The sequence below is a fragment of the Halomonas sp. I5-271120 genome (assembly GCF_030553075.1).
Taxonomy (GTDB): domain Bacteria; phylum Pseudomonadota; class Gammaproteobacteria; order Pseudomonadales; family Halomonadaceae; genus Onishia; species Onishia taeanensis_A.
On record NZ_CP130701.1, the window covers coordinates 1,374,259 to 2,291,533 of the forward strand.

General features: G+C 63.0%; 804 protein-coding genes, 21 tRNA genes, 12 rRNA genes, 2 other RNA genes, 10 pseudogenes and 1 CRISPR repeat array (2 of these 850 running past the window's edge). Of the genes and pseudogenes, 441 read left to right on the forward strand and 408 right to left on the reverse strand.

The features are described from left to right. Window positions 1-15, forward strand: partial view of a heavy metal translocating P-type ATPase gene (locus tag Q2K57_RS06030; RefSeq protein ID WP_369700300.1) — the 3' end only. It extends 2,823 nt beyond the left edge of the window; only the last 15 of its 2,838 coding nucleotides appear in the window; its start codon lies beyond the left edge, outside the window; its stop codon occupies window positions 13-15. Window positions 16-185: 170 nt separating this feature from the next. Here the strand turns inward: Q2K57_RS06030 and Q2K57_RS06035 are convergent, their stop codons facing one another. The 11 genes from Q2K57_RS06035 to ffh form a co-directional block, all read right to left on the reverse strand. Further along, window positions 186-746: a YitT family protein gene (locus Q2K57_RS06035; protein WP_258395979.1), complete on the reverse strand. Its 561-nt coding sequence runs from the start codon at window positions 744-746 to the stop codon at window positions 186-188. A gap of 240 nt (window positions 747-986) precedes the next feature. Next, window positions 987-2,795, reverse strand: a complete 1,809-nt coding sequence (gene recJ / locus Q2K57_RS06040; RefSeq protein ID WP_112053955.1) for a single-stranded-DNA-specific exonuclease RecJ — start codon at window positions 2,793-2,795, stop codon at window positions 987-989. 97 nt (window positions 2,796-2,892) lie between these two features. Next, window positions 2,893-4,281: a threonine synthase gene (gene thrC, locus Q2K57_RS06045; RefSeq protein WP_112053956.1), complete on the reverse strand. Its 1,389-nt coding sequence runs from the start codon at window positions 4,279-4,281 to the stop codon at window positions 2,893-2,895. Window positions 4,282-4,395: 114 nt separating this feature from the next. Beyond that, the gene (locus Q2K57_RS06050) at window positions 4,396-5,712 is read right to left on the reverse strand and encodes a homoserine dehydrogenase (RefSeq protein ID WP_112053957.1); all 1,317 of its coding nucleotides are present in this window, start codon (window positions 5,710-5,712) and stop codon (window positions 4,396-4,398) included. A gap of 98 nt (window positions 5,713-5,810) precedes the next feature. Further along, window positions 5,811-6,542: a DsbC family protein gene (locus Q2K57_RS06055; RefSeq protein WP_112053958.1), complete on the reverse strand. Its 732-nt coding sequence runs from the start codon at window positions 6,540-6,542 to the stop codon at window positions 5,811-5,813. Window positions 6,543-6,544: 2 nt separating this feature from the next. Next, complete coding sequence (gene xerD, locus Q2K57_RS06060; protein ID WP_112053959.1) at window positions 6,545-7,441, reverse strand: site-specific tyrosine recombinase XerD; 897 nt, start codon at window positions 7,439-7,441, stop codon at window positions 6,545-6,547. 92 nt (window positions 7,442-7,533) lie between these two features. After that, window positions 7,534-7,890 carry a 50S ribosomal protein L19 gene (gene rplS, locus Q2K57_RS06065; protein WP_112053960.1) on the reverse strand — a complete coding sequence of 119 codons (357 nt, stop codon included), beginning with the start codon at window positions 7,888-7,890 and terminating at the stop codon, window positions 7,534-7,536. A gap of 133 nt (window positions 7,891-8,023) precedes the next feature. Then, window positions 8,024-8,800 (reverse strand): tRNA (guanosine(37)-N1)-methyltransferase TrmD, encoded by a 777-nt coding sequence (gene trmD, locus Q2K57_RS06070; protein WP_112053961.1) that lies wholly within the window; start codon window positions 8,798-8,800, stop codon window positions 8,024-8,026. A gap of 72 nt (window positions 8,801-8,872) precedes the next feature. Continuing rightward, entirely contained in the window at window positions 8,873-9,415 is a 543-nt protein-coding gene (gene rimM / locus Q2K57_RS06075; protein ID WP_369700301.1) for a ribosome maturation factor RimM, read from the reverse strand. Window positions 9,416-9,454: 39 nt separating this feature from the next. Beyond that, entirely contained in the window at window positions 9,455-9,703 is a 249-nt protein-coding gene (gene rpsP, locus Q2K57_RS06080) for a 30S ribosomal protein S16 (protein ID WP_092528883.1), read from the reverse strand. A 135-nt stretch (window positions 9,704-9,838) separates the two neighbouring features. After that, a complete protein-coding gene (ffh, locus tag Q2K57_RS06085) occupies window positions 9,839-11,257 on the reverse strand; it encodes a signal recognition particle protein (protein ID WP_112053962.1) in 1,419 nt (472 codons plus the stop codon). 209 nt (window positions 11,258-11,466) lie between these two features. On the opposite strand from ffh, the gene Q2K57_RS06090 reads away from it, so the two are divergent. Both Q2K57_RS06090 and Q2K57_RS06095 read left to right on the forward strand, forming a co-directional pair. Then, window positions 11,467-12,261 carry an inner membrane protein YpjD gene (locus Q2K57_RS06090; protein ID WP_112053963.1) on the forward strand — a complete coding sequence of 265 codons (795 nt, stop codon included), beginning with the start codon at window positions 11,467-11,469 and terminating at the stop codon, window positions 12,259-12,261. A gap of 91 nt (window positions 12,262-12,352) precedes the next feature. Next, on the forward strand, window positions 12,353-13,636 hold the full coding sequence (locus tag Q2K57_RS06095; protein ID WP_112053964.1) for an HlyC/CorC family transporter: 1,284 nt from the start codon (window positions 12,353-12,355) through the stop codon (window positions 13,634-13,636). 261 nt (window positions 13,637-13,897) lie between these two features. On the opposite strand, the gene Q2K57_RS06100 is transcribed toward Q2K57_RS06095, so the two are convergent. Both Q2K57_RS06100 and Q2K57_RS06105 read right to left on the reverse strand, forming a co-directional pair. Then, window positions 13,898-15,865: an MFS transporter gene (locus Q2K57_RS06100; protein ID WP_304526361.1), complete on the reverse strand. Its 1,968-nt coding sequence runs from the start codon at window positions 15,863-15,865 to the stop codon at window positions 13,898-13,900. Then, window positions 15,862-16,476 (reverse strand): TetR/AcrR family transcriptional regulator, encoded by a 615-nt coding sequence (locus Q2K57_RS06105; RefSeq protein WP_112056456.1) that lies wholly within the window; start codon window positions 16,474-16,476, stop codon window positions 15,862-15,864. Before Q2K57_RS06105 ends, Q2K57_RS06100 begins: the two co-directional genes overlap by 4 nt. Before the next feature lie 221 nt (window positions 16,477-16,697). Here Q2K57_RS06105 and Q2K57_RS06110 point away from each other — a divergent pair, with 221 nt between their 5' ends. Both Q2K57_RS06110 and Q2K57_RS06115 read left to right on the forward strand, forming a co-directional pair. After that, a complete protein-coding gene (locus Q2K57_RS06110; RefSeq protein ID WP_112056458.1) occupies window positions 16,698-17,384 on the forward strand; it encodes an SOS response-associated peptidase in 687 nt (228 codons plus the stop codon). Then, window positions 17,384-20,284, forward strand: coding sequence for an insulinase family protein (locus Q2K57_RS06115; RefSeq protein ID WP_304526362.1), 2,901 nt, complete (start codon window positions 17,384-17,386; stop codon window positions 20,282-20,284). Before Q2K57_RS06110 ends, Q2K57_RS06115 begins: the two co-directional genes overlap by 1 nt. Window positions 20,285-20,495: 211 nt before the next feature. Here Q2K57_RS06115 and sbcB read toward each other — a convergent pair whose 3' ends face one another. The 4 genes from sbcB to minC form a co-directional block, all read right to left on the reverse strand. Next, the gene (sbcB, locus tag Q2K57_RS06120; RefSeq protein WP_112056460.1) at window positions 20,496-21,989 is read right to left on the reverse strand and encodes an exodeoxyribonuclease I; all 1,494 of its coding nucleotides are present in this window, start codon (window positions 21,987-21,989) and stop codon (window positions 20,496-20,498) included. 125 nt (window positions 21,990-22,114) lie between these two features. Continuing rightward, window positions 22,115-22,366 carry a cell division topological specificity factor MinE gene (minE, locus tag Q2K57_RS06125; RefSeq protein ID WP_112056462.1) on the reverse strand — a complete coding sequence of 84 codons (252 nt, stop codon included), beginning with the start codon at window positions 22,364-22,366 and terminating at the stop codon, window positions 22,115-22,117. Then, window positions 22,363-23,181 (reverse strand): septum site-determining protein MinD, encoded by an 819-nt coding sequence (gene minD, locus Q2K57_RS06130; RefSeq protein ID WP_112056464.1) that lies wholly within the window; start codon window positions 23,179-23,181, stop codon window positions 22,363-22,365. Before minD ends, minE begins: the two co-directional genes overlap by 4 nt. A gap of 43 nt (window positions 23,182-23,224) precedes the next feature. Then, window positions 23,225-23,968, reverse strand: coding sequence for a septum site-determining protein MinC (gene minC, locus Q2K57_RS06135; RefSeq protein ID WP_112056466.1), 744 nt, complete (start codon window positions 23,966-23,968; stop codon window positions 23,225-23,227). A gap of 278 nt (window positions 23,969-24,246) precedes the next feature. On the opposite strand from minC, the gene Q2K57_RS06140 reads away from it, so the two are divergent. Further along, entirely contained in the window at window positions 24,247-27,027 is a 2,781-nt protein-coding gene (locus Q2K57_RS06140; protein WP_304526363.1) for a DUF349 domain-containing protein, read from the forward strand. A 140-nt stretch (window positions 27,028-27,167) separates the two neighbouring features. On the opposite strand, the gene phbB is transcribed toward Q2K57_RS06140, so the two are convergent. After that, window positions 27,168-27,914, reverse strand: a complete 747-nt coding sequence (gene phbB / locus Q2K57_RS06145) for an acetoacetyl-CoA reductase (protein WP_112056468.1) — start codon at window positions 27,912-27,914, stop codon at window positions 27,168-27,170. Window positions 27,915-28,101: 187 nt separating this feature from the next. On the opposite strand from phbB, the gene Q2K57_RS06150 reads away from it, so the two are divergent. Further along, a tRNA-Met gene (locus Q2K57_RS06150) sits at window positions 28,102-28,178 on the forward strand. A 222-nt stretch (window positions 28,179-28,400) separates the two neighbouring features. Here Q2K57_RS06150 and Q2K57_RS06155 read toward each other — a convergent pair. Next, window positions 28,401-29,171 (reverse strand): DUF3750 domain-containing protein, encoded by a 771-nt coding sequence (locus tag Q2K57_RS06155; RefSeq protein WP_304526364.1) that lies wholly within the window; start codon window positions 29,169-29,171, stop codon window positions 28,401-28,403. Between the two features lie 131 nt (window positions 29,172-29,302). On the opposite strand from Q2K57_RS06155, the gene Q2K57_RS06160 reads away from it, so the two are divergent. Further along, complete coding sequence (locus tag Q2K57_RS06160; protein WP_112056472.1) at window positions 29,303-30,229, forward strand: tetratricopeptide repeat protein; 927 nt, start codon at window positions 29,303-29,305, stop codon at window positions 30,227-30,229. Here Q2K57_RS06160 and Q2K57_RS06165 read toward each other — a convergent pair. Then, the gene (locus Q2K57_RS06165) at window positions 30,223-31,380 is read right to left on the reverse strand and encodes a MalY/PatB family protein (RefSeq protein ID WP_304526365.1); all 1,158 of its coding nucleotides are present in this window, start codon (window positions 31,378-31,380) and stop codon (window positions 30,223-30,225) included. The genes Q2K57_RS06160 and Q2K57_RS06165 overlap by 7 nt on opposite strands. Before the next feature lie 43 nt (window positions 31,381-31,423). On the opposite strand from Q2K57_RS06165, the gene Q2K57_RS06170 reads away from it, so the two are divergent. The 6 genes from Q2K57_RS06170 (at window position 31,424) to Q2K57_RS06195 (ending at window position 34,460) form a co-directional block, all read left to right on the forward strand. After that, window positions 31,424-31,849, forward strand: coding sequence for a hypothetical protein (locus Q2K57_RS06170; protein ID WP_304526366.1), 426 nt, complete (start codon window positions 31,424-31,426; stop codon window positions 31,847-31,849). Window positions 31,850-31,947: 98 nt separating this feature from the next. Next, entirely contained in the window at window positions 31,948-32,358 is a 411-nt protein-coding gene (locus Q2K57_RS06175; RefSeq protein ID WP_112056478.1) for a thioesterase family protein, read from the forward strand. Beyond that, a complete protein-coding gene (ybaK, locus tag Q2K57_RS06180) occupies window positions 32,355-32,825 on the forward strand; it encodes a Cys-tRNA(Pro) deacylase (protein WP_304526367.1) in 471 nt (156 codons plus the stop codon). The genes Q2K57_RS06175 and ybaK overlap by 4 nt, the downstream gene beginning before the upstream one ends. A 191-nt stretch (window positions 32,826-33,016) precedes the next feature. Then, a complete protein-coding gene (locus Q2K57_RS06185) occupies window positions 33,017-33,346 on the forward strand; it encodes a hypothetical protein (protein WP_112056480.1) in 330 nt (109 codons plus the stop codon). Next, window positions 33,315-33,836, forward strand: a complete 522-nt coding sequence (locus Q2K57_RS06190) for a DUF501 domain-containing protein (RefSeq protein WP_304526368.1) — start codon at window positions 33,315-33,317, stop codon at window positions 33,834-33,836. Before Q2K57_RS06185 ends, Q2K57_RS06190 begins: the two co-directional genes overlap by 32 nt. A 72-nt stretch (window positions 33,837-33,908) precedes the next feature. Beyond that, entirely contained in the window at window positions 33,909-34,460 is a 552-nt protein-coding gene (locus tag Q2K57_RS06195; protein ID WP_112056481.1) for a TIGR00730 family Rossman fold protein, read from the forward strand. Window positions 34,461-34,687: 227 nt separating this feature from the next. Here the strand turns inward: Q2K57_RS06195 and Q2K57_RS06200 are convergent, their stop codons facing one another. Next, window positions 34,688-35,197, reverse strand: a complete 510-nt coding sequence (locus tag Q2K57_RS06200) for a hypothetical protein (RefSeq protein WP_112056482.1) — start codon at window positions 35,195-35,197, stop codon at window positions 34,688-34,690. 97 nt (window positions 35,198-35,294) lie between these two features. Continuing rightward, window positions 35,295-35,801 (reverse strand): tetratricopeptide repeat protein, encoded by a 507-nt coding sequence (locus tag Q2K57_RS06205; protein ID WP_112056490.1) that lies wholly within the window; start codon window positions 35,799-35,801, stop codon window positions 35,295-35,297. A 236-nt stretch (window positions 35,802-36,037) separates the two neighbouring features. Here Q2K57_RS06205 and Q2K57_RS06210 point away from each other — a divergent pair, with 236 nt between their 5' ends. Together Q2K57_RS06210 and yaaA are read left to right on the forward strand one after the other, a co-directional pair. Further along, window positions 36,038-37,069, forward strand: a complete 1,032-nt coding sequence (locus tag Q2K57_RS06210) for an NADP(H)-dependent aldo-keto reductase (protein WP_304526369.1) — start codon at window positions 36,038-36,040, stop codon at window positions 37,067-37,069. A 212-nt stretch (window positions 37,070-37,281) separates the two neighbouring features. Next, a complete protein-coding gene (gene yaaA, locus Q2K57_RS06215; RefSeq protein WP_304526370.1) occupies window positions 37,282-38,061 on the forward strand; it encodes a peroxide stress protein YaaA in 780 nt (259 codons plus the stop codon). Window positions 38,062-38,116: 55 nt separating this feature from the next. On the opposite strand, the gene Q2K57_RS06220 is transcribed toward yaaA, so the two are convergent. Further along, on the reverse strand, window positions 38,117-38,689 hold the full coding sequence (locus Q2K57_RS06220; protein ID WP_112056485.1) for an isochorismatase family protein: 573 nt from the start codon (window positions 38,687-38,689) through the stop codon (window positions 38,117-38,119). Window positions 38,690-38,789: 100 nt separating this feature from the next. On the opposite strand from Q2K57_RS06220, the gene Q2K57_RS06225 reads away from it, so the two are divergent. From Q2K57_RS06225 to Q2K57_RS06240, 4 genes are all read left to right on the forward strand, one after another. Continuing rightward, window positions 38,790-39,614, forward strand: coding sequence for a Tim44 domain-containing protein (locus Q2K57_RS06225; RefSeq protein ID WP_304526371.1), 825 nt, complete (start codon window positions 38,790-38,792; stop codon window positions 39,612-39,614). A gap of 163 nt (window positions 39,615-39,777) precedes the next feature. Then, window positions 39,778-40,146, forward strand: coding sequence for a transposase (locus tag Q2K57_RS06230; protein ID WP_304525929.1), 369 nt, complete (start codon window positions 39,778-39,780; stop codon window positions 40,144-40,146). Further along, window positions 40,143-40,478: an IS66 family insertion sequence element accessory protein TnpB gene (gene tnpB / locus Q2K57_RS06235; RefSeq protein ID WP_304524918.1), complete on the forward strand. Its 336-nt coding sequence runs from the start codon at window positions 40,143-40,145 to the stop codon at window positions 40,476-40,478. The genes Q2K57_RS06230 and tnpB (Q2K57_RS06235) overlap by 4 nt, the downstream gene beginning before the upstream one ends. A gap of 92 nt (window positions 40,479-40,570) precedes the next feature. Then, the gene (locus Q2K57_RS06240; protein WP_304525928.1) at window positions 40,571-42,100 is read left to right on the forward strand and encodes an IS66 family transposase; all 1,530 of its coding nucleotides are present in this window, start codon (window positions 40,571-40,573) and stop codon (window positions 42,098-42,100) included. A 182-nt stretch (window positions 42,101-42,282) separates the two neighbouring features. Here Q2K57_RS06240 and Q2K57_RS06245 read toward each other — a convergent pair whose 3' ends face one another. The 7 genes from Q2K57_RS06245 to tyrS form a co-directional block, all read right to left on the reverse strand. After that, window positions 42,283-42,498, reverse strand: coding sequence for a hypothetical protein (locus Q2K57_RS06245; protein ID WP_112056548.1), 216 nt, complete (start codon window positions 42,496-42,498; stop codon window positions 42,283-42,285). 389 nt (window positions 42,499-42,887) lie between these two features. After that, window positions 42,888-43,003, reverse strand: a 5S ribosomal RNA gene (gene rrf / locus Q2K57_RS06250). A gap of 126 nt (window positions 43,004-43,129) precedes the next feature. Then, window positions 43,130-46,015, reverse strand: a 23S ribosomal RNA gene (locus Q2K57_RS06255). Between the two features lie 215 nt (window positions 46,016-46,230). After that, window positions 46,231-46,306: transfer RNA gene (locus Q2K57_RS06260), tRNA-Ala, on the reverse strand. A 107-nt stretch (window positions 46,307-46,413) separates the two neighbouring features. Beyond that, a tRNA-Ile gene (locus Q2K57_RS06265) sits at window positions 46,414-46,490 on the reverse strand. 198 nt (window positions 46,491-46,688) lie between these two features. Next, window positions 46,689-48,229: ribosomal RNA gene (locus Q2K57_RS06270) — 16S ribosomal RNA — on the reverse strand. A gap of 729 nt (window positions 48,230-48,958) precedes the next feature. Then, entirely contained in the window at window positions 48,959-50,158 is a 1,200-nt protein-coding gene (gene tyrS / locus Q2K57_RS06275) for a tyrosine--tRNA ligase (protein WP_304526372.1), read from the reverse strand. A gap of 136 nt (window positions 50,159-50,294) precedes the next feature. On the opposite strand from tyrS, the gene Q2K57_RS06280 reads away from it, so the two are divergent. Continuing rightward, entirely contained in the window at window positions 50,295-51,452 is a 1,158-nt protein-coding gene (locus Q2K57_RS06280; RefSeq protein ID WP_304526373.1) for an anhydro-N-acetylmuramic acid kinase, read from the forward strand. A gap of 84 nt (window positions 51,453-51,536) precedes the next feature. Here the strand turns inward: Q2K57_RS06280 and Q2K57_RS06285 are convergent, their stop codons facing one another. Together Q2K57_RS06285 and Q2K57_RS06290 are read right to left on the reverse strand one after the other, a co-directional pair. Further along, window positions 51,537-52,673 (reverse strand): PilT/PilU family type 4a pilus ATPase, encoded by a 1,137-nt coding sequence (locus Q2K57_RS06285; RefSeq protein WP_304526374.1) that lies wholly within the window; start codon window positions 52,671-52,673, stop codon window positions 51,537-51,539. A gap of 88 nt (window positions 52,674-52,761) precedes the next feature. After that, a complete protein-coding gene (locus Q2K57_RS06290; RefSeq protein WP_112055887.1) occupies window positions 52,762-53,793 on the reverse strand; it encodes a type IV pilus twitching motility protein PilT in 1,032 nt (343 codons plus the stop codon). 34 nt (window positions 53,794-53,827) lie between these two features. Here Q2K57_RS06290 and Q2K57_RS06295 point away from each other — a divergent pair, with 34 nt between their 5' ends. The 7 genes from Q2K57_RS06295 (at window position 53,828) to Q2K57_RS06325 (ending at window position 58,940) form a co-directional block, all read left to right on the forward strand. Further along, complete coding sequence (locus Q2K57_RS06295) at window positions 53,828-54,538, forward strand: YggS family pyridoxal phosphate-dependent enzyme (RefSeq protein WP_304526375.1); 711 nt, start codon at window positions 53,828-53,830, stop codon at window positions 54,536-54,538. A 138-nt stretch (window positions 54,539-54,676) separates the two neighbouring features. Further along, window positions 54,677-55,501 (forward strand): pyrroline-5-carboxylate reductase, encoded by an 825-nt coding sequence (gene proC / locus Q2K57_RS06300; RefSeq protein WP_304526376.1) that lies wholly within the window; start codon window positions 54,677-54,679, stop codon window positions 55,499-55,501. Between the two features lie 120 nt (window positions 55,502-55,621). Next, on the forward strand, window positions 55,622-56,212 hold the full coding sequence (locus Q2K57_RS06305) for a YggT family protein (protein WP_304526377.1): 591 nt from the start codon (window positions 55,622-55,624) through the stop codon (window positions 56,210-56,212). A 102-nt stretch (window positions 56,213-56,314) separates the two neighbouring features. After that, the gene (locus Q2K57_RS06310) at window positions 56,315-57,466 is read left to right on the forward strand and encodes a homoserine O-acetyltransferase (protein ID WP_304526378.1); all 1,152 of its coding nucleotides are present in this window, start codon (window positions 56,315-56,317) and stop codon (window positions 57,464-57,466) included. Next, a complete protein-coding gene (gene metW, locus Q2K57_RS06315) occupies window positions 57,466-58,068 on the forward strand; it encodes a methionine biosynthesis protein MetW (protein WP_112055892.1) in 603 nt (200 codons plus the stop codon). Before Q2K57_RS06310 ends, metW begins: the two co-directional genes overlap by 1 nt. A gap of 34 nt (window positions 58,069-58,102) precedes the next feature. Beyond that, entirely contained in the window at window positions 58,103-58,591 is a 489-nt protein-coding gene (locus Q2K57_RS06320; protein WP_304526379.1) for a DUF4426 domain-containing protein, read from the forward strand. A 16-nt stretch (window positions 58,592-58,607) separates the two neighbouring features. Continuing rightward, a complete protein-coding gene (locus tag Q2K57_RS06325; protein WP_304526380.1) occupies window positions 58,608-58,940 on the forward strand; it encodes a Rieske (2Fe-2S) protein in 333 nt (110 codons plus the stop codon). On the opposite strand, the gene sfsA is transcribed toward Q2K57_RS06325, so the two are convergent. Further along, window positions 58,890-59,678, reverse strand: a complete 789-nt coding sequence (gene sfsA, locus Q2K57_RS06330) for a DNA/RNA nuclease SfsA (RefSeq protein WP_304526381.1) — start codon at window positions 59,676-59,678, stop codon at window positions 58,890-58,892. The two genes, Q2K57_RS06325 and sfsA, sit on opposite strands and share 51 nt — an antisense overlap. Further along, the gene (locus Q2K57_RS06335; protein WP_304526382.1) at window positions 59,678-60,880 is read right to left on the reverse strand and encodes a pyridoxal phosphate-dependent aminotransferase; all 1,203 of its coding nucleotides are present in this window, start codon (window positions 60,878-60,880) and stop codon (window positions 59,678-59,680) included. The genes sfsA and Q2K57_RS06335 overlap by 1 nt, the downstream gene beginning before the upstream one ends. Before the next feature lie 268 nt (window positions 60,881-61,148). On the opposite strand from Q2K57_RS06335, the gene dksA reads away from it, so the two are divergent. The 11 genes from dksA (at window position 61,149) to Q2K57_RS06390 (ending at window position 73,699) form a co-directional block, all read left to right on the forward strand. After that, window positions 61,149-61,586 carry an RNA polymerase-binding protein DksA gene (dksA, locus tag Q2K57_RS06340; RefSeq protein ID WP_112055897.1) on the forward strand — a complete coding sequence of 146 codons (438 nt, stop codon included), beginning with the start codon at window positions 61,149-61,151 and terminating at the stop codon, window positions 61,584-61,586. A gap of 151 nt (window positions 61,587-61,737) precedes the next feature. Continuing rightward, window positions 61,738-62,631: a tRNA glutamyl-Q(34) synthetase GluQRS gene (gluQRS, locus tag Q2K57_RS06345; protein ID WP_304526383.1), complete on the forward strand. Its 894-nt coding sequence runs from the start codon at window positions 61,738-61,740 to the stop codon at window positions 62,629-62,631. A 125-nt stretch (window positions 62,632-62,756) separates the two neighbouring features. Beyond that, on the forward strand, window positions 62,757-62,933 hold the full coding sequence (locus tag Q2K57_RS06350; protein WP_175491668.1) for a hypothetical protein: 177 nt from the start codon (window positions 62,757-62,759) through the stop codon (window positions 62,931-62,933). After that, window positions 62,923-65,928: an ATP-binding protein gene (locus Q2K57_RS06355; protein WP_304526384.1), complete on the forward strand. Its 3,006-nt coding sequence runs from the start codon at window positions 62,923-62,925 to the stop codon at window positions 65,926-65,928. Before Q2K57_RS06350 ends, Q2K57_RS06355 begins: the two co-directional genes overlap by 11 nt. Continuing rightward, complete coding sequence (locus tag Q2K57_RS06360; RefSeq protein ID WP_112055900.1) at window positions 65,906-67,288, forward strand: sigma-54 dependent transcriptional regulator; 1,383 nt, start codon at window positions 65,906-65,908, stop codon at window positions 67,286-67,288. Before Q2K57_RS06355 ends, Q2K57_RS06360 begins: the two co-directional genes overlap by 23 nt. Before the next feature lie 887 nt (window positions 67,289-68,175). Next, on the forward strand, window positions 68,176-69,591 hold the full coding sequence (gene pcnB / locus Q2K57_RS06365) for a polynucleotide adenylyltransferase PcnB (protein ID WP_112055901.1): 1,416 nt from the start codon (window positions 68,176-68,178) through the stop codon (window positions 69,589-69,591). Window positions 69,592-69,595: 4 nt separating this feature from the next. Beyond that, window positions 69,596-70,087, forward strand: coding sequence for a 2-amino-4-hydroxy-6-hydroxymethyldihydropteridine diphosphokinase (gene folK, locus Q2K57_RS06370; RefSeq protein ID WP_112055902.1), 492 nt, complete (start codon window positions 69,596-69,598; stop codon window positions 70,085-70,087). A gap of 139 nt (window positions 70,088-70,226) precedes the next feature. Continuing rightward, window positions 70,227-71,018 carry a 3-methyl-2-oxobutanoate hydroxymethyltransferase gene (gene panB, locus Q2K57_RS06375; protein WP_112055903.1) on the forward strand — a complete coding sequence of 264 codons (792 nt, stop codon included), beginning with the start codon at window positions 70,227-70,229 and terminating at the stop codon, window positions 71,016-71,018. Then, the gene (gene panC, locus Q2K57_RS06380; protein WP_112055904.1) at window positions 71,018-71,878 is read left to right on the forward strand and encodes a pantoate--beta-alanine ligase; all 861 of its coding nucleotides are present in this window, start codon (window positions 71,018-71,020) and stop codon (window positions 71,876-71,878) included. Before panB ends, panC begins: the two co-directional genes overlap by 1 nt. A gap of 13 nt (window positions 71,879-71,891) precedes the next feature. Next, the gene (gene panD, locus Q2K57_RS06385; protein WP_112055905.1) at window positions 71,892-72,272 is read left to right on the forward strand and encodes an aspartate 1-decarboxylase; all 381 of its coding nucleotides are present in this window, start codon (window positions 71,892-71,894) and stop codon (window positions 72,270-72,272) included. Between the two features lie 248 nt (window positions 72,273-72,520). Further along, complete coding sequence (locus Q2K57_RS06390) at window positions 72,521-73,699, forward strand: acetyl-CoA C-acetyltransferase (RefSeq protein WP_112055906.1); 1,179 nt, start codon at window positions 72,521-72,523, stop codon at window positions 73,697-73,699. 157 nt (window positions 73,700-73,856) lie between these two features. On the opposite strand, the gene pnp is transcribed toward Q2K57_RS06390, so the two are convergent. From pnp to rlmE, 15 genes are all read right to left on the reverse strand, one after another. Continuing rightward, window positions 73,857-75,986: a polyribonucleotide nucleotidyltransferase gene (gene pnp / locus Q2K57_RS06395; RefSeq protein ID WP_304526661.1), complete on the reverse strand. Its 2,130-nt coding sequence runs from the start codon at window positions 75,984-75,986 to the stop codon at window positions 73,857-73,859. Window positions 75,987-76,190: 204 nt separating this feature from the next. Beyond that, entirely contained in the window at window positions 76,191-76,460 is a 270-nt protein-coding gene (gene rpsO, locus Q2K57_RS06400) for a 30S ribosomal protein S15 (RefSeq protein WP_112055908.1), read from the reverse strand. A gap of 107 nt (window positions 76,461-76,567) precedes the next feature. Next, a complete protein-coding gene (truB, locus tag Q2K57_RS06405; RefSeq protein WP_112055909.1) occupies window positions 76,568-77,503 on the reverse strand; it encodes a tRNA pseudouridine(55) synthase TruB in 936 nt (311 codons plus the stop codon). Next, window positions 77,503-77,943, reverse strand: a complete 441-nt coding sequence (rbfA, locus tag Q2K57_RS06410; protein WP_112055910.1) for a 30S ribosome-binding factor RbfA — start codon at window positions 77,941-77,943, stop codon at window positions 77,503-77,505. The genes truB and rbfA overlap by 1 nt, the downstream gene beginning before the upstream one ends. A gap of 20 nt (window positions 77,944-77,963) precedes the next feature. Continuing rightward, window positions 77,964-80,456: a translation initiation factor IF-2 gene (gene infB, locus Q2K57_RS06415; protein WP_112055911.1), complete on the reverse strand. Its 2,493-nt coding sequence runs from the start codon at window positions 80,454-80,456 to the stop codon at window positions 77,964-77,966. A gap of 28 nt (window positions 80,457-80,484) precedes the next feature. Beyond that, entirely contained in the window at window positions 80,485-81,978 is a 1,494-nt protein-coding gene (gene nusA, locus Q2K57_RS06420) for a transcription termination factor NusA (protein ID WP_112055912.1), read from the reverse strand. 40 nt (window positions 81,979-82,018) lie between these two features. Continuing rightward, a complete protein-coding gene (gene rimP / locus Q2K57_RS06425; protein ID WP_112055913.1) occupies window positions 82,019-82,480 on the reverse strand; it encodes a ribosome maturation factor RimP in 462 nt (153 codons plus the stop codon). Window positions 82,481-82,682: 202 nt separating this feature from the next. Next, a tRNA-Met gene (locus Q2K57_RS06430) sits at window positions 82,683-82,759 on the reverse strand. Between the two features lie 126 nt (window positions 82,760-82,885). Continuing rightward, window positions 82,886-82,972: transfer RNA gene (locus Q2K57_RS06435), tRNA-Leu, on the reverse strand. A gap of 27 nt (window positions 82,973-82,999) precedes the next feature. Beyond that, the gene (gene secG / locus Q2K57_RS06440) at window positions 83,000-83,359 is read right to left on the reverse strand and encodes a preprotein translocase subunit SecG (protein WP_112055914.1); all 360 of its coding nucleotides are present in this window, start codon (window positions 83,357-83,359) and stop codon (window positions 83,000-83,002) included. A 5-nt stretch (window positions 83,360-83,364) separates the two neighbouring features. Next, window positions 83,365-84,114 carry a triose-phosphate isomerase gene (gene tpiA / locus Q2K57_RS06445; protein WP_112055915.1) on the reverse strand — a complete coding sequence of 250 codons (750 nt, stop codon included), beginning with the start codon at window positions 84,112-84,114 and terminating at the stop codon, window positions 83,365-83,367. Window positions 84,115-84,212: 98 nt separating this feature from the next. Next, window positions 84,213-85,559, reverse strand: coding sequence for a phosphoglucosamine mutase (gene glmM / locus Q2K57_RS06450; RefSeq protein WP_112055916.1), 1,347 nt, complete (start codon window positions 85,557-85,559; stop codon window positions 84,213-84,215). Then, on the reverse strand, window positions 85,556-86,419 hold the full coding sequence (folP, locus tag Q2K57_RS06455; protein ID WP_181463109.1) for a dihydropteroate synthase: 864 nt from the start codon (window positions 86,417-86,419) through the stop codon (window positions 85,556-85,558). Before folP ends, glmM begins: the two co-directional genes overlap by 4 nt. A gap of 122 nt (window positions 86,420-86,541) precedes the next feature. Further along, window positions 86,542-88,536: an ATP-dependent zinc metalloprotease FtsH gene (gene ftsH, locus Q2K57_RS06460; RefSeq protein ID WP_112055917.1), complete on the reverse strand. Its 1,995-nt coding sequence runs from the start codon at window positions 88,534-88,536 to the stop codon at window positions 86,542-86,544. 205 nt (window positions 88,537-88,741) lie between these two features. After that, window positions 88,742-89,404, reverse strand: a complete 663-nt coding sequence (gene rlmE, locus Q2K57_RS06465) for a 23S rRNA (uridine(2552)-2'-O)-methyltransferase RlmE (RefSeq protein WP_112055918.1) — start codon at window positions 89,402-89,404, stop codon at window positions 88,742-88,744. Between the two features lie 186 nt (window positions 89,405-89,590). On the opposite strand from rlmE, the gene yhbY reads away from it, so the two are divergent. Then, window positions 89,591-89,917 (forward strand): ribosome assembly RNA-binding protein YhbY, encoded by a 327-nt coding sequence (gene yhbY, locus Q2K57_RS06470; protein ID WP_112055919.1) that lies wholly within the window; start codon window positions 89,591-89,593, stop codon window positions 89,915-89,917. Between the two features lie 213 nt (window positions 89,918-90,130). Here the strand turns inward: yhbY and greA are convergent, their stop codons facing one another. From greA to dapB, 4 genes are all read right to left on the reverse strand, one after another. After that, a complete protein-coding gene (greA, locus tag Q2K57_RS06475; protein WP_112055920.1) occupies window positions 90,131-90,607 on the reverse strand; it encodes a transcription elongation factor GreA in 477 nt (158 codons plus the stop codon). Next, the gene (gene carB / locus Q2K57_RS06480) at window positions 90,604-93,834 is read right to left on the reverse strand and encodes a carbamoyl-phosphate synthase large subunit (protein WP_304526385.1); all 3,231 of its coding nucleotides are present in this window, start codon (window positions 93,832-93,834) and stop codon (window positions 90,604-90,606) included. Before carB ends, greA begins: the two co-directional genes overlap by 4 nt. 55 nt (window positions 93,835-93,889) lie before the next feature. Further along, window positions 93,890-95,035 carry a glutamine-hydrolyzing carbamoyl-phosphate synthase small subunit gene (gene carA, locus Q2K57_RS06485; RefSeq protein ID WP_112055922.1) on the reverse strand — a complete coding sequence of 382 codons (1,146 nt, stop codon included), beginning with the start codon at window positions 95,033-95,035 and terminating at the stop codon, window positions 93,890-93,892. Window positions 95,036-95,347: 312 nt separating this feature from the next. Continuing rightward, window positions 95,348-96,166, reverse strand: coding sequence for a 4-hydroxy-tetrahydrodipicolinate reductase (dapB, locus tag Q2K57_RS06490; protein WP_112055923.1), 819 nt, complete (start codon window positions 96,164-96,166; stop codon window positions 95,348-95,350). Between the two features lie 254 nt (window positions 96,167-96,420). On the opposite strand from dapB, the gene Q2K57_RS06495 reads away from it, so the two are divergent. Continuing rightward, a complete protein-coding gene (locus tag Q2K57_RS06495; protein ID WP_181463110.1) occupies window positions 96,421-97,437 on the forward strand; it encodes an esterase-like activity of phytase family protein in 1,017 nt (338 codons plus the stop codon). Here the strand turns inward: Q2K57_RS06495 and Q2K57_RS06500 are convergent. The 5 genes from Q2K57_RS06500 to grpE all read right to left on the reverse strand — a co-directional run bounded on the left by Q2K57_RS06500 (window position 97,409) and on the right by grpE (window position 102,733). Continuing rightward, a complete protein-coding gene (locus tag Q2K57_RS06500) occupies window positions 97,409-98,329 on the reverse strand; it encodes a DMT family transporter (RefSeq protein ID WP_258396587.1) in 921 nt (306 codons plus the stop codon). The two genes, Q2K57_RS06495 and Q2K57_RS06500, sit on opposite strands and share 29 nt — an antisense overlap. A gap of 13 nt (window positions 98,330-98,342) precedes the next feature. Further along, window positions 98,343-98,624, reverse strand: a complete 282-nt coding sequence (locus Q2K57_RS06505; RefSeq protein WP_112055925.1) for a DUF2218 domain-containing protein — start codon at window positions 98,622-98,624, stop codon at window positions 98,343-98,345. Between the two features lie 158 nt (window positions 98,625-98,782). Further along, window positions 98,783-99,922, reverse strand: coding sequence for a molecular chaperone DnaJ (gene dnaJ / locus Q2K57_RS06510; protein WP_112055926.1), 1,140 nt, complete (start codon window positions 99,920-99,922; stop codon window positions 98,783-98,785). A gap of 92 nt (window positions 99,923-100,014) precedes the next feature. Further along, window positions 100,015-101,940: a molecular chaperone DnaK gene (gene dnaK / locus Q2K57_RS06515; RefSeq protein ID WP_112055927.1), complete on the reverse strand. Its 1,926-nt coding sequence runs from the start codon at window positions 101,938-101,940 to the stop codon at window positions 100,015-100,017. Between the two features lie 202 nt (window positions 101,941-102,142). Beyond that, window positions 102,143-102,733 (reverse strand): nucleotide exchange factor GrpE, encoded by a 591-nt coding sequence (gene grpE / locus Q2K57_RS06520; protein WP_112055928.1) that lies wholly within the window; start codon window positions 102,731-102,733, stop codon window positions 102,143-102,145. Window positions 102,734-102,957: 224 nt separating this feature from the next. On the opposite strand from grpE, the gene recN reads away from it, so the two are divergent. After that, complete coding sequence (recN, locus tag Q2K57_RS06525) at window positions 102,958-104,631, forward strand: DNA repair protein RecN (RefSeq protein ID WP_304526386.1); 1,674 nt, start codon at window positions 102,958-102,960, stop codon at window positions 104,629-104,631. Window positions 104,632-104,825: 194 nt separating this feature from the next. On the opposite strand, the gene fur is transcribed toward recN, so the two are convergent. Continuing rightward, complete coding sequence (gene fur / locus Q2K57_RS06530) at window positions 104,826-105,278, reverse strand: ferric iron uptake transcriptional regulator (protein WP_112055930.1); 453 nt, start codon at window positions 105,276-105,278, stop codon at window positions 104,826-104,828. A gap of 72 nt (window positions 105,279-105,350) precedes the next feature. Between fur and Q2K57_RS06535 the strand changes: the two genes are divergently transcribed. Continuing rightward, the gene (locus Q2K57_RS06535; RefSeq protein ID WP_220086288.1) at window positions 105,351-105,788 is read left to right on the forward strand and encodes an outer membrane protein assembly factor BamE; all 438 of its coding nucleotides are present in this window, start codon (window positions 105,351-105,353) and stop codon (window positions 105,786-105,788) included. Between the two features lie 49 nt (window positions 105,789-105,837). On the opposite strand, the gene Q2K57_RS06540 is transcribed toward Q2K57_RS06535, so the two are convergent. Next, window positions 105,838-106,158: an RnfH family protein gene (locus Q2K57_RS06540; RefSeq protein WP_112055997.1), complete on the reverse strand. Its 321-nt coding sequence runs from the start codon at window positions 106,156-106,158 to the stop codon at window positions 105,838-105,840. After that, the gene (locus tag Q2K57_RS06545; protein WP_112055932.1) at window positions 106,145-106,591 is read right to left on the reverse strand and encodes a type II toxin-antitoxin system RatA family toxin; all 447 of its coding nucleotides are present in this window, start codon (window positions 106,589-106,591) and stop codon (window positions 106,145-106,147) included. Before Q2K57_RS06545 ends, Q2K57_RS06540 begins: the two co-directional genes overlap by 14 nt. A gap of 140 nt (window positions 106,592-106,731) precedes the next feature. Between Q2K57_RS06545 and smpB the strand changes: the two genes are divergently transcribed. The 8 genes from smpB (at window position 106,732) to Q2K57_RS06585 (ending at window position 114,942) form a co-directional block, all read left to right on the forward strand. Continuing rightward, window positions 106,732-107,217, forward strand: coding sequence for an SsrA-binding protein SmpB (gene smpB / locus Q2K57_RS06550; RefSeq protein WP_092526476.1), 486 nt, complete (start codon window positions 106,732-106,734; stop codon window positions 107,215-107,217). A 78-nt stretch (window positions 107,218-107,295) separates the two neighbouring features. Beyond that, window positions 107,296-107,676: a transfer-messenger RNA gene (gene ssrA, locus Q2K57_RS06555) on the forward strand. A gap of 283 nt (window positions 107,677-107,959) precedes the next feature. Continuing rightward, window positions 107,960-109,168 carry an integrase arm-type DNA-binding domain-containing protein gene (locus Q2K57_RS06560; RefSeq protein ID WP_304526387.1) on the forward strand — a complete coding sequence of 403 codons (1,209 nt, stop codon included), beginning with the start codon at window positions 107,960-107,962 and terminating at the stop codon, window positions 109,166-109,168. A gap of 398 nt (window positions 109,169-109,566) precedes the next feature. After that, on the forward strand, window positions 109,567-110,940 hold the full coding sequence (mobV, locus tag Q2K57_RS06565) for a MobV family relaxase (protein ID WP_304526388.1): 1,374 nt from the start codon (window positions 109,567-109,569) through the stop codon (window positions 110,938-110,940). A gap of 73 nt (window positions 110,941-111,013) precedes the next feature. Continuing rightward, on the forward strand, window positions 111,014-111,220 hold the full coding sequence (locus Q2K57_RS06570) for an AlpA family transcriptional regulator (RefSeq protein WP_304526389.1): 207 nt from the start codon (window positions 111,014-111,016) through the stop codon (window positions 111,218-111,220). Continuing rightward, window positions 111,213-112,109 (forward strand): toprim domain-containing protein, encoded by an 897-nt coding sequence (locus Q2K57_RS06575; RefSeq protein ID WP_304526390.1) that lies wholly within the window; start codon window positions 111,213-111,215, stop codon window positions 112,107-112,109. Before Q2K57_RS06570 ends, Q2K57_RS06575 begins: the two co-directional genes overlap by 8 nt. Beyond that, window positions 112,099-114,042: a DUF927 domain-containing protein gene (locus tag Q2K57_RS06580; protein ID WP_304526391.1), complete on the forward strand. Its 1,944-nt coding sequence runs from the start codon at window positions 112,099-112,101 to the stop codon at window positions 114,040-114,042. The genes Q2K57_RS06575 and Q2K57_RS06580 overlap by 11 nt, the downstream gene beginning before the upstream one ends. Window positions 114,043-114,708: 666 nt before the next feature. Continuing rightward, window positions 114,709-114,942: a hypothetical protein gene (locus Q2K57_RS06585; protein ID WP_304526392.1), complete on the forward strand. Its 234-nt coding sequence runs from the start codon at window positions 114,709-114,711 to the stop codon at window positions 114,940-114,942. Between the two features lie 116 nt (window positions 114,943-115,058). On the opposite strand, the gene Q2K57_RS06590 is transcribed toward Q2K57_RS06585, so the two are convergent. Beyond that, window positions 115,059-119,960: a type ISP restriction/modification enzyme gene (locus Q2K57_RS06590; RefSeq protein WP_304526393.1), complete on the reverse strand. Its 4,902-nt coding sequence runs from the start codon at window positions 119,958-119,960 to the stop codon at window positions 115,059-115,061. A gap of 673 nt (window positions 119,961-120,633) precedes the next feature. Here Q2K57_RS06590 and Q2K57_RS06595 point away from each other — a divergent pair. After that, window positions 120,634-121,185 carry an ATP-dependent zinc protease gene (locus Q2K57_RS06595; RefSeq protein ID WP_304526394.1) on the forward strand — a complete coding sequence of 184 codons (552 nt, stop codon included), beginning with the start codon at window positions 120,634-120,636 and terminating at the stop codon, window positions 121,183-121,185. Window positions 121,186-121,352: 167 nt separating this feature from the next. Here Q2K57_RS06595 and Q2K57_RS06600 read toward each other — a convergent pair whose 3' ends face one another. Further along, a complete protein-coding gene (locus tag Q2K57_RS06600; protein ID WP_304526395.1) occupies window positions 121,353-121,544 on the reverse strand; it encodes a hypothetical protein in 192 nt (63 codons plus the stop codon). 286 nt (window positions 121,545-121,830) lie between these two features. Between Q2K57_RS06600 and ybiO the strand changes: the two genes are divergently transcribed. After that, complete coding sequence (gene ybiO / locus Q2K57_RS06605) at window positions 121,831-124,185, forward strand: mechanosensitive channel protein (protein WP_304526396.1); 2,355 nt, start codon at window positions 121,831-121,833, stop codon at window positions 124,183-124,185. Between the two features lie 388 nt (window positions 124,186-124,573). Here ybiO and Q2K57_RS06610 read toward each other — a convergent pair whose 3' ends face one another. From Q2K57_RS06610 to Q2K57_RS06620, 3 genes and pseudogenes are all read right to left on the reverse strand, one after another. After that, window positions 124,574-125,479 (reverse strand): cation diffusion facilitator family transporter, encoded by a 906-nt coding sequence (locus tag Q2K57_RS06610; protein WP_112055936.1) that lies wholly within the window; start codon window positions 125,477-125,479, stop codon window positions 124,574-124,576. A gap of 129 nt (window positions 125,480-125,608) precedes the next feature. Next, window positions 125,609-125,968, reverse strand: a pseudogene (locus tag Q2K57_RS06615) (YkvA family protein); the annotation flags it as partial. 261 nt (window positions 125,969-126,229) lie between these two features. After that, the gene (locus Q2K57_RS06620) at window positions 126,230-126,499 is read right to left on the reverse strand and encodes a metal/formaldehyde-sensitive transcriptional repressor (RefSeq protein ID WP_112055938.1); all 270 of its coding nucleotides are present in this window, start codon (window positions 126,497-126,499) and stop codon (window positions 126,230-126,232) included. A gap of 153 nt (window positions 126,500-126,652) precedes the next feature. Here Q2K57_RS06620 and Q2K57_RS06625 point away from each other — a divergent pair, with 153 nt between their 5' ends. Beyond that, complete coding sequence (locus Q2K57_RS06625; protein ID WP_304526397.1) at window positions 126,653-128,026, forward strand: MFS transporter; 1,374 nt, start codon at window positions 126,653-126,655, stop codon at window positions 128,024-128,026. A 29-nt stretch (window positions 128,027-128,055) separates the two neighbouring features. Further along, window positions 128,056-129,328, forward strand: a pseudogene (locus Q2K57_RS06630) (ISL3 family transposase). A 100-nt stretch (window positions 129,329-129,428) separates the two neighbouring features. Here the strand turns inward: Q2K57_RS06630 and Q2K57_RS06635 are convergent. The 4 genes from Q2K57_RS06635 to hemC are packed head-to-tail and all read right to left on the reverse strand — an operon-like array spanning window position 129,429 to window position 134,112. Continuing rightward, window positions 129,429-130,652 (reverse strand): heme biosynthesis HemY N-terminal domain-containing protein, encoded by a 1,224-nt coding sequence (locus Q2K57_RS06635; RefSeq protein ID WP_304526398.1) that lies wholly within the window; start codon window positions 130,650-130,652, stop codon window positions 129,429-129,431. Next, window positions 130,649-132,328: a uroporphyrinogen-III C-methyltransferase gene (locus tag Q2K57_RS06640; RefSeq protein ID WP_304526399.1), complete on the reverse strand. Its 1,680-nt coding sequence runs from the start codon at window positions 132,326-132,328 to the stop codon at window positions 130,649-130,651. Before Q2K57_RS06640 ends, Q2K57_RS06635 begins: the two co-directional genes overlap by 4 nt. Window positions 132,329-132,334: 6 nt before the next feature. Then, a complete protein-coding gene (locus Q2K57_RS06645) occupies window positions 132,335-133,168 on the reverse strand; it encodes a uroporphyrinogen-III synthase (protein ID WP_304526400.1) in 834 nt (277 codons plus the stop codon). A gap of 2 nt (window positions 133,169-133,170) precedes the next feature. Then, window positions 133,171-134,112: a hydroxymethylbilane synthase gene (hemC, locus tag Q2K57_RS06650; protein WP_112055943.1), complete on the reverse strand. Its 942-nt coding sequence runs from the start codon at window positions 134,110-134,112 to the stop codon at window positions 133,171-133,173. Between the two features lie 224 nt (window positions 134,113-134,336). On the opposite strand from hemC, the gene argH reads away from it, so the two are divergent. The 8 genes from argH (at window position 134,337) to Q2K57_RS06690 (ending at window position 141,268) form a co-directional block, all read left to right on the forward strand. Further along, window positions 134,337-135,740 (forward strand): argininosuccinate lyase, encoded by a 1,404-nt coding sequence (gene argH, locus Q2K57_RS06655; RefSeq protein ID WP_304526401.1) that lies wholly within the window; start codon window positions 134,337-134,339, stop codon window positions 135,738-135,740. A 13-nt stretch (window positions 135,741-135,753) separates the two neighbouring features. Then, entirely contained in the window at window positions 135,754-135,978 is a 225-nt protein-coding gene (locus Q2K57_RS06660; RefSeq protein ID WP_220086289.1) for a lipoprotein, read from the forward strand. A 2-nt stretch (window positions 135,979-135,980) separates the two neighbouring features. Then, the gene (gene lysA / locus Q2K57_RS06665) at window positions 135,981-137,255 is read left to right on the forward strand and encodes a diaminopimelate decarboxylase (protein WP_304526402.1); all 1,275 of its coding nucleotides are present in this window, start codon (window positions 135,981-135,983) and stop codon (window positions 137,253-137,255) included. Continuing rightward, entirely contained in the window at window positions 137,255-138,088 is an 834-nt protein-coding gene (gene dapF, locus Q2K57_RS06670) for a diaminopimelate epimerase (protein WP_304526403.1), read from the forward strand. The genes lysA and dapF overlap by 1 nt, the downstream gene beginning before the upstream one ends. Before the next feature lie 69 nt (window positions 138,089-138,157). Further along, the gene (locus tag Q2K57_RS06675; protein ID WP_304526404.1) at window positions 138,158-138,895 is read left to right on the forward strand and encodes a DUF484 family protein; all 738 of its coding nucleotides are present in this window, start codon (window positions 138,158-138,160) and stop codon (window positions 138,893-138,895) included. Further along, window positions 138,888-139,805, forward strand: coding sequence for a tyrosine recombinase XerC (locus tag Q2K57_RS06680; protein WP_304526405.1), 918 nt, complete (start codon window positions 138,888-138,890; stop codon window positions 139,803-139,805). Before Q2K57_RS06675 ends, Q2K57_RS06680 begins: the two co-directional genes overlap by 8 nt. Then, entirely contained in the window at window positions 139,802-140,557 is a 756-nt protein-coding gene (locus tag Q2K57_RS06685) for an HAD family hydrolase (RefSeq protein WP_112055950.1), read from the forward strand. Before Q2K57_RS06680 ends, Q2K57_RS06685 begins: the two co-directional genes overlap by 4 nt. A 477-nt stretch (window positions 140,558-141,034) precedes the next feature. After that, window positions 141,035-141,268 (forward strand): hypothetical protein, encoded by a 234-nt coding sequence (locus Q2K57_RS06690; protein WP_304526406.1) that lies wholly within the window; start codon window positions 141,035-141,037, stop codon window positions 141,266-141,268. Between the two features lie 49 nt (window positions 141,269-141,317). On the opposite strand, the gene yihA is transcribed toward Q2K57_RS06690, so the two are convergent. Next, a complete protein-coding gene (gene yihA, locus Q2K57_RS06695; RefSeq protein WP_304526407.1) occupies window positions 141,318-141,935 on the reverse strand; it encodes a ribosome biogenesis GTP-binding protein YihA/YsxC in 618 nt (205 codons plus the stop codon). A gap of 237 nt (window positions 141,936-142,172) precedes the next feature. Between yihA and Q2K57_RS06700 the strand changes: the two genes are divergently transcribed. The 6 genes from Q2K57_RS06700 (at window position 142,173) to Q2K57_RS06725 (ending at window position 147,972) form a co-directional block, all read left to right on the forward strand. Continuing rightward, window positions 142,173-142,793 carry a cytochrome c gene (locus tag Q2K57_RS06700; protein WP_304526408.1) on the forward strand — a complete coding sequence of 207 codons (621 nt, stop codon included), beginning with the start codon at window positions 142,173-142,175 and terminating at the stop codon, window positions 142,791-142,793. Between the two features lie 297 nt (window positions 142,794-143,090). After that, window positions 143,091-143,729, forward strand: a complete 639-nt coding sequence (locus Q2K57_RS06705; RefSeq protein ID WP_112055954.1) for a thiol:disulfide interchange protein DsbA/DsbL — start codon at window positions 143,091-143,093, stop codon at window positions 143,727-143,729. Window positions 143,730-143,778: 49 nt separating this feature from the next. Further along, complete coding sequence (locus tag Q2K57_RS06710) at window positions 143,779-144,582, forward strand: endonuclease/exonuclease/phosphatase family protein (RefSeq protein ID WP_304526409.1); 804 nt, start codon at window positions 143,779-143,781, stop codon at window positions 144,580-144,582. Window positions 144,583-144,741: 159 nt separating this feature from the next. Next, window positions 144,742-145,296, forward strand: a complete 555-nt coding sequence (locus Q2K57_RS06715; protein WP_112055956.1) for a TRAP transporter small permease subunit — start codon at window positions 144,742-144,744, stop codon at window positions 145,294-145,296. Then, window positions 145,296-146,699: a TRAP transporter large permease subunit gene (locus Q2K57_RS06720; protein WP_112055957.1), complete on the forward strand. Its 1,404-nt coding sequence runs from the start codon at window positions 145,296-145,298 to the stop codon at window positions 146,697-146,699. Before Q2K57_RS06715 ends, Q2K57_RS06720 begins: the two co-directional genes overlap by 1 nt. A 166-nt stretch (window positions 146,700-146,865) precedes the next feature. Further along, the gene (locus Q2K57_RS06725; RefSeq protein ID WP_304526410.1) at window positions 146,866-147,972 is read left to right on the forward strand and encodes a TRAP transporter substrate-binding protein; all 1,107 of its coding nucleotides are present in this window, start codon (window positions 146,866-146,868) and stop codon (window positions 147,970-147,972) included. Window positions 147,973-148,060: 88 nt separating this feature from the next. Here Q2K57_RS06725 and Q2K57_RS06730 read toward each other — a convergent pair whose 3' ends face one another. After that, window positions 148,061-148,495 (reverse strand): YqaA family protein, encoded by a 435-nt coding sequence (locus Q2K57_RS06730; RefSeq protein ID WP_304526411.1) that lies wholly within the window; start codon window positions 148,493-148,495, stop codon window positions 148,061-148,063. A 63-nt stretch (window positions 148,496-148,558) separates the two neighbouring features. Here Q2K57_RS06730 and thiD point away from each other — a divergent pair, with 63 nt between their 5' ends. From thiD to dtd, 4 genes are all read left to right on the forward strand, one after another. After that, window positions 148,559-149,389 (forward strand): bifunctional hydroxymethylpyrimidine kinase/phosphomethylpyrimidine kinase, encoded by an 831-nt coding sequence (thiD, locus tag Q2K57_RS06735; protein WP_304526412.1) that lies wholly within the window; start codon window positions 148,559-148,561, stop codon window positions 149,387-149,389. A gap of 242 nt (window positions 149,390-149,631) precedes the next feature. Next, complete coding sequence (locus Q2K57_RS06740; RefSeq protein ID WP_304526413.1) at window positions 149,632-150,477, forward strand: universal stress protein; 846 nt, start codon at window positions 149,632-149,634, stop codon at window positions 150,475-150,477. Window positions 150,478-150,580: 103 nt separating this feature from the next. After that, a complete protein-coding gene (locus Q2K57_RS06745) occupies window positions 150,581-151,156 on the forward strand; it encodes a chalcone isomerase family protein (RefSeq protein ID WP_304526414.1) in 576 nt (191 codons plus the stop codon). Between the two features lie 49 nt (window positions 151,157-151,205). Continuing rightward, complete coding sequence (dtd, locus tag Q2K57_RS06750) at window positions 151,206-151,643, forward strand: D-aminoacyl-tRNA deacylase (protein WP_304526415.1); 438 nt, start codon at window positions 151,206-151,208, stop codon at window positions 151,641-151,643. A gap of 31 nt (window positions 151,644-151,674) precedes the next feature. On the opposite strand, the gene Q2K57_RS06755 is transcribed toward dtd, so the two are convergent. Next, a complete protein-coding gene (locus Q2K57_RS06755; protein WP_304526416.1) occupies window positions 151,675-153,633 on the reverse strand; it encodes an ABC-F family ATP-binding cassette domain-containing protein in 1,959 nt (652 codons plus the stop codon). A 75-nt stretch (window positions 153,634-153,708) separates the two neighbouring features. Here Q2K57_RS06755 and Q2K57_RS06760 point away from each other — a divergent pair, with 75 nt between their 5' ends. From Q2K57_RS06760 to Q2K57_RS06790, 7 genes are all read left to right on the forward strand, one after another. Further along, window positions 153,709-154,278, forward strand: coding sequence for a TIGR02444 family protein (locus Q2K57_RS06760; RefSeq protein ID WP_112055999.1), 570 nt, complete (start codon window positions 153,709-153,711; stop codon window positions 154,276-154,278). A 106-nt stretch (window positions 154,279-154,384) separates the two neighbouring features. Further along, complete coding sequence (dctP, locus tag Q2K57_RS06765) at window positions 154,385-155,401, forward strand: TRAP transporter substrate-binding protein DctP (protein WP_112055964.1); 1,017 nt, start codon at window positions 154,385-154,387, stop codon at window positions 155,399-155,401. A gap of 168 nt (window positions 155,402-155,569) precedes the next feature. Then, window positions 155,570-156,145: a TRAP transporter small permease gene (locus Q2K57_RS06770; protein ID WP_112055965.1), complete on the forward strand. Its 576-nt coding sequence runs from the start codon at window positions 155,570-155,572 to the stop codon at window positions 156,143-156,145. 27 nt (window positions 156,146-156,172) lie between these two features. Next, window positions 156,173-157,459 carry a TRAP transporter large permease gene (locus Q2K57_RS06775; protein ID WP_112055966.1) on the forward strand — a complete coding sequence of 429 codons (1,287 nt, stop codon included), beginning with the start codon at window positions 156,173-156,175 and terminating at the stop codon, window positions 157,457-157,459. A gap of 22 nt (window positions 157,460-157,481) precedes the next feature. Next, window positions 157,482-157,922 (forward strand): universal stress protein, encoded by a 441-nt coding sequence (locus Q2K57_RS06780; protein WP_112055967.1) that lies wholly within the window; start codon window positions 157,482-157,484, stop codon window positions 157,920-157,922. Window positions 157,923-158,081: 159 nt separating this feature from the next. After that, on the forward strand, window positions 158,082-158,792 hold the full coding sequence (locus Q2K57_RS06785; protein WP_112055968.1) for an FKBP-type peptidyl-prolyl cis-trans isomerase: 711 nt from the start codon (window positions 158,082-158,084) through the stop codon (window positions 158,790-158,792). A gap of 22 nt (window positions 158,793-158,814) precedes the next feature. Next, entirely contained in the window at window positions 158,815-159,903 is a 1,089-nt protein-coding gene (locus Q2K57_RS06790) for a PHB depolymerase family esterase (RefSeq protein WP_304526417.1), read from the forward strand. Window positions 159,904-159,982: 79 nt separating this feature from the next. Here the strand turns inward: Q2K57_RS06790 and Q2K57_RS06795 are convergent, their stop codons facing one another. Further along, on the reverse strand, window positions 159,983-160,492 hold the full coding sequence (locus Q2K57_RS06795; RefSeq protein WP_112055970.1) for a hypothetical protein: 510 nt from the start codon (window positions 160,490-160,492) through the stop codon (window positions 159,983-159,985). Window positions 160,493-160,605: 113 nt separating this feature from the next. Here Q2K57_RS06795 and Q2K57_RS06800 point away from each other — a divergent pair, with 113 nt between their 5' ends. Beyond that, window positions 160,606-161,523: an AEC family transporter gene (locus Q2K57_RS06800; protein ID WP_112055971.1), complete on the forward strand. Its 918-nt coding sequence runs from the start codon at window positions 160,606-160,608 to the stop codon at window positions 161,521-161,523. A 64-nt stretch (window positions 161,524-161,587) separates the two neighbouring features. On the opposite strand, the gene Q2K57_RS06805 is transcribed toward Q2K57_RS06800, so the two are convergent. Next, complete coding sequence (locus Q2K57_RS06805; protein ID WP_304526418.1) at window positions 161,588-162,589, reverse strand: 2-hydroxyacid dehydrogenase; 1,002 nt, start codon at window positions 162,587-162,589, stop codon at window positions 161,588-161,590. Between the two features lie 399 nt (window positions 162,590-162,988). Next, window positions 162,989-163,897, reverse strand: a complete 909-nt coding sequence (locus tag Q2K57_RS06810; protein WP_304526419.1) for a LysR substrate-binding domain-containing protein — start codon at window positions 163,895-163,897, stop codon at window positions 162,989-162,991. 121 nt (window positions 163,898-164,018) lie between these two features. Here Q2K57_RS06810 and Q2K57_RS06815 point away from each other — a divergent pair, with 121 nt between their 5' ends. Further along, window positions 164,019-165,212 (forward strand): DMT family transporter, encoded by a 1,194-nt coding sequence (locus Q2K57_RS06815; RefSeq protein ID WP_304526420.1) that lies wholly within the window; start codon window positions 164,019-164,021, stop codon window positions 165,210-165,212. Here the strand turns inward: Q2K57_RS06815 and trmB are convergent. The 3 genes from trmB to thiS are packed head-to-tail and all read right to left on the reverse strand — an operon-like array spanning window position 165,110 to window position 167,035. Beyond that, window positions 165,110-165,934, reverse strand: coding sequence for a tRNA (guanosine(46)-N7)-methyltransferase TrmB (gene trmB, locus Q2K57_RS06820; RefSeq protein WP_304526421.1), 825 nt, complete (start codon window positions 165,932-165,934; stop codon window positions 165,110-165,112). The genes Q2K57_RS06815 and trmB overlap by 103 nt on opposite strands. A gap of 60 nt (window positions 165,935-165,994) precedes the next feature. Continuing rightward, window positions 165,995-166,792 carry a thiazole synthase gene (locus tag Q2K57_RS06825; RefSeq protein ID WP_092526591.1) on the reverse strand — a complete coding sequence of 266 codons (798 nt, stop codon included), beginning with the start codon at window positions 166,790-166,792 and terminating at the stop codon, window positions 165,995-165,997. Between the two features lie 42 nt (window positions 166,793-166,834). Further along, window positions 166,835-167,035 carry a sulfur carrier protein ThiS gene (thiS, locus tag Q2K57_RS06830; protein WP_112055978.1) on the reverse strand — a complete coding sequence of 67 codons (201 nt, stop codon included), beginning with the start codon at window positions 167,033-167,035 and terminating at the stop codon, window positions 166,835-166,837. Between the two features lie 140 nt (window positions 167,036-167,175). Here thiS and Q2K57_RS06835 point away from each other — a divergent pair, with 140 nt between their 5' ends. Continuing rightward, window positions 167,176-167,547 carry a DUF423 domain-containing protein gene (locus tag Q2K57_RS06835; RefSeq protein ID WP_304526422.1) on the forward strand — a complete coding sequence of 124 codons (372 nt, stop codon included), beginning with the start codon at window positions 167,176-167,178 and terminating at the stop codon, window positions 167,545-167,547. Window positions 167,548-167,578: 31 nt separating this feature from the next. Here the strand turns inward: Q2K57_RS06835 and Q2K57_RS06840 are convergent, their stop codons facing one another. Beyond that, window positions 167,579-167,992: a PaaI family thioesterase gene (locus tag Q2K57_RS06840; protein WP_112055980.1), complete on the reverse strand. Its 414-nt coding sequence runs from the start codon at window positions 167,990-167,992 to the stop codon at window positions 167,579-167,581. Window positions 167,993-168,319: 327 nt separating this feature from the next. Then, the gene (locus Q2K57_RS06845) at window positions 168,320-170,503 is read right to left on the reverse strand and encodes a malate synthase G (RefSeq protein WP_304526423.1); all 2,184 of its coding nucleotides are present in this window, start codon (window positions 170,501-170,503) and stop codon (window positions 168,320-168,322) included. Window positions 170,504-170,734: 231 nt separating this feature from the next. Between Q2K57_RS06845 and Q2K57_RS06850 the strand changes: the two genes are divergently transcribed. The 3 genes from Q2K57_RS06850 to Q2K57_RS06860 all read left to right on the forward strand — a co-directional run bounded on the left by Q2K57_RS06850 (window position 170,735) and on the right by Q2K57_RS06860 (window position 173,454). After that, window positions 170,735-171,721 (forward strand): alpha/beta hydrolase, encoded by a 987-nt coding sequence (locus tag Q2K57_RS06850; protein ID WP_304526424.1) that lies wholly within the window; start codon window positions 170,735-170,737, stop codon window positions 171,719-171,721. After that, window positions 171,718-172,242 carry a hypothetical protein gene (locus Q2K57_RS06855; protein WP_304526425.1) on the forward strand — a complete coding sequence of 175 codons (525 nt, stop codon included), beginning with the start codon at window positions 171,718-171,720 and terminating at the stop codon, window positions 172,240-172,242. The genes Q2K57_RS06850 and Q2K57_RS06855 overlap by 4 nt, the downstream gene beginning before the upstream one ends. Before the next feature lie 114 nt (window positions 172,243-172,356). Continuing rightward, window positions 172,357-173,454: an aminotransferase class I/II-fold pyridoxal phosphate-dependent enzyme gene (locus Q2K57_RS06860; RefSeq protein WP_304526426.1), complete on the forward strand. Its 1,098-nt coding sequence runs from the start codon at window positions 172,357-172,359 to the stop codon at window positions 173,452-173,454. 51 nt (window positions 173,455-173,505) lie between these two features. Here the strand turns inward: Q2K57_RS06860 and Q2K57_RS06865 are convergent. Further along, window positions 173,506-174,063, reverse strand: a pseudogene (locus Q2K57_RS06865) (ATP-binding protein); the annotation flags it as partial. A 106-nt stretch (window positions 174,064-174,169) separates the two neighbouring features. Between Q2K57_RS06865 and Q2K57_RS06870 the strand changes: the two are divergent. Beyond that, complete coding sequence (locus Q2K57_RS06870; RefSeq protein ID WP_304526427.1) at window positions 174,170-174,457, forward strand: hypothetical protein; 288 nt, start codon at window positions 174,170-174,172, stop codon at window positions 174,455-174,457. Between the two features lie 2 nt (window positions 174,458-174,459). Then, window positions 174,460-174,807, forward strand: coding sequence for a hypothetical protein (locus Q2K57_RS06875; protein ID WP_304526428.1), 348 nt, complete (start codon window positions 174,460-174,462; stop codon window positions 174,805-174,807). 87 nt (window positions 174,808-174,894) lie between these two features. Here the strand turns inward: Q2K57_RS06875 and Q2K57_RS06880 are convergent, their stop codons facing one another. The 5 genes and pseudogenes from Q2K57_RS06880 to Q2K57_RS06900 form a co-directional block, all read right to left on the reverse strand. Continuing rightward, window positions 174,895-176,100 (reverse strand): plasmid recombination protein, encoded by a 1,206-nt coding sequence (locus Q2K57_RS06880; protein ID WP_304526429.1) that lies wholly within the window; start codon window positions 176,098-176,100, stop codon window positions 174,895-174,897. A 190-nt stretch (window positions 176,101-176,290) separates the two neighbouring features. Further along, on the reverse strand, window positions 176,291-176,875 hold the full coding sequence (locus Q2K57_RS06885) for a helix-turn-helix domain-containing protein (protein ID WP_304526430.1): 585 nt from the start codon (window positions 176,873-176,875) through the stop codon (window positions 176,291-176,293). A gap of 349 nt (window positions 176,876-177,224) precedes the next feature. Next, complete coding sequence (locus Q2K57_RS06890; RefSeq protein ID WP_304526431.1) at window positions 177,225-178,823, reverse strand: recombinase family protein; 1,599 nt, start codon at window positions 178,821-178,823, stop codon at window positions 177,225-177,227. A gap of 44 nt (window positions 178,824-178,867) precedes the next feature. After that, window positions 178,868-179,833: pseudogene (locus tag Q2K57_RS06895) on the reverse strand (YifB family Mg chelatase-like AAA ATPase); the annotation flags it as partial. Window positions 179,834-179,926: 93 nt separating this feature from the next. Then, window positions 179,927-180,322 carry an accessory factor UbiK family protein gene (locus Q2K57_RS06900; protein ID WP_304526432.1) on the reverse strand — a complete coding sequence of 132 codons (396 nt, stop codon included), beginning with the start codon at window positions 180,320-180,322 and terminating at the stop codon, window positions 179,927-179,929. A 350-nt stretch (window positions 180,323-180,672) separates the two neighbouring features. Between Q2K57_RS06900 and Q2K57_RS06905 the strand changes: the two genes are divergently transcribed. From Q2K57_RS06905 to glnK, 3 genes are all read left to right on the forward strand, one after another. Beyond that, a complete protein-coding gene (locus Q2K57_RS06905) occupies window positions 180,673-181,011 on the forward strand; it encodes a P-II family nitrogen regulator (RefSeq protein ID WP_092526622.1) in 339 nt (112 codons plus the stop codon). A 111-nt stretch (window positions 181,012-181,122) separates the two neighbouring features. Continuing rightward, on the forward strand, window positions 181,123-182,373 hold the full coding sequence (locus Q2K57_RS06910; RefSeq protein ID WP_304526433.1) for an ammonium transporter: 1,251 nt from the start codon (window positions 181,123-181,125) through the stop codon (window positions 182,371-182,373). 169 nt (window positions 182,374-182,542) lie between these two features. Next, a complete protein-coding gene (glnK, locus tag Q2K57_RS06915) occupies window positions 182,543-182,881 on the forward strand; it encodes a P-II family nitrogen regulator (RefSeq protein ID WP_092526629.1) in 339 nt (112 codons plus the stop codon). A 243-nt stretch (window positions 182,882-183,124) separates the two neighbouring features. Here glnK and Q2K57_RS06920 read toward each other — a convergent pair whose 3' ends face one another. Further along, complete coding sequence (locus tag Q2K57_RS06920; RefSeq protein ID WP_304526434.1) at window positions 183,125-183,901, reverse strand: ferredoxin--NADP reductase; 777 nt, start codon at window positions 183,899-183,901, stop codon at window positions 183,125-183,127. Between the two features lie 159 nt (window positions 183,902-184,060). Between Q2K57_RS06920 and Q2K57_RS06925 the strand changes: the two genes are divergently transcribed. Beyond that, complete coding sequence (locus Q2K57_RS06925) at window positions 184,061-184,987, forward strand: LysR family transcriptional regulator (protein ID WP_304526435.1); 927 nt, start codon at window positions 184,061-184,063, stop codon at window positions 184,985-184,987. Window positions 184,988-185,104: 117 nt separating this feature from the next. Here the strand turns inward: Q2K57_RS06925 and Q2K57_RS06930 are convergent, their stop codons facing one another. From Q2K57_RS06930 to Q2K57_RS06945, 4 genes are all read right to left on the reverse strand, one after another. Then, complete coding sequence (locus Q2K57_RS06930; protein ID WP_304526436.1) at window positions 185,105-187,210, reverse strand: methyl-accepting chemotaxis protein; 2,106 nt, start codon at window positions 187,208-187,210, stop codon at window positions 185,105-185,107. A gap of 42 nt (window positions 187,211-187,252) precedes the next feature. Further along, complete coding sequence (locus Q2K57_RS06935) at window positions 187,253-189,100, reverse strand: methyl-accepting chemotaxis protein (protein ID WP_304526437.1); 1,848 nt, start codon at window positions 189,098-189,100, stop codon at window positions 187,253-187,255. A 281-nt stretch (window positions 189,101-189,381) separates the two neighbouring features. Then, window positions 189,382-191,274 carry a methyl-accepting chemotaxis protein gene (locus tag Q2K57_RS06940; protein ID WP_304526438.1) on the reverse strand — a complete coding sequence of 631 codons (1,893 nt, stop codon included), beginning with the start codon at window positions 191,272-191,274 and terminating at the stop codon, window positions 189,382-189,384. 155 nt (window positions 191,275-191,429) lie between these two features. Then, window positions 191,430-191,858: a host attachment protein gene (locus Q2K57_RS06945; protein WP_112055991.1), complete on the reverse strand. Its 429-nt coding sequence runs from the start codon at window positions 191,856-191,858 to the stop codon at window positions 191,430-191,432. 218 nt (window positions 191,859-192,076) lie between these two features. Here Q2K57_RS06945 and Q2K57_RS06950 point away from each other — a divergent pair, with 218 nt between their 5' ends. Next, complete coding sequence (locus Q2K57_RS06950) at window positions 192,077-192,601, forward strand: hypothetical protein (RefSeq protein WP_304526439.1); 525 nt, start codon at window positions 192,077-192,079, stop codon at window positions 192,599-192,601. 87 nt (window positions 192,602-192,688) lie between these two features. Here Q2K57_RS06950 and Q2K57_RS06955 read toward each other — a convergent pair whose 3' ends face one another. The 8 genes from Q2K57_RS06955 to hemE all read right to left on the reverse strand — a co-directional run bounded on the left by Q2K57_RS06955 (window position 192,689) and on the right by hemE (window position 200,203). Continuing rightward, complete coding sequence (locus Q2K57_RS06955) at window positions 192,689-193,099, reverse strand: RidA family protein (RefSeq protein WP_112056000.1); 411 nt, start codon at window positions 193,097-193,099, stop codon at window positions 192,689-192,691. Between the two features lie 50 nt (window positions 193,100-193,149). Further along, the gene (locus tag Q2K57_RS06960; protein ID WP_112056001.1) at window positions 193,150-193,878 is read right to left on the reverse strand and encodes an amino acid ABC transporter ATP-binding protein; all 729 of its coding nucleotides are present in this window, start codon (window positions 193,876-193,878) and stop codon (window positions 193,150-193,152) included. Window positions 193,879-193,982: 104 nt separating this feature from the next. Beyond that, entirely contained in the window at window positions 193,983-195,077 is a 1,095-nt protein-coding gene (locus Q2K57_RS06965; RefSeq protein WP_304526662.1) for an amino acid ABC transporter permease, read from the reverse strand. A 9-nt stretch (window positions 195,078-195,086) separates the two neighbouring features. Next, window positions 195,087-196,277 carry an amino acid ABC transporter permease gene (locus tag Q2K57_RS06970; protein WP_304526441.1) on the reverse strand — a complete coding sequence of 397 codons (1,191 nt, stop codon included), beginning with the start codon at window positions 196,275-196,277 and terminating at the stop codon, window positions 195,087-195,089. A gap of 74 nt (window positions 196,278-196,351) precedes the next feature. Continuing rightward, window positions 196,352-197,383: an amino acid ABC transporter substrate-binding protein gene (locus Q2K57_RS06975; protein ID WP_304526442.1), complete on the reverse strand. Its 1,032-nt coding sequence runs from the start codon at window positions 197,381-197,383 to the stop codon at window positions 196,352-196,354. Window positions 197,384-197,832: 449 nt separating this feature from the next. Further along, window positions 197,833-198,696, reverse strand: coding sequence for a polyamine aminopropyltransferase (speE, locus tag Q2K57_RS06980; protein ID WP_304526663.1), 864 nt, complete (start codon window positions 198,694-198,696; stop codon window positions 197,833-197,835). Between the two features lie 63 nt (window positions 198,697-198,759). Then, the gene (locus Q2K57_RS06985; RefSeq protein WP_304526443.1) at window positions 198,760-199,131 is read right to left on the reverse strand and encodes a VanZ family protein; all 372 of its coding nucleotides are present in this window, start codon (window positions 199,129-199,131) and stop codon (window positions 198,760-198,762) included. Window positions 199,132-199,135: 4 nt separating this feature from the next. Beyond that, complete coding sequence (hemE, locus tag Q2K57_RS06990) at window positions 199,136-200,203, reverse strand: uroporphyrinogen decarboxylase (RefSeq protein ID WP_304526444.1); 1,068 nt, start codon at window positions 200,201-200,203, stop codon at window positions 199,136-199,138. Window positions 200,204-200,497: 294 nt separating this feature from the next. Between hemE and ribA the strand changes: the two genes are divergently transcribed. Beyond that, entirely contained in the window at window positions 200,498-201,076 is a 579-nt protein-coding gene (gene ribA, locus Q2K57_RS06995; protein ID WP_369700308.1) for a GTP cyclohydrolase II, read from the forward strand. A gap of 109 nt (window positions 201,077-201,185) precedes the next feature. Continuing rightward, window positions 201,186-201,887 (forward strand): hemolysin III family protein, encoded by a 702-nt coding sequence (locus tag Q2K57_RS07000; protein WP_304526445.1) that lies wholly within the window; start codon window positions 201,186-201,188, stop codon window positions 201,885-201,887. Between the two features lie 17 nt (window positions 201,888-201,904). Here Q2K57_RS07000 and djlA read toward each other — a convergent pair whose 3' ends face one another. From djlA to Q2K57_RS07030, 6 genes are all read right to left on the reverse strand, one after another. After that, on the reverse strand, window positions 201,905-202,672 hold the full coding sequence (gene djlA / locus Q2K57_RS07005; protein WP_112055724.1) for a co-chaperone DjlA: 768 nt from the start codon (window positions 202,670-202,672) through the stop codon (window positions 201,905-201,907). Window positions 202,673-202,976: 304 nt separating this feature from the next. Then, window positions 202,977-203,261 (reverse strand): hypothetical protein, encoded by a 285-nt coding sequence (locus Q2K57_RS07010; RefSeq protein WP_112055723.1) that lies wholly within the window; start codon window positions 203,259-203,261, stop codon window positions 202,977-202,979. Between the two features lie 251 nt (window positions 203,262-203,512). After that, window positions 203,513-203,800, reverse strand: a complete 288-nt coding sequence (locus Q2K57_RS07015; RefSeq protein ID WP_112055722.1) for a hypothetical protein — start codon at window positions 203,798-203,800, stop codon at window positions 203,513-203,515. Window positions 203,801-204,009: 209 nt separating this feature from the next. Then, a complete protein-coding gene (gene dxs / locus Q2K57_RS07020) occupies window positions 204,010-205,932 on the reverse strand; it encodes a 1-deoxy-D-xylulose-5-phosphate synthase (RefSeq protein WP_112055721.1) in 1,923 nt (640 codons plus the stop codon). 16 nt (window positions 205,933-205,948) lie between these two features. Further along, window positions 205,949-206,803, reverse strand: a complete 855-nt coding sequence (gene ispA / locus Q2K57_RS07025; RefSeq protein WP_369700309.1) for a (2E,6E)-farnesyl diphosphate synthase — start codon at window positions 206,801-206,803, stop codon at window positions 205,949-205,951. 77 nt (window positions 206,804-206,880) lie between these two features. Continuing rightward, window positions 206,881-207,135, reverse strand: a complete 255-nt coding sequence (locus Q2K57_RS07030) for an exodeoxyribonuclease VII small subunit (RefSeq protein ID WP_112055747.1) — start codon at window positions 207,133-207,135, stop codon at window positions 206,881-206,883. Between the two features lie 440 nt (window positions 207,136-207,575). On the opposite strand from Q2K57_RS07030, the gene serA reads away from it, so the two are divergent. The 3 genes from serA to Q2K57_RS07045 all read left to right on the forward strand — a co-directional run bounded on the left by serA (window position 207,576) and on the right by Q2K57_RS07045 (window position 211,671). Continuing rightward, complete coding sequence (gene serA / locus Q2K57_RS07035; protein ID WP_112055720.1) at window positions 207,576-208,826, forward strand: phosphoglycerate dehydrogenase; 1,251 nt, start codon at window positions 207,576-207,578, stop codon at window positions 208,824-208,826. A 223-nt stretch (window positions 208,827-209,049) separates the two neighbouring features. Then, window positions 209,050-210,033, forward strand: coding sequence for a rhodanese-related sulfurtransferase (locus Q2K57_RS07040; RefSeq protein WP_112055719.1), 984 nt, complete (start codon window positions 209,050-209,052; stop codon window positions 210,031-210,033). A gap of 285 nt (window positions 210,034-210,318) precedes the next feature. Beyond that, window positions 210,319-211,671: a uracil-xanthine permease family protein gene (locus Q2K57_RS07045; RefSeq protein ID WP_112055718.1), complete on the forward strand. Its 1,353-nt coding sequence runs from the start codon at window positions 210,319-210,321 to the stop codon at window positions 211,669-211,671. 22 nt (window positions 211,672-211,693) lie between these two features. On the opposite strand, the gene Q2K57_RS07050 is transcribed toward Q2K57_RS07045, so the two are convergent. The 4 genes from Q2K57_RS07050 to puuE form a co-directional block, all read right to left on the reverse strand. After that, window positions 211,694-212,908 (reverse strand): amino acid deaminase, encoded by a 1,215-nt coding sequence (locus Q2K57_RS07050; RefSeq protein ID WP_112055717.1) that lies wholly within the window; start codon window positions 212,906-212,908, stop codon window positions 211,694-211,696. A 137-nt stretch (window positions 212,909-213,045) separates the two neighbouring features. After that, a complete protein-coding gene (locus Q2K57_RS07055; RefSeq protein WP_112055716.1) occupies window positions 213,046-213,534 on the reverse strand; it encodes an ureidoglycolate lyase in 489 nt (162 codons plus the stop codon). A 20-nt stretch (window positions 213,535-213,554) separates the two neighbouring features. Beyond that, on the reverse strand, window positions 213,555-214,406 hold the full coding sequence (locus Q2K57_RS07060) for a bifunctional allantoicase/(S)-ureidoglycine aminohydrolase (protein WP_112055715.1): 852 nt from the start codon (window positions 214,404-214,406) through the stop codon (window positions 213,555-213,557). A 76-nt stretch (window positions 214,407-214,482) separates the two neighbouring features. Continuing rightward, on the reverse strand, window positions 214,483-215,412 hold the full coding sequence (puuE, locus tag Q2K57_RS07065) for an allantoinase PuuE (RefSeq protein WP_112055714.1): 930 nt from the start codon (window positions 215,410-215,412) through the stop codon (window positions 214,483-214,485). A 498-nt stretch (window positions 215,413-215,910) separates the two neighbouring features. Between puuE and Q2K57_RS07070 the strand changes: the two genes are divergently transcribed. From Q2K57_RS07070 to Q2K57_RS07080, 3 genes and pseudogenes are all read left to right on the forward strand, one after another. Beyond that, window positions 215,911-216,654 carry an aspartate/glutamate racemase family protein gene (locus Q2K57_RS07070; protein ID WP_112055713.1) on the forward strand — a complete coding sequence of 248 codons (744 nt, stop codon included), beginning with the start codon at window positions 215,911-215,913 and terminating at the stop codon, window positions 216,652-216,654. Between the two features lie 232 nt (window positions 216,655-216,886). Then, a pseudogene (locus Q2K57_RS07075) lies at window positions 216,887-218,211 on the forward strand (NCS1 family transporter). A gap of 107 nt (window positions 218,212-218,318) precedes the next feature. Continuing rightward, window positions 218,319-219,770 carry an NCS1 family nucleobase:cation symporter-1 gene (locus Q2K57_RS07080; protein ID WP_112055712.1) on the forward strand — a complete coding sequence of 484 codons (1,452 nt, stop codon included), beginning with the start codon at window positions 218,319-218,321 and terminating at the stop codon, window positions 219,768-219,770. Window positions 219,771-219,854: 84 nt separating this feature from the next. On the opposite strand, the gene Q2K57_RS07085 is transcribed toward Q2K57_RS07080, so the two are convergent. The 3 genes from Q2K57_RS07085 to uraH all read right to left on the reverse strand — a co-directional run bounded on the left by Q2K57_RS07085 (window position 219,855) and on the right by uraH (window position 222,252). Continuing rightward, window positions 219,855-220,604, reverse strand: coding sequence for a GntR family transcriptional regulator (locus Q2K57_RS07085; protein WP_112055711.1), 750 nt, complete (start codon window positions 220,602-220,604; stop codon window positions 219,855-219,857). 73 nt (window positions 220,605-220,677) lie between these two features. Next, a complete protein-coding gene (locus Q2K57_RS07090; protein WP_112055710.1) occupies window positions 220,678-221,880 on the reverse strand; it encodes a urate hydroxylase PuuD in 1,203 nt (400 codons plus the stop codon). 21 nt (window positions 221,881-221,901) lie between these two features. After that, on the reverse strand, window positions 221,902-222,252 hold the full coding sequence (uraH, locus tag Q2K57_RS07095) for a hydroxyisourate hydrolase (RefSeq protein ID WP_112055709.1): 351 nt from the start codon (window positions 222,250-222,252) through the stop codon (window positions 221,902-221,904). A gap of 96 nt (window positions 222,253-222,348) precedes the next feature. Here uraH and uraD point away from each other — a divergent pair, with 96 nt between their 5' ends. From uraD to Q2K57_RS07110, 3 genes are all read left to right on the forward strand, one after another. Continuing rightward, a complete protein-coding gene (gene uraD, locus Q2K57_RS07100) occupies window positions 222,349-222,897 on the forward strand; it encodes a 2-oxo-4-hydroxy-4-carboxy-5-ureidoimidazoline decarboxylase (RefSeq protein ID WP_304526446.1) in 549 nt (182 codons plus the stop codon). A 123-nt stretch (window positions 222,898-223,020) separates the two neighbouring features. Next, the gene (locus Q2K57_RS07105; RefSeq protein WP_304526447.1) at window positions 223,021-223,851 is read left to right on the forward strand and encodes an IclR family transcriptional regulator; all 831 of its coding nucleotides are present in this window, start codon (window positions 223,021-223,023) and stop codon (window positions 223,849-223,851) included. 141 nt (window positions 223,852-223,992) lie between these two features. After that, a complete protein-coding gene (locus tag Q2K57_RS07110) occupies window positions 223,993-225,024 on the forward strand; it encodes an aspartate carbamoyltransferase (protein WP_304526448.1) in 1,032 nt (343 codons plus the stop codon). A 95-nt stretch (window positions 225,025-225,119) separates the two neighbouring features. Here Q2K57_RS07110 and ruvX read toward each other — a convergent pair whose 3' ends face one another. From ruvX to Q2K57_RS07150, 8 genes are all read right to left on the reverse strand, one after another. Next, window positions 225,120-225,575 carry a Holliday junction resolvase RuvX gene (gene ruvX, locus Q2K57_RS07115; RefSeq protein ID WP_304526449.1) on the reverse strand — a complete coding sequence of 152 codons (456 nt, stop codon included), beginning with the start codon at window positions 225,573-225,575 and terminating at the stop codon, window positions 225,120-225,122. Further along, complete coding sequence (locus Q2K57_RS07120) at window positions 225,575-226,132, reverse strand: YqgE/AlgH family protein (protein WP_304526450.1); 558 nt, start codon at window positions 226,130-226,132, stop codon at window positions 225,575-225,577. Before Q2K57_RS07120 ends, ruvX begins: the two co-directional genes overlap by 1 nt. Before the next feature lie 14 nt (window positions 226,133-226,146). Continuing rightward, a complete protein-coding gene (locus Q2K57_RS07125) occupies window positions 226,147-227,097 on the reverse strand; it encodes an energy transducer TonB (protein ID WP_112055703.1) in 951 nt (316 codons plus the stop codon). Between the two features lie 10 nt (window positions 227,098-227,107). Further along, window positions 227,108-228,115, reverse strand: a complete 1,008-nt coding sequence (gene gshB, locus Q2K57_RS07130) for a glutathione synthase (protein WP_112055746.1) — start codon at window positions 228,113-228,115, stop codon at window positions 227,108-227,110. 148 nt (window positions 228,116-228,263) lie between these two features. Then, on the reverse strand, window positions 228,264-229,037 hold the full coding sequence (locus Q2K57_RS07135; protein WP_112055702.1) for a S1 RNA-binding domain-containing protein: 774 nt from the start codon (window positions 229,035-229,037) through the stop codon (window positions 228,264-228,266). A 145-nt stretch (window positions 229,038-229,182) separates the two neighbouring features. Continuing rightward, window positions 229,183-229,917: a 16S rRNA (uracil(1498)-N(3))-methyltransferase gene (locus Q2K57_RS07140; RefSeq protein WP_112055701.1), complete on the reverse strand. Its 735-nt coding sequence runs from the start codon at window positions 229,915-229,917 to the stop codon at window positions 229,183-229,185. Window positions 229,918-229,944: 27 nt separating this feature from the next. Then, window positions 229,945-230,454, reverse strand: coding sequence for a protein-export chaperone SecB (gene secB, locus Q2K57_RS07145; protein ID WP_112055700.1), 510 nt, complete (start codon window positions 230,452-230,454; stop codon window positions 229,945-229,947). Between the two features lie 60 nt (window positions 230,455-230,514). Then, entirely contained in the window at window positions 230,515-230,937 is a 423-nt protein-coding gene (locus Q2K57_RS07150) for a rhodanese-like domain-containing protein (protein WP_112055699.1), read from the reverse strand. A 241-nt stretch (window positions 230,938-231,178) separates the two neighbouring features. On the opposite strand from Q2K57_RS07150, the gene gpmI reads away from it, so the two are divergent. The 3 genes from gpmI (at window position 231,179) to Q2K57_RS07165 (ending at window position 235,409) form a co-directional block, all read left to right on the forward strand. Further along, window positions 231,179-232,750, forward strand: coding sequence for a 2,3-bisphosphoglycerate-independent phosphoglycerate mutase (gene gpmI, locus Q2K57_RS07155; protein ID WP_304526451.1), 1,572 nt, complete (start codon window positions 231,179-231,181; stop codon window positions 232,748-232,750). After that, on the forward strand, window positions 232,747-234,024 hold the full coding sequence (locus Q2K57_RS07160) for a murein hydrolase activator EnvC (protein ID WP_304526452.1): 1,278 nt from the start codon (window positions 232,747-232,749) through the stop codon (window positions 234,022-234,024). The genes gpmI and Q2K57_RS07160 overlap by 4 nt, the downstream gene beginning before the upstream one ends. Window positions 234,025-234,101: 77 nt before the next feature. Further along, on the forward strand, window positions 234,102-235,409 hold the full coding sequence (locus tag Q2K57_RS07165; RefSeq protein ID WP_304526453.1) for a S41 family peptidase: 1,308 nt from the start codon (window positions 234,102-234,104) through the stop codon (window positions 235,407-235,409). A gap of 255 nt (window positions 235,410-235,664) precedes the next feature. Here the strand turns inward: Q2K57_RS07165 and Q2K57_RS07170 are convergent, their stop codons facing one another. The 4 genes from Q2K57_RS07170 to Q2K57_RS07185 all read right to left on the reverse strand — a co-directional run bounded on the left by Q2K57_RS07170 (window position 235,665) and on the right by Q2K57_RS07185 (window position 240,261). Further along, the gene (locus tag Q2K57_RS07170) at window positions 235,665-236,915 is read right to left on the reverse strand and encodes a UbiH/UbiF/VisC/COQ6 family ubiquinone biosynthesis hydroxylase (RefSeq protein ID WP_304526454.1); all 1,251 of its coding nucleotides are present in this window, start codon (window positions 236,913-236,915) and stop codon (window positions 235,665-235,667) included. A 90-nt stretch (window positions 236,916-237,005) separates the two neighbouring features. Beyond that, window positions 237,006-238,238: a 2-octaprenyl-6-methoxyphenyl hydroxylase gene (gene ubiH, locus Q2K57_RS07175; protein ID WP_304526455.1), complete on the reverse strand. Its 1,233-nt coding sequence runs from the start codon at window positions 238,236-238,238 to the stop codon at window positions 237,006-237,008. An 89-nt stretch (window positions 238,239-238,327) separates the two neighbouring features. Next, a complete protein-coding gene (gene pepP, locus Q2K57_RS07180) occupies window positions 238,328-239,665 on the reverse strand; it encodes a Xaa-Pro aminopeptidase (protein WP_304526456.1) in 1,338 nt (445 codons plus the stop codon). A 20-nt stretch (window positions 239,666-239,685) separates the two neighbouring features. Continuing rightward, window positions 239,686-240,261: a UPF0149 family protein gene (locus tag Q2K57_RS07185; protein WP_304526457.1), complete on the reverse strand. Its 576-nt coding sequence runs from the start codon at window positions 240,259-240,261 to the stop codon at window positions 239,686-239,688. Between the two features lie 141 nt (window positions 240,262-240,402). Here Q2K57_RS07185 and Q2K57_RS07190 point away from each other — a divergent pair, with 141 nt between their 5' ends. From Q2K57_RS07190 to Q2K57_RS07200, 3 genes are all read left to right on the forward strand, one after another. Then, window positions 240,403-240,702 carry a cell division protein ZapA gene (locus tag Q2K57_RS07190; RefSeq protein WP_112055694.1) on the forward strand — a complete coding sequence of 100 codons (300 nt, stop codon included), beginning with the start codon at window positions 240,403-240,405 and terminating at the stop codon, window positions 240,700-240,702. A 45-nt stretch (window positions 240,703-240,747) separates the two neighbouring features. Beyond that, window positions 240,748-240,932, forward strand: a non-coding RNA gene (gene ssrS, locus Q2K57_RS07195) — 6S RNA. A 33-nt stretch (window positions 240,933-240,965) separates the two neighbouring features. Beyond that, on the forward strand, window positions 240,966-241,655 hold the full coding sequence (locus Q2K57_RS07200) for a 5-formyltetrahydrofolate cyclo-ligase (RefSeq protein WP_304526458.1): 690 nt from the start codon (window positions 240,966-240,968) through the stop codon (window positions 241,653-241,655). A gap of 689 nt (window positions 241,656-242,344) precedes the next feature. Here Q2K57_RS07200 and ilvA read toward each other — a convergent pair. After that, window positions 242,345-243,859 carry a threonine ammonia-lyase, biosynthetic gene (ilvA, locus tag Q2K57_RS07205; RefSeq protein WP_112055692.1) on the reverse strand — a complete coding sequence of 505 codons (1,515 nt, stop codon included), beginning with the start codon at window positions 243,857-243,859 and terminating at the stop codon, window positions 242,345-242,347. 207 nt (window positions 243,860-244,066) lie between these two features. Here ilvA and rpiA point away from each other — a divergent pair, with 207 nt between their 5' ends. Then, window positions 244,067-244,747 (forward strand): ribose-5-phosphate isomerase RpiA, encoded by a 681-nt coding sequence (gene rpiA / locus Q2K57_RS07210; protein WP_112055691.1) that lies wholly within the window; start codon window positions 244,067-244,069, stop codon window positions 244,745-244,747. Between the two features lie 8 nt (window positions 244,748-244,755). On the opposite strand, the gene waaA is transcribed toward rpiA, so the two are convergent. The 3 genes from waaA to Q2K57_RS07225 are packed head-to-tail and all read right to left on the reverse strand — an operon-like array spanning window position 244,756 to window position 248,568. Then, complete coding sequence (waaA, locus tag Q2K57_RS07215; protein WP_304526459.1) at window positions 244,756-246,075, reverse strand: lipid IV(A) 3-deoxy-D-manno-octulosonic acid transferase; 1,320 nt, start codon at window positions 246,073-246,075, stop codon at window positions 244,756-244,758. After that, window positions 246,075-247,505 (reverse strand): bifunctional D-glycero-beta-D-manno-heptose-7-phosphate kinase/D-glycero-beta-D-manno-heptose 1-phosphate adenylyltransferase HldE, encoded by a 1,431-nt coding sequence (gene hldE / locus Q2K57_RS07220; protein WP_304526460.1) that lies wholly within the window; start codon window positions 247,503-247,505, stop codon window positions 246,075-246,077. Before hldE ends, waaA begins: the two co-directional genes overlap by 1 nt. Then, window positions 247,495-248,568 (reverse strand): glycosyltransferase family 9 protein, encoded by a 1,074-nt coding sequence (locus Q2K57_RS07225; RefSeq protein ID WP_304526461.1) that lies wholly within the window; start codon window positions 248,566-248,568, stop codon window positions 247,495-247,497. The genes hldE and Q2K57_RS07225 overlap by 11 nt, the downstream gene beginning before the upstream one ends. On the opposite strand from Q2K57_RS07225, the gene Q2K57_RS07230 reads away from it, so the two are divergent. Further along, on the forward strand, window positions 248,567-249,346 hold the full coding sequence (locus tag Q2K57_RS07230; RefSeq protein ID WP_304526462.1) for a 3-deoxy-D-manno-octulosonic acid kinase: 780 nt from the start codon (window positions 248,567-248,569) through the stop codon (window positions 249,344-249,346). The genes Q2K57_RS07225 and Q2K57_RS07230 overlap by 2 nt on opposite strands. On the opposite strand, the gene Q2K57_RS07235 is transcribed toward Q2K57_RS07230, so the two are convergent. Next, window positions 249,322-250,302 carry a glycosyl transferase family 90 gene (locus tag Q2K57_RS07235; protein WP_304526463.1) on the reverse strand — a complete coding sequence of 327 codons (981 nt, stop codon included), beginning with the start codon at window positions 250,300-250,302 and terminating at the stop codon, window positions 249,322-249,324. The two genes, Q2K57_RS07230 and Q2K57_RS07235, sit on opposite strands and share 25 nt — an antisense overlap. Window positions 250,303-250,738: 436 nt before the next feature. Between Q2K57_RS07235 and Q2K57_RS07240 the strand changes: the two genes are divergently transcribed. Beyond that, window positions 250,739-251,836 (forward strand): glycosyltransferase family 9 protein, encoded by a 1,098-nt coding sequence (locus Q2K57_RS07240; RefSeq protein ID WP_304526464.1) that lies wholly within the window; start codon window positions 250,739-250,741, stop codon window positions 251,834-251,836. Here the strand turns inward: Q2K57_RS07240 and Q2K57_RS07245 are convergent. The 3 genes from Q2K57_RS07245 to rfaD all read right to left on the reverse strand — a co-directional run bounded on the left by Q2K57_RS07245 (window position 251,790) and on the right by rfaD (window position 254,680). Continuing rightward, a complete protein-coding gene (locus tag Q2K57_RS07245) occupies window positions 251,790-252,569 on the reverse strand; it encodes a glycosyltransferase family 2 protein (RefSeq protein ID WP_304526465.1) in 780 nt (259 codons plus the stop codon). The genes Q2K57_RS07240 and Q2K57_RS07245 overlap by 47 nt on opposite strands. Before the next feature lie 121 nt (window positions 252,570-252,690). Next, the gene (gene waaF, locus Q2K57_RS07250; RefSeq protein WP_304526466.1) at window positions 252,691-253,731 is read right to left on the reverse strand and encodes a lipopolysaccharide heptosyltransferase II; all 1,041 of its coding nucleotides are present in this window, start codon (window positions 253,729-253,731) and stop codon (window positions 252,691-252,693) included. Further along, window positions 253,724-254,680 carry an ADP-glyceromanno-heptose 6-epimerase gene (gene rfaD / locus Q2K57_RS07255; RefSeq protein WP_304526467.1) on the reverse strand — a complete coding sequence of 319 codons (957 nt, stop codon included), beginning with the start codon at window positions 254,678-254,680 and terminating at the stop codon, window positions 253,724-253,726. Before rfaD ends, waaF begins: the two co-directional genes overlap by 8 nt. A 117-nt stretch (window positions 254,681-254,797) precedes the next feature. Here rfaD and glyQ point away from each other — a divergent pair, with 117 nt between their 5' ends. From glyQ to gmhB, 4 genes and pseudogenes are all read left to right on the forward strand, one after another. Next, entirely contained in the window at window positions 254,798-255,745 is a 948-nt protein-coding gene (gene glyQ, locus Q2K57_RS07260; RefSeq protein ID WP_304526468.1) for a glycine--tRNA ligase subunit alpha, read from the forward strand. A 3-nt stretch (window positions 255,746-255,748) separates the two neighbouring features. Continuing rightward, a complete protein-coding gene (gene glyS / locus Q2K57_RS07265; RefSeq protein ID WP_304526469.1) occupies window positions 255,749-257,815 on the forward strand; it encodes a glycine--tRNA ligase subunit beta in 2,067 nt (688 codons plus the stop codon). A gap of 131 nt (window positions 257,816-257,946) precedes the next feature. After that, window positions 257,947-258,132: pseudogene (locus Q2K57_RS18345) on the forward strand (hypothetical protein); the annotation flags it as partial. A gap of 268 nt (window positions 258,133-258,400) precedes the next feature. Further along, window positions 258,401-258,943: pseudogene (gene gmhB, locus Q2K57_RS07270) on the forward strand (D-glycero-beta-D-manno-heptose 1,7-bisphosphate 7-phosphatase); the annotation flags it as partial. Between the two features lie 320 nt (window positions 258,944-259,263). On the opposite strand, the gene gyrB reads toward gmhB, so the two are convergent. The 4 genes from gyrB to dnaA form a co-directional block, all read right to left on the reverse strand. Beyond that, the gene (gene gyrB, locus Q2K57_RS07275; RefSeq protein WP_112055679.1) at window positions 259,264-261,684 is read right to left on the reverse strand and encodes a DNA topoisomerase (ATP-hydrolyzing) subunit B; all 2,421 of its coding nucleotides are present in this window, start codon (window positions 261,682-261,684) and stop codon (window positions 259,264-259,266) included. Window positions 261,685-261,687: 3 nt separating this feature from the next. Beyond that, window positions 261,688-262,797, reverse strand: coding sequence for a DNA replication/repair protein RecF (gene recF / locus Q2K57_RS07280; RefSeq protein WP_112055678.1), 1,110 nt, complete (start codon window positions 262,795-262,797; stop codon window positions 261,688-261,690). A gap of 61 nt (window positions 262,798-262,858) precedes the next feature. Then, window positions 262,859-263,962, reverse strand: coding sequence for a DNA polymerase III subunit beta (dnaN, locus tag Q2K57_RS07285; protein ID WP_112055677.1), 1,104 nt, complete (start codon window positions 263,960-263,962; stop codon window positions 262,859-262,861). A 61-nt stretch (window positions 263,963-264,023) separates the two neighbouring features. Further along, window positions 264,024-265,493, reverse strand: a complete 1,470-nt coding sequence (gene dnaA, locus Q2K57_RS07290; protein WP_112055676.1) for a chromosomal replication initiator protein DnaA — start codon at window positions 265,491-265,493, stop codon at window positions 264,024-264,026. Window positions 265,494-266,061: 568 nt separating this feature from the next. On the opposite strand from dnaA, the gene rpmH reads away from it, so the two are divergent. The 4 genes from rpmH to mnmE all read left to right on the forward strand — a co-directional run bounded on the left by rpmH (window position 266,062) and on the right by mnmE (window position 269,876). Continuing rightward, a complete protein-coding gene (gene rpmH, locus Q2K57_RS07295) occupies window positions 266,062-266,196 on the forward strand; it encodes a 50S ribosomal protein L34 (protein WP_092388829.1) in 135 nt (44 codons plus the stop codon). Window positions 266,197-266,209: 13 nt separating this feature from the next. After that, on the forward strand, window positions 266,210-266,587 hold the full coding sequence (gene rnpA, locus Q2K57_RS07300) for a ribonuclease P protein component (protein ID WP_092525433.1): 378 nt from the start codon (window positions 266,210-266,212) through the stop codon (window positions 266,585-266,587). A gap of 111 nt (window positions 266,588-266,698) precedes the next feature. Next, window positions 266,699-268,402: a membrane protein insertase YidC gene (yidC, locus tag Q2K57_RS07305; protein ID WP_304526470.1), complete on the forward strand. Its 1,704-nt coding sequence runs from the start codon at window positions 266,699-266,701 to the stop codon at window positions 268,400-268,402. A gap of 100 nt (window positions 268,403-268,502) precedes the next feature. Further along, window positions 268,503-269,876, forward strand: coding sequence for a tRNA uridine-5-carboxymethylaminomethyl(34) synthesis GTPase MnmE (mnmE, locus tag Q2K57_RS07310; RefSeq protein ID WP_304526471.1), 1,374 nt, complete (start codon window positions 268,503-268,505; stop codon window positions 269,874-269,876). Between the two features lie 124 nt (window positions 269,877-270,000). On the opposite strand, the gene Q2K57_RS07315 is transcribed toward mnmE, so the two are convergent. The 4 genes from Q2K57_RS07315 to rdgB form a co-directional block, all read right to left on the reverse strand. Beyond that, complete coding sequence (locus Q2K57_RS07315; RefSeq protein WP_304526664.1) at window positions 270,001-270,867, reverse strand: 23S rRNA (adenine(2030)-N(6))-methyltransferase RlmJ; 867 nt, start codon at window positions 270,865-270,867, stop codon at window positions 270,001-270,003. A gap of 87 nt (window positions 270,868-270,954) precedes the next feature. Then, window positions 270,955-271,626, reverse strand: coding sequence for an OmpA family protein (locus Q2K57_RS07320; RefSeq protein ID WP_112055672.1), 672 nt, complete (start codon window positions 271,624-271,626; stop codon window positions 270,955-270,957). A gap of 41 nt (window positions 271,627-271,667) precedes the next feature. Then, window positions 271,668-272,834, reverse strand: coding sequence for a radical SAM family heme chaperone HemW (hemW, locus tag Q2K57_RS07325; RefSeq protein ID WP_112055671.1), 1,167 nt, complete (start codon window positions 272,832-272,834; stop codon window positions 271,668-271,670). Continuing rightward, the gene (gene rdgB / locus Q2K57_RS07330; RefSeq protein ID WP_304526665.1) at window positions 272,831-273,430 is read right to left on the reverse strand and encodes an RdgB/HAM1 family non-canonical purine NTP pyrophosphatase; all 600 of its coding nucleotides are present in this window, start codon (window positions 273,428-273,430) and stop codon (window positions 272,831-272,833) included. Before rdgB ends, hemW begins: the two co-directional genes overlap by 4 nt. Before the next feature lie 408 nt (window positions 273,431-273,838). On the opposite strand from rdgB, the gene Q2K57_RS07335 reads away from it, so the two are divergent. From Q2K57_RS07335 to Q2K57_RS07345, 3 genes are all read left to right on the forward strand, one after another. Further along, window positions 273,839-274,513 carry a LuxR C-terminal-related transcriptional regulator gene (locus tag Q2K57_RS07335; protein WP_112055670.1) on the forward strand — a complete coding sequence of 225 codons (675 nt, stop codon included), beginning with the start codon at window positions 273,839-273,841 and terminating at the stop codon, window positions 274,511-274,513. Between the two features lie 56 nt (window positions 274,514-274,569). Continuing rightward, the gene (locus Q2K57_RS07340) at window positions 274,570-276,006 is read left to right on the forward strand and encodes a sigma-54-dependent Fis family transcriptional regulator (RefSeq protein WP_304526472.1); all 1,437 of its coding nucleotides are present in this window, start codon (window positions 274,570-274,572) and stop codon (window positions 276,004-276,006) included. A 218-nt stretch (window positions 276,007-276,224) separates the two neighbouring features. Then, window positions 276,225-277,301, forward strand: coding sequence for a transporter (locus tag Q2K57_RS07345; RefSeq protein ID WP_304526473.1), 1,077 nt, complete (start codon window positions 276,225-276,227; stop codon window positions 277,299-277,301). A 97-nt stretch (window positions 277,302-277,398) separates the two neighbouring features. Here the strand turns inward: Q2K57_RS07345 and Q2K57_RS07350 are convergent, their stop codons facing one another. The 12 genes from Q2K57_RS07350 to Q2K57_RS07405 all read right to left on the reverse strand — a co-directional run bounded on the left by Q2K57_RS07350 (window position 277,399) and on the right by Q2K57_RS07405 (window position 287,726). Then, window positions 277,399-278,052, reverse strand: coding sequence for a hypothetical protein (locus Q2K57_RS07350; protein WP_304526474.1), 654 nt, complete (start codon window positions 278,050-278,052; stop codon window positions 277,399-277,401). A gap of 77 nt (window positions 278,053-278,129) precedes the next feature. Then, window positions 278,130-278,828, reverse strand: coding sequence for a C39 family peptidase (locus Q2K57_RS07355; protein WP_304526475.1), 699 nt, complete (start codon window positions 278,826-278,828; stop codon window positions 278,130-278,132). 49 nt (window positions 278,829-278,877) lie between these two features. Further along, window positions 278,878-279,282: a hypothetical protein gene (locus tag Q2K57_RS07360; protein ID WP_112055665.1), complete on the reverse strand. Its 405-nt coding sequence runs from the start codon at window positions 279,280-279,282 to the stop codon at window positions 278,878-278,880. 126 nt (window positions 279,283-279,408) lie between these two features. After that, window positions 279,409-279,531, reverse strand: coding sequence for a hypothetical protein (locus Q2K57_RS07365; protein ID WP_258396522.1), 123 nt, complete (start codon window positions 279,529-279,531; stop codon window positions 279,409-279,411). A 17-nt stretch (window positions 279,532-279,548) separates the two neighbouring features. After that, a complete protein-coding gene (locus Q2K57_RS07370) occupies window positions 279,549-279,770 on the reverse strand; it encodes a hypothetical protein (protein ID WP_112055664.1) in 222 nt (73 codons plus the stop codon). 156 nt (window positions 279,771-279,926) lie between these two features. Further along, window positions 279,927-280,109, reverse strand: a complete 183-nt coding sequence (locus tag Q2K57_RS07375) for a hypothetical protein (protein WP_181463096.1) — start codon at window positions 280,107-280,109, stop codon at window positions 279,927-279,929. A 908-nt stretch (window positions 280,110-281,017) separates the two neighbouring features. Continuing rightward, entirely contained in the window at window positions 281,018-282,586 is a 1,569-nt protein-coding gene (locus Q2K57_RS07380; protein WP_304526476.1) for a bifunctional aminoglycoside phosphotransferase/ATP-binding protein, read from the reverse strand. A 12-nt stretch (window positions 282,587-282,598) separates the two neighbouring features. Beyond that, the gene (hemL, locus tag Q2K57_RS07385; protein WP_304526477.1) at window positions 282,599-283,888 is read right to left on the reverse strand and encodes a glutamate-1-semialdehyde 2,1-aminomutase; all 1,290 of its coding nucleotides are present in this window, start codon (window positions 283,886-283,888) and stop codon (window positions 282,599-282,601) included. 87 nt (window positions 283,889-283,975) lie between these two features. Further along, window positions 283,976-284,638, reverse strand: coding sequence for a thiamine phosphate synthase (thiE, locus tag Q2K57_RS07390; RefSeq protein ID WP_304526478.1), 663 nt, complete (start codon window positions 284,636-284,638; stop codon window positions 283,976-283,978). Window positions 284,639-284,640: 2 nt separating this feature from the next. Continuing rightward, window positions 284,641-285,489: a hydroxymethylpyrimidine/phosphomethylpyrimidine kinase gene (locus Q2K57_RS07395; protein WP_304526479.1), complete on the reverse strand. Its 849-nt coding sequence runs from the start codon at window positions 285,487-285,489 to the stop codon at window positions 284,641-284,643. Further along, window positions 285,489-285,920 (reverse strand): protoporphyrinogen oxidase HemJ, encoded by a 432-nt coding sequence (hemJ, locus tag Q2K57_RS07400; RefSeq protein WP_304526480.1) that lies wholly within the window; start codon window positions 285,918-285,920, stop codon window positions 285,489-285,491. Before hemJ ends, Q2K57_RS07395 begins: the two co-directional genes overlap by 1 nt. Window positions 285,921-285,974: 54 nt before the next feature. Then, window positions 285,975-287,726 (reverse strand): chloride channel protein, encoded by a 1,752-nt coding sequence (locus Q2K57_RS07405; RefSeq protein ID WP_112055658.1) that lies wholly within the window; start codon window positions 287,724-287,726, stop codon window positions 285,975-285,977. A gap of 149 nt (window positions 287,727-287,875) precedes the next feature. On the opposite strand from Q2K57_RS07405, the gene argC reads away from it, so the two are divergent. From argC to glmS, 23 genes are all read left to right on the forward strand, one after another. After that, on the forward strand, window positions 287,876-288,910 hold the full coding sequence (gene argC, locus Q2K57_RS07410) for an N-acetyl-gamma-glutamyl-phosphate reductase (RefSeq protein WP_112055657.1): 1,035 nt from the start codon (window positions 287,876-287,878) through the stop codon (window positions 288,908-288,910). 214 nt (window positions 288,911-289,124) lie between these two features. Beyond that, window positions 289,125-289,487, forward strand: coding sequence for an iron-sulfur cluster insertion protein ErpA (gene erpA, locus Q2K57_RS07415; RefSeq protein WP_112055656.1), 363 nt, complete (start codon window positions 289,125-289,127; stop codon window positions 289,485-289,487). A gap of 104 nt (window positions 289,488-289,591) precedes the next feature. Further along, window positions 289,592-290,356 (forward strand): transporter substrate-binding domain-containing protein, encoded by a 765-nt coding sequence (locus Q2K57_RS07420; protein WP_304526481.1) that lies wholly within the window; start codon window positions 289,592-289,594, stop codon window positions 290,354-290,356. Between the two features lie 159 nt (window positions 290,357-290,515). Further along, window positions 290,516-291,187, forward strand: a complete 672-nt coding sequence (locus Q2K57_RS07425) for an amino acid ABC transporter permease (protein WP_112055654.1) — start codon at window positions 290,516-290,518, stop codon at window positions 291,185-291,187. Between the two features lie 39 nt (window positions 291,188-291,226). Next, a complete protein-coding gene (locus tag Q2K57_RS07430) occupies window positions 291,227-292,000 on the forward strand; it encodes an amino acid ABC transporter ATP-binding protein (protein ID WP_304526482.1) in 774 nt (257 codons plus the stop codon). Between the two features lie 604 nt (window positions 292,001-292,604). Then, window positions 292,605-294,509, forward strand: coding sequence for a tRNA uridine-5-carboxymethylaminomethyl(34) synthesis enzyme MnmG (mnmG, locus tag Q2K57_RS07435; RefSeq protein WP_304526483.1), 1,905 nt, complete (start codon window positions 292,605-292,607; stop codon window positions 294,507-294,509). Next, window positions 294,506-295,162 carry a 16S rRNA (guanine(527)-N(7))-methyltransferase RsmG gene (gene rsmG / locus Q2K57_RS07440; RefSeq protein ID WP_304526484.1) on the forward strand — a complete coding sequence of 219 codons (657 nt, stop codon included), beginning with the start codon at window positions 294,506-294,508 and terminating at the stop codon, window positions 295,160-295,162. The genes mnmG and rsmG overlap by 4 nt, the downstream gene beginning before the upstream one ends. Window positions 295,163-295,233: 71 nt before the next feature. Beyond that, window positions 295,234-296,004: a ParA family protein gene (locus Q2K57_RS07445; RefSeq protein ID WP_304526485.1), complete on the forward strand. Its 771-nt coding sequence runs from the start codon at window positions 295,234-295,236 to the stop codon at window positions 296,002-296,004. A 127-nt stretch (window positions 296,005-296,131) separates the two neighbouring features. Continuing rightward, complete coding sequence (locus Q2K57_RS07450; protein ID WP_304526486.1) at window positions 296,132-297,061, forward strand: ParB/RepB/Spo0J family partition protein; 930 nt, start codon at window positions 296,132-296,134, stop codon at window positions 297,059-297,061. A 229-nt stretch (window positions 297,062-297,290) separates the two neighbouring features. Further along, window positions 297,291-297,677, forward strand: a complete 387-nt coding sequence (locus Q2K57_RS07455; protein WP_304526487.1) for a F0F1 ATP synthase subunit I — start codon at window positions 297,291-297,293, stop codon at window positions 297,675-297,677. 14 nt (window positions 297,678-297,691) lie between these two features. Next, entirely contained in the window at window positions 297,692-298,555 is an 864-nt protein-coding gene (atpB, locus tag Q2K57_RS07460; RefSeq protein ID WP_304526488.1) for a F0F1 ATP synthase subunit A, read from the forward strand. Window positions 298,556-298,620: 65 nt separating this feature from the next. Beyond that, entirely contained in the window at window positions 298,621-298,869 is a 249-nt protein-coding gene (gene atpE, locus Q2K57_RS07465; protein WP_013334203.1) for a F0F1 ATP synthase subunit C, read from the forward strand. Window positions 298,870-298,933: 64 nt separating this feature from the next. Further along, window positions 298,934-299,404: a F0F1 ATP synthase subunit B gene (locus tag Q2K57_RS07470; RefSeq protein WP_304526489.1), complete on the forward strand. Its 471-nt coding sequence runs from the start codon at window positions 298,934-298,936 to the stop codon at window positions 299,402-299,404. Between the two features lie 11 nt (window positions 299,405-299,415). Then, window positions 299,416-299,955 carry a F0F1 ATP synthase subunit delta gene (locus tag Q2K57_RS07475; protein WP_304526490.1) on the forward strand — a complete coding sequence of 180 codons (540 nt, stop codon included), beginning with the start codon at window positions 299,416-299,418 and terminating at the stop codon, window positions 299,953-299,955. A 16-nt stretch (window positions 299,956-299,971) separates the two neighbouring features. Continuing rightward, complete coding sequence (gene atpA, locus Q2K57_RS07480; RefSeq protein ID WP_304526491.1) at window positions 299,972-301,516, forward strand: F0F1 ATP synthase subunit alpha; 1,545 nt, start codon at window positions 299,972-299,974, stop codon at window positions 301,514-301,516. A 76-nt stretch (window positions 301,517-301,592) separates the two neighbouring features. Then, window positions 301,593-302,477, forward strand: coding sequence for a F0F1 ATP synthase subunit gamma (atpG, locus tag Q2K57_RS07485; protein WP_304526492.1), 885 nt, complete (start codon window positions 301,593-301,595; stop codon window positions 302,475-302,477). Between the two features lie 81 nt (window positions 302,478-302,558). Next, window positions 302,559-303,935, forward strand: coding sequence for a F0F1 ATP synthase subunit beta (gene atpD / locus Q2K57_RS07490; protein ID WP_112055643.1), 1,377 nt, complete (start codon window positions 302,559-302,561; stop codon window positions 303,933-303,935). A 39-nt stretch (window positions 303,936-303,974) separates the two neighbouring features. After that, window positions 303,975-304,403: a F0F1 ATP synthase subunit epsilon gene (locus Q2K57_RS07495; protein WP_112055642.1), complete on the forward strand. Its 429-nt coding sequence runs from the start codon at window positions 303,975-303,977 to the stop codon at window positions 304,401-304,403. A gap of 141 nt (window positions 304,404-304,544) precedes the next feature. Next, the gene (gene mgtE / locus Q2K57_RS07500) at window positions 304,545-305,918 is read left to right on the forward strand and encodes a magnesium transporter (protein ID WP_304526493.1); all 1,374 of its coding nucleotides are present in this window, start codon (window positions 304,545-304,547) and stop codon (window positions 305,916-305,918) included. Window positions 305,919-306,146: 228 nt separating this feature from the next. Next, window positions 306,147-306,944, forward strand: a complete 798-nt coding sequence (locus Q2K57_RS07505) for an undecaprenyl-diphosphate phosphatase (RefSeq protein WP_304526494.1) — start codon at window positions 306,147-306,149, stop codon at window positions 306,942-306,944. Window positions 306,945-306,954: 10 nt separating this feature from the next. After that, window positions 306,955-308,064, forward strand: coding sequence for an FAD:protein FMN transferase (locus tag Q2K57_RS07510; protein WP_304526495.1), 1,110 nt, complete (start codon window positions 306,955-306,957; stop codon window positions 308,062-308,064). Next, on the forward strand, window positions 308,061-309,431 hold the full coding sequence (gene glmU / locus Q2K57_RS07515; protein ID WP_304526496.1) for a bifunctional UDP-N-acetylglucosamine diphosphorylase/glucosamine-1-phosphate N-acetyltransferase GlmU: 1,371 nt from the start codon (window positions 308,061-308,063) through the stop codon (window positions 309,429-309,431). Before Q2K57_RS07510 ends, glmU begins: the two co-directional genes overlap by 4 nt. 144 nt (window positions 309,432-309,575) lie before the next feature. Further along, window positions 309,576-311,411, forward strand: a complete 1,836-nt coding sequence (gene glmS, locus Q2K57_RS07520) for a glutamine--fructose-6-phosphate transaminase (isomerizing) (RefSeq protein ID WP_304526497.1) — start codon at window positions 309,576-309,578, stop codon at window positions 311,409-311,411. A gap of 148 nt (window positions 311,412-311,559) precedes the next feature. Here the strand turns inward: glmS and Q2K57_RS07525 are convergent, their stop codons facing one another. Beyond that, window positions 311,560-312,933: a VOC family protein gene (locus Q2K57_RS07525; RefSeq protein ID WP_304526498.1), complete on the reverse strand. Its 1,374-nt coding sequence runs from the start codon at window positions 312,931-312,933 to the stop codon at window positions 311,560-311,562. A gap of 383 nt (window positions 312,934-313,316) precedes the next feature. Here Q2K57_RS07525 and Q2K57_RS07530 point away from each other — a divergent pair, with 383 nt between their 5' ends. The 3 genes from Q2K57_RS07530 to Q2K57_RS07540 all read left to right on the forward strand — a co-directional run bounded on the left by Q2K57_RS07530 (window position 313,317) and on the right by Q2K57_RS07540 (window position 316,889). Further along, on the forward strand, window positions 313,317-314,210 hold the full coding sequence (locus Q2K57_RS07530; protein ID WP_304526499.1) for a LysR substrate-binding domain-containing protein: 894 nt from the start codon (window positions 313,317-313,319) through the stop codon (window positions 314,208-314,210). Window positions 314,211-314,375: 165 nt separating this feature from the next. Further along, a complete protein-coding gene (locus Q2K57_RS07535) occupies window positions 314,376-315,206 on the forward strand; it encodes a DUF72 domain-containing protein (protein WP_304526500.1) in 831 nt (276 codons plus the stop codon). Between the two features lie 342 nt (window positions 315,207-315,548). Continuing rightward, on the forward strand, window positions 315,549-316,889 hold the full coding sequence (locus Q2K57_RS07540) for a sodium-dependent transporter (protein ID WP_304526501.1): 1,341 nt from the start codon (window positions 315,549-315,551) through the stop codon (window positions 316,887-316,889). A gap of 147 nt (window positions 316,890-317,036) precedes the next feature. Here the strand turns inward: Q2K57_RS07540 and Q2K57_RS07545 are convergent, their stop codons facing one another. Continuing rightward, window positions 317,037-317,237, reverse strand: coding sequence for a PA3496 family putative envelope integrity protein (locus tag Q2K57_RS07545; RefSeq protein ID WP_112055624.1), 201 nt, complete (start codon window positions 317,235-317,237; stop codon window positions 317,037-317,039). A 287-nt stretch (window positions 317,238-317,524) separates the two neighbouring features. Here Q2K57_RS07545 and hexR point away from each other — a divergent pair, with 287 nt between their 5' ends. The 3 genes from hexR to Q2K57_RS07560 all read left to right on the forward strand — a co-directional run bounded on the left by hexR (window position 317,525) and on the right by Q2K57_RS07560 (window position 322,027). Next, the gene (gene hexR / locus Q2K57_RS07550) at window positions 317,525-318,412 is read left to right on the forward strand and encodes a transcriptional regulator HexR (RefSeq protein ID WP_112055623.1); all 888 of its coding nucleotides are present in this window, start codon (window positions 317,525-317,527) and stop codon (window positions 318,410-318,412) included. 130 nt (window positions 318,413-318,542) lie between these two features. Further along, complete coding sequence (gene uvrD / locus Q2K57_RS07555; RefSeq protein WP_304526502.1) at window positions 318,543-320,738, forward strand: DNA helicase II; 2,196 nt, start codon at window positions 318,543-318,545, stop codon at window positions 320,736-320,738. 188 nt (window positions 320,739-320,926) lie between these two features. Further along, window positions 320,927-322,027 (forward strand): TRAP transporter substrate-binding protein, encoded by a 1,101-nt coding sequence (locus tag Q2K57_RS07560; RefSeq protein WP_112055621.1) that lies wholly within the window; start codon window positions 320,927-320,929, stop codon window positions 322,025-322,027. Window positions 322,028-322,080: 53 nt separating this feature from the next. On the opposite strand, the gene Q2K57_RS07565 is transcribed toward Q2K57_RS07560, so the two are convergent. Then, window positions 322,081-322,488 carry an acyl-CoA thioesterase gene (locus tag Q2K57_RS07565; protein WP_304526503.1) on the reverse strand — a complete coding sequence of 136 codons (408 nt, stop codon included), beginning with the start codon at window positions 322,486-322,488 and terminating at the stop codon, window positions 322,081-322,083. Between the two features lie 296 nt (window positions 322,489-322,784). Here Q2K57_RS07565 and phoU point away from each other — a divergent pair, with 296 nt between their 5' ends. Continuing rightward, window positions 322,785-323,513 (forward strand): phosphate signaling complex protein PhoU, encoded by a 729-nt coding sequence (gene phoU, locus Q2K57_RS07570; RefSeq protein ID WP_112055619.1) that lies wholly within the window; start codon window positions 322,785-322,787, stop codon window positions 323,511-323,513. A gap of 120 nt (window positions 323,514-323,633) precedes the next feature. Next, window positions 323,634-324,380, forward strand: coding sequence for a sulfate transporter CysZ (gene cysZ / locus Q2K57_RS07575; protein ID WP_112055618.1), 747 nt, complete (start codon window positions 323,634-323,636; stop codon window positions 324,378-324,380). A gap of 218 nt (window positions 324,381-324,598) precedes the next feature. Here the strand turns inward: cysZ and phoR are convergent, their stop codons facing one another. The 4 genes from phoR to Q2K57_RS07595 all read right to left on the reverse strand — a co-directional run bounded on the left by phoR (window position 324,599) and on the right by Q2K57_RS07595 (window position 328,428). Beyond that, a complete protein-coding gene (gene phoR / locus Q2K57_RS07580) occupies window positions 324,599-325,903 on the reverse strand; it encodes a phosphate regulon sensor histidine kinase PhoR (RefSeq protein WP_304526504.1) in 1,305 nt (434 codons plus the stop codon). Window positions 325,904-325,910: 7 nt separating this feature from the next. After that, window positions 325,911-326,600 carry a phosphate regulon transcriptional regulator PhoB gene (gene phoB / locus Q2K57_RS07585; protein WP_112055616.1) on the reverse strand — a complete coding sequence of 230 codons (690 nt, stop codon included), beginning with the start codon at window positions 326,598-326,600 and terminating at the stop codon, window positions 325,911-325,913. Window positions 326,601-326,827: 227 nt separating this feature from the next. Further along, on the reverse strand, window positions 326,828-327,712 hold the full coding sequence (gene ubiA, locus Q2K57_RS07590) for a 4-hydroxybenzoate octaprenyltransferase (RefSeq protein ID WP_304526505.1): 885 nt from the start codon (window positions 327,710-327,712) through the stop codon (window positions 326,828-326,830). Window positions 327,713-327,873: 161 nt separating this feature from the next. Continuing rightward, on the reverse strand, window positions 327,874-328,428 hold the full coding sequence (locus tag Q2K57_RS07595; protein WP_369700302.1) for a chorismate lyase: 555 nt from the start codon (window positions 328,426-328,428) through the stop codon (window positions 327,874-327,876). A gap of 74 nt (window positions 328,429-328,502) precedes the next feature. Here Q2K57_RS07595 and Q2K57_RS07600 point away from each other — a divergent pair, with 74 nt between their 5' ends. The 4 genes from Q2K57_RS07600 (at window position 328,503) to yccS (ending at window position 333,135) form a co-directional block, all read left to right on the forward strand. Next, a complete protein-coding gene (locus tag Q2K57_RS07600; protein WP_304526506.1) occupies window positions 328,503-329,663 on the forward strand; it encodes an FAD-dependent oxidoreductase in 1,161 nt (386 codons plus the stop codon). Window positions 329,664-329,812: 149 nt separating this feature from the next. Next, complete coding sequence (locus Q2K57_RS07605; RefSeq protein WP_092525168.1) at window positions 329,813-330,088, forward strand: HU family DNA-binding protein; 276 nt, start codon at window positions 329,813-329,815, stop codon at window positions 330,086-330,088. 91 nt (window positions 330,089-330,179) lie between these two features. Continuing rightward, window positions 330,180-330,536 (forward strand): hypothetical protein, encoded by a 357-nt coding sequence (locus Q2K57_RS07610; protein WP_304526507.1) that lies wholly within the window; start codon window positions 330,180-330,182, stop codon window positions 330,534-330,536. Between the two features lie 370 nt (window positions 330,537-330,906). Next, complete coding sequence (yccS, locus tag Q2K57_RS07615) at window positions 330,907-333,135, forward strand: YccS family putative transporter (RefSeq protein ID WP_304526667.1); 2,229 nt, start codon at window positions 330,907-330,909, stop codon at window positions 333,133-333,135. Between the two features lie 36 nt (window positions 333,136-333,171). Here the strand turns inward: yccS and recG are convergent, their stop codons facing one another. Together recG and Q2K57_RS07625 are read right to left on the reverse strand one after the other, a co-directional pair. Next, a complete protein-coding gene (gene recG / locus Q2K57_RS07620; protein WP_112055613.1) occupies window positions 333,172-335,253 on the reverse strand; it encodes an ATP-dependent DNA helicase RecG in 2,082 nt (693 codons plus the stop codon). Then, the gene (locus tag Q2K57_RS07625) at window positions 335,250-336,170 is read right to left on the reverse strand and encodes a LysR substrate-binding domain-containing protein (protein ID WP_112055612.1); all 921 of its coding nucleotides are present in this window, start codon (window positions 336,168-336,170) and stop codon (window positions 335,250-335,252) included. The genes recG and Q2K57_RS07625 overlap by 4 nt, the downstream gene beginning before the upstream one ends. Before the next feature lie 78 nt (window positions 336,171-336,248). Between Q2K57_RS07625 and Q2K57_RS07630 the strand changes: the two genes are divergently transcribed. Then, window positions 336,249-337,124, forward strand: coding sequence for an SDR family oxidoreductase (locus tag Q2K57_RS07630; protein WP_304526508.1), 876 nt, complete (start codon window positions 336,249-336,251; stop codon window positions 337,122-337,124). A gap of 11 nt (window positions 337,125-337,135) precedes the next feature. On the opposite strand, the gene Q2K57_RS07635 is transcribed toward Q2K57_RS07630, so the two are convergent. The 9 genes and pseudogenes from Q2K57_RS07635 to Q2K57_RS07675 form a co-directional block, all read right to left on the reverse strand. Beyond that, window positions 337,136-337,675, reverse strand: a complete 540-nt coding sequence (locus Q2K57_RS07635) for an acyloxyacyl hydrolase (RefSeq protein ID WP_304526509.1) — start codon at window positions 337,673-337,675, stop codon at window positions 337,136-337,138. Window positions 337,676-338,011: 336 nt separating this feature from the next. Then, window positions 338,012-338,401 carry a RidA family protein gene (locus Q2K57_RS07640; RefSeq protein WP_112055609.1) on the reverse strand — a complete coding sequence of 130 codons (390 nt, stop codon included), beginning with the start codon at window positions 338,399-338,401 and terminating at the stop codon, window positions 338,012-338,014. An 86-nt stretch (window positions 338,402-338,487) separates the two neighbouring features. Next, window positions 338,488-340,629, reverse strand: a complete 2,142-nt coding sequence (gene spoT / locus Q2K57_RS07645; protein ID WP_112055608.1) for a bifunctional GTP diphosphokinase/guanosine-3',5'-bis pyrophosphate 3'-pyrophosphohydrolase — start codon at window positions 340,627-340,629, stop codon at window positions 338,488-338,490. A gap of 64 nt (window positions 340,630-340,693) precedes the next feature. Beyond that, on the reverse strand, window positions 340,694-340,945 hold the full coding sequence (rpoZ, locus tag Q2K57_RS07650) for a DNA-directed RNA polymerase subunit omega (RefSeq protein WP_112055607.1): 252 nt from the start codon (window positions 340,943-340,945) through the stop codon (window positions 340,694-340,696). An 82-nt stretch (window positions 340,946-341,027) separates the two neighbouring features. Then, on the reverse strand, window positions 341,028-341,660 hold the full coding sequence (gene gmk, locus Q2K57_RS07655; RefSeq protein WP_304526510.1) for a guanylate kinase: 633 nt from the start codon (window positions 341,658-341,660) through the stop codon (window positions 341,028-341,030). A gap of 169 nt (window positions 341,661-341,829) precedes the next feature. Beyond that, a pseudogene (gene glsB, locus Q2K57_RS07660) lies at window positions 341,830-342,814 on the reverse strand (glutaminase B). 102 nt (window positions 342,815-342,916) lie between these two features. Next, on the reverse strand, window positions 342,917-344,383 hold the full coding sequence (locus Q2K57_RS07665) for a sodium:alanine symporter family protein (RefSeq protein ID WP_304526511.1): 1,467 nt from the start codon (window positions 344,381-344,383) through the stop codon (window positions 342,917-342,919). Between the two features lie 333 nt (window positions 344,384-344,716). Further along, window positions 344,717-346,150, reverse strand: coding sequence for a sigma-54 dependent transcriptional regulator (locus Q2K57_RS07670; RefSeq protein ID WP_304526512.1), 1,434 nt, complete (start codon window positions 346,148-346,150; stop codon window positions 344,717-344,719). Next, window positions 346,147-347,901 carry a transporter substrate-binding domain-containing protein gene (locus Q2K57_RS07675; RefSeq protein WP_304526513.1) on the reverse strand — a complete coding sequence of 585 codons (1,755 nt, stop codon included), beginning with the start codon at window positions 347,899-347,901 and terminating at the stop codon, window positions 346,147-346,149. The genes Q2K57_RS07670 and Q2K57_RS07675 overlap by 4 nt, the downstream gene beginning before the upstream one ends. A 281-nt stretch (window positions 347,902-348,182) precedes the next feature. Here Q2K57_RS07675 and Q2K57_RS07680 point away from each other — a divergent pair, with 281 nt between their 5' ends. Together Q2K57_RS07680 and Q2K57_RS07685 are read left to right on the forward strand one after the other, a co-directional pair. Next, window positions 348,183-349,370 carry an MFS transporter gene (locus Q2K57_RS07680; protein ID WP_304526514.1) on the forward strand — a complete coding sequence of 396 codons (1,188 nt, stop codon included), beginning with the start codon at window positions 348,183-348,185 and terminating at the stop codon, window positions 349,368-349,370. A gap of 61 nt (window positions 349,371-349,431) precedes the next feature. After that, a complete protein-coding gene (locus tag Q2K57_RS07685) occupies window positions 349,432-350,637 on the forward strand; it encodes an MFS transporter (protein ID WP_304526515.1) in 1,206 nt (401 codons plus the stop codon). A 132-nt stretch (window positions 350,638-350,769) separates the two neighbouring features. Here Q2K57_RS07685 and Q2K57_RS07690 read toward each other — a convergent pair whose 3' ends face one another. The 3 genes from Q2K57_RS07690 to Q2K57_RS07700 form a co-directional block, all read right to left on the reverse strand. After that, window positions 350,770-351,198, reverse strand: coding sequence for an organic hydroperoxide resistance protein (locus Q2K57_RS07690; RefSeq protein WP_304526516.1), 429 nt, complete (start codon window positions 351,196-351,198; stop codon window positions 350,770-350,772). Between the two features lie 89 nt (window positions 351,199-351,287). Beyond that, entirely contained in the window at window positions 351,288-351,740 is a 453-nt protein-coding gene (locus tag Q2K57_RS07695) for a MarR family winged helix-turn-helix transcriptional regulator (protein ID WP_304526517.1), read from the reverse strand. Window positions 351,741-352,681: 941 nt separating this feature from the next. Then, on the reverse strand, window positions 352,682-353,701 hold the full coding sequence (locus Q2K57_RS07700; RefSeq protein ID WP_369700303.1) for an IS30 family transposase: 1,020 nt from the start codon (window positions 353,699-353,701) through the stop codon (window positions 352,682-352,684). A 56-nt stretch (window positions 353,702-353,757) separates the two neighbouring features. Between Q2K57_RS07700 and Q2K57_RS07705 the strand changes: the two genes are divergently transcribed. Then, complete coding sequence (locus tag Q2K57_RS07705; RefSeq protein ID WP_304526518.1) at window positions 353,758-354,831, forward strand: PAS domain-containing methyl-accepting chemotaxis protein; 1,074 nt, start codon at window positions 353,758-353,760, stop codon at window positions 354,829-354,831. A 461-nt stretch (window positions 354,832-355,292) separates the two neighbouring features. Here Q2K57_RS07705 and Q2K57_RS07710 read toward each other — a convergent pair whose 3' ends face one another. After that, entirely contained in the window at window positions 355,293-356,006 is a 714-nt protein-coding gene (locus Q2K57_RS07710; protein ID WP_304526519.1) for a hypothetical protein, read from the reverse strand. A gap of 525 nt (window positions 356,007-356,531) precedes the next feature. Between Q2K57_RS07710 and Q2K57_RS07715 the strand changes: the two genes are divergently transcribed. The 11 genes from Q2K57_RS07715 (at window position 356,532) to Q2K57_RS07765 (ending at window position 374,507) form a co-directional block, all read left to right on the forward strand. Continuing rightward, window positions 356,532-356,729, forward strand: a complete 198-nt coding sequence (locus Q2K57_RS07715) for an AlpA family transcriptional regulator (protein ID WP_304526520.1) — start codon at window positions 356,532-356,534, stop codon at window positions 356,727-356,729. Window positions 356,730-357,048: 319 nt separating this feature from the next. Then, entirely contained in the window at window positions 357,049-357,708 is a 660-nt protein-coding gene (locus tag Q2K57_RS07720) for an inovirus Gp2 family protein (protein WP_168709213.1), read from the forward strand. 80 nt (window positions 357,709-357,788) lie between these two features. Beyond that, entirely contained in the window at window positions 357,789-359,216 is a 1,428-nt protein-coding gene (locus Q2K57_RS07725; protein ID WP_304526521.1) for a DUF4236 domain-containing protein, read from the forward strand. Further along, window positions 359,114-360,037: a WYL domain-containing protein gene (locus Q2K57_RS07730; protein ID WP_304526522.1), complete on the forward strand. Its 924-nt coding sequence runs from the start codon at window positions 359,114-359,116 to the stop codon at window positions 360,035-360,037. Before Q2K57_RS07725 ends, Q2K57_RS07730 begins: the two co-directional genes overlap by 103 nt. Before the next feature lie 25 nt (window positions 360,038-360,062). Beyond that, a complete protein-coding gene (brxF, locus tag Q2K57_RS07735; RefSeq protein WP_304526523.1) occupies window positions 360,063-360,530 on the forward strand; it encodes a BREX-3 system P-loop-containing protein BrxF in 468 nt (155 codons plus the stop codon). 11 nt (window positions 360,531-360,541) lie between these two features. Next, complete coding sequence (locus Q2K57_RS07740) at window positions 360,542-364,267, forward strand: DUF6079 family protein (RefSeq protein ID WP_304526524.1); 3,726 nt, start codon at window positions 360,542-360,544, stop codon at window positions 364,265-364,267. Between the two features lie 47 nt (window positions 364,268-364,314). Further along, the gene (locus tag Q2K57_RS07745) at window positions 364,315-367,158 is read left to right on the forward strand and encodes a DNA methyltransferase (protein ID WP_304526525.1); all 2,844 of its coding nucleotides are present in this window, start codon (window positions 364,315-364,317) and stop codon (window positions 367,156-367,158) included. Window positions 367,159-367,175: 17 nt separating this feature from the next. After that, window positions 367,176-368,960 (forward strand): Fic family protein, encoded by a 1,785-nt coding sequence (locus Q2K57_RS07750; RefSeq protein ID WP_304526526.1) that lies wholly within the window; start codon window positions 367,176-367,178, stop codon window positions 368,958-368,960. Next, window positions 368,957-371,782 carry a DEAD/DEAH box helicase gene (locus tag Q2K57_RS07755; protein WP_304526527.1) on the forward strand — a complete coding sequence of 942 codons (2,826 nt, stop codon included), beginning with the start codon at window positions 368,957-368,959 and terminating at the stop codon, window positions 371,780-371,782. Before Q2K57_RS07750 ends, Q2K57_RS07755 begins: the two co-directional genes overlap by 4 nt. After that, a complete protein-coding gene (gene pglZ / locus Q2K57_RS07760; RefSeq protein ID WP_304526528.1) occupies window positions 371,782-373,776 on the forward strand; it encodes a BREX-3 system phosphatase PglZ in 1,995 nt (664 codons plus the stop codon). Before Q2K57_RS07755 ends, pglZ begins: the two co-directional genes overlap by 1 nt. Next, complete coding sequence (locus tag Q2K57_RS07765; protein WP_304526529.1) at window positions 373,773-374,507, forward strand: hypothetical protein; 735 nt, start codon at window positions 373,773-373,775, stop codon at window positions 374,505-374,507. The genes pglZ and Q2K57_RS07765 overlap by 4 nt, the downstream gene beginning before the upstream one ends. 341 nt (window positions 374,508-374,848) lie before the next feature. Here Q2K57_RS07765 and Q2K57_RS07770 read toward each other — a convergent pair whose 3' ends face one another. From Q2K57_RS07770 to Q2K57_RS07795, 6 genes are all read right to left on the reverse strand, one after another. Beyond that, window positions 374,849-375,295, reverse strand: coding sequence for a hypothetical protein (locus Q2K57_RS07770; RefSeq protein ID WP_304526530.1), 447 nt, complete (start codon window positions 375,293-375,295; stop codon window positions 374,849-374,851). A gap of 475 nt (window positions 375,296-375,770) precedes the next feature. Continuing rightward, the gene (radC, locus tag Q2K57_RS07775; protein WP_304526531.1) at window positions 375,771-376,268 is read right to left on the reverse strand and encodes a DNA repair protein RadC; all 498 of its coding nucleotides are present in this window, start codon (window positions 376,266-376,268) and stop codon (window positions 375,771-375,773) included. Between the two features lie 10 nt (window positions 376,269-376,278). Further along, the gene (locus Q2K57_RS07780; RefSeq protein ID WP_304526532.1) at window positions 376,279-376,890 is read right to left on the reverse strand and encodes a lambda exonuclease family protein; all 612 of its coding nucleotides are present in this window, start codon (window positions 376,888-376,890) and stop codon (window positions 376,279-376,281) included. A 59-nt stretch (window positions 376,891-376,949) separates the two neighbouring features. Next, entirely contained in the window at window positions 376,950-377,687 is a 738-nt protein-coding gene (locus Q2K57_RS07785) for an ERF family protein (protein ID WP_304526533.1), read from the reverse strand. 11 nt (window positions 377,688-377,698) lie between these two features. Then, entirely contained in the window at window positions 377,699-377,884 is a 186-nt protein-coding gene (locus Q2K57_RS07790) for a hypothetical protein (RefSeq protein ID WP_304526534.1), read from the reverse strand. Between the two features lie 97 nt (window positions 377,885-377,981). Beyond that, the gene (locus Q2K57_RS07795; RefSeq protein ID WP_304526535.1) at window positions 377,982-378,950 is read right to left on the reverse strand and encodes a DUF932 domain-containing protein; all 969 of its coding nucleotides are present in this window, start codon (window positions 378,948-378,950) and stop codon (window positions 377,982-377,984) included. 806 nt (window positions 378,951-379,756) lie between these two features. On the opposite strand from Q2K57_RS07795, the gene Q2K57_RS07800 reads away from it, so the two are divergent. After that, window positions 379,757-379,987, forward strand: a complete 231-nt coding sequence (locus Q2K57_RS07800) for a hypothetical protein (protein WP_304526536.1) — start codon at window positions 379,757-379,759, stop codon at window positions 379,985-379,987. After that, the gene (locus Q2K57_RS07805; RefSeq protein WP_304526537.1) at window positions 379,984-381,423 is read left to right on the forward strand and encodes an RES domain-containing protein; all 1,440 of its coding nucleotides are present in this window, start codon (window positions 379,984-379,986) and stop codon (window positions 381,421-381,423) included. Before Q2K57_RS07800 ends, Q2K57_RS07805 begins: the two co-directional genes overlap by 4 nt. 92 nt (window positions 381,424-381,515) lie before the next feature. Here the strand turns inward: Q2K57_RS07805 and Q2K57_RS07810 are convergent, their stop codons facing one another. The 3 genes from Q2K57_RS07810 to istA are packed head-to-tail and all read right to left on the reverse strand — an operon-like array spanning window position 381,516 to window position 383,748. After that, complete coding sequence (locus Q2K57_RS07810) at window positions 381,516-381,740, reverse strand: AlpA family transcriptional regulator (RefSeq protein WP_304526538.1); 225 nt, start codon at window positions 381,738-381,740, stop codon at window positions 381,516-381,518. A 23-nt stretch (window positions 381,741-381,763) separates the two neighbouring features. Continuing rightward, complete coding sequence (gene istB / locus Q2K57_RS07815) at window positions 381,764-382,570, reverse strand: IS21-like element helper ATPase IstB (RefSeq protein ID WP_304526539.1); 807 nt, start codon at window positions 382,568-382,570, stop codon at window positions 381,764-381,766. Continuing rightward, window positions 382,567-383,748, reverse strand: a complete 1,182-nt coding sequence (istA, locus tag Q2K57_RS07820) for an IS21 family transposase (RefSeq protein WP_304526540.1) — start codon at window positions 383,746-383,748, stop codon at window positions 382,567-382,569. The genes istB and istA overlap by 4 nt, the downstream gene beginning before the upstream one ends. A 490-nt stretch (window positions 383,749-384,238) precedes the next feature. Between istA and Q2K57_RS07825 the strand changes: the two genes are divergently transcribed. Further along, window positions 384,239-385,918 (forward strand): hypothetical protein, encoded by a 1,680-nt coding sequence (locus Q2K57_RS07825; protein ID WP_304526541.1) that lies wholly within the window; start codon window positions 384,239-384,241, stop codon window positions 385,916-385,918. Between the two features lie 420 nt (window positions 385,919-386,338). On the opposite strand, the gene Q2K57_RS07830 is transcribed toward Q2K57_RS07825, so the two are convergent. Together Q2K57_RS07830 and Q2K57_RS07835 are read right to left on the reverse strand one after the other, a co-directional pair. Continuing rightward, window positions 386,339-387,601 carry a site-specific integrase gene (locus Q2K57_RS07830; protein ID WP_304526542.1) on the reverse strand — a complete coding sequence of 421 codons (1,263 nt, stop codon included), beginning with the start codon at window positions 387,599-387,601 and terminating at the stop codon, window positions 386,339-386,341. Window positions 387,602-387,948: 347 nt separating this feature from the next. After that, on the reverse strand, window positions 387,949-388,809 hold the full coding sequence (locus Q2K57_RS07835) for a YicC/YloC family endoribonuclease (protein WP_304526543.1): 861 nt from the start codon (window positions 388,807-388,809) through the stop codon (window positions 387,949-387,951). 137 nt (window positions 388,810-388,946) lie between these two features. Between Q2K57_RS07835 and rph the strand changes: the two genes are divergently transcribed. Next, window positions 388,947-389,684, forward strand: a complete 738-nt coding sequence (gene rph, locus Q2K57_RS07840) for a ribonuclease PH (protein WP_304526544.1) — start codon at window positions 388,947-388,949, stop codon at window positions 389,682-389,684. A gap of 140 nt (window positions 389,685-389,824) precedes the next feature. On the opposite strand, the gene Q2K57_RS07845 is transcribed toward rph, so the two are convergent. Then, on the reverse strand, window positions 389,825-390,592 hold the full coding sequence (locus Q2K57_RS07845) for an exodeoxyribonuclease III (protein WP_112055596.1): 768 nt from the start codon (window positions 390,590-390,592) through the stop codon (window positions 389,825-389,827). Between the two features lie 94 nt (window positions 390,593-390,686). On the opposite strand from Q2K57_RS07845, the gene pyrE reads away from it, so the two are divergent. From pyrE to rep, 4 genes are all read left to right on the forward strand, one after another. Next, a complete protein-coding gene (gene pyrE / locus Q2K57_RS07850; RefSeq protein ID WP_304526545.1) occupies window positions 390,687-391,388 on the forward strand; it encodes an orotate phosphoribosyltransferase in 702 nt (233 codons plus the stop codon). Between the two features lie 94 nt (window positions 391,389-391,482). Beyond that, window positions 391,483-392,037: a YfaZ family outer membrane protein gene (locus tag Q2K57_RS07855; protein WP_304526546.1), complete on the forward strand. Its 555-nt coding sequence runs from the start codon at window positions 391,483-391,485 to the stop codon at window positions 392,035-392,037. Window positions 392,038-392,117: 80 nt separating this feature from the next. After that, window positions 392,118-392,669, forward strand: a complete 552-nt coding sequence (gene trmL / locus Q2K57_RS07860; protein WP_304526547.1) for a tRNA (uridine(34)/cytosine(34)/5-carboxymethylaminomethyluridine(34)-2'-O)-methyltransferase TrmL — start codon at window positions 392,118-392,120, stop codon at window positions 392,667-392,669. A gap of 3 nt (window positions 392,670-392,672) precedes the next feature. Next, the gene (rep, locus tag Q2K57_RS07865) at window positions 392,673-394,748 is read left to right on the forward strand and encodes a DNA helicase Rep (protein WP_304526548.1); all 2,076 of its coding nucleotides are present in this window, start codon (window positions 392,673-392,675) and stop codon (window positions 394,746-394,748) included. A 233-nt stretch (window positions 394,749-394,981) separates the two neighbouring features. Here rep and Q2K57_RS07870 read toward each other — a convergent pair whose 3' ends face one another. Further along, window positions 394,982-395,761, reverse strand: coding sequence for a cytochrome c5 family protein (locus Q2K57_RS07870; protein ID WP_304526549.1), 780 nt, complete (start codon window positions 395,759-395,761; stop codon window positions 394,982-394,984). 184 nt (window positions 395,762-395,945) lie between these two features. On the opposite strand from Q2K57_RS07870, the gene Q2K57_RS07875 reads away from it, so the two are divergent. Further along, window positions 395,946-396,022: transfer RNA gene (locus tag Q2K57_RS07875), tRNA-Arg, on the forward strand. Window positions 396,023-396,075: 53 nt separating this feature from the next. Here Q2K57_RS07875 and Q2K57_RS07880 read toward each other — a convergent pair. The 4 genes from Q2K57_RS07880 to Q2K57_RS07895 all read right to left on the reverse strand — a co-directional run bounded on the left by Q2K57_RS07880 (window position 396,076) and on the right by Q2K57_RS07895 (window position 399,095). Next, window positions 396,076-396,744, reverse strand: a complete 669-nt coding sequence (locus Q2K57_RS07880) for an amino acid ABC transporter permease (RefSeq protein ID WP_304526550.1) — start codon at window positions 396,742-396,744, stop codon at window positions 396,076-396,078. Window positions 396,745-396,747: 3 nt separating this feature from the next. Beyond that, window positions 396,748-397,488, reverse strand: a complete 741-nt coding sequence (locus tag Q2K57_RS07885) for an amino acid ABC transporter ATP-binding protein (RefSeq protein WP_304526551.1) — start codon at window positions 397,486-397,488, stop codon at window positions 396,748-396,750. A 17-nt stretch (window positions 397,489-397,505) separates the two neighbouring features. Beyond that, the gene (locus Q2K57_RS07890) at window positions 397,506-398,174 is read right to left on the reverse strand and encodes an amino acid ABC transporter permease (RefSeq protein ID WP_304526552.1); all 669 of its coding nucleotides are present in this window, start codon (window positions 398,172-398,174) and stop codon (window positions 397,506-397,508) included. 63 nt (window positions 398,175-398,237) lie between these two features. After that, a complete protein-coding gene (locus Q2K57_RS07895) occupies window positions 398,238-399,095 on the reverse strand; it encodes an ABC transporter substrate-binding protein (protein WP_304526553.1) in 858 nt (285 codons plus the stop codon). Window positions 399,096-399,617: 522 nt separating this feature from the next. Here Q2K57_RS07895 and Q2K57_RS07900 point away from each other — a divergent pair. After that, on the forward strand, window positions 399,618-400,235 hold the full coding sequence (locus Q2K57_RS07900; protein ID WP_304526554.1) for a sulfite exporter TauE/SafE family protein: 618 nt from the start codon (window positions 399,618-399,620) through the stop codon (window positions 400,233-400,235). Between the two features lie 70 nt (window positions 400,236-400,305). Here Q2K57_RS07900 and Q2K57_RS07905 read toward each other — a convergent pair whose 3' ends face one another. Continuing rightward, window positions 400,306-400,695 carry a DUF2237 family protein gene (locus tag Q2K57_RS07905; protein ID WP_304526555.1) on the reverse strand — a complete coding sequence of 130 codons (390 nt, stop codon included), beginning with the start codon at window positions 400,693-400,695 and terminating at the stop codon, window positions 400,306-400,308. Window positions 400,696-400,818: 123 nt separating this feature from the next. Then, window positions 400,819-401,493 (reverse strand): Fe2+-dependent dioxygenase, encoded by a 675-nt coding sequence (locus Q2K57_RS07910; RefSeq protein ID WP_304526556.1) that lies wholly within the window; start codon window positions 401,491-401,493, stop codon window positions 400,819-400,821. Between the two features lie 168 nt (window positions 401,494-401,661). Between Q2K57_RS07910 and Q2K57_RS07915 the strand changes: the two genes are divergently transcribed. After that, complete coding sequence (locus Q2K57_RS07915; RefSeq protein ID WP_304526557.1) at window positions 401,662-402,672, forward strand: hypothetical protein; 1,011 nt, start codon at window positions 401,662-401,664, stop codon at window positions 402,670-402,672. 184 nt (window positions 402,673-402,856) lie between these two features. Here the strand turns inward: Q2K57_RS07915 and Q2K57_RS07920 are convergent, their stop codons facing one another. The 4 genes from Q2K57_RS07920 to Q2K57_RS07935 all read right to left on the reverse strand — a co-directional run bounded on the left by Q2K57_RS07920 (window position 402,857) and on the right by Q2K57_RS07935 (window position 406,453). Next, entirely contained in the window at window positions 402,857-403,636 is a 780-nt protein-coding gene (locus Q2K57_RS07920) for a class II aldolase/adducin family protein (RefSeq protein ID WP_304526558.1), read from the reverse strand. Then, the gene (locus tag Q2K57_RS07925; protein ID WP_112055730.1) at window positions 403,636-404,580 is read right to left on the reverse strand and encodes an ABC transporter substrate-binding protein; all 945 of its coding nucleotides are present in this window, start codon (window positions 404,578-404,580) and stop codon (window positions 403,636-403,638) included. The genes Q2K57_RS07920 and Q2K57_RS07925 overlap by 1 nt, the downstream gene beginning before the upstream one ends. 143 nt (window positions 404,581-404,723) lie before the next feature. Next, window positions 404,724-405,296, reverse strand: a complete 573-nt coding sequence (locus tag Q2K57_RS07930; RefSeq protein WP_304526669.1) for an HD domain-containing protein — start codon at window positions 405,294-405,296, stop codon at window positions 404,724-404,726. A 26-nt stretch (window positions 405,297-405,322) separates the two neighbouring features. Then, entirely contained in the window at window positions 405,323-406,453 is a 1,131-nt protein-coding gene (locus Q2K57_RS07935; RefSeq protein WP_304526559.1) for a TauD/TfdA family dioxygenase, read from the reverse strand. Between the two features lie 121 nt (window positions 406,454-406,574). Here Q2K57_RS07935 and Q2K57_RS07940 point away from each other — a divergent pair, with 121 nt between their 5' ends. Further along, complete coding sequence (locus tag Q2K57_RS07940) at window positions 406,575-407,603, forward strand: GlxA family transcriptional regulator (protein ID WP_112056170.1); 1,029 nt, start codon at window positions 406,575-406,577, stop codon at window positions 407,601-407,603. An 89-nt stretch (window positions 407,604-407,692) separates the two neighbouring features. Here the strand turns inward: Q2K57_RS07940 and Q2K57_RS07945 are convergent, their stop codons facing one another. Next, window positions 407,693-408,313: a TetR/AcrR family transcriptional regulator gene (locus Q2K57_RS07945; RefSeq protein ID WP_112056171.1), complete on the reverse strand. Its 621-nt coding sequence runs from the start codon at window positions 408,311-408,313 to the stop codon at window positions 407,693-407,695. A gap of 202 nt (window positions 408,314-408,515) precedes the next feature. Between Q2K57_RS07945 and Q2K57_RS07950 the strand changes: the two genes are divergently transcribed. Beyond that, entirely contained in the window at window positions 408,516-409,070 is a 555-nt protein-coding gene (locus tag Q2K57_RS07950) for a carboxymuconolactone decarboxylase family protein (RefSeq protein ID WP_112056172.1), read from the forward strand. Between the two features lie 135 nt (window positions 409,071-409,205). Here Q2K57_RS07950 and Q2K57_RS07955 read toward each other — a convergent pair whose 3' ends face one another. Next, window positions 409,206-409,709, reverse strand: coding sequence for a lactoylglutathione lyase family protein (locus tag Q2K57_RS07955; protein WP_112056173.1), 504 nt, complete (start codon window positions 409,707-409,709; stop codon window positions 409,206-409,208). 108 nt (window positions 409,710-409,817) lie between these two features. Between Q2K57_RS07955 and Q2K57_RS07960 the strand changes: the two genes are divergently transcribed. Then, entirely contained in the window at window positions 409,818-410,702 is an 885-nt protein-coding gene (locus tag Q2K57_RS07960; protein WP_304526560.1) for a LysR family transcriptional regulator, read from the forward strand. On the opposite strand, the gene glsB (Q2K57_RS07965) is transcribed toward Q2K57_RS07960, so the two are convergent. Then, window positions 410,694-411,635, reverse strand: a complete 942-nt coding sequence (gene glsB / locus Q2K57_RS07965) for a glutaminase B (RefSeq protein WP_304526561.1) — start codon at window positions 411,633-411,635, stop codon at window positions 410,694-410,696. The two genes, Q2K57_RS07960 and glsB (Q2K57_RS07965), sit on opposite strands and share 9 nt — an antisense overlap. A 478-nt stretch (window positions 411,636-412,113) precedes the next feature. Here glsB (Q2K57_RS07965) and Q2K57_RS07970 point away from each other — a divergent pair, with 478 nt between their 5' ends. Next, a complete protein-coding gene (locus Q2K57_RS07970; RefSeq protein WP_304526562.1) occupies window positions 412,114-413,697 on the forward strand; it encodes a BCCT family transporter in 1,584 nt (527 codons plus the stop codon). A 304-nt stretch (window positions 413,698-414,001) separates the two neighbouring features. Next, entirely contained in the window at window positions 414,002-414,763 is a 762-nt protein-coding gene (locus Q2K57_RS07975) for a sulfite exporter TauE/SafE family protein (protein ID WP_304526563.1), read from the forward strand. Window positions 414,764-414,786: 23 nt separating this feature from the next. Here the strand turns inward: Q2K57_RS07975 and Q2K57_RS07980 are convergent, their stop codons facing one another. After that, a complete protein-coding gene (locus Q2K57_RS07980) occupies window positions 414,787-415,275 on the reverse strand; it encodes a MarR family winged helix-turn-helix transcriptional regulator (protein WP_112056177.1) in 489 nt (162 codons plus the stop codon). Window positions 415,276-415,358: 83 nt separating this feature from the next. Here Q2K57_RS07980 and Q2K57_RS07985 point away from each other — a divergent pair, with 83 nt between their 5' ends. Further along, on the forward strand, window positions 415,359-416,318 hold the full coding sequence (locus Q2K57_RS07985) for a DMT family transporter (RefSeq protein ID WP_304526564.1): 960 nt from the start codon (window positions 415,359-415,361) through the stop codon (window positions 416,316-416,318). A gap of 231 nt (window positions 416,319-416,549) precedes the next feature. Here Q2K57_RS07985 and iadA read toward each other — a convergent pair whose 3' ends face one another. From iadA to Q2K57_RS08000, 3 genes are read right to left on the reverse strand one after another with little or no spacing between them, the layout of a single operon-like run. Beyond that, on the reverse strand, window positions 416,550-417,719 hold the full coding sequence (gene iadA / locus Q2K57_RS07990) for a beta-aspartyl-peptidase (protein WP_304526565.1): 1,170 nt from the start codon (window positions 417,717-417,719) through the stop codon (window positions 416,550-416,552). Then, entirely contained in the window at window positions 417,713-420,505 is a 2,793-nt protein-coding gene (gene cphA, locus Q2K57_RS07995; RefSeq protein ID WP_304526566.1) for a cyanophycin synthetase, read from the reverse strand. Before cphA ends, iadA begins: the two co-directional genes overlap by 7 nt. Next, complete coding sequence (locus tag Q2K57_RS08000) at window positions 420,502-421,350, reverse strand: cyanophycinase (protein ID WP_304526567.1); 849 nt, start codon at window positions 421,348-421,350, stop codon at window positions 420,502-420,504. The genes cphA and Q2K57_RS08000 overlap by 4 nt, the downstream gene beginning before the upstream one ends. A 504-nt stretch (window positions 421,351-421,854) precedes the next feature. Here Q2K57_RS08000 and Q2K57_RS08005 point away from each other — a divergent pair. Further along, window positions 421,855-422,793, forward strand: a complete 939-nt coding sequence (locus Q2K57_RS08005; protein WP_304526568.1) for a GlxA family transcriptional regulator — start codon at window positions 421,855-421,857, stop codon at window positions 422,791-422,793. A 365-nt stretch (window positions 422,794-423,158) separates the two neighbouring features. Here Q2K57_RS08005 and Q2K57_RS08010 read toward each other — a convergent pair whose 3' ends face one another. From Q2K57_RS08010 to Q2K57_RS08070, 13 genes are all read right to left on the reverse strand, one after another. Beyond that, window positions 423,159-423,416 carry a hypothetical protein gene (locus Q2K57_RS08010; RefSeq protein ID WP_304526569.1) on the reverse strand — a complete coding sequence of 86 codons (258 nt, stop codon included), beginning with the start codon at window positions 423,414-423,416 and terminating at the stop codon, window positions 423,159-423,161. A gap of 295 nt (window positions 423,417-423,711) precedes the next feature. Then, on the reverse strand, window positions 423,712-424,458 hold the full coding sequence (locus Q2K57_RS08015) for an SDR family oxidoreductase (protein WP_304526670.1): 747 nt from the start codon (window positions 424,456-424,458) through the stop codon (window positions 423,712-423,714). Between the two features lie 155 nt (window positions 424,459-424,613). Beyond that, window positions 424,614-425,210 (reverse strand): glutathione S-transferase family protein, encoded by a 597-nt coding sequence (locus tag Q2K57_RS08020; protein ID WP_304526570.1) that lies wholly within the window; start codon window positions 425,208-425,210, stop codon window positions 424,614-424,616. A gap of 224 nt (window positions 425,211-425,434) precedes the next feature. Continuing rightward, window positions 425,435-426,877: an aldehyde dehydrogenase family protein gene (locus tag Q2K57_RS08025; RefSeq protein WP_304526571.1), complete on the reverse strand. Its 1,443-nt coding sequence runs from the start codon at window positions 426,875-426,877 to the stop codon at window positions 425,435-425,437. Then, a complete protein-coding gene (locus Q2K57_RS08030) occupies window positions 426,865-427,617 on the reverse strand; it encodes an ABC transporter permease (RefSeq protein ID WP_304526572.1) in 753 nt (250 codons plus the stop codon). Before Q2K57_RS08030 ends, Q2K57_RS08025 begins: the two co-directional genes overlap by 13 nt. Before the next feature lies 1 nt (window position 427,618). Next, the gene (locus Q2K57_RS08035; RefSeq protein ID WP_112056185.1) at window positions 427,619-428,332 is read right to left on the reverse strand and encodes an ABC transporter permease; all 714 of its coding nucleotides are present in this window, start codon (window positions 428,330-428,332) and stop codon (window positions 427,619-427,621) included. An 84-nt stretch (window positions 428,333-428,416) separates the two neighbouring features. Continuing rightward, the gene (locus tag Q2K57_RS08040) at window positions 428,417-429,184 is read right to left on the reverse strand and encodes a transporter substrate-binding domain-containing protein (protein WP_304526573.1); all 768 of its coding nucleotides are present in this window, start codon (window positions 429,182-429,184) and stop codon (window positions 428,417-428,419) included. A 66-nt stretch (window positions 429,185-429,250) separates the two neighbouring features. Next, window positions 429,251-430,054 (reverse strand): amino acid ABC transporter ATP-binding protein, encoded by an 804-nt coding sequence (locus Q2K57_RS08045; protein ID WP_112056186.1) that lies wholly within the window; start codon window positions 430,052-430,054, stop codon window positions 429,251-429,253. 7 nt (window positions 430,055-430,061) lie between these two features. Next, on the reverse strand, window positions 430,062-431,270 hold the full coding sequence (locus Q2K57_RS08050; RefSeq protein WP_304526574.1) for a pyridoxal phosphate-dependent aminotransferase: 1,209 nt from the start codon (window positions 431,268-431,270) through the stop codon (window positions 430,062-430,064). Then, complete coding sequence (locus Q2K57_RS08055; protein WP_304526575.1) at window positions 431,267-432,211, reverse strand: glycine betaine ABC transporter substrate-binding protein; 945 nt, start codon at window positions 432,209-432,211, stop codon at window positions 431,267-431,269. Before Q2K57_RS08055 ends, Q2K57_RS08050 begins: the two co-directional genes overlap by 4 nt. A gap of 70 nt (window positions 432,212-432,281) precedes the next feature. Further along, a complete protein-coding gene (locus Q2K57_RS08060; RefSeq protein WP_304526576.1) occupies window positions 432,282-433,904 on the reverse strand; it encodes a 5-guanidino-2-oxopentanoate decarboxylase in 1,623 nt (540 codons plus the stop codon). Continuing rightward, window positions 433,901-434,488: an HD domain-containing protein gene (locus Q2K57_RS08065; RefSeq protein ID WP_304526577.1), complete on the reverse strand. Its 588-nt coding sequence runs from the start codon at window positions 434,486-434,488 to the stop codon at window positions 433,901-433,903. Before Q2K57_RS08065 ends, Q2K57_RS08060 begins: the two co-directional genes overlap by 4 nt. Then, window positions 434,485-435,636: a TauD/TfdA family dioxygenase gene (locus Q2K57_RS08070; RefSeq protein ID WP_304526578.1), complete on the reverse strand. Its 1,152-nt coding sequence runs from the start codon at window positions 435,634-435,636 to the stop codon at window positions 434,485-434,487. The genes Q2K57_RS08065 and Q2K57_RS08070 overlap by 4 nt, the downstream gene beginning before the upstream one ends. Before the next feature lie 203 nt (window positions 435,637-435,839). Here Q2K57_RS08070 and Q2K57_RS08075 point away from each other — a divergent pair, with 203 nt between their 5' ends. Continuing rightward, a complete protein-coding gene (locus Q2K57_RS08075; RefSeq protein ID WP_304526579.1) occupies window positions 435,840-436,844 on the forward strand; it encodes a GlxA family transcriptional regulator in 1,005 nt (334 codons plus the stop codon). Between the two features lie 68 nt (window positions 436,845-436,912). Here the strand turns inward: Q2K57_RS08075 and Q2K57_RS08080 are convergent, their stop codons facing one another. The 5 genes from Q2K57_RS08080 to Q2K57_RS08100 form a co-directional block, all read right to left on the reverse strand. After that, window positions 436,913-438,145: a TauD/TfdA family dioxygenase gene (locus Q2K57_RS08080; RefSeq protein WP_112056192.1), complete on the reverse strand. Its 1,233-nt coding sequence runs from the start codon at window positions 438,143-438,145 to the stop codon at window positions 436,913-436,915. Window positions 438,146-438,224: 79 nt separating this feature from the next. Beyond that, on the reverse strand, window positions 438,225-439,277 hold the full coding sequence (locus Q2K57_RS08085) for a GlxA family transcriptional regulator (RefSeq protein WP_304526580.1): 1,053 nt from the start codon (window positions 439,275-439,277) through the stop codon (window positions 438,225-438,227). 184 nt (window positions 439,278-439,461) lie between these two features. Continuing rightward, window positions 439,462-439,920, reverse strand: coding sequence for a thioesterase family protein (locus Q2K57_RS08090; RefSeq protein WP_304526581.1), 459 nt, complete (start codon window positions 439,918-439,920; stop codon window positions 439,462-439,464). Next, the gene (locus Q2K57_RS08095) at window positions 439,920-440,891 is read right to left on the reverse strand and encodes an L-carnitine dehydrogenase (RefSeq protein ID WP_112056195.1); all 972 of its coding nucleotides are present in this window, start codon (window positions 440,889-440,891) and stop codon (window positions 439,920-439,922) included. Before Q2K57_RS08095 ends, Q2K57_RS08090 begins: the two co-directional genes overlap by 1 nt. Further along, a complete protein-coding gene (locus Q2K57_RS08100) occupies window positions 440,888-441,799 on the reverse strand; it encodes a 3-keto-5-aminohexanoate cleavage protein (protein WP_304526582.1) in 912 nt (303 codons plus the stop codon). Before Q2K57_RS08100 ends, Q2K57_RS08095 begins: the two co-directional genes overlap by 4 nt. Before the next feature lie 413 nt (window positions 441,800-442,212). On the opposite strand from Q2K57_RS08100, the gene Q2K57_RS08105 reads away from it, so the two are divergent. From Q2K57_RS08105 to Q2K57_RS08120, 4 genes are all read left to right on the forward strand, one after another. Beyond that, window positions 442,213-442,623: a PPC domain-containing protein gene (locus Q2K57_RS08105; RefSeq protein WP_304526583.1), complete on the forward strand. Its 411-nt coding sequence runs from the start codon at window positions 442,213-442,215 to the stop codon at window positions 442,621-442,623. Window positions 442,624-442,797: 174 nt separating this feature from the next. Next, window positions 442,798-443,415 (forward strand): LemA family protein, encoded by a 618-nt coding sequence (locus tag Q2K57_RS08110; RefSeq protein ID WP_304526584.1) that lies wholly within the window; start codon window positions 442,798-442,800, stop codon window positions 443,413-443,415. Continuing rightward, window positions 443,415-444,164: a YgcG family protein gene (locus tag Q2K57_RS08115; protein ID WP_304526585.1), complete on the forward strand. Its 750-nt coding sequence runs from the start codon at window positions 443,415-443,417 to the stop codon at window positions 444,162-444,164. Before Q2K57_RS08110 ends, Q2K57_RS08115 begins: the two co-directional genes overlap by 1 nt. Before the next feature lie 27 nt (window positions 444,165-444,191). Next, on the forward strand, window positions 444,192-444,809 hold the full coding sequence (locus Q2K57_RS08120) for a TPM domain-containing protein (protein WP_304526586.1): 618 nt from the start codon (window positions 444,192-444,194) through the stop codon (window positions 444,807-444,809). A 38-nt stretch (window positions 444,810-444,847) separates the two neighbouring features. Here Q2K57_RS08120 and Q2K57_RS08125 read toward each other — a convergent pair whose 3' ends face one another. Further along, window positions 444,848-445,564, reverse strand: coding sequence for a hypothetical protein (locus tag Q2K57_RS08125; RefSeq protein ID WP_304526587.1), 717 nt, complete (start codon window positions 445,562-445,564; stop codon window positions 444,848-444,850). 337 nt (window positions 445,565-445,901) lie between these two features. Here Q2K57_RS08125 and Q2K57_RS08130 point away from each other — a divergent pair, with 337 nt between their 5' ends. Next, window positions 445,902-447,632, forward strand: a complete 1,731-nt coding sequence (locus tag Q2K57_RS08130; protein WP_258396636.1) for a methyl-accepting chemotaxis protein — start codon at window positions 445,902-445,904, stop codon at window positions 447,630-447,632. A gap of 212 nt (window positions 447,633-447,844) precedes the next feature. Here the strand turns inward: Q2K57_RS08130 and Q2K57_RS08135 are convergent, their stop codons facing one another. Continuing rightward, window positions 447,845-448,075, reverse strand: coding sequence for a DUF2061 domain-containing protein (locus Q2K57_RS08135; RefSeq protein ID WP_112056205.1), 231 nt, complete (start codon window positions 448,073-448,075; stop codon window positions 447,845-447,847). Window positions 448,076-448,400: 325 nt separating this feature from the next. On the opposite strand from Q2K57_RS08135, the gene Q2K57_RS08140 reads away from it, so the two are divergent. After that, window positions 448,401-449,438 carry a D-alanyl-D-alanine carboxypeptidase family protein gene (locus Q2K57_RS08140; protein ID WP_112056206.1) on the forward strand — a complete coding sequence of 346 codons (1,038 nt, stop codon included), beginning with the start codon at window positions 448,401-448,403 and terminating at the stop codon, window positions 449,436-449,438. 160 nt (window positions 449,439-449,598) lie between these two features. Here the strand turns inward: Q2K57_RS08140 and Q2K57_RS08145 are convergent, their stop codons facing one another. From Q2K57_RS08145 to Q2K57_RS08210, 14 genes are all read right to left on the reverse strand, one after another. After that, a complete protein-coding gene (locus tag Q2K57_RS08145; protein ID WP_304526588.1) occupies window positions 449,599-451,119 on the reverse strand; it encodes an ATP-binding protein in 1,521 nt (506 codons plus the stop codon). Next, entirely contained in the window at window positions 451,116-451,805 is a 690-nt protein-coding gene (locus tag Q2K57_RS08150) for a response regulator transcription factor (protein ID WP_304526589.1), read from the reverse strand. Before Q2K57_RS08150 ends, Q2K57_RS08145 begins: the two co-directional genes overlap by 4 nt. Window positions 451,806-451,921: 116 nt before the next feature. Further along, the gene (locus Q2K57_RS08155; protein WP_304526590.1) at window positions 451,922-452,626 is read right to left on the reverse strand and encodes a hypothetical protein; all 705 of its coding nucleotides are present in this window, start codon (window positions 452,624-452,626) and stop codon (window positions 451,922-451,924) included. Window positions 452,627-452,636: 10 nt separating this feature from the next. Further along, window positions 452,637-453,425, reverse strand: coding sequence for an SDR family oxidoreductase (locus tag Q2K57_RS08160; protein ID WP_304526591.1), 789 nt, complete (start codon window positions 453,423-453,425; stop codon window positions 452,637-452,639). 49 nt (window positions 453,426-453,474) lie between these two features. After that, a complete protein-coding gene (locus tag Q2K57_RS08165) occupies window positions 453,475-454,167 on the reverse strand; it encodes a TenA family transcriptional regulator (protein ID WP_304526592.1) in 693 nt (230 codons plus the stop codon). Next, window positions 454,164-455,681: an AMP-binding protein gene (locus tag Q2K57_RS08170; RefSeq protein ID WP_304526593.1), complete on the reverse strand. Its 1,518-nt coding sequence runs from the start codon at window positions 455,679-455,681 to the stop codon at window positions 454,164-454,166. The genes Q2K57_RS08165 and Q2K57_RS08170 overlap by 4 nt, the downstream gene beginning before the upstream one ends. Next, window positions 455,671-456,441 carry a thermostable hemolysin gene (locus Q2K57_RS08175; protein ID WP_304526594.1) on the reverse strand — a complete coding sequence of 257 codons (771 nt, stop codon included), beginning with the start codon at window positions 456,439-456,441 and terminating at the stop codon, window positions 455,671-455,673. The genes Q2K57_RS08170 and Q2K57_RS08175 overlap by 11 nt, the downstream gene beginning before the upstream one ends. Window positions 456,442-456,536: 95 nt before the next feature. Next, on the reverse strand, window positions 456,537-456,839 hold the full coding sequence (locus tag Q2K57_RS08180) for a hypothetical protein (RefSeq protein ID WP_304526595.1): 303 nt from the start codon (window positions 456,837-456,839) through the stop codon (window positions 456,537-456,539). A gap of 198 nt (window positions 456,840-457,037) precedes the next feature. Then, on the reverse strand, window positions 457,038-457,859 hold the full coding sequence (locus tag Q2K57_RS08185; protein WP_304526596.1) for an ABC transporter ATP-binding protein: 822 nt from the start codon (window positions 457,857-457,859) through the stop codon (window positions 457,038-457,040). After that, a complete protein-coding gene (locus Q2K57_RS08190; protein ID WP_304526597.1) occupies window positions 457,847-458,608 on the reverse strand; it encodes an ABC transporter permease in 762 nt (253 codons plus the stop codon). The genes Q2K57_RS08185 and Q2K57_RS08190 overlap by 13 nt, the downstream gene beginning before the upstream one ends. After that, window positions 458,605-459,666: an ABC transporter substrate-binding protein gene (locus tag Q2K57_RS08195; protein ID WP_304526598.1), complete on the reverse strand. Its 1,062-nt coding sequence runs from the start codon at window positions 459,664-459,666 to the stop codon at window positions 458,605-458,607. Before Q2K57_RS08195 ends, Q2K57_RS08190 begins: the two co-directional genes overlap by 4 nt. 213 nt (window positions 459,667-459,879) lie before the next feature. Beyond that, window positions 459,880-460,518 carry a peroxiredoxin gene (locus Q2K57_RS08200; RefSeq protein WP_304526599.1) on the reverse strand — a complete coding sequence of 213 codons (639 nt, stop codon included), beginning with the start codon at window positions 460,516-460,518 and terminating at the stop codon, window positions 459,880-459,882. Window positions 460,519-460,686: 168 nt separating this feature from the next. Further along, window positions 460,687-461,115: a C40 family peptidase gene (locus tag Q2K57_RS08205; protein WP_304526600.1), complete on the reverse strand. Its 429-nt coding sequence runs from the start codon at window positions 461,113-461,115 to the stop codon at window positions 460,687-460,689. A 142-nt stretch (window positions 461,116-461,257) separates the two neighbouring features. Then, window positions 461,258-461,551 (reverse strand): ribbon-helix-helix domain-containing protein, encoded by a 294-nt coding sequence (locus Q2K57_RS08210; RefSeq protein ID WP_304526601.1) that lies wholly within the window; start codon window positions 461,549-461,551, stop codon window positions 461,258-461,260. Window positions 461,552-461,797: 246 nt separating this feature from the next. Here Q2K57_RS08210 and Q2K57_RS08215 point away from each other — a divergent pair, with 246 nt between their 5' ends. From Q2K57_RS08215 to Q2K57_RS08230, 4 genes are all read left to right on the forward strand, one after another. Next, window positions 461,798-462,364 carry a twin-arginine translocation signal domain-containing protein gene (locus Q2K57_RS08215; RefSeq protein WP_304526602.1) on the forward strand — a complete coding sequence of 189 codons (567 nt, stop codon included), beginning with the start codon at window positions 461,798-461,800 and terminating at the stop codon, window positions 462,362-462,364. Window positions 462,365-462,408: 44 nt separating this feature from the next. Beyond that, window positions 462,409-463,992 (forward strand): GMC family oxidoreductase, encoded by a 1,584-nt coding sequence (locus Q2K57_RS08220; protein WP_304526603.1) that lies wholly within the window; start codon window positions 462,409-462,411, stop codon window positions 463,990-463,992. An 86-nt stretch (window positions 463,993-464,078) separates the two neighbouring features. After that, window positions 464,079-464,612, forward strand: a complete 534-nt coding sequence (gene gloA, locus Q2K57_RS08225; protein ID WP_304526604.1) for a lactoylglutathione lyase — start codon at window positions 464,079-464,081, stop codon at window positions 464,610-464,612. A 175-nt stretch (window positions 464,613-464,787) separates the two neighbouring features. Beyond that, complete coding sequence (locus Q2K57_RS08230) at window positions 464,788-465,756, forward strand: ABC transporter substrate-binding protein (protein WP_304526605.1); 969 nt, start codon at window positions 464,788-464,790, stop codon at window positions 465,754-465,756. A gap of 241 nt (window positions 465,757-465,997) precedes the next feature. Here Q2K57_RS08230 and Q2K57_RS08235 read toward each other — a convergent pair whose 3' ends face one another. The 8 genes from Q2K57_RS08235 to Q2K57_RS08270 all read right to left on the reverse strand — a co-directional run bounded on the left by Q2K57_RS08235 (window position 465,998) and on the right by Q2K57_RS08270 (window position 474,200). Further along, window positions 465,998-466,360 carry a hypothetical protein gene (locus tag Q2K57_RS08235; protein ID WP_304526606.1) on the reverse strand — a complete coding sequence of 121 codons (363 nt, stop codon included), beginning with the start codon at window positions 466,358-466,360 and terminating at the stop codon, window positions 465,998-466,000. Between the two features lie 255 nt (window positions 466,361-466,615). Then, the gene (locus Q2K57_RS08240; protein WP_304526607.1) at window positions 466,616-467,977 is read right to left on the reverse strand and encodes a lipocalin-like domain-containing protein; all 1,362 of its coding nucleotides are present in this window, start codon (window positions 467,975-467,977) and stop codon (window positions 466,616-466,618) included. After that, window positions 467,974-470,538, reverse strand: a complete 2,565-nt coding sequence (locus Q2K57_RS08245; protein WP_304526608.1) for an FtsX-like permease family protein — start codon at window positions 470,536-470,538, stop codon at window positions 467,974-467,976. Before Q2K57_RS08245 ends, Q2K57_RS08240 begins: the two co-directional genes overlap by 4 nt. Further along, window positions 470,538-471,206 (reverse strand): ABC transporter ATP-binding protein, encoded by a 669-nt coding sequence (locus Q2K57_RS08250; RefSeq protein ID WP_304526609.1) that lies wholly within the window; start codon window positions 471,204-471,206, stop codon window positions 470,538-470,540. Before Q2K57_RS08250 ends, Q2K57_RS08245 begins: the two co-directional genes overlap by 1 nt. Window positions 471,207-471,308: 102 nt before the next feature. Next, entirely contained in the window at window positions 471,309-472,334 is a 1,026-nt protein-coding gene (locus Q2K57_RS08255) for a metal ABC transporter solute-binding protein, Zn/Mn family (RefSeq protein ID WP_304526610.1), read from the reverse strand. A 108-nt stretch (window positions 472,335-472,442) separates the two neighbouring features. Continuing rightward, complete coding sequence (locus Q2K57_RS08260) at window positions 472,443-473,333, reverse strand: metal ABC transporter permease (protein WP_112056232.1); 891 nt, start codon at window positions 473,331-473,333, stop codon at window positions 472,443-472,445. After that, the gene (locus Q2K57_RS08265) at window positions 473,314-474,054 is read right to left on the reverse strand and encodes a metal ABC transporter ATP-binding protein (protein WP_304526611.1); all 741 of its coding nucleotides are present in this window, start codon (window positions 474,052-474,054) and stop codon (window positions 473,314-473,316) included. The genes Q2K57_RS08260 and Q2K57_RS08265 overlap by 20 nt, the downstream gene beginning before the upstream one ends. Beyond that, window positions 474,054-474,200: a hypothetical protein gene (locus tag Q2K57_RS08270; protein WP_181463118.1), complete on the reverse strand. Its 147-nt coding sequence runs from the start codon at window positions 474,198-474,200 to the stop codon at window positions 474,054-474,056. Before Q2K57_RS08270 ends, Q2K57_RS08265 begins: the two co-directional genes overlap by 1 nt. A gap of 228 nt (window positions 474,201-474,428) precedes the next feature. On the opposite strand from Q2K57_RS08270, the gene cas1f reads away from it, so the two are divergent. From cas1f to cas6f, 6 genes are read left to right on the forward strand one after another with little or no spacing between them, the layout of a single operon-like run. Then, on the forward strand, window positions 474,429-475,409 hold the full coding sequence (cas1f, locus tag Q2K57_RS08275) for a type I-F CRISPR-associated endonuclease Cas1f (RefSeq protein WP_112056236.1): 981 nt from the start codon (window positions 474,429-474,431) through the stop codon (window positions 475,407-475,409). Beyond that, window positions 475,406-478,759: a type I-F CRISPR-associated helicase Cas3f gene (gene cas3f / locus Q2K57_RS08280; RefSeq protein ID WP_304526612.1), complete on the forward strand. Its 3,354-nt coding sequence runs from the start codon at window positions 475,406-475,408 to the stop codon at window positions 478,757-478,759. The genes cas1f and cas3f overlap by 4 nt, the downstream gene beginning before the upstream one ends. 25 nt (window positions 478,760-478,784) lie before the next feature. Beyond that, a complete protein-coding gene (gene csy1, locus Q2K57_RS08285; protein ID WP_304526613.1) occupies window positions 478,785-480,152 on the forward strand; it encodes a type I-F CRISPR-associated protein Csy1 in 1,368 nt (455 codons plus the stop codon). After that, a complete protein-coding gene (gene csy2, locus Q2K57_RS08290) occupies window positions 480,149-481,135 on the forward strand; it encodes a type I-F CRISPR-associated protein Csy2 (RefSeq protein WP_304526614.1) in 987 nt (328 codons plus the stop codon). The genes csy1 and csy2 overlap by 4 nt, the downstream gene beginning before the upstream one ends. Before the next feature lie 14 nt (window positions 481,136-481,149). Continuing rightward, window positions 481,150-482,184, forward strand: coding sequence for a type I-F CRISPR-associated protein Csy3 (csy3, locus tag Q2K57_RS08295; protein ID WP_304526615.1), 1,035 nt, complete (start codon window positions 481,150-481,152; stop codon window positions 482,182-482,184). 3 nt (window positions 482,185-482,187) lie between these two features. After that, window positions 482,188-482,757: a type I-F CRISPR-associated endoribonuclease Cas6/Csy4 gene (gene cas6f / locus Q2K57_RS08300; protein WP_304526616.1), complete on the forward strand. Its 570-nt coding sequence runs from the start codon at window positions 482,188-482,190 to the stop codon at window positions 482,755-482,757. 129 nt (window positions 482,758-482,886) lie between these two features. Next, window positions 482,887-490,125: direct repeats of the CRISPR family, unit length 28 nt; unit sequence GTTCGCTGCCGCCCAGGCAGCTCAGAAA. Window positions 490,126-490,199: 74 nt separating this feature from the next. Here the strand turns inward: cas6f and Q2K57_RS08305 are convergent. Beyond that, on the reverse strand, window positions 490,200-491,123 hold the full coding sequence (locus tag Q2K57_RS08305) for a glycerophosphodiester phosphodiesterase (protein ID WP_304526617.1): 924 nt from the start codon (window positions 491,121-491,123) through the stop codon (window positions 490,200-490,202). Window positions 491,124-491,368: 245 nt separating this feature from the next. Between Q2K57_RS08305 and Q2K57_RS08310 the strand changes: the two genes are divergently transcribed. Beyond that, window positions 491,369-491,617: a hypothetical protein gene (locus Q2K57_RS08310; RefSeq protein ID WP_304526618.1), complete on the forward strand. Its 249-nt coding sequence runs from the start codon at window positions 491,369-491,371 to the stop codon at window positions 491,615-491,617. Between the two features lie 199 nt (window positions 491,618-491,816). Here Q2K57_RS08310 and Q2K57_RS08315 read toward each other — a convergent pair whose 3' ends face one another. The 5 genes from Q2K57_RS08315 to Q2K57_RS08335 all read right to left on the reverse strand — a co-directional run bounded on the left by Q2K57_RS08315 (window position 491,817) and on the right by Q2K57_RS08335 (window position 497,452). Then, window positions 491,817-493,073, reverse strand: a complete 1,257-nt coding sequence (locus tag Q2K57_RS08315; RefSeq protein WP_304526619.1) for a dicarboxylate/amino acid:cation symporter — start codon at window positions 493,071-493,073, stop codon at window positions 491,817-491,819. 145 nt (window positions 493,074-493,218) lie between these two features. After that, window positions 493,219-493,950, reverse strand: coding sequence for a dienelactone hydrolase family protein (locus Q2K57_RS08320; protein ID WP_304526620.1), 732 nt, complete (start codon window positions 493,948-493,950; stop codon window positions 493,219-493,221). Window positions 493,951-494,063: 113 nt separating this feature from the next. Then, window positions 494,064-494,375: a hypothetical protein gene (locus tag Q2K57_RS08325; RefSeq protein ID WP_304526621.1), complete on the reverse strand. Its 312-nt coding sequence runs from the start codon at window positions 494,373-494,375 to the stop codon at window positions 494,064-494,066. Between the two features lie 391 nt (window positions 494,376-494,766). Continuing rightward, on the reverse strand, window positions 494,767-496,596 hold the full coding sequence (gene typA / locus Q2K57_RS08330) for a translational GTPase TypA (protein WP_112056105.1): 1,830 nt from the start codon (window positions 496,594-496,596) through the stop codon (window positions 494,767-494,769). A gap of 316 nt (window positions 496,597-496,912) precedes the next feature. Further along, window positions 496,913-497,452 carry a hypothetical protein gene (locus Q2K57_RS08335; protein ID WP_304526622.1) on the reverse strand — a complete coding sequence of 180 codons (540 nt, stop codon included), beginning with the start codon at window positions 497,450-497,452 and terminating at the stop codon, window positions 496,913-496,915. A 640-nt stretch (window positions 497,453-498,092) separates the two neighbouring features. On the opposite strand from Q2K57_RS08335, the gene glnA reads away from it, so the two are divergent. The 6 genes and pseudogenes from glnA (at window position 498,093) to Q2K57_RS08360 (ending at window position 504,731) form a co-directional block, all read left to right on the forward strand. Then, window positions 498,093-499,499: a glutamate--ammonia ligase gene (glnA, locus tag Q2K57_RS08340; RefSeq protein ID WP_112056107.1), complete on the forward strand. Its 1,407-nt coding sequence runs from the start codon at window positions 498,093-498,095 to the stop codon at window positions 499,497-499,499. Between the two features lie 179 nt (window positions 499,500-499,678). Then, window positions 499,679-500,392: a DUF4124 domain-containing protein gene (locus Q2K57_RS08345; RefSeq protein WP_304526623.1), complete on the forward strand. Its 714-nt coding sequence runs from the start codon at window positions 499,679-499,681 to the stop codon at window positions 500,390-500,392. 206 nt (window positions 500,393-500,598) lie between these two features. After that, window positions 500,599-501,663 (forward strand): nitrogen regulation protein NR(II), encoded by a 1,065-nt coding sequence (glnL, locus tag Q2K57_RS08350; protein WP_304526624.1) that lies wholly within the window; start codon window positions 500,599-500,601, stop codon window positions 501,661-501,663. Between the two features lie 52 nt (window positions 501,664-501,715). Then, a complete protein-coding gene (gene glnG, locus Q2K57_RS08355) occupies window positions 501,716-503,125 on the forward strand; it encodes a nitrogen regulation protein NR(I) (protein ID WP_112056111.1) in 1,410 nt (469 codons plus the stop codon). Window positions 503,126-503,158: 33 nt separating this feature from the next. Further along, a pseudogene (locus tag Q2K57_RS18350) lies at window positions 503,159-503,304 on the forward strand (helix-turn-helix domain-containing protein); the annotation flags it as partial. A gap of 89 nt (window positions 503,305-503,393) precedes the next feature. Then, window positions 503,394-504,731, forward strand: a complete 1,338-nt coding sequence (locus Q2K57_RS08360; RefSeq protein WP_304526625.1) for a deoxyguanosinetriphosphate triphosphohydrolase — start codon at window positions 503,394-503,396, stop codon at window positions 504,729-504,731. A 31-nt stretch (window positions 504,732-504,762) separates the two neighbouring features. Here Q2K57_RS08360 and Q2K57_RS08365 read toward each other — a convergent pair whose 3' ends face one another. Next, the gene (locus tag Q2K57_RS08365; protein WP_304526626.1) at window positions 504,763-505,593 is read right to left on the reverse strand and encodes a RimK family alpha-L-glutamate ligase; all 831 of its coding nucleotides are present in this window, start codon (window positions 505,591-505,593) and stop codon (window positions 504,763-504,765) included. 385 nt (window positions 505,594-505,978) lie between these two features. On the opposite strand from Q2K57_RS08365, the gene Q2K57_RS08370 reads away from it, so the two are divergent. Further along, a complete protein-coding gene (locus Q2K57_RS08370) occupies window positions 505,979-506,806 on the forward strand; it encodes a ribonuclease I (RefSeq protein WP_304526627.1) in 828 nt (275 codons plus the stop codon). 120 nt (window positions 506,807-506,926) lie between these two features. Here the strand turns inward: Q2K57_RS08370 and Q2K57_RS08375 are convergent, their stop codons facing one another. Further along, window positions 506,927-507,838 carry a nuclease-related domain-containing protein gene (locus Q2K57_RS08375; RefSeq protein WP_304526628.1) on the reverse strand — a complete coding sequence of 304 codons (912 nt, stop codon included), beginning with the start codon at window positions 507,836-507,838 and terminating at the stop codon, window positions 506,927-506,929. Window positions 507,839-508,012: 174 nt separating this feature from the next. Between Q2K57_RS08375 and Q2K57_RS08380 the strand changes: the two genes are divergently transcribed. Beyond that, window positions 508,013-508,897, forward strand: coding sequence for an NAD-dependent protein deacetylase (locus tag Q2K57_RS08380; RefSeq protein WP_304526629.1), 885 nt, complete (start codon window positions 508,013-508,015; stop codon window positions 508,895-508,897). Between the two features lie 7 nt (window positions 508,898-508,904). Here the strand turns inward: Q2K57_RS08380 and Q2K57_RS08385 are convergent, their stop codons facing one another. From Q2K57_RS08385 to Q2K57_RS08455, 15 genes are all read right to left on the reverse strand, one after another. After that, window positions 508,905-509,279 (reverse strand): translation initiation factor Sui1, encoded by a 375-nt coding sequence (locus Q2K57_RS08385; protein ID WP_112056116.1) that lies wholly within the window; start codon window positions 509,277-509,279, stop codon window positions 508,905-508,907. A gap of 192 nt (window positions 509,280-509,471) precedes the next feature. Then, complete coding sequence (locus tag Q2K57_RS08390) at window positions 509,472-510,155, reverse strand: HAD family phosphatase (RefSeq protein WP_112056117.1); 684 nt, start codon at window positions 510,153-510,155, stop codon at window positions 509,472-509,474. A gap of 319 nt (window positions 510,156-510,474) precedes the next feature. Beyond that, complete coding sequence (locus Q2K57_RS08395; RefSeq protein ID WP_304526630.1) at window positions 510,475-511,143, reverse strand: HAD family phosphatase; 669 nt, start codon at window positions 511,141-511,143, stop codon at window positions 510,475-510,477. Window positions 511,144-511,213: 70 nt separating this feature from the next. Beyond that, the gene (locus tag Q2K57_RS08400; RefSeq protein ID WP_112056119.1) at window positions 511,214-512,521 is read right to left on the reverse strand and encodes a TRAP transporter large permease; all 1,308 of its coding nucleotides are present in this window, start codon (window positions 512,519-512,521) and stop codon (window positions 511,214-511,216) included. Beyond that, window positions 512,518-513,129 (reverse strand): TRAP transporter small permease, encoded by a 612-nt coding sequence (locus Q2K57_RS08405; protein ID WP_112056120.1) that lies wholly within the window; start codon window positions 513,127-513,129, stop codon window positions 512,518-512,520. The genes Q2K57_RS08400 and Q2K57_RS08405 overlap by 4 nt, the downstream gene beginning before the upstream one ends. A 58-nt stretch (window positions 513,130-513,187) precedes the next feature. Continuing rightward, window positions 513,188-514,198, reverse strand: coding sequence for a TRAP transporter substrate-binding protein (locus Q2K57_RS08410; protein WP_112056121.1), 1,011 nt, complete (start codon window positions 514,196-514,198; stop codon window positions 513,188-513,190). Between the two features lie 100 nt (window positions 514,199-514,298). Further along, on the reverse strand, window positions 514,299-515,387 hold the full coding sequence (locus Q2K57_RS08415; RefSeq protein ID WP_112056122.1) for a LacI family DNA-binding transcriptional regulator: 1,089 nt from the start codon (window positions 515,385-515,387) through the stop codon (window positions 514,299-514,301). A 195-nt stretch (window positions 515,388-515,582) separates the two neighbouring features. Beyond that, window positions 515,583-516,095: a GGDEF domain-containing protein gene (locus Q2K57_RS08420; RefSeq protein ID WP_112056123.1), complete on the reverse strand. Its 513-nt coding sequence runs from the start codon at window positions 516,093-516,095 to the stop codon at window positions 515,583-515,585. A 96-nt stretch (window positions 516,096-516,191) separates the two neighbouring features. Further along, window positions 516,192-517,178, reverse strand: coding sequence for a D-glycerate dehydrogenase (locus tag Q2K57_RS08425; RefSeq protein WP_112056124.1), 987 nt, complete (start codon window positions 517,176-517,178; stop codon window positions 516,192-516,194). 113 nt (window positions 517,179-517,291) lie between these two features. Then, window positions 517,292-518,281, reverse strand: coding sequence for a sugar kinase (locus Q2K57_RS08430; RefSeq protein WP_304526631.1), 990 nt, complete (start codon window positions 518,279-518,281; stop codon window positions 517,292-517,294). Window positions 518,282-518,315: 34 nt separating this feature from the next. Further along, window positions 518,316-519,167 carry a sugar phosphate isomerase/epimerase gene (locus Q2K57_RS08435; protein ID WP_112056167.1) on the reverse strand — a complete coding sequence of 284 codons (852 nt, stop codon included), beginning with the start codon at window positions 519,165-519,167 and terminating at the stop codon, window positions 518,316-518,318. A gap of 91 nt (window positions 519,168-519,258) precedes the next feature. Beyond that, window positions 519,259-520,308 (reverse strand): LacI family DNA-binding transcriptional regulator, encoded by a 1,050-nt coding sequence (locus Q2K57_RS08440; protein WP_112056126.1) that lies wholly within the window; start codon window positions 520,306-520,308, stop codon window positions 519,259-519,261. Between the two features lie 209 nt (window positions 520,309-520,517). Next, a complete protein-coding gene (locus Q2K57_RS08445) occupies window positions 520,518-521,606 on the reverse strand; it encodes an asparaginase domain-containing protein (RefSeq protein WP_112056127.1) in 1,089 nt (362 codons plus the stop codon). A gap of 2 nt (window positions 521,607-521,608) precedes the next feature. Further along, a complete protein-coding gene (locus Q2K57_RS08450) occupies window positions 521,609-523,009 on the reverse strand; it encodes an aspartate ammonia-lyase (protein WP_112056128.1) in 1,401 nt (466 codons plus the stop codon). A gap of 168 nt (window positions 523,010-523,177) precedes the next feature. Next, window positions 523,178-524,650, reverse strand: a complete 1,473-nt coding sequence (locus tag Q2K57_RS08455; RefSeq protein ID WP_304526633.1) for a sodium:alanine symporter family protein — start codon at window positions 524,648-524,650, stop codon at window positions 523,178-523,180. 189 nt (window positions 524,651-524,839) lie between these two features. Here Q2K57_RS08455 and Q2K57_RS08460 point away from each other — a divergent pair, with 189 nt between their 5' ends. Next, the gene (locus tag Q2K57_RS08460; protein ID WP_304526634.1) at window positions 524,840-525,664 is read left to right on the forward strand and encodes a helix-turn-helix transcriptional regulator; all 825 of its coding nucleotides are present in this window, start codon (window positions 524,840-524,842) and stop codon (window positions 525,662-525,664) included. Window positions 525,665-525,817: 153 nt separating this feature from the next. Next, window positions 525,818-526,390: a histidine phosphatase family protein gene (locus tag Q2K57_RS08465; protein ID WP_304526635.1), complete on the forward strand. Its 573-nt coding sequence runs from the start codon at window positions 525,818-525,820 to the stop codon at window positions 526,388-526,390. A 13-nt stretch (window positions 526,391-526,403) separates the two neighbouring features. Here Q2K57_RS08465 and Q2K57_RS08470 read toward each other — a convergent pair whose 3' ends face one another. The 6 genes from Q2K57_RS08470 to Q2K57_RS08495 all read right to left on the reverse strand — a co-directional run bounded on the left by Q2K57_RS08470 (window position 526,404) and on the right by Q2K57_RS08495 (window position 531,517). Continuing rightward, window positions 526,404-526,712 (reverse strand): hypothetical protein, encoded by a 309-nt coding sequence (locus Q2K57_RS08470; protein ID WP_304526636.1) that lies wholly within the window; start codon window positions 526,710-526,712, stop codon window positions 526,404-526,406. 52 nt (window positions 526,713-526,764) lie between these two features. Beyond that, entirely contained in the window at window positions 526,765-527,829 is a 1,065-nt protein-coding gene (gene fba / locus Q2K57_RS08475) for a class II fructose-bisphosphate aldolase (RefSeq protein ID WP_304526637.1), read from the reverse strand. A gap of 84 nt (window positions 527,830-527,913) precedes the next feature. After that, window positions 527,914-529,086 (reverse strand): phosphoglycerate kinase, encoded by a 1,173-nt coding sequence (locus Q2K57_RS08480; RefSeq protein WP_304526638.1) that lies wholly within the window; start codon window positions 529,084-529,086, stop codon window positions 527,914-527,916. A gap of 86 nt (window positions 529,087-529,172) precedes the next feature. Further along, on the reverse strand, window positions 529,173-530,231 hold the full coding sequence (locus Q2K57_RS08485) for a type I glyceraldehyde-3-phosphate dehydrogenase (protein ID WP_304526671.1): 1,059 nt from the start codon (window positions 530,229-530,231) through the stop codon (window positions 529,173-529,175). A gap of 189 nt (window positions 530,232-530,420) precedes the next feature. Beyond that, window positions 530,421-531,143, reverse strand: a complete 723-nt coding sequence (locus tag Q2K57_RS08490) for an LrgB family protein (RefSeq protein WP_304526639.1) — start codon at window positions 531,141-531,143, stop codon at window positions 530,421-530,423. Continuing rightward, window positions 531,140-531,517: a CidA/LrgA family protein gene (locus tag Q2K57_RS08495; RefSeq protein WP_304526672.1), complete on the reverse strand. Its 378-nt coding sequence runs from the start codon at window positions 531,515-531,517 to the stop codon at window positions 531,140-531,142. Before Q2K57_RS08495 ends, Q2K57_RS08490 begins: the two co-directional genes overlap by 4 nt. Before the next feature lie 300 nt (window positions 531,518-531,817). Between Q2K57_RS08495 and Q2K57_RS08500 the strand changes: the two genes are divergently transcribed. Continuing rightward, a complete protein-coding gene (locus Q2K57_RS08500) occupies window positions 531,818-532,870 on the forward strand; it encodes a class I fructose-bisphosphate aldolase (protein WP_304526640.1) in 1,053 nt (350 codons plus the stop codon). A gap of 95 nt (window positions 532,871-532,965) precedes the next feature. Here the strand turns inward: Q2K57_RS08500 and Q2K57_RS08505 are convergent, their stop codons facing one another. Then, entirely contained in the window at window positions 532,966-533,937 is a 972-nt protein-coding gene (locus Q2K57_RS08505; RefSeq protein WP_304524842.1) for a diguanylate cyclase, read from the reverse strand. Between the two features lie 385 nt (window positions 533,938-534,322). Then, entirely contained in the window at window positions 534,323-536,326 is a 2,004-nt protein-coding gene (gene tkt, locus Q2K57_RS08510; protein ID WP_304524843.1) for a transketolase, read from the reverse strand. 344 nt (window positions 536,327-536,670) lie between these two features. Here tkt and metK point away from each other — a divergent pair, with 344 nt between their 5' ends. The 6 genes from metK to Q2K57_RS08540 all read left to right on the forward strand — a co-directional run bounded on the left by metK (window position 536,671) and on the right by Q2K57_RS08540 (window position 543,459). Beyond that, on the forward strand, window positions 536,671-537,891 hold the full coding sequence (gene metK, locus Q2K57_RS08515) for a methionine adenosyltransferase (RefSeq protein WP_112056143.1): 1,221 nt from the start codon (window positions 536,671-536,673) through the stop codon (window positions 537,889-537,891). Between the two features lie 224 nt (window positions 537,892-538,115). Next, entirely contained in the window at window positions 538,116-539,363 is a 1,248-nt protein-coding gene (locus Q2K57_RS08520) for a sodium:proton antiporter (protein WP_304524844.1), read from the forward strand. Between the two features lie 155 nt (window positions 539,364-539,518). Continuing rightward, entirely contained in the window at window positions 539,519-540,913 is a 1,395-nt protein-coding gene (gene ahcY / locus Q2K57_RS08525) for an adenosylhomocysteinase (protein ID WP_112056145.1), read from the forward strand. 77 nt (window positions 540,914-540,990) lie between these two features. Beyond that, window positions 540,991-541,653 carry a glutathione S-transferase family protein gene (locus Q2K57_RS08530; protein WP_304524845.1) on the forward strand — a complete coding sequence of 221 codons (663 nt, stop codon included), beginning with the start codon at window positions 540,991-540,993 and terminating at the stop codon, window positions 541,651-541,653. A gap of 120 nt (window positions 541,654-541,773) precedes the next feature. Further along, window positions 541,774-542,592 carry a UDP-2,3-diacylglucosamine diphosphatase gene (locus Q2K57_RS08535; protein WP_304524846.1) on the forward strand — a complete coding sequence of 273 codons (819 nt, stop codon included), beginning with the start codon at window positions 541,774-541,776 and terminating at the stop codon, window positions 542,590-542,592. A 108-nt stretch (window positions 542,593-542,700) separates the two neighbouring features. Beyond that, a complete protein-coding gene (locus Q2K57_RS08540) occupies window positions 542,701-543,459 on the forward strand; it encodes an AraC family transcriptional regulator (protein ID WP_304524847.1) in 759 nt (252 codons plus the stop codon). Here Q2K57_RS08540 and Q2K57_RS08545 read toward each other — a convergent pair. Then, window positions 543,420-544,361: an AEC family transporter gene (locus Q2K57_RS08545; RefSeq protein WP_304524848.1), complete on the reverse strand. Its 942-nt coding sequence runs from the start codon at window positions 544,359-544,361 to the stop codon at window positions 543,420-543,422. The two genes, Q2K57_RS08540 and Q2K57_RS08545, sit on opposite strands and share 40 nt — an antisense overlap. Window positions 544,362-544,587: 226 nt before the next feature. On the opposite strand from Q2K57_RS08545, the gene Q2K57_RS08550 reads away from it, so the two are divergent. Both Q2K57_RS08550 and metF read left to right on the forward strand, forming a co-directional pair. Beyond that, entirely contained in the window at window positions 544,588-545,496 is a 909-nt protein-coding gene (locus Q2K57_RS08550) for a DMT family transporter (RefSeq protein WP_304524849.1), read from the forward strand. A 241-nt stretch (window positions 545,497-545,737) separates the two neighbouring features. Further along, window positions 545,738-546,580 (forward strand): methylenetetrahydrofolate reductase [NAD(P)H], encoded by an 843-nt coding sequence (gene metF, locus Q2K57_RS08555; protein WP_304524850.1) that lies wholly within the window; start codon window positions 545,738-545,740, stop codon window positions 546,578-546,580. A gap of 228 nt (window positions 546,581-546,808) precedes the next feature. On the opposite strand, the gene Q2K57_RS08560 is transcribed toward metF, so the two are convergent. From Q2K57_RS08560 to prlC, 5 genes are all read right to left on the reverse strand, one after another. Next, entirely contained in the window at window positions 546,809-549,004 is a 2,196-nt protein-coding gene (locus tag Q2K57_RS08560) for a TRAP transporter fused permease subunit (RefSeq protein ID WP_304524851.1), read from the reverse strand. A gap of 82 nt (window positions 549,005-549,086) precedes the next feature. Then, window positions 549,087-550,031, reverse strand: coding sequence for a TAXI family TRAP transporter solute-binding subunit (locus Q2K57_RS08565; protein ID WP_304526673.1), 945 nt, complete (start codon window positions 550,029-550,031; stop codon window positions 549,087-549,089). A gap of 374 nt (window positions 550,032-550,405) precedes the next feature. Beyond that, window positions 550,406-552,139, reverse strand: a complete 1,734-nt coding sequence (locus tag Q2K57_RS08570) for a Na/Pi cotransporter family protein (protein WP_304524852.1) — start codon at window positions 552,137-552,139, stop codon at window positions 550,406-550,408. A 4-nt stretch (window positions 552,140-552,143) separates the two neighbouring features. Beyond that, entirely contained in the window at window positions 552,144-552,386 is a 243-nt protein-coding gene (locus Q2K57_RS08575; RefSeq protein ID WP_112056154.1) for a YheV family putative zinc ribbon protein, read from the reverse strand. 61 nt (window positions 552,387-552,447) lie between these two features. Further along, window positions 552,448-554,526 carry an oligopeptidase A gene (prlC, locus tag Q2K57_RS08580; RefSeq protein WP_304524853.1) on the reverse strand — a complete coding sequence of 693 codons (2,079 nt, stop codon included), beginning with the start codon at window positions 554,524-554,526 and terminating at the stop codon, window positions 552,448-552,450. Window positions 554,527-554,762: 236 nt separating this feature from the next. Between prlC and Q2K57_RS08585 the strand changes: the two genes are divergently transcribed. The 3 genes from Q2K57_RS08585 (at window position 554,763) to Q2K57_RS08595 (ending at window position 557,498) form a co-directional block, all read left to right on the forward strand. Then, window positions 554,763-556,103 (forward strand): sodium-dependent transporter, encoded by a 1,341-nt coding sequence (locus tag Q2K57_RS08585; RefSeq protein WP_304524854.1) that lies wholly within the window; start codon window positions 554,763-554,765, stop codon window positions 556,101-556,103. Window positions 556,104-556,182: 79 nt separating this feature from the next. After that, window positions 556,183-556,728, forward strand: coding sequence for a gamma carbonic anhydrase family protein (locus Q2K57_RS08590; RefSeq protein WP_304524855.1), 546 nt, complete (start codon window positions 556,183-556,185; stop codon window positions 556,726-556,728). Between the two features lie 98 nt (window positions 556,729-556,826). Further along, on the forward strand, window positions 556,827-557,498 hold the full coding sequence (locus tag Q2K57_RS08595) for a metal-dependent hydrolase (protein ID WP_112056158.1): 672 nt from the start codon (window positions 556,827-556,829) through the stop codon (window positions 557,496-557,498). 72 nt (window positions 557,499-557,570) lie between these two features. On the opposite strand, the gene Q2K57_RS08600 is transcribed toward Q2K57_RS08595, so the two are convergent. The 3 genes from Q2K57_RS08600 to Q2K57_RS08610 are packed head-to-tail and all read right to left on the reverse strand — an operon-like array spanning window position 557,571 to window position 561,659. After that, window positions 557,571-558,950, reverse strand: coding sequence for a sigma-54 dependent transcriptional regulator (locus Q2K57_RS08600; protein ID WP_304524856.1), 1,380 nt, complete (start codon window positions 558,948-558,950; stop codon window positions 557,571-557,573). Next, on the reverse strand, window positions 558,943-560,889 hold the full coding sequence (locus Q2K57_RS08605) for an ATP-binding protein (protein WP_304524857.1): 1,947 nt from the start codon (window positions 560,887-560,889) through the stop codon (window positions 558,943-558,945). Before Q2K57_RS08605 ends, Q2K57_RS08600 begins: the two co-directional genes overlap by 8 nt. Continuing rightward, the gene (locus Q2K57_RS08610; RefSeq protein WP_112056161.1) at window positions 560,886-561,659 is read right to left on the reverse strand and encodes a GntR family transcriptional regulator; all 774 of its coding nucleotides are present in this window, start codon (window positions 561,657-561,659) and stop codon (window positions 560,886-560,888) included. Before Q2K57_RS08610 ends, Q2K57_RS08605 begins: the two co-directional genes overlap by 4 nt. 450 nt (window positions 561,660-562,109) lie before the next feature. Here Q2K57_RS08610 and lldD point away from each other — a divergent pair, with 450 nt between their 5' ends. The 54 genes from lldD to rplQ all read left to right on the forward strand — a co-directional run bounded on the left by lldD (window position 562,110) and on the right by rplQ (window position 607,491). Further along, on the forward strand, window positions 562,110-563,264 hold the full coding sequence (gene lldD / locus Q2K57_RS08615; RefSeq protein ID WP_304524858.1) for an FMN-dependent L-lactate dehydrogenase LldD: 1,155 nt from the start codon (window positions 562,110-562,112) through the stop codon (window positions 563,262-563,264). Next, complete coding sequence (locus Q2K57_RS08620; RefSeq protein ID WP_304524859.1) at window positions 563,265-566,177, forward strand: FAD-binding and (Fe-S)-binding domain-containing protein; 2,913 nt, start codon at window positions 563,265-563,267, stop codon at window positions 566,175-566,177. Window positions 566,178-566,307: 130 nt separating this feature from the next. Next, window positions 566,308-568,041, forward strand: a complete 1,734-nt coding sequence (locus Q2K57_RS08625) for a hypothetical protein (protein WP_304524860.1) — start codon at window positions 566,308-566,310, stop codon at window positions 568,039-568,041. Window positions 568,042-568,712: 671 nt separating this feature from the next. Further along, a 16S ribosomal RNA gene (locus tag Q2K57_RS08630) occupies window positions 568,713-570,253 on the forward strand. A 198-nt stretch (window positions 570,254-570,451) separates the two neighbouring features. Beyond that, window positions 570,452-570,528, forward strand: a tRNA-Ile gene (locus Q2K57_RS08635). A gap of 107 nt (window positions 570,529-570,635) precedes the next feature. Continuing rightward, a tRNA-Ala gene (locus Q2K57_RS08640) sits at window positions 570,636-570,711 on the forward strand. Between the two features lie 215 nt (window positions 570,712-570,926). After that, window positions 570,927-573,812 (forward strand): 23S ribosomal RNA (locus Q2K57_RS08645). 112 nt (window positions 573,813-573,924) lie between these two features. Further along, window positions 573,925-574,040: ribosomal RNA gene (rrf, locus tag Q2K57_RS08650) — 5S ribosomal RNA — on the forward strand. A 487-nt stretch (window positions 574,041-574,527) separates the two neighbouring features. Continuing rightward, window positions 574,528-575,508 (forward strand): biotin--[acetyl-CoA-carboxylase] ligase, encoded by a 981-nt coding sequence (locus Q2K57_RS08655; RefSeq protein ID WP_304524861.1) that lies wholly within the window; start codon window positions 574,528-574,530, stop codon window positions 575,506-575,508. Further along, the gene (locus tag Q2K57_RS08660; RefSeq protein WP_304524862.1) at window positions 575,505-576,344 is read left to right on the forward strand and encodes a type III pantothenate kinase; all 840 of its coding nucleotides are present in this window, start codon (window positions 575,505-575,507) and stop codon (window positions 576,342-576,344) included. The genes Q2K57_RS08655 and Q2K57_RS08660 overlap by 4 nt, the downstream gene beginning before the upstream one ends. Before the next feature lie 108 nt (window positions 576,345-576,452). After that, window positions 576,453-576,536, forward strand: a tRNA-Tyr gene (locus Q2K57_RS08665). A 47-nt stretch (window positions 576,537-576,583) separates the two neighbouring features. Continuing rightward, window positions 576,584-576,657, forward strand: a tRNA-Gly gene (locus tag Q2K57_RS08670). A 21-nt stretch (window positions 576,658-576,678) separates the two neighbouring features. Then, a tRNA-Thr gene (locus Q2K57_RS08675) sits at window positions 576,679-576,753 on the forward strand. Window positions 576,754-576,898: 145 nt separating this feature from the next. After that, window positions 576,899-576,974 (forward strand) — tRNA-Trp (locus Q2K57_RS08680). A gap of 72 nt (window positions 576,975-577,046) precedes the next feature. Continuing rightward, complete coding sequence (secE, locus tag Q2K57_RS08685; protein WP_112056005.1) at window positions 577,047-577,415, forward strand: preprotein translocase subunit SecE; 369 nt, start codon at window positions 577,047-577,049, stop codon at window positions 577,413-577,415. 8 nt (window positions 577,416-577,423) lie between these two features. Further along, window positions 577,424-577,957: a transcription termination/antitermination protein NusG gene (gene nusG, locus Q2K57_RS08690; RefSeq protein WP_092527272.1), complete on the forward strand. Its 534-nt coding sequence runs from the start codon at window positions 577,424-577,426 to the stop codon at window positions 577,955-577,957. A gap of 123 nt (window positions 577,958-578,080) precedes the next feature. Next, a complete protein-coding gene (gene rplK, locus Q2K57_RS08695; protein WP_112056006.1) occupies window positions 578,081-578,512 on the forward strand; it encodes a 50S ribosomal protein L11 in 432 nt (143 codons plus the stop codon). Between the two features lie 2 nt (window positions 578,513-578,514). After that, window positions 578,515-579,207 carry a 50S ribosomal protein L1 gene (gene rplA / locus Q2K57_RS08700; RefSeq protein ID WP_112056007.1) on the forward strand — a complete coding sequence of 231 codons (693 nt, stop codon included), beginning with the start codon at window positions 578,515-578,517 and terminating at the stop codon, window positions 579,205-579,207. Window positions 579,208-579,464: 257 nt separating this feature from the next. Beyond that, entirely contained in the window at window positions 579,465-579,971 is a 507-nt protein-coding gene (rplJ, locus tag Q2K57_RS08705; protein WP_112056008.1) for a 50S ribosomal protein L10, read from the forward strand. 92 nt (window positions 579,972-580,063) lie between these two features. Then, window positions 580,064-580,435 carry a 50S ribosomal protein L7/L12 gene (gene rplL, locus Q2K57_RS08710; RefSeq protein WP_112056009.1) on the forward strand — a complete coding sequence of 124 codons (372 nt, stop codon included), beginning with the start codon at window positions 580,064-580,066 and terminating at the stop codon, window positions 580,433-580,435. Between the two features lie 233 nt (window positions 580,436-580,668). After that, window positions 580,669-584,745 carry a DNA-directed RNA polymerase subunit beta gene (gene rpoB, locus Q2K57_RS08715; RefSeq protein ID WP_304524863.1) on the forward strand — a complete coding sequence of 1,359 codons (4,077 nt, stop codon included), beginning with the start codon at window positions 580,669-580,671 and terminating at the stop codon, window positions 584,743-584,745. Between the two features lie 120 nt (window positions 584,746-584,865). Then, entirely contained in the window at window positions 584,866-589,083 is a 4,218-nt protein-coding gene (rpoC, locus tag Q2K57_RS08720; protein WP_112056011.1) for a DNA-directed RNA polymerase subunit beta', read from the forward strand. A 150-nt stretch (window positions 589,084-589,233) separates the two neighbouring features. Then, window positions 589,234-589,608, forward strand: a complete 375-nt coding sequence (gene rpsL, locus Q2K57_RS08725) for a 30S ribosomal protein S12 (protein ID WP_092527252.1) — start codon at window positions 589,234-589,236, stop codon at window positions 589,606-589,608. Window positions 589,609-589,739: 131 nt separating this feature from the next. Beyond that, window positions 589,740-590,210 carry a 30S ribosomal protein S7 gene (gene rpsG, locus Q2K57_RS08730; RefSeq protein ID WP_092527250.1) on the forward strand — a complete coding sequence of 157 codons (471 nt, stop codon included), beginning with the start codon at window positions 589,740-589,742 and terminating at the stop codon, window positions 590,208-590,210. A gap of 63 nt (window positions 590,211-590,273) precedes the next feature. Further along, window positions 590,274-592,394: an elongation factor G gene (fusA, locus tag Q2K57_RS08735; RefSeq protein WP_112056012.1), complete on the forward strand. Its 2,121-nt coding sequence runs from the start codon at window positions 590,274-590,276 to the stop codon at window positions 592,392-592,394. Window positions 592,395-592,423: 29 nt separating this feature from the next. Next, window positions 592,424-593,617 (forward strand): elongation factor Tu, encoded by a 1,194-nt coding sequence (gene tuf, locus Q2K57_RS08740; protein WP_112056013.1) that lies wholly within the window; start codon window positions 592,424-592,426, stop codon window positions 593,615-593,617. Window positions 593,618-593,783: 166 nt separating this feature from the next. Next, entirely contained in the window at window positions 593,784-594,095 is a 312-nt protein-coding gene (rpsJ, locus tag Q2K57_RS08745; protein WP_092527245.1) for a 30S ribosomal protein S10, read from the forward strand. Window positions 594,096-594,235: 140 nt separating this feature from the next. Then, window positions 594,236-594,874, forward strand: coding sequence for a 50S ribosomal protein L3 (gene rplC, locus Q2K57_RS08750; protein ID WP_092527242.1), 639 nt, complete (start codon window positions 594,236-594,238; stop codon window positions 594,872-594,874). A 14-nt stretch (window positions 594,875-594,888) separates the two neighbouring features. Beyond that, entirely contained in the window at window positions 594,889-595,497 is a 609-nt protein-coding gene (gene rplD, locus Q2K57_RS08755) for a 50S ribosomal protein L4 (protein ID WP_092527239.1), read from the forward strand. Then, window positions 595,494-595,790, forward strand: a complete 297-nt coding sequence (gene rplW / locus Q2K57_RS08760) for a 50S ribosomal protein L23 (protein WP_092527236.1) — start codon at window positions 595,494-595,496, stop codon at window positions 595,788-595,790. The genes rplD and rplW overlap by 4 nt, the downstream gene beginning before the upstream one ends. Window positions 595,791-595,807: 17 nt before the next feature. Beyond that, window positions 595,808-596,638, forward strand: a complete 831-nt coding sequence (gene rplB, locus Q2K57_RS08765; RefSeq protein WP_112056014.1) for a 50S ribosomal protein L2 — start codon at window positions 595,808-595,810, stop codon at window positions 596,636-596,638. Window positions 596,639-596,671: 33 nt separating this feature from the next. Further along, on the forward strand, window positions 596,672-596,947 hold the full coding sequence (gene rpsS / locus Q2K57_RS08770) for a 30S ribosomal protein S19 (protein WP_072824351.1): 276 nt from the start codon (window positions 596,672-596,674) through the stop codon (window positions 596,945-596,947). A gap of 18 nt (window positions 596,948-596,965) precedes the next feature. Beyond that, window positions 596,966-597,298, forward strand: coding sequence for a 50S ribosomal protein L22 (gene rplV, locus Q2K57_RS08775; protein WP_092527226.1), 333 nt, complete (start codon window positions 596,966-596,968; stop codon window positions 597,296-597,298). A gap of 11 nt (window positions 597,299-597,309) precedes the next feature. Then, the gene (rpsC, locus tag Q2K57_RS08780; protein WP_112056015.1) at window positions 597,310-598,008 is read left to right on the forward strand and encodes a 30S ribosomal protein S3; all 699 of its coding nucleotides are present in this window, start codon (window positions 597,310-597,312) and stop codon (window positions 598,006-598,008) included. A gap of 15 nt (window positions 598,009-598,023) precedes the next feature. Continuing rightward, window positions 598,024-598,437 carry a 50S ribosomal protein L16 gene (gene rplP / locus Q2K57_RS08785; RefSeq protein ID WP_092527219.1) on the forward strand — a complete coding sequence of 138 codons (414 nt, stop codon included), beginning with the start codon at window positions 598,024-598,026 and terminating at the stop codon, window positions 598,435-598,437. Then, on the forward strand, window positions 598,437-598,628 hold the full coding sequence (rpmC, locus tag Q2K57_RS08790; RefSeq protein ID WP_092527216.1) for a 50S ribosomal protein L29: 192 nt from the start codon (window positions 598,437-598,439) through the stop codon (window positions 598,626-598,628). The genes rplP and rpmC overlap by 1 nt, the downstream gene beginning before the upstream one ends. Before the next feature lies 1 nt (window position 598,629). Continuing rightward, the gene (gene rpsQ, locus Q2K57_RS08795) at window positions 598,630-598,890 is read left to right on the forward strand and encodes a 30S ribosomal protein S17 (RefSeq protein WP_112056016.1); all 261 of its coding nucleotides are present in this window, start codon (window positions 598,630-598,632) and stop codon (window positions 598,888-598,890) included. 49 nt (window positions 598,891-598,939) lie between these two features. Continuing rightward, window positions 598,940-599,311 carry a 50S ribosomal protein L14 gene (gene rplN, locus Q2K57_RS08800; protein WP_092527211.1) on the forward strand — a complete coding sequence of 124 codons (372 nt, stop codon included), beginning with the start codon at window positions 598,940-598,942 and terminating at the stop codon, window positions 599,309-599,311. Window positions 599,312-599,325: 14 nt separating this feature from the next. Further along, on the forward strand, window positions 599,326-599,643 hold the full coding sequence (gene rplX, locus Q2K57_RS08805; RefSeq protein ID WP_092527208.1) for a 50S ribosomal protein L24: 318 nt from the start codon (window positions 599,326-599,328) through the stop codon (window positions 599,641-599,643). Window positions 599,644-599,661: 18 nt separating this feature from the next. Continuing rightward, window positions 599,662-600,201, forward strand: a complete 540-nt coding sequence (rplE, locus tag Q2K57_RS08810) for a 50S ribosomal protein L5 (protein WP_112056017.1) — start codon at window positions 599,662-599,664, stop codon at window positions 600,199-600,201. A 10-nt stretch (window positions 600,202-600,211) separates the two neighbouring features. Beyond that, window positions 600,212-600,517 carry a 30S ribosomal protein S14 gene (rpsN, locus tag Q2K57_RS08815; protein ID WP_304524864.1) on the forward strand — a complete coding sequence of 102 codons (306 nt, stop codon included), beginning with the start codon at window positions 600,212-600,214 and terminating at the stop codon, window positions 600,515-600,517. A 31-nt stretch (window positions 600,518-600,548) separates the two neighbouring features. Further along, window positions 600,549-600,941 (forward strand): 30S ribosomal protein S8, encoded by a 393-nt coding sequence (gene rpsH, locus Q2K57_RS08820; protein WP_304524865.1) that lies wholly within the window; start codon window positions 600,549-600,551, stop codon window positions 600,939-600,941. Between the two features lie 9 nt (window positions 600,942-600,950). Then, window positions 600,951-601,481 (forward strand): 50S ribosomal protein L6, encoded by a 531-nt coding sequence (rplF, locus tag Q2K57_RS08825; protein ID WP_112056019.1) that lies wholly within the window; start codon window positions 600,951-600,953, stop codon window positions 601,479-601,481. 9 nt (window positions 601,482-601,490) lie between these two features. Then, window positions 601,491-601,841, forward strand: a complete 351-nt coding sequence (gene rplR / locus Q2K57_RS08830) for a 50S ribosomal protein L18 (RefSeq protein ID WP_112056020.1) — start codon at window positions 601,491-601,493, stop codon at window positions 601,839-601,841. A gap of 11 nt (window positions 601,842-601,852) precedes the next feature. Continuing rightward, complete coding sequence (rpsE, locus tag Q2K57_RS08835) at window positions 601,853-602,353, forward strand: 30S ribosomal protein S5 (RefSeq protein ID WP_112056021.1); 501 nt, start codon at window positions 601,853-601,855, stop codon at window positions 602,351-602,353. Window positions 602,354-602,359: 6 nt separating this feature from the next. Continuing rightward, window positions 602,360-602,542: a 50S ribosomal protein L30 gene (rpmD, locus tag Q2K57_RS08840; RefSeq protein ID WP_092527186.1), complete on the forward strand. Its 183-nt coding sequence runs from the start codon at window positions 602,360-602,362 to the stop codon at window positions 602,540-602,542. A 3-nt stretch (window positions 602,543-602,545) separates the two neighbouring features. Then, window positions 602,546-602,980 (forward strand): 50S ribosomal protein L15, encoded by a 435-nt coding sequence (rplO, locus tag Q2K57_RS08845; RefSeq protein ID WP_112056022.1) that lies wholly within the window; start codon window positions 602,546-602,548, stop codon window positions 602,978-602,980. Next, window positions 602,981-604,309, forward strand: coding sequence for a preprotein translocase subunit SecY (gene secY / locus Q2K57_RS08850; protein ID WP_112056023.1), 1,329 nt, complete (start codon window positions 602,981-602,983; stop codon window positions 604,307-604,309). A gap of 28 nt (window positions 604,310-604,337) precedes the next feature. After that, window positions 604,338-604,451, forward strand: a complete 114-nt coding sequence (gene rpmJ, locus Q2K57_RS08855) for a 50S ribosomal protein L36 (RefSeq protein ID WP_031384759.1) — start codon at window positions 604,338-604,340, stop codon at window positions 604,449-604,451. A 124-nt stretch (window positions 604,452-604,575) separates the two neighbouring features. After that, a complete protein-coding gene (gene rpsM, locus Q2K57_RS08860) occupies window positions 604,576-604,932 on the forward strand; it encodes a 30S ribosomal protein S13 (protein WP_092527180.1) in 357 nt (118 codons plus the stop codon). Between the two features lie 39 nt (window positions 604,933-604,971). Further along, window positions 604,972-605,358 (forward strand): 30S ribosomal protein S11, encoded by a 387-nt coding sequence (gene rpsK / locus Q2K57_RS08865; protein ID WP_011505752.1) that lies wholly within the window; start codon window positions 604,972-604,974, stop codon window positions 605,356-605,358. A 12-nt stretch (window positions 605,359-605,370) separates the two neighbouring features. Beyond that, window positions 605,371-605,991, forward strand: a complete 621-nt coding sequence (gene rpsD, locus Q2K57_RS08870; protein ID WP_112056024.1) for a 30S ribosomal protein S4 — start codon at window positions 605,371-605,373, stop codon at window positions 605,989-605,991. Between the two features lie 78 nt (window positions 605,992-606,069). Next, the gene (gene rpoA / locus Q2K57_RS08875) at window positions 606,070-607,068 is read left to right on the forward strand and encodes a DNA-directed RNA polymerase subunit alpha (protein WP_112056025.1); all 999 of its coding nucleotides are present in this window, start codon (window positions 606,070-606,072) and stop codon (window positions 607,066-607,068) included. Window positions 607,069-607,107: 39 nt separating this feature from the next. Beyond that, window positions 607,108-607,491 (forward strand): 50S ribosomal protein L17, encoded by a 384-nt coding sequence (rplQ, locus tag Q2K57_RS08880; protein WP_304524866.1) that lies wholly within the window; start codon window positions 607,108-607,110, stop codon window positions 607,489-607,491. Between the two features lie 226 nt (window positions 607,492-607,717). On the opposite strand, the gene uvrA is transcribed toward rplQ, so the two are convergent. Continuing rightward, window positions 607,718-610,570 carry an excinuclease ABC subunit UvrA gene (gene uvrA / locus Q2K57_RS08885; protein WP_304524867.1) on the reverse strand — a complete coding sequence of 951 codons (2,853 nt, stop codon included), beginning with the start codon at window positions 610,568-610,570 and terminating at the stop codon, window positions 607,718-607,720. Between the two features lie 173 nt (window positions 610,571-610,743). Between uvrA and Q2K57_RS08890 the strand changes: the two genes are divergently transcribed. The 4 genes from Q2K57_RS08890 to Q2K57_RS08905 are packed head-to-tail and all read left to right on the forward strand — an operon-like array spanning window position 610,744 to window position 614,524. After that, the gene (locus tag Q2K57_RS08890) at window positions 610,744-612,120 is read left to right on the forward strand and encodes an MFS transporter (RefSeq protein ID WP_112056028.1); all 1,377 of its coding nucleotides are present in this window, start codon (window positions 610,744-610,746) and stop codon (window positions 612,118-612,120) included. Between the two features lie 55 nt (window positions 612,121-612,175). Then, on the forward strand, window positions 612,176-612,826 hold the full coding sequence (locus tag Q2K57_RS08895; protein WP_304524868.1) for a single-stranded DNA-binding protein: 651 nt from the start codon (window positions 612,176-612,178) through the stop codon (window positions 612,824-612,826). 49 nt (window positions 612,827-612,875) lie between these two features. Continuing rightward, the gene (locus Q2K57_RS08900) at window positions 612,876-613,772 is read left to right on the forward strand and encodes a sugar nucleotide-binding protein (RefSeq protein WP_304524869.1); all 897 of its coding nucleotides are present in this window, start codon (window positions 612,876-612,878) and stop codon (window positions 613,770-613,772) included. After that, a complete protein-coding gene (locus Q2K57_RS08905; protein WP_112056031.1) occupies window positions 613,769-614,524 on the forward strand; it encodes a 1-acyl-sn-glycerol-3-phosphate acyltransferase in 756 nt (251 codons plus the stop codon). Before Q2K57_RS08900 ends, Q2K57_RS08905 begins: the two co-directional genes overlap by 4 nt. A 172-nt stretch (window positions 614,525-614,696) precedes the next feature. Here the strand turns inward: Q2K57_RS08905 and fabB are convergent, their stop codons facing one another. After that, window positions 614,697-615,914, reverse strand: coding sequence for a beta-ketoacyl-ACP synthase I (gene fabB, locus Q2K57_RS08910; RefSeq protein WP_112056032.1), 1,218 nt, complete (start codon window positions 615,912-615,914; stop codon window positions 614,697-614,699). A gap of 13 nt (window positions 615,915-615,927) precedes the next feature. Next, on the reverse strand, window positions 615,928-616,443 hold the full coding sequence (gene fabA / locus Q2K57_RS08915; RefSeq protein ID WP_092527144.1) for a 3-hydroxyacyl-[acyl-carrier-protein] dehydratase FabA: 516 nt from the start codon (window positions 616,441-616,443) through the stop codon (window positions 615,928-615,930). A 251-nt stretch (window positions 616,444-616,694) separates the two neighbouring features. Between fabA and Q2K57_RS08920 the strand changes: the two genes are divergently transcribed. After that, the gene (locus Q2K57_RS08920; RefSeq protein ID WP_304524870.1) at window positions 616,695-618,557 is read left to right on the forward strand and encodes a bifunctional diguanylate cyclase/phosphodiesterase; all 1,863 of its coding nucleotides are present in this window, start codon (window positions 616,695-616,697) and stop codon (window positions 618,555-618,557) included. A gap of 49 nt (window positions 618,558-618,606) precedes the next feature. Here the strand turns inward: Q2K57_RS08920 and Q2K57_RS08925 are convergent, their stop codons facing one another. The 10 genes from Q2K57_RS08925 to Q2K57_RS08970 all read right to left on the reverse strand — a co-directional run bounded on the left by Q2K57_RS08925 (window position 618,607) and on the right by Q2K57_RS08970 (window position 628,039). Next, the gene (locus tag Q2K57_RS08925; RefSeq protein WP_309251239.1) at window positions 618,607-619,158 is read right to left on the reverse strand and encodes a DUF2878 domain-containing protein; all 552 of its coding nucleotides are present in this window, start codon (window positions 619,156-619,158) and stop codon (window positions 618,607-618,609) included. Continuing rightward, entirely contained in the window at window positions 619,155-620,423 is a 1,269-nt protein-coding gene (locus tag Q2K57_RS08930; RefSeq protein WP_112056035.1) for a cyclopropane-fatty-acyl-phospholipid synthase family protein, read from the reverse strand. Before Q2K57_RS08930 ends, Q2K57_RS08925 begins: the two co-directional genes overlap by 4 nt. Further along, window positions 620,420-621,184: a DUF1365 domain-containing protein gene (locus tag Q2K57_RS08935; RefSeq protein ID WP_112056036.1), complete on the reverse strand. Its 765-nt coding sequence runs from the start codon at window positions 621,182-621,184 to the stop codon at window positions 620,420-620,422. Before Q2K57_RS08935 ends, Q2K57_RS08930 begins: the two co-directional genes overlap by 4 nt. Continuing rightward, window positions 621,181-622,497: an NAD(P)/FAD-dependent oxidoreductase gene (locus Q2K57_RS08940; RefSeq protein ID WP_304524871.1), complete on the reverse strand. Its 1,317-nt coding sequence runs from the start codon at window positions 622,495-622,497 to the stop codon at window positions 621,181-621,183. The genes Q2K57_RS08935 and Q2K57_RS08940 overlap by 4 nt, the downstream gene beginning before the upstream one ends. Further along, complete coding sequence (locus Q2K57_RS08945) at window positions 622,494-623,297, reverse strand: SDR family oxidoreductase (RefSeq protein ID WP_304524872.1); 804 nt, start codon at window positions 623,295-623,297, stop codon at window positions 622,494-622,496. The genes Q2K57_RS08940 and Q2K57_RS08945 overlap by 4 nt, the downstream gene beginning before the upstream one ends. Before the next feature lie 105 nt (window positions 623,298-623,402). Next, the gene (locus Q2K57_RS08950) at window positions 623,403-623,861 is read right to left on the reverse strand and encodes a nuclear transport factor 2 family protein (RefSeq protein ID WP_112056039.1); all 459 of its coding nucleotides are present in this window, start codon (window positions 623,859-623,861) and stop codon (window positions 623,403-623,405) included. Window positions 623,862-623,888: 27 nt separating this feature from the next. Continuing rightward, a complete protein-coding gene (gene phrB, locus Q2K57_RS08955) occupies window positions 623,889-625,337 on the reverse strand; it encodes a deoxyribodipyrimidine photo-lyase (protein WP_304524873.1) in 1,449 nt (482 codons plus the stop codon). Window positions 625,338-625,411: 74 nt separating this feature from the next. After that, window positions 625,412-626,323 (reverse strand): MerR family transcriptional regulator, encoded by a 912-nt coding sequence (locus Q2K57_RS08960; RefSeq protein ID WP_304524874.1) that lies wholly within the window; start codon window positions 626,321-626,323, stop codon window positions 625,412-625,414. Between the two features lie 152 nt (window positions 626,324-626,475). After that, window positions 626,476-626,844 (reverse strand): sirohydrochlorin chelatase, encoded by a 369-nt coding sequence (locus Q2K57_RS08965; protein ID WP_112056042.1) that lies wholly within the window; start codon window positions 626,842-626,844, stop codon window positions 626,476-626,478. Window positions 626,845-627,022: 178 nt separating this feature from the next. After that, entirely contained in the window at window positions 627,023-628,039 is a 1,017-nt protein-coding gene (locus Q2K57_RS08970; RefSeq protein ID WP_304524875.1) for an NAD(P)/FAD-dependent oxidoreductase, read from the reverse strand. Window positions 628,040-628,357: 318 nt separating this feature from the next. Here Q2K57_RS08970 and Q2K57_RS08975 point away from each other — a divergent pair, with 318 nt between their 5' ends. Next, window positions 628,358-629,263, forward strand: coding sequence for a TIGR01777 family oxidoreductase (locus Q2K57_RS08975; protein WP_304524876.1), 906 nt, complete (start codon window positions 628,358-628,360; stop codon window positions 629,261-629,263). A gap of 196 nt (window positions 629,264-629,459) precedes the next feature. On the opposite strand, the gene rapA is transcribed toward Q2K57_RS08975, so the two are convergent. Continuing rightward, window positions 629,460-632,402 carry an RNA polymerase-associated protein RapA gene (rapA, locus tag Q2K57_RS08980; protein ID WP_304524877.1) on the reverse strand — a complete coding sequence of 981 codons (2,943 nt, stop codon included), beginning with the start codon at window positions 632,400-632,402 and terminating at the stop codon, window positions 629,460-629,462. Between the two features lie 189 nt (window positions 632,403-632,591). After that, window positions 632,592-633,389: a TlpA disulfide reductase family protein gene (locus Q2K57_RS08985; protein WP_304524878.1), complete on the reverse strand. Its 798-nt coding sequence runs from the start codon at window positions 633,387-633,389 to the stop codon at window positions 632,592-632,594. Window positions 633,390-633,552: 163 nt separating this feature from the next. On the opposite strand from Q2K57_RS08985, the gene Q2K57_RS08990 reads away from it, so the two are divergent. After that, window positions 633,553-634,113 (forward strand): DUF1439 domain-containing protein, encoded by a 561-nt coding sequence (locus tag Q2K57_RS08990; RefSeq protein ID WP_112056047.1) that lies wholly within the window; start codon window positions 633,553-633,555, stop codon window positions 634,111-634,113. 162 nt (window positions 634,114-634,275) lie between these two features. Then, a complete protein-coding gene (locus Q2K57_RS08995) occupies window positions 634,276-634,491 on the forward strand; it encodes a hypothetical protein (RefSeq protein ID WP_112056048.1) in 216 nt (71 codons plus the stop codon). A gap of 21 nt (window positions 634,492-634,512) precedes the next feature. Here the strand turns inward: Q2K57_RS08995 and Q2K57_RS09000 are convergent, their stop codons facing one another. From Q2K57_RS09000 to Q2K57_RS09015, 4 genes are all read right to left on the reverse strand, one after another. Beyond that, entirely contained in the window at window positions 634,513-634,926 is a 414-nt protein-coding gene (locus Q2K57_RS09000; protein WP_112056049.1) for a hypothetical protein, read from the reverse strand. Window positions 634,927-635,111: 185 nt separating this feature from the next. Continuing rightward, window positions 635,112-635,924 carry a 2,5-didehydrogluconate reductase DkgB gene (gene dkgB / locus Q2K57_RS09005; protein ID WP_304524879.1) on the reverse strand — a complete coding sequence of 271 codons (813 nt, stop codon included), beginning with the start codon at window positions 635,922-635,924 and terminating at the stop codon, window positions 635,112-635,114. Window positions 635,925-636,062: 138 nt separating this feature from the next. Continuing rightward, on the reverse strand, window positions 636,063-636,749 hold the full coding sequence (locus Q2K57_RS09010) for a type 1 glutamine amidotransferase domain-containing protein (RefSeq protein WP_304524880.1): 687 nt from the start codon (window positions 636,747-636,749) through the stop codon (window positions 636,063-636,065). A gap of 210 nt (window positions 636,750-636,959) precedes the next feature. Further along, complete coding sequence (locus Q2K57_RS09015) at window positions 636,960-637,448, reverse strand: hypothetical protein (RefSeq protein ID WP_304524881.1); 489 nt, start codon at window positions 637,446-637,448, stop codon at window positions 636,960-636,962. Between the two features lie 222 nt (window positions 637,449-637,670). Here Q2K57_RS09015 and Q2K57_RS09020 point away from each other — a divergent pair, with 222 nt between their 5' ends. Then, window positions 637,671-638,009 carry a hypothetical protein gene (locus tag Q2K57_RS09020; protein WP_304524882.1) on the forward strand — a complete coding sequence of 113 codons (339 nt, stop codon included), beginning with the start codon at window positions 637,671-637,673 and terminating at the stop codon, window positions 638,007-638,009. Window positions 638,010-638,153: 144 nt separating this feature from the next. On the opposite strand, the gene Q2K57_RS09025 is transcribed toward Q2K57_RS09020, so the two are convergent. The 6 genes from Q2K57_RS09025 to speB all read right to left on the reverse strand — a co-directional run bounded on the left by Q2K57_RS09025 (window position 638,154) and on the right by speB (window position 645,871). Further along, a complete protein-coding gene (locus Q2K57_RS09025; RefSeq protein ID WP_304524883.1) occupies window positions 638,154-639,599 on the reverse strand; it encodes an aldehyde dehydrogenase family protein in 1,446 nt (481 codons plus the stop codon). A gap of 26 nt (window positions 639,600-639,625) precedes the next feature. Next, entirely contained in the window at window positions 639,626-640,375 is a 750-nt protein-coding gene (locus Q2K57_RS09030; RefSeq protein WP_304524884.1) for an MBL fold metallo-hydrolase, read from the reverse strand. Beyond that, a complete protein-coding gene (locus Q2K57_RS09035) occupies window positions 640,372-641,688 on the reverse strand; it encodes a cytosine permease (RefSeq protein ID WP_304524885.1) in 1,317 nt (438 codons plus the stop codon). The genes Q2K57_RS09030 and Q2K57_RS09035 overlap by 4 nt, the downstream gene beginning before the upstream one ends. Before the next feature lie 81 nt (window positions 641,689-641,769). Then, window positions 641,770-643,404, reverse strand: a complete 1,635-nt coding sequence (locus Q2K57_RS09040) for a 5-guanidino-2-oxopentanoate decarboxylase (RefSeq protein ID WP_304524886.1) — start codon at window positions 643,402-643,404, stop codon at window positions 641,770-641,772. A gap of 11 nt (window positions 643,405-643,415) precedes the next feature. Then, entirely contained in the window at window positions 643,416-644,801 is a 1,386-nt protein-coding gene (locus Q2K57_RS09045; protein WP_304524887.1) for a YjiH family protein, read from the reverse strand. A gap of 119 nt (window positions 644,802-644,920) precedes the next feature. Continuing rightward, window positions 644,921-645,871: an agmatinase gene (gene speB / locus Q2K57_RS09050; protein ID WP_112056096.1), complete on the reverse strand. Its 951-nt coding sequence runs from the start codon at window positions 645,869-645,871 to the stop codon at window positions 644,921-644,923. Window positions 645,872-646,131: 260 nt separating this feature from the next. Between speB and Q2K57_RS09055 the strand changes: the two genes are divergently transcribed. Further along, window positions 646,132-647,601 (forward strand): sigma-54-dependent Fis family transcriptional regulator, encoded by a 1,470-nt coding sequence (locus Q2K57_RS09055; RefSeq protein WP_304524888.1) that lies wholly within the window; start codon window positions 646,132-646,134, stop codon window positions 647,599-647,601. A 45-nt stretch (window positions 647,602-647,646) separates the two neighbouring features. On the opposite strand, the gene Q2K57_RS09060 is transcribed toward Q2K57_RS09055, so the two are convergent. The 12 genes from Q2K57_RS09060 to ispB all read right to left on the reverse strand — a co-directional run bounded on the left by Q2K57_RS09060 (window position 647,647) and on the right by ispB (window position 661,578). Beyond that, complete coding sequence (locus tag Q2K57_RS09060) at window positions 647,647-648,681, reverse strand: proline racemase family protein (RefSeq protein ID WP_304524889.1); 1,035 nt, start codon at window positions 648,679-648,681, stop codon at window positions 647,647-647,649. Beyond that, window positions 648,678-649,829 (reverse strand): zinc-binding dehydrogenase, encoded by a 1,152-nt coding sequence (locus Q2K57_RS09065; protein WP_304526674.1) that lies wholly within the window; start codon window positions 649,827-649,829, stop codon window positions 648,678-648,680. Before Q2K57_RS09065 ends, Q2K57_RS09060 begins: the two co-directional genes overlap by 4 nt. Before the next feature lie 307 nt (window positions 649,830-650,136). After that, window positions 650,137-651,381, reverse strand: a complete 1,245-nt coding sequence (locus Q2K57_RS09070; protein WP_304524890.1) for an MFS transporter — start codon at window positions 651,379-651,381, stop codon at window positions 650,137-650,139. 3 nt (window positions 651,382-651,384) lie between these two features. Beyond that, window positions 651,385-652,317, reverse strand: a complete 933-nt coding sequence (locus Q2K57_RS09075) for a hydroxymethylglutaryl-CoA lyase (protein WP_112056062.1) — start codon at window positions 652,315-652,317, stop codon at window positions 651,385-651,387. After that, window positions 652,317-654,275 (reverse strand): aconitate hydratase, encoded by a 1,959-nt coding sequence (locus Q2K57_RS09080; protein ID WP_304524891.1) that lies wholly within the window; start codon window positions 654,273-654,275, stop codon window positions 652,317-652,319. Before Q2K57_RS09080 ends, Q2K57_RS09075 begins: the two co-directional genes overlap by 1 nt. Beyond that, a complete protein-coding gene (locus Q2K57_RS09085; RefSeq protein ID WP_304524892.1) occupies window positions 654,268-654,789 on the reverse strand; it encodes a TRAP transporter small permease in 522 nt (173 codons plus the stop codon). Before Q2K57_RS09085 ends, Q2K57_RS09080 begins: the two co-directional genes overlap by 8 nt. Window positions 654,790-654,799: 10 nt before the next feature. Then, window positions 654,800-655,846 carry a TRAP transporter substrate-binding protein gene (locus tag Q2K57_RS09090; protein ID WP_112056065.1) on the reverse strand — a complete coding sequence of 349 codons (1,047 nt, stop codon included), beginning with the start codon at window positions 655,844-655,846 and terminating at the stop codon, window positions 654,800-654,802. Window positions 655,847-655,903: 57 nt separating this feature from the next. Then, on the reverse strand, window positions 655,904-657,193 hold the full coding sequence (locus Q2K57_RS09095) for a TRAP transporter large permease (protein WP_304524893.1): 1,290 nt from the start codon (window positions 657,191-657,193) through the stop codon (window positions 655,904-655,906). 12 nt (window positions 657,194-657,205) lie between these two features. After that, window positions 657,206-658,423 (reverse strand): CaiB/BaiF CoA-transferase family protein, encoded by a 1,218-nt coding sequence (locus Q2K57_RS09100; RefSeq protein ID WP_304524894.1) that lies wholly within the window; start codon window positions 658,421-658,423, stop codon window positions 657,206-657,208. Window positions 658,424-658,448: 25 nt separating this feature from the next. Then, window positions 658,449-659,162 carry a GntR family transcriptional regulator gene (locus tag Q2K57_RS09105; protein ID WP_112056068.1) on the reverse strand — a complete coding sequence of 238 codons (714 nt, stop codon included), beginning with the start codon at window positions 659,160-659,162 and terminating at the stop codon, window positions 658,449-658,451. Between the two features lie 1,248 nt (window positions 659,163-660,410). Beyond that, window positions 660,411-660,487, reverse strand: a tRNA-Pro gene (locus Q2K57_RS09110). Between the two features lie 116 nt (window positions 660,488-660,603). Further along, a complete protein-coding gene (gene ispB, locus Q2K57_RS09115; RefSeq protein WP_304524895.1) occupies window positions 660,604-661,578 on the reverse strand; it encodes an octaprenyl diphosphate synthase in 975 nt (324 codons plus the stop codon). Window positions 661,579-661,839: 261 nt separating this feature from the next. On the opposite strand from ispB, the gene rplU reads away from it, so the two are divergent. The 16 genes from rplU (at window position 661,840) to Q2K57_RS09195 (ending at window position 676,696) form a co-directional block, all read left to right on the forward strand. Then, window positions 661,840-662,151, forward strand: coding sequence for a 50S ribosomal protein L21 (gene rplU / locus Q2K57_RS09120; RefSeq protein WP_092527040.1), 312 nt, complete (start codon window positions 661,840-661,842; stop codon window positions 662,149-662,151). A gap of 33 nt (window positions 662,152-662,184) precedes the next feature. Further along, window positions 662,185-662,442, forward strand: coding sequence for a 50S ribosomal protein L27 (gene rpmA / locus Q2K57_RS09125; RefSeq protein WP_112056070.1), 258 nt, complete (start codon window positions 662,185-662,187; stop codon window positions 662,440-662,442). Between the two features lie 87 nt (window positions 662,443-662,529). Beyond that, the gene (gene cgtA / locus Q2K57_RS09130) at window positions 662,530-663,720 is read left to right on the forward strand and encodes an Obg family GTPase CgtA (RefSeq protein WP_112056071.1); all 1,191 of its coding nucleotides are present in this window, start codon (window positions 662,530-662,532) and stop codon (window positions 663,718-663,720) included. An 89-nt stretch (window positions 663,721-663,809) separates the two neighbouring features. Then, window positions 663,810-664,949, forward strand: a complete 1,140-nt coding sequence (gene proB, locus Q2K57_RS09135; protein WP_112056072.1) for a glutamate 5-kinase — start codon at window positions 663,810-663,812, stop codon at window positions 664,947-664,949. Between the two features lie 246 nt (window positions 664,950-665,195). Continuing rightward, window positions 665,196-665,462 (forward strand): 30S ribosomal protein S20, encoded by a 267-nt coding sequence (gene rpsT / locus Q2K57_RS09140; protein ID WP_112056073.1) that lies wholly within the window; start codon window positions 665,196-665,198, stop codon window positions 665,460-665,462. Window positions 665,463-665,772: 310 nt separating this feature from the next. After that, window positions 665,773-667,269 carry a murein biosynthesis integral membrane protein MurJ gene (murJ, locus tag Q2K57_RS09145; RefSeq protein ID WP_304526675.1) on the forward strand — a complete coding sequence of 499 codons (1,497 nt, stop codon included), beginning with the start codon at window positions 665,773-665,775 and terminating at the stop codon, window positions 667,267-667,269. A 158-nt stretch (window positions 667,270-667,427) separates the two neighbouring features. Then, window positions 667,428-668,561 (forward strand): bifunctional riboflavin kinase/FAD synthetase, encoded by a 1,134-nt coding sequence (ribF, locus tag Q2K57_RS09150; RefSeq protein WP_304524896.1) that lies wholly within the window; start codon window positions 667,428-667,430, stop codon window positions 668,559-668,561. A 10-nt stretch (window positions 668,562-668,571) separates the two neighbouring features. Then, window positions 668,572-671,406, forward strand: a complete 2,835-nt coding sequence (gene ileS / locus Q2K57_RS09155) for an isoleucine--tRNA ligase (RefSeq protein WP_304524897.1) — start codon at window positions 668,572-668,574, stop codon at window positions 671,404-671,406. Then, window positions 671,399-671,941, forward strand: a complete 543-nt coding sequence (gene lspA / locus Q2K57_RS09160; protein WP_112056076.1) for a signal peptidase II — start codon at window positions 671,399-671,401, stop codon at window positions 671,939-671,941. Before ileS ends, lspA begins: the two co-directional genes overlap by 8 nt. A 13-nt stretch (window positions 671,942-671,954) precedes the next feature. Beyond that, complete coding sequence (fkpB, locus tag Q2K57_RS09165; RefSeq protein ID WP_112056077.1) at window positions 671,955-672,401, forward strand: FKBP-type peptidyl-prolyl cis-trans isomerase; 447 nt, start codon at window positions 671,955-671,957, stop codon at window positions 672,399-672,401. A 73-nt stretch (window positions 672,402-672,474) separates the two neighbouring features. Continuing rightward, on the forward strand, window positions 672,475-673,428 hold the full coding sequence (ispH, locus tag Q2K57_RS09170; RefSeq protein WP_304524898.1) for a 4-hydroxy-3-methylbut-2-enyl diphosphate reductase: 954 nt from the start codon (window positions 672,475-672,477) through the stop codon (window positions 673,426-673,428). A gap of 174 nt (window positions 673,429-673,602) precedes the next feature. Further along, window positions 673,603-673,980, forward strand: coding sequence for a type IV pilin protein (locus Q2K57_RS09175; RefSeq protein WP_304524899.1), 378 nt, complete (start codon window positions 673,603-673,605; stop codon window positions 673,978-673,980). A gap of 3 nt (window positions 673,981-673,983) precedes the next feature. Continuing rightward, window positions 673,984-674,487 carry a GspH/FimT family pseudopilin gene (locus Q2K57_RS09180; RefSeq protein WP_304524900.1) on the forward strand — a complete coding sequence of 168 codons (504 nt, stop codon included), beginning with the start codon at window positions 673,984-673,986 and terminating at the stop codon, window positions 674,485-674,487. Next, complete coding sequence (gene pilV, locus Q2K57_RS09185) at window positions 674,488-674,907, forward strand: type IV pilus modification protein PilV (RefSeq protein WP_304524901.1); 420 nt, start codon at window positions 674,488-674,490, stop codon at window positions 674,905-674,907. After that, a complete protein-coding gene (locus tag Q2K57_RS09190; protein WP_304524902.1) occupies window positions 674,904-675,566 on the forward strand; it encodes a PilW family protein in 663 nt (220 codons plus the stop codon). The genes pilV and Q2K57_RS09190 overlap by 4 nt, the downstream gene beginning before the upstream one ends. Further along, window positions 675,563-676,696, forward strand: a complete 1,134-nt coding sequence (locus tag Q2K57_RS09195) for a PilX N-terminal domain-containing pilus assembly protein (RefSeq protein WP_304524903.1) — start codon at window positions 675,563-675,565, stop codon at window positions 676,694-676,696. Before Q2K57_RS09190 ends, Q2K57_RS09195 begins: the two co-directional genes overlap by 4 nt. A 15-nt stretch (window positions 676,697-676,711) precedes the next feature. Here the strand turns inward: Q2K57_RS09195 and Q2K57_RS09200 are convergent, their stop codons facing one another. Further along, window positions 676,712-677,248: a GspH/FimT family pseudopilin gene (locus tag Q2K57_RS09200; RefSeq protein WP_304524904.1), complete on the reverse strand. Its 537-nt coding sequence runs from the start codon at window positions 677,246-677,248 to the stop codon at window positions 676,712-676,714. Window positions 677,249-677,394: 146 nt separating this feature from the next. Between Q2K57_RS09200 and thiO the strand changes: the two genes are divergently transcribed. Next, a complete protein-coding gene (gene thiO, locus Q2K57_RS09205; RefSeq protein WP_304524905.1) occupies window positions 677,395-678,504 on the forward strand; it encodes a glycine oxidase ThiO in 1,110 nt (369 codons plus the stop codon). A gap of 70 nt (window positions 678,505-678,574) precedes the next feature. Here the strand turns inward: thiO and Q2K57_RS09210 are convergent, their stop codons facing one another. After that, window positions 678,575-678,838, reverse strand: coding sequence for a PP0621 family protein (locus Q2K57_RS09210; protein ID WP_304524906.1), 264 nt, complete (start codon window positions 678,836-678,838; stop codon window positions 678,575-678,577). A gap of 110 nt (window positions 678,839-678,948) precedes the next feature. Between Q2K57_RS09210 and Q2K57_RS09215 the strand changes: the two genes are divergently transcribed. Further along, window positions 678,949-680,580, forward strand: a complete 1,632-nt coding sequence (locus tag Q2K57_RS09215) for an NAD+ synthase (RefSeq protein WP_304524907.1) — start codon at window positions 678,949-678,951, stop codon at window positions 680,578-680,580. Window positions 680,581-680,753: 173 nt separating this feature from the next. On the opposite strand, the gene Q2K57_RS09220 is transcribed toward Q2K57_RS09215, so the two are convergent. Continuing rightward, complete coding sequence (locus tag Q2K57_RS09220; protein WP_112056086.1) at window positions 680,754-681,563, reverse strand: outer membrane protein assembly factor BamD; 810 nt, start codon at window positions 681,561-681,563, stop codon at window positions 680,754-680,756. Between the two features lie 149 nt (window positions 681,564-681,712). Here Q2K57_RS09220 and rluD point away from each other — a divergent pair, with 149 nt between their 5' ends. Together rluD and pgeF are read left to right on the forward strand one after the other, a co-directional pair. Next, a complete protein-coding gene (gene rluD / locus Q2K57_RS09225) occupies window positions 681,713-682,672 on the forward strand; it encodes a 23S rRNA pseudouridine(1911/1915/1917) synthase RluD (RefSeq protein WP_304524908.1) in 960 nt (319 codons plus the stop codon). A 28-nt stretch (window positions 682,673-682,700) separates the two neighbouring features. Next, the gene (gene pgeF, locus Q2K57_RS09230) at window positions 682,701-683,465 is read left to right on the forward strand and encodes a peptidoglycan editing factor PgeF (RefSeq protein WP_304524909.1); all 765 of its coding nucleotides are present in this window, start codon (window positions 682,701-682,703) and stop codon (window positions 683,463-683,465) included. Here pgeF and Q2K57_RS09235 read toward each other — a convergent pair. Next, on the reverse strand, window positions 683,462-683,617 hold the full coding sequence (locus tag Q2K57_RS09235; protein ID WP_304524910.1) for a hypothetical protein: 156 nt from the start codon (window positions 683,615-683,617) through the stop codon (window positions 683,462-683,464). The genes pgeF and Q2K57_RS09235 overlap by 4 nt on opposite strands. Before the next feature lie 163 nt (window positions 683,618-683,780). On the opposite strand from Q2K57_RS09235, the gene clpB reads away from it, so the two are divergent. Continuing rightward, complete coding sequence (clpB, locus tag Q2K57_RS09240) at window positions 683,781-686,384, forward strand: ATP-dependent chaperone ClpB (protein ID WP_304524911.1); 2,604 nt, start codon at window positions 683,781-683,783, stop codon at window positions 686,382-686,384. A gap of 140 nt (window positions 686,385-686,524) precedes the next feature. Here clpB and Q2K57_RS09245 read toward each other — a convergent pair whose 3' ends face one another. Continuing rightward, window positions 686,525-687,892, reverse strand: coding sequence for a sugar porter family MFS transporter (locus Q2K57_RS09245; RefSeq protein WP_304524912.1), 1,368 nt, complete (start codon window positions 687,890-687,892; stop codon window positions 686,525-686,527). A gap of 689 nt (window positions 687,893-688,581) precedes the next feature. On the opposite strand from Q2K57_RS09245, the gene Q2K57_RS09250 reads away from it, so the two are divergent. Together Q2K57_RS09250 and ilvN are read left to right on the forward strand one after the other, a co-directional pair. Further along, entirely contained in the window at window positions 688,582-690,306 is a 1,725-nt protein-coding gene (locus Q2K57_RS09250; RefSeq protein WP_304524913.1) for an acetolactate synthase 3 large subunit, read from the forward strand. Next, window positions 690,306-690,797: an acetolactate synthase small subunit gene (gene ilvN / locus Q2K57_RS09255; RefSeq protein ID WP_304524914.1), complete on the forward strand. Its 492-nt coding sequence runs from the start codon at window positions 690,306-690,308 to the stop codon at window positions 690,795-690,797. The genes Q2K57_RS09250 and ilvN overlap by 1 nt, the downstream gene beginning before the upstream one ends. A 130-nt stretch (window positions 690,798-690,927) precedes the next feature. On the opposite strand, the gene ilvY is transcribed toward ilvN, so the two are convergent. After that, complete coding sequence (gene ilvY, locus Q2K57_RS09260) at window positions 690,928-691,815, reverse strand: HTH-type transcriptional activator IlvY (protein ID WP_304524915.1); 888 nt, start codon at window positions 691,813-691,815, stop codon at window positions 690,928-690,930. A 170-nt stretch (window positions 691,816-691,985) separates the two neighbouring features. Between ilvY and ilvC the strand changes: the two genes are divergently transcribed. From ilvC to Q2K57_RS09335, 15 genes are all read left to right on the forward strand, one after another. Then, window positions 691,986-693,002, forward strand: a complete 1,017-nt coding sequence (gene ilvC / locus Q2K57_RS09265; RefSeq protein WP_304524916.1) for a ketol-acid reductoisomerase — start codon at window positions 691,986-691,988, stop codon at window positions 693,000-693,002. Window positions 693,003-693,189: 187 nt separating this feature from the next. Further along, window positions 693,190-694,020: a CDP-diacylglycerol--serine O-phosphatidyltransferase gene (gene pssA / locus Q2K57_RS09270; protein WP_112056095.1), complete on the forward strand. Its 831-nt coding sequence runs from the start codon at window positions 693,190-693,192 to the stop codon at window positions 694,018-694,020. A gap of 673 nt (window positions 694,021-694,693) precedes the next feature. Beyond that, window positions 694,694-696,234: ribosomal RNA gene (locus tag Q2K57_RS09275) — 16S ribosomal RNA — on the forward strand. Window positions 696,235-696,333: 99 nt separating this feature from the next. Beyond that, window positions 696,334-696,410, forward strand: a tRNA-Ile gene (locus Q2K57_RS09280). Between the two features lie 16 nt (window positions 696,411-696,426). Continuing rightward, window positions 696,427-696,502 (forward strand) — tRNA-Ala (locus tag Q2K57_RS09285). A gap of 215 nt (window positions 696,503-696,717) precedes the next feature. Then, window positions 696,718-699,603: ribosomal RNA gene (locus Q2K57_RS09290) — 23S ribosomal RNA — on the forward strand. 126 nt (window positions 699,604-699,729) lie between these two features. Next, window positions 699,730-699,845: ribosomal RNA gene (gene rrf, locus Q2K57_RS09295) — 5S ribosomal RNA — on the forward strand. A gap of 964 nt (window positions 699,846-700,809) precedes the next feature. Continuing rightward, a 16S ribosomal RNA gene (locus Q2K57_RS09300) occupies window positions 700,810-702,350 on the forward strand. Window positions 702,351-702,548: 198 nt separating this feature from the next. Continuing rightward, window positions 702,549-702,625 (forward strand) — tRNA-Ile (locus Q2K57_RS09305). Between the two features lie 107 nt (window positions 702,626-702,732). After that, window positions 702,733-702,808, forward strand: a tRNA-Ala gene (locus Q2K57_RS09310). 215 nt (window positions 702,809-703,023) lie between these two features. Next, window positions 703,024-705,909: ribosomal RNA gene (locus Q2K57_RS09315) — 23S ribosomal RNA — on the forward strand. Between the two features lie 126 nt (window positions 705,910-706,035). Continuing rightward, window positions 706,036-706,151: ribosomal RNA gene (rrf, locus tag Q2K57_RS09320) — 5S ribosomal RNA — on the forward strand. Between the two features lie 170 nt (window positions 706,152-706,321). After that, window positions 706,322-706,690, forward strand: a complete 369-nt coding sequence (locus tag Q2K57_RS09325) for a transposase (RefSeq protein ID WP_304524917.1) — start codon at window positions 706,322-706,324, stop codon at window positions 706,688-706,690. Next, a complete protein-coding gene (gene tnpB, locus Q2K57_RS09330) occupies window positions 706,687-707,022 on the forward strand; it encodes an IS66 family insertion sequence element accessory protein TnpB (protein WP_304524918.1) in 336 nt (111 codons plus the stop codon). The genes Q2K57_RS09325 and tnpB (Q2K57_RS09330) overlap by 4 nt, the downstream gene beginning before the upstream one ends. Before the next feature lie 92 nt (window positions 707,023-707,114). Continuing rightward, window positions 707,115-708,644 carry an IS66 family transposase gene (locus tag Q2K57_RS09335; protein ID WP_304524919.1) on the forward strand — a complete coding sequence of 510 codons (1,530 nt, stop codon included), beginning with the start codon at window positions 707,115-707,117 and terminating at the stop codon, window positions 708,642-708,644. A 177-nt stretch (window positions 708,645-708,821) separates the two neighbouring features. On the opposite strand, the gene hisC is transcribed toward Q2K57_RS09335, so the two are convergent. Further along, on the reverse strand, window positions 708,822-709,877 hold the full coding sequence (gene hisC / locus Q2K57_RS09340; RefSeq protein ID WP_304524920.1) for a histidinol-phosphate transaminase: 1,056 nt from the start codon (window positions 709,875-709,877) through the stop codon (window positions 708,822-708,824). A gap of 110 nt (window positions 709,878-709,987) precedes the next feature. Here hisC and Q2K57_RS09345 point away from each other — a divergent pair, with 110 nt between their 5' ends. Then, window positions 709,988-710,893, forward strand: coding sequence for an AEC family transporter (locus Q2K57_RS09345; protein WP_304524921.1), 906 nt, complete (start codon window positions 709,988-709,990; stop codon window positions 710,891-710,893). A 6-nt stretch (window positions 710,894-710,899) separates the two neighbouring features. On the opposite strand, the gene Q2K57_RS09350 is transcribed toward Q2K57_RS09345, so the two are convergent. After that, entirely contained in the window at window positions 710,900-711,472 is a 573-nt protein-coding gene (locus Q2K57_RS09350) for a MarR family winged helix-turn-helix transcriptional regulator (protein ID WP_304524922.1), read from the reverse strand. Window positions 711,473-711,791: 319 nt separating this feature from the next. On the opposite strand from Q2K57_RS09350, the gene hmgA reads away from it, so the two are divergent. From hmgA to mnmH, 7 genes are all read left to right on the forward strand, one after another. Next, window positions 711,792-713,105 carry a homogentisate 1,2-dioxygenase gene (gene hmgA, locus Q2K57_RS09355; protein ID WP_304524923.1) on the forward strand — a complete coding sequence of 438 codons (1,314 nt, stop codon included), beginning with the start codon at window positions 711,792-711,794 and terminating at the stop codon, window positions 713,103-713,105. 74 nt (window positions 713,106-713,179) lie between these two features. After that, on the forward strand, window positions 713,180-714,199 hold the full coding sequence (locus Q2K57_RS09360) for a fumarylacetoacetate hydrolase family protein (protein WP_304524924.1): 1,020 nt from the start codon (window positions 713,180-713,182) through the stop codon (window positions 714,197-714,199). A gap of 23 nt (window positions 714,200-714,222) precedes the next feature. Continuing rightward, on the forward strand, window positions 714,223-714,867 hold the full coding sequence (gene maiA, locus Q2K57_RS09365) for a maleylacetoacetate isomerase (protein ID WP_304526676.1): 645 nt from the start codon (window positions 714,223-714,225) through the stop codon (window positions 714,865-714,867). A gap of 214 nt (window positions 714,868-715,081) precedes the next feature. Next, window positions 715,082-715,540, forward strand: coding sequence for a copper resistance protein NlpE N-terminal domain-containing protein (locus tag Q2K57_RS09370; RefSeq protein ID WP_112056497.1), 459 nt, complete (start codon window positions 715,082-715,084; stop codon window positions 715,538-715,540). 165 nt (window positions 715,541-715,705) lie between these two features. Beyond that, window positions 715,706-717,082: a DNA repair protein RadA gene (gene radA / locus Q2K57_RS09375; RefSeq protein ID WP_112056498.1), complete on the forward strand. Its 1,377-nt coding sequence runs from the start codon at window positions 715,706-715,708 to the stop codon at window positions 717,080-717,082. An 87-nt stretch (window positions 717,083-717,169) separates the two neighbouring features. Further along, window positions 717,170-718,210: a selenide, water dikinase SelD gene (gene selD / locus Q2K57_RS09380; RefSeq protein ID WP_369700252.1), complete on the forward strand. Its 1,041-nt coding sequence runs from the start codon at window positions 717,170-717,172 to the stop codon at window positions 718,208-718,210. Beyond that, on the forward strand, window positions 718,207-719,307 hold the full coding sequence (gene mnmH, locus Q2K57_RS09385; RefSeq protein ID WP_304524925.1) for a tRNA 2-selenouridine(34) synthase MnmH: 1,101 nt from the start codon (window positions 718,207-718,209) through the stop codon (window positions 719,305-719,307). The genes selD and mnmH overlap by 4 nt, the downstream gene beginning before the upstream one ends. Here the strand turns inward: mnmH and Q2K57_RS09390 are convergent. Further along, window positions 719,287-719,994, reverse strand: a complete 708-nt coding sequence (locus tag Q2K57_RS09390; RefSeq protein ID WP_304526677.1) for a type 1 glutamine amidotransferase — start codon at window positions 719,992-719,994, stop codon at window positions 719,287-719,289. The two genes, mnmH and Q2K57_RS09390, sit on opposite strands and share 21 nt — an antisense overlap. Before the next feature lie 161 nt (window positions 719,995-720,155). Here Q2K57_RS09390 and Q2K57_RS09395 point away from each other — a divergent pair, with 161 nt between their 5' ends. Together Q2K57_RS09395 and Q2K57_RS09400 are read left to right on the forward strand one after the other, a co-directional pair. Beyond that, window positions 720,156-720,452 (forward strand): MGMT family protein, encoded by a 297-nt coding sequence (locus tag Q2K57_RS09395; RefSeq protein ID WP_304524926.1) that lies wholly within the window; start codon window positions 720,156-720,158, stop codon window positions 720,450-720,452. Window positions 720,453-720,549: 97 nt separating this feature from the next. Beyond that, window positions 720,550-721,143, forward strand: a complete 594-nt coding sequence (locus Q2K57_RS09400) for a YjaG family protein (protein WP_112056502.1) — start codon at window positions 720,550-720,552, stop codon at window positions 721,141-721,143. Window positions 721,144-721,188: 45 nt separating this feature from the next. Here Q2K57_RS09400 and Q2K57_RS09405 read toward each other — a convergent pair whose 3' ends face one another. From Q2K57_RS09405 to hisB, 5 genes are all read right to left on the reverse strand, one after another. Then, window positions 721,189-721,737 carry a hypothetical protein gene (locus tag Q2K57_RS09405; RefSeq protein WP_304524927.1) on the reverse strand — a complete coding sequence of 183 codons (549 nt, stop codon included), beginning with the start codon at window positions 721,735-721,737 and terminating at the stop codon, window positions 721,189-721,191. Window positions 721,738-721,744: 7 nt separating this feature from the next. Beyond that, on the reverse strand, window positions 721,745-722,518 hold the full coding sequence (hisF, locus tag Q2K57_RS09410) for an imidazole glycerol phosphate synthase subunit HisF (RefSeq protein WP_112056504.1): 774 nt from the start codon (window positions 722,516-722,518) through the stop codon (window positions 721,745-721,747). A 15-nt stretch (window positions 722,519-722,533) separates the two neighbouring features. After that, window positions 722,534-723,289, reverse strand: a complete 756-nt coding sequence (gene hisA, locus Q2K57_RS09415) for a 1-(5-phosphoribosyl)-5-[(5-phosphoribosylamino)methylideneamino]imidazole-4-carboxamide isomerase (RefSeq protein ID WP_304524928.1) — start codon at window positions 723,287-723,289, stop codon at window positions 722,534-722,536. A 61-nt stretch (window positions 723,290-723,350) separates the two neighbouring features. Further along, complete coding sequence (gene hisH / locus Q2K57_RS09420) at window positions 723,351-723,992, reverse strand: imidazole glycerol phosphate synthase subunit HisH (protein ID WP_112056506.1); 642 nt, start codon at window positions 723,990-723,992, stop codon at window positions 723,351-723,353. Window positions 723,993-724,065: 73 nt separating this feature from the next. Then, a complete protein-coding gene (gene hisB, locus Q2K57_RS09425; RefSeq protein WP_112056507.1) occupies window positions 724,066-724,659 on the reverse strand; it encodes an imidazoleglycerol-phosphate dehydratase HisB in 594 nt (197 codons plus the stop codon). A 156-nt stretch (window positions 724,660-724,815) separates the two neighbouring features. Here hisB and Q2K57_RS09430 point away from each other — a divergent pair, with 156 nt between their 5' ends. The 10 genes from Q2K57_RS09430 (at window position 724,816) to Q2K57_RS09475 (ending at window position 734,139) form a co-directional block, all read left to right on the forward strand. Beyond that, entirely contained in the window at window positions 724,816-725,271 is a 456-nt protein-coding gene (locus tag Q2K57_RS09430) for an acetyl-CoA sensor PanZ family protein (protein ID WP_304524929.1), read from the forward strand. Further along, the gene (locus Q2K57_RS09435) at window positions 725,268-727,736 is read left to right on the forward strand and encodes an AsmA family protein (protein ID WP_304524930.1); all 2,469 of its coding nucleotides are present in this window, start codon (window positions 725,268-725,270) and stop codon (window positions 727,734-727,736) included. Before Q2K57_RS09430 ends, Q2K57_RS09435 begins: the two co-directional genes overlap by 4 nt. Before the next feature lie 237 nt (window positions 727,737-727,973). Beyond that, window positions 727,974-729,083: an A/G-specific adenine glycosylase gene (gene mutY, locus Q2K57_RS09440; RefSeq protein WP_304526678.1), complete on the forward strand. Its 1,110-nt coding sequence runs from the start codon at window positions 727,974-727,976 to the stop codon at window positions 729,081-729,083. A gap of 4 nt (window positions 729,084-729,087) precedes the next feature. Continuing rightward, complete coding sequence (locus Q2K57_RS09445) at window positions 729,088-729,360, forward strand: oxidative damage protection protein (RefSeq protein WP_092528489.1); 273 nt, start codon at window positions 729,088-729,090, stop codon at window positions 729,358-729,360. Between the two features lie 81 nt (window positions 729,361-729,441). Further along, window positions 729,442-729,517, forward strand: a tRNA-Phe gene (locus Q2K57_RS09450). A 6-nt stretch (window positions 729,518-729,523) separates the two neighbouring features. Further along, window positions 729,524-729,598, forward strand: a tRNA-Gln gene (locus Q2K57_RS09455). A 56-nt stretch (window positions 729,599-729,654) separates the two neighbouring features. Further along, a tRNA-Thr gene (locus Q2K57_RS09460) sits at window positions 729,655-729,730 on the forward strand. Between the two features lie 437 nt (window positions 729,731-730,167). Then, complete coding sequence (thpD, locus tag Q2K57_RS09465) at window positions 730,168-731,112, forward strand: ectoine hydroxylase (protein ID WP_304524931.1); 945 nt, start codon at window positions 730,168-730,170, stop codon at window positions 731,110-731,112. Between the two features lie 203 nt (window positions 731,113-731,315). After that, window positions 731,316-731,981 carry a fumarylacetoacetate hydrolase family protein gene (locus Q2K57_RS09470; RefSeq protein WP_304524932.1) on the forward strand — a complete coding sequence of 222 codons (666 nt, stop codon included), beginning with the start codon at window positions 731,316-731,318 and terminating at the stop codon, window positions 731,979-731,981. Window positions 731,982-732,165: 184 nt separating this feature from the next. Continuing rightward, complete coding sequence (locus tag Q2K57_RS09475) at window positions 732,166-734,139, forward strand: acyl CoA:acetate/3-ketoacid CoA transferase (RefSeq protein ID WP_304524933.1); 1,974 nt, start codon at window positions 732,166-732,168, stop codon at window positions 734,137-734,139. Window positions 734,140-734,282: 143 nt separating this feature from the next. Here Q2K57_RS09475 and speA read toward each other — a convergent pair whose 3' ends face one another. From speA to Q2K57_RS09495, 4 genes are all read right to left on the reverse strand, one after another. Further along, window positions 734,283-736,184 carry a biosynthetic arginine decarboxylase gene (gene speA / locus Q2K57_RS09480; RefSeq protein ID WP_304524934.1) on the reverse strand — a complete coding sequence of 634 codons (1,902 nt, stop codon included), beginning with the start codon at window positions 736,182-736,184 and terminating at the stop codon, window positions 734,283-734,285. A gap of 76 nt (window positions 736,185-736,260) precedes the next feature. Continuing rightward, entirely contained in the window at window positions 736,261-737,964 is a 1,704-nt protein-coding gene (locus Q2K57_RS09485) for a glycosyltransferase family 39 protein (protein ID WP_304524935.1), read from the reverse strand. 258 nt (window positions 737,965-738,222) lie between these two features. Next, window positions 738,223-739,170, reverse strand: coding sequence for a homoserine kinase (locus Q2K57_RS09490; protein ID WP_304524936.1), 948 nt, complete (start codon window positions 739,168-739,170; stop codon window positions 738,223-738,225). 144 nt (window positions 739,171-739,314) lie between these two features. Further along, entirely contained in the window at window positions 739,315-739,668 is a 354-nt protein-coding gene (locus tag Q2K57_RS09495) for a DUF2782 domain-containing protein (RefSeq protein ID WP_309251223.1), read from the reverse strand. Between the two features lie 181 nt (window positions 739,669-739,849). Between Q2K57_RS09495 and polA the strand changes: the two genes are divergently transcribed. Next, a complete protein-coding gene (gene polA / locus Q2K57_RS09500; RefSeq protein WP_304524937.1) occupies window positions 739,850-742,639 on the forward strand; it encodes a DNA polymerase I in 2,790 nt (929 codons plus the stop codon). 99 nt (window positions 742,640-742,738) lie between these two features. Here the strand turns inward: polA and Q2K57_RS09505 are convergent, their stop codons facing one another. Both Q2K57_RS09505 and Q2K57_RS09510 read right to left on the reverse strand, forming a co-directional pair. Further along, window positions 742,739-743,032 carry a YkgJ family cysteine cluster protein gene (locus tag Q2K57_RS09505; RefSeq protein ID WP_304524938.1) on the reverse strand — a complete coding sequence of 98 codons (294 nt, stop codon included), beginning with the start codon at window positions 743,030-743,032 and terminating at the stop codon, window positions 742,739-742,741. 459 nt (window positions 743,033-743,491) lie between these two features. After that, window positions 743,492-744,022 carry a helix-turn-helix domain-containing protein gene (locus Q2K57_RS09510; RefSeq protein ID WP_304524939.1) on the reverse strand — a complete coding sequence of 177 codons (531 nt, stop codon included), beginning with the start codon at window positions 744,020-744,022 and terminating at the stop codon, window positions 743,492-743,494. A 280-nt stretch (window positions 744,023-744,302) separates the two neighbouring features. On the opposite strand from Q2K57_RS09510, the gene Q2K57_RS09515 reads away from it, so the two are divergent. The 6 genes from Q2K57_RS09515 (at window position 744,303) to Q2K57_RS09540 (ending at window position 753,402) form a co-directional block, all read left to right on the forward strand. Then, window positions 744,303-745,754: an ATPase domain-containing protein gene (locus Q2K57_RS09515; RefSeq protein WP_112054999.1), complete on the forward strand. Its 1,452-nt coding sequence runs from the start codon at window positions 744,303-744,305 to the stop codon at window positions 745,752-745,754. Then, on the forward strand, window positions 745,751-748,081 hold the full coding sequence (locus tag Q2K57_RS09520) for a bifunctional diguanylate cyclase/phosphodiesterase (RefSeq protein WP_304524940.1): 2,331 nt from the start codon (window positions 745,751-745,753) through the stop codon (window positions 748,079-748,081). Before Q2K57_RS09515 ends, Q2K57_RS09520 begins: the two co-directional genes overlap by 4 nt. A gap of 475 nt (window positions 748,082-748,556) precedes the next feature. Next, window positions 748,557-749,261 (forward strand): haloacid dehalogenase type II, encoded by a 705-nt coding sequence (locus tag Q2K57_RS09525; protein WP_304524941.1) that lies wholly within the window; start codon window positions 748,557-748,559, stop codon window positions 749,259-749,261. 384 nt (window positions 749,262-749,645) lie between these two features. Next, complete coding sequence (locus Q2K57_RS09530; RefSeq protein ID WP_112055003.1) at window positions 749,646-749,972, forward strand: hypothetical protein; 327 nt, start codon at window positions 749,646-749,648, stop codon at window positions 749,970-749,972. A 600-nt stretch (window positions 749,973-750,572) separates the two neighbouring features. Next, window positions 750,573-752,126: a DHA2 family efflux MFS transporter permease subunit gene (locus Q2K57_RS09535; protein ID WP_112055004.1), complete on the forward strand. Its 1,554-nt coding sequence runs from the start codon at window positions 750,573-750,575 to the stop codon at window positions 752,124-752,126. A gap of 118 nt (window positions 752,127-752,244) precedes the next feature. Next, on the forward strand, window positions 752,245-753,402 hold the full coding sequence (locus Q2K57_RS09540; protein ID WP_304524942.1) for an HlyD family secretion protein: 1,158 nt from the start codon (window positions 752,245-752,247) through the stop codon (window positions 753,400-753,402). Window positions 753,403-753,680: 278 nt separating this feature from the next. Here the strand turns inward: Q2K57_RS09540 and Q2K57_RS09545 are convergent, their stop codons facing one another. Then, window positions 753,681-754,709 (reverse strand): Fe(3+) ABC transporter substrate-binding protein, encoded by a 1,029-nt coding sequence (locus tag Q2K57_RS09545; protein WP_304524943.1) that lies wholly within the window; start codon window positions 754,707-754,709, stop codon window positions 753,681-753,683. A gap of 286 nt (window positions 754,710-754,995) precedes the next feature. Here Q2K57_RS09545 and Q2K57_RS09550 point away from each other — a divergent pair, with 286 nt between their 5' ends. After that, window positions 754,996-756,138 (forward strand): ABC transporter ATP-binding protein, encoded by a 1,143-nt coding sequence (locus tag Q2K57_RS09550; protein WP_112055007.1) that lies wholly within the window; start codon window positions 754,996-754,998, stop codon window positions 756,136-756,138. Here the strand turns inward: Q2K57_RS09550 and Q2K57_RS09555 are convergent. Then, window positions 756,091-757,769: pseudogene (locus Q2K57_RS09555) on the reverse strand (ABC transporter permease). The gene Q2K57_RS09550 and the pseudogene Q2K57_RS09555 overlap by 48 nt on opposite strands. A gap of 218 nt (window positions 757,770-757,987) precedes the next feature. Then, the gene (gene dauA / locus Q2K57_RS09560) at window positions 757,988-759,736 is read right to left on the reverse strand and encodes a C4-dicarboxylic acid transporter DauA (RefSeq protein ID WP_304524944.1); all 1,749 of its coding nucleotides are present in this window, start codon (window positions 759,734-759,736) and stop codon (window positions 757,988-757,990) included. Window positions 759,737-760,133: 397 nt separating this feature from the next. Here dauA and Q2K57_RS09565 point away from each other — a divergent pair, with 397 nt between their 5' ends. The 6 genes from Q2K57_RS09565 (at window position 760,134) to Q2K57_RS09590 (ending at window position 768,041) form a co-directional block, all read left to right on the forward strand. After that, on the forward strand, window positions 760,134-761,528 hold the full coding sequence (locus tag Q2K57_RS09565; RefSeq protein WP_112055010.1) for a sigma-54-dependent Fis family transcriptional regulator: 1,395 nt from the start codon (window positions 760,134-760,136) through the stop codon (window positions 761,526-761,528). A gap of 287 nt (window positions 761,529-761,815) precedes the next feature. Continuing rightward, entirely contained in the window at window positions 761,816-762,901 is a 1,086-nt protein-coding gene (locus Q2K57_RS09570; RefSeq protein WP_112055011.1) for a TRAP transporter substrate-binding protein, read from the forward strand. Beyond that, window positions 762,901-763,539, forward strand: coding sequence for a TRAP transporter small permease subunit (locus Q2K57_RS09575; protein ID WP_304524945.1), 639 nt, complete (start codon window positions 762,901-762,903; stop codon window positions 763,537-763,539). The genes Q2K57_RS09570 and Q2K57_RS09575 overlap by 1 nt, the downstream gene beginning before the upstream one ends. After that, window positions 763,532-764,884: a TRAP transporter large permease subunit gene (locus Q2K57_RS09580; protein WP_304524946.1), complete on the forward strand. Its 1,353-nt coding sequence runs from the start codon at window positions 763,532-763,534 to the stop codon at window positions 764,882-764,884. The genes Q2K57_RS09575 and Q2K57_RS09580 overlap by 8 nt, the downstream gene beginning before the upstream one ends. A 51-nt stretch (window positions 764,885-764,935) precedes the next feature. Further along, window positions 764,936-765,514, forward strand: coding sequence for a Rossmann fold domain-containing protein (locus Q2K57_RS09585; RefSeq protein ID WP_112055014.1), 579 nt, complete (start codon window positions 764,936-764,938; stop codon window positions 765,512-765,514). A gap of 97 nt (window positions 765,515-765,611) precedes the next feature. Continuing rightward, entirely contained in the window at window positions 765,612-768,041 is a 2,430-nt protein-coding gene (locus Q2K57_RS09590) for a tRNA(Met) cytidine acetyltransferase TmcA (RefSeq protein WP_304524947.1), read from the forward strand. A 199-nt stretch (window positions 768,042-768,240) separates the two neighbouring features. Here the strand turns inward: Q2K57_RS09590 and Q2K57_RS09595 are convergent, their stop codons facing one another. The 3 genes from Q2K57_RS09595 to Q2K57_RS09605 form a co-directional block, all read right to left on the reverse strand. Next, window positions 768,241-768,564, reverse strand: coding sequence for a hypothetical protein (locus tag Q2K57_RS09595; protein WP_304524948.1), 324 nt, complete (start codon window positions 768,562-768,564; stop codon window positions 768,241-768,243). Between the two features lie 293 nt (window positions 768,565-768,857). After that, window positions 768,858-769,331 (reverse strand): Dps family protein, encoded by a 474-nt coding sequence (locus Q2K57_RS09600; RefSeq protein ID WP_112055016.1) that lies wholly within the window; start codon window positions 769,329-769,331, stop codon window positions 768,858-768,860. Window positions 769,332-769,531: 200 nt separating this feature from the next. Further along, complete coding sequence (locus Q2K57_RS09605; protein ID WP_304524949.1) at window positions 769,532-770,686, reverse strand: glycerate kinase; 1,155 nt, start codon at window positions 770,684-770,686, stop codon at window positions 769,532-769,534. 234 nt (window positions 770,687-770,920) lie between these two features. Here Q2K57_RS09605 and Q2K57_RS09610 point away from each other — a divergent pair, with 234 nt between their 5' ends. Both Q2K57_RS09610 and Q2K57_RS09615 read left to right on the forward strand, forming a co-directional pair. Next, window positions 770,921-771,481, forward strand: a complete 561-nt coding sequence (locus tag Q2K57_RS09610; RefSeq protein WP_146742481.1) for a hypothetical protein — start codon at window positions 770,921-770,923, stop codon at window positions 771,479-771,481. Then, a complete protein-coding gene (locus Q2K57_RS09615) occupies window positions 771,478-772,023 on the forward strand; it encodes a hypothetical protein (RefSeq protein WP_112055019.1) in 546 nt (181 codons plus the stop codon). The genes Q2K57_RS09610 and Q2K57_RS09615 overlap by 4 nt, the downstream gene beginning before the upstream one ends. A gap of 15 nt (window positions 772,024-772,038) precedes the next feature. On the opposite strand, the gene Q2K57_RS09620 is transcribed toward Q2K57_RS09615, so the two are convergent. Next, window positions 772,039-772,461, reverse strand: coding sequence for an HIT domain-containing protein (locus Q2K57_RS09620; protein ID WP_304524950.1), 423 nt, complete (start codon window positions 772,459-772,461; stop codon window positions 772,039-772,041). Window positions 772,462-772,964: 503 nt separating this feature from the next. Between Q2K57_RS09620 and putA the strand changes: the two genes are divergently transcribed. The 3 genes from putA to Q2K57_RS09635 all read left to right on the forward strand — a co-directional run bounded on the left by putA (window position 772,965) and on the right by Q2K57_RS09635 (window position 777,951). Beyond that, window positions 772,965-776,630 (forward strand): bifunctional proline dehydrogenase/L-glutamate gamma-semialdehyde dehydrogenase PutA, encoded by a 3,666-nt coding sequence (gene putA / locus Q2K57_RS09625; RefSeq protein ID WP_304524951.1) that lies wholly within the window; start codon window positions 772,965-772,967, stop codon window positions 776,628-776,630. Between the two features lie 322 nt (window positions 776,631-776,952). Next, window positions 776,953-777,711 carry a sulfite exporter TauE/SafE family protein gene (locus tag Q2K57_RS09630; protein WP_304524952.1) on the forward strand — a complete coding sequence of 253 codons (759 nt, stop codon included), beginning with the start codon at window positions 776,953-776,955 and terminating at the stop codon, window positions 777,709-777,711. Between the two features lie 105 nt (window positions 777,712-777,816). Further along, complete coding sequence (locus tag Q2K57_RS09635) at window positions 777,817-777,951, forward strand: entericidin A/B family lipoprotein (RefSeq protein ID WP_112055023.1); 135 nt, start codon at window positions 777,817-777,819, stop codon at window positions 777,949-777,951. Window positions 777,952-778,071: 120 nt separating this feature from the next. Here Q2K57_RS09635 and Q2K57_RS09640 read toward each other — a convergent pair whose 3' ends face one another. From Q2K57_RS09640 to Q2K57_RS09650, 3 genes are all read right to left on the reverse strand, one after another. After that, window positions 778,072-778,575, reverse strand: a complete 504-nt coding sequence (locus Q2K57_RS09640; protein ID WP_304526679.1) for an acyl-CoA thioesterase — start codon at window positions 778,573-778,575, stop codon at window positions 778,072-778,074. A gap of 204 nt (window positions 778,576-778,779) precedes the next feature. Beyond that, complete coding sequence (locus tag Q2K57_RS09645; protein ID WP_112055025.1) at window positions 778,780-780,090, reverse strand: short-chain fatty acid transporter; 1,311 nt, start codon at window positions 780,088-780,090, stop codon at window positions 778,780-778,782. A gap of 117 nt (window positions 780,091-780,207) precedes the next feature. Further along, window positions 780,208-781,542, reverse strand: a complete 1,335-nt coding sequence (locus Q2K57_RS09650; protein ID WP_258396268.1) for an MATE family efflux transporter — start codon at window positions 781,540-781,542, stop codon at window positions 780,208-780,210. 181 nt (window positions 781,543-781,723) lie between these two features. Between Q2K57_RS09650 and Q2K57_RS09655 the strand changes: the two genes are divergently transcribed. After that, window positions 781,724-782,062 (forward strand): hypothetical protein, encoded by a 339-nt coding sequence (locus Q2K57_RS09655; protein ID WP_258396269.1) that lies wholly within the window; start codon window positions 781,724-781,726, stop codon window positions 782,060-782,062. 130 nt (window positions 782,063-782,192) lie between these two features. On the opposite strand, the gene Q2K57_RS09660 is transcribed toward Q2K57_RS09655, so the two are convergent. The 3 genes from Q2K57_RS09660 to Q2K57_RS09670 all read right to left on the reverse strand — a co-directional run bounded on the left by Q2K57_RS09660 (window position 782,193) and on the right by Q2K57_RS09670 (window position 784,916). Continuing rightward, entirely contained in the window at window positions 782,193-782,441 is a 249-nt protein-coding gene (locus Q2K57_RS09660; protein WP_112055027.1) for a YfhL family 4Fe-4S dicluster ferredoxin, read from the reverse strand. 67 nt (window positions 782,442-782,508) lie between these two features. After that, the gene (gene coaD / locus Q2K57_RS09665) at window positions 782,509-782,988 is read right to left on the reverse strand and encodes a pantetheine-phosphate adenylyltransferase (protein ID WP_112055028.1); all 480 of its coding nucleotides are present in this window, start codon (window positions 782,986-782,988) and stop codon (window positions 782,509-782,511) included. Between the two features lie 11 nt (window positions 782,989-782,999). Continuing rightward, window positions 783,000-784,916, reverse strand: a complete 1,917-nt coding sequence (locus Q2K57_RS09670) for a beta-ketoacyl synthase (RefSeq protein ID WP_112055183.1) — start codon at window positions 784,914-784,916, stop codon at window positions 783,000-783,002. Between the two features lie 243 nt (window positions 784,917-785,159). Here Q2K57_RS09670 and Q2K57_RS09675 point away from each other — a divergent pair, with 243 nt between their 5' ends. After that, window positions 785,160-785,846, forward strand: coding sequence for a tRNA (guanosine(46)-N(7))-methyltransferase TrmB (locus Q2K57_RS09675; protein WP_112055029.1), 687 nt, complete (start codon window positions 785,160-785,162; stop codon window positions 785,844-785,846). Between the two features lie 13 nt (window positions 785,847-785,859). Here the strand turns inward: Q2K57_RS09675 and Q2K57_RS09680 are convergent, their stop codons facing one another. Then, complete coding sequence (locus Q2K57_RS09680; RefSeq protein ID WP_112055030.1) at window positions 785,860-786,753, reverse strand: LysR family transcriptional regulator; 894 nt, start codon at window positions 786,751-786,753, stop codon at window positions 785,860-785,862. A 191-nt stretch (window positions 786,754-786,944) separates the two neighbouring features. Here Q2K57_RS09680 and Q2K57_RS09685 point away from each other — a divergent pair, with 191 nt between their 5' ends. The 9 genes from Q2K57_RS09685 (at window position 786,945) to Q2K57_RS09725 (ending at window position 796,108) form a co-directional block, all read left to right on the forward strand. Further along, the gene (locus Q2K57_RS09685) at window positions 786,945-787,364 is read left to right on the forward strand and encodes a PACE efflux transporter (RefSeq protein WP_112055031.1); all 420 of its coding nucleotides are present in this window, start codon (window positions 786,945-786,947) and stop codon (window positions 787,362-787,364) included. After that, window positions 787,361-787,690 carry a multidrug efflux SMR transporter gene (locus tag Q2K57_RS09690; protein WP_112055032.1) on the forward strand — a complete coding sequence of 110 codons (330 nt, stop codon included), beginning with the start codon at window positions 787,361-787,363 and terminating at the stop codon, window positions 787,688-787,690. Before Q2K57_RS09685 ends, Q2K57_RS09690 begins: the two co-directional genes overlap by 4 nt. Window positions 787,691-787,866: 176 nt before the next feature. Further along, the gene (gene dacB, locus Q2K57_RS09695; protein ID WP_112055033.1) at window positions 787,867-789,315 is read left to right on the forward strand and encodes a D-alanyl-D-alanine carboxypeptidase/D-alanyl-D-alanine-endopeptidase; all 1,449 of its coding nucleotides are present in this window, start codon (window positions 787,867-787,869) and stop codon (window positions 789,313-789,315) included. A 268-nt stretch (window positions 789,316-789,583) separates the two neighbouring features. Beyond that, window positions 789,584-790,267, forward strand: coding sequence for a DUF4396 domain-containing protein (locus tag Q2K57_RS09700; protein ID WP_112055034.1), 684 nt, complete (start codon window positions 789,584-789,586; stop codon window positions 790,265-790,267). Window positions 790,268-790,419: 152 nt separating this feature from the next. Beyond that, on the forward strand, window positions 790,420-790,791 hold the full coding sequence (locus Q2K57_RS09705) for a diacylglycerol kinase (protein WP_112055035.1): 372 nt from the start codon (window positions 790,420-790,422) through the stop codon (window positions 790,789-790,791). A 92-nt stretch (window positions 790,792-790,883) separates the two neighbouring features. Beyond that, window positions 790,884-793,892 (forward strand): bifunctional [glutamate--ammonia ligase]-adenylyl-L-tyrosine phosphorylase/[glutamate--ammonia-ligase] adenylyltransferase, encoded by a 3,009-nt coding sequence (glnE, locus tag Q2K57_RS09710; RefSeq protein ID WP_112055036.1) that lies wholly within the window; start codon window positions 790,884-790,886, stop codon window positions 793,890-793,892. Next, window positions 793,889-794,326 (forward strand): type II 3-dehydroquinate dehydratase, encoded by a 438-nt coding sequence (aroQ, locus tag Q2K57_RS09715; RefSeq protein ID WP_112055037.1) that lies wholly within the window; start codon window positions 793,889-793,891, stop codon window positions 794,324-794,326. Before glnE ends, aroQ begins: the two co-directional genes overlap by 4 nt. A 124-nt stretch (window positions 794,327-794,450) precedes the next feature. Continuing rightward, entirely contained in the window at window positions 794,451-794,606 is a 156-nt protein-coding gene (locus tag Q2K57_RS09720; protein ID WP_181463072.1) for a hypothetical protein, read from the forward strand. Window positions 794,607-795,004: 398 nt separating this feature from the next. Further along, complete coding sequence (locus Q2K57_RS09725) at window positions 795,005-796,108, forward strand: potassium channel family protein (protein WP_112055038.1); 1,104 nt, start codon at window positions 795,005-795,007, stop codon at window positions 796,106-796,108. 37 nt (window positions 796,109-796,145) lie between these two features. Here Q2K57_RS09725 and Q2K57_RS09730 read toward each other — a convergent pair whose 3' ends face one another. Next, window positions 796,146-796,514, reverse strand: a complete 369-nt coding sequence (locus Q2K57_RS09730) for a hypothetical protein (protein ID WP_112055039.1) — start codon at window positions 796,512-796,514, stop codon at window positions 796,146-796,148. 245 nt (window positions 796,515-796,759) lie between these two features. Between Q2K57_RS09730 and Q2K57_RS09735 the strand changes: the two genes are divergently transcribed. The 10 genes from Q2K57_RS09735 (at window position 796,760) to xylB (ending at window position 807,958) form a co-directional block, all read left to right on the forward strand. Further along, the gene (locus tag Q2K57_RS09735) at window positions 796,760-797,713 is read left to right on the forward strand and encodes a sugar-binding transcriptional regulator (protein ID WP_112055040.1); all 954 of its coding nucleotides are present in this window, start codon (window positions 796,760-796,762) and stop codon (window positions 797,711-797,713) included. Window positions 797,714-798,065: 352 nt separating this feature from the next. Continuing rightward, window positions 798,066-799,376 (forward strand): sugar ABC transporter substrate-binding protein, encoded by a 1,311-nt coding sequence (locus Q2K57_RS09740; RefSeq protein ID WP_112055041.1) that lies wholly within the window; start codon window positions 798,066-798,068, stop codon window positions 799,374-799,376. A 63-nt stretch (window positions 799,377-799,439) separates the two neighbouring features. Further along, window positions 799,440-800,330, forward strand: a complete 891-nt coding sequence (locus Q2K57_RS09745; protein ID WP_112055184.1) for a carbohydrate ABC transporter permease — start codon at window positions 799,440-799,442, stop codon at window positions 800,328-800,330. A 16-nt stretch (window positions 800,331-800,346) separates the two neighbouring features. Beyond that, entirely contained in the window at window positions 800,347-801,231 is an 885-nt protein-coding gene (locus Q2K57_RS09750) for a carbohydrate ABC transporter permease (RefSeq protein ID WP_112055042.1), read from the forward strand. 12 nt (window positions 801,232-801,243) lie between these two features. Then, window positions 801,244-802,392, forward strand: coding sequence for an ABC transporter ATP-binding protein (locus Q2K57_RS09755; protein ID WP_112055043.1), 1,149 nt, complete (start codon window positions 801,244-801,246; stop codon window positions 802,390-802,392). Between the two features lie 10 nt (window positions 802,393-802,402). Continuing rightward, complete coding sequence (locus tag Q2K57_RS09760; protein ID WP_112055044.1) at window positions 802,403-803,086, forward strand: HAD family phosphatase; 684 nt, start codon at window positions 802,403-802,405, stop codon at window positions 803,084-803,086. 100 nt (window positions 803,087-803,186) lie between these two features. Continuing rightward, window positions 803,187-803,975, forward strand: a complete 789-nt coding sequence (locus Q2K57_RS09765; protein WP_112055045.1) for an L-iditol 2-dehydrogenase — start codon at window positions 803,187-803,189, stop codon at window positions 803,973-803,975. A 30-nt stretch (window positions 803,976-804,005) separates the two neighbouring features. After that, window positions 804,006-804,638, forward strand: coding sequence for a nucleoside/nucleotide kinase family protein (locus Q2K57_RS09770; protein WP_112055046.1), 633 nt, complete (start codon window positions 804,006-804,008; stop codon window positions 804,636-804,638). Window positions 804,639-804,750: 112 nt separating this feature from the next. Then, the gene (locus Q2K57_RS09775; RefSeq protein WP_112055047.1) at window positions 804,751-806,232 is read left to right on the forward strand and encodes a mannitol dehydrogenase family protein; all 1,482 of its coding nucleotides are present in this window, start codon (window positions 804,751-804,753) and stop codon (window positions 806,230-806,232) included. Window positions 806,233-806,470: 238 nt separating this feature from the next. Continuing rightward, window positions 806,471-807,958: a xylulokinase gene (xylB, locus tag Q2K57_RS09780; RefSeq protein WP_112055048.1), complete on the forward strand. Its 1,488-nt coding sequence runs from the start codon at window positions 806,471-806,473 to the stop codon at window positions 807,956-807,958. A gap of 28 nt (window positions 807,959-807,986) precedes the next feature. Here xylB and Q2K57_RS09785 read toward each other — a convergent pair whose 3' ends face one another. The 4 genes from Q2K57_RS09785 to Q2K57_RS09800 all read right to left on the reverse strand — a co-directional run bounded on the left by Q2K57_RS09785 (window position 807,987) and on the right by Q2K57_RS09800 (window position 810,918). After that, window positions 807,987-808,307 carry an AzlD family protein gene (locus Q2K57_RS09785; protein WP_369700253.1) on the reverse strand — a complete coding sequence of 107 codons (321 nt, stop codon included), beginning with the start codon at window positions 808,305-808,307 and terminating at the stop codon, window positions 807,987-807,989. Beyond that, window positions 808,304-809,044, reverse strand: a complete 741-nt coding sequence (locus Q2K57_RS09790; RefSeq protein WP_112055049.1) for an AzlC family ABC transporter permease — start codon at window positions 809,042-809,044, stop codon at window positions 808,304-808,306. Before Q2K57_RS09790 ends, Q2K57_RS09785 begins: the two co-directional genes overlap by 4 nt. Window positions 809,045-809,159: 115 nt before the next feature. Next, window positions 809,160-810,170, reverse strand: a complete 1,011-nt coding sequence (locus Q2K57_RS09795) for an LLM class flavin-dependent oxidoreductase (RefSeq protein ID WP_112055050.1) — start codon at window positions 810,168-810,170, stop codon at window positions 809,160-809,162. Window positions 810,171-810,330: 160 nt separating this feature from the next. Next, complete coding sequence (locus Q2K57_RS09800) at window positions 810,331-810,918, reverse strand: YqaA family protein (RefSeq protein ID WP_112055051.1); 588 nt, start codon at window positions 810,916-810,918, stop codon at window positions 810,331-810,333. A gap of 97 nt (window positions 810,919-811,015) precedes the next feature. On the opposite strand from Q2K57_RS09800, the gene Q2K57_RS09805 reads away from it, so the two are divergent. After that, a complete protein-coding gene (locus Q2K57_RS09805) occupies window positions 811,016-811,219 on the forward strand; it encodes a hypothetical protein (protein ID WP_304524953.1) in 204 nt (67 codons plus the stop codon). A gap of 82 nt (window positions 811,220-811,301) precedes the next feature. Here the strand turns inward: Q2K57_RS09805 and Q2K57_RS09810 are convergent, their stop codons facing one another. Next, the gene (locus Q2K57_RS09810) at window positions 811,302-811,526 is read right to left on the reverse strand and encodes a DUF1127 domain-containing protein (RefSeq protein ID WP_258396278.1); all 225 of its coding nucleotides are present in this window, start codon (window positions 811,524-811,526) and stop codon (window positions 811,302-811,304) included. A gap of 176 nt (window positions 811,527-811,702) precedes the next feature. On the opposite strand from Q2K57_RS09810, the gene Q2K57_RS09815 reads away from it, so the two are divergent. From Q2K57_RS09815 to Q2K57_RS09860, 10 genes are all read left to right on the forward strand, one after another. Beyond that, entirely contained in the window at window positions 811,703-813,142 is a 1,440-nt protein-coding gene (locus Q2K57_RS09815) for a PLP-dependent aminotransferase family protein (protein WP_112055053.1), read from the forward strand. A gap of 118 nt (window positions 813,143-813,260) precedes the next feature. Further along, entirely contained in the window at window positions 813,261-814,193 is a 933-nt protein-coding gene (locus Q2K57_RS09820; RefSeq protein WP_112055054.1) for a cobyrinic acid a,c-diamide synthase, read from the forward strand. A 99-nt stretch (window positions 814,194-814,292) separates the two neighbouring features. Further along, window positions 814,293-815,615: a toxic anion resistance protein gene (locus Q2K57_RS09825; RefSeq protein WP_369700254.1), complete on the forward strand. Its 1,323-nt coding sequence runs from the start codon at window positions 814,293-814,295 to the stop codon at window positions 815,613-815,615. A 273-nt stretch (window positions 815,616-815,888) separates the two neighbouring features. Further along, a complete protein-coding gene (locus Q2K57_RS09830) occupies window positions 815,889-817,193 on the forward strand; it encodes an acetyl-CoA carboxylase biotin carboxylase subunit family protein (protein WP_112055055.1) in 1,305 nt (434 codons plus the stop codon). A gap of 192 nt (window positions 817,194-817,385) precedes the next feature. Next, complete coding sequence (locus Q2K57_RS09835; protein ID WP_112055056.1) at window positions 817,386-819,458, forward strand: CocE/NonD family hydrolase; 2,073 nt, start codon at window positions 817,386-817,388, stop codon at window positions 819,456-819,458. Between the two features lie 336 nt (window positions 819,459-819,794). Beyond that, entirely contained in the window at window positions 819,795-821,432 is a 1,638-nt protein-coding gene (locus tag Q2K57_RS09840; protein ID WP_181463073.1) for a GGDEF domain-containing protein, read from the forward strand. Next, a complete protein-coding gene (locus tag Q2K57_RS09845; RefSeq protein WP_258396287.1) occupies window positions 821,429-822,823 on the forward strand; it encodes an MFS transporter in 1,395 nt (464 codons plus the stop codon). Before Q2K57_RS09840 ends, Q2K57_RS09845 begins: the two co-directional genes overlap by 4 nt. A gap of 105 nt (window positions 822,824-822,928) precedes the next feature. Next, window positions 822,929-823,495 carry a diguanylate cyclase domain-containing protein gene (locus tag Q2K57_RS09850; RefSeq protein WP_304526680.1) on the forward strand — a complete coding sequence of 189 codons (567 nt, stop codon included), beginning with the start codon at window positions 822,929-822,931 and terminating at the stop codon, window positions 823,493-823,495. A 96-nt stretch (window positions 823,496-823,591) separates the two neighbouring features. Next, entirely contained in the window at window positions 823,592-825,469 is a 1,878-nt protein-coding gene (locus tag Q2K57_RS09855) for a VRR-NUC domain-containing protein (RefSeq protein WP_304524954.1), read from the forward strand. Then, entirely contained in the window at window positions 825,466-827,880 is a 2,415-nt protein-coding gene (locus Q2K57_RS09860; RefSeq protein ID WP_112055060.1) for an ATP-dependent DNA helicase, read from the forward strand. Before Q2K57_RS09855 ends, Q2K57_RS09860 begins: the two co-directional genes overlap by 4 nt. Before the next feature lie 92 nt (window positions 827,881-827,972). On the opposite strand, the gene Q2K57_RS09865 is transcribed toward Q2K57_RS09860, so the two are convergent. Together Q2K57_RS09865 and Q2K57_RS09870 are read right to left on the reverse strand one after the other, a co-directional pair. Further along, window positions 827,973-828,905, reverse strand: coding sequence for a DUF808 domain-containing protein (locus tag Q2K57_RS09865; RefSeq protein ID WP_112055061.1), 933 nt, complete (start codon window positions 828,903-828,905; stop codon window positions 827,973-827,975). 4 nt (window positions 828,906-828,909) lie between these two features. After that, window positions 828,910-830,730 (reverse strand): monovalent cation:proton antiporter-2 (CPA2) family protein, encoded by a 1,821-nt coding sequence (locus Q2K57_RS09870; RefSeq protein ID WP_112055062.1) that lies wholly within the window; start codon window positions 830,728-830,730, stop codon window positions 828,910-828,912. 228 nt (window positions 830,731-830,958) lie between these two features. Here Q2K57_RS09870 and Q2K57_RS09875 point away from each other — a divergent pair, with 228 nt between their 5' ends. The 4 genes from Q2K57_RS09875 to Q2K57_RS09890 all read left to right on the forward strand — a co-directional run bounded on the left by Q2K57_RS09875 (window position 830,959) and on the right by Q2K57_RS09890 (window position 835,736). Continuing rightward, window positions 830,959-831,630 carry a cupin domain-containing protein gene (locus Q2K57_RS09875; protein WP_112055063.1) on the forward strand — a complete coding sequence of 224 codons (672 nt, stop codon included), beginning with the start codon at window positions 830,959-830,961 and terminating at the stop codon, window positions 831,628-831,630. 168 nt (window positions 831,631-831,798) lie between these two features. After that, entirely contained in the window at window positions 831,799-832,074 is a 276-nt protein-coding gene (locus tag Q2K57_RS09880) for a PepSY domain-containing protein (RefSeq protein ID WP_112055064.1), read from the forward strand. A 3-nt stretch (window positions 832,075-832,077) separates the two neighbouring features. After that, window positions 832,078-832,623 carry a cytochrome b/b6 domain-containing protein gene (locus Q2K57_RS09885; protein WP_112055065.1) on the forward strand — a complete coding sequence of 182 codons (546 nt, stop codon included), beginning with the start codon at window positions 832,078-832,080 and terminating at the stop codon, window positions 832,621-832,623. Window positions 832,624-833,276: 653 nt separating this feature from the next. Beyond that, window positions 833,277-835,736 carry a bifunctional diguanylate cyclase/phosphodiesterase gene (locus Q2K57_RS09890; protein ID WP_181463074.1) on the forward strand — a complete coding sequence of 820 codons (2,460 nt, stop codon included), beginning with the start codon at window positions 833,277-833,279 and terminating at the stop codon, window positions 835,734-835,736. A gap of 112 nt (window positions 835,737-835,848) precedes the next feature. Here the strand turns inward: Q2K57_RS09890 and Q2K57_RS09895 are convergent, their stop codons facing one another. Both Q2K57_RS09895 and Q2K57_RS09900 read right to left on the reverse strand, forming a co-directional pair. After that, window positions 835,849-837,099, reverse strand: coding sequence for a ribonucleotide-diphosphate reductase subunit beta (locus Q2K57_RS09895; RefSeq protein WP_112055067.1), 1,251 nt, complete (start codon window positions 837,097-837,099; stop codon window positions 835,849-835,851). A gap of 87 nt (window positions 837,100-837,186) precedes the next feature. Next, entirely contained in the window at window positions 837,187-840,093 is a 2,907-nt protein-coding gene (locus Q2K57_RS09900) for a ribonucleoside-diphosphate reductase subunit alpha (RefSeq protein WP_112055068.1), read from the reverse strand. A 390-nt stretch (window positions 840,094-840,483) separates the two neighbouring features. Here Q2K57_RS09900 and Q2K57_RS09905 point away from each other — a divergent pair, with 390 nt between their 5' ends. Together Q2K57_RS09905 and Q2K57_RS09910 are read left to right on the forward strand one after the other, a co-directional pair. Beyond that, window positions 840,484-841,230, forward strand: coding sequence for a response regulator (locus tag Q2K57_RS09905; RefSeq protein ID WP_112055069.1), 747 nt, complete (start codon window positions 840,484-840,486; stop codon window positions 841,228-841,230). Beyond that, window positions 841,230-842,879, forward strand: coding sequence for an ATP-binding protein (locus Q2K57_RS09910; protein ID WP_304524955.1), 1,650 nt, complete (start codon window positions 841,230-841,232; stop codon window positions 842,877-842,879). The genes Q2K57_RS09905 and Q2K57_RS09910 overlap by 1 nt, the downstream gene beginning before the upstream one ends. Here Q2K57_RS09910 and Q2K57_RS09915 read toward each other — a convergent pair. Then, window positions 842,866-843,780: a LysR family transcriptional regulator gene (locus tag Q2K57_RS09915; RefSeq protein ID WP_112055071.1), complete on the reverse strand. Its 915-nt coding sequence runs from the start codon at window positions 843,778-843,780 to the stop codon at window positions 842,866-842,868. The two genes, Q2K57_RS09910 and Q2K57_RS09915, sit on opposite strands and share 14 nt — an antisense overlap. A 133-nt stretch (window positions 843,781-843,913) precedes the next feature. Between Q2K57_RS09915 and metE the strand changes: the two genes are divergently transcribed. The 3 genes from metE (at window position 843,914) to Q2K57_RS09930 (ending at window position 847,928) form a co-directional block, all read left to right on the forward strand. Then, complete coding sequence (gene metE / locus Q2K57_RS09920) at window positions 843,914-846,223, forward strand: 5-methyltetrahydropteroyltriglutamate--homocysteine S-methyltransferase (RefSeq protein WP_112055072.1); 2,310 nt, start codon at window positions 843,914-843,916, stop codon at window positions 846,221-846,223. Window positions 846,224-846,359: 136 nt separating this feature from the next. Next, a complete protein-coding gene (locus Q2K57_RS09925; RefSeq protein WP_112055073.1) occupies window positions 846,360-847,172 on the forward strand; it encodes an MliC family protein in 813 nt (270 codons plus the stop codon). A 138-nt stretch (window positions 847,173-847,310) separates the two neighbouring features. Next, window positions 847,311-847,928: an FMN-dependent NADH-azoreductase gene (locus Q2K57_RS09930; protein ID WP_112055074.1), complete on the forward strand. Its 618-nt coding sequence runs from the start codon at window positions 847,311-847,313 to the stop codon at window positions 847,926-847,928. 161 nt (window positions 847,929-848,089) lie between these two features. Here the strand turns inward: Q2K57_RS09930 and Q2K57_RS09935 are convergent, their stop codons facing one another. Together Q2K57_RS09935 and Q2K57_RS09940 are read right to left on the reverse strand one after the other, a co-directional pair. Further along, the gene (locus Q2K57_RS09935; protein ID WP_258396297.1) at window positions 848,090-848,215 is read right to left on the reverse strand and encodes a hypothetical protein; all 126 of its coding nucleotides are present in this window, start codon (window positions 848,213-848,215) and stop codon (window positions 848,090-848,092) included. Between the two features lie 74 nt (window positions 848,216-848,289). Beyond that, entirely contained in the window at window positions 848,290-848,823 is a 534-nt protein-coding gene (locus tag Q2K57_RS09940) for a DNA-3-methyladenine glycosylase I (RefSeq protein ID WP_112055075.1), read from the reverse strand. A gap of 216 nt (window positions 848,824-849,039) precedes the next feature. Between Q2K57_RS09940 and gloA (Q2K57_RS09945) the strand changes: the two genes are divergently transcribed. Continuing rightward, on the forward strand, window positions 849,040-849,480 hold the full coding sequence (gene gloA, locus Q2K57_RS09945) for a lactoylglutathione lyase (protein WP_112055076.1): 441 nt from the start codon (window positions 849,040-849,042) through the stop codon (window positions 849,478-849,480). Between the two features lie 23 nt (window positions 849,481-849,503). On the opposite strand, the gene Q2K57_RS09950 is transcribed toward gloA (Q2K57_RS09945), so the two are convergent. Further along, entirely contained in the window at window positions 849,504-849,908 is a 405-nt protein-coding gene (locus Q2K57_RS09950) for a DoxX family protein (protein ID WP_112055077.1), read from the reverse strand. Window positions 849,909-850,105: 197 nt separating this feature from the next. Between Q2K57_RS09950 and Q2K57_RS09955 the strand changes: the two genes are divergently transcribed. Then, window positions 850,106-850,558 carry an META domain-containing protein gene (locus Q2K57_RS09955; RefSeq protein WP_112055078.1) on the forward strand — a complete coding sequence of 151 codons (453 nt, stop codon included), beginning with the start codon at window positions 850,106-850,108 and terminating at the stop codon, window positions 850,556-850,558. A 170-nt stretch (window positions 850,559-850,728) separates the two neighbouring features. Here the strand turns inward: Q2K57_RS09955 and Q2K57_RS09960 are convergent, their stop codons facing one another. The 4 genes from Q2K57_RS09960 to Q2K57_RS09975 all read right to left on the reverse strand — a co-directional run bounded on the left by Q2K57_RS09960 (window position 850,729) and on the right by Q2K57_RS09975 (window position 857,457). Next, window positions 850,729-853,578 carry a valine--tRNA ligase gene (locus Q2K57_RS09960; protein WP_112055079.1) on the reverse strand — a complete coding sequence of 950 codons (2,850 nt, stop codon included), beginning with the start codon at window positions 853,576-853,578 and terminating at the stop codon, window positions 850,729-850,731. Between the two features lie 229 nt (window positions 853,579-853,807). Next, window positions 853,808-854,263: a DNA polymerase III subunit chi gene (locus tag Q2K57_RS09965; protein WP_112055080.1), complete on the reverse strand. Its 456-nt coding sequence runs from the start codon at window positions 854,261-854,263 to the stop codon at window positions 853,808-853,810. A 428-nt stretch (window positions 854,264-854,691) separates the two neighbouring features. Beyond that, entirely contained in the window at window positions 854,692-855,792 is a 1,101-nt protein-coding gene (locus Q2K57_RS09970) for a branched-chain amino acid aminotransferase (protein ID WP_112055081.1), read from the reverse strand. 141 nt (window positions 855,793-855,933) lie between these two features. Next, window positions 855,934-857,457 (reverse strand): leucyl aminopeptidase, encoded by a 1,524-nt coding sequence (locus tag Q2K57_RS09975; RefSeq protein ID WP_304524956.1) that lies wholly within the window; start codon window positions 857,455-857,457, stop codon window positions 855,934-855,936. A gap of 209 nt (window positions 857,458-857,666) precedes the next feature. Here Q2K57_RS09975 and lptF point away from each other — a divergent pair, with 209 nt between their 5' ends. The 5 genes from lptF (at window position 857,667) to bfr (ending at window position 861,409) form a co-directional block, all read left to right on the forward strand. After that, the gene (gene lptF, locus Q2K57_RS09980) at window positions 857,667-858,746 is read left to right on the forward strand and encodes an LPS export ABC transporter permease LptF (RefSeq protein ID WP_304524957.1); all 1,080 of its coding nucleotides are present in this window, start codon (window positions 857,667-857,669) and stop codon (window positions 858,744-858,746) included. Next, a complete protein-coding gene (lptG, locus tag Q2K57_RS09985) occupies window positions 858,746-859,810 on the forward strand; it encodes an LPS export ABC transporter permease LptG (protein ID WP_304524958.1) in 1,065 nt (354 codons plus the stop codon). Before lptF ends, lptG begins: the two co-directional genes overlap by 1 nt. A 60-nt stretch (window positions 859,811-859,870) precedes the next feature. Continuing rightward, complete coding sequence (locus Q2K57_RS09990) at window positions 859,871-860,380, forward strand: RDD family protein (RefSeq protein ID WP_304524959.1); 510 nt, start codon at window positions 859,871-859,873, stop codon at window positions 860,378-860,380. Between the two features lie 136 nt (window positions 860,381-860,516). Then, window positions 860,517-860,717: a bacterioferritin-associated ferredoxin gene (locus Q2K57_RS09995; RefSeq protein WP_304524960.1), complete on the forward strand. Its 201-nt coding sequence runs from the start codon at window positions 860,517-860,519 to the stop codon at window positions 860,715-860,717. 218 nt (window positions 860,718-860,935) lie between these two features. Then, the gene (bfr, locus tag Q2K57_RS10000; RefSeq protein ID WP_092525860.1) at window positions 860,936-861,409 is read left to right on the forward strand and encodes a bacterioferritin; all 474 of its coding nucleotides are present in this window, start codon (window positions 860,936-860,938) and stop codon (window positions 861,407-861,409) included. A gap of 119 nt (window positions 861,410-861,528) precedes the next feature. On the opposite strand, the gene Q2K57_RS10005 is transcribed toward bfr, so the two are convergent. The 3 genes from Q2K57_RS10005 to Q2K57_RS10015 are packed head-to-tail and all read right to left on the reverse strand — an operon-like array spanning window position 861,529 to window position 863,460. Further along, window positions 861,529-861,765 (reverse strand): DUF1653 domain-containing protein, encoded by a 237-nt coding sequence (locus tag Q2K57_RS10005; RefSeq protein ID WP_304524961.1) that lies wholly within the window; start codon window positions 861,763-861,765, stop codon window positions 861,529-861,531. Further along, window positions 861,752-862,672, reverse strand: a complete 921-nt coding sequence (gene tcdA, locus Q2K57_RS10010) for a tRNA cyclic N6-threonylcarbamoyladenosine(37) synthase TcdA (RefSeq protein WP_304524962.1) — start codon at window positions 862,670-862,672, stop codon at window positions 861,752-861,754. Before tcdA ends, Q2K57_RS10005 begins: the two co-directional genes overlap by 14 nt. Then, entirely contained in the window at window positions 862,669-863,460 is a 792-nt protein-coding gene (locus Q2K57_RS10015) for a pseudouridine synthase (protein ID WP_304524963.1), read from the reverse strand. Before Q2K57_RS10015 ends, tcdA begins: the two co-directional genes overlap by 4 nt. A gap of 726 nt (window positions 863,461-864,186) precedes the next feature. On the opposite strand from Q2K57_RS10015, the gene Q2K57_RS10020 reads away from it, so the two are divergent. The 7 genes from Q2K57_RS10020 to Q2K57_RS10050 all read left to right on the forward strand — a co-directional run bounded on the left by Q2K57_RS10020 (window position 864,187) and on the right by Q2K57_RS10050 (window position 870,583). Then, a complete protein-coding gene (locus Q2K57_RS10020) occupies window positions 864,187-865,035 on the forward strand; it encodes a hypothetical protein (RefSeq protein ID WP_304524964.1) in 849 nt (282 codons plus the stop codon). A gap of 89 nt (window positions 865,036-865,124) precedes the next feature. Then, window positions 865,125-865,583: a hypothetical protein gene (locus tag Q2K57_RS10025; RefSeq protein WP_304524965.1), complete on the forward strand. Its 459-nt coding sequence runs from the start codon at window positions 865,125-865,127 to the stop codon at window positions 865,581-865,583. 101 nt (window positions 865,584-865,684) lie between these two features. Beyond that, entirely contained in the window at window positions 865,685-866,056 is a 372-nt protein-coding gene (locus Q2K57_RS10030) for a GIY-YIG nuclease family protein (RefSeq protein ID WP_304524966.1), read from the forward strand. Between the two features lie 373 nt (window positions 866,057-866,429). Beyond that, complete coding sequence (locus tag Q2K57_RS10035; RefSeq protein WP_304524967.1) at window positions 866,430-867,194, forward strand: NAD-dependent deacylase; 765 nt, start codon at window positions 866,430-866,432, stop codon at window positions 867,192-867,194. Window positions 867,195-867,411: 217 nt separating this feature from the next. Next, window positions 867,412-868,395 carry an MBL fold metallo-hydrolase gene (locus tag Q2K57_RS10040; RefSeq protein WP_304524968.1) on the forward strand — a complete coding sequence of 328 codons (984 nt, stop codon included), beginning with the start codon at window positions 867,412-867,414 and terminating at the stop codon, window positions 868,393-868,395. Window positions 868,396-868,618: 223 nt separating this feature from the next. After that, the gene (locus Q2K57_RS10045; RefSeq protein ID WP_304524969.1) at window positions 868,619-869,563 is read left to right on the forward strand and encodes a bile acid:sodium symporter family protein; all 945 of its coding nucleotides are present in this window, start codon (window positions 868,619-868,621) and stop codon (window positions 869,561-869,563) included. A gap of 81 nt (window positions 869,564-869,644) precedes the next feature. Next, the gene (locus Q2K57_RS10050; RefSeq protein ID WP_304524970.1) at window positions 869,645-870,583 is read left to right on the forward strand and encodes a tRNA-uridine aminocarboxypropyltransferase; all 939 of its coding nucleotides are present in this window, start codon (window positions 869,645-869,647) and stop codon (window positions 870,581-870,583) included. A gap of 34 nt (window positions 870,584-870,617) precedes the next feature. Here the strand turns inward: Q2K57_RS10050 and Q2K57_RS10055 are convergent, their stop codons facing one another. The 8 genes from Q2K57_RS10055 to def form a co-directional block, all read right to left on the reverse strand. Next, on the reverse strand, window positions 870,618-871,778 hold the full coding sequence (locus Q2K57_RS10055; RefSeq protein WP_304524971.1) for a diguanylate cyclase: 1,161 nt from the start codon (window positions 871,776-871,778) through the stop codon (window positions 870,618-870,620). Window positions 871,779-872,234: 456 nt separating this feature from the next. Beyond that, window positions 872,235-873,464, reverse strand: a complete 1,230-nt coding sequence (locus Q2K57_RS10060; RefSeq protein WP_304524972.1) for a TraB/GumN family protein — start codon at window positions 873,462-873,464, stop codon at window positions 872,235-872,237. A gap of 86 nt (window positions 873,465-873,550) precedes the next feature. Then, a complete protein-coding gene (locus Q2K57_RS10065) occupies window positions 873,551-874,999 on the reverse strand; it encodes a TrkH family potassium uptake protein (RefSeq protein ID WP_304524973.1) in 1,449 nt (482 codons plus the stop codon). Window positions 875,000-875,060: 61 nt separating this feature from the next. Then, a complete protein-coding gene (trkA, locus tag Q2K57_RS10070; protein ID WP_112055097.1) occupies window positions 875,061-876,434 on the reverse strand; it encodes a Trk system potassium transporter TrkA in 1,374 nt (457 codons plus the stop codon). Between the two features lie 200 nt (window positions 876,435-876,634). Beyond that, window positions 876,635-876,838, reverse strand: a complete 204-nt coding sequence (locus tag Q2K57_RS10075) for a dodecin (RefSeq protein ID WP_304524974.1) — start codon at window positions 876,836-876,838, stop codon at window positions 876,635-876,637. A 230-nt stretch (window positions 876,839-877,068) separates the two neighbouring features. Next, a complete protein-coding gene (gene rsmB / locus Q2K57_RS10080; protein WP_112055099.1) occupies window positions 877,069-878,520 on the reverse strand; it encodes a 16S rRNA (cytosine(967)-C(5))-methyltransferase RsmB in 1,452 nt (483 codons plus the stop codon). Beyond that, window positions 878,517-879,506, reverse strand: a complete 990-nt coding sequence (gene fmt, locus Q2K57_RS10085; RefSeq protein ID WP_112055100.1) for a methionyl-tRNA formyltransferase — start codon at window positions 879,504-879,506, stop codon at window positions 878,517-878,519. The genes rsmB and fmt overlap by 4 nt, the downstream gene beginning before the upstream one ends. Window positions 879,507-879,650: 144 nt before the next feature. Next, window positions 879,651-880,163 carry a peptide deformylase gene (def, locus tag Q2K57_RS10090; protein WP_112055101.1) on the reverse strand — a complete coding sequence of 171 codons (513 nt, stop codon included), beginning with the start codon at window positions 880,161-880,163 and terminating at the stop codon, window positions 879,651-879,653. A 376-nt stretch (window positions 880,164-880,539) separates the two neighbouring features. Here def and Q2K57_RS10095 point away from each other — a divergent pair, with 376 nt between their 5' ends. From Q2K57_RS10095 to aroE, 5 genes are all read left to right on the forward strand, one after another. Next, window positions 880,540-881,694: a LysM peptidoglycan-binding domain-containing protein gene (locus Q2K57_RS10095; RefSeq protein WP_258396313.1), complete on the forward strand. Its 1,155-nt coding sequence runs from the start codon at window positions 880,540-880,542 to the stop codon at window positions 881,692-881,694. 74 nt (window positions 881,695-881,768) lie between these two features. Then, window positions 881,769-882,908: a DNA-processing protein DprA gene (gene dprA / locus Q2K57_RS10100; RefSeq protein WP_112055102.1), complete on the forward strand. Its 1,140-nt coding sequence runs from the start codon at window positions 881,769-881,771 to the stop codon at window positions 882,906-882,908. Between the two features lie 107 nt (window positions 882,909-883,015). After that, window positions 883,016-883,585: an L-threonylcarbamoyladenylate synthase gene (locus tag Q2K57_RS10105; protein WP_112055103.1), complete on the forward strand. Its 570-nt coding sequence runs from the start codon at window positions 883,016-883,018 to the stop codon at window positions 883,583-883,585. 80 nt (window positions 883,586-883,665) lie between these two features. Next, window positions 883,666-884,616, forward strand: coding sequence for an oxygen-dependent coproporphyrinogen oxidase (gene hemF, locus Q2K57_RS10110; protein ID WP_112055104.1), 951 nt, complete (start codon window positions 883,666-883,668; stop codon window positions 884,614-884,616). Beyond that, window positions 884,613-885,449: a shikimate dehydrogenase gene (aroE, locus tag Q2K57_RS10115; protein ID WP_112055105.1), complete on the forward strand. Its 837-nt coding sequence runs from the start codon at window positions 884,613-884,615 to the stop codon at window positions 885,447-885,449. The genes hemF and aroE overlap by 4 nt, the downstream gene beginning before the upstream one ends. 238 nt (window positions 885,450-885,687) lie before the next feature. Here the strand turns inward: aroE and Q2K57_RS10120 are convergent, their stop codons facing one another. Both Q2K57_RS10120 and Q2K57_RS10125 read right to left on the reverse strand, forming a co-directional pair. Further along, window positions 885,688-885,960 carry a hypothetical protein gene (locus tag Q2K57_RS10120; protein WP_309251224.1) on the reverse strand — a complete coding sequence of 91 codons (273 nt, stop codon included), beginning with the start codon at window positions 885,958-885,960 and terminating at the stop codon, window positions 885,688-885,690. After that, window positions 885,961-886,761, reverse strand: a complete 801-nt coding sequence (locus Q2K57_RS10125; RefSeq protein ID WP_112055106.1) for a M48 family metallopeptidase — start codon at window positions 886,759-886,761, stop codon at window positions 885,961-885,963. It lies immediately after the preceding gene. A 121-nt stretch (window positions 886,762-886,882) separates the two neighbouring features. On the opposite strand from Q2K57_RS10125, the gene Q2K57_RS10130 reads away from it, so the two are divergent. Then, on the forward strand, window positions 886,883-887,752 hold the full coding sequence (locus tag Q2K57_RS10130) for an ATP-binding protein (protein WP_112055107.1): 870 nt from the start codon (window positions 886,883-886,885) through the stop codon (window positions 887,750-887,752). Between the two features lie 166 nt (window positions 887,753-887,918). Here the strand turns inward: Q2K57_RS10130 and der are convergent, their stop codons facing one another. From der to Q2K57_RS10200, 14 genes are all read right to left on the reverse strand, one after another. Beyond that, window positions 887,919-889,322, reverse strand: a complete 1,404-nt coding sequence (der, locus tag Q2K57_RS10135) for a ribosome biogenesis GTPase Der (RefSeq protein WP_112055108.1) — start codon at window positions 889,320-889,322, stop codon at window positions 887,919-887,921. Continuing rightward, the gene (gene bamB / locus Q2K57_RS10140) at window positions 889,319-890,470 is read right to left on the reverse strand and encodes an outer membrane protein assembly factor BamB (protein ID WP_304524975.1); all 1,152 of its coding nucleotides are present in this window, start codon (window positions 890,468-890,470) and stop codon (window positions 889,319-889,321) included. Before bamB ends, der begins: the two co-directional genes overlap by 4 nt. Next, window positions 890,467-891,126: a tetratricopeptide repeat protein gene (locus Q2K57_RS10145; protein WP_112055110.1), complete on the reverse strand. Its 660-nt coding sequence runs from the start codon at window positions 891,124-891,126 to the stop codon at window positions 890,467-890,469. Before Q2K57_RS10145 ends, bamB begins: the two co-directional genes overlap by 4 nt. A 65-nt stretch (window positions 891,127-891,191) precedes the next feature. Further along, the gene (hisS, locus tag Q2K57_RS10150) at window positions 891,192-892,460 is read right to left on the reverse strand and encodes a histidine--tRNA ligase (protein WP_220086267.1); all 1,269 of its coding nucleotides are present in this window, start codon (window positions 892,458-892,460) and stop codon (window positions 891,192-891,194) included. 76 nt (window positions 892,461-892,536) lie between these two features. Then, window positions 892,537-893,652, reverse strand: a complete 1,116-nt coding sequence (ispG, locus tag Q2K57_RS10155; protein WP_112055112.1) for a flavodoxin-dependent (E)-4-hydroxy-3-methylbut-2-enyl-diphosphate synthase — start codon at window positions 893,650-893,652, stop codon at window positions 892,537-892,539. A 6-nt stretch (window positions 893,653-893,658) separates the two neighbouring features. Next, a complete protein-coding gene (locus tag Q2K57_RS10160; protein WP_112055113.1) occupies window positions 893,659-894,693 on the reverse strand; it encodes a RodZ domain-containing protein in 1,035 nt (344 codons plus the stop codon). Between the two features lie 30 nt (window positions 894,694-894,723). Beyond that, on the reverse strand, window positions 894,724-895,488 hold the full coding sequence (gene pilW, locus Q2K57_RS10165) for a type IV pilus biogenesis/stability protein PilW (protein ID WP_112055114.1): 765 nt from the start codon (window positions 895,486-895,488) through the stop codon (window positions 894,724-894,726). A 131-nt stretch (window positions 895,489-895,619) separates the two neighbouring features. Continuing rightward, the gene (gene rlmN, locus Q2K57_RS10170) at window positions 895,620-896,750 is read right to left on the reverse strand and encodes a 23S rRNA (adenine(2503)-C(2))-methyltransferase RlmN (protein ID WP_112055192.1); all 1,131 of its coding nucleotides are present in this window, start codon (window positions 896,748-896,750) and stop codon (window positions 895,620-895,622) included. 63 nt (window positions 896,751-896,813) lie between these two features. Beyond that, the gene (ndk, locus tag Q2K57_RS10175; RefSeq protein WP_112055115.1) at window positions 896,814-897,242 is read right to left on the reverse strand and encodes a nucleoside-diphosphate kinase; all 429 of its coding nucleotides are present in this window, start codon (window positions 897,240-897,242) and stop codon (window positions 896,814-896,816) included. 290 nt (window positions 897,243-897,532) lie between these two features. Further along, the gene (locus tag Q2K57_RS10180) at window positions 897,533-897,859 is read right to left on the reverse strand and encodes an iron-sulfur cluster assembly accessory protein (RefSeq protein ID WP_092525818.1); all 327 of its coding nucleotides are present in this window, start codon (window positions 897,857-897,859) and stop codon (window positions 897,533-897,535) included. 134 nt (window positions 897,860-897,993) lie between these two features. Continuing rightward, window positions 897,994-899,142, reverse strand: coding sequence for an aminotransferase class V-fold PLP-dependent enzyme (locus Q2K57_RS10185; RefSeq protein ID WP_112055116.1), 1,149 nt, complete (start codon window positions 899,140-899,142; stop codon window positions 897,994-897,996). A 30-nt stretch (window positions 899,143-899,172) separates the two neighbouring features. Continuing rightward, a complete protein-coding gene (gene iscR, locus Q2K57_RS10190; protein WP_112055117.1) occupies window positions 899,173-899,652 on the reverse strand; it encodes a Fe-S cluster assembly transcriptional regulator IscR in 480 nt (159 codons plus the stop codon). Between the two features lie 165 nt (window positions 899,653-899,817). After that, window positions 899,818-900,693 carry a serine O-acetyltransferase gene (cysE, locus tag Q2K57_RS10195; RefSeq protein ID WP_112055118.1) on the reverse strand — a complete coding sequence of 292 codons (876 nt, stop codon included), beginning with the start codon at window positions 900,691-900,693 and terminating at the stop codon, window positions 899,818-899,820. Between the two features lie 122 nt (window positions 900,694-900,815). Next, window positions 900,816-901,649, reverse strand: a complete 834-nt coding sequence (locus Q2K57_RS10200) for an RNA methyltransferase (protein ID WP_112055119.1) — start codon at window positions 901,647-901,649, stop codon at window positions 900,816-900,818. A 173-nt stretch (window positions 901,650-901,822) separates the two neighbouring features. Here Q2K57_RS10200 and Q2K57_RS10205 point away from each other — a divergent pair, with 173 nt between their 5' ends. Together Q2K57_RS10205 and Q2K57_RS10210 are read left to right on the forward strand one after the other, a co-directional pair. Then, on the forward strand, window positions 901,823-902,620 hold the full coding sequence (locus tag Q2K57_RS10205) for an inositol monophosphatase family protein (RefSeq protein WP_112055120.1): 798 nt from the start codon (window positions 901,823-901,825) through the stop codon (window positions 902,618-902,620). 423 nt (window positions 902,621-903,043) lie between these two features. Continuing rightward, window positions 903,044-903,934: an NAD(P)-dependent oxidoreductase gene (locus Q2K57_RS10210; protein WP_112055121.1), complete on the forward strand. Its 891-nt coding sequence runs from the start codon at window positions 903,044-903,046 to the stop codon at window positions 903,932-903,934. Between the two features lie 157 nt (window positions 903,935-904,091). Here Q2K57_RS10210 and secF read toward each other — a convergent pair whose 3' ends face one another. From secF to queA, 5 genes are all read right to left on the reverse strand, one after another. After that, window positions 904,092-905,000 carry a protein translocase subunit SecF gene (gene secF, locus Q2K57_RS10215; RefSeq protein WP_369700255.1) on the reverse strand — a complete coding sequence of 303 codons (909 nt, stop codon included), beginning with the start codon at window positions 904,998-905,000 and terminating at the stop codon, window positions 904,092-904,094. 11 nt (window positions 905,001-905,011) lie between these two features. After that, window positions 905,012-906,859 carry a protein translocase subunit SecD gene (gene secD, locus Q2K57_RS10220; protein WP_112055123.1) on the reverse strand — a complete coding sequence of 616 codons (1,848 nt, stop codon included), beginning with the start codon at window positions 906,857-906,859 and terminating at the stop codon, window positions 905,012-905,014. 118 nt (window positions 906,860-906,977) lie between these two features. After that, a complete protein-coding gene (yajC, locus tag Q2K57_RS10225) occupies window positions 906,978-907,307 on the reverse strand; it encodes a preprotein translocase subunit YajC (protein ID WP_112055124.1) in 330 nt (109 codons plus the stop codon). Between the two features lie 100 nt (window positions 907,308-907,407). Next, a complete protein-coding gene (tgt, locus tag Q2K57_RS10230; protein ID WP_369700256.1) occupies window positions 907,408-908,553 on the reverse strand; it encodes a tRNA guanosine(34) transglycosylase Tgt in 1,146 nt (381 codons plus the stop codon). Between the two features lie 156 nt (window positions 908,554-908,709). Next, window positions 908,710-909,768: a tRNA preQ1(34) S-adenosylmethionine ribosyltransferase-isomerase QueA gene (gene queA / locus Q2K57_RS10235; protein WP_112055126.1), complete on the reverse strand. Its 1,059-nt coding sequence runs from the start codon at window positions 909,766-909,768 to the stop codon at window positions 908,710-908,712. A gap of 157 nt (window positions 909,769-909,925) precedes the next feature. Here queA and Q2K57_RS10240 point away from each other — a divergent pair. The 5 genes from Q2K57_RS10240 to Q2K57_RS10260 all read left to right on the forward strand — a co-directional run. Continuing rightward, window positions 909,926-910,012 (forward strand) — tRNA-Leu (locus Q2K57_RS10240). Window positions 910,013-910,556: 544 nt separating this feature from the next. Continuing rightward, window positions 910,557-911,438, forward strand: a complete 882-nt coding sequence (locus Q2K57_RS10245) for a hypothetical protein (RefSeq protein ID WP_146742483.1) — start codon at window positions 910,557-910,559, stop codon at window positions 911,436-911,438. Window positions 911,439-912,499: 1,061 nt separating this feature from the next. Further along, window positions 912,500-914,254, forward strand: a complete 1,755-nt coding sequence (locus tag Q2K57_RS10250) for a methyl-accepting chemotaxis protein (RefSeq protein WP_112055127.1) — start codon at window positions 912,500-912,502, stop codon at window positions 914,252-914,254. Between the two features lie 287 nt (window positions 914,255-914,541). Next, window positions 914,542-916,299 (forward strand): methyl-accepting chemotaxis protein, encoded by a 1,758-nt coding sequence (locus tag Q2K57_RS10255; protein WP_112055128.1) that lies wholly within the window; start codon window positions 914,542-914,544, stop codon window positions 916,297-916,299. Between the two features lie 293 nt (window positions 916,300-916,592). Beyond that, on the forward strand, window positions 916,593-917,275 hold the beginning of the coding sequence (locus Q2K57_RS10260) for a bifunctional diguanylate cyclase/phosphodiesterase (protein ID WP_304524976.1). Its footprint extends 940 nt past the window's final position; 683 of the gene's 1,623 nt are visible here — the first part of the coding sequence; its start codon is at window positions 916,593-916,595; its stop codon lies beyond the right edge, outside the window.

Genomic DNA, 917,275 nt, shown 5'->3' on the forward strand with positions numbered 1-917,275 from the left:
GAGGCCCGCTCATGACGCTTCTCGTAAACCTCGGCGGCATCGGCCTGATCGGCGCCATCGTCTGGTGGTTCTGGCTCGGTTCCTAAGCGGGCCCGATGCCGCCCGGCTTCTTATCGAGCCCGGGGCCGCTCGGCTTCTGAGCGAGCCCGAAGACGCTCGGGCGGCGCGGCTTCCTCCGGTCAGGCTCAGCTCACCCCGATATAGCGGCCGGGCTTGTGGTTGAGGGCGATGATCAGGTTCATGGTCACTGCGCCCAACACCGACAGCGCGATGCTGTCAGGGTCGAGCACCAGGAAGGACAGTCCCAGGATCAGCATGTCGACACCGAGCTGCACATAGCCCGCTCGCCAGCCGTAGCGCTCCTGCAGGTAGAGCGCGAGGATATTGATACCGCCAAGGCTGGTGCGATGACGAATCAGCACCAGCAGGCCGATGCCCAGGAGGCTGCCGCCGATCACCGCCGCATAGACGGGGTTCAGCGACGCGATATCGACCCAGCCAGGCGTCAGGGTGGCGAAGATCGACAGCAGCGCCGTGGCGATGAAGGTGCGCAGGGTGAAAGACCAGCCCATGCGCTTGATCGCCAGGTAGTAGAACGGGATGTTGATAACGAAAAACATGCCGCCGAAACCAAGCCCGGTGACGTACTGGGCGAGCAGCGCCAGACCGGCGGTGCTGCCGGCGAGCAGCATTGCCTGGGAATAGAAGGTAACCCCTAGCGCCACCAGCAGGGTGCCGAGCAGCATCGCCAGCACGTCCTCGTGGGGCCGGTGAGGGTCCTGTGGCACGTCCTCGGGCTCGACGTCCTCGAGCTCCGGGCGTTCGCTCTGAACGCTCTCACTCGCCCCCGGGCCCTTCTCCTCCCGATCGTCCTCTTGCGGCGAGGCCGTGATGGTCTCGTCATCCTTCAGGCGCTGGGATTCCCTACGCTTATCGCTCATCGGCGGCCTCCTCGGCCAGGTCATCCAAAAGGAACAGAGATCAGCTCAGGCCGGACTCAACGGCTCGGCGTGCTCGATCATCAGTTGCAGCGACTCGCGGCCCTTCCAGCGGTTGCGGTTTAGCTTGAAGGCGCAGCGCAGCCGGTCGCCGAGCCCGAAGGCCGGCACCTCGCCGGGGGTCAGGGCGCGAAACCAGATTGCCCGCACCGTGGAATGGCCATGGCCGAGCTCCAGCATCAGGTGGCTGCCGTCGGCGCCTACCGGACGCAGGGCCTCGACGAGAAAGTCGCCCTCGAACAGCGGCGCCTCGAACTCGCGACCAAAGGGCGCGAGGGCCGCCAGCTCATCGAGCGTCGCAAGCGACAGCTGCTCAGGAGACAGGGCGCCGTCGGTGAAGACGCAGGGGTATAGCTCACGTCCACCAAGCTGCTCGCCCGCCGCCTGCCAGATCGCTCGCCGGAAGTCGTCGAGGCGCTCACGGGGCAGGCCGATGCCGGCGGCGCCGCGGTGGCCGCCGAAGCGCGGTAGCGCATCCGGCGCCAAATCGTGGGCGCGCTGCAGAGCATCGCGCAGGTGCAGGCCTTCGATGGAGCGCCCGGAGCCGGTCAGCATACCGGCGGTCGCCGCCGGGGTCAGCACCAGCGCCGGGCGGCCGAAGGCCTGGACCAGCCTTGATGCGACGATGCCCTGCACCCCGGCGTGACCGGTTTCCAGGAACACCACCAGCGCCGGCACGTCATCGGCAAGCTGGGCGGCGGCCAGAGCTTTGGCCTCTTCGGCCATCTCGGCCTCGATGGCCTTGCGGGACTGGTTGTCCTGGTCCAGCACCTCGAGGTGGCGCGCCGCCGTGCCGTCGTCGGCGGCCAGCATGAAGTGCAGCGCCGCATAGGGGTCGTCGAGGCGCGAGCGGGCGTTGATGCGCGGGCCCATCTGGAAGGCAAGGGTCTCGGCGTCGAAGGGCACGCTGTCCGGGCCCAGCCGCGCGGCCATGGTGCGCCAGCAGGCGGCCTCCATACGATTGATCAGGGTCAGGCCGTGATTGACCACGGCGCGGTTGGCGGCGCTGCCGCCCAGCGACACGCAGTCGGCGACGGTGCCCAGCGCCACGTAGGAGAGCCAGGGCGAGAGCTTGGGGGTCGAGGGCGATAGCGCGCCCCAGTCGATCAGCACCTGGCGGGCCAACGACATGGTCAGCCAGGCGACCATGCAGCCGGCGATGGTCGGGTCCGGATAATCGCAGTCATCCCGGGTCGGGTTGACGGTGGCATAGGCCGAGGCCGGCGGCCCTTCCTTGGGCAGCGCATGGTGGTCGGTGACCACTACCTCGAGCCCGGCCTCCTTGAGCCTGGCGATGCGCGGCTCATCAGAGCTGCCGCAGTCGGCGGTGATTACAAGCCTTGGCCCCGGCGAGAGGCGCAGGGTGCGTTCGACCAGCGGCAGACTGATGCCGTAGCCGTCGTTGATGCGGTGACCGATCAGGCTGTGCAGATGCGACTCCGGCACTCCGAACAGCTCGTTGAGGGTGCGCCGGATCACCACGTGCGAGGTGATGCCGTCGACGTCATAGTCGGTGAGGATGCCGATATGCTCGCCCTCGACCACCGCCTGGGCGATGCGCTCGGCGGCGCGGCGGGCATCCTTGAGCCGCTCGGGATGCGCCAGATGGCGAAGGCTCGGCGTCACCAAGGGCGCAATGTCGCCCTGATAGCCGGAAAGCCGCCCGGCAAGCACCCGCGCCTGCAGCTCGGTCAGCCCCTCGGCCTGAGCGCGGGCATAGAGCGCCTCGTCACGCTGGCGCGGCTCGATGTGGGGGCGAAGCGAGGCGGGAGATGTCGGAAGCGGGGCGGTATCCACGGCGGCTCCTCAGAGGGCACGGGAAGGTGATGACGAAAAACGCCCGGCGGACCGGGCGTCGTGACGGCTCAGTAGTGGTGAACTCAGCCGGGCGGGCTCAGCGACGCTGGTCGGCGACGAAGCGCTGCACGGCCGCAAGCTCGGCGGGCAACACCGTGTAGTGCTCTTCGCGCTCGAGCAGATCGTCCATGTGCGGCGGCAGCGGCACGCCCGGGAAGCCCGCCTTGACCACCGCCTCGGCGAACTTCGCCGGGTGGGCGGTGGCGAGCGTCACCATTGGTGTGGCGGCGTCGGCCCGCGCCCGCTCGGCGGCCCGATAGCCGGTAGCGGTATGCGGGTCGAGGATCTCGTGAGTGCGATGGTGCGCCTCGCGGATCACCTCGAGGATGGTGGCATCATCGACGCTGTAGCTCGCGAACTTCTCGCGCAGCTTGGCCAGCGGCGCCTCGGCAAGCGCCGTAGGTTGCTGCTGGAAGCGCTCGAGCAGGGCGGCCACGGCATGACCGTCACGGTCGTAGGCATCGAACAGCAGACGCTCGAAGTTCGACGACACCACGATATCCATCGACGGCGCCAGGGTCGCGGCCAGCTCCTGCTTGGAGAAGTCGTTGGCGGCCAGTGTGCGGTGCAGGATGTCGTTGGCGTTGGTGGCGATGATGAACTGCTTGACCGGCAGGCCCATCTGATAGGCCATGTAACCGGCGAAGACGTTGCCGAAGTTGGCCGACGGCACGCAGAAGCTGACCTCCCGATGCGGGGCGCCGACCGCTACCGCAGAGGCTACGTAGTAGACGATCTGGGCCATGATGCGCGCCCAGTTGATCGAGTTGACCGCCACCAGCCGGGTACCGTTCAGGAAGTCCTGATTGGCGAAGCTCGCCTTGACCATCGCCTGGGCGTCGTCGAAGTTGCCTTCGATGGCGACGTTGAAGACGTTGTCGGCCAGCACCGTGGTCATCTGGCGACGCTGCACCTCGGAGACGCGGTTGTGCGGGTGGAGGATGAAGATATCCAGGTTGTCGCAGTGACGACAGCCCTCGATGGCCGCCGAGCCGGTGTCGCCGGAGGTGGCGCCCATGATCACCGCGCGCTCGCCGCGCTTCTTCAGGAAGTGATCGAGCAGCCGGCCCAGGAGCTGCAGGGCAACGTCCTTGAAGGCGAGCGTCGGGCCGTGGAATAGCTCGAGCAGGAAGTGGTTGGCGTCGAGCTGATTCAGCGGCACCACGGCGTCGTGACTGAAGGTCGCGTAGGCGTCCTTGACCAAGCCGCGGAAGGTGTCGTCGTCGATCTCGCCGTTGACGAACGGCTTCATCACCCGAAAGGCGATCTCGGCGTAGGAACAGCCGGCCATGTCGGCGAGTTCTTCCTTGGACAGCTGAGGAACGGTCTCCGGCACATAGAGACCGCCGTCGCTTGCCATGCCGGTCAGCACGACCTCCTCGAAGGACAGCGCGGGCGCCTGCCCGCGGGTACTGATATAACGCATCGTTCGATCCTGTGTGCGCGCCCCAACCACTCTGGTCGAGAGGCGAGGCACGTGGTCCAGCGCACGATCGGGCCCGTCGCTTGTGGTGACGGTCAGGCCCGCCGATTGTCGTTGTTAGGCGTTCTCGTCGAGGGTCTCGACGCGGATGCGGGTCACCGAACCGGCGATATCGGCCAGCGACTCGAGCTGACGGATCACCTCGTTCATGTGCTTCTCGCGGGTGCGATGCGTCAGCAGGATGATCGGCACCAGCTCGCCTTCGATGGCTTCCTTCTGGATGATCGCCTCGATGGAGATGCCCTGCTCGGAGAGAATCGTCGCCACACGTGCCAGCACGCCGGGGCGGTCGACCGCCAGCAGGCGCAGGTAGTAGGCGGTGGTGATCTCTTCCATGGGCAGGATCGGCAGGTCGTTGTCGCTCTCGCCGATGCCGCTGAAGGCTAGGTAGGGCACACGGTAGCGGTGCTCGGTGCTGATGTCGCGGGCCACATCGAGCAGGTCGGCGACCACCGCCGAAGCGGTCGGTTCAGCACCGGCGCCAGCGCCGTAGTAGATGGTAGGCCCCACGGCATCGCCCATCACCTCGATGGCGTTCTTGACCCCGTTCACGTTGGCCAGCAAACACTCCTTGGGCACCAGCGCCGGATGTACGCGCAGCTCGAAGCCGGACTCGGTGCGTTTGGATATGCCCAGGTGCTTGATCACGTAGCCGAGGTTGTCGGCCTGCTCGACGTCGTCGAAGGTGATCCGCGAGATGCCTTCGGTGTAGGCCTTGTCGAACTGCAGCGGCACGCCGTAGGCAATGGAGGCCAGGATGGTCAGCTTGTGCGCGGCGTCGATGCCTTCGACATCGAAGGTCGGGTCGGCTTCGGCATAACCGAGCGCCTGGGCCTCGGCCAGCACGTCTTCGAAGGCGCGGCCCTCGTCACGCATGTGGGTGAGGATGTAGTTGCCGGTGCCGTTGATGATGCCGGCCAGCCACTCGATGCGGTTGGCGCCGAGGCCCTCGCGCAGCGACTTGATCACCGGGATGCCGCCGGCCACCGCCGCCTCGAAGGCGACGATGACGCCCTTCTCGTGGGCGGCCTGGAAGATCTCGTTGCCGTGCACCGCGATCAGTGCCTTGTTGGCGGTAACCACATGCTTGCCGTTTTCGATGGCAGTCAGCACCAGCTCGCGGGCCACTTCGTAGCCGCCGATCAGTTCGACCAGTACGTCGACGTCGGGATTACGGGCCACCTCGAATACATCGTTGGTGGTCTTGACGCCGGTGGTATCGCAGTCAGGATTTTCGCGACGCATCGCCACCTGCTCAATCACGATCGGGCGACCGGCCCGACGCGCGATCTCATCAGCGTTGCGCATCAGCACATTGAAAGTACCGCCACCCACGGTGCCCAGACCACAGATTCCCACTCTGACCGATTTCAACGTTTTGCTCCCTTTGCAGATACTCGATTGTTCGCCTTGTCGACGCCGCGTCAGGACGACCGCGAATGCAGCCGCCAGATCGCTCAGACGTTCAGTTCTCAGCCATTCAGGTCCAGCATTTCCGCCAGCCGCTCGGCCGGCACGTAGCCCGGCACCAGGCGCCCGTCAGGCAGCACGATGGCCGGAGTGCCCTGCACGCCGAGCTCCATGCCCAGATGATACTGTGACTCGACCAGATTGTCGCAGTCGGGGGCGATATCCAACGATTCGCCACGCTTGGCTGCGCTCATTGCTTCGGCCGGGTTCGGTGCACACCACACCTGGCTCAGTAACCGGGCGCCCTCTGAGCCGGCGCCGGCGCGCGGAAATGCCAGGTAATGCACGGCGATGCCCAGGTCGTTGAGCGCCGGCACTTCTTCATGCAGGCGCTGGCAGTAGGGGCAGGTGGTATCGGTGAAGACGTGGATCGTCGCCTTTGGCGCTTCGTCACTACGGAAGATCACCTGCTCGCTCTCGGGCACGGCGGCGATGCGCGCGGCGCGCTGGGCGTTGCGCGATTGCTCGCTCAGGTTCACCAGGCCATCGGCGCCATTCTTGTAGATATCACCGACGATGAAATGATCGCCGGCGGCATCGCTGTAGAAGGTTTCACCGTTGGCCAGATGCACCTCCCAGAGGCCCGCGACGGGGGTCTCCAGCACCTGTTCGACAGGCATCGATTCACCGTTGACGGTGAGGCTATCGGTCAGGGCCTGGGGCGGCGCTGCCATGACCTGGGCGGTGAAAAGGCCGGCCAACAGGCCAGTCGCGGTAAGCAGCAGTCGATTCATGGTCAACCTCGAGGATGATGGTCAGCATGCAGCGTTTCCAGGCGCGCCTGGGCCACATGGGTATAGATCTGGGTCGTCGACAGGTCGCTATGACCCAGCAACAGCTGTACGACACGCAAGTTGGCTCCATGATTCAATAAATGCGTGGCGAAAGCATGCCGCAGGGTATGCGGCGACAGCGGCTTGCCGATGCTGGCGGTGCGCGCATGCGCCTTGATGCGATGCCAGAAGGTCTGACGCGTCATGAAGCCATCGCTGCGCCCGGGGAACAAGGGGGGCCTGGTGATATCGCGCATCAGCGCCCCTCGCCCGGCACGCAGATAGCGCTCCAGCCAGGCGATGGCCTCTTCGCCGAGCGGCACCAGCCGCTCCTTGTCGCCCTTGCCCAGCACGCGCACCACGCCCTGACGCAGGTTGACCGCGTCGGTGGTCAGGCCCACCAGCTCCGATACCCGCAGGCCACCGGCATAGAGCACCTCGAGCATGGCGCGATCACGAAGCCCGAGGGCGGTGTCGGTATCCGGCGCCTCGAGCAGCCGCTCGACCTCGTCCTCGTCGAGGGTGCGAGGCAGGCTCGGCCGGACCGGCGGTAGGCGCACCTCGGTGAGCGGGTCGGTATCGATCAGGCCCTCGACCAGCGCCCAGCGGTAGAAACGGCGCAGGCTCGACAGCAGCCGGGCGTTGGAGCGCAGCTGATAGCCGGCGGCACGGCGCGCGTCTAGCCAGTCAGGCAGTGCCTGGGGGGCGGGGTCGAGCAGCGACTCGCTGCGCTCGGCCAGTCGCTCAGCCCAGGCGGCCAGGTCATGGCGATAGGCGGCCAGGGTATTGTCGCTGGCGCCCTGCTCGAGCCACAGGGCATCGAGAAAGCGCTCCCGCAGGGTCTCGGTGTGATCGCTCATGCAGCGCCCTCATGATATTTCCCCGCCCAGACACGACGAAACCCCGCCCCGCGCGAGCGGTGACGGGGTTTCGACATGAAGCATCTCCCGGCTTAGGAGAGCTTTTCCTTGATGCGTGCGGACTTGCCGCTGCGCTCGCGGAGGTAGTACAGCTTGGCCTGGCGCACGTCACCGCGACGCTTGACCTCGATGGAGTCGACCAGCGGGCTGTAGGTCTGGAAGGTACGCTCGACGCCAACGCCGTGGGACACTTTGCGCACGGTGAAGGCGGAGTTCAGGCCGCGGTTGCGCTTGCCGATGACGACGCCTTCGAAGGCCTGCAGACGCTCGCGGGTACCTTCCTTGACCTTGACCTGAACGACAACGGTGTCGCCCGGGGCAAAGGCCGGGATTTCCTTGCCCATCTGCTCGGATTCGATCGCCTGGATCACGGAATTCTTGCTGCTCATTGCTAGCTCCTCGATAACTTGTATCGCCTTCGGCCTAAGCCGTCGGCGGTGATCCCGGCGCGAATCCTTGAGGATGGCGCGGGAATCGCTCTGTGTATGACGCAGGGGCACGGCGCGCATGCCTCAAGCCTTTTCAGGAAGGCTCCTGCACCTCCGCCTTGCTGGCGTATTCCTCGATGAATTCATCGAGCAGTGCCTGCTGGTCAGTCGCCAAGGTCCTGCCTTCGAGCAGGTCTGGGCGCCTGAGCCAGGTGCGGCCCAATGACTGCTTCAGCCGCCAGCGGCGAATCGCCGCGTGGTTGCCGCTGAGCAGTACATCCGGCACCCGTCGCCCGTCGATCTCGTCGGGGCGCGTATAGTGCGGGCAATCCAGCAGGCCGTCGTTGAAGGAATCTTCCTCCGCCGACGCCTGATGGCCCAGCACACCAGGCACCAGTCGGGCCAGGGCATCGACCATCACCATGGCGGGCAGCTCACCACCACTCAGCACGTAGTCGCCGATCGAGACTTCCTCGTCGATATCGGCTTCCACCACGCGCTCGTCGATGCCTTCATAGCGTCCAGCCACCACCACCAGGGGGCCGCTGTCGGCCAGCGCCTGCACGCCCGCCTGATCCAGAGGTCGCCCCTGTGGCGACAGGTAGATCACCCGGGCCGGCTGGCCGGCACTGCTCTCGGCCGTTGCCCGCGCCTCATGGATGGCATGGCGCAGGGTATCGACCTTCATCAACATGCCTGGTCCGCCCCCGTAGGGACGATCATCCACCGTGCGATGGTTATCGGTTGCATAGTCCCGGGGATTCCAGAACTCGAGCTCCAGCAACCCCTGTCTGACCGCCCGTCCCGTCACCCCATACTGGGTGATGGCATCAAACATCTCCGGGAACAGCGATACGACCCCAATCCACACAGCGTTTCTTCCAGGCCTAGCTCCTCTGGGCTGCCCACGGGCAGCGATCGAGGAGGGCGTCACCAGGACGTCTTAAAATTCGGGATCCCAGTCCACCGTCATGCCACCGGCGGCCAGGTCCACCTCAAGCACCACTTCGTCGGGCAAAAACGGCAGCAGCCGCTCCTTGCCGTCGGCGTCCTTGACGACCATCACGTCGTTGGCGCCGGTCTCGAACAGGTAGGCCACATGTCCCAGGCTTTCGCCGTCGTTTGTGGTGACCTGGAGACCCTCCAGTTGATGCCAGTAATACTCGCCCGCCTCGAGCGGCGGCAGCGACTGTTTAGGCAGCAGAATCTCTGCGCCCGCCAGTTGCTCTGCCTGCTCGCGTGACGTCACCCCATCCAGCTGGGCCACCAGGCCCTTGCCGTGCTGACGCCCCTGCGCCAGTTTCCGGTCGACCAGCTTGCCGTCGAGCCGCAACTGCCACTCGGGGTAGTCGAGGATGCCGTCCATCGGGCTGGTGTATGAATACACCTTCAGCCAGCCTTTCACACCGTAGGTGCTGGTCAGCTTGCCCAGCACCACGTGCTGGTCACTGCCGGCGCCTGTCGTTGCGTCTTGGGTCATGGCCATTACCACCTAGATACCGTATCTAGCGACCGCAATTCAGGCTCAGGCCTGCTTGCGGGCTTCCTTGACCAGCTCAGCGACGCGCGCAGAGACCTGGGCACCCTGTTCTTGCCACTGGGCGATACGGTCAAGATCGATGCGCAGGCGCTCTTCCTGGCCGCGGGCGACCGGGTTGAAGAAGCCGACGCGCTCGATGAAGCGGCCGTCACGAGACTTGCGAGAATCGCTTACGGTCAGGTGGTAGAAGGGACGCTTCTTGGCGCCACCACGTGCCAGACGAATGGTAACCATTGCGTTATCTGTCCTTCGGTTGGAGTTGCTGAAAATTGGTCTTCGGCCGCGCGCTGTCGCGCGGTCCTGCCACGAAGACGCGACATTCTACGGAAATCGATGCCTCTTGGGAACCTTTTGTGTGCCGAGCGGCAATCATCGCCGCGGCAGGCCGCCCGGGCCGCCCATACCACCGGGGCCACCCATGCCACCGGGACCGCCCGGGCCACCGCCGCCCATCATGCCCGACATGCCGCGCATCATCTTCTGCATGCCGCCTTTCTTGCCGACCTTCTTCATCATCTTCTGCATCTGCTTGTGCTGCTTCAGCAGACGGTTGAGGTCGGGCACCTGCAGGCCGGCACCGGCGGCGATGCGGCGCTTGCGAGAACCGTTGATGATCTCCGGACGACGGCGCTCCTTGGGCGTCATCGAGTTGATCAGCGACTCGAGCTTGCCGAACTCTTTCTCGGGGCCCGGGCCCTTGGCCATATCGGCCATCTGCCCCATGCCCGGCAGCTTGCCCATCAGGCCGCCCATGCCGCCCATCTTCTTGAGCTGCTGGAGCTGGTCGCGGAAATCCTCGAGGTCGAAGCCGTCGCCCTTCTTGACCTTCTTGGCGAGCTTTTCGGCCTTGCCCTTGTCGACGGTGCGCTCGGCTTCCTCGATCAGCGACAGCACGTCGCCCATGCCGAGGATGCGCGAGGCCACGCGGTCCGGATGGAAGGGCTCGAGGGCATCGACCTTCTCGCCCATGCCCATGAACTTGATCGGCTTGCCGGTGATATGGCGCACCGACAGGGCGGCACCGCCGCGGGCATCGCCATCGGCCTTGGTCAGGATCACGCCGGTCAGCGGCAGGGCCTCGTGGAAGGCCTTGGCGGTATTGGCGGCGTCCTGGCCGGTCATGGCATCGACGACGAACAGGGTTTCCTGCGGCGCACAGACACGGTGCAGGGCCTGGATCTCGTCCATCATGTCGGTGTCGACATGCAGTCGACCGGCGGTATCGACGATCACCACATCGTGGAACTGGATCTTGGCGTGCTTGAGGGCTGCCTCGGCAATCGCCACCGGCTTCTGATCGGAAGAAGACGGGAAGAAGTCGACCTCGACCTCACCGGCCAGCGTCTCGAGCTGGTCGATGGCCGCCGGGCGATAGACGTCGGCGGAGACCACCAGCACTTTCTTCTTTTCGCGCTCGCGCAGGTAACGGGCGAGCTTGGCCACCGAGGTGGTCTTGCCCGCGCCCTGCAGGCCGGCCATCAGAATCACCGAGGGCGAGCCCTTGAGGGACAGCCCCTCGGTGCCGTCGCCCATGATCGCCTCGAGCTCCTGCTGGACGATCTTGACGAACTGCTGGCCCGGCGAGAGGCTCTTCGAGACCTCCTGACCAACGGCGCGCTCGCGCACCTTGTCGATGAACGCCTTGACCACCGGCAGGGCCACGTCGGCCTCCAGCAGCGCACGGCGCACCTCGCGCAGGGTATCCTTGATATTATCTTCGGTCAGCTTGGCCTGACCGCTGATGGACTTCAGCGTCGTCGATAAACGCTCTGTCAAACTCTCGAACATGGGGCCCTCCGGCAGGGATGCCTGGCTTTGGGCGGCGATTATACGCCTTCCCGCCGCCAGTCTCCATGCGCCAGCCGCACGGACCGGGCATCACATGTGAGCAGCACGCGGGCGCCCGGCTGGGCGCGACCGGGGGGATTCGGTATAGTGACCCCTTCCTGAATTTCCACTCGCGAGACGCCGCTGTCGACGGCGATGGACAGCAACCGATGCAGGCGCTTCCCTTTGCCCTTCTGGCCATAGCCTTCTACCTGGGCGCTGCCTCCTGGCAGGCGCTGACGCTCTTGCGCCGTGTCCCCCAGCGCCCGAAGCTGGTACGCGGCCTCGGCACCCTGGCGCTGGCTTTCCACGGCCTGGTGATTGCCGTGGTGATCCGCGAGACCGGCGGCCTGTGGCTTGGCCTGTCACCGAGCCTGGTGATGGTCAGCGCGCTGGTCACGGCGCTCTTGATGCTGGTCAGCCTGGCCAAGCCGGTACTCAATGCCGCCGTCGGCGTATTCCCTGTCGCGGCGATGACCCTGGTGACTGCCGTGGCCTGGCCGGGCGGCGAGCACCAGGGGCATATCACGCCGGGCATCGCCCTGCATGTCATCAGCTCGGCCCTTGCCTTTGCGCTGCTGGCAATCGCGGCCGTGCAGTCCATGCTGCTGGCTTGGCAGAACCAGGCCCTGCGCCATCACCACATCAGCGGCGTCGTTCAGACTCTGCCGCCGCTCACGACCATGGAGCGGGTGCTGTTCGAGCTGATCTGGGCCGGCATGATCCTGCTGACCCTGGCTATCGCCAGCGGCTTCCTGTTCGTCGACAACCTGTTTGCTCAGCACCTGGTTCACAAGACCGTACTGTCGCTGGCCGCCTGGGTGATCTTCGCCGCCCTACTCATCGGCCATCACTGGCTGGGCTGGCGCGGGCTAAAGGCGGTACGCTGGACCCTGGGTGGCGGCGTCTTGCTGCTGCTGGCCTACTTCGGCACCAAGTTCGCGGTCGAGGTAATCTTCTCTTGAAACCGACCGCCCGGGGCGTCTTCCGTGCCTTGACAGTCTCCGGGGGAATCCCTACAAACAAGCCTGACCTGTCTTCGAGGACCTTCTCATCTTGAGTGACGATTTCCCGCTGGGACTACTGTTCGGCCTGCTGTTTCTGCTCGTCTGCCTGTCGGCGTTCTTCTCGAGCTCCGAGACCGGCATGATGTCGATCAACCGCTACCGCGTCAGCCACCAGGCCAACAGCGGTGATCGTCCTGCCAAGCGCGTGTTGCGCCTTCTGGCCAGGCCCGACCGGCTGATCGGCGTGATCCTGATCGGCAACAACCTGGTCAACAACCTGGCGGCGGCGCTGGCCACGGTGCTGGCCATCCACTACTTCGGCGAAGTCACCGGCCCGGCCATTGCACCGCTGATCCTGACCATCGTGATTCTGATCTTCGCCGAGGTCGGTCCCAAGACCTATGCGGCGATCAAGCCCGAGCGCATCGCCTACCCGGCATCCGTGGCGCTCGAGCCACTGCTCAAGGTGCTCTATCCGCTGGTGTGGCTGGTAAACACCATCTCCAACGGCCTGCTGCGCCTGATCGGCGTCAAGAGCCTGACCGGCAACGGCGACCACTTGACCCGGGATGAGCTGCGCACCGTGGTGCACGAAGCCGGCACCATGATCCCGCGTCGCCACCAGGCGATGCTGCTGTCGATCCTCGATCTCGAGAACGTCACCGTGAACGACATCATGGTGCCGCGTCATGAGGTGGTGGGCATCGATCTCGAAGATGAACTCGAGAGCATCCTGGCGCAGATCCGCACGAGCCAGCACACCCGAGTACCGGTCTTCAAGGGCGACATCAACAACATCATCGGCATGCTGCACCTGCGCAACGCGGCGCGCTTCCTGTCCAAGGACGAGGTCACCAAGGCCGCCATCGTGCAGGAAGCGCGGGAGCCCTACTTCATCCCCGAGTCGACGCCGCTGCACACGCAACTGCTCAACTTCCAGCAGCAGAAGCGGCGCACCGGCATCGTGGTCGACGAGTACGGCGACGTGGAAGGCCTGGTCACGCTGGAGGACATCCTCGAGGAGATCGTCGGCGAGTTCACCACCGACATGGCGGGCATGCATCAGGAAATGCACCTGCAGGATGACGGCAGCTACGTGATCGAGGGCACCGCCAATATCCGCGAACTCAACAAGTCACTGGGCTGGCAGTTGCCCACCGACGGCCCCAAGACCCTCAACGGCCTGATCCTTGAGCACCTCGAGTCCTTCCCCGAAGGCCCCACCTGCCTGCAGGTCAGCAACGTGCGCATGGAAATCATCGAGGTGAGGGACAAGGTCATCACCTCGGCGCGCTGCTGGCAGCATGTGCGCCGCGCCGCCCGCCAGGAATGACACCCACGGCCCTGTTCGGCACTGAGGGGCGGGGCTTAAGCCCTCGGGCCTAACACCCCGACCAGGTGCCGCTGATCCCGGATGCCTGCGCGTCATCTCAGACGTGATCGGCGCAAGATGTCATCTACTCTAGAAGTCACCTAAGCAAGACGTCACCTAAGCAAAGAGCCGCGTTGTCAGACAACGCGGCTCTTTGCTTTATGTCATCCGAAGGGCAAGGTGTCATGCGAAGGGCTACGGAAAGCCCCATCAGGCAAGGCATCATTCGGCCGCGTTGCCGCGAGAGGGAGCTTTTCTGCCGGGCGTGATCCAGGCGTCGGCCTCTTGCTTCAGCGCCTTCACGCGGGCCGCGAGCTCCCCGCGACGAGCCTCGGCAGCGGGCACCGGCTCACCGAACACCAGTGCCACCCGCGCCTGAAACCGTCGCGGCAACCGTGTCAGTGCCGGGCCATCGCGGTTCGAGGTCCAGGAGCCCCACAGCCCGGCGAGCCCCGCCGGCACCACCGGTACTGGGTTGCGAGCGAGAATCAGGTCGAGGCCGCGGCGGAAAGACTGCATCTCGCCATCCCGGGTCAGCCGGCCCTCGGGAAAAACCATTACCACCTCGCCGTGGCGCAGCGCCTGGCTGACCTGATCGAGGGTCCGCCGCAGGCCGCCCGGGTCACTGCGCTCGGAGTCCACTGGAATCGCCCCCACGAGCCGGAATAGCCAGTTCAGCCAGGGTGATTCGTAGATCGGCCGATCCATTAGGAAGCGCAGCGGCCGCGGGCAGGCACCGCCGATCACCAGCGCGTCCATGAAGCTGACGTGATTGCAGACCACCAGGGCCGCGCCACTCGCCGGCACATGGTGGCGACCGCGAAGGCGCAGCCGGTAGATCAGCGCGACCAGCACGAACACCAGCAGGCGCAGCACCGGCCGCGGACGACGCACGACCATTGCCACCCCGACCGCCAGCGCGATGCCTCCAAGGCTTGCCACGAAGCTCTGCAGGTCGAGCCCCAGGACTGACAGCATCAGCCAGCCGTAGCCTGCGGCCACCACCATCAGCAGCGCATTGCAGATATTGTTGGCGGCAATGATCCGCCCTCGCTGTGCTTCGTGGCTACCCAGTTGCAGTAGCGTATAGAGCGGCACGATGTAGATACCGCCACCGAGGCCGACCAGCATTAATCCCCCCAGCATGCGCCAGACCCTGGGGTCATCGAACAGCACCGTCAGCGGCTGCCCCATGGTCGTCGCGCTGTCCACACCGGCCAGCAGCAGGCTGGCGGCACCGAGTATCAGCGCCCCCAGCGGCACCAGGCCAAGCTCCAAACGCCCGCCCGAAAGCTTGGCACAGGCCAGGGCTCCAGCACCGAAGCCGCAGGCGATCGCCACCAGCAGTACGCTCAGCATCGCCTCGGCGCCGCCCGCCACCACTCGAGCCCAGGCCGGCAGCTGTGTCAGAAAGCTTGCGCCCAAGAACCAGAAAACGCTGATAGCGAGAATCGCCGACCACAGCACCGGCGAATGTACGCCGCCGCGCAGTACCTCGATCAGGCTGGAAAGGGGGCGAAAGCGCAATCGCCCCCGCTCGGCTGAGCGCAGGGAGGCATCCGTGGCGGAGCCCTCGGTTGAAGGCTCCGCAGTGTCAACTGGTGGCAGCGCCAGGCTAGCGCCCCACCCCACCAGGGCGACACCCACCAGGGTGGCCATGATCGCCGGGCGCGACAGAGGGTCGGGAAGCGCCGCAAACACCCCGGCCAGCAGCGCACCGGCAAGAATCGCGGCGAAGGTGCCGACGTGAACCCAGGCATTGCCGCGTCCGAGCTCATAGGACGGCAGGTGCTGGGGCAGGATGGCGAACTTGACGGCTCCGAACAGCGCCGACTGCACGCCCATCAGCACCAGCAGCACAAACAGCGCCACCAGGTTCTGGTACCAGACGGCCAGCGCCGCAAGCACCATCAGCACGCATTCGACGAACTTCAACAGGCGCACCAGCCGCCGCTTGTCAAAGCGGTCGGCCAGCTCCCCGCCCCAGGCGGAAAACAGCAGAAAAGGCAGAATAAACAGCCCCGCCGCCAGATTGATGGCCAGCCCTAAGTCCCAGCCAAGGCGCGGCACGGCGACAAAGGTCAGCATCAGCAGCAGGGTGTTGCGGAAGAGGTTATCGTTGAAGGCACCCAGCGCCTGCACCCAGAAGAAGGGCGCGAAGCGACGCTGGGTCAGCAGGCCACGGCTCACACGCTGCCCGGAAGATGCCGCAGTCCGTTCAGCAGGGTCGCAAGCAGCTGGTCGATCAGCTCACCGACCTCCAGCGGCTGCCCCTGCCAGTAGCCCAGCCGCTCGTTGAGGCCAAGCTGCACCAGGCCGTGGACGCTGCCCCACAAGGTACGCGCCAGGCGACGGGATTCCAGGTCATCGATCGCCGGCTGGAACTCCTTTAGGGTGGCTTCAACCCGCACGAACAGCGCCTCGATCATGTCGTTCTGACGCTGATCGAGTTCACCCTCCTGTGCCAGCGGGTAATCGAACAGCAGCTGCCAGCGAAAAGGCGCCGCCTTGGCGAAATGCCAGTAGGCCGTGGCCAGGCCGGTTAGCCGTGCCTGGGGACCGCCGTCATCAAGTCCCTCGATGGCACCGCGCAGATGAGCCAGGGTCTCGATATTGACGTGCTGCAGGAGGTTGTTGAAGCTGCCGTAGAGCTTCAGCAGGGTGCTGGGAGCACAGCCGACCTCGCGGGCCAGCGCTCGCAGCGACAGCGTATGTACGGGGTGCTCTTTGAGCCAGGCATCGCAAGCTGCCATGACCTGAGCATGCAACGCCTCGGGCGCGTGCTGTCTGGGACGTGCCATTGCATCCTCGCAGGTACGCTGAACGGCTAGGGGGTCTAAAGCGACAGTGTCGCATATCTCGAACAGCGTTTTATATCAGCATACCGCCCCATCATACAAACACAACCTCGACAGTGGGACGGCCTGCATGCTTTGCAGCGCCCGGGCTCTTGGGTACCCTGAGCCACCGCGCGCCCCGCGTTGACGTGCCAAATACGCGCCAAGAAGACACTGGAGAGCCCATGGCCGGTCGCCTGCATATTGCGCCACTTGACCTGCCCCGACTGCTGCCCGAGCTCACGACCGACGAGCCGCTGCTAACCGGCGCCAACCTGGCGCCCCGCCAGGGGCTGTCGATGATCCGCCTCGATGCCGGCCGGCCGCACCTGCGCCGGGCCTTCTGGGGGCTGACCCCGCCGTGGCTCAAGGTGCTCGACCACGCCCCCCATTGCGCCCGCGCGGAAAGCCTCGATGAGCGCAAGATGTTTGCCGAAGCCTTCGCCGCCCGTCGCTGCCTGGTCCCGGTCAGCGGCGTCTATGTGTGGCGCGCCATGCCACGCGGCAAACAGCCCTACCTGGTGACCCGCGTCGATCGCGGCCCCCTGCTGCTGGCCGGCCTGTGGGCGCGCTATCACACCACCCTGAGCGCCTTTCACGACTCAATGGCACTGATCACCGTGGCGGCGCCGCCACTATTAGCGCCGCTCAGCGACCGCCTGCCGGCGGTGATCGATGCCGACCGGGCAACGGCCTGGCTCGACCCGGCCATCCCACTCGACGAGGCCCGCGCCATGCTGAATCCCGCATCCAGGGAACTGTTGGGCGCTTTTCCGGTATCAAGACGAGTGAATCACCCGCTGAACCAGGAATGGGCCTGTGGCCACCCTACCGGCCCCATGCTGCGATGGCAGCCCGCACAGGAGTCATGATGACCGCCACCACCCGCCTTGCCACACCTCGCCGCTACCGCGACAGGCTGGCACGCCTGGCCCTTGGCAGCGCCTTGCTGATGACCCTCATCGCACCGGCGCTGGCCAGTGCTTCGGCGACCCCCGACATGTCGCCCCAGGCCTCACAAGAAGCGCTGTCTAAGGCTGACGCCACCACGCTGAAAACCAGCCCCAACGACAGCCGCGACTATCGCCTGCTGACCCTCGATAACGGCCTGACCGTTCTGCTGGTCAGCGACAGTGAGGCCGACAAGGCCGCCGCCTCGATGAACATCGACGTAGGCAGCTCAAACGACCCCGAGGATCTCGCTGGCCTTGCCCATTTCCTCGAGCACATGCTGTTCCTGGGCACCGACGCCTACCCGGCCGCCGACGCCTACCAGTCGTTCATCAATCAGCATGGCGGCAATCACAACGCTTTCACGGCAAGTCAGGATACCAACTACTTCTTCGACATCGAGCCCGACGCCCTGTCCGGCGCCCTGGGTCGTTTCAGCCAGTTCTTCATCGCGCCCCGCTTCAACGCCGACAAACTGGAGAGCGAGCGCAACGTGGTGCATTCTGAATATCAGGCGCGGCTGCGTGATGACGGACGCCGCGAGAATGATGCACTCGACCAGGTGCTCAACCCCGACAACCCGACCACCGGTTTCTCGGTGGGCAGCCGCGCCACCCTGACCCTGCCCGAAGACGCCGAGACGCCGCTTAGGCAGCGAGTCATCGAGTTCTTCAAGGCCCACTACGGCGCCGGCGTCATGCACCTGGCGCTGGTGGCACCCCAGCCGCTGGATGATCTGGAGGCCTTGGTCCGCGAGCGCTTCGCGGCGATTCCCAACCGCGGTCTTAGCCGCGCCAAGGTCGACGCACCTCTGGTGCGCCCCGATAGCCTGCCGCTGTCCCTCGAGGTCGCTTCGCTGCGGGACGAGCGCCAGCTGCGCTTCTACTTCCCGGTACCCGACCCCGAGCCCTTCTATGCCACCAAGCCCGCCTCTTACATTGCCAACCTGCTTGGCCATGAGGGACAGGGCAGCCTGCTCGAGCAGTTGCGCGAAGCAGGGCTCGCCGACGGCCTGTCGGCAGGCGTCGGCCGCGGCGATGGAACGCATGCCCTGTTTACCGTCGGCATCAGCCTGACGCCCGAGGGTGCCCGACAGATACCGCGGATTCAGGAAAGCCTGTTCGCCGCCATCGACAGGATTCGTCAGCAAGGGCTCGACCCCTGGCGCTATCAGGAACAGGCCCGTCTTGCCGAGCAGGAATTCCGCTTCCAGCAGCACGGTGACCCTCAGCATGACGCCACGCGTCTGGCCATGAACCTGGCGCACTACCCGAGCCGTGACGCCCAGTTCGCTCCCTATCGCATGGACGGCTTCGACGAGGCCCGCATCAAGGACTACCTGGCGGCCCTGACACCGGACAATCTGCTGAGGGTCTACCGCGCCCCCGATGTCGAGGGCACGGCCACCTCGCCCTGGTTCGATGCCCCCTATCGCATCGATCAGGCCCCGGACTGGGCGAGTGCCTCGCCCATCGGCGAACTGTCACTGCCCGAACCCAATCCCTATATCGCCAAGGACCTGAGCCTGGGCGACGTTGAGAACGCAGCGCCCAAGCGCCTGCTAAAGACTCAGGGCGCCGAGGTCTGGCACCAGGCCAACGTCGACTTCGACACCCCCAAGGTGGAGTGGCGTTTTAGCCTGCAGCACCCGGCGGCGGCTGCCAATGCCCGCGATGCGGCTCTGACCCGGCTGCTCGCCGGCTGGCTCAACGACAGCCTCAACGAGACGCTCTACCCGGCAAGGCTGGCCGGCCATCAGTTCAATGCCTATGCCCATGCCCGCGGCATGACCCTGGCCTTCTCCGGCTGGCGCGATCGCCAGCCCCGCCTGATTGAGCGAGTGCTCACTCAACTGACGCAGGGCGAGATCACCGAAGACAGCGTCGAGAGAGTGCGTCACCAGCTCGAACGCGAGTGGCGCAATGCCCCCGAGGCAGCGCTCTATCAGCAAGCCAACCGCGCCCTCGGCGAGGCGCTGCTGCGCCCGCAATGGCCCGCGGCAACCCTGCTCGACGCCATTGACGACCTGGACGCCGAGGCGCTGCGCGACTATCGCGACAGCTACCTCGGTGCGCTGCATCTCGAGGCCATGGCGGTGGGCGACCTGTCGGCCGAGACCGCGCGAGCCACCGGCGAATCGGTCATCACCATCCTGGCACCGACGCTGGATGCCAAGGCCGTGCCTGACCTCGAACCGCTGGATATCTCCAGTGCCCTGCCCAACCTGCATCCCCACAGCACCCGTCAGGACTCTCTGGTGCTGCGCTATCTGCAGGGCCAGAACCGCACCCTGGACGAACAGGCACGCCTGGCGGTGCTCGGCCAGCTAATCTCCACGCCCTTCTACACCCGGCTGCGCACCGAGCAACAGCTCGGCTACATCGTCAGCGCCAGCTACATGCCGCTGCTCGAAGCGCCGGGCATGAGCCTGCTGGTGCAGTCACCGGATACCGACAGCGAGATGATCGGCCAGCGCATCACGGCTTTCCTCGACGAGTTCGACCAGACCCTCGCCGATCTCGACGATGCCACCCTGGCCCCCTACCGGCAGGCCGTGCATGACAGCCTGCTGGAGCGCGACACCTCGCTGGGTGCGCTCGCCAATCGGCAATGGCAGGCGCTGGCACGCGACGATATCGGCTTTGACCAGCGCGAGCGCCTCGCAGAAAGGGTATCGGCGATCACGCCGGCCGCATTGCGTGAGGCCTGGGCCGAACTGCGCAAGGCGCCGGCCGCCAACATCACCTTCGATCCCGGCGACAGCCCCAGCGACCTGCTGGCACTGACGGCCGACCTGAGGCCGCTACCCGACGCCAACTGACCTCACGCTCCACGCTGTCCGCGGCGCCGTTTCTCAGCGCCGCGGCAAGCGTCCGACTGACACCAGATGCCGACAGGACGATGCCTAACACGACGACGCCCGGACCTTTTCATGGATCCGGGCGTCGTCATTTTGATGCGGCGCTGTGGTGCGTCGTCGTTACCGTTGCGCAATAGCGGAGGCTTGGGCGGCGGTAAGGCTTTTTAGCGGCTCAGGCGCCGAAGGCCTGAGCCGGCATGATCGCTTCGACATGCATCACCAGTTCCTCGAGGACCTGGCGCTCGCCGTCCTCAAGGCTGACCTGATTCAGGCGCTCGATTTCCCGGGCGAAGCTCTGCAGGGTCAGGCCGCCCAGGCTCGCATCGTTCATGCGCGACCAGCGATAGGCATCCCACTGGGTCTGTTCTTCGCCTTCCAGGGTGTCGGGATAGCTGCGTGCCCGGAAGCGGAACAGCATTTCCTCGAGGCGCGGATCCTGAAAGGCGAAGCTGGCGCCGACCAGATCCCAGGGGTCCGAGTCCCGCACCCGCTGCATCTGTTGGCGATCCGCCGGCGAGAAGAAACCGCCGGAGTAGAGCATCAGGTCCGGGTCCTGCGGGCCCTCGGGGGGCGGCTCGGCGAACACACCGGCAGCGCGGCTGGCTGCTTCGGGAGCGGCTGAAAGCTGCTTCCAGTGCTCGCGACAGGTCGGCAGATCGAGCCCCAGGCGTTCAACGATAGCGCCGTACTCGCCGCGGCGCTCGCCGCTTGTGTCCTTCAGATAGCTCACCGGCATCAGCACCGGACTCTTGTTGAGGTGAATCACCTTGAGCGGAATGCGGGTCTCCCCCTCGGCGAGATCATCGGCACCGACGAACACCCGGGCGCGTATTTCCTCCACCGACAGCTCGAACAACGGCGTCGGGTCCATCGCCAGGTCGTAGACGATCACCCCGTTGGGGTTGCTGGGATGCTCGGCCAGCGGCATCACCAGGGCGCTGCAGGCGCGGCTCGCCGGGTAACGGCGCGAGATGTGCAGCAGCGGCTTGCGCGAGGCGATGTCCAGGCGCTTGGCGACCTCGCGCTTGCTGCGCAGCGCCAGCAGGTAGTCGAAGAGCCCCGGATTACAGGACTTGAGCAGTCGTGCCAGAGCGATGGTAGCGCGAACGTCGGCCAGGGCGTCGTGGGCGCCGGCATGCTCGATGCCGTTGGCGGCGGTCAGGTGCTCGAGCTTGAAGCTCGGTGCACCATCCTCGCGCTTGGGCCACTCGATGCCCTCGGGGCGCAGGGCATGGAAGGCACGCACCACGTCGATCAAATCCCAGCGCGAATTGCCGTTCTGCCACTCCCGGGCATAGGGATCCAGGAAATTGCGATAGAAGAGATGGCGGCTGACCTCATCATCGAAGCGCAGGCTGTTGTAGCCCAGGGCACAGGTGCCGGGCTCGCTCATGGCGTCGTTGATGATGCCGGCAAATTCGGCCTCGGGAACGCCACGGCGCTGGGCCTTCTGCGGCGTGATCCCGGTGATCAGGCAAGCCTGTGGGTGCGGCAGGTAATCGTCGGCGGGCTTGCAGTAGACCTCGATCGGCGCGCCGATCTCGTTGAAGTCGGCATCGGTACGGATCGCGGCGAACTGCGAGGGCCGATCCCGGCGTGGGTCGGCCCCGAAGGTTTCGTAGTCGTGCCACAGGAAGGTCCGCGGAGCGGCGGGGGACGGCGCCATGACAGGCTCTCCAGGCAGTCTAAATGACGCCCAGCCTAGCACAGTCCCCCGCGCGGCTCAGCCACGTCATTCTGCCAAGCGATTCAGACAAGTCATTCGGCCGACACGTCATTCAGCCAAGCGACTCAGTTTCGCGGCAGGGTCACGTTGAGCTCGAGCACCGAGCAATCCTCGTCGCGATCGAGGCTGATGTTGATGGCATCCTGCTCGACCTTCACGTAGCGGCGGATCACCTCCAGCAGCTCGCGCTCCAGCATCGGCATATAGTCCGGCTGGTCGCGCTGACCTCGCTGATGGGCGACGATAATCTGCAGCCGCTCCTTGGCGACCGACGCGGTCTTCTTGCGCTCACCTCTCAAGAAATCCAGCAGTTTCACCGACGACCTCCCCCGAACACGCGGCTCAGCAGCCCTTTCTTCTGGTACTCGTGGAAACGCAGCGGCACTGTCTCACCGAGCAACCGCGAAACGGTGTCGGTGTAGGCCTGGCCGGCATCGCTCTTCTGGTCGTGGGTGACCGGAATGCCCTGGTTGGACGCCCGCAGCACTGCCTCGGACTCGGGGATCAGACCGATCAGATCGATGGCCAGGATCTCGCAGATGTCGTCGAGGTTGAGCATGTCACCGCCGTCGACCCGGGACGGGTTGTAGCGGGTGATCAGCAGGTGCTCCTTGACCGGGTCGCGATTCTGCTCGGCGCGACGGGTCTTGGAGGACAGCAGGCCGAGAATGCGGTCGGAGTCACGCACCGAGGACACCTCGGGGTTGGTCACCACCACCGCTTCGTCGGCGAAGTACATCGCCAGCTGGGCACCGCGCTCGATGCCGGCCGGCGAGTCGCAAATGATGAAGTCGAAGTCCTGAGTCAGGGCATCGAGGATCTTCTCGACGCCTTCGCTGGTCAGGGCATCCTTGTCGCGGGTCTGGGAGGCCGGAAGGATGTGCAGGTTTTCGACGCGCTTATCGCGAATCATCGCCTGATTGAGTCCGGCGTCGCCCTGAATGACGTTGACTAGGTCATACACCACGCGGCGTTCGCAGCCCATGATCAGGTCAAGGTTGCGCAGGCCCACGTCGAAGTCGATCACCACTGTTTTATTACCGCGCAGCGCCAGCCCAGTAGCGATGGCGGCCGCACTGGTCGTCTTGCCAACCCCACCCTTGCCGGAGGTCACTACAATGATCTTGGCCAAGATAAGCTTCCTGTTGCTAATGAGATAACGGAGCGTCGGACCCTCAGGTCAACGCGACGATCGCCAGCTGATCCTCGCGCAAGCTGACCTGAACGGTGCTGCTCAGCAAGCGCGGGTCGATATCTTCCAATCGCTTGTAGTTGCCGGCCACCGACAGCAGCTCGGCGTGCAGTTCGCGACAGAAGATGGCGGCGTCATGATCGCCGTGGATGCCGGCCAGCGCCCGGCCCCGCAAGGCGCCGTAAACATGAATATTGCCTGCCGCCAGCACCTCGGCACCGGCATTGACCGCACCGATCACCACCAGATCCCCTTCCTGGGCACTTAACTGCTGGCCGGAACGGACGGTTCCGCGATAGATGCGTCCCGCCGGGGTCGACTCGGTGCGCGCGGCGTCCTGTGCCGAAGCGGCATCGTCCGCCTCGCTTTCATTGGCCACGCTCTCGAGCGCGCGCGGGCGCACCTCTTGGGGCGGGAACCAGCCAAGGCCTAGCGCCCAGGCGGACTGCTTGACCGGATCAGTCCCCCCGCGCACCGCAACCGGCAGCAGCTTGTTGGCACGGCAGACCGCGCAGATGCGCTCTAGCGACAGATGCGGCTCATCGAGCCTCTCGACGCTGAGCACCACAGGCGTGTGCTGGAAGAAGGCCGGAGACTGGCTGAGTTTGCTTTCTAGCTGGTCACGGATGCGCTCGGGATCAGCGCTGGTCAACTCCATGACCGTCATGGGCAACATGCCACCCTTAAAGGTAAATGCCATGCTGGCCCTATCCATCTTGAGGCTCATTGCCGGACTCCGCAGGGGGTGATGAAGGTTAAAGCTAAGCGAGGGATAGCGACCCTGCAACTGATCATAAGACCAAGAGGCCAAGCTGTCAGTGATTGTCTTGCCCGAGTTGTGCCTGACGAGCCTTTATTTACGCCTGGAAAGCAGTCCATTCAGCCGCCTGAGGAGCGATGCCTCCAAGACGGCGGGACTTTTCCGTCCCTTCGTCACATGCTTAGATGGAGAGTCACCGCCATGGCGCGGCACAGGTCGCGCCTATACAGGAACGCAACATCATCATGTCAGGAAAGACACTCACAGGATGGCTTCATCGTCTGCTGGCGCCCCGCTGGCAGCACCCCGATGCCGAAAAACGTCGCGAAGCCGCCGAGCGACTCGATGCCGCTCGCCCAGAGGAACATCGTCGGCTAGAGACGCTGGCGCGGGATCAGGACGCCCGAGTCCGTCAGGCAGCCCTGTCACAGATCGGCGACCCGGAAACGCTGCTGACGATGATGGATGATGCCGCCTCGCCGGAATTGACGACACGGCTGGTCGCCTTACTGGTTGGCCGTGAGCCCGGCGTCAGCCTGGACCGCCGTCTGGCACTGGTCGAGCGCCTCGATCAACCGCGCCTGTTGAGTGACATCACGCTGCAGGGCGATAACCAGCAGCTGCGGCTGACGGCGCTGGCGCGGATAGACGATGAAGAAACGCTGATCCAGCAGGCCTGCGAGAACGGCATCGCCACCGTGCGCCGTGCTGCAGCCGAGCGCATCGAGAGCGAGGAGGGGCTGCGCGAGCTGTCTCGCCGCGCCCGGCGCGACAAGCAAATTCATCGGCTGGCCCGCGAAGCCCTTGGCCGGCGTCGCGCCAATGCGACTCAGGCCGCCGCCGCCCACGAGAAACGCGAGCGGCTGCTCAGCGCCCTGGAGGCACATGTCACTCACGCCTGGGAGCCCCTTTACGCCGGCCGATACCGACACCTGAAACGCGAGTGGGAAGCCCTCAAGGACCTGCCCAGCGCCGAGCAGGAGCGTCGCTATCAGGATGCCTCCCTGGCATGCCGCAAGGTGATCAGCGACCACGAGGCTCATCAGCAGGCCGCCGAAAGCGTTCATCAGCAGCGCGAAAGCGACGACGAGACCCGCCTTGGCCTGATCGAAGCGCTGGAAGAAAGCCTCGCCGGGCTTCGCCAGAACGACCGTCTTACCGGTCAGGACATGGCCAGCCTGCGCGCCCAGCGGCGCCTGCTGGACCAGCGCTGGGAAGAACTCTCCGACCGCCATCCGCCGCAACGTGAGCTTCGCGAGCGCCACAGCCAGGCCCTGGCCGACTATCATCACCTGGATGTCGCCTGGGCGAGGCTCGAGCAACATGCCGATACCCTGGAACGCGCGGTCACCGATCATGATCGCGACCGTCTATTGGCGCTGCTCGAAACCATCGACTGGCCGGACGACCTGCCATCCTTGGACGCTATCGAGCGTGCCCGCGTCCAGCTCAATCACCCCTCGTCATCACAGGCAACGGCGAGCCGCGAGGAGATCGAGCGCGGCCTTTCGACCCTCGATGAAAAGCTCAAGCGCGGCGCCTTCAAGGCCGCCAGCCGCCTGCATCAGCAACTGCGACAGCAGCTGGAGGCCCGACCGGCAGACGATCGCCTGGCGCTCGAGGGCACCCTCAAGCGCCAGGGCGCTCAGCTAGCCGAACTGCGTGACTGGCGTGGCTTCGTTGCCGCTCCCAAGCGTGATCAGCTATGTCAGGCCATCGAGGCCCTGGCCGACGATGGCACTCTGGCCGCCGACGTGCTGGACCGCCGCCACCGCCGACTGATCAAGGAATGGAAAGCACTGGGTGACGCCGCCGCCACCCGCGAGCTATCCCAGCGCTTTCGCCAAGCCTCCGAGCGCATCCATACGCGCCTGGCGCCCTGGCGAGACCAGCAGCAAGCCCAACGTGTCCAGAACCTCGAGATGCGCCAAGCACTGTGCGGCCAGCTTGCGGCCCTGCTGGACGCCCCCGACCCTGAGGCCGACCCGGACGCACTGCGCGAGATTCGCGACAAGGCCCGCGAGCAGTGGCGACGCTGCACGCCGGTACCTCGCCAGCAGGCGCAAGCCGTCGGCCAGCGTTTCGCCACGCTCAGCCACGACCTTCAGACGCTGATCGACCGCCGAGCCCAGCAGATCGCTACCGCCAAGCGCGAGCTGATCGCCGAGGCCCGTCGCCTCAGCGAGTCGTCCCAGCCAGCGACCCAGCGCGCCCAGGACGCGAAGGGCCTGCAGCGACGCTGGCGTGCCCTGGGGCGTGCGCCCAAGGGCGAGGAACAGGCCCTGTGGCGGGAATTCCGTAATCTGTGCGACGAGATCTTCGCCAGCCGCGAGGCCGAATACGATGACCAGGCCTCCCGCGCGAAGGCGCGCCTGGACGCCATGCAGGCCATGATCGATCGCTTCGATGCCTGGCAGCCGTCCTCGAGCGCCGACGAGCCGGTACTCGAGCAGGCCATCGCCGAAGTCGATGCGCTCAAGCCGCTACCGCCCGGCCGGCGCACCGAGGGCATGCGCAAGCGCTGGACCGGTATCGTGCGCGCTCGCCGCGAACGGCTGGCACGGCTGGCAGTTAACGAGGAGATTCTCGCCTGGCAGTCCCTGCAGGCCCTGCTCAACGCTCATCTCGACGCTGACCGCAAGGCGCTGGACGGCCTGGCACCCAGCGATGTTCCCGCCGCCGAAGGCCTTAGCGGCGACATGCTGAAGGCGCACCAGGCACGCAATGCCGCCCGGCGCAGTCCTCCGCCTCCAGACACCGTCAAGGACACCCTGACCCGTCTGCGGGTGCACCTGGCGCTACTGGCCGGTAGCGGGCTCGCCCACCAGGACGAACCCCTGCGCCTGGCCATTCAGGTCGAGCGGCTCAACGAAGGCCTGGGCCAGGAGCCGACACGCGCCGAAGAGCTGCACAACGTCTTGTGCGCGCTGCTGGCCACCGGGCCGATGCCGGCAGAGCACTGGGAGCATGAAGCGCCGGAGCTCGATGCCCTGCTGCACCAGATGCTGCCCCTGCCACCTCCCTGATCCCCTGGCGGCCTGTTCAGCCGCGCCCTACGCCCGCGTTACCAACGAAGAGACCCGAAGCCAAGGCTTCGGGTCTCTTGTTGGCATGCCTTCTATCTTGCTTTCAGGCATACGAATCACAGCTCAGACGTTGATGACTATCAGCCCATGAACTGGCCACCGTTGATGTCCAGATTGGCGCCGGTGATGAAGCCGGATTCCTTGTCGGCCAGGAAGACCACCGCCCGGGCGATCTCTTCCGGGGTGCCATAGCGCTTGACCGGAATGCCCTCGCGAATCGCCTCGCGCACCTTCTCGGGAATCTTCATGATCATGTCGGTGGCGATGTAGCCAGGCGACAGGGTATTGACGGTAATGCCCTTGGTTGCGGTCTCCTGCGCCAGTGACATGGTCAGGCCATGCATGCCGGCCTTGGCGGCGGCATAGTTGACTTGGCCGAACTGGCCCTTGCGGCCATTGATCGAGGAGATGTTCACGATGCGGCCATAGCCATGTTCGAGCATGTCTTCGATAACGCCGCGACAGGTGTTGAAGACGCTGTTGAGGTTGGTGTCGATGACCTCGTGCCATTGATCCGGCGTCATCTTCTTCATGGTGCCGTCACGGGTGATGCCGGCGCAGTTGACCAGCACACTGACCGGCCCGTACTTGTCGCGGATCTCAGTCACCCCCGCGACACACTCTTCATAGTTGGTCAGGTCGACACCTGACAGTGCGATGTTGTCGAAGCCATCGGCCTGTTGAGCGGCGAGCCACTGCTTGGCCTTTTCGGGGTTATGGTAGCCGGCAACAACCTGATAGCCCTCCTTGGCAAGGGCACGACAGATTGCCGTTCCAATGCCACCGGTACCCCCAGTAACCCACGCGACGGGTGCTGCGTTAGCCATAATATATCTCCCTGATAGATGACTGTGTGCTACAACGTGCTTCGGTCAGTATGGATCATTACCGCGTCGACACCCCCGAGCATGGCAACCCACCCAGTCACTTTCAATTCATACAGATCACACTCCACCGTCTTCGATTCAACTCTTGACCCAGCGCAAATATCGTGTAGTATATGCCTCAAGTTGATGCGGGGTGGAGCAGTCTGGTAGCTCGTCGGGCTCATAACCCGAAGGTCATCGGTTCAAATCCGGTCCCCGCTACCAAATATAGAAAAAGCCGATACTCATTCGAGTGTCGGCTTTTTTGCGTCTGGTTGGCATCTCAACACCGCAGCGATACATCCGCCCATGAGCCCGACGGTCATCGGTTCGCTCCGGCTTCAACGTCGGCGGCCCTACCCAATATAGAAAAGCCGATACTCACCAGCGTATCGGCTTTTCTGTCTGGCTTGCACCTAAGAACCACAGCGAACTGTTTGCCCTGACTTAGCGAGGAACGCCGTCGCCTTGCACCGGTTCCGCGGCTCCCAGGCGGCCGATTCCGGGCAGTTTAAGAGCGGGCGGCCAGAGGTCGATGCCCAACGTCAGGCCCAGTAGATTCACTTCCAGCCCTTCATCCCGAGCCAGCAGAACACCCACCAGCCCTCCGAGTGCCAGCTGGTAGCCACTGCCACTGGGCGCATCGGCCAGCACGCCGTTGAACAGGTAATCTTTGCCCAAGGCATGGGCCGGCAATGTCACCTCGAGCCCAGGGACCTCGCGCACGATCCAGGCGATGAAGGTATTGCTGTTGGGGCCCGGCCAGGCGCGATAGCGGTCCGGGGCCGGGTAACGAGCCACTGCGGTCTCGATGCGGGGAATCAGCTTGGCCGCCGAAGCGCCGCGATAGTCGGCGAGCAGCCGGGGCGGGTTACCATACCAGGCACGATCCGGTGGCCCCCACTGGCTAACCACGGTGGGTCGCCGCCAGCTCAGCACCTGATGGCGGCGATAGCCCTCGGCACCGGCAGCCTTGGTGGCGATCCAGGTATGCACGGCGAAGGCCCCGCGCCAGCTGTAAGCCCTGGCTGCATAGACCTGAACCACCGCCTCCGGCGTCACGGCTGGCGCCGGCGCCAGCCCTGCGGGCCGACGATCGGCATCCGACCAGTGGGTGTCGAGATCGACCCGCTCACCGGCCAGCATCCACAGCGGCCCCGCCAGCAATAGTGCCACGCCAGCGAGCATCACCAGCAGCCCCTTCATCACCTGCGCCATCCTCGCTCCCACGCACTCCCCCTATACCAAAGTGCCACAGCATGGTCGCGCGCCTTGGGTCGGACACCTTGAATCTCCGGCTCACCACCCGCATCTAACGGGTAAATTCCCAAACACTCAAGGTAGCCTGCATGCCGATCGTCGACCCGCGCAGTGGCGCCCCCCTGAATCCTGAAGCAGAAGCCGGTGATGCGGCCGGTGCCGATTCCGCCGCCTACATCGTCGATCTCGACATGAGCAACTTCCAGCAGGTGGTGCTGGAAGGCTCGATGAACACACCGGTGGTACTGGACTGCTGGGCTCCCTGGTGCGAACCCTGCAAGAACCTGACCCCGGTTCTGGAAAAACTGGCCCGCGAGTACAACGGCGCCTTCGTCCTGGCCAAGCTCAACATCGAAGATCATCAGCAGATCGCCGCGCAGTTGGGCATCCGCTCGGTACCAGACGTCAAGCTGATCATGCAGGGCCAGCTCTACGATGAGTTCCAGGGCGCGCTGCCGGAAGGCCAGATCCGCGAGTGGCTCGGTAAGCACATCACGGCTGCCGCTGCCCCGGAGGCCTCGCCAGAGGAACAGGCAGAAGCGGCGCTCGCAGCCGGCGACCCGGCCACCGCCCGGGCGATCTACCAGCAGCTGGTGCAGGACAACCCCCAGCATCATGACTATCAGATCGACCTGGCTAGCGCCGTGCTGGCAGAGGGTCAGCCTGAGGACGCCAAGGCGATCCTCGACAACCTGCCGCCGGAGCACCGCGATGCGCCGCGAGCTCGGGGCGTTCGGGCACGGCTCGAGTTCGGCGAGGAAGCCCCGGACGCCGAAACGCTAGCCGCGCTTGGTGACCGCGACGACAGCGAGGCGCAGTTTCTGCGCGCCCTGCGCCAGGTCGCCGACGGCGACTATGAGCCCGGCCTCGACGCCCTGCTGACGCTGATGAAACGCGACCGGGCCTACGGCGACGATGCCGCCAGGAAGACGCTGCTGCGGGTCTTCGACGCCCTCGGCGCCGACCACCCACTGACGGTGACCTATCGCCGCAAGCTGTTCGCGCAGCTCTACTGAGCCAGCACCCGGTCGAGGCGGGTAAGCGCTTCGTCCAGTTGAGTGCGGGTGGTGCCAAAGTTGAGTCGCACGAAGCCCGGCCAGCCGAAGTCGGCACCGTCCGAGAGCGCCACCCGCGCTTTCTCCAACAGCACGCGCTGCGGCGACGCCCCCAGCCCGGCCTGTCGCAGGTCGAGCCAGGCGAGATAGGTGGATTGGGGCGCGCTCATCGATACCCCCGGCCAGCCGGCCACCGCCTCGGCCAGGCGCACCCGATGCCCGCGCAGGGTCTCGAGCAGCGCCTGACGCCAGGGCTCACCGTGACGATAGGCGGCCTCGGCGGCGACCAGCCCCATCAGGTTGACGTCCGGCAGCAGGCCACGCCCGGCGGCGATAAACTGTCGGCGCAGCCCGGCGTCCGGAATCACCGCGCAGGCAGCGGTCAGACCGGCCAGGTTGAAGGTCTTGGAAGGCGCCCAGAGGGTGATGATGCGCGCGGCCAGGGCCGGGAATAGCGCCGCCAGCGGCCGGTGGCGGGCGCTTTCATCCAGCAGCAGGTCGCAGTGCAGCTCATCGGAGACCACCAGCAGATCGTGGCGCTCGACCAGTTCGGTCAGGCCATTAAGCTCTTCGGTGTTCCAGGCCCGCCCAGTGGGGTTGTGCGGCTGACACCACAGCAGCAGCCGGGTTTCGGGGGTGATGGCCGCCTCCAGCGCCGCCAGGTCGAGCCGCCAGGGCTCTCCCGGTGCCGCGGGCTCGGCAAGAGCTGCGGTCTGCGCACGCCGTCCGGTGCGCTCGGCGACCTTGAGGAAAGGCGGGTAGATCGGCGTCACCGTGAGGATGCCGTCCCCCGGCTCGGTAAAGGCCAGGCTCGCCAGGTGCAGCGCCGGCACCACCCCCGGCAGCCAGTGCTGCCACTCAGGCTTGATCGGCCAGTCGTAGTGCTCACCGCTCCAGGCGCACAGCGCTTCGCGCAGGCCGTCAGGCACCACGCCGTAGCCGAACACCCCGTGGTTGACCCGCGCCTCAAGGGCCTCGATCACCGCTGGTGGCGAACGGAAGTCCATGTCGGCGACCCACAGTGGCGCCACGTCCTCGTCATAGCGCTGCCACTTCTGGGACGGCCAGTCGGGATGTCGCCGGGCCACCGGCGTGGCAAAATCAAACTGCATGCTGCCTCCTGTATCGTTCATCATCCTTGGGAATTCCTTGAACATGCCCGAAACCCCTTTCTATGCCAAGGCCATGCGCGGCGCCTCAAGCCTGGTGGGGCACTGGCTGCTGCTTGGCCAGGCCACGCCGGAGCGCCTGGCCATGATTCTTGCCGACACGGCCCGGGTCGCCAAGCTCGGCGAACCGGAAGAGACGCCGAATGGCGCCACCCTCGAAGCCTGGGGCAGCGGCACCCAGCCACCGCTGTGGGCGGCCCGTGCGGCGAGCTTCCTGCTCATGCAGATGCCGGCCAGGCCGGCCCCCCGCGACGAGATGGAAGCCTGCGCCTGGGCCTACTGCTGGCTGCGCAACCGCGACTTCGACAGCTTCGAGGACGCCGAAGCCGCGCTGCCCGACCACCTGCGTGAAGCGCTGGTCGAGGCGCTGCCCGCGGCCTGGGCGGATCGCATCAGCCAGCGGCTGATCTAGCCCGCACCGAGCCGTTCGCGACCATGGGTGACTTGCCCAAAGGTCGGCGCGGGGCAATGCTGAGTCTCTTCTTTCTTTCTGCTGCACCGGAGCATTTGATGTTCGTCACGACCCTCGACCCCGCCTTTCACGACACCGATGCCTTGGGGCACATCAATAACACCCGCCTGCCGGCCTGGTTCGAACAGGCGCGCACCGATCTGTTTCGGCTATTCACGCCGGATCTCGACCCGCGCAAGTGGCAGTTGATCCTGGCACGCCTGGACGTGGAGTTCCTGGCCGAGCTGCACTACGGCACCAGTGTTGAAGTGCGCACCTTCCTGACCCGGCTCGGCAACAGCTCCTTCACGGTGACACAGGAAGCCAGGCAGCACGGCCAGCTTTGCGCCCGCGGCAATACCGTGATGGTGCACTACGATCATGACGAGAAGCGCGCCAAGAAAATCGAGGGTGATCTACGCACGGCCCTCGAAGAGCACCTGCAGGCGCCCACCGAGGCCAAGGCATGACGCCAGCGGTTCGCGCCCTGGAGGCGGCAATCATCGACTTCCAGCTCACCGAGTACGCCCATGACCCTCGGGCCGAGGCCTTCGGCGAGGAGGCCGCGAAGGCACTGGGCCTGGCATCACAGACCGTTTTCAAGACGCTTCTGGCTAAGCTGGACGACGGACGCCTGGTAGTAGCGCTGGTGCCGGTGAGCGCACGGCTCGACCTCAAGGCACTGGCCCGTGCGGCCGGCGCGCGCAAGGCGACCCTCGCCGAGCCGGCGCTTGCCGAACGCACCACCGGCTATGTGATCGGCGGCATCAGTCCACTGGGCCAGAAAAAGCGGCTGCCGACCTTTCTCGACGACAGCGCCATGGCACTCTCGACGCTGCATGTCAGCGGCGGCCGCCGAGGCCTGGAGATCGGCCTCGCGCCGGACGACTTGGTCGCTCTGACCGGCGCTCGGCCAGTGACGCTTGCACGGACCTGAACCGGGACGCGAGCACGCGCCCTGGCAAGCAACGACGCTGACCGGCACCTGGGCGCCCTGGGCTATCCTGGTGTCAGCGGTTTAAGCCGCGAGCCGAACGCCAATGGCCGCGGTCCTAATAGCAACCCTCTTAGCCAGCATCCCCTTAGCAACAGACCCGCGCAGCAACCCCTGTCCAACCAGGAGGCGTCATGGCCATTCGCTATACCCTGTGGCTCGACCCGGACGACGTGGCTCGACACCGTGCCGTTGAAGCCGATCTCGAGCATTACTTCGTCGAGCGCTTCGCCGACTTCCCGCACATCCGCTTGTTCGGGCATGACCCTTACGATTATGATGCGCCGTTCAATCGCCTCTACGATGCACTCCTGGCACGGGCCAATGACTACTGCGAGCGCCATTGGCGCTACGTGCCCACTCCGGTGCAGCTCAACACGGCATTCTTCCGTGCCGTGGGGCGCTCGAACAAATTTCTGCGAGACCCCCAAGATGGTGATCCACACCGATCAGATCCCGAATGATCGCCAGCTGGCGATCATCACCGAACAGCTCGGCCGGCCGCCCCGCGGCACCATGGCGGTAGCCGCCACCGACGGCGAACACACGCCGCTGGTGTTGCGCATGGCGCCGATCGTGGAAGGCAAGCCCTTTCCCACGCTCTACTGGCTGAGCAGCGAACGGCTCAAGGTTGAGCTGTCTCGCCTCGAGGCCCGCGGCGTGATCAAGGAACTCGAGGCCCGCCTTCAGCAGGAACCCGACTTCCTGGCCGCCTACCACCACAGCCATGAGGACTACGTGGCCCGCCGCTGGCGCTTCATGGACGAAACCCAACGCGCCGAGGTCGAGCGCCTGGGCTATGCCAAGGTCCTCACGGAGCGCGGCATCGGCGGTATCAGCAACTGGGATCAGGTACGCTGCCTGCATACCCAATATGCCCATCACCTATGCGGTGACAACGTGATCGGCCAATGGCTGGACGCTGAATTTGGCGTCATCGACTGCCTGCCCTGAGCGGGCTACACGACCTAGCTGCAGGGCTAAGCGAAGACGCGCTAGGATAGTGGCCTGATCAAGGAGCATTGCATGTCGAACATCTGTGTTTATCTGGGCTCTCGGGAAGGGAGCGATCCTTGCTTTCGCGAGGCCACCGTGGCGCTGGGCCGTGAGATCGGCAAGCGCGGTCATCGCCTGGTCTATGGTGGTGCACGCGTGGGGCTGATGGGCGCCCTGGCCAATGCCGTGCTCGACGCCGGCGGAGAAGTGATCGGCGTAATGCCGGACCACTTGGTGGAGCGCGAACAGGCCCACCATAGCCTGACGCAGCTGATCCGCGTGGCCGACATGCATGAGCGCAAGGCCACCATGGCGGCCAGGGCCGATGCCTTCGTTGCCCTGCCCGGCGGCATCGGCACCCTCGAGGAGCTGTTCGAATCCTGGACCTGGCAATACCTGGGCCTGCATGACAAGCCGATTGCCGTGCTCGATACCCAGGATTTCTTTGCCCCGCTGCTGACCTTCCTCGACAGCCTGGTCAGCCAAGGCTTCCTCGACGGCCATACTCGGGACGCCCTAAGTTCGGCGCCGACACCGTCCACGTTGCTGGATAGCCTGGAACAGCAGCTGGTCTCCGCCTGAGCCGCAAATGCCAGCACGACTAAACGACGGCACTAAACGACGGCACTAAACGACGGCACTAAACGACGGCACTAAACGACGACCGCCCGGCACTTGGCCGGGCGGTCGTCGTTCAGTTCTATGAAACGTTCAGGACTATGAAAATTACCGTCGTACCGGCGAACTACATAGGCAACGTGCAAGGGTGACGTGCAGAGGTGGCGTGTAGAGAAGAGAGGCGAGAGAGACTAATCGCCACTCTCGGCCCGGGACAGCGCCAGGGTGCGCTCGTAGGTGAGCTGCAACAGCCGGGCATCTTCGCCGGCGCGGTGACGCTGAATGCCTCGCTCGGTGATCAATGCTTCCTTGGCGGTGCTCCACAGCTCCAACTGACGCTCATCGAGCAGACGGCGCAGGGCCTCGAGACGGAAGCGCGGCAGCATCCCGGCATGGTGGAACAGCAGGGACATCCAGGTGTTGTCGTAGCCCCAGCTATCGCTGTAGGCGATGCCAATCTCGGCCAGCTCGTCGTTGAGCCAGCGCGCCACCTCGATCACCGGATGCCCCTCGCGCTGAAGGCGTGCACGGGAGATGCCGTGCAGGAGCTCGGCCTTGGGGTCCCAATGGGTCCACTCATCCAGCGGCTGGATCAGGAAGGCGCAGGTCGAGCCATCGGCGCGTGCCAGTCCGATCTCGATCGGATAGCTGCCGCGCCCAAAACCGGACGCTTCGATATCCAACAGGGTAGGCAGCGTCACGACATGGACATCCTTTGTGGATCTGACGAAGAATCGGCGGCTCCTCCTCGAAACCGCCACTGGCCCTAGCCTATCGGCTCAGGGCGCCAGGGTCGACTCAGTGACAGAGAGAAGCCGCGGGCGCGGTTTCCTCGGCGATGCACTGATCGGACAGGGCCTGCCAGTGCGCGGCACGCAGCGGGTCTACGGCTAGCCCCAGCATACCGCTGCGGTAGGCATCGGCCAGGCGTTCTGCGGCCAGAGGATGGCCGGCCTCGCCCGCGCGGGCGTACCAGGTCACCGCCTTGTCATCACGACGCGGATACTGAGCACAGCCATGTTCGAAAATGCGTCCGGCCTGATATTGGGCGCTTACGTCGCCCTGCCGCGCGGCCTCCATCACATAGCGAGCCCCCTTGGCCTTGTCCTGGGGACGGATCGCACGATGGAACAGCATATGCCCATAGACCGACAGCGCGGAGATGTGACCCGCTTCTGCGCAGCGCTGATAGAGGTGCATCGTCAAGCGCTGGGTGCGTCGCGAACGCGGCAACCAGCGATTATGGAAGAGCTGTTCCGCCAGTCGATATTCGAGACGGGTTACCAAAGAAGATGCCTGATGCATGGCAAACAACCTAGCGTCTTGTGTAACGAGGAAATGCGCTCGCCGGAATCCGACGACCGTCATCGTGTCACCGTACTAATAACTAGATAACTAGTGGCCATCCGGGCGCCGCCGGGGCAACGGGGACGCAAGCATACGCCCCCCATGCAGGGGACTCAACCCCCGTATTTGCCGCCGGCAAAAGCCGCCGCTACCATGCCGATTCACCCCGCGTTTTTCCCTGATTGGAGCGAGACATGCAAACGCGACCGCTTGGCGATACCGGCATCGATGTCAGCCGGCTGTGCCTTGGTACCATGACCTTCGGCGAGCAGAACAGCGAAGCCGAAGCGCACGAGCAACTCGACCGCGCCACGGCGTTTGGTATCAACTTCATCGACACGGCCGAGATGTATCCCGTGCCGCCCAAGGCCGAGACCCAGGGTCTGACCGAAGCCTACGTGGGCAGCTGGCTGAAGGCCCGCGGCACCCGCGATGACGTAATCCTCGCCACCAAGGCGGCCGGCCCCGGGCTTGATCATATCCGCGGCGGCCCGCGGCTGACCCGCGAGCATATCCACCAGGCCATCGACGCGAGCCTTACGCGGCTGAACACCGATTACGTGGACCTCTATCAGCTGCACTGGCCCGACCGTAACGCCAACTTCTTCGGCAAGCTCGGCTATGAGGCCAAGGAAGACGAAGACGCCACCGCTCTCGAAGAGAGCCTGTCTGCCCTCAAGCAGCTGGTCGATGCCGGCAAGGTGCGCGCCGTCGGCCTCTCCAACGAGACGCCCTGGGGCGTTATGCACGCTCTCTCCCTGGCCGACCGCCTGGGTCTGCCACGAGTCGCCAGCGTGCAGAACCCCTACAGCCTGCTCAATCGCAGCTATGAAGTCGGCCTCGCTGAGATCAGCCATCGCGAGCGCGTCGGGCTGCTGGCCTATTCACCACTGGCCTTCGGCGTGCTCTCCGGCAAGTACCTGGACGGTGCCCAGCCGCCCAAGGGCCGCCTGACCCTCTTCGAGCGCTTCAAGCGCTACACCTCGCCGCTGGCCGATGAAGCGACCCGCGCCTATGTCGAGATCGCCCGCGAACACGGCCTGGACCCGGCGCAGATGGCGCTGGCCTACGTCAATTCACGGCCGTTCCTGACCAGCAACATCATCGGCGCGACCACCATGGAGCAGCTCGAGAGCAACCTGGCGAGCGAGTCGCTCAAGCTGGGCGACGAAGTGCTCGAGGCCATCGAGGCCGTGCATACCCGGCTGCCGAACCCTAGCCCCTAATGGCTCATTTCCCCTAGGAGACTATCGGGCAAGGCCCTTTTATAAGCCTATCCTATTCCCGGCGGCCAACGCCGGGAATGGTATCCCCTCCCACATCGCCGGACTATCGTCGCCATAGCTCCCCGGTTATCCCCGTGTTCCGGGGCGGCTTGATATACTCGACGCCTAACGACGGGCCCAGCGCCCATGCCGACTGTTCATAGGAGCGCCCCATGCTGAGCGTGATTTCCCCCGCCAAGACGCTGGATTTCGAGACCCCGCCAAGCACCGATACCTACAGCCAGCCCGATTATCTCGAGCGCAGCCGTGAACTGATCGATGTCTTGCGCGACTACTCGCCCCAGCAGCTCAGCGAGCTGATGGGCATCAGTGACAAGCTGGCCGGCCTCAATGCCGCCCGCTTCGCCGAGTGGCAGACGCCCCTGACCCCGGACAACGCCAAGCCAGCGGCGCAGGCCTTCCAGGGTGATGTCTATGTGGGCCTTGAGGCCACAAGCTTCAGCGAGGATGACAATGCCTTCGCCCAGAACCACCTGCGCATTCTCTCCGGCCTCTATGGCCTGCTGCGCCCGCTGGACCTGATCCTGCCCTACCGTCTGGAAATGGGCACCAAGCTTGCCAATCCGGCCGGTAAGGATCTGTATGCCTACTGGCGAGACACCCTGACCCGCGACCTGGATCGAGCGATCACGGCAAGCGGCAGCCCGGTGTTGGTTAACCTGGCATCCAACGAGTACTTCAAGGCCATCGACACCAAGAAACTCACCGCGCGGGTGATCACCCCGGTATTCAAGGACGAGAAGAACGGCCAGTACAAGATCATCAGCTTCTATGCCAAGAAGGCCCGTGGCCTGATGAGCGCCTGGATGATCCGCGAGCGCCTCGACGATCCCGAGGGCCTCAAGAACTTCGACGTGGCTGGCTATCGCTACAATGCGGCCATGTCAGAAGGCAATACGTTGGTCTTCACCCGCGCAGAAGGCGCATCCTGAGGCTCACGGCGCTGCCTCAGGGCCTTGGCCTGCAACGGACTGAGACGTCGTCAGTTCAAAAACGCAGGAGGCGCGCCGCCCGGGGCTTGAGGAAGTCTCGGTGCGCCGCCTTGAAGGCCTCGTCGTCGCAGCGCTCGAGCCACTCGTAGGCCGCCATGTCGGCGCTGATTACCACGCCACCGGCAGCCACCACCCGCTCCCTGGCTAGCCGCGCCTCGTCATGGCGCCGGCTGGCACATGCTTCGGCAAGCCAGTACACCCGGTAATCTGCCGCCAGCAGCCCTAGCGCCGTCTGCAGCACGCAGATATGCGCCTCGCTGCCGCAGATCACCACCTGCTTGCGACCAAGCTCGGCCAGCGCCTTGGCGAAGGGCGGCTCCTGCTGGGCATCGAAGTGCACCTTCTCCCAGCGGCGTGCCTCCGGCGCCGCCGCAAGCAGCCGCGGGTCGACGGCGCCCAGGCCTGCCGGGTATTGCTCAGTCATCCAAACCGGCACCTCAAGCGTCCGCGACAGGCCGGCAAGCCAAGCCGCCTCGGTGACGGCCTGTTCACCACCGTCGATCACCGGTAGCAAGCCGGTCTGAAGATCCACGATCAACAACAGGCTGGTCGTACGGTCGAGTCGCATCTCAGGTTTTCCTCACCAGTGACGTTATGGATTCAGCATAGGCGCCGAAGCGGGTATTCTGGCAGAGAATCGAATCACCCCTTAGGAGTCTTCTCTCCCCATGCGCAATATCTTCGTACTCATCTTGGCCACCTTCATGAGCCTGGGCCTGGCTGTTGATCACGCCGAGGCCAAGCGCCTGGGCGGCGGCAAAAGCTTCGGCTCCTACTCCCGCTCGGCGGACTCGACCGCCTCTACGCCCAATCGTAATGCCACCGCGGGCACCGGCGCCCGCCAGCCCTCGCGGGGCCTGTCACGCTTCGCCGGCCCCTTCGCCGGCCTGCTGGCCGGTGGCCTGTTGGCTTCGCTGTTCTTCGGCGGAGCCTTTGACGAACTGCGCCTGATGGACCTATTGCTAGTGGCCGGTGCGGCCTTCCTGCTGTTCCGCCTATTCGCCAAGCGTCGCCAGCCGGCCACCGCCGGTGGTGATTCCATGGCCCGCCGCGAGCAGGCCACCTCACAGCCTTTCACCACCTCAGAGCCTATCGGCGGTGGCCTTGGCGGCAGTGGCAGCACACCGAGCTGGTTCGACAAGGAACGCTTCCTGGGCGGGGCCAAGGAGCATTTCATGACCCTGCAACGCGCCTGGGACAACAACGACTTCGCCGGTATCCAGGAGTTTGTCACGCCAGCGTTCTACAACCAGCTGCGTGAAGAGCGCACCAACCACCCGGCCAATAATCGTACCGAGATCGTCAGGCTGTTCGCGGAGCTTGGCGACGTGCGAGAAATCGGTCAGCAGGCCGAGGCCACGGTCATTTTCCACGGCGTCATGGACGAGAACGGCGAGCACAACGAGTTCAATGAGACCTGGCACCTGATTCGCGAGCTGCGTGACAACGCCCCCTGGTACCTGCAGGGCATCGAGCAGACCCCGGGAGCCTGACACTCACTCGCGAGGCTGATTCTCGCGATACTCTTTCAAGCACTGCCTCAAGAACCACCCACAAAAATGCCGGGCTTTTGTAACCGCCCGGTGAACCCATCTGCCGAAAGTACCTGAATTCCATCACAGTAGGTGCCCACCTATTAATAAGTGGACACCTACCATGACTGACTTAAGCGTGCCGGAAGCCCCTCGGAAGCGTCGTCGCTTCACCACCGCGTTCAAGGCAAGAATCGTTGAGGCCTGCCAGCAATCGGGTGCCTCCGTGGCCGGGGTTGCCCTGGAGCACAGCCTGAATGCCAACTTGGTCCACAAGTGGATCCGCGCCGCCCGCCAGCGGACTGCCGCGCCAGAAGCACCGGCGTTTGTGCCGGTGCCCATGGCCAGTGCCTCATTACCGGTCGCTCGCCAAAATCAGGTGACGGACCGTATTCGCCTCACGATCCCGCACCCCAACGGCCCGATGGTCATCGAGTGGCCTGCCTCGGAGGCCGACGCGTGTCGATCTCTGATCCGAGAGCTGCTCGCATGATCCGCATCGACGAGATCTGGTTGGCGACGGAGCCGTTGGATATGCGCGCCGGACCGGATACGGCACTGGCCCGGGTGGTGAAGGTCTTCGGTGCCGCCCGACCGCACTGTGCCTATCTGTTCGCCAACCGGCGCGGCAACCGTATGAAGGTGCTGGTTCACGATGGCCTGGGCATCTGGCTGTGCGCCCGGCGTCTGAACCAGGGCAAGTTCCACTGGGCCAGCCACCGGCACGGCGATCGCGTCGAGCTCTGCCCAGAGCAGGTCACGGCGCTGGTTCAGGGCCTACCCTGGCAACGTCTCGGCGCCGGTGGCGTGATCTCGGTGGTCTGACATACCGAGCCAGATAAGGCACAGAATCTCCCGGCTCGCTATTCGCTGAAGTGCCAATCCCACTCCCCACGGCAGGTTGGCATACTCAGCGAATGAACATGCCTCCCGACCTGTCTCAGCTCTCTCCCGATCAGCTCCGCCACCTGGCGGCAACGCTGATGACGCAGGTCGAGGAAAAGGATAAAGCGCTCCGCCACAGCGAGCAGGTCAATCAGAAGCTGACCTATGAACTGGCGCTGCTCAAGCGCCACGCCTTCGGCAAGCGCAGCGAGCAGCTCAACGTTCTGCAGATCAGTCTGCTGGAGGATGGGGTGGATGCCGACATCGCCGCCATCGAGACTGAGTTGGAAGACCTGGTCACGACCGATGCGTCATCGGCGCCCAAGAAGACGCCCAAGCGCGCCTCTTTGCCTCCCGAACTGCCGCGCACCGAGATTCACCATGACCCAGAGAATGATCACTGCCCGTGTGGTTGTCAGCTGCGGCGGATCGGCGAGGAGGTCAGCGAGAAGCTCGACTACACGCCGGGCGTATTCCATGTCGAGCGCCATATCCGTGGCAAGTGGGTCTGTGATCACTGCGAGACACTGACCCAGGCGCCGATGCCGGCGCAGATCATCGACAAGGGCATCCCCACCGCCGGTCTGCTGGCCCAGGTGCTGATCGCCAAGTACGCCGATCACCTCCCACTGTATCGCCAGGAGCAGATCTTCTCCCGTGCCGGCGTGGCGATTCCGCGCTCCACTCTGGCCGAGTGGGTCGGCATCTGCGGCGTGCGGCTTCAGCCGCTGATCGATGCCCTACGTAAGCTGCTGCTCAGTGAGCCGGTGCTGCATGCCGACGAGACGCCGGTGCCGATGCTGGCCCCGGGCAAGAAGAAGACACATCGCGCCTACCTTTGGGCTTACGCCACCACGCCCTACGCCGGCCTGAAGGCCGTCGTCTACGACTTCAGCGAGGGACGCAGTGGTCAGCATGCCCGCGACTTCCTCGGCGAGTGGCGGGGCAAGCTGGTCTGCGACGACTACAGCGGCTACAAGCAAAGCTTCGCCAACGGCGTCACCGAGATCGGCTGCATGGCTCATGCGCGGCGCAAGTTCGTTGATCTGCATGTAGCCGGCAAGAGCCAGATCGCCGAGCAGGCCATCGAGCTGATCGGCCAGCTCTACCAACTAGAGCGCGAGGCCCAGCCATTGACCGAGGAAGAACGCCAGCGGTTACGCGACACTCGAGCCAGACCTCTCGCCGACACGCTGCACCGCTGGATGCTGGCCCACCGAGAAAAGGTGCCGAATGGTTCGGCGACGGCGAAAGCGCTGGACTACAGCCTGAAGCGTTGGGCGGCGTTGACGCGCTATCTGGATGACGGCCGACTACCTATCGATAACAACCGGGTCGAGAACCTGATCCGCCCTTGGGCGCTGGGCCGCAGCAACTGGCTATTCGCCGGGTCACTGCGCAGTGGCCAGCGCGCCGCTACCATCATGAGCTTGATCCAGTGCGCCAAGCTCAACGGCCACGAGCCCTATGCCTACCTGAAGGACGTGCTGGAACGGCTACCGACACACAAGGCCAGCCAGATCCACGAGCTTCTGCCCCATCACTGGCAGCACAACGTCTGATCACTGACAAGCGGTGTTTGGCGAACGCTTACGGGCTTTTGCCCGGCATTTTTTGATTATCCCACCGCCCAGGGGCTCTCTCAGGCCACCGATTGAGCAAGTGAGTTCATGCGCAGGTATCAGTATGCGGATGCCGTACGCTTTCCCAGTGCTCTTTCCTAGCCTTTCCCGGCAACGCTACCTTAATAGTCAGACTGTGCCTCATCGGCCGCCTCTTCGACGTTATCACCGGCTTCCTCGATCGCATCCCCCGTGTCCTCCATGGCGTTATCGATCTTTTCACCGGCCTGTTCCGCAGGCCCTTCCTCTTCACAGCCAGTGATGGCAACGGCCATCATGGCCACCAGCAGCATGATGCCGAGCTTGTCCTTCAGCTTGTCCGTAAGCTTCACGTTCATGATGTTGTCCTCCTGAATCATGGTTGCCATACCTGACGACGAGTGTCAGTCCACACACCATAGCCGTCCTGGCGCTGCGGCTCTACCCATAGCTCGTCCACCTCAAGCGCCTGGGCCATGCCGTCACGCATGACTCACCGGTTAGATGCACTTCAGGTCATGGGGCTGACACAAAAAACCCCGGGCGCGTCAGCGCCCGGGGTGAGAAGGAAGAGCTATCGCGGCGCACCCATCGGGCGAGCCTTTCTGTCGCGTGATTGTCGCGGGGCTATCGTGTCGTGTCCTGCCGAGAGCTGCCGTGCTGCCAGCCGGCATTTCCTGGCCATTTCCACCGCCCAGACATGAAAAAACCCCGGCCTGTTAAGGACCGGGGTTTTCTCTAAATAAGTGCCTGACAATGACCTACTCTCGCATGGAGAAACTCCACACTACCATCGGCGCTAAGCGGTTTCACTTCCGAGTTCGGCATGGGATCGGGTGGTTCACGCTCGCTATGGTCGTCAGGCGAAACGGGTTGATGAGACGCCTTGGCGGCTCATCGCAATATGAAATCATGCTGACGTGATCGTCTCTTGTTACTGCTCGCGTATCCGTCAATTGTGCGCGTCATGCGCAGACCCCTTGGGGTTATATGGTCAAGCCTCACGGGCCATTAGTACACGTTAGCTCAACGCCTTGCAGCGCTTCCACACCGTGCCTATCAACCAGCTCGTCTTGCTGGGCCCTTCAGGAGGCTTATGCCTCGGGGAAGTCTCATCTTGAAGGGGGCTTCCCGCTTAGATGCTTTCAGCGGTTATCCCGTCCGCACTTAGCTACCCGGCAATGCCACTGGCGTGACAACCGGAACACCAGAGGTGCGTCCACTCCGGTCCTCTCGTACTAGGAGCAGCACTTCTCAAACTTCCAACGCCCACGGCAGATAGGGACCGAACTGTCTCACGACGTTCTAAACCCAGCTCGCGTACCACTTTAAATGGCGAACAGCCATACCCTTGGGACCGACTTCAGCCCCAGGATGTGATGAGCCGACATCGAGGTGCCAAACACCGCCGTCGATGTGAACTCTTGGGCGGTATCAGCCTGTTATCCCCGGAGTACCTTTTATCCGTTGAGCGATGGCCCTTCCATACAGAACCACCGGATCACTAGAACCTACTTTCGTACCTGCTCGACGTGTCTGTCTCGCAGTTAAGCACCCTTATGCTCTTGCACTCAATGCACGATTTCCAACCGTGCTGAGGGTACCTTCGTGCTCCTCCGTTACTCTTTGGGAGGAGACCGCCCCAGTCAAACTACCCACCACACACTGTCCTCGATCCGGATAACGGACCGGAGTTAGAACGCCAATGATGCCAGGCTGGTATTTCAAGGTTGGCTCCACGATAGCTAGCGCCACCGTTTCCAAGCCTCCCAGCTATCCTACACAAGCAACATCAGCGTCCAGTGTGAAGCTATAGTAAAGGTTCACGGGGTCTTTCCGTCTAGCCGCGGGTACACAGCATCTTCACTGCGATTTCAATTTCACTGAGTCTCGGGTGGAGACAGCGTGGCCATCATTACGCCATTCGTGCAGGTCGGAACTTACCCGACAAGGAATTTCGCTACCTTAGGACCGTTATAGTTACGGCCGCCGTTTACCGGGGCTTCGATCAGGAGCTTCGCCGAAGCTAACACCATCAATTAACCTTCCGGCACCGGGCAGGCGTCACACCCTATACGTCCGCTTACGCGTTGGCAGAGTGCTGTGTTTTTAATAAACAGTTGCAGCCACCTGGTATCTTCGACCGCGTCAGGCTCGGGGAGCAAGTCCCTTCACCCTAATGCGGCGTGCCTTCTCCCGAAGTTACGGCACCATTTTGCCTAGTTCCTTCACCCGAGTTCTCTCAAGCGCCTTGGTATTCTCTACCTGACCACCTGTGTCGGTTTGGGGTACGGTTCCACAGTATCTGAAGCTTAGAGGCTTTTCCTGGAAGCGTGGCATCGATGACTTCCAGACCGTAGTCTGTTCGTCTCGTCTCTCGGCCTTGGGGTACCGGATTTACCTGATTCCCCAGCCTACTGACTTTCACCAGGACAACCAACGCCTGGCTCACCTAGCCTTCTTCGTCCCCCCATCGCAATACTGTGAAGTACGGGAATATTGACCCGTTTCCCATCGACTACGCCTTTCGGCCTCGCCTTAGGGGCCGACTCACTCTGCTCCGATTAGCGTCGAACAGAAACCCTTGGTCTTCCGGCGGGGGAGTTTTTCACTCCCCTTGTCGTTACTCATGTCAGCATTCGCACTCGTGATACCTCCAGCATGCTTCTCAACACACCTTCATCGGCTTACACGACGCTCCTCTACCGCTCGTCATTCGACGAACCCGTAGCTTCGGTACCTGATTTAGCCCCGTTACATCTTCCGCGCAGGCCGACTCGACTAGTGAGCTATTACGCTTTCTTTAAAGGATGGCTGCTTCTAAGCCAACCTCCTAGCTGTCTGAGCCTTCCCACATCGTTTCCCACTTAATCAGGATTTTGGGACCTTAGCTGACGGTCTGGGTTGTTTCCCTTTTCACAACGGACGTTAGCACCCGCTGTGTGTCTCCCACGCTGCACTCACCGGTATTCGGAGTTTGCCTCGGGTTGGTAAGTCGGGATGACCCCCTAGCCGAAACAGTGCTCTACCCCCGGCGGTGATACGTGAGGCGCTACCTAAATAGCTTTCGAGGAGAACCAGCTATCTCCGGGCTTGATTAGCCTTTCACTCCGATCCACAAGTCATCCAAATCTTTTTCAACAGATCCTGGTTCGGTCCTCCAATTGATGTTACTCAATCTTCAACCTGCTCATGGATAGATCGCCCGGTTTCGGGTCTATTTCCAGCGACTGGTCGCCCAGTTAAGACTCGATTTCTCTACGCCTCCCCTATACGGTTAAGCTCGCCACTGAAAATAAGTCGCTGACCCATTATACAAAAGGTACGCGGTCACCGAACAAGTCGGCTCCCACTGCTTGTACGCATACGGTTTCAGGATCTATTTCACTCCCCTCTCCGGGGTTCTTTTCGCCTTTCCCTCACGGTACTGGTTCACTATCGGTCAGTCAGGAGTATTTAGCCTTGGAGGATGGTCCCCCCGTCTTCAGTCAAGGTTTCTCGTGCCCCGACCTACTCGATTTCACACCAATCAGATTTCGACTACGGGGCTATCACCCTGTATCGCGTGGTTTCCCAACCACTTCGTCTATCAGTCATGGTGCTTAAGGGCTGGTCCCCGTTCGCTCGCCGCTACTTGGGGAATCTCGGTTGATTTCTTTTCCTCAGGGTACTTAGATGTTTCAGTTCCCCTGGTTCGCCTCCCAACACCTATGTATTCAGTGTGGGATACCCAACTTACGTTGGGTGGGTTTCCCCATTCAGAAATGTCCGGGTCGCAGGTTGTTTGCCACCTCGCCGAACCTTATCGCAGGCTTCCACGTCTTTCATCGCCTCTGACTGCCTAGGCATCCACCGTATGCGCTTCATCGCTTGACCATATAACCCGAAAGGGTCTGGTCCGCGATGACGCACGACAATTGCCGGATACGCTTGAGACGTATCACTGCCCTTTCCTGGGTAGGAAAGGGACTTTTTGTCAGCATGATTCATATTGTTAAAGAGCGACTGTCGAACCGACAGTCACAAACCCGACATCATCATGGTTGATGATAGGCTTGTGACTGTGGACTCACAGATGACTGTTGGGATGATGGTGGAGCCTAGCGGGATCGAACCGCTGACCTCCTGCGTGCAAGGCAGGCGCTCTCCCAGCTGAGCTAAGGCCCCTCTGATTGCTCGACGCGACATGGAGAATTTTATTCGGATCAAGGCGCTTTGGTGCGACGTGTAGCTCGCTACACGAGTGCCGAAGCAACGCAGGACCGGATAAAATTTGGTGGGTCTGGGCAGACTCGAACTGCCGACCTCACCCTTATCAGGGGTGCGCTCTAACCAACTGAGCTACAGACCCAACACCTACTCTCTCACTGAGAAGAACGTGGCCGGCTTGCCGACCTCACCCTCCTTTCCATTTAAGGTCAGGGGGTGCGCTCTAACCAACTGAGCGAATACTCTAAGGTCACGCTGGGTCTTTACCCAAACAGTCTTATGCTCTGGCCGATCAGATAATTCATTGTGGACACTTGCCGAGAAGAGGCGAGTCGTCGATTAAGGAGGTGATCCAGCCGCAGGTTCCCCTACGGCTACCTTGTTACGACTTCACCCCAGTCATGAACCACACCGTGGTGATCGCTCCCCCGAAGGTTAAGCTAACCACTTCTGGTGCAGTCCACTCCCATGGTGTGACGGGCGGTGTGTACAAGGCCCGGGAACGTATTCACCGTGACATTCTGATTCACGATTACTAGCGATTCCGACTTCACGGAGTCGAGTTGCAGACTCCGATCCGGACTGAGGCAGGCTTTATGGGATTAGCTCCACGTCGCCGTCTTGCAACCCTTTGTACCTGCCATTGTAGCACGTGTGTAGCCCTACTCGTAAGGGCCATGATGACTTGACGTCATCCCCACCTTCCTCCGGTTTGTCACCGGCAGTCTCCTTAGAGTTCCCGACATGACTCGCTGGCAAATAAGGATAGGGGTTGCGCTCGTTACGGGACTTAACCCAACATTTCACAACACGAGCTGACGACAGCCATGCAGCACCTGTCTGTGCGTTCCCGAAGGCACCAATCCATCTCTGGAAAGTTCGCACGATGTCAAGAGTAGGTAAGGTTCTTCGCGTTGCATCGAATTAAACCACATGCTCCACCGCTTGTGCGGGCCCCCGTCAATTCATTTGAGTTTTAACCTTGCGGCCGTACTCCCCAGGCGGTCGACTTATTGCGTTAACTGCGCCACTAAGAACTCGAGGCTCCCAACGGCTAGTCGACATCGTTTACGGCGTGGACTACCAGGGTATCTAATCCTGTTTGCTACCCACGCTTTCGCACCTCAGTGTCAGTGTCAGTCCAGAAGGCCGCCTTCGCCACTGGTATTCCTCCCGATCTCTACGCATTTCACCGCTACACCGGGAATTCTACCTTCCTCTCCTGCACTCTAGCCTAACAGTTCCGGATGCAGTTCCCAGGTTGAGCCCGGGGCTTTCACAACCGGCTTATCAAGCCACCTACGCGCGCTTTACGCCCAGTAATTCCGATTAACGCTTGCACCCTCCGTATTACCGCGGCTGCTGGCACGGAGTTAGCCGGTGCTTCTTCTGCGAGTGATGTCCTTCCTGACGAGTATTAATCATCAGGCTTTCTTCCTCGCTGAAAGTGCTTTACAACCCGAAAGCCTTCTTCACACACGCGGCATGGCTGGATCAGGCTTTCGCCCATTGTCCAATATTCCCCACTGCTGCCTCCCGTAGGAGTCTGGGCCGTGTCTCAGTCCCAGTGTGGCTGATCATCCTCTCAGACCAGCTACGGATCGTCGCCTTGGTGAGCCATTACCTCACCAACAAGCTAATCCGACATAGGCTCATCCGATAGCGCAAGGTCCGAAGATCCCCTGCTTTCCCCCGTAGGGCGTATGCGGTATTAGCGTGAGTTTCCCCACGTTATCCCCCACTACCGGGCAGATTCCTATGCATTACTCACCCGTCCGCCGCTCGACGCCTCCTAGCAAGCTAGGATCGTTTCCGCTCGACTTGCATGTGTTAGGCCTGCCGCCAGCGTTCAATCTGAGCCATGATCAAACTCTTCAGTTTAAAATCATACGGTCTTACCTTTCCGAAGAAAGAAGCAGACCAAACTTGGCTCAAGGTTCAAACGTCTCAAAAAATCAGCCGATATGGCTTCTTTTGACGAGTCGCTTGCCTTGAAGTATCGGTGACTGATCACCCCTTCATCGACAAGCGCCCACATGAATTATCTGATCGATTGTTAAAGAGCAGCTCCGAACTCTTAAAGAGTGGAGCATCTCGCATCTGCCTGGCCGTTTGGCCGGCGCCCTGCGAGGAAGGCGTATTCTACTGAATCGGCAGTGAATGTCAACCCTTGCTGTTGTCGTTCGCTCTAGATGACCGAGCGAACCAGCGGCGAGTTGAGCGCCGATCGAGTGGAGGAGCATTCTACCGTTTCCGGCTGTTTTGTCAATGCCTGTCGATCAAGCCTGATCGAAAAACTTTAACCAAAACAAGTACTTCCAACACTCTTCACCGCTTCCGACGTTTGCTCGTCGGCGGCAGCGGATGCGTACTTTACGGATTATCGCGGGCCCACACAACCCCTTTCTTGCAAAAAGGTGACGAGGAGGTTGTGGATAGATGAAGGCGGCTGACCGGGTGTGGATAAATCGAGGGGCCAGACACGACAACGCCCGCACAAGGGCGGGCGTTGCAGAGCCATTAGAGGCACAGCTAACCAGAACCGATAGCAGAACCAATATATGGCGAACCGACTAAAGAGCATCTGGCAAAGGACGAAGACCCGAGAACTTAGTCGAGGATTACTCGGGCATAGCGTTTCTTGCCGGCCTGGATTACATAGCTCGCACCGGTCGCCAGCATGTGATCGCGAGCGACCACCTCGCCGTCGACCTTGACGCGACCGTTGCCGAGCATGTCCTTGGCCTGGGCGCTGTTGTTGGCAAGACCGGAGCGGTTGAGCACCGCGGCGATCGGCGCCTGCTCACTGCCTTCGAAGTCGACGTGCACTTCGGGCAGGTCTTCGGGCAGTTCGCCATCGGCCAGCTGGTTGCCGGCAGACTTGTGCGCATTGGCCGCCGCGTCCTCGCCGTGATAACGACCGACCAGTTCACGAGCCAGTACCATCTTGATGTCACGCGGGTTGGCACCCTGCTCGACGTCGCGCTTGAGCGCCTCGATGTCTTCGTTGGACTTCAGCGACAGCAGTTCGAAATAGCGCCACATCAGGCTGTCGGGCATCGACACCAGCTTGTTGAACATGGTGCCCGGGCCATCATCGACGCCGACATAGTTGCCCAGCGACTTGGACATCTTCTGCACGCCGTCCAATCCTTCCAGCAACGGCATGGTGATCACCACCTGCGGCGACTGGCCGAAGTGCTTCTGCAGCTCGCGGCCCATCAGCAGGTTGAACTTCTGATCGGTACCGCCGAGCTCGACGTCGGCTTCCAGTGCCACCGAGTCATAGCCCTGCACCAGTGGATAGAGGAACTCGTGGATGGAGATCGACTGACCGCCCTGATAGCGCTTCTCGAAGTCATCGCGCTCAAGCATGCGTGCCACGGTGCTCTGACCGGCCAGCTCGATCATATCGGCGGCACTCATCGCGGAGAACCATTCGGCGTTGAAGCGTACTTCGGTCTTCTCGGGGTCGAGGATCTTGAAGACCTGTGCCTTGTAGGTCTCGGCGTTGGCCTTCACTTCTTCCTCGGTGAGGGGCTTGCGGGTAACGTTCTTGCCGGTGGGGTCGCCGATGCGCCCGGTGAAATCGCCGATCAGGAAGACCACCTGATGACCGAGGTCCTGAAACTGGCGCATCTTGGTCAGCAGCACGCTGTGGCCGAGGTGCAAGTCCGGCGCAGTCGGGTCGAAGCCGGCCTTGATGCGCAGGGGGCGACCGGACGCGAGCTTCTCCTTGAGCTCATCGGCCAGCAGAATCTCATGGGTGCCGCGCTCAAGCAGCGCCAGCGCATCAGCGACGTCGGACATCGTTACCGTTCTCCCCTCAAAAGCAGTTGATCGCCAGGCAAGGCCCTTTGGCATCAAGAGCAGGCCTGATAATGGGGGCAGATGGTAGCATGTCTTGCTCAATCGGTTGAGCGCCGGACACACCAGGGAGACGAGCATGCCACTGTTGATTGGACTGATGTCGGGAACCAGCCTCGATGGCATCGACGCGGCCCTCATTGCGTGCGGCGAGCCTGGGCCGGGTGGTACGCAGGAGGCGCCGCGCCTGCTGGCCACTCATGAGGTCGCCATGCCCCCGAGCCTGCGCGCGACGCTGCTCGAACTCTGCCATGCTGACGCCGTGCGCTTTGCGGACCTGGCCCGCGCCGAAGACGCCTTCTGCCGCCTGCAGGCCCGCGCCGTGAGCGAACTGCTGGTGGCGAGCAACACTCCGGCAAGCGCGGTGGCCGCCATCGGCAGCCACGGCCAGACCATCGAGCACGCCCCCCTTGGGCATGATGACAAGGATGCGAGCGCGCCCTATACCCTGCAGCTCGACAATCCCAGCCTGCTGGCCGAACTGACCGGCTGCCCGGTGGTCGCCGATTTCCGGCGGCGCGACCTGGCCGCCGGTGGTCAGGCCGCGCCACTGGCCCCCGCTTTCCATGCCGCGCTGTTTCGCCACCCCCGCGAATGGCAACTGGTGCTCAACCTGGGCGGCTTCGCCAACCTGACTCTGCTACCGCCCGCCACCTGCACCGCCGAGGTAATCGGCTTCGATACCGGCCCGGCCAACGTGCTGCTGGATGCCTGGCATCAGCGCCATCGAGGCACACCTGTCGATATAGACGGCGCCTGGGCCGCCGGCGGACGGGTCATCGAGCCACTGCTCACCCGCCTGCTAGCAGACCCCTTCTTCAGCGCGCCGCCGCCCAAGAGCACCGGCCGCGAGGCCTTTCACCTGCCCTGGCTCGAGGCACAGCTGACCGGCAATGAGTCGCCCCAGGACGTGCAGGCAACACTCGCCGAACTGACCGCGGCAAGTGTCGCCTCCGGCATCGCGCAGGCCATGGCCCACTATCAGGCCCCGCCTCCCAGCCGGCTGCTGCCCTGCGGCGGTGGCGCCCGCAATGCCGATCTGCTCGCACGACTGGCCCGGCGACTGCCGCAGACCGAGATCGGCATCATCGACCAGGATGGCTGGAGCGCCGACTGGTTGGAGGCCGGCGCCTTCGCCTGGCTGGCCTGGCGACGCCTGGCGGGCCTGCCCGGCAACCTGCCGGCGGTCACCGGTGCCGCCGGCCCGCGAGTGCTGGGCGGAATCTATTCACACTAATCTAGTCACTGCGTCTATGTGTCCCGACCATGCCCTGGCCTCTGCACAACCGATGTGCGCTCCTGATGTACTACCAGGGCACCGCTAGAAATCATCCCCACGCCGCAGCTCGAGGTGGCTGGCGGCGCCCTGGGCGTCGGCCACCCCGCCCTCGTCGCCGAACTTGATCATCATGCGCAGGTCGTTGGCCGAGTCGGCGTGAACCATGGCGATGTCCTCACTGATCACTCCCTCCTGGTAGAGCTCATAAAGCGCCTGATCGAAGGTCTGCATCCCGAGATCCCGCGAGCGGCGCATAATGTCCTTGATCTCGGCGACTTCTCCCTTGCGGATCAGGTCGCCGATCAGCGGTGAGCGCAGCATGATCTCGATGGCCGCGCGGCGCCCACGGTCCTGCGTAGGCAGCAGCTGTTGGGCGACGATGGCTTTCAGGTTTAGCGACAGGTCGAGCCACACCTGATCGTGGCGCTCCGAGGGGAAGAAGTTGATGATCCGATCGAGGGCCTGGTTGGCGTTATTCGCATGCAGGGTCGCCAGGCACAGATGACCGGTCTCGGCGAAGGTCAGAGCATGCTCCATGGTCTTGCGGGTGCGGATCTCGCCGATCAGGATCACGTCCGGCGCCTGGCGCAGCGTGTTCTTCAGCGCCACCTCGAACGACTCGGTGTCGATGCCCACTTCCCGCTGATTGATGATCGCCTTCTTGTGCGGGTGCACGTACTCGATCGGGTCCTCGATGCTGATGATGTGCCCGCCCTGAGTCTCGTTGCGCTGCTGGATCATCGACGCCAGGGTTGTCGACTTGCCGGTACCGGTGCCGCCGACTACCAGCACCAGGCCGCGCTTGGCGCCAGCCAGCTCACCCAGCGTCGCCGGCAAGTTCAGCGTCTCGAGCCTAGGAATCTCGAAGGATATCCGCCGCAGCACCATGGCCGGCTGGTTACGCTGCTGGAAGGCGCTGACGCGAAAGCGCCCGCGTCCAGGAAGGCTCAGCGCAAAGTTGGCCTCCTGCTCGGAGGCAAAGCGCTCACGCTGGGCCGGCGGCAAGGCCGCCTTGACCAGCTCGGCCACCTGAGCCGGCGATAGCACCTGGTCGCCCAGCGGAATAAGCTGCCCGGCCATCTTTAAGGTGGGTGGAGCATTCACCGAGACCAGGAGATCCGAAGCTTCCTTATCGACCATGATCTCGAGCAGTTGCTGCAACCATTCGTTCGCTTTCATGATATTTCGCCTGCTCTCTTTACGATTGATCCGAACTGTTGGTCAGTGGAGTTAATCAAGGCGTCAACTGACCGAGTCATCGATGGCCTCAGCTGAGCACGCCCTTGGCCACGGCCTGCGCCTCTTCACGCACCACAACCCCATCGTTGACCATCTTGGCCAGGGCCGCATCCAGCGTCTGCATACCCAGGTTGCCGCCGGTCTGGATGGCCGAATAGATTTGGGCCACCTTGTCCTCGCGAATCAGGTTGCGAATCGCCGAGGTCGCCACCAGGATCTCGTGCGCCGCCACCCGGCCACCGCCGGCACGCTTGAGCAGCACCTGCGAAATCACGCCCTGCAGCGACTCCGAGAGCATCGAGCGCACCATATCCTTCTCCGCCCCGGGGAAGACGTCGACGATGCGGTCGATGGTCTTGGCTGCCGACGTGGTGTGCAGGGTGCCCAGCACTAGGTGCCCGGTCTCGGCGGCGGTCAGCGCCAGCCGGATGGTATCCAGGTCCCGAAGCTCGCCGACCAGGATAACGTCCGGGTCCTCGCGCAGGGCGCTGCGCAGCGCAGGAGCGAAGCCGTGAGTATCGCGACTCACTTCACGCTGGTTGATCAGGCAACGCTTGCTACGGTGCACGAATTCCACTGGATCTTCGATGGTCAGGATATGGTCGTAGCGGGTGTCGTTGATGAAGTCGATCATCGCCGCCAGAGTGGTGCTCTTGCCCGACCCCGTGGGGCCAGTGACCAGTACCAGGCCACGTGGAAGCTGCGCCATACGGCGAAAGACATCGCCCATGCCCAGCGCTTCCATGGTCAGCACCTCCGCAGGCACGGTACGCAGCACCGCCGCGGCACCGCGCCCCTGCTGGAATGCGTTGACGCGAAAGCGTGCCACCCCCGGCACCTCGAAGGAGAAGTCCGTTTCCAGGAACTCTTCGAAGTCGCGGCGCTGGCGGTCGCCCATAATGTCGTAGATCAGGGCCCGCACCTCACGATCGTCCATGGCTGGCACGTTGAGCCGGCGAATATCACCATCGACCCGAATCATCGGCGGCAAGCCGGCGGAAAGGTGAAGGTCCGATGCGTTCTGCTTTGCCGAGAATGCCAGCAGTTCGGTAATATCCATTAGATTCCCTGCTCCCAGGTAAGGTCGCCCCAGTATGACAGAGGTTGTGTTAACCGAAACCTTCGCCGCTGCCAAGTCGCGGCTCGATGCAGCGCTGAGCGCCGCGGGCCGAGATCCGCAGGCCGCCGAGCTGCTGGCGGTCAGCAAGACCAAGCCCGCGGCGATGGTTCGCGAGGCCCATGGCCTCGGTCAGCGCCAGTTCGGCGAAAACTACCTGCAGGAGGCCCTCGACAAACAGGCCGAGCTTGCCGATCTCGACGACATCATCTGGCATTTCATCGGCCCGCTGCAGTCGAACAAGACCCGCCAGGTCGCCGAGCACTTCGACTGGGTTCATAGCGTGGATCGTGAGAAGATCGCCCGACGCCTGGCCGAGCAGCGCCCCGCCGACCGGCCGCCGCTGAACGTCTGCCTGCAGGTCAATATCAGCGATGAGGCCAGCAAGGCCGGTGTCGCCCTCGAGGCCCTCGAGCCTCTGGCGGAAACGGTGCTATCGCTGCCGGGGCTGCGCCTGCGAGGGCTGATGGCGATTCCCGCCCCGAGCGCCGGGCTGGCCGAACAGCGAGTCCCTTTCGCCAGGCTGCGCGAGGCCCTTGAAGCACTCAAGGCGCACTTCCCCGAGGCCGAACTCGACACCCTGTCGATGGGCATGAGCGACGACCTCGAAGCCGCCGTCGCCGAGGGTGCGACCCTGCTGAGGCTAGGCACGGCCCTGTTCGGCGCGCGGCCACGCCCAGCGGCCTGATGCGATGACGCAGCTGACGGCATGCCGCGCAGAAGCAATAGCAGGCTGGCAGGACAGGCTAATTTAGCGAGCAGAGCAGGCACGGCGACGAACACGGCCAGGCAAACGGCCAACCAGACACCAGAAGAGGATTCCAGCATGGCGAGCAACGTGACTTTCATTGGCGCCGGCAACATGGCCAGCGCCATCTTCGGTGGCATGATCGAGAGCGGCTATTCCCGCGAGGCGATTACCGCCACCTCCCCCGACGATGCAATGCTGGCACCGCTACGCGAGCGGTACGGTATCCACACCGAGACCGACAACAATGCCGCCGTGACCAACGCAGATGTCGTGGTGCTGGCGGTCAAGCCGCAGATCATGCACGACGTCTGTGCCGCCATGCGCGATGCCATCCAGGATCGCAAGCCGCTGATCGTCTCCGTCGCCGCCGGCCTGACCGCCGAGACCCTCGAGCGCTGGCTGGGCGGGGATCTGCCGGTGATCCGCTGCATGCCCAACACCCCCTCGCTGGTGGGTAGCGGCGCCAGCGGCCTCTATGCCAACCGTCTCGTCGATGACAGCCATAAATCGATTGCCACCACCCTGATGGAATCCGTGGGTATTGTGGAATGGGTCGACGAGGAAGTGCTGCTCGAAGCCGTGACCGCCGTTGCCGGCAGCGCCCCCGCCTATTTCTACCTGGTCTTCGAGGCCCTCGAGGAAGCGGGCGTCAAGCTTGGCCTGCCGGCCGAGAGCGCCCGTCGCCTAGCCGTGCAGACCGGCCTTGGCGCTGCTCGAATGGTCCAGCAGGGTGACGCCGACCCCGCTCAACTGAGGCGCAATGTCATGTCGCCGAACGGTACCACCGAGCGCGCCGTGAACCACCTCGAAGAGGCCGGTCTGCGCCAGATCTTCCTCGAGGCCGCCGAGGTTTGTGCTGCCCGCGCCCGCGAGATGGGCGAGGAGCTCGGCAAGCAGTAAGCCGCCGCGCCGAGGTGCGGGCGGTCGGCAGCCCGACCGCCCGCACCGCTAACGTCACCCCGTCGCCACCACCGTTCGTTGCCGGCTTTCGTTGCCGGCTTTTATAAACAAGGAGCCCCCATGGGCAGTCAATTGGGAAGTGCCGGCCTGCTGCTGGTCAATACGCTGATCAACATCTATCTGCTGATGCTGATGATGCGTTTTCTGCTGCAGGCCTCCCGCGCCGACTACTACAACCCGATCAGCCAATCGGTGGTCAAGGTGACCCAGCCGGTGGTGAAGCCCTTCCAAGGCTTCCTGCGCCCAGTGGGCCGCTTCGACCTGGCCACGCTGGCGGCGGCCTTCTTGATCAAAGTGATCAGCATCATCCTGATCCTGCAGATTGCCGGCTACGGCATGCCGCCGATCGCGGGCGTGGCCATCGCCGGCGTCGCCGCACTGGCAAGCGGCATCCTCAAGATCTACTTCTTCGCCCTGATCGTGATGATCATCCTGAGTTGGGTCGCGCCTCAGGCGAGTCACCCGGGCGCGCTGCTGGTCATGCAGCTGGTCGAACCGATCATGGCCCCGGTGCGCAAGGTGATCCCGCCGCTTGGCATGATCGACCTGTCACCGATCGTGGTGTTCATCTCCATCAGCCTGCTCGACAACCTGGTGGTCGGTTCACTGACTCGCGCCGCCGGCGTCTCCGGCGCTCTGGTGGGGCTGTGATCGAAGGAACGGTGATGGATGCGACTGTGATTGACAGAACTGTGAGCGGGGCCGAGAGCCCCGCCGTCGTTTATCTTCTTCTGACAGGACACTGAGACCGCCATGCCCGAGCTTGCTTCCGACTCGGTCGGCGTGGTGACGCCACAGACGGCCCACTTCGACGACCCTCTGGCCCTGGCCTGCGGCAAGACTCTGCCCAGCTACACCCTGGTCTACGAGACCTATGGCACCCTCAACGCCGAGGGCACCAATGCGGTACTGATCTGCCACGCCCTCTCCGGGCACCACCACGCCGCCGGGCGCCATCATGAAGATGATCGCAAGCCCGGCTGGTGGGATGCCCATATCGGCCCCGGCAAGAGCATCGACACCAACCGCTTCTTCGTCGTCTCGCTCAACAATCTGGGGGGCTGCCACGGCAGCACCGGCCCGCTGAGCATCAACCCTGAAACCGGCCAGCCCTGGGGCCCGGACTTCCCGATGATGACGGTCAGCGACTGGGTGCACAGCCAGGCAAGGCTCGCCGACCGGCTCGGCATCGAGCGCTTCGCCGCAGTGGTCGGCGGCAGCCTGGGCGGCATGCAGGTGATGCAGTGGGCGCTGGACTACCCGGAGCGCATCGCACATGCCGCAGTGATCGCCGCCACGCCACGCCTCTCGGCCCAGAACATCGCCTTCAACGAGGTCGCGCGCCAGGCGATCCGCTCCGACCCCGACTTCCATGACGGCTGGTACGGCGAGCACGACACCCTGCCACGGCGCGGCCTCAAACTGGCACGCATGGTCGGCCACATCACCTACCTCTCCGAGACGGCGATGGGCTCCAAGTTCGGCCGTGACCTGCGTCACGACCTCGGGTATGGCTACGAGGTCGAGTTCCAGGTGGAGTCCTACCTGCGCCACCAGGGCGACACCTTCTCCGAGTCCTTCGACGCCAATACCTACCTGCTGATGACCAAGGCGCTCGACTACTTCGACCCGGCTGCACCCCATGGCGGCAATCTCGCCACGGCGCTGGCCCCGGCACAGTGTCCCTTCCTGGTGGTCAGCTTCTCGACCGACTGGCGCTTCCCGCCCTGGCGTTCCCGGGAGCTGGTCGACGCCCTGGTGCGCGCCGACAAGCCAGTCAGCTATGCCAACATCGATTCCCCCCACGGCCATGATGCCTTCCTGCTGCCCGAGCCCCGCTACCAGGCGGTGTTCGCGGGCTTCATGGCGCGCGTGGCCAGGGACCAGCAGCTGGAGGGCTCCTGATGCGCGCCGACCTTGAACTGATCCATGGCTGGGTGCCCGAGGGCGCCCGGGTACTCGACCTGGGCTGCGGCGACGGCACCCTGCTCGACGCCCTGGCCCGCGACAAACAGGTTACCGGCTACGGGCTGGAGATCGACCCCGACGGCCTGACCGCCTGCGTCGCCCGCGGCGTCAACGTCATCGAGCAGAACCTCGACGAGGGGCTTGCCAATTTCGACGACAACGCCTACGACCTGGTGATAATGACCCAGGCCCTGCAGGCCTTGCGTCGCCCCGATCTGATGCTCGACGAGATGCTCAGAGTGGCCGGGGAGTGCATCATCACCTTCCCCAACTTCGCCTACTGGCGCCATCGCCTGTACCTGGGCTTCAAGGGCTACATGCCGGTGTCCAAGTCGCTACCCCATGCCTGGTACGACACTCCCAACATTCACCTATCGACCTTCAATGACTTTGAACGCCTGTGCCGCGACAAGGGTCTGACTATCACGGACCAGGCAGTAGGCAACGGCGAGCACGAAGCACACTGGAGCTCACGGCTATGGCCTAACCTGTTTGGTGAAACGGCGATCTTCCGCGTCAGCCGTGCAGGCGACGCCTGATCGCCACCAAGTTTTACCTTCGGGGGACGTCATCATGGTGAAGCATATGCACCGGCCAGACGGCCGGGCTGTCAGTCGTGGGATTGCCTGGCTGCTCGGCCTTGTGCTGCTTGCAGGCACAGGTTTGGGAACAGCCCAGGCCGAACAGTTCGAACGCTTCGGCCGCTACCAGGTCCACTACAACGCAGTGAACACCAGTTTCCTGACACCGGAGGTCGCGGCGGCCAACGGCATTCAGCGCAGCCGAGTGCAGGCGCTGCTGAATGTCAGCGTGCGCGAGGAACAGGAGGATGGCACCACCCGCCCGGTGCAAGCCTCGGTGGAAGGCCGGGTCGGCAACCTCGCCGGCCAGTCGCAGCCGCTGGCCTTTCGCACCGTGCGCGAAGACGGCGCCGTCTATCACCTGGCGACCTTCCGCATTCAGGAAGACGAGCCGATGCGCTTCGATCTGAGCGTACGCTATGACCGCAATGCGCCTCCTGGCGAGGTGAATTTCATCCAGCGCTTCTATATCGACCGCTGAACCGACCGGAGCGCCCATGCGCGGCCCCCTTCTTGCCCACCTCGCAGACCTCGACGCCACCGGCGGCCTCGCCATCACCCTCCCCGATGGCCGTGCGGGCTTGCTGGTACGGGTGCACGGCCGACTGTATGGCTATGAAAACCGCTGCCCGCACCGCGACAGCCGGCTCGATATCGACGCGAATCGTTTCCTTGCTGATGGCGGTGAACTGATTCAATGCGCCCACCATGGCGCCCTATTTTTGCCTGAGAACGGCGAGTGCGTGGCCGGCCCCTGCCAGTACGAATCGCTGGAGCCGCTAGCGCTCAGCGTCGACGACCAGGGCAGTATCTACCTGGCGAGTGAGTAACACCGGCAAGGGCCGCCTCAGCCGTATGCCAACCGGCGCACCCTCCTGCCAGTCGATCTCACAGCCATAGGCCAGCACCTCGACGCCCGCGGCAACAGCCTCGCCAAGCGCCCGAGCATAGGCCGGGTCTATGTGCGCCGCCGGGGCGACGTCCTCGATCCCGGTATGCGCCACGCAGAACAGCAGCACCGCACGCTGGCCCTCAGAAGCCAAACGGCTCAGCACCTCGAGATGACGACGACCACGCTCGCTGACGGCGTCCGGAAAATAGCCGTGGCCGTCGGGTTCCCTCAGGGTGACCTGCTTAACTTCAACATAAGCCTCGACGTAGGCCGCGCTACCGTCATCCGCACTAGGCTCGGCTAGGCGGAAATCGAGCCGCGCGCCCTCGACGCGCACCTCGCGTGTCAGTTCGGCGTAGCCCGCCAGCGGCGCGACGCTCCCCGCGCGCAGCGCTTCTTCGACGATCGCATTGGTGCGCCCGGTGTGCACCGAGGCCAGTGCCGTGCCGCCACCCGGCTGTGGCAGCGCGATCAACTCCCAGGTCCAGCTCAGCTTGCGCTTGGGGTTGTCGCTCGGCGACAGCCAGACCCGGGCCCCGGGCACGTTCACCGCACGCATCGAGCCGGTGTTCGGGCAGTGCGCCACCACTTCGCGACCGTCGTCGAGACGCACATCGGCGAGAAAGCGCTTGTAGCGGCGGATCAGGATGCCGGGCACCAGGCGGGGATAGTCCATCAGGGCCTCTCCATAACCGACGGGCCAGACTGACGAGCCAGGAAGCGCCCGAGGCGCGCCACGGCCTCTTCGAGACGCGAAATCTCGGCGGTAAAGGCGATGCGCACATGGTGCTCGCCGCCGGTCACTGCGAAGTCGATACCCGGGGTGATGGCGACGTTCTCCTCCTCCAGCAGACGGCGGCAGAAGGCCAGGCTGTCCTGGCTGTAGCGGCTGATATCGAGCCACAGATAGAAGGCGCCCTGAGGCGGCAGCGAGGGCGAAAGCCCCAGGCCGGCAAGCCCCTCGAGCAGCGCATCGCGGCGGCGATGCAGCTCGCGACGGCGGCGCTCCAGCTCGTCACGGCATTCCGGCGTAAAGGCGGCCAGAGCGGCATGCTGGGAGGGCGTCGGCGCGGCGAGAAAGACATTCTGGGCAAGTCGCGTCAGCGGCTCCACGGCTTCCTCAGGCGCCACCAGCCAGCCGAGGCGCCAGCCGGTCATACCGAAATACTTCGAGAAACTGTTGACCACATAAGCCTCGGGCGCCACGGCGGTCGCCGACACCGGCGCCACGTCATAGGTAAGGCCCTGATAGATCTCGTCGACCAGTAGCGCCCCCTGACGCGCGGCCACGGTCTCGGCCACCGCGGCGATCTGGCCGGCATCCAGGGTATGCCCGGTAGGGTTGGAGGGCGTGGCCAGCATCGCGAGCCGGGTCTCATCGCGCCAGTGACGCTCGATCAGCGCGGCATCCAGCTGCCAGCCGCTTTCCGGGCCCACCGTCACGGTATCGAGTTCAGCCTCGGCCAGTGCCATGAAATGGCGGTTGCAGGGATAGGTCGGATCGGCCATCAACACCCGATCGCCGCGTTGCACCAGCAGCTGACTGGCCAGCAGCAGGGCCCCGGAGGCCCCCGGAGTGACGATGATCCTCGCGGGATCGACCCGGGCACCGAAGTGCTCGGCGTAGTGGCCGGCGATGGCCTCGCGCAGCGCCGGCAGCCCGGCGGCGGGAGTATACCGGGTATGGCCCGCCGCCAGCGCCTGCTGGCCGGCAGCGATCACCGGCGCCGGCGTCGGAAAATCGGGCTCGCCGATTTCCAGATGAATCACGTCGTGGCCCGCCGCCTCGCGAGCCTGGGCAACCTCGAGCAGGCTCATCACCCGAAACGGCTGAACCCGATCCAGCCTGGCACTGAACGACCCATCACTGAACGACATAGGCGACTCCCTGTAGTGACCCCATCAGCGGCCAAGATGAGTGGCAAAAATAAGCGACCGCTGGCGAGAAACCCCGGGCACCACCAGCAGACGGCACGGTCAATACGGTATGGTAACCGGTTAACGCAGCGCCTCTACAGCAAAGAAGGTGTCACAACGGTTGCGTTCGCAGCTTTTTTTCGCTAAATACACTGGGTTTTGGGCCCGCGATGGATAGCACCCTTCGAACGGGTATCGGCCCCAGTCACTCGAGTAATGAGGCAGCCACATGCCAGCAGCAGCACAAACCCCGGAAGCTCTCAAGCGATTCACCCCGTACGAGCCGGCGCCGGGTGAAGAGTATATGAACGACAAGCAGCTAGCGCACTTCCGGCAGATCCTGCTCGACTGGAAAAAGGATTTGATGGAAGAAGTGGATCGCACCGTGCGTCACCTGCAGGAAGACGCCAACAACTACGCCGATCCGGCAGACCGCGCCACCCAGGAAGAAGGCTTCAACCTGGAACTGCGCACTCGGGATCGCGAGCGCAAACTGCTCAAGAAGATCAACGAGACCATCGATAAGATCGACGAGGACGACTACGGCTTCTGCGAGGCCTGCGGCGTCGAGATCGGCATTCGCCGCCTCGAAGCGCGTCCCACGGCCACTCAGTGCGTCGACTGCAAGACCCTGGCCGAACTCAAGGAAAAGCAGCTCGGCGGCTGATCTTTGCTTGCCCGCCAGGCCTGCGCGGCCACCTTGGCCATCTTCGACGGGCACCCTCGGGTGCCCGTCGGCGTATCCAGCGGCCCTGCTTCAGCGCCCGCTTCCCAGCTCCCTTGCCACTTATCCCGATGAGCCCAGACGAGCCCCTGCCATGAACGACTACCGCGGACGCTTCGCCCCTACCCCCTCCGGCCCCCTGCATTTCGGGTCGCTGGTCGCGGCGCTGGGCAGCTACCTGGATGCCCGTCAGGCAGGTGGCAGCTGGGAGGTGCGCATCGAAGACATCGACCCGCCGCGCTGCCCAAAAGGCGCGAGCGATACCATCCTGCGCCAGCTCGAGGCCTTCGGCCTTCACTGGGACGGCCCGGTGCGCTACCAGCAAACGCACGGCGAGGCTTACGCGGCGGCTCTGGAACGGCTCGCAGACGCGGGGCTCGCCTATCCCTGCAGCTGCTCGCGCAAGCAGTGGCGAGATTACCCCATCTATCCCGGCTGGTGCCGCGATGGTCCCTGCGTTCCCGAGGCGCCCCTTGCCTGGCGGCTGCGCAGCGACCTTGGGCTGCGCCCGGTGGTCTGGCACGACCGGCTCTATGGCCGACAGTGCCTGGACCCGGCCGACCTCGGCGACGTGGTGCTCAAACGCAAGGATGCCCTCTGGGCCTATCAGTTGGCGGTGGTGGTCGACGATGCCGACCAGGCCATCAGTGATGTGGTGCGCGGCGTCGACCTGCTCGACAACACGCCCTGGCAACGCCAGCTGCAGGCTGCCTTGGGGCTGCCTGAGCCCCGCTACCTGCACCTGCCGCTGGTGATCGGCGACGACGGCCAAAAGCTCTCCAAGCAGAACCTGGCCCGGCCGCTGCCCGAAGACGAACGCGTCCGTCCGCTGGTGCATCAGGCCCTGACGGCGCTCGAACAGGCGCCCGACTCCGCCCTTTCCACCGCTCCGGTCGAAGACCAGCTGGCCGCCGCCATCGCCGCCTGGGAACCGGCGCGTCTGACCACAGATGACGTCCTCGTTGCCCCGGACTGGCCCGATGCATAACCCAGGATGTTTCACTGACGGTAGGTAACGCCAGTTGCCCGGCCCCTTAGAAAGCCAGGCCGCCTGGCGTAAAAGGCTTGGTAAGCCTTGCTCGCGCCACGGGCGTCAACTACGAGGAGAGGCCCATGTACGTCTATCGCATCATGCTGTTGCTGGTCTTCGTCGGCTACCTGCTCTCACCGGTGCTGATGAATGGCTGGGCCAGCCCCGATAGCGCCTGGTATCGCCCCTTCGTTATCTGGGGCGTACTGATCGCGCTGTCGCTGTGGCTCGAACAAAAGAGGGCCCTCGATGAACGCTGAAGGCCTGTCTCCCTTGCTGCTGGTAGGCGGTGGCTATCTTGCGCTACTTTTCCTGTGTGCCCTGGCAGTGGAACGGCGCTGGGTTCCCTCGCGTCTCGTGCACCACCCGGCGGTCTATACCCTGGCGCTTGGCGTCTATGCCAGCGCCTGGGCGGTGTACGGCAGCGTGGAACTGGCCGGCCGGGTCGGCTATGGCTATCTGGCCTACTATCTGGGGGCCGCCGGTGCCGTCCTGCTGGCACCGGTGCTGCTGCTGCCGATCCAACGCCTGACCCGCACCTACCAGTTGGCGTCACTGGCCGACCTGTTCGCCTTCCGCTTCCGCTCGCGCTGGGTCGGCACCCTGATCACCGTGATCAGCGCCATGGCGGTGCTGCCGCTGCTGGCACTGCAGGTGCAGACCCTGGGCCAGGCAATCCAGCAGCTCACCGGCACAGCGTCGCCGGCGCTTGCCGCGCTAGGGTTCTGCCTGGTGATCGCCTTGTTCGCGGTGCTCTTTGGCGCGCGTCACACTCACCTCAACGCCCATCAAGACACCCTGCTTGCCGTCATCGCCGTGGAGTCGCTGGTCAAGCTCGCCGCCATGCTGGCGCTGGGGGCCTTCGCCCTGTTCGGCATCTTCGATGGCCCGAGCGACCTGCAGGCCTGGCTCGAAGGCCCGGGGCTTGTCCATCAGGCCGGCGTCAGCGAGCTAGATTCGGGGCAGTGGCGCACCCTGCTGCTGCTGTTCTTCGCCGCCGCCTTTCTGATGCCGCACATGTTCCACCTGACCTTCGCCGAGCGCCTGTCCCCGCGTGCGCTGCTGCAGGCCGGCTGGAGTCTGCCGCTTTATCTATTGCTGATGGCCCTGCCGGTGCCGCTAATCCTGTGGGGCGCCCAGCGCGTGGGTATCGCCCCGCCGGGGCTTGAGAGCGCCTATCTGGCCTTCGCCCTGTCCGCCTCGCCGTGGGTAGATGCGCTGGTCTTCCTGGCCGGCCTCGCCGCGGCCAGCGGCACCCTGATCATCATTGCCATGGCCCTGTCGGGGATGATCCTCAATCACCTGGTGCTGGTCGCCCACCCGCCGGATCACCGAGGCGATCTGTACCGCTGGCTGCGCTGGCTGCGGCGGGCGCTGGTGGTGGCGGTGATTCTCTCAGGCTGGCTCTACTATCGCACCCTGGGGCTTGCCCATGACCTGACGACCCTCGGAATCGCCTCCTTCTCCGGCATGGCCCAATGCCTGCCGGGGTTGTTGGCACTGCTCTACTGGCCCGGCGCCAACCGCAAGGGCATGGTCAGTGGGCTGCTGGTGGGTACGGGCCTGTGGATGGTGGGCCTGTGGCTGCCGCTGGTCACTGGTCTGTCGCCCTGGGTGCTGGTGCCGCCCGGCCTGGAGAGCCTGTCGAGCGCGCCCGCCTGGTACGCCGTGACGCTGGTGGCGCTGACCGCCAACGGTCTGATCCTGATTCTCGTCTCGCTGCTGACTCGCACCTCGGCAGGCGAACGAACCGCCGCCGAGGCCTGCGCGGCGGACCCGGTGATTCGCCCCAAGCGCCTGGCGCTGACCGTCACCCACGGCGAAGACTTCAAGCATCATCTCGCCCCGGCGCTGGGGGCCGACGTCGCCGAGCGCGAGGTCGAACGCGCCCTGGCGGCACTAGAGCTGACGTCCTGGGATCGGCGCCCCTATGCCCTGCGCCGGCTGCGTGATCGTATCCAGGCCAATCTTTCGGGGCTGATGGGCCCGTCGGTGGCCCAGGACATCGTTGATCGTTGCCTGCCCTATCGTCGCGACGGAGCAGGACTAGAAAAAGAGGCGGTTGACGACATTCACTTCGTCGAAAGCCGCCTGGAAGCCTATCGCTCGCGACTCACCGGCCTCGCCCGAGAGCTCGACGGCCTGCGTCGCTACCATCGCCGCACCCTCACCCAGCTCCCCATCGGCCTGTGCGCCTTCGGCGACGACGATGAACTGCTGATGTGGAACGACGCCCTGACCGCGCTCTCCGGCATCGACGGCGAGCACGTCGTCGGCGCCCGCCGAGATAGCCTGCCTGAGCCCTGGGGCGAGCTACTCGGGCGCCTGCTCAGCAACGGCCAGCGTCATCTCTACAAGCAGCCGGTGACGCTTTCCGGCACCACGCGCTACCTGAGCCTGCACCAGGCCACGCTGGATGCCGAGGACGACCCCTATGGCGGCCGGGTGATTCTGGTCGAGGATCACAGCGAGATGAAGTGGCTCGAGGACGAGCTGGTGCACGCCGCCCGGCTGGCCTCGATCGGCCAACTGGCCGCCGGAGTCGCCCATGAAATCGGCAATCCCATCACCGGCATCTCTTCGCTGGCCCAGAACCTGCGCTACGACACCGATGACCCCGCGCTGCTGGAGACCGCCGACCAGATCCAGACCCTCACCGAGCGCGTCTCGCGCATCGTCGGCTCGTTGGTCGGCTTCGCCCACGGCGGCCATCAGGAGAGCGCCGGGCGCTATGCCACGGTCAACCCCCGCGAACTCACCAATGAGGCGCTTCACTTGATCCAGTTGGCACGCACGGGTCAGGATGTGGTCTATCACAATCATTGCCCCGCTGACCTAGAGCTGGAGGCTGATGCCCAGCGTATGGTCCAGGTGATGATCAACCTGCTGGGCAACGCCCGCGATGCCAGCCCCACCAACGGCGCGATAGAGATCGATGCCCGGCGTCTTGCAGATGGCGAGGGCCGTAATGGCATAGAATGGAGCGTGACCGATGCCGGCACGGGCATCGATGCCAGGGTCCGCGATCATCTTTTCGAGCCCTTCACCACCACCAAGGCGCCCGGCGAGGGCACCGGCCTGGGCCTCGCACTGGTCTATGGCATCCTGGCCGACCACCAGGGACGGATCCATATAGAATCGCCTCCCACCGGGCGCGAAAGCGGCACCCGCATCGTCATGTGGCTACCTGTCAGCAGGCCACCACTGAGCAAAGAGGACAACGAGCTCCCCCATGAGCCGGATTCTGATCGTTGAAGACGAAAGCATCATCCGCAGCGCCCTGAAGCGGCTGCTGGAGCGCCATGGCCACGAGGTCAGCGAAGCCGCTTCGGTAGCCGAGGCCGAAACGCTAGACCCCCAGCGTTTTTCCCTGGTGATCAGCGACCTGCGCCTGCCCGGTGAACCCGGCACCGCGATGATCGAGCGCGCAGCACCGGTGCCGGTGCTGATCATGACCAGCTACGCCAGCATGCGCTCGGCCGTCGATGCCCTGAAACAAGGCGCGGTCGACTACGTCGCCAAACCCTTCGACCATGCCGAGCTACTCGAGACGGTAGACCGGGCACTGCGCGAGCATGGCGGCGAGCCCCCTGCGCCTGACACAGCCAGCGAGGCCGCGCCTCAGACGATGATCGGCGACTGCCCGGCCATGCAGGTGGTCTATACCCGGATCCGCAAGACCGCTCCGGCGGACGTCACGGTGCTGATCCAGGGAGAGTCGGGCACCGGCAAGGAACTGGTGGCCCGCGCCATTCACCGCCAGAGCAAGCGCATCAAGGCACCGCTGATCTGCGTCAACTGCGCGGCGATTCCCGAGACGCTGATCGAATCCGAACTGTTCGGCCACGAGAAGGGAGCCTTCACCGGTGCCAGCGCTGCCCGCACCGGTCTGGTCGAGGCCGCCGACGGCGGCACCCTGTTTCTGGATGAGATCGGCGAGCTGCCGCTGGATGCCCAGGCCCGGCTGCTGCGCGTGCTGCAGGAGGGCGAGATCCGCAAGATCGGCTCGGTGGAAACCCGTCATGTCGATGTGCGCCTGATCGCCGCCACCCACCGCGACCTGCAGGCACTGTCGAAGACCGGCGAGTTTCGCCTCGATCTTTACTATCGCCTCAACGTGATGCAAATCGACCTGCCGCCGCTGCGCGAGCGCGAAGACGATATCCTGACCATCACCGACGTGTTGCTCGAAGCCGCCTGCCGCCGCCATGACCGCCAGGGGCTCAAGCTATCGCGCAGCGCACGCCGCGAGATCCGCGACTACCTCTGGCCCGGCAATGTCCGTGAGCTCGAGAACGCCCTCGAGCGGGGCGTGATCCTCGCCGAAGGCCACCTGATCCATCCCGATGACCTGGGGCTGCGGCCCGTGTCAGCCTCGGCTCGGCCCACCGTGAGCCCCGCGGCATCGAAAGATGACGTGGCTACACCTGAGGACCTCAGCGAGGAAGACCTGTCGCTGGAGGACTACTTCCAGCACTTCGTGCTCGAACATCAGGAAGAGATGAGCGAGACCGAACTGGCCCAAAAGCTCGGCATCAGCCGCAAATGCCTGTGGGAGCGCCGGCAGCGCCTGGGCATACCCCGAAAGCGCAGCGCCCGCAGCCGGCAGGCCTGATCAGGTCTGCGCTTCCCCACCCACACGACCATGGTCTAAGCGCCTGCGAGTTCCATTCGCAGGCGCTTTTCCTCATCATGGCAGCCATCTCTGCACCAGTTGTTACCATCCCACACAAGAAATGCCCCAGTATGCGGCATCAGGGGGTAACACAATCGATGTGCATATCAGACGGAACTGATTCGAAAAAATATAACAAATTGATTTACATAATTTTTCTTAGACATGGCATGAGCAGTGCAATGTTTAAGGCAAGAAAAACAACAGCCGGACGTCACTGAGCACTCGCGCTAATAACAACAACGGCGAGGCTTCAGACACCGCCAACAGCCCAACAACAACAATGCTGACGGCGTGACACAGCACCCATGATGGCAATGACGTTCACAAGAACAATGACAAGTCATGCCGGTGCGGCTCGACCACCACAACAATAATTGCGGTCGAGGGTCCGGAAAGCTGACCAGGACGAAACGCATCCCGACAGGGCATAACAACAACAAGCCCTCACGCGATGCACCTCCGGTAACAACAACAACACACCGGAGGTAGGCAAATTCTCTGCCGTCGTGGTTGGACTATTGTTTTGAATACGAGACGGTCGCCATCAGGAAGGTCGACAACAACAAGAATCTTGCTTGCCTGAACCAGCTTTGGTGACTGTGGTGCGTATTCAAGGCGATGCGCCATCACGAAGAAAAACCAACAGCAGGGATGCTGATTTCATGCTTACAGGGGAGGCCAACTGGCCTCCCCTTTCTGCGTCTGGCGGCCATGGCCACCTAGACATTTTTTGCACCAACCCGTTCCCTAAACCAGGCAATGGTTCCCAAGGTGTCGGTGGTCGGCTACACTTGGGTTTTGCCTTAGCGAGTCGATTTCGCTGCATGTTCAAAGGATTTACCCGCTTTCTACAAGCTCCCGGTGAGCGCTTGAAGTCGCTTTTCAGCCCTCAGGATGCTGCCGGTCAGACACCCGCGCTGCGCGTGATTCCCCGCGATAACCACGACGTTTCCCGCAAGCTCTTCTCCGATGCCGCGCTGAAGGTTCTCTATCGCTTGCACAATGCAGGCTTCGAGGCGTACCTGGTCGGCGGCAGCATCCGGGATTCTCTGCTCGGCAAGACGCCCAAGGACTTCGACGTCGCCACCGATGCGACCCCCGAAGAGCTGCGCGATCTGTTCCGCAATTCGCGCATCATCGGGCGGCGCTTTCGCATCGTGCATGTGCGCTTCGGCCGCGAGGTGATCGAGGTCACCACCTTCCGCGGACGCCCTGGCGACGATCATGGCGGCCAGCAGTCACAGCAGTCCCAGGACGGCCTGCTGCTGCGTGACAACGTCTGGGGCAATGTCGAGGAAGACGCGCTGCGCCGGGACTTCACGGTCAATGCGCTCTACTACAACATTGCCGACTTCTCGATCCATGACTGGGCGAACGGCGTGCGCGACATCGAAGCGCGCACGCTGCGCCTGATCGGCGACCCGGCGACCCGCTACCGCGAAGACCCGGTGCGCATGCTGCGCGCAGTGCGCTTCGCCGCCAAGCTCGACTTCGACATGGATGCCGCCACCGAGGCGCCGATCCGCGAGCTGGCGCCGCTGCTGCTGCAGATCCCGCCGGCCCGGCTGTTCGACGAGATCCTCAAGCTGTTCCTGGCAGGTCACGCCCTGGACACCTTCCGTGCGCTGCGCCACCACGGTCTCTTCCCGATGCTCTTCCCGGAAGCCGACGAGGCACTTGAAGCCCTGCCCTGGGCCGAGCAGCTGATGGAGCGGGCGCTTGCGAACACCGATGATCGCATCCGCCGTGACCGGCCGGTGACACCGGCCTTCCTGATCGGCGCCCTGCTGTGGCCAGCCGTGACGCTTCGCCACCAGACGCTGATCGACGACGGCATGCCAGAGGTACCGGCACTGCATAGCGCCGCCCAGCAGGTGGTGGGCCGTCAGCTCAAGCATGTCTCGATCCCCAAGCGTTTCAGCATCCCGATGCGCGAAATCTGGGATCTGCAGATGCATCTACCCAAGCGCCACGGCAAGCGGGCCTTCCAGACTCTTGAGCACCCGCGCTTCCGCGCCGCCTACGACTTCCTGCTACTGCGCGAAGAAGCCGGTGAGATCGAGCCCGGCCTGGGCACCTGGTGGACTGCCTTCCAGGACGCCGACGAACACGAACAGCGCCGCCTGCTGCAGAAGCTAGGCAGCGACCCCGCCGGCAGCGGTGGCGGCAAGAAGCGCAAGCGCCGTCCGCGCAGGCGTCGGCGCAGCGCGGCACCTTCAACGTCGGACCAGCAGGACTGAGCGCATGCTGTCGCACGCCTATATCGGCCTTGGCAGCAACCTCGACGGCCCGCGCGATCACATCGAGCGGGCGCTTCGTGAGCTCGACGGCCTGAAGCTGACCCACCTGATAGCCGCGTCATCCTGTTACGCGAGTCGTCCGGTGGGTCCCCAGGACCAACCCGACTTCATCAATGCCGTGGCCCTCATCGAGACCCGGCTGTCGCCTCTCGCGTTACTCGATCAGTTGCAGGCCCTCGAACAGCGCCACGCCAGAGTGCGACGTCGCCACTGGGGGCCGCGCACCCTGGATCTCGACCTGCTGCTGTACAACGATCAGTGCCTGGACCACCCACGCCTGCGCCTGCCGCATCCCGAGATTGCCAATCGCGCCTTCGTGGTGGTGCCTCTTCACGAATTGGCACCGACCCTCGAGCTGCCGGGCCTGGGTTCTCTGGCAGTGCTCCCCGCCTGGCAGGACGCTGACGACTTGCGGGCACTGTTACCCCAAAGGTAGAGTTGCCCGACTTTTGTTACCATTCCACACTTCCAAGGGCTGACGGGGTAACACTTTGATGGCTCCAGCCCCGACGCCAGCCAGGCGACCGCGTGCCTTCAACGCGATCCCACGACGCTATCGACGAGACCGCAATACTATGAAAACCGTCACCTTGAGCACGCTTTCGGCCCACAAGCGGGCGGGGGAGACCTTCAGCTGCCTGACCGCCTACGACGCCTCCTTTGCCCGCGCCGCCAGCGACGCCGGGATCGAGGTGCTGCTGGTCGGTGATTCCCTGGGCATGGTGCTGCAGGGCCACAACAGCACCCTGCCGGTCACCCTCGACGACATCTGCTATCACACCCGCTGCGCGGTCCGCGGCAAGGGTGCCAGCCTGCTGATGGTCGACCTGCCCTTCATGAGCAACGCAAGCCTGCCGAAGCTGCTTGACGATGCCGGCGCACTGATGCGCGCGGGCGCTGAGCTGATCAAGGTCGAGGGCGAGGCCTGGATGGCCGACGGCATCCGTGAACTCACCCGACGCGGCGTGCCGGTGTGCGCACACCTGGGCCTCACACCGCAGTCGGTGCATCAGCTGGGCGGCTACAAGGTACAGGGCCGTGACACCGAGCGCGCCGAACAGATTCTCCATGACGCCAAGGCACTGCAAGACGCCGGCGCCTCGGTGATCCTGCTCGAATGCGTGCCGGCAAGCCTCGGCCGCGCGGTGCGCGATGCGCTGGAGGTGCCGGTGATCGGCATTGGCGCGGGTCCCGACGTCGATGGCCAGATTCTCGTCATGCACGACGTGCTGGGCATCACCCATGGCCGTACGCCGCGCTTCGTCAAGAACTTCATGACCGAGGCCGAGGACATCCAGGACGCCTTCCGCCGCTATCACGACGCCGTCAAGGCACGCCGCTTTCCGGCCGAGGAGCACAGCTTCTGATGGACACCCTGCATCACGTCCAGGCGCTGCGTGAGGCGCTGGCCGGCCCCAGGCGCGCAGGGCAACGCATCGCCCTGGTGCCGACCATGGGCAACCTGCATGCGGGCCACCTGGCACTGGTCGCCGAGGCGCGGGCGCGCGCCGACCTGGTCGTAGCCACGATCTTCGTCAACCCCCTGCAGTTCGGCCCCGACGAGGATCTGGACGCCTACCCGCGCACCCTCGCCGAGGATCAGGCCGGGCTCGCCGACGCCGGCTGCGACCTGCTGTTCGCGCCGTCGACCCGCGAGCTCTACCCCCAGGGCCTCGGCGTGCAGACCCGAGTCCGCGTCGCCGGGGTCAGCGAGGGGCTGTGCGGCGGCTCGCGACCGGGTCACTTCGACGGCGTAGCCACCGTGGTCAGCCTGCTCTTCAACCTGGTGCAGCCGGACCTTGCCTGCTTCGGCGAGAAGGACTATCAGCAGCTGGCGGTGATTCGCCAGCTGACTCACGACCTGCACTTTCCCATCGAGATCGTCGGCGTGCCGATCGTGCGCGCGGCCGATGGCCTGGCGCTTTCATCGCGCAACGGCTATCTGAGCGAAGAGGAGCGCACCCGGGCTCCCGGCCTTCACCTCACTCTTTGCGAGCTGCGCGAAGCGATCATCGCCGGCGCCTCAGTGGCCGATGCCTTCGCCGCCGCCCATGAACGCCTGATCACGCGCGGGTTCGTGCCCGACTATCTGGCGCTGCGCCGCGCCGACGATCTCGGCGAGGTTGACGCCGACACCCGAGACGCAGTGATTCTCGCCGCGGCCCAGTTGGGGCCGGCCCGCCTGATCGACAACCTGACCGTTAGCCTGTCGCATCGCGACGGATAAGGAAGCCAATCCGATGTACACCATCATGCTCAAGGCCAAGCTGCACATGGCCCGCGTCACCCACGCCGTGCTCAACTATGAAGGCTCCTGCGCCATCGACGGCGAGCTGCTCGACATGGCCGGCATTCGCGAAAACGAGCAGATCCAGATCTATAACGTCGAGGGCGGCCAGCGCTTCACCACCTACGCCATCCGCGCCGAGGAAGGCTCCAAGGTAATCTCGGTGAACGGTGCTGCGGCCCACCTCGCAAGCGTCGGTGACCGTGTGATCATCTGCAGCTATGCCCATTACGATGATCGCGAAGTGGAGCAGCACCAGCCGGCCCTGGTCTATCTGCAGGAAGGCAACGACGTCAGCCACACCAGCCATGCCATTCCCGTCCAGCTGGCCTGAGTCTAAGTCTGAACCTTAACCTGAAACATAGCGCCTGGTAGCTAACAGTAAACAACTCGCTCACCAAGCACCTCGCGCGCGGCCGGCACCTTTCTCCTCTCGCCGGCCGCTGCGCCCGCCATCCGCGAGGTCGCTCACCTCCTCTTCTCGACTTGCTCTTTGGTACCATTTAAGCGATTAGCCATTGTCGCGGCGCACAAGACTCTCCTATGCTTAAAGGTCACTAGCCCTTTTCGAGGAGTCTCTTTATGCAAGACGTGGTGATTGTCGCGGCCCGCCGCACTGCCGTTGGCACCTTCGGTGGTTCGCTCGCCGACATTCCTGCAAGCGAGCTGGGTGCCTTGGTCATCAAGGATATCCTCAAGCAGACCGGCGTCGCGGGTGATCAGGTCGACGAAGTACTGCTCGGCCAGGTCCTGACCGCCGGTGTCGGCCAGAACCCGGCGCGCCAGGCCGCCATCAAGGCCGGCCTGCCCGACGGCGTACCGGCCATGACCATCAACAAGGTCTGCGGCTCCGGCCTCAAGGCGCTGCATCTGGCGACGCAGGCGATCCGCTGTGGCGACGCCGAGCTGATCCTCGCCGGCGGCCAGGAAAACATGTCCGCGTCGCCCCACGTGCTGCCGCACTCACGCACCGGCCAGCGCATGGGCGACTGGAAGGCCATCGATACCATGGTCCATGACGGCCTGTGGGATGCCTTCAACGACTATCACATGGGCATCACTGCCGAGAATTTGGCCGAGAAGTACGGCATCACCCGCGAGGAGATGGACGCCTTCGCCGCTGCCTCCCAGCAGAAGGCCACCGCTGCCATCGAGGCCGGCAAGTTCAAGAGCCAGATCGTCCCGGTCGAGATTCCCCAGCGCAAGGGCGACCCGGTGGTCTTCGACACCGACGAAGGCCCGCGTCCGGGTGTGACCGCCGAGAAGCTTGGTGGCATGCGCCCGGCCTTCAAGAAGGACGGCACCGTGACCGCCGGCAACGCTTCCTCCATCAACGACGGCGCCGCAGTGGTCATGCTGTGCTCCGCCGAGAAGGCCAAGGCGCTGGGGCTCGAACCGCTGGCTCGCATCAAGGCCTACGCCAACGCCGGCGTCGACCCGGCGATCATGGGCATCGGCCCGGCGCCGGCAACCCGTCGCTGCCTCGACAAGGCGGGCTGGGCCATCGGCGAGCTGGACCTGATCGAGGCCAACGAGGCCTTCGCCGCCCAGGCGCTGTCGGTCAACAAGGAGCTTGGTTGGGATACCGACAAGATCAACGTCAACGGCGGCGCCATCGCCATCGGCCACCCGATCGGCGCCTCCGGCTGCCGCGTGCTGGTGACCTTGGTCCACGAGATGATTGCCCGCGACGCCAAGAAGGGCCTCGCGACGCTGTGCATCGGCGGCGGGCAGGGGGTGGCGCTCGCCATCGAGCGCTGAGCCCAAAAGGCCTGACCCACACTGCGACCTAAACGTCGCCAGCGCATAAAAAACGCCCCCGCAGCCAAGCTGCGGGGGCGTTGTCGTTGTGGCATCTGCCAAGGAGGGCCTAATCGGCGACCCTCTTAGTCAATAACCACCCGAGTCGACGGTCACCTTACTCGACGACTACCTCGGCGGCCTCGAAGGCGGCCTTCTCTTCCGGTGTGATCTCCTTGATGGAGAGCTTCACGCGGTTGCGGTTGTCGATGTCCAGCACCTTGACGATCACGTCGTCCCCTTCGTTGAGGAATTCACGCACGTCGTTGACCCGCTCGGGCACGATCTGGGAGATGTGCACCAGACCGTCGGTGCCCGGCATGATGTTGACGAAGGCGCCGAAGTCGGCGATGCGCACGACCTTGCCCTTGTAGAGCTTGCCGATCTCGGCTTCGGCGGTGATCGCGAGCACCGTGTCGATCGCTGCCTTGGCGGCCGTCTTGTCCTCGGCATAGATGCGCACTGTGCCGTCGTCGTCCAGATCGATGGAGGCGCCAGTGTCGTCGCAGATCTTGCGGATGGTGGCGCCGCCCTTGCCGATCACGTCGCGGATCTTGTCCGGGTTGATCTTGATGGTGGCCATCGACGGGGCGTTATCGGACACTTCGCTGCGGCTCTGACCGATCACCTGGTTCATCTGCTCGAGGATGGTCAGACGCGCGTCATGGGCCTGCTGCAGCGCCTGCTCCATGATCTCCTCGTTGATGCCCTCGATCTTGATGTCCATCTGCAGGGCGGTCACGCCTTCTGCGCTGCCGGCCACCTTGAAGTCCATGTCGCCGAGGTGGTCCTCGTCACCCAGGATGTCGGTCAGCACGGCGAAGCCGTCTTCATCCTTGACCAGGCCCATGGCGATGCCGGCCACCGGCGCCTTGAGAGGCACGCCAGCGTCCATCAGGGCCAGCGAGGTGCCACACACCGAGGCCATGGAGCTGGAGCCGTTGGACTCGGTGATCTCGGAGACCACGCGGATGGTATAGGGGAAGTCGTCATCGCTGGGCAGCATGGCCTGGACGCCGCGGCGTGCCAGACGACCGTGACCGATCTCGCGACGCTTGGGCCCGCCCATGAAGCCGGCTTCACCCACGCAGTACGGGGGGAAGTTGTAGTGCAGCAGGAAGCGATCCTTGCGCTCGCCTTCCAGTGATTCGATCAGCTGGGAGTCGCGCAGGGTGCCGAGGGTAGCCACCACCATGGCCTGGGTCTCGCCGCGGGTGAACAGCGCCGAGCCATGCGTCTTGGGCAGCATGCCCACCTCGATGTCCAGCGGACGCACGGTCTTCAGGTCGCGGCCGTCGATGCGCGGCTCGCCCTTGACCACCCGCGAGCGCACCACACGCTTCTCGAGCGCGGCGAAGGCCTTGGCAACCTCGTCGGCGTCGAAAGTGCCCTCTTCTTCACCAGCCAGCGCTTCGATGGCGGCGTCTTTGGCAGCACTCAGGGCATCCTGGCGAGCCATCTTGTCGGTGATGCGATAGGCTTCGCCGACCTTGGATTCGAAGTCCTTGGCCAGGGCTTCCTTGAGGGCGACATTCTCTTCAGCCGGCTGCCAGTCCCACTTCGGCTTGCCGGCTTCGGCGACCAGCTCGTTGATCGCAGTGATCGCGACCTGCATCTCCTGGTGGGCGAACAGCACCGCACCGAGCATCTCGTCTTCGAGCAGTTCCTTGGCTTCGGACTCGACCATCAGCACGGCCTTCGCGGTACCGGCGACAACCATGTTGAGTTCTGAGCGGGTCAGCTCTTCGACGGTCGGGTTGAGGAAGTAGCCCTTCTCCTCGTCGAAGCCGACGCGGGCGGCGCCGATCGGGCCGCTGAACGGCAGGCCGGAAATGGCCAGCGCCGCGGAGGTGCCGATCATGGCGGCGATATCCGGGTCCTGATTGCGATCGGCGGACATCACGTTACAGATGACCTGGACTTCGTTCATGAAGCCCTTGGGGAACAGCGGGCGGATCGGACGATCGATCAGGCGCGAGGTGAGGGTTTCCTTCTCGGTGGGACGCCCCTCACGCTTGAAGAAGCCGCCGGGGATCTTGCCCACGGCATAGGTCTTTTCCTGGTAGTGCACGGACAGCGGGAAGAAGTCCTGGCCAGGCTTGCGGGTCTTCTTGCCCACCACGGTGCACAGCACCACGGTATCGCCCATGGTGACCTGCACGGCACCAGTGGCCTGACGGGCGATGCGGCCCGTCTCGAGAGTCACGGTGCTGCGACCGTACTGGAATGTTTTCTTGACCGGGTTCACGGCGGCTTCCTTCAACTTGTCGAATTCACATTGGGTCTTTTTTGACACGTCGACCATTTTAGGAGGTCGTCGAGGCAAGGGCTACCAAGATCCCATAAAACAACAAGCAACCCCGTGGGGTTGCTTGTTCGAAGAACCCTGCGGCGCTGCCGCGGGTTCGGGAAGAATCCGTGGACCCTTCCCTGTCTGGCTACCGGCTGCCGCTTAGCGACGCAGGCCCAGGCGCTGGATCAGCGACTGGTAGCGCTCGAAGTCCTTGCGCTTCAGGTAGTCGAGCAGCTTACGACGCTGGTTGACCATACGGATCAGGCCACGACGGGAGTGGTGATCCTGCTTGTTGGTCTTGAAGTGATCCTGCAGGCCGTCGATGTTGGCGCTCAGCAGGGCCACCTGAACTTCGGGGGAACCGGTGTCATTTTCGACACGGCCGAATTCATTGACGATCTCGGCCTTCTTTTCAGCGGTCAGTGCCATCTGTTTCTCCAGTAAGCAATATGCCTGGTGATGAATGTCGGAGACCACGCATATTTGCAGTCTCCACGCCTACACCGCGCGGCAGGTTCCACGCGGTGCGGGTTGCTTTACGCATCGCCACCCGACTGGGCAGCGGCGGTATTCAACAAGCGACGGGGGGCAATTTCCCCCGCCGCCTTGACCGTGACCAGGCCCAGAAAGACCTCGCCACGATAGAGTCTGACGGTGTCATCAACGCCGAGCTCTCCGGTATCCACGCGGGCCTGCTGGCCGTGCTGGATCCGGGAGGCCGCCACGTCGTCGACCTCAAGGGCCGGCAGATGCGCCACCAGCACATCGATCGGCATCAGCAGGGCTTCCCGGGCGTCCTGATCGGCCAATGCCTCCAGAGCGTCCAGGGTATGCATGCCGTCACCGTCGAAGGGGCCGGTCTTGAGCCGACGCAGGGCCGTGATGTGGCCACCGCAGCCAAGCGCCTGGCCGATATCCTCGGCAAGCGTGCGGATATAGGTGCCTTTGCTGCACTGCACCCGCAGCTCGAAACCCTCGGCATCTGCCTCGAGCAGCCGGCTATCATAAACGCTCACGCGCCGGACTGCACGCTCGATTGTCTTGCCTTCCCGGGCCAGCTCATAGAGCTTGCGCCCCTCGTGCTTGAGCGCCGAATACATCGGCGGCACCTGGTCGATCTCGCCGCGAAAACGGGCAAGCACAGCCTCGATATCGGCCTCCTTCAAGGCCGGTATCGGAGCGCGCTCGACAATCTCGCCCTCGGCATCGCCGGTGTCGGTCACCTCGCCCAGCTTCACCCGGGTCTCGTAGACCTTGTCGGCCTCGAGCAGGAAGGAGCTGAACTTGGTGGCTTCGCCGAAGCAGATCGGCAGCAGACCGGTGGCCATCGGGTCCAGCGTGCCGGTGTGTCCGGCTTTCTGGGCCTGATAGAGCCGCCGGACGCGCTGCAGCACATGGTTGCTCGACGCGCCCTTGGGCTTGTCGAACAACAGCACTCCATCGACCGGCAGGCCGCGACGCTTTCGCGCCATCAGCGGCCGTCCTCGTCGCGGCTCTGATCGCCGTGGCTATCGGCGACATCGCCGTCATCGTCCTGTTCCTCGTGATGCTGGGCGCGATCGCTGGCGACCGCTTCCTCGATCAGCGAAGACAGCTGCTGGCCACGCACCACGCTCTCATCATAGTGAAAGCGCAGTTCTGGCACGTGACGCAGCTTGATGCGACGGGCGACCTGACTGCGCAGGAAGCCTGCGGCGCGCTTGAGCACCTTGAGGTTGTCCTTAACCCGCTCGGCGTCATTCTCGCCGAGCAGCGTGACATAGACGTCGGCATAGCCGAGGTCACGGCTGACCGTGACCCCGCTGACGGTGATCATGCCCAGGCGCGGGTCTTTGACCTCGCGCTGGATGAGTACCGCCAGCTCCTGCTGCAGCTGGTCGGCTACCCGATCGGTACGCTTGAACTCGCGCATGACCAGCTCTCCTCGGTCGGTTACAGGGTGCGTTCGACCTTGACCTGATCGAAGACCTCGATCTTGTCACCGGCCTGGACGTCGTTGTAGTTCTTGACGCCGATACCGCATTCCATGCCGTTGCGCACTTCGTTGACGTCATCCTTAAAGCGACGCAGGGATTCCAGCTCGCCTTCGTAGATGACCACGTTTTCGCGCAGCACACGGATCTTCTTGTTGCGGTGAACGGTGCCCTCGACCACCATGCAGCCGGCCACGGCGCCGATCTTCGGCGCGCGGAAGACGTCGCGAACCTCGGCCACGCCGACGATCTCTTCTTTCCAGTCCGGTGCCAGCATGCCGCTCATGGCCTGCTTGACCTCGTCGATCAGCTGGTAGATCACGCTGTAGTAGCGCAGATCCAGGCCTTCACGCTCGATGATCTCGCGGGCAGCGGCGTCGGCACGGACGTTGAAGCCGACCACGATGGCCTCACTGGCCAGCGCCAGGTTGGCGTCGGTACCGGTGATGCCGCCGACACCCGAGGACACCACGGCGACCTCGACTTCGTCGGTGGAGAGCTCTTCGAGAGCGCTCTTGATGGCTTCCAGCGAGCCCTGGACGTCGGCCTTGAGGACGATGTTGACCTTGGCGACCTCTTCCTTGCCCATCTGGCTGAACATGTTCTCCAGCTTGGCTTTCTGCTGGCGAGCCAGGCGCACTTCGCGGTACTTGCCCTGACGGAAGTTGGCGATCTCGCGGGCCTTCTTCTCGTCTTCGAGCACCATGAAGTCATCACCGGCATCCGGCGTGCCATCGAGACCCTGGATCTCGACCGGCATGGACGGACCGACCTCGTCGACCTGCTTGCCAAGCTCGTTGGTCAGGGCACGCACGCGGCCGTGGTGGAGGCCGGCGAGCACGATGTCGCCTTTCTTCAGAGTGCCGTTCTGGACCAGCACGGTCGCGACAGGGCCACGGCCCTTGTCGAGACGCGACTCGACCACGACGCCCTTGCCAGGCGCTTCCGGCACGGCCTTGAGCTCGAGCACTTCGGACACCAGCTGGATAGATTCCAGCAGGTCTTCGATGCCTTCACCAGACTTGGCAGAGACGTGGACGAACTGGGTGTCGCCGCCCCACTCTTCGGAGATGACGCCGTGCTGGGACAGCTCGTTCTTGACCCGGTCCGGATCAGCGCCCGCCTTGTCGATCTTGTTGACCGCCACGACCATCGGCACGCCGGCAGCCTTCGAGTGCTCGATCGCCTCGATGGTCTGCGGCATCACGCCGTCGTCTGCAGCGACCACCAGGATCACCACGTCGGTCGCCTTGGCACCACGAGCACGCATGGCGGTGAACGCCGCGTGGCCCGGGGTATCGAGGAAGGTCACGCCGCCGTGATCGTCCTCAACGTGATAGGCACCAATGTGCTGGGTAATGCCGCCGGCTTCACCGGTCGCCACCTTGGCACGACGCACGTAGTCGAGCAGCGAGGTCTTGCCGTGGTCGACGTGACCCATAACGGTGACCACCGGAGAGCGCGTAATCTCTTCGCCCTCGTAGGAGATGCTCTCGAGCACTTCGGTCTCAAGGGCATCGTCCTTGACCAGCTTGGGCTTGTGGCCCATTTCCTCGACCACGATTACCGCGGTCTCCTGGTCGATGGTCTGGTTGATGGTCACGGCCGCGCCCATGTTGAACATGGCCTTGATAACTTCGTTGGCCTTGATCGACATCTTGTCGGCAAGTTCGGCGACGCTGATCGATTCGGGAATCGACACTTCGCGCACGATCGGCTGCGTCGGCTTCTGGAAGCCGTGCTTGCCGCCGCCTTCACGACCGCCACGACGGCTGCCGCGACGCTCAGCGCGCTTGGCTTTCTTGCCGCCGCGACGGCGCTCTTCGCGATCGTCATCGTCACGCTCCTGACGACCCTTCTTGGCCTTGGCACCGGCCTTCTTGGGCGCCCGACGCGTATCGCCGCGGGGCTCCTTGGGTGGTGCGTTGACTTCGGGGGCAGCAGGCTCGGCAGTCTCGAGCTCCGGCACCGGAATCTCCGGCTCGGCCGCTGTCGCCTTGGCCGCTTCCTCTGCCTTGGCGGCTTCGGCGTTGGCCTTGGCGGCCTTGGCTTCTTCCGCCTCGCGGGCAGCTCGCTCGGCCTGGGAATCGGCCATGTCGCCGACCAGCTGGCGCGGTCCCGTTTCTTCGGTCTTGGGTTTCTCGGCCGGCTCTTCGTCGCGCTTCACGTAGGTGCGCTTCTTGCGGACCGAGACCTCAATGGACTTGCCACGATCACCGGAACGGATCCGGCTCTTGGTCTTGCGCGTCAGGGTGACGCGATTCTTGGCCCCGGCGTCGCTATCGCCGCCGTGGCTCTTGGTCAAATAGTCGAGCAGGCGCTTCTTGTCCGCTTCGGACACAGCGTCGCCCTCGGCCTTGTGCGGCAGGCCGGCTTCTTTCATCTGTTCTAGTAAGCGGGGCACTTCGCGCCCCACTTTTACGGCAAAATCTTTTACGGTCATGTCTGACATTAACGACCCTCCTGAGCCCGTGACCTGTTTACTGTTCGCTCTCGAACCAAGGCGCACGGGCAGTCATGATCAATGCCGCAGCGCGCTCCTCGTCCACGCCCTCGATGTCTTCAAGATCATCGACGGACTGCTCGGCAAGGTCCTCCATGGTGACAATGCCCCGGCTGGCCAGAATGAAGGCCAGGTGACGCTCCATCCCTTCCATCTCGAGCAGGTCGTCGGCGGGCTGGGCGCCGTCGAGCTGCTCTTCGGAAGCAATTGCCAGGTTCAACAGCTCATCTTTTGCGCGTGCACGCAGCTCCTCGACGAGATCCTCGTCGAATTCCTCGATCTCGAGCATTTCCTCGAGGGGCACGTAGGCAACTTCTTCCAGGGAAGTGAAGCCTTCTTCGACCATGATACGTGCCAGCTCCTCGTCGATCTCCAGGTGGTTGATGAAGAATTCCACCTGACTATCGATTTCCTGCTCGCGCTTACCCTCGGCCTCGTCCTCGGTCATCACGTTGAGTTTCCAGCCGGTCAGCTCTGAAGCGAGCCGCACGTTCTGGCCACTGCGACCGATGGCCTGGGCGAGATTGTCCTCGGCGACGGCGACATCCATGGCATGGCTGTCCTCATCGACGAGAATCGAGGCGACATCCGCCGGCGCCATGGCGTTGATCACCAGCTGCGCGGGGTTGTCGTCCCAAAGAATGATATCCACACGTTCGTTCTGCAGCTCGGTGGACACCGCCTGCACTCGCGAACCGCGCATGCCGACGCAGGCACCGACCGGGTCGATGCGGCGGTCATTGGTCTTGACCGCGATCTTGGCCCGCGAACCGGGGTCCCGCGCCGCGCCCTTGATCTCGATGAGCTGCTCGGCAATTTCCGGCACCTCGATCTTGAACAGCTCGATGATCAGTTCCGGGCAGGTCCGCGACAGGATCAACTGGGCGCCACGCGCCTCGGCGTCGACCTTGACCAGCAGCGCACGCACCCGCTCGTTCATGCGGTAGCGCTCGCCCGGGATCATCTCATTACGCGGCAGGAACGCCTCGGCGTTGTCGCCCAGATCGATGATCAGCCCTTCACGTGTCGTCTTCTTGACAATGCCGGCCACCAGCTCGCCTTCGCGATCGGTATACTGGCGCACCACTTCGGCGCGCTCGGCCTCACGGACCTTCTGCACGATCACTTGCTTGGCGGTCTGCGCCGCGATGCGACCGAAGGTGGCATTCTCGATGCGCTCCTCGACCACGTCGCCCTCGGTCAGCGGCGGATCACGACGCTCGGCGAAGGACTGCTTGATCTCGGCGTCCGGGTTCTCGAACTCGTCGTCCTCGATCACCACCCAGCGACGGAAGGTATCGTAGTCGCCGGTTGCACGATCGATTGCCACCCGCACGTTGACTTCCTGACCGTCGAACCGCTTGCGCGATGCACTGGCCAGCGCCGCTTCTACGGCTTCGAAGATGACGTCACGGGGCACGCCCTTCTCATTCGAGATCGCGTCAACGACCATCAAAATCTCTTTGCTCATGCCTTTGCCTCGCCAGAAAACCTGTCCTTATGCATCGACCTCAATCCTCGAACTGGGGCACGACACGCGCCTGATCGATGCTGTCGATGGGAAAGCAGTACTCCTCGCCTTCAACCTGCAACAACACTTCGTCCTCTTCGATACCGGCCAGCAGTCCCTGGAACTTGCGCCGACCGTCGAAGGGTGTGCGCAGCTTGATGGCCACCACATGCCCCTTGAAGCGTTCGAAATGATCGAGGGTGAACAACGGCCGGTCCATGCCCGGGGACGACACCTCAAGCCGGTACTCGCCGGCGATAGGGTCCTCGACATCCATGACCGCACTGATCTGGCGGCTGATATCGGCACAGTCGTCGACGGTCACGCCGTTGGGGCCATCGATATAGATCACCAGGCGGGAGTGTTTGCCCTGGGACAGGTAGTCGAGTCCCCAGAGCTCGAAGCCCATGGCGGAGGCCACCGGCTCGATTAACGCGTATAGCGCAGCGTCCTTGATTGCCACAGACGAAGACTCCTACAGCCGTTGCGTCAGGCACCTGGCCGGGAGATAAAGAGGAAGCGAGGTGGCTGATTGGCGTGTTACCAGCGAAGGCTGGTAACAGGGGAACGGCTAACAGATGAGCTACTAACAAAAAGCCCCTTCACTGGAAGGGGCCTTTCACAAGAATCCTTATATCCCATTTGGCGTCTCTTGACGGCCTAAATGGTAGCGGGGACCGGATTTGAACCGATGACCTTCGGGTTATGAGCCCGACGAGCTACCAGACTGCTCCACCCCGCATCACAGGTCGGCGATATTACCTGCCACTCTGGCTCACGTCAAGAACTCTTACCTTGCCGTGGAAGTGACAATCGCCTGAATGCCAATCTTGCTACTGAAGGCCTCGGCATAACAAGGCGTTCCAGATGGTGCCGAAGGCGGGACTTGAACCCGCACGACCGTAAGGTCACTACCCCCTCAAGATAGCGTGTCTACCAATTCCACCACTTCGGCATCAGGGGAGCACTAATTGAGGCCGGCTTAGCTGCCGCTCTCCTCTAGCACTGGCGCTGTATTATCCATATCGGATGAGGAGTCGTCAAGCGTTGGCACGTTGTTTTGCTGCTCCACAACTTTGGCGTCCGGAATGCCGGTTTCAGGCGCCTGGCCTGCCTGGGAGGCAAAGTAGGCAAGCGTCAGGGACGTGGCAAAGAAACCCGCCGCCAGCAGCGCCGTGAACTTTGACAGGAAACCGCCGCTGCCGCGGGACCCGAACACGGTCTGCGAGGCACCGCCGCCGAAGGAGGCGCCGGCATCGGCGCCCTTGCCCTGCTGCAGCAGGACGAGAACGACCAAGGCGATGGCGATCGCCACGTGGATCATGAGAAAGGCAACTTGCATGGGGTTCAACCTGCTGACTGGCAAATGGCTAGAAAATCGTCGACCTGGAGAGAGGCTCCCCCCACCAGGCCGCCGTCGATGTCCGGCTGCGCGAGCAGCTCGGCGGCGTTGGCAGCCTTCATGCTGCCGCCGTACAACAGACGCAGGCCCTCGGCCAGCGTCGGATCATAGGTCGCAAGATGCGCACGAAGCGCCGCATGCACCTGCTGAGCCTGTTCGGGCGTCGCGGTGCGCCCGGTACCGATGGCCCAGACCGGCTCGTAGGCGACGACCAGCCGAGACCGTTCGTCCGCAGCGAGAGCGTCGAAGACCGCCGCCAGCTGCCCGAGCACCACCGCCTCGGTACGGCCGGCATCTCGCTCTTCGAGGGTCTCACCGACGCACAGCACCGGCGTTAGTTCGGCGGCGAGGGCCGCCTTGACCCTTGCCAGCACCTCGGCATCGTCTTCAGCGAACAGCTCGCGCCGTTCGGAGTGACCGACCAGCACGTAGCGGGCCCCGCAATCGCTGAGCATGCTAGCGCTGACTTCGCCCGTGAAGGCGCCACTCGGCTGGTGATAGAGCGTCTGACCGCCCAGCGCCACCGGCAATTCGGCAAACGCCTGATGCGCGGCATGCAGATAGGGCGCCGGCAACATCAGTGCCACGTCGGCCGTCGCGGAAACGCCGCGCGCTGCAAGGGCGCGAGCGAAGCTATCGACCAGCGCCAACGAGCCATTCATCTTCCAATTACCGGCAATCAGCGGAGTACGCATAGACGGTCCTCTTTCAAGGTGGTGCGAAATGGTATAGGAGCGCTCATAGCATGACAACCAGCACACCACAAGGCATGCCGGCCATCAGCGGGTGTGACTCAGTCGACCAGCGATTCGACCTCGCCGGCCAGGCGCCTGGCCAGGCCGTCCACATCGAGATGAGGCCGCCCCTCGACCATCACCCGAATCAGTGGCTCGGTGCCGGAAGGGCGCAGCAGCACACGCCCCTCATTGCCGAGCTCAGCCTCGACGCTTGCGACGGCCTTCTTCAGCGACTCGCTATCCATCAGCGCGCCGCGATCGGTGGCGGCATTAAGGCGCACATTGACCAGGGCCTGAGGCGCCTTTTCGAAACCGCCCAGCAATTTGGCAAGCGTCTGGCCCTCGCGGACCATGATCGCCAGCACCTGAAGCGCCGAGACGATGCCGTCGCCGGTGGTCTGGATGTGGCCACAGACGATGTGCCCGGAGGACTCACCGCCCAGCTGCCAGCCGTTGGCCACCAGGCGCTCGATCACATAGCGGTCGCCGACCTTGGCGCGCTCGAAGGGTATGCCCAGCGCTTCAAGGGCCGCGGCGAGGCCAAAGTTGGACATCAGCGTGCCGACCACCCCGCCGCCCAGCTCACCGCGAGCATGACGGTCGCGGGCGATCAGGAACAGGATGTCGTCGCCGTCGAGTTCGCGGCCGTCGGCATCGACCAGCAGCACCCGGTCGCCGTCGCCGTCGAAGGCGACACCCAGGTCGGCGCCCCGTGAGATCACCGCTGCCCGCAGGCTGGCCGGGTGCGTCGAGCCGACCTCATGATTGATATTGAGACCGTCGGGGCTAGCACCGACCACGCTGACCTCGGCGCCGAGCTCGCGAAAGACACTGGGTGCGATGTGATAGGTCGCACCGTGGGCGCAATCGAGGACGATTTTCAAGCCATGCAGACTGACCCGATCGGGCACCGTCGACTTGCAGAACTCGATGTAGCGACCCGGCGCATCGTCGATTCGCACGGCCTTACCGAGCCGATCCGGCGCCACAGTGGTCAACGGCGCCTCGAGCATCTCCTCAATGCGCTCTTCGATCGCATCGGGGAGCTTGGCGCCTTCGGCGGAGAAGAACTTGATGCCGTTATCCTCGAAGGGATTGTGCGACGCGGAGATCACGATCCCGGCATGCGCCCGGAAGGTGCGGGTCAGATAGGCAATGGCCGGCGTCGGCATCGGCCCCAGCAGCGAGACATCGACACCGGCCGCCGACAGACCCGACTCGAGTGCCGACTCGAACATATAGCCGGAAATCCGGGTGTCCTTGCCAATCAGCACCTTGGTCCGCCCTTCACGGGCCAGCACGCGCCCCACGGCCCAGCCGAGCTTGAGCATGAAATCAGGAGTGATCGGGTAATCGCCCACGGTGCCGCGGATACCGTCGGTACCAAAATAACGTCTGCTCATGGGGTAAACCCCTCCTCCATCACGGCCCAGGTCATGTTCACGGCATCCACACTGGGCCCCACATCGTGGACACGCAGAATCCGTGCGCCGCGCTCGACGGCTAGTGCCGCCAGCGCCAGGCTGCCCGGCAGGCGCTCTTCCACCGGGCGCTCGAGCACCTTGCCGATCATGCTCTTGCGCGACATGCCGGCGAGAATCGGCAGCCCCAGATCCTTGAGGCCCGCCAGGCGGTTGAGCAGGCGCAGGTTGTGCTCGACGCTCTTGCCAAAGCCGAAGCCCGGATCGAGGATCAAGCGTTCGCGCCGCAAGCCCGCCGCCTCGCAGGCGCGGATGCGCTCCTCGAGAAAGACCTTAACGACCTCTTCCACCGGCTGCTCATAGCCCGGGGCTCGCTGCATGGTGTCAGGCTCGCCGACCATATGCATCAGGCACACCGGCAAGCCGCTATGTGCGGCCGCCCCTAACGCGCCTTCACGGCGCAGGCCCCTCACGTCGTTGAGCATGCCCGCCCCCAGCGCGGCGGTCTCGCGCATGACCTCGGGGGCACTGGTGTCGACCGATACCAGGGCATCAAGCTCGCGCACCAAGCGCTCTACCACCGGGGCGACCCGATCGAGCTCTTGCTGAGGCGAAACCTCGACCGCTCCCGGCCGGGTCGATTCGCCGCCCACGTCGATGATCGCCGCGCCCTCGGCCAGCATGCGCTCGGCATGGCGCAGCGCATCGTCGATGGCCGCGTGCTGGCCACCGTCGGAGAAAGAATCCGGTGTCACGTTGAGGATCCCCATCACGCGGGGAAAGGAAATATCCAGGCGATGCCGGCCGCACTGCAGCGCACTGGCGCCTTGTCCGTCATTCATGGCTTGCTTGATCCTGCTGACTGGCAATTGGCCCCGCACGGGGGATGCTGGTGCGCATGATACCCAATAAACGCGAGAGGCGCCCACTAGGGGCGCCTCGCGTCTTGCTGGGATGCCCTGCCTTAATGGCCGGCGGGGCCACCCAGGGGGTCAGAGGGACGGCGACGCGGCTCGTCATCGTCCTCATCGGCGTCAGACGAGGTGTCCTTGTCGTCTTCTTTGCCGCTGGACTGATCGTCTGCGCTGGGCGCGCCGCCGATCGGCGAACCGCTGCCGCCGTCATCATCCCAATCCTTGGGCGGGCGCGGCGGGCGACCGTCCATGATGTCGGCGAGCTGGTCGGCGTCGATGGTCTCGAACTGCATCAGCGCTTCGGCCATGGCATCCAGCTTGTCGCGGTTGTCCTCGAGGATCTGCTTGGCTTGTGCATAGCAGCCATCGATGATGCGACGCACCTCGTGATCAAGCTTGGTGGTGGTATCGCCGGACTTGAACTTGCCGCCGCCCTGGCCACCGCCGCCGAGGAACTGATGCGACTCATCCTCGTCGTACATGATCGGCCCCATCTCCTCGGACAGGCCCCACTTGGCCACCATGTTGTGGGCCAGCTCGGTGGCACGCTTGATGTCGTTGGAGGCGCCGGTGGTGACACCATTCGGACCCAGCGTCATTTCCTCGGCCAGCCGGCCGCCGAACAGCGAACAGATCTGACTGATGATCTGCTGACGGGACAGGCTATAACGGTCTTCCTCGGGGAGGAACATGGTCACGCCCAGCGCCCGGCCACGGGGAATGATGGTGACCTTGTAGACCGGATCGTGCTCGGGCATCACCAAACCGATGATGGCATGGCCGGACTCGTGGTAAGCGGTGTTGAGCTTTTCCTTGTCGGTCATGACCATCGACTTGCGCTCGGAGCCCATCATGATCTTGTCTTTGGCAAGATCGAGCTCTTCCATGCCCACCAAGCGCTTGTTGCGACGCGCGGCGAACAGGGCTGCCTCGTTGACCAGGTTGGCCAGGTCAGCGCCGGAGAAACCGGGAGTACCGCGGGCGATCAGCGACGGCTTGACGTCATCCGCCAGCGGCACCTTGCGCAGGTGGACGCCGAGGATATGCTCGCGGCCGCGGATGTCCGGCAGGCCGACAGTCACCTGACGGTCGAAGCGGCCCGGACGCAGCAGCGCCGGGTCGAGCACGTCGGGACGGTTGGTGGCGGCGATGACGATGACGCCTTCGTTGGCCTCGAAGCCGTCCATCTCGACCAGCAGCTGGTTCAGCGTCTGCTCGCGCTCATCATTGCCGCCGCCCATGCCGGCGCCACGCGAGCGGCCCACGGCATCGATTTCATCGATGAAGATGATGCAGGGTGCCTGCTTCTTGGCCTGCTCGAACATGTCACGCACGCGGGACGCACCGACACCCACGAACATCTCGACGAAGTCGGAGCCAGAGATCGAGAAGAACGGCACCTTGGCCTCACCGGAAATGGACTTGGCGAGCAACGTCTTACCGGTACCCGGCGGGCCCACCATCAGCACGCCGCGGGGAATGGTGCCCCCCAGGCGCTGGAACTTGGACGGGTCACGCAGGAAGTCGACCAGTTCTTCGACCTCCTCCTTGGCCTCGTCGCAGCCGGCGACATCGGCGAAAGTGGTCTTGATCTGATCCTGGGAGAGCAGCTTGGCCTTGGACTTGCCAAAGCTCATCGGCCCACCCTTGCCGCCGGCACCGCCCTGCATCTGACGCATGAAGAACAGGAAGATGGCAAGGATGATCAGGATCGGGAAGCTGGCGATCAAGAGCCGCGTCCACAGGCTCTGCTCTTCGGGCTTCTTGCCGACCACGGTGACATCGTTGGCCAACAGATCATCCATCAGTTTGGGGTCTTGCGCAGACGGCCGAATGGTCTGGAAATCCGACCCGTCGGTGCGCTCACCGGTGATGGTATAGCCATCGATGGTGACCGTGCGGACCTGCTGGTTCTGCACCTGCTGGACGAACTGAGAGTAGTTCATCGTCTGCGGTGAGTTCTCGACACTGAAGTTGTTGAACACCGTCAGCAGCACCGCCGCGATGACCAACCACAGGATCAGGTTCTTCGCCATATCATTCAAGGGAATACCCTCATTGCTGAAATCAAACTGCCAACGTGGTTATGCATTCGACACTACAGGAGCCCAGCGCGTTCAACCACCCGACGCCAGCGTCGATCAGCATCGCACACTCGACAGTACGTGTCCGTACATGAGAACCATAGCCAATCGCTATGAAGGGCGACGGCACCCTGCCCTCGCCCAAGCGGTGCAACCCTAAAGGGGATCAGCCGCGAAAACCGTCCGCCAGCAGGTAGACTTCCCGAGAACGCGCCCGGGAGGCCTCCGGCTTGCGGGTCATGACCTTGGTGAAGCTGCCGCGCAATTCCTTGAGGTAGGCATCGAAGCCCTCGCCCTGGAAGACCTTGGCCAGGAACCGACCGCCAGGTGACAGCGTCTGGCGAGCCAGATCAAGGGCCAGCTCGACCAGATACATCGCCTGAGGCTGATCGATCGCGGCCATACCACTCATATTGGGGGCCATGTCAGACATAACAAGGTCTACGCGCCGCTCGCCGAGGGTTTCGAGGATTGCCTCAAGCACCGAATCCTCGGTGAAATCGCCCTGGTGGAAGGTAACGTCGGCCAGGGCATCCATCTCGAGGATGTCGGAAGCGATCACCAGACCGCGCTCACCGACCTTTTCGGCGGCGACCTGACTCCAACCGCCGGGGGCCGCCCCCAGGTCAATGACCGTCATGCCTGGCTTGAAAAGCTTGTCCTTGGCATCCAGCTCGAGCAGCTTATAGCTCGCCCGGCTGCGATAGCCATCCTGCCAGGAGCGTTGCACGTACTGGTCGTCGAAGTGTTCTTTGAGCCAGTTACCGCTGGTCTTGCTGGCCTGGCCACCACGTGACCCGGCACTCTTGGAGCTGGTGGAGCGTGCCACGTCATCACCTGAAATGCTTGGGGAATCGAATAACTAGAGGGGACCGGTCGCTTGGCTTTCGCGGAGACAGTGTTTTCGCAAAGACCAACGTTTTCGCAAAGGCCAACGCTTTCGCAAAGACCAACTTCCACGTACCATGGCCTGTTCAGTACAATCTGTCAGCACAACCGGAACGATCAAGATATCATGAGCTTGTCACAGGCACAAAAGAAAGCACTGCGCAGCATCGGCCATCACCTCAACCCGGTCGTGACCGTCTCCGAGAACGGCATCTCTGAGGGCGTGCTGGCGGAACTCGACCGCGCCCTGGGCGACCATGAGCTGATCAAGGTCAAGCTTGCCATCCCCGAGCGCGACGACCGCGCCGCCGTCATCGATGAGCTGACCAAGGCCTCTCGCGCCATCAACGTGCAGAGCATCGGCAAGATGGTGCTGCTCTATCGCGCCAACCCCAAGGCCAACCCGAAGCTCTCCAACATCAAGCGCTTCGAGGAACATCACGGCCGTCGCTAGACCAGGGCCCGGCGGGCGCTTCTCGCCCAACGCCGCATAAAAAAGCCCGCGACAGTGTCGCGGGCTTTTTGTGGCTGTTCCCTGGCTCTCTTGGTGACGGGCTCTGGTGACGGGCTCTGGTGACGAGCCTTGCTGACCGGCCTCTCGTGACCGGTTTGAGGCCTGGCCCCTGTGCCGAGGGGCCGCCCCAGAGCTCACGATCAGGTCCTGAGATCAGAGGTGTTCGACGCTACCGATCTCGTACTCGACCTCTCCGCCGGGGGTCTTGACCACCACCACGTCGCTTTCCTCCTTGCCGATCAGGGCACGGGCGATCGGGGATGTGACCGAGATCTTGCCAGACTTGATGTCGGCTTCGTCCTCGCCAACGATCCGATAGCGCACTTCCTCGTCGTTATCCAGATTGATCAGCTCGACGGTCACGCCGAAGATCACCTTGCCGGTCTTGGGCAGCTTGGTGACGTCGATCACCTGAGAGCTCGAGAGCTTGCCCTCGATCTCCTGGATGCGACCTTCGATAAATCCCTGCTGCTCACGAGCGGCATGGTATTCGGCGTTTTCCTTGAGATCGCCGTGTTCACGGGCCTCGGCGATGGCGGCGATCACCTGGGGGCGCTCCACGCTCTTGAGCTGTTCAAGCTCTTGTCGCAGGCTCTGCTCGCCGGCCACGGTCATCGGGACCTTGTTCATTGTGTCGCTCCTGCATGCAGTTCCTGAAGCCGCCGCACCGTGATCTGATTGCCGTACTCAAGCGCCAGACAAACGGCCCGCGCCCCCGCCAACGTAGTGGCGTAGGGAACCTTGCGGGCGAGAGCGGTGCGGCGGATGACCGAGGAGTCGGTGATGGCTTGGCGCCCCTCGGTGGTATTGACGATGTAGGCCACCTCGTCGTTCTTGAGCATGTCGACGATGTGTGGCCTGCCTTCATTGACCTTGTTGACGGACTCGACGGCAATACCCGCGGCCTCGAGGGCGCGTGCAGTGCCGCGGGTAGCGCAAAGGGTAAAGCCTAATTCTATCAAAGAATGGGCCACCTCGATAACGCCCTCCTTGTCGGGCTCGCGGACCGACAGGAAGGCCTTGCGCTCGCCGGTCAGGCGCGGAATCGCCTCGCCGGCGCCCAACTGCGCCTTGTAGAAGGCTTCGGCAAAGGTCTCGCCCGAGCCCATCACCTCACCGGTAGACTTCATCTCCGGTGCCAGGATCGGATCGACCCCCGGGAACTTGTTGAAGGGGAAGACCGCCTCCTTGACGCTGTAGAAGTGCGGCACGATCTCGCGGGTAAAGTCCTGAGAGGCCAGGGTCTGGCCGGCCATGCAGCGCGCCGCGACCTGGGCAAGCGAGGTACCGATGCACTTCGACACGAAGGGCACGGTGCGTGAGGCCCGCGGATTGACCTCGATGACGTAGATCTCGCCGTCCTGCCAGGCGAGCTGAACGTTCATCAGGCCCACCACGTTGAGCTCCACCGCCATGCGCTTGATCTGGTCGCGCATCTCATCCTGCACATCGGCCGGCAGCGAATACGGCGGCAGCGCACAGGCGGAGTCACCGGAGTGCACGCCGGCCTGTTCGATGTGCTGCATGATGCCGCCGATCACCACCTGCTCGCCGTCGCTGACCGCATCCACGTCGACCTCGATGGCCGCCTTGAGGAAGTGATCCAGCAGCACCGGCGAGTCGTTGGAGACCTTGACCGCATGGGTCATGTAGCGCTCGAGCTCGCTTGCCGAGTAGACGATTTCCATGGCCCGTCCACCCAGCACGTAGGAGGGGCGCACCACCAGCGGGTAGCCGATGGCCTCGGCCTTGGCGAAGGCCTCCTCGAAGCTTCTGGCGGTGGCGTTGGGCGGCTGCTTGAGGCCCAGCTTGTCGATCATCTGCTGGAAGCGCTCACGGTCCTCGGCGCGGTCGATGGCGTCCGGGGTGGTACCGATGATCGGCACGCCGGCGGCCTCCAGGGCACGCGCCAGCTTGAGCGGGGTCTGACCGCCGAACTGCACGATCACGCCCTCCGGGCGCTCCTTGTCGGCGATCTCCAGCACATCCTCGAGGGTCACCGGCTCGAAGTAGAGACGATCGGAGATATCGTAGTCGGTGGACACGGTCTCCGGGTTGCAGTTGACCATGATGGTCTCGTAACCATCCTCGCGCATGGCGAGTGCCGCGTGGACGCAGCAGTAGTCGAACTCGATGCCCTGGCCGATGCGGTTGGGCCCACCGCCCAGCACCATGATCTTCTTCTTGTCGCTGACCTCGGCCTCGCACTCTTCCTCGTAGGTGGAGTACATGTAGGCGGTGTCGGAGGCGAACTCGGCGGCGCAGGTGTCGACGCGCTTGTAGACCGGGCGCACGTCATGGCCATGGCGCGCCTTGCGGAACTCGCCCTCGGACACCCCGAGCAGGGCCGCCAAGCGGGCGTCACTAAAGCCCTTGCGCTTGAGCACAAAGATCTCGCGGCCACTCAAGTCGGACAGCGAGCGGCGCTTGAGGTCTTCCTCGAGACGAATCAGGTCCTCGATCTGCACCAGGTACCAGCGGTCGACGTTGGTGAGCGCGAAGATCTCGTCAACGGAGAGGCCGGCGCGCATGGCGTCGGCGATGTAAAAGATGCGCTCGGCGCCGGCGGCCTGCAGCTCGCCCTTGAGGTGCGCCATGCTCTCCGGCGAATAGTCGTCGACCACCGGATCGAGACCGTCCTTGCCAGTCTCCATGCCGCGCAGCGCCTTCTGCAGCGATTCCTGGAAGGTACGGCCGATCGCCATCACCTCGCCCACCGACTTCATCTGGGTGGTCAGACGATCGTTGGCCTGCGGGAACTTCTCGAAGGTGAAGCGCGGAATCTTGGTCACGACGTAGTCGATGGCCGGCTCGAAGGACGCCGGCGTGCGACCGCCGGTGATGTCGTTGTTGAGCTCATCGAGGGTGTAGCCGACCGCCAGCTTGGCGGCGATCTTGGCGATCGGGAAGCCGGTGGCCTTGGAGGCCAGCGCCGAGGAGCGCGACACCCGCGGATTCATCTCGATCACCACCATGCGTCCGGTATCCGGGTCGACGCCAAACTGCACGTTGGAGCCGCCGGTCTCGACGCCGATCTCGCGCAGCACCGCAAGCGATGCGTCGCGCATGATCTGGTATTCCTTGTCGGTCAGCGTCTGGGCCGGAGCCACGGTGATCGAATCGCCGGTGTGCACGCCCATCGGGTCGAAGTTCTCGATGGCGCAGACGATGATGCAGTTGTCGTGCTTGTCGCGCACGACCTCCATCTCGTACTCCTTCCAACCGAGCAGCGACTCGTCGATCAGGAGCTCATGATTGGTGGAAAGCTCGAAGCCGCGGTCGCAGATTTCCTCGAACTCTTCCTTGTTGTAGGCCACGCCACCACCGGAGCCGCCCATGGTGAAGGACGGGCGGATGATGGTCGGGAAGCCAAGCTCGGCCTGAATCTCCCAGGCCTCATCCATCGAGTGCGCGACCTTGGCCTTGGGGCACTCCAGGCCGATCTTCTTCATCGCCTGGTCGAAGCGATCACGATCTTCGGCCTTGTCGATGGTGTCGGCATTGGCGCCGATCATCTCCACGCCGTACTTCTCGAGCACGCCGTGCTTGTCGAGCTCCAGGGCGCAGTTCAGGGCGGTCTGGCCACCCATGGTCGGCAGCACCGCGTCGGGGCGCTCGGCCTCGATGATCTTCTCCACCGTTTCCCAGGTGATCGGCTCGATGTAGGTGGCATCGGCCATCACCGGGTCGGTCATGATGGTCGCCGGGTTGGAGTTGACCAGGATGACCCGGTAGCCCTCCTCGCGCAGGGCCTTGCAGGCCTGGGCGCCGGAGTAGTCGAATTCGCAGGCCTGGCCGATGACGATCGGGCCAGCACCAATGATCAGGATGCTCTGGATATCGGTACGCTTGGGCATGACGTTTCCCGCAAAAAAAAGGTGACAGACGACGGCGCGATCGAGCAGGGACCGCCTAGCGGCGGGCCTGCATCAGGGCAACGAACTTGTCGAACAGCGGCGCGACATCGCGCGGGCCGGGGCTCGCTTCGGGGTGACCCTGGAAGCTGAACGCCGGACGGTCGGTGCGCTCGATGCCCTGCAGCGAGCCATCGAACAGCGAGCGATGGGTGGCGCGCAGCGTGGCCGGCAGGCTCGCCTCGTCGGCGGCAAAGCCGTGGTTCTGGCTGGTGATCATCACCTGCCCGGTTTCCAGGTCCTGGACCGGATGGTTGGCGCCGTGGTGGCCAAACTTCATCTTGGCGGTCTTGGCGCCGCTGGCCAGCGCCAGCAGCTGATGGCCCAGGCAGATGCCGAACACCGGAAGCTCGGTGTCGACAATCTCGCGGATCGCAGTGATTGCATAGTCGCAGGGCTCGGGGTCACCCGGGCCGTTGGCCAGGAAGACGCCATCCGGGTTGAGCGCCAGCACCTCGGCGGCCGGGGTCTGGGCCGGCACCACGGTCAGGCGACAGCCACGAGAGGCCAGCATGCGCAGAATGTTGCGCTTGACGCCGAAGTCGTAGGCGACCACATGGAAGGGACGCTCGTGGGTGGAGGTATCGGCGTAACCCTGACCCAGGGTCCACTCGCCTTCGCTCCACTCATAGGGGCTCTGACAGGACACCACCTTGGCCAGATCCATGCCCTTGAGGCCCGGGAAAGCCTTGGCCGCGGCCAGGGCACGCTCGACGGCGTCATCGCCCTCGGCATCCGCGCCGGCCAGGATGGCGCCATTCTGGGCCCCCTTGTCACGCAGGATGCGGGTCAGCCGACGCGTATCGATGTCGGCGATGCCGAGCACGTTCTGGCTTCTCAGGTAGTCATCGAGGCGCTGCTCGCTGCGAAAGTTGCTGGCCAGCAGCGGCAGATCGCGAATCACCAGACCGGCGGCGGCGATGGCGCCGGATTCGACGTCTTCTGAGTTGATGCCGGTGTTGCCGATGTGGGGATAGGTGAGGGTGACGATCTGTCGGGTGTAGGAGGGGTCGGTGAGAATTTCTTGGTAACCGGTCATGGCGGTATTGAACACCACTTCACCGCTGGTTTGCCCATCGGCGCCGATCGCAGTGCCGTGGAAAACGCTGCCATCTTCCAAGGCCAATATCGCGGGTTTGTTCAACGCAACTTCCTCCCATGCTCAGGAGACCGTCAGGGGCAACGGCCTCATCGTCCGACGACTGGTGTGCTTTTATGGCGGCGGGCGCTGCCGGCGGCTCGTAAAAAAGCGGGACGAAACCCGGAGAACCGGTTTCATCCCGCTTGTTGTCATTCGCTCTACATGCCTGCTGGGGCGATTCGCTACAAGCGAGGTGCGATCCGCTACAAGCGTGGCAACATCGCCCGGCCAAAAAATTTGATCAATGTTACCGGAATCACCGCCCGACGGCTAGCCCTTTGGTCCAATGGACGCCGTGCACCGGGCAGGTTCGCGTTACTTGAGCTCGAGCACATCCTGCATATCATAGCGGCCGGCCTCACGACCAGACACCCAGCGCGCCGCGCGCACCGCGCCCTTGGCGAAAGTCATGCGGCTCGAGGCCTTGTGGGTAATCTCGATGCGCTCGCCTTCGGTGGCAAACATCACCGTATGCTCACCGACGATGTCGCCGGCGCGCACAGTGGCGAAGCCAATCTCCTTGTCGGTACGCGGACCGCAGTGGCCGACCCGCTCAAACACGCCGTACTCCTTGAGGGGCCGCTCCAGCGCATCGGCCATCACCTCGCCCATCTTCAGCGCCGTGCCGGAGGGCGCATCGACCTTGTGGCGGTGGTGGGCCTCGATCACTTCGATATCGTAGCCCTCATCGCCCAGCGCCTTGGCGGCGGTCTCCAGCAGCTTGAGAGTCAGGTTGACGCCGACGCTCATGTTGGGGGCAAAGACCATCGGCACCCGATCACGATAGCCGTCGAGCTCGGCGATCTCATCATCGGAAAGCCCGGTGGTGCCGATCACGATCGCCTTGCCGTGCTGGGCGCACAGCGCCAGATTATCCAGCGTCACCCGAGGCGCGGTGAAGTCAATCAGCACATCGACGTCATCGAGCACAGCGGTAAGGTCGTCGCTGGCCACCACGCCGAGCTTGCCAAGGCCCGCAAGCTCGCCAAGATCGGCACCCGCGAGCGAGCTACCCGACTCGACGATGCCCGCGGCCAGGATGGCCTCCGGATCCTGCGTGACGGCGTTGATCAGGGTGCGGCCCATGCGGCCGGCGGCACCGACGATAGCAATGCGGGGAGCGTGAGAGGACATACAGTCTCCAAGCGGTTGGCGAAACTTGCGGGACAAGTCGCGGAACATCACGAGGCAAGTCGTGTAAGTGAAACGTCGTGCAAAAAGTCGCGGGAGTATAGCAACTGCCGACGCGGCGCGTCTGTCATGCGCGCGCCCCGCGACTGGCCTAAGCTCGGAGGGTCACCCCACCGGACGCCACCATGTCTCGCCCCCCGTTGCCATACTGGCCTGTCTCGGGCCTTCACTCAGCCCCTCGAGCATGCGCTCGCCCGGTGACCCGATGCCTGCTGCGCATTGCCGTCTGGCTGCTGCCCGTCATGATCGCCCTCGCCCTCGTGCCCCTGAGCTGTGCAGGCGGCGTCAGCCCGACCCAGCTGGCCCCGCCAACCGGCGTGTCACGCCAGGGCATCGAGGAGTGCGGCACCCTCAAACTGCCCTCCGAATGGCAATCTGAGGAGCAGGGTGGCGCGTCTTTGAACGGCACGTCTCTTAACGGCACGGCGCTGGGCGGCCTCTCGGCGCTGGGCTGGGACAGCGACGCCCAGCTGCTCTACCTGTTATCCGATCGTGGCCAGCTGTACCAGGCGCGCCTCGACTTCACGGCCGACAAGCTCAGCGGTTTCACCCTGCTTGCCTCCCTGCCCCTCAAGGATGCCGATGGTCAGCCGCTCGAAGACGACGCGGCGGATGCCGAATCGCTGATCATCGAAGGCGGCGCCAACGGGATTGATGGCGACGCCACCCTGCTGGTCGGCTTCGAGCGCGAACACCGCCTACAACGCTTCACTCCCGACGGCCAGCCAGTGGGGCAGCCCATGCGGCCAGCGGGCTTCGAGGGCGCCGACTTCAATGCTGGCGCCGAGGCCCTCGCCGTCGACCGTCGCGAGGGCCTGATCGTCGGCCTGGAAGGCCCGCCTGCCGACATGCCTGCGGGCACCACACGCCTGTTCGCCCCCGCAAGCGGTCGACAGTGGCGCTACCCCTTGGCGCCGGAAGCCGGTAGCGGCCTGACGGCGCTGGAAGGGAACGGCGACACCCTGCTGGCTCTGGAGCGCGCCTTCGCGCCACCGGCGCCGCTGGTGATCAGCCTGCGCCGGGTGCGCCTGACCGACAGCGGGGTGGCCGAGGTCGAGACCGTCGCTCGCCTCTCCAGCGGCGAGGGCTGGCGGCTCGATAACTTCGAAGGCCTGACACGGCTCGACAATGGCCGCTTCCTGATGGTCAGCGACGACAACTTCATCATGCTGCAGACGACGTTGCTCAGTTGCTTCTCGCTGCCCACCGACTGAGGACATCCTCACGCCACAGCCATACCATCGCCGCCAGTACCAGTACGCTACCGGGCAGCCACTCCCAGCCAAGCCGGTCGGGTGTCTGAAGAAACAGCAGTAGCATCGACACGAAGGGCACCAGGTAGCCGTAGGCGGTGACGGCAGCGGGGGTGAGCACCGCGGTCGCCCGCTGCTGCAGCCAGAAGGTCACGGCGCTGGAGAAGAGCCCCAGGTAGATCACCACCAGGGCATCCCTGAGGCGCATCGTGGATAGCGCCGCGACGGGCTCGACCACAAGGCCCAGGGCGCCGACCAAGCCCCCACCCAGCGCCAGGCTCCAGAAGGTGCGCACCGCCGCCGAGGTCGACAGCCACCCCCGGGCAAGCCCCCATTTCGAGAGCACCGGATAGAGCGCACTGGCCATGCAACCGAGCAGAAACACCGCTTCGCCGCGCCCAAAGACGACACCGAGGCTGGCACTGTCCTGACTTCCGGCCTCGACAAACGCCAGCAACAGCGCACCGGCGGCGCCCAGGGCAAGGATCAGTGGAAGCCGCCAGCCGCGGCGCTCAAGCCCTGCCGCGAGGCCAAACAGGAAGGCCAACAGCGGCACACTGACGAACAGCGTGGCCATCGACAGCGCCGTCGCATGATTCGCCGCCCAGAACATGGCCGTAAAGAATCCCGCGAGACACAGCCCCATCAGCCCATAAAGCAGCCAGGCGGCGCCGTCGGGCCAGCGATCCGGCGCTCGCCTGGCCAGCCCCCAGAGTGCCAGCGCCGCTACCGTAAAGCGCAGGGCGGTCAGCAACATCGGCGGCAGGTCGGCGCCGATCAGCCCCACCGCGGGAAACGACAGGCCTACCAGCAGCGCCCACAACAGCAGGCCGAGATGGGCCTTGAGGATCACGGAGTGCGCCTGCTCAGTTTTCCCAGACCATCTTCAGCGGCTCATCGCCGGCCATGCGCTCCAGGTGGCTCGCCACCACGCCCTCGAGCGTATCGAGACTCTCGACATCCAGCGCCTCGACGGCCACTCGCAGGTGCGTGGCATCGGCTTCCATCAGGCAGGTGCCGGCGTCGAAATGGACACGGCCATGGCCCTCTTCGTGCTCGACTTGGAACTTGTGCGCCCAGTGCTTGCACAGGCGATTGATCAGCTTGGCCCCGGACTCGGTGGGAATTTCGGTACGTGAAATGGGCATGACGGTATCCTCGAGGGTAAAAGGCGGGAGGGGTCGGTTCTTCCAACAGACTATCTACGAACCCCGGGCTTGCGCCAGGGTGAAAGCCTGATAATGAAAAGGCCCCCGCCATTCGAGATGACGAGGGCCTTTTCCATCACAGCCGGCTTCGAGAGGCCTTACGGCTTCATGTCCTCGAAGAACCTTTTCACGCCGTCGAAGAAGCTGGTCTTCTTCGGCGAGTGATGGTTGTTGCTGCCTTCCAGGCTGTCCTGGAACTGGCGCAGCAGGTCTTTCTGGTCGTCGCTGAGCTTGACCGGGGTCTCCAGCACGACCTTGCACAGCAGGTCGCCAGCGGGGCCGCCGCGCACCGGCTTGACGCCCTTGCCACGCATGCGGAACAGCTTGCCGGTCTGGGTCTCGGCGGGAATCTTCAGCTTGACCCGGCCGTTCAGGGTCGGCACTTCGAGCTCACCGCCAAGGGCGGCATCGACGAAGTTGATCGGCACTTCGCACAGCAGATCACGACCGTCGCGGCGGAAGATCTTGTGCGGCTTGATCGCCACCTGTACGTAGAGATCGCCGGGCGGACCACCGTTGATGCCGGCCTCGCCCTCGGCGTTGAGGCGAATGCGATCGCCGGTATCGACGCCTGCGGGAATCTTCACCGACAGGGTGCGGGTCTCGCGCACGCGACCTTCGCCATGACACTCGTGGCAGGGCACCTTGATCTGCTGGCCGCTGCCATGACAGGTCGGACAGGTCTGCTGCACGGCGAAGAAGCCCTGCTGCATGCGCACCTGGCCGTGACCGGCACAGGTCGGGCAGGTTTCCTTGGTGGAACCGGGCTCGGCACCGCCACCGTCACAGCGACCGCATTCGACATGGCGCGGCACGCGGATATCCACCGAGGTACCGGCCACCGCATCCTCGAGGTCGAGCTCAAGGTTGTAGCGCAGGTCGGAACCACGCTGCGGGGCGTTCGGGTGGCGTCGACCACCGCCGCCGCCGAAGATGTCGCCGAACACGTCGCCGAAGATGTCGCTGAAGCCGCCGGCACCGGCGCCGCCGCCGAAGCCACCGCCGGCCTGGCCATCGACACCGGCATGGCCGAACTGGTCGTAGGCCGCGCGCTTATCGGCGTCGCTCAGAACCTCGTAGGCCTCGGAGACCTCCTGGAACTTCTGCTGCGCGCCTTCGTCATCCGGATTACGGTCCGGGTGAAACTTCTGGGCGAGGCGTCGGTAGGCCTTCTTGACCTCTTTCTGGTCGGCCCCGCGCTCGACGCCCAGAACTTCATAGTAATCACGTTTGGACATGGGTCTGTCCGCCTCCGTAGCGACAGTGCGGAAACACCAACGCGGGAGTCAGGCTCCCGCGCTGGCGTCATCCGTCATTCAGATGTCGTGGTTTACTGCTTTTTCTGGTCGTCGTTGACTTCTTCGTACTCGGCGTCGACCACGTCATCTTCCTGCTTGGCACCCGCCTCGGCGCCGGCCTCGGCCTGCTCGCCTTCGGCCTGTTCGGCGTACATCTTCTGCGCCAGCGCACCGGAGGCTTCGGTCAGGGCATCCAGTTTGGCCTGGATGGCTTCCTGATCGTCGCCCTTGGAGGCTTCTTCCAGCTCGGCGATGGCCGTTTCGATCTTCTGCTTCTCATCGTCGGTCGCCTTGTCGCCGGCTTCCTCGATGGTCTTCTTGGCGGCGTGAACCATGCCGTCGGCTTGGTTACGCAGCTGGACCAGCTCCTCGAACTTCTTGTCCTCGTCGGCGTGGGCCTCGGCGTCCTGGACCATCTGCTCGACTTCTTCCTCGGACAGGCCACTGGAGGCCTTGATCACGATCGACTGCTCTTTGCCGGTGGCCTTGTCCTTGGCGGACACGTTCAGGATGCCGTTGGCGTCGAGGTCGAAGGCGACTTCGATCTGCGGCACGCCGCGCGGTGCCGGCGGAATGTCGCTGAGGTCGAAACGACCCAGGGACTTGTTGCCGCTGGACTGCTTGCGCTCGCCCTGCTGGACGTGAATGGTCACGGCCGTCTGGTTGTCATCCGCGGTCGAGAAGGTCTGGGTCTTCTTGGTCGGGATGGTCGAGTTCTTCTCGATCAGCGGCGTCATCACGCCGCCGAGGGTCTCGATGCCCAGCGTCAGCGGGGTCACGTCGAGCAGCAGCACGTCCTTGACGTCACCGCCCAGCACGCCGCCTTGGATAGCAGCACCCACGGCCACGGCTTCGTCCGGGTTGACGTCCTTGCGGGCGTCCTTGCCGAAGAACTCGGCGACCTGCTTCTGCACCATCGGCATGCGGGTCTGACCGCCCACCAGGATCACGTCGTCGATCTCGGAAGAGGAAAGGCCGGCATCGGACAGGGCGGTCTTGCAGGGGCCCATGGAGCGCTTGACCAGATCCTCGACCAGCGACTCGAGCTTGGCACGGGTCACCTTGACGTTGAGGTGCTTGGGACCGGTGTTGTCAGCGGTGATGTAGGGCAGATTGACGTCGGTCTGCTGGGCGCTGGACAGCTCGATCTTGGCTTTCTCGGCGGCTTCCTTGAGGCGCTGCATGGCCAGGTTGTCGCCGGACAGGTCGATGCCGCTATCGGACTTGAACTGATCGACAAGGTAGTTGATCAGTTGCATGTCGAAGTCTTCGCCGCCCAGGAAGGTATCGCCGTTGGTGGCGAGCACTTCGAACTGGGTTTCGCCGTCGACGTCGGCCACTTCGATGATGGAGATATCGAAGGTGCCGCCACCCAGGTCATAGACCGCGATGGTCTTGTCGCCGCGCGCCTTGTCCATGCCGTAGGCCAGAGCAGCTGCGGTCGGCTCGTTGATGATGCGCTTGACCTCGAGGCCGGCGATGCGACCCGCGTCCTTGGTAGCCTGACGCTGAGAGTCGTTGAAGTAGGCCGGCACGGTGATCACCGCTTCGGTCACTTCTTCGCCCAGGTAGTCCTCGGCGGTTTTCTTCATCTTCTTCAGGACTTCGGCGCTGACCTGCGGCGGTGCCAGCTTCTTGTCCTTCACCTGCACCCAGGCGTCGCCATTGTCGGCTTCGGTGATGGTGTAGGGCACCATCTTGATGTCCTTCTGGACGACATCGTCCTTGAAGCGACGACCGATCAGGCGCTTGATGGCGTACAGGGTGTTCTGCGGATTGGTGACGGCCTGGCGCTTGGCCGCCTGACCTACCAGCGTCTCGCCATCATCGGTGTAGGCGATGATGGACGGCGTGGTGCGGCCACCTTCAGCGTTCTCGATGACTTTGGCGCTGTCGCCGTCGAGAACGGCGACACAGGAGTTGGTTGTCCCCAGGTCAATACCGATGATGCGTCCCATAGGAAATCCTCGAAAAGTCGTTGCTTTGATTCGTTACTCGCGACAAATGCCGCGGGGTTGTCGTCTATGTGGGGGCCGCTGAGATCATTTCAAGCCCTATTTTTGACGACCTATCCTGTTTTACTGACGTAGATGTTGCTGACGTCTTTATTTCTGCCTTGGCTAGGCGGGCGCACCCCAAGCAGGGGGCGCCTGCCCGCGATCAGCTGGCAGCTTGGCTGACCACGACCATCGCCGGGCGAACCAGGCGACCATTGAGCAGGTAGCCCTTCTGCATCACCTCGATGACCGAGTTGGGCTCGACATCGGGCGACGGCACCATGGTCAACGCCTCATGGAACTGCGGGTCGAACGGCTCGCCCTGCGGGTCAACGACCTCAACCCCAAACTTGCCCAGCACGTCCTGTTGCAGCTTGAGGGTCATCGCCACGCCCTCGCGGTGCGACTCGCTGGCGCCGTCTTCCATGGCTTCCTGGGCCTTCTCGAGGCTGTCGATGACCGGCAGCAGTTCCTTGACGAACTTTTCCAGCGCGAACTTGCGCGCCTTGTCGACATCCTGCTCGGCACGGCGACGCACGTTCTGCGCTTCGGCCGCGGCGCGCAGCTGCTGATCCTTGGCCTCTTTCAGGCTCTCTTCGAGCTCTTCGACCTTCGCGGCCAGCACGTCGGCCTCGGCGTTGTCGACGGCTTCGCTCTCGGGCTCGATGGCCTCGACGGTGTCATGAATTTCTTCCTCGAGCGTGCTGTGCTCGGCCTCGTCTTGCTGTGATGGCGTCTGAGGTTCTTTGGCCATGAAGCATCTCCTGACGTCGAAAGGCGGCCCAAGGCCGCCCTGGCAGCTGAATGGGTCAACTGTATGGGTGAACTCACGCCTATATGGGGATGGTCACGGCGAACTCAAGGCATGACGAGGCAGCGTTTGCGCTGGCAATTGAAGGGGGGCATAGACTACTGTATAAACGCACAGACCACGACGCGAGACGGCGGGACATTACCCATCACGTGCGGGAGACAGCCATGCTGGTGCAGCTTGCCATTCAGGACTTTGCCATTGTCGAGCGACTCGACCTGGAGCTTCAGGGCGGCATGACCGCCATCACCGGCGAAACCGGCGCCGGCAAATCGATTCTGCTCGGCGCCCTGGGGCTTTGCCTCGGCGAGCGCGCCGATGCCGGCAGCGTGCGCCACGGCGCCGAACGCGCCGACCTCAGCGCCCGCTTCGATATCGCTGACCTGCCGGCTGCCCGCGACTGGCTGGATGCCCGTGAATTGCCCGCCGACGACTGCCTGCTGCGCCGGGTCATCACCAAGGGTGGCCGCTCCAAGGCATGGATCAACGGCCAGCCAGCGACCATCGCCGATCTCAAGGCGCTCGGCGAGCATCTGATCGAGATTCACGGCCAGCATGCCCATCAGGCGCTTTTGAACGAGGATACGCACCTGCGCCTGCTCGACGATTTTGCCGGCCATCGCCCCGCCGTGACCCAACTGGCCGAGACGTTCCGGGCCTGGCAGTCGAGCCGCAGGCAGCTTAAGCGCCTCGCCGAGGACGGCGACGAGATCCAGGCCCGTCGCCAGCTGCTGCGCTATCAGGTCGAAGAACTCGACCAGCTGGCGCTGGCCGAGGGCGAGCTCGCCGAGCTCGAGGAAGAGCAGGAACGCCTCGCCCATGCCGAAGAACACCTGCGCGAGAGCCAGTTCGCCAGCGAGTGCTGCGAAAGTGACGAAGGCGGGGCTCTGACCCTGCTCAACCAGGCCATGAGCCACCTTTCCCCTCTGCCCGGCAGCGAAAAAGGCGCCCTGGCCGAGGCACTCGGCATGCTCGACAGCGCGCGCATTCAGATTGAAGAAGCCGCCCGGGAGCTGGCACGCTTCGCCGACGCCACCGAGCTCGACCCGGAGCGCCTGTCTCAGGTCGACCATCGCCTTGGCGAAGTGCACCGCATTGCCCGCAAGCATCATGTGATGCCCGAGGAAATGACCGCCCTGCATCAGCGGCTGCGCGAAGAGCTCGAGGGTCTGGATGGCGGCGAGCACGATATCGAAGCGCTCAGCGCCGAAGTCGAGACCCTGCGCGAGCAGTGGCGAAAACAGGCCAAGGACGTCAGCGAGGCACGCCGCAAGGCAGCCAAGCGCTTCGGCAAGGAAGTGCAGGGCCAACTGGCTTTCCTGGCCATGGGCAAGGCGCGCTTCGAGGTAGCTCTCGAGGAGCGCACCAGCCCGGCACCGGATGGCCTCGATCGCGTGCAGTTCTTGATCAGCGCCAACCCGGGGCAGCCGGCACGAGCGCTGACCAAGGTCGCCTCCGGCGGCGAGCTGTCGCGCATTAGCCTCGCCATCCAGGTGGTAGCCGCCAGCCACTCGACGATTCCCACTCTGGTGTTCGATGAGGTCGACGTCGGCATCTCCGGTGCCACCGCCGAAATCGTCGGTCAGCTACTCAAGCGGCTCGGCACCAGCGGCCAGGTAATGACAGTGACCCACCTGCCCCAGGTAGCCGCCCAGGCGCACCAGCACCTGCATATCGAGAAACAGGCCAAACGCGACAGCACCCAGACCCGCATGGCGCTGCTCGACGAAGGGGGCCGCATCAGCGAATTGGCCCGCATGCTGGGCGGCGTCAACCTGTCCGAGCGCACCCTGGCGCACGCCCGAGAAATGCTCGACGCCAGCCAGCGCCCGCACCACTAGCGCCAGCACCTCTCTCGCAAGGACAACACGTGCAATAGCTTATTGCCCTTACTCGTTGCCATACAAAGCAGCCAGACGCGACAACGCCGACCCTGAAGGGTCGGCGTTGTCGTGAAATACGTCGCGTGCAGGCTCAGGCGCAGCGAGCACTGCTCATCGCAGACTTACCAAGAACTGCCTACTAGGCCTTGTTCTTAGGATTTCTTGGAATTAGGACTTTCCTGGCGCGTGGCCCTGGAGCCCTTGGGCCTCACATAGAGCACCAGCGCATGGTCAACGAGCTCATAGCCATGCTCGTCGACGATTTCCTGCTGGCGACGCTCGATCTGTTCATCATAGAACTCGATGATTTCGCCGCTCTCAAGGCACACCATATGGTCATGGTGTTCATCGTGAGACAGCTCGAAGACCGCGTGACCGCCGTCGAAGTTGTGGCGCACCACCAAGCCCGCGGACTCGAACTGAGTCAGTACGCGATAGACGGTGGCAAGCCCTACATCTTCGCCTGCTTCCAGCAACGCCTTATAGACGTCTTCTGCGCTCAGGTGATGTTGATCGGGGGCATTCTCGAGGATCTGCAGTATCTTGACGCGCGGCAGTGTGACCTTGAGGCCCGCCTTGCGCAGTTCATGGTTCTGGTCGGCCATGGTTGCTCTTCGCAGTAACGTGTAGGGTCGGGTATGATCGACCGAATCCACGATAGTGAAGAACAGGCGCAAATGCAAAAGTTGATAAAAATGGTCACCCTTTCGCTGACCCTGACGCTAGTCACCGGGTGCAGCTATCTGGGCGTTTACAAGCGCGATCTGGTTCAGGGCAACCTGGTGACTCAGGAAGCCGTCAGCCAACTTCAGCCCGGCATGAGCCGTAGCCAGGTCAAGGAGATCATGGGCAGTCCGCTGCTCGAGGCGCCCTTCGATGACGACGAATGGGATTACCTGTTCCGCCTCGACAAGGCCTACGGCGGTGTAGATAAGCGCCGCGTGACCCTGAGCTTCGAGAACAACCGGCTGGCCGACATGAGCATGAGCGGCGATTTCGACGAGGCGCTGGACTTCACCGCTCAGCCGGGCATGGGCCCCGACAACATGCCCGAGACCGATTCGGCGCCGCTGCGCCCGGGCAACGCGCCCACGGTGGGCACGCCGATCGAATAACGCTGCGGGAAGGATGAGCGAATAGCGTTCGTTACAGGCAGGTCATGCTCTAGCGGGATTTAGCCGCCTTGGCCGCGCGTGCTGCACGCGCGGCCTTAGGGTCGATCTTCAGCGGCCGATAGACTTCGACCCGATCCCCCTCGCGCAGGGCCTGGCTCTCGGGGTCACGCAGTGCCTTGCCGAAGATCCCCAGGTTCGCCTCCAGAAACTCCGCCGCCGGCACATCGGGAAAGTAGCGCCCAAGCTCCGCCATCGACACCGCCTGGCGAGCCGTGGTGCCGAACGGCACGTCCATCTCGACGATCTTCTGGCGTGCCGGCAGCGCATAGGCCACCTCGACCCGAATCGCCTTGGCCTCAGTAGCGTCCATCGCCGCCATAGAGGTCGTTGGCGCGGCGCGAAAAGGAATCGACCAACTGACCGGCCACCTGCTGGAAGAGCTTGCCAAAAGCCATGCCCATCAGGCGGTTGGCGAACTCGAACTCCATCTCCAAGCTGACCTTGCAGGCCTGTTCACCCATCGGCGTGAACAGCCAGCGTCCGCGCAGGCGACGGAACGGGCCCTGCACCAGCGACAGCTCGATGCGCTCCGGGCTGTAGAGGTCATTGCGAGTGGTGAAGCTCTGCTCGACGCCGGCCTTGGCAAGCGTCAACTCACCAACAAGGTGCTCCGTATCGGACTCGATCAGACGGGCCCGTCGACAACCCGGCAGGAACTCCGGGTAGCGTTCGAAATCATTGACCAGGTCGAACATCGCCTGGGGGGAATGCCGCACCAGGGCGGACCGATTGACCGTTGGCATCTACCTCTCCGCTGACTTTACAGGGGCTTGGGCGTATCATGAGCGGTTAATTCGTCAGGCCTTGAATGGTATCACGCTTCCCCCCACCTACCATCCAACGCAGTGAAGCGAACACCGAGGCATATCGAGACAGAGGTTCCATGGCCAATAAAAAAGGCAAGGGCAAGGGCCCGAGCAGCAACGTCATCGCCCAGAACAAGAAGGCGCGATTCGAGTATCACATCGATGAGACCTTCGAGGCCGGTCTGGCCCTGTCCGGCTGGGAAGTAAAAAGTCTGCGCGCGGGCAAGGCTCAGCTCACCGACACCTATATCCTGATCAAGAACAGCGAGGCCTGGCTGCTGGGCAGTCACATCACGCCGCTCAATACCATCAGCACACACGAGCTGGCCGATCCGACGCGGACCCGCAAGCTGCTGCTGCATCGCAAGGAGATCGCCAAGATCTTCTCGCGCACCCAGGACAAGGGACACACCTGCGTGCCTCTCAAGCTGTACTGGAAGCAGAACCTGATCAAGTGCGAGCTGGCGCTGGTGACGGGCAAGAAGCAGCATGACAAGCGAGCCACCGAGAAGGAGCGCGACTGGAATCGGCAGAAGGCACGTATCATGCGCGACGCCAAGTAAGGCGGCCTTCTTTTTGCGCTCGCAACACCTTGAACTGGCGTAAAGATGGCCCCACCTGTTAAACTAAAGACGTTCCACGGGGGCGACATGGCTTCGACGCCGATGACAACCTCCTAGGTGCATGCCGAGAGCGTGATGTATCTCGTAAATCCAACATCACGACTAAATAGTCGCAAACGACGACAACTACGCTCAGGGCGCACTGGCAGCTTAAATAGCTGTTAGTTGTTAGCCTGGCCCAGAAGTTACGTGCCCATTCGTGACGGACGGGATAAGAGCCAAAGATAATGGGATCGCGGTTGGTAGCGTCTTCCTGCCAAACGTTAAACCTTAGAAGAATCGCGGTACTGGATCCTGCCCGTCGGAGCCAGGCCCGTTAAATCAAAAGACGGACCTAAGCATGTAGAGCCGAAGAGTGCGTGTCGGCGGACGCGGGTTCAATTCCCGCCGCCTCCACCAACAACAGGTTTCCGGACCTTCCAAGAAGCACCAGAAACCGCATGAACAGGGGCCTACGGGCCCCTTTCTTGTGTCTAGACGTTTCATAGCATTCCTTGACATGCCCCCATCGAAGGGGGCATATCTGGGGGCACAACGCAAAAGCCGATACCCTAATGCCCCCAAACCCGCCAGAAACCGCGCCAGCAGGCGCCTGGCCGGCTGACAGCCCGCCCCTACCCTTGGGGGCATCTGGCACTCACGAAAGGGGGCATAAGGCGATCACCGCCCTGAGGTGCCCCCTATGAGCCGCCAGACCAATAAGCTGTCCGCTACTGCCGTAAAGATGGTCAAGCCGAGAGACAAGGCATTCAAGATGGCCGATGGCGGCGGCCTGTATCTGGAGGTATCCCCCAGCGGGAGCAAATACTGGCGGATGAAGTACCGCCACGCCGGCAAGGAAAAGCGGCTGGCCATCGGCGTCTATCCTGACACTTCACTAGTGGCTGCCCGTGAGGCACGCGACGAGGCCAAGCGCCAGCTTTCCCAGGGAATTGACCCCAGCACCGCCAAGCGCATCGCTCGCCAGCAAGGCGAGCAGGCCGCCGCCAACACCTTCATGGCCGTGGCCGTCGAGTGGCTGGAGAAGGTTCACCAGCACGACGTAGTGCCGGCCCACTACCAGCGCAACAAGCGCCGCCTTGAGAGAGATGCTTTCCCGATCATCGGCAAGCGCCCCATCTCCGAGATCACCCCACCCGAACTACTCGGCTGCCTGCGCCGTATCGAAGAGCGAGGTCACATCGAGACCGCCCATCGATTGAAGACGCTTTGTGGCCAGGTCTTCCGCTATGGCATCTCCACTGGGCGCGTCGAGCGTGACCCAACGCCTGACCTACGCGGCGCCCTCAGACCCAGCAAGACCAGACACTATGCAGCTTTGACCGACCCCAAGGGGGTGGCCGAGCTACTGCGTGCCATCGACGGCTACGGCGGCCAACCCACCACTATCGCTGCCCTGAAGCTAGCGCCCCTGGTCTTCACCCGCCCCGGCGAGTTGCGCCAGGCCAAGTGGGCCGATGTGGATCTTAAAGCTGCCACCTGGACCTTTGAGGCCAGCAAGACCGGACAACCTCTCATCGTTCCCCTGCCCCGCCAGGCGGTGACAATCCTACGCGAACTGCATGAGCTGACAGGGCGTAACGAGTTCGTTTTCCCCGGCATCCGCAGCAGTAAGCGCCCGATGAGTAACGCCACGATCAAGGCGGCACTCGACCGCATGGGCTTCAAGGGCGAGATGACAGCGCATGGCTTTAGGGCAATGGCCCGCACAATCCTCGCTGAGCGCCTGAATTACCCAGAGCACTACATCGAGCAACAACTGGCGCACGCAGTGAAAGACAGCAACGGTCGCGCCTACAACCGGACCTCACACCTGGAGCAGCGCCAGGAGATGCTGCAAAGCTGGGCCGACTACCTAGACGCCCTTCGTATAGACAAGACAGCTAGATAAGCGCGGACCTGGCAGGTCCGATCTAGGAAAGTCTGCACTCTCATTCTAACTACCCTCGAACGACTCCCCTAGTGAGTTACGGGGCTTCAGTCTGGCCTACTGATCGCCCATAGGGCCCTGCTGCTGATGAGAGACTGCCCGTAGTGGCGTCTTCCCCCTCTGCCTGACAGGACATAGGGGCCTCCCCTCCTGAGTACTGATCCTCCGTAGTGTCCGCCTCATGCCGAGCTGCCCGGCAATAGGTGCCACAGCCGATGTCACCCACAGCATGGATTCGAAAACACCAAATTTTTTTCTCCTCCCGACCGCAAATATCCCGTGCCGCGCCCCTGTATTAGAGATAAGAGGGGAAAACCACATTGGCCCTCTGATTCTCGACACACGACAAGGAGGCCGACATGGCAGCTCATACGAAGAGAAGCACCACCCGCAACAACGCCATCATCCGCGCGACAAAATTGAATTGCCGCAAGGTCGGGGCCAGCGCAGCTCATACATGGAGGACGATGCCGGTACCGCACGCCGACGAAACTCGGACGCATCTAAATTACGACTGGCGGCCAGTGTCTAGCCCAAAAGCCCTACGCGCCGCGATCCACGAGCGTCTGCAGTTGGCTGACAACGTGTCCACCGACTCGGTACTGACCATCGAGTACGTGATCACCGGTCCTCACGAGGCATTCGCCGAGCAGGGTGGACCAGTGAGGTGGAAAGCCTACTTCCACGACGCTCTAGGCTTCCTCGAAGCCCGTCACGGCGCTGACAACATCGTCGGGGCGAACGTCCAACTGGACGAAAAAACCCCGCACCTAGTCGTCTACGCCGTACCGCTGGTGCACTACCCGGCAACCACGCGCACGCGCAACGTCATTCAGGGAAAGCAGAACGGCGAGTGGGTGCGCGGGTCGCAAACCTTCGACGTGCCGGCCCGTACGGCACTAAGCGCATCGTATTTCATGGGCCGCCGTGACCAGCTGCGCGAGCTGCAGACGATGTTCGCCAATGAAGTGGCCATCCCACATGGCCTGCGCCGAGGGCTGCACCATTCCGCGGCTACCCACGTCACGACGAAGCAGTATCACCAGGCGTTGACCCGCGGCCTGGCCGAGCAACTGAGCCTGTCGCCCGACGATCTAGCCAGGCAGGGGCTGTTGTGGAGCCGAGAGAGTCCCGAAGAGCACGCCGCCCGAGTGAGCGACTTTGTAGTCGAGCACTACGCGCCCACGGTGGCCAGAGCAGCAACGGCCGACCTCGATCGCCGCCGCGCGGACGAAATGGAGGAGGCAGCCCGGCGGACGGAAAACGCCCTGGAGGAAGAGCGGAAATCCCACCGGCAGACTCGCGAGCGCCTGACCGGCCTGGTAGGCGGCTTATCCGAGGAGCAAGTCACCAAGATCAGGGGGTTCGCCCAGAAGTGCCGCGAGAAACGCCGTGAGGCCGAAAAAAACAGCAAGCGCGAAGAAGCCCAGCGCCATGCAGCGGAGCACGCGGAACGTCAGCGCCGCGAAGACGAACGGGCCGCCCAGCTGCGTCGACTGACCCCGGAAGCCCTGGCCCGGCTAGAGAACGACAAGCGCGTGGCAGCGTGGCGACTGGCTGTGAAGCGCGATGACCTTGAGGCGACGCTGGACACCTGGGCAGCTAGCGGTCTGTTCGAGGTAAACGGCACCCTGACACCGAAGGGTCGTGACCTCATCAAGAAAGACACCCAAACGGACACATCATCCAACCCCTGGACTGGGCAACCGGCGAATCCACTGCTCAGACGCTAAGTAGCCCCTTATGAATTGAAGAGCCATGAAAGACGGCTAACTCCCCACTATTAGTATAGTAAGGACGCACTTTATGAAAAACTTGATTCGTCGAGCCGAGGTCCTACACCGCTGTGCCATCAGCAATTCAACTCTTTATCGGCTGATTGACGCCGGACAGTTTCCAGCTCCAGTTCAGGTGAGCTCCCGGAACGTAGCGTGGGTGGAACACGAAATTGACGAGTGGATTGCCCACCGTATCTGTGAGCGTCCCAGCAGTTTAGGAGGTAGTGATGCCTGAGCTGCGTACTATCGAGGCCGCGCTGGCCGAGGCATTGGCCCAGTACGGCGTGACACTAGTGCCCAAGGCGTCCGGGCGCTTCGAGCGATTCGACACCCCGGACAAGCCCAAGGGCCATGCCAACGGCTGGTATCGCATCCACTCGCCCGAGGCAGCGTCCTTTGGCATCTGGCACATGGATCTGACCGAAACCGTCACCCTGGACGGCCCCCACGATCCCGAGGCGGCAGCGGCGGCCCGACTGGAGGCCATGCGGGCACGAGACCGGCGCGATCGGGAACGTCGGCAGCGGGAAGCCGAGGCTCAGACACGGGCGGCCCGCTGGTGGGCGCAGTCTCGTCCCGCTGACTCTGCTTTTCCCTACCTGACGGCCAAGTGCCTGCCGCCCTACAACCTGCGCCAGCGCGGTGACATGCTGCTGATGCCGCTGTTCTGCGACGGTGAGCTGGTCAACCTGGAACGCATCTTTCCCGATGGCAGTAAGCGGCCCCTGCCGGGCGGTCGCACCCGGGGCGTGTTCAGCCTGATCGGTCATCTGGCTGGTGCTGGGCATGTGCTGGTGGTCGAGGGCTGGTCAACGGCTGCCGCCTTGCATGAGGCCATGGGTTGCCCGGTCGTGGTCGCCCGCAACGCCGACAACCTGGCCCCGGTCGCCCGGCACCTGCGTCAGCGACTGCCCGAGGAAGTGGCCATCGCCATCGGCGGTGACGATGACCGCCACCTGCCGGCCCAGGGGCTGCCCAACAAGGGCCGCGTCGCGGCTCGCCATGCTGCCCTGGCCATCGGCGCCCGCCTGCTGATGCCGTCGTTCTGCGACGGCTGCGATGCGTGTACCGACTTTGCCGACGTTCGCCAGTGCCGGGGAGGAGGTGCCCACCATGACGACTGACTACACCGATACCCTCGACCTGTTCGGCGGCTCGACAGCGCCAGAAGCGGAGAGAGGCCCCGGACACCTGCAAAATGAGGTGTCCACCATGTCCACGGTGTCCAAGGCCAACAACCACGGAGGCTCCAGCGCGGACACCATGCGGACATCTGGCGTGGTCGCATGTCCACTCGCCCATGAGGAAAGCCCCGAGAAAGGCGAGCCGGAGGCAGTAAGGGAGCCGAAGCGCCCGAGCTTTGCCACGTATCTGACCCGCACGCAGTACGGCCCACCGGGACTGTATTACCACGGACAGCACCAGCCCAAGGGCGATAATGACCCCGAGCCGTTCGACGAGTGGGTATGCAGTCCCATCGAGTGCCTGGCCGCCACCCATGATGAGCGCGGAGACAATCACGGTCTGCTGTTGTGGTTCACCCCTCCCTATGGCGCCCGGCGGGAGTGGGCCATGCCCCAACGGCTGCTGAAGGGTAATGGCGAGGAACTGCGCGGCGAGCTGCTGGACATGGGCGTGAGGATCAACCCGGACGCCCATCGGCGCCTGAATAAGTGGCTCGCCCAGGCGACGCCCGAGGCCCGCGTCATCGCCGCCACCCGCGTCGGATGGCACCAACTGGAGGAAGGCCGTGTGTTCGTCATGCCGCGCCGAAGCATCGCCACCGGGGCGCTGGGCAGTCGCATCACCTTCCAGAGCGAGCACGCCGGGCAAGGCGACTATGCCACCGCCGGCAGCCTGGAGAGCTGGCGCCAGCACGTGGGCACCCTATGCAGCGGCAACCCGCTGCTGGTGCTGGCGGTGTCCGCTGCCCTGGCCGGGCCACTGCTATACCTGACGCATAGGCAGACCGCCGGCATTCATCTGGTGGGCGATTCCTCGAACGGCAAGACCACCGCCCTGGAGGTAGCCGCCAGCAGTTGGGGGAGCCCTGAGTTCAAGCGCACCTGGCGGGCCACCGGCAACGGCCTGGAAGGCATCGCCGCCGCCCTGAGCGACACAGCGCTGGTATTGGACGAGATCGGCGAGGCCGATGGCCGGGAGGTCGGCGCCACCGTCTACGCCTTGGGCAACGGCACCGGCAAGGCCCGAGCCACTCGCACCGGCAGCGCCCGGCGTCCCCACCGCTGGCGCATCGCGGTACTGAGCAGCGGCGAGCATACCCTGGCCGCCCACATGAGCGAGGCCGGCAAGCGGCCCAAGGCCGGGCAAATGGTCCGCCTGCTAGACATTCCCGCCACGCGCCAGCATGGCGCCTTCGATGACCTGCATCACCTGGCGGATGGCCGCGCCTTCGCGGATCACCTGAAAACGGAAGTGACGCACCACTATGGCCACCTTGGCCCCGCCTTCATCGAGCGGTTGGTGGTCGAGGAGCGCGATCTGGCCGGAGAGGTAGACCGCTTCGCTCAACTCGACGGCTTCACCACGCCCCACCCGCTGCAAGGGCGAGCCGCCAAGGTGCTGGCGCTGATCGGCCTGGCCGGCGAGCTGGCCACCGAGTATGGACTGGTCGGATGGAAGCAGGGCGAGGCCATGGCCGCCGCTGTGGAGGCATTCCGAACGTGGTCCGCCGGGCAAGGCGGCGTGCGCACGGAGCACGAACAGATATTGGCCAACGTGGGCGACTTCATCGAGCGTCATGGCGATGCCCGGTTCAGCAGCATAGATGCCGATCCCGCGCATACCCCCGCCGTCTACAACCGCGCCGGCTGGTGGCGCGAAGACGCCCAAGGGCGTGCCTACCTGTTCACGACCGGAGGACTGACAGAGGCGCTGGGCGGCTTTGACCTGAAGCGCGGCCTGGATGCTCTGGAAGCCGCCGGCTGGATCGCCGAGCGAGAGGCCAATGCGCGTTCGGTTCGCGTTCAACTCAGCGGGCGTCGTGGTCGCTTCTACGCTGTCCGGCCCACCGATGGTGAGGAGGCAGCGGTATGAGCCTGGATGACGCTTACCGCGCTTTTTCCGGTGGCCAGTGGACACCCCCCGGACACCGAATGTCCATCCCATGTCCAGCCTGCAACCCGCATGGTTGAGCCATGTGGACATGGTGGACACCGTGGACATCACGAAATGAAGGAAGGCCGGTTAGATGCCCCGACAAACTAGGTCGAGACGCTGCTGGCTGCCCTGAGCGATGCCGGGCGCGACTTTGGCCTCGAGCTGGCGGCACAAGTCCGGGCGCGGCTGATGCCGCTGGGCTGGCGAGTGCGTGCCGAGCTGGTGGCAGTGATAGACGACGCCTTAGAGATGGCGCCGGACCTGACGAGCGCCCGCCGGCAAGTGCGCCGGCTGCCGTCCAGCCACAAGGCCCTGGAAGCCGCCAAGGCGGTATGGCCGGCATACCCTGACCGGCGGCACCGGCCACCAATGTCGAGCCGCTGGCGCCGTGGCTGGCGCATATCGCCCGCCATTGGAGCTGGTGCCGGATGACTGCCGGTATCTGATGCAGCACCTGTCAGGGCTACCGGCTGCCGAGGCCATGCGCCTGGCCCATCGGTATGTCGAGGCATGGATGAACGTTGCTAGTGCCGAGCCCGCCCCGCATCGCCAGGCGAACGCCGGCAGACACGCCGCCAACCGCCTGATTCGGGAGGGCCACCCATGAGCACCGATGACGTAACCCGAGAAGCTGCCCGCCTGCTGGCCAGCCTGCATAGCATGAGGGCCAACACCATGCCCGAAGCCGAGCATGTGCTGGCCATCCTGGAGCATGAGCCCGACCAAGACGCCCTGATGGGCTCCGCGGCGGTGCTGAAGGAGATCGACTTCCGGATGCCTGGTGGCACGCTGGCTGGTTTCGTCCGGGTCCGCCTGAAGACCCTGCCGGCATGGTGAATGCCCTGCAGGACGACACGACACCGATAGCACCTGACCTGGAGAAATCCCTGATAACCAAATTATCGCCAACGGGGCCACCATGGCCCCGTCATTAAGGCGCGGTCAGCGACGGCTCACTTCTGGATATCCAAGGTAGGCAACCCCCGAACGATCCGCATGGTTTCCAGGCTGACGGTGACGATGCGCTGGAAAAGTTTGAGCGGGTAGGCAGGGTCGCCCATAGTTTCGACGGCGTAATCATTGGCATCGTTGACGATACCGCTGTTCTTGTCTTCCTTGACGCGCTGACGTTCCATCACCCATTCCAGCGCTGGTTTACCATTGACGACGTAATCATAAGCTTCAAGCGGCACACCCTTCAGGGTGATCAGGTCGTTGTATTTGACGACTGTCTTGTCCTTTTCCTTGCCCTTCTTGCCGAACCTCCAGGGTTTATTCACACGCAGCTCATATGGCGTCAGCTCGGCAAGATCACGCCCGCCGGAAACCTCGAACTCTAGCTCATAGGGTGTCACGGCTTCGAAATCGACATGTTGGTCAGCGAGTTCACGTCCAGCATTGGAGAAGTGGCGGAATGCCTCATAGGTACTGACACATGGGATGCGTGGCAACTGCACCGACAGGTTGTTCTGGTAACGCTCACGGTACTCCGGTGAATGCAGCAAGCCATAGATGTAGTAGAAGACATCTTCCTTGCTGATGGCCTGGCCTGGATAGGCATTCTGGAAATGCGCCAGCCCTTCATCGGTGATGCCATCCTGAGCGGTAAAGCCGGCAGGCGAATTATCCTCATCACCGAAGAGGTCGTCACGATGCTGCTTGGCAGGCTCATAGAGCTTTAGAGGAAATGATTGGCAACCAGCAGCCATCATATTGAGGTCGGGTATAGCAGAGAACATTAGGGCAGAAAATTCTCTACTGCCTGCTCCAGTGATAGAAATCACCCGATTGCTAGCCTCCGGCGTCGGGAAGAGCTTTGGCATTTGGTAAGTACGGGTGTTGAAGAAGTTGCTGAAGTAAAGGTATGAGCTGGTGAACGGGCGATAAACGCTTTTGACGATAGCGCCATCTTCAAAACTTCCGTAGCGACCACGCTCAACGCCGACCTTTTGGGCATGATCCCAACTTATCTGGGTGGGGTCGGTATCTATAAAGTCGTTGACCTTGAGGCCAGCGTTTTTCCCGCCAGCTTCCGCGTAGCGACCTACCTCGCTGTTATAGAAGTCGATCATGCGCCGCATATTATCTTCGGCTCTGACCGGGGAGGCGTTGTAGCACCAGGCATCGCGCCCTGTCATGACTCCACGAGAGTAGTTCCTGAAGAGCTGTGTTTCGTCCTTGTTCTTCTTATCCCCCATCAGGATAAAATCACTGAAGCTGTCATCGCGCGGATTCAGCCAGTCGCCGTATTCGTTCGACTCAATGGTCGTCCAGCCATGGAGCTCTTCGATGCCCTTGATGCTACGCAGATTGCTGATGGTCTTGAGCTTGTCTTCACGGCTCAGGTAATCACCAATGTCGTGGAAGTGGATCTTGCCACAATCACTGGACTGCGGATTCTTGACGAATAGCGTGATGGCGATGGGCGCGCGGCTGCCCGAGCCGAAAATCTTGCCCCCTTCCTTGCGCGACTGTTCGCCGCTGGTTCGCTGATTGCCCCGCAAGTGGAAGATATAAAGGCTGCTGAATTCTTCGGCCAGGCACTGACGCAGGCCATCCATGGCGTTGCCGTCCAGCCAGCCTGCGTTGGTTACATAAGCCATGACACCGCCATCCTTGCCGAGGCGGTCGCTCCCCCAGCGGATGGCACGGATATAGCTGTCATACAGTGAGTTCTTATTGGTAGCGTTGGAGCGTATCGCATAGGATTCACGAATTGACCGGTCAAGCCGCGGGTAACCGATATTGGCGTTATTATCGTTGGCGCTGTCCTGGCCGGACGAATAAGGCGGGTTGCCCATGATGACGCGGATATCCAGCGCCTTCTGGCGCTTGCGGCGTTCCGAGTTGTCTTCCAGCAGCCCGGCGATCTGGTCGTCACTTTCGTACATCTGGAAGGTATCGGTCAGGCAGATGCCTTCGAAAGGCTCATATTCACCGCTATTCAACTCGTGATATACGGCTTCGATATTGATGGCGGCGATGTAATAGGCCAACAGGACGATTTCATTGGCATGAATCTCATGGCGGTATTTGTGCGCCAGCTCGTTGGAGCGTATCAGCCCTGATTGCATCAGTCGGGTGATGAAAGTGCCCGTGCCGGTGAAGGGGTCGATGATATGCACGCCCTGATTGCCCAGGGTCTGGCCGAATTCCTGCTGGAGTACGTCATTCACCGAATGGAGCATAAAATCCACTACAGCGGGCGGCGTGTAGACGATCCCTAGGCGTTCGGTCAGGCGTGGGAAGGCCCCCCGGAAGAACTTATCGTAAAGCTCGCTAATCAGGCGCTGCTTTCCTTCTGATGACTGCACACCTTGAGCTCGCCGGTGGACACTCTCATAGAACTTGGTCAGGGAATCAGATTCCTTGGCCAGGTTATGCTCGTCCAGGGCATCGAGCACCTTCTGGATTCCCTGCGATACAGGATTATTACGTGTGAATTCGTGGCCCTCGAACAGGGCCTCGAAAACCGGGCGGGTAATGAGATGCTGAGCCAGCATTTCTACTGCCTCGGTTTCCGTGATGGCCTCGTTCAAGTCGTCGCGAAGCTCGCTCAGAAAGGCATTGAATGCCTGGCGAGCCACGCCGTGATCATCGGCCAGTGTAGTTTCGATACGAGTAATATGGCGGCGGGCAATATCGGCGATATCCCCTGCCCAGTCTTCCCAGTAGTCTCGTGTGCCGCATTTCTTGACGATGCGGGCGATGATGGCCTTGCTGACTTCTTCATTGAACTGAAGGCCAACCTGCTCGCGAATCTGATCCGCTGCATCATTATCCGGCTGTGGGTCGGTGCCGCCATGCCCACCGATATCGGTACGCTCCGATGTGCCAGTGGAACGTGTTGGAAGGCTATCGCTGACCTGAGTGATGGCATCCAATTCCTGATTGACGCCGATAATCTCCAGGTTATCGGAAACATCTTCGCCCAGGCCGGCGCGGTTGATGGTTGCATCCATACGTTCATCATGGGCACGCAGGGCATTGAGAATCTGCCAGACGATCTTGTAGCGCTCGTTATCGTTAAGCGCCTCTTCCGGCGTCAGGCCGCTCGGCACCCCAATAGGCAGAATGACATATCCCATCTGCTTGTCGGGAGCTCGGCGCATGACGCGCCCCACGGACTGCACCACGTCAATCGTAGAACGCCGCGGGTGCAGGAACATGATGGCGTCGAGTGCCGGCACATCCACGCCTTCGGACAGACAACGGGCATTGCTCAGGATGCGGCACTCGTTGCTTTCGCTGTCACCCTTGAGCCAGTCCAGCAACTGATTACGCGAGCGTGCATCATAAGTTCCATCGACGTGCTGCACCTCGCAGCTCAGCGGCAGGGGGTCGTCACCGAAGCTGTGCTGGTGATACTCCTCGATTACAGGTGTGAACTGCTCGGCCATCAACTGGGATGACTTGATATCGCGACAGAAGGCCAAGGCACGTCGCATGGGGTTCTGATCCCGCAGGCCAGCTCCTTCCTTCAACAGGGCCTTATAGCAGCCCACCATCCGTGAGGCATCGTCCAGGCGAAGCTCGTTATCTTCCGATAGCAGGCTCTGTACACCGCTGCTGACCAGGTTTTCATCCATAGCCAGTACGATGACGCGATAGTCCGTGAGGAGGTTGTTTTCAACCGCCCAGGCAAATCCCCGATGGAACAGCACCTTTCCAAACAGGGACTCGTCATCCATATCGCAGAGTGCTGCGCCATGCTCGTCGGCCTTGCTACGCGCCTGTTCGCCGAAAATACGAGGAGTGGCGGTCATATAGAGGCGTTTTCGACCTGCCACATGAGCATTGTCGTGAATCCGAACGAAGTTGGAGTCATCTTCACCTGCCAACGTCACACCGGTCGTGCGGTGTGCTTCATCACAGATGATCAGGTCGAACTCAGGCAGCCCGTACCCCTGAGCATCACTGACCGCCTGTATGGATTGGTAGGTCGCGAATACGACCGTCATGGCATCCGGCGATGCGGACGAGGCTTCACGCGCCAGTGTCTCGGCATGGGTCGTCGCTGGGAAAGTCAGATCATGCTGTTGGAGGTCGGCCACGTCGTCCGAGCGTTTACGCTTGCCTACATGGGCATCCGAACAGACAGCAAAGGAGCGCAGTTCAACTTCGGCATCCTGGCTCCATTCCGTCACCGTCTGAGACATCAGCGCTAGCGAGGGCACCATGAATAGCACCCGCTTGCCTTGACCGGCCAGGTGTTCGGCAATACGCAGACTGGTAAAAGTTTTACCGGTGCCGCAGGCCATGATCAGTTTGCCCCGATCCGCCGTGGCCAACCCTCTTCCCACTTCCTCCAGCGCTTCCTGCTGATCGGGGCGCAGCGTCTTGCGGGAACGCAGCGTCACTTTTCCGGATTGAGCGAACAGCGACCAGTCGATACGACTTTCCTGAAGGTCGCGCAGGCCGATGCGGCGGGTGGGGATGTACTGATCGGCGTCACTGAGTAAAGCCTCGACATTCTTCCCAGGTGCCATATCGGTGGTGTCGATAATCAAGCGCTCAACGAAGGGGGCACGGCCCGAGACGCTGATGAAGGAGTCGATATCCCCGCGTTGCAGGCGGTGGGAGCGGCTATAGAACTTGCACTGGATCGCGCAATAGTGGTCCTCGTTACCTCGGATGCGTGCCACCAAATCGATGCCAGTGTCCTGAAACGATGCCCCACTACCGACATGCTCGACCCAATCGGCATAGGTCCATACCTGGTCATACTGCTGACGCTGCACGTCATCGTGCTCTATCCAGGCCTGTACCAGCTCCTCAAAGTAGGTTCCGAGTTCACGAGGGGTACGGGCATGCTGGCGGTAGCGCTCCAGCAGGTCATGTAGGTCTGCACTCATAGCGATATTCTTTCCGGCCGGGGAATAAGGTGTGGGCCAAGGCTACCAAAGCAGGGCAGCACAGGCAGTAACTGGAAGATTCTTATCTCACTTCCTCCTAGCGATAGGTCCGCTGCTAACCGAGGAGCTAGGTTGTGGCCGATAAGGCGCTTCCCTATGATGCTCTATTGCCAAGGCAAATGAACCGGACGATTGGGCGATCAAAGTTTCGGATACATGCATCATGTCGAGCAACGGCTAGCGCTGCTGGGAAGCCAAGTAGGGAAAAGTAGGAATTGGCGAGGAGTCAGAAACGAGGGCAGAAACGTCCCCAAGGGGGCATATTTGGGGGCACAGGACCATCAATTAATATAAATAAATTTTTAAAATCAATATATTATATGCTTTTTTAGTTGGACGCCGCCTCCACCAACACTAGAGAAAAGCCACCCGACCGGGTGGCTTTTTTCGTTTCCGACGGCACTCAGTGCAACTGCGTGTCGGCGCGCTCCTGTCACCTCTGCATACCCCCTCCTAGCGGCTCTCTCAACATCAGAAAAAGCCGCTCAATCGGCAACCGGCACCATCACTGCCGCTTTTGCATATGGACTGGGGCTTGCTCTAGGCCGCTGGCAGTGGAACCATCACGCTTTGATTTACTCTCACTGCGTCTAGACCATGCCGAGGAGGCTCGATGTTTGCCTTGATGCGCCACCTGTCATTGGCCGCCCTGCTGGCCACAACCACCCTGACGCCGGCACTTGCGCAGGAAACCACCGATCAGCCGGTCTTCGGCTGGGTTGAAAAGGCATTTGTCGAACCCTGGGGGGTCGAGGTAAAGGCCAAGCTCGATAGCGGCGCGCTGACCTCGTCGCTGGATGCCCGCGACATCGAACGCTTCGAGAAGGACGGTGAAGACTGGGTGCGCTTTCGCCTCGAACTCGAAGATGAAGAAACAGGCGAGCTCTTTGAAAAGACCCTCGAACGGCCGGTTAATCGCAATCTCTTGCTGCGCGGCGCCGGCGGCACCTCGCGCCGCCCCACCGTCATCATGACGATCTGCCTTGGCGATACGCGCTATGAGGAAGACTTCAGCCTGCGTAATCGCAGCAAGATGAATTACCCAGTGCTGCTTGGTCGTCGCACCATCAGCCACCTGGGTGTGCTGGATGTCGACAAGACCTTCCTCAGCGATCCTGGCTGCGACGCGGACTCCAAGACAGTGCCCTACGCCGACGAGAAGTAGCGAGCCGGCAGGCAAAAAAAACCACCCGCATGCGGGTGGTAGAAGGTACAGCTGAAGGTACTGCTTGCTTGCCAAAAACTGCTTGTCGGAAACGACTGGGAAAGATGTCTCTCTTGGGCGATCTTGACTGAGAGGCCCTAGCGCCGGACGCCAAGCGGGCCGACAATTCAACTGGCCAGGAGTGCCTCTCGACGCATCTCGCTGGCCTGAGCCATGCGCCATTCCAGGTCATCTGCCCGGCATTTGACGCTATGGCAGCGTGCACAGGTCACCACTTGCCGATCTTCCTCGCGCGTGGGAATTCGAAAGTGCTGGGCACCGCACAGCGAACATTCCAGCTCCAGACGAACGTCCAACATACCGCTTTCCTCCTGATGACGTGATGCGTCGCGCGCCTCCTGCGTCTGCGACTTCTGGTATTATATAGTGCACGATCGATTGCACGATGTACAATCTCTGTATAACAAGGGGTTTATCATGAGATGATACCCCTCAACTGGCGCCAATCTGGCGACTTTTATAGCGGAACTGCATGACCCAGGCATGACAGGCAACACCTTGTGACTCACCTCAGCGCATGCTGTGATGCCAAGCTAAGCGCCGTCGAGCGCCCCCCATCATTCACACCATTACATGGAGGCATGTGTGCTGAAATTGCGACTGCTACCCTTGATGGCCTGGCTGCTGACGGCATTGATGCTGTTCGGCTTGCCGGCACAGGCTCAAGAGAGCCCACCCACCGAAGCGCCCGCCTATTCCACGTTGGCTGACCTGCTCGAGAACGAGGCAACCCGCACCCAGTTGATCGATCAACTGCGCGGCATGGCTAACAACGCTCAGGAAAACGTTCAGGCAGCAGCCGACTCAAGCGCCGAGACCGCCGCCAATCAGGCCCCCAGCGGGCAGGAGGCCAATGCAGCCTCGCTGCCGCGCCAGCTGGCCGAACTGACCAGCACTGTCGCCAGCGAGATCGGCAGTCAGCTTGAGGGGCTCGCGGCGGCTCTCAGCGGCATTTTCCAGGGAGCAGGTACTGGACAGCCCTTTGACATGGACGCCTTCAACTCGGCGGCGCTGAACCTGGGGCTGGTGATCATCGCCGCCTTCGTGCTGTTCGTTGCACTCAGGCGCCTGGCACGGCCGGCCTTCTCATCGATCGGCCGCTGGTCCCAGCAGGGCACAGGCATGACGCCAGTGCTGCGGCTGGTGCTGGCCGTGGCGATCGCCGCCATCGTCGACGTGCTGGTGATTGCCCTGGCCTATGTGGGCGGCAACCTGCTGGCCACTTTCGCCATCGGCGAGAGCGGCGAGCTGTCGACCCGAGCCTCGCTGTTCCTCAATGCCTTCCTGATTATCGAGTTGCTCAAGGCCGGGGTACGCATGCTGTTCGCCTCTCGCTACGAGGGACTGCGCCTGCTGCCCATCGCGGCTGAAGAAGCGAGCTACTGGAACCGCTGGATCGCCCGCCTGATCGGCCTGGTCGGCTACGGCCTGATGGTGGTGGTACCGCTACTCAACTACTACCTGTCGCCGGCCCTCGGCCAGGGTGTGGGCACCCTGATCATGATCGGTGCCTTCATTTACGCGGTAGGCGTGGTGCTCAAGAATCGTCAGCGTCTGCGCGATGGCATCGATGCCCAAGCCGCCAAGGCCACCATGAGTGCCACCCGGGTCTCGCTGAAGCTGTTTGCCCGCGTATGGCATCTGCTGGCGATCGCCTACTTCCTGATGGTGCTGGTGCTGACCTTCACCCGCCCGGAAGATGCGCTGCCCTTCGTGATGCTCGCTACCCTGCAGACACTCGCGGTAGTCGGCGCTGGCATGCTGGTCTCCAGCCTGCTGACCCAGACCATCGGCAAGCGCATTCGCCTGCCGGAAGACCTCAAGCGCAAGCTGCCGCTGCTTGAGACGCGTCTCAATGCCTACGTGCCCAACCTGCTGCGAGTGGTCCGGGCGCTGATCCTGATCACGGTGGTCATGATCGCTGCCAGCGCCTGGGGCATCTTCGACCTGGCCGGCTGGTATGCCACTGACCTCGGCCGCGGCCTGGTCGCCAAGGTCATCAGCGTGCTGCTGATCGTGACCGTGGCCATGGCCCTGTGGGTCGGGCTCGCCAGTCTGATCGAGCACCGCCTTAACCCGGAAACCGGCAGCGGCGAACCCACAGCCCGCGCCCAGACGCTGCTGAGCCTGTTCCGTAACGCCCTGGCCATCACCATCATTGCCATGACGCTGATGATTGCGCTGTCCGAGATCGGCATCAATATCGGCCCGCTGATCGCGGGTGCCGGGGTGCTGGGTCTGGCCATCGGTTTCGGTGCCCAGAAGCTGGTACAGGACATCATCACCGGGGTGTTCATCCAGGTGGAAAACGCCATGAATACCGGCGACGTGGTCACCGTGGGTGGCGTCACCGGCACCGCAGAACGCCTGAGCATCCGCTCGGTGGGCATCCGCGACCTGTCCGGCACCTACCACATCGTGCCCTTCTCCAGCGTCGATACCGTGTCCAACTACATGCGTGAATTCGCCTACCACGTCGGCGAATACGGCATCGCCTATCGCGAGAGCATCGACGAGGCGATCGAGTGCCTGAAGGAAGCCTTCGAGGAACTGGCCGCCAGCGACGATCACAAGCAGAACCTGCTCGCCCCGCTGGAAGTCGCCGGCGTCATCGCCCTGGCCGACAGCTCGGTGAATATCCGCGTGCGCCTGAAGACCACACCGGGCACCCAGTGGGCCACCGGCCGTGCCTACAACCGCCTGGTCAAGATGCACTTCGACGCCGCGGGCATCGAGATTCCCTTCCCGCACACCACGCTTTACTTCGGCGAGGACAAGGACGGCTCTTCGCCGGCCGGCAACATCCGCGTCCTGGAAGGCCGTGCTAAGCGCCGGTCCAGTGCCGACACAGACGACGAGTCTCACGATGAGCAGCCGGTGGAGCAAGGCAAAGGATCGATTCCCGCGGTCGACTACCGAGGCGAGAACGACGAGTCCTGATCCTGACTCGGATAGATCAAGGATCGATGCAGGGCCACCCTCGGGTGGCCCTTTTTTTGTGCCCTTTACCGACAGCGGCGGCAAAAGCACCGGTAGCCATGGCAAGTCCGAGCATTACTATCGAGAACGGATTCATAAACACTTCAAGCCGGGCATAGAGGCCACGACATATCCACACGTCCGGCTTTGGCGTGGATATGCCAATGGTCTCGCCAACCGAAAGGTGTCCGCACCACGGCAGGTTGCCGAGAGTGTTGATACGGGCGCTCCTGAGCGGTTGAGAAGCAGACTACTCCCCAAGGGGACAAACGTAATGGGTATCAAGCGGAGCCGCAGTTATTGGTGCTGCTAGGTGCAGCCCAGGTGGGGCCCACTGGCGATTGTCTACCTAACTCAAATTACCCGCCCCGCAATCGGGATCGGCATCACAAGCTTGGCGGATAACGGCATCCTCAGGTTGTAGAGTGCTGTGCTCAATATCGAAGCGCTCCCGCAATATCTTTTGCAGTTGCGGCAGTATCTCTTCCCATCTTCCCATCGCCTCCACATCAATGTGCGCCGCTAGAGCCTGGCTGTTTGATGACAGGCTCCAGATATGCATGTCATGGATAGCGCAGACACCGTCGACCCGGACGAGAGTGCAGCCAACTTCATGCGCATCGATTCCTTTTGGCACACCTTCCATCAACACGTGCGTCACCTCACGCAGTAGTCGAATCGCGGACACCAGAATCAATAGGCTGACGAAAAGAGACAGGACCGGGTCAGCAATGGACGGCCCGCCCAGATAAATGATCGCCCCGGCAACCAGCGCAGCGACCGAGCCCAGCAAGTCTCCCATCACGTGCAGGAGCGCTCCGCGAACATTTATGGTCTGCTCTCCACGCATCAGCACCCAAGCCACTACCATATTCACCAGCAAACCGAGCCCGCCGATCGCCAAAACCATGCCACCGGCAACTGCTGGTGTATCTGCCATGCGGCGGATCGCCTCGTAGGCAATGAATACAATCACCCCGAACATAAACAGCACGTTGAACAGGGCGCCGAGAATTTCCGCGCGCTTGAGTCCAAAGGAGTGCTGACGCGATGTTGGCTTCTTGGCCAGCCAAGCAGCGAAGGCACCAATCCCTAACGACAATGAATCGGTAAACATGTGGCCTGCGTCCGATAGCAGAGCAAGAGAATCAGCTAACAGGCCGCCGAAGACTTCGATAGCTGCAAAACCTGTGGTGAATACCAGTGCGAACAGCAAGGTCTTGCCGCCGCTATGGCTGTGATTGTGGTCTGACATATATGCTTCCTTCGTTATTGGCCCTCGAGACTCCCAGCGGACTGCTCTCTCTATCAAGCCATTGGGTCGATACGTTTTTCCGCGCTGATAAAAGGCAGGATGTACCTGCCACTTTTCGGTTGGATATATTTACAAGAACAGTCTTGCCAGGAAGGTTGCGAAAACGATCCAGATAGCGATAAACACCCCAGCAGCTATTCGGCTTACCGGGCGTTCAGAGGCTTCGTCAGCGGTTTCTCGGTGCTCGTTCATGACCTCTGGTGGTATAAGTTTCACCACCAACAATATCCCGAGTGGCACAATGATGATGTCGTCCACGTAGCCGAGTAAGGGAATGAAGTCGGGGATCAAGTCGATGGGTGAGACAGCATAGGCCGCGACAACCACTGCTAACACCTTTGCGAGCCATGGAGTCCGTGGATCACGAGCGGCAAGCCAGACGGCGTGTATATCTCGTTTGATCGTTCGAACCCATTGTTTGGCGTTCGAGATTGGCTTTGTTGTCATCGGCCCTTTTCTCTACTCGATACTGGTGTCCAACAAGAAACATGGCCAGTGTCCCGGGGGGGCTCAGCACAGCGAGGAAGCCGGGGCGGATAACTGTAGTCGTCTCGTAACAGAAATCACTCTAGGCGCTGGTGATCTCGGTACCGGCGCCAGTGCCTTTGAGCCTTTTCTTCGAGCAAGTGGCGGTCTTGCTCTTTACTCTCATTCATTTTGAGTATTCTGTGTGCCAGGCTTCTTTCTGTCCTACTTGAGGTAGGACTTTATTACCTGTAGCACCGCATCCAAGTCTTGTTGCCGCTGCTCCAGCTCGGGCTCCCTGACGACGTGATCAGTCAGGTGGCCCTCAATGATGGCTGCCATCAGACCATTCACTGCCCCGCGAATCGCAGCGGTCTGTTGCAGCACGGCAGTGCAATCTCCCTCCTTATCAAGTTGCTTTTCCAGTGCGGCTGCCTGCCCCTGAATGCGTCGAACACGAGTTAGCAGCTTCGCTTTGTCTTTGATCGTGTGCATGTGGTTGTCTCTTTTGAGAAGGAAAACTATACATGGTGGTAGTATATCGATACTAGGGGGTAGTATGAGCTCTTGCAAGAAAGGTAAATGTGTATAAATCGTTCTATCCCAGCATGCCGTCTGTAACCGACAGCAACGCCTCGAGGAGGTCCCATGCTTCAGGTGCTGAGCCACCGTCGTTACCGCCATTTATTTCTGGCTCAGGTTACCGCCCTCGTCGGTACCGGCCTAACCACCGTCGCCTTGGCGCTGCTAGCCCATGAGCTGGCGGCCGGGCAGGCGGGGGTCGTTTTAGGTACGGCCCTGGCGATCAAGATGGTTGCCTATGTGGGCATCGCGCCGGTAGTCGGAGCCTACGCCTCGCGTCTACCGCGCCGCGTCCTGCTGGTCTGCCTGGACCTGCTGCGGGCGTCCGTGGTCTGTGCGCTGCCCTTCGTCACCGAGGTCTGGCAGATCTATGTGCTGATCTTCCTGCTCAACGCCGCCTCGGCGGGCTTCACCCCGGTCTTCCAGGCGACGATCCCGGATCTCCTCGAGGACGAGGGGCAGTACACCCGAGCGCTGTCGCTGTCGCGGCTCGCCTACGACCTCGAGAACCTGCTCAGCCCCATGGCGGCCGCGGCGCTGCTGATGGTGATGAGCTTCGATGTGCTGTTCCTGCTCAACGGCCTGGCCTTCTTGGTCTCGGCCGGTCTGGTGGTCTCGGTGGTGTTGCCGTCGCCCCAGGCGGCGGAGGACGAGGCGCCGAGCGTGTGGCTTAAGGTCTCCCACGGCATGAGGATCTACCTGAAGACGCCTCGGCTGCGCGGGCTGCTGGCCCTGAACATGGTGGTGTCGGCCGCCGGCGCCATGCAGATCGTCAATACCGTGGTCTACGTCCGCTCTACCCTGGGACTGGGCGAGCAGGCGGTGGCCATGGCCTTCGCAGCGGTCGGAGGCGGTTCGATGTTGGTAGCCCTGCTGCTGCCGAAAGTACTGGAGCGAGTCCGTGAACGCCCGATCATGCTCGCGGGCGGCGCGTTGATGACGGTGAGCCTGTTCCTCGGCCTGCTCGCCCCCGGGTTCGTCGGCCTGATGGGGCTGTGGTTCCTGCTGGGCGTCGGCGCCTCGCTGGTCATGACGCCCACCGGACGCCTGCTCAAGCAGTCATGTCACCCCGAGGACCGTCCGGCGCTGTTCGCCGCGCAGTTCTCGCTGTCGCATGGCTGCTGGCTGGTGGCCTATCCGCTGGCCGGCTGGGTAGGGGCCGAGGTGGGCCTAATCGAGACCTTCGCTCTGCTGGGTACGATCGCGCTGGTGTCGACGGCGCTAGCGGCGCGTATCTGGCCGTCACGGGACCCGATGGCGCTTGAGCATGCTCATGCTCCCGTGGAGCACACCCATCGGCATTACCTCGACGACCACCACCAGCATGAGCATGAAGGCTGGGAGGGGCCGGAACCGCATCGCCATCCCCACTATCATCCGGTAGGCTGGCATCAGCACGCCTTTGTGATCGATGGTCATCACACGAGATGGCCATCGTGACATGACAAAGAGGCACAAGGAACGTTTGCATGACCAGTCTGCCTGACAACATCCTTCACTTTACCGGAATACCGCACCCTGGCCACAAAGATGGAAGAGCATGATCTCCACTTTCAGGTCGAAGCTCCGGTCCCTGTGGCCTGCGAGGAGTGCGGCGTAGAAGGAGAGTTCGTCAGGTTTGGCAAGCGCGATGTGGCTTACCGAGATCTGCCCATCCACGGCAAGCGAGTCACCTTGGGTGGTCCGTCGCCGCTACACTTGCCGAGCCTGCGGAAAGACACTCCGCCCAGCGCTCCCCGAGATGGTGGACAACCAGCGCATGACCCGGAGGTTATACAGCCACGTCGAGAAGGAGGCCTTCAACTATCCCTTCGCCTATTTGGCCGATACCACGGACCTTGAAGAGAAGACCGTCCGTGCGGACTTCAAGAAGAAGGCCGAGTTCCTTGCGGCTTGGCACCGTTTCTAAACGCCCCGCTGGTTAGGGATTGATGAGCTGTACCTGAACCGGTTCTACCGCTGCATCCTGACCAACCTGGAGGAGCGCACTCTGTTGGACCTGCTGCCGGGTCGCCAGCAGGAGGCGGTGACAAAGCGCCTCATGAGCATGACCGACCGCGACGAGGTCGAGATTGTCAGCATGGACATGTGGAAGCCCTACCGCCGCGCTGCCCAGGCGGCACTGCCACAGGCTCGCAGCGTGGTCGATAAGTTCCATGTCGCGCGGATGTCCAACGAGGCCCTGGAGAAGATTCGCAAGGGCCTCAGGAAGGAACTGAAGGCCAACCAGCGACGGACCGACCGGAAGATTCTACTGAAACGATGCCTCAGACCGCGAACGCCTAATCATGGAGACTTGGACAGGAGCCTTCCCTCAGCTCCTGGCAGCCTACGAGCATAAGGAGCGGTTCTAGCACATTTGGGACTGCGCCAGTCGGCGTGATGCCGAGGTGGCTCTGGCTCGCTGGATTGACGAGGCAGGAAGAGGTCTGGAAGGATCTCGTCAGTGCCGTCAGTAGCTAGCGTGAAGAAATGCTGACCTATTTCGAGACCGACATACCGATCACCAACGCCTTCACGGAGTCGATCAACCGCCTGGCTAAGGACAAGAACCGCGATGGCCGGGGCTACTCATTCGAGGTAATGCGAGCCCGGATGCTCTTCACCACCAAACACAAAATGAAGTCACCACAGGCCAAGGAATTCCCGTTCCTGGGCAGGACAACCATGACCTACAGCATGGATCTTCTCGAGGTTGAGGAGAACTACGGCATCGATCTATCAACCCTTTGGAAGGATTAATGTCTTGGTGGCTCAGAAGAGATCATCAACCACTTAATCCGGATACCCGCATAAAAAAGGGCGCCACGAAGGCGCCCGGAAGAGCAAAACAGGGGATCGCTCAGCGATTGGCATCGCTGGGCTGAGGCAGGGCAGGCAGCGAGCGATCGAGCAGCTCGACGCTCTGGCGATAGTAGAGCTGACTCTTGTTGTGCTCGCCAAGGTTAGCAAACAGCCTGGCAAGCTCAGCACAGACCACGCCGCTGGGGCGCTGGCGCTGGCTGGATTCGAAGTATTCCTGCGCCTTGCCCCAGTAGGCATTGCGCAGCGACAGGCGGCCCAGCGTCAGTAGCAGGTCAGGGTCGTTGGGCCGCTCCTGCAGCCACTTCTCGGCATAGGCCAGCTGGCGCGAGGCATCGACATTGAGCAGCCCGTAGCGCATCACCAGGCGCGCGTCCCAGTGATCCTTCAGCGAATGGCGCAGTAGGCGCTCGGCGATGCCTTCCTCGCCGCCACGCACCAGCGCCTCGGCATACAGCCCCACCAGCTCGATGTTGCTGCGCAAGTGGTCGGGCATGTCGGCCCACAGGTTGCGCACCCGCTCGATATCGTCGGGGTTACGCGAGGCCTGTACGATCAGCTCACGATAGGCACGCTGCTCGAGTTCCTGGCGTTCGTCCTCGGCGATCAGCTGGTGTCTAGCGAGGCGCGGCATCAGCCGGCGCAGGCCGTCCCAGTCGCTGACACTCAGGTACGCCTGCTTGAGCAGCTTGAGGATCTGCGGATGATCGGGCAGCTGCTTGTCGAGGCGCGTCAAGGTGGCCAGGGCTTCCTCGTAGTGCTGGCGATCGAGCATCAGTTGGGCCTGCACCATGCCGACCGCAGTGTCGGCGCCTTCGGTGGACAGGTGGGCACGCTTGAGCAAGGTATCGGCCTGCTCATAGCGTCCCTGATAGTGGGCCGCCAGGGCCGCGGAAAGATAGTTGACCAGCGGCGTGCTGGAATCATCTGCCGCCTTGACCAGCGATTTCTCGGCGCGTTTCCAGCGGCCTTCGGCCAGCGCCACCAGCCCCCGCACCGTGCGACGCATGGCGTTGCGGTTCCGGTTGCGGCTGCTCCACAGCTTCAGGCGGCTGACCGGGCGACGCATGCGCATCAGTATCCGCAGCACGAAATGCAGCACCAGGAAGGCGCCCAGCAACAGCACCAGGCCGAACCAGAAAGAGGTCTGCACTGAGGTATCGCCGACCCGGACCAGCCAGTAGCCGGGCACTGTCTGCATCAGCTGTCCGAACAGGGCGCCAACGGCCAGCCCCAGGACGATCAGCAGGATCAGCTTTCTCATGCATCACCTCCCTGGGCACCGTCATCGAAACGCGTCTGGATGAAGTGCGCCATGGCCTGCTGAGAACCACTGATGTCCGGAAGCTCGGGGCGAATGGTCTTGCCCCGCATGTCGGTGAGCCGCGCGATGGAGGTCTTGACGCTATCACGATCGGTGTCGTAATAGCCTTCGATCAGGGTCACAGCCTTGTCGAGGCTGGCCCGGTACAGCTCTGGCTCTTCCTTGAGCAGCGCCAGCTGGGCCTGCTCAATCACCAGACGCACGTTCTGGCGCAGGTAGGATTCCTGCTCGGGGGTGATCAAGGCTTCCAGGGCCTGGTCGTGGCGGCGCACCGTGACCAGGTCCTTGAGCTCGCTGCCAAAGCGCTTCAGCTGCTGCTGCCAGTCGCCGCTAGGCGGCGTCTCGATGCTGCCTTCGGCGGCGATCTCGGCCACGTCCTGCTTGAGGGGCAGGCTGGCAAGCTGCTCCTGCTGGGCATTGAGCGACAGGTAGAGGCCGGTGCGATCGACATCCGGCACCGCATCCAGCTTGGCCAGTTCATCGGCAACGGCCCGGCGCACCGGCAGCAGCGCCGGGTTGTCGGCCTCTTTCAAACGCTTGTCGGCGGTCTCGAGCAGCGCCATGGCGCCGCCCACGTCGCGTTCAAGCTGCAACCGCTGATTGGCCAGGCGCAGCAGGTAGGCGACTTCGGCATGCAGCCACTCGCGCTCATCGGTCTGCTGCTGGCTATTGAGCTCATCGAGCACGCGATCCAGGGTGTCATTGACCTGGCTTTGGTAGTCGGAAAACTCACTCTCGACACTCGCCACGGCGTCATCCACCGAGGCGCGGGCCTGTTCGGCCTCGCTGAGGCGACTCTCAAGAGCACTGACTGCCTCGCGGTTGGAGTCGACCTGTGCCAGGCGCTGTTGCTGTTGCTCCAGGCGCTGCCAGCCGAACCAGCCAGCGACCACCACGCCCACAGCCAACAGAATCACCAGCACCAAGGCAACGGTGCCGATGGTCTGGCGCCCGCCGCCGCCCCCGCCTGAGGCAGCCGTGTCCGAACCACCCTGACCGGTGCCGCCTGTCCCACCAGCTGTCGACGCAGACGGGGAGGGTGAGGCCTTTGACGTTGATGGCTTGGAAGATGATGACTTGGAAGATTCTGGCTTGGAGGCCGCAGCACTCGCCGATGATATCCCGGTCGAGGCCTTGGTGTCGGCACTCGCGCCGGTGTTCTTGTCACTGGACGCCTTGCTATCCGGGCTCTTGCTCTCAGAACTCTTGCTCTCAGAATTCATACCATTGGGGCTTTTAGCCTCTGAACTGTTGCTGCTCTGCGAGCTGCTGCTATCTGAGCTCTTGGCATCCGCGGCCCCGCTATCGGCGCTCTTGCTGGCGGCCGGGTCGCTGCTCGCCTGCTGCGAGGCGTCGTCACGCTGGGCTCCAACGCTCGCGCTATCGCGCGTGTTCGAGGTGCGCCCCTTGCCGCCGCGACGCCCCCGAGGGCGGCCACGTGCGCTCGTCTTGTTCGTCTCGCCCATGCCGGCCTCATCCGCTGAGCGGGTATCCGACGCATCGGCGGTCGACGACTCGGCGCCCGACGATGAGGTGTCATTCTGAGCAGCGGCGGCCGAGGCGGAAGTGCCCGGCGCCTGCTGCGGTTCGTCCTGATCGTGTGATTGCTTGCTCATCTGTCGCTAGCCCTTTTCAAGATCGTCATGATCGACATCGGCACCGTCCAGGTGGCAGGCCCTGGCGACTTCAGCCGCCAGAGCGACTGGCGTGGCGCCTGCGGCGACGCGGCAATCCGCGAAACCCAGGCTGCCTGCCAGTGTAGCCAAGCGCTGACTGGAAACGATTAGCGGTTGGTTCAACGCTGCCGGTTGGCACCATCCTGCCAGATGTTCGAGGATTTCGCCGCTACTCACCACCAGCGCGGCGTAGTCGCCGGTGGCCAACCGTTGCTGCATGCTCGCTTCTGGCGTGAGAAGCACGCGCCGGTAGACCGCCAGACGGGTCAGGCGAGCGCCACGCGCCGCCAGGGTATCGGCCAGCAGAGGACGGCCGCCCTCGCCGGCTACCACCAGCACCTTCTGCTCATTAAGCACCTGCAGCGAAGGCAACGCCAGCAACGCCTCGCTGGTATCTCCCTGCGCTTGGCGTGTTTCGCCAGCGTCGTGCCCGATCAAGCCTCGTCCAGAGCTTGGCACACGGACACGAACGCCGAGCCGTTCATGCAGGATAGCGGCGGTGGCGGCACCTACCGCATAAAAATCCACACCGACCGGCAGCTGTGGCCAGTAGCGATCGAGTGCGTCAACCAGACACTCGGCCGCCAAGGGGCTGACCACTACCACACGCCGGAACTCATCGACGTTCAGCCAGAGGCTGCGCTGTTCCGGCGTCTCGGGCAGCGCTTCCAGGCGCATCACCTGAAGGGCCTCGGGAGCGGCACCGGTCGCCGCGATAGAGGCGGCCAGATGCCGTGCCCGCTCACCGGGTCGGGTAATCAGTACCCGCGGCACCGTCATGCTCAAACGTCGCCGTAGACTCGGGCGAGAATCTCGCCGGCGCCCTGATCGAGCAGGTCCTCGGCCACACGAATGCCCAGCGCCTCGGGCTCTTCGGCCGAGCCACGCCCCTCGGCACGCAGCACCTCGGTACCCTCCGGATTGCCCACCAGGGCACGCAGCCACAGGGTGCGACCGCCGTCCTCGAAGACCGCATGGCCACCGATCGGCACCTGGCAACCGCCCTCGAGGCGCGTGTTCATGGCCCGCTCGGCGCGTACCCGGGCCGCGGTATCGGGGTCATCGAGGGCGGCCAGCAGGCGCACCAGGTCGGCATCATCGTTGCGGCACTCGATGCCCAAGGCGCCCTGGCCACAGGCCGGCAGGCTAATCTCGGGCGGCATATCCTGAGCGATGCGGTCTTCGAGCCCCAGGCGCTTGAGGCCGGAGGTGGCGAGGATGATGGCGTCAAAGTCGCCGTTGTCGAGCTTGCGCAGGCGCGTCTGCACGTTGCCGCGCAGGCTCAGCACCTCGAGGTCCGGACGCGCCTCGCGCACCTGCAGGCCGCGCCGCAGGCTTGAGGTGCCGACTCGAGCGCCCTCGGGCAATTCGGCAAGCGAGGTGTAATGGTTGGACACGAAGGCATCGGTGGGCTCGGCCCCCTCGAGGATCACCGACAGCCCCAGCCCCTCCGGAAAGTGCATCGGCACGTCCTTCATCGAGTGCACGGCGATGTCGGCGCGGCCGTCGAGCATGGCGTCCTCGAGCTCCTTGACGAACAGCCCCTTGCCGCCGACCTTGGCCAGCGGCGTGTCGAGAATCTTGTCACCGCGAGTGGACATGGCCACCAGCTCGACCTCGAGATTGGGATACAGGGCCATCAGGCGGTCGCGCACGTGCTCGGCTTGCCAGAGGGCGAGGAGGCTCTTGCGGGTGGCGATGCGTAAGGATGTCTTGGCAGGCACAGCGATCTCCAATCGGGGCGAGACGCGTCTCGGGCGGCGCTCGAGACGCTAACGGGGCGAGACGCCCGCGTCGGTCATGACCTCATCATAAAGCACCCGCGGGGGCAGGAAAAATTCTCTCAGCCCGCCTACTGCCCCCGGCGGGCAGCGTGGCCAGCCTCGCCGACTCTGGTACACTCCGAAGTCATACTCTCATGCTACTTCACAGCGGGATTGCCAGTCCGATGACGACGTCTACCAATCAGTCCTGGGGCGGTCGCTTCAGCGAGCCCACCGATGCCTTCGTCGAGCGTTTCACTGCCTCGGTGGATTTCGACCAGCGCCTCTATCACCACGATATTCGCGGCTCCATCGCCCACGCCACCATGCTCGAGCGGGTCGGCGTGCTGACCGCCGACGAGCGCGATGCGATCATCCAGGGCCTCGGTGAGATCGAGCAGGAAATCGCCGAGGGCCGCTTCGCCTGGTCGGTGAAGCTCGAAGACGTGCACATGAACCTCGAGGCGCGGCTGACCGAGAAGATCGGCATCACCGGCAAGAAACTGCACACCGGGCGCTCGCGCAACGACCAGATCGCCACCGACATTCGCCTCTACCTGCGCGATGAGATCGACGCGGTCAGCGCCGAGCTCGGCCGGCTTCGTGAAGGGCTGATCGAACTGGCCGCCGGTGAAGCCGACACCATCATGCCCGGTTTCACCCACCTGCAGACCGCCCAGCCGGTGACCTTCGGTCACCATCTGCTGGCCTGGCAGGAAATGCTGACCCGCGACCACGAGCGCCTGCTCGACTGCCGCCGCCGCGTCAACGTGATGCCGCTGGGCGCCGCGGCCCTTGCCGGCACCACCTTCCCCATCGATCGTCACATCACCGCCGAGCTGCTCGGCTTCGACCGGCCCAGCGAGAACAGCCTGGACTCGGTGAGCGATCGCGACTTCGCCATCGAATTCACGTCCTTCGCCAGCCTGTTGCTGATGCACATGTCGCGCATGAGCGAGGAACTGGTGCTGTGGACCAGCGCCCAGTTCGACTTCATCGACCTGCCTGACCGCTTCTGCACCGGCTCCTCGATCATGCCGCAGAAAAAGAACCCGGACGTGCCCGAGCTGGTGCGCGGCAAGAGCGGACGCGTCTTCGGTCACCTGATGAGCCTGTTGACGCTAATGAAGTCGCAGCCGTTGGCCTACAACAAGGATAATCAGGAAGACAAGGAACCGCTATTCGACACCCTCGACACCGTCAAGGGTTGCCTCAAGGCCTTCGCCGACATGGTGCCGGCCATCGAAGCCAAGGCCGACAGCATGTATGAAGCGGCGCGCAAGGGCTTCTCCACCGCCACCGACCTCGCCGACTATCTGGTGCGCAAGGGCGTGGCCTTCCGCGACGCCCACGAGATCGTCGGCCAGTCGGTCGCCTTCGGCCTGAAGGAAGGCAAGGACCTGTCCGAGATGACCCTCGACGAGCTCAAGCAGTTCTCCGACATCATCGGCGAGGATGTCTTCGACGTGCTGACCCTGGAAGGCTCGGTGGCCGCCCGCGACCATATCGGCGGCACCGCCCCGGACCAGGTCCGCGCCGCCGCCCAGCGCGCCCGCGACGCCCTGGCCACCCTGCGCAGCGAGGGCTGAGATGAGGGCTGAGATGAGAGCTAAGATGCGCGCCCTGACGATGATCGCCCTGGCGGCCCTGCTGCTCGCCGGCTGCGGCCAGAAAGGGCCGCTGTATATGCCCGCTGACAGCCAAGGCGACAACGCCGCCGTAGTGAACGAGAAAGCGAGCGAGACAGCGAGCGACGATACCAACGACCAGACCGGCGAGAGCACGCCGGTCGATGCGGCCCCCGACGCACCCGAAGACGAGAGCTGAGCATGGATCATTTCGACTACCGCAACGGCGTGATGCACGCAGAAGACGTGCCCCTGGCCTCGGTCGCCGAGCGCTTCGGCACGCCCTGCTACGTCTACTCCCGGGCCACCCTGGAGCGGCATTTCCGCGCCTACGACGAGGCGCTGGGCAGCCACCCACACCTGATCTGCTACGCGGTCAAGGCCAACTCCAACCTCGCCGTGCTCAACGTGCTGGCCCGCCTCGGCGCCGGCTTCGACATCGTTTCCCGGGGCGAGCTGGAGCGGGTGATGGCCGCCGGCGGCGACCCCGCCAAGGTGGTGTTCTCCGGCGTCGCCAAGCAGGAAGATGAGATGGCCCGGGCACTGGAGCTCGGCATCAAGTGCTTCAACGTCGAATCGCTGCCCGAGCTCGAGCGTCTCAACGCCGTCGCCGGGCGGCTCGGCAAGGTGGCGCCGGTGTCGCTGCGGGTCAATCCCGACGTCGACGCCCGCACCCACCCCTATATCTCCACCGGCCTCAAGGACAACAAGTTCGGCATCCCGGTGGACGATGCCTTAGCCGCCTACGAGCACGCCGCTGCCCTGCCCCATCTCGACGTGGTTGGCATCGACTGCCATATCGGCTCACAGCTCACCGAGCTCGCGCCCTTCCTCGATGCCCTCGACCGCCTGCTGGCGCTGCTCGAGCGTCTCGAGGAGCGCGGCATCCAGGTCGAGCACCTGGATCTCGGCGGCGGCCTCGGCGTGCCCTACCAGGGCGAGCGGCCGCCCGAACCCTTCGCCTATGCCACCGCGCTGCTCGAGCGCCTGGCAAGCCACGGCGGCCGTTCACTGACCCTGCTGTTCGAGCCGGGCCGCTCGATCGCCGCCAACGCCGGGGTGATGCTGACCCGGGTCGAGTTCCTGAAGCCCGGCGAAACCAAGAACTTCGCCATCGTCGACGCGGCCATGAACGACCTGATTCGCCCGGCGCTCTACCAGGCCTGGCAGGCGATTCTGCCGGTCGACACCCGCGAGGCCCGTGAGAGCGCCATTTACGACGTGGTCGGTCCGGTCTGCGAGACCGGCGACTTCCTCGGTAAGGAGCGCGAACTGGCGATCGCCCCGGGCGACCTGCTGGCGGTGCGTTCGGCGGGCGCCTATGGCTTCGTGATGGCCTCGAACTACAACAGCCGACCGCGCCCCGCCGAGGTGATGGTCGACGGCGAGACGATGCACCTGGTGCGCCGCCGCGAGCACATCGAGGAACTGTGGACCGGCGAGGCGCTGCTCCCCGATGGCCAGGAGGCAAGCTGATGCTCCTGCACTTCACCAAGATGCACGGGCTCGGCAACGACTTCATGGTCGTCGACCTGATCACCCAGCGGGCCCGGCTGCGCGACGAGCAGATTCGCGAACTGGCCGACCGCCACTTCGGCATCGGCTTCGATCAGCTGCTGATCGTCGAGCCGCCGCTGGACCCGGACATGGACTTTCGCTACCGGATATTCAACGCCGATGGCAGCGAAGTAGAGAATTGCGGCAACGGTGCGCGCTGCTTCGCCCGCTTCGTGCGCGACCAGCGCCTGACCCACAAGCATGAGATCCACGTCGAAACCCGCGGCGGCCCCCTGACCCTCAAGGTCGAGGACGACGGTCGGGTCAGCGTCGACATGGGCGTGCCGCGCTTTGCGCCGCAAAGCCTGCCCTTCGAGGCCGACGAGGACCGCCTGCGCCATCGCCTGGAGGTCGACGGCGAAACGCTTGAGATCGGCGTGGCCTCCCTGGGCAATCCTCATGCGGTACTCACGGTCGAGGACGTCGACACGGCCCCGGTGGCCCGCTTAGGCCCCGCAATCGAAGCACATCCGCGCTTCCCGCGTCGGGTCAACGTCGGCTTCATGCAGGTGGTGTCGCCCCACGAGCTCCGCCTGCGGGTCTTCGAGCGCGGCAGCGGCGAGACCCTGGCCTGCGGCACCGGCGCCTGCGCGGCGGTGGCCTGCGGCATTCGCCAGGGTCGGCTCGAAAGCCCGGTCACCGTGCACCTGCCCGGCGGCGATCTGACCATCGCCTGGCCGAGCCAGGATGCGCCTTTGGTGATGACCGGGCCGGTTGTGCGTGTCTTCGACGGGCGGGTCGCGCTAAGCTGATCCCCCGCCGCCATTACGATGGGCTGGCAAGACGAGCAAGGCGAAACGAGACGACAGAAGGAGTGCCCCATGGCCGGTGCCAAGATCCCCGAGCCGCGCCAGACCCTGGACCCGGAGATGGTCGCTCACTGGTTGGCGCGCCACCCTGACTTCTTCGAAGGGCGAGAGGGCCTGTTGCAGCAGCTAAAGGTCCCGCATCCCGAGACCCGCGGCGCCACCTCGCTGCTCGAGCGCCTGGTACATGACCTGCGCGGCCGCGCCGAGACCGCCGAATGGCGCCTCGAGACGCTGCTCGAATCGGCGCGCCACAACGAGGCCCAGTACCAGCGCATCCGGGAGCTGGTGCTGGCACTGCTTGAGACCGAGAGCAACGACGACCTGGGCCAGGCCCTGGCTCGGGAGCTCAGCGAGCGTTTTCAGACGCCAAGCGTAGCGCTCTGGTGCCCGTCAAGCCTCAGCGACGGTGAGATCACTCCGCCCCAGGCCCCGCGCCAGGTGCTCGACTCGGCCGCCGAGACGCGGTTATCCGCACTGCTCGACGGCCGAGCCAGCCGCTGCTCGCGGCTATCGGTCACCGATTGGAAACGCCTGCTGCCTCACACCAAGGTTCCCGAAAAGGCAGGCTCCTGCGCCCTGACCCGCCTGACGCTTGGTGAGCCGCTGGGCTATCTGGTATTGGCGAGCCCCGACCCGGATCACTTCCGCGCCAGCCTCGACACCCTGTTCACCGAATACCTGGGGGAGGTCGTGTCGCGACTGCTGGTCCGGCATGCCCCGCCACCCCATGACACGCCCCGCCATGCCTGAGCCCGCCCTCGAGGCGCCGCTGGCGGCCTTCCTCGAGGCCTTGGCACGCCACGCAAGCCCGGCCACCGTCGACGCCTATCGGCGCGATCTGCTCCGCTTTCGTGCCTACGCCGAGGAGTCATCGCTTGAATCCTGGTCGCAGCTGGACGCCGCCCTGGTGCGCCGTTTCCTTGGCCAGGAGCGCAGCCGCGGGCTGGCACCGAGGAGCCTGGCCCGGCGCCGCGCGGCCCTGTCACGGTTCGCCGACGCACTGGTTCACGAGGGCATGCTGACCCATAACCCGGTCTCGCTGACGCCCTCGCCGCGCCAGCCCCAGCACTTGCCGCGCCCCGTGGACGTCGACCAACTGGCGCACTTCCTGAATACTCCGCATGACGACGGCCCACTGGCACGCCGCGACCAGGCCATGCTGGAGCTCTTCTACTCCAGCGGCCTGCGCCTGGCCGAGCTGGCGGCGCTGAATCTGACCGATCTCGAATCGATGCGAGTGCGAGTGATCGGCAAGGGCGGCAAGCCCCGCCAAGTGCCGGTGGGGCGCCGCGCCGCCACTGCGCTGGACGCCTGGATTCAGGCCCGCGGCCAGTGGGCCGGCGCCGGGGAGCCGGCGCTGTTCGTCGGCCAGCGTGGCGCCAGGCTCGGCCATCGCGCCATTCAGCTGCGCCTGGCGTCCCTTGCCCGGGAGCGCGGCCTCGCCGAGCATCTGCACCCGCACCGGCTGCGCCACTCCTTCGCCAGCCACCTGCTGGAATCGAGCCAGGATCTGCGCGCGGTGCAGGAGCTGCTCGGCCATGCCCACCTGTCGACGACCCAGGTCTACACAAGGCTCGACTGGCAGCACCTGGCCGCCAGCTACGATGCCGCCCACCCAAGGGCGCGACGCCGCCCGCCGTCCGACGAGGGAACCCCATGACACAGGCCCGGCCGCTGACGGCCCTGACCTTCGATCTCGACGACACCCTTTGGGATAACGGCCAGGTCATGGCCCACACCGAAACCGGCCACTACGCCTGGCTCGACGAGGCCCTGACCACCTGGCATGCCCCCCGCCTCGACGCCCTGGGCCGATTCGGCGAGCGTTTCCCGCTCACCGCCTACCAGCAGCGCCGCGGCGAGCTGGCCGCACGCCACCCGCTGCGCCGTGGCGACTTCACCTGGATTCGCGAGCAGAGCCTCTATGAGCTGCTGACGGAGTATGGGCTGGCCACCGAGGAGGCACGGCGCTGGGCCACCGCCGCCATGGACGAGTTCATGACCCTGCGCCATCGCCTGACACCCTATGTCGAAGTCGAGCCCCTACTCACCGCCCTCGGCGCAGACTTTCGACTGGCCGCCGTCACCAACGGCAACGTCGACCTGACAAGGCTACCGCTGGCGCATCATTTTCCGGTGCGCATTGCCGCCGGCGAGATGCACGCGCCCAAACCCGACGCGCGCCCCTTCCTGGCGGCCCTGTCACGCTTGGGGGCGACGCCGTCGCAGGCCATGCATGTGGGAGATTCCTGGGCCGAGGACGTGCTACCGGCCCAGCGCCTGGGGATGCGCGTGGCGTGGATCGACAAGCGTGACGAGGGGCTACCGTCGCACCTGCCGGGCGTACACCGGCTGCCCCACGTCCGGGAGCTGCCCGCGCTGCTGGCGAGCCTCGAGCAAGGCGGCCGCTGACGCAGTCGGCGCCACGGCCCGTACCGCAACCGATATCCCGACATGACATGTCGCGTCGCCCCATCGGCCCCTCTACTGGGGCGACTGACCGGAACGAAGAGCGCGTGGCTTAAATAGCGAGGAAAGGAAAGCCGGGCAAGACAAGCGGGGTAAGAAAAGCAAGGCGAAGAAGGAGTGGTGAGGAAGGAGTGGTGAGGAAGGAGTGGTGAGGAAAGTGGAGTGAGACGCCAGAACCCTTGTACAAAGGGCGGCGCAGAACCATACTTCTGTACAGGATGTGTATAGGAGGCATAACTCATGCGCCCTCGTGACTGCGTCGCCTCGACCAAGGCAGCCCTATTTTCAGCTCTATTTCCAGCCCGATCCCAAGCCCTAGCTCCCGCCCTGGCTTTGGCCCTGGTGCTTGGCTGGGGACTTACCGATGCATCGTTCAACGTGATGTTCAGCGACAGGCACGGCCCGGTGCCGGCGCAAGCGATGGCAGTCGAGCCCGCGGTCGCGGTGAATGGCACGGCCAATACCGCGCCGTCCTTAAAGCCCTGGGGGGCCTGGGAGGGGAAAGGTGCACCGCCCCATCGCGCCTGGCCCAAGCATTCTGAGCGTGAAGCGACCGGTCTGGAAGGCGCCGGCTGCAGCGGTGAGTGCCTTGAGACCCTGCGCCAGCGCCTCCTCGATCATCATCGTCAGGCGGCGCCGGTCTGGGTTTTCTGATCGGCTGAGTCTGCTACATCGCCGACCCGGAAGGGCCAGCCCCGCCTTCTCAGCTCGCCTCGTCGCCCAGCAGCCAGTCATCAAGCTGACGATGCACTTCATCGACGCCCTGACGCTTGAGCGCCGAGAACAGCTGGACCGACACTAAGTCCTCCCACTCCCGCAGCCGGCCGCGCACGTTATGCAGGGCGTTCTTGGCCGCCCCCGGCTTCAGCTTGTCGGCCTTGGTCAGCAGAATGCGAACCGCCATGTTCTTGTCGTCGGCCCAGCCCAGCATCATCTCGTCGAACTCGGTCAGCGGATGGCGCACGTCCATCAGCAGCACCAGGCCACGCAGCGATTCACGTTCCTGCAGGTACTCCGCCAGGTGGCGCTGCCACTCGAGCTTGACCTGCTCCGGCACCTTGGCATAACCATAACCAGGAAGGTCCACCAGACGGCACTCTTCGCCGTTGGCGAGGCCGAAGAAGTTGATCAGCTGGGTGCGGCCCGGCGTCTTGGAGGTCCGCGCTAACGCTTTCTGCTGCGTCAGGGCATTGATGGCGCTGGATTTTCCAGCATTGGAGCGGCCGGCAAAGGCCACTTCAACGCCCAGGTCCGGCGGGCACTTGGCAAGCGTCGGCGCACTGGTGAGGAAACGGGCAGTCTGATAATTGAGACGCGGCATGATCGGTGGGAATCCTGAGGCTTGACGGCGACTATCGGGCAATTCAAGTTGCTAGATGAACTGGCTATACTGCAGTTTCTAATATCTGCGTCATAGAGAGGGCTAGTGTACCACCGCGCTCTCACCGACCGCGAACCGCGCCCTGACGGTTAGGCCGCGCTCATGACACGGCGTTCCCACCGGGGACGTACCGGTCAATTACGGACAGGCATCACGTTTAGGCAGAGTGGATTTGCGATGAGAAAGTTACTGGCACTGGTAAGCTTGGCCATCACCCTGAGCGCAGGCGGCGTGGCTCAGGCCGAACTCAAGGGCGATCCGGCAGCGGGTCGCGAAATGGCGCAAAGCTGCGCCGCCTGTCACGGAGCCGAAGGGATCAGTGTCGTAGGCATGTTCCCAAACCTCGCGGGGCAGCAGGCGTCGTATCTGGCCAAGCAGATCAGGGATATCCGCGACGGCAATCGGGTGGTGGCGCAGATGGCCGGACAGGTCGATAACTTCTCCGACCAGGATGCCGCCGACGTGGCCGCCTACTTTGCCGGCAAGACGCCGAACCTCGGCCAGGTCGATGCACAGCCAGAGGTCATCGACCGCGGCGAGCAACTCTACCGTGCCGGCGACATCGCCAAGGGCATCCCGGCCTGTACCGCCTGCCATAGCCCCACCGGACAGGGCATCGGCACCGCTGCCTATCCGGCGCTGTCCGGCCAGAAGACCGACTACATCGTGTCCACGCTTCAAGCCTTCGCGGCCGGCGAACGGGCCAACGATCCCAACGCCATCATGCGCACCATTGCCGGCAAGATGAGCGATGATGACATGCAGGCGGTCTCCCAGTACGTGCTGGGCCTGCATTAAGGCCTGTATCAAGACAGCCGCCAGGCAGCCTTCGGCGCCTGACAGCACTATGAACGAACCTGTGTGAGGGTCTGACGCCAGCGCAGATCTGATGAGGGCGGCCCGAGGGTCGCCCTTTGCGTTGAGGTACCCCACATCGAGGCCATGGCGTCAGCGGGCATCGCTAATGGAACCCTGTCGCCCGGCCGGGCTCAAAGCCTGTGGCTGGGGCTCACCCCGCCGGCATTTCCTGTTACCTTTGTGGATATCCTAACGGTTCCGCGATCCGTACAAGCCTTTTCAAGGAGAGTCTGTCGCATGTTCAAGACACTAAGCGTTGCCCTTATCGGCCTCGGCATGTCCACCCTGGCCATGGCGGCCCCGACGGTTGCCGGTCAGCACTACGAGGTGCTGGATGAACCGGTACCGACCCGCGTCGAGGACGGCCAGATCGCGGTCACCGAAGCGTTCTGGTACGGCTGCCCGCACTGCTACAAGCTCGAGGAACCGCTTAACGCCTGGGTGTCAGAACTGCCCGATGACGTCACCTTCCAGCGCATGCCGGCCACCATGGGCGGTGCCTGGAACCGTCACGCCATGGCCTTCTATGCCGCCAAGCAGTTGGGCATCCAGGAAGCGATACACGATGATTTCTTCAATGCGATCCACCAGGACGGCAAGCAACTGACCGACCCCGAAGAGATCGCTGCCTTCTTCAGCGACTACGGCGTCAGCGAGCAAGACGCGCTCGATGCGCTGAACTCTTTCGGCGTCAAGAGCCAGGTCAACCAGGCCCATGCCCGCATGCGCGCCATGCAGCTAATGGGCGTGCCGGCCCTGATCGTCGACGGCCGCTACGTGATCACTCCGTCAAGCGCCGGCAGCCTTGAGAATATGCCACAGATTGCCGGGGAGCTGATCGACCAGGTCCGCGAGGAACGTGACGACGCCTCATGAGCGAGATAAACGCTTCCAGGCGCGGGGTAAGGTTGCCATGAGCCACGCCATGTCCCGCGCCGAAGGCCATCGGCTGCATCGCGACGGCCACCGCCTGCGCCTGCTGACCTTCAACCTGCAGGTCGGCATTCAGACCTCGGCGTATCACCATTACCTGACCCGCAGCTGGCAGCACCTGCTGCCGCACCCTCGCCGTCTCGATCGTCTGACGATGATGAGCGACGTGCTCAGGGACTTTGACCTCGTCGGCCTGCAGGAGGTCGACGGAGGCAGCTTTCGGTCCGGCCACGTCAACCAGGTCGAGTACCTGGCCCGCAAGGCCGGTTTTCCCCATCACTATCAGCAGCTTAATCGCAATCTGGGCCGGGTCGCCCAGCACAGCAATGGTCTGCTCTCGCGGCTCACGCCCACGCGGCTCATGGAGCATCGCCTACCCGGCACCCTACCCGGGCGAGGCGCCATCCATGCCCGTTTCGGCACCGGCCCCAACGCCCTGCACCTGTTCGTCGCCCACCTGGCGCTGGGCTATCGCGCCCGTTCTCGTCAGTTGGATTACCTGAGCGAGATCATCAGTCCGCTTAACCATGTGGTGGTGATGGGCGATCTGAACTGCACCCCCGAACAGCTGCACTCTCACTCACGGTTCTGCGCCTCCTTGCCGCTAGATCCGGTGCTTCCCCCGCTGAGCTATCCGTCTTGGCAGCCGCGACGGGCGCTGGATCACATCCTGCTCTCCAGGTCCCTCGACGCCACCGAGGTGCGCGTGCTCGATCAGCTGTTTTCCGACCATCTGCCGATCGCCGTCGATATCACCCTGCCAGAGGCATGCCACGCCGCCCTGGGCAATAGGTAAGACCAATTCCTTCGACCAATGGATAAGTGCTTGGCATAACAGCGCTTGGGCAAATCACGTACACTCATCGACCATGGTGGTAGTGACCACCCGCCCGGCTTGCCATCGCTGGCGAGCCTGCGGCGTAGACCTCCGTTGGATACCCAAAGCGAGACTCCCATGCCCCCCTCTTCCACTCTGCCGGGCATCTTTGCCAGGCTTGACCAGGCCTCCGAATGGCTGGGCAAAAGCCTGGCCTGGTTGATCCTGATCATGATGCTGATCCAGTTCCTGATCGTGGTGCTGCGCTACGCCTTCAACTTCAACAGCATCCCCATGCAGGAATCGGTGATGTACATGCACGCCAGCGTCTTCATGCTGGCCGCCGGCTATACCCTCAAGCACGACGGTCATGTGCGGGTGGATATCTTCTATCGCGCCATGACGGCGCGCAAGAAAGCGCTCGTTGACCTCCTCGGCACCCTCTTCCTGCTGCTGCCGGTGATGATCTTCGTGATCGTCTCGAGCCTTGGCTATGTCGATAAATCCTGGGCGATCCTTGAAGGCTCACCGGAATCCGGCGGTATCCCCGGCGTCTTCCTGCTCAAGACGCTGATCCCTGCCTTTGCTGGCCTGATGATTCTGCAGGGTCTCGTCGAGATCGCACGCAACGCCATGATCTTCACCGGGCGCCTGGCGCCGACCCACGATGACGACGCCGAGGAACTGCTGTAATGCTGGAATTCATGCCCCTGATCCTGTTCGCCGTCATCTGCGTGGTGCTGATGTTCGGTTTCCCGGTCGCCCTGTCGCTGGCAGGCACCGCGCTTGCCTTTGCCGGCTTCGGCATGGGCCTCGAAGCGCTTGGCATCAACGCCCACTTTGACCCCAGTTTCCTGTCGGCCTTCCCCAACCGCCTCTACGGCATCATGACCAACCAGACACTGCTGGCGGTGCCGCTGTTCGTGCTGATGGGCGTGTTGCTCGAGAAGTCGAAGGTTGCCGAGACCCTGCTTGATGCCATGGCATTGCTGTTCGGCTCGCTGCGCGGTGGCCTGGGCATCTCGGTGACCCTGGTCGGCATGATGCTGGCGGCCTCTACCGGCATCGTCGGTGCCACCGTGGTGACCATGGGCCTACTGTCGCTGCCGACCATGCTCAAACGCGGCTACAGCATGCCGCTCGCCACCGGCACCATCTGCGCCACCGGCACCCTGGGCCAGATCATTCCGCCGTCGATCGCCCTGGTACTGCTGGGTGACGTGTTGTCCTCGGCCTATCAGCAAGCACAGCTGTCGATGGGCATCTTCAGCCCCAAGACCGTCTCGGTAGGTGATCTGTTCATGGGTGCCCTGGTGCCCGGTCTGATCCTGGTGGCGCTCTACATCGCCTATGTCGCCTTCATCGCCTGGCTCAAGCCCGAGACGGCGCCGCCCGCCAACCGCGAAGAACTGATGGAAGAGCTTGGCCACCAGGGCAGCCTGTTCACGCTGCTGCTCAAGGGACTGGTGCCGCCGATCATGCTGATCATCGCGGTGCTGGGCTCGATCCTCGGCGGCTTCGCCACGCCCACCGAGGCGTCGGCGGTGGGTGCCTTCGGCGCCCTGGTGCTGGCCCTGGCCTATCGCCAGCTGGACTTCAACACCCTCAAGGAAGCGCTGCGCTCCACTGCCCATGTCACCACCATGGTGTTCCTGATTCTGATCGGGGCGGCGTTGTTCTCACTGGTGTTCCGCGCCTTCGGCGGCGAGGAACTGATCCACGAGGTCTTCAACAACATGCCTGGCGGCGTGGTGGGAGCGACCCTGGTGGTGATGGTGGTGATCTTCCTGCTCGGCTTCATCCTCGACTTCATCGAGATCACCTTCGTGGTGGTGCCGATCGTCGGGCCGATTCTGCTGGCCATGGGGCTCGACCCGATCTGGCTGGGCATCATGATCGCCATCAACCTGCAGACCTCGTTCCTGACACCGCCCTTCGGCTTCGCACTGTTCTACCTGCGTGGCGTAGCGCCGGAGTCGGTACCGACCTCGGCGATCTACCGGGGGGTCATCCCATTCATCGGCCTGCAGCTGGGCATGCTGATTGCCCTGGCTTTCTTCCCGGAACTTGCCACCTGGCTTCCAGCGCAATTCTGACCGATGCTGACTACATAAGAAGAGCATGAAGTTTCCCGGCACTCTTACAGTGTCGGCCCCGGGCCACTGGCCCAACTCGCATGCCGGTCCGCCTCGGCGGGCCTCTCGCACCACAATCCGCACAACAAACTGCACAACAGTGCGCAAAATAACGAGAGGAAGTCGCATGAAACTTAAATCACTCGTCGCTGCCGTGGCCATCAGCACCGCCGCCTCCGGCCTGTTCCTGGTTTCCAGCGTGGATAACACCGCTCAGGCTCAGGAAACCTTCGAATGGAAGATGGTCACCTCCTGGCCGAAAAACTTCCCGGGCGTCGGCCAAGGGCCGGAGCGCCTGGCCAAGCTGGTCGATGAAATGTCCGACGGCCGCTTGACCATCGACGTTTATGGCGCCGGCCAGCTGGTGCCCGGCTTCGAGGTCTTCGACGCCGTCGCCGAAGGCACCGCCGAGCTCGGCCACTCCGCTTCCTACTACTGGAAGGGCAAGGCCCCGGCAGCCCAGTTCTTCGCGGCGGTACCCTTCGGCATGAATGCCCAGGAAATGAACGCTTGGCTGCACTACGGCGGCGGCATGGAACTGTGGAACGAGCTCTACGAGCCGTTCGGGGTCGACGTCATGGTGGCCGGCGCGTCCGGCGTGCAAATGGGGGGCTGGTTCAACGAGGAGATCAACTCCACCGCCGACCTGGACGGCCTCAAGATGCGCATGCCGGGCCTCGGCGGCGAAGTCATGAGCCGCATGGGCGTGGCCATCGTCAACATGCCGGGCGGCGAGATCTTCACGTCGCTGCAGTCCGGCGCCATCGACGCCACCGAGTGGATCGGTCCATACAACGACCTGGCCTTTGGCCTCTATCAGGCGGCCGACTACTACTACTATCCGGGCTGGCACGAGCCGACTGTGATGTTCGAGGCGATCGTCAATGACGAAGCCATGTCGTCGCTTCCGGCCGACCTGCAGGCGATCCTCAAGACCGCGATCCGCGACGTCAACGCCGATATGCTCGACGAGTACACCGCACGCAACAACGACGCGCTCGAAACGCTGATCAACGAGCATGATGTCGAGCTGCGTCGCCTGCCGGACGACGTGCTGGCCCGGGCCAAGGAACTGTCCGCCGAGGTCGTCGCAGAACTTGGCGAGTCCAGCGAGATGGCCAAGAAGATCTACGACTCCTACACCAGCTTCCAGGAGAAGGTCGTGAACTACCACGCCATCTCCGAGCAGGCCTACTACAACGCCCGCAACCCCGAGGGCGACACCACCGAGTAAGGCACACGCCGCTCAGATCAGGGCCACCTTCGGGTGGCCCTTTTTTGTCCTCGTTTGTGAGCCCAGGCTTTTCTCCAAACATCGCCATTCATCCGGCGCAAAGCGGCACCAGGAAGCGCCCAGCGAGCCACAGCACAAGCGCATAGCGTGCCCCCTTGGCGATCAGTATCCACAGCGTGACTCGCCACCAGGGCAGTCGGAAAAGACCGGCCAGCACCGTCAGCGGATCGCCGATCACCGGCGCCCAGGCCAGCAGCAGGCTTGTCTCGCCAAAGCGCCGGTAGCCCCTTTCGGCTCGCGCCAATGCCGGTGGAGAAACGGGAAACCAGCGCCGATGTTGATAATGGCGGGCATAGCGCCCCAAGGCCACGTTGATCAAGCTGCCCAGGGTATTGCCGGCGGTGGCCAGGCTCCACAGGGCCAGCGCTGGCTCGCCCTGGCACCACAGCCGCGCCAGCCACAGCTCGGAGCCTCCAGGCAGCAGGGTGGCACTGGCAAGCGCCACCAGAAACAGGCTTAGCATGGCCGGAACCGCCGCGACTGGCGTATGCTGAGCGGCGTTTTCCGGCTACGAGACAATGCCACGATGTCCCTCTCTCCTCGCATTCCCCATACCCTGACCATCGCCGGCTCCGATCCCTCGGGTGGCGCCGGCCTGCAGGGCGATATCAAGACGCTCTCGGCGCTCGGCACCTACGCCACCAATGTCATCACCGCGGTGATCGCCCAGAATACCCGCGGCGTGGCGATGGTTCACCCGGTGCCTGCCGAGGTCATCCGTCAGCAGCTCGACAACCTGCTCGATGACGTCCGCATCGATGCGGTCAAGATCGGCATGGTGGCCAGTCGCGAGGTGGCCGAAACGATACACGATGCCCTGCTCAAGCGACGCCCCCGCTGGATCGTGCTCGACCCGGTCATGGTGGCCAAGAGCGGCGACATCCTGGTCGATGCCGAGGGCATCCGGGCGGTGCGCGAGGTGCTGGTGCCACTGGCCGACGTGATCACCCCCAACTTGCCCGAGGCTGCAGTACTGCTGGGTGGCGAGGTGCCCACGACTCCCGACGCCATGGAGACGATGCTGCCCGGCCTGCAGGCGCTCAAGGCACCCTATGTGCTGCTCAAGGGGGGCCATCTCGCCGGTGCCGCCTGCCCGGACCTGCTGGCCACGCCCACCGATAGCGCCTGGCTGCCGGCTCCGCGCGTGGCCACCGACAACCTGCACGGCACCGGCTGTGCGCTGTCCTCGGCGATTGCGGCCAAGCTATCGCGCCTGCCGGTCGATGCCTCCCAGGCTGACATCGTGGAAGCCATCGACGACGCCAAGCGCTGGCTGCATGCCGCACTGGAAGCCAGTCACCGCCTGCAGGTCGGCAAGGGCCGCGGACCGGTACATCACTTCCATGCCTGGTGGTAAGGCCAGGACGAGGCAACGAATACTGATTGAGGCTGCTGCGAGAGGGTGATGCGAAAGCCTCCGAAAGCCTCCTGTGTAAGGGGCTGGCATAAGAGACTAGCGTAAATGGCCGGTGTGAGGCTTGACCTGGCCTGACAGGATGCCGCCGTCATGATCCACCTTGCAGGCATCGGCAACTGCCACCATGCTGTAAGCTGCCTGCTCCGCGCCGGCTGATGCGCGAGACGAGAGGGAGGGAAACCATGACCCGCACCCTGCTGTTCGCCTGTGACCTATCCGCCGAGAATCGTGCCGCCTTCGGCCGGGCCATCCGCCTAGCGCTGGAGACCGGTGCCAGACTCGATGTCCTTCACGTCCTCGATCCCTACCTGCCACATACGGCCCTGCATGACCTTGAGCAGGCAGTGATCGCCGAGATGGAGCGCATGCTCACCGACATCCGCGAGGATTATGCGCTCCCCGCGCCGGAATGTCTGATCCAGACGGTGACCGGCGCGCCCTATGCCGAGATCATTCGCGAAGCGCACGAGCGCGAGGTCGAGATGATCGTGATGGGCGCCCATCGCAAGCGGGGCCAGCCTGACCTGGTCGCCGGCACCACTCTGGCGCGCGTGCTGCGAGGAGCGCCTTGCCCGGTGGTTTCGATCAGCCATCCACCGACCCAGACCTGGCGCGATATCCTGGTGCCGGTGGACTTTTCGCTGACCTGTCGCAACGCGCTGCGCGAGACCCTCAGGCGCTTTCCCGCCGCGCACCTGACCCTGCTGCATGCCTGGGAGTTACCCGGCGAGCGGGAGCTCGGCTCGACGCCGAACTATGCCCAGTGGCGCGATACCCGTGTGCGCCAGCTGCGCCGCCAGCTGCAGGCCGAGGTCGAGACCCTGATGACCACCCTCGACGATGTCCCGGAGCTGGAGCTGGAACTCGAGCAGGGTAACCCCGAGACGGTGTTGATGAACCGCCTGCGCCGCCAGCCTCCCGACCTGTTGGCGCTGGGCAGCCGCGGTGACTGGCAGGCCAGGGGGCATCTCAGCGAGCGACTGCTGGCCGAGCCTCACTGCGATATCATGGTCTGCCGCGCCTGGTAACCCCTGGCGAACCTTTCTCCAGCCCTCGTGTCCCTACCTATGTCCCTATCTATGTCCCTATCTATGTCCCTCTCAATGTCCCAAGGCTGCTGGAGAAAGATGCATGCACCTGCCCCTGATGCGACTCGTTCCCCTGATCGCCTGGCTACTGACCGTGTTTATCGCCCCGAGCGCTCTCGCTCAGGATCAGGTCGAAGTAGAAGGGGCAACCTTTCCTACCCGGATCGAGCAGCAAGGGCAGACCTATCGGCTGATCGGCAGCGGCATGTTTCGCTACCTGATGTGGGATGCCTACGCCGGCGCCTACTACCAGGCCAGCGATGTGCCCGAGCCTGCGCCCCAATCGGACGTGCCGAGGCGCCTGGAGCTCGAGTACTTCCACGCCATCGACGCCGAAGACTTCGCCAAGGCCACCGAGGACACCCTGCGCGACAGCATGAGCGACGACGCCTATCAGCAGATTCGCCAGCGAGTCGAGGCCTTCAGTCGCCAGTATCGCGATGTCGTCCCGGGCGATCGCTATATCCTGAGCTGGGACGGCAAGACCCTGAGCCTGGCACTCAATGGCGAGAAAGTCTTCGCGGATAACGACCTGCCTCTGGCCAAGGCCCTGTTCGGCATCTGGCTCGGCGACGAACCGCTCGGGGATGACTTCCGCGACGCCCTGCTGGGGCGCTGAGCCGCCTCCATGCTAGGCTGCCCCCTTCATTCAACCAGGGGAAGCCGCCATGAGAGCCTTGATTCAGCGCGTCAGCCACGCCCGTGTCAGCGTGGCGGGACGAGAGACCGGTAGCATCGGTCAGGGTCTACTGGTGCTGATCGGCGTCGAGCGCGACGACGACGAAGCGCGGGCCGACAAGCTTCTGCACAAGCTGCTGCACTACCGGGTCTTCAGTGACGCCGATGACAAGATGAACCTCGACCTGCAGCAGGTCGAGGGCGGCCTGCTGCTGGTGTCCCAGTTCACCCTGGCCGCCGACACCCGCAAGGGCCTGCGGCCCAGCTTCTCCAGCGCCGCGCCTCCCGCCGAGGGCGAGCGCCTTTATCAGTACCTGGTCGATGCGGCCCGTGCTCGCTGGTCGAATGTCGCCTGCGGAGAGTTCGGCGCCGACATGCAGGTCGAGCTCACCAACGACGGCCCGGTGACCTTCCTGCTGGAAAGCTGAGGCCAACGACAGCAGGCGGCTCCTCGCCTATTCAGTCCTCGGCCAGCAGCGCCTGCTCTTCGGCTTCCATGACCTCTGCGGCTTCCATCCAGCGCTCTTCCAGGCGCGCCTGACGGCTGGTCAGCTCTGCCTGGCGAGACAGCTTTGTGGCCAGCTCATCCTTGCGCGCCGGGTCGGTATAGAGCTCGGCATCGGCAAGCTCCGCCTCCAGCGCGGTGAGCGCCTCGACGACCTGGTTGAGCTCCTTTTCGGCCTTGTCGCACTCGCGTTTGAGCGGGCGCAGCTTCTCGCGAAGCTCCGCGGCGGCGCGACGCTGTGCCTTGCGGTCATCCTTCTGCACGCCGCTTGAGGCGGCTTTGGCCGCGCTGTCCTCGGCCTTGTCGGCCCGGGCCTCGCGGCGCGACTCTTCGAGACGCTGCTTGAGCCAGGCGCGATAGTCCTCGAGATCGCCATCGAAGGGCGTCACGCGATGATCGGCGACGCGCCAGAACTCATCCACGGTGGCCCGCAGCAGGTGACGATCGTGAGACACGATGATCACCGTGCCCTCGAAGCCTGCCAAGGCCTCGGTCAGCGCTTCGCGCATCTCGAGATCCAGGTGGTTGGTGGGCTCATCGAGCAACAGCAGGTTGGGCTTCTGCCAGGCCACCAGCGACAGCGCCAAGCGGGCCTTCTCGCCCCCGGAGAAGCTGCCGACCTGGGCGAAGATATCATCGCCGCGAAAACCGAAGCCGCCGAGGAAGTTGCGAATATCCTGGTCGCTGGCGGTAGGCGACAACCGCTGCACGTGCAGGAAGGGCGTGGCGCCCAGATCCAGCCCCTCGAGCTGGTGCTGGGCGAAGTAGCCAATGGCCAGGTGCTCCCCGGCGACCCGCTTGCCGGCCAGTGGCGCGAGCTCGCCGGTCAGCGACTTGATCAGGGTCGACTTGCCGGCACCGTTAGGGCCCAGTAGTCCAATGCGCTGCCCGGGCAGCAGGGTCAGCTTGACGTCGTCGAGCTGAACCCGCTCGCCGTCCTCGCTGGAATAACCCAGCCGCGCCTCATCGAGCACCAGCAGCGGGTGCGAGGTCTTGTCGGCGGAGGGCAGGGTGAAGTGAAAGGGCGAATCCACATGCGCCTGGGCGACGGTGCCCATGCGCTCGAGCATCTTCAGCCGGCTCTGGGCCTGGCGGGCCTTGGTGGCCTGGGCACGAAAGCGCGCCACGAAGCGCTCGATTTCCGCGCGACGGGCCTGCAGCTTGGCGGCCTCGGCCTGCTGTTGTGCGAGCTTTTCGGCGCGAGTGCGCTCGAAGGTCGAGTAATTGCCGCGATACAAGGTCAGTCGCTGCTGGTAAAAGTGCACGATGTGATCGCAGACCGCATCCAGGAAATCCCGGTCGTGGGAAATCAGCAACAGCGTGCCGGGGTAGCGGCTGAGCCACTGTTCGAGCCACAGGAGGGCGTCGAGATCCAGGTGGTTGGTCGGCTCATCGAGCAGCAGCAGGTCGGAGGGCATGAACAGGGTACGCGCCAGGTTGACGCGCATCCGCCAGCCCCCTGAAAAGTCCGCCAGCGGCCGCTCGAGATCATCCTGGTCGAACCCCAGTCCGACCAGCAGCTGCGAAGCCCGCGCCCGGGCGCTGTAGCCATCCAGCGCTTCGATGGCACCGTGCAGCTCGGCCTCGCGATGGTTATCACCGCTTGCCTGAGCCGCGTCCAGGGCTCGCTCGGTGGCGCGCAGTTCATGGTCGCCATCCAGTACGTAATCGACGATGGCCCCGTCCAGTGCCTCGATTTCCTGATCCATGTGGGCGATGCGCTGGCCGCCGGACATCTCGAGCTGGCCCTTGTCGGGGGCCAGCTCGCCGAGCAGCAGCTTGAACAGGCTCGACTTGCCGGCACCGTTGGCGCCCACGATGCCTGCCTTGTGGCCGTCGTGCAGGGTCAGGTCGGCATCCTCGACCAGCGTCTGGGTCCCGCGTTGCAGACTGAGTTGACGCAGTGCAATCATGCCTGACTCCGGAGTTCAAAAAGTTCGCGCCCCACCCTCCGGTCAACCCCCTCAGGCGGCGACGACACGATGAGCATGGATTCTACCGAATTGCGCCAACACTTGCGGGCCCCAATTGGCGATGACAATACATCGCCAGCCTGGCGGCGCTCGCTATGGGACTTCGCGCTGGCCTTCTATGCCCGTCCAGGCATCGAGGCCGCCTGCCTGCACCTGCAGGACAGCGCGGATCTGGACGTCAATGCACTGCTCTGGGCCTGCTGGCTCGATACCCATGGCCTGACCCCAGAGGCGGAACTCGCCGCTGGCGATCACCCGCTATGGGCCGACATCTGGGCCTGGCAAGACCAGATCACTTCTCCCTTGAGGCGTCAGCGCCGGGCGCTCAAGGAGCAAGCACTCGCCAACCCGGCCATCGCCGAACTGCGAGAGACAATCAAGCATGCCGAGCTACTTGCCGAGCGTGAGACACTGACGCGACTGCAAGCACTGGCCAGCACAGGACAGGGCATTCGTCCTCTGAGCGATGAGGACCCTCACCTGGCCAGACGCCTGAGTATTTGGCTCTCAGCACCGACATTTTCTGACCTCCGAGCCCTGCATACCCTGCAGGCGCGTCTTGACCCCCCAAGTCCGTCGGACTAGTGTTTGAGTAGGAAGACCTTATTAAATTCGCCGCTTTGCGGGTGAAAGTTTGCGGCCGAGTCATGCGGCCAATCCAATGCCAAATGTGGCTAAGGGGATGACAATAATGAAGGTGCAAAAACTGCTGACTACTGCCAGTGTGGGTGCTCTGATGATGGGGCTATCCACGGCGTCCTTCGCCGACAACTGGCGTTATGCGCACGAGGAATATAAAGGCGACGTTCAGGATGTCTTCGCCGTGGCCTTCAAGGATTACATCGAGGCCAACTCCGACAACACCCTGCAGATCTATCGCTTCGGTGAGCTCGGCGAGTCCGACGACATCATGGAGCAGACCCAAAACGGCATCCTGCAATTCGTCAACCAGTCACCCGGCTTCACCGGTTCACTGATTCCCGAAGCGCAGATCTTCTTCATCCCGTACCTGATGCCGACCGGCATGGAGGACGTGCTTAAGTTCTTCGACGAGAGCAAGGCCATCAACGAGATGTTCCCCGAGCTCTATGCCGAGCAGGGTCTCGAGCTTCTGCAGATGTATCCGGAAGGCGAGATGGTGGTCACCGCCGACGAGCCGATTCACACGCCTGCGGACTTCGACAACAAGAAGATCCGCGTGATGACCAATCCGCTGCTGTCGGAAACCTACAGCGCCTTCGGCGCCACGCCGACGCCGCTGCCCTGGGGCGAGGTCTATGGCGCGCTGCAGACCGGCATCATCGACGGCCAGGAAAACCCGATCTTCTGGATCGAGTCCGGCGGCCTGTATGAGGTCTCTCCGAACCTGACCTTCACCCGCCACGGCTGGTTCACTACCGCCATGATGGCCAACCAGGACTTCTACGAGGGTCTCTCCGACGAAGACAAGGCGCTGGTCCAGGACGCCACCGATGCGGCATACGCCAAGACCATCGAGCACATCCAGGGCCTCGCCGAGGAATCGCTCGCGAAGATTCAGGCGGCCTCCGATGATGTGACCGTGACGCGCCTCACCGAGGAAGAAATGGACGCCTTCAAGGAGCGCGCTCCGCAGGTCGAGAAAGCCTTCATCGACATGACCGGTGACAGCGGCAAGAAACTGCTGGATCAGTTCAATGCCGATCTGAAGGCCGTGACCGGGGAGTAACGGCTCTTACTACCACGCCAAGGGGGCGGCCACGGCTGCCCCCTTTTTGTTTCCGATTCCCCAACGTACACCCAGCGTTGAGATCGGGCCGCTACCGGTTGTCGTGTTTCTTGTAGCCTGACAGCGAGGGGGCCTAGATTTGGGGAACCCGTTCGAGGGAGTGTGTGCATGTCCGACGAGGAAGAAAGAGCCTATACCTCCGGGCTTCCCGGGGTACTGGGGCTGATCGATACAGCCATCAGCCGCTTGGAGGCCGTGATTCTGGCCATCGGCGTGCTGTTGATGGCAATCAATACCGTGGCCAACGTAGTCGGCCGCTTCGTGTTCGGTGAGAGTATTTTCTTCTCCGGCGAGATCAATCGAATCCTGATCATCATGATCACCTTCGCCGGGATCGGCTATGCGGCGCGCCATGGCCGGCATATCCGCATGTCGGCGATCTATGACGCCCTGCCCGTAGGTGGCCGCAAGGCGCTGATGATCGGTATCTCGTTCTTCACCTCGCTGGTGATGTTTTTCCTGCTCTACTATTCGGTACTCTACATTGTCGATCTATACAGCAAGGGGCGCATCCTGCCCGCCCTTGGCTTTCCGATCTACATTATCTACATCTGGGTCCCGGTCGGCTTTCTGATCACCGGCATCCAGTACCTCCTGACTGGCATCAAGAACTTCCGCACGCGGGACGTCTACCTCTCGACCTCGGTAGTAGACGGTTATAAAGACACGGAAACGGAAGTCTGACACAGGGCTAACTCGCAGGAGCGCGCGATGACGACAATAATGGTATCGACCATGATAGCCCTGCTGTTGCTGGGCTTCCCGATGATGATTCCGCTGATTACTGCGGCCGTCATCGGTTTCTTCATGATGTTCAACGGCTTCGGGCAGATGGAGACCTTCATCCAGCAGATGCTGGCGGGGATCCGTCCGGCTTCGCTGATTGCCGTGCCGATGTTCATCCTGGCCGCCGACATCATGACCCGGGGGCAGTCGGCGAACCGACTGATCGCCATGGTCATGTCCTTCATCGGCCATATCAAAGGCGGGCTGGCGGTCAGCACTGCCGCCTCTTGTACCCTGTTCGGCGCCGTCTCGGGCTCGACCCAGGCCACGGTGGTCGCAGTCGGTTCGCCGCTGCGCCCCAAGATGCTCAAGGCCGGGTACTCGGACTCCTTCACCCTGGCACTGATCATCAACGCCAGTGACATTGCCTTCTTGATCCCGCCGAGCATCGGCATGATCATCTACGGCGTCATCTCGGGCACCTCTATCGGCGAGCTGTTCATCGCCGGTATCGGCCCAGGGCTCTTGATTCTGCTGATGTTCTCGATCTACTGCGTGCTCTACGCAGTCATCAAGGGCGTGCCCACCGAGCCACGCTCTACTTGGCGTGAACGCATGACGGCCGTTCAACAGGCGCTGTGGCCGCTTGGCTTCCCGGTGATCATCGTCGGCGGCATCTATGGCGGCATTTTCAGCCCCACAGAAGCGGCGGCGGCCTGCGTGCTCTACGCCATCCTGCTGGAGTTCGTGATCTTCCGTTCGTTGAAGATGTACGACATCTACACCATCGCCAAGTCCACCGGCCTGATCACCGCTGTGGTGTTCATTCTGGTCGGGGTCGGCAACGGTTTCTCCTGGATCATCTCTTTCGCGCAGATTCCGCAGGCGATCCTCGAGTCGGTCGGCATCAACGAGGCCGGTCCCACCGGGGTGCTGATCGCTATTTGTGTGGCCTTCTTCGTGGCCTGCATGTTCGTCGATCCCATCGTGGTGATTCTGGTGCTAACGCCGATCTTCGCCCCGGCGATCGAAAGCACAGGACTCGACCCGGTGCTGGTCGGCATCCTGATCACGCTGCAGGTCGCCATCGGCTCCGCGACGCCACCCTTCGGTTGCGACATCTTCACGGCCATCGCCATCTTCAAGCGGCCTTACCTGGATGTGATCAAGGGCACGCCCCCGTTCATCCTGATTCTGATCCTGGCGGCGGCTCTGCTGATCATGTTCCCGCAGATCGCCCTGTTCCTGCGCGATATTGCCTTCGCCGATTGACCCTGACGGAGGGAATGACGCCATGTTCAAGAAGATTCTAGTACCCGTAGACGGCTCGAGGGGCGCCCTCGAGGCGCTGTTCAGAGCGGTAGAGTTGGCCAAGCTCACCGGCGCCGAACTCTATGTGCTGAGCGTGTTCAAGCACCACAGCCTGATCGAGGCATCGCTGTCGATGGTACGCCCGGCCAAGCTGGACCTGCCTGACGATGCACTCAAGGAATATGCCTCCGAGATCGCAGTGGATGCCAAGAACCGGGCGCTCAAGATGGGGGCCACCGAAGTGCGCGCCTTCGTCAAGGGCGGCCGCCCGTCCAGCACCATCGTGCGCTTCGCCAAGAAGCGCCAGGTGGACCTGATCGTGATTGGCTCCCAGGGCGCCGGCGGCGAAAAGAGCGCCTCCTTCCTCGGTAGCGTTTCCCAACGGGTGGCCAGTCAGGCCCACTGCCCGACCCTGGTGGTTTAGAGGGTGATTTAGAGAGTGGTATAGCGGGTGGAAGAAGCGGGTGATCTGATCAGGTGATACGATCACCCTGCATGACAATTCGACCGGATGCGGAACCCGATCAGGCTTGGTAGAGTCCGAAGGGTTGCGTATCCATCCTCAAGACTGCAAGGACCCTTCATGAAGACATTGGTTAAAGCCGCCACGATTGGCGCCCTGCTGACCGCAGCAGCGCCCTATGCTCTGGCTGCCCCCGAGACCGACGAAGCCAAGCTCGGCTATAGCCTGGGTGTGACCCTGGGTCAGAGCCTGGTCCAAGACGTTGAGGATCTCGACCTCGAGTCCTTCACTCAGGCCCTCGAAGATGTCTATGCCGGCGACGACCTCGCCATGAGCGAAGAGGCAATGGCGAAGTCGCTGCAGCAGTTCCAGCAGCAGGCCATGGCCAAGCGTCAGGAAGCCGCCAAGGCCGAGGCCAACGCCAACCTCGAAACCGGCCAGGAATTCCTCGCCGAAAACGCCGATAAAGAAGGAGTAACCACTACCGACTCCGGCCTGCAGTACAAGGTGCTGGAAGCCGGTGATGGCGCTACCCCGAGTGCCGGTGACACCGTCAAGGTCCACTACGAAGGCAAGTTGCTCGACGGCACCGTCTTCGACAGCTCCTACGAGCGCGGTGAGCCGGTCAGCTTCCAGGTCGGCCAGGTCATCCCGGGCTGGCAGGAAGCCCTGAAGATGATGAGCGTCGGCGACACCTGGATGGTCTACATTCCCGCTGATCTCGCTTATGGCAGCAGCGGTCAGGGCCCCATCGGCCCCAACGAAACGTTAACCTTCAAGGTCGAGCTGCTCGACGTCAATCCGGATGCCGATCAAGCCGACGACTCTTGATCTCAGGATGAGAACGGCACGCTTGACTGCCGTTCTGGCGCTGGGCCTAGCGGGCCCAGCGCTGCCATCTGACGCCCCCCCGCCTCCGCTCCCTGATCTCACCCTCGACCCCAGCGCCACCATCGTGATGGGCGTCTCCTCCGGTGGCTACATGGCCACCCAGCTTGCCGTAGCCTACCCCGAGCTCTTCCAGGGCCTCGCCGTGTTCGCCGCTGGCCCATGGGGCTGTGCCCAGGGCGAGCTGAATCGTGCACTGGGCCAGTGCATGTCGACCCTCCGCGGCCTGCCGGAGCGCGATGCTCTGCAGGCGCGCCTTTCGGACTACCGCACTCAGGGGTTGGTCGGCCAGGCCAGGGCGCTTTCCGGCCAGCGGGTTTATCTCTGGCATGGCAGCGCCGATACCACCGTAGAGCCCGCTCTGGGCGAGATGCTCGCCGAGCAGTACCGCGACTGGCTAACCGCCCCCGAGTCGCAGCTCAAGGTCGTGCGCCAGGCCGACGCCGGGCACGGCTGGCCGGTGGACGCCAGCGTCCTGAGCGATTCGGCCGAGTTCGTCGACTGCCGGGAAGGTGGCACGCCCTACTTGCTGGACTGCGGCCTCGATGGGGCCGGAGAGGCGCTTGGCTGGCTGTATGCTGAAGATGGTGAGGAAAGTGTGAAAGGTGAGTCAGGTGAGGAAGAAACGCCCCTTACTACCCCGACAACGCCACCACCCGAGCGGTTGTTCACCTTCGACCAGTCAGCCTTCGACGACGATCTGGCCGAACAGGGCTATCTCTATGTGCCGCAAGCCTGCGAGTCCGGCAGGACCTGCAGCCTGGTCGTTGCCCTGCACGGCTGCAGCATGAACGCCGCCGCGATCGGCGAGGCCTTCATGCGCGACACGAGTCTCAATCAGTGGGCCGACACCCTTGGCCTGGTGGTGCTCTACCCTCAGGCCACCACCAGCCTCGCCAACCCACTGGGCTGCTGGGACTGGTGGGGCTATGAGGAAAGTCTCTGGCAGCCGCAACCTCAGCACGACAGCCGTGCCGGCAAGCAGTTGGCGGGATTGGTAAAGATGGTTCGACAACTGCTCGACCTGCCCGATGGCGCAGCATCTGACAGCTGAGCCTTCTCCTGCTCCTGCTAATCAGTCAGCGAAGCAAGAGCACACCACTCAAGCGCCCACGTCTTGCCCCGCCACGGCTTCAACGGCTTCTGACCACCTCGAAGTCGAACCAGCTGCCGCGACGCGCCTTATCGGTTTCGACCACCACCTGGGCACGCCAGGGCATTACCGCCTCGGTACACAAACCGATCTGTCCTTCTCCAACGAAGGTGCCCGGCCCGACTTTTTTCAGCGGGAAGCGATGCAGCCCCATGGGCATGTTGCGCCCCACGAACTCCACCGTGACCGCCTTGGCGTCGAGGCCTTCCAGGGCCACGGTGAGTGGCAGGGTCGTCATCGGGGCCAGGTCGTTGCCAACACCAAACACCAGTCGCCCACCAAACCCGAGATTGGCTTCGCAGGGCCCGTCGTGAAGGTCGCAAGCGCCAGACGGTGGATACCAGGTCACGTCGCTCTGGCTGTCTCGCAGGTAGTAGTCCAGCAAATACCAGCAGGCCACCACGACGGTGGCCAGAGTGACCATGATCAGCAGATTGAGCAGGGGTGAGCGCGGAGCATCATCGTCCTGAGCATGAGGGGAAGAGTTCATGGCGGCGAAAACAGCACTCCCAAGGCATGTCTAAAAGGTTAAGCTTATCAGCATTTGTCGTTGACGCCCTGGGCAGCAATGTCGCAGGGCGACCACAAGGATGAGGAGACGCCATGACCAGCGTCGAACAGGCTCTCGGACCGCTATTCCTGCTGATTCTGACGGGTGCGCTGCTGGGCGTTGCACGATGGCCCGGCGGCGACTTCTGGACGCGCCTCGAAGGGGTCATCTATCACCTGCTGTTCCCCGCCATGCTGGTGGCGACCCTGGCCACCGCTGAGGTCGGCTCGGTGCCAGTGGTGCGCCTGGCGCTTGTGCTACTGGGAGCGATGCTCGTCTTCGCGCTGCTGCTATGGCTTGGCCGAGGCTGGCTGTCGCTGAGCCAGCCGGCCTTTACCTCGGCTTTCCAGGGGGCGCTGCGCTTCAACACCTATGTCGGCGTGGCCGGGGCCGCCGCCCTGCATGGCAACGCCGGTGCCACAGTGGCCGCCGTGGCGGTGGCGCTGATGGTGCCGGTGGTCAACGTGCTGTGCGTTGCGGCCTTCGTTGCCGCCGGCACTCTGGGGCCCTCTAGCCTGGGCAAGAGCTTCGCCGCCCTGGCGCGAAATCCGCTGATCCTGGCCTGCCTGGCAGGCATCGCGCTCAACCTTACCGGCACCGGGCTGCCCGGCTGGAGCGAAGCGGCGGTCAGTCTGTTGGGCCGGGCCGCCCTGCCGCTGGGCCTGGTGGCGGTGGGGGTCGCCCTGCGTCCTCAGGTTCTGCTGCGGCTCTCGGCCGGCGTCTGGGCCGCCACGGCCATCAAGCTCGCGCTGATGCCGGCGCTGGTGCTGTGCCTCGCTCTGCTGCTGGGTCTGCCCCCCGTCAGCCGCGACGTGGCGCTGCTGTTCGCCGCCCTGCCCACCGCCACCTCGGCCTATATCCTCGCCCGCCAGCTGGGCGGCGATGCCGAACTGATGGCCGCTCTGATCACCGCCCAGACCCTGCTGGCCATGCTGACCCTGCCGCTGTGGCTTGGCCTGGTGATGGGCTAACCTCTTGCCTGACTGATCTTTTGGCGAGGCTATCACGCCATATTCTGCTCTCCGAGTCGCCGCTTTAGCCTTCCTGGGTGACCCGGTTGGCGCAAGGCATGCCGCGACTCAGGGCATCGATGTTGGCAAGCGTCACCTCGGCGATCTCGGTGAGCGCCTCGGCGGTGAAAAAGCCCTGATGGCCGGTGATCAGCACGTTGGGGAAGGTGGTCAGGCGTTGGAAAACATCGTCATCGATGATGTCGCCCGAGTGGTCGCGGAAGAACAGCGACGTCTCCTGCTCGTAGACGTCGATGGCCAAGCCCCCTAGACGCCGCGTCTTGAGCGCTGCGATCGCGGCCCGAGTATCGATCAGCCCGCCCCGCGAGGTGTTGATCAAGATCGCCCCAGGCTTGAGCCGGCAAAGCGCCTGCTCATCGATCAGATAGCGGGTCTCATCGGTGAGCGGGCAGTGCAGGCTGATCACATCGCTTTCAGCCAACAGCCGTTCCCGGGACACATACTCCCCGTCCAGCGCCTGGAAGGCTTCGCTCGGGTAACGGTCCTCGCCGAGCAACCGGCACCCGAAGCCGCGGAAGATGCGCGCCGTGGCAAGGCCGATGCGCCCGGTACCAATCAGGCCCACCGTCTTGCCGGCAAGCGTCATGCCTAAAAGCCCCTCGAGCATGAAGTTGCCCTCGCGCACCCGGTTGAAGGCCCGGTGGGTGCGACGGTTGAGGGTCAGCAACAGCGCCAGAGCATGCTCAGCCACCGCTTCCGGTGAATAGGCCGGCACCCGCGCCACCGCGAGGCCCAAGCGCTCGGCGGCGGCCAGATCCACGTTGTTGAAACCGGCGCAGCGCATGGCAATGAAACGCACGCCGAAGGCCGCCAGCGCTTCCAGCACCTCGGCATCCAGCCGATCGTTGACGAAGGCGCAGACCCCGTCGACACCCTGGGCCAGCACCGCACTGTCCGGCGTCAGGGTCACCTCGTGAAACTGAAGGTCGATATCGCGACCTGCACACGCCTCGGTGAAGAAACGACGGTCGTAGGGCTGAGCACTGAACACGGCAACGCGGGACACGGACACCTCCTTGTGAAGACTCTGGTAAAAACCCGTATGAAGACTCTATGTACAAAAACTGCTGAAAACTCTTGTGGAAACACGGGCGCGAGACCTAGAGTCAGATCTTTTATTGAAAAATATTCTCGTTACGCTTGACCGCTCAAATGAGAATGCTTATCTTTGATGTGTGGCGCTCGCCAAGCGCCACTTACCATGCAGAGAATGTCAGGTTCCCTGTCATGGTTTCTCCTCATCAAGCTAGTCACGGTCTTAATGCCGCCCTCCCGGGCGGCGTTTTTTTGTCTGGCTTTCAAGACGATAAGGCCATTGTGCCGGGCATCGGTCGGGCTCGCCTTGTCCTCCGTCAAGCTCGACCGTGTCATCACGTTTCTCAGCGCCAGCATGCTCTGCACAGCCTCAGCGAGCGCCGCGCTCTCGCCACAGGCCGCGCTGATAGAGCCGCTCGTGGAGCAGTGCAGCCAGTGCATCCACTGCGGGCTTCGAGGCCGCCGACATCCGTTTGCCGAGGTGAAGCTGCGCCTCGCCGCCGGTCAGCGCCGGCAGCCCATCCGCCGGCCCCAGCTCGCGCATCGCCGGCGTCAGCCGCTCCCGGTCGAACACGCTGATCGACAGCCCCGCCTCCACCGCCGTTTCCAGGGCATGAACGCTGGTACTGGTGAAGACCGCATACCAGGCGCGCTCCTCGGCCTCCAGCGCCTCAATGCCGATCGCCCGGTACGGGCAATCCACCGGATGCAGGCCCAGCGGCAAGGGCTGCGTCGGGTCGAGCACGTACTCCCGAGCCGCGGCCCAAACCGGTGAAGTGCGCCACAGCGGCTGGCCACCTTCGAGCCGGTGCGAGCGGTCGAGCAGCAGCGCAAGCGTCAGCTCACCACGCTCGAGCCGTCGGGCCAGTTCACCGCTGGTCGCGGTGACCGCCTCCAACAGCACATCAGGATGCTGAGCCATGAACTCGGGCAGGATCTGGCCTACCAGCTCGCGGGCAAAATCCTCCGGCATGCCGAAACGCACTCTGCCGGAAAGCCCTTGGCCGGTGAAACGCGCCAGCAGCCGGTCATGCTGCCCCAGCAGGGCGCGAGCCTCGCGCATCAGCGACTCACCAGCGGGCGTCAGCGTCATGCCGCGAGCGCTGCGGATCAGCAGCCGTGTCGCCAAGCGCTCCTCTAATCGCTTGATTTGCATGCTGATCGCGCTGACCGTGCGATGCCGCTGCTCGGCGGCTGCGGCCAGGGTGCCAAGCTGCGCGACAGCCAGAAAGCTGCGCAACGACTCAAGATCCAGGGCGCTGGACACGACTTCAGACATATTGAAGGCTCACTGCAATTTTAATCGATTCTCTTAACACTCTAGTCGCCCGAGAATGGCCACGCCATCATCGCCAACGACCGCTGAACACCTGGGATGTGATGATGCGCTAGGAGACACCATGCAACTGCACTCATCGACACCTGGATTCCCTCACCGTCTGCCACTCGGGACCCTGTCCATCGCCGCGGGCTTCGTGCTCTGCTGGAGCAGTGGCTTCGTCGGCAGCCGCCTCGCGGTCGCCGTCGACACCCCGGTACTCACCCTCTACGTCTGGCGTTTCGCCCTGGCGACCCTGATCGCGGCCCTGATCTGGGCGGCACAGTCGGGGCCGCAGGGCCTGCGTGAGCAGCTTGCGTGGCGGTCACTAGGGCGGGAGGCGGCGATTGGCAGCCTGACCGTGGGCCTTTATCTGCTGGCCATGCTGGTGGCCGTCCAACAGGGCGTCAGTGCCGGAGTCGCTTCGCTGGTGGGTGCACTGCAGCCCCTGGCCGCCGCCGGATTGGCCGGCCTGTGGCTCGGCGAAATCAACGGTCGCGGCCGCTGGATCGGCATGGGCGTGGCCACCCTGGGTGCCGGGCTATGCGTGCTGGATGACGTGCAAGGAGTTGGCGGGGCGCCGGCCTGGGCCTATGCCCTGCCAGTGCTGGCGGTGGCAGCGGTGACGCTTGGCAGCGTCATGACCTCGATGCCACGGGTGAAGCTGCCGTTGATGGCACGCCTGACGGCTCAACTCATGGCGGCAACGCTGGTGTTCGTCGCGGCGGCGCTTGCCGCTGGCAGCCCTCTGACGCCGCCGTCAATGGACGCCGAGACGCTCACCGTGATGGCGTGGCTGGTGGGACTTGCCACCTTCGGCGGCTACGGTTTCTTCGTGGTCGGGCTGGGACGCTTGGGGGTAGCGCGGCTGTCGACGCTGATCTACCTGACGCCGGCGGTAACGCTGGGCTTCACCGCCGTCCTGTTCGACGAGCTGCCGGGGCAGCTTGGCTGGCTGGGGATGGCGGTGGCCGCCGCCGGGGTGCTGATGGCCCTGGGCTCACGCCCACGCTCAAGCAGCTCGACGCAAGCACCCGACCGGGCAACCAGCCAGACGTCCTCTCAGGCCAACATGGAGGCATCCCATTGGTCAGCCCAGGTCAGTGACGCGCTCGATGGCGAGCACGCGCACCAGGAGATCCCTCAGACCCAGGCCCGCCCGGTGGGCGAGGCTCAGGCCTCGCGAGCGAAGATCAGGTCCCAGACGCCATGGCCGAGTCGTTCGCCGCGGGCCTCGAACTTGGTCAGCGGCCGGAAGTCGGGGCGCGGCACATAGGGCGCGCTCTCGGCGGGGGCAGTGTTGCGATAGCCGGGCGCCTCCGCCATCACCTCCGCCATCCACTCGGCATAGGCCTCCCAGTCGGTGGCCATGTGCAGGGTGCCGCCGGGCTTCAGGCAGCGGCGCACCAGCTCGACGAAGGCCGGCTGAACGATGCGGCGCTTGTGATGCTTCTTCTTCGGCCAGGGGTCGGGGAAGAATAACTGCAGGCGCTCAAGGCTCGCGTCGGGCAGGCACTCGTCTAGTACCCGCAGGGCATCTTCACGGTAAACCCGCAGGTTGCTGAGCCCGCGCTTGTCGGCCTCATCCAGCAGCTTGCCCACGCCTGGGGCGTGCACCTCGATGCCGATGAAGTCGGTCTCGGGGTGGCGCTCGGCCTGCTCGATCAAGGAGCCCCCCATGCCGAAGCCAATCTCCACCACCAGCGGCGCCTGGCGCCCGAACAGGGTCGCCGGGTCCTGAGGGCCATCATCGAGCGTCAGGCCGAGCCGCGGCCAGACTTCCTCGAGGCCGCGGGTCTGGGCCTGCGTCATGCGCCCGGCCCGCAGCACATAGCTCTTGATGCCGCGGCGGTGCAGCGGCGCGGCCTCGTCTTGCGTTGTCTTCTCTTGTACAGATACATCGTGTGTCGCCTGCGCAGCGCCATCGGCGGCAGGGGCGGCGTCATCCGCCTTAGCGGCGGCTGCGGTGTCGGGCGTCGGGGTGCGGTCGTCGTTCATACGGCGGCGGTCGAATATCCGTGAGTCATAAGTAAGGCGGTCGTCAGTCAACGGCGGTGATCAACCGTTGATGCGTCCGGCGAAGGGCGAGGACGGCTCGGCGCTCTGGCGGCGCGGCATGCGGCCGGCCAGGAAGGCCTCGCGACCGGCTTCCACGGCCTGACGCATGGCGTTGGCCATGCGCTCAGGATCGCGAGCATGGGCGATCGCCGAGTTCATCAGCACGGCGTCGCAGCCAAGCTCCATGGCCAGGGCCGCGTCCGAGGCGGTGCCGATGCCGGCATCCACCAGCACCGGCACCTGGCTCTGCTCGACGATCAGGCGCAGGTTGTGCGGGTTCTGGATGCCGTGGCCGGAGCCGATCAGCGAGCCCAGCGGCATGATCGCCGCACAGCCCATGCGCTCGAGCTCACGGGCAACGATCGGATCGTCGCTGGTATAGACCATGACGTCGAAGCCGTCGGCCAGCAGCTCCTCGGCCGCCTTGAGGGTCTCGACCACGTTCGGGTAGAGGGTGCCGTCGTCGCCGAGCACTTCGAGCTTGACCAGGTTGTGGCCGTCGAGCAGCTCGCGGGCGAGCTTGCAGGTGCGCACGGCGTCGCGAGCCGTGTAGCAGCCGGCGGTGTTGGGTAGCAGGGTATAGCGGCTCGGCGGGATCACATCGAGCAGATTGGTCGCGTCAGCGTCCTGACCCAAATTGGTGCGGCGCACCGCGAAGGTCACGATCTCGGCGGCGCTGGCCGCGATCGCGCGGGACGCCTCGTCGAAGTCACGATACTTGCCGGTGCCGACCAGCAGCCGCGAGCCGAACTCGCGGCCGGCGATCGTCAGCGGTTGATCCTCGATACGTTCAGACATCTGGTCTCCTCGGGTGTGGCAGGCGCGCGGTGAACGCGCCAGCTAGCCGCCGCCGATGGCATGCACGATTTCGACGCGATCGCCTTCGGCGAGCCGGGTGGCCTCGTGCTGACTGCGGGGCACGATCTCTTCGTTGACCTCGACGGCGATCCGCCGGCCGGCCAGTTCAAGCGCAACAACCAGCTCGCCGACGGTGGTCTCGCTCGCAAGCTGCTTGGCATCACCATTGAGCTGGATCTGCATGGCATCCTCTCAACAGGCTGTTAAAGGGCCCATATTGTAGCCTGTTCGCGGCGCTCGGGGTACGGTAATCCCGGCATCGGCGCCAGGTGCGGCGAGCGGCCTCACTCGCCCCACCGACCCCAGTTGAACAGGAGAGCAGAATGCGAGATAGGCGATGGTGGATGACGGCAGCCGGCAGCGGCGCGCTGACAGTGATGGCCGGGGCCTTCGGCGCCCATGCCCTTGGCGACACCCTGGCCCCCAAGCTGCTGGCGGCCTTCGAGACCGGCGTTCGCTACCAGGCCTGGCACACCCTGGCGATACTCGGCGTGCTGGCCTGGCGGTCAAGCCTGCCGCGCGCCGGGCAGCTGGCGGTGATCCGGCTGTGGACGCTGGGCATGCTGCTGTTCTCGGGCTCGCTGTATGCGCTGGCACTCAGCGGCGTGACGCTGCTTGGCCTGATCACCCCGTTTGGCGGCCTGTGCCTGATACTCGGCTGGTTGGCACTTGGCTTCAGCGCCTGGCGAGCCTAGGGCTTGGGCGTAGAGCCAGGGCGCTCAAGTTTCAATCGCCGTCGGGCAGCGCATAGGTCGCGGTGACGATGGCCACCGGCTGCTCATCGCCGGCAGAATAGAGCTCCACCTCGCCGACCGCCAGGCGCCGGCCCAGCTTGACGATACGCGCGTTGGCAATAAGGTCGCGATCACCCCGGGCACGGCGCAGGAAGTGGCAGTTGAAATCGGTGGTCACGGCCATCGCCTCGGGACCGATCTGGGCCAGAATCGCCACGTACAGGCAAACATCGGCAAGCCCCATGATGCTCGGGCCGGACACGCTGGCGCCGGGGCGCAAGTGCTCATCCTCGATGGCGAGGCTCATGGTGGCACGCATCTCATCGACGCCCTCGATGGTGCCCTGGCGATGGGGGAAGGCCTCGTCGAGAAATTCTTCGATGGCGGCGGCGGACATCACGGTCATGGCGGGCTCCCTGCGGCGAGACGTTCCTATGAGGTGTTGCTATGAGGTGTTGCTATGAGGTGTTCCGATGATACACGGGGGTCGGGCCCAAGATAGCCTATTGGCAGGCCGCGCGCCCAGTCCCAACGCCCCTTCAAAGGTGGCAGACCGGGCCGCCATCAGGCCACGCAAAAAGGCCCCGGAACAGAGGTTCCGGGGCCTTGCTTGCTTACGTCAATCGGTCCCTCGGCCTGGGGCGTCCAAGTCATGCCCCAACACTGACCAGGACTCAGGGCTCAGCCCACCGGGGCGGGAGGGGCCAGGCGAGACCAGGCGAGGATATCGCCGTCAGTGCGCAACCTTCGCCTTGTGCACCGCCCGCCAGTGGTGCAGCAGCGGCTCGGTGTAGCCGGCAGGCTGTACCCGGCCCTTGAACACCAGGTCACAGGCGGCCTGGAAGGCGCTGGAGGCAGCGAAGTCGGCACTCATCGCCGTGTAGTCCGGGTCACCGGCATTCTGCTCATCGACGACCCGCGCCATGCGCTCGAGTGTTTCCTGAACGCGGTCGGCGCTCACCACGCCGTGGTGGAGCCAGTTGGCGATATGCTGGCTGGAGATACGCAGGGTGGCGCGGTCCTCCATCAGGCCGACGTTGTGGATATCCGGCACCTTGGAGCAACCGGTGCCGTGCTCGACCCAGCGCACCACGTAACCGAGGATGCCCTGACAGTTGTTGTCGAGCTCCTGCTGGATGTCCTCGTCGGACCAGTCGGGCTTCTCGGCCACCGGCACGGTCAGCAGATCATCCAGCAGGTCGGCCTCGCCCTTGGCTTCCAGCTCACGCTGGACGCCGGCCACGTCGATCTGGTGATAGTGCAGGGCGTGCAGTACAGCGGCAGTCGGCGAGGGCACCCAGGCGGTGTTGGCACCGGCCTTGGGGTGGCCGACCTTCTGCTCGAGCATGGCGGCCATGCGATCCGGCATCGCCCACATGCCCTTGCCGATCTGCGCGCGGCCGCGCAGGCCGCAGGCCAGACCGATCTGCACGTTGTTGTGCTCGTAGGCCCCGATCCACTTGCTGCCCTTCATGTCGCCCTTGCGGATCATCGGCCCGGCTTCCATGGCCGTGTGCATCTCGTCGCCGGTGCGATCCAGGAAGCCGGTATTGATGAAGGCGACCCGTGACGCGGCCTCGTGGATGCAGGCCTTGAGGTTCGCCGAGGTGCGACGCTCCTCGTCCATGATGCCCATCTTCAAGGTGTCCCGATCCATGCCCAGCAGGTCCTCGACGCGGGAGAACAACTCGCTTGCGAAAGCGACCTCGGCCGGGCCGTGCATCTTCGGCTTGACGATGTAGACCGAGCCACTGCGCGAGTTGCGCGGCGCGCCGTCGGCCTTCTTCAGGTCGTGCAGCGCCAGCAGGCCGGTGACCACGGCGTCGAGCATGCCTTCCGGCACTTCGTTACCATCGGCGTCAAGAATCGCCGGCGTGGTCATCAGGTGGCCGACGTTGCGCACCAGCATCAGCGAGCGGCCGTGCAGGCTCAGCGTGGAACCGTCAGGCGTCAGATAGTCGCGATCGGCGTTGAGGCGACGGGTGACGGTCTTGCCGCCCTTCTCGATCTGCTCTTCGAGATCGCCGCGCATCAGCCCCAGCCAGTTGCGATAGACGCCGACCTTGTCCTCGGCATCCACCGCGGCCACGGAATCCTCGCAGTCCATGATGGTGCTCAGGGCGGCCTCGACCACCAGGTCCTTGACCCCGGCCGGGTCGGTCTTACCGATCGGGTGGCTGCTGTCGAACTGCAGTTCCAGATGCAGACCATGATTGGCCATCAGAATGGCGGTAGGCGCGCTGGCCTCGCCCTGATAACCGATCAGCTTGCCCGGATCCTTGAGACCGGTCTCACGGCCGCCCTCGAGACGCACCAGCAGGTGGCCGTCGCGCAGCGAATAGCCAACGGCATCGCGATGCGAGCCGGTGGCCAGCGGCACGGCACGGTCGAGCACGCCGCGTGCGTAAGCCACCACCTTGGCGCCGCGCTTGGGATTGTAGCTGGCGCCCTTCTCGGCACCGTCGTCCTCGCTGATCGCATCGGTGCCGTACAGCGCGTCGTACAGGCTGCCCCAGCGAGCGTTGGCCGCGTTCAGGGCATAGCGGGCGTTGCTGACCGGGACCACCAGCTGCGGACCGGCCTGAACGGCGATCTCACGATCGGTATTGGCGGTGGTGGCACTGACGGTCTTCGGCGCGTCGACCAGATAGCCGATCTCCTCGAGGAAGGCCCGATAGGCCGGCATGTCGCTCACCGGACCGGGATGCTCCCGATGCCAGGCATCCAGCTTCTGCTGCAGGCGCTCGCGTTCGGCGAGCAATTCCCGGTTGCGCGGTGTCAAATCAGCAAAGAGGGCATCGACGCCGGTCCAGAAGGCCTTGGCGTCGATGCCGCTGCCCGGCAGGGCCTGATCGGTGATGAAGCTATCCAGCTCGCGGGCCACTTGAAGGCGGTGGCGGGTAACTCGTTCAACCATGGGGATCTCCTGATGCACGCTGACCAACCGGCCAGGCTCGCCGCAGCGAGCGCCCTCTCGTCGGCACGGAAGGCTTTTTGTGGAAATTAATTCCAGAATATTCTCGAGCTGATGCTATCCCATATTTCGTCGGGCGTCGTCAACTCCTCGACCAAATGATGAGAACCGTCGTTTACAAATATGGCTTGTGCCCCCCGCTAGCGCTAGCATGTGAGCACTAGGGAGAGATTGATGACCGACTTCGCATCACTGCAGGCGCTTGGGCCGATGGAACGCACAGGTGCCCCCGGCGGCCCACCTCATGCCGGGACCCTCGGCCGATATCTCGAGCATTACCAGCTGTCGCCGCTGCTCGCCGACCAGGTCGGCCTGCACGTGGGTTTCATCGAGGCCGGAAACTTTCGTCTCTGGGCCCAGGTATGGAGCCCCGCCGAACCCAAGGGCACGGCCTTCGTGGTGCATGGCTACTTCGATCATCTAGGACTCTACCGCCACCTGCTGGCCCTGCTGCTCGAGCGCGGCTGGCGAGTCGTGATGTGGGACCTGCCCGGCCATGGCCTGTCCAGCGGCCCCCGGGCCACCATCGAGGATTTCGACGACTACGGGCTGTGCTTGCGTGCATTGCAGGACCATCTCTCAAATCGCGGTCTGGCGCCACAGCCCTGGATCGGCATCGGCCAGAGCACCGGCGCGGCGATTCTTGCCACCGATGCCCTGCGCCAGGGGCCCGACAGTCACTGGGCGGGGCTCGCCCTGCTGGCGCCACTGGTCCGGCCCTTCGGCTGGTCGCAGTCGAGCTGGCTGCACCTGCTCGCCGGCCCCTTTCTGCGCAGCCTGCCAAGGCGCTTCAACCCCAACTCCACCGACAGCGACTTCACTACCTTCCTCAAGGAGAGTGACCCCCTGCAGCCCGATCGCCTGCCGGTAAGCTGGATCAACGCCATGCGCCGCTGGATGCCGCGCCTGCTGGCGCTGCCCCCCAGCGAGCTGCCCGTGCTGATCCTGCAGGGCGAGCAGGACCTGACCGTCGACTGGCAGTGGAACCTCGAGGTGCTGCGCGGCAAGTTTCCGCGCGCCATCGTCCACCGCCACCCCGAAGCGCGTCATCACCTAGTCAATGAAGCCGAGGAAATCCGTCAGAGCATGTTTGCCGAGCTCGAGACCTTCCTGGCCCAGTTCGAGACGAGCCCCGCCGTGACCCAGGAACCCTCGGTATGAGATACCTCACCTGCCCCACTCAGAAAGCGTGCCTGGCGGTTCTGGCCATACTCTGGCTGATGGCCGGCTGCGCCAGCACGCCCGAGGCGCCCCCGACACTGCGCCAGGCACTGCTGGGGCTCAGCGATCGCGCCGCCGCGCTGGTGCTGGCCCAGCCGGCCTGGTCGCAGGCCGATACCAGCGCAGGACAGGACATCGTGCTGCTACTGGGCGAGACTCAGGTCGACGCCAGCCTCGGCATTACCCCGGAGCGCTTTGGCGAGAGCCTGTCGCGAGCCCTGTTGGCCGCCCCCCAGGGCCCTCAGGTGCTCGACTGGATGCCAAGCATGACCACGCGCGAAAGCGATAACGCCAATCTCTGGCTGCTGGAGAGCCGCCTCGAACCCGATGGCCCCAGGCTGACCCTCTCGGATCGGGACCTGCTGCCCTACCGGCTGACCCTCGCGCTGCGCCACCCGGGCGATGACGAGATCCGTTGGCAGCGGATGGTAAGCGGCGCCTTCGACACCACCGCGCTCTAAGCTCTCGAACTCTCAAACGGACTATCGAAGCCAGCCTCACTGCCTGGGCCTGCACAGTTGAGTCGCTCCTCCTCTGGCGCCACAATCGTGCTATCGCTTGTAAGGAGAGCCCGCATGCCCCGCTTCGCCGATCACCTCTACCGCGACGGCCCCGCCAACCCCTTCCCGGGGATCAAGGCGCTGGAGCGCCGCCTGGGCCGCGAGATTCCCCACCGACTGGGCTCCAACGAGGGCCTGGATATGCCGCACCGGGCGCTCGAGGCCCGCTTCGGCGCGGCGCTCAGCGAGCTGGCCCGCGGCTACGGCGACGCAGGCGCCATGGGCGTGCGCACGCGACTCGCCTCAGCGCTCAATGTTGATCTGGACAACCTGCTGGTCGATGCCGGCGCCGACAGCCTGCTGGCGCTTGCGCTGCGCGCCGTGGCTCCCGCCGGCACCACGGTGGTGACCAGCGCCGGCAGCTACCCGACCTTCGGCTACTTTGCCGCCGGTCAGGGCTGTCGAATCATCGAGACCCGCTATCAGGAAGCGCCGGGGCTGCTCGCCCCGGACCTAGAGGCCCTGGCCGATGCCGCAACACGCGAAGACGCGCGGCTCGTGTATCTGGCCAATCCCGACAATCCGGGCGGCCACCTGCACGATGATGACGCCATCGCCGCGCTGCGCAACGCCTTGCCCGAGACCTGCACCCTGCTGCTCGACGAGGCCTATCACGACTTCCGCGATGATGCGGCACGACACGCCGTGCTGCCCGGGGTGATCCGCGTGCGCACCTTCTCCAAGGCCCACGGTCTGGCTGGGCTACGCATCGGTTACGCCCTCGCCGAGGCCGAGACCCTCGAGATGCTGATGAAGGTCCGCATCCACTATGCGGTGTCATCGCTTGCCGAGGCCGCCGCCGAGACCCTGCTCGACCACCCGGACGAGACCCGCGAGCATATCGAGGCGGTGATCGCGCGCCGCGAGCGCCTGGCCGCACACCTGCGCGGACTCGGCGCCGAAGTGCTGCCCAGCGCCACCAACTTCATCGCCGTGCGCCTGCCCGATGCCGAGCTGGCCGGTCGAGTACACGGCGAGCTGCTCGCCGCCGGTAGCCTGATCCACCGCCCCCCGCATCCGGCGCTTGGCCATGTGCTGCGCATCAGCGCCGTCGAGGACGCCTTGGTACCCGGCCGCCTGGCCGCGCTGGAAGAGGCCCTGGCCAACGGCTGAGACGCCTCCTGTCGCCCAGGGTCGGCCCTGCCCCGCTGGCTGGCCCCTTGGTTAGCCGCGCTTCAAGAGCCGGTCGAGCTGGCGAAAGCCGATCGCTTCCATCAGCTCGGCCCGCCCGGGGCGCGGTTCGCCGGCGAGATCGGCAAGCGTCAGCGCCACCCGCAGCACCCGGTGATAGGCACGCGCCGAGAGCGACAGCCGCTCGAGCACGCTGGCAAGCCAGGCGCGGTCGGCGGCTTCCAGAGCACAGGCGGCTTCCAGTTCGCGCCCCGGCAGATGGGTGTTGAGGGCACCGCGCTCGGCCTGTCGGGCGCGGGCGGCGATCACCCGCGCGCGCACCGTGGCCGAATCCTCGCCGGTCTCCCTTGATGTCAGCTGTTCAGGCGCCAGCGCCGGCACCTCTACCTGCAGGTCGATACGATCGAGCAGCGGGCCGGACAGCCGCCCCTGATAGCGCTGAATCTGCGCGGCGGTGCAGTGGCAGGCCCGTCGCGGGTCGCCGAGATAGCCGCAGGGGCAAGGATTCATGGCCGCGACCAGCTGGAAGCCGGCCGGGTAGCTGCGCTGCTGGCTGGCCCTGGCGATATGAATCTGTCCGGACTCGAAGGGTAGGGGTTTTTGCCAAACATATGTCCTGAAGGTTCAACCAAATAGATGACAATTCTAATCCACCATGTGTAATATCCACTTAACAGTGATTTTTCGGAGTGAAGCGATGTTGATGGCACTATTTGTTGCAAAACTTTTAGATATAGTTGGCTTTTTCATGGCCGGGGTAATGGTGTTGTTCATAAAATCAAAGTGGGGGATTGTAATATCAGGTGCGACTGCTTCGGTTTTGACAATTATCGTTGTTCAATTATCTGGAAGAAACATCCCAGCGGATATCATGGGGGCAGTGTTCTTCGCTGGCATCATCGCTCACAGCATTCATGCTGGTATTATTTACTACACAAAACACCTGATTATAAAAAAAAGAATACTGGCTAAAGACGAGGCCTAACAATGGGTATTATTTCTGATTTAATTCTGGGCAATACCCTTACTAAACTCACCAACTTTTTTGTCGACCTTTCGGAATCACATAAATATAACTTTATAGGTGCGGGTGGAGGTATTGACAGTCTGCCAAAGCATAAGAGAGAACTCTATGAGAGAAAGGTTGAAAAATGGATTGAAACCCTAAAAAAGCACCCAAGACATGTTGTTACTCGCGAACTTATCAAGAATATGCAAATATCAAAATCTCTCAATAGGATGGAAAGAGCTAGAGCCCAGCTTCAATTGCTAGAGTTCTTGATTAACGAGGAAGTAGCACTTAACTTTGATGACTTTGAAAAATCATACCTTTAACCCAATTAAATGCCTCTCGATACAACCCAGCCCAGAACGGCCCAAAACGGCTTATGAGCTCGTATCTGTCAACATGAGTAGGTATGGTCATGCAACTGGGGTTTCGGGCCTACGAGCCTTTTTTGGCTTGATTCTCCCTAGCACATCATCGCAGGAGTCAGGCATTTCAAGGACATGCTCGGCATCTATATCTTTTATGATTTTATCAGCCAAACCCGCACCATTTGTTAGCTCGCTGATTTTGTCGCTAAACTCTTTATTTACTTGAACCAACTTCTCGTTTTTCTCTTTTTGTAATTTCAGCTCTTCGGCTAGAACTGATATTGTCTTGTATTGTTCATTTAAGCTATAGTTTGCCTCTTCTGAAAATATCTTGAAGTCTTCCCCTATTTGCTCCTCAACCATTTCTTCTATAAGTTTACCGCATCTCTCTTTATAATGAGAAGCACCTTCAAACTTCTTTGGTTTTGGCATTTTGAAGCCATATATATTTACATCTTTCGGCCTCTCGACATTTTCAACCTCTATTTCATTATTTAATGCTTGATGGACTCTTCTAGCATACTCATCGGTTTCTGTATGCTTTGCTTGTGTAAATTCCTTTTTTTCACCTGGAGCAACATCCAACCCTTCAGCCTTGCAGAAATCAGAGAAACTTTCTTGCAATTCATTAAATAGTTTTTTGTTAAGCATATCTCTAGCAGACAACGACTTAACGACCTTAGTGGGCTTTGGCTCCCCCCTCTCTTCCCTCGCCAACTTTTGCTTCTTTGTTTCTCTAACTTTAACCTCTTTCTCAACAATCGGAACAAAGGTTAAGTGTATATGCGGGGTTGTTTCGGATAAATGAAGCTCCATTGAGATTATATTGTCCTCCCCGAAGGTTTTAAATGCGAACTTCTTGGCAGCTTTTTTAAACTTTTCAACCCTTTCTTCATCGTATTTACCAGCCCCATCAGGATCGCCATTCTCATAATCTGGCCTAAACACTGGCGAGGAAGCACTTAAAACAGCAGTGGCGGCAATTACGGAGTTATTCCTAGGCTTGACTTTGTTTTCTTTGAACTTTCTAGCTATAAGCTGATTGTAGTCAGCTTTTTGCTCAAACTCTTCTTTATAAGCTCTGTGAAGTATTATTATTTTACTTTTTAGTTCCTTTGTGCTTTTAACTCTATCCCTAGTGTGAACCTCCAACTTCCCTTCATCACTTAGTCGCCTATTATGCTTGAATAGCTTTTTTAGCTCACCATAGTTTTTCCTTTTCTTTATATTTACAAATACCTTGTTGCTCATTTCCAAATCTCCTTTTGATTAAATCCATTCCATTTAAGGCTCTCTCTTCAATAACTAATATGCTTGCGGAGCAAGCATTGATGCGATAGCATCATAGCCCTCGGCAGAGCTCACACAATGAAGTAGGCGAAGCCGTTAAGCTTCATTGTATAGTGAGCTATACAATGAAGCTCATTATATTCTAACATACTTATGCGAGACCATTGTTGTCGGGAATATTGACATCCGCCTTACTCTCCATTTCTTCCATCGCCTTTTCCATCTTGTGCTTGTAGCCATGGCCCTTCCAAGCCAAATCTAAATGCAACCTGATACCTTTATACTGTGTAGACAAGAATCCATACTCTCGTAGTTTCTTAATTGACCTACTGATGTGTGGTTGTTTTTTATTCAGCTTCTCGGCAATCTCTTTTTGCGACATCTTTACATAGTTGCCATAGTCAGCCTTGCCAATCAAATACAGTAAAATAATTAAATCTGCTTTCTGAAGATTAGAGTCTATAACTCTTTGTATAGCTGTCTTCTTTTCTTTTTCGCTCATTGTCGAACTCTCCCTTATTTCATCGCATTTCTTTTTTATTTTTTCTTCTCTCGCCATATCATCCATTACTAGCTTGAGATAGTAATCTTGGTTATTACTTAGATTTCTCTTGAAGTCGTTTCCTTGCGGTTTAGATTTTTGAATTACCTCCTGCTCATAAACCTCTCCAAACTCATCTTCATAATAGACTTTTCCGTTTTCGTGAAAAAAACTTCCCTTTTTCCTTTGTTCCATGATATAATATCCTCATTATTGGTGGTTATTACCGGGAGCTTTGGCAGAGCTCCTTTTTTGTGCCTAATATTATACCATATAATGTATATTTTTTAAATCTAATATTAAATAATTACCGTGTACGGTATCTGGGTTACCATATACGGTAATTAAAGTTACCGTGTACGGTAAGTAATGACGTCATTTATAAAGTAAAAGTGCTTAGAATATGACAGCGAAATCTTTCTATATTCTATAGGCTTGGTGAATCTGCCACATTTTTTGTTGAAAACCACATGAAGCCTTCGGCTCTTTTTTGTTTTTAATCCTATGCGGTGGCTTCGCCACCTAGTTATTGAACCAAGAAGTTTTAATTGTTTATATAGTCAGCCAAGTTGTTTATCTTGTATTTTTCTAGTGTCTCGTTTCCCCTGAGTTTAAACCTGCCGACTTCAAAAGCATACCGTGTTTCATTGATATATATCGCCATTTCAACAGCTCTGTATTTTTTGATATGTTTGACGTATAGTTTTACTCCAACGTCTTTTAAAAACTTGTTGATTTTCAACCTTCCTTTTTCTGTATAAACCATATCTAAAAGCTCATTAAATGAATATACATTCAAGCTTTCTTTTCTCTGAACATCCATTCTGTTTAAATCAGCCTTTAGCCTCTCAACTTCTTCTTCGATAGTTGCCATTTTTTTGAATAAATAAGTTGGTGCTTTACCTTCAAGCTCATCTGCTGTTTTTTCTAGATTTGAAAGTATCGATATATTCTTTGAAAGCTCTTCTTTCTTCCTATTAAACAGCTCTATGTCTTCTTCCTTTTCTTTCGGCCTCATAATCTCATAAATTAGCTTGTCTTTTTCGTTTATATCTTTCTTGTATTCCAGCCGGAGCTCTAACTCTGCCAAGAACATACTGAGGACATATTCAGCCCTGATGAACTGCTCTTCGCATCCAGCCTTTTTTTCTTTCCTTGTTTCACACTGATAATAGCTATACCAAACACCCCTTGGATTCCTATTTTTCATAAAAATCATAGTGGAGCCACAGTTGGCACATTTAATACAGTGCTTGAATATGTTCAGATTTCCAATCGACTTATTGCCATACTCAACTTTTACCCTCCTGCTCTCCATTGCCTTTTTTGCTTCATAAAACTCGGAATCGCTAACGATCTTTGGGTAATAGTTCTCTATATATCGCTCGTGAACCTTTTTTCCATCAATCCTTCGCTGTGCCCTATAAGCACCTCTAATATATTGGTTTTTCATTAAGTGGTCGATATGCCTGCTTTGCCATTTTCTTTTTGACCACTCGTTAACTTTCCTTACCGACTGGCCGGCACCTTCATACTTCAGGTTTTCTATAATGAAGCGGATTTCTTTAGCCTCTTCTTCAACTATAGAAAACTTCCCATCCACAACTTCTAGCCCGTAGGGTGTGTTTTGCTTCGTATTAAAAACCTTCCCTTCTTCTGCTAACCTCTTTGCTTTATTCCAAGCTGAACGGCGACGTTTGCTTTTCGTTTCGCTTTCTTCATTAGCCCGTTTGGCGATTAAGCCAATCATTAAATAGTTTTCCAAGTCTCTTTCTTCATCTTCATAGCTATAAAGCCGTTGATCTATTGTTGTGTATATTTTAACTCCTTTTTTAAGTATTTCCTGAAGAATATCAGCGGTTTTATTGAGTGCCTGCCTGCTAATGCGGTCAATACTTTCTATGACAAGAAAATCACCCGCCTTGATTTCTTGATTGTCAATTTTTTCAAGTATCTCTGAAAATCGCCCCTTCTTGATGTTATCGCCCCTATAAGACGATATGCCTTCATCCGTGTAGATTTCAGCGACTTTCACATTGAAACGGCTCTCAAAGGCTTCTAGGGGGCTTCTCTGCCTTTCTATGCTGTCGCCCTTGGACTGGATGGCTGAGGAGTAGCGGACGTATGCGATTGCCTTGGTCATTGGTAGGGTGCTCTAGCCAGTCAATTTGTTTGACTATAACACCCACCGCTCTCCATGGGTTCGCGCATCACTTCGAGTACATGGCGGGAAAATTCCGGCAGCTCATCCAGAAACAGCACGCCGTGATGCGCAAGCGAGATTTCGCCGGGTCGCGGCTTCGAGCCACCGCCGACCAATGCCACGGCGCTGGCCGTGTGGTGAGGCGCGCGAAAGGGCCGCTGACCCCAGTGTTCGCGCAGGCCAAGCCCGCATACCGAGCGAATCGCCGCCACCTCCAGTGCCTCGTCTTCGGAAAGTGCCGGCAGAATACCCGGCAGGCGGCTGGCCAGCATGGTCTTGCCGGTACCGGGCGGGCCCGCAAACATCAGGTTATGCCCGCCAGCGGCGGCCACCTCGAGGGCTCGGCGCGCCTGATGCTGACCGCGGACCTCGGAAAGATCGGCGCTGACAACCGCGGGGGGCAATGGGCTTGATAGGCGATGGGGCGTCAGCGGTGTCTGCTTCACCAGGTGCGCCACCACCTCTAACAGATGGTCGGCGGGCAGTACCTCAAGGCCGCTCACCAGCGCTGCCTCATCGGCATTGGCGCGGGGCACAATCAGCTTGCGGCCCCGTGCCCGCGTGGCAAGCGCCACCGGCAGCACCCCGGGCACCGGGCGCAAGCGGCCGTCGAGGGCCAACTCGCCGAGGCATTCCAGATCGGTCAGAGATTCGGCGGGCAGCTGGCCGGAGGCCACCAGGATGCCCAGCGCGATCGGCAGATCGAAGCGCCCGCCTTCCTTGGGCAGGTCGGCAGGCGCCAAATTGAGGGTGATGCGCCGCGTGGTGGGAAACTCAAGCTGGGAATTGACCAGGGCGCTGCGCACCCGTTCGCGGCTTTCCTTAACCGCCGTCTCCGGCAGGCCGACCAGAGTCAGGCCCGGCAAGCCGTTGGCCAGATGTACTTCAACCAGCACCTCGGGGGCCTCGAGGCCGAGGCTCGCCCGGCTCGAGATGATCGCCAGTGTCATACGCGTTCCTTGCGTAGCTCAGTGTCGTCTCCTAGACACTAGCGCAGATAACGCCCGCCTGTCGCTGACTCCCGACTCAACGCGCGCCTGGTCTCAATGCTGGCCCGGGGCCTTCTTGTCAGCGGACGATTTAGCCGCCTTGTCGTCACTCGGGGTTGCTTCGTCGGCCGGCGACTCATCCAGCGCCTCAGGGGCAACCTCTGCGGCTTCGGCCGCCAGCGGCGTTTTGGTAGACGCCGAGGTATCGCGTTCGATGGCGGCCTCCAGCGCTGCGACCTGTTTCTCCAGCGATTCGACCCGCGAGCGGGTGCGCTGCAGTACATCCATCAGGATGTCGAAGTCCTCGCGGGTCACCAGTTCCATGCGATCGAAGGCGCTGCGCACTACCTGTTGAACGCTGCGCTGCAGCTCCTCGGGGGCATGGGAGGCGCCCTGCAGGCGCTCGCCGAGCTGCTGGGCCAGACGGCTGATACGATCGTTCGTCACCATGGGTCGCACTCCTGTCGGTCAATGTCGATGGCTTTTTACAGGATACGCAAGGCACGGCGATCACGCATGCACTCTACGTCCCCTCCAGCACTTCACTCTCTTGGTGCACCGCCCCGCTGAGCGTTCAATGCACCCTGCAAGCGCACCGTCGGGAGGCATTGGCACCAAATTAGTGCGCAAATACATGCTGCATTGCGAAGTCATTTCTTCTTAGACTCACAACAACCTCACATCTTTCTGATTTACTTGAATTAAATCGGGATTGGCACGCTATGCGCTAAGCCTTAGTTACGCATCACCAAGAAAGCGAAAGCACGCCAACGACAACCCCTTCCAGTGGGAGACACGGAATGAAACTCATCACTGCCATCATCAAGCCGTTCAAGCTCGACGATGTCCGCGAGGCGCTGGCCGACAACGGCGTCCAGGGCATCACGGTGACCGAGGTCAAGGGCTTCGGCCGCCAGAAGGGCCATACCGAGCTCTATCGCGGCGCCGAATACGTCGTCGACTTCCTGCCCAAGGTCAAGGTCGAGATCGCCGTCGATGATTCACGTCTTGAAAGCGTTCTCGAGGCCATTCGCAACGCCGCCAATAGCGGCAAGATTGGCGATGGCAAGCTGTTCGTCACCCCACTGGAGGATGTGATCCGCATCCGTACCGGCGAGCGTGGTGCCGACGCGGTCTGATCCGCAGCGACCCGACGCAGGGCCCTTTACATAACAACCTAACCCTATAACGCGAGTACCACCGTCAGCGTCACAACGACACAAGGCAGCGCTGGCCCAGGAGAGTACCCTATGATCGAACTTTCAGAGCTGACTTACGCGCTCGATACCTTCTACTTCCTCATCTGCGGCGTGCTGGTGATGTGGATGGCCGCTGGCTTCGCGATGCTTGAAGCCGGCCTGGTCCGTTCCAAGAACACCGCCGAAATCCTGACCAAGAACGTGGTCCTGTTCGCGATCGCCTGCACCATGTACCTGGTGGTCGGCTACTACATCATGTATTCCAGCAGCGCCGGCGGTTTCCTGCCGAACCTGGGCTTCCTGATCGGTAGCGAAAACACCCTGGACGCCATCACCGCAGGCGGTGACGACGCGCCCTACTACTCCATGCGTTCCGACTTCTTCTTCCAAGTGGTGTTCGTGGCAACCGCCATGTCCATCGTCTCGGGTGCCGTCGCCGAGCGCATGAAGCTGTGGGCCTTCCTGGCCTTCGCTGTGGTCATGACCGGCTTCATCTATCCGGTGTCCGGCTACTGGACCTGGGGCGGCGGCTGGCTTTCCGAGGTCGGTTACTCCGACTACGCCGGTTCCGGCATCGTGCACCTGGCCGGTGCTGCGGCAGCACTCGCTGGCGTGATCGTACTGGGACCGCGTAAGGGCAAATACGGCAAGGACGGCTCTATCTACGCCATCCCCGGTGCCAACCTGCCGCTGGCGACCCTGGGTACCTTTATCCTGTGGATGGGCTGGTTCGGCTTTAACGGCGGCTCTGAGCTGAAGCTGTCCGACGCCACTTCCGCCAACAACGTGGCTCAGGTGTTCGTCAACACCAACGCCGCGGCGGCTGGCGGCGTGATCGCTGCTCTGATCCTGGCCAAGCTGTGGTTCCGCAAGGCCGACCTGACCATGGCACTGAACGGCGCCCTCGCTGGCCTGGTGGCCATCACCGCCGATCCGCTGTCGCCCTCCGCGCTGGGCTCCGCCTTCATCGGTGCCATCGGCGGCCTGATCGTGGTGGTATCCATCGTCAGCCTCGACAAACTGAAGCTCGATGACCCGGTCGGCGCCATTTCAGTGCACGGTGTGGTCGGCATCTGGGGCGTCCTGGCCGTGCCGCTGTCCAACGACGGTGCCTCCTTCGGTGCTCAGATCATTGGCATCGCCGGCATCTTCGCCTGGGTCTTCCTGGCAAGCCTGGTGGTGTGGCTGATCCTCAAGGCCATCATGGGTGTACGAGTCAGCGAAGAAGAAGAATACGAAGGCGTCGACCTGGCCGAGTGTGGCCTGGAAGCCTACCCCGAGTTTTACGTCGCCAAGAAGTGAGGCGACACACCGAGTGAGCTGGCGTGCTCCCCTGGCCCCCTAACGGGGGCCTTTTTTATTCCCGCTCGGTGCGGTGTATGCTTGAGGGCATGTTCGCGGGATATGCCGCGTCGCGCCCCGCACCGGGAATCACGACGCTCCCGTACCAACGAATACAAGGAGAATGACCATGAAGCTGGTGACCGCCATCATCAAGCCGTTCAAGCTCGACGACGTACGGGAAGCGCTTTCCGAGATCGGCGTGCAGGGCATTACCGTCACCGAGGTCAAAGGCTTCGGCCGCCAGAAAGGCCACACCGAGCTGTACCGTGGCGCCGAGTACGTGGTCGACTTCCTGCCCAAGGTGAAGCTCGAAGTGGCGGTAGACGACGCCATGGCCGAGCAGGTGATCGATTCCATCACCCAGGTGGCCAACACCGGTAAGATCGGCGATGGCAAGATCTTCATCTCGCCGCTGGAGCAGGTCATTCGTATCCGTACCGGCGAGACCGACAAGGACGCGGTCTAAGCTCGAAGCTCGAAGCTCGAAGCTCGAAGCTCGAAGCTCGAAGCTCGAAGCTCGAAGCTCGAAGCTCGAAGCTCGAAGCTCGAAGCTCGAAGCTCGAAGCTCGAAGCTCGAAGCTCGAAGCTCGAAGCTCGAAGCTCGAAGCCAGCATAAACAGCACCGCCCCCAGACGCATGCGCCTGGGGGCGGTTTTTTTCCAGCTTCAAGCTTATGGCTTACAGCTCCCGACGAAGCCCGGGCTCCGGCTTATTTCTCAACGAAAGCACGCTCGATCACGTAGTCGCCGGGCTCGCCCAGACGCGGAGAGATCTTGAAGCCCAGATCGTCGAGCAGGGCGCTGGACTCGTCCAGCATCGCCGGGCTGCCGCAGATCATGGCGCGGTCCTGCTTGGGGTCGAGCGGCGGCAGACCGGTATCTTCGGCGAGCTTGCCGCTGCGGATATGGTCGGTCAGGCGGCCCTGGGTATGGAACGCCTCGCGGGTCACCGTGGGGTAGTAGACCAGCTTCTCGGCGATCTCTTCGCCCAGGTACTCGTGTGCAGGCAGCTCCTTGGTGATGAAGTCGGCGTAGGCCAGTTCACTGACGGTACGTACGCCGTGGATCAGCACGATCTTCTCGAAGCGCTCGTACACCTCCGGGTCCTGGATCAGGCTCATGAAGGGTGCAAGGCCGGTACCGGTGGACAGCAGGTAGAGGTTGCGGCCAGGCAGCAGATCATCGGTGACCAGGGTGCCGGTAGGCTTGCGGCTGACCATGATCTGATCGCCGACCTCAAGGTGCTGCAGGCGCGAGGTCAGCGGGCCGTCGGGCACCTTGATGCTGAAGAACTCGAGGTGATCCTCGTAGTTGGGGCTGGCGATGGAATAGGCACGCATCAGCGGTTTGCCTTCGACCTCAAGACCGATCATCACGAACTGGCCGTTCTTGAAGCGCAGGCTACGCTCGCGGGTGGTCTTGAAACTGAACAGGGTATCGTTCCAGTGATGGACGCTTAAGACTTCTTCCAGGGCAAACTTGCTCACGACCGACTCCTTATATGCTCAAGACGAGTATTCCAAAAACGAATAACATCGCCGGAAAGATCAATGAGTGAAGTCTAAGCATCGGCCACCTATCTGTTAAATGGTTTATATGGATAACACTTATCTATAATGCCGATATTAACTCAGCGGAGTGTGACCATGCGCTATACCCTGCGCCAGCTCGAAGTCTTCGTCGCCGTCGCCCAGCACGAGAGCGTATCCCGCGCTGCCCGGGAGCTGGCGCTGTCCCAGTCGGCCGCCAGCACCGCGCTCTCCGAGCTCGAGCGCCAGTTCGACTGCCAGCTGCTCGACCGGATCGGCAAGCGGCTGAAGCTCAACGCCCTGGGCTTTCAACTGCTGCCCAAGGCTGTAGCGCTGCTCGACCGCGGCGAGGAAATCGAGGAACTGCTGCGCGGCCAGCGGGGCATCGGCTCGCTGGACGTCGGCGCCACCCTGACCATCGGCAACTATCTAGCGACGCTTCTGATCAGCGACTTCCTCAAGGCACATCCGGACAGCCGGGTACGCCTGCAGGTGGGCAACACCCGCAGCATCATCGAGCGGGTGGCCCAGCATGAGCTGGATCTGGGACTGATCGAGGGCGACTGCCAGAACGAGGCGCTAGTCATGCAGCCCTGGGTGGAGGATGAGCTGGTGGTGTTCTGTGCGCCCCATCATCCCCTGGCGGGAAGCGACGCGCTGGACATCGGTCATCTGCTGCGCGAGGACTGGATCATGCGCGAGCGAGGCTCGGGCACCCGCCTGACGCTTGAGCATGCGGCCCGCCATCGCCGCGGGCGCTTCAACATTCTGCTGGAGCTCGAGCACACCGAGGGCATCAAGCGGGCGGTGGAGTCAGGACTTGGCATCGGCTGCGTGTCGCGCCTGGCGCTGCGCGATGCCTTCAGGCGGGGCAGCCTGGTGGAACTTTCCACCCCCGAGCTCGACCTGCGCCGCCAGTTTTCCTTCATCTGGCACCGCCACAAGTACCTGACCACCGGCATGCGCGAATACCTGAAGCTGTGTCGACAGATGACGGCAGGCATCCAGCGCAGCGACGAAATTCCGCTGCCCCTGACGCCCTGAGCCCCTGCAACCCGCCCCCGATCAGCGACGCGCTAATCGCCAGGGCATCACACGACGCTCTGGCGATAGGGTCCCGTTCGAAGAGTAACAACCAGGTCTTAGACCGGCATGTCCGGGTCAGCCGCGCGTCACGCTCTCGGGCGAGGCCAGCGCCGGCCGTTCAGCGACCTCGCGCAAGGTGAAGCCAGAGACCACCTGACTCAGCCGGTCCGACTCGTTTTTCAACTGCTCGGCGGCCGTGGTCGATTCCTCGACCAGGGCGGCGTTCTGCTGGGTCATGCGATCGAGCTCCGAGACCGCCACGTTGACCTGGCCGATGCCGTCGCTCTGCTCGCCAGTGGCGGCGGTGATCTCGCCCAGCACGTCGGCGACGCGTGCCACGCTTTGCACGATCTCTTCCATGGTCTCGCCGGCGACCCGCACCTGGGCAGCGCCCTCCTCGGTACGCACAGTGGAGGTCTCGATCAGGCCCTTGATCTGCTTGGCGGCATCGGCCGAGCGACTCGCCAGCTTTCGCACCTCGCCCGCCACCACCGCGAAGCCGCGGCCCTGTTCGCCGGCACGCGCCGCCTCCACCGAGGCGTTCAACGCCAGCAGGTTGGTCTGGAAGGCGATGCCGTCCATCACGTTGACGATCTCGCTGATCTGCGCCGAGGAGTCACGAATGCCCTGCATGGTGTCGACTACCTTGCTGACCGCTTCGCCGCCGCGGCGCGCGACCGCAGAGGCCGATTCGGCCAGGCCATTGGCCTGACGCGAGGACTCGGCGGTGTGCTCGACGGTGCTGGTGATCTCCTCCATCGAGGCCGACGTCTGCTGCAGGCTGGAGGCAGTATTCTCGGTGCGCCGGGAGAGATCCTGGCCGCCGTCAGCGATTTCGGTGGCGGCAATCCGCACCGATTCGCTGCTAGCGCGCACGTCGAGCAGGACATCGTTCATCTTGTCGACGAAGGCATTGAACTGGGTGGCAAGCTCGGCGGTTTCATTGCGCCCCCGCACCGGTAAGCGAGCGGTCAGATCACCTTCGCCGGAAGCGATGTCACCCATTCTTGCCGCGAGCTGGCGAAGCGGCCGGGCGATGCTGCCGCCGACCAGGTAGCTGGCCAACAGACCCAGCAGGGCGATCACCAGTCCCATCAGGGCCATACCGATCAGATCCGCCTGACGCTGCTCGGCGAGCTGGCCGCGCAGGTCGGTGAGTCCTGCCATCACCGCCTGCTCGGGCAGGCGAATCGACAGCACCCAGGTCTCATCGGTCCCGCCAATGGTGAAGGGCCAGGTCAGCTCGAAGCGCTCACGCTCGGCGTTATAGGCATATTGCTTGCCGCCTTGCTGAGCAGCATCGAGTTCACCGACCAGGGTCTCGTCGAGCACTTCCTTTGCGGCCTGCCCAAGCTTGCTCGGATGGTCGGTAGTGCCAACCATCAGCCCTCGCGACGCCATCAGCGCCATGCTGCCAGCGCCGTCATACAGCTCGGCATTGGCCTTGACCAGCCAGTCCTGAATGAAGTCGACGCTCAGATCGACCCCGGCCACGCCGCGGAAGTCGCCATCGACCATGACCGGCGCGTTGAAGGAGGTCACCAGGATGTTTTGGCCGTTGTAGTCATAATATTTAGGGTCGATGATGCACGTGTTTTCGGTCTCCCGAGGGCACAGGTAGTACTCGCCATTGCGCAAGCCCTGGTTGTCGCGCTCTTCGTTTTCCATATCACCTAGCGGGAACACTTCGATCTTGCCCTCGCCGTTGCGATACCACCAGGGCATGAAGCGCCCGCTGCCGTCATAGCCCTCATCGGTCTTGCCGGCGAAGACGGCATCGTTGCCAAAGGCATTCGGCTCCCAGCCGATGAAGGCATCCAGCAGGTCGGCGTTCTCGGCCACCAGGTTGCGCGTCAGGTTGGAGAGCTCGTGGCGGCCAAGGGTCAGGCGCGCCTGGCCGTCTTGGTCGCGCTGGCCCATCAGAGCGTTGGTGTCGGCCAGTTGCTCGGCCAGCAGCAGTGCCTGCTCGAGCCGGCGCTGGATATCCTGACTGCGGGCTTCGGCCAGCGCCTGCAGACGTTCACGGGCGCTGTCACGCAACAGCTCGCTGGTGCGCGCTTCGACTAGGGCCTGCGAGCGGGAGTTGGCCAGCATGGCATAGCTCACCAAGGCGGCGACCACGATCAGGATACAGGCCCCCACCAGCAGGGTGACGAAGGACCGCAAGGACTTGAAATGCATCAGTGTTTCTCTCTTCAAGGGAAAAGGCAGCGGTTCAACGCATCAGGCTAACCGCGGCATGGCCTGACGGCTGTCGGCCTGGGCCTGCTCGCTCAGGGTGAAGCCGGCTACCGCCTCGGTGAGGCGGTCCGCCTGGTCCTTCAACTGCTCGGCGGCGGTGGTCGATTCCTCGACCAGGGCGGCGTTCTGCTGGGTCATGCGATCAAGCTCCGACACCGCCACGTTGACCTGGCCGATGCCGTCGCTCTGCTCGCCGGTGGCGGCGGTGATCTCGCCCAGCACATCGGTGACCCGAGCCACACTTTGCACGATCTCCTCCATGGTCTCGCCGGCGACCCGCACCTGGGCAGCGCCCTCTTCGGTGCGGGCGCTGGAGGTATCGATCAGGCCCTTGATCTGCTTGGCGGCATCAGCGCTACGCCCGGCCAGCTGGCGTACTTCGCCGGCCACCACCGCGAAACCGCGACCATCTTCGCCTGCTCTGGCGGCCTCGACCGAGGCGTTCAGCGCCAGCAGGTTGGTCTGGAAGGCGATGCCGTCCATCAGCGTGACAATCTCGCTGATCTGCGCCGAGGAATCGCGAATGCCCTGCATGGTGTCGACTACCTTGCCGACCGCTTCGCCGCCGCGGCGAGCGACCACGGACGCCGATTCGGCCAGGCCATTGGCCTGACGCGAGGACTCGGCGGTGTGTTCGACGGTGCTGGTGATCTCTTCCATCGAGGCCGAAGTCTGTTGCAGGCTCGAGGCCGCATTCTCGGTACGCCGCGAGAGATCCTGACCGCCGGTCGAGATTTCGGTGGCGGCGACCCGCACCGATTCGCTGCTCTGGCGGATGGTCACCATCACCGCCTCCATCTTGCCGACGAAGCGGTTGAAGGCAGCGGCGATCTGCGCCGCTTCATCGCGGCCCTGCTCCGGCAGGCGCCGGGTCAGGTCGCCCTCGCCGCTGGCAATGTCCTCAAGGGCATCCCGGGCACGCTCCAGGCCGGCGAGAGTGCGCTTGAGCCACAGGCTGAGCAGCAGGGCCGTGACGGCGATGATAATCACCAGCGTGATCAACGAGGACTCGAGAATGGCGCGCAGGCCGGCGGTGGCCTCATCCTCATCCAACACCACCCCGAGTTCCCAGTCAGTGCCGTCAATCGGCGCAACGGCGAGTCGCTTGGCCCTATCGTCGACGCGAAGAGGCTCCCAGGTGGCGTCCTGGCGCCCCAGCCGCGCGATGAACTCTGGGGTCAGACCATCACTGACCACCGTCAGCGGCTGCTGGGTCAGCTCAGCGTCGGGGTGGGCGATCAGCGTCTCACCATCGACGCTCAGGAAGGCGAAACTCGACGGCGTCGGATGGATCGCCGCCACTTCGGCGATCAAGTCATCGATCACCACGTCGCCGCCGATGACCCCGGCAAGGCGACCGTCTTTGTGGACCGGGGTGGCGAAAGACACCACCTGCTGACCGCTGACCGCATCGACGAAGGGACGCGAAATGATGGTCTCGCCCCGCTCGACGGCATCGCGATACCAACCGCGAGTGGTCGAATCGAAATCGCCGGGGGCATCCCAGCCGTCAGAGGTCATGATGCTGCCGTCGGGGCGGCCGATATAGGCGGATAGAAAGCCGCCGGACTCCGCCAACTGGATCAGGGCAGTACGCGGGTCATCGCCCATCACCGGGTCACGGGCGGCTTCCATCATGTCGGCACGAGCACTGGTCCATTCCTCGATGGCCCGGGCATTACCATTGGCCACCGCATCGAGCTGTTGGCCGATCTGCTCTTCGTTGTGAGTCTGCACGGTCAAATAGCTGACCGAAACGTTGATGACCAGAGCCAGAGCGACCACCACCAAGGTGACCACCAGGATGCGCAGGCGAAGGGACGACAGCATTAAATAAGTCTCACTATTCAGAAAAAGGCGGGCGAAGGCAGGCCTCTATGACATGCCGTTAGCAGCCACCTATCGGCATCAACGGACACGACTTTAGGTGCAGCCCGCACGCCAGGCTCATGAGGGTTCGTGACGAAGTGAACACACGCCGACCGAGGTCACGGGATTGAAGGGACAAAGGCGGGTAGGAGGCGATAACGTGCACTGCCCCGGCCATGGCTGGCCGAGGCAGTGAACTCCTCAATATTCGAGAGGGGAAAGAGCAAAGTCGCGCCCAGGGGTCAGGCGTAGTCGAGGCTAGCGCGGCGCGGCGCCTCTCCACCGGCATTGTCGAGCTGAGGCAGGGCCCCGCGCTGTTCTGCCTGGGCCTGCTCGCTCAGGGTGAAGCCGGCTACCGCCTCGGTGAGGCGGTCCGCCTGGTCCTTCAACTGCTCGGCGGCGGTGGTCGACTCCTCGACCAGGGCGGCGTTCTGCTGGGTCATGCGATCAAGCTCCGACACCGCCACGTTGACCTGGCCGATGCCGTCGCTCTGTTCGCCGGTGGCGGCGGTGATCTCGCCCAGCACGTCGGTGACCCGTGTCACACTTTGCACGATCTCCTCCATGGTCTCGCCGGCGGCCCGCACCTGGGCAGCACCCTCTTCGGTGCGAGCGCTGGAGGTGTCGATCAGGCCCTTGATCTGCTTGGCGGCATCAGCACTGCGCCCGGCCAGCTGGCGTACTTCGCCAGCCACCACCGCGAAACCGCGGCCCTGTTCGCCGGCACGCGCGGCCTCCACCGAGGCGTTCAGCGCCAGCAGGTTGGTCTGGAAGGCGATGCCGTCCATCACGCTTACGATCTCGCTGATCTGCGCCGAGGAATCCCGAATGCCCTGCATGGTATCGACTACCTTGCCGACCGCTTCGCCGCCGCGGCGAGCGACCACGGACGCCGATTCGGCCAGGCCATTGGCCTGACGCGAGGATTCGGCGGTGTGTTCGACGGTGCTGGTGATCTCTTCCATCGAGGCCGAGGTCTGTTGCAGGCTCGAGGCCGCATTCTCGGTACGCCGCGAGAGATCCTGACCGCCGGTCGAGATCTCGGTGGCAGCGACCCGCACCGATTCGCTGCTCTGACGGATGGTCACCATCACTGCCTCCATCTTGCCGACGAAGCGGTTGAAGGCGGCGGCGATCTGCGCCACTTCATCGCGACCCTGCTCCGGCAGGCGCCGGGTCAGGTCGCCCTCGCCGCTGGCAATGTCCTCAAGGGCATCCCGAGCACGCTCCAGGCCGGCGAGAGTCCGCTTGAGCCACAGGCCGAGCAACAGGGCAGTGACGGCGATGATAATCACCAGCGTAATCAACGAGGACTCGAGAATGGCGCGCAGGCCGGCGGTGGCCTCATCCTCGTCCAACACCACCCCGAGCTCCCAGTCGCTGCCGGCGATAGGAGTCACGGACAGCCGCTTGCCGGCACCGTCGATGGCGAAATGCTTCCAGTTATCCTCGGTATTGCCCAGACGCGAGATAGTGGACGGCGTCAGTTGCTCGCTAAGTCGGGTCAGAGGCTTGAGGGTCAGATCGGCATTGGGATGGGCTATCAGCGTCTCGCCGCCGCTGCTCAAGAAGGCAAAGCTTGATGGCGTCGGCTGGATACCATTGACCTGGGCGATCAGCTTGTCGATCACCACATCACCACCGATCACGCCATACAAGCGCCCGCCACGCTCGACCGGTGTGGCGAAGGTGACCACCATCCGGCTGCTGTTGGCATCCACATAGGGCATCGAAACGATGGTCTTGTCCTGCTCGGTAGCCGAGAGATACCAGCCGCGCTGTCGCGGATCGTAATCGTCTGGCGGCACCCAGCCATCTGAGGTGGTCAGAGAGCCATCCGGCTTGCCGAGATAGGTCGACAGGAAACCACCGGACTCGGCCAGCTGGACCAGCGCCGGCACGGGGGTATCACCCTTGACCGGCTCACGGGCCGCTTCGACCATACTGGTGCGAGCGGCGATCCACTCTTCGATCGCCATGGCATTGCCGGTAGCAATGGATCCCAGCTGATCGGCAACCTGCTGTTGATCATGAGACTTGACGGTCAGGTAACTGACGGTCGCATTGATCACCAGTGCCAAAGCGATGACCGCCAGGGTGATGATCAGTATGCGCTTGCGCAAGGAGGAAAACATGGGGCGCCCTTAATGAGTAAAACATTGTGTTGTTCGACGACAAACATCTGACTTGAAAGATGTTTGATACGACGTCCTATCGGCGAGGGCACCCATTTCTTGAGCCGCCGATAGGTCATGCTGCCTGCGCTGAGCGTTGCCTGTGCCGAGCGTTGCTAGCGCATATCGCTGACTGCCTCCTGAATGGTCTCGAGACTGGCCTTCGACAGATCCTTGGCCAGGCTGTGAATCACCCGATGTGCGGTCGGACCATCGAGCTTGTCGCGCAGCTGGCCGAGAAAGCGTGGCGGGGCCACCAGGATCAATTTGTCGAGATCGTTCTCGATTCGCGCCCGGTATAGGCGTTCGGCGACTTCCTTGGCGAAGCGCTCGGCGTGGTGCTGGGTCGCCACATCCTCGCCTCCCGAGGCACTAGCAGCTGTCGTCGACGACTGGTGAACGTCTCCTCCGTTGTCGGTGACAAGGTCCCCCTCATGCAGACGCCCCTCGGCATGTAGCAAGCTGTCGTGCTCGACCAGCGTGAGGGCATCCCGGGTAAAGACACGCGCCCGGGCGGCGTCAGCGACCAGAATATAGGTTGTCATAGCAGTTCCTCGGTTGAGTGAAACGCATCACTCCAGCACCTGCGTTCCTATACTGGAGATTGGCAAGCACCCGAGAGGGCGTCAACTGCGTGTCGTCGCCCAGCGGCGACAGGATGCGCACCGAGGGCGCTGTGCTAAAATCCCCGCCGCCAGGAAGGCACCCTGACCCGTAAATGCGGTCAGGCCCCGCCCCACTTTCGTCACTGGAGACGCTCTCGATGCGCAATCTGTTGCTGATGCGCCGCCCCATGCCGCGCGGCCTGCTGGTCTTGCTACACCTGCTGAGCCAGCTCGGGATGCTAGCGACCGGCGGGCTCTGGACGCGCGAGGCACTGGCGCCGCTTGCCACCACGCCGCTGTCGGGCCAATGGCCGACGCTGGCGCTGGGCGTTGGCGCGACCCTGGCCGCCTGCCTGCTGGTGCGCATGCTGTTCGAACTGCTGATGACGCCCCACCATGTGCAGGCCATGATCGCCCTCCAGCAACTGCCTTTCACGCGCTCCACTCGCCGACGCCCGGCGGTCCACGACGAGGACGACAGCTGGGCAGGCGAGGCGCGCCAGGTCAATCCTACCGCTGCCATGCCCGTACCCTCACAGCCCGAACCGTTCTCCGCCGCCCCCGAAGCTGCGGCTGCCGCACAGCCAGTAGCCGGCACGCCGTGGCCCCGTGAACCGCAGCTCGACCTCGCCGCGGCCCCCTGGATAGACAGCTACGCGCCCCCGGCCGGGCCGCGCTTATAGGTAGTAGGAAAGTCGCCGAGGCATCACCATCAAACGGGCACGCTCACCCGTGGCTGGACGGCCATGGGAGCAGGATGTCCCCATGGGTCACGAGCCACTGGTGGACTCGCGGGGGGCGGACGGAATCCAGGCAATCATGTCGACCTCAACGTCGGCGCCACCGGCCAGGCCAGTCACCCCAATGCACGTCCGCGTGGGCAGGGGCGCAGGAAAGTAGCTGGCGTAGACCGCGTTGACCTCTTCGAAGTGCCCCATGTTGGTGATAAACACCCGTGACTGAACCACATATTCGAAGTCACTGCCCACGGCGTCGAGAATGATCGCCAGGTTTTGCATCACGCGATGGGTCTGCTCGGTAAAGGTGCCGAGCAGCATCTCGTTCGTTTCCGGGACCGTCGGCATCTGCCCCGTGATGAAGACCAGATCACCGACCCGACAGGCATGGGAAAAGGGCGCGATCGGCTGGGGCGCACGATCGATGTAAAGCTTTTCAATCATCAAGGAAGCTCCCATGGCACAGCCGGCATGCCGGCTGTGCATGATGCGACTCAGTGGCCAAGAATCTGACTCAGGAACAGCTGGGTCCGCTCGGACTGGGGGTCGTTGAAGAACGGCTCCGGGGCGTTCTCCTCGATGATCTGCCCCTGGTCCATGAAGATTACCCGGTCGGCGACCGTCTTGGCGAAGCCCATCTCGTGGGTCACGCAGAGCATGGTCATGCCCTCTTCGGCGAGCTCCACCATGACGTCGAGCACTTCCTTGATCATCTCGGGGTCCAGCGCCGAGGTCGGCTCATCGAACAGCATCACCTCCGGATGCATGCACAGCGAGCGGGCAATCGCCACGCGCTGCTGCTGACCGCCGGAGAGCTGGCCCGGGAACTTGTGCGCCTGCTCGGCGATACGTACCCGCTCGAGATACTTCATGGCCAGGGCCTCGGCCTCGCGGCGCGGCTTCTTCTGCACCCAGATCGGCGCCAGGCTGCAGTTCTCGAGCACCGAGAGGTGCGGGAAGAGATTGAAGTGCTGGAACACCATGCCGACGTGGTGGCGGATCTGTTCGATGCGCTTGACGTCCTGAGTCATGGGAATGCCGCCCACAACAATCTCGCCCTGCTGGTGTTCCTCGAGATGATTGATGCAGCGGATCAGCGTCGATTTACCGGAGCCCGAGGGTCCGCAGATGACGATGCGCTCGCCGCGCTGGACAGTCAGGTCGATGTCGCGCAGCACGTGGAAGTCGCCGTACCACTTGTTCAGGCCGCGCATCTCGATCATGGGGGTGTCGTCGGCCTTGGCCGTTTGTGACGTCATACCGATATCCTTGTTCTTGTGGGCGACCGCCCGCCGAACAGACGGTCGCCGGCTGCGCCTGTGCGCGTCTAGTGGCCGGTGTGCAGCTTGCGTTCCAGGTACTGGCTGTAGCGGGACATGCCGAAGCAGAAGATCCAGAACACAAACGCAACGAAGACATAACCTTCAATCGAGAAGCCCAACCAATCGGCGTCGGCGAGTGCCGCCTGCACGATCGCCAGCAGGTCGAACAGGCCGATGATCAGCACCAGCGAGGTATCCTTGAACAGGGCGATGAAAGTATTGACGATGCCGGGGATCATCATCTTCAGCGCCTGGGGCAGCACGATCAGGCCCATGCGCTTCCAGTAGCCCATACCCAGCGCCGCAGCCGCTTCTTCCTGGCCCCTGGGAATCGCCTGCAGACCACCCCGCACCACCTCTGCCATGTAGGCACTCTGGAACAGGGTGATGCCGATCAGCGCCCGCACCAGCTTGTCCATGTCCACCTCGGTGGGTACGAACAGCGGCAGCATCACCGAGGCCATGAATAGCACCGTGATCAAGGGCACGCCGCGCCAGAACTCGATGAACACCACCGAGATACTCTTCACGATCGGCATCTTCGACTGGCGCCCCAGCGCCAGCACGACGCCGATCGGCAGCGCCGCAACGATCCCCACTACCGCCAGCACCAGGGTCAGCATCAGGCCACCCCAGCGATGCGTCGGCACCGCCGGCATGCCGAACGAGCCGCCGTGCAGCAGGTAGAAGGCCACGACCGGGAAGACCACCAGAGTCACCACCGCGGCCAGCTTCTTGGCCGGCAGGCGGGGCAGTGCCAGCCAGCCAATCAGCAGAGCAAACAGCACAAAGGTGAGATTGACCCGCCAGCGCAGTTCACTGGGATAGAAACCGTAGATGAACTGCTCGAAGCGAGCCGAGATGAACACCCAGCAGGCACCGCCGGAGTTGCAGGCCTCGCGGCTGGTGCCGAGCCAGTCGGCATTGATGATGGCCCACTGGATCAGCGGCGTGAGCCCCGCGATCAGCGCCCAGATCGCCAGCAGCGAGAACACGCTGTTGATGGGCCCCTGAAAGAGGTTGCTGCGCAGCCAGGCGATGGGGCCCACGCCGCGTTTGGGAGCGGGGCGGGCATCCACCGGCGTCGTATTTAAGGTCAGTTTGCTCACTTATCGCTCCACCAGCGCCATGCGCGCGTTGAACCAGTTCATGAACATCGACACCAGAAGACTCAGCGTCAGATAGACCGCCATGGTCATCATGATCACCTCGATAGCCTGGCCGGTCTGGTTGAGCGTGGTACCGGCGAACACGGACACCAGGTCCGGGTAGCCGATGGCAGTGGCCAGCGACGAGTTCTTGATCAGGTTGAGGTACTGACTGGTCAGCGGCGGGATGATCACCCGCATTGCCTGGGGAATCACCACCAGCCGCAGGGTCATGCCACCGGAGAGTGACAGCGCCCGGGCCGCTTCGGTCTGGCCGTGAGAGACGGCCTGGATGCCTGAGCGCACGATCTCGGCGATAAAGGCACCGGTGTAGATCGACAGCGCCAGCCACAGCGCCAGAAGCTCCGGCAGCACGGTGATACCGCCCGAGAAGTTGAAGCCGCCAAGCTTGGGCAGATCCCAGGTCAGCGGCATGCCGCTGGCGACGAACACGAGGGCAGGCAGAGCGACAATCATCCCGGCACTGATCCATCCGGCAGGCAGCCGATCGCCGGTCGCTTCCTGGCGACGGCGGTTCCAGCGCACCAGCACGATGGCCGCGATGACGGCAACGGCAAGCGCCACCAGCGTCCACACGAATCCCGGTCCACCCACTGGCGCAGGTACCACCAAGCCACGGATGTTGAGGAACACGGCCTCACCGAGGCTCATGCTGTCGCGGGGCGACGGCAAGCTGCGCAGTACGGCGAAGTACCAGAAGAAGATCTGCAGCAGCAGCGGAATGTTGCGAAAGATCTCGACGTAGGCGCCAGCAATCCTGGCGATCAGCCAGTTGGGCGACAACCGCGCGATGCCCATCAGAAAACCGATGACAGTGGCCGCAAAGATGCCGAGGGCCGAGACCAGCAGGGTATTCAGCAAGCCGACCAGGAAGGTGCGGCCGTAGCTGCTCTGAGGCGTGTAGTCGATCAGACTCTGGACGATACCGAAGCCGGCGGTGTCATTAAGGAAGCCGAAACCGGTCGTAATCCCCCGAGCGTCCAGGTTCTCGAGAGTATTGTTGACGATGAAGCCAACCACCACAAACAGCGCGGCGAGCATCAGCGCCTGAAAGAGTAGCGCCCGCTTGGCGGGGTCACGCCAGAACGGTGGCGTCTCCCCGCGAGGAGGGGGCGAGGAAGGAGTAGTCATGGAAGGTCCTCTCCACTAGCGATGACACAACGACGGACCCCGCCCCTTGTGAGGGGCGGGGCCGGTGGAGAGCGTTAGCGAATCGGCGGAGCGTACTGGACGCCGCCTTCGGTCCACAGGGCGTTGATGCCACGCTCGATGTTGAGCGGTGAACCGGCACCAACGTTGCGGTCGAAGACCTCGCCGTAGTTACCGACCTGGCTGACGATGCTATAGGCCCAGTCGGCCGGCAGGCCCATGGCCTCGCCGAAGTTGCCTTCGCTGCCCATGAAGCGAGCGATGCCCGGCTTGTCGGAGTTCTTCAGCTCATCGGCATTTTCACTGCTGATACCCATCTCTTCGGCGTTGATCATCGCGAACAGGGTCCACTTGACGGCGTTGAACCACTGATCATCCCCCTGGCGAACCACCGGGCCCAGCGGCTCCTTGGAGATCACTTCCGGCAGCACCTTGGCGCCACTCGGATCGGCCAGCTTGATGCGCAGCGCGTTGAGCTGGGAGGTGTCGGAGGTCAGCACGTCGCAGCGACCGGCCTCGAAGCCACCGACGGTCTGGTCGGAGGTATCGAAGACCACCGGCTCAAAGCTCATGTCGTTGGCCTGGAAGTAGTCGGCCAGGTTGAGCTCGGTGGTGGTACCGGACTGCACGCAGAAGGCCGCACCGTCGAGCTGCTTGGCACTGTCCACGCCCAGCGATTCCTTGACCAGGAAGCCCTGACCGTCATAGAAGCTGGTGCCGGTGAAGTTGAGGCCCAGCGTGGTGTCGCGGGTCGCGGTCCAGGTGGTGTTGCGCGACAGCACGTCGATCTCGCCGGACTGCAGCGCGGTGAAGCGCTCCTTGGCGTTCAGCGGCACGAATTGCACCTTGGAGGCATCGCCGAATACCGCGGCGGCCACACCGTGACAGACGTCAACGTCGATGCCTTCCCAGTTGCCCTGATCATCGGGCGTGGAAAAGCCCGGCAGGCCGGTACTGACGCCGCAGACGACCTGGCCGCGCTCTTTCACAGCATCCATCGTCTCGCCGGCCTGGGCAGAGCCCGTCGCCAGCATGGCGGCCATAATGGCGGTCGCGGAACACAGCAGGGTTTTGTTGTTGTGCAACATGGTTATTCCCTTGGATTGGGTGAATTGTTGTTGTCATGCTCGTGGCACGTCGCCCGACAGTAGCAAAGCCAATTCGTGAGCGGTTAGATAGCACCGACAACCTTTCTTCAACGCAAGCGGCAGTGAGAACGCCTCCAAAGACGACCAAGAAAGATAAAAGAAATTTAAAAACAATAAATTAAAATCACCCAACAAAAGTCGTAGAACGTTGACTGACGCGAGGTGTTACCCAGATGTCAGTCACGCCGAGCTCAATGAGGCGGCTGGAAAACGCGACAGGAGGAACGGTCATGTGAGGAGACCGAAGCGAGGCGCCAAGACGTAAATAAAGAGGAGCGGAAGTGAAGGCGGGGCAGTGAAAGAGAAAAGCACCGGAGGGAAGTGAAAGGACAAGGGAGAAGTAAAAGGACCTTCACCGACACCGGCGCTGGGCCGGTGTCGGGTGTGACTCACTCCGCAAAGGCGCGGCGCATAAAGGGCGGCAGTGCCAGGGCACCGCGATGGGCCTCAGCGGTGTAGTAGTCCAAGGCCATATCGCTTGTCGCCGCGTCGGCCTCGCGAAACGCATTCACGTCGGCGCCCTTGCCGGCCAGGGTCACGCTCCACCAGCCCGACGGATAGACCGGCTGCGGGAACGGCAGCGTGGCGACACTCTCGAAGCCGGCGGCATGCATATCGCGACGCAGCTCGCGGATGATGCTGCCACTGTGATAGAGCGGCGACTCGCTCTGCTGCACCATCACCCCACCCTCGCGCAGCAGACGATGGCAGCGCTTCAGGAAATCGACCTTGAATAGCCCCTCGGCCGGGCCCACCGGATCGGTGGAATCGATGATCACCACATCGACGCTCTCGTCGTCGGCCTCATCCACCCACTTGACCCCGTCGGCAAACAGCAGTTCGGCGCGTGGGTCGCCATTGGATTCGGTCAGCGCCGGGAAGAAGCGCTCGGCGGCCTTGGTCACTTCCTCGTCGATATCGATCAGGGTGACATGCTCGACCCCCGGGTGTTTGAGCACCTCGCGCAGGGTGCCGCAATCGCCGCCGCCGATGATCACTACCCGTTTGGGCGCCGCGTGAGCGAACAGCGCCGGATGGGCGATCATCTCGTGATAGAGGAAGTTGTCGCGATCGCTGAGCATCACGCAGCCGTCGAGCACCATCAGGTTGCCATAGGTCTCGGTGGCATAGACCTCGAGGTGCTGATAGGCGCTGGTAACGTCCCACAACTTCTCGCGGACCTTCAACGAGAAAGCGCTGCCGTGGCTATCGAAGACTTCGGTGAACCAGCTGGTGTCGAGTGATTCGGTCATCATGGACTCTCAGAACAGGAAAAGGGGACTAGCTTTACGTGATGTCGCCTGGGCGACGGTTCCTCAAGCGCCGTCGCGCAGCAGGCACCGACGCAACAGGGCGAGCACGGCCAGACCGAGCAGCGCGCCGAGGGTGTTGGCCAGGATATCCCAGGGGTCGCCACCCATGCGCCCGGGCACCGGCAGTTGCGCGAATTCGATGGCGACCCCGTAGGCCACCACGCCGATGAAGGCCGGCCGCGTGCTGATGCCGGCGAGCCCTACCAGGCCCGCCAGCCCACCATAGCCAATGAAGTGGTTGGCCTTGTCCCAGGGCAGGCTGTCGGGCATTTCGTTGCCCGGGGCCAGGCTGCCGATGGCGATCACCAGCGCCGCCAGGACGGCGAGCCCCGCCCAGGCGTGCCGCCGTTCGTGCAGGCGAATGAGAAAGCCCACGGGCTCAGTCCGCCGTATGATAGGCCGGGCTCAGCTCGTGCAACGCGTCCATGAAAGCGCTGACGTGGCCAGGATCGGTGAACTGGCTGATGCCGTGGCCGAGGTTGAAGATATGTCCCGGGCCGCGGCCGTAGCTGTCGAGCACTCGCGCCACCTCGGCGCGGATCGCGCTGGGCTTGGCGAACAGCACATTGGGGTCCAGATTGCCCTGCAGAGCGACCCGATGACCGACCCGGCGACGGGCATCGGAAAGCTCGGTGCTCCAGTCCAGGCCCAGCGCATCGGCGCCGCTGGCGGCGATATGCTCGAGCCACTGGCCGCCGTTCTTGGTGAACAGGATCACCGGCACCCGGCGGCCCTCGTGGCTACGGATCAGGCCAGCGACGATCTGCTCCATGTAGCGCAGCGAGAATTCGAGGTAGGCCGGCGTCGACAGGCTGCCGCCCCAGGTATCGAAGATCTGCACGACCTGGGCACCGGCGCGGATCTGCGCATTGAGGTAGTCGGTGACCGACCGGGCCAGCACGTCGAGCAGCTGGTGCATGGTATCCGGCGTGTCATAGAGCATGGTCTTCACATGGCGGAAGTCCTTGCTCGAGGCGCCCTCGACCATATAGGTGGCGAGCGTCCAGGGGCTACCCGAAAAGCCGATCAGCGGCACGCGGCCGTTGAGCTCGCGGCGAATGGCGCTCACCGCATTCATCACATAGCCAAGATCCCGCTCGGCGTCCGGCGCCTTGAGGGCGGCTACCTCGGCCGGGGTACGCACCGGCTTTCGGAATTTAGGACCCTCGCCGGTCTCGAAGTAGAGCCCCAGGCCCATGGCATCGGGAATGGTCAGGATGTCGGAAAACAGGATGGCGGCATCCAGCGGAAAGCGCTCCAACGGCTGCAGCGTCACCTCACAGGCCCGGTCGGTATCCCGGCACAGGTCCATGAAGCTGCCGGCCTGACCCCGCAGCTCGCGATATTCCGGCAGGTAGCGACCGGCCTGGCGCATCATCCAGACCGGGGTGCGATCCACGGGCTCACGCGCCAGGGCGCGCAGGATACGATCGTTCTCGAGTTGCATGCGACGTCATCCACACAGAAATTTGCCGACATTGTACCGGATGCCAGGCCCCGAGGGACTAGCCCTGCGACTCGATGCCTCGATTCTCAGCCGCCTCGATCCGCAAGGATATCGTTTAATGGCGCGGCGATGCCGCCACCAGGTCATGAGCGTGCACGAGCCGTGAGCGTGCGCGGCGATGCTGGTAGACTTGGGGCATCGCGTGCCAAGCGCCGCCCCGTTTCATCGAGGTTTTTCGTGACGATCCGATTCATCGCCGCCTCCCGGCTGCCCACCCCCTGGGCCACTTTCACCATGCACGGCTTCGAGGACGAGGCCACCGGCAAGGATCATATCGCCCTGACGCTCGGCGACATCACCGATGGCGCCCCGGTGCTCGGGCGCGTGCACTCCGAGTGCCTGACCGGTGATGCGCTGTTCTCGATGCGCTGCGACTGCGGCTACCAGCTGCAGGAAGCGCTCAAGCGGATCGCCGCCGAAGGCCGCGGCGTGCTGCTCTACCTGCGCCAGGAAGGCCGTGGCATCGGCCTGCTCAACAAGATCCGGGCCTATCACCTTCAGGACGAAGGCGCCGATACCGTCGAGGCCAACGAGCGCCTGGGCTTTGGCGCCGACATGCGCCGCTATGGTCTGTGCGTGCCGATGCTCGATCACCTGGGCGTGTCCTCGCTTAGGCTGATGACCAACAACCCGCGCAAGGTCGAGGCCTTGACCCGCGACGGCGTCGAGGTGAGTGAACGTTTGCCCATCACCACCGGTCTTAATCCTCATAACGAGCAGTACCTGTCCACCAAGGCCGGCAAGCTGGGACACATGATGGCACTGGGCGATTTCACCCAGGCAGATGACGTGGACATAGAGCGCAAGTCCTGATCTACGCTCACGAACGACAGTCCTGAGCGATGTGGCGCGGCCCCGCCGCCCCGATTCAGCGACCTGCGCAGGCTCGACCGTTGGCTGAGAAAGCACGGAGAGAGAAAGCATGGTCGCGAACTCATCACCTACCCATGATCCGGCCTCGCCGGCAGACGCCGCTGACGGCTATACCCTGCTTGAGGAACTCCTGCATAGCGTGAGCCACGGTATCGGTGCCGTGCTCAGCATTGCGGGCATGACCGCGCTGATCGTGGCGGCAAGCCTTGCTCACGACGTCGACCCCTGGAAGCTGGTCGGCTTGAGCCTCTACGGCATTACCCTAGTCGGCCTCTACACCGCCTCGACCCTCTACCATAGCAGCCGCCACCCACGCCTCAAGCGGGCGCTGCAGATCGCCGACCACTGCGCCATCTATGCGCTGATCGCCGGCACCTACACGCCCTTCATGCTAGTGAACCTGCGCGACGGCCCCGGCTGGCTGATGCTTGCCGTGGTCTGGACCCTGGCGCTTGGCGGCATCGCCCTGAAGATTCTCAGGCCCCATCGGTTCACGGCCCTAAGGCTGATCATGTACCTGGCCATGGGCTGGCTAGCCGCCCTGGCGGCCGGCGATCTCGTCGCCACGCTCACGCCGACCAGTCTTGTACTGTTGATCAGTGGCGGAGTGATCTACACCCTCGGCGTGATCGTCTTCGTGCTCGAGACCATTCCCTACAATCACGCCATCTGGCATGGCTTCGTGCTGGCCGGCAGCGGCTGCCACTACGCCGCCATCTATACTGGCGTCCTGCCCTTTACCGGTTTCTAGCCCGCACCTGCCGGCACCTAGGCAGTGGCCTCACGAGCCTTCTTGATGCGCTCGTAGGCGTTACTGATCTCGCTGGTACGTTCCTTGGCCATCTCGCGCATGCTCTCAGGCAGCCCCTTGCCGGCCAGCTTGTCAGGATGGTTCTGGCTCATCAGGCGGCGATAGGCCTTCTTGATGTCGGCGTCGCTGGCATCTTCCTCGACGCCCAGTACCCGGTAGGCATCCTCGAGAGAGGGCCCCTGGGTGCCGCTTTCGGCTCCTCCCCCGCCGCGCAGCATGGCCTCGATCTGAGCGATCTCGGCCTCCGAGCACCCAAGGCCTCGGGCCACGCGCAGCAGCATGTCATGCTCGGCGGGATGCAGCTGGCCGTCGGCGGCAATGGCCGCTAGCTGTACCTGCAGAAACACCTGCAGCATGGCTCGCTGGCTGCCGACGACGCCGCGCACCTTGGCGAGTTCCGCTTCGAGATCGAAATCTTCGCTCTTGCCACGGGTGAAGTCTTCACGCGCCTTGGCGCGCTGGGCCTCGGTCAGCCGCAGCCGGTCCCACAGCTGCCGCGACGCCTCGAGTTCGTCTTCGGTGACCTGGCCATCGGCCTTGCACATGCAGCCCATCACCGCAAAGGTCGATTCGAGAAACTGCGCCTGCGCACCTGCCAGCTTGCCGATCAGGCTCTTCTTGAGTCGCTGGATCAGCCAGTAGCCAAGACCGCCACCAATGAGCAAACCGATCGGGCCACCGATCAGATAGCCCAGCAGCGCACCAATCAATATCGCTATAAACATGATTCTCTCGTCCTAAAGCCGGTGCCTCGCGCCGACGTGGGTGAATACAGCAAGGTTTTCAAGGGGCCGGCTCGCCGAGGCGTGCCGTGCGGCCATTCTATCAGGGCCTGGGGCGCGGCCACGAGGGACACGCCATCAGCATGACGGCGTCACGCAGCCGGACAGCCATCCGGCCATGACCAACCATGCACGTAGCCGCCTTTAGGCGGGGATAACCACGCTTTTTTTCGTGCCAAAAAAAGACCCCACCGAAGTGGGGTCAGGCAAGGGATCAAGAAGGATGCTTGAACGAGACGGGTAGGGCTTAACGCGTCGCTGCCTGGGCATGGCTCAACGCATCGGCCTGGGCCTCAGCCGAAAAGTGAGTGTGGCGCTCTTGCTGGGCGATCAGCGAATGGCTCGCCTTGGCAAGACCGGCACTGGCATCGTTGACGCGGAAATCGGCGACCGGCTGGCGGGTATCGCTGACCGACACCTGTTCGGGGGCGGCCTGATTGACCTCAAGGGCCCGCTGGGTCGCAATGCTTGCCTGAGCGGCCATCGGCAGAACGGCGACGACGAGTGCGGCGAGAGTGAGTTGGCGTTTCATATAGCGAATCTCCTTTGCGCTGTGTTGCTATGACAATGATAATATTAGCACGCTAATTAATATGCTAACAGTTTATTCCGATACTTTTGATACCTCTTCGCTATCGCCGTTCGCCGCAAGGGCATGTCCCAACAGGACCAACCGCAGTGTTCCGATAAGCAAAAAAAAGACCCCACCGAAGTGGGGCCAGGCAAGGGATAAAAAAGTCACTCTTAAGCGAGGGTTGTCGGCCTTAGCGAAGAACGCCAGCCTTAACGGGTTGCCGCCTGAGCGTGGCTCAGTGCCTCGGCCTGCGCCTGACGTGAAAAGTCGGTATGACGCGCTTGCTGGGCGAGCAGTGACTGGCGAGCCTCGGCTAATCCAGCGCTTGCTTCATTGACGCGGAAGTCGTCGACCGACTGCTTAGAAGCGCTGAACTGCACCTGTTCAGGAGCCGCCTGGTTGACGTCGAGAGCACGCTCGGTAGCAACGCTGGCCTGAGCAGCCATCGGCAGAACGGCAGCGGCGACGAGGGCGGCGAGAGTAAGTTGGCGTTTCATATAGCGAATCTCCTTTGCGCTGTGTTGCGATGGGGAGAATACTATTAGCAAGTTAATTAGCTTACTAACAGTTTATCACAATATGCTCGATGCCCTCTGCCTATCGGTGCTGGCGCCGGCACCGATAGGCAGAGGGCCTGGAACGAAAACGCCGCCCAAGAGGGCGGCGTGACTAAGACCAAGGCTATCGAGCGCGTTACGGCAAGCGCCTAATCACAGCGCGCCAGGATGGAAGCCTCGATGCCGGACACATCGAGGCCACAATCTCTGAGCAGCTCGGCGGGCGTGCCGTGCTCGACGAAGGCATCGGGCAGGCCCAGATTGAGCACCGCCACCGACTCGCCGGCCCCGGCAAGCAGCTCGTTGACGGCGCTGCCGGCGCCGCCGGCCACCACGTTTTCCTCGAGAGTCACCAGTAGGTCATGGTAGCGCGCCGCGGCCAGCACTGCCTCGCGGTCCAGCGGCTTCACCGAGCGCATGTTGAAGTGAGTGGCGTCGAGGCGCTCGGCGACCTCGGCAGCGGCACCGTTAAGGCTGCCGAAGGCCAGAATGGCGATGCCATGGCCCTGACGGCGCATCTCCGCCTTGCCGATCTCCAGCGGCTCGAGGTGCGCGGGAATCTCCCCCCCCGGGCCCGTGCCACGAGGATAACGCACCGCCGCCGGACCCGGGTGATGGTAGGCCGCCGACAGCATGGCACGGCATTCGGCCTCGTTGGCCGGGGCCAGAATCACCATCCCGGGCACGCAGCGCAGGAAGGACAGGTCCATCGCCCCGTGGTGAGTGGGGCCGTCCTCGCCGACCAGACCGGCCCGGTCGATGGCGAAGGTCACGTCCAGCTCCTGCACGGCGACGTCATGGATCAACTGATCGTAGCCGCGCTGCAGGAAGGTCGAGTAGATCGCCACCACCGGCTTGCTGCCCTCGCAGGCCATGCCGGCCGCCAGCGTCACCGCATGCTGCTCGGCGATCGCCACATCGAAATAGCGATCGGGGTATTCCTTGGAGAAGCGCACCAGGTCCGAGCCCTCGCGCATCGCAGGCGTGATGCCGATCAGCCGATCGTCGGCGGCGGCCATGTCACACAGCCAGTCGCCGAAGACGTTGCAATACTTCTTCGGCTTCGGGCGCGGCGGCGTGTCCGTGGCGCCCGGCTGCATCACCGGCGCCGGCGATGCAGCCGGCGTCGCGCTGGGCTTCTCGAGCTTGGTGATGGCGTGATAGCCGATCGGATCGGCCTCAGCGGGCTCGAAGCCGCGACCCTTGCGCGTCTTGACGTGCAGAAACTGCGGACCGTCAAGATCGCGCATGCTGCGAAGGGTCTGGATCAGCAGCGGCAGGTCGTGGCCATCGATGGGACCGATGTAGTTGAAGCCCATTTCCTCGAACAGCGTCGCCGGGCTGACCATGCCCTTCATGTGCTCTTCGGTGCGGCGCGCCAGTTCCAGCGCGCCGGGCAGGTGCGAGAGCATGCGCTTGGAGTTCTCGCGCATCATCGTATAGGGCTTGCTGGTGAGGATCTTGGCCAGGTAGCTGGCCATGCCGCCGACGTTCTCGGAGATCGACATCTCGTTGTCGTTGAGCACCACCAGCAGGTTGGCGTCGACATGCCCGGCGTGGGCCAGGGCCTCGAAGGCCATGCCGGCGGTCAGGGCGCCATCGCCGATCACCGCGCAGACACGACGCCGCTGGCCCTGGGCGCGAGCGGCCAGGGCCATGCCCAGGGCCGAGGAGATCGAGGTGCTGGAATGACCGACCCCGAAGGTGTCGAACTCCGACTCGGTGCGCCGCGGAAAAGCGGCCAGACCGCCGTGCTTACGGATGCCGAGCATCGCCTCGCGCCGGCCGGTGAGAATCTTGTGCGGATAGGCCTGGTGACCGACGTCCCAGACCAACCGGTCATGGGGGGTGTCCAGCGCCTGATGCAGCGCCACGGTGAGCTCCACCACGCCGAGCCCGGCGCCAAAGTGACCGCCGCTGACGCCAACGCTATACAGCAGGTAGGCGCGCAGTTCATCGGCCAACTGGGCGAGCTGAGTCGCGCTCATCGCATGCAGCGCGGCGGGCGTATCCAGGGTGTCGAGCAACGGCGTGGCCGGACGCTCGGCGGGAATCTCGTCGAACAGCTTCATGTGGGCATCTATCGTGTCAGTGGTCGCGCTCGATCATGTGGCGAGCCAAGGCAGCCAGCGTAGCGGCATCGTCGCCCAGTGGCGCCAGCGCCGCCAGGGCCTCGTCGAGCAGGTCATCGGCCATGGCGCGAGCGCCATCGAGGCCGAGCAGGGCCGGATAGGTCGGCTTGTCACGGGCGGCATCGGCCCCCGAGGTCTTGCCCAGCGTCACGGTATCACCGGTGACGTCGAGAATGTCGTCCTGAATCTGAAAGGCCAGGCCGACCGCCGCCGCATAGGCGTCCAGCGCCACCAGGCGCGGGTCGTCTGCGTCGACGGCCGTGAGGCCACCCAGGCGAACGGCGGCGCGAATCAGCGCGCCGGTCTTGTGGCGATGCATGCGTGCCAGCGCCTCGAGATCGGCCGGCTGGCCCACCGCGGCGAGATCCAGCGCCTGACCGGCAGCCATGCCGCTGCGCCCTGAAGCCTCCGCCAGCGTCGCCACCAAGGCGGCCAGCCGCGGATGTGCCTGGTGCGCCAGTACCTCGAAGGCCAGGGTCTGCAGGGCATCGCCGGCGAGTATCGCGCTGGCCTCGTCGAAGGCCCGATGGACCGTCGGCTGGCCACGGCGCAGATCATCATTGTCCATCGCCGGCAGATCGTCGTGCACCAGCGAGTAGGCGTGAATCAGCTCCACCGCCGCGGCGGGCGGATCGAGCGCCTCGTCAGTGGCGCCCAGAGCGCGGCCGGCGGCATACACCAGTACCGGCCGCAGACGCTTGCCGCCGCCCAGCACACCATGGCGCATGGCGGCGTCGAGGCGCTCGGCCACGCCCGGCGTCGCGAACAGCGCCTCGAGCCAGGCATCGATGCGCGCTTGATCCACGCTCAACGTAGGCTTCAGCGACACCGACCCGGCGACGGCCGGCGCTTTTTTCTGGGTGCTTTCCTGGGCACTGTCCTGAGCACTCACCGCACGTCCTCCGCACCGCCCGGGAAGGGCGCTTCATCGAGATCGCCATCGCCGCCCTCGACCAGGCTGCGCACCTTGAGTTCGGCGGCATCGAGGCGACGCTGCGCCTCACGGGTCAGCCCAACGCCCTGCTCGAAGGCGGTAAGCGAGGCCTCAAGGCTCAGTTCACCGGACTCAAGACGAGTCACCAAGGCTTCGAGCCGCTCTAGGGTCGAGGCAAAATCCTGAGGGGGCGCACCGGCATCCGGCATGCTGTCCTGATCGGCCATGGGCATCTCGCTGTCGTGGGCAGGCCGCCGGGCCCGCGCGCGTCAAAAAATCTGGTCGATCAGTATACACGCAACCCCGGGGGGTGCGTCTGCCCCGGGCCGACTTGCACCGCGTTCGTGCTTGCTGTCCATGCAGCTCGTTCATGAACAGCAAGCAGCATTTTCATCCCGGTCGCCGACGGCAGGGGCCGCGTCTGTGCTAGGATATGCGCCCTGTTGACCCTGCTTCTCGCTTCTCGCTACCTATTAAGGGTGACTGAGGCGATAAGGGCGACTGGGGGCGACGCCTTGCCTGGGCGTGCGCCACGGGATAAAGCCTCGACAGGCCAACAGACGACATATCACGAAGAGGCGCCGCGCCCGTGGTTGGCCGGGTCTCGCAGAACTAGGCGACTCACGCCAACGATAGGGTTGATTCGACAATGGCCAAAACGTCCCTGGACAAGAGCAAGATCAAGATCCTGCTGCTCGAGGGCGTCCACCAGAGCGCGGTGGACAACTTCCTGAATGCCGGTTACACCAACATCGAGCATCTCTCCACCTCGCTCGATGAAGCGTCGCTGATCGAGAAGATTCGCGATGTTCACTTCATCGGCCTGCGTTCCCGCACCCAGCTAACCGAGCGTGTCTTCGCCGCCGCCGAGAAACTCGTCGCGGTGGGCTGCTTCTGCATCGGCACCAACCAGGTCGACCTGACCGCGGCGCTCAAGCGCGGCATCCCGGTGTTCAATGCCCCCTACTCCAACACCCGTTCGGTGGCAGAGCTGGTGCTGGCCGAGGCCATCATGCTGCTGCGCGGCATTCCGGAGAAGAACGCCCAGGCCCACAAGGGCGGCTGGCTGAAGAGCGCCAAGAACTCCCACGAGGCCCGCGGCAAGACCCTGGGCATCGTCGGCTACGGCAGCATCGGCGCTCAGCTGTCGGTGCTCTCCGAGTCGCTGGGCTTCGACGTCATCTACTATGACGTGGTGACCAAGCTGGCCATGGGCAACGCCCGCCAGGTGGGCAGCCTCGAGGAGCTGCTGGCCCGCGCCGACATCGTCAGCCTGCACGTGCCCGACCTGCCCTCGACCCGCTGGATGATGGGCGCCGAACAGATCGCCTTGATGAAGCAGGGTGGCATCCTGATCAACGCCTCGCGCGGCAGCGTGGTGGAGATCGAGCCGCTGGCCGAGTCCCTCAAGGAAGGGCGCCTGCTCGGGGCGGCAGTCGATGTCTTCCCGGTCGAGCCCAAGGGCAACAGCGAGGAATTCGTCAGCCCGCTGCGCGGCCTGGAGAACGTGATCCTGACCCCGCACATCGGCGGTTCGACCCTGGAAGCCCAGGAAAACATCGGCGTCGAGGTCGCGGAAAAACTGATCACCTACTCCGACAACGGTACCACCATCACCTCGGTCAACTTCCCCGAAGTGGCCCTGCCGGCGCACCCGGACAAGCATCGCCTGCTGCACATCCACGAGAACGTGCCCGGCGTGCTGTCCGAGATCAACCGCGTACTCTCGGAGAACGGCATCAACATCTCCGGCCAGTACCTGCAGACCAATGAAGAGGTCGGCTACGTGGTGATCGATGTCGACAAGGCTTACGGCCCCCAGGCACTCGAGGCCCTCAAGAAGGTCGAGCACACCCTGCGCATCCGCGTGCTTTACTCCGAGACCAACTACACGGCGTAAATGCACGGCGTAATAGTGCAAGGCGAGTCCCTCGCCCGCACTGACGACCCCGGCTTGGAAAGGCCGGGGTCGTTGCGTTTGCGCACCACCTCACCCCCCAACCCGCCACCGGCCTGATCGAGATCAAAACCTGCGGGGTGCGAACGCCCCGCCGGGCGGGTAAAATACGTGCCACTTTCAACCCCGGTCCGTCCTTTGCGAGGACGACAACCAGGAGAGCTCCATGGCATCACCCCACTCAGCGGGGGGCATCGTCGTTGCCGCCCTGTACAAGTTCGTTACGCTGGATGATTTCGAAGCCCTGCGCGAGCCGCTGCGTCAGGCCATGCTCGATCATGACGTCAAGGGCACCTTGCTGCTGGCCCGCGAAGGTATCAACGGCACCGTCTCCGGCACCCGCGAGGGCATCGACGGGCTGCTTGGCTGGCTTGGCCGTGATCCGCGTCTTGCCGACGTGGATCACAAGGAATCTTACTGCGACGAACATCCGTTCTACCGCACCAAGGTCAAGCTGAAGCGCGAGATCGTCACCATGGGCGTGCCGGACGTCGACCCCAACGCCAAGGTCGGTACCTACGTCGATCCCGAGGAGTGGAACGCGGTGATCGCCGACCCGGAGGTGCTGGTCATCGACACCCGCAATGACTATGAAGTGGCGATCGGCTCCTTCGAAGGGGCCGTCGACCCGCAGACCAAGTCGTTCCGCGAGTTTCCGGATTACGTCAAGGAGCATTACGACCCGGCCAGGCACAAGAAGGTGGCCATGTTCTGCACCGGCGGCATCCGCTGCGAGAAGGCCTCGAGCTTCATGCTCCACGAGGGCTTCGAGGAAGTCTTCCACCTCAAGGGCGGCATCCTCAACTATCTGGAGAAAGTGCCCGAGGATGAGTCGATGTGGCGCGGCGACTGCTTCGTCTTCGATAACCGGGTGACGGTGCGTCACGACCTGAGCGAGGGCGTGTTCGATCAGTGCCATGCCTGTCGCATGCCGATCTCCGCCGAGGACCAGCGCTCTGAACGCTTTGAGCCCGGCGTGAGCTGCCCACACTGCTTCGACTCGCTGCCCGAGAAGACTCGCGCTGGCGCCCGCGAGCGCCAGCGCCAGATTCAGCTGGCCAAGCAGCGCGGCGAGCCGCATCCGCTGGGCCGCGACCCGCGTCAGATGAAGGAAGGCGCGAACAAGCAAACCAGCGAAGACGCACACTAAGCTCGCCAGTCGCCCCGTACAACACAACGCCGCCCCCAAGGCGGCGTTTTTGCGAGCCTTCCGCCCCCTCCACGCCCCCTTCGCGATCGGCCATCGACAGACACGGCTTGCGGCCGGGTCGCCTGATGATATACAAAGAATGTATACAAAATATCTAGAGGTGTGGACCGTCTAACCAGTGATCTGTCGACGCCACCGCATCCGCCCGCGACTCCGTCGCGAGCCATCCCACGCCCGCTCCAGCATCCAACCATCATCAACAACAATGCATGCGGAGAACCAAGGATGACCCTTCACAGCGACTCGCTCGCCGATGCGCCCTCGCGCGCTCGCAGCACCCATGACGTCAATGCCCTGCCACCGCTGACCCGAGCGATCCCGCTGGGGCTGCAGCACGTGCTTGCCATGTTCGTCGCCAACGTCACCGTGCCGATCATCATCGCCGGCGCCGCCGATCTGCCCGCCGAGCAGACCGCCTTCATGATCCAGGCGGCGATGTTCGTCGCCGGTGCCGCGACGCTCTTGCAGTCGCTGGGCCTGGGACCGATCGGCGCGCGACTGCCGATCGTGATGGGCACCAGCTTCGGCTTCGTGCCGGTGCTGATTCCCATCGCCGTGGGCATGGGACTGCCCGCGGCGCTGGGCGCCGGACTCTGCGGCGGCATCGCCATGGCGCTGGTCGGCAGCTGTCTGCGCTGGGTACGCTTCCTGTTCCCGCCGGTGGTGACCGGCACCTTCGTGGTGATGCTCGGTACCCTGCTGATTCCGGTCGGCTTTGCCTACGTGGGTGGCGGCTTCGGCGCTGAAGACTTCGGCGCCCCGCATCACTTGCTGCTGGCGGCCCTGGTGCTGCTGGTGACCCTGGGGCTGCATCAGTTCGGCCGCGGCATCTGGTCAGAGGCGGCGCCGCTGATCGGCCTGCTGGCGGGTTACTTGGCCGCCGCGGCCTTCGGGCTGGTGGATGTCTCCGAGGTGGGCGAGGCGAGCTGGCTGTCGCTGCCGGCGCCACTCGCCATCGGCGTCGAGTTCCATCTAGCGGCGATCCTGCCGGTGGTGCTGCTGGCGGTGGTGACCTGCGCCGAGTCGATTGCCGATATCGTCGGCACCACCTCAGGCGGCATGGACCGCCAGCCGACCCGCCGCGAGCTCTCCGGTGGCGTGATGGCCGACGGCCTGTCCAGCGTATTCGCGGCGGTGTTCAACGCCTTTCCGCAGATCAGCTTCAGTCAGAACGTCGGCATGGTGGCGCTGACCGGCGTGGTCAGCCGCTACGTGGTGGCGATCGGCGGGGCCTTCCTGGTGATCGCCGGGCTGGTGCCCAAGCTTGGCGCGCTGATCTCGAGCATTCCCGACGCCGTGCTCGGCGGCGCCGTGCTGATCATGTTCGGCATGATCGCCAGCGCCGGCATCAAGATGCTGTCCCACATCGCCTTCGACAAGCGCAACATGGTGATCATCGGCGTCTCGCTGTCGGCGGCCATTGGCCTGCCGGCCCAAGAGGGACTCTATGCGGGCCTGAGTGACAACCTGCAGGCGATCATCGAATCCGGGCTGATTCCCGGCGCGCTGTGCGCCATCGTCATGAACCTGGTGCTGCCCAATCGCGAGGCCGGCCCCGACGAACACGAGCCGTCCTGACGCCAAGCCCCGGCACGCCGACCTAGAAACAGGTCGGCATCTCTTCGATAACGGTAAGCGCCGCGTCGACCCGGCAAACGCGGCGCCACTTGTCGAAGGTCAGGCAGGGGTGGGAGGCACCGAAGGCGATAATGTCGCCGATACGCACCTCGTCCCCGCCATTCCCAACGGCTGCGGCGGGCAGCCGCACGAAGGCATGCTGATCCATCAGCTTGACGACCTCCCAGCCGGCCACCGACAGCGTCTGCTCGGCACGGCCACCCTCCCGATAGCGACGCAGGGGCTCCGGCAGCTGGTCGGCGCCGATATCGCGCTTGCCCATGGCTACCACGGCGAGCCCCGGCTCCGGCAGCGACTGCACCTGAGCGAAGACCTCAAGCGCCGGCCAAAGGCCCTGCTTGATCGTCGGCTGGCGCTTGAGCATGCCGCGCTGCGCCTCGCGGTAGATGCCGTGGTCATGCACCACATAGCAGCCGGGGCGCAGCACCGGCACGAAGCGCGCACCGAGTGAGGCCTCGTGAAAGACCTCGGCGATCAGGTCGTACCAGGCCGAGCCTGAGGCGGTGATCAGCGCCGTCTCGGCCTTGATCAGGTCAGCATGCTCAAGCGCCCGGGCGGCCTCGACCATGTGCCAGGCGTAGGCACGGATCGCCGCCGCCGGCTCGCCGTCGTCAGCCTTCACCACCCCTTCATAGCCCTCGAGCCCGGCCAGCACCAGCGCCGACTCATCGTGGATTCGCGCGGCCAGCGTCAGCACCTGCTCCCGGTCACGACAGCCACAGCGCCCGCCCGCCACGCCCAGCTCGATCAGCACATTGAGACGCAGGCCACGCGCCGCGAAGTAGCGCCCCAGGTGCGCGACATTGGCGGCGCTGTCGACCACGCAGTAGACCTCGGCGCCTTGCTCGATCAGATCAGCGATGATCGCCATGTTGGGTTCGCCAATCAACTGATTGGCCATCACAAGCCGCGTGACGCCCGCAGCGAAGGCGGCACGACACTGGGGGGCGGTGGCAAGCGTGATGCCCCAGGCGCCAGCCTCGAGCTGACGCTTGAAGAGCGCCGGGGTCATGGTGGTCTTGCCGTGGGGAGCGAGCCGCGCTCCATGGGCATCGGCGAAGGCCTGCATCCAGGCAAGGTTATGGGCAAGCGCCGGCTCGAAGACCGCTGCGGCAGGCAGGCTGACGCCGCCCAGCAGGCTCGGGCCGGTCTCGATGGTGCCCTTGTCGGTGCGCATGGAGACTCCTCGGGCTTATGAACAGGGCCAGTAAAAAAGGCATTTGAGGAAACGCCATCATGCCCCAGGAGCGCCGATGACGGCCAGAGAAGGGCCAGACGGCAGCCCTCAGCCCAAGCCCATCATAACCTTCACCTTCAGGACAGACTCACCCGCACCTGCAGATCCTGCTCGTCGCAGTTATTGCCGGGGCCGCCCCGGTCGACGACCAGAAACTCCCCCTCGTGCTCGAGCACCGACTGCACCGCATGCCAGGTGCCGGCGTGGTAGTTCACGCCCTGGCGACCATCGGTGACAAAGGCGCACACCTGACCGGAGTCGATGACGTCACCGGGGGGCGCCACCACGATCAGGAAGCGCTCCTCGTGCAGCGGCATGAAGGCCTGGCTGCCCAGCGGATGGCGCTCCAGATGAGCGATTTCCAGCGGCAGGCTGACCGGCTGGCTGACGAACAGGCTGATCAGCGGTCGGGCTCCCTCCCCCAGGAGCTCGACACTTGCCAGATCATGATGGCGCTGGGTACGCCCGGCGTTGATGGGAAAAGACGCCGACCCGCGGCTATCGATGACGTCGCCGAAGGTCGCGAAGGCCTCATGGGTCAGAGGACGGGCGATCAGCTCGAGCATGGCAATCTCCTCAGCCGGCATTAACGTGTCAGGCCACGATAGGCCGCGGAGGCGTTCAGCGCCATATGGCGATTGACGTCCTTGTAGAGCAGATAGCGGAAGGGGCCGGGGCCGCCCGCATAGCACGCCTGTGGGCAGAAAGCGCGCAGCCACATGTAGTCACCGGCCTCGACCTCGACCCAGTTCTGGTTGAGATGGTAAACGGCCTTGCCCTCGAGCACGTAGAGGCCGTGCTCCATCACATGGGTCTCGTCGAAGGGAATCACGCCGCCGGGCTGGAAGGTGACGATATTGACGTGCATGTCATGGCGCATGTCGCTCGGATCGACGAAGCGCGTAGTCGCCCAGTTGCCGTCGGTATCCGGCATCGGGGTCGGCTCGATGTCCTGTTCGTTGGTGACGAAGGCGGCCGGCGGTTCGATGCCTTCAACGGCTTCATAAGCCTTGCGAATCCAGTGAAAGCGCACCTCGCTCGTGGCGTCATTGCGCACCTGCCAGTCGCTCGCCGGCGGAATGAAGGCATAGCCCCCCGGCATCAGGCGATGGGTCTCGCCGGCAAGCGTCAGCGTCAGCTCGCCTTCCACCACGAACAGCACGCCCTCGGCGCCGGAGTCGAGCTCGGGCCGGTCGCTGCCGCCGCCCGGGGCGATTTCCATGATGTACTGGGAAAAGGTTTCCGAGAAACCGGTCATCGGCCGCGACAGCACCCAAAGTCGGGTCTTTTCCCAGAAGGGCAGATAGCTGGCGACGATATCGCGCAACACACCCTTGGGAATGATCGCATAGGCCTCGGTAAACACCGCCCGATCCGACAACAGTTGGGTTTGCGGGGGCAGTCCGCCCTTGGGGGCGTAGTAGTTGCGTTGGGTCATGGGTATACCTTGATGGCGGCAGTCGTCGATCCCGACGACCGCTGATGTGATGTGGTGCAATGTTTCGCCGCGTCGCTCAGGCCGGATGCTCGGCCTGCCAGTGACGTGCGATATCCACACGCCGGGTTATCCACACCCGGTCATGGGCCTCGAGATGATCGAGGAAACGCTGCAGCGCGCGAAACCGCCCGGGACGGCCGATCAGCCGGCAATGCAGGCCAATCGAGAGCATCTTCGGCGTCTCCGCACCTTCGGCGTAGAGCACGTCGAAGGCGTCGCGCAAGTACTGGAAGAACGGCTCACCGTGGTCGAAACCGGTCGGCGAGGCGAAGCGCATATCGTTGGTGTCCAGCGTGTAGGGCACGATCAGGTGGCGATGCGCATGCCCCTGGCTGTCCTGGGCGTCGGTCCAGAACGGCAGGTCATCGCCGTAGTAGTCGCTGTCATAGAGAAAACCGCCCTGATCGAGCAGCAGGCGCCGCGTATTGGGGCTGTCGCGGCCGGTGTACCAGCCCAGGGGCAGCTCACCGTAGAGCGACTCGAAGATCGAAAGCGCGCGCTCTAGGTGATCGCGCTCGACCGCTTCGGGCACGTTCTGATAGTGAATCCAGCGATAGCCATGACAGGCCACCTCATGGCCAAGCTCCTTGAACGCCTGCGCCACGTCAGGGTGGCGCTGCAGCGCCATGGCGACGCCGAACACGGTCAGCGGCAGGCCGCGGCGCTCGAACTCGCGAAGCACCCGCCACACGCCGGCCCGAGAGCCGTATTCGTAGATCGACTCCATGCTCAGATGGCGATCAGGGTAGGCCTCGGCGCCGGCGATTTCGGAGAGAAACTGTTCGGAGTGGCTGTCGCCGTGCAGCACACAGCTCTCGGCACCCTCTTCGTAATTGAGCACGAACTGCACGGCGATTCGGGCCCGCCCGGGCCAGTTGGCCTGGGGCGGCGTGCGGCCGTAGCCGATCAGATCGCGGGGATAGCCGTCATGCGCGGGTGAATTCATCGCAGAGTTCCTGTTGTTCTAATGCCAGTGTCCGTTGTCAGTGCGCTGGTGTCAGCTAGCGGCCAGAGGCGCAGCAGCGACACGAAGACCCATGGATACAATAACAAAATGAATTGTATCCATTCATTCTGCAAGCCTGCCCCAAAATGCGATGCGGAGAACAGGCTGGCCCGCTCTCGCTTACCGCATCACGCTCTGTACTCGAAAAAACCAATCCAACCACCACCTCGATATAGAGGCCAACACACTGCCATAGCAGAAAAAAGTCTTAACTTCTCGACGCCGACAGGGCACCTGCGACAGCCGTTGGCTAGGCCCTCCTGCTTGCATCCCGGAAAAATTTCGCCTAGGTTTTTGTATACAAAATATATTGCTTGCTGGTGAAACACCGGTCCAACGCCAGACAAGCCGCATCCACTCGAGCCTCTTTCTCAACCGAACGCTCTCAAGACACGTTCTCAAGACACGCTCTCAAGACCTATCAGGAGTCGTTTCACGATGCGGATTCGCGTCATCAACCCCAATACCACGGCGACCATGACCGCCACCATCGGCGAGGCGGCCTCGCGTATCGCCTCGCCGGGCACCCACATCATGGCCACGACCCCAGAGAGTGGCCCGGTTTCCATCGAGAGCCACTTCGATGAAGCCATCAGCGCCGTCGGCGTGCTCGAGGAGGTGATGGCCGGCGAGCGCGAGCAGGTCGATGCCTACATCATCGCCTGCTTCGGTGACCCGGGGCTGCTGGCCGCTCGTGAGCTGACACGGGCCCCGGTCATCGGCATCGCCGAGGCGGCCTTTCACATGGCCTCGCTGATCAGCACCCGCTTCTCCATCGTCACCACCCTGGGGCGCACCGGCATCATCGCCGAGCATCTCCTGGAGAGCTATGGCTTCCGCCACCACTGCCGGCGGGTGAGAGCCGCGGAGATTCCGGTGCTGGACCTGGAAGAACAGGGCGAGGCCGCGCTGTCGCGCATCATCGACGAGTGTCGACGTGCCCGTGACGAAGACGGCATCGGCGCCATCGTGCTGGGCTGCGGGGGCATGGCCGATCTAACCGGCGAGATCAGCGAAGCCGTCGGCCTGCCGGTAGTCGAGGGCGTGACCGCTGCGGTCAAGCTCACCGAGGCCCTGGTGGGGCTGGGGCTGGGCACCAGCAAGTTCGGCGATCTGGCCTTCCCGCGTCCCAAAGCCTTCACCGGGCGCTTCGAACACCTGTCTCACATGACTCTCACATGACCCCAAGCGAGTGACATCAGCCATTAGGGCCGAACAACAACGAGCCCGTGCAAGACCGTCAGCACCAGAGATAGCAACACATAAAAAAATATAACCCGAGTAGCACGCCGCAAGAGTTACCCCGGCCCAGCGGCCGGAACAACAACAACAGTGATCACCTTCTTGCGAGGACAACACCATGAGTCATGAGCCCCTGCGGGCCCAGGCCACTTCGGCCACTGCACCCCACGACATGTCACACCCCACATCCGCCAAAGCGATAGGCGACGAATCCCTGGCGCCTCAGAAGACGCGCATCATGGGCCGCACCTCCTATCTGCTGGCCTGGTTCGGCGGCTGCGTGTCGATTGGCACCTTCACCATGGGCTCCAGCGTGGTCGGCACGCTGAACCTGGTCCAGGCTACGCTTGCGATCGCCATCGGCTGCTTCGTGATCGGCATCGCGCTGGCCCTGAACGGCGCGGCCGGCTACAAGTACGGCATTCCCTTCATGGTTCAGGCGCGCAGTGCCTTCGGCTTCAGCGGCACCCGGCTGCCGGGCCTGGTTCGCGCCGTGCCCGCCATCGTCTGGTACGGCTTCCAGAGCTGGATCGGGGCCGGCGCCCTGAATATGGTCTCGGCGACCCTGTTCGGCTTCGACAACCTGGTCTTCTTCTTCATCGCCTTTCAGTCGTTGCAGATCGCCCTGTCGGTGCTGGGCTTCCAGGGCATCAAGTGGCTGGAAAACATCGGCAGCGCCTTCATTCTAGTCGCGCTGGTCTACATGTTTTACAGCACCGTCCAGCGCTATGGCGACGAGCTGTCTGCCAGCATGCTGAGCACCGAAGGCTCCTGGGGCATGCCCTTCTGGGGCGCCACCATGCTCTTCCTGGGTATCTACAGCACCATGATGCTCAACGTCAGCGACTATGCCCGCGAGCACAAGGAAGGCACCGGGGCGGGGCTGCTGACCACCATCTACGCCATGTCGATATTGCCCTGCACCCTGTTCATGGGGCTGATCGGCTATATGGTGTCCGAGGCGACCGGTGTCGCCGACCCCATCCAGGTGTTCGCCAATGCGGTAGACAACACGCCGCTGCTGATGACCACCCTGCTATTCATCGCCTTTGCCCAGGTCACTACCAACGTGCTCAATAATGTGGTGCCGCCGACCTATGTGCTGATGGATACCTTCAAGCTTAAATTCCGCACCGCCACGGTGATTGTCGGTCTGCTGGCCTTTGCCACCTTCCCGTGGGAACTGGTCAAGGATGATTCCGCCGCCGGCCTGCAGGTCTTTGTACAGACCTACTCCGCCTTTCTGGGGCCGATCTTCGCCATCCTGGTGGTGGACTACTATTTGATCCGGCGCCGCACCCTGGATCTTGCCAAGCTGTATGACGAACAGGGGCCCTATCGCGGCACCAACTATGCCGCCCTGATCGCCACGGCCGTAGGCGCCGTGGTTGCCCTGAACATCGCCTCCGTCTCCTGGTACGCGAGCCTGGTGCCTGCCGGCCTGACCTACTTCCTGCTGATGAAGTACTGGTCCCCTGCCAGCGTTTCTGCAGCTAAGGTCATGACATCAAGGTTAACGACATGGAGGGTAACAACACCCTCCTGAAGAGGGCTCTCCGCAACGGAGCGCCTTTCCTGAACAACAATTCCAACGGGCCTTCATCATGACCGATCCAGAACTGAACATCCGGCGTATCGACCGGACGCTCTTCAACGATGACCTTGCCCCTCTGCCAAAGAGCAAGCGCAGCTGGGGCTGGTTCGAGATATTCAATGTGTGGGCGAACGACATCCAGAGTCTGTTCGGCTATACCCTGGCCGCCTCGCTGTTCATCTCCTATGGCCTCAACGGCTGGGCAGTGATGGCGGCGATCATTCTTTCCGGCTTCGTGGTGATGTGGCTGGTCAACCTGAGCGGCAGACCCAGCGTCAAATACGGCATCCCTTTTCCGGTGATGGTCCGCGCCAGCATGGGCGTCCGCGGCGCCAACCTGCCGGCCATGCTGCGAGCCATCATCGGCATCTTCTGGTACGGGGTGCAGACCTACTTCGCGTCGACGGCGCTGATGCTGCTGCTGACGGCGCTGTTCGGCGATCCAGGCGGGCAGTGGCTAGGCATGTCGGCCATCGGCTGGCTGTCGTTCGTGATCGTCTGGCTCTTCCAGATCGCCCTGTTCTGGCAGGGCATCGACAAGATCAAGCACTTCCTCAACTGGGCGGGACCACTGGTCTATGGCGTCATGGTAGTGCTGATGCTGGTGGTCTGGTTTCAGGCCGGCAGCGACCTGCTGCCCGCCATCGGCACTGTCTTCAGCGCCAGCAGCGACTATCAGGGCAGCGCTATAGGCGCCTTTTTGACGATCACCGGCACCATGATCGCCTACTTCGCCGCGGTGGTGATCAACTTCGGCGACTTTTCGCGCTTTGTCAGAAGCGAGCGCGACATGAAGCTTGGCAACCTGCTGGGACTGCCGCTCAACGTGGCAATCTTCTCCTTTATCGCTCTGATCATCACCGCCGGCACTCTTGTGCTGTTCGGCGAGCCCCTGACCAACCCCTCTGAGATTATCGAGCGGGTCGACTCGCTGCCGCTGACCCTTCTCGCCGCCATCACCTTCTTCGCCGCTACCGTCGGCATCAACCTGGTGGCCAATTTCATTCCGCCGGCCTATGACCTGGCCAACCTCTTCCCGCGCAGGATCAGCTTTCGCATCGGCGGGCTGATCACGGCCGTGATCGCCTTCTTCGTCGGTGCCCTGTGGGTCGCCGTGATCAGCCAGATTGGCATCGCTGGCTTCGTCAATGCGCTCGGCGCCGTGATCGCGCCCTTCTACGGCATCATCGTGGTCGACTATTACCTGGTGAAGCGACAGCGGCTGGATATTCAGGACATGTTCTCGAGCGATCCCGACGGCGCCTATCATTACGTGAAGGGCTGGAATCGGCGTGCCCTGGTAGCGTTCGGCCTGGCCGCGCTGTTCTCCGTTTCCTCGGTCTGGGTGCCGCCCCTGGAAGCGCTGGGCGGCTACGCCTGGCTGATTGGCGCTGCCCTGGGCGGAGGCTTCTACTACCTGCTGATGAGGAAACAGAGCGACCGGGGCGTGGTGAGCAGCTGATCAGCGACTCACCCCTCGCATAAAAAGGCCCCTGCCATCGGCGGGGGCCTTTTTATGTTGATGGCACCCAAAGCAAGCCGCCTCTCAGCGCGAAAATATCGTGTAGAGATCCGGCGCCCCATCCTCTTCGCTATGGATGGAGAGCGAGGCCTCGATGGCCTTTAGGTGGCGCCCCATGAACGCCTGAGCGCGTTCGCCGTTCCCCTTTTCCAAATAGCTCACCAGGTCATCGTGATCATGGGATTCGCAGCCCAGGTGGCCCGAATTGCCATAGACCGCAAGAATCAGCGAGGAACGTGAGCATAGACGCTCGACGAAGGCCGCCAGGGTGGCGTTACCGGAAAGCCCCGCCAGGTGACCATGGAAAGCCGCCGAGAGCTTGATGGCCGTGCTCTGCTCGCCAGCTCGCAACGCCTCACGCTCGCGGGTCGCCATGTCACGCAGCGCCCGGACATCCTCGGGGGTGATGCGTCGGGTAATCTCCGGCATCAGGCCACACTCGATCATCTGGCGGGCATCGAAGACGTCCTTGGCCTCATCGGCGGAAGGGCGCGTCACGCTGGCCCCGCGGCGCGGCGTCAGCGTCACCAACTCCTCGAGCGCGAGACGCTGCAGAATCTTGCGGATACCGGTACGGCTGATGTCGAAGACATCGGCCAGGGCATCCTCCCTTAGCCGGGCGCCCGGCCTCAGGCGATGCTCGATGATGGCGTCGCTGATCGACTGATAGATCGTCTCGTGGCGCTTGGCCCCATCACCGTCTTTGCCCCGGCGCTTCGCTGCCTTCGGGGCCGATCCTTGCTTGCCCTCGGGCCATCGTTGGCGCTGGTTCATGACCTCACTCCTCGCTGCAGACTGCCCTTGCTAGAGCGGTCATTGTATACGATTTGCCGGGGCAAACCGGCCATCAAGGAGCCGAGTGCTCGATAAAGGCGCCAAGGGTCGCCCGCTCGTCGTCGGTCATGCCGGTGACGTTGCCAAGCGGCATGTAGTGAGTGGTGACCGCGACGCGCTGAATATCCTTGAGATGACGGCGAATCTGCTCGCCGGTGTCCAGTTGCACGCCGGCAGGCGCGGCGGCAAAACCCCCGAAGGTCGGCACGACGGCATGGCAGCCCGCGCAGCGCTCCTCGATGATCGCGGACACCTCGCTGAAGGCGATTTCGGGGGCCGCGCTCTCGGCGGTCCCGGTCGTCGCGAGAGACGATGGGGCCGGCTCGGGCGCCATCGCCGCCATTAGCGTCACCAGCGCCAGACCGGCAGCGGGCAGCACCCACACCTTGCGTCCGAACAGATGGCGGATATTGAAGTAGTGACGCACCAGCACGCTGAACGCCATCAGCCCCGCCAGCACCAGCCAGCCCCACTCGGAGGCGTAGGTCATGGGGTAGTGGTTGCTGATCATCAGAAACAGCACCGGCAGGGTCAGGTAGTTATTGTGCCGCGAGCGCAGCAGGGCATGGCGGCCGTGAGCCGGGTCTCGCTCGGCGCCGGTCTGCATCGCACTCACCAGCGCTTTCTGACCGGGGATGATCACCCGGAAGACGTTGGCCACCATGCAGGTGCCGATCGCCGCACCAACATGGATGTAGGCCGCGCGGCCGCTGAAGACCTGCATCAGGGCCCAGGTCAGCGCTATCAGCAGCGCAAAGCCGGTAAGCGCCAGCCACGCCGGGCGGCGCCCCAGGGGGCTTCGGCACAGGGCGTCATAGACGAACCAGGTACCGAAGATCACCGCCAGCCCCACCAGTACGCCCTGCCAGGGTGCCAGCGCCGAGCCCGGTGGCAGCAGCATGGTACCCGCGTTCAGGTAGTAGACCACCCACAGCAGTGCAAAGCCGGTCAGAAAGGTGGTGTAGGCCTCCCACTTGAACCAGTGCAGAGGCTCGGGCAGGCGCGGCGGTGCCAGCTCGTACTTCTGCAGGTGGTAAAAGCCGCCACCGTGGATCGCCCATAGCTCGCCAGCCACGCCGTCGCCCAGGGAAGCGTTCTGGCGCTCGAGGTGGTTCTCGAGCCAGTTGAAGTAGAAGGAAGCGCCGATCCAGGCCACGCCGACGATCAAATGGCCCCAGCGCAGCAGCAGGTTGGCCCAGTCGTGAAGATAGTCCATAAGTATCTCTCGAGGTGGGCGTTAGCTGCCGCGGTAGGTGGTATAGCCGTAGGGCGAGAGCAGCAGCGGCACGTGGTAGTGCTCATCGGCGTCGGCGACCCGAAAGCGCAGCGGAATCCGTTCGAGGAAGACGCCCGACGCCGGCTCGCCCAGCGCGTGAAGATAATCACCGGCATGAAAGAGCAGTTCGTATTCACCCTCGGTGAAGGCATCGCGCTCCAGTAGCGGCGCATCGCAGCGGCCATCAGCGTTGGTCACGGCCTCGGTGAGGCGGGTGCGGGACTCGCCGTCGAGGCGAAAGAGCTCGAGGCGGATGCCCTGGCCCGGGCATCCGCGGGCGGTGTCGAGCACATGGGTGGTCAGATACCCCATGAGACCTCCTGTGGGTGGTCGGGACGTGTTTCGTCCCTGATTATTGTATACAGTTACTGTATCGCATATCTTCCGCCGCCGCGCAAAGGAGTCGCCATGGCTGATCATTTCTCCGCTCCCCTGCCAACGCACCTTCGCCCCAGCCGCCTCGACCGGGAGGCCTTCATCGCCCGCTTCGGCGATCTCTACGAGTGTTCGCCCTGGATCGCCGCGGCCGCCTGGGATCAGGGCCTCGGCCCGGGGGCGGATAACCTCGACGGCCTCGCCCGGCGCCTCGCCGCCGTGCTCGATGCAGCGGATGAAGACCGTCAGCTCGCGGTGATTCGCGCCCACCCGGATCTCGCCGGCAAGGCGGCACTGGCCGGCGCCCTCACCGACGACTCGCTCAAGGAGCAGGCCGGCGCCGGGCTGGATCAGTGCACCCCCGCAGAGCTTGCGCGCTTTACTCGCCTCAATGCGGCCTACCAGGCGCGCTTCGCCTTTCCCTTCGTGATCGCGGTCAAGGGCCGGGATCGCCATGCCATCCTCGCGGCCTTCGAGGCCCGGCTCGACAACACCCTGGACGAGGAGCGCCGCACGGCCATCGACCAGATCCATCGCATCGCACGACTGCGGCTCGAATCCCGCGCCGCGGAGCACGAGTAGCAGCCGTAACAACCTGTCGTGACCTCATCTAGTGAAAAGGTGGAAGGCCTTTCCGTTTTCACGACAGCCCACCGTCGAGGCGGTATCCTGTGAACCGACCAGGAAGGCCATGAGGAGCACGGCGTGACAGACGGCAAACGCAAGACGGTGGGACGCCCCGCCGGCACGGGCAAGAGCGGCGGCGGCCACAGCCAGTCGCTGGTGCGCGGACTGAACATTCTGGAGGTGCTGGCCGTTGAGCCCCAAGGGCTCGCGCTTTCAGACATCGCCGCGCGCATGGAGCTCGCTCCCTCCACCACGCATCGGCTGCTGCAGGCCCTGTACGGTCAGGGCTTCATCACCCAGGAGGCGGAACTCGGCCGCTGGCGCATCGACGTCAAGACGTTTCGCATCGGCAACGCCTTCCTCGAGGCCCGCGACCTGGTCGCCACCGCCCGGCCCTTCCTGCGCCGACTGACCGACGCCAGCGGCGAGTCCGCCAACCTCGGCATCGAGGACAACGGCCAGGCGGTCTTCCTGGCGCAGACCGAGTCGCCGCAGATGATGCGCATGATCACGCGACTTGGCTCACGCGCGCCGATGCATGCCTCCGGCGTCGGCAAGGCCCTGCTGGCCTGGCTGCCCGAGGCCGAGGTGGGCCGCATCCGCGATGCCCACGGCCTGCCGCGTGTTACCCCCAATAGCCTGGATACCCCCGCCGCCCTCGAGGCCGCCATGGCCGAGATTCGTCGCGCGGGCTTTGCCTGCGACCGCGAGGAGCATGCAATCGGCCTGCACTGCGTGGCCGCCGCCATTCACGATGAACACGGCCGGCCGCTGGCGGCGATCTCGGTTTCCGGGCCCATGGCCCGCATTCCCGAGGCGCGACTCAACGAGCTTGGCCAACTGGTGCGTGAGGCGGCCGACGAGATCACCGCCCTGCTCGGCGGTCGGCGGCCCGGCGGTCAAACCTGAGCAAACAGGCTCAGGCGATGGAGCTCAGTTGATAGGGCTTAGGCGCTAGGGCTTAGACGACAGCGCGATGCGCCGAGGCTGAAGCGTGGCGCCACGCGGAGTACACTAGCGCCCACCGTATCCAGTCAGCCGAGGCCCGCGATGAGTTCCCACCTGCTCTCCGTCGATTCCCTGTCACGCGACGATGTCGATCACCTGATGCGCGTCTCCGCGCTGATGGAGCCGATCGCCCAACGCCGCAAGGTCACCCGCGTGCTGGAGGGAGCGGTGCTCGGCAACCTGTTCTTCGAGGCCAGTACCCGCACCCGCGTCAGCTTCCACGCCGCCTTCAGCCGGCTCGGCGGCAGCGTGTGCGACACCACCGGCTTCACCTTCTCGTCGATGGCCAAGGGAGAATCGCTCTACGACACCAGCCGGGTGATGAGCGGTTACTGCGACGCCATCGTGCTGCGCCACCCGGAGCAGGGCGCGGTGGCAGAGTTCGCCCGCGCCACCAATGTGCCGGTGATCAACGGTGGCGATGGCCCCGGCGAGCACCCCAGCCAGGCGCTGCTCGACCTCTACACCATTGACAAGGAATTCACCCGACTCGGCAAGTCGCTTTCCGGCGCCCACATCCTGCTGACCGGCGATCTGAAGTACGGGCGCACCGTGCACTCGCTGATCAAGCTGCTGTCGCTGTACGAGCCGATGCGCATCACTCTGGTGGCCCCGCCGGGGCTCGAGATGCCAAGCCACCTGATCGACCTGGTCAGCAACCGCGGGCACCGGGTCGAGACCCGCGACAGCCTGGCGAGCGACTTCAGCGACCTGGACGTGGTCTACACCACCCGCATCCAGAAGGAGCGCTTCACCGCCGAGATGAGCGAGAGCTTCGGCGGCCTGTCTCGCGACTTCACCGTCGATCGCGCCTTCATGGATCGTTACTGCAACCGCGACACCATCGTCATGCACCCGCTGCCCCGCGACAGCCGACCCGAGGCCAACGATCTGGACGTGGATCTCAACGGCGACCCGCGCCTGGCGATCTTCCGCCAGACCGACAACGGCATTCCCGTGCGCATGGCGATCTTCGCCACCCTGCTTGAGGTCGACCACCTGATCGAGAAGGATCTGCGCGACGTGCGCTGGTTCGTGCCCGACACCGTCGGCGTCGACGACCTGCGCGGCTGATACCCGCCTGACGCAACACCTCAAGACGACAACGGCCCGCTCAGTGAGCGGGCCGTTGTCGTCTTGGCAAGTCATGTCAGAAACAAGCTGCGGTATCAGCCGGTCGTGCGCCCGCCAGGAAGGCCTTCGTCGTGGGCGAACCAGCCTTCGAGAATCAGCGCGGCGGCGAGGCCATCGACGCTGTCTTCGCGGTAGTTGCCCCGATGGCCGGCTTCCCGGGCGAGGGTCTTGGCCTCGCGGGTGGAGCCGCGCTCGTCGACCATCTCGCAGGGTTTGCCGTAGCGCCCGTAAAGACGGTTGCCGAACTTGCGGGCGCGGGTGCTCATCTCGGACTCGCTGTCGTCCATGTTGATCGGCAGGCCGACCACGAACAAATCCGGGCGCCACTCCTCGATCAGGCGCGTGACCTGCGCCCAGTCGGGAATGCCGTCCCGAGCCGGCAGCGGCTCCAGGGCCGTGGCGCTCCTGAGCATCTCGTTGCCTACCGCCACGCCGATGCGCCGGGTGCCGAAGTCGAAGGCCAGGATCAGCCGTTCACCGGGGTTGGCCATCAGGAGTGCCCTGCCTCGCGGCTCATCAGGTTCAGGTCGATGCCGAGGATGCCGGCGGCGGCGTGCAGACGCTGCTCCGACGGGGTGTCGAAGAGAATGCGGCTGTCGCCCTCGACGGTCAGCCAGGCGTTGTCCTTCAGCTCGTCCTCGAGCTGGCCGGCCTCCCAGCCGCTGCAGCCCAGGCAGATCAGGAAGTCGTCGGGGCCGCGGCCCTCGGCCAGCGCCTTGAGCATGTCCATCGAGGTGGTCAGGGCGATGTCGTTATCGACTTGGATGCTGGAATCCCAGGGCTTAGCGGAGCCGCGGTGGAGGATGAAGCCGCGATCCTGATGGACCGGGCCACCATAGTAGACCGGGGCGTTGCGATGCAGGCTCTCGCTGGCATCCAGATCCAGCTGCTCGAACAGGGAGTCGAGGCTCATGTCCAGGGGATGATTGACGATCACGCCCATGGTGCCGTTGTCGTCGTGATCACACAGGTAGCTCAGGCTGCCCGCGAAGTTGGGATCTTCGAGATGGGGCATCGCCAGCAGAAAGTGGTGCTTCAAGCTTTGCATGGGCCTCCCGGGCGTCAGCGCACGCCGAAATCATTGCCGGTGCCGAATCGCCAGATGCGGCTGATGGACAGGCGGTCGAGCCCGGCCATACCACGATCGAAGGGCCGGTAAGGTGCTGCACCACGAATGGTATCCAGCGCCGCCTGGTCGAGTTCGGGATGTCCCGACGATTGTACCACCTCTGCCTGCAGGAGCTGCCCCTGATGGTCGATCACCACGCGCACCTTCAACTGACCGTCCAGGTCAGGCGGCGCGGGGTAGAAGCGGTTGCCGTAATCCTGCACCCGCCGCGTCCAGGCATCCACGTAGCGGGCCTCGGCGGCCTCCCTCGCGGCCTGCTGTTCTTGGTCGGCGAGCTCGGCGGGCTGCTCACTCATGGCGAAGTCGCGCTCTCGCAGCGAGGCGGTGGCACTGGCGGCCAGCTCGCGACCGGACAGAGACGGCGCCTTAGTCTCAGATACGGGCTCAGCGACCGGCTCACTCACCGGCTCACTCACCGGTTCGGCGGCCACCAAGGGCTCAGGCTCGGCGTCAGGCGCCGGTTCAGGTTCGGCGACGGGCTCGGGGGAAGGCGCGGCAACCTGCTCGGCTAAGCGTTTCGCGGACGCCGGCTCGGGCGTTGCGGAAGCGTTGGCGGGCTCGGGCGTCGCCTCAGGCAGAAGGTCGGGCGCCGTCTCAGCCGCGGTGTCGAGGCGTGCGGCCTCCTGCGCCGCCTCGGCGATGGCACTGGCCCGCTCGGGCGTCGCTGCCGGGCGGCTGACCAGCACCACATCAAGGCTGTGCGACGATGCTGGCGCGGGCGGTGTAGGCAGCGAAACGCCCGCCACCAGGGCGAGCAAGATCAGGTGCAGGCCGATCGCTACCGCCCAGGCGAACACATGGCGATAGCCCCGGGTGACCGGGGCGTGGCTATCATCAGACGCCACGCCGAAGGGCACACTGACGACATCGCCGAGCCAAGCCATGGCGAGGGCGCTAGCCGGCCCGGTGGGCGTCGAGGCGGCGCTCGATGGCGTCCATCAGGGTACCGGCGATGTCGGTGCCGCGCTGGTCGTCAATCTCGCGCACGCAGGTGGGGCTGGTCACGTTGATCTCGGTGATGTAATCGCCGATCACATCGAGGCCAACGAACAGCAGCCCCTTCTCGCGAATCATCGGCTGCACCTGTTCGATAAGCCAGTGATCGCGGGCGGTCAGCTCACGGCTGACGCCGCGCCCGCCGGCGGCCAGATTGCCACGAGTTTCGCCGGCCATCGGCACCCGGGCCAGACCATAGGGAATCGGCTCGCCGTCGACCAGCAGGATGCGGGTATCGCCGTCCTTGATCTCGGGAAGATAGCGCTGGGCCATGATCTGGCGGTGGCCGCGATCGGAGAGCGTCTCGAGGATAGCGCCGATATTGCGCCCGTCCGGGAGCACGTGAAAAATGCCGCTGCCGCCCATGCCGTCCAGCGGCTTGAAGATGACATCACCATGCTCGGCCTGGAAGGCGCGCAGTACCGGTTCGCTGCAGGACACCAGGGTCGGCGTGCAGCACTGGGGGAACTGCTGGGCGAAGAGCTTCTCGTTGCATTCGAGCAGTGCCCGGGTCGGGTTGACCACCAGCACGCCCTCGCGCTCGGCGAAGCCCAGCAGATGCACGGCATTGAGGAAGTTGCCGTCCACCGGCGGGTCCTTGCGCATCAGGATCACGTCGAGCTCGGCAAGCGGCGTGGCCACCGGCTCACCGAGGCGATACCAATCCTCGGGGTCGTGGAAGACCTCGAGATCGCGAAGCCGGGCGTGGGCGCGGCCGTCGCGCAGGTAGAGATCCTCCTGCTCCATGTAGTGAAGCGAGGCACCGCGCGCAGTGGCCGCCCACAGCATGGCCATGGTGGTGTCCTTCTTATAGGTGATGTCGGCAATAGGATCCATCACCACCCCGATCTTCAGGGCGCGACCGCCCCGTGCTGTGTTCCCGGGGGTGTCAATCGACTCGTTCATGGGCTCATTCTTCGGCGCGTTCATCGGCTCGCTCATCAAGACGGCTCTCGGCTAGGGGGGAATGCCGCTATGGGCATGATGGCCGCAGTATGCCGCAGCAACGCGGCCAGCACCAAGGTCGACGCTTTTGGCAAGCGGCCTCTGTGGATCAGTGTTGGTCGTCTTCGCGCCGGCGGATGCCGTTGGCCTCAAGGGTGATCTGTCGTGCCTTATAGAGGCCGCCAATGGCCTGCTTGAAGGCATTCTTGCTGACGCCCAGGCGTGCCTTGATCGCCGGCGCGGGGCTCTTGTCGGTCAGCGGGAGAAAGCCGCCAGCCTCGTCGAGCGCCGCCAGCACCTTGTCGGTAGCCAGGTCGCGCTTGGCGACGCCCGCCGGCATCAGCGACAGGTCGAGGCGGCCGTCTTCACGCCGCTGCTTCACATAGCCGGTCAGGCGCTCGCCACGACGCACCTGTCGCGGAAGCTCGTCGTGGTACAGAAGCCCCCAGATCCGGTCGTCGACCACCGCCTTGAGCCCCAGGTCGGTGCGATCACCGATCACCAGCGTCACCGCACGCCCCGTCGCCATGGCGCCCGCCGCGTCCTCGCTCAGACTACCCTCGCGCAGGGCGTCGTCGACGCTGTCGTGGAGGAAGTCGTCCAGGCGCATCGAGGCGGTGGGCCGGCCCTGATCGTCCTCGAAGATGATCACCAGCACCCGTTTGCCGACCGCGGGACGGTAGGGCTGCTCGTTGAAGGGCAGCAGCAAGTCCTTGGGGCGCCCCCAGCCGAGAAAGGCGCCGGTGTTGTTGACCGCCACCACTTCCAGATAAGCCACCTGGCCGACCTCGGCCAGCGGCGCATCGGCAGCGGGGGTGGAGACAACGGGATGGGCGGCGCGTGCGCCACGGGTGTCGGGGCGATCCTTGGAAGACCGGGTCATGGGCATATCCTGAAAAATAACGATGAGAGGCGATGATGAACGGGGCTGACGAGACGGAAAGGCGCACCAGGAGGATAGCGCACCGGATAACGCGTCTAGAGCTAGCAGTTCGACACTCGCGTGTCTCAGGGCTAGCTTCTCGGAACTAGAGATCGCCGAAGTGATGCTGCAGCAGCGTGAGCGCCACGACAGGGGCGGTCTCGGTGCGCAGGATGCGCGGGCCCAGGGTCAGCGGAGTGAAGCCGTCAGCCAGGGCATGGTCGACCTCGCGGGGCGAGAGCCCACCCTCGGGGCCGATCAGCAGCGCTGCCGTCTTAGGCGCTGACGACTGGCTACCCGCCTCGAAGACGCCTTCTGTCGCCGGGTGCAACACCAGGCGCAGCGGCTCGCCGCGCTCAGCAAGCCAGTCGGCCAGCGCCATCGGCGCATGCACTGGCGGCAGGGTGGCACGGCCACACTGCTCGCAGGCGCTGGCGGCCACCGCCTGCCAATGTGCCAGCTTCTTGGCCGCGCGGTCGCCCTTGAGGCGCACATCGCCGTGCTCGGTATAAAGCGGGGTGATCGCCGCCACCCCGAGCTCCACCGCCTTCTGGATCGCGTAGTCCATGCGATCGCCCTTGGAGATCGCCTGGCCAAGATGCACCCCGAGCGGCGATTCGCCGCGCCCGGGGGTCACCGACTCGAGGCGCGCCACCACCCGCTTGCGGGTGACCTCCACCAGCACGGCAGCGGCTTCGTGGCCCTCGCCGTCAAACAGCGTCAGCGCCGCGCCTTCCTTGAGGCGTAGCACCAGCGCCACATGACGCGCCGGGCCCTCGGGCAACACCAGCTCGCCGCCGACGCTGAGGCCGGCGGCGACATGGATGCGCGGGCCGCTCACGGCCGCTCTCCGACGATCGAGTACATCTTACTGGGTGGTCTCGCTGGCCTGAGCCTCGCGCTGCTTCTTCTGGGCGTACATCGCCTCGAAGTTGACCGGCGCCAGCATCAGCGGCGGGAAGCCACCGCGATTGACCAGGTTGTCGATGCACTCGCGGGCATAGGGGAACAGCAGGTTGGGGCAGAAGGCCCCCAGGGTGTGCTCGAGCTGCGCGCCTTCGATGTTGGCGATGCGGAACAGACCGGCCTGCTGGATTTCGGCGAGAAACGAGGTATTGCCGGTCTCGCTGTGGGAGACCTGGGCGGTAACCTTGATCACGACCTCGTAGAGGCCTTCGCCGACCTGGCTGCTGGTGGTGTTCAGATCGAGGCCGACCTTGGGCTTGAACGGCTGCTGGAACACCGCCGGCGAGTTCGGCGACTCGAAGGAGATGTCCTTGACGTAGATGCGTTGCAGGGAAAACTGCGGCTGGTTCTGCTGCTCGCCGGAGGCGGCACCTTCGGCACCACCGGTGGTTTGGTTGTTGTCTTCCGCCATGGCTTTAGTTCCTTGAAGCGTGCGTGATGGTATGGGGTGATAAAGACGGCGCGCAGCGGTTTACTTGCGCACCATCGGCAGGCCGTCCGCCTGCCACTGGGCCATGCCGCCCTTGAGCTTGAGCGCCCGGGTGAAGCCGGCATTCTGAAGCTTGGTAAGCACCGTGCCGGAGGCCTGACCCTGCTTGCAGACCACAATCACCGGCTTGTCCTTGACCTTGTCGAGTTCATGGAGGCGATTGTCGAGCTTGCTCTGGGGGATATTGCGGGCGCCGGCCAGATGGCCTTCCTTGAAGTCCTTGGCATCGCGGATATCGAGAACCACTGCATCTTCACGATTGATCAGCTGGGTGGCTTCGCTGGCATCGACGCCGCTACGACCACTCTGCATGGTTTCGTAGGCGATCCAGGCCGCCAGCACGATCACGAAGGCGCCAGCCAGCAGCGCGTGGTTCTGCACGAATTCGAACAACTGATCGATCATGGGTCCGGGACACTCTCGTTGGAAATCACTGGTGTTGATAATCGCGGGTGTTGAGAAACACAGGATGCCCCGCCGCCGGGGCGGCGCCCAGTATACACAAGGCATCCTGACGCGTCTGGCACCCGAGCGGCTGACGTTGTGCACCGCCCTAGGATATGATGCCCCAAGGAGCCGTGAGTCGCGACCCCGGGCCGGCACCGCCGACCGGGGAATCCCCGACGTTTACCAACGAGGCCTTTTCATGTCCGATGCCAACTCCCGCCCGCGCCCGGTGGCCCTGATCATCCTTGATGGCTATGGCCACAGCGATTCGCTGGAATCGAATGCCATCGCCGCCGCCAACACGCCAGTGATGGACCGCCTGGCCAGGGACTATCCGCATAGCCTGATCCATACCGACGGCAAGTATGTCGGCCTGCCCGAGGGCCAGATGGGCAACTCCGAGGTCGGCCACATGAACCTGGGGGCCGGCCGCGTCGTCTATCAGGACTTCACCCGGATCACCAAGGCCATCGAGGACGATACCCTCAAGGAAAACGCCACTCTGATCGCGCCGATCGATGCCGCCGTCAAGGCCGGTCGCGCCGTGCACCTGATGGGGCTGTTGTCGCCCGGCGGCGTCCACAGCCACGAGGATCACATCCTGGCCGCGGCCGAGCTGGCCGCTGCCCGTGGCGCCAAGCAGATCTATCTGCACGCCTTCCTCGACGGCCGCGATACCGCGCCGCAAAGCGCCAAGGCCTCGATCGAGCGCGCCGACGCAAGGCTCGCCGAGCTGGTCGGCGAGGGCAATGGCTTCATCGCCTCGCTGGTCGGCCGCTACTACGCCATGGACCGCGACAACCGCTGGGACCGCGTCGAGAAGGCCTACCGGGTGGCCACCGAAGGCGTGGGCGAGCATGTTGCCGCCAGTGCGGTCGAGGGCCTCGCCGCCGCCTATGATCGTGGCGAGACCGACGAGTTCGTCGACGCCACCAGTATCCGCCCCCAGGGTGAGCCGGTGGTGATGGCCGACGGCGATGCGGCGATCTTCATGAACTTCCGCGCCGACCGCGCCCGGGAACTGACGCGGGCCTTCGCCGAAGATGACTTCTCCGGCTTCACCCGCCAGGCACGCCCCACGCTTGCCGGCGACGGCCTGGTGATGCTGACCCAGTATGCCGCCGACATTCCGACGCCTGCCGCCTTCCCACCCGCAGAGCTTACCAACACCCTGGGTGAGGTCATCGCCAAGCGCGATATGAAGCAGCTGCGCATCGCCGAAACCGAGAAGTATGCCCACGTGACCTTTTTCTTCTCCGGCGGTCGCGAGGAGCCCTACAGCGGCGAGACTCGCGAGTTGATTCCCTCGCCTCAGGACGTCAAGACCTACGACGAGAAGCCCGAGATGAGCGCGGTCGAGGTCACCGACAAGCTGGTCGAAGCCATCGACGGCGGCACCTATGACCTGATCGTGTGCAACTATGCCAACGGCGACATGGTCGGCCATACCGGCAAGTTCGATGCCGCGGTCAAGGCCATCGAGGCCGTGGACGCCTGCGTCGGCCGCGTGGTCGAGGCCTTGGAGCGCGTCGGCGGCGAGTGCCTGATCACCGCCGACCACGGCAATGCCGAGCAGATGGTCAATCCGGAGACCGGTGCGCCGCAGACCGCTCACACCACCTGCGAAGTGCCGCTGATATGGGTCACCAAGCGGAAGGCCAAGCTGTGCGAAGATGGCCGGCTGTGCGACCTGGCACCGAGCCTTCTGACCATGATGGGCGAGGCTATCCCCGAGGAAATGACCGGCCAGGTACTCACCGAACTGTCGTGACCCCGCCGCACCCCGAAGCCGCTTCGTCAGCCAGCTCCCGCCGCTCGCCGTCCTGGACGGCGGGGCGGCTTGTCCCGGCCCGGCTCACCGACGCCCTGTCGGCGATGCCCCGGGCCGGGTTAACGTTGCTGATGACCTGTGGCCTGACCTATGCCCTGAGCGCTGGCCCGGCCATTGACCTGGTCACGCCCGCCCTGGCCGCCCCCGACGAGGAGGCGGCCAAGGCGCGAGTGGACGCCCTGGCCAAGGATATTCAGGCCCTGGAGCGCGAACTCTCCGGCCGCCGCGAGGCCCGCGACGATGCCGCCGAATCGCTTTCCGAAGTGGAGACGGCGCTGGCCGCCACTCACCGCCGGCTGGATGAGCTGCAGGCCGAGCGACGCTCGCTGGACGATGACATCGCCGATCTAGAGGACCGTCGGGATATTCTTGAAGGCGAGCGCCGTGCCCAGGAGGCGGCCCTCGCCAAACAGCTCGACGCCCTTTATCGCCTCGGCGTCACCCCCGAGCTCAAGCTGCTGCTCAACCAGGACGACCCGACGCGGCTGGATCGCCTGCAGACCTATCTCAATCACCTGTCACGCGCCCGCAAGGCTCGTCTGGACGAGCTCGCGACGCTGGATGCGAAGCTTGCCGACAACCGCCAGGCCCTGACCACTCAGATCGATCAGTTAGCTAGGGTGCGCGAGGAAGTCGAAGCGCGCAGCCAGGCGCTGGCCTCGCGTCGCACCGAGCGCGAGGCACTGCTCAGCGAGCTCGATGCCGATATCAGCCGCGGGCGCACGCGGCAGGCGCGCCTCAAGGAAGAGCGGGAAAATGCCGAGCAGGTGTTGGGCGACGTCCGCGACCGGCTCGCCGCGCTCAAGCGTCCGCCGCCCACCACCGCTATCGAATCGACCCGCGGCGATCTGCCCTGGCCGACTCAAGGCCAGGTGTTATCGCGCTTCGGCGCCGGCGAAGGGGTGGATCGCGACGGCCTGTTGATCAAGGCCGCGGCGGGCAGCCCGGTCAAGGCGGTGCATGCCGGACGGGTGGTTTTCGCCGACTGGATGCGCGGCTTCGGTAACCTGTTGATCATCGATCATGGCGACGGCGTGATGACTCTGCACGCCCACCTTCAGCACTTCACGGTCTCCCCCGGTGATGCGGTGACCGTCGGTCAGACCATCGCCGCCGTGGGCGTAAGCGGCGGCCGCACCACTCCGGCACTCTACTTTGCGGTGCGCCGCAACGGCGAGCCGATCGACCCCTCGACCTGGATCGCCCGACGCTAGGCACCTCTATCAATGGATTCCTGCCCCGCTGTAACGCTATGCTGGGCACTTGCCCCCAGTTCCGCGACGGAGACCGAATGCGCGTCAAGGCCCCCCTATTGTTTTCGACCCGGTTTTTCTCGACCCGGCTCACGGCCTGGCTGTGCGCAGCCCTGCTGGCGCTGCCCGCTTCCGCTCAGGCGCAGGCCCAGACCTCGGGCGACGACCTGCCGGTCGCCGACGTCCAGACCTTCGCCGAGGTCTTCGAGCGCATCAAGCGCGCCTACGTCGACGAGGTCGATGACAGCACCCTGCTGCATAACGCCATGCGCGGCATGCTCAGCGAGCTGGACCCGCATTCCACCTACCTCGACCCGCAGGAATTCCAGAGCCTCAGGGAAACCACCGAAGGCGAGTTCGGCGGCATCGGCATCGAAGTCGGCATGCGCGACGGTCAGCTGATGGTGATCTCACCCATCGACGACACCCCCGCGGCCAAAGCCGGCTTGCAGTCACAGGACGCCATCTTGCGTATCGATGACACCGCCACCGACGGCCTGTCGCTGCAGGAAGCGGTGGAGCTGATGCGCGGCGAGCCGGGCAGCGATATTCGCATTACCATTCTGCGTCAGAGCGAAAACATGCCCCGCGACCTGACCCTGACCCGGCAGGTGATTCGCACCGAGAGCGTCAAGCACGAGCTGCTGACGCCCGGCTATGGCTATCTCCGCATCAGCCAGTTCCAGAGCAGCACCGGCGAGCAGGTCAACGACGCCCTTGCCGACATGCAGCAGGAGGGCGCCCTGAACGGCCTGGTCCTGGATCTGCGCAACAACCCCGGCGGCGTGCTGCAGGCGGCGGTCGAGGTGGTCGACGCCTTCGTCGATCAGGGCCTGATCGTCTACACCGAGGGTCGGCTCGACGACAGCCAGATGAGCTTCTCGGCGCATGCCCAGACCACCGCCCCCGACGTGCCAATGGTGGTGCTGATCAACGGCGGCAGCGCCTCGGCCTCGGAGATTGTCGCCGGCGCCCTGCAGGACCAGCGCCGTGCGGTGATCATGGGCACAGAGAGCTTTGGCAAGGGCTCGGTGCAGCAGATCATGCCGCTGGGTAACGGCGACGGCCTGAAGCTGACCACCGCGCTCTACTACACCCCCAATGGACGCTCGATCCAGGCGCTGGGCATCAGCCCCGACGTGCAGGTAGTGCGCGGACGCCTGGAAGTCGCCGACGGCTTCGCTCAGCGGCTGCGCGAAGCCGACCTGTCAGGGCATCTCAAGGGCAGCGGCGATAGCAACGCCGCGGCAGAGACCTCGCCCAAGGTGCGCGACGACTATCAGCTCAGCGAAGCGCTGAACCTGCTCAAGGCACTCAATGTGCTTGGCCCCAGGGCCGAGCGCTAGGTCGAAAGCGCTAACCCAAAGGCACTCGCCCAAGAGCGTCGCCGAAGAGAGTCTCCCTAACAGAACGGGGCGCATCGACAGCCAGTCGATGCGCCCCGTTCTTTGTCCCTCTGAATTCTGGCCCTCTAAAGTTACTGCAGCCCCCTAGTACACCTATCGACCCTCAGCAGAGCCCCACACTTGGGCCACGCCCAGATAGCGTGCAGATAGGCCGCATGCGGATAGCCTGCGAGCGGTCGATCCCCGCCCGGTGCATCAGCGGCAGCTGGCGGGCAGGCGGCCGCGCTCACCGATCGCCTGGCGCATCATCACGCGTTTGAGGGGCGTCAGCCGGTCGATGCCGGCAAGCCCCAGATTGCGAGCCAGGGTCAGTGCGGGCTGGCGCGCCCCGAACAGCAGACGGAAGCCATCCATCAACATCAGCATGCTGGCGTTGTCACCGCGCCGGCGCCGGGCATAGCGGGCGAGGATTCGCTCGTCTCCCATCGGCACACCCCGCTCGCGGGCGGCCAGCAGTTCCTCGGCCAGCACGGCGACGTCCATCAGCCCCAGATTGACCCCCTGACCGGCCAGCGGGTGGATGCTGTGGGCGGCATCGCCGACCAGCGCCAACCCCGGCTGCACGTAGTCACGCGCGTGGCGCTGGGTCAGCGCCACGCTGACCGCGCGATCGATGGGTGTGACCACGCCAAGCCGATGGTCGATGGCCGCCGCCAGCTCCTCGCCCAGCGCGTCGGGCGATAGACGCGTCAGCCTTGCGGCTTCATCGGGGCTGGTCGACCAGACGATCGAGCAGTGATCATCGCGACCCTCGATGCGCAGCGGCAGAAAGGCCAGGGGCCCGGTGGCGAGAAAGGCCTGGCGAGCCACGCCGCCATGCGAACGCCCGAGCCGCACGGTGGTGATCACGGCGACATGACCGGTCTCCCGGGACACCGTCTCGATACCCGCCCGTTCGCGAAGCGGTGAGCGGGCGCCGTCTGCGGCCACCAACAGCGGCGCGCTGAGCCGGCGGCCGTCTTCCAGCAGCAGCTCGCGCCGTGGCTGACGTCCCTGATGGGTCTCCTCGAGGGCAACCACACGCGCCTCGGCCTCGCAGCGCACGTTGGGCAGGGAGGCGAGGCACGCCTCCAGGGCGGCCTGAGTGACGTCATTCTCGACGATATGGCCAAGTACCGGCACGCCGGCCTGATCGGCGCTGAAGCGAATTTCGCCACTGCCTTCGGCGTCCCACACCTGCATGGCGGTATAGGGCGACAAACGGCGCTCGGCCATCGCCGGCCAGACCCCGAGGCCTTCCAGCAGGCGCTGGGAGACCGGCGTAAGGGCGCTGACTCTGAGGCCAGGCCGGCCACGGCCGGCCGTGTCGTCGGGCAGGCTGGCCGGGCGTGCATCGAGCAGTCGCACCGCGACGCCGGCCTGGCCCAGCAGCACCGCCAGGGTCGCGCCCACCATGCCGGCGCCGACAATGATCGCCTCATCGGGCGTGCCTTGCTGTTGCTGCATCTCGTTCTCCCGTGTTTCCTATGACCCGGCCTGACGGCCCTGCATGACAGCCCTGAGTGATGACCTTGCGTGAGCCTCCATCGCAGCGTGTCAGCGTTCGCGCCCCATGGCCCGGCGCCCCAGGGCCCGGCGCAATGGCCCCGCCAGGTTAAGGCCGATAAGTCCCGCTGCCCGGGCATGCGAGAGCAGCGGGTGGTCAACGCCGAACAGCCGGATCAGGCCATCGCTGAAGCGGGTGACGCTGTGACGGTCGGCGGCGCGCTGGGCCTCGAAAGCCTGCAGGGTGGCCATATCGCCCGGCGCGCGGCCGGCTTCCAATCCCTCCTCGAGGGCGGCCACCAGATCCATCACACCGCGCAGCGCCAGGTTGAAGCCCTGACCGGCCACCGGATGCAGGGCATGGGCGGCGTTGCCGAGCACCGCAAGACCGGGCCGCACCTGCTCGGTGGCAGTGACCAGCGACAGCGGATAGGCGTGGCGCTTGCCGACCCGGCGAAAGTGACCGGCCCGATCGCCGAAGGCCTGCTGTAGACGCGCCAGGAAGTCGCCGTCGCTGGCGGCCAGGGTCTCCCCCTCGGCGCCTCCCTGATGGGTCCACACCAGCTCCATACGCTGGCCGGACAGCGGCAGCAGCGCCAGAGGCCCCTCGGGGGTGAAGCGCTCAAACGCTACGCCGTCGTGGGATCGGCTGACCTCCAGGTTGGCGATCACCGCCACCTGATCATAGGCCTCGTGCCGGCTCTCGATGCCAAGCCGCTCCTTGAGCCCTGAACGGCCGCCATCGGCCAGCACCGTCAGGCCCGCCTCGATCCGGCTGCCATCATCCAGCTCAAGCCGATGGCCGCCATCCTGCGGGCTGATCGAGGTCACCCGCGCCGGGCAGTGCCAATCAAGGGACAGCTCACCGAGCCGCTGATGCAGCACTCGGCCCATCCAGGCATTGGGCAGCACATAGCCCAGCGCCTCGACGCCGAACTCCCCGGCATTCAGCCGGGTGGCCCCCAGCCGCCCGCGCTCGCTGACATGAATGCGGCGGATCGGCTCGGCCTCCTCGGCCATCGCCGTCCATAGCCCCAGCGCCTCGAAGCGATCTCGAGAGCCCTGGGCGATAGCGCTGGCCCGGGCATCGAAGCTCGGCTGATAGGCCGTCTCATCGAGGTCGGGCAGAGGATTGGCCTCGATCACCGCCACGTTAAGCCCCGACCGCTCGATCAGGGGCGCCAGGGCACAGGCCAGGCTCGCCCCCACCAGGCCGCCGCCGACGATGGCGATATCGACCCGCTGACACGGCCTATCCTGCGTTTTGCGGGCGTCTTGGGTCATGCGCTCTTGCATTCGCTTTCGCTCAACGTAAAGAAAATCTCGCCTTTACGTAAATTACGTAAGGCAGTCTTGTCGGCCGCTGGCGCTGATCATTCCTTGGCCATCAGGGCTTCGATCTCTGCTACCCGCTTGGGCACTCCGGCGGTCAGCACCTCGTGGCCGTCGGCGGTCACCGCCACATCGTCCTCGATGCGGATGCCGATGCTGCGGAAGGCCTCGGGAATGTCCTCGTCGTCGGGAATGTAGAGGCCGGGTTCCACGGTCAGTACCATGCCGGGCACCAGCGGGCGAGGCTCGCCGTCGCGGCGGTAGCTGCCCACGTCGTGCACATCCAGGCCCAGCCAGTGGGAAGTAGAATGCAGGTAAAAGCGCTTGTAGCGCTCTTCGCTGATCACCGCCTCGAGATCACCCTCGAGCAGGCCAAGCTCCACCAGTCCGCGTGACAGGTCGCGCACCACGCCCTGGTGAATGGCGGCCAGGGTGGCGCCGGGCGTCACGGCCTCGATGGCGCGCTCCTGGGCCGCCAGCACGATGTCGTAGAGCTGGCGCTGGGCGCTTGAGAAGCGGCCGTTGACCGGGAAGGTGCGGGTGATGTCGCCGGCATAGAGATCGAACTCGGCGCCGGCATCGATCAGCACCAGTTCACCGTCCTCAAGCGGATCGTGGTTCTCAATGTAGTGCAGCACGCAAGCGTTGGCACCACCACCCACGATGCTGTCGTAGGCCGGACCCTGGGCGCCCTGCCAGCGGAACTCATGCTCAAGCTCGGCCTGCAGGTGATACTCATGAAGGCCAGGACGGGCGGTACGCATGGCGCGCACATGGGCCTGCGCCGAGACCTCGCCGGCGTGGCGCAGCAGGGCGAGCTCGGCCTCGCTCTTGGCCAGACGCTGCTCGTGCAGCAGCGGGGCCAGGTCGGCCAGAGCCTGCGGAGCGATGGCGCCGCGCCGGGCGCGGCCCTTGAGCTCACTGCGCACCTCATCGGCAAGCGCCAGGCTCTCGGCGTCGTCGAGCAGCAGGTACAGCGTCTCGCGGCCATCGATCAACTCGGCGAGATGCTCGACCCGCACCGGGTTCTCGAAAGCCTCGTCGATGGCAAAGTGGGCCAGCGCTCCTTCGATGCCAAAGCGGATGCCGGTCCAGGCCTCGATGGCTGGGTTGCGCTCCTGACAGAACAGCACGCTTTCGCCGGCTTCACGCCCGGGCAGCAACAGCAGCAGAGCATCGGGTTCGGGGAAACCGGTCAGATAATGAAAATCACTGCGCTGGCGAAAGGGATAGTCGCTGTCATTGCTGCGCGTCGTAAGGCTTGCCGCAGGTAGCAATACGGCGCTCTGCGAGGGGAGGGCGGCCATCAGGGTCTGGCAGCGCTGGCGATACTCGTCCCGGCCGATGGCGGCCGGGCGGGGAAGCATTTCGGGTGACATCTCGACTCCTGAGACGGGGTTCACTGTTGTGGGGCGTCAACCTCTTCGACCTGCGGCTGGCCGGGATGTTGCTCGGTGTAGAGCAGCATGGCCGCCATGCGGGCATGTTCGGTAAGCGCGAAGAGGTCGTTCTCGTTCTCGCTGCTGTCATCCAGGTCGACCTCGATACCTGCCAGCGTCTGCAGATCGTCCAGCGCTTCACGCAAGTTCGCCGACCAGGCGTTGCGCGTTTCGGTGTCAACGGCCTGGACCAGCTCGAGAAAGCCCAGTGTCCACTCTTGCAGGCCCTGGGCGCGCTCGGCCAGGGAGAACAGGTCGTCAGGCAACAGCGGCTCGTAGTTGAGTTCGGCGGCGGCCAGGGCATCGAGGGCCTGACGACGCCAGCCGAGCAGCACCTCGGCACTTTCCGGATCCCGCGGCTGCTCGATACCGAAAGTGGCGCACAGCTCATCGAGCCAGGCTTCGGCGCTAAGGTCATTGAGCGCCAGGGCGCCGGCCAGTCGCCCATCCTGAAAGGCCGGAGACTGCATGCTGCCGTGCATCAGGAAGACATCGGCAACCGTGGAAAAGTCGAGGCGATCGTTGATCAGTGACATGAAACACTCTTGAATCGGGCCGGCGCGGCGGCCGGCGAACATGGCTTGCGTTGACCGCTCGCGAGCGGCTCTCTTATAGTGAATCGATATCTTTCATAGTAACGCATCGGGCCCATCGCTGGCCCGGTCTGGAGCCCACCGATGACCGATGACGCCCGTCGCACTGCCGACATCACTCTTTTGGGCCGCAGCTACGTCATCGCCTGCCCACCGGATGAACAGGACCAGCTCGACCGCGCCGCCCGTTATCTGGATCGCGCCATGCATGGCATCCACTCCCAGTCCAAGGTGCTCGGCACCGAGAAGACCGCCATCATGGCGGCGCTGAACATCACCAATGAGCTCCTGCAGATGATCGACGAGCGCAAGGCCGATGAGGAGAGCCTCAACCGCCTCAACGAGCGTCTCGAACGAGCACTGGATGCTGGCAAGAGCGGCTGAGCAATCTGCGCTTTGGCGCTTAGCCCCGCTCTGGTAGGATGAAGGCGTTCCCTGGAATGTACGCCAGCCGTTACAGTCCCTCGAGCCTATGCGCATTACCCAGGGGGCCAAATGCTAGACAGACCCGTGTGCATGTCCGCGCGACGGAAAGCCTGACGGTCTGTCTGCGGCCACCCACCTTGAACCAATGGGTTCAAGGGCCAGAACGACAGCGGCATTCTGGGGAACCTCGATATCCGCCGCCCGCCGTGAGCTCGTACGCCATGCCTCATGCGCCCTTGCCTGACACGACCTTCCCGCGTGAGTTCCATCACGACGAGAAAGCCCCCGATTTGTCATTCTCGACAGTCGCCGATACGCCGAAGCAACGCCGTGAGCTGCGCCGCACCCTGCGCCGCCGTCGTCGCGCGCTAACACCTCGACAGCAACGCCAGGCCGCCAAGGCTCTGTGTCGCCGCTTGCGTGGACTGCCGGAGTTTCGTCGCGCCAAGCGCGTGGCGCTCTATCTGCCTAACGATAGCGAAATCGATCCCCGGCCGCTGATCGCCTGGCTCGAGCGTCGCGGGGCAGAGGTCTATCTGCCGGTGCTGGCACCACTGACGCACAACCGGCTGTGGTTCGTGCGCTACCACGCAGGCACGCCGATGGTCACCAACCGCTTCGGCATCCGCGAACCCGATACCCGGCACGGCGCCCATCGCGCCCGGCGCCTGCCCGCCTGGGCTCTGCAGCTGGTGCTGATGCCGCTGGTCGGCTTCGATGATCAGGGGCAGCGCCTGGGCATGGGCGGCGGCTTCTACGATAGAAGCTTCGCCTTCACACGCCAGCGCGGCCCGCGCCCTCGGCTGATCGGCCTGGCCCATGAGTGCCAGCGTGTACCGACGCTGCCGGTGGCGAGCTGGGACGTGCCTCTGGACGCCATCGTAAGCGATGCCCGGGTGCTTAGGCCCTGAGGACCCCCGGAGCCACCCCGTCAGGCTGGCACCCTCACGAGCGCCAGCACGCGACGCCCCCTCCAGGCCACGATGCCACCCTCGCACTAAACTCGGGCCACAAAAAAAGACCGGCCGCTGCCTGAGGGAGGCAGCGGCCGGTCTTTTGCCTAACCCCGCTTTAATACCGACCGATCACGCGCTCGGGTCATCGATGCGCGTCAGGGGTGGGAATACGGGTAGGGGCATTCACAGTCGGTCTGGCGTGGCTGTGATTAAAGGGGCTCAAAAGAACCTAGTTAAAAGAACCTGGTTAAAGGAGCGCTGGTCGAATGAGCTCTGACTGAGCGCATAAGGCCTGAGAGATCGGATAAACCTTGCGATGAAAGCCAAATGGTGACGCCTATCGCGTCACCACAGGCTCAGCGAAGCATCAGCTTCCGACCAGGGCCTGAGCGTAACCGGTGGCGACCACTCCGAGACCGAAGACCAGCACCAGCGCCATGACCAGATCGGGCTTGCGTTTCATTGCCAACTCCGTGATGTCGTAACAAAAGATGAAAGCGTCGTCTGACTAACGACGTTTAAGACTATAAGGCTAAGCCTAAAGAATGACAATCGCCTTAATAGCCAGAACACATGATAAAACGCCTGCCACCTCTAAGGCTAGCCGTTAGTCAACACTTACCTACTGTTACGACTGCGGACCATCAGGCCATGAATAACCTATAGGCCGGATTATGGGTTTCTTTCCAGTACCGGTAACCGATAGCGTCGAAATATTCCTCGACATGAGAGCGATCGTCGCTGGGCATCTGCATGCCGACCAGCACCCGGCCATAGGCAGCACCATGGTTGCGGTAGTGAAACAGCGAAATGTTCCAGTCAGCCGGCAGGTGCGTCAGGAAGTTCATCAGGGCCCCGGGGCGTTCCGGGAACTCGAAGCGATAGACTTCTTCTTCGAACTGCTCCTTGGGTCGGCCGCCGCCCAGGTGGCGAATATGCAGCTTGGCCATCTCGTCATCGGTGAGATCAACCACCGGGTAGCCCTCGTCACGCAGCTTGGCGATCACCGCCTGGCGATCCTCGCCGCCCGGCTTGACCTGCACACCGACGAAGATGTGAGCGGCGTCCGGGTCGGCGTAGCGGTAGTTAAACTCGGTGACCATGCGCTTGCCGATTGCCTTGCAGAAGCGCTTGAAGCTGCCCGGGCGCTCGGGGATGGTCACCGCCAGGATGGCCTCGCGCTGCTCGCCAAGTTCGGTGCGTTCGGCGATGTGCTGCAGGCGATCGAAGTTGGTGTTGGCGCCTGAGTTGATGCACAGAAGCGTCTCGCCCTCGGCGCCGTCACGCTGGATGTACTTCTTGAGGCCAGCCAGCGACAGGGCGCCGGAGGTCTCGGCCACCGCGCGGGTGTCCTCGAAGATATCCTTGACCGCGGCACACATCTCATCGGCGTTGACGGTGATGATCTCATCGATCAGATCCCTGGCGATGGCGAAGGGCACTTCACCGGCCTGGGCCACCGCAACGCCTTCGGCGAAGACGCCGACCTGATCCAGCACCACTCGCTCACCGGCTTCCAGGGCAGCCTTGAAGCTGGCGCTGTCTTCGGATTCGACCCCGATGACCTTGATCTCGGGACGCAGGTACTTGATGTAGGCAGCCACGCCGGCGATCAGGCCACCGCCGCCCACCGGCACGAAGACCGCATCCAGGCGGCCGCTGTGCTGGCGAAGGATTTCCACACCGATGGTGCCCTGACCCGCGACCACGTCGATGTCGTCGAAGGGTGGAATGTAGGTATAGCCGTGCTCGGCGATCAGCTCCTGAGCATGGGCGGCGGCGGCGGCAAAGGCATCTCCCTTGAGGATCACCTTGGCTCCCCGGGCGCGCACCGCCTGGACCTTGATTTCCGGGGTGATGCGCGGCATCACGATCACCGCCTTGACGCCCATCAGCTTGGCAGCCAGCGCCAGCCCCTGGGCATGGTTACCCGCCGAGGCGGCGATCACGCCCTTGGCCTTCTGCTCGTCGGAAAGCTGCGCCATCTTGTTGTAGGCACCACGGATCTTGAAGGAGTAGACCGGCTGCAGGTCTTCACGCTTGATCAGAATCTGGTTGTGCAGACGCTTGGAAAGGATGGTGGCCGCTGAAATCGGCGTTTCCCGTGCCGCTTCGTAGACCCGGGCGGTGAGTATCTTCTTGACGGTTTCTTCGAGCATCCTGATATCCCAAGGGCGTCGGCATGACCCAAAGCCATGCGACCAACGCGTGCGTGGCAAAACATCTATTGGTAGCAGACCCGCTGCCGTGGCGTCCAGCGCCTTCGACGCCGGGACAGGGGACCATCAACACGGGCGCGGAACTGGCCTATAATCGCGGCGCTTCTTCCGCCGATCCCAAACTCCGACAACCCCAAGCGAGCTCTCATGACCCAAGACGAACTGAAGGAGGCGGTAGCCGCCGCCGCCATCGAGGAAATTCGCCCGCTGCTCGGCAGCGAAGTGATCATCGGCGTCGGCACCGGCTCTACCGCCGACCGTTTCATCGACCGCCTGGCCGCTCTGCGCGACGACTTCAAGGCCGCCGTAGCAAGCTCCGAGGCCACCGCCAAGCGCTTGAAATCCCACGGCATCGACGTGGTCGAGATGAACTTCGCCGGCACGGTACCGGTGTACGTGGACGGCGCCGACGAGATCAACCCGCGCCTTGAGATGATCAAGGGCGGCGGGGCGGCCCTGACCCGCGAGAAGATCGTTGCTGCCTGCGCCCAGCGCTTCGTCTGTATCGCCGATGCCTCGAAGCAGGTAGACGTGCTGGGCGATTTCCCGCTGCCGGTGGAGGTGATCCCCATGGCTCGCTCCTACGTGGCCAGAGAGCTTGTGAAGCTCGGCGCCACGCCGGTCTATCGCGAAGGGGTGGTGACCGATAACGGCAACCAGATCCTCGACTGCTATGAGTTCATGATAGAGGACCCGGTGGCCATGGAGGCCCGCATCAACGCCATCGTCGGCGTGGTCACCAACGGCCTGTTCGCCTCGCGCGGTGCCGATGTGCTGCTGCTCGGGGGTCCCCAGGGCGTGGCGCGCACCGAAAAAGACAAGGCGTAAGCGAGCACCTACTTCGCCTTTATCATCCTCTCCAGGCCTTCCAGGGTGCGTGAGAGCGCGCCCCGGTTGGCCGCCACCACCTGCCGACCGGCTTCGCCGAGGCGTTCTCTGTCTGCCGGGTCGTCGATCAGCGCGCCCAAGGCCTTCGAAAGCGCTTCGGCATCGGCGACGTCGGTGAGCGCCCCTGCCTCACGCAGGGTCGCGGCGACATCGCTGAAATTCTCAAGTGATGGCCCGGTGACCACCGGCACTCCCCGCACCGCGGGCTCGAGCAGGTTGTGCCCGCCGATTGGCACCAGGCTGCCGCCCACGAAGGCAACATCCGCGGCCCCATAGAAGGTCGAGAGCTCGCCCATGGTATCGCCAAGATAGACGTTCGTGTCGCGGCTGGGGCGCTCATTTTTTGATCGACGCGCCACACTCATGCCCTGCGCCTCACACAGTGCGGCGACATCATCGAAGCGCTGAGGGTGACGGGGGACCAGGATCATCAGCGCATCGGGGTGCGTCTCGAGCAGGCGCCGGTGGGCGTTGAGCAGCTGTTCATCTTCGCCCGGATGCGTCGAGCCGGCGACCCAGATCGGCCGCTCTCCGAGCCATGCATGTAAGCGCTCACTATCAGCAACATCCTCATCAGAGGCGCTCACATCGAACTTGAGCGAGCCCACTACGGTAGTGCCCGCACCGGCCATGCCCAGGGTTCGGTAGCGCTCAGCATCTTCGTCGGATTTGGCAGCCAGCCAGCCGACGTCGGCCAGCGCCGCCGCCATCAGCGGGCGGATCTTCATGTAACGCGCGAAGGCGCGGAGCGACAGGCGGCCGTTGACTACCGCGACCGGCACGCCGCGGCGTCGGCAGGCGGCAAGCAGGTTGGGCCATAGCTCGGTCTCGAAGAAGATCGCCTGCACCGGTGCGAGCCGGGCGACGAAGCGCCGCGCGGCACCGGGGAAATCCAACGGCACGAAGTGATGGCTCACTATCGCGCCAACGCCTTTTCCATTGAGGGTGTCGGCCAGCGCCTGAACCCGGTCGGCGCCGGTGGCCGTCATGGTGGTAACCACCAACTGGTGCCCGGGGCGAGCGGCGGCCAGCGCCTCGATCAGCGGACGCGCCGCCAGCACCTCACCCACCGACGCGCAGTGCAGCCAGGTGACGGGGCGCTCGCTGAGACCGTCAGCCGATGTGCCACTAGCGTTGCGGGGAATCATCCCCAGGCGTGCCAGCCTCGGGTGAGCAAGTGCCTGCTCACGCCATACCCGTCGCCAGATCAGCGGCGAAAGCACATAGAGCGCCCCCGAATAGAGGCAGCGCGGCCAGCAGGCAAGCATCAGCGTTCCCGGTCGAGAATGGTCGAGATCATCGCCGTGGTAGAGACGCCGTCTTCGAAGTCGAGCACCCGCACCTCGCCGCCGTTGGCGATCACCGCCTCGCCGCCGGCGATATCGGCAGGCTGATAATCACCGCCCTTGACCAGCACGTCGGGCAGCACGGTCTCGATCAGCGACGCCGGGGTGTCCTCGCCAAAGGGCACCACCCAGTCCACGGCGCCGAGGCCCGCGAGCACCTGCATGCGCCGCTGCAGGGGGTTGATCGGCCGGGTCGGCCCCTTGAGGCGCGCGATCGAGGCATCGTCGTTGACCGCCACGATCAGCCGATCGCCGAGTCGTCGGGCCTGCTCCAGATAGGCGACATGGCCGGCGTGCAGGATGTCGAAGCAGCCATTGGTCATCACCACCTTCTCGCCGCGGGCCTGGGCGGCGCGTACCGCCTCGACCAGCGGCGCGGCCTCGATGAGGCCGAACTCGGCGAGCTTGTCGCCGTGCAGTGCCGTATAGAGCTCGGCGATCGACAGGGTCGCGGTGCCGGGTTTGGCCACCACCAGGCCGGCGGCCAGGTTGGAAAGCGTCATGGCTTCGGGGAAGCCGTGACCGGCGGCCAGCGCCAGCCCCAGCACGCCGATCACGGTGTCGCCAGCGCCGGTGACGTCATAGACCTCGCGGGCCCGGGTGGGCAGATGAAGGGGGGCATGATCAGCGCGGATCAGGGTCATGCCCTTCTCGCTACGGGTGATCAGCAGAGCCTCCAGGTCGAGCTCGACCCTCAGCGCCTCGCCCTTGGCAGCCAGCTCCTCGTCGGTTCGGCAAGGGCCGACCACGGCCTCGAATTCGGTCAGGTTGGGGGTGACCACGCTGGCCCCGCGATAGCGGCGGAAATCGCTGCCCTTGGGGTCGACCAGCACCCGCTTGCCTGCATCGCGCACCATCTGGATCAGCGATTCGACGCGATTCAGGGTGCCCTTGCCATAATCGGAGAGGATCACCAGATCGGCGTCACCGAGCTGCGCCGCGACCTGATCATGCAAGTCCTGGGTATCCACCTCGTCCAGCGCCTGCTCGAAATCCAGGCGGATCAGCTGCTGGTTGCGGCTCATGACCCTGAGCTTGGCAATCGTCGGTATTTCAGGGCTACGCTGGAAGTGAGTGGTCACTCCGGAATCTTCGAGCCGATGGGTCAGCAGGTTGGCGTTCTCATCGTCGCCGACCAGGCCCGCCAAGGCGGCGTGGGCGCCCAGTGAGGCAATATTGAGCGCCACGTTGGCGGCCCCGCCGGGACGGTCCTCGCCGTCGTTGACCTTGACCACCGGCACCGGCGCCTCCGGCGAGATCCGCGAGGTGCCACCGTGCCAGTAGCGATCGAGCATCACATCGCCTACCACCAGCAGACGGGCCTGTTCGAGGGCGGTCAAATCAAACTTCATCGCGGGACTCCATGAGTAGAGCGTCGAGGTGAGCGATCACGTCATCGGCATGGATCAACGACATGGCATCGGGGTGACGTACACGCGTGCCCCAGACGATCTCGTCAGGCGACTTGTGCAGGTAGGCGCGCACGGCCTCGGGATAGCGATTGACGACATGCTCGCGCCAGCGATAGGGCGCGGCGCGTTGCGGGTTGGTGGTGGCATAGAGCCCCACGGTCGGCGTATTCAGGGCGTTGGCCATATGCACCGGCCCGGAATCAGGCGCGACGACGGCACGCGCAGCGTCGATCAGAGCCAGCAGCCCCTTCAGCGAGGTGCCACCGATGGCGTCGATCACCGCGCCCTCGGAGCACAGCGCCTGGATGCGGGCACCCATCTCGCGCTCCTGGGTGCTGCCGCCCCCGCTCATCACTGTCGCCAGGCCGTGACGGCTCCACAGGTGTTCGATCACCGCGGCATAGCCCTCGGCGGACCAGTTGCGGAAGTTGCGCAGCCGCGGGTTGGCGCAGGGGCTGATCAGCACGTACTCTCGCTCGCCGCTGACCTGGCGCGCTTCGCGCCGAGCGTCGTCGGGAATCGCCAGACCCCACTCCGGCGTCAGGTCCTCAACGCCGAGCTCGCGGGCAAAATCCATGAAGGATTCGAGCACATGGGCACGCGGATGCGGCGCCAGCTGATGCTGGGTGAACCAGTGTTGCCAGTCCTTGGCCCGGGCCTTGTCGTAACCGATGCGCACTTTGGAGCGCAGCCCCAGCGACAGCACGCTGGCACGCAGCGACTGCTGCATGTGCAGCAGCGTATCAAAGCGGGTGTCCTTGAGCGTGCGCCATATCTCGCGCATGCCGGCAAGACCGGTCGATTTGTCGTAGACCACGAACTCGACCCCGGACAGGCCCGACAGTAAACTGTGCTCCGCCTTACCGACGATCCAGGTAATGCGCACGCCCGGCCACTGCCGCTGCAGGGCACGCACGGTCGGCACCAGGTTACAGACATCGCCCAGGGCCGAGAGCCTAAGCACGCAAAGGTGCGTGGGGTGGACGGGCAGAGGATGCTTCATGCAGTTGGCAACGTTCCAGAAAGACAAGGCTCTCATTCTATATGATGCAGGGCGTTTTTGTGACGGGGGAAAACCGGCACAGGGCCGCGAGACTGCCAACAAGCATGCGACTGCCAGCGATCACCTGGCGTCACCCGTGCCTCTGGAACCACGCTGGTTCTGCCCGGACTACTGGCGTGCGCATGGCACTGTGACCGGCGAGGCGCCTGGTCGCGGGGCGAGTCTCTTCTTGAAGGCCCCCGACCGGCCGGACGAGCAATGGGTGCTGCGCCCCTACCGGCGCGGCGGCCTGATCGCCCGCGTCAACGACTCAAGCTACCTGTGGACCGGTCGCGAGGGCACCCGCGCCTTTCGCGAGCTGCACCTGACCGCCGCTCTCCATGCCAAGGGGTTGCCTGTGCCTCGCCCTGTGGCTGCCGGCGTCTGGCGGCGCGGCCTTGTCTATCAGGCAGCGTTGATCACCGTTCGCCTGACCGGCGCCCGCGCCTTGGCCGACTGCCTGCCGGACGCCGACGCCGCGCTGCTCGAACGCGTCGGCGCTACCATTCGCCGCTTCCATGACGCCGGACTCGACCATGTGGACCTCAATGCCCGTAACCTGCTGGTCGGCCCGCAGGGCGAGGTCTTCATGATCGATCTGGACCGCTGTCGCCTGCGGGCTGCGGGTCGCTGGCAGGCGGGCAACCTAGCACGACTCGAGCGTTCGCTCGAGAAGTTCGCCTCAGCGGCGGCGCTGCCCGCCATTCTCGCTGGTTACCACGGCAACACCGACGCCTGACCCGAGCGGGCGAAGTACTTGTCCATCACCAGCAGGCCTACCAGGCGCTCGCGCCGCTTGTTTTCAAACTGCGCCACGTATGCGTTGGCGTTGGCGATGATGCGCCTGGCCTCATCGGGGTGACCCCGGTAGTAGGCGATCTTTTCATCGAGATCGCCATAGTCATCGGCGAGCTGCACATAGTGGTGGCCGGGAACCAGCCGCCCCTCCATGAACCAGGTCTCGAAGCGCGGCGCGGCCATGAAACACAGGGAATTCGAGGCCATGATCCACTTCAGATTGGTCGCCACATCCTTGCCTTCGATGCTCAGCACGAACTTGTACTGAAGCTGCTCCTCGATGCTCATGAAGGGCCGGTGATAGGGCTGCCCCCGGGAGCAGCGCCGCACATCGCCAACGTCGCATAGCGGGTGATCGTGGAAGCGTTCGACGAACGCCTGGCGGTGCGTCCGGTGGCAGGCGCCGCGCCAGACCAACCGGTCCTCTTTGGCCTCGAAAGGCATGCGGTCGGGAACGACGTAGTAGTGGCGCACGGTATTGAGCTTGAGCAGCACCGAATGCTGATTGTCACCGCTCACCGGCCGGCTCTTGAGGAAGGAGGGTCGCTCTGGCACCTCGCGGATATCGCCGAAGAGATGGCGAAAGCGCAGGTGCCGAGGGAAGAAGCGCAGGTAGCGCAGCAGATCGATATAGTAGGCCCAGCTGCCGTCGCGCCTGAAGCCGCCAATCGTCGTGGCTTTTTCACCTGGCTCGAAGGCCGAGGCACAGCGGTTGTAGTAGGCGACCCGCGCCTCGACATCCTGTCTCGCCGGCTCATCGAGGGTATCGAGCTCGGCCAATATTCCCGCCAGGCGCCGCCGATGGACGGCCGCCGGCACCACTAGCCCCACCGCATGCCTGGCATAGAAACGAAACTTGTGTGCGTTCTTGTGCAGCTGTGCCAGTAGCGTCTTCATCCGGGCCATCGTATCGCTAGTATGTTGTTCATCGGCAAGCGCCTAGAGGCGCGATGTCAGCGTCCGCATAGGCGATTGAAGCATTGTTGAGAGGCGATCAAGCATGTCGCATCATCCAATGCTAGTGTCGCCACCGCTCTGTGGCCGAGCTGCGCGCTCGCCGCTCGGCAGGCGCTGAATCATCATACGGACGAGCGATGGCACCGGCTAGGGCCTCGGCATCGTCGGGCGGCAAGACATCACACTGCTCTAAGCTCTGGACCAACTTTGAATCGGAGTCCCTGCCTGTGGAACTGCCTCTCTTGGCGCGCCAGCTCAGGTATAATTTTCGACGGATACATTTCCGGTCCGCTCCATTCGCCCGAGAGACACATCTGCAGGACCTTGTGAGACAAGGCTCACTCCTCTGTTCGACATGCGAGGCTAGGTATTCAGGATGACACCGCTCCACGACGCGCCCCAGGGGCAACGCATACTGGTCGTGCGCAACGACAAATTAGGCGACTTCATGCTCGCCTGGCCGGCGTTAGCCTCTCTCAAGCAGGCGCATGCCGGTAACCACATCAGCGTGCTGGTGCCGGAATACACGGCGCCACTGGCGCGGCAGTGCCCCTGGATCGATGAGGTGATTCTGGACCCGGGCGATTCCGGCGATCGGCACGCCCAGGCGCAACTGCTGGCTCGCATGCGCAAGGGAAATTTCAAGGCCTTACTGACGCTGTATTCCACACCGCGCATCGGCTGGCTGGGATGGCGATCGGGCATTCCCATGCGCCTCGCCCCAGCCACCAAGTGGGCACAGATCTTTTACCATCACCGCATCACCCAGCGGCGCTCACGCTCACAAAAGCCCGAGTACCAGTACAACCTGGACCTGGCCGAGGCCCTGCTTATCCGTCTTGGGCAGCCGGTGCCTGCCGCCCTAGCGCCGCCTTACTGGCCACTGCCGCAGGACGAACGACGAAGGCAGCGCCAACACCTGAAGGATGAACTCGACCTGATGACAGAGCGCTCCTGGGCCTTCCTGCATGCCGGCAGCGGCGGCTCGGCGGTCAACCTGACCCTCGAGCAGTATGCCTCCCTGGCGGGAAAGGTGGATGCGCGCCTCACCGAGGCGCAGGCCGCGGCTCCCCTGTGGCTGCTGACCTGTGGCCCGGGCGAGGAGGACACCGCCACCGCGCTCTGCAAGCGACTGACCGATCAGGACAGCGATGCCGTATTCGTGCCGCCTCGCCAAGGGCTCACCGACTTTGCGCTGAGCCTCGCCGCGGCCGACCTGTTTATTGCCGGATCAACCGGCCCGCTGCATATTGCCGGTTGCCTGGACCTGCCGACGGTCGGATTCTATCCGTCCAAGCGCTCCGCGACGCCGCTGCGCTGGCAGACCTGCAACCGTGAGCGGCATCGCCTCGCCTTCTGCCCCCCTGCCGATGCCGGCAGCGACACCGACATGTCGCGCATCGACTTGGACGTCGCCGCCGCGGAGATCAGCCAGTTTCTCGATCGCCGGAAGGCGCAGTCGTTCGAGTCCTGACCCACAGGTCGGCGTACTTGGCAAAGGTTGAGTGGGCCGATAGCAGGGCAAGCAGCAAGCCCTGCCGACCATCGAGAAAGCCTGCCTTGAGCAGGTACATGCGCAAGAAGCACCCCACGCCATGTAGGATACCCTCCGCTAAGCCAGCGCGCTTACCGCGGGCCGCGCGCTGCTCAGCCCAGGCTTGGGCATAGTGCGCCGACTTTTCTAGGTAATGGCGCATATCCCGATAAGTATAATGAAGCAGATCGCCAACCAACGGCTTGACCGGCAACCCCTCCGGGTTGGCGAGCTTCTCATGAACCATGGCGTCATCGTAACCGGCCAACCCTCGGGGATAGAGACGCGCCACGCGGTCGGGATACCAGCCGGAATGTCGAATGTATCGTCCAAAACAAAACGATAACCGGGGAAGAGTATAGATGGCAGGCTGATTCGCCCGAATAGCTGCCTGAATGCTGGCCGCCAGGGTAGGGGTGACACGCTCGTCGGCATCAATCATCAGGATCCAGTCGCTGCTTACCAGCCGCTCTGCGCGTTGCCGCTGGATACCGAAGCCCTTCCAGTCGTCTTCCACCATTACCCGATCCGTATGGCGCTTTGCGATCTCGCATGTCGTATCTTGGCTGCCGGCATCCACGACGACGATTTCATCAACCCAGCGGACGCTATTCAGGCAAGCCTCCAGATGATCAGCTTCATTCTTGACGATCAGTACTGCGGCCAAGCTCATGATAAATCAGATCCAATTCATTCAGGGTAAAAATAAGCGCCTCAAAGGCACAATCAAGCACGTTACCGCCTTGGCGACTTTTGGCGCGAAAAACACCGCCACAAAGGCACTGATTCAGTACTCATCTGCCTGCCGCCTCATATACGCCCCCTTGCTGGCCAATAGCCTCCAGCATGCGCTCGGGCGAGATATCCTTGAGGCAGTTGGTGTGGCCAAGCGGACAGTCCCTCGCAAAACACGGCGAGCAGGACAGCGCCAGATAATGAATTCGGGCGTTGCTGGTCAGCGGCGGCGTGTACTCGGGCGACGAGGAGCCGTAAATGGCGTGTACTCGGGTGCCGACCGCGGAGGCCACGTGCATCAGCCCCGAGTCGTTGGTCACCACCTGCTCGCAGTCGGCGAGCAGGTCCACGGCATCAGCAAGCCGCGTGCGCCCGCACAGGTTGTGGGCGTGAGACAGGCCCGCGCAGATCACCTCACCGGCCGGAGTATCCTTCGGCCCGCCCAAGACTCGAACCTCGTAGCCCTTGGTCACCAGCTGTACCGCCAGCGCATGAAAGTGCTCGAGAGGCCACTGCTTGGCAGGGCCATATTCGGCCCCCGGCATCATGCCGATGGCCGGGCGCGATGACAGCTGATGGTGAAGCCTGAGCTCGACCAGGTTGTCCGGGTTCACCGCCAGGCGGGGGCGCGGAATGGCGAAGTCACCGCTGGCTGCTTCCTCTTCGGGCAACCCCAGGGAGACGAAGCGCTTGACGGTCTGGTCGAGCAGCGTCTTGTCCAGGCGGCGCCGCTCATTGAGCAGCCATAGCCGCTGCTCGCCGGTAAAGCCCCGGCGCTTGGGGATACGTGCCAGGAAGGGCACCATCGCCGACTTCCACGATCGCGGCAGCACGATGGCGCGATCGAAGCGCCCCTTGAGATGACGTGCCAGCTCTCGACGAGCGGCGAAGCCGAGCTCGCCATGGCCGACCTCCAGTGCCAGCGCCTCGTCAACCTCCGCCATGCGCTCGAGGATCGGCAGCGACCAGCCGGGGGCGACCACGCCCAGCGTGCAGCCGGGATGGCGCGTCTTGAGCGTCATCAGAAGGCTCTGGGCCATCACCATGTCCCCGACCCAGGATGGCCCCACTACCAGAATCCGCTCGCCGGCGTCAGCCATTCAGCCACTCCAGATACTCGCGCACGCCCTCGGCGACGGTCTTGAACTCGGCGGTATAGCCGGCCTCGCGCAGGCGCGTGATATCCGCACGGGTATAGCTCTGGTAGCGCCCCTTGAGCTCATTCGGGAAGTCGATGAAATCGATTTGGCCCTTGCCGTAGTAGTCGATCGCGGTATCGGCGATGGTCTTGAACGGTTCAGCCCGGCCGGTACCCAGGTTGAAGATTCCCGAACGGTCCGGGTTATCGAGGAACCACAGGTTCACATTCACCACGTCACCGACGTAGACGAAGTCGCGGCTCTGCATGCCGGCCTCATAACCGTCCCAGGCGCCGAACAGCTTGGGGTTCTGCCCGGCCTGAACCTGGGTGTGGTGATGATAGGCCACGCTCGCCATCTTGCCCTTGTGCTGCTCACGGGGCCCGTACACGTTGAAGTAGCGAAAGCCCACCACCTGGCTTTTGAAGGTGTCCCAACGCGCCCGCACATACTGATCGAACAGCAGCTTGGAGTAGCCGTAAACGTTGAGTGGCTTCTCGTGCTCGGGGGCCTCGAAGAACACCTCGCTGCCGCCATAGGTCGCCGCCGACGAGGCATACAGGAAGGGGATGCCCTTGGCCTGGCAGAAGTTGAGCAGCACCTTCGAATATTCGAAGTTGTTTTCCATCATGAAGCGCCCGTCCCACTCGGTGGTGTCGGAGCAGGCACCCTCGTGGAAGATCGCTTCGATCTCCGGCAGCCCGGCATCATCGCCGCGCAGAGAGGCCTCGATGCGCATCAGGAAGTCATCTTTATCGAGATAGTCCCCCAGTGTGCAGTCGGCCAGGTTGACGAACTTGGTGCCGTCGGAAAGATCATCCACCACCAGCACGTCTTGGCGACCGCGGGCATTCAGTGCTTTGACCAGATTGGCGCCGATAAAGCCGGCGCCGCCTGTGACTACAATCATCGTCAATTCCCCATCATGTTCGGCACACGGCTCAATCCGTCCGCGCGCCTATATCCGATTAACCTCTGATTGTATACTTGGCAGTTCTTGAATTCATGGGCCAACGGTGCTTCACCAATGACACAGTCGACGCCAGACGTGAAAACCTTCCAGGGCCTTATCCTCGCCCTGCAGCAATATTGGGCCGAACAGGGCTGCGCCATCATGCAGCCGCTGGATATGGAAGTCGGTGCCGGTACCTTCCACCCCGCCACCTTCCTGCGCTCCATCGGCCCGGAAACCTGGAACGCTGCCTACGTTCAGCCTTCGCGCCGGCCAACCGACGGCCGCTACGGCGAGAACCCCAACCGCCTGCAGCACTATTACCAGTTCCAGGTCGTCATGAAGCCGTCGCCGGCCGACTTTCAGGCGCTCTATCTGGGTTCCCTTGAGCGTCTCGGCATCGACCCGCTGATCCACGACATCCGCTTCGTCGAAGACAACTGGGAATCCCCGACCCTGGGCGCCTGGGGCCTGGGCTGGGAAATGTGGCTAAACGGCATGGAGGTGACCCAGTTCACCTACTTCCAGCAGGCCGGCGGGATCGAATGCTATCCGGTGACCGGCGAGCTGACCTACGGCCTCGAGCGCATCGCCATGTACCTGCAGAACGTCGACAGCGTCTACGATCTGGTCTGGACCATCGCGCCGGACGGCACGACGGTCACCTACGGCGACGTTTTCCTGCAGAACGAGCGCGAGCAGTCGGCCTACAACTTCGAGCACGCCGACGTGCCGGCCCTGTTCGACGCCTTCGACTATCAGGAGCGCGAGTGCAGCAAGCTGCTTGAGGCCGGCCTGCCGCTGCCGGCCTATGAAATGGTGCTCAAGGCCTCCCACACCTTCAACCTGCTCGATGCCCGGCATGCCATCTCGGTCACCGAGCGCCAGCGCTTCATCCTGCGGGTTCGCACCATGGCTCGCGACGTGGCCCACGCCTATTACGAATCACGCAAGGCCGCTGGGTTCCCGATGGCCCCGGACGCCCTGAAACGCGAACTGCTAGCCGAACAAGGAGACGCCTGAGCCATGGCCACCGATACTTTCCTGATCGAACTCGGCGTCGAAGAACTACCGCCGAGCGCCATCGACAGCCTTTCCGACGCGCTGGCCAAGAGCCTGCGTCAGGGCCTCACCGAGGCCGACGTGTCCTTCGCTGAGGTGCGTGCCTATGGCACCCCGCGTCGACTCGCCGTGCAGATCGACGCTCTGGCCGACAAACAGCCGGACCGCGAGGTCGAACGCCGTGGCCCGGCGCTGGCCGCCGCCTTCAAGGATGGCGTGGCGACCAAGGCCGCCGAAGGCTTCGCCCGTTCCTGCGGCGTCAGCGTCGATGACCTGATCCACCTCGAGACGCCAAAGGGCACCTGGCTCGGCTATCGCGAACAGCAGCAGGGTGAAGCCGTTACCACCTTGCTGCCCGCTATTGTCAGCAAGGCCATCGATGGCCTGCCGGTGCCCAAGAACATGCGCTGGGGCAGCTCGCGCATCGAGTTCTCACGCCCGGTGCACTGGCTGGTGATGCTCTACGGACGCGAGGTCGTCGAGGCCAATGTGTTAGGCCTCACCGCCGGCCGCACCACCTATGGCCACCGCTTCCACGCCCCCGAGGCCATTGCGCTGACCCATGCCGATGATTATCTCGGCGCTCTGGAAAACGCCTATGTGCTCGCCGACCGCGACCGTCGTCGCGAACGCATCCGCGAACAGGTACTGGCCGAGGCCGAGTGTCTAGATGCCGAGGCGGTAATCGATGAGGACCTGCTGGTCGAGGTCAGCGGCCTGGTGGAATGGCCGGTGGCCCTCACCGGCAGCTTCGACGAGCGCTTCCTGGAAGTCCCCCCGGAGTGCCTGATCTCTTCGATGAAGGCCAACCAGAAATACTTCCACCTGCTGGATGCCGATGGCCGGCTCAAGCCGCTGTTCATCACCATCGCCAACATCGAAAGCCGGGACCCGCAGCAGGTGATCGAAGGCAACGAGAAGGTGATCCGGCCCCGCCTGGCCGATGCGGCCTTCTTCTATGACATCGATCGCAAGACCCCGTTAGCGGCTCGCCGCGAGGGGCTCGGAAGCGTGGTCTTCCAGCAGCAGTTGGGTACCCTCGCCGACAAGGCCACGCGCAGCGTGCCGGTGGCACGCTTCATCGCCGACCATATCGGCGGCAATGCCGAGCATGCCCAGCGCGCCACCGAGCTCGCCAAGTGCGACTTGGTCACCGAGATGGTGCTGGAGTTCCCCGAACTGCAGGGCATCATGGGCTGCTACTACGCCCGCCAGGACGGTGAAGCCGAGGACGTGGCTCAGGCCCTCTACGAGCAGTACCTGCCGCGCTTCGCCAGTGACGTCATCCCGCAGACCCGCACCGGCCAGGCGCTGGCGCTGGCCGATCGCCTTGACACCCTGACCGGCATCTTCGGTATCGGCGCACGGCCCACCGGCGCCAAGGATCCCTTCGCCCTGCGCCGCGCCGCCATCGGCGTGCTGAATATCCTGATCAAGGGCGAGCTGGACCTGGACCTGCGCGAGCTGCTTGAGCTTGCCGCGGCGCAGCACTCAGGCCTACCCAAGGCCGAAGGGCTGGTCGATGAAGTATTCGACTACATGCTCGACCGCTTCCGGGCCTGGACCCAGGACGAAGGCATCGCCGTCGAGGTCTATCTCGCCGTACGGGCACGCCCGGTCACCAAGCCGCTGGACTTCGCGCGTCGTGTACAGGCGGTGCATGCCTTCAGCCAGCGAGAAGAAGCCGCCGCTCTGGCTGCCGCCAACAAGCGAGTGGCCAACATCCTGGCCAAGCAGGAGCACGACGGCTCGACGCACGTCGACACCCACCTGCTGACAGAAGCCGCAGAACACGCCCTGGCCGAAGCGCTGGAAGCGCGTCGTGTCGCAGTGACACCGCTGTTCGCGGAAGCTCGTTATGCCGAGGCACTGGATGCGCTGTCCAGCCTTCGTGAGCCGGTCGACCGCTTCTTTGATGAAGTGATGGTGATGGCGGAAGACGATGATGTCCGCCGCAATCGCCTGGCTCTGCTCGCCAACCTGCAGGCCCTGTTCCTGGGCGTGGCCGATATTGCCGAGCTGCAGCAGTAAGAGCTCAGCGTTTCACGTGAAACAAAAACGCCCGACATCAATGTCGGGCGTTTTTTATCTAGCCTGACATCTCCTTTCCCTCAACCCTGCCGTGTTCCACATGAAACATGGTGCCTTAACGCACTTAAGACATGTCCGACGTGCCGTGCCTCAGGAAAAAACCTCGAACTGAGACTCGAGCGTACGTACACGACGTCATACAGCGGGCATGGGCGTCAAAAACAGAGTATGCCTGCCTGCTCACTCAGCACCATCTCGCTGATGCGCTGGGCCTGACGGCCATCCACGTGAATCGCGTTCTGAGACAACTCCGGGAAGCAGGAATGGTCACGTTCCGGGACGGCATCGTGACCTTCGACAACTACAGCAAACTGGTGGAATTTGCGGAATTCGACCCGACCTACCTCAACCACGGAGGGCCGCTACTCAGGTAGTGATCGAAGTCTGGTGGTGTTTTACCTAACGAGCATGTTTCACGTGGAACATTCATTCGAGTCATTCACGAGGTGTTGCATCCGCCAGTTGTTCCATGTGAAACACCCACCTACACTAAACGTTTGAGCCTACCCACTGAGACACTCCGTCATGCCCATTGCACCAAAACTTGTGATTCTCGATCGTGATGGCGTCATCAACCAAGACTCCGACAACTACATAAAATCTCTCGACGAATGGGTGCCCTATCCCAGTGCTATCGATGCCATCGCAAGGCTCAGTCGCACCGGCTGGACAGTAGCCGTCGCCACCAACCAGTCAGGAATCGCCAGGGGATATTTCGATGAAAGCGTCGTGGACGCGATTCATACCCGGCTGAATGCTCTGGTAGAGGATGCCGGTGGCAAGATCGAACAAATCGTCTACTGTCCCCATGAACCTGCTGATAATTGCCAGTGCCGTAAACCCAAGGCGGGGCTACTGGAAACGATTCGCGACCGGCTTGGTCTCGCAGATCTCGCGCGCAGCTGGATGGTGGGCGATAGCCTGCGCGATCTCCAAGCGGGAGAAGCCATTGGCTGTCGTAGCGCACTGGTGCGAACGGGCAAGGGAGGCGACACCGAAGCCAAGGGAGAGGGACTGCAGCATGCCAGGGTCTTCGATGACCTATCCGCATTCGTGGGATGGCTGATCGACGACACCCAGGCCTCTGACAATCTTGTTGCCAGCAACGCTGCTGACGATCCAGGTCCCGTCAAAGAGGAAGACGCCAGCCTGGGTGCAGACCAGATACCGCCGTTGAGCCAGCCACCCGCCTGATGATGGCTGACCTAGCGCCAGGCAGGCACCTGACACCAAAACCACTCCACCAGAACCAACGACACGAGGCCGGCAAATGCCGGCCTCGTGTCGTTAAGGGAGCGGAGCGTGGTGCCATGTTTCACGTAGAACATTGGCCTGCAAGCTAACGTCATGAAAGAGCTTCCACATGGCCCATGGCGCTGACCAGGCGATCACACGTCCAGGTTGGCCACCAGAGCAAAGCGCTCGATAAAGTCACGACGCGGCTCCACCTCGTCACCCATCAGGGTGTTGAACATCATGTCTGATGCTACCGCATCCTCGATGGTCACCCGCAGCATACGACGGGTATCCGGGTTCATGGTGGTGTCCCACAGCTGATCGGGGTTCATTTCCCCCAGCCCCTTGTAGCGCTGGATAGAGAAGCCGCGCTGGGCCTCCTTCATCAGCCACTCGAGAGCGTCGTAGAAGGTCGTGATCGGCTGCTGACGCTCGCCGCGGGACACGTAGGCGCCCTCTTCGAGCAGGCCTTCCAGCGTATCACCAAGGCCAGTCATGGCCTGATAATCGACGCTGCGGAAGAAGTCCATGCCCCACACATAGTCCGTCGAAACACCGTGAGCGGTCAGGGTCACCGCCGGCAGGAAGAGACCACGTTCCGTATCTTCCTGGAGTTCGAAGGTATAGCGCGGTCCACCCTCATAGGCGATCAGCGCATCCATCTCGACCTGCAGCTGATCGACCCAGCGCTGCATCCGGTCGCGATCCTTGAGGCTATCCTCACCCGCCAGGCTCTCGGCATGCACGATCTTGCGCAACACCTCGCTGGGATAGACCCGTGCCAGGCGATCGATGCGGTTCATGACATCACGATACTGCTGCACTAGCGCCTCTAGCTGCTCACCACCAATCCCCGGCGCATCCGCATTAACGTGCAGACCAGCGCCATCCAGCGCCGTGGTGGTCAGGTAATTGACCAGTGCCTGCTCGTCCTTGAGGTAGCTCTCCTGCTTGCCTCGCTTGATCTTGTAGAGCGGCGGCTGGGCGATAAAGACGTGGCCCCGCTCGATCAGCTGCGACATCTGACGGAAGAAGAACGTCAGCAGCAGGGTTCGGATATGCGACCCGTCTACGTCGGCGTCGGTCATGATGATGATCGAGTGATAGCGCAGCTTGTCGGGATTGAACTCCTCGCGACCGATGCCACAGCCCAGGGCCGTGATCAGGGTGCCGACCTCGACTGAGGACAGCATCTTGTCGAAGCGCGCTTTTTCGACGTTAAGGATCTTGCCCTTGAGCGGCAGGATCGCCTGAGTGCGACGATCACGCCCCTGCTTGGCACTGCCACCGGCCGAGTCACCCTCGACCAGGTAGAGTTCAGAAAGGCTAGGATCCTTCTCCTGGCAATCGGCCAGCTTGCCGGGCAAACCGGCAATATCCAATGCGCCCTTGCGGCGCGTCATATCGCGGGCCTTGCGAGCCGCCTCACGGGCACGGGCGGCGTCGAGCATCTTGTTGACGATCGCCTTCGCCTCGTTGGGCCGCTCGACCAGATACTCGGAGAACTGCCGGCCCATCTCCTGCTCGACGGCCGTCTTGACCTCGGAGGACACCAGTTTTTCCTTGGTCTGGGAGGAGAACTTGGGATCCGGCACCTTGACCGAAATGATTGCAGTCAGTCCCTCACGAGCGTCGTCGCCCGAGGTGTTGACCTTCGCTTTCTTGAGCAGCCCCTCCGCCTCAATGTAATTGTTGAGGCTGCGGGTCAACGAGGCTCGGAAACCGGCCAGGTGCGTACCGCCGTCACCCTGAGGGATGTTGTTGGTGTAGCAGAAGATGTTTTCGGCAAAGGTGTCATTCCACTGCATCGCCACCTCGACGCCGACGCCGTCTTCGCGCTCCACGTTAAAGTGGAAGACCGGATTCAGCACCGACTTGTTGGTATTGAGGTGATCAACGAAGGCCTTGAGACCGCCCTCATAGTGGAACAGCTCTTCCTTGCCACTGCGCTCGTCCATCAGACGAATCGCCACCCCGGAGTTCAGAAAGGACAGCTCACGCAGGCGCTTGGCGAGAATATCGTAGTGGAACTCGATGTTGGCAAAGGTCTCTGGCGACGGCCGGAAGTGGACCCGGGAGCCGCTCTTTTCCGATTTGCCGACCACCGCCAGCGGTGAGGCAGGCACACCATGGTGATAGATCTGCTCATGGACCTGGCCCGCACGCCAGATGGTCAGCTTCAACTCTTCAGAGAGCGCATTGACCACCGACACCCCTACCCCATGCAGGCCACCGGAGACCTTGTAGGAGTTATCGTCGAATTTGCCGCCGGCGTGCAGCACGGTCATGATCACTTCTGCCGCCGACACGCCCTCTTCCTCGTGGAGGTCGGTGGGAATGCCGCGTCCGTTGTCGCTGACCGTAATTGATTCGTCGGGATGGATGACAACGCGAATCTCGCTGCAGTGCCCGGCCAGTGCTTCATCGATGGAGTTGTCTACCAGCTCGAACACCATATGATGGAGACCGGTGCCGTCATCGGTGTCACCGATATACATGCCAGGACGCTTGCGTACGGCATCCAGCCCCTTGAGTACCTTGATGCTCGATGAGTCGTAAGCCTGTTCGCTCATTGACTACTCCGTCGTGAAGTCTTTCATTCCGTATGCCGCCAGCCGGCCATGTTCCACGTGAAACATGGCCACTGGCGTTGTCGACTGCCATACCCCGGAGAGAACATCGGGGTCGACAGTAGTGATGAACACCTGGCACTCCATGCGCTCCAGCCACCGGCAAAAAACACGGCGATGGTTGGCATCGAGTTCGGCAGGCAGGTCATCGATCAGATAGATGCAGGTGCGCCCGGTGGACATCTCCAGCAGCCGTCCCTGTGCCAGCTTCAGTGCGCTTACCACCAGTTTTTGCTGGCCTCGCGACAGTACCTCGACCGCCGGCCGGCGCTGCACGCGAAGCTTCAGATCCGCCCGCTGCGGGCCCTGTTGGGTAAACCCCATCTGACTGTCGCTTTCCCGTCCCTGCCGAAGGACCTCAGCCAGGGTCCGCTGCCGATCCCAACCGCGCGAATAGCGAAGGCTCAGACCAGGAAGCGGCAACAACTCGGCGAGCGTGTCCTCGAAGACCGGGAGGAAGGCGTCCATATAGGCATGTCGCAAGGCGTCAAGCCGTTCACTCCACTGCGCCAACTCGTGGTCCCAGACATCCAGTGAACGACCGTCAATTCTATCACGCCTGAGCAGCGCATTCCGATGTTTCAGCGCCCTGCGTACGCGACGCCAGGCCTCGAGGAAATCGTGTTCCACGTGAAACACGCCCCAGTCGAGAAACTCGCGGCGGGATGAGGGAGAGCCCTCCAGCAAGCGAAAGGCGTCGGGATTGATCAGCTGCAGGGGGAGCGCCTCGACCAACTGAGAGACTCGCGCCACTCGCTCACCCGCCATGCGCATTTCCAGCTCAGACTGATCACGGCGGCGCCGGATGCCTACCGGCAGCGGTGGGTCGCCGACCAGGCGCCCATGCAGGGTCATCGTCTGATCGTCATGATCGATGGCATGCTTGAGCTGCTGGGTGCGAAAGGAGCGCCCCATGCCGAGGATATGAATCCCCTCGAGAAGGCTGGTCTTGCCGCTGCCGTTGGCCCCGACGATGACGTTGATCCCCGGTTGCGGCGCCATCTCCAGACTGACCAGATTGCGAAGCCCCATGAAGGCGAGACGGTCGAGGGTCATGACACGCTTCCCGGGATGCCCGGCGCTCCGGGCATCATCCGTGGTACAGAGGAGGGAGAGATCAGAGACGCATCGGCATGACGACGTACATGGCATCGCCGCCACCCGGCTCCTCCATGAGAGCACTGCTGTTGGGGTCAGCCAGCGTCATCTGTACACGATCCTCGTCAAGAACTCCAAGTACATCAATGAGATAGCCAACATTGAAGCCGATTTCCAGGGCTGGCCCGGAGTACTCGATGGCCACGTTCTCCTCGGCTTCTTCTTGCTCGGGGTTATTGGCCATGACCCGCAGGTTGCCCTCTTCGAGGTGCAACCGAACGCCGCGATACTTCTCGTTGGAGAGAATCGAGGTACGTGACAGCACCTGACGCAGTTCGGCACGGTCCGCGATGAACACCTTGTCGCCATTGCGTGGCACCACCCGCTCGTAGTCCGGGAACTTGCCATCGACCAGCTTCGAGGTGAAGGTGAATTCACCGGTGTGGGCACGCACATGAGTGGAGCCGAGCGTCAGGCTGACCGGCTCATCGCTGTCATCGAGCAGGCGTGAAAGCTCAAGCACCCCCTTGCGGGGCACGATCAGCTTCTGGGCCGGTTCGACTTCGATATCGGCCGGACGCGAGCAGACCGCCAGACGGTGACCGTCGGTGGAGACGGTGCGCACCAGGTTGGAGCGCAGCTCGAGGAGCATGCCGTTCAAGTAGTAGCGAACGTCCTGCTGGGCCATGGCGAAGGAGGTCGAATCGATCAGGTGCTTGAGGGTGCCCCGCGGCAGGCTCAGCTCGACGCTGCCCTGGCCGTCCTCGATATTGGGGAATTCCGCCACCGGCAAGGTCGACAGGGTGAAACGCGAGCGACCGCTGCGCAGCACGGCACGCCCGTCTTCCAGCACGAACTGAATTTCCGACTGCTCGGGCAGCGACTTGCAGATATCCATCAGCTTGCGCGCCGGCACCGTGGCCGAGCCGGGCTCATCGACCTGAGTCGGGGCCGTACGGCCGATCAGTTCGACCTCGAGGTCGGTGCCGGTCAGGGCCACCTGGGTGTCCTGGACCTGAATCAGCACATTGGAGAGTACCGGCAGGGTCTGGCGACGCTCGACCACGCCGGCGACCAGCGCCAGGGGGCGCAGCAGGGCTTCGCGGGAGATGGAAAATTTCATGTGTGCTCCACTCTTGTCCTGAATTCGATGACGTGATGCGAAGGTAACCGGTCGGCGGCCATCAGCTGGTCAGCAGGCGCAACAGGTTCTTGTAATCTTCGCGGATGTCCGCGTTCTCTTCCTGCAACGCCTGCACCTTGCGGCAGGCATGCAGCACCGTGGTGTGATCTCGCCCGCCGAAGGCGTCGCCGATCTCCGGCAGGCTGTGGTTGGTGAGTTCCTTGGCCAGGGCCATGGCTACCTGGCGGGGACGCGCCACCGAACGCGAGCGACGCTTGGAGAGCAGATCAGACAGTTTGATCTTGTAGTACTCGGCGACGGTGCGCTGGATGTTGTCGACCCCTACCTGCTTGTCCTGCAGGGCCAGCAGATCCTTCAGGGACTCACGAATGAAATCCTGAGTGATCGTCTTGCCCATGAAATGGGAGTCGGCGATGACCTTCTTGAGGGCCCCTTCCAGCTCACGCACGTTGGAGCGAATCTTCTGAGCAATAAAGAAGGCCGCATCATGGGGCAGGTCGACCTTGGCCTGATCGGCCTTCTTCATCAGGATCGCGACCCGGGTCTCAAGCTCCGGCGGCTCGATGGCAACCGTCAGCCCCCAACCAAACCGTGACTTCAACCGCTCCTCCACCCCACTAATTTCCTTGGGATAACGGTCGGACGTCAGGATCATCTGCTGGCCGCCTTCAAGCAGCGCATTGAAGGTATGGAAGAACTCTTCCTGGGAACGCTCCTTGCCGGCGAAAAACTGGATATCGTCGATCAGCAGGGCATCCACGCTGCGGTAGAAGCGCTTGAAGTCATTGATGGCATTGAGCTGCAGTGCCTTGACCATGTCGGCCACGAAACGCTCGGAATGCAGGTAAACCACCTTGGCGTTCTCGCTGCGGCCGGCCAGTTGGTTACCCACCGCGTGCATCAGGTGCGTTTTACCCAGACCCACGCCGCCATACAGAAACAGCGGATTGTAGGCGCCACCGGGATTCTCAGACACCTGGCGAGAAGCGGCACGGGCCAACTGGTTCGACTTACCCTCAACGAAGGTCTCGAAGGTGAAGTTGGGGTTGAGGCCGCTCTGATGCTTGAGACTACCCTCGACCTGTACCTGGCGGGCGTTGCCGGCAGGCCGCCGGGGCCCCTCATCACGCATCTGATCAATCTCACGCTCATCGGCGAAATCGCCCCGCGGCGGCGTATGCACCGCCGGTGCGGCCTGCACCGGACGCGACCCGGCGGAAACCGGATTGCCCAGCTCACGGGGTTGAGGCGCCGGAGCGGCTCGCCGACTGCCCACCGTCAGCGACACCTTGGGAGGCTTCGCCGGAGACAGTTCACGCATCAGTTCGCTGATGCGCTTGGCATACTTGTCACTGACCCAGTCACGGACGAAGCGATTGGGGGCCAACAGGCAAAGCTCGTTGGACTCCCCTTCTTCCGCCTGCAAGGGACGGATCCAGGTATTGAACTGCTGGGAACTCAGTTCGTCCTGCAGGTAATCCAGACATTGTTGCCAAAGAGCGACAGACACGCGACCTCACCAACCGGTTGACGAAAGACCCGCATTGTAGCGTTCGAGGCTCGGGTTATCCACATGACGGGGCATGGATTTCCCCCTGTGGACAACCATGCGCCTGTCCACTGAAGAACTCTTGGATGAACCTGAGGGAAACCTTGGGCTGTGGACAGCTCTTGATCTTGTCATCAGCCTGTCCCCCGGATGTCCTCTTGACATTGACCGTTTGCACACAGGCTTGTCGCTAGTATAAAAAACTGTAATAGATGACTTATCCTGACTTATCCACAAATATTGTCCCCACTATTAGTAACAACATCAGTAAGAAGGTCTAATAATAGTTATTGAAGCAGTCATCGTGTTTTAAGCACCTGCGGATGCTTGCCGGGTGACCGGTCACTCGATGCCACTGCAGCGGCGATAGCGGAGAAAAGACCACGAGAGGTCGACGGAAAAATTGCACCGAGACGGCGAATTCACTAGAATTCCCGGTCTTGAGCCGAATCTACCCGGGTTCCCCGTCGGAGCCAGGGCTTCGCCAATTTGACGTCATGTCCAATTAACCACGTGGGAATCAATAGTTATGAAACGCACCTTTCAGCCCAGCGTCCTCAAGCGCAAGCGTAACCATGGCTTCCGTGCACGCATGGCCACCAAGAATGGTCGCGCCGTCCTCGCACGTCGTCGTGCCAAGGGTCGCAAGCGTCTGAGCGCGTGATCTCAGATTGCACTTGCCCCATCAGGACTTTCCCCGGTCGCTGCGCCTGCTGAACGCCGGGGAATACCGTCACGTCTTCGACCATGCGTCACTCAAGGTTCACGGCAAGGGGATGCTGGCTCTCGCCTGTCATAACCCGCTTGGCCACCCTCGAGTCGGCATGGTATTCAGCAAGAAGACCGTGCGACGAGCCGTCGATCGCAACCGTCTTAAGCGCCTCGTGCGTGAATCCATTCGTCACCAGCAGCATCGCCTACCTGCCGTGGACATCATCGTCCTGGCCCGGCGCGGCGTTCATGAGCTGGATAATGACACTCTGCATCGCCAGCTTCATGGCATGTGGCGGCGTCTGGAAAAAGACGTTCGCAAGCAGTCGACCTCGCTGTCCTGATCGGACACACCGGCGATCCTCGGAGCCTGCCCCTGGCAGGCTTTCGTGTGTATTAACGGGGCAACAATCACTGCACTGCAGAATGTTCATTTTCCATCGGGCAGGACCCTCATGGACGTAAAACGACTCCTACTGTTGATTCCTCTCGCCGTACTGGCCTACCTGCTGGTCGTACAGTGGAACCAGGACTACGGCCAGGTCACCGCAGAAACTCAGGCGCCCTCGGTTGCCACCAGTGGCGAACCCACTGGCCAGGACAACCCCGATGAGGCGTCGGGCCTGTCGGTACCGACGACTTCTTCGAACCCGCAAGGGTCATCGGATCTTACCGGCAACATGAGTGATCCAGCGGCTGCCAACGACAACAGCCGTGCACTGGTCGCCGTGACCACCGACGTGCTCGACGTACGCATCGATCCGCAAGGCGGCGATATCGTCTATGCCGCCCTGCTCGATCACAAGCTGACCAATACTTCTGACCAGCCCTTCGTATTGCTCTCCGACAACGCGAATCGCAGCTTCGTCGCCAAATCGGGCCTACAGCTAGAGGGGCACGAAGGACGGATTGGCTTCACGCCGAGCCAGACCGACTATCGCCTCAGCGAAGGCGACGACAGTGTGGTGGTAGAGCTCAGCGCCACGGTCAACGGCGTCGATGTGACCAAGCGCCTGACGTTCCAGCGCGATACTTACGCCGTCAAGGTCAACTACTTCCTCAACAATGACCGTGAAGAGCCCGTCAGCGCGCGCTTCATCGGCCAGCTGGCCCGGGACAATAGTGCCGATCCGAGCACCGGCTCCGGCATGGGCATGAAGTCCTTCCTGGGGGCGGCCTACTCCTCGCCGGAAAACCACTACCAGAAGGTGGATTTCGAAGAGATTCAGAACGGTAGCTTCAATAACCGTGACGTCGAGGGCGGCTGGGTTGCCATGATCCAGCACTACTTCACCACGGCCTGGGCCCCCCAGCAGAGCCAGCAGAACCTCTACTACGCCGCGACCGACTCCCGTGGGCGCAACGTCGCCGCCTTCGCCGGGCCGCTGCAGACACTGGCACCGGGCGGCGAAGCCGATCTCGGCGCCACCGTCTACATGGGACCGAAGGTGCAGGAGCGCCTCGAGGCCGTGGCGCCTCACCTGGAGCTGACCGTGGACTTCGGCTGGCTGTGGTTCCTGGCCAACCCGCTGTTCTGGCTCCTCGACCACATCCATGACCTGCTCGGCAACTGGGGCTGGTCGATCGTGGTGCTGACCATGCTGGTCAAGCTGGCCCTGTTCCCGCTGTCGGCCAAGGCCTACAAGTCGATGGCCCGCATGCGCAAGCTGGGGCCCGAGATGCAGCGTCTCAAGGAACAGTTCGGCGATGATCGCCAGAAGATGTCCCAGGAGATGATGAAGTTCTACCAGAAGGAGAAGATCAATCCTCTGGGGGGCTGTCTGCCGATCGTGATCCAGATGCCGGTGTTCATCGCGCTGTACTGGATGCTGATGGAATCCGTCGAACTGCGTCACGCGCCCTTCATGTTCTGGGTGCAGGACCTGTCGGTGAAGGATCCCTACTTTATCCTGCCGATCCTGATGGGTGCATCCATGTTCGTGCAGCAGCTGCTGAACCCGACGCCGCCGGATCCGACCCAGGCGAAGATCATGAAGATGCTGCCGGTGATCTTCACCTTCTTCTTCCTGTGGTTCCCGGCTGGCCTGGTGGTCTACTGGGTGGTTAACAACAGTATCTCGATCCTTCAGCAGTGGTTCATCACGCGCAACATCGAGAACGACCCAAGCGTTGGCAAAGGCATGAAAACCAAAGAGTGATCTTGGTCACCGCCACGCTCCCAGACCCCCGCCCCGGCGGGGGTCTGGCGTTTCTGCACCCTTCACGGGACAATCCCGTGACCTTGTCACCGGAGTCACCATGGCCGCCAGTCGTCTCTATACCCAGGACACCATCGTCGCCCTCGCCACCCCACCCGGACGCGGAGGTGTAGGCATTGTGCGCGTCTCAGGGCCGCTGTGCGCAGCGATCACTCGGCACATGCTGGATACCCTGCCCCGCCCGCGCCAGGCCCACTACGGGCCTTTCCGAGGCCAAGAGGGTGTGATCGATGAAGGCATCGCCCTCTACTTCGAGGGCCCACATTCTTTCACCGGCGAAGACGTGCTGGAGCTGCAGGGGCATGGCGGTCCGGTGATCATGGATCTGCTGCTCGAATGCTGTGTGCAGCAGGGTGCGCGACTGGCCCGGCCAGGCGAGTTCTCTGAGCGCGCCTTCCTCAACGACAAGCTGGACCTGGCCCAGGCCGAGGCCATCGCCGACCTGATCGATGCCAGCTCTCGCAGTGCCGCCGAAAACGCCCTGCGCTCGCTGCAGGGCGAGTTCTCGACCCGGGTCGATGCTCTCGTTCAGCGATTGATCGAGCTGCGGATGTACGTCGAGGCGGCCATCGACTTCCCCGAAGAGGAAATCGACTTCCTGGCCGACGGCAAGGTCGCGGCAATGCTCAGCGCGGTCAAGGAAGAACTTGCCGAGGTGCGCATCAGCGCCGGCCAGGGGGCCCTGATGCGCGAGGGCATGAGCGTGGTGATCGCCGGGCGACCCAATGCCGGCAAGTCGAGCCTGCTCAATGCCCTGACCGAGCAGGACACCGCCATCGTCACCGCTATTGAGGGCACCACCCGAGACGTTTTGCGCGAGCATATCCATATCGACGGCATGCCGCTGCACGTGATCGATACCGCCGGGCTTCGCGACACGCCGGATGCCGTCGAGCAGATTGGCGTTGCCCGCGCCTGGGCGGAGATCGAAAAGGCCGACCGGGTGCTGCTGATGGTCGATGCCAGCATCAGCGAGGCCACCGACCCGATGACCATCTGGCCGGAATTCGTCGCTCGACTTGCCGATCCGTCCCGCCTGACCCTGGTCCGTAACAAGGTCGACACCAGCCAGGAAGCCCCAGGACTCGATTTATCCACACCCACACCGGTGGTGCGCCTTTCGGCGAAGACCGGAGAGGGTGTGGATAACTTGAAGGAGCACTTGAAGACGGTGATGGGCTTCTCCGCCACCACCGAGGGCCGCTTCTCGGCCCGCCGACGCCACCTGGATGCCCTGGATCGTGCGACCGCGGCACTCGAAAACGGTGAGGCCCAGCTGGCGGGCTACGGGGCGGGAGAACTCCTGGCCGAGGATCTTCGCGATGCTCAGCAGTCCTTGGGCGAGATCACCGGCGAGTTCAGCGCCGACGATCTGCTTGGCGAGATATTCGGCAGTTTCTGCATCGGTAAATGACGACACGCCACACTGCCGGCCCCCCCCGGTGCGATCGCGCAATACGGCCGCGCCGGGACCGCTCTAATCGAAGAACAGCGCGCCGGAACCCCGTTTTGACAAACGACAAATACGAAGTGACCGCTTACTCACCAACCCACCATCCACTCTCGTGGCGCCCCTGAGGGGCCAGACGCGCACGGTTCAGCGACATCGTTTGATTCAGGATCTCATCGAGGCCCCAGGGGGGATTCATCACCAGCATGCCGCTGCCGTACATGCCATGAGAGGCGGTACCGGGATCCTGGAGGATGAACTCACTGCGCCACAGCTTGCGAAGGCCCGCCCGCTTCACCTCGTCGAGCAAGACGTGGTGTCGCCCTGCCGGCAGCAGCGGATACCAGATCATCACTACCGCATGACGGGCCTTGCGGCCGATCTCGCTGAGGGTGGCGGCCACCTCGGCATACTCTTCCTTGCGCTCGTAGCTGGGATCGATCAGCACGCACAGCCGCGGTGTAGCGACCGGCAGCCGCTTCTTGAGCCCTTCCAGCCCGTCGCCATGGATGCGCCAGGCGTTGCTGGGCAGGGCCTGCCCGCTCAGGTGATCGTGCTCTTTGGGGTGCAGCTCGTAAAGGCTGAGCCGATCCTGCGGGCGCAGGACATGAGTCAGCCACCAAGGCGAGCCGGGATAGACCGCGAGACGCGGCTCACCTTCAGGACGTGCCTCGCGCTGGGCCAGAACAAGTGCATCGAGCCACTCGCCGAGCAACGCATCACTCTTTCTCAGGGCCTCCCGTCCTTCCCAGAGCGGCGCCACCCCTTGGCGGTACTCCTCGAGCTTTCGGGTCTCCTCGGCGTCTAGGGGATAGCTTCCACGACCGGCATGCGTATCGACATACGTAATAGGTGATTTCTTACGTAATAAGTGGCGCGTAACGGCAAAAAGCGTCAGGTGTTTATGAACGTCGGCGAAATTGCCGGCATGGTAGGCATGCTGATAGGCAAGCATAGTCGAATCCATGAAAAAGACCCGCGGGCTTGCTGGCAGGCCCGCGGGTCAGAATGCGGCCTGCCAGGGCAGGCGCAGGATGGTGTATTACTGCTGTTGCATCGGGGTCAGGGTGATTTCGACCCGACGGTTCTGGGCACGCCCCTCTTCGGTGTCATTGCTGGCGATAGGCTGGTTTTCCCCATAGCCGGTCATCGACAGGCGCATGCCGGCGACACCGGTTTGAGACAGGTAGTTGCCCACTGCCGAGGCACGCCGCTCGGACAGGCGCTGATTGTAGTCATCAGCCCCCGTGCTGTCGGTGTGGCCGGCAATGTTGACGCGCGTCTCCGGGTACTGCTGCAGCACGTTCGAGACATCATTCAGGGCAGAGCGTGCTGCAGGTGTAAGGTCGCTGGAATCGAAGGCGAAGGTCACGCTGCTCGGCATGTTGAGGATGATGTTGTCACCCTGGCGTTCCACGCCGATACCGGTTCCCTGCATGCTCTCGCGCAGCTGCGTTTCCTGGCGATCCATATAGGCGCCGATACCACCACCGGCAGCGGCGCCCACCGCAGCACCGATCAACGCACGGTCACGGCTGCTGGAACCACCACTGCCACTGACCATACCTGCCATGGCACCGACGGCAGCACCGATGGCGGCACCGGTACCTGTCTTGCTGCGTTGGGTTTCACCGGTGTTGGGATTGGTAGTCGTGCAGGCGGCAAGCGTCAGGGCAGCAGCCAGCGGCAGGGCAAGGCGGAAGTATTTGGTCATGCGGTTCACACTCCTTGGGGTCACGAGCTCGTCACCTTGGGTTAGTCGTCACTGACCATAGCCAAGAGATCATTGAGAAACAACAAGCCCTGAGAAGAGGCTCGCAGATGCGAGGGATCTTCCACAAGTAATCCTTTATTACGTGCTTCCTTAAGCGACCGTTCCAACCTGTCGGGGGAGCGGCCGGTATGTCGTATCCAGGTGTCCATAGGGACGCCATCAACCAGGCGTAGCGCGTTCATCGCGAATTCAAGCACCAGGTCCTCTTCAGGGATACGCTGGTGACCGGCGACAAAACCGCGTGGATCATTCAGGCGGCGCAAATATGCCTCGGGCTGGCGGCTCTTCCAGCGGCGCTCGATCTCCAGACCCTGTACCCCCGGCCGGCTCAACTTGCCATGGGCGCCGGCACCAATGCCCAGATAGTCGCCAAAGGTCCAGTAGTTTAGGTTATGACGGGCTTCACGTCCGGGGCGACTGTAGGCCGAAATCTCATAGCGATGGAAACCGGCCGCTTCGAGTTGCGCATGGCCCTTGTCCTGAATGTTCCAGAGCGTTTCTTCCTCGGGCAAGGCCGGCGGATGGGAATGAAATTCGGTATTGGGCTCGAGCGTCAGCTGGTACCAGGACAGGTGGTCAGGACCAAGCGCTAACGCCTGCTGAAGGTCATTCTCCGCCAGTGCAGAATCTTGCCCCGGCAGGCCATGCATCAGGTCAAGATTGATATTATCAAACCCTGCAGCCCTTGCCTGTTCGAAGGCACGCTTGGCATCGTCGCCGCTGTGAATGCGCCCCAGCGCGGCCAGTTGGGTTGACTGGAAACTCTGGATGCCAAGCGAGAGCCGATTGATCCCCGCTTCCCGATACCCTTCGAAACGATCGTGCTCGACGGTACCGGGGTTAGCTTCGAGCGTGATCTCGATGTCCTCGGCCAACGGCAACCTGAGGCGAAGCTCAGTGATGAAACGTCGATAAAAGTCGGCCGACATCAGGCTCGGTGTTCCCCCACCGATAAAGATGCTGACCAGCTCACGTCCTGCGGCCAAGGGTAGATCGGCATCAAGATCCGCCAGCAACGCCTTAAGGTAGGCGTCCTCCGGAAGGTCTGCTCCATAGCCCACACCGTGGGAGTTGAAATCGCAATAGGGACACTTGCGAACGCACCAGGGGACATGGACATAGAGCGCGAGAGGGGGCAAAGCACTCATATTGCCAGTTGCTCCAGCAATGCCTGCATGGCCTGGCCTCGGTGACTGACACGGTTCTTCTCATCGCCATCCAGTTCGGCGGCTGACCGGCCAAGGGATGACAGCCAGAAAAGCGGATCATAGCCGAACCCACCCTCACCCCGTGGCGAGGAAAGGATCTCGCCATCCCAACTGCGTTGCACGATCAGGGGAACCGGATCCTCGGCATGGCGCAGATAGACCAGCACACACCAATAGCTTGCCATGCGATGACCATCGGGAACCCCGGATAAGGCATCGAGCAGCTTGCGGTTGTTGGCGTCATCGCTCTTCGGCTCACCCGCATATCGAGCAGAGTAGATACCGGGGGCGCCATTCAAGGCGTCCACGGCCAAGCCAGAGTCATCGGCGAGCGCCGGCAAGCCACTAACACGACACGCTTCGCGTGCTTTGAGCAGCGCATTCTCGACGAAGGTAAGGCCGGTTTCCTCTACCTCCGGCACCTCAAACTCTGACTGAGGGTGCACAGCATACCCCTGGGGGGCCAGAAGGCGATGAAACTCCTGCAGCTTTCCGCTATTTCCGCTGGCCAATACCAGTCGTTGCGTGGTCATCATCATTTCGGCTCCTGCTAAGGAAATGCCACCATTTTACGCCCCTGGCTACGCCAGTGACATCCAGTGCCGGAGAAGGGGGATAGGCAGAGAAGATTATGAAAGCCATCGAAAAGCACTAATACAAAAAAATCCACAATCAGTTACATTATGGAAATCAACTCAGCTTTAGGCTTCAGCCGACTCATCCTGATCCTGATGAAATAAACTAAGTAATTGATATATATAGATTAATAAGACAGTGATGGCGGCTCGCAATTCCCGTTCTGGACAGCAGCTAAAAGCCCTTTTTGTAACTAAACTTTACAAATTGGCAGGAACAAGCAACGCTTAGGTGCAAGATCAGCTATATATTAGATCAGATGAGGCTTCATCCTATCGGATGATGAAAATTTCGCCGGAGTACAGGTCATGAATCATCCAGGCACTTCAATCCTGCTCGTCACAGACTGCAACCCGCAGTCTCAGCTCTTCATCAACTATATCCATGAGCAGTTGGAGGAGACGGTCACTGCCCTGCCGCCGGATGCACAGGTCATTCCAGAGGGCAGTAGCAAGAACATCGTATTGCTGGACATGAATCATGTGGCCGAAGAGGCCATTCAGCAATGGCACAACCTGTCACTGGAGGATGAGACCGTGGTACTCGCGGCCCTGAACCTTCGCGACGAGGATCACGCTGCAGACTTACTGGCTGCCTTCCACCTGCAGGGCGTTTTTTACCGTAACGATAGTTTGCTGTTGACCTGCAAGGGGATCAATCGACTCATCGAAGGCGACCTTTGGATGTCGCGTAGTCTGATGGCACGCCTGATAAACTTCTACCGGCAGCAGCAGCGCAATGCGTATCGCCCGGTTTGCGGGCTGACGCACCGTGAAATGGAAATCATCAGCCTGCTGAGTTCTGGTGCCTCTAATACCGATATCGCCGACAAACTGTTTGTCAGCGAACATACCGTGAAGTCTCATCTTTACAATATTTTCAAGAAAATCAAGGTCCACAATCGTATTCAGGCAATGAACTGGGCACGACAGAACCTGGCGACCAGCCCTGCCCCATTAAAAAAAATTCTCAAAGGCGCTTGAGCAAAGACCCCAAATAGCCGGCTTTACCTTCGTTTTTAAAGATAAAGGTGAATCGAATGGACTCACCTGAGTTCTTCATTTTCCCTCAGGAATGCTCTCCACATATTCAGGAGAAGCTTCATATTCTCAAGGAAAAGGGCTGGGTAGGCATTTCATCTGCTGAGCTGGCAGTCAAGTCACAGAGCGATGAAAGTGACATACCTATCGGACTGATACCTATCTTCAGCTCTGATGAAGGCGTGCTATCTGCGATTGAAGAGTCCATCAATGCCTATCCAGATGTAGAATGGGTCGGATGGCTGAGATCTGGATCGTCTTCTTTAGAAGATAATGCTGTACTCGAGACGTTTATATTACGCAATCTTTTCGTCTTTCACGAGCAACACGATTCCACTGAAGACATTATCGTTTCATTAGTTCGCTGCAAGACAATGTCAATGTTAAGGAAATCAAATAGTGGAAGAAGCCCTCGCGAGGGAATGAAGCACGGTAGCATGTTACAAATGTTGGGGAACACAGCCTCGATGCAGGGGCTTTTTTGTAACATCAAAAAAGTGGCCGCAGTCGATGCTCCAGTGTTTATTAATGGCGAGTCCGGAACAGGGAAAGAGCTGACAGCCAGAAGCATTCACGAGATTTCATTACGTAGAAATGGCCCTTTCAATGCTGTCAATTGTGGTGCCTTGCCGACCCACCTTATTCAATCCGAGCTTTTTGGCCATGAAAAAGGGGCCTTTACAGGAGCGGTGAAACGCAAGATTGGACGCATCGAGGCAACTCAAGGAGGAACGCTTTTCCTAGATGAAATAGGGGACCTGCCGCTCGAAATGCAGGTTAATCTTTTACGATTTTTAGAAGATCATAAGATACAGCGCATTGGTGATACAGCTGAAATATCAGTAGATGTAAGGGTATTAGCGGCGACTCATGTCGATCTTAACAAGGCAATAGAAGAAGGAAAGTTCCGAGAGGATTTATATCATCGATTAAATGTACTACATATCTCAGTACCACCCTTGAGAGAACGCAGCCAAGATATTGGACTTATATCCGACCATTTCTTCAATAAATTTTCAGGTGAGGCTAGCACCAGGGCCCGTGGCTTCAGTCAGGATAGCAGAGCCGTGATGCAGCAATATCAGTGGCCAGGCAATGTCAGGGAGCTCATCAACCGTGTGAGGCGCGCTACGGTGATGTGTGAGCATCGTTTAATTGCGCCTGAAGATTTGGGGCTGGAACGACGCAGTCATGACTGGCGAGAGCCGCTCACCCTGGAAAAGGCCCGCGAGATGGCCGAGCATGAAGTCATCAATGCCGCTTTGGTCAGAAACAAGTATAAGGTGCAAAAAGCAGCCAAGGAGCTTGGTGTTTCCCGTGTAACGCTCTATCGCTTGATGGAGAAGCATCATCTTTCTCGTCATGCTTCCGAAGGAAGTCAACCCAAAAAAACCACCTTTGAACCTTCCAGCATAATAAAGCTATCCTCTTTATAGTGGTTAGATAACTCATTATTTTCAATAATTTTTTTATCCTCGGCGTAAATTCCTTGAGGCCGGCTATAGATGAACTAAGCTTGCCTAAGGGTATGTAAGAAAATAAGCATTCATCATTAGCTAGCACATCATACCTAACGCGAGCAAACCAACATGATCGAGTCCAAGCGATCAAAACGTTGTTGGGGTCAAAAGGGCTGAAAGGCGAGGGGACGACTATGCACGAGATGACCAAAAGGGTGATCGTTTTACCCAGTCTGTTAACAATGATGGTGGCTGGATCCTCATATGCCCAGACATCTGACGATCAGAGCATGGAGCAGGTAGGGCAGCCGCCTCCTGCACAGGAAACACAGCCAGAAATTCAGTCTATTCCCGATATCGGCGGGGTACTAACGCCTCAAGGTCGGTTTGTACTAGAGCCGGAATTTCAGTACTCACACTCCAGCGTCAATCGACTGACTTTCCGGGGTATCGAAATACTCAGCACTCTGCTGGTCGGCGCCTTGTATGCCGAGGATGTTGATCGGGACACCTGGACGACGTCGCTCACTGGACGCCTGGGGGTGACCAACCGTCTGGAGCTCGAGCTCAAGGTGCCTTATGTCTACCGCGAGGATACGGTTAATAACACCATCGCAGAGGTCACTCCTTCTACTAACCTGACCAGCTCTCGCTCCGGGGATGGCTTGGGCGATATTGAAGTCGCTGCCCACTACCAGCTCAACCGTAATCTCGATGGCGGTCCCTTCTACATCGGTAACCTGCGCTACAAGTCAACAACTGGCAAGAGCCCCTTCGAGATCGACCGTACTGATGTTGGAATAGAGCGTGAACTGGCCACAGGTTCAGGCTTTCACTCTATCGAACCCAGCCTTACTATCCTGTTTCCGTCAGACCCGGCCGTCTACTTTGCTAACATCGGTTATCTTTATAATATCAAGGATGACGTCAATGAAAGAATCGGGGACTTCGTCATCGGTGAGGTGGATCCCGGTGATGCCATTCGCCTGAGTTTCGGGATGGCCTACTCTATCAACCAAAAGTCGTCCTTCACGCTAGGTTATAAGAACGATTTTATTGGTAAAACTGACACAGAGTTCACCAACCCTGATACCGGGGTTACTACTACACAGACGGGGGCATCACTTAACATCGGCTCTATGCTACTTGGATGGTCCTACCAGCTTGATCCCGATGTCGCGCTGAGCTTGAACCTTGAGTTCGGTATCACTGACGATGCTCCCGATACCACACTGACGCTACGTGCTCCTTTTGGTTTTGATATGTTCTGATAAAAAGGGTTGTTGATAAAAAAAGAAAAGGCCTTCATAGAAGGCCTTTTTCATGTGTAAAAATTGAAAATTTCATATATCCATCAAAGGTTAGACCTTAAAAGCGTTCGAATGACCGCATGATTGCTGCCTGAGCCTGTGAGGCTTGAAGCACTTCCGCGTTTCTCAACGTCACACTGACATCAATACTCTGGGATATATTCTGCCCGGAACCATTACTGACAACGGCACTGATGATGGCATTTCTGGTGATATTATGAAGTGCCGCCGTAAAGCTGCCTGCATCTGAAAAAGCCACCCCTGAAAAGTCTGCAAGCCCTGCCAGGTTGAATGTCTTTGGGGCAACCTGAGTAACGGACGTGCCATTAGGGCTGATGCTGGTGACATTGGGTGACAGGTTGGAAATTTCCTCTGAGACGACATTGATGCCGGACTGGCTAAAAGCCAATTGAGTCTTCATGCGAACCATGCCATCGATTTTGGTCTGCAAGGTCGCACCGAAGTCCACATCAACACCGCCAATCGAGAAGCCACCACGCAATTCTTCCATATCATCCAAGGGGATGATGTCTGCATGGGAGTTCGTATAGATATCTTCATCAAGCGGTGACGTAGTTGCCTCGTGCAGAATCAAGCTCTCTGCTTCCACTGTGGCAGGCACTAACACAAGGCCTGCCAATACCAACGCTGTCAGGGCGCTTCCATGCAACTTGCGATAGCCCCCCTTTTTGATGCTCCTTGACGCTTCCATGGTTTGCCACTCCTGTAGTGATAAACCGCTGCTCAGTAGTAAGGGGCCTGGTTAATAGCCAGTTACATCGTAGATAACTAGCGCCCCAGCTCATTGCGCCCCGGCAGCGGCAACATGGCCGAACCGATCGCCGAGCGCTGCATACCTCTTTGGAGAGGAGAATCTGGTCTGACTTGCCAATCACGATCGTTATTGAAATACTGTTTTGCCAGCAGCATGTCTTCGCGAGCGCCTAGCACGGTTCCCGTCCATAGCGTCTCGAAATGTTCCTTGGGAACCACCACGGTGCCAACCGCCGGATCGCCGACCAACACGTTACCGTCGTCCATTCCCTTGATCACCACGAAATGCTTGTATCCGCCCGTATTGATCAGGGTAATGGCAGGTAATCCAATCCCGATAAAATCTTCAAGTTTCACACGGAAACCATCAGAATTAAGACCCTGTGAATCCAAGTACTGCTTCATGTCAAGCATGGAAAAGCCATAGGTGCGGATCTTATCCACATCACCAAGCTTAATCATCGATTCGAAAACTTCGGCTTCGGAAGTAGGGCGCTCATAATGATAGGTCAGCAATGTCGCGACGGCTGCGGAACCACAACTGAAGTCATACTGCTGACGTACCACGTTCTCCCAACGTAATTCATTGAGACTTTCAGCCTTGACCTGGAAAGAACCGAAGGGGTTGGCAATTGTTACGGGGCCAGCCAAAACAGGTTGAGCCGCTAGACTCAAAAAAGCAGCTATCACTGCTGAACGAAAAAACATCGACATCAAACTCTCCCCCTTTTGATATCATCGCTACCAATCAATGGCGTAACCATCACTGGGGGTTTGCGATGTAAACACTTATACCGACCGCACCACTCACGGCATTGGCATTGCCCGTCGTGATGTTGAACACACCGACACCGCTGTAACTATTCAGGGAGTCTGCCTGGATGTTGACACTACCTGTTACGACATCACCGGAGACATTGAAACTGGTCGTGTCCACCGATGTATCAATGTTCTGGATACTCTGTACATTGGTGAGGTTAATGCCTTCCCGTCCTCTTGCTTCCTGCATTTCTTCCATGCCGAGACTATTACTATCATCGAAGCCGGTAGAGGTAGATGAAGCGGAGGCGTCGGCATAACTCAATTGACTCATACCGGTAGCAGCGACTAGCCCAACACCGATGAGGATTGCTTTGTACCGAGGCAAAGAAACACGGACTGCGCACATGGCCTGGCACTCCTTGCTATGAAGACTCTTGATGAGCAATGGGCTGGCGGAGCAAGCCCCGCCAGCCGTTATCAGTTACTGCTCAGGAGGAGTTCGTTCCGACGTCATGCCGGTCGAACCCAACCCTCAGTTGCCGATGTTGACGTTGCTGTGCGCTGCCACGTTGGTCCCGGCCAGCTGGGAGTTGTAGATCCCGGTCGAGACGTTCATGTTGGCGATGCCACCGAAGTTGCCAGCCGCGACATTCACGTTGGCTGCGCCGGTGCTCAGCAGAGCCGCTCCGCCAGCGCCGCCGGCACCACCAGCTCCACCGTTACCGGTAGCAGCCGTTGCGGCTCCGCCAGTGCCAGTGCCGCCGCCGCCGCCGCCGCCGTTGCCTGCACCGCCGCCGCCGGTTGAGGCAGTTGCAGCAGCGCCGTTACCGCCGGCCCCACCGGTGCCTGTGCCAGAACCAGTCCCAGCACCGGTGCCGTCACCAGAAGAGGCATTCCCGGCTGTCGCACCCGAGCTGGACCCATTGTCAGACCGGCTGGTCTGGGTGCTGCGAGACATATCTTCATCGTTGTAGCTTGAGGCAAGACCACCCGCCATAGAGCCAGAGCCGGCTTCAGATTCGGCTTCGCCACTAGCGCCTAGCCCCATGCCTACGCCCATCCCGCCGGCATCGCCGCCAGCAGCACCGTTACCACCATTGGCATCGGCATAGCCACTCTTGCCACCGGTGCCGTTGCCACCTTCACCGCCAGCACCCAGCCCCAGGCTAATCGCACCCGCATCACCGCTGACGGCGCCAGCACCACCAGCTGCGCCACGGCCACCGGTGACATTGATACGAGAACCTGTCACGGAAGAACTCATATCCTGCAGCGAGATAACGCTGGTGGAAGTGTTGTAGGACTCGCTCATGGACCAAGCGTCACCACCGCGACCGGTAGTACCACCTGCACCACCCAAGCCAGTGCCAGACCCTGAACCGCCAGTACCACCAGCGCCGGCATTCAGACCTGAGGTGTTATTCCTATCGTCCAAGTCCAGGCTGCTATCGGAATCACCGCCTGAGGAGCTGCCCCCAAAGCCCATTCCAAAGCCTCCCCCCCCATTGGCGCTGCCGCTGCTGCCGCCAACTGACGTAGCATTTGAATTAACCGTCTGGTCTGCTCTCTCGGCAACACCTGCACTCGGGTTGGCGTGTGCAGCGGAAATCGCCATTACCAGGGCTAGCATTGATGTACCTGCGATTACATAATTCTTCATGACCGTTTCTCCACTCTGGATATGATCCCTTGCTTCTCGCTGCGAACCATGACTCGTCAAAGAACCTGTAGCGGTCAGTGGCTGGCGACATTCATTCGCAGTCGTTATTCACAGGGCATAATGCGTGCCAGAACTTGTGAAACGGTTTGTAAATCACTGTAAGTATCAGGAAATAAAATCGCGCTAGGCCAGGATACCCCGACACAGCCTTACAAAGCGGGCGTCAGCTGGCTTGGAAAGTGTTTCATCCTTGCAACCCAACGTATGGCAGAGCGCTGGAGTAATCTCAGTTTATTATTTAATTCAATAAATTAAGTTGCTACCACCAATGATGCATTGGTGATACAAAAAGTCGGCGCCTGGCAGACCAGGCACCGACTACAGCCAGGTGGAGAGGGGAAAATCTAGTGGAAACAATGCGGTGAAGAACGTCGTATACTTTTGTAAATAGGCAAGCGACGTCTTCGTAGGGCGTGGCGTTTCAGAGGTGGTTCATGTGCTGATGGATCAGTTCAGCCAGCGTCTCGCTGGCATTTCTGGCGGTCGTATCCAGATGGACCAGGTGGCGGCGCTCTTCTTCGCTGAAGGGCTCGAAGTGCTCAAGCTGACGCTCGAGCACCGAGAGGCTCGCCTCGGATGGATCGCCCCCCAGTCGTGCCCGCTTCTCGATGCGTGACCGCAGGGTAGCCTCGTCGGCCTCGAAACTGATGATCATCACCGCCAGTCCTCGGGCCTCGGCCTGATCCGCCAGCAGTTCACGCTGTGATTGCTTCAGGCAGGTGGCATCGATACACACCGATAGCCCCGCCTCGAACAGAGTGCCGCTGAGACGCGCCAGGTGCAGGTAGGTCCGCTCGGTCGCCTCCGGGGTATAGATATCCACACCCTCTTGTTGGCTATCGGCCTGTGGAGCGAATCCATACAGACGCTTGCGCTCAACATCGGAGCGCAGCCGCACGCCACCCAGGCGCCTGACCATCTCGCCGGTGAACCGGCTCTTGCCGCTACCCGATACCCCGACACCAATCAGCAGGTAGGGGAAGCGGAACTCGCTGTAGCCTTCGGCCAGCAACAGGTGGCGCTGGTACTCAGACCATAGCGACGTCCGCTCATCGTCGGCTAGGCCGGGGTCGGCATAGCGCAGCATGGCGACCTTGGCACGCACCAGGGCACGATAGATCTTGTAGTAGTCCAGTACCCGTACCAGTGCGTAGTCACCCGAGAGCTCCAGGTAACGATTCAACGCATGGCGTGCCAGCATCAGCTCGCCGCGAGCCTCCAGATCCATTAACAGGAAGGCCAGATCACAGCCGACATCGTTCCAGCGCAGCGCATCGTTGAACTCGATACCATCAAACAGCAGCGCCCGGCCCTGATGGCGCACCGCATTGCCCAGATGAATATCTCCATGCGTCTCGCGCACGAAACCATCGCGATGGCGCTCGGCAAACACCGGCGCCAGCCGTGCTTCCATCTCGTTGACCCGCTCCTTAAGCGCATTTAGCCGCTCGCCATCGTCAGGACCGGGCAGCCGCTCGCCGATCAGCGAGAACTCTCGGGCCATGATCTCACGGGTCGAGTCGGCGCTCCCATGGTGGCTCGCCGTCTCGATCCTGTCCGCCTGCTCGTGAAAGTCGACCAGCTGATCGACCAGGTCGTCGAGCAGCTCCATCGACAGCTCACCTTCGGCCTGCAGGTTGCTGAACAGGTGACGGTTGCTGAACTGGCGCATCTTCACCGCATACTCGAAAGGCACACCGTCACCGTTGAGGCGAGGGGCCTCCGGCGAACCGCAGACCGGCACCACGTCCAGGTACAGACTCGGCGCCAGGCGCCGATTGAGGCGCACCTCCTGATCGCACAGAGCGTGGCGTTTTTCCAGTGTCGAGAAATCCAGGAAGCTGCCGAAATCGACCGGCTTCTTGATCTTGTAGGCATAGTCGCCGGTCAGCAGGATCCATGAGATATGCGTCTCGTGGATCTCGATATCGCCCACCGGATGGTCATAGCAGGCCGCCTGGCGGAGGGCCTGGATCAGGACATCGCTCACCGAGATGCCTCCTCAGACTTTGTTCATGGCGGCAAAGGCACGCTCGGCGCCATCCAGGGTAGCCTGGATGTCTTCCGGGGTATGGGCGTTGGACATGAAGCCGGCCTCATAGGCCGAGGGCGCCAGATAGATGCCCTCGTCGAGCATCAACGAGAAGAAGCGGCGGAACGCCTCGGCATCACAGGCAGTAGCCTGAGCGAAGTTATCGACCCGCGACTGGGCGGTGAAGAACAGCCCGAACATACCGCCGGCCCGCTGAGTGATCATTTCGATGCCGGCAGCATCGGCACGAGCCTGTAGGCCGTCGCAGAGCGTATCGACGCGCTGGGTCAGGGCGTCATGAAAGCCCGGTTCCTGAATCTTGGTCAGCAGCGCAATGCCCGCCGCCATGGCCAGCGGGTTACCGGCCAGCGTGCCGGCTTGGTAGACCGGCCCCAGGGGGGATAGCTGCTCCATCACCTCACGCTTGCCGCCGAAGGCACCCACCGGCATACCACCGCCGACGATCTTGCCCAGGCAGGTCAGATCCGGGGTCACCCCGAAGTGCGCCTGTGCGCCACCCTTGGCGACCCGGAAACCGGTCATTACCTCATCGAAGATCAGCACGCTCGAATGGCGGTCGCAGACCTGGCGCAGCGCCTCGAGGAATCCCTCCTGCGGGGGAATGCAGTTCATGTTGCCGGCCACCGGCTCGACGATGATACAGGCCACTTCGTCGCCGATTTCTTCGAAGCAGGCTTCCACCGCATCGATATCGTTGAAGGGCAGAGTCACAGTGTGCTCGGCAAGCGAAGCCGGCACGCCCGGCGAGCTCGGCACGCCGTGGGTCAGGGCGCCGGAACCGGCCTTGACCAGCAGCGAGTCGGAGTGGCCATGGTAGTTGCCCTCGAACTTGACGATCTTGTCACGCCCGGTATAGCCACGCGCCAGACGGATCGCCGACATGGTGGCCTCGGTGCCCGAGTTGGTCATGCGCACCATCTCGATGGACGGCATGATCTCGCAGATCAGCTCGGCCATGCGGGTCTCGATGGCCGTCGGGGTACCGAAGGACAACCCCATCTCGAGGCGCTCTCGCACCGCGCCCAGCACGTCCGGATCGGCATGCCCGGTGATCATCGGCCCCCAGGAACCCACGTAGTCGACGTAGCGCTTGCCCTCGACGTCATGCAGGTAGGCGCCCTGGGCGCGCTCGATGAACACCGGCGGACGATCCATGCCTTTGAAGGCACGAACCGGCGAATTGACGCCGCCCGGAATGTGGCGACAAGCCTGTGCGAAGAGCTCTGCTGAGGTGGTCATGGAAGCCTCTCGGGTCTGATGCAGCGAATTTTGTGGATAAGTCTCTGGACACTGCGGATAACTTTCGGTGAGTGCCCTGTGGATAAGCTATGAATCAAGCGCTGCCGTGGCCAACTGTCGGTTCAGCTCGCTGACGCGCGCCTCGGGATCCTGACCGCCGAAGACCGCGTCGACGGCGGCGGCGAGATCGGCACCGGCCCGGCGCAACGCGGCGATGTTATCGGCCCTGACGCCGCCGATCGCCACCCGCGGCAAGCCAAAACGCCCGGCCTGCTCAAGCAGCGATAGCGATGCCGGCGACGCGTATGGTTTGGTGCGGGAGTCAAAGAACCGCCCAAAGGCCAGGTAGGACGCACCCTCAGCCACGGCCCGCTCGGCGAGATCCAGCCGATCGTGGCAGGTGACACCAACGATCGCGGAAGGCCCCAGCCGATAGCGAGCCTCGTCCACATGGCCATCCTGCTGGCCAAGATGGACTCCGACTCTCCGGTGGCCGGCCGAACGCAGGCGAGCGGCAAGCGCCAGGTCATCATTGATGATCAGCGGAACCTCACTCGCCGCACAGCGCGCCGCCAGTTCGCTGGCCTGGCGCCAGCGCTTCTCGCCGTCGTCGGACTTGTCCCGGTATTGCAGCAGTGCCAAACCACCGCGCAGCGCTGCCTCACAGGCGTTCAGGAGGCGCTCGTCATCCGGCAGCAGGGCCGCGTCGGTAATGGCGTAGAGGCCACGGGTCCAGTCAGGCTCGATCATCGTCACTCCGAAGTGATGGCAGGGCTAGGATGGCGCCACAGGCGGCGTGGCAGCGTCTGCCTATCAGCCGGGCGCCAGCCATGGCGTAGCGTCTGCCAGGTGTATTCCTGAGCCAGCTCACAGGCTTGAATCAGGCTCTCACCGGCCGCCAGATGAGCGGCCAGGGACGCGGCCAGGGTACAGCCAGAGCCATGAAAGCTGCCGGCCAGGCGCGGCCATTGCCACTGACGGCCATTGTCCGGCGTATGCAGGGTGTGGACAACCTTGTCGACGGCGCTCCCCGCCGCCGGCGCATCGGTCCCGGTCACCAACACCGCTTGGCATCCTGCGGCCATCAGCGCGATGGCGCGATCGGTATCATTCTGCCAACAGGAGTCGGTAAGCCGCGCCAGCTCGTCCCGGTTTGGCGTCAGGATATCCACCAGCGGCAGCAGCCGTTCATGAAAGGCATCGATCAGCTCGGCGGAGCTCAGCTCGCGCCCGCCGCCGGCGCGCAGCACCGGATCGACCACCACCGGCACGCCGGGATAGCGACGCACGATATCGACCACCGCATCCAGGCTCTCGAGATCCGCCACCAGTCCCACCTTGATCGCTGAGACCGTGAATTCGCTCAGTGCAGCGGCCATGGCACGCATGTCATCGCCGCGACAGGGCATCACAGCGCTGACATCGCGACTGTTCTGCACCGTCAGTGCCGTGGGGATGGTAAGCGGCCAGGCCCCGCAGGCGCCGATGGTCTCGGCATCCGCGGTTAGCCCGGCGCCGCCGCTAGGGTCGTGACCGGCCAGCACCAGCACCACCGGCAGCTGGCGGGTGTCATGCAGTCCATATTCGTTGGCATCGGGCATCAAAATGGCTTGACCACCGCCAGGATCACCACCAGGACCAGCACCACGACCGGCGCTTCGTTGAACCAGCGGAAGAAGACGTGAGATTTCTGACAGGTGCCGGCGGCCAGTTTCTTCATATAGGCCAGGCACACGTGGTGATAGCCGATCAGCAGCACGACCAGGGTCAGCTTGGCGTGCATCCAGCCCTGGCTCATCAGCCCCGGCACCATCGCCAGCATGCTCGCACCAAGCACGATCACGGCGATCATCGACGGCATCATGATGCCGCGATACAGCTTGCGTTCCATGGTGGTGAAGTAGCCGATCGCCTGCTCATCGCCGGCATCGCGGGCCATGGCGTGATAGACGAACAGGCGCGGCAGGTAGAACAGCGCAGCAAACCAGGTCACTACGGCGATCAGGTGAAGGGCCTGAATCCATAAGTACATACACCACTCCTCATAGGTCATCGCAGGGGTAGCGGCCCGCCGGGCCACGCCCGCTCACGGCGTGTAGCGATAGTAGTTCTCGATGCTCTCACGGGTGATGATACCGGAAATGCGCCGCTTGATCGGCCCCATCGAGGTTTCAACGTAGAGCGCATCGACGCGCGCTTCGTTGAGCCGATCCAGCGCCTCGCTGAGGGTTGCCTCGAGATGAATTGGCGCCATGTCCAGACGCTGGCCGGGCACTTCGAGCAGGTCGATCTGCTGCTCCTTGGCCCAGGCCTCATCGTCAAGCAGCACCCGGGCCAGATCCGCGGCCTTGAGCGCCAGGGTCGGCTTGTCGTCCCTTGAGCGCACGATCACCACCCAGGCCGGCTTGGCATGCAGCAGCGCCTCGGCTTCCTCGCGGCTCACCATGCGCTGGCTGCGTACCAGGCTGCGCTCCATTACCGCCGGCACCGAAACCCGTGACAGCGCCTGCGCCAGCGGCTGCTGCAAAGGATGCAGGCCATGGCGGGTCAGATTGATGAAGAACCCCTCGCAGCGACACAGGCGACGGGCGGTGAGCCCTGAAATGACCACCGCCAGCATGCCGGGCAGGATGATATTGGGGTTGTGGGTCAGTTCGAGCAGCGCCATCAGTGCCGCCAGCGGCGCCTGCAGCACCGCGCCCATCATCGCCGCCATGCCGAGCATGGCAAACAGCGACGGGTCCGCCGCCGCCGCGGGCCACAGCCAGTGGCCGAGCAGACCGCATAGCCCTCCGGCGGCAGCGCCAGACACCAGCACCGGCCCGATGATGCCGATGGGAATACCGCTGGCCACGGTGAGCGCGGTCAGCCCCAGCTTGGCGAGCGCCAGGGCTACCAGCACGCTCACCGCCAGCTCGCCGTCCAGGGTGGCCGCCAGGCTGTCGTAGCCGATGCCCTGCACTTCGGGGTACCACCAGGCCACCAGTCCCGTGGCGAGCCCCACCAGGGTCAAACGCACCGCGACCGGCCAGGCAGCAAAGCCTGTCGTGAGTTTGGCCAGACGAATGAAGCCGCCGGACAGCAGGCCGATACCCAGCGCGCTGACCAGAATCCAGGAAAGGTTGAACCAGGAATCCAGCGCCACACTCGAGCCCTGGAAGGCCGGCTCGGTGGCGTAGACTAGCTGGGCGACGACCGCTCCCATGCTGGAGGCCAGGATCACCGGCATGAAGCCGGCGATGGTGTACTCCATCATCACCACTTCCATGGCGAAGATGACTCCGGCGACCGGCGTATTGAAGGAGGCGGAGATGCCCGCCGCGGTGCCACAGGCGACAAGCACCCGCAGACTGTTGTGGGGCAGGCGCAGACGCTCGCCGATGCCGCTGACCGCCGCCGCGCCGAGATGGATCGCCGGCCCCTCGCGACCGGCGGAAAGCCCGCCGAGCACCGAGGCCACCCCGACCCACCACTGGTTGATCCAGTTGCGCATCGGAAAGCGTCCCTGATGATAGGTCAGCCGCTCGATCACATGCCCGACACCAAGCTTGCGTGCCGCCGGGGGCTGTCGCCACAGGCCCACCCCAATCAGCGCGACCGCCGCCAAGGGCAGAAGCGCACGAAACCAGGCAGGCAAGCCCTCGAAGGCCTCCGAATCGGCCCCAGGCATGAAGGCCAGCGCCCCCAGGTCCAGCAGCAGGCGAAAGCCCACCATCAGACTGCCGGTGGCGAGCCCGGCGATTGTCCCCAGCACGCACAGCTGGGGAAGGGCATCGACGTTGGCCAGTTTGCGACGGAAAGTCGCAAGGCTCAGATCGGGAAGATGAGGGCGTGGCACGTCGGCGCGTCCTTGACCAAGGGGCCCATGGTGGGGCCGGGATTCCACCTGTCATTGTCTGACATGTGTATCATATCGGGACCATCTCTTCAGACTCGACCGCATCGAGGTCGACCCAGTACCCAAGCCAGCACCTAAGGAGGGACATCGTGATCAAGGTGGGCATTGTCGGAGGCACCGGCTATACCGGCGTCGAACTGCTGCGGCTGCTGGCCCAGCATCCTCAGGTCGAAGTAGCGGCCATTACCTCGCGCTCTGAAGCGGGGCTCGCCGTGGATGAGCTCTACCCCAATCTGCGCGGCCACTATCCGGGCCTCGTCTTCACCGCCCCGGACGCCGAGCTGCTGGGCCGCTGTGATGCGGTGTTCTTCGCCACCCCGCACGGTGTCGCCCATGCGCTGGCCGGCGAGCTGCTCGAGCGCGGTACCCGGGTGATCGACCTGTCCGCCGACTTCCGCCTGGAAGACGCCGAGGAGTGGGCCGCGTGGTACGGCCAGCCCCACGGCGCCCCCGAGCTGTTGGACGAGGCCGTCTACGGACTTCCCGAAGTCAATCGCGAGGCAATCCGCCAGGCACGCCTGATTGCGGTGCCGGGCTGCTACCCCACCGCCGTGCAGTTGGGGCTCCTGCCGCTGCTCGAAGCCGGCCTGATCGATATCGAGCATGTGATCGCCGACTGCAAGTCAGGCGTCACCGGGGCCGGGCGCGGTGCCAAGGTGGGCTCGCTGCTGGCCGAGGCCAGCGAATCCATGAAGGCCTATGGCGCCAGCGGTCATCGCCACCTTCCCGAGATCCGCCAGGGCCTGGGTCGTGCGGCCAAGAGGCCGGTGGGCCTTACCTTCGTGCCCCACCTGACGCCGATGATTCGCGGCATCCATGCCACCCTGTACGGACGGCTGACACAGGAGCCTGACGATCTGCAGGCGCTGTTCGAGACCCGCTTCAAGGACGAACCCGCCGTCGATGTCATGCCCGCCGGCAGCCACCCGGAGACCCGCAGCGTCAAGGGCAGCGACATTTGCAGGCTGGCCGTACATCGTCCCGGCGATGGCGACACCGTGGTGGTACTGTCGGTGATCGACAACCTGGTCAAGGGCGCCTCCGGCCAGGCCATCCAGAACCTCAACCTGATGTTCGGCTTCGACGAAATGACCGGCCTCCAGGCGCCGGCGCTGATGCCCTGATTCCCCTCCCCATGGGCGAGGCACGGGTACAAGTTGCCGTAAGGGTCTTTTTCCAGGGAAGGAAAAAGTAGCGTACAGGGAGGTATTCACAGCGCCCTTGCGGCATCTTGTGTCCGGTATGCTTCGCCCAATCCCTAACAAAGTTGACCCTTTTGCTGGGGATTGGGGATAATCCCCACATCAACCCCATTCCATCAACCGCGGGAGAATCTCCATGAGCGGTGCCGAATCCTTTGACCCCGGGTCCCTCAAGCCGATGCAGCTGTCCCAGAGCGCCCAGCGGCGCCTACGTGGGCTGATCGCCGAAGAGGGCAACTCCGCACTCAAGCTGCGTGTCTACGTCACCGGCGGTGGCTGCTCAGGCTTCCAGTACGGTTTCGATTTCGCCGATGATGCCAGCGATGACGATACCCTGATCGCCTTCGACGACGTCGCCATGATCGTCGACCCGCTGTCCTACCAGTATCTGGTCGGCTCCACGGTCGATTACGAGGAAGGCCTTGCCGGCGCCCGCTTCGTGATTCAGAACCCCAATGCCACCAGCACCTGTGGCTGTGGCGCCTCCTTCATGGTGTAAATCACCGTCAAAATGGCGCATTTTTCTTCAACTTGACGCTTCCCCGGGAACTCGCCATTGTTAAGGGCGTGTTCCGTAAACAAAATTTCCAAACGGGGAACCTCATGTCAACACTGCATAAAAAAGCCTCTCTGCTTTCCTCTCTTGCCCTCGGCCTTGGCATGTCCACCCTTGCCAGCGCCGCCGACCAGCCGACCCTCGATGTGGTCACCGACCCGAGTTTCGTGCCCTTCGAGATGATGGATACCGACTCCGGCAAGATGGTCGGTTTCGATATCGACATCATCACCGAAGTCGCCGATCGCGCCGGCTTTGATGTCAACCTGAACACCATGGACTTCAACGGCATCATCCCGGCGATCCAGACCGGTAACGTGGATATCGCCATCGCCGGCATCACCATTACCGACGAGCGCGGCGAGATCGTCGACTTCTCCGATCCCTACTACGATAGCGGCCTGCGCATCATGGTCGCCGCCGACAACGATAGCGTCAGCACCATCGACGACCTGGCTGGCATGACCATCGGCACCAAGATCGGCTCAACCAGCTACGACTACCTCACCGAGAACCTCGGCGACGAGGCAACCATCACGCCCTATCCGGGCAGCTCCGACATGTACATGGCCCTGCTCGGCGGCAGCGTCGATGCGGTCTTCTACGATGCCCCCAACGTCGGCTACTTCTCCAAGACCCGCGGCGAAGGCCGAGCCAAGGTCGTGGGACCACTCTATGAAGGCCAGCAATACGGCATCGCCCTGGTCAAAGGCAGCGAGTGGGTCAAGCCCGTCAACGATGCCCTCGCGGCCATGCGTGAAGACGGCACCTACGACGAGATCCACGAAAAGTGGTTTGGTAGCGCCGAATAATACGGCCAGCCGGCGCTGTGTCTGAGACGTTTGCGAACGGCCAGACATGGCTCAGTCGCAGGGGGTCGAGTCACTAGGCTCGACCCCTTTGCGTAGCGCCCTCGGCAACGCCTTCTTTACCCCCTCTATTTGACGAAGCTTCTGGACGGGAGATCCCTCGTGGACGTCACCTTTCAATTCGACTGGCAGGCCGCCATATCCTCGATTCCCTACTTGCTGACGGGGATTCCCTACACCCTGCTGATCTCTTTCGGTGGTCTCGCCATCGGCTTTCTGATCGGCATCCTGTTTGGCCTTTTGCGCATCAGCCCGGTCGCTTGGCTGCGCATTCCAGCCATCGCCTATATCGAGATCTTCCGCGGCACGCCGGTGCTGGTGCAGGTGCTCTTCATCTTCTATGGCCTGCCGCAGATCATCGGCGGTCCGGTCAATGCGCTGGTGGCCGGCATCGCTGCCATCGCAGTCAACTCCGGCGCCTACATCTCGGAAATCGTGCGCGGCGGCGTGCAGTCCATCGAACGCGGCCAGCGAGAAGCTAGCCTGTCGCTGGGCCTGTCGCGTACCCAGTCGTTCCGCTACGTGATCTGGCCTCAGGCCTTTCGCCGCATGATCCCCTCGCTTGGCAACCAGGGCATCATCAGCATCAAGGATACCTCGCTGTTCTCGGTGATCGGCGTCGGTGAGCTGGTTCGCCAGGGGCAGATCTACATCGCCACCACCTTCAGTGCCCTGGAGGTCTACCTGATGGTCGCCATGCTGTATCTCGCGATCACCCTGAGCCTCTCGCTGGCCCTGCGCCTGCTCGAGCGCAAGGGACTGGTAGGTCAATAACGCCGGTACACGCACATCGGTACAACTAGGGAACCGATCATGACAGATATCAAGACAGAGCCCGGCGCCGAGCTGATCGTGCGCATGGAGAAGGTCAACAAGTTCTTCGGCAGCCTGCACGTGCTGCAGGACATCGAGCTTTCGGTCAGCCACGGCGAGGTGGTGGTGATCATCGGGGCCAGCGGCTCTGGCAAGTCCACCCTGATCCGCTGCATCAACGGCCTAGAAGAATTCCAGCACGGCCATATCGAAGTCGACGGCAACGAGTTGCTGCCTAACGGCAAGAGCAGCAAGTCGCTGCAGACCATCCGCACCGAGGTCGGCATGGTCTTCCAGCAGTTCAACCTCTTTCCGCACCTCAGCGTGCGCGACAACGTCACCCTGGCACCGATCAAGGTCCGTGGCAGCAGCAAGACAGAGGCCACCCAAAACGCCGACCGACTGCTTGAACAGGTCAACATCGCCGACCAGGCCGACAAGCTGCCAGGTCAGCTCTCAGGGGGCCAACAGCAGCGTGTGGCGCTGGCCCGTGCCCTTGCCATGGAGCCAAGGCTGATGCTCTTTGACGAGCCTACCTCGGCCCTGGACCCGGAGATGATCGGCGAGGTACTGGATGCCATGCGCGAGCTGGCCAAGGCCGGCATGACGATGATGATCGTTACCCACGAGATGGGCTTTGCCCGGGAAGTGGCCGACCGCGTGATCTATATCCACCAGGGTCAGATCGTCGAGCAGGGCAAGCCGGAAGACGTGTTCGACAACCCGCAGAATGAACGCACCCAGAGCTTCCTGGGCCGCGTGCTCAAACACTGATCGTCGGATTTAACGCATTGCCAATCTTCCAGTAATCGCTCAGGTACAGCTACAAAAGACCTGATAGTGGCACCTCACAGGGCCTGTCGACTTCTCGACAGGCCCTTTTTTTGGGTTGTGGACAAGATTTTTTCACACAGGCCCCAAATCCTTCCACGACCGCCGGCATCAGCGTCTTCGCGGGTATCGGTTTCGCATGTTGACCGCCGCGGTAACAACCCAGGCTAGGCTCGGTGGATAACCTTGGGTCATTTGCAACTGTGGACAAGGTGCTCTTTCGTCCACAGGCTCACGACAGACTGTACGCACGCCCTCCGCCGTTTTTCACACGATCGGTCAACATTTCAGGGAACTGATAAATATGAGGATATCTTGGTTTTCCACAGAAAGTGTCCACACCAGTAGTTACTACAACAACAGAACTTCTTTCTTATTTAATCTGTATTTTATATAGAACCCTCGCTCAAGCGGCTGGCTGAGAATCCGGGTGTGGAAAACCCCTGACGGTTACCCACAGGAGGTTTATACTGTGCCGCTGCTTTCTCACCCCGTCGTTTGACGACGGTTATGGACACGGCGCCATCGGCGCCATTCGAGGTGCAACGTGGATTACCCCGACCGTTTTGACGTCATCGTCATCGGCGGAGGCCATGCGGGAACCGAAGCCGCCCTGGCCTCTGCTCGCATGGGTGCCAAGACCCTGCTGCTGACCCACAACATCGAGACGCTGGGCCAGATGTCCTGCAATCCGGCCATCGGCGGGATCGGCAAGAGCCATCTGGTCAAGGAAATCGATGCGCTCGGCGGCGCCATGGCGCTCGCCACTGACCTGGGTGGCATCCAGTTTCGCCGGCTCAATGCCCGCAAAGGCCCCGCCGTTCGCGCTACTCGTGCTCAGGCCGACCGGGTCCGCTACAAGGCGGCGATTCGCGGCATGCTGGAAAACCAGCCCAACCTGACCATTTTCCAGCAGGCGGCCGGCGACCTGATCGTTGATGGCGACACCGTACGCGGCGCGGTCACCGAGACCGGTATCCGCTTCCTCGCCGAGAGCGTGGTGCTGTGCACCGGGACCTTCCTCGGCGGCGTGATCCATATTGGCCTCGACCAGAGCCGCGGCGGTCGCGCCGGTGACGCACCGTCCAATGCTCTGGCAGAGCGCCTGCGGGCGCTGCCGTTCAACGTGGCGCGCCTGAAGACCGGCACACCGCCGCGGATCGATGCCCGTACCGTCGACTTCACCGATCTCGAAGAGCAACCCGGCGACAGCCCGGTTCCGGTGATGTCGTATCTTGGAAACCGGGAGATGCATCCCGACCAGGTCAGCTGTCACATCGCGCATACCAATGAGCGCACTCACGAGATCATCTTCGCCAACCTCGATCGGTCGCCGATGTATTCTGGCTCCATCGAGGGGGTCGGCCCGCGCTACTGCCCGTCCATCGAGGACAAGGTGCACCGCTTCGCCGACAAGGCGAGCCACCAGATCTTCATCGAGCCCGAGGGCCTGGATACTCACGAACTCTATCCCAACGGGATTTCCACCTCGCTGCCCTTCGACGTGCAGCTCGAGGTGGTGCGCTCGATCAAGGGCTTGGAGAACGCGCACATCACGCGTCCGGGGTATGCCATCGAGTACGATTTCTTCGATCCCCGCGATCTGAAGCACACCCTGGAAACCAAATTTGTCCACAACCTGTACTTCGCCGGCCAGATCAATGGCACCACAGGCTACGAGGAAGCCGGCGCCCAGGGGCTGCTGGCGGGCCTCAACGCCGCACGCCGCGCGCAAGGGCTCGAAGGCTGGTCACCGCGCCGCGATCAGGCCTATCTCGGGGTGCTGGTCGACGACCTGATCACCCTGGGGACTCAGGAGCCCTATCGCATGTTCACCTCGCGGGCCGAATACCGCCTGCTGCTGCGTGAAGACAACGCGGACCTGCGCCTGACCGAGATCGGTCGCGAACTGGGGCTGGTGGATGACGCCCGCTGGGAGGCCTTCACCACCAAGCGTGAGGCCATCGAACAAGAAGCCGAGCGTCTCAGGACGAGCTTCGTGCAGCCGGGCAGTGATGCCGCCGCCATGCTCGAGGCAAAAGTCGAGAAGCCGTTGACCCGCGAATACAGCCTCACCGAACTGCTGCGTCGTCCCGAACTCGAGTACGCCGATGTCGCCGGGCTTCCCGGGATAGCCGGTGAGCCGGTCGAGGATCCGGCGGTAGCCGAACAGGTGCAGATCCAGACCAAATATCAGGGCTACATCGATCGTCAGCAGGAAGAAATCGACAAGCTCAAGCGCCACGAGGCGACGCCGCTTCCCGCTGAACTTGACTATCAGCGCGTCGAGGGGCTCTCGCATGAGATCCGCCAGAAGCTCGAAGCCGCTCGCCCAGAGACCCTGGCCCACGCCGCGCGTATCTCCGGGGTGACCCCGGCGGCGGTGTCGATCCTGCTGATCCACTTGAAGAAGCGTCGCCTGCTGGATGACAGTCAGGCGGTGAGCGCATGAATCAGGCCCTGGTCAACGCCGTGCCCGAGGCCGTGGCGGCTCGGCTGGATGACGGGCTCGCGGCCCTCGAGATCGCGCCCGAGGCCGGCCAGCGCGAGCGGTTGCTGGGCCTGCTGGCGTTGTTGCACAAGTGGAATCGCGCCTATAACCTCACCGCGGTACGCTCGCTCGATGATATGGTCACCAAACACCTGATCGACAGCGCCTCGGTGCTTGACCATGTGCACGGCCCGAGACTGCTCGATGTCGGCGCCGGCCCGGGCCTGCCGGGGCTGGTGCTGGCCATTCTCAAGCCGGAGCTTCAGGTTACGCTGCTCGACAGCAACGGCAAGAAGGTCCGCTTCCAGCGCCAGGCGGTGTTCGAACTGGGCCTGACCAACGTCACGCCCAGCCAGGCGAGGGTCGAGTCCTTCGAGGCCACGCCCTTCGATCAGGTGATTTCCCGGGCCTTCGCCAGCCTCGAGGACTTCATCGGCCTGACCGACCCGCTGCTGGCCAAGGACGGTGAATGGCTGGCCATGAAGGGTAAGGCCAGCGACGAAGAGTTGGCCGCTCTGCCTGACGGGGTGACTCTCGTCGAGCGACGCGCCCTGGCCGTGCCTGGCGAGGAAGGCGCGCGCCACCTGCTGACGCTGGCCCGCCGTACCGACTGAGACAGCGCTGCAATGCGACCACCAAGGCTGCCCCGGTTTTCAGGGAGCCGGACCCAGGAAGGATGCCGCTCGTGACCAAGATCATCGCCTTGACCAACCAGAAGGGCGGGGTGGGCAAGACCACCACGGCCGTCAATCTCGCCGCCAGCCTGGCGGCGCTCGACCGCCGCGTGCTGCTGGTCGACCTCGATCCTCAGGGCCATGCCACTATGGGCAGCGGCGTCGACAAGCACGAGCTCGACGGCAGCGTCCTCGACGTGCTGCTTGGCGATAAACGGGCCTCCGAAGTGATCCTGGACTGCCCCGTCGCCGGCTATGCGCTACTGCCCGGCAACGGCGACCTGACCGCCGCCGAGGTGGCGCTACTCGATCGCGAACAGGGCCGCGAGCGCTGCCTGCATAACGCCATCCAGAGCGTGGCGAGCGAGTATGACGTGGTACTGATCGACAGCCCTCCCTCGCTCAACATGCTCACCGTCAACGCCCTGACCGCCGCCCACGGCGTGCTGATTCCGCTGCAGTGCGAGTTCTATGCGCTCGAGGGCCTCTCCGCGCTGCTCGATACCGTCGAGCAGCTGCAGGCAAGCGTCAATCCAAGCCTCGAGGTGCTGGGCATCGTGCGCACCATGTTCGATGCGCGTAACAGCCTGACCCGCGATGTCAGCAAGCAGCTGATGGACTACTTCGGCGATGGCCTGCTCAAGACCACCATCCCCCGCAACGTGCGCGTCGCCGAGGCCCCAAGCCACGGCTTGCCGGTGACCAAATATGCCCGCTTCTCCCGCGGCAGCCAGGCCTATCGGGTGCTGGCCAAGGAGCTGATTCGTCGTCAGCTGATCTAGCCGCCTTAACTGACTAGACCGTAATGTCAGCGAAGTGGCGGTAATGCATGGCCTGACACCGCGCCCGAGTAGCCAATGATGGCTGCGCGGGGGACTGAAATGTTGGATCGATTTCGAGGATTGCCAGATGACGCGTAAGCGAGCCCTGGGACGAGGCCTGGATGCCCTGATCGGTGCCGGTTCCCGCCATCGTTCTCTTCAGCCCGATGAGACTCTTGACGCTGCCGACGGCGAGGCCATGGTGCCGATCGATGCCGCGGAAGATCTCGCCCCGCAGGATCAGGAGCGACTCGAACGCCTGCCGCTCGGACAGCTGACCCGAGGCAAATACCAGCCGCGCCGCGACATCCAGCCCGAGGCGCTTGAGGAACTGGCCGACTCGATCCGCGCCCAGGGGGTGATGCAGCCCATCGTGGTGCGCCCGATCGATGCCAACCGTTACGAGATCATCGCCGGTGAGCGGCGCTGGCGTGCCGCGCAGTTGGCCGAGCTCGACGTCATCCCCGCGGTCATTCGTGAGGTCAGCGACCAGGTCGCCCTGGCCCTGGCGGTCATCGAGAACATCCAGCGCGAGAACCTTAACCCGGTCGAAGAGGCCATGGCCCTCAAGCGCTTGCAGGACGAATTCGAGCTGACCCAGCAGCAGGTCGCCGATGCCGTGGGCAAGTCGCGGGCCCAGGTCGCCAACCTGATGCGCCTTCTGTCGCTGGACCCGGAAGTGCAGACCCTGCTCGAGCGCGGCGATCTGGACATGGGCCATGCCCGCGCCCTGCTGGCACTGTCCGGCGCGGCTCAGCGCTCGGCGGCTCACGAGGTGGTCGACAAGGACCTGACGGTGCGCGCGACCGAAGCACTGGTGAAGCAACTGCTCGAAGGCGCACCGGCCAAGCCCGACAGCCAGCCGCGCTCGACTGACGTGGTGCGCCTCGAGAATCAGCTCGGCGAGCTGCTGGGTGCCCCGGTGAAGATCCAGCACGGGCGCAGTGGCAAGGGCCGCCTGACCATTCGCTATACCAGTCTCGATGAGCTGGACGGCATCCTTGGCCATATCCGCTAGGCGCAAAAAAGCCGTACATTCGGCTTGGCTTCTTTTAGCAAGCTAACGTGATTTGTCGACGTTTAGCGGGCTATTGGTCGTCTACTGAAGCAATATCGTACAAAATCGCGATAGCTTTGGTTGAAGCCGCCAAGGGCCTTCCCTATAATCGCGCCGGAGTTTGTCGTGAGTTTTAGCGGCAAAAACGGACAGACGATAGCGTGAGACGACGCGAGGCAGGGGATTACCGGTGGCAGCCAAGCTCAAGCGACCACCCATTGGACGCCTGCTCGTGGCCCAGAGTCTCATGTTGGCCGTGGCCAGCGCCCTCGGGATGCTGGCCGCCGGGAGCGGCGGCGGGGTATCGGCGCTGACCGGAAGCGCAGTGGCACTGTTGCCCAATGCCTATTTCGTCTGGCGCGCCTTCCGGTATCAGGGGGCAAGACATACTCAAGACATCGTCAAGGGCTTCTATCGAGCTGAAGCCGGCAAGTTTGGTTTGACGGTGGCATTGTTCACGCTGGTGTTCGTGGCAGTGCCTCCCTCAAATCCCGCTTTCTTCTTTGGCGCTTACGTGGCGACGCTGTTGGTGCATTGGCTGGGTCCCTGGCTTTTACGTCGACCGTCGCACACCTGAAATCGAGGCAGAGTATGGCAGGCAACAACCAGACTCCTACGGAGTACATCCAGCACCACCTGCAGAACCTGACCTTCGGGAATCACCCGGAACACGGTTGGTCGATGGCGCATTCCGCTCAGGAAGCGTCCGACATGGGGTTCTGGGCGATTCACCTTGACACGCTCGGCTGGTCGATCGGCCTGGGGGTGCTGTTCCTGTGGCTGTTCCGCAAGGCAGGCAAGGCGGCGACCACCGGGGTACCCTCCGGGCTGCAGAACTTCGTCGAGCTGATGATCGAATTCGTCGACAACTCGGTGAAGGACACCTTCCACGGCAAGAGCCAGCTGATCGCACCGCTGTCGCTGACCATCTTCTGCTGGGTCTTCCTGATGAACCTGATGGACCTGGTGCCGGTGGACATCCTGCCGTTGCTCGCCCAGAAGATCGGGGTGATGTTTGGTGCCGATCCGGCGCACGTCTACTTCAAGGTCGTGCCGACCACCGACATCAACGCCACACTGGGCATGTCGCTGTCCGTCTTCGGCCTGATCATCTTCTACACCATTCGCGAGAAGGGCTTTACCGGCTTCATCGGTGAACTGACGCTGCATCCGTTCAATTCGCCCAACAAGCTGATCCAGGCGCTGTTCGTGCCGGTCAACTTCTTGCTCGAGACCGTGACCCTGCTGGCCAAGCCGGTGTCGCTCGGTCTACGTCTGTTCGGCAACATGTATGCCGGTGAGCTGATCTTCATCCTGGTCGCCATGATCGGGCTGTGGCAGCTGCCGCTGCACTTCACCTGGGCGGTGTTCCATATCCTGGTCATCACCCTGCAGGCCTTCATCTTCATGATGCTGACCATCGTCTATCTGAGCATGGCGGTGGAGAAGCACTAAGCTTCACAACCGATAACCCTTAAACCCTTAACCCTTAACCATTTGACTGAAAACTGGAGAGAACCATGGAAGCACAAGTTCTGGGTATGACCGCTATCGCTGTGTCCCTGCTGATCGGCCTGGGCGCCCTCGGCACCGCTATCGGCTTCGGTATCCTCGGCGGCAAGTTCCTGGAAGGCGCCGCGCGTCAGCCGGAAATGATTCCGATGCTGCAGGTGAAAATGTTCATCGTCGCCGGCCTGCTGGACGCCGTGACCATGATCGGTGTGGGTATCGCGCTGTTCTTCACCTTCGCCAATCCGTTTGTCGGTTAAATTGCGACGGTCTCAAGACCCGTCGTGATCTTAACCCCAAACCTGTGACGCGAGAGGTGCCGGCGTGAATCTGAACCTTACCCTGATCGGCCAGGCCATTGCCTTTGCGGTCTTCGTCTGGTTCTGCATGAAGTTTGTCTGGCCGCCGGTCATGCAAGCTCTGCAGGAGCGCCAGAAGAAGATCGCCGATGGCCTGGACGCTGCCAGCCGCGCGACACGCGACCTCGAGGTGGCCCAAGAAGAGGCCAACGAGACACTGCGTGAGAGCAAGGAACAGGCAGCAGAAATCCTGGACCAGGCCCACAAGCGGTCCAGCCAGATGATCGAGGAAGCACGTGAGCAGGCTCGCCAAGAAGGCGATCGCATGATCACCTCTGCCAAGTCCGAGATCGAGCAGGAAGTGAACCGCGCGAAGGAAGAGCTGCGTGCGCAGGTATCGCGCCTCGCCATTGCTGGTGCGGAGCGTATCCTGGAATCCTCCATCGACGAGAAGAAGCACAGCGAACTTGTCGACAAACTCGCCAAAGAGCTTTGAGGAGGTGACCCATGGCGGAAATGTCTACCGTCGCACGTCCTTACGCTAAAGCGGCCTTCGAATATGCGCTTGGCAAGAAGGCGCTCGACGAATGGTCCGGCATGCTGGCAACGCTTGCGCAGGTCGCCCAAGATGGCGACGTGCGTGAGCGGGTACTGAGTAATCCTCAGCTGACCAGCACCCAGAAAGCGGACCTGCTCCTCGATCTTTGCGGCGACGCCGTGAACGACGAGGTCGGCAATTTCCTGCGCCAGGTCGGCTCCAAGGGACGCCTGGCCGCGCTGCCGGCAATTGCCGAGAAGTTCGAGCTGCTCAAGGCCCAGCAAGAAAAGCGCATGGACGTGAATATCGTCTCTGCCTTTGCGCTGGACGACGCGCAGCAAGAAACGCTCGCGAGTGCACTGGCCAAGCGTCTGAACCGCGAAATCTCCATTACCACTCAGGTGGATTCCACCCTCCTGGGAGGCGTCATCCTGCGCGCCGGCGACACCGTCATCGACGGGTCGGTGCGCGGTCGACTGAACCGCCTCCACGAGGCCCTTTCCGCCTGAGTCTGAGGGACATGGCATGCAGCAACTGAATCCTTCCGAGATCAGCGACATCATCAAGCAGCGTATCGAAAAGCTGGATGTCGCATCTGAAGCCCGTAACGAGGGCACCATCGTCAGCGTGTCTGACGGTATCGTGAAGATCCACGGTCTGGCCGACGCAATGTTCGGCGAGATGATCGAGTTCCCCGGCGGCATCTTCGGCATGACGCTGAACCTCGAGCGGGATAGCGTCGGCGCGGTAGTGCTCGGCGACTATCAGCAGCTCGAAGAGGGCATGACCGCTCAATGTACCGGTCGCGTTCTCGAGGTGCCGGTGGGCCCGGAGCTGATCGGCCGCGTGGTCGATGCGCTGGGTAACCCCATCGATGGCAAGGGCGACATCAACGCCAAGCTGACCGATGCGGTAGAAAAGGTCGCGCCGGGCGTCATCACCCGTCAGTCCGTCGACGAGCCGATCCAGACCGGTCTCAAGTCCATCGACGCCATGGTGCCGATCGGCCGCGGTCAGCGTGAGCTGATCATCGGCGACCGTCAGATTGGTAAGTCGGCGATCGCCATCGACGCGATCATCAACCAGAAAGGCAAGGGCATCACCTGTGTCTACGTGGCGATCGGTCAGAAGCAGTCGACCATTGCCAACGTGGTGCGCAAGCTCGAAGAGCACGGTGCCATGGAGCACACCATCGTGGTGGCGGCCGGCGCAGCCGACCCGGCCCCGATGCAGTTCCTCGCCGCCTACGCTGGTTGCACCATGGGCGAATACTTCCGCGACCGTGGCGAAGACGCCATGATCGTCTACGACGACCTGTCCAAGCAGGCCGTGGCTTACCGCCAGACCTCGCTGCTGCTGCGTCGTCCGCCGGGTCGTGAAGCCTTCCCGGGTGACGTCTTCTATCTCCACTCTCGTCTGCTGGAGCGCGCTGCGCGCGTCAACGCCGACTACGTGGAGAAGTTCACCAACGGTGAAGTCAAGGGCAAGACCGGCTCGCTGACCGCCCTGCCGATCATCGAGACCCAGGGCGGCGACGTCTCGGCGTTCGTTCCGACCAACGTGATCTCCATCACTGACGGTCAGATCTTCCTCGAGACCAACCTGTTCAACTCGGGCATCCGTCCGGCGATCAACGCCGGTCTGTCGGTATCCCGTGTCGGCGGCTCGGCCCAGACCAAGATCGTCAAGAAGCTCGGCGGCAGCGTGCGTCTGGCCCTGGCTCAGTACCGTGAGCTGGCGGCGTTCTCGCAGTTCGCTTCCGACCTCGACGACGCGACCCGCAAGCAGCTTGAACACGGTCAGCGCGTCACCGAGCTGATGAAGCAGAAACAGTACTCGCCGATGTCCGTGGCCGAGATGGCGCTGTCCCTGTACGCCGCCAACGAAGGCTTCCTGGACGATGTCGACGTGAGCAAGGTGCTCGACTTCGAGCATGCCCTGCATGCCTACATGAAGGCCGAACACAGCGATCTGCTCGACACGATCAATGCCAGCGGCGACTACAACGACGAGATCAAGTCAGGCCTCAAGGCCGGTCTCGAGAAGTTCAAGGCCACTCAGAGCTGGTGATTTCCCGGCCCGGTCAGGGCGTGTCCCGGCCGGGCCACGGATAGTTCTGAGGGCCACGAACGAAAGGTAGATCGCTATGGCAGCTGGAAAAGAGATACGCACCCAGATCGGGAGCATCAAGAATACGCAGAAGATTACCAGCGCCATGGAAATGGTCGCTGCATCGAAAATGCGTAAAGCCCAGGAGCGCATGTCGGCCAGCCAGCCGTATGCGCGCCAGATCCGCAATGTCGTTGGCCATATCGCCAACGCCAACCCCGAGTATCGTCATGACTACATGGTCGAGCGCGAGGTCAAGCGGGTCGGTTACATCGTGGTCTCCACCGACCGCGGCCTGTGCGGTGGCCTGAACGCCAACCTGTTCAAGGCCGTGCTCAAGGATGCCAAGGCGTGGCAGGACAAGGGCGTCGAGCTCGACTTCTGCGCGCTGGGCGCCAAGGCCAGCGGCTTCTTCCGCAAGTACGGCGGACGCCTGGTGTCGGCCACCAGTGGCATGGGCGAAGCCCCCGAGATCGAAGACTTGATCGGCAGCGTCAAGGTCATGCTGGAAGCCTACGATGCGGGCCAGCTCGACCGGCTCTACGTGGTGAACAACCAGTTCGTGAACACCATGACCCAGAAGCCGGCCGTGCGGCAGCTGTTGCCGCTGTCTCCCGACATGGGTGCCGACAACTCGCAAGACGAAGAACACAGCCGTCCCGCAAACTGGGACTACCTGTATGAGCCGGATGCCAAGGTGCTGCTGGACCGGCTGCTGGTGCGCTTCATCGAATCCCAGGTCTATCAGGGCGTGGTCGAGAACGTCGCCTGTGAACAGGCGGCGCGGATGATCGCGATGAAGAGTGCCACCGACAATGCCGGCGACCTGATCGACGAGCTTCAACTGGTGTACAACAAGGCCCGTCAGGCTGCGATTACCCAGGAAATCTCCGAGATCGTTGGCGGCGCGGCAGCCGTATAGCGCCACTGGGCCTGGCCGTCGCTCGGCGACCGGCCGCCCAGGCACACAGGTTTCATTTGCAGGTATCTAAGAGGAACCAAGATGAGCGGACGTATCGTACAGATCATCGGCGCGGTGATTGACGTAGAGTTTCCGCGGGACGCAGTTCCCAAGGTCTACGACGCGCTGAATGTCTCGCAGAGCGAGACCGTACTCGAGGTCCAGCAGCAGCTGGGCGACGGCGTGGTGCGCACCATCGCCATGGGCTCCACCGAAGGCCTCAAGCGGGGCACCGAGGTCGAGAACACCGGTGCAGCCATCTCCGTGCCGGTCGGCAAGGAGACCCTGGGCCGCATCATGAACGTGCTCGGTCAGCCGATCGACGAAGCAGGACCGATTGGCGAGCAAGAGCGCATGCCGATCCACCGCAAGGCCCCGGGCTATGCGGATCAGGCGGCGACCAGCGAACTGCTCGAGACCGGCATCAAGGTCATCGACCTGGTCTGCCCGTTCGCCAAGGGCGGCAAGGTCGGCCTGTTCGGCGGCGCCGGCGTCGGCAAGACCGTCAACATGATGGAGCTGATTCGCAACATCGCCACCGAGCACAGCGGTTACTCCGTGTTCGCAGGCGTTGGCGAGCGTACCCGTGAGGGTAACGATTTCTATCATGAGATGACCGAATCCAACGTTATCGACAAGGTATCGCTGGTCTACGGTCAGATGAACGAGCCGCCCGGTAACCGCCTGCGCGTGGCCCTGACCGGCCTGACCATCGCCGAGAAGTTCCGCGATGAAGGCCGTGACGTGCTGCTGTTCGTCGACAACATCTACCGCTACACCCTGGCCGGCACCGAGGTGTCTGCACTGCTGGGTCGTATGCCGTCGGCGGTAGGCTATCAGCCGACCCTGGCCGAGGAGATGGGTGTCCTGCAGGAGCGCATCACCTCCACCAAGGATGGCTCGATCACATCCGTGCAGGCCGTCTACGTGCCCGCGGATGACTTGACCGACCCGTCACCGGCGACCACTTTCTCGCACCTCGATGCGACCGTGGTACTGGCGCGTTCGATCGCCGAGCTGGGTATCTATCCGGCCATCGATCCGCTCGACTCCACGTCTCGCCAGCTCGATCCGCTGGTCGTGGGTGACGAGCACTACGACACGGCCCGCCGCGTGCAGGGCGTGCTGCAGCGCTACAAGGAGCTCAAGGACATCATCGCGATCCTGGGCATGGACGAGCTGTCTGATGAAGACAAGCTGGCCGTGAACCGGGCGCGTAAGATCCAGCGCTTCCTGTCGCAGCCGTTCTTCGTGGCCGAGGTGTTTACCGGTGCGCCGGGTAAATACGTGTCCCTGAAGGAAACCATTCGTGGCTTCCAGGGCATCCTCAATGGCGATTACGACGAGCTGCCGGAGCAGGCCTTCTACATGGTTGGCACCATCGACGAAGCGGTCGAGAAAGCCAACTCCATGAAGTAAGGTCGTCCACCCTACGGGAGCCCCAGAGGGGACATAGCTATGGCGAAAAGCTTCAAGTGCGAGATCGTCAGCGCCGAGGCTTCGATCTTTTCCGGTGCCGTCGAGCAGGTGATTGCGGCAGGTGTGATGGGTGACCTGGGGATTCTCCCGGGTCACACCCCGCTACTTTCCGAGCTGTCGCCGGGACCGGTGCGGGTCATTCACGACGGCGGTCAGGAGTATCATTACTACGTCACGGGCGGCTTCATCGAAGTCCAGCCCGAGGTAGTGACGATTCTTGCTGATACCGCCGTGCGCGCCGACGATCTGGATGAGGCGGCTGCCGAAGAGGCCCGCCAGCATGCACTGAAGGAACTCAACGACAGCAACGCCGACCTTGATTACACGCGCGCTTCTTCAGAGCTCGCCGAGGCCGTTGCCCAGTTGCGGACCATTCAGCAATTGCGCAAGAAGGCCGGCAAGGGCTAAGTCTTATCCCTTGCCGTCCGCGACGCCCCTTGGACCCTCGGTTCAAGGGGCGTTTTTGTGTCGGCTCCGGCCGTCTTGTCACACCCGGCGAGGTATCGTTGGGCAGCTGTCCAGAGACAGAATCGGCGTCAGGAGGATGCGATGGCAATGACAGATAGCTTGCAGGCTGACAAGGCGCTGCTCGAAACCGCCCTTGCGCAGAAGGATCAGACCGCTCTTGAGGCCTTGCTTGGCAAGCGACGCTCCGCGGATGTGGCCGAACTGCTCGAGACGTTCATCGACGATGACGATGACGAGGAGACGGCGCTTGCGCTGCTCGAGATGCTGTCGTTTGAGCGGGGCGGCAATGTCTTCAGCTATCTGCAGGATGAGACCCAGCAGCGGCTCGCCACTGGCATGGCCGACAAGCGATTGGTCAAGCTGCTCGAGGAGATGGGGTCGGACGAGCGCGCCGACTTTTTCAATCTGGTCGGCGAGGATCGCCGCGAAGCACTGCTGCGGCGGATGGCGCGCCACGAACGCGAGGAAGTCCTGCTGCTGGCGAGCTACGAGAAAGGTACCGCCGGGGCGCTGATGACGGCCGACTATGTGGCGATCCCGGCCGGGTTGAGTGTTTCCCAGGCGATGATGCGGGTCCGCCAGACGGCGCCGGATGCCGAGACCGTCTACCAGATCTATATTCTCGATGACGACGGTCGGCTCACCGGCACCCTGTCGCTGCGTCAGCTGATGGTGGCGCGTCCCGGCGCATCGGTGGCCAACCTGATGATTCGCGACGTTATCCACACCCGAGTGGACGCCGAACAGGAAGACGTGGCCAAGCTGGTAGCCCGCTACGATCTGTTGGCGGTCCCGGTGGTCGATGACACCGACCGTCTGGTGGGCATCGTCACCCACGATGACGCCCTGGACGTGGTCGAGGCCGAGGCCACTGAAGATATCCACAAGGGGATGTCGATCGGTCAGCTCGAGACCGGCGTCAGCCGAGTGCCGCTCCTGAAGCTGTATCGCAAGCGCATCGTCTGGCTGGTGCTGCTGGTGTTCGGCAATCTCTTCTCGGGGGCCGGTATCGCCTTCTTCGAGGACACCATCGCCGCCCAGGTGGCGCTGGTGTTCTTCCTGCCGCTACTGATCGGCAGCGGCGGCAATGCCGGCGCCCAGGCCGCCACCTTGACGGTACGTGGCATGGCCACCGGCGATGTTGGCGTGCGCGACTGGGGCAAACTGATGGGCCGCGAGCTGCTGGTGGCCGGGGCCCTGGGCCTGACCATGGCACTGGCCGTGGCGCCAATCGGCGTAATGCGCGGCGGCGAAACGGTAGCCCTGGTGGTGGCGATCAGCATGATCACCATCGTGCTGTTCGGCAGCCTGCTCGGCATGTGTCTGCCCTTCCTGCTTGACCGCCTCGGCTGGGACCCGGCGACGGCGTCGGCGCCGCTGGTGACCACGGTGATCGATGCCTGCGGGGTGGTGATCTACTTCGGCATCGCCCGCCATCTGCTGGGGCTTAGCTAGATCATTCAGATCAACCGCTCAGCCAGACAGTTCAGCTAGACAGCATGGTCAGGCATCCCGGCTAATGGGTGCGGTTTGGCCGAGTGGCCAGGTTAAGTGTGAGGTTCAGGATAAGGAGCCGAGTCGGGGGCGGGGACAAGACAAAGCCTGACGTGTATCCTCAAGCCCCACTTGGCGCAGGCGCAAGGGGCGTCTGGCGGGTTAACCCGATCAACGAAAGTGAACAGCATGGATTGGCTACAGGTCATCGTTCTGGCCCTGGTGCAGGGCATCTCCGAATTCTTGCCGGTCTCGAGTTCGGCTCATCTGGTACTGGTCCCGGCCCTCACCGACTGGCCCGATCAGGGGCTGGCCTTCGACGTGGCTCTGCACGTCGGCAGCCTCTCGGCGGTGGTGGTGTATTTCCGTCGCGATCTGATCAAGCTGATAACCAGCTGGTGCGGCTCGCTTGTGGGACGCGGCCAGGATGAGAACTCGCGGCTCGCCTGGTGGGTGATCCTGGCAACGATTCCGGTCGGCCTAGCGGGTCTTGCCTTCAAGGACCTGGTCGAGGCCAGTTTGCGCTCGGCCCTGGTGATCGGGGCGAGTCTGGCCTTCTTCGGACTGGTGCTGGGCTGGGCCGATCTTCGCCATCGCGGGCATCGCAACGAGTTCGACCTGACCTGGAAGGGAGCTCTGCTGATCGGCCTCGCCCAGGCGCTGGCGCTGATTCCGGGTACCTCGCGTTCGGGCATCACCATGACCGCGGCCCTGATGCTGGGGCTGAGTCGCGAGGCCTCGGCGCGCTTCTCCTTCCTGCTGTCGATTCCCGTCATCGTGCTGGCCGGCGGTCTCAAGACCCTCGATCTGCTCGAGTCTCCTGTGCCCGTGGACTGGGCGGCGCTGGCCGGCGGCACCCTGCTGTCTGGCATCAGCGCCTATCTGTGCATCCATTATTTCCTGGCATTCATTCACCGTATCGGCATGCAGCCCTTCGTGATTTATCGCGTGGTCTTTGGGCTGTGGCTGATGTGGTTCTTCTGGTAGGACAGCGATCATGACTCGACGCCTTCCCCTGTTCGCGCTTTGCGCGCTGCTGCTCATGGTGTTGCTGAGCGGTTGTAGCGAGCCCCTCCGCGAGGCCCCGATTACGCTCAAGGGCCAGATCTTCGGCACTTACTATCAGGTGATTCTGGCCAAGCCGATGACCCGCGATCAGGTCGCCGACATCGAAGCCGGGATTCTCGATGAGCTCGAGGCCGTCGATGCCTCGATGTCGACCTATCGCGAGGATTCGGAGCTTTCTACCTTCAATCGCTCGCCGGTCGGCGAGTGGCAGCCTCTCTCGCCCGAGCTTATGCAGGTGCTCAAGATCAGTCGGCAGGTCTCCAAGGCAAGCGGTGGCGCCTTCGATATCACCGTGGGTGGCCTTGTGAACCTGTGGAGCTTCGGTCCCGAAGCACGCCCCGAGAAGGTACCGCCTGAGGATCAGCTCCAAGAGCGCCTGGCCCAGATTGGTCCCGACAAGGTCGAACTGGATACCGAGGCCGGCCGGGCTCGGCGCCTGAGCGATGTCTATGTGGATCTCTCGGCGGTGGCCAAGGGCTACGGCGTCGATCAGGTCGGCGACTATCTCGAGGCGCAGGGGGTCGAAAACTTCCTGGTCGACATCGGCGGCGAGCTGGTGCTGCGCGGTCATCGCGACGATGACGGCGATCCTTGGCGAGTCGGGGTCGAGGTACCGGACGAGCGTCGCCAAGTGGCGCAGTACGTGCTGGCCCTGACCGACATGTCGGTGGCCACCTCGGGTGACTATCGCAACTACTTTGAAGAAGACGGCAAGCGCTACTCTCATACCATCGATCCGCGCACCGGGCGCCCGGTCGAGCATGCGCTGGCGTCGGTGACGGTGCTGGGTGAGACCACCGCCAACGCCGATGCTTGGGCGACCGCGCTCAGCGTGCTTGGCCCCCGGGCGTCCCTCGACACGGCGCGCCGCGAAGGCCTCGCCGTGCTGACCCTTGAGCGCGATGGTGAGGGCTGGATCAGTCGGGTCAGCCCGGCCTTCGCCGAGCGGGTCGGCGATGCCGCGCTCGACAAGCTAGGTATTCCACGGCCGGGTCAGGACCCGGCGCAAGACTCGCTCCAAGACAACGAGGAGACATGATGACACTCGACGTGGTGATTCTCGCCGCCGGCCAGGGAACGCGGATGCGTTCTCGCAAGCCCAAGGTCCTGCACACCCTGGCGGGCAAGCCGATGGTGCGTCATGTGATCGATACGGCGGCGGGCCTCGGCGCCGACAAGCTGCACGTGGTGATCGGCCACGGCGGCGATGCCATGCGTCAGACGCTTGGGGATGCCGGCGTGCATTTCGCCGTGCAGGAAGAGCAGCTCGGCACCGGCCATGCCGTCGCCCAGACCCTCGACCAGCTCGGCCACGACAAGGTGCTGGTGCTCTACGGCGATGTGCCGCTGATTCGCCGCGAGACCCTCGCCGCGCTGCTCGGGCGAGTCGATGAAGAGCATATGGGGCTGCTCAGCGTGATCCTTGAGGAGCCCAAAGGCTACGGCCGCATCCTGCGCAACGACGAGGGGCGCGTCGTGGCCATCGTCGAGCACAAGGATGCAACTGAGGCGGAGCGCGCGGTCAAGGAGTGCAACACCGGCATCATGGCCATGACCGCGGCGCAGCTGAGGCGCTGGCTGCCCCAGCTATCCGCCGACAACCAGCAGGGCGAGTACTACCTGACCGACGTGATCGCCATGGCCGCCGCCGAGGGCGTCGGCATCGTCACCGCCCAGCCGGCTGCGCCTGTCGAGGTGGAGGGGGTCAACAACCGCCTGCAGCTGGCGCGCCTGGAACGTGCCTACCAGCAGGGCATCGCCGAGCGGCTGATGACCGAGGGCGTCGCCCTGGCCGATCCGGCACGGATCGACGTGCGCGGCACCCTGACCTGCGGCCATGACGTCGAGATCGACGTTGGCTGCGTCTTCGAGGGCGACGTGGAGCTTGGTGAGGGCGTGCGCATCGGGCCCTACTGCCTGATCCGCGACAGTCGCCTGGGGGCGGAGACGGTGGTCGAGGCGCACAGCGTGATCGATCAGGCGGTGGCCGCAGGCTATAACCAGATCGGCCCCTTCGCCCGGCTGCGCCCCGGCACCCAGCTCGCCATCAAGGCCAAGGTCGGCAACTTCGTCGAGACCAAGAACGCCCGGGTCGGCGAAGGCAGCAAGATCAATCACCTGAGCTATGTCGGCGATGCGCGGCTGGGTCAGGGCGTGAACGTTGGCGCCGGCACCATCACCTGCAACTACGATGGCGTTAACAAGCATCGCACCGAGATCGGCGATGGCGCCTTCATCGGCTCCAATTCCGCCCTGGTCGCGCCGGTCAGCATCGGTGCCGGGGCCACCGTCGGCGCCGGCTCGACCATCAGCAAGGACGTCGCTGACAACGCCCTGGCGGTGTCCCGGGCACGCCAGATCAGCAAGGCCGACTGGCCGCGCCCGACCAAGAGCGCCAAGGACTGAAATAGCGTCAGGGACTGACGGCGCATCAGCTAAAGTGAATTTATCCGACCCGGGGCGCGAGACGCTAAAACGCTGCCCGCCCGGGGTCGACTCGACGGCTCGACATGACGGTCCGGCCGTCGGCAAGCATGAGAGGAGAACGGCATGTGTGGAATCGTCGCAGCGGTCGCCGAGCGTAACGTCCAGGGCATTCTGCTCGAAGGCCTGAAACGCCTCGAGTACCGGGGCTATGACTCGGCCGGGATGGCCGTACTGACGGCCGAGGGGCGTCTCGAACGCCAGCGCGCCGCCGGCAAGGTGGCGGCCCTGGAAGCCTGCCTCGATACCTCGCCGCTGGCCGGCAGCGTGGGCATTGCCCATACCCGCTGGGCGACTCACGGCAAGCCTAGCGAGCACAATGCTCATCCCCATCAGTCCGGCGACAGCCTGGCAGTAGTTCACAACGGCATCATCGAGAACTTCGAGGCGCTCAAGGCCGAACTCGAGGGGCAGGGCTATGCCTTTACCTCAGAGACCGACACCGAGGTCATCGCCCATCTGGTCGGTCGGGAGTTTACCCTCGGTCAGGATCTGTTGGCGGCGGTGCAGCGCGTGCTGGCGACGCTGGACGGCGCCTATGCGCTGGGCGTGATTCACCGCGGTGAGCCCGATACCCTGATCGGCGCCCGCAAGGGCAGCCCGCTGGTGGTCGGCGTGGGCATCGAGGAGGCCTTCCTGGCCTCCGATCCGCTGGCGCTGCTGCAGGTCACCGACCGCTTCATCTATCTGCAGGAGGGTGACGTGGTGCGCCTGCGGCGAGGCGGCAGCATCGAAATCTTTGATGCCGCCGGCCATGCCGTCGAGCGGCCGATCCAGGTCTTCGAGCACGGTGACGGCGCCGCCAGCAAGGGCGAGTATCGCCACTTCATGCTCAAGGAAATCTACGAGCAGCCCCAGGTGATCGCGGCGACGCTCGAGGGCCGTCTGGGTGAGCGCAGCGCACTGATCGAGAGCTTCGGCAACGGCGCCGAGGAACTGCTCTCGAAGGCCAAACAGGTGCACATCGTCGCCTGCGGCACCAGCTATCATGCGGGTCTGGTGGCGCGCTACTGGCTCGAGCAGTACGCCGGCATTCCCACCCAGGTCGAGGTGGCCTCGGAGTTCCGCTACCGCCGGGTGGTGGTGCCCGAGGGCACCCTGTTCGTGACCCTGTCACAGTCCGGCGAGACCGCCGACACCCTGGCCGCGCTGCGTTTTGCCCGCGAGCTCGGCTACTTGGGAAGCCTTGCAATTTGCAACGTGCCCGGCAGCTCCTTGGTGCGGGAATCAGACCTCACACTGATGACCCAGGCCGGCCCCGAGATCGGCGTAGCCTCGACCAAGGCCTTCACTACCCAGCTTGCCGCCCTGATGCTGCTGACGCTGGGCCTTGGCAAGGTGAATGGCATGGACGAGGCTCGCCAGGCCGAGATCGTAACGGCCCTGCGCGGCCTGCCCACCTTGATGGGCCGCGTGCTGGGACTCGACGGCGAGATCGAGTCATTGTCCACGGCCTTCGCCGAGAAGCACCACGCGCTCTTTCTGGGCCGTGGCGCCCACTTCCCGATCGCCCTGGAAGGCGCGCTCAAGCTCAAGGAAATCTCCTACATCCACGCCGAGGCCTATCCCGCCGGCGAGCTCAAGCACGGCCCGCTGGCGCTGGTCGACAGCGAGATGCCGGTGATTTCGGTGGCCCCCAACGACGCCCTGCTCGACAAGCTCAAGTCGAACCTGCAGGAAGTGCGAGCCCGGGGCGGCGAGCTTTATGTGTTCGCCGACGAGAGCGTGGGCCTCGAGGAAGCCGAGGGCCTGCATGTGCTTCGCCTGCCGCACATCGACGAGGCTCTGGCGCCGATCCTCTACACCCTGCCGCTGCAGCTGCTGTCCTACCATGTCGCGGTGCTCAAGGGCACCGACGTCGACCAGCCGCGTAACCTTGCTAAGTCGGTGACCGTCGAATAGCGACGGCACCTGGTCCGACCTGAGGGGAAGGGTCAGTGGAGACATCTGAGGAAATGACCGGTGGGATGGCCATGCTGTGCCATCCCATTTTCTCCTTCCTCTCTTCTTTATCCTCTCTTCTTTATCCTCTCTCTTTAGGCTCCCTTCCTCAGTCTGCCGTGGCGTGGCCCAGGGTCTTCAGCACTCTGGCCTTTGAGGCGGTCTCGCGCTCAGCGTAGAGCGCGAGCTCATCGGTAACGGCGGCCCCCAGCGCGGCTTCGAAGGCCTCGCGGTTGGCGTGGCCGGCATAGGCGTCGCTCTGTTCCCCGCCGAGATTCGACTGAAAGATGCCCGCCGCACTGACCGGCAGGAAGTCCTCATAGGTGATCGGTCGGGCCGTTACCAGCCCCTGCTCGATCAGTGCTTCCAGATCCGTTTCATGGCCTGCATGGGGCGTGCGCCCGGCGTCGGTGAGGCGGTACTCGAAGAAAGCCAGCTCCTCGCGACGCAGGGTCGCCTCATCATCCGGAAACTCGCCGAAAACCTCGGCCAGTGCCTGCTGGTGGGTTTCGTTGGCGAGTCCGCGGGTCTTTTCCCGGGAGGCGCCAAGCAGGCGGTCATAAAGCGCCCGGCCCTTGCCGGTCAGCGCCACGCCGCGCTGTTCGATCTCGCCGAAGCGGGCGGTGTGTGTGCCTTGGCCTTCGCCCTTGAAGTGAGTCGGTTCCTCAAGGGCCTTGAAGCTGGTCTGGCGCAGCAGGATCGGGCAGTCGCGACGGGGCGGCCCCTCGATGATGTCCTTGGCGTTCATGCCGGCGGCCGGCATGCGCTTCTGGACCTCGTCGATATCCAGGGTGCGCGGCGTCAGGTGGTTGATGTGCGGGCCGCGGAAGCAGACCACGTCGGCGATCAGCCGATGCTCGGCGTGCAGCGCCTCATAGGTGGCGAGGTCCACGGTCGCGTCGGTATGCCAGCGAAAGGTCTCCAGTGCCTCGGCGACGAAGCGCTCGGCCTGGGCATTGCTGAGACCGCCCTGGGATTCGCTGAGCGCGATCAATTCTCTGGCGCCGCCGGTGAAGATATCGCGCTCGGCGAGGATCGCTGCGGCGCGCTCGCGAAGTGTGGGGCTCTCGATCAGCTCCAGGCGCAGCAGCGAGGTGAAGACCCGGAAGGGGTTACGGGAGAGGGCGGCATCATCGATGGGCCGAAAGGCGGTGGAATGCACCGGCACCCCGGCCTCGGAGAGATCGTAGTAACCGACCGGGTGCATGCCCATCACCGCGAACAGCCGGCGCAGCATAGCAAGCTCCGCCGCGGTGCCGACCCGAATGGCGCCGTGGCGCTCGACCCCGAGGCGATTCAGCTCGTCATGAGCCTCGAGTCGCTCGGCAAGCGCGCTGTTGCGCGCGAGGGTCTCGCGATTCACGTCTTCCACCAGCGCGAGTAGCGTCTCGTACTGGGGCACCTCGGCCTGATACATGGCCGACATCGCCTTCGAAAAGCGGTCGCGGATCTCATCGGGAGAAACGAGAGACGGTGTAGTCATGGGGCATGTCTCCTGAGTGTCGGTTTGTCTGGGGATGGCAGGTGGCTAGCGGCAGTGATCACGGCCCTGAGTTCCAATGGGGTGGATAGCCGCACGCCTCGCTAGCCGCTGCGCGTGATAAAGGGATGCCTTGATCAAACCAGTCGGCAGGCGAAACGACAAACGAAAAAAAGCGCGCTATCCATTCCATTGGGTCATGCATTAGTGGCGCAGCATGCCCGCCATGGCGACTTGTGAGCCGATTTAGAGGAAGGTCAGCCATAGTAAAAGGCATGGCATGCCTGTAAAGAATGACTCGACAAGCCTAGCCATACGACCGAGACATCAGGTAACAGAGGCGATGATTGTCTAGAATGGCCCTTTTGCTGAGGAAACGCATCGCCATGACGGCCCGTCATCTGCCTTCGACCACCACCCTGCAATGCTTCGAGGCAGCGGCCCGCCATATGAGTTTCACACGGGCCGCCGAGGAACTGAGCCTGACCCAGAGTGCGGTCAGCAAGCAGGTCGCGCAGCTTGAACACTACCTTCAGCACAAGCTGTTTCGGCGCGTGCGGCGCTCGCTGGTGCTGACGCCTGAGGGCTCCTTGTACCTTACTGACGTGCGCAAGATATTGGCGCAGATCGAAATGTCGGCCAATACCATCATGACCTACAGCGGGCATAGCGAGGTGTTGCGGGTGGCGACCCTGCCGACCTTCGGCACGTCCTGGCTGACGGCTCATCTGCCGGCCTTCTTCGAGGCGTATCCGCGCATCAGCCTGAATGTCACCGATCGAGTGCAGGCCTTCGATCTCGAGCAGGAAGACATCGATGTGGCCTTCTTCCACGGCCATGGCCGCTGGCCCAACCTGGAATGCCACAAGCTGTTCGATGAACAGGTCGTGGCGATTGGTTCGCCGAGCTACCTCGACCGGTTGCGCCTGGATTCGGCTACGGACCTGATCGAGGCGCGCCTGCTGCATCTCTCCACTCGCCCCGATGCGTGGCATCGCTGGTTTGCCGAACAGGGCATCACCACCCATCGCAGCTACCATGGAACGCGTTTCGAGACCTTCCAGATGCTGATGAGCACCGTGATGGCAGGAGGCGGCCTGGCGCTAGTGCCGCGTTTCCTGGTCGAGGATGAGCTGGCCGCAGGGCGGCTGTGCTGCGCCTGGCCTCATGTTCTCGAGGGACCGGATGCCTACTACCTGGTCTACCCGGAACCTCTTGGCGAACTCGCCAAGGTACGTCACTTTGTATCGCATATTCTGGCCTGCGCCCGCAGGACCTGACGTGTTCGCGCTGAGCCGCACAGCCCCGGGCTGTTCACCGGCAAGGGAGACAGCGATAATCCCATTCCCTGTAGCTACCCTGGCGTTGATAAGAGAGCAGCACCGGTGACCGATACGTGTTCCCTACCAACCGCCAGAGCGTGCGGATTTCACCTGGGGCTCGCCATGTGGGCCAACGAGGAGTGGCGCGGCGGGCTCTATCCGCCTCATGGAAGCCAGGGCGATCGCCTGCCGGACTATGCGCGGGTTTTCTCCACGGTGGAGGGCAACACCACCTTCTATAGCGGCACACCCCGTGCCGACACCGTGGCTGCCTGGGCCCGTCAGGCACCGGCGGATTTCCGTTTCTGTTTCAAGTTGCCCGGCGCCCTGACCCATGAACGGCGCTTGACCGGCATCGAGGCCGACGTTGATGATTTTCTCGCGGCACTCTCGCCGCTGCACGATCGCCTCGGGCCGGTGATGATTCAGCTGCCACGGGACTTCGGGCTTGAGGAGTTACCGAGACTCGAGGCATTACTGGAGCGCTGGCCCGCCAGCATTCCCGCCAGTGTCGAAGTCCGTCACCCCGAATTTTTCCACAAGGGGAACGCCGAGGCGGCTCTCAACCGATTGTTGATAACTCATGGGGTGGATCGAGTAATGCTTGACGTGCGGCCCTTGTTTGCTACGCCTGCGGGGGATGATGCGCGGCTGGCTAGAGCGCAGAGCGAAAAGCCCAAACGCCCATTACACGTGATCTCAACGGCACAACAGCCGGTGGTGCGCTTCATTGGTCACTTCGATGCGACCATCAATGAGGCCCGTTTTACGCCTTGGGTTGACAGGCTATGCCTGTGGATAAAACAGGGGAAAACCCCTTTTCTCTTTGTGCATACACCCGACAATCGACAGGCGCCGGCCCTGGCAAGAGCCTGTCATGATCGCCTCGCTGCGCGGCTTGCACTAACCCCTTTGGCCCCCTTTCCCGGCGAGCGCCAGGCGAGCCTTTTCTAGCGGGTCTTTTCTGAGGTTGTGGCCCTGCATGAGGGGCAATCTGCTCTGGCTATCGCGATCATGATCGGATAGTTTTATGGCCCTCATGCCGTTTACCATTCGATATTGTGGGGTTTTGCGTGAAACCCGCACGGATTCTCGCAATATCACGGCATGAAAGTCGTGCCTTGTGCCCCGACCAGGGAATGAGACGCGGCGGCTAGCGGCGGAGATCCTGCCCGGATCCTGTCATGCCCTTGATTGGCATCGTGTGATCCATGATGCCGCGGACGTGGCAATAACAAGCACAAGCCGTCATCGCATCTGACCGATCGTTGGCGACACGCAACCTCAAGGTGAATCATGTCCAAACTATCCCACGCACATTGGTCGTCAAAGCTGACCTTTATCCTCGCGGCCACCGGTTCCGCGGTCGGCCTTGGTAATATCTGGAAATTTCCCTACATGGTGGGCGAAAGCGGCGGTGCCGCCTTCGTGCTGGTGTACCTGCTGTGTATCGCCCTGATCGGGCTGCCCATTTTGACCGCCGAGTGGCTGATCGGGCGTCGCGGTCAGGAGAACCCGGTTAACTCGATGGCCGAGTTGGCCAAGAGCGCGGGGCGCAGCAAGGGCTGGGTGATGGTAGGGGTCAGCGGCGTGCTGGGCGCTTTCCTGATCCTGTCCTTCTATAGCGTCATCGGTGGCTGGTCGCTGTCCTACACCCTGAGCTCGGTCACCGGTGACTTCACCGGCCAGGATGCCGACGCCATCGGTGGACTCTTCTCTGGCATGCTGGGCAACCCGGGACAGCTGCTGCTGTGGCACTCGGTCTTCATGCTGCTGGTGATCGGCATTGTGGCTCGCGGCGTAACCAAGGGGCTCGAGGGCGCAGTGCGTACCCTGATGCCGGCACTTGGCGTGCTGCTGGTGGTGCTGGTGGGCTACGGCATGACAACGGGCTATTTCGGTCAAGCGGTAAGCTACCTGTTCAATCCCGACTGGACCAAGCTCACTGGAGAAGTGGTGCTGGCGGCGCTGGGCCATGCCTTCTTCACCCTGTCGCTGGGCATGGGCATCATGATGGCCTACGGCTCCTACCTCGGTGAGGAGGTCAACCTGCTCAAGACCGCCCGCACCGTGGTGATCATGGATACCGTCATCGCTCTGGGCGCTGGCCTCGCAATCTTCCCGATCGTCTTCGCCAATGGCCTGGACCTGAACTCTGGGCCGGGGCTGATCTTCGTCACCCTGCCGCTCGCCTTCGGTAACATGACCGGCGGCATGCTGCTGGGCCTGATGTTCTTCTTGCTGCTGACCTTTGCCGCTCTGACGTCGGCGATCTCGCTGCTGGAGCCGGTCGTAGAGTTCGTCGAGGAGCGCACGCCGCTATCGCGAGTGAGCGCGACCCTGGTCGCCGGCGTGGCCACTTGGGCGCTGGGCATCGCCGCGCTGCTGTCGTTCAACGTCTGGAGTGAGGTGCTGTTCTTCGGCCTGAATATCTTCGACCTGCTCGACAAGCTGACCAGCAAGTTCCTGCTGCCGCTAACCGGCCTTGGCGTCATCATGTTCGTTGCCTGGGGACTCGACAAGGAAGGCGTACGCAAGGAACTGGGGATGGATATCTACGACTTCAGCCTGTGGAACCTGATCACGCGCTATGTCGCGCCGATTGGCGTGCTGGCGGTGTTCGTTTCCAGCCTCTGAGGGTGTAGGCGTCATGGACCGTCATCGAATGCCGGTCCTGCTCCTGTCACAGACCTAGTTACAGGGCTGGTTAAAGAGCTAGCCTGTGACAGCTCAGCGAGCCCCGGTCCTGCCGGGGCTCGCGGCGTTTAGCCTGGACGAACGAGGCTACTGGATCAGATCATCGTCGAGATCGGCGAGGTCCTGCTCCAGCCGCTTGAATTCTTTATGCAACTCGATGCCGCGGCGGGCTCTGAGGTTGCGTAACGCAGCGGATTTCTGGCGCTGCTGATGCTCGGCGACTTCCATGCTCATGAAAATATCGAGGAGTTCGCTTTTGACGGAGGACACCTGTTCGACATTACGCATGATCGACTCTCCTGACGGGCGATGATGGTGCCAGCCGCCCTTTGAGTGCTGTCCTGCGACCGGCACCTTCCTGTTTACTATAACCCACTTGACAGGATGATGACGTTCAACGCTAAAGGAACGCGCAGCCTAAGAATGACATCAGCACCTCCGGCTGGGGCATACTGTGGCTATCGGTTATTTACCCACAGTCGCTTTTACGACGCTCCCTATCCACACTGTTACCCACAGCTATACCCACATTTTTCATCACGTTCTTTATCCACACCCCTGCCAAGGAGCCTTCCGTGAGCCGTGCCCTGTTCGATGAATTGAGAAATCGCATGGAGCACTTTCGCCGCTCCGAGCAGAAGGTGGCGCGCTTCGTGCTGCGCAACCCAGAAGAAGTGATCCACATGCGCATCGTCGATCTGGCCACCGAGGCCAAGGTCAGCGAGCCTACGGTGGTACGTTTCTGCCGGGCGCTGGGCTGCAACGGTTTTCAGGACTTCAAGCTCAAGCTGGCGCAGATGCTGGCCTCGGGCAGCCAGTTCGCCCAGTTCTCGATGAACGACAGCGACAGCGTCGCCGAGTTTTCTCACAGCATCTTCGACTCCACCGTCGGCACCCTGCTGTCGGTGCGCGACCGGCTGGACAACGAGGCGCTGAACCAGGCCATCAATGCGTTGGCCATGGCCAACCGGGTCGAGTTCTACGGCTTCGGCGCCTCCGGTGCGGTGGCCGCGGATGCCCAGCACAAGTTCTTTCGCCTGCAGATATCCACAGCGGCCTATACCGACCCGCACATGCAGAACATGTCCGCTGCGACACTCAAGCAGGGCGATGTGGTGGTGGCGATCTCCCAGACCGGACGCACCCGGGCGCTGGTGGATAGCGTCAGGCGCGCCCGCGCGGTGGGGGCCACGGTGATCGGTCTGTGCCCCAGCCACTCGCCGCTGGCCGACGAGGTCAGCATGCCGCTTTATATCGATGTCCACGAGGACACCGAGATCTATACGCCGATGAGTTCACGCATCGCGCATTTGGTACTGATCGACGTGTTGGCGGTGGGGGTGGCCAAGACCCGTGGGCCCAAGCTTGCCGAGCAGCTCAAGGCGGTCAAGAAGAGCCTCAACCCGCTGCGCTTTCCCGAGCAAGAGGATGCGCCGGGTGAGAGTGACGACCCGCAGGACTAGTGGCATGCCGGCCCGTGTTGGCTCCATGATGACTTCCTGAAAAGCACGGCAGCGGCGCCGGCAGACGGCCCGCCCCGGGGCCTGATTATGCTAAGCTAGGCGTCCATTTTTCGACCCGAAGTGCCCCGCTATGGATGACGTCACGGCGATTCTCGATCACCTCAACGCGGCCCAGCGCGAGGCCGTCAGTGCCCCCCAGGGCAACATGCTGGTGCTGGCGGGTGCCGGCTCGGGCAAGACCCGGGTGCTGGTGCATCGAATCGCCTGGCTGATGCGCACCGAGGGCCTGTCGCCCTATGCCATTCTCGCCGTGACCTTTACCAACAAGGCGGCCCGGGAGATGCGCACCCGGCTGGAAGCCTTGCTGGGTCAGTCGCTGCGCAATGTCTGGGTCGGCACCTTCCACTCCATCGCCCATCGGCTGCTGCGCACCCACTGGCAGGACGCTCGCCTGCCCCAGCACTTCCAGATCCTCGACAGCGATGACCAGCTGCGCCTGGTCAAGCGTCTGCTCAAGGACCACAACATCGACGACGAGCGCTTCCCGCCGCGCCAGGTGCAGTACTTCATCTCCGGCTGCAAGGAAGAAGGCCTGCGCCCCCATCAGGTGCAGACCCATGGCGATGCTTATCTCGGCCAGATGGTCGAGCTCTACGAGCGCTATCAGCTGACCTGCGAGCGCGGTGGCCTGGTCGATTTCGGCGAACTGCTGCTGCGAAGCCTGGAGCTTCTGCGCGATAATCCAGCGTTGCTCGCCCACTACCGGGAGCGCTTCGCCCATGTGCTGGTCGACGAGTTCCAGGACACCAACACCCTGCAGTACGCTTGGCTTAAGCTGCTCACCGGCGAACAGGCCGGCATCACGGTGGTCGGCGACGATGACCAGTCGATCTATGGCTGGCGCGGCGCCCGGGTCGAGAACATCCGCCGCTTCGAGCAGGAGTTCACGGACACCAAGACGGTGCGTCTGGAACAGAACTATCGCTCGACCAGCGCCATCCTCGAGGCGGCCAACGCCCTGATCAGCCAGAACACCGGGCGCATGGGCAAGGAGCTGTGGACCGACGGCGAGCGCGGCGCGCCGATCTCGTTGTACGCGGGCTTCAATGATCTGGACGAGGCGCGCTACATCGTCGATACCATCGCCTCCCAGGTGAAGGAAGGCACCGCGCGGCGTGAGATCGCTATCCTGTATCGCTCCAACGCTCAGTCGCGGGTGCTCGAGGAGACCCTGATCCGCCAGGGCATGCCGTACCGCATCTACGGCGGCCAGCGCTTCTATGAGCGCCTGGAGATCAAGAACGCCCTGGCCTACCTGCGGCTGCTGCTGAACCGGGAGGATGACGCCTCTCTTGAGCGGGTGATCAACGTGCCGGCTAGGGGCATTGGCACCCGCACCGTGGAGATTCTGCGCGAGCGGGCGCGGATCACTGACGTTTCCCTGTGGCAGGCGCTGCACGACTGCCTCGCTGACGCCACCCTCAAGGGCCGCGCCGGCAATGCGGTACGGGCCTTCAGCGAGCTGATCGAGCGCTTCGACAACGACACCGCTGGCATGGCGCTGCACGAGATCATCACCCACGTCACCCAGCAGTCCGGGCTGGTCGAACACCACCGCAGCGAGAAGGGCGAGAAGGGCCAGGCCCGTGTCGAGAACCTCGATGAGCTGGTCAATGCCGCCCGCGCCTTCACCCAGGGCGATGCCCTGAACGGCCAGGAGGTCGGCGAGGGCGCCGCCGCGATGGAGCCGTTTCTTGCCGAGGCGGCGCTCAATGCCGGCGATCACGAGGCCGACGACTTCGAAGACTGCGTGCAGCTGATGACCCTGCACTCGGCCAAGGGGCTCGAGTTTCCGGTGGTATTCATCGCCGGCGTCGAGGAGGGCCTCTTCCCGCACAAGATGTCGATGGAAGAGCCGGGCCGCCTAGAAGAGGAGCGCCGGCTGTGCTACGTGGGCCTGACGCGGGCCATGACCAAGCTCTACCTGACCCACGCCGAACTTCGCCGCCTGCACGGCAAGGAGACCTTCCAGCGGCCGTCGCGCTTCCTGCGCGAAATTCCGGCGGAGTATCTCGAGGAAGTGCGCCTGCGCGGCCAGATCTCGCGGCCGGTGACCGCTGGCCATGCCCCGTCCCAGTCCTCTGTTGACGGCGGCGACGACCTGCCTTCGCTGTCGCTTGGGCAGCGGGTCAGCCACCCGGTGTTCGGCGAAGGGGTGATCCTCAACGCCGAGGGCGCAGGTGAGCGCGCCCGGGTGCAGGTCAGCTTCGAGGGCGAAGGCGACAAGTGGCTGGTGCTGGGGTTTGCCAAGCTGACGCCGCTATAGGCTAGCGGTGGACGCCAGGCGGGCAATGGAAGTCAGGCAGGCAAGACACAGGTGAAGCGGGCAAGAAAGGCGGGCCATGACAGGTAGACGAGCAGCGGGCTTGCCGGACAATTCGGGCTTCGCGCATACTTTGTGGCGGACACCAGCAACACCATACCGATAATCCGCTAACCGGAGCCGCATTCTTCATGTCACGCCCCCTTCACCGCCGTCACTTCCTTACCGCCCTCGGCGCCGGCGCTGCCGGCATTGCCGCGGCGCCCTTCGTCAACACCGCCAGCGCCCAGGAGACCATTACCTGGAAGATGGTCACCTCCTGGCCGAAGAACTTCCCGGCCCTGGGGACCGGCGCCAACGATTTCGCCAAGCGCATCGAGCAGCTATCCGGCGGGCGCATGCGCGTCGACGTCTACGGGGCCGGCGAGCTGGTCCCGGCGCTGGAAGTGTTCGATGCGGTCTCGTCGGGCACTGCCCAGATGGGCCACTCGGCCTCCTATTACTGGCGTGGCAAGGTACCGGCGGCGCAGATGTTCACCGCCGTGCCCTTCGGCATGACCGCCCAGGAAACCAACTCCTGGCTGTACCAGGGAGAAGGGCAAGCGCTTTGGGATGCGCTCTATGCCAAGTACAACCTCAAGCCCTTCGCCGTGGGTAACACCGGCACCCAGATGGCGGGCTGGTTCAAGCGCGAAATCAATTCGCTGGAGGACATGCAGGGGCTCAAGCTGCGCCTGCCGGGGCTTGCCGGCGAGGCCATGAACGGCATCGGCGTGACCACGCTCAACATGCCGGGGAGCGAGATCTTCACCTCGATGCAGACCGGTGTGCTGGATGCCGCGGACTGGGTGGGGCCCTATAACGACCTGGCCTTCGGCCTGCATCAGGTCGCCGACTACTACTACACCTCGGCCTGGAACGAGCCCAGTGCGATTCTCGAGGGCACTGTCAATCTGGATGCCTGGCAGGCGCTGCCGGATGATCTCAAGGTAGTGGTCATGGAAGCGGCGCGTTCCGCCAACCTGGCGATGATCGACGAATTCACGCTGCGCAATGCCGAGGCGCTGAAAACGCTGGTCGAGGATCATGGCGTCAAGCTGCGTCAGTTCCCCGACGAGGTGATCAAGGCGCTTTATACGTCGTCACAGGACGTGCTGGCGAAACAGACCGAGTCCGACGAAGACTCCCGGCAGATCCTCGAGTCTTACCGCGCCTTCCAGTCGCTGGTGCGGCCGTTCAGCGATATCGGCGAGTTTGCCTATCTGAAAACGCGGGAACTGGTCAGCGGCTGATCCATTGTCGATATTGATCAAGCGAGGCTGTTGCTCAATGGCGCTGTGGTGGATCAACGGCCGTTGGGCACGGCGCGTATGCGGCCGTTATCGTCCATTGCCACCATCACGAAGCGCGCCTCGGTCACCTTGTGAAGCTCATCGGGGTTGCGCTCGTGGGGTGGACGGCTCCATACCTCGACGTTGATCTTGATCGAGCTGCGACCGATTTCGCGGAGTTCGGTGAAGATATTGACCACCGAGCCCTCGCGTACCGGACACAGGAAGTCCATGGCCTCGATGGCCACCGTAGCGGTGCGGCCATGGGCGATGCGGCCCGCGGCCAGCTCGGCGGCCTGATCCATGTGGCTGACCAGCCAGCCGCCGGGAATGTCGCCATAGAGGTTGGTGTCCTGGCGGGTGGCCAGCAGTTTTAGGGTCAGTTGGCCCTGAGGCGTGGGAACGTCATCTATATCGGTCATGGCGGCGTTTCCAGTGGGCTTGTTGTTGTCGAAGGTGTAGTAACATGAAGGCAAGGATGGCCCACGCTGGGCGCGGCCGACGCTGTCATCATATACGCCGGCCCCAGGCGTCACCACCCACGGTCAGGGAGCTCACCGTCATCGTATTGCAACCTGGTTGCGTCATACTCCCAAGGCACGCTATGACACCCTGACGCATTCGCCAGTGACAGGGCTTTCAGTACCGCGGCTCGCGCGGATCCAAGCATACGAACTCGGGCGCAAGGATATGCCGCGCGTCCTCAAGGAGTGTCACCATGGATATCACCAGCGATACCCACAGCCAGCATATTTCCCGCCAGTTCAATCATGAGCTCGAGGATCTCAAGAATCACTTGATGGCCATGGGTGGCCTGGTCGAGAAACAGGTTCAGGATGCCGTCATTGCCCTACTCGAGGGCGACTCGAGCCTAGCAAGGCAGGTCTCCGAGCAGGACCGGACCGTCAACGATATGCAGATCAAGATCGACGAGGAGTGCACACGGGTGCTGGCGCGGCGTCAGCCGGCGGCTTCCGACCTGCGCCTGGTGCTGGCGGTCACCCGTGCCGTGTCCGATCTTGAGCGGATCGGTGATGAGGCCACCAAGATCGCCCGCAACGCTCTGTCGCTGAGTGAGTCCGACAATGGCAAGAAGGGCTTCGTCGAGGTGCGCCATATCAGCGAGCGCGTACGCAACATGGTGCGCGATTCGCTGACCAGTTTTGCCCGCTTCGATATCGATCTGGCGCTCAAGGTGGTCCACGAAGACGAGGCCGTCGACAGCGAATACACGACCGCGATGCGCTCGCTGATGACCTTCATGATGGAAGATCCGCGCTCCATCACCTCGGTGCTCAGCGTGATGTGGGTGCTGCGCGCCCTGGAGCGCATCGGCGATCATGCCAACAACCTGGCCGAGTACGTCATCTACCTGGTTAAAGGGCTGGATATCCGCCATATCAATCCGGACGACCTCGACGAGGAAGCGCTCAAGCAGCGCAAGTGACGATAGCCGCCATGGCGGCATCAAGCAGCCGAAATCGCCGCCGCTTCGTGCGGCGGCGTTGTTTTATCCAGGATGTACACGTCTAGTGACCTGTATATCGAGAGAAGGAGTCGCGAGAGGATGCTCAACGCCCTGACGGCGCTGACCCGAGGAACCCGGCTGGTCTTCAGTCCGGGTCTGAGACGCTATGTGTTTCTGCCGATGCTGGTCAATCTGGTGGTCTATGTCGCCGGGCTTCAGTTCGTACTGAGCCATTTCGGCGGCTGGCTGGATGGCTGGATGACGATGGTCCCGGGCTGGCTTAATTGGCTCGAGTGGCTGATCTGGCCGCTCTTCGTGGTGACTCTGGTGCTGGTGGTGTTCTTCAGTTTCACCCTGGTCACGCACCTGATCGCTGCTCCCTTCTATGGCTTTCTGGCGGCCAAGGTCGAGGCGCAGCAGACTGGCCGCCCTCCGCAGGACGAGCGTGGCCTGGTGCGCACCGGCGTCGATGCCCTGGGCCGCGAGCTGGTCAAGCTTGCCTACATTGTGCCGCGCATGGCGCTGTTGTTCGTGCTGAGCTGGGTGCCGGTGGCCAACCTGCTGGCGCCGCCGCTGTGGTTGCTGTTCTCGGCCTGGGTGATGGCGATCACCTATCTGGACTACCCGATGGACAACAACGCCGTCAGCTTCGCCGATATGCGCCGCCGGCTGCGCCGTCGCTGGTGGCCGACCCTGACCTTCGGCGGCTGGGTCACGTTGCTGACCTGGATTCCGCTGGCCAACCTCTTTCTGCTGCCCGGCGCCGTGGCGGGCTCGGTGCTGATGTGGGATCGCCACTATCGCGAGCTTGGCGCTTCAGGAGAGGCGGTAGCGACCCGCCGCTGAGCCCCATGGTGTGGCCCGGCGTGCATGGTTTCCTTGTTTCGCCTTCTTTCCTTGATTTCGCCTGGCCGTGACGAAAAAAGCCCTGCTATCCGCTAGCGGGGCTTTTTTCGTTCTCAGAGCGACTACTGTCATAGCTACTCTTGCCATGGCGACTATTGCCATGGCTATCGTTTGAGGATGGGGCCTGTCGTGAATGCGGCTAAAGCTGGGGTGTCGCGTCAGGCGTGGGCCGCTTGATCCTCGACCAGGCGCTTGCTGGGGAAAACGCAGCGAAACACTGACCCCTGATCGGGGTAGGAGGAGATTTCCAGGCGGGCGTCGTGGCGCAGCAGTACGTGCTTGACGATGGCCAGTCCCAGGCCGGTACCGCCGGTTGCCGTGCTGCGACCCTTGTCGACCCGGTAGAAGCGCTCGGTGAGGCGGGGGATATGCACCGGGTCGATGCCCTCGCCGTTGTCCTCGATTTCCAGGGCGGCGCCCGCCGGGTGATCGCGCCAACGCAGGACGATATGACAGCCCTCGCCGCTATAGCGTACGGCGTTGAAGGCCAGGTTGGAGATGGCGCTGCGCAGCTCCTTGGGGTCACCGCGCAGTGCCTGATTCGACTCGATGTCGAGGCTGATCTGGTGACGGCCGCCCGACAGGGATTCGGCGTCGTGCTGGATCGCTTCCAGCAGGGGCGGCACGGAGACGCGCTCGCTGTGCGCATTGGGCTGGTCGATCTCCAGGCGCGACAGCATCAGCAGGTCATCGACCAGGTTCTGCATGCGCTTGGCCTGGTCCTGCATCTGGCCAAGGCTCCTGGCCAGGCGCGGCGGCATCAGCTCGGCATGGTCGGCATAGGTCTCCAGATAGCCGGTCAGCACCGTGAGCGGGGTGCGCAGCTCATGGGAGACGTTGGCCACGAAGTCGCGGCGCATCTGCTCCAGACGATGCAGGCGAGTGATGTCGCGGGCCATCAGCAGGCGCTCATCGTCGCCATATAGCGTCAGCTGGAACTGCAGGACGCGTCGATCGTCGATCGGCGAGGTCAGCGTCAGTGGCTCTCGGTAGGCCCGCTTGTCGAAGTACTCAACGAAGCGCGGGGCGCGGATCAGGTTGGTGATGTGCTGGCCACGATCCTGATGAGTCTTCAGCCCCAGCATGGTTTCGGCGGCGCTGTTCCACCATTCCAGGTCGCCACGGCGGTCGAGCATCACCACGCTGTCGCTCATCGCCTCCGAGGAATCCTGAATGCGTTGCAGGGTGTTACGCAGGCGTCGCTGGGTCTTGGCCTGCGCCTTCTGGTGATGGTGCAGGCGATCGAAGAGCTCACCCCAGATACCGCTGGCCTCGGGTGGGTCAGCGTGTCGCGACTGGGTCAGCCAGCGATGCAGGGCGCGCAGCTGGCGCAGATGGAAGAGCAGATAGATCCCGAACCCCAGTGCCAGACCCAGGCCTGGAGCGTCGAAGATCAGGCCCGCCATGGTCAGAACGCCGGCCAGCCAGGCCAGGCGCCAGAATTCCAGGGCCCAGAGACTCATAGGTAGCTCAGCCCTTGGCAGAGAAGCGGTAGCCCGTGCCGCGCACGGTCTGAATCAGGTGCTGGTGTGCCTCGCCGAGGGCCTTGCGTAGGCGACGGATGTGCACATCGACGGTGCGTTCTTCGACATAGACGTTGCCGCCCCACACCTGATCGAGCAGCTGACTGCGCGTATAGGCGCGCTCCTGGTGGGTCATGAAGAACTGTAGCAAGCGATACTCGGTGGGGCCGATATCCAGCGGAGCGCCGTGGGTGCTGACGCGATGGCTGGCAGGGTCGAGCAGCAGCCCCTCGACCTCGACCGCCTGCTCGACGCCCTTGGGCGTGGCGCGGCGCAGCACCGCCTTGAGGCGGGCCACCAGCTCGCGGGGCGAGAAGGGCTTGGTGATGTAGTCATCCGCCCCGGCTTCGAGCCCCTGAATCTTGTTGTCTTCTTCGCCCTTGGCGGTGAGCAGGATGATCGGCAGCTCGGCGGTAGCTTCGTCGCGCTTCAGGCGGCGGGCCAGCTCAATACCGCTGATGCCCGGCATCATCCAGTCAAGGACCAGCAGGTCGGGTTGATGGTCGACGACCATGGCATGCGCGGTCTGGGCGTTGTCGGCCTCGAGGACCTGATAGTCGGCCATCTCCAGGGCGATGGCGATCATCTCGCGGATAGAGGCTTCGTCATCGACGATCAGGACGGTCTTGGTGCTCATCTGGCTGGCCTCCTGGCCTTACAAAGATAAGGACAATGACAAGATGATGACGATTCCACCACGCTAACATGACATTGCCATGACAGGCGGCTCTCACCAAGGGGGCTCACCAAGGCCCTTGATCAGGGGCTTAGATCAAGGGCTCTGACCCGGGCGTATCCCTCTTCTTGCTCCGCCCCTTTCTTGGCCCCGACCTCAGGGGGCGCACCTTTCGTCCGGCAGTTGCTTCAGGGCGCCGGCCACAGCGACAGGGCCAGGCCGGCGAACAGGACCAGCCCCGCCCAGTGATTGTTGAGGAAGGCTTGGAAGCAGCGATCCCGGTCGCGGCCGCGAATCAGCGTGTACTGATAGACGAAGATCGCGGCCATGGCGCCAAGCCCCAGCCAGAAGAAGCCGCTTAGTGCCAGGCGGGTACCGATCAGTCCCAGCAACCCAAGGGTCAAGAGCTGCAGCAGCCCGATCATCAGGATATCGGCGCGCCCGAACAGCACCGCCGTGGACTTGATGCCGATCTTCAGGTCATCGTCCCGGTCGACCATCGCGTATTGCGTATCATAGGCCACCGTCCAGCACAGGTTGGCCGCGAACAAGAGCCAGGCCTCCAGCGGTACCGCGCCGGTCACGGCCGAGAAGGCCATCGGAATGGCCATCGAGAAGGCCGCCCCCAGCACGACCTGGGGCAGGTGCGTATAGCGTTTCATGAAGGGATAGACCGCGGCCAGGGCCACGGCGGCCACCGACAGCAGCACGGTCAGGCCGTTGGTGAAGCACACCAGCACGAAGGAGGCGGCGACGAGGGCCGCGAACAGCATCTTGGCTTCGCGCTCCGCAATGCGCCCGGTGGCCAGCGGCCGTGCCTTGGTGCGCTTGACGTGACCATCCAGGTGGCGGTCGGCGTAGTCGTTGACCACGCAGCCCGCGGCTCGCATCAGGTAGACCCCAGCGATGAAGATCAGCAGCAGGGTGCGGGTGGGCAGGCCCTCGGCGGCGAGCCACAGCGCCCAGAGCGTCGGCCACATCAATAGCCAGGTACCGATGGGACGATTGAGGCGCATCAGTGCCAGAAAGTCGGGCAGGCGAGCCAGGCCACGGGGGCGCTCGACGTGATCCATCTTGGTCTCCAGGTTGTCTCTTCAGGCCCTGCCGCTACGCCCATTCTCCAGGGCCAGGGCACTCTTTTATCGCGCCGGCTCATTTAATGCCATGGCCCATTTATCGTCACGACTCATTTAACGCCATGGGCTAGCTGCGATGGTTTAGGCGCGGCGGCCGGTCAGCGTGGCGGCAAGCCCAGCTCATCGCTCATGGTATCGAGGAAGAACTCCTGAACCAGTACCGCGAAGCGACCGTGGCGAAACACCGAGCGTCGCCCCCATGGGCCGAGGCCGCCGTGAAAGCCTGCTGCGGCTCGGCTGACCTCAATCGGCCCGCGCTCGAGGTCCGGTTGACGAAACAGCCAGTGGCCCAGCGAGCGCTCACCGAGGCGATCCAGGCGCTGGCCGTGGAGCCGAGCGAGTGGCACCACCGAGCGAGCCACTACCCAGGGCTGCTCCTCGATGCACAGCGCCACCTCGCGCAGCCAGGCGCGCTCTCGGGGCCTGAGCCCCAGTGCCCGGGCTTCGTCGTGTCCGGGGCGGCCGATGCGCTGGTCCAGCAGGCGCACCCGGAAGGGACGACCGTCGGCGGCAGCGATCAGCCTCGCCGTCAGCGAGTCGCGGCTGGCGATCCAGGTCCACCAGGCGGGGCTCATTGTCGGCCGGGCCACGGCAGCGGGGTACCAGCGGCGCCAGGTGGTGCTCAGAGAGGGAGATGTCGGGCGATCGCGCACCGGGCGCCTCCAGGCCAATATCGGGGCGCATAGTGTACCATGCGGCGTTCACGTTATTGCTCGTCGGGAGCGCCATGACTGCACCCTTGACCATCCTCGGCACCGGCATGGCCGGTATTCAGCTGGCCCGCCAGGTGCGTGCCCGTGACGCCGCGCGGCCGATCACCCTGATCACTGCCGACAGCGGTGACGATTACTCCAAGCCGATGCTCTCCACCGGCTTCGCCAAGGGGCTGCCCCCGTCGCGGCTGGCCAGCCGCGATGCGCTTTCGCTGGCCGAGGGCCTCGACGCCGTGGTGCGCACCCACACCCGGGTCACGTCGATCGACCCGCTGACGAAGTGCCTCGAGATCGGCGCCGAGACGTTGCCCTATGGCGAGCTGGTGTTGGCGACCGGCGCCGCGCCGGTGGCGCCCTTCGCGATTCCGCCCGCGCTGGCATCCAGGGTCTTTGCGATCAATGACCTCGACGACTACCGCGTCTTCCACGCGGCGCTGGCGAGGCTCGCTCGCCCGGCGCGAGTGGCGATCATCGGCAGCGGCCTGGTGGGTTGCGAGTATGCCAATGACCTGGTCGCCGGCGGCCATGGCGTGACGCTGATCGCCCCTGAGCCCACGCCGCTGGCGCGGCTGCTGCCCGAGACGCTGGGGGCGGCCTTGAATGATGCCTTCCGGGAGGCCGGCATCGCGCTGGAGACGGGCCGGACCCTGGCGGCGCTTGGCGAGGACGGCGACCAGCTGGCGCTGACCCTCGACGATGGCCGGTCGCTCGAGGCGGATCTGGTGCTGGTCGCTACCGGCCTGTCGCCGCGCACGGCGCTCGCCGAGGCTGCTGGCCTGGCCGTGGGCCCTGAGGGCGTGCATACCGACCGCTACCTGGCCACCTCACAGCCGGGCATCCATGCGCTGGGCGACGTGGCCTGCGTCGATGGGGTCAATGCCATGTACGTGCAGCCCCTGCAGGCCGGTGCCAAGGCGCTGGCGGCGACCCTCACCGGCACCCCGACGCCGGTGGCTTATGGCCCCTGGCCGATACTGGTCAAGACACCGCTGCTGCCGGTGGTGGCGCTGCCGCCGCGTCAGGTGCCGGCCCACTGGCGGATCGATGGGGAAGGGCGTGATTGGAGTGCTCGGGCAGAAGACGAAAACGGACGTATGATTGGTTTTGCGTTGACAGGCGCCTGCGTGCGTCGGAAAGTCGAACTGGCACGAGTCGCCCCAGCATTGCTAATCTAGATTGGTTGCTGCCGGCGTGGTGATTCCGACCACCTCGGCATCTTGGCCAATACCGGCTTGGACTCGACCACCGCGACTCCACCAGAAACCGGCCTCACAACGATCTGAGGCGGCGGATGCCGCCTTGAACCGCACACCAGGAGGGCTATATGCGCAAACCAGAACTCGCCTCGGCGATCGCCGAGCGTGCCGACCTATCCAAGGACAAGGCCAGCCAGGTACTCAACGTTATCCTCGATGAAATTACCGGCAGTGTCGCCAAGGGGCAGGATGTGTCCCTGATCGGCTTCGGCTCTTTCACCGTTCGCGAGCGTGCCGCCCGCACTGGCAAGAACCCCCAGACCGGTCAGCCGTTGACCATCCCCGCCAGCAAGACCGTGGCGTTCAAGCCCGGCAAGGCGCTGAAAGACGCCGTCACCAAGTAAGCGTGGCCGTCACTCGCGCGTTCCCTGTGTGACGCGCTCCACCGGTCGCAGTCCGGCCGGTGGAATGAATTTCCTTCCCTGAGGCATGCCCATGACGCTTCGTTTGATGCTCTGGCTGTTGAGCGTGATGCTCAAGCGCGCCCGGCGTCGCAAGCCACGCTTTCGTGAAGCCCTGTCCGAGCTGGGTCATCTGGACTGGGGGATCGGCACCGAGGATCTCTCGATTGCCCGCCACTACCGAATGACTCCCGACGGCATCACCTCCGGGCCCAATCTGCCGGTGGATCTTGATCTCGAACTGCGCTTCGAGGATCTGGCCACGGCCGTCAGCGTGCTGCGTAAGCCGACGTCTCGCGCCTTCCGCGAGGGCCTGATGGCCGGCAAGCTGCGCCTGGTCGGCGACAGCGGCGATCTCGCCAAGCTGCAGCGTCTGTTCAAATACCTGTAGATCTCGTCGATATCAGGTCACTCCGGTCGCCGGTCACGTCGATAGCAGGTCACGTCGACCACCCGCCCTGTTGCCCGATGCGTTGACCCGCCTGCTCCCTTCGCAGCGTTTCTCTCCATGTAAGTCGCCATGCAAATCTCCATGCAAACCGCCATGCAGGAGGCGATGCCTGAGGTGGCGAATGGTGTGGCGAATAGGACATCAAATAGAGTGGCGAATGATGTGCATGCGTGGTTAGTCAGGCAGATGGCGTTATACTAAAGTCGAGTCATCAGGCCGCTGGGCGTTATTGCCTCGCCGTCGGCTGATCACGCAGCCAAGCGCGTGCCGCTGCTACCGCCATCATTGATGCCCGTCAGGAGTTATTGAGATTTCCGATTCGTTCTCTCATTCGCTGCGTCGACTGTGGACTCTCGACAAGTTCGCCTACAGCTTCCGCGTCTTCATCGCCTTGAGCGGTGCCATGGCGCTGAGCTGGTATCAGGACCATATGGCGCTGGCCATTCCGCTGTTTCTCGGCATCATCGCCAGTGCGCTGGCGGAGACCGACGATAACTGGGAAGGGCGCGTCAGGGCGCTGTTGGTCACCCTGGCCTGTTTTTTCGTGGCCTCGGTGGCGGTGGAGCTGCTCTTTCCCTGGCCTCTGTTGTTCGCCACCGGACTGACACTCGCCGCGTTCACCCTGATCATGCTGGGCGCTGTCGAGCAGCGTTACGCGACGATTGCCACGGCGACGCTGATTCTGTCGGTCTACTCGATGATCAATATCGAGCAGCACGGCGGTACCACGGAAGGCAGCTTCTGGTCCCAGCCGTTGCTGCTGGTGGGCGGCGCCGCCTGGTATGGCCTGATCTCGGTCGTTTGGTGCGCGCTGTTCTCGCGTCAGCCGGTCAAGCAGAGCATGGCGCAGCTATACCGGGAGCTGGGTGAATACCTGGTTATCAAGGCGACGTTCTTCGAGCCGGTCAGAGAGGTGGATGTCGAGAGCCGCCGTTTGGCGTTGGCGCGACAGAATGGACGCGTGGTGATGGCCCTCAACCAGGCCAAGGAGATGATTTTCCGGCGCCTTGAAGGTCAGCGCGGCAACCGTAAGCTCAACCGCTATCTGCGGCTTTATTTCATCGCCCAGGACATCCACGAGCGAGTCAGCGCCTCTCACTATCCCTATTCGGCCCTTGCCGAGACGTTTTTTCATTATGACGTGCTGTTCCGCTGCCAGCGGCTGCTTGACCAGCAGGGGCGGGCCTGCAAGCGGCTATCCAAGGCGCTACTGCTGCGTCAGCCTTTCGATCATGGTCCGAGTGAGCAGGCGCTGGATGACCTGCGCGCGTCGATCGGCTACCTGCAGGACCAGGACCAGGACCATCCCGAATGGGCGCCGCTGTTGCGCTCATTACAGGCGCTCGGGCGCAACCTGACGACCCTCGAGGATCAGTTGGCAAGTGCTTACAATCCTGATGCCAGCGCCGATGAGAAAGACCCCAGCCTGTTCAATCGCTCCCCGCGTAGCGTCAAGGATGCCTGGGAGCGCATTCGCCTCAACCTGACGCCCGGTTCGCCGACCTTTCGTCACGCGCTACGCCTATCGCTTGCCCTGCTGGCGGGCTATGGGGTGCAACATCTTATCCATCCCACCCAGGGCTACTGGATATTGCTGACCACCTTGTTCGTGTGTCGGCCTAATTTCGGCGCCACTCGGCGTTTTCTACGCCAGCGTATTCTGGGCACCATGATCGGACTCTGCTTGGGCTGGGCGTCGATCAGTCTCTTCCCTAGCGCCCTCGTGCAGTGTCTGCTCTCGGTCGTGGCCGGTGTGGTCTTCTTCGCCAATCGCGAAAAACACTATGTCATTGCCACTGTCGCCATCACCATTCTGGTGCTGACCAGCTTCAATCAGGTCGGCGACGGCTTCGATCTTATCCTGCCGCGCCTTATCGATACGCTGATCGGCGGCCTGATCTCGGGGCTGGCGGTCTTCTTGATCTTGCCCGACTGGCAGGGGCGGCGGCTCAACAAGGTGGCGGCGACGGCACTATCGCGCAATAGCGATTATCTGCGCGAGATCATCCATCAATATGAGACCGGCAAGCAGGATGACCTCGCTTACCGCTTGGCGCGACGCAACGCCCACAACGCGGATGCCGCGCTCTCCACGGTGCTCGCCAACATGCTGCAGGAGCCAGGGCATTACCGTAAGAAGGATGCCGACGACGGTTTTCGCTTTCTGGTCGTCTCGCATACGCTGCTGGGCTATCTCTCTGCCCTGGGGGCTCACCGCGGCACCCTGGCGGCGAGCGCGGACGACGCGCCTATTTATGCGGCAGCGCGCCGCGTGGCCGATGGCTTCGAGGCGATTGCCGCCAGCCTGATGTCACGCCAGCAGATCCCGGACCTCAAGGATGAACAACGCGCGCTGCTGGCGCTCTTCGAGCAAGAGCCCGCCATGGCGCAGGATGACAGCGATGATGCGCGCCGTGTGATTCAGACTCAGCTGTTGCACATCGCGCGACAGCTTGTGCCGATGAGCGAGGCGGCAGAGCGGGTGCTGACCCATCCCAGCGGTGAGTCGAGCGATGCGCCATGCGCCGGTCAGGCCTGAGTCGCCTCAGACTGATTCGGCTCAGGCTGATTCGACTCAGACTTGGCCGTAGCGTCCGGCTTCTTCACCCAGCCAGCGGCGTATCAAGGGCGCGCTTGATTCGGGAGACTCCTCGAGCAGGGCCCTGGCCAGCGGGCCGACCCGTTCGAGCAGGTCGCGGTCGCGTTCCAGGTCGGCAATCTTCATTGCCGCAAGTCCCGTCTGACGCGTGCCCAGCACCTCGCCGGGCCCGCGAAGCTCCAGGTCTTTCTCGGCGATGCGAAAGCCGTCGGTGGTCTCGCGCATGACGCCCAGCCGCTCCCGTGAGTGGGCCGACAGCGGCGGATGGTAGAGCAGCACGCAGAAGCTCTCGGTGGCACCACGCCCGACCCGGCCGCGCAGCTGATGCAACTGCGAGAGGCCCAGCCGCTCCGGGTTCTCGATGATCATCAGGCTGGCGTTGGGCACGTCGACCCCGACCTCGATCACCGTGGTGGCGATCAGCAGGTCCAGCTCGCCGTCCTTGAAAGCCGCCATTACCTCGGCCTTCTCGCCGGCCTTCATGCGCCCGTGCACCAGCCCGATGGCGAGATCCGGCAGCGCCTCGGTGAGGCTCTCGTGGGTGGCCTCGGCGGCCTGGCACTGCAGGGCCTCGGATTCCTCGATCAGGGTGCAGACCCAGTAGGCCTGGCGGCCCTCGGCGCAGGCGCGCTCGATGCGCGCGACCACCTCTGGACGGCGCTCATCGGGGACGGCCACGGTCTGCACCGGAGTGCGCCCCGGCGGCAGCTCGTCGATCACCGAGACGTCCAGGTCGGCATAGGCGCTCATCGCCAGGGTGCGCGGAATCGGGGTGGCCGTCATCACCAGCTGATGGGGTGTCAGGCCTGCGGCCTCGCCCTTCTCGCGCAATGCCAGGCGCTGGTGAACGCCGAAGCGGTGCTGCTCGTCGATGATGGCAAGCCCCAGGCATTTGAAGTGCACGTCGGCCTGGAAGAGCGCATGGGTACCCACCACCAGCTGCACGCGGCCGTCGGCCAGCGCCGCCTTGGTATCGAGCCGCGCCTTGCCCTTGAGCTTGCCGGCGAGCCAGGCCACCTCGATGCCCAGTGGTTCGAACCAGTCGCGAAAGGTGCGGTAGTGCTGTTCGGCGAGCAGCTCGGTGGGTGCCATCATGGCGACCTGGCAGCCGCCGGCGATGGCGGTGAGCGCCGCCATCGCCGCGACCACCGTCTTGCCCGAGCCCACGTCGCCCTGCACGAGACGCAGCATCGGCACCGCGCGCTCGAGATCCCGGCCGATCTCGTCGAGTACCCGGCGCTGGGCGCCGGTCAGCGAGAACGGCAGTTTCGAGACGAAGCGCGCCTGCAGGCTGCGGCCTGAGGGGAGGGGCGGTGCGCCGTCGGCCTGGATGCGCTGACGCACCACCCGCAGGCTGAGCTGGTGGGCCAGCAGCTCTTCCAGCGCCAGACGGCGCTGGGTCGGGTGAGTGCCTTCCCGCAGTTGATCCAGGTTGGCCTCTGGCGGCGGGTGGTGCAGGTAGTTAAGTGCCGCATGCAGCTCGGGCAGCCGGAAACGCTGGCGCAGGCCTTCCGGAATCCAGTCCGGCAGCGCCGCCGGCGCCTCTTGGAGCAGGCGCATGGCCTGATCGATCAGGCCGCGCAGGCGCGCCTGGTTGAGGCCCTCGGTGGTGGGGTAGAGCGGGGTCAGGTGTTCGTCGACCACCGCCTCACCGGCCTTGAGCAGGCGATATTCCGGGTGATAGATCTCGAGCCCGGTGGCGCCGGCCCGGGCCTCGCCGAAGGCGTGGACCCGTGTGCCGGGCTGGAACTGCTGCTGCTGCGCGGGCGAGAAGTGGAAGAAGCGCAGGCTCAGGATGCCGGAGCCATCGGTGAGGCGCACCAGCAGGCTGCGTCGGCGACCCTTGATCACGTCACAGGCCGCCACCTCGCCCTGCACCACCGCCTCGTGACCGGCGCGCAGGGTGCCGACCGGCGTCACCCGGGTGCGGTCCTGGTAGCGCAGCGGCAGGTGGAACAGCAGGTCGGCGATGCTCGCCACCCCGAGCCGGCCAAGCTTGCCCGCGAGCGCCTCGCCGACCCCCTTGAGGGCACTGACGTCCTGGGTCAGCTCGCTCATGAGGTCTCGAGCTGACGGGCCCGGCAGCGCCGGATCGCCTCGGTGAGGGTGTCGATGGCCTTGGGCCGCGGGAAGCTCGCCCGCCAGGCGATCGCGACAGTGCGCGAGGGCACATCACTGGCAAAGGGCCGGGAGGTGAGCACGCCGGCTTCGTAGTGGCCGGTGCCGATCGCCGAATGGGGTAGTACCGTGATGCCGAGCTTCGAGGCCACCATATGACGAATGGTCTCAAGCGAGCCGCCCTCGGCGGTCAGGGTGTTATTGGGGCTGTTGAGCTTGGCGCTGATCGCCGGGCAGGCTTCGAGGATCTGATCGCGGAAACAGTGCCCCTCGCCGAGCAACAGCAGCCGTTCCTGGAGCAGGTCTTCCTTGGCGATGCTGTCCCGCGAACTCCAGGGGTGATCGGCGGGCATCAGCACCTCGAACTCCTCATCGTAGACCGGCTTGGTCAGCACGTCGGTCTCGGTGAAGGGCAGCGCAACGATGATGGCGTCGAGCTCGCCGCTTCTCAGCTTGCGCCGCAGGTCGGCGGTGAAGCCTTCCTCGATGTACAGCGACATCTGCGGCGCGGTGCGGGTCAGTTCCGGGATCAGGTAGGGAAACAGGTAGGGCCCGATGGTATAGATGGCGCCGATGCGCAGCGGGCTCGCCAGTTGGTCCTTGCCGGCGTTGGCCAGCTCGCGGATGACGCTCGACTGCTCGAGTACCCGCTGCGCCTGCTCGACGATTTGCTCGCCCAGGGGCGTGACCTGTACCGTCGACTTGGAGCGCTCGAACAGCGCTACCCCGAGCTCTTCCTCGAGCTTCTTGACCGCCACCGACAGGGTCGGCTGGGAGACGAAGCAGCGCTCGGCGGCACGCCCGAAATGGCGCTCCTGCGCCAAGGTTACGATGTAGCGGAGTTCTGTTAGAGTCATGTGATGCCTGGCTGCGCTCTCGCAGTAAATGAACAGGATGGTTCTGATAGCTACTTTTTATCAAGGGGCAGGGCAAAGGTGAAGAAGACGACACTGATTATTGGCTGTGGCGACATCGGCACGACCCTTGGCAAGCTTCTCATCGAGGCCGGCCAGCGGGTGGTGGGCGTGCGCCGCAAGGCCGCGACGCTCGAAGATAGCGGCATCGAACCGCTGTCTCTCGACATTCACGCCGAGGGCGCGGTGGCCGAGCTGCCCGATGCCGACACCCTGGTCTATGTGCTGAGCGCCGACCGCTTCGAGGAAGACGCCTATCGCGCCGCCTATCCGGCCGGTCTCAAGGCGGTGCTCGCCGAGTTCGCCGGTCGCGAGGCACCGCCGCGTCACGTGTTCTTTGTCTCCTCCACCAGCGTCTATGCGCAGCGCGAAGGCGAGCAGGTCGATGAGGATAGCCCCATCGAGCCCAGCGGCTTCTCCGGCCAACTGATGCAGGAGGCCGAAGAGGCGCTGATCGCGCATGAGTTGCCGGGCACCGTGGTGCGTTTCTCGGGCATCTACGGTCCGGGACGCGACCGGCTGATCCGCCAGGCCGGCGAGGGGCGCATCGCCGCCTCCAATCCCCCCATGTATTCCAACCGCATTCACCGCGATGACTGTGCCGGGGTGCTTGAGCACCTGATTCAGCGCGTGCTGGACAAGGCGCCGGTGGAGCCGCTCTATCTTGCCACCGACTGCGAGCCGGCGCCGCTGCACGAGGTGATGACCTGGCTTGCCACCAAACTTAAGGTCGAGTCCACCCAGGTCATCCAGTCGCCGCTGCGCCGCCGGGCCAGCAAGCGCTGCAATAACGCTCGCCTGCTGGCCTCCGGCTATGTCTTCCGCTACCCGAGCTACCGTGAGGGCTATGCCCAGGTGCTCGAGGCTGGCGGCTTCCTGCCCGAGGCCTCACGCTAGCGCCGAGGGCGTTACAGCCGCCAGCGATAGCCCAGTGATAGCACCTCCAGCCCGTTGTTGGGCGGTTTGATGCTGGCATTCGAGTAGTGGGCGATGGCCAGATGGAATGCGCCGCGCCCCCACGGCCAGCCGATGGCCAGGCGGTCCTCGAACTGGCCGGCAGTGCCAAGCTCGCTGTCGCGCAGGTGGGTCTTGAGGAAGATCGCAGCGCCGACGGCACCCTCGACGAAGGTGCCTCCGGCGAAGGTGTAGCGCATCGCGGGGGCCAGGATCAGCGCCGCATTCGACTTCTCGCTGTTGCGCCCGGGCATCAACAGCAAGCGCCCGGATAACTGCAGCGACCACGGCTGCCACTCGCTAGGCAGCCAAGGCGGGGCGGTGAAGCCGTGATGCAGACCAAGCGTCAGCGTCGGGCTCTCCTCACTGCTGACGCCGCCTTCCAGCCCGGGGTCCAGCGACCAGGCGTGTACCTCGACCGTGCTCCACCCGAGTATGAGGGCGATCACCGCCCCTTGGCATTGCCTTGCTATCCTTCGCTTGTCTGCTTGCATGGCTGCCCCTCCCGCAAACTCGCTACTCGCCAGGTGAAGTCGCCAGGCTGTCGAAGCGTGGCCCCTCGTCGGTGGTCACGGACTCGATGAGTATTAGCTGATTATAGCGCCAGCCGAGGGATACGCTGAGGAGCGCGCTCGGACATAGGGGGCTTGGCATGGCGAACGAGGATGGCACGAGGGAGGATTGAATGAGGCAGCGAAGGGTCGGCTTGGGGCCGTCTCTCACTGGCAAGGAGGGAGTGCTAGTGCGAGATAAGAGGACCACCGATCATTCCTCGCGCATGGCCGCTTGGGCCTTGGCGCGAGGAACAGGCGATGGCGTTCGCCATCGGTTCAGTCGCCGATCACCATCACCGCTTCGGCTTCGAACTGGCTGCCCTTGGGCAAGGCCTTGATGCCGACGGCGGCGCGGGCCGGGTAAGGGGTCGCGAAGAACTCTTCCATCACCCGGTTCACGATCGCGAAGTTGTCGAGATCGACCAGGTAAAGGTTGATCTTGACGATGTCCTGCAGTGAACCGGCAGCTTCCTCGCACACCGCGGACAGGTTCTTGAAGACCTGGCGGGCCTGTGCCTCGAAGTCGTCGGAGACCAGCTCCATGGTGGCCGGGTCTAGCGGGATCTGGCCTGAGATATAGACGGTGTTGCCCGCCTTGATGGCCTGGGAATAGGGGCCGATGGCAGCCGGTGCCTTCTCGGTGTTGATGACGGCCTTGTTGCTCATAACAATGCTCCTGTTGTGATTGTGGCGTGGAATAAAACGACAGATATCCCCGCCCGATCTCATCGGACGGGGGGAAAGAAACGGCGTTAATTTCGGACGCGGGTGATCTTGCCGACGTGGGACAGGTTGCGGATCCGCTTCATGATGCTCGCCAGGTGGACGCGGTCATGGACCGACAGGGTCAGGTTGACGATCGACAGTCGGGCGTCGCGCTCTTCGATACCGATGCGCTCGATGTTGGCATCGGCGTCGGTCACCAGACTCGCCAGCTCGGCGACCAGGCCGCGGCGGCTTTCCATGTGGATGCGCAGCGCCACCGGGAAGTCTTCCTGAATGTTCTCCGACCAGGAGAGGCTGAAGAGCTTGTCCGGATCGCTCCTCAGTTCCACCAGATTGCGGCATTCGGTGCGGTGCACGACGATACCCTTGCCCACCGAAAGGTGGCCGATCACCGGATCACCGGGTAACGGGTGGCAGCAGCGGGCGAAGTTGATCACCATGCCGTCGGCGCCACTGATGACGATCGAGCCTTCGGCATTGCCGGGGCCGATGTCACCGCCACTGGCCGGCTGGTCGTCGGGCAGCCTGCTGGCGAGCCGGTGGGCGACGGCGTGGGCCATGCGGTTGCCAAGGCCAATCGATTCCAGCAGTTCATCGCTGCGCTTGAGCGACAGCTCCTCGAGCAGCGACGGCAGCGCGTCCTGGGGCAGTTCCTCGAGGCTGAGTTCGTAATCGGCAAGCGCCTTGTTGAGCAGGCGATGGCCGAGCTGGACGGACTCGGTATGCTGCTGATGCTTGAGCGCATGGCGGATCGCCGAGCGTGCCTTGGCGGTCATCACGAACGACAGCCAGGCGGTGTTGGGCCGGGCCCCGGGCGCGGTGATGATCTCAAGGGTCTGGCCGCTTTCCAGGCGGCTCGAAAGCGGCGCCAGGTGGCGGTCGATGCGACAGGCGATGCAGCTGTTGCCGATGTCGGTATGCACGCTGTAGGCGAAGTCGATCACCGTGGCGCCCTGGGGCAGCTCCATGATGTCGCCTTTTGGCGTGAATACATAAATATCGTCAGGGAACAGGTCGTTCTTGACGTGCTCGATGAACTCCAGGGAGTTGCCCGCCTGGCGCTGCATCTCGAGCAGGCCGCGCACCCATTCCCGCGCCCTGGCGTGGCTGCCGGCGGCGATTGGCCGCTCGGTCTGGCCGGCCTTGTAGAGCCAGTGGGCGGCGATGCCGTTGTTGGCCATGGCCTCCATCTCGCGGGTGCGGATCTGCACCTCGATGGGCATGCCGCCGGTGCCGAACAGGGTGGTATGCAGGCTCTGGTAGCCGTTGGCCTTAGGGATGGCGATGTAGTCTTTGAAGCGCCCCGGTACCGGCTTGTAGAGATTGTGTACCGCACCGAGGATGCGATAACAGCTGTCGACATCGTCGGTGATGATGCGAAACCCGAACACGTCCATGATCTCGGCAAACGGCTTACGCTGGTCGCGCATCTTGCGATAGATCGACAGCAGGTGCTTCTGGCGCCCGACCACCGTGCCCGGCAGACCGTCGTCGTCGAGGCATTTCTGCAGGCTCGACTGGACCTGGCGGATGGTGGTGCGACGGTTGCCGCGGGCCTTGCCCACCGCGCGCTTGATGCGCTCGGCGCGCATCGGGTGCAGGGCCTGGAAGGACAGGTCCTCGAGCTCGACGCGAATGGTGTTGATGCCTAGCCGCCCGGCGATGCGGGCGTAGATTTCAAGGGTCTCGCGGGCGATACGGCGCTTCTTGTCCGGGCGCAGAGCGCCCAGGGTGCGCATGTTGTGCAGGCGGTCGGCGAGCTTGACGATGATCACCCGGATGTCCCGGGACATCGCCAGCACCATCTTCTGAAAATTCTCGGCCTGGGCGACGGCCTTGTCTTCGAAGGTGATCTGGGTCAGCTTCGAGACGCCGTCGACCAGCTCCGCTACCGGTTCGCCGAACTGTTCGGCGAGGGCCTTCTTGGAGACGCCGGTATCTTCGATCACATCATGCAGCATGGCCGCCATCAGGGCCTGATGGTCCATGTGCATGTTGGCGAGAATGTTGGCGACCGCCAGCGGATGGGTCACATAGGGCTCGCCTGAGCGGCGGCGCTGGCCGTCATGGGCCTGCTCGGCGTAGTAGAAGGCGCGCTTGACCTGGCGGATTTCCTCCGAGGGAAGATAGCCGCCTAGGCGGTCGGCCAGGTCATCGATGGTGAACATGCAGCACGCCTATACCCTGAACGCAAAGGAAAGGTTGACGATATCAGAATTCAGCGCGGTTGCGTCATTCCTCGCCCATTTCGGGCTCGCGACGGGGGCGTACCGCTGCCTCGATCGGCTCGTTGAGCACGTTTTCGTTGATCTTCTGGGCGGCGATCTCACGCAGCGCCATGACGGTGGGCTTGTCGTTTTCCCAGGGCAGCAGGGCATCGCGGGAGCCGCGGGCCAGCTGACGCGCACGCTGGGTGGAGATCATCACCAGCTTGAAACGGTTTTCGACGTGTTCCAGACAATCTTCGACGGTGACTCGCGCCATGATCAGGTACCTGAGTTCGAGGGATGGGAAAGATAAATCGTTCGAAGGCCCCGCCGACGGGCACGCTGCGGGACCGTGCAGTCTACTGTAGCCCTTCGTCCTGTGACAAGAGTGACGCCAGCAGCAGGCCCTGGCGCTCACGTACCCGTGCAAGCCGAGTGCGCTGACCGCGCACCAGTGCTTCGAGCTCGGCCAGGGCGGTGGCGAAGTCGTCGTTGATGATCACGTGGGCATATTCGTCAAAGTGCGACATCTCGCTGATGGCGTCGCGCATGCGCCGCTCGATGATCGCCTCGTCGTCGGTGCCGCGGCCGGCCAGCCGTGCACGCAGCGCGGCCCGAGACGGCGGCAGGATGAACACGGATTCGGCCTCGGGCATCTGGGCGCGGACCTGACGGGCGCCCTGCCAGTCGATCTCCAGGATCACGTCTTCGCCGGCTGCCAGGCGGGCTTCCACCGCCGGGCGCGAGGTGCCGTAGTAGTTATCGAAGACGCGGGCGTGCTCGAAGAACTCGCCGCGCTCGATCATCTCCTCGAAGCGTTCGCGGTCGACGAAGTGGTAGTTGACGTCGTCGACCTCGCCCGGGCGCTTCTCGCGGGTGGTGTGCGAGACCGAGACGCCGATGCCGTCTAGATGCTCGAGCAGGGCCTTGACCAGGCTGGTCTTGCCGGCCCCGGAGGGGGCGGAAACGATATAGAGGGTGCCTTGGGGCATGAGCGAGGTCCCTGACGTTGACAGCTGAAGAGCGAGCGGCTCGGAAAGGCGCGAAGTATCGCATAGATTGGCCCTTGCTCTACAGCATCCCGGTTCGGCCATCCTGCCTCAGGCGGCGAGGGGCCCTCGATCATGATGATGCGGGTCAGGCCGAACGTCACCCGGTTTATCACAGGGGCGCCCTGCTCGACGGGGGGCGTGGCCACCAGGGCGGCGCCCCCGACGCAGGCGCCGTATTGAGGATGGCCCCGGACCCGTGGCCCATATCGTCGGCGAGGAGTTCGAGGACGTACTGGGCGGCCACCGAATTGCCGCGCTCATCCAGCGCCGGTGACCAGGCGCAGACCGAGAAACAGCCCGGGACAATGGCGATGATCCCGCCGCCTACCCCACTCTTGGCCGGTAGGCCGGCCCGGTAGGCGAAGTCGCCCGCCGCGTCGTACATGCCGCAGGTGAACAGCAGCGAATTGATCCGCCGGGACAGGTCGGACGCGATGAACTGCTCGCCCAGGGGGCGGGCGTATCCCCCGGCGGCCAGGAAGTTGAAGGCCCGGGCGAGGTCGACGCAGCTCATGGACAGTGCACAGCAGGAGAAATAGGCCTGCAGGACGGCGTCCACGTCGTTGTCCAGATGGCCGAAGGCCTGCATCAGGTAGGCCATGGCGGCGTTGCGGGCTCGATGCTGCCATTCGGAGGCCTGCACGCCTTCGTCGATGTGGATCGTCGGGTTGGCGGACAGTCGGCGGGCGACGTCGCGAAGACGGCGTGGCGAAGGCGCTGACCAGGCGATCGGTGACCGCGATGGCGCCGGCGTTGATGAAGGGGTTACGGGGCTTGCCGCCCTCCACCTCAAGCTGGGTCAGGGAATTGAAGGGCATGCCCGAGGGATTGCGGCCCACGCGCGTCCACAGGGCATCGCCGTGCACGCGCAAGGCCAGGGTCAGCAGCAGCGCCTTGGCGATGCTCTGAATCGAGAACGGCTCCTGTGCCTCGCCGGCGCGGTAGATCTCCCCGTCATTGGTGCAGATGGCGATGCCGAAGCGATCGGCCCGCCGCTGCGCCAGCGCGGGAATATAGTCGGCGACGCGGCCGCTGCCCAGTCGGGTCCTGGCGCGTTGCTCCAGGCTTTCCACCCATTCCTGCATCGTTTCCATGAGAACTCTCTGGCTGGTCGTCGCGAAGGGAGCGAGGACGCGACGGCCCGGCGGCGGCAGATGCCGCGGCCGGGCCGATGATGTCCGGAAGCAGAAACCCGGCTAGGGAGTGGTCGGCGATGCCGCCTGGGAGCGGCGCACGCGCTCGCGATCCTCGGGTTCGATCACCCAGGCCGCTGGGTCGACGTTGAGGTCGCTGAACTTGTCGGCCTCGAAGATCGGTTGCCTGATGCCGGCACGGATCTGGTCGTCGAAGTCGCGCAGGATGCGACGCCCTGGTTTGAAGAGCAGGATCAGCGCGATCAGGTTGGCCAGGGCCAGGAAGCCCATGGTGGTGTCGGCGAAGGCGAAGATGGTGCCCAGGTCGGTCATCGCTCCCCAGATGCACAGGCCGATGATGGCGAGGCGGAAGGCGTTGAACAGGGTGCGATTGCCGCGGCTGAAGAAGTCGAGGCTGTTCTCGCCCAGGTAGTAGTTGTAGAGGATGGTGCTGAAGCCGAACAGCAGCAGCGCGATGCTGACGAAGCTGCGGCCCCACTCCCCGACATGACCGGCCAGGGAGGCCTGGGTCAGGGCGATGCCGTCGATCCCGGCACCGCTGGCCGGGTCGTAGGCGCCGCCGAGCAGGATGATGAAGGCGGTGGCGGAGCAGATGATCAGGGTGTCGATGAACACCGAGAAGGCCTGCACGATGCCCTGGTTGACCGGGTGCGGCACGTAGGCGACGGCGGCGACGTTGGGCGCGCTGCCGAGCCCCGCCTCGTTGGAGAACAGGCCGCGCTTGACGCCCATCAGGATCGCCGCGCCGATGCCGCCGCCGATGGCCGGTTCGAGGCCGAAGGCGCTCTTCACGATCAGCGCGATCACGTCCGGGAGCTGGGTGACGTTCAAGCCCAGCACCACCAGGGCGATCAGCAGGTAGCCCCCCGCCATCACCGGGACCAGCACCTCGGTGACCCGGGCGATGCGCTTGACGCCGCCGAACACGATCAGCCCCACCACCAGGGCCAGGCCGATGCCAGTGTAGTGGGCCGGGATGCCGAAGGCGTCATCGAAGGAGGTGGCCACGGCATAGGACTGCAGGGCGGTGAAGGCGAAGCCGAAGGTGGCCAGCAGCAGCACCGAGTAGAGGCCGGCCAGCCAAGTCCAGCGGCGGCCGAGCCCGCGGGCGATGTAGCGGGCCGGTCCGCCGCGGTAGGTGCCGTCGGGTTCGGCGGTCTTGTAGGCCTGGGCCAGGGTGCATTCGAGGAAGCTGGTGGCCATGCCCATCAGGCCGACCACCCACATCCAGAACACCGCGCCCGGGCCGCCCAGGGTGATGGCCACGGCGACGCCGGCGATGTTGCCGCCGCCGACTCGCCCGGCCACCGACAGCAGCAACGCCTGGAAGGAACTCAGGTGGCCGTGCTTGTCCTTCTTGAAGGCCTGGCTGGCACTGAGGATGCGGAACATGCGGCCGAAGTAGCGGAACTGCACGCAGCGTGAGGCCAGGGTGAAGCCGACCCCGACGGCAATCAGCAGGGCGATCAGCAGCTTGCCCCACAGCAGGTCGTTGATCAACGCGAGCATGCGGCACCTCCCTCGCGGGTGATTGACTGGGCGGAGGGGGCGCTTGCGGCGGGTAAGGCCGCCGTGATTATGGTGGGCATCGGTCGTTGAACCTCTTGTTCTTGGAATGTCGCGGCTCTCGTCATGGAGCCACTCCATCAAGAGCAAGGGGCATGCCAGATGGCGATATATCGGTTACATGATTGTTTTTTCTTGCATTTCTGTCGGGGCTTGGCCTCGGCGGCGAGGGTGAAGGGGTATAACCTCGAGGCGCCTCGGGGCGGCGGTGTTTAGTAAGTCTCTGAAATAAAAAGGCTATGTGGCGCTATAACCCTGGTTATTCCGTCGCCGGGGTTATAGGGGTTCCTCGCCGGACGCGCGCAGCTTCTTCACCCGCTTGCTCAGTGCCGGCTGAGAGATGCCCAGCAGCTTTGAGGCGATCGACTGGTTGCCCTCGGCCCGCCGCATGGCCTCGCGGACCAGCAGGTCGGCGACCTCGTGCAGCGTCGGCAGGGGCTCGCCGGGAGCGAAGACGGCGCGTTCGACGCACGCATCGGCCGTCGGCTCGGGGCCGGCAAGGCCCGGATCGATGGCCCGCCTGAATGCCGCCATGGACAGCGTTCGCGAGCGGTGGACGCTCATGGCGTCGTAGGCCATGGCGCGCAGCTCGCGCACGTTGCCGGGGAAAGGGTAGGTGCCCAGCAGCACGGGCAGCTCAGGCGGGTAGGTGGGCCGGAGCTTGCCGAGCTCGTCGGCGGCCTCGGCGAGGAAGTGGTCCAGTAGCAGCGGGATGTCGCCACGGCGACGGCGCAGCGGGGGAATCTGAACCTGATGGGTGCGCAGCCGGTAGTAGAGATCCTTGCGAAAGCCGCCTTCTCGCTGACACGCCTCGAGGTCGTGATGGGTCGCCACCACGATACGCGCCCGGGCCCGCTTGGGACGATCGCTGCCCAGCGGATAGTACTCGCCGTCCTGCAGCAGGCGCAGCAGCTTCACCTGGGACGCCGGGTTCAGGTCGCCGATCTCGTCGAGAAACAGGGTGCCGTCCGCGGCCTGTTCGACCATGCCGGCACGGGGGCGATCAGCCCCGGTGAAGGCGCCTCTCTCATGCCCGAACAGGGTGTCGGCGAAGACGCCCTCGTCGAGCCCCGCCGCGTTGACGCAGACCAGCGGGCCGCGGCGGCCGCTCAGATCATGGGCGGCCCGGGCGATCAGCTCCTTGCCGACCCCGCTCTCGCCGCCGATCAGCAAGGGCTGACTGGAGGGCGCCACCGACTCGAGGTACTGGAAGACCGAGCGCATGCCCTTGTCGTCGGTGATGATGTCGGCGAAGGCCTCGGGGTGCTCCAGGGTGTCGTCGAGGAAGCGTTGACGCAGTGCCAGGTTCTCCTGGCGCAGCTCCTGCAGGCGGATGGCGCGCTTGATGCCTTCGATCAGCCGGCTCTGTTCGTCGGTCTTGACGAAGTAGTCGAAGGCGCCTCGCTTGATGCAGTCGACGGCGGTCTCCACCTGGTTCAGGCCGCTGATCACGATCACCCCGACATCGGGATGTTCCTCGACGATACGCCGCAGCAGCTCCTCGCCCGACAGGTGGGGCATGGTCAAGTCCAGGGTGACCAGGCCAATGTTCTCGCGCGCCAGGATGTCCATCACCTGGCGGCTGTCCTGGCAGCGGTGGAGATGGTTGATGCCGCCACTGCGCTCCAGAGCGATGCTCAGGCTGCGCAGGTAGGAGGGTTCGTCATCGACCAGCAGCAGGCCGAAGGCGGGATAGAGGTTCATGCTCATCGATCGTCCTGGTGGGAGGGGGCATCGTCGTCGGCCGAGGCCACGGGCAGCGTCAGGGTGACGGTGGTGCCGCGGCCGGGGTGAGACGCGAAGTCCAGCTGGCCGTGGTGCTCGCGGACGATGCCGGACGAGACCGACAGTCCCAGGCCGGTACCGCCGCACTCGCGCCGGGTGGTGAAGAAGGGGTCGGTCAGCCGGGTGAGCGCCGCCGGGTCGATGCCTCGTCCCTCGTCGTACACCTCCAGGGTCACGGCCTCGTCGTCGGGAAGGTGCCGGGTCGTCAGGCGGATGCCCCGGTCGCGACCCTCCAGGGCCTGGCAGGCGTTGAGCACCAGATTGATGATCACCTGCTCGATGCGCTGGGCGTTGCCCCGCACGGCGGGCAGGTCGCCGGCGTAGTGCGCCTCGAAGCGGCCGGTGGCCTGGCGGATCGAGTTGTCGACCAGACGCACCGCGGTCCTGACCACCTCGTCGAGGTCGAGGCGCTCGCCGAGATCGGGGCTGCCCTGTCGGGCGAAGTCCTTGAGATCGCCGACGATCCGCTTGATGCGCTGGGTGCCCTCCAGCATCTCGTCGAGCATCGAGGGCACCTCGTCGCGCATGCGCGAGTAGGGCAGGCCGCCGAACGGGAAGTCGCCGTGGTCGCGATAGTGGGCCTCGAGGATCGGGCGGGCATCGTCGTGGGCATCCCGCAGCACCGGCAGGTTCAGCAGCAGCAGGCCGCTGGGGTTGTTGATCTCGTGGGCGACGCCGGAGACCAGAACGCCCAACGAGGACATCTTGTCGGCCTGGATCAACTGCTGCTGCTGGCGGCGCAGTTCTTCGCTGCGGCTCGCCACTTCGCGCTTGAGCAGGCGGTTCCAGACCACGATGCCGCCGAGAATCAGCAGCAGCAGCGCCGAGGCGATGGCGCCGATCAGCCCGAGCCGTTTCCAGGGCAGGCCCTTCCCTTGCTCCAGAGGGCCCAGCCACTTGTCGTAGATGGCTTGATGACGGCCGGTGTTCTTGAGGATGGCCAGGCCCTCGCTGAACTGGGCCAGCACGTCGGCGTCGCCCTCCTTGACGGCATAGCCGTAGCGCAGCGAGAAGGGGCGGGCGACCGGCACCAGGTTGGTCAGTCCCAGTTCACGGCTGAGATACAAGGCGGGCAGGTTGGCCACCAGGGCATAGTCATGCTGGCCGGCGGCGAGGGCGCGCAGCGCGTCGGCATGGGTGTCGGTGGTGAACAGCTCGGCCCCCACGTCCTTCTCGATCAGCATGTCCTGCATGATATCGCCGCGCTGGACGATGACCTCCTGGCCGCGAAGCTCCTCCAGGCGCTCCACGGGTGGGGTGCCGCGGCGGGCGAAGATGGACTGGTGGACGATGGCGTGGGGTGGGGCGAAGTCGAAGGTGGCGTCGCGGGCCTCGGAATATGACATGCCCTCCAGGACATCGATCTCACCGCTTTCCAGCTTGCGGCGCATTTCGCTCCAGGGGCCCAGTTCGATGCGCACCTTGATGCCCATCACCTCGGCGATGGCTCGGGAGAGCTCGACGTCATAGCCGGCGGGACGGCCGTCTTCGTCGAGGAACTCGTAGGGGGGATGGTAGTGATCGCCGCCGATCACGATGACCCGATCGTCGCCGGTGGAGGGCGGCGCGGCTTGGCCGGCGGCCGGCAGCGCGACTTGGCATGCCACGAACAGCAGCGGCAGCCACCGTCTTGCGGCGCTGATGCTTAGGGAGTGGGGGGTGTCGGTCGGCGTCACGGGCATTCCCGGAGTCTACGCGATGTGTTGGCCTAACTCGCGGTTCTACTGATGTGCTTGAGGCGGGCGGGGCCTTGATCGGGCCGGGCTTGCGGGGCCCGGCGGCAATGCTGCGGAGGTGTCTGGGGCATGAAGTAACCCTTCGATGCGCCGGGGACGCGCCGATGATCCGTCTCACAATAAAGTCACGATTATCGCATACCGTGTCGGCCTCTGGGATAATAGCCTGCTAATTTCGCGCCGCCTGGCGGTTGCGTCATCATTGTTCAAGGAAGCATGACATGCCAACGGATTCGACTCGTCCAACCCCGAACCCTCGCCGGGCCGAGAAGGCGCTGGCACTGGGGGGCTTCGCCATCGGCACGACCGAATTCGTGATCATGGGCCTGATGCAGCGTATCGCTACCGATTACGGCATCGCGGTCCAGGACGTGGGCCTGGCGATCAGCGCCTATGCCCTTGGGGTAGTGGTCGGTGCACCGTTGATCTCGGCGATTGGCGCACGCATTCCCCGTCGTCGGCTGCTGATCGGCCTGATGGTGCTGTTCGCTGCCAGTAATCTGCTGACTCTGCTGGCCCCTTCCTTCTATGGGTTCGTTGCCCTGCGCTTCTTTGCCGGCCTGCCTCACGGGGTCTACCTGGGGGTGGCGGCGCTGGTGGCCGCCAATGTTGCCGAACCCCACGAGCGGGGCCGCGCCGTCGGCCGGGTGCTGATGGGGCTGACCCTGGCGATCCTCGCCGGGGCGCCGCTGGCCACTTGGGTCGGTGGCCTGTTGGGCTGGAAGGCCGCCTTCGTGATGGTGGGAGCGCTGGGGCTTTGCACCGCGCTGCTGGTGCGGCTGTGGGTACCGGTTCAGCCGGCCAATGAGGGCGCGTCCCTGCGCTCCGAGCTTTCGGCCATCACCAAGCCGCGAGTGCTCTATACGCTCGCCGTCGCCTGCGTCGGCTTTGCCGGCATGTTCAGCGTGTTCAGCTATGCGATGCCGACCCTGACCCATCAGGCCGGCATGTCCGAGGCGCTTGGCCCGCTGGTGCTGGCGGTATTTGGAGTGGGCGCCGTCATCGGCAACTATGCGGGCGGGCGGCTGGCCGACGCTAACCAGAGCCTTGCCATCGGCGGGGCCCTGGTCTGGGCCGCGCTTTGCCAACTGGGCTTCTTCCTGGCCGCCGATCAGATCTGGAGTGGCATGCTGTTCGTCGGCCTGGTGGGCACCTGTGGCGCCCTGGTGCCGCCGCTCCAGACCCGGCTGATGGATGTCGCCGGAGAGGCCCAGACCATGGCCGCGACCCTCAATCACGCCGCCTTCAACATCGCCAATGGCCTCGGCGCCTGGCTGGGCGGCATGGCGGTGACGGTGGGTCTGGGCTGGTCGGCCACCGGGCTGGTGGGTATGGCCATGGCGCTGGCCGGTCTGGTGATCTTTCTGTTCGCCCTGGCGCGGGAGCGAGCCACACAGGTGCCTGCCTGATTTGGCGCCGGCCTGAGCTGGCGCGACTCTTATCAGTACAAGATTAGTACAAGGAGAGACCATGACGACTGCTGGCGATAGCCACACCCAGGCATCGGCGCTGCCCTTCCTGGGTGTGGCGCTTGCGTTTCTGATCACCATGCTGGGTACCACCCTGCCCACGCCTCTGTACCCGGTCTATCAGGCGCGCTTCGATTTCTCGCAGCTGACCATCACGGTGATCTTCGCCGTCTATGCGCTGGGGGTGATGGGCGCCCTGGTGGCCACCGGGCGCTGGTCGGATCAGCTCGGCCGGCGCCCGATGCTGGGCGCCGGCCTGGCGGCGGCGGCCATCAGTGACCTGGTCTTCCTGTCCAGTGACGGCCTTGCAAGCCTGCTGGTCGGCCGCTTCATCTCGGGGGTGTCGGCCGGCATCTTCACGGCGACCGCCACCGTGGCGGTGATGGAGCTGGCGCCGATGGCCTGGCCGCGTCGGGCGGCCTTTCTGGCTACCGCCGTCAACATGGGGGGCCTGGGGCTGGGGCCGATCGTTGCCGGCCTGTTGGTGGAATACCTGCCCTGGCCGCTACGCCTTGCTTATGGGGTGCACCTGGTGCTGGCCGCCCTGGCGGCGCTGGTGATTCTCAAGGCGCCGGAGACGGTGACCCGTCCGGCGCGGCCGAAGCTCACGCTACAGAGACTGCAGGTGCCAGAGGAGGTTCGCGATATCTTCCTGCCCGCGGCCATCGCCGGCTTCGCCGGTTTTGCCCTGCTGGGGTTCTTCACCGCCACGGCGCCGGCCTTCATGATCGGTGTGCTTGGCTATGACAACCTGGCGCTCAGCGGGCTTACCGCGGGCTCAGTGTTCTTCGCCTCGACCCTCGGCCAGCTTCTACAGGAACGCTTCTCTCCGTCCTGGCGGCTGCCGCTGGGCTGCGCCGGGGTGATTCTCGGGGCCTCGCTGGTAGGCATTGGCATTGGACTTGCCTCGCTTGTGTTCTTCCTGCTCGGGGCGCTCGTCGCGGGCATCGGCCAGGGCATGGCCTTTCGCGCCGGCCTGGGGGCGGTCGTGCAGGCAAGCCCCGCCGATCAGCGCGGCGGCGTCGCCGCGACCTTCTTCATCGTGGCCTACATCGCCCTGTCGATTCCGGTGGTGGGCATCGGGCTTGCGGTCCGCGCCTTCGGCCTGGCACCTGCCGGCATGGCTTTCGCTGGTGGCGTCGCGCTGCTGGCGGGCACCTCGCTTGCGAGCCTTTTGTGGATGAGGCGCCGCAGGGTGCAGGGCTAAACCGCCAAGACACCACCTCTTCCTGATGAATCAAAAACGCCGGGCGATTGGCCCGGCTTTTTTTGTGCAGTCGTGTGCAGCTGTCTGCAGACTGCCCGTCTCGATGAGCATCACCGCACGCGGTGGCATCGATCAGACCTCGACATTGAGGGTCACATCGATGTTGCCGCGGGTGGCGTTGGAGTAAGGGCAGACTTGGTGGGCTGCATCGACCAGTGCCTGTGCGGCGGCCTGATCCATGCCCGGCAGCGAGACGTTGAGGGCGACTTCAATGCCGAAACCGGAGGGAATCTGGCCGATGCCGACCTGGCCGACCACCTGAGTTGCCTCGGGCAGCTTGACCTTCTGCTGACTGGCGATGTGCTTCATGGCGCCGATGAAGCAGGCGGAATAGCCAGCGGCGAACAGCTGTTCGGGGTTGGTGCCGTTACCGCCGGCGCCTCCGAGCTCCTTCGGTGTGCTCAGCGACACTGACAGGGCGCCATCAGATGTCTGGGAGGAGCCGTCACGGCCGCCCGTCGTGGTGGCTTCGGCGCGATAGAGGACTTTTTCGATCGACATGGAAATTCTCCAGGAGGTGGGCGGTGGGAACTTTGCAGCAATTGATTATTTGCTATTTAATAGCACACGACTTAAATGGACAAAAAAACTTAGCCGTCGGCGTTGAGCTTCTTGCGTAGGGCATTGAGCTCATCGCGCAGCTGCCCCAGCTCCTGCGGTTCGCAGTGGGTGGCACAGATGGCGGCCTTGGGTACGTCTCGGGCGCGATCTTTAAGCGCTTCGCCGGCCTCGCTGAGGCTGACATCGACCCGGCGTTCATCCTCGCTTGAGCGCTGGCGCTTGACCAGACCGTGCGCCTCGAGCCGCTTGAGCAGCGGCGTCAGGGTCGCGGAGTCGAGACCCAGGTGCTCGCCGATCTTCGATACCGACAGTTGACCGTGCTGCCAAAGCACCAGCATGACCAGATACTGCGGATAGGTCAGGCCAAGTTCGTTGAGCAGCCGACGGTAGAGCTTGTTCATCGCCAACTGAGTCGAATACAGCGCGAAACAAAGCTGGTTGTCGAGTGTCAGCAGGCTGTCGTCGTCGGCGTGATCAGTCATGTCCATGGCTCAATTTAGATAGTGTGCGATTGTTTAGCAAGCGATAGCTTAAGGTTCGCTTAAGGTGTTGCCGATACGCTCTATTGAAAAGGGTAACAGAAAAGCATGGTTAATCATTCTATAACAATGTGTTATGTCGAAGCGGCGAGCTGTGGAAGGCTCCCGTCATCACTGGCACATGTAAGGTGATTCAGAGGCGGCCAATGATCAAAAAAAGCGATGATATGGGCGTTACTCAAGCCTCATTACTATACGCAAGAGCCCAGTCCGTTGCGACGAGCGGGCCAAGGTATTGATTTTTTTCGGCACTGCCACGCCAACCACTCATGCCAAGAGCATGCCATACGAGAGCCTCCTGCTTGCCACTTTTCCTTCCGTGATCGGGTCATGCAGCACGGCATCACGGCTAGGCCTACAGGGCAGCGCTACCAAGCCGATATTACTGTATCGGTAAATTTTCATCGCCAGGGACGGCCCGAGCGTGGCCCGACAGGCCATGGTCACGACATGGTAGATGCTTTGTCGGTGTGGTTTGGGCTTTTTGGTACCCGAACAGGCGTGTGCGGAAACGCTAGGCAGCTTGCTGCCCTTCTGGCCGAAACCCGCTTTATCGGCAAAGCGTGATGATGCGGCGTTTATCTAAGTGGCTTTTAATAGATTGTTGAAGCAACTTTGTTAGCAATAAAAATTATATTTTGATCTCACGATCAATTTTTACGCTGGGAGTTACAAGCGCATGATCAGGCGAAAAGTGGACGATAAGCTTACGCAGGCCATCAAGTCGAACACACCCTGCATTACCTTTGATGTCAAGGGAAATATTCTGGATGCCAGTGATAGTTTTCTTCAGTGTGTCAAATATGATCTTGAAGATTTAAAAGGCAAACATCATCGTATGTTCTGCACTCAAGAAACGGCGGTCTCAAGTTCCAAGTGCAACGCTATTGAAGGGTGCCGGGACCGGCGACCGATTTCTTGAGCACCTCGGCGTACACTTCCAGTGGCGTGCGCCAGTCCAGTGTCTTGCGCGGCCGCGTGTTTAGTGAGTCCGCGATCGCGTCGAGCTCTTCTTGGCTGTAGACAGAAAGATCTGTGCCTTTCGGCAGGTACTGCCGTAACAGCCCGTTGGTGTTCTCGTTCGAGCCCCGCTGCCATGGGCTATGCGGGTCAGCGAAGTAGATGGCCGTACCGGTCTTTTGGGTGATCTCGGCATGTTTAACCATCTCCCTGCCTTGGTCGTACGTCATGGACAGACGCAGGGATCGAGGCACTTCATTGAGCTTGTCGCTGAAGCCAACCGCCGCCGCCGTAGCCGTGGTGCCATCCACCTTCGCCAGGATCACCAGCCGCGTGGTGCGCTCCACCAATGTACCGACCGCGGAGCGATTATTGGCGCCAATGATGAGGTCGCCCTCCCAGTGGCCAGGCATCAAGCGGTCTTCGATCTCAGGCGGCCGCATGTGGATACTGACCAGATCGGGAATCTGCTGGCGTCGATCTGAGCCTCGGCTCCGTGGCCGACGCTTGCCGTTGCCCTGCCGCAAACAGGCGATGAGCTCTTTTTTGAGGCTGCCACGGGGCATCACATAGAGCGCGTTGTAGATGGCCTCATGAGAAACTTGTCGATGTGAATCGTTGGGAGACATGCGTTTCAGTGTGCGGGCTATTTGCTGCGGTGACCAGTACTTGCGCAGCAGATGGACCACGACCTCGAACAACTCGCCGTCGGGATGCAGCTTGGGGCGCTGACGTGGCCGATGACGCGTTAGGCGGGCCCGGTAGCCGGCGAGACTGGCATCGTAGCCTTTGATGGAGTCAATCGTATGGCGAGCGATTTCACGCGATACGGTGCTCGGGGCACGGCCCAGATGACAGGCGATAGCTCGGATCGAGTGAGTCGTTCGCATCATCATGATGGCAGCTCGGTCTTCAGCAGTGAGATGGCGGTAGCAGTAGGTCATGGCAACACCGTACCTGATGGGTTACGTGTTGCACTTGGTCATTGAGACCGCCAACGTTGAGATCTTCTGAATATGAGCTCTTTTGGAAAGAGCTGGCTGGCGGAAAAAGTCAAAGTGGCACCTTTCAGCGCATCAATGCTGCAGGAGGCGACGTTTGGCTAGAAGCCACGTACCTGCCCGTCGAGGGTAGAAATGGCAAAGTCGCTTATGTGATGAAGATTGCCAGTGATGTGACCGAAAAGCACCAGAACGCAGTCGACCAAGGTGCCATCCTAAGTGCACTCGATGCATCAATGGCCGTGATCGAATTTACCCCTGACGGCCATGTCATTAGTGCTAATAAAAACTTCCTTGGTGCTATAGGTTACAGCCTTGCTGACATCAAGGGGCAGCATCATGCGATGTTCTGCACCCCAGAGTTCTATCAGGAAAACTCTGGTTTCTGGCATGAATTAGCGCAAAATAATTTGAAGCAGGGGAAGTTCAAGAGGATTGCTTCTGATGGCCAGATCGTTTGGCTGGAAGCGACCTACAACCCGGTTGTTGATGAAAGCGGGGATGTGTTCAAGGTGGTGAAATTTGCCACCGATATTACGTCCGACATTGAAAAAGAACATGCCGCACGTCGCGCCGTAGAATCTGCACGAACCACGTCTCAGCAGACGGAAACGATTGCCAATGATGGTCTTGGCCAACTTGAGGAAGCCGTCAAAACCGCAAGGCATGTGGCGTCTGAAGTGGAGGGGGCTCAAGGCATCATCAATGCCCTCAATCAACAGATCCATAAGATTAACGAGATCACCAACACCATTTCACGTATCGCACAGCAGACGAACCTTCTGGCCCTCAACGCCTCGGTTGAAGCCGCCAGGGCCGGGGAACACGGGCGCGGTTTTGCCGTTGTCGCCAAGGAAGTCAAACAGCTTTCGCAGGGGTCGACCGAGGCCGCCAAAAAGATTTCCGATGTGCTGGGAGAAAATAACGAGCTGATTCGACAAGCCAGCGAAAGAATGAATGAAGTGGTCGACCAAAGCGCTACCAATCGTGAGCGGGTTGCCCAAACGCAGTCGGTGATCAGCGAGATTCTTTCCGGTGCCGAGCGGGTCTCGCGTGCGATCGATAGCCTGTGACTAGCTGGCCATGGGCGTTACAGCGCCTCAGCATGGCGGCGTGAGGTAGCAAGAATCACTCGATATTCTGGATCTTAAAATGGCATGTCAATATTTTCCACTTTAAAATCATAGATTTGAATGTTTTGTTGGTGACATAAACATGGCAGTACTCCCCAATGTACTCCCCGATAGGCAGCGGCTACATGCCACAGCCAGATCAGTCAGAGTGCTGGCCGGCTAGAGGACTGGAAGCATTCTACTTAAGCGCCACACCCGTGCCTATCGGCGGCCTGCGTCGCTGCCTCTGCCAAGAAAGTCGAGCCTGAACGTCATGGCGACACTCAGCGTGTTACCCGAGCGTCAGGTTCGATAGCTGCGTTCGGTTCCTGACCAGTCTCCTGGCGCCCTCTCATAGGTAAACAATACGCTGTAAGCATGCTGAGGGTGTTGGTCTTGTCTTTTCGATTTCCAGCGGCATTTTATTCCCCCTTGTGAATTAATTGCTTTGTATTTAGTTTTGTTACTATATCCAATGGGAATGTCTTTGGAGCCCAAGATTGGACTTTTTTCAAGGCTTTGTTTATTGTTTCGCTTTCAGATAAAAATCTCTCGTCTTTAAATTCTTTAGTCCCGATGTGTTCGTGGATTGAAGAGTGGTTAGCCTTGAAGGCATCCATTTCGTATTGGATCATTTTGTTCAAATTATCTTCGAGGAGGCATAAGAGAATATTGGTGTACATTTCAATTTCATAGACCCTTCTTTTATGGGCCCCTCTTGCTAATTCGAGGCTTTGAGAAGATAGATCCTTCTGCCTTTTAATTTCATTTCTCAATTCGTCATTTCTTTGGGCTTCGTCGTCTATCAGCTCTTCTAGTGTTTCGCCCAGTGTCTTGCCTTTTTTCTTTGCAAGGTTGTTAAGCTTTTTCTTTTTTTCATTGCCTATTGTTAAGCTGAATTCGGTTTTCCCATTTCTTTTTTTTCTCAGTTTCTTCTGCCTCCAGGCAGCCTTCATGGATCTTACAGCCAAGATATAGGCAGGGTCGTGGCTAGCGCTATTGTCAAGTGTTATTAGGTAATGGTGCGGATCAGGAGGGTCGGGGTTATGTGAAACGTTTTTCCTGAAGAGGTAATCGGCGGCCCATCTATGTTGCTCAATGTTATTTGGTTTTAACCATTTATAAAGTTCGGACATTTTTTTCTACCCTTAGTTTTAATTTTAAGTAAAAGTTTCCCGGTATAAGCATAGTGACAACGACACATCACGACGCAGTGAAACATCGATGCATCACAACGTGTCGTAACAACGTAACGCTACGACGTAAATTAGGCAAGGGAAATACCCTAGTTCTGGGCTTTCCCACGGCGATCAGTGAGGCAAAATTGAGAGATCATCACCCTTTCCAAGGGGCTGTAGAACGATCACATCTTGGTAGGGAGCTGTCCAGAGGCTGTGCTGTCTCAGCGTACCTGCCGCTTTTAGCTGGCTGAGAGGTTGTAAAGACTTCCCCCTCCCCCCCACAAATCTTTGTCTCGCTTTGACTGGGACGCGAATGTCGCACGGTAGTGGGGCGGAACTGGGAGAGTTTAAATGTCTGGTAAGGAGGTTTGCTATTATCGATGGGGTTTGGATGAGTGGATAAGGTAGTGGGAGTTTTAGGGGTGTTAAATTAAAAATACTCACCAGCTTCATCTCATGAAGGACAAACAGGAGTTCGACATGAGCAAGAAGCTGATTCGCATCAAAGACGTCATGGACCGCACTGGCCTTGCAAGGTCTACGGTCTACAAGTACATCGGCAAGGGGTGGCTCCCCGAGCCGATCAAGTTCGGCACTAGGATATCGGCCTGGGTGGAGGATGAAATTGATGCCTGCATACAGGAACTTATCAAAAGACGTGACATGGGGTCTGTGTGAGATGAAGGAGCGATAGTTTGATAATGTAATTCAAGAGCAGGTTTCCACCTTGCACCACCCATGTCCATCACAGCCCACCTGCATTGCTGGTATCTGAACCAGTGTCTCCGACCCTTGTTTAATTATTATATAAAGCTATTCAAGGAGAAGGGGAGGGGCCTCCAGCCCCGTACCTACCAGAGCAAGGGGAGAAGAGGAGAACACCCTACCCATAGACCAGTGGATCCAGCGTACAGCTGGAGAATTCATCGTGCCTGAAACAGGCGCTCATGGCTTGACGGCCATGGGCTATTCCACATGTTCCTACAGGAGCTACCACATGTCACAGAGACACCACGCCAACCCCAACCTGAACTTGCATTACTACAACGCATACAACGACTTGGAGATTCAAATGGAGTCCTTACCGATGGTGACTGAATATCTCGACGCGCTACACATCACGCTGCAGAAAGCTACGAGCGACTACCCTCGAGTGCTGGCCTTCCGGGTTGACCCGGTCATTCCTACTGCGATCAGTGACAGGATGACGCCGGAGGACCACAAGCGCTTGATCACATGCTTTATCGCTTCCCTGAAAGCCATCATCAAGCACGACCGGGCACGGAAGCGCCAGGGCGGCTGGGTCCCGGATACCACGGTGCGCTACGTCTGGTGCCGTGAGATCGGCACCAATGGCAAGCCGCACTATCACTTCTTCCTGATTCTTAACCGCGATGCCTACCACCTACCCGGCAGGGCATGCTCTCCCAACGATAACCTCTTCAACCGCGTATCGAGGGCCTGGTACAGCGCACTGGGGGTGGCGTGGAACCCCCAAGAGCCCTGGATTTATGTTCCACAGAACCCGGTGTACTGGATTGACCGGGGTGATCCGCAGAGCTTCCAGGAAGCGTTCTATCGAGCATCGTACCTGTGCAAGGCCGAGACGAAGCAATACGGGCTGGGGCTGCGGGCGTTCGGTACCAGTCGTAATTGATGATCGGGAGCCCCTGCTCATGCGGTAGGGGCGCTCTCTTATGTGGTTAACGTGATCCGGCCATCATACGGGGAGGATTCATGGCCTTTCGCTTTCAACGTCGCATCACGCTCGCCCCGGGCATTCGACTCAACCTGAGCAAGCGGGGCCTCGGGCTCTCGGTGGGCCCGCGCGGTGCCAGCCTCAGCGTGAGGCCGAGCGGCGTGCACGGCCATGCGGGAATTCCCGGCACCGGCCTGGCCTATCGGCAGAAGCTCAACACCCGGAACCGCCGTATGCCTGGATCTAGCGGTGGCGCCGGGCGCTCAAGCCCCGCTGCTGCCCTGGAGGCGCTGCTGTCGCAGGGCGAGTCACTTCCCCTCCGGCTCGAGATCGATGCCAAGGGCGGCACCCACTACTTCCACGGCGACGGCACGCCGATGCGTGATGACGAGGCCCGCGTGCTGCGGCGGCATGCCAGGGAGTCTCTGCGCGAGCAGCTTGAGGCCCACTGCCAACGCCTGAACGAGGATCTCGATCGATTGGGTCGTTTGCACGAGGAAACCCCGCACCCGCACAAGAATGGCTACACCACCCAGGACTTCCCCGAAGCCCCACCACCTCCTCCGGCGCTGCGGCATCCCGCCTGGTGGCACTTTCTGTGGCCGCCAGCCAAGCGCCATGTGGAGGAGGAAAACCGTCGAAGCCAGGCGGCGTTTGATGAGGCCTACCGCGATTGGGAGTGGCGCAAGTCCGAGCATGATGCGGCAGAATTTGCTCGCCACCAGCGCGAGAGCGAGGAGGTTTGGCATGACCTCGAGGCCATGGAGCAGACCCTGCGTGAGCGGTTGGAGGAGGTTGACTGGCCCCGTGAAACCGTCATCGACTTCGACCTCGGCAGCGATATCAGCACCATTGCCGTCGACATCGACCTGCCCGGCGAGGAGGAAATGCCAGACCGCTACTGGACTATGACCGCCAAGCAGATCAGGCTCACGCCCCGCCGGCTCAGCGATACCCGGCAGCGTGAGCTATATCGGGACCACGTTCACGGCATCGCCTTTCGTATGCTGGGCGCGGTTTTCGCCCGCCTGCCCGCCGTGCAGGAGGCGAAGGTCTCTGGCTATCGCCAGATCACCGACCCAGCCACCGGCGGCGAACGCGACCAGTACCTGTTCAGCGTCAAGGTCACTCGCGAGCAGTGGAGCAGGATCCACTTCGACAGGCTGGACCAGGTGGACGCGGTTGCCGCCATGGAGGCCTTCAAACTGCGCCGCGAGATGACCAAGACCGGTATCTTCCGTGATGTCGAGCCGTTCAGGTTGGTGTGGTTCGGCAGATATAGAAACTACATGCTACCATGCTACCTAACACTATTTGTTAGGTTGTGCTCGTTAGGGCACAGCGCCGCCAGGGAGGGCCGCGGGTGCCCAACGCAGCTCAGCACAAGCTTGCTCGCCAGCATGAGGCACTGTCGTCGCTCTCCACGCCGCAGCGTGAGCGCCTTGCCCACATCGACTTCACCCTGATGTTCAAGGGTGAGGCAGGGCGCGGTGATCTGATCGACCGCTTTGCCATCGCACCCACCCAGGCCACCAAGGACTTCGCCCTCTACCACGAGTTTGCCCCGGCCAACGTCGTCTACGATAAGTCCAGGCGCCTGCACGTCCGAGCCCGCTCCTTTGTTCCGCTGTTCGACTACGATACCGCCCGTACCCTGAGCACTCTGTGCCAGGGGCATGGCGATGGCTTCCTCGGCACGCTCCCGACGTCGGTGCGCTGCGAGATGCCCCATCAGCTCAACCATCCGGATCTCGCCATCGTGGCGGCGGTCAGTGAGGCGATGTACAAGGGCTGTGCGCTAGCGATTCGCTACGTGTCGCTCTCTAGCGGCGAGACCGAGCGCGAAATCGTGCCCCATACCCTGATCGATAACGGCCTGCGATGGCATGTGCGGGCGTTCGACCGACACTCCGGTGAATTCCGCGACTTCGTTCTCACACGCCTGCTGACGGCCACTGTGCTCGAGCAGAGCCTTGCGCAGGAATATGAGGGACTGCTGAATGACCGCCAGTGGAACCGCTTCGTCGAACTTGAGTTGATACCGCATCCCGATATCGGCCAACCCGAGGCGATTGAGCGTGACTATGCCATGAGTGAAGGATGCCTGAGGTTGGAGCTGCGCGCGGCTCTAGCCGGCTACCTACTGCGTCGCTGGAATGTCGACTGCTCGCCGGACCATTCCCAGCAGGGAGCCGAGTATCAGCTGGCTCTGGCTAACGTTCAGGCGCTGTACGGGGTCAAGAATCTCCGGCTTGCACCTGGTTATCATCAGGCTGAGCCGATGTAACGCGCCGCCGTGCTGAGGGAGCTGCATGCTTAAGTATCTAGAACAATCCGTAGAGGAAATTACAGCGCTTCACAGCAAGCTGCTCCTTCTGGCCGGGCCTCCGGGGAGCGGAAAAAGCCTGCTGCTGTCGAAACTGGCAGCCACCACTAGCACCACTGTGGTGAAAGTCGGCGCGGAATTGGGTAGAAAGCTGGCCTCCTTCCCGCACAGGCAGCGAACACTGCAGGCCAATGCAATGTTGCGTGAACTTGCTAGTGCCCAAGTGACTAATGATTTACTTCTGCTCGATAACATTGAGCTGCTGTTTGATCGGTCACTCAAGCTCGACCCATTGGATTTACTAAAGCACCACGCCAAAGCACATAGAGTAGTAGCTGTTTGGCCCGGTGAGATAAGAAATGATCGACTGGTCTATGCCGAGCTGGGGCACCCGGAATATCAGGAATACAGCCTGGATGGTCTGGTTCCGTTTGAATTGAAAAAGTTTTCTTAAAGGGGAAGTGCATGCGTTACAGGGACCTCATACAGTTTGAGCCGATTGAATCGGTCATTCAGCTACTTGACGCCAACCGTGCCGACGAAGCCAAAAAGCTGGTCTCCACCTATGTCATTTCTGACCAGATGGCCGACAGGATCGCCAAGCAGATGGTCCCGCAACTATCCTTTGACGAATCTGTAGACCACAAAGGCATGCTGGTCGTCGGTAACTACGGTACCGGTAAATCGCATTTGATGTCGGTACTATCGTTGATTGCTGAAGATGCCTCCTACCTGCCGATGGTTCAGCACCCCAAGGTGGCTGAGGCGGCCGAGGCCATCGCGGGAAAGTTCAAGGTTCACCGTGTCGAGATCTCCAGTCAGATGTCCCTGCGCGACATCGTTACACAAGAGCTGGAAATCTTCCTGGAAAATCAGGGCGTCAGTTATGCCTTCCCAGCCGCCGATAAAGTGGTCAACAACAAGGCAGCCTTCGAGGAAATGATGGCGGCCTTCGATGAGGTTCATCCTGGCCAAGGCGTTTTGCTCGTCGTGGATGAATTCCTTGAATTTCTCCGCTCGCGGAAAGACCACGACCTGGTGCTGGATCTCTCCTTCCTGCGTGAAATCGGTGAGGTCACCAAGCACCTGCGTTTCCGCTTTGTGGCAGGTGTGCAAGAAGCCATCTTTGACAGCAGCCGCTTCCAGCATGTGTCAGACAGTCTTCGACGTGTGAACGAGCGTTTCAACCAGGTGCTTCTGGCCCGGCAGGATGTCAGCTTTGTTGTGGCCGAGCGCTTGCTGAAGAAATCTGCTGACCAGCAGCACAAGATCCGTACCTACCTGACATCCTTCGCCAAGTTCTACAGCAGTATGAACGAGCGTATGGATGAATATGTGCGGCTATTCCCGGTACACCCGGATTACATCAGTACTTTTGAACAGCTTGTTTTCACCGAGAAGCGTGGTGCGCTCGTCACCCTGCGTGACCAGATCCAGGACGTACTGGATGACGAGGTACCCGAAGACCGCCCCGGCCTGATTGGATTCGATCAATTCTGGGATACGGTCACATCCAACTCCGTACTTCGCTCTGACCCTAACATTGGCCCGGTGTTGAAAGTGACCGAAATCCTCGGAGAGCGGGTTCAGAAGGCTTTCACCCGCCCCGCCTATAAGCCTATGGCCACTCGGGTCATCAAAGGCCTGGCGGTCAATCGTTTGACCACCGGTGGCGATATCTATGTCCCCGTCGGCCCCACGGCGGAAGAGCTGCGCGACACCTTGTGCCTGTACCAACCGGGTATCGAGGACCTGGGCGGCGAGCCTGCTGACGACCTGCTTACTGCCGTACAGACCACGCTCCGTGAGATCGTCAAAACCGTCAATGGCCAGTTCATATCCAAAGCGCCGGACACAGAGCAGTACTATCTCGACCTGAAGAAGGACGTCGATTACGACGCCCAAATCGAAAAACGGGCTGAAGCCCTGTCGGATGATGCGCTGGATCGTGCCTACTACAGCGCCATGATGCAGCTGATGGAGTGTACCGATGACACTGCTCACGTTACCGGCTACAAGATATGGCAGCATCAGGTGGAATGGCAGGACAAGCGGGTTGAACGGAATGGCTACCTATTCCTTGGCGCTCCCAATGACCGCCCGACGGCACAGCCGGAGCGAGATTTCTACATCTATTTCATCCAGCCTTTTGAGCCACCCCGGTATCCCAAAGACAATAAGCCCGATGAAGTCTTCTTCCGGCTGAAGGGGCTGGATGAGGACATCACCCATCATCTGGCCTTCTACTCGGCTGCCCAGGAATTGGCATCAACCGCTAGTGGTGCCGCCAAGGCCGTTTATCTTGATAAAGCCAAGGACGCCCTGCGAGCCATGAGCAAGTGGCTGCAGGATAAGCAAATGACGGCCTACGAAGTCACCTACCAGGGTAAAACGAAAACCCTGCAGGAGTGGGCCAAGGGTGTTTCCATGCGCGACAAGCTGCGCCTTGGGCCGGATGAACGGGCGAACTTCCGCGACATCGTGAATGTGACGTCCGGGCTGGTACTGAACACCCACTTTGCCGACCTGGCACCGGAATACCCTGCCTTCTCGGTACTGGTGACCGAAGCCAACCGCAAGCAGTTGATTGGTAATACACTCCGGGCCCTGGCCGGTGGCACACGCACCAAAGACGCCACGGCAATTCTCGACGCCTTGGAGATGCTGGACGGTGACCGCATCGAGTCTACCCAGTCCAAATATGCCAAAGAAGTGCTGAGCCGGCTGCAGGCCAAGGGCCATGGACAGGTACTAAACCACAACGAGCTCCTCAGCCGGGCAGCCGGCGACGAATATTTTGCCCCGCTACGCTTCCGACTGGAACCGGATCTCCTGGCCGTCATTCTCGGCGGGCTGGTCTACTCCGGCGATATCGTGCTTGCCATTACCGGTGACAAGGTGGACTCCGGCAAAGTCTCCTTGCTTGCCGAGCGTGGCTTGGAAGAGCTGAAATCCTTCAAGCACGTTGAGGCGCCTAAGGAAATCAACGTCGCGGTGCTGCGCTCACTGTTCGAGCTGTTAGGTTTGCCCTCCGGGCTGGCTCAGATGGCGACCCAAGGGAAAGAAGAGCCGGTAAAGGAGCTGCTGGATGCTGTTTCCAAACTGGTCACCCGGGTACTGACCGTCGGTACCGACCTGCACAACCGGCTTAGTTTCTGGGGGCAGTCACTGCTGCGGGAAGAAGAGCTGCTTGATTGGCAGCAGAAGCTGGATGCCTTAAAAAACTTCCTGGAGAGCCTGTCACCTTACAACACCATCGGCAAGCTCAAGAACCTGCGCATCACCCAGGCCGATATCAATGCCCAGAAACAGAATCTGGAGGTTCTGATATCTGTAGAGAAGCTGCGGGACCTGGTTGCCGAGCTAGGCCCGGTTGCGTCCTACCTCTCCCAAGCCGAGATGGTCCTGCCTGCGAGTCACCCCTGGTTGCAGGAGGCCGAGGCCAAGCGCAAAGCGATTCTGGATAAGCTGACCGCGGACAAAGCGGCCAGTCAGGTCAGTGAATACCGCAAGGAGATGACGGCCCTCAAGCAGGGTTACATCACCGCCTACGTAGCGCTGCATACCAAAGCCCGCCTTGGTGTATCGGAGGACAAGACCAAAACCGCCCTGCGTAAAGACCCACGCATGGCGACCTTGCGTACCTTGGCAGGCATCTCCCTGATGCCGACCAGCCAGCTCGCCGCATTTGAGGACACCTTGGATCAGCTGAAGAGCTGTGCCTCTCTAATAGATTCCGAGCTGAAGACCAACCCGGTCTGTCCGCATTGCGGCTTCCGCCCGGCCAACGAGCAGGGTGACCTGATGCCAGCAGCCAACGTACTTAAATCGCTGGACGATGAGCTGGATCGCTTGCTGGAGAGTTGGCAACAGACCCTACTGGATAACCTTGATGACCCCATTATTCAGGCCAATCTGGAGCTGCTTAAGCCTGCACAGCGAGATCTGATTGACAGTTTCCTCAGCGCACGAACCTTGCCGGACCCTGTTACACCGGCGTTCGTAGCAGCCGTGCAGGAGGCACTATCCGGCCTGGAGAAGATTTCGGTCACCAGCGAGGACATCAAACAGGTACTGCTGACCGGTGGCTCCCCGGCGACTCCGGAGGACCTGCGCAAGCGCTTTGAGTCGTATATTAACGAGCGATGCAAGGGAAAAGACAGCGGTAAGCTGCGTTTTGTGATTGAGTAAACCGGTCAACCAAACAGTATCGATGCCACATTTGGGGAAGCAGTGTTATGAACCAGCTTTTTGACAACCAGGCCAGTGAAACAGGACCGGTAGAATGTCTCGGACAGACATTTTCTAGTGACGCAGCCCGCCGGGAGCATTTTCTTAAACTGTTGGCTGAAAAACTGAAAGACCCTGAGTTTCGCAAGCAGGAAGGTTTTCCACAAGGTACGGACGAAGCTATTCTTGAGATATCAGATCCACCGTACTATACCGCATGTACTAACCCTTTTCTGGAAGACTATATAAAGTTTTTTGGTAATAAGTATGGCGCTTCCATTCCATATGCTAAGGAGCCATTCGCTACTGATGTAAGCGAGGGAAAAAACGACCCGGTCTATTTGGCTCATAGTTACCATACTAAAGTTCCCCACAAGGCTGTGATGCGATACTTGCTTCACTATACTGAGCCAGGAGATGTTGTTTTAGATGGATTTTGTGGTACAGGAATGACTGGCGTTGCGGCACAGCTGTGTGGTAATCGATCAGAGGTAGAGTCGCTGGGCTATAAGGTTGATGAGGAGGGAGTGGTAAGCTCATTATATGAAAATAATGGAGAAGGTATTTGGCAGCCATTTTCAAAACTCGGAGCACGGCATGCAATACTTAACGACTTATCTCCTGCAGCAACCTTTATAGCTCAAAGTTATAACCTACCCATTGATGCCTTCAAATTTAGAAGTGAAGCTAGGCAGGCGCTCGATCTGGTTGAGCGTCAAGCTGGGTGGATGTTTGACACATTGCACAAGCCGACAAATGAGGATATTGATGAAGCTATAAGCTTTCTAAGGTTGGAGGGGAAGCCAAAAATCCCAGAACATATTCCTTTTGGGAGAATTAACTATACTGTATGGTCGGATATTTTTTTATGCCCTGAGTGCGTCGGTGAGATTGTTTTTTGGGATGAGGCAGTTGATAAGGAAACTGGGAAAGTGGTCGAGCCATTTGACTGTCCACATTGTGGAATTTCAACAACTAAAAAATCTCTTGATCGAGCATGGGAGACTAAGTTTGACAATCTTCTAGGTGAGCATGTAAGTCAAGCAAAGCAGAAACCTGTTTATATCAGCTATAAGGTTGGAAAGGCTAAGTTTGGCAAGGTCCCGGATGAATATGATCTTGCTCTTCTGGATAAAATCGATAAGATGAAGCCTAATATATGGCTTCCTGTTTTTCGTATGCCGGAAGGAGATGAAGCGCGAAGGAATGACGATGCAGGGATTACTCATACCCATCAGTTTTATACACGAAGAAACTTGATATCTTTGGGTCTTTTCCGTTCCGGATATAAGGATGTTTTTAAAGCAATAAATCTAACGTCTACTGCTTTGGTCGCATCCAAGCTTTATCGATTTCGCTCTCAGAATGGCAGTTTCGGAGCTGGTGGTGGTCCAATGAGTGGTACGCTATATATTCCCTCTTTGATCAAAGAAATTCCAGTGACCAAGCTTCTTTCTGAGCATATAAAAAAGCATTTTAGGTTAAAAGCTTCCAGACCAATGACCGTTGGTGCAATTACAAATACAGGGTCAGCAACGAAAATTTCTTTACCTGAAGAATCAGTTGATTATATTTTTGTTGATCCGCCGTTTGGTTCAAATATTCAGTATTCAGACCTTAACTTTCTGTGGGAATCTTGGGTTTCAGTATCCACCAGTACCCAAGCTGAAGCCATTGAAAACAAAACGCATCAAAAATCTATTGATAAATACAGGCAGTTGATGACCGAAGCATTCAAAGAAATGCACAGACTGCTTAAATCAGGCCGCTGGATGACTGTGGAATTTTCTAATACACAAGCGGCAGTTTGGAATACGATACAAACTTCTTTGCAGGAAGCTGGGTTTGTTGTCGCGAATGTCGCAGCTCTAGATAAAAAGCAGGGTAGCTTTAAAGCTGTAAATACAAAAACTGCTGTAAAGCAAGATTTAGTTATTTCAGCATATAAGCCGAATGGAGGGCTTGAAGATAGATTTTTGAAAACAGCGGGAAATGAAGATTCTGTTTGGGATTTTGTCCGGACACATCTGGGGTATTTGCCAGTCGTAAAAATAAAATCCGGTGAGATTGACTTTATTGTAGAGCGAGATCCTCGCATTCTTTTTGATCGAATGGTTGCATGGTTTGTTCGACATGGAGTCCCCGTGCCGGTTTCGTCTCAAGAGTTTCAGTCCGGACTCTATCAGCGCTTTGTTGAGCGAGATGGTATGTTCTTTTTACCAGATCAATCAGCTGAGTATGATAAAAATCGCGCTCGCTCTGGTCAGGCACCACAAATGGAGATGTTTGTCTCCGATGAGCGTAGTGCCATTGATTGGCTCAGTGATTTCCTAAAAAAGCGTCCTTCCACATCCCAAGAAATTCATCCAGATTTTACTGCTCAGATGGGCGCAGGATGGAAGAAACATGAACCCAAGCCAGAGCTGAAGGATCTGCTGGCAGATAATTTTCTCGAATATAGTGGAAGTGGCGATGTTCCAAGCCAGATTCACAGCTACCTTTCCACTAATCACAAGGATTTTCGTGGACTAGAGAAGAGTGATCCTAACCTAATTGCTAAGGCCAAGGGGCGTTGGTATGTCCCGGACCCTAATAAGGCTCAAGATCTAGAGAAAAAGCGTGAGAAGGCGCTGCTCAAGGAGTTCCAGAACTACCTGGAGTTCACGGGGCGTCAGCTGAAGGAGTTCCGTCTGGAAGTGCTGAGAGCTGGCTTCAAGGATGCCTACAGCAAAAAGGACTACCAGACCATCGTATCCATCGCCAAGAAGATTCCCGAGGCATCGCTTCAGGAAGACGAAAAGCTGCTGCTCTGGTATGACCAGGCTTTGACGCGGACAGAAAGTGACTTCTGACGGATGAAGGGGCTGGTATGAATCAGGAGGAACTGCTCGCAAGGCTGAACGGCATCGAATGGAACGACTTCGAGTGCAAGCGTGCGCGTAATGGCGTGCCGGAAGACGCCTACATGACCGTTTCCGCTTTCGCCAACTCTTCCGGGGGCTGGCTAGTGTTTGGCGTCAGCGAGCGCGATGGGCAACTAGAAATCACCGGTATTGAATCACCTGACAAGGTTCAGAACGACTTTCTCGCTGTACTGCGCGGTGGTAAAAAACTGAATGTTCTGATCGCAGTGGAGCCGCACCGATACGAGGTTGAAGGCAAACATGTGTTTGCCTTCCATGTGCCGGAGGCGACTCGATCCGATAAGCCGGTGTACCTAAAAGGAGATCCTCGACAGAGCTATATTCGCCGTGGCGCCGGTGACGAGAAATGCACCCAGAGCGAACTGGAGCGGTTTCTGCGCGATGCCGCCCAAGAGAGATACGATGGTGCCGCTTTGCCAGATATTCCGGTTGAGCATTGCTTTGACCTGGATACCGTCCGCTGGTATCAGGCGCAATTTCACCGACGCAATCAGGAACATGCGGAGATTTCTGACCCGGTTGAGTTCCTGCTGAACTGGAACTTCATCATTGAGCAAGGCAATTCTATGCTGCCCACTCGAGCTGGGGTGCTGCTGTTCGGTGAAGGGCGCTATGTAAGGCAGCTATTGCCTCGCCCGGTGTTGGACTATCAACGGATTGATGTGCCGTTTGATCAGTGGTCCGCCGAGCACCGTTGGCATGACCGCTATGTGTTCGAGGAGAACATTTTCAGAAGCTGGCAGGGGTTAGTTTCCCGCTATATGCGGATTGCCGAGCATCCTTTTTCCATCGACCCCGCTACCTTGAGGCGGAATGATGACCCGCCGGATTACGTTGCCTTTCGTGAAGCAGCCATCAACCTCCTGATCCATCAGGATTATGGTGACCATGGCCGCAAGGCATCCATTAGGATGTTCTCTGACCGAACCATCTTCTGGAACCCGGGTGACGCCTTCGCCACTGAGGCAGAGCTGCTGGAGCCAACGGAGAAAGAAGTACGCAACCCGTCCATTGTCAAAGCCTTCCGGCGAATAGGCCTGTCGGATCAGGCCGGTACCGGTATCCGGGCAATTTTCCACAACTGGCATGAACTGGGCCGGGTGCCGCCGCTGCTCAATAACGATAAGGGGCGCAAAGAGTTCGAGCTAGTGCTGATCAACAAGGCGTTGATCAACGATGCCATGGAGCGGTTCCGTCGAGATATTGGAGTCAGCTTGTTGCCAGAGCAGGCTGATGCGTTGGCTCTGGCCCTGGAGCCATCGAAAGAGGGCCGTATCAGCCTCACAGATATTCGTGGGCTGGGCATCAACACCACGCGTCAGGCCAAGCAGATTGCCGAGTTTCTGGTTCGTCAGCAGCTGCTTGAGCCGGTAGGGGACACGCTTTTCGAGCTGAAAGCCCCCCTCAAACATCGTTTTCTGGAGCGAGCGGAACCTTCCACCGGGGAAGTCACCGGGGAAGTCACCGGGGAAGTCACCGGGGAAGTGTCTGAGAAAGTGTCCGAGGAAGTGCAGAAGCTACTGTCGGTCATGACCGGAGAGATGAAACGGGCCGAGATTCAAGCAGCGTTGGGTCTGAAGCACGAGGACCACTTCCGGGACGCCTATCTCAGCCCGGCATTGGCTTCCGACGTCATTGAAATGACCGTTCCGGACAAACCTCGCAGCAGCAAACAGCGCTACCGGCTGACCACCAGGGGGCGTGCCTTGCAAGGAAAAGAGCAATCATGAGCAAGGTGTTCAAGGTTGGGGACTGGTGTTGGTACTCTCAGCAGGCTACGCCTTGCCGGATTATCGAACGCCAGGAGGTGTGGGGAGCAACTACCTACCGCATCTGGCTAGCGGCCAAGGATGCGGTTGTCCGCGCCCGCGAGCCGGACCTGGCAGAGCTTCTTGATATTCAGCCAACGGTTGAACAGATCCTGCACTCGGTGGCCGCCGCCAAGCTGCTTGATGCCCTGGAAGACAACCTACTTCTGGCTCCGGTTCAGTCCAGCGTGGTGCCGTTGCCTCACCAGCTCTATGCCCTGAATCGTGCCATGGGCAGGGACCGCATACGCTACCTGCTGGCCGATGAGGTGGGCTTAGGTAAAACCATCGAAGCGGGCCTAATACTCAGGGAGCTGAAGCTCCGGGGAATGGTGAAGCGAGTTCTGGTGGTAGCCCCCAAGGGCCTGGTGCGCCAGTGGCAAGCTGAGATGCGGCTGCACTTTGGCGAACAGCTTCGGTTCATCGAGGCATCGGATCTGGCCGCTTTCCGAGCCTGGCGTGATGACACTACCCAGGGTGAGGACAATATCTGGCGCATGCACGACCAGGTGATCTGCTCACTGGATTCGGTCAAACCGGTCGAGAGTCGCCGGGGCTGGAGCCTGGAGCAGCTTGCCAACTACAACCGTGAGCGATTTGAAGACCTCGTGTCCGCTGGCTGGGATCTGGTGATTATCGACGAATCCCACCGCATGGGGGGCAGCACCGAGCAAGTGGCCCGCTACAAGCTGGGTGCCGCCCTGGCCGAGGCTGCTCCTTATTTGCTGTTGCTGTCAGCTACACCCCACCAAGGCAAGAGCGATCAGTTCTTGCGGCTGATGCAGTTGCTGGATCGCGACACCTTCCCCGATGAGTCCAGTATCAATCAGGACCGAGTACAGCCTTTCGTGATTCGTACTGAGAAGCGTTCTTCCATTGATGCGGAAGGGCAGCCACTGTTCAAGCCCCGCTCTACTCGGCTGCATGCTGTTGCCTGGCAAGCAAAACATGCGGCCCAGCAGCAGCTGTACGAGGCCGTTACTGATTATGTGCGCCATGGCTACAACCAGGCGATGGCCGCCAAGCAGCGTCATATCGGCTTTCTGATGATCCTGATGCAGCGCTTGGTGACATCCAGTACTGCTGCCATTCGCGCAACGCTGGAGAAACGCCAGGCCCTGCTTGATACACCTGAGCTGCAGGCGGGGTTATTTGATCTCGCTGATGCCGATGAATGGGCCGAGCTGGACAGCCAGTCCCAGCTGGATGCGGCCCTGCAGTCCAGTAGCTGGGCACAGGAGAAATCAGAAGTCGATACGCTGCTGGCACTGGCCCGGGAAACTGAGCAACAAGGCAGCGATGCCAAAGCCGAGGCTTTGCTGGAGCTGATATACAAGCAGCAGCAGGAAGAGAATGACCCTGAGCTGAAGGTGTTGGTGTTTACGGAATTCGTGCCAACCCAGGCCATGCTGGCCGAATTTCTGGAAAGCCGTGGGTTCTCCGTAGCTCTGCTAAATGGCGGGATGGACCTGGAGGCGCGAACCAGAGCCCAGAAAGCGTTTTCTCAGGATGTGCGCATACTGGTTTCCACGGATGCCGGTGGCGAGGGGCTTAACCTGCAGTTCTGCCACGTCATCGTCAATTTCGATATGCCCTGGAACCCAATGCGGCTGGAGCAGCGGATTGGGCGTGTGGACCGCATCGGCCAGCCTCACGTGGTTCGTGCCGTCAATTTTGTACTGGCAGACACGGTGGAATATCGCGTACGGGAGGTGCTCGAAGAGAAGCTGGCCGTGATTGCGGAAGAGTTCGGTGTCGATAAGGCGGCGGATGTGATGGATTCCGTAGAGGTTGAGCCCTTGTTCGATGAGCTCTTCGTGCATGGCTTGCAAGATCCGTCCTCCATTGATCAGGAATGCGAGGAAGTGATCGATCAGGTCCGGGATAAGGTGACCGCGTACCGGAAAGACAATGACCTTTTGACGGAAGACCATACGCTCGAAGCCGACGATGCTCGCAAGTGGCGCGATCACCCGGCACAGTTCTGGCTAGAGCGGGCCATCACCACCGGGTTGGCTGGTCGTGGCGGCACTGCCGTCAAACATGATGATGCCTGGCAGGTGATCTGGATGGATGGCAGTGAATCTCACCGCGTGTGCTTTGATGCGCGTACTGCTGAACAGAACCCTGAGCTGGAGTGGATCACACTGGAAGACCCCAGAGCCCGTGCTGTGATCATGGATCTGCCACGCTTCGTAGTCGGTCAGCCAGTGCCGGTGGTGGCGGTACGTGGATTACCAGACACCGTCCAGGGTGTCTGGTCGCTCTGGGAGATCAGCCTGAGCGCAGGCAGCTCCTCCAGTCAATTCAATCGAAAGCGGTTTTTGCCGGTGTTTGTGATGGATAATGGCCGGTCATTTGTACCGACGGCAAAGCGTATCTGGGATTTACTGCTCACTGAGCATGTTAAAATACAACAAGCCACCGGGCTAGAGCACGCCATCGAGTGGTATGAATCATCCTCTAAAGCCGCCCATGCTCAAGGGGAACAGTTGTTCAACGAGCTATTGGATGAACATCGCTCTTGGCTATCAGAGGAGTGTGATCGCGCGACTTACTCCTTTGAATCACGTCAGCAGGCGATTGGCCGTATTGGTCTGTCTGCGGTCAGGGAACATCGGCGAAAGCGACTTCAAGCAGAGCACGAGGTTCGAATGGCAAAGTTGCGGGATGCCGAAACCTGCCTTCCGGATATGCATGCAGTTCTGGTGTTACGGATCGGTCAATCTGGGAGGTCAGCTTGATGAGCCTTTGGGCCAAACGAATTCTAGAGGAGTTTCCATCCGACCTGGCTCGGCTGTGGATAGCAGCAGACCCTGATGATGTATTGCTAGACGAGCAGGTGCTTGTCGAGCTGAGGGATCGTGGATTTGAGGTACTGCCATTCAAGGACAGTGTGGCCTTTCGTGCTGAATATGAGGAACGTTATCGTATTCCCTGGGAACAGGGTGAGCCAGGCCCGGCAAGAGCAGTTATCCTCCACCTACGAGGCACTGACCTTAGTGAGCTGCCATGGGACTATCTGCGCTCATCACGGCAAGTCCATTTGGGACTTCATGAGTTATTTTCCAAGCTGAGTTATTCCGTTGTCAGGCAGGTTGGTGGCGAGCTGCTGCCAGCCCTATTTGAGTCACAAGCCAAGCATGTCACTCAGGATCTGGGAGAGGCGGCCACCAAGGATTTTGTTCTGACACACATTTTCCGCTTCAGCCCTCACCTGATCACGCGGGAAGAGGATCTCTGGCGGGAGATGCTGCGATTACACTTTCGGGACATGGCCGTACCCAGAGTTCTGGCAGAGTACGTAGCTCAGGTTATTACGGAGAACAAGCCCTTCGATAACATCCCTGTTGCTGACTTGCTGGTACATAAAGATTTGGCTCTGAGAACGGTTCAGGATGCCTGGTACCGATACCTGCATAGGCTGGGCCTTAGTGGTGGTCGCACCGGCGAAGGGGCTCCCAAGACCTACGTTCCAGAGTTATCGATACCGTTTGATCATCATGATATTAGGGTTATCGTTGATTCCATGTTCTTGGATGGCACATTGCACCCACTGGAAGTGCAGGATGTTCCGTCTGATCTGCCAGAATGGATAAAAGCTGGCATTATCCGAGATCCTAGAGCAAAAGCGAAGCTGGTGTTGGATGGTATCGAAAGCCTTTCCAAAGAAATACCCGACACTGACTCTGGTTATCGAGACTGGATGCATTTTGCCAAACGGTTCGGCGAGATCCTGTCGAGGTTTCATGGATTGGATGTGCCCCGGGCGGAATGTATCAGGGCGGAGATGCAGAATTTTGTTCGGCAAATAGATGAGAAACTAGAGCATTGGGTTTTCAGACACTATGCTGACTTGTCCTCCTTGCCTATCGTCAAGGGGCCAGTGATGCTTCATCACATACCCCGTTATTTGGCCATGAATCATTCGCCCAGCAATGAAAAGGTAGCTTTGGTTGTCTTTGACGGTTTGGCTTTTGACCAGTGGGTTCATATTCGGGAAAGTCTTGTTAAGGCATGTGACAAGCTGATTTTCAATGAGTTTGCTTGCTTTGCATGGTTGCCGACGCTGACTTCGGTATCCCGTCAGGCTCTGTTTTCAGGGCTTCGACCAAGAGAATTCCCGGATAGTATCGAATCGACTTCACGCGAACCCGCTTATTGGTCTCGGTTCTGGCAAGACCAAGGTGTGCGCCCCAATGGGGTTATGTTCCGTAAATCCATCAAGCGTAACGACGACCTGCCGGAACTGGAAGATGCTTTGTCCAACCCGGCTATCAGGGTGGCAGGACTGGTTGTGGACACCGTTGATGAGATTATACACGGTGCTGTGCTGGGTAAGCAGGGCGTAGCAACTCAGATCGCTAACTGGTGTGAGACTGGATTTATTACAAAGTTGTTAATTTTCTTGTTGGATCACGGGTACCAAGTATACTTGACTGCAGACCATGGTAACGCGGAAGCCTCTGGTATTGGCCGTATCAATCAGGGCGTTACATCTGATCTTCGTGGAGAGCGTGTACGCACCTATCGCAGCGAGACCACGATTGCCGAGACAGCAGCTGCTTATCCGGAGACTCTCCGTGTTGATGTACCTGGCTTGCCCGCTGATTTCATGCCGCTATTTGCTCGGGGAAGAGAAGCCTTTGTACCGAAAGGGAATCAGGTTGTTGTTCATGGGGGTATGTCACTGGAAGAGCTTGTCGTCCCATTTGTGAGAGTGAGTTACGTAAATTGACTCGACAGAAAATTTCTTCACCCAAGATTGGTTTTGATCGTTACATTGCTCTTGACTGGGCCGCTGCAGCCCTGCGTGCCCGCGCTGAATCCGGAACCGTTGATGACCTAAACGAGTTGCTTGATGCGGCAGGACTGGGCGTGGAAGCTCGGAAAAAAACTAGAACTGTCTTGAACCGGCTTTGGCTACAGCCCCGCCCGGAGCTGGCTGATTTCGCCCAGCGAGGCGTGGATATATACAAATCTGATCCGAGTGTGCCCATTGCAGCACTAACCTGGGGCATGGCGATTGCCACCTATCCGTTTTTTGGCAAGGTGGCCGAACTGATAGGCCGCCTGTCATCTCTACAGGGGGACTGTGCCTCTGCGGAAGTTCACCGGCGCATGAGTGAAATCTACGGTGAACGAGAGGGGACTCTTCGCATGACGAATATGGTACTCCAATCACAAGCTAATTGGGGGGTCATTGAGCGCGTGGAAAAAGGTAAACGTCTGATCAGGATGGCACCAATCAGAATAAGTAGCGAGGAATCTGTTACTTGGCTGGTAGAAGCGGTATTGCGCTATGCAAATAAGGCATTCCCAGTATCGGTGCTGTCTTCCCAGGCTGTTATATTCCCTTTCATGCTAGACCAGCCGCTCGGGTATTTGGTTTCAAAGAGTCCAAACTTAGTTGTATATTCTCAGGGGGTAAATAGTCAGTTCGTATCTTTGCCAAGTTTTGCGAGTTAAGCCCAAGTGTCATATAAAGTATCAATTGATTATAGTTGGATCCAGAGAATCAATGGTTTAGCCGTGGCGGGCTGCGTATCCCGGCGAGCGCCGCGGTACTATTCAGCGCTGGGTAGTTAGGTACATGAATTGCGTGGCCTTCACACCGAGGGTAAATAGCCGAAGGTAGAAGTCGATATCTTTGGCTGCATGGTGCCGGGCGGAGGCCGGAGTAGATTCAGTTCATCCAAGAATGAACAGTAGAGGAGTTCGGACACTGGGTAAGTCGCTGGACATCGGAATGCGTGTGGTTATCCGCGGCTGACCGGCCAGTCGGTCCTGGCCGGCGCATCGGGCGCAGGTCAATCGACCCGTTCGTTGTTTTTCAGTATGGTATCTAGGGCGGCTTCCTCATTGTCCTCATCGTCTTCGTAGCCAAAGATGTCGCTAAGTGAGTCCCATTCCTCCTGCTCGTCGTAGTTGTCGTTGTTGCCGTAGTCATCCTCGGCTAGCACTCCGTCTTCGCCGCTGTCGTCGTCCTCACTCATGCGGTATAGGGCGGTGTGGACGACAACATCGGCCATGCTTTCGCCATGACGTCTCTCGACAGATATGTCGAGCATGCCCTGGGCGGCAGCCGTGTTGAGTCGATCCCATACATCCACATCGTCCGGCTCTGCAGGAACGCCATGCCGCTGAAAACTTCGACTTGTGAGGCGGCAGGCCACGTCGCGGTCGTACTCATCTTCCAATTCGTGGAAGGCGCTGTACTGGTGGAGAATGTTTGATGTTCCGTAGGTATCGGGCATTGGGCACCTCGGGTCGTAGCAAGGCCGCTTGTGGCGGCGTGGGGCGGCAGATGGAAGTGCCCCTGGGCACTGCCATCACTCGACTATGAGAGCTGGTTCCGTGCTTTCAAGTTAGCATGGCAAACAGGCACGCTGGATTCCTAGGCTCTCCACCAATGACTTGAACTCATACGTCAGCAGAAGTCGTTGATGCGGTATCAAGTAGTTGAAGAACCAACTGGCCCGCTCAAGGCTCGCTCAGATTTCTGTCGATCAGCCCCGCCTGTATGAGTAGTATCTCCCAGCCTTCGAGGCTGAGAAGGAAGCTCCTCTCCCTGTCCCACAGAAAGCTCGCCTTTTGCCAGTCATGTCACTGCCAAGCCAAAGCTGAGATCGGGAATTGCCAAGTTGTCAAAGCCGATGGACAAAAAATAGTAATTCGAGGCCCCAGTGCCGCCCTGAGTGGGCAGCACTGGCGTTATGTCGTGTATCGCTTTCACAGGTATCCCAGCTCAGCAAAGGAATTGCATCCTTCGCTCCCGACTACGATGTGATCGATCATCCGGATCTCCACTAGGTCCAGAGCTTCCTTGAGCCGTTGCGTGATACGTCTGTCGGCATCGCTGGGCTCCGGGTCACCCGATGGGTGGTTGTGGACCAGGATCACCGCGGCGGCATTGCAGGCCAGGGCCTGCTTGACCACCTCACGTGGATAGACGCTGGCCGAATCGATAGTGCCGCGGAATAGCCCCTCGAAGCTGATTACGCGGTGCTGACTGTCGAGGAACAGGGCGCTGAACACTTCGTGCTCGTAGTCCTGCAGCAGCACCTGCAAGTACTCGAACGCGAGAGTTGGTTGGGTGATCTTTCGTCCCCTGGCCAGCCGTCGCCGAGCGAAAGCCTGGGCGATGCTGACCAGCTCCGCCTCGGTCATCGGGGCGGTGATGTCATAGGTGCCGGCGACTTCGCCGGCCTTGAGCTTGCGGTGGTTCATGGGTGTCTCCTCAGGCCGCCATGACCATTGCCATGCGGCGCTCCAGCTCCTCGTAGAAGGCTTCGACCCGCTCGGAGATGGTGCGGATCATCGCCTCATCCCGATAGGCCCGCTTAACGAACAGCGGCATACCCGGCCAGTAGCTGACGAAGTCGATCCACTCCCGCTCGCTGACCCATAGCCCGCCCTGGCACTGGCCAATGTGCTCCTGGGGCAGCTCTCCCTCGATCAACAGTTCGATCTGGTATTTAGGCAGTTTGGTCTTGATCTCCACCAAACCGTTGCTGTCCACCAGACAGTCCGGTGAGTACCCGACTCCATGGTTCAAGATGATGCCGACCTGCTCCAGGCGGGGCAGCCCAGCGGATTCGTGGTAGAGCTCTCGGGCCACCGGCTCCAGCTCATGGCCGCGTTGGGTGTGGGTATTGCCCTGAAAGACATCGGAGGGCTCACCCGTGATGCGCTCGCCGATCAGCTGGTGCATGTAGCTCAGCGCACCGGCACCGAAGTCTCCCGGCCCCTTGCCCTTAACCAGCAGAGTCTTCAATTCGGACATGGTGACGATGCCCAGCCGGGCGGCATGCCACTCGGGCGTGCCCTGGTCCAGTGTCAGGATCTGCATGACGATCTCCTTCTCGATAAGACGGCATAAGCCGCGAGGGGCTGCCCCTCGCTGGCTGGTCAGTGGTGTTGACGGTTGGGCTGCGCTCGCTTCTGGAGGGACGCGCGCAGTTTGTCGAAGTCGTCGCGCGGCACCTGTTCGGCGTCGCCGTACTTGCCGACGAACCACTCTTGGGTCGCTGGAGGGCAGGCGGCGATCAGTTTCTTGATCTGCCCCGCCTGGAAGGACGTGACCGGCTTGATGGGGACTGCGGTCTGCCCGTTGTCGTCCTGGCCCCGGGTGGTGATGTTCAGCAAGGCGCAGAGTACGTAGCGCTTGCCATAGCTGGTCGAGGAGCCGAAGGCCTGGACGGCATTCTTGTTACCGCTGACATCGGCTGGCAGCAGCATGCTGGTTTCCTCCCGGTGGCCGTCCTGGTGCATCAGTACGCCGGTGACCTGAATGCCTCGCTCCTGCGTTTGGATACGAAAGCTCACTGCGAAGCCGTGCGTCTTCATGATCGGGCGCACGGTATCGACGATGTCCTCCAGGGTGGCGTAGTGGCCGTTGTTGCCCTGGCCACGCTCGACGATGCTCGGCAGTTCGGTCTGCATGGCTGCCATGGCAGCGCTGTAGGCCATCAGCGCCTGGCGATCCAGCACGCGCTCCTGCATCTGCAGCAGGCGCTCCAACTTGTCGATGTCGACATCAGGATTGAGAGCGGCCCTCTCGATCACCTGGATGATCGCGGTGCTGTCTGGGGTGGCTTGCGTAACCGGTGCTTTGTTGACGGTCTTGGGATGAATAGGGGTTGCCATAATGGCCTCCGTTAGCGATAGCGTTGGATGACGTCAGGGAGTTGTTCGATAGGCACCGGCTCAAGGGTCAGGGCCACGCGGTAGACACGACCCTCGGCCAGCACATGGGTCTCTGTTGCGTGTTCGCCGGCCTCCAGCAACTGACGCGTCAGCTGGGTCAGGACACGGCACATGTCGAATGTCATGGGTGATTGCATGGGTATCTCCAGAAACAGCAACGCCCGGCCTTTGAAGGGGCCGGGCGCTATGCCGTGATGAGGGAAAGACTGAGTGGGGGGTGTCGCTACTGGGAAATCAGCCCACCAGCGCAAGTGCTGACTCCAGGGCCTTGTCCTTGAGACCGGCCCCCTGGCCAAACCAGGCGGAATCCATCCGATAGTCGCTGCTGCGAGCGCGCTTCTCGTGATCCACGTACTCGGTGACCGCGTTGAGCAGCCCCCAAGCGGTGCCTTGCGCCGTGCACAGCCGAGAGCCACGCCCCTCACCCTGATAGAGCTTCTGGACGCGATTGAGGGCGCGGACGTTGGGTAACTTGGAGGGATCGTCCAGCGGCGCCTCGGCGTTGCAGATCACCGACTGAAAGTAGGTTCTCGCTTCCTCCTGGCTGACCTTCCGCTCGGCCAGCGTTTTCAGGCGATACATGAAGTCGTCCCACTGTGAGACCGAGATCCCCAGCTGCTGCTTGACCAGCTGTGGGCGAAACTCGGTGCTGTGCGGCACCTTCACCCCTTGCGACATGCCGCCCACGGCGATGGTCAGGGTGTTGTTGCATACCACACGGACGGAGGTCGGGGTGGCGACGGTGGCCAGGGACCCATCGCAGGACGTGGCCAACAGCAAGTAGTCGTTGACCTGGTCCTGACCCTTCAAAGCCCCGCCCAGGCCACTCTTGGCCAACGCCCAGAACTTGCGGCCACCTTTGAGCACCCCGGCGGTCTCGAGCTCATAACCCGCGTATTCCGTGAGATCGCGATAGAACTCCAGTACCTCTTCCGGCTGCACCACCTTGTAGCGTTGGGAGACCACCGACAGCGGATCCTTGGTATCGGAGCGGTAGAGCACTTTCTGTTCTGGGAAGGAGTGGATGCTGCCCAAGTGGCCCGCGCCATCGGCAATGAAGCGCACCGGGGATTCATCGATGTGCCAGTCCATGCCGGCTTGCTGTCGCCAGACCTCCAGCGGCTGGTGACGAGACAGCTGTTGGCCCAGCCCATGCCAGGGAGTGTCGCCGACGTAAGCCATGTGCTCGATTTGATGTGCCATGAGAAATCTCCTGAACGAAAAAAAGCCGGCTGAGTGCCGGCTGGTGGGATAAGAGGATGAGTCGTGCCGGGTCAGGCCAACTCACGGAACGCGTGGCCACAGCCCAGACAGAGCCAGGGGATGCCTTCTCCGGGAGGGAACAGGTTTACAATTAGGCGATCGCCAGCCGCAGCTCCAGCGATGCCTCCTGATGCGCCGGCGACGACAGCGGCAGCGGCTCGGGTGAGCGGAAATTGTCTGGAAGAGAGCAGGTTTCCGGGAGAGTAGAGCGACCCACAGGCGCCCTGTAGCGTACCGGCCATTGCGCCGGCCGCGATCCCGAGTTTGCGGGCAGTCTCGAGGTTGATGACGCGCTGCGAATCGCAGCGCAGGCAGGGTGGGGGCATATGGCGTCTCCTGTGCCGGTGGAAAAGGCCCGGGGAGGGCTCTGTTCACAGGAGTTATATAGATCTCAAAAAGTTTGTATTCGTCGCTATCTGAAGCGCCCCGGATTTCGTAGACACCTCCAGGCCATATACTGAAGGCACCAAGGAGGCCCCATGAGCCGCTGGGATAACTGTCACAACAACGCCATTGCTAAAAACTTCTTCAGTTGCTCAAGCGGGAGCGGAGTAAGCAGCAAACATATTCGACCCAGAAGGCCCGCCAGGAGCGATGTGCTCCACTATATCGAGATGTTCTACAACCCGAGGCGCCGGATCAGCACGAGCGGTGATTTGTCTCATATCGAGCATGAGTGGCGATACACTCAGAGCCTGACGGGTGTTTAGAGCCCCGGGGTGATTCACAACAGCAAGGAGCGGCAGATGGCGTGCATTAAGCAAGTCAGGGCAGAGAAGTGGGCATTGGGCAGGGAGGAGTTCATCATTGATGAGGAAGTGGCTCAGCGGCGCCCGGAGCACAGTACTAGCATTCAGGCAACGGCAGAGCACTTGGGGTCTCGACAGCAAGCGCGAAGCGAGCTTGCTGGGATTTTAATTGATAAAATAATAATAGCCGTTTGGCTTTTGGCTCTGATTTTTCTGGTGATCGAATGAAATCTTACGAAGAAGTCCAAGGTATTAAAATTAAAATAATTTGCTCTGGTTGTGTTGGTGAGAGCTTTTTAAGCAGCTGTGTTGAGGACGAGGGAAGACAGGGTAAGTGTGAATACTGTGAGGAAGAAGGGATTGTTGTTTGCCTGGAAGAACTTTCGGAGCATATAGATCGGGCGTTTGAAAATCATTATGCTAGGACTTCTAACGAGCCTGATTCTTGGCAGTACGCAATGCTTAAAGACAAGGAGATGGATTATGATTGGGAACGGGAAGGGGAGCCCACCATATATGCAGTCATGAACGCGGCTGAAATACCAGAGGAAGCGGCTAGCGATGTCCAGGCAATATTGGAGGATCAATATGAATGCATGGATTCAGCTGCTATGGGAGAAGAGTGCGAGTATGAATCCCAGGCTCATTATGAAGAAATAATGCCCGGTGATGAAGGATGGCAAGAAGGCTGGAGAAGGTTTGAGAGAACAATAAAATCTGAGGCGAGATTTTTTAACAGAGAATCGGCGAGCCAGCTTGGTGAGCTTTTTAATGCAGTGGATGAGATGAGAGACATAGATGGCAAGCCACTCGTCGTGGATGCCGGTCCAGGGGCTGAGCTTACACATTTATATCGAGCAAGAGTCTTTCAGTCTGACGATAAGCTTCAGGCCGCTATGATCCGACCTGATAAAGAGCTGGGCGCCCCACCCTCAGTGTTTGCTAGTGCCGGTCGAATGAATGCAAGGGGCATATCTGTGTTTTATGGGGCAACTTCAGTCGATACAGCACTGGCAGAGGTCAGACCTCCTGTAGGAAGCCAAGTGGCTGTAGCTAGATTTGATATCGTTACTCCCATCAGGCTGCTTGATTTGAGTGCGTTGAGCCGTGTTCATGAACGAGGCAGTATATTTGATCCGAGTTATGCTTATCGACTGAGCAGAACGATATTTCTTAAGAAGTTAAGCAACCGGATGGCTTATCCGGTAATGCCTGATGATAAGGAGTCTGAGTATTTATCAACCCAGGCTATAGCTGATTTCTTGGCGACGGAAGGGGAAGTGCCCTTGGATGGAATTATTTTTCCATCTGTCCAGATTGGACGATCAGGATTGAATGTGGTTCTCTTTCATAAAGCTTCCAAATGCCGAGAGATGGAGTTTCCAAAGGGGGCAGAGTTTTGGGCAAGTACCTACTTATCAACTGAAGATGGGCCTGAGCCTGATTATTCTGTTGTAGAGAGGGTCCCTCAACAGTCAGGCGGATTTGACGATAGGAAGGGTGTCGATGTTTTTGGTGTGTCTAGAATTGGCATGATGGATGGAAGCGAGTTGGATGAGAGAGGAGATACGCTAGAGGTCGATGTGGAATCGATAGAAATTCATGTGGTGAATGCAATCAGTATAGGTGCCTCAAGTCATAGAGTTAGAAGAACTAGATATTGATAACTCGATGGGGGTTGTCGTGATCTGATTCTGCGGCCAAGATGACATTCAATACAAAGCCCCTCGGCCCTTGATGGTTATCACGAAGTGCTTTAGTACCCTTGGTCGATCATGGTGTGAGTGCGTGCCCCGGTGAGGATTGTCAGGGAGCAGTTACGGGCGATCCAGCCGTCGACTTCCTCTTCCAGCCAGGCGACACAGCTCACGCCGATCGGCACGAGGGCAGGGAAGGTGCACCGCCGGGTGCCCTCGTAGATGGCGGAGTGGCTCTTGCCGGCCTTCTGTGTCAACGCCAATGAAGGTTGACCGCTTTTCATCAGTTCAGATTGTCCGGTTTATGTCAGTGCTCTTTCATCGGAACAGATTCAGGCTCGTGTGAGGGCTCGTCCTCCTTCGTCGTTGGTGTCGTCACCAGACCGGCTCGTCGCTTGTCCTTCAGCCGGTAGCTTTCGCCCTTGATGTTCAGGGTGGTCGAGTGGTGCAGCAATCGATCCAGAATCGCCGTGGCGATGACCTGATCGCCAAAGATCTCGCCCCAATCCATGAACGATTTGTTCGAGGTGAGGATGGTACTGGCTCGCTCGTAGCGCCGGTTGATCAAGCGGAAGAACAGGCTGGCTTCTTCGCGGGTCATCGGTAGGTAGCCCATCTCGTCCAGCACCAGGACCTTGGGGTAGGTCAACTGCTGGAGTTGCCGATCCAGACGATTCTCTTGGCGAGCACGTATCAGGGTGCTCACCAGCCGGTCCAAGGTCATGAACAGCACCCGATGGCCGGCTTCTGCCGCCTTCACGGCCAGGGCGACGGCGAGATGTGTTTTCCCGACGCCAGGTGGCCCGAGCAGCACGACGTTTTCACCGCGCTCGACGAAGCCCAGGCCGGCCAGCTCGCGCACGATCTTGTGGTCGATGCTGGGCTGGAAGCTAAAGTCGAACTGCTCCAGGGTCTTGATCCACGGTAGTCGGGCCTGCTTCAGACGGGATTCCAGGCCCTTCTGATGACGCCCGCCCCATTCTTGCAACAGGGCCTGTTCCAGGAACTCGCGGTAGTTCAGATCTTGCTTGCTGGCGTGCTCACAGAGGCTGTCGAGCGAAGCCTGGAGATGCTCCATCTTCAGGCGATCGAGTAGCTGTTCCAGGGCCATCACAGCACCTCCTCGTAAGCGCTCAGGTCGCGCTGCTGAACGGAGAGCGTCTGCTGCCACAGAGCAGCATGATGCTCCGGCACGGTTCGCCATCCGGCCTGAGGAGCCTGGAGGCGATGCGTGGCAATGATTTCTCCGGCCGCTGTGTACACCGTCAGCTCATCGTCCAGGCTCAGTCGGATCACCACGGCCTGGCCGCAGTAACTATCCGGGACGCTGTAGCGGTTGCCACGGACCTCGATGTAGCCGTCCCAGCCGACCTGACGCAGGCCGTGGTAGCGGGTATCGAAGTCCATTGCCGGCAGCGCTTGGAGGGCCTCTACCTCGGCGGTAAAACGTTCGGCCGGCGTCTGGCGGAACTGCCGTAACGGCCGCTGATCGGCCACTCGCTCCAGCCACAGCTGGAGCAGCTGGTTCAGATGGGTGTAGCTTTCGAACTGTCGGTAGCGCTGGAAGAAGTGCTGCTTCACATAGCCCACCATGCGTTCGGTCTTTCCCTTGGTCCTCGGACGCTGCGGACGGCACGCCTTGGGGGCGAAGCCATAGTGGTTGGCCAGTTGCAGGAAGCCGGCATTGAAGATCACCCGGTGGTCGCGATCATGCTTGAGCACCGCAGCCTTCTGGTTATCGACCAGCACCGTGCGTGGCACACCACCGAAGTGGCGGAAGGCTTGCACCAGCGCCTCGTAGGTGTGCTCGGCGTCTTGGCTAAAGGCTGCCCAGGCATGGAAACGCCGTGAGTAGCCAAGGGTGTTAACCGCGAAATTGACCTTGCCACGCTGGCCGGCGACGACCGTGTCGATCTCGCCCCAGTCATGCTGCAACTGAAAGCCGGGCTGAGTCTCGAACCGCACGGTCTGCTTGCTGGGACGCAAGGCTCGCTTGGGCTGAATGTACATTCGCACCATGGTGCTGCCGCCGGTGTAGCCCTGCTCGCGAATCAACTGGAAGATCACCTCGGCGTTCCAGACATTGTCGGCCAGCAGCTGGTCAATGGTTGGCTTGAAGGGATCGAGCTTACTCGCTCGTGGCCTGGCCGGTCGCCCAGTCGGTGCCACCTCGCGAGCCAGGTGGCGCCGCACGGTGCGTTCGGAACAGCCGATTTGGTGAGCAATATCCACGAGGTGAGCGCCTCGCTGGCGTAGTTGCTTTATCATGAGAAAGTCCTCTCGGCTCAGCATGGTGAAATCTCTTGTAGGCTTCGTCACCAACAAGGGAAGGCCATGCGGGTCGGGGGACAATCTGTTTTGATGATTTACGGACTTATAGCTCCGGCGTCGACATCTGCCCGCCCTCCTTTCGGCGCAGCAGCCGTTTGCCCAGCTCGATCCGCTCGACCGCCTTGAAGCGAGATGAGGAGTGGCGAGGTTGCGTGATCATCTGTAGTTCCTCTTGCGTGGCTATTTGAATCTGTCCTTGAGCGGCCTCGGAGCAAGTTTGCGGGCCATTAGAGACATGCTGCGGCGGGCGCTTGCTAGCTTACGGGAGAAGCGCTGGCTGCGTGAACAGCTGGCGTTGTGTGGCGGGCTCCCACAAATCCGCCCGGGACATGATCAGCTTGCAAGGAAGGGCGCTTCCGTGCGTTGCGCTGGCGTTGTAAATTGGCCATCTACAACGTGGCTAGATTGTTTTGATTAGAAGTATAGGGATTTCTTTTCTAAAGGAGGGGTTGTGTTCCAGGATTTTGAGGAAAAGCTCGATCAATACGTCCAGAGTCTTGATATTCTAGATAGTCCACTGAGAAGTGTTTTGACATATTACTTCACGCTTTTCTCTCAACCATATATTGAAAAGGCCGTGTCAGGGACTTGGGGTGATAGAGAACTGGCTGACTGTTTGAAAGGAAGGTTCTCTTATATACTTCCGATGCTAGAGGAGTGTAGCAAACGGCCATGGGGGAGTTCCGCCATGGATGCGCTCTCCGTTGTGGATGATGGTTTTAGAAGTAAGGCGGTTGATTTAATCAACTATGGCCATTTTTGTGAAATTGCCCCGTTTTATTGGAGAGGGTTTTACGAGGAGTGTGAAGAGGGGGGGGATGTTTTTCTTTCTTTTAAAGATGAAGCGGTCAGAGGTTTTGAGGAAAAAGATATTGTGCTAACTAGGCTTACTGGGGCCTTGAGTTTTAGTCCGCCGCCAGTCTTTTCAAACTACATATATCATGTCTTATCAGTCAGCCCAGGGGTTGCTGTTTATGAGCATTGCATGGACTGGGTGGTGGCAAGGCATTTTGAATGGTTTAAAGAAAATTTTGATGAAAGCCAGTTTCTCTCGAAGGAAGCTTATTATTGGTCCCTTGGGGTTAGTGAGCGCGAGTTTGTTGATTTCAGATCTTCTTGCTTAGCTTTTGCGCAATTTCATATTGATGTGTTGTTCCTAATAGGTAGGCGGATAAGAAATGGTGTTTTGGATGAGGATTTTTACCATGCAGAGTTATTGGAATGGTGTGCTCCATGCTTGGATAGAAATGCGTTCAAAGACATAATAATGAAATATTCAGGGATATCAAAAGAGTCCTATAACTCTTTGATGAGGGTTTACTCTTACTCATTCGATGATACTGATAGTGTGGTTGGAGAAGGGTATGTGCCGCCATTCATGTTTTCGGGTGACACTTGCATTTTTTGCCCACTTTTAGTTATGCATATGATGTCTTCTAGGAATATTCTTTATTATACGCTAAAGAGTAACTCCAAACTTTTTGACAACAAGGTTTCCCCGCATCTTGAGCCGGCTTTAGTGGATGCTGCAGCAGAGTTGTTTGAGCGCGTAAAAGGTGTGGAGGTTGTTAAAAATCATGAATGGGGAAGAGGGGAGTTTGATCTTTTGTTATATAGTCAAGACGAAAATTCTGCTGTGCACGTGCAGGCGAAAGCAACAATGCCTCCTGAAGGCGCTAGGATGGTGAGTCGTCTAGAAGGAAGAATTCAGGAGGCAATCTCTCAGCTAGGGAAGTTTGACAGTCTTTGTGAAGTTGAAAAAGATCAGGTTTTGTCCCGCGCTTTGGGTAGGAAAGTTGAAGGTGTTAAAGTTTCGAATTCGGTCCTGAGTTGGTCTGGTTTTGGGACATTTAAGCTTTGGGAAAAAATGGATGAGATAGCTCCAGTGAACGTCGTCATGCTCGATATTTTGACAAGGAGGGAGGATTTTAAATTATCCGATTTCTGCAATAGAGTTCATGGCTTGGTCGATGAGTTGGTTGATGCTTCTAATGTTAAGTGTGAAGAGGTGAAGCTGGAGGTTGGTCGAGATTGTATCTCTTTTCCAGTGATTAACTTGAACTTTTTATCTTTGTATAAGTACAAAGATAAGTGCTTGTCTGGTGGTGGCTTGATTAATCTAGTGGTGTGAATAGCTTGTCAGCCCAGCCCTGCATCATGGCCTACTGTTGCTCTGACGTCATATGCTCAGCATGGGTATACACACCCTCGAGGCCCGGTAGCTTGTGCGATAGCCGGGCTTCGATCCAGCCCCGGGATATCCCATGTCCTTCAGGCCGATGGCAACAACGTGATGGCTACCGAGGGGCATGTGCCGGCCCTCGAACCCCATGCGCTTGAGCGCCATGCCGAAGGCATCATCGGCGATAGGCTTGGCGGGATCATTCCGCCCTGGGAACACAGGCAATAGCTCCCCGTCATGCCGTGAAGCTCCTTCAGCACCTTGAGGGTTTGGGTGGGCAAGGGGACTTGATGAGCTGGCTCCAACTTTATCCTGTCCGCCGTGACTCGGAAGGGGGCGAACCGACTACCCGCCGCTTAGGAGGCGCGATTATGCTTTTGCAATCTTCCTACCGTTTTTCGAACGTGCTTCTGGCACATCATTGATGGTGGGTGCCACCAGCTCTGCCACCTTTGTGAGGGCCTCTTTCCGCTCTTCAAAGTAGTCGTGACGATCGTAGATACCTTCCACACCCTTGAGTTTGTGGTTCAGGCACCGTTCCGCGACATGGCCTGGGACGCCTGCGGCAGCCAACAGGCTGCGGCAAGTACGTCGCAGGTCGTGTACGGTGAATTCGGCAATATCGCCCATTCTGTTCTCCGGCTGGGGTTTCTTGCCTGGCTCTTTGCCGAATAGCTTGGCAATGGCGCGGTTGAGCGTGTCCTTGCCCATGTGGGGCCGCTTGCTGCTGCGGCGGCTAGGGAATACATATGTCGATCCGCAGGCACGAATCTTGAGCTCTTCCAGCCAGCCGATGGTTTGTGGAGGGAGGGGGATGACAATCCCCTTGCCCGTCTTGCTGCGCTCCCCGGAAAGCTCCCACTGCCCGCGCTTCAGGTCGAACTCAGACCACTGGGCTTCTGTCAGTTCGGTCTTGCGTACCCCTATTACAAGCAGCAGCGCGCAGGCTAGGTAGTTGTCGCGGCTGAAGCTCTCCCGGTTGTCCCTGAATACCTGAAAGACCTGGTGAAGCTCCTCGGTGGTGAGGGCGCGGTCGCGGCTCTTCTCGATGCCGCCGGCATCGTTGACGCTGAAGGCTGCTGCCGGGTTGTAGGTGAGCAGTCCCAGCTTGATAGCGTGGTTAAACAGCTGCTTCAGGTACATCAGGGAGTCGTTGGCGATGGCCGGTCGCCCGCTGTTGGCGACCTTGCGGATGATGGTTCGCACGTCCATGGGGGTGACGTTATCCAGGGTGAGGTGTCCGATGGAGGGCGCGATTTCCTTCTCGAATATCCGCTTCGGGATGTTGGGGTGCTTGAGGCGCTTCTCCAGGTCTTGGTGCCAGTCGTTGAAGAGATCCTTGACGGTGTGGATGGCGATCTGCTCTTCACGCTTGCGCTCTTCGATGGGGTCGATGCCGTTACGTATGGTCCTCTGAGCCTCTACAGCCTGCTCGCGGGCCTCGGCCAAAGATGTGTCCGCGCACTTGTCCAATGTCAGCTCACGGCGCTTTCCGGCGAGCGTGTACCGATGCATCCAGTAGGGAGCTCCCCTTTTGGGAATCATCAGGTACAGACCGTTGCCATCGCTGTAGCGGCCCGGGGTGCCGTCCTTGATCAAGGCCTGGACCTTCTTGGCAGTGAAGCTACCCATCACCCCTCCCAGAGATCATTGCTAATAGATTCAAAACAATCGTTTGAATTCGTGACTGAAAAAAGGGTGGGTGAAGCGCAACTCCTTGTTTGCATTGTTTAGGTCGCCAGGGTGGCAGGAGGTGGCGCTCGCCGCAGGGGCGGCGAAAGCTGGCAGTGAGCATCTGAATTGGGGAGTACATGTCGGGTAAATCGCGCCTTTTGGTGGGGAGTAAGTTAATTTACTACCCATTGTACTCCCCAATTGGCGGTGGCTTAAGCTAGATGTTTGTAGACATCTGTAGACAATACTTTCATTTTTTTCTATAAAACCAATGCAGTATGGGTTCTTGTGGATGCGCGTGGACATCACTCAATGTTTTGGATCTGCTCGCGCATTTGCTCGATCAGCACCTTGAGCTCCACGGCGCTGCGGGTCGTCTCGGCGACCACCGACTTGGAGGACAGGGTATTGGCCTCGCGGTTGAGCTCCTGCATCAGGAAATCCAGGCGCCGGCCCACCGGACCCTTGAGGGTGAGCTGGCGCTCGACCTCGTCGACGTGTGTAGCCAGGCGGTCGAGTTCTTCGTCGACGTCGGCCTTCTGGGCCATCAGGGTCAGTTCTGCTTCCAGCCGCTGTGGCTCGAGTTCGGCACGCACCGTGTCTAATCGTGCAAGCAGCTGGTCCCGCTGGCGCTTGAGGATGTCGGGCATTTGCACCTTCACCTCGCTGACCTGCTCGCGAACGGCGGCCAGGCGGCTTCTGACCAGCGCGGCGAGCTCGGCACCTTCCCTGGCGCGGGCCTCGAGCAGGGCGTTCAGCGCCTCGCGGAACAGTGCCTGGGCGCTGTCTGTCACCACGTCGATATCCGGGCCACCCGATTCGAGCACGCCGGGATGGTCAAGCAGCGACAGGGCGTCGGGCATGGCGGCCTCGGGCACGGTGCGGCGCAGCTCGCCGAGGGCAGCGGCCAGGCCGGCCAGGCGCTCGGCGTTGATGCTCAGGGTCTCGCCGTTGGTCGGCACGAAGCGCAGGGTGCACTCGACCTTGCCTCTGTTCAGCCGCTGGCGCAGGGCGTCGCGGTAGCCGGGCTCCAGGCCGCGCAGGGTCTCGGGCAGGCGAAAATGCAGATCGAGATAGCGCTGATTGACCGAGCGCAACTCGAGCTCGAGGCTGCCCCAGTCGGCTTCCCGGCTGGCCCGCGCGAAGGCGGTCATGCTGTGCACCATGTCGATTCCTTACGGTATACCTGAGATGTAATAAGGCGAGTCTAGCGTAACCGATTCCCGCTGGGGAGCGTGTAGAATGGCGGCCACGCGCCGGCGCTTGCCGGCCTTTGTTCTGTTTTCCCGCAACGAGAGATGTCATGTCCACCACACCCCTGCGCCCCAGCGGCCGCCAGCCCGATCAGCCCCGCGATATTCGTCTGACTCGCGACTACACGCGCCACGCCGAAGGCTCGGTGCTCGTCGAGTTCGGCGATACCAAGGTGCTGTGCAACGCAAGCGTCGAGGCTGGCGTGCCGCGCTGGCTGCGTGGCAAGAACCAGGGCTGGGTGACTGCCGAGTACGGCATGTTGCCGCGGGCCACGCATTCCCGCAGCGGCCGTGAGGCGACTCGCGGCAAGCAGGGCGGCCGTACCCTGGAGATTCAGCGCCTGATCGGCCGTTCGCTGCGCGCGGCGGTGGATCTCAAACAGCTTGGCGAGTTCACCATCACCGTCGACTGCGACGTGATCCAGGCCGATGGCGGCACCCGTACCGCTTCGATCACCGGCGGCTGCGTGGCGCTGGTCGATGCCATCCGCTACCTGCAGCGCGAGAAGAAGCTCAAGAAAGACCCGCTCAAGCAGCTGGTCAGTTCGGTCTCTGTGGGGCTCTTCAAGGGCACACCGGTGGTCGATCTCGACTACCCGGAGGACAGCCGTGCCGACACTGACATGAATGTGGTGATGACCGAGCAGGGCGGGCTGATCGAGGTGCAGGGCACCGCCGAGGCGGGTGCATTCTCCCGCGCCGAGCTCAACGCCATGCTCGATCTTGCCGAAGGCGCGGGTGCGACGCTCTTCGATCATCAGCGCGAGGCGCTGGGCATTCGCAAGTAGCGGTGTCGATCAGGGCGTGATGGCCCCATCACGCAAGACGCCGGCTCAGGGCCGGCGTCTTGCGTTGCGGTGGCATGAGCGCCTGGCGCGACAGGCGCGAGCGACGGGCATACTAAGGGCGTACTAAGGGATGGAGGCGCTCAGATCTCCAGGTCGTACTCGACGATCAGCGGTGCAAATTCCGAGAAGGTCGCGTCACGGTCGATCCAGGCGTCGACCACATTGCGGCGCAGGTTGGGGCCGACCAGCTGGTAGTCGAGGCGCCAGCCTTCCTGGCGGGAGCGCGGCTGGTGCTGGTCGAGGGCCGGCCACCAGGTGTACTCGCCTGCGTCGCGGTTGACCTCGCGGAAGGTGTCGATAAAGCCGATCGGCCCGAACACCTGATCCATCCAGGCCCGTTCCTCGGGCTTGAAGCCCGGCGTGGTCTGGTTGTCGGCCCAGTTGGCCAGATCGATGGTCTTGTGAGCCACGTGCCAGGTGCCGCAGATGATGTACTCGCGACGCTTGCGCGCCATCTTGCCAAGATAATCCTGGTACTGGCTCATGAAGTCCTGCTTGGCGGTCGGATCACTGCCGTCCGGCATCAGGAAACTGGCGATGCTGAAACGGTCGTAGTCGGCCTGCAGGAAGCGACCCTCATTGTCGCACTGGGGGAAGCCCAGCCCGTACATGATGGCCTTGGGAATCTTGCGGCAATAAAGCCCCACGCCGGAAAAGCCGTCTTCCTCGGCGTCGAGGAAATAGCCTTCATAGCCTTCCGGGTAAAGAATGCTGTCGTCCAGTTCGAAGCTCTTGGCCTTGAGATTCTGGACGCAGACGACATCGGCATCCTGACCGGCCAGCCAGTCGAGAAAGCCTCGCTCGACCGCTTCGCGGATACCGTTGACGTTGATGCTGGCGATTTTCATTACGTGGTCCCTTTTCCGTCGCGCGTGTATGATACCCGACGTTTCGACGTTTGGGTAAATGGCCGTGCGGCCAGGGCAGTCAGGAGATCCGAAGATGGCAGCGAGCGGGACGGTAAGCATGCAGGACTATCAGCGCGAGTTCATCGAATTCGCCATCGAACAGGGCGTGCTCAAGTTCGGTGAGTTCACCCTCAAGTCCGGCCGTGTCAGCCCTTACTTCTTCAATGCTGGCCTCTTCAAGAGCGGCTCGGCGCTAGCCCGGTTGGGGCGTTTCTACGCTCAGGCCATCGCCGACAGCGGCCTTGAGGTCGACGTGCTGTTCGGCCCCGCCTACAAGGGCATTCCGCTGGCGGCCAGTACCGCCGTGGCGCTCGCCGATCATCATCAGCGCGATCTGCCGTTTTCCTTCAACCGCAAGGAAGCCAAGGCCCACGGCGAGGGTGGCAACATCGTCGGCGCCGCCCTCGAAGGCCGGGTGCTGATCATCGATGACGTGATCACCGCCGGCACTGCGATCCGCGAAGTGATGACCCTGATCGACGACGCCGGCGCCCAGGCCGCTGGCGTGGTGATCGCGCTGGATCGCCAGGAGTGCGGCAGCGTCGAGCAGGGCACCGAACGGCGCAGCGCCATCCAGGAAGTCGAGGCTCGCTATGGCATGCCGGTCGTTAGTATCGTGACGCTGGACATGGTGCTGGCCTACCTGGAAGAGTACGCCTCCGAGGCCATGCAGGGCCATGCCCAGGCCATTCGCGACTACCGCGCCCGCTACGGCGTAATGCCCGCTAAGGCGTAAGCGCAGCCGGTGCCGTCGCCAAGTGACGTTTTGACCTTGAAACACGCGCTGGATACACAATCTGGACACACGATCTAGACCTAGGGATTTTCCGATGAAACTGACTCCCCTGCTCATCAGCGGTACCGCTCTGCTGGCAGCCACCCTGACCTGCCAGGCAGGCAGCCTGGATCTGAACCTCAGCAGTGAGGCCGTGCAGTTCGAGGGCGCTGCTGACATCGCTCCGGGCATCGCCCTGGGTGGCGGCGTGCTGGACAGCGATGATCATGGCGACACCACCGAAGGCCATGTCCAGGTGCTGGGCGTGGATCGCAACAGCCGCTACGACATGGGCATCGGCGCCCGCTGGACGCAGCTCGACACCGACGTCGGTGACGGTGGTGGCCTCGGTCTGGGTGGCTACGGCTACGCCTACGTCCCGAGCCTGCCGGCCATGTCAGTGGGCGGCTACGCCTTCTATACCCCGGACGTGGTCACTGCCGGCGATCTCGAGGACAGCGCCGAGTATGGCGTGCGGGCGCGCTATGCCTTCGCCCCGAACGTCGACGGCTATGTCGGCTATCGTCGCCTGCGCGGCGACTTCGACGGCACCGGTGGTGCCCGCACCCTGGACAGCGGCGCCAACATCGGCGTGCGGCTGAACTTCTAAGGCGGCCCGTACCGTCTGCGTCGTCGGGCCCCGCATGGGGCCCGACTGCGTTATGGCCCTTATTCGATCAGGATGTCCGCATGCTCGACGTGGTGCTCTTCGAACCCGAGATTCCGCCCAATACCGGCAACCTGATCCGGCTGTGCGCCAACACCGGCTTTCGGTTGCACCTGATCGAGCCGCTGGGCTTCGTGCTCGACGATAAGCGCCTGCGTCGTGCCGGGCTCGACTACCATGAATGGGCCCGGGTCCGGGTGCACGCGAATTGGGAGGCCTACCTTGAGGCCTGTCGCCCGGACCGGGTGTTCGCCGTCTCGACCCGTGGACGCACCGGCTATCATGAGCCCGCCTACCGGGAAGGCGACGCCCTGGTGTTCGGCCCCGAGACCCGCGGCCTGCCGCAGGCGCTGCTCGATGCCCTGCCCCCGGAGCAGCGCCTGCGCATTCCCATGCTGCCCGAGAGTCGCAGCCTCAACCTGTCCAACGCCGGTGCCGTGCTGGTCTTCGAGGCCTGGCGACAGCTGGAATTTGTTGGGGCAGGCCTTCCTGGGGCCGGCGATTCGGAGAGCAGCCCGACGGGTGAAGGCCAGCCCACCGATCCCTCCGCCGCGCCGCGTGCCGATCAGGAGTAAGCCATGTCGATCCAGCAACGCCTCACCAAGTTGAACCCGCGTCAGCAGGAAGCGGTGCGCTTCATCGACGGCCCCTGCCTGGTGTTGGCCGGCGCCGGCTCGGGCAAGACCAGCGTGATCACCTCCAAGATCGCCTACCTGGTCCAGGAATGCGGCATGAGCGCGCGCAAGATCGCCGCGGTGACCTTTACCAACAAGGCCGCTCGCGAGATGAAGGAGCGTGTCGGGCAACTGCTCAAGGGGCGCGAGGGCCACGGCCTGACCGTCTCGACCTTCCACACCCTGGGCCTCAACATCATCCGCGGCGAGCTCAAGACCCTGGGCTACAAGCCGGGCTTCTCGCTGTTCGACCCGGAAGACGCCAAGGCGCTGCTGCGCGATCTGATGCAGAAGGATGCCCAGATCGACGCCGACCAGATCAACCGGGTGCAGGGCCAGATCTCGACCTGGAAGAATGACCTGGTGCTGCCGGGCGATGCCCTCTCGCATGCTGCCGATGACGACGAGCAGTTTGCCGCTCGGGTCTACGAGGCCTACAACCGCCACCTCAAGGCCTACAACGCGGTCGATTTCGATGACCTGATCCTGCTGCCGGTGGTACTGCTGCGCGACGACCCGGAAGTGCTGGCGCGCTGGCGGCGCAAGATTCACTACATGCTGGTCGACGAGTACCAGGACACCAACGTCTCCCAGTACCTTTTGGTCAAGCTGCTGATGGCCGAGCGCGCCACCTTTACCGTGGTGGGCGACGACGACCAGTCGATCTACGCCTGGCGCGGCGCGCGGCCGGAGAACCTGGTGACGCTGGGCGAGGATTTCCCACGCCTCAATGTCATCAAGCTCGAGCAGAACTACCGCTCCACCGGCACCATCCTGCGCGCCGCCAACACCCTGATCGCCAACAATCCCCACGTCTACGAGAAGGCGCTGTGGTCGGAGCTCGGCCCGGGGGATGCGATCCGCGTGGTGGTCAACCGCCACGAGGAAGCCGAGGCGGATCGGGTGGCCAGCGAGATCCTGACCCGGCGCATCAAGGAGCGCGCCGAGTGGCGCGACTTCGCGGTGCTCTATCGCGGCAACTTCCAGGCGAGGCTGCTGGAGCTCAAGCTGCAGCACTACCAGATCCCCTACAAGCTCTCAGGTGGCACCTCCTTCTTCTCGCGCAACGAGATCAAGGACGCCATGGCCTACCTGCGGTTGCTGATCAACCCGGCCGACGACAATGCCTTCCTGCGCATCGTCAACGTGCCGCGCCGGGAGATCGGCCCCGGGACGCTTGAGAAGCTCGCCAACTATGCCAACGACCAGGCCACCGGGCGCGGCATCTCGCTGTTCGCCGCCTGCCATGAAATCGGCCTCGAGCAGGTGCTGCCGGCCCGTGCCGTCGACCGGCTGGGCCGCTTCACCCACTTTATCGACGGCGTGCGCCGGCGCATGGACGGCGGTGATGCCATCGCCGCGATTCGCGACATGCTGCGCGAGATGGACTACGAGGCCTGGCTGCATCAAAACGCCAGCGCGCCCACCGTCGCCGAGCGGCGCATGGCCAACGTCTGGACGCTGATCGATCAGCTCGAGAAGTCGATGGAGCGCAGCGCCGAGGATAGCGCCACGGAGGACAGCGACAGCCTCGAGACCGAGACCGACGGCGTCGAGGCCGCCATCTCGCGGCTGGTGCTGCGCGACATCCTCGAGCAGCAGGCCGAGGAAGACGACTCCGACCGGGTGCAGCTCTTGACCATGCACGCCTCCAAGGGCCTGGAGTTTCCCCACGTCTACCTGATGGGCCTGGAAGAAGACCTGCTGCCGCACCGCAACGCCGTCGAGGCCGGCACAGTCGAGGAGGAGCGCCGGCTCGCCTATGTCGGCATCACCCGGGCCCGCCGGACCCTGACGCTGACTCTAGCGCGCCAGCGCAAAGCCTATGGCGAACTGCTCGACTGCACGCCGAGCCGCTTCCTCGACGAGCTGCCGCCGGACGATCTCGACTGGGAAGGCCGCGCCGACAAGGAAGACCCCGAGAAGAAGCAGGCCCGGGGCAAGGACGCCATCGCCGGCCTGCGCTCTTTATTGGGCTGAGGGCTCTTTATTGGGCTGAGGGCTCCTTATTGGGCTGAACGCGCTTTACTGGGCTGAGCGCGGATCGCGATAGGGCGAGCGTCGCCACGCGACAGGGGCAACGCAAAAGGGGCGCCAATGGCGCCCCTTTTTATGCTGCGTGCCGTTATTGCGAGCAGTTGTTGTGAACAGTTGTAGCGAGTCTGGTGCTGCCCCATGCGAGCACCGGGGACAGGCCAGCGCGCGCGTGCTGCTTACTTGCTGGCGGCCACCAGGTGATCGACGGCGGCCTTGACCTCATCATCAGACAGGCTCGGGTTGCCGCCCTTGGCCGGCATTGCATTGAAGCCGTTGATGGCGTGGCTGTAGAGGGTCTCGGTGCCTTGCTCAAGGCGCGGCGCCCAGGCGTCGGCATCGCCCTTCTTAGGTGCACCGGCAGCGCCGGTATCGTGGCAGGCCGTGCAGACTTGACCGTAGATGGCGGCGCCGTCGATATCGCTGGCGGCGGCGGTCATGGTAGCCCCGGCCTCGCCACCTGCGTTGGCGCTGGCCGACGTGGCGCCTCCGATGGGCGGCAGCTCGCCGTCGTAGACGGGCTCGACCAGGTACTGCACGGCGCGCTTGACCTCATCATCGGCGATGCTTGGGTTGCCGCCCTTGGCCGGCATGGCGTTGAAGCCGTTGATGGCGTGGGAGTAGAGCGTTTCGAGGCCTTGCTCAAGGCGCGGCGCCCAGGCGTCGGCATCGCCCTTCTTAGGTGCACCGGCAGCGCCGGTATCGTGGCAGGCCGTGCAGACTTGACCGTAGATGGCGGCGCCGTCGATCTCGCCGCCCTGGCTATCGCCGCCGCTGCTGGTGCTTGTTGAGCTCATGGCGGCCGTGCCGCAGTCCTCGCCGGCCATGCATAGCTTGCCCACCGGCTCGAGGCGCTCGGCGATGGCATCGTGGCTCATGTCGCTTTGGGCCGACGCGGCGCTGGTCACGGCCAGGCTCAGGGCGGTCAGGCCACCCATGATCAGTTTGCTGACGTTCACTCTCACCACCTCTTACGTTCTTGTCATCGAACGCCCGCATCGGCGCCTGAAAATCAGTATAACGGCAACCACTGAAGCGGGAAACGCTGTGGCTCGAGTGGTCCCTTGCATCAGGCTGGACAGCCGCGCAGTGGGCGGGTAGGATTGTGGCCGCCCGATCGGGCACTGCTGATAAGGCAGTTGCGCGCCCATAGCTCAGCTGGATAGAGTACTGCCCTCCGAAGGCAGGGGTCGAAGGTTCGAATCCTTCTGGGCGCGCCAAGAACATCGAAAAAGGGCCTGCGAGCAATCGCAGGCCCTTTTTTGTTTTGCGCTCAGACGCTGGTCACCCCGGGCACATAGGTTCGGCGCTCAAGCCACCCCAGCAGGCTTGCCACCGTGGAGGTCAGCACCAGATAGATCAGGCCCGCCCAGAGGAAGATCAGGAAGAAGTCCAGGGTCCGCGAACCGACATCGTAGGCGATGGCGGTGATCTCCACCACGCCGATGGTGTAGGCGATGGAGGTGAACTTGAGTTCGATGATCGCCTCGTTGGACCACTGCGGGATCACCCGTCGCAGCGCCTGGGGGAGCATGATGTGGCGGATCGCCTGCCACTGCGTCATGCCGCAGGCGCGGGCAGCCACTATCTGACCCTTGGGCACCGACAGTACCGAGCCGCGGAAGTACTCGGCCTGGTAGGCGGCACTGTTGAGCGTGATGGCGATCACCGCCGCTGTGAAGGCGTCGAAGACGATGCCCACCTGGGGAAGCCCCAAATAGATGAAGAACATCTGAACCAGCATCGGCGTGCCGCGAAAAAGCTCCACATAGACGGTACTGATCCAGTAGAAGAGCCGATTGCCGTAGACCCTTGCCCAGCACAGCGCCAAACCTAGAAAGAAGCCCAGCGTGATCGCGATGATCCATAGCGACAAGGTGATGGGCACGCCCTTGAGCAGCTCAGGCAACCACTGGATACCGAAGGAGATAAATTCCTGCATGGCTTACCCGTGCTCCGCGATGACGTTGAGGAAGGCCCTTGTCCGCTCGTGTACGGAGTCGGTGAACATTGCGTCCGGTGTCCCCTGCTCGACGATATGGCCGTTCTCCATGAAGATGATCTCGTCGGCGGCCTGGCGGGCAAAGCTCATTTCGTGGGTCACCACCACCATGGTCATGCCCTCGGTGGCCAGCTGCTGCATCACTCGCACGACCTCGCCGGTCAGCTCGGGGTCCAGCGCTGAGGTTGGCTCGTCGAATAGCAGCACATCGGGGTCCATGGCCAGGGCGCGGGCGATGGAGACGCGCTGCTGCTGGCCGCCGGAAAGTTCTGCCGGGTAGGCGTCGTCCTTGTCGTCAAGGCCTACCCGTTCCAGCTCGCGTCTGGCGCGTTGGGTCGCAGTCTCCTTGTCGGTGCCGTTGACCTTGATCTGGCAGATGCGCACGTTGTCGAGCACGGACAGATGCGAGAAGAGGTTGAAGTCCTGAAAGACGAAGCCCATTCGTGCCCGCATCGCATCGATGTTGTTATCCAGCACCTCATGGCCGTTGAGGTAGATGCGCCCGGCATCCGGCACCGTGAGGTGGTTAATGCAACGCAGCAGGGTGCTTTTTCCCGAGCCGGAGGGGCCGATCAGTACCTTGGTCTCGCCCTTGCGCAGCCCGAAGCTGATGCCTTTGAGCACCTCCAGGCCGTCATAGGCTTTCTTCACATCCTGCACGTCCAGAATCAGATCGTCGGCCATTCTTGGCGCTCCTCTCATTATTTTTCGAAGCCCGGCACGGCCAGCTTGCGTTCAAAGGCATACAGCAGGCTGTTGCCCGCCCGATTGAGGATGAAATACAGAAGCGCCACGACGGCAAACACGGTCAGCACGTTGCCCTGGGTGCTGGTGATGATGTAGTGCGCCTGGCGGGTCAGTTCGACCACCCCGATGACATAAGCCAGGGAGGTCTCCTTGATTTCCGAGGAGAACTCGTTGGTCCAGGGCCCAATGGCATGCCTCGCCGCCTGGGGGAAGATGATATGGCGGATCGCCTTGACCTTGGACATGCCCATGGCCCTGGCCGCCATCATCTGACCGGCTGGCACAGACTGGAAGGCGCTGCGGAATATCTGTGATTGGTAGGCCGCGGAGCGCAGGCCCATGGCCAATATCGCGGCAGTAAAGGCCGAGATATCAATGATGCCGGAGATGCCGTAGAAGAAGATGAACAGCATGATAATGACAGGAACGCCTCGGAAGACGCGCTCGTACAGTACCAGCGGCCACTGCACCAACCGTGTCCTGGGGCCATAGAGTTTTAATAGGCAGATGGCCATGCCCAGCAGGAAACCAATCGCCAAGAGGGCGGCCAACAGCACGATGGCCACGCCCAACCCCTTCAGTAGGAAGGGGAAGTCGCGAAGCAGTACGTCGTAGATATCCATGCCGATTTCCCTTGCGTGGCGGGCACCCTCCCTTGGCCGGAAGGTGCCCGTCGTCAGATCGGTTTATTCGTTGCCGAGCTCGGGAAGGCCAGCGACCGGTTTCTGGTAGGTGTCGACGAAATCAGGCATATGACCCGGGATGGGAGGCACGGTGACGCCAGGAATGTACTCCCCGACAATTTTTCCCCATTCCCCGGATTCGTAGATGGCCAGAATGCCCTGGTTCAGATCGCCCAGGATGTTCTGAGGATCGCCCTTGGCCACGGCCAGCGCCAGCGGAGCGCGGATGTAGATCTTGCCGGCCATCTTCACGGCCTTGCCGGCGTTGATGTACTCCTGAGCGGACGTGTCGTCGACGATAACCGAGGAGATGCGGCCGATCGCCATGTCGTCCACTGCCGTGACGTAGTTATCGTATTTGGCCAACTCAACGTCAATGTCGCTGGAATTCAGCACGTTTTCTTCCATCCACGCCTGCTGTGAGGAGCCACCCTGTACGCCGACCTTGGCGCCACAGCACACGGCGGTAAAGACGTTGAGGTCGGAGTCTTCGGGTACTAGCACGACGTCGTTGGTTTCCCACCAAGGGATGGTGAAGTCGATGTTTTGACTACGTTCTTCGGTGACGGTAAGGCCGGTGGCGAGTATGTCGATCTTCTCCGCTGCCAGGGCGGGGATCAGCGAGGGAAAGGGCATATCCTGGAATTCAATCTCGATGCCCGCTTGCTCGGCAATCGCTTCCATTGCGTCGATGGCGATACCCTTGAATTCGCCACCTTCTACGTAGGCCCAGGGGGGGAAAGAGGCCTCGACGCCAACGGTGTAAGGGTCTTGTGCGTATGCAGTGGTCGCCAGACCGCTGCCGAGTACCATGGTGCCCATCATGACGGCAGGCAGGATTGATGCTGTTATTCTTTTCATGATCATCTCGCTTGGTGGTGAGTTTTTATTATTCCGCCGAATCAATATGGGCGCCTCTTTTCTAGGCTGTCAAATCAATATGGGCCGCCCTTTGCGTGACTTTATCGTGGAATTTTCCCGTCTCCATTCATAAGTAGATAAAAAGCATATCGTTAAATGTGCTTTTCCTAAGGTAGGGGATGGTTTTGATTCATGTTGGTGAATGGATTACTCAACATCTTTTTTAGAAGATGTTTTTAATATTGTCTCTCGTTACTATTGTGTCTGAATTTCCGGTGTCGTATGTCTCTCGCCTGTTGATACCGATGTAGAAGTCGGCGGACGTTTTTAGGCATCATCATGCGTTGCCATATCGTCAACGCTTTTCGCTTTATGAAGTCTTCATTACTCGCCGTTAAGGACCTGGCATGCTCCCTGATTACTCCGCCATCGCCTGGTTGTTGATCGCCTGTTCCGTTTTATCTGACGGGCATCTCGAAAGGGGGATTTGCAGGGGGATTCGGTACGCTCTCGGTACCGCTGATGGAGCCCTACCCATTCGGCAGGCCTGTTGCTACCGCTGCTGCTGGTCATGGATGTCTTTGCGGTGAAGGCGTGGTGGGGAAAGCAGTCAGCTGCCGAAGTGTGGCGCTTCGTGCCGGGGCTGTTTGTCGGTGTGGCGGGGGAACGCTGCTGTCTGGCAATTTAAGCGAACAGGGCGTGCGGCTGGTGCTCGGTGTGATCACCCTGCTGTTCGCCGCTTATATGCTGTTGAAGTCCGTTGCCAGGAAGCCCATTTCTACCCGCTGGGCCCTGCCTGCAGCCAGTGTCTGCGGCTCTACCAGCTTTATGGCCCATTCAGGTGCGCCGCCGATAAACGTGTACCTGTTGCCGCGCAAATATCCAAAAGAGACCTTTATTGCCACTTGCGCCGTGTCGTTCGCGGTGGTCAACGTGATCAAACTAGGCCCCTATATATGGCTTGGCGAGGTGAATGTGACCAGCGCCTGGGCGTCGTTATTGCTGGTGCCTATCGCCTGGGTCGGCGTGCGCAGTGGTCTGTGGCTCCAGAGCCGCGTCAACGAAACGCTTTTCTTCCGGCTGGTGATTCTGGCGATGTTCGTAGTCGGCGTTAACCTGATGTGGCAGGCGCTGACATAGCCTTTGTCGCCTGCCAGGCGGCTCATCGAATCGCGACCGCGTCACTTGGCGAGTCTTTTTAGCCATCCAGTTAGCCATCCAGGGCGTGGCGGCGCAGTTCCTCGATTGTCACCACGTCCAGTGCTCGCTGATCGGTTGAGGCCAGAATGACCGGCGGTGCAAGGCCGACGGCAAGCGCCTCCTGCCAGCGACCGGCGCACAGACACCAGCGATCACCGGGGGCGAGGCCGGGAAAGCCGAAGTCCGGGCGCGGTGTTACCAGATCGTTGCCCCGGGCGCGGCTGAAGACCAGAAATTGCTCGGTGACCTCGGCGCAGATGGCGTGTACGCCGATATCTTCGGGGCCCACCCGGCAGAAGCCGTCACGGTAAAAGCCGCTGGCGTTCTCGTGGCAGCAGGGGGCCAGGGGCTCACCCAGCACGTTGCGCGGGCGCTGAGGCGTAGTAGTCGACTCGGTCATGGCGTGTCCTCGGCGGGTCGCTATCTTAGGAGGCTCGCCCAAGAGGCTCACGGGGTAGCCTCGTGGGCGACGGGATATCTTGTGCGACCTTACGGCATCTTCGGTCGAGGCGTCACTCCGCCCTTATACCTCCACCCACATCCGCAGCAGGTTGGCGTAGCTCTTGGAGAGCGCCTTGAAGGCATCGGTGTTGCCGCTCTCGTCGAACAGCTGGCGACGGGTGGTATCCAGGTCGAACAGCACCTCGCGCTGGCCCGGATCGCGCACTTGGCTCTGAGCCCATCCCACTGCGGCGAGTCGCTCCCCGCGGGTGACTTCCTCGACCCGATGCAGGCTCGATGAGGGATAGAGCACCAGCGAGCCCGCCGGCAGCTTGAAGGTCTGCTCGCCGGCGGTTGACTCGATCAGCAGCTCGCCGCCGTCATAGCTCGCGGGGTCACCCAGGAACAGGGTGTAGGAGATGTCCGTGCGCAGGGCGCCGCCGGGGCTTGCCATCACGGCGTCATCGACGTGGTTGCCGTAGGCCATGCCGACCTCATAGCGGCTGAACATCAGCGGCTTCATGCGCGCCGGGCGCACCGCCATCTGGAACAGCGGGTGGCGAGTGAGCGCCTGGGTGAGTTCCTCGCGCAGCGCCGCCACCTCGGGGCTGCGCCCATCGGCCTGCTGGTTGCGCTTGACCGTGCGGGCATGCCAGCCGGCGGTCTCGCGCCCGTCCTTGAACGGCACCTCGGCCAGAGTGGCACGGGCCCGCTCAAGCAGCTCGGGAGGGATGATGTCGGCGATACAGAGAATCACGGCGGGCTCCTGTGAGATGAGAAAGCAGGATCAAATGTTAATCGTTTGTATTTCGGCGTAATAGCCGGCATCCTACCAGCATCGGCAAGGCAGGCGCACGTCACACGTCGCTGCGGGCTGGCTGCCGCTTTTCACACAAGACGATAGCGCAACAGCATGGAGATCATCATGTCCACCACGCGGACGAAGGTTTGGGTCGGAATCGGAGCGAGTGTCTTTCTGGGTGCCAGCAGCGCCGCTTGGGCCAGCAGTGACGAAGAGGCCGTCGGCAGCAGCGATGCCCAACAGATGGAAAGCGCGGGTGAAGGCGGAGAAGGCCACGGTGCCCATCACGGCGGTGAGTCTGGAGAAAGCGGTGAATCCGGCGCGCATCACAGCGATGAGTCTGGAGAGGGCGGTGAATCCGGCGCGCATCACGGTGGTGAAAGCGGTGAAGGCGGTGAAGGCGGTGGCAATAGCGCTTTTAGTGTCTTCGATTACCTGACTGCCGATGCCGGAGGCGAAGGTGGTGAAGGTGGGGAAAGCGGCAGCAGCTACTCGTCCACCAACCCGGGTGTCTACGTCACTACCCTGGCGCTGATGGAAGGCCACCTGCGGGTTGCCAGCGAGCTGTATCGCGAAGGCGCCAAGGATAACGCCCTGGCGCACTTCTATCATCCCGTCGCCGAGTACTACACCTCGCTTGAAGCGGGGCTGGATGCCCGCGGCGTCGAGGGCCTCAAGCCGGTCCTGCTGAAGGTTGCCGAAGAAGCCTCGAAAGGCGGCGACTGGTCGGATCTGGAAGACGACTACGAAGCGGCGCGCGAGGCGATCCACGACGCCCAGGCCGCGATCGACCCGTCCCTGAAGCAGGACGCGACCTTCCAGAGCCGGGTGCTGTTGGCGCTGACCAACACCGCCTTGGACGAGTACATCGAGTCCATCGATGGCGAGCAGTTCGTCAACGGCCCCGAGTATCAGGACGGCCACGGCTTCATGCTGGTCGGCCGCGATATGCTCTCGGCCCAGGAAGCGAGCCTGAGCGCCGCTGACGGCCCGGCCTACCCGGAAGTGGTAGAGGCCTATGAGGACATGATGACCGCCTGGCCGAGCGCTGCCGTGCCCGACACCCCGGCGGTGAGCTTCGGCGAGCTGTCAGGCGACGCCTTTGCCCTCGAGGTGCTGCTCAAGGACTACTGAGCCGACGGCGCACGCCATGCACGGCATAGCTAGTCCGGCCCGAATAGTCCTGCACCGCTAGTCCGGCATACACTGCCCGGACAAACAGAAAGGCCCGCAACGCCAAACGTTGCGGGCCTTTTGCCGTCTGGGGCAAGGCGTTCGAAGGTGGTAGGTCCCTCGCCCTCACCCCCAGGACCGTCGATCAGGCGACCGTGGAGCCGGTGGTCTCCTGTGCACGGTGTTGTTGAGCAGGCGCCTCGATCCCCAGGCGGCGCAATTCGGCGCGCCAGGCGAGCTTGAGACCGTAGTCGCTGTCGTTCCACTTGTCGTACTGGTTCGCTACGTGATCGCACAGCTCGAGGCTTGCATGGCGCAGCGGCTGCCCGGTGGCCTGGGCCGCCAGCTGGGTTTGACAGCTGCGCTCGAGATCGCGCATGCGCAGGAAGGCATCGCCCACCGAGTTGCCGCAGGTCAGCAGGCCGTGCTGGCGCATGATCATGGCGTTGTGCGACCCCAGATGAGCGACCAGCCGGCGCCGCTCGTCCAGGTCCAGGGCAATGCCCTCGTAGTCGTGATAGCCGATGCGCTGGTGGAACTGCATGGCCCACTGGTTGAGCGGCAGCAGGCCCTCTTCCAGGCAGGACACCGCTACCCCGGCCACGGTGTGGGCATGCAGCACGCAGCCAACGTCCGGGCGCGCCGCGTGAATGGCACTGTGGATGGTGAAGCCGGCAGGGTTTATGCCAAGCCCAGTGGGGTCATCCAGCACCTCACCCTCGGCGTCCACCGTCACCAGGCTGTCGGCGGTGACTTCCTCGAAGCGCAGCCCGAAGGCATTGAGCAGGAAGCGCTCGCCGGGCAGGCGCGCCGAGATGTGGGTCGAGATGCCGTCGTCCATGCCATCCCGCGCCATCAGCCGATAGGCGGCGGCCAGGTCACGGCGGATGGCCTGCTCCTCTGCAGGGCGGGTCGGTGCGCTCATTACAGGCTGGCCTCCACCGCGGGCAGGGCGGGTTTGCCGTCGCGAGTCGTCACGCCTTCGAGGAACTCGGCCACCTTCTCAGGGTGTGCGACCAGCCAGTCATGCGCCACGGTTTCCAGCTTGCGTTCCTTGAGGCTGTATTCACGGATGAAATCGCTTTGGTCGTCGGCCGAGAACGTGAACTGATCGAGCAGCTGGCGCATGTTGGGATTGGCGTCGCTGTAGGCCTTGGAGACGATGGTCTTGACGTCGTTGCGGCCGTTGTTGGCGCCATAGACGCTTTCCGGGTCGTCGAGGATACGGCTGTCGTATTCCGGCACCATCCAGTGCGGCGTCCAGCCGTAGAACACGATCCAGCGCTCGTCTCTCGCGGCGGCGTCGACTTCACTGAGCATGCCGGGTGTCGAGGAGGACATGCCTTCCCAGTTGCCGAGGCCGTAAGTGTTGGCCTCAATGGCGCTGTTCAGCATGTCGGTCACGTTGGAGCCGCTCTCGATGCTGTAGACGGTATAACCGAAGCGCTCGGCGACTTCAGGGTCCGCCAGCTGCTCGGCGCTGGTAATGCCGGCCTCATAGACGTAGCCCGGCACGGCGAAGCCCATGCGCGCGCCGCTGATATTGCTGCCCAGGTCGACGATGGTGCCCTTGGCCATGGCGGCGTCGTAGATGGTGGTCTGGGACGGCATCCAGCCGGCCAGGAAAACATCGCTCTCGTTGGTTCCGAGCGTCTGATAGGCCACCGTTGAGCTGAGCTCCTGCTTGTCGGCGGTATACCCCAGCGGCTCGATGAGCTGTGAGAGCATTTCGCTCTTGACGGTGACACCGGGCCAGGGCGGCACGACGATCCGCAGCGTATCGTCACGGTCGCCGGCGGCGGCCAGGGCCTGGCCGGCCAGGCTCAGCCCTGCCAGCAGGGTCAGGCTGATGGCGGTCAATCGGAACATTTTCATATCGTTGTATCTCCTTTGCGGTTGGCCGGCCGCCGGGTGGCGGTCACGGTGTCATCGGTCTTGCGAGGCCGGTTCGGGCCTCGCAAGACCGGGTTGGAGGTTATGCGTTTCTGGGGATCAGCCCGTTAATCCACCAGCTAATCCACCAGTTCGGGCAGGCCATCGAAGGGCGTCCGGGCCAGCACGCGCTCGACCATCGGCACGAAGGCATCGAGTGGCAGGGTGTCGTAGTCCTTATCGAAACTGGTCTGATCCCACTCGTCACAGAAGCGCACGGTGCGCTCGAACGCCGGGTGGTCGCGGTAGGCGTCGCGGGCGTGTGGGTCGAGCCCGAAGAAGTGGCGATAGTGATAGCCCTGGAAGAGCTCGTGGTGGCGAATCATCCAGGTGTTCAACGGGTCGATGAACGGCTCGAGGATGCCGGCCGCAATCTCGGCGTGGTTGGCCGGCGACAGATCGTCGCCGATGTCATGCAGCAGGGCGCAGACCACCATTTCCTCGTCGGCGCCGGCCCGCAGGGCGCGGGTCGCGGTCTGCAGGCAGTGCTCATAGCGGTCCACCGGGTAGCCATGGTGGTCGCCACGCAGGCGCTCCAGGTGCACAAGCACCCGGCGGCTGGCATCGGCCTGATAGGCCCTGAAGTATGAATCGATCAGGGCCCATTCCTCGCGGCGGCTCTCATCGAAGCGACGAAAGCGGGCTTGGGTCATCGTGGCTGAGTGGTCGGCGGTATGGCTCATGCAGTGGCTCCTAGCGATGTGGACAGCTGGTCGCGCAGCACCAGGCGGCGGCTCGCGGTGCTGTCCTGATCGACGTAGCCCTGGCGCATGTGACGGACGCCGTTTTCCAGATGGAAGGATGTGCGCCCATGGAGCAGGCGGTAGTTGTCCATGATCAGCATCTGGCCGGCTTCGAGCTTGATGTTCAGGGTCAGGGCTTCGGACGTGATCAGCCGGTAGAAGGCCTGGCGTGCGGCGTAATAGCGGCGCAGTTCAGCACCGGGCCGGGCCGAGACGCGCTCGGTACGGTTCGAGAAGCGCACCCGCATCAGGTGGTCCTGGCCGTCGAGCTCGATCAGCGGGCCTTCGCTTTCAAGGCGAGTGGTCTCGTCGTGATAGCAAAACCCCGGCGTCACGCGGGTCAGGCAGGCGAAGGCCTCCGGGTCTTCCTCGCGCAGGCGCTGCGCCGCGCTGAAACCGTCGACCAGGGTGTTGTCCCCGCCGCCGGCGGCGTTGGCCAGGCAGTGCAGCCAGACAAACCCCGGGATAGGATCGCGATAAGGGTTGTCGGTATGGGGTTCGAGCCCGCGCTGGGTCATGGTCAGGTCATAGGCATTGGCGACCGATTTGACGTCGGCGACGCCGCCCCAGTTGGTCCGCCGCAGCGGGCCGATGCGCGCCATCAGGGTCTGCATGCCTTCCGCTTCGTCAGGCACTCCATCCACCCGCACGAAGCCGAAGCGATGCAGATTTTCCAGTAGCTCGAGCAGGGCGCCGTCATCGTTTACCGCTGCGGAAAAAGCGCTGTGGGGAATATCACTCAAGCGTGAATCCCACAGACGACGCTCGGCGAATTCGTCGCTCGGCGTGACTTCTTCGTTCAGGGCCGCCAGAGAAAAGCAGCTTTGGTGACCGTCGCTGAAACGAATATCGAGCCGGTCGCCTTCGGCAGTGGCCGTAAGGATCGCCAGGTCCAGCGGCAGATCGGCGGCCTCGATCAGGCGCTGTCCGGTCTGCGGGTCGAGCGTGTCGGCATCCGGGGTGCGCTCTCGCAGCCACAGGGCATCCAGCTCGAGATCCTTCCCGTCGTAGTGGAGGTGAAGCTGCTGACCGTCGGCTGACTGGCTGAGATGACCGCTGATGCTCATGACACTGGGTTCTCCGTTGGGGGGCGATGGCCCCGTTGCTTGAGGACTAGGGACTTACCCTAACGCCGGCCTGTGGCGGCTATTTGATTTTTTTCGCCTTATTCATGATATAAATGGCCCCATGCCCGATACCACTTGGCCCTATGTAAGGCCCGATTCGCCCCCGTTGCTGGCACCTGATGATGCTGAGCTCACCCTCAACGTGTGGCTGGTGCCCAGGTTCTCGATGCTGACGCTGTTCTGTCTGCTCGAGCCCCTGCGGGTCGCCAACCGGTTCGGTCGTGACCTCTTCGCCTGGCGGCTGCTGTCCTCCGACGGGCAGGCGGTGGTGGCCAGCAACGGCGTGCGTATCGATGTGGATGGGCGGCTCGATAGCCTGTGTCAGGATGCTCGTCGGGATCATCTGGCTTCGGAGAGTCGCCTGATGGTGGTGGCGTCCTACGAACCGGAAGCCACCGTCGAGGCCGAAGACCGGGCGGTGCTGAGGCGGCTCGCGGCTCATGGGGCCTGGCTGGGAGGGCTCGACACGGCGCCCTTCATCCTGGCCCGGGCCGGGGTGCTGAATGGCTATCGGGTGGCCATGCACTGGGAGAGTGTGCCGGCCTTTCGTCAGGAGTTCCCTGAGCTTGTGGCGAGCTCGGCGCTCTACGAATGGGAGTATGACCGCCTCACGGGGTCGGGGGGCGCGGCCGGCATCGATCTGATGCTGTCATGGGTCGAGCGGCGCTATGGGCCGTCACTGGCCGATGCCGTGGGGCGACAGATCGGCTATCAGCGAGGCGAGGGTACTGCAACGAGCCGCGAGCGCCGCGGTGATCCGTCGCTGCCGCGCAGCGTGGTGCGGGCCCTGGCGGTAATGGAGGCCAACCTGGCGCAGGCGCTGGATATCCCCGAGATCTGTCGGCTGGCGGGGCAGTCTCAGCGTCAATTGACGCGCCAGTTCGCCGCCCACTTCGGCGAGACCCTCAAGCAGTGCTATCTCGGCATGCGCCTAGACCTCGCCCAGCGCATCCTCGCCGATAGCTATTCCAGCGTGACCGAGGCGGCCTATGCGGCCGGTTTTTCTCACCTGGCCCACTTCTCGAGGGCCTATCGCCAGCGTTTCGGCGAGCCGCCTCGCGCCACGGCGATGCGCGGGACCAAGTCCTGACGTCAGGCCGAGGCAGGCATGGGGTGACGAGTCGCGGGCCGTGTCGTGCCTGGCCGCGCTAGGTAGAGGCGTCCGGGTTGCCCGCTTAGTCAGTGACGGCGGGCGCACAGGGTGAGCAGGTCGTCGGCGAGATCGTCGGCAAGCTCATGGAGCTCGGCGGCGCTGATCGGCCGTTCGGCGTGGGCGCGCAGGCCCATGACTATCGCCTGATAGCGGCGTGCCAGGCGAGCCGGCTGCCCAGCAGAGGCGTTGTCTGTTCGTTCCTCGACCAGTTCACCGGCGTCACGGGCGGCCTCGAAGACCTGCGTGAAGCGCGCCGCCATGCCGTCCAGCAGCTCCTGGGCGAGGCGGGCGTTGGCTTCCTCGGCTCCAAGTTCCAAGAGCGTCTTCACCAGCAGGCAGGCGTGGCAGGGGCGTTGCATGTCGCGAAGGCCGCCGAGGGTTCGCAGGTAGTCGGCCAGCCCGCCCAGCGGCGAGGGGTTGGCGGCCAGCGTGCGCTCGAGCTCCACCAGCCCCTGGCGGCCATAGCGTGCGAGTACCTCGCCAAACAGCCGCTCCTTGCTGCCGAAACTCGCATAGATGCTGCCCGGACGCATGTCGAGCGCACCTTCGAGATCCTTGAGCGAGGCGGCGTGATAGCCCTTGCGCCAGAACAGGGCAAGGGCCTGATCCAGGGAATGCTGGCGGTCATGGCGAGTCTGGCGTGGCATGAAGCGTCCTTTCGACCGTAAGTCGGCCGGATGAATCTTGAGTGAGCGCTCAAATTTTATCTTGAGTGATCGCTCAAAGCCAGTTAACCTGAGGACACATCTACGGCAGGTAGCGTCATGTCCTGATTTGAGTGATCGCTCAAAAATGAGCTCGGCGCTTCTCTGCTCCATCTATTCGTGACCCAAGGCAACGAGGTAATACATGAGCTCCTATACCCTGCACGACAAGACCACGGCCCCCGCGGAAAGCCAGCCGCTGCTCGAGAATTCCATCAATGCCTTCGGCATGATCCCCAACCTGCACGCGGTGATGGCCGAGGCGCCGGGCCTGCTCGAGGGCTATCAGCAGCTGCACCAGCTGTTTATCGACTCGAGCTTCGATGCCGACGAGCTGACCGTGGTCTGGCAAACCATCAACGTCGAGCACGAGTGCCACTACTGCGTGCCGGCGCATACCGGTATCGCCAAGTCGATGAAGGTCGACGATGCGATCACTGAGGCGCTGCGTAACGAGACGCCGCTGCCCAGCGACAAGCTTGAGGCGCTGCGCACCTTCACTCTGGCCATGGTGCGCAATCGTGGTGAGGTCGATGCCTCCGCGGTCAACGACTTCCTGGCCGCCGGCTATACTCGCCGTCAGGTGCTGGAAGTGGTGCTGGGCCTCGCCCAGAAGGTGATGAGCAACTACACCAACCATCTGGCCGAGACGCCCGTCGATGAGCCGTTCAAGGCCTTCGAATGGCACAAGGTGAGCTGATCCGCGCCTGGGCGAAAACGTAACGCTCAGGCTCTGGATCAGGAACAAGAAAGGCCCGCTCTAAGGAGCGGGCCTTTTGCATGGGCGGGCCTTGGTCGGCCGCCCTTTTTGCTACGGTCAGCCCGATGACCTGGCTCAGGAGGCGTAGGCTCCGGCCGCATAGGTCAGCTCGTAGCTGTGGCTGTAGATCTCGAGGATATTGCCGAACGGGTCTTCCATGTAGACCATGCGGAACGGCTTCTCGCCTGGGAAGTACTCGCGCACCGGCATGCGCTGCTTGCCACCGGCGGCCACGATGCGCTCGGCGAGGCCTTCCACGTCCGGGTCCTGGACGCAGAAGTGGAAGACACCGGTCTTCCAGTACTCGAAGTTGTTCCCCGGGGTTTCTTGGCCCTTGAACTCGAACAGTTCGACACCGACCCGGTCGCCGGTGGACATGTGGGCGATGCGGAACGAGCCCCAGCCCGGGCCGAACACATCGGAGCACATCACGCCGATGGCGGAGTCGTCTTCGACGATGGTGGTCGGCTCCATGATCACGTACCAGCCGAGGACTTCGGTGTAGAACTTGAGGGCGGCTTCGACGTCGGGGACTGAGATGCCGATGTGGGAAAAGGTGCGGGGATAGACCTGGCTCATGGTGATGTCTCCTGCCGGTAGGCGAAGGGAAGTGAACGCTTTCCATGCTAGGCGCCGCCGGCCATAATCAGAACCACCATGCCGTTATGATCATGATAAGAGATGCTTATGCTTCAGCCCCAGTGGCTGCGTACCTTCGAGGCGCTGGTGGAGCTTGGCAACTTCACCCGCGCCGCCGAGCGCCTGGACCTGACGCAGGCCGCGGTCAGCCAGCACATCAAGCACCTGGAGGCCCGGCTCGGGCAGCTGGTGCTGCGCCGGCCTCGTGGCCTGGAGCTGACCCCGGCGGGGCATGCCCTGCTCGACTACCAGCGGGAAATGCAGGCGGCCGACCAGCGCCTCACGCAGCGCCTGGCGGGCGATGATGCCAGCCAGGGCGAGCTGTCGCTGATCACGCCGGGCAGCATCGGTCTGGCCATCTATCCCCATCTGCTGGCGCTGCAGCACGAGGCGCCGGGGCTCGCCATTCACCATCGCTTCGCCCCCACTGCAGACGTCATCGACGCCGTACTGAATAATCGCGCGGAAGTGGGGCTCGCCACCCAGCGCCCGGAGGACCCGCGCCTCGCGGTGTCGCTGTTTGCCAAGGAGGCGCTGGAGCTGGTGGTGCCGGCGGGCGTCGAGATCGCCGGCTGGGATGATCTGGAAAGGCTCGGCTTCATCGACCATCCCGACGGCCATGACATGGCCACCCGGCTGCTGAGCCGGCGCTTTCCCGGCAACCCAGGCGTTGGGCGGCTGCCCCGTCACGGCTTCACCAACCAGATCGGTTTGATCCTTGCGCCGGTGGCCCAGGGGCTCGGCTTCAGCGTGCTGCCCCGCTTTGCCCGGGAGGCCTACCCGCATCCCGAGGCGGTCCGGGTCGTCGAGGGCGAACCGGCGGTGGTCGATACCCTTTGGCTCCTGCACCGGGCCGAGTGGCCGCTGTCGGCGAGGGCCCAGCGCGCCGTCGAGCGGCTGAAGGCCCGGCTGGTCAGCGCGCCGTCAGCCTAGCGGCGAGAAGCCGATGCCTTCGACAAAGCCCTCGAGGGCATGGCGACCGGCGATAGAGTTGCCGTAGCCGTCCAGGCGCGGCGACCACACGCAGATGCTCATGCGCCCGGGCAGGATGGCGATGATGCCGCCGCCCACGCCGCTCTTGCCGGGCAGGCCGACCCGCCAGGCGAAGTCGCCGGCGGCGTCATAGAGGCCGCAGGTCAGCAGCAGGGCATTGAGCTGGCGGGTCTCCACCGGCGAGACCACCCGGCTGCCGTCCAGCGGATTGACGCCGCGGTTGGCCAGGAAAGCCACGCTTTGCGCCATCTCCACGCAGTTCATCGCCACCGAGCAGCCATGGAAGTAGGTATCGAGCACCGTCTCGACGTCGGCGTGCAGGTTGCCGTAGGCCTTCATGAGATAGGCCAGCGCCGCATTGCGGGCCTTGTGATCCATCTCCGAGCGGGCCACCCGTTCGTCGAAGCCGATGTCGTTGCTGCCTGACAGTCGCCGCAGATGCTCGCGCAGGGTGTACTGGGTCGCCACGATCCGCGATACCAGCAGGTCGGTGACCACCAGCGCGCCGGCGTTGATGAAGGGGTTGCGCGGCACGCCCTGCTCGACCTCGAGCTGCACCATCGAGTTGAAGGCCTGCCCCGAGGGTTCGCGGCCGACCCGTGACCAGATCTCCTCGGATTCGAGACGCTGCATGGCCAGCACCAGCGCATGTACCTTGACGATGGACTGGATCGAGAAGCGCGTGTGGGCGTCACCTGCGACCTGCACCCGGCCGTCGACATGACAGACCGCAATGCCGAAGTGATCCGGGTCGACCTCGCCGAGGGCGGGAATGTAGTCGGCGACCTTGCCCTCATTGAAGCAGCGAGGGGCGTCCTTGCTGAGGCGGTCCAGCAGTGCCTGAAGGGCATCGTGATCAAGGTCGGCGGTCATGTAGCCAGGGCTCCTCTTTTTTTAGAACGGTGCGAAAGAACGGTGCGAAAGAACGGTTGGCAAGGGTGGCAGGAATCGGCCAAAACGAATCATCGAAAAAAGGCGCATGAAACGCCAGAAAAGGCTGGGCAGTCTAGCCGATCCGGCAACGCTTCGATATTGAGCGGGCGTTCAGTGACATTTGAAGACCGACCGATGCGCCGGTATACTGCGCGGTTTTTCCAATCGGCTACCCGATTCCCGCTGGCCCTTGCAGGCCACTCCATCCGCCCCCTCGCCACGTCAGGAGGCTCCGTGAACGAAAGTCCCCTCTCGCTCGCGAACGCGTAACACTGCTCTGACATCGTCATCCCCGATCGTTTATCAGTGATCGCTCTTCTGACGTCATCGGCGTTGAAATGCTCGCTCATCCCGATTGCCATGCTTGCGGCTCCCGCTCGTCTGGGCGACGTGATGACATCCCAACCAAAGGCTCCCCATGACCCAACCTGACCATTCCATCCCATCAGAGACCAGCACCACCGGTTCGCGCCTGGGCGACCCGGTGGTGCTGGTCTTGAGCGTCGGCTTCATCGTCGCCTTCGTTGCCCTGTCGCTGTATGACATCGACATGGTCGCCAACGGCATCAGCGCCGGTTTCGCCTGGACCGCTCGTACCCTGGGCTCCTACTTCCAGCTGCTGCTGCTGCTGACCTTCTTCATCGGCATTGGCGTTGCCATGTCACCGGCCGGTGCCGCCAAGGTGGGCAATCTCCAGGCCCCGGAGATCAGCACCTTCAAGTGGCTGTCGATGATCATGTGCACCCTGCTCGCGGGCGGCGGCGTGTTCTTCGCCGCCGGTGAGCCGGTCTATCACTTCGTGGTCACCCCGCCGGCCTTTGACACCGAAGCAGGCACCGCTGATGCCGTCGCCGGCGCTCTGGCCCAGTCCTTCATGCACTGGGGCTTTCTGGCCTGGGCGGTGCTCGGCACCCTGACCGCCGTGGTGATGGCGCATGCCCACTACGTGAAGGGCCAGCCGATGCAGCCGCGCACCCTGCTCACCCCGGTACTCGGCGAGCGCCTGATGAGCGGCCCGCTGGGTGGCCTGGTCGACGCCCTGTGCGTGATCGCCGTGGTCGCCGGCACCGTGGGCCCGATCGGCTTCCTGGCCACTCAGGTCAGCTTCGGCCTGCATGAGCTGTTCGGCCTGCCGCAAGGCTACGGCACTCAGCTGGCCGTGCTGGCTGTGCTGGGCGCGATCTACGTCACCTCGGCGATGACCGGTATCCATCGCGGTATCCAACTGCTCAGCCGCTTCAACGTCTTCCTGGCGCTGGCGATTGCCGCGGTGATCTTCGTCTTCGGCCCGACCCTGTTCCTGACCGATGCCTTCACCCAGGGCTTTGGCACCTACCTGACCTCCTTCTTCTCGATGGCCACCATGACCGCCGAGACGGCGCCGGCCTGGTGGATGAAGTGGTGGACGGTGTTCTTCTTCGCCTGGTTCATCGGCTACGGCCCGCTGATGGCGATCTTCGTTGCTCGCATCTCGCGCGGCCGCACTATTCGCCAGATGATTCTCGCCGTGGCGGTGATGGCGCCGGTGGCCACTACCGTATGGTTCACCCTGCTGGGCGGCTCGGGCATCTTCTATCAGCTGACCGGTGTGATCGACCTGACCGAAGCGCTGAACAACTTCCAGTTCGACGTGGCGACCCTGACCGTGGCGCAGGCGCTGCCGGGTGGCTCGCTGATGGCGCTGGCGATCCTGCTGCTGACCACCATCTTCGTGGCCACCACCGGCGACTCGATGAGCTATGCGATCTCCGTGGTGGGTGCCGGCCATGACGCGCCGAACCCGCTGATCCGCGCCTTCTGGGGCATCGCCATGGCGATCATGGCGGCGATCCTGCTGTACATGGGCGCCGGCCAGATCAGCGCGCTGCAGCAGTTCATCGTGATCACCGCCATCCCGGTGTCGCTGGTGCTGCTGCCCTCGCTGTGGACCGGCCCGAAGGCTGCCTACGCGATGGCGCGCGAGCAGGGGCTGATCGACCAGCCGCGCACGCGCGAAGCCTGATCGACGCAGACGAACGCGTCGCTGCTTAGACGCTGCTGTTTGCCACGGCGTTTGTCAGCGAAGCGTGATAAAAAGCCGGCCCCGAGGGGCCGGCTTTTTTTATGGCCGCAACTTGGGGGGCTTGGCCGGGGTGACGGTCACTGGGGCAGGGACTTAAGAGAGGGACTTAAGAGAGGGGCTTAAGAGAGAAACTTAGGCGAGGGGCCTATGAAGGGACTTAAGGCGCTACTTTTACGCCTGGCCGTGAGGCGCAGCGGCGGGTCTTGATATAGTGGTGAGCCCTATAGGCCATCGGACGGCGACCATGCCCCTGCTCGATCTGCTCTCTCCTTTGCCTGCCGGGCTCAACCTGGGCCTGGTGGCGCTGTCGATCCTGACCTCGATGATCTCGGCGAGCGCCGGCATCGGCGGCGGCACCCTGCTGATTATCGCCATGGCGCAGGTGATGCCGGCAGCGGCGCTGATTCCGGTGCATGGCATGGTGCAGCTGGGCTCCAATGCCGGCCGCGCCAGCATGACGTGGCGCCATATCGACCGCCGGGTGATCGCCGCCTTTCTGCCCGGGGTGGTGCTTGGCGCCTTGCTTGCAGCCTGGCTGCTGGTGCGCCTGCCTTCGGGCGTGCTGGAGCTCACCATCGCCGGCTTCGTGCTGTTCTCCTGCTGGGGGCCCGCGCCACCGGCCCGGGCGCTGGGGCGCGTTGGCACTATGCTGGCAGGCGCACTGACGACCCTATTGTCGAGTCTGGTGGGTGCCAGTGGCCCGCTGGTCGGCTCCTTTATCAAGCATTCCCAGTCCGAGCGAATGGCGCGAGTGGCGACCTTTTCCGCCTGCATGAGCCTTCAGCATCTCACCAAGGCGTTCGTGTTCGGGGTGGCCGGCTTCGTTTTCCATGACTGGCTGGGGTTGATGGTGGCAATGATCGCGGCGGGGCTCGCCGGCACCTGGCTCGGCCTGCGTCTGCTCAAGCGGCTCAGTGAGGCGCACTTCGACGGGCTCTTCAAGTGGGTACTGACCCTGCTGGCGCTGCGTCTGGCCTGGCTCGGCGTCGAGCGGTTGCTGGGCTGATGCGTCTAAGTTCCAGATGCCTCTCAGCTGCTTTCAAGTTCGTGCAAGAACTGTTTCAGCAAACTGTCCAATTGAGCGCGCTGTTCGTCGGTAAGAACCCCAGCCAGTGTTTCCTGCGTCTCAACATGGGCGCTAACCGCTTCGTCGATAAGCTCGCGCCCTTGCGGGGTGAGGGAAATCAGGAAACCACGCCCGTCCTCGGCATTCCGGACCCGCTCGACCAGACCGGCTTTTACCAGTTGGTCGATACGGTGCGTCATCGTGCCCGACGTGACCAAGGTCGATGCCATCAGGTCGCCAGGAGAGAGCGCATAGGGCGAGCCTGACCGGCGCAGGGTGGCCAGAACATCGAAGCCTGCAGCATTCAGACCGTATGCGGACCAGCTCTTTTCCATGGCACGCATTAGCAACTGGTGCAGCAACTTGATCCGTCCGATCGTGCCCATGGACGCAACCTCAAGGTCGGGTCGCTCTTGTCGCCATTGCGTAAGAATTTTTTCTATATGATCCATGCCGCTTAGACTTCCACGCGCTTATCTTGACGTCAAGATTTCGGAGGAATATCTTGAACTCAAGATATGCTCCCGGAGGGACGATGATGACGAGCGTGGCCACAAACAAACCTGAGCGCATCAGGACATGGTTACCCGCACTGCTAAGCCTCTTGTCCGGCGGAGCGCTGTTGGGTCTATCGACCAATCTGGCCAAAGTGGCGAGTGAGGCGCGCCTGCCGCCTTTGGCGATTCTGTTTTGGTCAATCGTCGGGGCAGCACTGATTTTGCTCGCGCTGGCCGCGCAACGTCGGAAGCTACCGCCAGTTAACGCTCGTACGCTTGAATACTACTGCGTGTCTGCGCTGGTAGGCGTGGCCGGCCCCAATCTCATCTTCTTCTCGGCGGTTCCGCATGTTGGAGCCGGCTTCGTCGCTCTCATCATCACATTGCCGCCGCTTCTGACCTATGTCGGTGCACTGGCACTCAAACTGGAAGTGTTCAAGGCGATACGTGCCACGGGGGTGGCGGCGGCCTTGGCAGGCGCCGGCGTTTTGGCTTCGGAAAAGCTGTCCTCGCCCGATGCAGATGTCTTCTGGACACTGCTGGCGCTTGTCGGGCCGGTCCTGCTGGCCATCGGCAATCTGTATCGCACACTGCGTTGGCCCCAAGGCGTATCCGGCGATGCACTGGCGCCGGGCATGCTAGTGGCTGCCGCCATGATGTTGCTGTGCGCCGGATTCTTGCCAGGATTCTCGCTGGCGATACCGATGGAGCAAGGCCTATCGTTCGTCCTGATCGCTATACAGTCCGCAGTTTTCGCTGGCATGTTCTTGTTGTTGTTCCTGTTGCAGAAAACAGGCGGGCCGGTCCTGCTGAGCCTGCTGGGATCTGTCGGTGCCCTTGTAGGCGTACCCGTCGCCATATTTCTACAGGGCGAAGCGCCCCCTGGGGGGCTGTTATTCGGTGCTGTTCTGATTGCCGCCGGCGTTATCCTGCTCACGCTTGGCAATAATCAGCGGGTTAACCCAAGCCCTTACCACCACGAAAGAAAAGCCGGATGAAAATCGCTGGATATGAAGTCACCGGTCAAGTTGGCAGCCGTATTGCCCTGGCGAAGGGGGGAGCACGTTCGGGCACGGCTATTTGCGTAGTTGGGCGTAACTGATCGACGCCAGTGAAGACGGTCACGCTGTTCTGCTTGATCAGGCCAAGGCGCTGAGATCAGTTCCCGATACCTAGGTGCCTGTTGTCCTGGTTCTCGGTGCTTGGGTTCTCTTTTCGATCACCAAGCGTTAGCCGCCCCGGGCATAGACACAGCGCCCCGCCACATAGGTCTGCTGCGGGGTGAGGGTGCGATCGAGCAGGGTCACATCGGCATCGAAGCCCACGGCCAGCCGGCCCTTGTGACCGTCGAGCCCCAGCACCCTGGCCACGTTGCCCGAAATCAGCTCCAGCGCCTGATCCAGCGTCAGCACCTGTTCGTGTACCAGGCGCCGCCAGTCGGCGATCAGGGTGGCGTTGCCCGCCACTCGCATGCCGATATAGCTACCCTGGGCGTCGAACTCGGGCAGGCTGCCATTGCAGTCGGAACTCATGGTAATGCGCTCGACCGGCACGCCACGTCGCAGCAGTCGCGCCACCGCGCCGAAGCCGGTCAGGTCGTCTTCGTCGGCATCGTCGAAGGCGGTCACATCCACGCAGGCCTTGAAGGTCAGCGCATAGTCGGCGGCCTCTTCTAAGAGGTCGCGATGGCGGTTTACATGGGTGGGAATCACCTGCTCGGCGGGAATTTCGGTCTCGGTGAGCAGCCGGCGCAGCGGCTCGAGCCCCCGCCCGCCGTCGCCGATATGGAAGTGGCAGATGCCGCGCTTGCCGGCCAGCATGGCGCCGACCCTCACCTCGCTGACCAGCCGCTCGATCTCGTCCTGCCGGGGTTGGCTCGAACGGTGATCCGAGATCGCGATCTCACCCAGGCCGATGATCTCGGGAATCCAGGCCAGGTCGCGCTGCAGGTCGCCGGTGAGGGTCGGCGGCGGCACGCGATAGGACCCGGTGTACATGTAGGCGGCGATGCCCTCGGCGCGCAGCCCACGCACCTTGGCCAGCAGGTCCGCCGGCGAGCGGCTGATGCCGTCGGTGCCGAGCACCCCCACCACGGTGCCGATGCCCATGGCGGCGATCTGGTGGGCGGTGATCTCCGGGCAGCGAGACCCGCAGCCGCCTTCGCCGCCCCCACCGGTCACGTGCACGTGCTGATCGATGAAGGCAGGCACGGCGATCAGCTCCGGCGCCTCCACGACCTGCACCGGCCAGCCTGCCGGCACGTCTAGGTCACGCCCCAGCGCGGCGATGCGACCGCCGGCGATCAGGATCTCGTTGGCCTCGAGCAGCTCAGGAGCCTGGATGCTGCCCACGCGCAACAGGGTCAGTAGTCCCGCATCCGGGGAAGGGCCGGTCAGCATGGGCGGTTGCCTCGTGAGGTATGGGGGGGATGGGTTTTTTCAGCGGGGTTTTCCCCCTCAGGGGCTTTATCTGTAGGGGCCGGGCCATCCGCTGTGCTGACGCTTTGCTCTGAAGTGTCCTTGGAAGTGTCCTGAGAAGGGGCTTTGGAAAGATCTTTGGAAGGGTCCTTGGAATAGTCCTGGGCAGGCGCCTTGAGGCGTTCCTTGAGGCGCTCAAGTGTTCCTTCAATATCATCGATCAGCAGCACCAGCAGGTCGCCGTCGCTGGCTTCCTCGAAGGCTCGGTCGATGGCCTGCTCCTCTTCCAAGACGAGTTCGGTGTGACATGCTCGCGGCACTGAGGCGGCGCCGTCGCGCAACAGGCCGCCGGCTTCCTCCGGGGGGCGGCCGCGGGCGTCGGTCTCGCAGAGGATGACGACATCGAGCATCGCGGCCAGCCGCGCGCCCAGCTCGAAAAGGTCCTCATCGCGGCGATTGCCCGGGGCGCTGGCCACGCCGATGCGTCGCTTGGCGGGTAGCGCGCTGACCAGTTCGGCCAGTGCGTCGAGAGCCGGCACGTTATGCCCGTAGTCGATCAGCACCTTGAGGCCAGCGGCCTCGATCAGGTTGGTGCGCCCGGGGTTCTGGCTGGGCGTCGGGTGGAAGGTGGACAGGCCCATGCGGATATCGGCAGGCGACAGCCCCAGGGCAAAGGCCGCGGCGCTGGCGGCCAGGGCGTTGGCGACATTGAAGCGGGCGTGGCCCTCGAAGGTGATCGGCACGTCGGCGACGGGGATGACCTCGGCTTCGACCCGGCCCTGACGCATGACCAGGTTGCCTTGGTGGACAGTGAAGGCCACCCCCTGATTGTGAACATGCTGACGAATGGCCCGTGAATCCGGGTTCAGGGTAAAGAGAATGCTGTCGCCCCGCGCCCATTCCAGGGCGGCCAGCACCCGTGGGTCATCGGCATTGATGACGGCGGTGCCCTCCGGGCGGATGGCGTCGATCACCACCGACTTGCAGCGCGCCAGTTCGTCGAGGGTATGAAGGTCATGCTCGCCGAGATGATCGCTTGCGATGTTGAGCAGCACGCCCACGTCGCAGGCATCGAAACCGAGCCCGCGGCGCATGATGCCGCCCCGCGCCACCTCGAGTACCGCGCACTCCACCGTGGGCTCGCGCAGCACGATCGTGGCCGCCAGCGGGCCGCTGTAGTCGCCGCGCATGATGACGTGGCTGTCGATCTCGATGGCGCCGGTGCAGGCCATGCCCACCTTGCGGCCCACCTGGCGCAGAAGATGCGAGAGCAGGCGCACCGTGGTCGTCTTGCCGTTGGTGCCGGTGACCGCGACGATGGGGATGCGCGCATCGCTGCCGCTGTCCGGAAACAGCATGTCGATGACCGGCTGGCCGACATCCCGGCCCTGGCCGTGGGTGGGCGACAGATGCATGCGAAAGCCGGGCCCCGCGTTGACCTCGACCACGGCCGCGGATTGCTCCTCCAGCGGGCGAGTCAGGGTCTCGGCGAGCAGGTCGATGCCGATGATGTCGAGTCCAATGAGTCGCGCGATGCGCTCCGCCACATAGCGCACCTCCGGGTGCACATCGTCGGTCACGTCGGTGGCGGTGCCGCCGGTGCTCAGGTTGGCGGTGGGCTTGAGGAAGACGATCTCGTCTGCGGCAATCACGCTCTCAAGGTTCAGATGCTGCTGACTGATCATCCGCCGCGACTGCTCGTCCAGCTCGATCTGGGTAAGCAGATTCTCATGGCCAACGCCGCGTCTTGGGTCGGCGTTCTCCCGGTCGATCAGTTCCTTGAGCGTGGCCTTTCCATCGCCGACCACATGGGCCGGACGTCGCCGGGCGGCGGCCACCAACTGGCCATTAATAACCAGCAGGCGGTGATCCTCGCCGCTGATGCACTGCTCGACGATCACCGAATGATGGCGGCGAGCGGCGATGTTGAAGGCGTCGCACAGCGCCTGGTCGTCCTCGACGCTGGTGCTCACGCCGCGACCATGGTTGCCGACCAGCGGCTTCACCGCCAGGGGGTAGCCGATGCGCCGCGAGACCTCGAGCGCCTCATCGACGGTGGAGCACACCTCGCCCTTGGGCACCGGGATGCCGGCATCGCCGAGCAGCTGCTTCGTCCATTGCTTGTCATCGGCGATGCTGTAGCCAATCAGGTCCGTTTGGCAGGTCACGGTTGCCTGAATGCGCTGCTGGCGGTGGCCATGGCCCAGTTGGAGGTAGCTGCTGTCGTCGGTGAGGCGCATATAAGGAATGCCGCGACGCTCGGCGGCCTCGATGATTGCGGCGGTGGAGGGCCCCAGCATGTTCGCGTCGCGCACCACCTTTAGGCGATCGATGATCGCCTGAATGTCGATCTCGAGGCCATGGAAGAGGCGGCGGACCAGCTCGACGGCCTCCACGCCAGCCGCCAGGCCGCTGGCCTCGTCGCGGTAGCGGTAGACGACGTTGTAGATCCCGGCATCATAGCTGTCGATGGTCTTGCCGTAGCCCACCGAGAAACCGATCAGGTTCTGCAGCTCGATCGCCACATGCTCGACCACGTGACCGGCCCAAGTGCCTCGTGCCAGGCGTTCCAGAAAGCCGCCGGGGCGACCGACCGAGCAACGGTGCCCCTGCAGAGTCGGCAATAGCTCGCTGAGTCGCTCGGCGATGCCGGGCACGGTGTCGCTGGGGCGGTGCTCCAGGTCGCCGATGTCCAGGCGCATGAAGATGGTCAAATAGCGGCTGTAGTAGTTGGGGCCGCGCAGTGCGCGGTGCTCGAGAATATTCATAGTGTGTTCGCCAGCACGGCTTCGAGCGCCTCGGGGACCAGGTAGCGTCGCGCCCCGAGATCGAAACCGTGGCCGCTGACCAGGGCATGCAGAATCATGTGCTCGATGGCTACCGGCTCTCCCATCGACAGCTCGGCGATATTGGAGCTCGCCAGATCACGGCTGTCGATCAGGATGACGTGCCCCGAGCCGATCGCCTCGATAATGCCGTGAGGGTGGATGATCACGCCGGCATCCTCGCCGATGCCCACGCCCAGGTGCTCGGGGTTGCTCGCGCCGACCTCCATCAGGCGTGTGAAGCGGCCGCGCTCGAGGAAATGGCTGTCGATGATCAGTCCCTCGGCAAGCCCCAGGCCGAAGGTCATGTTGACGGCGCCCTTGCGCAGCGCATCCGCGGCGGCACCGTTGTAGATCATGGTGCCCGGCATCGCCGCGGCACCGGCACTGGTGCCAGCCACTACCGCACCGGCCGCCAGGCGCTCGCGAATGGCCTGCAGCGTGGCCGAGCCGCCCATCACATGGGTCAGGCGCAGCTGGTCGCCGCCGGTGAAGAAGATGACGCCGCTCTGCTCGATCAGCCGCACCGTTTCGGGGTGCCCTGCCTGCTGGCGGTCCTTGATGTCCAGCGAATGAATGCGGCTCGCCCCCAGGCGCGTGAAGGCCGCCTCGTAGTCGGGCAGCACCTGGTCGGGGATGCCGCTCGCCGTGGCGATGACCGCAACCTCATGGTTATCCGCAGGGGCCAGGGCAAACACCCGCGTCAGGATTTCGAGGTCCGAGGTTCTGTCCTCGGCCCCTCCGATGGCCACCAGATGGCCGGATACCGAGCCGAGAGAAGCAGTCATGGTCCTTTCGTCGCCAAGCGACGCTTTTGAGAAAGTGGTCTAGATCACTCTCGAGTTGGCTCTTGAGCAGGGACTTGAGCAAGTGCATGAGCAGGTTCTTGAGCAAGTGCTTGGGATGGCGCTTGATAAGGCCGCGAAAAGCGGCTGAGCACGTTTGTAAGCGATGCGCGCACGGGTCATAGATCGCGCGGCGTTGTACATGAAGCTTAGCTGTTTATTCAGCGTAGTTTATTCAGCATAGTCGTCGTCAGGCTTCACACCCCGTCGATGGCTTGCCCCTCTCGAGAGAGCCCGCCATGATGAGTGATCCTTGCTCATGGCGATCTTCAGCCGATCTCTTCATCAGCCCAGTCTCCTCGCCACCCCATTCCCGATGAATCCAGTCTCTTGATCAGACCTCTCGCCATGCATTCCGCTCACTCCAGCTTTTCGCCTTCAAGCGCGTCTTCCTCAGGCCCTGTTTCCTCAAGCCCTGTTTCCGCAAATCCGGGGCCCTCAAGCGCCATGCCGGAGCGGTTGGGTTTCCTGCTGCTGCCGCGCTTCTCGATGATGGCCTTCTTCTCGGCAGTGGAGCCGCTGCGCATCGCCAATCGCATCAGCGGCCGGCCGCTGTTCGACTGGACGCTGATCAGCGAGGACGGCGGCCCGGTGACTGCTTCCAACGGCATGACCCTGCTTGCCGACCAGTCCATCGAGGCCGTCCATCATCTGCCGACGCTTGCCGTCTGCAGTGGGTTTGATCCCGAGGCGCACCAGAGCCGCGCGATCACCCGCTGGCTTAACCGCCTGGGGCAGGGCGGCTGCGTACTCGGTGGGCTGGATACTGGCTGCTTCGTGCTGGCCGCGGCAGGTTTACTGAAAGGGGAGCGGGTGACCCTGCACTGGGAGAGCCTGCCGGCATTTCGCGAGCGCTTCCCATCGATCGCCACTAGCGATGAGCTGTTCGAGCTCGGCGTGCGGCGGTTTTCCTGTGCGGGGGGCGCCGCGGCCATGGACATGGCGCTGGAAGTGATTGCCCGCCGTCACGGCCAGGCGTTGGCTATCGACGTCTCCGAGCAGCTGATTCATGAGCGCATGCGCACCCGCCGCGACCAGCAGCGCATGACCATGGCGCGGCGACTGGGCACCCATCGGCGGCATCTGGTCGATGCCGTGGCGCTGATGGAGCGCCACCTGGAAACGCCGCTGACGCTTGCGGGGGTGGCCGAGCGTTGCGGTATTTCATCCCGCCAGCTGCAGCGCCTGTTCGAGCAGGAGCTGGGCTCGACGCCCCGGCGGTGGTACCTGCGACTGCGCCTCGAGCGCGCCCGCCAACTGCTGGCCGAGACCGATCTGGATATCCTTTCCGTGGGGCTGGCCTGCGGCTTCACCAGCGCCTCGAGCTTCTCGCGGGCCTTTCGCCAGCACTTCGCCAAGGCCCCGCGGCAGGTGCGCGAGGAGTGAGCGGGCTTTGTTGGTCCGCGTAACGGTTGTCGGTGTGGGAGAACCGGCCTCTCAGAGGGCTGCTCTTAGCTTCGGTTGACGTTGAAAGATGAGCCGAGAAAGGATCGGCGCTCCCTTCTGACTATACCGGGTGGCCTAACGTCTTAGGAGGAAGAGTCCCCATTTACTCGCTCGAACCAATTCCGTTCGTAAAAATGCCGAACTGCAGAGATTACATCTTCTATATTTTTCCCATCGACGAAGTAGGCAAGTACGGGCCCACAATCCATGCTCTGTACCGAGTCGAGATTCTCCCATTCATCAAGCGTTGACCCATGGACTGCCCCGCGTACCGAACTACTGGTCGCCATATGCTTGGATCGATTTCACAGTTGCCGCAAAATGTCGAATTCTGGGAGTTCGAAAATTTCACAATAGAACTGCTCCTCCGGCGTGTGCGGCTCATTTTTGGGGGAGTAACTTGGTGCAATCCACTCCCTGAGGTGTGTGAAGCCAAAAACTAAAAGGAGAAGTTCTTCTACGCGCTTGTTTTTCTTCTCACCAAAGCGTTTCTCAACCTGCGTCAAAAGGTGGAAAAGTGCTCGTGGAGATTTGAGGTCAAAGAAGTCCGTGGTGTCTGTCATTATGTTTCCTATGATAAGTTCTTCTATTTCTGCAGCCTATTAAAGATTTAGAGCTAAAGTGGATCTTCGGATAGTATTGGCGAATTCTCTGTTGCAAGAACAACCTTGTAGGCTGCCGGTGATACCCCTGTACTAGAAAGGGTTGTGCTTACTGAGGCTCTGGCATGTCTTTGGCGGCAGCTCACCGAAGGTGTGGAACTGGCCTGCGGCTTCATTAGCACCTCGAGCTTTACCCGGGCCTTTCGCCAGCACTTTGCCAAGACCCCGCGCCAGGTGCGCGGGGGGAGGGGCGTTTCTATCTACCACCCGCCACATCAAGCAGGGCACCTGTTGAGTAAGAGGCATCATCCGAAAGCAACCAAAGGATGGCGTTGGCGACTTCTTCGGCAGTGCCACCGCGTTGCATGGGCACAGACCCTTTCACTCGATCTACCCGGTCCGGCTCACCCCCGCTGGCATGAATATCCGTATAGATAACGCCAGGGCGCACGGCGTTGACTCTGATTCCCACGGGGGCGACCTCTTTTGCCAGGCCAAGAGTAAAGGTGTCGATGGCCCCTTTTGACGCGGCATAGTCCACATACTCGTTGGGAGAGCCAAGCCGGGCGGCAGCCGAGGAGACATTCACGATCGCGCCGCCCGCACCACCATTCGAGCTAGACATGCGGCGGACCGCTTCACGTGCACAGATAAAGCTGCCGATGACGTTGGTGGCGAAAACACGCCTGAGGCGATCAGCATCGATCTGCTCTACGCGCATGTGCTCCTCTAAGACGCCGGCATTGTTGACCAATGCCGTGACCGGGCCAAAGGCGTCATCGACCTGTTCGAACAGGCGCACCACCTCGGCCTCAACACTCACGTCGGCTGCAAGCGCAATCGCTTCTCCACCTGCTTTAAGAATCTCATCGACAACGGCGGAAGCGGCGGCCTTGTTACGCAGATAGCTGATGCAAACGGCATAGCCAGACTGCGCAGCCAGGCGCGCCGTAGCTGCGCCAATTCCACGGCTACCGCCGGTAACGATCAGGACCTTTTTCAATGAACATTCCTCCATGCCCTTCATCTTGACCATGCGATATCTCGCGCTTTGTGGCTAACGCTGATGCCCCGCACTGACAGCACGAGTGGGTTACGGAAAGAAGGCTAAGCCGCCATGTACTAGCCGTCGCTTTGCCCGTGATGGTTACCTGGCCATTAAGCCATGCCTTGGAAATTCGGCAATGAAGCCACTCTGGCAAGCCACGCTTGCACCGAGGGATAGGCTTCCAGATCGAAGCCGCCTTCGTGGGCTACATGCGTGTAGGCATATAGCGAAATATCTGCAGTGGTGAAGTGCTCCCCCGCTATAAAGGGCGTTTTCCTAAGCTGCTGCTCCATCACTTGCAGCGCCTTGTGCCCGCCAGCTTGCTTTGACTCATACTCCCCTTTCTTGTCGTCAGGCAGGCCTAGGTATTTATTGATAAAGCGCGCCACGGCAATAAATGGCTCATGGCTGTATTGTTCAAAAAATTGCCATTGCAGCACCTGAGCTTGTGCCCAGCGTTCGTCTGGGTAGAGGGCCGACCCACTGGCTAAATAGTTGATAATGGCGTTTGACTCAGCAAGGGTTTTTCCCTGATCCAGCTCAAGCAAGGGAATTTTGCCATTGGGGTTCCTTGCCAAGAACTCATCATTCTTCGTTTCGTCAGCCAGGATATCGACATCGATCCACTCGTGGTCAATGTTCAGAAAACTACAAACGAGCTGCACCTTGTAGCAGTTACCTGATTGTCTATCCCCGTAAATTTTCACGCACCCTCCTTTAGCAGGTAACAGGTATTAGGCTGCGAGCTCGTTTACTGACCTGAACACGCTCGAGCGTTCAATGAGGATACTGGCGAATTCCCACAGGCAGCACAACCTTGCCGGCTGCTGCCTGACGAGGAAGTGGTGTGTGTGGAATGAGGAATGAGCGACAGGAGCAGAAAGGTGGCCCGGGCATTGAAGCCCGGGCAGGTGCCTAAGGGCGGTTTGCCTCAGGCGGGGCGGGTGACGTAGCGGGTCTCAAGGTAGGCATCGAGGCCTGCAAGGCCGAGCTCGCGACCGATGCCGCTTCTCTTCATGCCGCCCCAACCGAGCCCTGGTGGCGCCACTTGGCAGCTATTGCACCAGACGTTGCCGGCGGTGAGTCGGCTCGCCAGGACCTCGGCCCGCGCGGCATCGCCTGCGACCACGGTGGCGGCCAGGCCGAAATCGCTGTCGTTGGCGAGCGCCACCGCTTCGTCGTCGTCCTTTACGGCTCGCGCGCACAGCACCGGGCCGAAGATCTCTTCACGCCACAGGCGGCTTGTCGCGGGTACATCACGGAACACGCGGGGGGCGACGAAGTAGCCTTGGGCGGGCAGGGCTATCGCATCCGCCGTGGTGGCAACCAGTCCTTCTTCTTCTGCCATCGCCAGGTAGGCATTCACCCGGTCACGCTGGGCGGCGTTGACCAGCGGACTGAGCGTGGTGGTCGCAAGCTGGGGGTCGCCGGCACTTAGCTCGACGATGGCGGCGTTCAAGCGCTCAAAGAGCGCCTCGGCGATGCTTTGGTGCACCAGCAGTCGCGAGGTGGCCGAGCACATCTGGCCGGCGTTGTAGCAGAACCCGGCCAGCACCAGCTCACAGGCCAAGTCGAGGTCGGCGTCTTCGGTGACCACAATCGGCGACTTGCCACCAAGCTCCAGCGACACGTTGCGGGTGCCCCGGGCGGCGGCGGCCATCACCGCTTCGCCGACGGCATTGCTGCCGGTGAAGGACAGCTTGTCGACGCCCGGGTGGCCGGTAAGCGGCGCGCCTACGTTTTTGCCATCGCCGTGCACCAGGTTGAAGACCCCGGCCGGCAGGCCAATCGCCACGGCGATCTCGGCCAATGCCTGTTCCGGCAGCGGCGTCACTTCAGAGGGTTTGAAGACCACCGTGCAGCCGGCAGCCAGCGCTGGGGCGAGTTTCCAGGCGCTGCTGACCAGCGGAAAGTTCCAGGGTGTGATCAGCCCGGCCACGCCGGCCGGGTCCTGATAGCGGCGTGAGATCAGCCCCGGCTCGCCGGTGTCCACCGCTTCGCCCTGGCGAGCCTCCAGGCGGCGGGCCTCGCCGGCGTAATAGCGATAGCAGGCGATGGCATCGCTGAGGTCCTGTTCGGCTTCGGCGCGGGGCTTGCCGTTGTTGCGGCTGGAGAGTGTCTCGAGTCCCTCGCGGCGGGCCTCGAGCGCGTCGGCCAGGGCGTCCAGGTAGTCGCCGCGCGCCTTGCCGCCAATCGCCCGCCACTCAGGTAGGGCGCGACGGGCGGCGCTCACCGCGGTGTCCACGTCCTCCGCCGAGCCTTCCGTGACCTCGGCGATGACGGTCTCGCGGTAAGGGTCGGTGACTGGCAGGCGGCGATCCCCGCGACTCGCGACCCAGCTGTTGTCAATGAAATGGTGCATCAGTTCTTGCATGGGCTGCGCTCCTTGCCGCGAAGGGGCAGCCAGCGGTGGCGCGTCGGCTGCATGCCGGGGAAGTAGTGCTCCACTTGGCGCAGCACTATGGTCAGCACCATGGTCATCGCCAGATAGATGCCGGCGATCAGCATCAGCGGCTCGTAGACCAGGAAGGTCTCGTCGCGAATGATGTTGGCGGCCTGCAGCAGGTCCATCAGCGCGATGGTCGAGACCAGCGGCACGGATTTCAGCAGCAGGATCATCTCGCCGGTCAGCGTCGGCAGGCATAGCTGAATGGCGCGGGGCAGCCACAGCCGGAAGAAGACCTGGAAAGGCGACATGCCAAAGGCTCGGCCGGCCTCCCGTTCGCCGGGCGGCACGCTGAGTAGGGCTCCGCGCAGCACTTCGCCGGAGTAGGCGCCAACGCTCAGAATGAAGGTCAGGGCGCCGTAGAAGAAGGGGTCGCGCAGGATCGGCCAGATGAGGCTGTCCTGCACTCCGGGGATGCCTTCCAGCAGGCGGCCGACGCCGTAGTAGAAGAAGAACAGCTGCACCAGCAGCGGCGTGCCGCGCATCACGGTGGTAAAGCCATGAGCGAACCAGGCCAGCGGACGAGGGCCCTTGAGGCGTGCCATGGCGACGGCCACGGCCAGAATCAGGCCGCCTACCGCGGAGACGGCGACCAGCCACAGGGTGTTGACGAAGCCTTCGAGCAGATATTCCTGATAGAAGGGATCGGCGAGCCAGGAAAAGTCCATGTCAGGCCTCCTCGGGTGCGGGCTGGCCACGGCGCACGTAGCGCTCCAGGCGCGCGAAGAGCGCGGTGGAGGTCAGGGTCATCAGCAGGTAGATGACGCCGGCGGCGGCGTAGAACAGGAAGTGGGCCCGGGTACTGGCGGCGGCCTGCTGAATGGTGAAGAACAGCTCGCTGAAACCGATGACGCTGATCAGGGCGGTGTCCTTGATCAGGATTAGCCACAGATTGGACATGCCGGGCAGGGCGTTGGGCAGCATGGCGGGAATCACGATGCGGTGAAAACGCGCCCAGGTGGAGAAGCCGAAGGCGTCGGCCGCCTCTAGCTGGCCCTTGGGAATGGCCAGGATGGCGCCGCGCAGTACCTCGGTCATGTAGGCGCCCTGGACGAAGGCCAGCACTCCAACGGCGGTAACGAAGCCATTGATGGCGATCTGGCCAGGCAGCCCCATGGCGTGGATCAGCGCGGTGAGCGCCTGAGAGCCTGCGTAGTAGAGCAGGATGATCAGCAGCAGTTCGGGGACGGCGCGAACCGCCGTCGAGTAGGCGGTGGCCAGGCCGCGCAGCGGGGCCCAGGGGCTTAAGCGCGCGCTGGCGCCGATCAGGCCCAGCACCAGGCCGATGGCATAGGCCAGTACGGCGATCTCAAGGGTCGTCAGGGCACCCTGGAGAATGGGGCCGGCCCAGTCGAGCAACCCCTCTTGGGAAACCGTGTTCATGGTGTGTCGCGTCCTTGATAAGACAGGGCGAGGCCGGCAGGCGGCAATGGCCACCTGCCGGGCGAACGTCGTCGAGGACCGGGATCAGGTGCAGATGTCGGTGCCGAAGTATTCCTCGGACAGGGTGCTGCAGGTGCCGTCGTCACGGACCTGGGTGATGGCTGCATCAATCTTCGTCTTCAGGGCGTCGTCGCCCTTGCGGATGCCGATGCCCACGCCTTCGCCGTAGGCCTCGTGGCGCGGGGCGGTGGCCTTGATCTCGTAGCCGTCGGCTTCGTCGCGCTCCAGGAACTCGGTCATGGCGATCTTGTCGGCCAGGATCACGTCCAAGCGGCCGGCCAGTAGATCACGATTGACCTGTTCGGCCTGATCGTAGAGGCGGATGTCGCCGACGTTGTCGCGCAGGGCGCGACGGGCATAGGTGGCGTTGGTGGTGGCGGACTGCACGCCAAGCACCAGGCCGTCCAGGCCTTGCGGAACCTCGAGGGCGAGATCGTCGGCGGCCACGAAGGCGCCCGGCGTGAAGTAATAGGGCTGGCTGAAGTCGATGACCCGTTGGCGTGCCTTGGTGATCGACATCGAGTTCATGATCATGTCGATGCGGCCGGATTTCAGCGACGGGATGATGCCGCTCCAGCCGGTGGGGGTGATCTCGCATGCCTCGTCCATGGCCTCGCAGATGGCCATACCCAGCTCAACCTCGAAGCCGGTCCATTCGCCTGAGGCTGAGGTATAGGTGAAGGGCGGGTAGGGCTCGGCAGAAATGCCGATCTTCAGCGGCTCGGCGGCCTGGGCCGTCATACTCAGGCCGAGCGTCAGGGCGGCGGCGGTTATCATCAGGGTGCGTTTCATTGTGGTCTCCTTGGCTTTTTAAAGCTCTTGTGGGTCTTGCATCAGGGGGGTGTGACATCGGCGCTGCTAGCAAACGGTCGGTGCCACGAAGTGACGACAGCGCTCGTGATCGCTGTCCTCGAAGACATCGCTCGGGGTGCCGGCGACGCCGACGACACCGCGATCGAGAAATACCACCTGGTCGGATACATCTCGGGCGAAGGCCATCTCATGGGTCACCAGCACCATGGTGCGTCCTTCGTCGGCCAGGCCGCGGATGACGCTGAGTACCTCGCTGACCCGCTCCGGGTCCAGCGCCGACGTCGGCTCATCGAACAACAGCAGCCGCGGTTCCATGGCCAGCGCGCGGGCGATCGCTACCCGCTGCTGCTGGCCGCCGGAAAGATAGGCCGGATAGCTGTCGCGTTTGTCGGCCATGCCGACCCGCTCCAGGTAGTGTTCGGCGAGGGCATTGGCGCGACGCCGTGACAGGCCCTTGACCCGCATCGGGGCCTCGGTGACGTTGCCAAGCACCGTGAAATGGGGCCAGAGGTTGAACTGCTGGAAGACCATGCTGACCTTGGCGCGCAGCCGCTGCAGTTGGCGCCTGTCGAGGCCGACGACGTCGCCCTTGGGGTTGCGGTCGAAGCGAATGGCTTCATCGGCAATCGCCAGTTCGCCGAGGTTGGGGCGCTCCAGCAGGTTGAGACAGCGCAGCAGGGTGCTCTTGCCCGATCCGCTGGCGCCGATGATGGAGGTGACGCTGCCCTCGGGGACCTCGAGGGAGACGTCGCGCAGCACCTCGAGGTCGCCGTAGCGCTTGACGAGGTGGCGGGCCTCTACCGCTAGCGTGCTAGAGGCCGACGGAGTGACGTGTAGCGATGATGTCATAGGCGATTCACTCTGCAGTGGAAAGAGCAGCGGCATCTTCCCGCGCCGCTTCGGCGCAGCGCGCCAGACGCTGGCTGGCCGTGCGCAGACGGTCTTCGTCGACGGTCAGGCTCAGGCGCACGAAGCCGGCAGCGGAGGGGCCGAAGGCCTCCCCCGACAGCACCGACACGCCCTCGTCGTCGAGCAGGCGGTCGGCGAAGGCCTGGGAAGAAAGCCCGGTAGCGCGCACGTCGATCATCAGGAACATGCCCGCCGCCGGGGTGATGACGTCGATGGCCGAGCAGTTGGCGAGTGCGGCGCATACGGCGTCGCGACGCGCCCGGTAGGTCTCGCGCATCAGCTCGCGCTCGGGAAGATCCTGACTGAGGGCATCGCGAGCGGCGTCCTGGATGAACTCCGGGCAGCCATAGAGCATGCAAAGTGCCAGGTTGGCCATATGGTCGATCAGCTTCTGCGGGCCGAGCACCCAGCCCAGCCGCCAGCCGGTCATGGCATGGGACTTGGAGAGGCTGTCGATGACCACGGTGCGGTCGGCCATGACGGGCAGGCTCGCGGCGCAGATGTGTTCGCCCTCGAAGACCAGCTCGGCGTAGACCTCATCGGAGATCAGCCATAGATCATGGCGATGGCACAGCGCGGCAATGGCGGCCCAGGATTTGGCGTCGATCAGCTGGCCGGTGGGGTTATGGGGGCTGTTGAGCATGATCGCCCGGGTGCGCGGGGTGATCGCGGCCTCGATGTCGGCGACATCCAGGCGGAAGTCGTCGTCGCCGCGCAGCGGAATGTGCACCATGCGGGCGCCGGTGGAGCGCAGCACGGCTTCATAGGTGACGTAGCTCGGCTCGGGGACGATCACCTCGTCGTCGGGGTCGAGCAGGCACTGGGCGGTGGCATAGAGGCCGCACTGGGCACCCGCCATGACGATCAGCTGATCCGGTGTGGCATTGACGCCGTGGGCGCGATACCGCGCGGCGATGGCCTCGCGCAGGCCCTGCTTGCCCTGAACGTCGGGATAATGCGTGGCGCCGCCGCGCAGGCTCGCCACTGCACTCTCGACGATCGGTGCCGGGGTCGCGAAGTCCGGGTCGCCCACCGAGAGCACCGTGATGTCCTCGCCGGCGGCCTTGCGCGCCAGCGCCCGGTTGTGGATATCCCAGGCGGCGGCGCCTTCGCCGGCAATACGCTCGGTCAGGCGGGAGAATCGCATCGCCGTCATAGGCTGGCCTCCACCGCCGTCAGGGCGTCGTTGCCGTCACGGGTCTCGACGCCCTCGAGGAAGGCGGCCACGCGCTCGGGGTGGTCGGCCAGCCAGTCATGGGCCACGACGTCGAGGTCGCGTTCCTGAAGGCTGTAGGCGCTGATGAACTCGCTCTGCTCATCGGCCGAGAACACGAACTGATCGAGTAGCTGGGTGAGGTTCGGGTTGGCCTCGGCGTAGGCCTTGGAAACGATGGTCTTGACGTCGCTGCGGCCGTTGTCGGGGCCGAAGACGCCTTGCGGATCGTCGAGGATGCGGGTGTCGTATTCCGGCACCATCCAGTGCGGCGTCCAGCCGTAATACAGTACCCACTTCTGCTCTGCCACGGCGGATTTGACCATGGACAGCATGCCCGGCGTCGAGGAGGCCGCGATATCCCAGTCGCCAAGACCGTAGGTATTGGCGCTGATGGCGCCGTCGAGCATGTCGGTGACCGTGGAGCCACTCTCGATGCTGAAAATGCGGCTGTCGAAGCGCTCTGCCACGTCAGGGTCGGCCAGCTGCTCGGCACTGGTGATGCCGGCCTCATACACGTAGCCCGGTACGGCGAAGCCCATGCGGGCGCCGTTGACGTTGTTGCCAAGATCGAGGATGGCGCCAGCCTGCATGGCGGCGTCGTAGCTCTCCTGCTGCGCGGGCAGCCAGCCGGCCAGGAAAGCATCGCTGTCGCCGGTTTGCAGGGTGTTGTAGCCCACCGTCGAGCTGAGTTCCTGGATCTCGATGGTATAGCCCAGCGGCTTGATGAGCTGCGAGAAAATCTCACTCTTGACGGTCACGCCCGGCCAGGGCGGTACCACCAGGCTGAGGGTGTCGTCCCGGTCGGTGTTGGTGTCGGCGAGGGCGGGGCCGGCCAGGGCCAGGCTCGCGAGCAGGGTCAGGGTGCTGCGTGACGACTTCATGCGTAGACGTCTCCTTATCGTTGTTGTGAGCCGGCAATGCCGGCCCATGGCGGTTCGAGGCCCCGGGGCGTTAGAGCGACGCGGCCCAGGCGGCGGCATCGACCTCAATGATCAGCGGGCTTGCGGCGTCGTCGAGCCGGCCCAGGGCGTCGTGCAGGCTCGCCGGGTCGGTCACGCTGAGGTAGCGGCAGGCATAGGCCTCGGCCAGGGCACGGAAGTCTGGCGCGGCCAGGTCCACGCCCAGGTGCGGGATGTCGCTTAGCGACATGTAGCGGCGAATCTCGTCATAGCCGTCGTTGTTCCAGATCACCACGGCGACCGGCCGGCCAAGGTCGCGGGCGGTGCCGAGCTCGCCGAGCACGAACTGCAGGCCGCCATCGCCGACCAGGGCGACCACCGGCAGGTCGGGCCGTGCCGTGGCGGCGCCAAGGGCGGCGGGCAGGCCGTAGCCGAGGGTGCCGAAGCCGGTCGCGGCGTTGAACCAGCGACGCGGGGCCGGCATCGAGGCCAAGAAGTTGCCGGCATAGACCGGGCCCGTGGAATCGCCGACCACGATGGCGTCGGGCAGCGCTGCGCGCAGGGTGGCGTAGAGCGGCACATAGGGCGCGAGCTCCTGGTCGTCGGCGAGGGCCAGCGCGCCGCGCACCTCGGCGGCCCGGTCGGCACCAGTGCTGGCAGAAGCATGCTGCACAGAGGCATCGGCCGGCTGCTGACTCAACTGACTGAAAAGTCCGCGCATGGCCTGGCCGGCCTCGGCGAGCATGGCCAGGTCCGCCGCCTGGTTGCGGCCCAACTGCTGAGGGTCGATATCGACCCGGATCAGGCGGCCATCGAGCCGGAAACCGCCGTCGAATACCAGGTCGTAGTCGGTCTCGCCGATCTCGGTGCCCAGCGCCAGCACCACGTCGGCCTCGGCGGCCAGCCGCCGAGCGGCAGGCAGGCTCATGGTGGCGCCCAGATCCAGCGGGTGATCCTGACCCAATACGCCCTTGGCGTTGATGGTGGTGAAGGCCGGGGCATCGAGGCGTTCGACCAGTGCCTGAGCCGCCTCGGGAGCGGCGACGGTGCCGCCGCCGAGCAGCACCAGCGGGCGTTCGGCGTTGGCGAGCCAGTCGGCGGCCAGCGCCAGGGCCTCCGGCGCCGGGGCCGGCGGAAAGACGTGCGCCGGTGAGGGCGAGCCCTCAGGCATCGGTGTTGCCATCACATCGAGCGGGATCTCGATATGCACCGGGCCCGGGCGGGCGCTCGCGAACACCGCGAAGGCGCGAGCCAGCACTTCTGGCAGTGCCGTCGGCTCATGCAGGGTGTGGCTGAACACGCTGACGCCAGACAGCGTCTCGCCCTGATGGGGCATCTCGTGAAGCCGCCCCTGGCCGCGGCCCAGGCTGGCGCGTTGGTTGACGCTCGAGATGACGAGCATCGGCACCGAGTCGGCCAGCGCCTGGCCCATGGCGGTGGCGATGTTGGTCATGCCGGGCCCGCTGATGATGAAGCAGGCCGCCGGCTTGCCGCTGGCGCGGGCGTAGCCGTCGGCCATGAAACCGGCGCCCTGTTCATGGCGTGGCGTGATGTGGGCAAGCCCGCTGGTGCCCAGGGCGCGATACAGTTCGATGGTATGCACGCCGGGGATGCCGAAGGCAGTGTCGACGCCGTAGGCCTCGAGCAGGGCGACGAGTTGCTGGGCACAGGTCATGGCGCTGTCGCCTCCTCGCGGATCGCCGGCAGGCCGCCGAACGGGTCTCGGTTCAGCACGCGCTCGACCATCGGCACGAAGTGGTCAAGCGGCAGGGTGTCGTAGTCGGGGTCGAAGCTGGCCTGATCCCAGTCGTCGCAGAAGCGCACCGTGCGCGCATAGGCGGGATGGTCCGCAAACTGCTCGCGTGCGTGGCGATCCAGGCCGAAGAAGTGGCGGTAGTGATAACCCTGAAAGAGCTCGTGGTGGCGAATCATCCAGGTGTTCAACGGGTCGATGAACGGCTCGAGAATCCCGGCCGCGATCTCGGCATGGTTGGCCGGCGACAGGTCGTCGCCGATGTCATGCAGCAGGGCGCAGACCACCATTTCCTCGTCGGCACCGTCGCGCAGTGCTCGAGTGGCGGTCTGCAGGCTGTGTTCAAAGCGATCCACCGGATAGCCGTGAGTGTCGCCTACCAGGCGGTGAAGGTGCTCGAGCACCCGCCGCGGGGCGTCGGCCACGTAGTCGCGAAAGCGATCATCGATCAGCGCCCACTCGTCGCGGCGGGCTTCACCGAAATGCCGGAAGCTGGCCTTTATCATGCGGCCTCCTCGGCGCTGGCCAGCTGCTGGCGCAGCACCAGACGGCGGCTGGCGGTGCTGTCGCGATCCACGTAGCCCTGGCGCAGGTGGCGCACGCCGCCGGCCAGCTCGAAGGCGCGACGACCGTGCAGCAGGCGGTAGTTGTCCATGATCAGCATCTGGCCCGGATCGAGCTTGAGGTTCAGGGTCAGCTCGTCGGAGGTGATCAGCTGGTAGAAGGCCTGACGGGCGGCGTAGTAGCGCGCCAGTTCCTCGGCGGGCAGTGCCTCGACGCGCTCGGTACGATTGCTGTAGCGCACGCGGAAAATGCGCCCCTGGCTGTCGAGTTCGATCAGCGGTCCCTCGCTCTCAAGCCAGGTGGTCGCGTCGCGGTAGCGGAAGCCCGGCGAAACCCGGGTCAGGCAGTCGAAGGCCGCCGGGTCGCGCTCACGAAGCAGCTGGGCCGCCCGGTAGCCGTCGGCCAGGGTGCTGTCGCCGCCGTCGGCGGCATTGGTCAGGCAGTGCAGCCAGATATAGCCGGGAATCGGATCGCGATAGGGGTTGTCGGTATGCGGTTCCAGGCCGCGCTGGGTCATGGTCAGGTCATAGGCATTGGCCACCGATTTGACGTCGGCAATGCCGCCCCAGTTGGTGCGGCGCAGCGGCCCGACACGCTCCATCAGCGCCTGCATGCCATCCTCTTCGGTGGGCACACCGGAGACCACGACGAAGCCGTTGCGATGCAGCCCCTCGAGCATCTCGAGCAGGGCGGCATCGTCGTCGATGGCGGCGGCGAAGTCAGCATGGTGCGGCTTGGCCCGTTGCGCGTCCCACAGCAGGCGTCCCGGGGCGACGAGGTCATCGGCGCTGGCGCGGTCACTGCCTTGGCGACTGTCACCGAGCAGCGCGTCCAGCGGGAAGTGAACGTGGTGACCATCGCTGAAGCACAGGGCCAGGGCATCGTCGACCAGCTCAGCGCGCTCCAGGGCCAGGTCGAGCGGCAGCTCGGCGGCCTCGATCAGCCGCTGGCCGGTGAGAGGGTCCAGCGTCTCGGCATCGGGCGCCCGTTCTCGCAGCCATAGGGCCGCGAATTCGCGGGGCTGTGCGTCGATGTCGAGGAGCAGGCGCTGTCCGTCGGCGGACAGCGTTGCCTTGGCGCTTGTGGTCATGGCGATGAATCTCCGGGTAATGCTGAGAGCCTGTTCCTGAGGCTCCTGGGGCGATGTGCTGTACAGGTGTGCTGTGGCAGATGCGCTGAGGCGTCATTAGCTCCGTGGCCAGCGGCACCGATGACGCGACTCGCTTTACCCTAGCGGCAGACCGGCCATAGAATTGAACTAAATTAGCCATAAGGTTGATATTTTTGGTCAATATGAATGACTACTCAGAGGCTTGGCCGTATCCGCGTCCGGATTCGCCGCCGCTGCTCTCGCCCGAGCAGGCCGAGCAAACCCTGGACGTCTGGCTGGTCCCCAAGTTCTCGATGTTGACGCTGTTCTGCATGCTGGAGCCGCTGCGCGTCGCCAACCGTTTTGGTCGAGATCTCTTTGCCTGGCGACTGCGCTCGATGGATGGCCAAGGCGTGGTGGCGAGCAACGGCGTCTGCATCGAGGTAAACGGCGATCTGGCCTCGGTGCCTGACGATGCCCACCTGATGGTGGTGTCGTCCTACGAGGCAGAGGCGGTGGTCACGGCCCGGGAGCGAGCCGTGTTGCGCCGCTTGGCGGCCCATGGTGGGTGGTTGGGCGGCTTGGATACCGCGCCCTTCATCCTGGCGCGGGCGGGGGTGCTGGAGGGCTGCCGGGTGGCGCTGCACTGGGAAAGCGTGCCGGCCTTTCGCCGCGAGTTTCCGCAGCTACGTGTCAGCCGTGAGCGTTTCGAAGCCGATGCCACGCGACAGACGGGGGCCGGGGGCACTGCCGGCATCGATATGATGCTGGACCGTATCGCTCGCGATTATGGCCCGGCGCTAGCCGACGCCGTGGGGCGCCAGCTGGTGCACCATCGCCATGAGGCGTCGTCCGACGATGAGCAGCAGGTGCGCTATGCGGGGCTGCCGCGCAGTGTGGTCAAGAGCCTGGCGGTGATGGAGGCCAACTTGGCCCAGGCGCTGCCGATTCCGGAGATCTGCCGGATGGTGGGGCAGTCGCAGCGCCAGCTTGCGCGGCTGTTCCTGGCGCACTTTGGTGAGACGCCCAAGCAGTGCTATCTGGGCATGCGTCTGGACCGGGCGCAGCGTCTGCTCGCCGGCAGCCATTGCCGGGTCACCGAAGCGGCAATGGCCACTGGCTTCCAGCAGCTGACGCATTTTTCCCGCGCCTATCGCGCCCGTTTCAGCGAGACGCCCAGCCAGACCGCCGCCCGGGGACCGGGCTAAGCCTCCTCAGCCCTGTGCCAGCCTCTTTCGCCAGGACGTTTGTCTCAGGGCTCTTCTTTCCGGACGTATCAGGCTTCTGCCGTCAGGCGGCGCCGCCGTTGGGCGCGCTGCACCATGCGGTAGCGCGAGCGGATCTCGTCGCGCTCCATGTAGCAGCCCTGCAGCCAGCGATGGCCGCTTTGGCCTTCGAAGGCATCCCGGGCGTGGAGCAGCCGGCGGTTGTCGAAAATCACCAGGTCGCCGGGCCGGTAAGTGAAGCGGATAGCGAAGGCCGGGTCGCGCAACAGCCGCTGGAGCGTCATCAGCGCCTCATAGGCGGGCTCGATGTCTTCGAAGGCAGCATCCAGTGGGCCACGCAGGAAGTCGGCGATGCGCACCTCGAGCAGCTCACCCCGGGCGTCGAGGCGGATCATCGGTTCGTGCCAGACGTAGTCGGTGGTCTTGGCGGTGTTGGCGTAGCGCCAGCGCACGCGGGTCAGCGTCGCCCAGGCCTGCGGGTAGTGGTCGCGCAGCGCCTCGGCGATGGCGAAGCCGTCGAGCATCACGGCCTGGCCGCCCTCCACGCTGTTCTCCAGGCAGTGCAGCATCTGCAGGCCCGGGTGGTACTCGCGGGTTGGCAGGTCGACGTGGGGCGGCAGGGCGATGGAAGTGTAGGCGTTGGAGTCCGGGTCTGGCTTGGCCTTGACGTCGAACAGCGCGCCGAAGTTGGTGGGGCGCATCGGGCCGATGCGCCCGGCAATGGCGGAAAGCGAGCCAGGCTCGGTGGGCAGGTTGCGCAACCGCACCAGCCCCTTGCCGAGCACGCTTTCGAGTGCCGGGGCGAGCATCGCCTCTTCCGCTTCGCTGTCCGGTGCGGTCTCGAGCAGGCCTGATGCGTCGAGGGTATCGGGCCCGCCGTCCGGGCCACCCAGCCAGGTCGTGACCGGCACCAGCGGCGCTTCCGGGTCGGCGGCCTTGTCATGCTGCTGGTCATAGTCGTTGGCGCGCAGCCAGCCCGGGTGGAAGCGCAGTCGACGGTCCTCCGGGGTGAAATCCACGCACAGGGCGCCGGCGGCATCGATCTCGGCGCCGGCGATTTCCGGCCAGGCGGGCAGGCTGGAAAGATCCAGGATGCGCTCGCGGGTCGCCGGGTTGATGGTGGTGTCGTCGGCGGCGTTCTCGCGCAGCCAGATGCTGTGGTAGCGGCTAACGCGGCCGTCCTTCCAGTGCACGGTCAAAAGGCGCGGCGAGAAGGACACGGCGTCGAGGGCAACATCGATGGGCCAGGCGTCGTAATCGGGGGTGATCGGCAGGTCGGTCATGAGACCTCCTCGGCAATGAGTGACGTTGCGTCAGCATGCCAAGACGGGCGGCAAAGAGAGCGTCTGGATTCGACGCCGACTATGCACGATTCGACAGTTCGTGATTCGAGGGTTCGTGATTCGAGAACGGACTGTTCGAAGAGGCGCCCGATGGCCGGCCTCGCAGCGCGCTGGGCGTCAGCCCGTGATGGCGACGAAAGGCCCGGGTAAAGCTTGAGGCCGAGCCGAAGCCGCAGGCCAGCGCGATCTCCATGACGCTGTGGCGTGTCTCCCGCAGCAGCCGGTGGGCATGATCCAGCCGGCGTGTCATATAGATGCGCTGTGGCGAGGTGCCCAGCTGGCGCACGAAGAGCCGCTCCAGCCGCCGCCAGGAAAGCCCAAGCTCGGCGGCGAGCTCGGCGATGCCGAGCGGCGTATCCAGGTTGGCTTCCATCAGGGCGATGGCGCGGGTCAGCAGCGGGTCTTCGGGCATCAGCGGGTCGCGCCAGACCGGGTCGCGCCAGACCGGGTCGCGCTGGCGGCTGGCCGGTCGACGCCCCTGGTCGTGAAGCAGTTGGTCGCACACCCGCTCGGCCAGGTCGTCGCCATGGCGGCGGCGAATCAAATCGAGGCTCATGTCGATGGCCGAGCTGCCACCGGCGCAGGAGAAGCCCTCGGGCGTCACCTCGTAGAGCGATTCCACGGCGTCGACTCGGGGAAAGCGGGCCCGGAACTCGGGCAGAGACTCCCAGTGCAGGGTCACGGTCTGATCATCGAGCAGGCCCGCGGCGGCCAGCACCACGCAGCCGGTATCCATGCCGCCCAGCACGCAGCCTTGTGAAGCGCGCTCGCGCAGCCAGGCAATCAGCGTGTCGTCGATGGCATCGTCGGGGGCGAAGCTCGAGCAGACGGCCAGGCTCGGGGTCAGCGGGGCATCCTCGAGGCTATGGTCGGCGTCGAGCGCCATGCCGTTGGAGGCCGTTACCGGCCGACCATCGTGGCTGACTACCTCCCAGTGGAAGAGCGGGCGTCCACTGATGCGGTTGGCGATGCGCAGCGGCTCGATGGCGGAAAAGAAGGCCACCATAGCGAAGCGCGGCAGCAGCAGGAAGCCGATGGATTCGGGGCTTTGCGCGCTAGAGGTGAGTCGCATGGGGCAGGTCATCGTCGCAAGAGAGGCGTCGACGAGTGTAGCGCCCAGTCAATCCGTTGCAACACGGCAAGTGAGGAAGAGCCTCCGCGAAGACGGCGGCCAGGACAGGCCACACATTCGAGCCAAACAGGCAGGCCGGCGACGCAGGCGTCGCCGACCCGTATGGCGCCGGATGCCGGTGGCGTCAGCGCTTGCCCGACGGCAGGCCGATGCTGCGGCCGGCGAGTTCCGGCCAGGTGTCGGCCTGGGGCAGGGTGTCGATGGCCGCGTCCACGGCGCCGGGAAAGGGCGCGGGACGATCATTGACCGAGTCGATACCCATCAGCATCTGCTCGCTCGAGGCCAGCAGGTTGCCTGCCGTGTCCTGCATCGTGAACAGGACGTGCAGGCGCTTGGCATCGCGCTCGAGCAGCGTCACGTCGATGCACAGCGCCTGGTGCTCGTGAGCGGCGCGGCGATAGCAAAGATGCGTCTCGAGGGTATAGATGGTGTAGCCATGCCGCTGGCGGCCCTCTGCATCCAGGCCGATGCGCTCCATCAGCGCCTCGACGCCCAGCGAGAAGGCCCGCGCGTACTCGGCGTCATTCATGTGGCCGTTGTAGTCGACCCACTCCGGGAGCACCTGTGTGTCGAGCAGTGCCATCAGATGCGTCCTTCCAGGCCTTCGGCCTCGGGCCAGTACTTCTGCACAAGGTCGAGCAGTTCGACCAGGAAGTCATCGCGGCGGCGGTCGAGTTCGGCGACCGGGCGGCCGGCGGCCTGGTGCTCGCAGCCTTCGACCACCTTGTCGATGAGCTCATCGGTGAGCTCCGGTGCTTCGAGCTTGGTCCAGGGCAGCTTCAGTGCCGGGCCGAACTGCTCGAGCATGTGGCGCATGCCCTGCTCGCCGCCCGCCAGGTGGAAGGTCATGAAAGTGCCCATCAGCGACCAGCGCAGGCCACAGCCATAGACCACGGCAGCATCGATCTCTTCGGTGGTGGCCACTCCGTCATTGACCAGGTGCAGGGCCTCGCGCCACAGCGCCTCCATCAGGCGGTCGGCGATATGCCCTTCGATCTCGCGCTTGACCACCAGCGGACGCATTGCCATCGCCTGGTAGAGCCGCTGCGCGTTGGCCAGATGGTCGGGGCTGGTGGCCTCGCCGCCCACCAGCTCGACCAGCGGCAGCAGATAGACCGGGTTGAAGGGGTGGGCGACGATCACCCGCCCCGGCGCCCTTGTACAATCCTGTTGCAGGTCCGTGGGCTTGAAGCCCGAGGTGGACGAGCCGATCACCACGTCCGGCGCTGCCGCGGCGTCGATGGCGGCCAGGATTTCGCGCTTGAGCTCGAGGCGTTCAGGCACGTTCTCCTGGATCAGGTCGGCTCCTTCCACGGCGGCTTCCAGGCTGTCGACGAAGCTGAGCCGAGCGGGGTCGGCGCCTTCGGCTAGGCCCAGCTTCTCGAGCGAGGCCCAGGCGTTGTCGACGAAGGCGCGGGTGCGCTCGGGGGCCTGCGGGTCAGGATCGAAGGCCACCACGTCGAAACCACGGGCCAGGGCCCTCGCGATCCAGCCGTTGCCGATGACGCCGGTGCCGATGACGGCCAGTTTCTTCGTCGAGAGTTGCTGGCTCATGCCTCACCTCCTGTGACGATCTGACCGGTCTTGGGGTCGCGCAGCTTGAGGTGGGCGCGGGTTTCGGCGGGTGTCATGGTACGGCCGCCGAGGTTCTCGATGATGCCGGACGCTTTCTCGACCAGGCTTGCGTTGGTGGCCGGTACGCCCTTGCTGAGATACAGGTTGTCTTCAAGGCCGACGCGGGCGTGGCCGCCGAGCAGCATCGCCTGAGCGACCATCGGCATCTGGTGACGGCCGATGCCGAAGGCTGCCCAGTTGGCGGTTTCCGGCAGCTTGTTGCGCATCGCCAGCATGGTCTCGGTGTCGGCCTCGGCGCCCCAGGGAATACCCAGGCACAGCTGGAACAGCGGGTCGCCGTCGAGGAGACCTTCCTTCTGCAGCTGGCGGGCGAACCAGACATGGCCCAGATCGAAGCACTCGAGCTCCGGTTTCACGCCGGCGGCCTGCACCAGGCGAGCGTGTTCGCGCAGCCAGTCGGCGGTGTTGATGTAGACCATGTCGCCGAAGTTGAGGCTGCCGCAGTCCAGGGTGCACAGCTCAGGCAGCAGCTCGGCCACCGGCGCATGGCGCTCGGCCGGGGTCTGCATGTCGGTGCCCGGGCCGCCGCGGGTCGGGTCCGCGGCGTCGGGGATCCAGTCGCCGCCGCCGCCGGCGGTGATGTTCATGACGATGTCGGTATCAGACTCGCGGACGCGCTCCATTACCTCGCGGAAGTGCTCGGTGGAGTGGCTGATGCCGCCAGTCTCGGGGTCGCGGACGTGGATATGCGCCACGCTGGCGCCGGCCTTGGCGGCCGCGATGCAGTCGTCGGCGATCTGCTTGGGGGTGACCGGTACGTTGGGGTTCTTGTCGGCGGTATCGCCGGCGCCGGTAATGGCACAGGTCAGGATGACATTAGAGTTCATGGTCATCGGCTCCATTGCTGAATATGCCCTTAGTCTCGGCTATGTTAGGCGCTAGTTATGTGCGTAAAGCGCCATTTAATTGATGAGAAGCGTCAGTTATGGCGCCGCGCATGCCGCATATGAGATTGCCCCACACGAGATTGCCCCGCTCGCGCTTTCCCCACGAGTTTTCCCCATAAGCTTTCCCCATGAGAGTGCCGCACATGAGAGGCTAAACTGAGCTCAGGCTGTGCGAGAAGTACGGCGAGAAGTACGGCGAGAAGTACGGCGAGAGGCGCGGCGAGTCATTGGTCATCGAAAGACGTTAAGAGGAGACGGCGATGGGCATGCGGGGCGAACGGTGGCGAGGGCGGGCTGTTCTTTCTCGGTTGGGGCGGGTTCCTGTGGTACTGGCCCCGTTGGGGCTAGTGCTGATGGGGTTTGTCCTTGTGAGCATGATGGCGGGCTGCGCCACGCCCGCTACCCGTGAGGCGCAGGCCATCGAGCTGGTGCCCGGTGAATCGCGCGACGGCTGGCTGGGGCCGGGCGTCGATGTCTATGCCTTTACCCTCTCGGCCCCGGCGCAGGTGACGCTCGAAAGCGAGACGCCGGCCAGCGGCTGGACGCTTGACCCCAACGCCACCCTGTTCGATGCCAGGGGGCAGGTGGTGGCCCGTGACTGGCGCAGTGGCGAGGGGGAGAACTTCCGCCTGACCCGCGCACTGCCGGCCGGCCGCTGGTATCTGGAGGTCAGCGACGGCGGCGGCTGCACGATCATGGCGGAGGACTGCGAGGCACACCGTCGCTATTCGGTCCGACTAGACGTCGAGACGGTGATGCCATGAGCCCGTAACGCCCTGAACCCGAAACGCCAGGAGCCGGTAAGCCAGGAGCCGGTAAGCCAGGAGCCGGTAAGCCATGAAACGGGACGCGGCCGGGGAGCCGGCTTCTCGCGCCGGCCGCCACCGTGTACCGTGAGAGCAGATTATTGGCCAACAAGACGGGGAAGCGAACCAACCATGCAAGCCACACTCGGGGTTACCCCCTACCGGATCGCCTGGCGTTCGGCCATCCTGCTGCTCGTCGCCATGCTGCTGACGGGCTGCGGCGTGAACAACCTGCCGACCTATGACGAGCAGGTGAAGTCAGCCTGGTCGCAGGTCGAGAACCAGTATCAGCGGCGAGCCGACCTGATCCCCAATCTGGTAGAGACCGTCAAGGGATACGCGCGGCAGGAGCAGGAGACGCTGACGGCGGTGATCGAAGCCCGCTCAAAGGCGACGTCAATCCAGGTCGACGAGAGTATCCTCAACAATCCCGAGAAGCTGCGTCAGTTCCAGCAGGCGCAGGGTGAACTCTCCAGTGCCCTGAGCCGGCTGATGGCGGTCTCGGAGCGTTACCCGGATCTCAAGTCCAACCAGAACTTCCTGGCGCTACAGTCCCAGCTCGAAGGCACCGAGAACCGCATCGCGGTCGCGCGCCGCGACTTCATCGCCGCGGTCGAGCGCTACAACACCGAGATTCGCACCTTCCCGGGGCGTCTCTGGCATAGCCTCCTGTACAGCGACATGGAGCTGCGCGAGAACTTCGAAGCCACAGCGACCGACGCCGATCAGGCGCCTGAGGTGTCCTTCTGATGCGGCTGTTCCGGCAACTTCCCGTCGTCTTACTGCTGCTCGTGGCGCTGGGCGCCCAGGCACAGCAGTCCGAATTCCCGGAGCTCACCGGTCGTGTCGTCGATCAGGCCGACATGCTCGATGCCGCTGACGAAACGCGTCTGACCGAGATGTTGGCGGCGCATGAGCAGGCCACCACCGAGCAGGTGGTGGTGGCCACGCTGCCGAACCTCCAGGGGCGCACCATCGAGGAGTACGGCTATCAGCTGGGGCGCCACTGGGGTATAGGGCAGAAGGGCGAGGACAACGGCGCGCTGCTGATCGTGGCCCGTGACGAGCGCAAACTGCGCATTGAGGTAGGCTATGGTCTCGAAGGGCGCCTGACCGATGCGCAGTCCTCGCTGATCATCAACCAGGTGATCACGCCGGCTTTCCAGCAGGGGGATTTCGCCCGCGGCATCCTAGAAGGCACCCAGGCGATGATCCAGGTATTGGGGGGCGATCCGCTCGCCACCTCGGCTCCGACAGCTGAACAGGGCAAGCAGGGCCCGGATGGTCCGAAGTCGGTGCTGTTCTTCCTTTTGCTGCTCGCCGTCACCGGGTTCCTGCGTGGTGGTCGAGGCGGTCGCGGACTGCTGGGCGGGCTGCTGCTGGGGGCCGCGCTGGGTGGCCGAGGCGGCCACGGTGGCGGCGGAGGTCTCGGCGGTGGCGGAGGCTTCAGCGGCGGTGGCGGCGGTTTCGGGGGCGGTGGCGCCTCCGGTGGCTGGTAAATCCTTTCAAGCGAGTACAGATACCCCATGGCGTTATTGAGCGACAGCGAGCAGCGAAAGGTAGCCGAGACGATAAAGCGAGTCGAGCAGGAGACCGATGCCGAATTGGTCACCGTGCTGGCCGCCCAGGCCGATGACTACGCCTATATCCCACTGCTGTGGGCCGGCATTCTGGCCCTGGTGGTTCCCGGCGCGATCAACTACTTCCCGGGCTGGTGGGACGCCACCACGCTACTGCTGGTCCAGTGGGCCACCTTTGTGGTGGCGGCCCTGGTGTGCCGTAGGCCCGCGGTCACCACCCGTCTCATCCCCCGTTCGGTTCGCCACTGGCGCGCCGCGAACCTGGCCCGCCGCCAGTTCCTCGAGCAGAACCTGCACCACACCGAGGCCGGCACCGGGATGCTGATTTTCGTTTCTGAGGCCGAGCGCTACGTGGAAATTCTGGTCGACCGAGGCATTTCCGAGCGTCTCAGCGACGATACGTGGCAGGACATCGTCGCCGACTTTACCCGTCACGTCCGCCAGGGGCAGACGGGACAGGGGTTCGTGGAATGTATCGAGTCATGCGGCCAGCACCTCAAGCGTGAGTTGCCCGCCACCCACCCGCGCGACGAGCTGCCCAACCGTCTGGTGATTCTCGACTAGCCGAGCCGCTCGCCGTTCACTGGCTACTCATTCTCCATTCAAAAATAGGCGCTGGGCGGCTGCTCGGCGTCGTCGTTTGGCGTGGCGGCCTCATGGCACTGCCGCGCCGCCCGGTCGAGGGCGATGGCTGCGCCCGGTAGCTGAAAAGTCAGATACCAGGGTTCAGTGCCGTTCTCGATCTGAAGGCGCAGGGTGTCACCCACGTGCAGTTCGTGCAGCAACCGAAAGGGGGCTGCATTGGTGAAGCTCACGTAGGCGCCGTTATCGCCGCGCTCCTTGGCAAGCGTCGTCGGCCCGGCGTGGGGCGTGAAGCGGTCGACGCGCAGGGCGGCGTCGGCACTGACGGTCTCGTCGCGGCTTGCCACCTCGCCCATGTCGACCCGCAGCTCCAGCCGCGGCCGACACTCGGGCGGCGTGAAATCCACAGAAAAGGCGGTGCCCGGCATGTCGTAGCTGTTGCTGGCCCGGTAGGTGCGCTCCTCGCCGAGTACCAGCGTCATCGACGCCCAGTGGCCTGCCGCCTCGATACCTTGCTGGTTGTACATCAGCGCCATGGCCGGCGTAGAAAGCCCACCCGCGAGAGTGATGAGCGCCAGGGTTCTCACCTTCAGGGCTCGCAGCTTCCGTGTTCTCACCTGCACTGTTCTCAGCTTCAGTGTTCTCAACTTCAGTGTTCTTACCTGCAATGCGCTCACCTTCAGCGCTGTCAGCGTCCGAGTCATCAGGGCCTGCATGGCGCGCATCCTTTCGGTCATTCCTGTCTCCCGTCCAGCTCATCTGCGGTTGATCGTGCGGCCAAGCATACGATATCGCCGCGCAGGGCGGCAGCCCATTGCCCCGGCGTGGGATGGCTTCGAAGGAGGCCGGCATTCGGCAACAAACCGCGATGGCGATTAAAGCTGGCGGCGCTTTTGCCGATAGTGCGTTAGCTATTGCCCATTATTGCATCGTGCACAAAGGAATTGATGGCAAGGTAATTCTTGTACAAAAATTATATATTATTTAGACTTTGTACATGTTGGCCTTGTGACCGGGCGAAGGGTTGTCCACGGTGCATGAGCTTTCTTCGACACGCCAGATAGGAACAGCACTGTGAAAACCATTTTTTCGTGGCTGCGGGGAACGACGATACGTGCCCGTATGACCGCCGGCTTTGCCAGCGTCCTCTTGTTGATGGTCATCCTGACCGCTGAAGGGGTGCGTGAGGTCAACATGATTGACCACAGCATGAAGGTCATCAACGACGTCAACAGCGTCAAGCAGCAGTACGCGGTCGACTACCGGGGCAGCGTCCACGACCGCTCCGTTGCCCTGCGCGATGCAGTACTCATTCACGACGACACCAAGCTTGAACCGGTGATCGCCGACATCAGGCGCCTCGAGGGGAACTATCGCGAGGCCGCCGCCGGTATGAAGGAGCTTTTCGCCTCGCGGGACGACATCACCGCCGAGGAGCGTAGTGGCCTGGCCGATATCCAGACTATCGAAGCCAAGACCATGCCGTTGATCGACCAGGTGATTGAGCTTCGCCAGACCGGCAAGACCGATGCCGCTGAACGGCTGCTGCTTGATCAGGCTGCGCCGGCCTTTACCACCTGGCTCAACACCATCAACGCGTTCATCACCCTGCAGGAGCAGCTCAACGAGGCAGAGACCGGCTTTGCTCGTAACATCGCCGAGAATTTCCAGATCACCATGCTGGCCCTGTGCTTCGGTGCCCTGGTGATCGGTGGCCTGGTCGCCACGCTGCTGACTAGCCTGCTACTGCGCGAGTTCGGCGCTGAGCCTTATAAGGTCAAGGCCTTCGCAGAGGCCGTGGGTCGCGGTGACCTGACTCGCAAGGTGACGCTAAAGCCTCAGTATCGCCACAGCATCATGGCGTCTCAGATGGAAATGGCAGCGCAGCTGCAAAGGACCGTACTGGACGTGCGTCAGTCCGCTGAGTCAGTGGCCACCAACAGCGAGCAGATCGCCGAAGGCAACAACGAGCTGTCGTCGCGCACCGAGCAGCAGGCCAGCTCTCTGGCCGAGACCGCTTCGGCCATGGAGGAGCTTGGCAGCACCGTTCAGCAGAACGCCGATAACGCCGTGGAAGCCCGCAAGCAGGCGGCCAACGCCTCGAAGGTTGCCGAGGATGGCGGCGAAGTCGTCGCCAAAGTGGTGCAGACCATGCGCGATATCGACGGCAGCTCCAACGAAGTGGCCGATATCATTTCGATGATCGATGGCATCGCCTTCCAGACCAACATCCTGGCGCTCAACGCCTCTGTCGAGGCGGCACGTGCCGGCGAGCATGGCCGCGGCTTTGCCGTGGTAGCCCAGGAAGTTCGCGAACTGGCCAGCCGCTCCGCGGCGGCGGCCAAGGAGATCAATACGCTGATCACCGCCAATCGCGAGCGCGTCATTGAGGGCACAGAGCTGGCCTCTCAGGCGGGCAAGACCACCGAGCAGATCGTCGCCTCCGTCAAGCGGGTTACCGAACTGATGGAAGAAATCAGCAGCGCCACCGCCGAGCAGAGCGATGGGGTGCAGCAGGCTGGCGAAGCCGTGAACCAGATGGATCAGGTGACCCAGCAGAACGCCACGCTGGTCCAAGAGAGCGCCACGGCGTCCAACAATCTCAAGGAGCGCGCGCATCAGCTGATGGACCTGATGTCGGCCTTCCAGCTTGGCGAAGTCTCGCAGCAGGCTGTTCGGCAAACGTCGGATCGAGCTCTGCCGTCGGCTTCGAGGCAGTCAGGCCAGCAGCAGGCATCGTCTCATCGCCTGCCGAGTGCCGGTAATCGCGCTCAGCAACGCGAGACCGAGTGGGAAGAGTTCTAACGCCGTTGCTGTTCGATGCAGGCATCACCAAACGACCGCCCGAGGGCGGTCGTTTTTATGTGGGTAAGGGGCGCTGACATTGGGTAGAGCGGGGTGGGGCGAGAGTTCCTGTGGGACTGATGCGGGTGACATGGCCCTGTCATGGGCCAACCTCTAGTATGATCAGCGTGCTGATCGTCGACGTTATTCGACAAAGACGAGGTCAGGGCGCGCTAGATGGATTGTCCTGCGGTCGGCTGTCCAGTGGCAGGCTGCCCGGCAGTGAGGGCTTGCCGGCGTTTGACCCGCTCCCAGGCCTTTTCATGAAAGAAATAGGCGACAGTGTTTACCGCAGGCTCGGTCAGAGCGATGACGCCGCCCAGCACCCAGCTACCGGTCAGCAGGTAGGTCACCGTGAAGGCTACGGAAAAGTGGACGATAGCGAAGGTAGCGGTCTTGATCATGTCGGGGACTCCGTCAAGAGCTCTGGTAAGCGTTGGCCTCACTATAAGAGAGTGATTCTCATTTATAAAAACAGTTGCAATTATCTTTCCCATAGCTCTTGGCTATTAAATCTTGGCGATTAGTGCTTGGCCATTAGCGTTTTGCGATGACTTTTCCATGCCGGGACTCGCGACAGTGGACAGGCCGGTCGCGATCGGCATACTGAGACTAGAAGCGGTAACATGTTGGAAACAGCAGGGAACTCAGGGGATAACGACAATGCGGGATATAACAACAAGGCTACCCGCCACCCGGTCACGGCCGTGGCGTGCAACGACACCACTCATGATGAGTGTCTTTATGGGCATGATGCTGATGCTGATAGGGGGCGTGGCACAGGCCGATAACCCGCGCTACGCGGGGCTCGTCGCCGACGCGGCGAGCGGCGAAGTGGTCTATGCGGAAAACGAAGAGGCCCGTCGCTATCCGGCCTCGCTGACCAAGATGATGACGCTCTATCTGCTGTTCGAGGCCATCGAGCAGGGACGGCTGGATATTGATGATGCCTTGCCGGTCTCCACCCATGCGGCCTCGATGCCGGCCTCAAAGCTGTGGCTGCGCGCCGGCGACAGCATCCGGGTGGGCGACGTCATTCCTGCACTGGTGGTGCGCTCGGCCAACGATGTGGCCGTGGTGGTGGCCGAGGCCCTGGGCGGCAGCGAAACCGCCTTCGCTCAGCTCATGACCGTTAGGGCACGCAGGATGGGAATGGAGTCGACGCGTTTTCGCAACGCTTCCGGGTTGCCTGATGATGCCCAGGTCACCACCGCGCGGGACATGGCTACCCTGGCCGTCGCCCTGATGCGAGACTTCCCTGAGTACTACGGCGAATTCTCACGCACCGAGTTCGTCTTCCGCGGCAAGCGCCAGCGCGGGCACAATCGGCTATTGAACAACTATCCCGGCGCCGACGGCCTCAAGACCGGCTTCATCCGTGCCTCAGGCTTCAACGTGGCGACTTCGGCCGTGCGTGACGATCGGCGCCTCATTGCCGTGGTGATGGGCGGCTTCACCTCCCGCTCGCGGGATGAACACATGGCCGACCTGCTCGATCGCGGCTTCGCCCGATTGGGCCTACAGGAGCGCACAGACTGGCTGGCGGATACCGATATTTCCGGCCCCATCGCCTCGCTGCCACCCCTTGCCGTTGATCCGAGCCGGGCCAATATGCCGGCTCTGCTGGCCTCGGTGGAAGCCGAGCCTGTCGCTCGTCTGGCGTCCAACGCCGTGGACCCGATCCGGGCCCTGATGGAGCGTAACGCCCAGGGGGATGGCGGCAGTGCCTGGGGCTTGCAGAATGCCAGCCAGGACATGGCGCGCTAGCGAGTTAACCCAGCCGATTAACGTTAACTAGACCGCCAATGGCTCGCCCAGAGGCGATGCCCTGCAACGAAGAGCCCCGCGCAACGAAAAGCCCCCGCCGTGTTCGACACGACGGGGGCTTTGCTTTGGGCTTTGCTTTGGGCTTCGCGGCGGGTATCCCTCAACTCGCCGGCATGGGGGGAATGGCCTCCTGCGGCAGCACTACTCTGACCCGCAGACCGCCCTGCGGCGCGCCCTCCAGCGCCAGTTCACCGCCATGACGCTGCACCAGGCGGTCGACGATGGAGAGCCCCAGTCCTGCCCTGGCTCCCGGGCCGGCGCGATGGAAGCGTTCGATTACCTTGCGGCGCTCTGCGGCCGGAATGCCGGGGCCCTGGTCGTCAACGACCAGTGTGAAATGCGGTGATGCATGGCGTGGGTCAGCTCCCTTATCCGTGCTGTGCTCTTTGCTGTGCCCCGTGTTTTGAGGGGTGCTGTGCGTCGCGCTCGGGTCGGCATGCGGGGCGGTGCTTGGCTCGACGCTGAGCGCGACGCGCACGGTTGAGCCCGCCGGGGAATGGTGCAGGGCATTGCCGACCAGGTTCTGCACCAAGGTATCGACGCAGCCGGGCTCGGTGGTGAGTCGCCAATCCTGAGTCTCGTCGGCGTCGAGCTGAAGTTCCAGCGACGCTTCGCCAGCCAGTGGGGAGAGTTTGGCCAGGGCCTCGCGGGTTTCGCTGAGCAGGTCGATCCGTTGGCGCGGATGGTCGGCATCCTGATCGGGGTCGAGCCTGGCCAGCGTCAGCAGCTGCGAGACCAGCCGAGTCGCTCGCTCGACGCCGGCCTGCAGCTGGTCCAGCGACTCCCGGCGGTCGTCGGGCTGGGTGGTGTCGCGAGCGTTCTGGGCATGCAGGCCAAGCACGGCAAGTGGCGTGCGCAGCTCATGGGCGGCATCGGCGATGAAGCGCTTCTCGCGGGTGCGCAGGCCGCGAATCTGATCGAGCAGCCGGTTCAGCGCGCCGGTAATGGTATCCAGCTCCTGCGGCAGGGGGGCCAGCATCAGCGGCTGCAGGTTGTGCGGGTCGCGTTCTCGGATCTGTTGCGCCATGCGCGATAGCGGCTTGAGCCCCCAGCCGATTGCCCACCACAGCAGCAGCGCCAGCACCGGCAGGCCGATCAGGTCAGGGATCAGGGTACGCAGGGCGATCAGGGTCACCAGTTCGCCACGTACGTCCTCACGTTCCGCCACCACCACCTTGAGCCCCGGTGATGCGGAGTCCGCGGGGGCGGTGAGGGCGAAGATCCGCCACTCGAAGTCGCCGATCTCGGCGCTCTCGTAGCCGTCGCGATGGACCTCCAGCGGCGATTGCGGGGCCCGCGCCGAGCGCAGCAGCAGCTGGTCCTGCTGCCAGACCTGAAACACCAGCTTGCTCTCGTAGCGGTGGCCGGCGACGTCCATGTCGGCGCTGTCGGCGCGCGCCAGAGCACGGTCCAGGCTCGCGAGCAGGCCGGCACGCTGTTCCTGGGCCAGCGGTGCCTGCATCAGCCCCTGGATCAGCCGCGCGTTCTGCGCCAGGCGTGCATCGAACAGTTCCTCGACCTCGTGGGTGGCGTCCCGATAGCTGGTGATGCCGATGACCAGCATGCTGGTCGCGAACATCAGCAGCACCAGGCCGAGGGTGCGGCGCCGAATCGAGGTCATGAGGCGCCGTTACCGGGACTGTCGCTCGGCTTGTCGAGCACATAGCCGATGCCACGCACGGTGCGAATCAGCCCCGGAAACAGCTTGCGGCGCAGGTGGTGCACGTGGACCTCGATGGCGTTGCTCTCCACGTCCTCGTCCCAGCCATAGATCACGCTGGCCAGAGTGTCGCGGGTGAAGACGCGACCCGGATGACTCAGGAATTCCTGCAGCAGGGTGAATTCGCGCCGGGATAGATTGATCGGCTCGCCCTGGTAGCTGACCTGGTGTTCGGCGGCATCGAGGCGGATGCCGTGGACCTCGAGAGCGCTGTTTATCTGGCCGTGGCTGCGCCGCAGCAGGGCGCGCAGGCGAGCCTTGAGCTCAGCGACCTCGAAGGGCTTGACCAGGTAGTCGTCGGCGCCGGCATCCAGGCCGTTGATGCGATCCTCAATGCCGTCCCGGGCGGTCAGCACCAATACCGGCACCGGGTTGTCGCGCCCGCGCAGCTGCTTGAGCAGGCTCATGCCGTCGAGCTTGGGCAGCCCCAGGTCGAGGATCACCACGTCGAAGGGTTCGCCGTCGTTGAGGGTGGCCAGGGCCGAGCGGCCATCGCCCAGCACATCGACGGTGTAATGTTCGGATTTAAGCGCCAGACGAATGCCCGATGCCAGGCTGGGGTCGTCCTCGACCAGCAGTACTCGCATGCCTGCTCCCTGTAGATCGTGTGAATGGGGCGGCGGTCCGCGCCGGCCGCCAACGACGAACGCGGCCCTCGTCTGCCGAGGGCCGCGCCTGATGCCAACTCGCCTCTGCGTTCAGTCTACGGCAGCTGGTCGAGCAATGCCTGGATCTCCTCGCGACGCCCGCGATCGGCGAGCTCGCGCCCGGGGCGTGGCGGTGCCTCAAGGGCCTGCTCCAGGGCCTGGCGGGCCTCGGCGTTGCGGCCCTGCTGGTGCAGATAGTCGCCCCAGAAGTACAGGCTGTCGATCCCGTCCGGGTTGAACTTCAGCGCCTGTCGCAGGTGCCACTCGGCCTTGTCGTCGTCGCCAAAGGCCAGTGGCCAGCCAGGCACCTGATAATACAGCGCGCCGAGACTGGTATACGCCGAGCCGTCGAGAGCCGCTGGGTCCAGATCGATGGCGGTTTCCAGGTCATCTCGCGCAGCCTTGACCAACGACAGGGCGCCGAGCCCGCCCTTGGCGCCGGCCTCGGTCGAGCGCACGATGCCGGCCCAGACATACAGCTCGGCGGCCTTAGGGTAGCGAGTCAGATAACCGTCGGCCTCGTGCTCCAGGGTCTCGAAGGCCTTGGCCTGTGCGTCGTCCGGCATCTGATAGTGAATCTCGGCCCAGCGCTGCTGGAGCTTGTGCACGGCATCCTCGACGGCGGGTTCCATGGCAAAGGCGGGCAGGCTTGCCAGGGCCAGCAGGCCGGCAGACAGGACGCCGGTCAATGCGGCAGTGAGACCGGCGGTGCGCCGGCCATGGCGGGCCTGCGATCGAGCTTGGAAGGAGTGGGTGCGCATGGCGTCTTCCTCAGGGCTTGCCGACGAAGCGGCGAATGATCGGCAGCTGGCGATGCAGGGCGCGATCGACCACCCGCGGCACGATGGCGTTGAGTCGTACGAAGAGGCCTTCTGGCCAGCCCACCTGGGTCTCCTCGCGCTGTCCTTCGATGGCGCGGCGCACGGCTCTAGCCACCCGCTCCGGGGTGTCCATGGTGGTGCCGAGCGCCTCGTTCATGGCTTCCACCTCGGGGCTGTTCATGGCGGTCCGGGTCGCGCGCGGGGCGACATACAGCACCCGCACCCGAGTATCGGCCAGCTCACGGCGCAGCGCCTGGGAAAAGCCGCGCATCGCGAACTTGGTGGCGCAGTAGGTGGCCTGCGACGGATAGCCGATGGCGCCGAAGGTCGAGCCGACATTGACCAGTTGACCCTGACGGGCCGCCATCAGCTGCGGCAGCAGCTGATGGATCAGCTGCAGGGTGGCGGTCAGGTTGACGTTGATCAGCGCGGCGATGCTGTCGTCGGCCTCGTTCTCGAACAGGCCGACATGGTTGATGCCGGCCGCGTTGATCAGCACGTTGCAGTCGGCACGCCGCGCCGCCTCGACCAGACGAGCCCGAGCATCGGCGTCGGTCAGGTCGGCGGCCAACACGCTGATGTGCTCGGGGTTCTCGGCCGCCAGGGCGGCCAGGGTCTCGTCGTTGCGACCGCTGGCCAGCACCTGTGCACCGGTGGCGGCCAGCTCCTTGACCAGAGCACGCCCGATGCCGCCGCTGGCGCCGGTGACCAGGATGCGCTGTGCCGGCCAGCCGCCCACGAGGGTAGGCTTCCTGAACCAGGGCCTGGACAAGGGCTTGGACAAACGCTTAGACCAGCGCATCAGCGAGCTCCCGGGTGACATCGCCGCCGCCGCAGGCCGCTTCGACGCCGCGGAACATGGCGCCGTACAGGCGGTAGACCATGGCGGCGGTGTCGATCACCGCGGCCAGGTCGTCCTCGTCGAGACGTTCGATGAGCGACTCGAAGAAGGCCATGTGGCCGATATCCAGGCTGCCGTGGGAGAGCAGGTAGCTAAAGGCCTCCTTGGGCAGACCGAGGTTCTGCTGGAGCGCCTCGGCGGCCTGGGTGGCCAGCGCCGTACTGGTGCCTTCCAGCACCAGCACCATGCCGAAGAAGCCGACCGGGTTGTCGTGGGTGATCACGTCGCGCACATGGCCGACCATCAGCCGGGTCGCCGGCGCCGGAGTGGCGGCCACCACGGCATCGGGATCGCCGCCCGCGGCGCGAATGTCATCCAGAACCCAGTGCTCGTGGCCGTGCTCCTCGTCGATGTACTCCACCAGGGCATCGCGCAGCCACCCCTTGTCGGCGGGCAGGCGGGCGCCGCAGGCCATCATCAATGGCACGGTGTAGCGCACGTGGTGATAGGCCTGGCCGAGGAAGGCCAGGTATTCGGCGTGGCTGACCTCGCCGCGCTGGGCGCGCTGCAATAGCGGGATGGCCAGCATGGCCTCGCGTTCGGTCTGGGTGTCGGCGAGCAGGCGTTGGTAGGCGCTCATGAGGCGGCTCCTGTGGAATAGGAAGAAGGCGTGGCGGACGAAGGCGTCGACGTGATGGTCGATTCGGCCTCGGCGGTCAGCCAGTCGCGGTAGGCCTCGAGCACGCTCGTGCGCCGTAGGCGGCCATTGGCGGTGAGTTGGTCATTGGCCGGGGTAAAGGGCGTCGCGCGCCGCCAGGCGTGCACCCGGGCATAGTCGGGCAGCCGGGCATTGGCCGCGGTGATGGCCGCGCTCAGGGTGTCATCGCCGGTGCTTGGGTCCCGGGGGACGATCAGCGCCCGGTTGTGGTCTAGCGCTTCGCCGTGCACTAGGGCCTGGGCGATCATGGGCTGCAGGGCGAGTTCGGATTCGACCCACTGAGGGTCGACGTTGCGACCGTAGGCGGTGATGAAGACATCGCGCCGGCGGCCGTCGAGGTGCAACCGCTCGCCTTCCGGGCCAGGCTCGAGGCGGCCCAGATCACCACTTGAATACCAGGCGCCGATGGGGGCTTCGCCCAGGTAGCCAAGCATGGTGGCTCCCTTGATTTCGACTTCGCCGCTGGCTGAGAGGCGTACCTCGGCATGGGGCAGCGGGCGGCCGACGCCGTCGGCCGATTCGCCGGGTCGGTTCAGGCACACCACAGAGGCGCACTCCGAAAGCCCGTAGCCCTCGAAGACCGGCCAGCCGCGCTCTTCCGCCTGGGCAAGCAGGGCCGGGGCCAGTCGGGCACCGCCCGCCGCGACGAAGGACAGGCTCTCGGGCGCCTCGGGCGCGACCGCCAGCAGGGCCTGAAGCAGCTGCGGTACCAGAATCAGGCTCTGGGGCTTAACGGATTCGATGACCGACATCGCGGTGCGCGGGCAGAAGCCGCTGGCACCCTGCCAGCCAAGCGTCGCGGTGTCTGGAAGGTGGCAGGTCGCGCCGAGCCATAGCGGGACATAGAGCCCGCCGATGTTCTCGAGCAGCGTCGCCAGCGGCAGCATGGCCAGGTGACGACAGATGTCGAGGGGCGCGACGAGGGTGGCAATGCTCTCGGCGACCCGCAGCATGGCCGCGCTATCGAGACACACCCCCTTGGGTGCGCCGCTGGTGCCGGAGGTGAAGGTGATCTTGGCGGTGCCCGCATGCATCTCGGGAGGCTTGCCGACCGTTCGGCAGGCGGTGGCGCCATCGGCGCTCGGGGCGAAGCCGAGCGCCGTCGCCTCATCGGCAGCGCCGATCCAGCTATCCAGCCCCGCGCTTGCTACCAGATGCTTTCGCTGTGACGCCGAGAAGAAGCCCGGCACTGGAACTGCCACCCGCTCATCGCTGAGCAAGGCGAGATCCCACAGCGCCCAATCGATACCGTTATCCAGCGCCAGGCCAACGCGCCGGGCATCCAGCGCCGCCAGCCGTTCACGGCGCCGATCGACCTCGGCGAGCAGCTCGCCGTAGCTCAGCTGTGCCTGCCCGTCGTCCAGGGCGATGCGGTTGGGCCAGGTCCGGGCATGCTCTGCCAGGGCCGTGAGGAAACGCTGACGTTCAGCGGACATGGCTGCCCTCCCTCTGGCGGCTGGGCAGCAGGCCCTGCGACTCGAGGTTGGCATAGGCAAGCGCCAGCGAGCCGCCCATCACCCAGGGCACCAGATCATAGTAGCTGCCCCAGGCCTCGCGGCTCTGGGCTGACAGGCGTGCCGGGTCGGCCAGCGCCAGGGGGCTCGCGGAAAGCCCCAGCCGGCGAAAACCATTGCGCACCGCCGGGGTGGCGGTGAAGACCAGCCAGGCATAGCCCTCTTCGTGCAGCTGCTCGATCAAGTGCAGGATCAGGGCGCGCTGCAGCCCTGGCCGATTACAGGCCAGGTTGCCGATTTCGACGATGCTTGAGCGCTCCACCGGCTGGCCGAAGGACTCACTCAGGGCCCGCTCGATGGAGGTGTCGAGGTAGGTCTCGAGAAACAGGGGGGAGTCGTCGGCGCACTGGGCGCCGACCGCCGCCTGAGGAAGCTCGCCCTGCCAGAGGCCCAGCAGGCGTGTCAGAAAGTGGCTGACCTGAGCGCCGTGATCGCACGCGAAGCGCTCCCGGATCAGGGTCTCAAGCGCTGACTGCTGATGCCGGTTCTCGGCGATATGCCAGGATAGCGGCGCCACTGCCTGTGGTCCTTCGCTGTCGCAAGGCCGCTCGACCGAGCTCACACCGGGCAGCGGGTCGGGCAGGGTGCCTGACAGCGTGCTGGAGAGGGTGCCTGATACAGTGCCGCCGGTTAGGCTTTCTGGCAGTGCGTCGAGCAGGGGTGTGGCTTGGTGATAGGGCATCAGGGTCGCCTCCATGAGCTTCCCTGATAGTGTGGGTGGGCTGGCTTAACGCCGGCTTAAGATAGTCGCCCTTATCCGAATATTAGCGGACATCTTCAACAGCGGATGTAGCCCCATCCTGCGGCCTGATGCTCGGCCAGCGTGACCACTGCCGCCTCGACTTCCTCAATGCCTGCCGCGTTCTCAAGCCCTTGGGCCGCCAGCGAGTTGCGACACAGCCGCAGCAACGGGTCGGTGGCCGCATCGGGTGTTTCCAGCGCTGCCGCGACACCGCCGCCGTTGGCCACGATCAGCACCTTAGCGTCCGGGCGCGCGGCCAGCAGATTGACGGCATTGCGCCGGGCCCTGGCAAGCGAGGCGGGGGTGGGGGCGTGCAGCAGTACGTTGAGGGTCGACATGGCGGGACTCCAGGCGTGATGTACAAGCGTGATGTAAAGGCGGAATGGAAGGGACCGATAAGGCGGATGTTCAAGACGGTTGAGAAAGACGGCTCAGCGTGATCGTTGAAGCAGACCGCTTAGGCTGCAAGTTCAAGCCGCCTTTTCAGGCCGCCCGGTCAAACCGCCCTTTCAGGCGGCCTGATCAGAATAAGCGTATCAGGAGGATTCATCGGCAGCCGAGGTGCCGATCAGGCCTTCGATGCGCTGCACGCAATCGGCGAAGCCGGCGTGCTCGCGGCGCTCCTCCTTGGGCAACGCAACATCGACCACATCCCTCATGCCGGCGGGGGCATCGTCCGTTCCTCCGCCCAGCACCAGCACCCGGTCGGCCAGCAGCACGGCCTCCTCGATATCGTGGGTGACGAAGACGATTGCCGCCTCGCTGCGACGACGCAGGTCGACGAGCTCGGTCTGCAGGCGCCGCCGGGTGATGGCATCCAGCGCCGAGAAGGGCTCGTCCATGAACAGCACTCGCGGCCGCACGGCCAGTGCCCGGGCGATGCCGACCCGCTGCTGCTGGCCGCCGGACAGGGTGTGCGGCCAGCGCTCGGCATAGCCATCGAGCCCGACCAGTGCCAGGGGCTCCAGGGCGCGCTTGCGTCGCTGGGCCTTCGATAGCGCCAGGCCCTCGAGGCCCAACTCAACGTTGGCGCGCACCCGGCGCCAGGGGAACAGCCGCGGCGCCTGGAAGACCATCGACCAGGCCCGGGTGTCGGCGCTGTTGCCGGCGGGGATCTCGACCTGCCCCTGACGGGGCGCAATCAGCCCGGCCAGGGCGCGCAGCAGGGTCGACTTGCCGACCCCGGAGGCACCGACCACCGCGACGAACTCCCGGGGCTGCACCTCGAGGTCGACGCCCGACAGGATGGTCGTGCCATCGAAGCCGAGGCTGACACCCCGGGCGCGCAGCACCGCCGTGGGTGACGCATTCAGAGAGGACGCATCGTCTAGTGAAGGGGTATCGCTCAGGGTTGCCACCGCAGCATCCTCCGTTGGACGACCATGAACAGCGCATCGAACAGCGCATAGAGACCGGCGATGGTCAGCATGTAGACCACTACGATATCGGTAGCCAGCAGGCCCGAGGCCTCCATCATGCGCTGACCGATGCCGGGAATGCCGAACAGCTCGGCGGCGACCACTGTCATCCAGCCCTGTCCAAGGCCGGCGCGCAGGCCGCCGAGGATGCCCGGCGCCGCGGCCGGCAGGCTGACCTTGGCCAGGCGGTCCACGAAGCGCTGCTGGCCGAAGGCGAGGGCGACCTCGTCATAGCCCGGGTCCACCGAGCTCACCGCGCTGTAGCTGGTGAAGTAATTGATCCAGAACACGCCGATGCTGATGATGAAGGCCGCCGCGGTGGGATTGACGCCGAACCAGATGATGGCGAACGGAATCCAGGCCAGCGGCGGAATCGGCCGCAGCAGCCGGGCGAGCCAGGCGTGCAGGGCATTGAAGGTCGGCACCAGAGCCGCGCCGACGCCGACCATGATGCCCAGCAGCGAGCCGATCGCCACGCCAACGGCGTAGTGCGACAGGCTGGAGCGCACCACCTCGAACCAGATGCCGTCGGCGATCTCCGCCCAGAACACGCCGGGAATGCTCGACGGCAAGGGTACCAGGTTGCCCGGCAGCAGGCCGGCGCGCAGGCTCGCCTCCCACAGGGCAATGAAGCCGGCCAGGCCCAGGGCGCTGATCAGCAGACGGCGGGGGCGCGACAGCCGAATCACGGCGCGCTGGTCTCGGCGTCGTTGCCCTTGGCCAGTGCGGCGCTGGCCGCGTCATACAGGCCGGTGTCGAACAGCGCATCGATGTCCACCGACTGGCGCAGGGTGCCGTTGTCGAGCTGGAAGTCGCGCATCACCCGGGTCGCGTCGATGATCGCGTGCGGGTCGCTCAGGTAGTTGGACGACGGCGAGCGCAGAGCGGTCTCGACGGTGGCCAGCGGCACCAGGCGCTTGCCGACGAACTCGCGGACATGGGGCGCGGCCCGCTCGGGATCGTCGATCAGCATGTTGGTGGCGCTGATGTGCAGCGTCATCAGCCGCTGCATCGCGTCGGGGGCATCGGCGAGCACGCTCTCGCGGGCGGCCAGCACGGCGCCGGGCTGGTTGGGCAGCATGTCGCCGCCGCGAGCGACGACACGAGCGCTGTCGTCGCGCTCCTGCACGGTGGTCAGGATCGGCTCGAGGATCGAGGCGGCATCCACGGCGCCGGCAAGCAGCGCCTGCTGCACCCGGTCGGCGCCCATGGCGACGATGTCCACGCTATCCAGCGACAGGCCGAGCTGCTGGGTCAGGTAGTAGCGCAGTACGGTGTCCGGCACCGAGCCCTTGGGGAAGGTGGCGATCTTGGGCTTGCGGCCCTGGGTCTTCGTGAAGTGGGCGATCGCCTCCTGGGCGGTGGCGTTCTCGAACTCGCCGGCGAAGTCGCCGCGGGCCACCAGGCCGATCTGTTCCTTGATGCTGGCGGCCAGCACCTTGATGGGCACGCCGTTGGCGCGCGCCACCATGGCCGGACCTATGCCGAAGTACATGACATCCAGCTCGCCGGAGGCCAGCGCCTGAACCATGGCCGGGCCGCTGGAGAAACGGGTCAGCTCAAGATCGAGGCCCGCCTCCTCGGTCCAGCCTTCGCCTTCCATGACGAACAGCTGCGCGACGGGCAGGATCGGCATGTAGCCGACCTGAAGGGTAGTGACGTCATCAGCGTCTTGTGCTTGGGCCAGGCTGGGCAGGGCGAGCAACAACAGGGCCATGGCGCCCAGGCGGCGGGTGAAGCGCAACATGAGCAATCTCCGGAAGGCGAAAAGGGCCGCCGATCATATCGGCTGGATCAGTGGCTCGGAAAGTTCTGCTAGGACGATTTGCTTATAACCTTATCGATAAAAAGCAGACCGCCGCCCCAGGGGGCGGCGGTCTGCTGCCGGTTGTCAGCGTTCACGCTGGGCGTGCAGCGGTCGGGCCGCACGCGTTGAGATGTCCGGCGCTGGGTTCTTGCCTCAGCCCTTGTTGGGCTGCTTGGTAACGCGCAGGTAGGGCTTCTGCTCGTCCCAGCCGTTCGGGAACAAGGTCTTGGCTTCTTCATTGCTGACGGCAGGCACGATGATGCAGTCATCGCCGTCGCGCCAGTTGACCGGGGTGGCCACCTTGTAGCCGTCGGTGAGCTGCAGGCTGTCGAGCACCCGAAGGATTTCGTCAAAGTTGCGCCCGGTGCTGGCCGGGTAGGTGAGGGTCAGGCGCAGCTTCTTGTTGGGGTCGATGATGAAGACACTGCGCACCGTCAGGGTGTCGTTGGCCTTGGGATGAATCATGCCGTACAGGTCGCTGACCTTGCGATCGGCATCGGCCAGCAGCGGGAAGTTCAGCGCCTGGCCCTGAGTCTCCTGGATGTCGCCGACCCAGGCCTTGTGATCGTCAAGCGGGTCCACCGACAGGCCGATCGCCTTGGTGTGGCGCTTGTCGAACTCGGGCTTGAGGCGCGAGACCTCGCCAAGCTCGGTGGTGCAGACCGGGGTGAAATCCTTGGGGTGCGAGAAAAGGATCACCCAGCTGTCGCCGGCCCACTCATGAAAGTTGATCGGGCCGTCGGTGCTGTCTTGGGTGAAGTCTGGAGCGATATCGCCAAGTTGCAGAGCCATGCTGTCCTCCTTGGAAGTCTGTGATCATCACATCTTGCCTCTCCTCCTATATCAGGACGAGGAGGCCGGGAAACAAGGCCTACCATAAGCCGATTTCCCATAAGGATATGGTGAAAAATAACCCGCGAGTCATGATGGCGTCGCGGCCAGCGCCGCTTGCCAGCGTTTTCAGGGGGCCGGCGCGGCGGCACCGAGGAAACGCTTCTGCCAGTAGTCCAGGTCCAGCGAGGTCGTGGTGACCTGTCGCCCGCGTCCCGGGGCGTGAATCATCTGGCCGTTGCCTGCATAGATGCCCACATGGCTGGCGCGGCTACCGCGGCCGAAGAACAAGAGATCTCCCGGGCGTGCCGCCTCGATAGGTGGTAGAGCTCGGTACTGATCATCGGCGGTGCGCGGTACGTGAAGCCCTGCCGCGCGGTAGCTGACCAGCACCAGCCCCGAGCAGTCGAGCCCGTTTGTCGAGGCGCCGCCCCAGCGGTAGGGCGTGCCGAGGGCATCGCGGGCCTGGTCGAGCACCAGCACCCGCTCGATGGAGAGCCCTGCATCACGATCGTTGGTGGCGAGCCGGGGCCCGGCACAGCCGGAAAGCAGCGTCATCAGAAGCAGTGTCAACAGAAACGGTGTCAGCAGATCTACCAGCCTGGCGCGTCGAGATGTAGGAAGAAGCCTGTGCATGTCGTCGTGTCTGTCCATGTCGTCGTGTCTGTCCATGTCGTCGTGCCTGTCCATGTCGTCGTGTCTAGGCCGGTTGGCGCGATAGCGCTGTCGGCACATTGCCGAGGTGAAGATGGACGGCACAGGCCACTCGCAGCATAGAGGCCAGATTGGGAACGCTGCCCTTTTCTGCGATGACTTCGCCATAGAGCTTGCTGATAAAGCGCCCGGCCGTCATGCCCTGATCGCTTGCCAGGCAGTCGAGGATATCCCAGAACTCGTTTTCCAGCCTGACGCTGGTCACGCTGCCCTGCAGGCGGACCGAGCGGGTGGTGCTTTCATAGCGCTTGGGGTGCGTTGACGCATAAACATGACACATGGAGATACCCGCCGCAGAGGATGGTAATTATTTCTACATTAGCTTCGCTCTGAGCAGAGAGCCATGTCGAAGCGCTTAACTTCTACCTTCGGCTAAGTAGTAATCCGCTGTTACCCCAGCCCTCTATTTCAGGCATAGCCTCAGAACAAGATGCCTCCGTGCCGCTGGCATGGTGAGACATCAAAGCCTGGGAGGTCGCCGCGTGATGCTGTGTCCTCATCGTTTGATTCCATGGGGAGAACCGCCATGCCGTCCACATCGCTATCACGCCGCACCTTTCTGCAAACGACCGGCGGTGCCCTGGTGGGTACTTTGGCCTTCGCCAGTGGACCTATCGCCCTGCTGGCACCCAGTCGTAGCTGGGCCATGCCGCTCGATGTGCTGGGTTCCCACGACGGCGAGGTGCTGCTTCAGGTCACTAAACACCTGTTCCCGCATCCAGGCCTCGAGGATGCCGTCTATGCCTTCGTGGTCAAGGACCTGGACCGTGCCGCCGAGGCTGAGGCGAACCGAACGCTGCTCCAGGGTGGAATCAAGGCCCTCGATGATGATGCCAGCGGCGATTGGCTGGCGCTCGCGCCAGATGATCAGTACCTGCGGGTCGCCTCGCTGGAGGGCACGCCCTTCTTCGAGAAGGTTCGTTCCACTGCCATCGTCTCGCTATACAACAATCCCTTGGCCTTCACCCATTTCGGCTACCAGGGCGAGGAGGGCGACAAGGGCTACCTCTACAACGGGTTCAGTGACCTGACCTGGCTGCCTGAGCCGCCACAGCCTGCCAACGGCTATATGCCCGGCGAAGTGCCGTCCTGAGCCCTAAAAAAGATAAAAAACGATACAAGTAGAGGAGAGCCATCATGGCCATGACTGACAACCAGGCACGCTTCCAGCATGACGACGATCAGGTGGCAGTGATCATCGGTTCCGGCGCCGGAGGGGGCACACTCGCTAACGAGCTTGCCCAGCAGGGCATTGATGTCGTCGTGCTCGAGGCCGGCGCGATTCATACCCGCGACGACTTTCTGGCCGACGAATGGGCGTCTTTCAGCCAGCTGGCGTGGCTGGATCCACGAACCACGTCCGGCAGCTTTCGGCTGGCCAAGGATTTCCCCAATCTGCCGGCCTGGATCGTCAAGTCGGTGGGAGGCACCACGGTGCATTGGGCCGGCGCCAGCCTGCGCATTCAGCCCCATGAATTTAGAGCCCTGAGCGAATACGGCAAGGTCGAGGGTGCCAACCTGCTCGATTGGCCGGTGACCTATGATGAGCTGGCGCCCTATTACGCGCGAGCCGAGGACCGCATGGGCGTTACCCGGACCAATGACATTCCCGGCCTGCCGGGCAACAACAACTTCCATGTGATGTACGCCGGTGCCAAGAACCTGGGCTATGAATGCGACACCGGACACATGGCGATCAACAGCCAGATCCGGGATGGCCGGGCGTCCTGTCAGCAGCGCGGCTTCTGCTTCCAGGGCTGCCGCACCGGCGCCAAGTGGTCGACGCTTTACACCGAGCTGCCGGCGGCGATCGCCACAGGCCACATGGAGCTGCGGCCCCAGTCGCATGTGGCCAATATCGAGCATGATGCCCAGGGCAGGGTGACAGGCGTGGTCTATTTCGATGCCAATGGGGATCAGCAGCGTCAAAAGGCGCGGCTGGTGGCCGTTGCCGGGAATTCACTGGAAACACCGCGGCTGCTTCTCAATTCGGCGTCATCGCTGTTTCCAGATGGTCTTGCCAACAGTTCAGGCCAGGTCGGTCGCAATTACATGCGTCACACCACCGGTTCGGTGTATGCCACCTTCGACGACCCGGTCCACATGTATCGTGGCACCACCATGGCCGGGATCATTTCCGACGAAGCGCATCATGATGCCTCGCGCGGTTTTGTCGGCGGCTATGAGATGGAAACCTTATCGTTGGGTCTGCCGTTCATGGCCGCTTTCCTCGATCCCGGCGCCTGGGGAAGTGACTTCACGGGCGCGCTCGACCAGTACGACCATATGGCTGGCATGTGGCTGGTCGGCGAGGACATGCCCAGGGAAAGCAATCGCATCACGCTGAATGCCGACGTCAAGGATGCCTTCGGCATGCCGGTGGCCAACGTCCACTACGATGACCATCCCAATGACATTGCGATGCGCGAGCATGCCTATCGTCAAGGCTCGGCGATCTACGAATCGGTAGGGGCCAAGAACATCTATCGCACACCGCCCTACCCCTCGACGCACAACCTGGGGTCGTGCCGCATGAGCCAGCGCGCCCAGGATGGGGTCTGTAACGGCTTCGGACAGAGCCATGATATTCCTAACCTTTTCATCTCCGATGGTAGCCAGTTTACGACGTCGGCGGCAGAGAACCCGACGCTGACCATCGTCTCGCTGGCGATTCGCCAAGCCGAGCATATCGGCCAGCTGATGAAGGAGGGTGCCATCTAGGCCAGCCTGCGCATTACACGGGGGTGGAAGTTGTCCCGGGCCGCCCCCATACCCTAATCAACTGCAATGACCAGAAGGGAGATCCCATGAGCTTTACCGGAGAGCAGCACCCCGGCGTTCAGGCGCCAACCGCCGAGTCCCAGGGCTTTCGCCTCAACCACACCATGGTGCGGGTCAAGGACCCTGCCAAGTCGCTGGCCTTCTATACCCGCGTGTTCGGCATGCGCGTGCTGCGCAAGCTGGACTTCGAGGAACTCGGCTTCTCGCTGTACTTCCTGGCGCGGCTCGAGGACGGCGACCAGGTGCCTGAAGACCAGCGGGAGCGCACCGTCTGGACCTTCAGCCAGAAGGGCCTGCTCGAGCTGACCCACAACTGGGGCACCGAGAACCAGGAGGACTTCGCCTACCACGACGGCAACGCCGAACCTCAGGGCTTTGGCCACATCTGCTTTTCTGTGCCGGACCTGGACGCTGCCGTTGAATGGTTCGACGCCAATGAGGTCGAGTTCATCAAGCGCGCCGATCAGGGCAAGATGAAGGACGTGGTCTTCGTCAAGGACGTCGACGGCTACTGGATCGAGATCGTCGAAGCCGCGCGCCTGGCCAGCATTGGGGACTGACTTGAGGACGGAATTGGCGACTGAGTCGGTGATTGAGCCGGCGACCTAGGCATAACCTTGCCAAAAGGCGTCAGAAACGCTCCGCCCCATGCGGGGCGTTTTTTGCGACCAACGCTAGATAGGAGTAGCGTTGCGCCGAACCCATTCATGGCATGATCTGCCAAGGATTCATCCCTTGAACAATCCCTACCGTCCCATGACTCGCATCCTCGCCAGCGGCCTCATCGCCGCCCCCCTGGCTCTGCTGCCGGCTCTCGCCTCCGCTGATGAAAGCGCCGAGATCCGCTTCGCCACGCCGTCCTGGCCGGGCGTCACGGTCAAGACCCAGCTCGCCGCCGAGCTGCTGACGGCACTTGGCTATGAGCCCCGCCAGCAGGAAATTGGCGCGACTATCGCTTACGAGGCGCTGAACCTGAATGAAGTCGACGCCTTCATGGCGGCCTGGCTGCCCGCTCAGCAGCCGATGTTCGAAGCGTCAATGAAAAAGGGCACCCTGGTCGACCTGGGCAACAACGTCGATGGCGCCCTGATCGGCTTCGCCGTGCCGCGTTACGTGGCCGAGGCCGGCGTGAAGCAGGTCGGTGACCTGGACAAGCCGGAATTCGCCGATAAGTTCGGTCGTGAAATCTACTCCATCGAAGTCGGCTCCGGCATGAGCGACACGCTCAACGGCGCCATCGACAACGACACCTATGGCCTGGGTGACTGGAAGCCGGTGGAAACGTCCACGCCGGGCATGCTCAGTGCCGTCAAGAACGCCATCAACAATGATGAGTGGATCGTCTTCGCCGGCTGGACGCCGCACTGGATGAACATCGAATACGATGTGGTCTATCTCGAAGACACCGAGGACATGTGGGGCCCGGACGGTGGCGGCAGTGATGTCCGTACGCTGCTCAACAAGCCCTATTCCGAGTCGCATCCCAATGCGACCCGCCTGCTCGATCAGCTGACCTTCAGCGCCGACGATCAAAGCGCGATGATCTACGAGTTCAGCTTTGAAGAGCGTGACTCGGACGACGTCGCGATCGAGTGGATCAACCAGCATCCGGATCGTATCGAAGCCTTTGTAGATGGCGTGACCACCATCGACGGCAAGCCGGCCTGGCCTGCCCTGCAGGAAGCCTTCGACTTCGAGTCCTGATCGCTTCGCTGCTGCCCTGACGTCAGGGCAAGCTAGCAACGACAACGTTAGAAACGATAAAAGACCGCCTTCGGGCGGTCTTTTTTTGTGCGCCAGGACCTATCTGTCAGGACTGGTTCGTCAGGGCCTATCTGTCAGGACTGATTTGTCAGCACTGGTTCGTAAAGACTCACTTCGCAAGATCCGTTCGTCGGGCCCCGATCATCGGACCTCGTTTGTCATGGAGTGCATGTCACCGGGCTTAACGAAAGGCGATGCGGGTGCCGTAGGTGAGCATTTCCTCGGCGGTGATCGGTTTGCTGGGCACGCCGATCATCTCGTCACCGCACTGGTCGGCCCAGGTCAGCACGCCGTGAGTCAGGCCCAACGACCCCATCAGGTCGCGGATTTCGCCGGTGCCCTTGAAGGTACAGACACTCCCTGACCCGTCGACCAGGCTCGATATGCCGTTGGCATGATGGAAGCGCACCGAATAGATGCCATCCATGGATTTGACCTCGACAATCGGCGACATGCCCTGATGAAGGGCGTGGGAGAGGCTGGCGAGAGTGAACTGCGCCTCGGGCACGGGATAGTCTTGGATGGAAGTGTCGTCGGCGGCCATGGCGGTGGGCTCCAGTAGAGAAGTTGTACAATTAATGTAGAACTAATTGGCCGACTGTCCAGTGCTTTGTGAGTCGCTGAAAGCTAAATCAAAGCCCGCTGATGAGCGATAGAGCGTTGCACGCGAGCCGCGCAGCGAGCTGGTCCTCTGCACTGGTCTCTAGTTTCGGCCCCTTAGCTCCTGCCCTTAACACCGGCTCCGGGCGCTGTACAAGTTATGTGGTTGGTTGATCTGTTGATGGTTGAGACGGTGAGCTCAGTAGCCGGTCATTTCCAGATAGCCTTCCCCGCGCGGCCGGCCGTTGGGGCCTTCGACCGTCACCGCGCCTTCCCAGTAGGGCACTTGAGTCGTCATCCAGCGGTTGGGGTCGCGTGCGGCGACCGTCAGGTCGAGCCCATGACCTGGCACTTCGAGTCGCCAGCGGGTGGGTAGCCGCCGACCGGCCACCGAGCTCTCGGCGAGTGGGGTCAGTGAGAGCTCGGTGGGCCCGAGTGGTCTGAGGGTGCCATCGGCACTGATCAGGCTGCCGGACAGGTAGTCACCGGTATCGCCTTGCGCTTCTCCTTCATCTGCCACGCCACCCCGCAGGCGAAAGGCCATCAGCTTGGTGCCATCGGCGAGATGCAGCGACAGCCAGTCCCAGCCCTGCTGGGCCTCGCCGAGCAGCTGGCTGCTCCATTCCCGGTCGAGCCAGGCCTGGCCGCTGACGCGATGGGTGGCGCCGTTAAGCGTCACGTCGCCCTCGACCCGGTAGAAGGGCTGGCTGTAATAGTAGGACCCCTGACCGTCGGCGGCCTTCTGGCTGAAACCGGCCTCGCCGTGGGCGACGAGAGGGCCCTCGGCGGTCAGCGTCAGCCGATAGCCGCTGGTGTCATCCAACGTGGCAGTAACGCTCAGCTGGCTCAGAGCATCGACAGTGCTGGGGATAGTGCTGGGGATAGTGCTTGGGATAGTGCTTGGGATAGTCCTTGAGGTAGTGCTGGGTGCGGTGCCGGTCATCTGCCAGTCGTCGACCCAGGCGGCGAAGGGCTCTGCGCGCACGCCCGCCGGGCCGGCAAGGCCGCCCGTGCTGCCGCGTGACAGGCGTTCGGCGACTACATGTTGATCGCCCCGGGAGACGGCGGCGTGGGCCATCCATAGCTGGTTCGAGGTCCATGGATTGGTTGCGCTGGCGTTCACGTCCGGGAACGTAGTCGTAGAGCCGGCTTCATTGCTCGCGCCATGATGAGCAGCAGGCGGCGCCAGCGCCTGGCGAAACAGCGTCCATTGCACGCCAAGCGGCCGGCCGTTGTCATCGTGAAGGTTGGCGGTGAGGTACCACCATTCGGTACGAAAGCCGGGATGGGCGCCGTGGTCCTTGGGAAAGCGCAGCGCCTGGCCGGGCCTCGCTTGCGTGAAGCCATCGGCCGCGCGGCCAAGGCCCGCGAAGCCGCCGTTCGACGCCTGGATTGTGGACGCCTGTGCTGTGGGAGGAGGCGAATGGCGTGTCGGCCAAGCCAGCAGCGCGAGGCTAACAGCAAGCCCCAGCACCAGAGCCAGCACCAGCCCCGCCAGTACCAGGCGCTTCCAGCGCACAGGGTGAGTGAAAAGGCGGCGTAGCGGCGAGCGACGGTTCATGAGGCGGAGAACTCCTCGAGCAACTGGCGGGGCGGCGCGCGCCATAGCCGCCAGGCGGGCAGCGCGGCGGCCAGCAGGGCCACCAGCACGGCGAGCCCCAACGCTTGCGCCCAGGCCGCGGGGAAGACGTGCAGCGGCAGCCGCCAGCCGAAGGCGGCGACATTGATCTCGGCGACTAAGGCCCAGTTCAGCGCGATCCCCAGCGGCAGCGCCAGCAGCGCCGTGGCCAGCGCTAGGCCACCGAGCTGGGCGAGTGTCACACCGAGCAGGGTGGTGCGGCCAAGGCCCAGCGCCCACAGCGGCGCCAGCCGGGCGCGGCGCTCGCGGGCCTGGGCGAGCAGGCCGGTGAACAGCGCCAGTGCGGCGACGCCAAGCGTCAGGCCGGTCAGCGCCCGGGTCACGGCGAAGGTGCGCTCGAAGACCTGGCGGGCCTGACGATGCAGGCTGCGCTGGTCGATCAGCGACGGTGCTGGCGCTTCGCCCGCCGCCGGCAGGGGGCGCGTCAGCGCCTGGCGAAGGGCGGCTTCATCGGCCGTCGCCAGCCCCGGGGTGAGCACCAGCCCCATTGAGCCAGGCCTGGCCGCAAAGCGTGTGATCAGGTATTCCACCGAGAGGGTCACCTCGCCGCGGGGGTTGCCGTAGTCCGGGTAGATGCCTGCCACCCGCGCGGTGAAGGGCCCGCTGGGGCTTGCCAAGGTCAGCATGTCGCCCGGGGCCAGGCCGGTGGCGATCGCCAACTGCTCGTTGATCAGCGCCTCGCCCTCGCCAAGCGCCTGCCAGGCCGCCGCGCGGTCGTTCAGGGTGGCCAGCAGCGGCCAGCTTGCGGTCAGCGCCGGGTCTGGCGTGATGCCCTGCAGGGCCACCGGGCGCTCGCCCTCTGCGCGGATCAGGCGTGTCTCGGCCTCGCGGCGCTCGAGCAGGGTGGCGATATCGGGGCGGGCCTCGAGCCAGTCGCGCCAGGTGTCATAGGCCGCCGGCGGCGGGCGCAGGTAAAGATCGGCGACCAGGCGCTGGTCGAGCCAGTCGAGAAAGGTCAGGCGAAAGCCGCCGACCATGCCGGCGACGCCGAGATTGGTGGCAAGCGCCAGCAGCAGCGCCATCATCGCGAGCTGCAGCCGGGGCAGCTGCAGTTGAAGGTCGGCCAGCGCCCAGCGAATCAGGGCGCTGCGAGGCGAGTTACCACGCAGCGATTGTTTGAGGCCTTCCAGGGCCGCACCCAGCAGCACCGGCAGGCTCAGCGCGCTGCCGGCGAGCGCCAGCGCGACCATGGCGAAACCGGCGATTAGGCTTGGCGTGCCGGAGGGCGTCGGCCAGGCCCACAGCGCGAGCGCTGCCAGCCAGGCTAAGGTGGCGAACCCCGCCTGGCGCTTGTGCTGGCGGCGACTGTCCGCGCGGGAAGGCTGGGCGTGACCGAGGGCGAGGATGTCCAGCCGTGCGGTGCGCCACAGCATCCCGAGGCCCGCGGTCGCCAGGCCGCCCAGGGTGATGGCAAGGCTACCGGCCCAGAAATGCCAGGGCAGTGACAGGCTAGCCCCGACCGACGCCGAGAAGAGCGCCTGGAGGCTTGCCGCTACGTCCGGCAGCAGCACGCTTGCCAGCCACAGCCCGGCGAGAATACCGGGCAGGGTGCCGGCCAGCCCCAGCAAGGTGAGCTCGATGGCCAGCAGGGCGACCAGGGTACGCCCCGGCACACCCAGGGCGCGCATGGTACGCAACAGCCCCAGGCGCTGCTCCAGAGCGAGGCCCAGGGCGGCATGCACGATCAGCAGTCCTACCACCAGCGCCAGCAGGCCCATGGCGGTCAGGTTGAGGTGGAAGCTCTCGGTCAGCTGGCCGGGCGACAGCCCCTGGGCAGCAGGCGTTCGTCGGTAAGCCTCGGGCAGTGCTGCCTTGGTGCCCGGGGCCAACAGCAGGGTATCGATGCGAGTGCCGCGCTCGAGCAGGTCGGCGGCGCGGGCGATATCCATCACCAGAGTGCCCGGCGGCAGCTGGGCGTCGGTGGCAAGCGGCGGCAGACGCTCGCCGCCTGCGGTGATAAGCCGTTTCCCTGGAGAGATATTGAGGGTGGCCAGCGTCTCGGGGGCGAGCCGAGCCTGGCCGGGAGGCTGCAGCAGGCTGGTAGGGTTGCCGCCACTGCTTTCATGACTATTTCCACCAGCGCCGTTCCCACCGACGCCGCCCACCGGCAGGCTGAGCGGCTCGATGCCCAGCACGCTCAGGCGCACGCCGCCTTGAAGCTCAACGGCGCCTTCGATCAGCGGCGATACCGGCAGGCCGGCGCGGCGCAGCGTGGTGAAGTCGGCGTAGGTCAGGGGCTCGCCGTCATGGCGTTCGAGGCGCTCAAGGCTGGGTGAAAGCAGCGCTTCGGCGCGGGCGTAGCTGTCGCGGGCCGAGGCGTTGATCGCCTGCACGCCGCTCCACAGGGCACTGGCCACCCACAGCCCGACCAGCAGCATGGCCAGCTGCCCCGGATGACGGCGATAGTGAGAAAGCAGCGTGACCAGCGCGGTGCGGGCCATGACTAGATGAGGAGCCAGGTGAGGGGAGCCGCGCCTGGCCATCAGTGGGCCTCCTCGACCAGCAGCCGGCCATGGGAAAGCACCAGGCGCCGCTCCAGGCGGCTCGCTACCCGCGCACTGTGGGTCACCATCAACAGCGCACAGCCGCTGTCGCGGACCAGTTCCAGCAGCAACGTCAGCACTGTCTCGGCGCTGGTCTCATCCAGGTTGCCGGTGGGCTCATCGGCGAGCAGCAACGCCGGGCGCCCGGCCAGAGCGCGGCCGATGGCGAGGCGCTGCTGCTGGCCACCGGAGAGCTGTTCGGGGTAGCGGTCGGCCATCTCGGCAAGCCCCAGCCGCGTCAGCAACTCCTGGCTCCAGACCGGCGTCTCGCGCCCTGCCAGGCGAGCCTGCAGGGTGAGGTTATCGGCGACCGACAGACTCGGCACCAGATGGAACTGCTGGAAAACCAGCCCCAGCCGGTTGCGGCGCAGGGCGGCGCGTGCGGGTTCGCTTGCCGTCGAGAGACGTTGGCCGTCGAGGGTGATCTCGCCGCTATCGGGGGTATCGAGGCCGGCGGCCAGGTGCAGCAGGGTCGACTTACCGCTGCCGGACTCGCCCATCAGCGCCAGGCTTGCCCCAGCGGCAAGCGTGAGGTCGACGCCGTCGAGCACCGCCAGTGGCCCCTGCGGGGTGGCGTAGGCCTTGCGGATATCGCGCATCTCGAGCATGACGCCTCCTGGCGAGCGGTGAGCCTTGCTGACAGCATCCCATAAAAAAGGCGCCCCCCGCAGGGAGCGCCAAAGGAAGTAGCTCTTGTCGCGTGTTAATGCTCAGTGTTCATGCTCATGTTCATGTTCAGACGCATGGTCGGCCTGATGGCCGGCTACGCCCAGGGCATCATGCAGCACGCGGGCGTTATGGCGCATCATGCCCAGATAGGTCGAGGCCTCGCCTTCGGCCGATAGCGAGCCGGAATACAGGGTGCCGGCGATCGGCAGGCCGGTTTCCTCGGCGAGCTGTTCGAGGGTCGCGGTGCTGGTCATGCTCTCGTTGAACAGCGCGCTGATGCCTTCGTCACGGATGACGTCGATCAGTCGGGCCAGGTCGGCCGCCGAGGGCTCGGCCGAAGTGGAAAGCCCGGTCGGCGACAGGAAGCTGATGCCATAGGCGTTGGCGAAGTAGTCGAAGGCCTCATGACCGGTGATCACGCTGCTGCTGGCGGGCACCTCAGCGAGCAGGGCGTGAAGCTCCTCGTCCAGTGCAGTGATGGCCTCGCTGTAGCGGCTGGCGTTGGTGCGGTAGGCGTCGGCATGCGCCGGGTCGGCGGCGATCAGACCATCGCGGATGTTGGCGACATAGGTGGTCGCATTGCGTAAATCCTGCCAGGCGTGGGGGTCCGGGCTGCCCTGTGCATGGTCATGGCCGCTGTGATCGTGCTCTTGGCCGTGGGCGTGAGCCTCATGATCGCCGTGGTCGTGTCCCTGGAAGGTCAATGGACTGATGCCGTCCGTGGCGGTCACCAGGGCGCCGTCATAATCGCTGGCGGTGATCAGCCGCTCCATCCAGCCCTCGTAGTTCAGGCCGTTGAAGACCACCAGATCGGCCTTGGCGACCGCGCGAGCCTCGGTGGGGCTCGGCGAGAACATATGCGGGTCGCTGTCGGGGCCGACCAGCGCAGTGACCGCGACGTGCTCGCCGCCGACCTGCTCGACCATATCGGCGAGCACGCTGAAGCTCGCCACTACATTGATAGGTTCGTCGTCGATAGGCTCAGCGGCGTACAGCGGCGAGCTGGCAAGCGTTACGGCAAGGCTGGCGGCAACCAGGCTAAGCCCGAAGGGGAGAGTGTGGCGCATATCATGAGTCTCTTGGTTAGAGGGACGGTTGGATGGCATAGGCGGCCGCAGGGTCCGCCGGCCGTGCGCGGCACGATGGCATCTGCAGCAGTCGGTTTGAGCCAGGCACTACTGGGCTTCGCGAGGCTCCAGCGGTGCATCACGGCGGCGAAGCCTCGCCAGCAGGCTGTTGTAGCGCCCCAGCAGTGCCGAGAGCACATAGCAGGCCCCGGCGAGCAGGATGATGCTCGGCCCCGAGGGCAGTTCCAGGTGATAGGAGAGCAGCAACCCGCCGCTGGTGGCGAACATGGCCAGCAGAATGCCCAGGCCGATCAGCCCCTCGAGGCGCTTTGACCAGAAACGGGCAGTAGTGGCCGGCAGCATCATCAGGCCCACCGCCATCAGGGTGCCCAGCGTCTGAAAGCCGGCCGTCAGGTTGAGCACCACCAGCCCCAAAAAGACGCCATGCACCAGGCCGCCGGCCATGCCCTGACCGCGCAGAAACAGCGGGTCCAGGCATTCGACCACCAGCGCACGGAACACCACTGCAAGCACCACCACGATCAGCGTGCTGATGGCCGCGATCAGTACCAGGGCGGTGGAATCCACGGCGAGGATCGAACCGAACAGCACATGGGTCAGGTCTACGCTGCTGCCGCCCAGCGACACCAGCATCACCCCGCCGGCCAGCGAAATCAGGAAGAAGCTGGCCATTGCCGAGTCTTCCCGGTGGCCGCTCATGTGCGAAACGCTGCCGGCGAGTCCGGCGACGAGCAGCCCCGAGAGAATGCCACCCAGGCTCATCGCCGGCAGCGAGAAGCCCGCCATCAGAAAACCCAGCGCCACCCCGGGCAGGATGGCGTGCGCCATGGCATCGCCGATCAGGCTCATGCCGCGCAGCATCAAAAAGACCCCCAGCGCCGGGGCGGCCAGCGACAGTGCCAGCCCCGCGACCAGCGCCCGTTGCATGAAGCCGTAGTCGAAGGGCGCGAGGAAGAGGCTATTCAGCAGTTCGAGCATGGGGCGCGTCCGTAGGGTGAGTCGGCTTCAATGGCGGCAGCGATTGCAGGCCGCCCTGTCGGTGGTCGATAACGGCCTGGGGCGTGCTCCATTGGGCGTGGCCGTCGGCCAGCAGCAGCACCTCGTCGGCGAGCCGGGTCAGCTGGTCCAGATCGTGGAGCACCACCAGGATGGTGGTGCCCTGACGCGCCATGTCCCGCAGCACCCCAGTCAGCACCTCGACGGTTTCGATATCGACATTGGCGAAGGGCTCGTCGAGCAGCAGCAGTTCGGCTTCCTGCATAAGCGTGCGGCCGAACAGGGCGCGCTGGCGTTGACCGCCGGAGAGCTCGCCCAGCGGACGGTGCGACAGATGCGAGATACCCAGCCGCGCCATCACCTCCCGCGCCTTGCGATAGTGGGGGCCGCAGTAGCCCTTGAGCGCCCCATGGCTTGGCCAGGTGCCGGTCATTACCAGCTCTTCCACGCTCATCGGAAAGGACAGGTCCAGCGCCAGCTGCTGGGGCAGCCAGGCTCGGCGCTCCCTGGGCACGGCGCACTCAATGCGACCCTGGGAGGGTTTGAGCAGGCTCATGATGCCCTGGATCAGCGTGCTCTTGCCTGCGCCATTGGGGCCGATCAGCGCCGTGATGGCGCCATCCGGAAACTGTCCCTCGACGTGTTCGAGCACGGTACGGCCGCCCTGGGCGAGGCTGACATCGTGCAGTGCCAGGCGCGCCATCAGGACCACCACCCTGCGGCCCAGGACACCGCGAGCCACAGCACCGCCAGCGGCGCCGCAGCCAGCAGCAGGCGCCGCGCCCAGGACAGCGACATCAGTGAGAAATGACAGGGGCCTTCCGGCCGGTGGTGGTGGCGATGTGCCATGGTGCGATCTCTTAGGATTGGGCTTGAAACGGTGGCTTGAAACGAGAGCGAAGGTTATAACATAACAATTGCTATTGAGGCTAGAGGGCGAGAAAGAAGGAAGCCGCCAGTCATCACTACATTCGAGCAGAGCGGTCGACGTTGACCAAGGGGGAGTAGCACACCAGAGCGGCAGAATGCTTAGATGGTTTACCCCTTCCGATTGGCATAAGCAGGCAGGTACTAGTCATGGATGACTTCTCCCCTAGCGACATGAAGACGATCCTGCATTCCAAGCGGGCTAACCTCTATTACCTTCAGCATTGTCGTGTGCTGGTTAATGGCGGTCGCGTCGAGTACGTCACCGATGAAGGGAAGCGCTCGCGTTACTGGAATATTCCGATTGCCAATACCACGTCACTGTTACTGGGAACAGGGACGTCTATCACTCAGGCGGCCATGCGTGAGCTGGCCAAGGCCGGCGTGTTGGTGGGGTTTTGCGGCGGCGGCGGGACACCGCTGTTTGCGGCCAACGAAGTCGATGTGGATGTCGCCTGGCTGACGCCGCAGAGTGAGTACCGACCCACCGAATACCTGCAGCACTGGGTGCGATTCTGGTTTGATGACGATAAGCGATTGGAAGCGGCGCGATGTTTCCAACGAGCCAGACTCGCTCAGGTCGAACGCCTTTGGCTTGAACCGCGCTTCCAGCGCGATAGCGGCTTCACCCCGAGCAAGGCCGAGCTGGGCATGCTGATGACCCGCAGTCGAGAAGCGATCGATCTTGCTGCCGACACCACCGCCTTGTTGACCGAAGAAGCCCGACTCACCAAGCAGCTATTCCGGCTGGCCAGCCATGCTGCCGACTACGGCGAGTTTACCCGCGTCAAACGTGGGCAAGGGGCGGACCCGGCCAACCGTTTTCTCGACCACGGTAATTACCTGGCCTACGGGCTGGCCGCCACCGCGACCTGGGTGCTGGGTATTCCTCATGGACTGGCAGTACTGCACGGCAAAACGCGACGCGGTGGGCTCGTATTCGATGTTGCCGACCTGATCAAGGATGCCGTGATCTTGCCGCAGGCGTTCATTTCCGCAAGCCGCGGGGACGAGGAGCAGGAGTTTCGCCAGGCCTGTATCGACCGGCTCACGCAGGTCGAAGCGCTCGATTTCATGATCGACACGCTGAAATCGACGGCCGAGCGCCTTGGGAATGAGGCGCTGGTATGAATGTGCTTCTGGTCTCGCAGTGTCGCAAGAACGCGTTGAAGCAGACACGCCGCGTTCTCGACCAGTTTGCCGAGCGGCGCGGAGAGCGCACCTGGCAAACCCCGATTACTAAGGCTGGGCTCGACACGCTCCGCAAACTGCTGCGCCAATCCGCCCGCAAGAATACCGCCGTCGCCTGCCACTGGATCCGTGGTCACGATCACAGCGAGCTTTTGTGGATCGTGGGCGATGCCTCCCAGTTCAACGCTCGCGGCGGTGCGCCGACCAATACCTCGCGGCGTAATATCCTGCGTACGGAAGACGAGAACGACTGGCACAGCGGCCAGCTGATTCATCTGCTGGCCTCCATGGCCGCGCTATTGCACGACCTCGGAAAAGCCAGCCAAGCGTTTCAGGATCGACTCAATGGCCGTTTAGAAGAGCGTAACCGTTACCGCCATGAGTGGGTGTCACTACGGCTGCTACAGGCGTTCGTCGGCGAAGATGACGACCCCAGCTGGCTTGCACGCCTAGAAAAGCCAACCGCGGAAGACGATGCTTGCTGGCTGAACCGTCTGATTCGCGATGGCGTAGATGAATCTGCCAGCGACAGTGCACCGTTTAGCCAATTGCCACCGCTGGCGGCGGCGATTGGTTGGCTGGTCGTCAGTCACCACCGGCTGCCGGCTCTGCCCGCCACCGATGAAATTGGCGCCCAGAAATGGGTGGGCGCCAGAGCCCATCTGAACGCGGGAAACCTGCCCACGCTTCCCCAGGCGATTACTGCCGCCTGGAACGAGCGGGTGGAACCAGCGGCCTTTGAACGCGTGGCCCCTTACTGGACATTTCCGCATGGCCTGCCGGTCACCGAAGCGGCCTGGCGTGAACGCAGCCGGCGCCTGGCACGCCAGCTTCAGCAGATACGCAGCGACGCGTCACCGCTCGAGTCGCCCTACGTCATGCATCTGGCCCGACTTTCGCTGATGCTGGGCGATCATTACTACTCCAGCCTCAAGGACCAGGGGCGCTTGAATGGCCAATGGTCGCTCGATTTCTACGCCAATACGTCCAATCACCAAGGTAAGCGGCGCCTCAGCCAACCGTTGACCGAACACTTGCTCGGCGTGACCCGAAGCGTCGGTGAAATTACACACCACCTGCCGGGAATGGAGACAGCGCTACCCAGGATTGCTCGACACAAGGGCTTCAAGGCGCGCAGCCGTGATGCGCGCTTTCGCTGGCAGGACAAAGCGTTCGACCTGGCAACCGGGCTTCGTGATAAGAGCCATCGCCAGGGTTTTTTCGGCATCAATATGGCTTCGACCGGCTGTGGCAAGACCATCGCCAACGGCCGGATCTTCTATGCGTTGAGCGACCCAGAGTCGGGGGCGCGCTTCACCATCGCGCTGGGGCTTCGCACCTTGACGCTGCAAACCGGTCAGGCCTATCGCGAGCGCTTGGGGCTGGGGAGCGACGATCTCGCCATTCGCGTCGGCGGCTCAGCCAGCAGGGCGCTGTTCAATCAACAACAGCTCGAGCATCAGCAGCGCGATTTTGGCGGCTCTGAATCTCGTGCCAGCCTGCTGGATGAACAAGCCCACGTGCATTTCGAAGGCAATCTCGGTGATCACCCCTTGCTAGCTAAGGCCGTTGCCGACCCTCACACCCAAGGGCTGATCAATGCGCCGATCCTGGTGTGCACCGTCGATCACCTGATGCCCGCTACCGAAAGCCTGCGAGGCGGCCATCAGATCGCCCCGATGCTGCGCTTGATGAGCGGTGACCTGGTGCTTGATGAGCCCGACGATTTCGATACCGCTGACCTTCCGGCGCTGACTCGGCTCGTCTATTGGGCAGGCATGCTTGGTTCAAGAGTGCTGCTTTCATCTGCCACCTTGCCACCGGCGCTGGTGCGCGGCCTGTTTGAAGCGTATCTCAGCGGGAGGGCCGAGTATCAGCGCCATCGTGGCACCCCGGGGGCGCCGGTCCATCCAGTGTGTGCCTGGTTCGATGAGCATGGCTGTACGCACAGCGACGGTGATGATGGCATCGCGTTTGACGCCGCGCATCATGCCTTTGCCCGCCGTCGAGCCGACAAGCTGAGCAAGCAGCCAGCGGTGAGGCGCGGCCGAATCGTGCCTCTTATCGCCCCGTCGGCTCATCCGGATGCCGTTCATCAAGTGGTGGCTGACACCCTACTCAGTGAAGCGCTGACACTTCATGCGCAGCATCACAGTGTTGATCCGCATAGCCAAAAAAGGGTCAGCTTCGGCCTCGTGAGAATGGCCAACATCGAACCCTTGGTCGCCGTGGCCCAGGCGCTATATCGCGCCGACATTACCAGTGGCTACCAGATCCATCTGTGCGTTTATCACTCGCAGTATCCTCTGGTGCTGCGCTCGCGATTGGAAGCCCGGCTCGACAGAGCACTGGACCGGCGCGATGAAAACGCCGTCTTCGATCTGCCCGATATTCGCTCCCGACTGGACAGTAGCGAGGCAGTGAATCAGCTATTCCTGGTGCTAGGTTCACCCGTCACGGAAGTTGGTCGCGATCACGATTACGATTGGGCCATCGTCGAGCCATCTTCGATGCGCTCGATCATCCAGCTCGCCGGTCGGGTGCTTCGGCATCGCCCAACGCCGGTCAAGACGCCGAACATCGCGCTGCTCAATGCCAACGTGAAGTCCCTCAAACGGCAGCAAGCAGCCTTCAGTCGTCCGGGCTTTGAAACCGAAAAACTCTGGCCGCTGAGTCAACACCGGCTGGAAACGCTACTGCGTCAGGAGGAGTTTGATTCTATTGACTCACGCCCCCGTCTGCTGCCGGCCGAAGCTTTGGAACCCACTCAGAAACTCGTTGATCTCGAACATGCTCGCCTAGCGTCGCTGATGGTCGAGGGCGCTGCATCTGCTCCCGGCCAACGGCGGCGCAAGCGACGGGGTGAACCCCAGCAGACCGAACTGGGGGCCTATCTGTTTTATCGCACGCCGGCGATGACGCTCGGCGCCGTGCCGATACAGCAGCAGCCCTTTCGCGAAGATAACGAAGCAGACAGCGAATTCGTGCTATTGCCAGACGAAAACGAAGAGGAATTCGGCTTTTGGCGCAGCGACCGGCAAGGCAAGGACGAGCGGCTGGTGCCCGTCGAATCCGAGCTGGATCGATTGCCGGACGAGGCCATCCGCCATCCGCGTGTCACGCCGTGGAACGAACCGGACTATATGGCCGCGCTCGCCGATCAGGCCGACGCGATGGGCATGGATATTGAGCGCTGCGCACATCGTTTCGGTCGCATTCGCCTAAAAACGAACCGCGCTCCGCAGGGCTGGCATTTTCATCCAGCGCTGGGATTCGTACGTAAAAAATAATGTAGAGCAACGCAAAGGGAGCTTTATGAGCGAAGAAACTGACGGCTCGCCACCGACATCGTTGAAGGGGCTCATTCAGGAGTTTGTCCATGACCGTTTTGCCACCAAAACGGAGAAGCTCGCGCCGGACGATCCCGCCTATCTCAAGCTGCAGCAACAGTTCGAACTGCAGACCTGGCTGGCCGATGCCGCGCGGCGTGTCGGTCAGTTGCAGGTCGTCACGCACTCGCTAAAGGCGATCCATCCTGAGGCGAAGGGCACCAACCTTTATGTCGAGCCCGGTCAACTTCACGGGAAAGAGGGGGTCGGAAGCCACTGCTTGCCCACTGATTTCGAGGGTGACGTCGTTGGCAATGCCGCCGCGCTGGATGTCTATAAATTCCTGAAACTGCGATGGCAAGGGGGTTCGCTGCTGGAACTAGCACTCGAGAACGATGAATCGCTGATCGACGCGCTAAGTGAGGATCGGGCCGAGGCGCAAGCCTGGGTGCATGCTTTCGCCGGTATCGTCGAACCGAAGGGCACTCCCAGTTCGCATGCGCGCGGCAAGCAGATTTACTGGCTGGTCGGTGATGAGCCAACCGACAACGCCAGTTATCACTTGCTGGCGCCTCTTTATGCCACCGCCCTCACGCATCGCTTCTACGCCCAGGTCAGCCCCAACACCTGGTTCTTTGGCGATCACAACAAGGCGGCGCGTAAGGCGTTGCGTGAACGAACCGCCTTCGAAGGTGGCTACACGAGCTATCCCAACCTTGCCGTACAAAAGCTTGGTGGCACCAAGCCGCAGAATATCTCTCAGCTTAATAGCGAACGTGGCGGTCAGAATTACCTGCTGGCCTCGTTGCCGCCTACCTGGACCTCACGCGAGGTCTATGCCCCGATGCGCGACGTGTTCAAGGCGTTCAAGGGTCGTCCAGAGGTCCGGAGGATTATTGGCGAATTGAAACGCCTTCTGGAAACAGACCGCACCAGGAGCAGGGGTGCGCTCGATATGCGCGATGACCTGACCGCGATGCTGGTCGATGAGCTGATGCTGTTCACACTCGATATCCATTCGCTGGCGCCTGGCTGGACAGCTGATGAGAGGTGCCAGCTCGCGCAGGAGGAGCAGTATTGGCTGGACCCTTTGCGGGGGCAGGAGGATGCCGACTTCGACGATGCCCGCCGCCGCAACGACTGGCATGAAGCTGTGAGTTCACGCGCAGCCAATTGGCTCAATCGTGAGCTGAACCATAACAGCCTACTGAGCTTTGGTGATGCGGAACATCATCATTGGAAGAGTCAGTTCGAGGGCATGGTGACCGAGTTCCGCCGCCAGGTGGACGACCTGCAGGATGCACTGCGCGATGACGTCGATGATCCCGACGACCCGGAAGGAGAAGCCGCATGATCAATCACCTTCTGGTGCTTCCCCGGCTGCGTATTCAAAACGCCAACGCCATTTCAAGCCCGATGACCTGGGGCTTTCCCGCCATGAGTGCCTTCATGGGTACCATGCAGGCGCTGGAGCGTAATCTGCCCGATGACATCAAGCTGGTCTTCAACGAGGTCGGCGTGGTGTGTCATCACATTGAGCCCCAGGTCACGCAGGGGGGCTTTACCCGCGCCTTTCATCTCACTCGCAACCCGGTGGATAAATCCGGTGGCACAGCAGCCATCGTCGAGGAGGGCCGCGCGCACCTGGAAATCTCGCTGCTGGTGGGAGTCGAGTCCGAAGGCGATGACCTGAGCAGTGCTGAACGCCGCCAGGTAATCGCCCAAACCTTGTTTGATCAGGTGTTGGGCATGCGCATTGCGGGCGGCAGTGTGATGCCGTCTCGACCCGGCGAGCGGCGCCACCGCCCAGCGTTGATCAGCTTCGATGCCAGCGAGGACGAAAACGCCAAGCAGTGGCGCCGAATCAAACGCCGGCTGTTGCCGGGCTTTGCGCTGGTGTCGCGCGATGATCGGCTGGTCGAGCACACCGCGATGTTTCAAGCGCAGAACGATCAAGCGACTGCGCTGGATGCCTGGCTCGATCTCTGCCGGTTAAACCACGAATGCCGGGTTGTAGAAGAGACAAACGCAAAAGACGGCGAGCAAAGGGAAGCGGTGCACTGGGGGATTCGTCGCCCCTATCCCGGCTGGCTAGTGCCGATCCCCGTCGGTTATAGCGCCATCTCCGAGCTTTTTAAGGCCGGTGAAGTGGCCAACGCTCGCGATGCCGACACGCTGTTTCAGTTTGTCGAAAGCCTCTACTCGATTGGCGAATGGGTCAGCCCCCATCGCATCCAAGACCCCGAAGCGCTGCTCTGGTACGTCGACAACGACCTAGAGGCAGGAAGCTATCGGCTGAATAACGACTACAGCCTCGCCACAGCACACGTCGAATGACAAGGAGCTTCATCATGGCCAAGAACGATACTCTCAAGACCGCTTCCGTCCTCGCTTTCGAGCGCAAGCTCGACCCCTCCGATGCACTGTTCAGCGCCGGCAACTGGGATGAGCGGGACCAATATAATCAGTGGAGCAGCATCCCCGTTGGCGAAAAATCGGTACGCGGCACCATTTCCAATCGCTTGAAGGTCAAGGACCAGGACCCGGCCAAGCTGGATGCAGCCATCGAGAACCCCAACCTGCAGACCGTCGACGTCGCCGCGCTGCCTCATAGTGCCGACACCCTGGCCGTCCGCTTTACCCTGCGGGTACTGGCGGGCGCCGGTAAGCCCTCGGCCTGCAATAACGCCGAGTACCAGCGCAAGTTGAAGCAGACCGTTGACGGCTACGTCAGCGAGCATGGCTTTGGAGAGCTCGCACACCGCTATGCCTGCAATCTCGCCAACGGTCGTTTCCTGTGGCGTAACCGTGTGGGTGCCGAGCAAGTGGAAGTCATGGTCAGCCAGATGAAGGGTGGCCAGACAGAGAAGACGTGGACCTTCAACGCACTCGACTACTCGCTGCGCGATTTCGAGGGTAGCCAAGCCACGCGCGAACTTGGTGGGCTGATCAATGATGCGCTTGCCGGTAAGAGCTACCTGCTGCTGGATGTGGTGGCGTTCGCCCGAGTGGGTGCCGGTCAGGAAGTCTTCCCCTCGCAGGAGCTGATTCTGGATCGTTCGCGCGGCGACAAGAGCAAGACGCTTTACAAGATCGGTGATAACGATAACGCCGCCATCCACTCCCAGAAGCTGGGCAATGCCATTCGCACCATTGATACCTGGTACCCGGCACCCAGCGATGACAGCGACCTCGGCCCGATCGCTATCGAGCCCTACGGCTCCGTGACCACCCAGGGCAGCGCCTACCGCCAGCCCAAGCAAAAGGTGGATTTCTATTCACTGCTGGATAACTGGTTGCTCAAGGATCAGGCGCCTGCCGCCGAACAGCAGCACTTCGTCATGGCCACGCTGATTCGTGGCGGTGTCTTCGGCGATGCGGGGTAAGCCATGGATCACTATCTCGACATTCGCCTGCGACCCGACCCGGATTTTCCGGAAGCGATGTTGATGGGTGCGCTTTACAGCAAGCTGCACCGGGCCCTTTATGACCTGGATGCGAATGACATCGGCATTAGCCTGCCGGACCACAAAAACGGCGTGCGTGCTCGCACGCCGGGCAACCGACTGCGGCTGCATAGCGGCAAGGAACGGCTGGAACAACTGATGGCTGTGTCCTGGCTGACGGGTATGCGGGACCATGTGCAACTCGAAGTCGTCCAGTCGGTGCCAGAAAAGGTGAGTTACCGGGTTGTTCGGCGCAAGCAGTTCAATACCGGAAGCCCCAGCCGGGCAAAGCGGTATGCCAAGCGTCACGACATCGGCATCGACGAAGCCCAGCGTTTGATGGAAAAGCCTGCTGAACGTCAAATCGCCTTGCCATTCGTGCAAGTCAGTAGCCGTTCAAGCGGGCAGCGGTTCGCCTTGTTTATTGAGCATGGCAAAGCGCAGCCACAACCCAGCTCCGGGCGCTTTAACCATTATGGCTTGAGCACGGAAGCAACCGTGCCCTGGTTCTGACCCTTTTTCCGAGCGTTTTTATAGAGCTCGGAAAAACAATGAGTTAGCGACGCCTCCGAAAAAAGGGAGGCGTCGCGCTTTACGGCTATTGCTCTTTAATAATCAGAGGTTTAGCTTGAAAAGGCTCTAGTTCGCTGCCGCCCAGGCAGCTCAGAAAACGGTAATGCTGTATCCCGCTGCTAGCGCCGCGTTCGCTGCCGCCCAGGCAGCTCAGAAAAGTCGCAGAACACAGCGACCACCCCCCCCCCGGTTCGCTGCCGCCCAGGCAGCTCAGAAATTGTCCGGCGTCGTGCGTGGGTAGTCGTAGACGTTCGCTGCCGCCCAGGCAGCTCAGAAAGAGAAGGAAAAGCCCGTACCGCACAATGCTGGGTTCGCTGCCGCCCAGGCAGCTCAGAAATATTACGATGCCCACCAGATTACGCCCCGGTGGTTCGCTGCCGCCCAGGCAGCTCAGAAAGAGCGGGTCAAGATCGACGCTGATGCGGTACTGTTCGCTGCCGCCCAGGCAGCTCAGAAAATCACCCGCGCCCGCGGTAACCGGTAGGAAATGTTCGCTGCCGCCCAGGCAGCTCAGAAAAAGCAAGCCAGCGTGCTTGCCTATGCCGCCGTGTTCGCTGCCGCCCAGGCAGCTCAGAAAGCTGAACCACTGCCACATGACGCCAGTGATCTGTTCGCTGCCGCCCAGGCAGCTCAGAAACGCAGCCGTAGAGCGCGACGACATGGGGTGCTGTTCGCTGCCGCCCAGGCAGCTCAGAAAATCGGAGCGCGGGCCGTCAGTGACCACCTGAAGTTCGCTGCCGCCCAGGCAGCTCAGAAAACCAAGCACACCGTCACATTCAGTCAGGCGGAGTTCGCTGCCGCCCAGGCAGCTCAGAAATGAGATTTTGCGGAACACGCAGTAAGCAGCCCGTTCGCTGCCGCCCAGGCAGCTCAGAAATCGATGGCGCGGGCGATGAGACCCGGCACGATGTTCGCTGCCGCCCAGGCAGCTCAGAAAACTTCCGGTTATGGACGGCGCGGCCAGCATGAGTTCGCTGCCGCCCAGGCAGCTCAGAAAAAGCAGCGTTGTCGGCATTGGTCGCCGGGCTGGTTCGCTGCCGCCCAGGCAGCTCAGAAATTCTCTTCGCCGATCAGCAAGCCTTTGTCGTTGTTCGCTGCCGCCCAGGCAGCTCAGAAATGGTCCCAGCCATCCCGACGCCAGTTGTCGCTGTTCGCTGCCGCCCAGGCAGCTCAGAAATTCATCGCCCGGCCAGTCGCGGCGCCCGTCGAGTTCGCTGCCGCCCAGGCAGCTCAGAAACCGTGGAAATGGAGCCGGTTTCGAGAAAGTGGGTTCGCTGCCGCCCAGGCAGCTCAGAAACGCAGGGCGCCCATGACGGCGGCGACGTTTTGGTTCGCTGCCACCCAGGCAGCTCAGAAAAAGTACATCAGCAAAAACATCAACGGCCAGCAATGTTCGCTGCCGCCCAGGCAGCTCAGAAAGAATCCTCGGGCCGGACGTGACGCCCCGCGCAGTTCGCTGCCGCCCAGGCAGCTCAGAAATCTCCCATGCTGTCCCTGCTATTGCCTTTCCAGTTCGCTGCCGCCCAGGCAGCTCAGAAATGCTGCTGTGGAGTAGACGCCGGGGGCGTACTCGTTCGCTGCCGCCCAGGCAGCTCAGAAATTCTCTCGTACTCCTCTTTACCGATACCGAAAGTTCGCTGCCGCCCAGGCAGCTCAGAAATTCAGCCATCGGCTGTACGTGGTGAAGCGCAAGTTCGCTGCCGCCCAGGCAGCTCAGAAATGCATCATCGCCATAGCGGCGTTGAACTGCTCGTTCGCTGCCGCCCAGGCAGCTCAGAAAGGCTGGGCGATGGCGACATCAAGAACGCAGCCGTTCGCTGCCGCCCAGGCAGCTCAGAAAAATCATCACCGACGATTGCGCCAACCACATCAGTTCGCTGCCGCCCAGGCAGCTCAGAAAAACCCACTCGCTGAATGGCCTGGTGGATGCCCGTTCGCTGCCGCCCAGGCAGCTCAGAAAAACTCATCCATCTCTAGCCGGTCATTCTTGATGTTCGCTGCCGCCCAGGCAGCTCAGAAACCGATGCCCGCTCTATTCTCAGCCGAACGGGCGTTCGCTGCCGCCCAGGCAGCTCAGAAAACAAGCGCGGGGTCAGGAACTTCTCGCGCTCAGTTCGCTGCCGCCCAGGCAGCTCAGAAAAGGAGGCGACCGGGCATGAGTCGCACGAGGTCGTTCGCTGCCGCCCAGGCAGCTCAGAAATTTCTGTTGTGGACTCTGGATTTAGCGCCGTGGTTCGCTGCCGCCCAGGCAGCTCAGAAATCTGTGCGACGGGCTCTTTCTATTGAGGTATCGTTCGCTGCCGCCCAGGCAGCTCAGAAAATGACCCTGCCGCTAGACAACAGCGGCAGTAAGTTCGCTGCCGCCCAGGCAGCTCAGAAATCGCCATGGTGTTCGCCATCGGCACTGACCCCGTTCGCTGCCGCCCAGGCAGCTCAGAAAGCGCCTCCCAGCGAGATACGCGGCGAGGTCGTGTTCGCTGCCGCCCAGGCAGCTCAGAAAATCGCCGACAGCCGCTATAAGGCTTACAAGGAGTTCGCTGCCGCCCAGGCAGCTCAGAAATGATCGCAGGTGGTGATGAGATGTGGAGAGCCGTTCGCTGCCGCCCAGGCAGCTCAGAAAGCCCGGCAGTCTCGTTTCGTGGATAACAAGGCGTTCGCTGCCGCCCAGGCAGCTCAGAAAACTGGTACGACGAAGTTGCTCGCACACCCCAAGTTCGCTGCCGCCCAGGCAGCTCAGAAAGATCGCGCTGGCTGAAATCGCTGGTTTTGGTCGTTCGCTGCCGCCCAGGCAGCTCAGAAACGGATCGAGCGCGAAGAAGATCGCAAGGCCCGCGTTCGCTGCCGCCCAGGCAGCTCAGAAATTGCTCCCGCACTTTGCGGGCCTCCCGCCAGAGTTCGCTGCCGCCCAGGCAGCTCAGAAATGTTCAGCAGTAGCGCACAACCGCCCAGGAAGGTTCGCTGCCGCCCAGGCAGCTCAGAAATTAGATACCGGCGAAAGTATCCAGATACTCGAGTTCGCTGCCGCCCAGGCAGCTCAGAAACGCGAGGGCCAGCGCGTCGCCGCGATACAGGGGTTCGCTGCCGCCCAGGCAGCTCAGAAATCGCCGGACACCTGCTGTGACCGAAAGTCGCCGTTCGCTGCCGCCCAGGCAGCTCAGAAAGCTGAAATCACGCGCCACCGGCAGCATGACGTGTTCGCTGCCGCCCAGGCAGCTCAGAAATATGCTCCCGGCGAGACGGCGGGCGAGCAAAACGTTCGCTGCCGCCCAGGCAGCTCAGAAATCTATCCGGTTTTTCCTGCCCGCTATCGCGGGGTTCGCTGCCGCCCAGGCAGCTCAGAAACAGCCGCGCCAGTCGGGCGGGTATGAGTCGGGGTTCGCTGCCGCCCAGGCAGCTCAGAAAATGGCCGACGCCATGGCCAAGCACACCGCGCAGTTCGCTGCCGCCCAGGCAGCTCAGAAAATACAACCCCCTATCTATCGCGTCAGCAGCAGGTTCGCTGCCGCCCAGGCAGCTCAGAAAGCTTTCACGTCGTGCATAAAGGCACGGCCCGAGTTCGCTGCCGCCCAGGCAGCTCAGAAAGTTGCAAGCGCGGCCATGAATGCCCCGGGAAAGTTCGCTGCCGCCCAGGCAGCTCAGAAAGATGACCTGCCGCGCGTCGACGTGACCGGCACGTTCGCTGCCGCCCAGGCAGCTCAGAAAACCTGGAACTCGGCGATCAGATCCTTGATGCCGTTCGCTGCCGCCCAGGCAGCTCAGAAACTGGAGAAGCTAGGGGAGTGGGCGCAAGGCCTAGTTCGCTGCCGCCCAGGCAGCTCAGAAATTGGGACGTGACGTTCCAATGCGAAGCATAGCGTTCGCTGCCGCCCAGGCAGCTCAGAAAAGGGCCAGCGCCACGCCCATAACGGCGAGTTCGTTCGCTGCCGCCCAGGCAGCTCAGAAAAAGCAGGCCCACCACGGCGGGGGCTGCGGCCAGTTCGCTGCCGCCCAGGCAGCTCAGAAATTTGCGAGGGGCTGCAACGCACTTCGGCGCAGGTTCGCTGCCGCCCAGGCAGCTCAGAAAATCTCTAGCGCCTCGCTGTGCGCCTGGCTGCTGTTCGCTGCCGCCCAGGCAGCTCAGAAAGTGCTGCTGATAGGGGAATAGGCTTAGGTGGAGTTCGCTGCCGCCCAGGCAGCTCAGAAACAAGCCCGCCAGCTAGTCGAGCAGTGGGGCAAGTTCGCTGCCGCCCAGGCAGCTCAGAAAAAGGCATGGGCGGCGGCCTCGCCGGTCAGGCGGTTCGCTGCCGCCCAGGCAGCTCAGAAAGCTCGAAAAGCCGCCGAGGCCGAGGGCGTCACGTTCGCTGCCGCCCAGGCAGCTCAGAAAAACCGGCGTGCCGGCGGCGGCCGCACTGATTCGTTCGCTGCCGCCCAGGCAGCTCAGAAATGCGAAACCAACAGGGCTATCGAGATCATCCTGTTCGCTGCCGCCCAGGCAGCTCAGAAATCCTTGCGATGCTCGTTCAGATAGGCATCCAGGTTCGCTGCCGCCCAGGCAGCTCAGAAACATTGCTGCACGGTCTGTGCAGACACGCCAAGGTTCGCTGCCGCCCAGGCAGCTCAGAAACACTCCATTCCGTCATCGCTCTCTCCTCCCGTGTTCGCTGCCGCCCAGGCAGCTCAGAAAAAGCTCGAGGCGCTGATGGAGGGTGAATGCGAGTTCGCTGCCGCCCAGGCAGCTCAGAAAACTACTGCGGGAGCATGGTCGAGCTAGTCAGCGTTCGCTGCCGCCCAGGCAGCTCAGAAACAATTCCGACAACTCGGCCAGCGTGTACTCCTGTTCGCTGCCGCCCAGGCAGCTCAGAAAAGCACGGCGAGCAGCTCGCGCTGAAGCATGTTGTTCGCTGCCGCCCAGGCAGCTCAGAAATGGAAGCGCTCGGCCGTTGCCGGCTCGCCGCCGTTCGCTGCCGCCCAGGCAGCTCAGAAAAGCATCAGCCACCGCCTCGCCAAGGCCGTGGTGTTCGCTGCCGCCCAGGCAGCTCAGAAACTCGGCGGTGACGCGGTCGGCGTCTACAAAGGGTTCGCTGCCGCCCAGGCAGCTCAGAAATGTGAGCGTGAGCCCTGAAAGCGCCCCGCGGCGTTCGCTGCCGCCCAGGCAGCTCAGAAAGGTACCGAGACAAGCTGCTCGATGCCGTGCTGGTTCGCTGCCGCCCAGGCAGCTCAGAAATATGGGACCCCGACGAAGATCACCGCGTAGCGGTTCGCTGCCGCCCAGGCAGCTCAGAAAGCGCCCGCCCCTCACGGATATCGGCGAGAATGTGTTCGCTGCCGCCCAGGCAGCTCAGAAAGCGCAGAAACTCGCCACGAAGGTCCGGAATCCGTTCGCTGCCGCCCAGGCAGCTCAGAAAGACCAAAAATGGGTGGATGGAGTTACCATCTAGTTCGCTGCCGCCCAGGCAGCTCAGAAATACCGCAATAAGCATTACCTCAACACCGTCAAGTTCGCTGCCGCCCAGGCAGCTCAGAAATGCGATAAGGGGCGCTGGGCCGAGTATCTGCGGTTCGCTGCCGCCCAGGCAGCTCAGAAAAGGAGGGGAACGCGGTCAGGCTATCGGCATCGGTTCGCTGCCGCCCAGGCAGCTCAGAAAACCTGGGCACCTACGGTATTCGCGTAGTCGAGGTTCGCTGCCGCCCAGGCAGCTCAGAAACCGAGTATTCACAGGCAATAAGCACCCTCATAGTTCGCTGCCGCCCAGGCAGCTCAGAAATGTCGCTCCGTCATCTTCCTGTAGTAGTCGCGGTTCGCTGCCGCCCAGGCAGCTCAGAAAACCAGAGCAAGAGCGCTGGCCGTCTCGAGGGTGTTCGCTGCCGCCCAGGCAGCTCAGAAAATTCCACCCAGTCCTTGCACTCCTGCGGTACCGTTCGCTGCCGCCCAGGCAGCTCAGAAACCGTGCTGACAGCATGGGAGCAGTTGCCGCTGGTTCGCTGCCGCCCAGGCAGCTCAGAAATGACGCTCGACCACGCCGTAGGCCAGTGACACGTTCGCTGCCGCCCAGGCAGCTCAGAAATGAAGGACGGGGCCATCGTGCCCGTGTCGAATGTTCGCTGCCGCCCAGGCAGCTCAGAAATCGATCGGCTCTGCGCTGCCTGCCTTTACATCGTTCGCTGCCGCCCAGGCAGCTCAGAAATCAATGGCCGGCGCCTAGAGCAACGCCAGCGCGTTCGCTGCCGCCCAGGCAGCTCAGAAATTCGCGGCTGCGATAGGTATCGAGTGTGCGAGGTTCGCTGCCGCCCAGGCAGCTCAGAAAGGAGAGCTCGGTGCGCTCCTTGAATGCTTGGAGTTCGCTGCCGCCCAGGCAGCTCAGAAAAAGTACGCCACGTTCGAGGACATCAACGACGTGTTCGCTGCCGCCCAGGCAGCTCAGAAAACGTCCATGCCTGCATCGAGGAGCAGAAGCGGGTTCGCTGCCGCCCAGGCAGCTCAGAAATGATGGATGGAGATGATTGATGAGGATCTTTGGTTCGCTGCCGCCCAGGCAGCTCAGAAATGTGCCACTCCACAAACAAGGCGATCCGCTGCGTTCGCTGCCGCCCAGGCAGCTCAGAAATACACCCGGCCCAAGGGTCGGCGGCTCATGAGGTTCGCTGCCGCCCAGGCAGCTCAGAAAACCCCGAGAAGCTTGAGCGCTTTGATCGGGTCGTTCGCTGCCGCCCAGGCAGCTCAGAAATGCTGGTGGCAGACATGCCGCTCGCCCTGGAGGTTCGCTGCCGCCCAGGCAGCTCAGAAACCATATTCGTCAGGGCACCCTCAATCGTGTCGATGTTCGCTGCCGCCCAGGCAGCTCAGAAATCAGCAATGGGCGTGCCGTTACTTCAGTCGAATGTTCGCTGCCGCCCAGGCAGCTCAGAAAATGACGACGCAGATATTGCGCGAGGCGGCATTGTTCGCTGCCGCCCAGGCAGCTCAGAAATGAAGATCAGGGACGCTACTACGCCAAGTTCAAGTTCGCTGCCGCCCAGGCAGCTCAGAAAAGGCCGGCCAGATGCTCACGCTTGATCATCGCGTTCGCTGCCGCCCAGGCAGCTCAGAAAATCCACGCCCCATAGCGAACGCCGACGCCGTAGTTCGCTGCCGCCCAGGCAGCTCAGAAACGGCCGCAATGGAACAGATGGCACCGAGACGCGTTCGCTGCCGCCCAGGCAGCTCAGAAAAGGACCCCTTCACCGCCTCCGCCTCCGATGTGGTTCGCTGCCGCCCAGGCAGCTCAGAAAAAGTGGCTCGCCGAGAACCGCCAGCGCCAGCCGTTCGCTGCCGCCCAGGCAGCTTAGGTATCCATGCAAAGGCCGGCCCGGGAGAGAGCTCCCGGGCCGGTTTTATGCGTGCGAGCGCGAGATTGGGTGCGGGTTCAGTCCACGATGGCGTTCAGGCGGTCGGGGAAGTTGGTGAACATGCCGTCGACGCCCCAGTCGATCAGCCGCTGCATGTCTTCCGGTTCGTTGATGGTATAGGGATGCACCAGCAGGCCGTTGGCGTGGGCTTGGTCGACGAAGCTGGCATCCATAACGTCCCGGTCTTCGTAGGTGACGTTGGGGCCGATGCCTACGGCGTAGTCGGCGATGGCCTGAAAGTCGGCGTCGGTGATCTCAGCGGGGGCCGGGGTCACGCCGGTCCATTCGACGAGGCCGTCGCTGTCTTCAGTGGTGGAGTACCACACCAGCTGCACCAGCGGGATGTCAGGGTTGAGCGCATGGATCTGCTGCAGGCTGTCCTGGCTGAACGATTGGATGATCACGGAGCCGGCATCCACGAGGCCTTCTGCTTCAAGCGTCTCGACCAGGGCGCGCTGCAGGTCGGGGTAGCGTTCGGGCGACTTGGTCTCGATGTAGTAGCGCACGTCGTCGCCGTAGCGGTCGATCACTTCGTCCAGGGTCAGCAGCTGGGCGCCGGCGTAGGCGTCATCGGCGCGCTCGGGGTGAGCCTGGTTGAACCAGGAGCCGGCATCCAGGGCCTTGAGCGCTTCAAGGGTGTGATCCTTTACGTTGCCTTCGCCGTTGGTGGTGCGATCCAGGGTGTCGTCATGAATCACCATCAGCCGGTTGTCGGCGCTCATGTGAAGGTCCAGCTCGAGGTAGTCAGCGCCCATGTCGCGGGCTTTGTCGTAGGCGGGCCAGGTGTGCTCCGGGGCGTAACCGCTGGCCCCGCGGTGGGCGATGATCTGGAAGCCCTGAAGGTCGGTGAGCTGTTGTTCGAGCGCGTCGGCCTGGGCGGCGAGCGGGGTGATGCCAAGCGCGAGGGTGGCGGCGAGCGGTAGACGAGGAAGGTGTTTCATGAGGATTCTTTTATTGAATGTTCGTGCAATAACCTAGCCCTCCTGTAGCGCATTGGCAACGTCAGGCTAGGCCAGGCAAGAAGGTCTGCCTGCTGATGCACGGCGACACGCCGAGCGTAGGCGATGATTGAGTAGCGTTTAAAAGAAGGGCCGGTGAGGGCTGATGACGTTGACAGAATCCGTAGGGATGCCTAGATTGCAAATGACAATCGTTATCATTTGCTAGTCCTGTCAAGGAGAGCGTCATGCCCTATCAGATCGATACCCGTCTCAAGGGAGCCAATCCTAGCCTGCAGATTCGTGATTCAAGCTCTGGCTCTGTGCGCCTGGCCTGGGAATACCCGCGTCGCGCCTCGTCTGATGGTGAAGACGAGGAATTGTTGGCGCTCAAGCGCGAGGAGGCGATTCATGAACTGTTCCGCCGGCTGTTTCTGCTAACCACGGAGCAGTACCTGAAAGGGGAAGCAGGCGAAGGAGAAGGCACGTGGATGTGAACGGCCTATTGAGAGTGCACTGCGCCCGGTACGTGGGCGCGGCGACTCGGCAATGTCTGAAAAAGTACTGCGCTCGTCCATGCGGCGTTAAAAATCGGCTCAAGATGCTCATTTACACCCCGTAAACTCCGCTCTTTCGCCGATTTTTGCCTTGTCTGGCCTTCGCTCGTCGACTTTCCAGACACAGCCTAGGCGCTGATCAGCTTTTGTGGCGGGTGTTGTAGACGGTTTCGTCGAGTTCGCCTTCGCTCTTGCCGACTAGGGTGGTGACCATCAGGTCGCCGGCCACGTTCACGCTGGTACGTGCCATGTCGAGGATGCGGTCGATGCCGGCAATCACGGCGATGGCTTCCAGCGGTAGGCCGATCTGGGCCATGACGATGGACAGCATGACGAGCCCTGCGCCGGGCACGCCAGCGGTGCCGATGGAGGCCAGGGTGCCGGTGACGATGATCATGCCGTAATCGGCCATGCTCAGGTCGACGCCCAGCAGCTGGGCGATGAATACCGCCACCACGCCTTGATAAATGGCGGTGCCGTCCATGTTGATGGTGGCGCCAACCGGCAGCACGAAGCCCGCCACGCCTTCGGAAACCCCCAGGTTCTTTTGGGCGCAGCGCAGCGAGACCGGCAGGGTGCCGGAAGATGACGCAGAAGAGAACGCGACCACCAGGGCGTCGAGAATGCCCTGCAGATAGCGCAGCGGGTTCAGGCGGCCGAGCAGGGCCAGCAGGCCGGAGTAGACCAGCAGCACGTGCAGCACGCTTGCCAGGTAGGCGACGCCGATGACCTTGGCCAGGGGCAGCAGCACGTCGAGGCCATAGCTGCCGGCCACGTGGGCGATCAGGCCGAACACGCCGAAGGGCGCAAAGGCCATGACGATGTTGGTCAGCTTGACCATGGCCTCGGCGAAGCTCTCGAAGACGCGCACGGTGGGCTCGCCTTTCTCGCCGGTCAGGGTCAGGGAGATGCCAAGGCCGATGGCGAAGACGATGATCTGCAGGATATTGCCGCTGGCCAGGGCGTCGATGGGGTTCTGGGGCACGAGCCCGACCAGAATGTCGATTAGGCTCGGCGCCTCCTTGGCCTCGACGCCGGATTCGAAGCTCATCTCAAGCCCGACGCCGGGCTGGAATATCCAGGAGGCGAGCAGGCCGATAGCGATGGCGAAGGCCGTGGTCAGTAGGTACAGGGCGATGGTGCGTGCCCCGATGCGCCCCATTTTCTGGGGATCGCGCATGGCGGTGATGCCGACTACCAGGGTGGAGAACACCAAGGGCACGATCAGCATCTTGATGGCATTGATGAAGATATCGCCAAGGGGTTTGAAGATGCTGGCGTCCTTGCCCATCAGGGCGCCGGCGAGAACGCCAAGTACCAGGCCGGTGAGGATTTTCTGCCAAAGCGGGATGCGCTGCCAGGCATTGTTGCCGGAGGCAGTGGCTTGATGCGACACGTCAGACTCCTTTCTGTGTTGTGGTTGTACAGTGGTGCTTGATGCTGCAAACCAACGATATTACAGGAAGGAGTTTGGGTTTATTTGCTGATAGGTAATAGATTTTTCTGTCGATGAGACATGTCGAATGACGCCACGACAGCGGTTATAGCACTTCCTCGAGCAGGTCCTTGAAGGCGGCCCAGGAGTGCTGGTCGGCGCGAGCGTCGTAGCGGTCGCTGCCCAGCACGGTGAAGGCATGCGGGGCGCCGGAGTAGATCTGTATCTCGTAGGTGGCGTTGGCGGCTTCAAGCTCCTGGGATAGGGCGGCGACCTGGTCCATGCCGATCGACTCGTCGGCGCCGCCATGAGCCACCAGCAGTGGCGGCATGTCGGCGGGGTAGGCTTGGCCTTCGGGAGTGGCGAGGCCGCCATGGAAGGTGGCGTAGCCCTTGATGTGCTCGGCGAGGCCGGAGCGAGCCAGCTCGAGGACCACGGCGCCGCCGAAGCAGTAGCCCATCACCACGGTGTCGGTGGCGCCCAGTCGCTGCGCCTGGGCGAGTGCCGCCAGGGTGCGCTCGCGCATGGCCTCGCGGTCTTCGTAGAGCTTGGCGGTCTCGGCCTTCTTGGCGTCGGTATCCACCGGGCGGTTGCCGGCGCCGTAGAGGTCGGCGGCGAAGGCGTCATAGCCCTGCGCGGCCAGCATGTCGGCGCGGCGGATCTCGTAGTCGGTCAGCCCATCCCAGTCGTGAATGATCAGCACGCCGCCCTTGGGCTCGCCCTGGGCGGCGGCGTGGTAGCCCTGATAGGGCTGGCCGTTGATCTCGTAGTCGACGGCCTGACCGGCCAGCGCCGGAGCGGCAGCGACACTCAGCAGCAGCGAATAAAGGGCTTTCATGGCGAACCTCCGGGGCGGAGCAGCGACATCGCTGCTCACGGCAGTCAGGACGATCTGGTCAATACGAGCTTGGCCAATACGAGCCTGGTCATTATGCGCTTAGCCAAGCCGGGCTAGTCGTCGTCATCGGGTAGCGTTGACTCGATGGCACGCATGGCGTCGGGCAGGCGCACCATGTCGCCGATGCTGAGTTTGCCGTGGGCCTGCTTGCGCTCGCCGGTGCGCGGGTTGGTCAGGGCGACCACTTCGCCGATGCTGGTGTCGCCGTCGACGAAGGCCTCGACCCGCACGCGGGCGGTGATGCCATGGTAGTGGCCGGTGATGATGCTGCCCGGGTGCGGCTCGACGTACTCGTCTTGGGTATTGGCGTAGAAGGCGAGCACGCTGTACTTGCCGGGGTCATCCCATTCCACGTGCTTGTGCATCTTGGCGCTCCTTATCGGGCAATGAACTCGGGGTTATTAACTCTTGGATATCAACTCTTTGTCATTAACTCAGGGCCATGAGTTCAGGGAATGAATCTGCTGCGACGTGCGTCTGGCGTATGGGCGCTTCGCCTGGCCGGACGCTCTTCTTGGATAGTACTTATCTTAGTGCTTAGCTTACCCCCTAGATTAGCACTTAGCTTACCCCCTGGATTAGCCCGTAGATTAGTACTTAGCTTGGTACTTAGCTTAGTACGTAGCTCAGCCCTTAGATGAGTCATTTTTGCGACCAACGAAAAAGCCCACCGCAAGCGGTGGGCTTTGTTGATCATGGCGCTGTGCGCCGTGACCTTCAAGGGCGACGGCGCTCCGAAGAGCGCCGGGGCGTAAGTTAGCCCTTCTTGGCGCGCTTGCGCTCGTTTTCCTTGAGGTGCTTCTTGCGCAGGCGAATGTGGTTCGGGGTGATTTCGACCAGCTCGTCGCTGTCGAGGAACTCGATGGCCTGCTCGAGGGTGAAGCGAATCGGCGGCGTCAGCACGAGGTTCTCGTCGTTGCCCGAGGCGCGCATGTTGTCGAGCTTCTTGGCCTTGGTCGGGTTGACCACCATGTCGTCGGCGCGGTTGTTGATGCCGATCAGCATGCCTTCGTAGACCTCGGTGCCGTGCTCGACGATCAGCTTGCCGCGATCCTGCAGGGCGAAGAGGGCGTAGGCCAGGGCCTTGCCGGGGACCATGGAGACCAGCACGCCGTTGCGACGCTCGATGGAGGCATCGGGCTTGAGCTCGCCGTAGTGATCGAAGCGGCTGGTGAGGATGCCGGTACCGGAGGTCAGGGTCAGGAACTGACCGCGGAAGCCGATCAGGCCACGTGCCGGGATGATGAAGTCCAGGCGCACACGACCCTTGCCGTCCGGGTTCATGTTGGTCATCTCGCCCTTACGGTAGCCGAGCTCTTCCATGATGGAGCCCTGATGCTCCTCTTCACAGTCGATGATGACTTCTTCGTAGGGCTCCTTCTTGACGCCGTCGATCTCGCGGATGATCACTTCGGGGCGGCCCACGGCCAGCTCGAAGCCTTCACGACGCATGCTTTCGATCAGCACCGAGAGGTGCAGCTCGCCACGGCCGGAGACCTTGAACTTCTCGGGGGTTTCGCCCTGCTCGACGCGCAGCGCGACATTGTGGATCAGTTCCTGCTCGAGGCGATCCTTGATGTTACGGCTGGTGACGTACTTGCCGTCGCGGCCGGCCATCGGCGAGTCGTTGACCTGGAAGGTCATGGACACGGTCGGCTCGTCGACGGACAGCGCCGGCAGTGCTTCGACGTTGGCCGGATCACAGATGGTGTCGGAGATCGCCAGGGCGTCGATGCCAGTGATGCAGACGATGTCGCCGGCGGTGGCCTTTTCGGTCTGCACGCGCTCGAGGCCCATGTGGGTCATTACCTGGCCGATCTTGCCCTTGCGGGTGCTGCCTTCCTTGGTGATGACGCTGACCTGCTGGCCGGGGCTGATGGCGCCGCGCTTGATGCGGCCAAGGCCGATGACGCCGACGTAGCTGTTGTAGTCCAGCGCGGAAATCTGCATCTGCAGCGGGCCGTCGAGTTCGACCTTGGGCGGCTCGACGATATCGACGATGGCGCGGAACATCGGCGTCATGTCGTCGGCGAGGGTTTCCGGCTCTTCACCGGCGACGCCGTTCAGGGCCGAGCAGTAGATGATCGGGAAGTCGAGCTGCTCGTCGCTGGCGCCGAGGTTGTCGAACAGATCGAAAATCTGGTCGATGACCCAGTCCGGACGTGCGCCGGGGCGGTCGATCTTGTTGACCACGACGATCGGCTTGAGGCCCTGGTCGAAGGCTTTCTGGGTCACGAAGCGGGTCTGGGGCATCGGGCCATCGACCGCATCGACCATCAGCAGCACGGAATCGACCATCGACATCACGCGCTCGACCTCACCACCGAAGTCGGCGTGTCCCGGCGTGTCGACGATGTTGATGTGGTAGTCGGTGTCGGCGGTGGTGTCGTGCCAACGGATCGCGGTGTTCTTGGCCAGGATGGTGATGCCGCGTTCTTTCTCCTGGTCATTGGAGTCCATGATCCGCTCTTGGCCTTCGGCCTTGCGGTCGAGGGTGCCGGACTGACTGAGGAGCTTGTCGACCAGGGTCGTCTTGCCGTGGTCAACGTGGGCGATGATGGCGATGTTGCGAAGATTCTCGATCACGAAGGGATCCTGCTGCGAAAATTGGGCGACATTATAGTATCCGGGCCGGTGCCCCTACCAGCGCGGCGCGCGAATTCTCGCCGCGGTCAGCACCAAGTCCTTGATACCCAGCGCTTGAATCCTTGGCCTGGATGCCTTGAATCAGGGCGACATCCGGCATAGGCGGACCCGATCGGCGTTGGCCGCACGACACGAAGGACGTGATTGACACGTGGAGAGGGACCAGGCGGGGATCAGAACGGGCGCGAGGGTGATCCGGGGATACTCTCTTGAACTCGTCTTTAACTCGTTGCGTTGCTCATTGAGGAACGCGGAATTATAGCGATATTTCCATGATACGCGCATGACAAGCGCGCAGACGCTCCACCAGGTCTTCGTGAGCGGTGTCGTCGAGGCCGGTATCGAAGCCTCCGATGCGCTCGAACCACTGGCGGGCGATGCACAGGGTACCGGGTGGGGTGGCGACATGCCACAGCCGCCGCAGGGTCGTTATCAGTGCGGGGGTATGGGGCTGGAAGGTCATGGCATCCCATTGCTGATGCTCTAGCAGGTTGTCGACCTGGCTGAGCCAGCTGCTGCGTAGCCGTCCGTGGGGAGAGAGAAAGACCAGGATGTCGGCAGAGGTGATGCGGGCGATGGCGTTGCCACGGGCGCCGAAGGTGGCGTGATCGCAGACGGTGAAACGGCCGCCGAAGCGTCGGCTCAGCGTCGCCAGGCGTGCGTTCTCGGCGGTGCCGATGACCTGGATGTCGACCCGCGCCGGATGCCGGCGCACGGCTTCGTTGAGGGTGGCCAGGCAGCGTGGCAGTTGAGCGCCCATGAGCCTGGAATCAACGATAATGCTATAGGCCTTCATCTGCGGTGACGCTCCTGCGTGGATTTGGGCAACGCGCTCATGGGGGCGTATCGCGGTGTGGGATGTCACCGGCTCCAGGCATTTCGGGCAACGAAGGCGCCAGGCTGCACCTTTGCTGTGTAATAAAGTGTAGCTTTGAGTTTCATAAGGTAGCAATACTATCTTTAGCTGATATGACCGGGGTCCGAGGGCTTGGTTCGACTCATTCAAACTGGTGGGACGGCTCAACGTGGCACGCGGCGTCACGGGTGTGATGTTTTGGTGCATGCCCGGTTAATTGTGTTCAATTTTGGTGCATAGAGTGCGCCAGCAAGACGAGAGACGCGTCCAAAAAGGCGAATAATGGGGTCTTTTCGTTGGTGGTGATCAGGAAAAAGTCATTTTTAATCAGCCGGTTATTCCTTTCCTTTGTCCGCTATGCGCCATTTTGGCACGTCCCCTGCATTATACTTTCCAGTGACATTTTGCAGTGACATGACACCTTTCATGTCCTGTACCGGCGACCATGGGCCTGAGGCCTTTGGCATGGTACAAACGATTCGGTCCCGTTTTGCTATAGCGGCGGGCCCGAGGCACGTAACGACCTCGCCGGGCACGCACGCCAACCACAAGAGCCATCGCTCATCCTCTGGAGGACACCATGTCTGAGAAGACCCTCGCACTGATCGAAGAACACGACATCAAGTGGGTAGACCTGCGCTTCACCGATACCATCGGTAAAGAGCAGCATGTCACCATTCCGGCGCACTCCGTGGACGAGGAATTCTTCGACAACGGCCAGATGTTCGATGGTTCTTCCATCTCTGGCTGGAAGGGCATCAACGAGTCCGACATGATCCTGCGCCCGGAAGACGGCAGCGCCTACCTGGACCCGTTCACCGAAGACGCCACCCTGGTGCTGCGCTGCGATATCATCGAGCCGGCCACCATGCAGGGCTACGAGCGTGATCCGCGCTCCATCGCCAAGCGCGCCGAGGCGTACCTGCAGTCCACCGGCCTTGGCGATACCGCCTTCTTCGGGCCGGAACCCGAGTTCTTCATCTTCGACGAAGTGCACTGGAAGTCCGATATCCAGGGCTCCATGTACAAGATCACCTCCGAAGAAGGTGCCTGGGCCACCGACAGCGTCGTCGAAGGCGGCAACCTGGGTCACCGTCCGCGCGTCAAGGGCGGCTACTTCCCGGTCCCGCCGGTGGATAGCTTCCACGACATGCGCGGCGCCATGTGTAACACCCTGGAAGCCATCGGCCAGAGCGTCGAAGTGCACCACCACGAGGTGTCCAACGCCGGCCAGAACGAGATCGGGGTCAAGTTCAACACCCTGGTCAAGAAGGCCGACGAAGTGCAGTCCATGAAGTACGTGATCCACAACGTGGCTCACGCCTATGGCAAGACGGCCACCTTCATGCCCAAGCCGCTGGTCGGTGACAACGGTTCCGGCATGCACGTCCACCAGTCCTTCTGGAAAGACGGCGTCAACCAGTTTGCCGGTGACGAGTACGCGGGCCTGTCCGAAATGGCGCTCTACTACATCGGCGGCATCATCAAGCACGCTCGTGCCCTGAACGCCTTCACCAACGCTTCTACCAACTCCTACAAGCGTCTGGTGCCGGGCTTCGAAGCGCCGGTGATGCTGGCCTACTCGGCGCGTAACCGCTCCGCGTCCATCCGCATTCCCTACACCGCAAGCCCGAAGGGCAAGCGCATCGAGGCCCGCTTCCCGGACCCGACCGCCAACCCCTACCTGTGCTTCTCGGCGATGCTGATGGCCGGCCTCGATGGCATCAAGAACAAGATCCATCCTGGCGATGCCATGGACAAGAACCTCTATGACCTGCCGCCGGAAGAGGGCAAGGCCATTCCCACCGTCGCCGAGAGCCTGGACCAGGCCCTGGACGCGCTGGACGCCGATCGTGCCTTCCTGACCGAAGGTGGCGTCTTCACCGACGACATGATCGATGCCTACATCGAGCTCAAGGAAGAAGACGTCGAGCGTCTGCGTATGACCACGCATCCGGTCGAGTTCGACATGTACTATAGTTGCTAAGAACAGCTGCTAAGAACAGCTGCTGATTGCCGCCGCCGGCTCAATGGCCGGTGAGCTGGTTAGTCGCCCAAGGGGGCCGCTCACGCGGCCCCCTTTTTTGGTTACACTCGGCGTAGCCAGTAGCCAGTAGCCAGTAGCCAGTAGCCAGTAGCCAGCCGTCGACCCAGGGAGAGCAAGTGATGCTAAGCGTCAGGAGAGTCGCCACCGGCGCCATGTCGGCGGTCTGGCCGGAGAAGGGGCCGTTGAGAATGCTGCCGTTGAGGACGCGGTCGAGAGTGATGTCGCTGGCGGTCGCGTCCTTGCTACTCGTCCTGGTGCCCGTCATCGCGTCGGCGGCCACGGTATACCGCCACGTCGACGAGCAGGGCAACGTCAGTTACTCCGATCGTCCGGATAGCGGCGAAGCGGTGACGCTTTCCCCGCTGACCGTGGTGCCGGCGACCCCCGATGCGTCTTCGTCGTCACTCAGTAGTAGCCCGCGAAGTAGCGCACGCAATAGCAACAGCCAGCCGGCGGCACCTCCCTTCCTGCCCTATTCGACCTTTCGCATCGCGTCCCCCAAGAATGAGCAGACGCTGCCGACGGGCTATGCCGGCAATGTCCAGGTCGAGCTGTCGATCGAGCCTGAGCTGCGTGACGATCATCGGGTGCGCCTGTTGGTCGATGGCCAGATCAGCCAGTCGGCGATGCACTCGCCGGTGTTCATGGTGACCGGCCTTGAACGCGGCGAGCACCAACTGGTAGCCGAACTGCTGGATGCCGATGGCCGGGTGCGCCATCGCAGTGAGCCGGTAACGCTCTTCGTGCAGCGCGCCAGCGTCAACCTGCCCCGCAATCCGAATAACCCCAGCAATTCCGGCAATGCTGGCGGCTCAAATAGCGCGGCGCCATAATCGGCGCCACGCTTCTTGATTCCCCTCTGCTTCCTCGCCGCAGCAGTCGCTTATGGTGAGGCCTGCGGCGACAGTGGACATGGTTTTGCACTAACATGGTGCAGTCAATGATGACTCTTGTTTCTCTATGGCTGTAATGGCGGCCTTGTGCAGGCTGGCGCGGTTCTTGCACAGCTATAGGGAATGCTGACCGAGCGAAGTGCACCATGTACCAACGTCTGCTGGAGCATCTGAGTGCGGCCGTCCTGTTGCTGGACGGCGGTCTCCGGGTGCGCTGGATGAATCCTGCCGCTGAGGCACTGCTGGCCGTCAGCCTCAAAAGGGTTCATGGCACCTGCCTTGAGCCTCTGGAAGGTATCGACGGCGCCATTTCCGGCGTGCTGTGCAAGGCCCGCGATGAGCTGCACCCGTTCACCCAGCGTGAGGCGGTGCTGACCACCGGCAGCGGCGAGGTGGTAACCGCCGACTTCACGGTGACGCCGCTGTCGAAAGAGGAGCTGCTGCTCGAGATCGAGCCTCGCGACCGCCTGATGCGCATCTCCCGCGAGGAGGCGCTGATCGCCCGTCAGCAGACCATCAAGACCCTGACTCGCGGGCTGGCCCACGAGATCAAGAATCCGCTCGGTGGGATTCGCGGCGCGGCACAGCTGCTGGAGCGCGACCTGCCGGACCCGTCGCTTAAGGAGTTCACTCGCGTCATCGTCGAGGAGGCGGATCGGCTGCGTGACCTGGTCGACCGCATGCTTGGCCCCAACCAGCCGGCCCATGATGCGCTCTTCAACATCCACAAGGTGCTCGAGAGAGTGCGTTCGCTGATCACCGCCGAACACCCGCAAGTGCGGCTGGTGCGGGACTATGACCCCAGCCTGCCGGAGCTGCAGGGCGACGAGGCGCGAATGATTCAGGCGGTGCTCAACATTGCCCGCAACGCGGTCGAGGCCATGGGTGATGCCGGTACCAAGGCCCCGAGGCTGACGCTGCGCACCCGCGCTCGGCGCCAGTTCACTCTCGGTACCGAGCGCCATCGGCTGGTCTGCGAGGTGGCGATCATCGACAACGGCCCGGGCATTCCCAAGTCGCTGCGCGAGACCCTGTTCTTCCCGATGGTGTCCGGTCGCGCCGAGGGCAGCGGTCTGGGGCTGTCGATCGCCCAATCCATCCTGCACAAGCACCAGGGGCTGATCGAATGCGACAGCGAGCCGGGTGCCACCGAATTCCGGTTACTGGTGCCGCTGGATGCGCCGCCGCAACGCAAGGAAGCCCGAACATGATGGGCACTAACGTATTTCTCACTGCTTACGCCCTGACCCCGCTGGAGGCATCATGACCGAACCCGCGCGTATCGTTATCGTCGACGACGACCGTGCCATCCGTTGGGTACTGGAGCGCTCCCTGGCGCAGCCGGACCTTTCGGTCGAAAGCTTCGAGCGCGCCGATGCGGCGCTGGCCAGCCTCGAGGCATCGCCGCCCGATGTGCTGGTCACCGATATTCGCATGCCGGGGCTGGATGGCCTCGAGCTGATGGCGCGGGTCCGCGAACGACATCCGGATATGCCGGTGATCGTGATGACCGCTCACTCGGATCTCGACAGCGCCGTGGCGTCCTATCAGGGCGGTGCCTTCGAGTACCTGCCGAAGCCCTTTGACGTCGACGAGGCGCTGGCGCTGGTGCGCCGCGCCGTGGCTCACGCCCGCGAGCGCCAGCGGCCGGCCGAGGCGCCAGAGGGCCTGAGCGCCGAGATCATCGGCGAGGCGCCGGCGATGCAGGAAGTGTTCCGCGCCATCGGCCGGCTCTCGCACTCGAACATCACCGTGCTGATCAACGGCGAGTCCGGTACCGGCAAGGAACGTGTCGCCCAGGCGCTGCACCAGCACAGCCCGCGGGCCGGCAAGCCCTTTATCGCCCTGAACATGGCGGCAATTCCCAAGGACCTGATGGAGTCCGAGCTGTTCGGCCACGAGAAGGGCGCCTTCACCGGCGCCGCCGCTCAGCGCCGGGGACGCTTCGAGCAGGCCGACGGCGGCACGCTGTTCCTCGATGAGATCGGTGACATGCCGCCGGATACCCAGACTCGCCTCCTGAGGGTGCTGGCCGACGGCGAATTCTACCGGGTCGGCGGGCATGTCTCGGTGAAGGCCGACGTGCGCATAATCGCCGCCACTCACCAGAATCTTGAGACCCTGGTCAGCGACGGGCGCTTTCGCGAGGACCTGTTCCACCGCCTCAACGTGATTCGCGTGCACCTGCCGACCCTCGCCGAGCGCCGCGAGGATATTCCGCGCCTGACGCAGCACTTTCTCGCCGAGGCGGCCAAGGAGCTTTCCACCGAGGCCAAGGTGCTGACCCCGGAGGCCGAGGCGCACCTGACGCGACTGCCCTGGCCGGGCAACGTGCGCCAGCTCGAGAACACCTGCCGCTGGCTGACCGTGATGGCCTCCGGGCGCGAGGTGCTGATCGACGACCTGCCGCCGGAGCTTCGCACAACCGAGGGCACCGAAGTGGCCGCCGGCGACTGGCGCAGTGCCTTTCGCGAGTGGGCCGACCGCGCGCTGGCTGCCGGGCAGACGCATCTGCTCGAAGAAGCGGTGCCGGATTTCGAGCGCATCCTCATCGAGACCGCGCTAAAGCACACCGGAGGGCGTAAGGGTGAGGCCGCCGAGCTGCTCGGCTGGGGGCGCAATACCCTGACCCGGAAACTGAAGGTGTTGCTGCCGGCGCTGGCCGACGACTGAGGGCAGAAGGCGGTGCCGCTTGCCAAGGTTCACGAGCGCATCCTCATCGAGACCGCGCTAAAGCACACCGGGGGGGCGCTCTCCACAAGATCGGTGAAGCCGCCTAGCTGCTCGGCTGGGGGCGCAATACCCTGACTCGGAAACTGAAGGTGCTGCTGCCGGCGCTGGCCGACGACTGAGAGCAGTGAACGCCGTTGCGTGCCGTGGTCGGCACTGGCCGGGTGGCGAGGGGGGTGCCAGAATGGAGGCCCTGACCTGAGGAGGCGTCATGACGCTGATGCACTGGGAACGCCTGCTGGACCCCCACCGGCTTAACGACAAGCCTCGCGCATCCCGCGAGGAACTGGGCCGTAGCCCGTTCCACAAGGACCATGACCGGATCGTCTTCTCCGGCTCCTTCCGGCGCCTGGGGCGCAAGACGCAGGTGCATCCGCTCACCGACAACGACCATATCCACACCCGCCTGACCCACTCGATGGAGGTTGGCTGCGTGGGCCGTAGCCTTGGCATGATCGTTGGCGAAGGGCTGCGTGAGCGGCTGCCCGACTGGATTACTCCCGCCGACCTAGGGGTGATCGTGCAGGCGGCGTGCCTGGGGCACGACATCGGCAACCCGCCCTTCGGCCATGCCGGCGAATATGCGATACGCGATTGGTTCAAGCGCGCCGAGGCCGATGGCCTTGGCTATCTCGAGGAGCTATCGCCGCTTCAGCGCCGCGACCTGCTGACCTACGAGGGCAACGCTCAGGGCTTTCGCATCGTCACCCAGATCGAGTACAACCAGTTCAACGGCGGCATGCGCCTGACCGGGGCGACGCTTGGCACCCTGCTCAAGTACCCCTGGACGGTGGAGCACGGCGGCGGGGCCGGCAAGTTCGGCTGCTACCAGTCCGAGCGCGAACATCTCGCCGAGGTGGCTCAGCGGCTCGGCCTCAAGCAGCGCGACGACTGGGCCTGGTGTCGCCATCCGCTGGCCTATCTGGTCGAAGCGGCCGACGACATCTGCTATGCGCTGCTGGATCTCGAGGATGGGCTGGAGATGGGGATTCTGCGCTTCGATGAGGTCGCCGATATCCTGATCCAGATCGCCGGCGGCGAACCGGAGGACTATCACGCCATGAGCGAGCAGGGTGTGTCCCAGCGTCGCCGCATCGCCGCGCTGCGTGGCGCGGCCATGGAGCGGGCGGTGAATGATGTCGGTGCGGTCTTCGTCCAGCATGAGCAGGAAATGCTGGCAGGAGCCCTCAACGATGACCTGCTGGAACTCTGCCACCCGGATCTCGGCTGGGGTGTCAGCGCCGCCAAGCAGCTGGCCCGTGAGCGCATCTTTCAGAACGAGCGCAAGGCCAAGCTGGAGATCGGCGCCTACACGACTCTCGGTATCCTGCTCGAGGCCTTTATCGGCGCCGCCCATGAGCTACACACCACCGGGCATTCGACCTTCAAGCACCAGCGGGTGCTGGCGCTGATCGGCGAGAATACCCCGCGGCCGTCCTGGAGCCTCTACGACAGCTACCGGCGCATGCTCGATTTCATCGGCGGCATGACCGATCACTATGCGGTGGACCTGGCCCAGGAAATGGGCGGCCGTTTGAAAGCCGACTGATCGTGGCGCCGGCCGCCTCGGCAGGCGCGCCTCAAGCAGTCATCTTGAGCGGCGGTGCGCCGTCCGGATCGCGTTCCGGGTCCAGTTCTGGATCCAGGTCATTGCCAATCCCCAGCACGCGCTGGATGGCAAGGCCGATGCGCTTGCTGCTGTCGACGATGCCTTGATTGCCGAACAGGCGGTTGAACTCGAACACGTAGGGATGGCCGTCGACCATGGCGATGTCGAAGCCGGCATGGTCGATATCGAGTTCCCGGGCCAGGCGCAGCGCCAGAGCAGTGGCCGCTTCGGGGATGTCATCATGCTCGACGCGACCGCCCTGGCTGACGTTGGCGCGATAGCCGCCGAGCGGTGTGACCCGCCAATAGGCAGTGAGCACCTCGCCGCCGACCACCACGATGCGCAGGTCACGATCGACCGGCAGTCGCTGTTGGGCGTAGAGCACCGGCTCGTCCTCGATATGCGCCTCCAGCGCCTCGCGGCAGTCGATCAGGCTGACGCCGTCACCCATCGAGCTCTTGATACGCTTGGCGATGAAGGGATAACCGAAGCGTGCCTCGACAAGGTCCAGCGAGGCACGCGACGTGCCGAGGATCTCGGTAGGTGGGACATGCTCTGGGCAAATCGCCATGAAGGCGCGCGTCTGTTCGACCTTGTTGTGCCCCAGGTGATAGCTGGCCAGGCTCGGGAAGATGCGCGCCTTGAGCCCATAGACCAGGGTGTGCACCTGCCAATAAGCCGGGAACAGCAGCCAGTCGGCCGCCTGGATCTCGTCGAGATGATCGTACATACGCTCGGGCTTGATGTAGCGAACGCCGGCCAGGCCCAGGGTGCGAAAGACGTCGAACGTGATTATCTTCATGAGGTAAGTTTCGTTAACTCCTGTGAACGGCGCGGATTATTGTCCGAGCGATCTGGGTCTGGCAAGCATTATCGATCATTGTTTGATAACCCCTTGAGACGCCTGTTAATCCCATTGACGCTTTACCCCTGTACCCTTTGACTGAGCTTTCGCGGAGCGAGCTAACTCGGAATTCGCTAACGCCAAGCCAGTTACCCTTGAGCCAGTGACCCTTGAGCTAGTGATCTCTGAGCCAGTGACCCTTGGAAGAGGAGCGAGCATGCCTAGATGCCTGACTTGGCCCGTTCAGCGTAGCGGGCCGACACGCTCCGCGCTGCCTGGCCTGTCGTTGAGATTGTGGTTGAGATTGTCGTTGAGATTGTCGCTGAGATTGTCGCTGAGATTCATGCTGTTGAGCCTGTCGCTCGGCCTGTTAATCGCCCTGGCCATGAGCGGGCCGGCGATGGCCCGTTCAGACGCTTCGACAGTCGAGCCTTCTGAGCCTTCCGCGCTTTCTTCCCTTGCTGCGCTTTCCGGTACGCCCGGCGGCTCGGACTTCGCCCACTACACCCTGGCGCTGACCTGGCATCCCGGTTTCTGTAGCACCCGCCGCCAGCCGCCCCGGGAGTGTCGTGACGCCTCGCTTTCCCGAGGCGCGGCGGATGGCTTCGTGCTTCATGGCCTGTGGCCCTCGCTGCCGGCGCGCTTTGCCGCGGATGGTGTGGTACGCGAACAGTGGTGGCGCCAGGGCTGCTTCATCGAGTCGTCGCGCGCAAGCGGCAGTTTCTGCCGTGCCCATCCGCCTTTCCATCTGCCAAAGGCGTTGGATCAATCACTGGATCGTGCCATGCCGGGGCGGGCGAGCTGTCTGGACCGCTATCAGTACGCCAAGCACGCGGCCTGCCTGGCGCTGCCGGTCGATGACTACTTCGCCGCCGCCGTGGCCTTGCGTGAGACGGTCAATGCCAGTGTCTTTGGGGACTTCGTCAATCAGCATCGTGGCGGTGAGGTCGCGCGTAACGCGCTGATCACTGTCTTTGAAGCCGCCTTTGGCGAGGGCACGGGGCGGGCACTGCGGCTTGAGTGCGGGGGGCGCGGTAACCGAGTGCTCACCGAGATTCGCATCGGCATTGCCGCCGAGCGCCTGGCGGCCTTTCCCGCCGCGGACAGTCTGGTGTCGCTGGGGCGGGGACGGTGCGCGACCCGGGTGCGCGTGATGGCCGGTGACCAGTAGCGGCCTCGATCGTCATATAAAGGACGGCGGCAAGGGCTATCGCGAAGAGCCGAGAGCGAGAGCCCTGGAGCAAGAGCCCTGGAGTGAGAATCCTAGAGTGAGAGACCTTGAGCGAGAATCCTAGAGCGAGGGCCCGGCAAGATGCGCGGGCAGCAGGTGAGTGCCCCGGCGCATCAGCGCCTGGTTGATGCGCTCATGAAGCTCATCGGGCAGCGGCGCGAGCCGGGTCTCGGTGATCAGGGTGGCGAGCCGGTCGCCGTCGACTACCTGAATATCCGCCGGGGCGTCGCTAGTGTCGATGTCCCAGCCTGGCAGGGCGAGGATGCCGGCCACCGGCACCTCGGTATCGCATTCACGGCTCAGCCAGTGGCGCAGCCAGGCCGCGGCCTGGCGGGTCTTGCGCAATGGCTGGCGCTCGCTCCAGCCGGGGAAGCGCAGCCGAGTGCCCTCTACCGCGACCTGCGTCTGCGGCACGCCGCGTGCGTTCAGGGGCTGAGTGCGTGCGCGGGTCTCGACCACGAAGACGCCATGGGGCGTGACCGCCACGTGGTCAATGGTGTAGGTGTCGGCGGGGATATCGTGGAAGATAAAGAAAGGATGGGTCTCGGGGCGAATCAGGCGTTGCAGTTCTTGGCCCACCGCCAGTTCGCAGGCGAGCCCCAGCTTGAGGCGGCGAATGCGCTGAAAATCACTGATCAGGCGCAGACAGCAGATCAGCACCAGGGCCGTGCTGAGCCCGCCGTAAAGCGACCATTCGAGCCAGTTCTGGCGGTCGGCGAAGAGCATTCTCCCCATGCCGTAGACCATCGGTGCGAGCACCACGATCGGGCCCAGGGCGCCGTCCAGGAATAGGCCCGCGAAGGCGTGGTCGAGTCGGTCGCGCAGCGCCTGGCCGGGGCCTCGCAGCGGATGGGCATCGAAGGGCGAGCTCACTCGGGCGTCGTGCAGATTGCGCAGCGCCACCACGCTCACTGCCATGGCCGCGAGCGGGAAAAGGAAGATCAGCGGTAGCAGGTATTCCAGCCAGGCCATCGAGGCCTCCTTGCCCGAAAGGATGCGAGAGATTCATTCTAGAGGGCCGCGGTAGTCGAGACTATGGCCCAGGCCTTAGACAGGCCATCAATCGTCGCGATCAATCATCCGCAGCGACTTGCGAACAGTATCGATCGATCAACCGAAGCGTTCTATCAACCCTAGAGAGAGACCATGCTCCCGTCATCTCCTACGTACTCAAGGGGCCATGATGCCATCGCCGGTCAAGTGGATGTCGCGGCGCTAGCGGCCTTCGTGCGAGCCCACCCGCGGTTGGTGGTGCTGACCGGCGCCGGCGTCAGCACCGAGAGCGGCATTCCCGACTACCGTGACGCCGCCGGTGACTGGAAGCGTCCGCCGCCCATGCAGCACCAGCGCTTCATGCAGAGCCACGCCTCCCGTCAGCGCTACTGGGCGCGGGCCCTGATCGGCTTCCGTGCGCTCAGCGATGCGCGTCCGGGGCCGGCGCATCATGCCCTGGCCCGGCTCGAGGCCCTGGGCCATGTGCATACCCTGATCACTCAGAACGTCGATGGCCTGCATCAGCGCGCCGGTAACCGGCGAGTCATCGACCTGCATGGCCGGGCCGAGCTGGTGCGCTGCATGAGCTGTCAGGCGCTGCGCATGCGTCACGATCTGCATGCCGAGCTCAAGGCCCATAACCCTCACTGGCTCGAGCTCGACGCCGCGGCGGGGCCGGATGGCGATGCCGATCTGGAGGTCGACTTCTCGGACTTCCGGGTGCCATCCTGCGGTCGCTGCGGCCAAGGCGTGCTCAAGCCGGACGTGGTGTTCTTCGGTGACAGCGTGCCGACTTCGCGCGTCGAGACGGCACTGGCTGCCGTGAGTGACGCCGATGCGTTGCTGGTGATCGGTTCGTCGCTGATGGTCTACTCGGGCTATCGCTTTGCCCGGGCGGCGGCTCAGCAGGGTACACCGATCGCCTGTCTCAACCTCGGCCGTACCCGGGCGGATGAGCTGTTTGCCCTCAAGCTCGAACAGCCGATCGGCGCCACGCTTGCCGCGCTGGTCGCGGCTCTCGAGGCGTCGCCAGCCTAGCCTGTGCCTAACCGCCGGCCAGCTTGACCTTGTACCCCTGAGCTTCCAGGGCGTCCTTGAGCGCATCTCGCTGGTCGCCCTGGATCTCGATGATCCCGTCCTTGACGGCGCCACCGGTGCCGCAGCGTTTCTTGAGGGTCTTGGCCAGAGCCTTCAGCTCGGCCTCTGGAAGCGGCACGCCGTCGATGGTGGTCACGCCCTTGCCCTTGCGACCGCTGGTCTCGCGGCGGATGCGCACGATGCCATCCAGGCCGGCGAGGCGCTCGCGTTCGGCCAATGCTTGGCACTCGCAGTCGTTGATCGGCTGTCGGCAGTCGGGGCAGGTCTCACCATGCTCGGTGGAATAGACGAGGCCGCGCAGTTGATCGTGCAGGGAAGCCATGTCGCGCTCCTGACGGTGAAGAATGTATGCCGCCATGATAGCGCAGCATCGGGCACGACTCATGGGGTGGCTTATCCACACCCCCTTTTCTACACCCCCCTTTTCCGCAGCCACTTACCCACAGCCCTTTGCGAGCATCGAAGGCTATGGGCAGTTGGTGAAGCGTGATGAGGTAAAGGAGAGGTGCAGGCGTCAGAGTGACAGGCTGGCGACCGCCTCATGAGCCAGATGGGCGATCACGGTGGGCAGCTGGTGCATGTTGCTGATCTGGATCGCGCCTTCCGGCGTGGTCTCCACGTCCGGGAAGCGGTTCAGGTGAATCACCTGCATGCCGGCGGCCAGGGCTGCCTTGACGCCGACGATGGCATCGTCGATGGCGATGCACTCGCGTGCCTCATAGCCCATCAGGGAGGCGGCATGCAGGTACAGGCAGGGGTCGGGTTTCCAGCATTGAACGGTATAGCCGCTGATCAGCCGGTCGCCAAAGTAGTCGCTCAGGCCGGTCGTCTTGAGGCCGGTGCGAATCTTGGACTCCGGCCCGTTGGAGACCACTGCTCTGGGGTAGCCGGCCAGCGCGTCCAGCGCCTCGCGAACGCCGGGCAAGGGGGTGAGCTCGCTGGCCAGCCTTTCGGCCAGGCGTGCGCGCATGCCGCTTTCGCCGAGACGGAGAGCGTCGGGGTCGATGGCGCCGTGGCGGCGCTGCAGTTCGGCAACGATATTCATGAAGCGGGCGCCGCGGAACTCACCCATGTAGTCACTGGATGCGAAGGGCAGGCCAAGCGCCGTCAAGCTGTACGCCATCTCGGCGGCCAGCAGGGGTTCGCTGTCGACCAAGGTGCCATCGCAATCGAACAGCAGGCATCGCGGAATTGTCATCGCCGATCCTCTGAGGCAAGACAGGGGGACATCATACCAATGTTACAACTATCGGCACGTCTCGCCGGAGATTGAATAGCGGCGTGCCGGGCCATATCGGCAGTATAGCCAATTTTTGAACAGTGTTCTTTAATTCGTGACTTTAAGATAGCCTCGCCGCGAGCACGGTGGTTTAGTCACTATATTAGTTTATGCCATACCACTTGGATCGCTGGGCGTCGCCGTGGCATAGAGGGGAGACGCGTGCCCTTTGGGGGCCACGACACGCTGCCGATATCACTCGGCAGCGTTCATGGGACAGGGGGAGGCCTCGGAACGGTCAGGCGCTTTGACGGGACAGGGTGTCGATCACGGCAGGCAACTCGCGGGCATGGTGAATCGCGTGGGCGCCCGCGGGAGTGCTTTCCTGGTCGGCAAAATGGTTGAGGTGCACGACCTGCATGCCGGCGGCGAGCCCGGCTTCAATGCCCACCGCGGCGTCGTCGATGACCACGCAGCGCTCGGGCGGATAACCCATGGCCTCGGCGGCCTTGAGGTAGAGCGCCGGGTCGGGCTTCCAAACGCCCAGGGTATAGGCGCTGAACAAGTTGTTGTCGAAGTGGTGTGCCATCTCGGTGCTTTGCATGGCGCAGCGGATCTTGGCCTCGGGGCCGTTGGAGACGACGGCCTTGGGATGCGCGGAAAGCGCTTCCAGCGCGAGTGGCATGCCGTCGATCGCCAGAAGCTCGTTTTGCATGCGCGTCGCCATGCGCTCCCGCATGGCGGCTTCCATCGCCGCTAGTTGCGTCTCGCCGAGTGCACCAAAGCGCGTCTCGAGCTCCTGGACGATCGACAGGAAGCGCACGCCACGAAATTCGTCCATGTACTGACGGGCGGTAAAGGGCAGGCCGAACGGGGTGAGAATTTCGGCCATGACCTCGGCGAGCAGAATCTCGCTATCGACCAGGGTGCCGTCGGAGTCGAAGAGCAGGCATAGGCGGTTTGGCATGGGAACCTCTCGGCAGAAACATGAATGGGCCCCCTGCGCGAGGGCCCATGGCCTGAATGACGGCGTTAAATCACACGAAGTCAGGCGCGACCAGGCGCGGAATGGCCAGCACCAGGTCAGGATAAACGATCAACAGCACGATGACGGCCAGCATCACCGTCAGGTAGAGCATCGTGGTGGCCAGTGCTTTCAGCAACGGAATGCCACCGATCTTGGCCGAGATCATCAGGCACAGGCCATAGGGCGGGGTGATCAATCCCAGGCCTAGCGCCATGACGCCGATGACCCCGAATTGTACGGGATGTACTCCGGCCTGCATGGCCAGTGGCTGAAAGATGGGCGCCATGATCGCCATGGCCGGCAGCGAGTCCATGAAGGTGCCGATCACCAGCATTACCCCCGTCATGATCAGCAGCAGCACGACCGGGTCGCTGATGCTAACGCCGGCCATCAGCTTGGGGGGGATTTGGTAGAAGCTGATCAGATAGCCGAAGATCGCCGCACCGACCAGGCTGAACAAGGACAGCGAGCATAGCCGCACGGTATCGGTAGAGGCGTTGAGCACCTGTCGCACGCTGAGCTCACGATAGACCACGAAGCCCAGCGCCAAGGCATATAGCACGGCGATGACGGCGGCTTCGGTAGGTGTGACCAGCCCAAGCGTGATGCCGCCGATGATCACTACCGGAATACCCGCCGCCAGCAGGCCATCCTTGCCGGAGCTCATTAGCTCGGACAGTGAGGCACGCTTTCTCACCGGTACCTGGTAACGGCGCACATAGCCCATGTTGAGCGCCAACTGGGTGACGCCGATCATCACGCCGGGCAGGATGCCACCAAGAAACAGCCCGGCGATCGAGGTGTTGGTCAGCGCGCCCCAGACGATCATGTTGATCGACGGCGGGATGATGATGCCCATCACGGACGAGGCGGCGGTGACCGCGACGGCGAAGTTGACCGGATACCCTTCGCGCTTCATGGCCGGAATCAGCACAGTGCCGACACCGGCGCTATCGGCAGTGGATGAGCCGGAAACGCCGGCAAACAGCATGCTGACGAGGACGTTGACGTGGGCAAGGGCACCCTTCAGGTGACCCACCAGACGCATGCAGAGGGTGATCAGGCGATCGGTGATGCGAGCCGCATTCATCAGGTTGCCGGCCAGCAGGAACAGCGGCACGGCCAGCAGCACGAAGGAGTCCATGCCGTTGTACATGCGCTGGAACATCACCCAGTAGGTTAGCCGCGGGTCGAGGGTGATGACGCCGACAGCAGTCAGCACCAGGGCCATGGCGATCGGCACACCGGCGATGATCAAGACGCCGAGCAGCCCGAACAGCAGCCACGGCAGCACGAAGATCCAGTCCATGGGGATCATGAAGCGCTCCTGTCAGGGTCGTTAAGGGCGGGGGCAAGCTCACCGAGCTCGGCGCCATGCGGATCAGCGGACTCGGAGATCGAGTCGATTTCGCTTGGCGTATTGAGGGCCGCCTCCATGCTCTCCATGCCTTCATGCAGGGCATGCAGCAGCCGCTGGGCGCTGAACAGTGAGATGAAGATGCCGCTGATAAGGAAGGCCGAATAAACATAGACCATTGATAGGCCAGAGGCGGTGGCGTGGCGTCTGAGGCCGGACAGCGCGAAATCCTTGCCGTAGACGATGAAAATGATCCCTACCGCCAGGCAGGCCAGATCCCGGATCCAGCGGGTGATCAGATCGGCCCGTGAACCACGAGGGAAGGCCTCCAGCACAAAGTGATCCGCGTGCAGCACGCCCACCGCAGTGCCCAGCATGATCATCCACTGGAAGGCAAAGCGGCTGAATTCTTCGGTCCAGTAAAGCCGTGGCAATAGCGGCAGGTTGCGGCTGACAATCTGGTAGATAATCAGCGCAATGAAACCGGTCAGCAGAGCCAGCAGAATCAGGTGTAGACCGCGCTCCAGGAGTCGGTTGAGGCGAGACAGGCCGTGAATCAGTGTCGGCATGACGCTGTCCTCGGTTGGAAAGTGAGGAAGGTGCCGGGGCTTGGCCCCGGCACAGGCGTTAACCGGCGTTAATGATCTTCTGGTGGAGCTCGGTCAGCCCCATGTCTTCTATCACCTTGGTGAGCGGCGCCTTGACGATTTCCTGCATGCGCTCGCGATCAAGCTCGTGGAGCGTCGCACCCTCTTCAACTAGCTGGTCCAGAGCCTCGGCGTCCTGCTCGAGCTGTACCCCACGGGCGTAGGTGGCGGATTCCTGCGCGGCCTTCATGACGGCCTGTTGTGCATCGGCGTCGAGGCGGTCCCAGGTCATTTCCGACATGGTCAGCAGGCGCACGGTGATATCGTGCTGCGAGAGCCCGATATGGGGCGCCACCTCATGAAAGCGCATGCGCTGGATCCATTCGGCTTCATTGAGCAGGCCGTCGATGGCGCCCAACTGAAGGCCGGTGTAGATCTCTTTCCAGGCCATCACGGTGGGCTCGGCGCCCAAGGCCGACCAGGCGGTGATCAGGGGCTTGGTGGGGTTGGTGCGCAGCTTCATGCCTTCCAGGTCATCGAGGCTCTCGAGCGGCCGAGTGCTGACGATCTGGCGTTTGCCGCCGCCGAAGAAGGCGAGCACCTTGACGCCAGTTTCGTCCTCGATCTTGTCGGCGATCTCGCGACCCACCGGGCCGTCGAGTACCGCCCGCCAGTGGTCGACGTCGCGATACATGAAGGGAATCGAGAAGACATTGGCGGTGGGCGAAAAGTCGGTAATCAACCCTGGGTTGATGATCGACATGTCCAGCGCCCCCGCCATCTGCTGTTCGAACATCTCGGTTTCATGGCCGAGCACGGAGTTGCCGAGGATCTGCACGCCGATCTCGCCATTGCTGTTCTCGCCGACTAGTTCCTGGAATTTCTCGGCCCCCAACTGATAGGCGGTGTCGTCGGTGCCGCCGTGTCCAAAGCGGAGGTCGAATGCCTGAGCGGCGCCCGCCATGGCCATTGCCGCTGCGAGCAAACCGCCGGTGAACAGGCCGCGCTTCATGGAGTGCTTTGTTTTTGGATCGATCCAGTTCCGGGTCATATTGCTACCTCGCTGAGAGTTCGTTGTTGTCGTTGCTGGTCGTGGTTATGTCGTGGTTAGACGCCGCCGGCAGTGATCGCAACCAGCGGTTGGGGGCTGCTCAGGCGATCGAGTCAGACGTGGTTGGCGATGCGGAAATCGTTGCCTGGGATGCGTTGCCGCAGGATTCGCGGACCTGAAGCCGCGGGGCCAACACGACCTGCTCGCGGGCCCCGTCGGGATCGGCGATGCGACGCAGCGCGAGGCGTGCGGCTTCTTCGCCGATGGCATAGGGATGGGTGGCGACACTGGTCAAGGCCGGGTCGCTGAGCGCGGCCTCCTCGACGTCATCGGTGCCGATTACCGCGCAGTCAACGCCGGGGGTCAGGCCCATTCGCTTGAGGCCGAGCATGGCACCGAAAGCCATCAAATCGTTGTGGCAGATCACCGCCGTGGGGCGGGGTGTTTCCTGCATCAGCGTTTCGATTAGCTCGAGGCCTGCACGACGCGTCACCTGTCCGCGCATTAGGCGCTGATAGGCGAGGTTGTGATGGGAGAGGGCCTCTGAATAGCCCTGCCAGCGCTCCTGGGTCGCCGAGTGTTGGGCATGGCCGCCGAGAAAGGCGATGCGGCGATGCCCCAGGCCGACCAGGTGGTCGACGGCCTGGTGTACGCCGCGGGCGAAGTCACTGCTGGTATAGTCGAAGGGCGGCTCGCCGATATGGCGCAGAACCTGCACACAAGGCAGCGACCAGTTGGCCAGGGTATCGATCAGCGAAGGAGGAGTGCCTTCGGCCGGACACAGCAGGATGCCGTCGACGCGATGCTCGCGCATGCGCTCAAGGAAGCGCTGCTGGCGTTCCGGGGAGTCCTCACTGTTGGCCAGGAAAGAGACGTAGCCCTCGCGATTCAGGGCCGCATCGATGCCTGCCACCATGGCGCCGAAGAAGGGGTTGGCGATGTCGTAGACCACCACGCCGAGCGTTGCAGTACGGCTGCCGCGCAGCGCGGCGGCACCGCGATTGTAGACATACCCCAGTTCCTTGATGGCGGCTTGAACCTTGAGGCGGGTGCGATCGGCGACCAGTGGGCTTTCGCGTAGCACCAGCGACACCGTCGAGCGCGACACCCCGGCATGTGCGGCGATATCTTGCAGCGTGACGCTGCTGGAATCGCGGCGGCTCGAGGGGTGGACGGTGTCTTGAACCATGCGGTGCTCCATCGGGGCTGAGATAGGTTGAATATGTTTTTTGGATTGATCCAAATCTAGAAGAGCCGCAGCCGATCACCAATTAACCTTTAGTCGTGGCAGATGCCATCGCGGTGACGGCTAGGGGCGTGGTGGCAGGCGACATCAGTGGCCGAGGGGGTAGCGGGAAGGCGCGCTGCGGCGCTGGCAGTTGGCTCAGCCACCGGTGGAGGCAGGGGCGTCGCCAGTGTAAAAGTCGCGCTGGCCCTCGGTGTTCATGTCGCGCCCGAAGCGCACGACACGATTGCGCCCGCCCCGCTTGGCGGCGTAGACGGCGAGGTCGGCATTGTGGATCAGCACATCGATGTCGTGTGGCTTGCCGTTCAGCGGGTTGTTGCTGGCCACCCCGACGCTGATGGTCAATTCGAGCTCGAGTACACCGGTTTCCGGCACATGCAGTGGCGTATTGGCGACCGTTCGGCGCAGGCGCTGGGCGACCTCTTTGGCCAGATCAAGCTCGGTTGAGGGAAGCAGCACCATGAACTCTTCGCCACCGTAGCGGGCGACCAGATCATCGCTGCGGGCGCATTGGCGCATTATCTCGGCCAGGTGGTCGATGGCGATATCGCCGATGCGATGCCCGTATGTGTCGTTGATGGCCTTGAAGCGGTCGATATCGATGAACAGCAGGCTCGCCGTCTGGCTACGATGGCGGGAGGCCGCCAGCAAATTCGTGCCCTCGGCGCGGGTTGTCGGTGACGGCTGAGTGAGCCGTTAACTCGGGCCGTTCGCCGAGATATGCCACGGCGAGCGGCTCGGGGGCAATCAGTCGCTGAGTGTTGCCCAGGCTTCGGTGTTAACCGGGCTGATTGGGCGCTGGCCGCCCAGCGCCAGGGTGATGTTATCCGCGGCCCGCTGGGCCATGGCGGTGCGGGTTTCCACCGTCGCTGAACCGATATGTGGCAGCGCCACCACGTTGGCCATTTGCGGTAGCGGTGAGTCCTTGGGCAAGGGTTCCTGCTCGAAGACATCGAGGCCAGCGGCGCGAAACTCTCCCTGCTCGAGCGCTGCGATCAGGGCGGCTTCGTCGACGACCTTGCCGCGTGAGATGTTGATGAATATCGCCGAATGGCGCATCAGCGCGAACTCTCGGGCACCGATCAGACGCTCGGTCTGGGCGCTGAGAGGCACCGTGACGCAGACGAAGTCGGCCACTTTGAGCAGCTCGTCGAGCTCGCAGCGTCGCGCGCCCAATTCATCCTCCAGAGCCGGCTTGGGCGAGGCGTTGGAATACAGAACAGGCATGCCGAAGCCGAGTGCGCCGCGTCGAGCGATGGCGGCGCCAATGCGTCCGAGGCCGACCATGCCCAGCGTCTTGCCGTGAACGTCAGAGCCGAACTGCGCCTCGTCGATGCTTGACTGCCAGTCGCCGCGCTTGACGAAGTCGGCGAGTTCCACGGCACGCCGGGCGGTGGCCATGATCAGCAAGAAGCCGGTATCGGCGGTGGTTTCCGTCAGCACGTCCGGCGTGTTGCACAGCAGGATGCCGCGCCGGGTAAGCTCATCCACCGGGTAGTTGTCATAACCCACCGAGATGCTGGCGATGGCCTCAAGATGCGGTGCCTTGTCGAGCAGCTCAGGGGTGATCTTGAGGCTGGCGCCGACCAGCCCGTGCGCCTGCGCCAAGGCCGCGAGGAAGGCCGGGTCGTCGGCGGATTCCAGTGTGTCGAAATAATCGACGTGGAAGTCGCTGCGCAGCTGGTCAAGCTGGTCGTCGTTAAGGCGGCGAAACGCCACGATGCGCTTTTTCATCTCAATCTCCTTGTGCAAAGGCTGCGGTTTCCCAGGCGTCCGTTCACGTTCGTCGGTTCACTGGTTTTGGATCACTGGCTTCAGTTCACTGGTTTCAATTCAATGGCGTCATTTCACCGGTCTGTGGGCGTGTCGATGAGGGCTTCGAGCTGCTCCAGGCGGGCGCGATGGGGCAGACCCTCCATGTCGCCTCTGACCTGAACCGCCTCGGCGCCGATCAGATTGCCACGATGCAGGGCCTCGCGCGGTGAGCGGCCGTCGAGCAGGGCGCTGATCACACCCACCGCGAAACCGTCTCCGGCGCCGACGGTGTCGACCACCTCAGCGACGGGGAGGCCGGGCACCATGAGACTTTGTTCCCGGCCGCCAATCACGCCGCGATAGTAGCTGCCCTCAGGGCCTAGCTTGATGATGACCGCCTTGGCGCCGCGTTCAAGATAGAAGTCAGCGATGTCTTGATGGGACGAGAGCCCCGTCAGGCGCTGCCCCTCGGCCAGTCCCGGCAGCACCCAGTCTGACTTGGCGGCCATGGCATTGAGGGTAGTCGCCATCTCGGCATCGCTGTCCCACAGGCTGGGTCGCAGGTTGGGGTCGAATGAGATGCTGGCGCCAGCCTCTCGTGCCTTGTCGAGCATGTGCCAAGAGAGCTCTCTGCAGCCAGGTGACAAGGCCGGTGGAATGCCGGTGGCATGCAGGTGGCGCAGGGCGCCGAAGTCCACCGCTGCCGCATCGTCCGGCGAAAGGTGACTGGCGGCGCTGCCGCGACGAAAGTACTCGACGTGCGGGTCGGCGCCATCAGCGGCGCGCTCCTTGAACACGAGCCCGGTCGGATGTTCCGGGTCATTGATCAGGTATCGGCAGTCGAGGCCTTCGGCTTCCAGGGTTCGACGGATATAGCGACCGAAACCGTCATTGCCGACACGGCTCAGCCAGCCGACGCGCCGACCCAGGCGTGCCAGGCCGATGGCCACGTTGGTGTCGGCCCCGGCGATGCGGCGCTGAAAATGCTCGACGTCGGACAGCTCTCCCTGATGTTCGGCAACGAACATTGTCATGGCCTCACCGAAGGCCAATACCTCTGGTGGCGTGTCGGGTGATCGCATGAAGGCTCCTTTTGTTGTCAGTTGTAGGTGGTTATCAGTCGTTGATGACTGGCGGTGTGCCCGGGTCCTGAACGCAGGCATGTAGCTCTCGCAACCGGTTGAGCTGTCCGCGGGTAAAGTCCTGGAGCTGTGGCGACTGCAAGGGATATTCGATGGCCCGAGTCACGCCCTGAGGAAAGTGCGCCATCAGTCCCTGCCAGCCTTTGAGCTCTTCAGTGTCGGGCACGCTGGCGTGGGGGCGTCCCTGGCTGAATACCACGCCCTTGCAGTGTAGGTAGCGCACATAGGGCCCCAGGCGCTCGGCAGCGGCCAACGGATCGGCGCCTACCCAGTGCCAGTTGCCGATGTCGAAGGTCATGAAGAGCGGACAGCCGGCGGCGTCTGCGTCGGCAAGGCTCGCCGCAAGTGGTGCGACGGTGCCGCCGTCCTGAGTCTGATCATTCTCGACCAGCAGCAGCGGCATATCGGGGGGCGTCAGCCGTTCGTTCAGGCGTTGCCAGGCGTTGGCGCGAGATGAGGGCGAGGCATCAGGCGGGTACTGACCCAGTGAGAATTTCACCGCGACCGCGCCCAGACGCCGGCTTTCTTCCAAGCGGGTCATGAGTCCTGATGCAAGGCTGTCGCCGCTCCAGAGTGCGTCTGCAGCAGAGTAGACCAGGCTCAGTGACTGCTCTGCGCAGGCCTCACCCAGCGCTTCGAAGTCGTCGAAGCCCTCGGGTAGCAGCTCGCGGCGAATCTCTACTCCATCGGCGCCGGCTTCTTTCAACCGGGGCAAAATAGCCGCCTGGCCGTGCTTGGCGATCAGCGTGTGGCCGAATGCCGAGCTGGCGACCAGCACTGAAGGTGGGCCTGAAGCGCTGATGGAGTGCGATGGGAACGTTACCATCGTGGTGCGTGAATCCTGATGAGTGGCCATCATGGTCTCCTGGGGCGCAAAGCGTTGGTCTAGCGAGGCTTAAGCGTTGGTTTAGTGAAGTTTAAGCGGTGCTCGTGGGATGACGTTGGGTCGAGCCGCGGGCTAACAGGCTGGGCTGATAATGGATGCGCCGTGGCGGCGCCGCCTCGCCACGCGACTCCAAGCGCTGCAGCAGGGTCTCCGCGGCGGCACGACCGATATCCTTGGTGGGCTGGGCCAGCGTGGTGATCCCGGGGGTCACCAGTTGGCACCAGTCGAGTTCGTCGATGCCCATCAGTCCGATTGTTCCTGGCATCACGCCCTGGGCCTGCAACGCCCGGGTGACGGCGAGCGTGACGTTGCCATTGGCGCAGAGCAGCGCCTTGGGGCGCTGGGAGGGGGATGCCAGAAAGTCCGTGATGGCCTTCTCGAGTGATGAGGCGTCCTTGTCCAGCGATAGGCTTATCGCCTGCCCCATCAGCCCGCGCCGCTCACGCTGCTGCTCAAAGCGCTCCAGGCGAATCTGGCGTGAACTTGCCTGTGAGGTGGGTTCGCTGAGGTAAAGCAGATCGCCATAGCCCTGCGACGAGAGGTGATCAAGCGCCATGTCGATGGTCCGGGCGTTATCGAGGCCAACTTCGTCGGCCTCGAGTTCACCCAGTGAGCGGTCCAGCAGGACCAGCGGCGTTCCCTGCTCGGCGAGCTGCTTGAGCTCGCGGCTGGGCTGACCGGCGGCATTGATCACCAGACCCTCTACCCGGTAGGCCGCGAGCAGGGCGAGGTGATCGCGCTCTTGAGCCGGGTCGTTGTCGGTGTTGCACACCACCAGTGAGAAGCCCCTCGCCCGGCAGGCCTGCTCGACGCCATGCATCACCGCCACCGAGAAGGGATTGAGAATGTCCGCGACGAGCATGCCGATCAGGCGCGAATGGCCTCCCTTGAGGCCGCGAGCCATTTGATTGGGGCGATAATTCAAGCGCTTGGCGGCACTGGCGATGCGCGTTTGCATCGTTTCCGACAGGCGGTCGCGTTCTCCGCTGAAGTAGCGGGATACGCTGGTCTTGGAGACGCCGGCCTGATAAGCCACTTCGAGAATTGTGGAGCGGCGCGGAGAAGCCTTGGATGACGACATGCTGTTACCCGATCAATGGAACCGTTCCCATTGTAGTCTGTAACTCGTAACCGCTGCTGTCGAGATGAGGTAGACCATGGTCGAGGCATCCATGCCCCGCGATCATGGCCGTTTAGCGTTCGGGAGACTCACTCAGGCGACGGGCTGAGAAAACGGGCTCAGAAGACGTGCTCAGAAGATGCGCTGCTAAGAAGACGCGGGCCGCTCTGTCAGCCAGGACTCATCTCGCCGCGCAGCGGGGTGGCCAGCGCCGCCCGCAGCCCACCGCCCTTGAGGCCATCGGCGATCAGCACCTGCAGCTTGGTCAGCGCCGCCTCGGGGGTAAGATCCGCACCGGCAATCACGCCGGCGGCATTCAGCGCGCCGCCGCTGGCATAGGCGCCCTGAACGACCCGGCCCTGCTGGCACTGGCTGACGTTGAGAATCGCGATGCCTGCCCGGCTTGCCTGCGCCAGGCGGTCGATCAGCGCGCCGTCAAGACTCGGGGGATTGCCCACACCGTAGGTCTGTAGCACCAGCCCCTTGAGGGCCGGATCGCCGAGCACGGCCTCCAGCATGGCCGCTGACAGGCCGGGATGTACTGGCAATATGGCCACCGCGCCGGGCTCAAAGTGACGCGGTGTTACATCCGGGGTGAACGCGGCGGCGGAATCGCCCTTGGTGCGGGAGTCCGCCTCGGGCTGGCCCGGCGCCAACGCTAGGCCGGGCGTGAAGGACAGGGCGATGCCTGCCTCGCCGAGCCAGGGAGCATCGGGGGAGTCGAAGGCATCGAAGCCCTGGCTTCGCACCTTGCGCGCCCGATTGCCGCGCAGCAGCCGGTCGTGAAAGGCGATGCAGACCTCCGGTGGGGCGGCGGGGTCGGCGGCCATCAACAGTGCGGTGGTCAGGTTGTTGATGGCGTCGCTACGCGGCTCGCCGAGCGGGATCTGGGCGCCGGTGAGCACCACCGGCTTGTCGAGGGGCCCGAGCATGAACGACAGCGCCGAGGCGGTGTAGGCCAGGGTGTCGGTGCCGTGCAGCACGATGAAGCCCTGATAGTCGTGCCAGTGCTCGGCCAGTGCCGCGACGATACGGTTCCAGTCCGCCGGGGCCAGATCGGCGCTGTCGATCAGCGGCTCGAGCTCGATGAGGCGGTAGTCGGGCAGCGCGTCCGTGCCATGGTCGCCAAGGCGTGTGCCTGGGCTCCCGCGGAGATGATGCGCCAGGCGGTCGGGAAAGCCTGCGGCCGGCACATAGCCCGTCGCCGAGGGCTGCATGCAGATGGTGCCGCCGGTGTGCAGGATCAGCAGTCGCGACATGGTCAGGCCTCCTGGAAGGGGGCGAGCATGGCCTGGGGGCTTAACAGCCGGTCCAGCTGGGCCTCGTCGAGCAGTCCCTCATCGATCACCAGTTCGCGTACGGTGGCACCGCTGGTAAGCGCCTTGGAGGCGATGCGCGAGGCGTTCGAGTAGCCAATGTGGGGCACCAGCGCGGTGATGATGCCGATGCTGTTATCGACGTGCCGGGCGCACTGCTCGCGATTGGCCTCGATACCCTCGATGCAGCGGGTCTGCAGCATGGTGCAGGCCGAGCACAGCATGCGCATCGAATTGAGCAGGTTGTAGACGATCATCGGCTCCATGGCGTTGAGCTGGAGCTGGCCGGCCTCGGCGGCGAGGCTCACGGCGAGATCGTTGGCGATCACCTGGTAGACGGTCTGGTTGACCGCTTCGGGGATCACCGGATTCACCTTGCCCGGCATGATCGAGGAGCCCGGCTGCATGGCAGGCAGGGCGATTTCGCCAAGGCCTGTACGCGGGCCGCTGGAGAGCAGGCGCAAGTCGTTGCAGATCTTGCCAAGCTTGATGGCGAAGCGCTTGAGAATTCCCGACAGGAAGACGAAGGCGCCCATGTCGGAGCTGGCCTCGACCAGGTTCGAGGCGGGCACGATGGGCTTGCCAGAGAGGGTGGCCAGGTGGCGGACGGCCAGCGCCTGATACTGTGGGTGGGTGTTGATGCCGGTGCCGATGGCGGTGCCACCCAGGTTGACCTCGCAGAGCAGCCGGCAGGCCTCGGTGACGCGCTCGATGTCCTCACCCAGGGTCACGGCGAAGCCCTCGAATTCTTGCCCCAGCGTCATCGGCACCGCATCCTGCAGCTGGGTGCGCCCCATCTTCACCACGTCGGCGAATTCCGCGCCCTTGTGTTCCAGCGCCGTCTTCAGATCGGCAATCGCCTGGGTCAGCGGTTCGGCGGCGAACTGCAGGCTCAGGCAGGCCGCGGTGGGGTAGGCGTCATTGGTCGACTGTGAGCGATTGACGTCGTCGTTGGGATGCAGCTGGGCGTAGTCGCCCTTGGCGAAGCCGAGCCTGGTCAGTGCCAGGTTGGCGATCACCTCGTTGGCGTTCATGTTGGTCGAGGTGCCGGCGCCACCCTGGATCAAATCGACCACGAAGTGCTCGTGCAGGGCGCCGTCAATGATCTCTGCGCAGGCCGCCTGGATGGCCTCGGCCTTGTGCGGCGCCAGCACGCCGACGTCTGCATTGGCCTTTGCCGCCGCCGACTTGACCATCGCCAGCGCGCGAACCAGCTCGGGGAAGTGGCTGATCGGCACGCCGGTGATCTGGAAGTTGTCCACGGCGCGTTGGGTCTGGATGCCGTACCAGGCCTCGCTGGGCAGCGTCATGTCGCCGAGCAGGTCGTATTCTGTGCGTGTTGTCATGGTGTCGTTCACTCAGCAAGCGAAGAATCGAGGCTGTGTCTGAAGAGTCGACGAGCGCAGTACTTTTCAGGCATTGCCTAGGGGGAAAATGACGCGGCCCCGCCCGACCGGGCGGGGCCGCGTGCGCCTTGGCGTGCATCCGGCAGGCAGCGCCGGATGGAGCAGGGCTCAGTCCTTGGCGCTGGCCGGTGTGTTGCCGAGCACGTCATGCATGCGCGCCAGGTCTTCCGGCTCGATTTCCCAGGCCTTGGGGTCCAGGTTCATGTCGGGATGCTGCTTGGCATCGAAGATCGGCTGCTTGATGCCGCCGCGAATCTGACCGTCGAAGTCCTTGAGGATGCGAAGGCCCGGCTTGAACAGCATGATCAGGGCGATCAGGTTGGCTACCGCCAACAGGCCCATGGTCACGTCGGCGAAGCCGAACACGGTGCCCAGGTCGGTGGTCGCGCCCCAGCACACCAGCAGCACGATGGCGACGCGAAAGGCGTTGAACAGGGTCTGGTTATCACGGCTGAAGAAGTTGAGGCTGTTCTCGCCCAGGTAGTAGTTGTAGAGGATGGTGCTGAAGGCAAACAGCAGCAGCGCCAGGCTGACGAAGGTGCGGCCCCATTCGCCGACATGGTCGGCCATCGCGGCCTGCGTCAGGGCGATGCCCGCCACCTCATTGGTGGAGGCCGGATCGTAAACGCCGCTGAGCAGGATCATGAAGGCCGTGGCCGAGCAGATGATCACGGTGTCGATGAATACCGAGAAGGCCTGCACGATGCCCTGGTTGGCCGGATGCGGCACATAGGCCACCGCCGCCACGTTCGGTGCGCTGCCGAGCCCCGCCTCATTGGAGAACAGGCCGCGCTTCACACCCATCATGATCGCCGCGCCGATGCCGCCACCGATGGCCGGTTCGAGACCGAAGGCGCTTTTCACGATCAGCGTGATCACGTCCGGAATCTTGTCGATGTTCATGCCCAGCACCAGCAGCGCAATCAGGATGTAGCCGCCGGCCATGAAGGGCACCAGCACCTCGGAAATGCGCGCGATGCGCTTGATGCCGCCGAAGATGATCAGCCCGACCAGCATCGCCAGCGCAAGGCCGCTGTAGAGCACCGGTACGCCGAAGGCATCACCGAAGGAGGTGGCCACCGCATAGGATTGCAGGGCGGTGAAGCCGAAGCCGAAGGTCAGCAGCAGCAGCACCGAATAGAGCCCCGCGAGCCAGGTCCAGCGACTGCCCAGCCCCTTGACGATGTAATAGGCCGGCCCGCCGCGATAGGTGCCGTCTGAACTGGCCTGCTTGTAGGTCTGCGCCAGGGTGCATTCGAGGAAGCTGGTCGCCATGCCCATCAGGCCGACCATCCACATCCAGAACACGGCGCCCGGGCCGCCCAGGGTGATCGCCACCGCGACACCGGCGATGTTGCCGCCGCCGACGCGCCCGGCCACCGACAGCACCAGCGCCTGGAAGGAGCTCAGATGCCCATGCTTGTCGCGCTTGAAGGCCTGGCTGGCGCCGAGAATCTGGAACATGCGGCCGAAGTAGCGAAACTGCACGAAGCGCGAGGCTATCGTGAAGCCGACGCCTACCGTGATCAGCAGCACCAGCAGCACCTTGCCCCAGAGCAGGTCGTTGAGGAAATCCAACATGAAGATGTCTCCGCTATTGTGTTGTTGTGAGCTGTTCTTGCGTGTTGTTCTTGCGAGTCGTCCACGCGATTTAATCAGCCCGCCCAGCACAATGGGATTTGACGCTCTGTTGCGCCCTGGCGCAGTATCATGCGCACCAAGTGCGCCAGACTGCGCCATGTCGGGTCACGACATGGCCGAGGACTCGACATGCATGATGATTTTGCGGCCAATCTCCGCCTGCTATGCAGCTATTATCGCTCCATCGCCGAGGTGTGCCGCCGGCTCGATATCAACCGGCCGCAGTTCAACCGCTACCTGAGCGGACGCTACCGGCCCAGCGACAGCATCATGCGGCGCATCTGTGACTTCTTCGGGGTCGAGGTTCACGAGATCCTGCTGCCCCATGACGACTTCATGCCACTGATCAGGCTGCGCCCCCGGCCGGCCGACGAGGCGGCTGAAGAGACCCACAAGCCGCACAGCTCGCTGAGCCTGCCCGAAGCGCTGCTCACCCAGGGCAGCCGCGGCATGTCGCGCTATGTGGGCTGCTACTACGAGCACTATCTCTCCATGTCGCAGCCCGGCAAGGTGCTGCGCACCCTGGTCTGCCTGGAATCCCACGAGGGCAGCACGCTCTACCAGCGCACCGAGCGAATGACCTCCGCAACCGACCAGCGGCCCTACCACAACCGCTATCGCGGCGCGGCACTGTTCCTGACCGACCGTATCTTCATGGTCGACTACGAATCGCTCAACGGCCACGAAGTCACCCAGACCATCCTTTTTCCCAGCTTTCGCAGCCACGTCTCGCGCCTTACCGGGCTCAAGCTCGGCGTGGCCGACAGCAGCGAGCGCATGCCCTGCTGCGTGCGGGTGGTTTATGAGCGGCTGAGCGAACCGGTGAACCCGCGCCGCGCCCTGGCGCGCTGCGGCCTTTTTGAGCTCGACGACCCCGAACTCGACCCTTCCCTGGTCGAGGCCATTCGCAACGACGTCGGCGCTGACGAGTGGCACTTCCGCGCGCGGTTCTAAAAGAGAGAAAAGCAGCCAGGGGCCAAGAGTGGCCAAGGGGCATGGGCTAGGCTGAACGCACGACGATGCTCCGGCCATTGCGATGGCCTTCGCTTAGCCACCCGCTCTTTACCTGCGAGGTTCAGATGATTCGCGACGCTATCGCTGCAGGCCTTGCTGAGGCTGACGCTGCTCCTGCTGGCCGCCATTTCCTTGAGCGCGCCCCAGCTGTCCAAGGCGCAGACGCAGCAAGACAACGACGCCGCCTGGGCCGCGCTTGCTCGCAGCGGTCACATTGCCCTGATGCGTCACGCCCTGGCGCCCGGTACCGGCGACCCGACGGGCTTTACGCTGGATGACTGCGCCACCCAGCGCAACCTTTCCGCGGAGGGCCGTGCCCAGGCTCGCGCCATCGGCGAACGGTTTCGCGAACGGGGAATAGCAGTGAGTGAGGTGCGCGCGAGCCGCTGGTGTCGCTGCCTCGACACCGCCGAGCTGCTCGGGCTTGGCAAGGTGATGCCCACGCCGGCGCTCAACTCCTTCTTTCGCGACCGAGCTGTTGCCGAGCGACAGACCCGTGAGCTGCGCGCGTTGATCGATGCCTGGAACGGCGAGGGAGCGCTGGTGCTGGTCACCCATCAGGTCAATATCACCGCACTCACCGGCGTCTATCCGCGCTCCGGCGAGATCCTGGTGCTGGCGCCCGAGGGTGACGAGCTTGAGCTGGTAGGGCGGCTCAAGAACTGAGACGCTCAAGGCGTTATTCAGGAAGGTTATGGCAGTTGTCGCGATACTGCGGGGCATCGGTGCCCAGCGCCAGGCGCTCGGTGGCGGTGTTGTAGTAGAAGCGGCCGGTCTCGGCGCCTGACAGCGTGTAGTCGCCGCACACGCCATAGCCTTTGTTGACCCGCGCCAGATGGGAAATCTCGGCAGGCGCTTGGCTGTCTAGGCGTTCACTGATCAGGTCTGCGATATGGGCATCGCGCTTTGCCTCGGAATAGGCCTGGCCACCGAAGATCATGCCGGCAACGGCGAGGATGGCGACCACAGGGATCCATAGGTTATGCATGGCGGGTCCTCAAAGGGCGCCCACCGGCGCAAGGCCGGCGGGCGATAGGGGCTTACTTCACCTGCGGGTCCAGCTCGCCGCGCTCGTAGCGCTTGAACATTTCTTCCAGGTTGACCGGCTTGATCTTCGAGGCGTTACCGGCGGTGCCGAAGGCTTCGTAGCGGGCGATGCAGACATCGCGCATGGCGCTGACGGTTTCTTTCATGAACTTGCGCGGGTCGAACTCGGCCGGGTTGTTGGCCAGGAAACGACGCACGGCGCCGGTAGAGGCCAGGCGCAGGTCGGTGTCGATGTTGACCTTGCGCACGCCGTGCTTGATGCCTTCGACGATCTCGGAGACCGGTACGCCGTAGGTCTCGGGGATGGCGCCGCCGTACTCGTTGATGATCTCGAGCCATTCCTGCGGCACCGAGGAGGAGCCGTGCATCACCAGATGGGTGTTGGGGATGCGGGCGTGGATCTCCTTGATGCGCTGGATCGAGAGGGTGTCGCCGGTGGGCGGACGCGTGAACTTGTAGGCGCCGTGGCTGGTGCCGATAGCGATGGCCAGGGCATCGACGTGGGTCGCCTTGACGAAGTCGGCGGCCTCTTCCGGATCGGTGAGCAGCTGATCGTGATCGAGCTTGCCTTCCGCGCCGATGCCGTCTTCTTCGCCGGCCATGCCGGTTTCCAGGCTGCCCAGGCAACCCAGCTCGCCTTCGACGGAGACGCCGCAGGCATGCGCCATCTCGACGGTGCGACGGGTCACGTCGACGTTGTAGTCATAGCTGGCCGGGGTCTTGCCGTCTTCGCCGAGAGAGCCGTCCATCATCACCGAGGAGAAGCCGAGCTGGATGGAGCGCTGGCAGACCGACGGGCTGGTGCCGTGGTCCTGGTGCATGGCGATCGGGATGTGCGGGAATTCTTCGATGGCGGCCAGAATCAGGTGGCGCAGGAAGGGCGCACCGGCGTATTTGCGGGCCCCGGCGGAGGCCTGAACGATGACCGGGGAATCGGTCTTGTCAGCCGCCTCGAGGATGGCGCGCATCTGCTCGAGGTTGTTGACGTTGAACGCCGGGACGCCGTAGCCGTACTCGGCGGCGTGATCCAGCATTTGGCGCATGCTGATAAGTGCCATGAACTCACCTGTTGTACATGAGGACGGCGTGGCTGGGCCACGCCGTGATGATCAAGGGATGTGGGGTACTGGTTACTGTCTTAGTTACTTCGCGGCCTCAAAGGCATCGCGAAGTGCCGTGACGGCCGGCAGGGTCTTGCCTTCCACATACTCGAGGAAGGCGCCGCCGCCGGTGGAGATGTAGGACACCTTGTCGGCGATGTCGTACTTGTCGATGGCCGCCAGGGTGTCGCCGCCGCCGGCGATGGAGAAGCCGTTGCTCTCGGCGATGGCCTTCGACAGCGCTTGTGTGCCCTTGCCGAACTGATCGATCTCGAACACGCCGACCGGGCCGTTCCACAGAATGGTGCCGGCGTCCTTGAGCAGGCCACCCAGGCGCGAGGCGGTGTCGGGACCGATATCGAGGATCATCTCGTCGTCTGCGACCTGATCGACCGGCTTGGTCACCGCTTCGGCGGATTCCGAGAACTCGGTGGCCACTACCACGTCGGTGGGCAGCGGGATCTCGACCTTGGCCATCAGCGCCTTGGCCTGATCGACCAGATCGGCTTCATGCAGCGACTTGCCGACGTTGTAGCCCGCCGCGGCGATGAAGGTGTTGGCGATGCCGCCACCGACGATCAACTGGTCGCACTTCTCGGAGAGCGCGGTCAGCACGTCGAGCTTGGTGGAGACCTTGGAGCCGCCGACGATCGCCACCATCGGGCGTGCCGGGTTGGCCAACGCCTTTTCCAGGGCCTCGAGCTCGCCCGCCAGCAGCGGCCCGGCACAGGCGGTCGGCGCGAAGCGTGCTACGCCGTGGGTCGAGGCCTGGGCGCGGTGGGCGGTGCCAAAGGCATCCATCACGAAGATGTCGCAGAGCTCGGCGTACTGCCTGGACAGCGTCTCTTCGTCTTTCTTCTCGCCTGCGTTGAAGCGCACGTTCTCGAGCAGCACGACCTCGCCGTCGGACACGTCGACGTTGGCGCCCAGGTAGTCCTTGACCACGCGCACCGGGCGCTCGAGCAGCTCGCCGAGACGCTCGGCGACCGGCGCCAGGGAGAATTCCTCGGCCGGCTCGCCTTCGGTGGGACGCCCCAGGTGGCTCATCAGCAGCACCTTGGCGCCTGAGTCGCGTGCGGCCAGGATGGTCGGCAGGCAGGCGCGCAGCCGTGCATCGCTGGTGACGCGGCCATTCTTGATCGGCACGTTGAGATCTTCGCGGATCAGCACGCGCTGACCGGCGAGGTCCAGATCGGTCATCTTGCGAACATTCATCGGGGCAGTGTCCTCTGGGTTGCAAGCCAGGTGAGAGAGACGCAAACGGCGCTCATACCGGGGCCTTTAGGCATTTCCTTGCCGGGTCATCGCTCGTCGACCGTGGGAACGACGCCTAGCCCTGCCAGTCGTTCGGTGACGTCTAGCATGCGGTTGGCGTAGCCCCATTCGTTGTCGAACCAGCACAGCATCTTGATCAGCCGGCCGCCGGCGACACGGGTCTGGGTGGCGTCCACGATACCGGAGCGCGGGTCGTGGTTGAAGTCGACCGAGGCCATGGGCTCCTCGGTATAGCCCACCAGGCCTGATAGGCGCTCGTGGCAGGCTTTCTTGAGCAGCGCGTTGACGGCTTCGGCCGTGGTGTCGCGGCGCACGCAGATGGCGAGATCCATGGCCGAGACGTTGATGGTCGGCACCCGCACGTGCAGGCACTCGAAGCGATCCTTGAGGTGGGGCATCAGGCGGTTGATGCCCCGGGCCAGCCCGGTGTCGACCGGCACGATCGACTGCATCGCCGAACGGGTCAGACGCAGGTCGGTCTGGTGGTAGGCGTCGATCACCGGCTGGTCGTTCATCGCCGAGTGAATGGTGGTGGTCACGCCATGCTCGACGCCCAGTGCCTCGTCGAGCATGGTCAGCACCGGCACCAGGCAGTTGGTGGTGCAGGAGGCGGCGGAGACGATGCGGCAATCAGGCGTCAGGTCGGCGTCGTTGATGCCGGTGACGATGGTGGCATCGACGTCGCTCTCGGCGGGCTGGGAAAACAGCAGGCGCTTGGCGCCGGCGTCGAGGTGACGGCTGGCCGTGGCGCGGTCCTTGAAACTGCCCGAACACTCGATCACCAGATCGATGCCCAGTGCCTGCCAGGGCAGGCGATCCGGGTCTTGCTCGCTGAGCACCTGGATCGGCCGATCGTTAATGTAGAGATGGCCGTCGCGGCCCTCGACGCGGCCGGGAAAGCGCCCGTGGGTGGTGTCGTAACGCGTCAGGTAGGTGATGGTGTCAAGATCGGAAAGCTCGTTGATCGCCACCACCTCGAGGGTTGGCGCGGCGGCGCCTGGCGCCTTTGCCTGGCGCTCGGTCAGCGCACGCAGCACGCATTGGCCGATGCGGCCATAGCCGTTGATGGCGACCCGATAGGCCATGGGACGAGGCTCAGCTTCCACGATGTCGGTTCCACTCACACAAAAGACACACGAAAATCACACGAAGACGAAAGACCGCGCCCGGTGGGCACTCGGTGACGACAGGGCGACGATTCTAGCGCAAAAGCGCCAGCCTTGCAGGCCGTGCGTGGCGTGTGACGGCCCGGCTAGAGCCTGACCATATCCGGGCTAGAGCCCCAGCAGCCGCCAGGCCAGCGGCAGGCACAGGGCTGTGAAGATGCCGGTCAGGCTCATGCCCAGCGAGGCGAAGGCGCCGGCGGTAGGGCTCATTTCGAAGGCGCGTACGGTGCCGATGGCGTGGCCGTTGATGCCCAGCGCGAAGCCGAGGATACGATGGTCGCGAATGCCCAGCGGCGCGGCCAGTAGGCTGACCGCGAGGGTCGCCATCACGCCGGTGATCAAAAGCCCGCCCATCAGCAGCGGCACCGAGCCGCCCAGCTCGTCGATGATGCCCAGTGCAATCGGCGCCGTCACCGACTTGGGCGCCAGCGAGGCGAGCACTTCGGGGCTTGCGCCTAGCGCCCAGGCCAGCGCCAGGGAGTAGCAGGAGGCCAGCGCCGCCGCTGGTGGCAGGGAGAGCGCCAGCGGTTTCCAAAGCGCCCGGATGTGATGCAGCTGCTGGTAGAGCGGCACGCCGAGCGCCACCGTCGCCGGGCCCAGCAGCAGCATCAGCCAGCCGGCACCGCGCTGATAGTCGACAACGTCGATCGACAGCATCCACAGGCTGGCGGCGACCAGCAGGGCGGCCAGCAGGACCGCCGGGCACCAGCTGGGACGCCCGATGCGCTCGACGATCCACAATGAAGCGAGGTAGGCGGCAAGCGTCAGGGCGATGGCCGACAGCGGGGTGGCCAGCAGCGCTTCTTGCAGCTCGATCAGTGAAGCACTCATGACGGCGTCTCTTCCGGTGTGGCTGAGCCGGGCTCGGGGGGCATGAAGCGGCGCATCAGCAGAAGGGTGGTCAGTACGCTGGCAAGGGTGCCGCCCACTAGTCCGACCGCGACGGCAAGCCACTGGCCGGCAAAGTCGTCGGCGACGAAGAATACGCCCACCACGCCTGGCATGATCAGCATCGCCAGCAGGCCGATCAGCGGCTGGCTGGCGGCGGCGATGTCATCGAGTCGCCCGACGCGCAGCATCAGCATGCCGGTCATCAACAGCATGCCCACCACCCCCGCCGAAACGGGAAGGCCGAGCAGCACGACCAGCGTCTCGCCGGCGAGCCAGAACCCCGTCAGCCATAGAAACCCGCGCAGTAATGCGATCACCTTTCCCTCCTCAGTGTTCTGTTCCCTGGGCGGTATAATGCCTTGAGAGCGGGGAAAAATCTCTTCGCCATCCGTTGTGGGCAGCCGTGAGGGGGGCATGAGAGACGCGCCGTTGATGCCACCTGCCGGGAGGCGCCTCGCGTGCGAAAGTGGCGTAAGGAAAAGTGTAAGAAAGAGGGGAGTAAGAGGGGGAGAAAGTGGCGCGCGAGGCAGGCAAGAGTGACACGGGTGCTTGTGGTCGCAGTGCTGCTGGCTACCATGAAGAGGCATCCATTCCCACTGCAAGGAGCGCATCCCATGAGCGAGACCGCCAAGATTCTGGGCGATGAAGCGAGTTACCTGCTGGAGCACCGCTGCAGCGCGATTCCCCGCGAGCAGCTGCACCTGCCGGGGCCGGACTTCGTCGACCGAGTGATGATCGATAACGACCGAAGCCCTCAGGTGCTGCGCAACATGCAGGCCCTGTACAACCACGGCCGGCTGGGCGGCACTGGCTATCTGAGCATCCTGCCCGTCGACCAGGGCATCGAGCATTCGGCCGGCGCTTCCTTCGCGCCCAACCCGCTGTACTTCGACCCGGCCAACATCATCGAACTGGCGATCGAAGGCGGCTGCAACGCTGTAGCCTCGACCCTGGGTGGGCTGGCTTCGGTCGCCAGGCGCTATGCCCACAAGATTCCGCTGATCATGAAGCTCAATCATAACGAGACCCTGACCTACCCGACCCTTCACGACCAGACGCTGTTCGCTAGCGTCGATCAGGCCCACGACATGGGCTGCGTGGCGGTGGGGGCGACCATCTACTTCGGTTCGCCGGAGTGTCGCCGTCAGATCGAGGAAATCAGCGCGGCCTTCGAGCGTGCTCATGAGCTTGGCATGGTCACGGTGCTGTGGGCCTACCTGCGCAACCCGGCCTTCAAGCAAGATGGCACTGACTACCATGTTGCTGCCGACTTGACCGGCCAGGCGATCCATCTGGCGGCGACCCTCAATGCCGACATCGTCAAGCAGAAGCTCGCCGAGACCAACGATGGTTATCGGGCGATCGGCTTCGGCCACACCCATCACAAGGTCTACAGCGAGCTGACCAGCGAGCACCCCATCGACCTGGCACGCTATCAGGTGGCGAGCTGCTACATGGGCCGCGCCGGGCTGATCAATTCCGGCGGTGCCTCGGGTGGCGAGAGCGATATGGCGCAGGCGGTGCGCACTGCGGTGATCAACAAGCGCGGCGGGGGCATGGGATTGATCTCCGGGCGTAAGGCCTTCCAGAAGCCGATGGCGGAAGGTGTTCAACTGCTCAACGCCATTCAGGACGTCTATCTGGACCCGCAGGTGACGGTTGCCTGAGTCATGCTGGTGCCCTCGTTCCTGGCCCTGTTCACGGCTCTTGTTCAAGGCTAGGAGCGAGGGCCGTCATCGACACTGTATGACGAGCTGGCGCTCTACCAGCCCTGCCCGTTGACCTGGTTGCGCCCGGCTCGCTTGGCGCGATAGAGGGCACGGTCGGCGTACATCATCAGATCGTTCAGGGACGTAAAAGCGGGTTGCAGTTCTGCGGCGCCGATGCTGACAGTGACTGAGATGGTTTGCCCGTCTATGAGCGGAATGCGACTCGTGGCAATGCGCTCACGCAGACGCTCGGCGAGCGCCAGCGTGTTGTGAAGTGTGGTCTCTGGCAAGACGACGGCGAATTCTTCGCCGCCGATTCGCCCTACGGTGTCGACCTGCTCGCGGGTCTGCTGCAGGCAACAGTCGGCCACGGCGCGAATGACCTGATCGCCGGCGATATGCCCCCAGGTGTCGTTGACCCGTTTGAAAAAGTCGATGTCGATGATCATTAGCGCCAGCGGGTGCTCGAAACGTTGGGCGCGGCGAATTTCTCTTTCACCGACATTGATCAGGTGGCGGCGATTATACAGGCCGGTCATCGAGTCGTAGGTGGCCAGCATGTGAAGCTCGGCATTCATCCGTTCCAGCAGCATGTTCTGCTCGGTCAGTCGTTCATTGAGCGCCTGGAGCTCTTGCTCCTGGTGTTTCTTTTCATCGAGGTTGAAGCAGACGCCGGTGAAACGGGTCATGGAGCCGTCGTTTTCGACGATCTTCCCGTAGTTGGCATACCACACCCAGGCGCCGCGCTTGGCGCGAATGCGAAATTCGCTGTAGTAGCGTTCGGTGATGCCGCTGATGTGGTCGTCGACCGCCTGAGTGACCGCTGAAACGTCATCGGGATGTACGAGCTTGAAGATGTCAGCGACGTAGGTTGCCGTTTCGTAGGTCTCGTAGCCCAGATCGGCGAACACCTTCGTCAGACCGAAGACGACTTCTCCCGTTGACAGGTCGTTCTCCCAGAGATCGAGACCACTGGCCTCGAGGGCAAGCTCAAGACGTTTCTTGTAGAGGTCCTCTTTATCCACAAGAGGCACTCCCGACCATGGGGTTTAGACACCCTGGCATGGCCGGCGCTAAGCGGTTGCCGACGGTGTCGCAGGCGCGCCCAAAGGCCAATGATGCGGCGCTGATGCGCACGTTGTTGAGTCCGAGTTGCTCTGTCATGTCGTTTCGCTCATGGCCTTGACGTCCTGAAGGCGTTGGAGACACGAGGAGTCCTTTCGGTATCTATCATTCGTAGCGCCAAGGCATGCTCTTTCGGCGCCAGTATCATCATCCGTTATCGCCTGACGAGGGGAGAAGTTGAGGATCTTGTGAGGATTTCGAGAGAGAAGCGCCAACAAAAAGCCCGAGCCCACTAGGGGCTCGGGCGACGTGAGGTACGACGGGCCGAGGAACTAGCTTGGCGGTTTACTCGGCGGCGTCGTCCAGCAGCTGTTCGGCTTCGCTCACCAGGTTCTCGACGGTGAAGCCGAACTCCTTGAACAGGTCGCCGGCCGGGGCGGACTCGCCGAAGCTGTCCATTCCGATGATGCGGCCTTCGAGGCCCACGTACTTGAACCAGAAGTCGCGATGGCCGGCTTCGATGGCGATGCGCGCGCCGACTTCCAGCGGCAGCACCGCTTGGCGGTAGGCGGCGTCCTGGGCGTCGAAGACGTCGGTGGACGGCATCGACACCACGCGTACGGCGCGGCCCTGCTCGCCAAGCTGGGCGGCGGCGTCTATGGCCAGGCCGACTTCGGAGCCGGTGGCGATTAGGATAAGCTCCGGGGTGCCATCACAGTCCTTAAGGATGTAACCGCCACGCTGGATGTTGCTCAACTGGTGCTTGTCGCGTGCCTGGTGCGGCAGTCCTTGACGGGACAGCACCAGCGCGCTGGGGCCGGAATGACGCTTGAGGCCGGCATGCCAGGCGGCAGCGGTCTCGACGGCATCGGCTGGACGCCAGGTCGACAGGTTCGGCGTCGAGCGCAGGGTGGTCAGCTGCTCGATCGGCTGGTGGGTCGGACCGTCTTCGCCCAGGCCAATGGAGTCATGGGTGAAGACATGAATGGCGCGCTGGCCCATCAGCGCCGCCATGCGTAGGGCGTTGCGCATGTATTCCGAGAAGATCAGGAAGGTCGCGCCATAGGGCACGAAGCCGCCGTGCAGGGCCACGCCGTTGATGATCGCGGCCATGCCGAACTCGCGCACGCCGTAATGCAGGTAGTTGCCGCCGGGCTCGGTCTGGCTGATGGCCTTGGCACCCTTCCAGAAGGTCAGGTTGGACGGCGCCAGGTCGGCGCTGCCGCCCAGCAGCTCGGGCAGCTGCGGGCCCAGCTCATTGAGCACGCCAAGCGAGGCCTTGCGTGAGGCGATGCTCTCGCCCTGTTCCTGAGCCTGTTCGATCAGCGCTTCGCTGGTCAGGTCGCGGGGCAGCTCGCCCTTGATGCGGCGAGTGAACTCGCGGGCCTCGGCCGGGAAGGCCTCGGCATAGCGCGCAAAGCGAGCGTTCCACTCGGCCTCGCGGGCTTCGCCGGCCTGGGTGGCGTCCCAGCCCTTGTAGATATCTTCCGGCACGTGGAAGGGCGCGTGGGGCCAGTCGAGCTGAACGCGGGCTGCGGCCACTTCTTCGTCGCCCAGCGCCGCACCGTGGCACTCTTCCTTGCCCTGCTTGTTGGGGGCACCAAAGCCGATGATGGTCTTGCAGATGATCAGGCTCGGGCGGTCGTCGTGGCTCTTGGCGAGCTCCACGGCGGCCTTGATCTCTTCGGGCTTGTGGCCGTCGACGTTGGGCACCACGTGCCAGCCGTAGCTCTCGAAACGCTTGGCGGTGTCGTCGGTGAACCAGCCTTCGACTTCACCATCGATCGAGATGCCGTTGTCGTCATAGAAGGTGATCAGCTTGCCCAGGCCCTGAGTGCCGGCCAGCGAAGCGACCTCGTGGGAGACGCCTTCCATCAGGCAGCCGTCGCCGACGAAGCAGTAGGTATTGTGATCGACGATCTGATGGCCGTCGCGGTTGAACTGGGCCGCCAGGGTGCGCTCGGCCAGCGCCATGCCTACGGCGTTGGCCAGGCCCTGACCCAGCGGGCCGGTCGTCGTCTCGACGCCCGGCGTGTAGCCGAACTCGGGGTGACCCGGGGTCTTGGAGTGGAGCTGGCGGAAGTTCTGCAGGTCCTCGAGGGAGAGCTCATACCCGGTCAGGTGCAGCAGCGAGTAGACCAGCATGGAACCGTGTCCGTTGGACATCACGAAGCGGTCCCGATTGGCCCAGTGCGGGTTGGCCGGGTTATGGCTCATGAAGTCGTTCCACAGGACTTCGGCGATATCGGCCATGCCCATGGGGGCGCCGGGGTGGCCAGACTTGGCTTTCTGCACGGCATCCATGGACAGCGCGCGAATGGCATTGGCCAGTTCGAAACGGGACGGCATTGACAAGCTCCTCGCCTGCGGCAATTAGGCAGTGCCCGGGTGGCTCCGCGCGGCAGGGCGGGCGACTCGAGCAAGGTGGCGGAATGGCACCGCGGCATGCGGCACGCTGGATTCAGGGGGCGTATTGTCGCCGAGAAGGGCGCAACCATCAATTGCCGCGCCTCGCGGGGCTTCTAGGAACCGGTGACCGCTCTGGTGTAGAATCGCCGCCCTGAGGCCCTTTGGCCCGTCGCGTGTCGCGTCTGCCACCCAGGAAGGCAGTCGGCGATGCAGCTTCAGCCGCCGTGCTGTGCCCCCCCACGCCGTTATTGATAGGCCGTTATTGATAGAGGGTCGAGGACGCCATGAGCGAATACTCCCTGTTTACTTCCGAGTCCGTGTCCGAAGGGCATCCGGACAAGATCGCCGACCAGATTTCCGATGCGGTGCTGGACGCCATCATCGCCCGCGACAAACAGGCGCGCGTGGCCTGCGAGACCCTGGTGAAGACCGGCGTGGCCATTGTCGCTGGCGAGATTTCCACCTCGGCCTGGGTCGATCTCGAGGAGCTGGTACGCCAGGTCATCCTGGACATCGGCTATACCTCCTCCGACGTCGGCTTCGACGGCGAGACCTGTGGCGTGCTCAACCTGATCGGCAAGCAGAGCGTCGATATCGCCCAGGGCGTCGATCGCAGCAAGCCCGAAGATCAGGGTGCCGGCGACCAGGGGCTGATGTTCGGCTATGCCACCAACGAGACCGACTCCTTCATGCCGGCGCCGATCCACTACTCGCATCGGCTGGTCGAGCGTCAGGCAGAGCTGCGCAAGAGCGGCATGCTGCCCTGGCTGCGGCCGGACGCCAAGAGCCAGGTCACCTTCCGTTACGGTGACGACGGCAAGCCGGTGGCCGTCGACGCGGTGGTGCTCTCGACCCAGCATGACCCGGAAATCGATCAGAGCGACCTGCGCAAGATGGTCAAGCGCGAGATCATCGAGCAGGTACTGCCCGCCGAGTGGCTGACCGACAGTACCCAGTACCATATCAACCCGACCGGCAAGTTCGTGATCGGCGGCCCGGTGGGTGACTGTGGCCTGACCGGCCGCAAGATCATCGTCGACACCTACGGCGGCATGGCCCGCCACGGCGGCGGCGCCTTCTCCGGTAAGGACCCGTCCAAGGTCGACCGCAGTGCCGCCTATGCCGGCCGCTACGTGGCCAAGAACCTGGTCGCTGCCGGGCTTGCCGACAAATGCGAGATCCAGGTCTCCTACGCCATCGGCGTGGCCGAGCCGACCTCGGTGTCGGTCAACACCTTCGGCACCGGCAAGATCAGCGATGCCAAGCTCATCGAGCTGGTGCGCGAGCATTTCGACCTGCGCCCGAATGCCATCACTCGCATGCTCGACCTGCTGCATCCGATGTATCAGCTGACCGCGGCCTATGGTCACTTCGGCCGCGAGCCGTTCGAGACCAGCTATCAGTGGACCGACGTCAACGGCGAACTACAGACCGAGACCTTCACGGCCTTCCCCTGGGAGAAGACCGACAAGGTCGAGGCCCTCAAGCGCTCCGCCGGCGTTTAAGCCAGTGCTGGTAGGCCGGTTTGATGGGACCCGCTTCGGCGGGTCCTGTTGTTTATGATTCTGTTGTTCATGACCACGTAGCTCATGACCAAGTAGCTCATGACCAGGTAGCTCATGGTCAATTAGTGCGTGGCTACCTGCATGTGGCCACATGTTTGTGGCTTGGCCACCCCAGGCCGCTCCACCCTCGCTAGTATGTTGTCATTCGCCAAGGATGCGCCTGAATGCTCAATCTTGCTGCACTCTTCATCACGCTCACTGCGCTGTGCATGTGGTTCAACCAGCGGGTGCTGCGCCTGCCCCCCACCATCGGGGTGATGGCGATCGCCCTGGCGATGTCGTTGATGGTCATCGCGCTCGATCATGTGACGGTGACCACGGTATTCGCCCAGGCCGCCGAGACCTGGCTTGAGCGCATCGACTTCAACGTGCTGCTGATGGACGGCATGCTCTCGCTGCTGCTGTTTGCCGGCGCCCTGCACGTCGATCTCTCGAAGCTTCACCACTACCGAGTCTCGATCGGTTTGCTGGCGACACTCGGGGTGCTGGTCTCCACCGTGGTGATCGGCAGTGCGGCCTGGTGGCTGTTCCTGCAGGCTGGCCTGGCGGTGCCTTATCCCTTCTGCCTGGTCTTCGGCGCGCTGATCTCGCCGACCGACCCCATCGCGGTGCTCGGCATCATGCGCAACGCCGGCGCCCCGGTCGACATGGAGATTCGCATCGTCGGCGAGTCGCTGTTCAATGACGGGGTAGCGGTGGTGGTGTTCACCGCGCTGCTGGGGGTAGCCACCACCTCCGGCGGCGAGGGCATCGACATCGGGCATCTGGGACTCCTGTTCATCGAGGAAGCCGGTGGTGGCATCCTGCTCGGCCTGGCCCTCGGTGGCCTGGTCTATCGGCTGATGAACAGCATCAATCAGTATCAGGTCGAGGTGATGCTGAGCCTGGCGCTGGTGGTCGGCGGCTACGCCTTGGCGTCGTCTCTGCATCTCTCGGGGCCGATCGCGATGGTGGTGGCCGGCCTGATCATCGGCAACATGGCACGCAACGGCGCCATGTCAGAGAGCACTCGCCGCTACCTGGATGCCTTCTGGGAGCTGATCGACGAGATCCTCAACGCCGTGCTGTTCGTGCTGATTGGCCTCGAGCTGGTGCTGATGCCGCTGAGCGTCGAGGTGGTCGGCATTGCGCTGGCGCTGGTGGCGGTGATTCTGGTGTCGCGTTTCCTGATCATCGGCGTGCCGCTCAGGCTGCTGTCGAGCCGCCATGACTTTCGTGCCGGCACTACCCGCGTGCTGACCTGGGGTGGGCTGCGTGGCGGTATCTCGGTGGCCCTGGCGCTGTCGCTGCCCGACGGCGAGATCCGCAACACCCTGGTGGTCACCACCTACGTGATCGTGCTGTTCTCGATCCTCGTTCAGGGCCTGACCATCGGCCGGCTGGTCAGGCATGTATTGAAGGTTCCGCGCTAGGCGTCCTGGGCATCCAAGGCGCTCGGTCGGCGTGGTGAGAGTCGGGTAAGCCTCCTATATTAGGTGGCAGTACCGGTTGTTAGGTGCCCGTACCGCTGTCAGGTATCAGTACCCTCTCGCTTCGTTGACTGAGGTGTTGCATGAATCGACCCGCCATGTCCGCTGTACCGGCCGGTGACCACAAGGTCGCCGATTCCTCCCTGGCCGACTGGGGCCGCCGCGAGATTCGCATCGCCGAGACCGAGATGCCGGCGCTGATGAAGATCCGCGAGAAGTACCGTGGTGCCCGGCCGCTGGCAGGTGCGCGAATCAGCGGCTGCATCCATATGACCATCCAGACCGCGGTGCTGATCGAGACCCTGGTCGTGCTGGGGGCCAGCGTGCGCTGGTCGTCCTGCAACATCTTCTCGACCCAGGATCATGCCGCCGCCGCGGTGGCCGCGGCGGGCATTCCGGTGTTCGCCTGGAAGGGCGAGACCGAAGAAGAGTTCTGGTGGTGCATCGAACAGACCGTCGAGGGCCCGGATGGCTGGGTGCCGAACCTGGTACTCGACGACGGCGGCGATCTGACCGCGCTGCTGCATGAGCAACGCCCCGAGCTCCTTGAGCAGATTCACGGCATCTCGGAGGAGACCACCACCGGGGTGCATCGCCTGCACGAAATGCTGCGCGATGGCCGGCTCAAGGTGCCGGCTATCAACGTCAACGACGCCGTCACCAAGTCGAAGAACGACAACAAGTACGGCTGTCGTCATTCCCTGTCGGATGCCATCAAGCGCGGCCTCGACCACCTGCTAGCCGGGAAGCAGGCGCTGGTGGTGGGCTATGGCGATGTCGGCAAGGGCTCGGCGGCCTCGCTGCGCCAGGAAGGCATGATCGTCAAGATCGCGGAGATCGACCCGATCTGCGCCATGCAGGCCTGCATGGACGGCTTCGAAGTGGTATCGCCCTACCTCGAGGGGCATAACGGTGGCGCGGCCAGCATCGATGCGGCCCTGCTCGGCAAGATCGACCTGGTGGTCACCGCCACCGGCAACATCGACGCCTGCGATCCGTCGATGCTGAAGGCCCTCAAGAAGGGGGCGGTGGTGTGCAACATCGGCCACTTCGATAGCGAGATCGATACCGCCTACATGCGCCGCCAGTGGCATTGGGAAGAGATCAAGCCGCAGGTCCACAAGGTCTATCGTGACAGCGATCCGGGCGACTTCGACCCCGAGAGCGACGATTACCTGCTGCTGCTCGCCGAGGGCCGCTTGGTCAACCTGGGCAACGCCACCGGCCATCCGTCGCGGATCATGGATGGCTCCTTCGCCAACCAGGTGCTGGCGCAGATCCATCTTTTCGCGGGCCGTTTCGCCGACCTGCCGATAGACGAGCGCGCCGCCGCCCTGACACTTTCCGTGCTGCCTCGCCACCTGGACGAAGAGGTCGCCCGCTACATGGTCGAAGGTTTTGGCGGGGTGATCACGCGCATGACCCAGGCGCAGGCAGACTATCTGGGGCTTGACGCAGAGGGCCCCTTCAAGCCGGATAGCTATCGCTACTAGCCACGTTCGAGGGGCTCGTCTTCGCCGCAGGCGTCGTCGGCTGCCGGCCATTGATTCCCAGCCAAGGAGCGACCCAGATGACCACACCCGTGCATATCGTCGGCCCCCAATTCAGTAATTTCGTGCGCAGCGTTCAGCTGTGCTGCGAGGAGAAGGGCATTCCCTACAGCCTGGGTGCCGAGATCGAGGGCCGCCCGATGGCACTGCACTCATCCGAGCACTATGCCCTGCATCCTTTCGGCAAGGTGCCCATCCTGCTGCACGGTGACCGGCGCCTGATCGAGACGCCGAGCATCTGCCGTTATCTGGATGCGGCCTTCGAGGGGCCCGCCCTGCAGCCGGAGGCGACCTGGCAGCGGGCGCAAGTCGACCAGTGGACCGGGATGCTCGCCCTCTACGTGGATCAGGCCCTGGTACGTCGCTACCTGCTGGAATTCGTGTTTCCCAAGGGTGAGGGCGGGGCCGTCCGCGAGGATGCGGTGGCGGCGGTTCAACCGGAGGTGGTGCGTCTGCTTGGCTTGCTGGAGCAGCAGCTGGCCCAGGGCGACTACCTGGTCGGTGATGACTTTACGATCGCCGATGCCATTGCCGCGCCGATGCTCGACTATCTGGCCGGCATGCCTTCCGCTAAGGATTTCCTGGCCGAGACGCCTCGCCTGATGGCGTATATCGAGCGGCTACGGGCCAGGCCTGCTGCGGCCAGGGTGCTGGTGGCGCCGGACCTAGGGCGCACTGCCTAGTCGCCCCGCTTCAGGGTCATATCCAGGCGCTACCGGACTGTCACGGTATCGTCACCGCGGCGCCATGGAGGCGTCATGGCGAGGCCTCATTGTTGAGGGGCGTTCGAAGGAGGCCGCCCCATGACTACCCCGCCGATTGCCTTGACCGACTCCCGTACCCTGTTCATTTCTGACCTGCACATGGGCACGCCGGACTGTCAGGCCGCACTTCTCGATAGCCTGCTGCGCCGGGTGCGCCCCAGAAGGCTCTATCTGGTTGGTGACATCATTGACCTGATCGCCATGCGCAAACGCGCGGTGCTGCCCACCGCCCAACAGCGTCTGGTGGCGCGCGTGCTTCGCCTGGCCCGCGGTGGATGCGAGGTCATCTACATCCCCGGCAACCACGATGCCGCCCTGCGCCAGCTGTGTGGTCTCAAGCTCTACAACGTGCGCATCGAGCGGCGCATGATCCACGTCACGGCCGACAACCGGCGTCTGCTGGTCAGCCACGGTGACGAATTCGATACCCATGTGCGCATGGCGCCCTGGCTGATGGCGCTCGGCGATGGCATGCACCAGTTCGTGCTGTCGCTGAACCGCTGGTGCAATCACGGGCGCCGTCTGCTGGGGATGCCCTACTGGTCGCTGGCCGCTGCCTTGAAAAACCAGGTGGGTGCGGCGCGCCGCTACGTCGAGCAGTTCGAACAGGCGGCCCTGCATCAGGCCGCTCGAGAAGGCCTCGATGGCTATATCGGTGGTCATATCCACAAGGCCGGCTTCGCCACCGGTCCGGGCGTGCTGTACTGCAACGACGGAGATTGGGTCGAGCACTGCACGGCGCTGATGGAAGATGGCGAGGGCCGGCTCAGCCTGATCGACTGGCAAGGGCGGGTGATCGACCTGGAGCCGGCCGTTGAGCCGCGACCCATGGCAGAGGCGTCGTTGGCCGGGGCCTGATCACCCGGCGCTCTCTTCTGGGGCTGTTGCTACTGTCCATCTTGCTCCTGTCCATTGAACAGCCTTGTACGTTGCCGGGGGTGTGCTTCAATGGGGCAGGAGGTTTTCATGACCGTCACCGATCCCCCTGTGTCTCCCCTTATCGCCGTGCGCTCCTATCCGGATCGCGTGCTCAGCGACCGCCATGGCTATCACCAACTGCTGCTCGGGCTCGAAGGCGGGGTCGAGCTGGAAGTGGCCGGCCGTGGCCGCCGCGTCGAGCCCGGGGTGCTGGTGCCGATTCCCGCAGGGGAGACCCATTATTACCTGGCGCCGCGGGACAACCACACCCTGGTGGTCGACCTGCCGCAGGCCTGGTGTGAAACGCTCGCCCTGGGCATTGGGCTCGCGCCCGATGCGCGTCGCCTGCCTCCGGCGCTGATGGCAAGCGCTAGACAACTCGAGGAAGGTGATTCGACGGCCCTGGCCGCCTGGCTGAGCAGTGCGATGAGGGTGCCGGCGCACACGGCCGGCGAGCCGCGACTGCGTTTGCTGCGCCTGCTGCCCGAGATCGAGGCCGATCTGGCCCGGCGCTGGCGGGTCCGGGACTGGGCGGCCCGCTGTCACCTGGCCGAGGCGGCCTTTGCCCGCCAGTTTCATGCCCTGACTGGCCGCTCACCTCATGCCTGGCTGGTCGAGCGCCGCCTCGCCAAGGCCAAGACGCTGATGGCCGAGACCTCCGCCAGTATTACCGAGATCGCCCTGGCCTGCGGCTTTGGCGATACCGCCCACTTCTCACGCACCTTCCGCGAGCGACATGGCCTATCGCCGCGGGGCTGGCGGCAGGCTCAGCCCATCGCCACCAGCGCCAGCAAGCCTTCCAGATAGCGCGGCATCACCAGCGGGGCAATCAGGGTGCTGATCAGCACGGCAAGCGCCGCCTTTTCGGCCCGGCTGCCGAGCTCCATGGCCACCACCACCAGATTGGCGGCCAGCGGCACCACCCCGATCAGCAGCAGCGCCAGGGCCAGTTCCTCGTCGATGCCGATGGTTGCCTGCAGGGTCAGGACGGCACCGAGGCTGACCAGCGGCCAGAGCCCGAAGCGTACCGCCAGCGAGGCGCCGATAAAGCGCAGGTCCAGCTCGCTGAAGCTGACGCGTCCAAGGGTCATGCCGATGATCATCATGCCGAGCAGGGTGTAGGTGGGCGGGAAGACCTCGAATCCCTGCATCAGCGCTGCCGGAAGCGGCAGCGCCAGGCCGCTGACGATCAGCGCGGCGAGGAAGGCGTAAATCAGCGGCAGGCGCAGGATCTTGTGAAGGCTCTCGCGCACCGAGAAGCGCCCGCGGGCGCCGATATAGAAGCCCAGCGTGAATTCGAAGAGGTTCATGCCGAGCAGACAGAACAGATACTGGGTCACGCCATCCGGTGACAGCAGCACCATGGCCACCGGCAACCCAAAGTAGCCGGTGTTGGCGGTGCCGGCGGAGAAGGCCAGCAGCGAGCTTTCCTCGGCGGCGAAGAAGGGGCGGGCGAGTCGGCCGACGATCAGACACATCAGGCTGGCGGTGACGAAAACCCCCAGCGTCAGCAGCAGATAAGCCGGGGTGGGGCCGCCCAGCACCAGGCCGCGAAAGACCGTGACCGGGGCGATCACGTAGATCAGCAGGCTGGCAATCGGGCGTGGGTCGAGGGACAGCTGTCGGGCACAGATCACCCCGAGGCCAACGAAGGCCAGCAGCATCCACAGCGGAGCCAGCAGGGTGGCGCCAAGGTCGAGCTCCGCCATCGGCATCTCCTGATGTAAAACCCTCATCATGCCTGCCAGACGTTCGCCTGTCAGGCGTCTCGAATGGGGGGGCGCCTCACCGCTAAGAGACGCATCGCCTCATGAGTCACGTCCGCGGAAGATTCGGCCGGCGAGGGTCAGGATTCGACAAGTTCTCGGTGCTGGCTTCTGCAAGGCTAGAGGCCTGGTTGTCACCCTTCGTCACCCCGCCTTCAGGAGCGATGCCATGCCCGATGCCACGACCCCCGACACACGCGCCACCGCCATCGGTGCCACTACCGTGCTCAACTGGGCGCTGCTGGCGGCCCTGACCCAACTGGCCGGCCCGGTGCCGCCGTTTCTGCTCACGGCGCTGGCCTTTGCGGTGGCCTTCGTCTGCTTCGCCGTCTGGCTTACCCTGCGCGGCGAATCGCTTACCGTGTCAATGCGGCTGCCGCCGGCCGTCTGGGCACTGGGGGTTGGCGGTCTTTTCGGCTACCACGCCCTCTATTTCGTGGCCCAGCAGAACGCCCCGGCGGCCAATGCCGGCCTGATCAGCTATCTGTGGCCGCTGTTGATCGTGCTGTTCGTGGCGCTGTTACCGGGGGAACGCCTGAAGGCTGTGCATGTGATCGGCGCCCTGATGGGTTTTGCCGGTGCGGCCCTGCTGATCGGCGGCGATGTCTCGGGTGAGGGCTCTGTCCTTGGCTACGGGGCGGCGATCGCCTGTGCCTTCCTGTGGAGCGGCTATTCGGTGCTGTCCCGGGCCGTGCGCCAGGTGCCGACCGCGGCCGTGGGCGGTTTCTGCCTGGTCACCGCGGTGCTCGCCGCGCTTGGCCACCTGCTGTTCGAACCGTCTCGCTGGCCAGAGGGGCTGGGGTGGCTTGGGGTGCTCGGGCTCGGCCTGGGCCCGGTGGGTAGCGCTTTCTTCACCTGGGATCGGGGCGTCAAGCACGGCGACCTGCGCCTGCTGGGGCTGTTGTCCTACTTCACGCCGCTGCTCTCGACCCTGGTGCTGATCGCCTGCGGCTATGCCGAACCGAGCGGCTCGCTGACCCTGGCCGCTGGGCTGATTACCCTTGGTATGCTGATCGGCAGCGGCTGGCTGCGCTGGCCGTGGCGGCGAGGGGCTTCACGAACCCGGGATGCGTCCTGAGTGCGGTGTGTGGGCCTGAGTGTTAGGCCCACAGGTTATGCTTGGCCCGATTCTTATATGAATGAAATCGATACAGAGGGCGTGAAACTTTCATTAGTCGGGGCTTACGGGGGACGTCACAATGAGCGGATCACAAGGTCCGCCGATCATCACCGGGTGCCTACCGCGCCGGGTATGACCGAGGCCATGAACAAAATGACAGGCAGCGTCGCCGTTCAGGCGACCGATGAGGGTTGAGTCCATGAGTGCACACGAGCATCCGCTAGGCATCAGTTTCGAGTTCTTTCCGCCCAATACCGAGGCGGGCAAGGAAAAGCTGCTCGGCGTGCGCGATGCCCTGGCCGCTCGCAACCCGCGCTTCTTCTCGGTGACCTACGGCGCCGGCGGTTCGACTCAGGCCCGCACCACCCAGACCGTCAAGTCGGTGCGCGAGTCCGGCATCAACACCGCGCCGCACCTGTCCTGCATCGGCAGCGACAAGGGCGAACTGCGGGAGCTCTTGGCTCAGTACCGCGAGGATGACATCAATAGCCTGGTGGCGCTGCGCGGCGATTTGCCCTCGGGAATGGGCGGCATCGGCGAGTTGCGCTATGCCAACGAGTTGGTCGAGTTCATCCGTGAGGAAACCGGCAATCACTTCGAGATCGCCGTGGCCGCCTACCCGGAGAGCCATCCTCAGGCACCGAGCTTCGAACGCGATCTCGAGAACTTCGCGCGCAAGGTCAAGGCCGGCGCCAACCTCGCCATCACCCAGTACTTCTTCAACCCGGATGCCTACTTTCACTTCGTCGAGCGGGCACAGAAGCTGGGCGTCGAAACACCGATCATCCCCGGCATCATGCCGATCACCAACTACACCAAGCTGGCGCGCTTTTCGGACGCCTGTGGGGCGGACATACCGCGCTGGATTCGCAAGCAGCTCGAGGCCTACGGCGACGACAGTGAGAGCATCAAGGCCTTCGGCGAGGAAGTGGTTACCCGCCTCTGTGAGCGGCTGCTCGACGGCGGCGCGCCGGGCCTGCACTTCTATACCCTCAACCAGGCCCAGGCCTCACTAAACGTGTTGGATAACCTGAGGGCCTGATGGCGCCCTTGAAGAAGAGTGCTGAACCGGTCGCTTGATAGCACCGTTTAACGCCGACGCAACGCAACGGGGCCCCGCCATTGGCGAGGCCCCGTTGTGTTATCGGTGGAAAGAAACGTAGAAAGAAGCATGGACAGGCTCGTGCTTCAGAACCTGCTCGGGAACCTGAACCGCCCCGCTACCCTGATGGGGAACGGGGCGGTGTCAGGGGCTTGCTCAAGGGCTTGCTCAGGAGCTCGCCGTGGCGCCGTTGCCGCCGGCTCCCTTGCTGCGTTGCATCAGGAAGACGGCGGCGCCGATGGCGATGCCGGCCAGGTCGGTGATCAGGCCGCCATAGATCATGCATACGGCGCCGGCCAGCAGCACCAGACGAATCAGGCCGTTGATGTGGCCGAAGAACCAGGCCTGTACCGAGGCCGCCAGCAGCACGATGCCGAGGGTGGCGGTGACGCCGACCCGCAGGATCTGCATCCATGAGCCTTCCATCAGGATGCCCGGGCTGTAGAAGAACATGAAGGGCACGATGTAGGCGGCCAGACCGATCTTGAACGAGGTCACTGAGGTCTGCATGGCATTGGCGCCGGAAATGCCCGACGCCGCGTAGGAGGCCAGGGCCACCGGCGGAGTGATCGCCGACACGACCGCGAAGTAGAACACGAAGAAGTGCGCGATCAGCGGCTGGATGCCGATGTCGATCAGGCCCGGGGCCACCACCGACGCCGCGACCGCATAGGCCGCCGTGGTCGGCATGCCCATGCCCAGCAGGATCGAGATACACATGGCGAAGAACAGCGCCAGCAGCTGGCTGACGCCGGCCAGGCCGAGCAACAGCGAGGAGAAGCGCGCACCAACGCCGGTCAGCGAGATTACGCCGACGATGATGCCGGCACAGGCGCAGACGGCGATGATCTGGATGGCCATGGTGCTGGCCAGCTCCATCGCCTTGAGGATGGCGCGGATGCCCATCTTGTTCGGCGAAATCCAGCTCACCACGGCGGCCGAAGCGGTGGCCAGAGTGCCGGCACGGATCACCGAATAGCCCATGAACAGTGCGGCGATCAGGATGATGATCGGCGCGAACAGGTAGACCTGCTTGATCAGCTTGGAGAACAGCGGGATCTCGTCCTTGCGCATGCCGCGCATGCCCTTCTGGGCGGCCTCGAAGTCGACCATGAAGTAGACCGAGGCGAAGTACAGGATCGAGGGGATGATCGCGGCAATGGCGATCTCGGTATACGGAATCCCGGTAATCTCGGCCATGATGAAGGCGCCGGCGCCCATGATCGGCGGCATGATCTGGCCGCCGGTCGAGGCCGCGGCCTCGATGGCGCCAGCACTGCGTGCCGGGTAGCCGACCTTCTTCATCAGCGGGATGGTCAGCGAGCCGGTGGAGACCACGTTGCCGGCACTGGTGCCGTTGATCATGCCCATCAGGCCGGAGGCGAAGATCGCCACCTTGGCGGGGCCACCCCGGGCGCGCCCGGCGGCGGCGAAGGCGAAGTTGACGAAGTAATCACCGACCTTAGAGGCCTGCAGGAAGGCGGCGAAGATGATGAATAGGATGATATAGGTCGAGGACACCGCCGTGGTCGGACCAAGGATACCGGCGTCGGTATAGACCTGGCTGAAGAAGCGGCCCACGGAGAGCCCAGGATAGCCGAGAAAACCCGGCAGGTAGGGGCCGGCGAACACATAGGTGAGGAAGATCGCCGCAATGATGACAAGCGCTAGGCCGGCGACGCGGCGGGTCAGCTCGAGAATCAGCAGCGAGCCGGCGATGGCTGCAAAGGAAATGCCCATCGGGGCGAAAGGGGTGCCGGTCGACATGCGCAGCGGCGAGTTGTACATGACCAGTAAATAGCCGGCGCTGGCGATGGCGCAGATCATCAGCACCAGGTCCGGAGCGCTGATTCCGCTGCGGGCGTGGCGAGTGGCCCAGGACAGCAGGATGGCGGCACTGGTGGCCGCAATCAGCGGCAGGCCGAAGTGCCAGGCTTCGACCGCAGGGTCGATGCGCATGGCGCCGCCGGCCATGGTCTGCTGCATCAGCACGACCTGGACCAGCGCATAGACGGCCGGCAGCAGCAGGGCGTAGCCGAGGAACCTGAGGCCACGGTTGCTGGCCGGGGTGGTGTCGTCGGCGAAACGGGCGCCGGCGTAGAGACCGTAGCCAAGCACCAGGGCACCGCAGATGTGCACGATGCGGAACGACCAGGTCTCGAGCGGATAGATGTTCAGCGAGACCAGATGGAAGGTGGAGTAGAGAACGGCTGCAATACCGAACAGCCACCATTGCCAGCCGGTGAACAGGCGACGGTTGGACTCGATGACATCCTCGTCGACGCCTTGGGCGAGGGCCTCGGGGGTGGTATCCGAGGACGTGTTCGCCTCGGATGCCGGGCCCTTAGGTGATGACTTGCTCATGGGAGGTTCACCCTTGAGTGGAAGGTGGAATCCCGGCCCTGGCGACGGGGCCAGAGCCGGGAGGGTGGTGCGTGTCAGCGGATCACTTGATCAGCGACGGATCGATCTCGTAACCGTTTTCCTTGAACCAGCGCGCGGCACCCGGGTGGAACGGCAGCACCTTGTTCATGCCGACGTTTTCCGGAATGGTAGTCGCGGCGCTGCGGTGCACCGACATCATTTTGTCGTTGTTCTCCATGGTGATTTTGGTCGCTTCGTAGACCAGATCTTCCGGCAGGTCACAGCCGGCGATGGCGAAGTTCCACATGGAGACCGCGTTGGCGTCTTCTTCCAGCGTGGAATAGGTGCTGGCCGGGATGGTGAACGGGGATACCGGGAAGGCGGCGGCGGCCTGAGCCTGCTCGTCTTCGGTGAACTCGATGATGTTGACGTCGGTTTGCACCTCGAGCTGGCTGACGGCCGGGATCGGGATGCCGGCGGCGAAGGCGATGACGTCGACCAGGCCGTCCTGCAGCTGGCCACCCAGGTCATTCCAGCCGCCGTTGCGACGCTCGAAGTTCACGCCCAGTTCTTCGAGGATCTGCGGGAAGTAGGTGTCGGAGGTAGAGCCGGCCGGGCCGAAGCCGATGGTCGCACCGTCCGGAATCTCGTCGATCGAGGTGATGCCGGAGCTCGACAGGGTGGCGATCGAGAACGGCGTCTCGTACATCGGGAACATGGCGCAGACGTTGTCCATCTTCAGCCCCGGTGCCAGCGGGCTCTTGCCGTTCACTGCATCCGCGGCCGGGCCCATAGTGGTCAGGCCGAAGGCGATGTCGCCGCTGTGGACCAGCGCCAGGTTCTGGGTCGGGCCGCCGGTGATTTCGCCGCCGCCGGACAGGCCGAGTTGATCGGCGATCAGGTTGGCCCAGCCAGAGCCGTAGACGAAGTAGGTGCCGCCCTGACTGGCGGTGCCCACGGTGAAGTTATCCGGCCATTCGCTGCGGTCGGCCTGAGCGGCGCTGGCCATCATCAGGCCACCCAGCATCACGCCGGAGGCGAGTGCCAGGCGGCGGGCGGTATGACGCTTGTGGGTGAGCGTGGAAGCGGCCTTGGGAGTGTGCTTGATAGCTGACATGCGACGTCCTCTTTTATTGTTGCCTTGTGAGTGATCGTATTGGCGCCCTATTTATAGCAACCGGCATGCCATATATGTAAATGCCTCTTTTATATCAGGTGGTTGTGGATATCATTTTCGACCAAGGTCGATAGCGTTCGAACGCCGAATGTCCGGAAGTCCGCACAAACGCCCGCTTCTTGATGTGTGGATATCCGCACGACTTCATTTCTCTACTTTCATTATTCCTCTTCTTTCTTTTTCCGCGCTCAGGGTGTCGCGCCTTGCACGAGGGACAAGGCGGCTTAGGCGGTGGTGGGCCGCTCAGGCGGGATGTTCGAGGGTGACGGTACCAGTGCTGCCAGCAGACGGCTGGCCTGATGCAGGTCGTTGAGCAGCGAGGAGGCGAGCCAGGCATCCAGCCGATGGCTTCGCAGGCGGTCGGCGAGTTCGTGCTGCCAATGCTGGCGCACTTCCTCCAAGGGTGCCTCTATGTCCCGGGCGTCGGGGTCGTTGGCGAGTCTGTTGAGCCCCTCGGCGACCGCCTGACGGAGAGCGTCGTGGGCCTCACGCAGTGGGCTGGCGACGGCGGCGTGGCGCAGCAGGCTGCGTTGCAGTACCTCACCAAAGCGCACTGCCTCAACCATGCGTACGCTGCGCCCATAGAGTGCCTCGAGCCGGGCCTGCTGGTCCTCGGTGAGGGGCACGTCGATGCGGGCATAGAAGTTCAGAAGCTCCGCCAGCAGCGGTTTGAGTCGCTCGTGATAGCGGGTATTGACCGCCGGCCAGTCATCGGCGGCGATGGGGGCCTGCACCACTTCCTGGGCCGGCGGATGGCCGAGGACCTCGGCGCTTGGGACCAGAATGGCCTCACACAGCACATGGTAGGCGCGACGCTCGAGGCGTCGGCTCTCCTGCTCAAGTGCCGCCAGCGCCGTATCGGCGTGGGTCAGCGCCGTGTCATCCAGGTAGCGGGCCTCGGCCGGCGGCAGGTGGGTGGGTTCGGGGATGAGGCGCTCCAGCAGGCGCGCCAGGCGCGGAATGAACGGCAGCATCAGCAGGATGCCGAGGCCGTTGAACAGGGTGTGGAAAAGCGCCAGCTTGAGCGGCCAGGCGGTCGCTTCCATGCCAATCAACAGCGCTAGCTGGTCGACCAGCCAGGCCAGCGGTAGCAGTAGCGCCAGGGCCACGCAGGCAGTGATCAGGTTGAAGATCAGATGAGCGCCGGCCAGCCGCCTCCCGGCGGCCCCTGCTCCGAGGCCGGCGATCAGCGCCGTCACCGTGGTGCCGATGTTGGCGCCGATGGCAATGGCCAGCGCCGGCAGATAGGGGAGTTGGCCGGACGCCAGGGCGGCGAGGATGATCAGCAGGGTGGCGTGGCTCGACTGCATCACCACTGTGGCCGCCACCCCGAACAGCACGAGCAGTGGCCAGTGCCAGAAACGCGCACCTGACAGGCCGTCCAGCGACAGGCCGCTCTGAACGGACTCGAAGCCGAGCTTCATGAAGTCGATGCCGAGGAACAAAAGGCCCACGCCCAGGGAAAGCCCGGCGAGACCGGCCATGCTGCCCTTGAGCAGCCGGCTGCCGAGCAGGCCGAGGGCCAGCAGCGGCATGGCGTAGTGGGAGAGGCTTAGCTTGAGGCCGAAGGCGGCGATCAGCCAGGCGCCGGTAGTGGTGCCCAGGTTGGCGCCGAACAGCAGGGCGATGGCGCCGGGTAGGGCGATCAGGCCGGCGCCAACGAAGGACATCGCCAGCAGGGTCACCAGCGAACTTGATTGCACCAGCGCGGTGGACAGGGTGCCCATCGCGATGGCTCGGGGCGTGCTGGCAGTGGCCTCTGCCAGCCAGCGGTCCAGGGTGCCGCCAGAGAGCCGCTTGATGGCCTCTTCCAGGTGCGTCATGCCCCACAGGAAGAGCCCCAGACCAGCCGCCAGGGTGGCGAGGTCGAGGCGTGCCATCAGCAGCGCGGCGGTCGCCACGAGGCCGAGCAACTCCAGCACCCGGCGAGGCGGGTGCAGGCGAAGGCCCAGACTCATGGGCTCAGCCCTTGGGGTCGAGGATCTTGACCGCCTGCACGTCCTGGCGCTCCTGCTCCTCGCGGACCCGGTTGACCCGCGTCTCCATCTCGGGGAGCGACTCGTCCTCGATGGGCAGCTGTTCGAAGAAGTCGCAGCTCACGCAGTCACGGTAGCGAATGCCGTGCTGCTCCCAGCTGCGCACCCGGTCCATGGCGGCGCAGCGGGGGCAGATGACGCCGGCGATAAAGCGTTTGGTGACGGGCATGAGATCTCCTGGTCGGTGGTTGGGCCTGGTCAGTGGTGGGTGATGCGCTCGGATTCGACGCTCAGGCCGCGCGGATGCCGCTATGGCGAAGCAATGGCTCGATGCTTGGCTCGCGGCCGCGGAAGGATTCGAACAGCACCGCAGCATCCCGGGAGCCGCCGCGCTCGAGAATCTCGGTGCGAAAGCGCCGACCGGTGGCCGGGTCGAAGATACCGGCTTCCTCGAAGGCGCTCCAGGCATCGGCGGACAGCACCTCGGCCCACTTGTAACTGTAGTAGCCTGCCGCATAGCCGCCGGCGAAGATGTGGCCGAAGCTGTTCTGAAAGCGGTTGAAGGAGGCTCTTGGCACTACCGCGATGGCGTCGCGCACCTCGTCGAGCAACGCCTGAACGTCGCCGGCGCTGGGCGAGGCGAGTTCATGGTGAAGGCGGAAGTCGAACAGCGAGAATTCGATCTGGCGGATCATGCCCATCGCCGACTGGAAATTCTTGGCGGCGATGAGCTTGTCGAACAGCACCTCGGGCAACGGCTCGCCGGTATCCACGTGGCCGGCGATCAGATCGAGCCCCTCGCGCTCCCAGCAGAAGTTCTCCATGAACTGACTGGGCAGCTCCACCGCGTCCCAGGCCACGCCGTTAATGCCGGAGATATCGGCAACGGTCTGGCGGGTCAGCATGTGGTGCAGGCCGTGGCCGAATTCGTGGAACAGGGTGGTGACCTCGTCGTGGGTCAGCAACGCGGGCTTGTCGCCCACCGGGCGGGTGAAGTTGCAGGTCAGGTAGGCCACCGGCAACTGCACACCGCGCTCGGTCTGGCGCCGTACCCGGCACTCGTCCATCCAGGCGCCGCCGCGTTTGCCTTCACGGGCATAGAGGTCCAGATAGAAGCCGGCGATTGGCGCATCGTCCTCGAGAATACGGAAGTAGCGCACGTCCGGATGGTAACGCGGTGCCTCTTCATCTTCCTCGAAGCGCACGCCGTAGAGCCGCTCGACCACCTTGAACAGGCCTTCGACCACTTGGGGAGCCGGGAAGTAGGGGCGCAGCTGCTCGTCGGAGATCGCGTAGCGAGCCTCGCGCAGCTTCTCGCTGGCATAGCCCACGTCCCAGGGCGCCAGCTCGGTCATGGCAAGCGACTCGCGGGCGAAGGCCTCGAGCTCGGCATACTCCTCGCGGGCCTGGGGCACCGCGCGAGTGGCCAGGTCCTCGAGGAAGCCGATCACCTGACCGGGGCCATCGGCCATCTTGGTAGCCAGCGAGTAGTCGGCATAGGTCGCGAAGCCCAATAGCTCGGCCAGCTCGCGGCGCAGGGCCAGGGTCTCTTCCATCGCCGGGGCGTTGTCGAATTCGCCGGCATTGGGGCCCACGTCGGAAGCACGGGTGACGAAGGCAGTGTAGACCTCCTCGCGCAGGGCGCGGTCCTCGGCGTAAGTCATCACCGGGAAGAAGCTCGGGAAGTCCAGGGTGATGCGATAGCCCTCGACGCCCTTGGCCTCGGCGTTGGCCTTGAGGGTATCCAAAGCGCTCTGGGGCAGGCCGGCCAGGGCGTCAGCCTCGGTGACGTCCTGCTCTGCAATGTCCTTGTGCCAGGCCTGGGTGGCATCCAGCAGCTGGTTCGAGAAGGTGTTGGCCAACTCGGAAAGCCGCGCCTGAATCTCGCCATAGCGGCGCTTCTGCGCCTCGGGCAGATCGACACCGGCCAGGCGGAAATCGCGCAGGGTGTTGTCGATGCTGCGCTGCTGCGACTCGTCGAGGCGGCTGAACGCCGATGACTGCCTGAGCGCCTGGAAGGCGCGGAACAGGCCCGAGTGCTGGCCGAGCCAGGTGCTGTATTCGGACAGCATGCCGAGGCAAGCCTGATAGGCCTCGCGCAGGGCCGGCGAGTTCATGGTGCCGTTCAGGTGCGAGATCGGCGACCAGGCCTGGGAAAGACGGTCGTTGAGGGCCTCGAGCGGTGCGGCGAGTCTCTCCCAGGTCGGCGTCTCGCGCTCGGCATCGGCCACCAGGGTCTCAATGGCGGCGCGGTTGTCGGCGAGCAGCTCCTCGATGGCCGGTACCACCTGGTCGGGCTCGATCTCGGCAAACGGCGGCAGGGCATGTGAATCGAGCAGCGGGTGGCGGGCCTGCGGGTTGCGGGACATGGGCAGCCTCGTGAACAGGGGCGTCTTGGACGCCCGGGTGAAATCCGGGTGACGCCGGGGCGTCATTCGCTTGATTGTTCCCTTAGATGGAGGCGGGCGCCAGGGGTTTCAATGCGCCGGCCGGGCGTCATGACAGGGTCTGGCGTTGGCTGGCCCGATTGGCCCGCCGTGGCGGGCCTGCTAGGCTTGCGCCTTCTTTGCCCCTTGCGATGCGCGCAGCTTAAGGAATTGATCAGATGAACGAGACACTGGACCGCTGGACGACCCGGCGCGCCTTCATCCTCGCCGTGACCGGCGCCGCGGTGGGCCTGGGCAACATCTGGCGCTTCCCCTACATGACCGGCGAGAACGGCGGCTCTGCCTTCCTGCTGCTCTACGTGGCCTTCGTGCTGCTGCTGGGGCTGCCGGTGATGATGGCCGAGATCCTGGTCGGTCGCGCCGGTCGGCGCAGCCCGACGCAGTCGCTTTCGCACCTGGCGATGTCTGCCGGCCGCTCGCCGCACTGGCGCTGGCTGGGGCTTTTTGGGGCCCTGACGGTGTTCCTGATCCTGTCCTTTTACTCGGTGGTGTCCGGCTGGTCGATCGAGTACCTGGTCGAGTCGCTCAACGGTGACTTCGTCGGCATGACGCCTCCCGAGGTCGGCGGCATGTTCGATAGCTTTCTCGCCGATCCGCTGCGCATGACCTTCAATCATACGCTGTTCATGCTGCTGACCATGACGGTGGTCGCCGGCGGGGTCTCCAACGGCCTGGAGAAGCTCAACAACCTGCTGATGCCGATGCTTTACCTGCTGCTGATCGTGCTGGCGGGCTATGCGGCCACCACCGATGGCTTCGGCCCGGCGCTGGCCTGGCTGTTCACGCCCAACCCCGCCGCGATCACCATCGAGGTGGTGCTCAACGCCATGGGGCACGCCTTCTTCACCCTGGCGGTGGGCGCCTGCGCGCTGATGGCCTATGGCGCCTACATGCCCGATCATCAGAGCCTGCCGCGGGCCGCGTTTGCCGTGGCGGCGCTCGACGTGCTGGTGGCGCTACTGGCCGGTATCGCCATCTTCTCGGTAGTGTTCTCTCAGGGCATGGACCCGGCCGAGGGCCCGGGGCTGATGTTCGTGACCCTGCCGATCGCCTTCGCCGAGCTGCCCGGCGGTTCGATCTGGCTGGCGATCTTCTTCCTGTTGCTGCTGCTGGCCACCTGGACGTCCTCGATCAACCTCGCCGAGCCCATGGTGGCTGGCTTGCAGGGGCTGGGGCTGAAGCGTGGCCAGGCGGCTGCCATCGTTGGCGTGGCGGTGTGGGCGTTGGGCCTGTTGTCGGTGCTGTCCTTCTCGACCATGAAGGACGTCGACTGGATCGGCGGCATGAACTTCTTCGAGCTGGTCACCACCGTGCCCACCGACCTCTTCCTGCCGGTAGGCGGCCTTTTGATCGCCATCTTCGCCGCCTGGGTGATGTCTCGCGATACCGCCTTGCGGGCGCTGGATGCCGGGCCCAACGGGTTTCGCATCTGGCAGGCCCTGGTGCGCTACGTATCGATCCCGCTGGTGGTGGTGGTGCTGGCCTCGGGGCTGATCTAAACCTCAGGAAGCGGTTTTATACGTCGCCGGCGGGTGTGACCCACCGGCCAAGCGAGAGACGACGAAGGAGGAGAGGCGCATGCAAGACGGTCTGCGAACCCATCAGGGCCACACGCCGCAGCTTGGCGAGCGGGTCTATATCGATCCTGCCTGCGTGGTACTGGGCGACGTCGAACTGGGCGATGACTGCTCGGTTTGGCCGATGGCGGTGGTGCGCGGCGACATGCACCGCATCCGCATTGGCGCCCGCTGCAGCGTTCAGGACGGTAGCGTGCTGCATATCACACACGCCAGTGACTTCAATCCCGGCGGCTACCCGCTGACCGTCGGTGACGACGTGACCATCGGCCATAAGGCAATCCTGCACGGCTGCACGCTTGGCAACCGCGTGCTGGTGGGCATGGGCGCCATCGTCATGGACGGTGCCGTGGTCGAGGACGAGGTGATCATCGCCGCCGGTGCCCTTGTGACGCCCGGCAAGCATCTGGAAAGCGGCCACGTCTATGGCGGCAGTCCGGCCAAGGCGTTGCGCCCGCTCAAGGACAGCGAGCGAGCCTTCTTTGCCTATAGCGCCGGCAACTACGTCAAGCTCAAGGACCAGTACCTGAGCCAGACAGCGGGCTAAGCGCCGACGTTGGCACAGTCAGACTAATCCAAGTCGTTGTTTTTTCATGCCAGGGCGCGCGATAATCTGGTTTTCTATCCAGTAGTCGAGTCCCCGGCATGGCCAATTTCGCAACCCACATCGGCGTGGCCGCCGCCGGCGGCGGCCTGGCTGCCATCAGCGGCTGGCAGGCCGGCTGGTGGAGTGCGGCCGATGCGGTGCCGCTGGCCGCCCTGGTGTCCTTCGGCGGCATCCTCCCGGACATCGATTCCGACCATTCCAAGGCGATCCGCCTGATCTTTAACCTCTTCGCGGTGTTTGCGGTGATCGCAGGCGCCCTGATGCTGCAGGCGCGCCTCACCCCGGGGCAGCTGGTGGTGGCCTGCGGTGGGCTCTATCTTGGCGTGCGCTACCTGGCCGGGGCGGTCTTCAAGCGCTTCACCGTGCACCGGGGCATATGGCATTCGCTGCTGGCCAGCGGCCTTTGTGCGCTGATCACCACGGCGCTGAGCTACCGGCTGTTTGCCCAGAACGCCGAGATCGCCTGGCTACAGGGGCTGGCGCTGTGGCTCGGTAGCGTGATCCACCTGCTGCTCGACGAGCTCTACAGCGTTGATCTGATGGGCGGGCGACTCAAGCGCTCCTTCGGTACGGCGCTCAAGCTCTGCGACCTGCGCGAGCCCGGTAACTCGGTGCTGATGCTGCTGTTGGCCGCTTGCCTTTCGCCCTGGCTGCCGCCCTGGCCGGTGCTGCTGGGCATCTTTCATCACGGCGCCTGGTTCTTGCGATAAGTTCTTGCGCTGAGTTCTTGTCTGAAAGCTGGTCGCAGGCTCTGGCGCTGAACGACGGATGTTCGGGTGCCGCTAGTCGGCGACGGCCTGGCGATAGTCCTCGGGTTTCAGGGCGTACTTCTTGAGCTTGTCATAGAGGGTCTTGCGGGGCAGGCCGAGGTGCACGCAGATGTCATTGATGCGCCCGCGGTGGCTGGCCAGCGACTGGCTGATCAGGCTCTTCTCGAACAGTTCCACCTGCTGGGGCAGCGCCAGGTCGCTGGTGCCCACCTCGGCCCCTTCGAGCAGCGCATCCAACCGGTAGTCGTAGGCGGCACCGAGCAGCACGAAGCGCTCGGCGAGATTTCGGAGTTCGCGCACGTTGCCCGGCCAGTCGTGGGCGAGCAGCACCGAGATATCGGCGGCGGCGAGCGGCGGTGCCTCGAGGCCGCTGCGGTTGGCGGCGACCACCGCGAAGTGCTGGAACAGCAGCGGGATATCCTCGCGGCGCTCGCGCAAGGAGGGAATCGGCAGGGTCACCACGTTGAGCCGGTAGTAGAGATCCTCGCGGAAGCGTCCGGCCTCGGCGGCGGCCTTCAGGTCGACCTTGGTGGCGGCGATCACGCGGATGTTCAGCGCTACCGGCTCGTTGGCGCCCAGGCGCTCGACCATCCGCTCCTGCAGCACTCTCAATAGCTTGACCTGCAGCGCCAGCGGCATCGACTCGATCTCGTCGAGGAACACGGTGCCGCCGTTGGCGTGTTCGAACTTGCCGATACGCCGCTCCATGGCGCCGGTGAAGGCGCCCTTCTCGTGGCCGAACAACTCCGATTCGATGATGCTTTCGGGGATCGCGCCGCAGTTGATGGCGACGAAGGGCTGGCCGCCGCGGCTGCTGCGCTCGTGCAGCGAACGGGCCACCAGGTCCTTGCCGACGCCGGTCTCGCCGAACAGCAGCACGTCGGTTTCGACCTGGCTGATGCGCTGAACCATCGAGGCCAGGTGCTGCATGGCCTGGGTGCGCCCCACCAGGCGTGGTCCGGGGGCCGACTGCTGGGCTTCCAGTTCGGCCTTGAGCTGACGGTTCTCGAGGCTCAGGCGGCGCTTCTCTATGCCGCGCCTGACCATCTCCACCAGCCGCTCACCCGCAAAAGGCTTCTCGAGGAAGTCCCAGGCGCCTTCGCGCATGGCTTCCACGGCGGTGGAGATGTCGCCGTGGCCGGTGACCAGGATTACCGGCAGGTCCGGGTCCCGCTTTCGCACCTCACGCAGCAGTGCCATGCCGTCCATGCCGGGCATGCGGATATCGCTGACCACTACGCCGGGAAAGTCAGGCGCCAGGGCGGCGAGTGCCGCCTCTGCGCTGGCGAAGGCTTCGGGCGTATAGCCGGCGAGCTCGAGGGTCTGGCCGGCGGTGATGCGCAGGTGCGCCTCGTCGTCGATGATCAGCACCGGGGTCGCCGTGTCAGGCATGGGAGGGAGGCTCCTGAAGGGATGAAGTGTCGCGTCGGGGCGCCGTATCGGCGGGCAGAGTGACGGTGAAGATGGCGCCGCCCTGTGGCTGGTTGCCGACCGTCAGCCGCCCGCCCAGGTCGTCGATGATTCTCGATGAGATCGACAGCCCCAGGCCCAGGCCGCTGCCTGGTGACTTGGTGGTGAAGAAGGGTTCGAATACCCGGGCCAGATGTGCCGCTTCGATACCCGGGCCGTTATCGGCGACGCTCAGGCGTACCTTGTCGTCGATCGGCTCGATGGCCAGCGTCAGGCGCGGCGCCGGGGTCTCGCTCATGGCCTGCAGGGCATTGCCGATCAGGTTGACGAGTACCTGCTCGAGGCGCACCAAGTCGGCCCGCACCCAGGTCTCCGCCTCGGGCCAGGCGTAGATGACCTCGACCCCGGCCTCGTTGAGGCGGGCCTGGTAGAGGCGCAGCGCATAGCCGAAGCAGGCCGGCACCGAGACCGCGGTCAGGGTGTCGCCGCTTGGCCGCGAGAACTGCTTGAGCTGGGCGCTGATCTCGGCCATGCGCTCGGTCAGCTCGACGATCTGAGCCAGGTTGGCATCGGTGGTGTCGGCGCGCCCCTGCTCGAGGAAACGGCGGGCGTTCTCGGCGTAGGCACGGACCGCCGCCAGGGGCTGGTTGAGCTCGTGATTGATGCCGGCGGCCAGTTGGCCGAGCACCGCCAGCTTGGCCGCCTGCACCAGCTCATCGCGGGTCTGGCGCAGGCTTTGTTCTGCGCGGCGGCGTTCCTCGATCTCGTCGGAGAGTCGGCGGTTGGAGTCGACCAGGTCGCGGGTGCGGCGCTCGACGTTGCGTTCCAGCTCGTCACGGGCTCTGGCCAGGGTGCGCCGCTCGCGGTCGGCAAACTGCTCGCGTTCGCGACGCAGCCGACGGCGCTGCCAGCCGTAGCCGCCGGCCATGGCGACCATGCCGTAGAGGCCGCCAGCCAGCAGGGCGGCCTGCCATTGAGCGGTCTGCACCGGCGTCAGCGGCTTCAGGATATGCATCTGCCAGTCGAATTCGGGCATCTCGCGGCGCAGCCGCAGATAGGGCGTGCCGGCCAGCGGCCCTTGGCGGAAACTCACTATCTGGCCGCCGTCCGGGCGCCGCTCGAGGGTCTCGAGGCCCGCCGGTGGCAGCGGCGCGGCGGCGTAGCGGCGCGAGTCGCGCAGCGCCTGGCGCTGTGCCTGGGAGAGGGGATGCAGGGCATGCAGGCGCAGCTCCTCGCGACTGGCCATGAAGATGATGCCGTCACGGTCGGTGACCATCAGTTCGGCACTCTGCGATGCCCAGGCGGCTTCCACGCTGTCCAGCAGCAGCTTGACCACCATCACGCCGTCCGCGGTTTGGGCCTCGTGATTGGCCAGCCAGATCGGCGCCGAAAAGTAGTAGCCGCGGGCTTTCGAACTGGTGCCCAGGCCATGGAAACGGCCCAGGCGCCCGGCCACGGCGTCCTGATAGTAGTCGCGGAAGCGGTAGTTCTGGCCGATGAAGGTGTCGGGACGCTGCCAGTTGCTGGCGGCCAGGGTATCGCCCTGGCGGTTGAGCAGGTAGATGTCCGAGACATCGGCGGTCTCACGCACGCTGTCCAGCAGGCGATTGACCGGCATCGCTTCCAGCTTGTCGGGGGTGGCCAGGAAACGGTGCACCACCTCGCGGGAGGCCAGCATTTCGGCAAGGTAATCGTGGCGCGAAAGATGGCCGCGCAGGCCTTCTGCGGAGAGGCGCAGTTCGTTGTGGGCCTCGTCGGTGAGGCTTGAAAGCGCCTGCTCCCGGGCCAGTCGAGCGGCTTGCCAGGTCACCAGCACCAGGCCGGCGGCGATCACGACCAGCAGCGTCAGGCGCCAGGGGCGCGAGAGGCGAGTGGAGTGCGCGACGCTTGAGGTGGCGCTGGCGGGCGGGCGCTGGCTCATGGCGCCCGCTCGGGAATGGCCTGGGCTCGGCGCAGGGCCCGCTGGGCGCGGGTCTCGGCGCGTTCGACCTCGAGCAGCCCCTCTTCGACGAACACCAGGTGTTCATGGGCCCGGAGCCGTGCGTCTTCGGCGCGGCCCTCGAGGATGGCATCGAGCAGGGCCCGGTGCTGCTCCATCAGCAGCGGTCGTGAGTCGGGCTTCTCGAACAGGTGCGCTAGGTTGTCGACGATGCTCTTCTCCAGCATGTCGAAGACGCCGCGGATGGTGTGCAGGATCAAGACGTTGTGCGCCGATTCGGCGATCGCCAGGTGGAAGGCGGCATCGGCCTTGGCCTCGCGCACCGGGTCGCGGCCCTCGAAGCTTGTCTTGAGTTCCTCGAAGCGGCGCACCAGCAACTCCTTGTCGGCCGGCGTCGAGCGCAGCGCGGCATAGTAGGCCGAGAGGCCCTCCATGGCATCGCGAAATTCCAGCAGGTCGAGGTGGAATTCGCCGTGGCGAGACAGCATTTCCAGCAGCGGGTCTTTGTAGCGGTTGTTGAGTTCCTCGGTAACGAAGGTGCCACCGCCCTGGCGGCTGGTCAGCAGGCCGCGCGCGGCGAGCTTCTGGATCGCCTCGCGCAGTGAGGGTCGCGAGACGCCGAAACGTTCGGCCAGTTCGCGTTCGGGGGGCAGGCGCTGGCCAGGGTTAAGGCTGCCTTCTATGATCATGGCCTCAAGGCGTTCGGTGATCACGTCGGCGATGCGAGGTTGGCGGACGGTCTGATAGGCCATGGGCACACCATCATCAAGGGTGAGTTAAATTGGTAAGACCAATAATAGGTCATTGTCAGCGATCCTGACAAGTTTGCCTGTCGTCCAGTAAAGGCTGTTTTTCAATGGCTTACAAAGAGCTTTCTGGCGCCGAGACCAAAGTATAAGCGGGATGGCTGGCTTGAGGTTTGACACCGATTGCAGGGCGCTTCTAGAGTTCGCTTCACGCTATTTGTAAATTGGTTTTACCAATTAGCCGATAAGACAGGTGCTTGGCAGGCGCGCATGACCGGGGCTGTTCGTGTATGAGGCGTTGATACCGCGCTAGCGCTACCCGGCCAAGCCGATGGCTATCATAACCGGATGCAGATGGCGTGCACCGCCAAGCAGGTAGCTTATCCGCTCCTATCGCTTTCCATGCCAGTAGCTATCCATGCCATTAGATAGCGCATCCATTGCACAGGGCTCGCCATGATTATTTCCGCTCCCACGGACTACCGCCAAGCCGCCAAACGTCGTATTCCGCCCTTTTTGTTTCACTATGCGGACGGCGGGTCTTATACCGAGCATACGCTGCGACATAACGTCGAGGATCTTGCCGGAATCGCGCTGCGCCAGCGCGTGCTCAAGGATATGTCCAGCCTGTCACTGGAAACCGAGCTGTTTGGCGAGTCCATGGCCATGCCGATCGCGCTGGCTCCCGTGGGGTTGGCCGGCATGTATGCTCGCCGAGGCGAGGTTCAGGCGGCGCGAGCGGCGTCCCAAAAAGGCATTCCGTTCACGCTGTCGACGGTGTCGGTGTGCCCCATCGACGAGGTGGCCTCGGCCATCGATCGCCCCATCTGGTTTCAGCTCTATGTGCTGAAGGACCGGGGCTTCATGAAACATGCCCTGGAGCGCGCCAAGGCCGCCGGCGTCAAGACGCTGGTCTTCACGGTCGATATGCCGGTGCCGGGGGCGCGTTATCGCGATGCGCACTCTGGCATGAGCGGCAAGTTCGGGCCGGTGCGGCGAATGGCTCAGGCCGCGATGCATCCCTCCTGGGCCTGGGATGTGGGCATTCATGGCCGCCCCCATGACCTCGGCAATGTGTCGGATTATCGCGGCCATCCGACGGAGCTCGAGGATTACATCGCCTGGCTTGGACAGAATTTCGATCCCGCCATCTCCTGGAAGGACCTGGAGTGGATTCGTGAGCTGTGGGATGGCCCGATGATCATCAAGGGAATTCTCGACCCCGAAGATGCCCGTGAAGCGGTGCGCTTCGGTGCTGACGGCATTGTCGTTTCCAACCACGGTGGCCGTCAGCTCGATGGTGTTCCCTCTACCGCTCGTGCTTTGCCGGCGATCGCCGATGCGGTCAAGGGCGATATCGCCATCTTGGCTGACTCCGGGATACGCAGCGGTCTCGATGTTGTGCGGATGATTGCCCTGGGGGCGGATACCGTCTTGCTGGGGCGTGCATACATTTATGCCCTGGCCACTGCCGGCGAGGCGGGCGTGGCTCACCTGCTGGAGCTATTCGATAAAGAGATGCGGGTCGCGATGACGCTTACCGGTGCGCGTAGCATCGCTGATCTCGGCCCGGGTTCTCTGGTGTCGGGTCTCAACCATGGCGTTGAGTAAATGAAAGCTCTCTACAGTGAACTCCTCGAAGCGCTGCGCGACACGCTGCCAGACGAGCGTCTGATTCATGATCCCTTGCGTCTGCTGGCCTACGGCAGCGACGCCAGCTTCTACCGGCTGATACCGCAGCTGGTCGTGCGCCCGCGCGATGAGCCTGAGTTAATGACGGTGTTGCGTGAATGCCATGCACGGCGGCTGCCGGTGACCTTTCGCGCTGCCGGCACCTCGCTCTCGGGTCAGGCAGTGACCGACTCGGTGCTGATCCAGCTCAACCAGGGCTGGCGTGACTACCAGGTCCTCGACGAGGGGCGAGCGATTCGCCTGCAGCCGGGGGTGATCGGCGCCCGCGCTAACCAGTTGCTGGCGCCTTACGGCCGCAAGATTGGCCCCGATCCGGCCTCGATCAATAGCTGCATGATCGGCGGTATCGCCGCTAACAACGCCTCGGGCATGTGCTGTGGTACCGCGCAAAACAGCTATCGCACCCTGCGTGATATGCGCCTGGTGCTGGCCGACGGCACGGTGCTCGACACCGCCGATCCGGCAAGCGTGGCGGCGTTCCGCCAGAGCCATGCGTCTCTGATCGACGGCCTGGAACGGCTTTCCGTCACCACACGCACCGATGTGGAGTTGGCCAAGCGCATTCGCCACAAGTACCGGCTCAAGAACACCACCGGCTATGCCCTCAACAGCCTGGTGGACTTTCGCGACGGCCTCGACATCCTCACCCACCTGATGATCGGCTCCGAGGGCACGCTGGGGTTCATCAGCAGCATCACCTACGACACCGTGCCCGATGAGCCGGTCAAGGCCGCGGCGCTGGCCTTCTTTCCCGACATGGCCACGACCTGCCGGGCGACCATCGCCCTCAAGCAGACTCCGGTATCGGCGGTAGAATTGATGGATCGCGCCGCTCTGCGCTCGGTGCAGGATCAGCCGGGCATGCCCGAGGTGCTTAAGTCCCTGCCCGAGGGGGCGGCGGCGCTCTTGATCGACGTGCGCGGCGATGACGCGGCCATGATCGAGGCCCGCGAGGCTCGGGTGCATGAGGCCCTGGAGGGCATTCGCTCGCTGGAGCCGCTGTCCTTCACTCACGATGCCGACCAGTACGCCCTTTACTGGAAGATCCGCAAGGGGCTCTTCCCGGCGGTGGGCGCCGTGCGCGAGACCGGTACCACTGTGGTTATCGAAGACGTGGCCTTTCCCGTCGAGCGGCTCGACGAAGGGGTGCTGGCGCTCACCGAAACCTTCCATCGCCATGGCTATCGCGAGGTCATCCTGTTCGGGCATGCCCTGGAGGGCAATCTGCACTTCGTCTTCCCGCAGGGCTTCGAGCGCGACGGCGAGGTCGAGCGTTACCAGGCGCTGATGGACGACGTGGCTCAACTGGTCGGCGTCGAGTACGGCGGCTCGCTGAAGGCCGAGCATGGCACCGGGCGCAACATGGCGCCCTATGTGGAGCTCGAGTGGGGCGCCGACGCCTATGCCCTGATGTGGCAGCTCAAGGCGCTGTTCGACCCCGACAACCTGCTCAACCCCGACGTGATCCTGAGCCGCAACAAGACCCTGCACCTCGAGAACCTGAAGCCGCTGCCCGCCGCTGATCCGCTGGTCGACAAGTGCATAGAGTGCGGCTTCTGCGAATCGGTATGCCCGTCGAAAGACCTGACCCTGACGCCTCGGCAGCGCATCGTGGTGCGTCGCGAGCTGGCGCGCCTCGATGCCTTGGTGGATAGCCAAGCGGGAGAGGGCGCGAGTACGCAAGAGCGTGAGCGGCTTGGTCAGCTATGGCAGGACTATGCCTATCAGGGCATCGAGACCTGTGCCGCCGATGGGCTGTGTGCCACCCAGTGCCCGGTGGGGATCAATACCGGCGACCTGGTGCGTGATCTTCGCCATGAGCGCAATACCGGTCAGGCTGCCATGGCGCATCGCCTGGGGCGGCATTTCTCAGGCACGACGCGACTGGCGCGCGGCGCACTCAACCTGGCAACGCTTGGTCATGCGGTGCTTGGCGATAGCGGTACCGAAAAGGTTGGACGTGCGCTGCATCAGGGAAGTGGCGGCAGGCTGCCCCAGTGGTCACCGACCACCCCCAAGGCAGCGCCGGTTCGAGTCCTTAAGGGGGTTTCCCAAGACGGTGCTAAAGCCAGCACCAGTAGTAGAAGCAGCAAGAGTCGGGATAAAGACAGTCGTCGGCAGGGTAGTCGCGACAAGGTGGTCTACATGCCTTCCTGTGCGACCCGGGTGTTCGGCGCCGGTCACCATGATCCTGAATCCCGCTCGGACATGGAGCTGACGCTGGCGCTTCTGGACAAGGCCGGCTTCGAGGTGATCATTCCGGCGATCTCTGGACACCTGTGTTGCGGGATGGCCTTCCAGTCCAAGGGTCAGTACGCCGAAGCCGACCACAAGGCGCGGGAGCTCAATCGCGAGCTGCTGGCGGCCAGCCAGAACGGTCGCTACCCGGTGCTCTGTGATACCAGCCCCTGCACCCTGCGCATGCAGGAAACTCTGGATGAGCGGTTATCGCTGCAGGAGCCGGTCGCCTTCGCCCACGACTACCTGTTGTCGCGTCTCAAGCTGACACCGGTGGACGAATCCGTGGCGGTGCATGTGACCTGCTCCAGCACTCGTATGGGGCTTGCCGACAAGTTCGTGGCCCTGGCCAAGGCCTGTGCCCGCGAGGTGGTGGTGCCTGCCGAGATCACTTGCTGCGGCTTCGCCGGCGACAAGGGGTTTACCACGCCTGAACTCAATGCCTCGGCCCTCGACGGCCTGGCGGAACAGGTCGCCGGATGCCGGGTTGGCTATTCCAACTCTCGGACCTGCGAGATCGGCCTCAGTCAGCATGGCGGCATTCCCTACCGCTCCATCCTTTCGTTGCTGGATCGAGCCAGCAGCGTGCGGTGAGCGTGTCCTCGGAGAACGTGCGCACATCTGTCGCTGTTGTACATGCCCCGTTCTCTATCGTTTTCCGCTAAAGTGTTGAGCCCCGTTGCACGGGTGCGACAGGGAGCGAGTTCATATAGGGAGACGTCGAGTGGTAGTTCAAGGAATTCGGAAGGTGGCCGGCCATGTGGCCTGTCGTCCTCATTGTCTGTTGATTGGTATCTTCGGCCTGACGCTGCTGGCTGGTTGCTCCGAGGAAGATGCGTATTTCGTATCGGCTCCAGAGATCACGTTTGGCAGTGACGTCGCTGGTGAGCTGACATCGACTAGCGACGTCAATCTCAACGATGGCTCGCGCTATGACGCCCACTGGTTGTGCAGTGGCTCGGACGCACCGGAGTCAGGCATTGTGCGTTATGAGCTTGATGCTCCCTTTGCCGCTCGCCTTTCGGTCTTCGGCGAGCAGGGGCGATGGCTGGGCAGTGTCTCAAGTCAGTCCGACGGCGAGCCCGCGGTGCTGATGGCCTCCGCTGATGCCTGCCACCTGCTGGCCGTTAGTGGTAAGGACAGCAGCGCCTTTGGCCCCTACCACTTAGTGGCCGATCCGGTCCCCGCCGCATCCGATCTCGAAACAGGCCAGCCACTGGTCGGGCGGCTACGGGATGGTCGTACCGAATACCCCCTTACGCTTGAGGCGCCCGCTTGGGTCGACCTGGCGCTCTCTGGCGACGTCAACCTGGATCTGAGTCTGTCTGGTGAGGGCGTCAACCAGCAGGCCAGCGCTTGTGCACCCGGCGAGCAACGACTTGATACTTACTTGGACGCTGGTGAGTACCGGGTCATGGTGGAGCGCAGCGAAGCAGCGATCCAGGCAACATCTGAGCCATGCGAACGTCACCTGCTGACTGTTGGCGGAGTTCATCGTCTCGAAGTGGGGCTCAATGACCTGTCTGATGGCCGTCGTAATGCGGGGCCGCTCCGCGATGGCGACCGCATCACCGGCGATCTCCAGGCGACATCCGGCAATGCCTATACCCTGGTGGTTGAAGAACCTAGCACCGTCACGTTGGAGCTACGCTCATCGGATTTCGATACCGTGCTTAGTATCGTGGGGGAGGGCAGCAATCTGGTCGACGACGACGGTGGCAACGATAGTGACTCGCGGCTACAAACCGTACTCATGCCCGGCGACTATCGCGTCGAGGTGAGTAGTTATGCTGAGGGGCATGGCGAGTACTCGCTTGATGCATCTGTTGATGCATACGGCGGCGAGTTGCGCAACAGCGGAACGCTGACGCTGGGTGAGACCTTCGGCGGCAACCTTGCCGGAGGGGGCAATACTTATCGCTTTGAGGTTGATGCGGTCAGCGAGGTCGAGCTCGCTCTAGATTCAAGCACCTTCGATCCCATGCTTCGGCTGTATGGTAACGGCATCGACCTGCGCGACGACGATGGCGGCGGCAACAACAACTCCCTGATCACCACCGTGCTCCAGCCTGGTGAGTATAGTCTGGACGTGGAAAGCTACAGCGGTACCGGGCTTTATCGCTTGCGTACCCATCAGCTTGATTTTGAGGGGCGTTTCAGCAACGGGGGCGAGGTGGCGACCGGAGAGGTGGTCTATGGTCGGTTGACCTCCGGGAGCAACTTGGTTTACCAGCTGGTCCTAGAGACGGCGCGGGATGTCGTCATCGAAAGCACCTCGGGCTCGGTAGATACCATTCTGAGCCTGATGGGCAATGGGGTCAGTGAACAGAACGATGACGCGGGTGACATGGGCCATGGGTCTCGGATTCAGCGCTATCTAGAGCCTGGCACCTACGAGATCAATGTGAGTTCCTACGGCGGCAATGAAGGATCAGTACGCCTAGCCATTGGCGACTGACAAGCAGAGTTTTACAAGGCTTCCTGCTCGCAACACGACAACGCCCGCCTTCGTGCGGGCGTTGTCGTGTCTGGCCCCTCGGCTTATCCACACCCGGTCAGCCGCCTTCATCTATCCACAACCTTGTCGTCACCTTTTTGCAAGAAAGGGGTTGTGTGGGTCCGCGATAATCCGTAAAGTACGCATCCGCTGCCGCCGACGGGTAAACGTCGGATGCGGTGAAGGGTGTTGGAACCACTTGTTTTCGTTAAAGTTTTTCGATCAGGTTTGATCGGCAGGCATTGACAAAACAGCCGGAAACGGTAGAATGCTCCTCCACTCGATCGGCGCTCAACTCGCCGCTGGTTCACTCGGTCATCTAGAGTGAGCAATAACAGCAAGGGTTGACATTCACTGCCGATTCAGTAGAATACGCCTTCCTCGCAGGGCGCCGGCCGAACGGCCAGGCAGATGCGAGATGCTCCCCTCTTATAAGAGATCGGAGCTGCTCTTTAACAATCGATCAGATAATTCATGTGGGCGCTTGTCGATGAAGGGGTGATCAGTCACCGATACTTCAAGGCAAGCGACTCGTCAAAGCAAGCCATATCGGCTTCGTTTTTTGAGACGTTTGAACCTTGAGCCAAGTTTGGTCTGCTTCTTTCTTCGGAAAGGTAAGACCGTATGATTTTAAACTGAAGAGTTTGATCATGGCTCAGATTGAACGCTGGCGGCAGGCCTAACACATGCAAGTCGAGCGGAAACGATCCTAGCTTGCTAGGAGGCGTCGAGCGGCGGACGGGTGAGTAATGCATAGGAATCTGCCCGGTAGTGGGGGATAACGTGGGGAAACTCACGCTAATACCGCATACGCCCTACGGGGGAAAGCAGGGGATCTTCGGACCTTGCGCTATCGGATGAGCCTATGTCGGATTAGCTTGTTGGTGAGGTAATGGCTCACCAAGGCGACGATCCGTAGCTGGTCTGAGAGGATGATCAGCCACACTGGGACTGAGACACGGCCCAGACTCCTACGGGAGGCAGCAGTGGGGAATATTGGACAATGGGCGAAAGCCTGATCCAGCCATGCCGCGTGTGTGAAGAAGGCTTTCGGGTTGTAAAGCACTTTCAGCGAGGAAGAAGGCCTGATGATTAATACTCGTCAGGAAGGACATCACTCGCAGAAGAAGCACCGGCTAACTCCGTGCCAGCAGCCGCGGTAATACGGAGGGTGCAAGCGTTAATCGGAATTACTGGGCGTAAAGCGCGCGTAGGTGGCTTGATAAGCCGGTTGTGAAAGCCCCGGGCTCAACCTGGGAACTGCATCCGGAACTGTTAGGCTAGAGTGCAGGAGAGGAAGGTAGAATTCCCGGTGTAGCGGTGAAATGCGTAGAGATCGGGAGGAATACCAGTGGCGAAGGCGGCCTTCTGGACTGACACTGACACTGAGGTGCGAAAGCGTGGGTAGCAAACAGGATTAGATACCCTGGTAGTCCACGCCGTAAACGATGTCGACTAGCCGTTGGGAGCCTCGAGTTCTTAGTGGCGCAGTTAACGCAATAAGTCGACCGCCTGGGGAGTACGGCCGCAAGGTTAAAACTCAAATGAATTGACGGGGGCCCGCACAAGCGGTGGAGCATGTGGTTTAATTCGATGCAACGCGAAGAACCTTACCTACTCTTGACATCGTGCGAACTTTCCAGAGATGGATTGGTGCCTTCGGGAGCGCACAGACAGGTGCTGCATGGCTGTCGTCAGCTCGTGTTGTGAAATGTTGGGTTAAGTCCCGTAACGAGCGCAACCCCTATCCTTATTTGCCAGCGAGTAATGTCGGGAACTCTAAGGAGACTGCCGGTGACAAACCGGAGGAAGGTGGGGATGACGTCAAGTCATCATGGCCCTTACGAGTAGGGCTACACACGTGCTACAATGGCCGGTACAAAGGGTTGCAAGACGGCGACGTGGAGCTAATCCCATAAAGCCGGCCTCAGTTCGGATCGGAGTCTGCAACTCGACTCCGTGAAGTCGGAATCGCTAGTAATCGTGAATCAGAATGTCACGGTGAATACGTTCCCGGGCCTTGTACACACCGCCCGTCACACCATGGGAGTGGACTGCACCAGAAGTGGTTAGCTTAACCTTCGGGGGAGCGATCACCACGGTGTGGTTCATGACTGGGGTGAAGTCGTAACAAGGTAGCCGTAGGGGAACCTGCGGCTGGATCACCTCCTTAATCGACGACTCGCCTCTTCGCGGCAAGTGTCCACAATGAATTATCTGATCGGCCAGAGCATAAGACTGTTTGGGTAAAGACCCAGCGTGACCTTAGAGTATTCGCTCAGTTGGTTAGAGCGCACCCCCTGACCTTAAATGGAAAGGAGGGTGAGGTCGGCAAGCCGGCCACGTTCTTCTCAGTGAGAGAGTAGGTGTTGGGTCTGTAGCTCAGTTGGTTAGAGCGCACCCCTGATAAGGGTGAGGTCGGCAGTTCGAGTCTGCCCAGACCCACCAAATTTTATCCGGTCCTGCGTTGCTTCGGCACTCGTGTAGCGAGCTACACGTCGCACCAAAGCGCCTTGATCCGAATAAAATTCTCCATGTCGCGTCGAGCAATCAGAGGGGCCTTAGCTCAGCTGGGAGAGCGCCTGCCTTGCACGCAGGAGGTCAGCGGTTCGATCCCGCTAGGCTCCACCATCATCCCAACAGTCATCTGTGAGTCCACAGTCACAAGCCTATCATCACAAACGATGATGTCGGGCTTGTGACTGTCGGTTCGACAGTCGCTCTTTAACAATATGAATCATGCTGACAAAAGTCCCTTTCCTACCCAGGAAAGGGCATGTGATACGTCTCAAGCGTATCCGGCAATTGTCGTGCGTCATCGCGGACCAGACCCTTTCGGGTTATATGGTCAAGCGATGAAGCGCATACGGTGGATGCCTAGGCAGTCAGAGGCGATGAAAGACGTGGAAGCCTGCGATAAGGTTCGGCGAGGTGGCAAACAACCTGCGACCCGGACATTTCTGAATGGGGAAACCCACCCAACGTAAGTTGGGTATCCCACACTGAATACATAGGTGTTGGGAGGCGAACCAGGGGAACTGAAACATCTAAGTACCCTGAGGAAAAGAAATCAACCGAGATTCCCCAAGTAGCGGCGAGCGAACGGGGACCAGCCCTTAAGCACCATGACTGATAGACGAAGTGGTTGGGAAACCACGCGATACAGGGTGATAGCCCCGTAGTCGAAATCTGATTGGTGTGAAATCGAGTAGGTCGGGGCACGAGAAACCTTGACTGAAGACGGGGGGACCATCCTCCAAGGCTAAATACTCCTGACTGACCGATAGTGAACCAGTACCGTGAGGGAAAGGCGAAAAGAACCCCGGAGAGGGGAGTGAAATAGATCCTGAAACCGTATGCGTACAAGCAGTGGGAGCCGACTTGTTCGGTGACCGCGTACCTTTTGTATAATGGGTCAGCGACTTATTTTCAGTGGCGAGCTTAACCGTATAGGGGAGGCGTAGAGAAATCGAGTCTTAACTGGGCGACCAGTCGCTGGAAATAGACCCGAAACCGGGCGATCTATCCATGAGCAGGTTGAAGATTGAGTAACATCAATTGGAGGACCGAACCAGGATCTGTTGAAAAAGATTTGGATGACTTGTGGATCGGAGTGAAAGGCTAATCAAGCCCGGAGATAGCTGGTTCTCCTCGAAAGCTATTTAGGTAGCGCCTCACGTATCACCGCCGGGGGTAGAGCACTGTTTCGGCTAGGGGGTCATCCCGACTTACCAACCCGAGGCAAACTCCGAATACCGGTGAGTGCAGCGTGGGAGACACACAGCGGGTGCTAACGTCCGTTGTGAAAAGGGAAACAACCCAGACCGTCAGCTAAGGTCCCAAAATCCTGATTAAGTGGGAAACGATGTGGGAAGGCTCAGACAGCTAGGAGGTTGGCTTAGAAGCAGCCATCCTTTAAAGAAAGCGTAATAGCTCACTAGTCGAGTCGGCCTGCGCGGAAGATGTAACGGGGCTAAATCAGGTACCGAAGCTACGGGTTCGTCGAATGACGAGCGGTAGAGGAGCGTCGTGTAAGCCGATGAAGGTGTGTTGAGAAGCATGCTGGAGGTATCACGAGTGCGAATGCTGACATGAGTAACGACAAGGGGAGTGAAAAACTCCCCCGCCGGAAGACCAAGGGTTTCTGTTCGACGCTAATCGGAGCAGAGTGAGTCGGCCCCTAAGGCGAGGCCGAAAGGCGTAGTCGATGGGAAACGGGTCAATATTCCCGTACTTCACAGTATTGCGATGGGGGGACGAAGAAGGCTAGGTGAGCCAGGCGTTGGTTGTCCTGGTGAAAGTCAGTAGGCTGGGGAATCAGGTAAATCCGGTACCCCAAGGCCGAGAGACGAGACGAACAGACTACGGTCTGGAAGTCATCGATGCCACGCTTCCAGGAAAAGCCTCTAAGCTTCAGATACTGTGGAACCGTACCCCAAACCGACACAGGTGGTCAGGTAGAGAATACCAAGGCGCTTGAGAGAACTCGGGTGAAGGAACTAGGCAAAATGGTGCCGTAACTTCGGGAGAAGGCACGCCGCATTAGGGTGAAGGGACTTGCTCCCCGAGCCTGACGCGGTCGAAGATACCAGGTGGCTGCAACTGTTTATTAAAAACACAGCACTCTGCCAACGCGTAAGCGGACGTATAGGGTGTGACGCCTGCCCGGTGCCGGAAGGTTAATTGATGGTGTTAGCTTCGGCGAAGCTCCTGATCGAAGCCCCGGTAAACGGCGGCCGTAACTATAACGGTCCTAAGGTAGCGAAATTCCTTGTCGGGTAAGTTCCGACCTGCACGAATGGCGTAATGATGGCCACGCTGTCTCCACCCGAGACTCAGTGAAATTGAAATCGCAGTGAAGATGCTGTGTACCCGCGGCTAGACGGAAAGACCCCGTGAACCTTTACTATAGCTTCACACTGGACGCTGATGTTGCTTGTGTAGGATAGCTGGGAGGCTTGGAAACGGTGGCGCTAGCTATCGTGGAGCCAACCTTGAAATACCAGCCTGGCATCATTGGCGTTCTAACTCCGGTCCGTTATCCGGATCGAGGACAGTGTGTGGTGGGTAGTTTGACTGGGGCGGTCTCCTCCCAAAGAGTAACGGAGGAGCACGAAGGTACCCTCAGCACGGTTGGAAATCGTGCATTGAGTGCAAGAGCATAAGGGTGCTTAACTGCGAGACAGACACGTCGAGCAGGTACGAAAGTAGGTTCTAGTGATCCGGTGGTTCTGTATGGAAGGGCCATCGCTCAACGGATAAAAGGTACTCCGGGGATAACAGGCTGATACCGCCCAAGAGTTCACATCGACGGCGGTGTTTGGCACCTCGATGTCGGCTCATCACATCCTGGGGCTGAAGTCGGTCCCAAGGGTATGGCTGTTCGCCATTTAAAGTGGTACGCGAGCTGGGTTTAGAACGTCGTGAGACAGTTCGGTCCCTATCTGCCGTGGGCGTTGGAAGTTTGAGAAGTGCTGCTCCTAGTACGAGAGGACCGGAGTGGACGCACCTCTGGTGTTCCGGTTGTCACGCCAGTGGCATTGCCGGGTAGCTAAGTGCGGACGGGATAACCGCTGAAAGCATCTAAGCGGGAAGCCCCCTTCAAGATGAGACTTCCCCGAGGCATAAGCCTCCTGAAGGGCCCAGCAAGACGAGCTGGTTGATAGGCACGGTGTGGAAGCGCTGCAAGGCGTTGAGCTAACGTGTACTAATGGCCCGTGAGGCTTGACCATATAACCCCAAGGGGTCTGCGCATGACGCGCACAATTGACGGATACGCGAGACGATCACGTCAGCATGATTCTTATTGCGATGAGCCGCCACGGCGACTCATCACCCGTTTCGCCTGACGACCATAGCGAGCGTGAACCACCCGATCCCATGCCGAACTCGGAAGTGAAACCGCTTAGCGCCGATGGTAGTGTGGAGTTTCTCCATGCGAGAGTAGGTCATTGTCAGGCACTTATTGAGAGAAAAACCCGGCCCTTAACAGGCCGGGGTTTTTTCGTGTCTGGACGCTCGGTCGGGCGCAAAGATGCCGGCTGGCAGCACGCATCAGGACATGACACGACAATCACGCGACAGAAAGGCTCGCCCGATGGGTGCGCCGCGATAGCTCTTCCTTATCACCCCGGCCGCTAACGCGCCCGGGGTTTTTTGTGTCTGTGACTTGAGGTCAAAGCGTCGTAGAGGGTGGTAGCCCACAAGTTTGCGCCTAAAAGGGGGGGGGAAGCGGTTCTTAGAATGACTTCGGTCATACTCTCGCCTATCTAGGTCAATGGAAGAAGGTGTTGCATTGCTGACGCCCATGGCCGGGAAATGAAACCTCGGTCTTGGCCTTGGGCTGGTCGGTACTGATGTTAAATGAGGACGCAACTTTGGTCGCGATGATTTCCGGGGGCTGCCGGCATCCGCTAGAATGGCGGTTTTTGCGGCGGGAAGGTGCGCATGACCATCGGTGAACTGATTCGCTTGTTGAGTGACGGTGACTTTCACTCTGGCGAGCAGTTGGGTGAGCATCTGGGCGTATCCCGTACTGCGGTGTGGAAACAGCTCAAGAAGCTCGAGGCAATGGATATCCCTCTGGAGGCGGTCAAGGGGCTGGGTTATCGCTTGGCCAACCCTATCGAGCTGCTGGATGGGCCGGCGATCATCGCCGAGCTATCTCGTGACAGTCGTCAGCAGATGGCGCGACTGTTCATAGAAGAGAGCCTCCCCTCGACCAACCGCTATCTACGTGATCGCTTCGAGCAGGAGGCCGGGCATGGCGAGGTGTGCTTGAGCGAGTCCCAGAGCGCCGGTCGTGGACGCCGTGGCCGTGGCTGGACCAGTCCCTGGGGGCGTGGGCTGCTGCTGTCGTTGGGCTGGCGATTCGAGTCAGGTGCCGCCTCGCTGGAGGGGTTAAGCCTGGCGGTTGGGGTGGCGCTTGCTGATGTGCTCGAGCGTCATGGCGTTGAGGTGGCGCTCAAGTGGCCTAATGACGTTCTGGTGCTTGGCAAGGGGCCATCGCGAAAGCTTGCCGGCATCCTGCTTGAGGTCAGCGGTGATCTGTCGGGCCCTTGTGAGGTAGTGATCGGGCTTGGCATCAATGTCACCCTTCCGGAGACGGTGCGTGAGGGCATCGACCAGCCTGCGGCGGCGGTTCATGATCAGCAGCCCGGTGTGACCCGTAACCGCCTGGCCGCCGATATCATCGATGCTCTGTTGGCCCTGCTGCCGCGTTTCGAAACACAAGGCTTTGCTGCCTGGCAGGACGCCTGGAACGCACGTCACGCTCACGCTGGCCAGGCCATCGATATCATTCAGGGGCCGCGACGCCAGTCAGCGGTAGCCGAGGGGGTCGATACCGCCGGTAATCTGGTGGTATGGCAGGACGGAGAGCGCCAGACACTGGCGAGCGGCGAAATCAGCGTGCGTGGTCATTCATGATTCTGGACCTGGATATCGGCAATACCCTGTCGAAGTGGCGCCTTAAGGACAGCGTGAGCAGCGAGATCCGTTCGCGTGGTGCGGTGTGGACACGCGAGGAATGGCGACCCGGCTCGGATATTCCCGACCTCGATGTGGTGAGGGCGGTTCGTATCTCAAGCGTAGCCCGTCAGAAAGTGCTGCAGGAAACCGTTGAGCTGCTGCGCCATGAAGTCGGCGTGGTGCACGTGGCAAGGCCTGTGCGAGAGTCGCTTGGCGTCGTTAATGGATACGACGACCCCGGTCGGCTCGGCGTGGATCGTTGGTTGGGGGCACTGGCGAGCTACCAACTGGCGGGGGCCTGTTGCACGGTCGACTGCGGGAGTGCGATCACCATCGATTTTGTGTTGCCCGGTGGGCGCCATCTCGGCGGCTATATCCTGCCGGGTCTGCGCCTGATGAAGGAGAGCCTCAAGCTGGGTACTCGCAACGTGGCGATCGACCCGGACAGCGAAGCCGATGAGCTGCTGGCACCTGGGCGTAATACCGTCGAGGCGGTCAATCATGGCATCTATATGGCGGCGGTCAGTGCCGTGAACCGCATCTATGGCGAAGTCTGCGACCGTGAGGGTGTGGCGCTGCCACTGTTGCTGACCGGCGGCGATGCGCGAGTAGTGTCGCGAGGCATCCGGGTTCCGCATGCCCTGTGGCCGGACATGGTCTATGGAGGGTTGGAGGCTTGTTTCCCTCAGACGGCGGCCGAACGAGCAGGGCGACTGTCGGGGGCGCCGGAGGTGCCTGCCCCGGTAACACTGGAAAAAATTCGTGCAAGCCTTGCATTCTCCATGCTGCTTTGACAGAATGCAGCGCGTTCGCAGGGCAAGCGTTTCCGGGCCGCGGTTCGGAAAAAGCAAGATAAGCGCTTGACATTGTTGCGAAAAGCGGTAGAATTTACCGCGTGATTCGGAGGGGTTCCCGAGTGGCCAAAGGGAGCAGACTGTAAATCTGCCGCGAAAGCTTCGAAGGTTCGAATCCTTCCCCCTCCACCAGATTTTGCCGAAGCGCCTGTAGTCGATTCGGTAGTAAGAGCGGGCAGGCGGGCATAGTTCAATGGTAGAACCTCAGCCTTCCAAGCTGATGATGCGGGTTCGATCCCCGCTGCCCGCTCCAGTTTTTGCTGTAACGCGTTTTGCTCGTGTAGCTCAGGGGTAGAGCACACCCTTGGTAAGGGTGAGGTCGGCGGTTCAATTCCGCCCACGAGCTCCATATTAGAAAAGGCGAGCCGCAAGCTCGCCTTTTCTTTTTTGCTCCCGGTGGTTTGCCGGGGGTTGTCAGGCAGAGGGCCTTTCGCTATGATAGCGCCCGCTGTTACGGGATGCCTGCAAAGGGCTTCCAGTGGAAGCGCAGATACAGGCCAGTAGCTCAATTGGCAGAGCAGCGGTCTCCAAAACCGCAGGTTGGGGGTTCGATTCCCTCCTGGCCTGCCAGTCTTCCCCAGGCTGGTAGTATCCCTTATACTTTCATGTTTCGATTGCTGCACCCTGAGGAGTCTCGTTCGCATGAAACAAAACGCCGAGGTGCAGGAGTCGCGCCACGACGGGCTCAGGTGGGCGGTCGTCGTCTCTCTGGTAGTCGTTGCCGTTGTCGGTAACTCCTATTTCGCCGATCAAGCGCTGCTCTATCGTGTATTGGGCGTCGTTGCGCTGTGTGCGCTTGCCGCCGGTGTGGCTATCACCACCACCAAGGGGCGCAATCTCCTGGAACTGGCCCGCAGTGCGCGCAAGGAAATTCAGCGCGTCGTCTGGCCGACCCGCCAAGAAACCATCCAGACCACCGCGATCGTGATGGTGGCTGTGTTGGTGGTAGGTCTGATGCTGTGGCTGATTGATACCCTTCTTGGCTGGGCGATGTCCGGCGTCATTGGTTAGGAGATTCCATGTCCAAGCGTTGGTATGTCGTGCATGCCTACTCCAGCTTCGAAAAGCATGTCATGCGCTCACTTATTGAGCGCGTGAAGATGTATGGCATGGAAGATCGCTTCGGCGAAATTCTGGTGCCGACCGAAGAAGTGGTCGAGATGCGCGACGGCAAGCGCCGCAAGAGTGAGCGCAAGTTCTATCCCGGCTACGTGCTGGTCGAGATGGAAATGGACGACGCAACCTGGCATCTGGTCAACGAGACGCCTCGCGTTCTCGGTTTCATCGGTGGCACGAAAGAAAAGCCGGCACCGATCAGTCAAAAAGAAGCCGATGCCATTCTGCGTCGTGTCCAGGACGGCACCGACAAGCCGCGGCCGAAGACAGTCTTCGAGCCGGGTCAGTCCGTGCGCGTTATCGATGGCCCCTTCGCCGACTTCAATGGTGTGGTCGAAGAGGTCAACTACGACAAGAGTCGCGTCCAGGTCAGCGTGCTGATCTTTGGCCGTGCGACCCCTGTCGAGCTCGAGTTTTCCCAGGTCGAGAAGGACTGAATCTCGGCCCGGGTGGCGTGATCAGGTAAGTGTGATCAAGCGCCAGTCAGAAGTAGTCAGGTCGCCGAGGCGGCCATTCAACCGGGGAGCCGCAAGGCGCTAGCACCCAATTGGAGTTCTATCATGGCCAAGAAAGTACAGGCTTACATCAAGCTGCAGGTCGCAGCTGGTAAAGCTAACCCGAGTCCCCCCGTGGGCCCCGCGCTGGGTCAGCACGGCGTCAATATCATGGAGTTCTGCAAGGCGTTCAACGCCGAGACCCAGGATGTTGAAGCAGGCCTGCCGACACCGGTCGTCATCACTGTCTATTCCGACCGCAGCTTCACCTTCATCACCAAGACGACGCCCGCCGCCGTCCTGCTGAAGAAGGCCGCTGGCATCAAGTCCGGCTCTGGTGAGCCGAACAAGAACAAGGTCGGTACTGTGACCCGCGAGCAGCTCGAAGAGATCGCCAAGACCAAGGAGCCGGATCTGACGGCTGCTGATCTTGACGCCGCGGTGCGTACCATTGCCGGTAGCGCCCGTAGCATGGGCCTCAACGTGGAGGGTCTCTGATCATGGCTAAACTGTCCAAGCGCGCTCTGAAGATCAAAGAGCAGGTTGACGCTTCCAAGGTCTATTCCCTGGATGAAGCCGTGGCACTGCTCAACGAGCTGTCCACCGTCAAGTTCAAGGAATCCCTCGACGTCGCCATCAATCTGGGTGTCGATCCGCGGAAATCCGACCAGGTCGTGCGTGGCGCTACCGTCATGCCCAACGGCACTGGCAAAGACGTGCGTGTAGCCGTCTTTACCCAGGGCGCCAACGTTGACGCTGCCAAGGAAGCCGGTGCCGACATCGTTGGCATGGATGACCTGGCCGAGCAGGTCAAGAAAGGCCAGCTCGACTTCGACGTGGTCATCGCCTCGCCGGACGCCATGCGCGTCGTCGGCCAGCTGGGTCAGATTCTCGGCCCGCGTGGCCTGATGCCGAACCCGAAGGTCGGCACCGTGACGCCGGACGTCGCCACCGCGGTCAAGAACGCCAAAGCCGGTCAGGTGCGTTTCCGTACCGACAAAAACGGCATTATTCATACCACCCTGGGCAAAGTGGATTTCGCAGCTGACGATATCCGCGGCAACCTTGAAGCGCTGGTTGCAGACCTCAAGCGCCTCAAGCCCAGCACCTCCAAGGGTGTGTATTTCAAGAAGCTGACCCTGTCCACCACCATGGGCCCGGGTCTGACCGTCGATCATTCCGCTTACGCGTGATCGACGCAGCCAAAGATACTTTGCGGTCCCCGTCCTTCCTCGTGGAGTCCGGGGCACCGTCAAAGACCGCAGGTGCCATGTCTCGCATGCGAGTCACGGCTTAATCTCCCTCAGGGGAAGCCTGCGCAGATGGTGTGGCCGCCAGTCACTGGTGTGCACCATCACCCAAGCCTTCTCACCATTAGGTGAGGAGAGATGGTAACCCCCGGAGCTGTGAGACGTGAGTCTCTCAGTCCCGGCACGAAGGAGTGATCACTGTGCCACTAGCTCTCGAAGGCAAGAAGGCAATTGTTGCCGAGGTCAGTGAGGCCGCTAAGGACGCTCTCTCCGTCGTAGTTGCCGATTCTCGCGGTGTGGACGTTAGTGCCATGACCAGCCTGCGCAAGCAGGCGCGCGAGAATGGCGTGCAGATTCGTGTTGTTCGCAACACCCTGGCACGCCGCGCTCTGTCTGGAACTCCCTGGGAGATTCTGGACGAGACTTTCTCAGGTCCGACCATGTTGGCCTTCTCCTACGAGCATCCGGGCGCTGCCGCTCGTCTGTTCAAGGAGTTCGCCAAGAGTCAGAAGGACTTCGAAGTCAAGGCGCTGGCATACGAAGGCGAGTTCATCCCGGCTTCCGATCTTGACCGTCTGGCCACGCTGCCGACACACGATGAGGCGATCGCCAAGCTGATGTCCGTCATGAAGGAAGCTTCTGCCGGCAAGCTGGTCCGTACTCTCGCGGCACTGCGCGACCAGAAGGAAGAAGCGGCCGCTGCCTGATTGGCGCGCTTCTCCGAGTAGCCTGAACCGACCATTGAATCACGAGCACTTGGTCCCCTGGCCGAGGCTCCGCAAAGTCTAGGAAATTGAACATGGCACTGACCCAAGAAGACATCATCAACGCCGTCGCCGACATGACCGTCATGGAAGTGGCTGAGCTGATCGAAGCGATGGAAGAGAAGTTCGGCGTGACCGCAGCTGCTGCTGTTGTCGCCGGCCCGGGTGGCGGTGAAGCCGCTGCTGAAGAAGAGCAGACTGAATTTGACCTGGTGCTGACCGGCGCTGGCGACAAGAAAGTCAACGTCATCAAGGCCGTCCGCGAGATCACTGGTCTCGGCCTGAAGGAAGCCAAGGGTGCCGTCGACGGCGCACCGGCGACCATCAAGGAAGCGATGTCCAAGGACGACGCCGAAGAAGCGAAGAAGAAGCTGGAAGAAGCCGGCGCGAGCGTGGAGCTCAAGTAATTCTTGTGCCCACGGCTTCACGCGCTGCGTAAGCTTCCACGGCTGGTGGCGGGCTTCCCGCTACCGGCCTTTTTCTGTTGTTACTAGCTGCCCGCTTTCATGCGACGCCGCTAGCCGAATTCCGACGGCGAGCCTCCACGAGGGGGCTTGCCGTCAGCGCCTGACGGGACCCATCCCGTCAGGTGGCGCCGACACGCATCGGTCACCCATGGTGAACAAGCTGGGGAATACAGATGGCTTACTCATACACTGAGAAAAAACGCATCCGCAAGGATTTCGGCAAACTGCCCCAAGTGATGGATGTGCCCTACCTGCTGGCCATCCAGCTTGATTCCTACTACGACTTCCTCCAGCAGGATCGCTCGCCGGAAGAGCGGCTCGAGCTCGGCCTGCACGCCGCCTTCAAGTCCGTATTCCCGATCGAGAGCTTCTCGGGCAACGCTGCTCTCGAGTATGTCAGCTATCGTTTCGGCACGCCGGCCTTCGACGTCAAGGAATGTCAACTGCGCGGGGTCACCTATTCGGCACCGCTGCGCGTCAAGGTGCGCCTGATCATCTACGATCGCGAGTCATCCAACAAGGCGATCAAGGATATCAAGGAGCAGGAAGTTTACATGGGGGAGATCCCCCTGATGACCGAGAACGGTACCTTTGTGGTCAACGGTACCGAGCGTGTCATCGTCTCCCAGCTGCATCGCTCGCCGGGTGTGTTCTTCGACCATGACAAGGGCAAGAGCCACTCCTCCGGCAAGCTTCTGTACTCCGCACGGGTCATTCCCTACCGTGGTTCCTGGCTCGACTTCGAGTTCGATCCCAAGGACAACGTCTTCGTGCGCATCGACCGTCGCCGCAAGCTGCCGGCGTCCGTCCTGCTGCGCGCGCTGGGCATGAGCGCCGAGGAGATCCTCGATAACTTCTTCGAGACCAGCACTTTCCACATCGAAAAGAGCGGCTTCTCGGTCGAGTTGGTGCCGTCGCGCCTGCGCGGCGAAACCGCGACCTTCGACATCAAGGATGTCGATGGCAGCGTGATCGTCGAGGAAGGTCGCCGCATCACCCAGAAGCATATCCGTCAGATGGAAAAGTCGGGCCTCGAGCGTCTCGAAGTGCCGATGGAGTACCTGTACGGCAAGACGCTGGCCAAAGATCAGGTCGATCCGAAGACCGGCGAGCTGATCTGCGAGTGCAACTCCGAGATCACGGCAGAGTTGCTCGAGAAGCTGGCCACCGCTGGCATCACCACGCTCGAAACGCTCTATACCAACGACCTTGACTGCGGTCCGTTCATCTCCGACACCCTGAAGCTGGACAGCACCCGCAGCCAGCTCGAGGCACTGGTCGAGATCTACCGCATGATGCGCCCCGGCGAGCCGCCCACCAAGGAAGCCGCCGAGACGCTGTTCCACAACCTGTTCTTCACCGAAGACCGCTACGACCTGTCGGGCGTAGGCCGGATGAAGTTCAACCGTCGTCTGCGTCGCGATGCCGATACCGGTTCCGGTGTGCTCGACAACGGCGACATCCTCGATGTGCTCAAGGAGCTGATTGCGATCCGCAACGGCTTCGGCGACGTCGACGATATCGACCACCTGGGCAACCGCCGCATCCGCTGCGTTGGCGAGATGGCCGAAAACCAGTTCCGCGTTGGCCTGGTGCGCGTCGAGCGTGCGGTCAAGGAACGCCTGTCCATGGCCGAAAGCGAAGGCCTGATGCCGCAGGATCTGATCAACGCCAAGCCGGTCGCGGCGGCGGTGAAGGAGTTCTTCGGTTCGAGCCAGCTGTCCCAGTTCATGGACCAGAACAACCCGCTGTCCGAGGTCACTCACAAGCGTCGCGTCTCGGCCCTCGGCCCGGGCGGCCTGACCCGTGAGCGCGCCGGCTTCGAGGTGCGTGACGTTCACGCGACCCACTATGGTCGCCTGTGCCCGATCGAGACCCCGGAAGGCCCGAACATCGGCCTGATCAACTCGCTGGCCACTTACAGCCACACCAATAGCTATGGTTTCCTCGAGACGCCGTACCGTAAGGTCGTGGGCGGTCAGATCACCGATGAAGTGGTACAGCTCTCCGCCATCGAGGAAGGCAACTTCGTCATCGCCCAGGCCTCTGCCACCGTTGACGAGAACGGTCACCTGGTCGATGACCTGGTGCAGGTCCGTCACCGTGGCGAGACCACCTTCATGGCGCCGGACAAGGTCACCATGATGGACGTGTCGCCGCGTCAGGTGGTGTCCGTGGCCGCGGCCCTGATCCCGTTCCTCGAGCACGATGACGCCAACCGTGCCCTGATGGGTGCCAACATGCAGCGTCAGGCCGTGCCGACCCTGCGTGCCGACAAGCCGCTGGTCGGCACCGGCATGGAGCGCTTCGTCGCCCGTGACTCCGGTGTCTGCGCCGTGGCGCGTCGCGGTGGCGTGATCGACTCGGTCGACGCTCGTCGCGTCGTGGTACGGGTCAACGAGGACGAGATCATCGGCGGTGAAGCTGGTGTGGATATCTACAACCTCACCAAGTACACCCGTTCTAACCAGAATACTTGCATGAACCAGCGCCCGATCGTGCGCCCGGGTGACCAGGTATCGAAGGACGATATCCTCGCCGACGGTCCGTCCGTCGACATGGGCGACCTGGCGCTGGGCCAGAACATGCGCATCGCCTTCATGCCCTGGAACGGTTACAACTTCGAGGACTCCATCCTGTTCTCGGAGCGCGTGGTGCAGGAAGATCGCTTCACCACCATCCATATCCAGGAACTGACCTGCGTGTCTCGCGACACCAAGCTCGGTGCCGAGGAAATCACCTCGGATATTCCCAATGTCGGTGAGTCTGCGCTGTCCAAGCTCGATGAGGCCGGCGTGGTCTATATCGGTGCCGAGGTCGGCCCGGGCGACATTCTGGTCGGTAAGGTCACGCCCAAGGGCGAGACCCAGCTGACGCCGGAAGAGAAGCTGCTACGTGCCATCTTCGGTGAGAAGGCCTCCGACGTGAAGGATACCTCTCTGCGTGCCCCGACCGGCATGAAGGGTACGGTCATCGACGTTCAGGTCTTCACCCGCGACGGCGTCGAGAAGGACTCTCGCGCGCTGTCCATCGAGCAGATGCAGCTCGATGAGGTGCGCAAGGATCTCCAGGAGACCTACCGCATCGCCGAAGAGGCCACCTTCGAGCGCCTGAAGCGCACCCTGTCCGGTCAGCCGGTCAACGGTGGGCCCAAGCTCAAGAAGGATGATGTGCTCTCCGAGGAGTACCTCGAAGAACTACCGCGTCAGCAGTGGTTCAAGCTGCGTATGCAGGACGAGTCCTTCAACGAGCTGCTGGCCCAGGCCGATGAACAGCTCGAGAACCGTCGCAAGGAGATGGACGAGCGCTTCGAGGACAAGAAGCGGAAGCTGACCCAGGGCGACGACCTGGCGCCGGGCGTGCTGAAGATCGTCAAGGTCTACATGGCGGTCAAGCGTCGCATCCAGCCGGGTGACAAGATGGCCGGCCGTCACGGTAACAAGGGTGTCATCTCCGCGATCATGCCGATCGAGGACATGCCCTTCGACGGCGGCGGTGAGCCGGTCGACGTGGTCCTGAACCCCTTGGGTGTGCCGTCGCGCATGAACGTCGGTCAGATCCTCGAGACTCACCTGGGCATGGCGGCTCGTGGTCTTGGCGTCAAGATCGAGCACATGCTGCGCGAGGCCCGCGAACAGCAGGTCGTCCAGTTGCGTGACTTCCTCGGCAAGGTCTACAACACCGAGGGCGCACGGCTTGAGGACATCAGTTCGCTGTCCGACGACGAGGTGATCGCCCTGGCGAAGAACCTCCAGGGTGGCGTGCCGATGGCTACACCGGTCTTCGACGGTGCCAAAGAGCATGAGATCAAGCATCTGCTGAGCCTGGCCGACCTGCCGGATTCCGGTCAGATGACGCTCTACGACGGGCGTACCGGCGAGTCCTTCGACCGTCCGGTCACGGTGGGCTACATGTACATGCTCAAGCTCAACCACCTGGTCGACGACAAGATGCACGCGCGCTCCACGGGCTCGTACTCGCTGGTCACCCAGCAACCGCTGGGCGGCAAGGCGCAGTTCGGTGGTCAGCGCTTCGGTGAGATGGAGGTCTGGGCCCTGGAAGCCTACGGTGCTGCCTATACCCTCCAGGAGATGCTCACGGTCAAGTCCGATGACGTGGAAGGTCGTACCAAGATGTACAAGAGCATCGTGGATGGCGATCACACCATGCAGGCGGGCATGCCGGAATCCTTCAACGTACTGGTGAAGGAAATCCGCTCGCTGGGCATCGACATCGAGCTGGAAGGCTAAGCACCCGGGACTTGAGTCAGTACTGGCGACAGTACTCACGACAGTGCTCGAGAAAGATGGTCCGCGGGGGCGGGCAACACGCCGCCCCCGCCTATGACAACTCCGCAACGGAGCCGACCTATGAAAGATTTGGTTAAAGTTCTCAAGTCGCAGGCACAGTCCGAAGAGTTCGACGCGATCAGAATCACTCTCGCGTCACCGGACCTGATCCGCTCCTGGTCTTACGGCGAGGTAAAGAAGCCCGAGACCATCAACTACCGTACCTTCAAGCCGGAGCGTGACGGCCTGTTCTGCGCCAAGATCTTTGGCCCGGTGAAGGATTACGAGTGCTTGTGCGGCAAGTACAAGCGCATGAAGCACCGCGGTATCATCTGCGAGAAGTGCGGCGTCGAGGTCACCAAGGCCGCGGTTCGCCGCGAGCGCATGGGCCATATCGAACTGGCAAGCCCGGTCGCGCATATCTGGTTCCTGAAATCGCTGCCTTCGCGCATCGGCATGTTCCTGGACATGACCCTGCGTGACATCGAGCGCGTGCTCTATTTCGAGAGCTTCGTGGTCGTCGATCCGGGCATGACCACCCTCGAGCGTGGTCAGTTGCTCAACGACGAGCAGTACTTCGAGGCTCTCGAGGAGTTCGGCGACGATTTCGATGCCCGCATGGGCGCCGAAGCCGTGCAGGCGCTGCTCAAGGACATCGATCTGGACGAGGAGATCAATCATCTGCGCGAAGAAATTCCGCAGACCAACTCCGAGACCAAGATCAAGAAGCTGTCCAAGCGCCTCAAGCTGCTCGAGGCCTTCTCCAAGTCCGGCAACGCGCCGGCCTGGATGGTCATGGAAGTGCTGCCGGTACTGCCGCCGGACCTGCGTCCGCTGGTGCCGCTGGACGGCGGTCGTTTCGCGACCTCGGATCTCAACGATCTGTATCGTCGCGTGATCAACCGCAACAACCGTCTCAAGCGCCTGCTTGATCTCAATGCGCCGGATATCATCGTGCGCAACGAGAAGCGCATGCTGCAGGAATCCGTGGACGCGCTGCTCGACAACGGTCGCCGTGGTCGTGCCATCACCGGCTCCAACAAGCGTCCGCTGAAGTCGCTTGCCGACATGATCAAGGGCAAGCAGGGGCGTTTCCGTCAGAACCTGCTGGGCAAGCGCGTCGACTACTCCGGTCGTTCCGTGATCACCGTGGGTCCGACTCTGCGTCTGCACCAGTGCGGCCTCCCGAAGAAGATGGCGCTCGAGCTGTTCAAGCCGTTCATCTACTCCAAGCTTCAGTCCAGCGGCCAGGCGTCCACCATCAAGGCCGCCAAGAAGATGGTCGAGCGCGAGCTGCCGGAGGTGTGGGACATCCTCGCCGACGTCATCCGCGAGCATCCGGTCCTGCTCAACCGTGCGCCGACCCTGCACCGTCTGGGCATCCAGGCCTTCGAGCCGCTGCTTATCGAAGGCAAGGCGATCCAGCTGCACCCGCTGGTGTGTGCCGCCTACAACGCCGACTTTGACGGTGACCAGATGGCGGTCCACGTGCCGCTGACCCTGGAAGCTCAGCTCGAAGCCCGTGCGCTGATGATGGCCACCAACAACGTGCTGTCGCCGGCAAACGGTGATCCGATCATCGTGCCGTCCCAGGACGTGGTGCTGGGTCTGTATTACATGACCCGCGAGAAGATCAACGCCAAGGGCGAAGGCATGATCTTCTCCGACCTCAAAGAGGTCGAGCGCGCCTTCGGCACCCAGAACGTGTCCATGCACGCCCGGGTCAAGGTACGTCTGACCGAGTTCCTGCCCGAGGAAGAAGGCGGTGAGCTGATCGAGCGCACTTCGCTCTATGACACCACCGTCGGTCGCGCGATGCTGTTCCGCATCCTGCCCAAGGGCGCGCCCTTCGAGCTGGTCGACCAGCCGATGAAGAAGAAAGCGATCTCTGGACTGATCAACGAGGTCTATCGTCGTACCGGTCTCAAGGACGCCGTGGTCTTCGCCGACCAGCTGATGTACACCGGCTTCCGTCTGGCCACCTGGTCCGGCGCCTCGATCGGCGTCAACGACTTCGTCATCCCCGATGCCAAAAAGGGCATCGTCGATGCAGCCGAGGACGAAGTGAAGGAAATCGAGGACCAGTTCTCCTCCGGTCTGGTGACCGCGGGCGAGAAGTACAACAAGGTCATCGATATCTGGTCCAAGGCCAACGACAAGGTCGCCAAGGCGATGATGACTGGCATCTCCAAGGAGAGCGTGATCAACCGCGACGGGGAAGAAGTCGAACAGGACTCCTTCAACAGCGTGTTCATCATGGCCGACTCCGGTGCCCGTGGTAGTGCCGCTCAGATCCGTCAGCTGGCGGGTATGCGTGGCCTGATGGCCAAGCCGGATGGTTCGATCATCGAGACGCCGATCACCGCCAACTTCCGTGAGGGTCTGAACGTACTCCAGTACTTCATCTCCACTCACGGTGCCCGTAAGGGTCTGGCGGATACGGCTCTCAAGACGGCCAACTCCGGGTACCTGACCCGTCGCCTGGTCGACGTGGCGCAGGATCTGGTGATCACTGAGCCTGATTGCGGCACCGAGAACGGTCTGACGCTGCATCCGGTCATCGAGGGCGGCGACATTATCGTCTCCCTGGCACAGCGTGTGTTGGGCCGTGTGGTCGCACAGGACGTGGTCGATCCGGCCAGTGACGAAGTGCTGATTGCGCGTGGCACTCTGCTCGACGAAGCCTGGTGTGCCGAGCTCGACACCATGGGCGTTGACGAGATCGTGGTGCGCTCGACCATCACCTGTGACACCTCTCACGGCGTCTGTTCGTCCTGCTACGGTCGTGATCTGGCGCGCGGTCATCAGGTCAACACCGGTGAGGCGGTCGGCGTCATCGCCGCCCAGTCGATCGGTGAGCCGGGCACCCAGCTGACCATGCGTACCTTCCACATCGGCGGTGCGGCCTCTCGTGCCTCGGCCGTCGACAGCGTGCAGGTCAAGCACGGCGGCAAGGTGCGCCTGCACAACATCAAGTCAGTGGAACGCGCCGACGGCAAGCTGGTGGTGGTATCCCGCTCCAGCGCCCTGGCCGTCGCCGACGACCACGGCCGTGAGCGCGAGTACTACAAGCTGCCCTACGGTGCCGAGCTGTCGGTCAAGGACGGCGAGCTGGTCGAAGGCGGCCAGACCGTCGCCAAGTGGGACCCGCACACCCATCCGATCGTTGCTGAGGTCGAAGGTAAGGCCCAGTACATCGACATGGACGAAGGTGTCTCCATCCACCGCAGCGTGGATGAGATGACCGGCCTGTCCTCTATCGAGGTGATCGAGTCCGCCGCGCGCCCGGCCTCCGGCCGCGAAAAGCGTCCGATGATCATGCTCGCCGACGACGCCGGTCAGCACATCTCGCTGCCTGGCTCCAACACCCCGGTGCAGTATCTGCTGCCCGGCAAGGCCATCGTCTCGATCGAGAACGGTGCCGAGGTTGGTGTCGGCGAAGTGGTCGCCCGTATTCCGGTGGAAGCGACCGGCAACAAGGACATCACCGGTGGTCTGCCCCGCGTGGCCGACCTGTTCGAAGCGCGTAAGCCCAAGGAATCGGCGATTCTTGCCGAGATCAGCGGCGTGCTCAGCTTCGGCAAGGAGACCAAGGGCAAGCGCCGCCTGACGATCACGCCGGCCGATAGCGATCCGTTCGAGATGCTGATCCCGAAATGGCGCCAGATCGCGGTATTCGAAGGCGAGACGGTCGAGAAGGGCGAGGTCATCTCCGATGGCCCCAGCAACCCGCACGACATCCTGCGTCTGCTGGGCGTCAGCGAGCTGGCCAAGTACATCACCGCCGAGGTGCAAGAGGTCTACCGCCTCCAGGGCGTGGGCATCAACGACAAGCACATCGAAGTGATCGTTCGTCAGATGCTGCGCAAGGTCGAAATCACCGATGCCGGTGACTCCGACTTCATCACCGGTGATCAGGTCGAAGTGGTGCGTGTGCTCGAGCAGAACGCGCGTCTGGAACAGGAAGACAAGTTCCCGGCCAAGTACGACCGCCTGCTGCTGGGTATCACCAAGGCGAGTCTCGCCACCGAGTCGTTCATCTCTGCGGCCTCCTTCCAGGAGACCACGCGGGTGCTGACCGAAGCGGCGGTGACCGGCAAGCGCGATTATCTGCGCGGCTTGAAGGAAAACGTGGTGGTGGGGCGTCTGATCCCGGCCGGTACCGGCTTGACCCACCATGCGGAGCGTCGCCGTCGTCGCGAAGACGCCGAGCGCGTGCTCCAACCGTCGGCTCAGGACGTCGAGCAGGAACTGGGCGCTCAGCTCACCGCTCTCGACGGGGATGACGACGAGATCTAGCCGGAGCCAGCTCAAGGCCGGCGCCGAATGGCGCCGGCCTTGACGCGGATCGCTCCGAGACAGTAGAATGCGCAGCCTTTGAAAGTGGGGTGGGTACGCCCGCGCTCGCTATCGAAAGGCCAAGGCAACCATTGGAGTCAGCTACAGACCATGGCAACTATTAACCAGCTCGTGCGCAAGCCGCGCAAGCGTCCCGTCGTCAAGAGCGACGTCCCGGCGCTGCAGGCCTGCCCGCAACGTCGCGGGGTTTGCACCCGCGTTTACACCACTACCCCGAAGAAGCCGAACTCCGCACTGCGTAAGGTGTGCCGTGTTCGTCTGACCAACGGGTATGAAGTGTCTTCCTACATCGGTGGTGAAGGTCACAACCTGCAGGAACACTCTGTCGTGCTGATTCGCGGCGGCCGAGTGAAGGACTTGCCGGGTGTGCGTTATCACACCGTTCGCGGCGCTCTCGACACCTCCGGTGTCCAGAACCGTAAGCAGGGCCGTTCCAAGTACGGCACCAAGCGTCCGAAGTCCTAAACGACTCGCGCGCCGCCGGAACCGCCATACCATATTGCACCGGTCTGATAAGAGTAAGGTCGGGCGTTGCAGGCGAGTCCTGTATCAGTCCCGGGTTTACCTGAAGGACCCCTTAGTTTTGAGGGCTTATCATGCCTAGAAGAAGAGTTGCTGCGAAGCGCGAAATCCTCCCGGATCCGAAGTTCGGAAGCGAGCGCCTGGCAAAGTTCATGAACCACCTCATGATCAGCGGCAAGAAGTCTGTAGCTGAACGTATCGTCTATGGCGCCCTGGACCGCGTGTCCGAGCGCAACAATGATGACCCGCTGGAGATCTTCGACAAGGCGCTGGAAACCATCCAGCCCATGGTCGAGGTGAAATCTCGTCGTGTCGGTGGTGCTACCTACCAGGTGCCCGTGGAAGTGCGTCCCTCGCGTCGTCAGGCGCTGGCCATGCGCTGGCTGGCCGACGCTGCTCGTAACCGTGGTGAAAAGACCATGGTGCAGCGTCTGGCCGGTGAGATGCTCGATGCCGCTGAAGGCAAGGGCGCCGCTGTGAAGAAGCGTGAAGACGTGCACCGCATGGCGGAGGCCAACAAGGCCTTCTCGCACTACCGCTTCTAAGCAGGCTTCGCAACTTGAGGCGCCCATATGTCGGGGCGCCTCCAACCAACGGGGAATTCCATCGTGGCACGTAAGACACCGCTTAAGCGCTACCGTAATATCGGTATCGTTGCCCACGTCGACGCCGGGAAGACCACCACTACCGAGCGTGTCCTGTTCTACACCGGCCTGTCCCACAAGGTCGGTGAGGTCCATGATGGCGCAGCCACCATGGACTGGATGCAGCAGGAGCAGGAGCGTGGTATTACCATCACCTCCGCAGCGACCACCTGTTTCTGGCAGGGCATGAACAAGCAGTTCGATGAGCACCGCATCAACATCATCGACACCCCGGGGCACGTTGACTTCACCATCGAAGTCGAACGTTCCCTGCGTGTGCTCGATGGCGCGGTCGTCGTGCTGTGTGGCAGTTCCGGTGTGCAGCCGCAGACCGAGACCGTCTGGCGCCAGGCCAACAAGTACGAAGTTCCGCGCATGGTGTTCGTCAACAAGATGGACCGTGCCGGCGCCGACTTCTTCATGGTCCTCGACCAGCTGAAGACGCGCCTGAACGCCAATGCGGTGCCGATCCAGATCAACTGGGGTGCCGAGGACGAGTTCAAGGGCGTCGTCGATCTGATTCAGATGAAGGCGATCCTGTGGGACGAAGACAACCACGGCATGAACTATGACCTGGTTGATATCCCGGCAGAGCTTCAGGAAACCGCTGAGAAGTACCGCGAAGAGATGGTCGAAGCGGCCGCCGAAGCGTCTGAAGAGCTGATGATGAAGTACCTCGAGGAGGGCGAACTCTCCATCGAGGAAATCAAGGCCGGCCTGCGTCGTCGTACCCTCGACAACGAGATCGTCCTGGTGACCTGTGGCTCCGCGTTCAAGAACAAGGGCGTGCAGGCGGTGCTGGATGGCGTCATCGAGTACATGCCGTCACCCACCGAGGTCAAGGCCATCGAGGGTGAGCTGGACGACAAGGATGGCACCATCGCGACCCGTGAGGCCGATGACAGTGCGCCCTTCTCCGCGCTGGCCTTCAAGATCGCCACCGACCCGTTCGTTGGCACCCTGACCTTCATCCGTGTGTATTCCGGGGTCTTGAAGTCTGGCGACAGCGTCTTCAACTCTGTGAAGAGCAAGAAGGAACGTGTCGGCCGTATCGTGCAGATGCACTCCAACTCTCGCGAAGAGATCAAGGAAGTGCTGGCCGGCGATATCGCCGCCTGCATCGGCCTGAAGGATGTCACCACCGGTGATACCCTGTGCGACCTGACCGACAAGATCGTGCTTGAGCGCATGGAGTTCCCGGATCCGGTGATCTCGGTGGCCGTGGAGCCAAAGTCCAAGGCCGACCAAGAGAAGATGGGCGTCGCCCTCGGCAAGCTGGCCCAGGAGGATCCGTCCTTCCAGGTCAAGACCGACGAGGAAACCGGCCAGACCATCATCTCCGGCATGGGCGAGCTGCACCTCGACATCATCGTTGACCGCATGCGTCGCGAGTTCAAGGTCGATGCCAACATCGGCAAGCCGCAGGTCGCCTATCGCGAGACCATCCGCCACAAAGTCGAACAGGAAGGCAAGTTTGTTCGTCAGTCAGGCGGTCGCGGTCAGTTCGGTCATGTGTACCTGCGCATCGAACCGCTGACCGCGGAAGACAAGGGCGACGACGAGGAGATGCACTTCAAGTTCTCGTCCGAGATCGTCGGCGGCGTGGTTCCGAAGGAATACGTGCCTGCTGTCGAGAAAGGGGCCTATGAACAGCTGAAGAACGGTGTCATCGCGGGTTACCCGATGATCGACGTCAAGGTCACGCTGTACGATGGTTCCTACCATGACGTGGACTCTAACGAGACCGCGTTCAAGATCGCTTCTTCCATGGCGATCAAAGAAGGTGCCAAAAAGGCCAAGGCCGTGCTGCTGGAGCCGATGATGAAGGTCGAAGTCGTGACCCCCGAGGAGTTTATGGGTGACGTCATGGGCGATCTTAACCGTCGTCGCGGTCTGGTGCAGGGCATGGATGATACTTCCTCAGGGAAGACCATCCGCGCAATGGTGCCGCTGGCTGAGATGTTCGGTTATGCAACCGATCTGCGTTCTCAGACCCAGGGCCGTGCAAGCTACTCCATGGAGTTTGCGAAGTACGACGAGGCGCCCTCCAGCATCGTGGAAGCCGTCATCAACCAGAACGGTTAACCGTTAGCTAACGTAAAGAGGTTATAGCAGTGGCTAAGGAAAAATTCGAACGTTCCAAACCGCATATCAACGTCGGCACCATCGGTCACGTTGACCACGGCAAGACCACGCTGACCGCGGCTCTGACCCGCGTTTCTGCAGAAGTCTTCGGTGGCGACGCTCGTGCGTTCGACTCCATCGACAACGCCCCGGAAGAGCGTGAGCGCGGTATCACCATCTCCACCGCTCACGTGGAATACCAGTCCGAAGAGCGTCACTACGCTCACGTCGACTGCCCGGGTCACGCTGACTACGTCAAGAACATGATCACCGGTGCTGCCCAGATGGACGGCGCTATCCTGGTCTGTTCCGCTGCCGACGGCCCCATGCCGCAGACTCGTGAGCACATCCTGCTCTCGCGTCAGGTCGGCGTGCCGTTCATCGTCGTGTTCCTGAACAAGGCCGACATGGTCGACGACGAAGAGCTGCTCGAGCTGGTCGAGATGGAAGTTCGCGAACTCCTGAGCGAGTACGACTTCCCGGGTGACGACACCCCGATCATCATCGGCTCTGCGCTGATGGCGCTGGAAGGCAAGGACGACAACGGCATGGGTACTACCGCCGTTGCCAACCTGATCAAGGCCCTGGACGCTTACATCCCGGAGCCGGAGCGCGCTATCGATCAGCCGTTCCTGATGCCGATCGAAGACGTGTTCTCCATCTCTGGTCGCGGTACCGTTGTGACCGGTCGTGTCGAGCGTGGCGTGGTCAAGGCAGGCGAAGAAGTCGAAATCGTCGGTCTGAAAGACACCGTCAAGACCACCGTTACCGGTGTCGAGATGTTCCGCAAGCTGCTCGACGAAGGTCGTGCTGGCGAGAACGTCGGCGCCCTGCTGCGTGGCACCAAGCGTGATGACGTCGAGCGTGGTCAGGTTCTGGCCAAGCCGGGCACCATCACGCCGCACACTGTCTTCGAAGCCGAAGTCTATGTGCTGTCCAAGGACGAGGGTGGTCGTCACACTCCGTTCTTCAAGGGCTACCGTCCGCAGTTCTATTTCCGTACCACCGATGTGACCGGTACCTGTGAACTGCCGGAAGGCGTCGAGATGGTGATGCCGGGTGATAACGTCAAGATGACCGTTACCCTGATCGCCCCGATCGCCATGGAAGACGGCCTGCGCTTCGCTGTTCGTGAAGGCGGCCGTACCGTTGGCGCCGGTGTTGTCGCCAAGATCGTCCAGTAAGCCTTAGGCTCACCCGATGATCGAAGGGGGCTCCTGCGGGAGCCCCCTTTCTGCGCATGTTGTCTCGCAGGGTTTGACTCTGCGAGGATGCATGCCTATAATGCGCATCCTTTGAATGCGTGGGTAGACGGCTCGCGCCGTCGACATCCATTGGAGTTTAGGGCAAATGCAGAACCAGAAGATTCGCATTCGGTTGAAGGCGTTCGATCATCGCCTGATTGACCAGTCCGCCGCGGAGATTGTTGAGACCGCCAAGCGTACCGGTGCTCAGGTGCACGGTCCGATCCCGCTGCCGACCAATCGTGAGCGCTACACCATCCTGGTCTCTCCGCACGTCAACAAGGACGCGCGTGACCAGTATGAGATCCGCACTCATAAGCGTGTGCTCGACATCGTCGAACCCACTGAAAAGACCGTTGATGCATTGATGAAGCTCGACCTCGCCGCTGGCGTGGACGTTCAGATCAAACTCGACTGAGACCACACTAGACACTCACGGTCGCCGCTCATCGAGCAGCCGCCGTCACGCCGGGATGGCGTCACACAATGTGCTAGTGGAATGCTCTGGAAAGGGCAGCCATAGCGGGTGATAGCCCCGTACACTATAGGAGACTGAACATGACTATCGGTTTAGTCGGTAAGAAGGCCGGGATGACCCGTGTCTTCACCGAAGATGGCGCATCCGTGCCCGTAACCGTTATCGAAGTTGAGCCTAACCGCATCACGCGCGTTAAGACCGTCGACGTCGACGGCTACAGCGCCGTGCAGGTTACCTCTGGCTCACGCAAGGCCAAGCACCTGACCAAGGCGCAAGCTGGACAGTTTGCCAAGGCAGGTACCGAGGCCGGTCGTTCGCTGATGGAGTTCCGCCTGGCTGAAGGTGATGAAGCTCCGGAAGTGGGTGGCGAGCTCACCGTATCCCTCTTTGAAGCTGGTCAGAAGATCGATGTGACTGGCACCTCCAAGGGCAAGGGTTTCCAGGGCGCCGTCAAGCGCTGGAACTTCCGCACCCAAGACAACAGCCATGGTAACTCTCTGGCGCACCGCGCTCCGGGTTCCATCGGTATGTGTCAAACCCCGGGTCGCGTCTTCAAGGGCAAGAAAATGGCCGGTCAGATGGGCAACGTCCGCTGCACCGTGCAAAGCCTAGAAGTCGTGCGCGTCGACGCTGAACGCAATCTGCTGCTGATCAAGGGCGCCGTACCGGGTGCACCGGGCAGCGACGTTGTTGTTCGCAGTGCCGTGAAAGCTCGCTAAGGGGGTTTGATCCAATGAATCTGAATCTTTCAGGTGCTAGTGCCGGCACGGTCGAAGTGTCCGACGCAACCTTTGGCAAAGAATTCAACGAAGCGCTGGTCCATCAGGTCGTTACTGCCTATCTGGCTGGCGGTCGTCAGGGTACTCGCGCCCAGAAGAATCGTGCCGATGTGCGTGGCGGTGGCAAGAAGCCGTGGCGTCAGAAGGGCACCGGTCGCGCTCGCGCCGGTACCATCCGCTCGCCGATCTGGCGTGCCGGCGGTGTGACCTTTGCGGCTAGCCCGCAGGATTACACCCAGAAGGTCAACCGCAAGATGTACCGCGCCGCGATCCGCTCGATTCTGTCCGAGCTGGTCCGCCAGGAGCGTCTGGTCGTCGTCGAGGACATCTCCGTCGATGCACCCAAGACCAAGCAGCTGACCGCCAAGCTCAAAGAGCTGAACCTGGAAAAGGCACTGATCGTCACTGAAGAAGTTGACGAGAACCTTTACCTGGCCGCTCGCAACATCCCGCACGTGGATGTGGTGGACGTCGCTGCTGCCGATCCGGTGAGCCTGGTCGCCTTCGACAAGGTGCTGGTCACCGTCTCCGCCCTGCGCAAATTCGAGGAGAAGCTGGCATGAACCAGGAACGCGTATTCAAGGTTCTGCTTGGTCCGCACATGACCGAGAAGGCCGCCTCCGCCGCCGAGAACAACCAGTACGTGTTCAAGGTGGCCTCTGACGCGACCAAGCCGGAAATCAAACAGGCCGTCCAGGCGCTGTTCGGTAAGAAGGTTGACCGCGTACAGGTCCTGAACATCAAGGGCAAGACCAAGCGCACCGCCAATGGCTTGGGCCAGCGCAAGGGTTACCGCAAGGCGTATGTAACCCTCGCCGCGGGTGAGACCCTTGAAGACTTCTCTGGCGCCGAATAAGGGCAGGAGTACGGATAATGGCAATCGTCAAGACCAAACCCACATCCGCCGGTCGTCGCCACCTCGTCAAGATCGTCGGAGACGATCTGTACAAGGGTCGGCCGTACGCGCCGCTGCTGGAAAAGCAGTCGCGCTCGGGTGGGCGTAACAACAACGGTCGTATCACCACACGTCACGTGGGTGGTGGGCACCGTCAGCACTACCGTCAGATCGACTTCAAGCGCATCAAGGATGGCATTCAGGCCGTCGTCGAGCGCCTGGAATACGATCCGAACCGTAGCGCTCATATCGCACTGTTGAAGTACCTGGACGGTGAGCGTCGCTACATCATCGCACCCAAGGGTGTGAAGGCGGGTGATCGCGTCGAGTCCGGTGTCAATGCTGCGATCAAGAAGGGCAACACCCTTCCGCTGCGCAACATTCCGGTGGGTTCCACCGTGCATTGCATCGAGCTGAAGCCCGGTAAGGGCGCTCAGATCGCACGCAGTGCCGGCACCAGTGCCCAGCTCGTAGCGCGTGAAGGCAACTACGCCACTGTGCGTCTCCGCTCCGGCGAGATGCGCAAGATTCTGGCCGAATGCCGCGCGACCCTGGGCGAAGTGAGCAACTCTGAGCACAGCCTCCGTCAATTGGGCAAGGCCGGTGCCAAACGCTGGCGTGGCGTTCGCCCGACAGTTCGCGGTGTTGCGATGAACCCGGTGGATCACCCGCACGGTGGCGGTGAAGGCCGCACCAGCGGTGGTCGTAACCCGGTCACCCCGTGGGGCGTCCCCACCAAGGGTTACAAGACTCGCAAGAACAAGCGCACCGACAAGCTGATCTTACGTCGCCGCAAGGCCCGTAGCTGATCGAAATTGCCAAGACATTAAGAGGTAACGGCTGTGCCACGTTCACTGAAGAAAGGTCCTTTTATTGACCTTCATCTGCTGAAGAAGGTTGAGACTGCAGTGGAGAAGAACGACCGCAAACCGATCAAGACCTGGTCGCGTCGTTCCATGATCCTGCCGAATATGGTCGGGCTCACCATTGCGGTCCATAACGGGCGTCAACATGTCCCGGTGCACGTCTCCGAGGAAATGGTTGGCCACAAGCTGGGCGAATTCGCTGCTACCCGCACCTATCGCGGTCATGCGGCGGACAAGAAAGCCAAACGGTAAGCCAAAGAGGATTGAGAGATGGAAGTCACAGCTAAGCTGCGTGGCGCTCGTTTATCCGCCCAGAAGGCCCGTTTGGTGGCTGACCAGGTGCGCGGTAAACCTGTCGCCGAGGCACTCGACCTGCTGACCTTCTCACCGAAGAAGGCTGCCAAGCTGGTTAAGAAAGTGCTGCAGTCCGCCATCGCGAATGCGGAAGAAAACAACGGCATGGACATCGACGAGCTGCGTGTCTCGACCATTTGTGTCGATGAGGGCATGACGCTCAAGCGCATCCAGCCGCGCGCCAAGGGCCGTGCGGATCGTATCTTGAAGCGCACCTGCCACATCACCGTTATGGTAGCCGAGAAGTAGGAGTCGACCAGATGGGTCAGAAAGTAAATCCGACAGGCATTCGGCTGGGTATCGTCAAAGACCACACGTCGGTCTGGTACGCCGAGCGCGGTACCTATGCCGACAAGCTGAATAACGATCTCGAAGTGCGTCGCTTCATCGAGGAGCGTCTGAAGAATGCGTCCGTGAGTCGCATCCACATCGAGCGCCCGGCCAACAATGCTCGTATCACCATTCACACTGCCCGTCCGGGCATCGTGATTGGCAAGAAGGGTGAGGACGTCGACCGTCTGCGTCGCGAAGTCACCCAAATGATGGGCGTGCCAGTTCACGTCAACATCGAAGAAGTACGCAAGCCGGAACTCGATGCCAAGCTCGTTGCCCAGAACGTCTGTGGCCAGCTCGAGCGTCGTGTCATGTTCCGTCGTGCCATGAAGCGCGCCGTACAGAACGCCATGCGCCTGGGCGCTGGCGGCATCAAGATCCAGCTCTCTGGTCGTCTTGGTGGTGCGGAAATCGCACGTACCGAATGGTACCGCGAAGGCCGTGTGCCGCTTCATACGCTGCGTGCCGACATCGATTACGCCACCTACGAAGCTCACACCACCTACGGCGTCATCGGCGTCAAGGTCTGGGTCTTCAAGGGTGAAATCCTCGGGGGCATCGAAGAGGTCCGCGCCAAGGCTAAGCAGCCTCAGAGTGCGCCCTCCAAGAAGAAAGGTTCCAGGTAAGGGGAGAGCGGATCGATGTTACAACCTAAGCGTTTGAAGTTCCGCAAAGTGCAGAAGGGTCGCAACCGCGGCCTTGCACATCGCGGAAGCAAGATTAGTTTCGGCGAATATGGCCTGAAGGCTACCGGTCGTGGTCGCGTTACCGCGCGCCAGATCGAAGCTGGGCGTCGTGCCATCACTCGTCACGTAAAGCGTGGCGGCAAGATCTGGATCCGGGTTTTCCCGGACAAGCCGATCTCCAAGAAGCCCCTTGAAGTCCGTATGGGTAAGGGCAAGGGCTCTGTCGAGTACTGGGTCGCACAGATCCAGCCCGGCCGCGTCCTCTACGAGATTGAAGGCGTTTCTGAAGAGCTGGCTCGTGAGGCCTTCGGCCTGGCCGCTCAGAAGTTTCCGGTCTCCACCACCTTTGTGAAACGGACGGTGATGTGATGAAAGCCCAGGAAATTCGTGAAAAGTCAGTAGAAGACCTGCAGGCGCAGCTCTTCGAACTCCTCCGCGAGCAGTTCAACCTGCGCATGCAGAAGGCCACTGGCCAGCTGAGCCAGACCCATCTGCTCAAGCAGGTTCGTCGGGATATCGCCCGCGTGAAGACTGTGCTCAACGAGAAGGCAGGTGACTGAGATGTCCGAAGAAAAGAAAGTCCGGACGCTCACCGGCAAAGTGGTGAGTGACAAGATGGACAAATCTATCGTCGTGATGATCGAGCGCCGCGAGCGCCATCCGATCTACGGCAAATACGTGAAGCGCTCCACCAAGCTGCACGCCCATGACGCGCAGAACCAGGCGAAGGCCGGTGACACGGTTTCCATCGAGGAATGCCGTCCCCTGTCTAAAAAGAAAGCCTGGACGCTGGTCGAAGTGGTCGAGCAGGCCAAGGGTTAACGCCCCGCGCTCGAAACCAGTGCAGTCAGATTAGGTTTGGAGAAAACCGATGATTCAGACGCAGTCAATGCTGGATGTCGCCGACAACAGCGGGGCGCGCCGGGTGCAGTGCATCAAGGTGCTGGGCGGTTCTCACCGTCGCTATGCTCGCGTAGGCGATATCATCAAAGTAACAGTCAAAGAAGCCATTCCGCGTGGCAAGGTCAAGAAAGGCCAGGTCATGAAGGCGGTCGTGGTTCGCACTCGTAGTGGCGTCCGTCGTAACGACGGTTCGCTGATCCGCTTCGATGGAAATGCGGCGGTTCTGTTGAACAACACCAACGAGCAGCCGATCGGCACCCGTATTTTTGGTCCGGTCACTCGTGAACTTCGTACCGAAAAGTTCATGAAGATCATTTCCTTGGCGCCTGAAGTGCTGTAAGGAGCGAGGCGGATATGCAAAAAATCAAACGTGACGATGAAGTGATCGTCATTGCCGGCAAGGATAAGGGCAAGCGTGGCACCATCAAGCGCGTCCTCCAGGACGACCGCTACGTGGTGGCAGGTGTGAACATGATCAAGCGTCACACCAAGCCCAATCCCATGGCAGGCAATCAAGGCGGTATCGTCGAGCGCGAAGCTCCGATTCACGCGTCCAACGTGGCCATCTTCAATCAGGAGACCGGCAAAGCGGATCGAGTCGGCTTCCAGGTGAAAGAAGACGGTACCAAGGTACGTATCTACAAGTCGACGCAAACGCAGATCGACGCCTAACGTGAGTCGGGTAGCAAAATGGCGAACTTGAAAGAACGTTATCAAAACGAGGTGGCAGCTCAACTCAAAGAGCAGTTTAGCTACGCCAACGTGATGCAGGTGCCCAGGATCACTAAAGTGACTCTGAACATGGGCATTGGCGAAGCGACCAGCGACAAGAAGCTGATCGACAATGCCGTCGGCGACCTGGAGAAGCTTTCCGGTCAAAAGCCGATGGTAACCAAGGCACGCAAGTCCATCGCGGGCTTCAAAGTGCGTGAAGGTTGGCCGATCGGGATCAAAGTCACACTGCGCGCCGAGCGCATGTGGGACTTCCTGGATCGCCTGGTGAACATCGCGATCCCCCGCGTTCGTGACTTCCGTGGTCTCAACCCGAAGTCCTTCGACGGCCGTGGCAACTATTCGATGGGGGTGCGTGAGCAGATCATCTTCCCGGAGATCGAATATGATAAGATCGACCGGATCCGTGGTCTGGATGTCACTATCACCACGACTGCCAACACCGATGAAGAAGGCCGTGCGCTGCTGCGTGCGCTGAACTTCCCGTTCAAGAAATAAGGGTGGGATCATGGCAAAGAAAAGCATGGTAGGGCGCGAGCATAAGCGTGCGAAGCTGGTAACTAAGTACGCTGCCAAGCGCGCAGAGCTCAAGGCCCTCATCAGTGACGTGAACGCTTCTGACGAAGAGCGCTTCGACGCGCAGCTCAAGCTGCAGCAGTTGCCGCGCGACTCCAGCCCGGTGCGTAAGCGTAACCGCTGCCGCATCACTGGTCGTCCGCACGGCTACTACAACAAGTTTGGCTTGGGCCGTAACAAGCTGCGTGAAGCCGCCATGCGTGGCGATGTCCCTGGGCTGAAGAAGTCCAGCTGGTAACGCCACGTAGAATTATCAGGAGCGCAACGTAATGAGCATGCAAGATACGCTGGCGGATATGTTCACTCGTATCCGTAATGCGCAGATGGCCACCAAGGAGACGGTCTCCATGCCGTCTTCGAAGCTGAAGGTCGAGGTGGCCCGCGTACTGAAAGAAGAAGGCTTTATCAACGACTACAGCGTCGCTGAAGGCACCAAGCCTGAACTGGCCGTTACTCTCAAGTACTTCGAGGGCAAGGCCGTCATCGAGCACATCCAGCGGGTGTCAAAACCGTCGCTGCGCTCGTACAAGGGCAAGGCCGAGCTGCCGAAGGTTGCCGACGGCCTGGGCATCGCGATCGTTTCCACCTCGAATGGCGTGATGACCGATCGTGCGGCCCGTCATGCTGGTGTTGGTGGTGAAGTCCTCTGCACCGTATTCTAGGAGTTTGGAATGTCCCGCGTAGCCAAATATCCGGTTAAATTGCCGAGCGGCGTCGAGGTCAAACTCGACGGCAATCAACTGACCGTCAAGGGCGGTCAGGGCGAACTCGCGATGACCGTTCACGACCAAGTCGTGATCGGCCAGGAAGAAGGTCAACTGACCTTCGCTCCGACCGAGTCAGCCAAAAGCTGGGCGATGGCTGGAACCACCCGTGCACTGGTCCAGAACATGGTTTCCGGTGTCACAGAGGGCTTCACCAAGTCCCTCGAGATCAATGGCGTCGGCTATCGTGCCCAGGCAAGTGGCAAGACGCTCAACCTGACACTGGGCTTCTCACACCCGGTCGAATACACGCTGCCGGAAGGTGTTGTGGCGGAAACGCCCAAGAACACCACTATCGTGCTGAAAAGCGCCGATAAGCAGCGTCTCGGCCAGGTCGCCGCGGAAATCCGCGCCTTCCGTCCGCCTGAGCCCTACAAGGGCAAGGGTATCCGGTACGGCGACGAGCAGATCCGTCGTAAAGAAGCCAAGAAGAAGTAAGGCAGGGTTATGAACGCGAAGAAAGAATCTCGTCTCCGTCGTGCCCGCCGCGCTCGCGCCAAGATCCGCGAGCTGGGCGTGTATCGCCTGAGCGTCAACCGTACCCCACGCCACATCTACGCGCAGATCATCTCGCCGGATGGTGGCAAGGTCCTGGCCAGTGCTTCCACACTGGACAAGGCGCTTCGTGAGGGTGCGACCGGTAACTCAGACGCCGCCGCCAAGGTGGGCGCGCTGATTGCTGAACGCGCTAAGGAAGCAGGCATCACTCAGGTTGCCTTCGATCGTGCCGGTTTCCGGTACCACGGTCGAGTCAAGGCCCTGGCCGACGCCGCTCGTGAAGGCGGCCTGGAATTCTAAAGGGTTTTACGATGGCGAAGAACGAACAGAACAGCGGCGATCTGCAAGAGAAGTTGGTGCAGGTCAACCGTGTCGCCAAGGTAGTCAAGGGTGGCCGTATCTTCGGTTTCACCGCTCTGACTGTCGTCGGCGATGGTAGTGGTCGTGTCGGTTTTGGCCGCGGCAAGGCACGTGAAGTGCCGGTCGCGATCCAGAAGGCCATGGACCAGGCGCGTCGCAACATGATCAAGGTGAGCCTCAGCGGTCACACGCTGCAGTACCCGGTCAAGGCCCGTCACGGTGCCTCCAAGGTGTACATGCAGCCGGCCTCTGAAGGTACCGGGATTATCGCTGGCGGCGCTATGCGCTCCGTGCTCGAACTGGCTGGCGTCCATGACGTCCTGGCCAAGTGCTACGGTTCCACCAATCCGGTGAACGTGGTGCGTGCGACCATTAACGGTCTCGCCGCCATGCAGTCTCCGGAAGACATCGCCGCTAAGCGTGGCCTGTCTGTCGAAGCGATCACGGGGTAAGGCACCATGGCAGCAACGATCAAGGTTACCCAGATCCGCAGCACCATCGGCGTGTTGGGCAAGCACAAGGCCACCATCAATGGTCTTGGCCTGCGCCGCATCGGTCATACGGTCGAGCTGGAAGACACCCCTGCCGTGCGCGGCATGATCCACAAGGTGAATTACCTTGTGCGTGTAGAGGGAGAGTAATCCATGAAACTCAATAGCCTGAGCCCGGCACCGGGTTCCAAGCACGCTGAAAAGCGTGTCGGTCGTGGCATCGGCTCCGGTCTGGGCAAGACCGGTGGCCGCGGTCATAAGGGCCAGAAGTCACGCACCGGCGGCTCCGTGAAGCCCGGCTTCGAAGGCGGTCAGATGCCGCTGCAGCGTCGTCTGCCGAAGTTTGGTTTCACCTCAGCGAAATCTCTGGTCAGCGAAGAAGTTCGCCTGGCCGAGCTTGCCAAGGTAGACGGCGACGTCGTCGACCTGGACGCGCTGAAGAAAGCCAACGTGCTCAAGGACGCCACGCGCTACGCGAAGGTGCTCCTCTCTGGCGAACTGAACAAAGCGGTTACCGTCCGCGGTCTCAAGGTCACCAAGGGTGCCCGGGCCGCGATCGAAGCCGCTGGCGGCAAGGTAGAGGACTAAATGGCTAAGTCAGGAAACATGCCGGCGATGGGCAGCGGTCTGAGTGAACTCTGGGCGCGTTTGCGCTTTGTGCTCCTCGCCATTGTGGTGTACCGAATCGGTGCTCACATTCCCGTGCCCGGTATCAATCCTGACCAGCTTGCTGCCTTGTTCAGGGAGCAGCAGGGCACCATCCTTGGCATGTTCAACATGTTCTCGGGTGGTGCGCTGGAGCGCATGAGTATCTTCGCCTTGGGCATCATGCCCTATATCTCGGCGTCGATTATCATGCAGCTCCTGTCGGCGGTCTCGCCTCAACTGGAACAGTTGAAGAAGGAAGGCGAGGCCGGCCGCCGCAAGATCAGCCAATATACCCGCTACGGTACGGTGATCCTGGCACTGGTTCAGGCTGTCGGCATGTCCGTCGGCCTGGCCGGGCAAGGGATTGCCTACACCGCTGACTTCAGCTTCTATTTCACCGCCGTGGTTACCTTCGTGGCCGGGGCAGTGTTCATGATGTGGCTGGGTGAGCAGATCACCGAGAAGGGCATCGGCAACGGCATCTCGCTGCTGATCTTCTCGGGGATCGTCGCGGGTCTGCCGGGCGCGGTGGGTCAGTCTTTCGAGCTGGCTCGCAACGACGGTGCCTGGAACGTGCTGCCCTTGCTGGCACTGACGATCCTCGGCATCGCCACGGTGGCTTTCGTGGTGTTCATTGAGCGCGGTCAACGCCGCATTACGGTGAACTATCCGCGCCGCCAGGTGGGCAACAAGATGTATGCGGGCCAGAGCAGCTACTTGCCGCTCAAGGTCAACATGGCAGGGGTCATCCCGGCGATCTTTGCGTCCAGCATTCTGCTGTTCCCGGCATCGCTTGGACAGTGGGTAGGCTCCGGTGAGGGGCTGGACTGGTTGCAACAGGCGTCCTTGGCTCTCGGGCCGGGTCAACCGCTGTACATCTTGCTTTTCGCGCTCGCGGTGGTATTCTTCTGCTTCTTTTACACAGCGCTGGTCTTCAACCCCAAGGATGTCGCTGACAACCTCAAGAAGTCAGGGGCCTTCCTGCCGGGCATTCGTCCTGGTGAGCAGACCGCTCGCTATGTCGACAAGGTCATGACGCGTCTGACTTTGTTTGGTGCCCTGTACATCACCGCCGTATCCTTGATGCCCCAATTCCTGATCGTGGCCTGGAACGTCCCCTTCTTCTTTGGCGGGACGTCATTGCTGATCGTGGTGGTTGTCATCATGGATTTCATGTCGCAGGTACAGTCGCACTTGATGTCGAGCCAGTACGACTCGGTGATGAAGAAGTCCAACCTGAAAGGCTACGGTAGCGGCGGCATGCGCTAAGCGTGTCGCACGCGATTTGGAGAGAACGATGAAAGTTCGAGCTTCCGTGAAGAAGATGTGCCGTAACTGCAAGATTATCCGTCGCAATGGCGCTGTCCGCGTCATCTGCACGGAGCCTCGGCACAAGCAGCGCCAGGGTTAAACCTGGCGGCTGTACTCAACCGGGTGCCGGCATGCCCCTTGCCCTTCGCTGGGTAAAGGGGTATGCTGTTGCGCCTTTTGTAGATGATTAAACGAGCAAGCCGCTCAAATTTCGGAGTAAGCTGATGGCCCGTATTGCAGGCGTCAATATCCCGGACAACAAGCATGCGGCGATCTCGCTGACCTATATCTTCGGGATCGGCCGTACTCGCGCAGTGGATATCTGTGCAGCTGCCGGTATCGCGCCGACCGCCAAGGTCCAGGAACTGTCTTCTGATGAAGTCGACAGCCTGCGTACCGAGGTCGGCAAGTACACCGTAGAAGGCGACCTTCGCCGTGATACGACGCTTAACATCAAGCGTCTCATGGATCTGGGTTGCTATCGTGGTCTGCGTCATCGTCGTGGTCTTCCGCTGCGTGGTCAGCGTACCAAGACCAATGCGCGTACCCGTAAGGGCCCGCGTAAGCCGATTCGCAAATAACACGCATGTTCTGGCGTTAAGACAGGAAGAAACATCAACATGGCTAACCCGCGTAGTAATCGCAAAAAGGTTAAAAAGCAGGTGGTGGATGCCGTTGCGCATATCCACGCCTCTTTTAACAACACTATCGTGACGATCACAGACCGCCAGGGCAACGCTCTGTCATGGGCGACAGCCGGTGGTTCGGGTTTTCGTGGTTCTCGTAAGAGCACCCCGTTCGCTGCTCAAGTGGCAAGTGAACGTGCAGCGACTGCTGCAGCCGAGTATGGTGTGAAAAACGTCGACGTGCTGGTCAAAGGTCCTGGACCTGGTCGTGAGTCCGCCGTGCGTGCTCTCAATGCCGCCGGTTTCCGCGTGCAAAGCATCACCGACGCGACGCCCGTTCCCCACAACGGCTGCCGTCCGCCGAAGAAACGCCGCGTTTAAGGAGACAGACTCATGGCTCGTTATATTGGACCGAAGTGTAAACTGTCTCGTCGTGAAGGCACCGACCTCTTTCTGAAGAGTGGTGTGACTCCCTTCGAGAAGAAGTGTAAATCCGAGCAGATTCCGGGTGTACACGGCCAGCGCCGTCAGCGTCTTTCCGACTACGGCTTGCAGCTTCGTGAGAAGCAGAAAGTACGTCGCATGTATGGCGTACTCGAGAAGCAGTTCCGCAACTACTACAAGGAAGCGGCCCGTGTTAAGGGCGCGACCGGCGAAGTGTTGCTGCAGCTTCTCGAAACCCGACTGGACAACGTCGTCTACCGCATGGGCTTCGGCTCGACTCGCTCTGAAGCGCGTCAGCTGGTCAGTCACAAGGCCCTCACAGTGAACGGCCGCACCGTCAACGTGGCGTCCTACAAGGTCAAGCCGGGTGACGTGGTCAGCATTCGCGAGAAGGCCAAGAACCAGGCGCGCATCCAGAATGCGCTGTCCATCGCCGCTAACCGTGGTGATGTGGCCTGGGTCGACGTCGACTCCAAGAAGATGGAAGGCACTTTCAAGGCTCTGCCTGAACGCGGCGACCTGTCTGCCGACATCAACGAAAACCTGATCGTCGAGCTGTACTCGAAGTAATCCGCTTAGCGGCGCCGGGCCACCTAGGTGGCCCGGTCGAGTACCGAGTATCCGTTTGGCAGCCTGAAAGGTGTTCATATGCAGCGTTCAGTGACAGAGTTTCTCCGTCCTCGCGATATCAAGGTCGAAGAGATCAGCGCGCACCACGCGAAGATCGTGCTCGAGCCGTTCGAGCGCGGTTTCGGTCACACCCTGGGGAATGCTCTGCGTCGTATCCTGTTGTCTTCCATGCCCGGCTGTGCCGTGGTCGAAGTCGAAATTGCAGGAGTCGATCACGAGTACAGTGCGATCGAAGGGGTCCAGGAAGACGTCATCGAGATGCTCCTGAACCTCAAAGACGTGGCAATCAAAATGCATAGCCGCGACGAAGCAATGCTCACGCTGAACAAGCAGGGCCCCTGCGTCGTCACGGCCGGCGATATTGCCGTCGACCATGATGTCGAGATCATTAATCCCGACCATGTGATCGCACACGTCAACGAAGGCGCCGAGCTGAAAATGCAGCTCAAGGTGGCTCGCGGTCGTGGCTACGAGCCGGCGGATACCCGCGATGGTGCCGAGGACGAGTCCCGCGCCATCGGTCGCCTGCAGCTGGATGCGACCTACAGCCCTGTGCGTCGTGTTTCCTATTCCGTGGATGCCGCGCGTGTCGAGCAGCGTACTGACCTCGACAAGCTGATCATCGACCTGGAAACCGACGGCACCCTGGATCCGGAAGAGGCGATCCGTCGCAGCGCGACCATCCTGCAAGAGCAGCTGGCTGCGTTCGTCGACCTGGAAGCCGACAAGGAACAGGAAGTGGTAGAGGAAGAGGATCAGATTGATCCCATCCTGCTGCGCCCCGTAGACGATCTCGAGTTGACCGTACGCAGTGCCAACTGCCTCAAGGCCGAGAATATTTACTACATCGGCGATCTGATCCAGCGCACCGAGGTGGAGCTGTTGAAGACCCCGAATCTCGGCAAGAAGTCCTTGAATGAGATCAAGGATGTGTTGGCTACGCGCGGTCTGTCCCTTGGCATGCGGCTGGAAAACTGGCCGCCGGCAAGCCTGAAGGACGACAAGGCATCCGCGTGAGCGTCGCCTCGAGTCCCAGTTTGGTAAGGAATTACAACCATGCGTCATCGTAAGAGTGGTCGCCAATTAAATCGCAACAGCTCGCACCGTCAGGCCATGTTCAAGAACATGTGCGTGTCTCTGGTCGAGCATGAAGTGATCAAGACAACCCTGCCCAAGGCCAAGGAGCTGCGTCGTCACGTCGAGCCGCTGATCACCTTGTCCAAGCAGGACAGTGTCGCCAACCGTCGTCTGGCCTTCAGCCGCACCCGCTCCAAAGAAGCGGTCGGCAAGCTCTTCAGTGAGCTGGGTCCGCGTTACGTCGAGCGTCCGGGCGGTTACGTCCGTATCCTCAAGTGCGGTTTCCGCACCGGCGATAATGCCCCCATGGCCTACGTCGAACTGGTCGATCGTCCGGTCGTCGAGGAAGCCGCCGAGGATTGATCCTCGTGCTGCCTCGCGTCGGGCATCGGACACAGAAAACCGACTCCTCCGGGGGTCGGTTTTTTTATGCCTGCTGTTTTTTCCTGGTGGGCTCTTCTCGTCTTTGCGGCTTTATCTGACCTTGTCGATGGTGAGCCGTGCTGTGGTGCTGTGGTGCTGTGTCAGACAACAAAAAGCCCCGTCGACACCAGGTCGACGGGGCTTGATCGTGAGGTTTGGGTGCTGCCTAGCCCTCGACTGTCTCGGCAGTGGCAACGCGTTCCAGCAAGGGCTTGAGGAAGTGCCCGGTGTGGGAACTCGGGTTGGCCGCGACCTGCTCGGGCGTGCCTTCGGCAATGATCTGTCCACCGCCTGAGCCGCCTTCGGGGCCGAGGTCGATCAGCCAGTCGGCGGTCTTGATTACGTCCAGGTTATGCTCGATGACCACGATGGTGTTGCCATGGTCGCGCAGCCGGTGCAGAACCGTCAGCAGTTGGCGGATGTCCTCGAAGTGCAGGCCGGTGGTGGGTTCGTCGAGGATATACAGCGTCTTGCCGGTGTCGCGCTTGGCGAGCTCCCGGGCGAGTTTGATCCGCTGGGCTTCGCCGCCGGACAGGGTGGTGGCGCTCTGCCCCAGGCGAATGTAGGACAGGCCCACGTCTAACAGCGTCTGCAGGCGACGGGCAATGGCCGGTACGGGGCTGAAGAATTCCAGTGCGTCCTCGACCGTCATGTCCAGCACCTCGTGGATGCTCTTGCCCTTGTACTGGATCTCGAGCGTCTCGCGGTTATAGCGCTTGCCCTTGCAGACGTCGCACGGCACGTAGATGTCCGGCAGGAAGTGCATCTCGACCTTGATCATGCCCTCGCCCTGGCAGGCCTCGCAGCGGCCGCCCTTGACGTTGAAGCTGAAGCGCCCCGGCTTGTAGCCCCGGGACCGCGCCTCCTGGGTGCCGGAGAACAGTTCGCGAATGGGCGTGAAGATGCCGGTATAGGTAGCCGGGTTGGAGCGTGGGGTACGGCCGATCGGGCTCTGGTCGATGTCGATGACCTTGTCGAGCTGGTCAAGGCCCTCGATGCCGGTGTGAGCCGCCGGCGTGAGGGTGGTGGCCTTGTTGAGCTCCCGGGCGGCGATCGGCATCAGAGTGCCATTGATCAGCGTCGACTTGCCCGAGCCGGAAACCCCGGTGACGCAGGTCAGCACGCCTAGCGGCAGCGTCAGGGTGACGTCGCGCAGGTTGTTGCCTGACGCGCCGATGAGCCTAAGCTGTTTCTCGGGGTTGCCGGGGATGCGCCAGGGCGGTACCTCGATGCGTCGCGTGCCGGACAGGTACTGGCCGGTCAGCGAGCCGGGCGTGTCCTTGATCTGCTGTGGGGTGCCCTGGGCGACGATCTCGCCACCGTGGACCCCGGCGCCGGGGCCGATATCCAGCACATGATCCGCGGCGAGGATGGCCTCCTCATCATGTTCGACCACGATCACGGTATTGCCCAGATCCCGCAGCCGTTCGAGCGTCTTGAGCAGGCGGTCGTTGTCCCGCTGGTGCAGACCGATCGAGGGCTCGTCGAGGATGTACATCACCCCGACCAGGCCCGCGCCGATCTGGCTCGCCAGGCGGATGCGCTGGGCTTCGCCGCCGGACAGGGTCTCGGCGCTGCGTTCCAGGTTCAGATAGTCCAGGCCGACATTAACGAGGAATTCCAGGCGCGCGTGAATCTCATGGATGATCTTGACCGCGATCTCGCCCTTGCGGCCCGGCAGGGCCAGCGACTCGAAGTAGCTCATCGCCTCGCCGATCGGCAGGCCGACCAGCTGTGGCAGGGTCTGGTCGTCGATGTAGACGTGGCGCGACTCCTTACGCAGCCGCGAACCGTGGCAGCTGGGGCAGGGCTGGACGGCGATGTAGCGCGACAGCTCCTCGCGTACCATGCTCGATTCGGTTTCCCGGTAGCGGCGCTGCATGTTGGGCAGCACGCCCTCGAAGGGGTGTTCCCGCGTCACCTGGCGGCCACGGTCGTTGACGTAGCTAAAGGAGACGTCGTCGTGGCCGCTGCCGTGAAGGATGACGTCCCGCTCGTGCCGGGCCAGGTCCTGCCAGGGAGTCTCCAGGGCGAAGCGGTAGTGCGCGGCGACGGCCTGTAGCTGGCTGAAATAGTAGACGCTGCGCCGGTCCCAGCCCTTGATCACGCCTTCGGCCAGCGACAGCTCCGGATGGCTGATCAGCTTGTCCGGGTCGAAGACCTGCTGAACGCCGAGACCGTCACAGGTGGAACAGGCGCCGGCCGGATTGTTGAAGGAGAACATGCGCGGCTCGAGCTCGGCGATCGAGTAGCCACACACCGGGCAGGCGAAGCGCGCCGAGAAGTTGATGTCTTCCTGGTCGCCGTCCATGAAGTGAACGATCGCTACGCCGTCGGCGAGCCCCAGAGCGGTCTCGAAGGACTCTGCCAGGCGCTGGGTCAGGCCCTCGCGCACCTTTACCCGGTCGACCACCACGCTGATGTCGTGCTTCTTGTTCTTTTCCAGCGGCGCCAGGTCGTCAAGCTCGAGCACCTGGCCGTCGATCATCGCCCGTACGAAGCCCTGAGCACGCAGCTCGCTGAGCAGCTGCAGGTGTTCACCCTTGCGGCCCTTGATCACCGGTGCCAGCAGCATCAGCTTGCTGCCTTCGGGCAGGCCAAGGACCTGATCGACCATCTGAGAAATGGTCTGGGCTTCCAGATCCTCACCGTGTTCGGGGCAGCGCGGCGTGCCAGCGCGGGCGAACAGCAGGCGCAGATAATCGTAGATCTCGGTGATGGTGCCGACGGTCGAGCGCGGGTTATGCGAGGTAGACTTCTGTTCGATGGAGATCGCCGGTGACAGCCCCTCGATATGATCGACATCGGGCTTTTCCATCATCGACAGGAACTGGCGGGCGTAGGTGGACAGTGATTCCACATAGCGCCGCTGACCCTCCGCATAGAGGGTGTCGAAGGCAAGTGAGGACTTGCCCGAACCGGACAGGCCGGTGACGACGATCAGCTTGTCGCGTGGCAGCTCGACGTCGATTTGCTTGAGGTTGTGGGTGCGGGCACCCCTGACCAGGATCTTGTCCATTGCCACCTCGTGCAGCACAAAAGCTCGAGTATACGGGCTTGGCGAGTGCGGCGCCAAAGCCAGGCAGCTTTACGCCCCACTGCCTTTCCCTGGGCATGGCCTAGCCGGTAGAATACGGGGTCTACTAAGGCGTGTTTCGCGCCCCTTTCATGCGTTTGGGATTTCTATTCTCCATGGTTTCTCGTTTGCTGACCGCCCCCGAGCGGCGCGCCATCAGTGGCCTGGCGGGGCTCTATGCCTCGCGAATGCTGGGCCTGTTCATGGTGCTGCCGGTGCTCGCTCTGCATGCCGGCGACCTGGCCGGCGCCACCCCTTTCTTGGTCGGCGTGGCACTGGGTATCTACGGGCTCTCCCAGGCCGTGCTGCAGATCCCCTTCGGACAACTGTCGGATCGCATCGGCCGCAAGCCGGTGATTACCGCCGGCCTGCTGCTGTTCTTCCTGGGTAGCGCCGTGGCCGCCCAGGCCGACAGCATCGTGGACATCATCATCGGCCGCGGCCTGCAGGGCTGTGGTGCGGTAGCCGCCGCCATCATGGCGTTGCTCGCCGACCAGACCCGTGAGCAGGTGCGTACCGCGGCGATGGCCACTATTGGCCTGTCGATCGGTGTGGCCTTCGCCGTGGCCATGGTGCTTGGTCCCTTGCTGGCCGCCCACTATGGCCTCAGCGGGGTGTTCTGGTTCACCGCCGCCCTGGCGCTGGTGGGAATTCTGGTGCTGTGGAAGCTGGTGCCTCCGGCACCGCGCCGCATGCGCCACCGGGACGTCGGCCTCGATCGCGGCCAGCTCAAGTCGATGCTGAGACGCGGCGACCTGGTGCGCCTGGATATCTCGATCTTCTCCCTGCACCTGCTGCTGATGATGATCTTCGTCGCGGTGCCGGTTCGCCTCGCCGCGCTGGGGGTGCCGGCCAATCAGCATGGCTGGGTCTATCTCGGCATCATGGGGCTTGCCTTCGTGGCGATGGTGCCGCTGGTGATCATCGCCGAGAAGCGTCAGCGCATGAAGAGCATGATGGTGCTGGCGGTGTCCGGGCTGACGCTGAGCCTGCTGGGCATGGGCCTGATGAATACCGGCTGGTGGAGCCTGGCTGTGCTGCTGATGGTCTTCTTCACCGCATTCAATCTGCTCGAGGCAACCCTGCCCTCGATGATCAGCAAGCTGGCACCGGCGGGTACCAAGGGCACCGCCATGGGAGTCTATTCCACCAGCCAGTTCCTCGGAGCCTTCCTCGGTGGCGTGCTGGGCGGTGCCCTGAGCCAGCAGTGGGGACAAGACGCGGTTTTCTACGGTGCTACGCTGGTAGGGGTGCTGTGGCTGGGGGTGATGTATGGCATGCCTACACCGCGTCATCTTTCGAGCGAAGTGGTGGCGCTTGATGAGCGTACCCATGAGGATGCCCTGGAAACCCTGATGCAACGCTTCGCCGAAGTGGCAGGCGTCGAAGACGTGCTGGTGGTACCTGAGGAGCGTCTTGCCTACCTCAAGGTTGACCGTCAGCAACTGGACAGCGAGGCCCTGGCGCGAGTGGCCGGGGCTCAGGACCGCTAGACGGTCACCATTCATCGGGGCGGCCAGGCGGTCGCCCGCAATCAAGGAGTAAAACATGGCCCGTGGTGTAAACAAGGTCATCCTGATCGGCAATCTGGGCCAGGACCCGGAAGTACGTTTTCTGCCTTCCGGCAACCCGGTCGCCAACCTGCGCATCGCCACCACCGACAGCTGGACTGATCGCCAGAGCGGGCAGCGCCAGGAGCGCACCGAGTGGCACACAGTGGTGCTGTTCAACAAGCTCGCCGAGATCGCTCAGCAGTACGTCAAGAAAGGCTCACGCATTTATGTCGAAGGTCGTCTGCAGACCCGCAAATGGCAGGGTCAGGACGGTCAGGATCGCTATTCCACCGAGATCGTCTGCAACGATATGCAGATGCTCGACTCGCGAAGCGGCGGTCAGGGTGGCTCCCCGCAGAACGATCCTCAGGGGGGCAACTATGCGGGCGGCATGAACCAGGGCGGCATGCCGCAGGGTAATGCTGCTCAGCAGGGTGGCGGTGCCGGCAACTACGGCAACGCGCCCCAGCAGCCTCCCCAGGGCAACAATTATGGTCAGCAAGGCGGCCCGCAGCAGGGCGGACAGCCCCAGCGCCCGCCGCAGCAGCCGCCCCAGCAGCCGCCCCAGCAGCCGCAGCAGGGTAACAACTTCGGCGCACCGAATCCGGGCAGCTTCGACGACTTCGATGATGAGATTCCGTTCTGAGGCGACCAGCCTTTTCCTGCGCTGAACCGGTGCCCATGAAGGAGCCTTCGTGAAGCTGTTGATACTGGATGCCGGGCACTGTCTGAGCCTGGCACTGGCCCGTGAGGCCAATCGTCGTACCGATACCGAGCTGGTGATCGAGGCCGGGGTGGAGCTCGAGGTCGGCCGGCTCGCCGAGATCTCACCTGATGCGGTGCTGGTTCCGCCGCTGGTGCAGCCGATGGATATCGAGCCGGCAGCCGTCACGGCCCATGCCGAGGCGGTCGAGCGCTGCCTGGCGAGCTGCCGGGAACTCGGTATGCCGCTGGTGTGGGCGGTATCGGATCAGCTCTATGAAGACGGCTTCGAGGGCCCTATCGATGAACACGTCAGGCCCGAGCCGCGTGACGAAGGATTGCGCCAACTGATGGCCGTCGGCCAGCAGATTCGCGAGCGACACCCCCGCCACCTGATCGTGCGATTGGGGCCGTTGTTCGCCCTGGAAGGGAGTGGCGCCTGGCTTGGCAGCATGCTCGATCGACTGGTCAGCGGCGATGAGTTGAGCGCGGCTCAGGATGTCATCTTCTGCCCGACGTCGGCGGATGCGGCGGCCATGGCCCTGATCGGCATGCTGCAGCAGATTCACTGCGGTGCAGAAAGCTGGGGGGTCTACCATCTGGCGGGTACCGAACCGGTCAGCGCTTTCGCCTTCGCCTCGATGGTGCGTACTCAACTGGTCACTCGCCTCGAAGGCCTCGGCCAGCCGCTGCTGCTTGGCGAACTCAAGGCGCTTGATCATCATCACGGGCAACCCCTGCGTCGGGTGCTTAACTGTCGTCGCGTACTGCAGGTGTTCGGCGTACACCAGAAACCCTGGCGTCTTGAAGTCGGCCGCATGCTCGACGCCTGGTGCCAGGCCTATCGTCCTTCCGACTCACCTATTGATCACCGGGGGGGCAACGCATGAATACCCTGCGCAGTCTGCTCTTCTACGCCGGTTACTTCCTGGCCATGATCCTTAGCGGGATTTTTCTGCTGCCCTTAGCGCCGCTGCTGCCGTTGCGTTCGCGCTATCGACTGTTGAATCTCTACAATCATGTGGTTATCGCCTGGTTTCGTATTACCTGCGGCGTACGCTATGACTTCCACGGGCGCGAGAACGTGCCCGAGGGCGCCTGCGTGATTCTCTCGAATCACCAGTGCGAATGGGAGACCATCTATCTTCAATTGATCAAGCCGCCGGTGTGCACGGTGCTCAAGCAGGAGCTGCTGAACTTCCCGATCTTCGGCTGGGGGCTTAGGCTGCTCAAGCCGATTGCACTGGATCGCTCCAAGCCGGCTCGGGCCATGAAGCAGGTGCTTATCCAGGGCAAGGAGCGTCTCGATGAGGGGTTGTCGGTGCTGATCTTTCCGGAGGGTACCCGGGTGCCAACGGGCGAGCGCCGGCGCTACAACAAGAGCGGTGCGGTGATCGCCTGCCGCGCCGGGGTGCCGGTGCTGCCGGTGGCGCACAATGCCGGTGAGCGTTGGCCGGGACGGCACTGGGTCAAGAATCCGGGGCGCCTGACGCTCGAGATTGGCCCGCCGATCGAGACCGACGGTCGCACGGCAGAAGAGGTGCTGGTAGATGTCGAAGCCTGGATCGAGGGTCGCCTGGCGGAGATATCCGAGGTGCCGAGGCCCGAAAGCACGCCCGCCAAAGCGACCGTGAGCAACTGATGTCGCCGGACCTGTCAGTCAGCGTCTAGTGAGTGCGAGTGAGCCGCCGACGAATCTGTCCGTGATGTCATAAACAACGTTATAAACAACACACTAGAAACACAGTGCGATAAACAAAGAAGGCGCCCCAAGGGGCGCCTTCTTTGCGTTCGCGGGGCGACAGGCCTGGACGTCAGCTGCTGAACTTCTCCAGCACCAGGCAGGCATTGGTGCCGCCGAAGCCGAAGCTGTTGGACAGCACGCGCGTCACCTCGGCGTCGTCTCGACGTTCGGTGACGATGTCGAAGCCCTCTGCCTGGTCATCCAGTTTCTCGATGTTGGCCGAGGCAGCGATGAAGCGATGCTCCATCATCATCAGCGAGTAGATCGCTTCCTGCACGCCGGTGGCGCCCAGTGAATGGCCGGTCAGCGACTTGGTCGAGCTCATCGCCGGCGTCCGATCCCCGAACACCTCGCGAATGGCCTTCAGCTCGGCAACATCACCCACAGGCGTGGAGGTACCGTGCGTGTTGACGTAGTCGATGCTGCCCTTGACCGTGGCCATGGCTTGACGCATGCAGCGGGCCGCGCCCTCGCCGGATGGCGCCACCATGTCGTAACCATCCGAGGTGGCACCATAGCCGACCACTTCGGCATAGATCTTGGCGCCGCGTGCCTGAGCGTGCTCCAGGTCTTCGAGCACCAGCATGCCGCCACCACCGGCGATCACGAAGCCGTCGCGGGCCTGATCATAGGGGCGCGACGCCTTGTCCGGCGTTTCGTTATAGTGGGTCGACAGCGCGCCCATGGCGTCGAATAGGCAGGACAGGGTCCAGTGCTCTTCTTCGCCACCGCCGGCAAACACGACGTCCTGCTTGCCCAGCTGGATCTGCTCGACGGCGCTGCCGATGCAGTGAGCCGAGGTCGCACAGGCCGAGGAGATCGAGTAGTTGACGCCCTTGATCTTGAATGGGGTCGCCAAACAGGCCGAGACGGTACTGCCCATGGTGCGGGTGACCCGGTAGGGCCCCACACGGCGCAGGCCCTTCTCGCGCAAGACGTCGGCAGCTTCGACCTGGTTGGCGCTGGACGCGCCGCCGGAGCCGGCGATCAGACCGGTACGCTCGTTCGATACCTGCTCTGGGGTAAGGCCCGAGTCTTCGATGGCCTGAGCCATGCTCACATAAGCATAGGCTGCGGCATCCCCCATGAAGCGGCGCAGCTTGCGATCGACCAGCGCGTCGAGGTCGATGTCCACGACGCCCGCCACCTGGCTGCGGAAGCCGCGTTCAGCGTAGTCGTCCTTGAAACGGATGCCAGAGCGCCCTGCCTTGAGCGCATCGAGGACCTGGTGCCGGTCGTTGCCGAGGCAAGACACGATGCCCAGCCCGGTGACTACCACTCGTCGCATGGGAGCCTCCTGATCAGAAATTCGCGGTGGAGGTGAACAGGCCGACCCGCAGGTCATTGGCCTGGTAGATATCGCGGCCGTCGACGGACACAGTGCCATCGGCGATGCCAAGAATCAGGCGCCGGGTAATGATGCGCTTGACGTTGATATGGTATTTGACCTTCTTCGCTTCCGGTAGGATCTGGCCAGAGAACTTGACCTCGCCACAGCCCAGAGCACGGCCGCGTCCCGGGTGGCCAAGCCAGCCCAGGTAGAAGCCGACCAACTGCCACATGGCATCCAGGCCCAGGCAGCCGGGCATGACCGGGTCGCCGGGGAAATGGCAGTCGAAGAACCACAGGTCCGGGTGGATATCGAGTTCAGCAATCAGCTCGCCTTTGCCGTATTCACCGCCTTCCTCGTGGATATGGGTGACGCGGTCGAGCATCAGCATGTTGGGTGCCGGCAGCTGGGCATTGCCCGGGCCGAACAGTTCACCTTGGCTGCATGCCAGCAGCTCTTCGTGGCTAAAGGAGTGTTGCTTGGTCACAGAATCATTCCGAGAGTCGACATTAGGGTGGGCCGGAGGCCGGCTAGACTGCGGGCCATTCTACTGGCAGCACCAGATGATTGCACGTCGCCACCCTTGGCAGCGGTCCGGCTGACGAGAGGCTAGGCACCGCGCCCTCACCATTTTGGTGATTAACCATTAAACCCATGGTAGCGTTCGCCGATAGAATAATGAAAGGTACGAACTTCTTTCGTACTCGAGTCCATGGACCGTAAAACTGATGATCCCTTATGTGGCCGCTCTTTACACTTAATCGACCAATGGTCTGGCTGGGCTTGCTCGGCGTCGCCGCCCTGCCCTGGGCCAGCGGAGTGGGAGTGCGCCTGATGACCCTGCTGCTGCTCGCTCTGGGGCTGTGGGATGCCTGGCGGATGGTGCGCCAGGAGCATGCCCGCCGAGCCTTGGGGGAGCAGGTGATGCTGAGCTCCGAGGACGGCATCATGATCTGCGACGCCCGCCACCGTATCCTCACGGTCAATCCTGCCTTTACCCAGATCACCGGCTATGCCCTCGAGGAGGTTCGTGGCCAGGACCCCTCGATGCTATCGGCCGGACGTCACGACAAGGCCTTCTACGATCGCTACTGGGAGGCTCTCACCTCGCTCGGCAAATGGGAAGGCGAGATCTGGAACCAGCGCAAGCAGGGCGACCAGTACCCGGAATGGCTGCGCATTCAAGCCTACCGTGGAGAGAATGGCAAGGTCAGTCATTACGTGGGACTGTTTACCGACATTTCTCGTCACAAGGCGCGCGAGCAGGACATGCGGCGAATTGGCTTCGAGGACCCCTTGACCGGCCTGCCCAACCGTCGGCGCCTTCACGATCTGCTGAGTTCGCGGCTGCGCCACCTGCGGGCCGGCGAGGGGCTGGACATGGCGCTGATCGACATCGACGGCTTCAAGGCCATCAACGATGCCATGGGCGTCGAGGCGGGTGACCGGCTGCTGTCGCGCTTTGGACAGCGGCTGGCGCGGCAGGTCGCTGGGGGTGTGGTGGGGCGCTTGGGTGGCGATGAATTCATGGTCATCCGCACCACCAACTTCGACGATCATGATACCTGGGTGGCCGGGCTCTGCGAGCATCTGACGGCACCCTTCGAACAGGATGGTCAGTCGCTGCGCCTGGGGCTGACCGTCGGCAGCTGTCGGGCACCGGATGATGGCCGCGACTCCAATGTGCTACTGCAGCGGCTGGAAAGCGCTCTCTACAGCGCCAAGCGCCACGGCCGCAACCATCATAAGCGCTTTCAGCCTGCCTTGGATGAGCCGGGGGATCGGCAGCTCGAACTGGTCAACGATCTGCGCGCGGCGCTCGCCCAAGGTGGTCAGCTTGAGCTGCATTACCAGACTCAGTACAGCCTCAAGGATGGTTCTCTGGTAGGCATGGAGGCGCTCATGCGTTGGCGTCACCCACGGCTGGGCATGGTGTCGCCAGGAGACTTCATCCCGCTGGCCGAGCGCCATGGCCTGATGACGCCGCTGGGTGCCTGGGTGATCGAGCAGGCGGTCTCACAGTTGGCGCGCTGGCAACAGGCCGGGCTGCCGCGAGTGCCGGTCTGGGTAAATATTTCGGCGCTGCAGCTGATTCAGGGCGACCTGGAATCGCGGATTTCCGCCTGTCTGGCCCGTTACAAGGTGCCGGCCCAGCTGCTCGGACTCGAGCTTACCGAGTCGGTGCTGCTCGATGAGCGCGCCGGCGATGTTTACCCGCGCATGACATCATTGCGCGACAAGGGCCACCAGATCGCCATCGATGATTTCGGGACCGGCTATTCTTCCCTGAGCTACCTGAAGCGATTGCCGGTAGACAAGCTAAAGCTTGATCGGGCCTTTGTGCGTGCGCTGCCTGATGATCGTGCGGATGCGGCGATCGTCGGCGCGGTGCTGGCGATGGCCCAAGGGCTGTCGCTGACGGTGGTGGCGGAAGGCGTCGAGACGCCGGCGCAGCGGGACTTCCTGCGCAAGCAGGGCTGTCCCGAAGTGCAGGGTTTCCTGTTCTCGCGCCCGGTGCCTCCAGACGAGATCGAGGCACGGCTCAGGCAAGAGGGCACTGGGGTTTACTCAGGCGATGGTGCGGCTATCGCCCCGGCCTAGCCAGCTCGCTTGTGTAACGGCTTTCATGGCTGGAGGTTAGCGCTGGTGGTCAAGAACGCCTCCGCCCCAGGCGATGGCTGAGCCCCAGGCATAGCGCCGCCCACACCAGCGCCTCCGCTGGCAGCAGCCAAGGCGCCAGCTCCACCCCGGACAGCCGTGCGCCGGCCAGATAGGACAGCGGACCGCTCGTCGCCCCCCCCAGCGCCGCCAGCCAAGGGCGTTGCCATAGCCAGACCAGGGAATGCTGCGGCAAGGTGGCAAACAGCGGCCACAGCAGCCACAGCCAGAGAGGCAGCGGTAGCGCCATCAAGGCGCCTGCCCCCGCGCCCGCCAGGGCGGCCTCACCGCCAGCGGTGGCATCGAAGCCAAAGCCGCCGAGCAGTACGAAACTGCCATCGATGATCAGCCCCAGGGTGGCGAAAGCCGCCAGCAGCCGCCATTCCCCCGGCCGCCCTAGCCAGAAAAGGTGCCCGGCCACGATCATCGCCGCCACTCCGCTACCTATCGCGCTGCCCCCCAGCACGCAGGCAAACCAGCCGACCTGAAAGGCCACGATATTGGCTACCGAGGCCATCCAGCCACTGGGACCAGGCCGGGTCACGGCGATCCCGTCAAGGCGTCACGGCGGGCGCCGGGTTTCGCCATCAGCAGGTGGCAGGTGCCGATGCTGCGTTCCAGGAAGCCGCCTTCGCAGTAGCACATGTAGTAACGCCACATGCGAATGAAGCGCTCGTCATAGCCGAGCTTGCGTACCCGGTCCAACTGCGACTCGAAGCGATGGCGCCACTCGCGCAGGGTGCGCGCATAGTGCAGCCCAATCTCGTCGAGCGAGAGCACGTTCAGCGAGGTGTGACGGGTCATGCCGTCGAGAATGGCGCGATGCGAGGGCAGGAAGCCGCCGGGGAAGATATAGCGCTTGATGAAATCCATCTCACGCTTGGCGGCCTCGAAGCGCTGATCACGGATGGTGATCGCCTGCAGCATCACCATGCCATCGTCGGTGAGCAGTCGATCCAGGGTCTCGAGGTAGGTGTTGAGATACTGGTGGCCCACCGCCTCGATCATCTCCACCGAGATCAACCGATCATAGCGGCCCTCCAGTGCCCGATAGTCCTGCTTGAGCAGGGTGATTCGCTCACCAAGCCCCTCTTCCTCGATGCGCTTCGCGGTATGGGCGTACTGCTCGTCGGAGATGGTGGTGGTAGTCACCCGACAGCCGCGGCTCTTGGCGGCATGGATAGCGAGCCCTCCCCAGCCGGTGCCGATTTCCAGCAGATGGTTGTCAGGGCCCACGTCGAGCTTATCGAGCATCACGTCGAGCTTGTGGGTCGATGCCTCCTCGAGGCTCGCCTCCGGGTGAGGGAAGACGGCGCTCGAGTACATCCAGTGCTCGGTGTCGAGGAAGGTGGCGAACAGGTCGTTACCCAGGTCGTAGTGGGCCGAAATGTTGCGCCGGGCGCCGCGCTGCGTGTTGCGCTGCAGGGCATAGGCGGCGGTCAACAGCCAGCGGCCGAGGCGGGCGCTGCCGTTCTCGACCTCGCCATTGACCCTTTCCATGTTGGCGGCAAACAGCCGGGTCAGGCCGACCAGGTCATCGGCTTCCCAGTCGCCGTCCATGTAGGCCTCGGCGGCGCCTACCGTGCCGCCCAGCGCCAGCCGGCGCCAGGCCTGGGCGCGCTTGACCACGACCGTGACGGAAAGGGGGCCACCGCGGCCCAGCGTATGGCTCTGATCGCCTTCGATCAGGGTGATCTGGCCGCCTTCGAGATCGTTCAACTGGGCGAGCAGGCGGGGCTTGAGCAGTCGGGTCAGGCGGTCGCCTGTGTCCGACTGCGGCGCTGAGGTGGCAGAGCGGATCGTACTCACGACGGTGTCTCCTCGCGATGGGGATGGTCATGGATCGGCACCCGTTTGGCCCACAGACGCAGGGCCTCCAGGTGAATGCCGGCCAGGGTCTTGAGGCTAATGAAGGGCTGTCGGACCAGGGTGGCCACCAGTGCGCCACGGGTCGCGGCCCGGGCCTTCAGGGTCAGGGTGGCATCGAAGTGCAGCGCTTCGTCCTTCCAGGTTTCCATGTGCATCATCAGGTGCTCGCCGGGCGTCGAGAAGCGCCAGCGATAGATCATGTCCATGGGGTTGAAGGGCGAGACGTGCATGGCCTTGTCGAAACTGGCCTGGTGGCTGTGACGCGCCGGGTCGACACGGCAGGCATAGCGCACCCGCTCGCCCCAGGGCGTATTGGTGACTTCGGCCAGCAGCGCGACCAGTCGGTCATCGGCGTTGTAAGCGTAGTAGAGGGTGATCGGGTTGAAGGCCACCCCGAGGGTGCGCAGCTGGGTCAGCATGCACACCCGGCCGTCGGGGGCCTCGCCGAGCTGGCGTTCGAGCTCTTCCCTGACCACTTGCTTCAGCGGGCGCTCATGGGGCGCGAGATAGTCGGCGCGGCGAAAACGGGCCAGTGCCAGCCGCCCTTCGCCGAAGCCCGGCACGCCGCGAAATAGCGCCGGCAGCTCGTCGAGATCCAGCCAGGCCATCCACAGTCCATAGCGAAAGGCATGAGTCCTGGGCCAGTAGCGTCGATGGCGCAGGTGGCCGTGATAGATCCGGGAGCGGGGGGCGGCGATCATGCGGGCGCCTCCGCACCGATCTCGCTGCCTGTGCGGGCGTCGTCGGCCGGGCGCGGCGTGTCACCCAGCGCCAGGGCCACGCGGCGAGCACTCCATACGCCATCCTCGTGGAAGCCGTTGCGCCAGTAGGCGCCGCAGAAGTGGGTGCGCTTGTCGGTGCCGGATATCTCGGCATGGCGCGCCTGGGCAGCCTGGCCGGCCAGGGTGAAGCAGGGATGCGCGTAGGTGAAACGCCCCAGTATCTGGCGTGGATTGATGCTGGCGCTGTCGTTGAGGGTCACGCAGAAGGTGTGCGGCGCCTCCAGGCGTTGCAGGATGTTCATGTCATAGGTCACTGAGACCCGGGCGGCATTGCCGCGACCGTCCAGACGGTAGTTCCAACTGGCCCATGCGCGCTCGCGGCGGGGCAGCAGGCGAGTGTCGGTGTGCAGCACCACCTCGTTGTCCTGATAGGGCATGGCACCGAGAATCTCACGCTCGGCGTCGCTGGCATCCTCGAGCAGCGCAAGGGCCTGATCCGAGTGGCAGGCCAGTACTACCTGGTCGAAGTGCTCGACGCCATGGCGGCTTGTGATCTCGACGCCGTCGGCGCGCCGACGGATGCCCTGCACCGGGCTCTGCAGACGAATGCCCTCGGCATAGGGCGCCGTCAGGGCTGGGATGTATGCCCGGGAGCCGCCCACCAGGGTGTGCCACTGGGGGCGATGGCTGACCGATAGCAGGCCATGATTCTTGAAGAAGCGTACGAAGAAGGTCAGCGGAAAGCCCATCAGGTCACGGATGCTGGCCGACCAGATCGCCGCGCCCATCGGCAGCAGGTAGCGGTGGCGGAAGTCCTCGCCGTAACCGCCGGCGTCCAGGTAGTCGCCAAGCGTTAGCGCCGGGTCCAGGCGGCCCCTGTCCAGGTCGCGGACCGCTGCGCGGTTGAAGCGCAGCAGGTCGGCCAGCATGCGGTAGAAGCGCGGGCGCAGGAGGTTGCGCCGCTGGGCGAAGAGGGTGCCCAGGGTGTGACCGTTGTACTCGAAGTCATAGGCGCGTTCGTGCACCGAGAAGCTCATCTCGGTGGGCTGGCTGGGTACGCCCAGTTCGGCCAGCAGGGCCTGGAAGTGCGGGTAGGTCCAGTCGTTGAAGACGATGAAGCCGGTATCGATGGCGTAGTCGCGACCGTCCAGCGTCACATCGATGGTGGCGGTGTGCCCACCCAGGCGCTCGCTGGCCTCGAAGAGCGTGATGTCGTGATGCTTGGACAGATAGTAGCCCGCGGCCATGCCGCTGATGCCGCTTCCAATCACGGCGATGCGCTGCCGGCTCATGTCTTGCCTCCTGCTGCCCGGGTATCGCGGTCGCGGGTCATGCGCTTGCCGAGTCGCCAGCGCAGCCCGGGCGGCAGGATGCCCATCAGCTTGACTAGGTAGGTGAAGCGCTTGGGGAAGTGAATGTCCAGCGAGCGCCGCTCGAGGCCCTTGAGGATGGCCTCGACGGCGGTATCGACGCTGACGCGCATCGGCATCGGGAAGTCGTTGCGCTCGGTGAGCGGCGTCTTGACGAAGCCCGGATGAATCACGCTGACGTCGATGTCCTCGGCGGCGAGGTCCAGGCGCAGCGATTCCATGAAGTAGCTGAGCGCCGCCTTGGAGGCGCCGTAGGCCTCGGCTCTGGGCAGGGCGACGTAGGCAGAGGCGCTGGACGTGGCGGCCAGCAGCGGCCGGCTGCCATCGATGTCGCGTGCCTGGCGCAGCAGCGGCAGCGCCGCCTCGATGGTATAGAGGGCGCCGTGGAAGTTGGGGGCGAAGACTCGCTCTACGAGATCGACATCGAAGTCTCGGGCGTCCAGGTATTCGCAGGTCCCGGCATTGAGCAGCGCAAGCTCGAGCCCGCCGAAGGCCTCCATGATCTGCTCGCCGGCTGCCGCTACGGCCGCGCGGTCGGTGATGTCCAACGGTACCGCCAGGGCATTGTCATGACCTTCGGTCAGCGCCTGAAGCTTCTCGGCGCTGCGGGCGCTCAAGGCCACCCGATGACCGTCGTCGAGCAGGCGTTCGGCCAGGGCGCGGCCGATGCCCGAGGTCGCCCCGGTCAACCAGATGCGCTGCGGATGCGGTGTTGTGGTCATGCTTCCTCCTGGCCAGACGGCCGTGTCGGCCTCGATGGGCACGCGCCTCGCGGTCCTTCTTGCGGCGGCATTTCTATAAGCTACGTCGGCAGTGGCCAATGGGTTTCAGGCCCCGGCGCGTCGCTTGAGGTGACGAATCACCCAGCCGAGCCCGGGGAGCCGCTCATAGAGCAGTTCCCCGGCATCGAAGTAGTCGCGGTGGTGCTGCACCTTTTGTGGTTCTTGGTCGCTGCCGGCCCGGGGCGGCGCGAACGTCAGCCGTGAGCAACCTTCCACTTCATAGGCCTTTCCCCCAGACAGGCGGGGGTGGCGCAGCGTCATGGTCCAGGTGACGAATGCGGTGTCGCCTTGGCGCTGCTGATGGTGGAAGGTGAACTGACATTCCTCTACATGGGTGTACAAGGCCGCGAAGTAGGTTTCAAGTTCGCTCAGTCCCTCGATGCGGTGCAGCGGGTCCTGAAAGACAATGTCATCAGTGTATACGTTGCCCAACTGATCTGTACAGGTCTTGTCTAGCTTATTGAAGAAGGCGCAGAAAGCGTCGAGGGCCGGGTCACGAGACATGATGACTCCTGTTCAGGGCGCGCCCCGTCAGGACGCGTCGCTCTTGAGGGCCTTGAAGGCGTCTAGCGCCCTCGCGCGGGCGGCCTTGTGGTCGACGATCGGCGCCGGATAGTCGGCTTGGCCGAGCAGATCGCCTGCCGGTGGCGCATGGCGCTGCTTGGCCGAAAGCGTCGCCAGAGAGGGCAGATAGGTCTTGATGAAGGTGCCTTCCGGGTCGAAGCGCTGGGACTGGGTGGTGGGGTTGAAAATGCGGAAATAGGGGGCGGCATCGGTGCCGGTGGACGCGGCCCACTGCCAGCCGCCGTTGTTGGCGGCGAACTCACCGTCGATCAGGTGGCGCAGGAAAAAGGCTTCGCCGCGGCGCCAGTCGATCAGCAGATGTTTGGTCAGGAACATGGCGGTGACCATGCGCAGCCGATTGTGCATCCAGCCGGTCTCGACCAGCTGGCGCATGGCGGCATCAACGATCGGATAGCCGGTGCGTCCCTCACACCAGGCCGTGAAGGCGGTCTCGTCGTCGCGCCAGGCCAGGGCCTCGGTGTGTTGCTGAAAGGCCCGGTGACGGCACACTCGAGGAAAGCCGATGACGATGTGTTGATAGAATTCCCGCCAGATCAGCTCGTTGACCCAGGCGGTAAGGCCTGCGTCGCCCTCGTCGAGTCGGCCGTCGTTTTCGGCCAGCACCGCCTGACAGCACTGACGAAAGGAAATCATCCCCAGCGCCAGATAGGGGGAGAGCTCGCTGGTGCCGGCGACCGCCGGCAGGTCGCGCTGCGCCTTGTAGTGGCGGCCGCGAAAGCGCAGGAAACGCTCCAGCCGATCGGCGGCGGCCTGCTCGCCGGCGGGCCAGCGCTCCGGTGCGGCGGGGGTATCGCCAAGGGCGGGCAGCGCGGGTATCGGTTCGCTTGAGATTTCAAGCGGTGCCTGGACGGCGGGTGCGTCGTGCAGGGCCAGGCGCTCGGGCGTGAGTGCCCGGTGCCAGGCCTTGGCGAAGGGCGTGAAGACGCTGTAGTAGGCGCCTTGCCCGGTGCGCAACTCGCCGGGGGCGAAGGCAATGGCGTCGGTGTACGCCTTGACCGTCAGGCCCTGGCGGTCGAAGGCATGGATGACCGCTTCATCGCGGCGCCATTCGTTGAGGGGGTATTCGCGGTTGAAGTGCAGGGCGCAGGCGCCGACCTCTTCGGCCAGGGCGAGCAGGGTGGCCGGGGCGGCATCGAAGTGATCAATCTCGCGGTGCAGCAGCGGGATGTTGTAACCGGCGAGATCCTCGGCCAGGGCGGCGACGCCGCGATTGAGGAAGTCGAGCTTGTTGGCCCCGTGGCCGTGGGCCTGCCACTGGGGCAGGCAGCGCAGGAAGACGGCGATCACCGGGCCCTGACGGGCAGCATCACTCAGGGCAGTGTTGTCGTGAAGTCGCAGATCGCTGCGCAGCCAGACCAGTCGAGGGGCGGCGCCAGCCTGAGTCACACCTTGCATGATCGCTCCTGTCATTGTGAGGGAAAACCGTGTTTGAGGAGGCCGTGTCAGAGGTGATTCGGGGCTGGCCGCGATCAGCCCCGCGTCAGTGGCTTGAGTCGGGAGATGGCCTGGAGCGGGTCATCGCCGAGCACCGCTACCTGAGTATCGCTCAGCTCCTGCTCGCGGATGCGCGCCACCGGCCCGCAGAGGCCCAGCGGCACGGTGAGCTGCTCGGCGAGCTTGGGCAGCTGACGCCGGAACAGTTCGGTGCGCTCGGCCTGGCCGCTGCACACCAGCATGGCGGCGGCGTTCAGGCGTTGCACGGCAAGCGGCATCTCGCTTAGGGGCAGGGCATCGTCGAACAGCTGTACGCGATAACCGGCGTCGCTTGCCGTCAGGGCGATCAGCAGCTCCCAGAGCATGCCGTGGGCGTCCGGCAACCGGCTGATCAGCACCAGACCGCCGGTGCCCACCTGGTTGCCGTGATACAGACGGGTGCCGATACGGCTGCGCAGGAAGGATTCCAGGGTCGCGCGCTGCAGCGCCGCGCCGAGCTGGTCGCCCCAGTTTTCCTCGAGCGACGTGACCAGCGGTTTGAACAGCTCGCCGACGCAGGTGGCTACCGGATAGAGCGTCATGGCCTGATGGTAGAGCGTATCCAGGCGTTCGAGATCAAGGGCTTCGACGGCGGCCTGCCACTGCTGGCGCTGACCCGCCCAGTCGCCGATGGCCGGCGCCTGAGGCTCGGCCGGCGCCGGCTGGTCAAGCAGCTCGCGCACCTGGCTGACCGGTACGCCGCGATTGAGCCATTGCAGGATATGCTCGACGCGCTCCACGTCTTCGTAGGCGTAGAGGCGGTGGCCTTTGGCCGTGCGCTGAGGGCGAATCAGGCCGTAGCGTCGTTCCCATGCCCGCAAGGTCACCGAGTTGACCCCCGTCAATCGCGAAACCTCACGAATGGGATAGAGCGGCGTATCGGCCGGGTGGGTCGCCTTGGTAGTCATGCGCTGGGGAGCCTCTCGCTGTGTCAGTCGAAACAGCGACCGGCAAACACTGCGCTACGTCGCTGATGGGCCTAAGAATGGTGCAAAATATTATACAAGGCAATGATGTTGTACAAAGTGTGGGGCGAGCGGCGTCCCGTTACCGCCGCGGATCAGCCGTTGGCACGCTCGTCGATGATGCCGGCCAGGGCGTCGACGAAGGCCGGATGCTCGCCCACCGGCGGCAGCAGCGTCAGTTCGATATCGGGATGGGCCTCGCCCAGGGCGGTGATCTGCCCCGGTACGTCTTCGCGAAGGTGACGACCGGCAGCGAAGAATAACGGCAGGATGTCGGCCCGCTCGATGCCGCTGTCGCGAAGCTCGGCCACGGTGGCTTCCAGCGACGGCTCGCAGAGCTCCATGTAGGCCATGCGCAGCGGGGTAGAAAGGCGCCCCGCCAGGGTCTCGGCGAGGGACTCGAAGGGGGCCTTCCAGCGCGGGTCACGAGAGCCGTGGGCGAGCAGGATCAGGGCGTGTGACATGAAAACCTCTTGGCGTGCAGGAAATGAACGGTCGTATCGGTGGCAACGCCGACGCCGGGCCTTATCAGGGCGAATGGCGGCAGCGGCGTTACCGGTCTTGGGGCTGGCCGAGTGCCAGTCTCTCAGCTATCAGTATTCCAACTATTAACTTCTTACCACTTCTCAGCGACCGATCTTGTTAGCGACCGATCTCGGCGGCCAGGGCTTGGCCCAGGTCGTGCCCGGACAGCCAGGCCCCCTCGATTCGTGGCGAACGGAAGGCATCGCCACACAGTGCAATGCCCCGGGCGCTGAGCCGGTAGCCGGGGCCCGAGATCGGTCCGGATGGCCTGGCATAGCGCCAGCGGTGAGCGCCGATGAGACGCGGCTTGGGTAGCGGCTGGGCGTAGAATGTCTCGAAGGCCGAGAATAGCCGCTCTGCTACCGTATCGGCATCGTCTTCCAGCCAGGCAGTGCTGGCCTCTGGGCTGGCGAGCAGGGTCAGACTTTCGTCCTGCGATTGGCGGCCGGGCTTGGTGTCGTTGCGGCTGATCATGGCCAGTGGGCCGATATTGACGAAGGCGGCCTGCCAGTCAGCATCGGCGCCGGGCAGTTCCGGCAGGGGCTCATCGAAGACCACGTGGCCAGCCCAGCAGGGTTTTTGCACGATGGCCAGGCAGTCGGCGGCCAGCGCCGGATCGTGGGGCGCGACCAGCGGCTCGGCCTGAGGCGTGGGCACCGTGACCACTACCCGGGCATAGGGGCCATGATCGCGGCCTGTGTCGTCGGCCAGCCACCAGCCGTCGGCTTTCTGGTGCAGGGCGGTAATGCGTGTCTGGACATGCAGATTGAGGCCTTCGGCCAGCGAACGTGTCAGGGCGCTCATGCGCGGCGCGGCGCTGTAGCGCGTTTGATCGTCATGGTGGGGCTGCCAGCCGTCGGCCTCTACCCGCCACAGTCGCTGCGGCCAGGGAGCCACCAGCCCGGCTTTGCGCCAGGCTTCGACTTGCTCGGAGAAGCGTGCTTCGCGGACGGTGAAATACTGAGCCCCCAGATCGACGACGGCGCCGGGCAGCCGACGGCTGGTCAGGCGGCCGCCTGGTCCACGTGCCTTGTCGAAGACCTCGCTTGAGATGTCGCGATCGGCGAGTACCTGAGCACAGGCGAGCCCCGATAGGCCGGCACCAATAATGGCGATGGAAGGGGTGGCAGTCATGAATCCTCCGGGAGACTGGCGTGGCTGGCGCTGCAGCAATTAGTTACTAGGTTAACAGAATCGTACAAACGCTGTATAACATTCAGTCTGTCCTGCGGCGGTCCGCCACCGCCTTCTGGTGCTGATGAAGGCAGCGAGTCCTGGCGTGGCAGGATCGTCATGAGCCACGCTTGTTGTCAGGCTCCTGTTCTCAGCCATCTGTCCACGGATTCTAGTTCTCAGGCGCTGTGGCAGCATCTTTCCTCGGGTTAGTTTGCCAAGGCAAGACGGTTCGACGTAGACGGGTATCACATTCGATTCAGCATTCTAGGAGGCAGCATGCGTATTCTGGTCACTGGTGGAACCGGCTTCGTCGGTAGGCCCCTGTGCCAACGCCTGGCCGAGGCGGGACACGACCTGCTGGTGGTGTCCCGGGATCCGGCCAGCGCGCGGGACCTGCTGCCGGCGGATGCGCGAGTCGCGGACTCGGTAATGGCATTCGCCGAGGCGCGGCCAGAGGCGATCATCAACCTCGCCGGCGAATCGATCGCCGGTAAGCGCTGGAGCGAGGCGCAGAAGACCCGGCTGGTGGACTCTCGCGTCGATATCACCCGGGAGCTGGTCAAGCTGTGCGGTCAGCTTGCCGAGGAGGGCGCGGCGCCGCGGGTGATGATCTCCGGCTCGGCAATGGGCTACTACGGCGACCAGGGCGACGCCCGGGTGACCGAGGACACCTCGCCGCACGATGAATTCGCCCACCGCCTATGCGAACGCTGGGAGCAGGAGGCCAAAGCAGCCGAGGCCCATGGCGTTCGGGTTGTACTGGTGCGCACCGGGCTGGTGCTCGAGAAAGACGGTGGCACCCTTGCGAAGATGCTCACGCCCTTCAAGCTGGGGCTGGGTGGCCCCTTCGGCAGTGGGCGTCAGTTCATGCCCTGGATCCATCGCGAGGACATGTTGCGGCTGCTCGAGTTTCTGCTCGAGCACGAGGAGCTTAGCGGCCCCTTCAATGCCTCGGCCCCCAAGCCCGAGACCAACGCCGCCTTTACCGCCACCCTGGCCCGGCACCTCAAGCGGCCGGCCTTCATGGCGGTGCCGGCCTGCGTGCTCAAGGTAGGCCTCGGCGACATGGCCAACCTGCTGCTGACCGGTGCCGACATGCGCCCGGCGCGCCTCGAGAACGCCGGCTTTCGCTTCGAGTACCCGACTCTCGATCAGGCGCTGACGGCGATCCTCGGGCGCTAGGCCTTTCACAGCCGGTGCGGCTATCTCCGCACCGGCATATCTCTTAGCACCAGCATCTCCCTTAGCACCAACATTTCCGTAAAACCCAGCGCGCCCGGCCAACTTGGCCGGGCGCGCTGGGTTCCATCGATGCCTTGGGGCTTGTCGCAGGCGGGCGCCCTTGTGGCGCGAGTGGTCAAAGCCCGTCAGCGCCGAGCTAGTCGGTGTCGATGGTGACGATCACCCGCACCGCATCCAGGCGCAGCCGGGTGCCTTCGATGGCGCTGTCCAGTGTGGCACGGGTATCGGCGAGGGCCTTCAGCTCATCCTCGCGTACCGCCGGGTTGTGACGGGATAGCGCCTTGAGGCGAGAAAGCTCGCCGTCCAGGGTCTCGCGCATGCGGGTCTGGGCGGCCTCGACGATGCTCGGCAGTTCCCGTTCGGCTTCCTGCTCGCCCTGGGTCAAGAGCTCTCGCAGCTGATCGTGGCGGTCCTTGATCAGGTCGCGGGCCACCGCTTTCTTGACCTTGGTTAGGTTCTTGGCGAGCCCACCGAAGGAGACCTTCGACGACAGGTTGTTGCCGGTTTCGTCGAGCAGTACGCGCACCGCGGTGGCCGGCAGGAAGCGGTTGATGTGCAGCTTCTTGGGCGCCGGGCAGTGGGTGCGGAAGACCAGCTCGGTCATCAGACGGCCGCCGGGAATCGCCGGGTGCTTGAGCAGGGCCAGCGCCGTGTTGCCCATGTTGCCATCGAGCTGACGGCCCATCATCTCGCGCACCAGGGGGTGCTCCCAGGACAGATGCTGAACGTCGTCCCGGGCCAGGGCTTTGCTGCGGGACAGGGTGGCCGAGAAGCCGTCTTCGCCCTTCACCAGCCCTGGCAGGCCGTCGAGCATCTGCGGGCTCGGCTGCAGGTGCACAACCTCGCCGCCGAGTTCCTGGCTGTCGACGCCGAAGATATCCAACGCCTGTTCCAGATAGCGGGGCAGCGCCTTGTCATCGTCAAGCTCGCGGATCGCCTCGATCACCTTGGCGGCGCGCGCCGGGCGGCAGGCGTTGTGCTCGAGCAGGCGGTTGCGACCGGCCTCGCGCTCCTTGAGCTTGGTCTCGAACAGCGCGCGGGTCTCGGTGATCAGCTCCTCGAGGCCTTCCTCGTCGAGCAGCGCCTCGGCCAGCTCGTCGCCGAAGGCGTCGAACAGCTCGCTGCCGATCCCGTGGGGGGCGCTGAAGGCGTCCATCCCTTCCCGATACCAGCGCAGCAGGCGGGCGCCGGGGCTCTGTTCGAAGACCGGCACATGCAGCTGGATGGTGTGCTGCTGGCCGATGCGATCCAGGCGGCCGATGCGCTGTTCGAGCTGATCAGGATGCTGGGGCAGGTCGAACATCACCAGGTGCCGGCAGAACTGGAAGTTGCGGCCCTCGGAGCCGATCTCCGAGCACACCAGCACCTGGCAGCCGTCTTCGGTGTCGGCGAAGGCGGCCGCGGCGCGGTCGCGCTCGACCAGAGTCAGGCCCTCGTGGAACACCGGTGCATGCACGCCGCCCAGCACCCGCAAGCCTTCGGCGAGCTCGAGGGCGGTGTCGCGGTCATGGGCGATGACCAGCATCTTGTCGTCGCCGACCTCGGTGAGTTGCTCGAGCAGCCATGTCACTCGGGGATCGAACTGCCACCAGGGCTCGGCGTTGAGCGGGTCTTCGCCCAGTGCCCGGTACATGGCGTCTGGATAGATCAGCACGTCCGGGTGATCGAGCCCGGTTTCGATCAACAGCTCGTCGAGGTAGTCCTCGTCGCGTTCGATTCGGCGCAGCACCCGGCGATAGGCCGAAGGCTGGGCGAGCTCGCTGACGTGCAGCTCGCGAGCCGGGAAACCGCCGACGTGACGGCGGCTGTTGCGGAACATCACCCGGCCGGTGCCATGGCGATCGAGCAGTTGCTCGGTGAGCTGGCGCCGGGCGGCCTCGCGCTGGGCGTCGTCGCTCTCCGGCTCGACCAGGGTATCGAGCAGGGCCTGGCTGTCGGCGTCGTCGATCACCGCGTCGATCCGCGCCCGGGCGGCGTCGCCCTCGGCTGCGGTGGCGGCGGGCAGCGTCTCCAGGGCATCGATGGCTTCGGCCACCTGCACGTAGCCGGCCTCCTCGGCCTTGAAGCGCTCGAGGTCCTGATAGCGGTCCGGGTCGAGCAGGCGCAGCCGTGCGAAGTGGCTCTCAAGGCCCATCTGCTCGGGGGTAGCAGTCAGCAGCAGCACGCCGTCGATGGTCCTCGACAGGCGCTCTACGCAGCTATAGCCGGGGCCCTGTTCGTCCGGGGTCCAGTCCAGGTGATGGGCCTCGTCGACGATCAGCATGTCCCATTCGCAGGCCTCGGCCTGGGCCTGGCGGTGCGGGTTGTTGAACAGCCACTGCTGGCTCGCCAGCACCAGTTGGCCGGTCTCGAAGGGATTGCCTTCACTGTGGGCCTGGCTCTGGTGCTCGTCGAGCAGGGTGACCTTGAGGGCGAAGCGGCGCAGCAACTCGACCAGCCACTGGTGCGTGAGGCTGTCCGGTACCAGGATAAGCGCACGTTCGGCGCGGCCGGTGAGCAGCAGCCGGTGCAGAATCAGGCCGGCTTCGATGGTCTTGCCCAGGCCCACTTCGTCGGCCAGCAGCACCCGGGGGGCGTGGCGGTTGGTGATCTCGTCGGCGATGTAGAGCTGGTGATCGATCAGGTCGACCTTGGGGCCGGCGAGACCCAGCGCCGGGTTCTGCTCGATGCGATTGTGGTGGTGCAGGGTGCGAAAGCGCAGGTTGAACCAGTCGTTGCGGTCGACCTGGCCGGTCAGCAGGCGGTCCCGGGCCTGGTCGAACTGCATGGTGTCGGCCAACTGGGCTTCGGGCAGTTCGCGCAGCTGGCCTTGGTCGTCCTCGCCGATATAGACGATCAGGCCGCGCTCTTCCTTGCTGTCGTCGACCAGCATCTGCCAGCCCTCGGCGGACTGGATGCGGTCGCCGCTGCCGAAGGCCACGCGGGTCAGGGGGGCCTGGCGCACGCTGTAGGTGCGTGTTTCCTCGCTGGCGGCAAACAGCACGGTGACGGTACGGAAATCGCAGTTCAGGACGGTGCCCAGGCCCAGCTCGGCTTCGCCGTCGCTGATCCAGCGCTGGCCGGGAGAAAATTCGCTCATGCTGCCTCGGATACTGAAAGGGTCGATGCGCACGCAGCCGGCACAAAGCGGCCGACGACGACAGGGCGCGGTATCTTACAGCAAAGCGGGGCGCGGCTTAAGTAGGCAAGGCGTCAGCCGGGAAGACGATGGCCGCATGTCAGTGACGTCATGCGGCCCTGGGGGTGAACGAGTGGGCAGAGCGAGCGTTCAGCGCGTCGTCCAGGCGTCGAGCTGGGCCCTGGTGAGTTCGCCCACATGACGTTCGATCAGCCGGCCATCGGCATCGAAGTAGAGGCTGGTGGGCAGTCCCGGCGACTCGGCGATCACGCCCAGGCGCTGCTGCGGGTCGAGCAGGGCCTGGTCGAAGCTGAGGTTGTTATCGTCCAGGTAGCGCACGACCTGAAGGAGCTCTTCCCCTTGATTGGCGGCGACCACGGTGATGTCATCGCGACTGGCCACCTCAGCGAGTAGCGGCATCTCGCGCAGGCAGGGCGGACACCAGGTGGCCCACAGATTGATCAGCACCGGCTGGCCGCTGAGCGACTCCAGTGCGATGGGCTCGCCGTCGAGATTCTCAAGCGTCAGCTCAGGCAGCCTTTGCAGGGTGGCGCTCGACCCCAGCGGATTCCATCCCACCAGTGCCAGCCACAGCACCGAGCAGCCGAGCAGCAGCGCCAGGCCGCCCAACATGCGCCCCATGTGGTCACGCAGCATCCAGGCCGTCCAGACGCTGGCGGCGGCGAGCCCCGCCAGGCCCAGGTAACCTGGCTGCCAGAACTTGAGGGCATCCAGCGGTGCTGTGGCGAAGCTGTCGAGGTGCGTGAGCACATGCCCCAGGCGCGCCGCGACCAGCCAACTGAGCAGCAGGCCATTGAACCAGCGGGTATGAGCGCGCCGCGGCAGGCCCAGCAGCACCAGGCTGAGGACCAGCAGAACAAGAGCCGCCGTCAGCGCATAGAGGCGCGGCAGCGAGATCAACAGCGGACCGAGGGCCAGGGCATCCATGTCGTCGGGCTCCGGTAAGTAGCGAAAAGACGTTAGCCTACTGCCTGGCCCGATGGCTGTCACGGAGAGGACGGCATGACCGGCAGCGGAAAGAGGCGCTGGCTCTTGGCGCAAGGGCAAGAATGGGACAGGATGGCCGCATCCATCTGCCGGAGGCTCCCCGATGCGCCACCTTGTCCCCTTGATTCTGATCTGCCTGCTTGGCCTGAGTGGCTGCTCCACACTTTCCTATTCGGTCAGCGAAGACACCCTGCAGCAAGAGCTGACGGCGGCCGTGGAAGGCTTCGACCGGGCTCAGCTCAAGGCCGGTTCGCCGCTGTCGCTGAAGCTTACGTCCACCGATCTTGCCGTCGGCCCGGACGGTCGCGACGTGGTGCGCATCGCGGTCGCCGGTCGCGTCGCCGTCAACGCCTTCGCTTCCAACCTGCCCGCCGATGTGTCGCTGAGTCTTGAGGGCATGCCCTACTACGACAACGATGAGGGGGCGATTTACCTGCGTCGCCTGACGCTGCTCGACAGCCGCATCGACGCGCCCTGGCTACCGGTGGATGTCGCCCCGATCACCGATATGGTGGTGCGCCTGGTCGCCCAGACCCTGGAGAGCGTGCCGGTGTATCGCCTGGACCCGGACGCCATGGGCTGGGGCTGGAAGGAGCGCCTGGCGTCGCGAGCCGTGACGCTGGATATCGAGCCCGGCAAGCTGGTGCTGAAGCCGGGGCTTTAGACGAGACGAGACAAAACTAGCCAGGCCAGCCGCCGCCCAGGCGACGGATTCGGCCGCCCGCATTGGGTATCATGAGGCGCTACGCGAGGGTGGCGCTTCATACGTGACTCTGATTTATCCACACCCCTCACACGACTCAAACGATCCACACCGGGAGCTTCCATGGCCAAGCCTGCCTTCGACATCCTGCGCGCTCTGGCAATAGCGAGTCAGGCCGTTGGTCTGATCGCCGTCATTACCCTGGAAACCGTGATGGGCGACGCCGCTCGCCCCTGGCAGGGCCTGACGCTTGGGCTGATGGTCGCCTCAGCACTGGCGCTGGCGGTGGCGAGGACCTATCGGCGCAATCGTCAGCGCAAGCAAGCGGATCGAGGCTGAGGGCGGCGCCCAGAGGGGCGTTTAGGCGCCCGCGGCGGCGGGCCGGATGCTCACCGGCGCACAACGCCGTGGGTCGATGGTGACCACTTGCAGATGATGCCCCTCGGGCAGTGGACAGCTCAGCACCCGCCAGGCACAGCCCGGGGAACTGCTGCCCTGGCTCTGGTAGAGGCGGGCGCCGCGGGCGGTCAGGCGTTTACACAGCGCTGGAAAGTCGGCGTCGGGCACTTCGAGGGTCATGCGTCGTGGTGGCGATGGCGTTTCGCTCATCACCAGCATCAGTACCTGGGTATGCCCTCGGGCATCGCTGCCCAGCTCGAAAACCGCCCCTGTTGGGGTAGCGATCAACAGCGGCAGCAACTCACCGAAGGCCAGCGTCAGCGCATCGAGATCGCGAACCCTGAGGGTTGCCTTGTCCAGGGATAGTCGCTGCATCGTGGCCACCTGATTGCCATGTCTATGCCGTGAGTGTTGCGTACGGCGAGGCGCCATGCCGCTGAATTGTCGCTATGCGTGCGAGTGGTTGGGCCTATCGAGACGCAAAAAAGGGCGGTGGCTCATGGCCACCGCCCCTTTTTATCTCGTCTACATCTTATCTATGTCGCTGCCGCCCCTCGTGATCAGTCCCAGTCGGGCGCGAAGTCGGGGTTGGCGATGCGCTCACCCCGGTCGAGCGTCGCGATCTCGTCGAGCTCGTCGTTGCTCAGGGTGATCTTCAGCGCCTCGATGTTGCTCTTGAGGTGATCGGCCTTGGTAGACGACGGGAAGGTCACGATATCCAGCGCCTGAAGCCAGGCCAGGGTGACCTGTGCCGGGGTGGCGTCATGGTTCGCGGCGATGCGCTTGAGGGTCTCGTCCTCCATCACCTTGCCGACGGCCAGCGGCATGAAGGCGGTGACCGCGATATCGTGACGCTTGCAGTGCTCCACCAGCGCGCGGTTCTGCAGGAAGGGGTGGACCTCAATCTGGTTGGTCAGCAGTGCGCCTTCGCCGAGGATATCCACTGCCTGGTCGATCTGCGCCATGGTGAAGTTGGACACGCCGATATGACGGGTCTTGCCGGCCTTCTGTACCTCGCGCAGAGCGGTGAGGTAATCGCGCATCGGCACCTCATCGTTCGGCGACGGCCAGTGGATCAGCAGCAGGTCGACGTAATCGGTGCCGAGCTTGTCCAGGCTCTCGTCGACGCTCTTCTTGAGAGCATCGGGAGTGAGCGTGTCGTGCCAGACCTTGGTGGTCAGGAAAATCTCGTCACGCGGCACCGAGCTCTCGGCGATCGCCTGGCCGACCTCGGCCTCGTTGCCGTACATCTGGGCGGTATCGATATGGCGATAGCCCAGTTCCAGGGCGTTGCTGACGGCGCTCTTGAGGGTATCGCCCTTAAGACGGAAGGTGCCGAGCCCGGGATTGGGAATAGCGGTGTGCTGAGTCATGCAACCTCCGTAACAGTGATGAAGATTCGGGCTTGGCGAGTACCTCTCGCCATGCTCGATAGCTGACTAATAAATCTTGGGATCATCCCGCCGGATTCAAGGGCGGGATGAGACGCGTCGATGACGGCGCGTGGCGACTCAGAGGCCGAGAGCCTCGAGCAGCACCTTGGCCACTGGCTCGGAGGAGGGCGGGTTCTGGCCAGTGATCAGACGGCCATCCCGGCGAGTGTAGGGAGTGAAGTCGTCGGCCTTGGAGTAAATGCCGCCGCAGCCGATCAGCGCATCCTCGACTAGTTGCGGAACGATCTCGGTCAGGCCTACGGCGTCTTCCTCGCCATTAGTGAACCCGGTGACCTCGCGGCCCTTAACCAGCGGCGCGCCTGACTCATCGCGTGCGTTGAGCAGCACGATGGGCGCATGGCAGACCGCCGCTACCGGCTTCTGCTGAGCCCAGAAGGTCTCGATCAGGCGGATCGAATCTTTATTGTCGACCAGGTCCCACAGCGGGCCGTGGCCGCCCGGATAGAAGATGGCGTCGAAGTCGTCGGCCTTCATGTCTGACAGGCGGTGCGTGCTGGCCAGCTTGGCGTTGGCCGCATCGTCCTGCTTGAAGCGACGGGTTGCGTCGGTCTGGCTGTCTTCCGCGTCACTGGTGGGGTCCAGCGGCGGCTGGCCGCCCAGGGGGGATGCCAGGGTCACCTCGGCGCCGGCATCCAGGCAGGCATAGTAGGGTGCCGCCAGCTCTTCGAGCCAGAAGCCGGTCTTCTTGCCGGTATCGCCGAGACGGTCGTGAGAGGTCAGTACCATCAGAATACGTTTGCTCATGTGAGGCTCCTGGTGATGGCTTGGAAAACGGTAACAAGTGATGCCTTGCCGCCCTTGGCGGCGAATTAATGATAGCCATCCTAGAGGCACAGGCTGTATTCGAGAACTGATGAATACTGACACAAGATATGCGGTATGTGCATATGCTGAACGGGAACCTGGTCCAGCGTGTGCGTCTGCTCGTGAAGTGCTCTTGAAGGTGGGCCGACTTTACAGCCTCGCCCTGTTGCGGTTGCTGCGAGCCTTGCCAAGCCAGAGCGCCAGCAGGGTCAAGGCCAGGCCGACAAGCATCAGCGCCCAGAGGACCAGCAGCGGTATCTCGAGTCCGCCCAGCGGTCCATCCCGGTAGCTGCCGTGCCATAGCGCACCCTGAACCAGCCAGAAGCCCAGGGCGCCGATCAGTGACTGGTGCAGATGGCGTATCAGCACGAACCCCCAGGCCAGGCTCCAGCCAATGGCGGCCACCAGCGGACCGGCCGCCAGCCAGCCCAGGCCCTGTGCCTGCCAGGTGAGGCCCGCGCCCAGCGACAGCCCGGAGATCAGCGCGGCGAGCGCCAGTGAGATCAGACACTCCCTGAGCCAGGCCGGCTGAGGTGAGGCGGTTGCGGTGGTCGCTGTCGAGGACGCCGTGGCTGTCGAGGACGCCGTGGCTGTCGAGGAAACGTCGGTTGTCGAGAGAGCAAAGGGACGTGGAGCCATGAATCACCTGCCAATGAGCGGATTCCAGAGATTACCCCTACAGGGTCCCCATGAGTATGGCAACGTCAGAGCAGTGATGGGGTCTCAAGCGCAAGCGCGAGGGTGGCTGTCGGATCGCCATGGGTGAGATACACTCGAAGAGCGCCACCCCGTTGCGGGGTGGTCGGCAAATACGGCAAAACGCTCGTTGGCAAGACAACAATTCCCTTAAAAGGAGCCGAGATGCAGCCGCTTAGCTATTACTACGTCAATGTACTGGAAGCGATGGAGAAGCCCTGCGACGTTCCCGCCGCAGAGCGCCAGGAAGGCTTCGACCTGCTCTATCAGCAGGGCGGGCGAGTGGAGATCGACCTCATGCAGCAGGCCGAAGAGGCCCTGGCCCAGGGCACGCCCTTCCACTGGCACGAGGCGATCGACGCCGAGCAGCAGGCCAAGCTGCGCCGCGCTCTCGAGGATCAGGACCCGGCCAAGATTCACAAGCTTCTCCACCGCAACGGCTATGCCAGCATCCTCTATCACCACGCCCGCACCCACTTCCCCGCGGTGCCCGGCGCTGCCTGACGGCTCCCGCGTCCGCTGAAGGGCGCTAACGGGGCTTCACATCGAACGTAAAAAAGAGACCGCCTCGGCGGTCTCTTTTTATGTGCGAGCAAGGTTGGCCGGACGGTCGCTTGGCAGCCTCACTTCTGAGCTTAGGGGCCGGGCTCAGGCCGGCCCGACGATGTGCTTGACCTCGAGATAGCCGGCAAGTCCCCAGGGGCCCAGCTCGCGACCGATGCCGCTGATACCGAAGCCGCCCCAGCCGGTCTCGGGCAGCACCAGCTGCTCGGTATTGAACCAGATGCTGCCGGCCTTGAGGGCGCGGCCGACGCGCTTGGCGCGCTCGGCGTCGCCGCTGATCACGGTGGCGGCGAGGCCAAACGCCGAGTCGTTGGCGAGCGCAATCGCCTCTTCTTCGCTTGCCACGCTCCTTGAGCACAGCACCGGGCCGAAGATTTCCTCGCGCCACAGGCGACTATCGGTAGGCACGTCGCGATACAGCGTCGGTGCCAGGAAGTAGCCCTGACCCGGCAGGGTGCGATGGCGGGCATCGCGGACGGCCTCGAGCCCTTCGCGTTCGGCCAGCGCCAGATAGGACTGCACGGCATCGCGTTGACGGGCGCTGGTCATCGGGCCCATGTCGATGGCCTCATCCAGCGGGTTGCCCAGCGTCAGCGCATCGATACGCTCGCAAAGGGCGGCATACAGCGATTCGCTGATCGCTTCATGGACGATCAGTCGCGAGGTGGCCGAGCAGATCTGGCCGCTGTTGAAGAAGATGCCGGCCATCACCCAGTCGGCGGCCTGCGAGACGTCGGCATCGTCGAGCACCAGGATCGGCGACTTGCCACCGAGCTCCAGCGAGACGCCGCGTGCGCCCCGGGCGGCGGCCTGCATGACCTTCTCGCCGACTGCGTTGCTGCCGGTGAAGGAGAGCTTGTCGATGCCGGGATGCTGGGTCAGGGGGATCCCGATGCCGTCGCCGTCACCGTTCAGCAGGTTGAGCACGCCGGCGGGCAGGCCGATCTCGAGGGCGATCTCGGCCAGGGCCAGCTCGGGCAGCGGCGTGACTTCCGACGGCTTGAAGACTGCGGTGCAGCCGGCGGCCAGCGCCGGGGCGAGCTTCCAGGCGCTGGTCACCAGCGGGAAGTTCCAGGGCGCGATCAGGCCGACCACGCCAGCGGGGTCTTCATAGCAGCGGGCTTCGACGCCGGCCATGGCGTGTTCCACCAGGCGTCCCTGCCGGGCCTCCAGGGCGCGAGCCTGACCGGCATAGTAGCGGTAGCAGGCGATGGCATCGTCCAGGTCGATGCCGGCTTCCATCAGCGCCTTGCCGTTGTTGGTGGACGAGAGCCTGATCAGCGCCTCGCGGCGTGCGCTCAGGGCCTCGGCAAAGGCGTCCAGGTAGTCTCCGCGTGCATCACCGCCAAGGACTTCCCAGGCCGGCTGCGCCTGGCGAGCCGCGCTGACGGCGGCCTCGACATCGGCCGCATCACCGGCGGTGACCTCGGCGATCACCTCTTCGCGAAACGGGTCCATGACGGCCAGTCGGCGCTGCCCGTGACTGGCCACCCAATGATTATTGATGAACTGCTGGTCGAGCTTTTGCATGACGCGCTCCGTCATAGGTAGAGATGTCATAGGTCGTGATGGGCAAGCCAGTCGTCGATCATGGTGTTCAGGCGCTCACCCGAAAAACTCGGGAAGTGGCCGCCGTGAACGACGCGGGCCGGCAGGGCGCGCAGGCGCCGCATGCTGGCGGCATAGTCATCGAGGTTGCTGTGCCAGGCGTCCTCGATCAGCGGGCCGTCATAGACCAGGTCACCAGAGATCAGGGTGGCGCTGGCGGCTTCCCAAAGCGCGATGCCGCCGGGCGAGTGGCCCGGCGTGTGAATCACCTCGAAGCGCCGGTCGCCCAGATCGATGACGTCGCCGTCTTCGAGGTGGGCGATCTTGGGCGGTACGGGGATGCGGTAGCCGCTGTGCGCATAGGGCGACGGGGGCAGGGCATCGAACATCTCGTCATTCAGAAACGCGTCGGCCAGGGTGCGGGCATTGTCCGGCGCGGCGAGGATGTCGGCCTCGGCGGCATGCACGTGGCAGCAGTCGAACTCGCTGGCCGCCCCGATATGATCGAAGTGGGTGTGGCTGGCCACGCCGACTAGGTCGCGTTCGGCGAGCAGAGCAACATGCCGGCGCAGGGGGACGGCGCCCAGGCCGAAGTCAACCAGCAGGTCGCGATCGCGTCCGCGCACATGCCAGAGATTGCAGCGGAAGAACGGCTTGATCCATGGCTCGTCGATCAGCGTGATGCCATCACTCAGGCGCTGGGTGCGATACCACTGATCCGGCGCGATGCGCTCGAGGTGTGACGTTGCTGAACTCATGCTTCGACCCTTTGCTGGCGCTTGGTCAGCTTGCTGACGACGAAGTAGAGCGCCCCGGTCAGCACGAACACCGGCAATGAGGCGCCGAAGCTCAGCGGCGAGACCCAGTTCCAGTAGTAGGCGAGCACCGCCCCGACCACGTAACAACCGAGCGCCTGCGGATTGATCGCCGGCAGGGTCGCGGCGTCAGTGATCAGGTGCTTGGGCGTGTAGCGCTCGCGGCCGACCAGGAAGTAGTCGACGATCATCAGCGAGAAGGCCGGGATAAAGACGCTGCCGATGATCAGCAGGAAGGTCTGGAACTGGTCGAGGATGCCCGGAATCAGCGAGCCCAGTACCGAGATGACGCCGATGATGAGGGCCGGCTTCCAGAAGGGGCTGTGGGTGCGCACGCTCATGTACGACAGGGTCGCGCTGTAGACGCACATCACGTTGGTGGTCAGCACCGAGAAGAAGATCACCAAAGCGGCGGGCAGCCCGAAGCCGAAGCTGCTCAGCAGCTGGGTCGGGTCATAGGTCTGCGGGAAACCGATCGAGACCGACAGGGCCGAGACCGTGGCACCGAGGCCCATGGCGATCAGGGTGGCCGTGACATAGCCGCTCCAGGTGCCGAGTACCGCGGCCTTGGGCGAGCGGCAGTGGCGGTTGTAGTCGGCGGCCAGCGGAATCCACGAAAAGGCGGTGGCGATGATGATATCGAAGGCCACGCCGGCACCGAGGGCGCCCGTCGCTTCCATGTCGGTGATCGAGGGCAGGTCGTAGTTGCTTGCCAGGGCGAAGACCACCACCCCGGACAGCACCAGCATCAGCACGGCGGCGAGCTTTTCGGCCTTCTCGATGCCCAGGTGACCGCGCAGGGTGATCATCACTACCAATGCCTCGCAGAGCACCGTGAACAGCGCGACGTTGGAATAGCCGGTCAGGCTGGACACCGCATAGTCGAGGCTCATGCCGGCCAGCAGCGCCTGGATCCAGCTCCAGGCGACCAGCGCGAACAGATTGACCCAGGCGGGGAACATCGCCCCCAGGCGCCCGAAGGTGCCGCGCGCCAGCACCATGGTGGTCATGCCGGTCTGTTGGCCCATCAGGCCGATCAGTACCAGCGGAATGATGCCGACCGCGGAGCCGATCAGCACCAGCAGCATGGCATGCAGGAAGCTCAGGTTAGGCACCAGCAGCATGCCGGTCAGGATGGTGGTGACCACCACGTTGGCACCCAGCCACAGGGCGAAGGTGCCAGGCATGCCCAGGCTGCGTTCGACGTTATCGGCGGACAGGGTGTCCTGGCCGAAGGGAGACGAGGATTGGCTCATTGTTGTTTTCCTTATCGAGGGATGGGATGAAGGGATGGTGCGGGATGTTTCGATGCCACGGATACGTTCAGGTCGAGACCATCAGCCGGCGGACCAGCGATGGGCATCTATCTCGATCAGCAGAGGGCCCTGTTCGGGGCGCTGCGCTAGTGCCTTGGCCAGGCTTGCAGGGTCGTCGGCCCGAGTGGCCAGGCAGCCAAAGCCGCTTGCCAGGGTCTGGAACTCGGGGGCATGCAGGTTGACGCCGATAGGGGTGACGCCGTTAGCGGCCATGTAGCGACGAATTTCTTCGTAGCCGCCGTTGTGCCACAAAAGGATCACCACCGGCAGGCGTTCCTCCACAGCGGTGGCGATCTCCGCGAGGGTGAACATCACGCCGCCATCGCCGACCAGCGCCACCACCGGCAGGTCCGGGCGAGCCAGCTTGGCGCCGAGGGCGGCGGGCAGGCCATAGCCGAGAGTGCCGTAGCCTGTCGAGGCGTTGAAGAAGCGCCGCGGCTCGGACTTGGCGACCAGGTGATTGGCGGCGTAGACCGGTGCGCAGGAGTCGCCGACGAGGATCGCCTCGGGCATCACCTCGGCGAGCGTTTCGAACAGCGGCACGAAGGGCGCGAACGCCGGGTCCTGCTCTAGCGCCAGGGCTTCCATCGTCGCGGCGGTGCGCAGGTGTCCCTGTCGCGACAGGGCGGTCGGGAAGTGGGCCAGCAGAGCGTTAAGGGTGGCGCCGGCATCGGCGATCAGGCCAAGGGAGAGCGACTGATTGCGCACCAGCTGCTCGGGGTCGAGATCGACGCGGATCAGCCGACCCGTCAGCAGGAAGCCATCGTCGAACACCACATCGTAGTCGGTCTCGCCAAGCTCGGTACCGATGGCGAGAATGACATCGGCGTTACGGGCCAGCTCGCGCACGGCGGGCAGGGCGGCGTTGGCCCCCAGGTCAAGCGGGTGTCGCGGCGAGCGGCCATCGCTGCCTTCGCCCTCGCTTTTGCCACAGCCCAGCAGCCCCTTGGCGTTGATGGTGGTGACGGTGGGGGCGTCCAGGCGTTCGACCAGCGCGCGGGCCGCCTCAGGCGCTGAGGCGCAGCCACCGCCCAGCAGGACCAGCGGGCGCTCGGCTTCATGCAGCCAAGCGGCGGCGGTGGCGAGCCCCGCCGGGTCCGGTGCCGGGCGATGAATGATCGGTGCGCTCCACTGGGTGGGTACTGCCACCGGCGCATCGAACAGGTCGATGGGAATCTCGATATGCACCGGCCCCGGGCGCATGCCTTCGAAGACCGCGAAGGCCCGGGCCAACACCTCCGGCAGGGCCGCCGGGTCGAGCAGGGTATGGCTGAAGCGGGCGACGCCGGCCAGCAGCTGCTGCTGGCTCGGCAACTCGTGCAGCCGACCCTGGCCGCGACCCAGGGTGTCGCGGCGATTGACGCTCGAGATCACCAGCATCGGCACCGAGTCCGCCAGTGCCTGACCCATCGCCGTGGCGATGTTGGTCATGCCGGGGCCGGTGATGATGAAGCAGACCCCCGGCTTGCCGGTGGCTCGCGCATAGCCGTCGGCCATGAAGCCGGCGCCCTGTTCGTGGCGCGGCGTGACGTGGCGCAGGCCGCTGTCGGCGAGGCCCCGGTAGAGCTCGACGGTATGCACGCCGGGAATGCCGAAGACGGTATCGGCGCCGTAACGGTCGCGCAGCAGGGCGATGAGAAGGTCGGCACAGGTCATCGTGGAACTCCTCAAAAGACGAAGACGTGGGCGATCAGGGCAATGATCGGCAGAGTGATGGCGGTGCGCAGCAGGAAAATGACCACCAGTTCCCAGAGCTTCAGCGGGATCTTCGACTTGAGCAGCAGGGCGCCGATTTCCGACATATAGATCAGTTGGGTCAGCGATAGGCAGGCGATCACGAAGCGGGTCAGTTCGCTATCGATGTCCTTGGCCAGCACCGCCGGCAGGAACATGTCGGCGAAGCCCACTAGCGTCGCCGGCGCGGCGGCCGCGGCTTCGGGAATCTGCAGCCACTCGAGTACCGGCACCATCGGGTAGGAAAGCCAGGTGAACAGCGGCGTGAATTCGGCGAGCACCAGGGCCACGGTGCCGATGGCGATCACCAGCGGCAACAGGCCGAGGAAGATGTCGGCGACGTTAAACAGCGCGACACGAGCCAGCGCGCGGGGGCCGGGGGCGGTTTCGGCGCGTGCCACGGCGATGCTCAGGCTGTAGCGGAAAAGGCCCATGTCGCCGGTGCTTTCTTCGGCGATCTGGCAGCCGACCGGTTCATGGTAGGTATTCGCCTTGCGTGACAGCGGCGGCAGGCGCGGGACGATGATCGCCGCGATAAGTCCCGAGACCACTACGGTCAGATAGAACGGCACGAACAGGTGGTTGATGCCGATGAAGCTGGTCACCAGCAGGGCGAAGGCGATCGACACGATCGAGAAGTTGGTGGCGATGGCCGCCGCTTCGCGCTGGTTATAGTAGCCCTGCTCGTACTGCTGAGTGGTGATCAGCACCCCTACGGTGCCGGAGCCCATCCAGGACGCGGTGGCGTCGATGGCGCTGCGGCCGGGCAGGCCGAAGATCATCCGAAACGGCTTGCGCACCAGGCTGCCGATGAACTCCATGAAGCCGAAGTCGACCAGCAGCGGCAGCAGAATCGCCGCGAAGAAGAAGAACGTCAGCAGCACCGGTGCCAGGTCGTTGAGCATCACGCCGCCGGTATAGGAGGCGGTGATGAACGCAGGGCCGACCTGGAAGTAGGTCATCAGCGCGAACAGCGCGCCGAGGCCACGCATGCCAAACCACAGCGGCGCCACATCGAAGAGCTCCTTGCCGATGCCCTGCTTGCCCCAAGCGGGTTTGGCGAGCTTGACCACGGCGGTGAGGACCACCGACAGGCAGAGCACGAACACCGCGATGGCGGGCAGGGCGTCGCCCAGTGCCGCCTTCAGGCCATCGGCCATCAGCCCCATGCCGATGTTGATGGAGTCGTTGACCGAAAAGGGCACCAGAAACAGACCGACCCCGAGCAACGAAGGAATCAGAAATTTCAGTAGCCCTCGGCGGTTCAGCGGCTCGGGGTGGGTGGCAATCTCGTCGGTTGCGTCTAGTGATGAAGACATGAGGTGTTCCCTATTGGAGTTGTAATGGGCTTAGGGTGTTGGGTGTGTCATTCAGACGTGGCGGCCAGGGGCTTGCCGCTGGCCGAGTCAGTGGTGACGTCTCTTGAGGACGTCAGCCGTCAGTCGCGATGCATGACGCCCGGGAGCACACAGAGCATTTCGTAGAGCAGGGTGGCGCCCATCAGCGCGGTGTTGCCGCTGGTGTCGTAGGGCGGGGCGACTTCCATCAGGTCGCCGCCGACCACGTTGAGGCCGCGGGCGCCGCGCACGATCTCCATGCCCTGGGGCATAGTCAGACCGCCGGCTTCCACGGTGCCGGTGCCCGGGGCGAACGCCGGGTCTAGGCCGTCGATGTCGAAGGTGATATACACCGGGCCATCGCCCATCTGCTCACGCACCTCGGCCATCAGTGGCTCGAGCGACTTGTGCCAGCACTGCTCGGCGGTGACCACGCGGAAGCCCTGGTCGCGGCACCAGTCGAAGTCGTCGGCGGAATAGCCGGTGCCGCGCAGGCCGATCTGGACGACCCGGCGGCTGTCGAGCAGGCCTTCTTCCTGGGCGCGGCGGATCGGGGTGCCGTGGGCGATCGGCTCGCCGAACATGTGGTCGTTGACGTCGGCATGGGCATCGATATGGATCAGCCCCACCGGACCGTGTTTCTTGGCGATAGCGCGTAGCACCGGCAGCGTCACGGTGTGATCGCCGCCCAGGGTAAGCGGCACGCAGCCGTGGGAGAGGACCTCATCGTAGAAGTTGCTGATGATGTCCATGCTCTTGGGCAGGTGGAAGGTGTTGATCGGCACATCGCCGATATCGGCAACCTGCAGGCTGTCGAAGGGCGCCGCGCGAGTGGCCATGTTGTAAGGGCGCAGCATGCGGGATTCATCGCGAATCTGACGCGGCCCCAGGCGGGCACCGGGGCGGTTCGAGGTGCCGATATCCAGCGGAATGCCGATGAAGGCGGCGTCGAGGCCGGCGGCGGATTCCTGTGTCGGCAGCCGCATCATGGTGGCCGGGCCTCCGAAACGTGGCATGTCATTGCCGCCTAATGGCTGGTTGAAGTCGCTCACGTCCTGCTCCTTGTTCTTGGTGTCGGTATTCAAGGCGTCTCTTGTCAGGAGCCCCTGTAAGAGTCCTTGCAAAGAGACCTGATCAGTCGTCCCGGTCAGGAATCCCTATATGGGGTTATAGAGCAGGAAACGTGCCAACTTTCACATCATTGAATTTCAACAAGTTGGGTCATCGGCGATGCAGTAATGCATTGCCTGGCGGGCGATGATGATGCATCTTTGCATCATTGATTCAAAAGTGTATCGGCCGAGGACACCTCATGAGCGAGCTGGACAGCGCCATTCTCAGAACCATCATCGATACCGCGCATGATCACTTTTTCGTGGTCGATGCCGGCGGCCAGGTGCGCGACGTAAGCCCCGGGGCCGCCGCTGTCTATGGCATGTCCTGCGAGGCGCTGCGTGGCAGCAATGTCCGCACCCTGGTGGAGCAGGGCGTGCTCAAGCCTTCGGTGAGCCTCGAGGTGCTCAGCACCGGCAAGCCGGCGCAGCTGTTGCAGCACACCGGCACCGGTCGGCGGGTGGTCGCCCAGGCGCATCCGGTCTTCAGCGAGGGGCGGCTGGCCTGCGTGGTCAGCCGCTCGATGGATTTAACCGACCTTCAGCTGCTTCAGGAGGAGTACGCCCTGCTGCAGCAGCGCTTCAGCGATCACCTCAAGCGCAGCGTCGGAGAGGGGGCGGCGGCCGGCGAACAGGACCCGGCACTGGCAGGCCTTTCTGGTGTACTGGAAGTGCGCAGCAGCGTGATGCAGGAGATCGCCCTGCTGCTCAAGCGCGTCGCGCCGACCGATGCCAATGTACTGATGCTGGGCGAGTCCGGTGTGGGCAAGACCGCTTTCGCCCGGCAGCTGCACCGCTGGAGCGCGCGGGGCGACGGGCCCTTCATCGACGTCAACTGTGGCGCCATCCCCGAGAGCCTGTTCGAGTCGGAAATGTTCGGCTATCAGCCGGGGGCGTTCAGCGGTAGCAATCCCAGGGGCAAGGCCGGCCTGCTGGAGCAGGCAGCCGGCGGCACCCTGTTTCTCGATGAGATCGGCGAACTGCCGCTGGCGATGCAGACCAAGCTGCTTAAGGTCATTCAAGACGGTAGCTTGATGCGGCTGGGCGACACCACGCCGCGTCGGGTGGACTTCCGGCTGGTGGTCGCCACCAACCAGAACCTGGCCGAGGCCGTGGAGGAAGGCCGTTTCCGGCTCGATCTGTATTACCGGCTGAACGTGATTCCCGTGACCCTGCCGCCGCTGCGGGAGCGCCGCGAGGACATTCCCGGTCTGGTCGAGCGCCAGCTCAAGCAGCTCAACCGTCGCTATGGCGGCGACAAGATCCTCGACAGTGGCGTCTGGCAGGAGTTGATGGGACGCGACTGGCCGGGCAACGTACGCGAGCTTGAGAATTGGCTGGAGCGCGCCTGGCTGTCGGCCGCGGAGCGCGTGATCGCGACGCCCGAAGGGGATGCGCTATCCGCGGTCAACGACCCCCACGTGAGTGAGTACCCAGTGAGTGAGCCCCAGGCACGGGCAAGACTGCCCGCCGCCGGGACGGGCGCGGGTCGGCTGGCCGAGGGCGAGGGGCTCAAGGACGCCATGGCGCGCATCGAACGCGACATTCTGGCGTCGCTATGCGGTGAGCTTGGCAGCAGCTATGCCATCGCCGAACGGCTGGGCATCAGCCAGCCAAGCGTGGTGCGCAAGATGCAGCGCCATGGGCTGCGCATCAATCCGGCGTCATAGGGGTCGCCTAGCGTCTGTTCTTTCTTCTTTCCTTCCTGTCGCTTGCTAGCCCTGCGTCAGGATATGGCGAAGCCCTTGGCATTCCACCATCGGGTCGTCACAGTTGACGACGATCTCCGAGCGGGCCAACACATAGCCCTTGCCGGTGATGGTGTTTTCCACCACCGCTTGGCTGCCTTCCAAGTGGGTGCCGGTGAACTCGCCGATAAAGCCGGTCTCGCGAAGCGAGACGGTTTCCAGTCTGTCGCCCGGCTTGATGCGGCCCTCGTGGTGCATCAGTGCCAGACGTGCCGAGGTGCCGGTGCCGGTGGTGCTGCGACAGATCACGCCGGGGTGTACGTAGGTGGTCGAGCGCGAGCGATAGAAATCGTCCGCTACCCGTTCGACCGGGCCCATGAAGTGCAGGAAGGGCAGCGGGCCCACGTCGCCCAGGCTGTAGTGAGAGAAGCCGCGCTCGGCCTGAATGGCCTCGACGATCTTGTGGGCGCACTCGGCCAGTGCCCGCTCTTCTTCGCGCACCAGTGAGAAGCCGAGCTCGGTAGCATCCACCAGCGCATAGAAACCGCCGGAGTAGGCAATCGAATAGGTGACCTTGCCGATGCCGGGCACCTGAATGCTGGCCTGGTAGGTGTCGATATAGCTGGGTAAGCCCTCGCAGGTGATGGACTCGACCACGCCGTTCTCGACCCGTGCATCGATCTGCACCAGCCCGGCCGGCGATTCCAGCTTGAACTGCTGGTGCCCCTCCTGCTTGGGCACGATGCCGCTCTCGAGCACCGCGGTGGCGGTGCAGATGGTGTTCGAGCCGGAATAGATGGGATAGCCCATCACCTCCATGATGATGTAGCCCGCCGCGGCGGCCGTATCGGTGGCCGGTACGATCAGGTCTACCGACATCTCGGGAATCCCGTAGGGCTCCTCGAGCAAGAGCCGGCGCAGGCCGTCGGCGTCATCGCGCAGGTAGTGCATCTGCTCGCGTACGCTAGCGCCGGGCAACGGCGCGATGCCGCCGATGACGATGCGACTGACGTCGCCGCCAGCATGGGTGTCGATCAGTTGAAAGCTCAGCGGCTGGCTCATTGGGCGCTCTCCTGAGGGGCGTCGTTAAGGGCGAAGGGGGCGCCGTGCTTGGCCCATTGGGCATCGGGCACGATCACGATCTTGCCCAGGTAGTTGCTGCCGCGATTGACGAAGTAGCGCTCGGCGTCGTGCAGGGCGGAGAGCTTGAAGGCGGCGTGCAGCACCGGCTTGAGCTGGCCACTGCGGATCCACTCGACGAGCTGTTCGGCTTCGGCACGGGTGCCGTGAGACACGCCGAAGATCTGCACCTGATAAAGATAGACGCGTGTCCACATGATCTCGCTGAGGTTGCCACCGCTGGCGCCGGCAATGGACAGGCGCGGGTAGGTGCTGCGACGGCGCATGTCGAAGATCATGGTGTCGATGAAGCGATCGGTCATCTCGCCACCGACCAGGTCCATCACCGCATCGATGGGCGCGCCGCCGGTAACGGCCTTCACCTGCTCGGTAAAGTCCGTCATGTCGCCGCGGTCCAGTACGGCTTCAGCGCCCAGCGCGAGCAGGGCCTGGGCCTTGTCCGGCTGGCTAAGTGCATAGGGAATCGCACCGACGATGCGGCACAGCTGAATCAACGCCGTGCCCACGCCGCCGCTGGCGCCGGTGACCAGCACTCGCTCGCCGGCCGAGATCCGAGCGGACGTCATCATGTGGTAGGCGGTCTGGTAGGAGCACATGCCCATGGCGGCGAGCTCGGCATCGTGTAACCCCGGGTTGCTGACCGCATGAAACTGATCCGAGGGCACGGCAATGTACTCGGCGAAGCCGCCGTCGGCGCCGTGGCCGTAGTAATCCGGCACCAGGTTCAGGTCGCGGCGCTCATCGGGGTAGAGGTTGAAGTCGAGAAGGCCGCGCTCGCCAACCCGCACGCTAGCCACGCCGTCACCGACCGCCACCACATGGCCGACCACATCGGCGCCCTGGATGCGCGGGAAGGTCAGCGTCGGCGAGCCGCCCATGGCAAAGGACGTGACATCGCCCTTGTCCTTGGTGGGGTAGAGCCCCTCGCGGGCCTTGCGGTCGGTGTTGTTCTTGGCCGTTGCAGTGACGCGCACCAGCACCTCGCCAGGGCCCGGCTGGGGCACCGCCACGTCATCGTGGTAGACGAGCTTGTCGATGTCGCCATGGCCGGTCAAAAGCATCGCGGCCATGGAGGTGGGTAGCTGATCGGTCGGTGTGTCGGCAGGCACAGCGGGTCTCCTCTTGTCGTCAGATAGTTAGCGTTGTCGAGCATCTAGCCGACAATATGCACCCGAAGAGTAGCCGCGAGGAACCCCATGCGCAGGAGAAATTATTTACGTGGTATGGCTGTGACTAGAGCCGGTAACTACTTGATTTACCCGATCAGGATGGCGTCAAATTACGGCGCTGGCCCTGCGCTCAGCTTGTGGAGCTGGCCTGTGCAAGACGTTGGCTTGTGTAAGGAACATACCCGGGCCCTGGCATCTAACCGTCGAGTTATTGATGGTCTCGGCTTGCGCTGGTTACAGGGCTGGCGGTGGAGGTAGATACCTCGGCCGGGGAGGATGTCTGGCATGCACGTTTTGCCAGTCGAATCAGCCATAGCCCGATCATGGAGACGCCGGCAAGCATAAGGAAGACTGTGGTGTAGCGGTCGAAGACACTGTGCAGCGCCGTGACTACCGGCAGTCCCAATAGCACACCGCCATAGGTAAAGACCAGGCAGCCGCCCGCCGCGTCGGCGATGCGGTTCAAGGGTGCCAAGTGCGTGATCTCGGCCATGAAGACGCCGTTCCATCCCAGCGAAGAGAGACTCAGCAGGCATAGTAGTCCAGCTACCACTGGTTTTGGCCAGGCGGGTGTCAGGCTCGCGACCAGTAAAGCGCCCACCGCCGTGGTCATCGCAATGATGGACAGTGTGGTTAGCCGGTCGCCTAGCCGGTCGCCGATCCACCCCCATCCTACGCGTCCCGCCACGCCGCAGATTTGTACCCCCGACATCACGAATCCCGCTTCCATCAGTCCAAAACTGAGATCTTCTACCAGCAGCGACACCGTGAAGGCCGAGATCGATAGCTGGATTGCCGAGAAGCAGAGGCTAAGCAAGGCGACGTAGCGTAGCGAGCGCTGATGCCATACCACCGAGAGTCCCGAGAAGGGCGAAGCCAGCCAGGGCGTGCTGGGATCGCGTTGGTTATCCCAGTGCGCGCGGGGCCATTGCAAGACGAGGATGCCGAGCAAGGCGATGGCGGTCAGCAGCAAGAGGCCAGCTTGCCAGCCTACCGAAAGTGCTAACGCGGGGGCGCTGGCGCCGGCGATAACGCCGCCCAAGGGCACGCCGGACTGCTTTAATGAGAAAATCAGCCCGCGCCGTTCGACGGGTGTGAAGCGGACTAGCAGCAGTGAAGCGGAGGGGTTTGTCATGCCGTAACCGAGCCCGGCAGTCAGCGAGGCCAGGGCGAAGGTTGGCAAGCTGGGTATCGAGAGCATGGCGGCGGCACCGCCCAGAAGGGCCAGGGAAAGCTGGCTGGTCCGACAGGGGCCCAGACGCCGGGTCAGCGGGCCACCCACCAGTGAGGTGAGCATGGCCCCGGCGAAGACCAGGCTGATCTGGAAGCCTACCGTCGCAGAGGATACGCCCAGTGAAGTGGCTAACGCCGGTGCGATGGCAGCAGGAAACAGTGCCACCAGTGACGAAAAGGCCAGCACCAGGGTAGTGGCCAACAGGACGATGACTGTCATCCGCTAGCTCACGCGCTCACGTGGCACCTTGCGAAGGTGGCTGGCGGTCTGGCCGCCTGGAAGGGCAGCAATCAGGTCTGCAGCGTTGAGCAGCTTTGGCAGGTCAATTCCCGTCTCGACCTGGCCGCCTTGCAGGGCATAGAGCAGGTCCTCGGTGGCGGTGTTGCCTGTGGCTCCGGGGGCGAAGGGGCACCCCCCGAGTCCTGCACAGGCGCTGTCCACGGCCGTGGCGCCGTGATGGATAGCGAAGAGGGCGTTAGCGACGCCCATGCCATAGGTATCATGGCCATGGAACGCCCAGTCCAGCCCTTCGGTATCGTGTCGCTCGCGTAGTCGGCTGAAATGATTGGCTACCTGGTAGGGAGTAGCGCGGCCGGTGGTATCGCAGAGCGCCACTTCCAAGGGGAGGTCGTCGGCGAGCCGACATGCCTTGGCAAGCACGGCATCGACTTGTCGCCAGTCGATGGTGCCTTCGAAGGGGCAGTCGAAGCTGGTGCCGAGGTCAAGGCGCAGCCGAGTGCCCTGGGTTTGGCGCAGGCGTGCGATCACGCGTCCCAAGTCTTCTAGGGATTCGTCGACGCTGCGGCGCACGTTCCCCTGGTTGTGCGATTCGGACACCGAGACCACATAGACCAGCTCTCGGATGCCGTGATCCAGCGCAAGTTCGACGCCCTTGAGATTGGGAACTAGGGCCGAGAGCCGCAACCCCGGACGATTGGCGAAGTCCGCGAACAGCTCGCCGGTATCGGCCATCTGGGGAATGGCCTTGGGGCTTACAAAGGAACCGATCTCGAGACGGGTAATGCCGGCATCCAGCAGCGCCGCGATGCAGCGCTGCTTGTCAGCAGTGGGCAATGGGTCGTGGATTGACTGAAAGCCATCGCGCGGTGCGACTTCAACAATTTCCACCCGGGGTGGCGGTGAGAAGGAATGCATTAAAAGGTCACCTGTTTCGTCTTGGCGGGGCGATGTCGGAGCCAGTTGATTACTCCGCCTGCGGATAGGATGTCGATCTGGCGTGGGCTTAGTTCGTGGTACAGGGGCAGTGGCTCGCCGTCGAGATGAGCCATGATCTTTCCATCGCCGCTGAGTTGATTAGGCAGGTCGTCGATCGTTATCGTCTGGGCCTTGAGAACTCGATCATGATCCCCGGGATCGGCAAAAGTCAGCGGCAGCACGCCGAAGCTTGGAAGATTCTGCCAGTGGATTCGCGCGAAGCTCTTGGCGATGACTACCTGCAGGCCAAGCAGCCTCGGCACGAGTGCGGCGTTTTCGCGACTCGAGCCTTGGCCATAGTTGTTACCACCCACGATGACGTGGCCTGTCTCGCCGTGTTCCCGGGCTCGCCTCACGTAGTCAGGGTCAAGGGCCGCGAAGGCATAGTCCGCTGAGGCGAAGACATTGCTCCAGAGCGGCAGCACCTGGGCTCCGGCAGGCATGATGTCGTCGGTGGAAACGTTGTCGCCTGTTTTGAGCAGAATAGGGGCCTCAATGCGAGTCGGCAGCGGGTCCAGCGGTGGCAGCGGTGGGGTGTTATCGGTCGCCAGCAGCTTGGTCTGCCTGGCACGCTCTGGCGGCATCGGGGGCACGAACCATAGGTCGTTGACGGCCATACGAGCAGGTTCCCGGGGCCGGATATATGGCATGTCCAGGGTTCTTGGGTCGGTAATCACTCCTTTGAGCGCTGAGGCGGCGGCGGTTTCGGGGCTGCACAGGAAGACACTGTCCTCGCGGGTTCCGGAACGGCCGGGGAAGTTGCGTGGCACGGTGCGCAGGCTGTTACGCCCGGCTGCTGGTGCTTGTCCCATGCCGATGCAGCCGTTGCAGCCGGGCTGGTGAAGTCGCGCGCCAGCTGACACCAAGTGACCGAGGTGGCCCTCGGCGATGAGGGCGGCGAGCACTTGGCGCGTCGAGGGGTTTATATCCAGGGACACCGCATCGGCGATGCTGTGGCCCTTCACGATCTCGGCGACCACCGCAAAGTCACAAAAGCCAGGGTTGCCCGAGGAGCCGATGTAAGCCTGATACATCGGCTCGCCTGCGGCCTCTGCGACCGGGACGACGTTGTCGGGGCTTGAGGGTAGCGCGATCAATGGAACCAGCGTGGAGAGGTCTAGACGCTCGCTGCGATCGTAGTGGCAGCCTGGGTCTGCGTGAAGCGGCTGCCATTCGCTCTCACGGTCTCGGGCGATAAGGAAGTTGCGAATGACCTCATCGCTGGGGAAGACGCTGGCGGTGGCGCCCATTTCGGTGCCCATGTTGGCCAGCACATGGCGGTCCATGGCATTCAGGTTGGCGAGCCCGGGGCCGTGGTACTCGAGAATGCAGTTTTTTGCCCCGGCAACGCCATGGCGACGAAACAGCTCAAGGATGATGTCCTTGGCACTGACCCAGTCTGGCAGCTCGCCTTCCAAATATACTCCGATGATCTCGGGCATCGGTAAATAGAGGGGTTCGCCGGCCATCGCCATGGCAACCTCGATGCCGCCAGCACCAATGGCCAGCATTCCCAAGGCGCCGGCCGCGGTAGTGTGGCTATCGCAGCCCACCAGGCTTTGGCCCGGCACGCCGAAACGCTCCATGTGGACGGGGTGGCTGATACCGTTGCCGGGGCCGCTATACCAGACCCCTAGCCGTTCGCAGGCGCTCTTCAGGAAAAGATGGGCATCGGCGTTGATATTATCCTGCTGGACAAGGGTGTGGTCGATGTACTGCACGCTGGGGCTGGTATGTACCCGCTCCAGGCCCATGGCATCCAGCTCGAGCATTACCAGAGTACCCAGTACGTCCTGCAGCAAGGCTTGGTCCATGCGCAGGGCGATTTCTTGGCCGGGCGTCATGTCGCCGCCGACCAGGTGATCGGCGATCAGCTTGTGACTCAGGGTACTAGCCATGGTAGGGCGCCTCCTCATCGGTGGTCTCGCTCAGGCGTGGAATGGCGGTGAGCGCGTCGATCAGGAATTGCAGCCCCAGTGCGGCGAAGCCAATCGGCAGCAGCGCGTAGGGGTAGACCATGGGCGTCCCCAGCGAGCTTGAAACGCGCTCCCCATATTCCAGGGCTTGCAGCGTCATGATGCCACCACGCCACACCAGGATGGCGCAGAATGCGGCGCCCAGCAGTCCGGTGAGCAGGTCGATGCTGATGCGCAGGCGCGGTGGCAGCTTGTCTTTGAAATAGGTGATGCGGATGTGAGCGTCGTGGCGCTGGGCCTCGGCGGCACTGATCACCGCCAGGTAAACCAGCAGGAAGGAGTTGATCTCCAGGCTCCAACTGGTTGGGGCGGCAAAGGCATAGCGCATGATGGCGTCGTAGCAGATCGATACCATCATGAATACCAATACCGCCTTTGTGGTCCAGTGGAGGACGGCCAGCAGGCCGTCCCAGCCACTCATGGCCGTCTTGGTCATGCGAACCTCCTCAGGCCTTGCCAAGTGCCAGGGCAATGGCTCGCTCGCCAACCTCTTCGCCGACTTCGGCCTTCCAGTGATCCCAGACGCCTTGGACGCTGGCATTGAATGTCTCGATCTCCTCGTCGCTTGGGATAATGACTTCGACGCCGGCCTCCTGAACTTGAGGCCAGTATTCATTGGCGTAGATGTCGTCGTTGCAGTGTGTGATGAAGTGCTCGTCGTACCAGCTGACGGCCTTATCAAGCACGGCCCGGGCATCGTCATCCAGGTTGTCCCAGGTATCACGAAGCATGAAGGGAGCGACAGAGAAGCCGGTCATCGGCAGCTTGTAGCAGTACTTCAGCTGTTCTTGGAGGCTGCGGCCGATAATCGTCGAGATGTTGAATACCCCTGCGTCGACGGTGCCACGTTGCAGCGCCATATAGGTTTCCGAGGAGGGGATGCGAGTGGCGCCGATGTCGTAGGGCTCCAGAGCCTTGGTGGCCTCGAAGCTTACGATGCGGATTTTCTTGCCACGCACTTCCTCAAGGCGACGGATCGGGCTGGCTGCCGTGCTCCAGATATACTCCGGCTCGAGGATGCCGCCACCCGAGGTGAGCAGGTATAGGTTCTCCTTAGCCAGCTCCTCATTGATCAGGTTCATCAAGGGGCTGCCTAACTTGAGGCGCTCGGGATGTCGATACAGCTCACCGACCACCCCAGGTAGGCCGGTGACGCCCAGAATAGGTACCGAACGAGTAATGTAGGAAAAGGTGTGGAACATGAAGTCGATGCTGCGCGAGCGCAGGGCGGGCAACTGCTCATCGGCCTTGAGTAACTGGCCAGAATCGTAGAAATCCACGGACAGGGCATCGCCGCCGTTTTCCTTGAGCAGCTCCACGAAGCGGCTTGATCCGTAGGTCAGTGCCTTGTATGAGGGCGGGAGATAGGTGACGCCAGTCATGTTCGTTGCCGCTTGGGCCTGGGGTACGAACAGGCCTTTAGTACCGAACAGTGACGCGCCTGCAGTGGCGAAGGTGCCGTACTTGAGGACTTGTCGACGAGTGAGGTGCATGCTGAATCTCCATTTGTTGTTGTAAAACAGCGTAGCGTTGGCGTTGCTAGACCGGGGTTACATGATCCCCGGCAACCACAGGCTGAGACTGGGCACGAGCACGAACAGCATCAGCACGAGGAACTGCACGATGACGAAGGGAAGAGCACTGCGGATGATCTCCTCGATCCTGAGCTCCGGACAGACACCCCTCAGGGCATAAAGGTTAAGGCCAACCGGTGGTGTGACCACGGCAATCTCAAGATTGAGCACCATGATGATGCCGAACCACAGAGGGTCGTAGCCCAGAGCGGTGATCAGCGGTAGTAGCACCGGTGTTGTGACGACGATCAGCGAGACGGCATCGACGATCATTCCCAGCAAAATCAGCAGCAGCATGATGGCGATCAGAATGGCCCAGGTAGGCAAGCCGGAGGAGGTGAGCGCTTCGGTAAGCAGCTGCGGCACGCGGACCATGTTGAGATAGTCGCCAAAGATCTTGGCGCAGCCAATGATCAGCAGGATGGTGCCGCTGATTCTCGCCGTGTTGCCCATGATCGCCATGAACTTCGCCCAACTAAGACTGCGAAACACCACAGTGGCAATCAGGAAGGCACCCAGCGCTCCAATGCCGGCGGCCTCACTGGGTGTCGCCAGTCCCGAATAGATCGAGCCGAGCACCGCCAGCACCAATAGCCCGGCATGCCAGATATTGGCGAGGCTGCTCCAGCGCTGCTTCCAGGTAAATTGTTCCTGGCTGACCGGTGCTTCGTCGGGGTTCAGGCGAACGCGTATATAGATGAAGACGCAAAGGGCGAGTGCCAGCAGGATGCCGGGCACGATACCGCCGATGAACAGGTCAGCGACCGAGACGCTGGCCACGGCCCCATAGATGATGAAGGGCACGCTGGGTGGTATCAGCATCGCCAAGGCTCCGGCACTCACCACCGAGCCTGCGGCGAGAGAACGGCTGTAGCCGCGGTCAAGCATTTGCGGGACGGCAATGGAGCCGACGGCTGCGACGCCGGCCAGGCTGACCCCGGACACCGCGCCGAACATTGCCGAGGCACCCACCGATGATATTGCAAGGCTGCCTCGCAGCCAGTTCAGCCAGCGCACGGCGGCGGTGAAAAGGCTTGAGCCTACCGGGGTCGCTCCCAGGAAGTTGCCCATCAGGATGAACAAAGGCAGGGCAATCAGTTCGAACGCGTTCAACTGGCCGAACAGCGATGAGGGCGCAAAGAAGAAAGCCATCGAGCCGCGGGCCATGTAGAGCCCCAGCAAGCCAGAGAGGCCGAGGGCCAGGAAGATAGGGGCACCGAAAATGATTAGCCCTATCAGTACGAGAAGCACAAGAACGGGATCCATGGGAGGCCTCCGTCAGATCACCTGGTCGTCGCGCAGGGCGGCGAGAGCCTCGGCGTTCAGACCGAGCCAGTCAGAGAGGATGGACTCGGTATGCTCGCCGAGGATGGGGCCTACATGCCGCACGCTTCCGGGGGTGCTGGAGAGCCGAGGGAAGACACTTTGCATCGGCAGGGGCTTACCGTGGTGGTCGGGCACTTCGACGATGGCCTTTCTGGCCTGGAAGTGCGGGTCCTCAAGCATGTCTGGCGCACGAAAGACCAGCCCTGCCGGGACACCAGCATCGGCTAGATGGTCGACGATCTGCTGGGCGTCGTGTTGTTGTGTCCAAACCGCAATGACATCATCAATCGCCTGTTGGTGTTCGCCGCGCGCCCGGTGGGTGGCGTAGTCCGGGTGGTCGGCCAGTGTCGGTTGGCCCATCGCCTCACAAAGTCGGCGAAAGACTGTGTCCTGGTTGGCACCGATGATCACGTTTCGGCCATCGCGGGCCGGATAGGCGTTGGAAGGCGCGATACCTTTTAGCACGCTACCACTACGCTCGCGGATCTTTCCGGCGCGGGCATACTCGGGGACTAGGCTCTCCATCATTGCCAGCACTGACTCGAAGATGCTGCTGTCGACCACCTGGCCATGACCGGTTCGCTCACGCTGATGTAGTGCCATCATCGTGCCGAGCGCAGCGTGCAAGCCAGCCAGGGTGTCTCCGATTGAGATACCTACTCGCACCGGCGGTCGATCCGGGTGGCCGCTCAAGTAACGTAGCCCGCCCATGGCCTCGCACACCGAGGCGAAACCGGCACGCGAGGCGTAGGGGCCGTCCTGACCGAAGCCCGTGACACGCACCATCACCAGGCCAGGGTTGTCGCGGGAGAGGACGTCGTAACTTAGCCCCCAGCGCTCCATAGTGCCGGGCCGGAAATTCTCTATGATCACATCGGCGTCGCTGGCCAATTCGCGTAATAGCTGTTGGCCGCGAGGTTGGCGTAGATCCAGCGTCAGCGACTGTTTGTTACGCCCAATGACGTTCCACCAAAGAGGCTCGCCAGTGTCGCTGTCGGCTGCGCCCCATTGGCGCATGGCATCTCCCTTGCCGGGGGGCTCGATCTTGATGACCTGGGCCCCAAAGTCGGCCAGCACCTGGCCGCAATAGGGCCCGGCAATTAATTGGCCGAGTTCGAGGACCTTGATGTTGTCGAGGGGCGTTGGAGCGTGCGTGTCGTGATCACTCATTGTTGTTGTAATCCCTCTGCAGGAGTTAACGGGTCGATGCCTCCGAGGCGTCGGCGGCATCAGGAAACTGGACGTGCAGGGCACGGGCCGCGAGCAGGTGGGCGCGCATGACGTTCTCGGCCCATGTCGGGCTTCCCGCCAGGATGGCGTCTAGGATTTCCCGATGGTGGCGCATGCTGCGGCGAAGATTAGCGAGCTTGTAGTTGCCGAAGTTGCGTCGGATCACTGAGGTTCGCACCACGCTATCCAGCAAGCTGGCAAGTCGTTGATTGCCGCCGGCGAGGATGAGCTCGCGGTGAAAGTCGTGATTGAGAAGGGCGATCTCATTACGCACGTCATAGTCCGTCTCGACCCGTTCGGTAAGGTCTTCCATGCGGCTCGCCATGGCCTCGAGCCGTGCGAGACACTGCTTGTTCATATGCTCACAGGCCAGGCGAATGGCCATGGGTTCAAGTACTAGGCGCAATTCGAATACCTCACGGGCATCCTTTTCCGTCCAGGCCACCACACGAGAGCCGTGATGAGGCGTCGCTTCCAGCCAACCCTCGGAAACCAGCTCGCGCAGTGCCTCACGCACCGGGGTCCGGCTGACCTCTAGCTCGCGCGCGACACTCGTCTCCCGAACGTATTCATGTGCCTGATAGTGGCCATCGAGAATCCGCTGCTTGATGACGTCGTGCACCTTCGTGGTGGCCGTCTGGATTCCCGTTGAGGTCTGTGTCGAGGTTGCCTTTTCCATCTCGCGTCCTGTTATTGCATGCAATGTTGAGGTTAGTGTGCATTTTGAGCGCAAAATATTGGACCTTGGTCGAGATGTTGTATGCAATTTTGGTCTGTCGCGCCGGTGATATCGGCAGATTGGCTATGGTTTCCGACGCCAAGCGGCCGCTCACCTCCGCTGACCTGGTTTCAGGTGTGCGGCTCAAAAGTCGGGAGGCCCGACACTGACATCGCAGCATTCGCTCGAGCTACTCGGTATTGCCCGGGTAACTTTCGCTACGATAGCTGTTTGCCGTCATTGAAGTTTCCGTGTCGCCCTCGTCATTGAGTGGCTGGTCATTGAGTGGTGCGAACGGATAGGTGAAACCTGGCGCAGGTTGGATAAGCATGCGGTGCTGGTGGCGGAATGGGGAGGGGCATGCCGGTGGGGTCTTTTAGGTGGCAGGATATCCCTCTAGTCGTGAATGCCGATTTGTCGGCACCTCCTGAGAACGCCTCTGTCGCGTTATGAGATCCCCACCACCTCAATACCGTGCCGCGCCAGCGCGGCCTTGCGATGCTCATGGAGGCTTGGCTCGATCCAGCAGTCGCCAGAAGGCTGGGGGCATGGTGGGGCTCCATCAGACAGATCAGCTCGTGGACGGCCACATATTCGGCGATGTGGCATGGCAGCAAGACTGTCAGGGATCGCTGCGTACTGGGGCGTCGCGCTTTAAGTCCCTGGCACCCGCCTGATTCGCTCTATCACCGACGCGTAGCTGCCAGCCAGCCCGGAGTGATGCCTGGGAGCGCTAGCGCCCGACATCTTTGATAGGCAGTAGGTCAGAGTGCCCGGCCAACAGGTCTCGCAGCTAGGTCTCGTTGCGACCATCGGAAAATCCTAGGCGCACCTGATTTGCCGTTTCGAAGCTGCCGTTTGCATCGCGGCTTAGTAACATATTTCCATATATGGGCATTACCAATGGCCTTCAGGAGGTCTTCAGATAGGTTGCGTACAGCAAGCGCTGCCTTGCATATAGCCAGCTTCGCGGGGCTAAAGCCAAGTAGCTCCAGCAGTAATATGCTAAAGCTGACGTATAAACAGGAAGAACGGGGAGAGGGGGAAGCGATGCTAAGTGGGTGATAAAGCGGTATCTATCGCAGAGCGGTATTACACACCTCTTCACAAACCACATCTGTCTGTGTGGCCCACTTGCTATCTATAATCGCAGCAACGAAAAACGGCCACCGCTCGTATGAGCTAGGTGGCCGTTTTTACTATGTTCTTTGGTCGGAGTAGCAGGATTCGAACCTACGACCTCTGCCTCCCGAAGGCAGCGCTCTACCAAGCTGAGCTATACTCCGATGCTTGAGCCGTGTGGCCCAACGGAGACGCATTATACGGATCCGTTGGTGGGATGCAAGCCCTAATGGTGGTTGGCTTTTTCCGTTTTATCGGCCACTCGTATCCCATTCGCGGCTCAGGTCTGCCGGTCGACTGCCAGATGGGTCAGTTCGGCCATGGTGTCGCGATAGACGCTGGGCGGCAGGGCATCGAGTTCGGCCAGAGCCTGGTCGGCCATGGCCACGGCTCGCTCGCGGGTGTACTCCAGCGCGCCGGTCTCGCGCACGATGGTGAGCACTTCGTCGAGGTGGTCGAGGCCGCCCTCGCGGATCGCCCGTCGGATCAGCTTGGCCTGCTCGGGGGTGCCCTTGGCCATGGCCTGGATCAGCGGCAGAGTCGGCTTGCCTTCGGCGAGGTCGTCGCCGACATTCTTGCCCATCGCCTTGGCATCGCCCTGATAGTCGAGCAAATCGTCGACCAGTTGGAAGGCCAGGCCCAGGTAGCGGCCGAAGCGCTGCAGGGCGGCTTCCTGCTCGGCGTTGGCGCCGGCGAGAATCGCGCCGCTGTGGCTGGCGGCCTCGAAGAGCATGGCGGTCTTGCCCTGGATGGTCTCGAAGTAGGCGGCTTCGTCGATGTCGGGATTGCCGATATTGGTCAGCTGCAGCACTTCGCCTTCGGCAATGGTGCAGGTCGCGCCGGAGAGCACTTCCATGACCCGCATCGAGCCCACTTCGACCATCATCTGGAAGGAGCGGGAATAGAGGAAGTCACCGACCAGCACCGAGGGCGCGTTGCCCCAGGCATCGTTGGCGGTAGTCTTACCACGGCGCATGTGCGATTCGTCGACCACGTCGTCGTGGAGCAGCGTCGAGGTGTGCATGAACTCGATCAGCGTCGCCAGGGTGATGTGGCGGTTGCCATCATAGCCAAGCGAACGGGCAGCCAGCAGCACCAGCAGCGGACGCAGCCGTTTGCCACCGCTTTCGATGATGTAGTTGCCGATGGTTTCGACGAGCGGGACCCGGGAGGCCAGCTGGGCCAGGATGGTGCGGTTGACGGCGGCGAAGTCCTCGGCCACCGCCGCATGGATAGGCGACGCTGTAGGCTGCATGGGCTAGCTGCTTGTATAGAGGTGGGAGTCGGCCTTCGTGAGCACTGTGGGCCTGTATGATGGCGCTTATGCTATGGGCCCCCCGGTAGGGCGTCAAGCTGGGCGCCGTCCGGGAAATGAGGCCGACTTGCTTGACAGGTGCGAGGCGATTATAATCCCGCACCCGACTCATCATGCTCCCTGTCAGATGGCTGCCAAAAGGGGCGCCACTCGCCGCAGGTCGATGAAGAGCTCAACCCGATGAGTGTTTGGAGATACGCTATGTACGCAGTTATCAAGAGCGGTGGCAAGCAGTACCGCGTTCAGGAAGGTCAGACCCTGAAGCTCGAGAAGCTGGAAGTGGCCACCGGCGAAAGCCTGCAGTTTGACGAAGTGCTGATGGTCGCCGATGGCGATGACGTCAAGGTTGGCGCTCCGCTGGTCGAAGGTGCCAAAGTGGCGGCAGAAGTCGTCTCTCATGGCCGTGGCGATAAGGTGTCGATCATTAAGTTCCGTCGCCGTAAGCACTCCATGAAGCGTCAGGGCCACCGTCAGTGGTTCACCGAAGTCAAGATCACTGGTATCTCTGCCTAAGCGCAGCGGTTCCCCTTACAGGAGGTTTTCGTAATGGCACATAAGAAGGCGGCGGGCTCTACCCGCAACGGTCGCGATTCCGAATCCAAGCGCCTTGGTGTGAAACTGTTCGGCGGTCAGGCCGTCGCACCGGGTAACATCATCGTGCGTCAGCGTGGCACCAAGTTCCACGCCGGCACCGGCGTTGGCATCGGCAAGGATCACACCCTCTTCGCTCTGGAAGAAGGCGTGATCAAGTTCGAGACCAAGGGTCCGAAAAGCCGCAAGTTCGTGACTGTCGTCTCTGCCTGAGACGCCGCGAACCTGCAGTGAAAAAGGCCCCGCCCCGGCGGGGCCTTTTCGTATCATGACGGTAATATCCCGTCAGGAGAGTGAGAGATGCAGTTCCTCGACGAAGCCTCGGTCATCGTTGAAGCCGGCAACGGCGGCAACGGCTGCCTGAGCTTCCGGCGCGAGAAGTACGTGCCCAAGGGTGGCCCGGATGGCGGCGATGGCGGCCATGGCGGTTGCGTCTACCTGATCGGTGACGACGCCCTTAATACCCTGATCGACTTCAAGTACCAGCGCTTCTACAAGGCTCCGAACGGGCGGCCCGGTCAGGGCCGGCAGATGAGCGGCCGCGCCGGCGAGGACCTGCACGTCAAGGTGCCGGTAGGGACCACGGTGATCGACGAGGATACCCTCGAGGTGATCGCCGACGTCACCGAGATCGGTCAGGTGGTGCTGGTCGCCCAAGGCGGCCGCCGGGGGCTGGGTAACATCCATTTCAAGTCCTCGACCAACCGTGCGCCCCGCCGTACCACGCCGGGCACCGAAGGCGAGCGCCGCAACCTGCGCTTCGAGATGAAGGTGATGGCGGATGTCGGCCTGCTGGGCATGCCCAATGCCGGCAAGTCGACCCTGATTCGTGCGGTCTCGGCGGCCAAGCCCAAGGTCGCCAACTATCCGTTCACCACCCTGGTGCCGAACCTTGGGGTGGTGAAGCTCGGTCAGCATCAGCACTTCGTGATGGCCGACGTGCCGGGGTTGATCGAAGGCGCGTCCGACGGCGCCGGCCTCGGACTGCGCTTTCTCAAGCACTTGACCCGGACCCGCCTGCTGCTGCACGTCGTCGATGTGGCGCCGTTTGATGAGACCGACCCGGTGGAATCCGCCGAAGCGATCGTGCACGAGCTCGAGACCTTTTCTCAGGCGCTGTCCGAGCGGCCGCGCTGGCTTGTGCTCAATAAGCTCGACCTGCTGCCCGAAGACGACCGGCAGGCGGTGGCCGACAAAATCGTCGAACGCCTCGGCTGGCAGGGGCCGGTATTCCGTATCTCGGCAATCTCCGGCGAGGGCTGTGATTCGCTGGTGCAGTCAGTTTATCGCTGGCTGACCGAGCAGCGTCGTCTCGAGAATGAGGACGAGGCCGTCGCTGAGCACGAGCGCGAGATGCGTGAGCGCATGGAGCGCGAGTCAGTAGCGCGCACCGAGGCGCGGCTGGGCCGCAAGCGCAAAACCTTCGGTGACGACGATGATGACGATTTCGACGACGATGATTACGATGTCGAGGTCGAGTACGCGCCCTGATTGTGCGATGTCAGGTCGTGTGATGGCGGTTGGCCGCTGACGCATCGGGCAATATTGGGTCGGACCGTGTCGGACTGGGAGAGCAGGGAATGACGGGCAGTGAGCAGGCGCCGGGGCGGGATGCCCTGGCCGGTGCGCGGCGAGTGGTGGTGAAGATCGGCAGCGCCCTGTTGACCAACGACGGTCGCGGCCTCGACGAGGCGGCGATCGGCGGCTGGGTCGATCAGATCGCCGAGCTGCACCGCCGCGGAATCGAAGTGGTGCTGGTGTCTTCCGGCGCCGTGGCCGCCGGCATGGTGCGTCTGGGTTGGCAGGCACGGCCCAGCGCCGTGCATGCGCTGCAGGCCGCTGCCGCGGTGGGGCAGAACGTGCTCACCGAGTGCTATGAAGGCCACTTCGACCGGCATGGTGTGCTGACCGCGCAGATCCTGCTCACCCACGACGATCTCTCCAACCGCAAGCGCTACCTGAACGCCCGCTCGGCACTGCGGACGCTGGTGGAGCTGCGGGTGGTGCCGGTGGTCAACGAGAACGATACCGTGGTCACCGATGAGATCCGCTTCGGCGATAACGACACCCTGGGGGCGCTGGTCGCCAACCTGCTCGAAGCCGATGCGCTGATCATCCTCACCGATCAGGAAGGACTTTTCGACGCTGATCCGCGCCATAACCCCCAGGCGAGCCTGATCCCCGAGGCCCGCGCCGATGATGCGCGGCTGACGGCGATGGCTGGCGGCGGCGGTGTGCTAGGGCGCGGCGGCATGGCAACCAAAGTGCGGGCGGCGCGCCTGGCGGCTCGTTCCGGGGCGGTCACCGCCATCGCCAGCGGTCGCCAGCCCGAGGTGCTGACACGCCTGATCGAAGGCGAGCGGTTGGGCACGCTGCTGCGCCCGGAGCAGGCGCCGATTGCTGCCCGCAAGCGCTGGCTGGCCGGTCAGCTGCAGGTGCGTGGCCGCCTGACGCTGGATGCCGGAGCAGTGACGGTGCTGCGCGAGCGGGGGTCGAGCCTGCTGCCGGTCGGGGTCAAGGCGCTCAGCGGCGACTTCGTGCGTGGTGATATGGTGGAGTGCGTCGATGAGCAGGGTCAGCGCATCGCCAAGGGATTGATCAACTATGGCGCCGAGGATGCCGTGCGCATTCTTGGCAAGCCAAGCCACCAGATCGAGAGCCTGCTCGGCTACATGGAAGCCCCCGAGCTGATCCATCGCGACAACCTGGTGGTGATATAAGGTCGGATGGCGATATGGCGAAGAGCGGTGATGTGATCCCGGGTGGTGAGATAAGGCGCTCGGCCCAGAGGCCGCGCGGGCTGTAGCAAGGGCAAGGATCGCGTGATAGACTATGCCATCCTCTCAGACACGGCCCGTTTACTTTTACGGCCAAACCGGTTGGGAGCCTTGTGGTTTTCCCAGCAAGGTCAAACATTTATAAAGCGTTGCCGGCAAAACCGGTAATGATTCTCCAAGGAGATAACGGTGGCAAACACTAAACAAGCTCGTAAGCGCGCTCGTCAGTCAGAAGCTCGTCGCGTCCTTAAAGCCGGTCAGCGTTCCATGGTGCGTACCTACATCAAGCGCGTCATCAAGGCGATCCAGGGCGGCGACCACAGCCAGGCCATGGCAGAGTTCAAGACAGCTCAGCCGGTCATCGACCGCATCGCTGACAAGGACGCGCTGTCCAAGAAAAAGGCCGCTCGCATCAAGAGCCGCCTGAACAAGCGAATTAAGGCGCTGGCTGCGTAAGCCGGACGCTGACCTAGGGACATGGCCGGCGCGCCTCGCGCGCCAAGCGCTTAGCCCTCAGGGAAAAACCGGCTTCGGCCGGTTTTTTTATGGCCGAAACATTTTGTCGCCGAAGCATTTTGTCGTTAGAACATGGTGTTATGGCTGGCATCTCGCTTTTAGTTGAATCCTGGTTTTTAGTTGAATCCTAGGTTCTAGTCGAACAAAGAAGGGGCGATCGCGCGTGGCTCAGCAAGACCCCACGACATCCTCGGCGGCTCAGCCCGTCGCTCGCGCCGGCCTGCTGCGCTCGGGGCTGGTGGTCAGCGTCATGACCATGCTTTCGCGAGTGCTGGGGCTGGTGCGCGATGTGGTTATCGCCGCCCTGCTGGGGGCTGGCAGCGGTGCCGATGCCTTCTTCGTGGCCTTCAAGATTCCCAACTTCCTGCGTCGACTGTTCGCTGAGGGCGCCTTCAATCAGGCCTTCGTGCCGGTGCTCTCCGAGTACGCGACTCGCCGTACCCGCGAGGAGGTCCGCGAGCTGCTCGATGCAGTGGCCGGCAGCCTGACCGTGGTGCTGGCGCTGATCACGGCGGTAGCGATGCTCGCGGCGCCCTGGCTGGTGTGGGTGTTTGCACCAGGCTTCGGCCGCGACCCGGAAAAGCTGGCGATGACCGCCGACATGCTGCGGCTGACCTTTCCTTATCTGCTGTTGATTTCGCTGACGGCCTTTTCCGGCAGCGTGCTCAATACCTGGAACCGCTTCGCGGTGCCAGCCTTCACGCCGGTGCTGCTCAACCTGTCGTTGATCGGTGCGGCGCTGTTGCTCACGCCGCTGATGGAAGATCCGGCCATGGCGCTGGCCTGGGGGGTGCTGATTGCCGGTGTCGCCCAGCTCGCCTTTCAGGCGCCGTTCCTTGCACGGTTGGGGCTTTTACCCAAGCCTTGGCCGTCGTTTGCCCACGAGGGCGTGCGGCGTGTGCTGCGTTTGATGGCGCCGGCGCTGTTCGGGGTATCTGTGTCCCAGATCAATCTGCTGCTGGACACGGTGCTGGCATCCTTGCTGGCCGCCGGCAGCGTGTCCTGGCTGTATTACTCCGACCGTCTGGTCGAGCTGCCGCTTGGCGTGTTCGGGATCGCCATCGGTACGGTGATTCTGCCGGCACTCTCCAAGCGCCACGCCGAGCAGTCCAACGAGCACTTCGCGAAGATGCTCGACTGGGCGCTGCGTGCGGTGCTACTGCTGGGCCTGCCCGCAGCGCTGGCGCTTGGCGTGCTGGCCGAACCGCTGTTGATTACCCTGTTTCACTATGGCGCCATGACCGATCACGACATCGCCATGGCGGCCATGAGCCTGAGGGCCTATGCGTTGGGTCTGGTGGCCTTCATGCTGATCAAGGTATTGGCACCGGGCTTTTTTGCCCGCCAGGACACCAAGACGCCGGTCAAGATCGGCATCATTGCCATGGTGGCCAACATGGTCTTCAACCTGCTGCTGATCTGGCCGCTGGCACATGCCGGTCTGGCGCTGGCCACGGCACTCTCGGCTTTCCTCAATGCCGGCCTGCTGGCTCGCGGGCTGCGCCGCGAGGGCGTGCTGGTGTTCCAGCCCGGCTGGGGGCGCTTCGCCCTGCAGCTGGGCGGCGGCTGTGTGGTGATGGGGCTGGGGCTCTATCTGCTGGCGCCGAACTGGCAGGTGTGGCTCGGCTGGGGGCTTTGGCCGCGCGTCGCTACTCTGGCCGCTTTGGTGACCGGCGGGGCCCTGGCCTATTTCGCCTGGCTGGCGGCACTGGGTGTTCGCCTGCGGCACTTTCGTCTGAATGGCTAGCGTTTGAACGACTAGTGTCTGAATGGCTGGCGTCTGAACGGCCAGCGGTTAAATGGATAGCGGCTTAACGGATAGCGATCCGGCGCCCGTCGCCATGGATAGGCGCTGGACGGTCGGGCCGTTATAATCGATCCCTTTACTTGGCGCGCGAGACACGCATGCGAGTGATTCGAGGACTACACAATCTGCCCAGGGCACCGCAAGGCTGCGTGGCCACCATCGGCAACTTCGATGGGGTCCATCGTGGCCACCAGGCGATCCTCGATCAGTTGCGCGAGCGCGCCGCCAAGCTGGGGCTGCCGGTCACGGTGGTGGTCTTCGAGCCTCAGCCGCGGGAGTTCTTCGCAGGCGATCAGGCACCGCCGCGGCTTACCCGGTTGCGCGACAAGGCCCGGTTGCTTGCCGAGTGCGGCGCCGATCAGGTGCTGTGCCTGCCGTTCAATGATGCGCTGCGCAGCTTGACCGCGCGACAGTTCATCGAACGTGTTCTGGTCGCGGGCCTGGGCGTGCGCCATCTGGTGGTCGGCGATGACTTCCGCTTCGGCCGCGAGCGGGACGGAGACTTCTCGCTGCTGGCCAGGGTGGGCGAGGAGTACGGCTTTGGCGTCGAGCACACGCGCACCTTCCTGCTCGATGACGAGCGCGTTTCAAGCACCCGGGTGCGCACCCTGCTGGCGAGCGGTAACTTCGCCCAGGCGGCGCGCATGCTGGGGCGGCCCTATCGGCTCGCCGGGCGCGTGATCGTCGACCAGCAGCTTGGCCGCACCATTGGAGTGCCCACCGCCAACGTGCCGCTGCTGCCTCAGCCCTTGGCACTGCGCGGCGTCTATGCGGTGGTCACTGAACTGACCGATGGTCGCCGCCTGCCCGGGGTGGCCAACATCGGCTGGCGACCCACGGTGGGCAGCACTCGACCGGTGCTTGAAGTGCATCTGTTCGATGTGAACGAGGATCTCTACGGCCAGCGGCTGCGGGTCTACCCTTGCGCCCGGCTGCGTGGCGAGATCACCTTCGATGGGCTGGAGGCCCTTAAGCAGCAGATCACCGTCGACCAGGCCCAGGCGCGGCATTATTTCGCACGCCATGGCTCGATAGCGACGACAGCAGCGACAACGCATGAAAGCGAGGCGCGACAGGACGTTGCTGGCCCCGCTGATGACGCGGCACCTTCCGCTGCCTCCTCAATTGCACGTTCTACCGGACTTCCTCTGGCATCGGCGCCGATGGCGCGCGAAGCCGCGACTTCTGACTCCTCGGTGGGCCCGGCCCCTACCGACCAAGATGACGGCTGACCCCAAGGCTATGAGCGATTACAAGCACACACTGAATCTGCCCGAGACCGACTTCCCGATGCGCGGGATGCTGCCCAAGCGAGAGCCCGCCCGGGTAGCTCGCTGGCAGGAAATGGATCTCTACCAGCGCCTGCGCGAGGCGCGCAAGGGCCGTGAGAGCTTCGTGCTTCACGATGGCCCTCCCTATGCCAATGGCAGCATTCACATCGGCCATGCCGTCAACAAGATCCTCAAGGACATCATCGTCAAGTCGAAGAGCCTTGCCGGCTACGATGCGCCCTATGTGCCCGGCTGGGACTGTCATGGCCTGCCTATCGAACACAAGGTCGAGACCACTCATGGCAAGCGTCTGGAGCCGCAGCGGGCCCGCGAGCTTTGCCGCGAGTATGCCGGCGAGCAGATCCTGGGCCAGCTTCAGGACTTCGTGCGCTTGGGCGTGATCGGCGACTGGGACAACCCCTACCGCACCATGGACTTCGTCAACGAGGCCGGCGAGATCCGCGCGCTGGCCGAGATGGTCAAGGGCGGCTATGTCTTCAAGGGCCTGAAACCGGTCAACTGGTGCTTCGACTGCGGCTCGGCGCTGGCCGAAGCCGAGGTGGAGTACGCCGACAAGAAGTCCGAAGCCATCGACGTGGCCTTCCCGAGCGGCAATGACGCCAAGCTGGCCGCGGCCTTTGGCCTCGCCGAGCTTTCCAAGCCCGCCGCGGTAGTGATCTGGACCACCACGCCCTGGACTATCCCCGCCAACCAGGCACTCAACGTCCATCCGGAGTTCAACTACGCCCTGGTCGACGTGGGCGATCGCCTGCTGCTGCTGGCCGAGGACCTGGTCGAGAGCTGCCTCGCGCGCTTCGGCCTGGAAGGCGAGGTCGTCGCCACTACCCGCGGCGAGGCCCTCGACCTGATCGAGTTCCGTCACCCGCTCTACGCCCGTGCCTCGACGGTTCATCTGGCCGACTACGTCACCTGTGACGAGGGCAGCACCGGCATCGTGCACTCCTCGCCGACTCATGGCGTGGACGACTTCAATACCTGCCGCGCCTATGGCCTGGAATTCGATGACTTCATCAGCCCGGTGCAGGGCGATGGCGTCTACGTCGATGACCTGCCGATGTTCGGCGGCATGATGATCTGGAAGGCCAACCCGAAGATCGTCGCGGCCTTGGATGAGGCCGGTGCACTGATGGCTCACAAGACCATCACCCACAGCTACATGCACTGCTGGCGCCACAAGACGCCGATCATCTACCGCGCCACGGCGCAGTGGTTCGTCGGCATGGACGTCACCGCCCGCGACGGCCGTACCCTGCGCGAAGCGGCGCTCGACGGCATCGAGCAGACGCAGTTCGTGCCGGCCTGGGGCAAGGCGCGCCTGCACTCGATGATCGCCAACCGCCCGGACTGGTGCATCTCCCGCCAGCGCAACTGGGGCGTGCCGATCCCGTTCTTCCTGCACAAGCAGACCGGCGAGCTGCACCCGCGCACCGTCGAGCTGATGGAAGACGTCGCCAAGCGCGTCGAGGTCGAGGGCATCGATGCCTGGTTCCGCCTGACGCCCGCCGAGTTGCTCGGCGATGAGGCGGCCGACTACGAGAAGGTCACCGACACCCTGGACGTGTGGTTCGATTCCGGCACCACCCACTGGCACGTGTTGCGCCACTCCCATCCGCTCGGCCACGCCGAAGGCCCGCGGGCGGATCTGTACCTCGAGGGCTCGGATCAGCACCGCGGCTGGTTCCATTCCTCGTTACTGACCGGCTGCGCCATCGACGGCCACCCGCCGTATCGAGGCCTGCTGACCCACGGCTTCACCGTCGATGCCCAAGGCCGCAAGATGTCCAAGTCGATGGGCAACGTCGTCGCGCCCCAGGAAGTCATGGACAAGCTCGGCGCCGACATCCTGCGCCTGTGGGTGGCCTCCACCGACTATTCCGGCGAGATGGCGGTCTCCGACGAGATCTTGAAGCGCACCGCCGACGTCTACCGTCGTATTCGCAACACCTCGCGCTTCCTGCTCGCCAACCTCAACGGCTTCGAGCCCCAGCGTGACGCCGTGGCCTTCGAGGACATGCTGGCGCTGGACCAGTGGGTGGTCGACCGAGCCGCCCAGCTGCAGGCGCGCATCGAGACCGCCTATGAAGAGTATCGCTTCCTCGATGTCTATCAGCAGGTGCATTCCTTCTGCTCGCTGGAACTCGGTGGCTTCTACCTGGACGTGATCAAGGATCGCCAGTACACCACCCAGCGCGATTCGCTGGCTCGGCGCAGTGCCCAGACGGCGCTCTATCGGGTGGTCGAGGCACTGGCGCGTTGGGTCGCGCCGATCCTGTCGTTCACCGCCGAGGAAATCTACGAGAACATTCCCGGCAAGCGTTCCGAGAGCGTGCTGCTCGAGACCTATTTCGAGGGGCTCTCCACGCTTGCCGCGGACGCGCCGCTGGGTCGCGAGTTCTGGTCCCGGGTGCTCGAGGTCAAGCAGGCAGTCAACAAGTGCCTGGAAGACGCCCGCAACGCCAAGCAGATCAAGAACGGCCTGGCCGCCGAGGTGACGCTCTACGTCGATGATGCCCTCGAGGCGACCCTTGCCAAGCTCGGCGATGAGCTGCGCTTCGTGCTGCTGACCAGCGACGTGCGCCTGGCACCGTTGGCGGAAGGCGGCGCTGCTGAGGCCACCGAGCTCGAGGGCCTCAAGGTCAGCGTCGTGGAAAGCGCCAACACCAAGTGCGAGCGCTGCTGGCACCATCGCGAAGACGTGGGTAGCCACCCCGAGCACCCGGACCTTTGCGGGCGCTGCATCACCAACCTGCCTGACGGACCCGGCGAGACACGTCACTATGCCTGATCAAGAGCCATCAGCGGCTGCGCAGGCCGACCAGCACAGCGCGCCGCCGATGACGCGGCCGCTGCGCTGGCTATGGCTGTCGCTTGCCGTGATCGTCGCCGACCTTGGCAGCAAGGTGCTGGCCTCGGCCATGTTGGCCTACGCCAGTCCGGTGGAGGTGCTGCCGGTCTTCAACCTGACGCTCTTGCATAACACCGGTGCCGCCTTCAGTTTCCTTGCCGAGCACGCCGGATGGCAGCGTTGGCTGTTCGCCATCATTGCCATCGGCGCCAGTGTCGGTCTCACCGTGTGGATGCGTCGGCTGCGCGCCGGCGAGACCCTGCTGGCCGTGGCGCTGGCGCTGATCATCGGCGGGGCCCTGGGCAATCTCTATGACCGGCTGGTGCATGGCTACGTGGTCGACTTCCTGTCGTTCCACTGGGGCCAGACGTACTTCCCGGCCTTCAACCTGGCCGATGTCGCCATTACCCTGGGCGCCATCGGCCTGATCATCGAATCCCTGCGCGACGCCCGCCGCGGGCGAGCCAGTTCCTGACGGAGCCAACTAGATGAGCGAATATCGCATCGACGAGGGGATGGAAGTGACCCTTCACTTCACCCTCAAGCTCGAGGATGGCACGGTGGTGGATTCCACCCGCGACAAGGCCCCGGCGACCTTTCAGGTCGGCGACGGCAACCTGCCACCGGGCTTCGAGGCCCCGCTGTCCGGCCTCACCGATGGCGCCACCGGCAGTTACGAGATCACTCCGGAGCATGCTTTCGGTCAGCACAATCCGCAGAACCTGCAGCTGATGAAGCGTGACGACTTCGAGGGCGAAGTGCCGGAGGTGGGCATGGTGATGTCCTTCGCCGATGCCGCTGGCGGTGAGCTGCCTGGCGTGATCGCCGAGATCGATGGCGAGCAGGTGACGGTGGACTTCAACCACCCGCTGGCCGGGCGTACCCTGACCTTCGAGGTCGAAGTGATCAAGGTCGCCCCCGCGACCACTCACTGAACGCATCGCCCGGGCGCTGCCCGGGTCGCTTCTTCCCGCAAGCGATGCCCGCGGGCATCAAGGCTAGGCAAGCATGCATATCCAGTTGGCCAACCCGCGCGGTTTCTGTGCCGGCGTTGATCGAGCCATCGAGATCGTCAATCGCGCCCTCGATGTCTTCGGCGCGCCCATCTACGTGCGCCACGAGGTGGTTCACAACCGCTTCGTGGTCGACACCCTGCGCGAACGCGGGGCGATCTTCGTCGAGGAGCTCCACGAGGTACCCGACGACGTGATCGTGATCTTCTCTGCCCACGGCGTCTCCCGCGCGGTTCAGGAAGAGGCCGAACGCCGGGGCCTGAGGGTCTTCGACGCTACCTGTCCGCTGGTCACCAAGGTGCACATGGAAGTGCTGCGCTACGCGCGTCGCGGAGAGGAGTGCATCCTGATCGGTCACCACGGTCACCCCGAGGTGGAAGGCACCATGGGCCGCTACGACACCCGTCATGGCGGCGCCATCTATTTGGTAGAGAACGAGGCCGATGTGGCGGCACTCGAGGTCAAGGACCCGAGCCGCCTGGCCTTCGTCACCCAGACCACACTGTCGATGGACGATACCGCCCGGGTGATCGATGCGCTGCGCGCCAAGTTCCCCGAGATCCAGGGCCCGCGCAAGGATGACATCTGCTACGCCACCCAGAATCGCCAGGACGCCGTGCGCGAACTCGCCGCCGGCAGTCAGTTGGTGCTGGTGGTAGGTAGCCCCAACAGCTCCAACTCCAACCGCCTGCGCGAACTCTCCGAGCGGGTCGGCACACCTGCCTACCTGATCGACGACGCCGAGCAGATCGAGGCCGGCTGGCTCGAAGGCGTCGAGCAGATTGGCATCACCGCCGGTGCCAGCGCCCCCGAGGTGCTGGTCAATGGCGTGATTGAGCGCCTTCAGGCGCTGGGCGCCGAGGCCCCGCAAGAGCTCGCCGGTCGCGAGGAGACCGTCACCTTCTCGATGCCCAAGGAACTGCGCGAGCAGGTGATCGCCAGCGGTTAGCGGGACCGCCTGGGGCGCCAGGCGGACCGAGGTCAACAGGAACCGGGCTCAGGCCCGGTTTTTTGTGCCCAGTATCGTGCTTACGTGTGACGTTGCAGGCCATACTGAGACATACTGGGATGAGGCACATGACGTTTTGGTAGGGTGGGTATGCGGGTGACGCGATTGGCAAAGATGAAAACACAGTCGGGCTTTACGCTGATCGAGCTGATGATCACCGTGGCGGTGATTGCCATCCTCGCCTCCATTGCGTATCCGAGTTACACCCAGTATGTGGCTCGCGCGAACACTGCCGAGGCAAGGGCCACGTTGATGGAGGGAGCCTCGGCTATCGAGCGCTGTTATACCGAAAGCTACAGTTACACTGATTGTGACCCCGCCCTGGATGCTACCGATACATATAGCTTTGATTTCTCTTCTAGCGGTGCCTCCTCGTATTCACTAGCTGCTACTGCAAACGCGGGCGCTAATGTTGAGGAGCAGTGCTTAGCGATTGACCAGACCGGTGAGGTGACAGAGGACTGTCCCGAATCGGGTGGTTCTGGGAGCTGATTCATGGGGCAGCGAGGTTTTACCCTGATCGAACTGCTGGTAACCATGGCGGTGGCCATCATTCTGGCGACCGTCGCGGTGCCCAACTTCGTGGACATGATCAATCGCCAGCGCTTCGCGACCGAATTCAATAGCGTGCTAATTGGCCTGAACCTGGCGCGAAGCGAAGCGATCAAGCGACGTGAAACCGTCAGCTATGTGATCACAGAGCTAGGCGACACTTCTGATAACACGGGATGGCAATGGCAGGTGCAGGATGACTCCGGTGCCGTGATTCGCCAGGCTTCAGGTGGCGGAAAAATCGACTTGGAGCTTGAGGGGCCCTCCACCCTTACCTTTACTTCACTCGGTCGTATTGACGGTGGTGATTGCTATCCCGATCCATGCCGCATCTCTTTGAACGGCCAGGGAAAACCCCGTTACTACGGCATCGAGATCAGCCGCTATGGGCGTATTGCCCGGTTGGATGAGATACCTGTGGATGAAACCGACGAGGGGGGCGCTTAATTGTCGCTAAAAACATTAGGCTGCTTTCGTAAGTCTGAAGGGTTTACTCTGGTCGAAGCGCTGGTGGCGCTACTGGTGTTATCCATTGGCCTTCTCGGCGTGGCTGGCATGCAGTTAAAGGCATTGCAAAGTGCCCATGCCGGCTATCAACGCTCGGTGGCATCGCTTGCGGCGCAGGATGCTCAAGAGCGACTGTGGGGGAAGCTAAAGTCATCATTTCCCGCCTGTCCCGATCCAAATTCTGTGAATCATGAAGAATGGCAATCCAACTGGGAATTGGTTCTCCCAAATTTACAACCACTTACGTATTCGGACGAAGGTAGTTGTACGTTTACAGTAGACTTGACATGGGATGAAGGGCGTTTCGGTGGTGGGGCCGAGACATTTAGTTATACTTTTCGTCTGCCAGGCACAACATGATGGATAAGGTAAATACCTGTCGTCAGAAGGGTTTCAGTTTGGTTGAACTGATGGTCTCCATGGTCATCGGTCTGGTGATTATTCTTGGCGCTGGCCAGCTGTTTCTGAACGGCTTTCAGAGCTTTCGGCAGGTGGAAACGCTGGGTGACAAGCAGGCCGCGCTGACATTTGTGTCGGATGTTTTGGTTCGTGAGATACGCCGAGGGGAGTTCGATCCTGACCGCTATGAGCTTAGAAATGCCGAAGATGGAGAGAGCTGCACACTTTTTGACACAGTCGATGATCAGCCCATTGTTGATGGCCTGTCGGATAAGAGTGGGTGCAGTGGGAAGTTAAGTGTCACGCCAGATGCGGGCAGTGTTGACGGCTTGCATCGAGTTACCTTGACTTTGCAAGGTGAGGCATCAGCGTTCGAGTTTTATGCCATGAATCGGACGGCTGCTGTTAGTGGTGGCGGAGCCGGTGAGGATAATGACAGCGGCAACAGCGGCAACAGCGGCAACAGCGGCAACAGCGGCAACAGCGGCAACAGCGGCAACAGCGGCAACAGCGGCAACAGCGGCAACAGCGGCAACGGTGGCAACGGCGGTAATGGCGGTAATGGCGGTAATGGCAACAACGGTAAAGATGGTTGTTGGCCTCCAGGGAAATGTAAGTGAACCATTTCATGGTGAAAGATATGCCTAAACAAAGAGGCGCAGCCTTAATAGTTGTCCTTTCAATGCTGACGGCTTCTCTAATGCTTGGGCTGGTAAGCATGCAGTCTTCCATGATCGACGAGCGGCTGGCGGGAAACTACAAGGCAGCTGCCCAGGCGCAGATGGGGGCCGAGAAGGCGGCATCGGCAGGCTGGCAAGAGCTTGATGGTGATTCGAGCTTTGTTTCCAAGTCCCACTCAGATATCGAGGGTATGAGCTGGGGAGACTTTGTCGATGATAGTAATTTTGGAGACGCGAGTGATAGTGGTGATAACTGTGCCAGCCAGGTCGCCTGTCATTACCGGTATATTGTCGATGGAGGTATCCAGTATATCGTGGCCATGGGAAGTGTGCAGGCTGGTGGCAAGACAGTCGCCGAGAGTCAACCTGTTTTCGTGAAGGTTGACGTTTCTGGCTTTGGGGTGCCTTCTACTACAGTCTTTCCTGGAGGGATCGCGGCTGACGCAGATGTACAATGGCCGAACTCTAAAAACAGCAAGATGTCTGGTGGTTATATTGATGTAGGTGGGGCATCGGAAAAGGTTTATGCGCTCTCTCTCTATGAGGCTGATGGTGGGCTTAGTGCGCAAGATATCATGGGTGGTATTAATGGGAATAATAAGACGGGGCTTTCGCTAGAAGAAGGGGAAGAAACTCTGGTTGGCCAGGATTTTTCTTTTGTTGGCTTGGTTGATATTCTCCAGAGTATGTATGAAACCTATGTGGCGGCAGGAGGGAGTGCCGAAACGGATTACCCTGATATCTATTTCTATGAAAATGGCCTAGATGTGACAGGAAACACTAGCCTTGAAGGGTTGCATGTCATTCTGAATGGGGAAGTACGTATTGGTGGTAATGCGGACCTGTCTGGAATGCTTGTGGTCCTCAATGTGGATGCCGACTCCGATGAGTGGGTGACGGGAATGGCGACGAGGGCTAAGTTTAACGGAGGGGGTAATAAGGGGACTGTTTGGTTCGATGAGGATGCCGTCACGAAGTCTATATCTCCTTTTGGAATAACAGTGGAAGACCTTCTTGGTTTTAATGGTGGTGGAGCCTCAGGAGAGAAGGAGATGGAGGAGTGGTATTAGTATTTTCTTCTGTCATCAGTCGCATCGAGGGCTTTCAATAGTCGCTCGTGTTCTTCCGTAATTGCTGACAACGATACTTGCGCCTTCTTCAAAGGTGCCGCAGATCTCGAAGGTGCCGTTATGCCCACTGGTACGTCCCATGTTGTCGTAGCGAACCGGCCGATCACTCCGGCTGAAAGCGACATCCACATCACCTGAAGATTCCATGACTCGTAGTATGGTATCGCCGCTCAAGTTTCCACTGGTGGCTCTGCCTTCAATGATCACCCAGTCATGGCTCCAATTATCGAAGGCACAAGTATCATAAGGTGGCCCTGGGCTTGCACACACGGATATCGTCGCCCGCCTAGTAATCGCGGTATTGCGGGCCATCGCCAGCGCGGTCTTGATTCGCATGACCTCGGCAGCCACTTCATTCCGCGCGCTGAAAGCCTGATAGCTCGGCACAGCGACGGTGGCCATGATCACTACTACTGTAAGCGTCACCAGCAGTTCGATCAGAGTGAAGCCAGCCCTGCGATGATACCGTTGAGCATCCTCTCTCGTGCGCATGCTTCTCTCCTTCCCTGGAGTGTTCGATGTGCCGGGGCATCCTGTCCTCGGGCTGTTCTCTTTCGTTCGTTCCCCGTTCGTCCTTTACCCCCTCGGGTATTCCATTACTCTAGCCAAAACTGTCGTAAGCCAGAGCGTATTCTATTGTGAGCGATTTCCTGATTATCGGTGGTGGCGTCATCGGCATGATGACGGCATTGCAGCTGGCCGACGCGGGCCAGTCGGTGACCCTGATCGAGCGCGGCGAGTGTGGCCGCGAGGCGTCCTGGGCGGGCGGTGGCATCGTCTCGCCACTTTACCCGTGGCGCTATGGCACACCGGTGTCGCGGCTGTCGCGCTGGTCCGAGGGCTTCTACCCCGAGCTAAGCCTGCGGCTCCTGGAGGAAACCGGCATCGACCCGGAATATCGCCAGAAGGGGCTCTTGTACCTGCGCGTCGAAGACGAGGCGCGTGCCCTCGAATGGGCGCGTGAGGTCGGTAAGCCGCTGGAGCGGGTGGGCCCGGAGGTGATCTATACCAAGGAGCCCGCCGCTGCCCCCGGCTGTGAGCAGGCGCTATGGATGCCGACCCTTGGCAGCATTCGCAACCCGCGCCTGGGCCAGGCGCTGCGCGCGCGACTGGCGGCGATGCCGGCGGTGACGCTGCGTGAGCACGAATCGGTGGTCGGTCTTGAACGTGATGCAGGTGGTGCGGTGATCGGTGTCCAGACGCGAGCGGGCAGGGTCACTGCGGATCGTGTGATCGTCTGCGGCGGGGCCTGGGCGGCGCAGCTGTTGGAGAGCGTCGAGGTCGTGCTGCCGGTGCGCCCGGTGAAGGGGCAGATGATCCTCTTCAAGGCGCCGCCAGGGCTCGTGCAGCGGGTGGTGCTGATGGACGGGCGCTATGTGATTCCCCGTGGCGATGGTCGCGTGCTGGCGGGCTCGACGCTCGAAGAAGCGGGCTTTGACAAGGCGCTCAGCGGCGAGGCACGAGAGTCGCTTTGGCAGAGTGCCACCAGGATCGTGCCGGCGCTTGCTGACTGCGAGGTGGAGCATCACTGGGCCGGGCTGCGTCCCGGCTCGCCGGAGGGCATTCCGTTCATCGGCGCGGTGCCGGGGGTGGAGAACCTCTGGGTCAATGCCGGTCACTACCGCAACGGCCTGGTGCTGGCACCCGCCTCGACGCGCCTGCTGGTCGATGAGTTACTGGGCCGCGAACCAATCATCGATCCGGGCCCCTATCGACTGGAAGGCCGCCTTGGCGAGTGGCAAAAATAGCGAGCGGCGCCGGCGTCAGTTAAGGGCGGCAGCTTCGCTCCACACAGCCTGGCGCCGGGGCAAGCCCCCTTCAGTCGGAGGGGCGCTGTTCGGCAAGATACTTGTCGCGATGGGGCGTACCGCAGAACCATTCCCCCTGCTCGCGAAGGGCTTCATCCTCGGGTAGGTGCACCTGGCAATAGACGCAGCGCACCATATGGCCGCCCTCCTGGCGAGCCTCCTTGCGCTCCCATTCCTCGCGTTCCAGCTTCCAGTCGCGGTACATGCGGTAGAGCTTGAGGCCGGCCCAGAACAGCACGGCGAAAATGATCAGGCGAATGATCAACAGGTTCATCCTTTTGTGACTCCCTGGTCGGGCCGCTTGATAAGGTCTCGTGTTTTGCTACTCGGGCGGCCATGCGGGACAATACGGTTATCCGAGAGTTTCGAGAGATTTCCCCGACCATGCAAGACCTGACGCTGGTGATGGCCCAATTCGACCCCCTGGTCGGCGATATTCCCGGCAACGCCGAGCGTGCCATCGAAGCGGTGCGCGAGGCACGCATCGAGCACGGCGCGGATATCGTGGTATTCCCCGAACTGTTTCTGACCGGCTATCCGCCGGAGGACCTGCTGCTACGCCCTTCCATGGAGACGCGCCTGCGCGAGGCCCGCGCGCGCATGGCGGCCAAGGTCGCCCAAGATGTGCTGGTGATCATCGGTTACCCCGGTCGCCGTGAAGGGCACACCTACAACCTGGCGGGCCTTTTGTATAACGGCGAGTGGCTCGACGAGTACGCCAAGCAGGCACTGCCCAACTACCAGGTGTTCGACGAGCAGCGCTACTTCAGTGCCGGCACCGAGCCGCTGGTGATCGAGCATAAGGGCGCCAAGCTCGGCATCCTGATCTGCGAGGATGTTTGGAAGACCGAGCCGGTTCGCCTAGCCTGCGAGGCGGGTGCGGAGATTCTGATTACGCTCAATTCGTCGCCCTACCACCAGGACAAGCCCGCCGAGCGTCTCGAGCTCCTGCGCGAGCGCGCCGCCGAGGCCAAACGCCCGCTGGTGTATGTAAACCAGGTGGGGGGCCAGGACGAGCTGGTGTTTGACGGCGGCTCGGCCTGCGTCGATGCCAATGGCCAGCTGCAGGTGCAGGCGCCCCACTGGCAGGTGGGGCTGATGCCGGTGCAGTTCCTGCGCGAGCAGGAAACTTGGGTGCCTCAGGCCGGCGAGTGCGAGCCGCTGCCCGAGCCCGAGGAAAGTCTCTATTTCGCGCTGGTCACCGGGGTGCGTGACTACGTCAACAAGAGCGGCTTCAAGGGGGTGGTGATCGGTCTGTCAGGGGGCATCGACTCGGCGCTGACGCTTTCCATTGCGGTCGATGCCCTGGGTCCCGAGCGGGTGCATGCGGTGATGATGCCGTATCACTACACCGCGGATATCTCCAGGGCGGATGCGGCCGAACAGGCCAAGCTGCTGGGCGTCGGCTATGAGGTGATGCCCATCGCGCCGATGGTCGAGAGCTTCATGGACACCCTGGCCGAGAGCTTCGCCGGCACCGAGCGCGACACCACCGAGGAGAACCTGCAATCACGCTGTCGTGGCGTGTTGCTGATGGCGATCTCCAACAAGAAAGGCCTGATGGTGTTGACCACCGGTAACAAGAGCGAGATGGCGGTGGGTTACGCCACGCTCTACGGTGACATGGTCGGCGGCTACAACGCCCTGAAGGATGTCTACAAGACCTGGGTCTACCGTCTGGCGCGCTGGCGCAACGACCAGGAGCCGGCGATTCCCGAACGGGTCATCGAGCGTCCGCCGTCGGCAGAGCTGGCGCCGGATCAGCAGGACAGCGATTCACTGCCCGGATACGACACCCTGGACGCCATCCTGGTTCGCTACATCGAGGGTGACATGAGCGCCGAGGCGATCATCGAAGCCGGCTTCGCTCGCGAGGATGTCTATCAGGTGGTCAAGCTGGTCGATCGCTGTGAGTACAAGCGCCGTCAGGCGCCGGTAGGCGTGCGCGTCACACCAAGGGGCTTCGGTCGCGACCGTCGCTACCCGATCGTCAACGGCTGGCAGCCCGGCGAATAGGGCGTCGCCTGGGTCATGGGTGGCCGCCACTGAATGAGGCAGCGAGTCAGTCGTTGAATAGCGCAGCGGGTCTCACCTGACGCTGCGCTGATGAAACAAAAAGGAAAACGCCCCGTCGGCTTGGCCGGCGGGGCGTTTTCGTGTCGTTCTCGTGCGCTCTGGCGAGGGCGAGATCAGCCGTCCAGGCGCAGGGTCGCGTCGACGTATTTGGCATCGAAGGTGCGGCCGTCAAGGCGCTCGTGATCCGGGGCATTCTCGATCAGCGTCGCGAGCACTTCGCGGGCACGATCAGTCATGCCAAGGCCCAGGTAGCCTTCGACCATGACCGCAAGAGCGTCGTGATTGGCCGGCGCCTCCGGGTAGTGGGAGATCACCCAGCGCCCACGCTTGACCGCTGCCAGATAGGCGCCCTTGCGCAGATAGAAGTCGGCCACCTGCAGCTCATGGCGGGCCAGCACATTGCGCAGATAGACCAGGCGCTGCTGGGCGTCCGGGGCGTACTCGCTGTCCGGGAAGCGCTCGATGAGCTCGCGAAAGTCGTTGTAGGACTCGCGGGTCGCGCCCAGGTCGCGCTTGGAGATGTCGATCAGCTTGAGCCCTTCGAGGCTGAAGCGGCCCGCCTGATAGGCGGCCAGACCGCGCATGTAGTAGGCGTAGTCGACCTGGGGATGGTCCGGCTGCAGGCGGATGAAACGGCTGGCAGCCGCCCGCGCCGATTCCCAGTTGTCGGTCTGGTAGTAGGCGTAGATCAGCTCCAGCTGCGCCTGATCGGCGTGGTCGCCGAAGGGATAGCGGGCGTCGAGGGCTTCGAGCCGGCTCACGGCGTTGGTATAGTTCTGCGCCTCCAGCGCCGTCATCGCCTGCTGGTAAAGCTCAGCTTCCGCGAGCTCATCGGGAACGGTGTCGTTGCCGGCGCAGCCGGCGAGCAGGGCGGCTGTCAGGGCATAGGCGCCCAGCCGTGTGCCACGGGGGAAAACGCGCATCATGGTCCTCGTCTCAAACAACCCGAATGGCCGTGGTAGAATTACTCAGCGGCTCATCATAAAGCACTCACGATAAACCACTCAGGGCAGGCCGCAAAGCGCCGAGCCTTGGTGCCTCGTCAGTGCCACCTCAAAGGCACATAGCCCCCATGTCAGAAACCGTACATCGCGACGCCCGCATTCCCGAGGCCATGGCCGGTCAGCGCTTCGATCAGGTGGCGGCCGAGATCTTCGCCGACTTCTCTCGAGAACGCCTCAAGGCCTGGATAAAATCCGGCGACCTGACCCTCGACGGCGCCCGTGCCAAGCCCAAGGACAAGATCTACGGCGGAGAGCAGCTCCTGCTGACTGCCGTGGTCGAGGACGAACTGCGCTTCGAGCCCCAGGCCATCGACCTGGACATCGTCCATGAAGACGACGCCGTGCTGGTGATCAACAAGCCCGCCGGCCTGGTGGTGCATCCGGCTGCCGGTAATCCCGACGGTACCCTGCTCAACGCCGTGCTGCATCATTGCCCGGCGCTTGCTAGCGTGCCGCGTGCCGGTATCGTACACCGCCTCGACAAGGACACCACCGGTTTGATGGTGGTGGCCAAGACCCTTGCCGCCCAGACTCATCTGGTCGAGCAACTACAGGCGCGAAGCGTCTCTCGGGAGTACGATGCCGTGGTCACCGGGGTCGTGACCTCCGGCGGGCGCATTGAGGCGCCGATCGGGCGTCACCCCAAGGACCGCAAGCGCCAGGCGGTCACTGCTTCTGGCAAGCCGGCCGTTACCCATTACCGGGTCACCGAGCGTTTTCGTAATCACACCCATGTGCGCTGCAAACTCGAGACCGGCCGGACCCACCAGATCCGCGTGCACATGGCCCACCAGCGCTTTCCGCTGATTGGCGATAGCCTCTATGGCGGGCGTCTCAAGCTGCCGCCGGGGGCCGACGATGATCTCAAGGATCTGCTGCGCGGCTTCCCACGTCAGGCCCTGCATGCCCGCAAGTTGGCATTCGTGCACCCGGAAAGCGGTCAGCGCCTCGAGTTTCGCGTCGCCCTGCCCGACGATATGCTGATGCTGCTCGACTACCTGCGCGACGATCACGAAACCATGCGATGAGGCCATTGCTTTGCTGAGGAATCCGGTGATGACGGACCCCGCTGCGACGCTGCACCCGCACCCCACTCTGGTGCTACCCGACTGGCCGGCTCCGAGCACGGTGCGGGCCCTGGTCACCACCCGTGAGAGCGGCCCCAGCAGCGGGCCGTTCGCGGCCTTCAATACCGCCGAGCATGTCGGTGACGACCCGGCGATGGTGGCGCGCTGTCGCGAGCTGTTGCAGGCCGAGATCGGCAGCGACCGTCCACTGCTGTGGCTCGACCAGGTGCATGGCGCCAACGTGCAGCAGGTCTATGCTGCGGGGGCGCCCCAAGCCGATGCTGCGGTGGCCTTCGATGCCAGCCATGCCTGCGTGGTACAGACCGCCGACTGCCTGCCGGTGTTCTTCTGCGATCAGCGCGGTACCCGAGTGGGCATCGCCCATGCCGGCTGGCGCGGTCTCGCCGGGGGCGTGCTCGAGGCCACGGTGGCAGCGCTTGGGACCGAGCCCGGCGAGCTGATGGCCTGGCTGGGTCCGGCGATTTCCAACGCGCAGTTCGAGGTAGGCCCCGAAGTGCACGATGCCTTCGTGGCGGTGCAGCCCGAGGCCAAGAGCGCCTTCGAGCCGAGCCCCTATCGTCTCGGTCACTACATGGCCGACATCTACCGGCTGGCGCGGCTGCGCCTCGAACGGCTCGGCGTCGCCCACATCAGCGGCGGCCACTTCTGTACCGCCTGCGAACCGCGCTTCTACTCCCACCGCCGTGACGACGGCGTCACCGGCCGCATGGCCAGCGCGATCTGGCTGCGCTAAGTGTCTCTCTCGGCCCCGGGCATGGAAAAGCGAAGCGTCTTTTTCAGGGCCGGAAAATGCATCCATGCGATTCCGGCATTTCCGCCCTCCATGGCGGTCAGATGAAAAAGCCGAGCGTCCAGGGAGGGATTCACCGCGTCTTCGCGCTTCATGTCCCGGTGGCGTCCTGCCAATCATGATCTGCATCAAGCCGGGGCGCCTTTCCTGAGGCTGGCGCCTTGAAAGCGGGCCACCATACCTCCATTGATACTGTCAATACACGACACAGGCAGGCGGTGCGTCCGATCGCGCCGCTGCTCTCATGGAGGACATGCGATGCGATTCGATAAATTCACTGGCAAATTGCAAACCGCGGTGGCCGATGCCCAATCCCTGGCGGTGGGTCGTGGCCACAATCAGCTCGACCCCGGCCATCTGCTGATGGCGCTGCTCGAAGATCGCGACGGCGGCCTCAAGGGGCTGGTCGGCAAGGCCGGCGGCGATGCCTCGGCGTTGCGCAGTGCGCTTGCCAATTATCTGGATGGGCTTCCCGAGGTCGGCCAGTTCGATGGCGAGGTGCAGCCGTCCAGGGACTTCGTGCGGCTGATGAACCTCGCCGACCGGGAAGCCCAGAAGCGCGGCGATCAGTTCATCGCAAGCGAGCTGGTGCTAGTGGCGGCGCTTGCCATGAATCATGCGGTCACCAAGGTGCTGACCCAGGCCGGCCTCACTCAGAAGGCGGTGGCCGCGGCCATCGACAGTCTGCGCGGCGGCCAGAAGGTCGACGACCCCAACGCCGAGGAAAGCCGCGAGGCGCTGGCCAAGTACACCCTGGACCTGACCGCTCGGGCCGCCGAAGGCAAGCTCGACCCGGTGATCGGCCGCGACGACGAGATTCGTCGCACCATCCAGGTGCTGCAGCGTCGCACCAAGAACAACCCGGTGCTGATCGGCGAGCCCGGCGTCGGCAAGACCGCCATCGTCGAAGGCCTGGCCAACCGCATCATTGACGGCGAGGTGCCGGAAGGGCTCAAGGACAAGCGCGTGCTGTCGCTGGACATGGGTTCGCTGCTGGCCGGGGCCAAGTTCCGTGGCGAATTCGAGGAGCGGCTCAAGGCGGTGCTCAACGAACTGGCCCAGGAAGAGGGCCGGGTGATCCTGTTCATCGATGAGCTGCACACCATGGTTGGCGCCGGCAAGGCCGAGGGCGCCATGGACGCCGGCAACATGTTGAAGCCGGCGCTGGCCCGCGGCGAGTTGCACTGCGTGGGGGCCACTACCCTGGATGAGTACCGCAAGTACATTGAGAAGGATGCAGCCCTGGAGCGGCGCTTCCAGAAAGTGCTGGTCGATGAGCCCTCCGAGGAGGACACCATCGCCATCCTGCGTGGCCTCAAGGAGCGCTACGAAGTCCACCATCGCCTCCACATCACCGACTCCGCGATCATCGCCGCGGCCAAGCTGTCGGCGCGCTATATCACCGACCGCCAGCTGCCTGACAAGGCCATCGACCTGATCGACGAGGCCTCCTCGCGGATTCGCATGGAGCTCGACTCCAAGCCCGAGGAAATGGACCGCCTCGATCGGCGTCTGATCCAGCTCAAGATGGAGCGCGAGCAGCTCAAGAAAGAGACCGACGATGCCTCCCAGAAGCGCCTGGAAAGTATCGAGGCGCAGATCGACGAGCTGTCCCGGGAATACGCCGATCTCGATGAGGTCTGGAAGTCCGAGAAGGCCAGCATCGAGGGCGCGGCCCAGCACAAGGCCGAGCTCGACAAGGCGCGCATCGAACTCGACGCCGCCAAGCGTCAGAACGACTATGAAACGATGTCCAAGCTGCAGTACGGGGTGATCCCCGAGCTCGAGCGCAAGATCGCCGAGATCGAAGAAAGCGAAACCGCGGATACCTCGACCCACACGCTGCTGCGCTCCAACGTCACCGAGGAGGAAGTCGCCGAGGTGGTGTCGCGCTGGACCGGTATTCCGGTGTCCAAGATGCTCGAGGGCGAGCGCGACAAGCTGCTGCGCATGGAAGAGGCGTTGCACGAGCGGGTGATCGGTCAGGACGAGGCGGTCACGGCGGTGGCCAATGCGGTGCGCCGTTCCCGGGCCGGGCTCGCCGACCCGAACCGTCCCAACGGCTCCTTCCTGTTCCTCGGGCCGACCGGGGTGGGCAAGACCGAGCTGTGCAAGTCGTTGGCCAACTTCCTCTTCGATACCGAGGAAGCCATGGTGCGCATCGACATGTCCGAGTTCATGGAGAAGCACTCCGTGGCCCGGCTGATCGGCGCGCCTCCAGGCTATGTCGGCTATGAAGAGGGCGGCTATCTGACCGAAGCGGTGCGTCGCAAGCCCTACTCGGTGCTGCTGCTCGACGAGGTCGAGAAAGCGCACGCCGATGTCTTCAACATCCTGCTCCAGGTGCTCGAGGATGGCCGCCTGACCGACGGTCAGGGGCGCACCGTGGACTTTCGCAACACCGTGATCGTGATGACCTCCAACATGGGCTCGGACATCATCCAGCGCATGGGAGGCGAGGACAGCGGTGATAGCGAGAAGGACTACGAGCACATGAAGGACATGGTGATGGCGGTGGTCAGCGACCACTTCCGTCCCGAGCTGATCAACCGCATCGACGAGGTAGTGGTCTTCCACGCCCTCGGTCAGGAGCAGATCCAGGCCATTGCCAGCATCCAGCTCGACCGGCTGCGGGCGCGGCTCGCCGAGCACGAGCTGTCGCTCCAGGTCAGTGACGATGCGTTAGCCCAGCTGGCGGTGGTGGGCTTCGACCCGGTATTTGGTGCCCGGCCGCTCAAGCGGGCGATCCAGAGCCGGATCGAGAACCCGCTGGCGCAGGATCTGCTCGCCGGCAAGTTCGCCCCGGGCGACACCATCAAGGTCGCAAGCCAGGACGGCAAACTGGTGTTCAGCAAGGAGTAACCAAAGAGGCTTTATCACGTCTCGGCCGACCCGAATGCCAACCGCGTCGGCCGGCCACACGCAAAGGCCCGCCTCTCAGGAGACGGGCCTTCGTGCTTTATAGGGCTCCTAGGTCAGCGCCCGACTACCAGGGCTCGCGATCAGCGTGAGCCGGCGCTGGCGGGTTGCGCCTTCGGTTTCGGTTCGCGGACCAGGCGCTGCTGCAGGTCTTCCAGTGAGACGCCCTTGGTTTCGGGCATCAGGAATTTCACGAACAGCACCTGCAGCGCCATCATCACCGCGAAGAAGGCAAACACCGGGCCGCCGTTGAAGGTGCCGAGTACCCAGGGCATCACCAGGGTGATCAGGGCCGCGCAGATCCAGTGCACGGAGCTGCCGAAGGACTGGCCGCGGGCGCGCACATGGTTGGGGAAGACCTCGGCGATGAACACCCAGATGATCGCCCCCTGGCTGATCGCGTGAGCGGCGATGAACAGCCCCAGCAGCAGAGGCACTTCGAGTCCGCCGAGGTTGCCGAGGAAGAAGGCCCGCGAGATCAGCACCAGCGAGACCAGGTAGCCCACCGAGCCGATATACAGCAGGGTACGGCGACCCAGGCGGTCGATCAGCGCCATGCCGGCCATGGTGAAGACCAGGTTGACCAGGCCGATGCCGGCAGAGGAGAGCAGGGCGGCGCTGTTGCCGAGTTCGGCGGCTTCAAACACCCGTGGGGCATAGTAGATGATGAAGTTGATGCCCGAGAGCTGGTTGAAAAAAGCGATCAGGAAAGCCAGCAGGATCGGCAGGCGGTAGCGGCCGGAGAAGAAGGGCGCGTGGGCCTTCTGCTCGCTGGTTTCCGCGGCGCGGATGGTGGCGATTTCGCGATCCACATCGGCGTCGGGATCGATCTTTCTCAGCACCTCGCTTGCGCCCTCAATGTCGTTGCGCTTGAGGATCAGCCAGCGCGGGCTCTTCGGCACTCGGTAGATCATCAGGGTATACAGCAGTGCCGGCACGGCCTCGATGCCCAGCATCCAGCGCCAGGCGCCCTCACCCAGCAGCGAGCCCAGCACGAAGTTGGAGACGAAGGCCATCAGGATGCCAAACACGATGTTGAACTGGTAGAGGCCCACCAGTGCCCCGCGATGCTTGGCCGGTGCGATCTCGGAGATGTAGGTGGGGGCGGCGACCGAGGAGATGCCCACGCCGATGCCGCCGATCAGGCGGAAGAAGGAAAACCAGTAGGGATCGGTGGACAACGCCGAGCCGAGCGCCGAGCCCAGATAGAGGATGCCGATCAGCACCAGAGTGGCTCGTCGCCCCAGCCTGTCGGTGGGCCAGTTACCGCCGATGGCGCCGACCACCGTGCCCCACAGCGCCATCGACATGATCAGCAGGCCATGCTGTAGATCGCTGAGTCCCCAGAGGGTCTGAATGGGCTTGTCGGCGCCGGAGATGACGGCGGTATCGAAGCCGAACAGGAAACCGGCTAGGGCTACCGTGATCGACCACTGAATAATGCGAAACATTCGCTTTCTCCTTGCTGGGCACCTTTCGTCGCTGCTTCTCGTCAGTCCTTGCTTGGTTTGCCTCGGGTGAATCGATTCACCTAAGGTCCGAGGCAAGAGGCCAATGCAAGGTACTGACCAAGAGGCCAGGAAAAGCCCGGCGAAAGGTGTAAAGATGCGTTGAGTGATTGGGTGAATCGTGTCAGCCGGGAATCATTACAGCAACCAGCCTGCAAATCTGCCACCCAGGACGCGCTAGACATTGGTCCAAGAGTGGTGGCGCCGGTACCATATCTCCCGCATCCATAGCGCCTTTCGGACGCCCGTCAGCCGGTTGAAGCGGCATGTTCTCGTCTACTCGTCGCAGGAACGCGGTTTCACGGTTGACACTACCGTGGGCCTATTGGACTCTTGACGGTTCCTGATTGCGGGCGCGGACGAATCCGGGCGATCCCCGACCGCCGCGTGAAGGGTAGGTCGCAAGACCTCTACCCGCCGAAGGATTATCCGGGCAAGGCTATCCGCCTCGCTCGGCCAACGCCCCGACACGGTGAACCGCCGTGATGTGAGTGCAGGCCCTATCCGGGCCGAATGAAGCCAGGGTTTGGCATCAGGTGCCGGCATCGACCGGCCGCGGCATACCGCCGCACTCGACTTGCGTGCCTCTTTGAGCACGGCAAGGCACTCGAGACCTCCAGGGGAGAAATACAGTGGAACTGCTTTCCGGCGCCGACATGATCGCCCGCTTCCTTCAGGACGAGGGCGTCGAATACATCTATGGCTATCCCGGCGGAGCGGCGTTGCATATCTATGACGCCCTGTTCCGTCAGGACAAGGTCAAACACATCCTGGTACGCCACGAGCAGGCCGCGACACATGCCGCCGACGGCTATGCCCGGGCTTCCGGCAAACCAGGCACCGTGCTGGTCACCTCGGGCCCCGGCGCGACCAACGCCGTGACCGGTATCGCCACCGCCTACATGGACTCGATCCCGCTCGTCGTGCTGTGCGGGCAGGTGATGAGTCATCTGATCGGTGATGATGCCTTCCAGGAAACCGACATCATCGGTGTGACCCGTCCGGTGGTGAAGCATAGCTTCTCGATCAGGCACCCGTCGGAGATTCCCGAGGTGCTGAAAAAGGCGTACTACCTGGCTGCCACCGGTCGTCCCGGGCCGGTGGTGGTGGACATTCCCAAGGACATGACCGCTCCCACCGAGCGCTACGAGTACGTCTACCCGAAGAAGGTCAAGCTGCGCTCCTACAACCCGGTCACTCGCGGTCATACCGGTCAGATCAAGAAGGCCGTGGAGCTGATGCTCAAGGCCAAGCGCCCGGTGTTCTACACCGGTGGCGGGGTGGTGACTGGTAACGCAAGCGAAGGGCTGACGGATCTGGTCAAGCACCTGGGCTTCCCGATCACCACCACCCTGATGGGCATCGGCGCCTACCCGCAAAGCGATCGTCAGTGTCTCGGTTGGCTGGGCATGCACGGTTCCTATGAATCGAACATGGCCATGCACCATGCCGACCTGGTGATCGCCATTGGTGCGCGCTTCGATGACCGGGTGACCAACAACACCTCCAAGTTCTGCCCTACGGCCAAGATCATTCACGTCGACATCGATCCCAGTTCGGTATCCAAGACCGTGCGCGCCGACGTGCCGATCGTCGGGCCGGCGGCCAGCGTCATCAATGAGATGATCAGTCTGGTACAGGGCAAGGAGATCAGTCAGCCCGAGGCACTCGCCGAGTGGTGGCAGAAGCTTGATGGCTGGCGCGATGAGCGGGTAGGTAAGCTGTACGAGCCCTCCCAGGAAGGCGAGCCGCTCAAGCCTCAGGAAGTGATCGAAGCCGTCTGCCGGGTGACTCGCGGCGAGGCCTACGTCACCACCGATGTCGGCCAACATCAGATGTTTGCGGCCCAGTACTACAAGTTCGACAAGCCCAATCGTCTGATTACCTCGGGCGGGCTTGGCACCATGGGGTTCGGTTTCCCGGCGGCCATGGGCGTCAAGAAGAGCTATCCCGATGAGGATGTGGTCTGCATCACCGGTGAGGGCAGCTTCCAGATGATGATGCAGGAGCTCTCGACCTGTAAGCAGTACGGGGTGGGGGTGAAGATCATCAACCTGAACAACGGCTCGCTGGGCATGGTGCGCCAGTGGCAGGACCTGAACTACAAGTCACGTCACGCCCAGTCTTACATGGAGTCGCTGCCGGACTTCCAGATGCTGATCGAGTCGTATGGCTTCACCGCCATCAAGGTGGAACGTCACGAGGATCTCGAACCCGCTCTCGAGCGGGCCTTCGCCGACAAGAACGAGCTGGTGTTCCTCGACGTCTACGTCGACCCGCGCGAGCACGTTTATCCGATGCAGGTGCCTCTGGGCTCCATGCGTGACATGCTGCTTTCGAAGACGGAGCGGACCTGATGCGCCATATCATCTCGATCCTGATGGAAAACGAACCCGGCGCCTTGTCTCGTGTGGTGGGGCTGTTTTCGCAGCGCAACTACAACATCGAGTCGCTCAACGTCGCGCCAACCGAAGACCCGACGCTGTCGCGCCTGACCGTTACCACCATCGGTGACGATCGGGTGATCGAGCAGATCACCAAGCACCTCAACAAGCTGATCGACGTGGTCAAGCTGGTCGACCTGACCGAAGGGCAGCATATCGAGCGTGAGCTGATGCTGGTCAAGGTCAAAGCGCTCGGTGCGGCCCGTGACGAGGTCAAGCGTACCGCCGATATCTTCCGTGCTCAGGTGGTCGACGTAACGCCGAACCTCTACACGGTGCAGATCACCGGCGATGCCGGCAAGCTGGATGCCTTCCTCCAGGCCATGGCCCCGGTGGGTATCCTCGAAGTGGCGCGTACCGGCGTCTCGGGTATCGCCCGGGGCGACAAGGTGCTGAGCCTTTGACGGCGTAATGGTTTGACAGTGGGTTCTGAAAGCCGCTCTTCGGAGCGGCTTTTTTTGTGCCTGGCCGAGACGAGGCGGGTGCTTATCGACGTAAGCGAGTTACTTACCAAGGGAAAGGATATGTTGGCGGTTAGCGCGCCGAGACCTCTGCCCACAGTGCACGGATCAACGGGCTCTTTAGCCGGCGCTGGGCCACGCACAGGCCGACATCGTAGTGGGGCAGCTCGGGTTTGACTGCCAGCGTCTGCACCCGGCCGGCCAATGGGCTGTTGTCGACCACGATCTTCGGCACCACGCCAATGCCAAAGCCGAGCCCGACCATGCTGACGATGGCCTCGTGGCCGGCGACCTGCGCATAGATTCGCGGCGCAATGCCCAGCGCCTTGAACCAGGTGTCGCTGTATTCCCGGGACAGCCCCGACTCGGAGAGGATCATCGGCACCTCGGCCCACTGCTCGGCGGTGGGCACCTCCGGGTGGGTAGGCATCCAGTCGGCGCCGTCCCGTGGCGCGATGAACACCAGTGGCGACGTGGTCATCGGCTTGAAGGCCAATGCCTCAGGCAGGCGTCGCGGCCGTGGGGTGATCGCCATGTCCTCTTCGCCGGCCAGCACCCGTGAGATGGAGTGGGCCGGGTCGCCGGTATGCAGCTTGAGCTCGATGCGCGGATGGCGGGTGCGAAAGTCGCTGAGCAGCTCATACAGGAAGCTGTAGCTGGCGGTGACCGAGCAGAAGATGCTGATCTCGCCGGCGAGCGCCGCGGTTTCTTCCATCAGCGCATGGCGCACCAGTTCCCACTGCTCCAGGGCATCTCGGGCGTAGGCTTGGAAGGTCAGGCCCTGGTGGGTCAGGGCGACGTGGCGGTTGTCCCGCTCGAAGAGCGTGGCACCCAGGCTCTCTTCCAGGGAGCGGATCGAGCGGGAGAGCGTCGAGGGGCTGACGTGACAGGCGTCGCTGGCGCGGCCGAAATGCAGGGTGTCGGCCAGGCTCAGGAAGTGTCGGAGGTCACGCATGTCCATGGGCGTTATTGCACTTTTCGGGATGTGATATTGCAAATATAGCGTTTTACGCAACGCGCTGTCTGCCGTATCGTCCTTGCATCGGCACCACAAACCACAAGCGCCGCGATAGACGGCGTGGGTCGCCATCAACGCTGACACCTTACTCTCTCGTTAACAGGAATACCGCCATGCACGTTTATTACGACAAGGACTGCGACCTCTCCCTCATCCAGGGCAAGAAGGTCACCATCGTCGGTTATGGTTCACAGGGCCATGCCCATGCCAACAACCTGAAGGAATCCGGCGTCGACGTCACCGTCGCTCTGCGCCCGGGCTCTTCTTCCGCGGCCAAGGCCGAAGCGGCTGGCCTCAAGGTGGCATCCGTCGCCGAAGCGAGCCAGACCGCCGACGTGGTCATGCTGCTGGCGCCTGACGAGAACCAGAAGGCGATCTACGAGCAGGAAGTCGCGCCGAACCTGAAGCAGGGTGCAACTCTGGCCTTCGCCCACGGCTTCAACATCCACTACAACCAGATCGAGCCGCGCAAGGATCTGGACGTGATCATGATCGCGCCCAAGGCTCCGGGTCACACCGTGCGCTCCGAGTTCGTCAAGGGCGGCGGCATTCCCGACCTGATCGCGATCCAGCAGGACGCGACCGGCAACGCCAAGGCGCTGGCGCTCTCCTATGCGGCAGGCGTGGGCGGTGGTCGTACCGGCATCATCGAGACCACCTTCCGTGACGAGACCGAGACCGACCTGTTCGGCGAGCAGGCCGTCCTTTGTGGTGGCGCGGTCGAGCTGGTCAAGGCCGGCTTCGAGACCCTGACCGAGGCAGGCTATGCCCCGGAAATGGCCTACTTCGAGTGCCTGCACGAGCTCAAGCTGATCGTCGACCTGATGTACGAAGGCGGCATCGCCAACATGAACTACTCGATCTCCAACAACGCAGAGTTCGGCGAGTACTTCACCGGCAAGGAAGTCATCAACGACCAGTCCCGTGAAGCGATGCGCAATGCCCTCAAGCGTATCCAGAACGGCGACTATGCCAAGAGCTTCATTGCCGAGAGCCAGACCAACTATCCGTCGATGACCGCGCGTCGTCGCCTCAACGCCGAGCACCCGATCGAGCAGGTCGGCGAGAAGCTGCGTTCCATGATGCCCTGGATCGCCGCCAACCAGTTGGTCGACAAGTCCAAGAACTGATCGGCAGGTCTAATTGACAGGTCTGATCGACAGACCTGGCCAAGCACGACAGCCGTCATCACAGCGAGGGCGCGGATTTCCGCGCCCTCGCTGTTTTCGTACATCCAACCGTTACTATCGTTGCCGGAACTAGCATGTAGAATGGTTCTCGTGTCACTGACACATATCCCAGCAACGGAAGACCTCTATGAGCCAGGATTCGCAAAAGACCGAGCACGAGCACCCCGAACACGACGAGGATGTCACCGCGACGTTCTTGCGCGAGACGGAGGTGGTCGAAGAAGCGGTCGAGGATGGTAAGAAGATCCGGCGGCGTGGTATCTATCTGCTGCCGAACCTGTTCACCACCTCCGCATTGTTCTCGGGATTCTTCGCCGTGGTTGCCGGTATCAACGGTGACTTCTCGGCCGCCGCCATTGCGATCTTCATCGCCATGGTGCTCGATGGCCTGGATGGCCGCGTAGCCCGCATGACCAATACTCAGAGTGCCTTTGGCGCTGAGTACGATAGCCTCGCCGACATGATCTCTTTCGGCATGGCGCCTGCCCTGGTCGCCTTCACCTGGATCCTTCAGGACATCGGCAAGATCGGCTGGGTGGTGGCCTTTCTGTACGTGGCCTGTGCCGCCTTGCGGCTGGCGCGCTTCAATGTACAGATCGGCTCCACTGACAAGAAGTGGTTTATCGGCCTGCCCAGTCCTTCTGCCGCTGCCTTGGTGGCCGCGAGTGTCTGGACCTTCCACAGCTTCGATGCCAATGCCTTCGTCTTCAAGCTGCTGATGCTAGTAGTGGTGGCCGCAGCAGGCGTGCTGATGGTGAGCAACATCCGCTACTACAGCTTCAAGGATGTTGACCTAAAGGGGCCGGTGCCGTTCGTGATGCTGCTCGCCATCGTGCTGGGCTTCGTGGTGATCTCGGTAGAGCCGTCAGTCATGTTGCTGCTGCTGTTTGCCGCCTATGTCGCCTCGGGGCCGGTGCTTGCCGTGCTACGCAAGATGAAAAAGCAGCCGGATAGCTGACTCGGTGGTGCCATGCCCTGACAGGCCGTACTACCCGCTCTGAAACGCCCGCCCTTGTGCGGGCGTTGTCGTGTCTGGCCCCTCGGTTTATCCACACCCGGTCAGCCACCTTCATCTATCCACAACCTTGTCGTCACCTTTTTGCAAGAAAGGGGTTGTGTGGGTCCGCGATAATCCGTAAAGTACGCATCCGCTGCCGCCGACGAGCAAACGTCGGATGCGGTGAAGGGTGTTGGAAGCACTTGTTTTGGTTAAGGTTTTTCGATCAGGCTTGATCGACAGGCATTGACAAAACAGCCGGAAACGGTAGAATGCTCCTCCACTCGATCGGCGCTCAACTCGCCGCTGGTTCACTCGGTCATCTAGAGTGAGCAATAACAGCAAGGGTTGACATTCACTGCCGATTCAGTAGAATACGCCTTCCTCGCAGGGCGCCGGCCGAACGGCCAGGCAGATGCGAGATGCTCCCCTCTTAAGAGATCGGAGCTGCTCTTTAACAATCGATCAGATAATTCATGTGGGCGCTTGTCGATGAAGGGGTGATCAGTCACCGATACTTCAAGGCAAGCGACTCGTCAAAGCAAGCCATATCGGCTTCGTTTTTTGAGACGTTTGAACCTTGAGCCAAGTTTGGTCTGCTTCTTTCTTCGGAAAGGTAAGACCGTATGATTTTAAACTGAAGAGTTTGATCATGGCTCAGATTGAACGCTGGCGGCAGGCCTAACACATGCAAGTCGAGCGGAAACGATCCTAGCTTGCTAGGAGGCGTCGAGCGGCGGACGGGTGAGTAATGCATAGGAATCTGCCCGGTAGTGGGGGATAACGTGGGGAAACTCACGCTAATACCGCATACGCCCTACGGGGGAAAGCAGGGGATCTTCGGACCTTGCGCTATCGGATGAGCCTATGTCGGATTAGCTTGTTGGTGAGGTAATGGCTCACCAAGGCGACGATCCGTAGCTGGTCTGAGAGGATGATCAGCCACACTGGGACTGAGACACGGCCCAGACTCCTACGGGAGGCAGCAGTGGGGAATATTGGACAATGGGCGAAAGCCTGATCCAGCCATGCCGCGTGTGTGAAGAAGGCTTTCGGGTTGTAAAGCACTTTCAGCGAGGAAGAAGGCCTGATGATTAATACTCGTCAGGAAGGACATCACTCGCAGAAGAAGCACCGGCTAACTCCGTGCCAGCAGCCGCGGTAATACGGAGGGTGCAAGCGTTAATCGGAATTACTGGGCGTAAAGCGCGCGTAGGTGGCTTGATAAGCCGGTTGTGAAAGCCCCGGGCTCAACCTGGGAACTGCATCCGGAACTGTTAGGCTAGAGTGCAGGAGAGGAAGGTAGAATTCCCGGTGTAGCGGTGAAATGCGTAGAGATCGGGAGGAATACCAGTGGCGAAGGCGGCCTTCTGGACTGACACTGACACTGAGGTGCGAAAGCGTGGGTAGCAAACAGGATTAGATACCCTGGTAGTCCACGCCGTAAACGATGTCGACTAGCCGTTGGGAGCCTCGAGTTCTTAGTGGCGCAGTTAACGCAATAAGTCGACCGCCTGGGGAGTACGGCCGCAAGGTTAAAACTCAAATGAATTGACGGGGGCCCGCACAAGCGGTGGAGCATGTGGTTTAATTCGATGCAACGCGAAGAACCTTACCTACTCTTGACATCGTGCGAACTTTCCAGAGATGGATTGGTGCCTTCGGGAGCGCACAGACAGGTGCTGCATGGCTGTCGTCAGCTCGTGTTGTGAAATGTTGGGTTAAGTCCCGTAACGAGCGCAACCCCTATCCTTATTTGCCAGCGAGTAATGTCGGGAACTCTAAGGAGACTGCCGGTGACAAACCGGAGGAAGGTGGGGATGACGTCAAGTCATCATGGCCCTTACGAGTAGGGCTACACACGTGCTACAATGGCCGGTACAAAGGGTTGCAAGACGGCGACGTGGAGCTAATCCCATAAAGCCGGCCTCAGTTCGGATCGGAGTCTGCAACTCGACTCCGTGAAGTCGGAATCGCTAGTAATCGTGAATCAGAATGTCACGGTGAATACGTTCCCGGGCCTTGTACACACCGCCCGTCACACCATGGGAGTGGACTGCACCAGAAGTGGTTAGCTTAACCTTCGGGGGAGCGATCACCACGGTGTGGTTCATGACTGGGGTGAAGTCGTAACAAGGTAGCCGTAGGGGAACCTGCGGCTGGATCACCTCCTTAATCGACGACTCGCCTCTTCGCGGCAAGTGTCCACAATGAATTATCTGATCGGCCAGAGCATAAGACTGTTTGGGTCGCGGACCCAGTGGTTAGTAAGCCGGGTCTGTAGCTCAGTTGGTTAGAGCGCACCCCTGATAAGGGTGAGGTCGGCAGTTCGAGTCTGCCCAGACCCACCAATGTTTACTTATCAGAGGGGCCTTAGCTCAGCTGGGAGAGCGCCTGCCTTGCACGCAGGAGGTCAGCGGTTCGATCCCGCTAGGCTCCACCATCATCCCAACAGTCATCTGTGAGTCCACAGTCACAAGCCTATCATCACAAACGATGATGTCGGGCTTGTGACTGTCGGTTCGACAGTCGCTCTTTAACAATATGAATCATGCTGACAAAAGTCCCTTTCCTACCCAGGAAAGGGCATGTGATACGTCTCAAGCGTATCCGGCAATTGTCGTGCGTCATCGCGGACCAGACCCTTTCGGGTTATATGGTCAAGCGATGAAGCGCATACGGTGGATGCCTAGGCAGTCAGAGGCGATGAAAGACGTGGAAGCCTGCGATAAGGTTCGGCGAGGTGGCAAACAACCTGCGACCCGGACATTTCTGAATGGGGAAACCCACCCAACGTAAGTTGGGTATCCCACACTGAATACATAGGTGTTGGGAGGCGAACCAGGGGAACTGAAACATCTAAGTACCCTGAGGAAAAGAAATCAACCGAGATTCCCCAAGTAGCGGCGAGCGAACGGGGACCAGCCCTTAAGCACCATGACTGATAGACGAAGTGGTTGGGAAACCACGCGATACAGGGTGATAGCCCCGTAGTCGAAATCTGATTGGTGTGAAATCGAGTAGGTCGGGGCACGAGAAACCTTGACTGAAGACGGGGGGACCATCCTCCAAGGCTAAATACTCCTGACTGACCGATAGTGAACCAGTACCGTGAGGGAAAGGCGAAAAGAACCCCGGAGAGGGGAGTGAAATAGATCCTGAAACCGTATGCGTACAAGCAGTGGGAGCCGACTTGTTCGGTGACCGCGTACCTTTTGTATAATGGGTCAGCGACTTATTTTCAGTGGCGAGCTTAACCGTATAGGGGAGGCGTAGAGAAATCGAGTCTTAACTGGGCGACCAGTCGCTGGAAATAGACCCGAAACCGGGCGATCTATCCATGAGCAGGTTGAAGATTGAGTAACATCAATTGGAGGACCGAACCAGGATCTGTTGAAAAAGATTTGGATGACTTGTGGATCGGAGTGAAAGGCTAATCAAGCCCGGAGATAGCTGGTTCTCCTCGAAAGCTATTTAGGTAGCGCCTCACGTATCACCGCCGGGGGTAGAGCACTGTTTCGGCTAGGGGGTCATCCCGACTTACCAACCCGAGGCAAACTCCGAATACCGGTGAGTGCAGCGTGGGAGACACACAGCGGGTGCTAACGTCCGTTGTGAAAAGGGAAACAACCCAGACCGTCAGCTAAGGTCCCAAAATCCTGATTAAGTGGGAAACGATGTGGGAAGGCTCAGACAGCTAGGAGGTTGGCTTAGAAGCAGCCATCCTTTAAAGAAAGCGTAATAGCTCACTAGTCGAGTCGGCCTGCGCGGAAGATGTAACGGGGCTAAATCAGGTACCGAAGCTACGGGTTCGTCGAATGACGAGCGGTAGAGGAGCGTCGTGTAAGCCGATGAAGGTGTGTTGAGAAGCATGCTGGAGGTATCACGAGTGCGAATGCTGACATGAGTAACGACAAGGGGAGTGAAAAACTCCCCCGCCGGAAGACCAAGGGTTTCTGTTCGACGCTAATCGGAGCAGAGTGAGTCGGCCCCTAAGGCGAGGCCGAAAGGCGTAGTCGATGGGAAACGGGTCAATATTCCCGTACTTCACAGTATTGCGATGGGGGGACGAAGAAGGCTAGGTGAGCCAGGCGTTGGTTGTCCTGGTGAAAGTCAGTAGGCTGGGGAATCAGGTAAATCCGGTACCCCAAGGCCGAGAGACGAGACGAACAGACTACGGTCTGGAAGTCATCGATGCCACGCTTCCAGGAAAAGCCTCTAAGCTTCAGATACTGTGGAACCGTACCCCAAACCGACACAGGTGGTCAGGTAGAGAATACCAAGGCGCTTGAGAGAACTCGGGTGAAGGAACTAGGCAAAATGGTGCCGTAACTTCGGGAGAAGGCACGCCGCATTAGGGTGAAGGGACTTGCTCCCCGAGCCTGACGCGGTCGAAGATACCAGGTGGCTGCAACTGTTTATTAAAAACACAGCACTCTGCCAACGCGTAAGCGGACGTATAGGGTGTGACGCCTGCCCGGTGCCGGAAGGTTAATTGATGGTGTTAGCTTCGGCGAAGCTCCTGATCGAAGCCCCGGTAAACGGCGGCCGTAACTATAACGGTCCTAAGGTAGCGAAATTCCTTGTCGGGTAAGTTCCGACCTGCACGAATGGCGTAATGATGGCCACGCTGTCTCCACCCGAGACTCAGTGAAATTGAAATCGCAGTGAAGATGCTGTGTACCCGCGGCTAGACGGAAAGACCCCGTGAACCTTTACTATAGCTTCACACTGGACGCTGATGTTGCTTGTGTAGGATAGCTGGGAGGCTTGGAAACGGTGGCGCTAGCTATCGTGGAGCCAACCTTGAAATACCAGCCTGGCATCATTGGCGTTCTAACTCCGGTCCGTTATCCGGATCGAGGACAGTGTGTGGTGGGTAGTTTGACTGGGGCGGTCTCCTCCCAAAGAGTAACGGAGGAGCACGAAGGTACCCTCAGCACGGTTGGAAATCGTGCATTGAGTGCAAGAGCATAAGGGTGCTTAACTGCGAGACAGACACGTCGAGCAGGTACGAAAGTAGGTTCTAGTGATCCGGTGGTTCTGTATGGAAGGGCCATCGCTCAACGGATAAAAGGTACTCCGGGGATAACAGGCTGATACCGCCCAAGAGTTCACATCGACGGCGGTGTTTGGCACCTCGATGTCGGCTCATCACATCCTGGGGCTGAAGTCGGTCCCAAGGGTATGGCTGTTCGCCATTTAAAGTGGTACGCGAGCTGGGTTTAGAACGTCGTGAGACAGTTCGGTCCCTATCTGCCGTGGGCGTTGGAAGTTTGAGAAGTGCTGCTCCTAGTACGAGAGGACCGGAGTGGACGCACCTCTGGTGTTCCGGTTGTCACGCCAGTGGCATTGCCGGGTAGCTAAGTGCGGACGGGATAACCGCTGAAAGCATCTAAGCGGGAAGCCCCCTTCAAGATGAGACTTCCCTGAGGCATAAGCCTCCTGAAGGGCCCAGCAAGACGAGCTGGTTGATAGGCACGGTGTGGAAGCGCTGCAAGGCGTTGAGCTAACGTGTACTAATGGCCCGTGAGGCTTGACCATATAACCCCAAGGGGTCTGCGCATGACGCGCACAATTGACGGATACGCGAGCAGTAACAAGAGACGATCACGTCAGCATGATTTCATATTGCGATGAGCCGCCAAGGCGTCTCATCAACCCGTTTCGCCTGACGACCATAGCGAGCGTGAACCACCCGATCCCATGCCGAACTCGGAAGTGAAACCGCTTAGCGCCGATGGTAGTGTGGAGCTTCTCCATGCGAGAGTAGGTCATCGTCAGGCACTTATTGCGAGAAAACCCCGGTCCTTAACAGGCCGGGGTTTTTTCATGTCTGGGCGGTGGGAATGACCAGGAAATGCCGGCTGGCAGTACGCGCCAACACATGATCTTCCCCCGGCCTTTGCAGGCTCGCTCCCGTTACACGCCTCATAAAAAATCGCCCCGGCTGCCATACGGCAACCGGGGCGATCTTGTTTTGGCCGTTTGATTTTACCTGGATAGAGGTGAACGGAGCTCAAGAGGGAATCTGTGGAAGAGCGAAAAAAGTTCCATTGTGGACAAGTGCACGCTGCACAACGCCGTAGCTGCATCACTTATCGAGACGGTGGGCTTGCTGAACTCCCCTGAACCGGTGTCGGACTAGACCTGGTGTGAGAGTGTTGGGCGGTTGGGAATGCCCGCATGCCGGGCGTTAACGAAATAGGCTGATCTTTTTGCCAAAAAGCCCTTGCGTGGGTCCGCGATAATCCGTAAAGTACGCATCCGCTGCCGCCGACGAGCAAACGTCGGATGCGGTAAAGAGTGTTGGAAGCACTTGTTTTCGTTAAGGTTTTTCGATCAGGCTTGATCGAAAGGCATTGACAAAACAGCCGGAAACGGTAGAATGCTCCTCCACTCGATCGGCGCTCAACTCGCCGCTGGTTCACTCGGTCATCTAGAGTGAGCAATAACAGCAAGGGTTGACATTCACTGCCGATTCAGTAGAATACGCCTTCCTCGCAGGGCGCCGGCCGAACGGCCAGGCAGATGCGAGATGCTCCCCTCTTAAGAGATCGGAGCTGCTCTTTAACAATCGATCAGATAATTCATGTGGGCGCTTGTCGATGAAGGGGTGATCAGTCACCGATACTTCAAGGCAAGCGACTCGTCAAAGCAAGCCATATCGGCTTCGTTTTTTGAGACGTTTGAACCTTGAGCCAAGTTTGGTCTGCTTCTTTCTTCGGAAAGGTAAGACCGTATGATTTTAAACTGAAGAGTTTGATCATGGCTCAGATTGAACGCTGGCGGCAGGCCTAACACATGCAAGTCGAGCGGAAACGATCCTAGCTTGCTAGGAGGCGTCGAGCGGCGGACGGGTGAGTAATGCATAGGAATCTGCCCGGTAGTGGGGGATAACGTGGGGAAACTCACGCTAATACCGCATACGCCCTACGGGGGAAAGCAGGGGATCTTCGGACCTTGCGCTATCGGATGAGCCTATGTCGGATTAGCTTGTTGGTGAGGTAATGGCTCACCAAGGCGACGATCCGTAGCTGGTCTGAGAGGATGATCAGCCACACTGGGACTGAGACACGGCCCAGACTCCTACGGGAGGCAGCAGTGGGGAATATTGGACAATGGGCGAAAGCCTGATCCAGCCATGCCGCGTGTGTGAAGAAGGCTTTCGGGTTGTAAAGCACTTTCAGCGAGGAAGAAGGCCTGATGATTAATACTCGTCAGGAAGGACATCACTCGCAGAAGAAGCACCGGCTAACTCCGTGCCAGCAGCCGCGGTAATACGGAGGGTGCAAGCGTTAATCGGAATTACTGGGCGTAAAGCGCGCGTAGGTGGCTTGATAAGCCGGTTGTGAAAGCCCCGGGCTCAACCTGGGAACTGCATCCGGAACTGTTAGGCTAGAGTGCAGGAGAGGAAGGTAGAATTCCCGGTGTAGCGGTGAAATGCGTAGAGATCGGGAGGAATACCAGTGGCGAAGGCGGCCTTCTGGACTGACACTGACACTGAGGTGCGAAAGCGTGGGTAGCAAACAGGATTAGATACCCTGGTAGTCCACGCCGTAAACGATGTCGACTAGCCGTTGGGAGCCTCGAGTTCTTAGTGGCGCAGTTAACGCAATAAGTCGACCGCCTGGGGAGTACGGCCGCAAGGTTAAAACTCAAATGAATTGACGGGGGCCCGCACAAGCGGTGGAGCATGTGGTTTAATTCGATGCAACGCGAAGAACCTTACCTACTCTTGACATCGTGCGAACTTTCCAGAGATGGATTGGTGCCTTCGGGAGCGCACAGACAGGTGCTGCATGGCTGTCGTCAGCTCGTGTTGTGAAATGTTGGGTTAAGTCCCGTAACGAGCGCAACCCCTATCCTTATTTGCCAGCGAGTAATGTCGGGAACTCTAAGGAGACTGCCGGTGACAAACCGGAGGAAGGTGGGGATGACGTCAAGTCATCATGGCCCTTACGAGTAGGGCTACACACGTGCTACAATGGCCGGTACAAAGGGTTGCAAGACGGCGACGTGGAGCTAATCCCATAAAGCCGGCCTCAGTTCGGATCGGAGTCTGCAACTCGACTCCGTGAAGTCGGAATCGCTAGTAATCGTGAATCAGAATGTCACGGTGAATACGTTCCCGGGCCTTGTACACACCGCCCGTCACACCATGGGAGTGGACTGCACCAGAAGTGGTTAGCTTAACCTTCGGGGGAGCGATCACCACGGTGTGGTTCATGACTGGGGTGAAGTCGTAACAAGGTAGCCGTAGGGGAACCTGCGGCTGGATCACCTCCTTAATCGACGACTCGCCTCTTCGCGGCAAGTGTCCACAATGAATTATCTGATCGGCCAGAGCATAAGACTGTTTGGGTAAAGACCCAGCGTGACCTTAGAGTATTCGCTCAGTTGGTTAGAGCGCACCCCCTGACCTTAAATGGAAAGGAGGGTGAGGTCGGCAAGCCGGCCACGTTCTTCTCAGTGAGAGAGTAGGTGTTGGGTCTGTAGCTCAGTTGGTTAGAGCGCACCCCTGATAAGGGTGAGGTCGGCAGTTCGAGTCTGCCCAGACCCACCAAATTTTATCCGGTCCTGCGTTGCTTCGGCACTCGTGTAGCGAGCTACACGTCGCACCAAAGCGCCTTGATCCGAATAAAATTCTCCATGTCGCGTCGAGCAATCAGAGGGGCCTTAGCTCAGCTGGGAGAGCGCCTGCCTTGCACGCAGGAGGTCAGCGGTTCGATCCCGCTAGGCTCCACCATCATCCCAACAGTCATCTGTGAGTCCACAGTCACAAGCCTATCATCACAAACGATGATGTCGGGCTTGTGACTGTCGGTTCGACAGTCGCTCTTTAACAATATGAATCATGCTGACAAAAGTCCCTTTCCTACCCAGGAAAGGGCATGTGATACGTCTCAAGCGTATCCGGCAATTGTCGTGCGTCATCGCGGACCAGACCCTTTCGGGTTATATGGTCAAGCGATGAAGCGCATACGGTGGATGCCTAGGCAGTCAGAGGCGATGAAAGACGTGGAAGCCTGCGATAAGGTTCGGCGAGGTGGCAAACAACCTGCGACCCGGACATTTCTGAATGGGGAAACCCACCCAACGTAAGTTGGGTATCCCACACTGAATACATAGGTGTTGGGAGGCGAACCAGGGGAACTGAAACATCTAAGTACCCTGAGGAAAAGAAATCAACCGAGATTCCCCAAGTAGCGGCGAGCGAACGGGGACCAGCCCTTAAGCACCATGACTGATAGACGAAGTGGTTGGGAAACCACGCGATACAGGGTGATAGCCCCGTAGTCGAAATCTGATTGGTGTGAAATCGAGTAGGTCGGGGCACGAGAAACCTTGACTGAAGACGGGGGGACCATCCTCCAAGGCTAAATACTCCTGACTGACCGATAGTGAACCAGTACCGTGAGGGAAAGGCGAAAAGAACCCCGGAGAGGGGAGTGAAATAGATCCTGAAACCGTATGCGTACAAGCAGTGGGAGCCGACTTGTTCGGTGACCGCGTACCTTTTGTATAATGGGTCAGCGACTTATTTTCAGTGGCGAGCTTAACCGTATAGGGGAGGCGTAGAGAAATCGAGTCTTAACTGGGCGACCAGTCGCTGGAAATAGACCCGAAACCGGGCGATCTATCCATGAGCAGGTTGAAGATTGAGTAACATCAATTGGAGGACCGAACCAGGATCTGTTGAAAAAGATTTGGATGACTTGTGGATCGGAGTGAAAGGCTAATCAAGCCCGGAGATAGCTGGTTCTCCTCGAAAGCTATTTAGGTAGCGCCTCACGTATCACCGCCGGGGGTAGAGCACTGTTTCGGCTAGGGGGTCATCCCGACTTACCAACCCGAGGCAAACTCCGAATACCGGTGAGTGCAGCGTGGGAGACACACAGCGGGTGCTAACGTCCGTTGTGAAAAGGGAAACAACCCAGACCGTCAGCTAAGGTCCCAAAATCCTGATTAAGTGGGAAACGATGTGGGAAGGCTCAGACAGCTAGGAGGTTGGCTTAGAAGCAGCCATCCTTTAAAGAAAGCGTAATAGCTCACTAGTCGAGTCGGCCTGCGCGGAAGATGTAACGGGGCTAAATCAGGTACCGAAGCTACGGGTTCGTCGAATGACGAGCGGTAGAGGAGCGTCGTGTAAGCCGATGAAGGTGTGTTGAGAAGCATGCTGGAGGTATCACGAGTGCGAATGCTGACATGAGTAACGACAAGGGGAGTGAAAAACTCCCCCGCCGGAAGACCAAGGGTTTCTGTTCGACGCTAATCGGAGCAGAGTGAGTCGGCCCCTAAGGCGAGGCCGAAAGGCGTAGTCGATGGGAAACGGGTCAATATTCCCGTACTTCACAGTATTGCGATGGGGGGACGAAGAAGGCTAGGTGAGCCAGGCGTTGGTTGTCCTGGTGAAAGTCAGTAGGCTGGGGAATCAGGTAAATCCGGTACCCCAAGGCCGAGAGACGAGACGAACAGACTACGGTCTGGAAGTCATCGATGCCACGCTTCCAGGAAAAGCCTCTAAGCTTCAGATACTGTGGAACCGTACCCCAAACCGACACAGGTGGTCAGGTAGAGAATACCAAGGCGCTTGAGAGAACTCGGGTGAAGGAACTAGGCAAAATGGTGCCGTAACTTCGGGAGAAGGCACGCCGCATTAGGGTGAAGGGACTTGCTCCCCGAGCCTGACGCGGTCGAAGATACCAGGTGGCTGCAACTGTTTATTAAAAACACAGCACTCTGCCAACGCGTAAGCGGACGTATAGGGTGTGACGCCTGCCCGGTGCCGGAAGGTTAATTGATGGTGTTAGCTTCGGCGAAGCTCCTGATCGAAGCCCCGGTAAACGGCGGCCGTAACTATAACGGTCCTAAGGTAGCGAAATTCCTTGTCGGGTAAGTTCCGACCTGCACGAATGGCGTAATGATGGCCACGCTGTCTCCACCCGAGACTCAGTGAAATTGAAATCGCAGTGAAGATGCTGTGTACCCGCGGCTAGACGGAAAGACCCCGTGAACCTTTACTATAGCTTCACACTGGACGCTGATGTTGCTTGTGTAGGATAGCTGGGAGGCTTGGAAACGGTGGCGCTAGCTATCGTGGAGCCAACCTTGAAATACCAGCCTGGCATCATTGGCGTTCTAACTCCGGTCCGTTATCCGGATCGAGGACAGTGTGTGGTGGGTAGTTTGACTGGGGCGGTCTCCTCCCAAAGAGTAACGGAGGAGCACGAAGGTACCCTCAGCACGGTTGGAAATCGTGCATTGAGTGCAAGAGCATAAGGGTGCTTAACTGCGAGACAGACACGTCGAGCAGGTACGAAAGTAGGTTCTAGTGATCCGGTGGTTCTGTATGGAAGGGCCATCGCTCAACGGATAAAAGGTACTCCGGGGATAACAGGCTGATACCGCCCAAGAGTTCACATCGACGGCGGTGTTTGGCACCTCGATGTCGGCTCATCACATCCTGGGGCTGAAGTCGGTCCCAAGGGTATGGCTGTTCGCCATTTAAAGTGGTACGCGAGCTGGGTTTAGAACGTCGTGAGACAGTTCGGTCCCTATCTGCCGTGGGCGTTGGAAGTTTGAGAAGTGCTGCTCCTAGTACGAGAGGACCGGAGTGGACGCACCTCTGGTGTTCCGGTTGTCACGCCAGTGGCATTGCCGGGTAGCTAAGTGCGGACGGGATAACCGCTGAAAGCATCTAAGCGGGAAGCCCCCTTCAAGATGAGACTTCCCTGAGGCATAAGCCTCCTGAAGGGCCCAGCAAGACGAGCTGGTTGATAGGCACGGTGTGGAAGCGCTGCAAGGCGTTGAGCTAACGTGTACTAATGGCCCGTGAGGCTTGACCATATAACCCCAAGGGGTCTGCGCATGACGCGCACAATTGACGGATACGTGAGCAGTAACAAGAGACGATCACGTCAGCATGATTTCATATTGCGATGAGCCGCCAAGGCGTCTCATCAACCCGTTTCGCCTGACGACCATAGCGAGCGTGAACCACCCGATCCCATGCCGAACTCGGAAGTGAAACCGCTTAGCGCCGATGGTAGTGTGGAGTTTCTCCATGCGAGAGTAGGTCATTGTCAGGCACTTATTGCGAGAAAACCCCGGTCCTTACAGGCCGGGGTTTTTTCATGTCTGGGCGGTGGAAATGGCCAGGAAATGCCGGCTGGCAGTAACCGCCCGGTGAACCCATCTGCCGAAAGTACCTGAATTCCATCACAGTAGGTGCCCACCTATTAATAAGTGGACACCTACCATGACTGACTTAAGCGTGCCGGAAGCCCCTCGGAAGCGTCGTCGCTTCACCACCGCGTTCAAGGCAAGAATCGTTGAGGCCTGCCTGCAATCGGGTGCCTCCGTGGCCGGGGTTGCCCTGGAGCACAGCCTGAATGCCAACTTGGTCCACAAGTGGATCCGCGCCGCCCGCCAGCGGACTGCCGCGCCAGAAGCACCGGCGTTTGTGCCGGTGCCCATGGCCAGTGCCTCATTACCGGTCGCTCGCCAAAATCAGGTGACGGACCGTATTCGCCTCACGATCCCGCACCCCAACGGCCCGATGGTCATCGAGTGGCCTGCCTCGGAGGCCGACGCGTGTCGATCTCTGATCCGAGAGCTGCTCGCATGATCCGCATCGACGAGATCTGGTTGGCGACGGAGCCGTTGGATATGCGCGCCGGACCGGATACGGCACTGGCCCGGGTGGTGAAGGTCTTCGGTGCCGCCCGACCGCACTGTGCCTATCTGTTCGCCAACCGGCGCGGCAACCGTATGAAGGTGCTGGTTCACGATGGCCTGGGCATCTGGCTGTGCGCCCGGCGTCTGAACCAGGGCAAGTTCCACTGGGCCAGCCACCGGCACGGCGATCGCGTCGAGCTCTGCCCAGAGCAGGTCACGGCGCTGGTTCAGGGCCTACCCTGGCAACGTCTCGGCGCCGGTGGCGTGATCTCGGTGGTCTGACATACCGAGCCAGATAAGGCACAGAATCTCCCGGCTCGCTATTCGCTGAAGTGCCAATCCCACTCCCCACGGCAGGTTGGCATACTCAGCGAATGAACATGCCTCCCGACCTGTCTCAGCTCTCTCCCGATCAGCTCCGCCACCTGGCGGCAACGCTGATGACGCAGGTCGAGGAAAAGGATAAAGCGCTCCGCCACAGCGAGCAGGTCAATCAGAAGCTGACCTATGAACTGGCGCTGCTCAAGCGCCACGCCTTCGGCAAGCGCAGCGAGCAGCTCAACGTTCTGCAGATCAGTCTGCTGGAGGATGGGATGGATGCCGACATCGCCGCCATCGAGACTGAGTTGGAAGACCTGGTCACGACCGATGCGTCATCGGCGCCCAAGAAGACGCCCAAGCGCGCCCCCTTGCCTCCCGAACTGCCGCGCACCGAGATTCACCATGACCCAGAGAATGATCACTGCCCGTGTGGTTGTCAGCTGCGGCGGATCGGCGAGGAGGTCAGCGAGAAGCTCGACTACACGCCGGGCGTATTCCATGTCGAGCGCCATATCCGTGGCAAGTGGGTCTGTGATCACTGCGAGACACTGACCCAGGCGCCGATGCCGGCGCAGATCATCGACAAGGGCATCCCCACCGCCGGTCTGCTGGCCCAGGTGCTGATCGCCAAGTACGCCGATCACCTCCCACTGTATCGCCAGGAGCAGATCTTCTCCCGTGCCGGCGTGGCGATTCCGCGCTCCACTCTGGCCGAGTGGGTCGGCATCTGCGGCGTGCGGCTTCAGCCGCTGATCGATGCCCTACGTAAGCTGCTGCTCAGTGAGCCGGTGCTGCATGCCGACGAGACGCCGGTGCCGATGCTGGCCCCGGGCAAGAAGAAGACACATCGCGCCTACCTTTGGGCTTACGCCACCACGCCCTACGCCGGCCTGAAGGCCGTCGTCTACGACTTCAGCGAGGGACGCAGTGGTCAGCATGCCCGCGACTTCCTCGGCGAGTGGCGGGGCAAGCTGGTCTGCGACGACTACAGCGGCTACAAGCAAAGCTTCGCCAACGGCGTCACCGAGATCGGCTGCATGGCTCATGCGCGGCGCAAGTTCGTTGATCTGCATGTAGCCGGCAAGAGCCAGATCGCCGAGCAGGCCATCGAGCTGATCGGCCAGCTCTACCAACTAGAGCGCGAGGCCCAGCCATTGACCGAGGAAGAACGCCAGCGGTTACGCGACACTCGAGCCAGACCTCTCGCCGACACGCTGCACCGCTGGATGCTGGCCCACCGAGAAAAGGTGCCGAATGGTTCGGCGACGGCGAAAGCGCTGGACTACAGCCTGAAGCGTTGGGCGGCGTTGACGCGCTATCTGGATGACGGCCGACTACCTATCGATAACAACCGGGTCGAGAACCTGATCCGCCCTTGGGCGCTGGGCCGCAGCAACTGGCTATTCGCCGGGTCACTGCGCAGTGGCCAGCGCGCCGCTACCATCATGAGCTTGATCCAGTGCGCCAAGCTCAACGGCCACGAGCCCTATGCCTACCTGAAGGACGTGCTGGAACGGCTACCGACACACAAGGCCAGCCAGATCCACGAGCTTCTGCCCCATCACTGGCAGCACAACGTCTGATCACTGACAAGCGGTGTTTGGCGAACGCTTACGGCTGGCAGCACGCGCCAGCACATGATCTTCCCCCGGCCTTTGCAGGCTCGCTCCCGTTACATGCCTCATAAAAAATCGCCCCGGTTGCCATACGGCAACCGGGGCGATCTTGTTTATATCGTCACAACTGATTGAGCGGTCGACCTAGCGGATCATGGCTTCCATGGCCTCGATCAGGCTGTCCATTTCATCCTCGGTGCCGATGGAAATGCGCATGAAGTCGCGCAGTGCCTCGGTGTTGAAGTGGCGTACCAGGATGCTGCGCTCGCGCAGGCCAACGAACAGCTGGGCGGCCTCATGGTCGGGGTGGTGAACCAGCAGGAAGTTGGTCTGGGAGGGCAGGACCTCGAAGCCAAGGTCGCCAAGGCGGCGACGGGTGCGCTCGCGGGTGGTCATCACCTGTTCGCGGCAGGCCTCGAAATAGGCCTTGTCCTCAAGGGCCGCAACGCCGACGGCACTGGCCAGGCTGTCGACCGGATAGGAATTGAAGGAGTTCTTGATCCGCTCCAGGCCTTCGATTAGTTCTCGTGAGCCGATGGCATAGCCCAGGCGAAGGCCTGCGAGGCTTCTGGATTTCGAGAAGGTGCCGGTCACCAGCAGGTTGGGATAGCGCTCGACCAGCGGCACGGCACTTTCGCCGCCGAAGTCCACGTAGGCTTCGTCGACCAGCACCACACACTCGGTGACGCGCTCGAGCAGCGCGGCGATGGCGTCGCGGCCATGACCGTGGCCGGTGGGGGCGTTGGGGTTGGCGAAGATGATGCCGCCGCTTTGAGCATCGAAGGCCTCCAGCGGTACCTGCCATTCATCACCCAGTGCCACGGTGCGATAGTCGACGCCATACAGGCGGCAATACACCGGGTAGAAGCTGTAGCTAATAGCCGGCATCGACAGCGGCAGGGGCTGGCGGAAGAAGGCCTGAAAGGCCAGAGCGAGTACTTCGTCCGAGCCATTGCCGACGAATACCTGCTCGACCTCGACACCATGCTCCTTGGCCAGTGCCTCGCGCAGGGCGCGCGAGTCCGGGTCTGGGTAGAGGCGCAGATGATCGACCGAGTAATCGCGCAGCACCTGCTCGACGCCCGGCGCCGGCGGATAGGGGTTCTCGTTGGTGTTCAGCTTGATCAGGCGCTCGCGCGGCTGTTCACCCGGGGTATAGGGCGTCAGTTCGCTGACGCCGGGGCTCCAGAACTTGCTCATGGGCACTCGCATTCAAGGTGGGGATGGGACTTTGGTCATGGTGACGCGCCTGACGGCCCTTCGCAAGCGGCGGCCATGCTAGTGTTGCAAGGCTAATTCAGGAGCTCACGATGATTGCGCAGATTCTTGCCACCCTGTTGCCGGTCTTTCTGATCGCCGGCTGCGGCACCCTCTATGGACGTTATCGCAGTCCCGACATCCGCGGCCTCAATACCCTCAACATGGAACTGTTCGTGCCCATGCTGGTGTTCGCCGTGCTGGCCGACCAGCAGGCACCGCTTCAGGACTATGCGGCCCTGGCCCTGGCGGCTGCGGTGGTGGTCCTGGGTTCAGGCCTGGTGCTATGGCCACTGGCGCGCTGGCTAAGGCTCGATCTGAAGACCTTCCTGCCGCCGATGATGTTCAACAACTCGGGCAACATGGGCATTCCACTGATCGTGCTGGCCTTCGGCGATCAGGCCCTGCCCGCCGCCGTGGTGCTGTTCATCGTCGAGATGCTTTTGCACTTCTCGGTGGGGCTCTACATGCTCAGCCCGCATACACCGCTGTGGCGGCTGCTGCGCATGCCCATCGTGCTGGCGAGTCTCGCCGGCCTGGCCTTCAATCTCGGTGGGATTCCCCTGCCGGGCTGGTTGCTTGAAGCGCTCGATATGCTCGGCGGCGTCTGCATTCCGCTGATGCTGTTCGCTCTTGGCGTGCGCATGCTCGATATCGACTTCAGCGACTGGAAGACCGGCGTATTGGGTGCCGTGCTGTGCCCGCTCAGCGGTCTGGTGCTGGCAGCACCGATGATCGTCTGGCTAGACCTGTCCGGCCTGCAGGCGGCGAGCCTGTGGGTGTTTGCCGCGCTGCCTCCGGCGGTGCTCAACTACCTGGTGGCCGAGCAGTATCGCCAGGAGCCCCACAAGGTCGCCTCTCTGGTGCTGATCGGCAATCTGGGCAGTCTGGTCGTGATGCCGCTCGTGCTCGGGCTGGTGTTCAGCTATCAGCTGGTCACCCCGGCAGGTGCGGGCTAGGTCGGGTCAGCGCTCCAGACGAGTGAGCTGCCGCTCCAGCTTGCTCATGGTATTCAGCAGGTCGCGATACTCTCCTGAAGAGAGCGTCGCCAATAGCTCGGTCTCCCAGGCCCGCGCCTGGGGAATCAGTTCGCTGAGCAACGCCTCGCCCTCCTGGGTCAGGTGCAGATAGTGCACCCGCTGGTCCTGCGCCGATTGAGTCCGGCGGATCAGCGCCCGACTTTCCAGTGCCTGAATGGCCCGCGACACCTTGGCCTTGTCCATGCGGGTATGCTCACCGATCTGCTTGGCGGTGAGCTCCTCGCGATGGCTGAGCCAGGCAAGCACCCGCCATTCGGCGATGGTGATGCCGAATCGCTCACCGTAGATCCTCGACAGCGCCTGACTGATGCGATCCGCCAGACTGTTCAGCCGGTAGGGCAGGAACTGCCCGAGGTCGAGCTCGGGTCGCTCATCGCGTGGCGCACTATCGTCGCTAACAGAGCCGTCGCTAACAGAGTCGTCGGTAACAGAACCGTCGCTAGCAGAGCTGTCAGGCGTAGAGTCGGGGAGCTTAGGGTTATGAGAGCGAGAGGGCATGGCCTGTCTCCTGATGTTCGCTGACGAATGCGTGTGAAAGCAGGGCGTGCGGTTGCATGCAAAAGCTGCCTTACGACCCGGTTCGGCCATTATGCGTCAGCCGGCGGCAAGGCAGAACGGATCATCTGCAACGATCTGGCGTTGTCTGCGTGAACCTCAGATAACCTGATCCCATAAGACCTTGGTGGATATTGAGTGGATGGTCTGGCTGTGCTTTCATTTGAGCATATAGTTTCATATGAAACCAATTGTCCGGTTGTCGGGGCCAAGATGTCCCGTATGGCGACAGCCATCACACGATCACCATGAGGCCAGGAGCATGTCTGCGTCATCGAACGAGCTTTCCTATCAGAGCGGTTTTCGTAACCACTTCGCCAGCGAGGCACTGCCGGATGCGCTGCCAAAGGGGCAGAACTCGCCCCAGCGCTGTCCCTATGGGCTCTATGCCGAGCAGTTGACCGGCTCGGCCTTTACCTCGCCGCGCCATCAGAACCTGAGAAGCTGGCTGTATCGCATCCGCCCCTCGGTGGCGCAGAGCGGCTATCGTCGGTTACCGGAAGGGCGGGTTGCCACCGCGCCCCTGGCCGGGCAGGCCGATCCCAACCAGATGCGCTGGGACCCGATGCCGCTGCCCGAAGTGCCCACCGACTTCATCGATGGCCTCGAGACCCTCGCCGCCAACGGCGATGCCGCGGCCCAGGTCGGCTGCGGCGTGCATCTTTATGCCTGCAACCGTGACATGACCGAGCGCTTCTTCTACGACGCCGACGGCGAGCTGCTGATCGTGCCGCAGCTGGGGGCTCTGGTGCTGCGCACCGAGCTTGGCGTGCTAGCGGTCTCGCCCGGTGAGATCGCGGTCATTCCACGCGGCATCAAGTTCCAGGTGCGGCTGGCCCAGGGCTGTGACGCGGCCAGGGGCTATGTCGGTGAGAACTACGGAAGCCCGCTGGAGCTGCCGGGCCTTGGGCCGATTGGCGCCAACGGCCTGGCTAACCCGCGGGACTTCCTGAGCCCGGTGGCCGCCTATGAAGAGCTGCCGGGCGACTTCGAGCTGGTGGCCAAGTTCGGCGGCGGCTTCTGGGCGAGCCGGCTCGATCATTCGCCGTTGGACGTGGTGGCCTGGCACGGCAATTACGCGCCCTACAAGTACGACCTGGCGCGCTTCAACACCGTTAATTCGGTGAGTTTCGACCACCCGGACCCCTCGATCTTCACCGTGCTGACATCAATTTCCGACACCCCGGGCATGGCCAATCTCGACTTCGTGATCTTCCCGCCGCGCTGGATGGTCGCCGAACGGACCTTCCGTCCGCCGTACTTCCATCGCAACCTGATGAGCGAGTTCATGGGACTGATCGAGGGTGTCTACGACGCCAAGGCGGAGGGGTTTTCCCCCGGCGGTGCCAGCCTGCACAACTGCATGTCGCCTCACGGCCCGGACGTGGCGACCTTCGAGGCCGCCAGCGCCGCTGAGCTGTCACCGCAGTATCAGGGCGAGACCCTGGCCTTCATGTTCGAGAGTCGCTACGTCTTCCAGCCGACCGGGGCAGCGCTTGCCGCCGACTTTCGTCAGCGGGACTACGTCGACGTCTGGAAGGGCCTTGCCTCTCATTTCGACCCGACATCGCCCTGAGCTTGGGCAGGCTGCTCACGGCGATACCCAACCTTTCCTCTTCAGCGTATCACCCTCACCACAGGATCTTTTCCATGAAACTTGCCACCCTGAACAGCGGCCGCGACGGCGAACTGGTCGTGGTTTCCCGTGACCTGACACGCGCCGTGCGCGCTACCGACATCGCGGCCACCCTGCAGCAGGCCATCGAGGCCTGGGATACGCTCGCCCCGCGCCTTGAGGCCCGTTATTCAGCCCTTAACGATGGCACCGCCGAGGGCGATTTCGCCCTCGAGGTGGCCGCCCTGCATTCGCCGCTGCCGCGAACCTATCAATGGGCCGATGGTTCTGCCTATCTCAACCACGTGCAACTGGTGCGTCAGGCTCGCGGTGCCGAGATGCCCGAGACCTTCTGGACCGATCCGCTGATGTATCAGGGCGGTGGCGATCATTTCCTGGCGCCGACCGAGGACATCGAGGCGATCAGCGAGGAGCACGGCATCGACTTCGAGGGCGAGATCGCGGTGATCACCGATGACGTGCCCATGGCGGTGACCCCGGAGGTCGCCTCAGGCCACATCAAGCTGATCATGCTGGTCAATGACGTCAGCCTGCGCGGCCTGATTCCCGGCGAGCTTGCCAAGGGGTTCGGCTTCTTCCAGGCCAAGCCGGCCTCCAGCTTCTCGCCGGTCGCCGTGACCCCGGACGAACTGGGCGACGCCTGGCAGAGCGGTCGCGTGCACCTACCGCTTAGCGTGCACCTCAACGACGACGCCTTCGGTGTGCCCGAGGCCGGTCCGGACATGATCTTCGGTTTCCCCGAACTCGTCGCCCACGCTGCCCGCACGCGCCACCTCGGCGCCGGTGCGGTGATCGGCTCCGGCACCGTCTCCAATCCGGATGCCGACGGCGGGCCGGGCAAGCCGATGCGTGACGGCGGCGTGGGCTACAGCTGCCTGGCCGAAGTGCGCATGGTCGAGAAGATCCTGTACGACGAGGTGAAGACGCCCTTCATGCGTTTTGGTGATCGGGTGCGCATCGAGATGTTCGACCGCGACGGTCAGAGCATCTTCGGCGCCATCGACCAACAGGTGGTGAAGTACCAGCCGCAGTGAGCGGATGACCCGAGAGGACAAAGATCATGACGCTTTACGGCTATTACCGCTCCTCGGCGGCCTATCGGGTGCGCATTGCCCTGAACCTCAAGGGGCTCGATATCGCCCAGGTGCCGGTCGACCTGGCCGGCGGCGCGCAGCGCGAGGAGAGCTTTCGGGCGATCAACCCGCAAGGGCTGGTGCCGGTGCTCGAGACCGACGACGGCGAGCGGCTGACGCAGTCGCTTGCGATCTGCGAGTATCTAGACGAGCGCTATCCCTCGTCACCGGCCCTGCTGCCGGAAGACGCCGCCGGACGCGCGCGGGTGCGCGGGCTTGCCCAGCTGATCGCAAACGAGATCCATCCGCTCAACAACCTGCGGGTGCTCAGGTATCTGATCGGCGATCTCGAACTGGATGAAGATGCCAAGCTTGGCTGGTATCGCCACTGGGTGGCAGAGGGCTTCACGGCGCTCGAGGCCATGCTCGAAAACGACCAGACCGGGCGTTGCTGCCACGGCGATACGCCCACCCTCGCCGATATCTGCCTGGTGCCTCAGGTCTATAACGCTGAGCGCTTCGACTGTGATCTCTCCGCCTATCCGCGCCTTCGCGCCGTCGCCGAATACTGTCGCGGGCTGCCCGCCTTCGAACAGGCGAGCCCGTCGCGACAGCCCGATGCACGCTAAGCCGAAGCGAGCAAGCAAGCGCGGTGACCGTGCCAAGGGCATCACGGGTCGCGAAGCGCACGCCTTGAGCACTGCATCTGTAAGCGGTTTCTGTAAATAGTGGCCTTTGGCGTGCTACGGGCGACTCGCGTTACTGTCCGTCGGCGCCACTTGACGTTATGCTGTGAGACAACCGCCGCCGCCGCGGCGCGTGTCTCACAGCTAGGAGAAATACATGCAGATTAGGACGCTGCTGGCCGGGACCTTCATGCTTGCCTCTCTGGCAGGCTGTGCCACCGGTCAGATGGATCAGACCGGTGGAGAAGTCATTGATCAAGTGGCGCATTACGAGGGCACTCTGCCTTGCCGTAACTGCGCCGGCATTGATATCAATGTCGAACTCGATGGCACTGAAGATGGTGCCGCCGCCGATCGCACCTTCAGCCTGAATGCCAGCTATCGCGAGCATCCGCAGAATCCGCCGGACGAGACCTATACCGGCCAGTGGAGCGTGCTCACCGGTACCCCGGTCGACCCCGAGGCTACCGTCTACGAGCTTACGCCCCAGGGCGAGGGACAGATCTATTACTTCCTCAAGATTGATCCGGACACCCTGGAGCTGATCGACCCCCAGCGTCGGCGCTTCCAGAACCGCGACATGCTGCAGCTGCAGCGCCAGACCGCCAGCCAGTAAGTCAGGCAGCGTCAATGGCATGTGAAGAGGCGGCCCGCGCGGGCCGCCTCTTTTTGTCTGGTGTCTCCTTTTGTCTGAGCCTGTTTTGCCCAACGCCTCGGGCGCACACGTCGCATCGCGTGCCCCGGCTGGTAGAATAGGGCCTTTTATCCGGTGGAGCCTGGCATGGCCAAAGCGAAGAGTGCGTTCGTCTGCACCGAGTGCGGTGCCGAATATCGCAAGTGGCAGGGCCAGTGCACCAGCTGTCGCGAGTGGAACTCGCTGAGCGAGGTGCGCCTGGCCCCGGCCCGTCCCGGCGCCGCGCCTAGCGCAAGTGGCGGGCGCAGCGGCTATGCCGGCGGCGTCTCCCGGGATGTCACCGATCTGGCGTCGGTAGACCTGACCGAAGTGCCCAGGCTTTCCTCCACCTTCGGCGAGTTCGACCGGGTGCTGGGCGGCGGCCTGGTGCCGGGCTCGGCGGTGCTGCTGGGCGGCCACCCAGGCGCCGGCAAGTCGACCCTTTTGCTGCAGACCGCCTGCAAGCTGGCCCAGGAGCGCTCCTCGCTGTATGTCACCGGTGAGGAATCACTGTCGCAGGTCGCGATGCGCGCCCAGCGCCTTCAACTGCCGACTCAGGGTCTCAAGATGCTCGCCGAGACCAGCGTCGAGACGATTCTCGGCGTCGCCGAGCGCGAGCGCCCTGAAGTGCTGATCATCGACTCCATCCAGACCATGCACCTCGAGGACATCGCCTCGGCCCCCGGCGGCGTGGCCCAGGTACGCGAGTCCGCGGCGGCGCTGACCCGCTTTGCCAAGCAGTCCAACACGGTGCTGCTGCTGGTCGGTCACGTCACCAAGGACGGCAGCCTGGCCGGGCCCAAGGTGCTAGAGCACATGATCGATGCCTCGTTGCTGCTTGAGGGCGGTGCCGACTCGCGCTTTCGCACCTTGCGTGGCCAGAAGAACCGCTTCGGTGCGGTCAACGAGCTCGGTGTCTTTGCCATGCTCGAGCACGGCATGAAGGAAGTGAAGAACCCCAGCGCCATCTTCCTGTCGCGCAGCGAAGAGCAGGCCTCAGGTAGCCTGGTGATGGTGGTCTGGGAAGGCACGCGGCCGATCCTGGTCGAGGTGCAGGCGCTGCTCGACGACTCGCCGCTGGGTAACCCGCGTCGCATCGCCGTGGGGCTAGACGGTAACCGGCTGTCGATGCTGCTGGCGGTGTTGCATAAGCACGGCGGGCTCTTCACCGGCGATCAGGACGTCTTCCTCAACGTCGTCGGTGGGGTCAAGGTGCTGGAGACCAGCGCCGACCTGGCCGTGCTGCTGGCGGTGGTCTCCAGCCTTCAGAACCGCCCGCTGCCCCGCGAGCTGGTCGTGTTTGGCGAGGTTGGGCTGTCCGGCGAGATTCGCCCGGTGCCGAGCGGCCAGGAGCGGATCGTCGAGGCCGCCAAGCACGGCTTCACCCGCGCCATCGTGCCCCGCGGCAACGCCCCCAAGAACTCGCCGCCCGGCATGGAAGTGGTCGCCGTCGACAAGCTGGCCGACGCCCTCGAAGCCCTGTGATACCGGCCCTTGAGAGGTAGGCCCCTTGAGCGATAGAACCCATGGTGGCCGACGCCCGACATTGAAAACGCCTTCAGCAAGGAGATCGTGATGAGTGCGATTCGTCTGACCGAATACAGCCGCGGCGCGGGCTGCGGCTGCAAGATTGCCCCCGACGTGCTCGACGGCATCCTCGCCAAGGCCGGGCCTGCTACCAGTCACTCGCGGCTGATCGTCGGCAATCAGGGGCGTGAGGATGCCGCCGTCTACGACCTGGGCGACGGGCGAGGGATGATCGCTACCACCGACTTCTTCACGCCGATCGTCGATGACCCCTTCGATTTCGGCCGCATTGCCGCCATCAACGCCATCAGCGACGTCTATGCCATGGGCGGCAATCCGGTGATGGCGCTGGGCATCCTCGGCTGGCCGCTGGACAAGCTCGGCGCCCATATCGCCGGCGACGTGGTGGCCGGCGCCCAGGCGGTGTGCCGCGAGCACGGCATGGCGCTGGCCGGCGGGCACTCGATCGATTCGCCGGAGCCGATCTTCGGCCTGGCCGTCAACGGCCTGGTGGATCTCGAGCACCTGACCCTCAACAAGGGGGCCGAGGTCGGCGATCTTTTGTACCTGACCAAGCCGCTCGGGGTAGGCCTTCTGACTACCGCCGAGAAGCAGGGGCTGGTCAAGCCCGGACACCAGGGGCTGGCGCGGGAGACCATGCTCGCCTCCAACCGGATCGGTGCCGACTTCGCCAGGATCAAGGGCGTGCATGCCATGACCGACGTGACCGGTTTCGGCCTCGCTGGCCATCTGAGCGAGGTCTGCGAGGCCAGCGGTGTGGCAGCACGGATCGACTTCAAGCGTCTGCCGCGCCTCGCCGAGGCCGAACACTACCGGCGCCTGGGTGCCGTGCCCGGCGGCACCCGGCGCAATCGCGAGGCGCTCGGCGAGCGGCTGCCGGTGATGGACGAGGCCCACTGGCAGTGGCTCTGCGACCCCCAGACCTCTGGCGGCCTGCTGCTGGCCGTTCACCCTTCCTGGGCCGATGATATCGAGCGTGCCGGCCGTGCCCATGGCCTGAGCCTCGCCCCCTTCGGCGAGATCGTCGCCGCCCACGGCGCCACCCGCCTCGAGGTGACAGGATGAACCTGCCCCAGATCGACCCCAGTCTTGACCTGCTGCGTGAGCGCCGCCGCCTGATCGATGTTCGCGCGCCGGTGGAGTTCGCCCAGGGCGGGCTGCCCGGCGCCGTCAACCTGCCGCTGATGGATGACGAGGAACGCCACCGGGTCGGCATCGCCTACGCACAGCAGGGCCAGCAGGCGGCCATTGAGCTTGGGCAGCGGCTGGTCGCCGGGGGCATCAAGCGCGCCCGGATGGAAGCCTGGCAGCAGGAACTCGAGCAGTACCCGGACGCGGTACTATATTGTTTTCGCGGGGGGCTGCGCTCCGAAACCGCCCAGCAGTGGCTATGGGATGCAGGCATCGAGCGTCCGCGAATTCGCGGTGGCTGGAAGGCCATGCGCAAGCTGATCTGCGATCACGTCGATGCCGCCAGCGAGCGCCCGATGCTGGTGGTCAGCGGCCTGACCGGTTCGGCCAAGACGCCGCTGATCAACGGCCTCGGTCAGGGGCTCGACCTCGAGGGCTGTGCCCGCCACAAGGGCTCGGCCTTCGGTCGCCACCCGATGCCGGCGCCCAGCCAGATCAACTTCGAGCATGCTATAGGCATGGGGCTTTTGAATCTTGAGGACCCGCAGGGTCCGGCGGTGGTCGAGGACGAATCGCGCCACATCGGCGCCGCCAACGTGCCGTTGATCTTCTGGCGTGGCATGGAAGAGGCACCGCGCATCCGCGTCGAGATGCCGCTGGACTGGCGGCTGGCGCAGATCCGCAAGGACTACATCGACGATCTTTGGGCGCTATATCAGGGCCAATACGGTGACTGGCTGGGTTGGGCGCTGATGCGCAAGCAGCTTTCCACGGCGCTGGGCCGGCTGCGCAAGCGCCTGGGGCTTGCGCGCCTGCAACGCCTGCAGCGGCTGCAGACGCTGGCCTTTCGCGAACACGAGCGCGGCAACCGCCAGGCGCATGAGGCTTGGCTGGGGCCGCTGCTCACCGAATACTACGATCCGCTGTATCGCCACCAGCTCGAGAAGCACCCCCACACCTTCCTGCATGTGGGGGACTGGGATAGCTGCCTTGAGTTCGCCAAGGACTGGTCAGCGCGCCACGCTGCGTAGCCACTGCACCATCAGCCGGTCGAGCAGCGCTGCCTGGTGGTCGACGCGCCGCGTGTCGGCAAGAATGGCCTCGGGTGCCTGCACGTGGAGGCCCTCCAGGGGGCTGGCGCCTACGTGCGTCTGCGCCGCGAGATGCTCGAAGAGCGCCGAGATGCTGGCGTCGGTGGCTTCCAGATGACACTGCAATGCCACCACTCGGCCTCGGTCCCAGGCGAAACCCTGCAGCGGGCTCGCCTCGCTGCCGCCCAGCGGCAGGGCGCCGTCGGGCAGGCCGAAGATGTCACGCTGCCAGCTGAAGGCCTCGAAGGTCTCGGGCAGGTCGAAGGGACTCTCCGGGGCGAGTTCGATGCGCTGCCAGCCAAGGGCCGGGTAGGTGCCGCGGGAGACAATGGCACCCAGGCCCTCGGCGATCAGCCGTGCCCCCATGCCGACGCCGAGCACCGGCTTGCCGCTCTTCAGCGCGCGGGTCAAAAGCTTCTTCTCGCGGGCGAGCCAGGGATGAGTCGCGGTATCATCGACGGCAAGATCACCGTCGAGCAGCACCAGGGCGTCGCAGTCCGCGAGGCGCGGCGGCGCCTCGCCGGCGTAGAGGTGGCAGCTGTTGTGGCTGTGGCCCATGCTGTCCAGCCAGTCGGCGAAGCGGGCCGGGCCCAGGCCCGCAGCATGCTGAAGAAAGTAGATATGCATGGCGTCATGATGACCGGGGCGGGGGCGAGGCGTCCAGCGCCGGTTAGGCAGCGGCATCACGGTGCGGTTATCCAGGCACGATCATCCAGGTACGATCACCCCGGCACGCTTAACACGCGACAGGCATTACGCTAACAGGCATTACGATTAGGGGAGGGGGCATGGCCAGCAGCGCCGTACTTGAGCAGATCTACACCATCGTCGCCCAGATTCCGGAGGGCCGCGTCACCACCTATGGCAGCGTGGCCAAGATGACGGAGGGCGCCACTGCGCGCATGGTCGGTGGCGCCATGCGCCATCTGCCGGATGGCCACGGCTTGCCCTGGCATCGGGTGATCAATGCCACCCGGCGCGTCACCGAGCATGGCGGCGCCGTTCGCCAGCGCGAGAAGCTCCGCGCCGAGGGCGTGGTGTTCGACGCGCGGGGCAAGGTCCCGGCCGACCTGCTCTGGCCCTGAGGCAAGGCTGCGGTCTGCTTGCTCACGCGCGCATACTCACACGCTTACTTACTTACTTTCTTGCTTGCCGTCTTTCCCCCTATTTCCAGGAGACTCCATGACCCAGCCCGCCGGTGGCTTCAATGCCCGCCTGAAGAATCTCGACGCGCGCCGTCGCCTGGCCTTCATGGCCGCCCTCAGCGAGCGACTGATGCCCAACTACGCCCTCTATGCGGATCATGCCGAAGCCGGCGATCCAGCGGCGCTGCGCAACATCCTCGATCTGATCTGGGAGCACCTGACGGTGAAAGGCGCCAAGATCGACTTCGATCGTCAGGCCGAGAAGCTCGCCGAGCTCGAGCCGCCGGTCGATGACGACAGTTTTGGTGCACGGCGCGCTCTGGAAGCGGTGATGGCGATCTCGGCGATGCTCGACACCCTGCGCGGCGAAGCGCCGGAGGCGGTGCTGGAAGTCAGCCGTGCTTCGCTCAGCGGCGTGCGTGCCTTCATCGAGGTAAGCGAAGGCGAGGAAGACGAAACGCGGCTGGCGGCGCTGATCCGCGAGCATGAGCTGATGGCGGATGAACGCGATTTTCAGGATGCGGTGCTGGAAGCGGTCGAGGAAGGGGAGCTGGATCGCGACGCCCTCAAGGCGCTCAAGCGCCTGGGGCGTAACGAAGGGGTGAGCAATCTGGGGCTCACCCTCGACTAGGAGGGTGCAGGAAAGGTGCCGGGAGGGTGCAGGCACGGCGAGCAGCTAGAAGCGCACCCCGGCATTGAACATCGCGCCGGCGGTGCCGAACAGCAGCACGTCGGCTTCGAAGCGGCCCCAGCGCGCGCCTATGGTGGGCAGGATCGCCGGAGCGATGCCCAGGCTGTTATAGGAGATCTTGTCCTTCTTGTCGCCGTCATAGCCACGCAGCCCACCGGCGGTGAGCTTGGCACGTACTTCCACGTCTTCGCTGGGCTGCCAGAGAGGAAATTCGCGACCGGCATAGAAGTACCAGATCGGCTGGTCGAAGGAGTTTTTCAACCAGGCCGCGCCGGTGAACCAGCGCTCGGGGTTGTGCACTTCCACGCCGATCAGGTTCTGCTGGTCGTTGTACTCCTCGTCATCGTTCTCGTTGGTCGAGTAATGCGTGGTCCATAGGCTGGTCTGTACCAGGCCATGATCGTAGGTGAAGAACCCTTCGGCCTGGGCACATGAAGGCACGAGCAGGCCCGCCAGCAGCAGCCCCAGCGCATACTGTCTGATGCTCGTCTGTCGGGCTTTTGTCGCCATGCCTTGGCGCTGAGTCGGAATCATGGCGTCCTCAAAGTCTCATCTCGATGCCCTGGTCTGCCATGTAGCGCTTGGCATCGGGAATGCTGTATTCGCCAAAGTGGAAGATGCTGGCAGCCAGTACCGCATCGGCCCGGCCCTTGGTGACGCCCTCGACCAGGTGATCGAGGGTGCCGACGCCACCGGAGGCGATCACCGGCACGCACACCGCATCAGAAATGGCGCGGGTCAGCTCGTTATCGAAGCCGATCTTGGTGCCGTCGCGGTCCATGCTGGTCAACAGCAGTTCCCCGGCGCCCAGTTCGACCATCTTCTGGGCCCACTCCACCGCGTCCAGGCCGGTCGGCTTGCGCCCGCCGTGGGTAAAGATCTCCCAGCGCGGTGTCTCGCCTTCGGCGGAGACCCGCTTGGCGTCGATGGCCACCACGATGCACTGGCTGCCGAAGCGCTGGGTCGCTTCAAAGACGAATTCCGGATTGCTCACCGCTGCGGTGTTGATCGACACCTTGTCGGCGCCGGCGTTGAGCATGGTGCGGATGTCGTCGCAGGTACGAATGCCGCCACCCACGGTCAGTGGGATGAACACCTCGCCGGCAATGCGTTCGACCATCTCGACGGTGGTGCCGCGGTCTTCATGGCTTGCCGTGATGTCGAGAAAGGTGATCTCGTCGGCGCCCTGCTGATTGTAGCGCTTGGCGATTTCCACCGGGTCGCCGGCATCGCGGATGCCGACGAAGTTGACGCCCTTGACCACGCGACCGGCGTCGACGTCGAGACAGGGGATGATGCGTTTAGCGAGTCCCATGAGTCAGCCCTCCGCTTATGAGTGAGTGGCAGCAGCGCCGGCGAGTTCGTCGCACAGGCGCTGGGCCTCGGCGAGGTCCAGGCTGCCCTCGTAGATGGCGCGGCCGGTGATGGCACCGAGGATGCCGTCGCCTGATACCTTGGCCAGCGCCCGCAGATCTTCAAGGTTGGTGACCCCACCGGAGGCGATGACCGGCAGGCCGCCGTGGCGGGCAAGCTCGGCGGTGGCCTCGACGTTGACGCCCTGCATCATGCCGTCGCGGGCGATATCGGTGTAGACGATCGAGGACACGCCATCATCGGCGAAGCGCTTGGCCAGATCGGTGGCCTTGATGGTGGAGACCTCGGCCCAGCCGTCGGTGGCCACGAAGCCGTCGCGGGCATCCAGGCCGACGATCACATGGCCCGGGAAGGCACGGCACATCTCGGTAACGAAGGCCGGTTCCTTGACCGCCTTGGTGCCGATGATCACATGAGACACCCCGGCGTCCAGATAGTGCTCGATGGTGTCGGCGCTGCGAATTCCGCCGCCGATCTGGATCGGCAGGTCCGGGTAGGCGCGGGCGATGGCGGTGACCGCCTCGCCGTTGACCGGCGCGCCCTCGAAGGCGCCGTTGAGGTCGACCAGGTGCAGGCGGCGAGCGCCGGCCTCGACCCAACGGGCCGCCATGGCCACCGGGTCATCGCCATAGGTGGTGGAGTCGTCCATTCGGCCCTGCTTCAGGCGAACGCACTTGCCGTCCTTGAGATCGATGGCGGGAATTACCAGCATGTCGTGTCCTCGTGGGCGCCTTGTGGGGCGCGAATGAAGGTGATGCGTAAACGGGGCGCGATCAGGGCGTCCACTGCACGAAGTTCTCGAGCAGGCGCAGGCCAGCCGCCGAACTCTTCTCCGGATGGAACTGGGTCGCGAAGACCGGCCCGCGACCCACTGCCACATGCGCGGTGACGCCGCCGTATTCGGTGGTGCCGAAGACATCGGCATCCTCGGCGGCATCGACGTAGTAGCTGTGCACGAAATAGAAGCGATCGCCGTCCTCGATGCCTTCCCACAGCGGGTGGTCGTGACGTTGAGTCACCTGGTTCCAGCCCATGTGCGGGACCTTGAGGCGTTCGCCTGCGGCATCGGTCATGTCGGCGGGGAAGCGCCGCACGCGGCCCGGCAGGAAGCCCAGGCAGGCCACGCCGCCATTCTCCTCGCTCTCGTCGAGCAGCATCTGCTGGCCGACGCAGATTCCCAGCAGCGGTTTGTCGCCGTTGGTCAGCAGTTCCTGCACCAGGCCCTTGACCTCGCTGCGCTCCAGCTCGCCCATGCAGTCGCGGATCGCGCCCTGACCGGGCAGCACTAGCCGGGTGGCGCCACGAATACGGCGGGCATCGCGGGTCACCACCACGTTTTCATGAGTGACGTGCTCCAGGGCCTTGGCGACGCTGTGCAAATTGCCCATTCCATAATCGATGACGGCAATGGTCATGCTGCGCTCCTTGTCGAGTAAGTGGCCTGGCGGCCTGAGAGGCGAAGAGGCATCATCATGCCATCATGACAGCTTACAGGCTGCCTTTGGTGGACGGCATCTGGCCGGCCATGCGCGGATCTTCGGCGGTGGCCATGCGCAGCGCGCGGCCAAAGGCCTTGAAGATGGTCTCTGCCTGATGGTGGGCGTTGAAGCCCTTCAGGTTGTCGATGTGCAGGGTCACCTGGGCGTGATTGACGAAGCCCTGGAAGAACTCCCAGAACAGCTGGGTGTCCAGCGTGCCGAGGCTTCCCCGAGTGAATTCGACGTTCATGAACAGGCCCGGGCGGCCGGAGAAATCCACGACCACGCGAGAAAGCGCTTCGTCCAGCGGCACATAGGCGTGGCCATAGCGGTAGATGCCACGCTTGTCGCCGATGGCCTTAGCGAAGGCCTGGCCCATGGTGATGCCGAGATCCTCGACGGTGTGGTGAGCGTCGATATGCAGGTCGCCCACCGCCTTGATGTTCAGGTCGATCAGCCCGTGGCGCGCCACCTGGTCGAGCATGTGGTCGAGAAAAGGCACGCCGGTCTCGCAGTTAAGCTCACCCTTGCCATCGAGGTTCACGCTTACCGTGATCTGCGTTTCCTTGGTGTCGCGGGAAACCGTGGCGGTACGCTGGGTCATGATGGCTTTACTCCTGCGCTGAGCGCATTGCGGTGAAACGCCGTCGCGCGGCAGCGAACGACGGAGGTCGAGCCAGCCATTATAGTGAATCGCGCCCCCCATCCGCTACAATGCGGGATATTGTCGGGTTGCCCCGTTAGCCAAGGAGAAACGTCGATGCCGGTTACCCTGCTAAAGGTTACCAAGGACGAATGGGAACGGGACCCGCAGCTCGCCCTGGATCTTGCCCGAATCTACGCCGATGTGCCCGCCGAGCGGCTGCCGCTGCCGGCGGATGACTATATTCGCGATCAGCTCGAACGACAGGGTACCTTCTGCTGTGGCCGCTTCAATGACCGCTTGCTCGGCGCCGTGGCGATGAATGTTGTCGACGAGGCCTGGTGGCTGTCGAACCTGTGTATTCGCAAGACCACCAGACGCCGCGGCGTGGCCTCCCGGCTGGTGACGTTGATCTGCCATGAGGCCCTGCGCGACGGCTACCTGCTGCGGGTCGCGACCTCGACGCTGCTGCTGGGCGATGAGCTGTTGCTCAAGAAGATGGGCTTCAGGCTGGTCGCCGGCGGTGAATACTACGAAATGGACCCCAAGGCTTCACTAGGAGGTAAAGGATGAGAGCACTGTTACGTACGCTGCTGGCAGTGGTAGGGATACTGGGCTTGGTAGTGGTGGGTGCAGTGGTCTATATCACGACCTTCTTCGACCCCGAGGACCTGAAACCGCATCTGGTACAGGTGGTACGCGATCAGAGCGGCCTGGAGCTTAAGCTCGATGGCCCACTGGCCTGGTCCTTCTATCCGCGCCTGGGGCTTAGCGTGGCCGATGCCGAAGCCCGTCTGCCCGACCAGCCCGAGAACGAGCAGGCCTTCCTGGCCTTCGATCAGGCCGAGGTCAGCCTCGCCTTCACGCCGCTGCTGTCCGGTCAGGTGGCCATCGACGGCCTGAACCTCGACGGCATGCGCCTGAACCTCAAGCGCGACGCCGAGGGCCGCGGCAACTGGCAGACCCTGGTCGACCGGCTCGAGCGTCAGCAGGAACAGGCCACCAGCGACGCCGGGGCTGAGCCGGTCGTTGCCGAGGCCGAGGCACAGACAGCGGCACAGACAAGTAGCGAGAGCGCCAGCGAGACGACCAGCGACTCGTCTTCAACGCTGCCCGGTGATCTGGGCGGCAAGAACGGCGTGGCGGTGGCACTCGACATCGCTCGCGTTGACCTCAGCAACGGCAGCATCCGCTATTCTGACCGTCAGAGCGGCTATGCCTGGCACATTGACTCCCTGAATATCAGCGGCAGCAACGTCAATCCCGCCAAAGCCTTTCCGCTCAGTGCCGATTTCGCCCTGTCGTCGTTCCTGATTCCCGAGGGGCAGTCGCGGGAGGCCGAGGCCCAATGGGTCAGCCAGATGAACCTGGGCAGCCGGGTGAAGCTCGGCCTCGACGACGGTCGCTACGTGCTGAGCGACCTGAAACTTACCACCGACACCCAGTTGGCCGGCACCGATGGCAAGCAGCAGAAGGCCAACCTGAGCTTTCCCAGCCTCGAGGCCGACATCAACAGCGGCCGCTATGTGCTCGAAGGCGGCACCCTGGAGGCCAGCCTGTCGCACCCGTCGCTTGGCGAAAAGGCGCTGCCGCTGTCGCTCACCTTTGCCGCCGACGCCGATCTCGAGGCCCAGACCCTGCGCGTCAGCGAATGGCAGCTCAGCGGAGAAGACAGCCTGAAGCTTGGCGGCAACCTGCGCGTCGAACAGCTGCTCGACGCCCCGCAGTATCGCGGCCAGCTGACCCTCGAACCGCTGTCGTTGCGCACCTGGCTCGAACGCCTGGGCAGCCTGCCCGAGACCGCTGATGACGCCGCGCTCGACAGCCTGGCGCTGTCCAGCCCGCTGGAAGGCGATCTCGAGCGGGTCAGCCTGCCGAGCCTGACCCTTAAGCTGGATGACACCACCCTCAGCGGTTCGCTGTCCGCCGGCCTCGATGGCCGCTCGCTGGCGCTCGACCTGCAGGGCGATGTGCTGAATCTTGATCGCTATCTGCCGCCGGTCGAAGAGGGCAGCGACAGTGCCCAGGCAAGCGCCGAGAGCGAGGCCACCGATCAGGCGACCGGCGAGGCGAGCCAGGCAGGCGCTGCCGCAGTCAGCCAGGCCGGTGGAGAACTGGTGCCGGTCGCGACCCTCAAGGCCCTGGACTTCAACGCGGATGTCGCACTCGAGCGACTCACCGTGAAGGGGATGGATCTTGAACAGGTGGTGCTCAAGGCCCGTGGCAGCAACGGCCAGCAGCGCCTGGAGCGCTTCGACGCGCGCTTCTTCGACGGGACCCTTGCCGCCAGTGCCGGGCTCGATCTGCGCGAGACGCCGCTGCGCTGGCGCTTTGCTCCGACGATCAAAGATGTTGCCGCCGAACCCTTCCTCGCCGCACTCACCGGGGAAGAGGCGCCGCTGCGCGGCCGGCTCAACCTTGGCGGCGAGCTGACCACCCGCGGCAATAGCGCCGCCGAGCTGCCGGCGAAGCTCAACGGCCAACTGAATGCTCGCATCGACGATGGTGCGGTGTTCGACGTCAACGTCTCTGAGGAGCTATGCACCGCCGTGGCGCTGCTCGAAGGCAAGCAGACCAGCCGCGAGTGGAGCCCTGATACCCGCTTCGGCAGCGCTAGCGCGACCCTCAACATCCGCGATGGCGAGGTGAGAAACGACGACCTGGACATCAGCATCCCCGGCATCCAGGTAACCGGCGAAGGCAAGGTTGGCCTGGTCGACAAGCGCCTCGACTATCGCGCCGCAGCGCGCTTCGTCGATACCGCCGACGCCGCCTGCGAGGTCAACCCGCGGCTGACCAAGGTGCCGCTGCCGGTGCGCTGCGAAGGCGATCTGTCCGGCGCGCCCGCTGACTGGTGTAGCTTCGATCGCGGCGCCTTCCGCGACGCCGTGGCCAATCTCGCCCGCCAGGAAGTCGAAGCCAAAGCTGGCGAAGAAGTCCAGAAACGTCTCGACGATGCACTGGAAGGCATCGATAAACGTATCGGCGAAGATGCCTCCGGGGAACTTCGCAACGCCCTCAAGGGTCTATTCCAGTAGTCGTGAGCCGCCGGTGATGAATCGGCCCTTATGACGAGACGTTTCATGCAAGCCTGTCCTGCGCCGACCTCACCGTCGGCGCTTTTTTTGTGGTGCTGTTTTTTACGTCCACGCTCGTCACCCCACGCCTTTATACGCCCAAGCCCTTTACGACCAAACCTGTCCGCCGGTTACCCTTCACGCCCATTGCTGTAAGCGGCACCATCCATGACTCAACTGTCCATGACCAAACCGCCCATGACCGATATCCCCGAAACCGTCGAGCCGATCGACCTCTCGCCCGACGAGTTCCAGCGCCGCCTGATGGCCTGGTTCGACGAATACGGACGCAAGACGCTGCCCTGGCAGCACAACACCACGCCCTATCGGGTCTGGGTCTCCGAGATCATGCTGCAGCAGACGCAGGTGGCCACGGTGATTCCCTACTACGAACGCTTCATGGAGCGCTTTCCCGACGTGAACGCCCTGGCCGGCGCCTCACAGGACGACGTGCTGCACCTGTGGACCGGGCTTGGCTATTACGCTCGCGGCCGTAACCTGCATAAGGCCGCCCAAGTCGTCGTGAATGAGCATGGTGGCGAGTTCCCCGTGCACAGCGTCGAAGCCATGGCCGCGTTGCCCGGTATCGGCCGCTCGACCGCCGGGGCCATCATCAGCATCAGCACCGGCGAGCGGGCGGTGATCCTCGATGGCAACGTCAAGCGCGTGCTGACACGCCTGCACGCCGTCGAAGGCTGGCCGGGGCGACCCAAGGTCGAACGCCCACTGTGGGCGCTTGCCGAGCGCTATACGCCCCATCATCGCCTGCCCGACCATACCCAAGCGATGATGGACCTAGGCGCCACCCTGTGCCGGCGCGGCAGCCCCAGCTGCCTGCTGTGCCCCTTCGAGGACGTGTGCCTGGCTCACGCCCGCGGCCAGGAAAAGCGCTTCCCCGAATCCAAGCCCAAGAAGGCGCTGCCCGAGCGCTCGACCATCATGCTGCTGCTGCACGACGAAGCGGGCCGCGTGCTGCTTCAGCAGCGCCCCGCCGTGGGCCTGTGGGGCGGCCTGTGGTGTTTTCCTCAGTTCGATGACCGCGAGGCCCTGGCAGACTGGCTGGACGCTCACGCGCCCGGTGCCGAGCTGGCACCCGCCTGGGACGCCTTCAACCACACCTTCAGCCATTTTCGCCTTGCCATTACCCCGCAACCCGCTCGCGGCCGACAGGCTGCCGTGACCGAAGGCGGGGGCCTCTGGTATAACCCCAGCAAGCCGGCCAGCATTGGCTTGGCCGCGCCGGTCAAGGCGCTGCTCGAGTCGCTGGCGCGACTCGCCAGCCCATCCAACCCGCAAGACCCGGAGTGATCCCATGAGCCAGACCGTGTTCTGCCGCAAGTACCAGCAGGAGCTCGAAGCCCTGCCGTTTCCGCCGCTGCCCGGCCAGAAAGGCCAGGAGATCCAGGCCAGCGTTTCCAAGAAGGCCTGGGAGGAGTGGCAGGCGCTGCAGACTCGCCTGATCAACGAGAAGCACCTCAGCATGCTCGACCCCAAGACCCGCGAGTACCTGATGGAGCAGATGGAACGCTTCCTGGATAACCGCGATACCGACCAGGCAGAAGGCTACGTACCGCCCAGCCAGTGATTTTTCTTCATTCCATCTCTTTGAAAGAAAAAGGGTTGACGCGCGGAAAGCTTTCTAGTTAAATACGTCCTCGTTGGCACGGGCCAGATAGCTCAGTTGGTAGAGCAGGGGATTGAAAATCCCCGTGTCGGGGGTTCGATTCCCTCTCTGGCCACCAATCTGCTGGGGTATAGCCAAGTGGTAAGGCACCGGTTTTTGGTATCGGCATTCGCAGGTTCGAGTCCTGCTACCCCAGCCACTGCCAACCCAGATTAAGTAGCATCATCTGGTACTTGTAGTTAGTGAGTTGCCCCCGCCGGCATAGCTCAGTTGGTAGAGCAACTGACTTGTAATCAGTAGGTCCCGGGTTCGACTCCTGGTGCCGGCACCATTAAAAAGCAGCACACACAAGTAGTCAGATATGAAGAGGTCGCCCATTGAGGCGGCTTTTTTGTGTGTGCGAAAAACGCCGTCCTCCCACAAGCATCATCTATCCACATCCATCCCAAGCCATTTCACCCTGTGGATGGTTTTTGTCGACATCGCCTTATTTCGCCCTGTGAGCAGCCTGGCGATTTGCGCAGTTTCACTAACTCTCATAGCCGGTCTCGAACGCGGCATGCCCGCCCGACGCCACGCTTTGGCGATGAAGCGGCCCTTGAAATACTCGCACCCGTTCGCACATCTATGCTGGCTGCCCCATGGCATCATCGGGGTGGCGAACAATCACGGATCCACAGCACAAGAAGAACTCATCCACGGCCTAGTGCCGGGCTGGATCTGAACCTATTTCACAGTCGCTTTTTCACAAGCAATGGAGGTGATCTAGTGTCAGTACAGACCGCTACCCGCCAAGCTACACAAGCCACTAACGCGCCGCGTGATCCCTATCCCACGCGCTTAGCGCAGCCGTTGGACATGCCCTGGCTGAAGCGTCAGGAGCCGGTGGTGAAAGGCCGCGCCGAGGATGGCCCATTGGACCCGGGTCAGCTCGAGCGCTTCGAGCGCGAAGGCTTTCTGTTCGAGCCGAACTTTCTTTCTGGGCGCGAGCTTGATGAGCTGCGCTACGAGTTGAAGGCGCTGCTGGAAAACGAAGACTACGCCGGGCGTGATTTCAGCATCACCGAGCCGGGCAGCCAGGTGATCCGCTCGCTGTTCGCGGTGCACTTTCTCTCCGAGCGCTTCTCGCGGCTCGCCGAAGACGAGCGACTGATGGGCCGCGCCCGCCAGATTCTCGGCGGCGAGCCCTACGTGCATCAGTCACGCATTAACTACAAGCCGGGCTTTCAGGGCAAGGGCTTCAATTGGCACTCGGATTTCGAAACCTGGCACGCCGAGGACGGCATGCCGGCGATGAACGCCGTCAGTGCCTCGATCGTGCTCACCGATAACCACACCTTCAACGGCCCGCTGATGCTGATTCCCGGCTCGCATCGGGTCTTCGTGCCTTGCCTTGGCGAGACGCCGGACGATCACCACAAGCAGTCGCTGAAAACACAGGAATTCGGCGTGCCGAGCCGCGAGGCGCTGACCCGGCTGATCGAGCGCCACGGCATCGAGGCGCCGACCGGTGCTGCGGGCGGGCTGTTGCTGTTTGACTGCAACACCCTGCACGGCTCCAACGCCAACATGTCGCCGGACCCACGCAGCAACGCTTTCTTCGTCTACAACCGCCGCGACAACGCCTGTGGCGAGCCCTATGCGGCGAAGCGCAAGCGCCCGGACTTCCTGGCGCATCGCCCGGGAGAAAGCTGGAGCGCGCAGCAGCACTGAGGCTGGGCTCATCCCTTGAACGATGGCATAGCGCCTAGTTCTTTGGTGGCGGGCCACCTAACCAGGGCATGGGTGACGTAGACTGACGACACTCAGTCACTGTGAGGGGTGCGCATTGCTGGCATCGCTCGCTGCTTTCTCATCGTCATCGACGCGCCATTACTACGCGCCATGCGCTGGCCCTGGTAAGGAGAATCGCCCCCATGCATTTCGTGCCCCGTTTCAGCGACGGTCAGGACTTTCCCCATGCACTCGGCAAGATCGTCTGCGTGGGGCGCAACTACGCCGAGCATGCCAAGGAACTGGATAACCCGGTGCCGAGTTCGCCGCTGTTGTTCATCAAGCCGGCCACGGCGGCGGTGCCCTTGAAGGAGCCGATCGATATCGCCCTGTCGCGCGGCGAGGTGCATTTCGAGACCGAGCTTGCGCTGCTGATCGGCGAGTCACTCACCGAGGCGAGCCCCCAGCAAGCCGAGCAGGCGGTGGCCGGCATCGGCCTGGCGCTGGACCTGACCCTGCGCGACGTGCAGAGCCGACTCAAGGAAAAGGGCCACCCCTGGGAGATCTCCAAAGCCTTCGACGGGGCCTGCCCGCTGTCGCCTTTCCTGCGCCTTAACGGCCCGCTGGACTGGTCGAGCCTTCATTTCTCGCTGGATATCAACGACGAGCGCCGCCAGACCGGCGACACCGCGGACCTGCTGTTTCCGATCCCCGAGTTGCTGGCCGAGATGAGCCGCCACTTCACACTTTCGCCCGGCGATGTGGTGCTGACCGGCACCCCGGCAGGCGTCGGTCGGCTGCCCCGCGATGCCGATCTGCATTTCGATCTCAACGGCTGGCTCGAGCTCGATACTCGCGTCGCGCCCTGAGGCTCGCCCGTGCCGATGGCGCCGAAGTCGTGCTGACCGTGCCCGGCACAGGATAATGACAGCGCCCCGCCGCAGCCGGCGGGGCGCGTCGCTGAAAGGAGGCCTGGCCGCGTCGGCGCTGCGTGACATGTGCCGCCAAGGGGCTGTGCTAGGTTGTCGAGACCGTCACGCAGGAGGCTAACCGATGCCCCACCAGACCCACCCCTTGCTCTCCAACCGTCCCTTTACTGAGAAGGGCAAGGTCGTCTCCGCCCAGGAGGCGGTGAACCTGATTCGCGATGGCGATGCCGTGGCCACTGGTGGCTTCGTCGGCATCGGCTTCGCCGAGCATCTGGCGGTGGCGCTGGAGGAGCGCTTCGTGACGACCGGCCAGCCGCGGGACCTCACCCTGATGTATGCCGCCGGCCAGGGCGACGGCAAGAACCGCGGGCTCAACCATCTGGGGCACGAGGGGCTGGTGGCCAGGGTGATCGGTGGCCACTGGGGGCTGGTGCCCAAGCTGCAGAAGCTGGCCATCGAGGGCCGCATTCAGGCCTGGAATCTGCCTCAGGGGGTCATCTCTCATCTGTTTCGTGACATCGCCGCCGGCAAGCCGGGCACGCTGAGCCGGGTGGGTCTCGGCACCTTCGTCGACCCGCGCCTGGGCGGTGGGCGCATCAACGACGTGACCACCGAGGAGCGGGTGTCGCTGCTGCCCATCGATGGCGAGGAATACCTGTTCTACAAGGCCCTGCCGCTGCAGGTGGCCCTGCTGCGCGGCACCACCGCCGACACCCTTGGCAACATCAGCATGGAGCGCGAGGCGCTGATCATGGAGTCGCTGGCTATCGCCACGGCGGTGCACAACTCCGGTGGCCTGGTGATCGTGCAGGTCGAGCGGCTGGCCAAGCGTGGCTCCCTGCCGGCGCAGAGCGTGCGTATCCCCGGCATCCTGGTTGACTGCGTGGTGGTCTGCGACGACCCGGAGCACCACTGGCAGACGTTCGGCACCCGCTACAACCCGGCCTATTCCGGCGAGATCAAGGCGCCGATGGCCGCCCCCGAGCCGATTCCGCTGTCGGCTCGCAAGATCATCGCCCGCCGCGCGGCCTTCGAGCTCAAGCCTAATAGCGTGGTCAACCTGGGCATCGGTATGCCCGAGGGCGTCGGCCCGGTGGCCAGCGAAGAGCGGGTGCTGGAGCTGATGACCCTGACCGCCGAGCCCGGGGTGATCGGCGGACTGCCCGCCAGCGGTCTCAACTTCGGCGCGGCGCTGAACGTTCAGGCGATCATCGACCAGCCGGCTCAGTTCGACTTCTACGACGGCGGCGGCCTGGATATCGCCTTTCTGGGCATGGCGCAGGTCGATGGCCAGGGCAACGTCAACGTCTCGAAGTTCGGGCCCCGGCTGGCTGGCGCCGGCGGCTTCATCAACATCAGCCAGAACGCCCGCCGGGTGGTGTTCATGGGCACCTTCGTGGCGGCGGTCGAGGAGCTTGCCATCGTCGATGGCGAGGTGAGGGTCGGCGAGGGTGGCGTCAGGAAGTTCGTGGCAAGCGTCGAACAGCGCACCTTCAGCGGCGCGCTGGCCGCCGCCGAGTACAAGCCGGTGCTCTACGTGACCGAGCGCTGCGTATTCCGCCTGACCGCCGAGGGCCTGGTGCTCGATGAAATCGCCCCCGGGGTGGATCTCGAGCGGGACGTGCTGGCGTTGATGGACTTCACGCCGCTGATGCCGGTGCCGCCGCGGCGCATGGATGCGCGCATCTTTCGTGACGAGGCAATGGGCCTGCGCGAGCACCTGCTGGATCAGCCGCTGGCCCAGCGCTTCACCTTCGATGCGGCAGAAGAGGTGTTCTTCATCAACTTCGAGAACCTGAAGATCAGCGCTCAAGCGGACATCGACGCCATCCGCGAGACCGTGGAAGCCTGGCTGACACCGCTTCAGCGCAAGGTCTATGCCATCGTCAATTACGACCACTTCCGCATCGACGAGGACCTGCTGGGCGCCTACACGGAGATGGTCAGCGACCTGGAGGCGCGCTTCTATTCGAAGGTTACCCGCTACACCACCAGCGTATTCCTGCGCATGAAACTCGGCGATGCCTTCGAGGCGCGCTCGGTCGCCGCGCATATCTACGAAAGCGCCGAGGAGGCCCGGGCGCACCTGAAGCCCTAGCAGAGAGGCGGCCAGAGGGGACCAGAGGAGAGTAGGGCCCGGCCAACACGACACCGCCCCGCCAGTGAGCTGCCACTGGCGGGGCGGTGTCGTTTGCGATGGTCTGATATGGGCAAGTCGCTCAAGCGGGGGCTGAACGGCGATCAGCCCAGATAGGTATAGCTCTTGAGCCCGGCATGCAGGTCGTCGAGGAAGGCGCGGCGCTGCGCTTCAGGTAGGCCGCTGGCCTCGAGCTGGCGGCTCAGATGGCGGCGCAGCACCTCGGCATCGAAGTTGACGTAGCCGAGCACCTTGGCCACGTCGTCACCCTGGATCGGCTCGGAGAGCACCCAGTCTCCGTTGGCGTCCAGTGCGGCATCCACCGAGTCGGTGTCGCCGAACAGGTTGTGCAGGTCGCCGAGGATTTCCTGATAGGCGCCGACCAGGAAGAAGCCGAGCAGTTTCTCGTCGTCGTGCTGCCAGTCCGGCAGCGGCAGGGTGGCCTCGACGCCCTGGCCGTCGACGTAGCTGTCGATGCGCCCGTCGCTGTCGCAGGTGATGTCCTGCACCACGGCGCGGCGGGTTGGTTCCCGGTCGAGCCCCGAGAGTGGCAGCACCGGGAAGATCTGCTGAATGCCCCACACGTCGGGTACCGACTGGAACAGCGAGAAATTGACGAACAGCTTGTCGGCGAGCTTCTCTGCCAGCTCGTCGAGGATCTCCCGGTGAGCGCGGTTGCGGGCATCGAGCTGGCCACGCAGCCGGCCACAGGCGGCGAAGTAGACGGCCTCGCCCTCGGCGCGGGCGGTGATGTCAGCAAGGCCCAGCACGAAGCGGTCCTGCAGCTCGGCCATCGCCTGCACCAGGTCGTGGTAGGCCTCGACCAGACCACGAGGCTCCTGGCTGGCCGCCAGCTGGTCGTGCACTCGCCACAGCTCCTGCACTTCGCCGTCCTGAGACGTGCGCGACGCCGGGGGCGCCTCACCGATGCGCTCTTCGCCGATCACGTTGGTGATCAGCACCGCGTGGTGGGCGGTCAGGGCGCGGCCGGATTCGCTGATCAGGTGCGGGTGGGGCAGGCCCTCGGCATCGCAGGCCTGGCGGAAGGCGGCCACCACGTTGCCGGCGTATTCGCGCATCGAGTAGTTGATCGAGCATTCGCTGCGTGAGCGGGTGCCCTCGTAGTCGATGCCGAGCCCGCCGCCGACATCGACGGTATCCACCGGCGCGCCAAGCTCACGCAGGCTCTGGTAGAAGCGGGCGCACTCGCGCAGGCCGCGCTGGATGTCGCGGATGTTGGCGATCTGCGAGCCCAGGTGGAAGTGCACCAGCTGCAGGCTCTCGAGAGAGTCGGCCTCGCGCAAGCGCTCGACCACCTCGAGGATCTGGCTGGCGGTGAGGCCGAACTTGGACTTCTCGCCGCCGGTGTTCTGCCACTTGCCCTTGCCCACCGAGGCGAGCCGGGCACGCAGGCCGATGCGCGGCGTGATCTCGAGGCGGCGAGCCTCTTCAAGAATCAGCTCCAGCTCTGAGAACTTCTCGACCACCAGGTAGACCTTGTGGCCAAGCTTTTCGCCCATCAGTGCCAGGCGCACGTACTCGCGATCCTTGTAGCCGTTGCAGACGATCAGCGAGGGGCCGTCGCCGGAGAGGGCGAGCACCGCGAGCAGCTCTGGCTTGCTGCCGGCTTCCAGACCGACGCGGCCGCGCCCGCGCTCCTGGGTGGCGAGAATCTCCTCGACCACCCGGCGCTGCTGGTTGACCTTGATCGGGTAGACGGCGGTGTAGCCGCCGCCGTAGGTCTCGTCCTGCATCACGGAGTCGAAGGCCGCGCAGAGCTGTTCGACCCGGTCGTGAAGGATATCGGTGAAGCGCACCAGCACCGGCAGGCGCAGGCCTGCCGCGCGCAGCTCGTCGACCAGGCCGTCCAGCGGCAGGCTGGGGCCTTCCACCTCGCTGCCCAGCGGGCGCACCAGGGCATGGCCCTGGTCATCGACGTCGAAATAGCCGCTGCCCCACTGGTCGATGTTGTAGGTGCGTCGTGCCTTGGCGGCGGGTGAGGTCATGTCGCTCTCCTGAGCTGGCCTGAGCCGGCGCGATGACGGAAACGGAGCCGCATTATGACGCGGGGCAGCGCGACTGTCAGGGGCTTGCGGCCTCATCCGGTGTCGTTGTCGTTGTCGTTGCCTTTGTCCCTGTCCCTGTCGTGGGTGCAACGGGCTCGGCAGCCGCGGCGGCCTCGTCGGGCGGTGTCGCCGGCTCCAGCGCTATGTAGTGGCCGCGGTAGGTGAAGACCGTCGATTGCTCGGGAGCATCCTCCTTGTTGCGGATATGCAGCACCACCAGGCCATCGGGGTGGGCACGCCGCCAGGCGGGAATATCCTTGTCGTCGAGCTGTTCGAGAGGCTCGGTGAAGCGTCCGGCGAACTGGAAGGTCGCCTGATAGCTCATGTTGTCCACGCCCACCGGGCCGCGGTTGGCCTGCCATTCGGCGATCAGGCGTGCGGGCGGGGCCACATCGTAGGCCGACCACAGCGGCGCGAGCATCACATGCACGGTGGCCACGAAGGCCAGGCCGTTGATCAGCACCAGGCCGCGCAGCGCCGCCTGGAGCGACGTCCAGCGCCAGGCCAGCGCGCCGGCGGCAATGGCCATCAGCAGAGCGGCGCCCAGCGGGTCGACATCGCCGTTAAGCGGCGGCTTGCCGAACAGCCACAGCCCGAAGCCGACTGCTGCCAACAGGCCCCAGCCCACGCCAAGCCCCCATAGGCGGGTCGGCGCCTTGCTGGCGCGGCCCAGCGCCTGAGCGGCGATCAGGGCAAGCCCCGGCAGCAGCGGCATCAGGTAATGCACCTGCTTGGCGCTGATCAGGGTGAAGATGGCGAAGCCGCCCAGCGCCCACAGCCAGGGCAGGCGCGCCAGGCGCGGGCTGACCGTGGTGGGTGCCGAATCGGTATCAGGCTCGGCATCGGGTGATTGAGAGCCGGACAAGGTGGATGCGGCCCGACGCCGCGGATACAAGCGCTGCCAGAATACGGCGGGAAACAGCAGCAGCGGCAGGCAGTACAGGTACCAGTACCAGGGGCGGGCGTGGTCGAAGGCGTTCACCATGCGATCGGCGGTCTGGCCCCACAGCAGCATCCGTGCAAAGGCTTCACCGCCCTGCCAGGCGGCGGGCAGCGCCCAGCACAGCAGCATCAGGATGCCTACACCAAGCGCCATTGTGCCGCCGCGCCACCAGCCTCCCGGCGTCTTTTCACGCCACAGCGGAGCGCTGAGGAACACGATGCCCCAGGTGAGCAGCGCCACAGGCCCCTTGGTCAGCAGCGCAAGCCCCAGCCACATCCCGGCGGTGAGCCACTGCTTGCGACCGGGCACGCTGCCATCGGCGCTGATCAACGGCACGATGGCGCCCAGGATGCAGGCGGTGAGCAGCACATCGAACATCACCACGCCGCTGTAGGTCACCCACAACAGCATTGCCCCCAGAATCAGGGTGGCGCGCCAGGCGAACTCGGCGGTACCCATGCGCCGCGCCAGGCGATAGAGGTGAAAGTGAGCGAGCAGGGCCGCCAGCGGCATGATCAGCTTGGGCCAGACGCCGTTGACGTCGCTGACTGTCCAGCCGAGATGCATCAGCCAGAACAGCAGTGGCGGCTTGTGGGAATAGGTCTCGCCGTTCATGTGCGGTACCAGGAACTGGCCCTTGTCCCACATTTCCCAGGCCACGCTTAAATAGCGGGTCTCATCGATCGGGATATAGGGCCGGGCGAGGGCGGCCAGCGTCACCAACAGGTAGAGGCCAAGCAGCGTCAGCGCGTTGCCAAGCTGGGGGGATCGTGTCATTAGGGCTCCTTGGCGCTAGGCCTCTCTGTTCGCGATGCAATGCGATATGTAACGCACTCGACATGGGCCGCATGGGTGACGGCGTGGCGTCCTGGATAAGCGGCGAAACACCTTATCGGCCATGACTTAACGCAACCTTAGCGTTTTCCGGACAGCATGCCGAGCGGTGAGGGGGTGACGCCGCAAACGACGATGCCCGCCAAATCCGTCGGCGGGCGTCATGGGGCTGACTCGAGTTCGTGCGTCGCCGGTGTGCGATCAGGCCGGCAGCGGCAGGGCACCCTCGAGGCGCTGGCCGAGGATGGTGCGGAAGCGCTCGGGATCGTGGGGCGTGAGGTCGTGAGCCGGCGGGTCCACGTAGACCACCAGCAGCCGCGAGAGCCAATAGCGCAGTGCGGTCATGCGCAGCATCATCGGCCAGGCATCCCGCTCGTTGCTGGTCAGCGTCCGGCGGGCCTGATAAGCCGAGAGGATGGCGTCGTGGCGCTCCTTGTCCAGGCGCCCGTCGTCGTCGGTGGCCCAGTCGTTGATGACGATCGCCAGATCGAAGAGCAGGTCGCCGGTGCAGCCGTTGTAGAAGTCGATGAGGCCACCCAGCCGCTCGCCGTCGAACAGGGTGTTGTCGCGGAACAGGTCGCCGTGGATGGCGCCCTGGGGCAGGTCGGGCGCATCGCCGAAGAAGACCTGGTAGGCGTCGATCTCATCGCTCATCAGCGTCTGGTCTTCAGGAGAGAGGTAGGCCAATACCCGGTGGTGCATGGGGACCAGCCAGTGCAGGTCGCGGGGGTTGGGGCGCTGTCCCTCAAAGTGGCGCGACACGGCGTGCATGTGGCCGAGGGCATCGCCGAGTGCACTGCACTGCGCGGTGCTCGGCGCGCTGGGGTGCTTGCCGGGCAAACGCGGAAACAGCAGCGCGGGCTTGCCGGCGAGGCTCTGCAAGGCGACCCCATCGCGGTCGTGAAGCGGGCCGGGCACCGGCAGGCGGTGCTCGTCCAGGTAGTCGAGCAGGTCGACGAAGAACGGCAGTTCCTCGTGCTCGCCCTGCTCGAACAGCGTCAGTACCAGCTCACGGGAGTCGGTGGTCACGAAATAGGTGGTGTTCTCGGTACCGCTGGCCACGCCCTTCAGCCCCGTCAGGGAGCCTGCCTCGAAGCGTGTCAGGAAGTCCGCGACCTGCGCGTCGTCAAGCGGGGTGAATACGGCCATGTCTCTCTCGCCCGGAATGCCAAACGGAACATTGTACCGGCTTGCCGGCGCGATGCACGGCCCACGTCATCAGTCCTTCGGCTGGGGCAAGTCCTGTGATTGAAACAGGCTCTTAAGCCAACAGGTTCTGTGCCGAGCGCCGACCTACCACTCGACCAGCACCCAGCTGGGGATCGCGACCTGATCGCCGGATTGGCGGGCGAAGTTGCCATCACCGTCTTCATCGATCAGGAAATAGGACGGCCCCACCTTGGGCGTGATTTTGATCGCATAGAGCTGGCCATTGACCCGGTATTCCTCGATGGTGCGATCTTCCTGCTGGCGGATGGTGACGTCCGGTTCGACATCGGTGGACTGGGCGAGTGCCGGGGCCGCAGCGGCCAGGCTTAAACACAAGCACAGGCTCAACATCAGCGGCAGTCCAGCGCCGGAGACGATCTTGTGGCCGTGTTTGAGAGCAAGGTTAAAAAGGTTCGAACGACGTGACATGGCGGGCATGGAGGGCTCCTCGCGTAAGTCAGTACACGTAGCAGTACGCGCACTGGCAGACTATTAGCGAAACAGTGTTCACGTTTCTATCGCTAGTGTAGGTCAGCTCGCTAGCGCCAGGCGAGCCTGACGTGATGCAGGGAGCTGCGTATCATGGGTGGCAGTGATCTTGCTCAAGGAATCGGTATTTATGGCCACCCCGCCCATCGTCCTCGTCGACGGCTCCTCGTACCTGTACCGCGCCTTCCATGCCCTGCCGCCGCTGACCACCTCCAAGGGCCAGCCGACCGGGGCCGTGAAGGGCGTGCTCAACATGCTCAAGAGCCTGATCAAGCAGTACCCGGACAGCCCGATGGCGGTGGTCTTCGATGCCAAGGGCAAGACCTTCCGCGACGAGATGTTCGAGCAGTACAAGGCGCACCGGCCGCCGATGCCGGATGACCTGCGCAGCCAGGTGCAGCCCCTGCACGACTGCGTGAAGGCGCTGGGTCTGCCGCTATTGTGCATCGAGGGCGTCGAGGCCGATGACGTGATCGGCACCCTGGCGCGCCATGCCACCGAAGCCGGGCGCGACGCGGTGATCTCCACCGGCGACAAGGACATGGCCCAGCTGGTGAATGCCCACATCACCCTGGTCAACACCATGAAGGGCGAGACCCTCGACGTGGGCGGGGTCAACGAGAAGTTCGGCCTGCCGCCGGAGCTGATCATCGACTTCCTGGCGTTGATGGGTGACAAGGTCGACAACATTCCCGGTGTGCCGGGGGTGGGAGAGAAGACGGCGCTTGGTCTTCTGCAGGGCATGCAGGGCGGCCTCGACACCATCTACGGTGATCTGGAGCGCATCAAGACGCTGAGCTTCCGCGGCGCCAAGACGCTCGGTAAAAAGCTCGACGCGCACCGCGACGAGGCCTACCTCTCGCATAAGCTCGCCACCATCAAGACCGACTGCGAGCTGCCGGTGGGACTTGATGATCTCGACATTGCCCACCCGGACCGCGAGGCGCTGACCGAGCTGTACCGGGAGATGGAGTTCAAGGCCTGGCTCTCTGACCTGCTCGAAGGCAAGGACGACGCTGCCGAAGGCAAATCGGCCACCGCCGGTTCGGGCGCGTCTGACGAAAGCCAAGAGGATGACCAAGACGAAGCCGAGTCCGACACTCCCTCGTCGCAGCGCGTGGATCAGGTGATTCTCGAACAGGCCGACTTCGATGCCTGGCTTGAGCGTCTCGAGGCCAGCGAGGCGTTCTGCTTCGATCTCGAGACCACCAGCCTCAACTACATGGAGGCCGAGATCGTCGGCGTCGGCCTGGCGCTGGAAGCCGGCGAGGCCGCCTATATCCCGCTGGCGCACGACTACCTCGATGCCCCCGCCCAGCTCGATCGCAAGGCGGTGCTCAAGGCGCTGACGCCGCTGCTGGAGGATGCCAGCAAGGCCAAGATCGGCCAGAACCTCAAGTACGACATCTCGGTGCTGGCCAGCTACCACATCAAGGTGGCCGGGCCGCTGCACGACACCATGCTCGAATCCTACGTGCTCAACTCCACCGCCACCCGCCATGACATGGACTCGCTGGCGCTGAAATACCTGGGCGAGAAGACGGTGAGCTTCGAAGAGATCGCCGGTAAGGGCGTCAAGCAACTGACCTTCAACCAGATCGCTCTCGAACAGGCCGCCCCCTACGCCTGCGAGGACGTCGATATTACCCTGCGTCTGCACCACGAGCTGCGCCCGCGCCTCGAGCAGGAAGGGCGCGTCGCCGAGGTGCTGGACGCCCTCGAACGCCCGCTGATTCCGGTGCTCTCGCACATCGAGCGTACCGGCGTGGCCCTGGACGCCGAGCGCCTGCACACCCAGAGTCGCGAGCTTGAGACGCGCATCCGCGAGCTCGAGGCCCGCGCCCACGAGCTCGCCGGTCGCGAGTTTAACCTGGGCTCGCCCAAGCAGCTTGCCGAGATCCTCTTCGAGGAGCAGAAGCTGCCGGTCAAGAAGAAGACCCCCAAGGGCGCGCCTTCCACCGCCGAGGCGGTGCTCGAGGAGCTGGCGCTGGACTTCCCGCTGCCCAAGGTGATCATCGAGCATCGCGGGCTTTCCAAGCTCAAGTCGACCTACACCGACAAGCTGCCGCTGCTGGTCAACAAGGCCACCGGCCGGGTGCACACCAGCTACCACCAGGCGGTCACCGCCACAGGTCGGCTGTCATCGAGCGATCCCAACCTGCAGAACATTCCGATCCGCACCGAGGAAGGGCGCAAGATCCGCCAGGCCTTCATTGCCCGGCCAGGCTACAAGATCGTCGCCGCCGACTATTCCCAGATCGAGCTGCGCATCATGGCGCACCTCTCCGAGGATGCAGGCCTGCTCGAGGCCTTCGCCGAGGATCGTGACATTCACGCCGCTACTGCCGCCGAGGTGTTCGGCGTCGAGCTCGACAAGGTCTCCACCGAGCAGCGGCGCAGCGCCAAGGCGATCAACTTCGGGCTGATCTACGGCATGAGCGCCTGGGGGCTCGGCAAGCAGCTCAACATCGAGCGCAACCAGGCGCAGACCTACATCGACCGCTACTTCGACCGCTACCCCGGCGTTGCCCGCTACATGGAGGGCATTCGCGCCCAGGCTGCAGAAGACGGCTTCGTCGAGACCGTGGCTGGCCGCCGGCTCTACCTGCCCGAGATCAAGGCGCAGAACCAGGGACGCCGCCAGGCCGCCGAGCGCACCGCCATCAACGCGCCCATGCAGGGCACCGCCGCCGACATCATCAAGCGCGCCATGATCGACGTGCACGCCTGGCTGATGGAGGGCGAAATGGATGCCTGGATGGTCATGCAGGTGCACGACGAACTGGTCTTCGAGGTGAAAGACGAGCAGGTCGATGACTTCATCGATGCCGTGAAGGCGCGCATGCGTGACGCCGCCGACTTGAGGGTGCCGCTAATCGTCGAGGCCGAAAGCGGCATCAACTGGGATGAAGCCCACTGAGTCGATAGCAAGTATCAGCCCACAAGCATCAGCCCGGCCAAGGCCGGGCTGATTTGGGCAAGGGGGAAGCTTTGGCTGGATAAGCTGTTCTTGAATGCGCTACATGCTGGCCGCGCGCTCGGCGAGGCATTCATCGGAGGCCACTTCAAATTCCCGGCAAATCAGCGGCCGATTCTCGTAGATTGAGCACATCAGGGTGTCGCGATCCAGCGCCGAGCACCAGCCATCGTCCAGGCGACGCATCGTCTCCCCGCCCCACTCGTCCACTTCGATGTGGCGTTCCGGCACGCCGGTGTCGGTCAAGATGACCACCTCCAGCCGGCAGCAGCAGGCCTGACAGTTCGAGCAGGCGACCTCGGAGACCGGCAGATTTTTCGCTTCGATGGGCGTCATGGAGATCCGATGTGGGGGGAATCTTCAGCCATTATACGCTATATTTTCGACTTTTTTATTGCGTGTTCGATGCAGCAAGGGACTAAGGCGTTAACGCCATCTTGCAGGATGCCAGTGCAGTAGCAGCTCTCGGCTAGAAGTGACATTCGGGAGCCGCGAAGCGGTGGAAGGGCAGTATGCCACCAGTGTTTTTTTAGGTATTTGCTAGATGGAAAAAGCTACGATATTTTTTTATTGGTGTTAACGATGACGTGATCAAGTTATTTCCCCGTATAAATTCAGGTTATCATTTTCGCTCCAGTCAGAAAATATAATGCTGGTTTTTATATAGGTGTTCATGAAGATAACATGTGTTTTTTAATGTTAATTTTTTCTGAAAAGAACTGGCGCCTAACATTTTGTATAGCCGGAAGATGATTTCCAGGAGTCGGGGAGCTGTGGGCGTGGCTCCGGGACCCTTTAATCGGCAATGTCAGGTTTCGCGACGTCAAATGAAGAGAAGGGGATGTCCATGGCTTCGCTCTTTCCGTCGCCGAATCCGAGATTCTTCGAGTTTTCAGCATCCTCGGAATTTAACTCGTAGATCAGCCTTATAATTTTCGCCTCTTCCTCTGGTGACAAGCTGATTCCCCGGTCCAAGAAATTTCTCCGGGTCTTGGCAATCACAGCTTCCATCCGCTCGACGTCCAGTGAGGGCTTGACGGATACGGACTTTGGTTGTTTTTCAGGCAGCTCTTGGCCAGTAGCCAACCATTCCAGGCTGACGCCCGTCTCGACGGCTAGAATGAGCGCTTTGTCCAGGCCGGGTAGCGAACCGGTGAGGTATTTTCTGATCAGGCTGTCACTCATCCCGCAGGACTTGGCGATGGAATGAATGGAGCGGTTGCCAATCGCTTGCTTGAGGCGCTTCGAAAACCCTCTCTCAAGTTCCAATATCATGCCTGAGTGTGAGCCCTCGGGTGCCGATTTTTCTCTAATGTCTTTTTTCATACTGAACGTTCTGCAATGGGGTAGCCCTTCAAGAGCAGGTTTCTTCAGGATCGCCTAATCATTGGTGGATGACGCCGCGATGTTGAAGGCCTTTCTCTCAGGTGTTATTTTTATCACTAAAGAGGTGGTTTTTAACTCTATAGTTTCTAGGCTGGTCGAAAGTATAAATCATACCATGAAATGCTAGGGGGCCGTGCGAAAGACCTGTATCAGGGGGCTTAACTTATGTAGTGCAATTTGATGGTAGCAATTAGAGTGACTTTCAACGCGGGAGAAAGACATGCCCCCCTTAACTGATGGCCGCATTCGCACTGGCGTTCGAGGTTTCGATGAAATTCTCCGGGGAGGGGTGATCCCCCAGCGCACCTACCTGATCCGAGGTGGTCCTGGCTCGGGCAAAACCACTCTCGGCCTCCACTTCCTGATCAATGACTCCCAGTCGGGCAGCCTGTTCGTCAGTCTTGGCGAATCTGAGCAGCAGCTGCGCGAAAACGCGAAGCGCAGTGGTTTGTCGATGGACGGCGTGGATGTGCTGGACCTTTCGCCAGGACAAGAGGAGTCCGGCGACACGTATACCCTGCTGGAGAGCTGGGACGTGGAAGGCAATAGTATCCACGACAGCATTCTAAGCTACGTTCAGGAGCACCAGCCAAAACGCATTCTGATCGACTCTCTAAGTCAGATGCGCTATCTCTCGGCCGATACTTTCCTGTTTCGCAAGCAGGTTATGTCACTGTTGCGAAAGCTTACGGCTGAGGGGGCGACGATAATGTTCACCTCGGAACAAGAGCCAGGCGACAATGATGACACTCTTGCTTTTCTTAGCGACGGTGTCATTACTCTGGAACAAACCGAAAGCGAGCGTCAGTGCCGGGTTACCAAGTTGCGTGGCTCTTCGTTTGCCAATGGCGCGCACTATTTTAGCCTGGGTGACGGGGGCATAACGCTGTATCCGCGCCTGGAGCCCAGCCATCATGGCCGGCAGGTAGAACATACTCCTCTTGGATCTGGGCTGCCGGAATTTGATGCCCTCACCCACGGCGGGATTGAGCGGGGAACAGTAACTCTGTTGTCAGGGCCTACCGGGGTGGGCAAGACCACTCTCGGTGCCCAGTTGATGAGTGAAGCCGCCAAGCGCCACGAGCGCTCGGTGATCTACTCCTTTGACGAAGGCGCTTCGACATTTTTTGCTCGATGCCGGCAAGTTGGTCTGCCTGTGCAAGAAATGATCGCCGCTGGCCACCTGAACTTTGAAACAGTCGAACCACTGCATTACAACCCGGACGAATTTGCCGCCCGTGCACGTGTCGAGATTGAAGAGTTCGGCACGACCATGGTGATGATCGACAGCCTTTCCGGCTATCAACAGTCGGTGCGGGGTGACGAACTGCAGCAGCGTGTCCATGCCCTATGTCGCTACCTCGTCAACATGGGGGTGACCGTACTTCTGATCAACGAGGTCTTTGCGATTACCGGCCAGCAGGCTCGGGTGACGGAGTACGGACTCAGCTATCTCGCAGACAATATCATCATGCTCCGTTACATCGAGCTTGATAGCGAACTACGCAAATCGATTGGTGTATTGAAGAAACGCGCTGGCGGTTTCGAAAGAACTCTGCGCGAATTCGAAATTGCCCCTGAAGGACTGAGAGTCGGCCAGCCGTTTCATGGGCTGCGGGGCATTCTGGGCGGCGTGCCGGAAGTGATGACCAACACCCAGGATGCCACGTGACTGCACCTAATAGCTCTCATCAAGAGTCCCCGCGAATCGCCGTAGCCCTGGCAAATCCGTCAAATGGAGAATTGCTCGAACGGCTGCTGGGCCAGGCATTCCATCTGAAACACGGCTTCTTCGGAGGCCATGAATCTCTTGCTCAAGAGGTAGATCTAGTGGTGATTGATGTCGCATGCTTGCGGCAACATTACAAGCTGATCCGTGACCTTCGCCGTCGTGCCAATCCTATGGTGCTGCCGGTATTGCTGGTGGTCGAGAGCCGGGGAGCCCCCCACCCTCAAGTTGCCGACGAACTGGGCAAGAGTGTCGATGACATTTTGCGTATTCCTACTAGCCAAGTGGAGTTGCAAGCCCGAATCAACAACCTGCTGCGCCTGAGGACTCTGGCGAGAGAACAGGACGACGCTAGACGACAATTAGTCGGTGTGGTCAGCGCCCTGCGGACCCTGAGTGCCTGCGACAGTATCGTGGTGCGCTCAGAATCCGAAAGTGAGCTAATCAGGTCCCTATGCCAAACCATTGTTGATGAGGATGGTTACAACCTGGCGTGGATTGGTTTCAATGGCGAGCAGAGCGATTCTGCATTTGAAATCTGTGCCTGGGCCGGCCCTTCTCGAGCTTTCGTCCCAGACTTAAGGCAGAACCTGAGCAAGCCATCACCATGCGCTGACACTATCTCTTGGTGCATTCGCACCAACACAACTCATGTTGTCAATGATATTGCCGATATGCTCCCCTTTTCCCCCCTGAGCGAACGCGCAATAACGCACCAGCTTGCTGCAGCCATCATGCTGCCGTTGAAGACTGAATCTGGCCCGTCGGGTTGCCTCACCATCTACTCCAATCGAACGGACCACTTTGACCACAAAGAATGCCAGTTGCTGGAGCGTCTCGCCGCCAATCTCGTGTTCGGATTGGATTCATTGCGCACTCATAGTGTCCGCGAACAGCAGGCTGCCGAAATCCACTATCTTGCCTATACCGATGCGTTAACCGGACTCCCCAACCGTCGCCATCTGATCCATTATCTGGATGACATTTTATCGACTCCTGAAACAGGAGCGACCGAATACGCCATTCTGTTCATCGATCTTGATGGCTTCAAGCCAATCAATGACGCCTTGGGTCACGAGGTGGGCGATGAGGTCCTGCGACAACTTGCCCAGCGCTTACAAGCTTCGGTGCGCGATTCCGACCTGGTGGTCCGCCAAGGTGGTGACGAGTTCCTTGTGGTAATTAGCGGTGCGGTACGCAATGGCCCCCAACAGGATTTCGTGAAGATTGTCGATATCGCTCATCGTCTAGCCAACAGGATTATCGCCCACTTGGGCGAACCGCTGACGGTGGGTGGCTACACTCATCATCTGAACGCTAGCGTGGGCATCACCCTGATTCCGGAGCATGGCCGTGATCCCACCCTTCTGATCGAGAATGCTGACAAGGCAATGTATGAAGCGAAGCGCCAGGGAGGTGGGCAAAGCTATTTGTTTTCAAAGGATATCGCGGACAGTCATCAGCAACGCTTCTCTTTGGAAACAAGGCTGCGCCAGGCAATGGAGCAGCAGCAATTCGAGCTCTATTACCAGCCGATATTCGAGCTCAGCTCCTGCCGAATTGTTGCGGCCGAAGCACTGATCCGCTGGCCCCAGGACGATGGTGAGGTCCTGTCGCCAGGCACGTTCATGCCACTGGTAGAAAAAATAGGGTTGATCAACCCCATCGGCGACTGGGTACTGGAAACGGCTGCCCGCCAGCTGCGCGCTTGGCATAATCAGGGGTTAGAACTGAGCATGGCGGTCAATCTCAGCATCAATCAGCTCTACCCGAACGGAGATGCCGAACACTTCGCCGGCTTGGTTAAACCTTATGTCGACCCATCCTGGATACACTTGGAGGTCACAGAGAATGCCCTGATGGAAGATCCGGCAAAGACCGAAGCATTGCTAAAAGCGCTGAACGACCAAGGGTTTCAGCTTGCCATTGACGACTTTGGTACCGGCTATTCTTCACTGAGTCGGTTACAGCACCTCTCTCTCCAGTCCCTGAAGATTGATCGCAGTTTCGTCAACGAGCTGGATCGGCCGGATAGCAAGGGCGAAGCCTTGGTCGCCATCATTCACCAGATGGCGAGTAGCCTTAATCTTCACACCATCGCTGAGGGCATCGAAACTGAACACCAACGTCAGCTGTTGCTCGACATGTCCACGGGAAAGGCTTGGGGGCAGGGGTACTGGTTCAGTCCTCCCATTCCAGCGCACGAATTCGAGCGATTGGCAAAGGCCAGGGCTCGATTGTCGTCCAGGGATGAGATGGTCCCCTTTTGATATTCGGCTGACCGCCTGATCAATGGCTATTCACTGCCTTGGTTATTGTGCAATTTATATCCGCGTTGCCATGCCCAGAAAGTTTTAATACTTCGGTAAGGTTTTCGTTTAATGCAGCGTGTCATCCGTACCCCCAATCTGCTGGTTTTGGGGGCGGATGTATATCTTGACAGGATGGCACCAATCATTGTGCATGCATAACGTGGATGAAGGAGCATGCAGCATTTTCCAAGACGATATTTCCGGGCCTAAACAAGCTCGTTGTCATATGCTCCAACTCTAATGCTGTATCTGAACTGTGCCTAATCACGTGGGCGGAGAAACAGAACTTTCCTTTTTCCTCTTTAGACTGGTAGATAGAGCTAGTGACGATACCTAGGCCGACGTCGAGCCCCGGCTGGACGGCTAGGCCACTGTGGGTGATAACGGGGCGAGGGATATCAATCAACGACGAGGATCATGAAAGGGGGCAGTGATGGAAGCAGGACAAGATACTGAGGTGCTGGCCTTCGATGTCTTCGGCACGGTGGTCGACTGGTATGGCTCCATCGCCCGCGAGGTCGATGCGCTGGGGCTGGGTGTCGATGGCGGCGAGTTTGCGCTGGCCTGGCGGGCAGGCTATAAGCCGGCGATGCAGCGGGTGCAGTCCGGCGAGCTTGGTTGGACGCGTCTCGATGACCTGCATCGTGGCATTCTCGATGAGCTGCTTGAGCGCTTCGCCATTACCTCACTTTCCGAAGCCGACAAGCGCCACCTCAACCGGGTATGGCACCGGCTCGACCCCTGGCCCGATGCGGTGGAAGGGCTTACGCGCCTAAAACGCCGCTTCACGCTCTGTACGCTCTCCAACGGCAACCTGGGTCTGCTCACCAACATGGCCAAGCGTGCCGGGCTTCCCTGGGACTGCATCTTATCTGCCGAGGTGTTCCGCCAGTACAAGCCGCATCCCGCTACCTATCTTGGCGTTGGCGAGGTGTTCGATGTGCCGCCTGCGGCGGTGATGATGGTGGCAGCCCATCAAGAGGATCTCGACAGTGCACGTCGCCACGGGCTGCGGGCGGCCTACGTGGAGCGCCCACATGAGTTCGGGGTGGCAACCTCCAAGGATGCACCTGGTGCGCTCGATAACGACTTGCATACCACGTCGTTGATCGACCTGGCGGAGCGGCTCGGCTGCTGAACCTGCGAGATAGTCGACTAATTTATTAGCAATGGCAGGATTATCGAGAAAAAACTTGTCGTCTTTTCGGCTATAGCTACTATGGGAACAGTGCTATAAATCAGCTGTTTTCTTTACCGCCAGTTCATTTTGGTGGTCTGGCATTGAAAATGAAGGATGCGAGGTCTGTCCTGCGCTCTAAGCAGGCGAGATCGTCGTGATCATGGTGTCGTGTGATTGGGGGTAATCACAGTAGTTATGATGGTTACAGCCTGCCCTAGTGGTCTTTTTAGGGGGTAGGGTATGCTGCAGTAGGGATTTTTAATGCTTTCACTGCTCGCCCCGGAGAATTCACGCGCGTGGTGCTGAATCCATGTAGATAAGGTCAGATAAGACGAGGGACGCATGGAGCGTGTTTTGCTAGGGGCGGGGCCTCATGAAAGTTATATCATCATGTGCTCATGTGGTGCGATCGAGGTCACACGGGAGCCGCGTGAGTGGCGTCGGTTCACGCCTTACCACCATTCGGTGCGCTGTTATTGTGAAGAGTGCGGCGAAATCAATAGCATGGAGATTCTTGAGGAGAATTTCGATGGATCAGGTGCCCAGGCAGTGCTTCAGGCTATGGATGCTGCATCCGGCTCGACAATGCCCCCTGCTGCGCTCGTCACTCGCGACAATGTGATCGTGGCATTCCCTGGTGCTGGTCGCGATGCGGATATGCCCAAGTGAATCATTTAGTCGAGACGAAGCTCGTCGCAGGTTGCGGGAAAGCTCGATTCTGACCTAGGTCACCTGGCGAAAACGAGACAGACACAAGAAGGCCCGTGGCACTGCCACGGGCCTTCTTGTGTCTGTGACCTGTCGACATCGTCACCTTTGCGCCACGCCGAGCAGGCATTCGACTTGGTGTGGTGGGTTATCTTGTTAGCCTGAAAACTATATACTCGCTATTTTTAGCGTTGGGCGTACGTCCCCGCTCGCCCCACACGGGGAATGCGGTTCCACCCGGCCCCTTCGGTGTTTTTCTATCTCTGCGGCCTGCGCGATGCCGGCCGTTTTTCATCTGCTAACACCGCTAAAACCGCGTCATGCGAGGCGCCGGGAAGTGCTTCCAGGGGTGCTAGAGCGCCCAGGTTGGGCCTGCCTAACGATGACAGCAGGCAGCTCGATCGCCATGAAGACGGCGATCACGGCATTCGGCGCGTCATTTATCACGTCATTACTCACGTTATTGATTACTCATGTCATTGATTACCCACAGGGGGAGCGTCGCTTGTTCGAACAAGACACTGACATTCGCGCGCCGTGGCGGTGCCATGGCGGGGCACCATGAGCCAGGTAGACCTGCTGTTCGAGCGCTATGGTCCCCGCTACAAGCTGTGGGTGACCCTCACCGTGATGCTCGGTCTGGTGGCGCTGGGGATGTCGATTACCATCGTCAACGTGGCGATTCCCTACATCAAGGGCGCCTTCGGCATGAGCAACTCCCAGGTGCAGTGGCTCTCCACCGGCTTTCTGGCCTCGACCACGGTGTCGCTGTTGATCGCGCCCTGGCTGGTATCCGCGGTTGGTCAGCGCGCCACCTTCATCGGTCTGCTGGTGGTGTTCATGGTTGCCTCGATACTGGGTGGCCTGGGGCAGGGCATGATGGCGCTGATCGGCGCCCGGGTCGTGCAGGGCGCGATGACAGGACTGATCCGGCCGGTGGCCATGCAGGCGCTGTTCGCCGCCTACCCGCCCCAGGAGCGGGGCATGGCCGTGGCGATGTACGGCATGTGCCTTGGGCTACCGCTGACCCTGGCCACCGTCATCGGCGGCTGGCTGGTCGAGAGCTTCACCTGGCGCTATGTGTTTTTCATTACCCTGCCGATCTGTCTTGCGGCGGCGGTGATGGGGTATTTTTTCCTGCCGGCCCGCGAGCAAAAAGGCCCGCGCCCGCCCTTTGACTGGGCCGGCGTGGTGCTGCTGTTCGCTGCGGTGTTCGCGCTGCTGACGGCGTTGTCCAATGGCCAGCGCTGGGGGTGGTACGACCCACGTATTCCCGCACTGGTGCTGCTCTCGCTGACCTGTGCCGGTGTCTTCGTGGTCTGGCAGAAGCGTACCGCTCACCCGCTGCTGGATCTGTCGATATTTGGCTATCGCATCTTCCTGGTCGGCACCCTGGCGATGTTTCTGTTCGGCGGGACCTTCTACGGCATCATGTACTTGCTGCCCCAGTTCGTGCAGTCGGTGCTGCACTACAGCCCGGTGAGCGCCGGTCAGATCTTCCTGCCCTCCACCGCGGTGCTGGGCATCCTGGTGCCGATGGTGGGCTGGCTCAGCGATCGCTACCCGCCGCACTGGATCACCTTACCGGGGCTGGCCTGCACGGTATTTTCGGCCTGGCAGATGGCGCAGATGGACTGGAACACCTCCTTCGCGTATCTGGCCACGGCGATGGCAGTGCTGTCGGTGGGCATGGCGTCCTTTCCGCCGCCGACCCTGTCGAAGGCGATCTCCGGCCTGCCACGACATCTCACCGGCTATGGCTCAGGGGCGATCAACTTTGCCATGCAGCTGGGCGGCGCCATGGGGACCGCGGGCCTGGTGATTCTGCTCGACCGACGCTCCGCGCTGCATGGCCAGCAACTCAACGCTGGCGTTACCGCGGGCAACGACATGGCCCAGCAGCAGATGAGTCAGCTCGTTGAACTGGTGGGTCGCCTGGGCGTGCCCGCCAACCACCAGCAGGCCATGGCCGGCTATTTGACGGGCCGGGTCGAGGCGATCTGGGCCTCAATCCTCGCCTATCAGGACGGCTTCTGGCTGCTGGTCGCCAGTCTGCTGGTGGTCGCGATTCCCTCGATCCTGCTGAGCCGCTGGCAGCGCGCGCCCTACACTTGAGCCTTTTGACCTGGCCGCTTGAAGGACTGTTGAAGTGCTGACTCAAGGACTCATTCAAGGACTCAGCCAAGTCCTCATCCAATGATTTTTTCAATTACCTTTTCAAGGACTTATGCCCATGACGTCGTCGACTTCCACGCCTCGCCGCCTCACCGGCAGGGCCACGTTCAAGCTGGCCGCGCTGGCAGTCGTGGTCGCGCTCTGCCTGGCCTGGGGTGGCATGGCGATCCTGCATCGCCTCAGCCATGTCAGCGTTCAGGATGCTCGGGTGATGGCCAATCAGGTCACCGTCAGCAGCCGACTGTCGGGCTGGGTGACCGATTTCAGCATTATTGAAGGTGACCGCCTCGAGCGGGGCGATGCGGTGGCCAAGCTCTACAGCGAACCCGATGAACAGAAGCTTGCCACCCTGCAGGCCAGCGTCGATGCCATGCAGGCACGACTCGATCACCAGGAAGCGCGGCTGGCGCTGGCCAACCGGCAATTTCAGGGCGGCCTGAACATCGCCAACCAGCAGCTCGAGGCCAGCAAGGCGGCCGAGCAAGCCGCTCAGGCGCGACTGGAGCAGGCCCGAAGCGACTACACGCGCTCGGACGAACTGCTCAAGCAGCATTCGGTGTCGCAGCAGCAGCGTGATCGCGACTACTACACCCTTGAGGCTGCCCAGGCGGAAGCCCACCAGGCCAGCCAGGAAGTCGCGGTCAATAAGGCCCAGGCCGACAATGCCCACCTTGGCTTTCTCAATGGCGTGCAGGCGCCGCTGCCCAACCCCGAAGTGCTGCGTTTCCAGCGCCAGGTGGCACGAAAGGAGCTGGCGCAGGCCAAGGCCAAGCTGAACCAGGAAACGCTGCGGATCGCCGATCTGCAGGTGCCCAGCCCGATCGCCGGTGTGGTCAACAAGACGCTCATCGATCAGGGCGAGTATGTCGGCGCCGGCCAGCCGATCCTGATGATGCATGATCCGGATAAGCTGTGGGTGGAAGCCCGAATCAAGGAGACCGACATCAGCGAGCTGCGCATCGACCAGCCGGTCGCGATTGCGGTAGATGCCTTCCCGGACGAGACGTTCTCGGGCCATATCACCAACATCGGGCGCGCGGCCACCAGCCAGTTCGCCCTGCTGCCGGACCCCAACCCCTCGGGCAATTTCACCAAGATCACTCAGCGCTTGCCGGTGCGTATTGCCTTCGACGAGGGGCCCACCGACCTGATCGGGCCGGGCATGATGGTGAACGTAGATATCGACGTGAGCGGCGCCGGCCCGCGTCACGGCTAAGCGGGGCCTTCAGCGGCCCGGGTTTGATGGGTGAGAGTGAGTCATGAGTGTGAGACGTGAGCTTGAGACGAGCGCTGGATACGGACGCCATGCGAGTGCCGTAGAGAGATGGCTTCATCGAAACGCTTCACCTAGACGCTTTACCACCTGGACGCTTCACCAACACACAAAGGCCCGCAGCCATGCTGCGGGCCTTCTTGCGACTATGGTCTGTCCGCATTGGTATCGATAGCGGTACCTGTCAGCCGAATGATGGCGTCAGGCCAACCGGCCGGGGCTTAGCGCCAGCCGACGCGGTCGAAGATCCGCACCGCCTTGGGGTTGTTCTCGCCCAGCACGCTGACGTTCAGGTCATCCCGCTTGAAGTCGCCCCAGGAGGCCAGTACCTCGTCGATCTCGACGCCGTCGACCACCGGGAACTCGTGGTTACCCTTGGAGAACATCTCCTGGGCTTGGTCGGAGGCCAGGAATTCCAGGAATCGCTGGGCATTTTCCGGGTGCGGAGCGCCCTTGATCATGCCGGCACCGCCGACGTTGATATGCGCGCCGCGGCCTTCCTGATTGGGGAACAGAATGTTGATCGACTCGGCGGCCTCGCGCTCGGCGTCGTTGTCGGACTCGAGCATGCGCACGTAGTAATAGTGGTTGGCCACGGCCACGTCACACTCGCCGCTGGCTACGCCCAGCAGCTGGTCGGTGTCGCCGCCTTCCGGGTCGCGGGCCATGTTGTCGACCACGCCCTGTGCCCATTCCTCGGCGCCGTCCTCACCGTGGTGAGCGATCATCGAGGCCAGCAGCGACTGGTTGTAGATGTTGTTCGAGGAGCGCATGCACACTCGCCCCTCGAGTTTCGGGTCGGCGAGGTCTTCATAGGTCGAGATGTCGCTTGGGTCGATGGCGTCCGGGTTGTAGAAGATGGCGCGCACGCGCTGGCTGAAGCCGAACCACTTGCCTTCGGGGTGGTGCATGGAGGCGGGCAGGCGCTCGTCGAGCACCTCGGAGTCGACCGGGGCGAAGATGTCTTCCTTTTCGGCGCGCCACAGGCGGCCGGCGTCTACGGTCATCATGATGTCGGCGGGGCCGGCCTCGCTCTCCAGCAGGATGCGCTGAATCAGCTGGTCGGAGTTGCCCTCGAGCACGTTGACGTCGATGCCGGTCTTCTCGGTGAAGGCGTCATAGAGCGCCTGATCCGAGTCATAATGACGCGCCGAATAGATGTTCACGGACTCTGCCAGGGCCTGGCTGGCGAAGGCGGAACCGGCCACCAGGGCGGCAAGGGGCAGAACGTGAAGGCGTTGCAGGGGCATCGGACACCTCGTGGATAGCGAGAACCTGAAATAGAATGATAATGCGTTGCATTAACCTGCTGCCATTGAAGCGCTTGGGGGAAGCTTCGTCAACTGACATTGCAGCCGTCTTGCGCCGTCCTTGATCGCGATCCGGGAAAACACGACGCGCGACTGACCCAGATCATGGGGCGATGGCGTGCGTAGGGGCCCACAAACCGAGTAAACTGGAATGCACTTAGGACGCATTCCCGCTTTCACGCTGCGGCGCAGGCCGTAGACGTACGAGATGAGACGACGAGCTTCCATGACCTCCCAAGCGATCCCGACTGACGTTGACCGCCAGGTTTCCCACGAGGCCCCCGTCCTCGCCATGCACCACATCCGCCATGCCTACGGCAAGCACCAGGCGGTTGAGGATGTCAGCCTCTACGTCGAGCAGGGCGAAGTCGTCTGCCTGCTGGGCCCCTCGGGCTGTGGTAAGACCACGCTGCTGCGCATTGTCGCCGGCCTCGAGACCGTGCAGGAAGGGGGCGTCGATCTGGGCGGCCGCCCCATTGGCCGGCCCGGCAAGGCCCATGTGCCCCCTGAGAAGCGCAATGTGGGGCTGGCCTTCCAGGACTCGGCGCTGTTCCCGCACCTCTCCGTGCTCGACAACGTCGCCTTTGGCCTCGAGTCGCTGCCCGGCAAGCAGCGCCGGGCGCGGGCCATGGAGCTTCTCGAGCAATTAGGCATGGAAGGCTATGCCAAGAGCTACCCGCACACCCTGTCCGGTGGCCAGCAGCAGCGTGTGGCCCTGGCCCGTGCACTGGCGCCGGCGCCGTCACTGATGCTGCTCGATGAACCCTTCTCGAGTCTGGATGCGCGGCTTCGTGATCGCATCCGCGACGATACCCTGCACGTGCTGAAGCGGGTCGGCGCAGGCGCCCTGCTGGTCACCCACGACCCGGAAGAGGCGATGTTCATGGCCGATCGCATCGCGCTGATGCGCGATGGGCGCATCGTGCAGATGGGCACGCCGCTGGAGCTCTACTGCGCGCCGCGGGACCCCTTCGTGGTGACCTTCTTCGGTGAGGTCAACGAGATGGCCGGTGAGGTGCAAAGTGGCCGGGTGACGACCCCGGTCGGCGAAGTGCCGGTGGACGATATGGCTGACGGCAGTCAGGTGCGGGTGCTGATCCGCCCAGAAGCGCTCAAGATCGTGACCCTCGACGAGCCGCCGGCGACCTCCCACAGCCATGAGGGCCACAGCCATGTAGTGATGGCCAAGCTACTGGGGCGCTCAAGCCTTCTACATATCTGCGCCCACGGCGCGGATGGTTGGGAAGCCCACCTCCACGCCCGGGTGCCGGGCGTGTTCCTGCCCGAAGAGGGTCAGCCGGTGCTCATCCAGCTCGACCCGTCACAGGTCTTTGTCTTTCCCGCCGATGGCACCGCTGCCGGGGCGTGAGCCCCGGATCGCCAGGCTCAACAGAATCACCGGGATGATCCCCACCGCCACGATGGTCAGCGAGGCGGTGGAGGCCTCGGCGAGGCGCTCGTCCGCCGCCAGGTTGTGCGCTCTCACCGCCAGGGTGTCGAAGTTGAAGGGCCTCAGGATGATGGTCGCCGGCAGTTCCTTCATTACATCCACGAACACCAGGATCGCGGCGGCCAACAGGCTGCCGCGGATGATCGGCGTGTGTACCTTGCGCAGGGTGCCGCCGGCGGTCTGACCCAGAGTACGGGCCGCGGCGTCCATGCTCGGCGTCACCTTGCCAAGGCTCGCCTCGATGGCGTTGAAGGATACCGCCAGGAAGCGCACCACATAGGCATAGATCAGGATGAAGGCGGAGCCGCTAAACAAGAGCCCGACCATCATGCCGAACTGCTCGTCCATGAAGCCGTTGATGCGTTGATCGAGCCACGAGAAGGGAATCAGGATGCCGACCGCTACCACCGAGCCGGGCACCGCATAGCCGATGGCGCCGATGCGGGTGGCCAGACGAGTGACCGGGCGAGGATTGAGTCGCGCGCCATAGCTCAGCACCAGCGCCAGGCCCACCGCGACCAGGGCGGCGATGGTCGCCAGCACCAGGCTGTTGCCGGCGAATTCCAGAAACTGGGCCCCGAACAGGTCATCCCCGCCCTGCACCGAGAGATAGGTCAGCAGACCGCTGGGAATCAGGAAGCCCACCATGATCGGCGCCAGGCAGGCGAGGCAGGCCGCCACGCCCCGCCAGCCGCGCAGGTGAAATTCGGGCAGCTGCTGATAGCGGCCCGAGGTGTGAAAGTAGCGCCTCTTGCCTCGCGACCAGCGCTCCAGCAGCACGAAGATGATCACGAAGGCCAGCAGGCAGGCCGCCAGCTGGGCGGCGGCAACCTGCTCGCCCATGCCGAACCAGGTGCGGTAGATGCCGGTGGTGAAGGTATCGACGCCGAAGTACTGCACCGCGCCGAATTCGTTGAGGGTCTCCATCAGCGCCAGCGACACGCGCCGCCGACGATCGCCGGCCGGGCCAGCGGAATCGCCACGCTGGTGAACAGCCGCCAGGGCCCGCGCCCCAGGGTGCGGCCCACGTCCAGCACGCACACCGACTGCTCGAGGAAGGCCGCCCGGGTCAGCATGTAGACGTAGGGGTAGAGCACCAGGGTGATCAGCGTCGCGGCGCCGCCCAGCGAGCGGATATCGGGGAAGAAGTAGTCGCCGCGGCCCCAGTCGAAGACCTCGCGAAGCCAGGTCTGCACCGGGCCTGCGTACTGCAGGAAGTCCGTGTAGGCGTAGGCGATCACATAGGTCGGTACCGCCAGCGGCAGCAGCAGCGCCCATTCGAACAGCCGTCGTCCGGGGAAGCGGCACATCACCACCAGCCAGGCCGTGCCGGTGCCGATCACGAAGGTGCCAAGCCCCACCGTCACGACCAGGAACAGGGTGTTGCCGAGATAGCGACCCAGCACGGTGCTGGCCAGGTGCTGCCAGATGCCGTCAGTGGGCACCAGAATATGCGCGAGCACCACGATCACCGGCAGCGCCACGATCAGCGCGATGCCGATGGTCAGCACGCTCCAGGCGCTGAAGTGCAGCGATAGGCGACGAGCCAGGCTGGCCGGTCGAGAACTGGTGGAACGGAACAAGCGGTGGACTCCTTGCGGTGCTCGGGCCGGCAGTCAGGGCCTGCGGGAAGAAGCCCTGTCACCTGCCCAATGCGATGGGGTCACGAGTGAGACCAGCAACGGGCGAGAATACTATCAGTTGGGGTCTGTCACTGCAGCCTGCCGCGAACGCATCGTCACGCTCGGCAGGCCGCAAGCCGGTCGCCTCAGACCTGTGCGGGGCGGCGCTCCTCAAGCCAGCGCAGGGCCACGGTCCTGGCGCGGGCCAGGCTCGCGCAGTGCGTAAGCTCGCCGGCGGCGGTGCGAATCCCAACGCGGCGCAGCTTGACGATCTGACGGGGCGACAGGCCGATCAGAATCAGTGCGACATTCTGGCGGCGCATCTCCTCGACCATGCGGCGCAAGGCGACGAGCGCAGTGCCGTCGATGCTCGGCACGCCGTGCATGTCCACCATCACGATGCGGATGTCGGGGTCGACCATCTGCAGCGACGACAGGGCCTTCTCGGCGACGCCGAAGAACATGGGGCCGTTGATGTCGTAGAGCGCCACTTGAGGCGGCAGGTCCTGCACCTCTGGGTGGCGGTCGAGCGGACGAGCCTTGGTCTGAGTTACCTGCGTCATGCGGCGGATGAACAGGGCAGCGGCCAGGCCCATGCCCACCGATACCGCCAGCACCATGTCGAACAGCACCGTCAGCGCGAAGCAGATCGCGAGGATAGCCACATCGCCCGAGGGAGATGAGCGCAGGGTGTGTACGAACATCCGTGCCTCACTCATGTTCCAGGCGATGATGAACAGCAGCGCGGCCAGCGAGGTCATCGGTACCAGCCCCAGCAGCCCGGCCAGCGCGATCACCGCCAGCAAAACTACCAGTGCATGCACTACGGCTGCGATCGGCGAGCGCGCGCCGCTGCGGATGTTGGTGGCGGTGCGCGCCAGGGCGCCGGTGGCGGTGATGCCGCCGAAGAAGGGTACGGCAATGTTGCCAAGCCCAAGGCCAATCAGTTCGGCATTGGGGTCATGTCGGGTGCGGGTCATGCCGTCGGCGACCACCGCACAGAGTAGCGACTCGATGGCCGCCAGCATGGCAATGGCGAAGGCCGGGCCGAGCAGCGAGCGGATCAGGTCGAAGCTCACCGCCAGCGGTTCGCCTTCGGCGTTGGGCATATGCCAGGGCAGGGCGAAGCTCGGGGCGATTGGCGGAATGCCGACGCCGCTCTCACCCTCGGCGTGCCATTGAAAGCGCGAGGCGATGGTGGCGATGTCGCCCCCCAGCCAGTGATTGGCGACGTAGGCGGCCAGCGCCCCGGCTACCAGTCCGACCAGCGGCGCGGGCACCGGCGAGCGCAACCGCGGCCACAGCAGCAGCACCGCCAGGGTGATCACGCCGATAGCAAGCTCGGCAGGGCGAGTCTCGGGCAGCGCGGCCAGGATATTCGTCAGGCTTTCTGTGAAGTGCTCGCCCCGTGCCACCTCCAGGCCGAGGAAGTCCGGCACCTGCAGGGTGGCGATGACCACCGCGATGCCGGCGGTAAACCCAAGCACCACCGGGTAGGGCACGAACTGGATCAGCGCGCCCAGGCGGGCGAGTCCCAGGCCGACCAGGATCATTCCCGCCATCAGCGTGGCAATCAACAGCCCGCCAAGCCCATAGTGCTGGACGATTGGCAGCAGGATCACCACGAAGGCAGCGGTGGGGCCCGACACGCTGAAGCGCGAACCGCCGGTGAGCGCGATCACGATGCCGGCGACGATGGCGGTATAGAGCCCGTGCTGGGGCGCCACCCCGGTGGCGATCGCCAGCGCCATCGATAGCGGCACTGCCACGATGCCGATGGTCAGGCCGGCCAGGATGTCATGGCGCAGGTCCCCGAACCCATAGCCCGCCTTCCAGGCGGCGAGCAGACCGGTGCCGAGGCGAGGGCGATGCGCAGGCGAAGAGGGGAGCGCCATAATAAATCCTTCAAGCAGATGAGTGAGGGTCGCCAAGTGCGCGCAGGGCAAGCTCCTGGCCAGGCTGGCGTGCCTGGCCACCAGATAGCCGGGCCGCCAGCTAGATTGTGCGCCTGCCGAGCGTGCGATGAGACGATTTCCTTATATATGATCCCGGAAATCGGCGGTGAAGGAAAAGAGGCCTTTTGCCGCATTTCTGTCTCAGTTGTCTCAGTTGTATCAGTTGTCGCAGTAGGCGCCTAAGCCGATCTCCATAAGCTGGCCGTCATAAGCAAGACTCGCACAAGTCGTCGGCTGGCGGCGCGACGGTGCGCGGCTTCTACGCCCAAGGTCCTCTTGTTGCGGCATCCCCCAGCGTTAATGCTGGGGGAATATTCTTCGCAAGGGAACGACGTCCATGGGCTCTGACATCTTCCCCCAGGCACTGGCCGGACCGCTCGTCTCGCCGCTTTTGCTGCGTGGCCTCGATGCCATGGGCGAGTGGCTGGTGGTGGTGGATGCCGAGTCTCGCATCGCCTATCTGAATGCGCCCTATGCCGCCTTCCTGGAGATCGATCCGCTGGCCGCGTACGGCAAGCCCGTGCGTGAGGTGATCGAGAACACTCGCATGCCGGATGTGGTGGCATCAGGCCAGGCGGAGCTTGCGCAGCTGCAGATGGTGCGCGGCCATCATATGATCGCCCACCGCTACCCGGTGCGGGTCGACGGCAAGGTGGTAGGAGCGATCGGTACGGTGCTCTATCACGACACCTGGGAGTGGCGGCAGATGAACGCTCAGGTCGAGTCGCTGGAAGCCGAGGTCGATTACTACCGTTCGGCTGCCCTGGGCGCGACGCCGGGCACGCGCTGGCAGCTGGCTGATGTGATCGGCGACAGCGAGGGTGTCCAGGCGCTCAATGCGCGAGTCCGCAAGGTCGCCCCGGGCGATGCCTCGGTGCTGATTCGCGGCGAGTCAGGCACCGGCAAGGAGCTTTACGCCCACGCCCTGCATCGCCTCTCCGAGCGGGCCAAGGGCCCCTTCATCAAGCTCAACTGCGCGGCGATTCCCGAGGCGCTGCTCGAGGCCGAGCTGTTCGGCTACGAGGAAGGCGCCTTCACCGGTGCCCGCAAGGGCGGCAAGCCCGGCAAGTTCCAGCTCGCCGATGGCGGCACGCTGTTTCTCGATGAGATCGGTGACATGCCGCCGGCCATGCAGGTGAAGCTGCTGCGGGTACTCCAGGATCGTGAGGTCGAAGCGGTAGGGGCGACCAGCCTGGTGCCGGTGGATGTGCGAGTTATCGCCGCCACGCATCGGCCGCTGGAGAGCCTGATCGAGCGCGGCGAATTCCGTGAGGATCTTTTCTATCGCATCAATGTCGTGCCGTTGATGATCCCGCCGCTGCGCGAGCGGCGCGACGATATTCCGCTGCTGGCGCGCCACCTTTTGGCAAGGCTCGCCGAGCGCCGAAAGCGGCGCTGTCCAAGTCTCAGTCAGGCGGCGCTGGATTGCCTCACCTGCCACAGCTGGCCCGGTAACGTGCGCGAGCTGGAGAATGTTCTGGAGGCGGCCTTCTATTTAGGTGGCAATCATCTCGATGTGGCCGACCTGCCCGAGGCTTTACGCCAGCGCCACGGTGAGCCACCCAGGCTCGGTGCCTCGCTCAAGGCCACCCTGGCTCAGGCCGAACGCGAGGCCTTGCTGGCGGCACTTGTCGAATGCGACGGCAACCGCACCCGCGCCGCCAAGCGCCTGGGCATCGCCAAGTCTTCCTTTTATGAAAAGCTGACCCGCCACGGTCTGATGGTCGACTGAGGTGTCCGGTTTTCCGGTCGTCGTCCGGTTTTGCGGACACCCATTAGCTGCCCTTTACGTGAGGTGAAACCTGAGAGCGTCCGAAATACCGGACGCTCTCAGGCCATGGTGTGACGTCTTTCGGCCGCTCCTGGTCAAGCAAGGCGTTCGGTGTTTTATTTAAATTTATGAAAATAAAGGGTTTTGTCTTCCATGGCGCCGATCTTGCGCCTGGTTCCGACGCCAAGGGTTCCATGCGACACCGCTGGAATAACCGCCTGTAATAAGAACAACGCAAGGAGTCATTCATGCCAAGCCCGAACTTCCCACGTACGCTGCTCGCTGCCGGCATCGCCGCAGCCATGACCGCCGGGGTCGCCCTGCCGGCCATGGCTGACGGGCCCGAGCGCCTCGATGTCGCCAGTACGTTCTCGACGAAGAACTTCCTGGGGGCCGGTGCCGAGCACCTGTCCGAGGAGCTGCAAACCGCTACCGGTGGCGCCGTCAGCCTACGCGTTCACGAGCCGGGCGACCTGGTGCCGGCCTTCGAAGTCTTCAACTCCGTGTCTTCGGGCGCCATCCAGGCCGGCTGGGACTGGATGGGCTACTGGGCCGGCACCGTGCCGATCACCAACCTCTACGGTGCGCTGCCGTTTGGTCCGTCTCCGGAAGCCTTCATGTCCTGGATGTGGTCCGGCGAAGGCACCGAACTGCTGCAGACCGAGTACGACAAGTACGGCGTCAAGGTCCTGCCCTGCTTCATCTCGCCCCAGGAGACCGGCGGCTGGTACAACAAGGAGATCAACAGCCCCTCTGATTTCGATGGCCTGTCGATGCGCATCTCCGGCCTCGGCGCCAAGGTGCTCAACCGGCTCGGCGCATCCACCCAGCTAGTGCCGGGCGGCGAGATCTATCTGGCGCTGGAACGTGGCCGTGTCGATGCCACCGAGTTCTCGGTGCCGCAGGTCGATGCCGCCATGGGCTTCGACGAAGTCGCCAAGTATTACTACTTCCCGGGTTGGCACCAGAGCGCCAGCTGGTTCTCGCTGCTAATCAACCAGGCGGTCTGGGATGAGTACAGCGATGAGCGCAAGGCACAGTTCGAAACCGCCTGTCGCTCCACCCTGCAATGGGCCATGGCCGAAGCGCCGCCTGAGCAGGTGCGTACCATCCATGCGCTGGAAGAGAAGGGTGTGGAAGTGCGTCGCTTCCCGGACGAGGTGCTCGATGCCCTGCAGCAGTCGTGGGTCGAGGTGCGCAAGGAAGAGATGGAAAACAACCCGGCCTTCGCCAAAGCGTATCGCTCGCTGATGAAGCATGCTGGCCTGATCGACGAATGGTATGAGCTGCAGGCCATGCCGGCGATCATCCCGCTCGACGAAGGGGATAGCTGATGACACGCGCCACTCTCGCGCCCTGGCGTGAGCGTGGCGCGGCCGTGTGCGCCGCTCTGGGCCGACCGCTGGTCGGCCTGGGGCTGGTGGTTGGCCGACTCTCCAGCTGGCTGGTCATGCTGGTGATGTTGGCCGTGCTCACGACCGTGCTGCTCAACGCCCTGGGCGTCAATGAAATCGGCCACTGGGACACCAAGATCCTGCTGTTCGGCGATGCCCTGACCATCAACAGCATCACCGAGCTGCAATGGCATCTTTTCGGCATCCTGACGCTGCTCGGTGGCACCTACGCCCTGCACCACGATACCCACGTGCGGGTCGACCTGGTCTATCACCGCCTGTCTCTTCAGGGCCGGGCGATCATCGACGTGATCGGGCATCTGCTGATGCTGATTCCCTTCTGCCTGTTGATTGCCTGGCTCTCCAAGCATTTTGTGACCATGTCTTATATCTCTAACGAACAATCCAACTATGGCGGTCTCACCGACCGTTATCTGATCAAGGCCATGCTGCCGATCGGGCTGGTCTTTCTGGCGGTGGGCGCACTGGGTCAGGTCTTCGCCAAGCTTGCTGTGATCCTCGACCCGCGCAGCGCCGCCGCTGATTCCATCGCCGACGAAGGGGCGACCCATGGCTGAATTCCTGAGTGAATACGCCCTCGCCCTGCTGATGGTCGTGACCCTGCTGGCGGGTATCTTTAGCGGCTACCCGGTTGCCTTCCTGCTCGGCGGCCTGGGCATCGTCTTCGCCTTCATCGGTGACATACCCGTGCCGTTTCTGGGCACCGTCGGCTCGCGGATCTTCGGCGGGGTGATCGAAAACTGGCTGATGATCGCCATTCCGCTGTTCGTGTTCATGGGCCTGATGCTCGAACGATCCGGGGTAGCCAAGCGCCTGCTGCTGACCCTGCAGCGACTCTTCGGGCGCACACACGGCGGGCTTGCCGTGTCGGTGGCGATCCTTGGCGTGATCATGGCCGCCAGTACCGGCATCATTGGCGCCTCGGTGGTGATGCTGGGTCTGCTGGCGCTGCCGGTGATGATGAAGCAGGGCTACCGGGCCGAGATGGCCTGCGGGGTCATCGCCGCCTCGGGCACCCTGGGCATTCTGATTCCGCCCTCGATCATGCTGGTGCTGATGGGCTCGATCCTGCAGATCTCGGTGGGCGCGCTGTTCAAGGCCGCCCTACTGCCGGGGCTGCTGCTCGGCGGGCTGTACATCGCCTACCTGCTGATCACCGCACGCATCCGCCCGGATTGGGCGCCGCTTGCCGACATGGACGACGTCGACCCGACACCGTTGCCGATCGCGCTGCTGCGCGACCTGCTGGGCCCCTTCGTGCTGATCTTCGTGGTGCTGGGCTCGATCATGGCCGGCATCGCCACCCCCACCGAGGCCGCGGCCATCGGGGCGCTGGGCAGCCTTTTGCTGGCGCTGGCCATGCGTAGCCTGGACTTCGCCACCCTGCGCGAGGCGGTGCGTGATACCTCGCGTACCTCGGCGATGATCCTGTTTGTGGTCATTGGTGCCACCTGCTTTTCGGTGGTCTTCAAGCGCCTGGGTGGTGACTACATGATCGAAGAACTGATCACCGGCACTGGCCTGGGTCCCTATGGCCTGATGCTGCTGATCATGGGCCTGATCTTCGTGCTCGGCTTCTTCCTCGAGTGGATCGAGATCAGCTTCGTGGTGCTGCCGCTGGTCGCCCCGGTGGTCGAGGTGCTGGACTTCGGTTACGGGCTCTCCGGTCAGGGGCTGCTGGTGTGGTTCGCGATTCTGGTGGCCATCAATTTGCAGACTAGCTTCCTGACGCCACCCTTCGGCTACGCGCTCTTCTACCTCAAGGGCATCACCGAAGGCCAGGTGAGTATCATGACCATCTACCGCTCGATCATTCCCTTCGTGCTGCTGCAGGTGACGGGGCTGGTGCTGTGCATGGTCTTCCCGGCGCTGGTGCTGTGGTTGCCGGGGCTGATGCCCTGAGCCCACAGGTGAGCGTGGGGCGGGCGTGAGGGCGGTTTTGAGGAACAAGGCATGCGCAAGCGGGTACTGATCGCCGGCGCCGACGAGATGCTCGAGGCCCTGGCGAGGGTCTTCCTCGAGGAAGGCGCCACTGTGGCACTGCTGACGCCGGATGCGGCGAGCCTCGAGTCGGTGCTGGACGGCCTGGGTGGCGAGCAGGCCGACCGCTTCGGCCTGGTGGCCGGGGAGGGCGCCCTCGATGAGCTGCTGGGACGGCTGGGGCGACTCGATGTGCTGGTCTGTGCCCCGCGCACGTTGCCTCCCGGCGAGCCGCTGGCCCGCAAGCTCGACGAGCAGGTGGTCGGCCCCTCGGGGCTTTTGCAGGTCGCCAGGGCCTGGATGCAGAGCCGTGGGGGCGGGCGGCTGGTCGCCGTAGCCCCGGATGGCGACAGCCAGGCGGCCAGCATGGTGCGTGAGGCCCTGGGAGCGCTGGTGCGCCGCCTCGCCGATGGCGGAGGGCCGGCGATTCGCGTCAACCTGCTATGCCCTAGGGGCGCCTCGAGCGCCTCCGTTGCCGACTGCACCCGCTTTCTGGCGGGTGGCGCCGGGCGAGCCATTACAGGCCAGGTGCTGCGCCTGTCCGATACCTGAGCGCCGCTACTGCCAGCGTTGCGCCTTTAGCCAATGCCTTGCCAACCTCATCTTAAGAACTAACGGCCGCCTCCAGGGGGCCGGCGAGCTCCATGGCGTGAAGGTAGATTACGTCGAGCACATCCAGGGCTGGCCCCGCGATGGCGCTTGTCGCATGCTGTGCGCCATGACCATCCCGCTCGACATTCCTGACCCCATGACGCTTATCGACCCGCCAAGCCGTGAGACACTCGTGACCTTGCTTGGCCACCTCGCGGCCCGGCGCCACCGTGGCCTGCTGTGGATAGCCGCGCCTCAGACCCTTGCCGTCTCCCGCGCCATCTCGCTTTGGCAGGCCGTCGGCTGGGCCGAGCCCTTGTGGCTGGGAACGCCCCAGGCGAGCCTCGAGGCGGCAGGCATTGACCCACTGCCTGCCGCCAAGGCGCGCACTCGGCTGGGCGGCGAGCAAGACCTGGTGGTAATCGATGCCGTTTCTGCACAGGCCGGCTTCGACCCCGAGGCCTTCGGCGCGGTTTCCGGCACCCTGCGTGCCGGCGGCTTATTGGTGCTGCTGACGCCGCCTGACTGGGGCTCTCGGCCGGATGGCGACTATGCGCGCCTTGCCGAGCATCCCTATCAGGCCGAGGGGCTGAGTTCGCGCTACCTGGCGCGCCTTGCCCGGCTGCTTTCGGCCTCGCAGGAGATTGCGATCTGGCCGCCTGATGGCCGCCTGCAGCTTGCTGAGCCGCTGGCTCAGGCGATGGAAACGGCGTTAGCAACGGAGAAAGGGACGGATGCGTCGACCGGTGATGCCAGCGAGGCGGCGCCAGAGGATGCCGACTGCGCCACCGCGGATCAGGCCAGAGCGGTTGGGCGTCTCATGCGGCTGAAGCGCCGGCGCCCACTGGTGCTCACCGCCGACCGGGGCCGGGGCAAGAGTGCGGCGCTGGGCATCGCCTGTGCCCGGCTGCTCGCCGGTGGTGAAACACAGATTCTGATCACCGCGCCGCGCCCGGCGGCGGTGGAGGCGCTCTTCGAGCGCCTGGCGGTGCTCTGCCCCAGTGGGCGGCGGCAGGCCAACGTCTTTGCACTTGAGGCGGCACACGAGGCAGCGGACTCGCCCTGCGTGCGCTTTATCGCCCCGGACGCCTTGGTGGAGTTGGCCCTGGCCGGCGAGCAGGGCGGGGCCGGCGCGCTGCTGCTGGTCGACGAGGCGGCGGCGATTCCCGCGCCGCTGCTGTCGAGGATGCTGGCCGCCTTCCCGCGCATCGCCTTCGCCACCACCGTCCACGGCTACGAGGGCTCGGGCCGCGGTTTCGCGCTGCGTTTTCGTGAGCATCTGGATCGCCAGACCCCTGGCTGGCAGGGCCTGCATCTGGCGACACCGATCCGTTGGGCCGCGGATGATCCCCTGGAGCGGCTCACCGACAGGCTGCTGATGCTCAACGCCGAGCCTGACGAGGCAGATGACAAGGCCGAGCCTGACGCCAGCTCGAGAGCAACAGGTGAATCGTCGATCATCGAGTGCTCCCGGGACGCTCTGGCGGCTGACGAGTCGCGACTCAGAGCGCTATTCGGCCTGCTGGTCCAGGCCCATTACCGCACCCAGCCAAGTGACCTGCGCCGGCTGCTCGACGGCCCCGGCGGCCGGGTGGTGTGCCTGGGTGAGCCGCACACTAGGGCCGTGGCCCTGACCGTGGACGAAGGCGGCTTTGCGCCTGATCTGGCCGAGCAGGTGGCCCGCGGCGAACGGCGTCCTCGCGGTCACCTGCTGGCGCAATCCCTGGCGGCTCACGCCGGCAGCCGAGGCGCGCTGACCTCACGGGTTCGGCGCGTGATGCGCATCGCCGTGGACCCCCGCGCTCGGCGTCTCGGCCATGGCCGGGCGATGCTGGCTGCTGAGCTTGCCAAGGCAAGCGAGGAGGATATCGATCTGTTCGGTGCCAGCTTCGGCGCCGAGGCGGGGCTGATGGCCTTCTGGCAGCAAAGCGGCTTTCGTGCGGTGCGCCTGGGCCTGACTCGCGAGGTGTCCAGCGGCGAGCACGCGCTGATGGTCGCTCGGGCCACCAGCGCCCGTGGCGATGAGCTGCTCTCTGGTCTCGCCGCGAGTTTCCAGGCGCTGCTGCCGAGCCTGTTGGCCTTCGAGCTCAAGGATTTCGACCCGGCCCTGGCGGCAGACTTGCTGGCCGAAGGGCCGGTGGCCGAGCTGGATGTTGCCATGCTCAGGGACATCGACGACGTGGCGCTGGGGCACCGGGCGCCGGCGCTGGCACGCCCGGCCCTTCAGGCCCTGGTGCGTCGCGGGCTTGCGCTGCAACGCCAGGGCGGCGATGCAGTCGCGCGCCCCTCAGCAGATCTGCGCGATGAGACAGGCGTTGCGGAAGCTGCTGACGAGGATGCCTGGATGCTGGTCGCCGTGCTCTTTCAGGGCCGAGACTCAGCTTGGCTGGCTCGACGCCTCGGCCTGCCCGGTCGGCGTCAGGTCGAATCCCGCCTGCGCCAGACGCTGGGTCGCTGGCGCCTGCTGTTCGCGCCGCCCAAGGGATAATAGGGTCTGTGCGACACGCCGGGGAACGATGATCAGGCGGCGGCACGTGTGGCGCCTTGTTTTGAGACCGAAACCGAGAGCGACACCGAGACAGGGCCGGCCATGGCCAGCCCTGTCTGGTAGGCGTCGCGCAGAGCGACGAGATGGATGTGCTGGTCGAGAGTGGGTGTGCCAGCAGCGTGGAGGGGTCGCCTGGGGCTCAGTGACCGCCCAGAGTGACCAGCGGGTAGCCGTCGACGGTGACCAGTGGCACACCGCCCGAGTGGTGACGCTCCTCGCGAACGATCACCCGTCGCTCGATCACGCGGGTACGGTCGTGATGCCGGCGCGCCTGATAGTGTTTGTCATGGTGACGGCGTTCGTGATGCCGTTGCCGATGGTGATGCCTATCGCCATGTCCGCCGTGGCCACGGTGGTCATGGCCCTGGTGGTGATGACCGCGGTGCTCGCGATCGGCCATGGCTGGAGTGACAAGGCTCAAGCCAAGCATAAGGGTCAGTGTCAGTAAGAGAGGATGGCGCATGGTGTCGACTCCTGGGTGGGGGAACTGCGCTCCCCTTAAGTTATCTGCAGGGTTCCCTGAGTCGCAGTATATCGGCGCCCGCCGACGAGTCGAACAGCGTTTCCTAATCTATGGCCGGCTTCCTTGCTCTCTTCACAATTCCTATCTTCTACGAGCCAGTGGGGCCACCTTCCCCGCCGACCATACTTTGTACCTACAATTTTCACCTACACAAAGCTGTGCACATACAAAAACGCCGCCCGATAGGGGCGGCGTGTGTTTAGCCTTGCGATGTGACTCCTTGGCGGCAGGGATCAGCCAAGGTAGGCGTTGAGCATCCAGACGGTCTTTTCCTGCTCGCGGATGTAGTCACCCACTTGGGCGGCGGTGCCTTCATCATCGGCATCGGAGGCCAACGAGAGAATCTCTCGTTGCAGGCCGATCAACGACTGATAGCCCTGCAGAATGCCGCGCACGCAGGACGTGCCATCGTGGATGTCCTTGTCTTCGGCGATGTCCGACATCTTCACGTAGTCGCTGTAGGCGTGCACCGGAGTGTGGCCCAGGGTCAGAATGCGCTCGGCGACTTCATCAACCTTGAGCAGCAGGTCGGTGTAGTACTCCTCGAACTTGGTGTGCAGTTCGAAGAACTGGTTACCCTTTACGTTCCAGTGATAGCCACGAACGTTCATGTAGAAGATCTGATAGTTGGCCAGCAGGGCGTTGAGGCGCTCGGCAAGCTGGCTGGCGCTGCTCTCGTGTAGCCCGATGGCATTGGTATCGGTCATGGATACCTCCTTGATCTCAAATGAGTTTGTATGGCTTCATCGTATGATGTCGCGCTGTATCGCGATAACGAAATCTCGCCATCATCACCATAGTGCTGCCCTATGACATGCCGGCGACGGCGGCCTTTTTCAAGGTCTTGCTGATGTACTCGCCGGTGAGTCCTCTCATGCACTCTCAAGGCACGGTCTAAAGAGCGCCCTTATTTATTGCCGGCCAGAGGCGTTGGCCAGGCCGCCAACAGGCGCGCCAGGCTGCCGGCGCGGTCGGCGAGCAGCGTCGGCGTGCGTGCCAGGGCTTCATCGAGGGTCATCGGGCCGTCGGCCAGGGCGAAGGCGGCGCTGATGCCCTCTTCATGAGCGGCTTGCCAGCCGTCGCCAAGCCGTCCTACCAACGCGACCACCGGCACGCCCTTGGCGCGGGCGGCACGTGCGATGCCTACCGGGGTCTTGCCGGCCAGGCTCTGGCCGTCGAGCTGGCCTTCACCGGTGATCACCAGGTCGGCGTTGTCGAGCAGGGCGTCAAAGCCCACCTGTTCCATCACCAGGGTGATGCCGGGGCGCAGGTCGGCGCCGAGGAAGGCGCGGGCAGCGAAGCCCATGCCGCCGGCGGCGCCGGCACCGGGTAGCTCACGATGATCGTCACCGAGCTGGCGGGCGGTGAGGTCGGCGAAGTGGCCAAGCGCCGCATCCAGCGTTTTTACGTCGGCGTCGCTGGCGCCTTTCTGGGGGCCGAATACGGCGCTGGCGCCGTTCTTGCCCAGCAGCGGGTTGTCGACGTCCACCGCGGTCTCGACCGCAAGCCCGGCCAGTCGAGAGTCCAGGCCGTCCAGATCCAGGGTGGCGAGTGCAGCGAGTGCTGCCCCGCCAGGGGGAAGGGGCTGGCCCTGAGCATCTAGCAGGCGCGCGCCGAGGGCGGCCAGCATGCCCGCGCCGGCGTCGTTGGTGGCGCTGCCGCCGATGGTCAGAAGCAGCCGCTCGGCGCCAGCATCGAGTGCCGCGAGGATCAGCTCGCCAACGCCAAAGGTGGTGCTGTGCAGGGCGCTGCGCTCCTGGCGTTCCAGGTGCTGCAGGCCACTGGCTTCGGCCAGCTCGATGAAGGCGGTGCGGGTCTCGGCCTGATAGCCCCAGGCCGCTTCACGCGGCCGGCCAAGGGCATCCTGTACCCGGGTCAGGTGGCGCTCGGCGCCGGTGGCGGCGAGCAGGGCATCCAGAGTGCCTTCGCCGCCGTCGCCCATCGGGCAACAGTGGGTCTCGGCATCGGGCAGGGCCTTGAGAATGCCCCGGGCCATGGCCTCGGCGGCGTCGCGGGCGGGCAGGGCATCCTTGTAGCTGTCGGGCGCGATCAGGATCTTCATCGAGGCTCTCGCAGTGGCGGAACGATCCTCTGATCATCCTCGACGCTTGCGTAAAAGGCCACCCTCCAGCCGTTGACGGGCAGTCGCCGGCGCTGTCTACGCAATCCATCTGGCGACATACACTGTAAGGAGCAAGACGGCGAAGCGGACAAGGCGAAGCAGGTGCGGAGCATGGAGCGACAAGGTGTGGGGAAACGTTGGCTAGGTGTATTGAAAAGCATAGGAACGGTCGGGATGGCAGCAATGCTGCTTGCCGGCTGTGCGAGCGGCCCGCCCCGGCTGCCCGATCACGCGAACTTGCCTGCCGCGGCCTGCCAGTGGACGGCCCCCGAGGCGGGGTCGTTCGACTACCTGCGACGGGTGATTGCCGCCCTCGAGGCGGATGATTTCGTGATCGTCGAATCCGAGGCCCGGCTTGGGCTGGTCACCGCCCAGCGCAGTCGAATACTGGCCGGTTATGGAATGCCCGGGTACCAGCCGCTGCCGTTCGGGCTATCGGGCTTCTTCGGGCTGGGAGGAGGGCATCATAGCGCCGGCATGGCGATCAATCTGAATCGCAGCTTCGGTGACGACCCCACCCAAGTCGAGCGCGTCTCCGTGCTCGCCCGCGACGCCCAGGTCAAGACCACACGGGATATTCAGGTCGTCGAGGCCGATGGGCGTTTGCGCAGTGGCCGGGTGGTCGCCAGCGACGAGTTCTGCCGCGCGCTGCATGAGGCCATCGACCGCCTGTCAGATCTTCAGCCTTCAGGTTTCCAGCCGCCAGACTTCAGACCAGAGGAGCGCACGCCATGAGCCTTGACCAAGGGGTGAAAGGCCATGGATCAAGGCGTTATGTGGCGCCCTGGTGGCGGCTGATCGCCATTCTGGTGATGGCGGCGTTTGCCGGCTGTGCCAGCTATCCCGAGCCACCCGAGGCCCGCGACGTGGTGGTGGCCGCTTCGCCCCGGCAGGTGCTAGCCGAGGGGCTGGCAGTGCTGATCGAGCGCGGTTTCGTGATTCGCCATGCCGATCTGGACCTTGGCCGCCTGGATGCGATGCTGGCGACCTGGCCGGGCTATCGGCTGCGTCTGGATGCCTTGGCTAATGGTGAGGGCGCGACCCGGCTGTCGGTCAGTGGCTACCGCGGCCGCCAGCCGCTGGCGCCCGAGAGTCTCGATGCCTTGCTGGCCGAGCTGTTGGCTAAGTTGCAGGCGCGGCGGCCTGCGGATATTCAGTTCCTGTTACCGTTGGCCATGCCGCTGACCAGCGGCCTTGACCCCAGCGGCACGGACACGAGAGGCGTACCATTGCTTGACGGCCCGAGGCCTGAAACCGCTTCGTCCTTCGGCGGCTGAACCCGATGTCGCGGCTCAGCTCAGTCCGCTTTCCTTCAGACAATTCTCGAGGCACGCTCGCATCGCCGCTTCCTGCGTGGGGTCATAGGCAAGGGCGCTGCCTTGTCCCCACACCGGCCCCGGCCAGGCATCATCGCCTTGGTGGCGCACGATCACGTGCAGATGCAGCTGAGGCACCATGTTGCCGAGTGTGGCCAGGTTCAGTTTGTCCCCTTTCCGGGCGGCCATCAGCGCCTTGCCCAGCGCGGTCGCTTCCTTCCATAGCTGGGCCTGATCATCCGCCGACAGCTCGTAGACCTCGCGGATATCGCCGCGGCGTGGCACCAGCACCAGCCAGGCGTAGCGGGCGTCATTCATCAGTCGCACCTGGCACAGCGGCAGGTCGGTGATGGGCAGAGTGTCGGCGGCAAGCCGCGGGTGCAGGGTGAAGTCGCTCATCGCTCTCTCGATTCAGTGGAGGTGGCGGCATTCGTCATCCGCGATCAACGGCGGGGAATGCCGCCTTGGACGGGCTCACGCGCAAGCGGCCGGAGATTGTCATGTATCTCGATGTCGATCAAGTGATCCAGGTGCTGCCCTGGCGGCCCTGAATGGCGACGTCACCCGATGCCTGCATGCGCCTTTATATCACCGCCTGACGCTGGCCGAGCGCCAGGGGCTCTCAAGCAGCCCGCGGCCTGTCATGGCGCCGGTGAAACCCTGGTCATGGAGCTGGCTCTCTACCGGATGAGCGGCTTACCGCGGCGATGAGTGGAATAGACTTGACTGGCGTTCTCCCGGGATAAGGCCGTAACCTGATAAGAGCAGGTCACAACTCTGTGGCGTAAACGGCGTGCGCAACCTGAGTCGGGACGCCTAAGCTAGTTAACGGTCTTTTGAAAAACGAAAACAACCGAGCTGTCGTGTCGACGTTGCGCAGCGGCTGATATGGGAGAACGACGATGAATGAAGTGACAACGCCCCAGGACGGTAACGTGAGCGAGTTGCGCTCGCGCATCCGTGCCCACTATGCGGCCGACGAGGCTGCCGTGCTGGGCGGGCTGGTCGAACGTATCAAGTTGTCGGAGGATGATCGCCGCAAGGTGGCTGCCGTCGGTGCCAACTATGTGGAACGGGTGCGCAAGGAAACGTCGCCCTCGATGATGGAGGCGTTCCTCGCCGAATACGGCCTCTCGACAGAAGAAGGCGTCGGCCTGATGTGCCTGGCCGAGGCGCTGCTGCGTGTGCCCGACGCGGAGACGATCGACGATCTGATCCACGACAAGATCGAGCCGTCCGACTGGGGCGCTCACCTGGGCAAGTCCTCTTCATCGATGGTCAACGCCTCCACCTGGGCGCTGATGCTGACCGGCAAGGTGCTGGAAAATGATCCCAAGGGGCCGGTGCGGGCCCTGCGCGGTCTGGTCCGCCGGATGGGCGAGCCGGTGGTGCGCACGGCGGTCGGTCAGTCGATGAAGATTCTTGGCCGTCAGTTCGTGCTGGGCCAGACCATCGAGGAGGGCATGAAGAATGCCCGCGAGCTCGAGAAGCAGGGCTATACCTACTCCTACGACATGCTGGGCGAGGCGGCGCGCACCGACGAGGATGCGGTGCGCTACCACAAGGCCTACGCCAACGCGATCGCCGCCATTGCCAAGCGGGCCAAGGGCGATGTGCGCGGAAGCCCGGGCATCTCGGTGAAGCTCTCGGCGTTGCATCCGCGCTATGAATACACCCACCGTGAAACGGTGATGGCCGAGCTCCTGCCCCGCGCCCAGGAACTGGTGAGGCAAGCGGCCAAGGCCAATATCGGCTTCAACATCGACGCCGAGGAACAGGACCGCCTGGACCTGTCGCTGGATGTGATCGAGGAGCTGTTGGCCGACCCGAGCCTCAAGGATTGGAACGGCTTCGGGGTCGTGGTGCAGGCCTACGGGCGTCGTGCCGCGCCGGTGATCGAAGCACTCTACGAGATGGCTGAGCGCTACGACCGCAAGATCATGGTGCGACTGGTGAAGGGCGCCTACTGGGATACCGAGATCAAGCTGGCGCAGGAGATGGGCGTCGACACCTTCCCGGTCTTCACCCGCAAGGTCAACACCGATGTCAGCTACATGGCCTGTGCTCAGTTGCTGCTCGATCGTCGTGACCGCATCTATCCGCAGTTTGCCACCCACAACGCGCATACCTGTGCCGCCATCGTCGCCATGGCGGGTGACGACAAGGACAGCTACGAATTCCAGCGCCTGCATGGCATGGGCGAGTCGCTGCACCACATCGTCAAGCAGTCGGAAGGCACGCATTGCCGCCTCTATGCGCCGGTCGGCGCCCACCGTGATCTCCTGGCCTACCTGGTGCGCCGCCTGCTTGAGAACGGGGCCAACTCCTCGTTCGTCAACCAGGTGGTGGACGACTCGATTCCCGCCAGCGAGGTGTCAAATGACCCCGTTGCCGAAATGCAGGGCCTGGGCGAGACCATCGCCAGCCCGTCGATTCGCCAACCCGGTGAACTCTTTGCGCCCGAGCGCAAGAATTCACGCGGCTTCCGCATCAACGAGCCTGCCTCGATTCAGTCGCTGATTGCGGGCCGTGAGGCGTTCGCCGATACCACCTGGACCGCCGCGCCGATGCTTGCCGGCAGTCCAGCGCCGCAGGGGCCTGGCCGCGATGCGCTGTCCCCCGCCGACGCGTCGCGTGTGGTCGGCCAGGTGCATGAAGCGACCCCGGACGAGGTGGCGTCTGCTCTCGACGCTGCTGAGGACGGCTTCCGCGACTGGTCAGAGCGGCCGGCCTCCGAGCGCGCCGCCGTGCTGCGCCGTACCGCCGATCTCTACGAGGAACACTTCGCCGAGCTGACCGTCATCACGACCCGCGAAGCCGGCAAGATGATCTTCGATGGCATCGCCGAGGTACGCGAGGCGGTGGATTTCCTGCGCTACTATGCCAATGACTGCGAACGGCTGGAGGCGGAAGAGCCCGGCAAGGCACGTGGCATTTTCGTCTGCATCAGCCCGTGGAACTTTCCGCTGGCCATCTTCACCGGCCAGATCGCCGCAGCGCTGGCGGCTGGCAACGCGGTGCTGGCCAAGCCCGCCGAGCAGACGCCCCTGATTGCCGCCCGTGCCGTCGAACTGATGCGCGAGGCCGGCCTGCCGGAGGCGGCGCTACAGCTGCTGCCGGGCGATGGGCCGACGGTCGGCGGACCGCTGACCAGTGACTCGCGGATCGCTGGCGTGTGCTTCACCGGTTCGACCGAAGTGGCACAGATTATCCACAAGGCGCTGGTGCAGAACGCGGGGCCGGATGCGGTGCTGATCGCCGAGACCGGCGGCCTGAATGCGATGATCGTCGACTCGACGGCGCTGACCGAGCAGGCGGTGCGCGACATCCTGATTTCATCCTTCCAGTCGGCCGGCCAGCGGTGTTCGGCGCTCAGGATGCTCTATGTTCAGGAAGAGGCGCGAGAGCGGCTCTTGTCGATGCTCGATGGTGCCATGGATGCGCTGGTTATCGGCGACCCGTGGAACACCGACACCGACGTCTCGCCGGTGATCGACGCCGACGCTAAGGCCGAGATCGGCGGTTATCTGGACGCGCAGGAAAAGGCCGGCAAGGTACTCAAGAAGCTGCCGGTGCCGAACGATGGCACCTTCGTCAGCCCGGCGGTCGTCGAAGTCGGTGGCATCGAGGATCTCGAACGCGAAATCTTCGGCCCGATCCTGCACGTGGCCACGTTCAAGGCGCGGGATATCGACAAGGTGGTCGACGCGATCAACGACCGGGGATACGGGCTGACCTTTGGTCTGCATACCCGCATCGACGACCGCGTGCAGCAGATCGTCGGGCGCATCCGGGTCGGTAACGTCTACGTCAACCGCAACCAGATCGGCGCCATCGTCGGCTCCCAGCCCTTCGGGGGTGAAGGCCTCTCGGGTACTGGGCCCAAGGCCGGCGGCCCGCTCTATGTCAACCGCTTCCGCCGCACGGCCGCCGCCGAGCGCCTTGAGGCACCCAAGGGCGAGGCCGTATCCCTTGGGGCGCTGCAGTCGGCCCTCGACGGCCTGGATGCGCGTAACTGGGCGGCGCGACCCGACCGGGTCGAAGTGCTGCGCAAGGTGCTCTCCGGCAAGGGGGGCGTGATCCGCAAGGCGCTCTCCGAGACCGCTTCCCTGGACATGACCCCGCAGACGCTGCCGGGGCCGACAGGCGAGAGCAACCGGCTGGCGATGTATGCGAAGGGCCCGGTGCTGTGTCTCGGGCCGACCCTCGATATCGCCATCGCTCAGGCGGTTCAGGCGCTCGGCGTGGGCTGTCCGGCGGTGATCGTGGTACCCGGCGCGACGCAGGCCGTGCAGGCGCTTAAAGAGGCCGGCGTGCCCGTCGCTGCGCTCGACGGCAGCATCGCGGCCGAGACGCTGAGCAAGGTCAAGGGCATCGCGGCCGTGGCCGCCACCGGTGCCAGCGACTGGAACCGCGAGCTGCGCCTTGCGCTTGCCCAGCGTGAAGGCCCCATCGTAACGCTCGAGACGCAGACCATCGCGCCGGAACGCTACGTGGTGGAGCGCCACCTGTGCATCGACACCACCGCTGCGGGCGGTAACGCCAGCCTGCTGGCGACGGCCGAATAGCCACCTAGCAGGGGCGGCCCGCTGGGGTCGCCCCATTTCCCCCAACGCATTTCTCCCTTCCAAAAGCTCCCGTATGACGCCAAGGCGCATACGGGAGCTTTTGCGCGCCTTGTTGGCCCCGGCACTCTTGCCACGCACGCGTTTCAGCACGCCGGTCAGACCACCGCTGCCGGTTTGTCTGGTGGTGCCGGCACCGTCTGAGTGCGATACGCTCCTTTGTCGATTCGTGTCATCATTTGCCCAGATTTCGCGACGATAATTCCTAACGGCCTTTCCTCAGGACAACCCCTAACGACACTGCGATCGTCACAGCGGAGGTGACATGACGGCATTCCCAAGCCTTTACGATGCCCTGGCCCTGATTGCCCTTGGCGGTTTGGCCGGTTTCATCAACGTGCTCTCGGCGGGCGGCTCGATGCTGACGCTGCCGCTGCTGATGTTCCTGGGGCTGCCGCCGCAGGTCGCCAATGGCACCAATCGGGTGTCGATCGTCTTCCAGAGTCTTTCGGCGGTGGGCAACTTTCGACGCGCCGGGGCCAGTCAGGTAGGGCTCAGCCTGCGCCTGGCGGTACCGGCGGTGGTAGGATCGCTGCTCGGCGTCTGGCTGGCGCTGCAGGTCAGCGATGCGCTCTTCGAGGCGGTGCTGATTACGGTGATGGCGGCCAGTGCCCTGATGATGCTGCTGCCCCAGCCGCAGCTCGAGACCCGGCCACTGACCCGCGAACGTCTGACGCCGCTGGTCTACCTTGCGATGTTCGCGATCGGCGTATACGGCGGCTTCATCCAGGTCGGGGTGGGTGTGCTGTTCATCGTCGTGCTCTACCGGCTGCTGAAGATCGACCTGGCCCAGGTCAACGTCTTCAAAGTCTTCATTATCCTGATTTACACCCTGCCGGCGCTGGCGCTGTTCCTGTATCACGACCAGGTGCGCTGGAGCTATGGCCTGCTGTTGGCGGTGGGTAGCATGAGTGGTGCTTGGCTTGCGGTGCGGGTCAACATGGGCCCTCGCGGGGCGCTATGGGTCCGCTGGCTGACGCTTGCGATGATCGGGGCCATCATTGTGCGTCTGGTGATTGGCTAGCACTGTTGGATCTAGCACGGTCGTATGGGGTGCGCGCTGTAAAGAGTGCTAATGTAGTAGCGATAGCTTGCGAATTTACCCATGCCACTCGATGAGGACATCACGATGACACGATTGATTGCCCTGACGTTCCTGACCCTGTTCTCCGTGTCACTGCTGGCCGGCTGTAACACCATGCGCGGTGCCGGCGAGGACATCCAGCAGGGTGGCCAGGCGATCGAGGACGCGGCCGAAAGCTAGGCCACGCATCGATAGCGGTAGCCATGACGCTGACGGCGAGCGAGATCGTCATGATGAGCGACAACCAAGCGGGGCAGGCCATGAGCCTGCCCCGCTTGGTTGTGTGGACCGGAAACCTGGTTACGTAGCGGACGTACGAGAAGCCTTCAGGGCCGCCTGACGCTCGGCGTAATAGCTTTCCTGGGTTTGGCGTGCCTCTTCCTCGGCCTGTTTGCGCAGCTTCTTGCGCAGTGCGGCCTTCTCGAAGCGCAGCTGCTGGATCGGGGTTTCCAGCGGTAGCGGCGGTACCTCGGCCGGCTTGCCGTCGCCATCGACGGCCACCATGGTCAGGTAGCAGCTGTTGGTATGACGGATCAGTCGTTCCTGGATCGATTCGGCGACCACCTTGATGCCGACTTCCATCGAGGAGCGGCCGACGTGGTTGACCGACGCCAGGAAGGTGACCAGCTCGCCGACGTGGATCGGCTGGGAAAACTTCACCTGATCCACCGACAGGGTCACCACATAGTGGCCGGAATAGCGGCTGGCACAGGCGTAGGCGACCTCGTCGAGCTTCTTGAGGATGGCGCCGCCATGCACCTTGCCGCTGAAGTTGGCCATGTCGGGGGTCATCAGCACGGTCATCGAGAGTTCGTGCTGGCGGGGTAGGTCGTTGTGACTCACTGTGGGCTCCAGGGGATGGGAGGCAGAATGCTTATTCTGCCTCCCATCATAGCGTGTTGCCCCCGTGCACAGGTAGGTCACCCTTGGCACGCCTAGCGACCGAGCCTGGCCCTTGGCCTTGGCAAGGGTGGGCGGGCCCTAGCGAGTGGCGATCCTATGTGGCTCCTACAGGTAGGTGAGGCCCAGCGCGATGATGGCGCCGCTGATGAACAGCTGGATCAGGCAGTAGCCCATGATGTCCTTGGCCTTGAGGCCGGCGATGGCCAGCACCGGCAGCGCCCAGAAGGGCTGCAGCAGGTTGGTCCAGGCGTCGCCCCAGGCCACTGCCATGGCGATGCGCGGCACATCAGCACCAAGCGCCGCCGCTGCCGGCAGCATTACCGGTGCCTGAACCGCCCACTGGCCGCCGCCGGAAGGCACGAACAGGTTGACCACGCCGGCGCTGATGAACGACCAGAAGGGCAGCGTCTCGGCACTGGCGAAGGAGACGAAGGCTTCCGACAGGGTCTGGGCCAGGCCTGACTGCACCATGATCGCCATGATGCCCGCATAGAAGGGGAACTGGATGACGATGCCAGCGCCGCCCTTGATGGCTTCCTGAAGGCTGGCGAGCAGCCGGCGCGGCGTGCGATGCAGCACGATGGCCAGGAACAGGAACAGGAAGTTGACCACGTTGAGGTTGAGGCCGCCGCCGCGCAGCACGAAGTGGTCAAGCAGGAACAGCAGCCCGGGAATGCCGACCAGCCAGGCCAGGGCGCGGCTGTTCTCGAGGCGCTCGGCCGGGCGAGTGATGCGCACGCGGGTTTCCTGCTCTTCCTCCAGCAGCGCCGGGTCGACGTAAACGCTCTCGTCTTCGCTTGGCAGCATCAGGCGGTTGACCAGCGGCACGCTGACCAGCAGCACGGCGACGATCGCCAGATTGAACCAGGAGAAGATAGTCTCGGAGGTGGGGATGACGCCGATCTGCTCGACGCTGAAGTGGCCTTCGGTGGCGATGGTCAGCGGGATCGAGCCGGCAAGCCCTGCGTGCCAGATCAGAAAGCCCGAATAGGCACTGGCCACCAGCAGGCGGTAGTCGACGCGGACCTGGCGAGCCAGCTCCTTGGCGAACAGCGCCCCCACCACCAGGCCGAAGCCCCAGTTGATCCAGCTGGCCAGCAGCGAGACCACGGTCACCAGCACGATGGCGCTGCCGGCGTTCTTGGCCTTGCCGGCGAGCCCTGACAGTACGCGCTTGACCGGCGGCGTGTTGGCGAGCATGAAGCCGGTGATCAGTACCAGCAGCATCTGCATCGAGAAGGTCAGCAGGTTCCAGAAGCCGTCGCCCCAGAAGCGCAGCACGTCCAAAGGTGTCTGACGTTCGACCGCGATGGCCGCTACGGCGGCAACCAGCGTCAGCAGCAGCACGAAGATATACGGATCCGGCAGGTAGCGCTCGACCAGCTTGACGGCCGGCCGCGAGAGAAACTTGAGCATGATCGTGGTCTTCTTGTTAGTGGGTGTAGTCAGTTAGTGGGTGAAGTCAGTTAGTGGGTGTAGTCAGTGAGTTAGCGAATTAGGTGCACCACGGTAGCGGATTAGGCGGCGAAGGGACTATCGACTATGGTCGCCCCCGGCGATCCAGACATAGCGACGGTAATGCAGGTAATAGGCGCCCAGAGTGGCCGAGCGCACCAGCATGAAGGTACTGAAGGCAAGCCATAGCCCGTGATTGCCCATCGGCTGGGTGAGCCACCATAGCGGCAGGTAGACGGCGAGGCCGACGAAGATGCTGTTGCGCATCTCTCGGGTGGCGGTGGCGCCGATGAAAACGCCATCCAGCAGATAGCTCCATACTGCGAGCAGCGGCATCAGCACCATCCAGGGAAGGTAAGTGGCCGCCGTGGCCCGCACCTCGGGCAGGTCGGTGAGGAGCGCGATTAGTGCCTCGCCGCCCAGCGCGAACGCCAGCATGGCAGCGGCGGCGATGGCCAGCGAAAAGCGCCCGGCGCTGCGTACCGCGGCGGCGAACTCGTCCCAGCGCGCCCTTCCTACGGCACGCCCGGTAAGCGCCTCGGCGGCATGGGCGAAGCCATCCAGGCCGTAGGAGGTGAGCATGATGAACTGCAAAAGGACCGCATTGGCCGCCAGCACCGTATCCCCTTGGCTGGCGCCCTGGGCGGTAAAGAAGGCCATCGCGAACAAAAGGCCCAGCGTGCGCAGAAACAGCTGGGCATTGACCGCGAACAGCGCTTGATAGGCGCTGAGGGCGACCAGCCGCGCACGATCGAGCTGCCCGCCCAGGGCGCCGAGCTGGCCCCTCACCAGCCACAGGCCCGCGATCAGCGCCGTGTAGTCGGCGATCACCGTGGCCCAGGCCACGCCGTCGCTGGTCATGCCTAGCCCCACCACGAACCACAGGTCGAGCGCGATATTTACACTGTTGGTCAGCACCATCAGGATCAGGGTGACCCGCGAATTCTGCTGGCCGAGAAACCAGCCAAGGATCGCGTAGTTGGCCAGCACCGCAGGCGCGGAGAGGATGCGAATGCCCGCGTACTCGTGGGCGAGTGCGGTGGCCTGGGCGCTGCCGTCGAGCAGCATCAGGCCCAGCTTGATCAGTGGTGTCGAGAACAGGATCAGCCCCGCGCCGATCACCGCGGCCATCACCAGTGACTGGCCGAGCAGGGTGCGCACCTCGGTATCGTCTTCCCGGCCAACCGCCTGGGAGGTCATGCCGGTGGTGCCCATGCGCAGGAAGCCAAAGCCCCAGTAAAGGAAGCTGAACAGGGCGGCGCCCAGCGTCACCGCCGCCAGATAGCGGGAGTCCGGCAGGTGACCGACCACTGCGGTATCGACCAGCCCCAGCAGCGGGACGGTGATGTTGGAGAGGATGATCGGCCAGGCCAGGGGCCAGATGCGCGGCGCAGCGGTGCGTTGAGTGGACAAACCGTTTCCTCGATCGAACCAGTGGGTCGGCAGCATACCCCAGGTGCTGGCATGCCTCAGTCCTGACAGCATACCTTGGTGGTTAGCAGGCCATCTCGACCGCTAGTCAGGCGGGCAACCGTACTACACTGCGGGTGGTTCTATCATTCGCAACGCTGGCTGATACGAGGAGCGACTCAGCATGCACAAGATCAGGACGATACCCGGTGTGATGCCCGCAGTGATGGCCCTGGCACTCCTGCTGGGCCCTATCCTTGGGAGCGAGGCGGCGCAGGCGGTAGAGCCTCGCCTGGAGCAACAGCCAAGTGGCGGGGCGATGGTCGCGGATGCGCTGGTGGCCCGGCCGCTGCTGGCGGTGGCCACCGTGGGCGGAGCCGCGGTGTTTCTGGTGTCGCTGCCGTTTTCGGCGCTGGGCGGCAACGTGGATGAAGCGGCCAAGACGCTGATACTGACGCCCGCCGAGGCGACCTTCCGGCGCTGTCTGGGGTGTCGTATCAGCAAGCGGCGCGACGAATTCTAGCCAGTGACGAAGCCTGGCATCGCCCCTGGCATCGCCCCGGGCATTGCCCTTGGCACATTGCCACAACGCAAACGCCCCGCAGGGCGGGGCCTGCAGGGCGTTTGGGAAAGTCAGATAAATTCGGGCAAGCTCAGGCGGCGGTGATGGTGTGGTACTTGTCCATCAACTGCTCTTGGGTTTCCTTGCGCGCCGGGTCCAGCGGGATGCAGTCGACCGGACAGACCTGCTGGCATTGAGGCTCATCGAAGTGGCCGACGCATTCGGTGCACAGGCTGGGGTCGATGACGTAGATCTCTTCCCCCGGCGAGATAGCGCCGTTGGGACATTCGGGTTCGCAGACGTCGCAGTTGATGCACTCGTCGGTGATCATCAGGGACATAAAGGTTACTCCAGGAAAGGGGCTGCTCGGTCAGGAGCGTGGGCCGGCTAATATCCGAGTAAAACGCTCAGTTATTATAACGAGCATTCAGGGCTTCGACGACCCTGGGGTGAACGAGTTTCGAGACATCGCCGCCGAGCTTGGCGATCTCGCGCACCATTGTCGAGGAGATGTAGGAGTTCTCGAGTGCCGGCGTGAGGAAGACGCTTTCCACATCCGGCGCCATGGCGCGGTTCATGTTGGCCAACTGCAGTTCGTACTCGAAATCCGAGACAGCGCGCAGCCCGCGCAGGATGATTCGCGCCTGGTGCTGGGCCAGGAACTCGGTGAGCAGGCCTGAGAATCCGGTGACCTCGACGTTGGGCAGCTTGGACACCACCTCCCGGGTCAATGCCACCCGGGTGTCCAGATCCAGCGCCGGCTGTTTGCCGGGGCTGGCTGCGATGGCGATGATCACCTTGTCGAACATCCTGGCGCCACGCTCGATCAGGTCAAAGTGACCGTTGGTGATGGGGTCGAAGGTGCCGGGATAGACCACGATGTTCATAGCGCGCCTACCTATTTGTTGATGTCCGAATGGTCATTGTCGCGGTGGGCGTCGTCGAGAGAGCCGAAGGGGTTGTCGACGGCCAGTGACACCGGCTGAGTATAGCCGGGGATGCCGATCTGGCCGGCTTCAACTGAGAGCTCGGGACCTTCCAGCACGCCCTGGCCAAAGCGATACAGGGCCTGGAAGTGGCCCTGGTCGGCGCCCGCCTCGTAGCGTTGGGAGGCCTCGAGGATGGCCGCGCGGCGATCCTTCCAGGCATCGACCGCGGCCTGGCCGTGGCGCTTGACCATCAGCCGCTCGGTGACCGCGGGCGACAGCACCAGGCCTGTCGCATTGTTGCCGCCGAAGCCCTTGGCATTGATGAAGGCGGCATCGGCCTCGAAGGCCTGCGGTTCGGCGAAGAAGCGCAGGCGCTCGGCGTGAACGTCGTCGGCCACGGCATCAAGTGTCGGAATGCCCGGCAGCCAGCCGTGGGCGAAGCTGCCGAGGGCGCTGGCCATCTGATCGCCGGCGGCGCTGCCTTGAGAATGACCGACGAAGGCCTTGACGGCGACTACCGGCCAGGAGGTGATGCCGTTGGCAGTAGCCACCTGATGGAAGACATGGGACTCGGTGGTGCGGTTTTTCGGCGTGCTGGTGCCGTGGGCATGCAGGAAGGTGCGCGTGCGCAGCGATTTCTCGCCGAGCATGTCGCGCGCCAGGCTGACGGCCTTGCCAAGGGTGATGTAGTTGCCGATGCCGGGTGCGGAAATCGAGCGCTTCCAGCCGTCGGCATTGGTGAAGACTCCCGGCACGCTGCCAAGCACCTGGGCGCCGGTTTCCAGCGCCAGGCCGTCGTCCATCAGCAGCACGAACTGGCTGGCCTCGGCGATGGTGAAGCCGCAGTTACGGGCGAAGGGGCGACAAGCGCGCTGGTAGTCGGCATCGGTGAGCAGGCTCAGGGCGTCCAGCGCCTTGAGGCTGTCATCGTCGGCAAGCGCGCCCATGGTGCGAAAGCCTTCGATGATCTCGGGCGTAATCGGCGCATCGGCGGTGCCGACCATCACCACGCGACGGCGACCGCTTTTGATTTCCTCGATGCCCAGACGCAAGTTGTACAGGAAGGTCGCGCAGGCGCCCTGGACGGCGCCAGTCGCGCCGACGCTGCCCAGCACATAGGCGTTGAGGAAGTCGGCCGGCATCTGGCCGTAGCCCAGCGGCATCTGCTTGGAGGTGGCGCGATTGCCCGAGGCATAGCTTTTCAGCAGGCCGCCCCAGCCGGCATCGTCGAGCTGGCCGATGGAGTTGCCGGCGTAGACGGCGATCTGATCCGGGTCGAGGCGGTCGCGCAGTGTCTCCCAGTCGAGGCCACTCTGGCCGAGGCAGTCCGATGCGCCGAAAATCGCCATCGATAAGCCGCGGGGATGGTGGACGCTGCGATACAGGCTGCTGGGCTCGAAGCCGCTGGGCAGCTGGCCGGCGGCACGCACCTGAGCGCTGCGGCGCTCGGGCAGCATGACGTTGAACTGGCCCGGCGGCACCGTGACCTCGACGTGACGACGATCCAGCTCGCGCACCTGCCAGGTCTCGGGCAACTGCTCGGGAAGCTGGCGGCGACGCACGTGGAATACCAGCGGTGCCTCGATGGACAGCTGGGCCTGGCGATTGGCTGGGATCCCATCGGCACCGAACACCGGGTCCTCGATGCGACGGATCAGGGTATGGTCGAGGACCTGCTGCTGGTAGCGGGCGACGATCTGATCGGCGTCCAGTGACTGCCCGCTGGTATCCTGCCAGGGCGTAATGCCGTCGGTATTCACCAGACGCATCATCGCCGCCAAGCCGGTCAGGGTGCTGGCCTGGGTGTCCGCGTCGAGGGCCGAAAGGACCGTGCGCCGAAACGCCTGATGGCCCGAGGTTCTGCCGGCAGCATTCACTCCCCCCATGCCGACGATCACCGGTAACTGTGACAAGCCGCTTACCTCATTGTGCTGATGGCGCCTGGGCGCTCATGTTTCCTTCATTTACGGTTGATAATATCACCGCGGCCGCTACCCCGTCATGCGGGCCTTGGCTACGCAGGCGGTGGTTTTCATCTTCTTGTCATGAACGGATGTTTGAATCTGCGCCTGGTCGACCGGCCCTGCTAGAATACCGGGTTCCTTCGTTCACCCGGCTACCGGACGCCCATGCACGCCAATTCCCGAGCCATCGTTACCAATCAGCCTGGCCCCCATCAGGAACTCGCCCGCCGCGTTTCCCGTGCTCTTGCCCATCCGCTCAAGAAGCCGATTGCCGAGCACACGCGCAGCGCCTTCGCCGAGGCCGACGCATGGCTGTCAGCACGGCCTCGGCCGCTGATTCTCGATGCGGGCTGTGGCGTGGGACTCTCGACTCGTCAACTGGCCGAACAGTTCCCCGATCATGTGGTGATCGGTGTCGATCGCAGTTCCGATCGCCTGTCGCGGGATCATGGCGAGCTAGCGGACAACGCTCTGCTGGTACGGGCCGATCTGGTGGACTTCTGGCGGTTGGCGCTGGCGTCGGGCTGGCAGCCAGCGCGCCACTACTTGCTCTACCCGAACCCCTACCCCAAAGCCGCCCATCTCAAGATGCGCTGGCACGGCCACCCGGTGTTTCCGGCCATTCTGGCACTTGGCGGACGACTCGAGCTGCGCTCCAACTGGCGCCTGTATGTCGAGGAGTTCGCGCTGGCCATCGAGCAGGCCACCGGCGAGGTCGTGCAGGCTGAGGTTCATCAGCCGGACGGTGACTTCCTGACGCCTTTCGAGCGCAAGTATCACGCCAGTGGCCAGTCGCTCTGGCGGCTTCAGGTCGAGCTTCCGCTGGCTCTCGAGCTGCTGCCCACACCCTGAAACCGCCGCTGACTCAGCGGTCCTCGCGCCCGCGAAACCCCTGCCCCAGCGATTGACGAAGCCAGCGCGCGACTGGGCCCTGGGCGCTGTCGCGGCGGGCGATCATCTCCACCTCGATGCGCGGCGCTACCCCAAGCGCCTCACCGGTCAATGTGGTCAGGTGATCGCGAAAAGGCGGGTAGCTGGCGATATGCTGCGGTACCAGTGCCCAACCGAGCCCGCGGGTGGCGAGCTCCGCCATCGAGTAAAAGCTGTTCAGACGCCAGAACCTCGCGCTGGTGGCTTGCCCCCCTGCGCTACCGGTGCGCGAGGCAATCACCAGCTGGCGATGGCTTGCCAGGTCAGTGAGGTCGGGCGCCGGCAGCCTGGCCAGCGGATGATCCCGGGCCACCACCAGTAACTGCTTCAGGTGAGCGATGCGCTGTCCTTCCAATAGCGGGCCTCGGGCCTGCTGGCTGAGCAGAATACCGATGTCGGCGGTGCGATCCTCGACCCAACCGGCGATGTCGCCCTGGGCGCCGTAGAGTAGCGTCAGCTGCAGTGCCGGATAGCGATGGGCCAGCGCCTCGAGGGTGGTATCCACCGGCGGCATTTCGACCAGCGCTTCGTCGATGGCCATGACCAGGCTTGCCTCCTCGCCCTCGGCGATGGCCCGGGCCCTGGCATCCAGTCGCTGGCATTGATTCAGCACCGCTCGGGCCTCGTGCAGCATTGCCTCGCCGGCCGCCGTCAGTTGCGGCAGTCGTCCCTGGCGGTCGAAGAGCATGAAGCCCAGATCGTCCTCCAGGTGGCTGATGGCGGTGCTGATCGCCGATTGGGCACGCTTCAGCCGGCGCGCCGCGGCAGAAAACGAGCCCTGCTCGGCGGCGGCAATCAGGCATTCCAACTGATCCAGGGTCCAACGCATTCAGGCCTCCTGTGAAACGGGGGGATGGCGGCGGATTGATTGGCCGAGCTATCAGAATATCAGATGGAATCTAACTGGATGCTATCTCTGCTGCGGTTAGAATGGCCGCCGTTGTCGGGGCATTCGTTACGCCCATGCAGCATTTCCATCGGTATGTACATGAACGGGTAGAAACATTTGGGGAGGAGGGCATGCGCTCGGTAAAGGAAAGGCTCTTGCACAGCGCCCTGTTCGAGGCCGGTGGCCTGGTCCTGGTCACGCCGCTCGCCAACCTGGTTAGCGGCCATGGCCTGGGCAAGCTGGGGACGCTGGGGGTGGCCCTGGCTACCGTGGCCATGGGCTGGAACCTGATCTGGAACCGACTCTTCGATCACTGGGTGCCGAGTCGGCGGCGCAGCGTCTTTGAGCGACTCGCCCAGGCGCTGGGCTTCGAGGCGGGCCTGGTGGTGCTGACCCTGCCCGGCGTGGCCTGGTGGCTTGAGATCGGGCTCGCCGAGGCGCTGTGGCTCGATATCGGTTTCGTGGTGTTTTTCCTGGCCTATGGCCTGATCTTCAATACCCTTTTTGATCGAGCGATGCGCCGTCACCTGGCGCGGGGAGGTAGCTCATGACCTATGTATTCCTGGCGTTGGCCATCATTGCCGAAGTCGTTGGCACCACCGCTCTCAAAGCGTCCGAGGAGTTCTCGCGGTTTTGGCCGAGCGTGCTGGTGGTCGTCTGTTATGGGCTCGCTTTCTATTTGCTGTCGCTGGCGCTGCGCACCCTGCCGGTGGGGATCGCCTATGCCTTCTGGGCAGGTCTTGGCATCGTGCTGGTGACCCTGATCGGCATCGTGGTTTATGGCGAGCGCCCCGACCTGCCGGCGGTACTGGGGCTCGGAATGATCATTGGCGGCGTGGTGGTGATTCAGGTATTTTCCAGCGTGTCGTCTCACTGAGGCCAGGTGCCGCCTCGTTATCGAGGCCCGAAGCCGGCTCTTTATCGAGGCCCGAAGCCGCCTCTTAATCGAGGCCCGAAGCCGCCTCGCACGAAGAGGCCCAACGCTATCTCGTCACATAAGGCGAGCCATGAAACCAGAGGCCTGCATGGCCTCGTCTGCTGTCGGATTGCTCAATGCCCTCTTTGTCGCTGCGTTTATTGCTGGTTGTGCTGCTGTGCTGTGTTCTGGGGGCGCCGATGGCATCGGCGGCGGGTTTCGAACGCCTTTCCGCCCTGGAGGATCAGGGCTTTCTGATCGGTGCCGAGGCGCGTCTGCTGGACAGCGGCGAGGTGCTCGGCGAGATCACGCCCGACCTTGAGCTGTCGCCGGCGTCGGTCTCCAAGCTCTACATGGCCGCCGCGGCCCTTGACCGCTGGGGACCCCAGCACCGCTTCACCACTCGACTGGTGACACCAGGCACGCTGTCTGGCGATGGCGTGGTGACAGGCGACCTGGTCTTCGAGGGCGGTGGCGATCCGGCATTGGTCTCAGAAGATCTCTGGCGGCTGGTGCAGCAGCTTCGTCAGCAGGGCGTGACCCGAGTAGACGGGGCGCTCGAGATCAATCAGTGGCGCTATGGCCCGGTGCAGTGCATTACCACCGACCGCTGCGAGGCCCGTCGCCGTGGCACCAACGCCTATAGCGCGCTCTTGTCGGCGGCGGGGGTGGATTATGGCAGCTGGTGTCTAGTGGTCCGCCCCGGGCCTGCTCTTGGTGAGCCTGCGCGGGTTGCCAGCTGCTCAAGCGGCGCGCTGCTGACGCGTCTCGATAACCAGATTCAAACCGCCCGCGCCGATGGCCGGACCCGCCTGGATGCCGAACGCCTGACCGACGGCCAAGGCGATCGCATGCTGCTCACGGGCACCATCGCCATGGGTGACGGGCCGCGCTACGTTTACCGCGCCAGCTCCGACCCCGCCGAGCAGACCGCTAGCACCCTGGCATCGCTGCTTGATCAGGCCGGCATCGCCGTGACCGGTGGCGCTCGGGTGGTCAGCTCGGCGCCGCCGTCGGCGGTCACCGAGCTCGCTTCCGTGCAGGGCAAGCCGCTGCAGGAACTCTTGCAGCGCACCCTCAACTACTCGAACAACTTCATGGCCGATGTGCTGGCCCTCGATTTGGTCGGTTCGCCACGAGCGACTCTCCCTCAGGCCGGCGATGCGGTGGAGGCTTTTGCCCTGACGATTCCCGGCCATGGCCCGCTGACCCTGGAGAGTGGCAGCGGCCTGACCACCGGCAATCGCACCACGGCGCGCGGCGTTACGGCGTTGCTCGAACACATGTACCAGCGCCCGGCGCTGTTCCCGAGCTTCATCGCCGGCCTGCAGTCGCCCACCAACGGCGCCATGCGCTTCCTGCGCCGCGGCAGCGACACCTTTCAGGAAAACGTGATGCTCAAGACGGGTACCCTCAATCAGCCATTCTCGGTGCGCTCCACCGGCGGCTACTTCCGCACCCAGAGCGGTCGCTGGGGCGTGTTCTCGGTGCTGGTCAATGGCACGGCCAGCACGCCCTACCTGGCCTGGCGGCAGGTGCTTGAACCGCTCGCCGATGATCTTGAGTCGATGATCCTGAGTCACTGAGACAGTCACTGAGACAGTCACTGGCAGGGCATCGGGCTGATTGATTGGACTGGTTTATAGGCTGGTTTATGGAGCGCCAGTCAGTGGCGATGAATTCACACCGGGGTAAGTGAGACCTCCAGGCACGGCGAGGGGGCGCGCTCAGCGGCGCAAGAAGTCCTTCTCATGCATGAATGTCATGTGCAGCCAGGGTTGAAAATGGCGCCTGAATCATCACAGATTCAGGTAGTAGATAGCATCCTTAGCATCGCCATGGAGACAGCCCAAGATGTCATTAGATCAGCTGCAGACATTTATCGATTCCTGGGTCGGGCTTGGCGTGTGGCTCGCCCTGGTGGCCGCCAGCGTAGCCTGGGTGGCCTATGACTTGCGCACCAAGAACAGCCACATGGCCTCGATCATGCAATGGGTCTGGATCTTGACGGTGTTGTATTCCGGTCCCATTGGCGTATTGATTTACCGTTACTCCGGACGTCGCCAGATTCCAGCGGATAACCTAAAGCGCAAAGGGTTCCGGTCAGTGGCCCACTGCTATTCTGGCTGCGGCATCGGTGAGATCCTCGGCGTCATAATCGCGGTGGGTATTTTTGCCGTTGGCAACGCCTGGACAGCGGCCATCACGTTTATCTTGGCCTATGTTTTCGGGTTCGCGCTTAACCTCGGGCCGATGATGCAGTCGGGAGTGCCCTTCATGCAGGCACTCAAGGGTGCGTTTCTGGCAGAAACCATCAGCATTGCGGTGATGGAGTTCGTGGCGATCACCGTGGATATTAATCTGGGGGGGCAGTCCACTATGAGCGATGCGCTTTTCTGGGCGTCTCTTTACATTTCCCTGAGCCTTGGCCTTTTTGCGGCCTGGCCGGCCAACCTGTTGTTGATCAAATTTGGCCTCAAGGGAGGCATGGCCGATCCCCGGGATACGGAAGCGGCGGCCAGCGGCCATTGTCACTAATGGTGTCAGCGGCCGGGCGTTTTCGCGAGGAGCCTGGCCCATCCCGAGTTCCAAAATATGCCCGGTGTGGGTGACATGCCACGACTCGCTTTCATATTCGGCTGCTAGAATCGGCGACCGTCACCCATCCTCCGACATGCAGGAACGACTCGATGAAGCCTGGGCACACCGGCTGGCGCCACCTGATCCATTCCACCCGCTATTCCATCAAGGGGCTGAATGCCGCCTTTCGCAACGAAGCCGCCTTTCGTCAGGAGCTGGGCCTGTGCCTGGTGCTGGTACCGCTGGCGATCTGGCTCGGGCACTCACCCGTCGAATGGATTCTTCTGATCGGCAGCTGCCTGCTGGTGCTGATCGTCGAACTGCTGAATACCGCCGTGGAGGCGGTGGTCGACCGCATTGGTCCCGAACGCCATGAGCTTTCCGGGCGGGCCAAGGACATTGGCTCGGCGGCCGTGATGCTGGCGCTGATGATCGCCGGGATGACCTGGGGCCTGTTGGCCTGGCAGCGCTTCTTTGGCTAGGCCTTCCCGTGTGACTGGGCTGAGTTATCCGCAGGGCGCAGACAGTAGGGCGGCGGCTTCGCTATGCTTGGGGAAATGACAAGGAGACGCCCATGGCGCTGCCCGACGGCTTCCTGCCGCTGATCGAGATTCCCCATTGCCTGCACGCCTCGCTTGGCGAGACCGCACGGCGTCTGGATGAGGCGCTGGAGCGCGCCGATGCCCGTGCGCGCCAACAGCAAAGCGACCCGCTGAGCGAGACCTGGCGAGCGCTCGGCGAATCGCGTCGCGAGCAGCTGGCGAAGGTGCTTGCGGTCTCGGCGTTCGCCGCCGATACGCTGGTCCACTATCCGGACTGGCTGACAAGCCTGGACGCCAACGGCGAGCTTGAGAGTGCGCCTTCACCTCGCTTGCTCGATCAGTGGCTGAGTGAGGTCCTTGGCGAGGCCACCGATGAGGCGACCATGCAGTCGGCGATTCGGCGTTTTCGCCGCGAGCGCATGCTGGGCATTGTTTGGCGGGACCTGACCCGCCCCACCGGCACATCCATGTGGGAAACCGCCGGCGCCGTCTCACGTCTCGCCGAGGCCTGCCTGGAAGGTGCGCTTGGCTGGCTCGAGGCGCATTTCGAGGCCCGCTGGGGCCGGCCGGCGCCGCGCGCCGACGGCAGTCCCCAGCGCCTGGTGGTGCTGGGCATGGGCAAGCTGGGGGCTGGCGAGCTCAACCTCTCGTCGGATATCGACCTGATCTTCGCCTTTCCCGAGAAGGGCGTGACCCAGGGCGGCAAGCGTGAATTCGAGCATCAGGAATACTTCACCAAGCTTGGCCAGAAGCTGATAGGGGCACTGGACGCGATCACCGCCGACGGTTTCGCGTTTCGCGTCGACATGCGTCTGCGCCCACTGGGCGACGGCGGTCCGCTGGTTGGCAACTTCGCCATGTTGGCAAGCTATTACCAGGATCAGGGCCGCGAGTGGGAGCGCTACGCAATGCTCAAGGCCCGGCCTGTCGCCGGCGATATCGATGCCGGCTGTGAGCTGCTGGCGGGTCTCAGCCCCTTCGTCTATCGCAAGTATCTCGATTTCGGCGCCATCGAATCGCTGCGCGAGATGAAGTCGATGATCAACCGCGAGGTCAAGCGCCGCGGCATGGACGACAACATCAAGCTCGGCCGCGGGGGAATCCGTGAGGTCGAGTTTGTCGTTCAGGCCTTCCAGTTGATTCGCGGTGGCCGCGATACCGAGCTGCAGGTCACCTCGCTAAAGACGGCCCTCGAACGCCTGCCCGAGCTTGGTCTGCTGCCTCAGCAGGTGGTCGATGAGCTGACGCCGGATTACGTCTTTCTGCGCGACCTGGAGCATGCCATTCAGGCCCTCGAGGATCGCCAGACCCAGGCGCTGCCCCATGATGATGCTCAGCGCGAACGCATCGCCCTGGCGATGGACATGGAAGACTGGCCGGCCCTCATGGCGCGCCTCTCTGAGCTGCGCGGCCGGGTGCGCGGGCATTTCGATGCGGTGATCGCCGATCCCGAAGAAGAGGCCGATGGCGTCGATGATGATGACAGCTCTGCCTACGCCGAGCTGCGTGCTCTGTGGCGCGGCGAGCTGTCCGAACAGGAAGCCAAGGCGCTGCTTGAAAATGCCGGCTTCGCGGATCCCGCCCGGGGTGACCGGCGGCTCAAGGCCCTGCGTCAGTCCCGGGCGGTGCAGGGCATGCAGCGCATCGGCTTCGAACGTCTCGACGCGCTGATGCCGTTGCTGCTCGAAGCGGTGATCGACAGCGAGTCGCCGGACACGGTTCTCGAGCGGGTGCTGCCCTTGATCGAGTCGGTATTGCGGCGCACCGCCTATCTGGCGCTGCTGCGCGAGAATCGTGATGCGCTCGGCCACCTGATGCGACTGTGCGGGGCGAGTCCCTGGATCGCCGACCAGATCGCCCGCCACCCCATCCTGCTCGACGAACTGCTGACCCCCTCGACGCTGTATACCCCCGCCGACAAGTCGCGGTTGGCCGATGAACTGCGCCAGGCCCTGGGGCGGATTCCCGAGGACGACGAAGAAGCCCAGCTCGAGGCGCTGCGGGTGTTCAAGCATGCCCAGGTGCTGCACGTGGCGGCGTCCGATATCGTCGGCACCCGGGCGCTGATGAAGGTCAGCGACTACCTGACCTTCATCGCTGAGGTGGTGCTGGAACAAGTGCTGGCGATGGCCTGGAAACATCTGACCCGCAAGCATGGCTATCCCAAGCGCCGGGACGGCAGTCACGGCGAGACCGACTTCATCATCGTCGGCTATGGCAAGCTTGGTGGCATCGAGCTTGGCTACAGCTCCGACCTGGACCTGGTGTTCATCCACGATGCCGCCTCTCAGGGCAGCACCGACGGCGAGCGTCCGATCGACAATCCGGTGTTCTTCACCCGCCTCGGCCAGCGCATCATCCACCTGCTGACCGCGGTTACCCCTGCCGGCGCCCTGTATGAGGTCGACATGCGCCTGCGGCCTTCGGGTAACGCTGGCCTGTTGGTGACCACCCTCGAGGCCTTCGCCGACTACCAGCGCCGCGAGGCCTGGACCTGGGAGCATCAAGCGCTGGTGCGGGCGCGGGCCGTGGCTGGCGATACTGGCCTGGAGCAGCGATTCGATACAGTGCGCCGCGAGGTGCTCGGCCAGGTGCGCGACCTCCCGGCGCTGCGCGAGGAGGTGATCAGGATGCGCCACAAGATGCGCGATCACCTGGGGAGCTCGGCGGTGGCCAAAGAGGCCGGTGCCTTCGACCTCAAGCAGGATGCCGGTGGCATGGTCGATATAGAGTTTCTGTGCCAGTACGCGGTGCTGGCCATGGGACATGACTGCCCGGCGCTGCTGGTCTACAGCGACAACATGCGCATCCTCGAGACACTGGAAGAGCACGAGCTGCTGCCCGCCGAGGATGCCAGCGCGCTGCGCGAGGCCTATCTGGCCTACCGCAACGCCTTTCATCGTTCGGCGCTGACCAAACAGGTCGTCGAGGCCGATTTCAGCGCTCAGCGCGAGCTGGTCAGTCGCCTGTGGCAGCGCTTGCTGGAAGACGACGACGCCTCCACGCCCCCCGACATTTCACATCAGGAGACGCCTCAGTGAGCCAAGGCAAGGTACTCGTACTGCATGGTCCCAATCTCAACCTGCTCGGCACCCGCCAGCCGGAGATCTACGGGCGAGAGACCCTCGACGACATCAACAACGGCCTCTATGAGCGGGCGGCGCTGAATGACTGGGATATCGCCTGTCACCAGAGCAACCACGAGGGCGCACTGATCGACGCTATTCACCGCGCGCGACTCGATGGCACCACCGCGATCATCATCAATCCCGCGGCCTATACCCACACCTCGGTGGCCATTCTCGACGCCCTGAATGCCTTCGAGGGCAAGGTAATCGAAGTGCACCTGTCGAACGTGCACAAGCGCGAATCCTTCCGCCACCATTCCTATGTCTCGCTGCGTGCCGACGGCGTGATTGCCGGACTTGGCAGCCATGGCTATCGGGCGGCGCTGGACGCGCTGATCAACGCCTGACGACATCTCGTGCCCGCCGGGGCGGCAGTGCCTCGGTGGACATCCAGATGTGGTGATTAGACTAAAGTCTAAATACTGGGTATCATGGGGTCACTATCCTTAAGTCATATAGGTCCGTTATCCCATGAATACTTCGACCTCAGCTGCTTCTACTGCTACCCAACAGCTTCCGCTGATCAAGCGCATCGGCCAGCTGGCCTACCGCGCACTCGAGAGCATGACCGAGAGCTCCTATCAGGGCTTCATCGCTCGCCAGGGCTATCGTTACGCCTACATCTGATCGGTTGGTTGCAGGGCATGGTGCGCTCACCCGCCCCGGCCCTGCCAACTCCCTTCGCTCTATCCCTTCCGCTTTTCCAAGCCGCGCTGCGTCGCCGGCCATGAGCATGCCTGTGTTCCCTGGTCTCCTTCGGCGTAAATCGTACGCACTTGCCTGACGTCTCTCCCCTGTCTCTATAAGTTGCACCGAGTGGAAATGATGGAGCCCGCTTCGCTGGCTCATTCGCATCACCCGTTCGCGTGTCGTAGCATGCGCCGTTATTCAACGCGGCATCGCCTGATGCGGCGTCGTTCGAAGCCGCGACATGTATAGGCACGACATGTATAGGCACGACATTCAATGCACGTGCATTGCCATGCTGACTGACAGGGAGCTCTCGCCGTTGCGGGAGAATCGTGATGCGACTGATTCACATGCTGCGCCGGCGCTCGACGTGTCGGCAGCTAACGCAGCAGCTCAACATCGACATGCGTGCGCGACTAAAGCGGGCCTTCCTGTGGCTGTTGGTGCTCACCGTCTTGCACACCCTGGCGATGGTCGCTTTCGAGTCAATGGGCGGGGGCGATGCACTGTGGCTGACGCTGACCACCATGACCACGGTGGGCTATGGCGACCTCTCGGCGGCGACACCGCTGGGGCGTGCCGCTACGGTGCTGCTGCTGTACGTCGCCGGCATCACCCTGCTCGCGCAGCTGGCAAGCGACTACATCGACTACCGCCTCAAGCGGAAAGAATCCATGATCAAGGGCCGCTGGAGGTGGCAGATGAACGACCACGTGCTGATCATCAACAGTCCCGCTAATAACGCCGCGGTCTACTTCGACCGACTGGTGCAACAGCTGCGCGCGACCCGGGAGCTTCACGACACACCGGTGCAGATTCTTACCGAGGCCTTTCCGGACGGGCTGCCCGACCATCTTCGCGAGCAGGGCGTGGTGCATCACCACGGCGAGCCTTCCGACCCTCAGGCGCTGGCCGCCGTGACGCCGGAAAGCGCCCGAGTGATCATTGTGCTGGCAAGCGACGAATACAGCCGCGTCTCCGACAGCATCACGCTGGACGTGCTGACCCAGCTCCGGGATCTGTGTGGGACGTCGCTGCCCTATACCGTCGCCGAGTGCGTGCACGAGGACAGCCGACGACGCCTGGAGCTGGCCGGTGCCAGCACTAGCCTGCGGCCGATCCGCGCCTATCCGGAGATGCTGGTGCGCTCGCTGGTGGCGCCGGGGGCCGAGAAAATCCTCGAAAACCTCTTCACTCATCATGACGACCACGCCATGCGCTATTCGGTGTCGCTCGAGGACGCCGTCTGGTCCGACGTGACCTGTCGCCTGATGGCCTCCGGCATGGGCACCCTGATGGCCTATGTGGGCAAGGACGGCCAGATCGTTTGCCACCCGGCTCACGACCACCGCTTCAACGCCACCGCCCTGATTCTGATGGTACGGGAGGAGTTCGTGCCGAGCACGGCAGACATCGAGGCATGCCTGGGCGAAGGGTAGGGGAGGGGCCACCGTCGTCGATGGCACCCGCTCGGCGCTATTTCTTCTCCCGGTACTCGCCTTCCAGTACCTCGTGCTCCTCAAGACGGCCGCTGCTGGAGCGAGACTCGCGGTCCTGGGTGTCACGGTGGTAATAGCCGCCACCGATATCCTCGGCCTGCTGGGCACGCATCTGCTCCATGCGCTTTTTCATGCGATGGCGCAGGAAGGGCAGCATGGCCCAGCCGATCAGCAGGAAGAAGAGACCAAGGATGGTGCCGACGATCATCAGCACGCCGAACATCAGCCAGGTCAGCACCAGGCGTGGTCCGCTCATGCCCTGGCGTGGCCGCGCCTGGCGAGCCCGTTCCTTCCATTGATGGGCCGCCTGCCAGGCGGCATTGCGTTGACGATCTTGATCATTCATGAACTGCTCCCGAGGGGAGGTGGGTGGTGATTGCGTTGACGATAATCTCTTCGATGGTAAATCGAAGGTCAGGTTCCGTGATCTCGGCGGTCATGTTGAGGCGCGGGGTTACAGGCAAGCGTGGCACGCCGCGGCACTGGTGTCATGCAAGCGAGCACGCCGGTCATGAAGGGTGGCCGTTGTGCATTGCCGGCAGGCTTGCGATGATCCTTGGCACAGATGACCAACGGGAATGATGCGATTACGTGGACAAGTTTGAGCAACGATTGGACCAGGCAGCGCGCGCAGCCTGGCTTTCCTATGTAGGGGGGCGCACTCAGGATGAGATCGCCAGCCAGCTCGGTGTCTCGCGCCCCGGGGTGCAGCGCCTGCTGGCCCTGGCGCGGCAGGAAGGGCTGGTCAAGGTGCACATCGATCATCCCATTGCCACCTGCATGATGTTGTCCCAGCAGATTTGCGAGCGTTTCGATCTGGACTTTTGCGACGTGGTGCCCGTCGATACCGGTGCCGCCGACAGTAGTTACCAGTACCTGGCCGTTGCCGGGGCCGAGCGACTGGAACGCTATATCGAGCGCATCGCGCCGCTGACCCTCTCGCTGGGGTCGGGTCGGACGGTGAGAGCCATGGTCGAGGCCCTGAGCCGTCTCGATCGTCCCCAGCATCGCTTCGTCTCGCTGGTCGGCAATGTCGCCCGTGACGGTTCCTCGAATCGCTACGACGGGATCATGGTGCTGGCCGACAAGACCGGCGGCGAGCGCTTCCTGCTACCCGCGCCTGTGGTGGCCGGTTCGGTGGAAGAGAAGGACGCCATGCTCGGCCAGCGGCTGTTCCATGCGGTGACGGATGTGGCCCTTAAAGCCGAGGCGGCCTTCATTGGGGTAGGGCGCATCGACCGCCAGGCGCCGCTGTTCCAGGATCACTTCATCAACGAGAGCGAACTTGATGAACTGCTCGCCATGCAGGCGGTGGGAGAGTTGCTCGGTTGGCCGATGAATCAGGACGGCGAGGTCATCGACTGTTCGATTACCCATCGCGTCACCAGCCTGCCGCTCGAGCTGCTTCGTGATCAACAGCTGGTCGCGCTTGCCGGTGGCCGTGAGAAGGCGCCGGCGATTCTTGCGGCGCTGCGCGGTGGGTGGCTGAAGGGCCTGGTTACCGACGAAACCGCGGCGCGCTTCATTCTCGATGCCCGGGAGTGACCCGAACTCGGCTGTTATGGCGTTCCTTTCCCGCGTATCTCTTTCCTTCCCCACGCCGATATCGTCTGGTGTCCTGCAGTACCGAGGGGGGCGTTGGTGCTGAGTCGGCTTGGCAGACCAGCAGTATCACGGATCGATCATTGATCTAAAAAGGCCATGGCGCACGTTGCGCCATGGCCTTTTTTCGTGCCCCTCATTCCCCCTCGCTTGCCCCGCCAACCGTTGCCCGCTACCCCTAAAGTATAGGCCCTGTGGCTTTGCTTTTTTCAGGGTGCTGTCCGATCATTTGATCGTCAAGTGAGTGATTGATCAAAACACAACAACAGATAACTCCCTTACGAAGGAGCAAGCCATGAAGCTGTCTCGTGTGCTTCCGATCGCCGGCCTGGCTGCCGTCGGTGCGACGGTTGCGAATGCAGAAACCATCACCGTGGCCACCGTCAACAACAATGACATGGTGGTCATGCAGAGCCTGACCGACGCTTTCGAGCAGTCCCATCCGGGCATCAAGCTGGATTGGGTGGTGCTCGAAGAGAACGTGCTACGCCAGCGGCTGACCACCGATATCGCCACCGGGGGTGGGCAGTTCGACGTGATGACCATCGGCACCTACGAGGTACCGATCTGGGCCGAACGCAACTGGCTGATGCCCCTCGACAATCTCCCCGAGGACTATCAGGTCGACGACCTGCTGCAGTCGGTCCGCGACGGCCTGAGCTATGACGGCACCCTGCAAGCGCTGCCGTTCTATGCCGAAAGCTCGATGATGTACTACCGCAAGGACCTGTTTGACGAGGCCGGCATCACGATGCCCGACCAGCCGACCTGGCAACAGGTACGCGAGTGGGCCGGCAAGCTGCACGATGCCGAGCAGGAGCAATATGGCATCTGCCTGCGCGGCAAGCCGGGTTGGGGCGAGAACATGGCGCTGGTCTCCACCATGGTCAACAGCTTCGGTGGGCGCTGGTTTGACATGGACTGGCAGCCGCAGATCGATTCGCCGGCCTGGCAGGAGGCCGTCAGTTTCTACGTCGACCTGCTGAACGACTTCGGCCCGCCCGGAGCCAGCTCCAACGGCTTCAACGAGAACCTGGCGCTGTTCTCCCGTGGCAACTGTGCCATGTGGGTCGATGCCACCTCGGCGGCGGGCAAGCTCTTCGATGCCGACCAGTCCAAGGTCGCCGATAAACTGGGCTTCGCCCCGGCGCCGGTCGCCAAGACCCCCAAGGGCTCGCACTGGCTGTGGTCCTGGGCCCTGGCGATCCCGGCCTCGTCTGATTCCAAGGACGCGGCTCGCCAGTTCATTACCTGGGCGACATCCAAGGACTACATCGCCCTGGTCGGCGATCGTGAAGGCTGGACCAGCGTGCCCCCGGGCACTCGTACGTCCACCTACGAGAACCCGAACTACCAGCAGTCCGCACCCTTCGCCGGTTTCGTGCTGGACGCCATCCAGGGCGCCGATCCCACCGATTCGACCCTGGAACCGAGCCCCTACACTGGCGTGCAGTTCGTGGGTATTCCTGAGTTCCAGTCGATCGGTACCCAGGTTGGCCAGATGGTGGCCGCAGCCCTGACCGGGGAGACCACCGTCGAGCAGGCGCTGCAGGCGTCGCAGCGCGCCACCGAGCGCACCATGGAGCGCGCCGGTTATCTGGACTGATCCGTGTCCGCCGGCCGGGTGACCCCGGTCGGCTCCTTCCTTGCGACCTTCATGGTTACCGACATGAACAAGACCAGAACTTCCGGGCGCACCATCGGAGGGTTGCGTACCCTCTCGCTGCAGGCGCCCGCCGTCTCCCTGCTTTTCCTGTGGATGATCGTGCCGCTGGCGATGACCGTCTGGTTCTCCCTGCAGCGCTACAACCTGCTGATGCCCGGCATGACCGGCTTCGCCGGTCTCGAGAATTACGAATACCTGTTCACTGACCCGGCCCTGTGGTCGGCCATGGGCACGACCCTGCTGATGGTCGGCTGGGTGCTGGTGATCACCGTGGTCGGCGGCACGCTGCTGGCGGTGCTCTTCCAGCAAGACTTCATGGGCCGGGGCATCGCCCGGGTGCTGGCGATTTCACCGTTCTTCGTCATGCCCACCGTCAGCGCCCTGGTGTGGAAGAACATGATGATGCACCCGGCCAACGGGGTGCTGTCCTGGGTGGCGGAGTCCCTCGGCCTGCCGGCGGTGGACTGGTTCTCGTCGCTGCCGCTGACCTCGATCATCATCATCGTGGCCTGGCAGTGGCTGCCGTTCGCGCTGCTGATTCTGCTCACCGCCATGCAATCGCTGGACGAAGACCAGGTCGAAGCCGCCCGCATGGACGGCGCTGGCCCGATCGCGATCTTCTTCTTCATCACCCTGCCGCACCTCAAGCGGGCGATCAGCGTGGTGATCATGATCGAGATGATCTTCCTGCTGACCATCTTCGCCGAGATCTTCGTCACCACTTCCGGTGGCCCGGGCCTTGCCACCACCAACCTGGCCTACCTGATCTACATCCGCGCCCTGCTCGACTTCGACGTCGGCATGGCCTCCGCCGGCGGGGTGGTCGCGATCATCCTTGCCAACATCGTTGCCATCTTCCTGGTCCGTATGGTGGCCAAGAACCTGGAAAACTGACGCGGGAGCGCGACACATGACGACTGCAAGAACCCACTCCGTGTCCGGGGCCTCTGCCTCGCCGGTCAAGCGGTCACCGCTGGCCAGTACTCTGCTCAATCGACGCCTATGGCTCGGCGTGCTGGGCTGGACGTTGGCCCTGATGATCTTCTTCCCGATCTTCTGGATGGTGCTGACCGGCTTCAAGACCGAGGCCGACGCCATCGCCGACCCGAGTCTGATCTTCTCGCCGACGCTTGAGAACTACGCTGAGGTCCAGAGCCGCGCGGGCTATGCCAAGTTCGCCTTCAATAGTGTGGTGGTGGCCTTCGGCTCGACGCTGCTGGCGCTGCTGATCGCCATTCCGGCGGCCTATTCGATGGCCTTTCTGCCCACCAAGCGCACCAAGGGCACCCTGCTGTGGATGCTGTCCACCAAGATGCTGCCGCCGGTCGGCGTGCTGGTGCCGATCTATCTGCTGTTCCGTGACGTCGGGCTTTTGGATACCCGTACCGGGCTGGTCATCGTCTACACCCTGATGAACCTGCCGATCGTGGTCTGGATGCTCTACACCTTCTTCAAGGACATGCCCAAGGACATCCTCGAGGCGGGCCGTATGGATGGCGCCGGCACCCTGCAGGAGGTGATCTACCTACTGCTGCCGCTGACTCTGCCGGGCATTGCCTCCACCGGCCTGCTGGCGGTGATCCTGAGCTGGAACGAGGCCTTCTGGAGTCTCAACCTCACCTCATCCCAGGCGGCCCCGCTGACGGCCTATATCGCCTCTTTCTCGAGCCCCGAAGGGCTGTTCTGGGCCAAGCTTTCCGCGGCCTCGACCATGGCCATTGCGCCCATCATCGTTTTCGGATGGTTGACCCAGAAACAGATGGTACGCGGCCTGACCTTTGGCGCCGTCAAGTAAAGGAATCTCATCATGGCAACGCTACAACTCAAACAGCTCAACAAGAGCTTCGATGACACCCATGTCATCAAGGGCGTCGACCTTGAGGTCAACGACCGCGAATTCGTGGTTTTCGTTGGCCCTTCCGGCTGCGGCAAGTCGACCCTGATGCGCATGATTGCGGGGCTCGAGAATGCCACCAGCGGCGATATTCTCATCGACGGGGCGCGCATGAACGACGTGGGTCCCGCTGATCGTGGCCTGGCCATGGTCTTCCAGAGTTATGCGCTCTATCCGCACATGACCGTCGAAGACAACATGGGCTTCAGCATGCGCCTGGCGGGTGTCTCGAAGGACAAACGCCGCGAGAAGGTGCTCGAAGCGGCCAAAATCCTGCAGCTCGAGCCGCTGCTGGATCGCAAGCCCAAGGCGCTGTCTGGCGGCCAGCGCCAGCGCGTGGCGATCGGCCGCGCCATCGTGCGCAACCCCAGCATCTTCCTGTTCGACGAGCCGCTTTCCAACCTCGACGCGGCCCTGCGCGTGCAGATGCGTATCGAACTGGCGAGGCTCCATGAGGAGCTCGACGCCACCATGATCTACGTCACCCATGACCAGATCGAGGCCATGACCATGGCCGACAAGATCGTGGTATTGCAGGGCGGTGAGATCGAGCAGGTGGGCTCGCCCATGGAGCTCTATCACCATCCCCGCAATCGCTTCGTGGCCGGTTTCATCGGCTCGCCGAAGATGAACTTCCTGCCCGTCGAGGTGGTCGAGGCCGACGCCAAGGGCGTCAGCGTCAAGCTACCGGGCGGCGGCATTATCAACGTGCCTGCCAAGGGCAACGGCCTGCAGCCGGGCACCGCCCTGGAGCTGGGTGTCCGCCCAGAACATCTGGTGCTCGACGACACCCAGGGACCGCTTAGCGGCGAGATCCAGGTCCTCGAACGTCTGGGGGGCCAGACCTCGCTGTACGTCCAGATGGGGGAGACCCTGATGACCCTGATGGCAGACGGCGATGTCGCGCACCGAGTGCGTGATGAGGTGCGCTTCGGCTTCGAACCGGAGCGGGCACATCTGTTCGATGGGGAAGGGCTGGCCCTGCCGAGCCTGCATCAGCATCCCCTGGCAGGCCTGCGCCGTCAGGACAATCGCGCGTCCTCCGATGCCGTCGATCACTGAGGAGAAGGTCATGGATAGCGTGATCTTCGATTGCGACGGCGTGCTGGTGGACAGCGAGGCCATCGCCGAGGCCACCCTGACTGACCTGCTGGCGGCCTGGCTGCCGGACCTGGCCACCGAGCAGGAGCTGACGGCGGCGCTGGGCATGACCACCGCGAATATTCTCGGCCACCTCGAAGCGCGCAGTGCCCATCGCCTGCCGGCCGATGCCACAGCCCGGGTCGACGAGACCATCGAGGCGCGCCTGGCCGATGAGCTTGACGCCATCGACGGCGTCGCCGAGGCCATCAAGGCCATTGAGTCGCTCGCGCTGCCACTGGCGGTGGTCTCCAACAGCCGCCGCCAGCGGGTACTGGCATCGCTTGCTACCACCGGTCTCGATGCTCTCTTGGGCGAGGTGCCGATCTTCACCGCCGACCAGGTGACGCAACCCAAACCGGACCCGGCGCTCTATCGCCTGGCTGCCGGGCAGCTGGGCTGTGAGCCCGGCGACTGCCTGGTGGTGGAGGACAGCGTCGCCGGTGTGACCGCGGCCTATAGCGCCGGCATGACGGTGATCGGTTTCACTGGTGCCAGCCATGTGCCGGCGGGACAGGAAGCGCGGCTGCGTGACGCCGGGGCCTGGCAAATCCTGCCTCATATGCGGGGGCTGGAGGCGCTGGTGCAGCAGTGGCTCGACACTCGCCGGCTGTAAGTCGATGCCTAAGTCGGCATGTCATTCAACTTCAAGCCATTCCACTTCAAGCCATTCAACGTCGACTCACTCAGCGCCATCCCATTCAAAGGAGGAATACATGAAACTCAATGACAAAGTCGCGGTGGTGACCGGCGGTGCTCGGGGCATTGGCCTTGCCATCGTCGAGCGCTATCTGGCCGAGGGAGCCAAGGTGGTGGTGGCCGATATCGATCGCGATGCCGTCGACGCGGCCGTGGCCCATTTGCAGCAGTCGAGCGGTGATGCCGACCGTGTTCTGGGCGTTCGTCTGGACGTCTGTGACCCGGCCTCGGTCGCGGCGCTGATCGAGGAGACCAGGCGTCATCTCGGCGGTATCGACATCCTCGTCAACAATGCGGCGGTGTTCGATATGGCGCCGGTGCTCGAGGTAACCGAGGCGAGCTATGACAAGCAGTTTGGCGTCAACGTCAAAGGCGCCTTCTTCACCCTGCAGGCCGTGGCACGGGCCATGGTCGAGCGTGGGCAGGGCGGCAAGATCATCAACATGGCGTCCCAGGCTGGTCGCCGGGGCGAGCCGCTGGTCAGCATGTACTGCGCCAGCAAGGCGGCGGTGATCAGCCTGACCCAGTCCTGCGGCCTGGCGCTGATCGAGCACGGCATCAACGTCAACGGCATCGCCCCGGGCGTGGTCGATACGCCGATGTGGGAGGAAGTCGATGCGCTCTTCGCCCGTTACGAAGGGCGGCCCCTGGGTGAGAAGAAGCGCCTGGTCGGTGAAGCGGTGCCCTACGGACGCATGGGCCGGCCGGAAGATCACACCGGCGCTGCCGTCTTCCTGGCCAGTGATGACAGCGACTACGTGGTGGCCCAGACCCTGAACGTCGATGGCGGCAACTGGATGAGCTGAGGCGATAGCGGATCGCCAGGAAGGATAACCATGATCGCGCATATTCATGACATGGCCGCGCAGCTGCTCGAGGCCTCGATGCATCGCCAGCGTTTCATCGTGGCCCTCGCCGGCCCGCCTGCGGCCGGCAAGTCGTTCCTCTCGGAATGGCTGTGTCGCGAACTCAACCTGCGACACCCCGGCATCGCCGCCGTGGTGCCCATGGATGGCTACCACTTCGATAACGCCGTGCTCGAGCCCGAAGGGCTGGTGCCGGTGAAAGGCGCCCCGGAGACCTTTGATATCGATGGTCTTCGGCAGGACCTGACCCGCATTCGGCGCGCCGATCGCAGCGTGGCGGTGCCGGTCTTCGACAGGCCGCTGGATCTGGCCCGGGCGGGTGGGCGGCTGATCACCCTCGAGCACCGGCTGATCATCGTCGAGGGCAACTATCTGCTGCTCGATCAGGGCGACTGGCCGGCGCTGCGGCCGCTATATGGCCTGACGCTGTTTCTCGATGTTCCGGATGAGGTCCTCGAGGCCCGCCTGATCCAGCGCTGGCTCGGCATGGGACAGGACCAGGACGGCGCCCTCGAGCGGACCCGCGACAAGGACTTGCTCAACGCCCGGCTGATCAAAACCGCATCGGTAGCCGCCGATGTCAATTGGGCCGCGACTGTCTGAGCCCGAGCACAGCACACATGACGTCTGACCGAGGCCGAGGGCTGGCCGCGGTCCGTTCTTCTACTTTTTGCGCGATCTGTCGCCAGATCGACGCTTCTCCAGGAGCCATACCATGATCCATCTCGATAACGCCCACCTGGATGACCTGGGAGCCGATATCGCCACCCCAGACTACGACCGCAAGGCGGTCACCGAGGGCATCGTCCATATCGGCGTCGGGGGGTTTCACCGCGCCCACCAGGCCATGTACCTCGATGAGCTGATGAACCAAGGCGAGGCGCTCGACTGGGGCATCGTCGGGGTCGGCGTGATGCCCGGTGATCGCCGGATGAAAGAGGCGCTGGCCGCCCAGGATCATCTCTATACCCTGGTGCTGAAACATCCTGACGGGCGACGCGAGGCGCGGGTGATCGGCGCCATGCTCGACTATCTGTTTGCCCCGGAGGACCCGGAGGCGGTGGTCGAACGGATGGCCGCTCCGGGCATCCGCATCGTCTCGCTGACCGTCACCGAAGGCGGCTACAACTTCCACCCGGTGAGCGGCGAATTCGACCTCGATAACCCTGACGTCCAGCATGATCTGGCGCCCTCGGCCACCCCGAAGACCTCCTTCGGCCTGGTCATCGAGGCCCTGCGTCTTCGCCGTGAGCGTGGCCTCGCCCCCTTCACGGTGATGTCCTGCGACAACATCCAGGGCAATGGCGACGTCGCCCGCAAGATGTTCACGGCCTTCGCCCATGCAAGGGACGGCGAGCTGGGCGCCTGGGTCGAGGCCGAGGTGCCCTTTCCCAACTCGATGGTCGACCGCATCACGCCCGTCACCACCGCCGAGGATATCGCCGAGCTCGGCAGTCAGTTCGGCGTTGAGGACGCCTGGCCGGTGGTCTGTGAACCCTTCACTCAGTGGGTTCTCGAGGACCGCTTCGTGGCCGGACGTCCCGCCCTCGAGCACGTCGGCGTGCAGGTGGTCGAGGACGTCGAGCCCTATGAACTGATGAAGCTGCGGCTGCTCAATGCCAGCCACCAGGCGCTGGCCTACTTCGGTTACCTGGCCGGCTACCGCTATGCCCACGAGGCCAGCGCCGACCCGCTGTTCGAGACGTTCCTGCTCGATTACATGACCCACGAGGCGACCCCGACCCTGGCGCCGCTGCCGGGCGTCGACCTGGATGACTATCGCCGCACCCTGATCGCTCGCTTCGCCAACCCCGAGGTCAAGGACACCCTGGCGAGGCTCTGCGCCGAGAGCTCGGATCGCATTCCCAAGTGGATGCTGCCGGTGGTCCGCGCGCAGATCGACAAGGGGGGCGATATCCATCGCTGCGCCGCGGTGGTGGCGAGCTGGGCACGCTATGCCGAAGGCCTCGACGAGCAGGGCGAGGCGATCACCGTGGTCGACCGCCTCAAGGACGAACTGATGGCGATCGCGGCAAAAAATCACGACCATCCCACCGCCTTTATCGAGAACCGCGAGCTGTTCGGTGATCTTGCCGAGAACGCGCGCTTCCGCGAGGCCTACTTTACCGCGCTCGACCGTCTGCATCGCCTGGGCGCCCGGGCTACGCTGGAAGCGCTGGTCAAGAATCAAGGCTGATCACGTCGGTCTTATCGTGTAAGACTGTTCATGAGAAATGTTCGTGAAGGACTGCTCGTATCAGCGCTATCACCTGAGCAAGAACACCTAAGCCACTGCACGTAGGAAATAGCACGTAGGAAAGAGCATGTAAGAAAGAGCACTTAAGAAATAGCACGCAGCAAAGAGCACGCAGCAAAGAGCACGCAGCAAAGAGCACCAAGGCTCATCACATATGGCTGAGGACGAGGAGACCGCCATGTATATTGGCGTGGATTGCGGCACCCAGAGTACCAAGGTGGTGGTGGTCGATATCGACGCCGCCACCATCCTCGGTGAGGCGAGCCGCTCGCACCGGCTGATCGAGGGGGCCAATGGCCGTCGCGAACAGCATCCCGGTGACTGGCTCGCGGCGTTTCGCGGCGCCTTCCAGGACGCCGTGGCCAAGGCGAACATCGACCCTGGCGCGATTCGCGCCATCGGTGTCTCGGGGCAGCAGCACGGTCTGGTGGCGTTGGATCGTGACGGTGAACCGGTCTATCCGGCCAAGCTGTGGTGCGACACCGAAACCGCCAATCACAATGCCACGCTGATTGATCGTCTGGGCGGTGAGGCCGGCTGTCTCGAGCGACTGGGCCTGGTTCTGCAGACCGGGTATACCGCTTCGAAGCTCGCCTGGCTGCGCGATACTCACCCCGAGGCCTATCAGCGCATCGACAGCGTGCTGCTGCCTCACGACTACCTCAACTTCTGGCTGACCGGCGAGCGGGTCAGCGAGGCCGGAGACGCCTCCGGCACTGGCTACTTCGATACCCGGCGACGCGAATGGCGGCACGATGTCTTCGCCGAGATCGCCCCCGAGCTCGATGCACAGGCGGTGCTGCCAAGGCTGATCGACGCTCAGCAGCCAGCCGGGGTAGTGCGCCCGGCGCTGGCCCGGGAGCTGGGGCTTGCCGAAGGCGTAGTGGTCTCGAGCGGCGGGGGCGACAACATGCTTGGCGCCATCGGCACCGGCAACATCCGGCCGGGCGAAATCACCATGAGCCTTGGCACCTCCGGTACGCTCTGTGCGCATTCCAGCGAACCGGTGCAGGCCGAAAGCGCCATGGTCGCCAACTTCTGTTCAAGCGACGGCGGCTGGCTGCCGCTGATCTGCACCATGAACGTCACCTCGGCGACGACGCGGATTCGCGAACTGTTCGGGCTTGAACTCGACGACTTCGGCGAACACGTCGCGTCTGCCCCTATCGGCGCCGAGGGCGTGCTGATGCTGCCGTTCTTCGATGGCGAGCGGGTGCCCGCGCTGCCACAGGCCTCGGCCAGCCTGCTGGGACTGACCGGCACCAACCTTAAGCGGGCCAACCTGTGTCGGGCGGTGATGGAGGGGGCGACCTTCGGGATGCGCTATGGTCTCGAGCAGCTCGGCTCACTCGCTGCCGGCGCCCGGCAGATTCGCCTGATCGGCGGCGGGGCGAAGAGCCCGGTATGGCGCCAGATGGTGGCCGATATCACCGGTATTCCGGTGATCAGCCCACGGATCACCGATGCCGCGGCGCTGGGTGCGGCGCTGCAGGCCGCCTGGTGCGAACGCCAGAGCGGTACCTCGCTGGAGACGCTTTGCGAACGGCTGGTGGTGCTCGATGAGGCGACGCGCGCCGAGCCCGTGTCGGCACGCGTCGCGGCCTATGAGGCGGTTTACACCCGCTATCGTCAGGCGTTGGCCGAGCGGCATGGCATCCCGGACTGAGCCTGTATAAACAAGCGCTAGCCGACGCTTAGATCAGCCGCCACAGGGCGGCGGTGACGATGCCGGCGCCGATCGATGGCAGCGGCTTGCGGGTCGCCAGCATCACCCCCAGGGTGGCGGCAAGCGCCAGACGCGCGGCGATGTCGCCGTTGACCGCCATGGGTGTGATCACCGCCACCAGCACCGAGCCGCCCATGGCGTTGATGAAGCGCTCGACGCGCGGCCCGATCGGCACCCATGACATCACCAGCACGCCGCCGGCGCGAGTCAGATAGGTCACCAGCGCCATGATGACGATGGCGGCCAGGGCTCCTGCGGGGCTTACGGGTAGGTTCATGGGCAGGCTCATGACGCGGCCTCCTGCTTCGCCGACCGAGGTGGCATCAGCAATCCGGTGACGCCGCCCGCCAGGGCGCCGACGATCACATGGGCATTGGCCGGCATCCAGGCCAATGCCGCCATGCTCGCCAGAGCCGCCACGCCCCAGGGCAGAAGCACCCAGGGGTCCCGCGTGCCGCCTACCAGCATGGCCAGCAGGAAGCAGCCCATGATCACGTCCAGGCCGAAGCGCTCGGGGTCGCTGATGCCGCTGCCGAACACCACGCCGATCAGCGTGCCGACCATCCAGGCCATCCACAGCGCTAGGCCGCCACCGACCAGCATGCCGACATTCGTCTCGCCGCGCCGGTAGTCCGACGCCGCCATGGCCCAGTTGGAGTCGCTCAAGATGAGCAGGCTTGAGTAGCGCTGCCGGGGCGGCAGGTGGCGCAGCCAGGGATAGAGCGAGGCGCCCATCAGGAGGTGACGGGCGTTGATGGCGAAGGTGGTGGCGATCAGCGCGATCACCGGGATCTCGGGGCCCCACAGGTCCAGCACCGCGAACTGGGCGGCACCGGCGAACACCAGGCCGCTCATCAGCAGCGTCTCGAGCCCAGACAGGCCCTGTTGCAGCGCTGCCACCCCGAACGCCAGGCCGAAGGCGATCACGAACAGCGACATCGGCGCCATGCGCTTGAGGCCGGATAACGTGCCGGCCCGGTCGAGCCGGGCGCCCGGGGTGGGAGGAGAAGACGGGTTTGAAGACATGGCGCCTCGCGATCGGGTCAGGACGAGAACGTGAGCTTGCTAAAGCAGCAGGCCAAAGGCCGTATGCTGCGCCCTATCCCCATGACGGGCAACCCGGACGATGGCGAGCCGTGGCTCAGCTCCGCCATACCCCGGCGACGATCTCATAGCTTTGCAGCCGGTCCTGCTGGGCGAAGACATCCGTATGCAGCATCAGCTCATCGGCGCCGGTGACCTCGATGACCCTTTCGAGCTGCTGCTTGACCGTCTCGGGCCCGCCGATTACCGCTGCCCCAAGGAACTGCTCGACCTGCGCCCGCTCACGGGCATTCCAGTCCAGTGCCTCGACCGGAGGCAGCGAGCGGGTCGGCCGACCCCGGATCAGGTTGAGAAACTTCTGTTGGGCGGTAGTCGCCAGGTACTGGGCGTGGAGATCGCTCTCGGCGGCGATCACCGGCAGGCCGACCATCGCGTAGGGGGCGTCCAGAACCGCCGAGGGCTGGAAGTTGTCGCGATAGAGCCTGAGCGCCTCGAGCAGCTGGGCAGGCGCGAACTGGGCGGCGAAGGCGAAGGGCAGACCGAGCCTGGCGGCTAGCCTGGCGCTGTAGTCGCTGGAGCCGAGCAGCCAGGTGGGGACATGGGTGCCTTGACCGGGAATCGCCTTGACCCGCTGGCCAGGGCTCGCCTCGTCGAGATAGCCCCGTAGCTCCTCGAGCCGTTCAGGGAAGTCGTTGACGCCGGCCTGGGGATTGCGGCGCATGGCGGCCATGGTGGCGCCGTCAGAGCCTGGTGCGCGCCCCAGGCCCAGGTCGATGCGATCCGGGTAGAGGGTGGCCAGGGTGCCGAACTGCTCGGCGATCACCAGCGGCGGATGGTTGGGCAGCATGATGCCCCCGCTGCCCACGCGGATGCGCTCGGTCTGGCCGGCCACATGGCCGATCAGTACCGAGGTGGCCGCGCTGGCGATGCCCTCGATATTGTGGTGCTCGGCGAGCCAGTAGCGGCTGAACCCCAGCCGCTCGGCCTGCTGAGCGAGGGCGACGGTTTCCTTGAACGTATCGGCGGCGCTGCCGCCTTGGCGAATTGGTGCCAGGTCGAGCACCGACAGGGCCGTGTTCGAGAGACGTGAGTGGGCGAGACGTGACATGGGGACTCCTGGCTGGAATCAGAGTAAGGGAGGATTGTTAGCATCCTCATGATTGCAGCATGGAGGTCTTGTTCGATAATAACAAGGGTCGACGGCTCCCCTGCGTGACGTGCCTGCTAACGGCTATCCTGCCGTGACGGCTTCCCTAGCGTTTGACAGGCTAGCTAACCAGCTCCCAGGCCAGCCAAAAACCGGCCATCACGGTCAGGCCGGCTCCCAGCGGGCGAGCATGGCGCTTCCACAGACCCAATGCGGCCTCGCCGGCCAGCGCCACCAGCAGCGCCAGGCCGAAGTAACGCAGCCCGCGGCCGATCAGCGCCGCCAGCAGGAATAGCGGTAGCGGGTAGTCGCTGGCGCCTGCCACCAGCATGGCGGTCTGGAAGGGTATGGGGATGACACCGACGGCCAGGATGGCCACGAAGCCGTTGTCCAGGAAGCGCGCCTGAAAGGCCTGGTAAGCCGATTCGCCGCCAAAGAGCGGCAGCAAGGCATCGCCCCACTGGGCCATGGCGAGGCTCCCGAGGCCATAACCGATGAGGGCGGCGAACAGGTTGCCGGCCAGCGCCACCCCGGCGAGACGCCAGCGGCGCTGAGGCTCGGCGAGCATCCAGGGAATCAGGATCACTTCAATGGGGATCGGCACCAGCAGCGTTTCCAGCACCGAGGCAAGGCCCAGCAGCCACAGGGCGTGGCGCGAGGCGCTCAGGCGCGAAAGCCAGCGACGGGCAGAGGTCAGGGAGCGGAGCATGGCATCTCGGCAACTGGATGTTGGGAGGCCAGTATACCAGCGGCGGCGAGCGGACTATGATGAAAGGCCGATAGCCCAGCTTGGGCGGGAGGCGCCGATGACTATCCAAAAGCATCGTCACCAAAAGCCCCGACACGGCGCCACTCGCCGTTCGACATCTCCTGTTTCGTCTCGTCGCTGGCGAACCCGCCTTAGCGGCTGGCTGAACGAACCCCGCCTCAACGCTCTGGTGGACATCGCCATGATGACCGCTTTGATCATGGCCGGCCTTGCCCTGGCAGCGAAGCTTTTGGTGCCTTGAGCGAGTGTCATCCTGCTCGTCTTTCAGCTTTCTTTTTTTCTGCCACGTTTTCCATCCCTCCAGCCCTCCAGCCACGCAGCCCTCAGCTCTGCCAGAAAGGCTTGCGGCCTTCCTGTTCGGCCTGGCGGCGGGATTTGCCGATGTCCATGAGCTGATGATCGTCCAGCATCAGCAGCGCGCGACGCGAGGCCTGGCGTTGGCTGAGGTAGCGAAGCCGCTGGCGTAACCTGTCATACCGCCCGGCGAGCCGAGTCAGCGATAAAAGCGGGAGTCTTTCAAGAAGCCTTGGGCGGTGAGCGAGTCGCATGGCAAATCTCCGAAGTCGCTTGTCGATGTAACCACCATCAGCTTATGACCGGCGCGACTTGCCATACAGATATAGAGAGTTTAAAAGTTATCCATACAGATGGTGGGGTAAGCCCACTGTATGGCCCGTGATGAGCCTATCTGTATCGATGTCCCGGTGACGTGGAGATAACTGTCATGACGCGCTATGCGCAACTGGCCGACGAGCTGCGTCGGCGTATCGACGGCGGCATCTATCGCGGGGGGGATCGGCTGCCGTCGATCCGGGCCCTGTGTCGCGAATTCGCGGTCAGCATCTCCACGGCGCAGACCGCCTATGCTCGGCTAGAGGATGCCGGGCTGGTAGAGGCGCGGCCCAAATCGGGGTTTTTCGTGCGCTCGCAGCCAACCCCTACGAGTCTGCCGGCGGTGACGCGCCCGGCGCAGCGGCCGTTGGATGTCTCGCGCTGGGACCAGGTTCTGGAACTGGTGGAGCGCCACCCGCCCGACGACGACGTGCTGCTGTTGGGGCGTGGTATCCCCGATCTCGCCTGTCCGACCTTGAAGCCGCTGCATCGCCTGTTGGCCGAGCGCTATCGGCATGCTAGTGGCCAGGACCTGAACTACGATGCCCTGGCCGGCAGTCTCGCCCTGCGACAGCAGATCGTGCGGCTGATGGCGGGCGCGGGCAGCCTGCTGCACCCCGATGACGTGCTGGTCACCACCGGCTGCCAGGAGGCGCTGTCGATCGCCATTCGGACACTGACCGCACCAGGAGACGTGGTGGCGGTGGATTCGCCGAGTTTCTACGGCACCATGCAGATACTACAGGCCAATGGCCTCAAGGCGCTGGAGATTCCCACCGACCCTCGCACCGGCATCAGCCTGGAGGCCCTGGAGCTGGCGCTGGAACAATGGCCGATTCGTGCAATCCAGCTCACCCCGACCTGCAACAACCCGCTTGGCTATACCATGCCGGAGGAGCGCAAGCGTGCCTTGCTGGCGCTGGCGCAACGCTTCGATGTGGCGATCATCGAAGACGACATCTATGGTGACCTGGCCTTCGAAACGCCGCGGCCAAGAACGCTCAAGGCCTTCGACGACGATGGCCGGGTACTGCTGTGCAGCGGTTTTTCGAAGACCCTGATGCCGGGGCTTCGGGTGGGCTGGATCGCTCCGGGGCGCTATCGCGACCGCGTCCAGCACATGAAGTATGTCTCTACCGGTGCCTCGGCGACCCTGCCGCAACTGGCCATTGCCGACTTCGTCGCCAAGGGATATTACGAGCGCCACCTGCGTGCAGTGGTGGCTCAATATCGCCGCCAACGGGACCTGATGATTGGCTGGGTGAGACGCTACTTTCCCGCCGATACCGGCATCAGCTACCCCCAGGGCGGTTTCCTTCTGTGGCTGGAACTGCCCGGTGGCATCGACTCTATGCGCCTAAACGAGCGTCTAGTGCCGGCCCGGCTGCGCATCGCCCCCGGGGCGCTGTTTTCGGCGTCGGGCAAGTACCGCGAGTGCCTGCGCCTCAATTATGCCGCGGCCCTGACGCCGACCATCGAGGCAGCCCTGCGCCGCGTCGGTGAAGAGGTGGCAAAGCTCTACGCCTGCGCCCATGGCAGAGAGCTAGCCTGACACATCGCGCCGGCAGGTATCAGCCGGCCCGGTGGGGCTTATGCTGGCCGGAACCTTCCTCTACACTCATCTCTCATATACGTATGCCGTTTTTCTGGAACGCGGGGTAGTGTGGCCAATGCTGGGTTTCCTGCAGGGATTTTCCTACGGGCTCTTTCTCACCAGCCTGGTGTGGCTGATGCTGGGGGTGATCCGTCCCGAACTTGGTGATCCCGCCACACCGCCGCGGCGCTGGCCGGTGGTGGTGCGCTATGCTTTTGTAGCGCCGAGCCTTGCGGTGCTGCTGTGGCTGACGTCGCTATGGGGCGGCTTTTCTCCAAGCCTGGGCGGCTGGCTTGCCGGTCTCGTGGCGATTGCCGCCGAGGTGCCCATGGAGCGGCGCTGGCGCGGATGGCTTGCCCGTCGTCGACAGCAGCGCGCGGCGCTACAGCGAAGCGCCGAGACCGCCCGCCGCCAGGCCAGCGAGCGCCAGGAAACCGGCGTTCAGACTCTCGATCCCGAACACCCTCCGGCGGATGCCGACGACCTGGTGCTGTCATTGTGTCGTGCCAAGCAGGCGCTGCTCGAGGTGGATCGCAGCGATCATGCACCCCAGGCCGATCGCCTCTACAGCCGCTATCGCCATGTGCTCGGCGTGCTGGGGAGCCGCTTCGAGGTCGGCGAGCTTGCTTACGAGCGCGCCCGCGGCCTGGTCACGCAGGTCTGCCTGGGCGCCATCGACAACTTGACGGCCATGGCCCACCAGGCCAGCGGCGTCGCCGGGGTGGATGCCGCCTACGTCAAGCGCCGGCTGGCCCGCGACGCCGCCAACCTGACCGTCGAGGAGCGTATCGCTCTCAAGCGTCGCCTGGCGCTGGTCGAAGACACCGAGCGACAGCTGCGCCAGCTGGCGGCGCGCAATGAGGCGGCCCTGACGGCGCTGGATGACGCCGCCGTGGCGGTGGCCCGGCTGCGTACCGACAAGCCTCAGGCGAGCCTGGCCGCCGAGCAGGCGTGCGCCGAGCTCAAGCGCTTCGTCGAGGGCGCCGAGCGCTATGACCGCAGCCGCTGAATAAGATACCTCAGGCTCAGCATGGCCGCGGCTTTCCCAGTGGGCCGCCGTCATGAACTGGGCTAGGGTGAAGAGCATCACAACCCGAGGAGCGCAACGATGAGCGACGAAAACGCGGGCGGCTTCTCGCGTCTGTCCCTGCCGCCGGTCGAGGTGATCGAGGCCGAGCTTCGCCACCCCCGCACCGGCCAGCGCCACGGTGAAACGGATAAAGAGGCTGAGCGGGCATCTGAAAGAATGTCCGTCGACGAATTCAGGGAAGCCGCTGGCGATGAGCCCAGCGATGCGGCCGATGCTGACATCGACTCGGAGCTCGTCTCGCTGGCTGCTGATTTCGTGGAAGAGATTCTCGCCGATGAGGGCGCGGCTAGCCGTCAGCGCCGGGCCGTCGACGAGATGGGCCTTTCGCTGCAGCGTCAGGCCGCCCATTACAGCAGTATGCTCGATGCCCCGCTGCGCCAGCTCGCCGAGCACGGCGAGGACGGCGGCCCGGTGGCGCGGGCGCTGACCGACCTTCGCGATCGCATGGGGCGTCTCGATCCGCACCAGCACCGGCTGAGCCCCGGCCGCTTCGATCGCCTGCTCGGGGCCCTTCCCGGGGTCGGCAATCGCCTGCAGCGCTACTTTCACAAGTTCGAGACCGCCCAGCAGGCTATCGATGCCATCATCGGCGAGCTTGAGGCGGGCCGCGATCGCTTGCAGCGCGACAACCTGACCCTTGGCGATGATCAGGCCAGCCTGCGCCAGATCCATCATCAGCTGGCTCGCCAGGTGACGCTCGGGCGGCTGATTGATCAGCGCCTTCAGGATGCCTTGCCCAATGCCAGCGACGATCAACAGCGCCGCTTTATCGAGGAAGAGCTGCTGTTTCCGCTGCGTCAGCGCATTCTCGACCTGCAGCAGCAGTTGGCGGTCAGCCAGCAGGGCGTGCTGGCTCTCGAGGTGATCATCCGCAACAACCGCGAGCTGATGCGCGGCGTCGACCGGGCCATCAATGTCACCGTCTCGGCGCTCAGCGTGGCTGCCACCGTGGCGCTGGCACTGGCCAATCAGCGGCTGGTGCTGGATCGCATCGAGTCCCTCAATACCACCACCTCCGAGACCATCGCCGGCACCGCTCGGGCACTGCGCCAGCAGGGTGTCGACGTGCAGAAGCGGGCCGCTTCGGCGACGCTGGACATGGGATCTCTCGAGCAGGCCTTCGGCGATGTGATGGCGGCGCTCGACGACCTCTCCCGCTACCGGCAGGAAGCTTTACCCGAACTTTCAGCGCAAATCGAACGTCTGGATGGCCTGGCCCGCGACGGCGAGGCGGCCATCGAGCGCCTGGAGCGCGGCGAACCGGATCTGTTCGCCGCCCATTCAGATGACGACGAGACGAATGACGCGGGCAGCGAAGGGGAGGGCCGCAAGCGGCGATGATGGCTGCGGGCGTCACGCGTGAGTCAGCGTCGGTTCAGGCGCTTGGTGGGGCCGAACCTGAGGTGCTGGGTGAGTCGTTCAGGTGGGCCGTTCAGGTGAGAGCCGTGCAGAATAGGGCTGGGTGAAATAAAGCAGGGTCGTCATGGACAAGCCCACCGCCCGTCGCGGGGTGAGCTATGCTGCACTGTGACGGACAGAATGGGTCATGGTCGGCGCCATTGCGGCGCGGCGCCCAGGTCGTCCCGGGCCTAGTGGCCAAGAGAGGCGCACGCCATGCTCACCCCCAAGCAGATCTTCGTGATAGGCCTCAACGACTTCAATCGTGCCCGGCTCGAGCAGTTGCCGGGAGCCAAGGGCTGCGAATTCCACGGGATCATCCCGCCCACGGATGTTTACGACACCGAAGTCTTTGATATCGCTGGCATGCTGTCGCGGGCCGGCGACGAGCTGGACGCCTTCGATGGGCCTATCGACGCCATCATTGGCTACATGGATTTTCCGGTCTCGACCATGCTGCCGATCCTGTGTCGGCGCTTCGGCACCCGCACCACCAGCCTCGAAAGCCTGCTCAAGTGCGAGCACAAGTTCTGGAGCCGGCTGGTGCAGCGCCAAGTGATTCCCGATGTGATTCCCGCCTTCACCGCCATTGATCCATTCGATGATCAGGCGCTGGATACCATTCGTGCGGCGGGTCTCTACTTTCCCTTTTTCCTCAAGCCCATCAAGTCCTCCGGGTCACGGCTCGGCTTTCGCATCGATAGCCCCGAAGACTTCGCTCACGCCATCGTGCGGCTGCGCGAGGATATCGGCCTGATCGCCACCCCCTTCAATACTGTGCTCGACCACGCCTTGCTGCCCCCGGAGATCGCTGCGGTAGAAGGTCACTTCTGCATGGCCGAGGAGATCATCGGCGGCTGGCAGTGCACCGTAGAGGGTTATGTCTTCGAGGGCGAGGTGGTCAGTTACGGCATCGTCGATTCGCTGCGCTATCCCCAGGTGCTGAGCTTCTTCCATTACCGCTACCCGTCGCAGTTGCCCGCGGATGTGCAGGCGCAGATGAAGGACCTGACCGAGCGGGTGATGACCCATATCGGCTACGACAATGCCGCCTTCAACATCGAGTATTTCTGGGATGAGGTGCAGAACCGGGTGTGGCTCCTGGAGATCAACACGCGTATCTCCCAGTCCCATTGCGATCTGTTCGAGAAGGTCGATGGCATCAGCAACCAGCAGGTGAGCCTGGATCTGGGCCTGGGTCGGCGTCCGGCGATGCCGTATCGTCAGGGTGAATTCCCGATCGCGGCGATGTTCTTCTACCGAGTGTTCTTCGTCGATGCACGGGTGACTCAGGTGCCCAGCGAGGCGGAGCTTGCTGCGCTCAAGGCCGAGTTCCCCGGCACCCAGATTACCCTGCAGGTCGCGCCTGGCCAGCAGCTGTCGAGCATGCCCGAGCAGGACGCCTATAGCTTCGCGCTGGCCTGCATATGGATGGGCGGCCAGGACGCCGAAGAGCTGCTGGCGAACTACGAAAGCCTGTCATCGCGGCTTAACTTCGCGTTCGAGGACATCGTCGGTTGAGCCGTTGCGACCCACCGGGCCTTGGTCAGTATCCATTTCTCGGCGACGCCTCTCGGGAGTCACGCTTGGCCAGAGCGCAGCGCGCGCATCAATAGCGAGAACTTAGATAGCAAAGGCTTAGATAGCAGAGGCTTAGATAGCAGAGACTTAGATAGCAAGAACATAGATGGCAAAAAATAGAGAGGGGCGTTCATGCACATCGTTACCCAGTATCCGCGAGAGGTCTTCGAGGAGGAGACCTGGATTCGTCTCGCCGATGGCACCCGGCTGGCCGCCCGGATCTGGCGGCCGGTGGATGCTGACAGCGACCCGGTGCCGGCGATTCTCGAGTACTTGCCGTACCGCAAGCGCGATCTCACTGCGGCCCGCGATGTTCAGACGCATCCCTACTGGGCGGGGCATGGCTATGCCGGTGTGCGAGTCGACATCCGCGGCAGTGGCGAGTCCGATGGCGTGCTGACAGATGAATATCTCCAGCAGGAACTGGACGACGGCCTCGAGATTCTTGACTGGCTCGAGCGCCAGCCCTGGTGCACGGGAGATGTCGGCATGGTGGGTATCTCCTGGGGGGGGTTCAACGGTCTGCAGATCGCCGCCCTGCGCCCGCCCCAGCTCAAGGCGGTGATTACGCTGTGCTCAACCGATGACCGCTTCGCCGACGACGTTCACCACATGGGTGGCTGTTTGCTCGGTGACAACCTGTCCTGGGCCTCGACCATGTTCGACGGCAATGCCAGCCCGCCGGACCCGGCCCTGGTCGGCGATCGCTGGCGCGAGATGTGGCATCAGCGCCTCGATGGTAGCGGGCTGTGGCTTGCTACCTGGCTCGAGCATCAGCGCCGCGATGACTACTGGCGCCACGGCTCGGTGTGCGAGGACTTCTCCGCCATCCAGTGCCCGGTCTACGCCATCAGCGGCTGGGCCGACGGCTACTGCAATGCGGTGTTTCGTCTCTTGGCCGGGCTTAAGGTGCCGCGCAAGGGGCTGGTCGGTCCCTGGGCGCACAAGTATCCCCATCTGGGCATTCCCGGGCCGGCGATCGGATTTCTGCAGGACGGCCTGCGCTGGTGGGATCACTGGCTCAAGGGCAAGGACACCGGGATCATGGACGAGCCGATGCTGCGGGTCTGGATGCAGGAATCGACGCCGCCCTCGGCCCGCTACCAGCAGCGCCCCGGTCGCTGGATCGCGGAGCCCGTTTGGCCGTCGCCGAATATCGTCGAGACGCCCTTCCGACTAACGTCGGGCCATGATCTCTTGCCCGAAGAGGTGCTGGCCGAACAGGACCCGGTCAAACAAGAGCTTTCCGAACAGGGCCAGGGCGCCGAAGATGCGCCGCTGACGATTCGCTCGCCGCTCTCGGTGGGCCTCTATGCGGGCAAGTGGTGCTCGTATAATGCGCCTCCCGACCTGCCCCATGACCAGCGTGATGAGGACGGCGGGGCCTTGATCTTTCAGACCGCGCGGCTCAAGGCGCCGCTTGAGATCTGTGGCCAACCGGTGGTCGAACTGGATATCTCGGCCGACCAGCCGGTGGCCATGCTGGCGCTGCGCCTGATCGATGTGGCTGACGATGACAAGGCCACGCGGGTCTCCTACGGGCTGCTCAACCTGACCCATCGGGACAGCAACGAGTCTCCCGAGCCGCTTACGCCAGGGCGGCGCTATCGGGTGCGTGTGCTGCTCAAGCACATCGCCCAGCAGTTTCCGGTCGGCCATGCCATCCGCCTGTCACTATCGACCAGCTATTGGCCGCTGGCCTGGCCGTCACCGCGGCCTGTGCGGGTGACCGTCTATCCCTCGGCGAGCCGCCTTCTCCTGCCCATGCGGGTGCCACGCCCTGCCGAAGAAGCTGGTCTGCCGTCGTTTGCCGAACCTGAAGGGGCGCCGCCCATTGCCAAGACGCTTATCCAGCCGACTCAGGAGCACTGGCGGGTGATCCGCGACCTGGCCAATGACACTACGACGCTCGAGGTGATCAACGACGAGGGGACCTATCGTCTCGATGACATCGACATGGAGATTTCGGTGCGGGTCACCGAGCGCTACCGTTACGCCTATGGCAGTTATGACAGCGTCAGCGGCTGGACGGAATGGGAGCGCAGCTTTCGTCGCGGCGATTGGCAGGTGCGCACCCTGACGCGCACCCTGATGACCAGTGATCCCGACAACTTTCGCCTGCGGGCAACCCTCGATGCCTATGAGGGCGATACCCGGGTCTTTGCCAAGAGTTGGGACGAGACGATACCTAGGGATTTGGTCTAGCCTTTGTGTCGGCCTTGCGTCTGACGCCGGCATGGGGAGCCGTCATGGGGCACGTATCGTAAGGTGGTGAAGGCAGTCCCGGGCAGCCGGTCGTTGAGGAGCTCCCCAGCATGGTGGGAGCGACTCAATGGCGTGAGCGTCGTAGTGGCTTGAGGACCTTAGTGGCTTGAGGATCTTAGTGGCTTGAGTATCGCTGTGGTTTGAGCATCGTAGTGGCGTGAACGTCGTAGTGGTGCCATCTTGATCTGACACCCTGCAGGCTAGTGATATAACACGCTGCAACATTCAGGGCTTAGCGCTCAGGGATGAGAAGATAATAATCAAGGCAGGATGGACATGAGCGAGATCGATTACGCCGCACTGCTGGCGCAGTCGACTGACCTGATATGTGCGCTGGGCGCCGAGGGACAAGTGCTAGAGGCGAATCCTGCGTTCATGGCGGCACTCGACAGTGATGATGACACCCTGGTGGGCGCGTCGTTTGTAGGCCAGCTTCACCCAGATGATGCAGTGCAGTGCCGTGAGGCTCTGGCGACCCTTGGGGCTTGCTCGTTTCTGGCCAGGTTGCGGACCGGCGCAACGGTACGCCTGGCTTGGCGCCTCACCCCCTGGGTGGATGGTCGCCGGCTGTGTGTCTCACCGCCGGTGGTCGAGTCGTCACAGGCGTCCAGCATGTTGCTCGCGCAACTGGCGCGCCATGTGCCTGGGGTCATCTATCAATACCGTATCCGTGCTGATGGCAGCTCTCATTTCCCCTATGCCAGCGAGCGTTTCGAGGAACTCTTCGGCTTGCCTTATTCCGTCGTCAAGGATGATGCCTCGCCGGTCTTCGCTCGCGCTCATCCCGATGACCTGCCGCATATTCTGGACAGCATCGAACGGGCCTCTCACGGTCAGCACCCCTGGCACTGCCAGTACCGCTACTACCTTCCTGATGGCCGGCTGCGCTGGCATGAAGGCAACGCCACCCTTAGCCATCAAGTCGATGGCAGTAGGCTGTGTTACGGCTACATTAGTGACATCACAGAACGGCATGTGCTGGAACGGGCCCTCGAAGAAGAACGCCTGCGGCTTTCCAATATTCTTGAGGGCACCCACGCTGGGTCCTGGGAATGGAACGTTCAGACCGGTGAGCTGCTCATTAACGCGCGGTGGGCGGAGATCGTCGGCTATTCGCTTGCCGAACTCGAGCCGATCAGCTCTGCTACCTGGGAACGGCTGGTCCATCCCGATGACCTGGCCAGAGCGTTCGAGCGCTTGAATGCCCATTTTCACGGCAAGCATGAGTTCTATTCTCTTGAGTTCCGCATGCGCCATCGAGACGGACAGTGGGTTTGGGTGCTTGCGCATGGCAAGGTATTCCGCTGGACCCCGGATCATCGACCGCAAATGATGGCCGGCATCCACCAGGAGATCGGTGATCGCAAGGATGCCGAAGCCGCCCTGCGGCGACTGGCGACTACAGATTCCCTGACCGGGCTGTGGAATCGACGCTATTTCATGCAGCAACTGGAGCAGGCCTTCGAACGTTATCAACGCTACGGTCAGTCCGCCGCGGTGATCCTGCTCGATATCGATCACTTCAAAAACGTCAACGATATCCACGGCCATGCGGCCGGCGACTGTGTCATCCAATATACTGCCGAGGTGTTGACCGCCTGGTGTCGCAACCTGGATATTCCGGCACGCATTGGCGGCGAGGAATTTGCCTTGTTGCTCACCGATACCGGCGAAAAAGGTGGGCATTCCCTCGCCGAGCGCATTCGTTACGCCCTGGAGGTGCTTGAGGTGCCCTTTGAAGATATCTCGCTGCGCATGACGGCCAGCTTCGGCATTTCTGCGATGGCCAAGGGAGACCCGTCCCACGAGCAGTGCATGCGCCGCGCCGACCGGGCGCTATATGCGGCCAAGCACGGTGGCCGCAACCGGGTTAAGGTCGCCAAGGAACGGGCGCCTGGCACGGAGGACGCATGACCTTGGCCTCGGTGGCCACGCGCCCGTTGTCGACGACGGCATATGCGTCCCGCAAGGAGATCTTCGGCTGGGCGATGTTCGACTTCGCCAACCAGGCCTATACCCTCTTGATCATCACGGTGGTGTTCGGCGAGCTGTTCACCACCGTTATCGTCGGCGATCGTGGCGATAATTATCGCTTTGCCAATCTGCTGTGGAGCGCTGCTCTGGCGCTGAGTTATCTGATGGTAGTGGCCAGCGGGCCTGTCTGCGGTGCCGCCATGGACGTCTCGGCGGCCAAGAAGCGCTTCCTGTTCGTCAGCTATCTGGCCACCGTTGCCACCACGGCACTGCTTTACTTTGTGGCGCCGGGATTCGTATGGCTCGGGGTCGTGCTGATCGTGCTCTCCAATTACGCCTACTCTATGGGCGAATCCTTTATCGCGGCCTTTCTGCCGGACCTCGGTCCGCCGGAAGCGCTGGGCCGGATTTCCGGCTTTGGCTGGGCGCTGGGGTATGTCGGCGGTCTGTTCGCCGCGGGCTTTACGCTGGTAGTGCTGGGCGAAGCCACTGCCGAGAACTTCGACCGCATCCGCTGGGTTGGGCCCTTCGCTGCTGGCTTCTTCCTGATCACCGCCATTCCGACCTTCCTCTGGCTTAGGGAGCGTGGCACGCCCCAGCGTCTGCCGCCGGGGCGCGGCTATGCCGGCATCGCCTGGGCGAGGGTCGGTACTACGTTTCATGAACTCAGGCGCTTTCGCGACCTGGGTACCTTTCTGGTCTCGCTGGTGTTCTCGATGGCGGGCGTCTACATCATCATTGCCTTCGCCTTCATCTACGGGGCTCAGGTGATCGGTTGGGACACCACCACGCGCAACCTGATGTTCATCATCGTGCAGATCACTGCCGCCGCCGGGGCGCTGGGGTTCGGCGTGATTCAGGACCGGCTCGGCGCCAAGCGCACCTATCTGCTGACGCTTGGCCTCTGGGTGCTGGCGATCCTCGCCATCTGGGCCACGCCGGAGTTGACCGCCTGGCTAAACGCCTATCTGGGCCTTGGCTTGCAGCCTCAACAGCTGTTCCTGGTGGTGGGCTGTCTAGCTGGGCTCAGCTTGGGCTCGAGTCAGTCGGCAAGCCGCGCCCTGGTAGGGCTTTTGTCACCGTCGCACAAGGCCGCCGAGTTCTTCGGGTTCTGGGGCCTGGCCAACAAGCTCGCTGGCGTGATCGGCATCATTGGCCTGGGCCTGCTGCAGTCGGTGGTGGGGCTGAAGGCCTCGATTCTGCTCTGCGCTGCGCTATTCGTGATGGCCATTCTGATCTGTCTGGCCGTCGATCAGGCTCGCGGGTGTCGCGCCGCTCAGCAGTGGGAGGCCTGCGAGCTTGCGGTTCTTGCTCCGATTAAAGAATCCTGACTGGTCGAGCATGAGATCACCATCACCGAACGGCTTCACGGGGCCAGCGACGATCTTCCTGATCAGGCGTTCTACGACCCTGATTCTTCGCTGCCCAATAAACTGCTGGGTCAGGAACAACTCCAGCGACTGGTCGACGCGGCGCAGGCTGAAGGCCGCAAGGGGGCGCTGGCGGCCGTTCATTTCCTGCACTTCAATGAATTTCTCACTACCTACGGCCGCGAGGCCTTGAATGAGGCGATACGGCTCTTCGTTGAGCGCCTGCGCTGCCTGGCGGGGCCGGGTGGCCTAGTGTCTCTGCCAGAGAGGGATCGCATTATGGTGGCTCGCGCCGACTTCCTTACGAAGGAGGAAACCTGGCGGTGGGCGCAACGGGTGCATGAAGACGTCACCGTTCCGTATTCCGTCGGCGAAGGTCAGCGCTCGGCGTTGGTGGCCATCGGCGTCTGTGAGTTCGCAGGCGATGTCGCCAGTGCCCACGAGTTGATACGGCGTGCCAACCTCGCCAAGGAGGGATCACTTGGTCCGGGTCTGCGCCGTTACGATGCGAGCCTGGAGCAGCAGTCGGTGCCGTGTGGTCTTGGCATCGAGCATATGCAGGGTTTCCTTTGGCACCGCCCCATGCCGCTGGACGTCCTGCGAGGTGCCCTAAGCGCCGTCTCCGCCCGGTAACGCATGGCAAGTGAATGACGTCCTGATGGGGCGTGATCGATGAAAGGTACTAAAACTGCCTGGTCGCGGCCAAGCTTCCCTTGCTAGCATGGATGAATGAACAGTGCCCCGCCGGCGGCGCCGGTCACCGCCTCTCTGGATGACCCGCGCTATTACCTGACCAATTTCCGCTTCGTGCTCGACTGGGTCGTCGCGCGCTACGGTGACCTGTTGAGCGGCGAGGAGCACGCGACGCTGACGCGCCTTGGTCGCTTGCCGGCGGCCTCGCTGGCGTTGCTCACGCGCATGGTCATGCGCAAGGGCAGCCGCTTTCGCCTTGATAAGCTGCACTATACCGAGATCGGCGATCCCCGCCTGGCCCTGGAATCCCTGGTCGAGGCGGGGCTCGTCGACGACGCCCCAAGGCTCGATCTTGTCGGGCTGTTCGGTCTGGCAACGCTTGGCGAGCTGCGCCAGTGGCTTTGCGATGACATCCGCGCGGCGGGGCTGCCCGCGGGCGTCAGCAAGGCGCGGCTCCTGAAGGCACTGAGCCCGGGGTTGCCCGCTCCCCGCTCGCTCGACGGCTGGGGAGCACCTGACGAGGTCTCCGTGGTCGAACTCACCTGCATGGCGCTCTGCGAGCGGCTGCGGCTGATGTTCTTTGGCAATCTGCGTCAGGACTTCTCGGAATTCGTGCTTGCCGAGCTTGGCCATCAGCGCTTCGAGCAGGTCTCCTTTAGCGATGACTCCCGTGCCTTTCAGGCGCGCCACGAGGTCGATACCTACCTGGCCTTGGAAGCGTTACGTGAGCGGCTGGACGACGGCGAGCCTCCGGGCGCGCTGTGGCCGCTGTTGCCCGACAGCTCGTCCGTCGTTTCCCCTGACTGTGCGCCCAATGCCTGGCTTGAGACGCGGCGTGGCCGGCTGGTGTTCCGGCTCGCCCGTGAGGCCGAGCGGCAGGGCGATATAACCCTGGCCGCCGAGCTTTACCCCCACTCTAGTCACCCCGAGGCACGCGTGCGGGCGCTGCGCCTGGCCGAACGTCGTGCGGCAAACGACCCCGACAGCGAGGAGACCCACGCCGCCATCCTCGCCAAGGTCAGGCGCGCTCTGGCGGCCCCTCGTGATGCCGCCGAGGCGCAGGCGCTGGTTCGGCTGGAAACCCGGCTGGGTCGCCGCCTGGGACGGCCCGTTGCGCCGGCCCGGGCCCCCGCGCCTAAGCGCTTTACCCTGACGCTGCCTGCCTCAGCTGGCCGGGTGGAGTTCGCCGTGCGTGACCATCTCGCCGAGCCGTCGGCTCCGGTGCATTACGTGGAAAACACCCTGATCACCGGGCTCTTTGGCCTGCTGTGCTGGCCCGCTATTTTCGCACCGCTTCCCGGCGCCTTCTTCCATCCCTTCCACAGTGGGCCCGCCGATCTCTTCCGCGAGGACTTCGTCACCCGACGCCGGGCGCACTTCGATGCCTGCCTCGCCGAGCTCGACGATGGCCGCTATCCCGCCACTCTGCGCGCGCGCCTTCAGGACAAGCAGGGCCTGGCCTCGCCCTTCGTGCACTGGGGGGTACTCGATGCGGCCATGCTCGAGCAGGCCCTGGCCTGCATCCCGGCGATGCATCTGCGCGTGCTGTTCGAGCGCCTGCTTGAGGACCCGCGAGCCAACCGTGCCGGGCTGCCGGATCTGATCCAATTCTCGCCGGAGGCGGAGACGGGGCCGCGCTATCGGCTGATCGAGGTCAAGGGACCGGGCGACCGGCTGCAGGATAACCAGCGCCGCTGGCTCGCCTTCTTCGCCGAGCAGGGCATCCCTGCGGCGGTCTGCGAGGTGCGTTGGGAAGAGGGTATTGAAGAGGGTATTGAAGAGAGTACTGCAGAGAGTACTGCAGAGAGTACTGGAAATAGTACTGAAGAGAGCGGGGGCGAGTTCTTGGATGAGCCCTTGAAAGAGTCTTTGAAAGAGCCCCGGGACGAGCCCCTGGGAGCACGCGCACCGTGAGCCTCAGGGTCGCGGTGCGTGCCCTATGCGACTTCACCGCCCGTCGCGGGGACCTCGATCATCGCTTCACCCCGTCGCCTACCGCCAGCGAGGGCATCGCCGGTCATGAACTGATCGCCGAGCGGCGCCGGGCGGCGGACCCAGCCTTTGAAACCGAGGTGGCCCTCGCAGGCGATTACGTCGACGAGACGGGCCAGGCTCTCGTGGTTAGCGGTCGAGCCGACGGCTTTGACCCGACAAGGAGCTGTCTCGAGGAGGTCAAGACCCATCGTGGCGATCTGGCGCGCATGGCCGACAACCAGCGGGCCCTGCACTGGGCCCAGCTCTACGTCTATGGTGCCCTGCTGTGTCGGACCCGTGGTCTCGAGCGTCTGACCCTGTCGCTTGTTTACCTGGAACTCGGCAGCGGCCGGGAGACCCGGCTCAGCGAGACCTGCACGGCGCCGGCGCTGGAAGCGGTGTTCAGGGATCACTGCGTACGCTACATGGCCTGGGCCAAGCAGGAAGGGGCGCACCGTGAGGGCCGCGACACAGCACTCAGGCAGCTCGGCTTTCCTTTCGCCGCCTTTCGCACCGGCCAGCGGCCGCTGGCCGAGGCGGTCTACAAGGCGGCGAGCACCTCCCGCGCACTGCTACTCCAGGCGCCCACCGGCATCGGCAAGACCCTGGGCACGCTGTTTCCGATGCTCACCGCTATGCCTCGCCAGGGGCTGGATCGACTGTTCTTCCTGACCATGAAGACCCCCGGGCGGCGCCTGGCCCTGGAAGCCCTGGAGCGGCTGGAGGCATCCCTCGAGCCGCAGAAGGCAGCTCCCGCGCTTCGCGTGCTGGAGCTGATCGCCCGCGAGAAAGCCTGTGAGTACCCAGGCACCGCTTGCCACGGTGAGGCCTGCCCGCTGGCCAGGGGTTTCTATGATCGCCTTTCCGCGGCGCGGCAGGCTGCTACCGAACGAGGGTGGCTCGACCGGGCGGCGCTGCGCGAGGTGGCGCTGGAACATCAGGTCTGCCCCTATTATCTGGGGCAGGAGCTGGCTCGCTGGTGCGATGTGGTGGTCGGCGACGTCAATCACTACTTTGACGTACACGCCCTGCTCCATGCGCTGACCCAGGCCCATGACTGGCGGGTCGGGGTGCTGGTCGACGAGGCCCACAACCTGATCGATAGGGCGCGCGGCATGTACAGCGCCGAGCTGGATCAGCGCCGGCTCGCGGGGCTGCGCCGCCAGGCGCCACCGGCGCTGGTGAAGCCTCTGGAGCGACTCGGTCGTCAGTGGGCGGCCCTGGGCGAAGAGAAGGGCGGGGAGAAAGAGACGGGAGGCTATCTGGGGAAAGAGCAGGGAGCCGGCCAGCCCGGCCAGCAGAATGCTCAGGCGTGGCGATCAGGCGATACCCGCGGCGATCGTAAGCGCAAGGGCGGCCAATCAAGCCGAGCGGCGGACTATCAGGTGCTTTCCGCGCCGCCCAGAGGGATGCTCAGGGCCCTTGGCCAGGCGGCGACGTCGATCACCGACTATCTGGCCGAGCACCCCGGCGAGGTCGACCCGGCCCTGCAGGAGTTTCTTTTCGAGGCGCTGGCCTTCACCCGGCTCGCCGAGGTCTTCGATGACCACTCGCTCTTCGAGCTCACCCGAAGCGGCCGCGGGCGGGCCCGACTGGCGCTGCGCAACCTGATCCCGGCGCCCTTTTTGGCACCGCGCTTCGCGGCGAGCCATAGCGCGGTACTGTTCTCGGCCACCCTCTCGCCGGGCGGCTATTTTCGCGATCTGCTGGGCCTGCCGGCGGCAACGCCCTGTCTCGAGGTGGCCTCGCCCTTCGCCTGTGAGCAGCTCGACGTGCATATCCGCCGGGATATCTCGACCCGCTTTGCCCATCGCCAGGCCTCCATCGAGCCGATCGTTGCGACCCTTCACGAGCAGTTCCAGCGTGCGCCGGGCAACTATCTGGCCTTCTTCAGCAGCTTCGCCTATCTGGAAGCGGTCGCCGCACGTTTTGGCGACGCCCACGGCGAGATTCCTATCTGGCGGCAGGCGAGGGGGATGGATGAAGGGGCCCGGGACGCCTTTCTCGCCCGCTTCGTCTCGGGCGGGCAGGGCATCGGCTTCGCGGTACTGGGCGGGGCCTTCGCCGAGGGCATCGACCTGCCCGGCGATCGGCTGATCGGCGCCTTCATTGCCACCCTGGGCCTGCCGCCGGTGGACGCGCGGCAGGAGACCCTGCGCGAACAGCTCGAGGCGCGCTTCGGTCGCGGTTTCGACTACGCCTATCAGTATCCGGGCCTCAACAAGGTGGTGCAGGCCGCCGGCCGGGTGATTCGCACCCCCGAGGATCGCGGCGTGGTGGTGCTGATGGACGACCGCTTTGCCCGTCCCGAAGTCAGGGCCCTGCTGCCGGGCTGGTGGCGTCTGCCTTGATAGTCACGAACGCTGATAGTAACGAACCGCGCAGGGTGCATGGAAAAGAGCATCCTGCGATATGCGTTGGGGAAGGTGCCAGGCGCCGGCGATCAGGCGCGGCGGCCGCGCAGGGCGGCGACCGCCTTGCCGATAGCGACCAGCACGGCGCCAGCGGCCAGGCCGATACCGGCATTGAGAGCGATACTGCTGAGCGGGCCCAGCACCGCGCCGGTGGTGGGCAGTTCGCCAGCGCGCTCTGCCAGCGCCTCGACGCCGTGATGCAGCATCGGCAGGCCGTGAACGAGGATGCCGCCGCCGACGATGAACATGGCGGCGGTGCCGACCACCGACAGCGTCTTCATCAGTATCGGCGCGGCGGCGAGCAGGCCGCGACCGGCGGCCTTTATCAGGCGCCCACCGCGCTGGCTCAGGTAGAGACCCAAGTCGTCGATTTTGACGATGGCGGCCACCAGCCCGTAGACGCCGGCGGTGATGACCACGGCAATGCCGGACACCACGATCACCTGCTGGACGAAGGGGGCGCCGGCCACGCTGCCCAGGGTGATGGCGATGATCTCTGCGGAGAGGATGAAGTCGGTGCGCACGGCGCCCTTGATCTTGTTGCGCTCGAAAGCCACCACGTCGGTCGCGGGATCAGCAAGCGCCTTGACGTGCTCGGCATGGGCCGCCGCGTCTTCGTCCTTATCGTGGCTTAGCACGTGGAGCAGTTTCTCGGCGCCCTCGAAGCACAAGAAGGCACCGCCGAGCATCAGCAGCGGCGTCACCAGCCAGGGGATCACGGCGCTGATCGCCAGTGCCGCCGGCACCAGAATCAGCTTGTTGCGCAGCGAGCCCTTGGCCACCGCCCACACCACCGGCAGCTCCCGGTCGGCTTTGACGCCGGTGACCTGCTGGGCGTTCAGCGCCAGGTCGTCGCCGAGTACGCCGGCGGTCTTCTTGGCCGCCACCTTGGTCATCAGCGACACGTCGTCGAGCAGGGTGGCGATGTCATCGATCAGCGTCAGTAAACTTGCACCAGCCATGGCGTCATCCTTGTGGGGGGCGTGAGAGGGGCGTCAGCGAGGTATCGATCTCCTCGTCGGCCTCGTAGAGTGCCTCGAGCTCGCGGGCGGCTTCCTGCACGGTCTGAATCTGTTTCTTCTCGTTGCCGAAGACCTCGAGCTGGCGGCGCAGCGCCTGCTCATCGTGGGGGCGGAAGGTGTCGATGGTGTGCTGGGCCTGATCGCGGGTGACGCCCAGTTCGATCAGCACCTCGCGGGTCAGCTCCAGGCTTGCCGGCAGCAGTTCGCGCACCAGGTGTTCGACGCCTGCCCGCATCAGCAGATGCGCATGATAGCGGTTGCGGGCCCGAGCATAGAGGCGCAGATGCGGGAACTGGCGCTGCACCTGGGCGACGATGCGCATCGAGGCCTCTGTGTCACCTACCGCCACCACCATCACCCGCGCCTTGTCAGCGCCGGCGGCCTCGAGCAGGTCGATGCGCGAGGCATCGCCATAGTAGACCTTGTTGCCGTAGCGGCGCACGAACTCGACCTGCTCGGCGTTGACGTCGAGTACCGTATAGGGAATCTTCAGGCCCTGTAGAGCGCGGCCCATGATCTGTCCGAAGCGGCCGAAGCCGGCGATGATGATCTGCGGCGAATCGTCCACCGGCTGATCGAAACTGGGCTTCTTGCGCTTGCCCTTGAACAGCGGACGAATGCCGCGCACATGGATCAGATACAGAAGCGGTGTGGTTGCCATCGACAGCGAGACCACCAGCACCAGCAGGTTGACCAGCTCGCGATCCAGCAGCGCGGCGCTGCCGGCCGCCGTGAGCAGCACGAAGCCGAATTCACCGCCCTGTGAGAGCAGCATGGCGAGCGTCGTGGCCTCCTTCCAGCCGGTGCCATAGAGCCTCGAGGCTGCCAGTACGGAGAGCCCTTTGGTCAGCAGCAGAGCCGCGGTCAGGCCAATGATGATCAGCGGCATGTCGGCGAGCAGGCCGATCTGAGCGGTCATGCCCACTGCCATGAAAAATAGCCCCAGCAGCAGGCCGCGGAACGGCTCGATATCGGCCTCGATATTGTGGCGGAATTCCGAGTCGGCCAGCAGCACCCCGGCGATGAAAGCACCCAGCGCCATCGACAGGCCGGCCAGTTCCATCAGCAATGCCGCACCGATCACCACCAGCAGTACGGTCCCCGAGAATACCTCGCGGCTTTCGGTGCCGGCGGCGAAGCGGAATAACGGGCGGAGCAGCAGCCGGCCGCCGATGATCAGCCCGGCGAAGGCGCCGAAGGCGACGGCCACCTCGGCGAGCAGCGGTGTGACGCCTTCGGCCAACAGCGAGCCGGCGCCTAGAATGGGAATCGCCGCCAGCACCGGGATCGCCGCCAGGTCCTGAAACAGCAGCAGCGAGAAGGCATTGCGGCCGTGGCGAGTCTGCAACTCGTGACGTTCTCCCAGCAGCTGCAGCACCAGCGGCGTTGAGCACAGCCCCAGGCTGAAGCCCACCACCAGAGCCGCCACCGGGGATAGGCCCAGCCCCCAGGCCGCCGCCGATAACCCCAGCGTAGTCATGGTCACCTGCAGGCCACCGAAGCGAAAAATCACCCGATGCATCAGCTTGAGTCGGGAGGGCTTGAGTTCCAGCCCGATCACGAACAGCAGGAAAACGATGCCCACCTGAGAAAACTGCAACACTGCGTCGGCGTCGGGCACCAGGGCCAACGCCGAAGGGCCGATCACGACCCCGGCGGCCAGATAGCCGAGCACTTCGCCGAGCCCAAGGCGCTTGAACAGCGGCACGATGAGCACCGCCGCGGCGAGAAAGATCAGCACGTTGATCAATAGCGCAATGGCCACCTTCGTCTCCCTGTTATATGTGTGGAGGCACTTTCTAGACTCCCTTAGAGGATGATTCTACACGACCCGACAACATGGGCCGGGCGCGTCTTGCGCCAGACCGGGCGAAGGCGCACGCTTCATGCCCGCATTCCCCTTGTGGCACATGCTTGTGGCACGTCTCCTTTGCACATTTCGTTTCTTTTGCACGCCTTCGTTGCTTACGTTTCGCCGACCGGATGTCTTGTCATGCAGCTCAACGCCGATTTCTCGAAGAAAGTCGTGATCACCCCCGAGGACTATCGGTGGGTTCCCTCGCCGACCCCAGGCGTCGAGCGGATGATGCTCGATCGCATTGGCGATGAGGTCGCCAGGGCTACCTCGCTAGTGCGCTATGCCCCCAACAGCCACTTTCCGACCCACGAGCATGGCGGCGGCGAAGAAATTTTGGTGCTGGAAGGTGAGTTCGGCGATGAACATGGCCGCTATCCTGCCGGCTATTACCTGCGCAATCCCATCGGTACTCACCATGCGCCGCGAGTGGGGGCTGACGGAGCTACCATCCTGGTCAAGCTGCATCAGTTCGCCGCCGATGACAGGGCCCATTTCGCCTTCGATACCCGGGCGGCCAGCTGGTATCCCGGCCAGGTCGAGGGCCTTGAGGTGCTCCCGCTGCACGACATCGGCGGCGAGCATGTGGCACTGGTGAAGTGGGCACCCCATACCCGTTTTGCCGGCCATTCCCACTGGGGCGGCGAGGAGATTTTCGTGATCGAGGGCTGCTTCCATGACGAACACGGTGCCTATCCGGCAGGCAGCTGGCTGCGAAGTCCTCACCTGAGTCGCCATGCGCCCTTCACCGAGGAAGAGGGGGCGCTGATCTACGTCAAGGTCGGGCATCTGCCGAGCGAGCAGCGCTGAGCCCAGCGATGGGTTTTTACGTCAGGTCTTTTTCGTGTTGCTGATTCGCCGCCCCTTCTTCCTGCGAAACGTCTCGTCGCCGCTAAGGTTGCCTTAAGTCACAGGGAGGAGAGTGGGTGATGCCACCTGAGTGGCACTCATTCTGAGATCGTACGAGGAGGAAAGACGATGACTCACCTCAAACCCGTGACGCTGCTGCTGTCGATGATCGCCATGGCCGGTGCTGCTACCGCCCAGGCCAGCGACCGCTGCGATGTGCCCGAAGATCAGTGGCAGCCCCAGCAGGCGCTCGAGCAGCAACTCACTGACCAGGGCTGGACGATCAAGAACATCAAGGTCGATAGCGGCTGCTACGAGGCCTATGCCATCGACGCAGACGGCAAGCGTCGGGAAGTGTATTTCGATCCCCAGTCTCTCGAGCCCGTCTCCGAGGATGAGGACTGAGTCATGGCCAAGCCGTCATCAGTAAAGGTCTGGGACCTCTGGTTGCGGCTGTTCCACTGGGGGCTGGTGGCTGCCTTTGCCACTGCCTGGTTCAGCGCCGACGAGTGGGGCAGTCTGCACCATTGGGCGGGCTATACCGTGGCGGGCCTGCTGGCCTGGCGCTGCCTGTGGGGTATCGTCGGCCCACAGCGGGCGCGCTTTACCAGTTTCGTACGCTCCCCGTTTGCGGTCTTTGCCCACCTGCGCGAGATGCTGTCGGGCAAGGAAACGCGCTATCTGGGACACAATCCGGCCGGCGCGGCGATGATCATCGCCTTGCTGATAGGGCTCGCGGTGCTGACCTGCTCCGGCTGGCTGTCGACGACCGACCGTTTCTGGGGCGTGGATTGGGTGCAGCAGCTTCACGTGCTGGCAGGCAATCTGGTGCTTACGCTGGTGGGATTGCACCTGCTGGGGGTAATCGCTTCCAGTTGGCTATCGAGGGAAAACCTCATGCGTGCCATGGTCACCGGCAGGAAGCGTCCGCCGACGGGCAACGATCAACTCTGAGGTAGCGAGAGGCGTACTACTCAGAAAGGCAGGCCAACGGCCTGCCTTTTTCATGTCTGTTTTGTCTGCCTGGTGGTCGTGCTTGGCCAAAAACAGCGCCTAGCCTATTAACGGGGCAGTGTCGCTTGGCACTGTTGTATGGAAGCTGACTAATTTTATGGGAAGCGGCTAATATTTCGATACACCGGGAGGTACTATATCATTACGTTCCATTAACAATAATTAACCACCTTCCTCGGCTTTCGGTTATGCCGACACGCCTCTCACTCAAGGTGCGCTCCAGATTCGGTTGCTGGATTCGCTAAGAAAGACTCGACAGCAACAGCAGTCCGCTGGATTACCTAGGTCACATTCAAATGGATTTGAATAATCGAGCGTTGATGCGCCAGGCGGGCCTGTTGGTCCTGCTGATCACCAGTCTTATTCTTGCTCTGATCAACATCCTGGTGGTGCTTCTTCCTCAAACGGCTCTACCTCATACGATCACGATCCTGCCTCATATACCAATGCCGCCTTGGCGGATGGCTTCACCATTAGTCAGCGTCCTGTTGCTATTGCTGACACTTGGCCTGATGGGGATCGTTTATCATCATGGGCGCTGGCGTGCGGCGCTACACTCGCGCCTATCGCGAAGGGGTGGATGGCTTGCGGTCATGTTGGGCGGCCTGTCGTTGACGCTATGGCTGTGGCCCGCCGATAGCGACGCCTCGTCGGTCCTCTTCACGCCCCTTACCCTGGTCTCAAGTCTTGAAGTGATGCTACTGGGGGCGGCGCTGCTGCTGAGTGCTCCGGTTCAAGGAGAGCTGTTGCCTCCGCTTTCGCGCACGATCCTCATCATCGCCGCTCTGGGTATCACTCTGAGCATAATGGTCTGGTGGCTGGTCAGTGGGGTGCTGCCTCGGGAGCTGCCAGAGCGGGCTGAGACGCTGGTCGGCAGCCTGGGGCTGGGCGCCGGGCTGATGGGCATCGGTCTTACGCATCAGCTGATCGTCAGCTTGTCGCTGATGTCCATTCGCTCGTCGCAGACGCGAGAGCTCTATATCAGCGAGCAGCGCTTTCGTTCGCTGTTCACTCAAAACCCCGATGCGGTGATGTCGATAGACCTTGATGGCGTTCATCGCAGCATCAATCCGGCGGCAGAGGCCGTCATTGGCATCGATGCCACGGCGCTTCTGGGGCGTTCTCTCGAGCAGGTGCTGACGCCTGAGGCCGTGGGCCGTCAGGCACTCAAGCGTGTGGTAGCGGCCTTCGAAGCTGTGAAGGGCGGCCAGATTCAGCAGTATGAGCTGCAATTTACGCCGCCGGGCCAGGCGCCCAAGGGTCTCGATGTGAGACTGCTGCCGATCATGGTGGATGATCGGGTTCAGGGCGTGTATGGCATCGTCGAAGACATTACACAGCGCCAGCGTGACATGGAGCGCCTGAATGTGCTCGAGCGCAGTATCGAGGCCAGCAGCAATGCCGTGATCATCACCGATGCTACCCAGCCAGAGCACCCGGTCATCTACGTTAATCCTGCCTTTACTCGCATCACTGGCTATCGCGACGATCAGGTATTAGGGCGTAGCGGCCGCTTCCTCGAGGGCCCGGAGACCGATCCCATGCAGGCTGCACGGATACAGGCCTCTCTCGATCAGGGGCAGGAGTTGGCACTCACCGTGCTGAACTACCGCTCCGATGGCACGCCGTTCTGGAATCAGCTGTTCATTTCTCCGGTACGTGATGCCCAAGGTCGAGCTACGCACTTCGTCGGCATCATGAATGACATCACCGAACGCAAGGATCAGGAAGCGAGGTTGGCCTACCATGCTAGCCACGATGCCCTGACCGGGCTCCCCAATCGAGCATTGCTCAACGACCGGCTTCAACAAGGTCTAGCACTGGCTCGCCGACACGGCTATGTGCTGGCAGTACTGTTCATCGATCTTGATGAGTTCAAGCCGATCAACGATACCCTCGGGCATGAGGTCGGCGATCAGCTCCTGATCAGCGTGACGCGCTGTCTGGGCCGGGGGCTAAGGCCCAGCGACACGCTGGCTCGGTTGGGGGGAGACGAATTCGTGCTGGTGTTGCCGGATCTGCAAGAGAGCCGCGAGGCCAGCGAGGTGGCCAGTCGGTTATTGCATGAGCTCGTGGCCCCACATCGAGTGGGCGGTCACGAGCTGTACCTCTCAGCGAGCATCGGTATCGCCATCAGTCATGCGAACAGTGACGCCACAAGTGATGAACAGGACGGCAAGCTTATTCAGCAGGCCGACATGGCCATGTATGAGGCCAAACAGAAGGGGCGTAATACCTACCATCAGTTCAGTGCCGATCTCGACAGCCGTCTGTCTCAGCGGCTAACTCTGCGCAATGAGCTTCAGGAAGCGATCACTCAGGAGCGTCTGACCCTGCATTATCAGCCGCTGCTGGACGCTGATGGCCGACTGGACGGGCTCGAAGCGCTGGTGCGTTGGCAGCACCCCACCAAGGGGGCCATTCCGCCCTGTGATTTCATCCCCCTTGCCGAAGAGACCGGACAGATCATTGTCCTGAACCAGTGGGTGATGGCACGCGCCTGCCGTGATGTTAAGGAGCTGCTGGCGCGTGGGCTATTCAATGGACGGGTGTCCATCAATCTGTCGCCGCTGGAGTTTCACCGCGCCAATTTTCTGGCTGGCCTCAAGCAGACGCTAGAGGCGGCCGGACTCTCCCCCGAGCATCTGGAGCTTGAACTCACCGAGGGCATCCTTATGCGAAGCACCGACAGTGCCATCGAGCGAATGAATGAGCTGCAAGACCTCGGTGTGACCACCGCCATCGATGACTTCGGAACCGGTTTCTCGAGCCTGAGCTATCTTCGCTACCTGCCCATCAAGAAGATCAAGGTCGATCGAAGCTTCGTCAGTAATGTGAGCCACAACACCAAGGATGCTGCCATCTGCAAAGGGATCATCACTCTGGCCAAGGAGCTGGAACTCAAGGTGGTCGCCGAAGGGGTGGAGACCCAGGCCCAGCTCGATTATCTGAAAGAGCAGCGCTGCGATCTCTACCAGGGCTATCTCCTGGCCAGACCCATGCCGCTTGAGCGCCTGATGCCCTGGCTGAGCGAGCGCACGGGCTCGGCCTGAGTCGCCGCGTGGCATATCACGTCCGCGCAAGAGCCTGGTATCCAGGCAAAAAAACACCCGCCGAGTGGCGGGTGTTTGTGGAAGCAGGCGTTACGCCATCCTTGTGGTGAGCTCAGTCCCAGCTCAGCGCGCCGCCGACCTGATACTCGGTCACGCGGGTCTCGAAGAAGTTCTTCTCCTTGCGCAGATCGATGATCTCACTCATCCACGGGAAGGGGTTCTTGGCGCCCGGGAACTGCTCCTTGAGGCCGATCTGCGCCAGACGACGGTTGCAGATGAAGTGCAGGTATTCCTCCATGATCGCCGCGTTCATGCCCAACACGCCGCGGGGCATGGTGTCACGGGCATAGGCGATCTCGAGCTCGGTGCCCTGCAGGATCATCTGGGTGACCTCGTCCTGGAACTCCGGCGTCCACAGGTGCGGGTTCTCGATCTTGATCTGGTTGATCATGTCGACGCCGAAGTTCAGGTGCATGGACTCGTCGCGCAGGATGTACTGGAACTGCTCGGCGACGCCGGTCATCTTGTTGCGCCGGCCCATGGACAGGATCTGGCTGAAGCCGCAGTAGAAGAAGATGCCTTCGGTCACGCAGTAGAAGGCGATCAGGTTGCGCAGCAGCTCCTGGTCAGTCTCCGGAGTACCGGTCTGGAAGTCTGGACGCGACAGCGACTGGGTGTGCTTGAGGCTCCAGGCTGACTTGGCGGCAACCGAAGGCACCTCGCGGTACATGTTGAAGACTTCGCCTTCGTCCATGCCCAGCGACTCCACGCAATACTGGTAGGCGTGGGTGTGGATCGCTTCTTCGAAGGCCTGGCGCAGCAGGTACTGGCGGCATTCGGGGTTGGTGATCAGGCGATATACGGCCAGCACCAGGTTATTGGCAACCAGGGAATCGGCGGTGGAGAAGTAGCCGAGTGAACGCTCGACGATGCGACGCTCGTCGGCGGTGAGGCCGTCCGCGCTCTTCCACAGCGCGATGTCGGCGTTCATGTTCACTTCCTGGGGCATCCAGTGGTTGGCGCTGCCATCCAGGTACTTCTGCCAGGCCCACTCGTACTTGAAGGGCACCAGCTGGTTGAGGTCGGCGCGGGCGTTGATCATGCGCTTCTGGTCGACCTCGATACGCTTGGCGCCCATCTCGAGTTCCTCGAGGCCGGCGGCCACGTCGAGTTCTTCGAGGGACTGCTTGGCGCGGGCCTGGCGGTCCTGATCGGCGGTCTGGTATTGACCGGCGCTTTCCGCGACTGCCTCAGGAGTGGGCTCGGGCGCTGCGGCCGGGGCGGGTTTGGCCTCGGCAGGCTTGTCGGCGACCGCGGTATCGTCGTCAATCGTGTCTTCGTGAAACTCGTCCCAGTTCAGCATGTCGTCTTCCTCGATGTGTCGTGGGGCCGGAAGGCGCCTTCGGGGCCTTCCGGTCTTGAAAGTGAATCAGCGCTTGGCGTCGCGCCGTTACTGGCAGGCCTCGCAGCCCAGCTCATCGATATCGCCGGCCGAGGGCGCGCGCGAACCGCTGCCGCTCTTGCCGCTCAGGAAGTCCTCGATGCCGCGGGCTTCCGGCTTGGCTTCCGGCGCCGGGGCTGCCTCAGGCTTGGGCGACGGCTCGCTGCCGTTGCCGACGGCGTTGAGGTTGCCGCGATCAACGGTGGACTTCTCGACCGAGGTGGCGCCCAGCGCACGCAGGTAGTAGGTGGTCTTGAGACCGCGGAACCAGGCCATGCGATAGGTCACGTCGAGCTTCTTGCCGGACACGCCCTGAATGTAGAGGTTCAGCGACTGTGCCTGGTCGATCCACTTCTGGCGACGCGAGGCGGCTTCCACCAGCCACTTGGGTTCGACCTCGAAGGCGGTGGCGTACTTGGCCTTGAGATCGTCCGGTACGCGGTCGATCGGCTGCACGCTGCCGTCGTAGTACTTGAGGTCGTTGATCATCACCTCGTCCCACAGGTCACGCTCCTTGAGGTCGTTGACCATGTAGGAGTTGACCACTGTGAACTCGCCGGACAGGTTCGATTTCACGAACAGGTTCTGATACGTCGGCTCGATCGACTGCGACACGCCGCAGATGTTGGAGATGGTCGCGGTCGGGGCGATGGCCATGACATTGGAGTTGCGCATGCCCTGATCGGCCAGCTTCTCGCGCAGCTGATCCCAGTTCTGGGTCTGTGAGGTGTCGACCTCGATGTACTTCTCGCCGCGCTCGGCCTTGAGCTTCTCGATGGAATCGATCGGCAGGATGCCCTGGCTCCACAGCGAGCCCTCGTAGCTCTGGTACTGCCCGCGCTCGGCGGCCAGATCCGAGGAAGCCTCGATGGCGTGATAGCTGACCAGCTCCATGGAACGGTCGGCGAAGTCGACGGCTTGCTCGGAGGCGTAGGCGATGCCGTGGGCATACAGGGCGTCCTGGAAGCCCATGATGCCGAGCCCCACCGGGCGGTGCTTGAAGTTCGAGTTCTTGGCCTGCGGCACGGCGTAGTAGTTGATGTCGATGACGTTATCGAGCATCCGAACGGCGGTGCGCACGGTCTTCTTCAGCTTCTCGTCGTCGAGCTCGCCGTCGGTCATGTGCTGCGCGAGGTTGACCGAGCCCAGGTTGCACACCGCGATCTCATCGACGCTGGTGTTCAGGGTGATCTCGGTGCACAGGTTGGAGCTGTGAACCACGCCGGCATGCTGCTGCGGGCTGCGCAGGTTGCAGGGATCCTTGAAGGTGATCCACGGGTGGCCTGTCTCGAACAGCATCGACAGCATCTTGCGCCACAGGTCCTTGGCCTTGACCCGCTTGAAGAGCTTGAGCTGACCGTTACGGGTCATCTCTTCGTATTCCTGGTAGCGCTTCTCGAAGGCCGCGCCGTAGAGGTCGTGCAGGTCCGGGCAGGTGGCCGGCGAGAACAGCGTCCACTCCTGGTCGTCGAAGACCCGCTTCATGAACAGGTCCGGCACCCAGTTGGCGGTGTTCATGTCATGGGTGCGGCGACGGTCGTCACCGGTGTTCTTGCGCAGCTCGAGGAATTCCTCGACGTCCAGGTGCCAGGACTCGAGGTAGGCACAGACCGCGCCCTTGCGCTTGCCGCCCTGGTTGACAGCCACGGCGGTGTCGTTGACCACCTTGAGGAAGGGCACGACGCCCTGAGACTTGCCGTTGGTGCCCTTGATGTAGGAGCCCAGCGCGCGCACCGGCGTCCAGTCGTTGCCAAGGCCGCCGGCCCACTTGGAGAGCATGGCGTTGTCGCGGATCGCGCTGTAGATGCCGTCGAGGTTGTCGGGCACGGTGGTCAGGTAGCAGCTGGAGAGCTGGCTGCGCTGAGTGCCTGAGTTGAACAGAGTCGGCGTGGAGGCCATGTAGTCGAAGCTCGACAGCAGCTCGTAGAACTCGATGGCGCGCGCTTCGCGGTCGTCTTCGTTGAGCGAAAGGCCCATGGCGACGCGCATGAACATCACCTGGGGCAGCTCGTAGCGCACCTCATCGCGGTGAATGAAGTAGCGATCGTAGAGGGTCTGCAGGCCCAGGTAGGTGAAGGCGTTGTCGCGGGTATGGTCGAGCGCCGCGGCCAGGCGCTCCAGGTCGAACTCGGCCAGCGCTTCGTCGAGCTGTTCGAATTCGATGCCTTTCTCGATGTAGGCCTTGAAGGCCGGCGCATAGAGCTCGGCCATGTCGCTGTAGGTGGCTTCCTCGGCCACGCCCAGGAAGGACAGCGCCTCGCGGCGGATGTTGTCCTGCAGCAGGCGAGCGGTGACGTAGGTGTAGCTCGGGTCCTTCTCGACCAGGGTGCGCGCGGTCATGGTCAGCGCCTGGGAGACACCGTCGCTGCTCACCCCGTCATAGAGGTTACGCACCGAGTCGTCGACGATCTTCTGCGGCTCGGTATTGGGTAGATCCGAGCAGGCCTCATAGACCAGGGTCTCGATGCGGCCCAGGTCCAGCGGACGCAAGGTGCCATCGGGCAGGGTCACATTGAGGCTGGGGTGGGGCTTCTGGATATCATCGCCGGCAGCGGCGCGCGCCCGGGCATGCTCCTCGCGATAGAGCACGTAGGCGCGGGCGACCTTTTGCTCGCCGGCGCGCATCAGCGCCAGTTCGACCTGGTCCTGGATATCTTCGATGTGCAGGGTGCCGCCATCCGGCATGCGACGCAGGAAGGCCTCGCAGATGGCGTCTGAGGCCTGGGTGACGAAATCGCGGATGCGCGAGGAGGCCTCGGCGTTGTCGCCTTCCACGGCGATGAACGCCTTGGACATGGCGACGGCGATCTTGCTGGCATCGAAGGGTGCAACATCGCCGTTGCGCTTGATCACCCGCAGTTGCTGTGGGGCGGTCACGTTGACGGACGAGTTGCCGGGGGAAAGCGTAGTATCCATGGCGCCGTGTCTTCCTAGCGGTGATTGATGGATGAGCGGAGCCCAGGACGTTGAACGGATGGTCTGGTCAACGATTATATCTGGGCGAAACCGGGGGCCGCGCTGCTTGGACAGCGTGGTTTGACAGTCGTGCTCTGAATTGCTAGGAGCACACTATCTTGTGTCGTTTCTGATATGCAGCACAAGATAGTGTGCTCGAGAGCTTTCATCAAGTGGATAACCTGTGGGTATCTTGTGCCTGACTTGGGGGTGAGAAAGCGACCGCGTGGAGTCCGCATCCTAGAGCGGTTGATGACTTTTATATCAGGCGCACCTCATAGTCTAATGAGTCTCAATGACAGCCAAAACAGCATCTGCTGGGGTATCATGCAGACTGGTATATGCTATCCAATGACAATTGCAGTAACTGGACGTCAACGAGGAGCGAGCGAGAGCGTGCTAAGCAATGACCACGATCATGTCCTGATCATCGAGGACGACGAGCGACTCGCGGAGCTCACGCGAGACTATCTCGAGGCCAATGGCTTCACTGTGACGGTAGAGGCTGATGGAGCCAAGGGGGTCGAAAAGATCGTCGAATTGCAGCCGGATCTGGTGATCCTCGATCTGATGCTGCCAGGTGAAGACGGCCTGTCGATCTGTCGCCGGGCGCGGCCAGACTACGATGGTCCGATTTTGATGCTGACCGCCCGCACCGATGACATGGATCAGGTGCTGGGGCTGGAGATGGGCGCCGATGACTACGTGCCCAAGCCCGTGCAGCCAAGGGTACTGCTGGCGCGTATGCGGGCACTGATGCGCCGCGCCGATGTCAGCATACCGACCGGCGAAGGGCGGCTGACCTTTAGTAACCTGGAAATCGATAGTGCCACGCGCGAGGCCTGGCTCGAGGGCGAGCGCATCGATCTGACCAGCGCCGAGTTCGATTTGCTGTGGCTGTTGGCCAGCAATGCCGGCCGGGTGCTGACCCGGGAGGAGATCTTCTCGCAGCTGCGCGGCATTAAGTATGACGGCCAGGATCGTTCCATTGACGTTAGAGTGTCGCGCATTCGGCCCAAGGTCGGGGACGACCCCAACCAACCACACCGCATCAAGACCGTCCGCAGCAAGGGTTACCTGTTCGTCAAGGATAGTTGATGGTGCTTTCTCGCCTGTTGCCACGGCCACTGGCCGACAGCGCCTTCCTTCGGGTCTATGTATGGTTGGCGCTGGCACTGGTGCTGACCTTTGTTCTTGCCCTGTCGACCTTTGCCCTGGTCGACAAGGTCCGCCATGATCACTACCGCGAGCAGCTGGCAGAAGCCCCGATGACGTTGCTTTCGCTCCAGCTGGCTGCTCTGCCGCTGTCTCGCCGTGATGCCTGGCTGGCCCGCAAGAGCGAGCAGCTGTCGATGACGTTGAGCCTGCATGATCGTCGCAATTACCCGCTCAACTTCTTTCAGCGCACCAGCCTCGAAAGTGGCCGTACCCTGGTGGATGAGGTCGATGAGGCCGAGGGCCAAGGCTGGAAACTGTTTCGCCAACTGCCTGGTGAGACCTGGATGCTGCGTGCCGAGCTCAAGAGTCTCTCTGAACAGCAGTTGCTGGGCCTTGCTCGCCAGCTCGGGGAGTGGCTGGCCGAGGTCGACGGCGAGGCGCGTCTCGAGCGTCTCGAGCGCCTCAAGAGCCCGGTGATCCAGGCGCAACTTACCGATACTCCACCCGAAGACCTACCCCCAACCCAGATTGCCCGCCTGCGCGATACCGAGGTGGTCATTCAACTGCTGCCCCAGCGCTGGGCGATGACGCTGTATCTGCGCCTGCCCGCGGCTGGCGGCGGTATCCAGTGGGTCGAGGTAGGGCCGCTGGCGGCTTTCGAGCCGATGTCCCTGTCGCTGTCCCTGTCGCTGCTGGTCGCCATGCTGGGCGTGCTGGCCGGTATTATCTACATGATCGTGAGGGGCGTGGAGTCTCGAATGGCGCGCCTCGAACAGGCCGCCACCCGTATCGCCTGTGGCCATCTGAACACCCGGGTCAAGGTCGAGAGTGGCGACTTCCTGGGCCGGGTCGGCATGGCGTTCAACGGCATGGCGTCCCAGGTGCAGGCGCTGCTGCGGGCGCAGCAGGAAATGATTCGTGCGGTGTCGCATGAACTGCGCACCCCGGTGGCGCGCATTCGTTTCGCCGTGCAGATGGTCGAGGACATGACCGACAGCGGGCCCGTGCGGCGCCAGCTTTCCGGCATCGACGGCGACATCGAGGAGCTCGACGGCCTGATCGACGAGATCCTGACCTATGCCAAGCTGGGCAATGACCACGCCCAGGGTGTGCTGCAGGAGGCCGAGCTGGTCGACTGCCGGGATCTTGCCGATAACGTGGTCGAGGCACTCGCGCCGCTGCATGCCAAACTCTCGCTGCAGGTGATGCCCGGGCCGCCTGTCGAGGTGGTGGCAGACCCGCGTTATCTACAGCGCGCGCTGCAGAACCTGGTCGCCAACGCCTGTCGGCATGCCTCTAGCCAAGTCAGGTTGACCCTGAGTGACGACGGTCAGGTGGCGCGGTTGGACGTCGAGGATGACGGACCGGGCGTGCCGGTCGCCGAGCGCGAGGAGATCTTCAAGCCCTTCGCCCGGCTCGACGACAGCCGTACCCGGCGCTCCGGTGGCTATGGCCTGGGTCTGTCGATCGTCCACAAGGTGATGCTCTGGCACGGTGGCAGCGTGATGGTCGACGATAGTTCTCGTCTCGGCGGCGCGCGCTTCAGCCTGTTGCTGCCCCTCAAGCAGGCCGGCGTCACGCCGGCTTGATGCCCTCCAGCACCGCGAACGAGGTCTCGCGCGCGGTGCGCAGAAAGTCCTCCATCCAGGGGGCATCGCGGCTGTCCTCGCGGATGGCCGCGAACAGCGTGCTCCACATGCCCTGTTCGCCCAGCGCCACGCCGCGCACATAGTCCCGCTCCAGGTATTCCGTCAGCGCCCAACTGGGTAGCGCACAGACGCCGCGTCCACTGGCCACCAGCTGCATCATCATGATGGTCAGCTCGGCGGTGCGTATTTCCTGGGGGCGGACCCCGGCCGGATCGAGAAACTGAGTGAAGACATCCAGCCGCGCGTGCTCCACCGGATAGGTGATCAGGGTCTCGTCGGCCAGCTCATCGGGTCCGATCCAGGCCTTGCCGGCCAGGCGGTGCTGTTTGGCCACTGCCAGTAACCCCTCGTAGCGAAACAGCGGCTCGTAGTGCACTCCGGGCAGCGGCTGAGGGTCGGCGGTGATCACCAGGTCGAGCTGTTCCCGGGCCAGCGCCGGCAGCGGGTCGAAGTTGTGGCCGCTGGGGATATCGACCTCGACCTCGGGCCAGTGATCGCGGAAATAGTCGATGGTGGGCATCAGCCACTGGAAGCAGCTGTGGCATTCGATGGCCATGTGCAGCCGGCCTCGTTCGTCGCCAGCGAGCCTCGCCAGGTCCCGTTCGGCCATGCGCACCTCGGGCAGGATCTGTTCGGCCAGCGCCAGCAGGCGCTGGCCGGCGCGGGTGAACTCCACCGGCCGGGTCTTGCGCAGGAACAGCGAGTTGCCCAGGCGCTCCTCGAGATCCTTGAGCTGATGGGACAGGGCGGACTGGGTCAGGTGGACGCGCTCGGCGGCTTCCACCAGCGAGCCGGCATCACGCAGGGCAATCAGGGTACGGAGGTGACGGAGTTCCAGCATGTGGGTGAGCGCTTTTCATGTTGTAGATTAGATAATTTAGTTTGATTCACTCTCGGCGGCCAGCGAAACTGCCTCCATCGCTTATGGCGAATTCATTGCCAAGTGTATCTCTTAATTACGCAAAGGAATAACCATGACGCTGGCTCACATTCTCGGCTATCCGCGCATCGGTGCCGATCGCGAACTGAAGAAAGCCACCGAAGCCTACTGGAAGGGCGACATCGATCAGGCGGCGCTGGAAGCCGAGGGCCGCGCGCTGCGCGCTCGCCACTGGCAAGATCAACAGGCCGCCGGTCTCGACCTCATCACCGTTGGCGACTTCGCCTTCTACGATCAAGTGCTCAACGTCTCGGCGTTGCTCGGTGCGGTGCCCAAGCGCTTCAGCGAGCAAGACGACTCGGCTTCGGCCGACCTGGACACCTATTTTCGCATGGCCCGCGGCCGCGCCCCCAGCGGCACGCCGGCCGCCGCCTGCGAGATGACCAAATACTTCGATACCAACTATCACTATCTGGTCCCGGAGCTGCACGAGGGCCAGACCTTCCGGCTCTCAAGCGAACGCCTATTCGACGAGGTCGAGGAGGCCAAGGCCGCCGGGCATCGGGTCAAGGTTACCTTGACCGGCCCGCTGACCTGGCTGTGGCTCGGCAAGGAGAAGGGCGGTCGCGAAGACTTCTCGCGCCTCGAGCTGCTGGAGGCCGTTCTGCCCGTCTATGGTCAGGTGCTGTCGCGTCTCGCCGACCTGGGGGTGGAATGGGTGCAGCTGGATGAGCCCGCGCTGGTCCAGGATCTGCCCCAGGAGTGGAAAGAGGCCTATGAGGCCGCCTATAACCAGCTCGCCAGTGCCCCGGTCAAACTGCTGCTGGCGACCTACTTCGGCGCCCTGGGCGACAATCTGCGCCTGGCGGCGGGGCTGCCGGTGGATGGCCTGCATATCGATACCGTGCGCGCGCCCGAGCAGCTCACCACGGTGCTCGACAATCTGCCGAGCTACAAGGTGCTGTCGGTCGGCGCCATCGACGGTCGTAACATCTGGCGTGCTGATCTCGCCCTGCTGCGTGAGCGGCTCGGCGAAGCACGGCTTCGCCTCGGCGAACGGCTGTGGCTGGCGCCGAGTTGTTCATTGCTGCACGTGCCGGTGGATCTTGCCCGGGAGGCCGGCGAGGGCGCGACCCTGGACCCGGAGCTGCGCGGTTGGCTGGCCTTTGCCCGCCAGAAGCTCGACGAGGTGGTGAGTCTTTCGCGCCTGGTGGACCAGCGTGCGACCGAGCAGGACCGGGTGCGGCTGGCAGAGGCCAGCGAGGCCCTGGAGGCCCGGCGCGCCTCGACGCGCATCCACCGCCCGGACGTTTCCGCGCGCCTCGCCGCCACCACGGCCTCCGATGCCGAGCGGGCCAGCGCCTACCCGGAACGGGCGCCTCAGCAGGCACGGCGCCTGCAACTGCCGCTATTTCCTACCACCACCATCGGGTCCTTCCCGCAGACTGGCGACATTCGCGCTACGCGGCGTGCCTTCAAGGCCGGTGAGATCACTCGCGAGGCCTATGAAGCCCGCATGCGCGAGGAAATCGCTCACGTCGTCGACCGCCAGGCGTCGCTGGGCCTGGATGTGCCGGTGCACGGTGAGGCCGAGCGCAACGATATGGTCGAGTACTTCGGTGAGCAGCTCGACGGCGTGGCCTTCTCGCGCTTCGGCTGGGTGCAGAGCTATGGGTCGCGCTGCGTCAAGCCGCCAGTGATCTTCGGCGACATCACTCGTCCGACGGCGATGACGGTGCGCTGGAGCGAATATGCCCAGTCGCTCACCGACAAGCCGATGAAGGGCATGCTGACCGGGCCGGTAACCATCCTGCAGTGGTCCTTCGTGCGCGACGACCAGCCGCGGGCCACCACCTGCCGGCAGATCGCGCTGGCGCTGCGTGACGAGGTCACGGATCTGGAAGCCGCCGGCATTGCCGTGATCCAGATCGACGAGCCGGCGCTGCGCGAGGGGCTGCCGCTGCGCCAGGGCGACTGGCAGGGCTATCTCGACTGGGCGGTGAATGCCTTCAAGCTTTCGGCGGCCGGGGTGCGTGACGAGACCCAGATCCACACCCACATGTGTTACTCGGAGTTCAACGACATCATCGGCGCAATCGCTGCGCTGGATGCCGACGTCATCACCATCGAAACCTCGCGTTCGGACATGGAGCTGCTGGATGCCTTCCAGGAGTTCGCTTATCCCAACGAGATCGGGCCGGGGGTCTATGATATCCACACCCCGAACATTCCCGAGGTCAACTGGATGGTCGCGCTGATGGAGAAAGCGCTCGACAGGATTCCTGCCGAGCGGCTTTGGGTGAACCCGGACTGCGGCCTCAAGACCCGCGGCTGGGCCGAGGTCGAACCGGCACTCACCCACATGGTCGAGGCGGCCCGGGTGCTGCGCCGCCGCCACGGCTAAGACGCGATGGCAGGCAAAACCCCTTCAGGGGCCGGCGCCAAGGGCGCTGGCCCCTGTTATGCTTGGGCACATCAGGCACTCTCGCCGACCAGGATTCTTCAATCGGCCAGGATTCTTCCACCGACAAGGAGGTTGCATGCCCCTGTTGTCTCGTACGGCGTCTTGCGGCGCCGCCGTCTCTGCCCACCCTTCAACCGACAGCGTATCGTCACCCCTGCGGGTGGCCGCGCTCGGCCTGAGCGTGCTGCTGGCGGGCTGTGCCGGTGCTCCCCAGCCCGATAGTTCGGCCCCTATCGTCAGTGATGTCAGCACCCCCGCCGACGTCGATAAGCAGGATTCAACCAAAGCACCGCTCATGCCGTCGGCCTTCTTCGCCGGCGAGGCCGAGCGCTTCGAGGCCTGGCGCTGCACGCCCGCTCAGGATCTGGTCACGGCGTTTCCGCAAGGCGAGCTGCGGCTGTGGTCGGCCTACGATGCCTATCGGCTGACGCCAGCGGTGGTTGCGTCCGGTAGTCGCTACGTGAAGAACGACCTGAGCTTTTGGGAGAAGGGCGGCGAGGCGATGGTCGAGAGTGATCGTGGGCGGCTCGAATGCCAGCGGGATCAGACCCGGGCGGCATTGACTCGCGCCCAGCGTCCCGGGGTGATGTTCCATGGCCGTGGCAATGAGCCTGGCTGGACGGTGCGTCTGGATCACGATGCGCCGCACCTGTCGCTGATGCTCGACAACGGCGAGCGCGAGATCGAGTCGCCATACCGGGTTACCTCGCTGGACAACGAGCGGGGCCGGGTGACGCTGGCCAGCGGTCGCGCCGACACGCCCTTTAACCTGGAGCTCGAGGCGCGGGCCTGCTTCGACAGCATGAGCGGCGAGCCCTTCCCGGTGCGGGTGACGCTCGATGTCGATGGCAAGACCTATCGCGGCTGCGGTCAGGGTATCGCGCCCTGATACGCCTTCAGCCTCGGTTTATCGGGGCTTCTTTCTATTTTATCGCATGGAAGGCGCGTATTTTTGCGCTTTTCATGTCATGGCATGCACCTAAAATAGGATTCATTAATCAACACCTATTTTTCCAAGGAGATGTCCATGACCGCGCCGTCCACCAAGGTACTTGTCGTAACGTCTTCCATTCTCGGCGAGAACAGCCAGTCTCGCGCGCTGACCGGCCATCTCATAAAAGGCCTCGAGGGGCGCGATGACGTCACGGTCACCGAACGTGACCTGATCAAGGACGAGCTTCCGCACCTGGACATCAATGAGCTGTCCAGCTGGGGTGTGGATCCCGCCGAGCGCAGCGACCAGCAGGCGGGGCTCGCTGAGCGCTCCGACTCGCTGATCCAGGAGATGCTCGATCACGACGTGCTGGTACTGGCGGCACCGCTCTATAACCTGGGCATACCGTCACAGCTCAAGGCATGGTTCGACCGCATTCTGCGTGCCGGCCAGACCTTCCGCTACACCGAAAGCGGCCCACAGGGTCTGGTCGAGGGCAAGCGTGCCCTGGTGCTGACCACTCGTGGCGGTCAGTATGCCGGCACCGAGATGGATTCCCAGACCCCGCATATCAAGTCGATGCTTGGTCTGATGGGCATCTCTGACGTCGATATGGTGTTCGCCGAGGGTCTGGCGATGGGCGACAAGCACGCCGCCGAGACCATGAAAGAGGCGCGTCAGGCTATCGACGGCTACCTCGAGCGCCTGTAAAGGCTCGTCCAGAGGCGCATTGAGTCGCCTCGAAGGGCCAGCGATATATTGGCGATACAACAGCACGGCCCCGGATACCGGGGCCGTGCTGTTTGTGTGAGAGGCCATCGCGGTGAGCCTGGGGCGTCGCCAGCGATGCCAGCAGCGGTTTCAGCCACCCCTCAACAGCTTCGCGCCTCGACTGTCAGACGCTGGGACACGTAGTCACCCAAGCATAGGGTCCCCTGGTTGAGGGCGCGGCGGGCCAGCTGACCGAGCGCCTCCCGGGTGCCGCGAATGGAGTCCATTCCAGACACCTCGCAGCGAGTCTGTGGATAGCCTGTGAGGGGGCTGTGAATAGCATGTTGAGGAAAGAGGGCGCTCAGCGCGCCCAGGGCGGGGCTGCCGCCAGCACGCGGGCCTGTACCGGGCAGTCGTCCCGGTGGGCGCCGGGCAGGTAGCCGGTGCTCATCAGAAACTCATTGACGATCTCCGGGCCGGTGAAGCGGAAAGTGCGCTTGAAGAGCTTCACCCAGTCGCCGTGAGGCCGTGGGTGGTGAGCTTCGAGCCAGCCATGGAAGCTGCCGTGTTCCTGCCTGAGTTGCTGGACCACCCGGGCATTGTGGATGGCGGCATCGACCTTCAGGCGATTGCGAATGATGCGGGCATCGCTCAAGAGCCGCGCTTTGTCATCGTCATCGAAGGCCGCGACCCGATCGACGTCGAAGCCCCGGAAGGCCTCGAAGAAGGCCTCGCGCTTCTTGAGCACGGTCAGCCATGAAAGCCCGGCCTGGTTGATCTCAAGCACCAGCCGCTCGAACAGAGTGGCGTCGTCTTCGACCGGAAAGCCGTAATCGTGGTCATGGTAGGGGCCGTGGAACGGATGCCCGGGCGCCAGGTCGCAATAGTCAGCCAAGGGTGCTCCTCTTCGTACGTAAACTCGTGGTCCTGCGGCTCGACTCCATGAGCCTGTCGTCGCGTCAGGGGCGCCATCGTCTTATGATACGCACCTTAATGATCCTCGCGATCAGTGTTCGTTCCACGCATCATGGCATTGCGTGTTTCCTTCTTTAACGCACTCGTTCATTCACTCATCCATCCATTCGTTCATGCATTATCAGGAGAGGTACCGATGCAATATCTTCACACCATGGTCCGGGTCAGCGACCTTGATGCTTCCCTGCATTTCTACTGCGACCTGCTCGGCCTCACCGAGATCAGCCGCAAGGACAGCGAGAAGGGCCGCTTCACGCTGGTGTTCCTGGCCGCCCCGGGCGATGAGACCCGCGCTCATGAGGATCGTGCGCCGATGATCGAGCTGACCCACAACTGGGACCCGGAGGAATATACCGGCGGGCGAAACTTCGGCCATCTGGCCTATCGTGTCGATGACATCTATGCCCTGTGCGAGCACCTGCAGGCGGGCGGCGTCACCATCAATCGTCCGCCCCGCGACGGCCACATGGCGTTCGTGAAGAGCCCCGATGGCATCTCCGTCGAGCTCCTGCAGGCCGGCGATGCGCTGGCGCCGAAGGAGCCCTGGGCATCGATGGAAAACACCGGCAGCTGGTAAGGTCGCGACCGGCCTGGTTGTCCTCAGTCAGGGCGCATGGCCATGCGCCCACTGCCAAGGAAGATCAGCGCCAGGCTGCCGGCAAGGAAGAGCCCCTGCAGCTCCAGCGCCCAGCCACCGCTGCCGCTCAGTTCAAACAGCTCACCGGTGTGCACCAGTACGAAAGCCACCAGCATGTTGCCGGTCATCAGCAGACCGGCCAAGCGGGTCTGCCAGCCGACGATGGCCATCACCGGGGCGACGATCTCACCGATCAGTACGCCATAGGCCAGGAAGCGCGGCAGCCCGTAGCCATCGAGCAGGCCGCTGATCCAGCTCATGGTTTCAGGGTGGGTCAGCTTGGCGAAGCCGTGCAGCAGGATCAGGCCGCCGACGGCGATGCGCAGGATCAGCTTGCCGAGGGCGTCGTTATGCAGGGCTTGCAGCATGATGTCTCTCCTTGTGGTGTGTCGGTCGTTCCTTGCGAGTCGTGCTTTTGCATCGCGCGCTCGGATTCGTTCAGATGGCGCCTTGCGAGGCAGTCGCGACCAGTATACAAGAGTCCCTGTGACGCGACCGCGACGGTCGCACAATGTAATACGACTCGTTAATCAACGACTCGGCGAACGACTAAAAAGGAGCCAGGATGCGCAAGGGATGGTTGATGGCAGTCGTGCTGGCAGGACTGCTGGCGGGCTGCAGCAGTGCCCCCGCACCGACTTACGATCAGGGCAGTGCGGAGACGACCGCTGCTTCACCGGTGGTAGGGCCGCGCTGGAATCTGCTGCTGCTGGGAACCAGTGAGCGCTGGACGCACCCCGACACCCCCTATTTCGAAGTGGTGCGCCAGGGCGGCCAGCTGCGCCTGGTGGGCAGCAATGGCTGCAACCGCATCAGCGGTGCGCTGAGCCTTGAGAGCGGCAATCGCTTCAGCGTCGAAAATCTCGCCTCGACGCGAATGGCGTGCGCCAACGGTAACGATGCGCAGCGAGTCGACGCTATGCTTAACGGCGCCTACCGTTACCTGATCGACCATGACCGATTGGTGCTGTTTGGCCGCGATAGCCGAGTGCTGGGCGGCTTCAAGCGCGCCAACTGACAGTGACGACCTGACAGCACGGCGCCATGCGATCTCCTGTCAGGTGATCGGACACGACAACGCCGCCCTAGGGGCGGCGTTGTCGTTGGTGAGGGTGTCACCGTAAGGCCTAAGTCCCGACCGGCACCGGGGCCGATTGTTCAGCCACGGCCCCGGGTGGCATCAAGCACTCAAAGCGCGGCGATCTTGTCGCGCTGCTCGGCGAGCAGGGCGCGGGCGGCCTTGAAGTCGGCCAGCTTGTCGCGCTCCTTCTGCACCACGGCTTCAGGGGCCTTGGCGGTGAAGCTCTCGTTGCCGAGCTTCTTCTCGGTGCCGAGGATCAGCTTGTCCTGCTTCTCGATCTCCTTACTGAGCCGCGCGAGCTCCACGTCCTTGTCGATCAGGTCGGCCATCGGTACCAGCACTTCCATCTCGCCGACCAGCTGAGTGGCGCATAGCGGGGCGGTGGCCGGGTCGTCGAGCCAGGTCACGCTTTCGAGCTTGGCGAGCTTGGCAAGGAAGGGCCGGTTGGCCTCCAGACGCTCCCGGTCGAAGGCGGAGCCCTTGGTCAGCAGCACCTCGAGGGCCTTGCCCGGCGCGATATTCATCTCGGCGCGGATGTTGCGCACGGCGACGATCACACCCTTCAGCCACTCGATATCGCGAGTCGCCTGCTCGTCGATCTTCGCCTGCTCGGCCTGTGGCCAGGGCTGGGTCATGATCGAGGGCGAGGCAGCGGTGTCGATGCCGGCCAGCGGGGCGACCCTTTGCCAGATCTCCTCGGAGATGTAGGGCATCATCGGGTGCGCCAGGCGCAGGATGGCTTCCAGGACCCGCACCAGGGTGCGGCGGGTGCCGCGCTTGGCGGCATCACTGGCGGCTTCGTCCCACATTACCGGCTTGGAGAGTTCCAGGTACCAGTCGCAGTACTCGTTCCAGACGAAGTCGTAGAGCGCCTGGGAGGCGTGGTCGAAGCGGAACTCCTCCAGCGCCTTGGTGACCTGGGCTTCGGTCTGCTGCAGACGCGAGATGATGAAGCGGTCGGCCAGCGACAGCTCGATCTCGGCGTGAGGGTCGAGCCCCGTGTCCTGGTCCTCGGCGTTCATCAGCACGTAGCGCGAGGCGTTCCACAGCTTGTTGCAGAAGTTGCGATAGCCATCCAGGCGGCCCATGTCGAACTTGATGTCGCGACCGGTGGTGGCCTGTGACAGGAAGGTGAAGCGCAGCGCGTCGGTGCCGTGGGGCTCGATGCCTTCACTGAACTCGTCGCGGGTGGCCTTGGCGATCGCCTTGGCCTTCTGCGGCTGCATCATGTTGCCGGTGCGCTTCTCGACCAGATCGTCGAGGCTGATGCCGTCGATCAGGTCGATGGGGTCGAGCACGTTGCCCTTGGACTTGGACATCTTCTGGCCCTGGGCATCTCGCACCAGGCCGTGGACGTAGACCTTTTGGAAGGGCACCTCGCCGGTGAACTTGAGCGTCATCATGATCATCCGGGCGACCCAGAAGAAGATGATGTCAAAGCCGGTGACCAATACGCTCGACGGGTGGAAGGTCGCCAGTTCCGGCGTTTGCTCGGGCCAGCCGAGGGTGCCGAAGGTCCACAGCCCGGAGCTGAACCAGGTGTCCAGCACGTCCTCGTCCTGGGTAAGGCTCAGGTCGGCGGAAAGGCCATGCTTTTCGCGCACCTCGGCTTCGGTGCGACCGACGTAGACGCGGCCGTCTGCGTCGTACCAGGCCGGAATGCGGTGGCCCCACCACAGCTGGCGAGAGATGCACCAGTCCTGCAGGTCGCGCATCCAGGCGAAGTACATGTTCTCGTAGTTCTTGGGCACGAACTCGATGTCGCCATTCTCGACGGCGGCGATGGCTGGCTTGGCCAACTCCTCGACGGCGACGAACCACTGATCGGTGAGCAGCGGCTCGATGACATCGCCCGAGCGGTCGCCGTAGGGCAGGGTGTTGGTAACGGCCTCGACCTTCTCGAGCAGACCTGCGGCGTCCATGTCGGCGACCAGCGCCTCGCGGGCCTTGAAGCGGTCGAGTCCGGCGTAGGCGGCCGGCAGGCTGGCGTCTTCGTCAGGCTGCGGGCGGCCCTGCAGGTCGAAGATCTCGGCGCGATCGCGGATCTTGGCGTCCTGGGTCATCACGTTGATCAGCAGATGTCCCTGGCGCTTGCCGACCTCGTAGTCGTTGAAGTCATGGGCCGGGGTGATCTTCACGCAGCCCGAGCCCTTGTCTATGTCGGCGTGCTCGTCGGCGACGATGGGGATACGCCGGCCCACCAGCGGAAGCGTAATGAACTTGCCGACCAGCGAGGCGAAACGCGGGTCCTTGGGGTTGACCGCCACGCCGGTGTCGCCGAGCAGGGTCTCGGGGCGGGTGGTGGCAACGATCAGGTGGTCGCGGCCGTCATCGGTGGTCACGCCGTCGGCGAGCGGGTAGCGGAAGTGCCAGAACTGGCCCTGCTGCTCGCGGTTCTCGACCTCGAGATCCGAGATCGCGGTGTGCAGGGTCGGATCCCAGTTGACCAGCCGCTTGCCGCGGTACACCAGGTCCTCTTCATAGAGGCGCACGAAGACTTCCTGGACCGCCTTGTAGAAGCCGTCGTCCATGGTGAAGCGCTCGCGGCTCCAGTCGACGCTGGCGCCCATGCGGCGCAGCTGGCGGGTGATGTGGCCGCCGGACTCCTGCTTCCACTCCCAGATCTTGTTGGTGAAGTCTTCGCGGCCCAGGTCGTGACGGGTCTGACCGGTCTCGGCGGCAAGCTTGCGCTCGACCAGCATCTGCGTGGCGATGCCGGCGTGATCGGTGCCTACCTGCCACAGGGTGTTGTTGCCCTGCATGCGCCGCCAGCGGACCAGGGTGTCCATGATTGTGTCCTGGAAGGCGTGCCCCATGTGCAGGCTGCCGGTCACGTTGGGCGGCGGAATCATGATCGAGAAGGGCTGACCCTCACCGGAGGGCGCGAAGCGGTTGTCGGCTTCCCAGCGCTGATACCAGCGGGTTTCGATCTGTTCGGGTTGGTAGGTCTTGTCCATTGCAAACTCTGCCTGAAGAAGTGCTGCCTGAAATGAGGAGCGACGCCGGACCGATTTCGATCGGCGTGGAAAGCGCGAAAAATGGGCACGATTATAGCCTGCCGGGCCTCTCGCGTCATGACCGTCGGCGGGTCAAGCTGCGTGCCGCTGCGACTTCAGTGCAGTGCGACCTCAGTGCCAAATACGTGCGGTCACGCCTCGGCGGCCGGCTTGGTGTGTACGGGCGCTGTCAGCTGCCCTGGGCAGGCAGGTGGTGGGGGGTAACCGGATAGCCGCGCTGCTTGTAGGTGCGCCAGCACTCGCGCTTGGCGGTGAGCACATCCTGGTGCTGGTTGATGATCTCGGCGACCCGGGAAAAACGCGAGAACCACTCGGGAATCTCCGGGTGCAGGTTGAGCATCGCCATGTCCGGGTCCATTTCCCGGGACGGGTCCGGCGGGCCCTGCCAGCCGATGGTCACCGGCACTGTGGCCGCCATCTCGCTGCCAATCAGCGCATGGGGCAGGTAGCTCTCGGGCTTGAAGGTCCACAGCCGCTCGTCGATGAGCTTGGCCATGGCTTCGTCCTCGGCGTGCAGGTGCAGTCGGAAGCCCTTGCGATGAATGGTCTCGGCGAGCCGGCAGGCGAAGCCGAGCCGGGCATCGAGGGTGGTGTCGGGGAGGATGTAGAAATCGATCTGGGTCATGAGACTCCGTCTAAAACGGACTGCGCTTGGCCATACGGCGTTAAAAATCGGCTCGCACGCGAGCTCGGTCAAGATACTCATTTAACAACCTGTAAACTCCGCCTTTGACTCGCGACATCCCTGTCGCTCGCTCGGTGAGCAGCCGAGCTGTCCAAATCGGCTGTCCTGCCGATTTGTCGCCGATTTTTGCCTTGTCAGGCCTTCGCTCGTCGGCATTTTATCTCGGAGTCTTGGGAGGTAAAGGAGCTGCCTGGGCGGCGAGGCGGGCGCGGGGTCAGGGCAGAGTGAGGGTCTTTTGCCATGGATGGCAAAAGTAGCGCCCAGGGACGGGTTTACCGCGCCCTCACGGAGCTCTCACCGGGTCCTGCCGCCGGACAGACCTCCACCCTCAATCGGCACCTGGGCCTCGAGAGGGTGGTGGCTGAGGCTCAAGCCAGGCGGGTCATCCAGCCGCGCGTATCTTCGCGACGACCGTATTGCAGGTCGAGCAGCTGGCTGCGCAGGCGCTTGGCGATCGGGTTGCCGTTGTCGCCGGCCAGACGGATGGTGTCGTCCTCGGTAACCAGCTCGCCCACCGGGGTGATTACCGCGGCGGTGCCGCAGGCGAAGACCTCGGTGATCTCGCCGGAGGCCGCGCCCTCGCGCCACTCGTCGATACTGATGGCACGCTCTTGCGGGGTCAGGCCCTCGTCGGCGGCCATCTCGAGGATGGAGTCGCGGGTCACGCCCTCGAGGATGGTGTCGGTGAGGCGCGGCGTGACGATGCGACCGTCCTTGTAGACGAAGAACAGGTTCATGCCGCCGAGCTCTTCGATCCACTTGTTCTCGATGGCGTCGAGGAAGGCTACCTGGCTGCACTCATGGCTGGCGGCTTCCTTCTGGGCGGCCAGCGAGGCGGCATAGTTGCCGCCGCACTTGGCAAAGCCGGTACCGCCGGGGGCGGCGCGCTTGTAGTGCGAGGACAGCCAGATCGACACCGGCGCCACGCCGCCCTTGAAGTAGGCGGCCGCCGGCGAGGCGATCACGTAGTAGTCGACCTCCTTGGAGGGGCGAACGCCGAGGAAGCTTTCGCTGGCGATCATGAAGGGCCGCAGGTAGAGGCTTGATTCCTCGCCCTCATGGGCCGGCGTTGGCACCCAGTCGCTGTCCAGCGCTAGCAGGGCCTTCAGCGAGCCGATGAAGGTCTCGTCGTCGAGCTCCGGCAGCGCCAGGCGGCGCGCACTGCGACGGAAGCGCTCGGCGTTCTTCTCCGGGCGGAAGGTCCACACCGAGCCGTCGGCATGGCGGTAGGCCTTGATGCCTTCGAAAATTTCCTGGGCGTAGTGCAGCACGGCGGCGGCCGGGTCCAGGGTCAGCGGGCCGTAGGGGCGCACTTCATTGCCGTGCCAGCCTGCGCTTTCTGTCCAGCGCACGTGGGCCATGTGGTCGGAGAAGTACTGACCGAACCCGGGGCTCTCGAGGATGGTGTCGCGGATCTGAGGGGCCGTGGGGTGGGCAGTCGGCCGAACGTCGAAGCCTGAAGGGGTCACAGGAGGGTCTCCATAGCAGCAGTAGGCACGCGGGGCCTGATCGTGTTCGAGGAACGGGGTTCCATGACATAAGGCAGCGGGCCGGGAGATCCCGGCCCGCGATGCCTAAACGCTAGCACGCCGCTTGGGCGATGCGAAGCCTCAGTCGTTGCTGGCGATGGCCTCGACCAGTTCGGTCTCGCGGTCGAGCAGGTACTGAGTCAGCAGGCCCACCGGGCGGCCGCTGGCCCCTTTCTGCTTGCCGGAATCCCAGGCGGTGCCGGCGATGTCCAGATGCGCCCAGGGGTACTTGTCCGCGAAGCGCGACAGGAAGCAGCCGGCGGTGATGGTGCCCGCCGGACGACCGCCGATGTTGGCCAGGTCGGCGAAGTTGGAATCGAGCTGCTCCTGATACTCGTCCCACAGCGGCAGGTGCCAGGCCCGGTCCCAGGCGGTCTCACCGGCGTCGAGCACGTCCAGGGCCAGGTCGTCGTCGTTGGACAGCAGGCCGGTGGCGTGGTGGCCAAGCCCGATGATCACGGCACCGGTCAGGGTGGCGATATCGAGCACGCTGGCCGGTTCGAAGCGCTCGGCGTAGGTGAGCGCGTCGCACAGCACCAGACGGCCTTCGGCGTCGGTGTTAAGCACCTCGACCGTCAGCCCCTTCATGGTCTTGACGATGTCGCCGGGCTTGGTGGCACGGCCGTCGGGCATGTTCTCGGCGGAGGCGACGATTGCCACCAGGTTGATCTTGGGCTTGATGGCAAGCGTCGACTTGACGGTGCCAAACACGCTGGCCGCGCCGCACATGTCGAACTTCATCTCGTCCATGCCGGCACCGGGCTTCAGCGAAATGCCACCGGAATCGAAGGTGATGCCCTTGCCGACCAGCACATGGGGGGCCTCGTCCGGATCGTCGGCGCCCTGATACTTCATCACGATCAGCCGTGAGGGTTCTGCGCTGCCGCGACCCACCGAAAGCAGCGAGTGGGCGCCGAGGGCTTCCAGGGCCTCTTCGTCGAGAATCTCGGTGACAAGCGCGCCCTTGGAGTCAGCGGCCAGCTGCTCGGCCTGCCCGGCGAGATAGCGCGGCGTGCAGATATTGCCCGGCAGGTTGCCCAGGGTGCGGGTATAGTTCATGCCTTCGCCGATGGCGGCGCCGATACGAGCACCTTCCTTGGCCTTGGCCGCGTCGTCGCTTTCGCTGACCAGCAGGGTCACCTGCTCGAGGCGCGGCGCCGGGGCGGGGGAAGACTTGAACTCGGTGAAGCGGTAGACGCTGCGGCTGGCGGCCTCACTGATCATGCGCGCCTTCCACTGGGTATCGCGGTCCGGCACCGGCACATCGGTCAGGGCGACACTGGCTTCACTGGCCGGCAGCTCGGCCAGCGCCGCGAAGGTGGCGTCCAGCGCCTTGCGGAAGCTGCCTTCGTTGCACTTGTCGCGCTCACCGAGGCCTACCAGCAGCAGCCGGTCGGCATTGAGGCCGGGAGCGAAGGGAATCATCTGCACCTTGCCAAGATCGGCGCTGAAGTCGCCGCGCTCGATCAGCTGGCCGATCAGGCGCTCGCTGGCATCGTTGAGCTTGGCGGCCGCCGGCAGCAGGTCGCCGTCCTTGAATACGGGGAGGGCGAGGCAGGCCGTTTCGACCTTGGCCGGGTTGGCCGTCTGAACAGGGAATTCCATGGCGTCTCCACAAGACAAGCGAAGGGGGATTCTGGATAATGCCGGCACGGCAGGGTGTGCCGTGCCCGATATCCCAGTGTACGCAATGCAGTGGCGCATTGCATGGGGCGCGACACCAGGCACCCCGCCACGCTGAACGGGAAGCCGGCACCAGCACAGGGCAAGTATCGCCAGTCGATGCGGCCTGCCGGGAGACACGGGAGACCGTCTTGATCATTTTTCGTTACCTGACCCGCGAGATCCTGCAGACCATGGCCGCAGTGGCCGGGGTGCTGCTGCTGGTGATCATGGGCAGTCGCTTCATCCGCTATTTCACCAATGCCGCTGACGGCGAGATTCCGGTCAGCATCCTCGGCACCCTGATGATGTATCACCTGCCGGGTTTCCTTGAGCTGATCCTGCCGCTGGCCTTCTTCCTTGGTATTCTGTTGGCCTATGGGCAGCTCTATCTCAACAGCGAGATCACCGTGCTGGTGGCCTGCGGAATGAGCCCCAACCGCCTGCTGAAGATTAGCCTGCTGCCGGCCGCCCTGGTGGCGGTGATGGTGGGTGTGTGTAGCCTGTGGCTGACGCCGGCCGGCGCCGATCACAACGAGACGCTGATCGAAGAACAGAAGAGCCGGCTCGACTTCGGCGCCCTGGCACCGGGGCGCTTTCAGGACTTCGGCAATGGACGTACCGCCTATACCGAGTCCTTCAATCAGGACCAGACCCGTATGCAGGAGGTGTTCATCAGCGAGCGTCAGCGGCGCAGTGACGGCACGCCCAGCAACGTGGTGACGCGAGCGGCCGAGGGCTATCAGACCCGCGACGAGGAAACCGACAGTCGCTTCCTGGTCCTCAGTGACGGTCTGCGCTATAGCGTTGATCCCGGCAATCCGGTGGCCGAACGGCTGGCCTTCGAGACCTATGCGGTGCGCCTGTCGCCGGATCGGGCGCCGCGCGCCGCTGACGACCCCGAGCTCGCCAGCACGCCTGAGTTGCTTGAGCGCGGCACGCCACCCGCCATGGCGCAGCTGCAGTGGCGGCTGTCGATGCCGCTGATGGTGCTGGTGCTGACCCTGATCGCCCAACCGCTGTCGAAGGTCAATCCGCGTCAGGGTCGCTTCGGCAAGCTGCTGCCGGCGATCTTCTTGCATATCGCCTATCTGAGCCTGTTGCTCACCGCCAAGGACGCCATCGCCCAGGGCAGCCTGCCGATGACCGTGGGCATGTGGCCGATTCATCTGACATTCCTGATCGTTGGCCTATGGTTGCTGCGTCGCTCGCGGCTGGCGGGGGTGAGCTGATGCTGCTCGATCGTCTCGACCGTTACATCGCCCGCAACGTGCTGGCGGCAATCCTCGTGGTGCAGGTGGTGCTGCTGGGCCTCGACCTGGTCATCACCTACATCAATGATCTGGGCGACGTCGAAGGCGGATATAGCGCTTTCGACGTGCTGATCTACCTGATCATGCGGCTGCCCTATCGCTTCTATCAGTATGCGCCGGTGGGGGTGCTGATCGGCTCACTGATCGGACTTGGCAGCATGGCCACCAGCAATGAGCTGACCGTGATGCGCGCCGCCGGGCGCTCGCTGACCCGCATTCTTTGGGGGGTGATGAAGCCGGTGATCCTGATCGTGCTGATCCTGTTGGTGATCGCCGAGTTCGTCAGCCCCCGCACCGAGCAGTTCGCCAATGCCTGGCGCCTTGAGCAGGCGCAAGGCGAGGGCGCCCTGGTCACCGAACGGGGCGGCTGGCAGCGTGAAGGCGATAGCGTCTATCGCTTTGGCGCCATCCGCTCCGATGACACCGTGCTCGACCTGACGCGCTATCGCTTTGACAACCGCGAGCTGGTGGCGGCGACGCATGCCTCCCAGGCCGTCTGGGAAGAGGATCACTGGGTACTCAAGAATGTCGATATCACCCGCTTCTTCGAGGATCGCACCGAGGTCGAGCGCCATGCGCGTCTGCAGTGGCAGACCGACCTGACGCCCGAGCAGCTCAACCGCCTGCTGCGCGATGTCGATAGCCAGGCGCCCAGCGAGCTGTGGGCCTACGCCCGCTATCTCGAAAGCCAGGGCCAGCAGGCCACCCAGCCGCTGCTGTACTTCTGGCAGAAGCTGCTGCTGCCGCTGACGCTTGGCTCACTGGTGCTGATCGCCGCCTCGTTCGTGTTCGGCCCGCTGCGTAGCGTGGCCGCGGGAACGCGCGTTTTCTACGGGGTCATCACCGGGCTCTCCTTCAAGTATCTGCAGGACCTGCTGGCGCCGGCCTCCACGGTGTTCGGCTTCTCCCCGGTCTGGGCGGTGCTGGGGCCGACGCTGGTGTGTGCGGTGCTGGGGCTCTATATGCTGCGACGCAGCGGCTAGGCGAACAGTCCCGGCGTCTCGGTTGTCGCTTTTTCTGTTGTCCTCGTGCCAGGAGTGCCCATGCGCAAGCGCTTTGCCGACCTCGACCAGACTTGGCCTGCGGGCCTTGGCCGCCGCCTCGGGGCGATGATCTATGATGCGCTGATTCTGATGGCGATCTGGATGCTGCTGGGCTTCGTGGCCGTGGCCATGAACGGCGGCGAAGCCAACACCTCGCCGCTGTTCCACAGCGTGCTGTTCGTGGCCACCTTCGCCTTCTTCGCCTTCTTCTGGATGCGCGGCGGCATGACGCTCGGTATGCAGGCCTGGCGGCTGCGCGTCGAGACGCCGGAAGGCCTCTCGCTGACGCTGCCTCAGTGCCTGATGCGCTTTCTGGTTGCGGGCCTATCGTTCGCGGCACTTGGCCTGGGGTACTGGTGGGTGCTCATCGACGGCGAACGACGCGGCTGGTCGGATATCGCCTCGGGCTCGCGGGTGGTGGTGGTGCCGAAGTCTGGAAAGAATAAACCCGGCAAGAATAAATCCGGCAAGAATAAGCCTGGTAAAAACGAGCCCGGCAAGCAGGCCTAGCGGCCTTACCAGCGGGCGCTCAGACAACGCTCTGGAAGGCCTCTGAGCAGGTCATCGATTTCGTGGCTGGCAATGTCTTGCAATTCCCTATGCGAATCATTTACATTCATCTTAGTGCCGATAGCGAGGTGATGTGATGTACGTATGTCTTTGCAAGGGCGTATCTGACCGGATGATCCGCGCTGCCGTCAGCGATGGCGCCCGCAGCTGGCGCGAGGTGCGCGAGCGCACCGAGTGTGCGACCCAGTGCGGCAAGTGCGCCTGCATGGCCAAGACCATCACGCGTGAAGCCATCACCGAGGAAATGCTGTCGCCTGATCTGGCCTACGCGGTCTAGGAATGTCTGGCGTCGCTCTGGCGGCACGTCGCTGCAAGACGCTTTCGCCCGCGTTCGCATCGCCTTCTCAGTTGTCAGCCATTCCCCTTTAACATCCTGTCCTGATTCGACTTTTTCCGGCTGCTGGGGGATACTTTCTGCTTTGCGGGCCAGCCAAGGCTGTCCTAATGTTTCAGCGTTCGCCGGCCCCTGGCGAACCCGACTTCGGGAGAGTGGCAATGAAAGGTGATGCCAAGGTCATCCAGTACCTCAACACCGTGCTCGGCAACGAGCTGGTAGCCATCAACCAGTATTACCTGCATGCCAAGATGTATCAGGACTGGGGGCTAGCGGCGCTGGGCAAGTGGGAATACGAGGAATCCATCGAGGAGATGAAGCACGCCGATACCCTGATCGAGCGCATCCTCTTCCTCGAGGGCCTGCCCAACCTGCAGGACTACGGCAAGCTGATGATCGGCGAGAACACCCGCGAGATGCTCGAGTGCGATCTCAAGCTCGAGCATAAGGCTCACGCCGACCTCAAGGATGCCATCGCCCATTGCGAGCAGGTGCGTGATTACACCAGCCGCGACCTGTTCCAGAAGATCCTCGACGACGAGGAAGAGCACATCGATCACCTCGAGACCGAGCTTGGCCTGATCGACGCGGTGGGCATCCAGAACTACCTGCAAAAGCAGATGCATACGGCCTGAAGCCATCGGCTTCGCGACTGGCTGAACCAAAGAAGGCGCCCCAAGGGGGCGCCTTCTTTGCGTTTGGGTCTTTGAGCTTGGTGCTTTGAGAGGAGGACGGCTAGCGGTTCGGGCCGTTTTCAGTCGAAGGCTTTCTCCAGCGCGAAGCGCGGCACCGGCTCGCCCTGCACTTCGACGCTCTCGCAGAACATGGCAAGTGGCCTGACCCACAGGCCGTAGTCGCCGTAGAGCGCCCGGTAGATCACCAACGCTTCCTCGGTCTCGCTGTGCTGGGCGACGCCCATGACTTCATAGCGGGCGCCCTTGTAGTGGACATAGATGCCCGGCACCGGGCGCGGGGATTCATGAGCGATCATCAAAAGACTCCTCTGAGAGCGTGGCGCTGACCGTATCGGTACCTGTCTCTTTCTCATTCGCCGTATCAGACCCTGTGTCTGACACATGTTGCTGGGGGCGGGCGGCCTTGCGAGCCAGCCGTGCCATCACCCGGGCGGCAGCGGCAAAGCCGAAGGCACCGGTGACGAAGGTGGCCGCGCCGAAGCCGCTGGCGCAGTCCAGCCGGGTGCTCTCGCCGTCACTTGGCTTGGTATGGCAGACCTCGCCATCGGCGCCGGGGTAGACCAGCTGCTCGTCGGAATACACGCACTCGACGCTGAAACGGCGCTTGGGATTGCGGGAAAAACCGTAGTCGCGGCGCAGCCGGGCGCGCACCTTGGCAAGCAACGGGTCTTGCTCGGTACGGCTTAGGTCGGCGATGCGGATGCGGGTCGGGTCGAGCTGGCCGCCGGCGGCGCCGGTCACGGTCAGGCCGAGCTTGCGCCGCTTGCACCAGGCGATTAGCGCTGCCTTGGCGATCACACTGTCGATGGCATCGACCACATGATCGGCGTCGGCGGGAATCCGTTCGGCCAGGTTGGTAGGGGTGACGAAGGCCGTGTCCGCGACCACCTCGATGCCCGGCGAGATCGCCCGGCAGCGCTCGGCCAGCACCTCGACCTTGGGCCGGCCGATGGTGCCGTCCAGTGCATGTAGCTGGCGATTGACGTTGGACACGCAGACATCATCAAGATCGATCAGCGTCAGCTTGCCGATACCGGCCCGCGCCAGGGCCTCTACCGTCCAACTGCCCACACCGCCAACACCCACCACGACCACATGGGCATGACGAAAGTAGGCGGCGGCGCGCTGGCCATAGAGGCGTCGGATGCCGCCGAAGCGGAAGTCATAGTCGGTATCGTCAAGAGTCGGGTCAGTGTCGGTCATGGCGTCGGTATCGCTGCTTGAGTCGTTGACGGTTCGGTTTCGGCCTTTTCGAAGCGGTGGCCATGGCGGGGCAGATGGGCGTTCCAGCCGAAGCGCGCAAACAGCTGCGTCATGTCGTCTTCGAGTCCGGCGCTCACGGTCAGGCGCTCACCGGTCACCGGATGCTCAAGGCTCATTTCGACTGCCGCTAGCAACAGCCGGGACGTGTCCAGGTTCTCGCTGAAAAAGCGGTTGTGGTTGCCCTTGCCGTGCCTCGCATCGCCGATGATCGGATAGCCGCGCCGCGATAGATGGCGGCGGATCTGGTGGCGGCGCCCGGTCAGCGGGCGCGCCTCCATCAGTGAATAGCGGGCGCTGGGATAACGGTCGACCCGCACCGGCAGTTCGACGCTATCCAGGCGCCGGACCTCGGTAGTCGCCGCCATCGCCGGCATCTCGGCCTTGGGCCGACGACCATCTTCCTCGCGCAGGGCATAGTCGAGGCACTCGGCCTCAGGGCCGTGGCCGCGCACCACCGCCAGATAGCGCTTGCTGACCCGTTGCTCGGCGAAGGCCTCGCCGAGAGTGCGGGCAATCTCGGAAGACAGCGCGAACACCAGCACCCCGGAGGTCGGCCGGTCCAGGCGATGCACCGGATAGACGTGGCGGCCCAACTGATCGCGCAGCAGCTGCAGCGCGAAGCGTGTCTCGCCGCGCGCCAGCGCCGTGCGATGCACCAAAAGCCCCGAGGGCTTGGCGATAACGACCAGGGCATCGTCCTGATAAAGGATAGGAAGCGGTGTGGACATGAAACGACTGCGACCGAAAAAGGGCGCCCATTGTCGCCGCTTGGCGTGGGGATGTCATCCGCCTGGCGGGTACTGCAAGGGTCGTCAGGCCAAAGCCCCGACGGCTTGCCTGCCGCCTCATGCCTTTTTCATGGCCGATGCCAAGGTATGGCTGACCCGGTGAGTGAATCATGCCTAGCGTTGACCCTGCACATGGGAAAATCATTCCTCGGTGCTAGGCTGAGCACCAGATAACCAAGAACAATCTAATGACACCGCCCATACGCAGGGATACCTATATGGCAACGGCTTCATCTGTGTCTCGCATTACCCAGTTCGCCGGCATTTGCCTTGTTGGTAAATACTGCGCGCCCGGCTATCCGAGGCGGCAGTCCGTTTTCGACATGATGTGCACATGGACTCGCTGATTCACCCCGAGGCTCACCCGCACAAGGATCGCTCGGCGTATGTCTTGTTTGATGGTGCAGGTAAGGCGGAGCGTAGGCGTGAAAGGCTAAGCGACGATATGACGGAGTCGGCGTCATGATAGCGGCTACCGCCGCAAAGCAAGCGTGCTGGCAAAGGCAACATGCGCGTTTATTGGTGTTATATAGCCACGTAAACGAAAACAAACAGAAAAATCAATGGGTTGGTGTGGTGGTATGAGAATGTTGAACGCGCGTGCTCGTTCAAGTCAATAAACGAGCGCGCTGTCTAATACCTGTTGGGCAGATTGATATGAGACACGTGGAAGCGAACTTTTATTCGGACTGGGTAGCGGAGCTCCGCCAAGAGCTTGGCCAGCTTGGTTATCAAGTGTCGTCGCGACCTGACGAGGAGGTCGTCCGTGTTTATTTGAATTTGCAAAAACGGCTAGTAGAGCCAAAGCCAAGGAAAGTCCACCGCTCCAAAGAATTTCAATGTCCGGCTGAACTACAGAATGGTTTGTCCGTCGCCGAATGCGCGATGCGCCGGGGAGATGATCTCACTCCCCACTTAAGTAAACTTATCAAGCGAGCAGACTATGATGATCCCCTTCTCAATCATTGGGGAATCCATCATCTCCATCTGGGCACGAATATAGACTCTGATCAGTTCGTAGAAAGAACAGGTCCACTCCTTTTCGCTATGTTCGACTCGGAGTGCGCTTACCTGATTAATGTGTACTCACATGGGGCATGGGCCATGCAAGATATGGTTCGTATCCTGCACGACAATTGGCCCGAGAGCATTGAACCGTATCGGCTGAACAATGTTATCGGCTTAGCCAATTCCGTCAGCGACCAAGATGTCAAGGTGGTTAGGAAGAAGAATGTTAATACCTTTGTTGAGATCGCCCCAAACATTGTGTACGCACCAATTGGCGGCGGTTCGGCTTCTTCTGGCATCAGCGTTGACGTGGTAAGGCAAGCTGATTTCATAAAGGAGCAATTAGAAGAATTGGAGCGTGCGGTTGTGGAGAATATTGAAGAAATCGCCGAGAAGGCGCGAGAGAAAGGCATTAGTCTCCCAAAGAAACCTAGGTTCGAACTAAAGGAGCAGGATGGTAAGTCGTATGCTGTAGAAGCTGATACGAGAATAGGGGTGCCGCTTTGAACGGTTTTGAATATATGCCCAGCAATGCAATGCAGCCGACGCTCGTACCTCGCGCGGCTGATGGTTGCCTTTAGCCGCAAGGAGGATCAATGCCAACTAGGCAGGAAATCGCCAAATCTCTTGAATCAATCTTCTCTGGAATTTCCCATTTAAATGAGTCCTTCCCGGATCGCCAGTTTACTATCGATGGGCGATTGGTTGGTGACATTGGTGAGGTGATTGCGGCGATGGTTTATGAGATAGATCTTGATGAAGTTTCTCAGCATACCCACGATGGGACTGCTTCGAATCTTGGCCGTGTACAGATTAAGGCAACTTTTCAGGATGCGCTCACTTTCAAAACCGTTCCCGAGTACTATCTGGGTATCAAGATCAACCGGGATGGCACATTTGAAGAAATTTATAATGGTCCCGGGCAGCCGATTTTCGATCACTATGCGCATCGTTCTGGCATTGGTGAAAAATTGCTCCGATTCCCTAATGCACAGTTAAAAGAGCTGTCCGCAAAAGTTCCGGAAGAGCAGCGAATTCTCAGGCGGGGCGGCTAACAAGGCCCGGCACGGTGACGGCGTTTCCGTTTCGGCTTCGCCTCCACTAAAAGCCGCGCATGCTGGCGGCGCTAGCTATTTTGTGGTGATAAGGAGGGTGAGTGAGTAGAAGAAAAGCTAATCAATACTTTCATGTCTACATTCTTGTGAGCGAGGGCGAAGAGAATGTAGTTAAGGTGGGTAAGGCGAATAATCTCAGCCGCACCCGCTCGCTTGCTCGTATGGGATACGCTGGGAAAGACGACTGGTTGCACATTGCTAGCTTTCCAATGAATTCGAATCATGAAGCTCTCGCACTGGAAAGTCTGGTTATCGCCAAGTTATCCAATCAAGGGCATAAGCTACCTAGGGTTTCTTGGAAGAACCTGATTAACGGAAAACCAAGCTATGCGGACGAATGTTTTTCTTGCAGTGCAGAGCATGCCATTGCGGTAGCGAGTGACATGGCAACTTTACTAGAGCAGCACCTTTGAGTCCGCAGTTACAGCTAACAAGGTGCATCAGTACGCGGCCGAGGGCCGCAGGACGCCCTTGCCAGGGTGCAGTTCAGTGCCGCTGTGCTTCAGCGTTATATCTGCTCTGGCTGAACGTTCGCTTTTGGCCGATATCGGTCTTCGCAGCCTTCCCGCCTCCCCTTCCGTGATCACTTCCTCGTCCACTCCGAAGGGCTGAGTCGCCGGCTAGATCGGCGACCGTGCAGTTTGCCAGGCGGTATACCACTAGGCGGTGTGCTTGCTGGCCGTGCTGGTAAGGGAGTGATAGCGTCGCCAAAGGCAAAAATATGCACAGCAGGTCGCTGGTTTCTCAGAAGAGAGGAGTTGGCGGCCAGGTGGCGAGAGGTGATGGATGGAAGAACAACGTGCGCCCCACCTGGTGGTGCTGACCGGCGCGGGCATCAGCGCCGAAAGCGGCATTCGTACCTTTCGTTCGAGCGACGGCCTCTGGGAGGAGCATCCCATCGAGGCGGTGGCGACCCCTGAAGGCTTCGCCCACGACCCGGCAAGGGTGCTGCGCTTCTATGACGAGCGCCGGGAGCAGGTGCGCCGCGCCGCGCCCAACGCCGCCCACCGGGCGCTGGCCGAGCTGGAGCGCGCGGGTATCCGGGTCAGTATCATCACCCAGAACATCGACGACCTGCACGAGCGGGCCGGCTCCCGGAACGTGCTGCACCTGCACGGCGAAATCCTGATGGCCCGCTCCACGGTGGATGAGCGGCTGCGCTATCCGTTGCGCCGGGGTGGCATTCGCCTGGGAGACATCTGCGACAAGGGCAGCCAGCTGCGCCCGGATGTGGTCTGGTTTGGCGAGTCGGTGCCGCGCTACGCGGATGCCTGTGACATCGTCGCCGAGGCGGACCTGTTGCTGGTGGTGGGCACCTCGCTTGCCGTAATGCCGGCGGCGCTGCTGCTCGAGCAGGTGCCTCTGGACGTTGATGCGGTGCTGGTCGACCCCGACGCTCACGCGCTGGCGCCTCCCGGCGTCGGTCGGCTCGCCTTGCCGGCGGGGCAGGGCGTGCCGAGGCTGGCTGAGTATTGGAAGGCCACCGGCCGTCTCGAGGTACCCAACGCCCTGCTTGCCACCGGGCCCGAAAATGACGATCGCGTCGGCTGAGGTGTGCTGTGTTTGTTTAAGGATCCTTTCGTATTGGGGCTTTGTTGTAAGGGGTTGGCCGTAAATGCGCTGTCTTGAAAAGCGTTTTCCCCAACGCGCTGTCTTGCAACGGCGTCATGCAGACGCTACCAGAACTATCTTGTACAAAATTTATTTGTCCGCTAGCTTTGTGTCCAAGTTATCCATCAACGCCCGATACTTTGCACAGGAGAATGCCATGACAGCCTTCTTGCCGCGCGCCGCTTTGCCGTTGGCCACTGCGACCGTTCTGGGGCTTGCCGTCAGTGCTCCGGCCTTCGCCGCTGGCGACATGGCCGATGGCCCCAATCCCGGCTACTACCGCATGATGCTAGGCGACTTCGAGGTCACGGCGCTGAGTGATGGCACCGTCAATCTGCCGATGCACGAACTGCTGCACATGCCCGCCGACGAGGCTAAGGCGATGTTCGAGGACGCCTACCTGGACGTGCCGGTGGAAACCTCGGTCAACGCCTTCCTGATCAACACCGGCGACAAGCTGGTGCTGGTGGACACCGGTGCTGGCACGCTCTTCGGGCCGACGCTTGGCAAACTGGGCGCGAGCCTTGAGGCCGCCGGTTATCGGCCCAAGCAGGTCGATGAGATCTACCTGACGCATCTGCACCCGGACCATGTGGGCGGGCTGATGGATGGCGAGTCGCGGATGTTCCCCAATGCCACCCTGCACGCCGACCAGGACGACATCGACTTCTGGCTCGACCCCGCCCAGCTCGAGGCCGCGCCGGAAGGCCAGAAGGGCTTCTTCCAGGGGGCCATGGCATCGCTGAACCCTTACGTCGAGGCGGGCGCCTTTGAGGCCTTCGATGGCGATACCGAGCTGATGCCGGGCATCTATGCGCAGGAGCACCCCGGCCATACGCCGGGACACAGCACCTATCGTGTCGAAAGCAACGGCGAGACTCTGGTGCTGTGGGGCGACACCATGCATGCCGCTGCGGTGCAGTTCCCGAACCCCGACGTCACCATCGATTTCGACAGTGCCCCTGATCAGGCCCGCGAAGAGCGCAAGGCAGTGTTCGCCACCGTCGCTGAAGAAGGTGACTGGGTCGCCGGCGCGCACTTGTCCTTTCCCGGTATTGGCCACTTGCGTGCCGATGGCGACGGCTATGAGTGGCTGCCGGTGAATTACAGCCATGATCCGGCGGCTGCCGCTGGCGAGTAAGCGGCGTTCTAGACCAGGCCATTTTCCAAGGCCCATAAAGAAGGCGCGCCCCGAATGCCGGGGCGCGCCTTCATTCGTTAGCGCGCATACGGCATGATGGGCGTCCCGCTTCGCTGTAGATGTGAAGAGTGCATCTCAGCCGGGATATCAAGAGCCGTCTCAACGGCCTGACGGCCGGGCATCCGCCTGGTTTTTTCTCATCACGCAACGCTTAGGACACCTCATGCACGCCTTCGAACGCCTCAATCGCCTCTTTCCCGTGTGGGCGATCCTCTTTGCCTTGTGCGCCGCCTGGCAGCCGGACTGGTTTACCGGACTTGCCGGCCAGATCAAGCTGCTGCTGGCGCTGATCATGTTTGCCATGGGCCTGACCCTGTCGCGCCAGGATTTCCTCGGCGTGGTGCGCGCCCCGAAGCCGGTGGCGGTGGGCATTGTGCTGCAGTTCACGCTGATGCCGCTGGCAGCGCTCCTTGTCTCAAAGCTGCTGGGGCTCGATCCGGCCCTGACCACCGGCATGGTGCTGGTTGGCGCCACTGCTGGCGGTACCGCTTCCAACGTCATCGCCTGGTTGGCCGGTGGCCATGTGGCGCTGTCGGTGTCGATGACGCTGGCCTCCACCCTGGTCTCGGTGGCGGCAACGCCGCTGCTGACCTGGCTGCTGGTCGGTGAGAGCATCGCCGTGCCGGTTGCCGGAATGTTCATGAGCATCGCTCAGCTGGTCATTGCACCGATCGCCCTGGGCGTGGTGGTGCACCACCTGCTTGGCGACCGGGTCCGCCGGGTCGAGCCCATGCTGGCGACGCTGGCCATGGCCGCCATCGTGTTGATCATCGCCATCGTGGTGGGCCTTAACGCCGACCGTCTGCTGACCCTGGGGCCGCTGGTGGCGTTGGCGGTGGTGCTGCACAACGGCATCGGCCTGGCCGGTGGCTATGGGCTGGCGCGGCTGGTGGGCTTCGAGGAGCGCATCGCTCGCACCGTGGCCATCGAGGTGGGCATGCAGAATTCCGGGCTCGCGGTAGCCCTGGCCAGCCAGTTCTTCTCGGCAAGCGCGGCGCTTCCCGGCGCGCTGTTCTCGGTGTGGCACAACGTGTCCGGCTCGCTGCTGGCCGGCTACTGGAAGCGGCGCCCGGTTGGCCAGCCAACGCCGGCCACCGCGTCCCGCTAGGCAAGGGGCGGCGTCAGGGTCAGGCCGCGCATGCTAGAATGCGCGGCCTACCCAGCGACAGCGCCCGAGCCCGATTACGCCATGAATGACATTACCGAGCCGGCGGGCGAGACCGCCGGCCCGTCCACCGACGATACGCCAGAGGCCGACACGGCCGACGGATTCTCTGATCCTCCCGCTACCGAGCCTCTCGCTACTGAGCCTTACCAAGATCCCGCTACTGGGGCTTCGGATGGCTCTTTTACCGGGGCTGCTGAGGGCTCTACTGCCGGGGCTGCTGAGGGCTCTACTGACGAGCCTGACGCCGATCCGGCTCGCCCAGCGCGGCGTGAGTTCAAGGCTCGGGGCAGCACCGTGACACGCTGTGATATCTGCCGTTTGCCGGCGCTGAACTGTCTCTGCCCCTATCGGGTGCAAGCCGAGAGCCTGACGCGCTTCTGGTTGATTACCCATTCGCTTGAGCACCTGAAACCGACCAACACCGGGCGGTTGATCGCCGACGTGCTGCCGAGCACCGAGGTCTTTACCTGGTATCGCACGGCACCGGACGAGCAGCTGCTCGAACTGCTCGCCGATGAGCGATTCGCGCCCTTTGTGATCTTCCCCGACGATCAGCCGGACTACGCCGACCGGGTGGTGGGCATGGAGGCGGTGCATGATGCTAAAGATCCCGCCACAGGGACGGGCGCCAGGATTCCGGTGTTCATCATCCTCGACGGCACCTGGCGCCAGGCAAGACGCATCTTTCGTCGCAGCCCCTATCTAGACGGCTTGCCGGTGCTGCCGCTTGCCACCGAGCGCGAGACCCGCTATCGGCTGCGCAAGCCTGCCTCCAAGGCGCACCTGTGCACCGCTGAGGTGGCTGTCGAGCTTCTCCGACAGGCCGGCGACGGAGATGCGGGCCAGGTGCTGGATGATTACTTCGATGCCTTCAACGACAGCTACGGAGCCAGCCGGCGGCATCGTCGTCTGGAGGCGCCGACGCCGGCCATGGAGAGGTTGCTGGCGCGCCGTGCCTAGCGACGCCCGCGACAACACCGCACCGGGACTGAGCTCATGTCGAGGCAGTGATTTCCTGAAAACATCCCTTGCCGCGCTGTTTGGCCCGGTACAGAGCGTGGTCCGCTTGTGCGATCAAGCTCTCGAGGCGTTCTCGGTCGGTGCCGCGCCAGTCTGCGCAATGGACCACGCCGACGCTTAGTCCTACGCCTGGATATTGCTGGCTGAGATCGGCGACGGAATCGATCAGCCGCTGAGCGATCAAACGGCTGGTATTAGGGTTGGTGCCTGGCAGCAGGGCCACGAATTCATCGCCGCCCCATCGCGCCAGGATGTCGTGACGGCGCAGTGTGTGACTCATCTCGTTGGCGATATAGCGCAGCAGGTCATCGCCCGCACGATGCCCAAAGCTATCGTTGATGCCCTTGAAGCCGTCGAGGTCTGCGTAGAGCAGGCTGACCGGGAGCGCGTCACGGCCAGCACTTCGAATCGCCAGTGCCTCACGAAACCAGCCGTCACGATTCAGCAATTCGGTCAGCGGGTCCAGGCGTGCCAGGCGGCGGCTTTGATATTCGCCGAGAAGAGCCTGCGTCGAGGTGTCATTGAGGGAATGCACCATCAGGTGTAGCGCCACCCAGAAGAACGGGGCCTGTACCAGGAACACCCAGAGCCAGAGCTCGGGCTGGAAGGGAACGGCGAGCTTCAGCGGCAGGTCCAGCAGCAGGATCTGCAGCATGGCATAGCGCGGGGTGCCATGGGCGAAACTGGCCGTGGCGGTTGCCAGTGCGACCATGGAGGGGATGGCCAACACCTGCAGCACTACATCGCCGCTGAGCAGACATAGCGCGGTGCCAAGGCCGGTTGTGGCGCTCCACAGCAGACTGGCCAGATGAATCCGGTCGGTAGGTGTGGCGACATGCTGCTGGTGGCATTGCCGCTTGGCGTAGTAATGAAGCCAGGCGCGATACACCGATAGCAAAAGCGTTGCCACAAACCACAGCCAGAACAGGGGGATTGGATGACGATAGAGGCCGATGCACGCCATCATCAGCGTGGAGAAAGTCCCCGACCACAAGGCAGCTGACTGGATACTGGGCCCCGACAGCAACCGCCGCTGGATGCTTTCGGGCAGGCGGCTGTCGCAGAGTAGCCAGGACATGTAGCGCCAGCGCGGAAGAGAGTAGAGGTGTTGAGGCTCATAGAGCTTATGTGGCATCGCGTCAGGCCTTCTGGCGGTGCGCAGCTATCGCGTCAAATGGTTGGCATGACGGCCGCCCCTGCGGAACGCTGCTTTCATCTTTTTCGTCGCCTGATGTACTGGAGGCGCCTGTGTTTCTTTTTGTTATTGTATCGGCAGCATTGGCCGCTGACTTGAATGCCATTTCCGCGGATCAGTAGCGTTCTACATGGACAATAAGCAGTTCTGGTGACGGATGGAAGACTTACGTTGCGTAACAATTTTTGAGGTATGTGCATGATCAGTACCCATTCCGGCCGGCAATGAGTGGGACCTTGCAGCGAGCGCTGAGTCGATGATGTGGACTTTTCGGGGCTTATACTGCCAGCGGCCAGCGCTATGGCTGGCCGCTGTAACAAGACGTAGCTTTCTTGCCATTTGAGCTTTTGAGGTAATAGCCCTTGAGGAAAGTGCCCACGAGACAAGCCGGACGAATCAGCCCATCAGTTGTCCGGCGATGCGCAGGCCGGCGATCCAGGTGCCGGCGGCGGAGCCCAGCGTGGAGAGCAGGAACACCAGCAGGGTGCGGGAAACGCGGTTCTTCCACCAGCCTTTGGGGCTGGCAACGTCATGGCGCAGGGTCGAGAAGTCGCGCACCTTGGGCTTGCGCATGGCGAGTTCGACCCCGGCGGCCACGAAACCGGCGCCGATGGTGGGGTTGAGGGAGGTCAGCGGAGCGGCGAAGAAGGTGGCGATCACCGTGACGGGGTGCCCCAGCGCGATGGCGGCCCCCAGCCCGGAGAGGATGCCGTTGATCAGGAACCACTCGCCGACCAGCTGCCAGCCAAGGCCCGTGTCCTTGGAGAAGCCCACCGCGAAGCCGGTCAGCACCAGTAGCGTGATGGCCCAGGGCAGCAGTTTCCAGATCTTCGAGCGCGACGGAGTGTGTTCCAGGGTCTCGCGCTCGGCCCGCGGGGCGGCCGGCAGCTCTCCCTCAAGATGCTCGGCCATCCCCTTGAGGTGGCCTGCGCCGATGATCACCAGCACGTTGCGGTAATGCGCAGGCGCCTGCTCCTCGAGACTCAGCGCCATGTAGCGGTCGCGCTCACGGATCAGCGGAGCATAGAGGCTCTCGGACTGTTCGGCGAACTCGTTGAAGGTGGATTCCAGCACGTCGCCTTCCTTGAGACGCTCGATGTCGGCGGCGGAGACTTCCTGACGCGACACCACGCTGCCCAGCAGCCCCGAAAACAGCCCGAAGCGCTGCCACCAGGGCACGTTGGCGTAGATGCGCTTGAGCGTCACCCCCACCTCGCGATCGATCAGCAGCAGCGGCAGGCCGGCGCCGTCGGTTTCCTCGAGGGCCGCGCGCATCTCGGCGCCAGGCTCGATGCCCGACTGCTCGGCGACACGCTGCTGGAAGGCGCCCAGTGCCAGACTGGCGGCGACCATGCCGGCCTTGCCCTGGCGGAAGATCTGAAACAGATCCTGATTGGCCAGGGCATCGGGCTCGACCAAGCTCTGGTGGCGCGACGCACACAGCTCGATAGCGACGGCGTCGAACTCGCCGGAGCGGATCAGCTCGCGGACCTCGTCGGCGCTCTCGGCAGAGACATGGGCGGTGCCGAGCAGGGTGTAGCGGGTATCGCCGCGCACGATCACCCGGCGCGGGCCCTGGCCTGTCGCCTGAGGCGCGGCAGTGGTGATGTCCTGAGATTCGGTCATGGACGCTCGCTAGACGGTTAAGAGAAAAAGATTATCCATGATGCCGGCGGCCAGGCCAAACCCGCCCCGCAGGGCGGCCGGCCCAGCTAGCGGCGCCAGAAGGCCGGCGTGAAGAGCACCAGCACGGTGAAAATTTCCAGGCGGCCGAGCAGCATCGCCACCACCAGGATCCACTTGGCGGCGTCCGGCATGTCGCCGTAGTGGCTTGCCACCTCACCAAGCCCGGGGCCCAGGTTGTTGATGGTTGCCGCTACCGCTGACCAGGCCGTGACCTGGTCGAGGCCGGTGGCCATCACGCCGATCAGCATCAGGAAGAACAGCAGCACATAGACCGAGAAGAAGCCCCACACCGCCTGGGCGATGCTGTCCGGCACGCTGACCTTGCCGATCTTGACCGCGATCACCGCATTGGGGTGGATCAGGCGCAGCACCTCACGCATGCCCTGTTTCAGGATCAGGATGATGCGGATGACCTTGATGCCGCCGCCGGTCGAGCCGGAACAGCCGCCGACGAAGGCGGCGACGAACAGCAGGAAGGGCAGGGCGCCGGGCCAGACGGAGAAGTCTGCGACGCCGAAGCCGGCGGTGGTGGCGACCGAGACGGCCTCGAAGAGGCCGTGGCGTAGGCCGAGGATGTCGGTGTAGGTGCCGGTCAGCCACAGCGAGGCCACCGTGATTACGGTCAGACCCAGCAGGAACAGCAGCAGAAAGCGGGCTTCTGGATCGGCCAGGTACTGAGACAGGCGCTTCTCGCGCCAGGCGGCGAAGTGCAGGCTGTAGCTCATCGCCGAGATGATCATGAACAGGATGCAGATCATCTCGATCATGGCGCTATCGAAATGGCCGATGCTGGTGTCATAGGTCGAGAAACCGCCGATCGCCACCGTGGAAAAGCTGTGGCCCAGGGCGTCGAACCAGTTCATGCCAGCGAGCCAATAGGCGGCAAAGCAGGTCAGGGTCAGGGTGGCGTAGATGTACCAGAGTGCCTTGGCGGTCTCGGTGATCCTGGGGGTCAGCTTGGAGTCCTTCAGCGGCCCCGGAATCTCGGTACGGTAAAGCTGCATGCCGCCGATGCCGAGCGTCGGCAGGATGGCGACCGCCAGGACCACGATCCCCATGCCGCCGAGCCACTGCAGCTGCTGGCGATAGTAGCGGATGCCCTCGGGCAGGAAGTCGATGCCGGTGATCACGGTGGCGCCGGTGGTGGTCAGCCCCGAGAACGACTCGAAGACCGCGTCGGTCGGCGAGAGCGCCTGGGCGCCGTCCAGCATCAGCGGAAGCGCACCGAAGAGGCCAAGCACGGTCCAGAACAGCGCCGCGATCAAGAAACCGTCGCGGGTGCGCAGCTCCTTGCGGGCGTTGCGATTGGGCCAGTACAGCAGCGCACCGGTGGCCACGGTGATGACCATGGCGATGATAAAGCTGCTCCAGACGCCGTCGGCGTAGAGCAGCGAGATCAGGATCGGGGGCAGCAGGGTCAGGCTGAACAGCATCAGCAACAGCCCCAGAATGCGCAGGATCATGCGCAGGCTCATGGCGCGACCGTCCTTGTCATTGGAAACGAGGGGGTGATGGCATGCACGGGGCCATCCCCCATCAGAAGAAGGTCAGACCGACCTGGAACAAGCGCTCCACGTCACGGATACGGCGTTTGTCGATCACGAACAGGATCACATGGTCGCCGGATTCTACTACCACGTCGTCGTGGGCGATCAGTACTTCCTTGCCGCGCACGATGGCGCCAATGGTGGTGCCGCTGGGCAGGTCGATATGGTCGATGGTCCGACCCACCACCTTCGAGGAGTGGACGTCGCCGTGGGCGATCGCCTCGATGGCCTCGGCGGCACCGCGGCGCAGCGAGTGGACGTTGACGATATCACCGCGGCGCACGTGGGTCAGCAGACCGCCAATGGTGGCCTGCTGGGGCGAGATAGCGATATCGATCTCGCCGCCCTGCACCAGGTCGACGTAGGCAGCGTTGTTGATCAGGGTCAGTACCTTCTTGGCGCCCAGCCGCTTGGCCAGCATCGACGACATGATGTTGACCTCGTCATCGTTGGTCAGCGCGCAGAAGATATCGCAGTCCTCGATGTTTTCCTCGAGCAGCAGCCGCTTGCTGGTGGCGCTGCCGTGCAGCACCACCGTGCGATCGAGACGCTCGGACAGTGTCGTGCAGCGCTCGAGGCTATGCTCGATGATCTTGACCTGGTGACTGTGCTCGAGGGTTTCGGCCAGACGTTCGCCGATATGGCCGCCGCCGGCGATCACCACCCGGCGGAAGTCACGATCGAGGCGGCGCAGCTCGCTCATCACCGAGCGTATGTCGCGGCGGGCGGCGATGAAGAACACCTCGTCATCGGCCTCGATGACGGTGTCGCCGCGAGGAATGATCGGCCGGTTGCGGCGATAGATGGCCGCTACCCGAGTATCCACCTTGGGCATGTGGCGACGCAGGAAGCCGAGTTCCTGACCGACCAGCGGACCGCCGTAGAAGGCCTTGACCGCGACCAGTTGCACCATGCCGTTAGCGAATTCCAGCACCTGCAGGGCACCGGGATAATCGATCAGCCGGCGGATGTGGTCGGTCACCACCTGCTCGGGACTGATCAGCACGTCGATGGGCACGGCATCGTGGGCGAACAGGCCCTTGCGCGTCAGGTAGGCCGTCGCCCGCACCCGAGCGATCTTGGTCGGGGTACGAAACAGGGTATGTGCCACCTGACAGGCGATCATGTTGACTTCGTCCGAGTTGGTCACCGCGATCAGCATGTCGGCGTCTTCGCAGCCCGCCTGGCGCAGCACCATCGGATAGGAGGCGGCGCCTGACACCGTGCGAATATCCAGACGGCTATGCAGCTCGCGCAGGCGCTCGCCGTCGGTATCTACCACGGTAATGTCGTTTTCTTCATGGGCCAGGTGTTCGGCCAGGGTACCGCCGACCTGGCCAGCACCTAGAATGATGATCTTCATGAAAGTGTCCGCAGGCTGATGGGCCGACGGCCTGAGAGGGGCGTCGGCAGGCGGTGGCTAGCATAAACCACTCGCCGGGCGGGCGACAGGGTGAGGCTGGGTGGCCTCGGGGAACGGCCTGTCGCCAGGCCGGGGCAGAAGTGCTCCGGCGTTGGCGCAGTGGCTTACTCGCAGATGTTCTAGCGGGTGTGCCCGACGGCTTATTCGAGCGTGAAACCGACCTTGACGGTGACCTGCCAGTGGGCGACGCGGCCGTCTTCGATGTGGCCGCGGGTCTCGACCACCTCGAACCAGCGCATGCCGTGTAGGCTCTGGCTGGCACGCTCGATGGCCTGGTTCACTGCATCCTCGATGCTCTCGGTGGATGAACCGGTCAGTTCGATATGCTTGTAGACGTGGGACATGGGTCACTCCTTTGCCGTGGAAGCGGCCCCGGCCAGCGCCGGGGCTCTGTCGCCAGTATAGGCATCAAGCGAGGCTCGCCCGCAAGCCGCAGGGCTGGTCGGCTTGCGGTTCTGCCCCCGTCCCTTGCCTTGCCGGGTCCTGTTTCTGGCGGAGTCTATTCCTGACGTGCCTATTCCTGACGTGCCTATTCCTGACGTGCCTATTCCTGACGTGTCTATTCCTGACGTGCCTAGGCCTGACGGGTCAGCCGGGCATAGAAGAAGCCGTCGTGGCCGTGCTCGCGCGGCAACAGCTGGCGCCCGGCGCCCGCCGCACGTCCCCAGGGCAGGTCCGCTGGCGTGTCGACCACGGCATCCGGCGTGCGCTCAAGGAAGGCGGCGATCTGCTCGGCATTCTCCTCGGGCAGCACCGAACAAGTGGCGTACACCAGGGTGCCGCCGGGGGCCAGGGTCTGCCACAGATTGTCGAGCAGCCTCGCCTGCAGGGCCGCCAGCTGGCCGATATCCTCGGGCCGGCGCAGCCGCTTGATGTCGGGGTGACGGCGGATCACGCCGCTGCCGGAGCAGGGCGCATCGAGCAGAATGGCATCATAGGGGATGCCGTCCCACCAGTCCTGCTCGCTGGCATCGGCGGCGCTGACCTGTGCCGTGAGGCCTAGGCGCTCCAGGGTGGCATCGACCCGGTGCAGGCGCTCGGCGCTGCTGTCCAGGGCGCGAAGCGAGATATCGAAGGCTTCGAGCAGGTGAGCGGTCTTGCCGCCGGGCGCACAGCAGGCGTCCAGTACGCGGGCACCGGGACGCGGCGCCAGGGCCGGGCCGAGCAGCTCCACGGCGAGCTGGGCGGCCTCGTCCTGGACGCTCACCTCGCCCTCTGTGAAGCCTGGCAGGGCGCTGACGTCGCAGGGAGCGTCGAGGGTCAGGCCATCCGGGGCGTGCTGGCAGGGCCGCGCTTCGATATCGGTCTCGCGCAAGCGCTCCAGGTAGGTTTCCTGACTGGAACGGCGCCGGTTGACCCGCAGCGTCATCGGCCCCGGCTGGTTGTTGGCGATGGCGATCTCGCGCCAGTCGTCTGGCCATGCCTGACGCAACGCCTTGAGCCACCACACCGGATGCAGCAGGGCGACCGCCGGGTCACGATCAACCTTGGCCTGCATCTCGCTTGCCTCGCGCTGTAGCCGGCGCAGGCAGCCGTTGAGCACGCGGGTCGCCCAGGCCTTGTTGAGCAGGCGGGCGGCGCCGGCGGTCTCGCCTACTGCGGCGTGGGCCGGAATGCGCAGGTAGAGAAGCTGATAGATGCCCACCAGCAGCAGCGCCTGGATATCGGTGTCGCGAGCCTTGAAGGGACTCCTCAGCAACACGCCGGCCAGCGCTTCGAGGCGCGGCAGGGTCCGGCAGACGCCGTAGCAGATCTCGCGCAACAGCGCCCGGTCGCGGGGCGCCACGCGGCTGTCGTCGAGGCCGGAAAGTGACCCCTTGGCATTGAGGATCGGCACCAGCGCGCGGGCCGCTTCGGCACGCAGCCCCTGGCCGCCCTGGCCGTCGGTGGACGCCTGATGCTGGCTCTTGCCCTTGCCGGGTCGGCGCTTGGCATTGTTGGGCTTGCCACCGCTGGGCTTTGAATGGTCGGACTTGGAATGGTCGGACTTGGCGTCCTGACGGCGGTTATCCTTGGCCTGACTCATGAAGAGGTCTCCTGGTTGGTGTCGCCAAGGTGAATGCCCGGCGCGAAGCGCTCGCCGCGAGCATTGAGCAGATCACGGGCCGCCAGCGGCTTGCCGCCGGGTAACTGGGCGCGGGTGATCCGCAGCACCTCGTCGCCGCCCGCACCGCAGGCCACGCGCAGGGCATCGCCAGCGGCGGGTAGCAGCGTGCCGGGGGCGACGGTAGGGTCATTGGCTTCCGCGCGACCGGGTTCGGCCAGCCACAGCCGCAGCGGCTCGCCGGCGAGCCGTGTCCAGGCCACCGGCCAGGGGTTGAAGGCGCGCACCTTGGCGGCCAGGGCCTCGCTCGGGGCGGTGAAATCGAGCTCACCTTCGGCCTTGGAGAGCTTGGCGGCGTAGGTCACGCCGTCCTCGGGCTGCGGGGTGGCGGTCAGGCCGGGGCCGGCGAGGGCGTTTAGTGCCGCCACGATCGCCTCGCCGCCGAGTGCTGCCAGGCGGTCATGCAGATCGCCGCCGGTGGTGGTGACATCCAGCGGCGTGCGCCGTTCGAGCAGCATGGCGCCGGTATCCAGCCCGGCATCCATCTGCATGATGGTTACGCCGCTTTCCGTATCGCCGGCCTCGAGAGCGCGCTGGATCGGTGCGGCACCGCGCCAACGCGGCAGCAGCGAGGCATGCACGTTCAGGCAGCCCATCGGCGGTATGTCGAGCACCGCCTGGGGCAGCAGCAGCCCGTAGGCCACCACCACCATGATGTCGGCGTCGATGGCGGCGAGCTCGGCCTGGGCGTCGGCGTCCTTGAGCGAGACGGGCTGATGGACCGGCAGGCCGTGCTCCAGTGCCCGCGCCTTGACGGGGCTCGGGGTCAGCTTGCGGCCGCGCCCGGCGGGGCGGTCGGGCTGGGTATAGACGGCCACCACTTGATGGTCGCTGTCGAGCAGAGCATCGAGGCTGGCCGCGGCGAAGTCGGGGGTGCCGGCGAAGATCACGCGCAGGGGTCGGGTCATGAAAGGCCTTGCTGGGTCAAAACGATCAGGGTGGGCGACAGCATAGCGTAACGCCGCCGACAACGACGAAGGCCGGCCGCGTCAGCGTGACGGGGCCGGCCTTCGGCAGGCCAGAATCTGACCTGACTCTGGAAGGGCTGGCGCTCAGGCGGGCTGCATCTGACGATGGCGCTTCTGCATTTTCTTCATCACCCGGTCACGCTTGAGCGGTGACAGGTAATCGACGAACAGCCGTCCTTCCAGGTGGTCGTACTCGTGCTGAATGCAGTGGGCCAGCAGGCCGTCGGCTTCGAGCTCGTAGGCGCTGCCGTCACGATCCAGTGCCTTGAGGTGAACGCGCAGGGCACGCGGCACTTCGGCGTAGTACTCGGGGATCGACAGGCAACCTTCCTGCATCGGCTCGCGCTCATCGCCGATCGGCGTGTACTCGGGGTTGATCAGCACCAGGGGCTCGTTACGGTTCTCGCTGACGTCCATCACGATGACGCGACGATGCACATCGACCTGGCTTGCCGCCAGACCAATGCCTTGGGCGTCATACATGGTCTCCAGCATGTCGTCGACCAGCTGACGAACGTCGTCGTCGACGGTGTCGACCGCCACCGCATGAGTGCGCAGGCGCTCGTCCGGGAACTCGAGGATGGGTAACTTGGCCATGACGTTGAAATCACCGTAGGTAAAATTCTGAGATATTACTCGTATTGTAGTGGCCGGGCTCGGCGAACGGAACCGCTATCCATATTATGGTCACGATAGGACGCGACTATTCCATGCAGGATTCCAGGTGCGTATTCCATGTACGTATCCAAGGTACGATGACGAGCCTAAGTGGGGCGTCGAGTCTCGGTAAGATGACGAGGCCAGGTAAGGTGTCAGTCTAGGTAAGGTGTCAGTCTAAGGACGATGGCGAGACGGCGAAGCCGTTGTCCCTGCCCGGCGAGCGTGGCCGAGGCGCAGCGCCAAGGATACACTGATGGCGCCAACGACTTCTAACGTGATGCCCGGCCGCGCGCCGAGGATGAGGGAGCACGAAATGACGCAAACACGGCGGCGGTCCAGACGTATCCTGACGGAACTGGGCAATGCCATTGGTATGGGGCGAGGCCATGACCAACACCAGAAGCCGCATGCCGCCGTCAGGTGGTCAGGGGCCGTGGCGGTGCTGGTTATTGGCCTGCTCGCCGCGGGCCTGGTGCATGCTCAGGAAAGGATGCTGCGCGATGACGCGCCCCAGCGCTACACCGTGGTTCGCGGCGATACCCTCTGGGACATTTCCGGGCGCTTTCTGAATCATCCCTGGCAGTGGCCGCAGGTCTGGCAGGTCAATCCGCAGATCGACAACCCGCACCTGATCTATCCGGGTGACGTGATCGTCATTCGAGACTGTGATGGTCGACCCTGCCTGGGGCTCGAACGCGGCCAGAACGTGGTCAAGCTGTCGCCCGAAGTGAAGCGCATCCCTCGCCGTCAGGCCATCCCGCCGCTTCCTCTTGAGGTGGTCGAGAACTTCCTGACGAGGCATCGTATCGTCGATGCCTCGTTCAACCTGGCCGAGCAACCTTATGTGGTAGCCAGCGGCGACAAGCGGCTGATCAGCGGTGCCGGCGATAGCGTTTTTGTGCGCGGGGAGCTTAAGCGCGATGGCCGCTACGGCATCTACCGGCCCGGTGAGGTCTACCGCGACGGCCAGGGCGCGTTCCTCGGTCAGGAGCTGATCAGCATCGGCGAGGGCCGCCTGTCCAGTCGCGAGGGTGAACTCAGCAAGCTTGCGCTGCTCACTTCCCGCCAGGAGGTGCGCGACGGTGATCTGGTGATGCCGCTGGAGCAGCTCGAACTGACCGGCGAGTTTCAGCCTCGCCCGCCTGAACAAGCGGTCGAGGGTCGCATCCTCGCCGTGCCGGGCGGCGTTCGTTTCATCGGCCGGCTGCACGTCGTGGCGCTGGATGCCGGCACCCGCGACGGCGTCAAGCCAGGCCATGTGCTGGCCATCGAACAGCAGGGCGAGCTGGTCAGCGACCCCCGAACCGAAGAGCCGGTGCGCCTGCCGGGCGTCGATGCCGGTCTGGTGATGGTCTTTCGCAGCTACGACCGGGTCAGCTACGGCCTGGTCATGCAAGCCAACCGCACCCTTGAGGTCGGTGATCGCGTGCACACCCCCGATTCGATGGACCTGTATTCATTGAGGTGAGACAGACACTTTTAGAGTTAGCTGACATCATCTCAATCATTAGCGGACGCTATCTAAATAAAGAGGACGGCGTGATGACGGCCAAGGACTGGCTGGTACTATCGCTGCTGCCGGGGCTCGGGCCGCGGCGCATTCAGACCCTGCGCGAACGCGCGCCGGAATGTCTCGAGAGCTGGCCCGAGGGCTGGCTGGCGCTGCTGCCGCGACCCGCCGCCACGGCGCTCAGGCTGTGGCTCGACCATCCCGATCGCAGCCCCCTGGCGCCAGCCGTGGACGCCCTCGATGGCTGGCTTGCCGCCTCTGTTCATCACGCCCTTCTGCATCCTGGCCACTCGTGTTGGCCTGCACTGCTCGATGAACTGCCCGATCCACCCGCCGTGCTGTGGGCCTGCGGCGACCTCGCCGCCCTGACGCCACCAGCACTGGCCATTGTCGGTTCCCGACGGCCCACTCGCGATGGGCTTGAGAGCGCCGCCGCCTTTGGTCGCGACCTGGCGGGCCAGGGCTATGCCACCGTCAGCGGCATGGCACTGGGTATCGACGGTGCCGCCCAGCGTGCGGCCCTGGATGCCGGCGGCGCGAGCGTGGCGGTGTTGGGCTGCGGGGTCGATGTGGTCTATCCGCCGCGCCATGAGGCGCTGCATCGCCGCCTGCAGGGCGAGGGCGGGCTGCTGCTCTCGGAGCACCCGCCAGGCACTCGGGCTCGTCCGGCCTTCTTTCCCCGCCGCAACCGCATCGTCACCGGGCTGTCGCTCGGGGTGCTGGTGGTCGAGGCCGCCGAGAAGAGTGGCTCGCTGGTCAGCGCCCGGCTTGCCATGGAGCAGAACCGCGAGGTATTTGCCCTGCCGGGCTCGATCCACAATCCCCAGGCCAGGGGCTGTCTGGGGCTGATTCGCCAGGGGGCGACCCTGGTAACCGGCATCGAGGATATCCTCGAGGAGTTGCCGCCCTGGGCCGGGGCAGCGGCTATCGGTTCGATTGATGCGCCTGCCCGCACACGCCAGGTGACGCATGTCCCTGCGGCGAGCGATGCCGGCCCCCAAGATCCGCTGCTCGAGTTGCTGAGCGAGCGCCCCACGCCGCTGGATGTTCTGGTCGAGCTCACCGGTCAGGATGTCGGACACTGTCAGCGGCGGCTGCTCGAGCTTGAAATCGAGGGGCTGGCCACCCAGGCGGTAGGCGGCTGGGTCCGCCTGTCCGGGCGTCTTCTGTAACAGCTCAGCGGCCCCTCGGGCGGGGCGCACATGATAGACTTTGCGTCAGTTGCTCCCGATGCCCAGATGTTTTCGACGCCCAGTTCTTTCGATACATAGGATCGCCGATGACCGACACTCCCGCCCTCGACGCCGCGCTTAAGGCCGCAGTGGATGCCCTAGACGCCGGTGGCGTGATTGCCTACCCGACCGAAGCGGTCTGGGGCCTTGGCTGTGACCCCGACAATGAGCGGGCGTTGACGGCGCTGCTGCGCCTCAAGGAGCGCGATCCTGCCAAGGGGCTGATCCTGATCGCGGGCCACATCGCGCAGCTTGCACCCTGGCTCGACGGGCTGCCCGCCGAGCAGCATGCGCCGCTGGTGGCGAGCTGGCCCGGCCCCAACACCTGGCTGGTGCCGGACAATGGCCGCTCGCATCCCCTGCTGCGCGGCGCCCACCAGAGCGTGGCGCTGAGGGTCAGCGATCATCCGCTGGTGGCCAGGCTCTGCGAGGCCTATGGCGGCCCGATCGTGTCGACCTCTGCCAACCGGACCGGCGAGCCGCCGGCGCTGACGGCCTCGGCCGTGCGCGATTCCCTCGGTAACGGCGTTGCGGCGGTGCTCGATGGGCCGCTAGGCGATCATCCCAAGCCGAGCACCATCCGTGACCTGGTCAGCGGCCGCGTGCTGCGAGACTGAAAACCGGGCGGCGACGCTTGAGGTTTGATCGCCGCCTCGGTGACCCCTATTCCCACTTTGAAGCTGTGACTGGAGGCCATGTGGCACACGCCCATCTCGATGCCGTCAAGACCTACCTGCTCGACCTGCAGGACCGCCTGTGCGCGGCACTGGCCGCCGAGGACGGCGGCGCCGATTTTCGTGAAGACGCCTGGGACCGCCCCTCCGGTGGCGGTGGACGTTCGCGGGTAATCGAGAACGGCGCCGTCTTCGAGAAGGGCGGCGTCAACTTCTCCCATGTATATGGCGCCGAACTGCCTGCCTCGGCCAGCGCGGCGCGCCCCGAGCTCGCCGGTCGCAGCTTCCACGCGGTCGGCGTGTCGTGGGTGCTGCACCCGACCAACCCTCATGTGCCGACTAGTCACGGTAACGTGCGCTTCTTCATCGCCGAGAAAGAAGGCGAGGCCCCGGTCTGGTGGTTCGGCGGCGGCTACGACCTGACGCCCTTCTATCCGGTGTTCGAGGATGTGGTGCACTGGCATCGGGTGGCCAGGGACGCCTGCGCGCCCTTCGGTGAGGGCGTATATACCCGCTACAAGACCTGGTGCGATGAGTATTTCTACTTGAAGCACCGCGATGAGACCCGCGGAGTGGGCGGGCTCTTCTTCGATGATCTCAACGAGGGGGGCTTCGATGATTGCTTCGCCTTCCAGCGAGCGGTGGGCGACAGCTTTCTCGACGCCTACCTGCCGATCGTCAAGCGCCGTCGCGACGACGACTATGGCGAGCGGGAGCGCAACTTCCAGCTCTACCGGCGCGGGCGCTACGTGGAGTTCAATCTGGTCTGGGACCGCGGCACCCTGTTCGGTCTGCAAAGCGGCGGTCGCACCGAATCGATCCTGATGTCGATGCCGCCGGCGGCCCACTGGCACTATGGCTGGACGCCTGAATCGGGCAGCCCTGAAGAAGTGCTCTACCAGGATTACCTGCGGCCCCGGGACTGGCTTGCCGAAGCTGAGGAAGCCGCGAGCGCCGAGGAGGGCGAGGCATGAGCGATCGCTACTGCGTGTTCGGCCACCCAATCGGCCATTCCAAGTCGCCGCAGATCCACTCGGCTTTCGCCGCCCAGAGCAGCGATACCATGACGTACACCGCCATCGAAGCGCCCCGGGACGACTTCGCCGGCGCCTGGCGCGACTTCGTGGCGGCGGGCGGTCGTGGTGCCAACGTCACCGTACCCTTCAAGGAAGAGGCCTTTCGCCTCTGCGAGGTACTGAGCCCCCGTGCCCGACGAGCCGGGGCAGTGAACACCCTGGTACTCGGCAAGGATGGGCGCACCTTTGGCGACACTACCGACGGGATTGGCCTGGTGCGGGACCTTCAGCACCACGGCGTCACGCTTGCCGGCGCCCGGGTGCTGGTGCTGGGCGCCGGCGGCGCGGTGCGAGGGGTGATCGAGCCGCTGCTGGCTGAAGGGCCCGCCGAGGTGATGATCGCCAACCGCACCGCCGAGAAGGCGAGTGGCCTGGCCACGGACTTTGCCGCGCTGAATGACGGCCAGACCCGCCTGCATGGCGGTGGCTTCGACGCCGTGACGGGGCCCTTCGATGTGGTGATCAATGGCACCAGCGCGAGCCTTGGCGGCGACCTGCCGCCGCTACCTGACGATCTGTTCGCCCCCGGCGCCACCGCCTACGACATGATGTACGGCGCCAAGCCCACGGTCTTCCTGGCCTGGGCATCCGAGCGCGGCGCCCGCGGCGTGGATGGCCTGGGAATGCTCGTCGAGCAGGCCGCCGAGTCTTTCTATCAGTGGCGTAACCGCCGTCCCGATACGGCGCCGGTGCGCGAGATGCTGCGCCAGGCACTTACCGCCAACGGCTAGGGCTTTTCTTCAACCCCTCTCTTCAGCTCCTCTTTTCAAACCCAAGCCTCGGGGCTAAGCATCAGACCCTAGCGTTGGCCCCAGCACATCAAGCAAAAGTCCACCAAGCAAAAGCCCGCCGGTCATCAGACCGGCGGGCTTTTGCTTGGGCAGGCGAAAGGCCGCTTAGGCAGGGCGAATTAAATAGGGCCACTCAGAGAGCGCAACGCTCGCCTCAGCGGTGCTTGAAGTAGCGCCTTCAGCGTTTCTTGATATACAGCCCCGCCATGGTCATGCCCAGTCCCAGCACCGACAGCGCGAGGCCGCCATTCACCAGCCAGGGCGCACGGACGAGCCAGGGTACGAAGGGCTGAGGCGTGTCGCGACAGACCCCGTCAAGATAGTCCCAATGGCCGCCGTCGAGCATACAGCCGCGCACGTCGCCGAGTTCCAGAAAGTAGATCCCAAGCAGCACTACGATCGGCAGAATCAGCAGGGCCATGCCTGCGCGAATCAGGTGCCGGCGGGTCATCTAGGAACGGCTACAGTTGGGCGTCTTGCCTGACTGGCGCGCCTGCTGGTAGCGAGGCAGGGCCTCGTTCATGCTGGCCTCGAGGCCGCTGATACGCTGATTGTTGCTGGGGTGCGTGGACATCCACACCGGTGGCTGGCCGCCGCCCGCCTGGCTCATCTTCTCCCACAGGGTCACGCTGGCGCGGGGGTCGAAGCCGGCATCGGCCATCAGCTGAATGCCCAGCGTATCCGCCTCGCTTTCGTGGCTGCGAGAGAAGGGCAGCATGATGCCGTATTGAGCCCCAGCGCCGAGAGCGCCCATTATGGCGTCGCCCTGGGGCCCTTGGATGCCGGCGGCGCTCTGGATCACCGACAGGCCGAGCTGGGTGGCCTGCTGGGTCGACACGCGTTCGTTGGCATGGCGTGCCAGGACGTGGGAGACCTCGTGGCCGATCACCGCGGCCAGCTGGTCCTGGTTGCTGGCGATCTCGAGCAGGCCGGTGTTGACGCCGATATAGCCGCCGGGCAAGGCGAAGGCGTTGGCCGAGGGATCATCGAAGACCTTGACCTGCCAGCTGGGCGCCAGGTTCGAAGACGGCAGTTCGGCGACGATGGCATTCGACACGCACTGCACATAGTTCAGGGTGGCGCCGCCCACCGTCGGCAGCTCCTGCTGGTACTGCTCGAAGGTTTGCGCGCCCATCTGGTTGAGCTGCTGGTCGGACACCAGCGTCAGCTGTTGCCGCCCGGTGGGTGAACTCGAGCAGGCCGCCAGGGCCAGACTCAGGGCGCCCACGGCCATTCCTTGTATCCAACGCATTGTCACATCCTCCTTGGGCCGGCAGCGAAAGGTTCGCTGGACGGCATATCACAGTTTGCCACAAGATACTCCGATCGCCAGTGCGGTAAAACCGCGACGTCTGCAACCAAGGAGATACTGCATGGATGACGCCCTGGCCCGGCGCCTGCTGGAAATGATGGAACGGGTGGAGCCATGGCTGCCGCCTGTCTCGGTCGAGATCGACTGGCAACATGACATCGCCGCCCTATGGCAGCGTCATGCCCTGGGTGGGCAGTTGATGCCGGTTCCGCCCCGAGACGCGCTTGGCCTGGATGACCTGCTGGGCATCGAGCGACAGAAGCGCGCGCTGATCGACAATACCCGCGCCTTCCTGCGCGGCTACCCCGCCAACCATGCCCTGCTGTGGGGCGCCCGAGGCAGTGGCAAGTCATCGCTGGTTCGGGCCCTGCTCAATGGCCTGGCCCCTGAAGGGCTACGCCTGGTGCAGGTGGACCGGCACGATCTGGCGGGTCTGCCGAGCCTGGTGGCTCTGCTGCGCAACGAGCCGCATCGTTTCGTGGTGTATTGCGACGATCTGTCTTTCGAGGGCCACGACGATGCCTACAAGGCCCTGAAGAGCGTGCTCGACGGCGCTATCACCGGCCCACCCGAGAATGTGCTGCTCTACGCCACCTCTAACCGTCGCCATCTGCTGCCGGAATCCATGAGCGACAATCAGGCAACCCGCGTGGTGGACGATGAGCTGCATCATGGCGATGCCGTCGAGGAGAAAATCTCGCTGTCGGACCGTTTCGGCCTCTGGCTGGCCTTCCATCCCTTCAGCCAGGACGCCTACCTGGAGACCTGCCAGCACTGGGTCGCCCATCTCGGCGCCGCCGAGGACTGGTCGCCCGATGCCCGCGCCGAGGCCGTGCGCTTCGCCACCCTGCGCGGCGGACGCAGCGGGCGCATCGCCTGGCAGTTCGCCTGCCAGTGGATCGGTAGCCGGCGTCTGCAGGCAGAAGCCTGAACCTGGCTGAAAGCCCTGGGTCGAGTGCTGCTGCACAACCGGTCTTTACAAGCCCTATTCACAAGCGCTATTCACACGTCGTCTTTAAAAACACAGCCCCCGCCGGAGCGAGTCCGACGGGGGCTTGTGATGCGCCAGGTGCTTCTGAAGGCTCTCGTGAGCCAGCCTAGCGGCGGTTCTTGCGGGCTTCCTTGGTCCGGCCCAGCTCGCGCTTCTTGGCCTTCTCGCGGTCGCCGGCGCCGGCCATGCTGTCATACGGGTTCTTGCCGGAGCGGAACTCGAAGCGGATCGGCGTGCCGCGCACCTTGAGTACCTTGCGGAAGGTGTTGGTCAGGAAGCGTTTGTAGGCTTCCGGCAGCGCTTCGGTCTGGTTGCCGTGCACGACGATGATCGGCGGGTTGCTGCCGCCCTGGTGCGCCATGCGCAGCTTGATGCGGCGGCCATGGACCAGCGGCGGCTGATGCTCGGTGACCGCATCCTGCAGGATGTTGGTCAGGCGGTTGGTCGACCAGTGGCTGTTGGCAGAGGCAAAGGCGCGGTCGATGGACGGATAGAGATCGCCCACCGCGGTGCCGTGCAGCGCCGAAATGAAGTGCATCTCGGCGTAGTCGGCGAAGCCCAGGCGGCGCTTGATGGCGGCGCGCATCTTGTCCTTGGCTTCGGCCTCCAGGCCGTCCCACTTGTTGACTGCCAGCACCAGGGCACGCCCAGAACTCAGCACATAGTCGAGCAGGTGCAGGTCCTGCTCGACCAGGCCTGAGCGCGCGTCCAGCACCATGATCGCGACATGGCACTCCTTGATGGCGTCCAGCGTCTTGATGATCGAGAACTTCTCGGCGATTTCCGTGACGTTCTTGCGCCGACGAACCCCGGCAGTGTCGACCAGCACATAGGGCTTGCCGCGGCGCTCGAAGGGGATCTCAATGGCGTCGCGGGTGGTGCCCGCCTCGTCGAAGACCACCACCCGGTCTTCGCCGAGCAGGCGATTGACCAGGGTCGACTTGCCGACGTTGGGCCGGCCGATCACGCCGATGCGAATCCCGTTGCTCAGGTCCGGCGGCGCGGCGTTGGCTTCACGCTCGGGGAAGGGCTCGAGCACTTCCTCGATCAGCGAGGTGACGTTGCGGCCGTGGGCCGCGGCGATCGGGCGCGGGTCGCCGATGCCCAGTCCCCAGAAGTCACCGGACGCGGTGTCTTCGTCCAGGCCGTCGGTCTTGTTGACGACTAGCCAGGTCTTCTTCTGGTTGACGCGCAGGTGGTTGGCGATGGCCTCGTCGGCGACGTTCAGGCCGGCGCGACCGTCGACCATGAACAGCACGATGTCGGCCTCGTCGATGGCCAGTAGCGACTGTTCGGCCATGGCGGCGTCGATGCCTTGCTCGTCGCCACTGATGCCGCCGGTATCGATCACCGTGTAGGTCTTGTCGCCGAGTGCCCCGTTGCCGTACTTGCGGTCACGGGTGAGGCCCGGGAAGTCGGCCACCAGGGCGTCCCGCGAACGGGTCAGGCGGTTGAAGAGCGTGGACTTGCCGACATTGGGTCGGCCGACCAGGGCGATGACAGGATTCATGGTAGTTCGCGGATCTCCAGCGCCTCTAGGCGCCCGTCGTTGGCCAGCGCATGAATGCGCCGACCGTCAGTGAGGGGGCGCAGGCTGATGCCCGAGCTATCGATGTGCTCGCGACCGGCCAGGCGGCCGTCGGTGGCATCGAGCAGGTGCAAATAGCCTTCGAAATCGCCGAGCACCAGCTTGCCGTCGGCAAAGGCCGGGGCAGTCAGCTGGCGACCTTCGAGGGCGTTGCTGCGCCATTTGATTTGGCCGGACAGGGCGTCCAGCGCCAGCACATGGCTGGCGTCGTCGATGACGTAGAGGGTCTCGCCGACCAGCAGCGGTGACAGGTAGCTCGAGATGTCGCGCTCCCACAGGGTCTCGCCGCTCTGGGCTTCCATGGCCACCAGGCGGCCGTGGTAGCTGGTCAGGTAGAGGCGGCCATCGCGGGTCAGCAGCGGCTCGCCGTCGAGGTCGATCAGGCGATCCACTTCGCTGCGGCCCTTGGGCACGGCGATGCGCTGCTCCCAGAGGGCCTGGCCGCTGCGGTTGTCGATGGTGGCGATGCGGCCGTTGGCGAAGCCGGCGAAGGTCACCGGCTCGATGACCCTCGGCGTGCCGGTGCCGCGCAGGGTCAAGGCGGGGGCACTGGTGGTATAGACCCACTGCTCGGCGCCGCTGTCGCGCTCAAGCGCAGTGACGCTGCCATCGACGCTCTGTACAACGAGCAGCCGCTGGTTGGGCTGGGGGGCGGCCAGCACTTCGCTGGGCACGCGAGAGCGCCACAGCACCTTGCCGTCGGCCTGGTCGATGGCCAGCACTTCGCCGTTGCGGGTGCCCAGATAGAGCCGCTCGGCCACGGCGGTCAGGCCGCTGGAGACGGGATTGTCGAGCTCGACCGTCCAGCGCCGTTCGCCGTTCTCGGCGTCGATCGCCATCAGTTCGCCTTCGGCATCGGCGGCGAACAGGGTGTCGCCGTCCAGGGACGGGCTGATTGGATAGCGCGCCTCGCCAAGGCCGTCGCCGACCTGCACGGACCAGAGGCCGTCCAGCGTCACACTCTCGGTGAAGCTGGTGAGTTCCTTGGGCGGCGTCTCGGGTTCGACCTGACCGGCACAGCCGGCGAGTAGGCTAAGTGATGCCAACGCGATCACCAGAGTCGATTTCATAGCGTGGCTTCCTCTGCACCGAGGTTGTCGAGCTTGAGCTGTGTGCCGAACAGCGGCTGACCGCTGGCTTCGGCGGTGGCCAGGGCTTCGCGATAGGCCTCGCGGGCATTTTCCCGGTTGCCGAGCGACAGCTGGGCGTCGCCACGCAGTTCCATGCGCTGGGCGCCGAGGGCTTCACTAGTGATGGCGTCCAGGGTGGCAAGCGCGGTGTCGGCCTCGTCGTCGGCCAGTTGCAGACGGGCCAGGCGCAGCCGCGCCAGGTCCTTGAGATAGCCGCGATCGGTCGACTCGATCAGCCTGGACAGGGCATCACGGGCGCCGGTCAGATCACCGTCGGCCACCGCCAGACGTGCCTCGATCAGTGTGGCCAGGTCGGCGTAGAGGCTGCCGCCGTGTTCGTCGTTGAGCGCGGTCACCTGCTCGCGGGCCTGGGTCAGGGCAGCGTCTTCAAGCGTTGGCTGGCTGGCCAGAGTCAGCAGCTGCTGGTAGCGCATGGAGGCGGCCTCGGCCTGATTGGCCTGATAGCCCTCCCAGGCCTTCCAGCCGAAGATCCCGGCGGCGGCGATCACCACGCCGGCGATCAGCGAGGTGCCGTTTTCTTTCCACCAGCGCTTGATGGCCTCTAGCTGTTCTTCTTCGGTGTTCAGCTCCGCCACGGGCGGTCTCCTTGCGTCAGTGACCCCCGCAACGGCAGCCGGTGCGGGGGTGGGCATCATGGATGTTAGGCGTGGCCCAGCGGCCGGTCGACCAGTGCCGGCAGGACCTCGGCGAGGGTCTCGCGGGACAGGCGCTGCTGCTCCCGGTCCTCGCGCATGAATTTGACGGTCACGGCATTTTCGGCGAGTTCATCCTCGCCGATCAACAGCGCGAGTCGGGCGCCGCTCTTGTCGGCCTTCTTGATCTGGCTCTTGAAGCTGCCGCCGCCGCAGTGCACCTGGGCACGCAGTTCGGGCAGTGCGCCGCGCAGCGTCTCGCCCAGCAGCAGGGCGCTGCGGGTGGCCGCTGCGTCCATGCCGAGCAGGTAGACATCCAGCGGCGGGCGGGCCTCATCGGGCACCAGTTCGAGGGTCTCGAGCAGCAGGATCAGCCGCTCGACGCCCATGGCAAAGCCGACCGCCGGGGTCGGCTTGCCGCCCAGCTGTTCGACCAGGCCATCGTAGCGGCCGCCGGCACAGACGGTGCCCTGGCTGCCAAGCGCGGTGGTGGTCCACTCGAAGACGGTACGCGAATAGTAGTCGAGGCCGCGCACCAGGCGCGGGTTGATCACATAATCGATGCCGGCGGCATCGAGGATCGCGGTCAGCTCTTCGAAGTGCGTGCGGGATTCCTCGTCGAGGTGATCCATCAGCTTGGGCGCGCCTTCGATGACATCAACCATCGCCGGGTTCTTGGAATCCAGGATGCGCATCGGGTTGCTTGAGAGGCGACGTTGGGAGTCCTCGTCGAGGACCTCCAGGTGCTTCTCGAAGTAGGCCACCAGCAGGTCGCGGTAGGCGGCGCGGGCATCAATGGAGCCCAGCGAGTTCAGTTCCAGGGTGACGTGCTTGTCGAGGCCGAGCTGCTTCCACAACCGCGCCGACAGCAGGATGACCTCGGCGTCGATGTCCGGGCCTTCTAGGCCATAGGTCTCGATGCCGACCTGGTGGAACTGCCGATAGCGGCCCTTCTGGGGACGCTCGTGGCGGAACATCGGGCCCTGGTACCACAGTCGCTGCGTCTGGTTGTGCAAAAGGCCCTGTTCCATGGCCGCGCGCACGCAGCTCGCCGTGCCCTCGGGACGCAGGGTCAGGCTGTCGCCGTTACGGTCCTCGAAGGTGTACATCTCCTTCTCGACGATGTCGGTGACTTCACCGATCGAGCGCTTAAACAGCGCGGTCTGCTCGACCACCGGAGTGCGGATCTCGTCATAGCCGTAGCGGCCCATCAGGGCGCGGACCTGGCCCTCGAAGTACTGCCACAGGGGCGACTGGTCCGGCAGCAGGTCGTTCATGCCGCGGATGGCCTGGATTTTTTTCTTGCTTACTTCGGGCTTGCTCACTGCTTGCTCCTTGAGGGGGGCGTCGGGCTCAGGCGTCCCGGGCGATGACGTCCTGCTCGGCCTGTTCCTTGAGGCGGACCCGTTCGCGGATCAGCGCTTCAAGGTCGTCGACCAGATGGTCGTTGCGCAGCTTGCTGGCCGGCTTGCCGTCGAGGTAGACGAGGTTGGCCGGGGAGCCGCCGGTCAGGCCGACATCGGTTTCCTTGGCTTCCCCGGGACCGTTGACCACGCAGCCGATCACCGAGACATCCAGCGGCGTCATGACGTCCTCGAGGCGCTCCTCGAGGGCATTCATGGTGCCGATGACGTCGAAGTTCTGACGTGAGCAGCTGGGGCAGGCGATGAAGTTGATGCCCTTGGCGCGGAGCTTGAGGCTCTTGAGCATGTCGAAGCCGACCTTGATCTCCTCGACCGGATCGGCGGCCAGCGACACCCGGATGGTGTCGCCGATGCCGTCCATCAACAGCATGCCGAGACCGATCGACGACTTCACCGTACCCGAGCGCAGACCGCCGGCCTCGGTGATACCCAGGTGCAGCGGCTGCTCGATGCGCGTGGCGAGGTCGCGGTAGGCGGCCACCGCCATGAACACATCCGAGGCCTTGACGCTGACCTTGTATTCCTGGAAATCGAGGCGGTCGAGGTGATCGATGTGGCGCATCGCCGATTCGACCAGGGCCGCCGGCGTGGGTTCGCCGTATTTCTTCTGCAGGTCCTTCTCCAGCGAGCCTGCGTTGACGCCGATGCGGATCGGGATGCCGTTGTCGCGGGCGGCGCTGACCACCGCCTGGACGCGGTCCTCTCGGCCGATGTTGCCGGGGTTGATGCGCAGGCAGTCGACGCCGAGCTCGGCGACGCGCAGGGCGATCCGGTAGTCGAAGTGGATATCCGCGACCAGCGGGACGTTTACCTCGCGCTTGATGCGGCCGAAGGCCTCGGCGGCATCCATGTCCGGCACGCTGACGCGCACGATGTCGGCGCCGGCGGCCTCGAGCTGTCGGATCTGACCGACGGTGGCGGCCACGTCCAGGGTGTCGGTGTTGGTCATGCTCTGCACCGAGATCGGCGCATCGCCGCCCACGGGCACGTTGCCGACATGAATCTGGCGTGAGCGGCGTCTAACGATGGGAGACTGCGCGTGCATGCGGAATCATTCTCCTAGGCTGAAGCGGGCGACGTTGTTGTTGCCGGCGTACTCGCCAAGGTCGACGGCCTCGCCCTGGTAACGCAGCTCTACACCGCTGGCGTTGCCGATGGTCAGGCGGAAGGGCGGCACGCCTTCGGCACGGGCGCTGCTGCCGGCCGACTGCAGGCCAACGAAGATGCGGTCGTCGTTGGCATCGAAGATCTCGGTCCAGGATTGCTCGTTGAAGCTCAGCTCCAGCACGTCGGGGCCCGCGGCATCAGAGGTGTTACTCGCTTCTGTCGAGTCAGACCCGGTGGCGACGTTTTCGGACGTGCTCGAGGCGGACTCGGCTTGCTGGGCGTTGGCAGCAGTCGCCTGGGCGCCAGTATCGGTGCCCGACGATTGGCCGGCACCTGTGGCGCTCGCACCATCGGTCAGGCCCATGTCGCTGTCCTCGGCGGGCAGCGGTGGCATTTCCTCGTCGATGGCAGTTTCGACGGCGGTGTCGCCATTGGCCGAGTTCGCGGCGGTCGCATCCGCGCTGTTTGCGTCGACGCCAGCTGGTTCCTCGGTCACGGGAGTGCCGTCCAAGGTATCCACGGCCACCGGCTCGTTGTCGCCAAGCCCCGGCAGACCGCTGCTTTCGCGGCTCTGCCACCACAGTAGTGTCAGGCCGGCGAGGCCGAGAATCACGACCAGGGTGACCAGCTTGACCAGCCAGGCGCCAATCCGCGAGGGCGGCTTGGCGACCTTGACTGGCGTCACACGGCGCTCGGTTTCAGTAGGGCCGTTGACGTCACGATAGGCATCCAGCACACCCTTCTCATCGATGCCCAGCAGGCGGGCATAGGCGCGCAGATAGCCGCGGCGATAGGCAGCCACTGGCACCTGCGCGTAGTCGTCTTTTTCCAGGCCGTAGACCACGGCGGGACGCAAGTTCAGGGATGTGGCGACCTCTTCCACGGAAAGCCCCTGGTTTTCGCGTTCGCTGCGTAGCATGTCACCGGGGGATGCCTGGCGGGCCATATCGACGGTGTCGTTGTCGTGCATGTCGCTCATGACTGAGCATCCTTGATCAAAAATCGGTTGTCAGGGCGTGCCACGGGACCCATCCGGTGAACCTGAGGACGCGAGCTGGCGGGCATAAAAGTCGGCCTGCTCGGTGTCGCCCCTGGCGAGAGCGATGTCGCGCGCCAGCGCCAGGTTCTCCGGGGTGATGCCTGCCAGGCGCATGTGCGCCTGGATATTGTCCCAGGCACGGGCTTGATGCCCCTGCGCGTAGTCAAGCTGTGCCAGCAGTAGATAACTTCGGGTCATGCGCGGGTCGATGACCTTGGCACGCTCCAAGGCCTCCCGTGCCTGTACCGGATTCCCAAGTTCGCGCTGGCACTGGCCCAGATTGGCAAAAAGCTGGGCGCGATTGGCGTATTGTGTGTCTTCGCTGGCAAGGGCCAGCTGATCGCAGGCTTCGCGGGTTCGTCCCTGAGCATACAGGAAGGCGGCGAAGTTGTTGCGTGCCCGGGTCAAATCGGGAGCGGCGTCCAGCGCGCGCCGAAAGTATTCACTAGCCAGGGTAGCCTCGCCCTGGCGCTGGAAAATCATCGCCATGGCCTGCAGCGCTTCAGGGTCGTTGGGATCGGCCTTGAGTGCATTGTTGAGAGCACGGGTGGCGCGCGGCAGGTTGTTGCGCTCGAGATAAGCCGTGCCGAGGCGGGTGTAGGCCTCGGCAGAGTCTTCCTGATCACGCTGCTGCGACGCAGGAGCGGCGCAGCCGCCGAGCCACACCATGCAGAGCAGGGTGGTGATCAGGGCGCCTCGTCCGGCAAAAGCCGGTCGACGATGACGACGGGTCATGGACATCTCTTGCGGCATGATGGAAGCGTTCCGGGTAACAGTCGGTCACGGCATATGAGGTGTTGCCGTGACCGATAAGGCTTGCCCATCAAAGCGTTCTGCCTGGTTGAAGTCAAGCGCACCCCGGGCCGTCAGTCGGCGTCGAGCTGGATCGACTGGATATAGCGTTCGTGGCGCTTGGTGCGGTCCTTGACCCGACCGACCAGCTGGCCGCAGGCCGCATCGATGTCATCGCCACGGGTGCTGCGCACCGGGGCGGTGTACCCCAGCTCGTAGAGCCACTGCTGGAAGCGCATCGTCTGGTTACGCGACGGCTTCTCGTAGCCCGAGTGCGGGAAGGGGTTGAACGGAATCAGGTTGATCTTGCACGGCAACTCCTCGAGAAGGGCGGCGAGCTGCTCGGCATGCTCCTGCTGGTCGTTGACGTCCTTGATCAGCGTATATTCGATGGTAATGATGCGGGTGTCGTCGCACTTGGCCAGGTAACGCTTGCAGGCATCGATCAGAGAGCGAATGTTGTACTTGCGGTTGAGCGGTACCAGTTCGCTGCGCAACTCGTCGGTGGCGGCGTGCAGCGAGATGGCCAGGCTCACGTCGATATCGTCGCCAAGCTGGTCGATTTTCGGCACCACGCCGGAGGTCGACAGGGTGACGCGACGCTTGGAGAGGCCGTAGCCGTTGTCGTCGAGCATCAGCTTCATGGCCGGCACGACGGCATCATAGTTCATCAGCGGCTCGCCCATGCCCATCATCACCACGTTGGTGACCGGGCGGTTGGCGGTGTCGCGGCGCGGCCCTACGCTGCGCTGGGCGACCCACACCTGGCCGATGATCTCGGCGGCGGTGAGGTTGCGCTGGAAGCCCTGCTTGCCGGTGGAGCAGAAGCTGCAATCCAGCGAGCAGCCGACTTGCGAGGACACGCACAGGGTCCGGCGCTTGCCGTTCTCGGCCGGGATCAGCACGGTTTCCACGTAGCTGCCATCCTCGACCTCGAGTACCCACTTGCGGGTCCCGTCGCTGGAGGTGCCTTCATAGACCACGCCGGGGCCGCGGATCTCGGCCACCTCGGCCAGGCGTTCGCGCAGGGCCTTGGAGAGATTGGTCATGGCGGCAAAGTCGTCACAGCCTTCCTGATGAATCCACTTCATCAGCTGGGCAGCGCGGAACTTCTTCTCGCCGATGGACAGGAAGAAGGATTCCATCTGCTCTCGGGACATGCCGAGCAGATTGGTGCGGGACGGGGTGTCGGTCGTGGCAGTCATGGTCGGCATCGCGGGGTCGGTGGGCGGTACGCGGGAGGCCGGGCCTCCCGCGTGGAGACGCTATCAGCCGCGCGGGCAGATCTCGTCGGCGCCGAAGAAGTAGGCCACTTCACGCTCGGCAGACTCAACGGAGTCGGAGCCGTGGGCGGCGTTGGCATCGATAGATTCAGCGAAGTCAGCGCGGATGGTACCGGCTTCGGCTTCTTTCGGGTTGGTGGCACCCATCAGGTCACGGTTGACGGCGATAGCGTTCTCGCCTTCCAGCACCTGAACCATCACCGGACCGGAGGTCATGAAGCCGGTCAGTGCGCCGAAGAAGGGGCGTTCCTTGTGCTCGGCGTAGAAGCCTTCGGCCTTTTCCTGGGAGAGGTGGATCATCTTGGCCGCGACGATCTTGAGGCCGGCCTTTTCGAAGCGAGTGTAGATCTCGCCGATCACGTTCTTGGAAACGGCATCGGGCTTGATGATGGACAGCGTGCGTTCGGTAGCCATGGGACAGGTCTCCGTAGGGGGTTGGAAGCGTCAGGAACTTCATAGGACGGCGCGCCGCCCGAAGCGAGACACAAGAGGTGCATGCCACGGGCGGCGCGTCGAAAATCGTGGATCCGCCGCGCTCGGCGGCTGATGAGGCGCGGATTATAACGCCGGAAGTCCGCGGGGGACAATCTTTGACCAACACACCAGGCCGACCACCGCGCTTGTGGTCGCGATGGTCGCGATGGTCGCGAGACCCGAAGGGAGTCGCTGTCGTCGTTCAGGCAGACTCGATGGTGACTCGTGGTTCAGACGGTGAAGCTTTCGCCGCAGCCGCACTGATCCTTGACGTTGGGGTTGTTGAAGCGGAAAAAGCGGTTGAGGCCTTCCGAGACATAGTCGACTTCGCTGCCATCGAGCATGTCCAGCGCTTCGGGCGCGACATACACGGCCACGCCGTGCTCCTCGAAGGTGACGTCGTCGCCGCCGGTCTCATCGGCGAAGTCCAGCACGTAGCTGTAGCCGGAGCAGCCGCTCGGCTTGACCGAAACGCGCAGGCCGAGGCCGTGGCCGCGCTCGTCGAGCACCTGACGGATTTGGCTGGCGGCGGCGGGAGTGATCGATAGATGGGCCATGGTGCGAGCCTCCTAGAAGGTGTCGGGTACGTGGGAGCGCATGAGCATGCAAAGGGTGCGCAAAGAGGGAGCGCGATAAAAGTGTCAGCGAGCTGCCCCAGAGTATAAGTGATGCGAGAGTGTAAGTGATGCGGTCAGCGACGCAGCGCCGGCACGGCATGCCGGAGTTCGGCGATGGCGGTGTCGATGTCGGCCTCGGTGGTGAAGCGGCCGACGCTGAAGCGCAGCGAGGCCAGGGCCTGCGCCCGGGGCACGCCGATGCCCTTCAGTACATAGGACGGCTCGACGCTTGCCGAGTTGCAGGCCGACCCGGTGGAAATCGCCAGGCCGCGCAGCGCCATCAGCAGCGACTCGCCGTCCAGGCCGCTGAAGGCCAGGTTGATGATGTGCGGCACCGACACCCGGGTGTCGGTGTTGCGGTGCAGGCCCTCGAGCCCCTCGAGGCCATCCAGGAAGCGCTGCTGAAGGGCACTGGCGTGGGCGCGATCAGCGTCGCCTTCGCTGGCCGCCTGGGCAAAGGCCTCGCCCATGCCGACGATCTGATGAGTCGGCAGGGTGCCCGAACGCATGCCGCGCTCGTGGCCGCCGCCGTGGATCAGCGCCTCGATTCGCAGGTCCGGGTCGCGCTTCACATAGAGTGCGCCGATGCCCTTGGGGCCATAGGCCTTGTGGGCCGACAGCGACAGCAGATCGATGCCCATGGCGGTGACGTCGAGCGGCAGCTTGCCCGGCGCCTGGGCAGCATCGACGTGGAAGGTCGCGCCGCGAGCATGCACGACCTCTGACAGGGCCGTGAGGTCATTGATGGTGCCGAGCTCATTGTTGACCGCCATCAGCGAGACCAGCGCGGTGTCGTCGCGCATGGCGTCGGCGAGCTGGTCAGGCGTGATGCGGCCGTCGGCGCCGGGCTTAAGCCAGGTCACCTCGAACCCTTCCGCCTCGAGGGCCTTGGCGGTGTCGACGACCGCCTTGTGTTCGATGATCGAGGTCACCAGATGGCGGCCCCGGGCGCGATTGGCGCGCATGAAGCCGGTCAGGGCCAGGTTATCGGCCTCGGTGGCGCCGCTGGTCCAGACGATCTCTCGGGGATCGGCGCCGATCAGGTCGGCGACCTGGCGGCGTGCGCCCTCGACCGCCTGTTCGGCCAGCCAGCCGGCGATATGGCTGCGCGACGCCGGGTTGGCGTAGGTGCCATCCATGGTCAGGTGACGCGCCATCACCTCGGCGACTCGCGGGTCGACGGGCGTGGTGGCAGCATAATCGAGATAGACGGGAGCGCTCATGGTGATCCGGTTGACAGTGAGGTAACGGAGTCAGGGCGCCGTCGGCGACGACACGGCGATGGTGTCCTCGTCGGCGCGCAGCCGCTGGCGCTTGGCGATATTCTTGACCTCGTGGCGGTTGACTAGCTCGCCGAGGCTGATGCCGTCGAGAAAGCCGTGGATCTCCTTCGAGAGATCGCACCACAGGTGGTGGGTCAGGCAGGTGTCGCCCTGCTGGCAGTCGGACAACCCCTGGCAGCGGGTGGCGTCCACCGACTCGTTGACCGCATCGATGACCCGTGCGACCGAAATATCCACCGGGTCACCAGCCAACAGATAGCCGCCCCCGGGACCGCGCACGCTCTTGACCAGGCCGGCGCGACGCAGACGCGAGAACAGCTGCTCAAGATAGGACAGCGAGATCTCCTGGCGCTTGGAAATGTCGGCCAGGCTGGTGGGCGTGGCGGCGCCATTCATCGCCAGATCGAGCATCGCGGTGACGGCGTAACGTCCTTTGGTGGTCAAGCGCATAGCAGAGTCGCACGCAGAGGGTCGAGGACCGACCCGCACGCGGCGGGCCGAAGGATGATCGCTAGACGACCATTATGAGAATCCCGAGTATCGCGGTCAACAATTAGGCCCGGGGCGCTCAAGAGGCTTAATTCGGCGCTAAAGGCTTAATTCGGAGCTAAAGGCTCAGGCGCTTCCGCCGCTTTGCTTGCGGGGCGCTTCCTGGGCGGCAGTGGCGGGGCCCTTGCCCTGGTCGTCGTCAAGCGGCGGGCAGCAGCTGTCGACATCGGCGAGCACGCCCTCGAAATCCTCGTCGCGCAGCTCCGGCAGTTGGCCTGCTCGATAGCTGTGGTCGAGCCGGCGCAGGGTCTCGCACATCAGCTCGATGCGGCCATCGACAGCATGCATGTGGTCAAGCATCGCCTGCATCGAGCGCGCTACCGGGTCGGGCATGTCCTGGCTGACGCCGTAGGCATCGAAACCGAACTTCTGGCGCATCGCCTCGCGGCGGGCCGGGTCGATGTCGAGGACTTCCTCGCTGTCAGGCTCTTCGCGCTTGACGATCTTGCCGGGAATGCCGACCACGGTAGCGCCGCTCGGCACTGCCTTGGTGATCACCGCATTGGAGCCGATCTTGGCCCCCGCCCCCACCGTGAAGGGACCGAGAATCTTGGCGCCGGCGCCGACGATCACGCCGTTCTCCAGGGTCGGGTGACGCTTGCCCTTATGCCAGCTGGTGCCGCCCAGGGTTACGCCCTGGTAGAGGGTCACGTCGTCGCCGACCTCGGTGGTCTCACCGATCACCACGCCCATGCCATGGTCGATGAAGAAGCGCCGGCCGATGGTAGCCCCGGGGTGGATTTCGATGCCGGTCAGCACGCGGAACAGCTGCGACAGGGTGCGTGCCAGCCACTTGCAGTTCTTCTGCCACAGCCAGTGGCTCAGACGATGCGCCAGCAGGGCATGCAGGCCCGGGTAGTTGGTCAGCACTTCCAGGAAGTTGCGCGCCGCCGGGTCTCGGGCGAACACGCTGTTAATATCTTCTCGCAGACGACGAAACATGCGGCAAATCCTTATGGAAGAAAGTCGGCACGCAGCAGAACCGAGCGGACTCTGATTATTGGGGCGCCGGTTGTCCGCTGCAAGGCGCCCTCTCACGTCAGCTTATGCAGACGCCCTCATTATCACCCTTGATCGTTACGCGCGGCCTGCTTCTCGGTGGCGCTGAGAATGCCGCGCAGAATGTTGATCTCCATCTGATCCGGCCGGGCGCGCATATATAGGCGGCGTAGCCGGGCCATCAGCTGGCGGGGCTTGTCAGGGTCATGGAACTTGAGGGTGATCAGCGTGCGCTCCAGGTGTTCGAAGTAACGCTCCAGATCGGCGTGGCTGGCCGGTGGGTGATCCCAGGCGATGCCGAAGACGGCCTCATGCTCGGCGCTCGCCGCCGCCTGGTCGGCCTCGGCGTCGCGCTGCGTGGCCGACTCGGTGTCGGCTTCCGGTGCCGGGCCGCCCGGTTGGTGATCAAGCCAGGCCAGGCGGCATTCATAGGTCAGCACCTGTACGGCGGCGGCCAGGTTCAGCGAGCTGTAGTCCGGGTTGGTGGGGATATGCACATGGGCATGACAGCGCTGCAATTCGGCGTTGGTCAGGCCGGTATCCTCGCGGCCGAACACCAGCGCTACCCGGGCATCGGCATCGGCAAGCTCCGCCGGCAGGCGCTCGCCGAGGGCACGCGGGGTGATCATCGGCCAGGGCAGGGTGCGCGAGCGGGCGCTGGCGCCGACTACCAGCCGGCAGTCGGCCACGGCGCTTTCCAGGTTGTCGTACACCGGGGCGTGATGGAGGATCTTGTCGGCCCCCGAGGCCCGCGAGATAGCCTCTGCCGAGCGCGACTCGCTGCGCGGCGCGACCAGGGCCAGATCGGCGAGGCCCATGTTGTGCATGGCGCGGGCGGTGGCGCCGATATTACCGGGATGGCTGGTGCCGATGAGGACGATGCGAATGCGCTCGAGCATGGGGCCAGGGCCTGTCTTGAGTGTCGATGGGCGGCACAGTCTAGCATGCACCACCGGTCGCTTGCGGCCCTTGGCCTGTGCTGTCGATGGCGAAGGGATGGCGAATCTGCTAGTATACGCCCCGATTTGCGTCACCGTTCTTTAACAGTACCCGACTCCTCGAAGGCCCGATCATGCATCCGATGGTCCAATTCGGTCTGCGCGCCATGCGTAGTGCCGCCGAACAGTTCGTGCGCATTCGTGAGCGCATCGAAAACTCTCATGATGAACACAATCTCGACCGCCTGCTCGAAGACGCCGGCCGCAACGTCGAGACGCTGGTGGCCAACCAGCTGTCCCGCGGTTATCCCGAGCACGGCGTTTCCGGTCGCTACATTCCCTACCGTGAGGGTCAGGGCGAAGGCGGCGATCATCACTGGAAGATCGAACCCTTCCACGGCTATTCCAACTTGAGCGTTGCCGGCAGCGGCTTTGCCCTGTCGCTGGTGTGCCTGGTCAAGGGTCGTCCCGAACACGCCATTGTGATCTGCCCGTTCGCCGATACCGAATTCCTGGCCAGCCGCGGTCGTGGCGCCCAGCGTAACGGCAAGCGCATTCGCGTGCCGAAGACCACGGCCATTGCCGGCTCGCGTCTGGCGATGGGGCTGCCTGAGATGTGGCTGCGCCCGCGTCACCTGCCGACCTACCTGACACTGGTGCAGCAGCTCGGCCCGCAGGTCGAAACGCAGATCGCCACCGGCAGCGGCCTGCTCGACCTGGCCGAACTGGCCAGCGGTCGCTGCGATGCGGCCTTCGTGCTCGGCCTCGAGGAGCAGGACAAACTGGTCGGCACGCTGCTTCTCAAGGAAACCGGCGCTCTGATGGGCACCCCGGACGGCGGCCCCAGCGTCGAGATCGAAGGCCAGCTGATGGCCGCCGGTCCGCGCCTCTACAAGGCGATGATGCAGCAGCTCAAGCCGCATATGGTCTGAGTGCCCCGCCTCTTGATTGACGGCTCGTCATTGGCGCGCTGTCATTGGTGCAATGCATGCATCGATTGGCGCAAGGCCTGCATCGATAGCGATAGAAAGAGTTAGAAAGACACAGATGAAACCCCACATGCTCAGGCGTGTGGGGTTTTTTTATGCCTGCCATCACGCCTTCACAAGGCAGTCAGCCTGACTATCAAAAGACTGCTAATGGCCTCGATCGAATGGCCTCGATCGAATGGCCTCGATTGAATGGCCTTGATTGAGTGTCCTCGGCTGAAAGGCGATGACTGAAAGGCCACGACTGAATGGCAGTCGATCAAGAAGGGCGTGGCTGCTTGTCGGCGCGGATAGCGGGTTGTTGCTAGGATGAGCGGGGTCATCTTATTGCATTAAGCTTTTCGTTCCACCGACTAAGGAATCCATATGCGTCTTCTGTTCACTGGCGGCAGCGGAAAGGCGGGTCGCCATGCCACGGCCTATCTTCGCGATCAGGGGCACAGAGTCACCAACCTGGATTGGATGGCGTCCGATGTGCCCGGCATTACCACCCTCAAGGTGGACCTGACCGACGCCGGTCAGGTGTTCAATGCCTGCCAGGCCTACGCCGGGATCGACGAGCTGGAACCGGGCACCGGCGTGCCGCGTTACGATGCCATTGTTCACTTCGGGGCCATACCCGCCATACTGCACCGGCCGGACAACGAGACCTACCGCATCAACACCTTGAGCACCTACAACGTGCTGGATGCCGCCACTAAGCTAGGCATTCCCAAGGTTATCTTCGCCTCCAGCGAGACCACTTACGGCGTCTGCTTCGCCGATGGCGAGAAGAAACCGGACTATCTGCCTGTGGATGAAGACCATCCCACAGTGCCCCAGGATAGCTACGCCATGAGCAAGGTGGTCAACGAGGTGACGGCGCGCTCCTTCCATGAACGCTCAGGCATCGATATCTACGGTCTGCGCATCAACAACGTCATCGAGCCCCACGAGTACCGCCAGCATTTCCCGGCCTATATGGACAACCCGGCGCTGCGTCGTCGCAACATCTTTGCCTATATCGACGCCCGGGACCTGGGGCAGATGGTCGATTGCTGCCTGAAAACGGATGGCCTGGGGTACCAGGTGTTCAACGTCGCCAATAACGATATGTCGGTGGGGTTGACCACGGCTCAGGTGATCGAGCGCTTCTATTCTGACGTGCCGGTCAGGCGTGAAATGGGCGAATTCGAGACCTTTTACTGCATCGAAAAAGCCCGTCGTCTGGTCGGCTTCGCGCCGCGCTACTCCTGGCGAGACGAACTGGGTCAGTAACTGGATCAGTAACTGGATCAGCAATCGTTCCAGGCGTTTTACGAAACGTCGTTGACGTTGCGCATCGCCTCACACCAAAAAAACGCCCCCGCTCGATGAGCGGGGGCGTGAGAGTCCGTCAGTGAAACGACGGGGGCGCGTCAGAGTAGGGTGCCTATTAAGGCAGCTCCTCTGCGTCCTCGTTTTCCTTCGGCGCTGGAATCAGGTCGGTGCGCTGCAGCTTGAGCGGCAGCAGCAGCGCCGAGGCGACGTAGATTGACGAGAAGGTACCCACACCGACGCCGATCAGCAGCGCCACGGCGAAGTTGTGGATCATGTCGCCGCCCAGTACCAGCAGGGCCAGCAGCACCAGCACCGTGGTACCCGATGTCGCAAGGGTACGGCTCAGGGTCTGGTTGATGGCGTCGTTGAAGATGGCCGACATGTCATCGATACGCGAAAGACGGATGTTCTCGCGGATCCGGTCGTAGACGATGATGGTGTCGTTCAGCGAGTAGCCGATCACCGCCAGCACCGCAGCCAGCACCGTCAGGTCGAACTCGATCCGGAACAGCGAGAAGGCGCCAAGCACCAGGATCACGTCGTGAATCAGCGCTACAATCGCGCCGACGGCGAACTTGTACTGGAAACGGAAGGCCACGTAGAGCATCACCATGCCCAGCGCTACCAGCATGCCGAGGCCGCTCTGGTCGCGCAGCTGCTCGCCGACCTGGGCGCCGACGAATTCGGCCCGCACCAGCGAGACCTGATCGCCGCTGGCGCGCAGCAGGTCAGTGACCTGCTGGCCGACATCGGGGTCGAAGGCCTGCTGCAGGCGGATCAGGATCTCGTCGGCGGTGCCGAAGGTCTGCACCGAGATATCCTGGAAGCCGGCGGCCTCCAGTGCCTGTCGCACGGTGTCAAGCGACGGCGCCGTGTGATAGCTGACCTCGACGAGGGTGCCGCCAGTGAAGTCGAGCCCCAGGCTCAGTTGCTGCACCGCCAGAGACACCAGGGCGATCAGCAGCATCACCGCCGAGGTAGTGAAGGCCAGGCGGCGCTTGCCCATGAAATCGAACTGTCGCATCGCTAGGCTCCTCATATCCAGAGTTTCTTGAGTGGCTTGCCGCCGACGGTCAGATTGACCATGGCGCGGGTCACCATCAGGGCGGTGAACATCGAGGTCAGGATGCCCAGCGACAGGGTTACGGCGAAGCCTTTGACCGGGCCGGTGCCGATCGAGAACAGGATCAGCGCTACCAGCAGGGTGGTCAGGTTGGCGTCGACGATCGAGGTGAAGGCACGCTCATAGCCGGCGTGGATCGCCTGCTGCACCGAGAGCCCGGTTCGCAACTCCTCGCGTATGCGCTCGAATATCAGCACGTTGGCGTCCACGGCCATGCCGAGGGTCAGCACGATACCAGCGATGCCGGGTAGCGTCAGGGTAGCGCCGAGCATCGACATGGCGGCGATCACCAGCACCAGGTTGATGCCCAGCGCCACGTTGGCGATCACACCGAAGGCCTTGTAGCGCACCAGCATGAAGGCCACCACCAGCAGCAGACCAATCTGCACCGAGAGAATGCCGCGATCGATGTTGTCCTGCCCGAGGCTTGGGCCGATGGTGCGTTCCTGCACGAAGTAGATCGGTGCGGCCAGCGAGCCTGAGCGCAGCAGCAGCGACAGCTCGGCCGCTTCGGTGGGCGATTCAAGCCCGGTGATGCGGAAACTGTTGCCCAGGGCGCTCTGGATGGTGGCAAGACTGATGATGCCGCGCTCGGTATAAGGGTCGCGCACTACCACCGGCTCGCCGTCCTGCATCACGGTGCGGTCGTTGGTCTTGTGCTCGATGAATACCACGGCCATGTTGCGGCCGATGTTGGAGCGGGTCGCCCGGTTCATCAGGGTGCCGCCGGTGCCGTCCAGATCGATGTTGACCTGCGGGCGGCCGTTCTCATCGAAGCTGCGCGTGGCGCTCGAGACGCTGTCGCCGGTGATGATCACGTCGCGCATCAGCTCGGCGGTGCGCGGGCTAGAGCGGAACTCGACGGTCTCGGTTTCCTGATCCGGGGTGTCCGGGCGGGCCTCGAGGCGGAACTCCAGGTTGGCGGTGGCACCTACCACGCGCTTGGCGGCGGCGGTGTCCTGCACGCCCGGCAGCTCGACCACGATGCGATTGGGGCCTTGGCGCTGCACCAGCGGCTCGGCCACGCCCAGCTCGTTGACGCGGTTGCGCAGGGTGGTCAGGTTCTGATTGATCGCGTAGTCCTGGATTTCGTCGACCGCCTGATCGCTGAGCGTCATGGTCAGGGTCGCGCCACGGTCCGCCTCGGTGTCCGCGTACTGGAAGTCCGGGAAGTCGCGACTGATCAGGTTTCTGGCCTGATCACGATCCTCGGCGTTCATGAAGTCCATGCTCACCGTGCGGCCGCTGATGTCGGTGTTGCGGTAGCGGATGCGTTCGCTGCGCAGTGTCTCGCGCATGGCGCTGGCGTTGACCTCGAGGCGCTGGGTCACCGCGGCGTCCATGTCGACCTCGAGCAGGAAGTGCACGCCACCGCGCAGATCCAGGCCCAGGGTCATCGGCGAGGCGGCCAGGTCCTTGAGCCAGGACGGCGTCGACTCGGCAAGGTTCACGGCGACGACATGGTTGTCGTCGAGCAGGCCATCGACCACGCCACGGGCGCGCATCTGATCAGATGCACTATCGAGGCGCAGCAGGACGCTATTGGTATCGCGTTCGGTGGACTTGAGAGGAATGTCGGCATCGGCCAGGGCGGACTGAACCCGCTCCAGCTGAGACTCGCTGAGGTTTTCGCCGCCACTGGCTGGGCTGATCTGCACCGCGGGGTCCGCGGGGAAGAGGTTGGGCAGCGAATAGACCAGGCCGACGGCGAGGACAAGAAGTATCAGCAGATACTTCCATAGGGGGTAACGGTTAAGCATGCAGGCCCTGCCTTGTAGCTAACATGGCGACATCGCGAGAGCGAAAGAGGGGGTCGCCACCAGCGCACCGCCAACGGGCGGGCGCGGGCCTGCCCGCCGGCGGTGCCGGGGTGCGAGATCAGATTGACTTGATGGTGCCCTTGGGCAGGACAGAGGCAACGGCGTTCTTCTGCACGTTGATCTCGGTGCCTTCGGCGATTTCCATAGAGATGAACTCGTCGGTCACCTTGGTGATCCGGCCCAGCATGCCGCCGCCGATGACCACTTCGTCGCCCTTGGACAGGCCGCCGATAAGCTGCTTGTGCTGCTTGGCCCGCTTGGCCTGAGGACGCCACAGCAGGAAGTAGAAGATCAGCACGAAGCCGCCCAGCATAACGATTTGGGCGATACCGCCGCCCGCGGCCGCGCCGCCTTCAGCGTGTGCCGGGGAAATGAAGAAGTCCAGCATGGGTTTGGTTCTCCTGAGAGGGTTTCTAGGGTCAATAATGACCGGGTGATGAGGCCATCACCCGGTCGTCAGATTCGGTGTAGACGGGCTTGCGACCCCGTTATTCGGGGTTTGGTTCCAGCAGTGGAACCGGCATTCCGCGACGACCATAGTATGCTTCTACAAAGTTCGCCAATGTACCCGCTTCGATGGCACCGCGCAAACCGGCCATCAGGCGCTGGTAGTGGCGAAGATTGTGGATGGTGTTGAGCATCGAGCCGAGCATCTCGCTGCAGCGATCCAGATGATGCAGATAGGCCCGCGAGAAGTGCTGGCAAGTGTAGCAGTCGCAGTCGGCTTCCAGCGGCGCCGTGTCGTAACGGTGCCGGGCGTTGCGGATCTTGATCGTGCCTTCGAAGGTGAACAGGTGGCCGTTGCGACCATTGCGGGTCGGCATCACGCAGTCGAACATGTCGACGCCGCGACGCACGCCTTCGACCAGGTCTTCCGGCTTGCCCACACCCATCAGATAGCGCGGCTTGTCGGCCGGCATCCACTCGGGCAGGTAGTCGAGCACCTTGATCATCTCTTCCTTGGGCTCGCCCACGGAAAGCCCACCGATCGCGTAGCCATCGAAGCCGATCTCATCCAGACCCTTGAGCGACGCCTCACGCAGGTCCGCGTACATGCCGCCCTGAATGATGCCGAACAGCGCCGACGGCGAGTCGCCATGCGCATCGCGGGAGCGCTTGGCCCAGCGCAGCGACATTTCCATCGAGCGCTTGGCTTCATCATGAGTAGCCGGGTAGGGCGTGCACTCATCGAAGATCATCACCACGTCCGAGCCCAGCGAGCGCTGCACCGCCATCGATTCTTCCGGCCCCATGAAGACCTTGGAACCGTCGACCGGCGAGCGGAAGTGCACCCCTTCCTCGGTGATCTTGCGCGTCTTGCCGAGCGAGAAGACCTGGAAGCCGCCGGAGTCGGTGAGGATCGGCTTGTTCCAGTGGGCGAAGTCATGCAGGTCGCCGTGTGCTTCGATGACCTCGGTGCCCGGGCGCAGCCACAGGTGGAAGGTATTGCCGAGAATGATCTCGGCGCCGATCTCCTCGACCGACTGGGGCGTCATGCCCTTGACGGTGCCGTAGGTGCCGACCGGCATAAAGGCCGGGGTTTCCACGGTGCCGCGGGGGAAACTTAGGCGGCCGCGGCGGGCCCGGCCATCGGTGGCCAGGCGCTCGAAGGTCATGAAGCATTCGTTACGCATGAAGGCTGTCTCGTATCAAGGCTCTCGACAAGGGGCGGGTGACAAGCATGGCCCGTCCGTCATGAGAGCGCCAAAAGAAGGGTGGCCCGACGCGCCGGGCCCTGGCTAACGGGGGTATTTGGATATTGCCTGCCGGATATCGACTGTCGAACGTCGCTAGGTGGCGTCGGCGCGGGTCAGGAACATGGCGTCGCCATAGCTGAAGAAGGCGTAGCGCTCCTCGACCGCGGCCCGGTAGGCGTTCATCACCGGCTCGAAGCCCGCGAAGGAGGCCACCAGCATCATCAGCGTCGACTCCGGCAGGTGGAAGTTGGTGACCAGCGCATCGACGCAGCGCCATTCATAGCCTGGGTAGATGAAGATGTCGGTCTCGCCGCTGTAGGGCGCGATCTCGCCTGCCTCTTTGTTATCTCCCGGGCTCTTCATGCAGGCCGATTCCAGGCAGCGCACGCCGGTGGTGCCCACCGCCACCACCCGGTTGCCCCGCGCCTTGGCCTCGCGAACCTTGGCGCAGGCGGCCTCGTCGACCTCGATCCACTCGCTGTGCATGTGGTGGTCGCGGATGTCGTCGGCGCGCACCGGCTGGAAGGTGCCGGCGCCCACATGCAGGGTGACGAAGGCGCTCTCGATGCCTTTCTCCGCAAGCGCCGCCATCATCGGCTCATCGAAGTGCAGGCCGGCGGTGGGGGCGGCTACCGCACCGTCGCGGCGCGCGTAGACGGTCTGGTAGCGCTCGCGGTCGGCCAGTTCATCCTCGCGGGTGATGTAGGGCGGCAACGGCATGTGGCCGTGGGCCTCGAGCAGCGCGATCAGCGGCGTTTCGCCGAGAAAGCGCAGCTCGAACAGCGCATCCTGACGGCCTTCCACCACCGCCCGCACGTCGCCCTCGAAGATCAGTTCGGTGCCCGGCTTCGGCGACTTGCTGGCGCGAATGTGCGCCAGGCCACGGTGGGCATCCAGCGGCCGCTCGAGCAGCATCTCGACGCGCCCACCGCTGGCTTTCTGGCCGTGCAGGCGGGCCGGGATCACCCGGGTGTCGTTGAATACCAGCAGATCGCCCGGCTCGAGGATCTCGAGCAGGTCCGGGAAGCGGCGGTGGTCAAGCGCCTCCGAGGCGCCATCGACGCACAACAGACGGCAGTCACTGCGACGCTCGGAGGGATAACGGGCAATCAGCTCGTCGGGGAGCTCGTAATGGAAATCGGCGCGCTGCATGGGAGATATCGACTCGGGCTAGCAAAAGCGGTGCAGTAATGGCACTGGGCCATTCGGACAAGGCGCCTAGGATACCCGTTCCCGCCAGTGAAGTCAGTCGCTTGCGATGCGTTTATGATTGACCTGTGGGGCGTCTGCCGTATAATGCGTCCCCGCTGCCGGCGTGGCGGAATTGGTAGACGCAGCGGATTCAAAATCCGCCGCTGGAGACAGTGTGTCGGTTCGAGTCCGACCGCCGGCACCATAACATCAAGCACTCACTTCTCTCCCCTCGAGTCTTGATGCCCTCAGCACCCTCGTAAGTATCTACAGCCTGCCACCGAATCTCGGTGCCTGTGTATTTCCCATGCGCATTTTTTCTTGCCGCCATGATTGGCAGCGAGACGCTCTACACGTGCTATCCGTGCCCGCCTGACGGGCGCTCGGTGCAGTTTCATGTTCCCCGACCTTCGCGGCACCCGCTCTCATTTTGCTGTGATAGGCTTGAATCAGTACAAGTCCATATACAGTCGCCCTGCATCCGGTCGGCAAGCCAAAGCAGGTTCGCCGCAAGGTTGAGCGCAGGGAGAAGCCGTCGCACAAGCGACGGTGGCAGGCAGCCATGACGTATGGAAGAGGGGCTAGTGATCGAAGAAGCGGGGCAGGTAAGCCCAGAGATAGAGAAGGCGCGTAAAGCGTTTAAGCCAACGGGAACGGCTACCGACTAGCCAAGAGGGTTGTGGATAGGTGGGGTTAGGGTGAGGTAGGTGATATATAAATTTATTATGAGTTTGTAAATGGGGGCAGGGATGGCAGTTAAAGAAAGTAAAAGTAAAGAAAGTGAAATATTAAAAAAAGCATTTTTTGTTACTCCCATCGGTCCACATGGATCAAAAATAAGAAGAGCAACTGATGGACTGATTGATTCAGTTGTAAAGCCTGTTGTTGAGAGTTATGGGTATAAGTGCGTTGCCTCTCACCAAGAGTCCGAGCAAGGATCAATATCGCAAAGAGTTATTGAACACTTAATAGATGATGATTTAGTTATTGTTAATCTAACTGGTCTTAATTCGAATGTTATGTACGAGCTGGGCATTCGGCACTCGACAGGAAAGCCTGTAATACTGATCTGTGAGAATGGTACGGACCTTCCATTTGATATGTACGATCAGAGGACAATTTTTTATTCTGATGATATGCAAGGTGGCCTTGATTTAAGTCAGAAGCTTAAAGGGCTTTTGGGCAGTAAAGATGGGGTTGAGTCAAATGCTTATAATCCTGTTATATCTAAGGCAAAAGAGAATATTATTGAAAATGCGTTGAAGGATATAGATCTTTCTGGGCTTGATGGCGCTTCTCTAGTTGCAGATGTATACGAATCTATGAAAGAGGTGTCATCAGGTTTGAGATCTCTAGGAGCAAGAGTTAATGATATAGAAAGAGGTTATGGAAAGAGTGGACACGGATTTGGTGGTCATCTGGTAATGAAAAAAATGGGTAAAGGTGGGGATCTTTTGTTGACGACCACAGATTTAAGTGAGGCGCTTGTTTTAGAACAGGAGTTGGTGAGCAAAGGGATTAGTACTGATTTGATTGAAAAAAATGGGAGTGTTGATATTAGTGTTGCGCCATGGGATGTGGATAAAGCTATAAATGTAGTTAGTAGGTACACAGAGAATAATGGATATTAACCTCCTTGGTAATTATTTTTGGCGGCTTGTTTCTGCCGCCTTTCTTTAGTTGTGTGTTATGACTTTTCCATTGCAAATAGTAGCTTGATAAATATCTTCACGTACGAATCTGGGTTCGGACCAGGTCCAGTATTGACACCTCATTCCATCAGAACGTGTGTACTTTCTTTCATGGTCAGGCTCACCTAACATCATATAGAGTTGGCCTTTGGTCATACCCTCTACGATCTCTCCTCGAATACCTGCTTTCACTCGAGCATTCCTATCTTCGAGCTCAGATCGATATGAGCTAGTGCTTGGAGACTGGCTAGAGGGTTGTTGGCTAGGCTGGCTTGAGGGGCGACGGATAGGCTGGCGAGCAGGAGAGGGATCGGAGCGGACGTGAGCCTGAGCTTCTAAAGAGGTTAGCGTGTCACGAGTAATGAAGACCTCACCATCAGTGCATGGGGTATCCTGGTAAGCTGTTGAGCCGTCCACCTCGCACTTGTAGACCTGGGCGTGAGCGGAAAGGGGCAGAAGTGCCATAGCTAGTAGCAGGGTACGTTTGATCATCCGTGATCATCCAGAAGCTTTATAGACGTAAGCTAATGTAGCACAAGGGCGCACAGTAGGGGCTGTTGCCTGATTTTTGTCTAGGGCAATGTGCCAAAGTGGCTTTAAGTAAGCATGTGGTGATCTGTAATCGATTGAACTTGCGGCTAATATGCTGCTTTGAGCAGGTTCTGGCAAAATTCAAAATCCGCCGCTGGATACAGTGTGTCGGTTCGAGTCCGACCGCCGGCACCACAACATCAAGCACTCACTTCCTCCCTCCGAGTCTTGATGGCCTCAGTCCCCCCCGAATTGATCAATCCAGTGCCTCCCTCGCTCCGGTGATGGCTTTTTGCTACCCGTTCGGCCAGCCATATGCGATGCCTGGCAGTGCCGAGCGTCGTGTGCGGTCCTGTCTCAGGTAGCGTCTTTCGCCTACACCTTTAGTCTATGTCATATCAAGTTGCTTAGTGTGCTAGCCGATATAGGTCCCATCACGCGCTTCGCAAACCACTACGGAAAAGTCATTCATGACAACACAAAAAGCTAGGGTAAGCTGGTGGAATCTACAGACCAAAACCATGACGCTGGTGCTGGTTCCGATATTGCTGGTCACTCTCATCCTGGTGGGGATGAAGTCCTACCAGAGCATTCAGTCTTCCCACGAAAACCTGGCGCATCAGCGCGAGGAGCTGTTGGCAAGCCGCGAGCAGGCAGTGAAAGATGTGGTGCTGGCTGCCAAGAGCGCCATCGCTCCCATCTATGACAAGGCGGGTCCCAACGACGCAGAAGCCAAGGCCCGCGCGGCTGAGGTGCTGCGGTCGATTCGCTTCGATGGCAAGAACTATATCTTTGTCTATCAGTACGATGGCACCAACGTGGTGCTGCCGCATGCGCGCGACAAGGAAGGCACCAACATGATTGGGCTCCAGGATGCCAATGGCAAATACCTGGTGCGAGGCCTGATCGAAACGGCGCAAGAAGGCGGTGGCTTCTATCAGTACTCCTGGCCGCACCCTGAAACGCGAAAGGACGAGGCCAAGTACTCCTACGCCGCGCCACTGGAAAAGTGGGGCTGGATGCTGGGCGCCGGCGTCTATGCGGTGGATGTGGAAGAAGTCATGGCCGAAGCCCAGGCGACCGCCAACGAAAACCTGCGGGATTCAATCATCAGCTCGCTGCTGACGGCGTTGGCGCTGTTTATCGTCGTTGCGGTGGTGGCGGGTTGGTTAGTCAAGCGCACTCTGCAGCCGATTCGTTCCGCCGCCGAGGCGATGAGTAGCATTGCCAGCGGTCAGGGGGACCTGACTCAGCGAATGAACGTCTCGACCCGCGACGAGGTTGGCCAGTTGGCCGACGGCTTCAATGTGTTCGTCTCGCGCATGCAGGACACCCTGCGTGAAGTGCGCATCAGCACCAGCCACGTGCGTGACGCCGCAACCGAAATGGAGCAGGGCAGCCAGGAGCTGGCCACCCGCACCGAGCAGGCGGCCGCCAACCTGCAGCAGACGTCGGCCTCGATGGAAGAGATCACTTCCACCGTGGACCACAGTTCCCAGTCTGCCCAGCAGGCCAATCAGCTGGTGCTCAGCACCGGTGAGGTGGCACGCCGCGGCGAGTCGGCCATGCAGCAAGTCGAGCGCACCATGTCGGACATCCACGACTCGTCCAGCAAGGTCAGCGACATCGTCACCATGATCGACTCGATTGCCTTCCAGACCAATATTTTGGCGCTCAACGCCTCGGTAGAGGCCGCACGCGCCGGTGAACACGGTCGTGGCTTCGCGGTGGTGGCCGAGGAAGTGCGCACCTTGGCGAGTCGCTCCAGTGACGCGTCGAAGGAGATTCGTGCGCTGATCGATACCTCTGCTGAGCACACCAAATCGGGCGCTGAGCTGGTGCGCAATGCGGGTGCCACCATGCAGGAGATCGCCGAAAGCGTGGCCAAGGTGACGGATGTGATCGGTGAGATCTCGGCCGGCGCCAAGGAACAGAGCACCGGTATCGGTCAGGTCAATACGGCCGTCACCGAGATGGACACCATGACCCAGCAGAATGCGGCCATGGTTCAGCAGTCGACCACCACCGCCAGCCAGATGCGCGACCAGGCCGAACAGCTGCAGCGCCTGCTCGGCTCCTTCGTGCTGGGTGACGGCGACGTTGATTCCTCTTACCGCTCTGAGACGCCCTCGCTGCCCTCGGCCTCTGGTGCGTCTTCGCGTGCACCGGCGACGACGCGTGGCAAGTCGTCGGCTCGCAACGAGGAAGAGTGGGAAGCGTTCTGATCGCCAGGCCCGTCATCGTCTAGGTGGCGGGCCAGCCTGAACAGCAAGCGAGCAACTCGCTAAAGCGCAATACATGAAGCCGGCTGATCGAATGATCAGCCGGCTTTTTCTTGTCTGGCTTTTTCTTGTCTGGCTATGTCTTGTTCTGAAGAGCTCTCCAGAACCGCTTTCCCCTTCCTCCTTTAGTCTTGGCTATCTCAAGTCGCTTTCCGAGCAGGCCGATATGGATAGTAATGCCGATATCGATAGTGATTACGCGCTTCGCAAACCACTTCAGGGAAGTATCCATGACGACACAACACTCTCGTCCAAGCCGGTGGAACCTGCAGACCAAGGTGATGACGCTGGTGCTGGTACCGCTGTTGCTGATCACGCTCACCTTGGTGGGCATGAGTACCTATCAACGAATTCAGTCTTCCCATGACAACCTGGCGCAGCAGCGTGAAGAGCTGCTGAAAGGGCGCCAGGAGGCGGTAAAGGATGTGGTGCTGGCGGCCAAGAGCGCCATCGCCCCTATCTATGACAAGGCGGGGCCCAATGACGAGGACGCCAAGGCGCGTGCGGCAGAGATCCTGCGGTCGATTCGCTTCGACGGCGATAACTACATCTTTGTGTTTCGTTACGACGGCACCACCGTTGCCCATATCAATCGCGATCTCGAGGGCAAGAACCTGATTGACCTGCAGGGCCCTGACGGTGGCTACATGATTCGCACACTGATCGAGAACGCCAAGGCCGGCGGTGGCTTTCATGAATATCCATGGCCGCACCCCACGACCAAACAGGAAGAGGACAAATACTCCTATTCGGTAGGGCTGGATAAATGGGGGTGGATGCTGGGCGCCGGTGTCTATGCGGTGGACGTGGAAGAGGCCATGGCCGATGCCCAGGCGACGGCCAACGACAATCTGCGGAATTCGATCATCAGTTCTCTGCTGATGGCGCTGGCGCTGTTTATCGGCGTCGCGCTGGTGGCAGGTTGGGTGGTCAAACGCACGCTGCAGCCGATCCGCTCCGCGGCCCAGACGATGAGCAACATCGCCAGCGGCAAGGGCGATCTGACCCAGCGCCTGAACGTCTCGACTCACGACGAGGTCGGCCAACTGGCCGAGGGCTTTAATCTCTTCGTGTCCCGCATGCAGGACACCCTGCGTGAGGTGCGCAGCACCACCAGCCACGTGCGTGACGCTGCGAGCGACATGGAACAGAGCAGCCAGGAGCTGGCCACCCGCACCGAGCAGGCGGCCGCCAACCTGCAGCAGACCTCGTCGTCGATGGAAGAAATTACCTCCACCGTGGATCACAGCGCTCAGTCTGCCCAGCAGGCCAACCAGCTGGTGCTGGGCACCGGTGAGGTAGCGCGCCGCGGCGAGTCGGCCATGCAGGATGTCGAACGCACTATGGCGGATATCAATGATTCGTCCAGCAAGGTCAGCGACATCGTCACCATGATCGATTCGATCGCCTTCCAGACCAATATCCTGGCACTCAATGCCTCGGTAGAGGCCGCCCGCGCCGGTGAGCACGGTCGTGGCTTCGCTGTGGTAGCCGAAGAAGTGCGGACTCTGGCGCAGCGTTCAAGCGATGCCTCAAAAGAGATTCGCGCGCTGATCGATACCTCTGCCGCGCATACCGAATCGGGTGCCAAGCTGGTGCGCGATGCGGGTACGACCATGCAGGAGATCGCCGCGAGCGTGGCCAAGGTGACGGACGTGATCGGAGAGATCACGGCCGGCGCCAAGGAGCAGAGTTCCGGCATCGGTCAGGTCAACACGGCCGTCACCGAGATGGACACCATGACCCAGCAGAATGCCGCCATGGTCCAGCAGTCGACCACCACGGCGAGCAAGATGCGCGATCAGGCCGAACAGCTGCAGCGCCTGCTCGGCTCCTTCGAGCTGGGCGATGATAACGCCCAGCCGCTCCCCCGCGGGGAGGAAAAGGCCCCTTCGCTGCCCTCGGCGTCCGGCGCATCCTCGCATGCATCGGCTACGACTCGTCCCAAGTCGGCGGTTCGCAACGAGGAGGAGTGGGAGGCCTTCTAAGGACGGAAAGCTTCTGATCGCCAGGCCCGCCATCGTCTCGGTGGCGGGCCAGCTTTGCGCTGCAAGCGAGAAGAAAGACAGACCGGGGGAAAGGAGGGGGTGATGGATATTCCCGTCCCGCTACTGCCTCATGTGCGGCTTTTCTGGGACAGCGTTGGTATCGAGTGACGTTTTAGCCTGATGGGCCTGGCGTCTTTGTATACCCTTGTAGACCTTCTGGGGGTACATGAGGACAGCAGGTCATGAGGTCATTCGATGTTCTGACAACAACGGAGTGGAGGGATCGTGGGGATATGCTACCTGCTATCCACCATCTCAAGCGCTGCGTCAGCCTGGCACTGTTGTTGCTCATGGGCACCTGGATTGTCTATGCCACGGGAGGCACGGCCTACGCTTATCCTTATCTGATGCTGGCGCCCGTGCTGATCGGCGCCTTCTGGTATGCGCTGGTCGGCGGGCTTTGCGTGGCGTTCGCCGCCGGCATCCTGATGGCGTTCATGCCTCAGGATGCCGCGCTCAGTATCGAGCAGAGCACATCCAATTATCTGGTTCGAATAGCCCAGTACCTGTTGTTGGGTGGGGTGTCGGGGTGGCTGTTCCTGCTGCGTCGTCGGTCGGCCAGCCGTCATAGAACCATGGCGCGCACCGACCCTTTGTCGGGCCTCGCTAATCAGGTCGCGCTCAATGAAGATCTGGGCCGGCATCTTGACTTGCCCGCCACGCGAGGGGCGACGACCGGGCTGATGCTGGTGCGGATCACCGACATCACGGACGTCATCGATGCCATGGGCCTGGACGCCGCCGATGAACTGGTGCTCTCGCTGAGCGAGCGTTTGAAAGGTGCCGTATGTGGAAAGCCGTTCGCCTATCGGATCAATCACGATGAGTTGGCACTGATCCTTCACGATATCGATCTGCATGATATCGAACGGATCGCTACACGACTGCTGGATGTCGGTGAAGAAAGCTATCTGAT

Bases quoted from the DNA above. Each gene is read 5' to 3' on its own strand.
- Q2K57_RS06035 (WP_258395979.1), bottom strand. From the start codon at position 746: ATGCTGCTCGGCACCCTGCTGGTGGCGCTAGGGGTTACCTTCTATTCC.
- thrC (WP_112053956.1), bottom strand. From the start codon at position 4,281: ATGCGTTATATCAGTACCCGCGGGCAGGCGCCCGCGCTGTCCTTCGAG.
- Q2K57_RS06055 (WP_112053958.1), bottom strand. From the start codon at position 6,542: ATGAATCGACTGCTGCTTACCGCGACTGGCCTGTTGGCCGGCCTTTTC.
- xerD (WP_112053959.1), bottom strand. From the start codon at position 7,441: ATGAGCGATCACACCGAGACCCTGCGGGAGCGCTTTCTCGATGCCCTG.
- rplS (WP_112053960.1), bottom strand. From the start codon at position 7,890: ATGAGCAGCAAGAATTCCGTGATCCAGGCGATCGAATCCGAGCAGATG.
- rimM (WP_369700301.1), bottom strand. From the start codon at position 9,415: ATGGCCATGACCCAAGACGCAACGACAGGCGCCGGCAGTGACCAGCAC.
- rpsP (WP_092528883.1), bottom strand. From the start codon at position 9,703: ATGGTTACCATTCGTCTGGCACGTGGTGGCGCCAAGAAGCGTCCCTTC.
- ffh (WP_112053962.1), bottom strand. From the start codon at position 11,257: ATGTTCGAGAGTTTGACAGAGCGTTTATCGACGACGCTGAAGTCCATC.
- Q2K57_RS06090 (WP_112053963.1), top strand. From the start codon at position 11,467: ATGCAGGCGCTTCCCTTTGCCCTTCTGGCCATAGCCTTCTACCTGGGC.
- Q2K57_RS06105 (WP_112056456.1), bottom strand. From the start codon at position 16,476: ATGGCACGTCCCAGACAGCACGCGCCCGAGGCGTTGCATGCTCAGGTC.
- Q2K57_RS06110 (WP_112056458.1), top strand. From the start codon at position 16,698: ATGGCCGGTCGCCTGCATATTGCGCCACTTGACCTGCCCCGACTGCTG.
- Q2K57_RS06115 (WP_304526362.1), top strand. From the start codon at position 17,384: ATGACCGCCACCACCCGCCTTGCCACACCTCGCCGCTACCGCGACAGG.
- sbcB (WP_112056460.1), bottom strand. From the start codon at position 21,989: ATGGCGCCGTCCCCCGCCGCTCCGCGGACCTTCCTGTGGCACGACTAC.
- minC (WP_112056466.1), bottom strand. From the start codon at position 23,968: ATGAGCCTCAAGATGGATAGGGCCAGCATGGCATTTACCTTTAAGGGT.
- Q2K57_RS06140 (WP_304526363.1), top strand. From the start codon at position 24,247: ATGTCAGGAAAGACACTCACAGGATGGCTTCATCGTCTGCTGGCGCCC.
- phbB (WP_112056468.1), bottom strand. From the start codon at position 27,914: ATGGCTAACGCAGCACCCGTCGCGTGGGTTACTGGGGGTACCGGTGGC.
- Q2K57_RS06155 (WP_304526364.1), bottom strand. From the start codon at position 29,171: ATGGCGCAGGTGATGAAGGGGCTGCTGGTGATGCTCGCTGGCGTGGCA.
- Q2K57_RS06160 (WP_112056472.1), top strand. From the start codon at position 29,303: ATGCCGATCGTCGACCCGCGCAGTGGCGCCCCCCTGAATCCTGAAGCA.
- Q2K57_RS06165 (WP_304526365.1), bottom strand. From the start codon at position 31,380: ATGCAGTTTGATTTTGCCACGCCGGTGGCCCGGCGACATCCCGACTGG.
- Q2K57_RS06170 (WP_304526366.1), top strand. From the start codon at position 31,424: ATGCCCGAAACCCCTTTCTATGCCAAGGCCATGCGCGGCGCCTCAAGC.
- Q2K57_RS06175 (WP_112056478.1), top strand. From the start codon at position 31,948: ATGTTCGTCACGACCCTCGACCCCGCCTTTCACGACACCGATGCCTTG.
- ybaK (WP_304526367.1), top strand. From the start codon at position 32,355: ATGACGCCAGCGGTTCGCGCCCTGGAGGCGGCAATCATCGACTTCCAG.
- Q2K57_RS06185 (WP_112056480.1), top strand. From the start codon at position 33,017: ATGGCCATTCGCTATACCCTGTGGCTCGACCCGGACGACGTGGCTCGA.
- Q2K57_RS06190 (WP_304526368.1), top strand. From the start codon at position 33,315: ATGGTGATCCACACCGATCAGATCCCGAATGATCGCCAGCTGGCGATC.
- Q2K57_RS06195 (WP_112056481.1), top strand. From the start codon at position 33,909: ATGTCGAACATCTGTGTTTATCTGGGCTCTCGGGAAGGGAGCGATCCT.
- Q2K57_RS06205 (WP_112056490.1), bottom strand. From the start codon at position 35,801: ATGCATCAGGCATCTTCTTTGGTAACCCGTCTCGAATATCGACTGGCG.
- Q2K57_RS06210 (WP_304526369.1), top strand. From the start codon at position 36,038: ATGCAAACGCGACCGCTTGGCGATACCGGCATCGATGTCAGCCGGCTG.
- yaaA (WP_304526370.1), top strand. From the start codon at position 37,282: ATGCTGAGCGTGATTTCCCCCGCCAAGACGCTGGATTTCGAGACCCCG.
- Q2K57_RS06220 (WP_112056485.1), bottom strand. From the start codon at position 38,689: ATGCGACTCGACCGTACGACCAGCCTGTTGTTGATCGTGGATCTTCAG.
- Q2K57_RS06225 (WP_304526371.1), top strand. From the start codon at position 38,790: ATGCGCAATATCTTCGTACTCATCTTGGCCACCTTCATGAGCCTGGGC.
- Q2K57_RS06230 (WP_304525929.1), top strand. From the start codon at position 39,778: ATGACTGACTTAAGCGTGCCGGAAGCCCCTCGGAAGCGTCGTCGCTTC.
- tnpB (WP_304524918.1), top strand. From the start codon at position 40,143: ATGATCCGCATCGACGAGATCTGGTTGGCGACGGAGCCGTTGGATATG.
- Q2K57_RS06240 (WP_304525928.1), top strand. From the start codon at position 40,571: ATGAACATGCCTCCCGACCTGTCTCAGCTCTCTCCCGATCAGCTCCGC.
- Q2K57_RS06245 (WP_112056548.1), bottom strand. From the start codon at position 42,498: ATGAACGTGAAGCTTACGGACAAGCTGAAGGACAAGCTCGGCATCATG.
- tyrS (WP_304526372.1), bottom strand. From the start codon at position 50,158: ATGTCCGACGTCGCTGATGCGCTGGCGCTGCTTGAGCGCGGCACCCAT.
- Q2K57_RS06280 (WP_304526373.1), top strand. From the start codon at position 50,295: ATGCCACTGTTGATTGGACTGATGTCGGGAACCAGCCTCGATGGCATC.
- Q2K57_RS06285 (WP_304526374.1), bottom strand. From the start codon at position 52,673: ATGAAAGCGAACGAATGGTTGCAGCAACTGCTCGAGATCATGGTCGAT.
- Q2K57_RS06290 (WP_112055887.1), bottom strand. From the start codon at position 53,793: ATGGATATTACCGAACTGCTGGCATTCTCGGCAAAGCAGAACGCATCG.
- Q2K57_RS06295 (WP_304526375.1), top strand. From the start codon at position 53,828: ATGACAGAGGTTGTGTTAACCGAAACCTTCGCCGCTGCCAAGTCGCGG.
- proC (WP_304526376.1), top strand. From the start codon at position 54,677: ATGGCGAGCAACGTGACTTTCATTGGCGCCGGCAACATGGCCAGCGCC.
- Q2K57_RS06305 (WP_304526377.1), top strand. From the start codon at position 55,622: ATGGGCAGTCAATTGGGAAGTGCCGGCCTGCTGCTGGTCAATACGCTG.
- Q2K57_RS06310 (WP_304526378.1), top strand. From the start codon at position 56,315: ATGCCCGAGCTTGCTTCCGACTCGGTCGGCGTGGTGACGCCACAGACG.
- metW (WP_112055892.1), top strand. From the start codon at position 57,466: ATGCGCGCCGACCTTGAACTGATCCATGGCTGGGTGCCCGAGGGCGCC.
- Q2K57_RS06320 (WP_304526379.1), top strand. From the start codon at position 58,103: ATGGTGAAGCATATGCACCGGCCAGACGGCCGGGCTGTCAGTCGTGGG.
- Q2K57_RS06325 (WP_304526380.1), top strand. From the start codon at position 58,608: ATGCGCGGCCCCCTTCTTGCCCACCTCGCAGACCTCGACGCCACCGGC.
- sfsA (WP_304526381.1), bottom strand. From the start codon at position 59,678: ATGGACTATCCCCGCCTGGTGCCCGGCATCCTGATCCGCCGCTACAAG.
- Q2K57_RS06335 (WP_304526382.1), bottom strand. From the start codon at position 60,880: ATGTCGTTCAGTGATGGGTCGTTCAGTGCCAGGCTGGATCGGGTTCAG.
- dksA (WP_112055897.1), top strand. From the start codon at position 61,149: ATGCCAGCAGCAGCACAAACCCCGGAAGCTCTCAAGCGATTCACCCCG.
- gluQRS (WP_304526383.1), top strand. From the start codon at position 61,738: ATGAACGACTACCGCGGACGCTTCGCCCCTACCCCCTCCGGCCCCCTG.
- Q2K57_RS06350 (WP_175491668.1), top strand. From the start codon at position 62,757: ATGTACGTCTATCGCATCATGCTGTTGCTGGTCTTCGTCGGCTACCTG.
- Q2K57_RS06355 (WP_304526384.1), top strand. From the start codon at position 62,923: ATGAACGCTGAAGGCCTGTCTCCCTTGCTGCTGGTAGGCGGTGGCTAT.
- Q2K57_RS06360 (WP_112055900.1), top strand. From the start codon at position 65,906: ATGAGCCGGATTCTGATCGTTGAAGACGAAAGCATCATCCGCAGCGCC.
- pcnB (WP_112055901.1), top strand. From the start codon at position 68,176: ATGTTCAAAGGATTTACCCGCTTTCTACAAGCTCCCGGTGAGCGCTTG.
- folK (WP_112055902.1), top strand. From the start codon at position 69,596: ATGCTGTCGCACGCCTATATCGGCCTTGGCAGCAACCTCGACGGCCCG.
- panB (WP_112055903.1), top strand. From the start codon at position 70,227: ATGAAAACCGTCACCTTGAGCACGCTTTCGGCCCACAAGCGGGCGGGG.
- panC (WP_112055904.1), top strand. From the start codon at position 71,018: ATGGACACCCTGCATCACGTCCAGGCGCTGCGTGAGGCGCTGGCCGGC.
- panD (WP_112055905.1), top strand. From the start codon at position 71,892: ATGTACACCATCATGCTCAAGGCCAAGCTGCACATGGCCCGCGTCACC.
- Q2K57_RS06390 (WP_112055906.1), top strand. From the start codon at position 72,521: ATGCAAGACGTGGTGATTGTCGCGGCCCGCCGCACTGCCGTTGGCACC.
- rpsO (WP_112055908.1), bottom strand. From the start codon at position 76,460: ATGGCACTGACCGCTGAAAAGAAGGCCGAGATCGTCAATGAATTCGGC.
- truB (WP_112055909.1), bottom strand. From the start codon at position 77,503: ATGGCGCGAAAGCGTCGCGGCCTGCCGGTCGATGGAGTGCTGTTGTTC.
- rbfA (WP_112055910.1), bottom strand. From the start codon at position 77,943: ATGCGCGAGTTCAAGCGTACCGATCGGGTAGCCGACCAGCTGCAGCAG.
- infB (WP_112055911.1), bottom strand. From the start codon at position 80,456: ATGTCAGACATGACCGTAAAAGATTTTGCCGTAAAAGTGGGGCGCGAA.
- nusA (WP_112055912.1), bottom strand. From the start codon at position 81,978: ATGAGCAAAGAGATTTTGATGGTCGTTGACGCGATCTCGAATGAGAAG.
- secG (WP_112055914.1), bottom strand. From the start codon at position 83,359: ATGCAAGTTGCCTTTCTCATGATCCACGTGGCGATCGCCATCGCCTTG.
- tpiA (WP_112055915.1), bottom strand. From the start codon at position 84,114: ATGCGTACTCCGCTGATTGCCGGTAATTGGAAGATGAATGGCTCGTTG.
- glmM (WP_112055916.1), bottom strand. From the start codon at position 85,559: ATGAGCAGACGTTATTTTGGTACCGACGGTATCCGCGGCACCGTGGGC.
- folP (WP_181463109.1), bottom strand. From the start codon at position 86,419: ATGAATGACGGACAAGGCGCCAGTGCGCTGCAGTGCGGCCGGCATCGC.
- yhbY (WP_112055919.1), top strand. From the start codon at position 89,591: ATGAGCTTGTCACAGGCACAAAAGAAAGCACTGCGCAGCATCGGCCAT.
- greA (WP_112055920.1), bottom strand. From the start codon at position 90,607: ATGAACAAGGTCCCGATGACCGTGGCCGGCGAGCAGAGCCTGCGACAA.
- carB (WP_304526385.1), bottom strand. From the start codon at position 93,834: ATGCCCAAGCGTACCGATATCCAGAGCATCCTGATCATTGGTGCTGGC.
- dapB (WP_112055923.1), bottom strand. From the start codon at position 96,166: ATGTCCTCTCACGCTCCCCGCATTGCTATCGTCGGTGCCGCCGGCCGC.
- Q2K57_RS06505 (WP_112055925.1), bottom strand. From the start codon at position 98,624: ATGCCCATTTCACGTACCGAAATTCCCACCGAGTCCGGGGCCAAGCTG.
- dnaJ (WP_112055926.1), bottom strand. From the start codon at position 99,922: ATGTCCAAACGTGATTACTATGAAGTTCTGGGCGTCGAGCGCGGGGCC.
- dnaK (WP_112055927.1), bottom strand. From the start codon at position 101,940: ATGGGACGCATCATCGGTATTGACCTGGGGACAACCAACTCCTGTGTC.
- grpE (WP_112055928.1), bottom strand. From the start codon at position 102,733: ATGGCCAAAGAACCTCAGACGCCATCACAGCAAGACGAGGCCGAGCAC.
- recN (WP_304526386.1), top strand. From the start codon at position 102,958: ATGCTGGTGCAGCTTGCCATTCAGGACTTTGCCATTGTCGAGCGACTC.
- fur (WP_112055930.1), bottom strand. From the start codon at position 105,278: ATGGCCGACCAGAACCATGAACTGCGCAAGGCGGGCCTCAAGGTCACA.
- Q2K57_RS06535 (WP_220086288.1), top strand. From the start codon at position 105,351: ATGCAAAAGTTGATAAAAATGGTCACCCTTTCGCTGACCCTGACGCTA.
- Q2K57_RS06540 (WP_112055997.1), bottom strand. From the start codon at position 106,158: ATGGACGCTACTGAGGCCAAGGCGATTCGGGTCGAGGTGGCCTATGCG.
- Q2K57_RS06545 (WP_112055932.1), bottom strand. From the start codon at position 106,591: ATGCCAACGGTCAATCGGTCCGCCCTGGTGCGGCATTCCCCCCAGGCG.
- smpB (WP_092526476.1), top strand. From the start codon at position 106,732: ATGGCCAATAAAAAAGGCAAGGGCAAGGGCCCGAGCAGCAACGTCATC.
- Q2K57_RS06560 (WP_304526387.1), top strand. From the start codon at position 107,960: ATGAGCCGCCAGACCAATAAGCTGTCCGCTACTGCCGTAAAGATGGTC.
- mobV (WP_304526388.1), top strand. From the start codon at position 109,567: ATGGCAGCTCATACGAAGAGAAGCACCACCCGCAACAACGCCATCATC.
- Q2K57_RS06570 (WP_304526389.1), top strand. From the start codon at position 111,014: ATGAAAAACTTGATTCGTCGAGCCGAGGTCCTACACCGCTGTGCCATC.
- Q2K57_RS06575 (WP_304526390.1), top strand. From the start codon at position 111,213: ATGCCTGAGCTGCGTACTATCGAGGCCGCGCTGGCCGAGGCATTGGCC.
- Q2K57_RS06580 (WP_304526391.1), top strand. From the start codon at position 112,099: ATGACGACTGACTACACCGATACCCTCGACCTGTTCGGCGGCTCGACA.
- Q2K57_RS06585 (WP_304526392.1), top strand. From the start codon at position 114,709: ATGAGCACCGATGACGTAACCCGAGAAGCTGCCCGCCTGCTGGCCAGC.
- Q2K57_RS06590 (WP_304526393.1), bottom strand. From the start codon at position 119,960: ATGAGTGCAGACCTACATGACCTGCTGGAGCGCTACCGCCAGCATGCC.
- Q2K57_RS06595 (WP_304526394.1), top strand. From the start codon at position 120,634: ATGTTTGCCTTGATGCGCCACCTGTCATTGGCCGCCCTGCTGGCCACA.
- Q2K57_RS06600 (WP_304526395.1), bottom strand. From the start codon at position 121,544: ATGTTGGACGTTCGTCTGGAGCTGGAATGTTCGCTGTGCGGTGCCCAG.
- Q2K57_RS06610 (WP_112055936.1), bottom strand. From the start codon at position 125,479: ATGTCAGACCACAATCACAGCCATAGCGGCGGCAAGACCTTGCTGTTC.
- Q2K57_RS06620 (WP_112055938.1), bottom strand. From the start codon at position 126,499: ATGCACACGATCAAAGACAAAGCGAAGCTGCTAACTCGTGTTCGACGC.
- Q2K57_RS06625 (WP_304526397.1), top strand. From the start codon at position 126,653: ATGCTTCAGGTGCTGAGCCACCGTCGTTACCGCCATTTATTTCTGGCT.
- Q2K57_RS06635 (WP_304526398.1), bottom strand. From the start codon at position 130,652: ATGAGAAAGCTGATCCTGCTGATCGTCCTGGGGCTGGCCGTTGGCGCC.
- Q2K57_RS06640 (WP_304526399.1), bottom strand. From the start codon at position 132,328: ATGAGCAAGCAATCACACGATCAGGACGAACCGCAGCAGGCGCCGGGC.
- Q2K57_RS06645 (WP_304526400.1), bottom strand. From the start codon at position 133,168: ATGACGGTGCCGCGGGTACTGATTACCCGACCCGGTGAGCGGGCACGG.
- argH (WP_304526401.1), top strand. From the start codon at position 134,337: ATGACGACGTCTACCAATCAGTCCTGGGGCGGTCGCTTCAGCGAGCCC.
- Q2K57_RS06660 (WP_220086289.1), top strand. From the start codon at position 135,754: ATGAGAGCTAAGATGCGCGCCCTGACGATGATCGCCCTGGCGGCCCTG.
- lysA (WP_304526402.1), top strand. From the start codon at position 135,981: ATGGATCATTTCGACTACCGCAACGGCGTGATGCACGCAGAAGACGTG.
- dapF (WP_304526403.1), top strand. From the start codon at position 137,255: ATGCTCCTGCACTTCACCAAGATGCACGGGCTCGGCAACGACTTCATG.
- Q2K57_RS06675 (WP_304526404.1), top strand. From the start codon at position 138,158: ATGGCCGGTGCCAAGATCCCCGAGCCGCGCCAGACCCTGGACCCGGAG.
- Q2K57_RS06680 (WP_304526405.1), top strand. From the start codon at position 138,888: ATGCCTGAGCCCGCCCTCGAGGCGCCGCTGGCGGCCTTCCTCGAGGCC.
- Q2K57_RS06685 (WP_112055950.1), top strand. From the start codon at position 139,802: ATGACACAGGCCCGGCCGCTGACGGCCCTGACCTTCGATCTCGACGAC.
- Q2K57_RS06690 (WP_304526406.1), top strand. From the start codon at position 141,035: ATGGCAGTCGAGCCCGCGGTCGCGGTGAATGGCACGGCCAATACCGCG.
- yihA (WP_304526407.1), bottom strand. From the start codon at position 141,935: ATGCCGCGTCTCAATTATCAGACTGCCCGTTTCCTCACCAGTGCGCCG.
- Q2K57_RS06700 (WP_304526408.1), top strand. From the start codon at position 142,173: ATGAGAAAGTTACTGGCACTGGTAAGCTTGGCCATCACCCTGAGCGCA.
- Q2K57_RS06705 (WP_112055954.1), top strand. From the start codon at position 143,091: ATGTTCAAGACACTAAGCGTTGCCCTTATCGGCCTCGGCATGTCCACC.
- Q2K57_RS06710 (WP_304526409.1), top strand. From the start codon at position 143,779: ATGTCCCGCGCCGAAGGCCATCGGCTGCATCGCGACGGCCACCGCCTG.
- Q2K57_RS06715 (WP_112055956.1), top strand. From the start codon at position 144,742: ATGCCCCCCTCTTCCACTCTGCCGGGCATCTTTGCCAGGCTTGACCAG.
- Q2K57_RS06720 (WP_112055957.1), top strand. From the start codon at position 145,296: ATGCTGGAATTCATGCCCCTGATCCTGTTCGCCGTCATCTGCGTGGTG.
- Q2K57_RS06725 (WP_304526410.1), top strand. From the start codon at position 146,866: ATGAAACTTAAATCACTCGTCGCTGCCGTGGCCATCAGCACCGCCGCC.
- Q2K57_RS06730 (WP_304526411.1), bottom strand. From the start codon at position 148,495: ATGCTAAGCCTGTTTCTGGTGGCGCTTGCCAGTGCCACCCTGCTGCCT.
- thiD (WP_304526412.1), top strand. From the start codon at position 148,559: ATGTCCCTCTCTCCTCGCATTCCCCATACCCTGACCATCGCCGGCTCC.
- Q2K57_RS06740 (WP_304526413.1), top strand. From the start codon at position 149,632: ATGACCCGCACCCTGCTGTTCGCCTGTGACCTATCCGCCGAGAATCGT.
- Q2K57_RS06745 (WP_304526414.1), top strand. From the start codon at position 150,581: ATGCACCTGCCCCTGATGCGACTCGTTCCCCTGATCGCCTGGCTACTG.
- dtd (WP_304526415.1), top strand. From the start codon at position 151,206: ATGAGAGCCTTGATTCAGCGCGTCAGCCACGCCCGTGTCAGCGTGGCG.
- Q2K57_RS06755 (WP_304526416.1), bottom strand. From the start codon at position 153,633: ATGATTGCACTGCGTCAACTCAGTCTGCAACGCGGGACCCAGACGCTG.
- Q2K57_RS06760 (WP_112055999.1), top strand. From the start codon at position 153,709: ATGGATTCTACCGAATTGCGCCAACACTTGCGGGCCCCAATTGGCGAT.
- dctP (WP_112055964.1), top strand. From the start codon at position 154,385: ATGAAGGTGCAAAAACTGCTGACTACTGCCAGTGTGGGTGCTCTGATG.
- Q2K57_RS06770 (WP_112055965.1), top strand. From the start codon at position 155,570: ATGTCCGACGAGGAAGAAAGAGCCTATACCTCCGGGCTTCCCGGGGTA.
- Q2K57_RS06775 (WP_112055966.1), top strand. From the start codon at position 156,173: ATGACGACAATAATGGTATCGACCATGATAGCCCTGCTGTTGCTGGGC.
- Q2K57_RS06780 (WP_112055967.1), top strand. From the start codon at position 157,482: ATGTTCAAGAAGATTCTAGTACCCGTAGACGGCTCGAGGGGCGCCCTC.
- Q2K57_RS06785 (WP_112055968.1), top strand. From the start codon at position 158,082: ATGAAGACATTGGTTAAAGCCGCCACGATTGGCGCCCTGCTGACCGCA.
- Q2K57_RS06795 (WP_112055970.1), bottom strand. From the start codon at position 160,492: ATGAACTCTTCCCCTCATGCTCAGGACGATGATGCTCCGCGCTCACCC.
- Q2K57_RS06800 (WP_112055971.1), top strand. From the start codon at position 160,606: ATGACCAGCGTCGAACAGGCTCTCGGACCGCTATTCCTGCTGATTCTG.
- Q2K57_RS06810 (WP_304526419.1), bottom strand. From the start codon at position 163,897: ATGTCTGAAGTCGTGTCCAGCGCCCTGGATCTTGAGTCGTTGCGCAGC.
- Q2K57_RS06815 (WP_304526420.1), top strand. From the start codon at position 164,019: ATGCAACTGCACTCATCGACACCTGGATTCCCTCACCGTCTGCCACTC.
- trmB (WP_304526421.1), bottom strand. From the start codon at position 165,934: ATGAACGACGACCGCACCCCGACGCCCGACACCGCAGCCGCCGCTAAG.
- Q2K57_RS06825 (WP_092526591.1), bottom strand. From the start codon at position 166,792: ATGTCTGAACGTATCGAGGATCAACCGCTGACGATCGCCGGCCGCGAG.
- thiS (WP_112055978.1), bottom strand. From the start codon at position 167,035: ATGCAGATCCAGCTCAATGGTGATGCCAAGCAGCTTGCGAGCGAGACC.
- Q2K57_RS06835 (WP_304526422.1), top strand. From the start codon at position 167,176: ATGCGAGATAGGCGATGGTGGATGACGGCAGCCGGCAGCGGCGCGCTG.
- Q2K57_RS06840 (WP_112055980.1), bottom strand. From the start codon at position 167,992: ATGACCGTGATGTCCGCCGCCGCCATCGAAGAATTTCTCGACGAGGCC.
- Q2K57_RS06845 (WP_304526423.1), bottom strand. From the start codon at position 170,503: ATGGTTGAACGAGTTACCCGCCACCGCCTTCAAGTGGCCCGCGAGCTG.
- Q2K57_RS06850 (WP_304526424.1), top strand. From the start codon at position 170,735: ATGACCGACTTCGCATCACTGCAGGCGCTTGGGCCGATGGAACGCACA.
- Q2K57_RS06855 (WP_304526425.1), top strand. From the start codon at position 171,718: ATGAGATACCTCACCTGCCCCACTCAGAAAGCGTGCCTGGCGGTTCTG.
- Q2K57_RS06860 (WP_304526426.1), top strand. From the start codon at position 172,357: ATGCCCCGCTTCGCCGATCACCTCTACCGCGACGGCCCCGCCAACCCC.
- Q2K57_RS06870 (WP_304526427.1), top strand. From the start codon at position 174,170: ATGTTGATGGCACTATTTGTTGCAAAACTTTTAGATATAGTTGGCTTT.
- Q2K57_RS06875 (WP_304526428.1), top strand. From the start codon at position 174,460: ATGGGTATTATTTCTGATTTAATTCTGGGCAATACCCTTACTAAACTC.
- Q2K57_RS06880 (WP_304526429.1), bottom strand. From the start codon at position 176,100: ATGAGCAACAAGGTATTTGTAAATATAAAGAAAAGGAAAAACTATGGT.
- Q2K57_RS06885 (WP_304526430.1), bottom strand. From the start codon at position 176,875: ATGGAACAAAGGAAAAAGGGAAGTTTTTTTCACGAAAACGGAAAAGTC.
- Q2K57_RS06890 (WP_304526431.1), bottom strand. From the start codon at position 178,823: ATGACCAAGGCAATCGCATACGTCCGCTACTCCTCAGCCATCCAGTCC.
- Q2K57_RS06900 (WP_304526432.1), bottom strand. From the start codon at position 180,322: ATGGTGACGAACGATCGTATCAGCCGTCTGGCCCAGCAGCTCGGCGAG.
- Q2K57_RS06905 (WP_092526622.1), top strand. From the start codon at position 180,673: ATGAAACTCATCACTGCCATCATCAAGCCGTTCAAGCTCGACGATGTC.
- Q2K57_RS06910 (WP_304526433.1), top strand. From the start codon at position 181,123: ATGATCGAACTTTCAGAGCTGACTTACGCGCTCGATACCTTCTACTTC.
- glnK (WP_092526629.1), top strand. From the start codon at position 182,543: ATGAAGCTGGTGACCGCCATCATCAAGCCGTTCAAGCTCGACGACGTA.
- Q2K57_RS06925 (WP_304526435.1), top strand. From the start codon at position 184,061: ATGCGCTATACCCTGCGCCAGCTCGAAGTCTTCGTCGCCGTCGCCCAG.
- Q2K57_RS06930 (WP_304526436.1), bottom strand. From the start codon at position 187,210: ATGCATTTCAAGTCCTTGCGGTCCTTCGTCACCCTGCTGGTGGGGGCC.
- Q2K57_RS06935 (WP_304526437.1), bottom strand. From the start codon at position 189,100: ATGCTGTCGTCCCTTCGCCTGCGCATCCTGGTGGTCACCTTGGTGGTG.
- Q2K57_RS06940 (WP_304526438.1), bottom strand. From the start codon at position 191,274: ATGTTTTCCTCCTTGCGCAAGCGCATACTGATCATCACCCTGGCGGTC.
- Q2K57_RS06945 (WP_112055991.1), bottom strand. From the start codon at position 191,858: ATGACAACCTATATTCTGGTCGCTGACGCCGCCCGGGCGCGTGTCTTT.
- Q2K57_RS06950 (WP_304526439.1), top strand. From the start codon at position 192,077: ATGCGCAATCTGTTGCTGATGCGCCGCCCCATGCCGCGCGGCCTGCTG.
- Q2K57_RS06955 (WP_112056000.1), bottom strand. From the start codon at position 193,099: ATGATTGAAAAGCTTTACATCGATCGTGCGCCCCAGCCGATCGCGCCC.
- Q2K57_RS06960 (WP_112056001.1), bottom strand. From the start codon at position 193,878: ATGATCGAGATGCGCGGCCTGAACAAGTGGTACGGCGACTTCCACGTG.
- Q2K57_RS06970 (WP_304526441.1), bottom strand. From the start codon at position 196,277: ATGACTACTCCTTCCTCGCCCCCTCCTCGCGGGGAGACGCCACCGTTC.
- Q2K57_RS06975 (WP_304526442.1), bottom strand. From the start codon at position 197,383: ATGTTGCACAACAACAAAACCCTGCTGTGTTCCGCGACCGCCATTATG.
- speE (WP_304526663.1), bottom strand. From the start codon at position 198,696: ATGACCGAATCACTCGACACCAGCTGGTTCACCGAAGTCTTCGATAGC.
- hemE (WP_304526444.1), bottom strand. From the start codon at position 200,203: ATGCAACTCGAGAACGATCGTATCCTGCGCGCCCTGGCGCGTGAGCCC.
- ribA (WP_369700308.1), top strand. From the start codon at position 200,498: ATGCACGGCTTCGAGGACGAGGCCACCGGCAAGGATCATATCGCCCTG.
- Q2K57_RS07000 (WP_304526445.1), top strand. From the start codon at position 201,186: ATGGTCGCGAACTCATCACCTACCCATGATCCGGCCTCGCCGGCAGAC.
- djlA (WP_112055724.1), bottom strand. From the start codon at position 202,672: ATGTTTATAGCGATATTGATTGGTGCGCTGCTGGGCTATCTGATCGGT.
- Q2K57_RS07010 (WP_112055723.1), bottom strand. From the start codon at position 203,261: ATGAAACGCCAACTCACTCTCGCCGCACTCGTCGTCGCCGTTCTGCCG.
- Q2K57_RS07015 (WP_112055722.1), bottom strand. From the start codon at position 203,800: ATGAAACGCCAACTTACTCTCGCCGCCCTCGTCGCCGCTGCCGTTCTG.
- dxs (WP_112055721.1), bottom strand. From the start codon at position 205,932: ATGAAGCTGTTCGACGAGATTCCCGCCGAGCGTCCGGCCACGCCGTTG.
- Q2K57_RS07030 (WP_112055747.1), bottom strand. From the start codon at position 207,135: ATGCCGGATGCCGGTGCGCCCCCTCAGGATTTTGCCTCGACCCTAGAG.
- serA (WP_112055720.1), top strand. From the start codon at position 207,576: ATGGCCAAAACGTCCCTGGACAAGAGCAAGATCAAGATCCTGCTGCTC.
- Q2K57_RS07040 (WP_112055719.1), top strand. From the start codon at position 209,050: ATGGCATCACCCCACTCAGCGGGGGGCATCGTCGTTGCCGCCCTGTAC.
- Q2K57_RS07045 (WP_112055718.1), top strand. From the start codon at position 210,319: ATGACCCTTCACAGCGACTCGCTCGCCGATGCGCCCTCGCGCGCTCGC.
- Q2K57_RS07050 (WP_112055717.1), bottom strand. From the start codon at position 212,908: ATGCGCACCGACAAGGGCACCATCGAGACCGGCCCGAGCCTGCTGGGC.
- Q2K57_RS07055 (WP_112055716.1), bottom strand. From the start codon at position 213,534: ATGCTCGAGCTGATCGCCCGTCCTCTGACCCATGAGGCCTTCGCGACC.
- Q2K57_RS07060 (WP_112055715.1), bottom strand. From the start codon at position 214,406: ATGACCCAACGCAACTACTACGCCCCCAAGGGCGGACTGCCCCCGCAA.
- puuE (WP_112055714.1), bottom strand. From the start codon at position 215,412: ATGAATTCACCCGCGCATGACGGCTATCCCCGCGATCTGATCGGCTAC.
- Q2K57_RS07070 (WP_112055713.1), top strand. From the start codon at position 215,911: ATGCGGATTCGCGTCATCAACCCCAATACCACGGCGACCATGACCGCC.
- Q2K57_RS07080 (WP_112055712.1), top strand. From the start codon at position 218,319: ATGACCGATCCAGAACTGAACATCCGGCGTATCGACCGGACGCTCTTC.
- Q2K57_RS07085 (WP_112055711.1), bottom strand. From the start codon at position 220,604: ATGAACCAGCGCCAACGATGGCCCGAGGGCAAGCAAGGATCGGCCCCG.
- Q2K57_RS07090 (WP_112055710.1), bottom strand. From the start codon at position 221,880: ATGGACTATCTTCACGACTGGGCCAACCTGCTGCTGCGCTGGGGCCAT.
- uraH (WP_112055709.1), bottom strand. From the start codon at position 222,252: ATGGGGTATCTGACCACCCATGTGCTCGACACCGCCCGCGGATGCCCG.
- uraD (WP_304526446.1), top strand. From the start codon at position 222,349: ATGGCTGATCATTTCTCCGCTCCCCTGCCAACGCACCTTCGCCCCAGC.
- Q2K57_RS07110 (WP_304526448.1), top strand. From the start codon at position 223,993: ATGAGTTCCCACCTGCTCTCCGTCGATTCCCTGTCACGCGACGATGTC.
- ruvX (WP_304526449.1), bottom strand. From the start codon at position 225,575: ATGGCCAACCCCGGTGAACGGCTGATCCTGGCCTTCGACTTCGGCACC.
- Q2K57_RS07120 (WP_304526450.1), bottom strand. From the start codon at position 226,132: ATGCAAAGCTTGAAGCACCACTTTCTGCTGGCGATGCCCCATCTCGAA.
- Q2K57_RS07125 (WP_112055703.1), bottom strand. From the start codon at position 227,097: ATGGCTTGGCTCGGCGATGTCGTCAGTGTGCCCTTCGGCGTGGCGTCT.
- gshB (WP_112055746.1), bottom strand. From the start codon at position 228,115: ATGAACGAGTCGATTGACACCCCCGGGAACACAGCACGGGGCGGTCGC.
- Q2K57_RS07135 (WP_112055702.1), bottom strand. From the start codon at position 229,037: ATGACCCGGTCTTCCAAGGATCGCCCCGACACCCGTGGCGCACGCGCC.
- secB (WP_112055700.1), bottom strand. From the start codon at position 230,454: ATGGCGGAAGACAACAACCAAACCACCGGTGGTGCCGAAGGTGCCGCC.
- Q2K57_RS07150 (WP_112055699.1), bottom strand. From the start codon at position 230,937: ATGATCGATCAGTTGTTCGAATTCGTGCAGAACCACGCGCTGCTGGCT.
- gpmI (WP_304526451.1), top strand. From the start codon at position 231,179: ATGTCCGATGCCAACTCCCGCCCGCGCCCGGTGGCCCTGATCATCCTT.
- Q2K57_RS07165 (WP_304526453.1), top strand. From the start codon at position 234,102: ATGCGCGTCAAGGCCCCCCTATTGTTTTCGACCCGGTTTTTCTCGACC.
- Q2K57_RS07170 (WP_304526454.1), bottom strand. From the start codon at position 236,915: ATGCAGCAACAGCAAGGCACGCCCGATGAGGCGATCATTGTCGGCGCC.
- ubiH (WP_304526455.1), bottom strand. From the start codon at position 238,238: ATGACCCAAGACGCCCGCAAAACGCAGGATAGGCCGTGTCAGCGGGTC.
- pepP (WP_304526456.1), bottom strand. From the start codon at position 239,665: ATGTCACCCGAAATGCTTCCCCGCCCGGCCGCCATCGGCCGGGACGAG.
- Q2K57_RS07185 (WP_304526457.1), bottom strand. From the start codon at position 240,261: ATGTCACTGATCAACGATCGCCTCGACTTTTCCACGGTTGCCGATGTC.
- Q2K57_RS07190 (WP_112055694.1), top strand. From the start codon at position 240,403: ATGACCGATGACGCCCGTCGCACTGCCGACATCACTCTTTTGGGCCGC.
- Q2K57_RS07200 (WP_304526458.1), top strand. From the start codon at position 240,966: ATGCCTCATGCGCCCTTGCCTGACACGACCTTCCCGCGTGAGTTCCAT.
- ilvA (WP_112055692.1), bottom strand. From the start codon at position 243,859: ATGCTCGAAGAAACCGTCAAGAAGATACTCACCGCCCGGGTCTACGAA.
- rpiA (WP_112055691.1), top strand. From the start codon at position 244,067: ATGACCCAAGACGAACTGAAGGAGGCGGTAGCCGCCGCCGCCATCGAG.
- waaA (WP_304526459.1), bottom strand. From the start codon at position 246,075: ATGCTTGCCTGCTGGCCGCGCTGCCTCTATTCGGGGGCGCTCTATGTG.
- hldE (WP_304526460.1), bottom strand. From the start codon at position 247,505: ATGAAGTTTGATTTGACCGCCCTCGAACAGGCCCGTCTGCTGGTGGTA.
- Q2K57_RS07230 (WP_304526462.1), top strand. From the start codon at position 248,567: ATGCAGTTGGCAACGTTCCAGAAAGACAAGGCTCTCATTCTATATGAT.
- Q2K57_RS07225 (WP_304526461.1), bottom strand. From the start codon at position 248,568: ATGAAGCATCCTCTGCCCGTCCACCCCACGCACCTTTGCGTGCTTAGG.
- Q2K57_RS07235 (WP_304526463.1), bottom strand. From the start codon at position 250,302: ATGAAGACGCTACTGGCACAGCTGCACAAGAACGCACACAAGTTTCGT.
- Q2K57_RS07240 (WP_304526464.1), top strand. From the start codon at position 250,739: ATGACACCGCTCCACGACGCGCCCCAGGGGCAACGCATACTGGTCGTG.
- Q2K57_RS07245 (WP_304526465.1), bottom strand. From the start codon at position 252,569: ATGAGCTTGGCCGCAGTACTGATCGTCAAGAATGAAGCTGATCATCTG.
- waaF (WP_304526466.1), bottom strand. From the start codon at position 253,731: ATGGCTGACGCCGGCGAGCGGATTCTGGTAGTGGGGCCATCCTGGGTC.
- rfaD (WP_304526467.1), bottom strand. From the start codon at position 254,680: ATGATTGTAGTCACAGGCGGCGCCGGCTTTATCGGCGCCAATCTGGTC.
- glyQ (WP_304526468.1), top strand. From the start codon at position 254,798: ATGACACAGTCGACGCCAGACGTGAAAACCTTCCAGGGCCTTATCCTC.
- glyS (WP_304526469.1), top strand. From the start codon at position 255,749: ATGGCCACCGATACTTTCCTGATCGAACTCGGCGTCGAAGAACTACCG.
- gyrB (WP_112055679.1), bottom strand. From the start codon at position 261,684: ATGAGCGAACAGGCTTACGACTCATCGAGCATCAAGGTACTCAAGGGG.
- recF (WP_112055678.1), bottom strand. From the start codon at position 262,797: ATGACCCTCGACCGTCTCGCCTTCATGGGGCTTCGCAATCTGGTCAGT.
- dnaN (WP_112055677.1), bottom strand. From the start codon at position 263,962: ATGAAATTTTCCATCTCCCGCGAAGCCCTGCTGCGCCCCCTGGCGCTG.
- rpmH (WP_092388829.1), top strand. From the start codon at position 266,062: ATGAAACGCACCTTTCAGCCCAGCGTCCTCAAGCGCAAGCGTAACCAT.
- yidC (WP_304526470.1), top strand. From the start codon at position 266,699: ATGGACGTAAAACGACTCCTACTGTTGATTCCTCTCGCCGTACTGGCC.
- mnmE (WP_304526471.1), top strand. From the start codon at position 268,503: ATGGCCGCCAGTCGTCTCTATACCCAGGACACCATCGTCGCCCTCGCC.
- Q2K57_RS07315 (WP_304526664.1), bottom strand. From the start codon at position 270,867: ATGCTTGCCTATCAGCATGCCTACCATGCCGGCAATTTCGCCGACGTT.
- Q2K57_RS07320 (WP_112055672.1), bottom strand. From the start codon at position 271,626: ATGACCAAATACTTCCGCCTTGCCCTGCCGCTGGCTGCTGCCCTGACG.
- hemW (WP_112055671.1), bottom strand. From the start codon at position 272,834: ATGAGTGCTTTGCCCCCTCTCGCGCTCTATGTCCATGTCCCCTGGTGC.
- rdgB (WP_304526665.1), bottom strand. From the start codon at position 273,430: ATGATGACCACGCAACGACTGGTATTGGCCAGCGGAAATAGCGGAAAG.
- Q2K57_RS07335 (WP_112055670.1), top strand. From the start codon at position 273,839: ATGAATCATCCAGGCACTTCAATCCTGCTCGTCACAGACTGCAACCCG.
- Q2K57_RS07340 (WP_304526472.1), top strand. From the start codon at position 274,570: ATGGACTCACCTGAGTTCTTCATTTTCCCTCAGGAATGCTCTCCACAT.
- Q2K57_RS07345 (WP_304526473.1), top strand. From the start codon at position 276,225: ATGCACGAGATGACCAAAAGGGTGATCGTTTTACCCAGTCTGTTAACA.
- Q2K57_RS07350 (WP_304526474.1), bottom strand. From the start codon at position 278,052: ATGGAAGCGTCAAGGAGCATCAAAAAGGGGGGCTATCGCAAGTTGCAT.
- Q2K57_RS07355 (WP_304526475.1), bottom strand. From the start codon at position 278,828: ATGTCGATGTTTTTTCGTTCAGCAGTGATAGCTGCTTTTTTGAGTCTA.
- Q2K57_RS07360 (WP_112055665.1), bottom strand. From the start codon at position 279,282: ATGTGCGCAGTCCGTGTTTCTTTGCCTCGGTACAAAGCAATCCTCATC.
- Q2K57_RS07370 (WP_112055664.1), bottom strand. From the start codon at position 279,770: ATGCCTCTTCTGGTGACGGCACCGGTGCTGGGACTGGTTCTGGCACAG.
- Q2K57_RS07375 (WP_181463096.1), bottom strand. From the start codon at position 280,109: ATGTCACCGGTGGCCGTGGCGCAGCTGGTGGTGCTGGCGCCGTCAGCG.
- hemL (WP_304526477.1), bottom strand. From the start codon at position 283,888: ATGACCACCTCAGCAGAGCTCTTCGCACAGGCTTGTCGCCACATTCCG.
- thiE (WP_304526478.1), bottom strand. From the start codon at position 284,638: ATGATCGAGCCTGACTGGACCCGTGGCCTCTACGCCATTACCGACGCG.
- Q2K57_RS07395 (WP_304526479.1), bottom strand. From the start codon at position 285,489: ATGCCCGATGCCAACGAATATGGACTGCATGACACCCGCCAGCTGCCG.
- hemJ (WP_304526480.1), bottom strand. From the start codon at position 285,920: ATGTACTTATGGATTCAGGCCCTTCACCTGATCGCCGTAGTGACCTGG.
- erpA (WP_112055656.1), top strand. From the start codon at position 289,125: ATGAGCGGTGCCGAATCCTTTGACCCCGGGTCCCTCAAGCCGATGCAG.
- Q2K57_RS07420 (WP_304526481.1), top strand. From the start codon at position 289,592: ATGTCAACACTGCATAAAAAAGCCTCTCTGCTTTCCTCTCTTGCCCTC.
- Q2K57_RS07430 (WP_304526482.1), top strand. From the start codon at position 291,227: ATGACAGATATCAAGACAGAGCCCGGCGCCGAGCTGATCGTGCGCATG.
- rsmG (WP_304526484.1), top strand. From the start codon at position 294,506: ATGAATCAGGCCCTGGTCAACGCCGTGCCCGAGGCCGTGGCGGCTCGG.
- Q2K57_RS07450 (WP_304526486.1), top strand. From the start codon at position 296,132: ATGACGCGTAAGCGAGCCCTGGGACGAGGCCTGGATGCCCTGATCGGT.
- atpB (WP_304526488.1), top strand. From the start codon at position 297,692: ATGGCAGGCAACAACCAGACTCCTACGGAGTACATCCAGCACCACCTG.
- atpE (WP_013334203.1), top strand. From the start codon at position 298,621: ATGGAAGCACAAGTTCTGGGTATGACCGCTATCGCTGTGTCCCTGCTG.
- Q2K57_RS07475 (WP_304526490.1), top strand. From the start codon at position 299,416: ATGGCGGAAATGTCTACCGTCGCACGTCCTTACGCTAAAGCGGCCTTC.
- atpA (WP_304526491.1), top strand. From the start codon at position 299,972: ATGCAGCAACTGAATCCTTCCGAGATCAGCGACATCATCAAGCAGCGT.
- atpG (WP_304526492.1), top strand. From the start codon at position 301,593: ATGGCAGCTGGAAAAGAGATACGCACCCAGATCGGGAGCATCAAGAAT.
- atpD (WP_112055643.1), top strand. From the start codon at position 302,559: ATGAGCGGACGTATCGTACAGATCATCGGCGCGGTGATTGACGTAGAG.
- Q2K57_RS07495 (WP_112055642.1), top strand. From the start codon at position 303,975: ATGGCGAAAAGCTTCAAGTGCGAGATCGTCAGCGCCGAGGCTTCGATC.
- mgtE (WP_304526493.1), top strand. From the start codon at position 304,545: ATGGCAATGACAGATAGCTTGCAGGCTGACAAGGCGCTGCTCGAAACC.
- Q2K57_RS07505 (WP_304526494.1), top strand. From the start codon at position 306,147: ATGGATTGGCTACAGGTCATCGTTCTGGCCCTGGTGCAGGGCATCTCC.
- Q2K57_RS07510 (WP_304526495.1), top strand. From the start codon at position 306,955: ATGACTCGACGCCTTCCCCTGTTCGCGCTTTGCGCGCTGCTGCTCATG.
- glmU (WP_304526496.1), top strand. From the start codon at position 308,061: ATGATGACACTCGACGTGGTGATTCTCGCCGCCGGCCAGGGAACGCGG.
- glmS (WP_304526497.1), top strand. From the start codon at position 309,576: ATGTGTGGAATCGTCGCAGCGGTCGCCGAGCGTAACGTCCAGGGCATT.
- Q2K57_RS07525 (WP_304526498.1), bottom strand. From the start codon at position 312,933: ATGACTACACCGTCTCTCGTTTCTCCCGATGAGATCCGCGACCGCTTT.
- Q2K57_RS07530 (WP_304526499.1), top strand. From the start codon at position 313,317: ATGACGGCCCGTCATCTGCCTTCGACCACCACCCTGCAATGCTTCGAG.
- Q2K57_RS07535 (WP_304526500.1), top strand. From the start codon at position 314,376: ATGTGGGCCAACGAGGAGTGGCGCGGCGGGCTCTATCCGCCTCATGGA.
- Q2K57_RS07540 (WP_304526501.1), top strand. From the start codon at position 315,549: ATGTCCAAACTATCCCACGCACATTGGTCGTCAAAGCTGACCTTTATC.
- Q2K57_RS07545 (WP_112055624.1), bottom strand. From the start codon at position 317,237: ATGCGTAATGTCGAACAGGTGTCCTCCGTCAAAAGCGAACTCCTCGAT.
- uvrD (WP_304526502.1), top strand. From the start codon at position 318,543: ATGGATGACGTCACGGCGATTCTCGATCACCTCAACGCGGCCCAGCGC.
- Q2K57_RS07560 (WP_112055621.1), top strand. From the start codon at position 320,927: ATGTCACGCCCCCTTCACCGCCGTCACTTCCTTACCGCCCTCGGCGCC.
- Q2K57_RS07565 (WP_304526503.1), bottom strand. From the start codon at position 322,488: ATGACCGATATAGATGACGTTCCCACGCCTCAGGGCCAACTGACCCTA.
- phoU (WP_112055619.1), top strand. From the start codon at position 322,785: ATGGATATCACCAGCGATACCCACAGCCAGCATATTTCCCGCCAGTTC.
- cysZ (WP_112055618.1), top strand. From the start codon at position 323,634: ATGCTCAACGCCCTGACGGCGCTGACCCGAGGAACCCGGCTGGTCTTC.
- phoR (WP_304526504.1), bottom strand. From the start codon at position 325,903: ATGAGTCTCTGGGCCCTGGAATTCTGGCGCCTGGCCTGGCTGGCCGGC.
- phoB (WP_112055616.1), bottom strand. From the start codon at position 326,600: ATGAGCACCAAGACCGTCCTGATCGTCGATGACGAAGCCTCTATCCGC.
- ubiA (WP_304526505.1), bottom strand. From the start codon at position 327,712: ATGGATCACGTCGAGCGCCCCCGTGGCCTGGCTCGCCTGCCCGACTTT.
- Q2K57_RS07600 (WP_304526506.1), top strand. From the start codon at position 328,503: ATGACTGCACCCTTGACCATCCTCGGCACCGGCATGGCCGGTATTCAG.
- Q2K57_RS07605 (WP_092525168.1), top strand. From the start codon at position 329,813: ATGCGCAAACCAGAACTCGCCTCGGCGATCGCCGAGCGTGCCGACCTA.
- Q2K57_RS07610 (WP_304526507.1), top strand. From the start codon at position 330,180: ATGACGCTTCGTTTGATGCTCTGGCTGTTGAGCGTGATGCTCAAGCGC.
- recG (WP_112055613.1), bottom strand. From the start codon at position 335,253: ATGAGCGAGCTGACCCAGGACGTCAGTGCCCTCAAGGGGGTCGGCGAG.
- Q2K57_RS07625 (WP_112055612.1), bottom strand. From the start codon at position 336,170: ATGACTCTAACAGAACTCCGCTACATCGTAACCTTGGCGCAGGAGCGC.
- Q2K57_RS07635 (WP_304526509.1), bottom strand. From the start codon at position 337,675: ATGCAAGCAGACAAGCGAAGGATAGCAAGGCAATGCCAAGGGGCGGTG.
- Q2K57_RS07640 (WP_112055609.1), bottom strand. From the start codon at position 338,401: ATGAGCAACAAGGCCGTCATCAACACCGAGAAGGCACCGGCTGCCATC.
- spoT (WP_112055608.1), bottom strand. From the start codon at position 340,629: ATGTTCACCATCGATGACCTGGCCGACCGCCTAGGCGGCTATCTTCCC.
- rpoZ (WP_112055607.1), bottom strand. From the start codon at position 340,945: ATGGCGCGAGTCACCGTCGAAGATTGTCTGGAACACGTCGAAAACCGT.
- gmk (WP_304526510.1), bottom strand. From the start codon at position 341,660: ATGCCCCAAGGCACCCTCTATATCGTTTCCGCCCCCTCCGGGGCCGGC.
- Q2K57_RS07665 (WP_304526511.1), bottom strand. From the start codon at position 344,383: ATGCTCGCGTTGATCAACGACCTGCTGTGGGGCAAGCTGCTGATCGCC.
- Q2K57_RS07670 (WP_304526512.1), bottom strand. From the start codon at position 346,150: ATGAGCATGAACCTCTATCCCGCCTTCGGCCTGCTGCTGGTCGATGAC.
- Q2K57_RS07680 (WP_304526514.1), top strand. From the start codon at position 348,183: ATGCCAACGGATTCGACTCGTCCAACCCCGAACCCTCGCCGGGCCGAG.
- Q2K57_RS07685 (WP_304526515.1), top strand. From the start codon at position 349,432: ATGACGACTGCTGGCGATAGCCACACCCAGGCATCGGCGCTGCCCTTC.
- Q2K57_RS07690 (WP_304526516.1), bottom strand. From the start codon at position 351,198: ATGTCGATCGAAAAAGTCCTCTATCGCGCCGAAGCCACCACGACGGGC.
- Q2K57_RS07695 (WP_304526517.1), bottom strand. From the start codon at position 351,740: ATGACTGATCACGCCGACGACGACAGCCTGCTGACACTCGACAACCAG.
- Q2K57_RS07700 (WP_369700303.1), bottom strand. From the start codon at position 353,701: ATGACCTACTGCTACCGCCATCTCACTGCTGAAGACCGAGCTGCCATC.
- Q2K57_RS07710 (WP_304526519.1), bottom strand. From the start codon at position 356,006: ATGTCCGAACTTTATAAATGGTTAAAACCAAATAACATTGAGCAACAT.
- Q2K57_RS07715 (WP_304526520.1), top strand. From the start codon at position 356,532: ATGAGCAAGAAGCTGATTCGCATCAAAGACGTCATGGACCGCACTGGC.
- Q2K57_RS07720 (WP_168709213.1), top strand. From the start codon at position 357,049: ATGTCACAGAGACACCACGCCAACCCCAACCTGAACTTGCATTACTAC.
- Q2K57_RS07725 (WP_304526521.1), top strand. From the start codon at position 357,789: ATGGCCTTTCGCTTTCAACGTCGCATCACGCTCGCCCCGGGCATTCGA.
- brxF (WP_304526523.1), top strand. From the start codon at position 360,063: ATGCTTAAGTATCTAGAACAATCCGTAGAGGAAATTACAGCGCTTCAC.
- Q2K57_RS07740 (WP_304526524.1), top strand. From the start codon at position 360,542: ATGCGTTACAGGGACCTCATACAGTTTGAGCCGATTGAATCGGTCATT.
- Q2K57_RS07745 (WP_304526525.1), top strand. From the start codon at position 364,315: ATGAACCAGCTTTTTGACAACCAGGCCAGTGAAACAGGACCGGTAGAA.
- Q2K57_RS07750 (WP_304526526.1), top strand. From the start codon at position 367,176: ATGAATCAGGAGGAACTGCTCGCAAGGCTGAACGGCATCGAATGGAAC.
- Q2K57_RS07755 (WP_304526527.1), top strand. From the start codon at position 368,957: ATGAGCAAGGTGTTCAAGGTTGGGGACTGGTGTTGGTACTCTCAGCAG.
- pglZ (WP_304526528.1), top strand. From the start codon at position 371,782: ATGAGCCTTTGGGCCAAACGAATTCTAGAGGAGTTTCCATCCGACCTG.
- Q2K57_RS07770 (WP_304526530.1), bottom strand. From the start codon at position 375,295: ATGCCCGATACCTACGGAACATCAAACATTCTCCACCAGTACAGCGCC.
- radC (WP_304526531.1), bottom strand. From the start codon at position 376,268: ATGAACCACCGCAAGCTCAAGGCCGGCGAAGTCGCCGGCACCTATGAC.
- Q2K57_RS07780 (WP_304526532.1), bottom strand. From the start codon at position 376,890: ATGCAGATCCTGACACTGGACCAGGGCACGCCCGAGTGGCATGCCGCC.
- Q2K57_RS07785 (WP_304526533.1), bottom strand. From the start codon at position 377,687: ATGGCAACCCCTATTCATCCCAAGACCGTCAACAAAGCACCGGTTACG.
- Q2K57_RS07790 (WP_304526534.1), bottom strand. From the start codon at position 377,884: ATGCAATCACCCATGACATTCGACATGTGCCGTGTCCTGACCCAGCTG.
- Q2K57_RS07795 (WP_304526535.1), bottom strand. From the start codon at position 378,950: ATGGCACATCAAATCGAGCACATGGCTTACGTCGGCGACACTCCCTGG.
- Q2K57_RS07800 (WP_304526536.1), top strand. From the start codon at position 379,757: ATGGCGTGCATTAAGCAAGTCAGGGCAGAGAAGTGGGCATTGGGCAGG.
- Q2K57_RS07805 (WP_304526537.1), top strand. From the start codon at position 379,984: ATGAAATCTTACGAAGAAGTCCAAGGTATTAAAATTAAAATAATTTGC.
- Q2K57_RS07810 (WP_304526538.1), bottom strand. From the start codon at position 381,740: ATGAAAAGCGGTCAACCTTCATTGGCGTTGACACAGAAGGCCGGCAAG.
- istA (WP_304526540.1), bottom strand. From the start codon at position 383,748: ATGCTGAGCCGAGAGGACTTTCTCATGATAAAGCAACTACGCCAGCGA.
- Q2K57_RS07830 (WP_304526542.1), bottom strand. From the start codon at position 387,601: ATGGGTAGCTTCACTGCCAAGAAGGTCCAGGCCTTGATCAAGGACGGC.
- Q2K57_RS07835 (WP_304526543.1), bottom strand. From the start codon at position 388,809: ATGGTGCACAGCATGACCGCCTTCGCGCGGGCCAGCCGGGAAGCCGAC.
- rph (WP_304526544.1), top strand. From the start codon at position 388,947: ATGTCCACCACACCCCTGCGCCCCAGCGGCCGCCAGCCCGATCAGCCC.
- Q2K57_RS07845 (WP_112055596.1), bottom strand. From the start codon at position 390,592: ATGAAAATCGCCAGCATCAACGTCAACGGTATCCGCGAAGCGGTCGAG.
- pyrE (WP_304526545.1), top strand. From the start codon at position 390,687: ATGGCAGCGAGCGGGACGGTAAGCATGCAGGACTATCAGCGCGAGTTC.
- Q2K57_RS07855 (WP_304526546.1), top strand. From the start codon at position 391,483: ATGAAACTGACTCCCCTGCTCATCAGCGGTACCGCTCTGCTGGCAGCC.
- trmL (WP_304526547.1), top strand. From the start codon at position 392,118: ATGCTCGACGTGGTGCTCTTCGAACCCGAGATTCCGCCCAATACCGGC.
- rep (WP_304526548.1), top strand. From the start codon at position 392,673: ATGTCGATCCAGCAACGCCTCACCAAGTTGAACCCGCGTCAGCAGGAA.
- Q2K57_RS07880 (WP_304526550.1), bottom strand. From the start codon at position 396,744: ATGCAGGAATTTATCTCCTTCGGTATCCAGTGGTTGCCTGAGCTGCTC.
- Q2K57_RS07885 (WP_304526551.1), bottom strand. From the start codon at position 397,488: ATGGCCGACGATCTGATTCTGGACGTGCAGGATGTGAAGAAAGCCTAT.
- Q2K57_RS07890 (WP_304526552.1), bottom strand. From the start codon at position 398,174: ATGGATATCTACGACGTACTGCTTCGCGACTTCCCCTTCCTACTGAAG.
- Q2K57_RS07895 (WP_304526553.1), bottom strand. From the start codon at position 399,095: ATGAAAAGAATAACAGCATCAATCCTGCCTGCCGTCATGATGGGCACC.
- Q2K57_RS07900 (WP_304526554.1), top strand. From the start codon at position 399,618: ATGGAGCCCTACCCATTCGGCAGGCCTGTTGCTACCGCTGCTGCTGGT.
- Q2K57_RS07905 (WP_304526555.1), bottom strand. From the start codon at position 400,695: ATGACCGAGTCGACTACTACGCCTCAGCGCCCGCGCAACGTGCTGGGT.
- Q2K57_RS07915 (WP_304526557.1), top strand. From the start codon at position 401,662: ATGTCCACCACGCGGACGAAGGTTTGGGTCGGAATCGGAGCGAGTGTC.
- Q2K57_RS07920 (WP_304526558.1), bottom strand. From the start codon at position 403,636: ATGAGCGCACCGACCCGCCCTGCAGAGGAGCAGGCCATCCGCCGTGAC.
- Q2K57_RS07925 (WP_112055730.1), bottom strand. From the start codon at position 404,580: ATGTTCCGATTGACCGCCATCAGCCTGACCCTGCTGGCAGGGCTGAGC.
- Q2K57_RS07930 (WP_304526669.1), bottom strand. From the start codon at position 405,296: ATGACCCAAGCCCGCTTTCGTCGCTTCGATGAGAGCCGCCGCGAGGAA.
- Q2K57_RS07935 (WP_304526559.1), bottom strand. From the start codon at position 406,453: ATGAGCATCAGCGGTCATCTCAGCCAGTCAGCCGACGGTCAGCAGCTT.
- Q2K57_RS07940 (WP_112056170.1), top strand. From the start codon at position 406,575: ATGCCCGATACCACTTGGCCCTATGTAAGGCCCGATTCGCCCCCGTTG.
- Q2K57_RS07945 (WP_112056171.1), bottom strand. From the start codon at position 408,313: ATGCCACGCCAGACTCGCCATGACCGCCAGCATTCCCTGGATCAGGCC.
- Q2K57_RS07950 (WP_112056172.1), top strand. From the start codon at position 408,516: ATGAGCTCCTATACCCTGCACGACAAGACCACGGCCCCCGCGGAAAGC.
- Q2K57_RS07955 (WP_112056173.1), bottom strand. From the start codon at position 409,709: ATGAGCCAGGTCTATCCCCGCACCTTTTCCCACATCGGCATCTCAGTC.
- Q2K57_RS07960 (WP_304526560.1), top strand. From the start codon at position 409,818: ATGCTTCAGCCCCAGTGGCTGCGTACCTTCGAGGCGCTGGTGGAGCTT.
- glsB (WP_304526561.1), bottom strand. From the start codon at position 411,635: ATGACCGCCGACCTTGATCACGATGCCCTTCAGGCACTGCTGGACCGC.
- Q2K57_RS07970 (WP_304526562.1), top strand. From the start codon at position 412,114: ATGACCCAACCTGACCATTCCATCCCATCAGAGACCAGCACCACCGGT.
- Q2K57_RS07975 (WP_304526563.1), top strand. From the start codon at position 414,002: ATGCCCCTGCTCGATCTGCTCTCTCCTTTGCCTGCCGGGCTCAACCTG.
- Q2K57_RS07980 (WP_112056177.1), bottom strand. From the start codon at position 415,275: ATGGATCATATAGAAAAAATTCTTACGCAATGGCGACAAGAGCGACCC.
- Q2K57_RS07985 (WP_304526564.1), top strand. From the start codon at position 415,359: ATGATGACGAGCGTGGCCACAAACAAACCTGAGCGCATCAGGACATGG.
- iadA (WP_304526565.1), bottom strand. From the start codon at position 417,719: ATGCTGACCGGCCCTTCCCCGGATGCGGGACTACTGACCCTGTTGCGC.
- cphA (WP_304526566.1), bottom strand. From the start codon at position 420,505: ATGAATATTCTCGAGCACCGCGCACTGCGCGGCCCCAACTACTACAGC.
- Q2K57_RS08000 (WP_304526567.1), bottom strand. From the start codon at position 421,350: ATGACTGCTTCTCTCGGCTCGGTATCCGGCCATCTGGTGGCCATCGGA.
- Q2K57_RS08005 (WP_304526568.1), top strand. From the start codon at position 421,855: ATGCCGGAGCGGTTGGGTTTCCTGCTGCTGCCGCGCTTCTCGATGATG.
- Q2K57_RS08010 (WP_304526569.1), bottom strand. From the start codon at position 423,416: ATGACAGACACCACGGACTTCTTTGACCTCAAATCTCCACGAGCACTT.
- Q2K57_RS08025 (WP_304526571.1), bottom strand. From the start codon at position 426,877: ATGCAAGAACTGATGCACCATTTCATTGACAACAGCTGGGTCGCGAGT.
- Q2K57_RS08030 (WP_304526572.1), bottom strand. From the start codon at position 427,617: ATGGACTTTTCCTGGCTCGCCGATCCCTTCTATCAGGAATATCTGCTC.
- Q2K57_RS08035 (WP_112056185.1), bottom strand. From the start codon at position 428,332: ATGAACACGGTTTCCCAAGAGGGGTTGCTCGACTGGGCCGGCCCCATT.
- Q2K57_RS08040 (WP_304526573.1), bottom strand. From the start codon at position 429,184: ATGAAACGCACCCTGATGATAACCGCCGCCGCCCTGACGCTCGGCCTG.
- Q2K57_RS08045 (WP_112056186.1), bottom strand. From the start codon at position 430,054: ATGACATCATCGCTACACGTCACTCCGTCGGCCTCTAGCACGCTAGCG.
- Q2K57_RS08050 (WP_304526574.1), bottom strand. From the start codon at position 431,270: ATGACGGCGATGCGATTCTCCCGCCTGACCGAGCGTATTGCCGGCGAA.
- Q2K57_RS08055 (WP_304526575.1), bottom strand. From the start codon at position 432,211: ATGAAGTCGTCACGCAGCACCCTGACCCTGCTCGCGAGCCTGGCCCTG.
- Q2K57_RS08060 (WP_304526576.1), bottom strand. From the start codon at position 433,904: ATGACCTGTGCCCAGCAACTCGTCGCCCTGCTCGAGGCCTACGGCGTC.
- Q2K57_RS08065 (WP_304526577.1), bottom strand. From the start codon at position 434,488: ATGATAAAGGCCAGCTTCCGGCATTTCGGTGAAGCCCGCCGCGACGAG.
- Q2K57_RS08070 (WP_304526578.1), bottom strand. From the start codon at position 435,636: ATGACCACAAGCGCCAAGGCAACGCTGTCCGCCGACGGACAGCGCCTG.
- Q2K57_RS08075 (WP_304526579.1), top strand. From the start codon at position 435,840: ATGAATGACTACTCAGAGGCTTGGCCGTATCCGCGTCCGGATTCGCCG.
- Q2K57_RS08080 (WP_112056192.1), bottom strand. From the start codon at position 438,145: ATGACCGACCTGCCGATCACCCCCGATTACGACGCCTGGCCCATCGAT.
- Q2K57_RS08085 (WP_304526580.1), bottom strand. From the start codon at position 439,277: ATGCGACTCACCTCTAGCGCGCAAAGCCCCGAATCCATCGGCTTCCTG.
- Q2K57_RS08090 (WP_304526581.1), bottom strand. From the start codon at position 439,920: ATGGCACTGCTCGACACACAGGTGCTCCCGGAGTGGGTCGACTACAAC.
- Q2K57_RS08095 (WP_112056195.1), bottom strand. From the start codon at position 440,891: ATGAGCCAGCAACTCTCGACGAAGAAACTGGCCGTCATCGGCACCGGC.
- Q2K57_RS08100 (WP_304526582.1), bottom strand. From the start codon at position 441,799: ATGAACTCTAATGTCATCCTGACCTGTGCCATTACCGGCGCCGGCGAT.
- Q2K57_RS08105 (WP_304526583.1), top strand. From the start codon at position 442,213: ATGGGGTTTGTCCTTGTGAGCATGATGGCGGGCTGCGCCACGCCCGCT.
- Q2K57_RS08110 (WP_304526584.1), top strand. From the start codon at position 442,798: ATGCAAGCCACACTCGGGGTTACCCCCTACCGGATCGCCTGGCGTTCG.
- Q2K57_RS08115 (WP_304526585.1), top strand. From the start codon at position 443,415: ATGCGGCTGTTCCGGCAACTTCCCGTCGTCTTACTGCTGCTCGTGGCG.
- Q2K57_RS08120 (WP_304526586.1), top strand. From the start codon at position 444,192: ATGGCGTTATTGAGCGACAGCGAGCAGCGAAAGGTAGCCGAGACGATA.
- Q2K57_RS08125 (WP_304526587.1), bottom strand. From the start codon at position 445,564: ATGACCGAAAGGATGCGCGCCATGCAGGCCCTGATGACTCGGACGCTG.
- Q2K57_RS08135 (WP_112056205.1), bottom strand. From the start codon at position 448,075: ATGATCAAGACCGCTACCTTCGCTATCGTCCACTTTTCCGTAGCCTTC.
- Q2K57_RS08140 (WP_112056206.1), top strand. From the start codon at position 448,401: ATGATGAGTGTCTTTATGGGCATGATGCTGATGCTGATAGGGGGCGTG.
- Q2K57_RS08145 (WP_304526588.1), bottom strand. From the start codon at position 451,119: ATGACCTCGATTCGGCGCCGCACCCTCGGCCTGGTGCTGCTGATGTTC.
- Q2K57_RS08150 (WP_304526589.1), bottom strand. From the start codon at position 451,805: ATGCGAGTACTGCTGGTCGAGGACGACCCCAGCCTGGCATCGGGCATT.
- Q2K57_RS08155 (WP_304526590.1), bottom strand. From the start codon at position 452,626: ATGCGCACCCACTCCTTCCAAGCTCGATCGCAGGCCCGCCATGGCCGG.
- Q2K57_RS08165 (WP_304526592.1), bottom strand. From the start codon at position 454,167: ATGAGCGCCTACCAACGCCTGCTCGCCGACACCCAGACCGAACGCGAG.
- Q2K57_RS08170 (WP_304526593.1), bottom strand. From the start codon at position 455,681: ATGTCCGCTGAACGTCAGCGTTTCCTCACGGCCCTGGCAGAGCATGCC.
- Q2K57_RS08175 (WP_304526594.1), bottom strand. From the start codon at position 456,441: ATGCCCTATCACCAAGCCACACCCCTGCTCGACGCACTGCCAGAAAGC.
- Q2K57_RS08180 (WP_304526595.1), bottom strand. From the start codon at position 456,839: ATGTCGACCCTCAACGTACTGCTGCACGCCCCCACCCCCGCCTCGCTT.
- Q2K57_RS08195 (WP_304526598.1), bottom strand. From the start codon at position 459,666: ATGTTGCGCTTCACCCGCCGCCTGGGCGCCATGGCCCTGTTGTTGCTC.
- Q2K57_RS08200 (WP_304526599.1), bottom strand. From the start codon at position 460,518: ATGGCTCTGCAACTTGGCGATATCGCTCCAGACTTCACCCAAGACAGC.
- Q2K57_RS08205 (WP_304526600.1), bottom strand. From the start codon at position 461,115: ATGACGCTGCTTTCCGGCTGTGCCGGGCCCCGGCTCGCCACCAACGAT.
- Q2K57_RS08210 (WP_304526601.1), bottom strand. From the start codon at position 461,551: ATGTGTCATGTTTATGCGTCAACGCACCCCAAGCGCTATGAAAGCACC.
- Q2K57_RS08215 (WP_304526602.1), top strand. From the start codon at position 461,798: ATGCCGTCCACATCGCTATCACGCCGCACCTTTCTGCAAACGACCGGC.
- Q2K57_RS08220 (WP_304526603.1), top strand. From the start codon at position 462,409: ATGGCCATGACTGACAACCAGGCACGCTTCCAGCATGACGACGATCAG.
- gloA (WP_304526604.1), top strand. From the start codon at position 464,079: ATGAGCTTTACCGGAGAGCAGCACCCCGGCGTTCAGGCGCCAACCGCC.
- Q2K57_RS08235 (WP_304526606.1), bottom strand. From the start codon at position 466,360: ATGGCCGCCGACGACACTTCCATCCAAGACTATCCCGTGCCCGAGGCG.
- Q2K57_RS08240 (WP_304526607.1), bottom strand. From the start codon at position 467,977: ATGAACCGTCGCTCGCCGCTACGCCGCCTTTTCACTCACCCTGTGCGC.
- Q2K57_RS08245 (WP_304526608.1), bottom strand. From the start codon at position 470,538: ATGGCCAGGCGCGGCTCCCCTCACCTGGCTCCTCATCTAGTCATGGCC.
- Q2K57_RS08250 (WP_304526609.1), bottom strand. From the start codon at position 471,206: ATGCTCGAGATGCGCGATATCCGCAAGGCCTACGCCACCCCGCAGGGG.
- Q2K57_RS08255 (WP_304526610.1), bottom strand. From the start codon at position 472,334: ATGCGCCACACTCTCCCCTTCGGGCTTAGCCTGGTTGCCGCCAGCCTT.
- Q2K57_RS08260 (WP_112056232.1), bottom strand. From the start codon at position 473,333: ATGCTCGAACTGCTGAATAGCCTCTTCCTCGCGCCCTTCGACTACGGC.
- Q2K57_RS08265 (WP_304526611.1), bottom strand. From the start codon at position 474,054: ATGGCGCGCCTGGCACTGCACGATGTCAGCCTCGCCCAGGGCGGCCGT.
- Q2K57_RS08270 (WP_181463118.1), bottom strand. From the start codon at position 474,200: ATGGCACATCGCCACCACCACCGGCCGGAAGGCCCCTGTCATTTCTCA.
- cas1f (WP_112056236.1), top strand. From the start codon at position 474,429: ATGGATGACTTCTCCCCTAGCGACATGAAGACGATCCTGCATTCCAAG.
- cas3f (WP_304526612.1), top strand. From the start codon at position 475,406: ATGAATGTGCTTCTGGTCTCGCAGTGTCGCAAGAACGCGTTGAAGCAG.
- csy1 (WP_304526613.1), top strand. From the start codon at position 478,785: ATGAGCGAAGAAACTGACGGCTCGCCACCGACATCGTTGAAGGGGCTC.
- csy2 (WP_304526614.1), top strand. From the start codon at position 480,149: ATGATCAATCACCTTCTGGTGCTTCCCCGGCTGCGTATTCAAAACGCC.
- csy3 (WP_304526615.1), top strand. From the start codon at position 481,150: ATGGCCAAGAACGATACTCTCAAGACCGCTTCCGTCCTCGCTTTCGAG.
- cas6f (WP_304526616.1), top strand. From the start codon at position 482,188: ATGGATCACTATCTCGACATTCGCCTGCGACCCGACCCGGATTTTCCG.
- Q2K57_RS08305 (WP_304526617.1), bottom strand. From the start codon at position 491,123: ATGAAACACCTTCCTCGTCTACCGCTCGCCGCCACCCTCGCGCTTGGC.
- Q2K57_RS08310 (WP_304526618.1), top strand. From the start codon at position 491,369: ATGCCCTATCAGATCGATACCCGTCTCAAGGGAGCCAATCCTAGCCTG.
- Q2K57_RS08320 (WP_304526620.1), bottom strand. From the start codon at position 493,950: ATGAAAGCCCTTTATTCGCTGCTGCTGAGTGTCGCTGCCGCTCCGGCG.
- Q2K57_RS08325 (WP_304526621.1), bottom strand. From the start codon at position 494,375: ATGCACAAGCACGTGGAATGGGATGACCCCGGCAAGTACAGCGTGCTC.
- Q2K57_RS08335 (WP_304526622.1), bottom strand. From the start codon at position 497,452: ATGAAGGCCTATAGCATTATCGTTGATTCCAGGCTCATGGGCGCTCAA.
- glnA (WP_112056107.1), top strand. From the start codon at position 498,093: ATGTCTGAGAAGACCCTCGCACTGATCGAAGAACACGACATCAAGTGG.
- Q2K57_RS08345 (WP_304526623.1), top strand. From the start codon at position 499,679: ATGCTAAGCGTCAGGAGAGTCGCCACCGGCGCCATGTCGGCGGTCTGG.
- glnL (WP_304526624.1), top strand. From the start codon at position 500,599: ATGTACCAACGTCTGCTGGAGCATCTGAGTGCGGCCGTCCTGTTGCTG.
- glnG (WP_112056111.1), top strand. From the start codon at position 501,716: ATGACCGAACCCGCGCGTATCGTTATCGTCGACGACGACCGTGCCATC.
- Q2K57_RS08360 (WP_304526625.1), top strand. From the start codon at position 503,394: ATGACGCTGATGCACTGGGAACGCCTGCTGGACCCCCACCGGCTTAAC.
- Q2K57_RS08365 (WP_304526626.1), bottom strand. From the start codon at position 505,593: ATGAAGATAATCACGTTCGACGTCTTTCGCACCCTGGGCCTGGCCGGC.
- Q2K57_RS08370 (WP_304526627.1), top strand. From the start codon at position 505,979: ATGCTGTTGAGCCTGTCGCTCGGCCTGTTAATCGCCCTGGCCATGAGC.
- Q2K57_RS08375 (WP_304526628.1), bottom strand. From the start codon at position 507,838: ATGGCCTGGCTGGAATACCTGCTACCGCTGATCTTCCTTTTCCCGCTC.
- Q2K57_RS08380 (WP_304526629.1), top strand. From the start codon at position 508,013: ATGCTCCCGTCATCTCCTACGTACTCAAGGGGCCATGATGCCATCGCC.
- Q2K57_RS08385 (WP_112056116.1), bottom strand. From the start codon at position 509,279: ATGGCTTCCCTGCACGATCAACTGCGCGGCCTCGTCTATTCCACCGAG.
- Q2K57_RS08390 (WP_112056117.1), bottom strand. From the start codon at position 510,155: ATGACAATTCCGCGATGCCTGCTGTTCGATTGCGATGGCACCTTGGTC.
- Q2K57_RS08395 (WP_304526630.1), bottom strand. From the start codon at position 511,143: ATGCCAAACCGCCTATGCCTGCTCTTCGACTCCGACGGCACCCTGGTC.
- Q2K57_RS08400 (WP_112056119.1), bottom strand. From the start codon at position 512,521: ATGATCCCCATGGACTGGATCTTCGTGCTGCCGTGGCTGCTGTTCGGG.
- Q2K57_RS08405 (WP_112056120.1), bottom strand. From the start codon at position 513,129: ATGCCGACACTGATTCACGGCCTGTCTCGCCTCAACCGACTCCTGGAG.
- Q2K57_RS08410 (WP_112056121.1), bottom strand. From the start codon at position 514,198: ATGACCCGGAACTGGATCGATCCAAAAACAAAGCACTCCATGAAGCGC.
- Q2K57_RS08415 (WP_112056122.1), bottom strand. From the start codon at position 515,387: ATGGTTCAAGACACCGTCCACCCCTCGAGCCGCCGCGATTCCAGCAGC.
- Q2K57_RS08425 (WP_112056124.1), bottom strand. From the start codon at position 517,178: ATGAAAAAGCGCATCGTGGCGTTTCGCCGCCTTAACGACGACCAGCTT.
- Q2K57_RS08430 (WP_304526631.1), bottom strand. From the start codon at position 518,281: ATGCGATCACCCGACACGCCACCAGAGGTATTGGCCTTCGGTGAGGCC.
- Q2K57_RS08435 (WP_112056167.1), bottom strand. From the start codon at position 519,167: ATGGTAACGTTCCCATCGCACTCCATCAGCGCTTCAGGCCCACCTTCA.
- Q2K57_RS08440 (WP_112056126.1), bottom strand. From the start codon at position 520,308: ATGTCGTCATCCAAGGCTTCTCCGCGCCGCTCCACAATTCTCGAAGTG.
- Q2K57_RS08445 (WP_112056127.1), bottom strand. From the start codon at position 521,606: ATGTCGCGACTGCTGATCCTGCACACCGGCGGCACCATCTGCATGCAG.
- Q2K57_RS08450 (WP_112056128.1), bottom strand. From the start codon at position 523,009: ATGACAACACGCACAGAATACGACCTGCTCGGCGACATGACGCTGCCC.
- Q2K57_RS08455 (WP_304526633.1), bottom strand. From the start codon at position 524,650: ATGTTGGATTTCCTCAACGACCTGCTCTGGGGCAAGGTGCTGCTGGTG.
- Q2K57_RS08460 (WP_304526634.1), top strand. From the start codon at position 524,840: ATGCATGATGATTTTGCGGCCAATCTCCGCCTGCTATGCAGCTATTAT.
- Q2K57_RS08470 (WP_304526636.1), bottom strand. From the start codon at position 526,712: ATGCATAACCTATGGATCCCTGTGGTCGCCATCCTCGCCGTTGCCGGC.
- fba (WP_304526637.1), bottom strand. From the start codon at position 527,829: ATGGCACTTATCAGCATGCGCCAAATGCTGGATCACGCCGCCGAGTAC.
- Q2K57_RS08480 (WP_304526638.1), bottom strand. From the start codon at position 529,086: ATGAATGTTCGCAAGATGACCGATCTGGACCTCGCCGGTCAGCGCGTG.
- Q2K57_RS08485 (WP_304526671.1), bottom strand. From the start codon at position 530,231: ATGGCCTATCGGGTCGCCATCAACGGCTATGGCCGCATCGGCCAATGC.
- Q2K57_RS08490 (WP_304526639.1), bottom strand. From the start codon at position 531,143: ATGAGTGCTTCACTGATCGAGCTGCAAGAAGCGCTGCTGGCCACCCCG.
- Q2K57_RS08500 (WP_304526640.1), top strand. From the start codon at position 531,818: ATGAGCGAGACCGCCAAGATTCTGGGCGATGAAGCGAGTTACCTGCTG.
- tkt (WP_304524843.1), bottom strand. From the start codon at position 536,326: ATGCCGTCCCGTTTCGAACTGGCCAATGCCATTCGCGCGCTGTCCATG.
- metK (WP_112056143.1), top strand. From the start codon at position 536,671: ATGAGCGAATACTCCCTGTTTACTTCCGAGTCCGTGTCCGAAGGGCAT.
- Q2K57_RS08520 (WP_304524844.1), top strand. From the start codon at position 538,116: ATGCTCAATCTTGCTGCACTCTTCATCACGCTCACTGCGCTGTGCATG.
- ahcY (WP_112056145.1), top strand. From the start codon at position 539,519: ATGTCCGCTGTACCGGCCGGTGACCACAAGGTCGCCGATTCCTCCCTG.
- Q2K57_RS08530 (WP_304524845.1), top strand. From the start codon at position 540,991: ATGACCACACCCGTGCATATCGTCGGCCCCCAATTCAGTAATTTCGTG.
- Q2K57_RS08535 (WP_304524846.1), top strand. From the start codon at position 541,774: ATGACTACCCCGCCGATTGCCTTGACCGACTCCCGTACCCTGTTCATT.
- Q2K57_RS08540 (WP_304524847.1), top strand. From the start codon at position 542,701: ATGACCGTCACCGATCCCCCTGTGTCTCCCCTTATCGCCGTGCGCTCC.
- Q2K57_RS08545 (WP_304524848.1), bottom strand. From the start codon at position 544,361: ATGGCGGAGCTCGACCTTGGCGCCACCCTGCTGGCTCCGCTGTGGATG.
- Q2K57_RS08550 (WP_304524849.1), top strand. From the start codon at position 544,588: ATGCCCGATGCCACGACCCCCGACACACGCGCCACCGCCATCGGTGCC.
- metF (WP_304524850.1), top strand. From the start codon at position 545,738: ATGAGTGCACACGAGCATCCGCTAGGCATCAGTTTCGAGTTCTTTCCG.
- Q2K57_RS08560 (WP_304524851.1), bottom strand. From the start codon at position 549,004: ATGAGCAAGTCATCACCTAAGGGCCCGGCATCCGAGGCGAACACGTCC.
- Q2K57_RS08565 (WP_304526673.1), bottom strand. From the start codon at position 550,031: ATGCTGGGTGGCCTGATGATGGCCAGCGCCGCTCAGGCCGACCGCAGC.
- Q2K57_RS08570 (WP_304524852.1), bottom strand. From the start codon at position 552,139: ATGAGTCTGGGCCTTCGCCTGCACCCGCCTCGCCGGGTGCTGGAGTTG.
- Q2K57_RS08575 (WP_112056154.1), bottom strand. From the start codon at position 552,386: ATGCCCGTCACCAAACGCTTTATCGCCGGCGTCATCTGCCCCCGCTGC.
- prlC (WP_304524853.1), bottom strand. From the start codon at position 554,526: ATGTCCCGCAACCCGCAGGCCCGCCACCCGCTGCTCGATTCACATGCC.
- Q2K57_RS08585 (WP_304524854.1), top strand. From the start codon at position 554,763: ATGAACGAGACACTGGACCGCTGGACGACCCGGCGCGCCTTCATCCTC.
- Q2K57_RS08590 (WP_304524855.1), top strand. From the start codon at position 556,183: ATGCAAGACGGTCTGCGAACCCATCAGGGCCACACGCCGCAGCTTGGC.
- Q2K57_RS08595 (WP_112056158.1), top strand. From the start codon at position 556,827: ATGGCCAATTTCGCAACCCACATCGGCGTGGCCGCCGCCGGCGGCGGC.
- Q2K57_RS08600 (WP_304524856.1), bottom strand. From the start codon at position 558,950: ATGCCTGACACGGCGACCCCGGTGCTGATCATCGACGACGAGGCGCAC.
- Q2K57_RS08605 (WP_304524857.1), bottom strand. From the start codon at position 560,889: ATGAGCCAGCGCCCGCCCGCCAGCGCCACCTCAAGCGTCGCGCACTCC.
- Q2K57_RS08610 (WP_112056161.1), bottom strand. From the start codon at position 561,659: ATGGCCTATCAGACCGTCCGCCAACCTCGCATCGCCGACGTGATCACC.
- lldD (WP_304524858.1), top strand. From the start codon at position 562,110: ATGATTATTTCCGCTCCCACGGACTACCGCCAAGCCGCCAAACGTCGT.
- Q2K57_RS08620 (WP_304524859.1), top strand. From the start codon at position 563,265: ATGAAAGCTCTCTACAGTGAACTCCTCGAAGCGCTGCGCGACACGCTG.
- Q2K57_RS08655 (WP_304524861.1), top strand. From the start codon at position 574,528: ATGACCATCGGTGAACTGATTCGCTTGTTGAGTGACGGTGACTTTCAC.
- Q2K57_RS08660 (WP_304524862.1), top strand. From the start codon at position 575,505: ATGATTCTGGACCTGGATATCGGCAATACCCTGTCGAAGTGGCGCCTT.
- secE (WP_112056005.1), top strand. From the start codon at position 577,047: ATGAAACAAAACGCCGAGGTGCAGGAGTCGCGCCACGACGGGCTCAGG.
- nusG (WP_092527272.1), top strand. From the start codon at position 577,424: ATGTCCAAGCGTTGGTATGTCGTGCATGCCTACTCCAGCTTCGAAAAG.
- rplK (WP_112056006.1), top strand. From the start codon at position 578,081: ATGGCCAAGAAAGTACAGGCTTACATCAAGCTGCAGGTCGCAGCTGGT.
- rplA (WP_112056007.1), top strand. From the start codon at position 578,515: ATGGCTAAACTGTCCAAGCGCGCTCTGAAGATCAAAGAGCAGGTTGAC.
- rplL (WP_112056009.1), top strand. From the start codon at position 580,064: ATGGCACTGACCCAAGAAGACATCATCAACGCCGTCGCCGACATGACC.
- rpoB (WP_304524863.1), top strand. From the start codon at position 580,669: ATGGCTTACTCATACACTGAGAAAAAACGCATCCGCAAGGATTTCGGC.
- rpoC (WP_112056011.1), top strand. From the start codon at position 584,866: ATGAAAGATTTGGTTAAAGTTCTCAAGTCGCAGGCACAGTCCGAAGAG.
- rpsL (WP_092527252.1), top strand. From the start codon at position 589,234: ATGGCAACTATTAACCAGCTCGTGCGCAAGCCGCGCAAGCGTCCCGTC.
- rpsG (WP_092527250.1), top strand. From the start codon at position 589,740: ATGCCTAGAAGAAGAGTTGCTGCGAAGCGCGAAATCCTCCCGGATCCG.
- rpsJ (WP_092527245.1), top strand. From the start codon at position 593,784: ATGCAGAACCAGAAGATTCGCATTCGGTTGAAGGCGTTCGATCATCGC.
- rplC (WP_092527242.1), top strand. From the start codon at position 594,236: ATGACTATCGGTTTAGTCGGTAAGAAGGCCGGGATGACCCGTGTCTTC.
- rplD (WP_092527239.1), top strand. From the start codon at position 594,889: ATGAATCTGAATCTTTCAGGTGCTAGTGCCGGCACGGTCGAAGTGTCC.
- rplW (WP_092527236.1), top strand. From the start codon at position 595,494: ATGAACCAGGAACGCGTATTCAAGGTTCTGCTTGGTCCGCACATGACC.
- rplB (WP_112056014.1), top strand. From the start codon at position 595,808: ATGGCAATCGTCAAGACCAAACCCACATCCGCCGGTCGTCGCCACCTC.
- rplV (WP_092527226.1), top strand. From the start codon at position 596,966: ATGGAAGTCACAGCTAAGCTGCGTGGCGCTCGTTTATCCGCCCAGAAG.
- rpsC (WP_112056015.1), top strand. From the start codon at position 597,310: ATGGGTCAGAAAGTAAATCCGACAGGCATTCGGCTGGGTATCGTCAAA.
- rplP (WP_092527219.1), top strand. From the start codon at position 598,024: ATGTTACAACCTAAGCGTTTGAAGTTCCGCAAAGTGCAGAAGGGTCGC.
- rpmC (WP_092527216.1), top strand. From the start codon at position 598,437: ATGAAAGCCCAGGAAATTCGTGAAAAGTCAGTAGAAGACCTGCAGGCG.
- rpsQ (WP_112056016.1), top strand. From the start codon at position 598,630: ATGTCCGAAGAAAAGAAAGTCCGGACGCTCACCGGCAAAGTGGTGAGT.
- rplN (WP_092527211.1), top strand. From the start codon at position 598,940: ATGATTCAGACGCAGTCAATGCTGGATGTCGCCGACAACAGCGGGGCG.
- rplX (WP_092527208.1), top strand. From the start codon at position 599,326: ATGCAAAAAATCAAACGTGACGATGAAGTGATCGTCATTGCCGGCAAG.
- rplE (WP_112056017.1), top strand. From the start codon at position 599,662: ATGGCGAACTTGAAAGAACGTTATCAAAACGAGGTGGCAGCTCAACTC.
- rpsN (WP_304524864.1), top strand. From the start codon at position 600,212: ATGGCAAAGAAAAGCATGGTAGGGCGCGAGCATAAGCGTGCGAAGCTG.
- rpsH (WP_304524865.1), top strand. From the start codon at position 600,549: ATGAGCATGCAAGATACGCTGGCGGATATGTTCACTCGTATCCGTAAT.
- rplF (WP_112056019.1), top strand. From the start codon at position 600,951: ATGTCCCGCGTAGCCAAATATCCGGTTAAATTGCCGAGCGGCGTCGAG.
- rplR (WP_112056020.1), top strand. From the start codon at position 601,491: ATGAACGCGAAGAAAGAATCTCGTCTCCGTCGTGCCCGCCGCGCTCGC.
- rpsE (WP_112056021.1), top strand. From the start codon at position 601,853: ATGGCGAAGAACGAACAGAACAGCGGCGATCTGCAAGAGAAGTTGGTG.
- rpmD (WP_092527186.1), top strand. From the start codon at position 602,360: ATGGCAGCAACGATCAAGGTTACCCAGATCCGCAGCACCATCGGCGTG.
- rplO (WP_112056022.1), top strand. From the start codon at position 602,546: ATGAAACTCAATAGCCTGAGCCCGGCACCGGGTTCCAAGCACGCTGAA.
- secY (WP_112056023.1), top strand. From the start codon at position 602,981: ATGGCTAAGTCAGGAAACATGCCGGCGATGGGCAGCGGTCTGAGTGAA.
- rpmJ (WP_031384759.1), top strand. From the start codon at position 604,338: ATGAAAGTTCGAGCTTCCGTGAAGAAGATGTGCCGTAACTGCAAGATT.
- rpsM (WP_092527180.1), top strand. From the start codon at position 604,576: ATGGCCCGTATTGCAGGCGTCAATATCCCGGACAACAAGCATGCGGCG.
- rpsK (WP_011505752.1), top strand. From the start codon at position 604,972: ATGGCTAACCCGCGTAGTAATCGCAAAAAGGTTAAAAAGCAGGTGGTG.
- rpsD (WP_112056024.1), top strand. From the start codon at position 605,371: ATGGCTCGTTATATTGGACCGAAGTGTAAACTGTCTCGTCGTGAAGGC.
- rpoA (WP_112056025.1), top strand. From the start codon at position 606,070: ATGCAGCGTTCAGTGACAGAGTTTCTCCGTCCTCGCGATATCAAGGTC.
- rplQ (WP_304524866.1), top strand. From the start codon at position 607,108: ATGCGTCATCGTAAGAGTGGTCGCCAATTAAATCGCAACAGCTCGCAC.
- uvrA (WP_304524867.1), bottom strand. From the start codon at position 610,570: ATGGACAAGATCCTGGTCAGGGGTGCCCGCACCCACAACCTCAAGCAA.
- Q2K57_RS08890 (WP_112056028.1), top strand. From the start codon at position 610,744: ATGGTTTCTCGTTTGCTGACCGCCCCCGAGCGGCGCGCCATCAGTGGC.
- Q2K57_RS08895 (WP_304524868.1), top strand. From the start codon at position 612,176: ATGGCCCGTGGTGTAAACAAGGTCATCCTGATCGGCAATCTGGGCCAG.
- Q2K57_RS08905 (WP_112056031.1), top strand. From the start codon at position 613,769: ATGAATACCCTGCGCAGTCTGCTCTTCTACGCCGGTTACTTCCTGGCC.
- fabB (WP_112056032.1), bottom strand. From the start codon at position 615,914: ATGCGACGAGTGGTAGTCACCGGGCTGGGCATCGTGTCTTGCCTCGGC.
- Q2K57_RS08920 (WP_304524870.1), top strand. From the start codon at position 616,695: ATGTGGCCGCTCTTTACACTTAATCGACCAATGGTCTGGCTGGGCTTG.
- Q2K57_RS08935 (WP_112056036.1), bottom strand. From the start codon at position 621,184: ATGATCGCCGCCCCCCGCTCCCGGATCTATCACGGCCACCTGCGCCAT.
- Q2K57_RS08940 (WP_304524871.1), bottom strand. From the start codon at position 622,497: ATGAGCCGGCAGCGCATCGCCGTGATTGGAAGCGGCATCAGCGGCATG.
- Q2K57_RS08945 (WP_304524872.1), bottom strand. From the start codon at position 623,297: ATGACCACAACACCGCATCCGCAGCGCATCTGGTTGACCGGGGCGACC.
- Q2K57_RS08950 (WP_112056039.1), bottom strand. From the start codon at position 623,861: ATGTCTCGTGACCCGGCCCTCGACGCTTTCTGCGCCTTCTTCAATAAG.
- phrB (WP_304524873.1), bottom strand. From the start codon at position 625,337: ATGCAAGGTGTGACTCAGGCTGGCGCCGCCCCTCGACTGGTCTGGCTG.
- Q2K57_RS08960 (WP_304524874.1), bottom strand. From the start codon at position 626,323: ATGACTACCAAGGCGACCCACCCGGCCGATACGCCGCTCTATCCCATT.
- Q2K57_RS08965 (WP_112056042.1), bottom strand. From the start codon at position 626,844: ATGTCACACGCCCTGATCCTGCTCGCCCACGGCTCTCGTGACCCGCGC.
- Q2K57_RS08970 (WP_304524875.1), bottom strand. From the start codon at position 628,039: ATGACTGCCACCCCTTCCATCGCCATTATTGGTGCCGGCCTATCGGGG.
- Q2K57_RS08975 (WP_304524876.1), top strand. From the start codon at position 628,358: ATGCGTATTCTGGTCACTGGTGGAACCGGCTTCGTCGGTAGGCCCCTG.
- rapA (WP_304524877.1), bottom strand. From the start codon at position 632,402: ATGAGCGAATTTTCTCCCGGCCAGCGCTGGATCAGCGACGGCGAAGCC.
- Q2K57_RS08985 (WP_304524878.1), bottom strand. From the start codon at position 633,389: ATGGATGCCCTGGCCCTCGGTCCGCTGTTGATCTCGCTGCCGCGCCTC.
- Q2K57_RS08990 (WP_112056047.1), top strand. From the start codon at position 633,553: ATGCGCCACCTTGTCCCCTTGATTCTGATCTGCCTGCTTGGCCTGAGT.
- Q2K57_RS08995 (WP_112056048.1), top strand. From the start codon at position 634,276: ATGGCCAAGCCTGCCTTCGACATCCTGCGCGCTCTGGCAATAGCGAGT.
- Q2K57_RS09000 (WP_112056049.1), bottom strand. From the start codon at position 634,926: ATGCAGCGACTATCCCTGGACAAGGCAACCCTCAGGGTTCGCGATCTC.
- dkgB (WP_304524879.1), bottom strand. From the start codon at position 635,924: ATGACTCAGCACACCGCTATTCCCAATCCCGGGCTCGGCACCTTCCGT.
- Q2K57_RS09010 (WP_304524880.1), bottom strand. From the start codon at position 636,749: ATGAGCAAACGTATTCTGATGGTACTGACCTCTCACGACCGTCTCGGC.
- Q2K57_RS09015 (WP_304524881.1), bottom strand. From the start codon at position 637,448: ATGGCTCCACGTCCCTTTGCTCTCTCGACAACCGACGTTTCCTCGACA.
- Q2K57_RS09020 (WP_304524882.1), top strand. From the start codon at position 637,671: ATGCAGCCGCTTAGCTATTACTACGTCAATGTACTGGAAGCGATGGAG.
- Q2K57_RS09025 (WP_304524883.1), bottom strand. From the start codon at position 639,599: ATGCAAAAGCTCGACCAGCAGTTCATCAATAATCATTGGGTGGCCAGT.
- Q2K57_RS09030 (WP_304524884.1), bottom strand. From the start codon at position 640,375: ATGAGTTCAGCAACGTCACACCTCGAGCGCATCGCGCCGGATCAGTGG.
- Q2K57_RS09035 (WP_304524885.1), bottom strand. From the start codon at position 641,688: ATGAGCCAATCCTCGTCTCCCTTCGGCCAGGACACCCTGTCCGCCGAT.
- Q2K57_RS09040 (WP_304524886.1), bottom strand. From the start codon at position 643,404: ATGACCTGTGCCGACCTTCTCATCGCCCTGCTGCGCGACCGTTACGGC.
- Q2K57_RS09045 (WP_304524887.1), bottom strand. From the start codon at position 644,801: ATGTCTTCATCACTAGACGCAACCGACGAGATTGCCACCCACCCCGAG.
- Q2K57_RS09055 (WP_304524888.1), top strand. From the start codon at position 646,132: ATGAGCGAGCTGGACAGCGCCATTCTCAGAACCATCATCGATACCGCG.
- Q2K57_RS09060 (WP_304524889.1), bottom strand. From the start codon at position 648,681: ATGAGCCAGCCGCTGAGCTTTCAACTGATCGACACCCATGCTGGCGGC.
- Q2K57_RS09065 (WP_304526674.1), bottom strand. From the start codon at position 649,829: ATGGCCGCGATGCTTTTGACCGGCCATGGCGACATCGACAAGCTCGTC.
- Q2K57_RS09070 (WP_304524890.1), bottom strand. From the start codon at position 651,381: ATGACAGTCATCGTCCTGTTGGCCACTACCCTGGTGCTGGCCTTTTCG.
- Q2K57_RS09075 (WP_112056062.1), bottom strand. From the start codon at position 652,317: ATGCATTCCTTCTCACCGCCACCCCGGGTGGAAATTGTTGAAGTCGCA.
- Q2K57_RS09080 (WP_304524891.1), bottom strand. From the start codon at position 654,275: ATGGCTAGTACCCTGAGTCACAAGCTGATCGCCGATCACCTGGTCGGC.
- Q2K57_RS09085 (WP_304524892.1), bottom strand. From the start codon at position 654,789: ATGACCAAGACGGCCATGAGTGGCTGGGACGGCCTGCTGGCCGTCCTC.
- Q2K57_RS09090 (WP_112056065.1), bottom strand. From the start codon at position 655,846: ATGCACCTCACTCGTCGACAAGTCCTCAAGTACGGCACCTTCGCCACT.
- Q2K57_RS09095 (WP_304524893.1), bottom strand. From the start codon at position 657,193: ATGGATCCCGTTCTTGTGCTTCTCGTACTGATAGGGCTAATCATTTTC.
- Q2K57_RS09100 (WP_304524894.1), bottom strand. From the start codon at position 658,423: ATGAGTGATCACGACACGCACGCTCCAACGCCCCTCGACAACATCAAG.
- Q2K57_RS09105 (WP_112056068.1), bottom strand. From the start codon at position 659,162: ATGGAAAAGGCAACCTCGACACAGACCTCAACGGGAATCCAGACGGCC.
- ispB (WP_304524895.1), bottom strand. From the start codon at position 661,578: ATGCAGCCTACAGCGTCGCCTATCCATGCGGCGGTGGCCGAGGACTTC.
- rplU (WP_092527040.1), top strand. From the start codon at position 661,840: ATGTACGCAGTTATCAAGAGCGGTGGCAAGCAGTACCGCGTTCAGGAA.
- rpmA (WP_112056070.1), top strand. From the start codon at position 662,185: ATGGCACATAAGAAGGCGGCGGGCTCTACCCGCAACGGTCGCGATTCC.
- cgtA (WP_112056071.1), top strand. From the start codon at position 662,530: ATGCAGTTCCTCGACGAAGCCTCGGTCATCGTTGAAGCCGGCAACGGC.
- proB (WP_112056072.1), top strand. From the start codon at position 663,810: ATGACGGGCAGTGAGCAGGCGCCGGGGCGGGATGCCCTGGCCGGTGCG.
- murJ (WP_304526675.1), top strand. From the start codon at position 665,773: ATGACCATGCTTTCGCGAGTGCTGGGGCTGGTGCGCGATGTGGTTATC.
- ribF (WP_304524896.1), top strand. From the start codon at position 667,428: ATGCGAGTGATTCGAGGACTACACAATCTGCCCAGGGCACCGCAAGGC.
- ileS (WP_304524897.1), top strand. From the start codon at position 668,572: ATGAGCGATTACAAGCACACACTGAATCTGCCCGAGACCGACTTCCCG.
- lspA (WP_112056076.1), top strand. From the start codon at position 671,399: ATGCCTGATCAAGAGCCATCAGCGGCTGCGCAGGCCGACCAGCACAGC.
- fkpB (WP_112056077.1), top strand. From the start codon at position 671,955: ATGAGCGAATATCGCATCGACGAGGGGATGGAAGTGACCCTTCACTTC.
- ispH (WP_304524898.1), top strand. From the start codon at position 672,475: ATGCATATCCAGTTGGCCAACCCGCGCGGTTTCTGTGCCGGCGTTGAT.
- Q2K57_RS09175 (WP_304524899.1), top strand. From the start codon at position 673,603: ATGAAAACACAGTCGGGCTTTACGCTGATCGAGCTGATGATCACCGTG.
- Q2K57_RS09180 (WP_304524900.1), top strand. From the start codon at position 673,984: ATGGGGCAGCGAGGTTTTACCCTGATCGAACTGCTGGTAACCATGGCG.
- Q2K57_RS09190 (WP_304524902.1), top strand. From the start codon at position 674,904: ATGATGGATAAGGTAAATACCTGTCGTCAGAAGGGTTTCAGTTTGGTT.
- Q2K57_RS09200 (WP_304524904.1), bottom strand. From the start codon at position 677,248: ATGCGCACGAGAGAGGATGCTCAACGGTATCATCGCAGGGCTGGCTTC.
- Q2K57_RS09210 (WP_304524906.1), bottom strand. From the start codon at position 678,838: ATGAACCTGTTGATCATTCGCCTGATCATTTTCGCCGTGCTGTTCTGG.
- Q2K57_RS09215 (WP_304524907.1), top strand. From the start codon at position 678,949: ATGCAAGACCTGACGCTGGTGATGGCCCAATTCGACCCCCTGGTCGGC.
- Q2K57_RS09220 (WP_112056086.1), bottom strand. From the start codon at position 681,563: ATGCGCGTTTTCCCCCGTGGCACACGGCTGGGCGCCTATGCCCTGACA.
- rluD (WP_304524908.1), top strand. From the start codon at position 681,713: ATGTCAGAAACCGTACATCGCGACGCCCGCATTCCCGAGGCCATGGCC.
- pgeF (WP_304524909.1), top strand. From the start codon at position 682,701: ATGACGGACCCCGCTGCGACGCTGCACCCGCACCCCACTCTGGTGCTA.
- Q2K57_RS09235 (WP_304524910.1), bottom strand. From the start codon at position 683,617: ATGAAGCGCGAAGACGCGGTGAATCCCTCCCTGGACGCTCGGCTTTTT.
- clpB (WP_304524911.1), top strand. From the start codon at position 683,781: ATGCGATTCGATAAATTCACTGGCAAATTGCAAACCGCGGTGGCCGAT.
- Q2K57_RS09245 (WP_304524912.1), bottom strand. From the start codon at position 687,892: ATGTTTCGCATTATTCAGTGGTCGATCACGGTAGCCCTAGCCGGTTTC.
- ilvN (WP_304524914.1), top strand. From the start codon at position 690,306: ATGCGCCATATCATCTCGATCCTGATGGAAAACGAACCCGGCGCCTTG.
- ilvY (WP_304524915.1), bottom strand. From the start codon at position 691,815: ATGGACATGCGTGACCTCCGACACTTCCTGAGCCTGGCCGACACCCTG.
- ilvC (WP_304524916.1), top strand. From the start codon at position 691,986: ATGCACGTTTATTACGACAAGGACTGCGACCTCTCCCTCATCCAGGGC.
- pssA (WP_112056095.1), top strand. From the start codon at position 693,190: ATGAGCCAGGATTCGCAAAAGACCGAGCACGAGCACCCCGAACACGAC.
- Q2K57_RS09325 (WP_304524917.1), top strand. From the start codon at position 706,322: ATGACTGACTTAAGCGTGCCGGAAGCCCCTCGGAAGCGTCGTCGCTTC.
- tnpB (WP_304524918.1), top strand. From the start codon at position 706,687: ATGATCCGCATCGACGAGATCTGGTTGGCGACGGAGCCGTTGGATATG.
- Q2K57_RS09335 (WP_304524919.1), top strand. From the start codon at position 707,115: ATGAACATGCCTCCCGACCTGTCTCAGCTCTCTCCCGATCAGCTCCGC.
- hisC (WP_304524920.1), bottom strand. From the start codon at position 709,877: ATGAGCAAGTTCTGGAGCCCCGGCGTCAGCGAACTGACGCCCTATACC.
- Q2K57_RS09345 (WP_304524921.1), top strand. From the start codon at position 709,988: ATGATTGCGCAGATTCTTGCCACCCTGTTGCCGGTCTTTCTGATCGCC.
- Q2K57_RS09350 (WP_304524922.1), bottom strand. From the start codon at position 711,472: ATGCCCTCTCGCTCTCATAACCCTAAGCTCCCCGACTCTACGCCTGAC.
- hmgA (WP_304524923.1), top strand. From the start codon at position 711,792: ATGTCTGCGTCATCGAACGAGCTTTCCTATCAGAGCGGTTTTCGTAAC.
- Q2K57_RS09360 (WP_304524924.1), top strand. From the start codon at position 713,180: ATGAAACTTGCCACCCTGAACAGCGGCCGCGACGGCGAACTGGTCGTG.
- Q2K57_RS09370 (WP_112056497.1), top strand. From the start codon at position 715,082: ATGCAGATTAGGACGCTGCTGGCCGGGACCTTCATGCTTGCCTCTCTG.
- radA (WP_112056498.1), top strand. From the start codon at position 715,706: ATGGCCAAAGCGAAGAGTGCGTTCGTCTGCACCGAGTGCGGTGCCGAA.
- mnmH (WP_304524925.1), top strand. From the start codon at position 718,207: ATGAACCTGCCCCAGATCGACCCCAGTCTTGACCTGCTGCGTGAGCGC.
- Q2K57_RS09390 (WP_304526677.1), bottom strand. From the start codon at position 719,994: ATGCATATCTACTTTCTTCAGCATGCTGCGGGCCTGGGCCCGGCCCGC.
- Q2K57_RS09395 (WP_304524926.1), top strand. From the start codon at position 720,156: ATGGCCAGCAGCGCCGTACTTGAGCAGATCTACACCATCGTCGCCCAG.
- Q2K57_RS09400 (WP_112056502.1), top strand. From the start codon at position 720,550: ATGACCCAGCCCGCCGGTGGCTTCAATGCCCGCCTGAAGAATCTCGAC.
- Q2K57_RS09405 (WP_304524927.1), bottom strand. From the start codon at position 721,737: ATGATTCCGACTCAGCGCCAAGGCATGGCGACAAAAGCCCGACAGACG.
- hisF (WP_112056504.1), bottom strand. From the start codon at position 722,518: ATGGGACTCGCTAAACGCATCATCCCCTGTCTCGACGTCGACGCCGGT.
- hisA (WP_304524928.1), bottom strand. From the start codon at position 723,289: ATGCTGGTAATTCCCGCCATCGATCTCAAGGACGGCAAGTGCGTTCGC.
- hisH (WP_112056506.1), bottom strand. From the start codon at position 723,992: ATGACCATTGCCGTCATCGATTATGGAATGGGCAATTTGCACAGCGTC.
- hisB (WP_112056507.1), bottom strand. From the start codon at position 724,659: ATGACCCAGCGTACCGCCACGGTTTCCCGCGACACCAAGGAAACGCAG.
- Q2K57_RS09430 (WP_304524929.1), top strand. From the start codon at position 724,816: ATGCCGGTTACCCTGCTAAAGGTTACCAAGGACGAATGGGAACGGGAC.
- Q2K57_RS09435 (WP_304524930.1), top strand. From the start codon at position 725,268: ATGAGAGCACTGTTACGTACGCTGCTGGCAGTGGTAGGGATACTGGGC.
- mutY (WP_304526678.1), top strand. From the start codon at position 727,974: ATGACCGATATCCCCGAAACCGTCGAGCCGATCGACCTCTCGCCCGAC.
- Q2K57_RS09445 (WP_092528489.1), top strand. From the start codon at position 729,088: ATGAGCCAGACCGTGTTCTGCCGCAAGTACCAGCAGGAGCTCGAAGCC.
- Q2K57_RS09470 (WP_304524932.1), top strand. From the start codon at position 731,316: ATGCATTTCGTGCCCCGTTTCAGCGACGGTCAGGACTTTCCCCATGCA.
- Q2K57_RS09475 (WP_304524933.1), top strand. From the start codon at position 732,166: ATGCCCCACCAGACCCACCCCTTGCTCTCCAACCGTCCCTTTACTGAG.
- speA (WP_304524934.1), bottom strand. From the start codon at position 736,184: ATGACCTCACCCGCCGCCAAGGCACGACGCACCTACAACATCGACCAG.
- Q2K57_RS09485 (WP_304524935.1), bottom strand. From the start codon at position 737,964: ATGACACGATCCCCCCAGCTTGGCAACGCGCTGACGCTGCTTGGCCTC.
- Q2K57_RS09490 (WP_304524936.1), bottom strand. From the start codon at position 739,170: ATGGCCGTATTCACCCCGCTTGACGACGCGCAGGTCGCGGACTTCCTG.
- Q2K57_RS09495 (WP_309251223.1), bottom strand. From the start codon at position 739,668: ATGCCCGCCATGTCACGTCGTTCGAACCTTTTTAACCTTGCTCTCAAA.
- polA (WP_304524937.1), top strand. From the start codon at position 739,850: ATGGCCACCCCGCCCATCGTCCTCGTCGACGGCTCCTCGTACCTGTAC.
- Q2K57_RS09505 (WP_304524938.1), bottom strand. From the start codon at position 743,032: ATGACGCCCATCGAAGCGAAAAATCTGCCGGTCTCCGAGGTCGCCTGC.
- Q2K57_RS09510 (WP_304524939.1), bottom strand. From the start codon at position 744,022: ATGAAAAAAGACATTAGAGAAAAATCGGCACCCGAGGGCTCACACTCA.
- Q2K57_RS09515 (WP_112054999.1), top strand. From the start codon at position 744,303: ATGCCCCCCTTAACTGATGGCCGCATTCGCACTGGCGTTCGAGGTTTC.
- Q2K57_RS09525 (WP_304524941.1), top strand. From the start codon at position 748,557: ATGGAAGCAGGACAAGATACTGAGGTGCTGGCCTTCGATGTCTTCGGC.
- Q2K57_RS09530 (WP_112055003.1), top strand. From the start codon at position 749,646: ATGGAGCGTGTTTTGCTAGGGGCGGGGCCTCATGAAAGTTATATCATC.
- Q2K57_RS09535 (WP_112055004.1), top strand. From the start codon at position 750,573: ATGAGCCAGGTAGACCTGCTGTTCGAGCGCTATGGTCCCCGCTACAAG.
- Q2K57_RS09540 (WP_304524942.1), top strand. From the start codon at position 752,245: ATGACGTCGTCGACTTCCACGCCTCGCCGCCTCACCGGCAGGGCCACG.
- Q2K57_RS09545 (WP_304524943.1), bottom strand. From the start codon at position 754,709: ATGCCCCTGCAACGCCTTCACGTTCTGCCCCTTGCCGCCCTGGTGGCC.
- Q2K57_RS09550 (WP_112055007.1), top strand. From the start codon at position 754,996: ATGACCTCCCAAGCGATCCCGACTGACGTTGACCGCCAGGTTTCCCAC.
- dauA (WP_304524944.1), bottom strand. From the start codon at position 759,736: ATGGCGCTCCCCTCTTCGCCTGCGCATCGCCCTCGCCTCGGCACCGGT.
- Q2K57_RS09565 (WP_112055010.1), top strand. From the start codon at position 760,134: ATGGGCTCTGACATCTTCCCCCAGGCACTGGCCGGACCGCTCGTCTCG.
- Q2K57_RS09570 (WP_112055011.1), top strand. From the start codon at position 761,816: ATGCCAAGCCCGAACTTCCCACGTACGCTGCTCGCTGCCGGCATCGCC.
- Q2K57_RS09575 (WP_304524945.1), top strand. From the start codon at position 762,901: ATGACACGCGCCACTCTCGCGCCCTGGCGTGAGCGTGGCGCGGCCGTG.
- Q2K57_RS09580 (WP_304524946.1), top strand. From the start codon at position 763,532: ATGGCTGAATTCCTGAGTGAATACGCCCTCGCCCTGCTGATGGTCGTG.
- Q2K57_RS09585 (WP_112055014.1), top strand. From the start codon at position 764,936: ATGCGCAAGCGGGTACTGATCGCCGGCGCCGACGAGATGCTCGAGGCC.
- Q2K57_RS09595 (WP_304524948.1), bottom strand. From the start codon at position 768,564: ATGCGCCATCCTCTCTTACTGACACTGACCCTTATGCTTGGCTTGAGC.
- Q2K57_RS09600 (WP_112055016.1), bottom strand. From the start codon at position 769,331: ATGACCGATACCAATGCCATCGGGCTACACGAGAGCAGCGCCAGCCAG.
- Q2K57_RS09605 (WP_304524949.1), bottom strand. From the start codon at position 770,686: ATGAAGATCCTGATCGCGCCCGACAGCTACAAGGATGCCCTGCCCGCC.
- Q2K57_RS09610 (WP_146742481.1), top strand. From the start codon at position 770,921: ATGGCAGCAATGCTGCTTGCCGGCTGTGCGAGCGGCCCGCCCCGGCTG.
- Q2K57_RS09615 (WP_112055019.1), top strand. From the start codon at position 771,478: ATGAGCCTTGACCAAGGGGTGAAAGGCCATGGATCAAGGCGTTATGTG.
- Q2K57_RS09620 (WP_304524950.1), bottom strand. From the start codon at position 772,461: ATGAGCGACTTCACCCTGCACCCGCGGCTTGCCGCCGACACTCTGCCC.
- putA (WP_304524951.1), top strand. From the start codon at position 772,965: ATGAATGAAGTGACAACGCCCCAGGACGGTAACGTGAGCGAGTTGCGC.
- Q2K57_RS09630 (WP_304524952.1), top strand. From the start codon at position 776,953: ATGACGGCATTCCCAAGCCTTTACGATGCCCTGGCCCTGATTGCCCTT.
- Q2K57_RS09635 (WP_112055023.1), top strand. From the start codon at position 777,817: ATGACACGATTGATTGCCCTGACGTTCCTGACCCTGTTCTCCGTGTCA.
- Q2K57_RS09640 (WP_304526679.1), bottom strand. From the start codon at position 778,575: ATGACCGTGCTGATGACCCCCGACATGGCCAACTTCAGCGGCAAGGTG.
- Q2K57_RS09645 (WP_112055025.1), bottom strand. From the start codon at position 780,090: ATGCTCAAGTTTCTCTCGCGGCCGGCCGTCAAGCTGGTCGAGCGCTAC.
- Q2K57_RS09655 (WP_258396269.1), top strand. From the start codon at position 781,724: ATGCACAAGATCAGGACGATACCCGGTGTGATGCCCGCAGTGATGGCC.
- Q2K57_RS09660 (WP_112055027.1), bottom strand. From the start codon at position 782,441: ATGTCCCTGATGATCACCGACGAGTGCATCAACTGCGACGTCTGCGAA.
- coaD (WP_112055028.1), bottom strand. From the start codon at position 782,988: ATGAACATCGTGGTCTATCCCGGCACCTTCGACCCCATCACCAACGGT.
- Q2K57_RS09670 (WP_112055183.1), bottom strand. From the start codon at position 784,916: ATGGGGGGAGTGAATGCTGCCGGCAGAACCTCGGGCCATCAGGCGTTT.
- Q2K57_RS09675 (WP_112055029.1), top strand. From the start codon at position 785,160: ATGCACGCCAATTCCCGAGCCATCGTTACCAATCAGCCTGGCCCCCAT.
- Q2K57_RS09680 (WP_112055030.1), bottom strand. From the start codon at position 786,753: ATGCGTTGGACCCTGGATCAGTTGGAATGCCTGATTGCCGCCGCCGAG.
- Q2K57_RS09685 (WP_112055031.1), top strand. From the start codon at position 786,945: ATGCGCTCGGTAAAGGAAAGGCTCTTGCACAGCGCCCTGTTCGAGGCC.
- Q2K57_RS09690 (WP_112055032.1), top strand. From the start codon at position 787,361: ATGACCTATGTATTCCTGGCGTTGGCCATCATTGCCGAAGTCGTTGGC.
- dacB (WP_112055033.1), top strand. From the start codon at position 787,867: ATGCCCTCTTTGTCGCTGCGTTTATTGCTGGTTGTGCTGCTGTGCTGT.
- Q2K57_RS09700 (WP_112055034.1), top strand. From the start codon at position 789,584: ATGTCATTAGATCAGCTGCAGACATTTATCGATTCCTGGGTCGGGCTT.
- Q2K57_RS09705 (WP_112055035.1), top strand. From the start codon at position 790,420: ATGAAGCCTGGGCACACCGGCTGGCGCCACCTGATCCATTCCACCCGC.
- glnE (WP_112055036.1), top strand. From the start codon at position 790,884: ATGGCGCTGCCCGACGGCTTCCTGCCGCTGATCGAGATTCCCCATTGC.
- Q2K57_RS09720 (WP_181463072.1), top strand. From the start codon at position 794,451: ATGAATACTTCGACCTCAGCTGCTTCTACTGCTACCCAACAGCTTCCG.
- Q2K57_RS09725 (WP_112055038.1), top strand. From the start codon at position 795,005: ATGCGACTGATTCACATGCTGCGCCGGCGCTCGACGTGTCGGCAGCTA.
- Q2K57_RS09730 (WP_112055039.1), bottom strand. From the start codon at position 796,514: ATGAATGATCAAGATCGTCAACGCAATGCCGCCTGGCAGGCGGCCCAT.
- Q2K57_RS09740 (WP_112055041.1), top strand. From the start codon at position 798,066: ATGAAGCTGTCTCGTGTGCTTCCGATCGCCGGCCTGGCTGCCGTCGGT.
- Q2K57_RS09745 (WP_112055184.1), top strand. From the start codon at position 799,440: ATGAACAAGACCAGAACTTCCGGGCGCACCATCGGAGGGTTGCGTACC.
- Q2K57_RS09750 (WP_112055042.1), top strand. From the start codon at position 800,347: ATGACGACTGCAAGAACCCACTCCGTGTCCGGGGCCTCTGCCTCGCCG.
- Q2K57_RS09755 (WP_112055043.1), top strand. From the start codon at position 801,244: ATGGCAACGCTACAACTCAAACAGCTCAACAAGAGCTTCGATGACACC.
- Q2K57_RS09760 (WP_112055044.1), top strand. From the start codon at position 802,403: ATGGATAGCGTGATCTTCGATTGCGACGGCGTGCTGGTGGACAGCGAG.
- Q2K57_RS09765 (WP_112055045.1), top strand. From the start codon at position 803,187: ATGAAACTCAATGACAAAGTCGCGGTGGTGACCGGCGGTGCTCGGGGC.
- Q2K57_RS09770 (WP_112055046.1), top strand. From the start codon at position 804,006: ATGATCGCGCATATTCATGACATGGCCGCGCAGCTGCTCGAGGCCTCG.
- Q2K57_RS09775 (WP_112055047.1), top strand. From the start codon at position 804,751: ATGATCCATCTCGATAACGCCCACCTGGATGACCTGGGAGCCGATATC.
- xylB (WP_112055048.1), top strand. From the start codon at position 806,471: ATGTATATTGGCGTGGATTGCGGCACCCAGAGTACCAAGGTGGTGGTG.
- Q2K57_RS09785 (WP_369700253.1), bottom strand. From the start codon at position 808,307: ATGAGCCTGCCCATGAACCTACCCGTAAGCCCCGCAGGAGCCCTGGCC.
- Q2K57_RS09790 (WP_112055049.1), bottom strand. From the start codon at position 809,044: ATGTCTTCAAACCCGTCTTCTCCTCCCACCCCGGGCGCCCGGCTCGAC.
- Q2K57_RS09795 (WP_112055050.1), bottom strand. From the start codon at position 810,170: ATGTCACGTCTCGCCCACTCACGTCTCTCGAACACGGCCCTGTCGGTG.
- Q2K57_RS09800 (WP_112055051.1), bottom strand. From the start codon at position 810,918: ATGCTCCGCTCCCTGACCTCTGCCCGTCGCTGGCTTTCGCGCCTGAGC.
- Q2K57_RS09805 (WP_304524953.1), top strand. From the start codon at position 811,016: ATGACTATCCAAAAGCATCGTCACCAAAAGCCCCGACACGGCGCCACT.
- Q2K57_RS09810 (WP_258396278.1), bottom strand. From the start codon at position 811,526: ATGCGACTCGCTCACCGCCCAAGGCTTCTTGAAAGACTCCCGCTTTTA.
- Q2K57_RS09815 (WP_112055053.1), top strand. From the start codon at position 811,703: ATGACGCGCTATGCGCAACTGGCCGACGAGCTGCGTCGGCGTATCGAC.
- Q2K57_RS09820 (WP_112055054.1), top strand. From the start codon at position 813,261: ATGCTGGGTTTCCTGCAGGGATTTTCCTACGGGCTCTTTCTCACCAGC.
- Q2K57_RS09825 (WP_369700254.1), top strand. From the start codon at position 814,293: ATGAGCGACGAAAACGCGGGCGGCTTCTCGCGTCTGTCCCTGCCGCCG.
- Q2K57_RS09830 (WP_112055055.1), top strand. From the start codon at position 815,889: ATGCTCACCCCCAAGCAGATCTTCGTGATAGGCCTCAACGACTTCAAT.
- Q2K57_RS09835 (WP_112055056.1), top strand. From the start codon at position 817,386: ATGCACATCGTTACCCAGTATCCGCGAGAGGTCTTCGAGGAGGAGACC.
- Q2K57_RS09840 (WP_181463073.1), top strand. From the start codon at position 819,795: ATGAGCGAGATCGATTACGCCGCACTGCTGGCGCAGTCGACTGACCTG.
- Q2K57_RS09845 (WP_258396287.1), top strand. From the start codon at position 821,429: ATGACCTTGGCCTCGGTGGCCACGCGCCCGTTGTCGACGACGGCATAT.
- Q2K57_RS09855 (WP_304524954.1), top strand. From the start codon at position 823,592: ATGAACAGTGCCCCGCCGGCGGCGCCGGTCACCGCCTCTCTGGATGAC.
- Q2K57_RS09865 (WP_112055061.1), bottom strand. From the start codon at position 828,905: ATGGCTGGTGCAAGTTTACTGACGCTGATCGATGACATCGCCACCCTG.
- Q2K57_RS09875 (WP_112055063.1), top strand. From the start codon at position 830,959: ATGCAGCTCAACGCCGATTTCTCGAAGAAAGTCGTGATCACCCCCGAG.
- Q2K57_RS09880 (WP_112055064.1), top strand. From the start codon at position 831,799: ATGACTCACCTCAAACCCGTGACGCTGCTGCTGTCGATGATCGCCATG.
- Q2K57_RS09885 (WP_112055065.1), top strand. From the start codon at position 832,078: ATGGCCAAGCCGTCATCAGTAAAGGTCTGGGACCTCTGGTTGCGGCTG.
- Q2K57_RS09890 (WP_181463074.1), top strand. From the start codon at position 833,277: ATGTTGGGCGGCCTGTCGTTGACGCTATGGCTGTGGCCCGCCGATAGC.
- Q2K57_RS09895 (WP_112055067.1), bottom strand. From the start codon at position 837,099: ATGCTGAACTGGGACGAGTTTCACGAAGACACGATTGACGACGATACC.
- Q2K57_RS09900 (WP_112055068.1), bottom strand. From the start codon at position 840,093: ATGGATACTACGCTTTCCCCCGGCAACTCGTCCGTCAACGTGACCGCC.
- Q2K57_RS09905 (WP_112055069.1), top strand. From the start codon at position 840,484: ATGACAATTGCAGTAACTGGACGTCAACGAGGAGCGAGCGAGAGCGTG.
- Q2K57_RS09910 (WP_304524955.1), top strand. From the start codon at position 841,230: ATGGTGCTTTCTCGCCTGTTGCCACGGCCACTGGCCGACAGCGCCTTC.
- Q2K57_RS09915 (WP_112055071.1), bottom strand. From the start codon at position 843,780: ATGCTGGAACTCCGTCACCTCCGTACCCTGATTGCCCTGCGTGATGCC.
- metE (WP_112055072.1), top strand. From the start codon at position 843,914: ATGACGCTGGCTCACATTCTCGGCTATCCGCGCATCGGTGCCGATCGC.
- Q2K57_RS09925 (WP_112055073.1), top strand. From the start codon at position 846,360: ATGCCCCTGTTGTCTCGTACGGCGTCTTGCGGCGCCGCCGTCTCTGCC.
- Q2K57_RS09930 (WP_112055074.1), top strand. From the start codon at position 847,311: ATGACCGCGCCGTCCACCAAGGTACTTGTCGTAACGTCTTCCATTCTC.
- Q2K57_RS09935 (WP_258396297.1), bottom strand. From the start codon at position 848,215: ATGGACTCCATTCGCGGCACCCGGGAGGCGCTCGGTCAGCTGGCCCGC.
- gloA (WP_112055076.1), top strand. From the start codon at position 849,040: ATGCAATATCTTCACACCATGGTCCGGGTCAGCGACCTTGATGCTTCC.
- Q2K57_RS09950 (WP_112055077.1), bottom strand. From the start codon at position 849,908: ATGCTGCAAGCCCTGCATAACGACGCCCTCGGCAAGCTGATCCTGCGC.
- Q2K57_RS09955 (WP_112055078.1), top strand. From the start codon at position 850,106: ATGCGCAAGGGATGGTTGATGGCAGTCGTGCTGGCAGGACTGCTGGCG.
- Q2K57_RS09960 (WP_112055079.1), bottom strand. From the start codon at position 853,578: ATGGACAAGACCTACCAACCCGAACAGATCGAAACCCGCTGGTATCAG.
- Q2K57_RS09965 (WP_112055080.1), bottom strand. From the start codon at position 854,263: ATGACCCAGATCGATTTCTACATCCTCCCCGACACCACCCTCGATGCC.
- Q2K57_RS09975 (WP_304524956.1), bottom strand. From the start codon at position 857,457: ATGGAATTCCCTGTTCAGACGGCCAACCCGGCCAAGGTCGAAACGGCC.
- lptG (WP_304524958.1), top strand. From the start codon at position 858,746: ATGCTGCTCGATCGTCTCGACCGTTACATCGCCCGCAACGTGCTGGCG.
- Q2K57_RS09990 (WP_304524959.1), top strand. From the start codon at position 859,871: ATGCGCAAGCGCTTTGCCGACCTCGACCAGACTTGGCCTGCGGGCCTT.
- Q2K57_RS09995 (WP_304524960.1), top strand. From the start codon at position 860,517: ATGTACGTATGTCTTTGCAAGGGCGTATCTGACCGGATGATCCGCGCT.
- bfr (WP_092525860.1), top strand. From the start codon at position 860,936: ATGAAAGGTGATGCCAAGGTCATCCAGTACCTCAACACCGTGCTCGGC.
- Q2K57_RS10005 (WP_304524961.1), bottom strand. From the start codon at position 861,765: ATGATCGCTCATGAATCCCCGCGCCCGGTGCCGGGCATCTATGTCCAC.
- tcdA (WP_304524962.1), bottom strand. From the start codon at position 862,672: ATGACCGACACTGACCCGACTCTTGACGATACCGACTATGACTTCCGC.
- Q2K57_RS10015 (WP_304524963.1), bottom strand. From the start codon at position 863,460: ATGTCCACACCGCTTCCTATCCTTTATCAGGACGATGCCCTGGTCGTT.
- Q2K57_RS10025 (WP_304524965.1), top strand. From the start codon at position 865,125: ATGCCAACTAGGCAGGAAATCGCCAAATCTCTTGAATCAATCTTCTCT.
- Q2K57_RS10035 (WP_304524967.1), top strand. From the start codon at position 866,430: ATGGAAGAACAACGTGCGCCCCACCTGGTGGTGCTGACCGGCGCGGGC.
- Q2K57_RS10040 (WP_304524968.1), top strand. From the start codon at position 867,412: ATGACAGCCTTCTTGCCGCGCGCCGCTTTGCCGTTGGCCACTGCGACC.
- Q2K57_RS10045 (WP_304524969.1), top strand. From the start codon at position 868,619: ATGCACGCCTTCGAACGCCTCAATCGCCTCTTTCCCGTGTGGGCGATC.
- Q2K57_RS10050 (WP_304524970.1), top strand. From the start codon at position 869,645: ATGAATGACATTACCGAGCCGGCGGGCGAGACCGCCGGCCCGTCCACC.
- Q2K57_RS10055 (WP_304524971.1), bottom strand. From the start codon at position 871,778: ATGCCACATAAGCTCTATGAGCCTCAACACCTCTACTCTCTTCCGCGC.
- Q2K57_RS10060 (WP_304524972.1), bottom strand. From the start codon at position 873,464: ATGACCGAATCTCAGGACATCACCACTGCCGCGCCTCAGGCGACAGGC.
- Q2K57_RS10065 (WP_304524973.1), bottom strand. From the start codon at position 874,999: ATGAGCCTGCGCATGATCCTGCGCATTCTGGGGCTGTTGCTGATGCTG.
- trkA (WP_112055097.1), bottom strand. From the start codon at position 876,434: ATGAAGATCATCATTCTAGGTGCTGGCCAGGTCGGCGGTACCCTGGCC.
- Q2K57_RS10075 (WP_304524974.1), bottom strand. From the start codon at position 876,838: ATGTCCCACGTCTACAAGCATATCGAACTGACCGGTTCATCCACCGAG.
- rsmB (WP_112055099.1), bottom strand. From the start codon at position 878,520: ATGAGTCAGGCCAAGGATAACCGCCGTCAGGACGCCAAGTCCGACCAT.
- fmt (WP_112055100.1), bottom strand. From the start codon at position 879,506: ATGACCCGACCCCTGCGCGTGATCTTCGCCGGCACCCCCGACTTCGCC.
- def (WP_112055101.1), bottom strand. From the start codon at position 880,163: ATGGCCAAGTTACCCATCCTCGAGTTCCCGGACGAGCGCCTGCGCACT.
- Q2K57_RS10095 (WP_258396313.1), top strand. From the start codon at position 880,540: ATGACGCAAACACGGCGGCGGTCCAGACGTATCCTGACGGAACTGGGC.
- dprA (WP_112055102.1), top strand. From the start codon at position 881,769: ATGACGGCCAAGGACTGGCTGGTACTATCGCTGCTGCCGGGGCTCGGG.
- Q2K57_RS10105 (WP_112055103.1), top strand. From the start codon at position 883,016: ATGACCGACACTCCCGCCCTCGACGCCGCGCTTAAGGCCGCAGTGGAT.
- aroE (WP_112055105.1), top strand. From the start codon at position 884,613: ATGAGCGATCGCTACTGCGTGTTCGGCCACCCAATCGGCCATTCCAAG.
- Q2K57_RS10120 (WP_309251224.1), bottom strand. From the start codon at position 885,960: ATGACCCGCCGGCACCTGATTCGCGCAGGCATGGCCCTGCTGATTCTG.
- Q2K57_RS10125 (WP_112055106.1), bottom strand. From the start codon at position 886,761: ATGCGTTGGATACAAGGAATGGCCGTGGGCGCCCTGAGTCTGGCCCTG.
- Q2K57_RS10130 (WP_112055107.1), top strand. From the start codon at position 886,883: ATGGATGACGCCCTGGCCCGGCGCCTGCTGGAAATGATGGAACGGGTG.
- der (WP_112055108.1), bottom strand. From the start codon at position 889,322: ATGAATCCTGTCATCGCCCTGGTCGGCCGACCCAATGTCGGCAAGTCC.
- bamB (WP_304524975.1), bottom strand. From the start codon at position 890,470: ATGAAATCGACTCTGGTGATCGCGTTGGCATCACTTAGCCTACTCGCC.
- hisS (WP_220086267.1), bottom strand. From the start codon at position 892,460: ATGAACGACCTGCTGCCGGACCAGTCGCCCCTGTGGCAGTACTTCGAG.
- ispG (WP_112055112.1), bottom strand. From the start codon at position 893,652: ATGCACGCGCAGTCTCCCATCGTTAGACGCCGCTCACGCCAGATTCAT.
- Q2K57_RS10160 (WP_112055113.1), bottom strand. From the start codon at position 894,693: ATGAGCGACATGCACGACAACGACACCGTCGATATGGCCCGCCAGGCA.
- pilW (WP_112055114.1), bottom strand. From the start codon at position 895,488: ATGACCCGTCGTCATCGTCGACCGGCTTTTGCCGGACGAGGCGCCCTG.
- rlmN (WP_112055192.1), bottom strand. From the start codon at position 896,750: ATGACTGCCACGACCGACACCCCGTCCCGCACCAATCTGCTCGGCATG.
- ndk (WP_112055115.1), bottom strand. From the start codon at position 897,242: ATGGCTACCGAACGCACGCTGTCCATCATCAAGCCCGATGCCGTTTCC.
- Q2K57_RS10180 (WP_092525818.1), bottom strand. From the start codon at position 897,859: ATGGCCCATCTATCGATCACTCCCGCCGCCGCCAGCCAAATCCGTCAG.
- Q2K57_RS10185 (WP_112055116.1), bottom strand. From the start codon at position 899,142: ATGAGCGCTCCCGTCTATCTCGATTATGCTGCCACCACGCCCGTCGAC.
- iscR (WP_112055117.1), bottom strand. From the start codon at position 899,652: ATGCGCTTGACCACCAAAGGACGTTACGCCGTCACCGCGATGCTCGAT.
- cysE (WP_112055118.1), bottom strand. From the start codon at position 900,693: ATGTTTCGTCGTCTGCGAGAAGATATTAACAGCGTGTTCGCCCGAGAC.
- Q2K57_RS10200 (WP_112055119.1), bottom strand. From the start codon at position 901,649: ATGCTCGAGCGCATTCGCATCGTCCTCATCGGCACCAGCCATCCCGGT.
- Q2K57_RS10205 (WP_112055120.1), top strand. From the start codon at position 901,823: ATGCATCCGATGGTCCAATTCGGTCTGCGCGCCATGCGTAGTGCCGCC.
- Q2K57_RS10210 (WP_112055121.1), top strand. From the start codon at position 903,044: ATGCGTCTTCTGTTCACTGGCGGCAGCGGAAAGGCGGGTCGCCATGCC.
- secF (WP_369700255.1), bottom strand. From the start codon at position 905,000: ATGCGACAGTTCGATTTCATGGGCAAGCGCCGCCTGGCCTTCACTACC.
- secD (WP_112055123.1), bottom strand. From the start codon at position 906,859: ATGCTTAACCGTTACCCCCTATGGAAGTATCTGCTGATACTTCTTGTC.
- yajC (WP_112055124.1), bottom strand. From the start codon at position 907,307: ATGCTGGACTTCTTCATTTCCCCGGCACACGCTGAAGGCGGCGCGGCC.
- tgt (WP_369700256.1), bottom strand. From the start codon at position 908,553: ATGCGTAACGAATGCTTCATGACCTTCGAGCGCCTGGCCACCGATGGC.
- queA (WP_112055126.1), bottom strand. From the start codon at position 909,768: ATGCAGCGCGCCGATTTCCATTACGAGCTCCCCGACGAGCTGATTGCC.
- Q2K57_RS10245 (WP_146742483.1), top strand. From the start codon at position 910,557: ATGGCAGTTAAAGAAAGTAAAAGTAAAGAAAGTGAAATATTAAAAAAA.
- Q2K57_RS10250 (WP_112055127.1), top strand. From the start codon at position 912,500: ATGACAACACAAAAAGCTAGGGTAAGCTGGTGGAATCTACAGACCAAA.
- Q2K57_RS10255 (WP_112055128.1), top strand. From the start codon at position 914,542: ATGACGACACAACACTCTCGTCCAAGCCGGTGGAACCTGCAGACCAAG.